We start from the raw sequence: 914077 nt of genomic DNA, 5'->3' as shown, positions 1-914077 counted from the left end.
TTCCGGCTGGCGGCGCGCCGACCAGTGCTCGAACGAGCCGAACCGCACGAAGCTGGGCGCCATGCGCGTCACCACGGCGGCGGTCTCGACGGTCTCGCGCATGACCGGGTCATCGGACACCACCAGGGCCAAGGAGCGCGTGGTGGGAATGCCCAGGCCATGCATGGCCTCGCTGGCCAGATACTCGCGCACCGACGAGCGCAATACCGCGCGCCCATCGCCCATGCGCGAATACGGCGTCATGCCCGCGCCCTTGAGCTGCAGCTCCCAGCCGCCAGCGGGGCCGCGCACCTCGCCCAGCAAGTGGGCGCGCCCATCGCCCAGCTGGCCCGCCCATACGCCGAACTGGTGGCCGCTGTAGACCGCCGCCAGCGTATCGCCGCCCGGCAGCGGGGCATGGCCGGAAAACACATCGAGGAACGCCTGGGTGGAAAACTCCGCCGGATCCAGCCCGATCAGGGCCGCCGCCTCGGCATTGGCGTGCAGCAGCCGCGGCGCGGCCGGCGGGCGCGGCTGCAGGCGCGTATAGAACTCGGCCGGCAACGCGGCGAAACTGTTGTCGGTAGGCAGATCCTGCAGGCGTAGCCATTTCATGCGCGCGACCTCCGGGCGGCCCGCTTGGCCGGCCTGACATACAGGATGGCGCACAGGAAAAAACCGCCGGACAACACGATTTCAACGCCGCCCAGGGCCGCCGACAGCGGCGCGGGATCCGACATGGCGCGCACCACGCCTTCCATCAGGTACAGCAGCACCAGCATCGCCGCCCACTGGAATGTATAGAGATTGCCGCGCAGCACGCCGCGCAGCGGAAACGCCAGCGGCAAGGCCTTCAGGAACAGCCACGACCCGCCCGGGCGGATCGGGGCCAGCACGGTTTCCCAGGCCACGCACAGCACGATCAGGGCCAGCAGACAGGCCGCCGCGCCACGGCGCAGCGTCGGGTTGAGTTCAGCATTCATGCTGCTATTATCGCCTGATGGAGCCTCACGCCGAATCCGCCGCCGCCGGACAGGCGGCCCCGCCCGAAAAACGGCGCGCCTCATGGTTCACGCGCATGGGCCGGGTCGTGCGCTTCGCGGGCCAGCGCGCCGACGAGCAGAAGCTGTTGCAGGTGGCCTCGAGCCTGACGTTCACCACCGTGCTGGCCATCGTGCCGATGCTGGCCGTCGTGCTGTCGCTGTTCACGGCGTTTCCCGTATTCCAGGAATTCCGGGTTGCGCTGGAAGACTTCCTGGCCAACAGCCTGATGCCTCCGTCGGTTTCCGACAACATCATGGACTACCTCAACCAGTTTGCCCGCCAGGCCACGCGCCTGACGGCCATCGGCGGCGCGTTCCTGATCGTCACCTCGCTCTTGTTGATCATGACCATCGACAAGACCTTCAACGACATCTGGCAGGTGACCCGCCAGCGCCCGCTGCCGCAGCGCGCCCTGGTCTACTGGGCCGTGATCACGCTGGGTCCGGTGGTCGCCGGCGCCAGCCTGTGGGCCACCTCGTTCGTGGCGCGCGAATCGCTGGGCCTGGTGCGCGATGTGCCCGAAGCGGTCAGCGTGGCGATCTCGTTCATCCCGCTGGTGCTGACCGGACTTGGCTTTGCCGCCCTGTTCGTGGTGGTCCCGAACCGCCGCGTGTACTGGAAGGACGCGCTGGTGGGCGGCTTCGGCACCGCCATCGTGCTCGAGCTGATGAAGGCCGGCTTCGCCTATTACCTGACGCGCTTTCCGGCCTACACGGTCATCTACGGCGCGTTCGCGACGCTGCCCATCTTCCTGCTGTGGATCTACCTGTCATGGCTGGCGGTGCTGTTCGGCGCAACGGTGGCCGCCAGCGCGCCGCTGATCCGGCTGGGCCGCTGGGAGATCAACCGGCACGCGGGCGCCCCCTTCATCGACGCGCTGGGCGTGCTGCGCGTCCTGCATGCGGCGCAGGGCAGCCGGCCGGCCGGACGCAGCGCCAACGCGCTGGCCAAGCGCCTGCGGCTGCACCACGACGAATTGAACGCCGTGCTCGAAGCGCTCGAGGACATGGAGCTGGTGGCGCGCACCGCCGAACAGCGCTGGGTCTTGACATGCGACCCGCGTACGACCACGCTGGAACCTGTATTCGACCGTTTCCTGCTCGATCGCGGCCAACCGCGGCTGCGCGACGAGCCCGAAATCGCGGCGGTTGCCGCCGGCGTATTGGGGCAAGGTCCGGACCCGACACTGGCAGATCTTGCCGGGGTGGCGCAAAATACGGATATCGGCCCCGCCGCGGCGGTTCTGCAGCTGGAGACGGGCAAAAAGTAGCAAAGTGGGCGCGCCCAGCGCCCCGGGAGGAACATCATGTTGAAAGTCAGCGAGATTCTGCGCGTCAAGGGTGACACGCTATACACCGCGTCGCCCGATACTCACGTGTCCATGGCGGTACAGACCATGAGCGAGCAGGATATCGGCTCGCTGGTCATCATGGAATCGGGAATGCTGGCCGGCATGCTGACCTTCCGCGAAATCATCCGCCATATCGACCAGCATGGCGGCAACGTGGGCGACACCACCATCCGCGCCATCATGGACGACGCGCCGGTCAGCGTGTCGCCCAACACGAGCGCCGACGAAGTCCAGCGTCTGATGCTGGAAAAGCACGCGCGCTATATCCCCGTGATGGACGGCCCCACCCTGTTGGGCGTGATCTCGTTCTACGACATGGCCCAGGCCATCGTGGCCGCCCAGCAATTCGAAAACAACATGCTGAAGGCCTACATCCGCGACTGGCCAATGGGAGTCGGCGCCGTCCAAGCCCTGATACGGCAGCGCTAGACCGCCGGCAGCGGATCGGCGCAAGCGTCGCGCTCGCGCGGCGCGCCCTGCAGGCTGCGCCATGCCTCGTACAACAGCGACGGGTCATTGGCCGCCAGCCGCACCGGGTCCGACAACAGGCGGCGCCAGCGCCGCGCCCCCGCCTGCCCGTTCACCAGGCCCAGCAAGGGCCGCGTCATCACGCGCAGCGGCACGCCGCGCGCAATCTGCGTCGCGGCGTATTGCATCATTGCATCGACCACCTGCGCGTCGCTGGGCAGCCGTATGGCCGGCCACCATTGCAAGGACACCTCGGACAGGACCCGCGGCGTATGCCAGGCCGCGCGACCGAGCATCACGCCGTCAAACTCGCCGGCCACCGCCCGCGCGGCCTGCGCATCGGCCAGCCCGCCATTGAGCACGATCACGCAATCGGGAAAATCGCGCTTGAGCTGGCGCGCCACGTCGTAGCGCAGCGGCGGAATCTCGCGGTTGTCCTTGGGGGACAGGCCCTTGAGCACCGCGTTGCGCGCGTGCACCACGAACACCCGGCAGCCGGTATCGTAGATCTGGCCCACGAAATCGCGCACGAAGCCATATGACTCGTCATAGTCCAGGCCCAGCCGGTGCTTGACCGTGACCGGGATATCGACGGCGTCCTGCATGGCTTTCATGCAATCGGCGACCAGCCCCGGCTCGGCCATCAGGCAGGCGCCGAAGGCGCCGCGCTGGACCCGTTCGGACGGACAGCCGCAGTTCAGATTGATTTCGTCGTAGCCCCACTGGCGGCCCAGCCGCGCGGCCTGCGCCAGCGCATCGGGCTCGCTGCCGCCCAGCTGCAGGGCCACCGGATGCTCGGCGGCATCGAAATCCAGGTGCCGCGCCACATCGCCATGCAACAGCGCTCCGGTCGTGATCATCTCGGTGTACAGACGCGCGCGCGGCGCCAGCAGCCGGTGGAAATAGCGGCAATGGCGGTCGGTCACGTCTATCATCGGGGCGACGCACAGTCGCCAGTCGGGAGAGCTCAAGAATCACTCGCAGGGCAAAAACATGCCGTATTTTACGGCCTGCGGGCCGGGCCGCCGGCCGCGGCCACGCGTCCGGTGGTCTACAATCCCCGCGCAGCGCAGCGATAAGCGTCCCTCCAACCCCTCACCCCGCAGATCAATGGCCGTTTTCACTTCCGTTTCCGACCAGGACGCCCGCACCCTGCTGGCCCGCTTCGACCTCGGAGACCTGGTTTCACTGCGCGGCATCACCGCCGGCATCGAAAACACCAACTTCTTCCTGAATACGACCCGCGGCGAGTACGTACTGACGCTGTTCGAGGTGCTGACGCAGGAACAGCTGCCGTTCTACATCGAACTGATGTACCACCTGGCCGCGCGCGGCATCCCCGTCCCCCAGCCGCAGACGCTGCGCGACGGCACGCGGCTGACCACCCTGCACGGCAAGCCCTGCGCCATCGTCACCCGCCTGCCGGGCGGCTACGAGCCCGCTCCGGGCCCGGACCACTGCCGCCTGGCGGGCGCCACGCTGGCGCGCGCCCACCTGGCCGGCCAGGACTTCCCGCTGCGCCAGCCCAACCTGCGCGGACTGCCCTGGTGGCAGGCCACGGCGCCCAAGGTGCTGCCGTTCCTCGAGCCCGGGCAGGCGCGCCTGCTCGAGGCCGAGCTGGCGGACCAGCAGGCCCATGCCGCCACCGCGCTGTGGCAATCGCTGCCATCCGGCCCGGCCCATTGCGATCTGTTCCGCGACAACGTGCTGTTTGCCGGCACCTTCGACGACCCGCTCATGGGCGGCTTCATCGATTTCTATTTCGCGGGCTGCGATACGTGGCTGTTCGACGTGGCGGTCAGCGTCAACGATTGGTGCATCGTGCGCGACACCGGCGAATTCGTGCCCGAACTGGTACACGGCTGGCTGCAGGCCTACGCCGAGGTCCGCCCGTTTACGGATGCGGAACGCCAGGCCTGGCCAGTCATGCTGCGCGCCGCCGCGCTGCGCTTCTGGCTGTCACGCCTGTACGATTTCTACCTGCCCCGTCCCGCCCAGACCCTCAAGCCGCACGATCCGCGGCACTTCGAAAGAGTGTTGCAAGCGCGCCACCGCCATCCGGCCCCCGACTTGCCCAAATCGGAGGCAGCCGCATAATGTTGGTTGAGTGTTCTGTCCCCGTCCATTCGTAGCGAAACCTATGCAAGCAGTATCTCTACCTGCGATTTCCGGCTGGCAATGGGTGCGTGACGGCCTGCGCCTGTTCATGAAACAACCGCTGGCCATGTTCACCTGGGCGATGGCGATCAGCCTGTTGCTGCTGTTCGCCACCTACACGCCACTGGTGGGCCCCCTGCTGTTCGTGGCGCTGATGCCCAGCATCACGCTGATGACCTTGTCGGCCTGCAAGCACGTCGAAGCCGGCCGCGTCATGCTGCCCTCGATGTGGTTGCAGCCGCTGAAAAAGCCCGGCGTATTCAAGAAGCTGTTCCTCATGGGCATGCTGTACGTCGGGCTATGCCTGGCCGCCGGCCTGCTGGCGTTCCTGCCGTTTTCCAGTTCGCTGGCCGAAGGCGTCCGCATGGCCTCGGCCAACAACCTCGCGCCCATCATGACGGCCATGCGTGCGCCGCTGCTGGTGTTCACCGCGCTTTACGTGATCATCGCCACCGTGTTCTGGCATGCTCCCGTGCTGGTGGGCTGGCACGGCCTGCGGCTGTTGCAGGCGCTGTTCTTCTCGGGTATTGCCTGCTGGCGCAACAAATGGCCGTTCCTGGTGTACGGCGTGGTCTGGATCCTGGTGTTCCTGTTCATCGACCTGTGCATCGGCCTGCTGATCGGCATGGGCGTGCCCGACACGCTGGCCGGCACCTTGCAGGTTCCCGTCACCATCATCGCGGGCGGCGTGCTGTATTGCAGCTTCTACCTTGCCTATACCTCCGTGTTCGGGGTCAATGACGCCCACGCGGGTCTCGACAACAGCGACAGCGCGCACGCATAGCGCGCCGCGCCAGGGCCTCAGCCCGCGCACCAGCCGCAACACGCGGCCGTCGCGGCCGACGAACGCCACGTCGATGGCATAGGCCATGCCCCAGGTATGGACAGCCCGGCATGGCGCCAGCAGCAGGCCGCTGCGCGGCCCCGGAGGGCGGCGCCGGCCCAGCAACCCGACCAGCCGTCCACGCCAGCCGCGTGCGCGCGCCAGCCGCAGGCGCAGGCGCATCACAGGCCACCCTGCAACAACGCGTACCCGATCGGGAATGCCAGCACGATGAACGTGCACGGGAAGATGCACGCGATCAACGGCAACAGCATCTTGACCGGCGCCTCCATGGCCAGGCGTTCGGCCCGCTGATGGCGTTCTGCGCGATAGCGCGTGGCCAGGCCGCGCAACATGGGCCCCAGGCTCATGCCCTGCGCGTCGGCATGCGCCAGCGCCCCTACCCAGGCCCGCACGGGCGGACTGTCGGCCCGCGCCGCCAGCGCCTGCATGGCCTGGCGGCGCGGCATGCCGGCACGCATATCGCACAGGGCCTGGACCAGCAGCTCGCGCAGCGGGCCCGGCGGCCCGTGACTGGCGGCCTGCTGCAAGGCGCCGTGCATGCCGAGGCCCGCTTCGGCGCACAAGGTCATGAGGTCGAGGATGAATGGCAGTTCGCGCGCGATACGCTGTCGCCGCCGCGCCGCGCAGCGGCGCAGCCACAGCGCCGGCCAGGCGCCTGCCGCGCAGGCGGCTGGGGCAAGCGGCAGCCATGCCTGCCAGCCATCGGCCAGGCTGGCGGCTGTCACGGCGACGACGCCCCCTAGCCAGGCCATCCACAGGCTCAAGGCCGCCACCTCGCACGGGCGCACCAGGCCATCGCAGCCCGCCCTGACGATGGCCCGCTCGATGACGGCGCGCATGCGCCATGACAGCAGACGGTCGCACCATGGCAGCAACGGCCCCAGCCAGGGCCTGCAGCAGCGCCAGACGCGCGGCAGGCGCCACGCCGGCGGGCCGGGGGCGGGCTCGGGCCCGCACGCCGCCGCCCAACCCGCGCCGCACCACCCGCGCAACAGGGCGAGGCACGCCCAGCCTGCCGCCACGCCCGCCACGCTCGCCGCCAACCACAGCCACATGCCCGGCTCCTCAAACGTCGATGGCGACGATGCGGCGGATCAGCCAGATGCCGGTCCCTTCCAGCACGACGATCAGGGCCAGCGCCGCCCACCCGTACAACGTATGCCACAGCGCCGCCATCGCCTCGGGCTGCAGGCGTCCGAGCACGCCCATCAGGACGGGCGGCAAGGCGCCGACGATCCAGGCCTGCATGCGTCCCTGGGCGCACAGGGCGCGCACGCGATCCTGCAACTGCAGCCGGGCCGATACCGTCTGGGCAATGCCTTCCAGGGTCTCGGCCAGATTGCCGCCGGTGTGGGCCGCCACGCGCAAGGCCGCCGCAACCAGCGCCATCGACTCGAACGAGGCGCGGCGCGCCAGGCGCGCGAGCGCCGCGTCGAACGACACGCCCATGCGCTGCTCGCGCAACAGCAGCCCGAACTCCTGGGCCAACGGCGCCTCGCCATGCTCCACCAGCTGGCGCAACGCCGCGGCAATGCCGGCGCCGGCGCGCAAGGCGCACGCCATGGCCACCAATGCCCCCGGCAGCTGCTGCTCGAGCTGGCGCAGGCGGCGTCGCCGCGCGGCGCCCAGCAGCAGGTGCGGCAAGCGCAGCAAGGCCACGGCGGCCACCGCCGCCAGCCAGGCGCTACCCGAAAATACCCAGGCCGCCGCCGCGCCCGCGGCCGCCATCGCCAGCGCCGCCGCCCACAACTGCGCCGGGTCGACGAACAGGAATACTTCGCTCAAGTGCGCCCCGGCCTGTTGCGTGTACACGGCGCGATAGCGCCTTGCCGCGGGTCCCGACCAGGCCAGTACCCGCCAGGCCAGCCATGCCGCCGCCGCCATCGCCATGCCCATGGCCAGCCAGATCATGGCGCCGGCTCCGGCTGCCCCGTGAACGGGCCGCGCGCCCATGCGCCATCCGCCAGGACGGGCGCATCGCCCGCGATGAAGCCGTGCCGCGCATCGTAGCGAAACAGCTCCTGGGTCTGGATGCGGCCGCTTTCCATGCCGGCGATCTCGACGATCGCCGTCACGATGCGCCGCCCGTCGGCCATGCGCGCCTGCTGCACGATGATGTCGATGCTGGCTGCAATATGCTCGCGCACCACCGGCAGCGGCAGATCCAGCCCGGCCATCAGCGTCATGGCCTCCAGCCGCGCCAGGGCATCACGCGGCGTATTGGCATGCAGCGTCGTCAACGAGCCCTCGTGGCCGGTGTTCATGGCCGTCAGCATGTCGAAGGCCTCTGCGCCGCGGCACTCGCCCACCACGATGCGATCAGGCCGCATGCGCAAGGCGTTGCGCACCAGGTCGCGGATGTCGACGCGGCCCCGGCCCTCCGCATTGGCGGGACGGGCCTCCAGCGCCACCAGATGCGCATGGTCCAGCCGCAGCTCGGCGGCGTCTTCGATCGTCACGATGCGTTCGCCTTCGGGGATTGCGTTGGACAGGATGTTCAGCAAGGTGGTCTTGCCCGAGCCCGTGCCACCCGAGACGAGCAGGTTCTTGCGTGCGTGCACGCATTGCAGGAGAAACCGCGCCATAGGCTCGCTGAGCGAACCGGCCGCCAGCAAGTCGGCCATGCCGGGGCGCTGCCGTGGAAACTTGCGTATGGTCAGGCTCACGCCGCGGATGGCAATGGGCGCGATCACCGCATTGACGCGCGACCCGTCCGGCAAGCGGGCATCGACCATGGGGCTGCTGTCGTCGATGCGACGTCCCAGCGGCGCCACGATGCGCTCCACCACCCAGCGCACGGCCTGCTCGCTGCTGAATGCGGCCGCGTGCCGCTGCAAGCGCCCGGCGCGCTCGACATAGATCTCGTCGTGGCGGTTGACCATGATCTCACTGATGCCGCCATCGGCCAGCAAGGGCTCCAACGGCCCCAGCCCGACGGCTTCGTCGAGCACCGCGCGGCAAAGCTGCGCGCGATCGATGCCCTCGGGCAGCTCCCCATCCTGGCCCACCAGCTCGACCAGACGCTGCTCGGCCTGTGCACGTAGCATGCGGTCGCTCATGGCCGACACGTCCCGGCGCCGCAGGTCGAGCGCCTCCAGCAGCGCGGCATGCAAGCGGCGCCGGTGCGGCAGCAGGACGAGCGATTGCTGCAGGGCGGCGTCGAGATCCTCGCCACGCGAGGCGCCGCCCGCGGGCAAGGCGGCAGGCGCCGGCGAGGGCGCGCTACCGGCGCAGCATGCGCTGACGCGGATCAGGCACGGGCCGATCACGATCTCGTCGTCGGGCAGCACCGGCGCATGGGTGGCCACGCGCAGGCCATTGACGCTGGTACCGCCAAGCGTGCCCAGATCCTCCAGCACGACGGCGCCGTCCAGGCACGACAGGCGCGCATGCACTCTGCCCACTCGCCAGTTGGCGATGCGTAACGCGCATTGCGCGCCGCGCCCGATGGTCACCGGCGCGGCCAGCCGCATGCGTCGGCGAGCGCCATCCTCGAAATGCAGCGCCAGTTCGAGAACGTTCATGGGGCGCCCTCCTGTGCGTCGGCCGAAGGCGGCTGGCGCCATTGCGAACCCGCACCCCCCGGACGGCTCCAGTCGGCGGACTGGTCGGCCGCCGCGCCCGTGCCCAGCCGCGGGGCTTCGGGAAATGCCTGATCCAGCTGCATCTGCCCCAGCAGCGCGCGGCGTTGCAAGAATGAATCCGAGGGAGAGACGATGGTGGGCGTCACGAAAATGGCCAGCTCGGTTTCGCGCAGGGCGGCACGGCGCGCGCCGAACAAGGCGCCGATCAAGGGCAGCTCGCTCAGCCACGGCAGGCCTTTTTCCTCGTGCGATCGTTCACGCGACAAGAAACCGCCCAACACCAGCGTCTGGCCGGAATGCACGTTGAACTCGGTTACCGCGCGGCGCTTGCGCAAGGCCGGCCCCGCGGCCAGCGCCAGCGTGGGATCGACCGAACTCGCCTCGACTTCGATGCGGGCGTGCACGGCGCCATCGGCATCGATACGCGGCGTTATCTGCAAGGACACGCCATACGGTTTGAACAGGGTCGTGCCGTTGCCTTCCTTATCGGTCGCCCGGTAGGGCAGCTCTCCGCCCGCCTGGAACGATGCGGTCGCGCCGCTGCGGGCCAGCAGTTGCGGCTGCGCCAGCAGTACGGCTTCGCCGCGCTGGGCCAGCGCCGACAACCGGGCCGACAGCAAGGCATTGACGCCCAGCAGCCCGCCTGCATGCCGCACTGCCGCAGCGCCCGCGAGCGGCCCGGGCGGCGGCGCCAGCGCGGCCGAACCGCCATTCCAGACCGCGCCGGCGTGCACGCCGCCGGCGGCCGGCTCGTCCCAGCGCAAACCCAGTTCACGCAGGCTCTGGCGCGGCAGCTCCACCACCTGTACATCCAGCAGCACCATGCGATCCCAGCCGACCCGGCCGGTGAAGTCCAGCACCTCCGGGTAGCGCTGCGCCAGGGCGGCGATACGCGCGTGGTCGTCCTCGGAAAGCTGGCTGCCTTCGATGACGATATGCGCGCCCACCGCGCTGCTGTGCGCACGCGGTATGCGCGCCAGCAAGGCAGCCACTTCCTCGCGCAGGCGGCGCCGGCCCGCCGGCAGCACCTCCACGGCATAGGCCTGGCGTGCGCCCCGCCCTGACCAGATATGCACCGACGAGGTACCGGGCTGGCGCGCGAACAGCGCCACCTCGGCGCCATCGACCACGGTGGCGCTGAGCACCTGGCCGTTGCCGACCGCCACGCGGGTGACGCCAGCCGCCGCAAGTACCTGCGTCTCGCCCACCTCCATGCGCAGCACGGCCGGCTGGGCTGGCGACGCAGCCCGCCCGCCTGGCGTCCAGAGCATGCTTCCCCCGGCCAGCAACACCGCCATCCATGGCAGCCAGCCTCGCGCGTGCAACGGTAGCCGGGACCTCATGCTCATGGCATGACCGCTTCGGTATCGCCGGGCAACGCCCCGGCTGGCGCATCGAGCCGATCGCCGTAGAGCACTGGCACTGCCGCCCGGGGCGCGGCGTCGCGCGGCATGCCCAGCAGGGCCGGCAGATCGCCTGCCTCGCGGGCCGACGGCGCTGCGAAAGCCCGGGCCGGTGCGCCGGCGCGCCGCAGCACCGCGGTAAGCGTGCCCTCTTGCCGCGCGGCGACCAGGCGCGCCACCTCCCGGGCCGACGCCCGCAGGGTGATGGTGGACGCCCCCCCTTGGGCATCGGCGGGATCCAGCGCCAACACTTTGCTGCCCGCAAGCAACGGCATGGTGAGTTGCCGCTGCCGATGCGTGAACGAGACATACAGGTCGACAAGGTCGCCGGGACGCGCCGCCGCCGACAGGCCCGGCAACTCCTGCAGCGGCAAGGTAATGGCCCCCTACCCGGCCTCGAGCTGTTCGGTAAGGGCGGGCGTCTGTTCCGGGTAGCTCAGCAAGGCTGCCTGCAAGGCCTCGCCCGCCTTCACAGGGGCGCGCAACACCGCGCCATCGAGCCGGGCCGCCTCGTCGGGCGGCAAGGCGCCAGCCGGCAGCCACGCCTGGGGCATGTCGCGGACCGCGACCAGTTCGTCGTGCAAAGGCGTGGTAGCCTCGAGATCGCGCGCAGCCACCAGGCTGGCAACCATGGGAACGCGCGCTTGCTGCTCGATGTCGTGGACACGCCGTTGTATGTGTTCGCGGGCCGCCCATGCCGCCAACGACCCGGCGACCAGCGCGAAGGCGTAACCGCCGAGCGCGCGCAAGCCTTGGCGCCATCGCGCCGCCCTCATGGCGCACCGCCGATATGCAGCAGCCGCATGCCGCATCCGTTGGCGTGCAATGCCGGCTGCAGCGACAGGCGCTCGCGCCCCTGCGGTCCGGCGCGCAGCCAGGTCTGCGGCGCGCCACAGCGGCATGCCGGGCCAGCCGCGCCCTGCAGGCGCCAACCGGACGCGCGCAAGCGCGCTTCGCGTCGCACGGCCCACCGGGCCGTCTCGGTCGGCCCGACGGCACGCCAATGCCAGACCTGCTGCGCCACCGAGACTGGCCCGTCACGGGTAGCAACATCCAGGCGCAGGCGCGCATGCGGCGGCAGCAGCACGTCGGCCAACGGCTGTCGGCTCGGCAGGCCGCGCGGCCAGCACAGCCGCGCCGCAACGCCCTCGACCCCGCCGGATTGCGGCGCCAGGCTGATCGTATGGGTGCAGTCGCCTGCCCCGCCCGCCAGCACCGCCAGACCCGGCAGCACGGTGAGATCGCGCAGCTCGGCGTGACGCGTCGCGAAATGCGCGAGCAAGGCGTCGATGCCCTGCGGGGCGTGAAATACGCGTACCTCGGCCGGCACGCCGAACACCTGGATCTGCCCCGCCAACGCGGCCGCAACCACGCCGGGCGGCAGGTGCAGCCAGGCCGAGGCCGAGGCCGAGGCCGACGCGGCCAGATGGGCGGGCGTCAAGGTTGCCTCCGCAACACGGCGCCATCGGCCGATGCCATATCGGCCCAGGTCCGCAGCCAGTCCTGCCCGGCGTCGCGCAGGCCCCAGGCAGCCTCGACCGGACGCACGCGCCGCCGCGTGGCGGCGACGGCAGGAGCCGCCGCTCGGTGCGCAAGCTGCCAGCCGGCGACCGACCGCGCCAGCCTGTCGTTGCCCGCCCTGGCGTCCGAGGCGTGCCCGGGGCCGATGGCAAGCACCGTGACGCCCCTCAGGGCGGCGGTAATCGCGCCTTCGCGCAGCAGTCCGCCCGGCATGGCCGCGGGCTCGGCGGCTTGCGCATGCAGCAGGCGCGTATCGACCTGCAGCCAGTCGCGCGCCAGCAAGGCAGGCATGCCATCGGCAGCCGTGCGCCCGGCAAGGCCGGCTTGCCGCGCCAAGGTAGCGGTGCGCGGGGCAGACGGCGCCGCCGCGGCCGCCATGAACGCCGCGACCCGGCTGTGCTGTCCCAAGCGCAGCGCCTGGTGGCGCAACGTACCCAACCATGCCACGGCAGCCCAGGCCAACAGCAACATGGCCAGCAACGGCAAGGCCTCGGCCAGGGCCTGGCCCCGTTGCCTGCGCGAGAAGGCCGCGCCCCTCATGGCCGGCTTTCCGGCCCGCGGACCGTACGCCGCGCCGCCATGGGCAAAGCGGCGTCGGCCGCCGCGCGGCGCGCCTGCCAATAAGGCAGGAACAACACATCGGGGCGGCCACGCGCCACGCTCGTGCCCGGCGGCAACGAGAAATGGCTTTGCCCGGCGGCCCGCGCCGACAGGACGATGCCCTCCTCGCGCCGCTGCGTACGTATTTCGAAGCCCACGGCCGCCTCGGACGAGGACGCCGGCTCATACACGGCGGGCAACCCGCGCCCGCCCGGCGACAGACGGCGGGACGCGGCATACGACAACGCCAATGGATTGTGCCGGCCGCCAAGCAGACTCCAGGACGTATGGCGATGCACCCAGCGCCAGAAGTCCTGTTGCGAGAAATCCTCGGGGGCACGCAGCACGTGCGGGCCGGCGCGCGTCGCGCCGGAGTCGGCCGCGAGGCCCCAGCCCATGGCGTACTCGCGAAAATAGCAGCCTATCCAGCGATTGGAGCGCACGGCATGGAACGACAGCGTATCGCTTGCGCCCCAGCGGCCATCGCGGTCCAGCCAGGTGACGCCGCGCCGGCGCAGTTCATGGCGGCGCGTGGGGCAGCGCGGCGAAACGATCCAGTTTCCCTCGCGGGTGAAGTCGCGCGGCTGCAGAAAATCGAAGTAACCCGCCGCGCGCTGCGCCCACCCTCGCAGCCCGCGTGCGCTCGTGCCTGGGACGCGCCGCAAGTAACCCGGCCAATCATCGCGCAACACTTCGAGGGTGAGGCCGTCATCGCCTTGCGGATAGTGCGCGCGCAGGACTGCACGCATGGTCGCGTCGCGCGTGGCGCGCGCATCGCGCGCGAGCGTATCGGCAGCCTGCTGCAGAACGCGGTGCGCAAGCTCATCGTGCGCGGCATAGGCTTGCATGAGATCGCCGGCAAGCGCATCGTGCGCCGCGCCGTAGCCGCGTGCCGCGCGAGGCCCGAACAACAGCCCGATCAGGGCGACCGGCGGATTCTGTGCAGTGCGCCGCGCGGCCTGGGTCTGCGCGAATCGTGCCCAGGCAGCCAGGGATGCCAGATGCGCCAGCGCGACCTGGTGGCCGACCTGGGCGCGATGTATGTAGGCCAGCAGGTTCAGCGCGCGCGCCTGGACCACGGCCCCGCTGTAGGCGGCGGCATCCGTCGCCCGCAGCAACTGCGCCCGTGCGCCGGCGCGCTGACCCAGCCCGTACAGGGCCAGCCACGCCATGCCGGCCAGCGCCATGAGCGCCAGGCCCAGCGCCAATGCCTGGCCCGCCTGGCGCGTGACGGCCGCACGAGTCGGCCTCATTTGGCGCCCTGGGCATTGCCGGTAAACGACTTGAGCGAACGCGCCCGCGTCTGCGAGGCTGCACGGCCCGCCGCCGACTGCGCGGCGCGCGCCTGCGCGCTGCCATCCTCGCCTGCCAGTTCGCGTGCCATGGCCGCGGTCTGGGACCGCACCACCTGCCCGAACAACTGATACACGGCAATCGCGGCGACCGCCACCAGGGCAACCACGATGATGTATTCGGTCATGCCCTGACCAAGTTGACGCTGCTTGACCGACATAGGCCCTCCTGCTGTTCGACGAGGCCTCAGTGTGGCCGTGGCGGGGTCTGCCTACAATTCGTACATGCCGAGCCGGATCAATGTGCCATCGGGACTTGACTCGACGCGCGCCGGCGCCGGCCGTCCGTGGACGCCGCGGAAAAGAATGCCCCCACGCTGCGCCCGCTGCGCGGGCTTGCTGCCCCCCAAGGGGGCCTTTTTGCCTTGGGACGGCTCGGCGGCAAAAAAACGCCCCCACGCTGCGCCCGCTGCGCGGGCTTGCTGCCCCCCAAGGGGGCCTTTTTGCCTTGGGACGGCCCGGCGGCAAAAAAACGCCCCCACGCTGCGCCCGCTGCGCGGGCTTGCTGCCCCCCAAGGGGGCCTTTTTGCCTTGGGACGGCCCGGCGGCAAAAAAAGGTTCATCGCGCATTGCCGGGGAAGGCGGCACGGATTTTGAGGAAGAAGTATTCCTGGTCGCGGTAGCCGTAAGCGCGCCGCTTGATGACCTTGATAGTGTTGTTGATGCCCTCGACAATGCTGGTGTTCAGGGGATGTCGGCATCTGGCCAGGATGCCGTGCAGATAGCCTTTCAAGCGCTGAGCGAAGGTGTTCAAGGCGGCTATTCCGCTTTGCTCGGCCTGCTCGTACCAGTGGTTCCAGGCTTGTCTTGCCCAGGCAGGTCTTTGGTAGAACCAGAGCCGTTTGAGTTCGTCACGCAGGACATAGACCGTCAGCAGCGGCTGGTTGGCTTGCAGCAATTCGTCGAGCCGGACGGCCTGCTGCCGATCCAGGTTGTCACGGTTGCGCAGCAGCAGCCAGCGACTCGATTTGATGATCCTGCGTGCGGGACGATCCTGGCGTAGTTGATTGGCCTGATCCACGCGCACCCGATCAATGACCTCTCGTCCATACTTGGCCACGACATGGAACAAGTCATAGACGATCTCCGCCTGTGGGCTGTGGGCCTGGATCTCCAACTCGTAGGCGGTGGTCATGTCGATGGCAACGGCCTTGATGCGTTGGGCGGCCCCAGGCGGCAATTGTTCGAAGAACGCCCGGGCCGTCTCGCGTGAGCGTCCTGGGCCAATCCACAGCACCTGCCTGCCGATCGGATCGACCACCACTGTCGCGTAGCGATGCCCTTTGTGCAGGGCAAACTCGTCCATCGCCAAATACTCGATCTTGGACCAATCCGGTTCGCGCACCGACGCACGCAGCCGAGCCTTGTCCAGCGTCTTGACGGTATGCCAACCCAGTTCGAAGAACCTCGCCACCGCCTGCACGTTGCTCGATTGCAGCAATTGGCTGCAGGCCTGCGCCAGCCGATCCGTCACCCGTTGATATCGCCCCAGCCAGGCAAGCCGCTCCAGGCGCGGGCCGCCGCATTGCTCACACCACAAGCGTCGGCGCGGCACGTGCAGAACGACCCGATACTCGAATAACGGCAGATCTCGCACCCGTCGAACCGTGGTCTCATGCACCTGGCGACACCGCGCGCCGCACTGCTCGCACAGCATCACCTTGGCCGTTGGCTTCAAATAGATCGACAGCGTGCGCCCTGGGTCTTCGGGCCATTCCACGCGTTCGACGCCATAGCCCTGCCAGCCTCCCAGCGACTCCAGCAACTTGCGATCCAGCATCTCCCTGCACTCCTGATGGCAAATACCTGCCGTCAAGAATACGAAAACTTGCCAAACCCCTCCACGCTATTGCGCGATGAACCCAAAAAAAACCCGGGCCAGCGGCCCGGGTCTGTAGCGTCGCCTGAACGCTCAGCGTTGCGCGGCGAGCGAGCGCGCCTGCGAAGCGGCATTGTTCAGCGCCGCGACCGGCGGGGTCTTGCCGTCGAAGGCCGCGGTCAGCTGGGTGTTGAGCACCGGTTCGATGCGCTCGTAGTTGGCGATGCGAAAGCCCCGGCTGGTGGCGGCCGGCGGGTTGCGCATGAGCTCGACCAGTTGCTGGGCGCCGGGCACCTTGTTGTAGAACGACACGTCCGAAGCGCGGAAGGCCGCCTCGGTCAGCGGCAGGTAGCCGGTGCGCTGGTGCCATTCGGCGGCGATCACGGGCTTGGAGAGCCAGGCCAGGAATTTGGCGGTGGCCTTTTCCTCGGCCTGCGGATGGCCTTCCATGGCCCACAGCGCCGAGCCGCTGACGAACGGCCGGCCGCCGGTCTTGGTGACCTGGTCGTAGTACGGCAGCGGCGCCACGCCGAACGACAGCGAACGGGTGTTGAGGAACTGGCCGAGCGCGCTCGAGCTGGTGGTAAGCACGGCGCACTCGCCCTTGGCGAACAGCTGGTCGCTCTTGTTGTCGTCCGAATACGCGGTCAACAGCAGCGAACGCTTCCAGCTCACCATCAGCGAGACGTGGCGCATGTACAGCGTGTCGAACTGCATGGACGGCGAGCCCTTCTTGGCGACGTCCAGGCCGTTGTTCAGGGTGGCGTACAACTGGTTGTTGACCGGCGCCAGGTTCTCCAGGTGCACCGTGACCTGGTCGCTGGTGGCATACGGGCAATCGATATTGGCCACGTCGCGCAGCTTGAGCAGCTCGGCTTGCAGATCGGCCCAGGTACGCGCCGGCTTGTTGGGGTCGAGGCCCGCCTTCTTGTAGTACGCGGTGTTGTAGAACATCACCGGCACTTCGGCCATCCACGGGAAGGCCAGCAGGCGGCCCTTGCCGTCGCGCGTGAAGCTGGTGGTGGACGGCAGGAACCAGTTCAGGTCCTTGACCGGGTACTTGGCCAGCAGTTGATGCAGCGGCAGGATGGACTTGTGCTCGGCGACCACTTCCGGCGAGTGGTTGTCCGCCAGTTGCACCAGGTTCGGCCCCTTCTTGGACTTGACGGCCGAAACGGCCTCCTTCTTCAGGTCGTCCTGGTTGCCGAAATCGCGCAGCTTGACGACGACGTCGCCCTGCTCCTTGTTGAATTGCTTGGCCAGTTTCTCGAATTCGGCCTTGTTGGGACCCGACAGCGTATGCCAGACCTGGATTTCGACCGAGTCGGCGGCCTGCGCCACGCCCATCGCGGCCATCGCCAAGCCCAGCACACAAGCGCGCCGGCTGGCGCGCATCGCGCGGGCAAAGCCCGTCATTTGCAGTTTCTTCATAGGTTCACAGACCAAGAAAGGGAAATTCCGGTTCCGGCCGCCGCCCGCTGAGCAGGTCGGCCAGGGCCCGGCCAGAGCCCACCCCCATCGTCCAGCCCAGCGTACCATGTCCGGTATTGAGGTACAGGTTGGATACGCTGGTGCGGCCGATCAGGGGCACGTTGGAGGGTGTGGACGGGCGCAGGCCCGACCAGTAGCTGACGCGCTCGAAATCGAGCGCATCGGGAAACAGTTCGCGCGCCAGGCGCGTCATGGCTTCGCAGCGGCCGGTATTCAAGCCGCGCGAATAACCCGACAGTTCGGCCGTGCCGGCCATGCGCAGGCGCTCGCCCAGGCGCGAGAACACCACCTTGTGGCTGCTGTCGGTCAGGCTGACCACCGGCGCCAGCGCGCCCGGGCGCACCGGGAAGGTCGCCGAATAGCCCTTGGCCGGATACACCATGCATGGCACGCCCAGCGGACGCACCAGTTGCGCGCTGAAGCTGCCCATGGCCACCACGAAGGCGTCGGCATCGAGCCGGCCGTAGCGGCCGTCGGGTTCGATCAGCTCCACGCCCTGCACGCGCCCGCCTTCGCCCAGCAGGCGCGTCACCCGGGTCGAGAAACGGAACTCGACGCCGGCGGCCTCGCAGCGCCGGGCCAGCGCGGCGGCAAACAGATGCACGTCGCCGCTTTCGTCCTCGGGCGTATAGTCGCCGCCGACGATGGTCTGGCGATGCGGGGCCAGGGCCGGCTCGATGGCCACCACCTCGTCGGCGTTGATCACCCGCCGCTCGACGCCGAAGTCGCGCATCAGGCCGGCGGCGCGCTGCGAGGTCTCGAACTCGCGCTGGTCGCGGTAGAAATTGAGAATGCCGCGCTCGAGATGGTCGTACTGGATGCCCAGCTCGGCCCGCATGCCCTGCAGCGTGGCGCGGCTGTATTCGGCCATGCGCACCATGGCGCGGATATTGGGCGCCAGCCGCGACGGCAGGCATTCGCGCAGGAAAGCCAGGCCCCATTGCCATTGGCGCCAATCGAGCTGCGGCCGGAACAGCAGCGGCGCGTCGTCCTGGAACATCCACTTCAGCAGCTTGAACGGCGCCTGCGGATTGGCCCAGGGCTCGGCGTACGACACGGATATCTGCGCGCCGTTGGCCAGGCTGGTTTCCTGCGCCGCGCCGGTGCATCGATCGACGACCACGACATCGTGGCCTGCCTGGCTCAGCCACCAGGCGCTCGAGACTCCTATGATGCCACTGCCCAATACCGCTACTTTCATTCCTGAATCGCTCCCTGGGTGCGGGTCGGATCGGCGGGCCCGACCTGCGCACCGCGGCCGCATGACCGGTCAATATGCTGGCCGGCAGTTTACTCCGGCGCGCCAGGCGCGCCTATGACATTAAAAAAAGGGCGGTATCCATTTGCACGCGCCGCGTGTGAGGATGCCGCCCCGGGTTCCCGCGCTGGCCCGCCCTCAGGGCGTGGCCTTGGCCAGATCGGCTTCCGAGGTGAAGGCGTCGGCATAGAACGCCTCGGCGGGCAGGCCGCACTGCGCGCTGAATTCGCGCCGCGCCGCGTCGACCATCAGCGGCGTGCCGCATGCATACACTTCGTAACCAGAGAGGTCGGACAGGTCCTGCATGACCGCTTCGTGCACGTAGCCGGTGCGGCCGCTCCAGCCGTCCTCGTCCAGCGCGTCGGACACCACCGGCACATAGCGAAAGCCCGGCAGGCTCCCGGCCCACGATTGCGCCAAGGCGTCGTGGTAGAGGTCGCGCGGGCGCCGTCCGCCCCAGTACAGCACGGCAGGCCGTTGGATCTGGTTGTGGATCATGTGCTCGACGATGGCCTTGACCGGCGCGAACCCGGTGCCGCTGGCCAGCAGCACGATGGGCTTGTCGCTGTCCTCGCGCAGGAAGAACGAGCCGAACGGCCCCTCCAGGCGCAGGATCTCGCGCTCTTTCATCTGGGTATCGCCCGCGCCGAATACGTGGTCGGTGAACAGCCCGCCCGGCATGTGGCGGATATGCAGTTCGAGCGGGCTGCCGGTATGCGGCGCGCCGGCCATCGAGTAGCTGCGGCGCTTGCCGTCCTTGAGAATGACTTCGATGTACTGGCCGGCGTAGTAGCGGAACTGCTCGGAAGCCGGCAATTGCAGCTTCAGCACCGCGACGTCGGGCGCGACGCGCTCTATCGTCTGCACCCGCGAAGGCAGCTTGCGGATCTGGATGTCGCTGGCCAGCCGCACTTCGGTGGACTCGACCACCAGGTCGCTTTGCGGCTTGGCCTGACAGAACAGCGTGTAGCCCTGCGCGAGGTCCTCGGGCGACAGGATCTGGGCCGGATAGGGCCCCGCATCCACCTCGCCGGCGACGACCTTGCCCTTGCAGGTCGAACACGCGCCGGTACGGCAGCTATAGGGCAGCACGATGCCGGCCGCCAGGGCCGCATCCAGGACCGTCTGGCCGGCCTCGGCCTGGAACTGGTGCTTGCTGGGTTCGATAGTAACCTGGAAACTCATAGCGATACGAATCGGAAGTGACCGCGGCGCCCTTGCCGGGCGCGCGCGCAACGGCCGTCAGGCCGGGAATTTACGGATTTCCTTGACGCGGTTGGCGTCGTCGACCAGCACGACCTGCGGCTTGTGCGTGGCCGACTGCTCTTCCGACATCGGCCCGTAGGTGCAGATGATCAGCAGGTCGCCGACCTGCGCGCGCCGCGCCGCGGCGCCGTTGAGCGAGATCGCGCCGCTGCCGCGGGCCGCCTTGATGATGTAGGTGTCGAAGCGTTCGCCGTTGGTGACGTTGTACAGCTCGATCCGTTCGAACTCGCGCATACCGGCGGCGTCCAGCAGGTCTTCGTCGATGCCGCACGATCCCTCGTAGTGCAGATCGGCCTCGGTGACCGTAACGCGGTGCAGCTTCGCCCGCAGCATGATGCGTTGCATAGCAAATTTCCTGGCGCGCGGGCCGGACCGCGCAAGCGTGCTCGAATACGCCCGGCATCCGGCTGTGCCCGCGCAAACCCACATTCTATATTTTTTGCCGCCGCCGACGCGCGCGCAGCGGCGCGCGGGGCTAGAAATTCAGTTCGATCTCGACCGCGTCGCCCACGCGCAAGGGCGCCGGGGCGGTACGGTCGACGATGGCGTTCTGGCCGAACACCACGCCGATCTCCAGCGAGCGGAAGGTCGTCAGCGTCAGGCCGGGCTCGTCGTATACCTCGGCGGTGACCTGGTCCACATTGGGCATCGGACAGCGCGTGCACGGCTTGACGAACGCCATGCGCACGCCGCCGGCCACGATGCAGGCGGTCTAGGTGTGATGTCTCAATAGGTTGTTCATCCAGGCCGGACCTGGGATGCTGTGGTTACCACGCCATCGCAACTCAGGGCAGGACACTGGATGAACAACCATAAGCATGCGCGATTGACCCGCCTAGGTCGAGCCCTTCTTGTTAACAGGGTGATGCAACAGAACTGGACGATGAGGCAGGCCAGCCAGGCGGCAGGGGTGAGCCTGCGCACCGGTTACAAGTGGCTTGCCCGCTTCCGAAGCGAAGGTCTGGACGGCCTGCTTGACCGCAGTTCTCGCCCGCACCGCAGCCCGAAGGCCTGTGCGCCCGAGCAGGTTGAGCACTTCGCCCAGCAGCGCCGCCAGCGTCTGCCGCTGTGGCGCATCGCGCGTGAAGCCGGCCGCAGCCTGGCCACCGTGGCGCGGTATATGGAACGCATCGGCCTGAGTCGACTCGCCTCGCTGGAGCCGCCGGCGCCGGTGCGCCGCTATGAACGCGCCAGCCCAGGCGAGCTGCTGCACATCGACACCAAGCGGCTGGGCCGCATCCGGGGCGTGGGCCATCGCATCACCGGCGATCGGGCCCAGAACCGCAACCGCGGCATTGGCTGGGACGCTGTGCACCTGGCCATCGATGACTTCTCGCGCGTGTCCTTTGCTCGCATCCTCGACGATGAGGGCGGCGATCAGTGCGCTGAGTTCCTGCACCAAGCCACCGCCTACTACGCCAGTCTGGGCGTGCGCATCGACCGCGTGATGACCGACAACGGCAGCGGCTACGTCTCCAGGACCTTTCGGGCGGTGTGCGTGGAGCTGGGAATCCGTCACATCCGCACCCGCCCCTACACCCCCAAGACCAACGGCAAGGCCGAGCGCCTCGTGCAGACCTGCTTACGGGAGTGGGCATACGCCAGGCCCTACACGAGCTCAGCCGAACGACAGGCTGCCTTGCAGCCCTTCATTGACCGCTACAACTGGTGTCGGCCACACTCCGCTCTCGGACATCAGCCACCCATCACGCGTATCCCAGATGTGAATAACCTATTGAGAATCGACAGCTAGGCCGGCCAGTCGCCCTCGACCACGATATTGGCGCGAAAGCGGTTCATCGGCACCGGCGCCTGGCCGCGCGCCGCCAGGCGTTCGTTCAACTCGTCCAGCGACGACTGGTTGGCCACCAGCAGCGGAAATCCGTCGGCAAAGCCGAAGAAATGGTCGCCCGCGAAATCCTCGGCCCACTCGGGGTGGCGCTCCAGCCAGGTATCGACCCATTCGGGATTGGCCGAGCGGTCCGCCCGCAGGTCGATCTTGAGCAGGCGGCACGGCAGCCCCAGGAAGCGGCTCAGCCACTCGGCGCTGCGCGGATGTTCGGCGCGGGCGATCACCGTATCGCGCCACACGCCCATGGGCTGGGTGCGCTCGGCCAGCTCCGAACCATCCGCCGGTATGCGCAAGTCTTCCATGCCCGGGGCGCGCAGCACCAGCATGCCGTCCTCGAGCGCGGTGCGGATGCGCGCCATCTGCGGATACTGGCGCTGGGTCATGAACTGGCCGGCGGCCGTCGTCACCATCCAGCGGCGATCGTGCGCCAGGCCGGCGCGATCGACGATCGATTCGGCCAGGTCGATGCCGGCGCAGGACTTGACGGGATAGATATGCAGACTGCGGATGCGGGTGGACATGGCGACGCGACCTGACAGGAGAAGGCGTCAAGAATAGCAGCTGACGCAGGCCGGCACGAAATGGCGCGCGCCTGCCCTACTCCTGCTGGTCCCCGCGGGCCCGCCGCACGGCCTGCAGCGCCTGCAGCAGCGACTGTTCGACGGCGTCCAGCGCGCCGGACGGCGGCGCGGCCACGGCCGGCGGCGCCACGGCGGCCGTCCCGCAGGTGAGCGCAGGCTGCACGCTTTCCCGCTCCTGCCCCACGTCCACGTCGAACACCAGGTTTTCGGGGCGATGCCAGGTGGTGAACCACTCCAGCGGATGGCCGTCCTGGTCCAGCCCCTGCCCTTCCAGCATCAGCAGCGGGCTGCCTGGCGCCACGTCCAGCGCCTGCGCCAGCGCCGCTTCGGCGGCCACGGCCCGGATGCGGTTGCGGCCGCGCCCCGGGCGCAGGCCGAAGCGCTGCGCCAGCACGCGGTGCAGCGAGGCGTCCTGCAGGTGGTCCGCCGCCAACCCGGCGATGGCCGCGCGCGGCAGCCAGGTGCGCACGTAGGCCAGCGGCTGGGCGTCGACGCTGCGCAAACGCTCCAGCAGCAGCGTCTCGGTCGTGCCGAAGAAGGCCGCCACCTCGGGCGGCGGCTCGGCGGGCCGGCAGGCCAGCACGCGCGTGCGCAGCGCCACGCCCAGGCCGGCGAACTGCTCGTACAGGCCGGCCGAGCGCTGCACCATGCGCCGGTGTTCGCGCGGCGGCGCCACCACCGGCGCGCGGCCCGGGTCGCGACGGATCAGCCCTTCGGCCACCAGGGCGCCCAGGGCCTGCCGCACCACGCTGCGCGCCACGCCGAAGCTGTAGCACAGCGCCGCTTCGCTGGGCAGCACGGTACCGGCGGTCAGCCGGTGATCGCGGATATGGTTGCGGATTGCGTCCGCCACCTGCGCATGCAGGGGCGTTGCGCCGGAACGGTCCAGCGCAAAGGGTTCAATGGCGGACAACGCCATGCGATCAGCCTCCAGTCGTGGAGCGCGCAGTTTCCCATACTTGATGCCAACCCGGCGCCAGCTGCGCCGCGCGCTCGGCGGCCAGCACCAGGCTGTCCTCGCGCGCGATGCCCTTGCCGGCGATGTCGAACGCGGTGCCGTGGTCGACCGACACGCGCACCACCGGCAGGCCTACCGTGATGTTGACGCCGTCGTCGCCATAGACCGACTTGAACGGCGCATGGCCCTGGTCGTGGTAGCAGGCGATGACGAATTTCCACTTGCCGCGCACGGCCTGCGGAAACAGCGCGTCGGCCGGAATCGGGCCGGCCGCCAGGATGCCCTCGGCATTGGCCTGCGCCACCGCCGGCGCCAGGATCTCGGCGTCCTCGGTGCCGAAGATGCCGTTCTCGCCGGCATGCGGGTTCAGGCCCGCGACCGCCACCGGATGGTCGGCGCGGCCCAGCGCGCGCGCGAACGAGCCGGCCAGGCGCAGCACCGCGCGCATGCGCTGCGGATTCACATCCTCGATGGCCTGGCGCAGCGACACATGGGTGGTGGCGTGGAAGATATACAGGTCGCCGGCCGACAGCACCAGCGAGAAGGTCTTGACGCCGAACTCGTGCGCCAGCAGTTCGGTATGGCCCGGCCATTTGTGGCCGGCCATGTGCATGGCGGCCTTGTTCAGCGGCGCGGTGACGATACCGTCGATCAAGCCGTCGCGCGCCAGCGCGCAGGCCGTGGTGACGTAGCGCACCGAGCCGTCGCCGGCCTCGGCGCTCAACTGGCCCGGCGGCACGTGCGCCAGCGACGGGCCGGCCTGGATCACTTCGATGCTGCCGGGCTGGTTGGTGGCCTCGGCCGGCGTCGCGATGACGCGTACCCGCGCCGGATCGCCCCCCACGGCCTGCACGGCCTGGGCCAGCACGGCGGCGTCGCCGACCACCAGCAGCCGGGCGCGCTGGCGCAGCTCGTCGTGGCCGAGCAGCATCTTGGCGGTGATTTCCGGGCCTATGCCCGCCACGTCGCCCAGCGTCACCGCCAGGGTGGGAATGCGGGAGGGGGTAGCGTCTTGCGTCATTTCGTGAATCTCCGTTCCCGGATCGCCTGCGCGGCCCGGATCAATACATCCTGCTCGCCAAAGCCGCCGGCCTTGGTCACGACCGGCAGCCCTGCCGCCTGGCCACCGGTCAGGGTGCCCAGCGGTACGCCGCCGGTGACTTCGTCGACCAGCGCAATACCGCTGGCCTGCAATGCCGCCAGCACGGCGCTGGCGCCGTCGCCGCCGGTGGCCACCACGCCGGCCGCGCCGTGCGCCAGCACCAGGCGCGCGGCCAGCTCGCCCAGCCTGCGCGCGACGCTGTCTGCGTCCAGCCCGGCCAGGCGCCCTTCGGGCGCCAGCAGCATCAGGGCGTCGACCGCCGGCATGCCGTGCTCGGCCGCCTCGACCTCGGCGGTCCAGGCCGCCCAGTTGCGGTCATCGGCCAGTTGCGCCAGCGTCGGCGCCCAGGTGCGCGCGCCGGCCTGCTGCAGCGCGGCGGCCTGCTGGCGCGCCGCGCTGTGCTGCGAAGTCACGACCACCAGCACCGGGCCGGCCGCCTGCCCGCCAGCCCATACCCGCGCCAGCGGCGCGGCCAGCCCGCCCGAGCCGATGGGCACGGCGCGCTGGCCCAGCACGCCGATGGCGCGCGCCAGCCGCTGCACATCGGCGTCGTCCAGGGCATCGACCACGACCACCGGAGCGGCGGCGGCGATGCGCCGCGCCAGTTCGGCCGGGGTTTCCCCCGCCTGCGCCGCCAGCTGGGCACAGCCCAAGAGGGTGGGAATGTGCGACTCGGTCACCGGCGTCACGGGGTCGGTGGCGGCCGAGGTCTCGGTGACCGGCCGATCGCCCACGTACAGCACGCCCTGGCGCACCGTGCGGCCGGTGACGGGAAACGCCGGGCAGACCACCGCGATGGCATCCTCGCCCCAGGCCAGCCGCGCGGCGTCGATCTCGGCCTTGAAGGCGCCGCGCAAGGTCGAATCGACCTTCTTATACAGGCGCTGCACGCCGGCGGCGCGCAGCCTCTCGACCTCGCCGCGCACCACGGCGGCGGCATCCGCCGCCGCCAAGGGGCGGCTGTGCGTCGTGACCGCCAGCACCTCGGCCGGGCGCACGGCCGGATCGGCCAGCGCCTGCTCGGCGCCGCCCACCGACAGCTGGGTCGCCCAGCCGGCCCGCACGAACTGCACCGCGGTGTCGCCCGACCCGGTCAGGTCGTCGGCCACGATGCCTATGTACGGCCCGCCCATTCAGAGGCTCACTTCGGCGGGCTGGCCGGTGCGCTCGTCCTGCGGCTCCTGCTCCACCGGCTTGAGTTCGCCGGCGCGCTTGAGGAAGTACGACGCCAGCACCGGCGCAAGAATGGAGCTGATCAGCACGCACGCGGCCACCTGGGCGGTCGCGGTCGCGACATAGGGCTGGAACGACGGATCGGCGGCGGCCACCACGGCCGGCGTGGCGATGGCGTTGCCGGCGGTGGTCCCGGCGGCAAAGCCCAGGCCGCTCTTGCCGCCGCGGCGCAGGATGTAGCGGTAGCCGAAGTACACCAGCGCGCCGGTGATCGGGCTGATCAGCAGGCCCAAGACCAGGCCGCTCATGCCGCCCGAGATCACCGCGCCCAGGTTGATGCCGGTGCCCAGCGCAAAGGCGAAGAACGGGATCACGATGTTGGGCACCGGCTTGAGCACGTTGCGCCATTCGATGTCCAGGTTGCCCACCACCACGCCCAGCAGGAACGGCACCAGCGCCGCCACCAGTGCGATGGTCGGGATATCCGCCAGGCCCGAGGCGCCCAGGAACAGCAGGCTGAAGAACGGGCCGTCGTTGACCGCGCTGGCGACGTAGGCGCCGCGATCGCGGCTGTCGCCGTATTGCCCGGTGTAGGCGAGCCACAGGCCGCCGTTGCTGTTGTCGAAGGCGGCCAGCATGGCCAGGATGGAAATGCCCAGCACGCCGTCCAGGCCGACGAAATGGCCCAGCAGGATGATCAGCGTGGCCGGCACCAGCGTCTTCATCAGCAGGATGGTGCCTGCCGTGGCCAGGATCGGACCGCCGGTGCGCATGTTGACCTGCGTGCCGGTGGCGAAGATCAGCAGCGCGATCAGCGGCAGCGCGCTGTTCTTGAACAGTGCGGTGGTAAAGCCGCCGATGGCCAGCGCGTCCGGCGCGAACGTACCCAGCAGCGATCCGAGGATCAGCGGCAGCAGCATGAGGCCGCCCGGCACTTTCATCATGGTTGTGTAGAACGGTACGCGGGAAACTTCGGTAGTCATGACAGGTTGTCTCCGTAGGATTTGCTTTGCTTATGCACCAGAGGGAACACAGCTGCTGGGAAAAGCGCCATTCTAATCCTATACGTACAACCTGTACGTACAAATCTGCAACACACTGATTTGTCACCGTTTTTTTTCTCGATCCCGGGCCACGGCGCGCACGGGCGCGGCCTGAGCGGGCCATAAAAAAACCCCGCGGGGGTTCGCGGGGCTCAAGCCAAACGCAGGCCGGCCCGAAGGCCGCGCCGCGCCTAGCGCTCGACCAGTTTCAGGCTATCGAGCGGACGCACCGCCTTGAACGCCTGACGGGTGGCAATGTGCTCGGGCCGCGGATTCAGCCCGTACTTGGGCGGGTTCAGCGTGTTCTCCATGCTGTTGTAGACCATGAACACGTTGGCGCGCGGCCACGGCGAGATGTTGCTGTTGGAGCCGTGCATGGTGTTGCAGTCGAAGAACACCACCGAGCCGGCCTTGCCGGTCATGGTGCTGATGCCGCCCTGCTCGGCCAGCAATTGCAGGCTGACCGGATCGGGCACGCCATACTCCTGCTTCTTGAGCGACTGCTTGTAATGGTCGCGCGGCGTCTCGCCCACGCACGAGATGAACTGGCGGTGCGAGCCCGGCACCAGCATCAGCGGGCCGTTGGCCTCGTTGTTGTCCGTCAGCAGCACCGAGCAACTGAGCGCGCGCATCGACGGCATGCCGTCCTCGACGTGCCAGGTTTCGAAATCGGAGTGCCAATAGAACTCCTTGCCCTTGAAGCCCGGCTTCATGTTGGCGCGCGACTGGTGGACATAGACCTCCGCCCCCAGGATCTGCCGTGCGGCATTGGCCAGGCGCGGATCGCGCACCAGGCGGCCCAGGATCGGACTGAGCACATGCACCATGAAGATAGAACGCACCGCGTTGCTGCCCGGTTCGGTAATCGCTTCTTCGCGGCGCACGATGGCGGGATCGCGCGTCATGCGCTCGACCTCGGCCAGCAATGCGGCAACCTCTTCATCGGAGAACAGGTTCTCCAGCAGCAGGAAGCCGTCGCGCTCGTAGGACTGGACCTGGTCGGCCGACAATGCGTCGGCAAACTTGCCCTCGCCATAGACCACGGGATCCTGGCGGGCAATGATGGCGGAGCTGCGATCCGTACGCGAGGCGTACGGATCCTGAGCAGGTGAAATCATAATGAGCCTCCTTGGTTCTCAGGCCGCTTCCTCGACCAGCGCATAAACGCCTTCGGCGTCATGCACTTCCTGGCCGGTCAGCGGCGGGTTGAACACGCAGATCACGCGCAGCGGCTGCTTGCCGCCGCACAGCCAGTGCTCGTCGTTCTCGTTCAGGGCATAGACCACGCCCGGACCCAATTCATACGTCTTGCCATCGGCGATCGTTTCGATCGAGCCGTCGCCCTCGATGCACCACACGGCTTCGAGGTGGTTCTTGTAATGGATATGGGTGCGGGTGCCCGGAAAAATGGTGGTTTCGTGGAACGAGAACCCCATGCCGTCCTTCTTCAGCAGCACGCGGCGGCTGACCCAGGTATCGGTGCGGACTTCGTCCTCGGTTCCCATCACATCTTTCACGTTGCGTACGATCATCGACGTTTTCCTCCAAATTTCAGTACCTGGGCGGCAGGCTGCTCTTCCGACAGCGCATCGGCAACGCTGGCCTCGATCAGGTCCAGGCCGCGCGTCAGCAGCTCGTCCTCGATGGTCAGCGCCGGCAGCAGCTTGAGCACTTCGTCCTGCGCGCCCGACGTTTCGATCACCACGCCGCGCTCGAAAGCCTTGCGGGCGATGCGATTGGCCAGTTCCGGCTCGGCGGTCGCCACCAGGCCCTGGATCAGGCCGCGGCCGCGCACGGCCAGGCCGGCGTTGGGATAGCTGTGGGCCAGGTTCTCCAGCCAGTCGCGCACCAGGCGCTCCTTGCGCTGCACCTCGTTGGAGAACGCATCGCTGGACCAGTAGGTCTCCAGCGCCTGCGTGGCGGTGACGAAGGCCAGGTTGTTGCCGCGGAACGTGCCGCTGTGGGCGCCCGGCTTCCAGACGTCCAGTTCGGGCTTCATCAGCACCAGCGACATGGGCAGTCCGAAACCGGACAGCGACTTCGACAGCGTGATGATGTCGGGCTGGATCCCGGCCGCCTCGAAACTGAAGAAGCTGCCGGTACGGCCGCAGCCGACCTGGATATCGTCGACGATCATCAGCATGTCGTGGCGACGGCACAGCTTCTGCAGGTCCTTCAGCCAGCGCAGCGTCGCGACGTTGACGCCGCCCTCGCCCTGCACGGTCTCGACGATCACCGCGGCCGGCTTGTCCAGCCCGCTGCTGGGATCGTCCAGCATGCGCTCGATGTAGGCGATGGTGTCGACGTCCGGGCCGAAGTAGCCGTCATACGGCATGAACGTGGTATTTCCCAGCGATACGCCCGCCGCGTCGCGGAACTTGGCATTGGCCGTCGCCGCCAGCGAGCCGCCGCTGACGCCGTGGAACCCGTGGGTGAACGAGATGATGTTCGAACGCCCCTTGACCTGCCGGGCCAGCTTCAGCGCCGCCTCGACCGCGTTGGTACCCGTCGGGCCGGTGAACTGCAGGGTGTACTGCCAGTTGCGCGGCTTGAGCAGCACGCGGTCCACCGTTTCGAGAAAGCGCTTCTTGGCGCTGGTGGCCATGTCCAGGCCGTGTACCACGCCGTCGGAGTGCAGATACTCCAGCAGGCGTTCCTTGAAGACCGGATTGTTATGGCCGTAGTTCAGCGTGCCGGCGCCGCTGAAGAAATCGATGTACTCGTTGCCTTCCTCATCGATCAGCAGCGAACCGCGTGCCTGGCTGAATATCACTGGAAAAGACCGAATGTAGCCCCGCACTTCCGACTCCATTCGGTCAAAGATTTTCAAGTCCATAAATCCTCCCTTCATATAAGTTGACAGACGGCCAGCGCCGGCCTGCTGCCGCTACGGCGGCCAGGCTTTACGCTGCGTCCCGGTTCCGATAGGCCGTACGGCCCGCCCTGCTAGTGCGGCGGATGCGTAAACGGACCTATCCTCAACAGCATCTCGTCGTCATGGTCTGCGCCGCCGAAAGCCTGCCGGTCGAAGAACGGCTGCTCGGAGACATGCGCGCCCCGCTCGCCGGCCAGGCCGGCGAAGGTACGGCGCGAAGCCTGATTGTCAGGCCCCACCGTGGTTTCAAGATGTCGAACATGCCTGCACTCCTGGCGTTCCAGGATGTGGCCAAGCATGGCGCGGCCCAACCGATGGCCGCGTGCGCGGGAATGCACCGCGACCTGCCAGACGAACAACACGTCGGGCCGGGTCGGGAGCAAATAAGCGGAAACGAACCCGTCGATACGTCCGCCCGGGCTTTCGGCGACCACGCAGGTATGGGCGTGGTGCTCGCACAGCAGCAGGTAGGCGTAGAGGGAATTGAGGTCCAGTGGCGGACACTCGGACACCAACTGGTGTATGGCCGCGCCGTCGTTGCGGCGGGGTGGGCGCAGGTGGTAGCGCAAGGCGCTGGCCGGCTGCGCGACGGAGATATCTGGCGAGGTATTCGATGTTTCGTCTTTTCTCATACTACCAGTCCCGATTCCGGGGGCGCGCCGCCAGTAGGCATTTCGAGTATGGGCGGCGATCCTTCGCCGGCCGCCTCGACGGCATGCCCCTCCTGTTCCATCAACGCCACGATGCGCTCCAGCGCCAGCGTGATCGTTGCCTGCTCCAGTTCGGGCAGGGCATTCAGGCCGTCGGCCAGATGCTTCTGCAACGGCGACGGCGCCTCGGCGGCCAGCGTGCGGCCGCCCTCGGTGGCTGTGACGAACACGATACGGCGGTCTTCCCGGCCGCGTTCGCGGCGGATCAGGCCCTTGTCTTCGAGACGATCCAGGATGCCGACCACCGTGCTCGGGCTGACGTGGATTTCGCGGCTGATGGCCGTGGCCGTCATGGGGCCGCCGGCGATCACGGCGCGCAGGCACATCAGCTGCGGAGCGGTGATGTGGCTGACGGCCGCCAATTGCCGGGAATGCAGCGCGATGGAACGCGTAATGCGGCGCAGCGCGCGCAGGATGCGTAGATCGTATTGCTGCGGCGTATCAGTCTGAGCGACGTTGTTCATAGCCAGGAAAAAGAGGTTCGGACAAAATTGATTTCTACTCAAATGATATGCCTGCAATTCATTCAAGTCAAACCAGAATTGCCGGCAAGATGTAATTCAATGCGAGCGTTTTTCCGGTAATTGCCGTCATGATCGCTTCGGCCGGCGAATCTTCCCAGGGGGCTTAGTGGATTACCCGTAGGCCGTATAAAACACATGTTTTTTATTTTTAGCGAGATATATCATGTGTTTTTTATCCTGTTTCGCGCCATGCCCCCCACCCCTGCCCCGTCCATGCTGGAAACCCTCCAGTCATTGCTCGACAACCTGCCCGCCGAACTGCAGCGCGCCGCTCGCTGGGTGGCCGCGCACCCGGCCGAAGTCGGCCTGTGGTCGATGCGCCGGCAGGCCCAGGCCGTGGGCGTGGCGCCAGCCACCATGCTGCGCCTGGCGCGGGCGGCAGGCTGCGGCAGCTACGAAGACTTCCGCGCACCCTTCCAGCAGGCGCTGACCGCCGCCGGCGGGTCGGGATGGCGCGACCGCGCCGCGGAACTGCAAGCGGCGCAGGACGCCGGCGCCGCGCCCGGCCATGACGTACTGACGGGATTGCAGGCCCAGGCCATCGGCTCGATCCGGGCGCTCAACCCGCCGGCCGCCTTCGATGCCGCGGCCAGGACCCTGCTGGCCGCCGGCCAGGTCGGCTTCCTGGGCACCCGCTCGGCGTTCGGCATCGCGCACCAGATGCGCTACGCCTACCAACTGGTACGCCGCAATGGCCTGCTGATCGACGGGCTGGGCGGCGCGCCGGCCGAACAGATCGACAACCTGCAGGCCGGCGACGCGCTGGTGGCGATTTCGCAGGCGCCCTACCCGGCAGCCACGGTGCACCTGGCGCGCCAGGCCAGCCAGCGCGGCGTGACCGTCGTGGCGCTCACCGACGACCCGCTCTCGCCCCTGGCGCTGGAGGCCGGCCATGTGCTGCTGTTCGCGCGGCCCGAACGCGAACGGGTCTATGCCGAGCCGGCCCAGCGCGGTCCGGGCTCGTTCTTTCACACCACCGCCGGACTGCTGGGCCTGGCCGAGCACCTGATCGCCCGCCTGGCCGCCTGCGGCGGCGAGACCGCCCTGGCGCGCCTGGCCGAAATCGAGGCGCGCCTGCAGGCCGAGCAGGTGTACTGGTCGCCGGCGCACGCGCGCCGCGACAAGGCGCGGCCTGGCCGCGGCATGCCGCGGGAAGCGGCATGACCGCCCTACTCCTCTTGCCTCTCCTACCAGGAATACCGGAATGAGCACTACCCACGTCCTTCATCGCTCCTTGCGCCATACTCCGCCGGTCGCCGTGCGCGGCGAAGGCGTCTGGCTGTACGACCAGGCCGGCCGCGCCTACCTCGACGGTTCGGGCGGCGCGGCCGTCTCGTGCCTGGGCCACAACCACCCCGACGTGCGGGCCGCCATGCACGCGCAGATCGATGCGCTGGCCTATGCGCACACGGGCTTTTTCTCCACCGAGATCGCCGAGCGCCTGGCCGACCGCCTGGTAGCCGACGCGCCGGCCGGCACCAGCCATGCCTATTTCGTCTCGGGCGGCTCCGAGGCAATCGAGGCGGCCCTGAAGATGGCGCGCCAGTACTTCGTGGAGATCGGGCAGCCGCAGCGCCGCCATCTGGTGGCGCGCCGCCAGAGCTACCACGGCAATACGCTGGGCGCCCTGGCGGTGGGCGGCAACGAATGGCGGCGCGCCCAGTTCGCGCCGCTGCTGATCGACGTGGCGCACGTTGCGCCGTGCTATGCCTACCGCGACCAGCGCGAGGACGAAAGCGCCGAGCAGTACGGCGAACGGCTGGCGCGCGAACTGGAGGACACTTTCCAGCGGCTGGGCCCGGACACCGTCATCGCCTTCGTGGCCGAGCCCGTGGTGGGCGCCACCGCCGGCGCGCTGACCGCCGTGCCCGGATACTTCCGCCGCATCCGCGAGATCTGCGACCGCTACGGCATCCTGATGATCGCCGACGAAGTGATGTGCGGCATGGGCCGCACGGGCACGCTGTACGCCGTCGAGCAAGAGGAGATCGTGCCCGACCTGATCACCATCGCCAAGGGCCTGGGCGGCGGCTACCAGCCGATCGGCGCCGTCATGGCGCAAGGCCGCATCGTCGACGCCATGAGCAAGGGCAGCGGCTTCTTCCAGCACGGCCATACCTACCTGGGCCACGCGACCGCCTGCGCGGCGTCGCTGGCGGTGCAGGAAGTGATCCGCCGCGACGGCCTGCTGGCGCGCGTGCGCCAGCAAGGCGACGGGCTGCGCCAGCGCCTGATGCAGGCGCTGGGCGCACATCCGCACGTGGGAGATATCCGCGGGCGCGGCCTGTTCCTGGGCGTGGAGCTGGTGCGCGACCGCGCCGCCAAGGCGACCTTCGATCCCGAACTGGCCCTGCACGCACGCATCAAGCGCGAGGCCATGGCGCGCGGCCTGATGGTCTATCCGATGGGCGGGACCATCGACGGCCGCCACGGCGACCATGTGCTCGTGGCGCCACCGTTCATCATCGCCGACGACGAACTGGACCAGCTCGTCGAGCGGCTGGCCGGCGCCATCGACGCGGCCATCGCGCAGACGCGCGCCTGAAGGCCACGCGCGGCGCGCAACTCAGTAGCGGCTGGCGTCACGGGCGCCAGCGCAGACCGCCGGCACAGACCGGCAACACCACGGGGAAAAACCCCAAAAGGAGTTTGTATGGGCAAGTCAGTCAAACACACCTTGGGCCACCGCAAAGCCTTCAGCCTGGCCGCCGCCTGCGCCGCCGTGGCGCTGGCGTGGGCCGCGCCCACGCCAGCGGCGGCCCAGCAGAAGTTCGTCAGCATCGGCACCGGCGGGGTGACCGGCGTGTACTACGCCGCCGGCGGCGCGATCTGCCGCCTGGTCAACAAGGACCGCGCCAGCCATGGCGTGCGCTGCTCGGTCGAATCGACCGGCGGCTCGGTGTTCAACGTCAACACCATCAAGGCCGGCGAACTGGACCTGGGCGTGGTGCAATCGGACGTCGGCTTCAATGCCTACAACGGCGAAGGCCAGTTCAAGCAAGGCGGCGCGTACAAGAAGCTGCGCTCGGTGTTCTCCATCCACCCCGAGCCCTTTACCGTGCTGGCCCGCAAGGAAGCCGGCATCAAGTCGTTCGAGGACTTCAAGGGCAAGCGCTTCAACGTCGGCAACCCGGGCTCGAGCACGCGCGCCTCGATGGAAGAGCTGCTGGCCAGCATGGGCTGGACGCTGAAGGACTTCTCGCTGGCCTCCGAACTGCGCCCCGACGAACACGGGCCGGCGCTGTGCGACGGCAAGATCGACGGTTTCTTCTACGGCGTGGGCCACCCCTCGGCCAACATCCAGGACCCCACCACGACCTGCGGCGCGCAACTCGTGTCGCTGACCGGCCCGGCGGTCGACAAGCTGGTCGACAAGTATCCGTATTACGCGCTCGCCACCATCCCCGGCGGCCTGTATCCCAATAATCCGCAAGACACCAAGACCTACGGCGTGACGGCCACCTTCGTCACCTCCGAGGATGTGCCCGAGCAGACGGTGTACCTGGTGGTCAAGGCCGTCTTCGACAACTTCGAGGACTTCAAGAAACTGCACCCGGCCTTCGCCAACCTGAAGGCCGCCGACATGGTCAAGAACGGCCTGTCCGCGCCGCTGCACCCGGGCGCCCAGAAGTACTTCAAGGAAAAGGGCCTGCTGTAGACGCAAGCCGCGGCGCGCGCCACCCTGCCGGGGCGCGCGCCTTCGCAACACCGCGCGGGCGGCCGCCAGGCCGCGCGCGCGTCATGACAAGCAGGGGAATCCACGCATGAAAAACGAGTCGTCCACCACGACCGCAGACCTCGAGCAATTGGTCGCCGAAGCCGACCGCGGCGGCCGCCATGCCGGCGGCGTGGCCGGCGCCACGCTGGCCGCCGGCGCCCTGGTCTGGTCGCTGTTCCAGCTCTGGTATGCCTCGCCGCTGCCTTTCTCGCTGCACTGGGGCATCTTCAACGATACCGAGGCGCGCGCGCTGCACCTGGGCACCGCCATGTTCCTGGGCTATCTCGCCTACCCCGCGACCAAGCGCTCGGCGCGCGACCGCATGCCCTGGTACGACTGGGTGCTGGCCCTGGCCGCCGGGTTCTGCGGCGCCTACCTGTACCTGTTCTACAACGAGCTGGCCACCCGGCCGGGCCAGCCCACCTCCATGGACGTGGCCACCGCCGTGGCCGGCCTGCTGTTGCTGCTGGAAGTCACCCGCCGCGCGCTGGGCCTGCCCATGACCGTGCTGGGCGCCGTGTTCGTCCTGTACGCCCTGGCCGGCCCGTGGCTGCCCGATGTGCTCGCGCACCGCGGCGCCTCCATCGAACGCCTGATGTCGCACATGTGGCTGACCACCGAAGGGGTTTACGGCGTGGCGCTCGGCGTGTCGGTGTCGTACATCTTCATCTTCGTGCTGCTGGGCTCGCTGCTGGACAAATGCGGCGCGGGCAACTACATGATGCAGGTTTCGTTCGCCTTGCTGGGCCACCTGCGCGGCGGCCCGGCCAAGGTCGCCGTGGTGTCCTCGGCGGTCAACGGCCTGGTATCGGCCTCGTCGGTCGCCAACGTGGTGACCGGCGGCATCTTCACCATCCCGCTGATGAAAAAGGCCGGCTACGGCGGCGTGCGCGCCGGCGCCATCGAAACGGCCTCGTCGGTCAACGGCCAGATCATGCCGCCGGTCATGGGCGCGGCCGCCTTCCTGATGATCGATTACGTGGGCATTCCCTACACCGACATCATTCGCCACGCGATCCTGCCGGCCTCGATCTCGTACATCGCGCTGTTCTACATCGTGCACCTGGAAGCGCTCAAACTGGGCATCGAGCCCATGATGGCCGCCGGCAAGCCGCGCACGCCGCTGCAGAAGCTGGCCGGCTGGGGCATGGGCATCAGCGGCACGCTGATCGCGATGGGCCTGGTCTACTGGATCGGCGTGGGCGTGCAGGCGGTGGCCGGCGCGGCCGCGATCTGGATCCTGCTGGCCATGCTGGTGGCGCTGAACATATGGCTGCTGCGCGTCGCCGCGCGCCACCCCGACCTGCCCACCGAGATCGACGTCAACCATCCGGTGCGCCCCGAGCCATGGCCGACGGTGCGCGCCGGCCTGCACTTTCTCATCCCCATCGGCATCCTGGTGTGGTGCCTGAGCGTCGAGGAGCTGTCGGCGGGCCTGTCGGCGTTCTGGGCGGCCGCGGCGATGCTGCTGCAAATGGTGACCCAGCGCCCCCTGACCGCCTGGTTCCGCGGCCAGGCGATCGCGCCCGCCGCCCTGCTGGGATGGCGGGACGCCATCGGCGGCCTGCAGGACGGCGCGCGCAACATGATAGGCATCGCCATTGCGTGCGGCACCGCCGGCCTGATCGTTGGCGCCATCACGCTGACCGGCCTGGGCCTGCGCATGACGGCCTTCGTCGAGCTGGTGTCGATGGGCAACGTGCTGCTGATGCTGATCTTCACGGCCATCGTCTGCCTGATCCTCGGCCTGGGCATGCCCACCACGGCGAACTACATCCTGATGGCCACCCTGATGGCGCCGGTGGTGGTCGAGCTGGGGGCGCAGAACGGGCTCATCATCCCGCTGATCGCCGTGCACATGTTCGTGTTCTATTACGGCATCATGGCCGACATCACGCCGCCGGTGGGCCTGGCCACCTTCGCCGCCGCGGCGATCTCGGGCGCAGACCCGATCAAGACGGGCGTCCAGGGCGTGACCTACGCGCTGCGCACGGCCGTGCTGCCGTTCATGTTCGTGTTCAACCCGCTGCTGCTGCTGATCGACGTCAACTCGTGGACCGAGCTGATACTGGTGGCGGGCAGCGCCACGCTGGCTTCGCTGACCTTCGCCGCGGCAACGCTGGGCTGGTTCCGCGTACGCTGCACGGTGCTGGAGATCGTCGTGCTGCTGGCTGTCACGTTCATGCTGTTCCGGCCCGACTGGCTGCTGGACCAGGTATCCGAGCGCTACCAGGCGCGGCCGGCCGCCGAGGTGGTGCAGACCGCCGCGGCGCTGCCCCACAACGGACGCCTGGTCGCCGTGCTGCGCGGCATCAACCTGGAAGGCGACGAGCTGACCAAGACCGTGGCGGTGGCGCTGCCGGCCCTGGACGAAGGCGAAACCCTGCAGGGCGAGGCCGCCGGCCGCAAGCGGCTGACCGACGCCGGCCTGACCATCGTCGCGCTGGGCGACCAGGTGCAGATCGGCGGCGTGCGCTTCGGCAGCACCGCGCGCCGCGCCGGCTGGGAACAGGGCTGGGACGTCCTCGAACTGCGCGTGCCCAATCCCGCGCGTCCGGCGGAATTCTGGGCCTATCTGCCCGGGCTCGTACTGCTGGCCCTGGTGTGGTTCGCCCAGGGGCGCCGCCAGCGCGCGGCGGCGCGCTAGCGGCGTGCGGCCGGCGGCGGCTCGATCCGCCATGCCGGCCAGCGCGCCAGCGTCAGCGCGCGCAGCAGCCACTCTACCGGCCCATACGCATGGCGGCGCAGCCACCATGCCGACCACGGCAGCTGCAGCGCGAACACCAGCACGGCCAGTCCCAGCACGGAAAGCGGCGCCAGGGTGCCGACCCAGCGCAACCCCCAGGCCGTGAACAGCACCGCACAGACCAGCGATTGCAGCAGATAATTGGTGAGCGCCATGCGCCCGGCCGGCGCCAGCCAGCGCGCCAGCCGCGCCCCCGCCGGGCGGCGCATCGCCAGCAACAGCGCGGCCGCGTACGAAGCGCTCAACAACGGCGCGGTCAGCATGCCCGCGCCCAGGCCGATGAGATCGATGCCCAGCGGCTGGCCGGGCAAGCCGCTCCAGGCATAGACGGCGGCGCCCGCCGCGCCCAGCGGCAAACCCACGGCCAGCACGGCGCGCAACAGGCGCGGATGCGCCAGCGGGTCGGCCAGCGCATGGCGCCGGCCCAGCGCCAGGCCGGCCAGGAACATCGCCAGCACGAACGGCCCCTGCACCAACAGCACCACCATCCAGACGCCATGGGTCAAATCATGGATGTGCCGCGCGATCGTGGTGCCTATGGTGCCGCGGTAGGCCTGCAGCGCCGCCAGCGCGTCCTCCTGCGTCAGCGCCAGCGTGGCGGGATCCTGCGGCGTCATGAGGCTGAGCACGCCCAGCGCCAGCCAGCCCAGCCCGGCGAGCAGCGCCAGCCAGCAGGCCCAGCGCAGCGCCCGTTCGGGCGCCGTGCGGCGCAAGGCCAGCAATAGCGCGCCCAGCACGGCGTACGTCAACAGGATGTCGCCGTGGTACAGCAGCACCGCATGCGCCAGCCCCAGGACCGCCAGACCGGCCAGCCGGCGCAGGAAGCGCGGCGCGAAGGCCGCGCCGGCCCGCTGCGCCGCGTCGATCTGCAAGGTGAAGCTGTAGCCGAACAGGAACGAAAACAGCAGGTAGAACTTGGATTCGAACAGCACGGCCACCAGCACGTTGACCCACTGGTCCAGCGGCCGCGAGAACGCCGGATCGGGCAGCCCGGTACCGTAGTAGACCGAGGCGAACACACCGATGTTGACGACCAGGATGCCGAACAGCGCGAAGCCGCGCAGCGCGTCCAGATGGGCCAGGCGCTGCGCGGCGGTGCCGTCGTTCACGCTCAGAACACCGGCGACAGCACCGGCTGCCTGGGACGCACGTCCAGTTGCCGGCCCTTGCGGGCGCGCTTGCCGACGTACGGCGCGAGCGCGGCGCCGGCCAGGATGTCCTCGGTCTGCTTGTTGCGGTAGATGCCGGCGGCGCGCAGGCCGGCCGCGCCGATCGGCACGGTCTGGTCCAGCTTGTCGGCGGTGTCCAGCCCCATCAGGATGGTGCCGCGCCCGCCGCCCGACAGGCTCTTGACCTCGTCCAGGCCGAACACCAGGAACTTGCCCTTGGCCGACAGCAGCGCCAGCTGGGTCGCCCCCTCGAACAGCGGAACCGGCCGCAACAGCTCATCGCCCTTCTCCAGGGTGATGAACTGCTTGCCAGCGCGCTGGCGGCTGCTCATGTCGCTGAGCCGGGCGGCAAAGCCGAAGCCGCGCCGCGTGGCCAGCAACCAGCGGCTGTCGGACGCCGCCGCGATGGTGTGCACGATGCGCGTGCCGGCCTCGAGATCGATCATGGTGGTGACCGGCTGGCCATCGCCACGCGCCGACGGCAGGCCGGATACGGCCACCGAATAGACGCGGCCGTTGTCGCCCACCGCGATCAGGGTATCGGTGGTGCGGCACTCGAAGGCGCCGTACAGGTCGTCGCCCTGCTTGAAGCTGAATTGCCCGGCATCATGGCCGTGGCCCTGGCGGGCGCGCAGCCAGCCTTTCTGCGACACGATCACCGTGACGGGCTCGTCGACCACCTTGGTCTCGAGCACCGCGCGCTCGGCGGTTTCGATCAGGGTGCGGCGGTCGTCGCCGTACTGCTTGGCGTCGCCCTCGATTTCCTTGATGAGCAGGCGCTTGAGCGAGCCCGGGTTGTCCAGCAGGTCCTGCAGGCGCAGCTGTTCTTCGCGCTTGCCGGCCAGTTCCTGTTCGATCTTGATGCCTTCCAGGCGCGCCAGCTGGCGCAGGCGCATTTCCAGGATGTCCTCGGCCTGGCGCTCGGTCAGCCCGAAACGCGCCATCAGCGCGGCGCGCGGCTCCTCGGCCTCGCGGATGGTCTGGATGACCTCGTCGACATTGAGGTAGACCACCATGCGCCCTTCCAGCACATGGATGCGGTCGAGCACCTTGTCCAGGCGATGGCGCGTGCGGCGCACCACCGTATCGGTGCGAAACGCCACCCACTCTTCCAGCACGTCGCGCAGGCTCTTCTGGCGCGGCCGGCCATCAGTGCCGATGCACACCACGTTGACCGGCACGTTGCTTTCCATGCTGGTCTGCGCCAGCAAGGTGTTGACGAATTCGTCGCGATCGACGCGCGAGGTCTTGGGCTCGAACACCAGCCGCACCGCCGCGTCCTTGCCGGACTCGTCGCGCACCGCGTCGAGCAGGCTGAGCATGACCGCCTTGGCCTGCTGCTGCTCGGCCGAAAGGCTCTTCTTGCCCGCGCGCACCTTCGGATTGGTGATTTCCTCGATCTCTTCCAGCACCTTCTGGCCCGAGGTGCCCGGCGGCAGCTCGGTCACCACCAGCTGCCACTGCCCGCGCGCCATTTCCTCGAACTGCCAGCGCGCGCGCGCCTTCAGCGAGCCGCGCCCGGTGGCGTAGATCTGCGCGATATCGGCCGCCGGGGTGATGATCTGGCCGCCCCCGGCGAAATCCGGGCCCGGCACCAGCGCCAGCAGCTCTTCCTGCGGCAGCTTGGGATTGCGGATCAGCGCCACGCAGGCCTGCGCCACCTCGCGCAGGTTGTGCGAGGGAATCTCGGTGGCCATGCCCACGGCGATGCCCGAGGCGCCGTTGAGCAGCATCACGGGCAGGCGCGCCGGCAGCATGGCCGGCTCCTGCTGGCTGCCGTCGTAGTTCGGCACGAAGTCGACCGTGCCCTCCTCCAGCTCGTCGAGCAGCAGCTTGGAGAACGGCGTCAGGCGCGCTTCGGTATAACGCATGGCCGCCGCGTTGTCGCCGTCGCGCGAGCCGAAGTTGCCATGGCCGTCGATCAGGGGATAGCGCAGCGAGAAGTCCTGCGCCATCCGGACCATGGCGTCATAGGCGGCCTGGTCGCCGTGCGGGTGGTACTTGCCCAGCACGTCGCCGACCACGCGCGCCGACTTCACCGGCTTGGCGCCTGCCGCCAGCCCCATGGCCTGCATCGCGTACAGGATGCGGCGCTGCACCGGTTTCTGGCCGTCGCCCACATCGGGCAGGGCGCGGCCGCGCACCACGGACACGGCGTAGTCCAGGTAGGCCTGCTCGGCATAGCGGCCCAGGGTGATGGCTTCGTGGGGATCGGTGGCGCCACCGTCGAACAGGCCCGGTTGATTGCTGTCGCTCATGATGTACTCGGATTTGACTATTGCTTGTCCGCCGCATCGGCCAGCGCCGCGCCGGGCACGTGCGCGCGCAGCTGCGCGCGCACCGCCTGCAGGACATCGGCGGACTGGCCGCGCTTGGGAATGATCACGCCTTGCAGCGGACTGATGAACAGATACAGATGGCTGGCGGTTTCCTCGACCTGGCCCACCGCCTCCCATGGCATGGTACCGCTGGCGCCGGCGGCGGCGTCATCGACGCCGCGCGGCCCGAAGTCCAGCGTGTGCCGGCCCAGGAAGGGATTGTCGGGCTGGCGGCCCAGCGCGCGGCGCACGTTGCCGCGCGCCAGCCGCGGCAGCGCGTACTCGTAGCCGACGGCCAGCAGCGCGAACACCGCCAGGCCGACGACCAGCGCCTGCGCGTACGCCGGCAGCGCCGCGCCCCAATCCAGCTGCCTGCCATCCCATACGCGCAGCAGGATCACCGCCAGCAGGCCCGCGGCCAGCAGGACGGCGAAACGCAGGTGCGACGCATGGCGGCGGCGGCGCAGCGCCGGACGCTGGTACGCATAGGCGGTGAATGCCGCATAGTCGTCGACCGTCAGGTCGACCACCATGCGCACCGGCACGCTGCTGTCGGGCGCCTGCGCCATCAGATATCCAGCTCCGCCAGGTTGCCCTTCTCCTCGATCCAGGCACGCCGCTGCGACGACTCGCCCTTGCCCATCAGCATGTCGAACATGCGGGTGGTGTCGCCGGGGGTCAGGTCGCCGTAGCCGACCGGCAGCAGCCGGCGGGTGTCCGGGTTCATGGTGGTCTCCCACAGCTGTTCGGGGTTCATTTCGCCCAGGCCCTTGAAGCGGCTCACGCTCCAGGCCGACTCGCGCACGCCTTCCTTGCGCAGCTTGTCCTGCGCGGCCTCCAGTTCGCCGGCGTCCAGGCAGTAGATCTTGCGCGCCGGCCGCTTGCCCTGCGCCGGCACGTCCACCCGGAACAGCGGCGGCCGGGCCACGAACACGTTGCCGGCCTCGATCAGCTTGGGGAAATGCCGGTAGAACAGCGTCAGCAGCAACACCTGGATGTGCGAGCCGTCCACGTCCGCGTCCGAGAGGATGCAGATGCGGCCGTAGCGCAGGCCCGACAGGTCGGGCTCATCGCCCGGGCCGTGCGGGTCCACCCCGATCGCCACCGAAATATCGTGGATCTCGTTGTTGGCGAACAGCCGGTCGCGGTCGACCTCCCAGGAATTGAGCACCTTGCCGCGCAGCGGCAGAATGGCCTGGAACTCCTTGTCGCGCCCCATCTTGGCCGAGCCGCCGGCCGAGTCGCCCTCGACCAGAAACACTTCGGTGCGGCTGGCGTCGCTGGACTCGCAATCGGTCAGCTTGCCGGGCAGCACGGCCACGCCCGAGCTCTTGCGCTTTTCGACCTTCTGCGCCGAACGCTGGCGCGCCTGCGCCTGGCGGATGGCCAATTCGGCCAGCTTCTTGCCATATTCGACATTGCTGTGCAGCCACAGGTCCAGGGCGCTCTTGGCGAAGCCGCCCACCAGGCGCACGGCGTCGCGGCTGTTCAGGCGCTCCTTGATCTGGCCCTGGAACTGCGGGTCCAGCACCTTGGCCGACAGCACGAAGCTGGCGCGCGCGAACACGTCCTCGGGCAGCAGCTTGACGCCCTTGGGCAGCAGGCTGTGCAGCTCGGCAAACCCCTTGACCGCGCCGAACAGGCCTTCGCGCAAACCCGATTCGTGGGTGCCGCCGGCCGGGGTCGGGATCAGGTTGACATACGACTCGCGCACCACGTTGCCGTCCTCGGCCCAGGCCACCACCCATTGGGCGCCCTCGCCTTCGGCGAAACTGTCGTGGTCGGCCCCGGCGTACTGCTGGCCCTCGAAGAACGGGATCATCAGCTCGGCGCCGGCCAGCGCCTCGGCCAGGTAGCCGCGCAGGCCCTCCTGGTACTGCCAGGTGCGCGTGTCGCCGGTTTTCTCGTTGACCAGCGACACCTTGACGCCCGGCAGCAGCACGGCCTTGCTGCGCAGCAGGTGGGTCAGCTCGGCCATCGGGATGGCCGGGCTGTCGAAATACTTGGCGTCGGGCCATACCCGCACGCGGGTGCCCGACTTCTTGCGCCCGCCCTCGGGGTACGGCGCCAGCGCTTCGATCACGTCGCCGCCGGCGAACACCAGCCGGTGCACCGCGCCGTCGCGCCACACCACCACCTCCAGGCGGGTGGCCAGCGCGTTGGTGACGGACACCCCCACGCCATGCAGGCCGCCGGAGAACGCATACGCGCCGCCGCCCTGCTTGTCGAATTTGCCGCCTGCGTGCAGGCGCGTGAAAACCAGCTCGACGACCGGCGCGTTCTCTTCCGGGTGCAGGCCGACCGGAATACCGCGTCCGTCGTCCTCGACCGAAATGCTGCCGTCGCCGTGCAGCGTGACTTGAATCTGCTTGCCGTAACCGGCCAGCGCTTCGTCGGCCGCGTTGTCGATGACCTCCTGCACGATGTGCAGGGGGTTCTCGGTGCGGGTATACATACCCGGGCGCTGGCGCACAGGCTCCAGCCCCTTCAGAACGCGGATCGACGCTTCGGTGTAACGTGGTGTGGCCAAGTTATCCCCAACATCTGTGGAAAAAAACCGACATTTTACGGACAAGTCCATATTCGGCGCGGCTCCAGGTGGGATGCGCACGCGCTGACCAGCCGCGAATTCGGTACGATGAACATTGTGACAGCCGCCGGACCCTTTTGTAGGCCCGGTGACGCCGCAACATCCTACACAAAACCGGCAAACCCTGTTGTTAATGACAGTGGTATGCTTTAATCCTTCCTACACGTCGAACAAGAACAGCGGCCGCATGCTCCATGCACGGGTCGCGCAGCGGAATCCGAGAATCACCATCATGAGCGAGCAAATCAAGAACGTCAGCGACGCCAGCTTCGAGGCAGATGTGCTGAAATCCGGCCAGCCGGTGCTGGTGGACTACTGGGCCGCCTGGTGTGGCCCCTGCAAGATGATCGCCCCCATCCTCGAAGAGGTGGCTGCCGAATACGCCGGCCGCCTGACCGTGGCCAAGCTGAACGTGGACGAAAACCAGGACACAGCGGCCAAGTACGGCGTGCGCGGCATTCCGACCCTGATGCTGTTCAAGGACGGCCAGGCCGCCGCCACCAAGGTCGGCGCCCTGTCCAAATCGCAACTGACCGCATTCCTGGACGGCGCGTTGTAAAATCCGGGAATGCGCCGCCAATCGGCCGCGCATTCCCCCCTGATTCCCGCGCGGGCCCGTCCGTGGCCCGCCGCCCGAACCCTTCTTCTTATCTCCCCCTACATTCACCGCGATGCACCTCAATGAACTGAAGGCGCTGCACGTGTCGCAGTTGCTGGAAATGGCCGCCGGCCTGGAAATCGAGAACGCCAACCGCCTGCGCAAGCAGGAGTTGATGTTCGCCATCATGAAGCGGCGCGCCAAGCAAGGCGAACAGATCTTCGGCGACGGCGTGCTGGAAGTCCTGCCCGACGGCTTCGGATTCCTGCGCTCGCCGGACACCTCGTACCTGGCCAGCACCGACGACATCTACATCTCGCCGTCGCAGATCCGCCGCTTCAACCTGCACACCGGCGACTCCATCGAGGGCGAAGTACGCACCCCGAAGGATGGCGAGCGCTATTTCGCGCTGGTCAAGGTGGACAAGGTCAACGGCTCGCCCCCTGAAGCGATCAAGCATCGCATCATGTTCGAGAACCTGACGCCGCTGCACCCCAACCAGGTGATGCGTCTGGAACGCGACATCAAGAGCGAGGAAAACCTCACCGGCCGCATCCTCGACATCTTCGCCCCCATCGGCAAGGGCCAGCGCGGCCTGATCGTGGCGCCGCCCAAGTCCGGCAAGACGGTGATGATGCAGCACGTGGCCCACGCCATCACCACCAATTATCCGGATGCGGTGCTCATCGTCCTGCTGGTCGACGAACGCCCCGAGGAAGTGACCGAAATGCAGCGCACCGTGCGCGGCGAAGTGGTGGCCTCGACCTTCGACGAACCGGCCACCCGCCACGTGCAGGTCGCCGAAATGGTCATCGAGAAGGCCAAGCGCCTGGTCGAGATGAAAAAGGACGTGGTCATCCTGCTGGACTCGATCACCCGCCTGGCCCGCGCCTACAACACCGTGGTGCCGGCCTCCGGCAAGGTGCTGACCGGCGGCGTGGACGCCAACGCCCTGCAGCGCCCCAAGCGCTTCTTCGGCGCGGCGCGCAACCTCGAGGAAGGCGGCTCGCTGACCATCCTGGGTACCGCCCTGATCGAAACGGGCAGCCGGATGGACGAAGTCATCTACGAAGAATTCAAGGGCACCGGCAACTCCGAAGTGCACCTGGAGCGCCGCCTGGCCGAAAAGCGCGTCTACCCGTCCATCAACCTGAACAAGTCGGGCACCCGCCGCGAAGAGCTGCTAATCAAGCCCGAACTGCTGCAGAAGGTGTGGGTGCTGCGCAAGTTCATCCACGACATGGACGAAATCCAGTCGATGGAATTCATCCTCGACAAGATGCGCGCCACCAAGACCAACGCCGAATTCTTCGACATGATGAAGAAATAAGCCTGGCTTGCGCCACGCCCGTCCCGACCCCCGGCCCGCGCCGGGGGTTTTGCTTTGCGGGCGCGCTTCAGTGTTCGGGCTGCGGCTCCTGCTGGCGCGTCGGCGCGCGCGACTCCACCGGCGTCACCTTGGGATCGTCCCAGGTGCCGGTGACCGCATACTCGGAAGACATGGCGCGCGCCAGCGGCTGCTTGAGCAGCCACTGCGTCACGAAAGCGCCCAGGCCGATCAGCGGATTGACCAGCGCGGCCGTCACCGCCGCCGCGCCGCTGGCGTCCAGGTTGGGCACCACCACCGCCCGCATGTCCCAGCGCTCGTCCACGATATTGGTGTTGCCGGCCAGGACGATCCCGGCCACGGGACCGCTCAGCTTGTAGCCCTCGGTCGTCAGCACGCCCTGGCTGAGCGACATGTCGCCGCGGATCGTGTCGAACGGAAACCCTTCGCGCAGCAACCCGCCCGGGTTGGCGTCCAGGCGCGCCAGCCGCTGCAGCGACTGCAGCGACAGCAATTCCAGCAGGCGCGCGGCGCGCGAATTCACATGCAGGAAACGGCCATTGTCCAGGCTGACGCGCGCCTTGCCTTCCAGCTCGGCCAGGTTGTGCGACCAGGGCAGATTGCGCCAGGTGACGGTGCCCTCCAGGCTGCCCTTGCCCCCGCCCACGGTCTGAGGCAGGCCGACCCGGTCCAGGAACTTGCCCAGGTCGCTGAACTCGGCATTGGCCTGCACGGTCAGGCCGCGCTGCGTGCCGTCCAGGCGCCAATTGCCCGTGGCGTCGAGCCGGGCGGCGTCGTTGGCGATCTGCAGCTTGTCCAGCCGCCACAGGCGGCCGCGCTCCATGTTGGTGCCGATCAGCTGCAGGCTGCCCAGCTGCTTGCCGTACAGGCTGAACTCCTCGGCCTGCAGATCGATGGCGGGAATATCCTCCAGATCGTTGCCAGCCGACAGCGCGTCCTCTTCCTGGCGCGTGTCCTCCTCGCCCGCCAGCGCCAGCCGCTTGAAACGGCCGGTCACGCGGCCGGCGATGGCGCCCGAGGCCTCCGTCCACTCCAGCGTGCCCAGTGCCTGGCGCGAGTCCACCGTCACGCGCCACTGCGAGGCGGTCGGCCGCTGGGCCGCCAGTTTCAGGTCATCGAGGGTATAGCCGGCCACGCGCAAGCGGTCGGCGGCCAGGTTGATCTGATCCGGCTGCGGCAGCAGCGGCACGCGCGACGGCTGCCGCCGGCCGCTGGAAGGCTCGTCGAAATCGGCCTTCATGGCGTCCCAGGCGTCGAGGTCCAGTTCGGGCAGGGTCGCGGCCACGGTCAGGCCGCGCTGCGGCAGGCTGGCGGCCCGGTTCACGCCCAGCGCGCCGCGCGCGAAATAGGCCCGCGAGGCATCGGCCGGATCGTACTCCAGCAGCACATTGATGTTCTCGGCCAGGCTGCCCGACAGCCAGCGCCGGCCGCGCGGCCCGCGGTCGTTGGCCGGCCCCCATTGCAGCTTGAACGGCATGGCGCCGCGCGCAGGCTTGCCCACCGGCGCCGGCATGTCGATCGCCAGGCCGTCCAGGTTCGATTCCATCGAGATATCGACCGCCCCGCCCTTCAGGTAGTTGAGCTGCCCGCGGTAGGCGCTCTGGCCCGACAGGCGCTTGAGCGCCGGCGCCTTGCTCACTTCGCCCAGGCCCGCCGCCGTCAGCGTGCCTTCGAAGCGCAGCGGAGCGCTGCTCTGCTCCAGCACGCCCCAGATACGCGCCGGCCCGCCCAGGAAGCGGGCATGGATTTCCTTGGCGCTCATGCCCAGTTCGGAGAACGCCAGCTCGCCGCGCAATTGCGTCAGCATAGGCATCTCGGGCATGAAGCGAAACGCGTTGCCGGCGAATACGATGCGCCCCTCGACCTTGGTGTCTTCGGCATTGAGCAGCGGCACATCCAGCGCCAGCGGCACCTCCCACTGGCCGGTGCCCTCGGCCTCGGCCAGCGCCCCGTCGAGCAGTTCGCCCAGCGGCGAATTGGCGGCCAGCGCCAGATACGCCGGCACCGCGCCGGAACTCTGGCCTTCCACGTGCAATTGCGCGTGGTCTTCCATGTCGGGAATCGCGGCTTTCACCGCCCCCAGGCTCACCACCTGGTCTGCGGCGGTGCGCACCAGGCCGCCGCCGGCGCTGTCCAGGCTCAGGCTCACCTTGTCCACGGCGAAGTTGCCCGACAATTGCTCCAGCCTGGGCCAGGCCTTGCGCTTGCCCTCGGCCGGCGCGTAATCGACCACGGCATCCTGGTACCGTCCCGCGATACGGAACTGCCCCTGCGCGCCCGGCTCCGAGAACGGAAAATCATCCAGGTCTCCCGCCAGGGTGATGGCGGCGTCATGAACCGTCCCTGCAGGCAGGCCCGTCGCCAGCCACAGGCGGGCATCCTCGTTCACCTCCAGGGGCAGGTAGCGGTGGATGGCCGGCATCGACGCGCGCGCCAGGCTGCCGCGCAGGTCCGCCGTGCCGGCCGCCGACTTGCCTTGCTGGCGCCAGGCGCCGTGCAGGGTCGCATCCAGGTCGGGATTGGCCAGCTGCAGGCGGCGCAGGTTCAGGGTCAGCGGCTGCCCCGCCGGCTCGGTCAGGGTGGCGTCGAGTTGCGCCCGGTCCAGCGCCAGCGGGTGTTCGAATATTTCGGGCAGGTTCAGCCACAGGCCATCCGCCTGCCCCGTGACCGACACGCCGGCGCCGTCGGCGCTGCGCGCCAGCGGCAGGTCCGAAAACTGCAGCAGGTCGCCCGGGGCGCCCTGCAGGCGCCACTGGGCGCTGTCCACGCTGACCGACGCACTCTGGCCGGCGCGCCAGTTCAGCCCGCGCAGCGCCGCATCCATCGTCAGGTCGGTGAACTTGCCGTGATCCAGTTGCAGCCAGGCGCGCGCCGCATAGCGGCCCTGGGCCGCCGGTATCGCGACCCAGGGCGCCCAGGCCGCCGGCTCGGCGTCCTGCACCTCGGCATACAGCTGGCCGCTCCAGCTGGCCGGATTGCTGCCGTCGCGCGCGAACAGGCTGCGGTTGAGCTCGCCGCGCAGCGATACCTTGGCCGCCAGCTGCGCGGGCGGACGCACGCGCAGGGAAAAACGATGCGACAACACCCCGTTGCGCATCAGCAGGTCCAGGCCATCGAGCCGCAGCTCGGGCGCCTGGCGCGCTTCGTCCTGCCAGCGCAGCGTCACGCCGTGCAGGGCCAGCTCGCGCTGGCGCGCCAGCCAGCGCAGCGCCGGCGATTCGGTGAACCCGTGATCGGACGGCGCAGCCAGGTCGATCGATTGCCCGGCGACCCACAGGCGATCGGCGGAATCGCGCCGCACCAGCAGATCGGCGCCGTCGATGCGCAGGCTCTGCAACGTGGGCGACAGCTTGAGCACGCTGCGCCAGCCCAGCACCGCCGCCACCGAGGGCAGGCTGAGCACCGGGTCGGCCTGGTGATCGTAGATGCGCACGCCGGACAGGTTCAGGCGCGGATTCAGGCCGCTCCAGTCGGCGCTCAGGCTGTCGATCGCCACCCGCGAACCCAACGCCTGGCTGGCGTACTGCTCGATCTGCGGCCGCCATTGATCGGCCCGGGGCAACACCCAGTAACGCAAACCCAGGAAAGCGACCGCCAGCACGCCATAAATGGCGAACACGCTCCAGAACAGCAAGCGAAGAATTTTCGTCGATACGGACACGGGCGGCGGGCAGGAAGAGGCGTCTTGCAGTATCGTCCCCTTATACATGAATCCCGCCTTTCCGTCTGCCTGAGTCCCGCCATGTCTTCCGCCCCTCCCTTCGCCGCCGCCCTGGCCTGGTCCGGCCACCTGCGCCGCCGTCTCGACGCCCATCCCGACCTGGCGGCCTGGCTGGCCAATGCCTGCGCCCACCCCGTCAGCGCCAACGTGCTGGCGGCCTGGCAGGCCGAACTGAGCGGCCCGGACGCGCCGGAAGTGCTGCCGGTCGAGCAATGCCGCGGCATGCTGCGCAAGCTGCGCGAGCGTGTCTTCCTGACCCTGATCGTGCGCGATCTGGGCGGGCAGGCAGACCTGGAGGAAGTGGTCGGGGCGATGACGGTGCTGGCCGACATCGCCGTGGGCACCGCCTACCGCAGCGTGGCCGCCGAACTTGCCGCCGTCCACGGCCTGCCGCGCGAACAGAGCACGGGCGATCCGCAGGAAATGCTGATCGTCGGCATGGGCAAGCTGGGCGGCCGCGAGCTGAACGTTTCCTCCGATATCGACCTGGTCATGCTGTACGGCGACGAAGGCGAGACCGACGGCCCGCGGCGCATCAGCAACCACGAGTTCTACGGCCGCCTGACCCGCCGCATGATGCCGGCGCTGTCGGAAGTCGATGCCGATGGCCAGGTCTTTCGCACCGACCTGCGGCTGCGCCCCGATGGCGACGCCGGACCGCTGGCCTGGAGCCTGGACGCGCTGGAGCACTATCTCATCGGCCAGGGGCGCGAGTGGGAGCGCTACGCCTGGCTCAAGGCCAGGCTGATGCCGGCGCAGGCGTTTGCCGACAGCAACCCGGACGCCCAGGCGCGCCAGCTCGAAAGCCTGCGCGTGCCGTTCGTCTACCGCAAGTATTTCGACTTCGACGCCCTGGCGGCGCTGCGCGCCCTGCGCGAGCGCATACGCCAGGACTGGCAGCGCCGCGCCCTGGCGCGCAACGGCGTGGACAGCGCCAACAACATCAAGCTGGGCGATGGCGGCATCCGCGAGATCGAGTTCATCGTGCAGTTGTCGCAGCTCATCCGCGGCGGCCGCATGCCGGCGCTGCAACGCCGCGGCCTGCTCGAAGCGCTGCACGCCGAGCGCGCCGCCGGGCTGGTGCCCGAGGGCGACGCGCAGAAGCTGGAAGCCGCCTATCGCTTCCTGCGCCGCACCGAGCATGCCCTGCAATACCGCGAGGACGAGCAGACCCATCTGCTGCCGGCAGACCCGGCCCAGCGCGCAGCGCTGGCGGCGGCCCTGGGCTACGAACCGGCCGCCTTCGAGCGCACGCTGGCCGAGCATCGCGCCTTCGTGTCGCAGACCTTCCGCAACGCCTTCCGCCTGGCAGGCATGGGCGAGGAGGACGACAGCCCCGCCCCCGCGCGCACGCACGCCAACGGACACGCCATGCGCCCGCATGCCGGCGCCCTGCACGATATCGAGGAGCGCCTGGCCGGACAGATCCAGCGCGACTTTCCCGAGCACGCCGAGGACCTGCTGCGCCGCACCGAGACGCTGCTGGGCAGCCATCGCGTACGCAGCCTGCCCGACAGCAGCCGGCACCGGCTCGAAGCGCTGCTGCCGGCGGCGCTGACGGCGGCGGCGCAGACCAGCGCGCCCATGGATGCCGCGCTGCGCCTGTTCGACCTCATCGAAACCATCGCGCAGCGCAGCGCCTACCTGGCGCTGCTGGCCGAGTACCCCGATACCCTGGCCCGCGTGGCGCGCATGGTGGCGGCCAGCCCCTGGGCGGCCCAGTACCTGACCCAGCACCCCCTGTTGCTGGACAGCCTGATCGATTGGCGCACGCTGTTCGAACCGCTGGACTTCGCCCAGGTCGCGCACCAGCTGGCCGCCGACCTCGACGCCTGCCGGCTGCCCGACGGCGAGCCCGACATCGAACGGCAGATGAATCTGATGCGCGACGTCCAGCGCCAGGCCAGCTTCCAGCTGCTGGCGCAGAACCTCGAAGGCGAATTGACGGTGGAGAAACTGGCCGACCAGCTCTCGGCGCTGGCCGACCTGCTGCTGGCCGAGACCATCCGCCGCGTCTGGCCGCTGGTCAACCGGCGGCCCGGCGCCGAGCCGCACCTGGCCGTCATCGCCTACGGCAAGCTGGGCGGCAAGGAGCTGGGCTACGCCTCCGACCTGGACCTGGTGTTCCTGTTCGACGACGACCGCGAGGACGCCGCCGAACTCTACGCCAAGCTGGGCCGGCGCATGACCTCGTGGCTATCGACCATGACGTCGTCGGGCCGCCTGTACGAAGTCGACCTGCGGCTGCGCCCCGACGGCGACGCCGGGCTGCTGGCCGTCTCGCTGGAGGCCTTCGAGCAATACCAGCGCTCGCACGCCTGGCCTTGGGAGCACCAGGCGCTCACGCGCGCGCGCTACGCCGCCGGCGACACCGAGGCCGGCGCGCGCTTCGAGCGCATCCGCGCCGACATCCTGGTCATGCCGCGCGACGTGCAGGCGCTGCGCGGCGAGGTGCTCGGCATGCGCGACAAGATCAGCGCCGGGCACCCTAACCGCTCCGAGCTGTTCGACGTCAAGCATGACCGCGGCGGCATGGTGGACGTGGAATTCGTCACCCAATACCTGGTGCTGTGCCATGCGGCCACGCATCGGGTGCTGGTCAACAACCTGGGCAATATCGCGCTGCTGCGCCTGGCCGGCGAAGCGGGCCTGATCCCGGCGCCGCTGGCGCTGGCCGCCGGCGACGCCTACCGCACGCTGCGGCGGGCGCAGCACCAGCTGCGCCTGAAGGGCGTCGACAAGGCGCGCGTGCCGCCCGGGCAACTGGCCGCCGAGCGCGCCACGGTGTGCGAATTGTGGCAAACCGTGCTGCAGGACGGCACGATCGCGCAAGCCGAAGTAAAATAACGGTTTTTCCCCGCTGCAAAGCCGCTTTTCACGCCATGTCCCAACTCGTGCGCCCCACACTCGAACTGCCCGCCGGCCGCCGCAAGGTGCTGCTGCACTCGTGCTGCGCGCCCTGTTCCGGCGAAGTCATGGAAGCCATGACGGCCTCCGGCATCGACTACGCGATCTACTTCTACAACCCGAATATCCATCCGGTCAAAGAGTACGAGATCCGCAAGAACGAGAACATCCGCTTCGCCGAAGAACACGGCATCGAATTCATCGACGCCGACTACGACATGGACAACTGGTTCGAGCGCGTCAAGGGCATGGAAAACGAGCCCGAGCGCGGCATCCGCTGTACCGCCTGCTTCGACATGCGCTTCGAGCGCACCGCCCTGTATGCGCACGAGCACGGCTTCGACACCATCACCAGCTCGCTGGGCATCTCGCGCTGGAAAGATATGAACCAGATCAACGGCTGCGGCGAACGCGCCGCCGCCCGCTACGACGACCTGGTGTACTGGACCTACAACTGGCGCAAGAGCGGCGGCTCGCAGCGCATGATCGAAATCAGCAAACGCGAGAACTTCTACCAGCAGGAATACTGCGGCTGCGTCTACTCGCTGCGCGACACCAACCGCCACCGCCGCGCCCAGGGCCGCGAACGCATCCACCTCGGCGTGAAGTTCTACGGAGTAGAGGAAAAACTCTAACCCCGGGTGCCTGTCCCCGTAGGGGACTGGCACCCGCAAACTCCAACTCCGGCGTGCCTGTCCCCCCACAGGGAAGGGTGCCTGTCCCCGCTGGGACAGGCACCTGCAGACCCCGCAGGGGAGAAAGGGGCGCCTGTCCCCGCCGGGACAGTCCCCTGCAGGCCCCGCAGGGGGCTGGCACACGATGCCGTCAGCACTCCACGATATTCACCGCCAACCCGCCGCGCGCGGTTTCCTTGTATTTGGTCTTCATGTCGGCGCCGGTTTCGCGCATGGTCTTGATGACGGAATCCAGCGAGACGTAGTGATGTCCGTCGCCGCGCAACGCCATGCGCGCCGCGTTGACGGCCTTGACCGAGGCCATGGCGTTGCGTTCGATGCACGGAATCTGCACCAGCCCGCCCACCGGGTCGCAGGTCAGGCCCAGGTTGTGCTCCATGCCGATCTCGGCGGCGTTCTCGACTTGTTCGACGCTGCCGCCCTGCACGGCGGCCAGCGCGCCGGCCGCCATCGAACAGGCCACGCCCACCTCGCCCTGGCAGCCCACCTCGGCGCCCGACAGCGAGGCGTTGTACTTGTACAGCAGGCCGATGGCCGCCGCCGTCAGCAGGAAATCGTGCACGCCCGCCCGGTTGGCGGCCGGGACAAAACGGTCGTAATAATGCAGCACCGCCGGAATGATGCCGGCCGCGCCATTGGTCGGCGCCGTCACCACCCTGCCGCCCGCGGCGTTTTCCTCGTTGACGGCCATGGCGTACAGGTTCACCCAGTCCATCACCGACAAGGGGTCGGACAGCGTGCGCTCGGCGCGCTGCGTCAGCGCGCGATACAGCTCCGGCGCGCGCCGGCGCACCTTGAGCGGGCCCGGCAGGTCGCCGTCGGCCTCCGGATGGCCGATGCCGCAGCCGCGGGCCACGCACTCCTGCATGACTTCCCAGATACGGTCCAGCCCCTGCTCGATCTCGGCGGCGCCGCGCCAGGTCAGCTCGTTGCGCATCATCAGGCCCGCCACCGAGTGGCCGCTGGCGCGGCACATGTCCAGCAGCTCGCGTCCGGTGCGAAACGGGTACGGCAGCTGGTCGTGCGCGCCGATGACCTGGGCATTGGCCGCGCCGGCCGTGACCACGAAACCGCCGCCCACCGACAGATAGCGCGATTCGCGCAACGGTTGGCCATCGGCGTCAAAAGCGTGAAACTTCATCCCGTTAGGATGTTCGGCCAACGCCTCGCGGCGATAGAACAACATATGCTCTTTTTCGACGAACGGCACGTCATGCCGACCCAGCAACGACACGCGCCGATTGGCGCGCACGGCCTGCAGCATGCCGGCGATGGCCGCGGGGTCGACCGTATCGGGCGCCTGGCCCATGAACCCCAGCAGCACGCCCTTGTCGGTGCCGTGCCCCTTGCCGGTCGCGCCCAGCGACCCATAGAGCTCGGCGCGCACGCTGGCCACGCGCGCCAGCAGGCCATCGCGCTCCAGCCCCTGCACGAACAGGAGCGCCGCCCGCATCGGGCCCACCGTATGCGAACTGGACGGCCCTATGCCTATCTTGAAAAGGTCGAAAACGGAAACTGCCACGCGCACACTCCGTATCTGGGTCCACCGCCCGCCATGGCGGTCGATAGCATCATACGCGCCGGCCCGGATTTCCGCTGCGAGGCGCGGCGTGCGATGATTACAGAATTATTTCATGTCATATATTGGCGCCGCGCCCTGCGCGCGGCGCCCCTGTCCCTGGGAGAGCCATGTCCGGACTGCTGCCGCTGCTCGATTTCGCGGGCTACGTAGCCCTGCTGCTGTGGGGCGTGCACATGGTGCAGACCGGCGTGCAGCGCGCCTTCGGCGCCGCGCTGAGCATCGCGCTGGGACGCGCGCTCGGGACGCGGTTGCGCGCCTTCGCCTCCGGCCTGGGCATTACCGCCGCGCTGCAAAGCAGCACCGCCACCGGGCTGATGATCACCGGCTTCGCCGCCGGCGGGGTGGTGGCGCTGGTGCCGGCGCTGGCCGCCATGCTGGGCGCCAACGTCGGCACCACCCTCATCGTGCAGCTGCTGTCGTTCGACCTGACCTCGCTGGCGCCCATCCTCATCCTGGCCGGCGTGTGGATGTTCCGCCGCGCCGCGCCCGGCCGCACCCGCGACCTGGGGCGGGTATTCATCGGCCTGGGGCTGCTGCTGTCGCTGCACCAGTTGGTACAGCTGTTCCAGCCCTTCGAGACCGCGCCCTTGCTGGGCGTCTTGCTCGACGCGCTGGCCAGCCAGCCGGTCGCCGCGGTGCTGCTGGCCGCGGCCCTGACCTGGGCCGCGCACTCCAGCGTGGCCGTCGTGGTGCTGGTCATGTCGCTGGCCAGCCACGGCATGGTCAATCCGGCGCTGGCCTTCGCGCTGGTGCTGGGCGCCAACCTGGGCACCGCCATCAATCCGATGATCGAAGGCGTTACCGGCGACGACCCGGCCGCTCGCCGCCTGCCGCTGGGCAACCTGCTCACGCGCGTGGCCGGCGTACTGGCCGGCATCATCCTGCTGCCCTGGCTGCAACCCTGGCTCAGCGGACTGGCCGGCGACCCCGCGCACGCGGTGGCCAACTTCCACACCTTGTTCAACGTCGTGATCGCGCTGGTTTTCCTGCCCATCCTCACGCCGTACGCCGCGCTGCTGACGCGCTGGCTGCCCAAGCGCGCCGATCCCAACGACCCGGCGCGGCCGCAATACCTGGACGAATGGGCCCATGACGTGCCGGCCGTCGCGCTGGGCAACGCCGCGCGCGAGGCATTGCGCATGGCCGACATGCTGCAGACCCTGCTGCTGTACGCCCGCGCCGGTTTCAAGCGCGACAACCGGCACCGCATGGTGCAGGCACGCCAGCTCGACAGCGCGCTGGACAAGCTGGAGACCGCCATCACCACCTACCTGGCCACGCTCGACCAGGAAAACATGACGCGCGAGGATCACCAGCGGCTCGACGCCATCCTGGCGTTCTGCAGCAACATCGGCCACGCCGGCGATATCGCCTACCACGGCCTGCTCAACCATATCGGCCGCCTGCGCAAGCAAGGCCTGCTGCTGTCAGCCGATCAGCGCGCCAGCCTGGACGCCACGCTGGGCGAGCTGATCGCCAACCAGCGCCAGGCCGCCGCGCTGTTCGTCACCGACGACCTGCGCCAGGCGCGCGCGCTGGCGGGCGAAAAGGCGCGTTTTCGCGCCCTCGAGGCGGAGGCCGCCGAAACGCAGCTGCAGCAGATCAAGTCCGGCAAGGTCGATGCCGCCGAAGTCGGCGCGCTCTACCTGGACATCCTGCGCGATCTCAAGGGCATCAACTCGCACGTGGTAGGCGCATCGGCGTATCCGCTGCTGGCGCGCCACGGCGAACTCCTGCCCAGCCGCCTGCGCGACGCGGGCAACTGAGGGCCTGCCCGAGCACGGGCAGGCCCCGGCCCGCTACAGGTACAGCGCGAACCAATCCAGCATGCGCCGCCAGCCGTCCTGCGCATCGGCGGCGCGGTAACTGGGGCGGTAATCGGCCAGGAAGGCATGCCCGGCCTGCGGATACACCACGATGCGCGATGCCTGGGCGGGCGCGCCGCCCTGCTGCAGGCGCGCTTCCATGGCCCGCACATCGTCCAGCGGAATGCTTTCGTCCTTGCCGCCATACAGCCCCAGCACCGGCGCATGCAGGCTCCCGGCCACGTCCAGCGGCACCTGCTTGATCAAGGGGCCATGGCCCGAGGACAGGCGGCCGTACCAGGCCACGCCCGCCTTCACGGCGGGATTGCGGGCCGCATACATCCAGGTGGTGCGCCCGCCCCAGCAAAAGCCCGTCACCCCCACCCGCGCGCCATCGCCGCCATGGGCGGCGGCCCAGGCCAGGCTGGCATCCAGGTCGGCATGGACCTGCTCGTCCGGCACCTTGCTCACCAGTTCGGCGACCAGCCCGGGAATGTTGTCGTAGCGCGAGGCGTCGCCCTGGCGCTGGTACAGGTTGACCGAGACCGCCAGATAGCCATCGTGCGCCAGGCGGCGGCAGACATCCTTGATGTGCTCGTGCAGGCCGAAGATCTCCTGCACCACCAGCACGATGGGCAATTGCTCGCGCCCGGCCGGCGCGGCGTAATAGGCGGCCACCGGACCGCCCGGCACCGCCAGTTCGAAATCGCCGTGCAACAGGCCCTGGGTGTCGGTATGGATCGTGGTGGGTGCGGTACTACCCGCTGCGGCGGCGAAACTCATGGCAACTCCTGGGCATGGAAAGGGAATGGCCGCCCTCCTGCCGCCGCGCCGCGGTCAATGCCGGTGGTCTGCCGCCTCGATGGCATGCTGCCCGTGCTCGTGGGCCGGGTCATGCTCATGATGCATGAACGAGGTGACGCCGTAGATGAGCAGCACGCCGGCGCCCACCAGCAACAACTGCGGCACCGCATCGGCCAGCGAAACGCGTTCGTGCATTTGCGGCATCAGGTCGGCAACCGAGATGTACAGGAAGCTGCTGGCGGCCACGACCAGGACATAGGGCACTGCCGCCTGCGCCTCCTGCAATACGAAGTATCCTACAACGCCGCCTGCCGCCGTGCACAGGCTGGTGAACAGGATCAGCGAAAATGCCCTGCCCCGCGCCAGGCCTGCGTTGAGCAGCACCACGAAATCGCCCAGCTTGTGCGGCACCTCGTGCACGATGATCGACGCCGCGGTCAGTACGCCCAGCATGGGGTCGGTGAGAAAGGCCGCCGCCACCAGCACGCCGTCGGCCAGGTTGTGCAGCGAACTGCCCACCAGGATGAGCACGCCGCCTCGGCCGGCCTCGTGCCGGTCGTGGCCCTTGTGATGGTGGTGCCCGTCGCCCTCGTGGTGGTGGCTGTGGCGCAGCAGCGCGATCTTCTCCAGCACGAAGAAGCCGATCAGGCCGGCCAGCATCAGCGCGAACAGGGCCCGCGCGTCGGCGTGCGCCGTTTCGAACGCCTCGGGCAGCAGGTGCAGCAGCGCCACCGACAACAGTACGCCCACCGACAGGCTGACCATGTGGTGCAGGTACTTCGCGAACACGCGATAGGCCAGCCAGCTGGCGATCGAGACGGCGATCAGGCCGCCGGCAATCGTGGCAAGCAGTATCCAGAGCAGCAGCATGGCGAGGGGCGATTCAGGCGGGAAAGCGCAACATTATATCGTTGCAAGCGCCAAATCAAAAATGGCTGTCAGACAGTATCCGGCCGGCGCGGACGCCGGCCGGGGCCGCATCAGTGCGCCTGTTCCCAGTTCGTGCCCATGCCCACCTCGGCCACCAGCGGCACGCGCAGCGTGGCCACGTCGCACATCAGCCGCGGCAGCGCTTCGGCGACCGCCGCCAGTTCCTCGTCGGGCACCTCCAGCACCAGTTCGTCGTGCACCTGCATGATCATGCGGGTGCGCAGGCGCTCGGCGTCCAGCCAGTCCTGCACCGCCACCATGGCCATCTTGATCAGGTCGGCGGCGGTACCCTGCATCGGTGCATTGATGGCGGCCCGCTCGGCGCCCTGGCGGCGCGGCCCGGAGGCGGCGCGGATGTCCGGCAGCTGCAGCCTGCGGCCGAATACCGTCTCGACGTAGCCCTGGTCGCGCGCCAGCCGGCGCGTGTCGTCCATGTAGCGCGCCACGCCGGGATAGCGGGTGAAATAGCGGTCGATGTAGGCCTGCGCGGCGTCGCGCGTAATGCCCAGGTTGGAAGCCAGCCCGAACACGCCCATGCCGTAGATCAGTCCGAAATTGATCGCCTTGGCGGCGCGGCGCTGCTCGGCGCCGACCTCGGCCAGCGGCACGCCGAACACCTCGGAGGCGGTCGCGCGGTGGATATCCTCGCCCGCCGCGAAGGCACGCTGCAGGTTGGCGTCATCCGAGACGTGCGCCATGATGCGCAGCTCGATCTGCGAGTAGTCGGCCGACAGCAGCTTGCCCTGCTCGGCGATGAAGGCCTCGCGCACGCGCCGGCCGGCCTCGGTGCGCACCGGGATGTTCTGCAGGTTGGGATCCGACGACGCCAGCCGGCCGGTGATCACCGCCGCCTGCGAATAGTGCGTATGAACGCGGCCGGTGGCCGGGTTGATCATGCGCGGCAGCTTGTCGGTATAGGTGGACTTCAGCTTGGACAGGCCCCGGTATTCCAGCAGCACCTGCGGCAGCGGATAGTCCTGCGCCAGCTTGGACAGCACTTCCTCGTCGGTCGAGGGGGCGCCGCCCGCGGTCTTGCGCACGACCGGCAGCCCCATGCGGCCGAACAGGATCTCGCCCAATTGCTTGGGAGAGTTCAGGTTGAACGGCTGGCCGGCCAGCTCGTAGGCGCGCTGCTCCAGCGCCAGCATTTCCTGGCCCAGCTTGTGGCTCTGGCGCCCCAGCTCCTGGGCATCGACCTTCACACCGTTGCGCTCGACCACGGTCAGCACGCGCGAGACCTGCAGCTCCAGCAGGTAGGTGCGCTCCAGCCCTTCGTCCTCGGCCACACGCGGGCGCAGCACCTCGTGCAACTGCAGGGTGAAATCGGAATCCTCGCAGGAATAATGCCCCGCCAGGGGGACCGCCACCTCGTCGAAACCGATCTGCTTAGCGCCCTTGCCGCACAGGTCTTCGTAGTTCACGCCGCTGCGCCCGAGAAACCGCTGGGCCAGGTCGTTCAGGCCCACGCCGCGATGCGACTCCAGCACATAGGCCTGCAGCATCGTGTCCTCGGCCACGCCCGCCAGGCTTACGCCTTCGTTGGCGAAGACATGGGTATCGTATTTGGCATGGTGCAGCAGCTTGGCGCGCCCGGCGTCCTCCAGCCAGCCGCGCAGGCGCGCGATGACCTCGTCCCTGGGCAATTGATCGCCCGCCTCGGGGCCACGATGCGCCACCGGGATGTAGCAGGCCACGCCCGGCTTGACCGCCATCGACAGGCCCACCAGCCGCGCCTGCATCTCATCGAGCGACGTGGTTTCCGTATCCAGCGCCACCAGCGGCGCGTCCTCCACCAGCGCCATCCAGGCATCGAAGGCGGCCCAGTCGGTGATGATGCGGTAGTCCAGCTCGGCCGGCGCGACGGCCTGCGGCACGGCGCGCGCGTCCCCCGTGGGCAGGCGCTCCTGGTCGCCCGTCAGTTCGCGCAGCCAGGTGCGAAAACCGTAGCGGTCGAACAGCGCGGTCAAGGTGGCCGCGTCGCGCTCGCGCCATGCCAGGTCTTCCCAGTCCGACACATGGCCGGTCAGGTCGCAGTCGCACTTGACCGTCAGCAGCGTGCGCGTGAGCGGAAAGTTCGGAATGGCTTCGCGCAGATTGTTGCCGGCCACGCCCTTGACGCTGTCGGCGGCGGCCACCAGCGCGTCGATGGAGCCATGTTCGGCCAGCCACTTGACGGCCGTCTTGGGTCCGACCTTGTTCACGCCGGGCACGTTGTCGACCGTGTCGCCGACCAGCATCAGGTAATCGACGATGCGCTCCGGCGGCACGCCGAACTTGCTGTTCACCCCGGCAACGTCGAGCACCTCGCCGCTCATGGTGTTGACCAGCGTGACGTGCGGGTCGACCAGTTGCGCCAGGTCCTTGTCGCCCGTGGAGACGATGGTGTCGATGCCTTGCGCGCTGGCCTGCCGCGCCAGCGTGCCGATGATGTCGTCCGCCTCCACCCCTTCGATGGCCAGCAACGGCCAGCCCAGGGCGCGTACGGCCTCGTGGATCGGCTCGATCTGCGCCGCCAGGTCTTCCGGCATGGGCGGGCGGTGCGACTTGTAGTCAGGGAACAAATCGTCCCGGAATGTTTTTCCGCGTGCATCGAAAACGCATACGGCATACTCTGCCTTATGATCCTGAACGAGCTTGCGCAACATATTGACCACGCCATAAAGCGCACCCGTGGGTTCGCCCTGCGCATTGCGCAGGTCGGGCATGGCGTGGAAAGCACGGTACAAGTAGCTCGAACCGTCTACCAGCAATAAGGTTTTTTTCATGGTTACAAAGGCAGAGCTTGAGACACCCGCCGGCAAACAAATTCCGGTGATTATGTCAGAGATAAAGACCGCGGCCGAGAAATTGGCCGACATCGGCCCCGCGGTCAGCATGTTCGGCAGCGCCCGCATCAGCCGCGAATCGCCCTATTATGAAACCTGTGCGGCGATCTCGGCAGCCCTGGCCGGCGCCGGTTTCGCGATCATCGCGGGGGGCGGCCCCGGCATCATGGAAGCGGCCAACAAGGGCGCCTTCGAGGCCGGCGGCACCAGCGTCGGCCTGAACATCAGCCTGCCCCACGAAGCGCACAACAACGAATACCAGACCATCAGCCTGTCGTTCGAGTACTTCTACTCCCGCAAGGCCACCTTCTTCATGCACAGCATGGCCTATGTCGCCATGCCCGGCGGGTTCGGCACCCTGGACGAGCTGTTCGAGGCGCTGACCCTGATCCAGACCGGCAAGGTCCCGCCCGCCCCCATCGTGCTGGTGGGCAGCGAATTCTGGCACGGCCTGGTCGACTGGCTGGGCGAGCAATTGCTGGCCAACGGCATGATCGCGGCCCACGACCTGAATCTCTTCATCATCGAGGACGACCCCGCCAAAGTCGTGCGCAAGGTGGTCGAATTCCACGACAAGCAAGGCAGGACGGACAGCCAGCACGCGCCTTCCCTCCCGGCATAACCAGGAATAACGCCTCGTTATTACCCAGAAAGAATAACCAGACGCAAAGGAAGCATCTACTTTGGCATAACACACGACGCGCGAGCGCCCACGGCGCCGGCCAGGCCCTAGACTGCCACGCAATTCGCAGTCCAGCGCTTCACTCGTTATGCCCCCATTTAAATTCACCGTACCCGCGCTGGCCGCGCTGCTGGCCGCGCTGCTGGCCGCCTGGCCGCTGGCGCACGCCGGCGCGGTGCACGACTACCCTTCCGCCGTCATCGAGGCCTACCACATCGGCCAGCTGCACACCGGCTCCACGCCCTTCGTGTGTGCGCGCTTCCATCCCGAAGGACAGGCCTCGCCGCAAGCGCTGCGCATTGCCTGCGCCGTGCAACGCTACGGCAAGGCGCGCCGCCACTTCGACGAACACGTCGCGCGCATCATCACCTGCCATGCGGCAAACAGGCCCACATCGCTGCGGGTCGAATCCGACGTTTGGACCGATCCGCAGATCTACCGCCTGTTCTCGCGCGCAGAAATCCTCTCCATTGCGCCTTGCGGCGTGGGAGGGCTGCTCCCATGAAGCGGATCTCCCCGCGTGCCGGCTGGCTGGCCGCGTCGCTGCTGTGCCTGCTGTTGCCGGGCGCGCGCGCCTGGGCCGCCTCCGAGCTGATCCTGGTGCGCGGCTATGGCAATTGCCCTTCCGGCTACGCCCCGCTGACGTACGACCAGGCGCATCGCCCCTCGTTGCGGGCGCGCATGCGCGAACTCTCGGGCAACGAGCCCTGGCCTATCCACGGCCTGGCCGACGGCCAATACCTGGGCGGCAAGTATGGCGGCGAGCTCAAGCGCGCCAGGCTCGCGGACATCCGCGGCCTGCGCGACCACTTCTGCCTCGCGTCGGGCTCGGACGGCGCGATCGGCCGGGGCGTTCACGCCTGGGGCCACGTACCCGGGTGGGGCGCCTGGCAGTGGCGCCGCACCCTTCCTCCCGCCACGGGCTTGGGCCACTACTCCAATGTGCGCGTGGCCCGGCTCGACGACCTGCCCTTCGGCGACCTGTGCGCGGTATTCACGCGTGACGGCAATCCCGTCGTGCAGGCCTGCATCAGCCCGCAGGCCGGCCGCTTGCACCGCGAATCCTACGCCACGCTGCGGCGCGCCCTGGAAACGCTGAGGCGGCAGGGCCTGCCGCTGCGCGTCTATGTCGACCACGACCGGCGCCCCGACTTTGCCGCCGTGCCGGACGTGCCGGCCTACTCGATCACCGGGCTGGCCACCTGCAATCGCGGCGGTTGCATGTAAAAAGGGTTGTGGCCGCCACGGCCACAACCCTTGCGCTGGCACCGCCGCCTGGAGGCGGCCGGCACGTGCGTTACGCGTTTTCGCGCGAAGCGCGGCGGCGCTCGTGCTCCTGCAGGTAGCGCTTGCGCAGGCGGATCGACTTGGGCGTGATCTCGACCAGTTCATCGTCGTCGATGAACTCGACCGCATACTCGAGCGACATCTGGATCGGCGGCACCAGGCGCACGGCCTCGTCGGTGCCCGACGCGCGAACGTTGGTCAGCTGCTTGCCCTTGATGGGGTTGACCACCAGGTCGTTGTCGCGGCTGTGGATGCCAATGATCATGCCTTCGTACAGCGGCTCGCCGGGGCTGACGAACATGCGGCCGCGATCCTGCAGCTTCCACAGGGCGTAGGCCACCGCGTCGCCGTTATCCTGGCTGATCAGCACGCCGTTGCGGCGCTCGCCGATCGAACCTTCGCGCAGCGGCGCGTACTCGTGGAAGATATGGCTCATCAGGCCGGTGCCGCGCGTCAGCGTCAGGAACTCGTTCTGAAAGCCGATCAAGCCGCGCGCCGGAATGATGTATTCCAGGCGGGTACGGCCACGGCCATCGGGCTGCATGTCCTGCAGGTCGCCCTTGCGGCGGCCCAGCTCTTCCATCACGCCGCCCTGGTGGGCGTCCTCGACATCGACCGTCAGCGCCTCGAACGGCTCGCATTTCACGCCGTCGATTTCCTTGAAGACCACGCGCGGGCGCGACACGGCCAGCTCGTAGCCCTCGCGACGCATGTTCTCCAGCAGGATGGTCAGGTGCAGTTCGCCACGGCCCGAGACCTCGAACACCGTATCGTCGCCGGTGTCGCGTACGCGCAGCGCCACGTTGGACTTCAGCTCGCGCTCCAGGCGGTCGCGGATCTGGCGGCTGGTCACGAACTTGCCTTCGCGGCCGGCCAGCGGCGAGGTGTTGACCATGAAGTTCATGGTCAACGTGGGTTCGTCGATGCGCAGTACCGGCAAGCCCTCGGGCGTGGACGGGTCGGTGATGGTCGAACCGATGTGCAGGTCTTCGATGCCGTTGACCAGCACGATGTCGCCGGCTTCGGCCTCGTCCACGACAACGCGCTCCAGGCCGCTGAATTTCATCACCTGGTTGATGCGGCCGCGCTGGACCTCGCCATCGGGCCCGAAGCGGAACGCGACATCCATGTTGCCGCGCATGCGGCCGCGGTTGATGCGGCCCACGCCGATCTTGCCGACGTAGCTGTTGTAGTCCAACGAGATGATCTGCATCTGCAGCGGCCCGTTGGCATCGTCATCGCGCTGCGGCACGTACTTCATGATGGCCTCGAACAGCGGCCGCATGTCGCCCGAACGCACGTCGTCGGTCAGTCCGGCGTAGCCCGACAGGCCCGAGGCGTACACCACCGGGAAGTCCAGCTGCTCTTCCGTGGCGCCCAGCTTGTCGAAAAGCTCGAAGGTGGCATTGATCACGAAATCCGGACGCGCGCCCGGACGGTCGATCTTGTTGACCACCACGATGGGCTTGAGGCCCAGGGCCAGCGCCTTGCGCGTGACGAAGATGGTCTGCGGCATGGGGCCTTCGACGGCATCGACCAGCAGCAGGACGCCATCGACCATCGACAGCACCCGCTCGACTTCGCCGCCGAAGTCGGCGTGTCCCGGGGTGTCGACGATGTTGATGTGCGTGCCTTCGTATTCGACGGCGCAGTTCTTGGCCAGAATGGTGATGCCGCGTTCTTTCTCGATGTCGTTCGAATCCATGACCCGTTCGGCCACCGATTGGTTCTCGCGGAAAGTGCCGGATTGGCGTAGCAATTGGTCGACCAGGGTCGTTTTGCCGTGGTCCACGTGGGCAATGATGGCGACGTTGCGCAGGGCGCGGGTCATAGCAGGTCCTTTAAGTTCAGGTGGCGGGCAGCAGGCCCGCCGGCAATTCATTCATGGCAAGCAAGGCCTGCTTGGCGTCGGGCATCGCCTGCAGGGCTTCCAGGGTTACGGCGCGGTCCAGCGAAAACGGCCCGACGTGCGTGCGCCGCAGCGCCGCCAGGTGGGCATGGCAGCCCAGCGCGCGGCCGATGTCCTGGGCCAGCGTGCGTATATAGGTGCCCTTGCTGCAGGCCACATCGATCTGCGCCTGCATCCCGGAGAACGACAGCAGCTCGATGTGGCGGATGGTCACCTGCCTGGGCGGACGGTCCAGCTCGATGCCCGCCCGGGCGTACTCGTAAAGCGGCTTGCCGTCGCGCTTGAGCGCCGAATACATGGGCGGGATCTGCTCGATCGTGCCCACGAAACGTGACAGCACATCGCGCAGCGCCGCCTCTTCGACACCGGCAAATCCGTCCGGGGCCCGGGCCACGATGTGGCCGGTCAGGTCGCCCGAGTCGGTCTCCTCGCCAAACTGCAGCATGGCCTGGTAGGTCTTGTCGGCCTCGAGCATGCGGCCCGAGATCTTGGTAGCCCGGCCCATGCAGCAAACCAGCAGGCCGGTGGCGAAAGGGTCCAGCGTTCCCGTATGACCGGCCTTGGCCGCGTCCACGGTGCGCTTGGCTCGCTGCAAGGCGTGGTTGCTGGACAAACCCACGGGTTTGTCCAGCAACAGCACACCGTCGAGCGCGAGCCCGCGTCGTTTAGCCATCGTCGAATCCGGAAAAAGGAGAAAAAGCAGCGACGACAGCCCGGTCAGGACTGGTCTTCGGGCTCGTCGGGAACACCCGAGTGCGGACCGGGCCGGTTGGCACGATCGATCAGCACCGACATCTCGATGCCGCGGGTGATTTGCAGATCATGCACGAACCGCAGGGTGGGAACAGTATGGATGTGCAGCAGCTTGTACAGCTGCGAATGCAGCCAGCCGGCCTTTTCGTTCAGCAAGGCGGCAGCGGTGTCGGGCTCGGCGCCCAACACCGTGAAATACACCTTGGCATGCGCGTAGTCGGCCGACAGCTCCACACCCGAAAGCGTGATCAGTCCGGCGCGGGTCATATCGATCTCGCGCTGAATGATCCCGGCCAGATCCTTCTGGATCTGGTCGGCCAGCCGCAGATTGCGGCCGGGGATGGATTTGGACTTGTGACGGCGCATGTAAAGATTGCTGTATCGCCTCGCACCTTACAGCGTGCGCGCGATCTCCTTGATTTCAAAGACTTCCAGCTGGTCGCCCAGCTGCAGGTCGTTGTTGCCGCGCAGGGTCAGGCCGCAATCGAAGCCGGATTTGACTTCCTTGACGTCGTCCTTGAAACGGCGCAGCGAATCGAGATGGCCCGTCCATTGAACCACGTTGTTGCGCAGCAGTCGAACCTGCGAATCGCGGCGCACCACGCCGTCGAGTACCATGCAGCCCGCCACCGTGCCGATACGGGAGATCGTGTAGACCTCGCGCACTTCGACCAGGCCGATGACCTCTTCGCGCTTCTCGGGAGCCAGCATCCCCGACATGGCGGCCTTCACTTCGTCGACCGCGTCGTAGATGATGTTGTAGTAGCGCAGGTCGATACCGTTGGTCTCGGCCAGCTTCTTGGCGCTTTGCTCGGCGCGCACGTTGAACCCGATCACCACCGCATTGGAGGCGATGGCCAGGTTGACGTCGCTTTCCGAGATGCCGCCCACGGCGGCATGCACCACCTGCACGCGCACTTCGTCGGTCGACAACTTGGTCAGCGAAGACACCAGCGCCTCCTGCGAACCCTGCACGTCGGTCTTGACGATCAGCGCCAGGGTCTGCGTGCCCTCGCCCAGGTTGTCGAACATGGACTCCAGCTTGGCGGCCTGCTGGCGCGCCAGCTTGACGTCGCGGAACTTGCCCTGGCGGAACAGCGCGATCTCGCGCGCCTTGCGCTCGTCGGACAGCACCATCAGTTCGTCGCCGGCGGCCGGCACTTCGGTCAGGCCCTGGATCTCGACCGGGATCGACGGACCGGCGGTCTGGATCTGCTTGCCGTTCTCGTCCAGCATGGCGCGCACGCGGCCGAAGCTGGCGCCGGCCAGCACGACATCGCCGCGCTTGAGCGTGCCGCTTTGCACCAGGATGGTGGCAACCGGGCCGCGACCCTTGTCCAGGCGCGCCTCGATGACCAGGCCCTTGGCCGGCACTTCGATCGGCGCCTTCAGTTCCAGGATCTCGGCCTGCAACAGCACGTTCTCGAGCAAATCGTCGATGCCCGCGCCCGTCTTGGCCGACACCGGCACGAACGGCACGTCGCCGCCGTATTCTTCCGGCACGACTTCCTCGGCCACCAGTTCCTGCTTGACGCGCTCGGGGTTGGCCTCGGGCTTGTCGATCTTGTTGACGGCCACCACCAGCGGCACGCCGCCGGCCTTGGCATGGTGAATGGCTTCGCGCGTCTGCGGCATCACGCCGTCATCGGCCGCCACCACCAGGATGACGATGTCGGTGGCCTTGGCGCCGCGCGCACGCATCGCCGTGAAGGCCTCGTGGCCCGGGGTGTCCAGGAAGGTCACCACGCCACGGCCTGTCTCGACGTGATACGCGCCGATGTGCTGGGTAATGCCCCCGGCTTCGCCCGAGGCGACCTTGGCGCGGCGGATGTAATCCAGCAGCGAGGTCTTGCCGTGGTCGACGTGGCCCATGACGGTCACGACCGGCGCGCGCGGCTCGGCTTCGGCCTCGGTGACCGCTGCGGTTTCGTCCAGGAAGGCCTCGGGATCGTCCAGCTTGGCGGCGATCGCCGTGTGGCCGAACTCCTGCACCACGATCATCGCGGTTTCCTGGTCCAGCACCTGGTTGATCGTGACCATCTGGCCCAGCTTCATCAATTGCTTGATGACCTCGGCCGCCTTCACCGACATCTTGTGGGCCAGGTCGGCCACGCTGATGGTTTCGGGAACGTGGATCTCGCGCGCGATGAATTCCTGCTGCACCTGCTCGTGACGACGGTCCTGGTGCTGGTTGCGGCTGTTGCGTCCGCCCCTGCCGCCCTTGCCGCCGGCGCGCCAGCCGTCACGCGTGGTGACCGCGGGCTTGTTGTCGGCCGGCTTCTTGCGGGCGCTGTCGTCGCTCCAGGTGGAGGACACCTCGGCGGTCTTGATGGTCTTCTTGGCACCCGGCGCGCCCGGCTTGGCGTCCTTCTTGGGCGCGGCCGTGGTGGCCGGCTTGCCGGCCGGCTTGTGCAGCGTGCCCGACAGGGCGCCTGCCTGCGGCTCGGGCTCGGGCGCGCGCAGCACCTTGCGCGGACGGCTGAGCATCTCGCGCAGCGCGGCGGCCTCGGCCTCGGCGGCGCGGCGCGCCTCTTCGCGGGCGCGGTCGGGCGCCGCCGGCGCGGCGGCGCGGCGGATCTCACCCGGCTTGGCCGTGGTCTTGGGCGCGGCGGCCGGTTCGGCCTTGGCGCTCTTGGGAGATTCAGCGGGTGCGGACGGCTGGGCGACCGGAGCCGGGGTTTGGGAGGTCAGTTCAGTTTGGGCGTGCACAACGGGTTCCGGCCGGGCCTGTTCAGCCTCGGTCTCGGTGACAGATACATTCTTTGCAGGTTCGACCGGCTCGGCGACTGCCTGGGCAGGAGCGGCTTCCGGTTGAGGCTCGGGTTGCGGCTCAGGCTCGGCCTGGGCAGCGGGAGTCGGCTCGGGCTGGGCTTCGGCCTGAGCGGGCTGTTCGGGTTGCGGTTCGGCCGCCGGCGCCGCGACGGGCTCGGCGGGCGCCTCGGCGACGGGCGGCTCGACCGGCTTGGCAGCCGTCTCGACCGCCGGCTCGGCGCGCACCGGTTCGGCCGGATCGCGCTTGACGAAAACGCGCTTCTTGCGCACCTCGACCTGGATCGTGCGCGAGCGGCCGGTGGCGTCGGCCTGCCGGATCTCGGAGGTCTGGCGACGCGTCAGGGTGATTTTCTTGCCCTCGGTCGCACCATGCGCGCGACGCAGCGATTCGAGCAACTTCGCCTTGTCGCTATCGGTGACGGCGTCGTCCACCGATTTGAGGTCAACACCGGCCGCACGCAACTGCTCGAGCAGCACGTTGGCAGGCATTTTCAGCTCGGTAGCGAACTGGGCGACAGTATTACTCGACATTAGGCTCTCTTCCCTATATGCAGCTAATTACAAACATGAACTCTCGGCATTACGCCGTACAACCGTGCGCCGTGTTTCATTCCTCGTCGAACCAGTGGGCGCGGGCACGCATGATCAGATCGCTGGCTTCCTCTTCCTGCAGGCCGGCAATCTCGGCCAGCTCGTCGGTCGACAGCTCGGCCAGATCGTCACGCGTATGCACCTGCCGTTCGGCCAGCTTGGCGGCCAGCTCCGGCGTGATGCCCTCGAGTTCGAGCAGGTCCTGGGCCGTTTCAAGGCGCTCTTCCTGGGCGATCGCCTCGGTCAGCAGCGCATTGCGGGCACGGGCACGCAGCTCATTGATGGTGTCCTCGTCGAATGCCTCGATCTCCAGCAGTTCCTGCATGGGCACGTAGGCAATCTCTTCGATACCGGTGAAACCTTCATCGATCAGGATGTCGGCCACCTCTTCGTCGACGTCCAGCTTGCTCATGAACGTCGCGCGCAACGCGGCACGCTCGGTTTCCTGGCGATTGAGGCTTTCCTCCGGCGTCATGATGTTGATCTGCCAGCCGGTCAGCTCGGACGCCAGGCGCACGTTCTGCCCCTTGGCGCCGATGGCCTTGGGCAGGTTTTCCTCGTCGACCACCACGTCCATCGCGTGCTTGTCTTCGTCCACCACGATGGACTCGACGTTGGCCGGCGCCAGCGCGCCGATCACGAATTGCGCCGGGTCTTCCGACCACAGCACGATATCGACCTGCTCGCCGCCCAGCTCGTTGCGCACGGCGGTCACGCGCGAACCGCGCATGCCCACGCAGGTGCCGATCGGGTCGATACGCTTGTCGTAGGCCACCACGGCGATCTTGGCGCGCACGCCCGGGTCGCGTGCCGTGGCCTTGATCTCCAGCAGACCCTGTTCGATCTCGGGCACTTCGTTTTCGAACAATTGGCGGATGAACTCGGGCGAGGTGCGCGACAGGATGAGCTGCTGTCCGCGCGCGGCGTGGTCGACCCGCAGCACGAAGGCGCGCACGCGGTCGCCGACCCGCAGGTTTTCCTTCGGGATCATCTCGGAGCGCGGCAGGCGCGCTTCGATCTTGCCGGTTTCGATGATCACGTCGCCCTTGTCCATCCGCTTGATGGACCCGGAAATAATCGTCTCGCCGCGGTCGAGGAAGTCGTTCAGGACCTGCTCGCGCTCGGCGTCGCGGATCTTCTGCAGGATCGCCTGCTTGGCGGCCTGCGCGCCGATACGGCCGAACTCGACCGGCTCGAGCGCTTCCTCGATGTACTCGCCCACTTCGATGTCGGGCGCCATTTCGCGCGCCTCGGACAGCAGCTCCTGCTTGTCGGGCTCTTGCAGGCCAGCCTCGTCGGGCACGACCAGCCACCGGCGAAAGCCTTCGTGGCCGCCGGTTTCACGATCGATGGAGACACGGATGTCCGCATCGTCCTTGAAGCGCTTTTTCATTGCCGAAGCCAGCGCGCTTTCGAGCGCCCCGAACACCACTTCGCGGGTGACGTTCTTTTCGCGCGCCAAAGCATCGACCAACAGAAGAATTTCGCGACTCATCGCTTTTTGCCCTTGAAATCCAGAACGGGATCCAGCTTTGCGCGCTCGATGTCATCGAGCGTGAAGCTCAGCACCTGGATATCGTTCTTCTTTGCCTCAAATTCGAGACCGAACACGGCCTTGCCCGCACCGGCGGTGTCATCCTGGCCGGACGCGCCATCCGCCTCGGGCGCGCGCAGCGTGCCGGAGAACACTTTGCGCCCGTCGAGCGCCTCTCGCAGCTTGATCTCGATACGTTCGCCCGCGAAACGGCGGAACTCCGCCTCGTTGCGCAACGGACGATCGACGCCCGGCGACCCGACTTCGAGGCGCTTGTAGTCGATGTTCTCGACTTCATACACGTGCGACAACTGGCGGGACACCTGCTCGCAATCTTCAATACGCACGCCATCGACCCGGTCGATGGTGACGCGCAACAGCCCCATGGCGGCACGTTCGACATCGACCAGTTCGATGTCCATGCCCGCCAGCGCTTCTTCGGTCAGTGCGAATAAATCAGCCATACACTCAAAAAAAAAATGGGCTGCACGCCCAGCCCACCGTATTGCCTGGCCCCCGGCCGGGCGCTGCTGACAGCGCCGCTTGCCGAACCCAAGCCCAAAATTGCGACCCAAAATATATTGCAAAAATCGGCCGCGCTTGCCCGCGGCCCGCTGGTGGCCGCGTGCTCATTCCAGGTTCCCCTGGCGCGCCGCCCACCCGGCTGGCCTGCCCTGCAAAAAGGCAAACCCGGCGCATTTGCGACTCACGCGCCAAATGGCGTCAATCACAGCAATCACGCGCCAAAGCGTGCACAACGTGCATTCAAAAGCCGCTGCGCGCAACGCCGTGCTGCACGCGCACTGCCCTGCAAATGCACTGCGCGCCATGAAAACCGTTGATTTTACCAGATAAACCGGAAATTTGCCTGATACGTCGGGAGCTTACGGATAAGCGGGACACATCCGATCTTCGTGGCGCCGCACATCAACGTCCGCGCCCGCCCCGCCCGCCCATGAACCCGAGACGGGACTCGTGGGCGCCGGCGCCCTTGGGCTGCCAGTCGTCGCCCCGGCCACCGCCACCACCGCCGGCACCACCGCCGCCGCGACGCGCGCGTTGCGGCTTGGGCGCGGCCGGACCGCGATTGCCCGTGGGCGAGGCCGGCTTGGCCACGCCGGCCGCCTTGCCGCCCGCGCTGGCTGCCTTGTTACCGCCGGCGCGGCCACCCGCGCCCTTGGCGCCAGGCGCCGCCGCGCGGCCGCCCGCCTTCTTGCCGCCACGCGCGCCCGCCGGCTTGGCAGCCGCCCCCTGGCCGCCCTGGCCGCCAGCCTGCGCGCCCGCCGCCTTGCGGCCCTGGCCGCGCTGCGGCTTGTCGCCGCCCGCCTTGCCCTTGGCAGGCTTGCCCTTGCCGCCCCGCCCAGCCGCGCTGTCGTTGCCCAGCGGGTGGCCGTTGGCATAACCGCCGGTGATCATCAAGCCCGTTCCGAACGGGTCGGACGGACACGCGGCCGCGCTGCCGGGACGGCCGCCCTGCAGCTTGCCGCGACGGCCGATACGGGCGCCGTTCATGCCATTGCGCTCCAGCGTGCCGAAGCCCGGCGGCAGCGCGCTGTCATGCGACTGAGGCTGGCGCGATTTGCGCCGCCCTTCGGACTCGTCCCCGTCGCGCAGCAGGCCCAGCTGAACCATCAGGGCCGTCACCAGCGAACCGTCGAGCTCTTCCCAGCGGCCGCGGCGCAGGTTGCGCGGCAACACGATATCGCCGAAACGCGTACGGATCAGGCGGCTGACGGTCACACCCACCGCCTCGAACATGCGGCGCACCTCGCGGTTGCGCCCCTCCTGCAAGGTGACGCGATACCAGCGATTGCTGCCGTCGCCCCCCAGGTATTCGAAAGAACCGAAAGCCGCCTTGCCGTCCTCCAGCTCGATACCCTCGGTGAGCGACTTGCGCTGCGCGTCGTCCATCTCGCCCAGGACGCGCACCGCGTATTCGCGCTCGGTACCGTAGCGCGGATGCATGATGCGGTTAGCCATGTCGCCGGAGGTCGTGAAGATCAACAGCCCCTCGGTATTGAGGTCCAGCCGCCCCACGGACAGCCACTTGCCGGTGCGCAGCTTGGGCAGCCTGGCGAACACGCTGGCGCGTCCGCCCGGGTCGTCATGGCTGACGATCTCGCCGGCCGGCTTGTGATAGAGGATGACGCGCGGCGGCTTCTTGGCGTTGGGACGCGCAATCGGCTTGCCGTTGACGCGCACCTGGTCGTTGGGAGCGACGCGCTGGCCGATGTGGGCCGGCTCGCCGTTGACCGACACTCGGCCGGCCACGATCAGCTCTTCCATTTCGCGGCGCGAACCGATTCCGGCATCGGCTAGCACCTTGTGCAGCTTGGGCATCACTGCCTCGCTGTTCAGGTACTTGCCCAGGCGCTGCTCGATGCGCGCCGCGTTGTCCAGGTAGGCCAGCGCCTGGTCGGCATCGCGCTCGCTGGCGCGGGCATCGCCCTCGGACTGGGCGGCGGGCTGGCTGCCCGCCTCGTCGGCGCCGGCTTCGCCGGCGGCGGCCGCGTCGCCGCGGCGGCGGCGAAACGGCGTGCGCAGCTTGCGGCCACGCGCCCGGGCTGCGCCCTCGCCGTCGCCGGCCTCGCCGGATGCGGCGGGCTCGCCAACGGGCGGCTGCGCCACCGGGGATTCATTGTCGGGAAAGGAATTGTCGTCTTGCATCGTTGTATTCGTTGTCACTGGGACAGCTCCGAATTTCAAACTTTGGGGAGCCGGCCGGATGCGGCAGGCTCGTCATCTTCAGGGTTGGACACCACGCCATCGGCCTCGTCGCGCCCCGGTGCCGGCGGCGTGACGGGCTCGGGCGCGGCGGGCACGATTTCGGGCTGCGGCTCGCCAGGACCGACCTCGGGCGCCGGCACGTGCGGCCGCGCCTCGGCGGGCTCGTCAGGTAGGGATATCTGGTCTGGCTGGAGCGGGGGGACCTCGACAGGTCCGTTCCCATCATCCGGCGCTGCACCGGCGGACTCGTGCGCCGGTTCGGCAACACCTGCCCCGGGCAGGCTGGCGGCCGCGGTTTCGGCCGGCTCGTTCGTATCATCGTCGGCGGACACGGGCAGGACCGGTTCCGGCGACACGGCGGATTCTACGCCATCCACGCCCGCCTGCGCCACCTCCGGCTGCGCATCGCCCAGCGAGGCAGCCACCTGGCCCGCCGCTTCGTCGCCGTCCGCCTCGTCCCGGGCCGCGCCGCCCTCGACCGCATCGACCGCCTCGACCAGCACCTCGGCGCCGCCCAGGTCCAGCCCTGCCAGCGCGGCGGCAGCCTGCGCCGACTCCAGCGGAGGCAGCTCATCCAGCGCGCGCAGGCCCAGGTCATCGAGGAACTGGCGGGTGGTGGCGAACAGCGCCGGCCGGCCGGGCGCATCGCGATGGCCGATGACCTCGATCCAGCCGCGGTCTTCCAGCACCTTGACGATCTGCGACGACACCGTCACGCCGCGGATATCCTCGATGTCGCCGCGCGTCACGGGCTGCCGCCAGGCAACGATGGCCAGCGTCTCGAGCACCGCGCGCGAATACTTGGGCGGCTTCTCGGGATTGAGCCGCTCGAGATAGCGCTGCATCTGCGGCCGGCTCTGGAAACGCCAGCCCGAAGCCAGCTGCACCAGCTCCAGACCGCGCTCGTTCCATTGCGCCTGCAGCGCTTCCAGCCAGGCGCGCAACGCGGTGTTGTCGATATCCTGGTCATCACCGAACAGCTTGCGCATTTCGGCGAACTGCATCGGCTGGGACGCGCACAGCAGCGCGGTTTCCAGCACGAGTATTGCCTCGCTATCGTTCATCGGCACTCACAAAAGAAGGGAGCAAACTTGCGCTAAATCGGGATTGAGATTAATATTCTTCTTCTCAGACGCGGGGTGGAGCAGTCTGGCAGCTCGTCGGGCTCATAACCCGAAGGTCGTAGGTTCAAACCTGCCCCCGCAACCAAATCGTTGATCAAGGCCTGGCACATCGTTGCCGGGCCTTTTTCATTGGCGCGGCGCTTGCTGCGGGCTGAAATGACGACAAGAGCGGCGACAACAGCTGCAACAACAGCGGCGGCGGCGGCGGCAGTGGCGACAACGATGCCGCGCGCGCCCCGGCGCTGGCCTGGCCACGGGCCGACGGGCGCGCGGCGAGCACGCACGGCCGCCCCGGCAACCTGGGCATGGGCCCTGGCATGAAAAAACGCATGACCGGAAATACGGATACTGGCGCTCACGAATATCTTGTTCAATCAAACTGGATCATGGCGGGACTACCGCATGCCGGCCCGCCAGCTATGCCGCGGCCCGGCATGCCGCAACATGGCGCGCCAGCCGCCGTGCCGACATGGCGGCGCGACACCGGCAAACCGCATCGCGGGCATGGCCCACAGACCGAGGCTTTCTTGACCGTAGCCGGCGGCCGCTGCAAGCGCCTGTATCCAGGCGCCAGGACAGGCGCGCCACGGCAATCGCAAACAATGAATCCGCCAGGGCGGGCCCGCCTGCGCGGCCCGTTCCGGACCAGGGCGCGGCCCCGACCGCACAACGACAACCGTGCCGGCTTGTGACCGGGCGCCCGCGCCGCAAGGGCCGGGTTACGCGCAATCGTTGATCGGGGATTCTTAGACGTATTGGAACGACATCGTGCCCGGCGGCATATCGCGCAATCAGCGCAGGCCTGCCCGGACAAACCGGTTTGGCGTCGCGCGCCAGGCCGGCTGTAATGTCTTGATTATACCCGTAACCGCCCTCCCGACAAAGCCCCGGCCGCGCCCGCGCCACACTCAGCGCCCCTCGAGCGCCGCGTCCCAGGGAGCGGGATTGAAGCGCTCGGCCAGGAAATCGAGCATGGTTCGCAGTATCAGCGGCATCTGCTTGCGCGACACGTAGACCCCATGTATTCCCAGCACCGGCGGCGCGCAATCAGGCAACAAGGGACGCAGGGTTCCTGCGGCGATCTGCCCGGCCGCCAGGTAGGTGGGCAGCATGACAATGCCCGCCCCGGCCAGCGCCGCCCGCATCAGCACGTCGGTTTCGTTGGCCGTGATATTGCCGCCGACCGGCACTTCGACGGGCTCTCCGGCGCGCTCGAAACGCCACAGGCTGCGGCCGAAATAAGAATGCGTCAGGCAATTGTGCAGCGAGAGATCCTCGGCCCTGGCCGGCGCGCCGTGCTGCTGCAGGTACTGCGGCGCGGCGCAGACGACCGACCGGCAGTCGGCCAGCCTGCGCCCGATCAGGTTGGGATCGAGGTCATTGGTGATCCGCACCGCCAGGTCGACGCGCTCCTCGACCAGGTTGACCGCGCGATCGACCAGCAACAGATCGATGCTGGCCGCCGGATGGCGGCGCACGAACTCCGCCACCGCTTCGGCCAGCTGCGCGCCGCCGAACGACATGGCGGCCGTGACGCGCAGCAGCCCGCGCGGCTCGGCGTCGGGCGCGGCCACAGCCTCGCGCATGTCGCCCACCATTTCCAGCATGCGGCGGCAGCGCGGCAGGGTCTCCGAGCCGGCCGGCGTCAGGCTCAGGCGGCGGGTGGTCCGATGCAGCAGCCGCACGCCCACCCAGGCCTCGAGCTCGGCCAGGTAGCGCGACACCATGGCGCGCGACATGCCCAGGTGCATCGCCGCCGCCGACAGGCTGCCGCGATCGGCAACTTCCACGAAGACCTGCATGGCTTTCAGACGATCCACGATTGTCTCGCTTTATGCATCAGACTGTTCTGTTTATACCGTATTTTGATGCGTTTCAAGCACTTAAAATTGGCCAGTCTCAATCATCCACGCCCGCACGCCCCATAAATGCCCCGTTGAGCCTTGCCGCCCAGGAACAGATCTTCCAGGCCGCCCGCACCTTCAATCGCTATACCGAACAATCGATCAGCGACGCGACCCTGCACGAGTTGTACGAGTTGATGAAATGGGGGCCGACCGCCATGAATTCGCAGCCCGGCCGGTTCATCTTCCTGCGCAGCGCCGCGGCCAGGCAGCGCCTGGCGCCCGCCCTGTCTCCCGGCAACCTGGAAAAGACACTGGCCGCGCCCGTGACCGTGATCGTCGCCCAGGACACCCAGTTCTATGAGCACCTGCCGACGCAGTTCAGCGCCTACGACGCCCGTCCGGTCTTCGAGAACAACGCCGACGCCGCGCGCGCGACCGCCATGCGCAACAGCTCCCTGCAAGGCGCCTACCTGATCGTGGCGGCCCGCATGCTGGGGCTGGACGCCGGCCCGATGAGCGGCTTCGACGCGGCCAAGGTGGACGCCGAATTCTTCCCGGACGGCCGCTGCAAGGCCAACTTCCTCGTCAACCTGGGCTACGGCGACCCGGCCGGCAACTACCCGCGCGGCCCCCGCCTGGCGTTCGACACCGCGGCGCAAATCCTCTGATCGCGCCCGGCCGTAGCGCCGCGGTCCCGCCCCCGATCAGGGGCCGTCGCCCTCACCCCTGCTGCAGCCGCCGGGCGACATCGGCCCGGACCGCGTCCCGGTCCAGGCCGCGCAGGATGAACACCAGGCGCGACTGGCGGTCGTCGCCCGGCCATTGCGGCAACGCCTCCAGCGGATACAGCTGCCGATGCACCCCGTGCACCGCACAGGGCAAGGCTTCGGCCTCGAAACATACCACCCCCTTGATGCGCAGGATGCCGCGGTCATAGGCCGCCTGGATCTCCGACATCCGGGCCAGGAACATGCCGCGCGTCAGCGGCACCGACAGGTTCAGGGAAAAATGCGCCACATTGGGGTGCGGGCCGCCCGGCGGCGCGGCAAAGGCGCCCAGCCAGCGCCCCAGGGGCGCCGCCTGCCGGCGCTCGCGCACCAGGAAGTCGCCGCGCAGCCGCTCATCCAGCGGCTCGCCGCGGCGCACCACGCACATGGGCACGCCCGGATTGGCGCGCGCCACATCGCGCATGGCGCTAGCCAGTTGCGCCTGGCCGGCCAGGTCCGCCTTGCTGAATACGACCAGGTCCGCCAGCGCGATCTGCTGGGCCGCCTCGGGCTGCACCATCAGCTGTTCGCGCACGTGCTGCGCATCGACCATGGCGATCGCGCCATGATACGCGTAGCGCTCGGCCAGGAACGGATCGTGGCGCAGCGAGAACATGACCGAGGCGGGCCCGGCCAGGCCGGTCGTCTCCAGCAGCACCCGCTTGAACGGCTTGATGCGGCGGCGCACCGCCAGCATGAACAGGTCGCGCAGCGTATCGACCAAGCCGCCGCTGGCGATGCAGCATATGCATCCGCCCTCCAGCAGCACGATACGGTCATCGACATTGCGTACCAGATGGTGGTCCACGCCTATGTCGCCGAACTCGTTGACGATGACCACCGCCTCGGCGTACTCGGGCTCCTGCACCAGGCGATTGAGCAGCATCGTCTTGCCGCTGCCCAGGAATCCGGTCAACACCGTCACGCCGATGCGGCTGTCTTGCTTGAACGCATCCATCGCTTTCCCATGCGCGGGCCCGCCCGCGCCATTGCCGCCCCGAAACGGCCGCGCCGCCCACGCCACGGGCAGCGGCCGCACACGGCGCAACACCTATTGATCATTCCGCGGGCCGCCCGCGGGCTTGCACATGCGCCTGCGGCGTTTGCACACCCGGGGACGTGCAGTAAGCTGAGGTTTTGCCCCCTTTGCACAGGGAGGTTCTTGTTATGGCCATGCATCACGCCCGCTCGGGCGAACTGATCGAATTGCGCCCGCTGGGCGAATCGCTGCGCGAGACCGTCTCGCAGGCACTGGTGCGCGCCGACCACCTGGAAGTGATGCGCCTGGTGCTGCCGCGCGATCAGCAACTGCCCAGCCACGCCATCGACGCCAGCGCGATCACCATCCAGTGCCTGGAAGGCGCCGTCATGCTGACCGCGCAGGACACGACGCAACGCATGCCCGCCGGCACGCTGGTCTACCTGGCGCCGGGCGTCGCGCACGCCGTAAAGGCCCTGGAAGACAGCACCCTGCTGGTCACGCTGATGCTCGCGCGCCCCTGATGACAACTGCCCCGCCCCGGCCACCCAGCCAAGCGCAATACAAAAAGCCGCTCACTTGCGTGAACGGCCCTTTTGTGTCGACGGTGTCGATATCGCCGACGATACGGCAAAAATTCTGTTGGCTCCCCGAGCTGGGCTCGAACCAGCGACCTGCGGATTAACAGTCCGTCGCTCTACCGACTGAGCTATCGGGGAACTGCCAAGAAACGAGATTATGACGGCTTTTTTTTAAGTGTGCAAGTTGCCTGCCCCGACGCGGGTTTGCACGTCCCCCATTTCTCATCGCGATTTTTTTCTGATATCATTTCGGTCTTTCCTGGATACGCCCACCCGCACGGGAGCGCGGCATCCGAGAAACAGGTTTTGGCCGGCATAGCTCAGTTGGTAGAGCAGCGCATTCGTAATGCGAAGGTCGGGGGTTCGACTCCTCTTGCCGGCACCAGAAAAAAAGGGCAGCCCATCCGGGCTGCCCTTTTTGCTTGGGCGCGCGACTACTCGGCGTCGGGCTGCACGGCAGGCGCTGCCTGCTGAAAGGCGGGCAATTCGGCGCATGCCGCTTCGATGCGGGCCAGCGTCGGCATGGCCGACAGATCGCAGCCGAAACGGCGCGCATTGGCCAATTGCGGCACCAGGCACAGATCGGCCAGGGTCGGCGCGTCGCCATGGCAGAAGCGCCCGGTCTGCGGCGCGCCGGCCAGCATGGCCTCGACCCCCGCGAGGCCCAGCTCCACCCAGTGCTTGTACCAGGCATTCTTGGCCTCTTCGCTGACCTTGAGCTCGTGCTTGAGATACTTCAGCACGCGCAGGTTGTTCAGCGGATGGATGTCGCAGGCGATGGTCTGCGCGATCGCGCGCACGCGGGCGCGCCCGAGCGCATCGGACGGCAGCAGCGGCGGCTGCGGATGGGTTTCCTCGAGATATTCGACAATGGCCAGCGACTGGGTCAGGACCGCGTCGCCGTCGACCAGCGCCGGCACCAGGGCATTCGGATTGAGCGCGCGGTACTGCGGCGCCAATTGCTGGCCGCCATCCTTGAGCAAGTGCACGGCGCGATAGTCGTACGGCAGGCCCTTCAGGTTGAGAGCGATGCGTACCCGATAGGCGGCCGAACTGCGGAAATAGCTGTACAACTCCATTTTGCCTCCAGCTGCGCGGGCTGCGCCGCGCGTCGTTGTCATTCGAGGGATTCGGTCTGGGCGATCTTGCGCGACAGCCCCTTGGGCAGGGGGAAAGCCACGCTCTCCTCCAGGCCGGGCATGGTGCGCACCGACACCGCGCCGAGCTCGCGTACGCGCTCGACCACCTGCTGCACCAGCACCTCGGGCGCCGACGCGCCGGCCGTGATGCCGATGCTGCGCCTGCCCTGCAGCCATGCCGGGTCGATGGCGTGCGCGCCGTCGATCAGGTAGGCCGCCACGCCCTTGCGCTCGGCCACTTCGCGCAGCCGGTTGGAATTGGAGCTGTTGGTGCTGCCCACGACCAGCACCAGGTCGCACTCCGGCGCCAGCAGCTTGACGGCGTCCTGGCGGTTCTGGGTGGCGTAGCAGATGTCGCTTTTCTTGGGCTCGACGATGCCCGGAAAGCGCGCCTTGAGCGCGCCCGCGACCGCCGCGGCGTCGTCCACCGACAGCGTGGTTTGCGTGACGTAGGCCAGGTTGCCCGGATCGCTGACCTGCAGCGCAGCGACATCCTCGACCGTTTCGACCAGGTACATGCCGCCCTGCGCCTGCCCGAGCGTGCCCTCCACCTCGGGATGGCCCTTGTGCCCGATCATGACGATCTCGCGCCCGGCCGCGCGCATGCGCGCCACTTCGATGTGCACCTTGGTCACCAGCGGGCAGGTCGCATCGAACACCCGCAGGCCGCGCGCCTCGGCTTCGCCGCGCACCGCCTGCGACACGCCGTGCGCCGAGAACACCACGATGGCGCCCGCGGGCGCCTGGTCCAGCTCGTCGATGAACACGGCGCCCTTGCCGCGCAAGTCCTCGACCACGTAGCGGTTGTGGACGATCTCGTGGCGCACGTAGATCGGCGCGCCATGCAGCTCGAGCGCGCGCTCGACGATGTCGATGGCGCGATCCACGCCGGCACAGAAGCCACGCGGCTGCGCCAGCAGGACCTCGGCATCGGCGGCGGTCACTTCAGCGGTCATCACAGCACTCCCAGGATGGCGACATCCACGCGCAAGGCGGTGCCGGCCAGCGGATGGTTGAAGTCGAACATCGCCCAATCGGCGTTGATTTCCTTCAGCACGCCCGAGTAGCGCCCGCCATTGGGCGCGGCGAACTCGACCAGGTCGCCGGGCTCGAAGGCGGCATCGGCGCCCGCATGCTCGGCCAGCATGGCGCGCGTCACTTTCTGGATCAGGTCCGGATTGCGCTCGCCATAGGCCTGAGCCGGCGACAGCGCCACGCTGAAGCGCTCGCCCTCCGCATGGTCGAGCAAGGCGGCTTCGAGGCCGGGGGCCCACTGGCCGCTGCCCATCTGCAGCGTCGCCGGGCGACCATCGAAGGTATCCGTGAACACCGAGCCCTCGGCAGGCCCCGAGGCCAGCACGATGCGGTAATGCAGGGTGAGGTAGGAGTCCGGACGGACCAAAACATTCACATTCTCAGAGGCGGCGCTCAAGGTCTGTCACCGTATGGCAATCCAATAAAGATTTGATTTTAGAGCTTATGCCATGAGTCTGCCCGAACCCCTGCTCCGCGCCGGCTGGCCGCGCGAACGCCTGCTGCGCCACGGCGCCGCGACGCTGAGCGATCCCGAGCTGCTGGCGCTGGCGCTGCGCACCGGCGTGGCGGGCTGCAACGCGGTCCAGCTGGGGCACGACCTGCTGCGCCGGTTCGGCGGCCTGCGCGGCCTGCTCGGCACCTCGCCGGCGGAGCTGCAGGTGGTGCCCGGCCTGGGAACCGCCAAGGCCTGCGTACTGGCCGCGGTGCTGGAACTGGCCCGCCGCACGCTCGAAGAAGACCTGGTGCGCCAGGACGCCCTGGCCAACCCCGACCTGGTGCGCCGCTATTGCCAGGCGGCCCTGGGCCACCGCAAGGTCGAGCACTGCATCGCCCTGTACCTGGACGCGCGGCTCAAGCTGATCATCTGCGCCGAAGTCGCCCGCGGCACCCTGACCCAGGCGCAGATCTACCCGCGCGAAATCGTCCGCGAGGCATTGCGCCACCACGCGGCCGCGCTGATCCTGGCCCACAACCATCCGGGCGGCACCGCCGCCGCCAGCGCCGCGGACATCGCCATGACGCGCCAGATCAGGCAGGCGCTGGCCCTGGTCGACGTGCGGCTGATCGACCACGTCATCGTCGCCGGCGCCGCCACGGTATCGATGGCCGCGCAAGGACACCTCTGACGGGACCCGACACCCCGGCATCGCCAAACTCCGGGCAGTTCGTTAGACTAGGAGTCAGTCATTTCAACCCTAAACCGTTTTTTCTCATGAAGCGCCTGTGGGACATTTCACCGCCGGTTTCTGCCGACTCGCCGGTTTTCCCGGGCGACACGCCATATCGCTAGCAATGGAAATGGTCGCTGACGCCGGATTGCCCGGTCAATGTCAGCGAGATCACCCTGTCGCCCCACATTGGCGCCCACGCCGACGCGCCGCTGCACTATGAGAATGGCGCGGCCGCCATAGGCGCCGTCGCGCTCGAACCCTTCCTGGGCCCCTGTCGCGTCATCCACGCCATCGGCTGCGGCCCGCTCATCCTGCCCGAGCACCTGGCGCATGCCCAGGCCGGCCTGCCGCCGCGGGTACTGGTGCGCACGGCGCGCCACGCGGCGCTGCAATGGTGGGTGGACGATTTCTCCGCCTATGCGCCCCAGACCATCGAATGGCTGGCCGGACGCGGCGTCACGCTGATCGGCATCGATACGCCCAGCATAGATCCCGCGTCCAGCAAGACCCTGGACAGCCATCACGCCATCCGGCGGCACGACATGCGCGTACTCGAGAACCTCCGCCTGGACGACGTGGACGAAGGCGATTACGAACTGATCGCGCTTCCGCTGGCGCTGGTCCAGGCCGACGCCAGTCCGGTGCGCGCCGTGTTGCGCGAACTGGCCTGACCCGCCATTCACGCAGCAGGACCCACCATGCAGCCCACCCCTACGCAACGCCCCGAAGCCATCGTGCACGACGAAAAAGCCCAGCTCGATTTCGCGCGCGACATGAGTTATGGCGACTACCTGCACCTGGACGAACTTCTGGGCGCCCAGCGCCCGCTCTCGCCCGAGCACAACGAAATGCTGTTCATCGTGCAGCACCAGACCAGCGAGCTGTGGATGAAGCTGATGCTGCACGAACTGCGCGCGGCCATCGCCGCGATCCAGCAGGACCGCCTGCAGCCGGCGTTCAAGATGCTGGCGCGTGTCAGCAAGATCCTGGAGCAACTGGTGTCGGCCTGGGATGTGCTGGCCACCATGACACCGCCCGAATACTCGGCCCTGCGCCCCTACCTCGCGCACTCCAGCGGCTTCCAGAGCTATCAGTACCGCCAGATCGAATACCTGCTGGGCAACAAGAACGCCGCGATGCTGCAGCCCCACGCCCACCGCGCCGACCTGCTGGCGCAGGTACGCGCCGCCTTCGAGGCGCCCTCGCTGTACGACGAGGCGCTGCGGTTCCTGGCCCGCAGCGGCCTGGCCGTGCCGGCCGGCGCGCTGCAGCGCGACTGGACCCAGCCCTACCGGGCCGACGACCAGGTCGAACAGGCCTGGCTGACCGTCTACCGGCAATCCGAGCGCTACTGGAACCAATACCAGCTGGGCGAAAAGCTGACCGACCTGGAAGACGCCTTTCGCCTGTGGCGTTTTCGCCACGTGACCACGGTGGAGCGCATCATCGGCTTCAAGCGCGGCACCGGCGGCACCTCCGGCGTCACCTACCTGCGCAAGATGCTGGAGGTGGTGCTGTTTCCGGAAATCTGGAAATTGAGGACGGATCTCTGACGCCACACGGGCCTTGTATCGGGGCCAGGTATGCGTGCTAGAATGCAGGGTTGTTTTTTGGATACGTTGCCAGACGGCGCATCCTGGTTGCCGCCACGCAAGACGCGTGGCCGTGCGCCGGGCGGCTTGCACGGCCTGGCTGGCGACCCGCTAACCTGGGAAATTATCATGAAAGAAGGCATTCACCCCGAATACCGCGAAGTGGTGTTCATGGACGTTCAGACGGGCAACAAGTTCATCACCCGCTCGACCATCCACACCCGCGAAACCGTCGAAATGGACGGCAAGACGTACCCGCTCTTCAAGTGCGACGTGACGTCCGAATCGCACCCGTTCTACACCGGCGCGCAGACGCGTATCGTCGAGACCGGCCGCGTGGAAAAATTCCGCGCCCGCTTCGCCCGCACCGCCGGGACGGTCAAGTCGGCGTCCTGATCGGCAAGCTCCTTCGGGAGGCGCACCAGAAAGCAGCCTGCGGGCTGCTTTTTTTTCCTCGCGGCATGCCGCGCCAACCCTCATCGGTTCCACGCTCGTCGGTTACATTACGTCCGTGTCTCCCATTTCGCGCTCTACTCCGGCCCGGCTGACGGTACAAGCTACCGCCAAGCTGCCCCGGCTCGTCCTGCTTGGCCTGTCGCTGATCTATATCGTGGCGGGCCTGTTCATGCGCGACCCGTGGAAGACCGACGACGTGGTCGGGCTGGCCACCATGATCACCGCGCTGCGCGAAGGCGGCATGACCTGGCTGCTGCCGCAGGTGGGGCACCTGGCGCACGCCGAGGAAGGCCCGATGATCACCTGGGTCGGCGGCGCCTCGATGTGGCTGTTCGGCCCATGGCTGGGCGATATCACGGCCGGCCGCCTGCCCAACCTGCTGTGGTTCGGCATCGCCACGGTCAGCGTCTGGTACGGCACCTATCTGCTGGGCCGGCGCGCCGAGGCCCAGCCGCTCAAACTGCCTTTCGGCGGCGAGCCGGCGGCGCGCGACTACGGCCGCATGCTGGCCGACGCGGCCCTGCTGCTGCTGCTGGCCACGGTGGGCATCCTGCAACGCCTGCACGAAACCTCGGTGGTGCCGGCCATCATGGCCTGGCAGGCGCTCGCGTTCTACGCCATGGCCCGCACGCTGGATCGCCCTTTCCTTGGCGCCACCACCCTGGGGGTGGCGGTGGCCGGCGCCTTCCTGACGCGCGGCTGGATCGGCGCCGCGCCGGTGATGGTGGCCGCGGTGCTGGCGTTCTACCCGCGCAGCCTGCTGTGGCAGCGGGTACGCTGGCTGCCCTGGGCGGCCTTGATCGCCGCCGCGCTGATGCTGGCCTGGTGGCTGCCCGCCACCCTGGCCGAGGGCAGCGACTACTGGATACGCAACTGGAAAACCTGGACCCTGGCCTCGTACGACTGGCCGGACCTGCGCATCACCGGCCGCACGCTGCGCGACCTGCCCTGGTACCTGTGGCCGACCTGGCCGCTGGCCCTGCTGGCGATCTGGCGCTGGCGCGCCTGGCTGTATGCGCCCCATATCTGGGTGCCGCTGGTGCTGGCCGCCACCGCGGCGCTGATGCTGCTGTTCCTGGACGGACCCAATGACGCCGAGTACGCCATGCTGGCGGTGCCTTGCGCCATCCTGGGCGCCTTCTCGCTGCCCACGCTGCGGCGCGGCGTAGTCAACACGCTGGACTGGTTCGCGGTGATGTGCTTTTCGCTTACCGCGGCCACCGCCTGGCTGGGCTGGGTGGCGCTGCATTTCGGCTGGCCGGCGCAGATTTCGCGCAATATCGCCCGCCAGACCACCGGCTACGAAGCCTCCATTTCCTGGCTGGCCAGCGCGCTGGCGCTGGTCATCTCGGCCGCCTGGGTCGTGCTGGTCGTCTGGCGCCTGCGCAGCCGTCCGCTGGCGCTGTGGCGCGGCACGGTGCTGTCGGCCGGCGGCCTGACCGCCACCTGGATCCTGCTGGTGCTGCTGTGGCAGCCCGCGGTGGACTATGCGCGCAGCTACCGCACCGTATCGGGCCAGCTGGCCGCAGCGCTGCAGGCCAACCTCCAGCCGGGCGAGTGCGTGCGCGGCCTGAGTCTGGGCAGCGGGCAGCGCGCCTCGTTCCTGGTGTTCGACAACATGTCGTTCACCTACGATTCCAAATGCACGCTGGTGCTGCAGCAGACTACCCACAGCAGCCTGCGCGACGGCACCGCCGCCTACAGCGACGGCGCCACCGAATTGTGGCGCGGCGGCCGCCGCGCCGACCGGCACGAAGTCTTCCGCCTGCTGCGCGTCACGCCCACCCGATGATCCCTGCCGCCGCCCCCTCGCCCGGGTTCGGCGCGACCATGCGCGACATCGCGCGCCAGGCATGGCCGGTGCTGATCAGCCAATGGGCCGGCATCTCCTTCGGCGTGCTCGACACCGCCATGACCGGCCACGCCAGCCCGCAGGACCTGGCAGCGATGTCGCTGTCGGTGTCGGTGTACATCACGGTTTTCGTCGGCCTGATGGGCGTGGTGCACGCCCTCATTCCCATCCTGGCGCAACACTTCGGCGCCGGCCAGCAGCGCGAAGTCGGCAGTACCTGGGGCCAGGGCGTATGGCTGGCGCTGGGCCTGTCGGTGGTGGGCGCGATCCTGATGCTGTTTCCCGACGCCTGGCTCTCGCTGTCCGGCGACGTGGACCCGGCCGTGCGCGACCGGGTGGCGGCCTACCTGCGCGCCCTCGTGCTGGCCTTGCCCGCCACGCTGGTGTTTCGCACCATCTACGCCCTGGGCACGGCGGTATCGCGTCCCAAGGTGGTGATGAGCATCAACCTGGCGGCGGTGTTCGTCAAGGCGTTCTGCAACTGGGTGCTGATCTACGGCAAATTCGGCCTGCCGGCGCTGGGCGCCGTGGGCGCCGGCCTAGCTGTCGATTCTCAATAGGTTATTCACATCTGGGATACGCGTGATGGGTGGCTGATGTCCGAGAGCGGAGTGTGGCCGACACCAGTTGTAGCGGTCAATGAAGGGCTGCAAGGCAGCCTGTCGTTCGGCTGAGCTCGTGTAGGGCCTGGCGTATGCCCACTCCCGTAAGCAGGTCTGCACGAGGCGCTCGGCCTTGCCGTTGGTCTTGGGGGTGTAGGGGCGGGTGCGGATGTGACGGATTCCCAGCTCCACGCACACCGCCCGAAAGGTCCTGGAGACGTAGCCGCTGCCGTTGTCGGTCATCACGCGGTCGATGCGCACGCCCAGACTGGCGTAGTAGGCGGTGGCTTGGCGCAGGAACTCAGCGCACTGATCGCCGCCCTCATCGTCGAGGATGCGAGCAAAGGACACGCGCGAGAAGTCATCGATGGCCAGGTGCACAGCGTCCCAGCCAATGCCGCGGTTGCGGTTCTGGGCCCGATCGCCGGTGATGCGATGGCCCACGCCCCGGATGCGGCCCAGCCGCTTGGTGTCGATGTGCAGCAGCTCGCCTGGGCTGGCGCGTTCATAGCGGCGCACCGGCGCCGGCGGCTCCAGCGAGGCGAGTCGACTCAGGCCGATGCGTTCCATATACCGCGCCACGGTGGCCAGGCTGCGGCCGGCTTCACGCGCGATGCGCCACAGCGGCAGACGCTGGCGGCGCTGCTGGGCGAAGTGCTCAACCTGCTCGGGCGCACAGGCCTTCGGGCTGCGGTGCGGGCGAGAACTGCGGTCAAGCAGGCCGTCCAGACCTTCGCTTCGGAAGCGGGCAAGCCACTTGTAACCGGTGCGCAGGCTCACCCCTGCCGCCTGGCTGGCCTGCCTCATCGTCCAGTTCTGTTGCATCACCCTGTTAACAAGAAGGGCTCGACCTAGGCGGGTCAATCGCGCATGCTTATGGTTGTTCATCCAGTGTCCTGCCCTGAGTTGCGATGGCGTGGTAACCACAGCATCCCAGGTCCGGCCTGGATGAACAACCTATTGAGACATCACACCTAGCCACCGCCATCTCGGGCTGGCTGAGCCTGGCTGCCGGCCTGTGGATCATCACGCACGACCGCTATTACCGCCGCTTCCGCCTGCGCGTGGGGCGGCCCGACTGGCGCGCGCTGAAAGAGCTGCTGCGCCTGGGCCTGCCGATGGGCGGCTCGTACCTGGTCGAGGTGTCGGCGTTCACGTTCATGGCCCTGCTGGTGGCGCGCGAAGGCACGTACGTGTCCGGCGGACATCAGATCATGTCCAATCTGGCCGCGCTGTGCTACATGATGCCGATGGCGCTGGGGGTGGCGACCGCCGCGTTGACCGCGCAAGCGATCGGCGCGGGCCGCCCCGACCGGGCGCACCGCACCGGCATGGCCGGCCTGGCGCTGGGCCTGCTGGGCGCGGCGCTTACCGCCGCGGTGCTGCTGGTCGGCCGCCCGCTCATCATCGCCGCCTATACCGACGATCTCGAAGTCGCCGCGGTGGCGGCGTCGCTGCTGGCCATCATCCCGCTGTTCCACTTGTGCGACTCGATGCAATGCATCAACTCGTACCTGCTGCGCGCCCACAAGGTCGCTGTCATGCCGCTGGTGCTGCAAACCGTGGCGCTGGGCAGCGTCGGCCTGCTGGGAGGATGGTGGCTGGGATTCGGCCCGGGACGCGGCGGCCTGGATCCGGTGCGCGCGGCGCTGATGCCGGGCTCGCCGGCTGGCGCCGGCACGATGTGGCTGATGGCGATGGCCGGACTGGGCTTGTCGGCCGTGCTGCTGCACTACTGGTACCGCCGGATCGCGCGGCTGGCGCTCGCCCGCGGCTGAATGCGGCGCCGGTGCGCGGCGCGGCGCCCCCGCGGCGCCCCGTGCCATGGACCGGCGTCCCTGAGAATTATTTGGTGGATGTACTGCCCGTCTTGGCGTGGTGGGCACCGTGATGCGCGCCGCTCTTGGCGTGTTTCTCGCCCTTGGCGTGCTTGCCGCCGGACGGCGCCTTGACGCTGCTCTTGGCGCCGGACTGGGTGTCGCCCTGCGCGGCATACGCCGATGGCGCGGCCGCCAGCCCGAGGCACAAGGCCGAGGTGGACAAGAAAGCGGCGATACGGGACTGAGTCGTCATGTTGTGTACTCCTATCTTGCGGGCGCGGGAGCCCGTCCATACAAGGCCCGGCAAAATGCCATGGGACCTGTAATTCGTTGGAGCAGGCGTCCAACGAAAGGTTCGGAGCACGGAAGAAATTTTTCCGTCGCTAACCGCTCGTCATGATCCCGCGCCGATCAGGCCTCGAAGATCAACAAGGCGACGGTCGCAAACAGCATGGCGGCAAAGCAGGCTCTCAGCTTGCGTTCAGGCAGCCGATAGGCCAGCCGTACCCCCACCGGCACGAACACCAGGCTGCCCGCCGCCAATGGCACGCCTATCCACCAATCGGCCTGGCCGGCCCAGGTGTAGGTGACGAGGGCGATCATCGAACCGGGAATGACCATCGTCAATGCCAGCGCCTGGGCCATCGTCTGCGGCAAGCGGAACACCGAGGTAATGATGGGCACGGCCAGCACCGCGCCGCCCACGCCGAAGAACCCGCCCAGCGTGCCGCACAGCACGCCCAGCACGCTGGCGCGCGGCGGGCTCAGGACAGGCGCGGGCCGCGCCGGCGCCGCCGGCGCGGCAGCGGCGCGCTTGCGCACGGTCTGGTAGACATAGAACAGCGCGATGAAGAACAGGAACACCGCGAAGCTCAGGCGCAGCGTGCGCGAGACGATGCCCAGCGCCAATTGCGCGCCGACCCACGTGAACACCACGGCGCCCGCCGCGCCGGCGCCCGCCACGCGCATATCGATGCGCGCATGCTGGTGGTACTTGCGCACCGCCATCATGATGGTCGGCAGCACCATGATGAGCGCCGTGCCCTGGGCCAGTTGCTGGGGCATGCCCAGCAGCAGCCCCAGCGCGGGAATGGCGATCAGCCCGCCGCCGATGCCCAGCGCGCCGCCCATGAAACCGATCAGCGCGCCACTGGCCAGGCAGGCCGCGATTACCAGCAGACTCAAGACAGGCTCCCCGAACGTGCCATCAACGCAATTTGTCCAGGGCGGCGTCCAGCCGATCCACGGCCCATATCTCCAGCCCTTCGATAGGCTGGCGCGGCGCATTGGCCTTGGGAATCAGCGCAACGCTGAACCCCAGCTTGGCCGCTTCGCGCAGGCGCTCCTGGCCGCGCGGCGCGGGCCGGATCTCGCCGGCCAGGCCGATCTCGCCGAACGCCACCAGGCCGGCGGGCAGCGGCTTGTCGCGCAGCGATGACATGATGGCCAGCAGTACCGGCAGGTCGGCCGCCGGCTCGGTGATGCGCACCCCGCCCACGGCATTGACGAACACGTCCTGGTCGTAGGTCGAGACGCCCGCATGGCGGTGCATGACGGCCAGCAGCATGGCCAGGCGGTTGCCCTCCAGCCCGACCGTCAGGCGCCGCGGATTGGGCGCATGCGAGGTATCGACGAGCGCCTGCACTTCCACCAGCAGCGGGCGCGTGCCCTCCTGGGTCGCCAGCACGCAGGAACCGGCCACCTGCTGCTGGTGCTGCGAGAGAAACAGCGCGGACGGATTGGCCACGCCGCGCAGGCCGCGGTCGGTCATGGCGAACACGCCCAGTTCGTTGACGGCGCCAAAGCGGTTCTTGAACGCGCGCACCAGGCGAAACGACGAATGCGTGTCGCCCTCGAAGTACAGCACCGTGTCGACGATGTGTTCGAGCACGCGCGGTCCGGCCAGCGCGCCGTCCTTGGTGACGTGGCCGATCATCACGATGGCGATGCCGGTCTGCTTGGCCAGGCGCGTCAGCTGCGCCGCGCATTCGCGCACCTGGGACACCGAGCCCGGCGCGGCGGTCAGCTCGCCGCTGTAGAGCGTCTGGATCGAATCGATCACCGCCACGGTCGGCTTCTGTTCCGACACGGCCGCCTGGATCGCCTCGAGCCGGATCTCGGCCAGCAAGTCGACATTGCCGGTCTGCAGGCCCAGCCGGCGCGCCCGCAGCGCGACCTGTTCGGCCGACTCTTCACCGGTGACGTACAACACCTTGGTCGTGGCCGACAGCGAGGCCAGCGCCTGCAGCAGCAGCGTGGACTTGCCGATGCCGGGGTCGCCGCCGATCAGCACCACCGCGCCGGCGACCAGCCCGCCGCCCAGCACGCGGTCGAACTCGTCCAGCCCGGTGGGCTGGCGCGGCGTCTCGCGCGCTTCGATTTCGGACAGGCTGCGCACCGGGCTGGCCGCCGCCAGGGGCGCGTAGCGATGCCCGCCGGCCGAGGACGCGGCGGACTCCACGGTTTCTTCCAGGGTATTCCAGGCCGAGCAGTGCGGGCACTTGCCCTGCCACTTGAGGCTGGTGCCGCCGCATTCGGCGCAGACATAGATGGTTCGGGATTTCGCCATGCCGGCAGTTTACCGGCAAGCGAGGCGCGATACGTTTGTTTGCAATTCTGTCCTCGCCCATCAACCCCTTCCGGCCCCCTCGTGCGTTTAACCAAGTACCGATCCACCACCACGAGACCCGACGCCATGACGCCGATCCTACGCCCCTCCCCCCTGCTGTACACGGTGCTCAGCCTGGCCATGCTGAGCGCCTGCAGCCCGACCGAACCGCCTTCGGCCGGCGTGGCCGGCCAGCCCGCCGCCGTACCGGGCCAGCCGGCGCCCCAGGCCGTGCCGGCGGCGCCGCGCGGCGAACCGGCCGGCGCGCCGCAGCGCGAACTGGCGGCGCAAACCTATATGCCCCCGGCGTCGCACGCGGCGGCCCGGGCGCATGCCGACCAGGCGCGCATGCGGATCATGCCGGCGCCCATGCCCGTCATCCAGGAAGATCGCGAAAACTATGCCGGCTACCAGGACAATCCTGTCCAGCTGGCACAGGAGCAGCCGGTCTCCACCTTCGGGCTGGACGTGGATACCGGCTCGTACAGCAATGTGCGCCGCCTGCTCAACGATGGCCGCCTGCCGCCGGCCGACGCCGTGCGCGCCGAAGCATTCATCAATTACTTCGACTACGGCTACCCGGCCCCCGCCACGCCGGCCGTCCCCTTTTCCCTCACGACCGAGATCGCGCCGGCGCCCTGGAATCCGCAGCGCCAGCTGCTGCTGGTCGGCATCCAGGGATACCGGGTGGCGCCGCAGGATATTCCCGCGGTCAACCTGGTGCTGCTGATCGACACCTCCGGCTCGATGGCCGACCGGGCCAAGCTGCCGCTGCTCAAATCGGCCCTGCGCCAGCTGGTGACGCAGATGCGCGCGCAGGACCGCGTCGCCATCGTCGCCTACGCCGGCAGCGCCGGCCTGGTGCTGCCCTCCACGCCCGGCGATCGCCATGCGCAGATCCTGGCGGCCATCGACGGCCTGCAGGCCAGCGGCTCGACCAATGGCGGCGCCGGCCTGGAGCTGGCCTACGCCGAGGCCGCCAAGGGCCTGGTCAAGGATGGCGTCAACCGCATCGTGCTGGCCAGCGACGGCGACTTCAACGTCGGCCGCACCGATCTTGCGCAGCTCAAGGACTATGTCGGCAGCCAGCGCAAGCGCGGCATCGCGCTGACCACCCTGGGGCTGGGCAGCGGCAACTACAACGATGCCATGGCCATGCAGCTGGCCAACGCCGGCGACGGCAGCTATCACTACATCGACAGCCTGCTGCAGGCGCGCAAGGTCTTTGCCAGCGAGCTGTCGGCGACCCTGCTGACCATCGCCAAGGACGTCAAGGTGCAGGTCGAATTCAACCCGGCGCGGGTGGCCGAGTACCGCCTGATCGGCTACGAGAAGCGCGCCCTGGCGCGGGAGGACTTCAACAATGACGCGGTCGACGCGGGCGAACTGGGCGCCGGCGCCAACGTAACGGCGCTGTACGAGATCACGCCGGCGGGCGCAGCGCAGCGCATCGATGCGCTGCGTTACGGACAGCCGGCCCGCGCCGCGGACAGCCCGCGCGACGAGCTGGCCTATGTGCGCATCCGCTACCAGTCGCCCGAAGGCGGCGCCAGCCGCCTGATCGAACAACCGGTGGCCGCCGACGCGGCGGCGCCGGCCGCCAGCGCGCGCCTGAATCGCGCGGCGGCCGCGGCGGCCTTCACGCAATGGCTGCGCGGCGGCAAATACCTGGACGGCTACGCGCCGCAGGCCATCGCGGCGCTGGCGCGGCAATCGCGCGGCGCCGACCCGCTGGGCCTGCAGGCCGAGTTCGCCAACCTGGTCGAGCTGGCCGCCAGCCTGGGCACGCCGGCGGCGCGCTGATTACGGTGACGGCCCTGGCAGTCGCGCCGGCCTCGGCGGCGTGCGCAATCGCCGCCGAGGCGATACACTGCGCCGCCATGGACACCGCGAGCGCCGCCGACGAAGCCTTGATGCTGGCCTACGGGGCCGAAGGCGACATGGACGCCTTCGACGCCCTGTACGCCCGCCACCGCGCCGGCCTGTATCGCTACATCCTGCGCAGTGCGCGCAACGCCGCCCAGGCCGACGACATCTTCCAGGAAACCTGGAGCCGCGTCATCGACGCCCGGGCCCGCTACCGCCCCCAGGCGCGCTTTACCACCTGGCTGCTGCAGATCGCGCACAATCTGCTGGTCGATGCCCATCGCCGCCAGCCCGCCCCGGTCGCCCCGGAACAGGCCGAGGCCGCGCTGGCCAGCGTGCCCGCCGCCGAACACGAGCAGCCCGAGGCGCGGCTATCCGAGTTCCAGCAGCGCCGCCGGCTGCAACTGGCCATCGAGCGCCTGCCGGATGAACAAAGACTGGCAATGCTGCTGCGACTGGAGCACGATCTGGATGTGGAAGAAATTGCGCAAGTCACCGGTGTCTCTCGCGAAACCGTCAAATCGCGCCTGCGCTACGCCACCCGGCGCATCCGCGAGGAGCTGAGCTCCGAGAGCGCCCCCAGGAGCCCCTAGGCCATGAACCCGCACCTGCCGCCCGACGACGACGATCGCGACCTGCGCGCGCTGTATCGCGAGCTGCCGCGCCACGAGCCCGACATCATGCTCGACGCCTCGATCCGCGAGCAGGCCCAGCGCGCCGCCGAAGCCGACCGGCGCGCCCGCCGGCCACGCGCGACCTGGCACCCGGCCTGGGCGGTGGCGGCCTGCGTGGTCGCGGTGAGCGCCCTGTTCGTGTTCACCGACCTGGAGCAGTACGCGCTGCAGCCCGCCGCCGAGGTCGAGCTGCAGGCCGAGCAGGAGGCCGCCCAGGCCACCCGCGACGCCATGCCCGAGCCGCCCGCCCCCGATCCCGCCCTGGCCGCGCCGCCGCCGCTGGGTGCGCCGGCGCCCGCGCCCGCCCTGCCACCTGCGCTGGCGCCCGAGGCGGCACGCGGGGCCGCGGCCGAATCATCGGCCCAGGACGCCGCGCCGGCACGGCGCGGCTATATGCCGCAGCGCGCCGCGCCCGCGGTGCGGGCCGAAAAACAGCAACAGGAAAATCTGGCGGCGTCAGCGCGCCAGCGTGACGATCCGGCCTATGCGCAACGCGTCGAGCGCATCCGCGCGCTGGTGCGCGAGGGCAAGCCGCAGGAGGCGGCCGCGCAGGTCCTGGCCTGGCGCCGTGCCGCCCCGGGACTGGCCCTGCCGCCCGATCTCGAGCAGCTGGCGCCAGCCGACGGCGGTACGCCCGGCCAATAGGGGGCGGAACCGGTCAGTGGCCGCCCAGGCTGCCGCCGCCGTCCACGCCCAGGACCTACCCGGTAATGAAGCCGGCGTCGTCCGACAACAAAAACGCCACCGCGGCGGCGACCTCGGCCGGCGTACCGAACCGCTTCATGGGAATCGAAGCCTGGGCGCGCTTTTCGGCGTCGCTGCCGGCCGGATGGCCGCGCCGGAACAGCTCGGTCTCGACCGGGCCGGGCGCCACCGCGTTGACGGTGACGCCATACTCGGCCAGTTCCAGCGCCCAGGTGCGGGTGCACCCGACCAGGGCGCTCTTGGCGGCCGAATAACTGGTGCGGTCGTAGGCTCCCAGGATGGCGCGGCTACAGATATTGACGATCCGTCCGCTACGCCGCACCTTCATCGATTCGACGAAGGTCTGGGTGACCTGCACCGCCACGCGCACGTTCAGGTCGAGCACGCTGTAGAGCGTGGCCAGGTCGATCTCGCCGAGCGCCTGCGGCGCCACGATGCCGACATTGTTGACCACCGCATCGACCGGGAATTTATCGCGGATCTCGCGCAGCACCTCTTCGGTGCGGCCGGCGTCGGCCAGGTCGCAGGCGTAGAGATAGCCAGGGAAGTCCACATCGGCGGTATTGCGCGCGATACCCACTACGTGGCAACCCAGATCGGTCAACCGCTGCGTCAGTGCCCAGCCGATGCCTTTGGTGGCACCTGTCACCAGCACGCATTTGTCCTTCATGGATTGAAACCTCGTCATGTTTGCCCCGCCAGCGCGACCGGCGGCCGCGCGACGACAGGGTATAGAGTAGACACCATCCGGCCGGCGGCGTCATGTAACTTGCGTAGCAATTCATGCCAGCAGGCCGGCCCGCCGGCGATCCGCACAATGCTCAGCCTTCGTGGCGCACGGGTACGCGCGGGGCCAGCGCGCACAGCAATTCGTAGCCGATGGTGCCAGCGGCCTCGGCCACTTCGTCGACCGACGGGCCGTCCTCGCCCCACAGCACCACGGGCGTGCCGATGCCGGCGGCCGGCACCGGATCCAGGTCGACCATGAGCATGTCCATCGACACGCGGCCGACCAGCCGCGTGCGCACGCCGCCCACGGTCAGGGGCGTACCGGTGCCGGCATGGCGCGGATAGCCGTCGGCATAGCCGCACGCCACCACGCCGATGCGCATCGGCCGGTCGGCGCGGAAAATGGCGCCATAACCCACCGCCGCGCCGGCCGGGATATCCTGGATGGCAATCAGCTCGGAGCGCAGCGTCATGGCCGGAATCAATCCGAACGCGCCGGCCTGCGCATCGGCGAACGGCGAGGCGCCGTACAGGCAGATGCCCGGCCGCACCCAGTGGGTCTGGCCGTCGTGGCCGACCGCCAGGTCGGCATAGCGCAGGGTGGCGGCCGAATTGCAGACGCTGGTCGCCCCGGCCAGGTGCGCGGTGGCGCCGTTGAAGACGTTCATCTGCTGGGTCACGCCCTGCGGCCCGTCGGCACAGGCGAAATGGGTCATCTTGCCGATGCCGCCCACCACGCCGTACTCATGCAGCTGCTGCGCGCGCGCGTAGGCGGACCCGTAGGCGTCCGGCGCGAAACCCAGCCGGTTCATGCCGCTGTTGAGCTTGACCATGATGTCGACGCGGCGCGACAGCCGCGCATGCGCCAGCATGTCGAACTGCTCGCGCGTATGCACGGTGGTGGCGAGATGATAGCGGTCGACGATTTCCAGGTCGGACGGCTGGAAGAAGCCTTCGAGCAGCAGGATGGGGCCGCCCCAGCCCGCTTCGCGGCAGCGCACGGCCTCCTGCAGGTCCAGCATGGCCAGGCCCTGGGCCGCCGAGAAACCGGCCACCGCCTGTTCGATGCCATGGCCGTAGGCATTGGCCTTGAGGACCGCCCAGATGGAGGGCGGCGTGCCGTCCGCCTTGGCCGCCACGTCATCGAGATGACGACGCACGGTGGCAAGGTTGTGCCGCAGCGCGGACTGGGAGATCGAAGCAAATATGGGACGCGGCATGATGAGATTTCCGAGGCACCCGGGCCTGTTGCCGCCAAGTCTAACTGATCCGCCCGCGGCGCCATACGCCGCCCTCCCCTAAAATGCCTCATTCCGGCGGCTGATGCCGCCCTGACCTCGCTATCCGTATGGCCATCGATCACTACGAGAATTTCCCCGTTGCTTCGCTGCTGCTGCCGCGGCGGTTGCGCGGCGCCGTGACCGATATCTATCGATTCGCCCGCGCCGCCGACGATATCGCCGATGAAGGCGCCGCCGAGGACGCCGAGCGCCTGCGCCAGCTGGCCGCCTTCCGCGCCGAGCTGCATCGCATCGGCGCCGAACCCGGCACGCTGGCCGTGCCGGCCAGCGCCGACCTGGCGCCCATCTTCACCCCGCTGGCGGCCACCATCGCGCGCCACCAGTTGCCCATCACGCCGTTCTTCGACCTGTTGTCGGCGTTCGAGCAGGACATCTCGGTCAAGCGCTACGAGTCCCATGACGATCTGCTGGACTACTGCCGGCGCTCGGCCAACCCGGTGGGCCGGCTGATGCTGCACCTGTACGGCGCCGTCGACGAAGCCAACCTGCGCGATGCCGATGCGATCTGCACCGGCCTGCAGTTGGTGAATTTCTGGCAGGACGTGCGCATCGACTGGCGCAAGCAGCGCGTCTACCTGCCCGAGGAGGACCTGCGCCGCCATGGTATCAGCCGCGACGACCTGGCAGCCTGCCGGCTGACCCCGCAATGGCGCGAGCTGATGGCCTTCGAAGTGCAGCGCACGCGCGCGCTGCTACACTCTGGCGCTGCGCTGCCGCGCCGCCTGCCGGGCAGGATCGGGTTGGAATTGCGCCTGGTCGTCCAGGGCGGCCTGCGCATCCTGCAACGCATCGAGGACGCCGGATACGACGTCTTCATGAATCGCCCCGAGTTGGGCGCCAAAGATTGGGCCGTCATGCTGTGGCGCGCCTTCACCTGATATGACCCCTGACGAATACTGCCAGGAAAAGGCCGCCAGAAGCGGCTCCAACTTCTATTACTCGTTCCTGTTCCTGCCGCCGGCGCGGCGGCGGGCCATTACTGCGCTGTACGCGTTCTGTCGCGAGGTCGACGACGTGGTCGACGAATGCAGCGACCCGTCCCTGGCGCGCGTCAAGCTGGCCTGGTGGCGCACGCAGGTCGACCAGATGGTCGATGGCAAGCCGGACCACCCCGTCACGCGCGCGCTGCAGCCGCACCTGGCCGATTGCAACATCACGCGCGAGCGTCTGCTGGCCGTCATCGACGGCATGGAGATGGACCTGGACCAGACCCGCTACCTGGACTGGCCCGGCCTGCGCAAGTACTGTTGGCACGTGGCCGGCGTGGTCGGCGAATTGTCGGCCGGCGTGTTCGGCTACCAGGATGCGCGCACGCTGGACTATGCCGGCAAGCTGGGACTGGCGTTCCAGCTCACCAACATCATCCGCGATGTCGGCGACGACGCGCGGCGCGGCCGCATCTACCTGCCGGTCAATGAACTGCAGCAATTCGAGGTCAAGGCCGCCGATATCCTCAACGGCGTCCATTCCGAACGCTTCAGCGCGCTGATGCGCTTTCAGGCCGAGCGCGCCCGCGGGCTGTACCGCGAGGCGATGCAGGCCCTGCCCGAGACGGACCGGCGCGCCCAGCGGCCCGGGCTGATGATGGCGGCCATCTACCATGCGCTGCTCGACGAAATCGAGCGCGACGACTGGCAGGTGCTGCACCAGCGCATTTCGCTGACGCCCGTGCGCAAGCTGTGGCTGGCCTGGAAGACCTGGGTAAGCGGCGGCGCCCCCCTGGTGCGCCGGCTGGCGCGATGAAGGTCGCCGTCATCGGAGCGGGCTGGGCCGGCCTGGCAGCCAGCGTGGCGCTGCGCGAGGCCGACGCCAAGGTCACGGTGTTCGAAGCCGGGCGCACGCCCGGCGGGCGCGCCCGCCGCGTGGTCCACCCGGAGTTCGGCGACGACCTGGACAACGGCCAGCACATCCTGCTGGGCGCCTATGGCGAAACCCTGGCGCTGATGCGCCGCCTGGGACGCAACCCGGATGCGCTGCTGATGCGCCGGCCGTTGCGGCTGGCCAGCCTGGACGGCGGCTTTCGCCTGTCGGCGCCGCCCCTGCCCGCCCCCCTGCACGCCGCCGCCGCGCTGCTGCTGGCGCGCGGCCTGCCCTGGCGCTCGCGCGTGGCTGCCGTGCGGCTCATGCACTACCTGCGCCAGATGCAGTGGCAGGCGCCGCGCGACTGGACCGTCACGCAGCTGCTGGACCATACCCGCCAGCCCGCCGGCATCCGCCAATCCGTCTGGGTGCCCCTGTGCCTGGCTGCCCTGAACACTCCCCCGGCGCAGGCCAGCGCCCTGCTGTACGCGCACATCCTGCGCGACAGCCTGACCGGCCACCGGCGCAACAGCGATCTGCTGCTGCCCTGCGCCGACCTGTCGGCGCTGTGGCCCGACGTGGCGGCCCTCCAGGCCACCATGCGCTACGGCAACACGGTGCGGCGTCTGACGCCGCAGGCCCATAGCGTCGAGGTCAACGGCGAACGGTTCGACGCGGCCGTACTGGCCGTATCGCCCCAGGTGGCGGCGCGCCTGCTTGAGAATGCGCTGGCCGAGCGAGGCTCCAGCGGGCTGCTGCGCGCCCTGCAGGCGTTCGATTACGAACCCATCGCCACGTTGAATTTGCGCCTGGCCGGCCCCTGGCCCCTGCCCGAGCCCATGATGATGCTGCGCGAGGAACCGGCGCGCGGCTTTCACGGCCAGTGGCTGTTCGACCGCTCGCGCCTGACCGGCCGTGGCGAGCGCGGCGAACTGGCGGTGGTGGTCAGCGCGGCGCGCGCCGTGGCGGCTGCCGACCGCGAACAGGCCATCGCCGCCCTGACGCGCCAGGTGGCCGAACAGGCCCGCCGCCACCCGGCGCGCCTGGCCCCGATGCCCGCCGTCGAGATAGCCGAACTGTTCGTGGAAAAGCGCGCCACCTTCGCCGCCGTGCCGGGCCTGGCGCGGCCGCTGAACAGCACCCCATGGCGCTCGCTGGCGCTGGCCGGCGACTGGACCGACACGGGCTACCCCGGCGTGCTCGAAGGCGCGGTGCGCAGCGGCCTGCAAGCCGCCCGCGTCGTGCTCGGCGGCGCGGCCACGCAGGACTGAAACCTGGCGCCCGGCGCCGGCCTCAGCGCAACAGCAGGCGCACGGTCGCCAGCCCGGTCATGGCCAGCGAACCGGCCAGGCTCGCGCCGGCGTAGGCCGCCGCGGTCGCGTAGACGCCGCGCTCCAGCATGTCGACGGTCTCGGCCGAGAAGGTCGAGAACGTGGTCAGCCCGCCCAGGAAGCCGGTTACCGCGGCCAGCCGTATCCAGGCGGGCCATTCCGGATGGCTGGCGATGAGCGCGACCATCACGCCGATAAGGTAGCCGCCGACCAGATTGGCCGTCAGCGTGCCCCACGGCCAGCCCGCGCCATTCAGGCGCAGGCCCGGCACCCAGCGCAGCCAGGCGCCCAGGGTCGCGCCCACCCCGATGGCGAGGAAATTGAGCGGAGCGAAAGTCAGCACGGCAACTCCTCAGGCCGGCGTCGCGGCGTGGTTCTTGAGCCGCAATGCCAGGGCCAGCAGCAGCACGCCGAACAGCACCGCGTACACGCCGATCACCCACACCAGCGCCAGCGCGCCGGCACCCGGCTGGAACAGCAGCAGCGCGCCGAATACGATGGACAGCGCGCCCGACAGGCCGTGCAGCCACTCGTTCTCGATATCCTTGCGAAAGCGGATCGCCGCGGCAATCTGGAACACCCCGCCGATCACGGCCCAGAACGCGATGATGTACAGCAGCACCAGCGCGGTCAGCCCGGGCCAGGCAAAGGTCGCGATGCCGGCCGCGATACCCGTCAGGCCCACCAGGATCAGCGGCCACAACGGCTTGTCCTGGTCGCGGATGCGCCAGCCCGCGATCAGCGCGAAGATCCCGTCGGCCAGCGCGAAAGCGCCCCATACCAGCACCAGCGCCGACAACGTGATGCCGGGCATCAGCACTGCCATCAGGCCGAACAGCACCGCCACCACGCCGCGCAACGCCACCCAGCCCCACTCGCGTCCTGCATGATTCAACACCGCATCCGTGACCATGACGTTCTCCTTTGAGTACCGAGACAAACCACCCAGGCGGGCCCTGGAAACATGTTAGACGCCCGCGCCGCCCCTGTCATGGGGCGCGGTTCAACGCTGTTCAACGCAGCAGCCGGCGCCGCATCAGCACCGCCACCAGCCAGATGCCCAGCGCCGCCGTCGCGGCCAGTTGCGCCACATCGGCCCACCAGGCGTGCGGCACCTGTCCCAGCGTGAGCGGCCGGATCAGATTGACCGCCGGAGCCACGGGCAGCCACTGCAGCGGGCCGGCCAGCGCGGCCGGCAGTTGCGAGGCGGGAAAGAACACCCCCGACAGGAACACCATGGGCGTGACGCCCAGCGTGAAGTAATACATGAAGAACTCGTAGCCGCGCGCCAGCGCGCTGACCACCAGCGCCATCGAGGCGAAAGCCAGCCCGGCCAGGGCCAGCACCGGCGGCACCCACAGCAGGGTCGGCGCGCGCGATGTCCAGCGCCACCACCACCAGCAGGATGGCAATCCCGCTCTTGAGCGCCTTGGCGGCCGCCCACAGGATTTCCGCCCAGACCACGTCGTCCAGGTCCAGCGGCGTGCTCAGCATGGCGTCCCAGGTGCGCTGCACGTGCAGGCGCGAGAAAGCGTTGTAGGTGGCCTCGAAGGTGGCGCCGTACAGCGCGCCCACGCACATCGAGCCGGCCGACAGGAAGGTCACGTAGGGCACGCCCTCGATGCCCGGCAGCAGCGCGCCCAGGCCGAACCCCAGCGCCAGCAGCGCGACGACGGGGTCGAGAACATCGCCCAGCACCGTGGTCAGGGCCGTCTTGCGCCACACCAGGAAATTGCGCCGCAGCACCGCCACGCAGCGGCGCGTCAGCGGCGGCCAGCCCCAGGCGCCCGCACTCATGCGTCCTCCCGCATGCCGCGTCCCGTCAGGCGCAGGAACAGGTCTTCGAGGTTGGCGGGCCGGTGCAGGTAGCGCAGGTCCGGCCAGCCCTGCAGCGCCTGCACGACGGGCGTGGCGTCGTCCGTATGGCAGAACGCCGTTTCGCCGCTCACCTCGACCCGCGCCGGCAAGGCCGCGCGGTGCGCATCCAGCCAGGCGTGCAGGTCATCGCCATAGACCTCGACCACCTGCGGCTCCAGGCAGCGCTCGATCAGGGCCCGGGGCGCGCCTTCGGTAATCAGCCGGCCGTGGTCGATCACGCCGAGCCGGTGGCACAGGCGTTCGGCCTCGTCCATGAAGTGCGTGGTCAGCAGGATGGTCTTGCCGCGCGCCAGCAGCGCCTTCAGGCGCTCCCAGATCAGGTGGCGCGCCTGCGGGTCCAGCCCGGTGGTCGGCTCGTCCATGATGATGAGGTCGGGATCGTTGATGAGCGCGCGCGCCAGCGTCAGGCGCCGCTTCATGCCGCCGGAGAGCTCGCCGATGCGCGCATCGGCCTTGGCCGCCAGCGCCGCGAAGGCCAGCAATTGCGGCAGCCTGGCCCGTACCTGCGCGTCGCTCAGGCCGAAGTAGCGGCCGAACACCAGCAGGTTCTCGGCCACGGTGAAATCGGGGTCCAGGTTGTCGATCTGCGGCACCACGCCCAGGCGCGCCCGCGCCTGCCTGGCCTGCGCCGGCACGGCGTGGCCCAGCACCTCGACGGCTCCGCCGTCAAACGGCGTCAGGCCCAGCAAGGCGCGCAAGGTCGTGGTCTTGCCGGCGCCGTTGGGGCCCAGCAGGCCGTAGCATTCGCCGCGCCGCAGCGCGAAGGACAGGCCGTCGACGATCACGCGCTCGCCGTAGCGCTTGGTCAGGCCGTGCACCTGCAAGACAGGCGCGCATGAGGCGGAAACCGGGTTGGAGGACATGGCGACGATTCTATATCCGCGTCGCGCCGCGCCCGTGTGACGCGCGCGAAACCGATTGAAATACGGCAAGCCAGGATGAAAACGAGGCTTTTATAAGATTCATTCTCATTAAGTGTTAGAATCCACGACCTTGACAAACGAAATCCCATGGACGGCAAAACCTCCTCCAAACGGCGCGCCTACTGGCTGAAGACGCTGCATCAATGGCACTGGATCAGTTCGGCGCTCTGCCTGCTGGGCATGCTGCTGTTTGCCGTGACCGGCCTGACGCTGAACAACGCCTCGCACATCGAGTCGCGCGCGCGCGTCGATACCCGCCATCTGGAATTGCCGGCGCCGCTGCGCGCCGAACTGGCCGCCGCCGCCCCCGCCAGGCCGGCCCTGCCGCCGGCGCTGCTCGAATGGCTGGACCGCGAGCTCGATGTCGATGCGCGCGGCGCCGCCGCCAAGCCCGAATGGTCGCCCGACGAACTGTACGTGTCGCTGCCGCGGCCGGGCGGCGACGCCTGGCTGTCGATCGACCTGCAAAGCGGCGAACTGGAATACGAGCGCACCGACCGCGGCTGGATCGCCTACCTGAACGACCTGCACAAAGGACGCCACACCGGCCTGGCCTGGAACTGGTTCCTGGACATCTTCGCAGTGGCCTGTCTGGTGTTTTCGCTCACCGGACTGGTGCTGCTGAAAATGCACGCCGGCAATCGCGCCGCCACCTGGCCCATGGTCGGGCTGGGCGTGGTCATCCCGGTCGTGCTGGCACTGCTATTCATTCATTGACCGTCTTACTGGATATCGGACTATGCGCAAACTGTTGTTGTCTGCCCTGCTGGCCGGCCTGGTGGCCCGCACCGCCTACGCGGCCGACCTGGGCCTGAGCGTCGAAATTCCCCGCCTGGACGTGGCCGAGTACCACCGCCCGTACGTGGCCATCTGGATCGAGCAGGCCGACCAGAGCGTGGCGGGCGACCTGGCAGTCTGGTACGACGTGGCCAAGAAGAACAACGAAGGCGCCGAATGGCTCAAGGACATGCGCCAATGGTGGCGCCGCAGCGGCCGCAACCAGCAGTTCCCGGTCGACGGCGTCAGCGGCGCCACGCGTCCGGCGGGCAAGCACGCCCTGTCGTTCGCCGGCACCGCCAAGCCGCTGGCCGATCTCAAGCCCGGCAAATACGCCGTGGTGGTCGAGGCCGCCCGCGAGGTCGGCGGCCGCGAACTGGTACGCGTGCCCTTTGACTGGCCGCCGCAACAGGCGCAGCAGCTCACCGCCCGCGGCGAGCACGAGCTGGGCGCCATCGCCGTCGACCTCAAGCCCTGACATCCCTTTCCCCCACTAGGAGCGCCCTCATGAAAGCCGTAGCCAAACTGGCCGCCGCCCTGACCCTGGCCCTGCCGCTCGCCGCGCAGGCGCACGACGTCTGGGTCCTGCCCTCTTCCACGGTGCTGTCCGGCGTGGATAGCTGGATCACCGTGGACGCCGCGGTCGGCAACGACAAGTTCTACTTCAACCACGCGCCGCTGCGCCTGGATGGCCTGGACATCATCGCCCCCGACGGCAGCGCCGCGCAGGCCGAGAACGTCAGCCGCGGCAAGATCCGCAGCACCTTCGACCTGCAGCTCAAGCAGAACGGCACGTATCGCGTGGCGGTGGTCAACGACGGCGTGTTCGCGCGCTGGAAGGAAGACGGCAAGCCCAAGCGCTACTTCGGCAAGCCCGAAGGCATGGCCGCGGCGGTACCCGCCAACGCGCAGGAACTGGAAGTCTCGCAGAGCCTGGGCCGCGTCGAAACCTTCGTGACCGCCGGCAAACCCGGCGCGATCAAGCCGGTCGGCAAGGGCCTGGAGCTGGTGGCGGTATCGCACCCGAACGATCTGTATTCCGACGAGCCGGCCACCTTCCAGATGCTGCTCGACGGCAAGCCCGCCGCCGGCCTGGAAATGGAAATCGTGCCCAACGGCAGCCGCTACCGCGACAAGATCGAGGAGATCGAGCTCAAGACCGACGCCGACGGCAAGTTCCAGGTCAAGTGGCCGCAGCCCGGCATGTACTGGGTGCACACCGAGGCCGAAGACGACAAGGTCAGCGTGCCCAAGGCCACCAAGCGCCGCATGTCGTACGCGCTGACCCTGGAAGTGCTGCGCCCCTGAGCGCATGAGCATGGCCCGTCCACCGTCCTACGCGCCGCCGCTGGCGGCGCGCATGCCCTCGGCCCCGCCGCGCCTGTCCGGCGAGCCGGTGGCGCTGGCCGGCGCCACCATGGGCACGACCTGGTCCGCACGCCTGGCCCTGCCGCCCGGCGTGACGCGCCAGCAGGCCCAGGCGGCCATCGCGGCGGCGCTGGACGAGGTCGTGGCCCAGATGAGCACCTGGGAGGCCGGCTCGGACATCTCGCGCTTCAATCGCGCCGCGACGGGCTGGCAGGCGCTGCCCGAAGCGCTGTTCCATGTGCTGTCGCACGCGCTGGACCTGGCCGACGCAAGCGGCGGCGCCTACGACCCGACCATCGGCGCGCTGGTCGACGCCTGGGGCTTTGGCGCCGGACCGCGCGTGCATGAGCCGCCGGCCGCCGCGGCGATCGCCGCGGCCCTGGCCGATTGCGGCCACGCACGGGTACGGCTGGACGCCCAGGCCCGGCGCGCCTGGCAACCCGGCGGCGTACGCCTGGACCTGTCATCCATCGCCAAGGGCTATGGCGTGGACCGCGCCGCGCTGGCCCTGCGCGCGCTGGGCGTGACTGCCTGCCTGGTGGAAGTGGGCGGCGAGCTGCGCGCCCATGGCGCGCGGCCCGATGGCCTGCCCTGGCGTGTCGCGGTCGAAGTGCCCGACGCCAGCGGCGCGCATGCGCTGGCGGTGCCGCTGCGCGACCAGTCGATCGCCACCTCGGGCGATTACCGCCGCTACATCGAACAGGCCGGCCGGCGCTACGCGCACACGCTGGACCCCCCGCACCGGCAAGCCGCTCGACAACGACCTGGCCTCGGTCACGGTGATCCATCCCGAATGCATGCTGGCCGATGGCCTGGCCACCGCACTGGGCGTACTGGGCGCGGCCGCCGGCGCCGACTACGCCGCGCGCCACGACCTGGCCGCCCTGTTCATCCTGCGCGGCGCGGCGGGCCACGAGGTACGCGCCACGCCGGCCTTCGCCGCGCTGATGGACCGCCCTTGATGCCGCTGCCGCCCCATCCGCGCCCGGTCGCCGCGGCCGGCCTCGTGCTCGCCTGGCTGTTGCTGTGCCTGTGGGCGTGGCGCCAGGCGCGCATGCGCGCCGCCAGCCAGGCTCGCGCGCTGCGCGCGCTCGAGGCCCGGCCCGGCCCGCAGACCGTCCTGGTGGCCTACGCCAGCCAGACCGGCTTCGCCGCCGAACTGGCCGAACATACCGCGGCGGCGCTGGCCAGCGGCGGCCTGCAAGCGCGCGTGGCCGAGCTCGGACAGATCGACGCCGCCACGCTCGGCCACTATGCGCGTGCGCTGTTCATCGTCAGCACCTACGGCGAAGGCGATCCGCCCGACGCGGCCGCCCCGTTCGCCGACACCGCCATGCAATCCGGCGCCGGGCTGGGCGCCTTGCGCTACGCCGTGCTCGCGCTGGGCGACAGCAGCTACGCGCACTTCTGCGGCTTCGGCCATCGCCTGGACGACTGGCTGCGCGCCAACGGCGCCGCGCCGCTGTTCGACCTGGTCGAAGTCGACGCCGGCGACGCGGCGGCGCTGCGCCACTGGCAGCGCCACCTGGGCGTGGTAACCGGCTGCACCGACCTGCCGGACTGGCAGGCCCCCGCCTACCAGTCCTGGCGGCTGGCGCGGCGCACCCTGCTCAACCCCGGCAGCCAGGGCGCGCCTTGCTACTTCATCGAACTGACGCCGCCGCACGGCACGGCGCCGCAATGGCAGGCCGGCGACATTGCCGAGATCGGCCCGCGCGATGCGCCCGACAGCCCGCTGCATGCCCATCGCGAATATTCGATTGCCTCGCTGCCGGCCGACGGCGCGGTGCACCTGCTGGTGCGCCAGATGCGCTCCGCCGACGGCGCGCTGGGCCTGGGCAGCGGCTGGCTGACGCACATCGCGCAAACCGGCCAGGCCATCGACCTGCGAGTGCGCGCCAATCGCAACTTCCATCCGCCGGCCGACGCCCGCCCGTTGATCCTGGTCGGCAACGGCACCGGGCTGGCCGGCCTGCGCGCCCTCCTCAAGGCGCGCCGCAGCGCCGGCCACGGGCGCAACTGGCTGGTGTTCGGCGAGCGCAGCGCCGCCCACGACTGGTTCTGCCGCGACGAGCTGGCGCAATGGCGCGGCGAAGGCTGGCTTGAATACGTGGACGCGGTGTTTTCGCGCGACGCGCCGCAGCGCCGCTACGTGCAGGACCTGCTGCGCGAACGCGCCGAACGCGTGCGCGACTGGATACGCGAGGGCGCCGCGGTATATGTGTGCGGCAGCCTGCACGGCATGGCCGAAGGCGTGCACCAGGCGCTGGCCGACATCCTGGGCCCGGCGCAGCTGCAGGCGCTGCAGCACGCCGGGCGCTATCGCCGCGACGTGTACTGAGCGCCGCGCGCGCCGTCACTGCAGCTTGATGTCGGCCTTCTCGATCACGGTCTTCCAGCGCGCCTGCTCGGCCTGAATCTGCGCGGCGAACTCGGCCGGCGTGTTGCCCAGCGGGAACGCACCGGTCTCCTCCATCTTCGCGGCCGTGGCCGGATCGCGCACGGCCTGGGCGAACGCCTGGGCCAGCTTGTCGCGCACCGCGTCCGGCAGGCCGGCCGGCGCGACCACGCCATACCAGGCCGTGACGTCGTAATCGCGGTAACCCTGTTCGGCGAAGGTGGGCACCTCGGGCAGGCGCGGATTGCGCGCCGCGCCGGTGATGGCCAGCGGACGCAGATGGCCGCTCTTGATGTACGGCAACGACGAGGGGAAGTTGTCGAAGATCACCGGCACCACGCCCGAGACGGCGTCGGTCAGGGCGGGCGCCGAGCCGCGGTAGGCAATGCTGGTCATCTTGCCGCCGATCAGCTGCAGGAACCAGATCATGCCCAGGTCGTTCACGCCCCCCGCGCCCGCGTTGGCGTAGCCGTCGCGGCCCGGATTGGCGCGCACGTGGGCCACGAACGCGCCCAGGTCGGCCGCCGGGTACGAAGGATTGACGCTCAGGATGTTGGGGCTGGTCACCAGGTTGCTGACCGGGGTGAAGTCCTTGACGGGATCGTAGGCCAGGTTGGGAAACAGGTGCGGCGCCGTGCCGTGCGTGCTGACCGTGGCCAGGCCCAGCGTATAGCCGTCGGGCTTGGCCCGCGCGGTGGCGGTGATGCCGATGGTGCCCGCCGCGCCGGTCCGGTTCTCGACCACGATCTGCTGACCGAGGATTTCACCTGCCTTGGCCGCGGCCACGCGGCCGACGATATCGGTCGGGCCGCCGGCCGGGAACGGCACGATCAGCGTGATCGGACGCTCGGGAAAATCGGCGTGCGCCGCGGGCAACGCGGCCATCAGGGCCAGAACGGCCAGGGTCTTGCGCATGGGATGTCTCCGTGTCAATATCGATGCGTAGGGGAAAAAACAGGCTCTCAGGCGCCGGCGCGCAGTACCTGGCCGGGGCGGCCATCGGCGGGCGGCTGCGGGAACACTTCGGCGCCATTGACCAGCACGCCGGCGATGCCGACCGACGCCAGCGTCGGCTCGTCCCAGGTGGCGCGGTCGGCCACCGTGTCGGGGTCGAACACCACCACGTCCGCCCAGGCGCCCGGCTGCAGCACGCCGCGCTCGGCAAACCCGAACACGCGCGCCGGCAGCGCGGTCATCCTGGCCACCGCCTGCTCCAGCGTCATCAACCGGGCTTCCCGCACATAGCGGCCCAGCACGCGGGTGAAGCTGCCCCACAGGCGCGGGTGCGGGCGCGCATCGTTGGGCAGGCCGTCCGAGCCCACCATGCAGCAGGGATGCTGGAAGATGCGCTTGACCTCGTCCTCGTCCATGGCGAAGTAGATCGCGCCCGCAGGCGCCAGGCGCCGCGCCGCGGTGGTCTTGTCGCAGCCCCAGCGCGCGGCGATATCGGCCAGGTACTCGCCGCTGCACTCCGGGTGCGGCGTGGACCAGGTGATGCGGATATCGTCGATGGTCTCGGCACGCTCGGGAATCAGGATGGTGGAGCTGCCCGGGTAGGGATAGATATCCAGCGCCACCTCCACGCCCTGCTCGCGCGCGCGGTCGATATTGGCCAGGGTGGCGCGGCTGCGCCCCCAGTTCTGCGGCATCATGCATTTGTGGTGGGACACCACCGTGGCGCAACCGGTGCCGCGCCCTATCGCCAGCACCTCCTCGACGGCCGCCTCCACGCCGTCGGCCTCGTTGCGGATGTGGCTGGTATGCAGGCGCCGGCGCTCGGCCGCCACCCGCGCCAGCCCTTCGAGCTCGGCCGCCTGCGCCACGGCCCCGGGCTGGTAGGCCAGCCCGGTGCTGAAACCCACCGCGCCGGCCTCGAGCGCCGCCTGCAGCATGTCCTGCATGGCCTGCTGCTCGGCCGCCGTGGGCGCGGCCTGCGGATCGCGCATCGCCGCCAGCCGCAGGTTGGCATACCCGACCAGCGCGGCCACGTTGATCATGGGCCGCTGCGCGTCGAGCGCGGCGAAATAGGCCGGCACATCGGCAAACAACGGCGTCTCGCCCAGCAGCGCCAGCGCCGCCGCGGTGTTGCCCGGCAGCGGCGCGGGCGCGGCGCTCACGCCGCAATTGCCCACCACGACCGTGGTGATGCCCTGGCTGGTCTTCCAGCGCAAGTCCGGCTTCTCGACGAACATCAGGTCGTCGTGGCCGTGCACATCGATGAAACCCGGCGCCACGATCTTGCCGCTGGCGTCCCAGGCGTGGCGCGCCGGATGCGCGCCCAGCTCGCCGATCGCCGCGATGCGTCCGTCGCGCACCCCCAGATCGGCGCGGCGGCGCGGCGCGCCCGTGCCGTCGATGATCCAGCCGCCGGTAATCTTGAAATCCAGCTTTTCCGCGTTCTGCATGTCTACCCCTTGCGGGCCTGTCTCAAACCTGGGAAGGGTCCAGTATCATCGCAAACATCGATCATGAAAAATTGTTTTACTTTATCCATCTATCGTAATTTGCAATGAATCGCCTGCCCAAGCACGTCACGCTCAAGCACCTGACCGCCTTCGTGGCCGTGGCCCAGGAAAGCAGTTTCACGCATGCGGCGCGCCGCCTGTTCCAGACGCAATCCTCGGTCACCACGCTGGTGCGGCAACTGGAGACCGCGCTGGGCACCCAGTTGTTCGCGCGCACCAGCCGCAAGGTCCTGCTGAGCGCGGCCGGCCAGGATTTCCTGCCGCGCGTGATGCGCCTGCTGGCCGATTTCGACGGCGTGATCGAGGATGTGGTGCGCTACGGCGCGCTGGAACGCGGCCGCGTGAGCGTGGCGGCCGCGCCATCGGCCATTACCCAGCTGATCGCGCCGGCGGCGGCCGACTTCGCGCGGCGCCACCCCGCCATCCGCCTGTACCTGCGCGACGACAACTCCGGACGCATCCAGCGGCAGGTGGCCGCGCAGGAGGTCGACTTCGGCCTGACCAGCCGCTGGGCCGACGCGCCGGGGCTGGCGTTCGACCCCTTGCTGGAAGACCGCTTCGGCGTGCTCTACCGGGCCGACGACACAAGCATCCAGCCGGGCCGCGACGGCCACGTGCGCTGGGAGCGCCTGAGCCATCGCAAACTGGTGGGGGTCGTGGACGAGACCGGCATCATGGCGCTGCTGCGCGCGCGCGCCGACCTGCCGATCGAAGCGGCGGCGCCGTTCTACGAAGCCTCCAGCACCACCTCGCAGGCGGCGCTGGTCAAGGCAGGCCTGGGCGTGGCCCTGCTGCCGGCGCTGGCGGCCGAACGGGTGCGCGAGCCGGGCCTGGCCTTCGCGCTGCTGGCGCGCCCCACCGTGATGCGCACGCTCTGCATCATCGGCCACCAGGAGCGGGCGCTCAGCCCGGCCGCCGCGGCGCTCATCGACACGCTACGCGCCTATGTGCGGCAGGCCACCCTGCCGGCGGGCTGCCGCCCCGCCGGCCGCAACAGCCGCGCCTGACCCGCCCTTATGCCTGCCGGCCGCGCAGGTACTGGTCCAGGGCCTGCAGGCCGGCGGCAAACACGCCCTCGCCCACCAGGCGAGCCACCTCGTCCCGGTTGGCGCCAGCCACCACGTCGAAATCGGCCCACCATTGCGCGAACGTGCCACCGCCCTCGGTAACCGGACACAGATCCACGCCGGCGACATAATCGCGCATGGGCAGGTCGGTTTCGATGATGGCGTAGCGCAGCGACCGCCCCGCATCGTCGAGCATCAGCAAACGCTCGCGCACGTAGCCCGATGGATTGAGCGACAGGAAGCGCACCGTGCCCGGCGCATCGTCGCGCCCGCCCTCCTCCAGGCGGCTGTCGGCCACGCCCGGATGCCACGCCGACAGGCCGTTGAAGTCGCGCAGATGCGGCCACACCCGCTCGATGGGCGCGGCGACGACACGGCTGACATATACCAGATGACTCATGGACAATCTCCCCGGCCGCAGCCGCCTGCTTGCACATCCCGGCGCGGGCCGGCGGCCCCGCCGGCCCTCAGAAACTCAGCTGCTTGAACGCGCGCGTGGTCGCCGTCAGCGCCTGTTCGGCAGGCAGGCGCTCCATGGAGCTCGCGCCGTAGAAACCGTGGCAATGCCTGCAGCGCTGCAGCACATGGGCGGCGTCCTGCGGCGTGGCGATCGGTCCGCCGTGGCACAGCACGATCACGTCGCCGCGCTCGGCCAGCGCCGCGACGGCGATCGCGTCGATGCGCGCCACGCAGTCATCCAGCGACAGCGCGGTCTCCGCGCCGATGTTGCCGCCCGTGGTCAGCCCCATGTGCGCCACCACGATGTCGGCGCCGGCCGCGGTCATCGCGCGCGCCTGGTCCGGATCGAAGACGTAGGGCGTGGTCAGCAGGCCCTTGGCGTGCGCCAGGCGGATCATCTCGACCTCCAGGCCATAGCCCATGCCGGTTTCTTCCAGATTGGCGCGGAACGTGCCGTCGATCAGGCCTACCGTGGGGAAATTCTGCACGCCGGAGAAACCGACCCGGGCGAGCTCGTCGAGAAAGGCGTCGAAATTGCAGAACGGATCGGTGCCATTGACCCCGGCCAGCACCGGCGTGTGCCGCACGACCGGCAACACCTCGCGCGCCATGTCCAGCACGATGTCATTGGCGTTGCCATAGGCCAGCAGCCCGGCCAGCGAGCCGCGTCCGGCCATGCGGTAGCGGCCCGAATTGTAGATGACGATCAGGTCGACGCCGCCAGCCTCTTCGCACTTGGCCGACAGGCCCGTGCCCGCGCCGCCGCCCACGATCGGCTGGCGCCGGCGCACCATGTCCTGGAACTTGTCGAGCAGGGCCGAGCGTTCAAAACGCGGCATGGCGATACCTCATTGGCTGATTTCGTGAAACTGCTCGACCGCGGCGCGGGCGAACAGCGGATCATTGATATGGCAAGGCACGCGCACCAGGCGGCGCCTGTCGGTCTGCCGCACATGGTCGTACAGCGCCTGGAACAGCGCCGCGTCGGCGGCCTCGTCGTAAAACGCCTGCCCCGGCGCGTCCAGCGCCGACACCCCGCCCTCCGGAATCAGGAAACGCACCTGGCCTTCGCAGCGGTTCAGCCGCTCGGCGATCCACGCGCCTTGCCGGGCGTTTTCCTGCGCCGTGGTGCGCATCAGCGTCACCTGCGGATTGTGCGGGTAGAGCAGGCGCTCGCGGCAGGCCGCCGGCACCGTGTCCAGCGCGCCGAAATTGACCATATCCAGCGCGCCGCACGATCCCACGTAAGGCACGCCGCTGCGCGCAATGGCGCCGAAGCGGTCGTCGGTGCAGGCCAGCACGCCGCCGAACAGAAAGTCGCAGACTTCGGTCGTGGTGAGATCCAGCACGCCGGCCAGCAGCCCGCTGTCGGCCAGCTTTTCCATCGATTGGCCGCCCGTGCCGGTAGCGTGGAACACCAGGCAATCGTAGCGGTCGTGCAGCGCCGCCGTCACATGCTGCACGCAGGGCGTGGTCACCCCGAACATGGTGATGCCCACGGCCGGCCGGCCATCGTCGGCGATCGGCTGGCGCGCCTGGCGGAATGCGCCGGCGATCGCTCCCGCGGCATTGGCCAGCACGCGCCGCGAAATGCGGTTCAGGCCCGCCACGTCGGTCACCGAATACATCATGGCGATGTCGGACGGCCCGACATAAGGCGCCACGTTGCCCGAGGCCATGGTCGAGACCATCAGCTTGGGCACGCCGACCGGCAATGCGCGCATCGCCGGCGTAACCAGCGCCGTACCGCCCGAGCCGCCGATGCCCAGCACCGCGCCGACATCGCGCTGGCCCGCCAGATAGCGTTCGAAAGCCAGCGCCATCGCGACGATGGCGCTGCCCCGCTCGCCCGTGAAAACGGCCTGCGCGCCCTGCGGGTAGCAGGCCGCCACCTCCTGGGCCGACACCATGGCCGGCGATCCCTGGCCGCTGGTCGCCACGTCGACCGTCACCACCATGACGCCGTCGCGGCGCAGCAGCTGCCGCAGATACTCCGCCTCCTCGCCCTTGGTGTCGTAGGTGGCGGCGAGGTAAATCCGCTGTTCGATCTCTTGCATGGCTCCTCCGCTGGGCGAGCTACACTGATGGATCCCGGTGTCTCCGGCAGACAGCACGCCAGGAAAAATGAGACGAAAGAATCATATTGAGACCAGTGTCTCACGTCAATCCGCTGGGGCGGCCGACACGGCCGCAACGCAGACGTTACCCGAATCAGCGCCGTTGATCGCGCCGGCCAGTCCACAGGCCGCGCTCAGCGGCGAACCGCCGCACGGTCCGCGGGCCCGCATGCGCAGGACCTTGCTCGATACCGCCCAGCGCTTGATGGCCCAGGGCATCACCCCCTCGGTGGCCGAACTGGCGGAAGCCGCGGCGGTCTCGCGCGCCACCGCCTACCGTTATTTTCCCAGCCAGAGCGCGCTGATTGCCGCGGTGGTGGACCAGAGCCTGGGCCCCATCCTGCAATGGCGGGCGCAATCGGACGATACGGCCGAACGCATCGACGAACTGCTGCGCTTTGCCTACCCGCACCTGCAACAGCATGAAGCCTCGCTGCGCGCGGCCATCATGGTGTCCTTGCAGCAGTACGCCGAAGCCAGCGCCGGACAGAACCCCGATACGCCGCGCCTGGTGCGCGGGCATCGCGTCGACACCCTCAAGCATGTCACGGCCCCGCTGGCCAGCCAGCTCGAGCCTGCCGCGCATCAGCGCGTCATGCGCGCCTTGTCCTTGCTGTATGGCACGGAAGTCTTCCTGATCCTCAAGGATATCTGGCACCTGGAGCTGGACGACATCGTGGACGTCGTGACATGGGCCGCACAGGCCATCGTCCGCCAGGCGCAGCAGGAAGCAGGCCTGACGCCGGACCCCGGCAAGCCGCGCGGCAAGCGCAAGCAAATGCCGTAGGCCTGTCCCTGCTGCGGCAAGGGTGCCGGCCCCGCCGGGACAGGCCCCCCCGCCATACGATGCGCTACCAGGCGTAGCGATAGCCGATGTGGAAGGTCCACGGCATGGTCTGGCGGCTGCCCTTGGCGTACTCGTACGAGCCGTACAGGCTGCCGTGCTTGCCCAGCTGCGAGGCCACCCCCACGGCCAGTTCGGCGCGCCCGCCATCGAGCCGCACCTTGTGCCGGATGTCGTTGGTGCGCACCGTGCCCTTGCCGTCGAACTCCTGCACCCAGCTCAGCTTCATGTAGGGCTGCACCACGCGGCCATCGCCCAGGTCGAACTGCCGCCCCACGTGCAGGCCCAGGCGGCCCAGCATGGAGTTCGTGCCGTCGTCCTTGATGCGCAGGCCGTTGCTGGCGGTGTAGTCGGCCCCTTGCGCACGGAAGGCGGCCACCTCCAGCTGCGGCTCCACGTACCAGGCGCCGGGCCACGTGAAGCGCTTGCCCAGTTCCAGCGACGCGCCCACGCCATTGCCGCGGTACTGGCCGCGCACGCGCCGGCCTTGCGTGTCGTGCACCTTGAACTCGTGCGAGAACCGACTCACCCGCACGATGCCGTCCAGATAGAAACCGCTGTTTCCGATATAGGTCGCGTAGGCGCCTACGTGCACGCTGTCGTCATCACCCGTGCCGCCGTGCCGGAACTTCAGACTGCCCTGGCTGTAGCCAGCCACCGCGCCCACATGCCAGCGGCCTTCGGCCGCCGCCAGCGCGGTATCGGCGCCCAGCTCGAAGCCGCCCACCGTCTGGCGAAATTCCCGCGCCACCCCGTTGTCCAGCTTCTGGCGCTGCGTGAAGGCCCGCCCCCACACCCCGCCCGCCGCGGGCGTCAGGCGCAGCTCGCCCATGCGCTTGCCCAGCGCGTTCATCTCGGCCTGCCACAAACCTTGCGCGGCGCTGGCCGTGCCCACCGCCGCGTTGGCCGTCGGCGTCAGCGTGCGCGTGCCCGGCAGGTACACCGCGTCGCCGGCCGGCCGCGCAGGTGGAACGGCCGGCGGTCGAGCTGCCGGCGGCTCGGCCGGCGGCGGCACGACAGGCGGCGCCTCAGGTTGCGCTTGCGGCGGCGCTTCGGGCGGGGCTGAAGGCGGGCCGGACTTGGCCGGAGGCGCCAGCCATTTATCGAGGTCTTTGCGATACTCCTGCGTCGCCTTGTCCGGATCCGGTTCGACGGGCGGCTTGGACCCGGGCGCCACCCATTTTTCGAGACCCGCACGGATTTCGTCCAGCGTCTTGCGAGGCTCGGGCGGATTGTTCTTTTGCGCCCCCGGAACCAGCCACTTGCCGAGGTCCTCGTTCGGCATTACCCCGATTTTTTCGGGCGCCTTGCCAGGCTCGGAGGGGCTGCGCTTTGCGGCATCCGGCGCCAGCCAACTGCCGAGGTCCTGCTGCAGGATCCCGCTGATCACGCGATCGCCGCCTGAAGCAGGCGGCGTGTGCGGCAAGGCATCGGGTGACGGCATGGCAGGCGCGCCGGGCGATGCGCCGCTCACGGGCGCCGCTGGCGAGCCGGAAGGGCTGCCGGGCCGGACCGGGGCAGGCCTGCTCGACGGCGCCAACCATTGGTCCAGGCCGCCGGCGCTCAGCGAGCCGAAGCCTGCCATGCCCGCGGCCGCTGCCTGCTTCCCCGGCGGCGAGACCTCGGGCGTCTTTCGGCTGGGCGGGGCCAACCATTGGCGCAGGTCGTCCAGGCCCGCGCCAGTGGCCCAGGCGGGCGCCGCGCATATCGCGCCCGAGCCCGCCAGCGCGGCGAGCCGCCAACGCCAGCAATGGCGCCAGGAAGCCGGAGCGCGATGCACGCGCCGGCCGACGCGCACGCGATGCGATTTTCGATGGATGAACATAGGCTAAGACTTGTCTTACGTACACCCACATGAATGAGCATGCCGTTTATCAAGAATGATCCGCACACTTGCGAAAATGGAAGCACTCGACTAAGCATTTCCATACACAAGCGCACAACCAAGTCTCCTATCGGCATTGCCCATCCGGCCATAGGCAAGTTGTTCGCGAATGGTGTCGCATCGGCCTTTCTTCGCACTGAAGCCACCACAAGGCCACCCTGAAATCGCGATGCGAGCGAACAGAAAAAACCCCTGGTCCATTGGATCCAGGGGTTGAGAGGCAGGGCGCCGCGCGTGGCGGCGCCTGTCGGCGGCGTTATTGCAAAGTGCGCGTGAAGACGAACTTGCCGTCCTGCCAGTCGACCGGCACCACATCGCGCGGTCCGAACACGCCTTCGAGAATCAGCTTGGCGACCGGGTTCTCGATCTGCTGCTGGACGGCCCGCTTGAGCGGCCGGGCGCCGAACACCGGGTCGAAGCCCGAGCGTGCGATTTCCGCCAGCGCCGCATCGGACACGTCCAGGCGCATCTCCTGCTTCTCGAGACGCTCGCCCAGCCGCTTGAGCTGGATCCGGGCGATGGACTCGATGTGCTGGGCTTCCAGGCCATGGAAGACCACGACTTCATCGATACGGTTCAGGAACTCGGGGCGGAACGTATGCTTGAGCTCGTCCCACACGACTTCCTTGATGACCTCGTACGGCTTGCCCGCCATGCTTTGTATGTGCTGCGACCCAAGGTTGGACGTCATGACGATGACCGTATTGCGGAAGTCCACCGTGCGCCCCTGGCCGTCGGTCAGGCGGCCGTCGTCGAGCACCTGCAGCAGCACGTTGAACACGTCGGGATGCGCCTTTTCGACCTCGTCGAGCAGGATCACGCTGTACGGCTTGCGGCGCACCGCCTCGGTCAGGTAGCCCCCTTCTTCGTAGCCCACGTATCCCGGCGGCGCGCCGATCAGGCGCGCCACGGAATGCTTCTCCATGAACTCGCTCATGTCGATGCGGATCATGTGCTCTTCGGAGTCGAACAGGAAATCCGCCAGGGCACGGGTCAGCTCCGTCTTGCCCACGCCGGTGGGCCCGAGGAACAGGAACGAACCATACGGACGCGACGGATCCGCCAGGCCCGCGCGCGAACGCCGGATGGCATCGGAAACCAGCCGCACGGCTTCGTCCTGGCCCACGACGCGCTTGTGCAGGAAATCTTCCATGCGCAGCAGCTTGTCGCGTTCGCCCTGCATCATCTTGGCCACCGGGATGCCGGTGGCGCGCGAGACGACCTCGGCGATTTCCTCGGCGCCCACCTGGGTGCGCAACAGGCGCGGCTTGCCGCTGTCGGATTCGCCGGCCTCGCGCTCGGCGCTGTCGGCGGCCTTCAGGCGCGCCTCGAGCTCGGGCAGCTTGCCGTATTGCAGCTCGGCCAGCTTGTCGAACTGGCCCTTGCGCTGCAGTTCGGCCATCTCGGCGCGCACGCGGTCGATCTCTTCCTTGATGGCCTGCGTGCCCTGCACGGCGGCCTTCTCGGCTTTCCAGATTTCCTCGTAGTCGTTGTATTCGCGCTGCAGCTTCTCCAGCTCTTCCTCGATCACGGCCAGGCGGCGCATGGAGGCGTCGTCGGTTTCCTTCTTGACGGCTTCGCGTTCGATCTTGAGCTGGATGATGCGCCGGTCCAGGCGGTCCATCACTTCGGGCTTGGAGTCGATTTCCATGCGGATGCGCGCGCCGGCCTCGTCGATCAGGTCGATTGCCTTGTCGGGCAGGAACCGGTCGGTAATGTAGCGGTGCGACAGCTCGGCCGCCGCCACGATGGCCGGATCGGTGATCTCGACGCCGTGGTGCAGCTCGTAGCGCTCCTGCAGCCCGCGCAGGATGGCGATGGTGGATTCCACGTCGGGCTCGCCGACCAGCACCTTCTGGAAGCGGCGCTCGAGCGCGGCATCCTTTTCGATGTACTTGCGGTATTCGTCCAGCGTGGTGGCGCCGATGCAATGCAGCTCGCCGCGCGCCAGCGCCGGCTTGAGCATGTTGCCGGCGTCCATGGCCCCTTCGGCCTTGCCCGCACCGACCATGGTGTGCAGTTCGTCGATGAAGACGATGTTCTGGCCGTCGTCCTGGGCCAGCTCCTTGAGCACGGCCTTCAGGCGTTCCTCGAACTCGCCACGGAACTTGGCGCCGGCAAGCAGCGCCGCCAGGTCCAGCGAGAGCACGCGCTTGCCGCGCAGCGTCTCGGGCACCTCGTCGTTGACGATGCGTTGCGCCAGCCCTTCGACGATGGCGGTCTTGCCGACGCCGGGTTCGCCGATCAGCACGGGGTTGTTCTTGGTGCGGCGCTGCAGGATCTGTATGGTGCGGCGGATTTCGTCGTCGCGGCCGATGACCGGATCCAGCTTGCCCTGGCGGGCGCGCTCGGTGAGGTCCAGCGTGTACTTGGACAGCGCCTCGCGGTTGGACTCGCCTTCCGCGCCCGAGACGTTCTCGCCGCCGCGCACGGCGTCGATGGCCGCTTCCAGGGCCTTCTTCTGCAGGCCCGCCTCGCGCAGGATGCGGCCGGCGTCGCCCTTGTCGTCGGCCAGCGCCAGCAGGAACAGCTCGCTGGCGATGTAGGTGTCGCCGCGCCGCGCGGCCTCCTTGTCGGTGCGCACGAGCACGCTTTGCAGCTCGCGCCCGACCTGGACGTTGTCCTCGCCCTGCACCTGCGGCAGGCCCTTCAGGGCGCTGTCGATGGCCGGCTGCACGCGGTTGACGGCGACGCCGGCGCGCGCCAGCAGGCTGGCCGCGCCGCTGTCGGGGTCGCCCAACAGGGCCGCCAGCACATGGACGGGCTCGATATAGGGATGATCGTTACGGGCGGCCAGGCTTTGCGCGTCCGCCAGGGCCTGCTGGAACTTGGTGGTAAGTTTGTCGAATCGCATAATGTACGGTTAGCAGATGAGAGAGCCCGACCGGGGTCGCGGTCAGCCCGATGATCTGAAAATGCGGGCAATGCAGGCCATTTCAAGACCTTGCGCCCGCTCCTGTTGCCGTTATGACGACTTGCTCGTTACAACACCTTGTCCCGCCAGCATATACGCATTCGTCCAAGCCGCGCCATGCGGCCGGGCGGGCCGGCCGCGGCGCGCCATGTTGTAACCACTCCGTCAAGCTGCCGCGCGCGGTCCGGTCTACAATGTAACGATTCCTAGCGTGCCGGGCGCTCGCGGCGCACCGGCTCTTACGCATTGCCAGAGGTATCACATGCAAAGACGGGTTCCCCTTTCACCAGATGCGGCACACTGTTCCAGCTGCATGCTGGGGCACGTCTGCGTCCCCGTGGGCATGCCTGCCAACGAAGTCGAGAAACTGGACGAACTCGTCAAGGAGCGCGTGCGCGTGGAGCGCGGCAAATCGCTCTACGAACTCGACGATCCCCTGGACGCCGTCTACGGCGTGCGTTTCGGCTCGCTCAAGACGCAGCTCGAGGATTCCAGCGGGCAGCTGCAGATCACCGGTTTTCATCTGCCCGGCGAAATCGTCGGCCTGGACGGCATGATCGAGAGCAAGCACGTCTCGAGCGCCGTCGCCCTTGAAGACTCCGAGGTCTGCGTCATACGCCTGCCGGAAATCGACCGCGTCTCGACCCAGCTGCCATCGCTGCAGCAGCAATTCCGCCGCCTGATGAGCCGCGAGATCACCCGCTCGCACCAGATGCTGGCGACGGTGGGCGCGATGCGCTCGGAACAGCGGCTGGCCGCCTTCCTGCTGAATCTGTCGCAGCGCTACGCGGCGCTCGGCTATTCCTCGACCGAATTCGTGCTGCGCATGAGCCGCGAGGAGATCGGCAACTACCTCGGCCTGACGCTGGAGACCGTAAGCCGATTATTCTCGCGCTTCGGCCGCGAGGGCTTGATCCGCATCAATCAACGCGAAGTCCGCCTGATCGACCTGCCCGGCCTGAAGCAGTTGATCGGCCAAGAAAGCTGTTGACCGGCACGCCGCGGGCGCCCATGGTATCCGGCCTTTTCCGCATAGGCGCGCTGCTGGCCGCCGGACTGCTGTGCGGGGGCGCATGGGCGCAGGACGCCGAGGCCGACCCCTACGGTGATCCCATCGTGGCGCCGCGCGCCGCGCCGCCGCAGTGGAAGCCGCTGAAGATCGGCCCGCCCGGACACCGCTATGCCTTCCCCCTCTACAGCAGCAAGAACCTGGAGCGCGACGACCTGCGCGGCATCCGGCGCCTGGTGATCGTCCTGCACGGGGTCAAGCGCAACGCGGCTTCCATCCACGGCACGGTGACGGCGCTGTTCGCCGCCAATCCCGAGCGCGCCGAAGACACCCTGGTCATCGCGCCCAAGTTCGCCAGCGCCATCGACGCGGGCTTTGCCGCCATGCCGGCCTGGCGCCGCGCCTCCTGGGAGGACGGCGAGCTCAGCATGCAGGCCAGGGGGCGTCCGGCGCCGGTCAGCTCGCTGCAGGTGCTCGACGACCTGTTGCGCGAGCTGAGCGATTCGTCCCGCCTGCCGGCCCTGCGCACCATCGTGCTGGCCGGCCATTCGGGCGGGGCCCAGCTGGTGCAGCGCTACGCGGTGCTCAACAGCCTGGACGAGACCCTGCGCCGCGAAGGCCTGACGCTGCAATACGTGGTCGCCAATCCGTCCTCGTACCTGTACCTGTCGCCCGAGCGCCCACGCGCCGACGGCAAGGGGCATGCCCCCTACGAGCGCGGCATCTGCCCCACCTACAACCAATACAAGTACGGACTGGATCACCTGCCCGCCTATGCGCGCGGCCTGGACCCGGCCAGCCTGCCGGCGCGCTATGCCCAGCGGCACGTCACCTATCTGCTGGGATCGGCCGACAACAACCCCGAGCATCAGCTGCTGGACAAGAGCTGCGGCGCCGAGGCGCAAGGCGCCACGCGGCTGGCGCGGGGGCTGGGGTATTGGCGCTACGAAGCCGGCGTGCTGGCGCCGCGCCTGCCCAGGTCGGTGGCGTGGCACCACGACGCCCAGGAAGTGGTGGATGCCGGCCATGACGCCGCGCAGATGTTCAGCTCCAGCTGCGGTGCGCGCGCGCTGCTGGGCGATCGCAGCGCGCCGCTGCCCGACGGCCCGGCCTGCCTGCCCGCCCGGCGCTGAAGCGCGGCCCCGGGGCGGCCCGGGCTGTCCGCCCCTTCAGGCCCGCCGGGCGCCTGTCAACAGCGTAGAGGGCGGCGGCTTGGGCGGCAAGGGCGTTGCCTGCGGCGCCTCGATGGCCACCGGCCCAAGCGCCTGCGCCACGCAAGGCAGGATCCAGCCCTGCGCCTTCTCGTCGGCGCTGACGCCCGGCCATTCGACCAGATAGGCGACTTCGCCCGCGACCAGGCGGCAAAGACAGGTGCGACAGGTTCCGTTGCGACAGGAACTGGGCAACCGGATGCCGGCGCGCGCGGCAGCCCGCAGCAAGGACTCGCCGGGACGCGCGTCGAACCGCCAGCCCTGCGGGCGGACCTCCACCTCGTGGCCCGCCGGATTCATGCGGGCTGCCAGTCCAGCGGCCAGTCGCCAGCCAGCACATTCTGCAGCCACAGCACGCAGGTCAGCGTCTTGGCATCGGTAACGCGCCCTTCGCGGCAGGCTTGCAGCAGCTCGGGCACGGTCGCGCTGTGCACATCGAGGAATTCGTCTTCGTCCAGCTGGCGCGTGCCGGCCCGCAGCTGGCGCGCGAAGAAAATGTGGATGATTTCGGTGGAGTACGCGATGGCCAGGTGCAGCGCGCCGGCGCTGGCCCACTGCCCGGCCGTATAGCCGGTTTCCTCGAGCAGTTCGCGCCTGGCGCAAGCCAGCGGGTCTTCGCCCGGATCCAGCTTGCCGGCCGGGAACTCGGTCATGACCTGGCCAATGGGGTAGCGGAACTGCCGCTCGAGCAGCACCCGTCCGTCATCGAGCAGCGGCACCACCACCACGGCGCCGGGATGCACGATGTATTCGCGCGTGGCGGTGCGGCCGCTGGGCAGGCGCACGGTGTCGCGGCGCGCCTTGAGGAACCCGCCATCGCACAGCGTTTCGCTGCTGACCAGGGTTTCGACGAGATGGGAGGAATCGGACGGATCGGCGCTCATGGCATTCGCGGGCATGCGGGCGGCCGACACGGCCGCGCGGAAAAGAGCCAGCTTACCATCGCCGGCGCGGCGCAGAAGGTCAGGCGCGCCCGCCGCGCAAGGGCTTGAGCAGGTCGCGCAGGCCGTTGTGATCCAGCTCGTGCATCAGCGCCAGCAGGCGGCCGATCTCGCCGGCCGGAAAACCGTTGCGCGCGAACCAGGCCAGGTAATGGCCCGGCAGGTCGGCCATCAGGCGGCCCTTGTACTTGCCGTAGGGCATTTCGCGCTCGACCAGCAGCGCCAGCAATTGTGGATTCATGGACGCCGCCTGATGTACCCGGTCTCAGCCCGCCTGGCGGCGCGCCTCCAGCTCTTTCAGGCATTGCGCCACGCCGGCGCGCATCTGCTCGTTGGACACGGCGGCGCGGTCCGAGACTTCGCGGCAACGCTGGTACTCGCGCACGCTCTCGGGGGTGTCGCGAATGGGAACGGCCGCGGCGCCCGGCGTCTCGGTGATGCGCAACGTCGAGGGCGGGGACTGGCTGCCATCCTTGGACGGCGCGCTGGGATACTGGTATTGCTGCTGCACGGCCTGCGCCTGGGCCGCCGAGGCGGCGGCGCACAAGGCCGCCAGCAGGCCGGCGGCAAGAATGCGGTGGGTGGTCTTCATGGTTACCTCGTGACGATACGGTGCGCCGGGCGGCCGATGGCGGCCGCCGGATGGCTGCGCCTATGGTAGCCCGGCGCGGCCGCGCCCGTGCGTGCCAATCGGCAACAAGGGCAACAAGAGCGCACGCCTGCCCGCCCCGGCGGATCAGCCGGTGAATCGGGCCAGGTGCGCCAGCTTGTCGGGGTTGCGCATGATGTAGACGCGGACGATGCGCCCGCCGCACACGCCCAGCGAAATCGTGCGCGGCAGCCCGTCGCGCTCGATGCCGTAGATGGCCGGCATGCCGTTGAGCTGCACGATGCGCACCGACGACAGGTCGCTCTGGCCCTTGCGCGCCAGGCCGGCGAAGGCGCGCACGATATTGGCGCGGCCCAGGATGGGGCGCATGAACGCCAGTTTCTTGCCGCCGCCGTCGCTGTGCAGCACCGCGTCATCGGCCAGCAATTGGCGCAGGACATCCACGTCGCCATGCTGCGCGGCGTCGATGAAGGCGCGCGCCAGCCGGATACCCTCGCTTTCTTCCACGGCAAAGCGCGGCCGCGACTCGCGCACGCGGTTGCGGGCGCGCGCGGCCAACTGGCGGCAGCCTGCCTCGGTGCGGCCCAGCGTGCCGGCGATCTCGGCGAACGGCACATCGAACACATCGTGCAGCAGGAAGGCGGCGCGCTCGGATGCGGACAGCCGTTCCAGCGCCAGCATCAGCGCCACCGACACGTCATGCGCGATCTCGCCCGGGGCCGCGCCGGCATAGGCCTGCGCGTCCGGCAGGGGCTCGGGCAGCCAGGGGCCGACATAGACCTGGCGGCGCACGCGCGCCGATTTGAGCACATCCAGGCACAGGCGGGTCGCGATGCGCGAGAGAAACGCGCGCGCATTGTCCAGCGTGGCCGGATCGATCTCGCGCCAGCGCAGCCAGGTTTCCTGCACGATGTCCTCGGCCTCGGACCAGGAGCCCAGCATCCGGTACGCCAGCCCGTACAGGTGGCGCCGGTGCGGCTCGAAATCGTCCGCGCCCGGCGTATCGATCGTAATGGCGGCGGTTTTACTCATTGACGGGATGCAGGCTGCGGAACCCCACTGCAATCCGGTTCCACGCGTTGATGGTATTGATGGCCATCGTCAGGTTAACCCGTTCCAGTTCGTCGAAGTGGGTCGCCAGCTCGGCATAGTCCGCGTCGGGCGCCCGGGTCTGCGCCAGCAGCGTGAGCGCTTCGGTCCAGGCCAGCGCGGCGCGCTCGCGCGCCGTATACAGCGGCGATTCGCGCCAGGCATTGAGCAATTGCAGGCGCAGCTCGCTCTCGCCCTGCCTGCGCGCCTCGGTATAGTGCAGGTTCAGGCAGAACGCGCAGCCATTGATCTGCGAGGCGCGCATCTTCACCAGTTCGAGCAGGCTGTGCTCCAGGCCGCAATCGTTGACGTACGACTGCAGGGCCATCAGCGCCTGCATGGTCCGAGGGGCGACGGTGTAGGGATTCATGCAGGGCTTCATGCGGTTTCTCCGAGGCGGCCCCCCACCATGGCGGACCATGCAGACAAGACGAGGCGGCCCCGGCCCGCGTGACAGGCGGCGCCATCAAAGATGAAACAAAAAATTTCAACCTGCCGCGTGGATGCCCGCTGATTGCGCCGGCGAGGCATGGGCAGTCAATATCCGGTTACCCTGCCAACCGCAACGCCAGCTATGGTTGGCGTTGATCAGCAAAAAGGAGCGCATCTTGAAAACCCTGCTACCCGTATTGGCGCTTGCCGCCCTGCTGTCGGCCTGCAACGCGAACGCTCCCTCGGATACGCCCGAGGGCGCGCCGCCGCCCGATACGCATACCTCGCGCAATTCGCTGGACTGGCAAGGCACGTACCAGGGCGTGCTGCCATGCGCCGACTGCCCCGGCATCCGCACGGTGCTGACCCTGCGCGCCGACAACACCTACCAGTTGCAGACCCAGTACCTGGAGCGCCAGCCCCGCCCGGACACGGTGCAAGGCAGATTCGGCTGGCTGACGGGCGACAACGCCATCGAGCTCGACAGCGCCGGCGATCACTACCGTTACCAGGTCGGCGAAAACCGGCTGACCATGATGTCGCAAGACGGCACCCTGCCCAGCGGCCCGTTGGCCGAGCACTACGTGCTCAAGCGCAGCCAGTGACGGCTGGTCAGGCGTCGCCGCCGCCGGCCGCCTCGGGATGGCGTGCGCGCCAGGCGCGCAGCGCTTCCTGGTAGCGCTCGCGCGCCTCGTCGTAGAGATCGTAGACGCACGGAATGCAGCCGCTCTGGCAGCAGTCGGAGGGCTCGGGCGGCTCGGGCGGCTGCGGCCTGGGGTCGCCGGCCACGGCCTGGTCGGGAAGTCTTTGCATAGTCCTAGGATACGCCATGCGCCGCGGCGCTATGCCTGCGCATCCAGGGCGGCCGCGCCGATCCAGTGGCCGCTGAGCAGCGGCCCGAGGCAACGGGCGGCGGCGACCCGCGCCGAATCGGGCCAGGCATCGACGCGCACCCGCAGTCCGGCGTACACGCCGTGCCCCTCGCCGGCCTCGATGCGCCCGCCCGCCTCCAGGCCTTCGCCCGAGCGGATCGCACCGTCGGCCACGATATCGTGGCCGGCAATCATGCCCCAGCCCGTTTCCACGTGGCCGCCGGCCAGGATGGAGCCGCCGGCCTGGATGCCGCTGACCACGTTGATATCGTATTCGGCCTGTACGTCCTGCCCCGCGCGGATGCCTTGCTCGCATTTCAGAATGCCGCCGCTGACCACCGCGTCGCCCGCCCGGATGGGCCCGACCACGCTCAGGTCGCCGCCGGTGCGGATGTCCCAGCCGGCGCGCAACTGTCCGCCCACCGTCAGGCGCTTGCCCACCTGGACGCCCCATGTGGTCTGGATATCGCCGCCGGCCTGGACGTCGCCGTCGCAGGCGATGCTGCCGCGCGCGTCGATGCCTTCGCCGGCCTGCACCAGCGTGCCGGCGCGAATGCCGGCGCCACAGACGATATTGCGTCCCGCGCGCAGCACCCCGTCGACGGTGATCCCGCGCCGTACCGTCACGGTGCCGGCGAACACCAGGGCCGGCGCGTCCAGCGTATCCAGGTTCAGCACCTGATCGGTGGGGCCGAACTGGTCGATCAGCCACATGGCGTCGTCGATGCGGCCGGCCTCCACCAGCGCGTCGAGCACGGACTGGTACTCGCCATGGCCGTTGTGGTCGCGCAGGAACCACCGGTATCCGGCCGTGCAGGGGTTCTTGGCTTTGACGAAATTCTTGGTAAGTTGCATAACGCTATCGGACAGGACGAGACATGGCGCGCCACGCAGGCTCGAGGCCGGTCCGGCCCGCGCATCCGCCAGGGGTGCGCGCGAGCGGGCCGGGCCGCCGCGTGGCGCAATGCGCCACCGCGGGCGGTGTGGCGGGGAAATGGCGTGCTTGTCTGCTCAGCCGGGTTTGGCGCGCGCATAAGCCGAACGCGCGGCCACCTCGTACGAGGCCAGCAGCATGGCCCGGCGTGCGAGATCGAGCGCGTCGATGGCGCCCAGGCCATGCGCCGCCCGCGGCGCGCAACGCTGCGCCCACCGGCGGGCGGTCCCGGCGGAAAGCGTGGTGCGGCTGGCAGGAGCTGTGGCGTTCATGACCGTCGATAGCAAGCGGCGCGCCTGCTCCAGCCCTTTCGGGAACAGTACGCGCCGACCAAAAGAAGACCGCCTCGACAAGCGGTCGCGCCCATACTACCAGCCCGGGCGGCGGCGTCAAGCCAGGCGGCGGGCCCGGCGCGGCGGCACGAATAAGGGTTTACCCTTACAATAACCATTCACGAATTAATTTCGTGCAGGGCGTGGAATTTATATCGTTTTGAGGAATGCACACCGACGTCTTGTAATGCAAGCCTGTTCCGTGACGTATCTAGTTCCATTCCCATGAGTTCTATCGGTTTCCGTATCCTTCCCCTGCCCGAGCCGCCCGCGGCCGATGAGGTGCTGGCTGGCTTCGCCCAGATCGGCACGGCCCAGATCAGCGATTGCATGGGCCGCCTGTACGGCGTGCAGGGCCTGCGCCCGCTGCATGCCGGCGCTGCCCGCATCGTCGGCCGCGCCATCACGGTCAAGACGCGCCCGGGCGACAACCTGATGATCCACAAGGCCATTTCGCTGGCCGGCCCGGGCGACGTGATCGTCGTCGATGGCGCCGGCGAGACGGCCAACGCCCTGGTCGGCGAACTGATGATGATGGACGCGCAGTCGCGCGGCGTGGCCGCCTTCGTCATCGACGGGGCGGTGCGCGACCTGGATGTGTTCCAGCAAGGCGCGTTCGGCTGCTTTGCGCGCGCCGTGTCGCACAAGGGGCCCTACAAGGACGGCCCCGGCGAGATCAACGTGCCGGTGAGCATCGGCGGCCAGGTCGTGGCCGCCGGCGACGTCATCGTGGGCGACGCCGACGGCGTGGTTGCCGTACCGCTGGCCCAGGCCGGGGCAGTCCTGGCGGCGGCCCGCAGGAAAGAGGATGCCGAACTGGCAGCCAAGGAGAAGCTGCGCGCCGGCACCTATGCCAAGCCCTGGGTGGACCGCATCATCGCCGAGAAGACCGGGGACGCGCAATGAGCATCGTCGCCGACAAGATCAAGCGCATCAAACTGTCGCCCAGCGTCGCCACGCGCGCCATCGTGGCCCAGCTGCGCGAGGAAGGCCGCCGCGTCATCGACCTGACGGTGGGCGAGCCGGATTTCTCGACCCCCGCGCATATCTGCGAGGCCGCCATCGCGGCCATGCAGCGCGGCGAAACCAAGTATCCGCCGGCCCAGGGGACGATGGCGCTGCGCAAGGCGGTACGCGCCCGGCTGCGGGAAGAAACCGGCGTCGACTACCCCGAAGGCCACATCATCGTTGGCACCGGCGCCAAGCAGGTGCTCTACAACGGCCTGGCGGCCACGCTGAACGAGGGCGACGAGGTCATCATTCCGGCCCCCTACTGGGTGTCGTACCCCGACATGGTGCTGGTCAACGGCGGCGTGCCCGTGGCGGTGACCGCGACGCCGGCCACCCAGTACAAGCTGACGCCGCAGGCGCTGGAGGCGGCCATCACGCCACGCACCAAGTGGCTGATGATGAACGCGCCCAGCAACCCCACCGGCGCCATCTACACCGCCGACGAATGGCGCGGCCTGGCCGAGGTGCTGCGCCGCCACCCGCACGTCTGGCTCATGACCGACGACATCTACGCACGGCTGAACTTCACCGCGACGCCGACGGTGCATCCGCTGCAGGTGGCGCCCGAACTGGCCGAGCGCACGCTGGTGGTCAACGGCGTGTCCAAGGCCTATGCGATGACGGGCTGGCGCATCGGTTATGGTGCGGGTCCGGAGGCCTTGATCAAGGCCATGGCCATCCTGCAATCGCAGAGCACTTCCGGCGCCTGCTCGATCAGCCAGGCGGCGGCGCGCGAGGCGTTGGCCGGCCCGCAGGATTGCGTGGCCGAATTCGCCCGCACCTTCAAGGCCCGGCGCGACGCCGCGGTGGCGGCCCTGCAGGGCGCGCCCGGCCTGTCCGTGGTGATGCCCGAGGGGGCCTTCTACGTGTTCCCGGACTGCGCCGGCGTGCTGGGCAAGACCACGCCCGACGGCCGCGTCCTGGAGACGGATACCGACTTCGTGCACTACCTGCTGCGCGAAGCCGGCGTGGCGGTGATCGACGGCACGCCGTATGGCGTGCCCGGCACCTTCCGGCTTTCTTTCGCAGCGGCGCTGGAGGATATCCAGCAAGGCTGCGCGGCCATCCGCGCGGCGTGCGAACGCCTGGCCTGAGCGCAACCCGATCGGCGGCGGGCTCGCGCCCGCCGCGGCTTTTTCGACAACCAACAAGGGGATCGATGATGAAACGCAATGTTCTTGCCGTGCTGACGATAAGCCTGCTCGGCCTGGCCGGCCCACGCCGACCAGCTCGACTATATCAAGGCGCGCGGCGAATTGCTGTGCGGCACGCTGGGCACCTCCCAGCCGTTCAGCTACCAGGACGCCGCCACCCGCACCGTGGTGGGCTACGACGTGGATATGTGCAAGCTGGTGGCCGACAAGCTGGGCGTGAAGGTCAACTACAAGCTGCTGTCGGTGGCCGCGCGCGTGCCCGAACTCAACGAAAGCCGCGTGGACATCCTGGCCGCCAACCTGGGCTACTCGCCCGAGCGGGCCGAGCAGATCGCCTTCAGCCACACCTATTACGTCAGCCCGCAGAAGCTGCTGGTGCGCAAGGACTCGAACCTGCAGACCATCGAGTCGGTCAACGGCCGCCGCGTGGCCGCCACCAAGGGTTCCAGCTCGGAGCGCGAGATCAAGCGCATCCTGGACAAGTCGCAGGTGCTCGGTTTCACCGACAGCTCGGCCTCATACCTGGCCCTGCAGCAGAAAAAGGTCGACGCGCAATTCGCCTCCGAACTGGTGCTGGTGCGCCTGATGCTGCAAAGCCCGCCCACCGCGCCCGTCTCGATCATCGACAAGGCGGTGTTCGACGAGCCGTGGGGCCTGGGCATGCGCAAGTCCGAAACCCGCTTCATCGCCAAGGTGAACGAGATCCTGGACCAGGCCGAAGCCTCCGGCGAGGCGCAGCGCCTGTTCGAGAAGTGGTTCGGCGCGCAGACCCCGTACAAGCTGCAGCGCTCGTTCAAGATCGGGCCCATCGCGGGATGACGCCCCGGCGCGCCGGCCTGCGCCCGGACCTTGGCGCGCCATCCTGCCGCGGCGTGCGCCCCCACCAAGGCGCCGCCGCGCAGTCGTTTCCGGAGTTCTACGCGTGTTTTTTCTAGACGCCCATTATCTATCCCAGCTCGCCGATGGCATGATGACCACGGTGCAGCTGTTCCTGGTGGCCTGGGTGCTGGCCTTCACACTGGCCGTGCTGCTGGTCGTGATACGCACCACCAACCTGGCGCCGTGCCGCTGGTTCGTGGACGCCTACGTCGAATACCACCGCAACGTGCCGCTGCTGGTGCAGGTGCTGTTCTGGTACTTCGGCATGCCCGAACTGCTGCCCGAAGGCGTGCGCGGCTGGCTCTACCAGCACAACGCGGAGCTCTCGCTGGCCGCCATCGCGCTGGGCCTGGGCTCTGCCGCCTACATCGCCGAGGACATACGCAGCGGCCTGCGCGCGATCCCCGGCACCCAGTTCGAGGCGGCCCGCGCGCTGGGCTCGTCGTACCTGCAATGCATGCGCCACGTCATCGTGCCGCAGGCGCTGCGCATTTCGATCCCGCCGCTGGTCGGCCGGGCCCTGCTGCTGTTCAAGAACACCAGCGTGGCCATGGCGATCGGCGTGGTCGAGCTGACCTACCAGGCGCGCGAGATCGAGAACGAGACCTACCGCACCTTCGCCACCTTCGGCGCCGCCACCCTCATGTACCTGCTCGGATCCTTCCTGCTGATGTTCATCGGCTCGCGCGTGTACGCCCGCTACAACATCGGAAGCGGAGGCCGCCGTGCTTGATATCCTGCATGACTACTGGCCCATGCTGCTGGTGGGCCAATATCCCAACGGCCCGCTGGGCGGCCTGGCGCTCACCCTGATACTGGCGCTGCTGGGCCTGCTGCTGTCCATGCCGCTGGCCCTGCTGATCGCCATCGCCCGGGTCAGCCCGTTTCGCGGCCTGCGGGTGGCCAGCCGCCTGCTGGTCAACACCGTGCGCGGCATGCCGCTGCTGATGCTGATCTTCTGGGCCTACTTCGCCGTGCCCAAGCTGACGGGCGGAAGCATCAGCGGCTTCTGGACCCTGGTCACCGCGCTGGTGATCTACGAAAGCGCCTATCTGTCCGAGGTCATCCGCTCCGGCATCGAGGCCATTCCCAAGGGGCAGATCGAAGCGTCGCGCTCGCTGGGCGTGGGCTACTGGACGACCATGCGCAAAGTGGTGCTGCCGCAGGCGCTGTTCAACGTGCTGCCCAGCATGACCAGCCAGTTCGTCTCCACCATCAAGGAGACCTCGCTGGGCTATGTGATCAGCGTCAATGAGCTGACCTTCGCGGCCAACCAGGTCAACAACCTGGTGCTGACCCAGCCGCTGCAGGTGTTCGGCATCCTGGCCATTATTTACTTCCTGGTGTGTTTCAGCCTGAGCCGCAGCGTGGCCTGGCTGGACAGCTGGGTACGCCGCAGCCGCAGCATGGCGTGACGGCGGGAGGAATCACAACATGATCAAGCTAGAAGGCGTCAACAAGTGGTACGGCGAGCACCATGTGCTCAAGGATGTGAGCCTGGAGGTCGGGCGCGGCGAAGTGCTGGTCGTGTGCGGCCCGTCGGGCTCGGGCAAGTCCACGCTCATCCGCACCATCAACCGGCTCGAGCCCATCGGCAAGGGCGTCATCCGCATCGACGGCCAGGACATCCATGCCAAGGGCGTGAACATCAATACGCTGCGCCGCGGCATCGGCTTCGTGTTCCAGCAGTTCAACCTGTTTCCGCACATGAGCGTGCTGGACAACGTGACGTACGCGCCGCTGCACATCCTGAAGACGCCGCGCCGCGAGGCAGAGGCGCTGGCGCACCAGCTGCTGGAGCGCGTGGGCATGGCGCACAAGGCGCAGGCCTACCCCGGCGCGCTGTCCGGCGGCCAGCAGCAGCGCGTGGCCATCGCCCGGGCGCTGGCGCTCAAGCCGCCCATCATGCTGTTCGACGAACCGACCAGCGCGCTGGACCCGGAGATGGTCGGCGAAGTGCTGCAGGTGATGAAATCGCTGGCGCGCGACGGCATGACCATGGTCTGCGTGACGCACGAAATGGGCTTCGCGCGCGAAGTCAGCGACCGGGTGATCTTCATGGACGCCGGCGAAATCCTCGAGATCGCCACGCCGCAGCGCTTTTTCAGCGCGCCCGAGCATCCGCGGGCGCAGCGCTTCCTGGCCGACATCATCGGGCACCACCCGGCCTGATGCGCAGCGACACCTTGCATGGCGCCGCGGCGCCATGAACCGGCGCATGGCGGCGGCGCCGCGGGGCGATGGTATGGTTGGGCTTTCCGATCGACAGCCCGCCTACTCTGCCATGTACACCCTGAAGCAACTCGAGGCGTTCTACTGGAGCGCCGTGCTGGGCAGCTTCAGTGCGTCCTCGCGCAAACTGCACACCACCCAGTCGGCCGTGGCCAAGCGGGTCGGAGAGCTGGAAGGGTTCGCGGGCACGCCGCTGTTCGAGCGGCGCGCCAAATCGCTGGTCCTGACACAGCCAGGCCGCAAGCTGTTCGAGGGCGCGCGCGAGATGCTCGAGCTCAACAGCCGCATGGTGCTGGACATGGCCGACCCGTCGCGCTTCGAAGGCAGCGTGCGCCTGGGCGTGACCGAGCTGGTGGCGCTCACTTCGCTGGCCGGGGTCATAGAACGGCTCAACCAGCGCTATCCGAAGATCCAGCTGGTACCCGAGATCGAGGCCGGCATCACGATGTACCAGCAGCTCGAGCGCGACGAACTGGACCTGGCCATCATGCCCGGCCCCTTCTGGAGCTACGAGTACGACTGCGTACAGCTCGGCTCGGTGACCAACGTCTGGATGGCCAGCCCTGCGCTGGCGCTCGATGCGGCGCGCGCACTGACGCCGCACGACCTGGCGCCCTTCCCCGTCATCAGCCAGCCGCAGAACTCGGCGCTGTCGCACCTGTACGATGCATGGTTCGCGCAGCAAGGCCTGTCGGTCAAGCGCGTGCTGACCTGCAACAGCCTGGCCATGATGGCGCAGCTGACCATGCTGGGGCTGGGCATCAGCCACCTGCCTTCGGCCTATTTCGACCCGCTGGTGGCGCGCGGCGCGCTGTGCCGGCTGCGCGTCCAGCCCGACCTGCCCACCATCCACTATTACGCCGTCTACAAGAAGAGCCTGATCAATCCGGTCGTCAGCACGGTCATCGACATCGCGCGCGAGACCTGCAACTTCGAGGTCGAGGGCGCGTTCCTGCCGCTGCCTCCCGGCGGCCTGCGGTCCGGTTGACGCCGCCGGCGTCCCTGTGTAGCGTATAGGGCTCCTGCGTCCCGCCACCTGGGTGCCTCCATGATCCGCTTCGGTCTGCCTTGCCCGCCCGCCGCCGCCTTTGCCGGCGGCCTGCCGCGCGCGCGCACGACCCTGGCGGGCCTGCAGGCCCCGCCGCCTGTCGTCTCACCGCCAGCCGGCCAGCTGTGCGGCGCCCCGCCGCCGCCCCGGCACGTCCGGGGCTGATCCGCAGCCCTCCCGGCCCCATACCGTCGCCGCTGCACCGCGGCCGCCTTGCGCGGCCATGGCGTGCGCGCCCGCGCGTGCGCCGGCGGCCCGTGCGTTATTCGACACAGGTGATTCGACATGCCATTCAATCAAACCGTCTGGGCCGCACGCGGCTCGACGGCGCTTTTCGTGCTGCTGTGGAGCAGCGGCGCGATCTTCGCCAAATGGGGGCTGGACTATGCCTCGCCCTTTGCCTTCCTGGTGCTGCGCTTCGCCCTGGCGCTGGCCGTCCTGACAGCCCTGGGCCTGCGCACGGGGCGCTGCCTGCCCGCGCCTGGCACGCGCCTGCGCACCGCCGCCACCGGCGCGCTGCTGCTGGGCGGCTATTCGATCTGCTATCTGCTGGCGCTGCAACACGGCGTGACGCCGGGCGTGCTGGCCACGGTGCTGGGCGTGCAGCCGCTGCTGACGCTGCTATGGCTGGAGCGCGACCTGCCGGCGCGCCGGCTGGCCGGGCTGACGCTGGCCCTGGCGGGCCTGGTGCTGGTGGTGTGGCGCAACATCGATGTGGCGCGCCTGGAGCACGCCGGCATGGCCTACGCCCTGGCCGCGCTGGCCTGCATGACGGCGGGCGCCCTGCTGCAGAAAGGGTCGCGCCAGGCGCCCGGCGCGGTCTTGCCGCTGCAGTACGCCACAAGCCTGGCGCTGTGCCTGGCGCTCGCGCCCGGACAGCCCTGGCAGGTGCAGTGGAGCCCCGGTTTCGTGGCGACCTGGCTGTGGCTCGCGCTGGTGATATCGGTCGCGGCCACGCTGCTGCTGTACCGCCTGATCCAGGGCGACAACCTGGTCAACGTGACCAGCCTGTTCTACCTGGTGCCCCCCGGCACGGCGCTGCTGGATTACCTGCTGCTGGGCAACCGGCCCGCGCCGGCCAGCCTGGCCGGCATGGCGGCCATCGTTGCCGGGCTGGGGCTGGTGTTCGGGCGCCGGCGCGCGCATTGAGCATGCCGGACAGGATGCCTTGGCAACGAGCCGGCGCGGCGCTATGGTATGCGGATAGCGCCGCGCTAGCCGCGGCAGGAGACGCGCCATGAAGCGCTTGCTCATACTCGCCATGCTGGCGATCGCCGCCCTGACCGGCGGCTGCGCCGGCGAACCCGGAGCCGGCCGCCCCGCCTCTTCCATGCCGGACGATACCGGCGCTGGTGGCGGAGGCGGTGACGGCGGCTACTAGCGCCGCTGGCTCATGCAGCCGTTGGCGGCCCCTTCAATTCGACGGTGTTGCCTTCGGGATCGCTCAGATACACCGACGGCCCTTCGCCGCCGGCGCCATAACGCATGCCTGTTTCGCCCACATCCACGCCATGCCCACGCAGATAGGCGACGATCGCGTCGGTATCGAACGGCTCGACCGCCAGGCAGAAATGATCGACGTTGCGGCCCTGCGCGCCCGGCCCCGCGCCGCCGGCGCGCCCCAGCTTGCCATCGAGCGCCACCAGGTCGATCAGGGCGCTGCCGGCGCGCAGCTGGGTCAGGCCCAGTTCGGCCTGCTCGCGCTCGCCGGTACAACCCAGTACGTCGACATAGAACGCGCGCATGCGCGCCACGTCGCGCACGCGCAGCACGATGTGGTCCAACCCCTTGATCCTGAACATAGCGCCTCCACAGGTCGACGGCGCGATGCGCGCCCGTTACGCCATGATAGGCAATCGGCGCGGCGCATGGAGCGCGCGGCAATCGCTATACTGGGTTCATATCAGGAACCCGGCAATCTTGAACCGCCGCACCGTCCCCCTGGCGGGCGCGGTATTTTCATCAAGGAGGTCCCCATGTTCCCTGAGTATCGCGACTTGATATCCCGACTCAAGAACGACGATCCGCATTTCTCCAGGTTGTACGACAAGCACAACAACCTCGACCAGCATATCCAGGATATCGAGGCCGTCCGCGCCACCGGCACATCGCTGGATATCGAGAAGCTGAAGAAGGAAAAGCTGCATCTCAAGGATCAGATCTACGCGATCCTGAAAAACGGCGCCTAGCGCCCAACCCCCCCGCCGCAAGTCCGGCGCGCCGCCCCGGCAGCGTGCGCGCACGGGCCCGCGCGCGCCGTGCGGCGGCCGCGATGCGCGGCCCGGGCTCAGGCGGCGGGCGGGCGGACCGCGGCCGCCGCGCCGCGGGCCGGATTGCCCCGGTACAGCCACGCGCTCAGCCCCACCGCCCCGGCCAGCAGCGCGCCGGCCAGGGCCACCACGCCGGCCCAGCCGCCATGCGACCAGCTGCCGCCGCCCACCGAACCCAGCACGCTGGCGCTCAAGTAATAGGCCAGCAGGTAGGGCGAGGCCGCCTGCGCCTTGTAGCCGCGCGCCATCTGCCCCACCCAGCCGCTGGCCACGGCATGGGCGGCAAAGAAGCCAAAGGTGAACACGACGATGCCGGCCACCAGCACCGAGAGCGCATCGGACAGCGTCAGCAGCAGTCCCGCCATCGCGATGCTGGTGGCCGTGCACAGCATGGCGCCCCGGCCATGCCGGTCGGCCAGCCTGCCGAACAGCGTCGAAGCCACGATGCCGACCAGATAGACCACGAAAATGGCGCCGATGAAAGTCTGGCTGAGCGAGAACGGCGGCAGCAGCAGGCGGTAGCCCACGTAGTTGTAGACCGTCACGAACGCGCCGGCCTGCAGGCCGGCCAGCGCGAACAGCGCCACCAGGCGGCCGTGGCACAGATGCGCGGCCAGGCCCGCCCGCGCGTCGCGCCAGCCATTGCCGCGGCGCGGCACGAAGCGGCGCGAGGCTGGCAACAGCCAGACGAACAGGACGGCCGCCAGCAGGCCCAGCGCGCCCAGCGCGCCCAGCGCGCCCAGCGCCGCGCGCCAGCCCAGGTAGTCCGACACGAAGCCGGTGATGACGCGCCCGGTCAGTCCGCCGAACGCGCTGCCGCTGATGTACAGCCCCATCACGAAACCCAGGGTGTCCGGCTCGACCTCTTCGGCCAGGTAGGCCATGGCCACCGCCGGCACCCCGCCCATGGCGGCGCCCTGCAGCGCGCGCAGCACCAGCAGCGTGTGCCAGTCGGGCGCGAAGGCCGCCACCGTGCCCAGCGTGGCGGCGGCGAACAGCGAGACCGCCATGACGGCCTTGCGCGGCAGCGCCTGCGCCCACAGCCCGACCAGGAAAATGGCCAGCGCCAGGAAGACCGTGGACAGCGACAGCGACAGGCTGCTCTGGACCGGCGAGACGGCAAACGCCTGGGAGAACAGCGGCATCAGCGGCTGCACGCAGTACAGCAGGGAGAAAGTGGCGAAACCGGCGGCGAACAGCGCCCATTGGGCGCGATGCAGCTCGGCCGTGCCGCGCCGCAGGTAAGGCTGCCCCGGATCCGCCCCGGCATGCGTGGTGGGCGGGGTAGCGGCGACGGCGGACGGGGGCGGCATGGGGTTCTCGACAAAACGGCAAGCGGAGCACATGCCCGCCTGGCCACAGTAGACTTCCGGCCGCCATTTGTCCAATATATGAAACCTGCACCAATGATATTTTAAAAAAATGGAACTGCGTCACCTGCGCTACTTCGTCGCCGTGGCCGAAGACCTGCATTTCACCCGTGCGGCCGCCCGGCTGGGCATCGGCCAGCCGCCGCTGAGCCTGCAGATCCAGCAGCTGGAAAGGGAGATCGGCACGCCGCTGCTGCTGCGGCAGCCGCGCGGCGTGGCCCTGACCGAGGCCGGCGCCCGGTTCCTGCAGGATGCGCGCGCGGTGCTCCACGCCGCCGAGCTGGCCGTCGAGACCGCGCGCCGGCTGGGCCACGGCGAACAGGGCGACATCGCGGTGGGCTTCACGGCCTCGGCGGTCTTTCACCCGTACCTGCCCAGCGCCATCCGCGCCTACCGCGACCGCTACCCCGGCGTACGCATTGCGTTGAGCGAAAGCAATGCGCGGGCGCTGCTGGCGGGCCTGCGCAGCGGCGAGGTGGACGTGGCGTTCGTGCGGCCTCCCTATGCCCTGGACGATGAGTTCGCCAGCGAACGGGTGCTGGACGAGCCGATGCTGGTGGCGCTGCCGCCGGACCACCCGCTGTGCCGCAAGCGCACCGTACCCGTTGCCGCGCTGGCCGAACAGGACTTCGTGCTGTACCCGCGCCCCATCGGCGCCGGCCTGTACGACGCCATCATGCAGGCATGCCAGCGCGCCGGATTCACGCCGCGCGTCATCCAGGAGGCCCCGCAGATGGCGTCGATCATCAGCCTGGTGGCCGCCGGCGTGGGGATTGCCGTGGTGCCCGCGGCCATGCGCCACATGGGCGCCGCGGGCATCGTCTACCGCCCTATCCGCGGCGACGCCCCGCGCGCGCTGCTGGACATGGCGTACCGGCGCCAGCCCCGCAGCGCAGCAGTGCGCCATGCGGTCGAACTGCTGCGCGGCCGCGCCCACCCCTAGACCTGGACCCGCCCACAAGCGCCCGCCCGCTGGTATATTGGCGCACCTCGACGCGCCCGGCGTCGGCAAGCACCCTTTCTCCCCGCGCTCGCGGCCATGCGCCGTACTCCTGGAGGCTCCTGATGCTAGTCGGCAATTACGATGCAACCCTGGTGTTGACTTCGCTGTTTGTTGCCATCCTGGCGTCGTACACCGCCCTGGGCATGGCCGGCCGGGTAGCGGCCAGCCGCGGCGTGGCCGCGCGGGTCTGGCTGGGCGGGGGCGCGTTCGCCATGGGCCTGGGGATCTGGTCCATGCACTTCATCGGCATGCTGGCGTTCAGCCTGCCCATCCCGCTGGGCTACGACGTCGCGCTGACCGTGGCGTCGATGGCGCTCGCGGTGGCCTGCTCGGCGTTCGCGCTGTGGGTGGTGACGCGCGCCACGCTGCCGTGGCGCCGCCTGGCCGGCGCCGCGGCGCTGATGGGCACGGGCATCGCGGCGATGCACTACACCGGCATGGCGGCCATGCGCATGCACCCCGCCATCGAGTACTCGCCGGCCCTGTTCATGCTGTCGGTGGCCGTGGCCATCGTGGCCTCGGGCGCGGCCCTGTGGATCACCCACGCGCTGCGCCACAACCGTCCCGGCGCGCCGGCCTATCGGATCTGCGCCGCCATCGTCATGGGCCTGGCCATCGTCGGCATGCACTACACCGGCATGGCCGCCGCCAATTTCCCGCAAGGCAGCGTCTGCATGGCCGCCAACAGCGGCATCTCGGCCGGCTGGCTGGCGGTCTCCACCGCCGCCGTCACGCTGGCCGTGCTGGCCGTGGCCCTGGTGGTGGCGGTGCTCGACACCCGGCTGGAGACGCGCACCTCGGCGCTGAATGCCTCGCTGGCGCAGGCCAATGAAGAACTGGTGCAGATGGCGCTGCACGACACCCTGACCAAGCTGCCCAACCGCGCCCTGCTCGACGAGCGCCTGAAGCAGGCCATCATCCGCGCCACCGCCGCCGGGCGCGGCTTCTCGCTGCTGTTCATCGACCTGGATGGCTTCAAGGCCATCAACGACGCCTACGGGCATGGCGCGGGCGACCTGCTGCTGGTCGAAATGGCGCAGCGCATCAAGCGCGCCATGCGGCCGCAGGACTGCGTGGCGCGGCTGGGCGGCGACGAGTTCGTGGTGCTGGCCGACCTGCCCGACCCGAACGACGCGGCCGGCCTGGCCGAACGCCTGATCGACACGCTGACCGTCCCGGCCGAGGTGCAGGGCCACGAGGTGTCGGTGGCCGCCAGCATCGGCATCGCCCTGTTCCCCGGCGACGGCGCCGACGCCAGCACGCTGCTGGCCCATGCCGACGCCGCCATGTACCACGCCAAGCGCCTGAGCCAGACGCATCGCGTCAGCTTCTTCGAGCCGTCGATGAACGAGGACGCGCTCGAACAGCTGCAGTTGCTGCAGGACCTGCGCCTGGCGCTGCCGCGCAATCAGCTGGAGCTGCATTACCAGCCCAAGTTCGTCGCCCCCGCCGGCCCGGTGGTCGGCGCCGAGGCGCTGCTGCGCTGGAACCACCCCACCCGCGGCGTCATCGGCCCGACCGTATTCATCCCCATCGCCGAGCGTACCGGCCTGATCTTCTCCATCGGCGCGTGGGTGCTGGACGAAGCATGCCGGCAGATGCGGCAATGGCGCGACATGGGCCATGCCGACTGGACCGTGGCGGTGAACCTGTCGTCGCTGCAGTTCTCGCAACCCGACCTGATCGACTCGATCCGCGCCACGCTGGCGCGCCACGACCTGCCCCCGCGCTGCCTGGCCATCGAAATCACCGAGTCGACCGCGATGCGCGACGCCGAGGCCAGCCTGACCGTGCTGCGCGAACTGGCCGAACTGGGCGTGTCGATCTCGATCGACGACTTCGGCACCGGCTATTCGAGCCTGCTGTACCTCAAGCGCCTGCCGGCCACCGAGCTGAAGATCGACCGCGGCTTCGTCAACCAGCTGGAGCACGACAACGAGGATGCTGCCATCGTGTCGGCCATCATCGCGCTGGGCCAGAAGCTGAACCTGAAAATCGTCGCCGAGGGCGTGGAAACCCTGGCGCAGCAGTCTTTCCTGACCGAAATGGGCTGCGATTCGCTGCAAGGGTTCCTGCTGGGCCGGCCGCTGCCGGCCGCCGAGTTCCTGGCCCACACGCTGCAGCCCCAGCTCGCCTAGCGGCGGGCCGACAGTAGAATAGCCTCGCGCGCCCGCTTGCCGTTGCCCGCTTTCCTGACGCTGCGCGCCGGAAGTCCGTCTTCAATCCGCGAGGCTCATGATGCAGACAGAATCCAATCCCCTGGCCGAACGCTTCATTGCGCGCAACCTGCTCGACCTGGCCATCCGCATTACCCTGATCGGCGGGCTGACCGTCTGGTGCTACCGGGTCGCCGAACCCTTCATCGGCATGCTGCTGTGGTCCATCATCCTGGCGGTCACCCTGGCGCCGCTGCACATGCGGCTGACCCGCTTGCTGGGCGCGCGCCCGCGGCTGGCCGCCGTCGTGCTGACGCTGGCCACCATGCTGGTGCTGCTGGTGCCCGGCGCCATGCTGACCGCGTCGCTGGGCGACTCGCTGGTGAACATCTTCCATCACTCCACCGGCCGGATCGTGCGCATCCCGGCGCCGCCGGACTTCGTGATCGAACTGCCGCTGATCGGTGTACGCCTGCACGAAATCTGGCTGCAGGCGATGACCAACCTGCAGGACGTGCTCAAGCCCTTGCAACCCCACCTGGCCACCGCCGGCCGCTGGCTGCTGGCGGGCATGGCCAGCGCCGGCCTGGGCATCGCCGTCTTCCTGGCCTCGATCGCCATCGCGGGCGTCATCCTGGTCTATGCCGACCCGGCCAAGCGCGCCGCGCACGCGATCGGCGTGCGCATCGCCGGGCCCGAACAGGGCGTCGCGCTGGCGCAGCTGACGGCCGCCACCATCCGGGCCGTGGCCCAGGGCGTGATCGGCGTGGCCCTGATCCAGGCCGTGCTGGCCGGCCTGGGTTTCCTGCTGGCCGGCGTGCCGGCCGCCGGGCTGTGGGCCATCGTGGCGCTGCTGATCTGCATCGTGCAGTTGCCCCTGTTCCTGCTGATGGTGCCCATGGTGGTGTACGTATTCCTGAACAACACCCCCACGGTCGCCGCCGTGTTCGCCGTATGGTGCCTGCTGGTGTCGCTGTGCGACAACGTGCTCAAGCCGCTGATGCTGGCGCGCGGGGTCGACATCCCCATCCCGGTCATCCTGATCGGGGCCCTGGGCGGCGTGCTGGCCGCCGGCATCGTCGGCCTGTTCCTGGGATCGGTGGGGTTCGGGCTGGGCTACGTCCTGTTCATGCAGTGGGTGCGCCAGCAGTCGCCGGCCGGCTGAGCCGGCGCGCGCCGTTCAGGTCTTGAGACGGTAGCCGGTGCGGAAGATCCAGCGCACGGTCAGCAGGCACACGAGCAGGAAGGCCAGCGTCATGCCCAGGCTCACGCCCAGGCTGACGTCAGCCGACCCATAGAACGCCCAGCGAAAGCCGCTGACCAGGTACACCACCGGGTTGAACAGCGTGACCGTCTGCCAGAACGGCGGCAGCATCTTGATCGAATAGAAGGTGCCGCCCAGGAAGGTCAGCGGCGTGATGATCATCAGCGGGATGATCTGCAGTTTCTCGAAGCCATCGGCCCAGATGCCGATGATGAAGCCGAACAGGCTGAAGGTCACCGCCGTCAGCACCAGGAAGGCCAGCATCCAGACCGGATGGTCGATATGGAACGGCACGAACAGGCGCGCCGTCGCCAGCATGATCAGCCCCAGCAGGATGGACTTGCTGGCCGCCGCGCCGACGTAGCCCAGCACGATCTCGACATACGAGATCGGCGCAGAATGGATCTCGTAGATCGTGCCAGAAAATCGCGGCATGTAGATGCCGAACGAGGCATTGGCGACGCTTTGGGTCAGCAGCGACAGCATGATCATGCCCGGCACGATGAACGCCCCGTAGCTCACGCCGTCGATTTCGACCATGTGCGAGCCGATGGCCGCGCCGAACACCACGAAGTACAGCGAGGTCGAGATGACCGGCGAGGCCACGCTCTGCATCAGCGTGCGCCAGGCGCGCGCCATTTCGAATTTGTAGATGGCCTTGATGGCATACCAGTTCATGTTTGCGCACTCACCAGGCTGACGAAGATATCCTCGAGGGAGCTCTCGGACGATTGCAGGTCGTGAAAGCCTATGCCGCGCGCGTCCAGCTCGCGCAGCAGCGCGGCGATCCCGCCGCTGACCTGGTTGTCGTAGGTATAGACCAGCTGCGTGCCCTCGGCGGCCAGTTCGAGCTGGGAGTCGCCGGCCAGCGCCGGCAGCGCGGCCAGCGGCGCATCCAGCATGATGACGAGCTGCTTCTTGCCCAGCTTGCTCATCAGCGCGTGCTTGTCCTCGACCAGGATGATCTCGCCCTTGCGGATGACGCCGATGCGATCGGCCATCTCCTGCGCTTCCTCGATGTAGTGCGTGGTCAGGATGATGGTGACGCCGTTTTCGCGCAGCCGCAGCACCATCTGCCACATGCCGTGGCGCAGTTCGACGTCCACGCCGGCGGTGGGCTCGTCCAGGAACAGGATGCGCGGCTCGTGCGACAGCGCCTTGGCGATCATGACGCGCCGCTTCATGCCGCCGGACAGCGCCATGATGCGGCTGTCCTTCTTGTCCCACAGCGAGAGGTCGCGCAGGATGCGTTCGATGAGCGCCGGGTCGGCCGGCTTGCCGAACAGGCCGCGGCTGAAGCTGACCGTGTTCCAGACCGTCTCGAACGCGTCGGTGGTGAGTTCCTGCGGCACCAGGCCGATGGCGTCGCGCGCGGCGCGGAACTCGCGCACGATATCGTGGCCGTCGGCCAGCACGCGCCCGCTGCCCGGATTGACGATGCCGCAGATGATGCTGATCAGCGTGGTCTTGCCGGCGCCGTTGGGGCCGAGCAGCGCGAATATTTCGCCGCGGTGGATATCCAGGTTGATGTTCTTCAGCGCGGGATGTCCTGACGCATAAGTCTTGGACAGGCCTTGCACGGAGATGACTGCTTGCACTGCGTCTCCCTGGAGGAAAAGTACGGGATGGCCGATTCTACCGGCTGGCCGCGCGCCACTGCACGCCAGCACCGACTACAGTTGTCGGCCCCGGCGGATTATGCGTCGCGCGCCGCGAATCCCGGATGGTAGGTGACGGTGCCGCGCGCGGGCGCGCCGAAGGTCAGCGCCAGGAAATGCGTCGGCGGCATGTCCGGCAGTACCAGCCCGGGTTCGGGCCGAAAGCCGAAACGTCCATAGTAAGCCGGCTCGCCCACCAGAACGCAACCGGCCGCGCCGCGCGCCTGCAGCCGCGCCAGCCCATGCTCGATCAGGGCGGTGCCGATGCCGCGGCCCTGGTGGGCCGGATCGACCGACACCGGCCCCAGGCCGAACCACGACGGACTGCCGTCGGAAATCTGCACCGGCGAGAACGCGGCATGGCCCACCACCCGGGCGTCGAGCTCGGCCACCAGCGACAGCGTCAGCGCGCCGGCGGCGCGCAGCGCCTGGACGATGTACGCCTCGGTCTGCTCGCTGTGCGGATGGCCGCGAAACGCCGCCTGCGTCACGTCGAAGATGGCGCGCTGGTCGGCGGGGGTTTCGGAACGGATCAGCATGGGGCCTCCCGCGGCGCCCGCCATGCGGGCGCCTATAGCAATCGGGGCAGCGACGAGGCCAGCATGGCCACGCCGGACAAGGTCAGCAGGCCCAGCACGATGCGGCGAAACGCCTGATCCGATATGCCCAGGTACAGGCGCGTGCCCAGCACGGTGGGAATCAGCATCGCCAGCGCCACCAGGCCGAACAGCGGCAGCATGTCGGCGGTGACGATGCCGGTGCCGACGTATGTCGCCATGGTAACCAAGAGCGTGCCCAGATTGAAGTTCTGGATGATGGAGCGCTGCTCGTCGCGCGCAAAGCCGCGCAATGTGCACCACAATGTGGGCAAGGTGCCGGTGAACCCGCCGATCCCGCCCATCACGCCGCCCAGCCCGCCCACGACGGCGTCGGCCAGCCGGCCGCCCGCCGTGATGCGGGGCAGGTACTTCACCGCCAGCATGAGCGGGCACCACAGCACCAGGAAGCCGCCCAGCAGCGCCTTGAACATATGGACGTCCAGCATGGGCAGGATGCGCACGCCGATCGGAATGCCCACCAGGCCGCCCAGCAGGAAAGGCAGCAGCCGCCGCCAGTCGAAGCCGCGCCGCACCGAGAAGGCGGCGATCAGTTGCCCGGTCAGCGATCCGAACACCACCAGGGCGGCCGCCAGGCGCGGATCGATGCTCCACGCCCAGACAGACATGGCGGTCAGCCCGTAGCCGAAACCCGACAGGCCCTGCACGAAGCCGGCCAGCACCGCGCCGGCCACTACCACGACATGCAATGCATCCACGATACGCCCGTCGCCCCCTGTTCAACGTGATGGCAGGCGGCGATCTTACCGGCTTGCGCGCGCCGTGTTTGCTGCGTCGCAGCAAACACGGCGCTTCAGAACGGCGCCTCGTCCTGGTCGCCGGGAGGCATCAGGTAGGCGGTAACGGTGCTGGAGAGCGCCGTCACCAGCCACAGCACGAAGAAGGACACGGTATAGAACCCGGTCCGGCTGGTCGGCACCTGGCCGAAGATGGCCACGTCCAGCGGGTCGATCAGCGCGAAGATCAGCGCGCTGCCCACGCCGGCGGCCAGGAAGGACGGCCAGAGTATCCACATCAGCGAACGCCAGCGCATGGTCGGCTCCGCTTCAGCGACGCGCGTCGGCGGCCGGCGCGGCGACGCGCTCGACCACCAGCCCGCGCTTGACCGCGCCCTCGGCGATGGGCTGGTCGCCGTAGCGCGTCATCGCCAGGTAGATGGTGATGACGCAGCCGATGATGGCGACCAGCGGCCCGGCCATCAGGATCCAGGGCCACGGTTCGCGATACCAGGGGCGGGCAGCGGGCGTATCGGTCATGAAAGCGTCTCCTTGCCGGGGCTCCGGCCTATTCGGGTAGGTAGAAACTTGCGGGTTCGCGCACTTCCAGCACACGCCCGGTGTCCTGCGAACGGGCCTGCACGACGATGGCATGGGCGCCGGGCGCGGTATCGCCGCGCGGCGCGCGCAGCACCACCGGCACCAGCTTGTTGGCGGCGGCCTCCACCTCCACCACGTCCGAGCCGTCGCGGGGCCGGCCAGCACGGCCAGGCCGTCGATGCCCTCGGCCGTCAGCTGCAGGCGCAGGGGCTGGTCGGACGTATTGATGATCTGCAGGCGGTATACGTTCTCGACCAATCCGCCGGCCACCTCGCGGCCCAGCGTGCCACGGTCGCGGATCACGTCCACGCGCAAGGGGTTGCGCATGCCCAGCGACACCACGAAGGCGATCGCCAGCGCCAGGATCAACCCGCCATAGATCAGCACGCGCGGGCGCAGCAGATGCGAGCGAGCGCGCCGGCCGTCCAGGCCCTCGTCCACGGCCCGCTCGGACGTATAGCGGATCAGGCCCGGCGCGTAGCGCATCTTGTCCATGACCTGGCCGCACACGTCGATACAGGCGCCGCAACCGATGCACATGTACTGCAGGCCGTCGCGGATGTCGATGCCGGTCGGACAGACCTGCACGCACAGGCTGCAATCGACGCAGTCGCCCAGGCCCGCCGCCTTGTGGTCGATCTTGCGCGAGCGGCCGCCGCGCGGCTCGCCGCGTCGCTTGTCGTAGGTCACCACGAACGTGTCGTGATCGACCATCACGCTCTGGAAGCGCGCGTACGGGCACATGTACTTGCAGACCGATTCGCGCATGAAGCCGGCGTTGCCCCAGGTGGCGAAACCGTAGAACAGCATCCAGAACCATTGCCAGGCGCCCAGTTGCAGCGCGAACAGCTGATGGCCCAGCTCGCGGATGGGCGCGAAGTAGCCGATGAACGTCGAGCCGGTCCACCATGCCACCGCCAGCCACAGTGCGTGCTTGGTGGCCTTGATGCGCAGCTTGCGCGCGCTCCACGGCGCTTCGTCCAGGCGGATGCGCGCAATGCGGTCGCCTTCGACGCGGCGCTCGATCCACATGAAGATTTCGGTATAGACCGTCTGCGGGCAGGCATAGCCGCAGAACAGCCGACCGGCGACGGCCGTGAACAGGAACAGCGCCAGCGCGCTGATCACCAGCAGCACGGCCAGGTACACCACGTCCTGCGGCCACAGCACCAGCCCGAACAGGTAGAACTTGCGCGCGCCCAGATCAAACAGCACGGCCTACCGGCCGTTCCACTGCAGCCACGGCAGGCCGTAGAAGATCAACTGGGTCAGGACCACGAACACGACGCGCCAGCGCGCGAATATGCCGCTGACCGAGCGCGGGTAGATCTTGCTGCGCACATCGGCGAGCGTCTGCTCCAGCGTTTCTCCGTCGGCGCGCCGCGGGCCGGGAGCGGGCCGCCAGGCCGGCGGCTGCGGATCGGACGGGCCGCCAGGCGCGGCCGGTGTCCCTTGGGTCATTGCGATACTCCGTACTGCAGTTGACGCAGACGCGCGTACGCGCCGCCGGCGCGGCCGCCGGCCGACGGCCAGCCGGCGCACCGGCGCGCGCTCATCGCGCCGCCTCGGCCGCCTTGGCCGGCGCCTGGTTCGACAGGCCCCACACCCAGGCCGACAGCAGTTTGATCTGCTCGGGCGTCAGCACTTCCTCGTGCGCCGGCATGCGGTTGTCGCGGCCGTCCAGGATGGTGCGCACGATGGACGCCTCGGAACTACCGTACAGCCACACATCGTCGGTCAGGTTGGGCGCGCCCAGCGCCTGGTTGCCCTTGGCGTCCACCCCGTGGCAGGCCACGCAGTAGTTGGCGAACTCGCGCTTGCCGCGAAACACCCGCACCGGATCGACCGCCAGGCCGGACAGCGAGCGCACGTAGTGGGCGATATCGCCAGCCATCCTGGGATCGATCACGCCTTTCCAGGGCGGCATCACCCCATGGCGCCCCTTGGCAATGGTTTCGGCGATGATCTCCGGCGTACCGCCGTACAGCCAGTCGCCGTCGGTCAGGTTGGGGAAGCTGGTGCTGCCCTTGGCGTCCGAACCGTGGCATTGCGCACAGGTGTTGAGAAACAGCCGCTGGCCGATCTCGCGCGCCGGCGCGTCGGCGACCAGCTGCTCCGGCGTCATGCCACCGAAGCGTTCGTACACCGGCTTGACGCGCTCGGCCAGCTCGGCCTGCTTCTGCTTGACCTCGCCGACCGAGGTGTAGCCCAGGGTGCCCTGGTACGAGCCCACGCCCGGAAACAGCACCAGGTAGCCCAGCGCGAACACGCAGGTCAGCAGGTACATCCAGGTCCACCAGCGCGGCACCGGATTGTTCAGCTCGGTCAGGTCACCGTCCCAGACGTGGCCGGTGTCCTCGACCACCCCGCCGGCCGGCCTGGTGCTCAGCCAGCGCCGCTGCGAATACAGCAGCCAGACGCACCAGACAATGCCGCCGATGGCAATGATGCCTATGAAATAGCTCCAGAAGCCGTTGACGAAATCGCTCATGGCTGCATTGCTCCATCCTGTTGTGCGTGCCCGTCCTCGTCGGGCAAGGCGAACGGCAGCAAGGCCGATTCGCGATTGGCGCTCTGGCGGTGGCTCGACCAGGCCCACCATACGATGCCAAGAAACGTTCCCATCGAAAGAACCGTTATCAGCGCGCTCAGATAACCCATCATGATCAGCCTCCCGCCGCGCGCTGCGGCTCGCTGGCGGCGCCGCGCCGCGCGCCCACGCCCAGCGCCTGCAGATAGGCCACCAGGGCGTCCTCTTCGGTCTTGCCGGCGATGGCCGCCGGCGCCGCCGCGATGGCCTCGTCGGTGTACGGCACGCCCAGCCTGCGCAGCGCCTGCATGCGCTGGGCCACGTTCTGGCCGGTCAGGTCGGCATGCTGCAGCCACGGATAGGCGGGCATGTTGGACTCGGGCACCACGGCGCGCGGATCGCGCAGGTGGATGCGGTGCCATTCGTCGGAATAGCGCTCGCCCACGCGCGCCAGGTCGGGTCCGGTGCGCTTGGATCCCCACAGGAAGGGATGGTCGAACACCGACTCCCCCGCCACCGAGTACGGGCCGTAGCGCTGCACCTCAGCCTGCAGGGTGCGCACCTGCTGGGAGTGGCAGCCCACGCAGCCTTCGCGGATGTACACGTCGCGCCCCATCAGTTGCAGCGGTTCGTAGGGCTCCACCCCGGGCATGGCCTGGGTGGTCGAGTGCTGGAAGAACAGCGGGATGATCTGCACCAGCCCGGCGACGGACACCACCAGGATGCTGGCGATGATCATCAGGCCGATGTTCTTCTCCAGCGTCTGGTGGGAGAAAAAGCCATGTTGTTTCTGTGCCACGAGATGCTCCTCAGACTGCCGGGACGGCCGCCGGCACGCCCGCGGGCGCCGTCGCGCGGTTATCGTTTTCCAGCGGAATCGCCGGGTTGACGGCGCGCGCGCCGCGCACGGTCATCCAGACGTTCCAGGCCATGACGAACACGCCGCCCAGGTACAGGATGCCGCCGGCCAGGCGAATCACGTAGTACGGCACGCGCGTCTTGAGTTCCTCGACGAAGCTGTAGACCAGCGTGCCGTCGGCGGCGGTGTCGCGCCACATCAGGCCTTGCTGCACGCCGGCGATCCACATGGCGGCGATGTACAGCACCACGCCGATGGTGGCGACCCAGAAATGCAGCTCCATGGCGCGCACGCTGTGCATCTGCTGGCGGCCGTACAGACGCGGGATCAGGTAGTACAGCGAACCGAAGGTGATCATCGCCACCCAGCCCAGCGCGCCGGAGTGCACGTGGCCGATGGTCCAGTCGGTGTAGTGCGACAGCGAGTTGACCGTGCGGATCGACATCATCGATCCCTCGAAGGTGGACATGCCGTAGAACGACAGCGCGGTCACCAGGAACTTCAGGATCGGATCGGTGCGCAGCTTGTGCCAGGCGCCCTGCAGCGTCATGATGCCGTTGATCATGCCGCCCCACGACGGCGCCAGCAGGATCAGCGAGAACGTCATGCCCAGCGACTGGGTCCAGTCGGGCAGCGAGGTATACAGCAGGTGGTGGGGGCCGGCCCACATGTAGGTGAACGCCAGCGCCCAGAAGTGCACGATGGACAGGCGGTACGAATAGATCGGACGGCCGGCCTGCTTGGGCACGAAGTAATACATCATGCCGAGGAAGCTGGTGGTCAGGAAGAAGCCCACGGCATTGTGGCCGTACCACCACTGCACCATGGCGTCCTGCACGCCGGCATAGGCGGAGTACGACTTCCACAGCGTCACCGGCATCTCGATGTTGTTGAAGATGTGCAGGATGGCGATGGTCAGGATGTACGAGCCGAAGAACCAGTTGGCCACGTAGATGTGCCTGGAGCGGCGCTTGACGATGGTGCCGAAGAACACCACCGCGTAGGCCACCCACACCAGCGTGATCAGGATGTCGATGGGCCACTCCAGCTCGGCGTATTCCTTGCTGCTGGTAAAGCCCATGGGCAGGGTGATGGCGGCCGCCACGATCACCGCCTGCCAGCCCCAGAACGTGAAGGCGGCCAGCTTGTCGCAGAACAGCCGCGCCTGACAGGTGCGCTGCACCACGTAATACGAGGTGGCGAACAGGGCGCTGCCGCCGAAGGCGAAGATCACTGCGTTGGTGTGCAGCGGCCGCAGGCGCCCGTAGCTCAGCCAGGCGGTGTCGAAATTCAGTTGCGGCCATATCAACTGGGCGGCAATCAATACGCCCACGGCCATGCCGACGATGCCCCACACCACAGTCATGATGGCGAATTGCCGCACGACCTTGTAGTTGAACGTCTCGGCCTTGCTTGCGATTGCGCTGCAATCGTTCATCAGCCATCCCCCAAAAGAAAAGACTGTGTTTCTCCAGGATGGATGATGCGGCCCCGTGCGCCGGGACGCCTTGATTTGCGTCAAGCGGCCTTCGTTCCGCCTGTTTCCGGGACCCGCGCGGCGCTCAGTTGTCGTTATCGCGCAATATCGCGGCGCCCTGGTCCTCGGTGTCGTCGTACTGGCCGCTGAACACGGCCCACCACAACGCCACGCCGATCGCCAGCACGAAAGCCAGCGACAGCGGCAACAGCAGATAGAGAATACTCATGGCGCGGGTTGCGCCACGGCGGCGGCGGGCGCGGCGTCCCATCGATGGCGCCGCAGGCGCCATGCATTGCCGACCACCGCCAGCGAAGACAGCAGCATGGTGATGGCCGCCAGCCAGGGCGCCACCCAGCCGGCCAGCGCCAGCGGGGTCATGAGCAGGTGCCAGGCCAGCGACCCGTACAGGTTCTGGCGCGCCACCCGCGCGGCCGCGGCCAGCAGGGCGTCGCCTTACGCCGCGGTGGCCTCGGGCCGCGCCAGCAGCGCCGAATGCGCGCACGCCATGGCCGAAGGCACGGCCATCGACATGGCGCACGGACAGCTCATGACCAGCAGCGCCACCATGACCGGCACCGCGTGCGCGGCGTCGATCTGCGTCCAGGCCGCCCCGGCGGCCAGCGCCAGCGCCACCTGGACGAACACGAAGCGCGTGGCCAGGCGGTCGGCCGCCGCGCCCAGTTCGCCGCCGGCCTGGTGCAGGCGCCGCACCAGCGGCGTGGCCAGCGCGGAAGCGCCGCAGGCCTGGCGGGCGCACAGCTCCAGGTAGCGCGCGGTCAGCAGGAAGGCCACGAACATGGTGACCGAATCGAAATACACCTCGCCACGGCCCGTCCAGGTGGCATGCACGCTGGGCACGAAGGCCGCCACGATGCCCAGCGCCACCGGCGCGTCCATGCCGGCGCGGCCGCGCCGCAGCCCGCTGGCGGCGCCGCGCCAGATCGGCCAGGCGCAATACAGCACCACCGGCACCGTCATCAGCAAGGCGGCCCAGTTCATCAGCACGATGGCCCAGTCCAGCGTGGCCAGCGCGTCGGCGGGGATGCCGTCGTTGCGCACATAGCCCGGCCAGGCGAACATCATGACCTGCATCATCGCCAGCCACGCCACGCCCAGGCGCACCAGCGCATGGCGGCGCGCCTGCCGGTCGGCGCCCGGCAGGTCCGCGGGCACGGCGAGAATAGAGGTTGGTCGCATGGGAGGGATGGTAGCCCGCCCTGCTCCTGCCCGCCCTTGATGCAGATCAAGCCGGCGCGCCTGGCTAGGGGCGGCGTTCGGCCACGACCTGCCGCACCGCCGCCAGCAGCGCCTGCAATTCGTCCTCGGCAATGGTGAAGGCCGGCGTCAGGTACACGATGTTGCCAAAAGGCCGCACCCACACCCCGGCGTCGACCAGGCGGCGCCTGAGGTCGTCGCGCGCGCCGATGCCGTCGAGTTCGATCACGCCGATGGCGCCCAGCACCCGCACATCGCGCACCCAGGGCAGGTCGCGGCAGGGCTCCAGCCCGGCGCGCAGCGCCTGCTCCAGCGCCGCCACCTGGCGCAGCCGCGGCTCGCGCTCGAACAGGTCGAGCGAGGCGTTGGCCGCCGCGCAGGCCAGCGCGCAGCCCATGAAGGTCGGGCCGTGCATCAGCGCATGGCCGGGGTCGTCGGACCAGAACCCCTCGAAGACGCGCGCGCTGGCCACCGTGGCCGCCAGCGGCAGCGTCCCGCCGGTCAGCGCCTTGGACAGGGTGATGATGTCGGGCCGCACCCCGGCCTGCTCGAAGGCGAACATCGTGCCCGTGCGTCCGAAGCCGGTGAAGATCTCGTCGAAAATCAACAGGATGCCGTATCGGTCGGCCAGTTCGCGCAACCGCGCGAGCACCTGCGGATCGTGCAGCAGCATGCCGCCGGCGCCCTGCACCAGGGGTTCGACCAGCATGCCGGCGATCCGCCCGGCATGGCGCTCCAGGTGCGCCTGCAGGGCCGCCAGCGCCGCCTCGTCGCGCGGCAGCGCCAGCACGTCGTGCTCGGGCAACAGGCCGCGGAACATGGCGTGCATCCCCTCGTCCGGGTCGCACACCGCCATGGTGCCGAAGGTATCGCCATGGTAGCCGCCGCGAAACGCCACGAAGCGCGTGCGGCCGCGCTCGCCCTGGTTGAGCCAGAACTGCACGGCCATTTTCATGGCCACCTCCACCGCCACCGAACCCGAATCGGTGTAGAAGACGCGTTCCAGCCCCGGTCCCAGCAGCGCGCTCAGGCGGCTGGCCAGGTTCAGCGCCGGCTCGTGCGCCAGGCCGCCGAACATCACATGCGGCATGCGGTCCAGCTGCTCGCGCACCGCCTGGGCGATATGAGGGTGGTTGTAGCCATGGCAGGCCGTCCACCACGAGGCCACGCCGTCGATCAGCGTGCGTCCGTCGGCCAGCTCCAGCAGGCTGCCGTGGCTGCGCACCACCGGCAGCGGCGGCGCGGCGGTCTTCATCTGCGCATAGGGCAGCCAGATATGGGGATAGCCCTGGGCCATCCAGGCAGGCGTGGTGTCAGACATGCTCGTTTCCGGAAACCGGGAGCGGCGCCGGCCGCTCCACTACAATGCTCGGCATTCTACGGCCAGGCGCGCCTGGCCCTGTCCGACAAGCCGGGTCGTGTCTATGTCCAAGCTGGATTCCCTGTTCACCGCCGCCCTGGAGCAGGCCGCGCAGCGCCAGGTGCGGCGCCGCCTGCGCCGCGCCACCGCCGCGCCGCCGGGCCGGCTGGCCCTCGATGGCCGCACCCTGGTCAACTTCTCCAGCAACGACTACCTGGGGCTGGCGCGCCACCCGCTGCTGGCCGAGCGCGCCAGCCTGTGGGCCACCCGGCACGGCGCCGGCGCGCAGGCCTCGCGGCTGGTATGCGGCAACCTGGACCTGCACGAACAGGTCGAAGCCAAGCTGGCGCGCCTGAAAGGCACCGAGGCCGCCTTGCTGCTGGCCAGCGGCTGGCAGGCCAACGCCGCGGTGCTGCCGGCCCTGTTCAAGGCCGCGGCCGCGCAGGGCGAGCCGCAGGTCTACACCGACCGGCTCAACCACGCCAGCCTGCACCATGGCTGCCAGGCCGCCGGCGTGCGCCAGATCCGCTTCCGCCATAACGACCTGGCGCACCTGGAACACCTGCTGGCCGAACGGGCCGGCGCCCCGGGCGCGCGCTTCATCGTGACCGAGAGCGTCTTCAGCATGGATGGCGACCGCGCCGACGTGCCGGCGCTGGCCGCGCTGGCGGCACGCCACCATACCTTCCTGTACCTGGACGAAGCGCACGCGACCGGCGTGCTGGGGCCGCGCGGCATGGGACTGGCGGGCCTGGCGCCTGGCGGCGTCGATCTGGCCATGGGCACCTTCAGCAAGGGCCTGGGCAGCTTCGGCGCCTACGTGGCCGGCTCGCGGGCGCTGTGCGACTACCTGGTCAATGCCTGCTCCGGCTTCATCTACACCACCGCGCTGCCGCCGGCCGTGCTGGGCGCCATCGACGCGGCGCTGGACCTGGTGCCCCGGCTGGACCAGGCGCGCGCCGCCCTGCTGGGCCACGGCGAACGCCTGCGCGCCAGCCTGGCCGCGCAGGGCATCGATTGCGGCGCATCCTCGACCCAGATCGTGCCGGCCATCGTCGGCGACGCCGGCCATGCGCTGGCCCTGGCCGCCGAGCTGGAGCGGCGCGGCCTGCTGGCGGTGGCGATCCGCCCGCCCACGGTGCCGGCCGGCACCAGCCGCTTGCGCATCGCCCTGAGCGCCGCGCACGGCGAGACCGAGCTGGACCAGTTGATCGAGGCCCTGGCCGCCGGCTGGCGCGCCGTGCGGCAGGCGGCATGAGCGCGCCCCGCCCGCTGCTGCGCTTCGAACATGGCTGGGCCCACGACGCCGGCGTCTGGGCGCCGTTGCGCGCCGCGCTGGCCGACTGGCCCCAGCAGGCCGCCGACGCCGGCTATTTCGGCCCTGCCGTCGAACCGCCCCCGGACGGCGCGCCCGTGGTGGCGATCGGCCATTCGCTCGGCTTTCTGAAAATCCTGCAGTCTCCTGCGCCGGGCTGCATCGCCTACATCGCCATCAACGGCTTCGCGCGCTTTGCCGGCGGCGCCGATTACCCGCCCGGGGTGGCGCCCCGGCTGCTCGAGCGCATGCTGGCGCGCCTGGAGCTCGACCCCGCCGCCGTGGTGGATGACTTCCGGCGCCGCGCCGGCAGCGCGCCGCACGCGGGCACGCCCCGGCCCGAACCCTTGCGGCACGACCTGCGCCGCCTGCGCGAGGCCGACGAGCGCCAGGCCCTGGCCGCCAGCCGGCTGCCGCTGCTGGCCCTGGCCGGCACCGCCGACCCCATCGTTGCGCCCGCCCTGACCCGGGCGCAGTTCGGCGCATGCGCCGGACTGCGCTGGCGCGACGGCGGCGGCCACCTGCTGCCCACCTCGGACCCCGACTGGTGCGCCGGCCGGATACGCGCCTTTCTCGCCGGCCTGCCCGCATGAGCACGCGTTCCACACCCACGATAGGCCAGCGCTTCGACCGCGCCGCGGCCCGCTACGAAACCCATGCCGAGGTACAGCGCCACGCCGCCGAGCAACTGGCCGAGCGTATCGCCGCCCTGCCCCTGCCCGCCGAACCCCGCATCCTGGAAATCGGCTGCGGCACCGGGCTGCTGACGCGCGCGCTGGCGCGCCGGCTGGGGCGTGCCGACTGGACCATCACCGATATCGCGCCGGCCATGCTGGCCGCGCAGCAGGCGGGGCCGCCGCCGGCCGGGCGGGTGCGCCACCAGCTGGTCGACGGCGAGCACCCCGCCGGCCTGCCCGGCGGCTACGACCTGATCTGCTCCAGCCTGGCCGTCCAATGGTTCGGCGACCTGGACGCGGGCCTGGCGCGGCTGGCCGGGCTGCTGGCGCCCGGCGGCCTGCTCGCCATCGCGACGCTGGCCGAACACACTTTCAGCGAATGGCGCGCCGCCCACCAGGCCCACGGCCTGCATGCGGCCACCCCCGCCTATCCGCCGGCCGAGCGCATCGGCCGCACCCTGGCCGGCCTGCGCGGCGGGATAACGCGGGAGGCTTACCGCCAGCGCCACCCCGATGCGCTGCACTTCGTGCGCAGCCTCAAGGCGATCGGCGCGAGCGCGCCGGCCGCCGGCCACGCGCCGCTGTCGCCCGCCGCCTTCCGGCGCGTGCTGGCCCAATTCGATCGACAAGGAAACCACGTGACCTACGACCTAGCCTACGGCCTGTGGCGCAAGCAGGCCCCGGGCGTGTTCGTCACCGGCACCGATACCGGCGTCGGCAAGACCCTGGTCTCGGCCATCCTCGCGCGCGCCTGGCGAGCCCACTACTGGAAGCCGCTGCAAACGGGCGTGGCCGAAGAACCTGGCGATACCGAAACCGTGGCCGCGCTGGCCGGGCTGGAGCCGGCCCGCCTGCACCCGCCGGCCCATGTCCTGCAGGCGCCGCTGTCGCCCTGGGCGGCCGCGCCGCTCGAGGGCGTCACGCTCGATGCGGCAGCCATCGCGCCGCCGCAGGTCGACGGCCCCTTGGTGGTCGAAGGCGCCGGCGGCCTGTACGTGCCCATCGACGAGCGCCACATGATGATCGACCTCATTGCCCGCCTGGGCATGCCCGTGGTGCTGGCCGCGCGCAGCGGGCTGGGCACCATCAACCACACCCTGCTCAGCCTGCATGCCCTGCGCGAGCGCAGGCTGCCCGTGCTGGGCGTGATCATGCTGGGCGAACCCTCCGCAGGCAACCGCCATGCCATCGAGCATTTCGGCGGCGTGCCGGTGCTGGCGCAGATCCCTCGCCTGGCGCGCGTCGACGCCGAGGCGGTCGAGGCCTGGGCGGCGCGCATCCCGCCGCTGGCCGACTGCCTGGCGCGCCGCTGGCCCGATACCCAGGAGACACCGGCATGCAGGCCCTGACCGGATTCACCTGGCTGCTGGCCCTGCAGGCGCTGGGCGAAGCCTGCTCGCGCCTGCTGCACTTTCCCATTCCCGGCCCGGTGACCGGCATGTTGCTGCTGCTGGTGGCGCTGCGCTGGCCGCTGGTGCGCGAGCCGGTGGCGCTGGCGGCGCAGTTCCTGCTGTCGCACCTGTCGCTGCTGTTCGTGCCGGTCGGCGTGGGCGTCATGACCCATATCGCGCTGCTCGCCGAGTACGGCCTGCGCATGGCGGCCGTGATCGCGCTGTCGACGCTGGCCGGCATGGCGGCCACATACTGGGCGCTGCGCGTGGGCAGGAGCGCAGCGCCGGAGACCGACGATGCCTGATTTCGTCAACCTCTGGATCTACCTCTCGTCCACCCCGCTGTTCGGCCTGACCGCCACCCTCACGGTCTATCTTTCGGCGCACGCGATGTACCTGCGCCTGGGCCAGGTGCCGCTGGCCAATCCGGTGCTATGGAGCATGGTGGTGCTGGCCGCCGGCCTGCTGGCCTTCGGCGTACCCTACCCCACCTATTTCGCCGGCGCCCAGTTCATCCACTTCCTGCTCGGCCCGGCGGTGGTGGCGCTGGCCTGGCCCTTGTGGATGCGGCGCGCCGAGCTGCGCCGCCGCTGGGCCCGGCTGCTGTGGGCCGCCCTGTTCGGCGGCGCGGTGGCCTGCGCCAGCGCGGTGCTGCTGGGCTGGGCCGTCGGCCTGCCGCGCGACATCATCCTGTCGCTGGCTCCCAAGTCGGTCACCGCGCCCGTGGCCATGGGCCTGTCCGAAACCCTGGGCGGCATCCCCGCGCTGTCGGCCGTGTTCGCCGCGCTGACCGGGCTGGTGGGCGCGCTGACCGGCAAATACCTGTTCGATCTTCTTGGCGCGGTGCGCGGCCGGCAGGATTGGGCCGACCGGGGGTTCGCGCTGGGCACGGTGTCGCACGGCATCGGCGCGGCGCGCGCCATCCAGGTCAACGCCGACGCCGGCGCCTACGCCGGCCTGGCGCTGGGGCTGCAAGTCATCCTGGCCTCGCTGCTGATCCCGGTCGCGTTCCGGCTGGCCGCCGGGCTGGGCGGCTCGTAGCGCCGCGCCCTCAATCGCCTGGCAGACGCCGCCGGCTCAGCCAGGCCAGCAGGAAGAACGCCCCGCCGCCCAGCAGGGTCAGGCCGGCCAGGTATACCGGCCGGGCCCGCGTGGCATGTTCCAGCCGCAGCCCGCTGGCGCCGGCTTCGATGGGCGCGACGATATAGGCGAACGCCAGCACGGCCGCGCCGATGAACAACAGGAAGAAAGCCGTCCAGCCCAGCCAGGGAATGCGCTGGCCGCGCGGGGCGATCTGCGTCTTGGCAGCGGCCTTGGCGGCGCGGGCGGCCGGCTTCGCCCCCTTGGGCGGCGCCGCCTTGCGGGGCGCCGGCTGCTCGGCCGCGGCGGCGCGCCGGGCGCGCAGCCAGCGCCAGAAAGCCGGGCCGCCGGCCAGCATGGCCGCCGCCGTGGTGGCGCCCATCAAGGCCGCGGCCGACACGTGGCTGTTGCCCGCCAGCCAATGGGGCGCGCCGCCCACCAGGGCCGTGGCGCCGATGGCGCCATACAGGACCTCGCCCACCGCATGGCAGCCCCACAGGGCCAGCGCCACGAGGATGAAGATCGCCACGCCGCTGGCCAGCGCCTGCGAACGCTCCAGCGCGAAAGCGCGCACGGCCCACCCTACCAGCCGGGTAGCCAGCAGCGTCGCCGCCGCCAGCAGCACCAGCGCCGCCAGCAGCATGCAGAAACCAAACCCGAAACGGGCCAGAACCAGGGCCATGAAGCACGCCATGCAGGAAAAGAGGCGTCAGACATTAGCATAAAGTGCGCACGGCCCGCCCCGGAGCCATCCGCGCGCCCGGTCCTGTCCCGATGCGCGCGGTGCTGTCCCCGCAGGGGGACTGGCACCCGCTGACGACACGCGCAGATTCCAGGCGCCTGTCCCGGCGGGGACAGATACCGTCTTGGCAGGCCAGCGGGACGGGGTGCCTGTCCCGGCGGGGACAGGCACCCCGTCGCTTTGCCCCCCGAGGGGGCTTTTTTGCCTTGGGGCGGCCCGGCGGCAAAAAAAGGGGGCGTCCGAGGACGCCCCAAATCCACCCTGCAACTACACTTGCTGGCGCCCGTCCCCATGCCGGGGACGGGCGCCGGAAAATCACGCCGCCTTGACGGCCTGCCCGCCGTGCTCGAACTGCGCTTCCTCGGTCGAGCCGGTCAGGGCCGTGGTCGAGGACTGGCCGCCTTCGATCGTCTGGGTCACGGCGTCGAAGTAGCCGGTGCCGACTTCGCGCTGGTGCTTGACCGCGGTAAAGCCCAGCTCGGCGGCGGCGAATTCCTTCTGCTGCAGCTCCACGAAAGCGCTCATCTGGCGGCGCGCGTAACCGTGAGCCAGTTCGAACATGCCGTAGTTCAGCGCGTGGAAACCGGCCAGCGTGATGAACTGGAACTTGTAGCCCATCGCACCGAGTTCGCGCTGGAACTTGGCGATCGTGCCGTCGTCCAGGTTCTTCTTCCAGTTGAACGAGGGCGAGCAGTTGTACGCCAGCAGCTTGCCCGGGAACTGGCGATGGACGGCCTCGGCGAACTTGCGCGCATACTCCAGGTTGGGCGTGGAGGTTTCGCACCAGATCAGGTCGGCATACGGCGCGTAGGCCAGGCCGCGCGAAATCGCCTGGTCCAGGCCGGCGCGGGTGCGGAAGAAGCCTTCCACCGTGCGCTCGCCGGTGATGAACGGGCGATCGTTCTCATCCACGTCGCTGGTCACCAGGTCGGCCGCGTCGGCGTCGGTGCGGGCCAGCAGGATGGTGGGCGTGCCCATCACGTCGGCGGCCAGGCGGGCCGAGACCAGCTTGGACACGGCCTCGCGGGTCGGCACCAGCACCTTGCCGCCCATGTGGCCGCACTTCTTCACCGAAGCCAGCTGGTCTTCGAAGTGCACGCCGGCCGCGCCCGCCTCGATCATGGCCTTCATCAGTTCGAAGGCGTTGAGCACGCCGCCGAAACCGGCCTCGGCATCGGCCACGATGGGCGCGTAGTAATCGATGTAGTCCTGGTCGCCCGGGTTCTTGCCTTCCATCCACTGGATCTGGTCGCAACGCGCCAGGGCGTTGTTGATCCGGCGCACCACCTGCGGCACCGAGTTGGCGGGGTACAGCGACTGGTCCGGGTACATCTCGCCGGCCAGGTTGGCGTCGCCGGCCACCTGCCAGCCGGACAGGTAGATGGCCTTCAGGCCGGCCTTGACCTGCTGCATGGCCTGGTTGCCGGTCAACGCGCCCAGCGAATTGACGAAGGGCTCGCTATGCAACGAATCCCACAAGCGGGTCGCGCCGCGGCGCGCCAGCGAATGCTCGACGGCCACCGAGCCGCGCAGGCGGATCACATCCTCGGCGCTGTAGGCGCGCTTGATGCCCTGCCAGCGGGTGTTCTCGGCCCAGTCTTTCTGCAAGTTGCGGATTTCGGTTTCGCGATTGCTCATGGTGTGCTCCTGCTCAGGTTTGGAAAGGCGTTGATCCGGCGGTTTTCAAAGCGCGAATCGTTGGAGAGAGTCTATGCCTTTGCTGCAGGGCAATGCGGGCTTATATCTTATATAAGACAAAAATTTTATATCTTGAAAATCAAGTGGTTATATTTTTAATTTCGGATTGCGAAACGCAATTGTTGCCTGTGAAATGCCATCGCATTGCCGCGCAACACGCACTTTCATATGACGGAGTCGGCTTTTCACATTGCAAAAAAAACGGGCCGTGGAAGCGCCTACAATGCGGGCATCATTGCTTACGCGGATCCGGTTTCCATGTCGCTGTCCAACGCCCCGCTGGGCCAACACGTCGCCTACCCCTCGCAGTACGACCCCGGCCTGCTGTTTCCCATCCCGCGCGCGACCAACCGCGCGAGCCTGCAGCTGGGCGCCACCCTGCCCTTTACCGGCGTCGACCTCTGGAATGCCTACGAGCTCTCGTGGCTGGACGCGCGGGGCAAGCCGCGCGTGGCCATGGCCACCTTCAGCTTTCCCGCCGACAGTCCCAACATCGTCGAATCCAAGTCGTTCAAGCTGTACCTGAATTCGTTCAACCAGACGCGGCTGCCGAATGCGCAGGCGCTGCGCGACCGCCTGGAACGCGACCTGGCCGCCGCCGCCGGCGCGCCCGTGGGGCTGAAGTTCATCAGCCCGCAGCGCTTTGGCGAATTGAACATGGCCGAACTGGACGGCATCTATATAGACAAGCTGGACATCGAGATCGACACCTACGAGCCGGCGCCGCAATTGCTGCAATGCGCGCCCGGCGACGAGGTGGAGGAAACGCTGGCCACGCGCCTGCTGAAGTCGAACTGCCCGGTCACCGGCCAGCCCGACTGGGCCAGCCTGCAGGTGCGCTACCGCGGCCGGCCGATCGACCGCGCGGCGCTGCTGAAGTATGTGGTGTCGTTTCGCCAACATGCGGAATTCCACGAGCATTGCGTGGAACGCATCTTCGGCGACATCATGCGCGCCTGCCAGCCGCGCCAGCTCACCGTCTACGCGCGCTACACGCGACGCGGCGGGCTGGACATCAATCCGTGGCGCAGCAACTTCGAAAGCGCGCCGCCGGCCGACGTCCGCACGGCGCGCCAGTAGCCGCGTTCAGGCGGTGCGGCGCGCCTGCATCGCGATCCATTGCGCCAGCAGGGCGGCGGCGGCGAACGCCACGCCGGCGCCGACCCACGGGCCATGCGCCATGCCGGCATCGAGCAGCAGGCCGAAACCCAGCGGCCCCAGGGCCGACCCGACGTCCATGCCGGAATACACCAGCCCGTACACCGAGCCGGTCGCGCCCTTGGGCGTGACCCGGCGGATCAACATGTCGCGCGACGGCGCCGCCACGCCCGAACAGAACCCGGCCAATCCGACCACCAGCGCCGCCCACCCGGCCGGCACCCAGCCCATGGCCAGCACGACCAGCGTCAGCCCCGCCATGATCAGCGCGGCGGTCACCGTCAGCTCGGTGCGGGGGTTGGCCGAAACCAGGAAGCCGCCGGCGGCCATGCCCAGCGCGGACGCCACCATATAGCCCGACAGCGCCGAGCTGGCCGCCACCTTGGACAGATCGTAGAGCTGGCCCAGCAGCGGGATGGTGTAGTTCTGCACCGACGACAGCGCGATCGAGGTGCAGGCGAAGAACAGGAAGGCGCCCCACAGCGCCGGCCGGGCCAGCAGGGCCGCCAGCGTCTGCCAGACGCTTTCCTGCGCGGCCGGCCGCGCGGCGCTCTTGCCGCCCGCCTCGGCCGGCGCGGCGCCGCCCAGCAGGTCGCGGCCGATCACCGTCATCAGCAGTACCACGGCCACCAGCGCGGCGGCCGAAAACGCCGCCACGCGCCAACTGGCCAGCAGCGTGATGGTGGTGATGAAAACCGGCGTCAAGGCCCAGCCCAGATTGCCGGTCAGGCCGTGCAGGCTGAACGCATGGCCCAGCCGCGGCGGGCTGACGCGATGGTTGATGATGGAATAGTCGGCCGGATGGAACACCGAATTGCCGATACCGCCGATGGCCGCCGCCAGCATCAGCATGGCATAGCCGCTGACCGCGCCGATCAGCACCGCCGACAGGACGAAGCAGGCCAGTCCGAACCACAGCACGGGCCGCGCGCCGATGCGGTCGACGACAAAGCCCGAGGATGCCTGCCCGAGGCCGGAGACCACGTAGAACACCGACACCAGCAGGCCCAGCCGGGCAAAATCCAGTCCGAACTCCGTGCCCAGCGACACATACAGCGAGGGCAGGACCAGCTGGAAGAAATGGGAAGACGAGTGCGCCACGCCTATCAGCAGGATGATTTGCCAATCGCGCCGGCGCAGGGCGGGGCTATCCAGTACAGCGGTTTCCGAATTCATAGCCATCACGGCCCCACGGCGGGGGCAGGAGCGAAGTGCGCCGATGGCGGCGGCGCTTCGCGGTCTCCAGAAAGCGGCGGCCGCGAACCAGCCCGCCACACCATGGACGAATGGCGCGCAGCGCGCTTCGCCTCTTGTATTGCCCGGGCCTGCGCCCGGCCGCGTACGCTCACTGCGACTTTTCGCGGATGGCGGGCCAGGCCCGCTGCAGGTAATACAGCATCGACCAGACGGTCAGCACCGCCGCCACCACGATCAGCACGTCGCCGATCAGGCGGCTGCTCAGGCCGAACAGCGGCTGGTCGTACAGCAGGCACGGTATCGCCACCATCTGCGCCGCCGTCTTGAACTTGCCCAGCCGGTGCACCGCCACGCTCGCGCTGGCGCCGATCTTGGCCATCCATTCGCGCAACGCCGAAATGGTGATTTCCCGGCCGATGATGATCAGCGAAATGAAGGCATCGACGCGGCTCAGGTCCAGCAGCACGATCAGCGCCGCGCAGACCATCAGCTTGTCGGCCACCGGGTCCAGGAACGCGCCGAAGGCCGAGGTCTGGTTCCAGCGCCGCGCCAGCCATCCGTCGAACCAGTCGGTCAAGGCCGCGATAATGAACGCCCAGGCCGCGAAGGTGTCGCGCATGGGCACGGACATCCAGCTCTCGGGCAGGTAGAACAGGCCGACCACCAGCGGAATCATGGCGATCCGCAGCCAGGTCAGGAAAATGGGTACGTTTATCGGCATAGTGACCGTATGCTACATCACCGGCGCGGCGGGCGGATGTCAGCCATGCAGCGCATCATAGATGCGCACGGCCAATTCCTGCGAAATACCCTCGACCGAAGCCAGGTCTTCGATGCTGGCCGAACTGACGCCCGACAGGCCGCCAAAGCGCGCCAGCAGCCGCTGGCGCCGGCGCGCCCCGATCCCTTCGATTTCTTCCAGGCGCGAGACATTGCGCGTCTTGGCGCGGCGCGCGCGCATGCCGGTGATGGCAAAGCGGTGCGCCTCGTCGCGCACCTGCGCAATCAGCATCAGGGCCGCCGATTCCTTGCCCAGCGCGACGGGCGGCCGCCCGTCGGCGAACACCAGGGTTTCCAGCCCCACCTTGCGGCCCTCCCCCTTGGCCACCCCCACCAGGGACTGGATGTCCAGCCCGAGTTCGACGAACACCTGGCGGGCCACCTCGACCTGGCCCTTGCCGCCGTCGATCAGTACCAGCCCCGGCATAGGCGCCTCGCCGTCGGCCACCTTGCCGAAGCGGCGCGTCAGCACCTGCCGCATCGCCGCATAATCGTCGCCCGGGGTAATGCCCACGATGTTGTAACGGCGATACAGCGACGGCTGCATGTCGTGATGCAGGAACACCACGCACGAGGCCTGCGTCGCTTCGCCGGCGGTGTGGCTGATATCGAAGCATTCGATGCGCAAGGCATCGAGCGACTCCTCGTCGGTATCGAGATCCAGCGCCTCGGCCAGCGCCAGGGTGCGCCCGGCGCGCGCGCCCGATTCGGTCAGTGCCCGCGCCAGCGCCATCTCGGCGTTTTTCTGCGCCTGCTCCAGCCATGAGCGGCGCACGCCCTGCGGACGGGTCAGCACCCGGGCCGCGCGGGTGCCGCCCTGCTCGGCCAGCAGGCCGACCAGGCCGCTGTCGGGCAGCGCATGCGAACATACCAGCACGGGCGGCATGGCGCCGTCGGCGTAATGCTGCGCCACGAAGGCCTCCAGCACCTGGGCCGGCTGCTCGCCCTCGGCATGCGTGGGAAAGAACGGCTTGTCGCCCAGGTGGCGCCCGCCGCGCACCATGGCCAGGTTGACACAGATCTTGCCGCCGGCCGACGCCACGGCGATCACATCGGTATCGTCGCCGCCGACGTTCTCCATGGTCTGCTGGTGCAGCACCTTGGACAGCGAGCCCATCTGGTCGCGCAGCACCGCCGCTTCCTCGAAGCGCAGCTCGGTCGAGGCCTGCAGCATGCGGGCTTCGATCTCGTCCATGACTTCGCGCGCCTCGCCGTTGAGAAAGCGCACGGCGCGCTGCACGTCGTGGGCGTAGTCCCCGGCCTCGATCACGCCCACACACGGCGCCGAACAGCGGCCGATCTGGTGCAGCAGACAGGGACGCGAGCGATTGGCGAAGACCGTGTCCTCGCAGGTGCGCAGGCGAAACACTTTCTGCAGGATCTGAATGGTCTCGCGCACGGCCCACGAATTGGGGTACGGGCCGAAGTACTGCCCCCGCTTGCTGGTGGCGCCGCGGTAATACGCGATGCGCGGCCACGCGTGGCCGGTGATCAGCAGATAGGGATACGACTTGTCGTCGCGGAACAGGATGTTGTAGCGCGGCCGCAGGCTCTTGATGAGGTTGTTCTCGAGCAGCAGCGCCTCGGCCTCCGAACGCGTGACGGTGACGTCCACGCTGGCCACCTTGGCCACCATCTGCGCAATGCGCGGGCTGGCCAGGTTCTTCTGGAAATACGACGATACGCGTTTCTTGAGATCGCGCGCCTTGCCGACATACATCACCTCCCCGGCGGCATCGAGATGCCGGTACACGCCGGGCAGGTGCGGCAGGTCAGCCAGAAACGATTTGAGATTGAAGTCGTCGGGCATGCTGATAGCGGCTGTCATTCTGCAAAGTGTCCCAGTCCGGCGCGGCGAACCGCGGCATCAGCCGGCGGATGCGCTCGACCGAGGCGGCCGGATGCTGGACCTGCAGGCGGTCCAGCAGCTCGTCGGCCAGGTCCGGGCGGTTGCATACCAGCACCATGTCGCAGCCGGCGCCCAGGGCCGCCTCGGCGCGGGCCAGGATGTCGCCCGCCACCGACGCGCCCTCCATGGTCAGATCGTCGGAGAACACCACGCCATCGTAGCCCAGCCGTTCGCGCAGGATCTCGCTGACCCAGCGGCGCGAAAAACCCGCGGGCTGGGCATCGACCTTCGGATAGATCACATGCGCCGGCATGACAGCCGGCATGACCAGGTCGCCCAGCCAGGCGTAAGGCGCCGCGTCATCCTTCAGGATGCGCGCGAGCGGCCGCGGATCGACCGGGATCTCGTGGTGCGAATCGGCGCCCACGAAACCATGGCCGGGGAAATGCTTGCCGCAGGCCGCCATGCCCGCCAGCGCCAGGCCCTGCGCCAGCGCGCGCGACAGCATGGTGACCACGCGCGCGTCATGGTGGAAGGCGCGATTGCCGATCACCTTGCTCACGCCGTAGTCGAGGTCCAATACCGGCGTGAAGCTGAGATCGACGCCGCAGGCGCGCAGCTCGGCGGCCAGCACGTAGCCGGCCTCGGTCGCCAGCCGCATCGCCGCCAGCGGATCGCGGTCCCACAGCTTGCCCAGCTCCTGCATGGGCGGCAACGCGGTAAAGCCGTCGTCGCGAAAGCGCTGCACGCGGCCGCCTTCGTGGTCCACCGCGATCAGCAGCGGCTCCTTGCGCGCCTTGTGGATGGCCCGCGTCAGCGCGCACAATTGCCGGCGATCGGTGAAATTGCGCGCGAACAGGATCACCCCGCCCACCAGGGGGTTGCGCAGGCGGCGCTTCTCGTCCTTGGTCAGCGTCGTGCCGGCCACATCCACCATGACGGGGCCGGGAGGCAGGACGGGCTTGGTTTTCTTCTTGCTGGACATGGGCTCTAGCCTCGGTTTGGATGGCGGCCGCGCCGGCCTCACGGCCGGCCGTCGGGCGCCGGTTTGCGTTCGACGATGACATAGGCCGCGGCCATATCGGACTCGTCGGTAATGGACACATGCGCCGCGCCGAAGCGCGCATCGAACCAATCGGCCAGCTCGGCGCCGATCACCAGCACCGGCCGCCCGCCCGGCGCATTCAGGGTCTGCACCCGTCGCCAGCTCATGGGCATGCGCATGCCCAGCCCGATGGCCTTGGAAAAGGCTTCCTTGGCGGCAAAGCGGGTGGCCAGGAAACGCACGCCGCGCGCCGGGTCGCGCCGGCGGCGCGCATGGAACTTGGCCAGCTCCTCCGGCCCCAGGATCTTCTGCGCGAAACGGTCGCCATGGCGCGCCAGCGCGCGCTCGATGCGTTCGATGCGCAACAGGTCCATGCCGATGCCGGCGATGCAGCCGGGCGACGCGGGCGGCGTCGCGCCGGCCGCGGAAACGGAGCTCATGTGGTTCGGATTCCTGCAGTGGAGCGCGCGGCGCGGCCGCGACGCGATATCGTGATGATAATACGCCGGGCGCCCCGCCCTGCTTCAGGCGTGGCCGCGCACGGCCGCCAGGCGCGCCTGCACCATCAGCGCCTTCATGTCGCGCACCGCCTTGTCCCAGCCGTCGAAGATGGACTGGGCCACGATGGCATGGCCGATGTTCAGTTCGGCGATGCCGTCGAGCGCCGCCACCGCCTGCACGTTGCCGTAGTGCAGCCCATGGCCGGCGTTGACCCGCAAGCCATGGCGCAGCCCCTCGGCCACGGCGGCGCGCACGCGCGCCAGCTCGGCCTGCACCGCGGCATCGTCGCGCGCCTCGGCGTAGGCGCCCGTGTGCAGCTCGATGACCGGCGCGCCGGCGCGCGCCGCCGCTTCGATCTGGCGCGCGTCCGGATCGATGAACAGCGACACCCGGATGCCGGCCTCGGCCAGCAATTGCACCGCGTCGGTGACGGCCGCCTGCGCGCCGGCCACATCCAGACCGCCTTCGGTCGTCAACTCGGTACGCTTTTCCGGCACCAGGCACACGTCGCTGGGCTTGACCGCGCAGGCGATCTCCAGCATCTCCGGCGTGACCGCGCACTCGAGGTTCATGCGGGTGCGCAGCAAGGGGCGGATGGCGTAGACATCGGCGTCCTGGATGTGGCGGCGGTCTTCGCGCAGATGCAGCGTGATCAGGTCGGCGCCGGCGTCCTCGGCGCGCAGCGCCGCCTGCACGGGGTCGGGATAAGCCGTATGGCGCTGCTGCCGCAGCGTGGCCACATGGTCGATGTTGACACCTAGTTCAATCATGGTTGCTTCGTGGTTGATTCCTGCCAGCCGCCGCCAAGCGCCTTGTAGAGTTCGACGCGGTTGATCAATGCCGCCAGCCCGGTCTGTACCAGCCCGAGCTGCGCGTTGAAGAAGTCGACCTGGGCCGTCTGCACCTGCAGATAGCTGTCGATGCCATTGTTGTAGCGCAGGTTGGACAGCTCCAGCGTGCGCCCGGCCGCCACCTGCAGCGCGCGCTGCGCGTCGAGCTGCGCGCTGTAGGTCGCCTCGCCGGCCAGCGCATCCGAGACTTCGCGAAACGCTTGCTGGATGCTCTGCTCGTACTGGGCCACCGCGATGTTGTCGCGCGCCTTGGCCAGGTTCAGGCCTTCGCGGATGCTGCCGCCGGCGAACAACGGCGTGGTGATCGACGGCGAGAAGCTCCAGTAGCCCTGCCCGCCCTTGAACAGATTGTCCAGCGACGGGCTGGCCACACCCAGCAGGCCGGTCAGCGAAATGGTCGGGAAGAACGCCGCGCGCGCCGCGCCGATGTTCGCATTGGCCGCCTTGAGCTGGTTCTCCGCCGCCAGGATGTCGGGCCGGCGCGTCAGCAGGTCGGACGGCAGCCCGGCCGGCACGCTGGCCAGCAACTGGTCGCGGCCGAATACGGCCGGCGCCGGCAGGTCCTCGGGCAGGCCCGGCAGCCCGACCAGCACCACCAGGGCATTGGCGGCCTGCGCGCGCGCCCGCGCCAGCGCCGCCAGGTCCGCGGAGGCGCTGTCGAGCAGCGACTTGGATTGGTTCAGGTCGAGTTCGGAAGCCACCCCGCCGTCAAAGCGCGTCTTGACCAGGTTGTACGACTCCTGGCGCGAGGCCAGCGTCTTCTGGGTCAACTCCAGCTGCACCTCGGCGGCGCGCAGGTTGAAGTACGACTGCGCCACCGCGCCGACCAGCGTGATGTGCACGCTGCGCTGCGCCTGCTCGGTCGACAGGTACTGCTGGTAGGCCGCCTCGGACAGATTGCGCAGGCGGCCAAACAGATCGATCTCGAACGTGGTCAGCCCCAGGCCCGCCTGGTACTGGCTGGAGATGGAGGTCGAATCCGGCCCGAGCGGACGCATGTCGGGCGGCAGATGCTGGCGCTGTCCCTGGATGCCCGCGCCGATGCTGGGCCATTGCGCGCCGCGCTGCACGCCGTACTGCGCGCGCGCCTCTTCGACGCGCTGCACCGCCACGCGCAGATCGCGGTTGTTGACCAGGGCCAGTTCGATCAGCTTCTGCAGGCGCGCGTCGCGGAAGAACTCGCGCCAGCCGATCTCGTCGGCCGGCGTGGCGCCCTGCGGCGCCACCGCCGCGGCCGGCTGCTCGCCCAGCGAGGTCGGGCTGGCGTAGGCGCCGTACTGCACCTTGGGCTGGTCCGGCCAGTTCGCCTGCACCGGAGCCTCCGGTCGCTTGTAGTCGGGCGCCAGCGAGCAGCCCGCGAGCGCGGCCGCCACCAGCACCGAGAGCGCACTGCGCTTGTACATCACGGCCATCATTCCTTGTTCTCCTGACCGCCGGTCTGCGGCGCCGGCGTCGCGGCGCCGTCCTGCGGCTGCTGTTGCTCGGCGGCGCGCTTGGCCGCCTGCTCTTCCTCGAAGGCGCGCAGTTCGGCGCCCAGCAGGCGCGGCCGGGTCTTGAACAGGCCCAGCACCACCACGAAGAAGGTCGGCACGAAAATCACCGCGAACGGGGTGGCCGCCAGCATCCCGCCCAGCACGCCGATACCGACGGCGCGCTGGCTGGCGGCGCCGGCGCCGGTGGCGATGGCCAGCGGCACCACGCCCAGGATGAACGCCAGCGACGTCATCAGGATGGGACGGAAACGCAGGCGCGCCGCCTCCACCGCCGACTCGTACAGGCCCTGCCCGCGCGCGTACTGGTCCTTGGCGAACTCCACGATCAGGATGGCGTTCTTGGCCGCCAGCCCGATCACCGTCACCATGCCCACCTGGAAGTACACGTCGTTGGACATGCCCAGCACCGTCACCAGCGCGACGGCGCCCAGCATGCCCAGCGGCACGACCAGCATCACCGACAGCGGGATGGCCCAGCTCTCACACAGGGCGGCCAGCACCAGGAACACGACCAGCAGCGCCAGCCCCATCAGGATGGGCGCCTGGTTGCCGGCCAGCCGCTCCTGGTAGGACAGGCCGTTCCATTCGTAGCCGAAGCCCTGCGGCAAGCGGGCCACCAGGTCCTGCATTTCCTGCATGGCTTCGCCGGTGGTGTAGCCCGCCGCCGCGTCGCCGCCGATACGCACCGACTCGTAGCTGTTGTAGCGCACCACCTGGACCGGCCCTTGCACCCACTTGGCCGACACGAAGGTCGACAGCGGCACCATGCCACCCTGGTTGTTGCGGGCGTTCAGCTTGAGCAGGTCTTCGACCTGCATGCGGTACTGCTGGTCGGCCTGCACCCAGATGTTCTGCATCCGGCCCATGTTGGGGAACTTGTTCAGGAAGGCCGAACCCACCGCGGTGGAGATCAGGGTGGCCGCCTCGTCGAAGTTGACCCCCAGCGCCGCCGCCTTGTCGCGGTCGATCGTCAGGCTCAGCTGCGAACCCGGTCCCAGGCCGGTGATGCGCACCTGCGACAGCACCGGGCTCTTGGCCGCCATGCCCATCAGCTCGGCGGTGGCCGCGCCCAGCGCCTCGGTGCCGGCGCCGCCGCGGTCCTGCAGGCGGAAGTCGAAGCCCGAAGCGTTGCCCAGCGACGAAATCGCCGGTGGCACCAGGGTGAACACCTGCGCGTCGTGAATGCCCATCAGCTGCTTGGAAAAAGCCGTGAAGGCAATCGCGCCGGCCGAGTCGGCGCGGCTCTTGCGCTCGGAGAAATCCTTGAGCGTGGTGAACGCGATGGCCGCGTTCAGGCCGTTGCCGTTGAAGCTGTAGCCCTGCACCGTGATGACGTTCTCCACCGCGGGGATGTTGCGGAAGTAATTCTCGACTTCCTCGACCACCTCGATGGTGCGGTTGGCGCTGGCGCCGGTGGGCAGTTCGATGTTGCTAACCACGTAGCCAACGACGACGGCAGGCGCATGTACAGCCAGCCCAGCAGCACCACCAGCAGCGCGAACGCCAGCATCATGCGCCCGCCCTTGTGCAGGATGCGCGAGACCCAGTTCTGGTAGTTGTGCGTGGTGGCGTCGAACTTGCGGTTGAACCAGCCGAAGAAGCCTTTCTTTTCCTGGTGATGGCCCTTGGGGATGGGCTTGAGGATCGTCGCGCACAGCGCCGGCGTGAAGCTGAGCACGAGGAATGCCGAGAAGAAGATCGACACCGCCATCGCGACCGAGAACTGGCGATAGATCACGCCGACCGAGCCGGTCATGAAGGCCAGCGGCAGGAACACCGTGACCAGCACCAGCGTGATGCCGACGATGGCGCCGCTGATCTGCGGCATGGCCTTCTTGGTGGCCTCCTTGGGCGACAGGCCCTCGCTGGCCATGATCCGCTCCACGTTCTCGACCACCACGATGGCGTCGTCGACCAGGATCCCGATGGCAAGCACCATGGCGAACATGGTCAGCACGTTGATCGAGAAGCCCAGCGCCAGCATCACCGCGAACGCGCCCAGCATGGCCACCGGCACCACCAGGGCCGGGATCAGGGTATAGCGCACGTTCTGCAGGAACAGGAACATCACCAGGAACACCAGCACCATGGCTTCGACCAGGGTGTGGATCACCTGCTCGATCGACACCTTCACGTAGGGCGCGGTGTCGTACGGGATGTCGTAGCGGATGTTGGACGGGAAGTACTGCGACAGCGAGGCCATCTGCTGGCGCACGCCCTCGGCGGTGGCCAGCGCGTTGGCGTCGGGCGAGAGCACGATGGCGAACGCCGCCGTGGGCTTGCCGTTCAGGCGCGCGCCGAACTGGTAGTTGTCCGCGCCCACCTCGATGCGGGCCACGTCGCGCAGCAACACCTTCGAGCCATCGGTGTTGGCGCGCAGCACGATCTGGCCGAAGCCCTCGATCGTGCTCAACTGGCCATTGACGATCACGGTGGCCGTGGCGCGCTGGCTGTCCGGATTGGGCGGCGCGCCGATGCTGCCGGCCGAAATCAGCACGTTCTGCTGGCTGATGGCCTGGTTGACCTCGGCCATGCTGAGGTTGAAGCCCACCAGCTTGTCCGGGTCGACCCAGATGCGCATGGCGCGCGGCGCGGCGAACAGCTGGAACTGGCCCACGCCGGGCACGCGCGACACCGGGTTCTTGACGTTGCGGGTGATGTAGTCGGCCAGCGCCGTCTGGTCGAGCGTGCCGTCGGTGGACGACAGCGTCACGATCATCAGGAAGCCGGCGCTGGTCTGCTCGTACTGCAGGCCCTGCTGCATCACCGCCACGGGCAACTGCGCCGTCACGTTGGACACGCGGTTCTGAACGTCCACCTGGGCCAGGTCGGGATCGGTGCCCGGAGCGAACGTCGCGGTGATCTGCGACTGGCCGTACGAGTCGCTGACCGATTCGTAGTACAGCAGGCCCTTGGCGCCGTTGAGCTGGTCCTCGATGATACTGGTGACCGACTCGGCCACTTCCTTGGCGGAAGCGCCCGGGTAGGTCGCGGTGATCGTGATGGCAGGCGGGGCCACGTCCGGATACTGCGACACGGGCATATTGGGAATGGCCAATATCCCTGTCAGCAGGATGAACAGTGCGACTACCCAGGCAAAAATCGGTCTATCAATAAAAAATTGCGGCATGTGGGCTGACTCTGAAAGCGATGCTCACGAAAAGGGAACGCGGCGCCGTCGGGCGCCGCGCGCCGCTTAGGACTGCTGGCCTGCGGCCGGCGCCTGCTTGGCGGGTTCCTGCTTGGCGGGCTGCTGGGCCGGCGCCTGCTGGCCAGGAGCGGGCTGCTGGCCGGCAGGCGCCGCGCCCCCCTTGTTCCAGGGCGAAGCCTGCACCAGCGCCCCCGGACGGATCTTCTGGAAGCCTTCGACCACCACCACGTCTCCCGCCGCCAGGCCGCTGTTGATGACCCACTGGTTGTGGATCACGCTGCCCGTGGTCACCGGCACCTGCTCGACCTTGTTGTCCTTGACCAGCATCAGGCTCTGCATGCCGTCGGCGGTGCGCTGCAGGGCCTGCTGCGGCACCAGCAGCGCCTTGTCGTCGACGCCCTGGTCCACCCGCACGCGCACGTACATGCCGGGCAGCAGGATGTTGTCGGGATTGGGCACCTCGGCCCGCAGGTTCACCTGCCCGGTGGTCGGATCCACCGTCACGCCGGTAAACAGCAGCTTGCCCGCTTCGGGGTAGATCGAGCCGTCTTCCAGCACCACCTGGACCTTGACCGCGTCCTTGCCCACCTGCTGCAGCTTGCCGGCGGCGAACGCGCGGCGCAGCGCCGCCAGGTCGGCGGTGGATTGCGTGAAGTCGACATAGATTGGGTCGAGCTGCTGCACCGTCGCCATCTGGGTGGCCGAGGTCGCCTCGACCAGCGCGCCCTCGGTCACCAGCGGCTTGCCGATGCGCCCCTTGATGGGCGAGGTCACGTCGGTATAGCCCAGGTTGATCTTGGCATTGGTCAGGTTGGCCTTGGCCGCCGCCACGCTGGCGTCGGCCTGCCGGTAGCGGGCCACGGCGTTGTCGTATTCCTGCTTGCTGACGGCATTGGCCTTGACCAGCGGCGCGTAGCGCTCGGCCAGCAGCTTGGCGCTGAACAGGTCGGCCTGCGCCTGCTTGAGCTGCGCGGCGGCCTGGTCGTAGGCGGCCTGGTAGGGCGCCGGGTCGATCTTGAACAGCAGCTGGTCGGCCTGGACGTCGCCGCCCTGCTCGAAGGCGATCTTCTGGACGATGCCGGTTACCCGCGCCCTGATCTGCGCATCGCGCACTGCATCCACGCGGCCGGGCAGCTCGGACACCACCGCGGCGCGCTGCGGCTGCACCGTGATCACGCTGACCTGAGGCATGCCAGGATTGAACTGGGGCTTTTCGCCGCATGCTGCCAACAACACTGAAAGCGTCGCAACAAGACCGAAAGCCGAGACACGCTGAGGCGAAAAACGCATGGATTCCTCACGGAGGTAAAAGCGCGCTGCTCCCAACCGCCATTGCGACGGCCGCACGCGAGCATGAGGCACGCAGAGAACGCATTAATGTAGCCGATTTTCGTTTAAAACGTCGGGGTTTCCCCCCTTTGGCCGATGGACATGCCGGCGTCAAAGGCGCATGGGGCGGTCGTTTGCGGACAGCGGCGGCATCTGCGCCGGGCCGATGTCCATGCACCCGCCTGGCGGGGCGGACACGACGCCGGACGGATTTCAACCTGCGGCGGCGCGGTGTCGCTGCGCAACCCGGCCAGGAACACATAGCCCATGCCGTGCACGGTGCGCAGCGGCAAGACCTCGCCGGTCTCGCCCACCTTGCGGCGCAGACGGCTGATGACCACGTTGATGGCGCCCGCGCCCAGCCCGGGCAGGCTGTGGACCAGCACCGCGCGGGTGAGCTCGCGCCGGGGATGCGCAAGCAGGCCCAGCATACAGATGCGTTCGGCGGCCGACAGATGCACGATGGCGCCGGCCGGCGTGACGAGCACCCAGGCCTGGTAACGCAGCTCCCAGGGCTGCGCCCCGGCGGACGGCTTGGCGGCGGGGAAGGAAGCGGAACGACGGCGGGACATCGGAGAGGGATGTGCGGAAGCGGCAGGCGCAAGAGGCTACGCCATCCCACCCGATTGCAATCGCCCCCGCCAAAAAAAGCGGACTCATCCTAGGTGCAAGGTTCAAGCGTCCGCGCGGTGGATGTCGTGCGTCACGAAACTCTCGTCGGGCGACGGCTTGTCCAGCACGCCGGGCTGCGCCAGCGTGCGTTCGATGTCGGCCAGGCCGAAGCGCCAGTGCTCCCGCATCGACTCGGTATTGAACTCGTAGTCCTTGGAATGGCGTTCGAACTGGTTGGCCTCGTAGATGAGGTTGACCACGTTGACCAGTGGCGTACACGCCTCGCGCCGGATCTGCGCCAGTTCGCGGCTGCTGCGCACCTGCGGCGGCAGGCGGTCGAGCACGCGCTGCAGGCTGCGGCGCAGCTTGAGCTGGCGGCGGAACGTATCGGTGACGATGCGCGTGCGGCTGGAGTACTGGATGTCCTTCTGGCGCTCCGCCACCTCTTCCAGGCTGGTGGGCAAGGGGCCGCGCGCCGGCCACAGGTCGACCTGGAAAGCCAGCGTGTCGCGCATCGGGTGGACCGCCAGCACCTTGGTCAGCGGGGTGTTGGACACCAGACCGCCGTCCCAGTAGAACTCGCCATCAATCTCGATGGCGGGAAAGCCCGGCGGCAGCGCGCCGGAAGCCATGACGTGCTCGGGCCTGATGACGGTCTCGCGGCTGTCGAAGTAGGCGAAATTGCCGGTGCGTACGTTGACCGCCCCCAGGCTGACCCGCACATCGCCGCGGTTGAGCAGGTCGAAATCGACATAGTCGCGCAGCGTCTGCAGCAGCGGCGTCGTGTCGTAGAAGCTGGTCGCGGCCGCCCCGCCCCCCTGCACCAGGTACGGCGGCGGAAAGCGCGGCTCGAAAAACCCCGGCTGGCCGCGCGTGAGCGCGTTGAAGGCAGCCAGCTGGCCGTTGCTCTGGTTGGAGCCGAAGCCGAACGGCGCGTTGGCGAACAGCGCCGCCCAGGCATCGCCCCAGGGCAGCCCGACGAATCCGGTGGGCCGGCAGATGGCTTCCCAGAAGCCGCGCAGGCGCCCGACCCGTTCGTCCACGGGGGCGCCGGCGATGATGGCCGCATTGATGCCGCCGATGGAAATGCCGGCCAGCCAGTTCGGCCGTATGCCCGCGGCATGCAGACCCTCGTAGACGCCGGCCTGGTACGCGCCCAGGGCGCCGCCGCCCTGCAGCACCAGCGCCACCGTCTCGTAGTCGGGCATGCCGGCGCCGCGGCGCGCCTTGCGCTTGCTCATCGGCGCCCCGCTACGGCTTGGGAGGCGTCTGCGGCTGGCCGTTGCCGGCGCGGAACGGATACTTGGAGAAGATCTGCGCCACGCCCTGCTCGACGCTGGCGGCGGATTGCGCCTTGTCGAGATCGTTGACCTCGCCCGTGGCCACGCCCTCCCAGACCAGTTGCCGGCGGCGCGCGTCGATCAGGTCGATGTTCAGCGTGCCTTCGGTGTACTGGTAGACGTCGTCGCCCCAGCCGTAGCCGGGCCAGCCGCCGTAGAAGCCGGCCCGGTAGCCGTAGTACGGGCCCATGGGCGGCGGCGCCGGCGTCACCTGGGTTTTTTCCTGCAGCTTGCCGTTGAAGTTGACCAGCAGGTCGGGCTTGCTCTCGTCATAGGTGTAGCCGCGCATCTCGAGCTGGCCGCGAGTGGCCTGCTTGAGGCGCTCGGTCAGCAGGCTGCTGTAGCCGGCCCGGTCGGTGCCCAGCGGCGACATGAACGCGAAAGTGCGGTACTGCGCGAAGTTGGCGCTGTGGTCATAATCGCTGCGTAGCGTGGGGCCCGACGCGCAGCCGGCCAGCAAGCCGGCGGCCACCGAGACGGTACGCAACTTGACGATCTGCATGTCTCACCTGTGTAGCGACGTGTGAGCGCCCATCATGCCGCGATCGGAGGCAACTTGCAATAAACTCTCATTTGCATCCGCCATCCGCCGGCCGCGCCGGCCAGACCGCCATGTCCGCACCTTCCCTGCAACTCGACGGCACGCTTTGGCTGCGCTCGGGCGACCAGCCCTGGGGCGGCCAGCATCGCATCGACCTGCTGGCCCAGATCGAGGCCACCGGCTCGATCAGCGCCGCCTCGCGCGCCGCCGGGATGAGCTACAAGGGCGCCTGGGACGCCATCGACGCCATGAACAACCTGGCCGGCGAACCCCTGGTGCTGCGCTCGGCCGGCGGGCGCGGCGGCGGCGGCGGCACGCGCCTGACCGACCGCGCCCGCCGCCTGATCGCCACGTTCCGGGCGCTGCAGGCCGAACACCAGCGTTTCGTCCAGCACCTGGCCGCCAGCGGGCTGGACGCCGCCGGCGACATCGACATCATGAGGCGATTCATGCTCAAGACCAGCGCCCGCAACCGCCTGCTGGGCACCGTGGAGGCGGTCCATGCCGGCGCCGTCAATGACGAAATCGTGTTGCGTATCGCCGGCGGCCAGCGCATCGCGGCCGTCATTACCCGCGCCAGCACCGAAGAACTGGGCCTGGCGCCCGGCACCCAGGCCATCGCCTTGATCAAGGCGCAGGCGGTGCTGCTGGGCCTGCCCGGCCCCGGCCTGCGCCTGTCCGCGCGCAACCAGCTGCCCGGCAAGGTGGCCGAGGTGCGGCCGGGCGCCGTCAACAGCGAGATCATCGTCGACCTCGACGGCGGCGGCACGCTGGCGGCCATCATCACCGAGGAAAGCGCGCGCGACCTGGCGCTGGCCGCCGGCACGCCGGTCTGCGCCCTGTTCGACGCCGCCAGCGTGATGCTGGGCGTGCTGGACTGACGCGCCCGGGGCAGCCCCGGCGGACTCAGCCCAGCAGCAGCGCGTCGTCGGACAGCTTCTCGCCGCGCACCCGCTCGAACATGGCCAGCAGGTCGGGCACGTCCATGCCCTTGCGCTCGTCGCCGGACACGTCCAGCACCACCTGGCCCTGGTGCAGCATGACGGTGCGCTCGCCCACGTCGAGCGCCTGGCGCATGCTGTGCGTGACCATCATGGTGGTGAGCTGGCTCTCGGCCACGATGCGGGCGGTCAGCTGCAGCACGAAATCGGCGGTGCGCGGGTCCAGCGCGGCCGTATGCTCGTCCAGCAGCAGGATGCGCGAAGGCTGCAGCGCGGCCATCAGCAGGCTGACCGCCTGGCGCTGCCCGCCCGACAGCAGGCCGATGCGGTCGGCCAGGCGGTTCTCCAGCCCCAGGCCCAGGGTCGCCAGCCGCTCGCGGAAACCCTCGCGCATCGACGCCTTGACGGCCCGGCTGAAGCCGCGCCTGGCGCCGCGCATCTGGGCCAGCGCCATGTTCTCTTCGATGGTCAGGTCTTCGCAGGTGCCCGCCATGGGGTCCTGGAAAACCCGCGCCACGCGTCCGGCGCGCTCCCAGACCGGCTGGCGGGTCACGTCGGCATCGTTGATCCGTATGGTGCCGGTGTCGACCGGCAGGTCGCCGGAGATGGCATTGAGAAACGTCGACTTGCCGGCCCCGTTGGAGCCGATGACGGTCACGAACTGGCCGTTCGGAATGTCCAGCGACAGCCCGCGCAGCGCGCGCGTCTCGATCGGCGTGCCGGCATTGAAGGTAATGTGCAGATCCTTGGCGCTCAGCATGTCAGGCCCCCTTCCTGCCGACCAGGCGGCGCTTGAGCATCGGGATCACCAGGGCGATCGTGACCAGCACGGCCGTCACCAGGTTCAGGTCCTGTGCCTTGAGTCCGATGAAATCGCTGTTCAGGGCCAGCGCGATGAAGAAGCGGTACACGATGGCGCCGAGGATGACCGCCAGGGTGGCCATCACCAGGCGGCGCGACGGCAGGATGCTCTCGCCCACGATGACCGCGGCCAGCCCGATGACGATGGTGCCGATGCCCATCGAGATGTCGGCGCCGCCCTGGGTCTGCGCGAACAGCGCGCCCGCCAGCGCCACCAGGGCGTTCGACAGCGCCATGCCCGCCAGAATCATGGCGCCGGTATTGACGCCCTGGGCGCGCGCCATGCGGCCGTTGGAGCCGGTCGAGCGCATGGCCAGGCCGGCCTGGGTGGCGAGAAACCAGTCCAGCGCCAGCTTGACGATGATGACCACCACCAGCAGGATCAGCGGCCGCGCCACGTAATCGCTCAGCCACTGCGGCTGCAGCAGGGTGAAGACGGTGGGTTCGGTGATCAGGGGCACGTTGGGCTTGCCCATGATGCGCAGGTTGACCGAGTACAGCGCGATCATCATCAGGATGCTGGCCAGCAGGTCCATGATGCGCAGCCGCACGTTGAGCCAGCCGGTGACCAGCCCGGCGGCGGCGCCGGCGAGGGTGGCGACGATGGTGGAGGTGAAGGGATCGTAGCCCGCGGCGATCAGGATCGCGGCCACCGCGCCGCCCAGCGGGAAGCTGCCGTCGACGGTGAGGTCGGGAAAGCGCAACAGGCGGAAGGAAATCAGCACCCCCAGCGCGACCAGGCTGAAGATCAGGCCGATTTCCAACGCCCCGAGCAAAGAGAACAATGACATGTAGGAGAACCTGGCCAGCCCTGTCTTGTGGATGAGGCCGGCGCTGCCTTGAATTGTGTTCGGTGGAAATGCCGGCCGGGCGCCGCACGGCGCCCGGCCGAATACGCGATTACTTGATGACTTGCGCCGCGGACTTGACCAGCGCGTCGGACAGCGTCACGCCCTGCTTGGCGGCTGCGCCCGGATTCACGTAGAGCTCCAGCTTGGAGCTGGTCTCGGAGGGCATGGCGCCGGGCTTTTCGCCCTTGAGGATGCGCACCACCATCTTGCCCGTCTGCACGCCCAGGTCGCGGTAGTTGATGCCCAGCGCGGCGATCGCGCCGCGCTTGACGCTGTCGGTGTCCGAAGCCACCAGCGGGATCTTGGCGTCGTTGCCCACCTTGACCAGCGATTCGTACGCCGATACGACGTTGTTGTCGGTGTTGGTATAGATGACGTCGACCTTGCCGATCAGGCTGCGCGCGGCCGAGGCCACGTCCACCGTGCGCGGCGCGGCCGCCTCGACCAGCGTCATGCCGGCCTTGGGCAGCAGGTCCTGCATCTGCTTGACGACCACGACCGAGTTGGCTTCGCCCGGGTTGTAGACCATGCCCACGCGCTTGGCATTGGGCACCACCTTCTTGATCAGCTCGATCTGCTTGTCCAGCGCCAACAGGTCGGACACGCCCGTGACGTTGGTGTTGGAGGCCTCCATCGAGGGCACCAGCTGCGCGGCCACCGGGTCGGTCACGGCCGAGTACACCACCGGCACGTCCTTGGTGGCCGCCACCACGGCCTGGGCCGACGGCGTGGCGATCGCCACGATCACGTCAGGCCGGTCGCCGACGAACTTGCGCGCAATCTGCGCAGCCGTGCCGGTGTTGCCCTGGGCGCTCTGGTATTGCCACTTCAGATTCTTGCCCGATTCGTAACCCGCCTGCTTCAGGGCGTCCTGTACGCCGTCGCGCACGGAATCGAGCGCGGGGTGTTCGACGATGGCCGTGATCGCCACCGATTTCTGCTGCACCATGACCGGTGCGGCGTGGATAGCCATCGCCATCGCCAGCGCGCCTACCGTCAGAAAATGTTTTTTTCCGATCAGCATGTTGTCTGCTCCTTAGACCCTCGGGTAGTTATCGTCCATGGCGCCCCCGCGGCCTCCCGCAGGTCGTGCGGCCATGAAACCGTGTAGTCTAACGTGAGCCGGCCGGCCCCAAGGCGCGGGATATCCCTAGAACGGCCGGCCGCGGGACGGCGCAACCCTTACTTCACGACGCCGCAGGCCATCCGGCCGCCCCCGCCGCCCAGCGCGGCCGGGTGATCGCTGTAATTGTCGCCGCCGACATGGATCATCAGGGCATGGCCGGCCAGGTCGGCCACCTTCAGGCGCGGGGCCAGCACCGGATAGGTCGCCTTGCCGTCGGCGGTCACGTACACGGCCGGCAGGTCGCCCTTGTGGCCGGTCTTGTCATAAGGCCCCTTGTGGGCCCCGGTGTTGTCCGGATCCCAGTGTCCGCCCGCCCCGCCGCCAACCATGTCCTTGCCGTCGACCTTGGTCATCGCGCAGGAGGGTTTGGCATGCAGGTGAAAGCCGTGCACGCCGGGCGCCAGGCCGTGCAGGTCGGGCGTGAACAGCACGCCATAGTCGGTTTGCTCGTACTTGATCTGGCCGATCTTCTGGTCGTCGCCCTTGGGACTCAGGAGGGACATTTCGACGGACTGGGCGGCGGCCACGCCGGACATGGCCGCCAAAGCCAAGGCTATCAGGGACTTCATCACACGCTCCTTGAAAAGGGCCCGCCGGGGCTCGCGCACGGGCAAGCCCGCGCCATGCGATCCCGCGGCCAAGCCGCCTGCGATACGGAACCAGCGATGAAAGAAGAGCCGCGCCGGCCGGCGCCGCCCCCCTTTCGTCCCTCACTGTACACCCGCTCAGTCCAGCGTGACGCCGGAATCCTTGACGACCTTGGCCCAGCGCGTCACTTCGCTGTCGACGAAAGCGCCGAACTGCGGGCCGGTCAGGTTGGGGATGGCCGAGCCGTTGCCCGCCCAGGTTTCCCTGATCTTGGGATCGTTCAGGGCCTTGGTCACGGCAGCGGTCATCTTGTCGACCGCCTCCTGCGGGGTGCCGGCCGGCGCCCACAGGGCGTACCAGGTCGATACCTCGTAGTTGGGCACGCCCGCCTGCGCGGCGGTGGGCACGTCGGGGAAGGATGGCGAGCGCTGCGATGCCGCCACCGCCAGCGGCTTGATGGTGCCGGCCCGGATATGCCCCGCCGACGACCCCAGCCCGTCGAAGGCCAGGTCGACCTGGCCGCCGATCAAGGCCGAGAGCATCGGCCCTGCGCCCTGGTACGGCACGTCGACCAGCTTGATGCCGGTCTGCATGGCGAACAGTTCGCCGGCCAGGTGGTGGGTGCTGCCCTTGCCGGCGGTGCCGAAGTTGATGTCGCCCGGCCGCTTGCGCGCGTATTCGATGAACTCCTGCAGCGACTTGACCGGCAGCTTGGCGGTGTTGATGACCACGACCTGGGGCGGCTGCGCCAGCAGGGCCACCGGCACGAAATCCTTCTGGATGTCGTAGCTCAGGTTCTTGTACAGCGATGGCGCCAGGGCATGGTGGGCGCCCCCCATGAAGAAGGTGTAGCCGTCGGGCTTGGCCTTGGACGCCACGGCGGCGCCCACGGTGCCGCCGGCGCCTCCCTTGTTGTCGATGACCACGCTCTGGCCCAGCTGCATGCCCAGTTGCTGGGCCAGCGGGCGCGCGAAGGTGTCGGTGCCGCCTCCGGCCGGAAACGGCACGATGATGGTGACGGGGCGCTCCGGCCAGGCGGCCTGAGCCGGCGCCGCGGCGCCCAGCGCCGTCGCGGCGATGAGCGCGGCGCCCAGGATGGGGTATTTCATGGTGTCTCCTCGTTGGTACAGCGTAGCGGGGCCTGCCGGCCCGGTCTGTTATGCGCCGTGCTCGCCACGCTGGCGGCCGGCTTGTATGTACATCTGACGCGTCCAAATCCTGCGGTTGTCTGTCTGGTGGTCTGCACTCCTCTGGTCTGCTGCATGGGGACGCGCGCCCTGGCGGCGCGCGCCGTCGATATCGCGTCAGGACGCGGCGTAGGTATCGCGCAGGACGTTCTTCTGCACCTTGCCCATGGTGTTGCGCGGCAACTGGTCCACGACGTGGATCCGCTTGGGCACCTTGAAATTGGCGATGCGCGACTTCAGGTCGGCCTGCATGGCGGCGACATCGATCGCCGCGCCGGCGCGCGGCACCACCACCGCCACCACGGCCTCGCCGAAATCGGGGTGCGGCACGCCGATGACGGCTGACTCCAGCACGCCCTGCATCTCGTCGATGACCGTCTCGATCTCCTTGGGGTAGACGTTGTAGCCGCCCGAGATGATCAGGTCCTTGCTGCGCCCGACGATCGACAGGTAATCGGCCGGCACCGCGCGCCCGCCCGACTCGCCGCCCCAGTGGCCCACGTCGCCGGTCTTGAACCAGCCATCGGCGGTGAACTCCTCGCGCGTCTTCTCGGGCATGCGCCAGTAGCCGGAGAAGACGTTCGGCCCGCGCACCTGCACGTTGCCGATCTCGCCGGCCGCCAGGGCCTGGCCCGCGTCGTCCACCACCCGCACCTGCACGCCCGGCAGCGCCTTGCCGACCGTGCCGCCCAGGCGTTCGCCGTCCGCGGGCCGGCAGGGATTGGAGGTCAGCATGACGGTTTCGCTCATGCCGTAGCGCTCCAGGATGGTCTGGCCGGTGCAGGCCTGGAAATCCGTGAACGTCTCGGTCAGCAGCGGCGCCGAGCCGGAAATGAACAGCCGCATGTTGGCGCAGGCCGCGCGGTCGAAGCGCGCGTCGGCCAGCAGCCGCACGTAATAGGTGGGCACGCCCATCATGACGGTGCTTTGCGGCAGGTAGCGCAGCGCCTGGTCCACGTCCAGCCTGGGCAGCCAGATCATGCGCGCGCCGGCCAGCAGCGCCCCGTGCGAAGCGACGAACAGGCCATGCACGTGGAAAATGGGCAGCATGTGCAACAGCACGTCGTCCTCGCGCCAGCCCCAGTATTGGTGCAGCACGCGGGCATTGGAGGCCAGGTTGCCGTGCGACAGCATGGCGCCCTTGCTGCGGCCGGTGGTGCCGGACGTGTACAGGATGGCGGCCAGGTCGTCGGCCTTGCGCGCCACCGTCCTGAAGCGCTGCGGCATCGCCGCGGCGGCCTGCAGCAGCGTGCCGGTGCGGTCTTCGTCCAGGGTGTAGACGTGCGCGCTGCCCGCCTTGGCGGCGGCGCGGCGCACCCAGCCGGCATTGGCGCTGGTGCACACGACCACGGCCGGCTCGGCGTTGCCCAGGAAGTATTCGATCTCGGCTTCGCGGTAGGCCGTGTTCAGCGGCAGGTAGACCAGCCCCGCGCGCAGCGTGGCCAGGTACAGCAGCAGCGCCTCGGGCGACTTCTCGACCTGCACCGCCACCCGCGCGCCGGCCGGCAGCTTCAGCGAGGCCAGCAGATTGGCCAGGCAAGCGCTGGCGCGGTCGATGTCGTTCCAGGTATAGCGCAGCGTCGGGGTCTCCAGCGCCACGCGGTCGCGATCGGCGGGGAAGCCCCCCTCCAGCACAGCATATAGGTTGGCGTTGCTCACCTTGTCTAGTCTCCGGTAAATGTGGGGGCCGTGCCGGCCAGGAAGGCGCGCACGCCCTCCCGGTGGTCGCGGCTTTCGGCATAGGAAAAGAAATCCAGGTATTCGTCTTCGCCCAGCGGCGCGCCGGCGCACAGGCGGCGCGCCTGGCGCTTGTTGATGCGCGCGGCCAGCGGGGCGCCGCCCAGGATGGCGGCCACGCTGCGCTGCACCGCCTGGTCCAGTTCGGCCACGGGCACCGTGCGCGTGACCAGCCCCAGACGCAGCGCTTCGGCGGCGTCGAAGACGCGCCCTTCGAGCAGGATGGCCAGCGTCGCCGCGCGGCCGACCAGGTCGAGCAGGCCGCGCATTTCGTCCGGCGCCATCGGAAAGCCCAGCTTGCCGATCGGCACGCCGAAGCGGGCCGACTCGGCGGCGATGCGCAGATCGCACTGCGCGGCGATCTCCAGGCCGCCGCCCACGCACACGCCCTCGATACGGGCCAGCACGGGATGCGGGCAGGCGGCCACCGCGGCCAGCGCCGGCGCCAGGATCTCGCGGTGATAGCGCTGCACCCCGGCCAGGTCGGCGCGTTCGGCCGGAAACTCGCGGATGTCGGCGCCGGCGGCGAAATGCCCTTCGGCGCCGGCGACGACCACGCAGCGCAGCGCAGCGTCCGCCCCGAGGGCCTCGAAGACCTCGCGCAGCTGCCGCCACATCGCGACCGTCATGGCATTCATGCGGCCCGGATGGCTCAGCGTGACATGGGCCACGCCGGCGTCGATGCGGCACAGGATCTGCCCGGGCTGGGAATTCGGCTTCATGGCGCGGCTCATCCCAGGCGCGCGATGCCGCGGCTGACTTGCGGCTTGCCTTCGTTCAGGCGGGCCAGGTTGCCATCCAGGTCGCCCAGCTCGTAGAGGTAGTTCACCATCATGCCGCAGGACTGCGCCAGGCCCTTGGCCGAGGTATCGGCAGCCCAGTTCAGGCGCTCGATGCGCGCGCCGTTGCCCAGGTGGAAACGGGCCACCGGGTCGAGCGGCTGGCCGGCCCGCATCGCCTGCAGGTAGCGCGCGGCCAGGCGCAGGCCGGCTCGCTGCACCACTTCCGACGGCTTGCCCGTGGCCGCGCGCGCCAGCCGCGCCACCCAGCGCGCGCCATCCGGAGCGCCGCTGCGCGTGCGCGCCTTGTCGCGCACCGCCTGCTCGACCTCCTGCGCGTCCAGCCGCGACAGCCAGTCGGCGAAGCCGGGAATGGGCGACAGCGTGGCGAAGAATTTCAGCTTGGGCAGCTCCTGCAGCAGGCGGTCGATCACGCGCTTGAGCAGGAAGTTGCCGAAGCTGATCCCGCGCAGGCCGGGCTGCGTATTCGAGATGGAATAGAAGATCGCCCAGCGCGCCTTGTCCAGGTCCTGCGGCGGCGCGCTGGTGTCGAGCAGCGCCTGGACGTTGTCGGCCATCTGGGCCGAAAACGCCACCTCCACGAAGATCAGCGGCACGTCCGGCATCTGCGGATGGAAATACGCGTAGCAGCGGCGGTCGCCCGCCACCCGATGGCGCAGATCGTCCCACGAGCGGATTTCGTGCACGGCCTCGTAGAGGATCAGCTTCTCGAGCAGCGAGGCGGGCGAGTCCCAGGTCAGCGGGCGCAGCTCCAGCAGGCCCACGTCGAACCAGGCCGACAGCAGCGCCTCCAGCTCCTTGTCCAGGGCCTGCAGTCCGGCGACCTGCTTGCGCCAGCGCAGCATGTCGGCGCGCAGCGCCACCAGGAAACGCAGTCCGTCGGGCAAGGCATTGAACCGTTTGAACAGGCGCGTGCCCTGCGCGCCGTCGCCCTGCATGCCGGCGCCGACCTGCGCCAGCCCGCCCAGCATGGCGCGGCGCCGCTTGCCGTCGGCCTGCTCATAGGCCAGGCGCCAGGCCTGCGCCAGTTTGTTGGCGCGCACATCGGTCAGGCGCGCCTCGAACAATTGCGCCAGGTCGGCCGGCGGCGGCAGCCTGTCTCGCTCGAACAGACGGCCCAGCCGGGCGATCAGGCCGGCGCTTTCGCCGGCGGCCGATGCGTCGACCGCCTCCGGTTCGGCGTCAGGCGTGCGTGCGACGCGTGCGGATGCCTGGGGATCGAGTGCGGACATGGTTGAGCTCCTGTACGGCTTGAACGGCGGGTGAATCGATGGCGGCGGCCCCGCCGGCCGGCTCCTGCCCGGCCAGCGCCTGCAGGGCGGCCAACTGGCACAGCAGGTGCTTGCAGGTCAGGGCCTCGGCGCCTTCCGGGTCGCGCGCCTTGAGCGCGGCGAAGATGGCCATGTGCTCGGCGCAGGATTCGCGGATGCGCCCCGGCAGCGCCAGGCTCTTGTGGCGAAACAGGCTGAGCACCTTGCGCAGGTTGTCGACCATGTCGGACAGCCAGCGGTTGTCGGCCAGGGTCTGCACCGCGACGTGGATGCGGTAGTTGGTCTCGTAATAGGCGTCGATGCGGCCGGCCTGCGCATGCGCCTGCAAGGCGCGGTGCAAGGGTTCGAGCGCGCGCAGGTCGTCATCGCCGGCGCGCTGCGCCGCCTCGAAGGCGCAGCGTCCCTCCAGCATGGCCATGAGCGGAAAGATCTGCTCCAGGTCGCGCACCGTCAGCTCGTTGACGAAACAGCCCCGGCCAGGCTCCAGGCGTACCAGGCCCTCGGTAGCCAGCACCTTGAGGGCCTCGCGCAGCGGCGTGCGGGAAATGCCCAGCTGCTCGGTCAGCCCCGCCTCGTCCACCCAGGCGCCGGCGCCCAGCGCATGGGTGCGGATCATGGTGCGCAAGCGATCCGCCACTTCCAGGTACAACGCCTGCCGGACGATGGGTGTAGTCATCGGTTGCCCCTAGGCCGTAATTCATAATTATGAATAAGGCGATGGTAGCCTGCTTTGCGGCGGCCGTTAAGGACCGCGCGCCTAGGGTATTCCCAGGGGAGGAAGCCGCCCGCTCAGAAGTGCAGCACGCCGTCGACCGCGTGGCGGGTCAATGCCCGCGCCCAGCGGCGCGCCGGCAACCCGTACTGCGCCTCGACGGTTTCGGCGCGCGCCAGCAGTTCGGCCGGGGTGATGGCCAGTGGCGGGCCGGAAAACGCCAGCACGATCTGGTTGCCCGCGTCGATCTCGGGCAGCAGCACCAGGCGGTCGTCGAAAGCCTTGCTCAGGTTGTCGATGTTGCGCCCGTAGCTCTCGTGGCGGCCGAACAGGTTGACCGACAGCACGCCCACCTCGCCCAGCACACGGCGGCAATCGCGGTAGAACTTGACCGAATCGCGCACCGGGCCGCGCGCCTGCGCGTCATAGAGATCGACCATGAGCACCGGGCAATCGCCGGCGCGCGCAGGGTCGGCCACCCGCGCCGGCATCGTCATGATGCACGTCCAGGCGCTGCGGCGTGGGCAGGCGGAAAAACATCTGGCAGACCGCGGTGACCTGAGGATTCCATTCGACCACCGTCACCGGGCTGCGCGTGTGCTTGAGGCAGAACCGCGCCAGCGACCCCGCGCCCAGGCCGAGCAGGCCGATGGATTGTTCGCGCGGCGGCTCGAGAAACAGCAGCCAGGCCATCATCTGGGCGGTGTACTCGAGCACCAGCCGGGCCGGGTCGCGGATCAGCATCGCGCCCTGCACCCACTCGGTGCCGAAATGCAGATAACGGATGCCGTCGGCTTCGGACAGCGAAGGTTGGTCGAGTTCTGAGGGGGTGTAGCAAATAGGCATCGCGGCATTGTAGCCACTGCGCCCCCCCTCGCCGCATGCCGAAGGTGGGCTCGCGGCGCCAGCGGCGCCACGAGCGCCGGGCCTCAGACGCGCTCGAAAATGGCGGCGATGCCCTGCCCGCCGCCGATGCACATCGTCACCAGCGCGTAGCGGCCGCCCACGCGCTGCAGCTCGTACAAGGCCTTGACCGTGATGATGGCCCCGGTCGCGCCGATGGGATGGCCCAGGCTGATGCCGCTGCCGTTCGGATTGACCTTGGCGGGATCCAGCTCCAGCTGGCGCGTCACCGCGCAGGCCTGCGCGGCGAACGCCTCGTTGGCCTCGATCACGTCGAGCTGGTCGACGGTCAGGCCGGCGCGCTTGAGCGCGGCCTGCGTGGCCGGCACCGGGCCGATACCCATGATCTCGGGGTCCACGCCGGCATGCGCATAGGCCACCAGGCGCGCCATCGGCGCGATGCCGCGCTGCGCCGCCGCGGCCGCGCTCATCAGCACCACCGCCCCCGCGCCGTCGTTCAGGCCCGACGCGTTGCCCGCCGTGACCGTGCCGTTTTCCTTCTGGAACACCGGCCGCAGGGCCGCCATGCCTTCGATGGTGATGTCGCGGCGCACGTGCTCATCGGTGTCGAACACAGTCTCGCCCTTGCGCGTCTTCAACGTCACCGGGACGATCTGGTCGCGAAAGCGGCCCGCGTCGATGGCGGCCGCGGCGCGGCGATGCGACTCGACCGCCAGCGCGTCCTGGTCGGCGCGGCTGATGGAATAGCGCGCCGCCACGTTCTCGGCCGTCACGCCCATGTGCATGCGGCCAAACGGATCGGACAGCGCGCCGGTCATCATGTCGACCATGGCGCTGTCGCCCATGCGCGCGCCCCAGCGCTGCGCCGGGGCGATATACGGCGCGCGGCTCATGCTTTCGGCGCCCGCGCCCACGGCGATCTCGGTATCGCCCAGCATGATGGTCTGGGCGGCCGACACGATCGCCTGCAGCCCCGACCCGCACAGGCGGTTGACGTTGAACGCCGGGGTTTCCTTGCCGATGCCGGCATTGATCGCGGCCACGCGGGACAGGTACATGTCGCGCGGCTCGGTGTTGATGACATGGCCGACGGCGACGTGGCCTACCTCGGGGCCGGCCACGCCGGCGCGCGCCAGCGCTTCCCGGATGACCGTGGCGCCCAGGTCGCAGGGCGCCACATCTTTCAGGCCGCCGCCGAAATCGCCAATGGCGGTACGGGCAGCGGCTACGACTACGACTTCGTTCATGATGTCAATTCCTCCTGTTTTCATGCGGTATGGCCATGCAATCGATCATACCGCCGCTCGCCGCGGCATGCCTCAGCGGCCCGCCGCCCGGGCGCTGATGCCATTGGCCACGCCCATGTTGGCCTTGGAAACGTCGTGGATCATCACGCGCACATCCGCGCCGTCGATGCCTATGCTGTCGCACACGGCGCGGTTCAGCGCTCCGATCAGCGCCTCTTTCTGCTCGTCGGTGCGGCCGGCGATCATGTCCACCGTCACCAGCGCCATTTGCCGGCCCAGCTCGCCCGCCACGATGACATGGGCGGCAGGGACTTCCTCCAGCACGACGCGCACGCTGGCCAGCGGCGCGCCGATACTGTCGACCACAGCCTGGCAGGCGGCCGCGAGCAGCGCCGACTTCTGCGCCGGCTGGTGGCCTTGCATGATCTGTACATTCAAGAGAGGCATGACAGGGTTCCGATAGCGATTGGGAAAACGGCCACCCACTGGTGACCGTCTTCCATCATATCGCCGTCGGGGCGTGCGGCGAAACCTGCGGGCGGCCGGCTCAGGCCGCGTCGCGCTCGTGCGCCTGCCCCGCGCCGTCCGAGGCCGCGTCCGCGGCATCGCCCTGCCCGTCGGCCGAGTCGGACTCGGCCAGCACCGGCGTGACCAGCTCGACCACCTTCTTGCGCGACAGCATGCCGATGAACTCGTCGCCCTCGCCCGTCACCGCCACCGGCTGGTCGCTGTGCACCAGCTGCGCCAGCACCTGGTCCAGGCCGGCGGTGGCCGGCACCGAGGCCAGGTCCTCGACGAAGCGCGACACATCGCGCGCGCCCTCGTCCACCGCCTGCTGCGCGGCGGCGGCCATCAGCACGCCCGCCAGGCGCTTGCCATCGAGCACCGGCGCGTACTCGTAGCTCAGCGCCTGCATGCGGTCCAGCGCATGCGCCGGCCGCGAGCGCATCGTCAAGGTCAGGCGCGGCGGGTTGACCGCGTGCGCCGCGTTGAGCACCTTGGTGCGGTTGACGTCCTGCAGGAACGACTGCACGTATTCGGTGGCGGGATTGAGCAGGATGTCTTCCGGCGTGCCTTCCTGCACCAGCTCGCCGTCCTTCAGGATCGCAATGCGGTTGCCCAGGCGCAGCGCCTCGTCCAGGTCGTGCGTGATGAACACGATGGTCTTGTTCAGCTTGGCCTGCAGCTGCAGCAGGTGGTCCTGCATCTCGCGGCGGATCAGCGGGTCCAGGGCCGAGAAGGCTTCGTCCATCAACAGGATCTCGGCGTCGGTGGCCAGCGCCCGCGCCAACCCCACGCGCTGCTGCATCCCGCCCGACAACTGGTGAGGATACTGGTTCTCGAAGCCGGACAGGCCTACCTGGTCGAGCCAATGGCGGGCCCGCTGCTCGCGCTCGGCGCGCGCCACGCCCTGCACCGCCAGCCCGTAGCCGGCGTTGTCCAGCACCGTGCGGTGGGGGAACAGGCCAAAGCGCTGGAAGACCATGCTCATCTTCTTCTGGCGAAACGTCTCCAGGTCGCGCTTGTTCAGGCTGACCACATCCACGCCATCGACCAGGATATGGCCGGCGCTGGGCTCGATCAGGCGGTTGAAGTGGCGGATGAGCGTCGACTTGCCCGACCCCGACAGCCCCATGATCACGTAGATGCTGCCTTTCTCGATGGACAGGCTGATGTCGCGCAGGCCCAGCGTGTGGCCGCTTTTGGCCAGCAGGTCTTCCTTGCTGATGCCGTCGCGGGCGGCCTGCAGCCACTTGCCGGGATGCGGGCCGAAGATCTTGTAGATATTCTTGACTTCGATTTTGCTCATCGCTGGCCTCCCGTGCGTACGCGTTGCCCGTACGATTGCGTGATGCGGTCGAACAGCACCGCCAGCACGACGATGCCCAGCCCGGCCAGCAGTCCGCGGCCGACCTCCAGGCGGTTGATGCCCAGCAGCACTTCATAGCCCAGGCCGCGCGCACCGATCATCGAAGCGATGACCACCATCGACAGCGCCATCATGGTGGTCTGGTTGATCCCGGCCATGATGTTGGGCAGGGCCAGCGGCAACTGCACGCCGAACAGCTGCTGGCGCGGATTGGCGCCGAAGGCGCGCGCCGCCTCCAGGACTTCGCGGTCGACCAGGCGGATACCCAGGTCGGTCAGGCGGATCAGCGGCGGCACGGCGTAGATCACGGTCGCGATGATGGCCGGGATCTTGCCCAGCCCGAACAGCATCACGACCGGGATCAGGTACACGAAGCTGGGCATGGTCTGCATCACGTCCAGCACCGGCAGCATGCCGGCGCGCAGCCAGTCCACCCGCGCCATCAGCACGCCCAGCGGGATGCCGATCACCACCGAAAGGCCGGCGGCCATGATCATGAGCGCCAGCGTCTGCATGCCGGCGTCCCACAGGCCCAGCACGCCGATGACGCACAGCAGCGCGCCCATGGCCAGGCTCAGGCCGATGCGGCGGCTGACCAGCCACGCGATGGCGATGGTGACCGCCACCACCGCCCACCACGACGACTGGCGCAGCACCTGCTCCAGCCAGACCAGCACGCTCAGGAAAGGTTGCGACATCGCTTCCAGCGTGTCGGCGTAGTTGGTAACGAGATGATCGACGAATCCGTCGATGGCCCCGCGCACTGCGCGCGCGGGAATGACTTCAGGGAACATCAGGCGACTCCATTCTGGCGTGTCGCGCGGCCCGGGAAAGGGCCGCTCCGGCGTACGGGGCCGGCGACACGGGATGCCCGGGGCCTATGGCCGCGCCGGGCGCGATCGGCGCCCCCGTCGGGCGCCATCGCGGGCCACGGCGGCGCAATGGCGCCATCGTGGCCCTGGACCGCTACAGGGCGGTCTGGACGCGCTCGGCCACGTCGGCCGGCACCCACTTCTTCCAGACGTCGGCCTGGTTCTTCAGGAACCACTGCGCCACGGCGCCGGACTCGTCGCCGGACTCTTCCATGTGGGCCAGGGTCTGGTCCATGACCGGCAGCGGCACCGCCACCTTGGACAGGAACTCGGTCAGCTTGGGCGCCTCTTCCGAGAACCGAGTATTCACAGCGGTGAACACCGGGTTCTCGGGATAGGCGCTAGGCTGCGGATCGCTGCATTTGGGCGCCGTCAGGCACTTGTGCTTTTCCGCATCGTACGGCGGCAGTTCCAGCTTGACCAGATCCATCGAGCCGACCAGCGGCGTGGGATACCAGTAGTAGAACACCACGTCCTGCTTGCGCTTGTAGGCGGACATCAGGGCCGCCTTCTGCGCCGCGCCGGTGCCGGGCGAATACAGCGTGTAGCTGTCATCCAGCTTGAGCGCATGGAACAGGTTGGTGCTGGTCACTTCGCAGCCCCAGCCCGCCGGACAACCATAGAAGCGCCCCTTGCCGGGCTCCTCGGGGTCCTTGAAACGGTCCTTGAACTTGGGCAGGTCGGCCGCCGACTTCAGCTCGGGCAGGCGCTCGGCGGTGTAGCGCGGAACGAACCAGGCTTCGCCGCCCATGTAGAGCTCGCCCACCCGCTTGACCTTGCCGGTCTTCTGGGCGCGGTCCCAAGGGTCGGCAACGCTGTTGAGCCAGATTTCGGTATTGATGTCGAGGTCGCCGCGCTCCAGGGCGGCCAGCGCCGGCAGGGTCTCGGTGGGCAAGACCTCGGTCTTGCAGCCATAGCCCTTTTCCATGATGAAGCGCTCGATGTCGACGAGGACGAGGTTGGATTCCCAATTCATGCCGCCGAAATTGACGGGCCGCGAGACTTCGCACTGGGGCTGGTCGGCTGCCTGGGCCGCACCGCTGAACGCGCAGAGTGCGGCCAGGGCGGCCAGGGCGGCCAGGGTCTTTACTGGGGTGAAACGCATTGGCTTTTGCCTCCATAGGTCAGGGACACGGGACCGGGCAGACGCCGGACCATGCCGTGGAGCTAAGGGGGTTGTGCGGAAGACGGGCAGAACCGCCAATACAAACCGACACTAGCAGCAGGAGGCCGCGCCGCGGGCTGGGGCCATCCTGTAAGACAGCGGCCTGGTCACCGGCGAAGTTGCCGGTACAAGGCTCGCAGAAAATTGAAAGAAACTAAACGAAGAAGGCCGCATCTTAGACGATTTTGAATCCTCGACCAACCCCAGGACCGAAGCAAACAGATACATTCACCCTGTTCGGGCGTCGGGGAAAGCCCCTAGGCGTGAGGCGCAAAACCAGTGTACGCGCCGTGTTGCGGCGCAGCACGGCGTCGAATTATTTAGTTTCAATTGGAGATGAAATGATTTGCGACGGCCGGCCCCGGCGCATGGCGCCGGGGCCGGCCGCATCCTAGCGGGCGTTGCCGGCGTAGATGTAATCGCGCCGCCACGGATAGGCCAGGTCCCGGGCCATGTCGAGCTCGTCGGTGCGGCCCGTGGCCGGGGTCGTGACCAGCACCTGGTGCAGGGAAATCCAGCCGTGCTCGAACCCCATCGCGCAGCCGGCCAGGTACAGCCGGTAGGCGCGCAGCGAACGCTCGCCCTGCTCTCCCTGCAGGATGCGCGCGGCCTCGGGCAGGCATGCTTCCAGCGCGTCGCTCCAGGCCCACAGCGTACGCGCGTAGTGCGGGCGCAGGTTCTCGTCGTCGACGGCTTCCAGGCCGCCCGCCGTCACCGCCTCCAGCACGCTGCTGATATGCGTGAGCTCGCCGCCCGGGAAGATGTACTTCTCGATGAATTCGCCCATGCCGTTGCCGAGCTCGGCGTTGTAGACGCCGCCCGCGGTAATGCCATGGTTCATGACCAGTCCGCCCGGCTTGACCAGCCGGCGCAGCTTGGCGAAATAGCCCGGCAGCTGGGCGCGCCCGACGTGCTCGAACATGCCCACCGAGGCGATCTTGTCGTACGGCGCGCCTTCGTCCAGCTTGCGGTAGTCGAGCAGCTCCATGCGCACCCGCCCCGACAGGCCTTTTTCCTCGATCAGGCGGTTGACATAGGCATGCTGGTTGCGCGATAGCGTGATGCCGGTGGCATCGACGTCGTAGTTCTCGGCCGCCCACAGCAGCAACCCGCCCCAGCCCGCGCCGACGTCCAGGAAACGCTCGCCCGGCTGCAGCCGCAGCTTGCGGCAGATATGGTCCAGCTTGGCTTCCTGGGCCTGCGCCAGCGTCATGTCGGGCGTGCGGTAATAGGCGCAGGAATAGACCCGGCGCGGATCCAGCCACAGGGCATAGAAATCGTCCGAGAGGTCGTAGTGGAACTCGATCTGGCGCGCATCGCGCTCGATCGAGTGGCGCCACACCGAGGTGACCTTGCGCACCAGCTCGGTCAGCCAGCCGCCGCGCGCCGCGTCGACCGGCGAACCGAGCAGCAGCGCCGCGGCGGCCGCCATCACATCACGCATGCTGCCCTGGATATCGATGCGGCCCTCGACGTAGTCCTGGCCCAGCACGCCGACGGCGCCCTCGGCCAGGTGGGCCAGCGCGGTCTTGTCCCGCGCCACGAAGCGCACGCGCGCCTCGGGACTGCCCAAGACCGTGCCATCGGGCAGGGTCAATTGCACCGGTACCGGCAATTCCTGGAGCTTGCGTTCCACCACAGACAGCAAAGGATTCACGACTTCCTCTCCCCTGAATATGAACGGACACGCAGACTTTATCGGAAAACAGTTGCAATTCAAACGCAAGCCTGGCCGTGATACAGTGGCCGGCTTGCCTCAGACCATGCAATAACGCTCGCACGGCCCTGTACGCCGTCGCCGCGCACCGCCCCTCCCATGCCCCGGCAAACCATTTCCCGCAGCATGCCGGGCTGGCTCATCCTCATGGGTGCGCTGACCGCCATCGGCCCCTTCTCCATCGACATGTACCTGCCGGCGTTTCCGTCGATCGCCGCCGGCCTGGGCGTCGAACGCGGCGAAGTCGAGCGGACCCTGGCGGCATACCTGATCGGCATGGCCGGGGCGCAGATCATCTATGGCCCGCTGGCCGACCGCTACGGCCGCAAGCTGCCCATGATGGGCGGGCTCATCCTGTACGTGCTGGCCTCGCTGGGCTGTGCGCTGGCCGGCGACATCCAGACCCTGACGGCGTGGCGGGTGGCCCAGACCCTGGGCGGCGCGGCCGGCGTCGTCATCCCGCGCGCGGTGATCCGCGACCACTACGAGACCCAGGAAGCCGCGCGCGCCATGTCGCTGCTGATGCTGATCATGGGCCTGGCGCCGATCCTGGCGCCGCTGGCCGGCGCGCAATTGCTCGCTTTCGTCGGCTGGCGCAGCCTTTTCTGGCTGATGGCCGCCGGCGGCCTGGCGCTGCTGCTGGCCGTGGCGCTGACGATGAAGGAGACGCTGGCTCCCGAGCGCGTGTTGCCGCTGCGGGCAGGCACCATCCTGAGCAATTACCGCGCGCTGCTGGCGCACCGCGGCTTCATGGGCCATAGCCTGGCGGGCGGCATGGGCCAGGCGGGCATGTTCGCTTACATCGTCGGCTCGCCGCGCATTTTCATCGAGCTGTACGGCATAGCGCCCCAGTATTACGGCCTGCTGTTCGGCGCCAACGCGGCCGCGCTGATCGTCGGCTCGCAGATCAGCGCCCGGCTGTTGCGCAAGTCCGCGCCGGCCACCCTGCAGCGGCGCGCCCAGGTCGCGCTGGCGGTGGCCAGCCTGAGCGCCCTGGCCCTGGCCCTGCTCGGGCTGATGAGCCTGCCGCTGCTGATGGCCTGCCTGATGGGCTATATGTTCAGCCAGGGCTTCGTCAACCCCAACTCGGCCGCCCTGGCGCTGGCGGAACAGGGCCGGCGCCTGGGCGCGGCATCGGCCCTGCTGGGTACGCTGCAGCTGTCCTGTGGCGCGCTGGCCGGGCTGATCATCAGCATCTGGCCGGCCGAAAGCGTGCTGCCGCTGGCCGCGGTGCTGGCCGGCTCGGCCTGCCTGTCGTGGCAGTTCGGCCGCATGGCGCGCAGACCTGCTTGATTTTCCTTGGGTTTTCGTAGTAGACTTGCCATCCTGACTTGAAGTTTCCCGTGCACGGTTACTATGCTTTGTGGCCGTGTGCATAATTTGCGTCTCGCAGTAAACACACGCGGGATAGGCAACGGGGTATAAGCACAGGTCCTGAGGTGGCTTACGGCTTGCCGCACGCGTTTCGGTGGTTCAACCCCGCGACGCGGCAGGCGCCGGATCGGCCATCTCGCGGACCCCATCCAGATACTGGGTGGCAAGGCCGGGGTCCTGCCCCGGGCGTCTAGTCGGCCACAGGCCACGGCGCAGCACCTTGCGGCAAATACCCGGTCACCGATTCCCGACGCGCCGCGGACTAGAACAACCCTGAGAGGTGCATCCATGGCACGCGTATGCCAAGTGACCGGTAAAGGCCCGATGGTGGGCAACAATGTTTCGCACGCGAACAACAAAACCAAGCGCCGCTTCCTGCCCAACCTGCAATCGCGCCGGTTCTGGGTCGAAAGCGAAAACCGCTGGGTGCGCCTGCGCGTGACGGCAAAAGCCATCCGCACGATCGACAAGAACGGCATCGACGCCGTCCTGGCCGACCTGCGTGCCCGCGGCGAAGCGGTCTGAGCAGGGCTACCGCCCCCAGTCCCCTAGACATTAGCCGCCAACACTACACCCCAGGAGCACGACATGGCCAAAGGTATCCGCGAAAAGATCAAGCTCGAGTCGACTGCCGGCACGGGCCACTTCTACACGACCACCAAGAACAAGCGCAACATGCCCGAAAAGATGCTGATCAAGAAATTTGATCCCGTCGCTCGCAAGCATGTCGACTACAAAGAGACCAAGCTGAAGTAATTCGGCTTGCGTTGGCATGGCGCGTGCGCGCGCCATGGTGAACGGCCCCGCCCTGGCGGGGCCGTTTTATTTGGCAAGGCCCGCCGTGGCAGGCCCCGGCCCGGCGGGCCGGCTCATTCGTCGCGCTCGGCGCCGGGCTGGTGCGCCGTGCCCGGCGGGCCGCACTCCGTAAAGATGCGCGCCGTACAGCCGCGGCAGATCTCCGGATCCAGCCGCTCGTAAATGGTATGTATGGCGGTCGCCTTGTCGGGGAAGATGTGGTCGGCGCCGAGGCGGTCGATGAAGCCCGAGCGGCGCCAGTCGCGCAGCACCTCGGGGCGCGGCCGGTGGAAATACAGATCGCCGCCGCCCGCCCGCCGCCTGCGCAATTCTTCCTCCCAGACCTGCGCGCCGGCATGGTCGATGAAGTTCATGCTCTTGCTCATCACCAGCAGGTGGCGCTGTCCGGCGCTCGCCCCGGCGCGCAGCGCCTGCAGGCGGTCGGTGACATGCGTGGCCGCGCCGAAATACACCGACCCCTCCATGCGCAACAGTTTCAGCTGGGGGCATTCCGGCAATTCGCCGGGCTGCCCTTCCAGCACCGCGAAATGGCGCTGCGGATCGGCGGCATCGAAGCCCATCGGGCGCATGGCGGGCCGCGCCGTGCGGTACAGGTAGGCAGTCAGCGACAGCAGCGTGCCCAGCAGGATGGCGATCTCCATGCGGATCGTCACGGTGGCCGCCAGCGTCGCCGCGGCGATCAGCGCCTCGCGCGGCGCGATGCGCACCAGCACGCGCCAGCGCGGCAGGTCCAGCAGCGACCAGGCCACCACGATCAGCAGGCCGGCGATGGCCGCGTGCGGAATCAGCGCCAGCACCGGGCTGCTGACCAGCACCAGCAAGACCAGCAGCAAGGCCGCGAACACCGCCGCCATCGGCGTGCGCGCGCCCGCCTCGTAGTTCGGCACCGAACGGTTCAGCGAACCACATGACAGGTACGACGAGAACAGTCCGCCCACGACATTGGACAAGCCCTGGCCGATGAACTCGCGGTTGGCGTCTATCAACTGGCCGGAGCGCATCGCGACCGCCTTGGCGATCGAGATGGATTGCGCCAGCGCGACGATGGTCAGCGGCACCGCCACGCCCACCAGATCAGGCAGCACGCTCCATTGCACGGCCGGCACATGAAACGGCGGCCACGGCTGCGCCAGGGCGCCAAGCACCGAAATCGGCTGGCCCGCCGCGGCGAACACGCCGGCGTTGAGCGCGGCCGCCAGCAGCGTGCCGGCCGCCAGGCCGGCCAGCATGTGCGGCTTGCGGCGATCCCAATGCCGCACCAGCAGCGTCACGATGATGGTCGTCAGCGCGACCGCGCTGGCGCCCCAGTGCGCCTCGCCCAGCCGGCTGCCCACTGCCGCCAGGACCGCGCCGGCGGAGTGCGCCTGCACGCCTTCCAGCCCGAGCGCATCCTTGAGCGCGTGCACGGCGATCAGCAGCGCCGCCCCGCTGGTGAAGCCGAACAGCGCCGAGGGTGAAATGAAATTGGCCAGCGAGCCCAGCCGCAGCAGCCCGACCGCCAGCTGCATCACCCCGACCAGGATGGTGACCGCCAGCGCCATCTGGATATAACCGGGGCTGCCCGGCAGCGCCAAGGGCGCCAGCACGGCGAACAGCGCCAGCGAGTTGGCGTTGGTCGGGCCGGACAGCACATGCCGGCTGGAGCCGAACAGCGCCGCGACGATACAGGGCACGATGGCCGAATAAAGCCCGTATTCGGGCGGCAGGCCGGCCAGCATGGCGAAGGCCACCCCTTGCGGCAAGCACCAGCAGCGCCCCCAGCAAACCGGCCTGCGCATCCGCGCGCAGCGTGCCGGGCGTGATGTCGTTGACCCAGCCGCCCAGGATTGCGGCCGCGCCGCCGCGTACTGTCTTCCCCATCTTGTTGACCTTGTATCCCGCGCCACGGCCGCTTGCGCCCGCTGTCGCGTCAAAAGGCGCTAGCGTAAACCCATGGCCGCGCACGCGCAACGCGCGGGCGACTCCTGTGTTTGCCACGGCGCTTTCCGATCCTGGCGCCAGAACATCCGGGATTGGGCGCGCCATCGCCACGCGCCCTGCCCGGCTGCCCGCGCGCATCGTCCACGAAGGGTTCGGAGGTGCGCGCGCGCATCGCCGCACACCCGCCGCGCGGCTAGGGAAAACCAGCGTCGGCACGCATTCGTTGCGCTGAAAACAACAACCTGTACCTCTGCGCGGCGCTGAACGCATGCAGCGGCGCGAGTTTCCGCTATCATCGGGCGCGAGGTGTTGTTCATCGAATATCCGGCGAACACGCTGCCTCCATATCCTCACTACTACGGATTTTGACCATGGCTACCAAAGCAAAAGCGCCTGCCAAGAAAGTCACGAAGACCGCCGCCAAGGCTCCTGCCAAGACTCCTGCCAAGACTCCTGCCAAGGCTCCCGCCAAGAAGGCTCCCGCCAAACCCGCCGTGAAGAAAACGGCCGCCGCAGTGCGCCCCATCAAGGAAGCGCTGAACAAGTCGCAACTGATCGCCTACCTGGTCGAGAACACCGGCGTGGAAGCCAAGTCGGTCAAGGCCGTGCTGGCTGGCCTGGAAAGCTCGGTGCTCGCCTCGGTCGACAAGAAGGGCGCTGGCGAATTCACCCTGCCCGGCCTGTTCAAGGTCGCCGTGCAGAAGGTTCCCGCCAAGGCCAAGCGCTTCGGCAAGGACCCGTTCACCGGCGAAGAGCGCTGGTTCCCGGCCAAGCCCGCCTCGGTGAAGGTCAAGGTTCGTCCCCTGAAGAAGCTGAAGGACGCCGCGCAATAAGCGCCTGACGTCTCAGGTCAAACCGCAGAGCCCGCCGCACCGGCGGGCTCTTCGTTTATGCAGTCGCGATTTGACCGGGCCGTATTTATCTTGATATAAAGATACTTTATATCGAGACAACAATGAAAGACCACGTCGACCTGGTGCTGTCCCAATGGGCGCACGAACGCCCCGACCTGGACGTCTCGTCCATGGCCGTGCTGGCGCGTATTTTCCGGTTCAATACCGCCGCACTGCGGCGCATCGAGCCGCTGTTTCGCGCCGCCGGCCTGCACCAGGGACAGTTCGACCTGCTGGCCACGCTGTATCGCGCAGGCGCCCCGCATGCGTTGTCGCCGCAGCAACTGACCGCTGCCCTGCTGCTTTCCTCCGGCGCCATGACGCACCGGCTCGATCAACTCGAACAGGGCGGCCTGATCGCGCGCAGCCCCAACCCGGACGACCGGCGCGGCGTCATCGTCTCGCTCACGCCCGCGGGCCTGCGCACCATCCGGCAGATCCTGGCCGACTACCTGGAGGCAATCGACGCCCTGTTGACGCCCCTGTCGGCCACCGAGCGCCGCCAGCTGGCGGGCCTGCTCAAGCGCCTGCTGGCCGAACACGACCGCACGACGCCGGGAGGCATCCCGCAATGAGCCCCGCGCGCGCGCCTGACCGCGCCCATCGTCCTGCTGATGTCCGTGGCCACCGGCCTGGCCGTGGCCAGCAACTATTACGCCCAGCCGCTGCTGCATACCATCGGCGCCGAATTCGCCCTCACCACCGCCACCGCCGGCGCCATCGTCACGGTGGCCCAGCTCAGCTATGCCGTGGGCCTGATCCTGCTGGTGCCGCTGGGCGACCTCTACGAGCGGCGCACCCTGATCGCGCTGATGACCGCCCTGTCGGCCGTGGGCCTGCTGCTGTCGGCCTTCTCGCCCGGCATCGGCTGGCTCATGCTGGGCACCGCCGTGACCGGCCTGCTGTCCGTCGTGGCGCAGGTCCTGGTGCCGTTTGCCGCCACCCTGGCCGAACCGCACGAACGCGGCAAAGTGGTCGGGGCGGTCATGAGCGGCCTGCTGCTGGGCATTCTGCTGGCGCGCACCATCGCCGGCGCGCTGGCCGATCTCGGCAGCTGGCGCACCGTCTACTGGGTGGCCGCCATCCTGATGCTGCTGATGTCGATGGCGCTGTGGCGCGTGCTGCCGCGCTCGGTCAACCCGACGAGGCTGAGCTATCCGCGCCTGCTGGCCTCGATCGTCCAGCTTTACGCGCAAGAGCCCTTGCTGCGCGCCCGCTCGGTGCTCGGCGCGCTGCTGTTCGCCGCGTTCAGCATGCTGTGGACTCCGCTGACCTTCCTGCTGTCCGGCCCGAACTACGGCTATTCCAATACCACCATCGGGCTGTTCGGTCTGGCCGGCGCCATCGGCGCCTATGGCGCCAACCGGTTCGGCCGCCTGAACGACCGTGGCCAGGGCAACCGCTCGACGCGCCAGGGCCTGCTGCTGCTGGCCTCGTGGCCGCTGCTGGCCTGGGGCGCCCACCACGTCGCGCCCCTGCTGGCCGGCGTACTGGCCCTGGACCTGGCGATCCAGGCGGTCCATGTCACCAACCAGAGCGCCATCTATCGCCTGCGGCCCGAGGCGCGCAGCCGCCTGACCGCCGGCTACATGACCTCGTATTTCCTGGGCGGCGCGGCGGGATCGCTGCTGTCGGCCTGGATCTACGCCCACGCCGGCTGGCTGGGCGTCACGGCGGCCGGCGCGCTGACCTCGCTGGCAGCCCTGCTGTACGGGTGCCTGGCGCGGTCGGCGCGCATCCCGGAAACCACGCCGGCCCCTGCGATCGCCTAGCACCTCCTATAATCGATGGTTTTGACCGCCCGCGCCCTGCCGGGCGCGGTCCGTTACCTATTTTTTCGCACGAGTCCATGCAGGAACGCTACCAACCCAACTCCGTCGAAGCAGCCGCCCAGCAAACCTGGCAGGCCCGCGATGCCTATCTGGTGCACGAGCACGCCAAGAACCCCGACGGGTCGGAAAAACCCAAGTTCTACGCCTGCTCCATGCTGCCCTACCCCAGCGGCAAGCTGCACATGGGACACGTGCGCAACTACACCATCAACGACATGATGGCGCGCCAGCTGCGCATGCGCGGCTACAACGTGCTGATGCCGATGGGCTGGGACGCCTTCGGCATGCCCGCCGAGAACGCCGCCATCAAGTCCAAGGTACCGCCGGCCAAGTGGACCTACGACAACATCGCCTACATGAAGAAGCAGATGAAGGCGATGGGCTTGGCCATCGACTGGTCGCGCGAAATGTGCGCCTGCGACCCGAAGTATTACAAGTGGAACCAGTGGCTGTTCCTGAAGATGCTGGAAAAAGGCATCGCCTACCGCAAGACCCAGGTCGTCAACTGGGATCCGGTCGACCAGACGGTGCTGGCCAACGAACAGGTCATCGACGGGCGCGGCTGGCGCTCGGGCGCCCCGGTCGAAAAGCGCGAGATCCCCGGCTACTACCTGCGCATCACCGATTACGCCGAAGAACTGCTGGACCAGGTGAGTACCAACCTGCCGGGCTGGCCCGAGCGCGTGCGCCTGATGCAGGAGAACTGGATCGGCAAGTCCGAGGGCCTGCGCTTCGCCTTCCCGCACCGCATCGCCGGCGCCGACGGCAAGCTGATCCAGGACGGCAAGCTGTATGTGTTCACCACCCGCGCCGACACCATCATGGGCGTGACGTTCTGCGCGGTGGCGCCCGAGCACCCGCTGGCCACCCATGCCGCGCAGTCCAATCCGGCGCTGGCCGCCTTCGTCGAGCAATGCAAGCTGGGCGGCACCACCGAGGCCGAGATGGCCACGCGCGAAAAGGAAGGCATGCCCACGGGCCTGACCGTCACCCACCCGCTGACCGGCGCGGAAATCGACGTCTGGGTCGGCAACTACGTGCTGATGACCTACGGCGACGGCGCCGTGATGGGCGTGCCGGCGCACGACGAGCGCGATTTCGCCTTCGCGCGCAAGTACGGCCTGCCGATCCGCCAGGTCGTCGCGCTGGAAGGCAAGACCTACTCCACCGACGCCTGGCAGGAATGGTACGGCGACAAGCAGGCCGGCCGCACCGTCAACTCCGGAAAATATGACGGCCTGGCCTACCAGGCCGCCGTGGACACCATCGCCGCCGACCTGGCGGCCCAGGGTCTGGGCGAGAAACAGACCACCTGGCGCCTGCGCGACTGGGGCATTTCGCGCCAGCGCTACTGGGGCACGCCCATCCCCATCATCCACTGCGCCGATTGCGGCCCGGTGCCCGTGCCCGAGCAGGACCTGCCCGTGGTGCTGCCCGACGACCTCATCCCGGACGGCTCGGGCAACCCGCTGGCCAAGAACGAAGCCTTCCTGTCGTGCTCGTGCCCGCGCTGCGGCAAGCCCGCGCGCCGCGAAACCGACACCATGGACACCTTCGTGGACTCGTCCTGGTACTTCATGCGCTACACGTCGCCGGACAACGACCAGGCCATGGTCGACGCCCGCAACGATTACTGGATGCCGATGGACCAGTACATCGGCGGCATCGAGCACGCGGTGCTGCACCTGCTGTACGCGCGCTTCTGGACCAAGGTCATGCGCGACCTGAGCCTGCTCAACTTCGACGAGCCCTTCACCAAGCTGCTGTGCCAGGGCATGGTGCTGAACCACATTTACTCGCGCAAGACGCCGCAGGGCGGCATCGAATACTTCTGGCCCGAGGAAGTCGACAACGTCTACGACGCCAAGGGCGCCATCGTCGGCGCCAAGCTCCAGCGCGACGGCTCCGAAGTGAATTACGGCGGCGTGGGCACGATGTCCAAGTCCAAGAACAACGGCGTCGACCCGCAGTCGCTGATCGACACCCTGGGCGCCGACACGGCGCGGCTGTTCGTCATGTTCGCCAGCCCGCCCGAGCAGACGCTCGAATGGTCCGACTCCGGGGTAGAGGGCGCCAACCGCTTCCTGCGCCGCCTGTGGGCGCTGGGCTACGCGCAGCGCGAGGCGGTCGGCCGCGGCCTGGCCACCGGCGCCGACTGGGCGCAGGCCCCGGCCCCCGTCAAGGAATTGCGCCGCGAGGTCTACGGGCTGCTCAAGCAGGCCGACTACGACTACCAGCGCATCCAGTACAACACGGTCGTGTCGGCCTGCATGAAAATGCTCAATGCCATCGACGACGCGCCCCTGCCCGAAGGCCCCGCCGCCGATGCCGCGCGCGCCGAGACCCTCGGCCTGCTGCTGCGCGTGCTGTACCCCGTGGTGCCGCACATCACCTGGCACCTGTGGCAGGATCTCGGCTACGCCGAGCACCTGGGCGACCTGCTGGACGCGCCCTGGCCGCACGTCGACGAGGCCGCCCTGGTGGCCGACGAGATCGAGCTGATGCTGCAGGTCAACGGCAAGCTGCGCGGCTCGATCCGGGTTGCCGCCAAGGCGCCCAAGGAAGACATCGAGCGCATCGCCGCCGCCCAGGAAGAAGTGGCGCGCTTTCTCGAAGGCCGTCCGCCCAAGCGCGTCATCGTCGTGCCGGGCAAGCTGGTCAACGTCGTAGGCTGACAGAGGTCCACAAGCATGAACTTCGCCGGGCACTTCCTGCATTTTCCCCGCCTGACCTGGCCGCGCGGCATCGCGCTGGCGATGCTCATGCTGCTGGCCGGCTGCGGCTTCACCATGCGCGGCGTCACGCCCCTGCCGTTCGATACGCTGTATGTCGGCATTCCCGACAACACGCGCTTCGGCGCGGACGTGCGGCGCGCGCTGCGCGCCGCCTCGCCGAATACCCGCCAGGTGCCGACCAGCAAGGACGCGCAGGCCATCCTGCAGCAGGTCAACACCGACCGTACGCTGCGCGAGGTTTCGCTCAATGCGCAGGGCCGGGTCGAGGAATACGAACTGGGCATCGACTACACGTTCCGCCTGATCGACGCCAAGGGCAATGCCCTGGTGCCCGACACCACGATGTCGATCTATCGCGAAATGCCGTATGACGACCAGGTCGTGCAGGCCAAGCAGGGCCAGATCGACGCGCTGTACCAGTCGATGGAAAAAGAGCTGGTCAACCGCCTGCTGCGTCGCCTGACGGCCCCCGACGTGCACGAAGCCGCCGCCAGGGCCGCGGCCGGCACGCTGGATCCCGACGCGCCGGTCTACGACCCCAACCAGGCCACGCCCGCCAGCCAGCCGTCGCCCTGGAACACCCCCAACGCCTACCCCGGCATGGACACGCCCTGACGATGGCCGCGCCCCTGGACAGCGACGCCCTGGCCAGCCACCTCGCACGCGCGGGGGGCCGGCTGGCGCCGCTGTACACGGTATCGGGCGACGAGCCGCTGCTGGTCACCGAGGCCGCCGACGCCATCCGCGCGGCGGCGCGCGCGGCCGGCTACACCGAGCGCACCTCCATGGTCATGGACGCGCGCAGCGACTGGAGCGCGGTGGCGGCCGCCACGCAAAGCGTCTCGCTGTTCGGCGACCGGCGCCTGCTGGAACTGAAAATCCCGACCGGCAAGCCCGGCAAGAGCGGCGGCGAGATGCTGGCCCGGCTGGCCGACCAGGCGCGCGACCAGGCCGACGCCGACACGCTCGTGGTCGTGGCCCTGCCCCGCCTGGACAAGGCCACGCGCGAAAGCAAATGGGCCCAGGCGCTGGCGCGCGGCGGCGTCATGGCCGACATCGCCAACGTCGAGCGCGGCCGCCTGCCGGCCTGGATCGGCATGCGCCTGGGGCGCCAGAACCAGCGCGCCGACACCGCCACGCTGCAATGGATGGCCGACAAGGTCGAGGGCAACCTGCTGGCGGCCCACCAGGAAATCCAGAAACTGGGGCTGCTTTACCCGGAAGGCCAGCTGGCCGCCGAGGACGTCGAACGCGCCGTGCTCAACGTGGCGCGCTACGACGTCTTCGGGCTGCGCGACGCCATGCTGGCCGGCGACACGGCGCGCACGGTGCGCATGCTCGACGGCCTGCGCGCCGAGGGCGAAGCCCTGCCGCTGGTGCTGTGGGCGGTCGGCGAGGAAATCCGCCTGCTGGCGCGCGTGGCGCAGGCGCGCCAGCAAGGCCAGGACGCCGGCGCACTGATGCGCCGTCTGCGCATTTTCGGCGCCCACGAACGGCTTGCGCTGCAAGCGCTGGGCCGGGTCGCGCCCGGCGCATGGCCGGCGGCCGTGCAGCACGCCCATGAAGTCGATCGCCTGATCAAGGGCCTGAGCGTACCGGGCCGGCTGGCCGATCCCTGGGAAGAAATGACCCGGCTCGCGCTGCGCGTGGCCGCGGCCGGCGCCCGACCGTGAAGGCGGCCTGGCCGCCACCTCCGTCCCGCCGACCGGCCCGCCCCGCGCATCGGTCGGGCTAAACTTCAGCCATGCATGCCGGCCAGCCGCCGGCCAGACATTACAAGACCAGAACGCAGCCATGTCCTCTATCGAAACCTATATGCAGTCCGTGGGCGAACAGACCCGCACCGCCTCGCGCGCCATGATGCGCGCCACCGGCGCCGCCAAGAACCAGGCCTTGCTGGCCATGGCCGAGGCCATCCTGGCCCAGCGCGCCGAACTGCAGGCCGCCAACGCCAAGGACGTGGCCGCCGCGCGCGCCAACGGACTCGAAGCCGCCCTGCTCGACCGCCTGACCCTCTCGGACCGCTCGATCGCGCTGATGGCCGAGGGCCTGCGCCAGATCGCCGCCCTGCCCGACCCGGTCGGCAGCATTACCGCCACCAGCGTGCGGCCCAACGGCATGCGCGTGGCGCAGATGCGCGTGCCCCTGGGCGTGATCGGCATCATCTACGAATCGCGCCCCAACGTCACCATCGACGCCGCCGCGCTGTGCCTCAAATCCGGCAATGCCACCATCCTGCGCGGCGGCAGCGAAGCGCTGCACTCCAACGTGGCGCTGGGGCGCATCGTGCAGGCGGGCCTGCAGGCCGCCGGCCTGCCCACGGCCGCCGTGCAAGTGATCGACACCACCGACCGCGCCGCCGTCGGCAAGCTGGTCACCATGACCGAACACGTCGATGTGATCGTGCCGCGCGGCGGCAAGGGCCTGATCAGCCGGCTGGCGCAGGAGGCGCGCGTGCCGCTGATCAAGCACCTGGACGGCAATTGCCACGTGTACGTGGACGCGGCCGCAGATCTCGCCAAGGCGCACGACATCGCCTTCAACGCCAAGACCTATCGCTACGGCGTGTGCGGCGCCATGGAAACCCTGCTGGTGCACGCCGACGTGGCGCAGCGCCTGCTGCCCGTGCTGGGCCAGGCGCTGCACGAGCACGGCGTCGAATTGCGCGGCTGCGCCCGCGCGCTCCAATGGCTGCCCGAGGGCAAGCCGGCCGACGACGCCGACTGGGCCACCGAGTACCTCGGCCCCATCCTGGCGGTGCGCGTGGTCGACACGATCGACGAAGCCATGGACCACATCGCGCGCTGGGGTTCCGGCCATACCGACGCCATCGTCACCGAAAACCTGTCGGCGGCGCAGCGCTTCCAGCGCGAAGTGGACTCCAGCTCGGTGTACGTCAACCTGCCCACCTGCTTTGCCGACGGCTTCGAATACGGCCTGGGCGCGGAAATCGGCATCTCGACCAACCGCCTGCATGCGCGCGGCCCGGTCGGCCTGGAAGGCCTGACCACCCTCAAGTGGGTGCTCAACGGCGAAGGCCAGGTGCGCGGATGATGCAGGCCGGCATGTATTCTCAAACCGTCACCTTCCTGTTCAGCCTGTTCGTCCTGTGCTTCATCACCTGCACGATCAGCGGCCTGGTGCTGTTCCTGTTCAAGGCGCGCCGCGCCAACGAGGAACTGCGCCACCCGCTGCTGCAGCATCGGCCGTTCAAGCAGTATCCGTTCGCGATCCAGGCTTCGATCATGCTGGACTACTTCCTGCGCCTGGCCTTTCCGCGCACCAAGTGGTGGCTGATCGGCCATGCCAACAAGCAGCTGGCGCATGTCGATCCGAAGCGTGTGCCGCTGGACGTCAAATGGCCCATCATCGGCTTCTGGGGCGCCTGCTGGCTCGGCCTGCTGGCCATGATCTCCCTGTGGGCCATGCTGCTGCTGGGCATGTAGGCCACGACGCCGGGCCGCGGCCTCAAGGCCCGGCCAGCGTCACCGGCGCGCCGCGCGCCTCGATATCGGCGCCCGCCGCCAGGCACAGGTCTTCCCGGAAACGCGCCGCCACCACCTGCACGCCCAGCGGCGCCGCGCCCACGCCCGGCATCGCCAGGGCCAGCCCCGGCAATCCCATGAACGGCAGGCCGACCTGGGTCAGCTGGGCGCGCCAGACGCGCCGGTATGCATCGGCGCCCTGCAAATCCAGGTCGTCGGCAAACGGCGGCTCGGCCGACACCGGCAGCAACAGCACGGGATAGTCTTCGAAGAACAGCTGCCAAAGGCGCGTCAGCGTCGCCCGACGCGTCAGGGTCGCCGTGTACCCGGGCAGATCGAGCGCCCGCGCCGCCTCCTGCTGGCCGCGCAGCGCCACCAGCGCGCCGGGGTCGCCCTCCTGCTGCGCGGCGCGCAGCAGCGCCTCGTAGCCGTCGGCCAGCCACATGCGGATCTGCAGATCGGCCGCCTCCTGCAGCGGCGGAATGGCGCAGGTCTCCTCGACCTGCCAGCCCGCGTCGCGCAGGCGCGCCGCCGCCTCGTAGAGCGCCGCGCACACCGCCGGCTGGGTCTCCAGCCCGTCCGGCGATACGCACAGCGCGGCCCGGCGCGGCGCCGGCGGCCCCTCCAGGGGTACCGGCATCCACCACGGGTCGCGCGCGTCCCTGGCCGCCATCGCGGCCAGCCCCAGGCGTAGATCGGCCACCGTGCGCGCCAGCGGCCCGGACACCGCGGTAATCTGCCCGCCCAGCGAGCGCTCCGGCAAAGCCGCGTTGTACGCCGCCACGCGCCCCAGCGAAGGCCGCAGCCCGTGGACCCCGCAGGCATAGGCGGGATAGCGGATCGAGCCGGCGATATCCGTACCGTGCGCCAACTGGCCTATGCCCGCGGCCACCGCGCTGGCCGCGCCGCCCGAAGAGCCGCCCGGCGTCAGGGCCGCATTGCGCGGATTGAGCGTGCGGCCATGCAGCAGATTGGACGTGAACCAGCGCAGCGAGAACGCTGGCGCATTGGTGCGCCCCAGGATGACCGCGCCGGCGCGCCGCAGGTTGTCCACCACCGGACTGTTGGCCTGGGCAATCACGTCTTTCTGCAACGCGACGCCGTTGCTGGTCGCAAAGCCCGCTTGGTCGATATTGATCTTGACCGTCACCGGCACTCCCGCCAGGGGTCCGGGATCATCGCCGCGCGCAAGCGCCGCATCGATCTCATCGGCTTGGGCCAGCACCTCGTCGGGACGCCAGTCCACCACGGCATTCAGGCGCGGATTGACCTCATCCAGCCGCCGCAAGGCCGCCTCGGCCGCGGCGCGCGCCGACACCTCGCGCGCGCGGATCGCCTGCGCCAAATCGCTTGCCGACATGCGCCAGAGCTGACTCACAGGGATTCCTCCTCGATGCGTGCATGACGCGCCCCGACCGCGGCGAGCGCTGCGGGCGCAGCGCTCCACCATAGCGCCGTCGTGCCGCCGCCGTCCAGCGCCCGCTTGCGCCGCGTCGCCGACGCGCCCAAGATAGGCGCGTGCGCCCGTGCGCGACGCACGCCTATGCCCGGAGCCCGACATGAACCCACCCGAACACGTCGTTTCCCCGCCCATTGCCCGCGTCGCCGTCGTCGGCGCCGGCACCATCGGCGCAAGCTGGGCCGCCCTGTTCGCCGCCCGCGGCCTTCGGGTCACCGTCACCGACCCCGCGCCCGGCGCGGCCGAATCGCTGCGCGGGCGCATCGCCGACATCTGGCCGGCCCTGGCCGCCGCCGGCGCCATCCAGGACGGCGCCGATCCCGGCGCCGTGCGGTTCGACGCCGATCTGCAGGAGGCCTTGCAGGACGCCGACTTCGTGCAAGAGAGTGCGCCGGAGCGCCCGGACTTCAAGGCCGACCTGTTCACCCGCATGGACGCCGCGCTGCCGCCGCACGCCATCATCGCCTCCAGCAGCTCCGGGCTGCCCATGAGCGCCCTGCAGGCCGGCTGCCGGCACCCCGAGCGCTGCGTCATCGGCCATCCCTTCAATCCGCCGCACCTGATCCCGCTGGTCGAAGTCGTCGCCGGCAGGCAGACCGCCCCGGCCGCGATCGAACGCGCCATGGCCTTCTACCGCAGCCTGGGCAAATACCCCATCCGCATCGACAAGGAAATCCCCGGACACGTCGCCAACCGCCTGCAGGCGGCCCTGTGGCGCGAAGCCATCCACCTCGTCGCCGAAGGCGTTGCCAGCGTCGCCGACATCGACGCCGCCGTCACCCAGGGCCCCGGCCTGCGCTGGGCCCTGTACGGCCCGCACATGACATTCCACCTGGGCGGCGGCGAAGGCGGGCTCGCCCACTTCCTCGACCACCTGCGAGGTCCCGTCCAGACCTGGTGGGACGACCTGGGCAAGCCGGAACTCACGCCCGCATTGCAGCGTAAACTGATCCAGGGCGTCGCCGCGGAAGCAGGCCAGCGCTCCATTGCCGAGCTGAGCGCCACGCGCGACGCACAACTGACAGCCATCCTGGCCATTCTTCGCCAACAAGGAAGCCCCCATCCATGAGCGACATCGCGCATCGCGAAACCCAGTCCCGCTTTGAAACCACCGTCGACGGCCAGCGCTGCGAGCTGGACTACGTCCTGCGCGACCACATCATGACCATCGTGCACACCGGCGTTCCCGCCCCGGTCGGCGGCCGCGGCATCGCCGCCGAGCTGACGCGCGCCGCCCTGGACACCGCCCGCCAACGCGGCTGGAAAGTCGTCCCGCAGTGCTCCTACGCGGCGGTCTACCTGAAACGCCACCCCGAATACCAGGACCTGCAGGCCTGACCGCGGCGGACCCGCATGCGCGTGGCCAGGCAGAAAAGCCCCGCCGGGCGCGCCTGCGCCACGCATCACGCCCCGAACCGCGCCCGGCGCCTGCCGCCTGCCACAATGACGCCGTGAAAAAGCCCCCTTCATCCCCGGCCGCTTGCCCCTGCGGCAAACCGCGCGCCTACCCCGACTGCTGCGGCCGCTGGCACGCCGGCGCCCTGTTCCTGCAAGCTCCCGATGCCGAATCGCTGATGCGCTCGCGCTACAGCGCCTTCGTGCTCGATCAGTTGGACTATCTACTGCAGACCTGGCATCCGGACACCCGCCCGTCCGAACTCGAACCCAACGCCGCCGACGTCAAATGGCTGGGCCTGCAAATCAAGGCCAGTCAGCAACAGGACGACACCCACGCCACCGTCGAATTCGTCGCCCGCCTGCGCCAGGCCGGCCGCGCCACGCGCCTGCATGAGCTGAGCCGCTTCGTCAAAGAAGAGCAACGCTGGTACTACGTGGACGGCGACATCCGCTGACGGCGCCATGGGCAAGCAGGTGCCCGTCCCCCTGCGGGGACAGGCACCCGGCGAGGTGCGGGCGCCTGGGCGTCCCCCCAAAAACAAAACCCCGCGAGCCATGAGGCTGCGGGGTTTTGAGCAATAAAAGCCTGACGATGACCTACTTTCACAGATGTACATCCACTATCATCGGCGCGAAGGCGTTTCACTGTCCTGTTCGGGATGGGAAGGAGTGGGACCACCTTGCTATGGTCGTCAGGCGTAACCGGCTAAGCGGTTGACGCATGGTCAACGGCTTGAATCTGGAAGAAGCACAGCGTGCGCCTGGCAGTCGGTTGGGACTGGCAGCGACGCGGGTTGCGTGTGTATGTTGTGTTGGTATGAACGGCGCTGGCGCTTACTGTCCAGCGGTAATAATTAAGACTTGAGAGTTATAGGATCAAGCCTCACGGGCAATTAGTATCGGTTAGCTTAACGCATTACTGCGCTTCCACACCCGACCTATCAACGTCCTGGTCTCGAACGACCCTTCAGGGGGATCTAGTCCCCGGGATACCTAATCTTCAGACGAGTTTCCCGCTTAGATGCCTTCAGCGGTTATCTCTTCCGTACTTAGCTACCCGGCAATGCCATTGGCATGACAACCGGTACACCAGAGGTACGTCCACTCCGGTCCTCTCGTACTAGGAGCAGGCTCCGTCAAGTATCCAACGCCCACGGCAGATAGGGACCAAACTGTCTCACGACGTTTTAAACCCAGCTCACGTACCTCTTTAAATGGCGAACAGCCATACCCTTGGGACCGGCTACAGCCCCAGGATGAGATGAGCCGACATCGAGGTGCCAAACACCGCCGTCGATATGAACTCTTGGGCGGTATCAGCCTGTTATCCCCAGAGTACCTTTTATCCGTTGAGCGATGGCCCTTCCATTCAGAACCACCGGATCACTATGTCCTGCTTTCGCACCTGTTCGACTTGTCAGTCTCACAGTCAAGCACGCTTATGCCATTGCACTATCAGCACGATTTCCGACCGTACCTAGCGTACCTTCGAACTCCTCCGTTACGCTTTGGGAGGAGACCGCCCCAGTCAAACTGCCTACCATGCACTGTCCCCGATCCGGATAACGGACCAAGGTTAGAACCGCAAACAAACCAGGGTGGTATTTCAAGGATGGCTCCCTCGAATCTGGCGACTCGAGTTCTGCGCCTCCCACCTATCCTACACAGGCCGGTTCACAGTCCAATGCAAAGCTACAGTAAAGGTTCATGGGGTCTTTCCGTCTAGCCGCGGGTAGATTGCATCATCACAAACACTTCAACTTCGCTGAGTCTCAGGAGGAGACAGTGTGGCCATCGTTACGCCATTCGTGCAGGTCGGAACTTACCCGACAAGGAATTTCGCTACCTTAGGACCGTTATAGTTACGGCCGCCGTTTACCGGGGCTTCGATCAAGAGCTTGCACCCCATCACTTAACCTTCCGGCACCGGGCAGGCGTCACACCCTATACGTCGACTTTCGTCTTTGCAGAGTGCTGTGTTTTTAATAAACAGTCGCAGCCACCGATTCTCTGCGACCCCTTCATGCTCAGCGCGCAGGCGCTTCACACTACCAGGGTATACCTTCTCCCGAAGTTACGGTATCAATTTGCCGAGTTCCTTCTCCTGAGTTCTCTCAAGCGCCTTGGAATATTCATCCCGTCCACCTGTGTCGGTTTGCGGTACGGTCTCGTACAGCTGAAGCTTAGAGGCTTTTCTTGGAACCACTTCCAATCACTTCGCGAGACTTGCTCGCTCGTGCCACACCCTTGATTCTCGCGCCCGGATTTGCCTAAGCGCCATCTTCAATGCAGCAACAGGGACGTCCAACACCCTGATGACCTTCCGCGATCCGTCCCCCCATCGCACTGTACGACGGTGCTGGAATATTAACCAGCTTCCCATCAGCTACGCATCTCTGCCTCGCCTTAGGGGCCGACTCACCCTGCGCCGATGAACGTTGCGCAGGAAACCTTGGACTTACGGCGAGGGGGCTTTTCACCCCCTTTATCGCTACTCATGTCAGCATTCGCACTTCTGATACCTCCAGCAGCCTTTACAAGCCACCTTCGCAGGCTTACAGAACGCTCTCCTACCGCGTGCACTAAAAGTGCACACCCGCAGCTTCGGTTTATCGCTTAGCCCCGTTACATCTTCCGCGCAGGACGACTCGATCAGTGAGCTATTACGCTTTCTTTAAAGGGTGGCTGCTTCTAAGCCAACCTCCTGACTGTCTATGCCTTCCCACTTCGTTTCCCACTTAGCGATAATTCGGGACCTTAGCTGGCGGTCTGGGTTGTTTCCCTCTTGAGTCCGGACGTTAGCACCCGGTGCTCTGTCTCCCAAGCTGTACTTGCAGGTATTCGGAGTTTGCCATGGTTTGGTAAGTCGCCATGACCCCCTAGCCATAACAGTGCTCTACCCCCTGCAGTAATACTTGAGGCACTACCTAAATAGTTTTCGGAGAGAACCAGCTATTTCCAGATTTGTTTAGCCTTTCACCCCTATCCACAGCTCATCCCCTAGTTTTTCAACACTAGTGGGTTCGGTCCTCCAGCACGTGTTACCGTGCCTTCAACCTGGCCATGGGTAGATCATCTGGTTTCGGGTCTACACCCAGCGACTGGACGCCCTATTCGGACTCGCTTTCGCTACGCCTTCCCTATTCGGTTAAGCTCGCCACTGAATGTAAGTCGCTGACCCATTATACAAAAGGTACGCCGTCACCCCATAAAGAGGCTCCGACTGTTTGTATGCATACGGTTTCAGGATCTATTTCACTCCCCTTCCGGGGTTCTTTTCGCCTTTCCCTCACGGTACTGGTTCACTATCGGTCGATCACGAGTATTTAGCCTTGGAGGATGGTCCCCCCATCTTCAGACAGGATTTCACGTGTCCCGCCCTACTTCTCTTACGCCTAGTTCCACACTCTGCATTTCGTCTACAGGGCTATCACCTGCTACGGCCGGACTTTCCATTCCGTTCGACTATGCAAAATGCTAAATCGTAAAGGCTCTTCCGATTTCGCTCGCCACTACTTTCGGAATCTCGGTTGATTTCTTTTCCTCGAGCTACTGAGATGTTTCAGTTCACCCGGTTCGCCTCCACTGGCCTATGTATTCAGCCAGGGATACCGCTTGCGCGGTGGGTTTCCCCATTCGGATATCTGCGGATCAATGCTTGTTTGCCAGCTCCCCGCAGCTTTTCGCAGGCTACTACGTCCTTCATCGCCTGTGATCGCCAAGGCATCCACCATATGCACTTAGTCGCTTGATCCTATAACACTAAAGTCTTATAGGTGCTGTTCATTCGCGCTTGTGCCGTTCATAAGTTCAAAGCACCTGACCAAACGCTTGCGCGCCCAGCCAGTTCTTGAGACTTGGAACAAAATCATGCAATCACAACCCGTATCCGTCTTCATCGACTCGCGTCGACTACTAAACGAACACTTTACGTTGTGCTTCTTCCAAATTGTTAAAGAACATATATAGCTGTCGGGCCAAAACCCAACGCTTAACACTGACTCGCAGCACTAAGCGTTGCTCTCTCGCCTTCCTGGTCTCGCCTGCCAACCCGCTCCCATCTTCAAGACGGGTTCTGGTGGAGGTGAACGGGATCGAACCGATGACATCCTGCTTGCAAAGCAGGCGCTCTCCCAGCTGAGCTACACCCCCATTTCCCTCTCAGGAAACCTTGGTGGGTCTGGTTGGATTCGAACCAACGACCCCCGCCTTATCAAGACGGTGCTCTAACCGACTGAGCTACAGACCCGCGAAACCTTTCTCTCTCGGATCAGCAGCCACCGATCCAGCAGCTATATAACAACAACCGATAAGCGTGGACACTTGACACGAGCACTCAAGCTCTTAAAGGAGGTGATCCAGCCGCACCTTCCGATACGGCTACCTTGTTACGACTTCACCCCAGTCATGAATCCTACCGTGGTAATCGCCCCCCTTGCGGTTAGGCTAACTACTTCTGGTAAAACCCACTCCCATGGTGTGACGGGCGGTGTGTACAAGACCCGGGAACGTATTCACCGCGACATGCTGATCCGCGATTACTAGCGATTCCGACTTCACGCAGTCGAGTTGCAGACTGCGATCCGGACTACGATCGGGTTTCTGGGATTGGCTCCCCCTCGCGGGTTGGCGACCCTCTGTCCCGACCATTGTATGACGTGTGAAGCCCTACCCATAAGGGCCATGAGGACTTGACGTCATCCCCACCTTCCTCCGGTTTGTCACCGGCAGTCTCATTAGAGTGCCCTTTCGTAGCAACTAATGACAAGGGTTGCGCTCGTTGCGGGACTTAACCCAACATCTCACGACACGAGCTGACGACAGCCATGCAGCACCTGTGTTCCGGTTCTCTTGCGAGCACTCCCAAATCTCTTCGGGATTCCAGACATGTCAAGGGTAGGTAAGGTTTTTCGCGTTGCATCGAATTAATCCACATCATCCACCGCTTGTGCGGGTCCCCGTCAATTCCTTTGAGTTTTAATCTTGCGACCGTACTCCCCAGGCGGTCAACTTCACGCGTTAGCTGCGCTACCAAGGCCCGAAGGCCCCAACAGCTAGTTGACATCGTTTAGGGCGTGGACTACCAGGGTATCTAATCCTGTTTGCTCCCCACGCTTTCGTGCATGAGCGTCAGTGTTATCCCAGGAGGCTGCCTTCGCCATCGGTGTTCCTCCGCATATCTACGCATTTCACTGCTACACGCGGAATTCCACCTCCCTCTGACACACTCTAGCCCGGTAGTTAAAAATGCAGTTCCAAGGTTAAGCCCTGGGATTTCACATCTTTCTTTCCGAACCGCCTGCGCACGCTTTACGCCCAGTAATTCCGATTAACGCTTGCACCCTACGTATTACCGCGGCTGCTGGCACGTAGTTAGCCGGTGCTTATTCTGCAGGTACCGTCAGTTGCACAGGATATTAGCCCGTGCCGTTTCTTTCCTGCCAAAAGTGCTTTACAACCCGAAGGCCTTCATCGCACACGCGGGATGGCTGGATCAGGGTTGCCCCCATTGTCCAAAATTCCCCACTGCTGCCTCCCGTAGGAGTCTGGGCCGTGTCTCAGTCCCAGTGTGGCTGGTCGTCCTCTCAAACCAGCTACGGATCGTCGCCTTGGTAGGCCGTTACCCCACCAACTAGCTAATCCGATATCGGCCGCTCCAATAGTGCGAGGCCCGAAGGTCCCCCGCTTTCCCCCGTAGGGCGTATGCGGTATTAGCCACGCTTTCGCGTAGTTATCCCCCGCTACTGGGCACGTTCCGATACATTACTCACCCGTTCGCCACTCGCCACCAGGCCGAAGCCCGTGCTGCCGTCCGACTTGCATGTGTAAAGCATCCCGCCAGCGTTCAATCTGAGCCAGGATCAAACTCTTCAGTTCAATCTCTGTGTGTGGACCCTGATCGAAACCAGGATCCGTATCGCTTGCTCAAAGGAAGTGAGGTTTAAAAAACCTTACTTCATTCAGTGAGCACTTGATAATGCTTTGCTTTCGATGACGACCGTAGCCGCCACCGTGCGCTCGCACCAAGTGCCCACACTTATCGGTTGTTAAATTGTTAAAGAGCGGCCCTGCCATCCGGCCTTCCGACCGGCGCTGCGTTTTCAGCAGCAGAGAGACGAGATTATGAAGAAGTTTTTTCAGCTTGTCAAGTCGGCCTCGCCTGCTCCGCACCTGACTCACCCCCTTCCTCAAGGCCTGCGCCTCTCACCTGGCACTTCTCGAAACCCCAGCACCCGCGCCGATCGGCATCAGGGTTAACCCTTGGATTTCGGCAACTGTCAAGCCCGAAACTATAACACGACTTTTGCAGAATTTGCAACCCGAAGGCAGCGATTCGTTAACCGTCGTGCAACAACACCTGCCAGAACCCCGGGAACCGCCACATCGGCATAATCCCGCTCGCCCTGCCCCGGTGCTGCCCGCGCCCCCTGCCCTGGCTTGCCGGCTCCCGCACCTGGGCGGAGAACCTGCAAACCGCATGATTCGCGGTTCCGGCTTCGCATCCGGGACAACCCGAACTGCGAAGGGGGCGAACTATAGCACAACTATAAACCCGCTGCTTGCGGAGTTCCTGTACCCTAGCCAATCCCTCGCATCCTTCTATCTATAAGCTGACCTGCCCACAATGACGGAAGACATCCTGATCAACGTTACCCCGTTTGAGACCCGCGTCGCCCTGGTGGAGCAAGGCGCCGTGCAGGAACTACATGTAGAGCGCAGCGTCCAGCGCGGCCACGTGGGCAATATCTATCTGGGCCGCGTCGTGCGCGTGCTGCCGGGCATGCAGAGCGCCTTCATCGATATCGGCCTGGAGCGCGCCGCCTTCATCCATATCGCCGACCTGCGGGAGAACCGCAGCGAACGCAGCCAGGGCCAGACGCCCACGCCGATCGAGAAGCTGCTGTTCGAGGGGCAGACCCTGATGGTGCAGGTCATCAAGGACCCGCTGGGCACCAAGGGCGCGCGGCTGTCCACGCAGATCAGCATCGCCGGACGCATGCTGGTGTACCTGCCGCACGATCCCCACATCGGCATTTCGCAAAAGATCGATTCCGAGTCCGAACGCACCCAGTTGCGCGAGCGCCTGCAGGCGCTGATGCCGCCGGAGGAGAAAGGCGGCTTCATCGTGCGCACGCAGGCCGAAGGAGCCACCGACGAGGAAATCGCCGCCGACCTCGAGTACCTGCGCAAGCTGTGGGCCAGCGTGCAAGCGGCCGCGCGCAGCCAGCCCGCCCCCACGGCCCTGCACCAGGACCTCACGCTCGGCCAGCGCGTATTGCGCGACATGGTCGGCCCGCATACCGGCACCATCCTGGTCGATTCGCGCAGCACCAGCAGCGCCCTGCAGGAATGGGCGCGGGTGTATACGCCTTCGGTGGCCGAGCGCATCCGCCACTACAGCGGCGAGCGCCCGCTGTTCGACACGGCCAACGTCGACGAGGAAATCGCACGCGCGCTGTCGCGCCGGGTCGACCTCAAGTCGGGTGGCTACCTGATCGTGGACCAGACCGAGGCATTGACCACGGTGGACGTCAATACCGGCGGCTTCGTGGGCGGGCGCAACTTCGACGACACCATCTTCAAGACCAACCTGGAAGCCGCGCAGGCGATCGCGCGCCAATTGCGCCTGCGCAACCTGGGCGGCATCGTGATCCTGGACTTCATCGACATGGAAGACCCGGACCACCGCGAAACCGTGCTGGCCGAACTGAAAAAGGCGCTCTCGCGCGACCGCACGCGCATGACGGTCAACGGCTTCACCCAGCTGGGACTGGTCGAGATGACGCGCAAGCGTACCCGCGACTCGCTCGCGCACCAGCTGTGCGAGCCGTGCCCGATGTGCCAATCGCGCGGCAATGTGCGCACCGCGCGCACCGTGTGCTACGAGATCCTGCGCGAGATCCTGCGCGAGGCGCGCCAGTTCAATCCGCGCGAGTTCCGCATCCTGGCAGCGCAGGGCGTGGTGGACCTGTTCCTGGAAGAGGAAAGCCAGCACCTGGCGATGCTGGGCGACTTCGTCGGCAAGCAGATCTCGCTGGAAGTCGAGAGCCAGTATTCGCAAGAGCAGTACGACATCATTCTGATCTAGCGCATCGGGCCCGGCATGCAGCGGCCGGGTTCTTCAATAGCGCCGCGGGTACGAACCCAGCACGCGCAGCTCGCCCTGCCGGGCCAGCAGGCCGGCCAGCGCGTCATCGCGGACGTGGCCGGCCACTTCGACCACATAGCGATGGGCATCGAGCGTCTTCCTGGCGGGGCGCTCGTAGATGGTCAGGATCGGCACCCCGGCCTGCGCGAAATCGGCCAGCAGCGGCGCCAGCCGGGCATCCGGGATGCAGGCCAGCAGCGAGGTCTTGTCCTTGCCGGTCGGCGCCGGCATGTCGCGGCCCAGCACCCACCAGCGCGTCACGTTGTGGGGCCCCTCTTCGATGCCATCGGCCAGCGAGACCAACTGATAGACGGATGCCCCGACCCTGGGGCCGAACGATGCCTTGTCCTGCGTGGCACTGGCGGCCACGGCCTGGGCCGCGGCCCCGCCGCTGGCGGCCGGCACGCGCCGGGCGCCGGGCATCTCGCGCTCCAGCCAGGGCCGGACCTCTTCGAAAGCGACGGGATGGGCATGCACTTCCTTGATGTCCTCGCGCCGCGTGCCGGGACGCGCCAGCAGGCTGTAGCCCAGCATCTTCGGGTACTCGGCCACCACGACCACGCGGGGCAGCGCCAGCACGTCTTCCATATAGGGCGTGAGCCCGACCACCGAGGTGGCGACCGGCACGCAGGCCCGCTCGACCTTGCCGTCCGCGTAGGCGGCGAACAAGGCTTCGCGCGACAACGGCACCAGGCCGTCGGCGCCGTACAGGTCCAGGCAGGCCTGGTGGGTCCACGACCCGGCCGGGCCGAGATAAGCGGTGCGGGCGGCCATGGCCGGGCTCTGCGTTGCGGTCAGAGCGGCCGGGCCGGCCACGGCGCGCGCAATGCCGATGGCATCGCTCCCCCTCGCGGCCCCTGCCGGACGGCGGCTCACGGCGCATCCACCAGCACGGCGCGGATGTCGCGGAAAATCGCCTGCCATTCGGACTCGTCCATCTCCATCAGGCCGAAAAAGCGCAGCAGGAAGGCGCCCTCCGTGGCCAGCACGGCCAGCCGCGCGCGCCGGCCCGCTTCGGTATCGACGTCCAGGCCGTCGAGCCGGCTGCGATACCAGGACCGGGTGCTGCCCAGCAATTCGGGCGCCTGGATCAGCGCGGCAAGCAGGCTGGCCGCCTTGGCATTGGATGTGGCGTCGGCGCGACGAGTGGCCTCGGCGTGGGCGCGCACCCGCCCGCGCGGCGAGGCATCCTCGCCGAGCACCGCCTGGAACAGTGTTTCGTAGGCCTTGTCCCAACGCTCGAACAGCGCCTCGATCATGGCGTCCTTGCTGCCGTAGCAGTACTGGATGCCGCCCTTGGTGACCCCCATTTCCCTGGCGACCGCGTCGATGGTCAGGCCCTTGGCGCCGTCGCGCACGACGATGGTTTCGGCCGCGTCGAGCACCTTGTCGCGGTCAATGCTGCGTTTTCGTCCCATGCGGGCCCCTTTTCAATACATACGTATGGATTTATATTATAGGCACGCCCGTTCCGGCGTGACTTTTTTCAAGGCATTCCATCATGCGGCCTCAAAACCGTTGGCTGGTGCTGGCCATCATCGCCAGCGCCCTCTTCCTGATCACGGTCGATACGACTGTACTGTATGCGGCATTGCCCCGCCTGACCCACGACCTGCATGCCTCGGCAGCGGAAAAGCTATGGATCATCAACGCCTATCCGCTGGTGGTCACCGGCCTGTTGCCGGCCATGGGCGCCCTGAGCGACCGCTGGGGGCCGCGCGCCACGTTCACCAGCGGGCTGGCGGCATTCGGCGCGGCCTCGTTGTGCGTGGCCTATGCGCCCTCGGCCACCCTGCTGATCGTCGCGCGCGGCCTGCTGGCGATCGGCGCGGCGCTGATGATGCCCGCCACCCTGGCGATCCTGCGCCATGTGTTCACGGACGCGCGCGAACGCGCCCTGGCCATCGGCGTATGGGCCGCCATCGCCTCCGGCGGGGCGGCCCTGGGGCCGGTGGTCGGCGGCGTGCTGCTGGAGTATTTCTGGTGGGGCTCGGTGTTCCTGATCAACGTCCCCGTGGTGCTGGCCCTGCTCTGGCCGACGTGGCGGCTGGTGCCGGCGGGGCGGCCGGCGGCCCATCGTCCCTGGGACCTGGGCGCGGCCGTGCTGATCATGACCGCGCTGCTGGGACTGGTGTTCGGGCTGAAGGAACTGGGCAAGCCGACACCGGACTATGGCGTGGCCATGCTTGCGGTAGCGGTGGGCGCCGTGGCGATGACGCTGTTCGCGCGCCGCCAGCGCGGCCAGGCCGAGCCGATGATCGACGTGGGGATGTTCCGCGACGCCGGATTCAGCCGCGGCGTCGCGGTCGCCCTGATCGCCATGCTGACGCTGGTGGGCGTGGAGCTGGTGCTCAGCCAGCGGCTGCAGCTGGTGCAGGGCATGACGCCGCTGCAGGCCGCGCTGCTGCTGTTGCCGGTGCCGCTGGCGGCGGCCGCGGCCGGACCGCTGGCCGGCCTGTGGCTGGGCCGCGCGGGCGAGCGCCGCGTCATGGGTACCGCGCTGGCCCTGGCCGGCCTCGGGGCGGCCGGCATGGTCGTCGGCACCGAGTGGCCGCTAGCCGGCCAGATGGCGGTGCTGGCCCTGCTGGGCGCCGGCCTGGGCGGCGCCATGACCGCCGCCTCGACCGCTGTCATGCTGCACGCGCCCGCCGACCGCGCCAGCATGGCCGCCTCGATCGAGGAAGTGGCATACGAACTGGGCAGCGTGCTGGGCGTGACGCTGTTTGGCAGCATCATGACCACGGTCTACACCCGCACGCTGGTATTGCCGGCCGATGCGCCGGCCGCCGCGCAGTTGCGCGACAGCCTGGACCAGGCGCTGGCCGCTGCCGAAACCATGGCGCCGCAATGGGCGCAACAGGTGTTGCCGATGGCCTACCAGGCGTTCGACCATGCGTACGCGGTCGTGGCAGCGACCGCCGCGGCGCTGCTGGCAGGAGCGGCGCTGCTGACGCAGGCCCGCCGGCGCGGGCCTCAGTCCTCGCGGAACTGCATGTTGTAGAGCGAGGCGTACAGGCCGTTGGCGGCCAACAGCTCGCTGTGCGGCCCGTGCTCGACGATCTTGCCGGCGTCCAGCACGATGATACGGTCGGCGTTCTGCACGGTGGACAGCCGGTGGGCGATGACCAGCGTGGTGCGCCCGCGCATCAGCCGCTCCAGCGATGCCTGCACCTGGCGCTCGGATTCGTTGTCCAGCGCCGAGGTCGCCTCGTCGAGGATCAGGACCGGCGCGTTCTTGATCAGGGCGCGGGCGATCGCCAGGCGCTGGCGCTGGCCGCCCGACAGGCGGGCGGCATTCTGGCCCACCGGCGTGTGGATGCCCAGCGGCAAGCCGTCGACGAACTCCAGCAGGTTGGCCGCGGCCAGCGCGTCGCGAACGCGCGCGTCGTCGACGGTGCCGCCGGCGCCATAACCCACGTTGGCGGCAATGGTGTCGTCGAACAGCACCACGTCCTGGCTGACCAGCGACAGATGCGAGCGCAGGCTGCGCAAGGTGAGATCCTGGATGGGCACATCGTCGAACAAGATGTCGCCGCCATCGGGCAGGACAAAGCGCGGCAGCATGTTGACCAGAGTGGTCTTGCCGCTGCCCGAGCGTCCGACCAGGGCCACGGTCTGGCCCGGCTCGACCAGGAACGACACGGCGCTGACGGTATCGCGATCGGCGTCCGGGAAGCGATGGCTGACCGCACGGAATTCGACCTTGCCGCGCACCGGTTCGGGCAAGGCGCGCGTGCCGGCGTCGGCCTCGGGCGTCTGGTCCACCAGGGTGAACACGCTTTCGGCGGCCACCAGCATTTTCTGCATTTTGCCGGCCAGGTTGGTCAGGCGCTTGATCGGATCGAAGATCTGCGCCAGCGCGGCCATGAACGAGGCGAAGCTGCCGACGGTGAGCGCGCCGCTGTTGGCCTGGCTGAGGGCCACGGCGATGACCGCGCCCACGGCGACCGAGATGCACACCTGCGTGAGCGGCGTGAGCGCCGCGTCGGCGGTGGCGCTGCGCATCGCGAAGCGGCGCAGGCGCGAGTTGACGAAGTCGAAACGGCGGCGCTCGGCGTCATAGCCGTCGAACAGCTTGATGACACGCTGCCCGTCGATGCCCTCGCTGACCACGCGGGTGAGCTCGGCGTTCATGTTGACGGTTTCGCGGTTGATGCGGCGCAGCCGGCGCGTGAAGGCGCGGGCGATGCCCACCGACACCGGCAGCATGACGAGGATGATCAGCGTCAGCGCCCACGACATGTACAGCAGCACGCCGATCAGGGCGATGACGACCAGGGTTTCGCGCACCAGCACCGTGATGACGTCGGTGGCGTAGCCGGTGACGTTGCCCGCGTCGATGGTGAAGCGGTTGAGCAGGCGGCCGGTGTCACCGCGCTTGAAGTCGGCATCGGGCAGGCCCAGCAGCCGCTCGAACATCTCGCCCCGGATGCCGCGCAGCACGTTGTTGGCCACCCAGGCCAGCAGGTAGTCGCTGAAGAAATTGCAGATTCCGCGCAGCAGGATCAGCCCCACCACCGCCAGCGGCAGGAACCAGACATAATGCGGCTTGGCGCCCGAGAAGCCATCGTCGAGCAGCGGCTTCATGATGACTGCCAGCGTGGGCTGGGTCGCGGCGGCGCCGGCCATCAGCAGGACGGCCAGCACCAGCCCCTTCCAGTAAGAGCCTACGCGGCTGTAGACCCGCTTCCAGAGTTCGGCCTTGACCGGCTGGGAGCCGGCGGGCGCATTGCGTGCGGCAGAATTCAAGGAAACACTCGCTTTAATACAATCGTGCCCGGGATTGTACCGTCGGCCACCCGCCGCCCGACAACCGTCCGGCCGACCCGGCCGCCACGCCAGCATGCCACGCACACTCCGATGACCACCATTTCGTGCATTTATGTCCGCCTGCCCAACTGGATCGGCGATGTTTGTATGAGCCTGCCCAGCCTGCGCACGCTGCAGGACAGCGGCGCGCCGCTGGTCGTCTGCGCGCGCCCCTGGGCGCGCGACCTGCTGGCCGGCGTGCCGAAGCAGGATTTCCTGCCCATGACCGGCAAGGTGCTGCGCGACCGGGCCACGGTGGCCGCGCACCGGCGCGCCCTGGGCGGCGGCGCCGCCACGCGCGGCCTGCTGCTGCCGGACTCGCTGTCGAGCGCCGCGGTGTTCCGGCTGGCCGGCATACCCTGCGCGGGCTACCGCGACGACGGCCGCAGTCCGCTGCTGCGCTGGCCGGTGGACAAGCCCGGCGCCAGCCTGCACGCGGTGCAGTCGTGGCACTACCTGACCCGCGCGGCCCTGCAGCGCTGGGGCCTGCCGGCCGGGCCCGTCGAGCCGGGCGCGCTGCTGGACCTGCCGCTGACGCAGGCGCATCGCGACGCGGCCGGGCAATTGCTGCAGGCGCAGCAGCTGGCCGGCCGGCCGTTCGTGCTGATCGCCCCCACCGCCACCGGCCTGCACAAGGGCAAGGTCAAGGTATGGCCGGGCTTCGACGCCTTGACCCGCGCCCTGCAGGAACGCGGCCAGACCGTGGTAATGTGCCCCCCACCGGCCGAAGTCGCCGAGGCCCGCCGCAACGCGCCCTCCGCCACGCTGCTGCCGCCGCTGGGGCTGGGCGCCTTCGCGGCCCTGGCGCAGCGCGCCGCCCTGGTTGTGTGCAATGATTCAGGCGTGTCCCATGTGGCGGCGGCGGTCGATGCCCGCCAGTTGACGCTGTTCGGCGTGACCCGCCCGGGGCGCACCGGCCCGTGGTCGCCCCGGGCGGTCTGCCTGGGCTCCGAAACACGCTGGCCAGGGCCAGAACAAGTAATGGAAAAATCGCTCGAACTACTGAGCGGCGCGTAAACCCAACCCGACATGGCCATATCGAGTTTCCTCACCAATCTGATCATTCCCCTGAATCTGTGCCTGACGCTGGTCGTCCTCGGCCTGGTGCTGGGCCTGTTCCGCCTGCGCAAGACGGGTGCGGCCCTGATCGCCGGCGGCCTGCTGTGGGCCTTGGCCTGGTCGCTGCCGGCCACCTCGCTGTGGCTGGGCGGGGCGCTGGAGTCGCGCTACCCGCACCTGCCTCCGGACCAGTCGCCCACCGCCGACGCCATCGTGGTGCTGGGCGGCAATACCGCCAATGGCCGCGCCAACTGGTTCCTGCCGTATGACAAGGAAACCGCGGTAGTGCGCGTGGACACCGCCACCGAACTGTTCCAGGCCGGCCGCGCGCCCAAGGTGGTGCTGTCGGGCGGCGCGCTCGAGGGCGACATCAGCGAAGCGCGCGGCATGGCCTACCGGATGCGCCAGCATGGCGTGCCGGAAAGCGCTCTGATCCTGGAGAACGCCAGCCGCACCACCTACGAGAACGCGGCGCTGACGGAAGACACGCTGCGCCAGCACGGCATCCAGAAGGTGTTGCTGGTGACCTCGGCGCTGCACATGCCGCGCGCCATGGCGGCGTTCTCCAAGCAGGGCGTGCAGGCCATCGCCGCCCCCGCGCCGCCGCAGATCGTAGCGCCGGCCGACGGCTCGCTGTCGCCCTGGCTGCCCGACCAGCGCAGCTTCGACGCCAGCCGCTCCATCATCAAGGAATACGCCGGCCTGTTCGTCTACTGGCTGCGCGGCTGGGTGTAACGGCATGTCCGCCACGCTATCGTGCCGGCCCGGCTGCGGCGCCTGCTGCATCGCGCCATCCATTTCGAGTCCCATCCCGGGGATGCCGCAGGGCAAGCCCGCCGGGTCCAGATGCGTGCAGCTCGACGACGACATGCGCTGCCGGATTTTCGGCCATCCCGACCGGCCCGACGTCTGCTCCTCGCTGCAACCGAGCACCGAACTGTGCGCCGACGACCGGGAGCAGGCCATGACCTGGCTGCTGAAACTGGAAGAACTTACCTTGCCGGCGCGCTGAGGGAGCGACACCTGTGGCAAGGGTGCCTGTGTCCCCGGACGGGAGCTGACATCCGCGGCGAGGTGTGCCTGTCCCCACTGGGACAGGCACACCGCAGTGTTGACGGGCGCCGATACCGCAGACGTCAGCCGACCGCGCGTTCGCGCAACAGGGTTTCGTACAAGGTCTCGTAGCGGGCGGCGACCGCCTCCCAGCTCTGCGCGCGCGCCAGCGCCAGGCCGGCGGCCGACAGCGCGGCGCGCAGGGGCGCGCCATCGCCGATCGCGGCCACCGCGCGCGCCACCTCGGCGCCGTCGCGCGGGTCGCGCAGGATCAGCGCATCACGGCCATCGGCCAGATACTGCGCGAAACCGCAATAATCGGCGCTGCTCACCACCACGGGCAAGCCATGCGACATGGCCTCCAGCGGCGCCATGCCGTAGCTGTCGTTGAGCGTCGGGTGCACGTAGATGTCGGCCGCCTCGTAGTAAGGCGCGACACCCGGCGTGGGGTCGACGAGGCGGACGCGGCCATCGGCCAGCCCGCTGTCGCCGACGCATTGGCGCGCCGGACCATCGGCGCCGACCACCAGCAGGCGGTAGCGGGCCGGCAAGTGCGCCAGCGCGGCCAGCAGCGCCGGCAGCCCCTTGCGCAGCGGGTTGCGCGCCACCAGCAGGCAGACCAGGTCGTCCTCGCCCCAGCCCAGCGCCACGCGCGTGGCGGCCCGGCGCGCCGGGTCTGACGGCGCGGGCAGCTGGACGCCAGGCGGGATCGTCTCCATGGGCAGGCCCACGCCGTAGGCGTCGCGCATCTGTTCGACGATGAGCTCGGACACCGTCACCACGCGCTTGCCCGGCCGTTGGGCCACGCGGGCCTTTTCCAGCGCGAGGTAGGTGGCCACCCGCGGACTGGTCCAGGCCGTCAGGCGCCGGCGCAAGCCCGGCCGGCACAGCCAGTTGTAGCGCACGGGCGTGACGTGCATGACCTGCACATCGCCCGCTCCCCCGTTCATGTGGGAATGGACGATGTCGAAGCCGGCGCGCGTCAGGCGCGCGGCGCGCCAAGCGAAATACAGCACCCGCAGCCAGCTGGGCAGGCGGCAGCTGACACGCACCGGCAGAAAGGGCAAGGCGAGGTCGCTGTCGTATTCGCGCGCCACCACCGTGACGTCGTGCCGCCGCGCCAGGATCCGCATCAATTCGACGCCATAGGCTTCGGCGCCGCCGAAGCGATTGCCGAACCGGTCGACCAGCAGCGCAATACGCAAACGCCGCTTATCCGCGGCGGCGCCTGTCTTCATAGCCGGTCAGGGTTTTTTGCAGAAAGCGCAGCAAGTGGGTCGAGCGCGAAACCGTGACGCGCGGCAGGCCGTAGGGATCGTCGGCGGCCGAGGCCAGCCCGCGCACGGTCAGGGTCGCGTTGTCGTAGCCGGCCTCGCGCGCCATGGCGCGATGCTCGTCCGTGTAGTCGCCATAGGGATAGCAGAAAGCCGTCACCGGCGCACCCAGCACCTGTTCGAGTTCGTCCTTGGACTGGCAGATCTGGCGCCGCGCTTCGTCGGCGGCCATGCGCGGCAGGTGCACGTGGTCCAGCGTGTGGGAACCGACCTCGTTGCCGGCCTGGTGCCACTCGCGCATTTCCTGTGCGTTCATGAGCGCCGAGAACGGGATGCCTTTTTCGAGATCCCACACGTTGCCGCCATCGAGCTGGTGGGCCACGAAATAGTTGGTGGCGGTAAAGCCCAGTTCGCCCAGCACGGGCATGGCGTTGCGATGCACGTTGCGGTAGCCGTCGTCGAACGTGATGCCGAATACCTTGCCGCTGCGCTCTCCGCGCACATAGGGCATCAGGTCGCGCATCGACAGGCCCCGATAGCCAAAGCGCCGCAGCCAGGTCATCTGGCGGCGGAAGCTGGCAGGATGGACCGTCAGTCCGCGATACGGCGTGCCGCGTGGCGCCGGCTCGCCGATCTGGTGGTACATGAGAATGGGGATAGGCATGATGCCGGATTATATGGGGATCGATGCCAGTGAGGCCGGCTCAAGATTCCCGCGATGCTGCCGTTAAGTCGATCAAAAATGACAGACGCGAGCGAGAGCGCCATAATATGTCAAATTAAATCAAATAACGTATAATTATAACAAAATAAGCACCTTGTAAAAAGACCGACGCCGCGACCGGCGCCGCCCCATGCAGAGACCAGCAGTCCCGGCGCGCCATCGGCGCGCGCATCGTTCGAGTCCCCGCCAGCCCGCCCCGCGCCGCGAACGCCTGCCCGATCGCTAGGGCGCCCGCCGCCGCCGTGCCGGACCGCGCGCCCCCCGCGCGCCGCGTCCATGCCCTCCTTCCTGCCTCCGTATTGCCATGACCCGCTTTCTGCAAGCCTGGGTGCCGCTTCTCGTTGCCGGCATCGCCCCGATCTGGATCCAAGCCCGCCTGCATGGCGACTCGTTCTCGCCGCGCGTCTATCTGCTGGGCGTCACCCTGATGCTGGCCTGCGCCCTGTTGTGGCGGCGCGCCTGGACGCGGCCGGCGGCCGTGCTGTTGTGCACGGGCCTGGCGGCGAACCTGGGGCTGGCGCAGTTCTGCTACCAAGCCTATGGCCAGCGCTTCAACTTCGGTTTTGCCTACAGCATCCTGACGACGAACTACGACGAGACCGTCCAGCTGCTCACCCAGCACTGGCGCTCGGCCGCGCTGACCCTGGCGGTGCTGGCGCTGCTGCTGTGGGTGGTGCGGCGTGCCGCGCACGAATTGCCCACGCGCTGGCTGGCCTTGGGCGCGGCCGCCACCGCGCTGGTCTTTTTCGGCTCGTGGCTGCGCTATGAGCTGGCGATGCGCGGCGCGGCGGACGAGTACTACCCGTCGATCGAACGCACGGTTTCGCGTTCGCCGATGTTCAACATGCGCTATTTCATCCAGGCCAGCTACGACCAGTCGCTGCTCGACACGGCGGGCAGGCACCGCGTCACCCACGCGCTGACCCGGCGCGACACCGGCATCGACACCTATGTCGTCGTGGTGGGCGAATCGGCGCGGCGCGCCAACTGGGGGCTGTACGGCTACGCGCGCGACACCACGCCGCGGGCGGAGGCCGAACGCGACCGCATGACGCTGTACACCCAGGCCGCCGCGCCCGCGCCGCTGACCATCATGGCGGTGCCGCTGACCCTGAGCGCGGCCACGGTGGACAGCTACGACCCGCGGCTATTCGGCGACAACGTGGTGGCGCTGGCCGGCGACGCAGGGTTCCGCACTTACTGGCTGAGCAACCAGGCCAGGCTGGGCCGCTACGACACGCCCGTCACGGCCATGGCCAACATGGCCCATTTCAAGACCTGGGCCGACGCGCCGTACGACGAGGCCCTGTTGCCGCTGCTGGACGCGGCGCTGGCCGAGCCGGGCAGGAAAGTGGTCTTCCTGCATATCAATGGCAATCACGACAACTACTGCACGCGCTACCCGGAAACGGCCACGGTGTACCAGGGCGGCGCGCCCTACGAGGACTGCTACGACAATTCGATCCGCTATGTGGACGCGCTGCTGGGCGCGGTAATGGACCGGCTGGGCGAGCGGCGCGCCTCCTTGCTGTTCTACCCCGACCACGGCCTGGAACGCCACGAGAGCGTGCTGGGCACGTTCTATCACGGCGGCGTGCGGCCCTCGCGCGAGGCATTCGATATTCCTATGTTCATCTGGAACAGTCCCGCCGCGCCGGCCCCGGCACGGCGCGAATACGACGCGCCCTATTCCACCGAGGACAACTATGGGCTGATCCTGGACTGGCTGGGCGTGGCGACCGGCGTGGACGATTGCAAGCACCGTCCCGCCGCCCCGGCTTGCGCGGGCCGGCCGGTACGGGTGATCGACGCCAAGCGCGACGTTTATGCATACGCCGACCTGGCGCCGCACCCGGACGGCCGCCGCCCGGCCACGCCCCCGCGGGTGGGACCGCGCGATCAGGCGCTCAACGTGCGCTGATAGACGGCCAGCGTGGCCTGCGCGAAATCGCGCAGGCCGAACTCGCGCTCGGCCGTGGCGCGCGCCTGGCAGCCCATCTCGGCCAGCCGCTCCGGCTGCTCCAGCATCTCGCGCAACACCGCCGCGATGGCCGGCACGTCGCGCACCGGCACGACCCAGCCATCCCGGCCCGCGGTAATGTTCTCGGGCAGCCCGCCGGCGTTGCTGGCCAGCACCGGCCTGCCCAGCGCCATCATTTCGCGGCAGGCGAACGACAGGGCCTCGCGGTACGACAGCACATAGCCCGCATCGCAGGCGCCCAGCGCCTCGCGCACGTCGTCGAGCAGCCCGGGAAACACCATCTGGTCCTGCATGCCGTGTTCGCGCACGCGATCCAGCTTGGCCTGGTTGGGCGGATCGCCCGCCACCAGGATGCGGACGCGCTCGCGTAGCGGCGCGGGCAGGCTGCCCGCGGCAGCCACCAGGTCGAGCCAGCCCTTGTCGTAATCGGTGCCCCCCGCGCTGCCCAGCAGCAGCCGGCCCCGCCAGTCCGGGCCGAAATAGCGCTCGCGCCATTGCGCGGCGGTCGCGGCGTCGGGCGGCGCGTAGTAATCGGTGTCGATGCCGTGGCGCACGGTGGTGATGGGATGGCGGCTGTACGGCGAATCGGCCAGCAGGCCGTGCACATAGGCGCTGACCGCGATGCTGTGATCGGTGGCCAGCGTGGCGCGCAGGCGATTGCCCAGGCTGCCCAACGGATGATCGTTGTGCTTGGTGAAGACGATGCGCGGACGGCGGCGCAGCCCCAGCGTGGCCAGCATGACCTGCTTGTGGTCGGCCGAGCCGTTGCAATGGATGATGTCGTAGCCGCCCTCGGCGATCAGCCGGCGCAGCGCCGCCCGGTCATGGAACCAGGACGACAGCCGCGTGGTGTACTGCATGTCCACCACCTCGACGCCGGGAATCTCTCGCGCATAGCGGTACAGCCGGCTGGTGCCGGGCACCGCCACGGTCAGGGCGTGCCCGGGCGCCAGCGCGCGCGCCAGGTTGATGACATAGGTGACATGGCCGCCGCCGTTGCGGCCATGGAAATTGGTGTACAGGATCTTCACTTGCGCGGCTCGGACAGGAACATCAGCTTGGCATAGCGGAAGAAGCTGCCGGCGGCGGCCGTCACGGCCAGGACCAGCCCGTGGCACCCATCCAGGAAGCCGCGGCGGATCAGGTAGATGCGCACGAAGGTCCAGAAGCCATGACCCAGCGCCGAGAACACCGTGGCGCGCTTGCCGCGCGCATGCATCATCGCGGCCGCATCCGAGGAATAGCGATTGACCTTGGCGATGAGGGCGTCGAAATTGTTGTACGGGTAGTGCAGGAAGTGCCCGCGCAGGCGCGCGGGCTGGCCCTGCGCCGGCACGACGCGCTCGTGCACGGCCGCATCGGTGAACCGCGCGCTGCCGCGCCGGAACAGGCGCAGCACGTAATCGGGCCACCAGCCGCTGTGACGGATGAAGCGGCCGCAGAAATCCGACAGCCGGGCGATTTCGTAGCAATCGGCCGTGGCGCCGGCCATGGCGGCCTGGATCTCGCTCGCCAGCTCGGGCGTGACGCGCTCGTCGGCATCGATGGACAGCACCCAGTCGCCCGTGGCCAGGTCCAGGGCACGGTTCTTCTGCGGTCCGAATCCCGGCCAGTCCGGCGTGACCTCGACGCGCGCGCCGAAATCGCGCGCCAGCTCGACGGTGTTGTCGGTGCTGCCCGAATCGACCACGATGAACTCGTCGGCGAAGGCCACCGACTCCAGGCATGCCAGGATGTTGGCCGCTTCGTTCTTGGTAATGATGATGACCGACAGCGTCATGCGCGCCTCCTCAGCTTTTTCTTCCAGGCCTTCCAGGCGTGATAGCGCGGGCCGATCCAAGGATGGCGCGCCAGCCAGATGCGGCGGTTGAGCCAGCCGCCGGCGCGGTTGCGCACCGCGAAGCGGTATATGTGTGCGGGATCGCCGCCCGGGACGTTCTGGCCCAGGGCGTCGGTGGTGTAGAGATGGCGAAAGCCGGCGTCGCGCGCCGCCTGTACATAGTCGGCGTCGAAATAGCCCTGGGGCCAGCACAGGTGGTCGCTGACCTCGCCCAGCCGGGCCTGCAGCGCCCGGCGCGAATCGGCCAGCTCCTGGGCGATATGGGCGCGCTTGGCGGCGACGTCGGGGCCGCACTGCTTGTCCCAGCGCGTATGGGTATGGGTGTGCGAATGCACCTCGAAGGTGCCCGCCGCCAGCATGGCCTGCACTTCGCTCCAGCGCAGCATGACCTCGTCGGCGCGTCCGGCGGCGATCAGGCGCTTGCTTTCGTCGTGGTCGGGCGCGGGCGGCAGCGGCCCGTCCTGCCCGGCGCAGGGCCGCGCCGGACCATCGCCCAGCAGGCCGGTGATCAGGAACAGCACGGCCTTCATGCCGTGGCGCTGCAGGATCGGGTGGGCATACACCCAGTTGTTCAGGTATCCGTCGTCGAAGGTGATCAGCACCGATTTCTCGGGCACCGGGGCGCCGTCCAGGTAGGCGGCGAACTCGGCCGTGCCCAGCGAGCGGTAGCCGGCCCGCGCCAGCGCGGCGATCTGCCGTTCGAACACCTCGGGCGTGGCGGCGATCATGCCGCCGGCCGGGGTGACGTGGTGGTACATCAGCACCGGGACATTGGGCGCGTTACGCATGGCCGCGCTCCGCCAGCCACTGCCGGTAGATGGCCTCGGTGCGCTCGGCCAGCCGTTCGGGCGCGAAGACCTTTTCGTCGCGCACCATGCGCCGGCCGGCCTCGCCCATGCGGCGCCGCAACGCGCGGTCGTCGATCAGGCGGCGCAGCGCGGCGCCCAGCGCCGCCGGGTCGTCCACCGGCACCAGGATGCCGGTCTCGCCATCGCGCATCATCTCGGACACGCCGCCCACGTCGGTGCCGACGACCGGCAGGCCACAGGCTTCGGCCTCGACATAGACGGTGCCCGAAGCCTCCTGGCGGGTGGCCAGGGCGAACAGGTCGAAACCGGCCAGCAGGTTGGGGACGTCGTTGCGCGTGCCCATCAGGTGGATGCGCGCCTGCAGGCCCAGTTCGGCCACGTAGGCCTGGGTCTGCTCGAACACCGGCGAGCCGCCGCCGACGAACACCAGGTGCAGGTTGGCACGCTCGGCCATCAGCGGCCGCATGGCGTCGATGAGTTCGCGGTGCCCCTTGGTGGCGCGCATCACCGCCACGCAGCCGACCACGATATCGTCGGCCGCCAGGCCCAGCTCGCCGCGCAGGGTCGAGTGTTCGATGGGAGGCGGCAGCACGATGGGCGAATACACCGTGGCGATATGGCCGGCGGGTACGCCGCGTTCGATGAGGTGCTGGCGCACGTGGTCGCTGACCGTGGTGACGCGGTGCGGCAGCCCGGTATAGGACCAGAGCGAGCCGACCTTGTTGGACAGGTGGCGGGTACGCACAATCAGCGGCGTGCCCGCCAGCCGGCCGGCGGCCGCGGCGATCACGGTATCGCGCCGGCTGTGCGTGTTCAGCACGTCGTAGCGGCCCTGGCGCAGCAGGCGGCGCAGGCTCAGCACGCCGCGCAGGTAATTGCGCGGCCCGTCCATTTCCAGCGTGTGCACGGTGAAGCCGGCCTCGGCCAGGCGGCGCGCCAGCTGGGCCTGCGGCTGGCAGATCGCCTCCATGTGATGGCCGCGCTCGCGCATGGCCGTCATTTCCTTGAAGATGCGCCCTTCCTGGCCGCCGAAACTGGTGGCGGCTTCGGAATGCACGATACGCAATGGCCGCATCAGTAGGTGACCTCGACGCCGTCGGGCTTGGCCCAGTCGTTCAGGTTCTCGAGCAGCGTGTCGGCCATGCGCACGCGCCAGTCTTCGCCCAGCCGCACCGTGCACAGGAAATTGTTCCTGCGGTAGACCACGTCGACCGGCACGCCGGGCACGCCGTTCTCGGGCTCGGCCCGGAACGGGTTGAGCAGCTGGCGCAGGCGCGCCGCGTCGGCCTGGCCGTTGAGCCGGATGCGCAGCGACTTGGCGCGCGCCTCGCGCGCCAGCTGCAGGTCGTACAGCTGCTCGGCCACGATGCGCATGCCGCCGGAGTACTCGTCGTTGCTGACCTTGCCCTGCACCACCAGCAACTGGTCTTCGCGCAGGCGGCCGCGGTGCTTCTCGTACAGCTCGTTGAACACCGAGATCTCGATCTGCGCCGTGCCGTCGTCGAGCACGGCGAACACCATCTTGCCGCGCCGCGTCATCATGGTGCGCACGCCGGCCAGCACCCCGCACATCCATTGCAGGTCGCGCTGCGGCTCCAGGCGCGCCAGCTGCATGGGCACGATGCGGCGCACCTCGTCGCGCCAGGCGTCGAACAGGTGGCCGCTGAAGTAATAGCCCAGCGCCGTCTTTTCCTCGGTCAGCGTGGTGTGCAGGTTCCAGGGCGCGACCTTGGTCAGCTCGCCGGCGACCACGTCGCCGCTGTCGTCGCCGAACAGCGACGACTGGTTGGCGCTGCGCGCGGCCTGCTCGGCCGCCTCCATCGCCGTACCGACCGAGGCCAGCATGGCGGCGCGGTTGGGTTCGATGGTATCGAACGCGCCGGCCTTGATCAGGGCCTCGATGGTGCGCCGGTTGACCGCGTGCTTGCTGACGCGGCGGCAGAAGTCGAACAGATTGGCGAACGGGCCGCCCTCCTGGCGCGCGCGCAGGATTTCCTCGACCGCGCCCTGCCCGGTGCCTTTGACCGCGCCCAGGCCGTAGCGCATGGTGCGCGGCGGTTTGCCCTGCTCGGTGTGCTTGTCCGCCACCGGTTCGAAGCGATAGCCCGAGGCGTTGACATCGGGCGGCAGCACCTCGACGCCGTTGTCCTGGGCGTCGCGCACGAAGATCTGCACCTTGTCGGTATCGTCCATGTCGGACGACAGCGTGGCGGCCAGGAACTCGGTGGGATGGTAGGCCTTCAGCCATGCGGTCTGGTAGGCGATCAGCGCATAGGCGGCCGAGTGCGACTTGTTGAAGCCGTAGCCCGCGAACTTCTCCATCAGGTCGAACAGCTTGACCGCCAGGTCGGGATCATGCCCCTTCTCGCGCGCGCCCTGCTCGAACAGTTCGCGGTGCTTGGCCATTTCCTCGGGCTTTTTCTTGCCCATGGCGCGCCGCAGCAGGTCGGCGCCGCCCAGCGAGTAGCCGCCGATGATCTGCGAGATCAGCATCACCTGTTCCTGGTAGACGATGACCCCGTACGTGCTGCGCAGGGTGCCTTCCAGGTCCGGGTGGAAATAATCGACCGCGGCGCGGCCGTGCTTGCGGTTGACGAAATCGTCCACCATGCCGGATTCGAGCGGCCCCGGCCGGTACAGGGCCAGCATGGCGATGATGTCTTCGAAAGTGCTGGGGCGCAGCTTCTTGAGCAGCTCTTTCATGCCGCGCGATTCAAGCTGGAACACCGCGGTCGTGTTGGCGTCGCACAGCACCTTGTACGCGGCCTGGTCGTCCAGCGACAGGGCCATGACGTCGAAGTCGCGCTTGTCGGCATTGAACTGGCGCACGAAGCGCACCGCCCAGTCCAGGATGGTCAGGTTGCGCAGGCCCAGGAAGTCGAACTTCACCAGGCCGGCCGCCTCGACGTCGTCCTTGTCGAACTGGGAGACCGCGCTGTTCTCCTGGCCGGGCTGGCAATACAGCGGGCAGAAATCGGTCAGCTTGCCCGGCGCGATGAGCACCCCGCCGGCGTGCATACCGATGCTGCGCGTCAGGCCTTCGAGCGGGCGCGCCAGGTCGACCAGGGCGCGCACTTCCTCTTCCTGCTCGTAGCGGTCCTTGAAGGCCGGCTCGTCCTTGAGCGTGCGCTCCAGCGTCCACGGGTCGGCCGGGTTGAACGGGATCAGCTTGGACAGGGCATCGCAGAACAGGTAGGGCATGTCCAGCACGCGGCCGGCGTCGCGCACCACCGCCTTGGCGCCCAGGGTGCCGAAGGTGGCGATCTGGCTGACCGCCTCGCGCCCGTACTTCATCTTGACGTAGTCGATGACCCGTTCGCGGTTGTCCTGGCAGAAGTCGATATCGAAGTCAGGCATCGACACCCGCTCCGGATTCAGGAAGCGCTCGAACAGCAAGTCGTAGCGGATCGGATCCAGGTCGGTAATGCCCAGCGCGTAGGCCACCAGCGAGCCGGCGCCCGAGCCCCGCCCCGGCCCGACCGGAACGCCGTTGTTCTTGCCCCAGTTGATGAAGTCCTGCACGATCAGGAAGTAGCCGGGAAAGCCCATCTGGATGATGGTCTTGCACTCCCAGCGCAGGCGTTCGTAGTACTGGTCGCGCTTGGCGTTGCGCTCGGCCTCGTCGGGGAACAGGAACTGCAGGCGCTTTTCCAGGCCTTCCTCGGACAGCTGGACCAGGTAGTCGTCCAGCGTCACGCCGTCCGGCGTGGGGAAGTTCGGCAGGCGCGGCTTGCCCAGCACCAGGGTCAGGTTGCAGCGCCGCGCGATCTCGACCGTATTGGCCAGCGCCGAGGGCACGTCGGCGAAGCGGCGCGCCATTTCCTCGGAACTGAGCAGATATTGGTCCTGCGTGTAGCGCCGCACCCGCCGCGGATTGGCGAGGATCTCGCCTTCGGCGATGCACACGCGCGCCTCGTGCGCCTGGAACTCGTCGCGGTCCAGGAACTGCACCGGATGGGTGGCCACCACCGGCAGCCCCGCCTCGGCGGCCAGCCGCATGGCGGCCTGGGTATAGGTTTCGTCGCCGTCGAAGCCGGCGCGCTGCAATTCGATGTAGTACGAACCCGGAAACAGCTGGCCCCACTGGCGCGCCAGCGACAGCGCCGTGACGGCATTGCCGGCTTCCAGCGCCTGGCCGACGTCGCCGCCGCGCGCGCCCGACAGCACGATCAGCCCTTCCTGGCCCTGCAGCCATTCGCGGCGCACCTCGGCGCGCCCCTTGTACTGATTCTCCAGGAACGAGCGCGTCAGCAGCTCGCACAGGTTGAGGTAGCCCTGGTGGTTGCGCACCAGCAGCAGGAGACGGAACGGCTTTTCGCGGTCATCGTCGTTGGTCAGCCAGACATCGCTGCCGGCCACCGGCTTGACCCCGGCGCCGCGCGCGCCCTTGTAGAACTTGATCAGGCCGAAGATGTTCGACAGGTCTGTCAGCGCCACGGCCGGCTGGCCCAGCTTGGCCACGCGCTTGATCAGATCGGAGATGCGCACGATGCCATCCGAGACGGAGAACTCGGAATGGACGCGCAAATGTACAAATGGGGGCGGGTTTGTTACGGCTTCGGACATGTCCGGAATTGTACCCAGTCGGGGCAGCCGCCGGCACGATTTCGCCCCCCTTCCGGGCCCGCTGGGCAGCCGCCTGTGGTAACAATACCTGATTACCGATTTATCCCACGGATGCCGCAACGGCGTCCTCTGCGCACCATGAAATGGCTGATCCCGGGCCTATGGCTGGCCTCTATCCTGTTTGCCCACTTCCGCGGCCGCGTGCGGCTGTCGCTGTCGCGCCAGATGCTGGACCACTCCGTGCTGCTGGCGCCGGTCAATGCCTTCATGGTGCTGACCTCGCGCGTGCCCACCACCCCGTACCTGACCACCAGCGAAATCCCCGAGCTGAAGGTGCTGGACGACAACTGGGAAACCATTCGCGATGAAGCCCTGAAAATGGCCGAGCTGCGCCGCATCAAGGCCGCCGAGCGCCATGACGACATCGGCTTCAACTCGTTCTTCAAATATGGCTGGAAACGCTTCTACCTGAAGTGGTACGACGCCCGCCACCCCTCCGCCGAGGAGCTCTGCCCCAAGACCGTGGCCATCCTCAAGAGCCTGCCCAAGGTCAAGGCGGCCATGTTCGCCGAGCTGCCGCCGGGCGGCAAGCTGAACCCGCACCGCGACCCTTTCTCGGGATCGCTGCGCTACCACCTGGGCCTGGCCACGCCCAACGACGACCGCTGCTACATCGCCGTCGACGGCGAAAGCTACAGCTGGCGCGATGGCGAAAGCGTGGTGTTCGACGAAACCTATGTGCACGAAGCGCACAACAAGAGCGAAGGCAACCGCATCATCCTGTTCTGCGACGTCGAGCGTCCGCTCAAATGGCGCTGGGCCGAGGCCTTCAACCGCTGGTTCGGCCGCGTGGTCATGTCGGCCGCCAGCTCGCCCAACGACGCCGGCGACCAGACCGGCGCCATCAACAAGCTGACCCACGCGCACTGGGTCATCGACCAGAAGCGCAAGCAGTTCAAGGCCTGGAACCGCACCGTCTACAAAGCCACCAAGTGGGGCCTGATCGCCCTGGTGGCCATCGGCTTCCTGGCACTCTAACCACCCGGGTGCCTGTCCCCGCAGGGGGACTGGCACCCGCTGACTTGGCGCCTGTCCCCGCAGCGGGACTGGCACCCGCAAACTCTCGGGATGCCTGTCCCCGCGGGGACAGGCACCCGTGGGACAGCCCCCCTACCGCCGCAACGACTCCCAGGCCTTCATCAGGCGCTTGACCGAGACCGGCATGGGGGTGCGCAATTCCTGGGCGAACAGGGCGACCCGCAGTTCTTCCAGCAGCCAGCGGAATTCGTCCAGGCGCGGATCGGGCGCGCCCTTGAGCGCGCTGCGCGCGCGCTGGTACTGGGTGAGGATGGGCGCCATCTCGCCCATCAGGCGGGCGTCGCGCGCCGGATCGGCGCGCAGCTTGTCGATGCGCGCCACCGCCGCCTTGAGATAGCGCGGATAGTGCGCCAGCTGCGCGTAAGGCGTGTCGCGCACGAACCATTTCGGCATCAGCACGCCCAGTTGCTGCTGCAGGTCGGCGTAGGCCGCCGCGTGCGGCCTGGCCTGCGGCAGCTTGCGCTGCAGGGCGCCGTATTCGGCCAGGATGGCGTGCGCCATGCGCGCCACCTCCTGCGCCAGCAAACCCAGCCTGCCCTTGCCCTCCTGGCGGCGCGCCTCGAACTGCTGCTCATTGACCGGCCAGGGCTCGGCCAGGCAGGCCTGCGCCAGCGCGCAATCGATGATCTGGTCGCGCAGCTCTTCCTGCGTGCCCAGGGCCATGTACAGCATGCTCATCTTCGTCAGGTCGGCCAGGTTCTTTTCCAGGAACTTGACCTGCTCGCGCAAGGCCAGCCGGAACAGCCGCAGCAGGCCGGCACGATGGTGGCGGCGCGCCTCGTCGGGATCGTCGAACACGTCGAGATCGCAATGCGCGCCCCGATCGACCAGCGCCGGGTAGCCGATGACGGACTGCCCGCCGCGCTTGATCTCCATGATCTCGGGCAAGGGGCCGAACGACCAGGACGTCAGGTTTTCGTGCGCCAGCGCTTGCGCCACGTCCGAATCGCGCGCCGCCAGTTGCTGGAAGGTCGCCTGGGCCTGCTTGCCCAATTCGGCCTTGAGCTGCGCCAGATTGCGCCCGGCGGCCAGCATCCGGCCATGCTCGTCGACCACCTTGAAGTTCATGAACAGGTGCGCCGGCAGCGTTTCCAGCTTGAAGTCGCCGGGCGCCGGGCGCACCTGTACCTGGTCCCACATGTCGGCGATCAGCGCATCGACCAGGCCCTGCTGGGGGTCGGCCTGGCGCTCGTACCAGCGTTCGTAGAAGCCCGCCGCGTAGTCGGGCAGCGGCACGCAATGGCGGCGCAGCTTCTGCGGCAGCGACTTGAGCAGCAGGTGGGCTTTTTCCTTGAGCATGCCCGGCACCAGCCATTCGCAGCGCTGCGCGTCGAGCTGGTTGAGCGCGAACAGGGGCACCGACAGCGTGACGCCGTCGCGCGGCGAGCCCGGCTCGAAGTGATAGTCCAGCGGCATCGCCACGCCCTGCCACTCGACTTTCTTGGGAAACACGTCGGTGGTCACGCCGGCCGCCTCGTGGCGCATCAGTTCGTCGCGCGTAAGCAGCAGGCGCGCGGCGGCGGCCTTGTCCAGCCCGTTTACCCACTTTTCCAGGCTGGCGGTCTGCGAAATGTCGGCCGGCAACTGGCGGTCGTAGAACGCGTAGATCAGCTCGTCGTCGACCAGGATGTCGGGCCGGCGCGTTTGGTGCTCCAGCTTCTCGATGCCGGCGATCAGCTTGCGGTTGTGCGCCACGAACGGCAGCCGGGTGTCGATCTCGCCGGGCACCAGGGCCTGGCGGATGAACAGTTCGCGGGCGTGCTGCGGGTTGATGCGGCCGTAGTGCACCCGCCGGCCGTTGTACACCAGCAGGCCATACAGGGTGGCGCGCTCGTTGGCGACCACCTGCCCGGCTTTTTTCTCCCAGCGCGGGTCGGACCAGTTGCGGCGCAGCAGGTGCGCGGCGGCGCGCTCCAGCCATACCGGCTCGATGCGCGCCACGCAGCGCGCGTAAAGGCGCGTGGTTTCCACCAGTTCGGCGGCGACGATCCAGCGCCCGGCCTTCTTGACCAGGCGCGAGCCGGGATGGATGTGGAAACGGATCTCGCGCGCGCCGTGGTACTGGCCGCCCTCTTCGCCCTTGAAACCGATATTGCCCAGCAAGCCCGACAGCAGCGCCATGTGCAGCTGCTCGTAGGTGGCCTCGCTCTGGTTCAGGCGCCAGCCCTGCTCGCCCACCAGCGCGGCCAACTGGGTATGCACGTCGTGCCATTCGCGCAGGCGCACCGGCGACAGGAAGTTCTGGCGCAGCAGCGCCACCAGCTTGCGCTGCGATGCCTTGTGCTGCACCTGCTCGCCATACCAGCGCCACAGCTTCAGGAACGACAGGAATTCGGACTTGTCGTCGGCGAACTTGGCGTGCGCGCTTTCGGCCGCCTCGCGCTCGGCCATCGGGCGGTCGCGCGGATCCTGCACCGACAATGCGGCGGCGATGATGAGCATCTCGGCCAGGCACTGCTGTTCGCGCGCGGCCAGGATCATGCGGCCGATGCGCGGGTCCACCGGCAGCTTGGCCAGCTCCTGGCCGGTGCGGGTCAGGCGAAACGCCGCGCCGCCACCGCCCGCCTCGGCGGCCTCGCCGTCGCCGGCCAGCTCGATGGCGCCCAGCTCCTGCAGCAGGTGGTAGCCATCGGCCACGGCGCGCCCCGGCGGCGCCTCGACGAACGGAAACTGCTCGATGTCGTCCAGCTTGAGCGACTTCATGCGCAGGATCACCGACGCCAGCGAGGAACGCAGCACCTCCGGGTCGGTGAACGGCGCGCGGGCGTTGAAATCGGTCTCGTCGTAGAGGCGGATGCACAGGCCCGGGCCGATCCGGCCGCAACGGCCGGCGCGCTGGTTGGCCGAGGCGCGGCTGACCGGCTCGATGCGCAACTGTTCGACCTTGTTGCGCCAGGAGTAGCGCTTGACGCGCGCCAGCCCGCTGTCGACCACGAAGCGGATGCCCGGCACGGTCAGCGAGGTTTCGGCCACGTTGGTGGCCAGCACCACCCGCCGCGCATTGCCGCTCGGGTGGAAGATCTGTTCCTGCTCGGCCTGCGACAGCCGCGCATACAGCGGCAGCACTTCGGTGCCGACCGGATGGCGTTTGCGCAGCGCCTCGGCCGACTCGCGGATTTCGCGCTCGCCCGGCAGGAACACCAGCACGTCGCCGGGACCGTGGCGCGCGCACTCGTCGACCGCGTCGACGATGGCGTCGATCAGGTCGCGCTCTTCGTCGCCGGCGCTGCGTTCACGCCCGCCCTTGGCGGGCGCGGCGGCCGCTTCGTCGGACATGGGCGGCTGCACCGGGCGGTAGCGCACTTCCACCGGATACAGGCGCCCCGACACCTCGATGACGGGCGCCGGACGCTCGGGGCCGGCGGCGAAATGCCGCGCGAAACGCTCGGCGTCGATAGTGGCCGAGGTGATGATGACTTTCAGGTCGGGCCGGCGCGGCAGCAGCTGCTTGAGGTAGCCGAGCAGGAAGTCGATGTTCAGGCTGCGCTCGTGCGCCTCGTCGATGATGATGGTGTCGTAGCGGCGCAGCAGCGGATCGCGCTGCGACTCGGCCAGCAGAATGCCGTCGGTCATCAGCTTGATCGAGGCGTTCGGGCCGGTGCGGTCGTTGAAGCGCACCTGGTACCCCACCACTTCGCCCATCGGCGTGCGCAGCTCTTCGGCGATGCGCTTGGCCACCGAGGTGGCCGCCAGGCGGCGGGGCTGGGTATGGCCGATCATCTTGCGCCGGCCGCGCCCCAGCTCCAGGCAGATCTTGGGCAGCTGGGTCGTCTTGCCCGACCCCGTCTCGCCGCTGACGATGACCACCTGGTGGGCGGCGATGGCACGCGCGATTTCCTGGCGCCGCGCGCTGACCGGCAGGTCTTCGGGATAGGAAATCGCGGGGATGGGCCGCTCGGGGCGCGGCTCGGAGCGCGCGGCGGCCGCGCGCTCGGGCGGACGGGAGGCTTCTGGCATTGACGAAATATCCGTTGAACCCGGCATTATAGGAGGCGCCGGCCAACCGGAAACCCGCGCGCGCCCTGCCGCCGGCGCGCGCCGGCCATATAATTTCCGCTGGCCGCATCAGCGCGGCTGACCGGCGGCCATGCAAGACCGCTGCCCGCACCAAGACCACAGGAGTATTCCGACCATCATGCCCGATCTGGAACCAGACACCGTCTCCGCGCTCGAAGCCCCCGAATTCGCCCCCGCGCAATTCGTCCGATGGTTCCGCGAAGTGGCGCCCTACGTGCATGCGTTCCGAGGCAAGACCTTCGTGGTGGCGTTCGGCGGCGAGCTGGTGCAGGCCGGCGCCCTCAATGTCCTGGTGCAGGACCTCTCCCTGCTGTCGGCCCTGGGCATCCACCTGGTGCTGGTGCACGGCTCGCGCCCGCAGGTCAATGAACAGCTGCGCCTGAAGGGCTACACCCAGCAGTTCGGCCGGGGCCTGGCGCCCACCGACCCGGCCGCGCTGGAATGCGCCAAGGAGGCGGCCGGCGAGATCCGCCTGGACATCGAGGCCGCCTTCAGCCAGGGCCTGCCCAACACGCCGATGTCGCATTCGCACATCCGCGTCCTGTCGGGCAACTTCGTCACCGCCCGGCCCACCGGCGTGGTGGACGGCATCGACTACAAGCACACCGGCCAGGTGCGCAAGATCGATGTCGACGCGCTCAAGTTCGCCATCGAGCAGGGCTCGGTGGTGCTGCTCTCGCCGCTGGGCTTCTCGCCCACCGGCGACGCCTTCAACCTGGCCATGGAAGACCTGGCCACCAGCGTGGCGGTGGCCCTGCGCGCCGAGAAACTGATCTTCCTGTCCGGCGAGCCCGGCGTGCTCGACGGCAACGGCGCCGTCGACACCGAGCTGGCGCGCGTGGATGCCGACGCCCTGCTGGCGCGCGGGGAACTGGACGAGGACACCACCTACTTCCTGCAGCATGCCTCGCTGGCCGTCAAGCGCGGCGTGGCGCGCGCCCACCTGGTGCCCTACGCGCTGGACGGCAGCGTGCTGCTGGAGATCTTCACCCACGACGGCGTGGGCACCATGGTGGTCGAGGACACGCTGGACGACCTGCGCGCAGCCACGCTCGACGACGTGGGCGCCATCCTCAGCCTGATCGAACCGCTGGAAACCGACGGCACCCTGGTGCCGCGCCCGCGCAGCGCCATCGAGCGCGACGTGGAACGCTTCACCGTGCTCGAGCACGATGGCGTGATCTACGGCTGTGCCGCGCTGTATCCGTTCCCCGAGGACCAGATGGCCGAGATGGCCTGCCTGATCGTGCACCCCGAATGGCAGGGCTCCGGCGAAGGCGAGATCCTGCTGCGCCACATGGAGTCGCGCGCCCGCGCCAGCGGCGCGCGCCGCCTGTTCGTGCTGACCACCCGCACTTCGCACTGGTTCATGAAACGCGGCTTCGTACGCGGCGGCGTCGCCGACCTGCCGCGCGACAAGCAGAACAATTACAACCGCTCGCGCAACAGCCTGGTTTTCATCAAGAAACTGTAACCAGCCGGCTTGCCGCCGCGCGCGGCGGCAAGCCGGCTAAAATGGCCTGTTCGCAACTTACCGGCAGCAAACCATGTCCCGTATCGTCAACTGTGTGAAACTCAAGCGCGAAGCCGAAGGGCTGGACTTCCCTCCGTACCCGGGCGAACTGGGCACCCGCATCTGGCAACAGATCTCCAAGGAGGCCTGGGAAGAGTGGAAGCAGATCCAGACGCGCCTGGTCAACGAGAACCGCCTCAACCTGGCCGACGCGCGCGCGCGCAAGTACCTGCAGCAGCAGATGGAACGTTTCCTGTTCGAGGACGGCACCGTCGAGGCGCAGGGCTATGTCCCGCCCTCGGCCTGAGCGCGTCGCGCGTTCGCCTCATCGCAACCGGCCGGCAGGCCGGTTTTTCATTGATGCCCGCCGCTACCGATCCTGACATCGCCGCCCTGGTCGCGCGCGCCGCCGCCGTGGCCCCCGAGCGCCGCAGCGGCACGCTGCGCGACCTCGACCACATCGTCATCCTGATGCAGGAGAACCGCGGCTTCGACCACTACTACGGCGCCCTGCCCGGCGCGCGCGGCCGGGCCGACCCGCACCGCGCGCCCACGCCCGACGGCGACGTGTTCGTCCAGGCGCACGCCGGCCAGCGCCTGGCGCCCTATCCGCTGGCGCCCGCGCTGCCGCCCGGCCAGCCGCTGGGCCACCTGACGCCGCACACCTGGGACGATGCCCAGCGCGCCTGGAACGACGGCCGCATGGACCAGTGGCTGGCGGCCAAGGGCCGGCTGGGAATGGGCTACTACCGCCCGGAGGAACTGCCGCTGCAGACCGCGCTGGCGCGCGCCTTCACGCTGTGCGAGGCCTACCACTGTTCGATGCACGCCGGCACCAACCCCAATCGCCTGTTTCTGTGGACCGGCACCAACGATCCGCACGGCCAGGCCGGCGGCCCGGCGCTGGTCAACACCCATGACCGGCCCGGACCGGCGCACGAAGGCTACGCGTGGACGACCTACCCCGAACGCCTGCAGGCCGCCGGCGTGGACTGGGCGATCTACCAGGACATGGCGGACAACTACCACGACAATCCGCTGGCCGGCTTTCGGCAGTACCGCGCCGAACTGGCCGGCGGCGCGGCCCGGGCGCCGCTGCGCGAGCGCGCCCTGAGCACCCGCACCCTGGCGGCGCTGGCCGAGGACGCGGCCAATGGCCGCCTGCCGCAGGTGGCGTGGATCATCGCGCCCGCCGCGGACTCCGAGCACCCGGAAGTGTCCAGCCCGGCGCAGGGCGCCGCCTTCAGCGCCCGCGTGCTCGACATCCTGACGCGCGACCCGGCGCTCTGGCGACGCTGCGCGCTGCTGCTCACCTACGACGAGAACGACTGCTTTTTCGACCACATGCCGCCGCCCGCGCCGCCCGGCGCGGCGGGCGGCGGCAGCACCGCGGACACCGCGGGCGAATACCACCAGGCGCGCGGCGGCCCTTCGGCCGGCACCCCCGACGACCCGCGCGCGCTGCATGGGCGCGCCTATGGCCTGGGGCCGCGCGTGCCCATGCTGGTGGTCTCGCCGTTCAGCCGCGGCGGCTGGCTCGATGCGCGCGTCTATGACCATACCTCGGTCATCCGCCTGCTGGAGTCGCGCTTTGGCGTGGCCGAGCCCAACATCAGCCCATGGCGGCGCGCCGTCTGCGGCGACCTGAGCCACGCCTTCGATTTCACCGGCGCGCAGGACCAGGCGGGCGCGCCAGGACCGCGCAGCCGGCCTTCGCCCTATGCGTGCCATGTCGAAGCCTGGGCGGCCGATGGCCGCCAGCGGGTGCGCATGGCCAACCCGGGCCACGCCACGCTGGTGCTGCACGTGTACGACTGCCTGCGGCTGGCGCAGGGTCCGCGCCGCTACACCATCGAACCGGGCCGGCAATGGGAAGACAGCTGGCCGGATGCCGGCGCAGACCTGGCCTGCGACCTGTGGATACTGGGGCCGGACGGATTCCATCGCCACATCCGCCGCCACGGGGCCGCCGCGCCGCTGGCGGCGGCCTGGCGCGACCAGCCGCCCGCCCTGTTGCTGGAAAACCGGGGTGCGCAAGCCCTGCAGGCGCGGATTGAATCGGCCTATGGCGAGGCGCCCGCGCTGCTGCGGCTGGCGCCGGGCGAGCAGGCCGCCTGGCCATATGAACCATCGGCCAGCCGCGGCTGGTACGACCTGACGGCGAGCGCCGCGGGGCAGTCGTTGCGGCTGGCCGGCCGCACGCGCGCCGCGGGGCCGGGCCGGCCCGACCCGCGCCTGGGTTGACGCGCCCTGCGGCTTACTGCGGGACTTCCGGGGTGGACGCCGGCGTTTCGGCGTTGCCGGCTTTCTCGGCCTTGTCGGCCTTCTCGATGGCTTCTTCGCCGCGCGCCAGGCGCTCGGTGTTCTTGACCCCGGTGTGGCGCACATCGGCGCCCTTGACCATGTAGATCACCCGCTCGGCCATGTTCTTGGCATGGTCGCCGATGCGCTCGAGCGCGCGGGCGATGAAGATCATGTCGATGGCGCGCGAAATGGTGCGCGGGTCTTCCATCATGTAGGTGATCAGGTTGCGCAGCGCCGCCTTCCATTCCTTGTCGACTTCCTTGTCGCTGCGCACGACCTGCGCGGCCAGGATCGGATCCAGGCGCGCGAAGGCGTCCAGCGCTTGGCGCAGCATATTGCCCACGTTCACGGCCATGTGGCGCAGTTCGATCAGGGGAATGTGACGCTGGTCGTTCTCGTACATGCGGCGCACGGCGGTGGCGATCTTCTCGGCCTCGTCGCCCGAGCGCTCCATGTCGGTCAGCATCTTGGAGACGGCCAGCAAGGTGCGCAGGTCGATTGCGGTGGGCTGGTGGCGCGCCAGGATCAGGCTGATGCGCTCGTCGATCTCGACTTCGTGCCGGTTGACCTCTTTCTCGCGCTCGCGCACCTTCTCGACCATGCTCATGTCGCCGGCCGGAATGGCTTCGACCGCTTCGTGGATCATGGCCTCGACGATTCCGCCCATCTGGAGGAACTGCGACCGCACGTGCTGCAGGTCTGCGTCGAATTGTTTGTTGGTGTGCTCCGTCATCCGGACTCCCTGCGTGGTTGGTCTCATCTGTAGTGCCCCTGAAAACGCGGTTGCGCAGAGGGCTGCCCGACCCGCAAGGTTATGACCCGACTATGACAGGATTATGAATCCCCCCCGGAAGACCGGCAAGCCGGCCCCGGGAAGGCGCGCCGGGTCAGCCGCGGCGCTCCAGGCGGCGGATGCCGTCCTGGGTGGCCAGCAGCGCCACATCGGCGCCGGCCAGGGCGAACAGGCCGCAGGTCACCACGCCCGGAATGTCGTTGATGGTCTTCTCCAGCCCCGGCGCGTCGGCGATCGACAGGCCGGCCACGTCCAGGATGATGTTGCCATTGTCGGTAACGAAGCCTTCGCGCAGCGCCGGCTGGCCGCCCAGCCGGCTCAAGCCGCGCGCCACGGCGTTGCGCGCCATGGGAATGACCTCCACCGGCAGCGGAAAGCGGCCCAGCCGCTCGACCAGCTTGGACTCGTCGGCGATGCAGATGTAGCGCCGGGCCACCGAGGCCACGATCTTCTCGCGCGTCAGCGCGCCGCCGCCGCCCTTGATCATGTGCAGGTTGGGATCGATCTCGTCGGCGCCGTCCACGTAGATCGGCATGCTCTGGACATCGTTGAGGTCCAGCACCGCCAGGCCGTGGCCGGCCAGCCGCGCCGCGCTGCGCTCGGAACTGGCCACCGTGCCGCGCAGCCTGCCCTTGAAGCGAGCCAGGCCATCGATGAACAGATCGGCGGTCGAGCCGGTGCCCACGCCGATGATCACGTCCGGCCCGGCTACCTGTTCGACCAATTCGAGGGCCGCGTCGGCGGCTTGTTGCTTGAGTTCTTGCTGAGTAAGCATGGCGATTGCGAGTATGAGCGCGGCAGGCGCGCGAAACCTTGAAGGCCGGAAATTTAGCAGATACCGGGCCAGGCGCGGGCCAGAATCGGGGCCGGATCGTCGATCGGCGCGGCCCCGACGATGCCCGCGGGCGCGTGCAGGCGCGTGGCGGCAAAGGCCGCGCCCACCGGGGCGGGCGCGTGGCGAATCAGCAAGGCAGCCTGCCAGAGCGTGGCCAGCCCGGCGGCCACGCGGCGCGCCAGGGCCTGCGGGACCGAGTCCGGCTGCGCCACCAGCGCCAGCCAGTCGTCCAGCGCCTGGTCGTACGCGGGCACCACGCCGCGCGCGCGGTCCAGCTCGTCGCGCAGGCCCGGCAGCGCCTCGGCCTCGCGCGCCAGGCCGCGCAGCACGTCCAGCGCCATGACATTGCCCGAGCCCTCCCAGATCGAATTGACCGGCGCCTCGCGGTACAGCCGCGCCAGCGGCGCTTCCTCGACGTAGCCGTTGCCGCCCAGCACTTCCATGCATTCGCCCAGCGCGGCGATGGCGCGCTTGCAGACCCATAGCTTGGCCGCCGGCGTACCCACGCGCACCAAGGCGCGCGCGACCGGGTCGGCACGCTCGTCCACGGCGCGCGCCAGCCGCAACGCCAGCACGGTCGCCGCCTCGCTCTCCAGCGCCAGGTCGGCCAGCAGCACCCGCATCAATGGCTGCGCCAGCAGGGCAGTCCCGAAAGCCTGGCGCTGCGCGGCGTGATGCAGGGCCTGCGCCACCGCCTGGCGCAACAGCGCCGCACTGCCCAGCACGCAATCCAGCCGCGTGGTCGCGGCCATCTCCAGCAATACCGCGGTCCCGCGCCCCGGCTCGCCCAGCATGGCGCCCCAGGCCTGCTCGAACTCCACTTCGGCGCTGGCGTTGCTGCGATTGCCCAGCTTGTCCTTCAGGCGGCGCAGGCGCACGGCATTGCGCGGCCCATCGGGCACCCAGCGCGGCACGAAGAAGCAACCCAGCCCTTCGTCGGTACGCGCCAGCACCAGGTGCGCATCGGCGTGCGGCACCGACAGGAACCATTTATGGCCGGTCAGCAGGTAGGCCTGGCCGCGCCCGGGCGCACCGACCGGCTCGGCGCGCGTGGCCACCGAGCGCAGGTCCGAACCGCCTTGCTTCTCGGTCAGGCCCATGCCGATCAGGGCGCCGCGCTTGCGGCCGATGGGCGCGTCGCTGGCGTCGAACTCGCGCGAATACAGGACGTCGAGCCAGTCGCGCCCGTAGTCGATGACGCCGGCCGGCTCGCGCGCCAGCAAGGGCACCGCGGCGTGGGTCATGGTGGTGGGACACAGGGTGCCGGCCTCCACCTGGCCTTGCATCAGGTAGGCGGCCGCGCGCGCCACGTGCGCGCCCGGCACGGGCTGCGCCCAGGCCCTGCTGTGCAGCCCGCGCGCCACGATGCCGGTCATCAGCGCGTTCCAGGCCGGATGAAAGGCGACCTTGTCCTGCCGGTGGCCGGTCGGGTCATAGGCCAGCAGGCGCGGCGAATTGCGATTGGCCTCGGCGGCGGCCTCCAGCGTCTGGGCCCGGCCCAGCCATGCGCCGTGCTCGCGCAACTCGGACTCGAAGGCCGCGGCGCCCTCGCGCCGCACGGCCTGCTGCAGCACCGGATCGGTCTCGTACAGCGAATAATCTTCCAGCGGTGCGACCTGGTTGGTCACCTGGTGCGTAAGGAACGGTTGCATGGCGCCTCCGGCCTTGGCGGCGAAAGAATTGGGCGGACCGCCCGCCCCGCCGGGGGCTCTCCGCCCCCGCGCCTGCTCCTCAGGATGGGGAGCCCTGGTCAGCCCCTAGTGTATCGGGTTCGTCGCCCAGCAGCCGGGCCGCCTCGGCCTCCGGCAGGGCCTCGACCGTCCTGAGGTTGCGCAGCATGGCGCGCGTGCGCACCTCGGTCTGGCCGATCCTGTTGCTGGCGGTGTCCAGGATTTTCTTGACCGTGGCCAGCGATTCGCCGAACTTGGCGAACTCGGTCTTGACCGCGCGCAGCACCTGCCACACCTCGAACGAGCGGCGCTCGATCGCCAGGGTGCGGAAACCCATCTGCAGGCTGTTGAGCAAGGCCGCCAGATTGGCGGGGCCGGCCACGTTCACGCGCAGGCCGTGCAGCTTGTCCAGCAATCCGGGCCGGCGCAGCACTTCCGCGTACAGGCCTTCGGTGGGCAGGAACATGATGGCGAAGTCGGTCGTGTGGGGCGGCGCCACGTACTTGGACGCGATGAGCCGCGCCTGCGTCTCCACGGCCTTGGCCAGCGCCGCGCCGGCGGCGCGGGCGGCCTCCTGCTCGGCCGCATCCTGGGCGTCCATCAGGCGCTCGTATTCTTCCTTGGGAAACTTGGCGTCGATGGGCAGCCACACCGGGCCGCCGCCCTCGTCCTTGCCCGGCAGGCGGATCGCGAACTCCACCACCGCATCGCTGCCGGGCACCGGCTTGACGTTGCGCGCGTATTGCTCGGGCGTCATGGCGTCTTCCATGAGCCGCGCCAGCTGCACCTCGCCCCAGGTGCCGCGCGATTTCACGTTGGTCAGCACCCGTTTCAGGTCGCCCACGCCGGCCGCCAGCGTCTGCATCTCGCCCAGGCCCTTGTGCACGGCCTCCAGGCGGTCCGACACCATCCGGAACGACTCGCCCAGGCGCTGCTCCAGCGTCGCGTGCAGCTTCTCGTCCACGGTACGGCGCATTTCCTCGAGCCGCGCGCCATTGTCCGCCTGCAAGGCCTGCAGGCGCTGGTCGACCACCTGGCGCACGTCCTGCATGCGGCGGTCATTCAGTTCGACCAAGCCCTGCAGGCGCTCGCCGAACTGGCTGGCGAAACGCGCCAGCGACTCGCCATGCTCGGCGCGGGCGGCGCGCGCGTCGCGCCCCAGCGTGGCGCGCAGCTCTTCCTGGCTTTGCGCCATCTCGGCGCGCAGCGCGCGCATCGACTCGGCCAGCTCGGCGCGCAACCCGCGCTGGCTCTCCGCCAGGTCGGCGCGCAGCCCCCGGTCCACGCGTTCCAGGCCATCGAGCAGCGCCTGCAGGCGCGCGTCGCCGCCCCGCCCGCGCAGCGCCAGCAGGCAGGCCAGCAGCGCGAACACCGCGGCCGCCACGGTTATCCAAGGCAGATAGGATTCCAAGCCAATCTCCACAAACCACGATTGTAGGAACAGGGGCCGGCTCACGCCAGGACACTGCTTAAGCAAGCCGGCGCAGGCTCACACCGGGCATACAAAAAAAGACTAACATTGCTCGCTGACTGTCATACCGATCCTTTTTTATCGTGCCCTGGCCCGACAACACCGCAGACCACAACACCCATCACGCGCCCTTGCCGGGCAGCGGCTACGCCGCCATGTTCGGCCCGCTGGACCTGAGCCAGGCGCGGCTGCTGGCCCAGGGCGGCGACCGGTACGTGTTCCAGCACCCGCACGAGCCCGCGCTGTTGGTCAAGGTCATGGACATGGAGGCGCGCGCCGTCTATCTGGAGGCGCGCCCGTTCAAGCGCTGGTACAAGCAATTCCAGCGGGAAAGCGCCTACCGCGTCTACCTGAACGAAATCACCGAATACGTCACCACCTCGACCAGCGCCTCGGGTGTCTGGCAGGTGCCGCTGGCGCGCATCGTGGGGCTGGCGCAGACCTCGCTGGGCCTGGGCCTGCTGGCCGAGAAAATCACCGACGCGGCCGGCAACATGGCGCCGACGGTCAGCGATCTGGTCAAGCGCGGCGAATTCGACACGGCGCTGGCCCAGCGCCTGGACCGGTTCTTCGAAGACCTGGCCGACGCCCACATCGTGATCCACGATATCTCGGCCAGCAATATCGCCTGTGGCCGCAATGCCGAAGGCCGCGAAGGCCTGTATCTGATCGACGGCTTCGGCGTGCTGCCGCTGATTCCCACCTATGCCTGGAGCCGGCGCCTGAACCGCAAGCGCATCATGCGCAAGTACGCGGAACTGCGCGCCCGCATGCCCGCCCCGGCGCCCTGAGCCGGCGCTACACGTACAGCGCGCCGTCGGGATCCACCCAATCGAAATCGCGCCCGGCCTGCTGGCCGCGACGCAAGGGATTGCGCGTGCAGAACGCCGCATAGGCCGGATCGACGTAGCGGTACGGCAGGTGCTCGTCGCGCCCGGCCGGGATGCCCAGCCGGGTGGTGCGGACCAGGCGGTCGAGCCGCACGCCCACGTCCTCGACGAAAAACCGCCGCGGGTCGAAGGCCTTGGCGTCCCATTGCGGCACTTTCAGCCCGAGCGCGCGGCACAGCAGGGTCTGGCCCGCGCACAGGCGCGCCGGCGGCCGGGGCTGGCCCTGCGCATCCGGGTTGAGCCGCTGCATGCAGGCCAGCGCGCGCGGCCCGGACACCTCGTCGACCCAGGGATGGCCCGATTTGATTAACACCGCATTACCGGGGCCGGCCGCGCTGAAATTGAGCGAATCGCCGCCGCGCGCGTAGTACATGTAGACCACGCCCCCGTCCATGAACAACGCGCGCCGCTTGTGGGTGTAGCCGAGCGAGGCGTGGCTGCCCTTCTCGGCCAGGTAATAGGCTTCCGTCTCGATGATGCGCGCCGACAGCCACAGGCCGTCCACGCGGTGGCGCACCACCTTGCCCAGCAGGTCGCGCGCGAGCTGCTGGGCGTCGCGGTTGAAGAAAGCGGCCGGCAGGGCCGGGCCCGGCTGCGGCCGGGCCGTGCGCGCAGGGGCCGGCATACGATCAGGCGAAGCGCTCGCCGTAGCGCTTTTCCGAGAAACCAACGGTCACCTCGCCGTCCGGCGTCACGGTAACGGGGCGGCGCACCAGCGCCGGGTACTCGGCGATCAGCGCGGTCCATTCGGCATCGCTGCGGGCCGCCTTGCGCTCGTCGGACAGCGCGCGCCAGGTCATGGACGTGCGGTTGACCAGCTTTTCCCAGCCGCCCACCTTGCCGGCCCATTGCTTGAGCGTGGCCGCCGGCACGGGATGGTCGCGATAATCGACAAAGTCATGCGCCACGCCGCGGGCCGCCAGCCAGTCGCGCGCCTTCACGCAGGTGCTGCACTTGTTCAGACCATACAGGGTGACTTGTTTCATCGGTTATCGGCCTCCTTGCGCCACTGCAACCGGTTGGCGATGATCACGCAGGTGCCGACCGCCAGGATGAACAGGGTGGCCAGCGCGTTGATCTCGGGCTTGAGCCCCAGGCGAACGCGCGAGAACACCTCCATCGGCAGGGTCGACGACCCCGGCCCCGACAGGAACGACGCGATCACCACATCGTCCAGCGAAAGCGTGAATGCCAGCAGCCAGGCCGACACCAGCGCCGGGGCGATCAGCGGCAGCGTGATCGCGAAAAATACCTTGATGGGCGTGGCGCCCAGATCGAGCGCGGCCTCTTCGAGCGAGCGGTCCATGTCGCGGATGCGCGACTGGACCACGACCGCCACGAACGCCATGCACAGCGTGACGTGGCCCACCCAGATGGTGAACACGCCGTTCTGCTCCGGCCAGCCCAGGTGGCCACGCATCTCGACGAACATCAGCAAGAGCGAGATGCCCAGCACGACCTCGGGAATGACCAGCGGCGCGCTGAGCATGCCCACGTACAGCGTGAAGCCGCGAAAGCGGCCCATGCGCCCCAGCACGTAGCCGGCCCAGGTGCCGATGATGGTGGCGGCGGTGGCCGTCAGGACGGCGATCTTGAACGACAGCCAGGCGGCGCGCAGCAAGGCGCTGTCCTCGAGCAGCAAGCCATACCAGCGCAGCGAGAATCCGGTCCAGGATGTCACCACCGGCGAATCGTTGAACGAGAAAACCATCAGGCTGATGATGGGCACGTACAGGAAGAAGTACCCGAGGCCCAGCACCAGCATCCGCAACGACTTGTTGGGCCCCTTCATCGGCGGCCTCCGCCGGCGAAATCCTGCTGCTTGATCTGGTTGTACTGGAACAGGGCCAGCGGCACCAGCAGCAACAGCACCATCACGCAGGTGACGGCCGAGGCCATCGGCCAATCGGTGTTGTTGAAGAACTCGTTCCACATGACACGCCCCATCATCAGGGTGTCGGCGCCGCCCAGCATTTCCGGGATGACGTACTCGCCCACCGACGGGATGAACACCAGCATGGCGCCGGCGATCACGCCCGGCCGCGACAATGGCACGGTGATGCGCCAGAACGCCTGCCACGGCCGCGCGCCCAGGTCGTAGGCGGCTTCGAGCAGGCGCAGGTCCATCTTCACCAGGTTGGCGTACAGCGGCAGGATGAAGAACGGCAGGTAGGCATAGACCAGGCCGATGTAGACGGCCAGGTCGGTACGGTATATTTCCAGCGGACTGGAAATCAGGCCCAGGCTCATCAGCAGCTTGTTCAGCAGGCCGTCGTTGCGCAGGATGCCCACCCACGCGTAGACGCGCAGCAGCAGCGAGGTCCAGAACGGCAGGATCACGGCCAGCAGCAGCAGATTGCGCAGCGCGGGCGCCGAACGCGCGATGTAGTAGGCGATCGGATAGCCGATGAGAATGCAGCACAGCGTGGTGATCGCCGCCATCTTGACCGAATTGAGGTAAGTGGCGACATACAGGCTGTCGGTGAACAGCAGGACATAGCCGCGCAGGTGCAGGCTGAGCTGCACGGCCTCGTCCTTGAACTCGGCCAGTGGCGTGTACGGCGGAATGCCGAACTGCAGCTCCGCGAAGCTGATCTTGAACACCAGCAGGAACGGCACCAGCAGGAACAGCACCAGCCAGGCGAACGGCGGCACGATGGCCACCGTGCGGCGCGATGGCCGCGGCAGGGCGAACCGCCTCATGACGAGAACACCGTCGCGCTATCGGCGTCCCAGCTGACGAAGACCTCCTCGTCGATGCCGGGCGCGTCCTGGCGCGCCAGTTGCAGGCTGGGGACGCTGGCCTCGACGATCTTGCCCGAGTCCAGGCGGATCTGGTAGAGGCCGTAGCTGCCCATCCAGGCCATGTGGGTGACCATGCCATGCGCCCAGTTGTGCTCGGCCTCGGGCTGCTCGCGCAGGACCACCAGCCGCTCGGGCCGGATCGATACGTGCACTTCCATGCCCAGCGGCTCGCTTACGCCGTGGCTGACGTACAGCGGCCGGGTCAGCTCGCCCGACTCGATGGCGACATGGTCGGGCTCGTCGACCACGATGGTGCCCGAGAACAGGTTGGTCGAGCCGATGAAGCCCGCCACGAAACGCGAATTCGGAAACTCGTAGACGTCCTGCGGGGTGCCGCACTGCACGATCTGGCCTTCGGTCATGACGGCCAGGCGGTGCGCCATGGTCATGGCCTCTTGCTGGTCGTGCGTCACCATGATGCAGGTCACGCCGACCTGCTGCAGGATCTTGACCAGCTCGATCTGCGTTTTCTGGCGGATCTGCTTGTCCAGCGCCGACATCGGCTCGTCGAGCAACAGCAGCTTGGGCCGCTTGACCAGGCTGCGCGCCAGCGCCACGCGCTGCTGCTGCCCGCCGGACAGCTGGTGCGGCTTGCGGCGCGCGTAGCCGGCCATCTGGACCAGGTCCAGCGCCTCGAACACGCGGTCATGGATCTCGGCGCGGTCCACCCCTTCCTGCTTCAGGCCGAAGGCCACGTTGGCCTCGACCGTCATGTGCGGAAACAGCGCGTACGACTGGAACATCATGTTCACCGGCCGGCGGTACGGCGGCACATTGGTGATGTCCTCGCCGTCGAGCAGGATCTGCCCCGAGGTGGCGTCCTCGAAGCCGGCCAGCATGCGCAGCAGCGTCGACTTGCCGCTGCCAGAGCTGCCCAGCAGCGCGAAGATCTCGTTGCGCCGTACGGACAGGTTGACCGACTGCACGGCCACCACGTCGCCGAAAATCTTGACGACGTCGGAGACCTTGACGAATTCGTCCGGATCGGCGGAATGCTGCGCCGAATAGCGGATGTCGCTCATGATGGCTCAGCGTCCGGACTTCAGTTCGGCCCACATGCGCGTCTGCAGGCGCTGCACGTTCAGCGGCTGGGCCTTGATCACGTACAGGGTCTTGGACACGTCGGCGGGCGGGTAGATCATCGGGTTGTCGGCCACGTCCTTGACCACGAACTCGCGCGCCGCCTTGTTGGCGTTGGGATAGAACATGGTGTTGGTGATGGCCGCGTGCACCTGCGGCGTCTCGATATAGTTGATGAAGGCGTGCGCCTCCTCGGGATGCGGGGCGTCCTTGGGAATGGCCATCACGTCGAACCAGGCGGGCGCGCCGCCCTTCGGGATGAAGTAATTGATCTCGTACGGCTTCCTGGCCTCCTGGGCCCGGCGGCGCGCGATCATCACGTCGCCCGAAAAGCCGTAGACCATGCACAGGTCGCCCACCGCCAGCTCGTCGATATAGCCCGACGAGCTGAACTGACGGATATAGGGCCGGATCTGCTTGAGCAGGGCCAGGGCTTCCTTGTAGTCGTCCGTGTTGGCGCTGTTGGGATCCTTGCCCAGGTATTTGAGCACCGCCGGGAACACCTGCGCGGCCTCGTCCAGCATGGAGATGCCGCACTCCTTCAGCTTGGCGGCGTTCTCGGGCTTGAACAGCATGTCCCAATTGGCCAGGTCCACGCCCTCGCCCATGATCTGCCTGACCTTGGTGACGTTGTAGCCCAGCCCGTTGGTGCCGTAGCCCCACGGGATCACGTACTGGTTGCCCGGGTCGATGGTGGCGACCAGCGCCATGACGTCGGGGTCGAGATTCTTCCAGTTGGGGATCTTGGACTTGTCCAGCTTCTGGTACAGCCCGCCCTCGATCTGGCGCGACGCATAGTGGGTCGAGGGCACGACCACGTCGTAGCCCGACTTGCCCGTCAGCAGTTTGGCCTGCAGGGTATCGTTGTTGTCATAGACGTCATAACGCACCTTGATGCCGGTTTCCTTCTCGAAACCGGGGATGGTGTCGGGCGCCGTATATTCGGCCCAGTTGTAGACGTTGACGACCTTGTCTTGCGCCGCTGCCGGCGACATCGCCGCCGCCAGCACTGCGCCGCCCAATACGCAGCGCAACCGTGCCGAGAATTTCATCGCGAACCCCCTGCCATGATGCGATTTTCGAGAATTGCCAAAAGGCGGAATCATAAAGCCTTTTAGGAGCGGGCTGGTCGCAAATCCAGCCCTGAACAAGCAGTTTTCGCCCGCGCGCTACGCCGGGCGGCTCATGCCCTTGCGGTCCCGCGCGCCCAGGCGGCCCGGTAGGCCGGCTCCAGCCTCTGCCAGAAGGCCTGCCCCCGCTCGCCGCCGACCTTGACGAGGGAACGGCGCAGGCGCGCCAGGTTGCCCTGGCGCCCCCGCTCGGACACGCCGCCGGCCGTGCCCCGGTCGAAATCGATCAGCCATGCCAGCCCGCCCGGGTCCAGCAGGATATTGAAGGCGTTCAGGTCGGCATGCCAGACGCCCGCCCGGTGCATGGCCGCGATGGCGCGCGCCACCGCCTCCCAGGCGGGCTCGTCGAGCAGGCTGGCCAGCGGCCGGGCCGCCGGGATGCGCTCGACCAGGATCGCCGCCCGGTACGTCAGGCCGTGGCGCCAGTAGCCGGCCGCCAGCGGCGCCGGCACGGCCAGGCCCTGCTCGCGCATGTGCGCCAGCAGGCGGTACTCGCGCAGGCCGCGGGTACGCGCCTCGCCTTGCCACACATAGGCATCGCGGCTGACGCGCGCCGCCAGGCCGCCGCGCCGGTAGCCGCGCAGCACACCCTGCCAGCCGGGCGTGGCGACGAACCACGCCGCCTGCCTGCCGCCCGCCGCCACCGGCTGCGCGGCTGCGCCATAGCTGGACGGATCGAACAGCGCCGGCCCGGGCGCCTCGATACGCGCCGCGTCGTACAGCATGGCGCCGGCCGGCGCCTCGCGCCAGGCCAGGCGTTCGGTGCGCGCCCGGGTATCAGCCGGCACGGTTGCGCATCCAGTCGGCCGTGCCGTAGAAGGCCTGCAGCAGGCGATCGACCAGGGCCGCGGGCAATTGCTGGTCCTGCATGGCGCGGCCCATGCACGCCACCCACTGGTCGCGCTCGATCTCCCCGATCGAGAACGGCAGGTGCCGCGCGCGCAGGCGCGGATGGCCGAAGCGCTCGATATAGTGGTCCGGACCGCCGAAGTAGCCGCACAGGAACCAGAACAGCTTGTCGCGCGCCTGCTCCAGGCTGGGGCCATGGGCATCGCGCAGCGCCTTGAAGTCGGACTCCATGTCCATCAGGTCGTAGAACCGGTCGACCAGCTCGCGCACGCCGGGCTCGCCGCCGAGCATGTCGAAAACGGTCTTGGAGGTGTCCAGCGGCTCGGAAATCGGCTGGACGCGGGTCGTCGTCATTACGCTTCTCGCAAAGTAACCAGCGGCGGCGTGCGCAGCACGCCCCGCAAAGCCAGGGCGCCGCCAGCCCACGCCCCCAGCATGCCGGCCAGTGCGCCGGCCAGCCAGGGCCACCACTGCAGGCTGATGGCGAAATCGAATACCTGGGTCGACAGCACCCAGGCCACGGCGGTGGCGCCGCCGGCGGCCAGCAGGCCCGCCAGGCCACCCACCGCCAGCAGTTCCAGGCGCTGCGCGCGGGCCAGTTGGCGGCGGGTCGCGCCCAGCGCGCGCAGCACCGCGGCCTCGCGCACGCGTTCGTCGCGGGTGGCCGTCAGCGCGGCCGCCAGCACCAGCACGCCGGCCGCCAGTGTAAACAAGAACAACAGCTGCACGGCCTTGACCACTTCGTCCAGCACGGTCTGCAATTGCCCGAGGATCGCCCCCACGTCGAACACGGTCAGGTTGGGAAAGGCCTGCACCAGGTCGCGCAGCACGGCGGCCTTGGCGGGCGGCAGGTGGAACGAGGTGATCCAGCTCTGCGGCGCGTCGGCCAGCGCCTGCGGCGAGAGGATGGCGAAGAAGTTCACGCGCATCGAATCCCAGTCGACCCGGCGGGTGCCGCTGACCACGACCTCGACCTGCTGTCCGGCGATGTCGAATCCCAGCTTGTCGCCCACCGCCAGCTTCAGCGAGCGGGCCAGCCCGGACTCCAGCGACACCTCGGCCGCGTCGGGGCGCAGCCAGCGCCCCTGCTCCACCCGGTTCGACTCGGGCAGCGTATCGCCATAGGACAGGTTGAATTCGCGATCCACCAGCCGCTTGGCGCGCGGCTCGTCGAAATCGTCCGGACCGACCGGCCGGCCGTTGACGCTGACCAGGCGGCCGCGCACCATCGGCCACAGATGGACCTGGCCCAGGCCGGCGTCGGCCAGCCGCTGCATGACGGCGTCGCGCTGGTCGGGTTGCACATTGATCAGGAAACGGTTGGGCGCGTCGGGAGGCAGCGTGCGCTGCCAGCCGGCGATCAGGTCGGTGCGCGTCATGGTCAGCAGCAACAGGGCCATCAGGCCGATTGCCAGCGCGCACACCTGCGTGATGGTGGCCGCCCGGCGCCGCACCACGCCGGCCAGCGCAAAGCGCAAGGCCGGCAGGCCGGCCGCGGCGCGGCGCAGCCGCGCCAGCGCCTGCACGGCCAGCCAGGCCACCAGCGCGAACACGGCGAAGGCTCCCAGGAAACCGCCGGCCACCACCGCGCCCAGGCGCGCGTCGCCGGCAAACCACCAGATGAGCAAACCCAGGCCGACGGCCCCCAAGGCATAGCCGCCCGCGCCACGCGCGCGCAGGCGATCGGCGTCGCGCCGCAGCACCCTGGCCGGCGGCACGTGGCGCAGCTGCGCCAGCGACGGCAGCGCGAAACCCAGCAGCATCAGCAGGCCGGTCAGCACGCCCTGGGCCGCCGGGATCGCCGACGGCGCCGGCAGGCTGGTGTCGATCAGCTGGCCCAGCGCCAGCACCAACCCCTGATGCACCGCATAGCCCAGCAAGCAGCCGACGGCCGAGGCCGCCAGCCCCACCAGCGCGAATTCCAGCACCAGCATGCGCGTCACCTGCGCCTGCACCGCGCCCAGGCAGCGCATGACGGCGATGCCGTCGCGATGCCGCTGCATGAAGCGGCCGGCCGCCAGCGCCACGGCCACCGCCGAAATCAGCACCGCCAGCAGCGCCACCAGCGCCAGGAAGCGCTGCGCCCGGTCCAGGGTGCGCCGCACCTCCGGCCGGCCCGACTCGAGCGTGGCCAGTTTCTGGCCACGCTGCAGATGCTGGCCCAGCCATTGCCCGTAGGCGGCCACGGCGTCGGGCTGCCCGGCCGCCAGCAGGGCATAGCCGATGCGGCTGCCCGGCGCCACCAGTCCGGTGGCGGGCAGGTCGGCGGTGCGCAGCATGACGCGCGACGCCACATTGACGAACTGCATGCCGCGATCGGGCTCGTAGGTGATGACGCGCTCGATGCGCAGCCGGGCATCGCCCAGGCCCAGCGTGTCGCCCACCTGCACGCCCAGCAGCGTCAGCAGCTGGGCGTCGACCCAGACGGCGCCCAGCGCCGGCACATCGCGGGTGGGCGCGTCCTGGGCAAAGGGCGCCTCGGCCACCCGCAGGCTGCCGCGCAGCGGATAGCCCGGCTCGACGGCCTTCAGGGAGGCCAGCTGGGCATTGCCGTTGGCGCTGGCCATGGACGGGAACTGCAAGGTACTGGAAACCGACAGCCCCGCCTGGCGCGCCCGCTGCGCGAACTCGGCCGGCACCGGCTCATCGGCCTCCAGCACCAGGTCGGCGCCCAGCATCTGGCCCGCATCGCGCTCCAGCGCCCGGCCGACCCGGTCGGCCAGGAAGCCCACGCTGGTGACGGCGGCCACCGCCACCACCAGCGCCAGCACCAGCAGGCGCAGCTCGCCGGCGCGCGCGTCGCGCATCATCATGCGCAAACCCAGGCGCAGGGTCGGCAACCAGCCCTGGCGGGCGGGGCTGCGGGCATCAGGGAAATCCATCATCGGGCAATCGTAACCAAGTAGGAGAGTTGTCAGGGAATCCCGCTATCATGCGCGAGGGGCAGTCCGGCGCGACTGTCAAGCAACAATATTAATTAACGAAACGGAGAAGACACTATGCGCAAGTCCTGGCTTGCGGCCGCGACGCTGGCCGCCTGCACCGTTGCCACCTCCCTGCCCGCCGCGGCCCAGACCACCCTGAAAATGGCCTATGCCCTGTCGACCTCGTCGCATTACGGCGCGGGGGCCGAGGCTTTCGCCAAATCCATCGAAGGCGCCTCGGGCGGCAAGTACAAGGTACAGCAATTCGCCAACAGCGCCCTGGGCGGCGAACGTGAGGTTATCGAGGGCCTGCAGATCGGCACCATAGACCTGGCCATCGTCTCGACCGGCGCCACGCTCAATTTCGTGCCCGAGACCGGCGTGTTCGACATCCCGTTCCTGCTGCGCGACCTGCCGCACGCCCGCGCGGTGCTCGACAGCAAGATAGGCCAGGATATGCTGGCGAAGTTCCCCGACCGGGGCATCATCGCCCTGGCCTGGGGCGAACAGGGCTTTCGCCACCTGACCAACAACGTGCGCCCGGTCAAGACGCCGGCCGACGCCAAGGGCCTGAAGATCCGCACCACCGAGAACCCCATCCACATCACGGCATTCCGCCAGATCGGGATCCTGCCCACGCCGATGGCCTGGCCCGAAGTCGCCACCGCCTTGCAGCAGGGTACCATCGACGGCCAGGAGAACCCGCTCTCGGTCATCACCTCGGCCAAGCTGTCGCAGCTGCAGAAGTACCTGTCGCTGACCGGCCATGTATATGGCCCGGCCCTGGTGCTGATGTCCGCCAACGTCTACAACGGCCTGTCGGACGCCGAAAAAGCCAGCTTCAAGGCGGCCGGCAAGGACTCGGCGCAGGCCATGCGCGCCTACGTCGACAACATCGAGCAGACCGGCGTGGAGCAATTGAAGAAGGAAGGCATGGAGGTCAGCGAGGTCGATCGCGCCGCGTTCGCCGCCGCGTTCGCCGCCGCGGTCGAGCCGGCCTACGCCGAGTACTACAAGAAGTTCGACAAACAGCTTATCCAGTCCATTCGCGACACCAAGTAAGCCTGTCCGCACCGCCCGGCCTCCCTCGGCCGGCGCGGCGCCCGGCGGCCCGCCCCGCGGCCGTCCTCCCACCCCGGAAACCATCATGCGACTGCTTTGCACCGCCGAGCGCGCGCTGTTCCGACTGGTTTCGGCAATTGCCCAGATCCTGCTGATTGCCGCCGCCTGCGCCGCGTTCTACCAAGTCATTGCCCGTTTCATCCTGCATTCCCCCGCGGACTGGAGCGAAGTCGCCACGCGCGCGCTGCTGATCTGGACCGTGCTGCTGGGCGTGGCGCTGGCTTTCCGGCACGGCGCCATGATCAGCGTGGAGCTGCTGCGCAACACCCTGCAAGGCGCCGCGCGCCGCCTGCTCGAGCACGCCATTGCCCTGACCTGCATCGCCTTCCTGGCGTTCATCGCCTGGATCGGCGGCCAGATGACCTGGCGCGTGCGCTTCCAGAACGTGCCCAGCCTGGACATTTCCATTTCGTGGATCTATCTGGCGATACCGGTCGGCGCCACGCTGGCGGTCATCGCCGTGCTGGCGCGCTGGCTGGCCGGCGAGCAGGACGACGTACCGGTGCGCAACGACGCGCAGGGCTGAGGCCCGTTCCCATCCCTTCGAGCAACCTGGGCTGTCCATCATGTCGCAGTTGATGATTCTCTCGATGTTGATTTTCTTCGGGCTGTCGGTGCCGGTCGCGGTGGCGATCGGCATCGCGGCCCTGACCGGCGTGTCGGTGGGCGGCCTGCCCTGGCTGGTGGTGGCGCAGCAGATCTACGCGGCCCTGGACAAATACCCGCTGGTGGCCATTCCCTTCTTCATCCTGGCCGGCAACCTGATGGAGGCCGGCGGGATCTCCGAGCGCATGGTCGAATTCGCCAAGAGCCTGGTGGGCGGCATACAGGGCGGCCTGGCGTGCACCTGCGTGCTGACCTGCATGATCTTCGCGGCGGTGGCCGGCTCCAGCGTGGCGACCACCTTCGCGGTGGGCGCGATCCTGATTCCGGCCATGGTCCGCCACGGCTACCCGGCGCCGTTCGCCGCGTCGCTGCAGGCCAGCGCGGCCGAGCTCGGCGTGATCATTCCGCCGTCCATTCCCATGATCCTGTTCGCCGTGTCCACCGACACCTCCACCGGCGAGCTGTTCATCGCAGGCGTCATGCCCGGCGTGCTGATCGGCCTGGCGCTGATGCTGTATGTATGGCTGTACGCGCGCCGCAATGGCCTGGGCAAGCAGGACGGCGCGGGCCGCCTGCCGGTGTGGCAGGCGTTCAAGCGGGCCTGGCTGGCCCTGCTGATGCCGGTCATCATCCTGGGCGGCATCTACGGCGGCGTGTTCACGCCCACCGAGGCGTCGGTGGTCGCGGTCATGTACGCGGTGCTGATAGGCTGGCTGGTCTACCGCCGCCTGTCGTTCGGCCTCATTTCGACCACCCTGCATCGCTCGGTGATCTCGACCGCGGTCATCATGTTCGTGATCGCCAACGCGGGCGTCTTCAGCTTCCTGCTCAACCGCGCCGGCATCCCGGACGCGCTGGGCGTATGGCTGAGCCAGCTGTTCGACAACCACTTCACCTTCCTGATGGGCGTGAACGCGGCGCTGTTCGTGATCGGCATGTTCATCGAGACCTCGGCCTCGGTGGTGGTGCTGGCGCCGCTGCTGCTGCCCGTGGCCATGAAGTTCGGCGTCGAGCCGGTCCACTTCGGCGTCATCATGGTGGTGAACCTGGCACTGGGCATGATCACTCCGCCCTTCGGCGTCAACCTGTTCGCCGCCTGCGCGGTCGCCAAGCTGCCGCTGGAGCGCCTGGTCCGGCCGCTGGTCCCGTTCGTCGGCGTGGTGGTCGCGTGCCTGCTGGTCATTACTTACTGGCCCGGCCTGTCGCTGGGCCTTCGCGACCTGGTCTATGGCCGCTAGTCCCATACGCCCCCCGCGCCTGCGCCTAGGAATAGGCGCAGGCCATCCTCATATAAATCCCACACGACCAACAGCCCGGACCTCAGTCAACTTTTAATATTCTTGTAATCGCATCCTTAGCGACATAGAGATTTATCACGTGAAGCAAGAATTTTCCTCCATCCAGTTCAAGGCGGCGCTTCTGGCCGCCGGCCTGGTCCTCCAGGTTCCCGCCCATGCCAACGATGGCACGATCGTCATCACCGGCGCCATCACCGATACCACCTGCATCATCGAGGACCCCTCAGACCCGAATCACACCAAGGTCGTACAGCTACCCAAAATCTCCAAGAGCGCATTGAAGGTCAAAGGCGACCAGGCCGGCCGCACGCCATTCACGATCAGCCTGAGAGACTGCCCGGCCGATCTCGGCAACGGCGTCAAGGTCTATTTCGAGCCCGGTCCCACCACCAACTACGCCACCGGCGATCTCAAGGCGTACAAGCTGGCCTACGCCACCAACCCCAAGGCCACCCCGCTCAACAGCATCGTTGCGGCAACTCCCGCCACCGGCGTGGAAATCCGGATCTCCAACCTAGACGACAGCAAAATCCCGATGGGCGTCGACGTCACCAACCAGCGCGCACAGGGGTTCAATCCCGTGGAACAAACCGGCGACACCAACAAACGCACCGTGACCATGCGCTACCTCGCCTCGTACGTAAAAGCGGATGGCGACATCCAGGCCAGCGCCATCACCACTTATGTGGGTTTTTCCGTGGTCTATCCTTAAGCAGGCCGCCCGAAAATGAGGTGGGTTCCTACACACCGATCAGCCCCCCCGACCACCTCTAATATTCTTGCTTCCTCCGTAATTCCGGCGCGCTTGCGCCAATACCAGCATGAAGCACTTTCGCCGCCACCGTGGGCTGGCGCTGGCCTGCCTGGCCAGCGCATTGGGCCTGCACACCGCCGTCCATGCCAACGACGGCACGATCGTGATCACCGGCAACATCGTCGACAACACCTGCGAGGTCGTGGATCCGCCGCAGCCCAATCACATCAAGGTGGTGCATCTGCCCAAGATCTCGACAAGCGCGCTCAAGAAGACCGGCGATACCGCCGGCGCGACGCCGTTTTCCATCAAGCTGCAGAACTGCCCCGAATCGCTGGGCAATGGCGTGAAGCTGTACTTCGAGCCCGGTCCGACCACCGACTACAGCACCAGGGACCTGACCGCCTACAAGCTGGCCTACACCGCCAACAGCAACATTGTTGCCGGCCAGGTCGCGGAAGGAGTGCAGATCCGTATCGCCAACCTGGATGGCACCCAGATTCCCATGGGCGAAAACGCCGCGGGCCAGAATGCGCGCGGCTTCGATCCGGTCGCGCAAACCGGGCAACAGGACAAGAAGGAAGTCACCTTGCGCTATCTGGCCGCCTATGTGAAGAAAGCCACAGGCACAATTTCTGCAAGCGCGATAACCACTTAGGTAGGCTTTTCGGTCATCTATCCTTAGATATGAGGCGCGGGGCTTGATAAGGATAAGTCCTATACAAAAGTAAGCCCCCCCCCGCACTTTCTAAAATGCTTGCACTTCGATTCATGTACGGCGCTTTGCGCCGCCTATTGGCCGTATGCAAGCAAAATCCTCCGTTCTTCGCGCCTCGGTCTGCGCTGGTGCCCTCGCCCTTGCCTTCGCGGCGCATGCCGACGATGGCACCATTGTCATTACCGGCACGATCACCGACCAGACCTGCACGATCGAGGACCCGAGCCCCGGTTACATCAAGGTCGTGCACCTGCCCACGATCTCCAAGAGCGCGCTGAAGAACGCCGGCGACGTGGCGGGGCGCACTCGCTTCGATATCAAGCTGAAGGACTGCCCGACCACCGTCAACACTCTCAAGCTGTACTTCGAGCCCGGCCCCACCACCGGATTACGGCACCAAGGATCTGAAAGCCTATAAGCAGGCTTGGTACGTCGACGCCGCAACGCTGCTCAAATCGCCGCCCAGTGGTGTGACCGAAGCCAAGGGGGTGCAGATCCGGCTGATGAACCTGAACGGCAAGCAGATTCCCATGGGCGAGACCGAGCCCAACCAGCATGCCGCGGCATTTTCCGGCACCATGCAAGCCGGCCAGGCGAAGAAATCGTTCACCTTGCAATACCTGGCCGGCTACGTGAAGAAGGCCAGTGGAGAGGTCGAGGCGACCATGCTGACCACCTACGTGGGCTTTTCGGTCGTCTACCCCTGAAACGGCAACGCCGGCCATGGCGGCCGGCGTTGCGCCCTGCGAACCCGCCGCGATCAGCGCGGCCGCTTGTCGATGACGCGCCGCGCCTTGCCCGTCAGGGTACGCTCGACGAAGCCCGTGTCGGCAACCTGCACGCGGGCGCTGACGCCGATGTATGACTTGACCGCATGCTGCAGCTGCTTGCCCAGGCCGGCGCGCTCGGCCTCGGTCAGGGTGGAGAATTCGGCGCGTACCTCGGTGAGGATTTCCAGCTCGTCCAGGTTGCCCGAGCGCGACAGCACCAACTGGTAGTGCGGCGCCAGCTGGGCGATCTTCAGCACCAGCTCCTCGACCTGGATCGGAAACAGGTTCACGCCCCGCACGATCAGCATATCGTCGCTGCGGCCGGTGATCTTGCCGATGCGGCGCATGCTGCGCGAGGTGGGCGGCAGCAGGCGCGTGAGGTCGCGCGTACGATAGCGGATGATGGGCATCGCTTCCTTGGTCAGCGATGTGAACACCAGCTCGCCCGGTTCGCCGTCGGCCACCGGCTCGCCGGTATCCGGATTGACGATCTCGGCATAGAAATGGTCTTCCCACACGACCGGGCCATCCTTGGTTTCGACGCATTCGCTGGCCACGCCCGGCCCCATCACTTCGGACAGGCCATAGATATCGACCGCGTCGATGCCGCCCTCGGCCTCGATGTCCGCCCGCATCTGCCCTGTCCAGGGCTCGGCGCCGAAAATGCCGATGCGCAGCGAGCTTTGGCGCGGGTCCATGCCCTGGCGGCGCTGTTCCTCCAGGATATTGCAGTAATAGGACGGCGTGACCATGATGATGTCGGGCCGGAAGTCGTTGATCAGCTGCACCTGCTTCTCGGTCTGCCCGCCCGACATGGGCACCACCGTGCAGCCCAGCCGCTCGGCGCCGTAATGCGCGCCCAGCCCGCCGGTGAACAGCCCGTAGCCGTAGGCCACGTGCACGATGTCGCCGGGCTTGCCGCCGGCCGCGCGGATCGAGCGCGCCACCAGGTTGGCCCAGTTGTCGAGATCGCGCGCGGTATAGCCCACCACGGTCGGCTTGCCGGTGGTACCGCTGGAGGCATGCACCCGCGACACGCGCTCGCGCGGGACGGCGAACATGCCGAAGGGATAGTTGTCGCGCAGGTCCTGTTTGGTGGTGAACGGAAACCTGGCGATGTCGGACAGCTGCTGCAAATCCTCGGGGTGCACGCCAGCCGCGTCGAATGCCTTCTTGTAATGGGGCACGTTCTGGTAGGCATGGCTGAGCGTCCACTTGAGCCGCTCCAGCTACAAGGCCGCGATCTCGTCGCGGCTGGCGTGCTCGATCGGATCCAACCCCGGCTTGCTCATGGTGGTGGACATGATGGTTTGTCTCCTGAAAATTCCAGTTGCCGGCGGCGCGTTGCCGGCCGCCCTTTTCTTGTCTTTGCGCCGCCTCAGTCCTGCGGCGGCTCGCCCACGACCTGGCCGCGGATCCGGTACGAGCGGCCACGGAATACCGCCACCGAGCGTCCCTGCTGGTTGGTGACGGTCACGTCGTAAATGCCGGTGCGGCCGGCCAGCGACCGCTCCTGCGCCACCGCCGTCAACACGTCGCCCTCCAGGCCCGGGGCCAGGTAATCGATGGTGCAGCCCGACGCCACGGTGCTGACGTTGCGCGAGTTGCACGAAAACGCGAACGCGCTGTCGGCCAGCGCGAAAATAAAGCCGCCGTGGCAGGTCTTGTGGCCGTTGAGCATGTCGGCGCGCACCGGCATGCTCAGCTTGGCGTAGCCCGGGGCGATTTCCACCACCGTCATGCCCAGGCCCTGCGACGCCGCGTCGCCGGCATACATCGTGGCGCCCACGGCGCGTGCCAGTTCGTGCGGATCGCTGGGCACGTCTACGGCAGGAACATGCGCGTTCATTATTTCCCCTTGAATTGCGGTTCGCGTTTATCGAGAAATGCCGCCACGCCCTCGGCGTAGTCGGCGCTGCGGCCCAGCTCGCGCATCATGTCCCGCTCCAGGTCGAGCTGGGTGGACAGATCGTTGCCCAGGCTGGCCTGCAGCGCGCGCTTGGTGAACGCCAGGCCCTTGGTGGGCGCCTGCGCGAAATGGGCGGCCAGTCCGTCGAGCGCGCTGTCGAACTCGTCATCGGCCACGCATTGCCAGATCAGGCCCCAATCCTGCGCCTGCCGGGCGCTCAGCTTGTTGCCCAGCAGGGCCAGGCCCGCGGCGCGGGCGCGGCCGACCAGGCGCGGCAGCGCGAAAGTCCCGCCGGTGTCGGGGATCAACCCCAGCCTGCAGAACGATTGGATGAAACTGGCGGACTCGCGGGCGATCACGATGTCGCCGGCGAGGGCCAGGTTGGCGCCCGCTCCGGCGGCCACGCCATTGACCCCCACCACCACGGGCAGGGGCAGCGCGGCCAGGCGGCGCACCAGCGGTCCGTAGAATTTCTCGACCGTCTCGCCCAGGTCGGGCGGCGCTCCGTCGGCCGTGGGGCGGCGTTCGCTCAGGTCCTGGCCGGCGCAAAAGCCGCGGCCGGCGCCGGTCAGCACCAGCACGCGGGCGCCCTCGCGCTCGATCCGGCCGAGCGCATCGGCCACCTCGCCGTGCATGCGGGCGGTGAAGCTGTTGAGCTTGTCCGGGCGGTTCAGCGTCAGGCGGGCCACGCCGCCGGCCAGCTCGAACAGGATGTCCTGGTAGGTCATGGCTGCCCCCTCAAACGTGGCGGCGGGTTTGCACGACGCGGAACCGGTTGGCGACGAACGCCGAATCGGACAGCGCGGCATTGGCGGCCGGGTTGGCGCCGGTGCCATGGAAATCGCTGAACGCAGCGGTCTGGTTCACGAACACGCCGCCGGTCAGGTTCAGCGACAGCGACACGCCGCTGTGCTCGGCCATGTCCTGCACCCGGGACGCGACCGCCTCGTCGGTGGTATAGGCCGACAGGCTGAGCGCGCCATGCTGACGCACGCTGGCGCCGGCCAGCTCGATGCTGTGGGCGGTGGAATCGGTGGCGACCACGAAGGCGATCGGCCCGAACCACTCCTGTCCGAGCGCGTCGTTGCCGGCGTCGGCGCGCAGCAGCAGCGGCGTATGCACGCGCGCCTGCTCGAATTGCGGGTGCGCCAGCGCCTTGCTGTCGGCCAGCACCGGCAGGCCCAGCTGGCGCGCCTTGCCGATGCGCGCCACCGTCGCGTCGTTCTGGACCGCGCCGGTCAATTCGACCGCCTTGGCCGGGTCGCCGGCCAGCTTGTCCAGGGCGGCTCCCAGCGCCGCGGCCACCTCGTCGAAGCCGACCCGGCCTTCGGCGGTCTGGATGCCGTCGCGCGGCACATAGATATTCTGCGGCGCCGTGCACATCTGGCCGGAATACAGCGCCAGCGAGAACGCCAGATTGCGCGCCACGCCCTTGAGGTCGTCGGTGGAATCGATGAGAACCTGGTTGACGCCGGCCTTCTCGGTATACACCAGGGCCTGGCGGGCGTTCTGCTCCAGCCAGTTGCCGTTGGCGCTGCTGCCGGTGAAGTCGACGATGCGCACCGCCGGATCCAGCGCCAGGCGCTGCGCGGTGTCGTCGCCGGCGGGATGCGCCGCCAGCAGCACCACGTCGGGGTCGAAGCCGGCCTCGCCCAGCACCTCGCGCGCCACCTGGACGGTGAGGGCCAGCGGCAGGATGGCGCCGGGATGCGGCTTGACGATGACCGTGTTGCCGGTGGCCAGGCTGGCGAACAGGCCCGGATAGCCGTTCCAGGTGGGGAAGGTCGAGCAGCCGATCACCAGCGCGATGCCGCGCGGCACCACGGTGAAGCGCTTTTCCATCTTGATGGGGTCGTGCTTGCCCTGCGGCTTTTCCCAGAGCGCCACCCCGGGGATGCGCGACATTTCCTGCCAGGCATAGGTCACGGCCTCGACGCCGCAGTCCTGCGCATGCGGGCCGCCGGCCTGGAAGGCCATCATGAAGGCCTGGCCGGTGGTGTGCTGCACGGCGTGGGCCATCTCGAAGCTGCGGCGGTTCAGGCGCTGGAGGATCTCCAGCGACACGCCCACCCAGGCGCGCGGCCCGGCCCGGCGCCATTGCTCCAGGGCCTTGGACGATGCCGCGACCAGCGCTTCGGGCGCGACCTGCGGATAGGTAATACCCAGTTCGAAGCCGAACGGCGAGACCTCGCCCCCCACGGCGCCCGAGGCTTGCGGCAGGTCCAGCGCGAACGGCTTGCCGCGCAGCGCCTCGAACGCGGCCTGGCCGTCCTGGGCGGCGGTTTCGCCGTAATTGCGCGGGCTGGGCGACTCGGGGAACGGGCTCCAATAGCCGCGCTGCGCGGCGGCTTCCAGCGCTTTCTGCAACATGGGCTGGTGGCGTTCAAAGAAATCTTGGGACACTGCGCTATCTCCGTGATGAATAGTTGTATTGCGTCGCTGGCCGGGACGGCTCAGGTTTCCTGGTCGAAGTCGATGACCAGCCGATCGCTGACCGGGTAGCTCTGGCAGCTGAGCACGAAACCGCGCGCCACTTCGTAATCTTCCAGGGCGAAGTTGGCGTCCATGTCGACTTCGCCTTCGACGACCTTGCAGCGGCAGGTGGAACACACCCCGCCCTTGCACGAATAAGGCAGCTCGACGCCTTGCGCCAGCGCCGAATCGAGCACGCTATCCTTGTTCTTGTCGATGAAAAACGTACGGCTGTGGCCGTCCTGCACAACCGTGACCTCGCACTGGCCCTTGCCGGGCGCGGCGGGCGCGTCGCGTCCGGTGCGCAGCGCCCGCGGCCCCTTGGGCGCGCCAAACAGCTCGAACTTGATATGCGACTTGGGCATGCCGCGCGCCTGCAGGTGCTCGACCACGCTCTCGATCATGGTTTGCGGACCGCACACAAAAGCGTAATCGATATCGCCGGGCCGCATCCAGGCGGTGAGCAGTTGATCGACTTTATCGCCGTCCAGGCGACCATTGAACAGCTCAATGTCCTGGCTTTCGCGGCTCATGATGTAGACCAGCGAGAAGCGCTCCATATAGAGGTTCTTGAGGTCTTCGATTTCCTCGCGAAACAGCACCGAGGACGAGGCGCGGTTGCCGAAGAACAGCGTGAAGCGGCTGCGCGGTTCGGCCGACAGGGCCGACTTCACCAGCGAGAACACCGGCGTGATGCCGCTGCCCACCGCGAACGCCACATAGTGGCGCGCGTTGTCCGGGTCGAAGTCGACGGTGAAGTTGCCCGCCGGCGGCATCACTTCCAGGCTCTGGCCGGGCTGCAGCTCGTGGTTGGCCCAGTTGGAGAACACCCCCTCGTCGACCTTCTTGATGGCCACGCGCAGCACGCCGTCGCCCGGCGCCGAACAGATGGAGTACGAGCGGCGCACCTCCTCGCCGTCCAGGCGGGTGCGCAGGGTCAGGTACTGGCCCGGCCGGAAGCGGAAGTCGCCGGCCAGCTCGGGCGGCAGGTCGAACGTGACCACCACGGCGTCGCGCGTGTTGCGCGCCACCGAAGCGACCTTCAGCATATGGAATGGATTGTGGCTCATGGCGCGGGCATTCAGTGGGGCTTGAAGTAATCGAACGGCTCGCGGCAGGCGACGCAACGGTACAGCGCCTTGCAGGAGGTCGATCCGAAATGGCTGATCAGCCGCGTATCGAGCGAACCGCAGTGCGGGCATTCGATGGCGGGCGCGGCGCGGCGCCGGCTGATGCCGGAAATATCGACGGCGCGCTCGACCGGCGCGGCGATGCCGTACTGCCTGAGCGCGGCGCGGCCGCGCGCGGTCATCCAGTCGGTGGTCCAGGCCGGCGCCAGGCGCGTCTCGACCCGCACGCTGGCCAGGCCGTGGCCGGCCAGCGTGGTCTCGATGTCGTGGGTGATTTCGCGCATGGCCGGACAGCCCGAGTACGTGGGCGTGATGGTGACCACGCAGGTATCGCCGTCCCAGCCGATGTCGCGCACCACGCCGAGATCCACCACCGACAGCACGGGGATCTCCGGGTCGGGCACGCTTTCCAGCCAGGCCAGCACCTGGCCGGCCGGCACCCTGGGCAAGGCGTTCACCACGAGGCTCCGGGATAGGCGCGCTGCAGGTGCTGCATCTCGGCCAGGATGTAGCCCAGGTGCTCGGTATGGCGCCCCTGCCGTCCTCCGCGATGGGCGGGATGGAAGGCCTCGTCCTCCTGCGGCATGGCCAGGGTGGCCTCGTCCAGCACTTCGCGCACCTGCGCCAGCCACTCGTCGCGCAGGCTGGACAGCTCGCAGGCGATGCCGCGCGCGGCAAGATCCTGGTCGATGGCATCGTCGACGAACATCTCGCCCACGTAGGGCCAGGCCGCGTCGATCGCCGCCTGCATCCGCGCGTGGCTGAGCGCCGTGCCATCGCCCAGCCGCACCACCAGGTCGGCGGAACGGCGCGCGTGGTAGGTGACCTCCTTCAACGCCTTGGCGGCAATCGCCGCCACGCGTTCGTCGGCCGACCTGGCCAGGCGGATCAGCAGGAAGTAGTGCCAGGTGTCGAACAGGAACTGGCGCGCCATGGTGTCGCCATAGTGGCCATTGGGCCGCTCGACCAGCAGCAGGTTGCGGAACTGCGGCGCATCGCGCAGGTACGCCAGCCGGTCCTCGTCGCGCCCGGCCCCCTCGACCTCGCCGGCCAGCGTCAGCCACATGCGGGCCTGGCCCAGCAGGTCGAGCGCGGTATTGGTCAGCGCCAGGTCCTCTTCCAGCACGGGCCCGTGGCCGCACCACTGGCCCAGGCGCTGCGACAGCACCAGGGTGGTGTCGCCCAGCCGCAGCAGGTACTCAAACAATGACTTGTCCATGTTCGCCGCCCCGCCCTACATGTGCTTGATTTCGTCGGGCATCGGGAAAAACGTCGGATGCCGGTAGACCTTGCTGTTGGCGGGTTCGAACAGCGGCTCCTTGTCGCCCGGGCTGCTGGCCACGATGTCGGACGCGCGCACGACCCAGATGCTCAGGCCCTCGTTGCGGCGCGTATAGACATCGCGCGCATGGTTGATGGCCATTTCGGCGTCGGGCGCGTGCAGGCTGCCCACATGCTTGTGGGCCAGGCCATGCTGGCTGCGGATGAATACTTCCCAGAGAGGCCAATCTTTGCTCATGATGCGTATCCCTGGCGCGCCGCCTGGGCGCGCCGAAACTGGAATGGAGAAACCGGCGGCGCCGTCAGGCCGCCTTGCGGCGCGCCTGCTTGTCGGCGTGGGCGGCCATTGCCTCGCGCACCCAGGCGCCATCCTCGTGCGCCTTGACGCGGGCGGCCAGGCGTTCGCGGTTGCACGGGCCATGGCCCTTGATCACCGCGTAGAACTCGTCCCAGTCGATCGCGCCGAAATCGTAATGGCCGCGCTCGGCGTTCCACTTCAGGTCGGGATCGGGCACCGTCAGCCCCAGGTACTCGGCCTGCGGCACGGTCTGGTCGACCATTTTCTGGCGCAATTCGTCGTTGGAGAACAGCTTGATCTTCCATTGCATCGACTGCGCGCTGTTGGGCGAGTCGGCGTCGGAGGGGCCGAACATCATCAGCGCCGGCCACCACCAGCGATTGAACGCCTCCTGGCACATGGCCTTCTGCTCGGGCGTGCCGTGCAGGCACATCTGGATCAGCAGATCGTAGCCCTGGCGCTGGTGGAACGACTCTTCCTTGCACACGCGCACCATGGCGCGCGCGTAGGGGCCGTACGAACATCGGCACAGCGGGATCTGGTTGATGATGGCCGAGCCATCGACCAGCCAGCCGATCATGCCGATATCGGCCCACGTCAGGGTGGGATAGTTGAAGATGCTGGAGTACTTGGCGCGGCCCGTGTGCAGATCGTCGATCAGGTCCTCGCGCGAAACGCCCAGCGTCTCGGCCGCGCTGTAGAGATACAGGCCGTGCCCGGCCTCGTCCTGCACCTTGGCCAGCAGGATCGCCTTGCGCTTGAGCGACGGCGCGCGGGTGATCCAGTTGCCCTCGGGCAGCATGCCGACGATCTCGGAATGGGCGTGCTGGGAAATCTGGCGCACCAAGGTCTTGCGATAGGCCTCGGGCATCCAGTCCTTGGGTTCGATGCGCACCCCGTCGTCGATACGGCGCGCCTGCTCGGGGCCTTCCAGCTGATCGACATGCTTGACCTTGCCGCCCCCGGTTTCGACCAATTGAGCGTACATATCTGTCTCCTGCGGCGGGGCTGCGCCAGGCGCTGGCGCGCCCGGACTTTCCGCCGTCTCATGCATGGGATTATTTAATACAAAAAATCCATTGTCAAACCTATTTCTGTATCACATTGGATTTATGTATCATGTCATGAATCCTCGTATCCGCCCGGCCTACGCCCGCACATGGCAAGCACTCCGTCACCGCTGGACCGCTTTCTCTCCCGTCTGCTGAAAAACGATCCGCCCCGCGCCAAATCGCTGTGCGTCAGCCTGCTGGGCGACGCGCTGGCGCCGCACGGCGGCGCCATCTGGCTGGGCGACCTGATCGAGCTGCTGGCCCCTATCGGCATCAACGAACGCCTGCTGCGCACCAGCGTGTTCAGGCTGGTCGCGCAGGGCTGGCTGCAATCCGAGCGCCATGGACGGCGCAGCCTGTATCTGTTGTCGGAACACGGCCTGCGCCACACCGCGCACGCCTCGCAGCGCATCTATGACGGGCCGGCGCGCGCCTGGAACGGCGAATGGACACTGGTGGCGCTGCCGCGCGCCGGCAACAATGGCCTGGCCGAGCGGGGCGAGCTGCGCCGCGAACTGCTCTGGGAAGGGTTCGGCATGGTGGCCCCGGGCCTGTTCGCCCACCCGCAGACCGAAGCGCGCGCCGCGCACGATATCCTCGAAAAGCTGGGTATCCCCGACAAGGCCCTGGTGCTGTCGGCGCGCGACCTGGCCGGCGCCGGCGGCCTGCCGATCGCCAGCCTGGCGGGACAATGCTGGAATCTCGATGAGGTGGCGGACCAATACCGCCTGTTCTCGCGCAATTTCGGCCCGGTGGAAAAACTGCTGGATCCGCCCCCCCCCCCCGCGCAGGCCTTCGCGGTGCGGGTGCTGTTGCTGCACAACTGGCGGCGCATCGTGCTGCACGATCCGCAGCTGCCCCCCCCCATGGAACCGGACGGCTGGCCCGGCAACGCGGCCCGCGCACTGTGCCGGCGCATCTACTGGCAAGTCTTCGACGCCTCGGAACGCCACCTGGATGCCGTGGCCGGCCGCGAGAACGCGCGCTATCGGCCGGCCCAGGCCGACATCATGGGCCGCTTCGGCGGGCGGCCGTAGCCGTCGCCTGCCCGCACGGGCCGACGGCCTCGGCCAGGAAAGCCGGCGTCAAACCAAGCAGGGACAGATACTGTTCGCCGCACCAGGCCGCGGCGCCCGGTGCGCGCAGGGCGGCCGGCACGCCGATGAACGACAGGGTCCAGGTGGCCCGCACCGGGCGGCCCGGCGGATCACCCAGCGGCTGGCCACTGGCCGCGCTCAGGCCGCTGGGCACATCCAGCGCCAGCACCGGCACGCGCCAGGCGTTGACCTGGTCGATCAGCCCCTGCCATGCCCCACCCAGCGGACGGGCCAGGCCGATGCCGAACAAACCGTCGATGACCAGCGCCGGCGCATGAGCCGGCAGATCGGCGCTGGCCTGGCCGCCGGCGGCGCACCAATCTTGCCAGGCCCGGCGCGCATCGTCAGGCAGGCGCGCCGGGCCGGCGGGCATGACGACCGCGACCCGATAGCCGCGCGCCTGCAGCAGCGTGGCCGCCACCAGCACGTCGCCGCCATTGTTGCCCGGTCCGGCCAGGGCCAGCACCTGCGCGCCGGCCGGCAGGCGGGCCGCGACGAAATCGGCGGCGGCCAAGCCTGCGCGCGGCATCAGCGCCAGCCCGCGACGATGCGCCAGCCGTTCGACGGCGCGGACCTGCTCGACGCGCTCGATGTCCATGGCGCCCTGCCGTTCGATGCCGCGCCGGCCTGCTCAGACCTTGAGCAGGTGCTCGCGGTAATACTTGAGTTCGTCGATGGATTCGTAGATGTCGGCCAGCGCCTCGTGGCGGCTTTTCTTGTCGAATCCCTTGTAGACCGCGGGCGCCCAGCGCCGCGCCAGCTCCTTCAGGGTGCTGACATCCAGGTTGCGGTAATGGAAGAAGCGCTCCAGGTTGGGCATGTAGGCGTACATGAAGCGCCGGTCCTGGCTGATGGTATTGCCACACAGCGGCGACTTGCCCGCGGGCACGTGCTCGGCCAGGAATTCGAGCAGGATCTGCTCGGCCTGGGCCTCGCCCAGCGTCGATGCCTTGACCTTCTCGATCAGGCCGCTCTTGCCATGGGTGGACTTGTTCCAGTTGTCCATGGCGTCGAGCAGGCTGTCGGGCTGGTGCACCACCAGCACCGGGCCTTCGGCCACCACGGTGAGATCGGCCTCGGTCACGACCACCGCCACCTCGATGATGCGCTCTTTCTCGGGATCGAGCCCGGTCATTTCCATATCGAGCCAGACCAGGCGGTTTTCGTTCGCAGCCATATAATTTGCCTTTAAAACGCACCATTTTCGCATACCCCTGCCCCGTGACCGCACCCGTGCCCCTTTTCACGCTTTTCTTCGTTGTCCTGCTGCTGGCCGATATCGGCGTGCGCCTGTGGCTGGCCACCCGCCAGATCCGCCACGTGGCGGCCAACCGCCAGTCCGTCCCGCCCGAGTTCGCCCCGCGCATCGGGCTGCACAGCCACCAGCGCGCGGCCGACTACACCGTCGCGCGCGTGCGCCTGGGCATGCTCGAACGCGTCTACGACGCGGCCATCCTGGTGGCGCTGACGCTGCTGGGCGGCCTGCAGTTCATCGACCTGTGGCTGGGGCAGCTGACCCAGCACGACTTCCTGCGCCAATTGCTGCTGCTGGCCTGCGTGCCGCTGTTGCTGGGCCTGCTCGGCCTGCCCTTCACCCTGTGGCGGCAATTCCGCCTGGAGGGGCGCTTCGGCTTCAACCGCATGACGCCCGCCCTGTTTTTCAGCGATGCCGTCAAGGGCGTGCTGGTGGCCCTGGTCCTGGGCCTGCCGCTGGCCGCCGCCGTGCTGTGGCTGATGGCCGGCGCCGGCGCCTACTGGTGGCTGTGGGCCTGGGGCCTGTGGCTGGGCTACAACCTGCTGCTGCTGCTCATCTATCCCACCTTCATCGCGCCGCTGTTCAACAAGTTCACCCCGCTCAACGACCCCGAACTGGCCGGCCGCATCCGCCAGTTGGCGCAGCGCTGCGGCTTTGCCCTGAACGGGCTGTTCGTGATGGACGGCTCGCGCCGCTCGACCCACGGCAACGCCTACTTCACCGGGTTCGGCAAATCGCGCCGCATCGTCTTCTTCGATACCCTGCTCGCGCGCCTGAACGGCGACGAGATCGAAGCGGTGCTGGCCCACGAGCTGGGCCACTTCGCGCGCCGCCACATCATCAAGCGGCTGGCGCTCAGCTTTGCCGGCGCGCTGGTCTTCTTCGCCGCGCTGGGCTGGCTGGCCCGCCAGCCCTGGTTCTACGAAGGACTGGGCGTCCTGCCCAACCTGGGCGGACGCAACGACGCCATGGCGCTGGTGCTGTTCTTCCTGGTCGTGCCGGTGTTCACCTTCATGCTGACCCCGCTGGCCAGCTGGTACTCGCGCCGCGACGAATTCGAGGCCGACCGCTACGCCGCGGCCCAGAGTTCGCCGGATCGGCTGGTATCGGCGCTGGTCAAACTGTACGATGACAACGCCGCCACCCTGACGCCCGATCCTGTGCACTCCGCCTTCTACGACAGCCATCCTCCAGCCGCGGTACGCATCCGCCACCTGATGGCGGGCGCATGAGCAGCAACCAGGCCGAAGGCCTGATCATCGCCGCCCACGGTCGCCACTACACCGTGGAGCTGGCCGACGGCTCGCTGCGGCAGTGCTTTCCGCGCGGCAAGAAGAACGGCCCGGCCGTCGGCGACCGCGTGCGCATCACCCCGCAAGGCCGCGACGAAGGCGCCATCGAAGCCGTGCTGCCGCGGCGCAACCTGCTGTTTCGCTCCGACGAAATGCGCGTCAAGCAATTCGCCGCCAACGTCGACCAATTGCTGATCGTCGTGGCGGTCGAACCCACCTTCGCGGACGACCTGACCGGCCGCTCCCTGGCCGGCGCCTGGAGCGCCGACATCGAGCCGGTGATCGTGCTCAACAAGATAGACCTGCCCAACGGACTGGACGCCGCGCGCGCGCGCCTGGAGCCGCTGCGCCGGCTGGGCGTACCCGTCATCGAATTGAGCGCGCAGGACCACGCCATGGTGCACGAGCGCCTGGCGCCACGGCTGGCCGGGCGCACCAGCCTGCTGCTGGGCCAGAGCGGCATGGGCAAGTCCACCCTGCTCAACACGCTGGTGCCGCACGCCCAGGCCGCCACGCGCGAATATTCGGCGGCGCTGGACATGGGCCGCCACACCACCACCAGCACGCGGCTCTACCACCTGCCCGAACCCGGCGGCGACCTGATCGACTCGCCGGGCTTCCAGGCGTTCGGCCTGCAGCACCTCAACGGCGAACAGATCCTGCGCGGCTTCCCGGAATTCGCCCCACATATCGAGCACTGCCGCTTCTACAACTGCACCCATCGCCACGAGCCCGGCTGCGGCGTCCTGGCAGCGCTGCAAGCCGGCCAGATCGACGCCGGCCGCTACGCGCTGTACCTGCGCATCCTGGACGAAAACGCGGCCGCGCGCCCCTACTGAAACCCTCAGGTGCCTGTCCCCACGAGGACAGGCACCTGCTGACTTCCGGGGTGCCTGTCCCCACGAGGACAGGCACCTGCCGACTTCCGGGGTGCCTGTCCCCACGCGGACAGGCACCTGCCGACTTCCGGGGTGCCTGTCCCTACGCGGACAGGCGCCTGCCGACTTCCGGGGTGCCTGTCCCTACGCGGACAGGCACCTGCCGACTCCCGGGGTGCCTGTCCCCACGCGGACAGGCACCTGCCGACTTCCGCCCCCTTACGGCGCCGGATTGGGCTGGCGCGCGTGGATGGCCTCGATGCCTTGCAGCACCTCGTCCGACAGGGTGACCTCGACGCTCTCGATGTTTTCCTTCAACTGCGCCAGCGTGGTCGCGCCCATCAGGTTGCTGCTTACGAACGGACGCTGGTTGACCCAGGCCAGCGCCATCTGCGCCGGCGCCAGGCCGTGGTCGCGCGCCAGCATCACGTAGTCGCGCGCCGCGGCTTCGGCCTGCGGGTTGCTGTAGCGGGTAAACCGCGTGAACAGCGCGAGCCGCGAGCCCTCCGGGCGCGCCCCGTCGAGGTACTTGCCCGACAGGATACCCATGGCCAGCGGCGAGTAGGCCAGCAGCCCGACGCCTTCGCGGTGGCTGAACTCGGCCAGGCCGATCTCGAAGATGCGGTTGAGCAGGTTGTACGGGTTCTGGATCGTGGCCACCTTGGGCAGCCCGTGCTTCTCGGCTGCCTGCAGGAAACGCGCCACGCCCCACGGGGTTTCGTTGGACAGGCCGACATGGCGCACCTTGCCCGCGCGCACGAAATCCTGCAGCACCTCAAGCGTCTCTTCGATCGGTACGGTGTGGGCGTCGTCCACCCACGGGTAGGCCAGCTTGCCGAAAGTATTGGTGGTGCGATCGGGCCAGTGCAGCTGGTAGAGGTCCAGGTAATCGGTCTGCAGGCGCTTGAGGCTGGCGTCCAGCGCCTGTGTCAGGTTCTTGCGGTCGAGAAAGGTCTTGCCGTCGCGGATATGGCTGGGGCGCTTGGCGTCGCGCACCGGACCAGCCGCCTTGCTGGCCAGGACCACCTCGTGACGCCGTCCGGTCCGGGCCAGCCAGCTGCCGATGCAGCTTTCGGTGCGTCCCTGGGTTTCCGGCTTGGGCGGCACGGGATACATCTCGGCGGCGTCGACCAGGTTGATGCCGTGCGCCAGCGCATAGTCCAACTGTTCGTGAGCCTGCGCCTCGGTGTTCTGCTCGCCCCAGGTCATGGTGCCCAGGCCGATGAGGCTGACGTCGAGATCGGTGTGTCCGAGTTTGCGGTATTTCACGGCTAGATCCTGTCCAGACTGCGAGGCGCCCTGCGCCGGGATGAAAAAAGGCGCGCCACGGCGCGCCGTACTGATCGGGAATATTACTCCCGCTGGCGGGGTCAACCCGGCAGCGCCTCGCGCACCGTCTGATACAGATTGCGCAGCATGCCCGCGGTGGCGCCCCAGATGAAATAGCGCTGCCATGGCATCGCATAGTATTGGCGCACATAGCCATCGGGCAGCGCGGCGCGGTACAGCCGATGATTGGCCGGGTCCATGAGAAACGACAGCGGCACCTCGAACACCTCGGCCACTTCGAACGCATCGGGCGCCAGCTCGAAATCGGGCTGCACCAGCGAGACCACCGGCGTGATGGCAAAGCCCGTGGCGGTGAAATACTGGGGCATGCTGCCCAGCACTTCCACTTGCTGCACCGGCAGGCCGGTTTCCTCCTGGGCCTCGCGCAACGCGGCGGCCACCGGCGTGGCATCGCTGACTTCGATACGCCCGCCCGGGAAGCTGACCTGGCCGGCGTGGTCGTGCAGGTGCGCGGCGCGCTGGGTCAGCATGACGCGCACGCCATCGGCCCGCATGACCAGGGGGATCAATACCGCCGCGGCCACCAGACTGCCTTCCCGGCCGGGCGCGCGCGGCTCCGCCGCGCACAAGGGATCGAGCCGCCAGTGATCGGCCGGGCGCAGGCTGGAGCGCAGCTCGGGCGGCGTCAGCAGGCGTTCGTCCACGCGGGCCAGCCCCTGATTGGCGGTTTCCCAAGGCTGCGCCATGGGATCGAAGAGCGGACGCACTGGCGTGCGGCGTGGACGAGAAGGAGCAGAGTCAGACATGCGGCAACGAAAAAGAAACAAGGCAGCTGCAAGAGTAACCCCGCCATGCAAAAAGGCACCCGCAAGGGTGCCCTTTCAGGCGAAAAAGACGCTTCTCCAGATATCTTTTCACGATAAAAGGGCACCCTTGCGGGTGCCCTTTCACTCTGAAAAGGCATTCTTTCAGATACTTTTTCACGATAAAAGGGCACCCTTGCGGGTGCCCTTTTATCGCGGAAAGCCGTGCCAGGCACAAACGCGTCGACGTTTGCATGCCGGACACGGCCCCGGTCTCGATCAAGCCGACTTGGCTTTCTTGAGAACCAGCTTTTCCTTGATGCGTGCGGACTTGCCCGAGCGGCTGCGCAGGTAGTACAGCTTGGCGCGGCGCACGTCGCCGCGGCGCTTGACTTCGATGCCGGCGATCTGCGGCGAGTACAGCTGGAACGTACGTTCCACGGCTTCGCCCGACGAGATCTTGCGCACGATGAACGACGAGTTCAGGCCGCGGTTGCGCTTGGCGATGACCACGCCTTCGAAAGCCTGAACGCGCTTGCGGGTGCCTTCGACAACGTTGACGCTGACCACGACGGTGTCGCCGGGAGCAAATTCGGTTACGGCATTGCCGCCGGTAAGGCGTGCAATTTCCTCCTGTTCCAGGATAGCGATGAGGTTCACGAGAACTCCTTGATCATCTTGCCTTGCGGACAGTATTTGCCAGGATTTCTTGTCCGTCGCCTGTCATGCGCCACAAGTGGCGCCTGCCGCTCCGTCGGTATGGCTACCGCCGGATGCCGCAGCCAGGCAACGGCTATTGGGTTTCCGCAAGCAGAGGATGAGGTTTGGCAAACCCAGCATTCTACATCAAAAGCATGGACAGGGCTGCGGGCTGCCACCCTCCGGCCCTATTTACGTTACTCTAGCGGCACGGCCAGCCTGTATACACCAGGACCCGGCCCCGCCTTCGCGGACACATCCCAACGCAATGTCGTACACGTCCCTTATTTTGGCGGTACTGGCTGCCATGGCCCATGCGGCCTGGAATCTGCTTGCCAAGCGCGCCGCGATGGTCGGCCCCATGTTCGTCTTTGCCTATGGCCTGGCGGCAACCATACTGTATGCCCCCTGGGTGATCTGGGTGCTGGCGCACGACGGAATGGTCTGGAGCTGGCCGGTGGTGCTGTGCATCCTGGCGTCCAGTATGTTGCATCTAGGCTACAGCCTGTGCCTGCAACGCGGCTACCAGGTCGCCGATCTGTCTGTCGTATACCCGATCGCGCGCGGTACGGGCCCGCTGCTCTCGACCATGGGCGCCTTCACGCTGCTGAGCGAGCCGGCCACCACCACCGGTATTGCCGGCATGCTGTGCGTGGTCGGCGGCGTACTGCTAATTGCCACGCAAGGCCGACTGGGCATGTTCCGGCAGGCGCAGGCCTGGATTGGCGTGCGCTGGGGGGTGGTCATCGGCCTGTTCATCGCCGCCTACACCGTGGTGGACGCCTATGGCGTCAAGATGCTGCTGATCATGCCGGTGCTGTTCGACTGGTTCACCTGTGCCACCCGCACCCTGATGATGACGCCTCACGTGCTGCGCCGGCGCGCCCAATATTGGCCGGCCATGGCACCTTGCCATTGCGGTGGGCGTCCTGTCGCCTCTGGGCTACATCCTGGTGCTGTACGCGCTGCGCAATGGCGCGCCGCTCAGCCTGGTTGCCCCGGCCCGCGAAATGTCGATGATGCTGGGCACACTGGCGGGAATGTTCCTGCTACGGGAAAAAGTAGGCATAGGCCGACTGGCTGGCTGCCTGGCCATCCTGGCCGGCGTGGTGCTGCTGGGGTCGAGCTGACCCCGGCTCAGAACCCGCCAGCCGCGCCCAGCCACATCAGCGCCGGAATCATGGCGCCCCAGACCGCCACCAGCAGCACGTCGATGATCTTGGCCTTGGTGCTCAATACTTGCGCGGCGGCTTGCGTGGCCGCGCCGCTGAGTTCGGCCTGTGCGTGAAGCGCCTGGGCCTGCGCAGGCTGGACGGCCTGGGCGGACCGGAGCTGGCTGTCTGCGCAGGGCGTGCAAGGCTGCGCCTGGCCCGGCGGCGTCGGCGGAAACGGCCATTTGCGCTGCGGTACCGCCGCGCCGGCCCATGCGCGCGCCAGGCGGCGCAGCGCGCCCAAAGTGCGGCCGGGCACGGCCGTCGGCAAGGATGTTGCAGCGTCAAGCGTCGTAGCGATAGTCATGTCGACTCTCCTGGTGTTGAAGCCGGCGGGCCCCGAGGCCCCGGCTCTTCGCGGACCACGCCGCGAATGCATGTCAAACCACTGCCGCGACGGGCGCGGCCCCCTACCACTGGCAACGTCGCGGCGGCGCCAGGCGCCTGCGGCGACGCGCCGCTAAAACAAGGCCAGCTGCCCCGGCTGGGCACGCGCCTCGCGCCGGCCGCGGGCCGGCGGCAAGCCGGACTCGAGCGGCGGGACGAAACGATGCGTGTCGAGTTCGGGACGGTGGCGGTTCAGGCCCAGCTTGCGCGTGGCCAACGCAAAACGCTGGCGCAGCAAATCGGCCCAGATGCCGGTACCGCGCATGCGCGAACCAAAGGCCGTATCGTTGCGCCGGCCGTTGCGCAGATCTTCGATACGGTGCAGCACACGCTGGGCGCGATCCGGAAAATGCGCCTGCAGCCAGGTTTCGAAAACCTCTTTCACTTCCCAGGGCAGGCGCAGCACGGTGTAGCTGGCGTAGCAGGCGCCAGCCGCGCTGGCCTCCTGCAGGACGTGCTCGAGGGATTCGTCGTTGATGAACGGGATGACAGGCGCCACCAGCACACCCACCGGCACGCCGGCCTGCGCCAGAGTGCGCACCGTTTGCAGCCGGCGGTACGGCGCCGAGGCGCGCGGTTCCAGCGTGCGGGCCATGGCGGCATCCAGCGTGGTGATGCTGACGAATACCGTGACCAGCTTCTGGCGCGCCAGGTCCTGCAGCAGGTCGAGATCGCACTCGACCAGGGCGTTCTTGGTAACGACGGTAAGCGGGTGGCGGGTTTGCAGCAGCAGTTCGAGCATGCCGCGCGTCAGGCGCCAGGTACGCTCGATGGGCTGGTAGGCGTCGGTGGCCGAACCGATGTTGATGGGCGATGCGCGGTAGCCCGGACGGGCCAGCTCGGCGCGCAGCGCGGCGACCGCGTTGGCCTTGGCCACCAGCCGGGTTTCGAAGTCAAGCCCCGGCGAATAGCCCAGGTAGGCATGCGTGGGCCGCGCGTAGCAGTACACGCAGCCGTGCTCGCAGCCCCGATAGGGGTTGGCCGCCACGTCGAACGGGATGTCGGGGGAGTCGTTGCGCGAGAGCATCTTGCGGGCTTCTTCGGCCTGCACGATGGTGCGCGGGGCCGGCGCCTGGGCGCAAGTATTCGGTGACGCATCCGCGCCCTCGACGGCGATGGGGATGGCCCGCCGCCCGCCCTGCCCGAGCGCGTCGGCGACAGGAGGAAGCGCGGCTGCGTCGGAACCTGCGGTGTAGTCGGGATTGGCCCAGCCGTCGTCGACGCGGACCCGGTCGGCTTGCTGGAAGCGATGCGAAACATTAGTAACCGCACCCCGACCGCGCAAGGCGGCGGGGGCGGCAGCCGGGGACCCAAAACCGGCGGAAAAAGAATGTTCGGTGCTTGCCATGAATCTACTGCACAAAAACACAGCACTTTTGACAAGCCCCGCAGCCCTTGCGAGCCATGCATCGAATTTACCCCAAGACGGCGACGCCGTCCGGGGAAATCATTTCATCCTTTGGAAATCGCCCGGAGAACCGCGCCCAGCAAGGGTTTGGATTAAAAACAACAGCCTGGCGGGGAGTCTGGCGGCCGCCTATTCGAGCATGCCCGCGGCAGCCGTCTGGTGCGTGGCCTCGTCGATCAGGATGAACGCGCCGGTGGCCGCGATCGCGGCGTACGGATCGGTCGCCAAGGCCTCGCGCGTCAGCAGCGACACGCGGCCGATGTCGTTCATGTGCAAGGCGCCATCGGCATTGGGCACCTCCTGCAGCTCATGGATGTCGCGCCGCGTGTGCACCGCGCTGATCTTCGCCGAAGTCAGCCGCGTGCCATGCTTGAGCAGATAGCGGCGCGCGGGATTGAGCGGCTGCGCATCCAGCCAGCACAGCTGCGCGTCGAACTCGCGGCCCACGCGCGCCGGCGCCTGCGCATGCACCAGCACATCGCCGCGCGAGACATCGACATCGCGATCCAGGATCAACGTGACCGAGTCGCCACTGACCGCCTCCTGCAGTTCGCCGTCGAAGGCCAGCACCCGCTGCACGCGCGCGCGCACCCCGGACGGCTGCACCACGACCTCGTCGCCCGGACGCAGCACGCCGCTGGCCACGCGGCCGGCGTAGCCGCGAAAATCGTCGGCCCGTTCGCCGCCGTGGCGCGCCACCCATTGCACCGGTACGCGCAATGGCAGATCGCGGCCGTCTCCCGCCAGGTCCAGCCCTTCGAGCAGCGTCAGCAAGGGCTGCCCTTCGTACCAGGGCGAGTGCGGCGACAGGTTGACGACATTGTCGCCGTGCAGCGCCGACAACGGCAGGATGTGAAACGCCGGCAGCGCCAGCCGGCGCGCCAGCTCGCCATAGGCTGCGCCGATGCGCTCGAACACGGCCCGGTCCCAATCGACCAGATCCATCTTGTTGACGGCGACCACGATGTGCTTGATGCCCAGCAGGCGCGCGATGGCGCTGTGGCGCTTGGTCTGGGCCAGCAGCCGCCCGTCGGCCGCCCGCGTCGCGTCGACCAGGATGATGGCGGCATCGGCGGTGGACGCCCCGGTCACCATGTTGCGCGTGTACTGCTCGTGGCCCGGCGCGTCGGCGATGATGAACTTGCGCAAGGGCGTCGAAAAATAGCGGTAGGCCACATCGATGGTGATGCCCTGCTCGCGCTCGGCCTCCAGGCCGTCGGTCAGCAACGAGAAGTCGATGCCGTCGCCGGCCACGCGCTTGTGCTTGGCGCGCGAGATGGCGTCGAGCTGGTCGGCGAAGACGCCCTTGCTGTCGTACAGCAGTCGGCCGATCAGCGTCGACTTGCCGTCGTCGACCGAACCGGCGGTGATCAGCCGCAGCACGCCGTTGTCGGCGCCGGCCAGGAAAGAATCGTTCAAAGCGTTCATGCATGTCCCCAGTGGGCGCGCCAGGCGCGCCGGTGTTCAGGTGCGGGCCGGCTCAGAAGTAGCCTTCGCGTTTGCGGCGTTCCATCGACGCCTCGGAGGTCTGGTCGTCCATCCGGGTGGCGCCGCGCTCGGTGATGTCGGTGACCGCGGTCTCGGCGATGATGGCAGCCGGATCGGCCGCATCGGAGGCCACCGGGCAGGTGCACGAGATATCGCCCACGGTGCGAAACCGCACGGCCAGCCGCTCGACGGTTTCGCCCTCCGCCGGCGGCGTCAGGCGCGTGACCGGCACCAGCAGCCCCTTGCGCCGCACCACCTCGCGGGCATGGCTGTAGTAGATCGACGGCAGCGCCAGGCGCTCGCGCTGGATGTACTGCCACACATCCAGTTCGGTCCAGTTGGAAATCGGGAACACCCGCATGTTCTCGCCCCGGTGCACGCGGGTGTTGAACAGGTTCCAGAGTTCCGGGCGCTGGGCCTTGGGGTCCCATTGGCCGAACTCGTCGCGGAAGGAAAAGATGCGTTCCTTGGCGCGCGCCTTTTCCTCGTCGCGCCGGGCTCCGCCGATGCAGGCATCCAGCCCCAGCTCCTCGATCGCCTCCAGCAGGGTCACGGCCTGGGCGGCGTTGCGCGAGTCGGTTTCGCGCCGCAACGCCACGCTGCCGCGGGCGATCGAATCCTCGACGCTGCGCACCAGCAGCGTCTCGCCCAGTTCTGCGGCGCGGGCGTCGCGGAAGGCGATCACCTCGTCGTAGTTGTGCCCGGTGTCGATGTGCAGCAAGGGGAACGGGAACCTGCCCGGACGAAAGGCCTTCTCGGCCAGCCGCAGCAGGACGACCGAGTCCTTGCCGCCGGAAAACAGCAGCGCGGGCCGGGCGCATTCGGCCGCGACCTCGCGCAGGATGAATATCGCTTCGGATTCGAGCCAGTCGAGATGGCTGCGGGTCATGACGGCGCTCATTGGCGTTTCCTTTCTGTCTGCGTTATCGATGTCTGTAGCGATCCGGGCCTCAGGCAGGCCGGGCCGCGATCTGGATGACCCGGTTGCCGGCGTGCAGGCCGCATTCCTTCGAGTCCGACGATTCCCACCACCAACGGCCGGCCCGCACGTCCTCGCCCGGGCGGACGGCGCGCGTACAGGGTTCGCAGCCGATGGACGGGTAGCCCTGGTCGTGCAGCGGGTTGTACGGGATGCCCAGCGCGCGAATGACGCTCCACACATCGGCCTCGTTCCACGCCGCCAGCGGGTTGAACTTGTAGAGGCCGAACACGGGGTCGCGCTCCTCGTCGGGCAGCTCGCCGCGAGTGGCCGATTGCGCGCGGCGCTGCCCGGTGATCCAGGCGCCGCGCCCGGCCAGCGCGCGGCGCAAGGGCTCGACCTTGCGGATTTCGCAGCAGGCCTTGCGCAACGCCACGCTTTCATAGAAGGCGTGCATGCCGTGCGCGTCCACATGCGCCTGCACCGCGGCGGCGTCGGGCCGGTAAACCGTGATGGCGCGCCCGTAGCGCGTGGCCACCGCGTCCAGCACGCCGAGGGTCTCGGTATGCAGCCGGCCCGTATCCAGGGTGAACACCTCCAGGTCCAGCCCGCCGGCATAGATGGCGTGGGTCAGCACCATGTCTTCGGCGGCCAGCGAGGAAGCCAGCGCCGCGTCGGGATACTGCCGCGCGATGATCGCCAGGCGCGACTGCAGGTCGTGCCAGCGAGCGGCGGCGGCGGCCGTCAGGCCGGCGATGGCGGCGAGGGGACGGGCCGCCATCATGGCTGCACCGCGAAAACGCGCGCGCGGCGCGGCTGGGCCAGCAGCGCCTCGCCCTCCTTGAGGCCCAGGCTGCGGAACAGGGGTTCAGGCACCTGCGCCTCGATGATGGCCTGGTCGTCCTGGCGCGCCAGTTCGAGGTAGGCGCTGGGTCCGGCCAGGTACACGTGGTTCAGGCGCACCGGGATGCCGGGAGCGGCCGTGCCCGCGCGGGCCAGGTCGATATCGTGCGGACGCACATAGGCGATGGCGCGCTGGTTGTCGGCCTCGGGCAGGTCCGGCGCCGGCAGCGCCACCTCGCCCAGGCGCCACACGCCGCGCGTGGCATGGCCATGCAGCTGGTTGACGTCGCCCAGGAAGCCGTACACGAATGGCGTGGCCGGCCGCTCCCAGACCTCGCGCGGCGAGCCCACTTGCTCGATGCGTCCGGCGTTCATCAGGACAACGCGGTCGGCCACTTCCAGGGCTTCCTCCTGGTCGTGGGTGACGAAGACGCTGGCCACGTGCAGCTCGTCGTGCAGCCGGCGCAGCCAGCGGCGCAGCTCCTTGCGCACCTTGGCGTCCAGCGCGCCGAACGGTTCGTCCAGCAGCAGCACGCGCGGCTCGACGGCCAGGGCGCGCGCCAGGGCAATCCGCTGGCGCTGTCCGCCGGAGAGCTGGGCCGGATAGCGGTCGGCCAGCCAGTCCAGCTGCACCAGCCCCAGCAGGTCGAGCACCTTGGCGCGGATCCGCGCCTCCGAGGGGCGCTGCGAACGGTGCCGCACGCGCAGGCCGAAGGCCACGTTCTCGAACACCGTCATGTGCTTGAACAACGCGTAATGCTGGAACACGAAGCCGACCTGGCGTTGCCGCACGTCCACTTCGGTGGCATCTTCACCGGCGAACAGCACGCTGCCGGCATCGGCCGACTCCAACCCGGCGATGATGCGCAGCAGGGTGGTCTTGCCGCAGCCCGACGGCCCGAGCAGGGCCACCAGTTCGCCCGTCTCGATATGCAGCGAGACCTCGTCGAGCGCCCGGAATGCGCCGAACCGCTTGGACAGACCGCGAACTTCAATACTCATGAATCGTCTCCTGGTAAACGGCGCTCAGGCTGCCGCCGGCCGCACCGCCAGCGCGCCCGCATGCACGGGCGCCTCGGCCTGCCGCGGCGACAACCGCTGGTTGCGCCATTCGACGACCTGCTTGGCCGCCAGCGTCACCAGCGCCAGCAGGGCCAGCAGCGACGCCACGGCGAAGGCCGCCGCGAACTGGTACTCGTTGTAGAGAATCTCGACGTGCAAGGTCATCGTGTTGGTCAGGCCGCGGACCTGCCCGGACACGAGCGAGACCGCGCCGAACTCGCCCATGGCGCGGGCATTGCACAGGATGGCGCCATACAGCAGGCCCCACTTGATATTGGGCAGCGTGACGCGCCAGAAGATCTGCCAGCCGCTGGCGCCCAGCGTCAGCGCGGCCTGCTCTTCCTCGCTGCCCTGCGCCTGCATCAGCGGGATCAGCTCGCGGGCGATGAACGGGAACGTGACGAACAGCGTCGCCAGGATCACGCCGGGCACCGCATACACGATCTTCCAGTCATGGTCCTGCAACCAGGAGCCGAACCAGCCTTGCGACCCGAACAGCAGCACGAACACCATGCCGGCCACCACCGGCGAAACCGAAAATGGCAGGTCGATCAGGGTGATCAGCAACTGCTTGCCGCGAAACTGGAACTTGGTGACCGCCCAGGCCGCCGCCACGCCGAACACCAGGTTCACCGGCAGCGCGATGGCGGCCACCAGCAGGGTCAGCCGGATGGCGGACCAGGCATCGGGCTCGACGATGGCGGCCAGGTACAGCTGCCACCCCTTGCGCAGGGCCTCGGTGAACACCGCGGCCAGCGGCACCAGCAGGAACAGCGTCAGGAACGCCAGCGCCGCGCCCAGCAGCAGCGCGCGCACCCAGCGCGGCTCGGTCAGGTGGGCGGGCCGGTGATCGGCCGGGCTCATGGCTGCCTCCCGCCACGGCGCGCCTGCCAGCCCTGCAACAGATTGATGACCAGCAGCAAGGCGAACGACAGCGCCAGCATGACGGTGGCGATGGCCGCGGCGCCGGCGTAGTCGTACTGCTCCAGCTTGGAAATGATCAGCAAGGGGGTGATCTCCGAAATCATGGGCATGTTGCCGGCGATGAACACCACCGAACCGTACTCGCCGATGGCGCGCGCAAAGGCCAGCGCGAAGCCGGTCAGCAAGGCCGGCAGCAGCGCGGGCAGCAGCACGCGGCGGATGGTCTGCCAGCGGCCCGCGCCCAGGCTGGCCGCGGCCTCCTCCAATTCGCGCTCGACATCTTCCAGCACCGGCTGCACCGTGCGCACCACGAATGGCACGCCGATGAAGATCAGCGCCATCACGATGCCCAGCGGGGTGAACGCCACCTTCAGGTCGAACCAGCGCTGCAGCGGCGCGCCCAGCCAGCCGTTGGCCGAATAGAGCGCGGTCAGCGCGATGCCGGCCACGGCGGTGGGCAGCGCGAACGGCAGGTCCACCAGGGCGTCGACGAGCTTCTTTCCAGGGAAGCGGTAGCGCACCAGCACCCAGGCAACGATGGTGCCGAACACCAGGTTGACCAGCGCCGCCAGCAGCGACGCCCCGAACGTCAGGCGATACGAGGCCACCACCCTGGGCGCGGTGACCGTATCCCAGAAGCCGGCCCACCCGAGCTCCAGGCTCTTGATCGGCAGGGCCGCCAGCGGCACCAGCACCAGCACCAGCAGGCTGAGGTACAGCACGGCATACCCCATCGAGATGCCGAAGCCCGGCAATACGCCGGGGCGCTGGCGCCGCGCCGCCGTCGGCGCGGATCCGGAAGGAATGGCCAGGGACATGGTGGCTGGATCCTGCTATTTCCGCTGCGGCTGATAGACTTGGTCGAAGGTGCCGCCGTCGCTGAAGTGATCCTTCTGCGCCTTGCGCCAGCCGCCGAAGATCGGGTCGTCGATGGTCACCAGCTTCAGCTTGGGAAACCGGCTGGCGTATCTGGCCGCCACGGTCTCGTCAGTGGGCCGGTAGAAATTGCGGGCGATGATTTCCTGGGCGGCCGGCGTATACAGGTACTCGAGATAGGCCTGCGCGGCGGCGCGGGTACCCTTGCGATCGACCACCTTGTCCACCACCGCAACAGGCGGTTCGGCCAGGATGGACAGCGACGGCACCACGATGTCGAATTTGTCCGGCCCCAGCTCCTCGCGCGCCAGGAAGGCCTCGTTTTCCCAGGCCAGCAGCACGTCGCCTACGCCGCGCTCGACGAACGTGGTGGTCGAGCCGCGCGCCCCCGTATCCAGCACCGGCACATGGCTGAGCAACTGGCCCACGAATTCGCGCGCCTTGGCTTCGCTGCCCTCGTTGCGCGCCAGCGCATAGGCCCAGGCCGCCAGGTAATTCCAGCGCGCGCCGCCCGAGGTCTTGGGATTGGGCGTGATCACCTGCACGCCGTCCTTGACCAGGTCGTCCCAATCGTGGATCTGCCTGGGATTGCCCTTGCGCACCAGGAACACGATGGTCGAGGTATAGGGCGAGCTGTTGCGCGGCAGGCGTTTCTGCCAGTCCTGCGGCAACAGGCCGCGGTCGGCGATGGCGTCGATATCGTAGGCCAGCGCCAGCGTCACCACGTCGGCATCCAGGCCATCGATCACCGAACGCGCCTGGCGGCCCGAACCGCCGTGCGACTGGCGCACCGTCAGGTCCACGCCGGCGCGGGCCTGGTATTCCTTGATGAAGGCCTCGTCCACCGCCCGGTACAGCTCGCGGGTGGGGTCGTAGGAGACATTGAGCAGCGTCTGCTTGTCCTACGCCTGCACGGCCCATGGCAGACCGAGCGAGAAAACCGTCGCCAGCGCCACGATGGCGCCACGGATACCTGCTGTGTTGCGTGGCATACCTGCTTCCTTCGAGAACATCGGAATGGATGCAAGTGTGCCGGCCGCTCCTACTGAACGGAACGACTCATTTTTTGGTTGCTCATCGCCTCAGGGCATAAAGCGCGGCGTGGGTGAGGCTGTTTGCGGCCGCGCCGTCCAAGGCAAAAAAAAAGGTTCATCGCGCAATAGCGTGGAGGGGTTTGGCAAGTTTTCGTATTCTTGACGGCAGGTATTTGCCATCAGGAGTGCAGGGAGATGCTGGATCGCAAGTTGCTGGAGTCGCTGGGAGGCTGGCAGGGCTATGGCGTCGAACGCGTGGAATGGCCCGAAGACCCAGGGCGCACGCTGTCGATCTATTTGAAGCCAACGGCCAAGGTGATGCTGTGCGAGCAGTGCGGCGCGCGGTGTCGCCAGGTGCATGAGACCACGGTTCGACGGGTGCGAGATCTGCCGTTATTCGAGTATCGGGTCGTTCTGCACGTGCCGCGCCGACGCTTGTGGTGTGAGCAATGCGGCGGCCCGCGCCTGGAGCGGCTTGCCTGGCTGGGGCGATATCAACGGGTGACGGATCGGCTGGCGCAGGCCTGCAGCCAATTGCTGCAATCGAGCAACGTGCAGGCGGTGGCGAGGTTCTTCGAGCTGGGTTGGCATACCGTCAAGACGCTGGACAAGGCTCGGCTGCGTGCGTCGGTGCGCGAACCGGATTGGTCCAAGATCGAGTATTTGGCGATGGACGAGTTTGCCCTGCACAAAGGGCATCGCTACGCGACAGTGGTGGTCGATCCGATCGGCAGGCAGGTGCTGTGGATTGGCCCAGGACGCTCACGCGAGACGGCCCGGGCGTTCTTCGAACAATTGCCGCCTGGGGCCGCCCAACGCATCAAGGCCGTTGCCATCGACATGACCACCGCCTACGAGTTGGAGATCCAGGCCCACAGCCCACAGGCGGAGATCGTCTATGACTTGTTCCATGTCGTGGCCAAGTATGGACGAGAGGTCATTGATCGGGTGCGCGTGGATCAGGCCAATCAACTACGCCAGGATCGTCCCGCACGCAGGATCATCAAATCGAGTCGCTGGCTGCTGCTGCGCAACCGTGACAACCTGGATCGGCAGCAGGCCGTCCGGCTCGACGAATTGCTGCAAGCCAACCAGCCGCTGCTGACGGTCTATGTCCTGCGTGACGAACTCAAACGGCTCTGGTTCTACCAAAGACCTGCCTGGGCAAGACAAGCCTGGAACCACTGGTACGAGCAGGCCGAGCAAAGCGGAATAGCCGCCTTGAACACCTTCGCTCAGCGCTTGAAAGGCTATCTGCACGGCATCCTGGCCAGATGCCGACATCCCCTGAACACCAGCATTGTCGAGGGCATCAACAACACTATCAAGGTCATCAAGCGGCGCGCTTACGGCTACCGCGACCAGGAATACTTCTTCCTCAAAATCCGTGCCGCCTTCCCCGGCAATGCGCGATGAACCTAAAATAGTGGGTCGATTCACCTCTCCTGGCCCTGGCAACGCCGGACCAGCATCATGGCTTACTCCGTCAAAGAACTCTTCAAGACCCTGCAAGGCGAAGGCGCGCAGGCCGGCCGCGCCGCGGTTTTCTGCCGCTTCGCGGGCTGCAATCTCTGGACCGGGCGCGAAAGCGACCGCGCCGGCGCCGCCTGTACCTTCTGCGATACCGATTTCGTCGGCACCGATGGCCAGGGCGGCGGCAAATTCGCCGACGCGGCCGGCCTGGCCGACGCCATCGCGGCATGCTGGGGCGAGCACCCCGCCGACCGCTACGTCGTCTTCACCGGCGGCGAGCCGCTGCTGCAGCTGGACGAAGCCCTGCTGCAGGCCGTGCACGCGCAGGGTTTCACGGTGGCCATCGAAACCAACGGCACCTTGCCGCCGCCGCCTGGCATCGACTGGATCTGCGTCAGCCCCAAGGGCCGGGCGCCGGTGGTCGTCGAGCGCGGCCACGAGCTCAAGCTGGTGTTTCCGCAGGCCGACGCGCGCCCCGAGGCGTTCGCCCACCTGGCGTTCGAGCACTTCTTCCTGCAGCCCATGGACGGCCCCGCGCGCGCGGCCCACACCGCCCAGGCCGTGCAGTACTGCCTCGACCACCCGCAATGGCGCCTGAGCCTGCAAACCCATAAATACATAGGTATTCCATGACTGTCCGTCCCATCGCGGGAGATGCGCGATGATTTCCGTCACCCGCCGACTCGAATTCGACGCAGGCCACCGCATCCCCGACCACAACAGCCAGTGCCGCAACCTGCACGGGCACCGGTACGTGCTGGAGGTCACGCTCAGCGGCGACGTCGTGCAGGCGCCCGGCGCCTCCGACAATGGCATGCTGATGGATTTTTCCGAGATCAAGCGCATCGCCAGGACGCATATCGTCGACGTCTGGGACCACGCCTTCCTGGTCTACGAGGGCGACCATGCCGTGCGCGGCTTTCTCGATACGCTGCCGGACCACAAGACGGTGGTGCTCGACCGCATTCCCACGGCCGAGAACCTGGCCAGCATCATTTTCGCGACGCTGGCGCCCCACTACCACGGGCACTATGGCGCGGACCTGCGCCTGACCCGGGTGCGCCTGTACGAAACGCCGAACTGCTGGGCCGACTGCGGCAGCTGACGGCCCCCGGCGCGCGGCCGCCTACAGGCCGTTCTCGCGCGTGGCCGGCAGGTAGCGCTCGGCGACGCCATCGTTGACGCTGGCCCACAGCAGCTGGTCGGCGCGGAAGGCGCGCCACGACTCCAGCACCTTGGCAAAGCGCGGATTCTTGCCGGCGTACTCTTCCAGCACCTCGCGCGTGGCCTTCTGCATGGCCGCCATGATCTCGGGCGACCACGATTGCAGCTTGGCGCCCTGCCCCACCAGGCGCTTGAGCGCCGGGATGTTGTAGGCGTCGTACTTGGCCAGCAGCTCTTCGCCGGCCATGGCGCAGGCCGCCCGCAGCGCCACCTGGTAGCGCGGGGGCAAGGACTGCCAGCTCTCGCGGTTGACGTTCAGGCACAGGTTGGCGCCCAGCTCCATGACGCCTGGGCCATAGTAGTACTGCGCCACCTTGGCGAAGCCCAGCTTCTCGTCGTCGTACGGACCGACGAATTCGACGGCGTCCAGCGAACCCTTCTCGAGCGCGGGATAAATGTCGCTGCCGGCGATCTGCTGCGGAATCGCGCCCAGCTTCTGGTACACCATGCTCAGCAGGCCGGGCGTACGGATGCGCAGGCCCTTGAAATCGTCCGGCGTGCGCATCTGCTTGCGGAACCAGCCGCCCATTTGCGCGCCCGTGTTGCCGCAGGGAATCGCGATGGCGTTGAAGCCCGCGTACAGCTCGTCGATCAGCGCCTGGCCGCCGCCTTGCAGCACCCATGCGCTGTGCTGGCGCGGCGTCAGGCCGAAAGGCACGCCGGTATCGAACACCAGCGCGGGCTCCTTGCCCATGTAGTAGAAACCGGCGGTATGGCCGCACTCGGTGGTGCCGTTCTGGACCGCGTCCAGCACCTGCAGGGGCGGCACGATTTCGCCGGCCGGAAAGGCCCGGATGGCGAACTTCCCGTCGGTCAGCTCGCTGACGCGGGCGGTAATGGCCTCGGCCGCGCCCCATACCGTGTCGAGCGAGCGCGGAAAGCTGCTGGGCATGCGCCAGCGTATGGTGGGCGCCTCTTGCGCCACCGCGGGCGCGGCCAGCACTGCGCTACCCGCGCCGGCGGCCGCGGCGGTCAGAAAACGACGTCGCTGCATGATGATGATCCCTCTTTCTTTGGTCTATGGCTGAAAAACTGGCGGCGGCGCGCGTCAATCCAGGCAGTCGGGCGCGGCCCGCAGCACGCGCCGCGCGAAATAGGCGAAGGTCAGCGACTGGATCTTGGGCTTGACCAGGAAGTCGTGCGATTCCTGCGCCAGTTCGCCCGGCACCGCCTTGACCGGCCCGATGGCGCGCGCGCGCAATTGCAGCATCGCCGCCTGCTCCATCCACAGCGCCATGACGGCGGATTCCTCGATCGAACTGCCGGCGGTCAACAGGCCATGGTTGGCCAGCAGGATGGCGCGCTTCTCGCCCAGCGCGGCCGAAATCACCTCGCCCTCGTTGTCGCCGATGGGCAGGCCCGGCCATTGCGGCAGATAGGCGCAATCGTTGTAGAACGGCGTGGCGTCCATATGCGCCACCACCAGCGGCTCGCCCACCATCGACAGCGCCGAGACGGCCGGCGGATGGGTATGGACGATGCACTGCACGTTGGGCCGGTGCCGGTAAATCCAGATGTGGAAGCGATTGGCGGGATTGGGCAGCGATTTGCCGTCCAGCGGATTGAGGTCCTCGTCGATCAGGATCAGTTCGCTGGCGCGCGCCTCGTCGGCGCCCACGCCGAACGGCAGCGTCCAGTACGTGCCCGGCTCGTCGCCGCGCGCCGTGATCTGGCCGGCCAGCCCGCCATGCCAGTGGCCCTGCTCGGCCAGCATGCGGCAGGCCAGCGCCATTTTCTGGGCGCGCGTCCATTGCGGCTCGCTCACGCGCGACTCGATTTCGCGGTCGACGCGCGCGCGCAATACATCCTTGTCCTGCACTGTGTAAGAAGACGACATCATGCTTTCCATTCGGTTCCGCCTCGCCAAGCGAGAGCAATTTATTGCCTTGTTATTGCCTTATAGGCAACTTGTTGCCCAACATACAAATAATTGCCCAAACACTCAACGAGGGAAAACCCGCAAGACGGCGGGCCGCGCCCAAAAATGGCATCATGCGTGCTGACGCATTCCCCGCCACCGCCCATGACCGCCAAATCGCCGCCCATTCCCGCGCCCAGCCCCGAACAGATCGGCCTGCGCATCCGGGCCTTGCGCAAGCGGCAGAAACGCACCCTGGCCTGGCTGTCGGCGCAGTGCGGGCTGGACAAGGGTTTTCTGTCGCGCCTGGAGCGCGGCGAGAAGTCAGCCTCGGTCGGCACCCTGCATACCGTGGCCGGCGCGCTGGGCAGCAGCCTGTCGGCCCTGCTGGGCGAAGCCGATCCGCAGACCGAGATCCAGATCGTGCGCGCCGCCGACCGGCACCGCATGACGACCGCCCCCGGGCCGGGCGAACACATCTATGAAGCCATCACCCTGGGCAGCTCGCACAGCGGCCTGTCGGTCATGGTGGTCGAGGTCGGCACGCACGGCGCGCACACCGAGGCCCACCACGGCGGCGACGAACTGATCTTCGTGCTCGACGGGCGCATCCGGGTGCATTTCGGCGGGCACACGGTGCTGCTCGAGCGCGACGACAGCGTGCGCTTTCCCGGCTACCTGCCGCACAGCCTGAGCGCCGAAGGCCGCAAGCTGGCGCGCGCCCTGGTCGTCATCGCCAGCGGCTGATCCCCCTGCCCGGCGTGCATCCGCATGCACGGGTGCCTGTCCCCGCAGCGGCAAGGGTGCCCGTCCCCGCCACGCCCCGGATTGTCCCGCCCGGCACAATGCCCGCCAATTATCCATACAAACTAATTAATAGGATACTATTAAATAGGATACAATCTAGATCATGAAAACCGCCACCGACAACCGCCTCATGGCCATGACCGCCAACCTGATGGTGCTTTCGCGCGCCTATCGCAGCGCAGCCGACAAGGCCCTGGCCGACTTCGGCCTGTCCCAGGCCACCGCCTGGCCGGTCATCCTGACCGGCCGGCTGGGCGATGGCGTGCGCCAGGGCGCGCTGGCCGAGGCGCTGGGCGTCGAAGGCCCGTCGCTGGTGCGCGTGCTGGATCAGCTGGTCGCCGCCGGCCTGATCGAGCGCCGCGAAGACCCGCAGGACCGCCGCGCCCGCACCCTGCATCTCACCCCCGCCGGGCAGTCCCTGCGCGAACAGGTCGAGAACGTGCTGGTGCAACTGCGCCGCCAGCTTTTCCAGGGCATCGCCGACGCCGACCTGGAGACCTGCCTGCGCGTGTTCGATTCGCTCAAGTCGGCGCTGGGACGGGAGTCGGCCGCCGCGCGGGAGGACTACCGCCCATGAAGCTGCCTACCGCCGATGAGGCGGTGTTCTCGATCAAGTGCTACCTGGGCGCCATGCTGGCGCTCTACCTGGCGTACTCCATCGGGCTGCCGCGTCCGTTCTGGGCCATGACCACGGCCTATGTCGTTGCGCAGCCGTAGTCCGGCGCCGTGCGCTCCAAGGCGGTGTACCGCCTGGGCAGCACTTTCTTCGGCTCGGCCATGACGATCTATACCGTGCCGCGCCTGGCCAACTACCCCGTGCTGATGACGCTGGCCATGGTGCTGTGGGTCGGCCTGTGCCTGTACATCGCCGTGCTCGACCGCACGCCGCGCTCGTATCTCTTCATGCTGGCCGGCTATACCGCCGCCATGATCGGCTTTCCCAGCGTGACCGACCCGGCGCTGGTGTTCGACACCGCGCTGGCGCGCGTCGAGGAAATCAGCCTGGGCATCATCTGCGCCACGCTGGTCCACAGCGTGGTGCTGCCGCGCGGCATCGGCCGCGCCATGATGGGCCGCCTGGACGCCACCGTGCGCGACGCGCGCAGCTGGATCCAGGATGTACTCAACCAGCGCGGCGCCGCGCAGCACGCCAGGGACCGCCGCGCGCTGGCCAACGACATCACCCAGCTGCGCCTGCTGTCGACCCACGTGCCGTTCGACACCGGCAACATCCGCTGGACCGCCAACGCCTTGCGCGCCATGCAGGAGCACATCACCGCGCTGACGCCGGCGGTCTCGGCCGTCGAAGACCGCCTGCAAGCCCTGCAGGCGCAGGGCCGCGCGCTGCCGCCGCCGGCGGCCAGGGTGCTGGCCGACATCTCGGCCTGGATGGACGACAGTGCCCACGCCACGCGCGAGCAAGCGGTGCAGCTGCGCGCCGCGCTGACGCGCCTGGCGCCCGCGATCGACCGGCAGTCCGGCTGGCACGACGCGCTGCTGGCCAGCCTGGTCGCGCGCTTGCGCGAACTGGTCGACAGCTACGACGCCTGCCTGGTGCTGCGCCAGGATATCCACGCCGGCCTGGGCGGCGCGCCGACCGGCCGCACCCGCCGCCTGACGCGCGGCGCGGCCCTGCATCGCGACCACGGCCTGGCCCTGCTGTCGGCGCTGGCCGCCGCGCTGGCCATCTCGGTGTGCTGTCTGTTCTGGATCGGCACCGCATGGACCAACGGCGCCACCGCCGCCATGATGGCCGCCATTTTCAGCTGCTTTTTCGCCGCGCAGGACAACCCCGTCCCCGGCATCATGCAGTTCCTGACCTACACGATTTACTCGATCCCCCTGTCGGCGCTGTATCTGCTGGGCATCATGCCGGCCCTGCATTCGTTCGAGATGCTCGCGCTGGCCATCTTCCCGGTGGCCTTCGTCACCGGCGTCTACATCGCGCGCCCCACCACCACCGGCAAGGCCATGGCCGTGTTCTTCGGCCTGTCGGGCACGCTGGCGCTGCAGGACACGCACGCGGCCGACCTGGTGTCGTTCGTCGATACGATCGTGGCGCAGATCATCGGCGTGGCCGTGGCGGCCATCATCGCGGCGGTGTTCCGCACCGTCAGCGCCGAATGGAGCGCGCGCCGCATCCAGGCCGCCAACTGGAAGGAGCTGGCCGCGCTGGCCGGCGCGGGCCGCGCGCCGGCCCGCCTCGATTTCACCGCCCGCATGCTCGACCGCATCGGCCTGCTGCAGCCGCGGCTGGCGCTGAGCAAGCGGCGCGACGACCAACTGGCCGACGACGCGCTGCAGGACCTGCGGGTCGGCAAGGACATCGCGGAACTGCAGCGCGCCCGCCGCCACCTGCCCATGGCCGATCCGGCCATCCAGCCGGTGCTGCGCACGCTGGCCGGCCTGTTCCGCAAGCGCCCGGGCCGCCTCGGCGGCGAGCGGCCGGCCGAACTGCTGCAAACCATAGACCGGGCCCTGTACAGCGTCAGCAACACGCCGGTCGCGCATGCGGCGCGCGAACGCGCCGTGGTGGCGCTGGTCGGGCTGCGCCGCGCGTTCTTTCCCGAGGCCGCCGCCTACCGTCCGGGCCGCGACGTGGAGTCCCCTGCATCATGATCGGCGAATTCAATCTGTACGGCGTCTATTTCCCCTGGCTGCTGGTGCTAGGCGTGCTGACGCTGGGCGTGGCCTGGATCGCGCGGCGCGCGCTGGCACGCATCGGCTTCTACCGGCTGGTGTGGCATCCGGCCTTGTTCGACCTGGCGCTGTTCATCGTGCTGCTGTATGGCGCCTCGCTGATTTCCCCGCATATTTTCCAGAGATAAGAAGATGAAATTCCCGCAATCGCTGCGTGCCGCCGCGCTCGGCAAATTCGCCGTCACCGCTGCCGTCGTGGCCGCTGCCGTGTATGCCGGCTGGCAGCTATGGGCGCATTACGAACTCGAACCCTGGACGCGCGACGGCCGGGTCAAGGCCTATGTGGTGCAGGTTGCCCCCGACGTCTCGGGGCTGGTGACCGCCGTACCGGTGCGCGACAACCAGGACGTGCAGGCCGGCGACGTCCTGTTCGAGATCGACCGGGCGCGCTTCCAGCTGGCCTGCGACCAGGCGCAGGCGGCGCTGCGCGCGCAGCAGGTGGCGCACGAGCAGGCGCTGCGCGACGTCAAGCGCAATCGCGCCCTGGGCCAGCTGGTGGCCGCCGAAGCGCTCGAACAGAGCCAGGCGCGCCTGCAGCAGATCGAGGCCGCGCGCGCGCAGGCCGAAGTGCAGCTGGACACCGCCCGGCTCAACCTGGCGCGCAGCCGCGTGGTAGCGGGCGTGGCCGGACGGATCACCAACCTGGACCTGCGCGCCGGCTCCTACGCCAGCGCCGGCAAGCCCGTGATGGCGCTGGTCGACGCCGGCTCGTTCTACGTCGAAGGCTATTTCGAGGAAACCAAGCTGGCGCGCATCCATGAAGGCGATGGCGTCACCGTCACGCTGATGGGCGATTCGCGCGCAATCCACGGCCATGTCGAGAGCATCGCGCTGGGCATCGCCGACCGCGACCGCAGCACCGGCGCCAATCTGCTGCCCAACGTCAATCCGACCTTCAACTGGGTGCGGCTGGCCCAGCGCATCCCGGTGCGCGTACGGATCGACCAGGTGCCCGCCGGCGTGCGGCTGGTGGCCGGCCAGACCGCCACCGTCGCCATCGACCAAGCCGGCCCCCGCCCATCCTGATTCCGCTTTTTTCGCATCGTTGCTGTCATGTCCATACGCTCTCTCCTGCCGCTGATCCCGGCCCTGGCGCTGGCCGGCTGCGCCGCCGTCGGTCCCGACTATCGCCTGCCCGAGCAGGCGGCGGCCAAGCGTCCGGCCGCCGCCGCGCCGTTCGTGCAGGCGCGCGAGCAGGCGGTCTACCGCCAGGACGAACTACCGCCGCACTGGTGGCGCCTGTACCAGGACAGACAGCTCGACAGCCTGGTCGAGCAGGCGCTGGCGGCCAACGCCGACCTGCGCGTCGCCGCCGCCAACCTGGAGCGCGCCCAGGCCGTCACGCGCCAGGCCCAGGCGCGCCAGCAGCCCACGGTGGATGTGAGCGCGGCGCCGGCCTTCGGCCATGCCTCGGGCGTGCAGGAGCTGCAACCCGGCCTGCGCCCGCAGGACAGCTGGTCGTACTCGGGCGGACTGGGCGTGTCGTACCAGCTGGACCTGTTCGGCCAGATCCGCCGGGCCATCGAGGCCGCGCAGGACGACGCCCAGGCCGCCCAGGCGGCCTATGACGCCGCGCGCGTGACGGTGGCCGCCGAAACCGCGCGCGCCTATGCCGACCTGTGCGCCGCCGGCATGCAACTGGACTCGGCGCGCCACTCGGTGCAGGTGCAGCAGCAATCGGTCGATGCCGTGCAGCGCCTGCTGGCCGCCGGCCGCGGCACCACGCTGGACGTCGCGCGCGCGCGCAGCCAGCTCGAACAACTGCAGGCCGAACTGCCGCCCTTCCAGGCAGGCCAGCGCACCGCGCTGTACCGCCTGGCGGCGCTGACCGGCCACGCCCCGGCCGAATTGCCGCAAAGCCTGCTGGCCTGTGTCCGCCCGCCGCGGCTGGCCCAGGCCATTCCGGTGGGCGACGGCGCGGCGCTGCTGCGCCGCCGGCCCGACATCCGCCAGGCCGAACGCAGCCTGGCCGCCGCCACCGCCCGCATCGGCGTGGCCACCGCCGATCTCTATCCGAAGATTTCGCTGGGTCTGTCCGGCGCCTCGGCCGGTCCCGCCGCGCTGTTCGGCGAGCCGGGCACCTTCAGCTGGAGCGTCGGCCCGCTGATCAGCTGGACCCTGCCCGACACCGGCGCCGCCCAGGCGCGCATCGCCCAGGCCGAGGCCTCGACCAAGGGCGCGCTGGCGCGTTTCGACGCCACCGTGCTCAATGCCTTGCGCGAAACGGAAAGCGCGCTGGTCACCTATGCGCGCCAGCTCGACCGCGACGCCGCGCTGCGCGCCGCGCGCGAACAAGGCGCGCAGGCCGCCGCGCAGGCCCGCCAGCTGTTCCGGCTGGGCAAGACCGATTACCTGACCGTGCTCGATGCCGAGCGCACGCTGGCCGGCAACGAAAGCGCGCTGGCGGCCTCGCAGGCGCAACTGGCCGGCGACCAGATCGCCGTGTTCCTGGCGCTGGGCGGCGGCTGGGAATGAACGCGTTCAGTGCAGCGTGGAGCCGTCGGGCGGAGCCTGCTTCAGGCCCAGCGCCTCTTCCCAGCTGCGCAGCGGCACGCAGGTCTGCAGGCGCACGATGGTGCGCTGGATCAGGGCAGGATGCAATTGATGGCCCACCTGCGTGGCCACGTCGATGGTCGAATCGCCATGCAGGGCGTCCAGGCGTTCCTGGGCGGCCTGCGCATGCGCCACGCTCATGACCGCGTCGGCCGCGCCGTGCAGGAGATGAATGGTGGTGTACTGCGGCGCGCTGCGCGGCAGTTGCGCGTAGCGGCCCGAGAACGCCAGCACCCGCCCGGCCAGCCCGTCGTGCGCGATCACGGCCTCCAGCGCCATGATCGCGCCCTGCGAGAAGCCGGCCAGCGCCGTATCGGACTGCAGCAGGCCCAGGCGCTGCTGCGCGGCCCGGACATAATCGAACAGCGCCGGCATGGCCCGCGCCACCCGTTCGGGACGGTTCTCGTCGGTGATCCCTTGCAGCGCGAACCACTGCCGTCCGCGCGGCCCGCCGTCGCAGGGCTCGAAGCCTTCGGGAATCATCACCGCCGAAGCGGGGAAGGCGGCGCGCAGCGCCCGGGCCAGCGCGGCCATGTCATCCGGCGCGCCGCCGGCGCCATGCAGCAGGATGAACAGCTGCCGAACGGGAATATCGGGATTGGGCAGAATTTCGATGGAAGCGCTTGACACCATACACGACTCCAGGCGGGCCGCAAGGCCCTGGAATTTTCCATTCTATAGCGCACCGGCTCCTGGCAATCAGGAAAATACTGTATATTTATGCAGTGAAATAGAGATTGACCATGCTGGCCCCCGAACGCATCCATCCCGCCCTCTGGCGCGCCACGCAACTGGCGCATGGCCCGACGCGCAAACTGCCCACCGGCTACGCCGACCTGTCGGCACAATTGCCCGGCGGCGGCTGGCCGCTGGGCGCCCTGGTCGAACTGCTGCTGCCCCAGCCGGGCAGCGGCGAGATCCGCCTGCTGCGCCCCGCCCTGGCCCAACTGGAGGCCCGCCGCGCCATCGCGCTGGTGCAGCCGCCGCATGCGCCGCATATCGCCAGCTGGGCAAGCTGGCGGCTGGATCCGCGCCAGCTGCTGTGGGTAGCGCCCGAACGGCCCGCCGACGCCTTGTGGGCGGCCGAGCAGATCCTCAAGGCCGGCAGTTGCGCCGCCCTGCTGTGCTGGCTGCCGCAGGTACGCCCCGAATCGCTGCGCCGCCTGCACCTGGCCGCCCAGGGCGGCGATGCGCTGTTCGTGGCCCTGCGCCCGGCCGCCGCCGAACGGCACGCTTCGCCGGCCGTGCTGCGCCTGGCGCTGGCGCCGGCGCCTGGCGGCCTGTCGATACGCATCGTCAAGCGCCGCGGCCCCGCCTGCGAGCACCCTGTCCATGTCGGCCTCGAAGCCGGAGCCGGCCTGTCCGTTTTTCCCGCTCCCCATGCGCCTCTGGATCGCCGTCTTCCTGCGCAGCCTGTCGCTGGACGCCGTACGCCCGCACTGGTCTCGTGACCAGGGCGCGTGCGCCGTGCTCGAGCGCGAATGCGTGGGCGCCTGCTCGCCCGCCGCGCGCCTGGCCGGCATCCGGCCCGGCATGCGGCGCGCCGGCGCGCTGGCCATTGCCCCGCAGGCCGTCCTGCTGGAACGCTCGCCGGCGGCCGAAGCGCAGGCCCGGCAGGATGCCGCGCTGGCGCTGCTGCAATACACCCCGCAGGTGGCCCTGGCCAAAGACGGCGTGCTGCTGGACGTCGGCGCCAGCCTGCAGGTCTTTGGCGGCCCGCGCGCCCTGCACCGGCGTATCGCCGCCACCTTGCGCACGCTCGGCCTGGATGCCAGCCTGGGCATGGCGCCGCATGCAGCCGGCGCCTGGCTGCTGGCGCGCGACCCCGCCCGCGGCGCGCCGCGCCGCGTCCTGCGCGACGCCACGCTGGCGCGCCGCCTCGACCGCCTGCCGCCCGCGCTGCTGCCACAGGCCCAGGCGCGGCTGGACTGGCTGCACGATATCGGCTGCCAGACGCTGGGCCAGTTGCGCGCCCTGCCGCGCGGCGGCCTACAGCGGCGCGGCGGCGTCGAACTGCTGCGCGCGCTGGACGCCGCCTATGGCCAGGCCGCCCAGGCCCATGCCTGGGTCCAGCCGCCCGCCAGCTTCACGCGCCGCATCGAACTGACGGACTATGTCGAACACGCGCCTGCCCTGCTGCATGTCGCGCAACGCCTGTGCGAACAGCTCGGCGGCTGGCTGGCGGCGCACCAGCGGGCGGTCGAGCGCATCGTGCTGCGCCTGGACCACGAGCGCGGCCGGCACGCCTGCGCGCCCACCGAACTGACGCTGGCACTGGCCCAGCCGGCCTGGCAGGCGCACCATCTGCTCGGCCTGCTGCGCGAGCGGCTGGGGCGCCTGGTCCTGCCCGCGCCGGCCATCGCCGTCGGCCTGCACGCGCCCGACACCGTGCCCCAACCGGCCGCCAGCACCTGCCTGTTTCCCGAGCCCGGCGGCACGCCGGCCGATCATGCCCGCCTGCTCGACCTGCTGGGCGCCCGCCTGGGCCGCGAACGGGTGCGGCGCGCCCGGCCGGCGGCCGATCACCGCCCCGAACAGGCCAATCGCTGGCAGGCCGCGCACGACCCGCCCCCGGCGGACCCCGCCGCGGACCAGCCCGAGCGGCTGGAGCGCCCCTTCTGGCTGCTGTCTCCCGCCCTGCCCCTGAGCATCCAGCAGCACCGCCCCACCTATAACGGCCAGGCGCTGCGCCTGGTGCGCGGCCCCGAACGCATCGAAAGCGGCTGGTGGGACGCCGCCCTGACCGTGCGCGACTACTTCGTGGCCGAGGACGCCGCCGGGGCGCGCTATTGGCTGTACCGGGAACGCGACGCCCGCCAGGCGCGCTGGTTCCTGCACGGCCTGTTTGCCTGAGAAGCGCCATGTCCGCCATCCTGCCCGGCTACGCCGAACTGCATTGCCAATCGAACTTCTCGTTCCTGCAGGGCGCCTCGCATCCCGAGGAACTGGTCACGCGGGCGGGCGAACTCGGCTACGCCGCGCTGGCCCTGACCGACGAATGTTCGCTGGCCGGCGTGGTGCGCGCCCACGTCGAGGCGCGCGAACAGAAACTGCCGCTCATCATCGGCAGCAGCTTCACCCTGCAGGCCGGTGCCGACGCGCCGCCGCTGGACCTGACCCTGCTGGCGCAGAACCGCGAAGGCTACGGCAACCTGGCCGAACTGATCACGCTGGGGCGCGGCCGCGCCGCCAAGGGCCAGTACCTGCTGACGCCGGCCGACATCGAAGCGCCCGCCGGCGACAACGCGCATCTGCGCGGCATGCCCGACTGCCTGGCCATCCTGGCGCCGCCGCCCGGCCTGGCCGCCGAACGCCTGGCCGAACAAGCGCGCTGGCTGGCCGCGCAATGCCCCGGCCGCGCCTGGATCGGCCTGACCCTGCTGCACCATTGCCGCGACGACCTGCACCGCGCCGCCGTCGAGCACGCCGCCCACGCCAGCGGCCTGCCCATCGTCGCACTGGGCCAGGCGCAGATGCACCGCCGTTCGCGCAAGCCCCTGCACGACACGCTGGCGGCCATCCGCACCGGGCGCAGCGTCGGCCAGTGCGGCTATGACCTGGCCGCCAACGCCGAACGCCACCTGCGCTCGCGCCTGCGCCTGGCCAGCCTCTATCCGGCCCAGGCCCTGGCCCAGACGCTGGCCATCGCACGGCGCTGCACCTTCTCGCTGGACGAATTGCAATACGAATACCCCGACGAAATCGTGCCCGCCGGCCATACGCCCGCCTCCTACCTGCGCCAGCAGACTTACCTGGGCGCCCGGCAACGCTTTCCCGAGGGCATGACGCCGGCGGTCGCCGCCCAGGTCGAAAAAGAGCTCGCCCTGATCAACGAACTGCGCTACGAGGCCTATTTCCTCACGGTCTACGACATCGTCGGCTACGCCCGCTCGCAAGGCATCCTGTGCCAGGGCCGCGGCTCGGCGGCCAACTCGGCGGTCTGTTATTGCCTGGGCATCACCGCGGTCGATCCCGCGCGCGGCAACACGCTGTTCGAGCGCTTCATCAGCAAGGAGCGCAACGAACCGCCCGATATCGACGTCGACTTCGAACACCAGCGGCGCGAGGAAGTCATCCAGTACATCTACGAGAAATACGGCCGCCAGCGCGCCGCCCTGACCGCCGTGGTCATCTCGTACCGGCCGCGCAGCGTGCTGCGCGATACCGGGCGCGCGCTCGGCGTGGACAACGGCATCATCGACGCCGTGGCGCGGGCGCACCAATGGTGGGACGGCAAGAAGGAAATGCTGCGCTCGCTCGCCGCCTGCGGCCTGGATCCGGCCTCGCGGGTGGCGCGCCAATGGGCCGAGCTGGCCGAAACGCTGATGGGTTTTCCGCGCCACCTGTCGCAGCATCCCGGCGGCTTCGTGATCTCGCGCGGCAAGCTGTCGCGCCTGGTGCCGATCGAAAACGCCGCCATGCCCGGGCGCAGCGTGGTGCAATGGGACAAGGACGATCTCGACGCGCTGCGGCTGCTGAAGGTGGACGTGCTGGCGCTGGGCATGCTGTCGGTGCTGCGCCGCGCGCTGGCGCTGGCCGGCCAGCGGCGTGGCCGGCCGCTGGCGCTGCACGAGATTCCGCCCGACGACGACGCCACCTACGACATGATCTGCGCGGCCGACACGATAGGCGTGTTCCAGATCGAGTCGCGCGCGCAGATGAGCATGCTGCCGCGCCTGCGGCCGCGCCAATACTACGACCTGGTGGTGCAGGTGGCCATCGTGCGGCCCGGCCCGATCCAGGGCGGCATGGTGCCCCCCTACCTGCGGCGACGCCAGGGGCGCGAAGACATCACCTACCCCGGGCCGGCGGTGCGCAAGGCGCTGGCGCGCACGCTCGGCGTGCCGATCTTCCAGGAGCAGGTCATGCAGATCGCGGTCGACGCCGCCGGTTTTACCCCCGGCGAGGCCGACGCGCTGCGCCGCTCGATGGCGGCCTGGCGGCGCAAGGGCGGCGTCGACAAGTTCCGCGCCCAGTTGGTGGGCGGCCTGCTGGCACGCAACTATACGGCAGACTTCGCGCAGGCCCTGTTTCGCCAGATCGAAGGCTTTGGCGAATACGGTTTTCCCGAAAGCCATGCCGCCAGCTTCGCGCTGCTGGCCTATGCCAGCTCCTGGCTCAAATGCCATGAACCGGAGGCCTTCCTCGCGGCCCTGCTGAATTCTCAGCCCATGGGGTTCTACGCGCCGGCCCAGCTGGTGCAGGACGCCCGCCGCCATGGCGTGCGGGTGCTGCCAGCCGATGTGCTGTACAGCGGCTGGGAGGCCAGCCTGCAGGACGCGCCCGGCGCGGCGCGGCCCGCCGTGCGCTTGGGCCTGAACCTGGTCAAGGGGCTGCGCGAGGACAGCGCGCGCGCCATCGAACAGGCGCGCGTGCGCCGGCCCTTCGCCGATACCGCCGACATGGCGCGCCGCGCCGGGCTGCCGCGCCAGGCGCTCGACGCACTGGCCGCCGCCGATGCCTTGCGCACCCTGGCCGGCCATCGCCGCCTGGCCAGCTGGCAAGCGGCCGCCAGCGCACAAAGCCGCGACCTGCTGCGCGAAGCCGTGATCGTCGAAACCGAAACGCCCGCGCTGCCGGCGCCGTCCGAAGGCCAGACCGTCGCCGCCGACTACCGCAGCGTCGGGCTGACCCTGGGCCGCCATCCGCTTGCGCTGCTGCGGCCGCAACTGGCCGCGCGCAATTTCCAGACCGCCGCGGTCCTCAATACCTACCCCAATCGCCGGCTGGCGCGCGCCTGCGGCATCGTCACGGTGCGCCAGCGGCCGCAGACCGCCAAGGGCACCATCTTTGTCACGCTCGAAGACGAAACCGGCCCCATCAATGCCGTGGTGCGTCCCGAGCTGATCGAACGGCAGCGCCGCGAACTGCTGGACGCCACGCTATTGGGCATCTACGGCACCTGGCAGAGCGTCGATGGCGTGCGCCACCTGGTGGCGCAGCGCCTGGTGGACCTGAGCAGCCTGCTGGGCCAGCTCAGCCAGGACGGCCTGGCCGCCGCCAGCCGCAACTTCCACTGAACGCGGAAAACGCAGCAGGTGCCGGTGGGGGTGCCTGTCCCCGTGCAATGCAGGCACGCCCAGATTCAGCGGGTGCCTGTCCCCGTGCGGGGACAGGCACGCCGAAGGTGGGGTTCGAACGGCGTGGCGTCGATGGGCAGTTCCAGGCCCGACATCTGCGCGGTCAGCAGCGCCGCGCTGCCGCAGGCCAGCGTGAAACCCAGCGCGCCCTGGCCGATATTCAGCCACAGGTTGTCGGCCGCGCGGCTGGCGCCGATCAGCGGCTTGCCGGTCGGCGTGGCCGGCCGCAGGCCCGCCCAGGCCACGGCCTGGCTCAGGTCCAGCTGCGGGAACGCCTCGGCCACCTGGCGCTTGAGCAGGTCGATGCGCGCGGGCTCGATGGCGGCGTCGGCGCCGCCGATATCCACCATGGCGGCGATGCGCAGCACGCGGCCGATGCGCGCGTAGACGATGCGCCGTTCGTAATCGGTCACGCTGATGGCGGGCGCCGTCGTATCGCCGACGGGCAGCGGCACGCTCAGGCTGTAGCCCTTGAGCGGATACAGCGGCACGTCCTGGCCCAGCGGCTTGAGCAAGGCGCGCGTGCCCACGCCGGTGGCCAGCACCACCGCGTCCACGCCGATATCGCCCTGCGCGGCCTGCACCGCCACGATGCGCCGCCCTTCGCGCCACAGTCCGCGCACCGGGTTGGACATCAGGCACTGCACGTTGTCCAGCTGCTGCAGGCGTGCGAACAGCGCCTCGGTGAACTGGCGGCAATCGCCGGCCTCTTCGCTCGGGGTGTAGACGGCGCCGGCCAGGCTGGCGCCCAGCCCGGCCAGGGCCGGCTCCAGCGCCAGCGTCTGCGCGGCATCGAGCACCTGCTGCTCGGCGCCCAGCGAAGCCTGGTAGGCCACCAGCCGACGGGCCTTCTCCAGCAAGGCATGGTCCCGATAGGCGATCAGCTTGCCGTTGCGCACATGGCCGAATTCGAGTTCCTCCTGCGCCAGCAGGCCGTCCATGACGTCGCGGCTGAGGTAGGACAGCGTCTGCAGCTGGGCGGTCGAACGCTCGGCCACCGAAGCGCGGCAGGCCAGCGCGAACTGCAGGCACCAGCGCCACTGATGCGGATCGAGCCTGGGCCGCAAGCGCAGCGGCGAATCCTGCGCAGCAGCCAGCCCGGCACGCTGGGCAGCACGCCGGGGCCGGCCAGCGGCGCCACATAGCTGTAGCTGAGCTGCCCGCCGTTGGCGTAGCTCGACGCCTCGGCCGGCTGCGCATGGCTGTCGACCAGCACCACCTCATGCCCCTGGCGCGCCAGGAAATAGGCCGACGTCACCCCCACCACACCGGCGCCAACGACGCAGACGCGCATGTCATATCCCGCAAGAAATCATCCAGGCGTCATTGTGGGATAGCGGCGCGCGCCGCGCCAAATAGCAATCCGGACAGCGGCCATAACCTAAGGTTGGCCGCCGCCGGCGCGGCCGGACCTACGCGGCCCGGTGCAGGCGCACGATGGCCAGGGCCGTGGGCGCGCGCACCAGGTCGTCCAGCGTATAGCCGTCCAGCGTGCGGTAGAACGCCTGCAGGCTCTCGGCCAGCGCACCGCTGAGGCGGCAGGCGCCATTGAGCACACAGGGAGGCTGGGCGCAATTGACCAGCGCCCCCTGGTCTTCGAGCACGCGCACCAGTTCGCCGATGCGGTACTCGACCGCGTCACGCGCCAGCCGCAGTCCGCCGCCCTTGCCCCGCGTCGCCACGATCCAGCCCTGCTGCGACAGGAAATGCACGACCTTGACCAGATGGTTGCGCGAAATCTCGAACCGCGCGGCGATTTCGGGAATCGTCACGGGTACGGTGCGGTCGCGGCATTGCGTCAGGTACATCATGACGCGCAGGCCAAAGTCAGTGAAACGGTTCAGTTGCATGGCTGGCGCGGGATGGGCGGCGGAACGCGGCAAGCATACACCGCTATGCCACGCCACCGGTGCCGAACACTTCGGCATGGATGCGGTGCTCGGCCACGCCCAGGTCGGCCAGGGCGCGCCGTTGCGCCTGCATGAAGGGCAACGGACCGCACAGGTAGTAGTCCGCGTCGGGCAGGATCACCTCGTCGCGGATCGCATGCAGATCGACCCGGCCTTCGTAGTCGTAGTCGACGCCGCGCCGGTCGTCCGCGCCCACGCGCTCGTAGAACACCGCCTTGCGCACATTCGGCCGCTTGGCGGCCAGCGCGTTGATATGTTCCTTCATCGCATGCACGCCGGCCTCGCGGCAGGCATGCACGAAGCGGATCTGCCGGCCGTCGTCGCGCGCCGTCAGGTGGTTGAGCATGGACACCATCGGCGTCAGCCCCACCCCGCCGCTGAGCAGCACCACCGGCCGGCCGTCCTCGGCGTCCAGCGTGAAATCGCCCTGCGGCGGCGACACGTCCAGCACATCGCCCTCGTTGATGCGATTGTGCAGCGTGCCCGACACCATGCCGGCGGGCGAGCCGGCCTCGCGCTTGACCGAAATGCGCAGTTGCCCCGGCATGCCCGGCGCCTCGGACAGGCTGTACTGGCGCGGCTGCATCAGGCCCAGCTCGGGCACGTAGACCCGCACCGATACGTATTGGCCCGGCAGGTAGTCGGGAGTGGCGCCGCCGTCGGCCGGCGCCAGGTAGAACGAGGTGATCTCGGCGCTTTCCGGCGTCTTGCGCACCACCTTGAAGGCGCGCCAGCCGGTCCAGCCGCCGTCGCGGGAGGCAGCGGCGGCGTACAGCGCGCGCTCGCGTCCGATCAGCAGATCGGCCAGCTGGCCATAGGCGGCCGCCCAGGCGTCGATCAGTTCGTCGGTGGCCGCTTCGCCCAGCACCTCGCGGATCGAGGCCAGCAAATGCTTGCCGACGATGGCGTAGTGTTCCGCGCGCACGCCCAGGCTGACGTGCTTGTGGGCGATGCGCTCGACCACCGGCAGCAGGACCGAGGGATCGTCGATATGCTCGGCATAGGCCGCCACCGCGGCGGCCAGCGCCTGCTGCTGCTGGCCGCTTTGCTGGTGGCCTTGGTTGAACAGCTGGCGCAACTCTGGGTTGCCGCCCAGCATGCGCGTATAGAAATGGCGCGTCAGCGCCTCGCCGTGTTCTTTCAGGACGGGCGCGGTGGCCTTGACCAGCGCGCGGACTTCGGGGCTCAACATACTGCGGTTCCTTCGATGTGGCTGCGAAAAATTAAAACACGCATTTATTCTACACCTTTTAAAAGGCCCGTATCGCGCGCCGTTTGCGGCCCCGCCCCCGGGCGGCGAAAATAGCGGTTTGCAGTCACCTATCCAAGGATTCCGTCATGAGCCACGATACGCTCAAAGCCCGCCTGTCCGACTCGGTCAAGGACGCCATGCGCGCCAAGGCCACCGATCGCCTGGCCACGCTGCGCTTTCTGCTGGCCGCCATCAAGCAGCGCGAAGTCGACGAGCGCCGCGAACTGAGCGACGCGGAAATCACCGCCGTCATCGAGAAGCAGGTCAAGCAGCGGCGCGAATCGATCGCCGCGTTCGAGCAGGCCGGACGCACCGAAACCGCCGAACACGAGAAAGCCGAGCTGGCCGTGCTGCAGGAATTCCTGCCCCAGGCGGCCGCGCCCGAGGAAGTGGCCGCCGCCGTCGATGCCGCGCTGGCCGAAGTCAGCACGCAAGGCGTCACGGGCGCGCCCGCCATGGGCAAGGTCATGGCCATCCTGAAGCAGAAGCTGGCCGGCCGCGCCGACATGGCCGCGCTGTCGCAGCAGGTCAAGGCGCGCCTGCTCCCCTAGGGAGCGCGTCCGGTCTTGGTCGACTAGAAGGCGTCGCCGAACAGCTCCGCCTGGCGCGGCGCCTCGGCCTGCGCGTCGGGGAAATTGCTCATCCCCACCCCGACCAGCCGGTAGCGCGTGTGCGCCGGCAGGTCCACGCGGGTACAAAGCTGGCGCGCGATCGCCGCCAGCTCCGCCGCCGAGCCCGGCGGCTGCATCAGCGTCAGGCTGCGCGTCAGGATGCGGAAACGGTCGGTCTTCAGCTTCAACACCGTGGTGCGCCCGATGCGCCCTTTCTTCGCGCCCTGCTCCCATACCTTGGCCGCCAGCCGCTCCAGCGCCTCGCCCAGCGCCTCCAGCGCCAGGTCGGTGTCGAACGTCGTCTCGGCCGAAACCTGCTGCGCCGGCTGGTCCGCCTGCACCGCGCGCTCGTCGATGCCGCGCGCCAGCTCGTACAGGCGCACGCCATAGCGCCCGAAACGCTGCTCCAGCTCGGCCACCGAATGGCGGCTCAGGTCGCCCACCGTCTGGATGCCCAGTTGCTCCAGGCGCGCCTGCATGACCTTGCCCACGCCCGGCACCTTGCGCACCGGCAAGGGTTGCAGGAAGTCCAGCACGCGCGAGGGCTTGATCACGAACAGGCCGTCGGGCTTGTTCCAGTCGGAGGCGATCTTGGCCAGGAATTTGTTGGGCGCCACGCCCGCCGAGGCGGTCAGGCCGGTCTCCTCGCGTATCTGGCGCCGGATGATCTGCGCCACCTCGGTGGCCGAGGCCAGGCCCAGCTTGTTGCACGTCACGTCCAGATAGGCCTCGTCCAGCGAGAGCGGCTCGATCAGGTCGGTGTGGCGCGCGAAAATGGCGCGCACCTGGCGCGACACCTCGCGGTAGCGATTGAAATCGGGGGGAACGTAGACCGCGTCCGGACAGAGCCGCTGAGCGCGCGCCGCCGCCATCGCCGAATGCACGCCATAGCGCCGCGCCTCGTACGAGGCCGCGCACACGACCGAGCGCGGCCCGGTCCAGGCCACCACGACCGGAAGGCCGCGCAATGCCGGATTGTCGCGCTGCTCGACCGACGCATAGAACGCATCCATGTCGATGTGCACGATTTTGCGCTGGAGCTGGGACATGACTGAAAAGCGTCGCCGCCTGCCGCGGCCGGAAAAAGCGATATTATGGCCCGCCTCTTACCTTCACCACAGATCTGTCACGCAACAGCTACCCATCATGTCAACACCACACACCGACTTTTTCGGCCTGACCATTCCCTTCATGCAGTTGCTCGGGGTGGTTCCCGAGCACTCGGGCAACGGCACCGCCCGCACCCGGCTGCCGGCGCGCGCCGACCTGGTCAACAGCCGCGGCGACATCCACGGCGGCACGCTGATGAGCGTGCTGGACTTCACCCTGGGCGCCGCCATCCGCGGCGACACCCCCGAAGTCGGCGTGGCCACCATCGACATGAACACCAGCTTCATGTCCCCGGGGCGCGGCGACCTGGTCATCGAAACGCGCTGCCTGCGCCGCGGCGCGTCGATCGCCTTCTGCGAAGGAGAGATCCGCGACAGCGCCGGTGAACTGGTGGCCAAGGCCACCGCCACGTTCAAGATCATCCAGCGCCGCCCCGGCGGCGACTGAGCCTAGCGGTTGGGCAGGCGCCAGACTTCCTCGGTCGGCGCCGGATCGCCCGGCATATAGGCCACGCAGGACGGCACTCCGTACACGACCGCTTCGCGCATGGCGCGCAGCGCGTCGGTATTCCAGATGCTCTTGCCCCACATGCCGATATAGACGTTGGAGCTGTGCGCATCGATGGCGCCGATCTCCACGCGCGCCATCTCGCCGTCGAAGAACGGCGCCACTACCCGCACCAGGCCGGTGCGCGCGTTGTCGTCGAGTTCGCCCACCACCCGGTAGCCGCCCTGGCCCACCAGGCAGCGCTCGGCCTGCACCGTCGCGTAGCGATAGGCGTCCTGATAGTTGGTCTGCAGCTTGTAGTTGCCCGACACGGCGCCGGCCCCTGGCGCGGTGCCCACCGAGCAGCCAGCCAGCCCCACCACCCCCGCAACCGCGGCAATCCGTGCAATGCGCATGATTTCTCCCGATGACATGGGCGCGATTATCCCGCATATCGGGGCCGTTCGACACTGCCGGCGCGCCTGTGGCATGATCGACACGGTCGCCGGCGCCGGCGGCACGCCCAACGCCGTATCGCGCGGCCGCGCCGCGCCCGCATTCTCCGGAGGTTCCCCTTGCTCACCCTCATCAAGCGCACCGTCCTGGCCGCCGGCCTGATCGGCACCACGCTGGGCGCGGCCGCCCAGCCCCCGCGCGCCTATCCGCTCAAGGACTTCTTCCGCAACCCCGAGCGCGGCTACTTCCGCCTGGCCGACGACGGCAAGACGCTGGGCTTCATGCAGCCGGTCAGCATCGACGGCCAGCCGCCGCGCATGAACATCTACGTGCAGGCGCTGGCCGACGGCGTGCCGGCCGGCGAGCCGCGCAAGCTGACCAGCGAAACCGCGCGCGATATCAGCAATTTCTTCTGGAAGGGCGACGACACCGTGCTCTACCAGAAAGACTTCGGCGGCGACGAGAATTTCCACGTCCTGGCCGTCAACGCGCGCACCGGCCAGGTCGCCGACCTCACCCCCTACGAGGGGGTGCGCGCCTCGATCGAGGACGACCTGCCCGACGACCCCGACCACGTGCTGATCAGCCACAACCGGCGCGACCCGCAGGTGTTCGACGTCTACCGCGTCAATGTGCGCACCGGGGCGGCCGAACTGGTCGCGCAGAACCCGGGCAACGTGGTGGGCTGGCAGACCGACCATGCCGGCAAGGTGCGCGCCGCCATCACCAGCGACGGCCTGAACACCACCCTGCTCTACCGCGACGACGAGGCCGCGCCGTTTCGCCCGCTCATCACCACCGACTACCGCGTGAGCGTCAGCCCGGCCTTCTTCACCTTCGACGACAGGAAGCTGTACGCCCTGAGCAACCGCGGCCGCGACAAGCTGGCCCTGGTGGTCATCGACCCGGCCACGCCCGACGTGGAGCAACCCGTATTCGAACCGGACGAGGTGGACCTCGACGCGGCCGGCTATTCGCGCAAGCGCAAGGTGCTGACCGTCGCCTCCTACCAGACCGACAAGCCGCGCCACCGGTTTTTCGACGCCGAGACCGAAGCCCTGTACGCCCGGCTGGCGCGCGCCCTGCCCGGCTACGACTTCGCGCTGCAGGGCTGGAACCGCGACGAGGACACCTTCATCGTGGCCGCCTACAACGACCGCACGCCGGGGTCGCGCTATCTGTACGACGCGCGGCGCGACAGCCTGCACAAGCTGGCCGACATCAATCCCGCCATTCCCGAGGCCGACATGGCGCCGGTGCGGCCCGTCAGCTACCAGAGCCGCGACGGCCTGACCATCCACGGCTATCTCACCCTGCCGGCCGGACGCGCGCCCAGGAACCTGGCCTGCATCGTCAACCCGCACGGCGGGCCCTGGGCGCGCGACGGCTGGGGCTACAACCCGGAAGTGCAGTTCCTGGCCAACCGCGGCTTCTGCGTACTGCAGATGAACTTCCGCGGCTCGACCGGCTACGGCCGCAAGTTCTGGGAAGCCGGCTTCGGCCAATGGGGCCTGAAGATGCAGGACGACATCACCGACGGGGTGCAATGGCTGATCGACCAGGGCATCGCCGACCCGCGGCGCATCGGCATCTACGGCGGCAGCTATGGCGGCTACGCCACGCTGGCCGGCGTCGCCTTCACGCCCGACCTGTACGCGGCGGCGGTCGACTACGTGGGGGTATCCAACCTGTTCACCTTCATGAACACCATACCGCCCTACTGGAAGCCGCTGCTGGCCAAAATGCAGGACATGGTGGGCGACCCGGTGCGCGACAAGGCGCGCCTGGAAGCCACCTCGCCCGCGCTGCACGTCGACCGCATCAAGACGCCGCTGTTCATCGCCCAGGGCGCCAAGGACCCGCGCGTCAACAAGGCCGAGAGCGACCAGGTCGTCCAGGCGCTGCGCCAGCGCGGCGTCGAGGTCGAGTACATGGTCAAGGACAACGAAGGCCATGGCTTCCACAACGACGAGAACAAGTTCGAGTTCTACGCCGCCATGGAAAAATTCTTCACCGAGCACCTCAAGCCCTGAGTCCGGCCCCCGCCCCGGCGGGGGATCGGTCCGATCCGTCCCGCATTACGCCGGCGCGGCGCCGTGCACGTTTGGTTACGGAAACCAATTCCCCCAGATGCCGGTCTATGGTGTTCTGCCCTAGAATCGGCACCGATGAATACGTCTTCGCAATCCACCAAGCCGCCCCCGCCCGGCGGGCCGCGGCTGTTTCGCAAATCCCTGTTGATCAAAGCGGGCGTGGCCGTGGCCGGCCTGGGCGCCGCGGGCGCGCTGGCGCTGGGGCTGGCCCTGGCGCTGGCCTGGCCCAGCCTGCCCGAGCTGCACGCCATGACCGACTACCGGCCGCGCGTGCCCTTGCGCGTCTATACCGCCGATGGCGTGCTGATCGGCGAGTTCGGCGAAGAACACCGCAACGTGTTGCGCGCCGACGAAATCCCGCAGGTCATGAAGCAGGCCGTGCTGGCCGCCGAGGATGACCGCTTCTACCAGCATGGCGGGGTGGACTGGATGGGCGTGGCACGCGCCGTGCTGACCAACATGGTCAAGCTGTCCAAGAGCCAGGGCGGCAGCACCATCACCATGCAGGTGGCGCGCAACTTCTACCTGTCCTCCGAAAAGACGTACTCGCGCAAGTTCTATGAACTGCTGCTCACCTACAAGATAGAAGCCGAGCTCACCAAGGACCAGATCCTCGAGCTCTACATGAACCAGACCTACCTGGGCCACCGCTCATACGGCTTTGCCGCCGCGTCGCGCACCTATTTCGGCAAGCCGCTGTCGGAGGTCACCCCGGCCGAGGCCGCCATGCTGGCCGGCATTCCCAAGGCGCCCTCGCGCGCCAACCCGCTGGCCAGCCTGCCGCGCGCCACCGCGCGCCAGCAATATGTGCTGGGCCGCATGCAGACGCTGGGCTACCTGACGCCCGAGCAGGTGCAAGAGGCGCGCGCGCAGACCATCGTCCTGCGCGGCAGCGAGGGCGGCCCGGCGCATGGCTTCGCCATCCACGGCGAGTATCCCGCCGAGCTGGTGCGCCAGCTGATGTACAGCATCTACCAGGACGGCGCCTATACGCACGGCATCGACGTCTACACCACCATCGATTCCAAGGCCCAGCAGGCCGCCTATCGCGCGGTGCGCGCGGGCGTGCTCGACTACACCCGGCGCGCGCCCTATCCCGGCCCGCAGGCGCAGATCGACCTGCCCGACGGCATCGAACAAGACGCCCAGGCCTTCGACGAAATCCTCGACAGCGTGCAGGACCAGGCGCCCGACAGCGACGACCTGCTGGCCGGCGTGGTGCTGTCGGCCAGCCCCACCTCGGTGACCGTGGCCCGCACCGCCACCGACATCGTCACCGTCGACGACAAGAAAGCGCTGGCCATCGTGGCCCGCGCGCTGGCCCCCAACGCCAAGGATGCGCTGCGCATCCGGCGCGGCTCGGTGGTGTACCTGCACAAGAACGGCGACACCTGGGAAATCATCAACATGCCCGCGCTGCAGGCGGCCCTGGTATCGATGTCGCCGGCCGACGGCGCGATCAGCGCCATGATAGGCGGCTTCGACTTCCACCGCGGCTCGTTCAACCGCGTCACCCAGGCGTGGCGCCAGCCCGGCTCCACCATCAAGCCGTTCGTCTATGCCGCCGCGCTCGAGCGCGGCATGACCCCGGCCACCCAGGTCAACGACCAGCCCTTCATGCTGACCGCCGAGCAGACCGGCTCGCGCGCCTGGCAGCCCAAGAACGACGGCAACCGCTACGAGCCCATGCTCACCTTGCGCGAAGGGCTGTACCGGTCCAAGAACATGGTGTCGATCCGCATCCTGCAGGCCATCGGCCCCGAGTACGCGCGCGACTACCTCACCCGCTTCGGCTTCGAGCAGGCGCGCTGGCCCGCCGTGCTGCCGCTGGCGCTGGGCGCCGGCGGCGCCACCCCGCTGCAGGTCGCCAACGCCTACAGCGTGTTCGCCAACGGCGGCTATCGCGTCACCCCCTACCTGATCGACCGCGTCACCGACCGTTCCGGCAAGGTCCTGATGCAGACCACGCCGGTCAAGGCCGGCGACGAAACCGCGCGCGCCATCGACCCGCGCACGGCCTGGGTGATCGACGACATCATGCACGACACCACCACCAAGGGCACGGCCGCGCGCGTCTACCGCACGCTCAAGCGCAACGACATCGCGGGCAAGACCGGCACCACCAACGACGCGGTCGATGTCTGGTTCTCCGGCTACACCGCGCAGCAGACCACCACGGTCTGGATGGGGTTCGACCAGCCCCGCTCGCTGGGCACCAACGAATTCGGCAGCGGGCTGGCGCTGTCCACCTGGCTCGACTACGAACAGCCCACGCTCAAGGGCACGCCCCAGGCGCCGCGCGCGCCGCGGCCCCAGGGCCTGATCGTCGACAACAGCGAGTACTACTTCAGCGAATTCCCGCCCGGGCAGGCCGTGGCCGCGCTGGATCTGTCCAGCGGCGACGAGCTGACCGACTTCCTGAACAACATGCGCCCCAGCGACGGCGCGCCCGCGCGCGTGCAGCAGCCCGGGCAGCCGCCCGCCGGCTCCTCGTCGGGCGGGCAACCTCCCATTCCACCGATTCCGGTGCCCCGCGCCGACCTGCCCGACGGGCAGGCCACGCCGGCCAGCCTGCCGCTGGGCGCGCCGCCCGCGGCCGCCTCCGCACCGCCTGCCGCGCCCGCGCACGGCGGCGCCTCGGCCCAGCCCGTCACCCTGCCGGGCAGGGTCGGCGCCACGCCGCTCTAGCTCAGCCGCGCGCGGCCGGCGCGCCGGCCTGCGCCGGGCGCGGCCAGGCGCTCAGCGTAGAGAGGTCGAGCAAGGTGAAATAGCCATGCGGACGCCAGCCCTGGGTGTCGATGTGATAGACATTGCCCAGCACCACGGGCTCGCTGACCGGCGTATGGCCCGCCACCACGGCGCGGATGCCGTCCACGCCGCGCGCGTCGCCGCTGGCCAGCCGCTCGCGCGACCACTGGCAGACCGAGCGCGCCCGCTTGGGCCGCGCCTGCAGGAAATACTCGAGCCGGCTCCAGTCCCGCACCGGGCAATCGGCGTGCAGCAAGCCCACCGGGCCGGCCTGCGTCGCCACCTCGATCACCACCGGCAAGGCCGCGAACGCGCCGGCCCAGGCGCGCTGGCGCTCGGGCGCGGCATCGAGAAACCAGCCGCCGCCATAGCTGCGCCAATTGTCCTGGTCGACCAGGCCGGTGCGCACATGGCGGATGGCATAGTCCTCGTGGTTGCCCTGCACGGCGTAGAACCACGGATGCGCCAGCCATTGCACCGCGGCCTCGCTGTCCGGCCCCCGGTCTATCAGGTCTCCCACCGAGAACAGGCGGTCGCGCCGCGGATCGAAGCCGCATTCGTCCAGCGCCTGCTCGAGGCGGGAGAAATGGCCATGGATATCGCCCACGGCGAAGTCGCGTCCGGCGGGGTTGCGCGGCAGGCGCAGGAAAGCGGGGTACTGCAGGTTCGGGGCCATCGCAAGCCAGGGCCGGATCCCTGGAAAAAAGTGGTACGGTCACTGTAACCCGGATGGCGGCGGGCCGGCCGGCGCGGGCGCGCATGCCCAGCTTACAAAAAACTGATGAGAATAAATATTATTCGTGATACTTTTCCGCTTTTAGACCTACTTCCACTATTCCATGAGTACAGCGTCGACCATCAAGACTTGGTACCTGGTCCATAAATGGACCAGCCTGGTCTGTACGCTTTTCCTGCTGATCATCTGCATCACCGGCCTGCCCCTGGTCTTCCACCACGAGATCGAGCACCTGCTCGACGAGGGCAAGCCCGTGGCGCAGGTGGCCGAGGGCACGCCCGAGGCCAGCCTCGACACCATCGTCGCCCGCGCCCATGCGCTCTACCCCGACGAATACATCGACTACGTTTTCCTGGATGACGAGGAACCCCAGGTCTATGTCGGCTTCACGCCCAAGCTGGGCCAGGCGGTCGAGGCCGGCCACGCGGTGCGCGTGGACGCCCGCACCGGCGACATCCTGCACGACGGCCCCAAGTATTCGGCCGACCGCTTCAGCTTCATGGGCATCATGCTGGCGCTGCACGTGGACCTCTACGCCGGGCTGGCCGGCGAGCTGTTTCTCGGCCTGATGGGCCTGCTGTTCGTCATCGCCATCGTCTCGGGCGTGGTGCTGTACGGTCCGTTCATGAAGAAGCTGGATTTCGGCACGGTGCGCGCCTCGCGCTCCAACCGCCTGAAGTGGCTAGACCTGCACAACCTGCTGGGCATCGTCACCCTGGTCTGGGCCTTCGTCGTCGGCCTGACCGGCGTCATCAACGAGTTGTCCACGCCGCTGTTCCGCCTCTGGCAGCAGACCGAACTGCAGGCCATGACGGCTCCTTACCAAGGCAAGCCCGTCCCGCGGCCGGCCGAGCTGTCGGCGCCGCAGCGCGCCGCCGACACGGCCTTGGCGGCCGTGCCCGACCGCGCCCTGACCGGCATCTCGTATCCCGGCAATGCCTTCGGCAGCCCGCAGCACTACATCGTCTGGCTCAAGGGCAATACGCCGCTGACCTCCAAGCTGAACACGCCGGTGCTGGTCGACGGCAAGACCGGCGAGCTGGCCGCCGTCGCCAGAATGCCGTGGTACCTCACCGTCCTGGAACTGTCGCGCCCGCTGCATTTCGGCGATTACGGCGGCATGCCGCTGAAAATCATCTGGGCCCTGCTCGACCTGATCACCATCGTGGTGCTGGGCAGCGGCCTCTACCTGTGGCTGGCGCGCCGCAAGGCCACCGACGCACGCGTGGCCGAGCTGGTGCGCCGCCACCAGCAGGCAGCCGAACCGCAAAGGACGCCCGCATGACGCCGCGCCAGCATTTCTATTTCGTCTGGGGCATGCCCATCGTGCTGGGCGCGCTCAGCGTGTTCGGGCTGCTCGCCGCCCTGCTGGGCACCGGCGTGTGGCACTGGGCCTCGTGGCTGGCGCTGGCCTGGCTGCTGGTGGTGATCGCGCGCTTCTGGATCGTCCCGCGCGAACGCCGTCCCGCGCCCGGCCCGCGCCGCGGCGGCTAGGCGAATCCGGCCACCGGATGCGGCGCATAGGCCGCTTCCAGGCGCGCGGCCTCCTCGTCGGTCAGGCGCAGGGCCAGCGCCGCCACCGCGTCCTCCAGGTGGCCCGGCTTGCTCGCCCCCACGATGGGCGCGGTCACCGCCGGCTGACGCAGCAGCCAGGCCATGGCCACCTGCGCGCGCGAGACGCCGCGCTGCGCCGCCACCTCGCCCACCGCGTCGATGACGCCGCGATCGGCCTGCTCGGTGGCGCTGTACAGCCGCTTGAGCACATCGTCGGTGTCGGCGCGCGCGCTGCCCTCGGCCCAGTCGCGCGTCAGGCGCCCGCGCGCCAGCGGACTCCACGGCAGCACGCCCACGCCCTCGGCGCGGCACAGCTTGAGCATCTCGCGCTCTTCCTCGCGGTACAGCAGGTTGTAGTGGTTCTGCATGGTGGAAAAACGCGTCCAGCCATGCCGGTCGGCCAGGTACAGCGCCTTGGCGAACTGCCAGGCATGCATCGAGGAAGCGCCGATGTAGCGCGCCTTGCCGGCCTTGACCACATCATGCAGCGCCTGCAGCGTCTCCTCGATGGGCGTGTCGTAGTCCCAGCGGTGAATCTGGTACAGGTCCACGTAGTCGGTACCGAGCCGCCGCAGGCTGGCGTCGATCTCGCGCATGATGGCCTTGCGCGACAACCCGCCGCTGTTGGGTTCCTTGCGCAAGGGGAAGAACACCTTGGTCGCCACCACCACCTCGTCGCGCGGCACGTACTCGCGCAAGGCGCGTCCCAGGAATTCCTCGCTGGTGCCGTCCGAGTAGCTGTTGGCGGTATCGAAGAAATTGATGCCGGCATCCAGCGCCTGCCGAAAGAACGGCCGGCTCTGCGTCTCGTCCAGCGTCCAGGCGTGGTTGCCGCGCGCCGGCTCGCCGTAGGTCATGCATCCCAGGCACAGGCGCGACACCTTCAGTCCGGTGCTGCCCAGTCGTACGTATTCCATGGTCTCCAAGCTCCTTGGCCGCCCCCTGGGGCGGCGCCGCGGGTATCAGCCGGTGAAGGTGGCGGGGTCGGGTCCGAGCCGCGGGCCTTCCGGCAAGGCGTCGATATCGGCCATCTCGTCGGCCGACAATTCGAAGTCGAATACGTCGATGTTGGCCTGGATGCGCGCCGGCGTCACCGACTTGGGAATCACGATCAGGCCATTCTGCAGATGCCAGCGCAGCGTCACCTGCGCCGCCGACTTGCCGTGGCGCGCGGCGATCCCAGCCAGCGTCGCGTCGTGCATGACGGCGCCCTGGCCCAGCGGGCTCCAGGATTCGGTGGCGATGCCCTGTTCGGCATGGAAGGCGCGCAGCTCGCGCTGGGCGAACCCCGGATGCAGTTCGACCTGGTTGACCGCCGGCACCACGCCGGTCTCGTCGACCAGGCGCCGCAGATTGGCGATCGTGAAATTGGACACGCCGATCGAGCGGGCGCGCCCGTCCTCTTTCATCGCCACCATGGCGCGCCAGGCATCGACGAACTTGTCGCTGCCGGCCACCGGCCAGTGGATCAGGAACAGGTCGACATAGGCCAGGCCCAGCTTGCGCAGGCTCTCGTCCATGGCGCGCTGCGCCTCGTCGTAGCCATGCCGGTCGTTCCACAGCTTGGTGGTGACGAACAAATCCTTGCGGGCTACCCCCGCAGCGCGCAGCCCCTCGCCCACGCCGGCCTCGTTGCCATAGATGGCAGCCGTGTCGATCGAGCGGTAGCCGGCCGCCAATGCGGCCTTGACGCTGGCGGCCGCCTGGTCGTTGGGAACCTGCCACACCCCCAGGCCCAGCTGGGGCATTGCATTACCGTCGTTCAGCTTCAGTACCGGTACTTGCGCCATAAAACCCTCCCTGGTGTTGACGAATCTGACGGGATGAAAAATCCGACACTCTTGCAGGACATTCTCGCGGATGATAACCCCGTGGCCCATAATGCCAATGTGAAAGCCTGTTTCCGGCCCGGTTTCCCAGACCGGCGCCCCTGCCCTTGATGCCCTCCCCCTCTCCGACGCCTGCCGGGCGTAACAGCCTGGACACCTTGCGCACGCTGGCGCCCTTTCTCTGGCCCGCCGACCGCCCCGGCCTGAAGGCCCGGGTCGTCATCGCCATTCTGTGCCTGTTGGCGGCCAAGGCGGCCGTCGTCTATGTACCTATTCTTTACAAGTCGGCGGTCGACCAGCTCGGCGGCGGCGCGCCCGGCGCCGTCACGGTGCCGCTGGGGCTGATCCTGGCCTACAGCGCCGCACGGGTGCTGTCGCTGCTGTTTTCCGAGCTGCGCGACGCCGTGTTCGCCCGCGTCGGCCAGCACGCCATCCGCGCGGTGGGCCTGCAGATCTTCCGGCACCTGCACGCGCTGGCGCTGCGCTTTCACCTGGCGCGCCAGACCGGCGGCCTGACGCGCGCCATCGAGCGCGGCACCAAGGGCATCCAGACCCTGCTGACCTTCCTGCTGTTCAACGTGCTGCCCACGCTGTTCGAAATCGGCCTGGTCTGTGCGGTGCTGTGGAAAATGTTCGACGGCTGGCTTGCCCTGGCCACCGGCGCGACGGTCACCCTGTACCTGGCCTACACGCTGGTGGTCACGGAATGGCGCACGCGCTTTCGCCGCCAGATGAACGAGACCGACTCCGAGGCCAATACCAAGGCGGTCGAAAGCCTGCTGAACTACGAGACCGTCAAGTATTTCGGCAACGAAGAGCACGAGGCGCAACGCTACGACGCCTCGCTGCGCCGCTACGAACGCGCCGCGGTACGCAGCCAGGTCAGCCTGTCCATTCTCAACATCGGCCAGGCCGTGATCATCTCGGCCGGCCTGACGCTGGTCATGTGGATGGCCGCCCGCGGCATCGCGCAGGGGCGCTACACCCTGGGCGATTTCGTGCTGGTCAATACCTATCTGCTGCAGCTGTACGATCCGCTCAGCTTCTTCGGCTTCATCTACCGCGAAATCAAGCAGGCCCTCATCGACATGGAGCGCATGTTCGAACTGCTCGGCGAAGGGCGCGAGATCGCCGACCCGCCCGGCGCGCTCGCCCTGCGGCTGGAAGGCGGCGCGGTGGAATTCCGCGACGTGTATTTCGGCTACGACCCGCGCCGCCCCATACTCAAGGGCGTCAGTTTCCGCATCCCGGCCGGCAAGACCGTGGCCGTGGTCGGCACCTCAGGGGCCGGCAAGTCGACGCTGGCGCGCCTGCTGTTTCGCTTCTACGATGCCGACCGTGGCGCCATCCTGGTCGACGGCCAGGACGTGCGCGGCGTGACCCAGGCCAGCCTGCGCGCGGCCATCGGCGTCGTGCCGGAGGACACCGTCCTGTTCAACGACACCATCCACTACAACATCGCCTATGGCCGGCCCGGCGCGAGCGACGGCGAAGTCCAGGCGGCGGCGCGGCTGGCCCACATCCATGACCTGATCATGGCCATGCCCGACGGCTACCGCACCATGGTGGGCGAACGCGGCCTGAAACTGTCGGGCGGCGAAAAGCAGCGCGTGGCCATCGCCCGCACGCTGCTCAAGAACCCATCCATCTTCCTGTTCGACGAAGCGACCAGCGCCCTGGACACGCATACCGAACGCGAAATCCAGGCCAACCTGCGCGAGGTCAGCCAGGGCCGCTCCACCCTGATCATCGCCCATCGCCTCTCCACCATTGCCGACGCCGATGAAATCATCGTGCTGGGCGATGGCCGCGTGGTCGAGCGCGGCCGCCACCAGGCACTGCTGGCCCAGGGCGGCATCTACGCCGGCATGTGGGCGCGCCAGCAGGAAGCCACCCGTCCGGCCGCCGTGGCCCTGGACGATTGACAAGCACCCCCGCGACGCCCAAGATGCGCGCTTTCGCCGCCCCTTGCCCCCGCCGTGACTGATTCCACGCCCGCCGTACGCGTCTGCGCCGCCGCCGACCTGGTCGACGGCGGCCTGGGCGTGAAAGTCCCGGTCACCGATGGCGCCGGCCAGGCCAGCGCGTTCTTCGTGCGCTACCGCGGCCAGGTCTACGGCTATCTGAACCGCTGCGCGCACGTCGGCGTCGAGCTGGACTGGGAGAACAGTTTTTTCACGCGCGCGGGCGATCTCATCATGTGCGCGCGCCATGGCGCCACCTACGAACCGGACACCGGCCTCTGTATCGGCGGCCCGTGCAGGAACGGCCGCCTGACGGCCTTGCAGGTCGACGAGCGGCCGGATGCCGGTGGCATGGCGGTGTACTGGCTGCCCAGCGGCAAGATCCAGCCGCGCGGCTAGCGCATTGCTTCAGTCCGGCAGCGGCGCCGGTACGCCGTCCTGGTCTACCGATACCACCCGATCCAGCGCGTTGCGCGCCGCCGACATGGCCTCCACCGCGCTGCGAAAGCGCCGCGCCAGGAAAATCTCGAACACCTGCGGCTCGGCCTGCCCGGCCCCGTCCATGGGCGCGGTCTGGATGAACGCGCGCGGCGGCATGCCGTGCTCGGGCTGGGTGGCGAACGCCACGACGGCGAAACCGTTGAGGACCTTCTGAACCATGGCGCCCTGGCCTGATTGGCGGCGCTCGCCGCGGTACCCCCATTACGGCAGGCTACGCCCGGAACTTAAGCCGGCGCGCCAGCAACCGCGCCTCGAACAGCGCCGTCGGCGATCCCGGTGCGCTGGCCGCACGGCACGCGGCGGCCGGGCGAAATACAAACGGGCAGCCTGCCGGCTGCCCGTCGCGCGCCCCTCAAGGCGCCAGTCTGAATCCGAGGTCCACGCCCCAGCGATCGGTCTCCCTCAACCACTTGGCGCCACACTCGATGCAACGGAAATGGTCTTCGCGGTTGGCCTCGCGCCCCTTCTGGCTGGGATTCGTGAAACCCTGGTGGCCCAACCGCGGATGCGGTTCGACGCCGGACGAGCCTGCATTGATGGCCTGGCATGCCGGGCACATGACGCTCATCGCCCACTCCTACACATTTGGTAGCCAAATTGTAAAGGATTTCGGCGAATCACGTTGCTGGCGTAACTTTATGCGACTGCTGCCGGAGCGGAAGATTCATCCCTGCCCGGCCAGCGCATCCTCCAGCGCGGCGTAACACGTGGCCAGGTGGTAAGGCGTGGTGGACGGCATGTCGGCGCGGCTCACATTGCCCTGGGCGTCCAGGCACTCGTGCCAGCCGTCCTGATGCAGGAAGCGCGCCTGGAACGCGCGTAGTTGCGTAGCCAGCTCGGGCCACTGCCCGCTCAGGGCCAGGTAGCGGGCGTACTCCGTCTGGGCCCAGATGCGCTGGGTGGCGTCGCGCACGGCGCCCGACTCGTCGAGCACCGCCGCCACGCCATGGCTGTGCGCGTCCACGCCATGTTGCCGCACCCAGGCGCAACCCCGCTGCAAGGCGCTGCCCAGTTCGAGGTCGCCGAACAGGTCCGGCGCGCCATGCAGCAGCGAGTACCACTCGAACTGGTGGCCGGGCTCGAACCGCGGCGGCTGGTCCAGCGGCTCTTCGGCGATGCACAGCCGTGGCGCGTACAGAAACGTCGACGCGACGTCCTGCGTCAGGCGTCCCAGCGTCTGCGCAAACCACGCCGGCTCGACCACGCCCGCGGCGGCCAGATAGGCTTCGGTCAGGTGCATGACCGGATTCTGCGCCGGGCCGCGCACGACCTGCGCCCAATCGGCCGACAGGGCCGCCACATAGAGACCCTGGCGGGTACGGAAACGCTGCTCGATGACGTCGACGGTGGCCAGCAGGGTCTTGCGCGCCCGCGCATCGCGCGTGCGGGAGAAATACGCCGCGCAGGCGAACACGACAAAGGCATGCGTGTAGAGGTCCTGCGTGTCGTCAAGCGGCTGCCCCTGCGCATCGACGCTATGGCGCCAGCCGCCGTGCGCGGCGTTCTGGAAATACCGCAACAGCGACGAGAACAGCCGCTCGGCATGCGCCGCGGCGGCCGCGCCGTCGGTACGGGAAAACACATACAGCTGGCGTGCGCACGCCATGGCGCGATAGCGCTGCGCGGGCAGCGGCGCGCCATGGGCGTCGAGCGCCTCGCAAGGCAGGCCCAGGCCGGCGTCGAAGCCGCGCTCGAGCCAGAGCGGCACGATGACGGTATTGAAATGCTGGCGCAACTGCGCCACGAGAGCAGGCAGATCAGTGTGGAAAGAGGCGGCTGACATGGGAGTACGACGCGCATGCAAAAGGCGCTCCAGGTGGCGCAACCGCGACGATAACCCAAATCGCCGCAGCCACCGCCCAAGCGCCTTTTGCCCTGCCATTGCCGGCGCTCCCGCGCCGGTCAGCGGTAGATGTTCTCGCGCAGCCAATCCTGCGCGAACGCCTCCGCCCGATCGCGCGCCTCATCCAGCGAGGCGCAGGTTCCAAGATAAGAAAACGCTGCATCGACTTCGGTGCCGCCTTCGGCAGTCACCGTCAACAGCACGCCGTACCCGCCAGTATCCATGGCGGCCGTCGAAACGTCGATCAGTACTTCCTGGTCACGATGCTGCATGGCGCCCTCCCAGTCCGTTACTTGCAAAACGCGTGCGGCTGCAACGCGCGACGTCGGCGGGTGGTGCTAATCCCGCTTCTGGTAATTGGACTATGCTGCCACGCACAAGTTCCATCTCACTCATGCGTGTCCTGCAACAATTCGCGGGAAAAGAAACTGTTATTGGCGATGCAGGGCCCCAGGCTCCTCCATATGCAAGGCCAGGCGCCCCTTTTCGGTTACAACCAGTTGGCCTTGTGCATTGCGTTCGATGCAGCGCAGCGTGGTCAATGCCGTCACGAACTGCTCCGGCACCGGTATCTGCGGCGCGCCCGGCTCGCCGTTCTCGGCCACGACGTTCAACCAATGTGCCAATTCGCCTCGCTGCATCACGTCACCCACTTGCGCCTACGTTACCTTGATGCGCGAACGATATCACGTGGGTAGCCGTTGGCTAGCTGTGATTTTCCCCTGGATGCCACGGAAACAATTTTGCGCTTGCGGCGCCTGCCCGCCGGCACTACATTGAACTTGCCAGGTCTTCTGACACCCATGCGTGCGAAGGCCGGCAAGAACGCCCCAGACTCATCCGCGAGCTGGGGCGTTCTTCCATTTGCGCGGTGCTTGCGCCGCCTGTCCCTGGTGCGGCAAGGGTGCCGGCCCCGCCGGGACAGGCACCCCCGCCATACGATGCGCTACCAGGCGTAGCGATAGCCGATGTGGAAGGTCCACGGCATGGTCTGGCGGCTGCCCTTGGCGTACTCGTACGAGCCGTACAGGCTGCCGTGCTTGCCCAGTTGCGCAGCCACGCCCAGGTCCAGCTCGGCGCGACCGCCGTCCAGACGGTTCTTGTGCCGCACGCCGTTGGTGCGCACCGTGCCCTTGCCGTCGAACTCCTGCACCCAGCTCAGCTTCATGTAGGGCTGCACCACGCGGCCATCGCCCAGGTCGAACTGCCGCCCCACGTGCAGGCCCAGGCGGCCCAGCATGGAGTTCGTGCCGTCGTCCTTGATGCGCAGGCCGTTGCTGGCGGTGTAGTCGGCCCCTTGCGCACGGAAGGCGGCCACCTCCAGCTGCGGCTCCACGTACCAGGCGCCGGGCCACGTGAAGCGCTTGCCCAGTTCCAGCGACGCGCCCACGCCATTGCCGCGGTACTGGCCGCGCACGCGCCGGCCCTTGGCGTCGTCCACCTTGAACGCGTGGCGAATGCGGCTGACCCGCACGATGCCATCCATGTAGAAACCGCCGTCCTCGATGTAGGTGGCGTAAGCGCCCACGTGCACGCTGTCGTCATCGCCCGTGCCGCCCCGGTCGAACTTGATGCGGCCGTTGGTGTAGCCAGCCACCGCGCCCACGTGCCAGCGCCCGTCGGCCACCGGCAAGGCGGTATCGGCGCCCAGTTCGAAACCGCTGATGGTCTGGCGGAACTCGCGCGCCACGCGGTTATCGACATCCTGGCGCCGGCCAAAAGCGCGGCCCCATACGCCGCCCGCAACCGGCGTCAGGCGCAACTCGCCCATGCGCTTGCTCAGCGCGTTCATCTCGGCCTGCCAGACGCCATGCGAACTGCTGGCCAGGCTCACCGCCGCAGAGGCCGGCGCGCTCAAGGTATGCGTACCCGGCTCATAGACGCCGTTGTCCGCTGGCGGCGCCGGCGCGACGGGAGGAACCTCCGGCGCGTCCTGCTCGCCGCCACCTTGCTCGCCACCGCCCTGCGGCCGTTGCGGACCTTCATCGCCGCCATCTCCCTCGGGAGGCTTCGGGCCCGCGTCGCCGCCCGCCGCTGCGGGTGGCTTGGGATCAGCCCCGCCGGGCGGCAGCCCATTGGCGCCGCCTGCGCCTGCCTGCGGTGGTTGGCCGCCGCCTGCCCCATTACCCTGGCCCTTCCCTTGATCCGCAACTGCCGGCGGTTTTTCACCCGGCGACGATGACGCGCCGCCGGGCACATCACTGCCACCAGGCGGTGAAGAGCCCGCCCCAGGCGAGGCGCCGGGAGCGGGACCCGGCACCGGGACTTTGGGAAGCGGCGGTGCTGGCGTCGCGACGGAACCGGGCGCGGCCTGTTCGAGACCGCGCTTGAAGTCATCCAGCGACATGCCGCCAGTCGGCAGAACCAGCCTGAGTTCCTCGTCCGTCAGCGGCGGCGGGAGCTCCAGCGCCCATGTCGAAGCAGGAGAAAGTGTCCACATACCCGCGCCCAGCAGGGCAAGCGCAAGGGCACGCACCGCACCGCGACACGGTGTTGCCCGATTCATATTTCCGTAAATGTGCATAGGTTTTGGTTTCAAGGAGAGTGGCGCTCCCGCTGACGGAAAACACGACGCATAAGAAGCGACCTGAATCAATATGGAGAACCGCCGTACGTCGCGGATGACGCATCCGTCCCCCCATTGCCCGTCAGCGTCTACACATCGCCCCCCCCAACAATCAGACAAATCCTTTTTGTCCTGTTGTATTTTCTTCATTACCAACCAAGCAGCTGACCAATCAATCGAAAATAAGCACTCTCCACGCACGGAGCACACGCACCTGCGCGGAGAGGATCAGTGAGCCTGCCCGCCTCGGGACAGATACCGTCTTGGCCGACTAGCGTTCATGGCGTAGAGCGGTGTGCCTGTCCCGGCGGGGACAGGCACACCCTGCCGCAGATGCCGGGGACAAGGCTCTCGGCGCAGGCGCCCGCTACCAGGTGTAGCGGTAGCCGATGTGGAAGGTCCACGGCATGGTCTGGCGGCTGCCCTTGGCGTACTCGTACGAGCCGTACAGGCTGCCGTGCTTGCCCAGTTGCGCAGCCACGCCCAGGTCCAGCTCGGCGCGACCGCCGTCCAGACGGTTCTTGTGCCGCACGCCGTTGGTGCGCACCGTGTTCTTGCCGTCGAACTCCTGCAGCCAGCTCAGCTTCATGTAGGGCTGCACCACGCGGCCATCGCCCAGGTCGAACTGCCGCCCCACGTGCAGGCCCAGGCGGCCCAGCATGGAGTTCGTGCCGTCGTCCTTGATGCGCAGGCCGTTGCTGGCGGTGTAGTCGGCCCCTTGCGCACGGAAGGCGGCCACCTCCAGCTGCGGCTCCACGTACCAGGCGCCGGGCCACGTGAAGCGCTTGCCCAGTTCCAGCGACGCGCCCACGCCATTGCCGCGGTACTGGCCGCGCACGCGCCGGCCTTGCGTGTCGTGCACCTTGAACTCGTGCGAGAACCGACTCACCCGCACGATGCCGTCCAGATAGAAACCGCTGTTTCCGATATAGGTCGCGTAGGCGCCTACGTGCACGCTGTCGTCATCACCCGTGCCGCCGTGCCGGAACTTCAGACTGCCCTGGCTGTAGCCAGCCACCGCGCCCACATGCCAGCGGCCTTCGGCCGCCGCCAGCGCGGTATCGGCGCCCAGCTCGAAGCCGCCCACCGTCTGGCGAAATTCCCGCGCCACCCCGTTGTCCAGCTTCTGGCGCTGCGTGAAGGCCCGCCCCCACACCCCGCCCGCCGCGGGCGTCAGGCGCAGCTCGCCCATGCGCTTGCCCAGCGCGTTCATCTCGGCCTGCCACAAACCTTGCGCGGCGCTGGCCGTGCCCACCGCCGCGTTGGCCGTCGGCGTCAGCGTGCGCGTGCCCGGCAGGTACACCGCGTCGCCGGCCGGCCGCGCAGGTGGAACGGCCGGCGGTCGAGCTGCCGGCGGCTCGGCCGGTGGCGGCACGACAGGCGGCGCCTCAGGTTGCGCTTGCGGCGGCGCTTCGGGCAAGGCTTCGGGTCGCGCCTCGGGCTGCTTGGGTCGCGCCTCGGGTGGCGCGGGCGGCGATGCAGGAGGCATGGCATCGCCGCCCGCGTGATCGGGCAGGTGCGGCGACGCGTCTTCAGGCACGTTCGGCGCCATGGGCCCGGGCGACGGCGGCGCTGGCGGCGGCTCGGGCGGCGTGTCGCCCGAACCGAACAAGTCCTCCAGGGCCTCCAGGTCTTCCTTCGGCAAGGGAGGCCGCGGCCGCGGGCCGGGTTCTTCGTCTTCGTCGAAAACGCCGTCGGTCCCCACATTGTGGGGCCCCGCCTGCGCGCCGGGTGACCAGTATTGAGCCTGGGCCGCAGGCAGCCACAGCAATGCGCTCATACTCAACAGCAATACGTGGATGTGCGCGGCGCGGCGGCGCGGCGCATGGTGAAACGGATTCATGAACGATCGACGCCTCAATGAACAAGGCGCTCCAGGCCCGCGCACTTGCGGGCCGACACGCCTACGGAAACATGCGCCATCCGTTGATGGCACAGCTTCCGGCGCGCGGCACGAAGCGGGAAGACAAGTCGAGCGATGCGGGGAGATTCATGCGGGATATCGAGGCTGCGTCATCATGCCGGCGCCCCGGCGGCGGCGCAGCACGAAGAAGATGTTGGATTGACGGGCCGCACCAGTCTCGCCTGGCTCGCGGCGACAGGCCAGCAGCTCTCGGCCTGACCGTACGTAGTCGCCTTCCGCGATCAACGCGTCGCGGCAGATATCCTGCAAATGAAAGAGAAATGCCACTCGATGATGTTCAAATTCATACAGGAAATTCACAAAAGGACTGATCACGACATCCCTGCCGAACGTCTACACTGCGCTAGTGCTCGTCTGGCTGACCTTGCCTCGCCCGTTTGCCAGGCTGGCACATTCCTACAGCGAAGTTGATATCCCGGCCGAGGGGCGCCGGGATTTTTTTTATGCCTGGCCGCAGGCGCGGCATGGACCATTCGGACGATAGGACCGATTTCGGCCATATGGTCGATAGTGCGTGGCGCAACCGCGGTGGGACACTGCCATGGCCTCTCGCCCACCTGGTGATCGCCATGCCTATCCTGCCACGCATCCTGTGCGCTCTCGCCGTGATGGCTTGCACAGCCTGTTCCTCCACCTCGGCCAGCCGCGCCGACGGCCACTACTCCAAGGAAGCGGCAGCGCGCGCGCTGCGAATACGAAGCCAACATCCGCATCGGCGACTTTCAGTCCACGCCCGCGCACGATGGCGATGCCGCCGCCCGCGACGCCACCCCCGCCGCCATCGCCCGAACCAAGCAGCGCATCATCGGCGAATGCCTGCAAAAGACGTTCCATACCAATCTATGAACCTGCTGTGCGCCATTCTTCCCGAAGGCAACACCAGCAACCGCGTCGGCCGGCGCCTGGCCGACCTGCTGGTGCAGGACGCCCAAGGCAGGCTGTATCGCGTCGAGCGCCATCGCATCGAAGGCGGCCATCCGGATCTGGTCTGCGGCATCGACTACATCTATTGCCGGCTGGCCGGCGGCGGCGTGGTGCGCTGTATCGACGAGCAGACCTACGAATTGCCGGACGGCACGGTCGCACACGTGGTGCCCGACAGCACGCTGCGGTCCTGATCCGCGCGCGCCTCAGCCCTCGCCGGCGCGGTCCTTGCCCGCCCGGCCAAGCACCCGGACATAGAGCAGCTCGGCGCACAGTTCGACCAGCGTCTGCGCCACGATCAGCGCGGGCAACAGCGGCACACCGCCGGGCACCGCCAGGGCCAGCGGCAGCACCACCAGCGAATTGCGCGTACCGGCGCTGAACGCGACCGCGCGCGCCTGTGGCGCCGCCAGACGGGCGCGGCGCGCGGCCAGCCAGCCCGCGGCCGGCGCAATGACGGCGAACAGCAGATACACCGGGACGACCCGCGATACGGCCTCGCCGGCCAGCGCCATGCGCGGTGCGACAGCGGCCACGATGGTCGCCAGCACCAGCGCGGTCGCTGGCACCGGCAACAGGCCGACCACGCTGGCCGCGCCGCGCCAGGCTGCCGACCGCGCGGCCGCCCACTGCACGCCCGTTGCAGCCGCCAATGGCAAGGCAATCAGCCAGACAAAGGCCTGCACGAACGGACCGGGACGAATCAGCGCGGCGGCATCGCTGCCCAGCATGACGTTCAAGTAGAGCGGCAGCAGCAGCATCTGCCCGCACAGCAGCACCGGAGTGGCCGCCAGCAGGGCCCGGGCGTCGGCACGGCCCAATTGCGCGAACGTCACGACATAATCGATGCAGGGCGCGAGCAGCACCAGCAGGACCGCCAGGCGGATCATGGGGTCGGCCGGCAACAGCGCGGCCAGGCCCCAGACCAGGGCCGGCACGAGCACGAAGTTCACGCTCAGCAGCACCCCCAGGAACCGCATGCCGGGCAGCGTGGCGCGCCAGCCGGCCAGCGGCACCTGCATGAAGGTCGCCAACAGCATGCCGGCCAGCATGAGATTGAGCGTGGCCTCGCCCACCTGCAGGCCGGGCCGGTGCCAGGCCAGCACGGCGCCCAGCGCCATCGCCGCGAAATAGATACCGACCTGCCGTCGTTCGAGCGACGCCTGCAAGCGCTGCATGATGCCTTCCACCGATATGTGCCGTCCTGCCTTATAGCAGACGGCGCCGGCGCACGCGGCGGGCCGGTCAGCCGAAGTAGACGACGGCGCGGTCGCGGCCGCGCCGCTTGGCCTCGTACAGCGCGGTGTCGGCGCGCCGCATGACGTCGGACACCGCGGTGTCTTCCGGCGTCGCGAACGCAATGCCCACGCTGACCGACAAGGGCGCGGCCTGGCCTTCGGTGGTGAACGGGTCGTTGCGCAGCGCCGCCCGCAGCCGGTCGGCCATGGCCAGCGCGGCGTCGCCGTCGCAGCCCGGCAACAGCGCCAGGAACTCTTCCCCGCCGATGCGGCCGACGAAATCCGTGCCGCGCAGGTTCGAGCGCAACTGGTCGCTGAAATAGCGCAACGCCGCGTCGCCGACCAGATGGCCGTGGAGATCGTTGAGCTGCTTGAAGTGATCCAGGTCGAGCATCACCACGGCCAGCGGCTGGTCGGGATGCTGGCGCAGCCGCGTGATTTCCTGGCGCAGGATCTTCAATATCTCGGCGCGGTTCCAGCAATCGGTGAGGCTGTCTATCGTGGCCAGCCGGGTCAGCGCCAGTTCGGCGCGCTTGCGTTCGGTAATGTCCAACCCGATGTTCACGATCGTGCCGGACTCCAGCACGATGTTGGACCACAGCGTGGACAGCACCTTGCCGGCGCGGGTGACCGGATGCCATTCCTCGAAGGCTCGGCCCGGCGCCTGGCTGACCGAGGCCACCACGCGCGCGCGCGTCTGCGGATCAGGGTAGAACAGCGCCAGCGGCTCGGGATGGTTGTTGACTTCCTCCATCGACCAGCCGAACTTGCGCTCGCACTCGAGGTTCCACAGGATGCACTTGCCGCGCGCGTCGAAGGCATTGATCAGCACCGGCGCCTTCTCGAACAAGGCCTGGTAGCGGCTGGCAAGCTGCAGCGCTTCCTGGCGCGCCTTGCGCTCGGCGTCCAGCGCGAGCACGGCCCGCTCGGTGAACGCCGCGCAGGCGCTCAGCGCGCTCACATAGATGGCCGGGTCGGCAAGCGGCTCGCTGAACACGAACGCGACATGCCCACGCTGCAATCCCGACTCGTCGCGCAAGGCATGCGCCACGCAGGCCTGCGCGCCCAGGCGCCGCAGCGCCAGGTCGCCCGGCACGTGCCGCTCCAGGTCCCGCGCGCACACATATTGCGTGGCGTGCGACAGCACGCCGGCCAGCGCGCTCTGGCCCGTGGCAAGGTAGCTCTCCGCCCCGTTCCAGCGCATGCGGCAGTTGGCGCTGAGCACGGTCCTGGCATGCTCGCCCTTGGCGCCATGCAACACCACCCACGCATAGTCCACGCCCAGGCGCTGGACGGCGCGGTTGACCAGCTCGTCCAGGAAGTCCCGCCCCGGAGAAATGGCCATCAATCCGGCGAGTTCATGCAGGATATGAGCCGGGTCGGGACCCGGCGCAGCGCCTGGCGCGCCGCCGCGATTCGCATCGGATATGGCCATATTGCAAGGTGCTCGGAAAGAAGGCCTGACGTTCCTGGTGACGCAATGTCCCCCGGTCATTGCCGCGGCTCCGGACGGCGGGGTTGATGGCCGACCCGAAGCTGCAGTAACTAAAGTATACGAGTATGAACAATTTGGTATTGTCAATTTTGGCAAAGCCATGCCAGAGAGCCCCGACCAGACGCCCTCGGAGGCGGAAATTGCCAGCAATTGCCGCGATATATTACGCAAATTGTTACATTCAGGGCGATTTATTCCCCGGCGGGCACGGCAAAACGCGGGCGGGCATGACTGCCCTGCCCGCGTGTGGAGGCAAGCGGAGATCCGGCGCGCGAGGCGCCGGCAGGCTCAGGGGTGCTCGGCCAGCAACAGGGTGCGCGCAGGCGCGCGCCGTGGCGCCTGCTCCGGCATGCCGATCGCGCGCGCGCCCGCGCCGGGGGTGCGGAATACGCCGATGGCCTCGACCAGCGACCCCGACTCCTGGCCCAGGTGCTCGGCGACGTGGGTCAGTTCGCCCACCATGGAGACGTTCTGCTGCACCACCTCCTCCATGCGGTGCACGGCGGAACTGATCTGCGCCACGCCGGTCGATTGCTCGCCCGAGGCGGTGGAAATCTCGGCCATCAAGGCGGTCACGCGCTCGACCGACTGCACCAGCTCGCGCATCGTCTCGCCCGCCCGGCCCGCCTGGGCCGAGCCGGTGGACATGCGCCCCACCGAATCGTCGATCAGCACTTTGACTTCCTTGGCGGCCTGAGCGGTGCGCTGCGCCAGGCTGCGGACCTCGGCCGCGACGACCGCGAAGCCCTTGCCCTGCTCGCCGGCCCGCGCCGCCTCGACGGCGGCGTTCAGCGCCAGGATATTGGTCTGGAAGGCAATCCCTTCGATCACGGATACGATCTCGGCCATCTTGCGCGAACTCGCGTCCAGCCCCTGCATGGTCGCCACCAGTTCGCCGACCACGGCGCCGCCTTGCGCGGCCACCTCGCTGCTTTCCTGGGTCAGCCGGGCCGCCACCCCGGCGCTTTCGGCGTTGCGGGTGACTGTCTCGGCCAGTTGCTCCACGCTGCTGGCGGTGTCCTGCAGCGCCGCCGACTGCGCCTCGGTGCGCGCGGCCAGGCCCTGGCTGTCCTCGCGCAGGCGCGAGATGGTATGCACATGCTCGGACGTCTTGCCGATGACCTCGGTGGAGATGCCGATCAGGCTCTTGCGCATGATGTCCAGGTAGAAATAGAGATTGCGCATCTCGCCGCCGACGCCCGAGTCCACCTCGTTGACCAGGTTGCCGGCCGCGATCTGGCGCGCCACCTCCTCGGCATTGCGCAGTTGCCTGCCGAACCGGCCGCCCAGCGCCATCGCGGCCAGCACCGCGCCCAGCGCACCCAGCGCATAGGCGCCCCAGCCATACGGCGCGGCCTCCGGCGGCATGGCGCCGATGGCGAAGTAGGTGGGAATGGCCGCCAGGCCGCACATGGCGGCCGCCAGCCGCAGCAAGGCAGGCCGCACGCCCTTGCGCAACGGAAACGCCAGCGCGCGGGCGGCGCGCCGCCAGCCGCGCGGCACGCGTTGACCGTGGCGCAATCCATGGCCGCCCATCCGGCCGCTTTCCACCTGGGCATAGAAGTGCTCGGCGGCCTCGATCTGCGCCTGCGTGGCCTTGACCCGCACCGAGGCATAGCCCGTCACGTTGCCCGCCTCGATCACGGGCATCGCGTTGGCGAGCACCCAGTAGAAGCCGCCGGACTTGTGCCGGTTCTTCACCACCGCCAGCCAGGGCTTGCGCGCCTGCAGCGTGGCCCACATGTCCGCGAACACGTCTTCGGGCATGTCCGGGTGGCGAACGATGTTATGCGGCTGGCCCAGCAGCTCTTCGCGCGAGAATCCGCTGATGGCGATAAAGGCCGGGTTGCAGTAGGTGATGCGCCCCTTCAAGTCCGTCTTGGAAATGAGATACTGGTCATCCTGCAATACGAACTCGTGCCCGGTGACGGGCAAATTCCTGCGCATGGCATCCCCCTCGTGGCGGGTGGTCCGGCACCCGGCTGCTCTTTGTCTGGGCCCAGTGTATCGGCGCCGCCTGGGGCCAATTCGAGGATCAGATGCCACGCATGGCCACTTATCCCGCTATCTGCCGCCCGCGCGCGGGAGGATGATGCTTCGTTTTGCCTAGCCGGGCGGCGGCCGGCGCGCCATCGCCAGCAGCTCGTTGAGCGGCATGGGACGCCCGAACAGCCAGCCCTGCGCATAGTCGACCCCATGCTCGCTCAGGAAGCGCTGCTGCCCGGCGGTCTCGACGCCCTCGGCGACCACGCGCAGGCCCAGCGACTTCGCCATTTCGATGATGTGCACCGACACGCTGCTGCTGGGCGCATCGCGCCCGATGGCGTCGACGAAGCGCTTGTCTATCTTCAGGCCATCGACCTCGAACGAGGTGAGATACGCCAGGCTGGAATAGCCGGTGCCGAAGTCGTCGATGGCGACCCGTCCCCCCATCTTGCGTATGATCTTGATCGCCGCCACCGCCTCGTCGGAGTGCAGCAGCGCCCGTTCGGTCAGCTCGACCACCACCTGCGACGGCGTCAGCCCCGTGCGCGCGAACATTTCGCTCAGCAGGCGCTCGGCCGCGCCCGAGGCCATGTCGGCCGCCGATACATTGATGCTGATGTAGAGATCGCCCAGGCGGCCGCGCCAGCGCTGCACATCGCTCGACACCAATTCGAATACTCGCTCGGTGATCTTGCCGATCAGCCCCACGCGCTCGGCCTCGTCGATGAACACGTCGGGCGCGATCAGGTCGCCGTTGCGGCGCCTCCAGCGGATCAAGGCTTCCGCCCCCACGCAGCGGCCGGTGCCCACTTCGACCATGGGCTGGTAGACCATGTAGAACTCGTTGCGCCGCAGCCCGGAGCGGATCAGCTGAGGCAGGCTGAACTGCCTGCGCGCCAGGATCACGGCCCCGACCAGCAGGCCCAGCCCGGCCGCCGCGCTCAGCGGCACCAGCAGGATGGCCAGCCGCTGCAAGGCCTCTGCGCCCTGCGAGGAGGCCACCGCGCCCAGCGCCACCAGCCCTTGGGCGGTGGAACGCTGCACCGCAACAACGTATTTGTCGTCGACGAACGCGTTGCTCTCGCGCGCCCGCTTGAACCATGCGCGCGGCAGTTCGCCCCATACGATGGCATCGTCGGGCGTCCCCGAGAACGAGACCGCGGCCATCGCTTGCGGCACCGCGCCACCGAGCTGGTTGGTGCTTTCGCGCTCCATGATGATGGCGTAGCCTTCCTTGGCGAACACCCTGAACGGCGTCTCGGGCGCGGCCGGCAACACGGCCGAGTTCCACACCGAGATACGGTTGCCGGTGGTGAAATCGCTCGGCCCCAGATCGACGCCGGTCACCGTGTCGCCCAGCGAGGAACAGAGCACGCGGCCCTCTTCCACGTAGGCGACGGCGCGCACATCCGGAAAACGCAGCACCTGCTGCTGCATCAGGTAGGTGGAGTAAGGCGCGCAAGGGCTGGAGCCACCGGTGTGCACCAGCTCGCGATGGATGCGCAGCAGGCGGTCGGCGGTCAGGCCGATGCGGCCCAGCAACCGTTGCGCCAGGACCTGGGCCTGCTCGCGCTGTTGCCGCAGCCCGTACTCGCGCACCATGTCCACGGCGAGCAGACTTGGTCCGATCACCGCGCCCAACGCGGCAGCAGTCCATAACCCGGTTAACAAGGCCTTGCGCAAGGGAAAGTACATCGTTTGTCCCAAAGCTGAGTCGCACTGCTGCGCCTGGCATCGCTGACGGCGCCGGTTCGTATTATGCTGATCTTCCCGCCCGCGAACGCGACTGCGCACCGAGGGTATCGCCGTTCCTCGCACGCGTTGCGGCACTGGTGAAGATGCGCTTCGTTTCAAGCGCCCATAACCGTCGTTGATTTGCCAAGAATAGTCAAGATCGATCGGATATCCGGCCTGCCGCCGCGGCGGCGGCCGTGGCCCGGCCATCGGTGCGCGCGATCCCGTGGCTACGGGGCCTCGCGTCCTGCCCGGGCCATGTCAAGGATGGTGAAGCAATATAGCGCGCGCCGGCGCGGCAGCGCGCGTTAAGATCAGCGCCCGCCTACTAGCAACGGATCGAACCAACAATGCAACTCATAGACTGGACGGATTTCGCCAAGGTCGAACTGCGGGTCGGCCGCATCGTGCAGGCCTTGCCGTTTCCCGAGGCCCGCAAGCCGGCCTATATCCTGCACGTGGACTTCGGCGCCGAGATCGGCGTGAAGAAGTCCAGCGCGCAGGTCACGCACCTCTATCAGCCCGAGACGCTGCTGGGCAGACTGGTGGTCGCCGTGGTCAATTTTCCGAAGAAGCAGATCGGCCCGCTGCAGTCGGAATGCCTGGTCACCGGCTTCCATAACGCGCAGGGCGAAGTCGCGCTGTGCGTGCCCGACCGCGACGTCCCGCTGGGCACCAAGCTGCTCTAGGTGTGATGTCTCAATAGGTTGTTCATCCAGGCCGGACCTGGGATGCTGTGGTTACCACGCCATCGCAACTCAGGGCAGGACACTGGATGAACAACCATAAGCATGCGCGATTGACCCGCCTAGGTCGAGCCCTTCTTGTTAACAGGGTGATGCAACAGAACTGGACGATGAGGCAGGCCAGCCAGGCGGCAGGGGTGAGCCTGCGCACCGGTTACAAGTGGCTTGCCCGCTTCCGAAGCGAAGGTCTGGACGGCCTGCTTGACCGCAGTTCTCGCCCGCACCGCAGCCCGAAGGCCTGTGCGCCCGAGCAGGTTGAGCACTTCGCCCAGCAGCGCCGCCAGCGTCTGCCGCTGTGGCGCATCGCGCGTGAAGCCGGCCGCAGCCTGGCCACCGTGGCGCGGTATATGGAACGCATCGGCCTGAGTCGACTCGCCTCGCTGGAGCCGCCGGCGCCGGTGCGCCGCTATGAACGCGCCAGCCCAGGCGAGCTGCTGCACATCGACACCAAGCGGCTGGGCCGCATCCGGGGCGTGGGCCATCGCATCACCGGCGATCGGGCCCAGAACCGCAACCGCGGCATTGGCTGGGACGCTGTGCACCTGGCCATCGATGACTTCTCGCGCGTGTCCTTTGCTCGCATCCTCGACGATGAGGGCGGCGATCAGTGCGCTGAGTTCCTGCGCCAAGCCACCGCCTACTACGCCAGTCTGGGCGTGCGCATCGACCGCGTGATGACCGACAACGGCAGCGGCTACGTCTCCAGGACCTTTCGGGCGGTGTGCGTGGAGCTGGGAATCCGTCACATCCGCACCCGCCCCTACACCCCCAAGACCAACGGCAAGGCCGAGCGCCTCGTGCAGACCTGCTTACGGGAGTGGGCATACGCCAGGCCCTACACGAGCTCAGCCGAACGACAGGCTGCCTTGCAGCCCTTCATTGACCGCTACAACTGGTGTCGGCCACACTCCGCTCTCGGACATCAGCCACCCATCACGCGTATCCCAGATGTGAATAACCTATTGAGAATCGACACCTAGCCCGCGGCGGCCGGGCCGCTGCGATGCACGACGTGCAGCTTGTTGCCGTCGGGATCGCGCAGATAGGCGCCGTAGTAGCCCGGCCCATAGCGCGCCCGCGGTCCCGGCGCGCCTTCGTCGCTGCCGCCGGCGGCCAGGCCGGCCGCGTGGGCCCGGTCGACCTGCTCCGGCGTCTGCGCCAGGAAAGCCACCATGGCGCCGTTGCCCGGGCTGGGCGGCCGGCCGTTGAACGGCATATAGGCGAAAAAGCGCGGCAGGCTCGTGCCGGCCCGCACCCAGCACAACGAAGGCGGCCCGCCATCGGGCTGCGTCTGCCGCTGGCGCAGCCCCAGCGGCTGCAGCAGCGCATCGTAGAAACGTCCGGCGCGCGCCAGATCGCTGACGCCCACGGTCACATGACTGAACATGGCACTCGCTCCATCGAAGTCCGCGTCCGCGGCGCAGGGCCGCGGCCGGGCGGGTGTATGTGCCGCTCCAGTGTAAACAACCCGCCTGCCGCGCCGCGCTGGCGCTCAGCGCCCGGCGGCGCGCGTCCCGCCGTACAGGCGCAGCGGATTCAGTTCCATGACCTGGCGGCGCAGTTGCGCGTCCGGCAGCCATTGCGCGATCGTCGCGCCGATCGCCGCCTGGTCCGGCGCCGGGAACGGATGCCGGTGATCGGGCGGGTGCGGCCAGTCGCTGCCCCACACGAGCTGGCGCGGATTGGCCTGTACAAGCTGGTCCACCAGCGCCTGCGCGCCCGGCCAGGCCGGGCCTTGCGCGCCCACCCGGTACGGCGCCGACAGCTTGACCCAGGCCGCCCCCTCCCGCACCAAGGCAAGCAGGTCCTGCCAGCCCGCGCTGCGCAGCAGCTGCGCATGCGGGTGGTGCCCGAAATGGTCGACCACCACGGGCACATCGCGTGCGGCGATGCGCCTGACCAGGCCGATGTCCTCGACGATGTCGGTCAGCACCTGGACATGCCAGCCGAAGGGCTTGACGCGCTCGACGATGCGTTCGGGATGTTGCGGCGCGCCGGGAAACAGGCGGTTGATCCGCGTGCCGGCGGTGCCCAGCAGATCCCAGTGCTCGATCCGGGCGTCGGGCGTGGTCGCCTCGTCGGGATAGACCACCGCCACGCCGCGCAGCCAGTCGCCGTTGGCTGCCAGCGCGTCTTCATAACTGCTGTGGTCGGCGCCGTACACACTCGGATGGACCAGCACCGCCCGGCCGATCCCGCGGGCGCGGCACACGCCGCGAAAGGCGGCCAGGCTGGCGTCCTCGGGCTGGTACGCGCTGCCGGCCGCCAGCGTGTAGCGGCTGGCGTCGAATACATGGAAATGGCAGTCCCAACCGCCGCCCTCGGCCAGGCGCGCGCGCTCAACCATCGATCAGCCTGCCCTGCTGGATCATCGCCTTGGCCAGGTCCTCGTCGGCCTGCAGGATCCGGGCGAAATCGGCCGGATCGGCGTAGAACGCCCCGCTGCCGATTTCCCGCAGCTTGCTGTCGAAGGCCGGGTCGTCGGCCACCTGCCGGATGACCGACGTCAGCTTTGCCACGGTCTCGGCCGGCACGCCCTTGGGGGCCAGCACGCCGATATAGGTGCTGGCGTCGAACTCGGGCAGCCCCGCTTCCTTGAGCGTGCGCACCTGCCCGATGCTCGGGTCGCGCGTCGGGCCCAGTATCAGCAGGGCCGACAGCTTGCCTGCCTTCAGATGCGGCAGGGAGCTGCTCACCTGGTCGAATATGACGTCGATCTGGCCCGACAACAGGTCGATCAATGCCGGTCCGGAACCCTTGTACGCGATGGGCGTGAAGCGCGTGCCCGTCGCGTTCTCGAACTGGAGCATGGCCAGGTGATTGGGCGAGCCTGGTCCGGCATGGCCCACGTTGAGCCTGCCCGGGTTGCGCCTGGCGTACGCGATGAACTCCTCCGTGGTCTTGAAGCGCGCGTCGTCGTGCTTGACGACCAGGGCGATCGAGGTCTTGCTCACCACGCCCACCGGCACGAAGTCCGCCGACTTGTAGCCGGTCTTGAACATGTGCGGCAAGGTCCCCAATTGGCCCGGCGTCGCCGAAAGCAGCGTGCTGCCATCCGCGGGCGCCTTGGCCACGATGGCCGTGCCGATCGCGCCGCCCCCCCCCCCGCCGCGGTTGTCGACCACGACGGTCGCGCCGATCAGCCGGGCCATGGGAACGGCGTATGAGCGCGCCACGATATCGGCGTTGCCGCCCGGGGCGAACGGCACCACCAGGGTCAGGGGCTTGCCGCCCAGGTCCTGGGCCAGGACCGCGCCGCAGGCCAGGGCGGCGGCCAGCGCGCAGGCCGCGCGAAGTTTCATCATTTTCTTGTCTCCGATGAGGGTTGGGTACAGGGTGCGGCGGCCGGTTCAGGACTCCGTCGTCCAGCGCCCGTACCTGGCGACCGCATTCTCGTCGAATCCGAAGCCCAGGCCGGGGGTTTGATGCAGGATGACGCGTCCGTCCTTGTGCTCGAGCTGGCGGTCCACCAGCCGGCGGAAGTTCAGCACCTGGTCGTCCCAGAAGAACTCCACGTACCGCGCGTTGGGCGTGGCCGCGGCCAGCGGCGCATGCACATCGTGGAACCAGTGCGGGCACATCTGGATGCCGTAGCCGGCCGCCATCGCCGCGATGCGCTTCCACTCGGTGATGCCCCCGCAGACCGCCGCGTCCGTCTGCAGGATGGCGGCCGCGCCCATGTCCAGCAGCTGCTTGTGGTACCAGCGGCCGTAGCCGATCTCGGCGGTGGCCACGGGAATGCGGGTCAGCCGGGCCAGGCGCGCGTGGCTTTCCACGTCATCGGGGCTGAACGGCTCCTCGATGAAGTACGGGTTGTACGGCTCCATGCGCCGCAGGTATTCCATCGCCTGCACGGTATCCACCCAGCCGTTGTTGCAGTCCAGCATCAGCTCGACGTCCTCGCCGATGGCCTCGCGCGCGGCCCGCACGCGCGACTGCTCGCCCTGCGGCGACCAGCGGCCGGTCTTCATCTTGACCGCCTTGAACCCCAGCTCGACGTAGCTGGCCATCTCTTCGCCCAGCTGCCCGGCGGTCTTGCCCTCCACGTAATAGCCGCCGCTGGCGTAGGCCGCCACGCTGTCGAGCTCGACGGCGCCCAGGTACTTGTGCAGGGGCAGGTTCGCGGCGCGCGCGTTCAGGTCCCACAGGGCGATATCCAGCGCGCTGAGCGCGCGCATGACCGTGCCCATGCGGCCCTGCAGCAGCGCTTCCTGGTACATCTCGCGCCACAGCCCTTCCACGGCCAGCGAATCGCGCCCGATCAGCACCGGCCCGAGCAATTGCTCGACGGCGACCCGGAAGATCTCCCCGGCCTGGTTGCCGACGTAGCAGAAACCGATGCCTTCGACGCCGTCGGCGCTGCGCACTTTCACCAGCCCGTAGTGGCGGTCCACGACGGTGCGGTTGGACAGATAGGTGACCTTGTCCATCGGGACGCGCGCCACGCAGACTTCGATGGACTTGATGATGGCCATGATCGTCTCCTGATGCCTGTTGAATGGGAAAACGCGATGTCGCGCGTCTTCAATAAATAAAAAAAGGCGCACTCCCAAGTTTCATAAAACGTAAAATACGTGTTTATGGACATGCGATTCCTCCACAGCTTCGTCACGGTGGCCGAGTCCGGCTCGATCGCCGACGCCGCGCGCCGGCTCGGCCTGGCGCCCACGACGCTCGCGCAGCAGATACGCGCCCTCGAGGCCGACCTGGGCTCGCGGCTGCTCACGCGCGCGGGACGGACGGTCCGGCCGACCGTGGCCGGCGCGCGCATCGTGGACCGCGCCCGCGAATTGCTGCGCGGCGAGCGCGACCTGCGCTCGGCCGCCTCGGACACCGGCCTGCCGGCCGGCCCCATGCGGCTGGGCGCAACGCCCACGGCGCTGATGGGGCTGGTTCCGCCCCTGCTGCGCCGCTGGATGCGGGCGCATCCGGACATCCAGATCTACATCGAGCCCGGCACCTCGTCCGTCCTGCTGGAGCGCGTCATGGCGGGCCAGCTCGACGCCGCGATCCTGGTGCACCCGAATTTCGAGCTGCACAAGACCTGCGCCTGGAGCCTCATCCGGGAAGAACGCCTGGTCCTCCTGGCTCCCAGCGCCCTGCGCGTCGGGAACGCCCTGCGCGTCGCGGCGCGCGAACCTTTCATCCAGTACGACCGCAAGGTGGTCGCCGGCAAGATGGCCGACGAATACCTGCGCGCCCATGGGGTGCGCCCGAAGGTGCAATTCGAGCTGGACGGCATCGAACACATTTCGGCGCTGGTCGCCGAAGGCTTCGGCGTCTCCGTGCTGCCCGACTGGCCAACCCTGGGCCCCGCGGATGCGCGGGTCAGGCGCTGGCCGCTGCCCGATCCCTGCCCATCGCGGCAGGTCGGCATGGTCTGGCTGCGCTCGTCCGTGCGCTCCCCGCTCGCTCAGGCCTTCCACGCCTACCTCGGCGCCGCGGCCGGCGCGCCTTGACGGGCGCTGCCCCGACGATTTTGCCTGCTGTTCCTGCCCGCGGCGATGACAGGCCCGCGCTGGCGGGCGAGAATGTCCCCCGCATCGAACCGACACCCGCCAACCTCGCAACCGGAGCTCGCAGCATGAATCAAGTCGCCACTCAATCGTCCCTGGCCGGCAGGACCGCCCTGGTCACCGGCGCCAGCCGCGGCATCGGCCGCGCGATCGCCCTGGCGCTGGGCCGGTGCGGCGCGACGGTCGCGGTGCATTACAACGCGGCGCGGGAACAGGCCGACGAGGTCGTCCAGGCCATCGGCGCGGCCGGCGGCAGGGCCTGGGCGCTGCGCGCCGACCTGGCGCACCCCGACGGCGCCGGCGCGCTGGCCCGCGACCTGCGCGCCAGCCTGCGCGAACAGACCGGCGACGAAGGCCTCGACATCCTGGTCAACAACGCCGGCGTAAGCCTGCGCGCGCGCCTGCCCGAGGTCTCCCCGCAGGACTTCGACCGGATCATCCAGGTCAACCTGAAAACGCCGTTCTTCCTGATCCAGCACCTGCTGCCGCTGCTGCGCGACGGCGGGCGCATCGTCAACGTCTCGTCGATGGGCACGCGCGCCGCCTACCCCGAAATGAGCGTCTACGCGCCGGCCAAGGCCGGCCTGGAGGCGCTGACCCTGTTGCTGGCCAGCGACCTGGGCGCGCGCGGCATCACCGTCAATGCCGTGCTGCCCGGCGCCACCGCCACCGACATGAACACGCGCGCCCGCGATCCCGCCATGGCCGACGCGCTGGCGCGCGACATCGCGCTCGGCCGCGTGGGCCAGCCCGAGGACATCGCCGACATCGTGGCCTTCCTGGCCTCGGACCAGGCGCGCTGGATCACCGGGCAGCGCATCGACGCCACGGGCGGCCAGCGCCTGTAGCCGCCGTCGATCCCCGTAGGCATTGCCATACGCACTGGGCACGAGTGGGATTTTTAATTTCACGCGGGCAGCGGCGGCCGCTACCATGTGCCATCCCCCGGCCTTGCCGCTGCCCGCGCAGCCTCGCCAGCCCCGCGGCGGCGCCGCGGCCCGATGCCGCCGTCCCGCCACCTCCCTCCGATAACCGCTTTGCTCAGTTTCAGACTCAACCAGCTTGCGCAGGCCGGTGCCGGCCTGCCGCACCCGACCCGCGCCATCGCCGTCGCGGCCATCCTGATCAACGTCTTCATGGCGACGCTCGAATCGGCCATCGCCAACACGGCGCTGCCGGCCATCGCCGCCGACCTGGGCGTAAGCGAAGCCAGTTCGATCTGGGTCATCAGCGCCTACCACCTGGCCATGGTGGCGGCGCTGCTGCCCATCGCGTCGCTGGGCGAGATCATCGGCCATCGCCGCATTTCCATGGCCGGCCTGGTGCTGTTCACCCTGGCCTCCCTGGCGTGCGGCCTGGCGCCTTCGCTGCCGTGGCTGATCGCCGGACGGCTGGCGCAGGGCGTGGGCGCGGCCGGCATCCTGGGCGTGGCGCTGGCCATGACGCGCTTTGTCTATCCGCGCGAACAGCTCGGGTGCGGCCTGGGCCTGAACGCGCTGGTCGTCAGCCTGTCGCTGGCGGCCGGCCCCACTGCGGCCTCGCTGATCCTCAGCCTGGGCAGCTGGCACTGGCTGTTCCTGATCAACGTGCCGCTGGGCCTGGCGCTGGGCGTATGCGCGCTGCCGCCCACCCCGCGCAGCGCACGCCGCTACGATGCCGTCGCGGGCCTGCTGTGCGCGCTGTTCCTGGCCTTGCTGGTCTATACGCTCAATGCCTACGCGCACGATGTCGGCGCCGGCGGCAACACCGCCTACGCGCTTGCCACGCTGGCAATGCTGGCGCTGCTGCTCAGGCGCCAATCGGGCCGCGGCGCGCCCATGCTGGCCACCGACCTGCTGCGCCGCCCCATCTTCGCGCTGTCGGCCGCCGCCACGCTGGGCGCTTTCGCGGCCCAGACGCTGGCCTTCGTCGCCCTGCCCTTCATGCTGCAAAGCCTGCTGGGCTACACCCAGGTGCAGACCGGCTTCCTGATCACGCCCTGGCCTGCGCTGGCCGCGCTGAGCGCGGCCAGCGCAGGCGCGCTGTCGGACCGCCATCCGCCCGGCCTGCTCGGCGGCATCGGCATGGCCGTGCTGGCCGCGGGCCTGCTGTCGCTGGTGGCGTTGCCGGCCGCGCCGGACGCCTTCGACCTGGGCTGGCGCATGGCGCTGTGCGGGGCCGGCTTCGGCTTCTTCCAGGCGCCCAACATGCGCGCCATGCTGGCCGATGCGCCGCCCGAACGCAGCGGCGGCGCCAGCGGCATGACCAGCTCCAGCATCATGCTGGGCCAGTCGCTGGGCGCGGCGCTGGTGGCCGGCCTGTTCACCCTGCGCGGCGCGGCCGCAGCGCCCGCCGCGCTATGGCTGGGCGTGGCCTTCGCCGTCATCGCGGGCATCGCCAGCCTGCTGCGTTTGCGCCATGCCGCAGCCGCCGGCGCCGGCGCGCGGCTGGACCTGACGCGCGTTTGACCCTATACTTGCGGTCTATTCTTACTGTCACCAGGCATCAAGACGTTCACCGGCCTTGATGTCCAGCACCAGGCTGCGCACAGCGGCCCGGCATTCGTGCCGAAACACCCCTCCCGGCCCCACGGCCGCGGAACCAACATGCCGGCCCACAAAGCCGGTTCATTGCTACACCGTATCGGGCAGCGCCAGACGCCCACAAATCCAACCCGATCCGGTAGCAAGACACCATTGCGGTGTGTCTTGATGCTTGCCTGACGCCGGACCTCGCCGATCGCGACCCTGTCGGGCGTGCATGCGATCGCGCGTACGTCATCGATCGTCCGGTGTTTCGGTCTGCCATGGGTAATTGCCGCCCATCGCACTTCCGCGGAAACGGCACTCATGCGGCCATGAACGGTGAATCATGCGCCCAGCGGGGGAAAAGGACCCATAAGATGCAAGAGTCTGAATTTTTCCAACTCTCAGGGACCACAGCCGTCCTGCTCCTGGTGGCCTTCTACGGCGCCACTTTCCTGATGTCGTTGATGATCGGGCAGAAGAAGGAGAACGTCGATGGCTACATGGTCTCCAACAGCTCGGTCGGTTTCGGGCTGTCGGCGGCCAGCATGATCGCCACCTGGATCTGGGCCGCGTCGTTCTACGCCAGCGCCACCTCCGGCTTCAAGTACGGCCTGTCCGGCCCCATCCACTACGGTTTCTGGGGCGCGCTGATGATTCTGTTCATCTACCCGTTCGGCAAGCGCTTCCGCCAGCTGGCGCCCAAGGCCCACACCCTGGCCGAGGTCATCCACGCCCGCCACGGCGCGTCCAGCCAGATGATCATGGCCGTCTCCAACATCGTCGGCAGCTGCATCAGCCTGATGGTCAACTTCACCGCCGCCGGCGCGCTGGTCTCGGTGCTGAGCCCGCTGTCGTTCATCCAGGGCGTGCTGATCGCCGGCCTGGGCGTGCTGTCGTATACGCTGTGGTCGGGGTTCCGCGCCTCGGTGATGACCGACTTCGCGCAACTGGTGGCCATGATCCTGGCCGCGGTCATCATCATCCCGCTCATTTTCTTCAACGCCGGCGGCCCCGACATGCTGCAGGCCAACATGTGGCGGCTGAGCAGCGAGCAGGCCGACTTCTTCTCGACCACGGCCATCCTGGAACAGGGCGCGCCCTACTTCGTGGCGGTACTGGCCTATGCCATCGGCAACCAGACCATCGCCCAGCGCCTGTTCGCGGTGCGCGAGGACCTGATCAAGCCGACCTTCCTGACCGCCACCATCGGCTACGGCGCGGTGGTGATCGGACTGGGCATGCTGGGCCTGCTGGCCTTGTTCGTCGGCCTGGAGCCGGTCAACGGCAACATGAACAACATCATCCCGCAGATGGCCTCGACCTACCTGCCGCCCGTCGGGATCGCGCTGTTCTTCATCCTGGTGGTGGGCTCGCTGTCCTCCACCGCCGACTCCGACCTGGCCGCGCTGTCGGCCATCGTGATGACGGACATCTACGCCAAGAACCTGGCCGGCGGCCGCCCCGATCCGCGCCGCATGCTGTGGTGGGGCCGCGCGACCATGATCGTGGCCACCATGGTCGGCGTGATCTTCGCCAGCCTGCGGCTGGACATCCTGGTCATGCTGGTGTTCGTCGGCGCGCTGTGGGGAGCCATCGTGTTTCCCGTCATCGCCAGCTTCTACTGGGACCGCGTCAGCAACAGCGCCTTCTTCTGGTCGGTGATCTCGGCGGTGGTGCTGTTTACCATCGTGCGCTTCGAACTGGTGCCGATCGAAGGCGCCGTGGCGGTGTTCTATGAAATCTGCGCGGCCATCGGCGGCGGCGTGGTGATCGGCCTGATGAGCTTCGCCTTCTTCGGCCGTGTCACCGCCCTGACGCTGGGCACGCTGGCGACCCTCTTCCTGCTGCCCTGCTTCGTCGGCACGCTGCGCGAATACATCGTGCTGCTGGGTTCGCTGACGGCCTACGGCGTCAGCACCGTGGTCTGCGTGGCCCTGAGCCTGCGCAACCAGGAGCGCTTCGATTTCAGCCTGCTGGCCGAGCGCGTCACCTCGTTCCACTACGAGAAGGCGCGCATGATGGGCGCCAAGCCTGCGGCCCCCGCCGCCCAACCCCAGCCTGCCCGCGGCTGAGCCGCCGTTCCAATCAGGAGATTCCATCATGCTATTGACGCTTTACTTCCTGGCCTGGCCCGTCGTTTCGGCTGCCGTCCTGCTGGTGCTGATCGTCACCCTGTGGCGTGACATCCGCGACGCGCGCGCCACCGGCAAGTCCATGATCTAGGACCGCGATCACGGCTCATGCCCGTACTGCGAACGCCGCGCCCGCCGCGGCGTTCGCGCGTTCGGGCCGCGCGGCTCAGACGGCGACTGGCTGCTCCAGCCGCAGCGCGCCGCGCCCGGCATCGAGCGTGACGCGCGCGCCCAGGGGCAAGGTGAGATTGGGGTCGCCGTGGCCGCTGGGCCAGCCGGCCAGCACCGGAATGCCGCGCGCCTGGAAATGCTCGCGCACCAGCGGGTACAGCGCCGCCTGCGCCGCTTCGCCGTCGCCCGGCACGCCCAGCAGCCGGGTGAAGCTGCCCACCAGCACGCCGCGCACCCCGTCGAACGCGCCGGCCCGCCGCAGTTGCGCCAGCATGCGGTCCACGCGCGGCAAGGCTTCGTTGACGTCCTCGAAGAACAGGATGCCGTCGCGCGCATCGATGGCGTAGCGCGTGCCGGTCAAGGCGGCCAGCAAGGCCAGGTTGCCGCCGATCAGGCGTCCCGTGGCCACGCCGCTGGCCAGGGTGGCCAGCCGCGCCTGCGGCGGCGCCGCGATCCATGAGCCGGCGCCCAGCCGGCCGCTCACCATGTCCAGCAAGGCCTGCTCGGTGGGCGCCTGGCGCCCGGCCAGCAGGTCCTGCGCCAGCATGGGCCCGTGGAAGGTCACGAAGCCGGCGTAGCGCTGGATCGCCAGGTGCAGCGCGGTGACGTCGCTGTAGCCGATGAAAGGCTTGGCGTGCCGGCGCAGCAGGCCGTAGTCGATCTGGTCGAGCACCCGCCACGAACCGAAGCCGCCTTGCAGGCACCATACCGCGCCCACCGCCGGATCGGCGAAGGCCGCATGCAGGTCGGCCAGGCGCGCCGCGTCGTCGCCGGCCAGGTAGTCGAACGGCGGCGCCAGCCGCGCCCGCGCCGCCGGCATGACCTGCGGCTCGTAGCCGCGCTCCAGCAGCCATTCGGCCGCCTCGTCGGCCGCCCCGGCGATGGCCGAGGCCGGCGCCACGATGGCGATGCGCGCCGGCCCGCAGCGCCGGCACCGGCTGGCCAGCCGGCGGCGCGGCCGGCGCCGCAGGCGTGCCGCCGGCCGCAGGCGCGGCCGGGCCCGGCGCCGCGGGCCGGCGCGCGGCGCAACCGCCCAGCAGCGTGCCCGACAGCAGCAAGGCGCCGGCGCGCTGCAAAAAATCCCTGCGACGATGTATGGGTTCCATGGCGCCTCATCCGATGCGCGGGCCGGCGACGTGCCGGACGCGGTGGCGTGGCTGCATGGTAGCCAGCGCTTTCCCTTGACGCAACGCGCACCGCCCCACGCAACTGCTAGACTCTGCGCAATCCCTCGTCCCCACCCGCTTTCGCCGAGACCGCCATGCCCCCCTCCGCCCCGACCGATTCCGCCCGATCGCTGTACCAGGACACAGCCGTGGCCGCGCTGCGCGACGACCTGGCCCTGGCGCTGCGCGCGGCGGCGCACCATGGCCTGGGCGAAGGCGTATGCAATCACTTCAGCGTCGCGCTGCCGGGCCAGGCGGGCGCCTTCCTGCTCAACCCGCGCGGGCTGATGTGGTCGGAGGTGCGCGCCGAGGACATCGTGCTGGTCGACGCCGCCGGCAACAAGCTGGCCGGCCGCCATGAAGTCGAACCCACGGCCATGTTCATCCATGCCGCCATCCACCAGGTCGCCGGCAAGGCCTGCGTGCTGCATACCCACATGCCTTATGCCACCGCGCTGACCCTGACCGAGGCGCGCATGCTCGACACCACGCTGTCGCAGAACGCCATGCGCTTCCATGGCCGCGTGGCCGCCGACCGCCGCTACAACGGCCTGGCCCTCGACGCGGCCGAAGGCGAACGCATCGCGCGCGCCATGGACGGCGCGGATATCGCCTTCCTGGGCAACCACGGCGTGGTGGTGTGCGGCGAACGCATCGACTACGCGTTCGATGACCTCTACTACCTCGAGCGCGCCTGTTGCGCGCAGGTGCTGGCCGAATCGACCGGCCGGCCGCTCGTGCCGGTGGACGCCGCGCTGGCCGCCAGCGTGGCCGGCCAGGCCCGGTCCGAACGCCTGCAATCGACGCTGTTCTTCGAGGCGCTGCGCCGCGCCCTGGGCTGAAGCCGCCTCACTGCACGGCGGCGGCGCGCCGCTGGGCGTGCTCCTTCAGCAGCTTGACGAAGCGCTGCGCCTGGCGGCCGGGCCGCTCGAAGCGCGAGCGCACCAGGCTCAGGGCCAGCGGAATGGGTTCGCGCAGCGGCCGCACCTCGATGCCCGGCCAGCCGCCGCCGGCCACCGAGAACTCGTCGACGATGGCCACTCCCACGCCGCTGCGCACCAGCGCGCAGGCCAGTTCCGCGCGCGCACGATATCGACCGTGGCGCGCCATGGCACATTGGCGCGCTGGAACGCCGCCGCCACCAGCTGGCCGAACGGAATATTGCGGCTGTACAGCACCAGCCGGTTGCGGGCCAGCTCGGCCAGCCCCACGCTGTCCTGGCGCGCCAGCGCATGGCCTTGCGGCAGGATGCAGACCATATGGCCGGTGGCGAACGGCTCGACCACCAGATTGGGGTTGTCGATGGGCAGCACCGAGACGGCCAGCTCGACCTTGCGCCCCAGCAACTCGTGCGCCATGTCCGAAAGCAGCGTGGTGTGGTATTTCAGGCGCACCCGGGGGTGCTCGTTCACATAGCGGGCGTTCACCGGCGGCAGGAAATTCAGCGCCAGGCTGGGACTGGAACACAGCTTCAGTTCGCCCTCGGGACGTTCGGCCAGGTCGCGCGCCAGTTCGTCGATGCGCAATGCCTCGTCGAACAGCTGGCCCACTTCCTCGAACAGCCGCTGCGCCTCCGCGGTGGGCGTCAGCTTGCCCTTGTCGCGCTCGAACAGGCGCAGCCCCAGGCTTTGCTCGGCATGCGCGATCAGGCGGCTGACCGCCGGCTGCGAGACGAACAGCAGGCGGGCCGCGCCGTTCATCGAGCCGGTCAGCATCACCGCCCGGAACGCCTCCATCTGCCTGAGCTTGAAACGCACCCTTGCCCTCCGAATTTCCATTGAATCGATAATGGAATGTTATACCCCAGGGCCAACTAAGCATAAGTGCAAAAACCCCGTCATCGGTAGCATTGCCGGGTTGTGCCGGCGATCGATACGGCGCATTCGATAAGGAATATGCATGATGCAGACACTGGGGTTCGTCGGCTTGGGCATGATGGGCTTGCCGATGCTCGAAAACCTGGCCGGCGACGAGCGCTGGCAGATCCTGGCCTACGACCGCTCGCCCGCCCCGTTCGAGCGGCTGGCCGGCCACCCGGCCTGGGGCAAACGCCTGCGCGCGGCCGCCGGCCTGCAGGAACTGGCCGCCTGCGACGCGGTGATCACCATGTTGCCCAACAGCGCCATCACCAACGCGGTGGTGCTGGGCGGCGACGGCCAGCCCGGGCTGATCGACCTGCTCGAGTCCGGCGCCGCCATCGTCGACATGGGCTCGTCCAACCCGGCCGATACGCGGCTCCTGTCCGAACAGCTGGCCGCGCGCGGCCTGACGCTGATCGACGCGCCCGTCTCCGGAGCCGTGGCCAAGGCCTCCACCGGCACGCTGGCCATCATGGCCGGCGCCGCCGAGGCCGACCTGCGGCGGGTGCGCCCCATCCTGGAACGCATGGGCGCGGCCATCATCCACACCGGCGCGGTCGGCTCGGCGCACGCCATGAAGGCCCTGAACAACTATGTCTACGCGGCCGGCCTGCTGGCCGTCTCCGAAGCCATGGTGATCGCGCGCCGCATGGAGCTGGACCTGGAGGTCTTCACCGACGTGCTCAACGCCTCCAGCGGCCGCAACGTCGCCAGCGAAACCAAGCTCAGGCAGTTCATCATCCCCGGCACCTACAACGGCGGCTTCGCGCTGGCGCTGATGGCCAAGGACCTCGGCACGGCGCAAAGCCTGCAGGCGCTGACCGGCGTGCAGGCGGACCAGCTGGCGCTGTGCGCCGAGCTGTGGCGGCAGGCGCTGGCGCAACTGCCCGGCGGCGCGGACAACACCGAGATCCACCGCTTCCTGGCGCAGCGCACGCCAGCCACCGAGCCCGCCTGAAGGCGCGGCCGTCCAACGAATCCAAGGAGACAACCCGACATGTTCAAGCCCCTGTTCGCCACGGCGGCGCTGGCGCTGGCCATCGGCCAGGCCACGGCCGCCTATCCCGAACGCCCGATCCGCATGGTGGTGCCGTTTCCCCCCGGCAGCATTACCGACGTCGTGGCGCGCAGCCTCGGCCAGGGCATGGCCGCCGAACTCGGCCAGCCCGTCGTGGTCGAGAACAAGCCCGGCGCCAACGGCATCATCGGCACCCAGGACGTGGTCAAGGCGCAACCCGACGGCTACACGCTGGTGGTGGTCGGCGTATCGACCGCGGCCAGCGGCGTCAGCCTGTTCAAGAACCTGCCCTACGACCCGGCGCGCGACCTCACGCCCATCGGCGCGGTGGCCGAAACGCCGTACCTGCTGGTGGGCGGGCAGGATGTCGCGGGCAAGACGGTGGCCGACCTGTATGACTACGGCCGCCAGCACCCGGACAAGCTGACCTACGCCTACGGCTCGGGCAGCGCCCAGGTGTTCGGCGCCAAGCTGGCCGCCATGGGCGACATCACTGTCACGCCCGTGCCCTATCGCGGCGGCCCGCAGGCGCTCACCGATGTGATCGGCGGCACGGTGGACCTGACCTTCACCGACCTGGCCAACGGCCTGCAGCAGGCGCGCGCCGGCAAGGTCAAGGTGTACGGCGTCAGCACGCCCGGGCGCTTCGCGCTGACGCCCGACATTCCCACGCTCAACGAAAGCGGCGCGCCAGGCTTCGACCTGACCGTCTGGTTCGGCCTGATGGGACCCGCCGGCCTGCCGCCCGCGGTCACCGAGCGCCTGGCCGGCGCGCTGGACAAGGCGCTGGCCGCGCCCGAGTTGACGCAGACCTACGCGCGCCAGGGCCTGAGCGTGAAAACGCAAGGCCCCGCCGCCTTCGGCGCCTTCGTGCGCAGCGAAATCGAAAAATGGGCCGGCATCGTCAAGGAAACCGGCATTGCGCCCCAGTAACCCCTCCGCTCACAGGATCACACCATGTCTTTGATCGAAATCCGCAAGCGCACGCTCATCGTCGAAACCACCTATCACGAGAACGGCCCGGCGCCGGCGCAGCCGCTCAAGCTGGCGGCCTCCTGCGCCGTGATCCGCAATCCCTACGCGGGCCGCTACGAGCCCGACCTGATGCCGTTCATGGCCGAGCTGCGCTCACTGGGCACCCTGCTCGCCACCGAGCTGGTCGACACGCTGGGCAAGGACAACATCGAGGTCTACAGCAAAGCCGCCATCGTGGGCGTGGACGGCGAAATGGAGCACGGCGCGGTCTGGCACGAAGCCGGCGGCTGGGCGATGCGCAGCGTGCTGGGCGAACCCAAGGCCATGGTCCCGGCGGTCAAGGCCGTGGCCACGGCCGGCTATCGCATGATGGTGCCGGTGCACTACATCCATGCCTCGTACGTGCGCAGCCATTTCAACAGCATCGAGATCGGCATCCAGGACGCCCCGCGTCCGCGCGAAATCCTGTTCGCGCTGGTCATGGGCACCGGGGCACGCGTGCACGCGCGCCTGGGCGGCCTGACCAAGGAAGCCGTCTCGGTGCACGACGGCCAGCGCTGAGCCGGCCGGCGCGCCTACGCCGGGCCGGCCAGTTCGTCGGCCAGCGCTTCGACGCGGCGCGTGGCGCGCACCCGCTCGATGCGCGGCCCGACGCGGCGCTCGACCTCGAAGCGCCACTGCCGCCAATCCATGCCCTGGCCTTCCTCGGGGATGGCGCCGCTGGCGCGCAGCAGGCACCCGGCCAGCGTCGCGTCCGGATAGTCGCGCCGCAGGTCCGGCGCCTGCAGCAGGCGCGCCACTTCCTCGACCGCCAGCCGCCCATCCAGCGACCAGCCGCCGTCGGGCAAGCGGCTGGCGCTCGGCGGGTCGGCGTCGCCGGCATCGGGCAGTTCGCCGGCCACCGCCGTCAGGACGTCCAGCGGCGTGGCCAGGCCCACGCACACCCCGTGCTCATCGACCACCAGCAGCAGATGCTGGCGCAGGTCGCGCATCTGCTGCAGCAATTGCGGGATCGGCGTGGTCTCGCTCACGTAGGCGGCCGGACGCGCCGCGTCGACCAGGTCGACCGGCCCCGGCGCGGACAGCCGCGGCAGCAGGTCGCGCAGATGCACCACGCCCAGCACATTGCCCGGGTCGCCGGCGCACAAGGGCAGGCGCGCATGGCCCAGGGCGAATTTCTCCAGCACCACGTGGCGCGGATCGCGCACGTCCAGCCACACCATGTCGGCGCGCGGCACCATGATCGAGCGCACATCGCGCTCGCCCATCGCCAGCACCCGCTCGATCATGGTGCTTTCCTCCGGCGCGAACAGCGGCCCCTCGCCCGTATCGGCCACCAGCGCGGCGACTTCCTCGGGATGGGCCCGTCCCTCGCGGCCGGCCTGCAGCAGGCGCAGCACCGCGTGCGCGGCGCGCTGGCGCCGGCCCAGCGCATGGGCGCCGCGCGCCAGGTTGCGCCGCGCCAGCTGATTGCAGGCCTCGACCAGGATGGAAAAGCCGATCGCCGCGTACAGATAGCCCTTGGGCACGTCGAAACCCAGGCCTTCTGCGACCAGGCTGAACCCGATCATCAGCAGCAGGCCCAGGCACAGGATCACCACGGTCGGATGGCGAGCCACGAAGGCCATCAGCGGCCGGCTGGCCACCATCATCACGATCATCGCCACCACCACGGCGGTCATCATGATGCTCAGGTCCTGCACCATGCCCACGGCGGTAATCACCGAATCGAGCGAGAACACTGCGTCCAGCGCCACGATCTGCACGATCACCTGCCAGAACGCGGCGTACTGCGTACGCCCGCCGCCGCCCGCGTGCGCGTTGCCCTCGACGCGTTCGTGCAGCTCCATGGTGCCCTTGAACAGCAGGAACAGCCCGCCCAGGATGAGGATCAGGTCGCGGCCGGATATCTGCGCGCCCCACACCGTGAACAGCGGCGCGGTCAGCGTCACCACCCAGGCGATGCTGGCCAGCAGGCCCAGCCGCATCAGCAAGGCCAGCGTCAGGCCTATCATGCGCGCGCGGTTGCGCTGGTGCGCGGGCAGCTTGTCGGCCAGGATGGCGATGAACACCAGGTTGTCGATGCCCAGCACGATCTCCAGCACGATCAGGGTCGCCAGCCCCAGCCAGGCAGTGGGGTCGGTCATCCATTCGAACGGCATCGGCATTCCTTGCGGGCAAACGGCGCGCGCCGCGGCATGCCGCGGCGCGTCATCGAAAACGGAGAGACAAGCGGATGGGCCGGCGCGCGCGCCGGCCCGGGTCTGGACGGAGGTTCTTCGGTCATGGGGGATATGACCCCCGGCATGGCGATTTAATCCGCCTGCCTCTGCACTTTTACAAATTTCCCGCCGCGGAACTTCCGGGCGCCCGGCCCGGACCAACCCTGTACCGCCTGGCCTCGGAGCACGCCATGGAAATCGCCGCCCTCACCTGGTCTACGCCCCTGGCGCGCCTCGCGCCGGTGCCGCCGCGCACCTCGGCCGCGCCGCCGTCGCACGACTGGCCCCACGCGGCGCCGTCCGTCCGGCCGCACGGCGCCGCCGGCCCCGCGGCGGCGCCGGCGGACCTGCTGCGCGACCTGCACGCCCAGGCGCGCATGGCGCGCGCCGTGGCCGCTTACCAGGCGGAACAGGCCGCCAGGCAGACGGCGGCGCGCTCGCCGTGCGCCGCCCAGGGCCTCGGCGACATCGATTGCCTGATGGTGCTGCAGGCCTACCGGGTGGCCATGCCCATGCGCCGGTGCAGGACCTGCAGGGAATGCCGCCCGCGGCGCAACGCGGCAGCCCGGCCGTGGGCCCGATCGCGCGGACCGGCCCTGCCGATCAGCAAATACGTAGATAAATCAGGCAGCTACAGGCAAAAATTAAGGAATAATCTTAAGAAGCGAGACGCTGCCTGTAAGCAGCCGACCGTTGCGGCTATTTGGCCGCGCCGAGGATGCGCAGCGCCTTGACCTCGACCTCGGAAGTGCCGATGACTTCCTTGTCGAACTCGCCCGACACCTCCACCAGCGTATTGGCGTCGACCGGCTGGTTGGGCGGGAACAGGTGCCGGTCGATCTCGACCTGAACGCGCCCCGTACCGTCATCCAGCAGATAGGTGTCGTCGCTGAGCTGCTTGACCAGCTTGCCGCGCAGGGTCACCACCGCGTCGTCGCGCGCCGTGTCCAGCAATTCCTTCACGCTCATCTGCTGGTTGCTGGACGGGCCGACATACTGGGCCTGCGCCAACCCGGCCTGCGTGGCCAGGGCCACGGCGGCCAGGGTCAGGACTATGGACTTGGACATGAACACCTCCTAGGAAAACCGGCGGCGGATCGCCGCCCACGGAAAAGTCTAGCAACGCATGCCAAGGCGTTCGCCGCGCCGTTTCAATTTCCTGCATCCTCGCCCAGGCGGTCGCTGGCCACGGCGAAATAGAACCACTCGTTGCCCGCCAGCGCGCGCGGGTTGGGGAACACCACATAGCCGTCGCGCGGCGCCAGCACCTGCCGGCCATCGGCGCGCGTGCCCACCAGCTCGCCCTGCCGCACCGGGTCGAAACTGGCCCAGGGCCGCGCGAAGGCGTCGCCGTCGGCCTCGCGGTCCACCACGTCGACCAGGCACAAGGTCTCGAAGTCGCGCCGCGGCGGCTCCAGCGCGATATCGGCCAGGCCCAGCAGCGCCAGCGTCTGGCGGATGGCGCGGTAGGCCACCTCGGGCGCGGCCGGGTCGTCGTGCTGGCCGCATTCCAGCGTCACGCCATAGCCGCCATGCGCGCGGAAATACTCCGTGGAGCCCACGCCATAGGCCGCGTCCAGCAAGGCCGCGGGCGCGCCGGGGTTCTGCTCGCGCCGGCGCCGCACGCCGCGCTCGTAGGCCTGCATCCAGCCCTCGACCACGCGGCGCGGCCCCAGGTGCGCCACCAGCCGCGCCTCCTCCCGGGCATGCGCGAAAGGCTCGAGCGCCTCCTGGTTGTCGCGCGGGCCCAGCATCGCGAAGGGCTGGCCGCCGGTGTGGAAGGAATGCAGGTCCAGCAGCACGTCGTGCGCCTGCAGCAGCGGGCACAGGGCATTGCCGATACGGTCCTCGTAATCGGTCGGCGTCGCGCATACGCGCAGGTTGCGATTGAGATTGCGGTCGCCCTGGCGCTCGCCTTTGCGGTAGGCCAGGGGATTGGTCACCGGCAGCAGCGTCAGCTGGCCGCGCGTGATCGCCAGCGCGCCGCTTTCGAGCTCGGCCAGGATGCGTTCGATGGCGCGCGTGCCACAGACTTCATTGCCGTGCACCGCGCCCAGCACCAGCAACCTGGGCCCCGGCTGCAAACCCAGGAACTGGTGCGCGCGCAGGTAATCGGTGGAAACGGGCGTGGGGGTATTCAAGATGCGGCCTCTGGAAACGACGAATGGGCGGCCCGTCCCGCCGGACGCGGGCCAAGCCGGCCATCATAGCAATGTCGCGGTCCGCCTGGCCGGCGCCGCGCTAGCGGTACACCAGCACCGGCACCTGCGAATGCGCCAGCACCTTCTGCGTCTGGCTGCCCAGCAGCACCGCGGCCACGCCGCCGCGCCCGTGCGAGGCCATGGCGATCAGGTCACAGCCCCGTTCGGCCGCCGTCTCCACGATGGCGCGAAACGCCATGTCGGCGTCGCGCTTGAGCAGCTCGCACGGCACTCCCGCGGCCGCGGCCTTGGCCCCCGCGGGCTCCAGCCATTCGCTGGCGCGCGCATGGACCTGCTTTTCGTATTCCTTGCGCAGGCCGCCCAGCTGCACGGCCTCGGCGGCCATGTGCGGATAGGGCTCGACCACCGTCAGCACCGTGACGCGGGCGCCCAGCGCTTTCGCGAGCGCCAGGCCCTTGTCGATCGCCGTATTGGCCAGGTCAGAGCCATCGATGGGAATGAGGATGTGTTGATACATGGCGAGCTCCAAAGTATGGCCGGGCATGTCGCGGCACGGCGCCGCCAGGCCCGGATGCACAACCATAACGCCCTGCCGGATCCACCGGCTTGACCCGCGTCAAGCCGGACGGCCGGCATGGGGCTGCGTGTCCGGCCCGCCGCCTGCACGCCGGCCGGACCATCCCATTGTGCGCCGAATCGCGCTTGCTCGCCTACTCGTGCACCAGAGGGGCGTCGGCCAGCCGCTGCGCCAGCGGCCGCAGCGCCGCCTCCGGCAACGCGCCGATCACCGCATAGACCCAAGCGCCGCGCCGCCACCAGAACAAGGCCTCGGCGCCCGCGCCGCGCGCCATCCGCGGCGCGCTGTCGGGGCCTGCCCCGCCTGGCGCGCCATACAGCGAGATCGGGCCCGCGCGCCCGGCCAGCAGCGCCACCTCCACGGCTGGCCCGCCGCGCGACGGAAAGACCTGCACATCGCGCGGCAGCCAATCCCACGGCCAGGCCGGCAGCGGCACGCCGGCCTGGCGCGCCAGTTCGGCGCGGTCCAGGCGCGGCGCGGCGGGCTGCGAGCGCATGCCGGCGCGCAACTGCGCCGTACGATGCGCGCGCATCGCCTCGTCCAGGAACACCTGCACGCCGGCGTCGCCGGCCGGCTCGGCCGGCGTCCAGGCCGTCAGGGCCGCATGTCCCGCCCAACCCGCGGCCACCAGGATCGCCACCGCCAGCAGGCGCCGGGCGCGGCGCGCGACCCGCCGCCGGGCGTGGGCCGCCTGCAGGCGGTCGGCCAGGGCCCGCGTATGCGCGTCGCGCGCGCCGGCGCCATGGCGCGTGGCGCCTTGCCGCAGGGCATCGCGCAGGCGCAGGTCGGCGCTTACGCGCGCCGCCGCGCGCGCGTCGCGCGCCAGGAAGGCCTCGACGTCGGCGCGCCGCGCGCTATCGAGCTGGCCGTCGATGTAGGCGTCCAGCTCGACATCCGCGATGGGGTCCGCGGGTCCGCCCTTCACGATCGGAGCCCGGCCGCCTGGCGGCACGGACTGGGCAAGATGTACGAATGCATACCGCAATAGACGCGCCAGCGGCGCGCTTAATCCCTGCGGCCGGCCGGGAAGGCAAGACTACCGGCGCCGCGCTCAGTCCTGCGGCGCGTCGGCGGGCCTGCGCACCCGCACGATGTTCAGGGCGGCCGGCTGCTCGACCAGCACGCATTGCTTGCCCGTGCGCTTGCAGTGGTCCTGCACGCGCCAGTACGCGCCGTGGCTGACGCAGCCGGTCTGGCAGATGACCAGGTCGGCCGATACCAGGCTGGCTTCCAGCCCGGCGGCATCGCCGACTTCGCCGTCGTGATGCAGAAAGCGGCCGCCGGCGCGCTCGATGGCTGCGCGCGCGGCCCGCGCGGCGGCCCCGCCCGCGCCGACGCACAGCACCGACTTCGCGCTGGCATCGACCATCAGCGCGGGCCCGGGCGTGCCACCGGAACGCGCGCGCAGCAGGCTTTGCACCCGTTCCATCAGGAAGTCGAGGCGGCGCGCCAGAACGCGGCGACGCGGCAGGCCCGGCAGGGACGCCTCCAGGGCAGCGCGGTCCTCGCGGGCCCAGGCCAGGGCGCTGGTCTGCGCCACCAGCGCGCCGCGCAGCACCATGACCTCCTGGCGCAATTGCGCGATCTGCTCGGCGTGCCGCGACAGCAGGCGGCTGCAGCGCGTCTGCGCGCGTCCGTACTGCGACAGCAAGGCGGCGTATTCCTGTTGCAGCAAGTCGTACTGGAGCGGGATGTGGGGCATGGCGCGAAATGGCTCAGGCGTAGCGAGGCGGCAAGGCCACGATGCATCGATTATAGATAATATCGATTCTCATTTGCAATGAAGGACTGAGCCGCCCAGGCTTGGAAAAACGCAGGCAAAGCGATATAAGCATCAGGGTTGCTCACGCCGATCCGGCGGCCCAGGGATACGCATGAATCTGCCCGACATTCTCGTCGTCGAAGACCATCCCGCCCACCGCCTGGTCGTGGTCCATGCGCTGCGCGCGCTCGGCTACACCCGCATCCTCGAGGCGGCCGACGGCAACGAAGCCTTGCGCCGCCTGAACGAGCACGGCCAGGTCGGCATCGCCATCTGCGACATCAAGATGTCCGGCATGGATGGCGCGCAGTTCCTGCGCGTGGCCGCCCGACGGCAGTTGCTCGGCGCGGTCATCATCAGCAGCGATGTCAGCAGCGACCTGATCGCGGCGGTGCTGGACATGGCGGCGCTGATCGGGCTGCGGGTGCTGGGCGACCTGGCCAAGCCGCTGGACGCCCAACGCCTGAAGGCCCTGCTGGACCGCCACGAGGCCGAGCGCCAGCGCGCCCGGGCCAACGCCGCCCCCACGGCCAGCCGCCAGCCGCCGGCGCCGCCCGCGCGCGAGGTCGCCCGCGCGCTGGCCGCCGGCCAGATCGTGCCCTACTTCCAGCCCAAGGTCGACCTGCTGACCCTGCGCCCCTGCGGCGCCGAAGTCCTGGCGCGCTGGCGCCATCCCGACCTCGGCGTGCTCGGTCCCGCCTCGTTCCTGGAGGCGCTCAAGGAGCAGGACCTGCTCGACCGCCTGATCTGGCACCTGACCGACGCCGCGCTGGGACAGGCCCGCCTGCTAGCCACGGCCGGCGCCACGCAGGACCTGGCGCTCAACTTCGAAACCTCGCAGCTCGGTTCGGCCGAGCTGTTGCCGACCCTGGCGCAGGCGCTGCGCAAGCACGCCCTGCCCGCCTCGATCGTGACCATCGAAGTCACCGAAAACGGGCTACTCGACGCGCCCGCGGCCACGCTCGAAAACCTGGTGCGCCTGCGGCTGATGGGCTGCACGGTGTCGATCGACGATTTCGGCACCGGCTTTTCGTCGATGCAGCGGCTGTGCCACCTGCCCTTCAACCAACTCAAGATCGACGCCTCGTTCGTGCGCCGCCTGCCCGGCGACGCACGCAGCGAAAGCGTGGTCGCCGCCACCCTGGCCATGGCCGAGCGCCTGGGCATCACGGTGGTGGCCGAGGATATCGAGAACCCGCCGCAGCACCAGGCGCTGCTGCAGCTGCACTGCCGCCAGGGACAAGGCTACCTGTTCGCCCGCCCCATGAGCGGACCGGACTACGCGCGCTGGCTGGACGGCGCGGCATCCGCCGCGGCCGGGTGACACGCGGCGGCGCATTCATCCACAAGCGCGGTGGAAAAGCTGTGGATAACCCACCCCGCCGCCGCGCCACGCCTGCCCGCGCATCGGCATGGGCATTTCTTGCGCAATAAAGAAACCGGCGCCACCAGGGCGCCGGTTCGTTCGCCGGGCGGGCGCGCGCCCGCCCGCTGCCATGCCGTCAGGCGCTTTCGCGCGCGGTCTGCGGCGCGGCCGCGGCCTTGCGACGGGCGAACCAGCGGCCCAGGCCCACGATCAGCAGCGCGCCCGCCACCTCGGCGGCGATCTTCGCGACGCCCGAGACTTCGCCGAAGCGCTCGACCACCACCACGTCGGTGACCAGCATGCCGCCGGCGATCCAGCCCAGCAGCGCCGCGCCGAAGGTGACGACCATCGGGAAGCGGTCGATCAGCTTGAGCACCAGCGTGCTGCCCCAGATGATGATGGGCACGCTGACCACCAGGCCGAAGATCACCAGGCCCAGCTGATGCTCCTGCGCCGCGCCCTGCGCCGCGCCGGCGATCGCAATGACGTTGTCCAGGCTCATCACGAAGTCGGCGATGATGATGGTCTTGACCGCGGCGGCGATGGACGTGCCGCCCTTGATGTTGCCATGCGCGTCATCCTCGGGGATCAGCAGCTTCACGCCCACCCACAGCAGCAGCGCGCCCACGATCTTCAGGTAAGGCACCGTCAGCAGCGTCAGCGCGAAGGCGATCAGCACGACCCGCAAGCCGATGGCGCCGGCCGTGCCCCACAGAATGCCCTGCATGCGCTGCTTGGGCTCCAGGTTGCGGCACGCCAGCGCGATCACGACCGCGTTGTCGCCGCCCAGCAGGATGTCGATCAGGATGATCTGGAATACGGCGGCCCAGCTCAGGGTCTGGAAAAACTCAAGCACGGGCGCCTCCTTCGGCGCCGCGCGCCATAACATGTTGTGTCATGCGGGGATACTCCTCGGTGGTGAAAACAGAAACACTGGGCGCCCGTCAGGGCGTGGCCAGCATCGCGACGGTCATCTGGCCCGCGGCGCGGCCCAGTTCGGCATCGGGCAAGTCGCCGGTGATCGCGTAAGCCCACTGCCCCTGCTGCCAATAGGCGATCGGGGCGTCCTGGAAGCGCGAGACGACCGGCGCGGCCTCGGCGGCATGGGCGGGCTCGCGCGCGGCGAACACCCACAGCCGGCCCAGGCCGGCGGCCTCGACTTCCATCTCCACGCTGGGCCCGGTGCGGCCGGGGAAGACCTGCACGTCGCGCACGGCCCAGGAAGCCGGCAGGGCCGGCACGCGCACGCCGGTGGCGCGCAGCAATTCGTCGGCATCCAGATGCGGCACGCGCGGCTGCGATGCCATGGCCGCGCGCACCTTGGCGGTGCGGTGCGCCTGCACGGCGTCCTCGACGAAGGACGGCGCGGTCGCGGCCACCACGTGCCGCATGTCCGGGTAGCGCGCCGCGTACCCGACATGCCCGGCCCAGCCGACGGCCACCAGCAGCACCGCCGCGGCGGCCTGGCGCAACCGGTCGTCCAGCCCGCGGCGGACCAGCCCGCGTTCGAGCCGGCGCGCCAGGCGCCGGGTGTGCACGGCCGTGGGGGTGTCCGCGCCGTCGGCCGGCGCCTGCTGCGACGCGCCCAGGGCCCACCGCAGCGCGTCGCGCTGGCGCAGGTCCGCCATGACCCGCATGGCCTCCTCGGGGTGGCGCGACAGGAAGTCCTCTACCTCGATGCGGCGGGCCGGGTCGAGCTGCCCGTCCACATAGGCGTTGAGATCGATCTCGGTCACAGGTTCATGCGGCATCCCGGCCTCCCACGATCCTGAAGCGGGCGCGCCGGTCAGCCGCCGCCTCGCCCATGCCGTCCTCGAAGCGGCGCAGCGCCGCGCGGGCGCGGCCCAGCCGCGACATCAGCGTGCCGATCGGGATCTGCAGCGCGTCGGCGGCTTCCTGGTAGGCCATGCCTTCTATCGTCACCAGGTGCAGCGCGGCGCGCTGGTCGTCGGGCAGCTGCATGAAGGCGCGCTCGATCTGCGCCAGCCGCACGCTGTGCTCCTGGGGCGGCGCCACCGCGGCGGCGTCCTCCATGTCGTGCAGCGGCGCGGCCTGCGCCGGCGCGGCCTGGCGGCGGCGCCATTCGCTGGCGAACACGTTGTGCACGATCGCCATCAGCCACGCCCGCAGGTTGCCGTCGGCGCGCAGGGTATGGCGGCGCTCGTAGGCGCGCGTGAGCGCCTCCTGGAGCAGGTCCTCGGCGTCGTGCGGGTTGCGCGTCAGGGTGCGCGCGTAGGCGCGCAGGGCGGGCAACTGGGCGGCGACGGGAAAGGTTGGCGAATCGGAGGTCATGGAGGGCTAGACGCGCCAGCGGCGCGCATAATCCCCAACCTTACCATTTCTTACATATTCCTGAACATCCGGTCGGCCCCGGCCTGCCCGCGGCTCGCGCCGCGCTAGGAGCCGCCCGGCTCCTGCGCCATTTCGCGCTCCGCCCCCTGCCCCGCGGTGCTCGGGTCGCCGATGCGCTCGACCCGGTTGCGGCCGCGCGACTTGGCCAGGTACAGCGCCGCATCGGCGCGTTCGACCAGCACCGCGGCCTCGCTGCCGGCCAGCGGCGTCATGGCCGTGCAGCCGATGCTGACCGAGACCACGCCGCCCCGGTTGCCGCGGTGCGGCACGGCCAGCCCCAGCACGCGGGCGCGCACCCGCTCGGCCAGCCACGCGGCGCTGCGCAACCCCATGCCGGGCAGCAGCACCACGAATTCGTCGGCGCCGTGGCGCGCCACCACATTGGCGGCATAGGGCACGCAATCGCGCACCGCATCGGCGACGCGCCGCAACAGCACATCGCTGGCCGAACGGCCATAACAGTCGTAGTAGGCCTTGAAGTGGTCCACATCGACCAGCAGCAGCGCCAGCGGCGTGCGGCCGCGCAGCGCGGCCTCCCACTCCAGCGCCAGCACCTGCGCGAAGGCGCGCCGGTTGAGCAGTCCGCTGAGGGTGTCGATGCGCGCCAGTTGCGCCAGCTCGGCCTCGGCGTTGCGGCGCCTGCGCAACTCGCGCTCGAGCGCCGCCAGCAGCGCCACCAGCAACGCGCACAGCAGCAGCACGGCGCCGGCCAGCACCCAGGCGTGGCGGCGCCATGGCGTCATCATGTCGTCGGTGGACAGCGCCACCACCATGATCAGCGGCAGCTTGCCCACCCGCTCGAACTGGTAGAGCCGTTCCACCCCGTCCAGGATGGCGGTGCCGACGAAGGCGCCCCTGCCCTCGCGCGGGAACCGGCTCACGTTGGCGGACTCGCTCAGGTCCACGCCGATCTGCGCCTCCACGTACGGCTTGCGGCTGATGACGATGCCGTCGTCGCGGAACAGGGTCATCGAGCCGCGCGGTCCCACGTTCAGCTGGACCACGCGGTCGCGGAAATACGACAGGCTGACCGCGGCCACCACCACGCCGGCGAAGCTGCCGTCCGGATGCGCGAGGCGGCGGCTCAGCGCGATGCTCAGCTCGCCGTTGCGGTTGCGGCTGCGATAGGGCTTGCTGATGAACAGGCCGGCCTGCGGGTTGTCGACATGCGCCTGGAAGTAATCGCGCCTGGAGCGGTTGCGGGGTGCAACGACGGCCGTGCGCGAATCCAGGATCACCTCGCCGCGCTCGTCGAGCACCAGCAGGACCGCCAGGTTGTCGGGCCGCGCGCCCTGCTGGAACAGCAGGCGATGCAGCGCCTCGGGCCCCATCGCCGCCACCGCCGGCTGGGCCAGGTCGCCGATGACGCCGCGGATGACCAGGTCGTAGGCCGTCACCGTGCGCTCGAATTCGCCGGCCAGCGCCTGCAGCACATTGCGGGCCGAACGGGCTTCGCGCTCCCAGACCTGTTGCCGGTCCTGGGCCAGGATGGATGCCACTGCGATCACGATGCCGAGCGCCGCCACGATGCCCAGTGCGGTCACCATGCCGATACGGCTCAGTAAGCGTGCAGGCCGGGAAAGCGCCAAGATAGTCAGCTCCAGACAGAGGCGTCATACGCCGCCGGCCATTTCCTTGCCGCGTGGGGCGGGCATACGGATGCTACACCAGGAGGAACGCCGCCGCATCCGTTTCTACCCGCGCGCGCTTGACAGGGTCGGCGCGGCGCGAGAAGGTACCAGGCACCCGACGGCGTCGCGCCGCGCCTTCCTTGCTCCCATGCTGCAAGCCCCCGCCTCCGCCCCCGAAGACCTGCCGCGCGCCAGCGCCGAAGCCGCCCCGCCGCCGTCCCGCCCCGGGGTGCTGGCGCCGTTCGGCTATCCGGCGTTCCGCATGATCTGGATCGCCAACCTGTTCGCCAATCTGGGGATCTGGGCCCAGTCGGTCGCCGCGGCCTGGATCGTGACCGAAGCCCAGAGCGGCCCGCTCATCGTCGCCATGATCCAGGTGGCCGCCGCCCTGCCCTTGGTGGCCCTGTCCATCGTGACCGGCGTGGTCGCCGACAACCACGACCGGCGCAAGGTGATGCTGGTGGGCATGGGCCTGGAGCTGGTCGTCGGCACCCTCATCACGGCGCTGGCCTTCCTCGGGCTGCTGCACCCGGTCACCCTGATCGTGGCGGTGTTCGTGGTCTCCATCGGCAGCGCCATCGTCACCCCGGCCTGGCAGGCCGCCGTCAGCGAGCAGGTGCCGCGCCAGTACGTAGGCAACGCCGTCCTGCTCAACAGCGTGAACTACAACGTCGCGCGCGCCATCGGGCCGGCCATCGGCGGCGTGCTGCTGGGCGCCCTGGGCGCCCCCTGGGTCTTCCTGCTGAACTGCTTCTGCTATGGCGCGCTGATCTGGGCGATCTGGCGCTGGCGCCGCGAAACGCCGCCGCGCACCCTGCCGCCCGAGCGCATCTACGAAGGCGTGGTGGCGGCGCTGCGCTTTACCGAGTACTCGAACGTGACCCGCCTGGTCATGATGCGCGCCTTCTCGTTCGGCCTGTCGGCCAGCGCCCTGTGGGCGCTGCTGCCGGTGCTGGCGCACGAACACGACAACGGCAGCGCCTCGCTGTACGGCTACATGCTGGGCGCCCTCGGCCTGGGCGCCATCGCCGGCAGCCTCGGCATCCGCACGGTGCAGCGGCGGCTCGGCGTCAGCCGCCTGATCAGCGTGGCCGCCGCCTTGCTGGCGCTGGGCCTGATCGCCCTGGGCGTGACCGAAAACCTGTGGGTGGTGTTCCCGGCGCTGCTGCTGTCCGGCTCGTGCTGGATCGCCGTGCTGGCCACCTACAACGCCACCGTGCAGCTGCTGGTGCCGGACTGGGTCAAGGCGCGCGCGCTGACGCTCTACCAGACCGCCATTTTCGGCGGGCTGGCGCTGGGCTCGTTCATCTGGGGCCACTTCGCCGGCAGCATGGGCACCCGCGGGGCGATGGCGGCGGCCGGCGTGGCGCTGCTGTTCACCGTGGCGCTGCTGTACCGCTCGCGGCTGCCCGACCACGTCGACGACAAGTGCCTCTCGGTGCTGCCGCGGGCGGCCCTGCCCGCCGGACAGTCGGACTTCGACGCGCGCCATGGCGTGGTGCTGGTCTCGATCGAGTACCGCATCGCCGCCGAACGCGCGCGCGCCTTCATCGACGCGGCCGGCCCGCTGCGGCTGATGCGCATGCGCAACGGCGCCGACCAATGGCAATTGTTCCGCGACCTCGAGGACGCCGAACGCTGGTCGGAGATGTTCGTGGTCGACTCCTGGCTGCAGTACCTGCGCATGAACGACCGCATGACGCTGGCCGACAAGATGGCCATCGACGCGGCCCAGGCCTTTCACAGCGGGCCCAACCCGCCGCAGGTCACGCACGCCGTCAGCTACATCTCCGTCAGCGCCGCGGGCGGGCGCGGCCATGCCGCGCCACCGGCTCCGGCCGGCCCCGCGCAGGCCGCCATGGGGCCCGTAACCGCGGATTAGGAAAGCCCCCGGATCGCCGAACATTTGTTACGTTACGTTGCAAATTTCATTGTGCTCCGTATCGACATCAGGCATCATCCTACGCAGGCGGCCCAGGGGCATTCTCCATACTGAGTCACCGCCGCGTCGAAAGTCGGCCCGCTGCCGCAAGTAGGCAACGGTTTGCATAAATCATCATTTATGTGAGCTCGTCCATGTCCTGCAACACCTTCCGCCCCCCTGCCGCCGCCGCCGCCGCCGCCACCGCCCCGCCGGCGCGTCCCGCGCCCCGCTCCCGCTCCCGCTTCCTGCCCGTCCCGCCGCGCCGTCCGCGCTAGCGCGACGCGCAACGCCGCGCCCCAGCCATTCCAGTCTTAGCGTACGCCGGCCGCGTTCCCGCCGGCTCTGTCCTTGTTCCCCGCCAGTTCACTTCGGAGATCCAGCATGAGCAAATCGCCAGAACAGATGACGCCTTACGACCAGTTCAACATCGAAGTCCCGGAAGACCACTTCCCGGTCGAGGGCATGTCGGCGCGCGCCACCCAGGCGCTGGTGCTCAGCGACGAATGGACCGATACCAACCCGATGCCGAACATGTCGTCGTTCGTGACGACGTTCGCCGAGCCGGAAGCCGTCCGGATCGCCGAAAAGAACATGTACAAGAACTACATCGACCATGACATCTACCCGCAGCTGTTCGCCATGGAACAGCGCATGGTCAGGTGGCTGCACCAGCTGTGGAACGGCCCCAAGGACGCCGAACCCTACGGCACGGCCACCGTCGGCTCGTCCGAGGCGTGCATGCTGGCCGGCCTGGCGCACAAATGGAACTGGCGCCAGCGCCGCGAACGCGAAGGCAAGGACGCCACCCGGCCCAACATGGTCACCGGCGGCAACGTGCAGATCGTGTGGAAGAAATTCCTGCGCTATTTCGACGTCGAGCCGCGCATCGTGCCGCTCAAGCCCGGCCAGTACTGCCTGACCGCCGAAGACCTGGACAAGTACGTCGACGAGAACACCATCGCGGTGGTCGCCATCGCCGGCCAGACCTTCACCGGCGAGGACGACGACATCCAGGGCATCCACGACTGGCTCGACGCCTACGAGAAGAAGACCGGCGTTTCGGTGCCCATGCACATCGACGGGGCCTCCGGCGGCTTCGTCAATCCGTTCCTGTACCCCGACTACAAATGGGACTTCCGCCTGCCGCGCGTGCAGTCGATCAACGCCTCCGGCCACAAGTACGGCCTGACGCCGCCCGGCCTGGGCTGGGTGATCTTCCGCGAACGCAAGGTGTTCAACGAAGACCTGGTCTTCTACGTCAACTATCTGGGCGGCGAGATGCCCACGGCCACGCTCAATTTCAGCCGCAACTCGTTCCAGGTGGCGGTGCAGTACTACCAGTTCCTGCGCCTGGGCTTCGACGGCTTCAAGCGCGTCATGCACGCACGCTGGACAACGCCATCGCGCTGCGCCAGCACCTGGTCGACAGCGGCTACTTCACCATCATGAACGATACGCAGCGCATTCCCGTGGTGGCCGTCACGCTGGACCCCAAGGTCAAGAAGTTCAACGAGTTCGACGTGTCCAACAAGGTGCGCGAACGCGGCTGGGTGATTTCCGCCTATACCATGCCGCCCGACGCGGAGTCGGTGCGCAGCCTGCGCGTGGTGGTGCGCCCGCACATCAACCGCAACGTCGCGCTGTTGCTGGCCGAAGACATCGTCAAGGCGTGCAAGTACCTGGAGCAGCACGGCGGGACGGCCACGCCGCCGGCGCTGCACGACACGCACAAGTCCTCGCCGGCCAAGTGCTAGGGCCGCGCGGCGGGCCCGGCCGGGTCCGCCGCCATGCGCGCAAGGCGTGCGATGCGCCGGCCGGGCATCGCACGGTTGACTGGACGAATCGCGGAGCATAGACCATGCAGGCTTTCGTGCAATTCCTGGGCAGCAACCCCTACATACTGCTGTTTCTCACCATCGGCCTGGCGGTCTGGGTCGGCAAGTTTTCCATCAAGGGCTACGGGCTGGGCGCGGTCGCCGCCGCCATCGTGGTCGGCTGCCTGGTCGCCACCGTGGGCGCGGCCTACGGCGTCAAGTTCCACCTGGACGAGTTCGCCAAGTCGCTGCTCTATTACCTGTTCATGTACGGCGTGGGGCTGCGCGTGGGTCCGTCCTTCGTCAACGCGCTGAACAAGGAGTCCATCAACTACGCCATCCTGGCCATCATCGCGCCGATCCTGGGCCTGGCCATCGTGGTGCTGGGCACGCAGTTCTTCGGCCTGCCGCTGGGCGCGGCCGGCGGCATGCTGGCCGGCTCGCAGACCATGTCGGCGGCCATCGGCTCGGCCGAACAGGCGGTCAGCGCCGGCGTGCTGTCGCTGGGTTCGGAGAGTCCCGAGCAGATCAGCGCCATGATCGCGCTGTCCTACGGCATCACCTACATCTGGGGCACGGTCGGCATCATCCTGCTGTGCAAGTACCTGCCGCGCATCTGGGGCGTGGACGCCAAGGCCGCCGCGCTCGAGTTCGAGAAGGCGCATGGCGTGCCCAACGTGGACGACGCCGGGCTGACGGCCTTTCATCCGTTCGACCTGCGCGCCTACCGGGTCGAGAACCCGGAATCGATCGGCAAGACGGTCCAGCAGTTCCGCACGCGCTTTCCCCAGTACCAGGTGGTCAATGTCGAGCGCGGCGACCAGCTGCTCGGCCCCTCGGCCGAGACCGTGCTGCAGCAGGGCGACGTGGTGGCGCTGGGCGGCCGCCTGGAGGAAATGACCGCCAACATGGGGATGCTCGGCCCCGAGGTGCCCGACGCCCGCGCGCTGAACATACCGCTGGACCAGGCCGAGATCCTGGTGACCAACAAGGAGGTGACCGGCCGGCCGCTGAAGACCTTCCGCGGTTCGGAGCTGGCCGGGCAGATCCAGCTGCAGCGCGTCGAGCGCAGCGGCGTGCCGCTGCCCATCGGCCTGGAAACCACGCTGCAAAAGCGCGACGTACTGTTCGTGACCGGCCTGCAGCCGGCCGTCAGCAAGGCCGGCGAGATCTTCGGCGTGATTGCGCGCCATAGCTCGGCCACCGACCTGCTGACCCTGTCGTTCGGCATGATCCTGGGCTTTCTGATCGGGCTGATCGAAGTGCCGGCGTTCGGCGCCAAGGTGGGGCTGGGCAACGCGGGCGGCCTGCTGCTGTCGGGCATCATCGTGTCGTCGATTTCCTCGCGGCTGCGCTTTTTCGGCAACACCCCCAACGCCGCGCGCAACATCCTCGAGGACCTGGGCCTGATCGGCTTCGTGGCCATCGTCGGCATCAACGCCGGCGCCGACCTGCTCACCCAGCTAACCGGCGCGATCGCGCTGAAGATCTTCATCGTGGGCTTTCTCGCCTCGACCATCCCGCCCATCATCGTGTGGGCCATCGGCTTTCACATCATGAAGATCAACCCCGCGCTGCTGATGGGCGCCACCGCCGGCGCGCGCAGCCACTCGGGGCCGGCGCGCGAAGCCGCCAAGGAAGTCGGCTCCAGCGTGCCCTGGCTGGGATTCCCGGTCGGCTACGCCGTCTCCGGCGTGCTGCTGACCGTGTTCGGCTACTTCGCCATGGTCCTGGCGCACTGAGGCGCCGCCACGCTAGCGCGGCGTCATCTGCTGCGTGGCGGCCCGCTGGTCCTGCTGCACCTGGCTCGGCCAGGTGCTTTTTATATAGGCGAGCACCAGTGCGATCTCCGCGTCCGACAGCACGCCCGCGTAGGCCGGCATGTCGCTCTGGTAGCCGTCCGGCGCGTGGCGGCCCGGCACCATGCCGTGGCGGATGATGTCCAGCAGCACCGCGTCGGGGTGGTGCCAGGTGTGGCCGCTGGCATCGTGCGGCGGCGCCGGCAGCCGCCCGCTGGCCAGCCGCTGGCGCCAGTCGGGCTGGCCCTCGAGCCGCGCGCCATGGCAGGCGGCGCAGTTCGCCTGGTAGATGGCCTGGCCGCGCAGGCGGTCCTGCCCGGCCGCAGGCGCGATATAGTCGGAAGACGGCGCCAGCCGCCAGGCGAGCAGCCCGGCCGCCGTCGCCAGGCCGCAGGCCAGGACCAGCCACTTCAGCATCCGCCCAGGAAACCGCCTCATGAAAACTCGCTTTCGATCAGGCCGCCCAGTGTATGCGCAAACGCGCCCGCGCCCATGAAGCCCGCCATCCATCTCAAGCGCGCCTATGAGGCCGCCGCGCCCGCCGACGGGCGCCGGGTGCTGATCGACGGGCTGTGGCCGCGCGGCCTGCGCAAGGACGCCCTGCCGCTGGACGACTGGATCAAGGACCTGGCGCCCAGCGCGGCGCTGCGCCAGTGGTTCGGCCACCAGACGCCCCGCTGGCCGGCGTTTCGCGAACGCTATCTGGCCGAGCTGCGCGGCCCGTCGCATCAGGCGCAGCTGCGCGCCCTGCTGGCGCAGGCCGGGGCCGGCCCGCTTACGCTGGTCTACGGCGCGCGCGACACCGAGCACAACAACGCGGTGGTGTTGCGCGAGGCGCTGCTGGCGCTGGCGGCGGGCGGACGCGGCGCGGCCTAGTGGTTTTCCCTAGAAAGCCCGGATTCGCCATCGCCCGCTATTTTTATTCGCCGGGCGCTTCGGTATATTAGTGGCCTGACCACTGGGCCACCAGATAACCGGACACGCCACCAACCATGGGATCCTTCCAAGCCGTCGCCCCCACGCGCCTGTACCGCATGATTGCCGACCAGATCGCCGGCCGCATCCGCGCCGGCGATTTTCCCGCCGGCGGCCGCCTGCCCGCCGAGCGCGAACTGGCCGAGCAACTGCAGGTCAGCCGCGCCTCGGTGCGCGAGGCCCTGATCGCCCTCGAAATCGAAGGCTATGTCGAAGTCCGCGTGGGCACGGGCGTGTTCGTGGCGGCGCCGCGCGCCGATGGCGACTATGGCGTCGCGCCGGCGCCCCAGCCCGGCCACACCGACATCGGTCCGTTCGACCTGCTCGACACGCGCCTGCTGCTGGAGCCCGAGTGCGCGTCGCTGGCGGCCCAGAAAGCCTCGCCCGCGCAGATCGCCGCGATCTCGTCGGCGCACGCGGCGATGTCGCTGAGCGACTCGCCCGGCGCCCACGACCAGGCCTTCCACGGCGCCATCGCGGCAGCCTGCGGCAACGCCGCGCTGGCCGCCGCCATCTCGCATATCTGGCACCTCAGCGCCACCAGCCCGGTGTTCAGCCGGCTCGAACAGCATTTCGTCACGACCAAGGTCTGGGAAGCCGCCGAGCGCGAACACGAACGCATCCTCGCGGCCATCGTCGACCGCGATCCTATCCGGGCCCGCCATGCCATGCACGACCATCTGGTCGGCATCCTGGCGCGCCTGCGCGAAGACTTTGGCAGCGGAGCCATCCGATGAATTGATTCCGGCGGCCCGTCCGCCTCCCGCGCCCGACGCTGGCGCCCTGCTTGCCGATTTCCCGCCTTGCCGCCGACACGCTCGCGCGTCGGCCTGGGCCCCCGCTTGCGCCGGCGGTTTCCGGCTTCGTTCCTCCCGACGTTTCACAAGCCAGAACATTTCAAGGTGAAAACCATGCAGCTGACCCGTACCCTGACCTCCCTGTTCGCCGCCGCCGGCCTGGCGCTGGCAGTCGCCCCGGCCGCCCACGCCCTGGACATCAAGCTGGGCCACGTGCTGGCCCCCAGCCACAGCTGGAACAAGGCCGCCGAAGGTTTCGCCGCCGAAGTCAAGGAAAAGACCGCCGGCCGCGTCAACTTCATCCTGTTCCCCAGCGGCCAGCTGGGCAATGAGAAGACCATGCTCGAGGGCCTGCAGATCGGCAGCCAGGGCGCGGCCATCATCGGCTCGGGCTCGCTGCAGCCGATCGAACCGAAGTTCGGCATCGTCGAGCTGCCCTACACCTGGACCACCTCGCAGCAGGCCTACAAGGCCTACGACGGCGAACTGGGCGCGGCGCTGGCCAAGCTGGCCGAGAAGAAGAACCTGGTGATCGTGTCGTGGTGGGAAAACGGCTTTCGCCACCTGACCAACAATCGCGGCCCGGTCAACACGCCGGCCGACCTGAACGGCCTGAAGACGCGCGTCACGCCCGACAAGATGCGCCTGGACACCTCGCCCTGGGCGCCAACCCCGCGCCGCTGGCCTTCGGCGAGCTCTACTCGGCCCTGCAGCAGAAGGTGTTCGACGCGCAGGAAAACCCGCTGTCGATCATCTACACCTCGTCGTTCTTCGAGGTCCAGAAGTATCTGTCGCTGACCGGTCACGTGTGGGGTCCGGCAAGCCTGATCGTCTCCAAGCCGATCTGGAACCGCATCTCTGCCGACGACCGCAAGATCGTCCAGGCCGCCGCCGACAAGTGGCGCGACGCGCAACGCCAGATGATCACCGAAGGCGACCTGCAGTTCGTCGCGCAGCTCAAGGAAAAGGGCATGCAGGTCAACGAAGTCGACAAGGCCCCCTTCGCCGCGGCCGTCGCGCCGATCTGGAAGACCTACGAAACCGCCTATGGCCCCGAGCTGATGGGCCTGTTGCAGAAGTACCGCGAGGCCAAGTAAATGCTGGGCCGGATCTCGCACGCGCTGTCCGGCCTGAGCAAGGCCATCGCCGCCCTGGCGGTGGCCTTGCTGGCCGCACTGATCACCTACGTTGTGTTCGAACGCTTCGTGATGCACACCACGCCGCACTGGGCCGAGGAATTGCCGCGCCTGGTGCTGGTGTGGGCGGCCTTCATCGGCGGCGTCACCTGCAGCCATGAACGCACCCACCTGATGGCCGGGCTGCTGCCCTTCGTCGTGCGCAACCCGCGCGCGCTGGCCATCTGCGACCGCGTCAACCAGGCATTGATCATCGTCGGCCTGGCCGCGCTGGGTTATGCCGGCTGGCAGCTGGCCGAACTGACCATGGACCAGACCCTGCCCGCGCTCGACGTATCGGCCGGCACGGTCTACCTCGCCCTGCCGGTGGCGTGCGCCATCACCATCGTGGTGCACCTGGCGCAATTGTTCCAACCGGCCGACCCCGTCGCGGCAAAGGATTAAAAGATGTCTACCGGTGCCCTTTTCCTGATGGGCGTATTCACGGTCACGGTGCTGATCGACATGCCGATCGCCTTCGGGCTGGTGCTGGCGTGCCTGGCGTACCTGGCCGTCTACGACGCCGCCCCGATGATGGTGGCGGCCCAGCAATACGTGGTCGGCCTGGACAGCTTCACGCTGCTGGCCATTCCCCTGTTCATCCTGGCCGCCCAGCTGATGAACGGCGCGGGCCTGACGCAGCGCATCGTGCGGCTGTGCGCGGCCATCGTCGGCGATATCAAGGGCGGCCTGGCCGTGGTGGCCGTGCTGGCCTGCCTGATGTTCGGCGGCTGTCGGGTTCGGGCGTGGCCGACGTGATCGCCATCGGCAGCCTGCTGCTGCCCGCCATGGCACGCAGCGGCTACGACAAGGGGTTCAGCTGCGCGCTGATCGGCAGCGCCGGCGCCACCTCGACCATCATCCCGCCCAGCATCGTGCTGATTGTCTACGGCACTATCACCGACACTTCGGTGGGCAAGCTGTTCCTGGCCGGCATCATCCCCGGCATCCTGCTGGGCGCTTCGCTGATCGTCGTGGCGATCTGGCAGGCCCGCAAGCACAACTGGGCCGGCGGCCAGCCGTTCTCGTGGGGCGAGCTGCGCGCCGCCGCCATCGACGCCCTGCCCGCGCTGATGGTGCCCGTGCTGATCATCGGCGGCATCCGCTTCGGCATCTTCACCGCCACGGAGGCCGCCTCCAGCGCCATCGTCTATGCGCTGCTGGTGGGCTTTTTCTGGTACCGCACGCTCAGCCTGAAGTCCCTGTGGGAGAGCCTGAAGTCGACCGGCGAAGGCAGCGCGTCCATCCTGCTGCTGATCGGCGCCTCGGGCCTGTTCGCCTGGGTGCTGGTGGCCGAGCAGGTGCCGCAGGCCCTGTCCGGCCTGCTGGTGGACTGGACCGACAGCAAGATCGCCGTACTGCTGGTGCTGACGGTGGTGCTGCTGCTGGGCACCTTCATGGAAGCCATCCCGGTCATCATCATCGTGGCGCCGGTGGTCATGCCGGTGCTGGCCCACTACAACATCGACCCGGTGCATTTCGGCATCCTGCTGTCGATCAACATGGCGATCGGCGCGAACACCCCGCCGGTGGGCGTGGACCTGATGGCCGCCTGCAAGATCGGCGGCATCAACATGATGCAGACCCTGCGCCCGCTGAGCTGGATGATGCTGGCCATGACCGCCGTCATGCTGCTGCTGACCTTCGTCCCCGAACTGGTGCTGTTCCTGCCGAGGCACGTGCAATGACCCCCATCTCCAACCCGGGCGGCCAACGCCGCCCCGCCAGCCTGCGCCGCAGCTGGATGTTCGTTCCCGGGCTGCTGGAGCAGGCCCAGGCGGCCGGCCTGGCCAGCGGCGCCGACGCGCTGGTGGCCGACCTGGAAGAGTTCACCGCGCCGGCCGACCGTCCGGCCGCGCGCCGCCGCATCGTCGCGCTGCTGGCGCAATGCCGCGCCGCCGGCGTGATCGGCGCGGTGCGCATCAACAAGCTGGAAGAAGACGGCCTGGACGACCTGCGCGGCATCATGGCCGGCGCGCCGGACGCGATTTTCCTGCCGCATGCCGAAAGCGCGGCGCAGATCGCCGCGCTCGACCGCGCCATCTCGGCCTGCGAGGCCGAGGCCGGCCTGGCGCCGGGCAGCACCGAGATCGTGCCCACGCTGGAGTCGGCGCTGGGCGTGACGCGCGCCTGCGAAATCCTGACGGCCAGCCCGCGCGTATCGGCCTGCCTGCTGGCCGCCGAGGACCTGACAGCCAGCCTGGGCGGCGCCGAGCGCGGCCCCGACGGCATCGAACTGCACGCCCTGCGCGCGCGCTTCCTGGTCGATTGCGTCGCGGCCGGCTGCCTGCCGATCGACTGCCCGTTCAACTACCGCGACCCCGCCGCCCAGCAGGCCGACCTGCTGTGGGCGCGCCGCATCGGCCTGAAATCCAAGTGCGCCGTGTTCGCCGAACAGGTGCCCGCCATTCACGCCGCCTTCACGCCGGACGCGGACCGCGTGGCGGCCGCGCGCGACCTGGCGGCCCGCTTCGAGGCGCAACGCGACGGCCGCGACGCCGGCGGCGCGCGCGTCGACCCGCCCGACTACAACACCGCGCGCCGCCTGCTGGCGCGCCACGCCGAATTCGAACAATGGGCCGCCCGCGCGGCGCGCCCCCGCGAGTCCCAAGGAGAGCAGTCATGACCACGCCAGCCCTGCCCGAGCGCAACGGCGGCCAGATCCTGATGCAGCAGCTGCGCGTGCACGGCGCGCGGCGCGTGTTCATGATTCCCGGCGAGAGCTACCTGCCCTGCATCGACGCCCTGAACGAGCATCGCGGCGCCATCGACGCCATTGTCTGCCGCCAGGAAAGCGGCGCGGCCTACATGGCCGAGGCCTATGGCAAGCTGACCGGCGAGCCGGGGATCTGCTTCGTCACCCGCGGCCCCGGCGCCACCAACGCCAGCATCGGCGTGCATACGGCCTACCAGGACTCGACCCCGATGATTCTGTTCATCGGCCAGGTCGGCAACGACTTCATGGAGCGCGAGGCGTTCCAGGAAATCGACTACCGCCGCATGTTCGGCCAGATGGCCAAGTGGGTCGCGCAGATCGACCGCACCGAGCGGATTCCCGAATTCATCGCGCGCGCCTTCGCGGTGGCCACCAGCGGCCGGCCCGGGCCGGTGGTGCTGGCGCTGCCCGAGGACACGCTGTGGGGCCGCGCCCGCGTGGCCGACATGCCGCGCTACCGGCGCGCGCGCTGCCTGCCCGGCGCGGCCGACCTGGCGCGCATGGTCGAATTGCTGGACCAGGCCGAGCGGCCCTTCATGCTGCTGGGCGGCACAGGCTGGAGCGCCGAGGCCATCGGACAGGCCGCCGCGTTCGCCGAACGCTTCGAGCTGCCGGTAGGCACGGCCTGGCGCCGCCTGGAATGCTTCGACCAGCGCCATCCCAATGCCGCCGGCCACGTCGGCTGGGCCATGGCGCCGGAACTGCGCCAGCGCATCGCCGGCGCGGACCTGGTCCTGGCGGTGGGCACGCGCATGGGCGAGGCCACCACCGAAGGCTACACCGTGATCGAGAGCCCGCTGCCGCGCCAGCGGCTGGTGCACGCCTACCCCGACCCCAACGAACTGGGCCGGGTGTTCGCGCCGACCCTGGGCATCGTGGCCGACCCGGCCGGGTTCGCGGCCGCGCTCGACGCGCTGCGGCCGGGACACCGCGCCAGCCGCGCGCAGGCCGTGCGCGCCGCGCACGACGAATACCTGGCCACGCTGGCCCCGCTGCCCTCGCCCGGCCCGCTCAACCTCGACAGCGCCGCCGCCTACGTCAACCAGCACATCCCGGCCGACGCCTGCATCACGGTGGGCGCGGGCAATTACGCCCTGTACCCGCACCGCTACCGCCAGTTCAGCGGCCCGGGCACCAGCCTGGCGCCCACGGTCGGCTCGATGGGCTACGGCCTGCCGGCGGCCATTTCGGCCAAGCTGGAAAACCCCGCCCGCACCGTGGTCTGCTACGCCGGCGACGGCTGCTTCCAGATGAACATGCAGGAACTCGGCGTGGCGCTGCTGCAGGAACTCGGCGTGGCGCTGCAATACCGCGTCGGCGTGGTCGTGCTGGTGTTCAACAATGGCATCTGGGGTACCATCCGCGCCCACCAGGAACGCGAATTCCCGGGCCGCGCCATTGCCCTGGACTTCCAGAATCCCGATTTCACCCAATTCGTGCGCGCCTACGGCGGCTACGGCGAAGCGGTCGAGCGCACCGAGGACTTCGGCCCGGCCTTCGAGCGCGCGCGCGCCTTCGCCGAACGCGAGCAATTGCCGGCGCTATTGGAAATCCGCTACGAAGCCGACGGCATCGCGCCGGGCCAGACCCTGACGGAAATCCACCAGGCGGCCCAGGCCCAGGCCGCCGGCGTGCAATGAGGTAAAGACATGAGCAACAACTCCCCGATCTCCATCGACGGACAGCGGCTGTGGCAGTCGCTGATGGACCTGGCGCGCATCGGCGCCACGCCCAAGGGCGGCAATTGCCGCCTGGCGCTGACCGCGCTCGACGGCCAGGGCCGCGACCTGGTCACCGGCTGGATGCGCGACGCGGGCCTGACCGTGCGCGTGGACCAGGTCGGCAATATCTTCGCGCGCCGCGCCGGACGCGATCCGTCGCGCGCGCCGGTCATGACCGGCAGCCACATCGACACCCAGCCCACCGGCGGCAAGTTCGACGGCTGCTACGGCGTGCTGGCCGGACTGGAAGTCATGCGCACCCTCGATGACCACGGCGTGCAGACCGACGCGCCGCTGGAAGTGGCAATCTGGACAAACGAGGAAGGCTCGCGCTTTCTGCCCGTGATGATGGGCTCGGGCGTGTTCGCCGGGAAATTCCCGCTCGAGACCGCGCTGACCGCGCGCGACGCCGAGGGCAAGTCGGTGGCCGACGAGCTGCGCGCCATCGGCTATGCCGGCGCCGACCCGGTGGGCGGACGCGCGGTCGACGCCTACTTCGAGGCGCACATCGAGCAAGGCCCCATCCTGGAACACGAAGACAGGATCGTCGGCGTGGTGACCGGCTCGCTGGGCGTGCGCTGGTACGACGTGGTGGTGCAAGGCATGGAGATGCATGCCGGCCCCACCCCGATGCCGATCCGCAAGGACGCGCTGTACGCGGCCAGCCATCTGCTGCAGGCGGTGGTCGAGATCGCCAACGCGCACCAGCCGCACGGCCGCGGCACGGTGGGCGAGATCCACGCCTACCCCGGTTCGCGCAACGTGATCCCCGGCCAGGTGCGCTTCACGGTGGACCTGCGCCACGAGGACGAAGCCACGCTCGCCACGATGGACGCGCTGTGGCGCCAGGCGTGCGCCGACACCGCCGCGCGGCATGCCGTATCGGTGCAGTGCGAGCAGGTGCAGTACTTCGCGCCGACGCCCTTCCATCCCGACCTGGTCGGCAAGGTGCGCGACGGCGCGCAGCGCCGCGGCCTGCCGGCCATGGACATCGTGACCGGCGCCGGCCACGACGCGGTGTACATGGCCGCGGTCGCGCCCACGGCGATGATCTTCGTGCCCTGCAAGGACGGCATCAGCCACAACGAGATCGAGGACGCCCAGCCCGCCCACCTGGAGGCCGGCTGCAACGTGCTGCTCGACGCCATGGTGGCGCGCGCCAACGCGCCGCGCTGATTCACCCCGCCCGGCGGCGCGCCGCCGGGCCTGCCCGCATCCGACTCCCATGACCCTGCACGATTCCGCCTACTGGCGCGCGCAAGCCGCCGCCCTCGCCCCCGAAGGCCGCGCCTATATCGACGGCGCCTATTGCGACGCCGCCGATGGCGCCACCTTCGCCGCGCACAGCCCGATCGACGGCCGCAAGCTGGCCGATATCGCCGCCTGCGGCGCGGCCGACGTGGACCGCGCGGTGGCCGCCGCGCGCCGCGCCTTCGAGGCCGGCGTCTGGAGCGGCCTGGCCCCGCGCGAGCGCAAGCACCGCCTGCTGCGCCTGGCCGCGCTGATCACCGAACACCAGGAAGAGCTGGCGCTGCTCGAAACGCTGGACATGGGCAAGCCGATCCGCGACGCCCTGGCCTTCGACCTGCCCGAGACCGCCCGCTGCTATGCGTGGTACGGCGAAGCCATCGACAAGCGCTACGACGAGATCGCGCCTACCGGCGCCGACGCGCTGGCCACCATCACGCGCGAGCCGCTGGGCGTGGTGGCCGCCGTGGTGCCGTGGAATTACCCCTTGATGATGGCGGCCTGGAAAGTGGCCCCGGCGCTGGCCGTGGGCAACAGCGTCATCCTCAAGCCTGCCGAGCAGGCCTCGCTGTCGGCGCTGCGGCTGGCGGCCCTGGCCGAACAGGCCGGCATCCCGCCCGGCGTGTTCAGCGTGGTGCCCGGCCTGGGCGCGCAGGCCGGCCAGGCGCTCGGCCTGCACCCGGACGTCGACTGCATCGCCTTCACCGGCTCGACGGCGACCGGCAAGCGCTTCATGACCTACTCGGGCCAATCCAATCTCAAGCGCGTCTGGCTGGAGTGCGGCGGCAAGTCGCCCCATATCGTGTTCGCCGACTGCCCCGACCTGGACCGCGCGGCCCAGGTCGCCGCGCTGGCGATCTTCTCCAACCAGGGCGAGGTCTGCATCGCCGGTTCGCGCCTGTACGTGCAGCACGGCATCTACGACGCCTTCATGGAAAAAGTGGCCGCCTTCGCCGCCACCCTGCGCCCCGGCAATCCGCTGGACCCGGACAGCGCGCTGGGCGCCATGGTCGACGAACGGCAGACGCAGGCGGTCATGGCCCGCATCGCCGCCGGCGCCCAGGAAGGCGCGCGGCTGCGCCTGGGCGGCCGGCAAGTGCTGACCGACAGCGGCGGCTACTACATCGAACCGACCATCTTCGATTGTCCCGGCCAGGACAACTCGCTGGTGCGCGAGGAAATCTTCGGGCCGGTGCTGGCCGCGCAAGGCTTCGCCGACGAGGACGAGGCCGTCGCGCTGGCCAATGATTCCATCTATGGGCTGGGGGCCGGGCTGTGGACCGCCGACCTCGGCCGCGCGCACCGCCTGTCGCGCCGCCTGCGCGCCGGGCTGGTATGGGTCAACTGCTATGCCGACGGCGACATCACGGTGCCCTTCGGCGGCGTCAAGCAATCCGGCTTCGGGCGCGACAAGTCGCTGCACGCGATGGACAAGTACAGCGACCTCAAGACCACCTGGATCAGCCTGCGCTGAAAACGGCGCCGGCCCCTTGCGAGGCCGGCTGCCTGGTACGCCGATGCGGGCCCTGCGGGGCCCGCCGCGCAGCGGTCAGGGATACAGGCCGCGCACCTGGCGCGCCTGCAGGATGCGGGTGCACGCCACGATGAAGGCCGCGGTACGCAGGGTGACCTTGTGCTCCTTGGCCACTTGCGACACGGCGCTGTAGGCCTCGCGCATCAGGCGCTCGAGCCGCTGGTTGATCTCCTCCTCGCTCCAGAAGAAGCTGGAGAAGTCCTGCACCCACTCGAAGTAGCTGACCGTCACGCCGCCGGCGTTGGCCAGCACGTCGGGCACCACGTAGACGCCGTTCTCGCGCAGGATATCGTCGGCTTCCGGGGTGGTCGGGCCGTTGGCGCCCTCGACCACGACCTTGGCGCGCACCCTGGCGGCGTTGTTTTCGTTGATCTGTCCCTCAAGAGCGGCGGGGATCAGGAAATCGGTCTCCAATCCCCAGAAATCGTCGTCGGCCAGTTGCTGCGCGCCGGTGAAGCCGGCCACGCCGCCCTGGTTGCCGACGTGCGCCAGCAGCTTGTGCACGTCCAGCCCGCCGTCGTTGTGGATGGTGCCGGTGTGGTCCTGCACCGCGATCACCTTGGCGCCGGCCTCATGGAACAGGCGCGCCGCGGTGCCGCCGACGTTGCCGAAACCCTGCACCACGATGCGGGCCTTGGATACGTCGAGGTTCAGGTCGCGCGCCGCCTCGCAGCCGACCACGAAGACGCCGCGGCCGGTGGCCTCGACCCGGCCCAGGCTGCCGCCCAGCGCGATCGGCTTGCCGGTCACCACGCCGGTGGCGGTGGCGCCTTCGTTCATGGAGTACGTGTCCATCATCCAGGCCATGGTCTGGGCGTTGGTGTTCACGTCCGGGGCCGGGATGTCCTTGGACGGCCCGATGATGACGCCGATCTCCGAGGTGTAGCGGCGCGTCATGCGCTCGAGCTCGGAGTGCGACAGCGTGCGCGGGTCGACCCGCACGCCGCCCTTGGCGCCGCCGTACGGCAGGTTGACGGCGGCATTCTTGATCGACATCCAGGCCGCCAGCGCCATCACTTCCGACAAGGTCACGTCCTGGTGGAAACGCACGCCGCCCTTGCCCGGGCCGCGCGACGTATTGTGCTGGACGCGGTAGCCCTCGAAGTGGGCGATGCTGCCGTTGTCCATCTCGATCGGCACGTCCACGATCAGCGCGCGCTTGGGACGCTTGAGCGTCTCGACCCAGCGGGCCAGCGGACCCAGGTACGGCGTGACGCGGTCGACTTGCTGCAGGTAGATCCCCCAGGGGCCCAGATGCTCGGCATCCAGGTATGAGGGCAAGGAATGGGCGGGAGCTTGAGACATAGGGAGGATCTCCGGGCTGAGGTTGCGCTTATTTTTCCACGAAACCAGCTGCGGCCCCAATAAAAAGAGATAAATATTTATTAGGGCCGCATCAAAAAAGCGCGCCTTGCAACAACCTTCGGGCAGGCCGCCCGGATCGGGCCGATCCGGGCGGCCAACGCCTACATCCTAAGCCCGTGGCGGGCCCGCCGTCTACCGCGCCGCGCCGCCCAGCAAGCGCCACGCCAGGCGCGCCGCCACGCGCGCGGTGCGGTGGTCGATGTCGTAGGCCGGGTTGCACTCGGCCAGGTCGGCCAGGCGCAGCTTGCCGCTGGCGCGCACATGCATCGCCACCTCCTCGACCACCGCCAGCGGCACGCCATAGGGCGCGGGGGCCGAGACCCCCGGCGCGGTCGCCGCCGGCAGCACGTCCAGGTCGATCGTGAGATAGACGTGGCCGGCCGCCGCCAGCAAGGCATCGAGCTGGGCCAGGCGCTCGCCCAGATGGGCCTCCTGCATGTGGCGGTCTTCCACCCAGACGGCGCCGACCTCGGCCGCCCGCGCGTAGAGCGCGGGCGTGTTGCCCAGCGGCGAGACGCCCAGGCAGGCGTACTGCAGCGCGTGGCCGCGCGCCGCGCAATACTCGGCGATCTGGTCGAACGGCGTGCCCGAACTGCCCGGCCGGCCGGTGCGCAGGTCGAAATGCGCGTCGAGGTTGAGCACCAGCACCGGTTCGCGGTCGCCGCGCGCGTCCAGCCAGCGCCGCAAGCCCTGGAAACTGCCCCAGGCGATCTCGTGCCCGCCGCCCAGCACCACCGGATGCGCGTCGGCCTGCAGCAGCGCGGCCACGCGGCCGGCCAGCGCATCCTGCGCCGCCTCGAGCTGGTCGTCCTCGCACACCACGTCGCCGGCGTCGACCAGGCGACGCAGATTGTGCGCCGGCAGGCCGGCCATCATGCGCCGGATGGCGCGCCGCGCCGCCCCTGGTTGCGCGCCACGCCGGCATCGCAGGCAAAGCCCAGCACCGCGGCGTCGCCGGCGCCGGCGTCCTGCCCCAGCGCGACGATGTGGGCCAGGCGGGGCGCGTATCGCCGCGCTCGCCGCTGTCGTCGCGCGCGGTCCAGATGGACGCGGAATCGTTGGCCACGCTCATGCCGCCCCCTGCGATGCGCTGAGGACGGCCTGCAGGAAGGCGCGGGTACGCGCCTCGCGCGGCTGGCTGAAAATCAGCTCGGGCGGACCGGACTCGACAATGCTGCCGCCGTCCATCACCGCCACCACATCGGCCACTTCGCGCGCGAAACCCATTTCGTGCGTGACCACCATCATGGTCATGCCTTCGCGGGCCAGCAGCTTCATGACCTGCAGCACCTCGCCCACCAGTTCCGGGTCGAGCGCCGACGTGGGCTCGTCGAACAGCATCACGCGCGGCTGCATCGCCAGCGCGCGGGCGATCGCCACGCGCTGCTTCTGGCCGCCCGACAGCGAGCCGGGCATGGCCGCCATCTTTTCGCGCAGCCCCACCTTGGCCAGCAGGTCGCCGCCCAGCTCCTCGGCCTGCGCCCGGCTCATGCCGCGCAGCGTGCGCGGCCCGACGGTCACGTTGTCCAGCACCGAAAGGTGCGGGAACAGGTTGAAACCCTGGAACACCATGCCGACCTGCATGCGCAGGCGATTGAGCTCCGCCTCGGGCAGCAGCCGGCCATCCTTGAGCAGGTTGTGGCCGCAGATATCGATGGTGCCGCCCTGCGCCACCTCCAGGCCGTTGCAGCAGCGCAAAAGCGTGCTCTTGCCCGAGCCGCTGGGCCCGATCACCACCACCACCTGCGAGGCCTCGACATTGAAATCGATGCCGCGCAGCACTTCGTGCTCGCCATAGGCCTTGCGCAGTCCGCGGATGCGGATCATCTCTTGCGTACTCATTGCACCATCCCTCCCGCGCGCAGGCGATGCTCGATCCGGCGCAGGATCGTCGTCGTCGCGGTCGTCAACACCAGGTAAATCAGGGCCACCACCAGATAGGTCTCCAGCGAGCGATACGACACGCTGATGATCTTCTGGCCTTCGTGCATCAGATCGTGGATCGTCAGCAGCGAAACCAGCGCGGAATTCTTGATCAGGGCGATGAACTCGTTGCCCAGCGGCGGAATCATGCGCACCACGGCCTGCGGCAGGATGATGATGCGCATCGCCTGCGCCGAGGACATGCCCAGCGAGCGGGCCGCTTCCATCTGGCCGCGGTCGACCGACTGGATGGCGCCGCGCACGATCTCCGAGACGTAGGCGCCGGAATAGATGCCCAGGCCGAGCACGCCGCAGGCGAACGCCGGTAGCGTGATGCCGAACTGCGGCAGCCCGAAGAACCAGATGAACAGCTGCACCAGCAGCGGCGTGCCGCGAAAGAACAGCAGGTATACGCTGCACAGGTTGTAGATGAAGCGGCGTTGCGGGTGTTGAGGCGGCCGACCCCGACCAGCAGGTCGATGACGCAGCCCAGCAGCAGCGCGCAGGCCGTCACCTCCACGGTGACGACCGCGCCGCGCAGCAATGCGTCGAAGTCGGCAAAGACAGGCGCGAAATCCAGCATCATTTGGCCTGCGCCTCGAACCACTTGTTGACGATGCGCTCGTAGGTACCGTCAGCCTTCAGCTTCTTGAGCGCCTCGTTGAGCTCGCGGGTCAGTCCGGACTTGGACTTCGGCACGGCGATGCCGTATTCCTCGGTGGTGATCTGCTCGCTCAGCACGGCCAGGTCCTGCGTGCTTTGCGCGAACAGCTTGGCCGCCGGCTTGCCGGTCACCGCCGCGTCGGCGCGGCCGATCTGCACCAGGTTGAACATCTCCTGGTTCTTCTCCACCTCGACGCGCTGCACCTTGGGGAAGTGCTCCTTCAGATAGTTGACCGACTTGGTGCCCACCTGCACCGACACCTTGCGGCCCTCCAGGTCCTTGAGCGACTTCACCGGACCATCCTTCTTGGTCAGCACCACCAGGCCGCCCGCATAGTACGGGTCGGTGAAATCCACCACTTTCTGGCGCTCGGCGGTGATGTAGATGGCCGACACGGCGATGTCGGCGCGGGGCCGGCCTGCAGCGCCGGGATCAGGCCCTTGAAGTCGATGTCGATCCATTCGATTTTCTTGCCCATGGCCTGGGCCAGCGCCTCGACCAGTTCGATATCGAAACCGGTGCGCTTGCCGTCCTTGACGAATTCCATGGGCGGGAACGTCGCGTCGGTCACGGCGCGAATGGTCTCCTGGGCATGCGCGGCGCCGGCGCCCCAGGCCAGGTTCAGGGTCAGGGCGGCGGTCAGCAGTTGGCGGCGAGTCGTCATGATGCTTCCTTTGGTGATGGGTGCGGCATTGGAGTGAAGAAAACCGTATGGATGGATACGGCCACAGGGATACATCAGGAATGCTGCAGGCGGCTGGAAATGCGTTTGGCGGCCGCCAGCGTCAGGTTGATCAGGTTCGCGGTGCGTTCGGCCACGCGCGTGGAAGGCGCCATCAGGGTGACCGAGCCGGCGGCCTGGTGCGGCCGCTCGAACACCGGCGCGCTGCAGCCCCACACGCCGGCGTCGACCTCGCTGTCGCTGACCGCGTAGCCGGCGGCGCGGATCGCCTCCAGGTCGCGCGCCAGCGCGGCGGCGTCGACGCCCTGCCCGGCCAGCTCGTGCAGCCGGCCCTGCAGGCGCGCCGGCGCCATGAACGCCATCAGCGACTTGGCCGAGGCCCCGCGCGCCAACGGCAGGCCGCGGCCCTTGACGAACGAACAGCGCAGCGGATGCCGGCTTTCGACCATCTCCAGGCAGACCGCCTGGTCGGACATGGCCACCAGCAAGCCCACCGTCTCGCCCGAATCGGCGGCCAGGCGGGTCATATCGGGCAAGGCTTCCTGGATCAGATAGGACGATTGGTCGAAGCCGCGCGCCAGCTGCACGCACAGCGGGCCCGGCGTATAGGCGCCAGCCTGCTCCAGCACGAACCCCCAGCGCTTGAGCAGGGCCACCTGCCGGTACAGCGTGCTCTGGGCCAGGCCGGTGCGCTCGGCCAGCGCCGCCACGGTCAGCGGGGCTTCCTCGCGCGCCAGGGTGGCCAGCACATACAGCACGCGCTCGGCGCCACCCGCGATGGCTTGTTCTTGCATGTCGATCGTTCCTTGATATTGCGTGCGCAGATTATTCAGTTTTTCCCATTTTTTCAGAATTCATTCTCAATTTATGAGAATTTCAGGGAAAACCCCGAGCAAAAAAATGCCGCCCCGGTGGGCGGCACGTGATCAGGTGGAGGAGCAGGAACAGGGAGGCCAGGGTGCCTGTCCCCGCGGGGACAGGCACCCGGGTTAATCGTAGGAATTCAGCCGCACGCCCGAGACGCCGGACAGGGAGCGGCCTTCGCCGGGTTGCGACGCCGCGGCAGGGGCTGCCGCGGGCTGTGCCGTGGGCGGCGTTTCGGCGGCCGGCGCCAGCTTGGGCGTGGCCACTGCGCCATGGCGGGCCTGCCGTTCGGCCTCGGCGCGGGCGATCATGGGCTTGAGCTCGCGCGCCAGCGCCTCGGACTTGCCGAAGGCGGCCCAGTCGGCCGCGCTCATGCCCTTGAGGTTGCGCGTGGTGATATCGGCGCCGGCATCCAGCAACAACTGCACCATGCGGCGATCGCCCGAATACGCGGCCATCATCAGCGGCGTGGTGCCGTCGGGTGACGGCGCATTGACCAGCGCCTGCTTGCCCAGCAGCATGCGCGCGGTCTCCAGCCGGCCCTTCGAGGCCGCATAGTGCAGCGGCGTCCAGCCCAGCCGGTTGACCTGCGCGCCGCGCGCGATCAGCGCCTGCGCGCGTTCGGTCTGCCCCGCCACCGCCAGGTACATCAAGGGCGTCTCGCCCGCGGGATTCTCGGCGTTGAGATCGGTGCGGCGGTTGGCGGCCAGCACATCGAACACCTCCCAGGCGTTGTCGACCACCGCCCGCATGATGGCCGGCTGGCCATTGTCGTAGCGCACATTGGGATCGGCGCCCGCCGCCAGCAAGGCGCCGATGTCGCGGGCCTTGTCGTTATGGACATACACCCACCAGTCGGCCTGCTTGGCCGCCCAGGCGGGGCTGGCCAGCAAGGCGCCGGCGAGCAGGCCGCCGGCCGCGGCGCCGCGCCAGCGCAGAAAACGGGTACGCAAGGGTTTCATGGTGGAATACCGCCAAAATCTAGAATTCACTTTAAATAATTCAAATTAGATTATCGTTTTATCTTATTGAAAAGTTTGAAGAAATTCTCGGTAGAGGCATGCGCCACCTCGGCCACCGGAATACCCTTGAGCTCGGCGATCTTCTCGGCCACGTGGATCACCTTGGACGGATCGTTCAGCTTGCCGCGATATGGCACCGGCGCCAGGTAGGGCGAGTCGGTCTCGATCAGCAGCCGGTCCAGCGGCATATTGGCGGCCACCTCGTGCACGAGCTGCGCGTTCTTGAACGTCACGATGCCCGAAAGCGAGATATGGAAATTCAGCGCCATGGCCTGCTGGGCGATCTCCCAGGACTCGGTAAAACAGTGCATCACGCCGCCGACCTCGTCGGCGCCCTCTTCGCGCAGCAGGCGCACCGTGTCCTGCGCCGAGGCGCGCGTATGCACGATCAGCGGCAGGCCGGTCGAGCGCGCCGCGCGGATATGGCGGCGAAAGCGCTCGCGCTGCCAGTCCAGCGGCTCGCTCAGGCGGTAGTAGTCCAGCCCGGTCTCGCCGATGGCCACCACCTTGGGGTGCGCGGCCAGGCGCTCGAGCTCGGCGGGCTCGGGATCGGGCGTGTCTTCATAGTCGGGGTGCACCCCCACCGACGCCCAGAGATTGCCGTGCGGCTCGACCAATTGCATCAGGCCCGGCCAGTCGGGCATGTTGACGCTGACGACCAGCGCATGGGTGACCTGGTTGGCGGCCATGCGATCCAGCACGGCCGGCAGGTCTTGCGCCAATTCGGGAAAATTCAGATGACAATGGGAGTCTACGTACATACGGACCACAGAATACGGATCACAGGAGAAACGGGCCGTGGCCCGATCGTCACTGGCAGGATAGCACCACGCGCTGCAGGGCCGCGTGCACGAACAGCTTGGCGTTGAGCGGATGCGTGGCCAGCCCGCGCTGGCGGCTCAGCCAGCGCGCGGTCTCGGCCAGTTGCGCGGGCTGCGCGCGCGCGGCGGCTTGCCGCACCGGCTCGGCCAGCGAGGGATAGTAGCGGCTGGCCGCGCCATGGGCGGCCAGCGTCAGGTCGGTGAACAGGCGCTGCAGGGCGTCGATCCACTCGGCCGCCGCCACCTTTTCCAGGTTTTCGGTCAGCGTGCCCACATCGGGCGCCTTGCCCGCGGCCAAGGGCTGCACCAGTTGCGCCAGCCAGGCCGGGCACGGCGCATCGCCCCGGGCCGCCAGGCGCTGCGCCGCCAGCGGCGCGCCGCCGGCGGCAGCCAGCCAGTCGGCCGCCGGCTCCACGCCCTGCTCGCCCAGCCATTGCAGCGCCTGCCCGGCCGACGGCGTGGGCAGCGGCAGGCGCCGGCAGCGCGACACCAGCGTGGGCAGCAGGCGGTCGGGCGCATCGGCCACCAGCAGGAACACCGTATGCGCGGGCGGCTCCTCCAGCACCTTCAGCAAGGCGTTGGCCGATATCACGTTCAGCGCATGCGCCGGATACAGCAGCGCCACGCGCCAGCCGCCCCGGTGCGTGGCGGTGTTGAACCACGGTTCGAGCGCGCGGATCTGGTCGATGCGGATGTCCTTGGACGGCGCGCGCTTGGCCGCCGCGCCGCCGGAACCGGCCTCGGCCTCCTCGGCGCCTTCGGCCTGGTCGGCGCCCTCTTCCAGCGCGACCGCCTCCGGACGGATGCGCCGCAGATCCGGATGGTTGCCGCTGGCCACCCAGGCGCAGGCCGCGCACTCGCCGCACGCCAGGCCCTGGCGCGGCGACTCGCACAGCAGGCTGGCCGCCGCGGCCGCCGCAAAGTCCAGCTTGCCGATGCCGCCATTGCCATGGATCAGCCAGGCATGCGCGAAGCGGTCGCGCCCGCTCAGCCAGGAGCGGGCGATCTCCGTCTGCCAGGGCAGGAAGCGACCGAGGCTCATGCCGCTTGCGCCACCAGCTCGCGCACCTCGCTGTCGAGCTGCGCGCGCACGACCTCGAGCGGCCGGCTCGAATCGATGATGCGGATACGTCCATCCGAGCTGCGCGCCCGCTCGTGGTAGGCGGCGCGGGTGCGTTCGAAGAAGGCATCCTCCTCGCGCTCGAAGCGGTCGAGCTGGCGCGAGCGCGCCAGCCGGGCGCGCGCCACGTCCAGCGGCACGTCGAACAGCCAGGTGCGGTCGGGCTGCAGATCGGGATGCACCCACTGCTCCAGCGCCGCCACGCGCGCCGCGCCCAATTGGCGTCCGCCGCCCTGATAGGCATAGGACGCATCGGTGAAGCGGTCGCACACCACCCACTCGCCGCGCGCCAGCGCCGGCGCGATCACTTCGCGCACGTGCTCGCAGCGCGCCGCGAACATGAGCAAGGTCTCGGTTTCCAGGGCCATGGGTTCGGACAGCAGCAGCTCGCGCAGCTTCTCGCCCACCGGCGTCCCGCCGGGCTCCCGGGTGGCCAGCACCGTCAGGCCCAGGTCGCGCAGCGCCTGCACCATCCATGCGGTATGGGTGCTCTTGCCGGCGCCATCGACGCCCTCCAGCGTAATGAAACGTCCACGCGGGGTCATTGCTGCGATCCTTGTTGCGGTTGCCCTTGTCCCAATATGTAGCGCGACACATTGCGGTTGTGGTCGTTCAGGTTGACCGAGAACTCGCTGGTGCCGTTGCCGCGCGACACGAAGAACAGGTATTTGTGGCGTTCGGGCTGCACCGCCGCCAGCAGCGCGGCGCGCCCGGGCGCGGCGATGGGCGTGGGCGGCAGGCCCGGACGGGTGTAGGTGTTCCATGGCGTGTCGGTCTGCAGGTCGCGCTTGCGGATACGGCCCTGGTAGGCCTCGCCCATGCCGTAGATCACGGTCGGATCGGTCTGCAGCAGCATGCCGATGCGCAGCCGGTTGGCGAACACCCCGGCCACGCGCGCGCGCTCCGGCCCGTGGCCGGTCTCCTTCTCGACGATGGAGGCCAGGATCAGCGCTTCGTAGGGCGTGCCCACCGGCAGCCCATCCTGGCGCTTGGCCCAGGTCGACTCCAGGATACGCTGCCCTTCCTGGTAGGCGCGCCGCAGGATGTCGAAATCCGTGCTGCCCGGAGTGAACACATAGGTGTCGGGAAAGAACATGCCCTCGGGATGGGTCACCGTCGAGCCCAGCCTTTCCATCAGGGCCTCGTCGCTGGTCTCGCCCAGGGTCTGCTTGACGTCGGGATGTTCGCGCAGCGCCTGGCGCATCTGCCGGAACATCCAGCCCTCCAGGAAAGTGATCTGGCGCTGGCTCATGTCGCCGCGCGCCAGCCGTTGCAGCAACTGCCAGGGCGAGTCGCCGTCGATGGCCTGGTAGCCGCCGGCCTTGATCTGCTTGTCCAGCTCGGACAGGCGCGCCATCCAGACGAAGCCCGGCTCCCAGACCGCCACGCCGGCCTGGTTGAGGGTGCGCGCGATGGCGCGCGGCGTGCTGCCCGGATCCACCACGAAATCGATGCGGTCGGACTTGAGCGCCACCGGCCTGTGCATCCAGGTCCAGGCGCCGCCGGCCGCCAGCGCGGCGCCGAGCAGCGCCACCAGCACGAGCAGCAGAAAATAGAAACGAATGCGTTTTCTCATAAGTGTGCGCAAGTTTAATGGATCGCGGGCGCGGCGGCTGGCCCGCCCACGCCCCCGCGGTCAGCCGGGTCATAGGGGCCGGCGCGGGCCGCCCCGGGTATCATCGGGGTTTGTTCGACGCCGCGCGGCCCACGCCGGTTCGCGCGTGCGCGTCATCCGCCCCTTTTAGAATTCCGCCATGCACGCTTTCTACGATTCGATTCCCGCGCGCGCCGATGGTTCGGCGCAATGCGCGCCGCTGGCCAGCCTGCGCGTCATCGGCGCGGCCGGCGCCGACGCGCTGGCTTTCCTGCATGGGCAACTGACCCAGGACGTCACCGGCCAGCCCGCCGACCACGCCCGCCTGGCCGGCTACTGCACCGCCAAGGGCCGCCTGCTGGCCACGCTGGTCATGTGGCGGGCCGCCGCGGCCGACGAAAGCGCCCCGGTATGGCAGGCGCTGGTGCGCGCCGACGTCGCCGAGGCGGTGCTCAAGCGCCTGTCCATGTTCGTATTGCGCGCCAAGGCGCGGCTGGCTCCGGTGCCGGCGTGGGCGGCGGGCGTGCAATGCGCCCCCGCCGCGCTGGCCGCGCTGCAGGACGCCGCCGGCGGCGCCCTGCCCGCCGCGCCCTGGCAGCGCGCCGAATTGCCCACCGGCACCTGGATCGGCGCGCCCTCGGCCGATGCGCAGCCGCGCTGGTGGTGGATCGCCACCGAAGCGCAGCTGGAGCGGGCCGGCGCGCTGGCCGCGCACCTGGGCCGCGCGTCCGAGTCCGCCTGGCAGGCCGCCGACCTGGCCGCCGGCCTGCCCTGGATCGGCGCGGCCACGCAGGACGTCTTCATTCCGCAGACCGTCAATCTCGACCTCATCGGCGGCGTCAGCTTCACCAAGGGCTGCTATCCGGGCCAGGAGGTGGTGGCGCGCAGCCATTACCGCGGCACGGTCAAGCGCCGCATGGCCCATGGCGTGATCGCCGAGGCCCCGGCCGACCTGCCCGACCCCTTGGCCGGCCAGGACATCTACGACAGCGCGCGGCCGGACGAACCCTGCGGACGCGTGGTCGACGCCGCGCGCAGCGACGGGCAGCTCGCGCTGCTGTTCGAAACCACCCTGGCCAGCCTGCCCGACGGCGACCTGCGGCTGCTCAGCGCGCAGGGCCCGCGCATCGCCCTGGCGCCCCTGCCCTACGAACTGGCCGGCAACGCCGCCGGCTAGGCTGTCCGGCTATACCGCCACGCCGAACAAGGCCCCCACGCCCGCGGTCAGGGCCATGGCGGCCGCCCCCAGCAACACCACCCGCACGGCGGCCGGCCCCACCGGCGCGCCGCCGGCGCGCGCGGCCACCGCGCCCAGTATGCCCAGCCCGGCCACCGACCCGGCGATCACCACCGGCATCAGTTGCGCCAGCGGCGCCGCCATGGCGATGGCCAGCGGCAGCGCCGCCCCGACGGCGAACGACGCGGCCGAGGCCAGCGCCGCCTGCACCGGCTGGGCGCGGTTGTGCACCGAGATGCCCAGCTCGTCGCGCGCATGCGCGTCCAGGGCGTTGTGGCGCGTCAGCTGCCGGGCCACCTGCCCCGCCAGGTCGGGCGACAGGCCGCGCTCGACATAGATGCCGGTCAGTTCTTCCAGCTCTTCGCGCGAATTGCGCTTGAGCGAACTCTGTTCCAGCCGCAGATCGGCCGCCTCGATATCGGCCTGGGACTTCACCGATACGTACTCGCCGGCGGCCATGGACAGCGCTCCGGCCACCAGGCCGGCCAGGCCCGAAGTCAGGATGGCGGCATGGCTGGCTTGCGCGGCCGCCACCCCGGCGATCAGGCTGGCGGTGGAGACGATGCCGTCATTGGCGCCCAGCACCGCGGCGCGCAGCCAGCCGGAACGGAAGATGCGATGGTGGGATCGGGCGGGCATGGGCAGGCGTCACTCGTGGCGGCCGGGATTGGCGCGCCAAGTATAGGCCGCCGCGCCGTTCAACGCGGCGTCACCCGCACCGCGGTCATCAGCCCCACCAGGCACAGCGTGCTGCGCTCGCCGCGGCAGGCGCGCAGCTCCACCTGGCAGATGCTCAGCCGCCTGCCGGGCTTTAGCACCTTGCCGCTGGCGACAAAGTGCTCGCCATCGGCCGGCGCCAGGAAGTTCATCTTGAACTCCGATGTCAGCACGTCTTCGCCGGGTCCGAACAGCGTATAGGCGGCATAGCCCCCCGCGCTGTCGGCAATGGTGGTGGAAATGCCGGCATGCAGGAAACCGTTCTGCTGGCACAGGTCGGCGCGATACGGCAACGCGATCTCGACCTCGCCAGGTTCGACGGCGCCCAGGCGCGCGCCGATCAGCGCCATGACGCTCTGGCGGGCAAAGTTGTCGTGCACGCGCTGGCGCGCGGCCTCGAAAGCCTCGGTATCAGGCATGCAAGCCTCTCGCGGAATGGCCCTGGCCGCCCGGCCAGGGCGGGATCAGTTGCGCTCGCCCGGCGAATACAGATTGACGATGCTGGAGAAGTCCAGCCCGCCGCTGCCGCCCTGGCTGTGCAGCGAATACAGGTTGCGCGCCAGCTCTCCCAGCAGGATGGACGAGCGCGTGCCCAGCGCCGCCTCGGCCGCCAGCCCCAGGTCCTTGAGCATCAGGTCCACGCCGAAGCCCCCGGCATAGCCCTTGGACGCCGGCGCATGCTCCATGACGCCCGGCCAGGGGTTGTAGAGCTCGGTGGCCCAGTTGCGGCCCGAGCTCTTGCTGATGATGTCCGACAGCACCTTGGGGTCCAGGCCGTTGGCCACGCCCAGCGCCAGCGCCTCGGACGTACCGGCCATGAGGATGCCCAGCAGCATGTTGTTGCAGATCTTGGCCACCTGCCCGGCGCCGGCGCCGCCGGCATGGAAGATGTTCTTGCCCATGCTGGCCAGTACCGGCCGCGCGCGCTCCAGCGCCGGCGCCTCGCCCCCGACGATGAACGTCAGCGTGCCGGCCGCGGCGCCGCCCGTGCCGCCGGATACCGGCGCATCGATCATGGCGATGCCGCGCGCCTGCGCGGCGGCGGCCACCTTGCGCGCCGAATCGGGCGCGATGGTGCTGCACTCGATGACCAGCGCGCTGGCGCCGATGCTGGCCAGCAGGTCCTGGCCCAGGTACAGGCCTTCGACATGCTTGCTGGCCGGCAGCATGGAAATGACGAGTTCGGCGCCCTGCACCGCCTCGGCGGCCGAACCGGCCGCGCGCGCGCCGGCGTCGGTCAGCGTCTTGACCGCCGCCGGCACCAGGTCGAATACCGTCAGGTCGTGGCCCGCCTTGACCAGGTTCAGCGCCATGGGCGCGCCCATGTTGCCCAGACCGATGAATGCAATGCTGCTCATGATGGTTGTCTCCTGTGCGTCATAGGGGAACGAGCGAACCGGCGCGCCTAGGCGCCGTGGCCCAGGTCCGCCAGCGGGTGGGGCTGGCCGGCCGGCCAGGGCTCGTCAAAGAACTTGCGCACCCAGTCGTCGCTGGCCTCGGACAGGGTGGCGGGATTCCAGCGCGGCTGCCTGTCCTTGTCGACCAGCAGCGCACGGATGCCTTCGGCGAAATCGCCGTGCGCCGCGCAGGCCAGCGCGGCCACGTACTCGATGCGGAACACATCGGCCAGCGAACGCAGCCGCGTATGCTGCTGCAGGGCATACGCCAGCCGCGCCGAACCGGGCGAACCGGCCAGCATGGTGGCCGCGGCCCTGGCCAGCCAGGGATCGGCGTGATCCTTGAGCTCGGCGATCTCGGCGTAGATGTCGTCCAGCCGCTTGCCGCTGCACAGGCTGTTCACCAGGAACGAATGCTGGCGCAGGGGGCCGGGCTCCAGCTGCGTGGCCGGTTCGTGCGCCAGCAGCGCCTGGCGCAGCAGGCCGTCGTTGATCGAGCGCGGCGCCGCGTTGCCGGTGCCGGGCCCGCCCGGCTGGCCGGCCCACGGCAGGCTCAGCAGGGAGGCGCAGAAATCCGGCCACTGCGCCGAATCGAGCCGGAAATCGGCCAGCCCGGCGAAGAAGGCGTCGGAGGCGTTCACGTGCGCGCCGGTCAGCGCCAGGAACAGCCCGGTGCGCCCCGGCATGCGGTTGAGCAGCCAGCTGCCGCCCACGTCGGGAAACAGCCCGATGGTGATCTCGGGCATGGCCATGCGCGTGGTCTCGCTGACCACGCGGTGGCTGGCGCCCATCATCAGGCCCACGCCGCCGCCCATGACGATGCCATGGCCCCAGCACAGCACCGGCTTGGGGTAGGTGTGGATCAGGTAGTCCAGCCGGTACTCGTGCTCGAAGAAGCGGCGCGCATGGGTATTGGCCCAGGGATCGCCGCCGGTGTTCTCGCGCATGCTGCGGTACAGCCCGTGCAGGTCGCCGCCGGCGCAGAACGCCTTCTCGCCCGCCCCCTGCAGGATGACCATCGCCACGGCCGCGTCGGCGGCCCAGGCGAGCAGGCGCGCGTCGAGCAGCTCGACCATCTCGAGCGACAGGCCATTGAGGGTCTGCGGCGCATTGAGCGTGGCCACGCCCAGGCGCACGCCATTGTCGGCAATTCGTTCTTCAAACAGCACGGGCGCATTCATCGGATATCGGCTCCTTTTTCAAGCAATTGTCGGGCGACGATGACCCGCATGATCTCGTTCGTGCCCTCCAGGATCTGGTGCACGCGAGTATCGCGCACCAGGCGCTCGAGCGGATAGTCGCGCAAATACCCATATCCGCCATGGATCTGCTGCGCGTCCAGGCAGATCTGGAAACCCATGTCGGTGGCGAAGCGCTTGGCCATGGCGCAATAGGTGCTGGCGTCGGCCGAGCCGGCGTCCAGCTTGCAGGCGGCCAGCCGCACCATCTGGCGCGCCGCCACCAGGTGCGTGGCCATGTCGGCCAGCTTGAACTGCAGCGCCTGGAACTGCGCCAGCTTGCGGTTGAACTGGCGCCGCTCGTCCATGTAGCGGCGCGCCGCGTCCATGGCGCCCTGGGCCGCGCCGACCGAGCAGGTGCCGATGTTGATGCGCCCGCCGTCCAGGCCCTTCATGGCGATCTTGAAGCCCTCGCCGGGCTCGCCCAGCATGTGCGAGGCGGGCACGCGCACCTGCTCGAACGTGATGGGCCGCGTGGACTGGCTGTTCCAGCCCATCTTCTCTTCCTTGCGGCCATAGGCGATGCCCGCGGCGTCGGCGGGCACGGCAAAGGCGCTGACCCCGCCGGGCCCGTCGCCGCCGGTGCGCGCCATCACCACCAGCAGGTCGGTATCGCCGCCGCCCGAAATGAAGGCCTTGGCGCCGTTGAGCACGTAATCATCGCCCTGGCGCTCGGCCCGCGTGGCCAGCGAGCCGGCATCCGAGCCCGCATTAGGTTCGGTCAGGCAGTACGACGCCAGCTTCTCGCCGCTGGCCAGCAGCGGCCCCCACTGCTCGCGCACCGCCGGCCGGGCCCATTGCCCCACCATCCAGGTGGCCATGTTGTGGATCGTCAGGAACGCCGTGGTCGAGGGGTCCACGGCCGCCATCTCCTCGAAGACCAGCGTGGCGTCGAGCCGGGGCAGCCCCAGTCCGCCGATCTCCTCGCTGGCATAGATGGCGCAAAAGCCCAGTTCGCCGGCGCGGGCGAAGGCCTCGCGCGGGAAAATGCCCTCGGCGTCCCAGCGCGCCGCGTGCGGGGCCAGTTCGCCCTGTGCATAGTCGCGCGCGGCCTGCGCGAACGCGCGCTGCTCGTCGGTGAGTTCGAAATCCACGGCCAGTCTCCAGATGTTCTCGGTATGGTCATGCGGCTGCGTGGCGATCTTGTGAATCGCCGGCGGCCGCTCGACATGACGTTAACGTAAACGTAAGTCGTTGGCGAGTATGTTACGCCCGAAACGGCCGCGCACTGTCTTGCCGGCGACAATGTGGGCGCCTGGACGCCGCAATCGCCCCGGGAAGCCCGCGGCCTTACAGCAGGCCGGCCGGACGCGCCTTGCCGCCGCGCGCGGCCAGCGCACGCCGGTGCTCGGCCCGCCGCCGGCGCGACTCCTTGGGATCGAAGCTGAGGCCCCGGTAGATTTCCACCCGGTCGCCATCGGCCAGCGGCGCGTCAGCCGCCTGCGCCTTGCCGAACACCCCCACGCCATGCGCCCAGGGATCCTGGCCGCGGTGCGCCGCGGCAAAGCCGCTGGCGGCCACCGCGTCGGCCACCGTGGCGCCGGCCGGCAGCGTGACGGCGCGCTGCCATGCCCCGTCCGGGCATGCATGGCAGACCGTCACGCGCAGCGAACCGGCGGGCGCCGGCGTGTCATTCGCCATACTTGGCCTGCGCGCGCTTGGTGAACGAATCGATGAAGCTGGCCGCGATACGGTTGAACACCGGGCCCACCACCATTTCGAGGGCGCGGTTGGAGAACGCGTACTCCAGCGTGAACAGCACCTTGCAGGCATCCTCGGCCAGCGGCTGGAATACCCAATGGCCCACCAGCATCGAGAAAGGCCCGTCGACCAGCTCGAGATCGATGCGCTGCGGATAATCGTGCGTGTTGCGCGTGCTGAAGCGCTGTTTCAGGCCCGCGAAGCTGATCAGGATCGAGGCCTGCATGCCGTGCTCGGAGCGCGAGTGCACCTCGGCGCCGCCGCACCACGGCATGAATTCGGGGTATTTCTCGACATCGGCCACCAGGTCGAACATCTGGGCGGCCGAATACGGAACCAGGACGGATCGTTGGACTTTGTGCATCAGCTATCGCAAATGGCTAGAATGCTAGGATTTTACCGGCACCGCGCGCCCTTACCATTGCCTCCATGAGTATTATCGATAACCGCAAGGCCACGCACGACTATTTCATCGAGGACCGCTACGAAGCTGGCATGGTCCTGGAAGGATGGGAAGTGAAGGCTATCCGCGACGGCCGCGTGCACTTGAAGGAAAGCTACGTCATCGTGCGCGATGGCGAAATCTACCTGCTGGGCATGCACGTCAGCCCGCTGCCTACCGCGTCCACCCACATCCGCCCCGACGCCACGCGCACCCGCAAGCTGCTGCTCAAGGCCGAGGAAATCCGCAAGCTGATCGGCAAGGTCGAACAGCGCGGCTACACGCTGGTTCCGCTCAACCTGCACTACAAGAACGGCCGCATCAAGCTGGACTTCGCGCTGGGCCGGGGCAAGAAGCTGTACGACAAGCGCGACACCGCCCGCGAAAAGGACTGGCAGCGCGAAAAGGAACGTGTCCTGAAGCACGACACGCGCGTCAACCAACGCGATTCCTGATGCGGTCGCGGCCGGCCCGCTTGGCCGCGTACAACGCCGCGTCCGCCCGCTCCACCAGCACCGGCAGCGTATCGCCCGCGCGGTATTGCGCCACCCCGCCGCTGAACGTGTAGGTCAGCGCCTTGCCGCCGTGCGAGCACGGCGTGGCGCGCACACTGGCCAGCAAGCGCTCGGCCACGCTCACGCCCGTGTCGCCGTCGGTATCGGGCAACAAGGCCACGAATTCCTCGCCGCCCAGCCGGCCGATGACATCGCCGCTGCGCAGCAGCGCGGTGGCCAGCGAACCGAAATGCCGCAGCACCACATCGCCGGCGGCGTGGCCGTGCTGGTCATTGACCTGCTTGAAGCGGTCGATGTCCAGCGCCAGCAGGGTCAGCGGCCGGCCCGTGCGCAACGCGCGCGCACAGGCGCTCGCCCTCGCGCCACCATGCCTTGCGCGACAGCAGGCCGGTCAGGAAGTCCTGGTTGGCCTCGCGCTCGCGCTCGGCCAGCATGCGGTCGTGGATCATCATGATCATGCCCAGCATCATGCTGGGCATGACCAGCACGCCGATCGCCAGAAAGGCCACGTTTCATACCGATGACTGCAACAGCCCCTGGGTCTGCTCGATCTGCAGGCCGTAGACGGCCGTGCGCAAGGCATGGCCCAGGGCGGCCACGGTGGCGGTCACCCCGGCGAACCAGTAGCTGTAGCGCGACCGCCGCAGCGGCATGTTGCGATAGATGGTCCATGCGCTGCCGCCCCACAGCAGCGCATGCAGGCCCGAGGCCGCGACCACCCGGGCGTTGACCGAGGGGTCGACATAGTGGAACCAGATGTTGGCGCCGATCGACAGCGCCAGTCCCAGCAGCAGGCGCCACGGCGGGCGCTGTTGCATGAAGCGGAAGACGCCGGCGCAAAACAGCACGACGCCGGACGAGATCAGCACGTTGGGCGCCTGGATCGCCAGCCACGGCGGCATGGCGGGGTTGGCCTGCAGCGTGAACAGCAGCAGCGAGCACAGCACCAGCACGTTGGCCCACATCAGCTCGCGGATGCCCGCGATGGCGCTGCGCAGCAGCGAACCCAGGACTCCCAGCGTCACCAGGCTCGACAGGGTGGAAATCACCAGCAGGGTGACCGGAGCCAGCATGAGGGCGGAACGCTATGGCGCGGACGCGAAAGGACGCGCCGCGGCCGGCGCGCCCGGGTCGAACCTCACGCGCTCTTGGTCGACTTGACGATCGTCATGGCCGAGGCGATGAGCCCGCCCACATCGGACAGGTTGGACGGCAGGATGAGCGTATTGCCCTCCTTGGCCACATTGCTGAAGGCATCCACGTAGCGTTCGGCGACCTTGAGGTTGACGGCTTCCATGCCGCCGGGCTGGCGCACGGCCTCGCCCACCTGCTCGATCGCCTTGGCGGTCGCCTCGGCGATGGCCAGCACGGCCGCGGCCTCGCCCTGGGCCTGGTTGATCTGCGCCTGCTTCTCGCCTTCGGAGCGCGCGATGGCGGCCTCGCGCTCGCCGGTGGCGATGTTGATCTGCTCCTGGCGGCGCCCCTCGGAAGCCGCGATCAGGGCGCGCTTCTCGCGCTCGGCGGTAATCTGCGCCTGCATCGCGCGCAGGATCTCGTTGGGCGGCGTCAAATCCTTGATCTCGTAGCGCAGCACCTTCACGCCCCAGTTCAGCGCGGCCTCGTCCAGCGACGCGACGATGGTGCTGTTGATGAACTCGCGCTCCTCGAACGTGCGGTCCAGCTCCAGCTTGCCGATCACCGAGCGCAGCGTCGTCTGCGCCAGCTGGGTGATGGCGGAAATGTAGTTCGACGAGCCGTACGAAGCGCGCATCGGATCGGTGACCTGGAAGTACAGCACGCCGTCGACCTGCAACTGCGTGTTGTCGCGCGTGATGCAGACCTGGCTCGGCACGTCGAGCGGGATTTCCTTGAGCGAATGCTTGTACGACACCCGTTCGATGAAGGGAATCACGAAGCCGGCGCCCGGCGACAGCACGCGGTCGAACTTGCCCAGCCGCTCCACCACCCAGGCATGCTGCTGCGGCACGATGGCGATGGCCTTGACCACGATCATCAGCGCCAGGATGACGATGACAATCAGGACCACAGTGGAAACGTCGATCATGATAAATACCCTCTGCTAGTGAAGCCTGCCGTCGCCGGCGGGCAAGGTCATGGTTACGCGGCCGGCGCGGGCGCCAGCACCAGGCGCGTGCCGCGTATTTCGGCGATGATGTGGCGGCCGGCCTGGCGCGGCTGGCCGTGGGCGAGCTCGGCCTGCCATTGCGCGCCCCGGTAATACACCTGGGTCGTGCCCGCGTCGGACCACGCATCCACCATGACGGACTGGCCGATATCCAGGTTGACGTCGGCGTTGCGCGCGGCGTTGACCTCGCGCTTTTTCAGCACGCCGGTGCGGCGCAGCGCCAGCAGCCCCAGCAGCGCCACCAGGCCGCACGCCACCAGTTGCCATGCCAGGTGTCCGCCCCCAGCCAGGCCGCGATACCGCCGGCGGCCAGGCCCAGCGCCACCAGCAGCAGGTAAAACGTACCGGAGCCCACCTCGCCGATCAGGGCAACGGCGGCCAAACCGAACCAAATCCACATAGCGTTCCGTCCCGAGTTTCAATATATGGCAACGATTGTACGTATTTCCCGCCACTCGCGCCTGTCACGCCGTGCCTTTATCATGGCGTTCCCCCTCTCCCGCCACCGGCCCGATCCCCCGCCATGACCGCCGCCCTGCCCGTTCTGATCCTGCATACCGGCAATCCCGCCACCGCCCTGCGCGCCGCGCACGGCAGCTACGCCGAGATGCTGCGCCAGGCCGCCGGGCTGGATGCCGCCGGCACGCACGTGGTGGCCTCCTACAAGGACGAGGCGCCGCGCGCGCCCGGCGCGTACCGGGCCGCGCTGATCACCGGCTCGCCGGCCATGGTGACCGACCGCGCGCCCTGGAGCGAGGCGGCCGCCGACTGGCTGCGCCAGGCCGCCGGCGCCGGCCTGCCCATGTTCGGCATCTGCTACGGGCACCAGTTGCTGGCCCACGCGCTGGGCGGCGTGGTGGGCGACAACCCGGCCGGCCGCGAACTGGGCACCCTGCCGGTCGAATTGCTGCCCGCGGCCGCCACGGACCCCTTGCTGGCCGGCCTGCCGGCCGCCTTCGACGCCCAGATGATGCACGAGCAGGCCGTGCTCGCCGCGCCGCCGTGCTGGCGCGCTCGGCCCAGGACGCGCACCAGATGCTGCGCCTGGCCCCGCGCATCTATACAGCCCAGTTCCACCCCGAGTTCACGCCCGGGTTCGTCGCCGCCCATCTGCGCCACCACGCGGCGCTCTACGCCGCCCACGGGCTGGACGTCGAAGGCCTGGCGCGCGCGGCCGGCCCCACGCCGCTTGCCGCCTCGCTGGTGCGCCGCTTCCTGGCCTGCTGCGCCTAGCCGCCCGCGCCGCCCGGCGAAAAAAAGCCTCGCCGCAAGGGCGAGGCTTTTTCCTGCTGCCGGGCGCTTACTTGGCCAGTTGCTGCCAGGTCTCCACCACCGTATCCGGGTTCAGGGACATGGACAGGATGCCCTCGTCCTTGAGCCACTGCGCGAAATCGGGGTGGTCGCTGGGCCCCTGTCCGCAGATGCCGACGTACTTGTTGGCCGCCAGGCACGCCTTGATCGCGCGGCGCAGCATGAACTTCACCGCATCGTCGCGTTCGTCGAAGTCGGCCGCCAGCAGCTCCATGCCGGAGTCGCGGTCCAGTCCCAGCGTCAGCTGGGTCATGTCGTTCGAACCGATGGAGAAGCCGTCGAAGTACTCGAGGAACTGTTCGGCCAGGATGGCGTTGGACGGCACCTCGCACATCATGATCAGCTTCAGGCCGTTCTCGCCGCGCGCCAGGCCGTGGGCGGCCAGCAGCTCGACGACCTTCCTGGCCTGGCCCAGGGTGCGCACGAACGGCACCATGATCTCGACGTTGGTCAGGCCCATTTCGTCGCGCACTTTCTTGAGCGCCTCGCATTCCATGCGGAAGCACTCCTCGAAATCGGCGGCGATATAGCGCGACGCCCCGCGAAAGCCCAGCATGGGGTTCTCTTCCTCGGGCTCGTAGCGCGAACCGCCCACCAGCTTGCGGTACTCGTTGGACTTGAAGTCCGACATGCGCACGATCACCGGCTTGGGCCAGAACGCCGCGCCGATGGTCGCCACGCCTTCGGCCAGCTTCTCGACGAAGAAGGCGCGCGGGCTGGCGTGGCCGCGGGCGGCCGACTCGACCGCCTTCTTCAGCTCGCCGTCGACGTTCGGATAATCCAGCACCGCCTTGGGGTGGATGCCGATGTTGTTGTTGATGATGAATTCCAGGCGGGCCAGGCCCACGCCGGCGTTGGGGATCTGCGCGAAGTCGAACGCCAGCTGCGGATTGCCCACGTTCATCATGATCTTGACGTCGATCGGAGGCATCTCGCCGCGGCGCACTTCCTCGACCTCGGTCTCGATCAGGCCGTCGTAGATACGGCCTTCGTCGCCCTCGGCGCACGAGGCCGTCACGGCCTGGCCGTCCTTGAGCAGGTCGGTCGCGTCGCCGCAGCCGACCACGGCCGGAATGCCCAGTTCGCGCGCGATGATGGCCGCGTGGCAGGTGCGTCCGCCGCGGTTGGTGATGATCGCCGAGGCACGCTTCATGACCGGCTCCCAGTTGGGATCGGTCATGTCGGTGACCAGCACGTCGCCGGCCTGGACCTTGTCCATTTCGGAGATATCGGCCACCACGCGCACCTTGCCTGCGCCGATCTTCTGGCCGATGGCGCGGCCGGTCACCAGCACCTGGCCGGTGGCCTTGAGGCGGTAGCGCTGCTGCACGTCATTGACGCCCTGCTGCGATTTCACCGTTTCCGGACGCGCCTGCAGGATGTAGATCTTGCCATCCACGCCATCGCGGCCCCACTCGATGTCCATCGGACGCTGGTAGTGCTTCTCGATGATGACCGCGTAGCGCGCCAGCTCGATGACTTCGTCGTCGGTCAGCGAATAGCGGTTGCGTTCGGACACCGGCACATCGACGGTGCGCACGGCGCGGCCTTCGGGACGCTCGGGGTCGAATTCCATCTTGATCAGCTTGGAGCCGATGCGGCGGCTGACGATGGGATAGTTGCCGCGTTCGAGCGACGGCTTGAAGACGTAGAACTCGTCCGGGTTGACGGCGCCCTGCACCACCGTCTCGCCCAGGCCGTACGACGAGGTGATGAACACCACGTCCTGGAAGCCCGACTCGGTGTCGATGGTGAACATCACGCCGGCGCTGCCCTTGTCGGAACGGACCATGCGCTGGATGCCGGCCGACAGCGCGACCTCGGCGTGGGCGTAGCCCTTGTGCACGCGATACGAAATGGCGCGGTCGTTGTACAGCGAGGCGAAAACGTGGCGGATCTTGTCGAGCACGTCGTCGACGCCCACCACGTTGAGGAAGGTCTCCTGCTGGCCGGCGAACGAAGCGTCGGGCAGGTCTTCGGCGGTCGCCGAGGAGCGCACCGCGAACGAGCCCTTGCCGTCGGCGTCGAGCTCGGCGAATGCGGTGCGGATCGCCTGTTCGAATTCAGGCGAGAAAGGCGCATCGATCACCCATTGACGGATCTGCGCGCCGGCGCTGGCCAGCTCGCGTACGTCTTCGGGGTTGAGGGTGGCGAGACGGTCAGCGATGCGCTTGTCCAGACCGGAAGCCTGCAGGAAGTCCCGGAAGGCCTGGGCGGTCGTGGCAAAGCCGCCGGGCACGCGTACCCCCGCGCCGGCCAGCTGACTGATCATTTCACCTAATGATGCGTTCTTGCCTCCTACCGAGTCCACGTCCGTCATGCGGAGCTGCTCGAACGAAACCACATACGACATTGAAGTCACCTTTTACAATGGAATGAAAGCGAGTTTGGTCAATGCAGCTCAACTGCGCTGACCAAACTGGCCTTGGACCGCCCCTTGGGGTGACTTATTAGGGGGCGATTGTACTCGCTTGGGCACAAGCCTCCCGGTACCTGGTTGGAATTTTTTTACATATGACTTCTACCCCTATTGAACGTGCGGTCTACATCGTTTCGGACAGCACCGGCATCACCGCCGAGACCTTCAGCCACTCCGTGCTATCGCAGTTCGACGAGGTCAATTTCAAGCCCGTGCGCCTGCCCTTCATCGATACGCTGGACAAGGCGCGCGAGGTGGTGGCGCGCATCAACCGCAACGCGCTCGAGGCCGGCGTGCCGCCGATTGTCTTCAGCACCCTGGTCAACCCCGAGATCCTGGCGCTGGTTCGCCAGTCGAACGGCGTTTTCCTCGATCTTTTTGGAACATTCGTCAGCCACATCGAGCAGGCCCTGGGCTTGAAGTCCAGCCACTCCATCGGACGCTCGCACATGGCGGCCAACTCCGAGAAATACCGCAACCGGATCGACGCCATCAACTTCAGCCTGGCGCACGACGACGGCCAGTTCGTCAACCAGCTGGACCAGGCCGACGTGATCCTGGTGGGCGTGTCGCGCTGCGGCAAGACCCCGACCAGCCTCTATCTGGCCATGCAGTACGCCGTCAAGGCCGCCAATTTCCCGCTCACCCCGGACGATTTCGAGCGCGGCGCGCTGCCCAAGACCATCGCGCCGTACCGCGGCAAGCTGTTCGGCCTGTCGATCCAGCCCGAGCGGCTGGCCGAGGTGCGCAACGAGCGCCGCCCCAACAGCCATTACGCGCGCCTGGAGCAATGCCGCTACGAAGTGGCCGAGGCCGAGCGCATGATGCGCCGCGAGGGCATTTCGTGGCTGTCGACGACCACCAAGTCGATCGAGGAAATCGCCACCACGGTGCTGCAGGAGGTCGGACTGGAGCGCGTCTAGGCGCGGGCGGGTCAGCGGCGCTGGCGGCGCTGCTCGAACAGGCAGATGGCGGCGGCGGCGCCCACATTGAGCGACTCGACCGCCGCCGACTCGTGCGGAATGTGCACGCGCAGCGCGGCCGCCCGCAGCAGCGCCTCGGCCACGCCCTGCCCTTCGTGGCCGAACACCCAGGCGCAGCGCGCCGGCAGGTCCGTGTCGTAGAGCGAGCCGGACCGCGCCAGGGTCGTGGCCACCAGCGGCACGTCCAGCCGCGGCAGCACCGCCTCCAGGTCCAGGTGTTCGTGGATATGCAGCGCGAAATGCGCGCCCTGGCCGCTGCGCAACACCTTGGGCGACCATGCCGCGGCCGTGCCGGCCGCCAGCAGCACCCGGCGCACGCCGGCCGCCGCGCAGGTCCGCAGCAAGGTGCCGACATTGCCCGGGTCCTGGATCCGGTCGAACAGCACGCAGTTCTCGTCGATGCGTTCAGGCAGCGCGGGTTCGGGCGCGCGCGCCACGAACACCACGCCCTGGCCGCTCTCGACGCTGGCCAGCCCCTGCAGCAGGCGCGAATCCAGCGCCAGGCAATGCTGCGGCGGCACCTGGCCGGCCAGGGCGCGGATCTCGGGATGGTCCAGCCGCGCGACATCGAACAGCGCCTGCAGCGGCGTGCCTTGGTGCGCCAGCCAGGCCTGGCACAGATGCACGCCGTCGAGCAGGATCCGTCCGTCGCGGCGGCCGCCGCCGGCGGCCAGCTTGTGCAACGCCTTGACCGCCGGGTTGTCGCGCGAACTCAGGTGCTTCATGGCGCGCCGTACGCCTTGATCGGCGCGAAGCTGCGCCGGTGTTCGGGGCACGGGCCGTGCTCGCGCAGCAAGGACAGGTGCTGCGGCGTGCCGTAGCCCTTGTGCTGGTCGAAGCCGTATTGGGGATACAAGGCATGCAGGCGCAGCAGGTCGGCGTCGCGCGCCGTCTTGGCCAGGATGGACGCGGCGGAGATCGCCGGCACCAGCGCATCGCCCTTGATCACGGTCTGCACGGCGCAGCGCAGCTTGGGCGCCTGGTTGCCGTCGACCATGGCCAGTTCCGGCGCCATGGCCAGGCCGGCCACGGCGCGCTGCATCGCCAGCATGGTGGCGCGCAGGATGTTCAGGCTGTCGATTTCCTGCACGCTGGCGCTGGCCACGAACCAGGCCAGCGCCTGGGCGCGGATCTGCACCGCCAGCGCTTCGCGCTGCTCGGCCTTGAGCACCTTGGAGTCGGCCAGGCCGTCGACCGGCCGGTCCGGGTCCAGGATGACGGCGGCCGCATAGACCGCGCCGGCCAGCGGTCCGCGACCGGCTTCGTCGACGCCGGCAATGATGGCGGGCAGCGGCGCCAGCGTGCCGAACAGGTCAGGCTGCTCCATCGGCCACCTCCAGAATCGCCTGGGCGGCCAGCGCCGGCGTATCGCGCAGCAAGTCCTGGTGCAAGGCGGTAAAGCGCGCCTCGATGCGCGCCGCGCCGGCCTCGTCGGTCAGCGCCTGCCAGGTCGCCTCGGCCAGCGCGGCCGGCGTGGCCTCGTCCTGCAGCAGCTCCGGCACGGCGAAATCGCGCAGCAGCACATTGGGCAGCCCCACCCACGGCAGGTAGGGACGTTGCTGCCCGGATTTCCAGGCCATGATGCGCCGCATCCACGGCGACAGCACGTACGAAATGACCATGGGCCGCTTGTACAGCGCCGTTTCCAGCGTGGCCGTGCCGCTGGCCACCAGGACGGCGTTGCTCGCCTCCATGACGGACCAGGCCACCGGCGTCTCGCCCTGCCCCTCGGCGGCGGTCACGCAACGCAGGCCCGGCACCGGATGCTGGGCCGCGATAGCCTCGAACTCGGCGCGCCGCTGCGGGTTGACCATGGGCACCACGCACTGCAGGCGTGGATCGCGCCGGACCAGCTCGGCCGCGGCCTGCAGGAAACGCGGCGCAAGCAGGCGGATCTCGGACGAGCGGCTGCCCGGCAGGATGGCCAGCACCCGCGCGTCGGCGTCGATGCCCAGCCGCGCGCGGGCCGCGGCGCGATCGGGCTGCATGGGAATCACCCCGGCCAGCGGATGGCCGACATAGGTGACCGGGATTCCTTCCTTGCGATAGAGCGCTTCCTCGAACGGAAACAGCACCAGCATGTGGGAGACGGCCGCGCGGATCTTGTTGATGCGTTCGTAGCGCCAGGCCCAGATCGAGGGACCGACGAAATGCACGGTGGGGGTACCGGCCTGGCGCAACTGGTGCTCCAGGCGCAGGTTGAAATCCGGCGCGTCGATGCCCACGAACACCGACGGCGGCTCGGCCAGCAGGCGCCGCTTGACGTCGCCGTAGGTCGACAGCAGGCTGGGAATCCGCTTGAACGCATCGATGTAGCCGAACACCGTGAGCGCATGCATGGGGTGCCAGGCCTCGAAGCCGCGCGCCGCCATCTGGGGCCCGCCTATGCCGGCGCAGTGCACGCCGGGTGCCCGGGCCTGCAGGCCGGCGATGATGCGCCCGGCCAGCAGGTCGCCCGAAGGCTCGCCGGCGACCATGCCTATGCGCAGGCTCATGGCCGGATGATGCCGCGCGTCGAAGCGTCCAGGAAGTCCAGCATGGTCTGCAGATGCTCGGCGACATCCGGCTCGGCCTGCTGGCGCGCGCGCAGCTCGGCGCGCGCCTCGTCCAGCGACAGTCCGCGCCGGTAGATCGACTTGTACGCATCGCGCAGCGCCGAGATGGCCGCCGCCGAGAAACCGCGCCGCTTCAAGCCTTCGACATTGACGCCCACGGGCCGGCACGGATTGCCCGCCGCCAGCACGAACGGGGGCGCATCCTGCATCAGCGAGCTGTTGCTGCCGGTCATGCTGTGCGCGCCGATCTTGGCGAACTGGTGCACGCCGGTCAGGCCGCCCACGATGGCCCAGTCGCCCACCTGCACGTGGCCGCCCAGCTGCACCGAGTTGGCCAGGATGGTGTTGTTGCCGATATGGCAGTCGTGCGCGATGTGCACGTAGGCCATGATCCAGTTGTCGTCGCCGATGCTGGTCACGCCGCCGTCCTGCACCGTGCCGGTGTTGAACGTGGTGAACTCGCGCACCGTGTTGCGGTCGCCGATGACCAGTCGCGTCGGTTCGCCGCTGTACTTCTTGTCCTGCGGCATGCCGCCGATGGAGCAAAAGCGGTAGAAGCGGTTGTCGCGCCCGATGCTGGTCACGCCGTCGAGCACGCAGTGCGCGCCGACCTCGGTGCCCGCGGCAATGCTGACTCCCGGCCCCACCACGCTGTATGGGCCGATCACGACCGAACTGTCGATCTGTGCCGCCGGATCGACCACGGCGGTGGGATGGATGTTTCCTGACATTTACTCTTCCAGGCTACGGATCGCGCACATCAGCTTGGCTTCGGCGACCAGTTGGCCGTCGACCAGGGCCCGGCCCTGGTACTTGCAGATGGTACACGACAGGCGCTCGGCCTCGACTTCCAGCCGCAACTGGTCGCCCGGCACCACGGGTTTACGGAACCGCGCGCCGTCGATGCCCACCAGGTAGTAGGCGGTCTTGGCGCCGTCGCACTTCAGCCCGCCGTTCTCGTCGGTGAACGAGAACAGGGCCGAAGCCTGCGCCATGGCCTCGACGATCAGCACGCCCGGCATGACCGGATGATGCGGAAAATGGCCCGTGAAAAACGGCTCGTTGATCGAGACGTTCTTGATGGCAACGATGGATTTGCCGGGCACCATCTCCAGCACACGGTCGATCAGCAGCATCGGGTAGCGATGCGGCAGCCGGTCCATGATCCCCTTGATGTCGAGTTCCATTTGTTTTCCTGCAAAGCAAAAATAGATTATGTTGCAATGCGCCGCCAACCGGGCACACGGGCCGTGCGGGATTATTCCCGCTCGAGGGCCCGCAAGCGCCGGCGCAGCAGCGCCAATTGCTGAATGACCGCGGCATTGCGCTGCCATTCGCTGTGTTCGGCGTAAGGATACACGCCGGTGTAGCGGCCGGCCTTCGCAATGTTCGATGTCACCGCGGTGCCGCCCGAGATATTGACGTCGTCGGCGATGGCCAGGTGCCCGGACAGCATCGATGCGCCGCCGATGGTGCATCGCTCGCCGATGGTGGTCGAGCCGGCGATGCCGACACAGGCGGCAATGGCGGTATGCGCGCCGATCCGCACGTTGTGCGCCACCATGATCTGGTTGTCCAGCTTCACGCCGTCGCCCACGATCGTGTCGTCCAGCGCGCCGCGGTCGATGGTGGTGTTGGCGCCGATTTCGACATCGTTGCCCACCCTCACCCCGCCCAACTGCGGGATCTTGCCCCAGGCGCCGCGGCCCAGCGTGGGATCGGGCGCGAAACCGAAACCGTCGGCGCCCAGCACGGCGCCGCTGTGGATGATGGCCCGCTCGCCCACGTGCACGCCCGCGTACAGGGTGACGCGCGGATGCAGCAGGCTGTCGGCCCCTACCGTGGAGCCGGCGCCGATCACACAGCCCGGCCCCAGCCTGGCGCCGCGCCCGATGCGGGCGCCCGCCTCGATGACGCACTGCGCGCCGACCCGCGCATCGGCGTCGATCTCGGCGCTGGGGTCGACCACCGCGGACGGATGCACGCCGGCGGGCCCGGCCGGCCGGCTGGCGCGCTCGAACCACTGCGCCAGGCGCGCATACAGCAGATAGGGATGCTTGCACACCACCAGCACGTGGCCCGACGCGCCCTGCTCCTGCCGGGCCTGCGCGACGTCGGGCGTCACGATGACCGCGGCGGCGCGCGTGGTGGCCAGCTGATTCTGGTAGCGGGGATTGGACAGGAAGCTGATTTCCTCGTTTCCCGCCGAAGACAGCGTGCCGATGCCGCGGATCCTGGGCAGATCGGCGGCATCGGGGGCGCTCAGGTGCCAGTCCAGCCCCTGGGCATCGGTGCCGGCCAGCAGGACATCGAGAGCGAGCGCGTTTTCAGGGTCCAGCAGAACCGGCATGGGCGTGCTTATCGGCCCAGGCTCTGGATCACCTTGTCGGTGATATCGATACGGGGGTTGACCGTAACGGCGTCCTGGATGATGAGGTCGTAGTTCTCTTGCTCGGCAATGCGCTTGATGGCGTCATTGGCCTTGGTGACGATGCTCGAGAACTCTTCGTTGCGGCGGCGGTTGAAATCCTCCTGGAACTCGCGGCGCTTGCGCTGCAGGTCCATGTCGAGGTTGCTCAGCTCGCGCTGGCGCTTGACACGGTCCGATTCGGACAGCACCGGGGCATCCTTGTCGAACTTCTCGGCCTGCGAGCGCAGGCTGCTGCTCAGGCGCTGCAGTTCGTCGTCGCGGCGCTTGAATTCGGATTCGATCTTGCTTTGCGCCGCCTTGGCCGGACCCGATTCGCGCAGGATCCGCTCCGTGTTCACGAAGCCGATCTTGGTGCCTTGCGCCTGCGCGGTGACCGCCGCGGACGACCCGAACAGCAAAGCACCCGCCAGCGCCAGCGATACGCCCAGCTTGCCGGCCCCTCGTTTGGCGCGCTTGGAACCCGAGGTATTAAGTGCGAAATCAGACATCATGAAAATCTCACCTTCCAATGAGGTAAAGCAAAGACGATATTGTGCCACTAAACTGCGGGACGGCCGGGCAACCGGCCATTTCCCATGTTTTCATGCGTAACGGCTCGCAGGCTTCCCCGCAGCGATCAGAAACCCGTGCCGATCTGGAACTGGAACGCCTGCGTGTCGTCGCCGGACTTCGAATTCAGCGGGCGAGCGTACGACAACTGCAGCGGACCCAGCGGCGACTGCCACGACAGGCCGATACCGGCCGAGAAGCGCCAGCCGCACGGATCCTCCACTTCGCTGCCCGGCTTGCCGGCCGTGCACGACATGCCGCTGCCGGCCGCGACCTGGCCCGCATCGGTGAACACGAACCAGCGCAGCGTGCGGTCCTTCGAGGCGCCCGGGAACGGCAGGTACAGCTGGGCGTTGGCCACCATGCGGCGCGAACCGCCGATGTAGTCGCCCGTGAGGCGGTCGCGCGGGCCCAGCGAGGCGCCCTCGTAGCCGCGCACCGTGCCGATGCCGCCGGCGTACACGTTCTTGATCACCGGGTAGTCCAGGCCGCCGTAGCTGCGGCCGTAGTCGATCATGCCGTTCAGGGCCAGCGTGTAGCTGCGGCCCAGCGGCAGGTAGTACTGCTGCTGCGCCGTCAGCAGGTAGTACTTCAGATCCATCGTGGAGAAGTCGCCCTTCAGGCGCGTGTACGCGCCCTTGGTCGGCGCCAGCGCGCTGTCGCGCGTGTCCTTGGACCAGCCGGTGTTGAAGATCAGCGCGTTGGTCGAATCGCCGTACTGGTCGACGAAGTCGCGATAGGCCTGCGGCGAGTTGTTGTACAGATCGATCTGGTTGCGCTCGAACGTGCCGCCCAGGAAGATCCGGTCGTACTCGGAGATGGGCACGCCGAAGTTCATGCCCAGGCCCATGGCCTTCACGCGGTAGTCGCCGTCGTTGTTGTCCCACGGCTCGGTGACGCGGTAGTACGCCGAGGTGGTGCGGCTGATGCCGTCCTTGGTGAAATACGGATCGGTGTGCGAAAGCACCACGGCGCGGTTGGTCTTGCTGGTATTCAACTGCAGCGTCAGGTTGGTGCCGCTGCCGAAGACGTTGTCTTCGCTGATACCGGCCGACAGAATCGCCTTTTCGGACGAACCGTAGCCCACGCCCAGGTTGATGATGCCGGTGGGCTTTTCCTTGACGTCCACGTTGACGTCGACCTGGTCGGGCGAGCCCGGCACCGGATCGGTCTTGACGTTGACCTCGTTGAAATAGCCCAGGCGGTCGACGCGGTCGCGCGACACCTTGATGTCGCCCGCGTCGTACCAGGCGGCTTCCTGCTGGCGCATTTCGCGCCGCACCACTTCGTCGCGGGTGCGCGTGTTGCCGCCGATCTGGATGCGGCGCACGTAGACGCGGCGGCTCGGGTCGACGTAGAACGTGACGTCGGCCTCGTGCTTGGCGCGGTCGAGCTGCGGGTTGGGGTTGACGTTGGCGAATGCGTAGCCCAGGTCGCCCAGGTAGTCGGTAATGGCCTTGGCCGAGTTGTTGGCCTTGGCGGCGGAGAATACCTCGCCCGACTTGATCTCGACCAGGTTGTTGATTTCGCTGTCCAGCCCCATCAGGTTGCCGGCCAGCTTCACTTCGCGCACCTTGTAGGGCTCGCCCTCGTGCACGGTGATGGTGATGTAGATGTCCTTGCGGTCGGGCGAGATGGTGACCTGGGGCGGCTCGACCGTGAACTCCAGGTAGCCCTGGTCCAGGTAGAACGAGCGCAGCCGCTCGATGTCGCCTTCCAGCTTCTCGCGCGAGTACTTGTCGGTGTTGGTGTACCAGGTCAGCCAGCCCGGCGTGGTCAGGTCGAACTGGTCGAGCAGCTCGCCTTCCGAGAAAGCCTTGCTGCCGACCACGCGGATTTCGCGGATCTTGGCCACTTCGCCTTCGAACACGTCGAAACTGACGCCCACCCGGTTGCGCGGCAGCGGCGTGACCGTCGCGGTGACTTCGACGCCGTACTTGCCCTTGGCCAGGTACTGTTCTTTCAGCTCGTACTCGGCGCGTTCGAGCATGGACTGGTCGAAGATGCGCCCTTCGCCGAAACCCACCTGAGCCAGCGACTTGGTGATGGCCTTGGAGTCGAACTCGCGCATGCCATTGAAACTGATCGAGGCGATCGTGGGGCGCTCCTGCACCACGACCACGACGACGTTGTTGTCGGTCTGGATCTGCACGTCGCTGAAAAAGCCCGTGCCGTACAGGCGGCGCACCGCCTCGGTGGCCTCCTCGTCGGTGAACTTCTCGCCGACCTTGACCGGCAGGTAGCCGAACACCGTGCCGGCGTCGGTACGCTGAATGCCCTCCACGCGGATATCCCGCACGACAAAGGGCTCGAAGGCATGGGCCAGCGCGGGCGCAAGAAGCGCGGCGGCTAACAAACCCGGTATAACGCCCTTTTTGTGATGAAACATCCGGCGTAGAGACATCCTTGGGTATCCTTGGTCGTGCAAATGGCGGGGGATTTTATTCTATTCGTGCCTAAGTGAACAGGCGCGCAAAATCATTGAACAGTGCCAAGCCCATCAATCCTGCGAGCAGGCCGATGCCGGCTCGCTGGCCGATGTCTATCCAGCGATCGGAAACGGGACTGCCTTTTACAATTTCGACGAGATAGTACAGCAGATGCCCTCCGTCCAACATGGGTATCGGCAGCAGGTTCAATACGCCCAGGCTGATACTGATCAGCGCCAGGTAGGCAATATAGGCTTCCAGGCCGATCCGGGCGGTCTGGCCGGCATAATCGGCGATCGTGACCGGGCCGCTGATATTGCGCCAGGAGACCTCCCCCAGCACCATGCGGCCCATCATGCGCAACGACAGCCAGGCCGTGTCCCAGGTGCGCTGGGCGCCGCGCCAGACGCTGTCGATCACCCCGTAGCGCACCGTGACCATGGGGATATCCCCGCCCAGCTGCACGCCGATGCGGCCCACCTCCTGGCCCTGCACGGATTCGGCCCGCGGCACCACCGTCAGGGTCAGGCGGTCGGCGCCGCGCTGCACCGTCAGGGCCAGGGGCTGGCCGGCATGGCGCTGGATCAGGGCCACCAGCGCGCCCGCGTCCAGGTCGGCGGCCTGGCCGGCCGCCACGATCAGGTCGCCGCCACGCAGGCCGGCCTGCTCGCCGGCGCCGCCGGCGATGACCTCGCGCACCACCGGCTTGGGCTGGGCCAGGCGCAGGCCGGTCTCGGCCAGCGGGTCGCCGTCGGCCGGATCCAGGCGGTTGCCGCCCGGCACCTGCAGCACGAGACCGCGCGCCGCGCCGCCGGGGCCGCGCACTTCCAGCTGCGCCTCGCCCTGGCTGGAAAGCACGTCCAGCAGGCGCCAGCGCGCGTCATTCCAGGAATCGACCGCGCGCCCCTGCACCGCCTCGATGCGGTCGCCGGCCATCAGGCCGGCCTGCGCGGCCGGCGTGCCGGCCGCCGGCTGGCCCACCACCGGCGCGGGCACTTCGGTGCCGGCCAGGTTCAGGCCGGCATACAGGACCACGGCGAGAAAAAGATTGAACAGCGGCCCAGCGGCCACGATGGCGATGCGGCGCCCGACCGGCTGGGCATTGAAGGAGCGCGCCGCCTCGGCCGCGCTGGCGCCTGCCGGCGGATCGTCCTGCATCTTGACGTAGCCGCCCAGGGGGATCGCGGAAATGGCCCACTCGGTGCCGTGGCGGTCGGTGCGGCGCGCCAGCACCCGGCCGAACCCGACGGAAAAACGCAGCACGCGCACGCCGCACAGCCGGGCGATCCAGTAGTGGCCCAGTTCATGGAACGTAATTAGGGTGCCCAGGGCGACGACAAAGGCCAGCAGCGTGAAAAGCATGGATCAGACTCGGGTGGACGCGAAAGGCGGCCCGGCGCGTCACGCCAGGCCGAGATTGCCGGCGAATGAGCGCGCGCGCGCATCCAGGTCGAGCACGTCATCCAGGCTGGTCAGGGTAACAGATGCCTGCTTGGCCTGCCACTCGAGCACCGCCTCGATGACCCGGGCGACCCAGGTATAGCGCAGGCGCCCTTCCAGGAACGCGGCCACCGCGACTTCGTTGGCCGCGTTCAGGGCCACGCAGGCCGGCTGGCCGGCGCGCAGCGCGGCGAACGACAGCGCCAGGCACGGGAAGCGCTGCAGGTCGGGCTGCTCGAAATCCAGCCGCCCCCAGCGCGTCAGGTCCAGCAGCCCCACCCCGCTGGCCAGGCGCTCCGGAAAGCCCAGCCCGTAGGCGATGGGCGTGCGCATGTCGGGCTGTCCCAGTTGCGCCAGCACCGAGCCGTCGTCGTACTCGACCATGGAATGGACGACGCTTTGCGGATGGATCAGCACGTCGATGCGTTCGGACGGCATGGCGAACAGCCAATGGGCCTCGATGACCTCCAGTCCCTTGTTCAGCATGGTGGCCGAATCGACCGAAATCTTGCGCCCCATGCTCCAGTTGGGATGTGCGCAGGCCTGGGCCGGCGTCACTTCGTGCAGGTCGGCCGGGTCCTGGCGCCGGAACGGGCCGCCGGAGGCGGTCAGCAGCAGGCGCCGCACGCCGGGCGCGGGCGCGGTGGGCGCGGCCGCCCGGGCGCCCTGCGGCATGCACTGGAAGATGGCGTTGTGTTCGCTGTCGATGGGCAGCAATTCGGCGCCGTTCTCGCGCACGGCCGCCATGAACAGCGATCCGGCCGCCACCAGCGCTTCCTTGTTGGCCAGCAGCACCCGCTTGCCGGCCTGCGCCGCGGCCAGGGCCGCCGGCAGGCCGGCGGCGCCGACGATGGCGGCCATGACCGTGGTGCACTCGGGCGCGGCGGCCGTCTCGGCCAGCGTGCGCGGCCCGACCCGCACCTCGGGCATGGCGGCCTTGCCGCGCCAGGCGGCGCGAAAGCGCGCAGCCGCCGCATCGTCGGGCACGACCACCACGGCGGCGCCGCAGGCGGCCGCCTGGGCGGCCAGCTTGTCCATGCGGCTATAGGCCGACAGGGCATACACGCCCAGCCGATCCGGGTGGCGCGCGATAACGTCGAGCGTACTGTCGCCGATCGATCCGGTCGATCCCAGGACGGCGACGCGTTGAAAACGGGTCAAAACAACACTCCAGACATGAGCAACGCCAGCGGCGCCACCGGCAGGATGGCGTCGATGCGGTCATAGACGCCTCCGTGGCCGGGCAGCAGCGCGCTGGAATCCTTGCGGCCGGCGCGGCGCTTGAGCAAGGACTCGAACAGGTCGCCGACGATGGAGACGACGCCCAGCAAGGCGGCCGCCGGCAACGCCAGCCACCAGGACCAGCGTTCGACCAGCGCCTGGCCATAAGTTCCATCCCATTGGCTGCTCAGGGCGATCCACGCGACCGCGCCCAGCACGCCGGCCACCGCGCCGGCCACCGTCTTGCCCGGGCTGACCCGCGGCGCCAGCTTGCGCTTGCCGAAGGCGCGGCCGGCGAAATAGGCGGCGATATCGGCCACCCACACCAGCGCCAGCAGCGACACCACATAGGCGCCGCCGCGCGACAGATACATCAGCGCCAACACCGACCAGGCGGCCAGCACGGCGGGAATGGCGAACAGCGTCCAGCCCAGGCTGGCCGCCGGCGCGTCGGCGCGGCCGCGCGCGACCGCCGTGCCCGCGCCCAGCAGCCAGACGGCCACGATCGCCGGGGTGAGCCAGTAGCCGACCCAGACCTCGAGCCGCAGGCCGGACACGCCTCCCTGGATCCAGGCCTGCGCCATGGCCAGCATCGCCGCCAGCAGCGCCGCCGCCAGGCCGACGCACAGCGCACCCGAGGGGGGCTGGCGCACCGTCAGGCGCAGCCACTCCCAGGCGGCGCAGGCCGCGCCCAGCGCCAGCAAGGCGACGAACCACCACGGGTTGGCCAGCGCCAGCGTCAGGGCCAGGACGGCAAGCAATACGGCGGCGGTGATGATGCGCTGGCCCAGCATGAATACGTCTCCTTGGGGGTCAGCGCTTGGCGCCGCCGCGCAATTGCGCGCTGGTGCGGCCGAAGCGCCGCTCGCGCGTGCGATACCACTCGAAGGCGGCATCGAGCTCGTCGGCGCCGAAATCGGGCCAGAATTGTTCTGTGAAATAGAATTCGGCGTAGGCCAGTTGCCAGACCAGGAAGTTCGAAATGCGCTGTTCGCCGCCGGTGCGGATGAACAGGTCCGGTTCCGGCGCCCAGGCCATCGAAAGATGTTCGGCCAGCCGCGCCTCGTCGATGCGGTCGGGATCCTGGGCCAGGCCCGGATCGGCGCGCAGCATGGCGCGCGTGGCCTGCAGGATGTCCCAGCGGCCGCCGTAATTGGCCGCCACCGTCAGGTGCAGCCGGTCGTTGTGCTCGGTGCGTTCCTGCGCCTGGGCGATCAGTTCCTGCAGCTTGGGCTCGAACGCGCTCAGGTCTCCCACCACGTGCAGGCGCACGCCCTGGTCCTGCAATTTGTCGACTTCGCGCTCGAGCGCCTGCACGAACAGCCGCATCAACAGCGACACCTCGTCGGCCGGACGGCGCCAGTTCTCGGAACTGAATGCGAACAGAGTCAGGTAGCGCACGCCGCGCCGGCCGCAGGCCTCGACCACGCGGCGCACCGCGTGCACGCCCTTGGCGTGCCCTGCCGTGCGCGGCAGGTGGCGGCGCGTCGCCCAGCGGCCGTTGCCATCCATGATGATGGCTACGTGCCTGGGGATGTCCCCCGTTTCCGGAATCGCCTGAGTCGAACTGAGTGCCATGGCTGGAGCTTGGCGCAAGGCGGCAAGCAAAAAGGTATTGCAAAAGCCTGCGCCGTCGCGCCTGCGCCAAATCCGACAGGACCAGCGCGGCCGGGACGGCGCGTACGGAACAGATTCCGATATCGACACCGGAGCCGTCGATACGGCCCCGATACCTCAACCGGAATTATACGGTCATGATTTCCGCTTCTTTCTGGACGATCATCTTGTCGATGTCGCCGACGGCACGGTCAGTCAGTTTCTGGACATCATCCTGGGCGCGACGCTCGTCATCCTCGGAGATTTCCTTGTCCTTGACCAGCTTCTTGAGCGCCTCGTTGGCTTCGCGGCGCAGGTTGCGCACCGCCACCTTGGCGTCCTCGCCTTCGCTCTTGACCACTTTGGTCAGGTCGCGGCGGCGCTCCTCGGTCAGGGCCGGCATCGGCACGCGGATGGTTTCGCCCATCGAGACCGGATTCAGTCCCAGGTCCGACTCGCGAATCGCCTTTTCGATCGGGCCCGCCATGCTCTTCTCGTACGGCTGCACGCTGATGGTGCGGGCATCGACGAGATTCACGTTGGCGACCTGGCTGATCGGCACCGGCGAGCCGTAGTACTCGACCTGCACGTGATCCAGGATGCCGGTATGGGCGCGGCCCGTGCGGATCTTGGCCAGGCTCGCCTTGAGCGTTTCAAGCGATTTGGCCATCCTGGTTTCAGCGGACTTACGAATATCTGCGACGCTCATGGAATTTCCTTTTCTTAAACGTGTACCAGCGTGCCTTCGTCTTCGCCGCTGACGGCCCGCTTGAGGGCGCCGAACTTGTTGATCGAAAACACTTTGATGGGCAGCTTTTGGTCACGGCACAACGCGAACGCCGTGGCGTCCATGACCTCGAGCCGGCGCACGATGGCTTCGTCGAAGCTGATGCGCGCGTAGCGGGTCGCGGTCGGATCCTTGTTGGGATCGGCGCTGTAGATGCCGTCGACCTTGGTTGCCTTGAGCACGATTTCGGCGCCGATCTCCGCACCGCGCAGCGCGGCCGCGGTATCGGTGGTGAAGAACGGGTTGCCGGTGCCGGCCGCGAAGATCACGACCTTGCCCTCTTCGAGGTAGCGCAGGGCCTTGGGCCGGATGTAGGGCTCGACCACCTGGTCGATGTTCAGCGCCGACTGCACCCGCGTGTCGACGCCCTTGTGCTTGAGCGCGTCCTGCAGCGCCAGCGCGTTCATGATGGTTGCCATCATGCCCATGTAGTCGGCGGTCGCGCGGTCCATGCCCTGCGCGCCCGGGGCGACGCCACGGAAAATATTGCCTCCGCCGATGACGATGGCCAGTTCGACGCCCAGTGCGGCGACTTCGGCGATCTCATCGGTCATGCGGACGATGGTGGAGCGATTGATGCCAAAGGCATCTTCGCCCATCAGCGCCTCGCCGGAAAGTTTGAGAAGAACCCGTTTATATGATCTGCTGCTCATAGGTGATATCCCGAGAAACGATCCGACGAAAGTGTAAGACAAGAAATAGGCCGGCAGTTCGGGAAGCCCCGCCCTGGCCGGCCCCTACGATGACGCGTCAGGCGCGGCCAGCGGCGGCGGCGGCGACCTCGGAAGCGAAATCGGCGGTCTTCTTCTCGATCCCTTCACCAACGACGAACAGAACGAACTTGGTGATCGAAGCGCCCTTTTCCTTGAGCATCTGTTCGATCGTTTGCTTGTCGTTCTTGACGAAGGGTTGCGACAGCAGAGTAACTTCCTTCAGGAATTTCTGCACGGAACCTTCGACCATCTTGGCGACGATTTCGGCGGGCTTGCCCGATTCGGCGGCCTTCTGTTCGGCTACCGAGCGCTCGGCGGCGATGTCTTCGGCGTTGACGCCGTCGGCATTGAGGGCCTTGGGCTTGGTCGCGGCGATGTGCATGGCCAGGTCCTTGCCCACTTCCTCGGCGCCCGAGAACTCGACCAGTACGCCGATCTTGCCGCCGTGCACGTAGCTGGCCAGCGAGTTCGGGGTCTGGATGCGCTCGAAGCGGCGTACCGAGATGTTTTCGCCGATCTTGCCCACCAGCGCGGTGCGGGTGGTCTCGACCGTGCCTTCGCCGAACGGCAGCGCCGACAGCGCGGCCACGTCGCCCGGATTCTGCGTGGCGACCAGCTCGGCCAGCTTGTTGATGAAATCGATGAAATCGGTGTTCTTGGCGACGAAGTCGGTCTCGCAGTTGACTTCGATGACGGCGCCCTGCTTACCGTCGGCGGCGATGTACAGGCCGATCAGGCCTTCGGCGGTCACGCGGGCGGCGGCCTTGCTGGCCTTGTTGCCCAGCTTGACGCGCAGGATTTCCTCGGCGCGGGCCAGATCACCTTCGGCTTCGGTCAGAGCCTTCTTGCACTCCATCATGGGCGCATCGGTCTTTTCGCGCAGTTCCTTGACCAGGGCGGCGGTAATTTCAGCCATGTTTGCTCCAAATTCGCTAAGACATGGCCCGGCAAGCATGAACCGGGACATATGGTTGATTCGATATGGCACCCGCCTGGGCGGGTCGTGAGGCGGGAGCCCACCTCGGCGCCGGCATCCGGGCGGCAGCCCGGGCGCCCAGCGCCCGAGGCTTGCCGGCCCGGCCGGCGCGGCAACCGGCTATCAGGCCTGGTTGTCCTGCACTTCGACGAACTCTTCCTGGCCTTCGCCGATTTCCTCGACCAGGCCATTGATGTTCTGCTCGCGGCCTTCCAGCACGGCGTCGGCCATGCCCTTGGCGTACAGCGCGATGGCGCGGGCCGAGTCGTCGTTGCCGGGAATGACATGGTCGATGCCGTCGGGCGAGTGGTTGGTATCAACCACGGCCACGACCGGGATGCCCAGCACCTTGGCTTCGGCGACCGCGATCTTGTGGTAGCCGACGTCGATGACGAACAGCGCGTCGGGCAGGCCGTTCATGTCCTTGATGCCGCCGATCGACTTGTTCAGCTTGTCCAGTTCGCGCTGGAACAGCAGGCCTTCCTTCTTGGTCATGCGCTCGAAGCCGCCGTCGGCGACCATGGCTTCCATGTCCTTCAGGCGCTTGATCGAGCTCTTGACCGTCTTGAAGTTGGTCAGCATGCCGCCGAGCCAGCGGGCGTCGACGTAGGGCATGCCGCAGCGGGCGGCTTCGGTTGCCACCAGTTCGCGCGCGGCGCGCTTGGTGCCGACGAACAGGATGTTGCCGCCACGGGCGACCAGTTGCTTGACGAACTTCGAGGCTTCCTGGTACTTGGCGACCGTCTGCTCGAGGTTGATGATGTGAATCTTGTTACGGTGACCGAAGATGTACGGGGCCATCTTGGGGTTCCAGTAACGGGTCTGGTGGCCGAAGTGGACGCCAGCTTCCAGCATTTCACGCATGAGGGACATAACTATCTCCGAGGGTTAAGTCTTGCGCTACACCTGCATCGGATAAAACCGACACCCTGGGTGGCATAACGCGCGATTTCCTGACAAACAGGATGAAATAAAAAAAACAAACCGAGCCGACCGATCGCCGCGCCCCAAACCAGGGACGCAGCAATGAACCCAGACGGTCGCGGGCGCACGCGGCCGGCGCCACCTGTCTCGATCCGCGCTGGCGGCCGACATTGTCGCCCCCAGCTGGCTGCCTTGTTGGCAGCGGAATCGGGCCGCTGGAATCAGGATCCCGGGGCAGTTCTTCAGGCAGCCCGCCAGCGCGAGCCGCCAAGAACTTAAGCCGGGCGCCCACACCGCGCCTGCACCGCTGCTCTAAAGCGTCGATCGAGAAAATGGTGCCACATCAACCCGCGATACCGCGCAACGCGCCAACCGCAGGCCAAAGCCAGTCTACCCTTTCCCAGCCATCCGGCCCATCCGGCCCGCCTCGCCCCGCACAATTCGCCCAAAACACCGGGCAAGACTCCGTGCGAACGCAAGACAAACCGTATAGCCTTACACTTACTGCTTTGCTACTTGCCTGCCTGCCCTTTCAACCGGCCTGTCCTCGCGCCTATCGTCGCGCAAGACAAATCACGTTCGACATCACATTCCGGGCCAAGACAGGGCGTGCTTTTCCAGGCAAGCCTACAATTCTACTATTTTTCGACCGCGCCACTCAAGCTGATACATGGGCATCGTTACCGATCCGGCCGATCTGGCCAAAATGCGCGCCGCCTGCCAAGACGCCGCCAAAATCCTCGACTTCATTACGCCGTACGTCAAACCAGGCGTCACGACGGGCGAGCTGGACAAGCTGTGCCTGGCCTACCTGACCGACGAACTGAAGGTCAAGTCGGCCACCATAGGCTACGCCCCACCCGGCTACCCGCCCTTCACCGGCGCCATCTGCACCTCGGTCAACCACCAGGTCTGTCATGGCATACCGGGCGACAAGGTGCTCAAGAACGGCGATTCGCTCAACATCGACGTCACCATCATCAAGGATGGCTGGTTCGGCGATACCAGCCGCATGTATCACGTGGGCGAGCCCTCGATCCTGTCGCGCCGCCTGACCGACATCACCTACGACTGCATGTGGAAAGGCATCGAACAGGTGCGCAATGGCGCCACGCTGGGCGATATCGGCCATGCCATCCAGAAGTACGCCGAGGCGCAGGGTTTCTCGGTGGTGCGCGAATTCTGCGGCCACGGCATCGGCCAGCGCTTCCATGAAGACCCGCAGGTGCTGCACTACGGCAAGCCCGGCACCGGCGTCAAGCTGGTGACCGGCATGCTGTTCACGGTCGAGCCCATGATCAACGCCGGCCGGCGCGAAATCCGCCAGCTGGCCGACGGCTGGACGGTGGTGACGCGCGACCACAGCCTGTCGGCCCAGTGGGAGCACACGGTGCTGGTCACCGATACCGGCTACGAAGTGCTGACGGTCTCGCCCGGCATGCCCGCCCCGCCGGCCTTCGTGACACGGCCGGTCGAAATCCCGGCTCTCTGACCCCCGCCGCCGCGCGGCAAGGCTGCCCCATGCCCCACGTCGATCTGAATCCGCTGAAGCAGCGCATGCAGGCCGCCCGGGCGGCAGCCGTCGCGCAGTTTCGCCAGCATCCCCGGCCGGACATGCTGCTGACCGAATTGCGGCGCATCGTCGACCAGGCGCTGCGCGAGCTGGTCAAGCTGTGTCCGCTGCCGGCCGGCGCCACCCTGGCGGCGGTCGGCGGCTATGGCCGCGGCGAACTGTATCCGCATTCCGACGTCGACCTGCTGATCCTGCTGCCGCAGCCCCCGTCGGCGGCCGATGCGCGCGCGGTCGAGGCATTGGTGGCCGCCCTGTGGGACCTGGGCCTGGAACCCGGCCATAGCGTGCGCACGCTGGAAGACTGCGAGCGCGAGGCGCGCGGCGACATCACCGTCGAGACGGCGCTGCTGGAATCGCGCTGGCTGGCCGGCAGCCGCACGCTCATGAAGCGCCTGGACAGCGCCATGCAGGCACGGCTGGACGCGGCGGTGTTCTTCCAGGCCAAGCGGGTGGAGATGCAGCAGCGCCACGCCCGCTACCAGGACACGCCCTACGCGCTGGAACCCAATTGCAAGGAGTCGCCTGGCGGCCTGCGCGACCTGCAGGTCATCCTGTGGATGGCCCGCGCCGCCGGCTTCGGCCACAGCTGGCGCGAGGTGGCCCAGGCCGGCTTGCTCACCTCGTCCGAAGCGCGCGATCTGCGGCGCGCCGAACAGGCCTTCAAGCGCCTGCGCATCGAGCTGCACCTGCTGACGGGCCGGCGCGAAGACCGCGTCCTGTTCGACCTGCAACCGGGCCTGGCCGCGGTCTATGGCATTGCGTCGACGGCGACGCGGCGCGCCAGCGAACTGCTGATGCAGCGTTATTACTGGGCCGCGCGCCTGGTGACCCAGCTCAATGTCATCCTGGTACAGAACATCGAGGAACGGCTGTTCCCGCGCCCGGACAGCGACGCGCGCCTGATCGACGACGATTTCCGCAACCTGCGCGAGCGGCTGGACATCGTGCGCGAGGATGGCTTCGAGCGCAATCCGACGCTGCTGCTGCGCGCCTTCCTGGTGATGCAGCAGCATCCGGAACTGATCGGCATGTCGGCCCGCACGCTGCGCGCCATCTGGCATTCGCGCCACCGCATCGACGCGCAGTTCCGCCGCAATCCGGTCAACCGCAAGCTGTTCCTGCAGATCCTGCAGCAGCCGCGCGGCATCGTCCACGAGTTGCGCCGCATGACCATGCTCAACATCCTGCCGCGCTACCTGCCGGTGTTCCGGCGCATCGTCGGCCAGATGCAGCACGACCTGTTCCATGTCTATACGGTCGACCAGCACACCCTGGCGGTCGTGCGCAACCTGCGCCGCTTCACCATGCCCGAGCACGCCCAGGAATACCCGCTGGCCAGCCAGCTGATCGCCGGCCTGGACCGCCACTGGCTGCTGTATGTCGCGGCGCTGTTCCACGATATCGCCAAGGGCCGCGGCGGCGATCATTCCGAACTGGGCGCGCGCGAGGTGCGCCGCTTCGCGCAGGACCACGGCCTGGATCCGGCCGATGCCGAGCTGGTCGAGTTCCTGGTGCGCCATCACCTGCTGATGTCGGCGGTCGCCCAGAAGCGCGACCTGTCCGACCCGCAGGTGGTGCGCGACTTCGCCGCCCAGGTGGGCGACGAACGCCGCCTGGCCGCCCTCTACCTGCTGACCGTGGCCGACATCCGCGGCACCAGCCCGCGCGTCTGGAACGCCTGGAAGGGCAAACTGCTGGAAGACCTTTTCCGCCTGGCCCTGGCGGCGCTGGGCGGCGCGCACGCCGACGCGCACACCGTGCTGACCGAGCGCAAGGACGAGGCGGCCCGCCTGACCCGCCTGGCGGGCCTGCGCGACGACGCCCGCGAAGCCTTCTGGAACCAGCTGGACATCGCCTACTTCCTGCGCCACGACGCCTCCGAGATCGCCTGGCACACGCGCCACCTGTATTACCAGGTGGCGCCCGACGAGCCGGTGGTGCGGGTCCGCCCCACCGAGCACGGCGAGGGGCTGCAGGTCATGGTCTACACGCGCGACGCGCCGGATCTGTTCGTGACGACCTGCGGCTACTTCGACGCCAAGTCGCTCAGCGTGCAGGATGCGCGCGTGCACACCACCCGCCACGGCTGGGCGCTGGACAGCTTCATCGTGCTGGCGCCCGAGGGCTTCGCCGACCTGCGCGCCCAGGCCACCCTGGTGGAGCACGAGCTGGCCGAACGCCTGCGCGATCCGCACGCCGCCCGGCACGCACATGCGCCACGGCGCCTGCCGCACAGCCACGCCCGGCGCTCGCGGGTGTTTCCGGTCATGCCGCAGGCCGAGCTCTCGCCCGACGAACGCAGCCAGTCCTGGCGCCTGTCGGTCACCGCGACCGACCGGCCCGGCCTGCTGTACGCGCTGGCGCGCGTATTCGCCGAACACGGCGTGGACCTGATCATGGCCAAGATCATGACGCTGGGCGAACGCGTCGAGGACGTGTTCATCGTGTCGGGCTCGGCGCTGGAGCGCCCGCGCAGCCAGATGCAGTTCGAACGCGCCATCCTGGACGCGCTGGCCGGCGACGAGCCGCGCCAGCAGGCCGCCTGAACGGCCGCGGCCTTCACCCCGCCACCGCCCCCGCCGCCATGCCATACAACGAGTACCTGCTGGTTTTCGGACGCAGCTTCTTCTTTGCCCTGGCCACGCTGCTGCCGTTTCTCAACCCGCCGGCCATCACGCCGATCTTCTGGACGCTGACCGAGGGCGCGTCCAAGCAGACCCTCGCCCAGCTGTCCAAGCGCGTGGCCATCAACGTGGCGTTGATGATGATCGGCGCCATGATCGCCGGCAACGTGGTGCTCAGTTTCTTCGGGATTTCGCTGGCCATCGTACGCGTGGGCGGCGGCATGCTGGTCATCTACAGCGCCTGGCGGCTGGTCAACTCGCCCGATGCCGATACGTCGCGGCACGCCCAGATGGCCGAATCGTTCACGCCCGAGATGGCGCAGGCGCGCGCCTTCTACCCGCTCACCTTTCCGATCAGCTGCGGCCCCGGCACCATCGCCGCCTGCATCACGGTAGGCGCGTCGCTGCGCGACGAAAACCACATGCTCAGCCTGGCGCGCCTGGCCGGCTCGCTGCCCGGCGTGGCGCTGGTGGCCTTCACCCTGTTCATCTGCCTGCGCTTTGCCGCGCAGATGCTGCACCGGCTGGGCGACAACGGCACCGCCGTGTTCATGCGGCTGTCGGCGTTCATCATGCTGTGCCTGGGCGTGCAGATCTTCTGGAGCGACGCGAGCGAACTGCTGCTGGACGTCATGCGGCAGATCATGCAACCTATTGCGGCGCCGCCGGCCTAACCCTGGCGCGGCCATCCGCCCGCCCCTTTCCGTTTCCCGTCCCTGCCCCCATGACCCGATACCGCGAACGCCTGCTTTTCCTGATCGCCATCCTGTGCTTTGGCGCCGTGGGCCTGGCCCTGCTGTCGCAGCATGTCTTCGATATGCCGCCGTGCGCCTGGTGCGTGCTGCAGCGGCTGATCTACCTGTGCATCGGCGTGGTGGCCCTGGCCGGCGCGCTGGCCGGCGCCATCGCGGCGCGCCTGGCCGCCATGCTGGCGGCGCTGCTGGCCATCTGCGGCATCGTCGCCGCCTGGTACCAGTACAGCGTGGCGGCCAAGATGCTGTCGTGCGACCAGACCTTCGCCGATCGTTTCATGAGCGCCACGGGACTGGACGGCGCCCTGCCCTGGCTGTTCGGCATCTATGCCACCTGCATGGACGCCACGGTGGCGGTGCTGGGCATCGAGTATGCGATATGGAGCCTGGCGCTGTTCGTAATCGTGCTGGCGCTGGCCCTGCCGGCGGCGTTGCGGCGCAACGCCTGACGGCCGCGCGGCCGGCTTGCGCAAGCCGGCCGCGCCGCGCCGGTCAGGCGTCGTTGGCCGCGTAGCCCATGTTGAACTGCAGGCCGCCGGCCTCTTCGTCGCCGGCGCTGCTGTCGCGCGACTGGCCCAGGCGGGCCAGGTATTCGGCGGTGATGTCGCCGGTCACGTACTCGCCGTCGAAACACGATGCCTCGAAGCGGCTCAGGCGCGGATTGATGTCACGCACCGCCTGCTGCATGTCCTGCAGGTCCTGGTAGATCAGCGCGTCGGCGCCGATGGTGCGGGCGATTTCGTCATCGGTGCGGCCGGTGGCGATCAGTTCCTTCTGGGTCGGCATGTCGATGCCGTACACGTTGGGGAATCGCACCGGAGGCGCCGCGGAGGCGAAATACACCTTGTTGGCGCCGGCCGCGCGCGCCATGTCGACGATCTCGCGGCTGGTGGTGCCGCGCACGATGGAATCGTCGACCAGCAGCACGTTCTTGCCCTTGAATTCCATGCCGATGGCGTTCAGTTTCTGGCGCACCGATTTGCGGCGCACCGCCTGGCCCGGCATGATGAACGTACGGCCCACGTAGCGGTTCTTGATCAGGCCTTCGCGATAGTCCAGCCCCAGCCGGTGCGCCAGCTGCATGGCGGCCGGACGCGACGAGTCGGGAATCGGCATCACCACGTCGATATCGCCCAGGCGCATGCTGCGCGCGACCTTGTCGGCCAGGTATTCGCCCATGCGCAGGCGCGCGTCGTACACCGAGACGCCGTCGATCAGCGAATCGGGGCGGGCAAAGTACACGTACTCGAAGATACACGGCACCAGTTGCGCATTGTCGGCGCACTGGCGGCTGGTCATGCGGCCGTCGAGGTCGACGAATATCGCCTCGCCGGGCTCGACGTCGCGCACGAAGGCAAAACCGCTGCCTTCTAGCGCCACGGATTCCGAGGCGGCCATCCATTCCACGCCTTCCTCGGTCTCCTGGCGGCCGATGCACAGCGGCCGGATGCCGTGGGGATCGCGAAACGCCAGCATGCCGTAGCCCGAGATCTGCGCCACCACGGCGTAGGCGCCCTTGACGCGCTGGTGCACCGCGGAGACAGCGCGAAAGATCGTGTCATCGTCGAGCGACACGCCGCTGGCGGCCGATTGCAGCTCGTGCGCCAGCACATTGAGCAGCACTTCGGAATCGGAATTGGTATTGATGTGGCGGCGGTCGGCGCGGTAGAGCGACTCGCGCAGCTCGCGCCAGTTGGTCAGGTTGCCGTTGTGGGCGAACATGATGCCGAACGGCGCATTGACGTAGAACGGCTGCGCCTCTTCCTCGCTGGCGCTGGAGCCGGCGGTGGGATAGCGCACCTGGCCCACGCCGCTGGTGCCCGGCAGCGCGCGCATGTTGCGGGTACGGAACACATCGCGCACCAGGCCGTGCGCCTTGTACATGTTGAAGTGGTTGCCCTGCAGCGTGGCGATGCCCGCCGCGTCCTGCCCCCGGTGTTGCAGCAGCAGCAAGCTGTCATAGAGCAGCTGGTTGACCGGCCCGCGCCCAATGACACCGACGATTCCACACATGGTGAGTTCCTAGTAGATAAAGCGTAAAGCGAAAAGCGAATTCAGTAAGGCAGCCACGTCGCCAGCGAGGGCGGCAGCCAGGACTTGACCTGCCGGACGGCCTCGGTGGCCGAGTGCGAGAACATGGCGTCGCGCCACCAGTCTTCCTGCGGCAAGGGCGTGAAACCCGCCAGCGCCACCAGTACCAGCACCAGCACCAGGCCGCGCGCCAGGCCGAACATCGCGCCCAGGCCATGGTCGGCCGGCGTCAGGCCGGTGGTGCGGATCAGGGCGGCGAGCGTCATGTTGACCAGGCCGACGGCCAGCAGCACGATGATGAACACCACGGCATAGGCGATGCCCATGCGCAGCAGCGCGGTTTCGATATACGGTTCAAGCCAGACATAGACCGTGGGCCCCCACCAGATCGCCGCGACGAACGCCAGCAGATAGGCAAGCAGCGACAGAATTTCCTTGAGCAGTCCACGCACCAGCCCCAGCACGGCCGACACGGCCAGGATCGTCAGGACGACGAAATCGAAGCCGGTCACTGTGCGGCGATGAAACCGTTGTCATAGCCCAGCGTGCGCAGGCGCGCCTGCGCCGCCTGGGCCGCCTCGCGCGAGGGGAACGGCCCCACGCGCAGTCGATACTGTTGCTTGCCGTTGATCGAGGCCTGCTCGACGAATGCATTGGTGACGCCGGCCTGGTGCAGCTTGCCGCGGCGCGCCTGCGCATCGGCCTGCGTGGTATAGGAAGCCACCTGCAGCACGAAATTGCCGTTGGCGGCCGGCTTGGGCTGCGCCGGCGGCGGCGAACGCCCCTCCAGCAGCGCTATCGCGCGCGCGCCGTCGTCCGAGCGCGCCGGCGCCGCCGGCTTGGCGGGCTTGGGTTCCGGCTTGGCCTCGGGCTTGGGCGCGGCCGGCGGCGTGGCGGCCTGCTGCGGCGGCGTGGCCGGCGGCTGGGCCGCGGGCGGCGTCTGGGGCTGGGCCGGCGTCTGGCCCGGAGGCGGCGTCTGCGGCGGCGCGGACGCCAGCGCGGGCGGCTGCGGCGCGCCCGCCTCGGGCGTGCCGGCCGGCGCCTGCGGCGCGGGCTGTTCCGGCTGCGGCGCGGCGGCCTGCGGATCGTTGACCGTGGGCTGGAAGGCCGAATTGCGGTCCGGGACGCGGATGGGGATGTCGCTGTCGACCGGCACGGGCTCGGAGTCGAGGATCATGGGCAGGACGATGACCGCGGCGAGCACCAATGCGACGGCGCCTGCCAGGCGGCGCCTGGCCCGGGCCCGCAGCTCGGCGGCCTGCGCCTCGCTGGATACGGATGGACGCGGTCGCGAGGACTGCGTCTCGGAGGCCGAATCTTTGCTAGTGAACAATCCCATGGAGCAGAATTCCTTGCGGGCGGGGCCGGTGCGCGCCGCCCTTGCGCTGGCGCGATCCGCTTAGATTTTGCGGCCCAGCGCCTGCAGGACGGAGGCCACCGTGAGAAATGACCCGAACACGATGATTCTATCACCCTCGCCCGCCTTTTCCCGCGCCGCCGCATAGGCCGCGGCGGGGTCGGCGCAGGCCTGCACGGTAGGCGTTTCGGCGGCGCCTTCCGCCTCGGGCAGCACCTGGCGCACATGATCGGCCAGGGCCTGCCCATCCAGCCCGCGCGGGCCCGGCAGGCCGGCGCAGTACCAGTGGTCGACCCGGCTGCCCAGCCTGGCGATGACGCCATCGACGTTCTTGTCGGCCAGCATGCCGAATACGGCGTGCGTATAGGGATGGAACCCCATGTTGTCGAGGTTCTGGGCCAGGACCGCGGCGGCATGGGGATTGTGCGCCACGTCCAGGATGACGGTCGGCTGCCCGGGCAGGATCTGGAAGCGGCCCGGCAGCGACGCCTGCAGCAGCCCCACCCGCACCGCCTGCTGCGGCACCGGCAGGCGGTCGCGCACGGCTTCGAGCGCGGCCAGCGCGGCGGCCGCGTTGAGCAGCTGGTTGGCGCCGCGCAATGCGGGATAGGCGAGCGCGTTGCGCCGCTGCGCCCGCCCGCCGTAGGCCCATTGCTGGCGGTCCCCGGAATAGTTGTAGTCGCGGCCGAGCAGCCACAGGTCGGCGCCGATCGCCTGCACGTGGTCCAGCAGCGATTGCGGCGGCACCGGATCGGCGCATATGGCGGGACGCCCCGCGCGGTAGATGTGCGCCTTCTCGAAGCCGATCTTCTCGCGGGTATCGCCCAGCCAGTCGGTATGGTCCAGGTCGATGCTGGTGATGATGGAACAGTCGGCGTCGACGATATTGACGGCGTCCAGCCGGCCGCCCAGGCCGACTTCCAGCACCACGGCGTCCAGGCGCGATTGCGCGAACAGGCGCAGGATGGCCAGCGTGGTGAACTCGAAATAGGTCAGCGAGATATCGCCGCGCGCGGCCTCGACCGCCTCGAACTGCTGCACCAGCGCCGCGTCGCTGGCGATTTCGCCGTTGATGCGGGCGCGTTCGTTGAAATCGATGAGATGGGGCGAGGTGTACAGGCCCACCCGGTAGCCCGCGGCCAGCAGGATGGATTCGAGCATGGCGCAGGTGGACCCCTTGCCGTTGGTGCCGCCCACCATGAACTTGACCCCGTCCAGGCTCAGGTCGAGCCGGCCGGCCACCTGCCGCACCCGGTCCAGCCCCAGGTCTATGGCCTTGGCGTGGATGGATTCCAGGTACTGCAGCCAGGCAGGCAGGTCTGCGCTGGCGTCGGGGCGGGAGGTGGACATGGCGATGAAGGCAAATCGAAACAGGGCGCAGTTTAGCAGCGTGGCCTTGGTGTTTTCCCCAAGCGCCCTCGGCGCGCGGGGTCTTTCGGACGGAAACGCGGAGCCGGACTCGAAATCCCGACGCGCCCGGCGCCGCGGCGGCCCGGCAGGGACCGATACCTTCTTGGCCCTCAAGCGTCGATGGCGTGCGGCAGGATGTGCCCGTCCCCGCCGGGACAGGCACACTGGTCTACGCCATGAGCGCTTGACCACCAAGACGGTACCTGTCTGCGCCGGGACAGGCGCACCGCACGGGCAGGCACCTGGGAAGCCAGCGGGTGCCGGTCCCCGTGCGGGGACACCCGCGCAGCGGGATGGAAAAGGATCCGGCCCCAAAAAAAGCGCCCCGGGTCTAAAGTTCGGCGCAAGCGTGTCGTTATGGTAGCTGAAGGTTCCCTCGAAAACCCATCGCGTCCCTTTCGACGCCCGTTATCGCTTGTTGGAGTGATCATGGCCGTAAGCCCTATCAACGCCGCGGCGCCCGCGCTGGTTTCCGCCGCGCCCGCCCCTGTCCCCGCACAGCCGGCGGCCGCCGCGGCCGCCAACGGCGGCGGCGCCCAATCCGCCACGCAGGACCAGTACGGCGCGCCCAAGCTGCCGATGGACCGGGCGCTGGAGGAAATCAATGCGCAGTTGAAGGCCTGGTCCACGCAGCTGCAGTTCGAGATCGACCCGGACGTGCACCAGGTGGTGGTCTCGATCGTGGACGCCGAAACGGGGGATGTGCTGCGCACCATTCCGTCCGAGGCGGTGATACGCATCGCCAAGATGATCGTCAAGATGCAGGGCAATGCCGTCGAGACCACGGCCTGAGGCAGCATATCGCGCTGCGCGCGTGCACCAGAATGGGGCAAAAGCGGCGTAAGCAAGGAAATAGCCCGACCTTATGCCTTTACCCGGCCAATAGGCGGCGCCAATTTTTGACAGAATCGCATAGCTAGAAGGAGCACCACATGGCCACCATTTCCTCTCTCGGGTCCTCCGGCCTGGAGCTTGAGGGCATCCTGGAAAAGCTGCAGGCAGCCGAAGAGAAGAAACTGACGCTGATCACCGCGCGCCAGGCGAGCTACGAGACGCGCATTTCGGCCTACAGCAAGATCCAGGCCGCGGTCGAGGCCGTCCAGAAGGCCGCCGCCACGCTCGGCAGCATCGACACGCTCAGCGCCGTGAAGGCCGTGGTCTCCGGCGACGGGCTGTCGGTGAAGACCGCGGCCGGCGCCGTGCCGGGTCAATACACCGTCAACATCGACAAGCTGGCCACCGCGCAGAACCTGCAGTCGGGCGAGCTGGACAGCCGCACGGACAAGCACGGCACGGGCGGCTCGATCGAGATCGTCCAGAAGGACGGCACGACCACGACCGTCACGCTGGGCGAGGACACGTCGCTGAACGGCATCGTCAAGGCCATCAACGGCACCGACGGCCTGGACGTGCGCGCCACCGTCATCAGCGACGGCAATGGCAAGCACTACCTGATGCTGAACAACAAGACCGAAGGCACCGAAGCCGCGGTCACCCGGATCACGGTGAGCGGCAACCAGGAAGTCGCGGACATTCTCGACTTCGACGCGGCCAACGCCGGCGCCTCCAATCTGACGGTGCAGCTGGCCGCCCAGAAGGCCGAGCTGACCATCAACGGCATCCCCGTGGTCAGCGACACCAATACGGTCGAGACCGCCATCGACGGGCTGACGCTGACCCTGACCAAGCAGACCGCGGCGCCGCTGACCGTGACCGTCTCCAGCGACCCGAGCGTGGCCGCCACGGCCGTCAACGATTTCGTCAAGGCCTACAACGGCCTGCAGACCACCATCGCGGACCTGACGGCATTCGACGTCAAGGCGGAGAAACAGAGCGCCCTGACCGGCGACGGCACCACCCGCAACATCCAGTCGGCCATCGCCGCGGCGCTGCGCGTGGCCACCGGCGAGGGCACCCTGCGCACGCTGAGCCAGCTTGGCATCACCACCGATCCCAAGACCGGCTCGCTCAAGACCGATACCGAAAAGCTGGAAGCCGCCCTGCGCGACAACCCGGCCGACGTGGCGCGCATTTTCTCGGGTCCGTTCGGCCTGGGCGAAAAGGTGAAGCTGGCGACCGAGCAGATCCTCGGCGACGAGGGCTCGATCAAGATCCGCCAGGAAGGCCTGGAGGAAACGCTCGAGTCGCTGCAGAACCAGTACGACCGCCAGAAACTGAGCATCGCCGCGACCATCGAGGCCTACCGCAAGCAGTTCGTGCAGCTCGATGTCTTCGTCACGCAGATGAACAACACCAGCAACTACCTGTCCCAACAGTTCGCCGCCCTGTCCGGCACCAAGAAGTAAGCCAGCCATGACGTACGCCGCGCGCCGCCCCACCGGCTCCTACTCTGTCAAGTCATACAGCTATATCGGCCTGGAAACCCAGGTCATGAGCGCCACCCCCGAGCGCCTGATCACCTTGCTGTATGCCGGGGCGCGCGCCGCCATCGCCCAGGCCCGCCTGCATCTCGAGGCCGGCCGCATCGTCGAGCGCGGACAGGCCATCGGCAAGGCCATCCGCATCGTCGACGAGGGATTGAAGCTGGGGCTGAACCAGGATGCCGGCGGCGAGGTGGCGGCCAACCTGGCGCGCCTGTATGACTACATTACCCGTACGCTGCTGACCGCCAACCTGAAGGCCGACAAGGAACAGCTCGACATCGCGGACCGCTTGCTGGCGGATCTGTCCGAAGCATGGCAGGCCTCGGTCGACCACCCTGCGCCTGCCGTTCCGGCCTGAAACCAGGAAGGCACTTTTTGTCCAGCCGCCCCCAGCGCGAGAAATCTATGACGGCGTTAACGCAGCATGCCCCGGTCCTGGAGATTTACCAGGACATTGCCAACCTGACCAGCAGGATGCTGGCGGCGGCCAATGCCAGCAATTGGGACCTGGTCCTGAACCACGGCCAGGAGTATGTCTGCCTGGTGGAGCGGCTGCGCGAGCTGGAACCGGGCGAGCCGCTGGACGAAGCCGCCCGCGGCATGAAGTTCGACCTGCTGGTGCGCATCCTCGAAAACGACGCGGCGGTGCGCGACCTCGCCCTGCCGCAGCTGGCCCGCCTGAGCGACCTGCTGGGACGCATGAAACGCCAGCAGTCGCTGCTGGCCACCTATAGCGGCAAGGCCAACGGCACATGAGTGTCGGCCCGCCCGCCCTGGGCAGCATTCTGGTGCAGCGGCTCGACGCCGTACTGGGCACCACGATGTCGGCGCAATCCAACCTGGTATCCGGCGCACGCCCCGACGCGGTCGCCCAACCCGGCGAGGCCGCCCGCCCCGGCGCATCCCAGACAGCCACGCGCGATCCGCGCCAGGCGGTACAGACCGGCGGCGAGCGCGGCGCGCGCCAGGGCGCCGCGGGGGTGGACGCCAAGACCGCGGCCGCGCTGGCGCTGGCCGCCCGCGGCCTGCAGACCAGCACCGGCACGACGGCCTCCGCACCGACCACGCTGGGCCAGACCGCGCGCACCATTCTCGCCCTGCTGGCGCAGTATCCCGGCCAGGCGCCGGCGGTAAGCGCCCGCGCGCCGCTGTGGACGCCGCCGGCCCAGGATGGCGCCAGCCCGCCCGCCGGCGGCCAGCCTGCCGCGGCCGCCCCCAACGCGCCTGCCCAGGCCAGCGCCGCGGCCGGCGGCGCCGCGAGTACGCCCTCCCGCCCGGAAGCGGCGCAGGCCGGCGCGGCGAGCGCCAGGACGCCCGCGCAGACGCCGCCCGCCACGCTCGCCGCCCTGGCGGGCCGGGCCGTGCTGCCGGCCGCGCCGGCACTGGCCCAGGCATTGCGCCAGACGCTGCAGGCCAGCGGCCTGTTCTATGAATCCCACCTGAGCGACCTGGCCTTCGGCAAGCGCAGCGTGCAGCAGTTGCAGGCCGAACCGCAGGCGCGGCTGCCCGCCGCCGGCGCCGAGCCGGCCGCCACGCCACGCGCGCCCGAAAACGCGACGCCGGCGCGCGCCCTGCCCGCGGCCGAAGCCGCGCCGCCAGGCCAGCCCGCCACGCATACGCCCGGCGCGCCGGTGCCCGGCATTCACCAGGACGCCACGCTGCTGGTGCGCCAACAGCTGGATGTGCTGGCCAATCAGATGCTCGCATGGCAGGGGCAGGCCTGGCCCGGCACACCCATGGAATGGGAGGTCGCGCGCGAGCATGGCGATGACGCGGCCGGCCAGCCCGGCACCCACTGGGCCACCCGCCTGAAACTCAACCTGCCGCGCCTGGGCACGGTCGAGGCGCGCCTGAACCTGGCGGCCAACCAGCTGGTGCTGCACGTCGTGGCCCCGGACAGCGCCGCCGAGATCGGCGCCGCCGCCGACGCGCTGCGCCAGCAACTGTCGGCCGCCGGCCTGACGCTTACCAATCTGTCGGTCGACGCGATTGGCGCGCCCGGCTTTGATCTGCCCGAAGCATGAATACGCCCGCCCCGCCCGCCGCCGACGACGCCAGCCGCCCGGTCGCCGTGGCGCTGTCCTATGACGGCGGCGAAGCGGCCCCGCGTGTGGTCGCCAAGGGCTACGGCCAGCTGGCCGACACCATCGTGCGCACCGCCCGCGAACACGGCCTGCATGTACATGAATCGCGCGAACTGGTCGGCCTGCTGATGCAGGTGGACCTGGACGCCCATATACCGCCGCAACTCTACACGGCGGTGGCCGAGCTGCTGGCCTGGCTATATCGGCTCGAAGCGCGCGAGCTGCCCGAAGTGCTGGCGCCGCAGGCCTGAGGACGGCGCATGACGGCCCAGGACCAGATCGTCGTTCTGACCCAGTCCGATCAGATACGCAGCACGCTGCAGGAACTGCGCCACCCCGATTGCCAGATCGTGATTTCCGGCATCGACCAGCGCCCCTGGCCGGTGCGCATCCTGGGGCCGGATGCCAAGGACGGGTATTTTTTCTGGCGCCCGCTCGACCTGGCCTGCCCCGACTCCGTCATGCTGGCGCGCATGGCCGACGAGGACGAACCGCCGCTGGCCTTTCACGCCCAGACGGCCGACGGGGCGCGCATCCATTTCTGCGTGGACAGTCCGGTCACGCTGCGCTTTGGCGACGGCAGCATCGCCGTGCTTTCGCTGTTTCCCAGCGCGGTGCGCCACACCTGCGCCCGCCCGCCCCAGGCGCCGGCCTGAGGCGGCGCCGGCGTCACACCGCCATCGAGGAGATTTCCTTGTAGGCGGCGACCAGGCGGTTGCGCACCTGCACCGAAGTCTGGAAGCCCAGGCTGGCCTTTTGCAGGTCGATCATCACGTCATTGAGCGAAATGCCGGGCGCGCCCAGCTCGAACGCCTTGGCCTGGTCGCTGGCGGCATTCTGCGCCTGCGACACGCGCCGGATGGAGCGTTGCAGCTCGGCGGCGAAGCCGGACGGCCCAGGCGCCAGTTCGGCCTCGGTGGCGCCGCCGCTTTGCGCGGCGCGCACCACGGCGCGCATTTGCGACAGCATGCTCTCGATGCCGGACAGTCCTGATACAGCCATTGCGATACCTCTGCGGAATAAGCGGATCCTGGGTTGCAAGACTATCGCGCGCAGGGCTTGCGCATAGGGCGCAAAAGGCGCCAAAAAAGCCGCCACTTCCCGGCTTGGATGGCGCCCGGCGGCCGCGTGCCGCGCACGCAGGAACGATACGGATCAAATAGCGCCGAAAAGACGGTTGTTTTCGGGCATTGGGATTGCGCGCGGCCCATCCATAATCCACGCTCCCACACCCAAAGCACGTTGCATGCGTAACCTGCCCCGAGCATCCATGTCGTACGTTTATCCCCACCGCGAAGCCAGCGGGAGCCGCCGATGAACCAGCAGGCAACCCTGAGCGCGTCGCTGCTGGCGAGGTTTCCCGTGCTGGAGAAACTGCGCGCCCTGCCCAAACCTGTCCTGCTTGGGGCGGCGGCGGCGCTGATCGCCGTGGTGGCGGCGGTGGCGATGTGGAGCCGCGAGCCCGATTACAAGGTGCTGTTCTCCAATCTGGACGACCGCGATGGCGGCGCCATCGTCTCGGCGCTGGGCCAGATGAACGTGCCCTATCGCTTCAGCGACAACGGCAGCGCGCTGCTGGTGCCCGCCGAGCGGGTCTACGACACGCGCATGCAGCTGGCCAGCCAGGGCCTGCCGCGCGGCGGTTCGGTGGGTTTCGAACTGCTGGACAACACCCGCTTCGGCGCCAGCCAGTTCGCCGAGCAGATCAACTACCAGCGCGGCCTGGAAGGCGAGCTGGCGCGCTCGATCGAGGCCATGCATACCGTGCAGCACGCCCGCGTGCACCTGGCCATGCCGCGCCAGTCGCTGTTCGTGCGCGACCGCCAGGCCCCGACCACCTCGGTGCTGCTCAACCTGTATCCGGGCCGCAGCCTGAGCGACGCCCAGGTGTCGGCGGTGGCCTGGCTGGTGGCCTCCAGCGTGCCCGAGCTGACCGCCGAGAATGTCTCCATCGTCGACCAGAACGGCCGGCTCCTGTCGGCGCCGCTGGGCGAAGGCCGCGGCATGGACGCCGACCAGTTGCGCTTCGTGCGTGAAATGGAGCAGCGCACGGTCGAGCGCATCCTGACCATCCTCAACCCGCTGGTCGGCCCCGGCAACGTGCATGCCCAGGCCAGCGCCGAGATCGACTTCGCCCGCCGCGAAGAGACTTCCGAGGTCTATCGGCCCAACTAGGAACCCGGCCAGGCCGCCGTGCGCAGCCAGCAGACCAGCGATTCGCGCCAGACCGGGCCGAACGCCGCGCAGGGCGTGCCCGGCGCGCTGAGCAACCAGCCGCCGGCCAACGCGCAGGCGCCCATCGTCAATCCGCCCGCCGTCGCCGGCACCCCGCAGCAGCAACAGCAGCAGCGCGCCCAGCAACAGGCCGCCGGCGCCACCACCACCCAGACGCAGCCAGGCGCCGCGGCGCCGAGCAACGACCGCCACGACGCCACCATCAATTACGAAGTCGACCGCACCATCAGCCACGTCAAGCAGCCGGTGAGCATGCTCAAGCGGCTGTCGGTGGCGGTGGTGGTGAACTACCTGCCCAACAAGGAAGGCGAATCCGAGGCGCTGCCGCCCGAGGAGCTGAACAAGCTGACCAACCTGGTGCGCGAGGCCATGGGCTATTCGGAAGCGCGCGGCGACTCGCTGAACCTGGTCAACAGCCAGTTCAACGATACGCCTGTCGCCGTGCCGCTGTGGCGCGACCCGGAACTGATCGCCATGATCAAGACGGCGCTGGGCTGGATGTTCGGCCTGATCCTGGCCTTCTGGCTGTACCGCAAGATCCGCCCGGTGGTCACCGACTACTTCTACCCGCAGGTCGATCCCGAAGTGGCCGCCGCGCAGCGCCAGGAAGCCGAGCGCGAAGCGCAGGCCGCCGCGCGCACCCGCGAAGTCAACCGCTACAAAGACAACCTGCAGCTCGCCCGCGACATGGCGGGCAAGGATCCGCGCGCTGTCGCCATGGTCCTGCGTTCGTGGATGAGCAAAGATGAAAAATGACGGAAAGCCGCTGGACGGCATGACACGCAGCGCGGTCCTGATGATGTCGCTGGGCGAGGACGCCGCCGCCGAGGTCTTCAAGTACCTGAGCGCGCGCGAAGTCCAGCAGGTGGGCGCGGCGATGGCCAGCCTCAAGCAGGTCACGCGCGGCGACGTGGCGGTGGTGCTGGAGGAATTCCGCCAGGAGGCCGACCAGTTCATGGCCGTGACGCTGGGCTCGGACGACTACATCCGCACGGTGCTGACCAAGGCGCTGGGCAGCGACCGGGCCGCCGGCCTGATCGAGGACATCCTGGAGGCCGGCGAAGGCGGCAGCGGCATCGACGCGCTGAACTGGCTGGACCCGCATACGGTGGCCGAGCTGATCGGCGACGAGCATCCGCAGATCATCGCCACCATCCTGGTGCACCTGGAGCGCGACCGCGCCGCCAGCGTGCTGGCCATGCTCAGCGAGCGCATGCGCAACGACGTGATGCTGCGCATCGCCACCTTCGGCGGCGTGCAGCCGGCCGCCCTCTCGGAGCTGACCGACGTGCTGAACTCGGTGCTGGCCGGCCAGGGCGCCAAGCGCAGCAAGATGGGCGGCGTGCGCACCGCCGCCGAGATCCTGAACATGATGAACTCGTCGCAGGAAGAGGCCGTGGTCGAAAGCCTGCGCGAGCGCGACTCCGACCTGGCCCAGAAGATCATCGACGAGATGTTCGTCTTCGACAACCTACTCGACGTCGAGGACCGCGCCGTCCAGCTCATCCTCAAGGAAATCGACAACGATACCCTCATGGTCGCCCTCAAGGGCGCCGGCGACGAACTGCGCAACAAGTTCCTGCGCAACATGTCCAGCCGCGCGGCCGAGATGCTGCGCGAAGACCTGGAGGCGCAAGGGCCGATCCGCATGTCCAAGGTGGAAGGCGAGCAGAAGAAGATCCTGCAGATTGCCCGCCGCCTGGCCGAAAGCGGCCAGATCGTGCTGGGCACGCAAGGGGACGACGCCTATGTCTGAGGCCCTCGCGCGCGAGCCGGCCGCCCTGCCCCGCAGCGCCGCCTGGCGCCGCTGGCAGATGCTGTCGTTCGACGAGCCGGCCGAGGCCGAGACGCCCGAACCCGCGGCGCTCGAACCCGAGCCCGAGCCCGCGCCGGACCCCGAGGAGCTGCTGCGCGAATGGCGCGCCACCGCCGAGCGGGCCGGCCATGCCGCCGGCCACCAGGCCGGCCAGGAGCAAGGCCAGCGCGAGGGTTACGCGGCCGGCCATGCGCAAGGACTGGCGGCAGGCCGCGCCGAAGGCCATGCCGAGGGGCTGGCGCAGGGCCGCGAAGAGGCCCGCCAGCAGGCCGAACGCCTGCACGCGCTGGCGCAGGCCTGCGCCGCCTCGGTCGCGCGCCTGGAAGACAACATGGGCCAGAGCCTGCTGACGCTGGCCCTGGATATCGCCGGGCAGGTGCTGCGCACCGCCCTGGCGGAGCACCCCGAGACGATGGTGGCGGCGGTGCGCGAAGTCCTGCACATCAATCCGGCCACCGGCGCGGCCATGCGCCTGTGGGTCCATCCCGACGACCTGGAACTGGTGCGCACGCATCTGGCCGACGAACTGAACGAAGCCAACTGGCGGCTGCAGGCCGACGAATCGATCACGCGCGGCGGTTGCCGCACCGAGACCGCCTACGGCGATGTGGACGCCACCCTGCAGGCGCGCTGGCGCCGCGTGGCGGCCTCGCTGGGCCGCAGCGCCGCCTGGGAGGAAACCGCGTGAACCCGCCCGCCCTGCCGCTGCCGGCCGATACGGCCGCCGTGCCGGTGGCCGACCGCTGGCAGACACAACTGCAGATCGGTTCGATCCGCGCCGCCTCGACCGAGCCCTGGCTGGTCAGCGGCCGCATCACGCGCGCTGCCGGACTGGTGCTGCACGCCACCGGCCTGCGCCTGCCGGTGGGCGCCGCCTGCCGCATCGAGCTGGCGCGCGGCCATGACCACTGGGCCGACGCCGAGGTGGTGGGGTTCGACGGCCACACGCTTTACCTGATGCCGCAAAGCGACATCTCGGGCCTGCCGCCCGGCGCCCGCGTGGTGCCGGCCGAGCCCGCCGTGCAGCGGCCCGTGCCGCTGCCGCGCAAGGCCGAACTCAACGGCAACGCCAAGCCGCAGGTGGGCCGCCACCTGCCGGTGGGCAACGCCATGCTGGGCCGCGTCGTCGACGGCGCGGGCCGGCCGCTCGACGGCCTGGGCCCGCTGGCCGGCGCCGAACAGGCGCCCCTGACCGCCCTGCCCATCAACCCCTTGTCGCGCGCGCCCATCGACAGCGTGCTCGACGTGGGCGTGCGCGCCATCAACGGCCTGCTGACCGTCGGCCGGGGCCAGCGCATGGGCCTGTTCGCCGGGTCGGGGGTGGGCAAGAGCGTGCTGCTGGGCATGATGGCGCGCTACACCCGCGCCGACATCATCGTGGTGGGCCTGATCGGCGAACGGGGCCGCGAAGTCAAGGAATTCATCGAGCACAACCTCGGCCCCGAAGGCCTGGCCCGCTCGGTGGTGGTCGCCGCGCCGGCCGACGTCTCGCCACTGCTGCGCCTGCAAGGCGCGTCCTATGCCACGCGCCTGGCCGAACATTTCCGCGACCAGGGCCTGGACGTGCTGCTCATCATGGACTCGCTCACGCGCTTTGCCATGGCGCAACGCGAAATCGCCCTGGCGATTGGCGAACCGCCGGCCACCAAGGGCTACCCGCCCTCGGTGTTCGCCAAGCTGCCGGCGCTGGTCGAACGCACCGGCATGGGCGCGCCGAGCCCCAACGGCAAGGCCGGGTCGATCACCGCCTTCTATACGGTGCTGGCCGAAGGCGACGACCAGCAGGATCCGATCGCCGATTCGGCGCGCGCCATCCTGGACGGACACGTTGTGCTGTCGCGCCACCTGGCCGAGGCCGGCCACTACCCGGCCATCGATATCGAAGCCTCGATCTCGCGCGCCATGACCTCGCTGATCACGACCGAGCAATTCCAGCAGGTGCGCCGCTTCAAGCAGATCCTGTCGCGCTACCAGCGCAACCGCGACCTGATCTCGGTCGGCGCATACGTGGCCGGCGCCGATCCGCAGCTCGACGACGCGATTGCGCGCTATCCGCGCCTGGAAGCGTACCTGCAGCAGAACATCGGCGACAGCGTGGACTATGGCACGGCCATCGATCAACTGCAGCGCAGCCTGGAAACGAGGGAGGCCTATGCCTAGCCAATTGCCACTGGACATGCTGATCGGCCTGGCCAAGGACAGCACCGACGAGGCCGCCCGCGAACTGGGCCGCCTGAGCGCCGAGCGCAACAACGCCGAGCAGCAGTTCAACATGCTGCAGGACTATCGCCAGGACTACCTGCAACGCATGCAGTCGGGCATGTCGGCCGCCGACTGCCATAACTACCAGCGCTTCATCGCCACGCTGGACGATGCCATCGGCCAGCAACGCCATGTCCTGCACCGGGCCGAGGCGCACCTGAACGACGGGCGCCTCAACTGGCAGCAGCAAAAGCGCAAGCTGAATTCGTTCGACACCCTGGCGCAGCGCGAATCGCGCACCCAGGCTCTGCTCGAGGCGCGGCGCGAGCAACGCGTCAACGATGAATACTCCGCCCGACTGGTACGCCGCCAGGCGGGTTTCTGATATCCATGAGCCGTAACAGGACAGCCGCTATGACGACCGCTACCCTGCCCATTCCCGCCCTGACGCCTGCGCCGGGTCCGGCCGCGCAAGGCGGCCCGGCCGCCGCCGGCAAGGGTCCCAGCTTCTCGCAAGTGCTGGCCCGCCAGCAAGGCGGCAAACCCGGCGAAGCCGGCACGCCTGCCGCGCCCGGCGCCCAGGCCGGCGCGCCGGCCCAAGGCCCCGCGACCCAGAACCCGGCCGGCGCCGGCAAACCCGGCAAGCCCGGCGACACCGCGGCCTTGCCGGTGGACGGCCAGCAGGAGCCCGCTGCCGAGACGGCCGCCGACGCCGCCACGCTGGCCGCGCTGGCGGCGCAAACCGCGCCGGCTCCCGCGCTGCCGCTGCAGGCCCTGGAGATCGCCGCCGAAGCCGCCGCCGTCAACGCCCAGGTTGCGGCCGCCACCCAGGCGGCAGGCGCCGCCGCCCGGCAACCCGCCCACGCGGCGCTGCTGGCCGGCCAGCCGGCCGCGCCGGCCGCCGCCGGCGCCCCGCCCGCCGATACCGCGCCGGCCATGCCGCCAGCCCTGCCGCAAGCCGCGCAACCGGCCGTTGCGGCCCAGGCCGCCGTGGCCGCCAGCGCGCCCAACGCGCCGGCCGCCGAAACCGCCGCAACGCCGCCCGCCGCGCCCAGCCTGCCGCACCCGCTGCCGTCGACCGGCGGCACGCCGCAAGACGGCGGCGAGGCGGCCGAGCCCCCTGCCACCGCGCCGGCCCAGCCGCAACCGCTGGCCGCGGCCGAACACGGCGCGGCCCTGCACGCGGCGGCCCAGGCGCACATTGCGGCGCGCCAGGCTGTCGGCAACCCGGCCCCCGCAAGCCTGCCCGCCGCCGCGCAGCCGCTGGGGCTGGAGGTCGCCGCGCCGGTGGGATCCAGCCAATGGGGCCAGGACCTGGGCCGCCAGCTCGTCACCATCAGCCACGATGCTCGCCAGGGCCACCATACGGCCGAACTGCGCCTGGATCCGCCCGACCTGGGCCCCTTGCGGGTCAGCATCAACCTGCACGAAGGCGTGGCCAGCGCCGCGTTCGTCTCCGTCCACGCGGCGGTGCGCCAGGCGGTCGAGGCCGCCTTGCCGCAACTGCAGCAGGCGCTGGCCCAGGCCGGCATCTCGCTGGGCCAGACCAGTGTCGGCGACCAGTCCGCGCAGCAGGGCTTTGCCGAGCAGCAAGGCCGCGGCGCCGGCGCGTCGGGCGGCAGCGCAGCGGGCGCCGACAGCGAGACGGTCGTCGTGGCCGCCACGCCGGCGCGCAACGCCGATGCCTTGGTCGACACCTTCGCATGAGGGCCGCGCGCAGTGCAGCAATAGCTTGAGATACCCGGCTTTCGCCCTGTTTTTCGCCTGCCAGCGCGGGCGTGAATTGCGGCAGAATGCCTTAATTCCATCAAAGTCCGTTTCATAGCGGCACTACGCATCGACATCGAGATGGCAACGACCAAAACTTCCACCATGCCGCCGCGCACGACCCTTCCCCTGCGCCCGGGCGGCGCCGGCCGGCTGCTTCGCCCGCTGCTCATGCTGCTGGTCCTGGCCCTGGTGGTCGCCGCCAGCGTGGCCGGCACGTGGTACTTCATGAAGCGCATGCAGCCGCCGGTGGCCGTACCCGTGCAACTGGGCGTGGGCCAGCCGCAGGCAACGCCCATGCAGTTCGTCGCGCCGCCGGCGACGCCGCCGGTGGTGCCGGCGCCGATCTTCATCCCGCTGGAAGCGTTCACCGTCACGCTGCAGAACGCCGACAGCGAGCGCATCCTGCACGTCGGGATCACGCTGCGCGTCAGCGACGAGCAGACGCGCCAGCGCATCGAGAAGTACATGCCCGAGGTGCGCAGCCGCATCCTGATGGTGCTGTCCTCGCAATCGCCGCAGGCGGTCCAGACGCTGCAGGGCAAGACCGAGATGGCGCACGCCATCACCGAGGCGGTGAAACGCCCGTTCTCGCCGCTGCCTGACGGCCAGTACGTGACCGACGCGCTGTTCACGGCATTCGTGGTGCAATAAGCATGGCCTACGAGGCTTTTCTTTCGCAGGACGAAGTCGACGCGCTGCTGGCCGGAGTCACCGGCGAAAGCGACGAGAAGCAGCCGGCCGGCGACGAGGCCGGCGCCCCGCGCGCCTACGACCTCAGCTCGCCCGAACGCGTGGTGCGCCGGCGCATGCAGACGCTGGAGCTCATCAACGAGCGTTTCGCGCGCCACATGCGCAACGTGCTGCTGAACTTCATGCGCCGCAACGCCGACATCACCGTCGGCGCCATCAAGATCCTGAAGTACGCCGATTTCGAGCGCAACCTGCCGGTGCCCAGCAATCTGAACATGATTCAGATGAAGCCGCTGCGCGGCACCGCCCTGTTCACCTACGACCCGAACCTGGTGTTCCTGGTGATCGACAGCCTGTTCGGCGGCGACGGCCGCTATCACACCCGCGTGGAAGGCCGCGACTTCACCACGACCGAGCAGCGCATCATCCGCCGCCTGCTCAACCTGACGCTGGAGAGCTACGGCAAATCCTGGGACCCGGTCTACCCGATCGAGTTCGAGTACGTGCGCTCGGAAATGCACACCAAGTTCGCCAGCATCACCGGCAATAATGAAGTGGTGGTGGTGTCGCCCTTTCACATCGAATTCGGCGCGACCGGCGGCGACCTGAATATCTGCCTGCCCTACTCGATGATCGAACCGGTGCGCGACCTGCTGACGCGCCCGCTGCAGGACACCGCGCTCGAGGAAGTCGACCAGCGCTGGGCGCAGCAGCTACAGAGCCAGGTGCGCAGCGCCGACATCGACCTGGTGGCGGAATTCGGCCACATCCCTTCGAGCATCGGCGAGCTGATGCGCATGAAGACCGGCGACGTGCTGCCGATCGCCGTGCCCGAGACCGTTACCGCCCACGTCGACGGCGTACCGCTCATGGAGTACGGCTATGGCGTTTTCAACGGCCGATACGCGCTGCGCGTGCAAAACCTGATCAATTACGACGATACCGATTCCAACGAGGCCCCCGACCATGACTGATACGAACGAGCGGCCCGACCAGACCGGCGCCGGCGCGCCCGCCCCGGCGGCGGACGACTGGGCCGATGCGCTCGCCGAACAGAATCGCGCCGCCGCGCCCACCCAGGCCGACGGCCTCAAGCCGCAGGACGACTGGGCCGACGCCCTGGCCGAGCAGAACGCCGCGCCGGCCGTCTAGCCGGCCGTCCAGCCGGCCGCGCAGTCCGTCTTCAAGCCGCTGGCCACCAAGGAGACCGGCCAGGGCACCGACATCGACCTGATCATGGACGTGCCGGTGCAGATGACGGTGGAGCTGGGCCGCACGCGCCTGACCATCAAGAACCTGCTGCAACTGGGCCAGGGCTCGGTCGTGGAACTGGACGGCCTGGCCGGCGAACCGATGGACATCTTCGTCAACGGCTACCTGATCGCCCAGGGCGAAGTGGTCGTGGTGGACGACAAGTACGGAATCCGCCTGACGGACATCATCACGCCGTCCGAGCGCATCAACCGCTTGAACAGCCGCCGCTGAAAGCCGCCTTATGACCGAATCCGCCGTCCTGCGCGTTGTCATCGGCCTGGCGCTGGTGATCGCGGCCATCCTGGTTTCGGCCTGGCTGGCGCGGCGCTCGGGCCTGATCCAGCGCCACGGCGGCGCCTTGCTGCGCCAGGTCGGCGGCATGAGCCTGGGCCCGCGCCAACGCGTGGTGGTGCTCGAAATCGAAGGAACCTGGCTGGTGCTGGGTGTCACGCCCAACCAGTTGACCACCCTGCACACCCTGCCGGCCGGCCAGCTGCCCGATCCTTCGCCGGCCGCGGCCGGCACCTTTGCCGCCAAACTGGGCCAGGCGCTGCAGCGCGGCCATCGAGTAGACAGGCCCTAGGCTTGCCCGTCATGAGCATCAGCTTCCGTTTTTCCGATACGCGCCCGCGCGCGCCCTGGTGGCCCGCCATGGCCGCCGTCGCCGTGGCCGCCGCCGCGCTGTGGCCCAGCGGCGCGCTGGCGCAGGCCACCCTGCCGGCCCTGACCGCCACGCCCGGGCCCAATGGCTCGGAGACCTACTCGCTCAGCATGCAGACCCTGCTGCTGATGACCTCGCTGTCGTTCCTGCCCGCGGCGCTGCTGATGATGACCGGCTTCACGCGCATCATCATCGTGCTGGGGCTGCTGCGCAGCGCCATGGGCACCGCGATGTCGCCGCCCAACCACGTGCTGATCGGGCTGGCGCTGTTCCTGACTTTCTACACCATGTCGCCGGTGTTCGACAAAATCTACACCGACGCCTACCAGCCGCTGGCCGCGGGCAGCATTCCGTTCGAAACCGCGGTCGAGCGCGCCGGCTCGCCCCTGCACAACTTCATGCTGCACCAGACCCGCGAGAACGACCTCACCCTGTTCGCCAACCTGGCCAACCTGCCGGCCATGGAAGATCCGTCCCAGGTGCCGATGCGCATCCTGATCCCGGCTTTCATCACCAGCGAACTGAAGACGGCGTTCCAGATCGGCTTTACCATCTTCATTCCCTTTCTCATCATCGACCTGGTGGTCGCCAGCGTCCTGATGGCGCTGGGCATGATGATGGTGCCGCCGGTCACCGTGGCGCTGCCGTTCAAGCTGATGCTGTTCGTGCTGGCCGACGGCTGGCACCTGCTGCTCGGCTCGCTGGCCCAGAGCTTCTACCAATAGCGCGAGGGAGGCCGCCATGACCGCCGAAACCGTGATGTCGATGACCTACCAGGCGCTCAAGGTCGCCCTGGCGCTGGCCGGACCGCTGCTGCTGGTCACGCTCATCGTCGGCCTGGTCATCAGCATCTTCCAGGCCGCCACGCAGATCAACGAGATGACGCTGTCGTTCATCCCCAAGCTGCTGGCCATGTGCGGCACCCTGGTGCTGCTGGGCCCTTGGCTGCTGGGCCTGCTGACCGACTACATCCGCCAGCTGATCGGCCAGATTCCGATGCTGGTGTCCTGAACGCGCCTGGCCGCGCCGCGCCATGATTGCGTTCACCATGGAACAGCTCAACGGCTGGCTGGCCCAGTTCCTGTGGCCGTTCGTGCGCATCCTGGCCCTGGTCGGCGCCGCGCCGCTGTTTTCCGAGTCCACCATTCCCACGCGCGTGAAGATCGGCCTGGCCTTCATGCTCACGATCGCCGTGGCGCCGGCGATCGGCCCCATGCCTGCCGTCCCGCCCAGTTCCTACGCCGGGCTGTTCCTGCTGGGCCAGCAGGTACTCATCGGCATCGCGCTGGGACTGTCCATGCGGGTGGTGTTCGCCGCGGTGCAGACCGCGGGCGAATTCGTCGGCCTGCAGATGGGCCTGTCGTTCGCGTCGTTCTTCGACCCCGCCACCGGCGCCAACACCGCGGTGCTCTCGCGGCTGTTCAATATCGTCGCGATGCTGGTCTTCCTGGCGCTGGACGGCCACCTGCTGGTGCTCGGCGCGCTGGTGCGCAGCTTCGACACGCTGCCGGTCGCGGTCGGCGTGCTGGACCGCAACGGCTGGGGGATCCTGGCCGAATGGGGCACGACCATCTTCGTCTCCGGCCTGCTGCTGGCGCTGCCGCTGATCTGCGCCCTGCTGACCATCAACCTGGCCATGGGCATCCTCAACCGCGCCGCGCCGCGCCGCAGCTGTCGGTGTTCGCCATCGGCTTTCCCGTCAGCCTCATCGTCGGCCTGGTGCTGCTGGCCATCGTGCTGCCGCATTCCGGCCCCTTTCTCGAGCGCCTGTTCGAACAGGGCCTGAACACCATGAACAACGTCGCCAACGGCCTGGCGGGCAAGTAACCCCCTCGGGTGCCTGTCCCCGCAGGGGGACTGGCACCCGCCAACTCCTTGCGGTGCCTGTCCCCGCAGGGACTGGCACCCGCCGACCCCCTGCGGTGCCTGTCCCCGCAGGGGGACTGGCACCCAGCGGCGTCCGGCGGCACCGCCCTCACCCCTGTTCGCGCGCCATCCGGAACACGCGTATCGTTTCGCGCAGCGCGGCCGACTGCTGGCCGAGTTGCGCCACGGTGTTGCCCAGTTGCTGCACCAGGCCGGAGTTCTGCACGGTCATGCCATCCATCTGCGAGACGGCCTCGTCGACCTGTTCGATGCCGCTGGCCTGCTGCTGCTAGGCCACCGAGATTTCGCCGATGATGTCGGTGACGCCGCGCACCGCGTCGACGATCTCCTGCATGGTGGCGCCGGCCTGCTCGGCCTGCAGGGAACCTTCGGTGACGCGGCTGACCGAGTCCTCGATCAGGTCCTTGATCTCGCGCGCGGCCTGGGCGCTCTTCTGGGCCAGGCTGCGCACTTCGCCGGCGACCACGGCGAAGCCCTTGCCGGACTCGCCGGCGCGCGCCGCTTCCACCGCCGCGTTCAGCGCCAGGATGTTGGTCTGGAAGGCGATGCCCTCGATGATATTGACGATGCCGGCGATCTTGCGCGAGCTGTCCGAGATGCCGTGCATGGTATCGACCACCCGCCCGACGGCGTCGCCGCCGCGGCGCGCCACGTCCATGCTGCGCGCGGCCAGGTCATTGGCCTGGCGGGCGTTGTCGGCGTTCTGGCGCACGGTGGAGGTCAGCTCTTCCATGCTGGCCGCCGTGTTCTGCAGCGAGGCGCTCTGGTCGTCGGTGCGGGCCGACAGCTCCTGGTTGCCGCGCGCGATGCCCAGGGCAGCCTGGGTGGTGCCCTCGATGCCGCCGTACACGTCGCGCGCGATGCCGACCAGGCTCTTGCGCATCACGTCCAGCGAGAACGCCAGCTTGCCGACCTCGTCGTTGGCGTCGCTGCCGATCTGCGTCGTGAGGTTGCCGGCGGCCACCTGGCGCGCCATGTCCGCCGCGCCTTCCATGGTGCGCAGCACCGCGCCGCGCAGCCGCCACTGCATCGCGAGCACGCCCAGCGCCGCCAGCGCCACGGCCGCGCTCGCGGCGCCGGCCTGCGCGCCGCTCCATTGCGGCCACCAGGGCGCCAGCGCGGCGGCGCCCGCGCCGGCCACGGCCAGCGCCGCCAGCAGCGACTGGCGCAGCATGCGCGCGCTCAGACCGCCGCGCAACGGAAACGCGGCGGCGGCCAGCACCCGCCGCCAGCCGGTGGGCACCACCTGGCCGCGCCACAGGCGCCGGCCACGCAGCGTGCCGGCGCGCAACTGCGCATAGGCGGCTTCGGCGGCCTCGATCTGCTCGTCGCTGGCCTTGACGCGCACCGACAAATAGGCGACCACCTCGCCATCCTCATAGATAGGCGTGGCATTGGCCAGCACCCAATAGAAACCGCCGTCCTTGCGGCGGTTCTTCACCACTCCCAGCCAGGACTGCCCAGCCTGCAGGGTGCGCCACAGGTCCTCGTACGCCTGGGGCGGCATGTCGGGATGCCGTACCAGGTTGTGCGCCTTGCCGATCAATTCGTCGCGCTCGAAGCCGCTGACCTCGACGAAGGCGGGGTTCGCATAGACGATCCGCCCCTTGGTGTCGGTGCGCGAGATCAGGTATTGGTCCTCGTGCAGCTTGGTCTCTACGTCATATATCGGGAGGTTAACGCGCACTGCCAGTCTCCTGTGGAACTGCTGAACTACACATCTCGGACATGCGGGCCGCCCGCGCGGCCGCTGCCTGTAAAAAGACGATCCGGCGCGGCGCTGGCCGCGGCGGATCGCCGCTTTCCCGCCCTGGCGGACGGATGGCCCGGACCGCGGCCAGCCGGCCGCGGCGTCGGGGTGCCGGTCAGGACTGCGCGACCAGGGGCGCCGCGTAGCCGGACAATTGGTGCGCCGGCACTTCGATCACTTCGCCGGTATTGATCTTGAACACCGCTACCGCCTCGGCCAGGCGCTGCGCCTGCTCCTGCAGCGAGCCGGCCGCCGCGGCCGCCTCTTCCACCAGCGCCGCGTTCTGCTGCGTTACCTCGTCCATCTGCGACACCGCGCGGTTGACCTGCTCGATCCCGCTGGACTGCTCTTCCGAGGCCGCCGAAATCTCGCCCATGATGTCCGTCACCCGCTTGACCGAGGCCACGATCTCCTGCATCGTCGCACCGGCGCGCTCGACCTGCTGCGAACCCGTGCCCACCTTGTCGACCGAGTCCTCGATCAGCACCTTGATCTCCTTGGCCGCCTGGGCGCTGCGCTGCGCCAGCGAGCGCACTTCGCCCGCCACCACCGCGAAACCCTTGCCCTGCTCGCCCGCGCGCGCCGCTTCCACCGCCGCGTTCAGCGCCAGGATGTTGGTCTGGAACGCGATCCCGTCGATCACCGACACAATCTCGGAAATCTTGCGCGAGCTGGCCGAGATGTCCTGCATCGTCGTCACCACCTCGGACACCGCCGAACCGCCGCGCTCGGCCACGTCCGAGGCGCTGGCCGCCAGCTGATTGGCCTGGCGCGCGTTGTCGGCATTCTGCTTGACCGTCGAGGCCAGCTGCTCCATCGAGGCCGCGGTCTCCTCCAGCGAGGCCGCCTGCTCCTCGGTGCGGCTGGACAGGTCCGTGTTGCCGGCCGAGATCTCGCGCGAACCCACGTTGATCTCGTCCACCCCGCGGCGCACCGCCGCGACGGTACGCGTCAGGCTCTCCTGCATGCGCTTCAGCGCGGCGAACAGCTGGCCGATCTCATTGGTGCTGCGCACATCCACCCGCGCGGTCAGGTCGCCCGCGGCGATCCTGTCGAAGTGCTGGCCGGCTTCCTTGAGCGGGCGCAGCACGGCGCGGCCGATGAACACCCCGCAGCCGGCGCACAGCGCCAGCGCCAGGACAATCAACACCAGGGTTACCGTATTGGCGCGCAGGTGTTCGGCGCGCGCATCGTCCACCAGCGCGTCGGTGTCCGTGTCGATCCGGTCCAGGTACGCCGACGCCGCCGTATCGAAAGCAGTGTTCAGGCGCTGCGCGGACGGGTTGAGCTGCACGAACTCGCCCAGCTTCTGGTTCTGCATGGCCTCCATCTGGCGCGCCGCCACCTCCAGGTAGGCATGGAACGCCGTCTCCACCGCGCCGACCCGGTCGGCGCCCGACGAAGCCTTGGCCACCGCCAGGAAGGCCTCGAAGCGCTCGCGCGCTTCGCCGGCCTGGCGCTGCGCGTGCGCCAGCGTATCGGCCGACTCCTTCAACCGCCCTTCCTGCAGGTCCATCATCGACGAGACCATGTTCAGCCGCGCCCGCAGCAGCATGACGTAGGCCTCGTAGGCCGGCACGGCCTGGTTCGAATACGCGTTATTGACGCGCTCCAGCTTGTCGTTGCTCGAGCTCATGCCCAGCCAGGCCATTGCGTTGGACACCAGCATTGCCACCAGAAACAGGCCCAGCACCAGGGTGATGCAGGTGCGTACCTTCAAATTCGACCACATGTTTATCCGCTTTCCATCGAACACGCGCTCCTCGAGGGGAGCGCGCGCCATTTCCCGACTACGAGACCTGCCGTGGATCTATCGACCCATCGAGAACAGGCTGTTTCCCTGTATGCGCTGCAGGGCCAGCGAGGCCGCCTGCAATGCAACCTGCCGCAACAGCAAGTCGCTGGTCGCCTGGTAGATGTTCACGTCCTCCAGGTCCGACAGCTGCTTGACGTACGACAAGCCCTTCTGCGCGCCGGTATTGCCCAGCGCTTCCAGTTCATTGAGGCGCGCGCCCACCGAAGCCTGCACCGTCAGCACGTTGTCCAGCGACAGGTTCAGCTTCTTGTTGGCCGTGGCCAGCGTGTTGGCCAGCGCCGCGGCGGCCTGCGGATCGCCGCTGATGGGCGTATCGAGCGCGCCGATCAGGTCGTTGAGCGTGTCGAACACGTCCACGTTGGCCGACTTCGGCGTGGTCACGGCGTATGTGTCGCCGGCGGCCGGCTGGCCGTCCACCTTGACCTTCAGGCCGCCGATGTCGATGACATCGCCCGGCTTGACCGGCACGTTGGCAGGCAGGCTGGGGTCCGGCGGCGTGCTGGTCACGCTGTAGAGCAGGCCGCCGGCGCCGTCGTCCAGGAACGCCACGCTCAGGTTCTTGCCGGTCAGCCCGTCCGGCAGGGACACCGGCGTCAGCGTGGCCGATCCGGTGTTGGCCGCGTCGCCCTGCACGCCCATCTTCCAGGACTTGGGCGTCTCCACGGTGAACACGTCGCCCGCCTCGGGCTGGCCGCTCAACTTGATCGACACGCCGTTCATGTCGATCACGGAGCCCTCCGAGTAAGGCATATTGGCCGGCAGCGGCTGTTCGGGCGGCACCACCGGCGGGTCGCTGAGCACCGAGTACTGCAGCTCGTCGGTCACCGCATCGCGCGTGAACTCGATACGGAAATCGCGGCCCACGTAGTTGCCGGCGCGCGGACCGTCGAACGACACCGCGCTGTATTGTCCGGTGCCGGCATTGCCCGCGCCGGCATCGGCGATATAGGCCAGCGTGCCGCTGGTGACGCTGTTGAAAATGTCGCTGCCGACGTCGCCGCCGCTCATCAGGCGGCTCTGGTCGACCTGGATGCCGCGCTGGCCCAGGTCGCCGTTATAGGTCACCTTGCCGGTCGCGGCGTCGAAGCTGTAGGGCTGGGTAAAGCCCTTGTAGCCGGAGAACAGGTACTGTCCGTTGCCATCCGTGGCGTTGGCCAGCCCCACCAGTTCCTCGCGCGCGCCCTTGAGCGCGATGACCAGCGCCTGGCGGTCGGCATCGCTCATGGTGCCGTTGCCGGCCTCGACCACCCGCTTGAGCATTTCCTGCATGTTCTTGACGACCGACTGCAGCGTATTGGTCTGGGCGCCCAGCGCCTGCTCGGCCTGCTTGCGGTTGGCGTCGTAGTTGCTGTTCATGCTGGACGTCTGCGAGACGTTGACCGCCAGCGCGGCGGCCAGCGGATCGTCGGCCGGCGTCAACACCCGGCGGCCGCTGGAGAGCTGCTCCTGCAGGCGCGCCATGGCGGCTTCCTGGTTCAGCACGCCGTTCAGGCCATTCTGGTAAATCAGTGCGGTGCTCAAACGCATCGTCGAACTCCAATCTCTTGTTTAGCGTCGCGCTCAGCGCAGGCCCAGCAAGGTGTCGAACACCGTGCTGGCCACATCCAGGATCTTGGCGCTGGCCTGGTACTGCTCCTGGAAGATCGTCAGGTTGACGTACTCTTCGTTCAGGTTCACGCCCGACACCGACAGGTGGGCGGTGGCCTGCTGCTTGACCAGGTTGGCCTGCGCCGTGTTGGCCGTGCTGACCTGCTGCGTCTGCACGCCCACGTTATTGACGAGCTGCGAGAACATCTCGTTCAGGCTCATGCTGCCGTTGCCCAGCACCTTGGCGGTCTGCAGCTCGGCCAGCTTCAGGCCGTTGTTGCCGTTGGTCGTGCCGAGCGCCGAATCGGCCAGCGCCAGCTTGCTGGGATCGCTGATCAATTGCTTGAGGTCGCGCGCCGCGTCGCGGGCCGGCTGCAGCGTCCAGGCGTCGCCGGCGGCCGGCGTGCCGCTGCCGGTCAGGGTCAGGCCGTCGAACGACAGTGTGGGCGGCGTGCCGCTGGGCGTCACGTCGAAGCTGCTGCCATCGGACAGGCGCGTCACCGTGTAGTTGGCGCCGTCGTACTGGATGCGATAGGCGCTGGCGCGGATGGCGTCGGCGTCGGTATAGGCCGACTGCCACTCGCCCGTGCTGGTATTGCCGGAATTGCGGATCGCCGCCGGCGCCTGCAGGCCGAACATGTCGCCGCCCGGCTGGCCGTCCAGGTCATAGCCCTCGCGGTGTTGCGCGTTGAACGCCATAGCCAGCCCGATGGCCAGCTGGCCCAGCTGGTCCTGCACCGCGTCCAGCGACTGGCTGCGGAAACTCAGCAGGCCGCCCAGCTGGCCGCCGGTAACCTCGCTGTCGTTCATTTCCACCTGGATGGTGGTGCCCGGCCCGGACGGCAGCGTATAGGCCACCGCCAGGCGCTTGGGATCGCTGGCCGAGGGCACCGCCTGCAGCGGATAGACGGTCGTGCCCGACAACAGGGTCTGGCCGCTTTGCAGCGTGATGTTGAACGTATCGCCCTGCTCGTAGAAGCGGATGCCGGTCAGCTGGTTCAGTTCCGAGACGGCCTGGTCGCGCTGGTCCAGCAGGTCGTTGGGCGCGTGCCCGTCCTTGCCGCGCGCGATCACGATCTGCTTGTTCAGGTCGTTGATGCGCTCCAGGTAGCTGTTGACCTGCTCGACCGTGGTCGAGATCTGCGTATTGAGGCCGTTGCGCTGGTTTTCCAGCTCCTGGTAGGCGGTATTGATCTGGGTGACCAGGCTGTTGGCCTTGCCGATCATGTCGGCGCGCACGGCCGGATCGGCCGGCTTGGTGGCCGCCGCGTTGGTGCTGGTGAACAGGCCCGCGAGCGCCGGCGTGATGCCGACGGTGCGATCACCGAACAGATTGTTCACCTGCGACACTTGCGCGAGGTGGGTGCTCAGCTGGGCGCTGCTGCCTTGCGCGCCGACCAGCTGGCGGTACAGGAAGCTATCGTACTGGCGCGTCACGGTATCCACCTGCACACCGCGGCCGAAAAAGCCCTGCCCGGTCTCGCCGGCGCCGGCGGTCGAGGTGATGACACGCTGGCGGCTGTAGCCGACCGTCGTGGCATTGTTGATGTTGTGGCTGGTCGTCTCCAGGCCGGCTTGCGAAGCGTTCAGGCCGGTCAGCGCCAAGTTGTACAGATTCATGCTAGCAATGCCCCGTAATTCACCGCACGCGGTTCAGATGCCTGGTTAACGGCAGCCCGCCGCCAATATTTAGAGGCCGCCGGAAAAATCGGCGCGCGCCACGCTGGTGCGCAGCTGGCCCATGATGCTGATCAGCTTTTCGGCATAGCGCGGATCGGTGGCGTAGCCGGCCTCCTGGATGCGCCGCGCCGCCTCGATCTCGTTGCCGGCCTGGGTAACCGCCTCGTAGCGCGGGCTGTTGCCGATCAGGCGGGCGTAGTCGCTGAACGACTCTTCGTAGGACGAATAGGCCCTGAACGGCTGCACCAACTTCTGCGCGACGCCGTCGACGTACTCGGTCGTCATCACATTGACGACCTTGCCCTTCCAGCTGGCGCCCGCCTTGATGCCGAACAGGTTGTAACTGGTGCTGCCGTCCTCGTGGCGCAGCTCGCGCCGGCCCCAGCCCGATTCCAGCGCCGCCTGGCCCAGGATCAGGCGCGCCGGCACGCCGCTTTGCTGCGCCGCGACATTGGCCGCGCGCGACATGCGCGACACGAAGTCGACCACGTGCGAGGGCGCGCCCTCGGCCGCCGCCATGGCGCGGTCGCGCGCCCGGTTGCTGCGCAACACATCCAGCAGCGCGTTGACCTCGCGCCTGGGCGCAGGGTCCGGTTGTACATAGTTGCCGCGAAGGTCGCGCACCAGCGGCGCGGGCGCGGCGGTGCCGGCCAGCGCGCGGGCCGCCGCGGCGTCGCCGCCGGCTGCCGCGGCGGCCGGGACCGGCGGCTGGCCCTGCTGCATCTGCCCCAGCAGCGCCTGCGCCAGGCCGATGCCCGGCGAGGCCAGCTGCAGGGCCAGCTGCTCGTCGGCCATGCCCTGCAGCATCTCGGTCTGCTGCGAATCGAACAGGCCCTCCTTGGGCGTCGCCTCGCGCATGCGCTTGAGCATCATCTGCAGGAACAGCGCCTCGAACTGCCGGGCCACTTCCGTTTGCTGGCGCTGGCCGTCCGGCGCCTTGACCGCGTCGCGCTTGAGGTCGGCCAGGCGGCCCAGGTCGAAGACCGATTCCTGGACGCCCGGGCGGGGGGTATAGCTGACGAATGACATGGCTGGGTCGACGGGCCTTAGATGATTTCCAGGTCGGCGCGCAGGGCGCCGGCGGTTTTCATGGCCTGCAGGATGGCCAGCAGATCCTGCGGCGTGGCGCCCAGCGCGTTGAGCGCCTTGACCACGTCGGCCAGGTTGGCGCTGGTGGTCACGCGCTGCAGCGCGCCGCCGTCCTGGCGCACCTCGATCTGCGTGTTGGGCACGACCACGGTCTGGCCCTCGGTAAACGGCGTGTCGGGCTGGAACACCTGGTTCTGGCGATTGATGATCACCGACAGGTTGCCGTGCGCCACCGCGGCCTCCTCGATCATGACCGTGCGGTTCATCACCACCGAGCCGGTACGCGCGTTGATGATGACCTTGGCCGTGGCCGGCGCGCGCGCGACCTGCAGGTTCTCCACCTGCGACATGAACGCCGGCATCATGGACGGGTCCAGCGGGCCGCGCACCTGGATCACGCGGCCGTCCAGCGCCATGGCGGTGCCGGCGCCGAACTGGCGGTTGATGGCCGCGGCGGCGTTCTGGGTGGTGCCGAAATCGGTGTTGTTCATCTCCAGGTACACCGTGCCGTCCTGCGCGTACATGGTGGGCACGGCGCGCTCGACGATGGCGCCATTGCTGATGCGCCCGCCGTTGAGCTGGTTGATCTGCACGCTGGAGCCGCCGGCCGAGGCCCCGGCCCCGCCCACCAGGAGGTTGCCCTGGGCGATGGCATAGACCTGGTTGTCGGCGCCCTTGAGCGGCGTCATCAGCAGCGTGCCGCCGCGCAGGCTCTTGGCGTTGCCCATCGACGAAACCACCACGTCCACGGTCTGGCCGGGCCGCGCGAACGACGGCAGGGTCGCGGTCACCATGACGGCGGCCACGTTCTTCAACTGCATGTTGCTGCCCTGCGGCACCGTGATGCCCAGCTGCGACAGCATGTTGGTCAGGCTTTGCTGCGTGAACGGCGTCTGCCGCACCTGGTCGCCGCTGCCGTCCAGCCCCACGACCAGGCCGTACCCGATCAGCTGGTTGCCGCGCACGCCCTGGATCGAGGCCAGGTCCTTGAGGCGCTCGGCATGCGCGGCGCCCGCGCCCAGCAGCGCCAGGGCCAGGACGGCGCGCGCCAGCGGAATCAGCAAAACGGATAGCGAGGTCGGAAATGTCATGATCAGAACGGCGAAGCGATCAGGAAAAAGCGTTGCAGCCAGCCCATGGTCTGGACTTCGTCCATGACGCCCTTGCTGCGGTATTCGATGCGCGCGTCGGCCACCCGGGTCGACGACACCGTATTGCTGCCGGTGATCGATCGCGGGTCGACCACGCCCGAGAAGCGCACGTACTCGCTGCCGCGGTTGATGGCGATCTGCTTCTCGCCGGCGATCTGCAGATTGCCGTTGGGCAGCACCCCGATCACGGTGGTCGTGATGGTGCCGGTGAAGGTGTTGTTGGCGCTGCTCTTGCCGGTGCCGTTGGCGGTATTGCCGCCCGAGATATCGGTATCCAGCTTGTCGTTGATGACGCCGTCCATGAAGCGCGGCGCGGCCGCCACGCCCAGCGTGGCCGAGCCGTCGCGGCTGGTGTTGGTGGCCACGCCCTTGGCGGCGTTGGTCTTTTCCTCCAGCACGATGGTGACGATGTCGCCCACGTTGCGCGGCCGGCGGTCCTCGAACAGCGGATAGTTGCCGTAGGCCGAGGGCTGGTAGATCGAGCCGTTGGGCCGCGCCGAGGGTTGCGGCGGCGGCGGAGGCGGCGCGGTCAGCGGACCGGTCACCACCGGTTCGGGCGGAATCATCGCGCAGCCCGCGGCCAGCGCCAGCAGCGCGGCGCAGACCGGCAGGCGCAATACGGTCTTCAGCATCACAGTTGGGTCAGGCGAGCCAGCATTTCGTCGGAGGTCTTGACCGCCTTGCTGTTCATTTCGTAGGCGCGCTGGGTGGTGATCATGTTGACCAGCTCTTCGGCCACGTTGACGTTGGAGGTTTCCACGTACTGCTGCAGGATCTGGCCTGCGCCATCGATGCCCGGCTGCAGCAGGTTGGCCGGTCCCGACGAGTCGGTTTCCAGGTACAGGTTCTCGCCCACGCTCTGCAGGCCGGTGGGGTTGATGAAGGTGGCGACCTGCAGCTGGCCGATCTGCACGTTGGTGCCGGCCGCGCCGGGCTAGGTGACCGACACCGTGCCGTCCTTGCCGATGGTCAGCGACAGCGCGTTGTCGGGCACGTTGATGGGCGGCTGGATCACATAGCCGCCGGCAGTGGTCAGCTGGCCGTTCTGATCGACCTGCAGCGAGCCGTCGCGGGTGTAGGCCTGCGTGCCGTCGGGCAGCTTTACCTGCAGGAAGCCGCGCCCCTGGATCGCGATGTCCATTTCGCCGCCGGTGTTGTTCATGTTGCCCTGCGAGAACACCCGCTGGGTGGCGGCGACCTGCACGCCCGTGCCCAGCTGCAGCCCGGAGGGCAGCTGGTTGGCGTCGCCGACCTGCGCGCCGGGCTGGCGCAGCGTCTGGTACATCAGGTCCTGGAACACCGCGCGGCCCCGCTTGAAGCCATTGGTCTGGACGTTGGCCAGGTTGTTGGAAATGACGTCCATCGACGTCTGCTGGCCTTCCAGGCCCGTCTTGGCAACCCACAACGAACGCATCATGATGAAAACTCCTGGCGCGGCGCTTCGGCGCGCGCGTTGATAATCAGCTGGCCGCGGCCAGAATCCCGTTGGCGCGCTCGGCGTTCTTGTCCGCCTCGCGTATCACCTGCATCTGCATCTCGAACCGCCGCGCGTTCTGGATCATGCCCACCATGGCGCCCATGGGGCTGGCGTTGCTGCCCTCCAGCACGCCGCTCAACAGGCGCTGCGACGGATCGGCCGGCAGCGGCGCGGCGGGCTGGCCGCCGGGCTGCTGCGGCATGCGGAACACCCCGTCGTCGCCATGCACCAGCTGCTGCGGTGGCGGGTTGACCATCTTCAGCCGGCCCAGGTTGAGAATGTTGTTGGGCGGATCGCCCGCGCCGATGGCGGTGACCGTGCCGTCCGACGCGATCGTCAGGCTAGCCTGGTCCGGCACCTCGATGACCGCGTTCTGGTCCGACAGCACAGGCTGCCCGGTGGCGGTCTGCAGCAGGCCGTTGACGCCCACCTGCAACGCGCCGGCGCGGGTATAGGCCTCGCCCTGCGGCGTCTGCAGCGCGAACCAGCCCGGCCCGGCCAGCGCCACGTCCAGCTCGCGCCCCGTGGTCATCATGTTGCCCATCTCGAAGTTGTTGCCGGGCGTGGACGCCACGGTCGAGACCCGCGTGGGCAGCGAGGTGCCGTCGGCCATGGGCACCGAGCGGTACAGCGCGATCTGCTCGCGGAACCCCGGCGTGTTGACGTTGGCCATGTTGTTGCCCAGCACCGTCTGGTGCTCGGCAATGCGGGCCGCGCCGTTCATGGCGGTGTAGATGATCCGGTCCATCCTGGCCTTCTATTCTCGATTCTGGTGGGTGCCGGCGCTTAGCGCATGTTCATCAAGACCTGCATGACTTCGTCCTGCGTCTTGATGGTCTGCGCGTTGGCCTGATAGGTGCGCTGGGCCACGATCATGTTGACCAGCTCGCGGCTCATGTCCACGTTGGAGGCCTCCAGCGCCTGCCCGGCGATGGTCGCCAGGCCGTTGGTGCCCGGCTGGCCCAGCGTGGCCTGGCCCGATTCGGACGTCTCCACCCAGGCGTTGTTGCCCACCGGCTGCAGGCCCTGCACGTTGTTGAAGTTGGCCAGCACCAGGGTGCCGATGGTCTGCGTCTCGCCGTTGGTGTACTTGGCCACCAGGCTGCCGTCCTTGCCCACCGACAGGCCCATGAATTCGCCGCTGGAGTAACCGTTCTGCACCACCTTGGGCGCGAAATCGCTGCCGTACTGGGTGACGCCGTTGTAGCTGACGGTGATCGCCAGCGGGTCGGCCGGCGCGGCGTTGCCGCCCGGGTTGGCGAACGTCACCTGGGCGGTGGGCGGCTGGTTGAGCAGATTGCCGGCGGTGTCGAAGTTCAGCGTCTGCGAGGCGCCGCCGTTGACCTGCATGGGCTGGCCGTCCAGCACGTAATAGACCTCGTACACGCTCTCGGTGCCCACCGCGGGGCGCTTGGCGAAGTACTGGATCATCTGGTGCGAGTTGCCCAGCGAGTCGTAGACCGTGGTCGGCACCTGGTCGGTGTACGACAGCGGATTGGTCGGGTCGAACGGGATGCCGGCCACCAGCGGCTTGTAGGGCTGGTAGCCCGGCTGGCTGGCAAGGTCGCCGGTCACCGCGCCGCCGGCGATCACGATGTCGCCGCCGTTGTAGGTGCCGTCGAGCGGCGCGGGCGCGACCCAGGCGAAGGTGCCGCTCGCGTTGGTGAAACGGTAGGTCGTGCCGTCCAGCTCCACCGCGCCATCGTCAGCCGGCGTGTCGTTGGGGTCGATGACCTTGGCGTTGGCGTTCAGGTTGGTCTGCAGGCCCGCGGTGCTGGTCGCTTGCGGCGCGATGTTGCCTTGAGGCAGTTGCAGGTCCACCGGCTGGGCGCCCACGCCGCCGGCCGGATAGCCGGTCAGGCGAAAGCCCTGGGCGTTGACGATGTAGAAGTTCTTGTCGACCATGAACTCGCCGTTGCGCGAGTAGAACACCCCGCCGCTCTGGTCGGTCAGGCGGAAAAAGCCCTTGCCGCCGTCGATCGCCATGTCGTATTCGCCGCCGGTGGTCGAAATATTGCCCACCGTGAAGCGCTGGTTGATGGCGCTGACTTTCACGCCCAGGCCGACGCGCGAGCTGGCGTACACGTCGGCGAACGAGGCCGCGCCCGACTTGAAGCCGACCGTGCCCGAGTTGGCGATGTTATTGCCGATTACATCCAGGTTCTGCGAGGCGGCGTTCAGGCCGCTCAATCCTTGTCCGAATCCCATGTCTTTGTCCCGTAGCTCTCAGAAGTTGAGGTGAGTCGCCAGCGCGCGGCCGGCCCGGTTTGGGGTCATGCCGACCCGGAAGCCCCGATGACCTTGCGCACATCCAGCATGCTGATCTGGCCGGCCAGGCCCAGGTCCAGGCGCAGGCCGTTGGTGGAATACGCCACGCTCTTGACCTGTCCGTAGGTCAGCGCCTCGGTCTTGACCGGATTCGCGTCGGCGTCGCTGGCGCTCACCGTGATCGAATACTTGCCGTCGGCCAGCGGCTGGCCGCCGTCGTTGTTGCCGTCCCATTGCAGCGTGTGCACACCGGTCTTGAGGTCGCCCAGCTCCATGGTGCGCACCACGGCGCCCGAGGGATCCAGCACCTTGACCGTCACCTTGGTCGCGTCGCCCTGCAGATCGATGCCGAACGGCGTGGCGCCGCGCTGGGCGGGGTCGTTGGGGTCGGTGCCCAGCGACACCTTGTCGCCCGGCATCAGCACGCCCTTGCCTATCATCGACACCGCGTCCATCGACTGCGACACGTCGATCTGCCCGCTGATGGCGAGCATGGTGTTCTTGAGGTTGTTGATGCCTTCCACCGTGGAGATCTGCGCCAGCTGAGAAGTCAGCTCGGCGTTCTCCATCGGGTTGAGCGGGTCCTGGTTGCGCAGCTGCGTCACCAGCAGCGTCAGGAATTGATCCTGGATGCCCTGGGCGGCGCTGTTGGAGCCGGCCTGCGCCAGGGCCAGGCCGGCCTGGGAAGTGGTTTCGTTGACGGTGGTCATGGATGAATGCTCCGGTATGCGTGCCGCAGGCGATGTCCGCGCGCCGATCAGGACTGGCCGATGGTCAGCGTCTTGAGCATCAGCTGCTTGGCGGTGTTGAGCACTTCGACGTTGGCCTGGTACGAGCGCGAGGCGGCGATCATGTTGACCGTCTCGGCCACCGGATCGACGTTGGGCATGTTCACGTAGCCCTGTGCGTCGGCCATCGGATGCTTGGGGTCGTAGATTTTCTTGAAGGGCGACTGGTCCTCGACCACGCCGGCCACGCGCACGCCGCCGATCTCCTGGCCGAAGGCCTGGCCGGGCGGCGGATTGACCTGGAACACCACCTGGCGCGCCCGGTACGGCTGGCCGTCGGGGCCGGCCACGCTGTCGGCGTTGGCCATGTTGCTGGCCGACACGTTCATGCGCTGGGACTGCGCGCTCAGCGCCGAACCGGCGATCTCGAAAATGCTCAACAGGGACATGGCTGGACTCCGTTATTCCTGGATCGCCGACATCAGCGAACGGATGCGGCCCGACAACACCTGCAGGCTGCTCTGGTAATGCAGCGTGTTGTCGGCGAAGCGCACGCGCTCGCTGTCCATGTCGACGGTATTGCCGTCCAGGCTGGGCTGGTAAGGCAGGCGGTACATCAGTTCGGCCGGCGACGGCGTGGTCGCCTGGCCGGGAATGTGGCGCGCCGAGGTCAGCGCGAGATTCGTGTCGGGCAGGCGCATGCGCTGCTCCAGCGCGCCCTGCATGGCGGCCTTGAAATCGAAGTCGCGCGCCTTGTAGTTGGGCGTGTCGGCGTTGGCGATATTGGAGGACAGCACTTCCTGCCGTTGCGCGCGCAGCGCGATCGATTGCTGGAAAAAGCGGAAATCCTCGTTTAGCCGGTCTAGCATCTGGCGCGTCCCGATAGTGTGCGAACTGATTGGCCCAAGAAAACCGGCCGCACGGCCTGGCTCGCTTTTTGGCATGACGGCATCTTAGGTTGCGGGCGGCCGCCACAAAAAGCCAAACAACCCGCCATTTCCGAGCCAATTCGGCTATTGCGCGGCACGGCGCCCTTCTACAATTTGCCTATCATGAAATCGCCCCGTTCCCGTTCCATTGCGCGCCTGGCGGCGCTGGCCATCCTGGCGGGCGCCATGCCGCGCGCCGCGGCCGAGCCCCCCGCCCAGGATCCCGCCGAGCTGGCCGCGGCGGCCGAAAGCTATCTGCGCCAGCAATTGGCCGCCCTGCCCGGCGAGCCATCCATCACGCTGGACCCTCTACGCACCGACCGGCTGGACGCCTGCGAGGCCCTGACGCCCTTCATGCCCTCGGGGATGCGGGTACGCGCCCGCATGACGGTCGGCCTGCGCTGCGTCGCGCCGCGCACCTGGACGGTCTACGCCCAGGCCACCGTCAGCGTGCCGGGCCAGTACTACGTGGCGGCGCGCCAGATCGCGCCGGGCAAGACCATCGAGGCGGCCGACCTGACCACCCGCGACGGCGACCTGGTGGCCCTGCCCCCGGGCGTCATCACCGACGCGGCCGCCATCCTCGGCATGCGCCCCGCTCACCGCATCGCCGCGGGCCAGCCCATCAAGGGCGCCGGGCTGCGCAGCGCCGAATCGGTATCGCGCGGCCAGAGCGTGCGCATCACCGCGCGCGGCAACGGCTTCGTGGTCAGCAGCGAAGGCCAGGCGCTGGACAACGCCCCGCCCAGCGCGACGGTCCAGGTACGCACCGCCTCCGGCCAGGTGGTCAGCGGCATCGTGCAGGCGGCCGGACTGGTCGAAATCCAGCTGTAAAATCTGTTACACATGACCGGCCCCCTACCATCCCCGTGCCCTAAAGTTTGCGCCCATGGTGTCGTTACACAGGCATAACCAGGCGGATCGCCCCCATCGGGCCGGTCCCGCGCAGCGGAGAATATTTTGAAGATCCAATCCTCGACCAGCCATCCGGTGGGCCCCAACGCGGTCGGCGCACGCGCCGAGCACGCCGTGGCCCAAGCCTATGGCGGCGGCGCCCAGGCCGGTTCGGGCAGCGCGCAAGTGGCGCTCAGCCCGGCCTCGCGCCAATTGCTGGCTCAGGAAGGCGGCAGCGACATCGACGTCGAGCGTGTGGCGGCCATCCGGGCGGCCATCGCGTCCGGCCAGTTGCGGATCGACCCCACCCGCATCGCCGACAGCCTGATCGCCAGCGCCCGCGATTTGCTCAAGTAAACCGCTGCTGCCCGCCATGAATTCTGCCGCCCTGAAGTCCTGCCTCGAACGCGAAAACGCCCTGGTGGTGGAGTTCCTCCACGCCCTGGAAGCGGAAACCGAGGCCCTGATGGACCGCCGCGCGCACGAGTCGCTGCAGGCCGCGGTGCAGCGCAAGGAAACCCTGGCCGACGACCTGGCGCAGCTGGGCGCCGAGCGCGACGCCCTGCTGAGCGACGCCGGCCTGGCCAGCGGTCCGGCCGGCACCGACGCGGCTGCCGCCGCCCACCCTGAACTGGGCCCGCTGTGGCAGGCCCTGCAGGCCAACGCCGCCCAGGCGCGCGAGCACAACCAGCGCAACGGCACCCTGATCGCGGTGAACCTGCGCCATACGCAAGAGTCGCTCGACGCCCTGCGCCAGGCCGCCGGCACCGGCGCGGCCGCCACCTATGACGCCCAGGGCCGCGGCAAGCGCGGCTACTCCAGCGCGGCATCGGGCCGCGCCATCGTCGCCACCTGATCCGGCCCGGCCGGCCTTCAGCCGGCCATCTCCAGCAAGGCAAACAACTTCATCAAGGCCGCGGGCGCCAGCCGCGCGGGCGTCTTGCGCGCGCCCGGCCCCAGCAGGCCGGGCAAGGCCTGGCGCATCGCGGCGGCCTGCGCCTGGTGTTCCAGCTGCCAGCACGCCGCGCCCAGCTGTCCCGCCGCCAGCGCGCGCGCGGCCAGCGCCGCGGCATCGCCCGCATCCGGCGGCAGCGCCGCCCAGGCATGCGCCATGTAGCGGAAAGCGCCGCGCGCCTGTTCGTACTGCACCAGCCAGCGCGCCAGCGTGGCCGCATCGGCCTGCGTGGCGGCCAGGTTGGTCAGGCCGAACCACTGCGCCACCTGGCGCCCGCTGGACGGATCGAGCAGGCGCGCGCTGACCATGCGCACCGCAAGCGGCGCCTGGCCACGCGCCGCCAGCGAGACGTCCGCGCTGCCGGCCCACAGCGCCAGGGGCGCGCTGCCCTTGCCCGGGACCGCCACATTACCCACCGGCAGGTATCCCAGCCCGCGGGCCACGGCCCTGAGCAAAGTGGGACACAGGTCCTGCTGCACCCGCGTGGCGCCGGCGCAGCGCGCCAGCCACCCGGCGTCCTGCCCGGCCAGCGCCTGCCATGGCGGGGCCGAGCCGGCGTCGAACACATGCACGTGCGGCAATTGAGCCAGCGCGCCCGACAGGTAGTCGGTGCGCGCCAGCAGGGCCTGAATCGGATTGGCGCCGGCCGGTTCGCCCGGCGCGTACGCCGCCAGCAGGCCATGCTGCAGCATCAATTGCTGGGCGGGCGCGGCCAGCGCCGCGCCGCGGTCGCTCATCAGCAAAGCCGACAGCAAGGTGGCCTGCGGCAGGCCGGCGGCGCGCAGCGCCGCCTTGCCGTGCATGGCCAGCAGATAACGGCTGCTGGCGGCGGGATAGGCCTGGCGCGCCAGGGCCAGCCCCGCGTCGCCCAGCGCCCGGGCCGTGGCCGGGCCGGCCATGGCCGCGCGCCTGCGCGCAGGCCGGATCGTCGCGCAGCCAGTCCAGCGCGCCGTCGAGGTCGCGCGCGGCGGCGCCGCCCTGGCCCAGCAGCGTGGCGGCCAGCATCTGGCGGCGCTGCGCCGGCTCGTCGCGCGCCTGCTCGCGAGAGGCGCTGCACAAGGCGGCCAGGTCGGCCTCGCTGGGCGCATACAGCGGCTTGACCCGCTGCAGCGTGGCCAGGGTGCGGTCGATCAGTTCGTCGGCGCGCGCCAGGGCCATGTGCTCGGGCACTTTCTGCCCGTAGGAGACATAGTGGATGGGCAGCCGGTGGCGGATCGCCGTATCCAGCGCCGGCGCCAGCCGCGAGGCCTCGTCCAGCTTGGTGATGATGCAGCCGACCACGTCCTCGCCCACGCCGTTGCGATAGGCGTGCGCCACTTCGTCCAGCGTGTCGCCCTGGCTGGCCGCGTTGAGCACCAGCAGGCGGCGCACCGGCTTGCCGGCGTTGCACAGCATGGCCGCCTGCCCCGCCACCTGGCGGTCGCGCTGGCTGATGCCCGTGGTGTCGATCAGGATGATCCTGCGGTTGCCCAGGCTGCCCAGCGCGTCGCGCAACTCATCGGCGTCGCGCACCGAATGGGCCGGAATGCCCATCAGGCGTCCATAGATCTGCAATTGTTCCAGCGCGCCGATCCGGAAATTGTCGGTGGTCAGCATGGCCACCTGCTCGCGCCCTTCGCGCGCCACGCAGCGCGCCGCCAGCTTGGCCAGCGTGGTGGTCTTGCCCACCCCGGTGGGGCCGACCAGCGCGAACACGCCGCCGCCGGCCAGCAGGTCGTCCTCGCGGCGCAGCACCGGCAGGTGCGTCACCAGTTCGTTGCGCGCCCAGGCCAGCGCCTGCGTGGCGTCGAGCGCCTGCGGCAGGCGCTCGAGCAGGATGCGCGCCAGCGGCATGCTGAAACCCGCTTCGAGCAAGGCGCGGAACAGCCCGGCGCCCACCGGCTCGCGGCCCGGCCCCTCGCGCGTGCTCCACAGCAGCCCGTCCATGCGGCTTTCCAGCGAACCGCGCAGCGCGTCGATGGCGGCCTGCACGCCCGCCTCCAGCCCCGGCGAGACGCGGCCGGCCGGCATGGCCGCGGGCATCGGCGCATCGGGCAGGCGCGCCATGGACAGCGGCGCGGGCGCGTCCGCAGCGGGCATGTCGGCGGGCGGCGCGGCCGGCGCATCGGGCAACGGCGTCGCCGACGCCGCGGCGGGCGTCTCGTCCAGCGTGGCCACCACTTCGATGCCCTCGGCCACGCTGCGGTTGGACACGATCAGCGCGTCCGGGCCCAGCGCCTCGCGCACCAGGCGCATGACTTCGCGGCTGCTGGCCGCGACGAAACGACTCAGCTTCATTCGCCATTGCCTCCAATGAGCACCGTCACGCGTACCACGCGCTCATCGGGGATCTCGGCATTGGAAAGCACGCCCAGCTGCGGCAGATGGTGCCTGAGAAAGCGCGACAGCGGCGCGCGCAACGGCGGCGAGGTCAGCAGCACCGGAGCGTTGCCCTGCGCCTCCTGGCGCGCCAGCGCCGCTTCGGTCTCGCGCAGCAGCGTCTCGGCCAGCCCGGGCTCGAGGCCGCCGCTGGTGGCCATGGCCTGCGTCAGCACGCGCTCCAGGCGCACGTCCAGCCCGATCACGCGCAGCTCGCCTTCGCCCGGGAACCATTGCTGGGTGATGGCGCGTCCCAGCGAACGGCGCGTCAGCGCGACCAGTTCGTGCACATCGGGCTGCCCGCCCGCGTTGGCGGCCAGGGCCGCCAGGCGCGGCGCGTGCTCGGACAGGGTATCGACGATGGTGCGCATGTCGCGGATCGGCACCTCCTCGGCCAGCAGGCCCTGCAGCACTTTCTACAAGGTGGTGAGCGACAGCGTCTTGGGCACGAGGTCCTCGACCAGCTTGGGCGATTCGCGTCCGATGCGTTCGATCAGCGCCTGCACTTCCTGGCGGCCCAGCAGGTTGTCGCCGTGGCGGTGCATCAGGTGGTTCAGGTGGGTAGCCACCACGGTGCTTGCGTCGACCACCGTGTAGCCGGCCACCTGGGCTTGGTCGCGCTGGCCGCTGTCGATCCACAGCGCCGGCAGGCCGAAGGCCGGGTCGGTGGTGGGCGTGCCCTTGACCTGCATGGCCACGCCGCCCGGGTCGATGGCCAGCCATTGGCCAGGCATGGCCACGCCGCGACCGATTTCCACGCCGGAAAGCAGGATGCGGTAGTCGTTCGGCTTGAGTTCCAGGTTGTCGCGGATGTACACCACCGGCGGCAGGAACCCCACGTCCTGGGCGAATTTCTTGCGCAGGCTGCGGATGCGGTGCAGCAGCTCGCCGTTCTGGGCATGGTCGACCAGCGGGATCAGGCGGTAGCCCACTTCCAGCCCGAGCTGGTCCACCATCGAAACGTCTTCCCAGGTCGCCTCGGAGGCCGCCGCCTGCGCCTGGGCGGCGGCGGTCTCGGCGGGTTGCTGCGCCTGGCTGGCGGCGGCCAGGTTGCGCTTGTAGACCATCCAGCCGCAACCGGCCAGCAGCGCGGCCAGCGTCAGGAACGCCAGGTGCGGCATATTGGGGATCAGGCCCATGATGCCGACGATGGCGGCCGTCAGGAACATCACGTTGGGATTGGAGAACAGCTGCGAGAGGATCTGCTGGCCCACGTCCTGGTCGGTCGCCACGCGCGAGACCACCACGCCGGCGGCGGTGGAGATCACCAGCGCCGGGATCTGCGCCACCAGGCCGTCGCCGATCGTCAGCAGCGTGTACACGCGGGCCGATTCGCCTACCGACAGGTCGTGCTGGGCCACGCCCACGATCAGGCCGCCGATCACGTTGATGACCATGATCAGCAGGCCGGCGATGGCGTCGCCGCGCACGAACTTGCTGGCGCCGTCCATCGAACCGAAGAAATCCGACTCCTGCGCCACCTCGGCGCGGCGCTTGCGCGCCTCGTCCTCGCCGATCAGCCCGGCGTTCAGGTCGGCGTCGATGGCCATCTGCTTGCCCGGCATGGCATCCAGGGTGAAGCGCGCGCCGACTTCGGCGATCCGCCCGGCGCCCTTGGTGATGACGATGAAGTTGATGATGGTCAGGATCACGAACAGGATGATCCCGACCGCGAAATTGCCGCCCACCAGGAAGTGGCCGAACGCCTCGATCACCTTGCCGGCCGCGTCCGGGCCCTGGTGGCCGTTGAGCAGCACCACCCGCGTGGACGCCACGTTCAGGGACAGGCGCAGCAGCGTGGCAAACAGCAGCACCGAGGGGAATGCGGCGAAATCCAGCGGCTTGCGCGTGAACATCGCCACCAGCAGGATCATCACCGACAGGGCGATGTTGAAGGTGAACAGCAGGTCCAGCAGGAAGGTGGGCAGCGGCAGCACCATCATGCCCAGCACGAGCACGATGAGGATGGGGCCGGCCAGCAGCTTGGCGTTGGCGGCCCCGTTGGTTTTCAGCATGGAGAGCAGCGCGCTCATTCGTCAGGCTCCTTGGGTGGCGGGCGGGCTGTGCGGGTCCAGTTCGGCCGGTACGGCCAGCGCCGTCGGCGCCTGCGGCTCGCGTCCCAGTCCGGGACGCCAGCTGCGCAGCTGGAACACCCACGCCAGCACCTCGGCCACCGCGGTATAAAGCGCCGTCGGGATTTCCTGTCCCAGTTCGACGTGTTGATGCAGGGCGCGCGCCAGCGGCGGCGCCTCGAGCGTCGGGATGCGATGCTCGGCGGCGAGTTCGCGGATGCGGGCGGCGATCAGCCCGGTGCCCTTGGCGACCACGCGCGGCGCGCCGGCCGCGCCGTCCGCATATTTCAGCGCCACCGCGTAATGGGTCGGGTTGGTCACCACCACGTCGGCGCCGGGCACCTCCGACATCATGCGCCGGCGCGCCATGGCGCGCTGCTGCTGGCGGATGCGGCCCTTCACATGGGGGTCGCCCTCGCTTTCCTTGTGTTCCTGCCGCACATCTTCCTTGGTCATGCGCAGCTTCTTCAGATGGTTCCAGATCTGCCAGGGCACATCCAGCAGCACCACGAACAGCAGCGAGCCCACGATCAGGGCGCTGCACAGCGCCACCAGCGACATGGCGCTGGTCAGCGCGGCGCTGGGCGCCACGTGCATCAGGCCCAGCATGTCGTCGTGGTAGTGCCAGATCACCCAGACCGCCACCCCGCCCACCAGCGCGGCCTTGGCCAGTGCCTTGACCAGTTCGACCACGGTCTGGGCCGAAAACATGCGCTTGATGCCCGACCAAAGGCTCAATTTCGAGAAATTCGGCTCCAGCGGCTTGGTCGAGAAGACAAAGCCGCCCAGCAGCACCGCCGACAGCACCGCCACCACGGCCAGCATGCCGAACATGGGCAGCACCGTCAGCAGCGCCCGCCCGGCGCCATGCACCGCCTGCTCGACCATCACGCCCGGGTCCTGCGCCACCCGCGGCTCGAACCCCAGGCCGCGCCGCAGCACGCCGGTCAGGCCCTGGTACAGCATCGAACCGCTCAGCCATACGCCCACCACGCCGGCGGCCAGCATCATGAACGTGCCCAGCTCGCGCGAACGCGCAATCTGCCCCTCCTCGCGCGCCTTTTCCAGGCGCCTGGGAGAGGCGGCTTCGGACTTTTCAAGATCGCTTTCTTCGGCCATGCTCGACGCTTCGTTTGCAGCCCGGATGCGGGTTGTGGACTGCCCGCCGAGATTCTAGGCGGACGGCCCGCGCGGCGATAAGCCAAGAAGCGGGGGAAAGCGGCGTTATTCCGGGATGGCGGCGGCCGGCGCGTGGGGATGCCTGTCCCCGCGGGGACAGGCGCCCCGCACCCTGCGCCACGCCCATTCGGTGCCTGTCCCTGCGGGGACAGGCACCCTGCCCTGGTCAGAAGCCCAGGCTGGCCAGCAGGTCGTCGACCTGGTCCTGACTGGTGACGACGTCGGCCTTGCCGCCGGGGTTGACCTGCGGGCCGTTGAGCAGCGAATTGGCTTCGTCGCGGCGCTCCTGCGGCACGTTGTCCAGCAGCACCTGCAGCAGTTCACGCTCGATCGCGCCCACCACGTCCATCATGCGCATGATGACCTGGCCGGTCAGGTCCTGGAAATCCTGCGCCATCACGATTTCCATCAGCTTCGCCTGGGTCTGCTGCGTGTGCTGCGGCACCGCGGCCAGGAAGGCGCGCGTGTCCTGCACCAGGGCGCGCGCCTGCGGCAGCTCGAGCGGCTGGTCGTACCATTGCTGCCAGCGCTCGTCCAGCGCCTGGGCGCCGCGCGCCATGCCGTCCTGGATGGGGCCGGCGGCCTCGATGGCGTTCAGCACCCGGTTGGCGGCCTGCTCGGTCATCTGCGCCAGGTAGCGCAGGCGGTCGCGCGCATCGGGAATCGCCTCGGCGGCATCCTTGATGGCCTGGTCCAGCCCGAGCTCGCGCATGCTGTCGCGCAGCATGCGCGTCAACGAGGCGATCCGCTGGATCAGGTCGGTCGGGTCTGCCTGCATGCCAGTGTCCGTCGCATTCATTCGGTACCTCAGCCGGCGAGTTTCTCGAAGATCTTGTTCAGCTTCTCTTCCAGCGTCGCGGCCGTGAACGCCTTGACCACGTAGCCGTTGGCGCCGGCCTGGGCCGCCGCCACGATGTTCTCCTTCTTGGCCTCGGCCGTCACCATCAGCACCGGCAACGACTTCAGCGCCGCGTCGGCGCGGATCTGCTTGAGCATCTCCAGGCCGTCGAGGTTCGGCATGTTCCAGTCCGACACCACGAACTGGAAGGCGCCGTTGCGCAGTTTCTCCAGCCCGATGGCGCCGTCCTCGGCCTCGTCGACGTTCTCGAAACCCAGCTCCTTGAGCAGGTTGCGTATGATGCGCCGCATGGTGGGGAAATCATCCACCACCAGTATCTTCATTCCCTTATCTACCATCTCAACTCCAAGAAAATAATGTCCGGACGCCCGCTCCGTTGGGACCGGGGCGTCAAACGCGATGCCCGCGGTCGCCCAGACGCGTCAGAATCCGCTCACTGATGTCGGCCAGCGGCATGACCTCGTCGGCCGCGCCCAGCGCGATGGCCTCGCGCGGCATGCCGAAGACCACGCAACTGGCCTCGTCCTGCGCCATGGTCCGCGCGCCGGCGCGTTTCATGGCCAGCAAGCCGGCCGCGCCATCCTTGCCCATGCCGGTCAGTATCACCCCGATCGCATTGCCGCCGGCCGCCTCGGCGGCCGAATGGAACAGCACGTCCACCGAGGGGCGGTGCCGGTTGACCGGCTCGCTGGCCTGCAGCCCGATCACGTAGTTGGCGCCGCTGCGGCCCAGGCGCATATGCGTCTCGCCGCCCGGCGCCAGGTACACGTGGCCAGGCAGCACCCGCTCGCCGTCGCTGGCTTCGCGCACGGTCACCGCGCACAGCGCGTCCAGGCGCTGCGCGAACGAGCGCGTGAAGCCGGCCGGCATGTGCTGGGTGATGAGGATCGCCGGGCTGTCGGCCGGCAGGGGCTGCAGCACCTCGCGGATCGCTTCGGTGCCGCCGGTCGATGCGCCCACGATCACCAGCTTCTCGGAGCTGGCGAACGGGCTGCGCAGGCGCAGCGGCGCCGCGTGGCCGGCCGGCGCCGGCGCGCGCAGGCGCGCGCGCGAGGCGGCGCGGATCTTGTCCGCGATCACCTCGGAATACTCGATCAGTCCGTCGCGGATCCCCAGCTTGGGCTTGGTCACGAAATCGATCGCGCCCAGTTCCAGCGCCCGCAGCGTGATCTCGCCGCCGCGCTCGGTCAGCGACGACACCATCACCACCGGCATGGGCCGCAGCCGCATCAGCTTCTCGAGGAAATCCAGGCCGTCCATGCGCGGCATTTCCACATCCAGCGTCAGCACGTCCGGGTTGTGCTTCTTGATCAGTTCGCGCGCCACCAGCGGATCGGGCGCGGTCGCGACCACCTCCATGTCCGGATGGCTGTTGATGATCTCGGTCATCAGGCCGCGCACCAGCGCGGAATCGTCCACGCACAAGACCTTGATCTTCTTCATACTGGCAACTCGCCGCTGGCCTGCTCATAGACAGTCTGTCCGCGCAGGCGGAAGTCGCGGCTGATATAGGTGAAATTCTCGGAATGCCCGGCAAACAGCAGCCCGCCCGGCTTGAGCAAGGGGACGAACCGCCGCAGGATCCTGGCCTGGGTCGGCTTGTCGAAGTAAATCATGACATTGCGGCAGAAGATCGCGTCGAACTTCTCGTTGATCGGCCAGTGCGGCGCCAGCAGGTTCAAGGTCTCGAAGCGCACCATGTCGGCCAGCTCCGCGCGCACCTTGACCTGCCCCTCATTGGCGCCGCGTCCGCGCATGAAGAAGCGCTTCAGGCGCGCCGGGTCCAGCTTGGCCACCCGCTCGTACGGATAGACGCCCGCGCGCGCGCGCTGCAGGCAGTTGGTGTCGATATCGGTGGCCAGCAGCTGGCTGGCCTGGGCGCGCGCGCCCAGGCTCTCGACCAGCGTCATGGCGATCGAGTACGGCTCCTCGCCGGTCGAGGCGGCGCAGCACCACACCGATACCGGCCCGCCGCGCTGGCGCGCGAAATCGGCCAGAATGGGAAAGTGATGCGACTCGCGAAAGAAGGCGGTCAGGTTGGTCGTCAGGGCGTTGACGAAGTCTTCCCACTCGGGCGCGGCCGGCTCGTTCTCCAGCCCGTCCAGGTAGACGCGGAACTCCTGCTGCCCCAGCGCGCGCAGGCGCCGCGCCAGGCGGCTGTACACCATCTCGCGCTTGTGCGCGCCCAGCGAAATGCCGGCGCGCGCGTAGATCATCTGCCGTACCCGGGCGAAGTCCGCGTCGCGGAACTCGAACTGGCGCTCGGCGCTGAAAGCCGGCGTCGTCATTGCTGTCGCCACGCCTGACCTCAGTGCCCCAGCGCCAGCGCGTCATCGTGCGCCAGCGCCGTCTCGCGCGCACCCGGCGCCTGCCTCGATCCCAGTTGGTGCGCCGGCACTTCGATCACCTCGCCGGCATTGATCCTGAACACCGCGACCGCCTCGGCCAGGCGCTGCGCCTGCTCCTGCAGCGAACCGGCCGCCGCGGCCGCCTCTTCCACCAGCGCCGCGTTCTGCTGCGTTACCTCGTCCATCTGCGACACCGCGCGGTTGACCTGCTCGATCCCGCTGGACTGCTCTTCCGAGGCCGCCGAAATCTCGCCCATGATGTCCGTCACCCGCTTGACCGAGGCCACGATCTCCTGCATCGTCGCACCGGCGCGCTCGACCTGCTGCGAGCCCGTGCCCACCTTGCCGACCGAGTCCTCGATCAGCACCTTGATCTCCTTGGCCGCCTGGGCGCTGCGCTGCGCCAGCGAGCGCACTTCGCCCGCCACCACCGCGAAACCCTTGCCCTGCTCGCCCGCGCGCGCCGCTTCCACCGCCGCGTTCAGCGCCAGGATGTTGGTCTGGAACGCGATCCCGTCGATCACCGACACAATCTCGGAAATCTTGCGCGAGCTGGCCGAGATGTCCTGCATCGTCGCCACCACCTCCGACACCGCCGAACCGCCACGCTCGGCCACGTCCGAGGCGACTCCCGCCAGCTGGTTGGCCTGGCGCGCGTTGTCGGCATTCTGCTTGACCGTCGAGGCCAGCTGCTCCATCGAGGCCGCGGTCTCCTCCAGCGAGGCCGCCTGCTCCTCGGTGCGGCTGGACAGGTCCGTGTTGCCGGCCGAGATCTCGCGCGAACCCACGTTGATCTCGTCTACCCCGCGGCGCACCGCCGCGACGGTACGCGTCAGGCTTTCCTCCATGCGCTTGAGGCCGGCGAACAGCTGGCCGATCTCGTTGCTGTTGCGCACATCCACCCGCGCGGTCAGGTCGCCCGCGGCGATCTTGTCGAAATGCTGGCCTACTTCGCGCAAAGGCTGCAGCACGCGGCGGCGCAGGAACAGATAGGTCGAAAACACCAGCAGCGCGGCCAGCACCCCGCCCGCGGCCACGGCCGCCAGCACGAAGCGATAGCGCGTCTCAGCCACTTCGTGGGCGTCGAGCAGCTCGCTGGCGCGCCAGAAGTCGAACGCGGCGATGGCGCCCGAGAAACGTCCTTCCAGCGCGTCAAGGACGTTCTGCGCATGCGACTGATAGCCGGCCATGTCGCCCTTCTCCAAGGCGGCGGCCAGCGGATGGAGCCCCTGGCCGACCAGCGCCTCGAAGGCGTTCTCGACTTCTTTCAGGCTGTCGGCGGCGCTGGCCGGCCGAGCCAGGCCCTTGTAGTACTCGTATTCGGTCTCGGCGCGGTTGAGCGAAGCCTTGGCGCGCTGCAGCAAGCCCGCCGCCTCGCTGCCCAGGCCCTGTTCGACCTGCACCGGCTGGCCGATCGCGCTCACGATCGCGCCATAGTGCGACGCCGCGGCGCGGCCCAGGCCGTTGAACGCGTCCTTGTAGCTGTTGACGACGCGATCCATCGCGTCGGCGACATCCTGGGTCTGCTTGACTCCCTGCAACGTGTCGTTGCTGACCCGCAGCGACAGCACGCCCAGGGCGGCGCCGACGACCAGCATGAAAGAGAAGAACGCCAGCACGCCCAACAGGCTGCCGCGTATCGACAGGTTCGCGAGGAACTTGCGCATGACAGGAACCACTCCTTGACTGCAAGCGTTGAACGAAACGACGGGCGGCGCGCCGCCCGCGGACTGACCGCCGTCAGGACGCCACTTTCTCCACCAGCGCCATCTCGTCGCTGGTCATCAGCTTCTCGATGTCGACCAGGATGAGCATGCGTTCGTCCACCGTGCCCAGGCCGGTCAGGTACTCGGTGGACAGGGTGGCGCCGAACTCGGGCGCCGGACGCACCTGGGCCGCGTTGAGCATCAGCACGTCCGACACCCCGTCGACCACGATGCCGACCACGCGGCGGTCCAGGTTGAGGATGATGACGACGGTCTGCTCGTTGTATTCGACGCTGCCCAGGTTGAACTTGATGCGCAGGTCCACGATGGGCACGATGATGCCGCGCAGGTTGGTCACGCCCTTGATGAAGGACGGCACGTTCGCGATGCGCGTGACCGTGGCCGCGTCGTAGCCGCGGATTTCCTGCACTTTCAGGATGTCGATGCCGTATTCTTCCTCGCCCAGCGTGAAGACCAGGAACTCGTTGCCCACGTCTTCCGCGCGCGTGGCCTGGGTGTGCGGTTTGGCTGCCATGATATGTCTCTCCGTCAATTCAGAATGGCTTCGGGCTGGGACCACTTTTCCCGGTTGGCGCGCGCCAGCGCGAATACGTCCACGATCAGCGCCACGCTGCCGTCGCCCAGGATGGTGGCGGCCGAAATGCCAGGCACCTTGCGATAATTCGATTCGAGATTCTTCACCACCACCTGGTGCTGGCCGACGAGGTGATCGACCAGCAGCGCGAAGCGGCGCTCCTCGGCCTGCATGATGACGGCGATCGCCTGGGTGGGATCGGCCTGCGCCTGGCCCACCGAAAACACCCGGTGCATTTCCACCAGCGGCAGGTATTCGCCGCGCACCTGCATCACGCGCTCGTTGCCGGCCACCGAATAGATCTGGTCGGCCTGCGGCTGCAGCGATTCCGTCACATGGTTCAGCGGCAGGATGAAGGTTTCCTCGCCCACCCGCACCGACATGCCGTCCAGGATGGCCAGCGTCAGCGGCAGCACGATGCGCGTGGTCGTTCCCTGCCCCGGCACGCTGGAGAGCTGCACGTGGCCGCCCATGTCCTGGATGTTGCGGCGCACGACGTCCATGCCGACGCCGCGCCCGGAGATGTCCGTGACCTGGTCGCCGGTGGAGAAACCGGGCGCGAAGATCAGTTGCCAGATCTCGTCGTCGGGCGAGTTCTCGTTGACCGTCAGCCCCTGGGCCACGGCCTTCCTGAGGATGCGCTCGCGGCTCAGGCCGCCGCCATCGTCGCTGACCTCGATGACGATGTTGCCGCCATTGTGCTGCGCCGAGAGCACCAGTTGGCCCACCGGCTCCTTGCCGGCCGCCACGCGCTTGTCCGGCGTTTCGATGCCGTGGTCCAGGCTGTTGCGCACCAGGTGCGTCAAGGGGTCGATGATGCGCTCGATCAGGCTCTTGTCCAGCTCGGTGGCCCGCCCATAGGTCTGCAGTTCGATCTGCTTGCCCATCTTGCCGGCGATATCGCGCACCAGGCGCGGAAAGCGGCTGAACACGTAGTCCATCGGCATCATGCGGATGGACATGACCGCTTCCTGCAGGTCGCGCGCATTGCGCTCGAGCTGCTCCATGCCATTGAGCAGGCGATCGTGCAGCACCGGATCGAGCGTCGAGGCGGTCTGCGCCAGCATCGCCTGCGTGATCACCAGCTCGCCGACCAGGTTGATCACCTGGTCGACCTTCTCGACGCCGACGCGGATCGAGGTCGATTCCTTGTCGGCGTGCGCGGGCGCGATGCTCGGGCGCGCGGCGCGCGCCGGCTCGGCGGCCTGGGCCGCGGCGGGAGCGGCAACCGGCGCCGGCGTGGCGGCGGCATCCGGCGCGGCCGCTACGGCCGCCTGCGCCGACGCGTGGGCCGGCTCGGCCTCGCGGGCGATTTCCAGTTGGTCCGCGTCGATGATGAAGCAGCACACCGCTTCGATATCGTCCGGCGAGCAGGTCGTGTCGACCCACACCGTCAGCGTCTGGCCGGCGCGCTCGCTGGCGCGCACGTCGCCCAGGTTGCCCATTTCCTCCAGCAGCGACTGGGCATCCTTGTCCGAGACCTTGCTGAAACGCACCCGCAACGGCAGGCCCGCCGCCGTCGATGCCGCGGCGGGCTGGGGCGCGGGTTCGGGTTCCGGGCCGGGTTCGGAAGCCGCTACCGGCGCCGGCGCCGCGGCCGCCGGCGCCTGTCCGCCTTCCAGCGCCAGCTGGCGCAACACGGCGCAAATGCGCTCGAACACGGCATCTTCGGGCTCTTCGGAGGCCCGGTAGGCGTCCAGTTGGCTTTTGAGCACGTCTTTCGTTTCCAGGAAAATGTCCACCATGTCGGCGCGCAGTCCCATCTCGCCGCGCCGGATCGCGTCCAGCAGGTTCTCAAGCAAATGCGTGGTTCCGGCCAGCTTCTGGAAGCAGCCGAAAGTGGCCGCGCCGCCCTTGATGGAATGCGCGGCGCGGAAGATCGCGTTGAGCTGCTCGATGTCGGGCGCGCCCACATCCAGCTCGAGCAGCAACTGCTCCATCTGCGCGAGCAGCTCGTCGGCTTCGTCGAAGAATGTTTCGTAGAACTGACTGAGGTCCAGACCTGAACTCATGACCCGTATGCTTCCTATAGAAACCGCTACGCGCCTGGCGCCACGCCAAGCAGCTCCGCCGCCAGATCGACCAGCACATCCGGATCGAGCGGCTTGTTGAGCCAGCCGCATACGCCCAGATCGCGCGCGGCGGCCTTGCTATCGCCATCGTCCTCGGTGGTCAGCACCAGCACGGGCAGATCCTGGTAGCGGGCCTGCCCACGCAGGCCCCGGATCAGGTCCAGCCCGCCCATGACGGGCATGTTCCAGTCACTGACGACCAGGTCGACAGCCTGCGCCTGGGCCAGTTCGAGCGCCTGTTTGCCATCGCTGGCGGTCACGACCTGCCAACCCGCCCCCGTCAACGCGGCCTGCACGATCATGCGCATCGTCGCCGAATCGTCCGCCACCAGAATTCTTGCCGTCATGCCTCTCCCTATCGCTACCTGGCGCCCCCGTCCGAGCCGCTGGCCGCCAACTGGCCGGCCAGCGCCGCGCCGACGCCCTGCGCGTCGCGCGCGTTGACATCGGCCGCCGCGGCGTTCTCGTTCTCGATGCGCCGCTGGGTCGATGCATTGAGCACCACCAGACTGATACGTCTGTTAACGGCAGCAAACGGGTCATCTTTAACCAGGCTCATGCTCGAGGCCAGGCCCTGGATGCGCAACACCTTGCCCTCGTGCATGCCGCCGGCCACCAGCTCCTGGCGCGACGCGTTGGCGCGGTCGGCCGACAGCTCCCAATTGCTGTAGGCGCGCTCGCCGCGCGCGTACTGCGACGCGTCGGTATGGCCGGCGATGCTGATCTTGTTGGGCAGGTCGTTGAGCACCGGCCCCAGCTCGCGCAGGATGTCGCGCATGTACGGCTGCACGTCGGCGCTGCCGGTGGCGAACATGGGGCGGTTCTGGTTGTCGACGATCTGGATGCGCAAGCCCTCGGTCGTCATGTCGATCAGCAGCTGCGGCCGGAAATTCTTCAGGACCGGGCTTTCCTCGATCAGGTTCTCCAGGCGGACCTTCAGGCGTTCCAGGCGATGGCGGTCGCGCCGCTCGGCGTCGCCCATGGGCTGGGCCTCGACCCGGTTGCCCTCGGCGCGCCGCACGTCGCCCTGGCTGCGCAGCGGGTCCTGCCCGCCGCCGGGGATCGCGCTGGTCTCGGCCGAGCTGCTGGGGCCGCCGGTCAGGGCCACCCGCAGGGGCATGCGGAAATACTCGGCGATGCCCTTGAGTTCTTCGCGCGGCACGATGCTGATCAGCCACATGACGAGGAAGAACGCCATCATGGCCGTGATGAAGTCGGCGTAGGCGATCTTCCAGCTGCCGCCGTGGTGTCCGCCGCGGCGCACCTTGCGGCGCCGGATCACCACACGGTGATTGTTGACCGTGCTCATGCGGCGGCTCCGTCAGGCGCGGCCGGTGGCCGCGCTCTTGGCCTGGCGCACATGCTCTTCCAGCTCGCCGAACGAGGGGCGCACCGCCGAGAACAGCACCTTGCGGCCGAACTCCACCGCCAGTTGGGGCGGATAGCCGTTCATGCTGGCCAGCAACGTCACCTTGATGCATTCGAGCACCTTGACCGATTCAGAGGTGCGCCGTTCGATGCGGGCGGCCATCGGCGCCACGAAACCGTAGGCCAGCAGCACGCCCAGGAAGGTGCCGACCATGGCCTTGGAGATCAGGTCGCCCAGGATCGCCGGCGGCTGGTCCACCGCCGCCAGCGCCTTGATCACGCCCAGCACGGCGGCCACGATGCCGAAGGCCGGCAAGGCGTCGGCCACCTGCTGCAGCGCATGGGTGGGCACTTCGCGCTCGTGCCGGTAGGTCTCGATCTCCTCGTCCATCAGCGTTTCGATCTCGAACGAGCTCATGTTGCCGCTGATCATGATGCGCAGGTAGTCCGTGATGAACTCCATCAGCTTGGCATCCTTCATGATGCGCGGATACTCATTGAAGATCGGGCTGGACAGCGGATCCTCGATGTGCGATTCGATGGCCATCAGCCCTTCGCGGCGCGCCTTGTTCAGCAGCACGTACAGAAGCGCCATCAGCTCCATGTACACGTCCTTGCTGTAGGGCGAGCTGCGAAACGCCTCCGGGATCGCCTTGGCGACCAGGCCGAGCGACTTGCGGCTGTTGCCCGCCATGAAGGCGCCCACGGCCGCGCCGGCGATCAGCGTCAGCTCGAAAGGCTGGTAGAGCGCGCCCAGATGGCCGCCCAGGCCGATGAAACTGCCGACCACCGCCAGGATGACCACTGCATAACCGATAACAATCAACACATCAGGCCTCTGCCAACGAAGTCTAGAACCGACGCCAATGATCCCCCCTGACCCGTCGGGCAAAAACGCGGGTTATGGGGGGTTTTCTGGTGCTTTTGGCCTATTTGGAAGCTGGCGCGCTCACGGCCGCGCCGGCGCGGCGAGCTGCCCGGCGCGCGCGCGGGCCGCCGCGCGCGTCTTGCCGGCCCGGGGCGGCGGGCGGCAAATGGCGCAGACGAAATCGGTCTGCGGATCGTGCGCGTGGGCGATGAAATGCCCGCCGCACTGGCGGCAGCCCGACAGCTGCAGCATGCCGCCGTCGAAGAACCGCACCAGCATCCAGGCCCGCGTGAAGCTGAGCACCGGCTCGGCGGCATCGGCCGGCGCGTGCTCCAGGTACAGGCGGTATGCGTCGATCACTGCCCGGATGCCCTGGCTCGAGGTGCGCTGGTTCAGGAACGTATACACGTTGTAGAACAGCGACGAATGGATGTTCGGCAGCCAGGTCATGAACCAGTCCACCGAGAACGGCAGCATGCCCTTGGGCGGCGAACAGCCGCGAATCTCGCGGTACAGCCGCGCCAGCCGGTCGTGGCTGAGGCCGGTCTCGGCCTGCAGCACCTGCAGACGCGCGCCCAGCGTGATCATCGAACTGGCAAGCAGGATCTCGTCGGCTTCCTGCGAAACACTCTTGGTGGCCATTGCGCCCTCTTGTTCCTATCTATCCAGCCGGCGCTCAGGCCAGCTCTTCGACAGGCTGGCGCGCCAGCAGGATGGTGGCGTGCGCCTGTTGCAGGGCGCCGCCCAGCACGTCCTGGGTCAGGGCCGACAGGAGGCTGTAATCGTCGAAGCGAAATCGGCACAGCAGCGAGCTGGAGCTGGCCAGCTTCACCAGCTGGGCCGGCGATAGCCGCATCAGGATATCGGCCACTTCATTGCTGAAACCCAGGCGGAACATCGACGCGGCATAGTCGTCGCGCAGCATGCGCTGGGCCAGCAACAGATACGAAAGATTGACTTCCCGAATATCCGCGAGCAAGGAACTATCGGCTGTTTTCACACATGACTCCTGAGACTTAGGCAAGCCGGGGGGCTGAACTCCAGGCGGCGCGCCCCGAGAACCCCGCGCCAGCCTGCTTTCGTCTTAATGCGAAATATATCATTTCATCGCAATTTGAATGCAATTTACCATGGATAGTGTCATTTTCTATGACTTTTATGACAAAACATTGATATTTTGCAGATTATCTCCAGTAAAGTTACCGCCGAGTTACATAATTTGCATTTCGATGTCGGCAATTTCGTAAATAAACGTGCAAAAAGTTGCGTTCTTCTCCGAATGAAAAGCGGCTATTTGCCGACAATCTCCCCTTGAAACGACAGGGTCGAACCGGTCCGCGCCCAGCGGCCTGACCGCCAGGCCACTGTCGCCGCCCAGCAACACCCCACCTGTTCGCAGCTTTGTTCGCGCGAGACATCCGCAGACAGAACCTGAATGCCCAACCCCGAAGACAGCCTGGTCCAATATGCCCCGCTGGTGCGCAAACTGGCGCTACAGCTCCTGGCGCGCCTGCCCTCCAGCGTGCAGCTGGACGACCTGGTGCAGGCCGGCATGATCGGCCTGCTCGACGCCGTGCGGCGCTACCAGGAAAGCCCTGACGCGCAGTTCGAGACCTATGCCACCGCGCGCATCCGCGGCGCCATGCTCGACGAGCTGCGCAGCCAGGACTGGCTGCCGCGCAGCGTGCGCAGCAAGAGCCGCCGCATCGAAACCGCCATCCAGCGCAAGGAACAGGAATTGATGCGCGCCCCCAGCGAAGGCGAGATCGCCGAGGAGCTGGGCGTGCCGCTGGCCGAGTACCAGGGCATGCTGGCCGATGCGCAAGGCGTGCAGATCCTGCACTACGAAGACTTCAATACCGACGGCGACAGCGACAGCCCGTGGGCTGAAAGCAGCGCCGAACATGCCGATCCGCTCGACGCCCTGCTCGCCGGCGACCTGCGCCGCGCCCTCATCGACGCCATCGACGGCCTGCCCGAACGCGAGAAGCTGCTGCTGTCGCTGTGCTACGAACAAGGCCTGAACCTCAAGGAAATCGGCGCCGTGCTCAACGTCACCGAGGCGCGCGTGTGCCAACTGCGCGCCCAGGCCCCACCGCCCGCATCCGCGCCCGCCTCAAGGAGCAAGCCTGGGCCCGCCTGCCCACCGCCCATCACCTGGCGCAGGTGGTATAGGCGCATGCCATGGCCGCGCGGCGCCTGCCTGCCCGGTGCCCGCCCCTGCTTTCCGAGCGCTGCGCCAACGGTGCCAGTCCCCCTGCGGGGACAGGCACCTGCCCCATCTCCCCCGCCGCACGGGCGCCTGTCCCCGCAGGGGGACTGGCGCCTGCCGCATCCCGTCCGCGCCGCACGGGTGTCTGTCCCCGCAGGAACATGCCCTTTGCCGCCAGATTCCCCCGCACATTTCCGAACTTCACTTTTTTTGCTTAAGTCCGTCGCAAACCTGCCGTAATCCAGGCAACAAAGGAAATCGCGGCGCTGTGCAAGCGAGAGTCCGATGTTACAGATGGGCGGCCTAGCTGCCCGGTTTGAAGAAGCCTTTCTCTCTTGGGAGCCTCAACATGGCTGCAGTCATCAATACCAACTACTTGTCGCTGGTTGCCCAGAACAACCTGAACAAGTCCCAATCGGCCCTGGGTAGCGCCATCGAGCGCCTGTCGTCGGGTCTGCGCATCAACAGCGCCAAGGACGACGCGGCCGGCCAGGCCATCGCCAACCGCTTCACCGCCAACGTCAAGGGCCTGACCCAGGCTGCCCGCAACGCCAACGACGGCATCTCGATCGCCCAGACGACCGAAGGCGCGCTGAACGAAATCAACAACAACCTGCAGCGCATCCGCGAACTGACGGTTCAGGCCTCCAACGGCACGAACTCGGCTTCGGACATCGACTCGATCCAGCAGGAAGTCAACCAGCGCCTGGAAGAAATCAACCGCATCGCCGAGCAGACCGACTTCAACGGCATCAAGGTCCTGAAGTCCAACGCCACCGACATGACCCTGTCGATCCAGGTCGGCGCCAAGGACAACGAAACGATCGATATCAAGATCGATCGCAACTCGAACTGGAACCTGTATGACGCCGTGGGCACCGTCCCGGGCGGCACGGTCAACGGCGAGGCTCGCACCGTCAACGCGCTGGGCTTTGACGTGCTGTCGGCCGTCACGACCACCATCGCTTCTTCCGACACCGTGACCTTCGACGCCGCCGTGGCGGCCGCTGAACAGGCCGCTGGCGCCGCCGTAGGCGACGGCAGCGTCGTCTCGTACGGCGATACCGCCAACCCGCAATACGCGGTCGTGGTCGACAATGCCGGCACGATGACCTCGTACGCCCTGACCTTCGACAAGGACGGCAAGGCCGCCCTGGGCGACCAGCTGGGTGCCGTCGCCTCGCAGGCTGCGGAAGCCGCCGTCGGTACCAACGACGTCGCTGCCGGCGCCAACGTCACCGTGTCCGGCGGCGCCGCCGACGCGCTGTCCAAGCTGGACGACGCCATGAAGGCCGTGGACGAACAGCGCAGCTCGCTGGGCGCGATCCAGAACCGTTTCGAATCGACCGTTGCCAACCTGAACAACACGATCACGAACCTGTCGGCCGCCCGTTCGCGCATCGAAGATTCGGACTACGCGACCGAAGTGTCGAACATGACCAAGAACCAGATCCTGCAACAGGCTGGCACCTCGGTCCTGGCCCAGGCCAACCAAGTCCCGCAAAACGTCCTGTCGCTGCTGCGCTAAGCATCGGCACACCCCGGGCGGGCACAACCCGCCCGGGGCCATGGCAGTACGTACGCCCGGCCGCCTCACCGCGCCGGGCGTTTTTGCGTCCGGCGCGCGCAAGAGCGCCTGTCCCCGCGGGGACAGGCGCCTGCCCACGCCCCGCCCTCTTCCGTTGGCCAATGCGCCGCGCCAACGCACAAGGGCCCCGCGAGGGGCCCTTGTGCTGCCATGCCGCGCGCCTTACTTCTTGCGCATCGGCGGCAGGTCGGTGCATACGCCTTCGGCGACTTCGGCGGCCATGCCGACCGATTCGCCCAGGGTCGGGTGTGGGTGGATGGTCTTGCCGATGTCGACCATGTCCGCGCCCATTTCGATGGCCAGGGCGATTTCGCTGATGAGATCGCCCGCGTGCGTGCCGACGATGCCGCCGCCGACGATGCGGTGGGTCTCGGCGTCGAACAGCAGCTTGGTGAAGCCCTCGTCGCGGCCGTTGGCGATGGCGCGGCCGGAGGCCGCCCACGGGAACAGGCCCTTCTCGACCTTGACGCCCTGCTTCTTCGCCTCGTCCTCGGTCAGGCCCACCCAGGCCACTTCCGGATCGGTGTAGGCCACCGACGGGATGACGCGCGCGTCGAAGAACGACTTCTCGCCATGGGCCGCCTCGGCCGCCACGTGGCCTTCGTGCACGGCCTTGTGCGCCAGCATGGGCTGGCCGACCACGTCGCCGATGGCGTAGATGTGCGGCACGTTGGTGCGCATCTGGCGGTCCACCTCGATGAAGCCGCGCTCGGTGACGGCCACGCCGGCGCGCTCGGCGCCGATCTTCTTGCCGTTGGGGCTGCGGCCCACGGCCTGCAGCACCAGGTCGTAGCGCTGCGGCTCCTTGGGCGCGCCCTCGCCCTCGAAGCTGACGTAGATGCCGTCCTTGCGGGCCTCGGCGCCTACCGTCTTGGTCTTGAGCATGATGTTGTCGAAGCGCGGCGCGTTCATCTTCTGCCACACCTTGACCAGGTCGCGGTCGGCGCCCTGCATCAGGCCGTCGAGCATTTCCACCACGTCCAGGCGCGCGCCCAGGGTGGAGTACACCGTGCCCATTTCCAGGCCGATGATGCCGCCGCCGATGATCAGCATCTTCTTGGGGATGGCGCGCAGCTGCAGCGCGCCGGTGGAGTCCACGATGCGTTCGTCGTCGGGCAGGAACGGCAGTTTCACCGACTGGCTGCCGGCGGCGATGATGGCCTGCTTGAAGCGGATGGTCTGCTTCTTGCCTTCGCCGTCGGTCACCGTGAGGTGGTGCGGGTCGGCGAACTCGCCCGTGCCGGTGGCCACGCGCACCTTGCACGCGCGGGCCATGCCGGCCAGGCCGCCGGTCAGCTTGGCGACCACGCCGTCCTTGTAGCCGCGCAGCTTGTCCAGGTCGACCTTGGGCTCGCCGAAGCTGATGCCATGGGCGGCCAGCGCGCGCGCTTCGTCGATCACCGCGGCGTTGTGCAGCAGCGCCTTGGAGGGAATGCAGCCCACGTTCAGGCACACGCCGCCCAGGGTGGCGTAGCGCTCGACCATCACGGTGTCCATGCCCAGGTCGGCGGCGCGGAAGGCGGCCGAATAGCCGCCGGGGCCCGCGCCCAGCACCAGCATGTCGCATTCGAGGTCGGCCGAGCCGCTGTAGGCGGCCGCGGCCGGCGCGCTCGCCTTGGCGGCCGGCGCCTTCGGTGCATCCGCCTTCGGCGCCTCGGCCTTGGGGGCCTCGGCCTTGGGCGCGGCGGCGGCCTCGCCGGCCGCCTCCACGTCCAGGATGACCGTGCCCTCGGCGACCTTGTCGCCCACCTTGACCTTGACCGATTTCACCACGCCCGCCGACGAGGCCGGGATTTCCATCGACGCCTTGTCCGACTCGACCGTGATCAGGCTTTGCTCGGCCTTGATGGTGTCGCCGGCGGCGACCAGCACCTCGATGACTTCGACTTCCTTGAAGTCACCGATGTCGGGCACCTTGATTTCCACGATATTGCTCATCGATTGCCCCCGTTACAGCGCGATGCGGCGGAAGTCGGCCAGCAGCTGGCCGAGATAGGCGTTGAAGCGCGCCGCCGAGGCGCCGTCGATGACACGGTGGTCATAGGACAGCGACAGCGGCAGGGTCAGGCGCGGCACGAACTGCTTGCCGTCCCATACCGGCTTGTGGGCCGAGCGCGACACGCCCAGGATGGCCACTTCGGGCGCGTTGATGATGGGCGTGAAATGCGTGCCGCCGATGCCGCCCAGCGACGAGATCGAGAAGCAGCCTCCCTGCATCTCGGCGGGCGAGACCTTGCCTTCGCGGGCCTTCCTGGCCAGCTCGGAGGTTTCGCGGGCCAGCTCCAGGATGCCCTTCTTGTCGGCGTCGCGCACCACCGGCACCACCAGCCCGTTGGGCGTGTCGGCGGCGAAGCCGATGTGGTAGTACTGCTTGAGCACCAGGTTGTCGCCATCCAGCGAGGCGTTGAACTCGGGGAACTTCTTCAGCGCCGCGACCACCGCCTTGATCAGGAAGGCCAGCATGGTGACCTTGACGCCCGATTTTTCGTTTTCCTTGTTCAGCGCCACGCGCAGCGCCTCCAGGTCGGTGATGTCCGCTTCGTCGTTGTTGGTGACGTGCGGGATCATGACCCAGTTGCGGTGCAGGTTGGCGCCCGAGATCTTCTTGATGCGCGACAGCGGCTTGGCTTCGATGGGGCCGAACTTGGTGAAATCGATCTTGGGCCACGGCAGCAGCCCCAGCGCGGCGCCATCGCCGCCGCCCGAGGCGCCAGCCGGCGCGCCGGCCGACAGCGCCTGCTTCACGTAGGCGCGCACGTCATCGGCCGTGATGCGGCCCTTCGCGGCCGAGCCGGTGACGCGGCTCAGGTTCACGCCCAGCTCGCGCGCGAACTTGCGCACCGACGGCGAGGCATGCGGCAATTGGCCGGGCTTGAGGTCTTCGTCCTGCAGCGCGGCGGCCGGGGCGGGCCGCTGCGCCGGGGCCGGAGCCGAAGCCGAAGCCGACGCGGCAGGCTCGGCTGCCGCCGGCGCCTCGGCCTTGGCGGCCGGGGCGGCTGCGCCCTGGCCCTGCACCACGGCGATGACCGTGCCCATCGCGACCTTGTCGCCTACCTTGACCTTGAGCGACTGCACCACGCCGCCCGCCGAGGCCGGGATTTCCATCGAGGCCTTGTCGGACTCCACCGTGATCAGGCTTTGCTCGGCCTTGATGGTGTCGCCCTCGGCGACCAGCACCTCGATGACCTCGACTTCCTTGAAGTCGCCGATATCGGGCACCTTGACTTCGATCGGGCCGGCGGCGGCCGGCGCCTCGGCCTTCGCGGCGTCGGCCTTGGGCGCCTCGGCGGCCTCGGGGGCCTGCTCGGCCTTGGGCGCGGCGGCGGCCTCGCCGGCCGCCTCCACTTCCAGGATGACCGTGCCCTCGGCGATCTTGTCGCCCACCTTGACCTTGACCGACTTCACCACGCCCGCGGCCGAGGCCGGAATCTCCATCGATGCCTTGTCGGACTCCACCGTGATCAGGCTTTGCTCGGCCTTGATCGTGTCGCCCGCCGATACCAGCACCTCGATGACTTCCACCTCCTTGAAGTCACCGATGTCCGGTACCTTGATTTCCACGATATTGCTCATGTCTGTTTACCCTCAGGCGTGATGCGGGTTGGCTTTGTTCGGGTTGATGCCGTACTTCTTGATGGCTTCGGCGACCTTGGCGGCCGGAATCTTGCCCTCGTCGGCCAGCGCGCGCAGCGAGGCCAGCACCACGAAGTGGCGGTCGACCTCGAAATGCTCGCGCAGCTTGTAACGGAAGTCCGAGCGGCCAAAACCGTCGGTTCCCAGCACCTTGTAGGTACGGTCCTTGGGCACGAACGGGCGGATCTGGTCGGCGAACAACTTCATGTAGTCCGTCGAGGCGATGATCGGGCCTTCGCTCTTGGCCAGCTGCGTGGTCACGTACGGCACCTGCTGCTTGCCTTCCGGATGCAGCAGGTTGTGGCGCTCGGCGTCCAGGCCGTCGCGGCGCAGCTCGGTGAGGCTGGTCACGCTCCAGATATCGGACGCCACGCCCCAGTCGGCTTCCAGCAGTTCCTGGGCCGCCATCACTTCGCGCAGGATGGTGCCCGAACCCATCAGCTGCACGCGCTGCTTGCCCTTGCCGTGCGACTTCAGCTTGTACATGCCGCGGATGATGCCTTCCTCGTCGCCGGCGGTCAGGCCCGGCTGCGGGTAGTTCTCGTTCATCACGGTCAGGTAGTAGTAGACGTTCTCCTGGTCCTCCACCATGCGCTTGAGGCCATGCTGGATGATGACGGCCAGCTCATGGGCGAACGTCGGGTCGTACGAGACGCAGTTCGGGATGGTCGAGGCCAGCAGGTGGCTGTGGCCGTCCTCGTGCTGCAGGCCCTCGCCGTTGAGCGTGGTGCGCCCGGCGGTGCCGCCCAGCAGGAAGCCGCGCGCCTGCATGTCGCCGGCCGCCCAGGCCAGGTCGCCCACGCGCTGGAACCCGAACATCGAGTAATAGATGTAGAACGGCACCATGATGCGGTTGTTGGTGGAGTACGACGTGGCCGCCGCCATCCACGAGCTCATCGCGCCCGCTTCGTTGATGCCCTCCTGCAGCAGCTGGCCGTCGGCCGACTCCTTGTAGTACATGACCTGGTCCTTGTCGACCGGGGTGTACTTCTGGCCTTCGGGCGCATAGATGCCGATCTGGCGGAACAGCCCTTCCATGCCGAAGGTGCGCGACTCGTCGGCCAGGATGGGCACCACGCGCGGACCGAGGTCCTTGTCGCGCAGGATCTGGTTGAGCACCCGCACGAAAGCCTGGGTGGTGGAGATCTCGCGCCCTTCCGCGGTGGGCTCGAGCACGGCCTTGAAGGCGTCCAGGGCCGGCGCCTTCAGTTGCTCGTCGGCCTTGGCGCGGCGCTTGGGCAGGTAGCCGCCCAGCGCCTTGCGGCGCTCGTGCAGGTACTGCATTTCGGGCGAATCTTCGGCCGGCTTGTAGTACGGCAGCTCTTCCAGCTTGTCGTCGGGAATCGGGATGCCGAAGCGGTCGCGGAACTCGCGGATCGAGTCGAGCTCCAGCTTCTTCTGCTGGTGGGTGGGGTTCTTGGCCTGGCCGACGTGGCCCATGCCGTAGCCCTTGATGGTCTTGGCCAGGATCACGGTGGGCTGGCCGGCGTGCTTGCTGGCCGCGTCGAACGCCGCATAGACCTTGTGGGGGTCATGGCCGCCGCGGTTCAGGCGCCAGATGTCCTCGTCGCTCATGCGCGCGACCATCTCCAGCAGCTTGGGATGCTTGCCGAAGAAGTGCTCGCGCACGTACTTGCCGTCGTTGGCCTTGTACGCCTGGTATTCGCCGTCGACGGCCTCTTCCATGATGCGGCGCAGGATGCCTTCCTTGTCGTGCGCCAGCAGCGGATCCCAGTAGCCGCCCCAGATCAGCTTGATGACGTTCCAGCCCGAGCCGCGGAAGTCGCCTTCCAGCTCCTGGATGATCTTGCCGTTGCCGCGCACCGGGCCGTCCAGGCGCTGCAGGTTGCAGTTGATGACGAAAATCAGGTTGTCCAGCTTCTCGCGCGCGGCCAGGGCGATGGCGCCCAGCGATTCGGGCTCGTCCATCTCGCCGTCGCCGCAGAACACCCACACCTTGCGGTTGCTGGTGTCGGCGATGCCGCGGGCATGCAGGTACTTCAGGAAACGGGCCTGGTAGATGGCCATCAGCGGGCCCAGGCCCATCGACACCGTGGGGAACTGCCAGAAATCCGGCATCAGCTTGGGGTGCGGATAGGAAGACAGGCCCTTGCCGTCGACTTCCCGGCGGAAATGGTTGAGCTGGTCCTCGGTCAGGCGGCCTTCCAGGTACGCGCGGCCGTACATGCCCGGCGAGGTATGGCCCTGGAAGTACACCAGGTCGCCGCCGTGCTCTTCGGTCTCGCCATGCCAGAAATGGTTCTGGCCGCAGCCGATCATGGTGGCCAGCGAGGCGAACGAGGCGATATGGCCGCCCAGGTCGCCGCCGTCGGGCGGGTTGTGCTTGTTGGCGCGCACCACCATCGCCATGGCGTTCCAGCGCACGTACGAGCGGATGCGGGCTTCCAGCTCCAGGTTGCCGGGATGGGCAGGCTCCAGCCCCGGCGGAATCGTGTTCACGTAGGCGGTGTTCGGCGAGAACGGGATATGGGCGCCGGAACGGCGCGCCTCGTCGATCAGACGCTCCAGCAGGTAGTGCGCGCGCTGCGGTCCTTCACGGTCGAGGACGGCGGCCAATGCTTCCAGCCATTCCTGTGTCTCGAGGGTGTCTTCGTCATTGGCGGCCGCTAGGGCGCCAGCCTGGGCGAAAGAGGACATCGTGTGTCTCCTGTTGGGGTTTCTGGCCGCTTCCCGGCTTATCAGTGTGCGGGGCGCAAGGGTTGCCGGATGCCGGATACCATGTTACGCGTGGGTTGCGGACGGCTGCATTGTGCCGAAGCCGGCATTCTAAGTAGCAAGATTAACCCGTCGCAAGGAAATTTTCATGTTGCGGTACGGAATTTCATAATACAAAATCCGCTGTAGCGACAGTTATTGCGGAAATCCCCTTCCCCGGCAAGCAACAAGCCGCAACAGGCTCTAAAATGCCGGCTCCAACGGCAAGAAGTCCATGTCCAGCCCGCCCAAGTCCAATATTCCGATGTCGTTCCGTGACCACGCCCGCGCGCGCAGGCGTGGCGTGTACTGGCTGACGCCGGCGCTCGTGCTCGTCCTCTATATATGTGTGATGGGCGTGTTCTTCTGGCTGCAGCGCATCCACGACGATAGCGTCATGTTCGTCACCATCGACCAGGAGCTGCGCCAGCAGCGGCTGATCTGGGTGGTGCTGGCGCTGTCCTGCGTCATCGTGATCAGCCTGCTGATGCTGTGGCGCTATACGCGCTTTCGCTCCGAGGCCGAGGCCGCCCTGATCGCCGAGACGGGCTTTCGCCGCGCGATGGAGAACTCCATGTCCACCGGCATGCGGGTGCTGGATATGGAGGGACGCATCGCCTACGTCAATCCGGCGTTCTGCCGCATGATAGGCTGGAACGAAGCCGACCTGATCGGCCGCAGCCCGCCCTTTCCGTACTGGGTGCCCGGCCGCCACGAGCAGCACCAGCACACGCTGGAGGTGCTGACCTCGGGCAAGACGCCCAGCAGCGGGCTGGAGGTCGAGGCGCAGCGCCGCGACGGCTCGCGCTTCACGGCGCGCATGTACGTCTCGCCCCTGCTCGACCCCAACGGCGACCAGATCGGCTGGATGACCTCCATGACCGACATCACCGAACCCAAGCGCATCCGCGAGGCCCTGACCGCCGCGCACGAACGCTTCATGACCGTGCTCGAAGGCCTGGACGACGCCATCTCGGTCACCGCCGACACCCACGACGGACTGGAACTGCTGTTCGCCAACCGCACCTACCGGCGCGTGTTCGGCGCCCAGACCGGCGGCCACAACGAGCTGCTGGCCGGTCGGCGCGGCCGCTTCACCGACGAGTCGGTGGAGGTGCTCGCCCCCTCGGTGCAGCGCTGGTTCGAGGTGCACCACCGCATGCTGGCCTGGACCGACGGCCGCCGCGTGCGCATGCAGGTGGCGCGCGACATCACCGAGCGCCGCGTCCACGAGGAAGCCTCGCGCGTGCAGCAGGAGAAGATCCAGCTCACCAGCCGCCTGACCACCATGGGCGAGATGGCCTCGTCGCTGGCGCACGAGCTGAACCAGCCGCTGACCGCCATCGCCAACTACAGCATGGGCGCGGTGGCGCTGGTCAAGGCCGGCCACACCAGCCCCAACATGCTGCTGCCGGCGCTGGAGAAGGCCGCCTCGCAGGCCGAGCGAGCCGGCAAGATCATCAGCCGCATCCGCGAGTTCGTCAAACGCAGCGAACCGCGCCGCCAGCGGGTGGCGATCAGCCGCATCGTCGACAACGCCATCGGGTTCGCCGAGATCGACGCGCGCAAGCGCCGCATCCGCATCGAGCGCTTCGTGCCCTCGAACGCGCCCGACGTGCTGGCCGACCCCATCCTGATCGAACAGGTGCTGCTGAACCTGCTCAAGAATGGCCTGGAGGCCATGGAAAAGAGCGAGTCCGACGAGCTGAAAGTGGCCGTCATCCCGCACGAGCAGCACATCGAGGTGGCGGTGGTCGATCGCGGCCACGGGCTGCCCGAGCCGGAGCGCCTGTTCGAACCGTTCTTCAGCACCAAGTCGCAAGGACTGGGCATGGGGCTGAACATTTGCCGTACCATTATCGAGTCGCACCACGGCCGTCTGTGGGCGGATCCCAATCCTGCCGGCGGCACCATTTTCCGCTTTACACTGCCCTGCGCCACGCCCCAGTCGCAGGCACAGAACGACCAGTCCGAGGAGTTGCACGCATGAACACGCCCCACCTGTCGAGCACCGTATTCATAGTTGACGACGACGAAGCCGTGCGCGATTCCCTGCGCTGGCTGCTGGAAGCCAACGGCTACCGCGTACGCGCCTACGCCAGCGGCGAGAATTTCCTGGACGAGTACGACGCCAGCCAGATCGGCGTGCTGATCGCCGACGTGCGCATGCCGGGCATGAGCGGCCTGGAACTGCAGGAGCAGCTGATCGCCCGCAACGCCCCGCTGCCCATCGTGTTCATCACCGGCCACGGCGACGTGCCGATGGCGGTGTCGACCATGAAAAAGGGCGCCGTGGACTTCCTGGAAAAGCCGTTCAACGAATCCGACCTGCGCGAGATCGTGGCCCGCATGCTGGAGCAGGCGGTGCAGCGGATCAGCAAGTTCCAGGCGCAGAAAGACCACGAAGCCATGCTTGCCCGCCTGACGGCGCGCGAGCAACAGGTGCTGGAGCGCATCGTCGCCGGCCGCTTGAACAAGCAGATCGCCGACGACCTGGGCATCAGCATCAAGACCGTCGAGGCGCACCGCGCCAACATCATGGAAAAACTTGAAGTGACCACCGTAGCAGACCTGATGAAAGTGGCCCTGGCCAAACCCGAGGCCCACGCATGACCGCACGCATCATCGACGGCGCCGCCCTGTCGCAGCGCATTCGCGAAGAAGTCGCCCAGCGCGTGCAGGCGCTGACGGCCAAGGGCGTGCGCCCCGGCCTGGCGGTCGTGCTGGTGGGCGACGACCCCGCCTCGCAAGTCTATGTGCGCAACAAGGTCGCCGCCTGCGAGAAGGCCGGCCTGCATTCGGTCAAGGAGCAATACCCGGCCGACCTCACCGAGGCCCAGTTGCTCGAACGCATCGACGCGCTCAACCGCGACCCGTCCATCCACGGCATCCTGGTGCAGCTGCCGCTGCCCAGGCACATGGACGCGCACAAGGTGATCGAGGCCATTGCCGCCGAGAAGGACGTCGACGGTTTCCACATCAGCAATGCCGGCCTGCTCATGACCGGCCAGCCGCTGTTTCGCCCCTGCACGCCCTACGGCGTGATGAAGATGCTCGAATCCGAAGGCGTGGCCCTGCGCGGCGCCGAGGCGGTCATCGTGGGCGCCAGCAATATCGTCGGCAAGCCGATGGCGATGCTGCTGCTGCAGGCGGGCGCGACCATCACCATCTGCAACTCCAAGACCCGCGACCTGGGCGCCCAGACGCGCCGCGCCGACGTGCTGGTGGTGGCCACCGGCAAGCCCGGCATGATCGACGGCTCGATGATCAAGCCCGGCGCCGTGGTCATCGACGTCGGCATCAACCGCGGCGCCGACGGCAAGTTGTGCGGCGACGTCGACATGGCCTCGGCCCGCGAAGTGGCCGGCGCCATCTCGCCGGTGCCCGGCGGCGTCGGCCCCATGACCATCGCCATGCTGCTGGTCAATACGGTTGAAGCGGCCGAACGCGCTGCCGCGTAAGGCCCTGCCCCACGCAGCCAGGCGCGCCGCGCCTGGCATGCCCGCCTTGCAATCCGCCCGTCCGTCCCCACTCTCATGGCATGCGCGCCCTTCGGGCCGCGCCCGCTCGTCCACGGAATTCCCAAGCCCATGACCCAGAATCCCCTGCTTGCGCCGGTCGCCGACCTGGTCGACTACGCCGCCGTCAAACCCGAACACATCGTGCCGGCCGTCCAGGCCCTGCTGGATATCGCCCGCGCGGCGGTCGAACACGCGGCCGACCCGGCCCTGCCCGCCACCTGGGACGCCGTGGTGGCGCCCCTGGACAGCGCATCCGAGCGCCTGTGGCGCGCCTGGTCGGTGGCCGGCCACCTGAACGCGGTGGTCAACACGCCCGTGCTGCGCGAGGCCTACAACGCCGCGCTGCCGCTGGTCACCGAGTTCTCCACCTGGGTCGGCCTGCACGAAGGCCTGTATCGCCAGTACCAGCGCCTGCAGGCCGCCGAGGATTTCGCGGCCTGGCCGCCGGTGCGCCGCCGCGTGGTCGAGCTGGCGCTGCGCGACTTCCGCCTCAGCGGCGTCGAGCTGCAAGGGGCCGCGCGCGAACGCTACGCCGAGATCTCCGACCGCGAGGCCCAGGCATCGCAGAAGTTCTCCGAGAACGTGCTCGACGCCATCGACGCGTGGTCGCTGCTGGTCGACGACCAGGCGCGCCTGGACGGCATCCCGGCCGACGTGCTGGCCGCGGCGCGCAAGGCGGCCGAGGACGATGGCGCCACCGGCTGGAAGCTGACGCTGAAAATGCCCTGCTACCTGCCCGTCATGCAGTACGCGCGCGACCGCGCCCTGCGCGAAACCCTGTACCGCGCGTACGGCACCGTCGCGTCCGAACATGGCGACGCCGCCTACGACAACTCGCCGCTGATCGAAGAACTGCTGCAGCTGCGCGCCGACGAAGCCGGGCTGCTGCAGTACCCCACCTTCGCCGCCCTGCGCCTGCAGACCCGCATGGCGCGCGACGCCACCGAAGTCGTGGACTTCCTGCGCGACCTGGCGCGCCGCGCCAAGCCGTACGCCGAACGCGACCTGGCCGAATTGCAGGCCTTCGCCGCCGGCGAGCTGGGCCTGGCCGAGCTGCAGCCCTGGGATGTGCCCTTCGCCGCCGAGCGGCTGCGCGAGTCGCGCTATGCCTATTCGGAAGACGAGATCAAGCAGTACTTCACCGAGCCGCGCGTGCTGGCGGGCCTGTTCGAGGTCATCGAGACGCTGTTCGACGTGCGCCTGCGCGAAGTGCCGGTGTCGTCCTGGCATGCCGACGTGCGCGGCGTGCGGGTCGAAAGCCCGGCCGGCGCGACGCTGGGTCATCTTTACCTCGACCTGTACGCGCGCGCCGGCAAGCAAAGCGGCGCCTGGGTCGACAGCGAGCGCAGCCGACGCAGCGTGCAAGGCGATCTGCAGACGCCGGTCGCCTACCTGACCTGCAACTTCTCGCGCCCCAATGGCGACAAGGCCGCGCTGCTCACGCACGATGACGTCATCACGCTGTTCCACGAAACCGGCCACGCGCTGCACGCCCTGCTGTCCGAAGTGGACGAGCCCGGCGCGGCGGCGTTCGCCAGCGTCGAATGGGACGCCATCGAACTGCCGTCGCAGTTCATGGAGAACTTCTGCTGGGAATGGAGCGTGGTGCAGAAGCTGTCGGCCCATGTCGAAACCGGCCAGCCGCTGCCGCGCGATCTCTACGACCGCCTGGTGGCGGCGCGCAACTTCCAGAGCGGCATGCAGACCGTGCGCCAGATCGAGTTCGCGCTGTTCGACATGATGCTGCACGACCGCCCGCAAGGCGCGCCCATCGCCGACGTGCTGGCGCTGCTGCAGCAGGTGCGCCAGGAAGTCGCAGTGCTGTTCCCGCCCGCGTGGCATCGCCTGCCCCACAGCTTCTCGCACCTGTTTGCCGGCGGTTATGGCGCCGGGTACTACAGCTACAAGTGGGCCGAGGTGCTGTCGGCCGACGCGTACGAAGCCTTCGAGGAAGCCGCCCGCCAGGGCGAGCCGGCCGCCACCACGCTGGACGGCGCCACCGGCGCGCGCTTTCGCAAGGAAATCCTCGCCGTCGGCGGCGCCCGCCCCGCCGCCGACTCCTTCCGCGCCTTCCGCGGCCGCGAACCCCGCATCGACGCCCTGCTGCGGCACAGCGGCATGCAAGCCTGACCTCTCAGGTGCCTGTCCCCGCGGGGACAGGCACCTCTGCCAACGCTCCTCCCCACGCGGACTGGCACCTCTGCCCCCCTCCCCCCGCGCCCCTCCCGCCCCGACGCGGTAGAATCCCCAGGTCCTTCCCACTCATGCGCGCGCCGCATCGGCGCCTGGCTGTATCTACCATGTACTCACCTCTTTCCGGCCGCGCGTGGCGCGGCCTGCTCCTGGCGATGTTGATGCTGCTGGCGGCGTGCAGCGAACGTTCGGCGGATTGGTCGCTGTACAACGTCAAGGGCCATCTGCCCGACCTGAAGTTCAGCCTGCCGGGCGCGCACGGCAAGACCGTCAGCAGCGACGACCTCAAGGGCAAGACGGTATTGCTGTTCTTCGGCTACGCCAGCTGTCCCGACGTCTGCCCCACCACCATGGCGCAACTGACGGCGGTGCTGCAGCAACTGGGCGAGCAGGCCAGGGACGTGCGCATCCTGTTCGTCAGCGTCGACCCGCATCGCGATACCCCGGACATCCTGCAGGCCTATGTCAATGCGTTCAACAACAACGCGATCGGCGTGACCGGCAACGAAAAGCAGATCGCCGACCTGGCGCGGCGCTATCGGTTGGCCTACCAGATCGAGAAGCCCAAGCCGGGCGACGACGCCGATATCTACGACGTCACCCACAGCCGCGGCGTCTATATCTTCGACAACCAGGGCAAGGCGCGCCTGCTGGCCTCCGACACGGACACCATCGACACCATGGTCAAGGACCTGCGCCAGCTCATCGCGCAGACCCAATGATCCGGACCGCGCCCCAGGGCGCGGTTGTTGCTTTTGCGCCCCACCGCGCGGCAATCCCCTGCGGTCGTACGTGTTGTTACAGCGTCGGGCGCACGGCCATGGGTATCATGGCCGCACCATTTCGCCACCACGAAGGAGCGCGCGTATGAGCATCATCATCATGATCATCGTCGGGTTTGTCGTCGGACTGATCGCCCGGGCCATCATGCCGGGAGACCAGAACATGGGCTACATCATGACGACGATCCTGGGCATCATCGGATCGGTGGTCGCCGGTTTCCTGGGCCAGCAACTGGGCTGGTACGCACCGGGCGAACCCGCGGGCTGGATCGGTTCGGTCGTCGGCGCGATCATCGTGTTGTTCGTCGTGGGCCTGGTCGCCAAGAAGCGCGCCTGACCCCCGCCACTGCGCAAACAGACAGGCCGGCATCTTGCCGGCCTGTCTGTTTTGGACGGCCGCGCGCGATCAGCCGGCCTGCGCCGCAGCCACCGTGCGCTCGGACCAGCCGCCGCCCAGCGCCTTGTAGAGCTGGATCAGGTTGGACAGGCGCGCCAGCCGCGTCTCGACCAGCGTCTGCTGCGCCGTATACAGCGAACGCTGCGAATCCAGCACGCTGAGATAGTTGTCGATGCCCTGCTGGTAACGCTGCTGCGACAGGTCGTAGGCGCGCTGGTTGGCCTGCACCAGCAGTTCCTGCGACCGGATCTGCTCCTGCAATGTGCCGCGGCCGGCCAGCGCGTCGGAGACCTCGCGGAACCCGCTCTGGATGGCCTGCTCGTAGCGCGCGATGCCGATATCCTTCTGGATCTTGGCCAGGTCCAGGCTGGCGCGCAGCGCCCCGCCCGCGAAGATCGGCACGCTGATCTGCGGCGCGAAACTCCAGGCGCCCGACCCGGCATCGAACAGGCCGCCCAGGCTGGCGCTGGCCGTGCCGGCCGAGCCGGTCAGGCTGATGCGCGGGAAGAACGCCACGCGCGCCGCGCCGATGCTGGCGTTGGCGGCTTGCAGCTGGTGCTCCGCCGCGCGGATATCCGGCCGGCGCGCGAGCAGATCCGACGGCAGGCCCGCCGGCAGGTCGGCCAGGACCACGCCATCGGGCAGCGCCACGGCCTGGTCCAGCTGCGCGCCGATCCCGGCCGGCAGCGGCTGGCCCACCAGCAGCACCAGCGCGTTGCGGTCCTGCGCCGCCATGCGCGTGTACTGCGACAGATTGCGCTCGGCGGTGCGCAGCGAAATCTCGGCCTGGCTCAGGTCCAGTTCGGTCGCCACGCCCAGGTCGTAGCTCTGGCGGGTCAGCTTGTACGACTCCTGCTGGGCCACCAGCGTCTGGCGCGTCAGCGCCAGCAGTTCCTGGTCGGCGCGCAGGGTCAGGTAGGCGTTGGCGGTCTCGGCCACCAGCGTCAGCTGGGTGGCCAGGCGCGTTTCGTCCTGGGCCAGATAGAGCTGCAGCGCCTGCTCGCTGAGGCTGCGGATGCGCCCGAACAGGTCCAGCTCCCAGGTCGACAGGCTGGCGCCGACCTGATAGCTGCGGCTGATGCCGGCCTGTCCGCTCGGGTTGAGGTCGGCCGGGGTGCGCTGCACCGAGCCGGTGCCGCCCACGCCCACGCTGGGCGCGAGATCGGCGCGCTGGATGCGGTACTGCGCGCGCGCCGCCTCCACGTTGAGCGCGGCGACCCGCAGGTCGCGGTTGTTGGCCAGCGACAGCGCCAGCAGTTCCTGCAGCAGCGGGTCGCCGAAGAAGTCGCGCCAGCCCACGTCGGCGGCGGCCGGCGCGCCCGCGGCGGCCTGGCCCGGCGCGCCGTAGGCCGGGCCGGACGGATAGGCCGCGTCGACCGGCGCCTGCGGGCGCTCGTAGGTGGGCGCCAGCGAGCAGCCGGCCAGGGCCGTGGCCACGGCAAGGGACAACAAGGTTCTCATGACGGCAGGTTTCATTGCGGCTGTCCTCCGTGCGTGGCCGGCTGGGCGCCGCCATGCGGGTCGTCGTCCTCGCGGTTCTCCGAGGCGCGCTTGACCTTGAACAGGCGCAGGGTAAGGACAAAGAACAGGGGCACGAAGAAGATCGCCAGGAAGGTGCCGGTGAGCATGCCGCCGATCACGCCCGTGCCGATGGCGTTCTGGCTGCCCGAGCCGGCGCCCGTGGAGATGGCCAGCGGCACCACGCCCAGGATGAACGCCAGCGACGTCATCAGGATGGGGCGCAGACGCTGGCGCGCGGCGTGCACCGCCGCCTCGGTCAGGCTGGCGCCCTCCTCGTAGTGCTCCTTGGCGAACTCCACGATCAGGATGGCGTTCTTGGCGGCCAGCCCGATGGTGGTCAGCAGCCCCACCTGGAAGTACACGTCGTTGGACAGGCCCCGCGTCAGGGTGGCCAGCAAGGCCCCCACCACGCCCAGCGGCACCACCAGCATCACCGCGGTGGGAATGCTCCAGCTTTCATAGAGCGCGGCCAGGCACAGGAACACCACGATCAGCGAGATCGCGTACAGCGCCGGCGCCTGCGCGCCCGACAGGCGCTCCTCGAACGACAGGCCGGTCCAGTCGTAGCCGATGCCCAGCGGCAGCTTGTCGGCCAGCCGCTCCATCTCGGCCATGGCGTCGCCCGAGCTGTAGCCCGGCGCGGCCTGGCCCTGGATGTTGTACGACGGCACGCCGTTGTAGCGGTTCAGCTTCTGCGGCCCGAAGGTCCATTGCGCCGACGAGAAGGCCGAGAACGGCACCATGTCGCCCGCGTTGTTGCGCACGTACCATTTGTCCAGGTCCTGCGGCAGCATGCGCGACGATGCCTCGCCCTGCACGAACACCTTCTTGACCCGGCCGCGGTCGATGAAATCATTGACGTAGGACGAGCCCCAGGCGGTGGCCAGCGTGTTGTTGATCTCGGTGATCGACACGCCGAGCGCGCGCGCCTTCTCGCGGTCGATGTCCAGCTGGTACTGCGGCGCGTCCTCGATGCCGTTGGGGCGCACGGCCACCAGCATGGGACTTGCGCCGGCCTCTTGCAGCAGCTGGTTGCGCGCCGCCAGCAGCTTCTCGTGGCCGACGCCGGCGCGGTCCTGCAGCTGGAAGTCGAAGCCGGTGGCGTTGCCCAGCTCCATCACCGCGGGCGGCACGAACACGGCCGCCTGCGCGTCGCGCAACTCGGCGCGGAACTTGGCATTGGCGCGCGCGGCCACCGCGGCGGCGCGGTGCTCGGCGCCCTTGCGTTCGTTCCAGTCGCGCAGCTTGATGAACAGGATGGCGGCGTTCTGCCCGCGGCCGCCGAAGCTAAAGCCGTTGACCGCGAACACCGAGGCCACCGACTCCTTCTCGTCTTCCAGCAGGTACTTGACCGCCGCGTCGATGGTGGCCTGGGTGCGCTCGCTGGTGGCGCCGGCCGGCGCCTGCACCTGGGCGAACAGGATGCCCTGGTCTTCGTCCGGCAGGAACGCGGTGGGAATGCGCATGAACATCCAAGCCATGCCCAGCAGGATCACCACGTAGATCAGCAACAGGCGCTTGGTGCGCCCCATGCTGCGGGCCACGTTGTTGGCATAGGCCTGGCTGGAACGCTCGAAGGTGCGGTTGAACCTGCCGAAAAAGCCCTTCTTGGAGCCATGGTGGCCCTTCGGGATGGGTTTGAGCATGGTGGCGCACAGCGCCGGCGTGAAGACAATGGCCACCACCACCGACAGCACCATGGACGAAACAATGGTGATGGAGAACTGGCGATAGATCACCCCGGTGGAACCGCCGAAGAACGCCATGGGCACGAACACCACCGCCAGCACCATGGCGATACCGATCAGCGCGCCGGTGATCTGGCTCATCGACTTGCGGGTGGCCTGCCTGGGCGACAGCCCCTCCTCGGCCATCACGCGCTCGACGTTCTCGACCACCACGATGGCGTCGTCGACCAGCAGGCCGATGGCCAGCACCATGCCGAACATGGTCAGCGTGTTGATCGAATAGCCGAACGCCGCCAGCACCCCGAACGTGCCCAGCAGCACCACCGGCACGGCCAGCGTGGGGATGAGCGTGGCGCGCACGTTCTGCAGGAACAGGTACATCACCAGGAAGACCAGCAGCACCGCTTCGAACAGCGTCTTGACCACGCCCTCGATCGACAGGCTGACGAACGGCGTGGTGTCGTACGGATACACCACGTCCATGCCCGGCGGGAAGTACGGCTTGAGGCCGTTGATGGTCTCGCGCACCGCCTGGGCGGTATCGAGCGCGTTGGCGCCGCTGGCCAGCTTGATGGCCAGGCCCGAGGCGGGCTTGCCGTTGTAATAGCTGTCGATGGCGTACGTCTGCGCGCCCAGCTCGATGCTGGCCACGTCCTTCAGGCGCACCTGCGAGCCGTCGCTATTGACCTTGAGCAGGATGCGGCCGAAGGCTTCCGGGGTCTGCAGCCGCGACGGTCCGATCACCGTGGCGTTGAGCTGCTGGCCGCGCACCGCCGGCTGGCCGCCCAGCTGCCCGGACGAGACCTGCACGTTCTGCTCGCGGATCGCGGTGGTGACGTCGGAGGCGGTCAGGCCGAAATTGACCAGTTTCTCGGGGCTGATCCATATGCGCATGGCGTATGGCGCGCCGAACAGCTGGAAGTCGCCCACGCCGGGCGTGCGGCTGATCGGGTCCTGGATGTACGAGGCCACGTAGTCGGCCAGGTCGGACTTGTCCATGGTGCCGTCGGTGGACACGAAGCCGGCGACGATCAGGAAGTTCTTGGTGGCCTTGGTGACGCGGATGCCCTGCTGCTGCACTTCCAGCGGCAGCAGCGGCTGGGCCACCGCCAGCTTGTTCTGCACCTGCACCTGCGCCGTATCCGGGTTGGTGCCCTGCGAGAACGTGAGCGTGATCGACATGCTGCCGTCGGAATTGCTTTCCGACGAGATATACTGCAGGTTGTCGATGCCGTTCATCTGCTGCTCGATGACCTGCACCACCGTGTCCTGCACGGTCTGGGCCGAGGCGCCAGGATAGGTCACGTTGATGCTGATGGCGGGCGGCGCGATGTTCGGATATTGCGCGACCGGCAGGCTCAGGATGGAGAGCGCGCCGGCCATCATCAGCACAATCGCGATCACCCAGGCGAACACCGGCCTGTCGATGAAAAACTTTGTCATGCGGGAACTCCCTTACTTCGCGGCGGCCGGTTGCGCGGCGGCCTTGGATGCGGGCGGACTCCATTCGGCCGCCTTGACCTCGGCGCCTGGACGCACGGATTGCAGGCCTTCGACGATCACGCGGTCGCCGGCGGCCAGGCCGCTGCTCACCAGCCATTGGTCGCCGATGGCGCGGTCGGTCTTGAGCGTGCGCAGTTCGACCTTGTTCTCGACGTTGACCACCAGCGCGGTGGGCAGGCCGCGCTGGTTGCGCGTGACGCCGCGCTGCGGCACCAGCAGGCCCTCGGACGCTACGCCCTCGGCCAGCCGGGCGCGCACGAACATCCCCGGCAGCAGCTTGCGCTGCGGATTGGGGAACACGGCGCGCAGCAGCACCGAGCCGGTGCCCGGGTCGACGGTGACCTCCGAGAATTGCAGCTTGCCGTCCTGGTCGTACTGCGTGCCGTCTTCCAGCGTCAGCGTCACGCGCGCCGACTGCTCGCCAGCCTCGCGCTGCAGCAAACCGCTGTCCAGGGCGCTTTTCAGGCGCAGCAGCTGCACGCTGGACTGCGTCACGTCGACGTAGATGGGGTCGATCTGCTGGACCGCCGCGACCGCCGCGCTCTGGTTTGCCGTCACCAGCGCGCCTTCGGTGACGTTGGAGCGGCCGATGATGCCGCCGATCGGCGCCAGCACCTTGGTATAGACCAGGTTGATGCGCGCGGTGTCCAGCGCAGCCTTGGCCGCCAGGACGTCGGCCGAGGCCTGGTCGCGCGCGGCGACCGCGTCATCGTAGGCCTGCCGGCTGACCGCCCGCGTATCGACCAGCGGCTTGTAGCGCTGCACCAGCAAGGTGGCGGTCTTCAGCTGCGCCTGGACGCGCGCCAGCGCGGCCCGCCGGCTGTCGACCTCGGCCTGGTACAGCGCCGGATCGATCTGGTAGAGCTGCTGGCCGGCGGCGACTTCGCCGCCTTCAGTGAACAGGCGCTTCTGGACGATGCCGCTGACCTGCGGACACACTTCGGCGATGCGGTAGGCGGCGGTGCGGCCAGGCAATTCGCTGAACAGCGCCACCGACTGGGTTTTCAGGGTGACCACCCCGACCTGCGGTTGCCCGCCTTGCTGCGCCGCCTGCTGTTCCTTGCCGCATGCGGCCAGCGTCAGGGTCAATGCCGCCAAGGAAAGCGCGGCGATGCCGCGCCCGACCAGATAGTTATTCTTCATAGCTTGCCTTTCCATTCAAACCAAGCGCCGGGATGCCTGTGCGCACCCGTTGCGCGCCACAACGCATAAAAGGAAACACACCGCCTCCGCCATGCGGGTTTGCCGGCCGGCTTGGTGCTGCGCTGCAAAACGAGCATTTTGCGTTATCCCGCGGTGGAAACAAACAACTTGTTTTCGAAAACATCATTCCAAATATGGGACAATTTCATATTCCGCCCTCTCACCATCCGCCATGAACCGTTTGCAAGGCATGGAGCTCTTCGTCGAAGTGGCCAGGACGCTCAGCTTCAGCCGCGCCGCCGAGAACCTGGCCATTCCCAAATCCACCCTGTCGCGCCAGGTGGCCGAACTGGAGCGTTCGGTCGGCCTGAGGCTGCTCAGCCGCACCACGCGCCGGGTCGAGCTGACCGAAGCCGGGCAGCTTTACTTCGAGCGCTGCCAGCGCATCGTGGCCGAAGCCCGCATCGCCCATGAAGAGCTGCAGAACCTGGTCGAGACGCCGTCCGGTCCGCTGCGCGTGAACATGCCGGCCGACTTCGGCACCGACTTCCTGTCCGAGGCGTTCACGGAGTTCTCGCGCCGCTACCCCGAGGTCACCTTCTACCTGGACCTGGCCAGCCCCGAGCACGCCGAGCGGGTTTTCCAGACCTGCGATGTGTCGATCGAAATCGGCGATCTGCCCGACTCCACCCACATCGCCCGCCTGCTGGGCGTGCTGCCGGCCCACCTGTATGCGTCGCCCGATTACCTGGCGCGCCACGGCGAACCGCAACACCCCGATGACCTGCCCCGCCACGAATGCATTCAGTTCCGCGCCGGCACGGGCCGCGTCACGCGCTGGCCCCTGAACAGCGGCGAGCGCCACGTCGAGATCACCCCGGGCAACCGCTTTTCGGTCAACAGCGTGTCGATGGTGCGCAACCTGGCCACGCTGGGCGCCGGCATCGCGATCCTGGCGCCCATGGGCAATGTGCGCGAGGACATCGAATCGGGCCGTCTCAAGCGCATCCTGCCCGATTGGCTGGCCGGGCCGTTCCCGGTCTACGCGGTCACGGACACCCGCATGCTGCCGGCCAAGACCCGCATCTTCGTGGAATTCCTGATGGAGCGTCTGAGCAACAAGACACTGGCAGGCCAGAATAACCCGGCGTTTTTAAATTTGCGTTAATCGCCGGGCCGGCGGCGGCCGCTTGGAAATCGACTGAAACGGTTACGTCGCTCAGAAGCGTTCGTCGGCGCGCAGATAGCGCCATTGGCCCACCGGCAGGTCGCCCAGCGACACCCGGCCGATGCGCACCCGTTTCAAGCCCACCACCCGCAGCCCCACCAGCTCGCACATGCGGCGAATCTGGCGTTTCTTGCCCTCGCGCAGCACGAACCGCAGCTGGTCGGCGTTCTGCCAGCGCACCTGGGCGGGGCGCAATGGCTTGCCGTCCAGCGACAGGCCGTGGTTGAGCAGCGCCAGCCCCGCCTCGGACAGGCGGCCCTGCACCCGTACCAGGTATTCCTTGTCGACCTCGGAGTCTTCGCCGATCAGCTTCTTGGCGATACGGCCATCCTGCGTGAGGACCAGCAAGCCCTGCGAGTCGATGTCGAGCCGCCCGGCCACGGCCAGGCCCTGCAGCTGGCCACGCTCGAAGCGCAGGGGCGCGCGGTCGCCCGCATGGCGCGAGCGCGCGTCGATCAGCGCCACCGCCGGGGTGTAGCCTTTCTCGGCCTGTCCCGATACATAGCCCACGGGCTTGTGCAGCAAGATGGTGACACGCGCGGTCTGGCGCGCGGCCGCGGCGCGCTCCAGCGTGATGGCCTGATCGGGAAAGGCGCGCGCGCCCAGCTCGGACACCACCACGCCGTCGACGCGCACCCAGCCCCGTTCGATATAGCTGTCGGCCTCGCGGCGCGAACAGAGCCCGCGCTCGGACATCAGCTTGGAGATGCGTACTTTTTCCATGGCGCGTATTGTAGAGCCTGCCTCACGGGCGCCGCGCCGGCTTGGCATAATACACAGCCATGACCACCCCCATTCCCCTTGCGCGCGGCTGGCTGCCCGCCGCGCCCTCGACGCTGGATCCCTTGCGCAAGTATTGGCTGTTCCGTCCCGGCGCGCTCACCGCCGGCCTGCGCCAGCTGGGCCACGTACGCCTGCGCGTGCTGGCAGAGTACCCGACCGGCGCGCCCCGCGACGAGGCCGACGGCATGCGCATCGCCGCGCAAAGCCCGGTCTGGGTGCGCGAAGTGCTGATGTCGATCGACGGCGTGGACAGCGTCGTGGCGCGCAGCCTCACGCCGCTGCGCGCCTCGCATGGCGTCTGGCAGGGCATGCGGCGCCTGCTGACGCGCCCGCTGGCCGACATGCTGTACCACGATCCCGGCATCCATCGTTCGGTCTTCGTATGCCGCCGGCTGGCCGCCGGCGTGCCCTTCCATGCCACCGCCATCGCGCGCGCGCCGGCCGGCGGCCCCGAGCCGGCGCTGTGGGCGCGCCGCTCCGCCTTCTGGCGCGCCGGCCAGCCGCTGCTGGTGGCCGAGTGCTTCCTGCCCGCCTTCTGGTCGCTGGCGCGCGCGCCTGTCGCGCCGCGCTGACGCCGCGGGCGGTTTTGACGCAGAATCAGGGTTGCGCGGCGGCCTGCCGCGCCCTGTTCGCGCCAGGTGCCCATGACCACGACCGCCGAATCGCCGAATATCCGCCGCAACACGCGCCTGCTCAGCTGTGCGCAGGCGCTGGGCGGAGCCAGCCCGGCCATCGTCATCTCGATGGGCGGGCTGGTGGGCCAGATGCTGGCCGGCGACCCGGGGCTGGCGACGCTGCCGGTCAGCCTGTACAACCTCGGCCTGGCCGCCGGCATCCTGCCCGCGGCCGCCATGATGCGCCGCCGCGGCCGGCGCGGCGGCTACCAGTTGGGCGCCCTGCTGGGCCTGCTGGGCGGCCTGCTGGCCGCCTGGGGCATCTGGAGCGGCCGGTTCGCGCTGTTCTGTACCGGCACGGCGCTGGCCGGCCTGTACGGCGCCTACGTGCAGAGCTACCGCCACGCCGTCACCGACGGGGTCCGCCCCGAGCACCGGCCGCGCGCCATTTCGGCCATCATGAGCGCCGGCCTGGTGGCGGCGGTGCTGGGCACCAATGCCGCCATCTGGACCCGCAACCTGTGGCCCGCCGCGCCCTTTGCCGGCAGCTTCGTCTCGCAGGCCGCGCTGGCGCTGCTGGCACTGGGCGTCGTCAGCCGGCTGCGCGCGGTGCCGGTGGGCCTGGCCGCGGCGCAGGCCGGCCGGCCCCTGGCGCGCATCGCGCGCACGCCGCGCTTCATCATCGCGGCCGCGGCCGGCGTGGTGTCGTTCGGCTTGATGAGCCTGGTCATGACCGCCGCCCCGCTGGCCATGGTCGGCTGCGGCCACAGCGTCGCCGCCGCCGCCCTGGGCATCCAATGGCATGTGCTGGCCATGTATGCCCCCAGCTTCGTCACCGGCCGGCTGATCGAGCGTTTCGGCAAGCTGCCGGTCACCGCGCTGGGCCTGGCGCTGATGCTGGCCGCGGCCGGCGTCTCGCTGACCGGCCTGAGCGTGCCGCATTTCTGGGCCGTGCTGGTCCTGCTGGGCGTGGGCTGGAACCTCGGCTTCATCGGCGCCACCAGCCATGCTGGCCGACTGTTGCGAGCCGCACGAACGCCTGCGCGTCCAGGCGCTCAACGACCTGCTGGTATTCGGCTGCGTGGCCGCCGCTTCGTTCTCGTCCGGCCAGCTGCTGGCCCATGGCGGCTGGTCCATCGTCAATCTGACGGTCTTTCCCGCCGCCGCCGCCGTCCTGCTGCTGCTGGCCTGGCAAGAACGCAAGGCGCGCGGCTGATCCGGCGCGCCGTGGCTGCCCCGGGCGCCTGTCACCGCTGCGGCAGGGGTGCCTGTCCCCGCTGCGGCAAGGGTGCCTGTCCCCGCTGCGGCAGAGGTGCCTGTCCCCGCGGGGACAGGCACCCTTTACCCCCTCAGCGCCAGGATTGCGGCTCGACCTGGACCTGGCCCTCATCGGTGCTGACGAAGGCCGCGCCGTCGGAGATATTGACATGCACCTGCATGGTGCGGCGCGCCAGCTGCGCCAGCGCCTCGGTCTGCGCCGCGGGCAGGCAGACCACGCGCAGGTTGCGCGCGCGCTCCAGCTTGCCGCGCACGCCGTCCCACCAGACCTGCGAGGCATGGCCGCCGTAGCAATACACCACGACCTCGGCGGCGCGCCCGCAGGCCTTGAGGATGCGCCGCTCGTCGGGCTGGCCGACCTCGACCCACAGTTCGATATCGCCGGTCAGGTCCTTGCGCCAGAGGTCCGGCTCGTCGGTATCGCTCAACCCCTTGGTGAAGGCGAGCTGTTCGTCGGCGTGCAGCGCATAGGCCAGCACCCGCACCATCATGCGCTCGTCCGTCTCGGACGGATGACGCGCGATGGTCAGGCCATGGCTAGCATAATAGTGGCGGTCGGTATCGGCGACATGCAGGTCCGCCTTGTAAATGGTTGCGCGCAGGGCCATGAAGAGTGCCTGATCCAGTTGCTGGGTTGCCAAAGACCGGCAATGATAACTGCCCGCGCGATTGCGCGCCGCACCTGCTCCGTCCCTCGCCATGACGCCTCTTGCCGCCCTGCTGGCCTTCACCGTGGCCGCCACCCTGCTCACCATCACCCCCGGCCTGGACACCGCCCTGGTGCTGCGCACCGCGGCGATCGACGGGCCGCGCCGCGCGCTGCTGGCCGGCCTGGGCGTATGCGCCGGCTGCCTGGCCTGGGGCGTGGCCGCCGCGCTCGGCCTGGGCGCGCTGCTGGCGGCGTCCTCGCTGGCCTACGACGCGCTGCGCATCGCCGGGGCGATCTACCTGTGCTGGCTGGGCGCGCGCCTGCTGGCCCGCAGCCTGCGCCGGCGCGCCGGCGACGCGGCCCCCGGCATGCTGCCGGCCGCGCCGGCCGGCGGCGGCGCCTTGCAATGGTTCTGGCGCGGCTGCCTGACCAACATGCTCAACCCCAAGGTCGGCGTCTTCTACGTCACGTTCCTGCCGCAATTCATCCCGGCCGGGGTGGACGTGCTGGCATTCAGCCTGCTGCTGGCCGCGCTGCACGCCGCGCTGGGCCTGCTGTGGTTCGCCGCCCTGGTGGCGGCCACCCGGCCGTTGTCGCGCTGGCTGGCGCGCCCCTCGGTGGCGCGCGGGCTCGACCGCCTGAGCGCTGGCGTCTTCATCGCCTTCGGCCTGAAGCTGGCGCTGGAGCGGCGCTGAGCTCAGGCGTACACGCCCACGGGATGGCGCGCCACGTAGTGGCCTTCGCCCACCCGCACCAGCGGCGCGACCACCGGCTCGTCGCCCACCTTGCGCACCGGGCTGGGAATCTCGTCGACCAATAGCGAACGCTCGCGGTGGCGCCGGCGCGGATCGGCGATCGGCACCGCCGCCATCAGCTTGCGGGTATAGGGATGCTGCGGGTTTTCGAAGATGGCGCGGCGCGGGCCGATCTCCACGATCTGGCCCAGGTACATGACGGCCACGCGGTGGCTGACGCGCTCGACCACCGCCATGTCGTGCGAGATGAACAGGTACGACACCCCCAGCTCGCGCTGCAGGTCCAGCAGCAGGTTGACGATCTGCGCCTGGATCGAGACATCCAGCGCCGAGACCGATTCGTCGGCGATCACCACCTTGGGGTTGAGCGCCAGCGCGCGCGATGCAGATGCGCTGGCGCTGCCCGCCCGAGAACTCGTGCGGGTAGCGGTCGGTCATTTCGGGCAGCAGCCCGCACTTGTCCATCAGCCAGCGCACCCGCTCGCGCGCGGCGCGCCCGCTGGCCGTCCTGTGGACCAGCAAGGGCTCCATGATGGAGTCGCCCACCGTCATGCGCGGGTTGAGCGAGGCGAACGGATCCTGGAAGATGAACTGGATATGGCGCCGCAGCGACTGCATGGCCGCGCCGCGCAGCACCCCGATGTCGCGGCCGTCGAACTCGATGCTGCCGCCCTGGCTCTTGACCAGCTGCAGCAGCGAGCGGCCCGTGGTGGTCTTGCCGCAACCGGACTCGCCCACCAGCGCCAGCGTCTCGCCGGGGAACAGCTCGAAGCTGACCTGCTCGACCGCGTGCACGCGCTTGTCGATCCGCCCGAAAATGCCGCCGGCGATGTCGAACCGCGTCACCAGCCCGCGCACTTTCAGCACCGGACCGCCGTCGCGGCGCACGGTGTCCACCTCGGCCGCGCCGGCCTGCGGAGCCGGCGCCAGGGCCTGCTGGTCGACCTGCAACAGCGGAAACGGCGCCGGCTGGTCGGTGCCCTGCATGGCGCCCAGCCGCGGCACCGCCGACAGCAGCGCGCGCGTATAGGCATGGCGCGGCGCGGCGAACACGCCGTCGCACCCGCCCTCCTCGACCTTGTCGCCGCGGTACATCACCAGCACGCGGTCGGCCACCTCCGCCACCACGCCCATATCGTGGGTGATGAAGATGATGCCCATGTCCATTTCCTCCTGGAGCTGGCGTATCAGCTGCAGGATCTGCGCCTGGATGGTGACATCCAGCGCGGTGGTGGGTTCGTCGGCGATCAGCAGCTGCGGCTTGCACGACAGCGCCATGGCGATCATCACGCGCTGGCGCATGCCGCCCGAGAGCTGGTGCGGATAGCGGTCCAGGATGGCGCGGGCTTCCGGAATGCGCACCCGCTCCAGCATGCGCAGCGCCTCGGCGCGCGCGCCGGCCGCGTCCAGCCCCTGGTGCAGTTGCAGCGCCTCGGCGATCTGGTTGCCGGCGGTGAAACTGGGGTTGAGCGAAGTCATCGGCTCCTGAAAAATCATCGCCACATCGGCGCCGCGCACCCGTTGCAGGGTGCGCTCGTCGGCGCGCGCCAGGTCCAGCACGTCGCCGCCGCGCCGGCGCAAGCGCATGTCGGTCGCGCTGAGCCGCCCCCCGCCGTACTCGACCAGCCGCATCAGCGCCAGCGAGGTCACCGACTTGCCCGAACCCGATTCGCCGACGATGGCCAGCGTCTCGCCGCGGTCGACGTGGAAGGACACATCGTTGACGGCCTGGACCACCCGCCCCGGGGTGTTGAAGCGCACGCTCAGGCCGTCGACCTGCACCACACGATTGGCGTCCATGCCTACTTCTCCTGGCGCGGATCCAGCGCGTCGCGCAGGCCGTCGCCCAACAGGTTGAAGCCCAGCACCACCAGGAAGATCGCCGAGCCGGGGAAGATGGACATCCAGGGCGCCTGGGTCATGAAGTTCTTGGCCGTGTTGAGCATCGACCCCCAGGATGGATTGGGCGGCTGCAGGCCCAGCCCCAGGAACGACAGGCTGGCCTCGGCGATGATGGCGGTGGCGATGGTGATGGTGGCCTGCACGATCAGCGGCGGCATGACATTGGGAAAGACGTGGCGGCCGATGATGCGCAGGTCCGAGGCGCCCAGGGCGCGCGCGCTCTGCACGTAGTCCTCGTTCTTGACGGCCAGCACCTGGCCGCGCGTGAGCCGGATGAACTTGGGCGCGGCCGACACGCCGATGGCGATCATGGCGTTGGTCAGGCTGGGCCCCAGGAAGGCGGCCAGCGCGATCGCCAGGATCAGGAACGGAATGGCCAGCAGCGCCTCGGTGGCGCGCGAGATGACGCTGTCGGTCCAGCCGCCGAAATAGCCGGCGGCCAGTCCGAACGGCACCCCCACCGCCAGGGCGATCAGCACCGACACCATGCCCGCCATCAGCGAGGCGCGCGCGCCGTACACCATGCGGCTGAAAATGTCCCGGCCCAGTTCATCGGTGCCCATCCAGAACGCCGCCGAGGGCGCCTTGCGGATGGTCATGAAGCTGGTCTGGAACGGGTCGTGGCTGGCCACCCAGGGCGCCAGCAGCGCCAGCACGACGAACGCCAGCACGATGAGCGCGCCCAGCATCGCAATCCGGTTGCGGCGGAACTTGCCCCAGGAGCGGTTGGCGCGGCGCGGCGCGGCCATGCCCGCGCTTGCGATGGGTGCGCTCATGCGTGCCTCAGGCGGGGGTTGACGAGGATGTACAGGATGTCGGCCAGCAGGTTCATGACGATGAAGCCGACCGCCACGCACAGCACCACGCCCTGGACCACGGCGTAGTCGCGGTTGAAGACCGCGTCGACGATCAGCTTGCCGAAACCCGGAATGGTGAACACCTGCTCGGTCAGCACCGCCCCGGCCAGCAGTTCGCCGAACAGCAGCGTCACCAGCGTCACGATGGGCATCAGCGCGTTGCGCAGCGCGTGGCGCAGCACCACCTTGCGCGGCGCAACGCCCTTGGCGCGCGCGGTGCGCACGTAATCGGCCGACAGCGCCTCCAGCATGGCCGAACGCGTGTGCCGCATCAGGTAGGCGGCGATCGCCGTGGACAGCGCCAGGGCCGGCATCAGCATGGTCTTGATGGAAAGCCAGAAGTCCTCGGCCGGCGAGACATAGCCGGAGGCCGGCAGCAGCTTCCACTGCACCGAGACCACCATGATGAGGATGATGCCCAGCCAGAAATTGGGAATGGACATGCCCGAGAGCGCGGCCATGTTGGCGCCCATCTCGACCGCCGTGCCCTTGCGCACGGCGGCGACGATGCCCAGGGGAATGCCCACCAGCAGCGCGAACGCCATCGCCATCACGGCCAGCTGCAGGGTCACCGGCAGCTTTTGCGCGATCAGGGTCAGCACCGGCACGTCGGTGCGCATGGACTTGCCCAGGTCGCCCTGCAGCACCTGGGCCACCCAGGCGCCGTACTGCACCGGCAGCGGGTCGTTGAGGCGGTATTTCTCGCGCAGGTAGTCCAGCACCGCGGGATCGCGCTCCTCGCCGGCCAGCGTGAGCACCGGATCGCCGGGCAGGATTTTCTGCAGCATGAAGACGATCATCGACACCAGGATCAGCGTCGGGATCGCCACGACGACGCGTCGCAGGATCAGTTTGAACATGGTCGCCACCGAAAAACGGGCGCGGCGGCGCCCGCGCGCCGCGCCGATCGCGGCAGCCGGCCGCCCCCACCGTCGCTACTTGGCCAGCGTCACGCCCTTCAGGCGCACCATGCCGTCCGGGTACGGCTTGAAGCCGCGTACGTTCTTGCCCAGCACGAACGGCCACGGCTGGTAGTACAGGTAAATATCGTGCGTGTCGGCCTGCAGCAGCGCCTGGGCCTGGTCGTAGATCGCCTTGCGCTTGGCCTGGTCGGGCACGGTGCGCGCCTCGGCCAGCAGCTTGTCGACCTCGGCATTGCAATAGCGGCCGTCGTTCAGCGCGCCCTTGCAGGTCACGAACTGGTAGATGTTGCCGTCCGGATCGACCCGGCCCGACCAGCCGCGCATGATCATCTCGAAGTTGCCGGCCTGCGCCTCGTTGAGCATGGCGGCGTATTCGGTGGGCCGCAGGCTCAGCTCGAAGCCGGCCTCGGCCGCCATGGCCTGGATCATTTCGGCGATGGCCGACGTCGTGGTGTTGTTGCCGAAGGCGAACTCGGCCTTGACCTTCTGCAGGCCGGCTTGCTTGAGCAGCGCGCGGGCGCGCTCGACATCGCGCTTGGGCACCGGGAACTTGTCGCTGTGATAGGGGCTGGCCGGCGGGAACGGCTGGCTGGCCGGGTCGAAGATGCCGCCGCCGACCACTTCGTTGATGATGGCGCGGTCGATCGACAAGGCCAGCGCCTGGCGCACCCGCTTGTCCTTGAACGGATTGGTCTCGGCGCGCTTGCCGTTGCCCGTATTGAAGAAGACCTCCTGGTAACCCAGCCCCGACACCGGCATGAACTGCACGCTGGCGTCGTTCTTGACCTGCGGCGCGTCCGAGGGGTTCATGCGCTCCAGGATGTCCAGCCCGCCGGCGCGCAGATTGGACAGGCGCACCGTGGTGTCCGGAATGGGCAGGAATACCAGCTTGTCGAAGTGGTAATCCTTGGCGCCGTAGTACTGGTCGAACTTCTGCAGCACGATGCGGTCGTTCTGCACCCGTTCGACGAACTTGTAGGGGCCCGAGCAGACCGGCTTGCGGCCCACCGCGGCCGCGTCGCCCTCGAAGGCCTTGGGCGAGAGCATCATGCCGGCACGGTCGGACAACTGCGCCAGCAAGGTGGCGTCGGGGCGCTTGAGCGTCAGCACCAGGGTGGCGGGATCGGGCGCCTCGATTTTCTCGACCGAGGCCAGTTCGCCCTTGCGCATGCTGTCCTGCAGCGTCATGGCGCGCTCCAGATTGGCGCGCGCCGCCGCGGCGTCGAACTTGCTGCCATCGTGGAACTGGACATCGGTGCGCATCGTCTTCACCTCGTTGTGCGACAAGCTGGTCGACATCGACGAGAAGCTGCAGTTCGTGCCGCAGCTGGCGCAGTCGTGGAGTTTCAGCGAGGACAACAAGACGCTGACATTCAAGCTGCGGCCCACATAGGTGCGGGCGCGGTGCGGATCGAGCACGTCCGGGTCTTCCTGCAGGCCGATGCGCAGGTCCTGCGCCAGGGCGGCGCCGCCCGCGCCGGCCAGCACGGCCGCGCCCATCATCATGCTCAGGCTCTTGGTCTTGGTCATGTTGTGGATTTCCCCTTGGTGGTCGTGCGCCCGCAGGCGCGTCAGAAGCCTACGGCCTGCCCGTCGCGCCGGCTGTCGCTGGCCGCCACGTAGCCGAGATCGTTGTCGCTTTCCGCCATGCGCCAGATGAACTGGCCGGCGCCGAAGTCCATGTACGGGTCGTCCACCGCCTTGAGGCGGTGGCCCAGGTTCCTCAGCCCCTCGACCGTCGCGCGGTTCATGGTGGACTCGATATCCAGCGTGAAATCGCGGTTGACCTTCCAGCGCGGCGCGCAGCAGGCGGCCTGCGGCTGCTGGTGGTAGTCCAGCATGCGGATGACGGTCTGCAGATGGCCCTGCGGCTGCATGTCGCCGCCCATCACGCCAAAGCTCATGACCGGCTTGCCGCCGCGCGTCAGGAAGCCCGGGATGATGGTGTGGAACGGCCGCTTGCCGCCTTCCACCACGTTGGCCGAGGCCGGGTTCATCGAGAAGCCCACGCCGCGGTTCTGCAGGCTGATGCCGGTGCCCGGCACGACCACGCCCGAACCGAAGCCCATGTAGTTGGACTGGATGAACGAAATCATCATGCCGTTCTCGTCGGCGGCCGTCAGGTAGATGGTGCCGCCGGCATGCGGGCGCCCCGCCTCGAAATGCGTGGCGCGGTCCGGGTCGATCAGCCTGGCCCGGCTGTCCAGGTACGCGTCGTCGAGCATCTGCTGCGGCGTGACTTCCATGCTGCGCGGATCGGCGACATAGCGGTACAGGTCGGAGAACGCCAGCTTCATGGCCTCGATCTGCAGATGCTGCGACTGCACCGAATCGACCGGCATGTCGGCCAGGTCGAAGCGCTCGCAGATGCCCAGCGCGATCAGCGCGGCGATGCCCTGCCCGTTGGGCGGGATCTCGTGCAACTCGTAGCCGCGGTAGGAGCGGGAAATCGGTTTGACCCACTCGGGGCGGTAATTGCGCAGATCGTCCAGCGTCATGGCGCCGCCGCACTCCTTGCTGAACGCGGCGATGCGCTCGGCCAGCTCGCCCTCGTAGAAGTCGCGTCCGCCCGAGGCGGCGATGCGGCGCAGCGCGTACGCGGCGTCGGGGAAGCGGAAATGCTCGCCCACCCGCGGCGCGCGCCCCTCGGGCATGAACGCCTGGGCGTAGCCGGGCTGCTCGCTCAGCTCGGCGGCCGCGGCGGCCCATTTGTGCGCCACCACCGGCGGCACCGTATAGCCGCGCTCGGCGATCTCGATGGCGGGTTCGAACAGCTGCTCGAACGGCAGCTTGCCCAGCTTCTCGTGCAGCGCGGCCCAGCCCGCCACCACGCCGGGCACGGTCACGGCGTCCCAGCCGCGCTTGGGCTGCACGGCCAGCCCGTCCGGGCCGGTGCCGTACTTGCGCTTGAAATACTCCACATTCCACGCCGCCGGCGCCACGCCCGACGAGTTCAGGCCGTGCAATTGCCGGCCATCCCAGACGATGGCGAAGCAGTCGCCGCCCAATCCACAGGACACCGGCTCGACCAGCACGATGGTCGCCGCCGCCGCGATGGCCGCATCGACCGCGTTGCCGCCCTTGAGCAGCATGCGCAGGCCGGCCTGCGCCGCCAGCGGGTGCGAGGTGGACACGACATTGCGGGCGAAGACGGGAATGCGGGTGGACGGGTACGGATTGACCCAATTGAAGGCTTTCATCTGATGATCTCTATCGATAGCGCGGGCACAAGTTGAACCCGATGACGTTACTCTCGTGATCTAATTAAATCAATTTGATTTTTTGTTCCGTCATTCAAAATATTTTTATGAGTAGCATACGGTTCCTGCGTACCTTCCTGGCGGTGGCGCAGCACGGCACGTTCTCGGAAGCGGCCGAGCAGGTGGCGCTGACGCAGGCCGCGGTCAGCTTCCAGATGCGCGCGCTGGAAGCCGAACTGGGCCGCGAGCTGTTCGACCGCGGCGGGCGCCTCGCCATCCTGAATGCGGCGGGGCGCGAACTGGTGCCGGAGATCAAGCGGCTGCTTGATTTATACGACCACCTGAAGGCGCCACGCAACGTGCCGGGCGAGCTGGCCGGCTCGGTCTCGGTGGGCGCCATCGTGTCGTGCATGGGCACCCTGTCCAAGGTGGTTTCGCAGTTGAAGCGCGATCATCCGGCGCTGGACGTGCGCGTGTTCTCCGGCAAGGCCAGCGAACTGGCCGGCAAGGTCGAGGCCGGCGAGCTGGACGCGGCCCTGGTGGTCGAGGCCGGCCGCAAGATGGCCAGCACGCGCTGGACGCCCCTGTACGAAGAGCCGCTGGTCGTGCTGGCGCACCCCCACGCGCCCGGCGCCGACGCGCGCGAAGTGCTGGCCGCCAATCCGTTCCTGCGCTTTGACCGCACCCAGCGCACCGGGCGCCAGATCGACCGCATCGTGCGCCGGCTGGGCGGCGGCCTGAACGAGTTCCTCGAACTCAACGCCATCGAAACCCTGGTGGAACTGGTGCGCCAGGAGGTGGGCGTGACCCTGCTGCCGCTGCTCAACGGCGCCAACTGGCAAGCCAGCCCGCAGTTGCGCGTGCTGCCCCTGCCCGCCGAACTGGGCCCGGCGGTGCGCGCCATCGGCATGATCGAGCGGCGCGACCACGCGCGGCTGGCCGTCACCGCCGAGATCTGCGCCCAGTGCGGCGCGCTGTTCGGCCGCTGACGGCCGCGGCCAGGCCGGGCCCGTCCCCATCTGCGCGTACTATCACCGTGCACACCGTCTCCAGGAATCCATCCATGCTTCCCATCGTCATCGTCTCGGGGCCGCCCGGTTCGGGCAAGACCACCGCGTGCGGCCTGCTGGCGCAGGCCGACCCGCAGGGCCTGCACCTGCCGTCCGACCTGTTCTATGGCTTTCCGGCCCACCCTATCCCGCCCTACCGCCCCCAGGCCGATGCTCAGAACGCCGCGGTCATCCGCGCGGTATGCCGCAGCGCGGCGTCGTTCGCCGCCGACGGCTATCGCGTCTACCTGGACGGCATCTTCGGACCGTGGTTCCTGCCCCTCATCGCCGCGCAATTGCAGGCGGCGCGCTGCCCGGCCGCCTACGCCTTGCTGGATATCGGCCTGGACGAGGCCCTGGCGCGGGTCGAGCAGCGCAGCGGGCCCGGGCAGGCGTCGATGGTGCGGACCATGCACGATGCGTTCCGCGCGGCCGGCAGCCTGGCCGGCCACCGCGTCGTCACGGCAGGCCGGCCGGCCGCCGAGATCGCGGACGAGATCGCCGGGCGATTGCAGGCCGGCGCGCTGGCGTTGGACCTGGCCCGCTGGGCGCCAGGCTGACCGCGGCAGGTGCGCGGGGGGCGAGGTGCCTATCCCCGACAGGGAGCCTGTCCCCGCCGGGACAGGCACCCCGGCGGAGACAGGCACCGGGAGTTACGGCGTTATCGTGATGTACCCCACCGAGGCGCCGAAGCCGTCGCGGTAGTTGGCCTTGACCAGCGGGTCCAGCGTGGCGCGCACGACGGCGTGGACGCCGCCCCAGTCGGCGGCGTGCTGGAAGTTGCTGGTGATGTAGGTCCAGCCGTTGATCTCGTCGACCGCCTGCAGGCCGGTGGACTCGCCGCCGGCCGGGCACGACAGGATGCGCGAGAGCGCCCCGCTGTCGACGTTGTAGGCCCACAGGAAGTTGTTGACGTGGCCGTTGCTGTCCTCGCCGATGAACAGCGTGCGCAGCTTCTCCGAAAACTTGATGTTGTCGGGATTGGAGATGCGGTCGGCGTGGTGGCGGTTGCCCAGGGCGTCGGGCGCGGCCAGTTTCTCGCCGACCAGGGCCGGCACCGCCGCCATGTCCACCGGCACCCACTCGCTGTCGATCGCCGTGCCGGCGCTATCGCGCTGGCCGCCGCGCAGGTTCAGCGCGTACACCGCGCCCGGCTCGGGGCCCTGCACGCGCAGGTCGGGCGAGGTGCCGTCCACCATCGAGGTCTCGATGCGCGACATGGCGCTGTAGGCGATGCGGTCGCGCGCATTGACGGTGGTGCCTTCCATCTTGGAAAACGCCATCGTGCCGCCCGCCAGGGCCGCGTAGCAGTGCGTTTCCAGGAAGGCCGCGGCCTGCTCGCGGCCCGGCGCCAGCCTGACCCAGTTGGCCTTGCCGTTGACGCGTATCGCCTTGAAGGCCGGGTCGCCCGGATCCGCGGTGCGCACGTCCATGATGTCGGCCGCCGTCAGGGTATCGGCCAGCGCCTCGATGTCGGCGCTGCGGGCATGGCCCAGGTTGATCCAGCCCAGCGTGCCGGCCCCCGGGCCCTCGCCCGAGGTCTGGCGCCACTTGGCGACGTAAAGCGTGCCGGCCGACAGATCGGCCTTGCGGTCGGCCACGAACATGAACAGCCCGCCGTTGGTGGCGTCGTCGCCCATCAGACAGGTGCGCTGGTCGGGCATGACCTGGATCAGCTCGTGCGAGATGCGGCCCAGGCAATAGTGCTTCCTGATGGTGCCGGTGCCGTCCGGGTGGACCACCACTTCGGGCAGGTGCCCATAGTGATACGGATTGGCCTTGGCCGCATCGCCGTACAGGTTGCGGCTGAAGCCCTGGAACTGCGCCGAGGCGCGCGCGGTGGTCGCGTCCGGCTCGTATTCCTCGCTGGCCAGATGGGTGTTCCACGGCGACAGGCTCGCGCCGCAGGTGATCCACAGGCCGTGGGCCGGGGCGGTATCGACCGGGCTGTACTTGACCAGCGCCAGCCTGCCGGTGGCCGGATCCTGCGCCAGGGTCAGCACCGCGATGGGCGACGGCAGCAGGCCGTACATGGACTCGCCCTTCTGGTTGTGCGAGGCGTACTCGAACTGCACCACGGCGAACACCGTATTGCCCTTGACGCCCGGCACCCGGGCCGACGGCAGGGCCAGCAGGGACATGCCGTCGGGGCAGTCGGAGAAGAACTGGCGCGCCTTGCCCGGCACCGAGCTGTCCATGATGGGTCGGCCATGGATATCGAGATAGCCGCCCGCGACCCGGGTCGCGCCCTGGCCATCGGGCACGCTGTCGCCGGTCATGAAGAACGGTTCGTACCCCAGCTGGAACGTCTGCCTGCCGCCGTCGCTGAAGCTGACCTCCAGGGTCGACTCCACGGTGGTGATGGCCATTTTTTCCGGCGCGTCCAGCGACGGCGCGGCCATGGACGTGAACGCGGCCGTCACGAAATCGCCGCGCGGCCCGGCGCCGCGCGCGGCGGCCTGTGCGCCGTCGGCGCCGGCCCTGCAGCCGGCCAGCAGCGTGGCCGCGCCCACGGCGCCCAGCGGCAGCATGGGCGCGCCGCCCAGCATCTTCAGCACCAGGCGGCGCTTGCTCATCGTCGGTTCGTGCATGCCAGTATTCCCTCCGGATCGCGTGGTGGCGTGGGTATGACCCCCCCGCATCCTAGCGATCCGCGATGACAATTCCGCTGCACTGCGCGAGGCGCCCGGCCCCGCCCTGCCGATGTCCTAAGCGTCGCGCCACTTGTCGATCAGGCGGCGGTCGCGCTTGGTCGGACGGCCGGCGACGATATCCATGGCGGGCTCGGGCGCCAGCCGCCGCATCTCGGCGGCCCGCTCGCGCGCCGCCGCGCTTTCCGGCGTTTCCTCGTACAGCTGCCGCGCCACCGGCGCCGGACCGCGCACGCCGCTGACCGCGCAGACCCGCACATGGATGGGCGGATCTTCCTTGCGGATGCACACCACGTCGCCCGGCGCCACCTCGCGCGCCGGCTTGGCCGGCTGGCCGTTGACCTGCACCCTGCCCTTGCCGATTTCCTGCACCGCCAGGCTGCGCGTCTTGTAGAAGCGCGCCGCCCATAGCCATTTGTCCAGCCGTATCTTGTCCATCTGCCGTCGCTCCGCTGCCTTTCTGATCTAATGCGTGGCCGGATGGCCGTCATGGCCGCCGCCGCGCCCCCACAGGAGCCCCGCCTTGACCCGCATCAATTGTGTCCCCGTCGAAGAACTGAGCGGCCCGCACCTGGTCGCCGAATACCGCGAACTGCCGCGGGTTTTCGCGCTGGCGCACAAGGCCGCCGCGCGCGGCGCGCTGGTGCAGCCGGCCGCCTACACGCTGGGCAAGGGCCATCTGCTGTTCTTCTACACCCGCCTGGGCTATCTGGCCAGGCGGCACCGCGCGCTGGTCGAGGAAATGCGGCGCCGCGGCTATCGGCCGGCATTCGCCGGCGTCACGCGCGAGGACTTTGCGGATATTCCCGCGCCGTTCTGGAACGACTGGACCCCGACCGAGGAGGCCCTGGCGCTCAACCGCGCGCGCATTGCCGCGCGCGGCGGCGGCAAGGCCTAGCGGCCCGGCGCCTGGCGCGGACGCCTACAGCGCCTCTTCGTCGCTCTCGCCGGTGCGGATGCGGATGGCCTGTTCGACCGGGGTCACGAAGATCTTGCCGTCGCCGATCTTGCCGGTGCGCGCGGCCTTGACGATGGCCTCGATGGCCGGATCGACCATGTCGTCGGCCAGCACGACCTCGACGCGGATCTTGGGCAGGAAATCCACCACATACTCGGCGCCGCGATACAGCTCGGTATGGCCCTTCTGGCGGCCGAACCCCTTGACCTCGGTGACGGTCAGGCCGCTGACGCCGACCTCGGCCAGCGCTTCGCGGACTTCGTCCAGCTTGAAGGGTTTGATGATGGCGGTTACTTGTTTCACGTTGTGCTGTCCTGGCTTTTTCTGAATGGGATGCCCGCCGGCCTCAAACCGTCTCGCGGAATCCGTTGGTCACAGGATACCGCCAATCACGGCCGAACGCGCGCGGCGTGATGCGGGGCCCGGGCGGGGCCTGGCGCCGCTTGTATTCGTTGATGCGGATCAGCCGCACGACCTGCCCGACCGCCTCGCGCGGAAAGCCGGCGGCCACGATATCGGCCGCCGAGGCGTTGTGTTCCATGTAGCGCTCGATGATGCCGTCGAGAATGTCGTAGGGCGGCAGGCTGTCCTGGTCGGTCTGGTCGGGCCGCAGCTCGGCCGACGGCGGGCGGGTGATGATGCGCTCGGGAATGATGGGCTGGCGCTGGTTGCGCCAGTTCGCCAGGCGGTAGACCAGGGTCTTGGGCACGTCCTTGATGACGGCGAAGCCCCCCGCCATGTCGCCATACAGCGTGCAATAGCCGGTGGTCATTTCGGATTTGTTGCCGGTGGTCAGCACCAGCCGGCCGGTCTTGTTGGACAGCGCCATCAGCAAGGTGCCGCGCGCGCGCGCCTGGATGTTCTCCTCGGTGGCGTCGACCGGCAGGCCGGCGAACTGCGGCGCCAGCGCCGCCTCGAAGCGGTCGACCACCTCGCCGATGGCGATCACGTCGTATTGCACGCCCAGGCGCCGGGCCATGTCGGCGGCGTCGGTCAGGGAGATGTCGGCGGTATAGCGCGAGGGCATCATGACCGCGCGCACGTTGTCCGCGCCCACGGCGTCGACCGCCACCGCCAGCACCACGGCCGAATCGATGCCGCCCGACAGGCCGATGATGGCGCCGGGAAAGCCGTTCTTGCCCAGGTAGTCGCGCACGCCCAGCACCAGCGCGTTCCAGACCTGCTCTTCGAGGCCGTAGGGCTGCACGGCGGCCTGTTCGGTCACCGGGCGCACCGTGCCGCGCGCATCGACCTCGAGCACATTCACGCCTTCGGTGAAATCCGGCAGGCGGGCGCTCATGCGGCCTTGCGCGTCCAGCGCGAACGACGCGCCGTCGAACACCAGTTCGTCCTGGCCGCCGACCAGGTTGGCGTAGATCAGGGCGCAACCGGTGTCCTGCACGCTGCGCCGCGCCACCGACAGGCGCTCTTCCTGCTTGCCGGTGTTGTAGGGCGACGCGTTGGACACCAGCAGCACCTGCGCCCCGTCGGCCGCCGCCGCGCGCGGCGCGCGCTCCAACCAGATGTCCTCGCAGATGTTCAGGCCGAAGCGCACGCCCTTGACGGTAAAGCCGAAGGCTTCGCCATGGGCGGAGAAATAGCGCTGCTCGTCGAAGACCGAATAATTGGGCAGTTCGCGCTTGCAGTAGCTGCCCAGCACCCGCCCTTCGCACACCACCGTGGCGGCGTTGTACAGGCGGTCCTGGCGCGCCAGCACATGGCCGATCACCACATGCAGGCCGGCCAGGCCGGCCAGGTCCTGGCAAAGCCGCTCGAACACGGCCTGCTGCTCCTGGATGAACCGGGGACGCAGCAGCAGGTCTTCCGGCGGATAGCCGGTCAGGACCAGCTCGGGGGTGACCAGCACGTCGGCGCCCTGCCCGGCCGCCTGCCGCGCCGCTTGCAGCACCCGGGCCGCGTTGCCGGCGAGATCGCCGACGCAGGCGTTGATTTGCGCGATTCCAACCCGGGCAAGGCTCATGAACGACGGTTCCAGAATGGGAAAAAGGGAAAGAAAAATTATCGCACGGGCGCGGCGCCGTCGCCGCGCAGCGCCAGCGGCGCCTCGCCCGCGGCCACCTGCTCGCGCCGGAACTCGTGCAGGGCCGCCTCGCGCATGCCGCCGGCCAGGTTGCCCAGGTCCGAGCCGGAGGGCTCCTGGAACAGCCGCAGCCCCAGCTCGGGCAGGATGGCCAGCAGATGGTCGAAGATGTCGCCCTGGATGCGCTCGTACTCGACCCAGGCGGTGATGGCCGTGAAGCAATAGATCTCGATCGGGATGCCGTTGGGCTGCGGCTCCATCATGCGCACCATCATGGCCATGTCCTGGCGCACCTCGGGGTGCTGGCGCAGGTAGGCCAGCGCATAGCCGCGGAAGGTGCCGATGTTGGTCAGGCGGCGGCGGTTGGCCGGCACCTCGGCCAGTTCGCCCAGCTGGCGGTTGGCCTCCAGCAGCGCGTCCTCCTTGGCCTGCAGGTAGTCGCGCAGCAGCACGAAGCGCTTGAGCCGTCCGCCCTCTTCCTCGTTCATGAAGCGCACGCTGGCCGCGTCCAGCCGCAGGGTGCGCTTGATGCGCCGCCCGCCCGACTCGAACATGTGGCGGTAGTTGCGGTAGCTTTCGGAAAACAGCTTGTAGGTGGGCACGGTGGTCACCGTGTTGTCCCAGTTCTGCACCTTGACGGTATGCAGCGCGATGTCCTTGACGAAGCCGTCGGCGTTGGCCTGCGGCATCTCGATCCAGTCGCCGATGCGCAGCATGTCGTTGGACGTGAGCTGGGTGCTGGCCACCAGCGACAGCAGCGTGTCCTTGAACACCAGCAGCAGCACCGCCGACAGCGCGCCCAGGCCGGAGATCATCCACAGCGGCGAGCGGTCCAGCAGGATGGAGAGCACCAGCACCGCCCCCACCGCGCACAGGATCAGCTTACCGATCTGGATATAGCCCTTGATCGAGCGCGTCTGCGCCCGCGTGGTGGCCGAATAGGTATCCTGCCAGGCGCTGAGCACGCCGCTGAAGGCCACGAACACGCAGATCCAGGCCCCGGCGTGCGACAGCCGGCCCACGACGGTGACCGCGCGCTCGGCATGCGGCACCAGTTCTATGCCCATGGAGACCACCGCGAACGGCACCGCGTACCAGAAGTTCTGGTAGGCGCGGCGGCGGCTCAGGGCGCGGTCCCAGTCCTCGCGGCCGCTCAGCACCAGCAGCCGGTGGGCGAAATACAGCACGACGCGCGCCACCACCCATTGGACGAACAGCGCCGTCAGCACCAGCACGCCGATGCCGACCAGCGTCTGGCCCCATGCCGTGTCCGGCACATAGTTGTCCAGCGTGGCGACCACGTTCTCCAATTCCTTCGGCAGCACTGCATCCTCCTGAAAGCGCCATGGTGCAGATTATCCGACAAGTCGGCCGGCGCGCCGTTCCGTGGCGCCGCCGCGGCGCGCGCCGGCCCTATATAATTGCCCGCATCATGGCAAATACTTCCCACTCCAGCCAGGACCAGTTCGCCAACAAGGCGCAGGCGTGGTCCGCCCGTTTCTCGGAACCCGTTTCCGACCTCGTCAAACGCTACACGGCCTCGGTCGATTTCGACAAGCGCATGGCGCGCCACGACATCCGCGGCTCGCTGGCGCACGCCGACATGCTGGCCGCGCAAGGCATCATCTCGGCCCAGGACCTGGCCGACATCCAGCGCGGCATGCAGCAGATCCTCTCGGAGATCGACGCCGGCTCGTTCCAGTGGCTGCTGGACCTGGAAGACGTGCACCTGAACATCGAGAAGCGCCTGGTGGAGCTCGTGGGCGACGCCGGCAAGCGCCTGCACACCGGCCGCTCGCGCAACGACCAGGTCGCCACCGACATCCGCCTGTGGCTGCGCGACGAAATCGACACCCTGGTCGACCTGCTGCGCCAGCTGCGCCACGCGCTGGCCACGGTCGCGCTGGAGAACGCCGCCACCATCATGCCGGGCTTCACCCACCTGCAGGTGGCCCAGCCCGTCACGTTCGGCCACCACCTGCTGGCCTATGCCGAGATGTTCGGCCGCGACGCCGAGCGCCTGGCCGACTGCCGCCGCCGCGTCAACCGCCTGCCGCTGGGCGCGGCCGCGCTGGCCGGCACCAGCTATCCCATCGACCGCGAGCGCGTGGCCCGCACGCTGGGCTTCGACGGCGTCTGCCGCAACTCGCTCGACGCCGTCTCCGACCGCGACTTCGGCATCGAATTCTGCGCCGCCGGCGCCCTGATCATGACGCACATCTCGCGTCTTTCCGAGGAACTGGTGCTGTGGATGAGCCCGCGCGTGGGCTTCATCGACCTGGCCGACCGCTTCTGCACCGGCAGCTCGATCATGCCGCAGAAGAAAAACCCCGACGTCCCCGAACTGGCGCGCGGCAAGACCGGCCGCGTCAACGGCCACCTGGTGGCGCTGCTGACCCTGATGAAGGGCCAGCCGCTGGCCTACAACAAGGACAACCAGGAAGACAAGGAAGGCCTGTTCGACACGGCCGACACGCTGCGCGACACCCTGACCATCTTCGCCGACATGGCCGGCGGCATCAAGGTCAAGGCCGACAACATGCGCGCCGCCGCCCTGCAGGGCTTTGCCACCGCCACCGACCTGGCCGACTACCTGGTCAAGCGCGGCCTGCCGTTTCGCGACGCGCACGAAATCGTCGCCCACGCGGTGCGCGACTGCGAGCAGCGCGGCTGCGACCTGGCCGACCTGTCGCTGGCCGACCTGCAGGCCTACCATCCCAGCATCGGCGAGGACATCCACCAGGTGCTGACGCTGGAAGGCTCGGTGGCCGCCCGCAAGCACATCGGCGGCACCGCCCCCGAGCGCGTGCGCGAGGAAGCCCAGCGCGTGCTGGCCGAGACCGCCGGCGCCTGACACGGCCCCGCTCCATGTAAAAACCCGGCCTGCGCGCCGGGTTTTTACATGCCGCGCGCGCAGACGCGCTCAGACGGTGACGCCCTGCCATTCGGACACGAACTCGCGGAAATCCGGGCGCTGCGCCGGCGGCACCGCGCAGCCCGGCGTGCCCAGGGCCACGAAGCCCAGGAAGCGGTAGTCCATCGCGTCCAGGCCCAGCGCGTCCTGCACGTCCTCGACGTAAGTGCCCAGGCCCGTGCTCCAGAACGCGCCGTACCCCAGCATGTGCGCGGCGTTGAGGATGTTCATGACCGCCGCGCCGGTGGCCAGCAGCTGTTCCTGCTCGGGAATGCGGGTGTTGTCATGCGAAATCTTCTGCGCCACGGCGATGAACAGCGGCACGCCGGCGGCCCATTCGCGCACCGACTTCTCTTTCTCGGGCGTCATGCGCTTGTCGCCGCTGCGCTTGACCGCCTCGATCGCCAGGTCGGCCAGCCGGCCGATGGCCTCGCCCCGGATCAGCACGAACCGCCACGGGCGCAGCGCGCCATGGTCGGGCGCGCTCATGGCGGCCTGCAGGATTTGCTCCAGTTCGTCCTGCTTGGGCGCGGGCGCGCGCAGGAACTTCATCGAACGGCGCGACGTCAGCGCGTGCAAGGGAGATACGGTCATAGGCGCGGAAAATCTCGACGAGAAGAAAACATATTCTCATCATAGCCCAGCGCAGGGGGCCGGCCGGCCTATTCCCGGCCGCGCGCCAAGGGCATCGCCGCGCTAGCCGAGGTGGGTGTGGCGCTCGGGACGCTCTTCGACCTGCATCTCGCTCAGGCCGTGCAGGATGCCGCAGTCCTCGGCGTCCGGACGGGCCGAGGCGCAGCGCTGGCGCAGCTCGCCCAGCTGGGCTTTCAGCTGGGTCAGCTCGGCGATGCGGGCGTCCACGTGGGCGATGTGCTCGTCGAACACCTGGTTGATCGGAGCGCAGCCGGCCTCGTGGTTGTCCGCCAGGGCCAGGACGGTGCGGATCTCGTCCTGCGTCATGTCCAGCGCGCGGCAATTGCGGATCAGGCGCAGCCGCTCGACATGGGCCTCGCCGTAGCTGCGGTAGTTGTTCAGGCCGCGCTCGGGCGCGGGCAACAGCCCTTCCTTCTCGTAATAGCGCACGGTTTCCACCGTGGTGCCCGCCGTGCGGGCCAGTTCGCCGATTTTCATGGGGGCTCCTTGATCCGGGTGCTTGACCCTATAGTAACTCCAGGGTGTGAAATGCGTCCAACATCCAGAAAGGACGTACCAGATGCCCTCCACGACCCGCGACCTTGCCCTCGATACGCCATCTGGCCAACGCACGGACGCCCACGGCCACGACCACGCAGGCCATGACCATGCCGGGCACGACCATGCCCACGACCATGGCATCCCGGCCTGCTGCGGCCATGGGCACGGCCAGCCGGCCGCGCCCGCGGCCGCCCCGGCCTGGCAGCCCGGTCCCGGCCAGCAGGTCACGCGGGTGCGCATCGGGCAGATGGACTGCCCCACCGAGGAAACGCTGATCCGCAAGAAGCTGGCCAGCCTGCCCGAGGTGCACGAGCTCGACTTCAACCTGATGCAGCGCGTACTGACCGTGCTGCATGCCGACGGCGCGCTCGATCGTATCGACGCGGCGATCCGCTCGCTGGGCATGACGCCCGAGCCCCTGGCCGGCGACGCCCCGGCGACCCCGGCCGGCGCGGCCGCGCCTTCGCGCGGCTGGCGCCTGCTGGCCGCCGGCGGGGTGCTGGCGGCGCTGTCCGAGCTCGCCCACTTCACCGGCCAGCCGGTCTATGTCGCCGCCGCCCTGGCGCTGGCGGCCATCCTGGCCTGCGGGCTGTCGACCTACCGCAAGGGCTGGATCGCGGTGCGCAACGGCAACCTCAACATCAATGCCCTGATGAGCATCGCCGTGACCGGCGCGATGCTCATCGGCCAATGGCCGGAAGCGGCCATGGTGATGTTCCTGTTCAACGTGGCCGAGCTGATCGAGGCCCGCGCCCTGGACCGCGCCCGCCATGCGGTGCGCGGCCTGCTGGACCTGGCGCCGCAGACCGCCACCGCGCGCCAGCCGGACGGCTCGTGGGCCGAGGTGCCGGCGGCGCGACTGCGCCCGGGCGACCTGGTGCGGGTGCGCCCGGGCGAGCGCATCGCCGCCGACGGCACCATCAGCGAAGGCCATTCCGCGATCGACCAGTCGCCCATCACCGGCGAAAGCCTGCCGGTGGAAAAAGGCCCGGACGACGACGTCTACGCCGGCACCGTCAATGCCTCCGGGTCGTTCGACTACCGCGTCACGGCGGCGGCCGGCAATACCACGCTGGACCGCATCATCCACGCGGTCGAACAGGCCCAGGGCGCGCGCGCCCCGACCCAGCGCTTCATCGACCGCTTCTCGCGCATCTACACGCCGGCCGTGGTCGGGCTGGCGGTGCTGGTCGCGCTGGCGCCGCCGCCGCTGCTGCTGGGCCACGCCTGGCTCGACTCCGTGTACCGCGCGCTGGCGCTGCTGATCATCGCCTGCCCCTGCGCGCTGGTGATTTCCACCCCGGTCAGCGTGGTCAGCGGCCTGACCGCCGCCGCGCGGCGCGGCATCCTGATCAAGGGCGGCGTCTACCTGGAGGAAGGACGCAAGCTGCGCTGGCTGGCGCTGGACAAGACCGGCACGCTGACCCAGGGCAAGCCGGTGCAGACCGACCTGGAACTGCTGCACGACGCCAGCGCGGGCGGGCGCCCGGCGCTGCGCGCCGCGGTCAGCCTGGCGGCGCGCTCGGACCACCCCGTGTCGCGCGCGCTGGCCCAGGCCGACCACGCCCTGGACGCGCCGCTGGACGAGGTGAACGGTTTCGCCGCCCTGCCCGGCCGCGGCGTGCAGGGCGAGATCGGCGGCGAGCGCTTCCAGCTGGGCAACCGCCGCCTGATGCGCGAGCTGGGCGTCAGCACGCCCGATATCGAGGCCCGCATCGACGCCTATGAAGCGGCCGGCAAGACCGCCATCGCCCTGGCCGACGGGCAGCGCGTCCTGCTGCTGGCCGCGGTGGCCGACACGCTCAAGGCCAGCAGCGCCGCCGCCGTGGCCGACCTGCACCGGCTGGGCGTGCGCACCCTCATGCTGACCGGCGACAACACCCGCGCCGCCCAGGCGGTGGCCGCCCAGGCCGGCATCGACGAGGCGCGCGGCGACCTGCTGCCGCAGGACAAGCTGGACGCCGTCGAGGCCAAGCTGGATCCGGCCCTGCGCGTGGGCATGGTGGGCGACGGCATCAACGACGCGCCGGCGCTGGCGCGCGCCGACATCGGCTTCGCCATGGGCGCGGCCGGCACCGGCACCGCCATCGAAACCGCCGACGTGGCGCTGATGGACGACGACCTGCGCAAGATCGGCACGTTCGTGCGCCTGTCGCGCGCCACCCACCGCATCCTGACCCAGAACATCGTCCTGGCGCTGGGCATCAAGGCGGTGTTCCTGGTGCTGGCGATGGCCGGCCAGGCCACGCTGTGGATGGCGGTGTTCGCCGACGTCGGCGCCAGCCTGCTGGTGGTCGCCAACGGCTTGCGGCTGCTGCGCGCGGGCAGGCACCAGGCGTCCTGATGACGGGGTGCCTGTCCCCGCGGGGGGACGGGCGCCTGTCCCAGCGGGGACGGGCACCTAGGGCGCCGGCAAGTAGAAGTCAGCGGGAGCCAGTCCCCGTTCGGGGACAGGCTCCCGGGTATATTGCTTTTTCTTATGTTTTCACGATTTCTTATTCTTTGTGGAAAAATAGGCGCGTTGCTAGAGTGCTCAGTTCCGCGGGGCGCTGCGCCCCGTCCACCTCTTCCTGTGGAGCACGCGCCATGAACTTCTCCTTGCGCAAACTGCTGCTTGCCGGCCTGGTGCCGCTGGCCATGGTCGGCACGGCCGCCCAGGCCGACGACCTGGCCGCCATCAAGGCGGCCGGCGTCATCAAGATCGGCACCGAGGGGACCTACGCCCCGTTCAGCTATCACGACGCCAGCAACAAGCTGACCGGCTTCGACGTGGAGATCGGCCGCGCCATCGCCCAGAAGCTGGGCGTGAAAGCCGAGTTCGTCGAAGGCAAGTGGGACGGGCTGATCGCCGGCCTGGACGTCAAGCGCTACGACGCCGTCATCAACCAGGTCGGCATCACCGATGCGCGCAAGGCCAAGTACGATTTCTCGGACCCCTACATCTCGTCGCAGGCCGCGCTGATCGTGCGCGAGGACAACCAGGCCATCAAGTCGTTCGCCGACCTGAAGGGCCGCAAGTCGGCCAATACCCTGACCAGCAACTTCGGCAAGCTGGCGCAGAGCTATGGCGCCGAAGTGGTGCCGGTGCAGGGGTTCAACGAAGCCATCGACCTGCTCATGTCGGGCCGCGTCGAGGCCACGGTCAACGACAACCTGTCGTTTCTCGACTTCAAGAAGCAAAAGCCCAACGCCAAGGTCAAGGTGGCAGCCTACGACAAGAGCAAGGAGTTCAGCGAATCGGGCGTGCTGATCCGCAAGAACAACCCCGAGCTGCAGGCCGCCATCAACAAGGCGCTGGCCGAGCTGAAGGCCGACGGCACCTACCGGAAGATCTCCGAGCAGTACTTCGGCGCCGACCTGTCGGCCGCCCAGTAAAGCCCGCCGCCGGCCCCGCCCGGCGGCGCCGCCCCTCCCCGCCCGCAACGCACAGGAGCCCCCATCGTGCCGGCCTGGCTACAGCTCATGCTCGATTCGTTCTGGCCCCTGCTGCACGCGGGGTTGATGTTCACCGTGCCGCTGACGCTGCTGTCGTTCGCCGCGGGCCTGGCGCTGGCCTTCGTGGTGGCGCTGCTGCGGCTGTTCGGCCCCTGGCCCATCGTGGCGCTGATGCGCTTCTACGTCTGGCTGATCCGCGGCACGCCGCTGCTGGTGCAGTTGTTCGTGATCTTCTATGGCCTGCCCAGCGTCGGCATCGTGCTCGACCCGCTGCCGGCCGCCCTGATCGGCTTCACGCTGAACGTCGGCGCCTACAACTCGGAAGTGATTCGCGGCGCCATCGAATCCATCCCCAGGGGCCAATGGGAAGCGGCCTATTCGCTGAGCATGACGCGCGGCCAGGCCATGCGCCGCACCGTGCTGCCGCAGGCCGCGCGGGTGGCGGTGCCGCCGCTGGCCAATTCGTTCATCGCGCTGGTCAAGGACACCTCGCTGGCGGCGGTGCTGACCGTGCCCGAAATCTTCCAGGCCGCCCAGCGCATCGCGGCGGTGACCTACGAGCCGCTCATTCTCTATACCGAGGCGGCGCTGATCTACCTGGTGTTCAGTTCGGCCCTGTCCTCGCTGCAGGTGCACCTGGAAAAACGCTTCGGCCAGCACGCCGTCTTCGCGGAGCAACATCGATGATAGGGCTGCAAGGCATAGACAAGAGCTTCGGCGGCAACCGGGTATTGCACGGCGTGGACGTCGTCATTCCCGAGGGCAGCGTCACGGCCCTGATCGGCCCTTCGGGCAGCGGCAAGAGCACGCTGCTGCGCTGCGTGAACCTGCTGGAGATTCCCGAGGCCGGCGTGCTGCGGCTGGGGCCGGAAACACTGGCGTTCGACGGTCGGCGCCCGGCGCGCGACGCCGTGCAGCGCATCCGCCGCCAGACCGGGATGGTGTTCCAGAACTTCCAGCTGTTTCCCCACCAGAGCGTGATCGACAACGTCATGGAAGGCCTGGTCACGGTGCAGCGCTGGGACAAGCCGCGCGCCCGTGCGCGCGCCATGGAGCTGCTGGAGAAAGTCGGCATGACCGCCAAGGCCGACGCCTGGCCGGTCACGCTGTCGGGCGGCCAGCAGCAGCGCGTGGCCATCGCCCGCGCGCTGGCGTCGTCGCCGCGCGTCTTGCTGTGCGACGAGCCGACCTCGGCGCTGGACCCGTCGCTGGCCATCGAAGTGGTGGACGTGCTGCGCCGGCTGGCCGGCGAAGGCATGACCATGCTGATGGCCACCCACGACCTGCGGCTGGCCGCCAGCATCGCCCAGCAGGTGGTGTTCCTGGAGGGCGGCGCGGTGGTCGAGGCGGGTACGCCGCGCGAAGTCTTCGCGCAGTCGCGCGATGCGCGCACCGCCGCGTTCGTCTCGACCCTGACCCAGGGCCTGCCCGAGGAATGGAGCGCGCCCGCCTAGGGCTTGGGACGGCCGTCGATATGGCCGAGCGGACGGCCCGGATCGAGATGGTCGCGCACCCGCTGCTTGAGCACCTTGGCCTCGGGAAAGCCGCCGTCGACCTCGCGGTCCCACAGCGGCGCGCCGTTGTAGTGGATGCGGAACACCCCGCCGGTGCCGGGCACCAGGGCCACCTCGCCCAGGTCGGCGCCGAAGGTCGAAAGCAGCTCCTGCGCCATCCAGGCCGCGCGCAGCAGCCACTGGCACTGCGTGCAATACTGGATGGCGATGCGGGGGGGATGGTCTGGCGGCGTGATCATGGCGGCTGGGCTGCGGAATACGCGGGCGCATGCCCGTCGGCCCAGTGTAAAAGAGAAAGCGCCGCGCTTGCGCTGCGTCAAGGCCCGAGCCCTTCCTTCCCCATGCCTAAGCCATAAGATGTATTATAGATACATCTTATAAACCGCAGGAGAGGCCTCGTGGGCGCGCCCGATCTCTGTACCGAAGAAGACATCACGCAACTGGTGCACCAGTTCTACGCCGAAGTGCGGCGCGACGCCGAGTTGGGGCCGATCTTCAACACCCATGTCGACGACTGGGACGTCCACCTCGCCAAGCTGGTCGACTTCTGGTCGTCGATACTGCGCGGCACCGGACGCTTTCGCGGCACGCCCATGCCCAGGCACGTGGCCCTGCCCGGCCTGCACGCGGGCCTGTTCGAGCGCTGGCTGCGGCTGTTTCGCGCCACCGCCGCGGCGCAGCCCAACCAGGCCATGGCCGAACAGGCCTGCCTGATGGCCGGCCGCATCGCGCAAAGCCTGTGGTACGGCTATCAGCTGCACCGCAGCCCCGACCAGGCCCCCACGGACCTCGCCCATGGCTGAACTGCTGCAAATCGACGAGCCCGCCGCCGGACGCGCCGCGCCGCAATGGCGCGCCTTCCTGGAACTGGGCTTTCGTCCGCTCTACCTGGTGGGCGCGGCCTGGGGCGCGCTGTCGGTGGCGCTGTGGATCGGCGCGCCGCAGTGGCTGGGCGGCGCCATGGCGGGCGTCATCTGGCATGCGCATGAAATGCTGTGGGGCTTCATCGGCGCCATCGCGGTGGGCTTCCTGCTGACCGCCGCGGCCACCTGGACCGGCGTCAACCCGCTGCGCGGCGCGCCGCTGGCCGCGCTGGCCGCGCTGTGGCTGGCGGCCCGCGCCGCCTTCCTGCTGCCGGGCATGGCCGCCTTCTGGACCGGCGTGGCCTGCGAGCTGCTGTTCTTCGCCTGGGCCGCGGCCGCGCTGGGCCGGGCCATCTACCGGCGCGGCGCCAGCCGGCGCAACGACGGCGTGCCCTTGCTGGTGCTGGGGCTGGGCGCGGCCGACGCCCTGTATCTGCTGGCCGCCCGCGCCGGCGACTACCCCTTGCTGCTGCAGCGCTTCAACGCGGGCCTGCTGTGCATGGCCGTGATCGCCCTGCTGATCGCGCGCCGCATCATTCCCTTTTTCGCCATGCGCGCCATCGCCGGCCTGCAGATCCCCATGCATACGCGCAGCGGCCAATGGCAACTGGCCGCCGGCCTGGTCGCCGTGGCGGCGACGCTGGCGCAGGCCGGCGCGCTGACCGCCGTGGCGCTGGCCGCGGCCGGCCTGATCGCGCTGGCGCAATGGCTGTCCTGGCGCCCCTGGGCCACGCGCGGCGTGCCCCTGCTGTGGATCCTGTACACCGGCTACCTGGGCCTGGCCGCCGGCCTGCTGGTGGCGGCGGCAAGCGCGGCGGGCGGCATCGCGCGCGCCGCGTGGCCTGCGCACGTCATCGGCATGGCCGGCTTCGGCCTGCTCATCATCGGCATGATCACCCGCACCGCCCTGGGCCACCTGGGCCGGCCGCTGCGCACCGACCGCCTCATGCTCGCCTGCTACCTCCTGGTCATCGGCGCGGCCGCGCTGCGCCTGGCCGCCCTCTGGCCCGGCCCGCACACCCTGGCCGCGCTGCACGGCGCCACCGCCGCCTGGGTGCTGGCGTTCGTCCTGTACCTGTGGCGTTTCGCGCCCCTGCTGGTGCGCCCGCGCCTGCGCGCACCAACCGCCGCCGCCATGCCCGTGCGGTCCCGCCCATGACCTACCCCATCCTGCTGGCCCTGCACCTGCTGGCCGCCTTCGTCTTCATCGGCACCGTCTTCTTCGAAGTCCTGATCCTCGAAAGCGTGCGGCGGCAAGTGCCGCGCGAAGCCATGAACGCGGTCGAGCGCGGCATCGGCAACCGCGCCCGCGCCATCATGCCGTGGGTGCTGCTGGCGCTGTTCGGCGCCGGCATCGGCATGGCCTGGCAGCACCGCGGCGCGCTCGAGCAGCCGCTGGCCAGCAGCTTCGGCCTGCTGCTCAGCCTGAAGATCGTGCTGGCGCTCAGCGTCCTGGGCCATTTCGCCGCCGCCATGCGCTGGCGCCGGCGCGGCCAATTGCGCGGCCGGCGTTCGCGGCGGCTGCACCTGAGCGTGTTCTGCCACCTCGTGGCGATCGTGTTGCTGGCCAAGGGGATGTACTACATCGACGCGTTGCGCTGAGCGTTTCCTGCCCGCCTGGCCCAAATCTGCGAAAATCCGCCGTTGGCCGAACTTTTGCAGTGAGAACCCGTGAAACTCGCGACTTGGAACGTCAACTCCCTGAATGTGCGCCTGCCGCAGGTGCTGGACTGGCTGGCCGCCAATCCGGTCGATGCGCTGTGCATCCAGGAACTCAAGCTGACCGACGACAAATTCCCGCTCGACGCCTTTACCGAGGCCGGCTACCACGCCGCCTGGGCCGGCCAGAAGACCTATAACGGCGTGGCCATCATCTCGCGCGAGCCCGGCTTCGCGCTGGTGCGCAACAACCCGCGCTACGAAGACCCGCAGCAGCGCATCCTGGCCGTGACCCTGCCCAGCCCGGCCGGCGACGTGCGCGTGATCTGCGCCTATTGCCCCAACGGCCAGTCGGTCGACAGCGACAAGTACGTCTACAAGCTGGCCTGGTTCGACGGCCTGCGCGACTGGCTCGAGGAAGAAATGCGCACCTATCCGCGCCTGGCCATCCTGGGCGACTACAACGTCGCGCCGGCCGACGCCGACGTGCACAACCCCGAGAAATGGGAAGGCCAGGTGCTGGTCTCCGAGCCCGAACGCGCGGCCTTCCGCGCGCTGCTGGACCTGGGCCTGACCGACTCCTTCCGCCTGTTCGAGCAGCCCGAGAAATCCTTCAGCTGGTGGGACTACCGCCAGTTCGCGTTCCGCCGCAACGCCGGCCTGCGCATCGACCACGTGCTGCTGTCCGACGCGCTCAAGCCGCACTGCGTGGCCTGCGTCATCGACAAGGCGCCGCGCGCCAACGAACAGCCGTCCGACCACGCGCCGGTCATCGCCACCCTGGCGTTCGGCTGACGCCCGGCGCCGCGGCGGCGCCCCACGCCCGGGAGGCAAGCATGCATATCCTGGTTGCCGGTTTCCAACACGAAACCAACACCTTCGCGCCTTCCAAGGCCGGCTATGACAACTTCCTGCGCGGCGAAGGCTTTCCCGCCCTGGTGCGCGGCGACGACCTGCTGGCGCTGCGCGCCGTCAACATCCCCGCCGGCGGCTTCCTGAACGCGGCCCTGGCGGACGGCCACAGCGTGCACCCCGTCCTCTGGGCCGGCGCCAGCCCCTCGGCGCACGTCACGCGCGACGCCTTCGAGCGTATCGCCGGCGAGATCGAGGCGGCCGCCCGCGCCGGCCGCTACGACGCCGTCTACCTGGACCTGCACGGCGCCATGGTCACCGAACACCACGACGACGGCGAAGGCGAACTCCTGCGCCGCCTGCGCGACGCCGTCGGCCCCGCCACGCCCATCGTCGCCAGCCTGGACCTGCACGCCAACGTGACTCGCGCCATGCTGGCGCATGCCAGCGCGCTGGTGGCCTATCACACCTATCCGCACGTCGACATGGCCGACACCGGCGCGCGCGCCGCCGCCCTGCTGCAAGCGCGCGCGCAGGCCGGCAAGCACTGGCATGGCGCCGCGCGGCGCCTGCCGTTCCTCATTCCCATCAACGGCATGTGCACCCAGCTCGAACCCGCCCGGGGCGTGTATGCCCTGCTGGCCGAGCTCGAGCGCAGCGAACCGGGCATCGCCAGCCTGTCCTGCGCCCTGGGCTTTCCGGCCGCCGATTTCCCCGAGTGCGGCCCAGTCGTCTGGGCCCACGGCCCCGACCGCGACGCCGTCGAGCGCGCCGTGCAGACCCTGGCCGACCGCATCGCCGGGCTCGAAGCCCAGTGGGCGCCCGACTTCCTCGCCCCGGACGAAGCCATCCGCCAGGCCCGGCAGCTGGCGCAAGGCGCCCGCCGCCCCGTGGTCATCGCCGACACGCAGGACAACCCCGGCGCCGGCGGCGACGCCAACACCACCGGCATGCTGCGCGCCCTCATCGACGCGGACGCCGACAACGCCGCCATCGGCCTCATGTGCGACCCCCAGGCCGTCGCCCAGGCCCTGGCCGCCGGCGTGGGCAAGTGCGTACGGCTGCGCCTGGGCGGCCAGTCCGGCGTCGCCGGCGACGCCCCCTGCGAAGCCGAATTCATCGTCGAACACCAGTCCGACGGCAAGACCCGCTACGACGGCCCCATGATGCACGGCATGGCGGCCGACCTCGGCCCCACCGTCTGCCTGCGCCACCGCGGCGTGCGCGTCATCGTCAGCAGCAACAAATCCCAGACCCTGGACCGCAACCTCATCCGCCTGGGCGGCATCGACCCCGAAGACCTCGCCATCCTGGTCGTCAAGAGCTCGGTGCACTTTCGCGCCGACTTCGAACCCATCGCCCACGCCGTGCTGATCGCCAAGGCGCCCGGCCCCATGCAGGCCGACCCCGCCGACCTGCCCTGGACGCGCCTGGCGCCCGGCATGCGCACCCGCCCGCGCGGCCGGCCCTTCGTCCCTGCCCGGCCCTGAAAGCCTGGCGGCCCGTCAAGCCGGCGAAAATTTTCCGCCGGCCGCTACCAAAACGGCCGGAATCCGTGTATAGTTGCGGACTTCATTGGGGCGGTAGCTCAGCTGGGAGAGCGTCGCGTTCGCAATGCGAAGGTCGGGAGTTCGATCCTCCTCCGCTCCACCAAACACCAGACGGAAAAGCCTTGGACACGCCACGTGGTCCAGGGCTTTTTTGTTTCCGGCGTGCCTGTCCCAGCGGGGACAGGCGCGCCCTCCCCGCGCCGCAACAAGCGCCTTGGGTCTGCCTCAGAACGCCGAGTACCCGCCATTGGCGGCGATGGCCTCGCCGGTGATCATGCGCGACTCGTGGCTGGCCAGGAACAGCGCGATGTGGGCAATGTCGATCGGGTCGCCCTCGCGGCACGGATAGCGTTGCGCCGCGCCGGCTTGCGCCGGTGCGCCGGCGTCCAGGTTGCGCAGTATGCGTTCGGTGCGGATGCGGCCCGCGCAGATGGCGTTGACCCGCACTCCATGCGGCGCGTATTCGGCGGCCAGCGCGCGGGTCAGGGCAATCACCGCGCCCTTGGCGGCCGTGTAGGCATGCCCGCCGAAGCTGCCGCGCAGGCCGGCCCCGGACGACATGTTGACGACCGCGCCGCCGCCGGCGCGCACAATCGCCGGCACGGCGTGGCGGCAGCACAGCATGGTGCTGTCCAGGTCCAGGCGCAGGGTGCGGTTCCACAGCGCCAGGTCCACCTTGTCCACCGCCGTATCGCCCGCCACCGATCCGCCGGCGCAGTTGAACAGCGTATCGATCCTGCCGAAATGCTCGACTGCCCGCCGTACGGCCTGGCGCACGCTGTCGTCGTCGGTCACGTCGGCGGCCACGCCGATCGCCTGCCCGCCCTGGCCGCAGATCCGGCCGGCCAGTTGCTCGATGGCGTCGGGGCGCCGATCCAGCAGCGCCAGCGCGGCGCCTTCGGCCGCGAAGCGCAGCGCGGCGGCGCTGCCTATGCCGCCGGCCGCGCCGGTGATCAGGGCGACCCGCCCCGCCAGCCTGCCAGCCGCCGGCGCGCAATCGGTGCGGCCTGCCATGTTCAGGCCCCTGCGCCTGCCGCAGGCGGGAACCGTCCCGCCCACGGCGCGGCGCGCTCGAGCTGCGCGGCCAGGCGCAGCACCAGGTCGTCGCGGCCCAGGGCGCCGATCAGCTGCACGCCGATGGGCAGCCCCTGCCCGTCGATATGCAGGGGCACGCTGGCCGCCGGCTGCCCCGAGGCGTTGATGACAGCCAGGAAGGTCGTGTAGCGGGCCGCCTTCTGGCGAAACGATACGAAGTCGTCCGCCATGCTGATTTCGCCCAGCGGCACCGGCGGGCGCGTCAGGGTGGGCGACAGCAGCAGGTCGTAGCCCTGCATGCAGGCCGCCATGGCGCGGCCCACCGCGTGCAGCGCCTGGATCATGCCGGCGTAGTCGGTGGCGGAAATGCCGCGCGCGCGCCGATAGCCGTCCAGGATGGCCGGCTCCAGGTCGTCGTCGCGCAGGCCGCGCCGCAGGACGGCCAGGCGGGCGTCGACGGCCAGCGCGATATGCGTGCACAGAATGCCGATATGCGCCCGCACGAAGGCCTGGTAGTCGATGGGCGGCGCGGCGATGGCTTCGGTGGCGTGGCCCAGTTGCCGGCACAGGGCCTCGGCCTGCGCCAGCGTCGCCGAGCACGCCGGATCGACCTCGATGCCGTCCCAGGCATGCTGCCACACGCCGATGCGCAATGGCCGCTCGAAAGGCCGGGCCAGAGCGGCCAGGTAGCCGCCTGCCGGCGGCGCCGGCGCCGCATAGGGAGCGCCGCGCTCCATGCCGGCGATCGCATCGAGCGCGGCGGCGGTGTCGCGCACGCTGCGGCTCAGCACGCCATCGCCCGCCATGCCGCCCCATGCCTCGCCGCGCGCCGGCCCCAGGGGCACCAGGCCGCGGCTGGGCTTCAGGCCGAAGACGCCGCAGCAAGACGCCGGAATGCGGATCGACCCGCCGCCGTCGCTGCCGTGGGCCAGGGGCACCACGCCGGTGGCGACCGCGATGGCGGCGCCGCCGCTGGAGCCGCCGGCCGAACGCTGCGGCGCCCAGGGGTTGCGGGCGGGCCCGCCGTTGACGAGCGCCTCGGTGGTGGGCACCATGCACAGCGCCGGCACGGTGGTGCGGGCAAAGGGCAACAGGCCGGCGGCGTCGAAGCGTTCCACCAGCGTGGCGTTGGCGGCAAAACGCATGTCCTTGCACAGCGCCAGCCCGATGCTCGAGGGCAGGCGGTCGCAGGCCAGGCCGGAGTCCTTCAACAGGAACGGCAGGCCGCCGAACACGCCCGTCGGCCGCCAGGCCGCCGCGCGCGCCAGCGCCGCGTCGTAGTCGGGATAGCACAGGGCGTTCAGGGGTTCGGCGCGCTGCCGGGCCAGCGTGATCGCGCATTGCATCAGGGCCTGCGGGTCGGTGGCGCCGGCCCGCAATTGCGCGGACAGCGCCAGGCCGTCCTGCTGCACGTATTGTTCGATGTTCATGACAGACGCCAAGGTCGACGAGCGCGATGGGTCAAGGCCAGGCCGGTCCGCCGTGGCGGGCCAGGAAGCTGCGCAGGTCCGCTACGCAGCGTTGCGGCAGGTACTCGCAGATGCTGTGCCGCTCGCCTTCGTAGACCAGGATCTCGGCCCGCTTGAGGTGGTCGCGCATGGGCTGGTAGGCGTCCATGGCGCCGATGCGGCCGGCCCCCGGAATCACCACCAGCGTCGGGCAGGTGATGCGGTGCAATTGATCGCCCCACTCCTGTTGCGCCATGTAGCCGACGAACCTGCCGATATAGGCCATGTCGTGATCGGACAGCGCATCGAGGAACTGCTCGCAGCGCGGCGTGCCGACCAGCTCCGGAGGGAAGCGATCGTCGATGGTGTCGGCCAGGAATTGCCGCAAGCCCTTTTCGGCCACTCGTTCGAGCCAGGTCGAAGCCTGGCTGTTGCGCAGGCCTGGCGCCGAGCCGAACAGCGCCAGGGTCTCGATGCGTTGCAGGTGCTGCATGGCCAGATGCTGGCCCACGTAGCCGCCGGCCGAATTGCCGGCCAGGTGCACGCGCTCGCAGCCCAGGTGATCGAGCAAGGCCAGGATGTCCTCGGTCAGCACCTGCAGGTCCAAGGGCTTGTCCGCCGGCGGCACGTCGGACAGCCCATGCCCGCGCAGGTCGGCGCGCACCACGCGGTAATCGCGGCTCAGGCCGGGCACCCAGGAGTAGAAGCGCTGGGCATTGGCCATGGCGCCGTGCAGCAGCAGCAAGGTGGGTGCCTGCGTCCAGGGGTCGGTATAGTCGTCCAGGTAATAGCTCAAGCGCACGCCGTCGCGCTCATAGTAGTGCTGCATCATCGTCCTTTCCCTCGTTGGTCATGCGGCGCCGGCGGCCAGCGCCTGCCGTTGCCGGTACGCGTCCACCGCTTCCTCCATGCGCACGAACGTCGCGCCCTCGTCGATCAGGCGCCGCAGCAGGCGCTCGAGCATGCGCATGCGGTGGCCGCGGCCGATCACGAAAGGATGGAAGGTGTAGGTGATGACGCCCCAGTCGAAGTTCTCCTTCAGGTACAGGAAGTCCTCGATCCAGTTGTCCATCACGCTGTTGGCATTCATCAGGCCGGGGATGACGCTCTGCCCGGCGCGCACGAACTCGAAGTGCGGATAGTCGTCCAGCGACCAGCTGACAGGCACCTCGATGAGGCGGGTGGGCGCGCCGAACACCGCGGGTTCGTCCAGGGGAAAACTGTCTCCCTGGCGCACCGGATACGGCAGATAGTCGTGCCCCATCATGCTGCTGTCGTAGTCGAAGCCGTGCTCGAGCAGCAGCGCCAGGGTGTGCGGACTGAGGTCCCACGATGGCGAGCGGTAGCCGCGCGCGGCCCGCCCCGTCAGCGCGCGGATCGCCTCGTTCGCGCGCACCAGGCCGTCGAGCTCTTCCTCGCGCGTCATCAGGTTGGGCGCGACGTGCGTCCAGCCGTGGTGGCCGATTTCATGGCCGGCCTCGTGCACGCGCCGGCAATGCTCCGGATAGCTGGCCAAGGTATGGCCGGGGATGAACCAGGTCGACGGCAGGCCCAGCCGTTCGAGCAAGTCCAGCACGCGGTCGGCCGCCACGGCGCAGAACTCGCCGCGCGACACCGGCGTCGGACTGTCCATGCCGCGCGCCAGCCACACCGAGATCGCGTCGAAATCGAAGGTCAGGCAAACCAGGGATTGTTTGGCGGCCATGGCTTACTCCAGTCGGATGTCCGCTTCCTTGACGAAGGCGCCCCAATCGCCAATCATCGTCTTCATCTGGGCCGTATGCTCGGCGGCGCTGTTGCCGATCAGGGTCAGGCCCAGGTCGCGGGTGCGCTGTTGCACGGCGGGGTCGCGCAAGGCGCCGGTGTAATAGGCATTCAGCTTCTCGATGACCGCGTCGGGCGTCCTGGCCGGGGCGTAGACGCCCCAGTACGTATCGGCGTTCACGCCCTGGATGCCGCGCGACACGAAGGTCGGCACCTCGGGCAGCAGCGGACTGGGCGCCTCGCCCGTCACCGCCAGCGCGCGCAGCTTGCCCGACTGGATATGCGGCAGGCCCGTCGTGGTGCCGCCGAAATACATCTGCACCTGCCCGCCCAGCAGCGCCGACATGGCCGGCGCCACGCCCTGGTACGGCACATGCACGACATCGATGCCCGCGGCGCGGCGGAACATCTCGCCCGCCATGTGGGTCGAGGTGCCGTAGCCGCCCGAGGCGAAGTTCAGCGTACCCGGCCTGGCCTTGGCCAGCGCGATCAGCTCGTCGAGGGTGTTGGCCGGCACCGACGGATGCACCAGCAGCACCAGCGGCGCGCGCGCCAGCATCGTGACGCCGCGGAAATCCCGCAAGGTGTCATACGGCAGGTCTTTCATCAGCGAAGGGTTGACCAGCATCGACAGGTCGCCGCCCAGCACGGTGTAGCCATCCGGGGCCGCTTGCGCCACGTGCGAGGTGCCGATGACCGACGCGCCGCCCGGCCGGTTGTCGACCACCACCGATTGCCCCGCGGCGTCGGCCACCGGCTTTTGCAGCAGGCGCACCAGCACATCGGTGGTGCCGCCCGGCGGATAGGGCACCACGACGCGCAGCGCCCGTTCGGGAAAGCCCTGGGACAGCGCGGCGGCCGATACCCCGGCCATCGATACCGCCAGCACGGCAAGCAGCATGCTCTTGATCTTCATGTATATCCTCGCGACTAGGGTCTGATGTCTGATGCGCCATGATTCTAGGAGGCGCCCCGGGCCACGAATATGATCTACATTACATTCCCGCGCCCCTGCGGCGGCGCCATCACAGTCAAGCAATGAGCCAGGCAGCCAATCCGACCGCCCTCCCCGCCTGGGACCCGCCGGCGATCCTGGCGCAACTGCGCGCCAATACCTGCTTCGGGCACATGGCCGAACCGACGCTGGCCGCGTTCGCCGCCATCGCCCAATGGCGCCGGCTGGACCATGGCGAACTGCTGGCCGGACGCGGCACGCCCGCCCCCGGCGTGGTGATCATCCTCAAGGGCGCCATCCACACCAGCTCGTTTTCCGACGACGGCCACGAGTTCGCGCTGTCGATGCTGGAATTCGACGGCCTGTGGGGCGTCGCGGCGGTACTGGACGGCGGCGGGATGCTGCGCGACAGCCGGGCCTACCAGCAGACCGACATCCTGCTGCTGCCGCGCGCGGCCTTCCTGGACATACTGGACGGCGACCCCGGACTGTATCGCTACTTCGTCAAGCTGCTGTGCAGCCGCATACGCACCGCCCATGCCATCATCGACGAACTGGCGCTGCGCAGCCTGCCGCAACGGCTGCCGCGCCTGCTGGGCGCCCTGACGGCCGGGCGGCCCGGCGACGACGAACGCGGCATCGCCGTGGCGCAGACCCAGGACGCCCTGGCCACCCTGCTGGGCGTGTCGCGCCATGCGGTCAACCGCGAACTCAGGCAATTGGCGAACCAGGGCCTGGTCGGACTGGGTTACGGGGAAATCTGGGTGCGGGACCTGGAACGGCTCAAACAGCTCTGGCACGAACGCGGCGCCCAACCCTGAACCAGGCCGCCGCCGCGCGGCCGTCGATGACGCATGCACACAAGTGCATACGTGTACATTTTCAAGGCTGTTTTCCACTAAAGCAAATCCGACATGGCACAGGCGGCCAAGCCGGACAACGGCACGCCGGCAAACCAGCATCGCGCTCAATATCCCTATAAGCAAATACTATTGATGCAATCTTGCTAAGGAAAACCCCAATTCCCCGCCCGTTCATCCCGGCCTAGACTTCCGCAAAACATTAATGCACACGTGTGCCTTGCAAGCTGCCATGCAGTCAGCTTGCATGAACATGACCAGAACGCGGGGGATGCAATGGGATATCGGTCACCAGCCGTGGCGGCCATGCCGCCAGCCATGCTGTCCAGACGCCTCCCGGCCAGGCGCGCGCACGCCTGCGCGCGCCCGCTTCCTGCCCTCTCCAACGCGCGCGCCTCGCGCCTGACGCCCTTCCCGAGCAAGGCCTGGCCGGTCCAGGCCCACGGCTAGGCGTTTTCCGCCATCCCTTTCTGTCCGCGCGGCGGGTCCGGTCCCGCGGCGCGGCACGCCCACATACTTTCCATCAGGAGCGTTCATGCTAGACCTCGACAATGCCCGAGGCGGTTTCATCGGTTCACACCCGTTCGGGCGACGCCCGGCCCTGGTGGTGATCGATTTCCAGCGGGCTTTCACCGACCCGGACGTCAGTCCGCTGGCCAGCGATTGCGCGCCCGCCATCGCGCAGGCCAATCGCCTGATCCAGGCGATGCGCGGACGCGGTCCGGTGGTGTTCACGGTGGTGGGCTACGACGGCAACCATGGCGACGGCGGCTGTTTTCATCGCAAGTGCCCGCCGCTGAAGGACCTGGTACGCGGCTCGGCGGGCTGCGCACTCGACGAGCGACTGGATTACGACGCGGCGACCGACGTGCTGCTGCACAAGACGCAGGCCTCGGCGTTTTTCGGTACGCCGCTGGCCGCCATGCTCGCGCACGCGGGCTGCGACGCCGTGCTGATCGCCGGCTGCACCACCAGCGGCTGCGTGCGCGCCAGCGCGGTCGACGCCATGCAGCACGGCTTTCCGCCTTTCGTGGCGCAGGACGCCGTCACGGACCGTTCCGCGGCCCAGCACCTCAGCAACCTGATCGACCTCAAGAGCAAGTACGCGGAAGTCCTGCCGACCGACGCGCTCCTGCCCCTGCTTCTCAACCCGACGGCCTGAGCGCCACTGCGGAGTACATCAATCATGAACAAGACCTGGATCGCCAAATTGCTGCCGGCCGTGCTGCTGGCGCTGTCGGCCAACGCCGGCGCGGCGGACAAGCCGATCGAACTGACGCTGTCGACCTATGCCCCGCCTTCCTATGAGTACATGTGGAAGCCGCTGGAGACCTTCATCGCGTATGTGGAGAAGGAAAGCCAGGGCCGCGTGAAGATCAAGGCCTTCCACTCCGCCCAGCTGTTCGACGGCTACGAGGAATTGCCGGCGCTGTCGCGCGGTGACATCGATATCACCACCGTGGTCTCGACCTACGCCAGCGGCGCCATGCCGGTGCTGAATCTGTTCACCATGCCGTTCGTGTTCCAGGATACGGCGCACCTGGAGCGCGCCGCCAAGGCCGGCCTGCTCGATGTGAGCATACGCGGCGAAATGCGCGACAAGTATGGCATCGAAGTGCTCGGCCTGGCGCCTATCGATCCCTACCAGATCTATTCGCGCCGCGCGCCGGTCCGCACGGCCGCCGATTTCAAGGGCAAGGTGTGGGCCACGACCGGCGCCGCCGACGCGCGCGCGATCCAGCTGCTGGGCGGCTCGCCCACCAGCATGCCGTCGTCCGAGCTGTACCTGGCGTTGGACCGCGGGGTGGTGGACGGCACGCCGCGCCCGCTGATCACCGGGCTGGGACGCAGCCTGCACGAGGTGGTCAAGCACCTGTCGCTGGCGACGCTGGCCATCGACACCTCGCTGCTGTCGATGAACAAGGCGAAGTTCGATTCGCTGCCGCCGGATATCCAGGACATCATCCGCCGCGGCGCGCAGGTGCGTGACGAGGAGCAATTCCGCCAGGTGTATGCCTACATCGAACAGGGCGTGGCGAAGTTCGAGAAGAATGGCGTATCTGTGTACACGATCGAACCCGCCGCCTTGCAGGATATGCGCGCCGCGACCCAGCCCGCGGTCCAGGAGTGGGTCGCGCAGGAGCCCGCGGCCAGCCGCCACCTGGAGCTGCTGGAAAAGACCCGGGCGAACTGAGGCCCTTTCGACATGACCGCCTATCGATCTGGATCCCCCCCATGAAATCGCTTCTTGATCGGCTGACACGGATCGGCCACGGAACCAACCGGGCCGCCGTTTTCATCGCGCAGGCAGCCTTGCTGCTGATGATGCTGCTGACCGTTTACTCGGTCATCGCGCGGTACGTGCTCCAGCAGCCCAGCGTCCACGCCGTGGAGATCAGCATTTACCTGTTGCTGCTGGTGACCTGGCTTTCGGTGGGCTGGACCCATCTGCTCGAGCGCCACGTCAGCATGGAAATGCTCAGCATCCGCGTGCGCGGACGCGGCAAGCGGCTGCTGAACGTGTTTCGCGAGCTGGTGGTGCTGGTGTTCTGCGGCTTCCTGCTGCATGCCGGCGTCCAGATCGCCGCCACGGCACTGGCGCGCAATTACCGCTCGACGTCCCTGCTGGCCTTTCCCATGTGGATCGCCTACGGACTGATCGCGGTCGGCGCGCTGCTCTTGGCGATCGCCGCCGCGTGCAAGCTGAACCATCCCGACGGCAACGCCGCCATTGCGCCACCCAGCCCGGAGGCATGACCCGTGGACGCCGTACTCATTCTGACCGTGATACTCGGGCTGTTCGGCCTGCTGCTGGTATTGGGCATCCCGATTTTCGCCGCGCTGGGCGTGCCCAGCATTCTCGGCATCTATCTGGTGGGCGGCGCCTCGGCGCTGAACGTCGTGCCGTCGGTGCTGCATCGCGGCATCGCCAGCTACTCGCTGATCTGCATTCCGCTGTTCATCCTGATGGGCGAGACGCTGGCCCGCACCAGCATCGGCGCGCGCCTCTATACCTTGTTCTACACCTGGCTGAGCCGCGTGCGTTGCAGCCTGGCGATTGCCAGCGTGGGGGCCTCGGCCATCTTCGGCGCCATGAGCGGCGTCAGCGTGGCCGGCGCGGCCACCATAGGCCGCGTCGCCATTCCGGAGATGCTCAAGCGCCGCTATGACCCTGGCCTGGCCGGCGGATCGGTAGCCGCGGCGGGTTCGCTGGCCTTGCTGATTCCGCCCAGCGTGGGCTTCGTGCTGTATGGCGAGATCGCCAGCCAGTCGATCGGCAAGCTGTTCAGCGCCGCCATCGTGCCCGGCCTGCTGCTCAGCGTCCTGATGATGCTTTATCTGTACGGATTGAGCCGCATCAAGCCCTCGGTGGCGCCGGACGAAGCGCAGAAGGTCTCGTGGCGGGAGCGCTGGCAGGCGCTGCGCGATGTATGGGCCGCCATTGTGCTGATCGTCGCCGTGCTGGGCACGATCTATCTGGGCATCGCCACGCCGACCGAGGCTTCGGGCCTGGGCGCGGCCGGCGCGCTGCTGGTGGCGCTCGGCTACCGCGAACTGGACCGCGCGAAGCTGCGCGAGATCGTCCGCTCCACCATCGTCACCAGCAGCATGATCCTGCTGATCGTGGCGGCCGCGCTGTTGTTCGGCCATGTCCTGATGCGCCTGCAGGCGCCGCAGATGCTGATCGCCTGGGTCGCTGCGCTGGCCCAGCCGGATTGGGTGATCCTGCTGCTGATCCTGGTCTTCCTGCTGATCGTCGGGATGTTCCTGGACATCGTCTCGATCATCCTGATCACGACCCCGATCGTGCTTCCGGTGATCACGTCGCTGGGCCTGGATCCGATCTGGTTCGGCGTGGTCATGATCATCATGTGCGAGATGGCGGTGATCACGCCGCCCATCGGCCTGAACCTGTATGTCATCAAGGGGGTGGCGCCGGAGATCTCGCTGCGCGACATCACCATGGGCGCCCTGCCGTTCGTGCTGGTGGAAGCGCTGGCCGTGCTGATCCTGGTGCTGTTTCCGCAACTGGCCTTGTGGCTGCCCAGCCACATGTAGGCCGGGGGGAAAGCGCGGCGGGCCTGGCCATCGGCCGGACCCGCCGCGTCCGCCCTATCCCTTGGGCGCCACCGGGACCGACGCCTCGCTCGTGAGCATGAGGAAGGTCAGGGTTTCGCGCAGGTACAGGCGCACGACCTTGTCGGTGTGGCTCTGGTAGCCGATCGACAGGTCCTGTCCGAGGTGCAGTTCGAAGTCGCCGCCGCGCGTGGAGAGCACGCAGCCGCCGTTCAGGGCCGGCGCCCAGATGATGTCGCCGCTGACGATGCGCTTGATGTGGTCGATGGTGGGGTAGCCGTCGTCGCTGCCCTCGCTCAGGGCGGTGTAGGCGTCGGCGCCCAGCAATACCGAGTACGGCCCGTCCACGCCGGCCAGGCGCAGCTGCTCGAGGGCGCGGCCGACGGCCGCCGGGTAGTCGGCGGCGTCCGTGGGCAGTTCGAGCCGGCTGTTGGACGAACCCTCGCGGATGCCGACGATGCCGGCGGCCTTGTAGCCGTCGAAAATGGCGCGGTCCTCGGCATACGCCAGTTCGGTGGCGGCGTCCTTGGCGGGCTGCCAGTCGGCATCGTTGGCGCCGCGCTCGACGGCGTCGATTTCGTCGCGCTGCAGCTCGAAGGGCACGGTCAGCTCGACCAGGGCCTTGACTTCGCGCAGCTTGGCGTCGACGCCCTTCTGCGGCGCGGCGATGCCGCGCAGGTGGCCGGTGCCCACGGCCGCCAGGCCGAAGCCGCCAGGATCCTTGACATCGACCACGCGCCGGCCGGCGACCGAACGCTTGAAGGTGCGCGCCACCTCTTCTTCGATTTGCGCCCAGGCGGCGGCGGAAATGGGAGCCAGGTCGCGATACAGGTTGTTCATTGCTGGGGGTTTCCTTTCAGGGAGCCAATGTTCAGCGAGCCGTCATGCGGCGCGCGCGCGGCCGGCGCGGGGTCAAGCCGGCTGCCGTCGGTGTCTTGCGGGTCGCGTTCGGCCAGCGCTTCGAGCAGGTCGGCCGAAGGCGCGAAGAACAGGCCGCCGGTCACCGCGCGGCTGAAGTCGAGCAGGCGGTCATAGTTGCCCGGCGGGCGTCCCACGACCATGTTCTCGAGCATTTGCTCGATGGGCGCGGGCGAGCGGGCATAGCCGATGAAATAGGTGCCGAACTCGCCGGAGCCGGGCCGGCCAAACGGCATGTTGTCGCGCAGGATCTTGATTTCCTGGCCGTTTTCTTCGAGCGTGGTCAGGGCGCTGTGCGAGTTGCTGGGCTTGACGGCCTCGTCCAGTTCGATGTCCGACAGCTTGGTGCGCCCGATGATGCGCTCCTGGGTCTCGACGGACAGCGCGTTCCAGCCATCCATGTCGTGCAGATATTTCTGCACCAGGACGTAGCTGCCGCCGGCGAAATCCGGATCGGCGTCGTCCACCAGGGTGAAATCCAGCGCTTCGCGCCCGGTGGGGTTTTCGGTGCCGTCGACGAAGCCGACCATGCTGCGCAGGTCGAAATAGCGAAAGCCGTGCACTTCGTCGACCACGGTGACGGCGTCGCCCAGCTGCGCCATCACATGGGTGGCCAGCTCGAAACAGAGGTCCATCTGCTCGGCGCGGATGTGCAGCAGCAGGTCGCCCGGGGTGGCCGGAGCGCGGCGCTCGCCGGCGCTGAATTCGCGAAAGGGGTGCAGCTCGGCCGGCCGCGGCTGGCCGAACAGGCGGTCCCAGCCCGCGGCGCTGAAACCGCATACACAGGAAAGATTGCCGGCCGGCACCCGCTTGCCGACGGCGCGCGCCAGGTCGGCCAGCTTGCCGCACAGGGCGCGGACCTTGTCGGCGGCTTCGTTGTCGGCGCCGACAGTGGCGACGAGGAAAATGGCGCTGCGTGTGATCGGACTGACGACGGCCTGTGGTTCCGGATTGTTCTGAGGCATGGGTCTCTATAGGCGGTTGGCAAGGTCTGCGGTCGGGCTGGCACTCATTCTAGTCGGCGCCGCGCCTTGTAGCCACATCACGGCATGGGCGGGCGCACAGCGGCGTCCGCGCCAGGATAGACCACCATGCCGTCCGGGCGCACGAGCGCGCCCGGCGTCAGGCTGGCCGGATCGATGCGGCCCGCTTCCATGATATGGAACACGGTCTCCCCCCGGGCCAGCAAATGGTCGGCCACGATGCGGCGGTGGCAACGCCACCACACGGCCTCCGAACACATGACGGCGCTGCGCTGTGCGCGCCCGCGCGCAACGAGATGCTCCAGGCCCGCATAGAAGGCCTGCGAAAGCGCGTAGTCCGCGTAGTTGTGGAAGCTGTCGTTGTCCCAGTAGCCGTTGACCTCGCGCGGCACCGTGCGCGATCTGGGCCGCAGCCCGCCCAGCGCGGCCAGGTGTTCATAGGCGATGCCGCGCCCGTCCAGCGAACCGGGCAGCGCGTCCTGGTTGAACTGCGGGTTGGCGCGCGAGCGCGGTACGGTCCGGATATCGACCACGAGCTCGATGCCGGCCGCCTCCAGCAAGGCGACGAAGGCCTCGAGACTGCGGTTGGAATGGCCTATAGTATGAAACGGCGGCCTCATGCCCCGCCCTTTGCGCGCACGCGCCGCAGCACCTCGCCGCGGTGCGCGGCGATGTGATCGGTCTTGTCGCTCTTGATTTCGTACTGCGGATGGTCGGGCGAGGCGCGATGCGTGTGCCCCTTGTAATCGAAGTCCCGCGTGTGGATGGCGATGATGGTGCCCGACACCTGGCCGGCCTCGGAGTTCCAGGCCACGTGGTCGCCGATCCTGAATGCCGTCTTGCCGGTCATGCCATCGCCTCCTGTCGCGAACGCCCGGCCGGCGCGCGGCCGGGCCTCCCGCATAGGCTACCGCATGGCGCGCCCGGACGTCACGCCGGCGGCGCGCCCGCGGGCTCGGCGTCCTCGGCCAGCAGCCGGCCGATCGCCGCGCCCAGGGCCAGGTCGTCGAGCCGGCCCAGGTGGTGCAGGCGGATCCGCCCGCGGCGGTCCAGCAGCACCAGGCTGGGCGTACCGCCCAGGCTGTAGGCGCGCATGGTCATCGGCATGTCGCCCTCGGGATCGGGGCGGTCGATCCCGATCGGAAAGCTCCAGCGGTACTCGTGATTGAAAACCCGCAGCGCCTCGGGCCCCATGACCGCATGATGCTCGAAGACCGTATGCAGGCCGATCACCACCACGCCGTCGTCGCGAAACAGGCGGTGCAGGCGCTCGGCCTGCGGCAGGCCATGCGCAAGACAGCCCGGGCACAGCATCTGGAAGGCGTGCAGCACCACCACCTGCCCGCGCAGCCGGGCCAGCTCCAGCGGGTGCGGGGTATTGAGCCATGCGTCCACCTGCAAGGGCGGCGCGGTAACGGTGGCGAGGGCTTCGTGGCGGGACATGGCGGCTCCTGGGGAATGGACGCGGCCCGCGGCGCGGCGCCGCGGGCCGGCGCGACGCTCAGGCTGCCTGGCGCAGCGCGACCTTGGGAAAGTCTACCGGGACGGCAAACGCGACGTTGACATAGTTGGTGAACAGGTTGAGCGCCACGTGGGCAAGGATCTCGACGATTTCCTCGTCGCTGAAACCGGCGGCCCGCACGGCCTGCACCTCGGCCTCGCCGACCTGCCCGCGCGCCTCGACCAGCTGCAGCGCGAAGCGCAGCGCCGCCGCCGTGCGGGGATCGGCCGAACGGCCGTCCTGCGCGGCCGCCATGTCCCCGGCGCTGGCGCCGGCCTTGCGGCCCAGCGCGGTGTGCGCGGCCAGGCAGTATTCGCAGCGGTTGCGGTTGGCCACCGCCACGGCGATCTGCTCGCCGAGCCGCGCGGCAATGACGCCGCCGCCCAGCGCGCCAAAGGCCTCCCACATGCTCTTGAGCGCCGCGGCGGAGTTGGCCACGGCCTTGAACATATTCGGCGTGGCGCCGAACGCGCCTTGGATCTGCGCCAGGATCGCCTGGCGCTCGGCGCCGGCCTGGGAGGGATCGATCAGGAGAACACGTGACATGGCTTGCTCCTGGAAACGGTAGGGATAAGGTCCGCCGTGACGGACCAGCCCATCGTACGTAGAATATCTGGACAAAAAATCGAGTTTCGTCCATGAAAGTTTCCAAATCGTCTAAAACCTCGGCCGCGCCGGCGCCCGTGGACAGGCTGTCGGCCCTGCTGGAACGCTTCCGCGTTCGCACCGCCCTGCTCCACGCCGGCACGCTGTGCGGCCACCACCGCTTCGAGGCGCAGCCCGGGCGCGCCTTCCTGCACGTATTGCGCCGCGGCGATATGGAAGTGCGCCACCGCCCGGGCGAAACCGCGCTGCCGCGCCTGCGGCTGGCCGAGCCCACTCTGCTGTTCTACCCGCGTCCCTTGCATCACGAGTTCATCAACCCGCCCGCCGAGGGGCCCGACTTGACCTGCGCCACGCTGGATTTCGAAGGCGGCGACCGTCATCCGCTGGTGCGCTCGCTGCCGCCGGTCGTCTGCGTGCCGCTGGACGCGGTGGCCGGCCTGCGGCCCGCGCTGGACCTGCTGTTCGCCGAGGCCGATCAGGTGCGTTGCGGTTCGCGCGTCCTGGCCGACCGCCTGTTCGAGGTCGTGCTGATCCAGCTGCTGCGCTGGATGCTCGACCACCCGGCCCAGGTCGGCGTGAGCAACGGACTGATCATGGGCCTGTCGGACCCGCGCCTGGCCAAGGCCCTGGCGGCGTTGCACGGCGCTCCAGGCCAGGCCTGGCCGTTGACGCGGATGGCGGATATCGCGGGCATGTCGCGCAGCGCCTTTGCCGCGGCGTTCAAGACGGCGACGGGGGTCACGCCCGCGGCCTACCTGGCCGATTGGCGGCTGAGCCTGGCGGCGTCCATGCTGCGCGCCGGCCACCCCATGAAGCGCATCGCGCCCGAGCTGGGCTTTGCCGGCGTGCCGGCGCTGTCCAAGGCCTTCCGGCAGCGGATGGGCGCTTCGGCGCGCCAGTGGCTGGACGCCCAGCGCTGAAGCCGCGCCATTGCCAAAATGATTGCATTTTGCTAAAATGAAATCATTGCATGCAAAAAATGGAGGTGCTGTCGTGTCTTCGATTACGGTAAGAAATGTTCCCGAGGAAGTGCATCGCGCCTTGCGCGTACGCGCGGCCACGCATGGGCGCAGCACCGAGGCCGAGATCCGCGCCATCCTGGAAAACGCCGTGCTGCCCGATGGCCGCGTCAAGCTGGGCACCCTGCTCAGCCACATCGGCCGCGGCGCGCGCGGCATGGACCTGACCATCGAGCGCAATCCGGCGCCCGCTCGCCCGGCCAGCTTCGAATGATCCTGCTCGACACCGACGTGCTGCTCGAGCCGCTGCGGCCGGCCCCCGACCCGGCCGTCGCGGCATGGCTGGATGCCCAGCACGTCGAAACCCTGTACCTGGCCGCGCCCGGCGCGGCCGAAATCCAGCTCGGGCTGGCCCGCCTGCCGCGCGGCAAGCGGGCCGAGGCCTTGCGCCACGAATTCGAGCGGCGCGTCCTGCCGCTGTTCATGGGCCATGTCCTGCCCTTCGACACGGCCGCGGCCGATGCCTACGCCGCCGTCATGATGCGGGCCGCGGCGGCGGGCCATGCGCTGTGCGCAATCGATGGTTGCATCGCCGCCATCGCCACCGCGCACGGCCTGGCCATCGCCACGCGCCATCCGGCCAGGTTCGAGGCGGCCGGGCTCGCCGCCGTCGATCCCTGGCACGCCGCCGCTTGACGGCAGGCTGACAACGCCCCTGCCCCATTTCTTCTAGAATGATTCTTGCGTACGCGCCCGCCCGGTTGGCGCGCGGTCGAAAATGTACAGATCATAGGCCGGCCTTGCCATGTCAGACGTCCAGACCTCTTCCCCCAGCCCCGCGCCGCCACGCGGCCGCAAGCTGGATAAAGCCGATTTTGCCGCCCTGGCGGACCTGCGCTACGCGCTGCGCCGCTTCATGGCCTTCAGCGAAGCCGCGGCCACCGAAAGCGGCCTGACCGCGCAGCAACACCAGGCCCTGCTGGCCATCAAGGCATCGGACGACACGCTGAGCGTAGGCGAACTGGCCGACCGGCTGCTGATCCGCCATCACAGCGCCGGCGAACTGGTCGACCGGCTCGCGCGCATGGATATGGTGCGGCGCATTCCCAGCAACGCCGACCGCCGCCGCGTGCTGGTGGCCCTGACCCCGCTGGCCGAGCACACGCTGGATACGCTGTCGGCCGCGCACGTCGAGGAACTGCGCTCGGTCGGACCGCTGCTGCGTACGCTGCTGAGCTATTTCGATTCGCCGGCGTATCGGCGCAAGTAAGCCGTCGCGGGGCGCCAGGCCCCATGCGAAACATGGCCACCCCAAAAAAAACGGGTGCCGTCGCCAACACCCGCAATCACTCAACTTCACGCTGCGATCATTCTTCTTCGACGAAGGTCTCGTCGCGCTTCTTGCGGATCGACGGCAGCGCCACGATGATCACCAGCAGGGCCGCCGCACCCAGCAGCGAGGCCGACAGCGGCCGCTCGACGAAGGTCAGGAAGTCGCCGCGCGACAGCAGCAGCGCGCGCCGGAAGTTCTCTTCCATCATGGGGCCGAGCACCAGGCCCAGCAGCAGCGGCGCGCCCTCGCATTTCAGCTTGGACCATACATAGCCCACCACGCCGAAGATGGCGGTGACGAACACGTCGAAGACGTTGTAGTTCAGCGAGTACACGCCGATGGTGCAGAACACCAGGATGGCCGGGTACAGGATGCGGTACGGGACCTTGAGCAGCTTGACCCACAGGCCGACCAGCGGCAGGTTCAGCACCACCAGCATCAGGTTGCCGATCCACATCGAGGCGATCAGGCCCCAGAACAGCTCGGGGTGGCTGGTCATGACCTGCGGACCCGGCTGGATGTTGTGGATGGTCATCGCGCCGACCATCAGCGCCATCACGGCGTTGCCCGGGATGCCCAGGGTCAGCAGCGGGATGAACGAGGTCTGCGCGCCGGCGTTGTTGGCCGATTCGGGGCCGGCCAGGCCGGCCGGATGGCCCTTGCCGAAGCGCTCGGGATTGCGCGACAGCTTCTTTTCCAGCGAGTACGAGGCGAAGGCCGACAGCACCGAGCCGCCGCCCGGCAGGATGCCCAGGCACGACCCCAGCGCGGTGCCGCGCACGATGGCCGGCGCGGCTTCGCGCATTTCCTGCTTGTTCGGATACAGCGAACCGACCTTGTCGGTGATGTCGACGCGGTTTTCCTTCTGTTCCAGGTTGGTGAGGATTTCGGCGAAGCCGAACACGCCCATGGCGACGATGGCGAAGTCGATGCCGTCCTGCAGCTCGGGGATGCCGAAGTCGTAGCGGGCCACGCCGGAGTTCACGTCGGTGCCGACCATGCCCAGCAGCAGGCCGAGGATGATCATGGCCACCGCCTTGAGGATGGAGCCCGACGCCAGCACCACGGCGCCGATCAGGCCCAGCACCATGAGCGAGAAATATTCGGCCGGGCCGAACTTGAAGGCGACTTCGGCCAGCGGCGGCGCGAAGGCGGCGATCAGCATGGTGGCGACAGTGCCGGCGAAGAACGAACCGATGGCCGCCAGCGCCAGCGCCGCGCCGGCGCGGCCGTTGCGCGCCATCTGGTGGCCATCGAGCACGGTCACCACCGCCGATGTCTCGCCGGGCAGGTTGACCAGGATGGCCGTGGTCGCCCCCCCGTACTGCGTGCCGTAGTAGATGCCGGCCAGCATGATCAGGCCGGCCACCGGCGGCAGCACATAGGTGATGGGCAGCAGCATGGCGATGGTGGGCACCGGCCCCAGGCCGGGCAGCACGCCGACCAGGGTGCCCAGCACGCAGCCCAGCAGCGCGTACAACAGGTTTTCCGGCGTGAACGCTACCGAAAAGCCAAGCGCCAGATTTTGCAGCAGTTCCATTTCGCCCCTTTCCTTTCTTTTGCTGCTGCCCCCGTCGCGGCACATGGTCACGATACCGGCCGAACGGGGCACAGAGTGGTGTAACGGATTGCGACCGGAACGCCGCCATCAGGAAAACGGAATAGATCGTAGCACGATGCTTTTGCTTGAAAACCCCGGGTTTACGATTAGCTTACGGTCTGCTTTCAAACTGAAAGCATCGCTGCAACGCGCTGATATTACGATGAAATAATTGGTCCGCAGCACGATTTTGCGGCCCTTCCGCGCGTGATTCTCGTGCCGGCCTAATCCAAAAGAATTAATTCATATCGCTCTACGATATAGTTTTTCTCATCCAGACGGCGGATGGAATGAGGCCGGACTCAGCCCCCCGGTTGATTTCCGCCGTTCGCGCCGATACGGTTGCGCAACGCCGACCCCGCCGCCCATGCCGCCCATGCCGCTCTTGAACCCGCCTGCCCCCCGCCATTCGTACCGCCTGCCCGCGAGAAACCGCCGATGATGCGCCATGAACGCCTGCGCTTCTGGCTGGCCGGCCTGGCGGCGGCGGCCACCGGCTGGCTGTGCTACGCCGGCCTGGCGCGGCTGGCGGGCGCGCTGGGCGTGGCGACCTGGATTCCCTATCCGGCGCTGCGCCGCCAGTGGCTGCTGATCGGCGAGAGCTGGCAATCGGCCGAATTCAGCGGCGCCATCGCCGACGCGTCGGTTTTCCTGACGGCGCTGGCGGCCGTGGCCGCGTATTACTGCGCGCGCATCGTGTACCACCTCAGTTTCGCGCCGGTCCGCCAGCGCCGGGCGCGCTGGCTGATTGCCGGCTGGATCGTCGGCACGGTCGCCATGGTCGCGCTGTCGCAAAGCCTGGGCTGGCTGTACGGCGCGTTTCCCGGTTTCGCGCGCATCGGCTGGCTGTCGGCCGCGCTGGGCTTTGCCGTGCTGGCCGGCGCGGCCAGCGGCTTTGCGCGCGCATGGGGCCGGCTGATGCGCGCCCGCAAGGTGCCTGCCACGGAGTGAAGCCCCGGGCAGGCGGGGCGTTACGGCTTGATGCCCGCCGCCGCCACCACCTTTTCCCAGCGCGCCGCGCGCGTGCGCATCCACTGCGCCGCCTGCTGCGCGTCGCCGAAGGTCGGCGCGATATCCAGGGCCGCGAGCCGCTCGAGGAATTCCGGGCTGGCGTAGATCCTGGCCAGTACCCGTTGCCAGGCCTGGACCGCCTCGTCCGGCACGCCCGCGGGCGCCATCAGCAGATAGCCGAAGCTGGTGTCGAAGTCGCGCACCTGCGCCAGGCCGGACTCGGCGATCGTCGGCACGTCGGGCAGCGCGGCGTCGCGCTGCGCGCCCGAGACGGCCAGCGGCACCAGCTTGCCCGCCTGGATATGCTGCAGCACGCCCGGCACCACCAGAAAGCCCGCCTCGACCTGGCCGCCGAGCAGATCGTTGACCGCCGGCGCGGTGCCGCGGTAAGGCACGTGCGTGACGTCGAGGTCGAGCGCCTGGCGCAGGCTTTCGAAGGTCAGGTGGCCGGGCGTGGCGTTGCCGGCCGAGGCGTAGGTGCCGCCGTGCTGCCTGAGATAGGCCATGTAGTCGGCCAGGTTGCGCACGCCCAGGCTGGGCTGGACCACCAGCACCTGGTTGAACGTGCCGGTCAGCGCCACCGGCTGCAGGTCCTTGAACGGATCGGCCGGCATGCTTGCATAGACGAACGGATTGACGGTGGCCAGCGTATCGGTGGTGATCAGCAGCGTATAGCCGTCGGGCGCGGACTTGGCCACCACGTCGGCGCCGATATTGCCGCCGGCGCCGGCGCGATTCTCGACGATGACGGTCTGTCCCAGCTCGCGGCTGGCGCGCTCGGCCACCAGGCGGGCCAGCAGGTCCAGCGGACCGGCCGGCGTGAAGTTGACGACCAGCCGCACCGGCTTGTCGGGATAGGCGGCGGTGGCGGCCGCCGCCGCGCCCAGGCTCAGGGCGGCGGCCAGGGCCGCGTGGCGCAGGGCTTGGAAAATACGCATGTCTTGTCTCCTCGAATTCTGTTGGCGCGCTTGCCTGGCGGTCAGGCCAGCGCGGTCGGATGGGGGCTGGTCTCGCCATGCCCGATCAGGTTCTGCGCGAGCTGGAACAGCAGGTCCTGCCGTAGCGCGGCGCTGCCCGGCTCGTCCCACAGGTTGCGCAATTCCAGCGGATCCTCGCGCAGGTCGTACAGCTCGCCCCAGGACACGCCGTGATAGACGCTCATGCGGTAACGGCCGGTCTGCAGGGTGCGCATGCGCACCCGCTTGTCGAAACCGAACATGACGCGCTGGCCTTCTTCCTCGATCAGCACGGCCTCGCGCGGCGCGGCCTGCTCGCCGCGCATCAGCGCGCCGAGATCGGCGCCCTGGATGCCGTTGTAGGGCAGCAGGCCGGCGCGCGCCAGGATGGTGGGCGCGATGTCGGTGGTCGAGCACAGCGCGTCGCTGCGCGCGCCTTGCGCGCCGGCCGGATCGGCCCAGATGAACGGGGTGCGGATGACGCTCTGGTAGTGGACCGGCCCTTTCCACAGCAGCTGGTGGTCGCCCAGGTAGTCGCCGTGGTCGCTGGTGAAGATCACCACGGTGTTGTCCGCCAGGCCCAGCCGCTGCAGATGCGCCAGCACTTCGCCCACCGTGTGGTCGATGTGCGAGATCGAGCCGTAGTTCAGCGCGATCGCCTCGCGCGCCTCGCGCTCGGTGCAGGCGAACATCGCCGGCGTGTGCTTGACGGCGCGGCCGCTGTCGCGCTGCGCGTACATCCACTGCACGTGCGGCGGGGGCTGCCTGCCGGCGGCCGCGCTGGCATGGAAGGACGCGGGCAGTTCGACGTCCTCGGGCCGGTACATGTCCCAGTACTTGCCCGGCGGCGTGAACGGATGGTGCGGATCGGGAAACGAGCACTGGATGAAGAACGGCTGTCCGCGCTGCGCGTAGCCGTCCAGGGCCTGCATGGTGCGGCGGCCCAGGTAGGCCGTGGTCGAACAGGATTCGGGCACGCGCGTGCGCCAGGCCTGCCCTGCCCGCACCAGTTCGAAGCCGGGCGCGGGCAGCGCATGGTCGGGCCCGGCCTGCGCCGCGACCTCCGGATGCTCGCGCTGCAGCCAGCGCCAGTAATGCCCCCAGACCCGGTCGCCATGGTCGACCGCCAGGTCCACCTGCGAAAAACCATAGAACGGCGTGGCCAGGTCATGGGCCGGATCCTCGCGCCACAAGGGCCCCCACTCCTGGTCGTAGTCGCCCGGCTCGGGCGCCCAGGCCTCACCCTCGGCGGGCGGATCCTGCGGGCGCGGCCAGACCGGACCGTTGCCCGTCATGTTCTGCAGGTGCGACTTGCCCACCAGCGCCGTGCCATAGCCGGCCTGGCGCAGGCGCTCGACGAAGGTGGTGGCGCGCTGCGACAGCGGAATCCCATTGTGGCGCGCCCCGTGCGCCGAAGGCATCCGGCCGGTCATCAGGGTGGCGCGGTTGGGCATGCAGATGGGCGAGGCGACGTAGAAGCGCTCGGCCAGCCAGCCGCGCCGCGCCAGGGCGTCGAGCGCCGGCGTGCGGATCTGCGAATTGCCGTAGGCACCAAGGTGATCGGCGCGGTGCTGGTCGGTAATGAACAGCAGGAAATTGGGCTGGGACATGGCAGGTGCGGCGCAAGCCGGACATAAGTACACGACGAGGCCCGATTGTGCGTGCCCTAAACATAAATGAAAAATGAAAAGATATTAGAATTCCATAACCCATTAGTTATGTCATATCCGACGCCCATGCTCACGAACTGGATCGACCGGCTGCGGCCCCGCCACCTGCGCCTGCTGATACGCCTGTGCGAAACCGGCAACCTGACCGAAGTGGCCATCGAATACGGCATCAGCCAGCCCGCGCTGTCGAAATGGCTCAAGGACCTCGAGGCCGACATCGGCCAGCGCCTGTTCGTGCGCGAGCCGCGCGGCGTGACGCCGACGGCCTGCGCGCGCGAACTGCAGGCGCACGCGCGCGCCATCATCGGCCGGCTCGAACGCGCCCGTACCGCGGTAGACCACATCGCAAGCGGTTTCGCGGGCCATCTGTCGGTGGGTTTCTCGCCGGTGGTGGGGCCGGTCGTGCTGCCCGAAAGCATCCGGCGCTTTCGCGCCGCCTATCCGGACGTGCTGGTCAGCGTGATCGAAGCCTCGATCGATCTGCTGCTGCCGGGCCTGCGCAACGGGGATTTCGATATCGTCGTCGGGCGCCTGGAAGAGGTTGCCATGCCCGAGGATGTCCGCTGCGAGACGCTGTACGACGAACCGGTCTGCCTGGTGGCGGGCCGCGCGCATCCGCTGGCCGGCCGCCGGCGCATCAGCTGGGAGGACGCGCAGGCCTATCCGTGGATCTCGCCGCAACAGGGCACGCCGCTGCGCATGCGGCTGGAAATGGAACTCGCCGTGGCCGGCCAGCCCCTGCCGCGCCATGCGGTGGAGTCGACCTCGGTGCAGACCAACGTCGCCCTGCTCGACCGCTCGGACATGATCGCGCCCATGTCGCGCCGGCTGGCCGAGCACTTCCAGCGCCAGGGCGTGCTGCGCATCCTGCCGCTGACGCTGGGCAGCGGCGGCCCCATCGGCATGCTGTGGCGGGCCGACGGCGTGCATGGCACCCATACGGCCCATTTCATCGCCTGCCTGCGCCAGGCGGTGTGATCCCTGCTAGGCTCTGCCCGCGGCGCCGGCCGGCAGCGGCTTGAACCAGCGCAGCGCGAACGCGGCCACGGCCAGCGGCGGCAGCGCCAGCCAGCACACGACTTCCCAGCCGTAGCGCATCAGCAGATCGCCCGAGACGAACGAGCCCACCACCATGGTGCCGAAGATGATGAAATCGTTGGCGGCCTGCACCCGCGTGCGCTCTTGCGGCAGATGGCATTCCAGCACCATGGCCGACGCGCCGGCGAAGCCGAAATTCCAGCCCACGCCCAGCAGCGTCAGCGACACCCAGAAATGCCATGCGTCCATGCCCGCCAGGCCGACCACGGCCGCGGCCGCGGTCAGCAGCAGGCCGGCCGCGACCACCGGCACCGCGCCGTGGCGGGTGATCAGCCCGCCGGCCACGAAGCTGGGCGCGTACATCGCGATGACGTGCCATTGCACGCCCAGGTTGGAGGCGTGCTGCGACAGGCCATGCATGCGCATCGCCAGGGGCGCCGACGTCATGAGGAAATTCATCAGCATGTAGGTCACCACGCCGCACACCACCGCCGCGATGAAGCGCGGCTGGCGCGCGATGACCCGCAGGGGCCGTCCGCCCGCGGCGGCGGCGCGCGCCGGCCGCGGCAGGTCGACGCCGCCCAGCACCACGGCGGCCAGCACCGCCACCGCCGAAGCCGCCAGGTACGTGCCGGCGAAAACATGGCCGCTCCAGGCGTCCATGGTGTAGGACACCAGTTGCGGGCCGAGCACGCCGGCCAGCACGCCGCCGGCCAGCACGGTCGACAGGGCCCGGGCCTTGCGGTGCGGTTCGACGCACTCGGCGGCGGCAAAGCGGAACGTCAGCACCACGGCGGCATAGGCGCCGCCGAAGGCCATGGCGGCGCAGAACAGCGCGAACGATTCCAGGTAGATGCCCAGCGCGGCCAGCAGGCCGAGCAGCACGCCGCACAGCGTGCCCAGCATGAACGCCGCGCGCCGGCCGTGGCGTTGCGCCACGGCGCCGGCCGGCAGCGTGCTGGCGGCCATGCCCACCACGAATACCGAAATCGGCAGCGTCGCCAGCGATTTGGACGGCGCGAGCGCCTCGCCGATGATGGCGGCGGTGGCGTACACCACGGTCGTGTTGGCGCCGGCCAGCGCCTGTGCCGCGGCAAGCCGCAGAACGTTGGAGGAGGACTGCGCGGAACGGGACGGCATGGCGGCTTCGATGGAATGGGACGGGGCCCGCGCCTGGCGCGCGGGCCCCTTATAACCGCTGGAAATATGCGGCCGGTCGCATTATGCCCGATTCGCCGCGCCGCCCCGGGACGGCCTCCGCTCAGCCCGCCGGCGCAAGCTGCGGGTTATGGACCACTTCCCAGAGGTGCCCGTCCGGGTCCTGGAAGTAGCCGGCGTAGCCGCCCCAGAAGGTGTCGCCGGCCGGCTTGACGATGGCGGCGCCGGCCTGGGCGGCCTGCGCCATCACCGCGTCGACCTCGGCGCGGCTGGTCACGTTGTGGCCCAGGCTCAGTTCCGTGGCGCTGGGCGGCGCCAGCGGCAGGCCGGTATCGTGCGCCAGGCTGCGGCGCGGCCACAGCGCCAGCTTCAGGCCGGCCTGCAGGTCGATGAACACGACCGCGCCGTGCTCGAACTCCCGGCCCACGATGCCGGCGGTCGGCAGCCCCAGTCCGTCGCGGTAGAAGCGCAGGGCGCGCTCCAGGTCGTCCACGCCCAGGGTGATGACAGTCAGGTTGGCTTGCATGGTGTGCTCCGCAAGGCGCCGGCCGCGGCGCGGCGCAAGCGTCGATTATGCGGCCAGGCGGCGCCCGCGCCGACATTACCGCGTCATTGCACTGGCATTCTGTTGCAGTTTGAAAATCAATAACACCCGTCCATCCGTCACTGGTAATTACAGTCTAGCCCGCGAACTTTCGATCCGGCCTGGGCCGCGAGCCAGGAAGCGCGCCGCCTCGGGACGGCGCGCGCACCTGCCGGACGAACGCGCTCCCGCCCAAACTCGGCTTCGAAGAAAGAGGAATGCATGATGAAGAGCAAGACGAAACTGCTCGGCGGCGCCCTGGCCGCCAGCCTGCTGCTGGCCGGCTGCGCCAGCATGAAGAGCATGGACACCAACAGCCTGCTTTCGGCGGGCTCCGACATGGCCAAGGCGGCCAATCTTTCCGACGCCGACATCATCCAGCTGTCGGACGCCGCCTGCAAGCAAAGCGACCAGGAATCGAAGATCGCCCCGGCCGGCAACAAGTACAGCGTGCGCCTGACCAAGCTGATGCGCGGCTTCGGCAACATGACGCTCAACGGACAGAAGGTCAACTACAAGGTCTACATGACCGAGGACGTCAACGCCTGGGCCATGGGCAACGGTTGCGTGCGCGTCTACACCGGCCTGATGGACCTGATGAACGACGACGAGCTGCGCGGCGTGATCGGCCATGAAATGGGCCACGTCGCGCTGGGCCACACCAAGAAGGCCATGCAGACCGCCTACGCGGTCAGCGCCGCGCGCCAGGCCGCCGGCGCCGCCGGCAACAGCGTGGTGGCTTCGCTGAGCGCTTCGCAACTGGGCGAGATGACCGAGAAATTCATCAACGCGCAGTTCTCGCAGTCGCAGGAAACCGCCGCAGACGACTTCTCGTTCGACCTGCTCACCGAGAAGAAGATGAACCGCAAGGGCCTGGTGACGGCCTTCCAGAAGCTGGCCGAGCTCGACGGCGGCGAGAGCAGCATGTTCAGCTCGCACCCGTCCTCGCCGGACCGCGCGGCGCGCATGGAAAAGCGCCTGCAAGCCGGCAAGTAAGCAGGCCAGCGCCCAGCGCCCCCGCACACCCGCCCCTCGGGGCGGGTTTTGCATGGGCGGGCGCGGGACAGGCCAACGCCTTGGGTCCCGCGCCCTCGCCGCATGCGGCGCCCCCTTTCGATCCGCCTGGATCAGGCGAAGCCGCCATTGACGCGCAGCACCTGCGCGTTGACCCAACGGCCGTCCGGGCCGGCCAGGAAGGAAACGGCGGCGGCGATTTCGTCCGGCATGCCGATGCGCTCCATCGGCGCCTGCCTGGCGATGCTGGCGACGGCTTCCTCGCTCTTGCCGTTGAAGAACAGGTCGGTGCCGACCGGGCCGGGCGCGATCGCGTTGACCGTGATGTTGCGGCCGCGCAATTCGTTGGCGAGCACATGCACCAGGCCCTCGACGCCGGCCTTGCTGGCGATGTAGGGCCCATAGCCGGGCAACGACTTGGCGATCACGCTGGTCGACAGCGCGATGATGCGCCCATCGTCGCCGAGGTTGGCCGCCGCCTGGGCCAGCACCAGGAAAGCGCCGCGCAGGTTCGTGGCGATGACCTGGTCGAAGGCGTCGAGATTGGCGGCATCGATGCTGGCCATCGGCATCACGCCGGCGCTGTTGACGACCACGTCGATGCGGCCGAAGGCTGCCCTGGCCTGGGCGAACAGGTTCGCCACGTCTTGCGGCTTGCCGACATCGCCCTGGATGGCGATGGCCTTGCCGCCGGCCGATTCGATGGCGGCCACGGTTGCGTGGGCCTTGGCGCCATTGCCGGCGTAGTTGACGACGACCGCAAAGCCATCGGCGGCCAGCCGCGCGGCAATGGCCCTGCCTATGCCGCGCGAGCCGCCCGTGACGATGGCGGCCTTGGATATATCCATGTTCATTGAGGTGCTCCAGGTCGAAAGGCAGGACATGGCGCCCATTGTCCACGTTTAAAATTGATGAATAAATGCATGCGGATTGGAATCTAAATTCAAGCATGGACAACAATCAGGCCTATGGATCGCTTCGACTCCCTGCAACTGTTCACCCGCATCGTCGAGCTGGGCAGCTTCAGCCGCGCCGCGGCCGCGCTGGACATTCCCCGCGCCACCGCCACGCATGCGATCAAGCAACTGGAGGCCCGCCTGGGCGCGCGGCTGCTGGACCGCACCACGCGCCACGTGCGCGCGACGCCCGACGGGCAGGCGTTCTACGAGCGGTGCGTCCATGTGCTCAGCGAACTGGACGATGCGCAGTCTTCGCTGCAGCGCGTCGCTTCCAATCCGCGCGGCCTGCTGCGCGTGGACATGCACAGCACGCACGCCACCAAAATCGTCCTGCCTCGAATCGATGATTTCCGGGCGCGCTATCCCGGCATCGACCTCGCGGTCAGCGGCGGCGACAGGCTGGTCGATCTGGTCAGGGAAGGCATCGATTGCGTGATCCGCGCGGGCAATCCGCGCGACTCGTCCCTGGTGGCAAGGCGGCTGGCCGTCATGCCGCAAGTCATTTGCGCCAGCCCCGAATATCTCGCCGCCTTCGGCGCGCCGCGCCACCCGGACGAACTTGCGGCGCATCGGGTCGTGAAATTCTTCGCCGCCAGCGCGGCCGTGGACTATCCGCTGGAACTGCGCATCGGCGGCGAGATCCGGGCGTTCGCGCTCAATGGCTGGATATCGGTCAGCGACGCGGAGAACTATGTCGTCTGTGCGCTGCGCGGCTGTGGCTTGATTCAGTTGCCGCGCTTTCACGTCGAGGACGATCTGCGCGCGGGACGGCTGGTCGAAGTGCTGAGCGATTGGCCGAGCCCGGACTTGCCGGTGTCCGCGCTGTATCCCTCGCACCGCCACCTGTCCCCCCGCGTGCGGGTATTCGTGGACTGGCTCGGCAAGCTGTATGAGGAGGCGTTCCCCGCTGCAGCGCCGGCGCGACGCTAGCGAGGCCGGGCGCCTTCAGCGAGCGGCGCAGGCGGCGCGCAGGGCCGCCAGGTCGGGCGTAACGCCCAGCCCGGGCGCGCCGCCCAGCGTGATGCGGCCTTCGTGCAGGGTCGCCAGCGCCGGACTAAGCAGGCTGCGCAAGGGGTTGTCGTTGGCGTCGACTTCGAGCAGGCCGGGACTGGCCAGGCCCGGCACGGCCGCCAGCAGATGCGCCGACGCCTGCAGGCCGATGCCGGCGCCCAGGTAATGCGGACAATAGCGCAGGCCGGCGGCGACCACGGCGCGCGCCACCGGCAGGCAGCCGCTGAAACCGCCCCACTTGGCCAGGTCGGGCTGCATCACGCGCAGGCTGCGCGCGGCCAGCGCCGTCTCGAACGCCGCCACGCCGGCGATGTTCTCGCCGCCGGCCAGCGGCATGGGCGCGGCCTGGGCCAGCTCGGCCCACTCGGCGGCCGGACGGTCGGCGCGCAGCGGCTCTTCCAGCCAGTCCAGCTGCGCCGGCCCCAGGCGCTGCGCCATCTGGCGCGCGCGCGGCAGGTCCCAGCCCTGGTTGGCGTCGGCCATCAGCGGCGTGGCCGCGCCCAGCAGTTCGCGCACATGCAGGGCATTGCGGACGTCGCGCGCATCGTCGAAGCCCACCTTCAGCTTGAAGGCGCGGTAGCCTTCGGCCGCCTTGCGCGCCACGACGTCCTCGGGATTTTCGGGGTTGATGCCGCTGGCGTACACGCCGATGCGATCGCCGCTGCCGCCCAGCCAGGCCCACAGCGGCTCGCCGGCGCGCCGCGCGGCCAGGTCGCACAGCGCGATGTCCAGGCCCGCGATGGCCTGGGCCAGCGGGCCGGGCTCGCCGGTCTGGATGGCCAGCACCGCGGTGCGCGCCTCGAGATGGGCGAAGGCCTGCGCCGGATCGGCGAACGCGCGCGCGGTCAGCAGCGGCGCCAGCACGGTCTCGACCAGGCGGGCGCGGTGTTCGGCGCCGCAGGCCGGGAAGTTGCACCAGACCTCGCCCCAGCCCACCGCGCCATCGCTGTCCTCGACCTCGACCAATACCGCCGGCCGGTCGTGCATGGTGCCGAACGAGGTCTTGACCGGCGTGCTGACCGGATAGCGGAACACATGCGCGCGCACCCGCGCGGGCGTGATCGGAGCGGCATCGCGTGTCATGGCGTCCTCAGGGGATCAGGTTCATTTCCAGGTGGATGAAATCGCCGCGATACGAGACTTCGCTCAGGTACACCACCTTGCCGGCCTCGTCGAGGAACAGCCGCCGCACTTCGGCAATCGGCGTATTGACCGGCACCTGCAGATGGCCGGCGACTTCCATGTCGGCGGTGCCGATGGTCAGCACCTGGTGCGCGCGGGCGATGCGCAGGGCCGGGTCGGACACCAGCAGCGGGATGACGGTTTCGTTGCGGTAGCGCACCGGATCGCGGCGGAAGATCTGTTCGTCCAGGTAGATATTGATGACGCAATACGGCCGCCCTTCGCGCTCGTGCACGCGGCGCATGTAGACATAGCGCTCGGCCGCCACGCCATCCTGCGCGGTCAGCGGCGGATTGGTGATGGTTTCGTCGATGTTGACGATCTTGGGCTTGGTGTCGCGGTAGACCTTGGCCAGCTCGGCCAGCGTGGTCTGCACCTGCAGCCAGCGGTCGTTGGGCGGCAGGCCGGTGACGAAGGTGCCGCGCCCCTGCTGCGGCGACACCAGCCCCTCGCGCGTGAGCACGTCGATGGCCTGGCGCACCGTCACGCGCGCCACGCCGAACTCCGCCACCAGTTCCTCCAGCGACGGCAGGCGGTGCCCCTGGCCCCACTGGCCCCGGGCAATGCGCTGGCGCATCAGGTCAGCCAATTGCAGGTAGCGCGGGATGGGACTGTCGTGGAAATTGATGGCCATAAGCTCAGCGGAATTCTTTATTTGCTTAACGTATGGTCTATGGTACGATCTGATCATAATAAGAGCAAGCCGCTGCCTGCCAATCCCCAAGGAGGAAACGTGAAGCGTCGATCCGCGCTCATGCGTGCGCTGCTGGTCCTGGCCCCGTGGTTGTTGATCGTGCTGCTCTGGTACGGCATACGCGCCAGCGGGCTGGTCAGCCCGGCCCTGGTGCCCAGCCCCGGCGAAGTCTGGACGCGGTTCGTGGCCCTGATGCAGGCGCGCCTGCCGCACGACATCCTCATGTCCACCCAGCGCGTGTTCGTGGGCGTCTGCCTGGGCACCCTGCTGGCGGTGCCGGTGGGCTTCGTGCTGGGCTGGTACCGCGGCGTGCGCAGCTTCATCGATCCGGTCATCAACTTCTTCCGCGCCCTGCCCCCCATCGCGCTGATCCCGCTGGTCATCGTGTATTTCGGCATCGGCGAGACGGCCAAGATCGCCATCCTGTTCTACGCCTCGTTCTTCGCCGGCGTCATCGTCATGTACGAGGGCATCTCGCAGATCAACCCGATCTTCGTGCGCGTGGCCAAGACGCTGGGCGCGACCGACGGCGAGATCTTCCGCAAGGTCATCGTGCCGCTGACCATCCCGCACATGCTGACCGCGCTGCGCGTGGCGCTGGGCGTGGCCTGGGCCACGCTGGTGGCCTCGGAACTGATCGCGGCGCAACAGGGGCTGGGCGCGCTGATCCAGGACGCCTCCTCGTTCTTCCAGCTCGACATCATCTATGTCGGCATCATCTGCATCGGCTTCATCGCCCTGGCCATGGACCTCGCCCTGCGCGCGGCCGCGCGCCGGCTGGTGGCCTGGCAGGACCGCATCGCCTGACCGACCACGGAGACCCTGCATGAGCGCGACTCCCGCCTCCGACGTGCGCATCCGCTTCGAGGATGTCTGCGTGGACTACCCGACCGCCGACGGTCCGATGCGCGTGCTCGACGGCATCAATTACGAAATCCGCCAGGGCGAGTTCGTCTCGGTGATCGGCCCCTCGGGCTGCGGCAAGACCACCATGATGGGACTGGTGGGCGGCTTCGTGCAGCCCACCGCCGGCCGCGTGCTGCTCGACGGCCAGCCGGTCGGCGGGCCCGGGCCCGACCGTGGCGTGATCTTCCAGGAATACGGCGTGTTCCCGTGGCTGACGGTGCGCGAGAACATCGCCTTCGGCCTGAACCTGCGCAGCAACCGCGTGGCGGCCGGCGAACGGGCGCAGATCTGCCAGCGCTACATGACCCTGATGGGCCTGAGCGACTTCGCCCACCACTATCCCAAGCACCTGTCCGGCGGCATGCGCCAGCGCCTGGCGCTGGCGCGCGCCTATGCGGTCAAGCCGCAGTTCCTGCTGATGGACGAGCCGTTCGGCGCGCTCGACGCGCAAACCCGCTCGGCCATGCAGGACCTGCTGCTGCAGGTGCAGATGACCGAGGGCAAGACCGTCATGCTGATCACGCATTCGGTCGAGGAAGCCATCTACCTGTCGTCGCGCATCGTGGTGGTCACCGCGCGGCCGGCGCGCATCCGCACCATCATCGACGTGCCGTTCGGCTACCCCCGGGCCGAGAACCTGCACGAGGACCCGCGCTTTGGCGAGCTGCGCTCGCACATCCGCGCGCTGGTCATGGAAGAGTATGCCAAGCAGGCGCGCCAGACCGTGCGCCTGTCCGATTGAAGCCCACTCGAGGAGCCACACCATGATGAACCCGCAGCGCAGAACCTTGCTCAAGACCGGCGCCCTGGCGGCCGCCATGGCCGGCATCGGCATCCCCTCCCTGGCGCGCGCCCGCGACAAGGTGCGCGTCGGCTATCTGCATACGCCGGCCGTCGACGGCCAGATCTGGACCGGGCAGCAGACCGGCGCGTTCGCCAAGCACGGGCTGGACCTGGAACTGATCCAGTTCACCACCGGCCTGGAACTGTTCCAGGCCATGATAGGCGGCAGCCTGGACATGCTCTCGACCGGCGCGGTGGTGTCGAACTTCCCGGCGCGCGGACAAGGCAAGGTATTCCTGGTCAACAATATCGAATACGCCACCGCCCAGCTGTGGGTGCGCGACGACGCGGGCATCAAGACCCTGGCCGACCTCAAGGGCAAGAAGATCTCGACCACCACCGGCACCACCGCGCACGTGTTCCTGGACCGCGCCCTGCGCAGCGTCGGCCTGCAGGCCGGCAAGGACGTGCAGATCGTCAACCAGCGCATGGCCGAGGCCGTCACCTCGTTCATTTCGGGCGCGGTGCCGGCGGTGGCGCTGTGGGTGCCGTTCGACGTGACCATCCGCCAGAAGCTGCCCGGCGCGCGCAAGCTGCTCGACGCCTCGACCTTCTACCCCGAGGCGGCCATCGTGGGCGGCTGGGCGGCGCGCAACGACTACTACGACAAGAACCCCAAGATCATCAATGCCCTGATCCAGGCCTGGGCCGAGACCAACGACTACCTGCTGTCGCATACCGACGAGGCTCTGGTGGCCTTGCAGAAGAACCACTACCAGCAAGTCCCGCTGCCGGACCTGAAAGAGCAGTTCAAGGCGTCGAAGTATTTCACCGCGGCCGAATGGCGCCAGCGCTATGCCGACGGCACGGTGACCAGGTGGCTGCAGCAGGTCACCGACTTCTTCGTGCAAAGCGCCAACATCGCCCAGCCGGTGCCGGCCGAGCGCTATTTCGATCCCAAACCCTACCTGGAGGCCGTGCGCGCCTGAGCGCGCCCAGGATCCGATGCCGCCCGCCCTCTGCGCTTCGTATGACTACATCATCGTCGGCGCCGGCTCGGCCGGCTGCGTGCTGGCCAACCGCCTCACCGCCGACCCGGCCTGCCGCGTACTGCTGCTGGAGGCCGGCGGCGAGGGCCGCAACTTCTGGCTGCGCCTACCGGTGGGGTACTTCCGCTCGATCTACGATCCGCGCTTCTCGTGGCAGTTTCCGGTCGAGCCCCAGGCCGAGACGGGCGAGCGCCCCATCGTCTGGCCGCGCGGCCGCGTACTGGGCGGCTCCAGTTCGATCAACGGGCTGATCTACATCCGCGGCCAGCACGCGGATTACGACGACTGGGCGCGCGCCGGCGCGCAGGGCTGGGGCTATCGCGACGTGCTGCCCTACTTCCGCAAGTCCGAGCGCTACAGCGGCGGCGCGAGCGAATACCACGGCGGCGCCGGCGAGCTGTGCGTCTCGGACCTGCGCAACGACCACCCGCTGTGCCGCGACTGGGTCGAGGCCGGACTGCAGGCCGGCTTCGACCCCAATCCCGATTTCAACGGCGCGCGCGACAGCGGCCTGGGCAATTACCAGCTCACCCTCAAGGGACGCTGGCGCTGCAGCGCTGCCACCGCGTTCCTGCATCCGGTGCGCGGCCGGCCCAACCTGACCGTGCTGACCGGCGTGCGCGTCACGCGCCTGCTGATCGACGGCGGCGTCTGCCGCGGCGTGGAATGGGTGGACGAACGCCGGCGCGGCCAGCCGGTGCGGACGCAGGCCGACGCCGAGGTGCTGCTGGCCGCCGGCGCGCTGCAATCGCCGCAGCTGCTGCAGCTGTCGGGCGTGGGCCCGGCCGAACTGCTGCGCCGCCACGGCGTCGCCTTGCAGGTGGATGCGCCGGAAGTCGGCCGCAATCTGCAGGACCACTACCAGGCGCGCGTCATCGTCAAACTGAAGCATCCGCTCTCGCTCAACGACGACGTGCGCAAGCCCCTGAAGATGCTGGGCATGGGCGCGCTGGCTGCTGCGCCAGGATGGTCCGCTGACCGTGGGCGCCGGCCAGGTGGGCGGCATGGTGTGCAGCGAGCACGCGCGCGACGGGCGCGCCGACGTGCTGTTCAATGTGATGCCGTTGTCGGTGGACAAGCCCGGCGACGCGCTGCATGGCTTCTCGGGCTTTTCGGCGTCGGCCACGCAGTGCCGGCCGCTGTCGCGCGGCACGGTGGCGCTGCGCAGCGCCGACCCGTTCGAGGCGCCGCGCATCGTCGCCAACTACCTGACCGACCCGCACGATATCAAGGTGCTGGTGGCGGGGTTGAAACTGCTGCGCGAGATCTACCACCAGCCGGCGTTTCGCCAGCACCTGAGCGGCGAGGAATACATGCCGGGCGCAGCCATCCGCGGCGATGCCGACCTGGAACAGTTCGCGCGCACGCGCGGCGGCACGGTCTTCCACGCCAGCGGTTCGTGCCGCATGGGCGGCGACCCGGCCTCGGTGGTGGACCCCGCCCGAGCTGCGGGTGCGCGGGGTGGACCGGCTGCGGCTGATCGATGCGTCGGTGATGCCGGCGATGGTATCGGCCAACACCAATGCCGCGGCCATCCTGATCGGCGAGAAAGGCGCCGACCTGGTGCGGGGCAGGCAGCGGCTGGACGCCGCCTGACCCGCTGCCGGGCTTACTCGGCCTTCACGCCGGCTTCGGCGATCACGGTGGCCCACTGCTGGCGCTCGGCGCTGATGCGCGCGGCGGCGTCGGCAGGCGTGGTCCAGGTCGAGATGGCGCCCTGGTTCAGCAAGGCGGTCTGCACCTCGGGCTTGGCCAGCGCTTCCTTGAGCACGGCGTTCAGGCGCTCGACCACCGGGACCGGCGTGCCGGCCGGCGCGGCGATGCCGAACATCGAACTGACCTGGAAATTGGGCAGGCCGGCCTCGGCCGTGGTCGGCACGTCGGGCAGCGATTCGACGCGCTGCGCCGAGGCCACCGCCAGCGCGCGCAGCTTGCCGCCCTTGACGTTGCCCTGCGCCGCCGGCACGGTCTCGATCATGCTGAGCACCTGGCCGCCCATCAGGTCGGTCATGGCCGGGCCGCTGCCCTTGTACGGCACGTGCAGCAGGTCCACGCCCGCCACGCGCTTGAACATTTCGCCGGCCAGGTGCTGCGGCGAACCGTTGCCGGCCGACGCCATGGTCAGGTAGCCGGGCTTGGACTTGGCCAGCGCGATCAGGCTTTGCAGCGAATCGGCCGGCACGGCGGGATTGACCACGAACACCAGCGGCACCGTGCCCACGATGGCCACGGGCGCGAAACTCTTCTCGATGTCGTACGACACGCGGCCCTGGTAGAGCACGGCGTTGATGGCGTGGCTGGTCATGGCGCCCATCAGGATGGTGTAGCCATCCGGCGTGGCCTTGGCCACCACGTCGGCGCCGATGTTGCCGGCCGCGCCGGCGCGGTTCTCGACCACCACCGACTGGCCCAGCGCACCGCTCATTTCCTTGGCCAGCACGCGGCCGATCACGTCCGTGGCGCCGCCCGGGGGGTACGGCACGATCATGCGGATCGGACGGTCGGGGTAGGCGCTCTGCGCGGCGACGGGCTGCAGCGCGAAACCGGCGCACAGCGCCAGCATGGAACAGAGGGCGGCGCGGCGCGGCAGGCGCGCGGATTGACGGTCGGACATGGATGTTCTCCTCCTGTGTGCCGGGTGGTGGATCTGGACGGAGCGGGTGCAGGCGCCCCGCTCGCTTTGGCCGCAGTGTAGGCGCCATTTCTTGATTGATGAATACGTATTTTTCTATTGAATGATCTATATAACAGATCAATAAAGAAAATCCTGGAATTCGCTTGCGGCCTGGATTGCGCGCTGGCTATGATAGCCGCCACGATTATCAATAATATTATCGAGGTGTTCCATGACCCAGCGCGACCAAGGCGGCAAGCCGCCCGGCGGCCTGTCCAAGGGCCTGACCAACTACGGCGACACCGGCTTTTCGCTGTTCCTGCGCAAGGCCTTCATCAAGGGCGCGGGCTATACCGACGACGCGCTGGCGCGCCCGGTCATCGGCATCGTCAACACCGGCAGCAGCTACAACCCCTGCCACGGCAACGCCCCGCAGCTGGTCGAGGCGGTCAAGCGCGGCGTGATGCTGGCCGGCGGGCTGCCGGTGGACTTTCCCACCATCTCGGTGCACGAGAGCTTCTCGCAGCCCACCAGCATGTACCTGCGCAACCTGATGTCGATGGACACCGAAGAGATGATCCGCGCCCAGCCCATGGACGCGGTGGTGCTGATCGGCGGCTGCGACAAGACGGTGCCCGCGCAGCTGATGGGCGCGGCCTCGGCCGGCGTGCCGGCCATCCAGCTGGTGACCGGCTCGATGCTGACCGGCTCGCACCGCGGCGAACGGGTCGGCGCCTGTACCGATTGCCGCCGCTACTGGGGCCGCTACCGCGCCGACGAAATCGACACCGCCGAGATCACCGACGTCAACAACCAGCTGGTGGCCAGCGTGGGCACCTGCTCGGTGATGGGCACCGCCAGCACCATGGCGTGCCTGACCGAGGCGCTGGGCATGATGATCAGCGGCGGCGCCTCGGCGCCCGCGGTCACGGCCGACCGCATCCGCGTGGCCGAACGCACCGGCGCCACCGCCGTGGCCATGGCCGCGGCGCGCCTGACGCCCGAGCGCATCCTGACCGGCAAGGCCATCGAGAACGCGTTGCGCGTGCTGCTGGCCATCGGCGGCTCGACCAACGGCATCGTGCACCTGACGGCCATCGCCGGCCGCCTGGGCATCGACATCGACCTGACCGGCCTGGACCGCATGAGCCGCGAGACACCGGTACTGGTGGATCTCAAGCCCTCGGGCCAGCACTACATGGAAGACTTCCACAAGGCCGGCGGCATGCCGGCGCTGCTGCGCGAACTGCGCCCGCTGCTGCACCTGGACGCCCTCACCGTCTCGGGCCGCACGCTGGGCGAAGAGCTCGACGCCGCGCCCGCGCCGTTCGCGCAGGAGGTGATCCGCGCCTTCGACGCCCCGATCTACCCGGTGGGCGGGCTGGCGGTGCTACGCGGCAACCTGGCGCCGGGCGGCGCCATCATCAAGCAGTCGGCCGCCGACGCCCGGCTGATGGAGCACGAAGGCCGCGCCGTGGTGTTCGAGGACGCCGAAGACATGGCGCGCCGCATCGACGACGACGCGCTCGATGTCACGGCCGACGACATCCTGGTGCTCAAGCGCATCGGCCCCACCGGCGCGCCCGGCATGCCCGAGGCGGGCTACATGCCCATTCCGCGCAAGCTGGCGCGCGCCGGCGTCAAGGACATGGTGCGCGTATCCGACGGCCGCATGAGCGGCACCGCCGCCGGCACCATCGTGCTGCACGTCACGCCCGAGGCCGCCATCGGCGGACCGCTGGCCCACGTGCGCAATGGCGACCGCATCCGCCTGTCGGTGCGCCAGCGCGAGATCAGCCTGCTGGTCAGCGAGGCCGAGCTGGCGCAGCGCGCGGCCGCCCAGCCGATCGAACGGCCGCAGGCCGAGCGGGGCTACCGCAAGCTGTTCCTCGACACGGTCACGCAGGCCGACCAGGGGGTAGACTTCGACTTCCTGCGCGCACCCGCCAGCAAGCAAACCGTGCCGCCTCGCTGAGCCGCCATGACCCTGACCGCCCTGCCCGCCGACCCGCCGCCCGCCGACGCCCTGGACCTGGACCTGGCGGTGGAACAGCTGGAAGAAGACATCGTCTTCGGCCGGCTGTTTCCGCGCCAGCGCCTGACCGAGGACGAACTGATGGCGCGCTTCGGGCTGAAGCGGCACGCGGTGCGCCAGGTGCTGGCGCAGCTGGAACAGCGCGGCGCGGTCGAGCGCAAGCGCAACGTGGGCGCCGAAGTGCGCGCCTTCACGGCGCGCGAAGTCATGGACCTGTACGACCTGCGCGAACTGCTGGAGACGCGCGCGGCCGAGCGCATCGCCCTGCCCGTGGACGAGGCGCGCCTGGCCGCGCTGGTGGCCGTGCAGCGCGAGCACGACGCCGCGGTGGCCGCAGGCAACGCGCGGCGCGTGTTCCGCAGCAACCAGCGGTTTCACCGCGAATTGTTCGGCCTGCTCGACAACCCGGTGCTGCAACAGGCCATCGAGGAATACGCGCGCCGCACCCACCCGATCCGCTTCGGCAGCCTGGCCGCGGCCGGCTACCGCGAGCGCGCACGCCAGGAACACTGGGCCATGATCCAGGCGCTGCGCCAGGGCGACCGCGCCGCCCTGGTGGCCCTGTGCCGCAACCATCTGCTGCCTTCGCGCGACGCCTATCTGGCCGCCGCCGGACTGCGCGCCAGCGCCTGAACGCCTCGTCCTGACACGCAACGGCCGGGCAAACCCCTATGGCGGCCTTGCCTCCCGGCCCGGTAGCGTAGCGAAAAATCTTTGATTAAAGATCAAATGCCTGCGCTCACCCACCCCGATCCGCTCGTCCATACCTCCGTCAACGAAGCCATCTACCGCCGCCTGCGCGACCACCTGATGCGCGGCGACTACGCCGCCGGCGCGGTGCTCGGCATCCAGGAACTGGCCGATGCGTTCGGCACCAGCGCCATGCCGGTGCGCGAGGCGCTGCGCCGGCTGGTCACGCAGCGCGCGCTCGAACCGATGAAGAGCCGCTCGGTGCGCGTGCCGGTGATCTCGCGCGCCAGCCTGGAGGACATCCGCCGCGCCCGCGTGCTGATCGAGGGCCATGTCACCGCCTGGGCGGTCGAGCACATCACCGCGCCGGAACTGGCCGAGCTGCGCGCGCTGGCCGACCAGATCGGCAGGTCGCTCAGCGATACGGCGTCGGTCCAGGCCGGGCTGGAGAACAACCAGCGCTTTCACTTCACCATTTACCGCGCCGCGCGCTCGGACTCGATGCTGGCCACCATCGAAAGCCTGTGGCTGCAGTCCGGGCCCTACCTGCGCGCCACGCGCGAGCTGATGCATTCCGACGAGCGCCCCTCGGCCGAACTGCACGCCGCCATCGTCGACGCCATCGCGCGGCGCGACGCCGAAAGCGCGCGCGCGGTCATGGCGCAGGACATCAGCTGGGCCTTCGACAGGCTGCAGGCGCTGCAGCCCGCCATGCCCTAGCCGGCGCCGCCCTTCTTCGCCTTTTCCATGGAACCGATTCATGTCCCTGCATAAGCACCGTTCCCGCATGGTTACCCAAGGCCTGACGCGCACCCCGCATCGCGCCTTCCTGCGCGCCACCGGCTTCGACGACGCCGCCCTGGAGAAATCCATGGTCGGCATCGTGAGCACGCAAGGCGAGAACACGCCCTGCTCCATGGCGCTGGGGCCGCAGGCCGACCGCGCCCGCCTGGGCGTGGCCGCCGGCGGCGGCGTGCCGGTCAGCTTCTCGACCATCTCGATCTCCGACGGCACCTCGATGAACCATGCGGGCATGCGCATGAGCCTGCTGTCGCGCGAGACCATCGCCGACAGCGTCGAGCTGGTGGTGCGCGGCCACGCCTATGACGCACTGGTGGCGTTCGCCGGCTGCGACAAGACGCTGCCGGCCATGATGATGGCCATCGTGCGGCTGAACGTGCCGGCGGTGTTCCTGTACAGCGGCGCCACCCTGCCCGGCCATGCGGCCAGCGGCCAGGTCACCATCCTCGACACCATCGAAGCCGTCGGCCGGGTACAGCACGGCACCATGCCGGCGGCCGAGCTCAAGGCGATGGAGCGCACCTGTACGCCCTCGGCGGGCTCGTGCCCGGGCCAGTTCACCGCCAACACCATGGCCATGGTGGGCGAGGCGCTGGGCCTGTCGCCGCTGGGTTCGGCGATGATGCCCGCGGTCTACAGCGAACGGCTGGCCATCGCGCAGCGCGCCGGCGAGCACGTGATGCGCGCCCTGGCCGCGGGCGGCCCGCTGCCGCGCCAGCTGGTGACGCGCGCCAGCCTGGAGAACGCCTGCGCCGCGGTGGCGGCCACCGGCGGCTCGACCAACGCGGCCCTGCACATTCCCGCCATCGCGCACGAGGCCGGCATCGCCTTCACGCTGGACGACGTGGCCCGGGTGTTCAAGCGCACGCCGCTGATCGCCGACCTGCAACCCGGCGGCCGCTATCTGGCGCGCGACCTGCACGAGGCCGGCGGCGTGCCGGTGGTGCTCAAGGCGCTGCTGGACGGCGGCCATATCGACGGCAGCGTGCTGACGCTCGACGGCCGCACCCTGGCCGAGGCCCTGGCCGACACGCCCGCGCCCGACGGCAAGGTGGTGCGCGCCTGCGGCCAGGCCCTGCACCCCACCGGCGGCGTCGCCGTGCTCAAGGGCAATCTCAGCCCCGATGGCGCGCTGCTGAAGATCGCCGGCCTGAAGTCGCTGAAATTCTCCGGGCCGGCGCGCGTGTTCGAGAACGAGGAAGCCTGCATGCGCGCGGTGTCCACGCACGCCTACCAGCCGGGCGAAGTCCTGGTCATCCGCAACGAAGGCCCCCGGGGCGGGCCGGGCATGCGCGAGATGCTCAGCGTCACGGCCGCCCTGTATGGACAGGGCATGGGCGAGAAAGTGGCGCTGCTGACCGACGGCCGCTTCTCGGGCGCCACGCGCGGCCTGTGCATCGGCTACGCCGGGCCGGAAGCGGCCGCCGGCGGCCCCATCGCGCTGCTGCGCGATGGCGACATGATCCACATCGACGCCGAGGCCGATACGCTGGACGTGGCGCTGTCCGACGAAGAGCTGGCGCGGCGCCGCGCCGCCTACCAGGCGCCGCCGCAGGCGCGCCTGGCCGGCGCGCTGGAGAAATACGCCGCGCTGGTGCGCCCGGCCTGCCTGGGCGCGGTCACCCACTCCGGCCAGGTCGATTGGCCTTACGAAACGCCGGAGGCCGAATGAGCGCCACCCTGGCTTTCTGCGGCGCCGGCCTGATGGGCGCGCCGATGATACGGCGGCTGCTGGCGGCCGGCCATCGGGTGCGCGTATGGAACCGCAGCGCGGCCAAGGCACAGGCGCTGGCGGCCGACGGCGCGGTGGTCTGCGCCACGCCGGCCGAAGCGGCGGCGGGCGCGCAGGCGGTGTTGCTGTGCCTGACCGACCTGGCCGCGGTGCAGGCCACGGTGTTCGGGCCGCACGGCGTGGCCGACGTGGCCGGCGGCCTGCTGGTGGACCACTCCAGCATCGAGCCGGACGCCACCCGCGCGCTGGCCGCGCGCCTGCTGGCCGCCAGCGGCCGCGTATGGATCGACGCGCCGGTCTCGGGCGGCGTGGCCGGCGCGCAGGCCGGCACGCTGTCCATCCTGGCGGGCGGGCCGGCCGCGGCGATCGAGGCCGCGCAACCCTGGCTGCGCGCCTACGCCGGCCGCGTGACGCGGCTGGGCGATACGGGCGCCGGCCAGATCGGCAAGCTGTGCAACCAGACCATCGTGGCCACCACGGTCAACGCCATCGCCGAGGCCGTGGCCCTGGCCCGCCGCAACGGCATCGACGTCGCCGCCCTCGATACCGCCCTGGCCGGCGGCTGGGCCGATTCGGTCTTGCTGCGCATCTTCGTGCCGCGCATGACCGCGCCCGTCGACCAGCCGCTGGGCGCCCTGCAGACCATGCTGAAAAACCTGGAGAACGTGGCCGCCCTGGCCGCCGCCAGCGGCACGCAACTGCGCGGGCTGCAAGGCGTGCTCGACAGCTACCGCACCGCCGCCGCGCGCGGCCTGGGCCCCGGCGACCTGTCCGACATCGTGCGCGTGGCGTGGCCCGAACGGCCCGCCGCGCCCACCAGGGAGCCCGCATGAAACTGGCCGCCAACCTGACACTGCTGTACCCCGGCCTGCCGCTGGCCGCGCGCATGGCCGCCGCGCGCGAAGACGGCTTCGCGGGAGTGGAGATCCTGTTTCCGTACGACCAGCCGCCCGCGCAATTGGCGGCGCAGCTGCGCGAGCACGGCCTGGCCCTGGCGCTGGTCAACACGCCGCTGGGCGCGGCCGGCGAAAAAGGCCTGGCCTGCGTGCCCGGGCGCGAAGCCGATTTCGGGGCCGCGCTGGACCAGGCGCTGGCGCTGTGCCGCGCCACCGGCTGCCGCATCGTGCACGCCATGGCGGGCATGCCGCCGGCGCCCGCCGGCATGGACGAATGCCGCGCCACGCTGATCGGCAACCTGCAGCGAGCCGCGCCGCGCGCCGCCCAGGCCGGCGTCACGCTGACCCTGGAGCCGCTCAACCGCGCCGACATGCCGGGCTATTTCTATTACCTGCCCGAGCAGGCCGCCGACATCATCCGCGCGGTCGACCATCCGAACGTCGGCCTGCAGTTCGACATCTATCACAACCTGCGCGAAGGGCTGGACCCGCACGCCGAGCTGCGCCGCGTGCTGCCGCTGGTGCGCCACGTGCAGTTCGCCGGCCCCGACGGGCGCCACGAACCCGATCCGGCCAGCCCGCCGGTGGCCGCCACCCTGCGCCTGCTGGCGCAAAGCGGCTATGGCGGCTGGATGGGCTGCGAGTACACGCCGCGCGGCCTGGCCAGCGCCGGCCTGAAGGCCTGGCGCGGCGCCTACGACGCCGCCTGCGGCAGCGGAGGTGCGGCATGCGCGTCCTGATCACCGGCGCCAACGGCTATATCGGCCGCGCCCTGGCCGAGCGCCTGTGCGCCCTGCCCGGCGTGCCCGGCTATGGCGCGCTCGAACAGCTGACGCTGTGCGACCTGGCCTTCGACGCCGCGCCGGCCGACCCGCGCGTGCGCCAGGTGGCCGGCGACTTCGCCGACCCCGCCACGCTGGCGGCCATCACCGATCCGCCGCCGGACCTGGTGTTCCATCTGGCCTGCGTCGCCAGCGGACGCGCCGAGCTGGAGTTCGAGCTGGGCCTGCGCGTCAACCTGGAAGGATCGCTGCGATTGCTGGAGCAGCTGCGCCGCCAGGGCCGCTCGCCCGGACTGGTGTTCACCAGCAGCATCGCCGTCTACGGCGCGCCGCTGCCCGCGCTCGTCACGGACGACACGCCGCTGGCGCCGGCGCTGAGCTATGGCGCGCAGAAGCAGGCAGTCGAAATCCTGTTGGCCGACTACACCCGGCGCGGCTTCGTGCGCGGGCGCGCCGTGCGCCTGCCCGGCGTGGCGCCCCGCCCGCCGGCGCCCAACGGCGCCTGGTCGGCCTTCTCCAGCACGCTGCTGCGCGCGCTGGCGGCGGGCCAGCCTTGCGAAATGCCGGTCGGCCCGCAGGCCACGCTGTGGCTGATGTCGCTGCCGTGCTGCGTGGACAACCTGCTGCGCGCCGCCGAGCTGACCGCCCAGGCGCCGCCGCCCGGCGGGCGCACCGGCTGGACGCTGCCGGCGCTACGCGTGTCGGTGCGCGACATCGTGCAGGCCTTCGATGCGCGCAGCCAGGGCGCGGCCACGCCGTTGGTAAGTTACACGCCGCGCCCGGATATCGAGGCGCAGTTCGGCAACCAGCCGCCCCTGCAATGCGATGCCGCGCAGGCGGCGGGCTTTCGCCACGACAGCAGCCTGCCGGCGCTGCTGGAGCGGGCCGTCGGCCCGCCGCCTTGATCCTGTCGCACCAACGGCCCGCCGCCGAGCGGGCCATCCCATAAAACAAGGAGACATGATGCACAAGACCCTCGCCGCCGCCCTGTTCGCCCTTGGCCTTGCGGGCACGGCCCCCGCCATCGCGCAAAAGCCGGTCGAGCTCACCCTGTCGAGCTGGCTGCCGCCCACCCATGCGGTCGTGGCGGACTTCCTCATGCCCTGGGGCGAGGAAATCCGCAAGGCCACCGATGGCCGCGTGACGCTGCGCCTGCTGCCCAAGGCGGTCACCAACCCGGCCGGCCACTTCGACGCCGTGCGCGATGGCCTGGTCGACGTGACCTTCGTCTCGCACGCCTATTACCCCGGGCGCTTCCAGCTGACCAAGTTCGCCGTGCTGCCGTTCTCCGGCGACACCGCGACCTCGCGCTCCATCGCGGCCTGGGACACCTACGAGAAATACCTGCTCAAGGCCGACGAGCACAAGGGCGTGCGCCTGCTGGGCATCTACGCGCACGGCCCGGGCATCGCCTTCACCACCAGCAAGCCGGTCAAGCAGATCGGCGACTTCCAGGGCCTGAAGATCCGCGTCGGCGGCGGCATGGCGGCCGACGTGGCCAAGGCGGTGGGCGCCAGTCCCATCGCCAAGCCGGCGCCCGAGTCGTACGAACTGCTCAGCACCGGCGTGGCCGACGGCGTGTTCTTCCCGGCCGAATCGCTGGTGTCGTTCAAGCTGGACAGCATCATCAGGCACGCCACCGAATTCCCCGGCGGCCTGTATTCGGACACGCACGCAGTCATCATCAACCGCGACGCCTTCGCGCGCCTGTCCAAGCAGGACCAGGACACGCTGGTGCGCCTGTCGGGCCGCCACCTGGCCGAGCTGGCCGGACGCGCCTGGGACACGCACGACGCGGCCGCGCGCAAGGTGCTCGAAGGCGGCGAGATCGAACTGGTCAAGGCCGACGACGCGCTGATCGAGGCCGTGCGCGAACGCACCAAGGGGTTCGAGCAGGCATGGCTGGACGCGGCCAAGGCCAAGGGCATCGACGGGCCCGCCGCGCTGGCGTCGTTCCGCGCCGAGATCAAGCAGCTGGACCAGCAACGCTGAGCGCGCGCCATGCGGATCCTGGACCGGGCCGTCACGGCCCTGCTGCGCGCCATCGTGGTCATCAGCCTGTGCGGCATGAGCCTGCTGACGGTGGCCGACGCCACCGGACGCTACCTGCTCAACCGTCCCATCATGGGCACCGTCGAGATGGTCGAGCTGCTGATGGTGGCGGTGATCTTCGCCAGCATCCCGCTGGTGACCCGCGCGCGCGGCCACATCACGGTCGACAGCTTCAGCCACCTGTTCTCGCCCGCGACCCTGCGCGCGCAGGACTGCGTGGCCGGCCTGCTGGCGCTGACGGTCAGCGCCTGCCTGGCCTGGGTGGCGCTGCGCAAGGCGCAGAGCACCGCCGACTACGGCGACATGACGCCCATGCTCAACATTCCCCTGGCACCCTTCGTATACGCCATGGCGGTACTGCTGGCCCTGGACGCCGCCTACCGGCTGGCGGCCCTGGTCGGGCCTGCCGCTACGCAGCCGGAACCGACCCAAGATGATTGAATCCCTATCCGCCCTGGGCGCCATGCTGGCGCTGGTTTTCATGCGCGTGCCCGTGGCCTTCGCCATGGCGCTGGTCGGCTTCGTCGGCCTGGGCCTGCTGCGCGGCTGGCCGCCCGCCTACGCCATGGCCGGCTCGGTGATCTACGAAAGCGGCTTCCAGTACCTGCTGTCGGTGCTGCCGCTGTTCATCCTGATGGGCAACTTCGTCACCGAATCGCGCATGTCGCGCGAACTGTACGCCGCCGCCCACGCGCTGCTGGGCCACCGGCGCGGCGGCCTGGCGATGTCCACCATCGCCGCCTGCGGCGGTTTCGGCGCCATCTGCGGCTCCAGCCTGGCGACGGCCGCGACGATGGCCAAGGTCGCCTATCCGGAAATGCGCCGCATGGGCTACAGCGAGAAGCTGGCGGCCGGTTCGATCGCCGCCGGCGGCACGCTGGGCGTGCTGATTCCCCCCTCCATCATCATGGTGGTGTATTGCCTGCTGACCGAACAGAGCATCGGCAAGATGTTCGCCGCCGGCGTGCTGCCCGGCGTGCTGGCGATCCTGTGCTACATGGCGGCGGTGGCCTGGGTGGTGCGCCGCGATCCGGCCGCGGGGCCGCGCGGCCCGCGCAGCACCTGGCCGCATACCCTGCACGCGCTGCGGCAGGTCTGGATGGTGCTGGCGCTGATCGGCATGCTGCTGGGCGGCATCTACGGCGGCCTGTTCACGCCGGCCGAGGCCGCCGGCGTCGGCGCCTTCCTCAGCTTCCTGTTCGCCTGCAGCCGGCGCGCCATGACGTGGCGCCGCTTCCTGGACGTGGTGGTCGAATCGGCCAAGACCACCGGCATGATCTTCGTGGTGATGATAGGCGCGCTGATGCTGGCCAATTTCATCAACTTCACCTCGCTGCCGCAGGACTTGCTGGACGTGGTCGCCCGCCACCAGCTCAGCCCGCTGACGGTGATCCTGGCCATCTGCGTCATCTACATCGTGCTGGGCTGCGTGCTGGAGAGCATGTCCATGATCCTGCTGACGGTGCCGGTGTTCTACCCGCTGGTGCAGAGCCTGGGCTTCGACCTGATCTGGTTCGGCGTCATCGTGGTGGTGGTCACCGAGATCAGCTTCATCACGCCGCCCTTCGGCATGAATGTGTTCGTGCTGCGCGGACTGCTGCCCGGCGTGTCCACGCCCACGATCTTCCGCGGCGTCATGCCGTTCGTGGTCAGCGACGTGGTGCGCCTGGCGATCCTGGTGCTGTTTCCCTCGATCTCGCTCTTGCTGCCGTCGTACGTGCGCTAGGGGCCGCCGGCGCGGGCTTGTACGCCGAGGCGGCCAGGTGCTCGCGCAGCTGCGCCACCAGCGCGGCCGCCGCCGGCGACAAGGTACGGTTGCGCGAGGTCACCAGGCCGATGGAGCGCTCGGCCACCGGCCCGGTCAGCGGGTGCTCGACGATGCCGCTGTGCGCCACCGCGGCGGCGGCGATCTCCGGCAGGGCCGCCACGCCGAAGCCGCACTCCACCATGGCGACGATGGTGGCCAGGTGCTCGGCCTCGAAGGCGGGCTGGAAACGGATGCGGTTCTGCAGGAAGGCCCACTCCGCGTACTGGCGCACGCTGCTCGGATGCACCATCGACACGTGCGGCGCGGCCAGCGTATCGGCCCAGCGCAGCGGCCCCTTGCCGCGCGCCAGCGCGTGGTCCTGCGGGATCAGCAGGATGAAGCTGTCGGACATCATGGGCACATAGTGCAGGTCCGCCTGCTGCGGATCGGCCGCGGTCAGCGCGAAGTCGACCTCGCCGGCGCGCACCAGGTCGAACGCCGGGCCCGACAGCGTGTCGTGCACTTTCAGCGCCACCCCGGGATGGGCCTGCCGGTACGCCATCAACACGCGCGGCAGCAGGCGCGCGGCCAGCGACGGCAGCGCCGCCACCGCCACCTGGCCGTGCTCGGCGCTGGCGATGCCGCTGACCGCGTCGATGGCCTCGCGAAACGCCACCTGCAGCGAGGCGGCCTGCTGCATGAACACCTCGCCGGCGGCCGTCAGCCGCACGGTGCGCGTGGTGCGGTCGAACAGGCGCACGCCCAGCGCCTCCTCGATGCGCAGCACCTGGGTCGACAGTGCCGATTGCGACAGGTGCAGCTGCGCCGCCGCCTGCCGGAAATTGAGCGTGCGGCCCAATACCAGGACGGTCTCGATATCGCGCATGGACAGATTGATCTTCACGGCGCCTCACTGATCTAATTTATCGATCATTCTATCCAAAAAATCTGATTCATCAATCAAAGCCGTTTCCCTACACTGGCTGGCATTGCGAACACTCCTGCGAGAAGGAACAACATGAGCTCTCCCGATTCCGCGCTGGGCCGTCCCGGCGCCAGCCATGCGGTCGTCATCGGCGGCGGCACCATGGGCGCCGACGTGGCGGTGGTGCTGGCGCGCGCGCTGTGCCGCACCACGGTGGTGGAACCCGACGCCGCGCGCGCCGCCGCGCTGCCGCGCCGCGCCGCCGACAACCTGGCGCAGGCCGGCCGCGCCGAGGGCGCCGCGCACATCGCGGTCGTGCCCGGCCTGGACGCGGTCGAATGGGACTCGGTCGGCCTGGTGATCGAATGCGTTCCCGAGCGCCTGGACATCAAGCAGGCGCTGTTCGCCGAGCTGGCGCGCCGCGCGCCGGCCCACGCCATCCTGGCCAGCAACAGCTCCAGCTTCCCGATCAGCGCCATCGGCGCCGGCCTGCCCACGCGCGAGCGCATGCTGGGCCTGCACTTCTTCATGCCGGCGCACCTGGTGCCGCTGGTCGAGGTGGTGCTGTGCGAGGCCAGCGACCCGGCCTGCGCCGACGTCCTGATCGCCTTCATGCGCCGCTGCGGCATGGTGCCGGTCAGGGTCGCGCAGGACCTGCCGGGCTTTCTGGCCAACCGCCTGCAGCACGCCCTGTCGCGCGAAGCCTTCGATCTCATCGACCGCGGCATCGCCTCGCCCGAGGACGTGGACGCGGCGGTGCGTTTCGGTTTCGGCTTCCGCTTCCTGGCCGCCGGCCCGGTCATGCAGCGCGACCATGCCGGCATCGACGTGCACGCGGCCGCCGGCGCGACCATGTACCCAACGTTCTGCAACGCCGATACGCCGGCGCGCTGCCTGACCGAGCGCGCCGCCGACGGCCGCCACGGCATGAAGGCCGGCACGGGCTTCTATGCATGGACGCCCGAGACCATCGCCGCCGAGCGCGCCCGCTACGACCGCCTGCTGCGCGCCGGGCTGGACCTGCTCGGCGCCGAGCTGCCGGAGATCCAGCCATGAGCCCGTCGCTGTTCGCCGCGGGCGCGCAGGCCGCGCTGGCCGACTCGCCCCTGATCGTCACGGTGGCGCCCAATGGCGCCTACAAGACCGCCGCCGACCACCCCGCCGTGCCGCTGACGGCGGCGGCGCTGGCGGCCGAGGCGCGCGCCTGCCTGGACGCCGGCGCGGCCATGATGCACATGCATGTGCGCACGCCCGAAGGCCGCCATTCGCTGGACGTGGCGGCCTACCGCGAGGCGCTGGCGGCGGTGCGCCAGGCCGTGGGCGAAGAACTGCTGGTGCAGGTCACCAGCGAAGCGGCTGGCGTCTACCGCGCCGCCGAGCAGATGGCCATGGTGCGCGAACTGCGCCCCGAAGCCGTTTCGATGGGCCTGCGCGAGATCGCCGTGCCCGAGATGCCAGAACGCGAGCTGGCCGACTTCCTGGCCTGGGTCGCAGCCGAACGCATCATGGCGCAGATCATCCTGTACGACGCCGCCGACGTGGCCAGGTGGCAGGCGCTGCGCGCGCGCGGCCTGGCGCCTGAAGGAGCCTGGTCGGTGCTGTTCGTGCTGGGCCGCTACTCGGCCGGCCAGGTGTCCTCGCCGCGCGACCTGCTGCCCTTTCTCGAGGTCTACGACGGATCGCTGCCCTGGGCCGTGTGCGCCTTCGGCCGCGAAGAGAACGCCTGCGTGGCCACCGCGGCCGCGTTCGGCGGCCATATGCGGGTGGGCTTCGAGAACAACCTCAAGCTGAGCGACGGCGCGACCGCGCCGGGCAACGCCGCCCTGGTGGCCCAGGCCGCGCAGGCTGGCCGCGTGCTGGGCCGGCCCATCGCCACCGCCGCGCAGGCGCGCGAGATCTACGGACGCCTGGCATAGCCAGCGGTGCCTGCCCCAGCGGGGACAGGCACACGCACGGGCAGACGCCGTGAAATCTTGCAGGTGCCTGTCTCCGCAGGGTGCCTGTCTCCGCAGGGTGCCTGTCCCCGCAGGGGGACAGGCACCCTGGCCGCAGGCGTCGTTCCCCCCTACGGGGACAGACACGCCGAAGGGTCGGATGACGCCGGCGCGATCGCGCGCCAGGCCCGCAGCTTGGCGGCGAAATCCATCGCTGCATGGGCCGGGCTGGTCGACGGCAGCGCCACGTAGCGCAGATGCGCCAGGCCGTGCAGGCGCGGCAGCACGTGGCGGCGATACAGCGTCGCGGCGGCCGCGCCGTTCAAGCCCACGCAGGCGATGCCCGGATGCGAGGCGAAGAAGGCCTGGAAATCGTTCGGGCGCACGCTATCGGCGACGATGGCGGCGTCCAGGCTGCCCGGGCGCTCGCAGGCCTGCAGCACGTCCCACAGGGCCACGCCGGCCCGCTGCAGGGCCTGCACGCGGTGGGCATAGGGCTGCGCGGCGTCCAGGCCGAACAGCTCGGCGGCGATCGGCCAGAATGCATTGCGCGGATGCCCGTAGTACTGCTGCGCCCGCAGCGAAGCCACGCCCGGCATGCTGCCCAGCACCAGCACGCGCGCGTCGGCGCGCGCCAGGGCCGCGAACCCCGCTACCTGCGCCATACGCTGGCCAGCCATTGCTGCTGCTCGCGCGGCAGCCCGGCGGGCCGGTAATAGTGCTCCAGGGCCTGGAAGCCCGCCGCTTCCAGCAGCGCGCGCCACGACTCCCAGTCATGCCACACCCCATAGCGGCCGCGCGACCAGCCCTCTTCGTTGCCGCCGCGCGGGTTGGAGCAGAACAGCACGCCGCCCGGCTTGAGCGTGTCGCGCAGCTCGCCCAGCACGCGCGGCAATTCCTGCGTCGGCACGTGAAACAGCGACGCGTTGGCGAAGATGCCGTCGAAACGCCCGGCCGGCAGCGCCAGCCGCAGGAAATCCTGCTGCCACACTTCGCAGCCGGTGGCCTGATGCGCCATGGCCACGAAGTGCGCCGCGCCGTCCAGGCCGACGGCCGCGTGCCCCAGCGCCGCGAACGTCTTGAGGTCGCGGCCCGGGCCGCAGCCGAAGTCCAGGATGGCATACGGCGGATCGCCCTGTATATGGCGCAGCAGGGCCGCGATGTTCTGGCTTACGTCGTGGTCGCGCGTGCCGACCTCGAACGAGACAGCGTTGTCGTCGTAATGGGCCAGCGTCAGCGCCGCGATCTGGCGCAGGTCGTCGGAAGTCAAGGTCATGGCGCGATTGTGCCGCAAAGCGGCGCCGGCGCGGCGGCGAAACGCCGCGCCGCTCCGGCCTCAGGCCGCCATGCGCCGCTCGATGGCGGTACGCGTCAACGGCAGATCCTCGGGCAGGCGCGCGGCCAGCTGGGTGAACAGCTCGTCGTGCAGCGCCAGCTCGGCGCGCCATGCCGGCAGGTCCACCGAGATGACCTGCTCGAACTTGTCGGGGCTGAATTCCAGCCCGGTCCAGTCGATATCGCCGTAGGCCGGCGAGATGCCGAACACCTGGTCGACCCCGCCGGCCTGCCCATCCAGGCGGCCCAGCATCCAGCGCAGCACGCGCATGTTCTCGCCGAATCCCGGCCACACGAACTTGCCGTCCGGTCCCTTGCGGAACCAGTTGACGCAGTAGATGCGCGGCAGCGTGGCGCCGGTCTCTTCGAGACGGCGGCCCAGCTTGAGCCAGTGGTCGAAGTAGTCGCTCATGTTGTAGCCGCAGAACGGCAGCATGGCGAAGGGGTCGCGCCGCACCACGCCTTGCTGGCCAGCCGCGGCGGCGGTGGTTTCCGAGCCCATGGTGGCGGCCATGTAGACGCCCTCGACCCAGTTGCGCGCCTCGGTGACCAGCGGCACGGTGGTCGAGCGGCGCCCGCCGAAGATGAAGGCGTCGATCGCCACGCCCTTGGGGTTTTCCCATTCGGGGTCGATGGACGGGCACTGCGCGGCCGGCGCCGTGAAGCGGGCGTTCGGGTGCGCGGCCTTGCGGCCGGTCTCGGCGGCGATGGCCGGCGTCCAGTCCTGGCCCTGCCAGTCGATCAGGTGCGCCGGCGGCGTGTCGGTCATGCCTTCCCACCACACGTCGCCGTCGTCGGTCAGCGCCACGTTGGTGAAGATCACGTTGGCCTTGAGCATGGCCATGGCATTGAAATTGGTCTTCTCGCTGGTGCCCGGCGCCACGCCGAAGTAACCCGCCTCGGGATTGATGGCATGCAGCCGGCCGTCCGGGCCGGGCTTGATCCAGGCGATATCGTCGCCGATGGTGGTGACCTTCCAGCCGTCCATGCCGTGCGGCGGGATCAGCATCGCGAAATTGGTCTTGCCGCAGGCCGACGGGAACGCCGCGGCCACGTGGTATTTGCGGCCCTTGGGCGAGGTCACGCCCAGGATCAGCATGTGCTCGGCCAGCCAGCCCTCGTCGCGGCCCATGGTCGAGGCGATGCGCAGCGCGAAGCACTTCTTGCCCAGCAGCGCGTTGCCGCCGTAGCCCGAACCGAAGCTCCAGATCTCGCGCGTCTCGGGGTAGTGCACGATGTACTTGGTGGGGTTGCACGGCCACGCCACGTCCTGCTGCCCTTCGGCCAGCGGCATGCCCACGCTGTGCACGCACGGCACGAAGGCGCCGTCGCTGCCCAGCACGTCAAAGACCTTGCGGCCCATGCGCGTCATGATGCGCATGTTCACCACCACATAGGGGCTGTCGCTCAGCTCCACGCCGATGTGGGCGATGGGCGAGCCCAGCGGCCCCATCGAGAACGGCACCACATACATGGTGCGGCCGCGCATGGCGCCGTCGAACAGGCCGCCGAGCGTCTCGCGCATGGCCTGCGGGGCGGCCCAGTTGTTGGTGGGACCGGCGTCTTCCTCGCGCTCGGAACAGATGAAGGTGCGGTCTTCCACACGCGCCACGTCCGAGGGATCGGAACACGCCAGGTACGAGTTGGCGCGCTTGGCCGGATTGAGACGGCGCATCGTGCCGCCCTGGACCATCTGTTCGCACAGGCGGTCGTACTCCTCCTGCGAGCCGTCGCACCACACCACGCGGTCCGGCTTGGTCAGGGCAGCGATCCGTTCCACCCACGCGATCAACCCGCTGTGCTTGACATAGTCGGGCACGTTGAGCGCGACGGGTTTGACTTCGGATGGCTTGTTCATCGGTAGGGTCTCCTGCGGTGTAACAACGCTGGCCGGGGCATGGCCGGGCCAGCAGCATTGGAATGGGCCTCATCATACTTGCGACCTCCGGCCCCACCAACTCGGCCAGTTGCATGAGCCGGGGACAAACCCGGGTTTACCCTAGGAAAAAAGGTAATATCCCGATTCAAAATCAATGGGAGGGCGCATGCCCCGATCGACAGCCCGCGCCGCCTGGAAGCGCGAGCTCGCCGCCACGCTGGCGCTCGGCCTGCCGCTGGTGCTGACCAATCTGGCACAAATGGCCATGACTGTTACCGATGTGATCTTCATCGGACGGCTCGGATCACAGGCGCTGGCTGCCAGCGCCCTGGGCGCCAACCTGTTCACCGCCATCGAATTCTTCGGCCTGGGCCTGGTCGCGGCCACCGCGCCGATGGTCGCGCATGCGCTGGGCCGGCGCGGCAACACCGTGCGCGACGTGCGCCGCACGGTGCGCCAGGGCCTGTGGACCGCGGTGATCTATTCGGTGCCGGGCTGCCTGCTGCTGTGGCACGGCGAAGCCATCCTGCTGGCCATCGACCAGCCCCCCGAGCTGGCCGCGCAGGCCGGCGCCTACCTGCGCGCGCTGATGTGGGCCATGCCGCCCTTCCTGGGATTCCTGGTGCTGCGCTCGTTCGTGACGGCGCTGCAGCGCCCGCGCTCGGCCTTCCTGATCGCGCTGGCCGCGATCGTGCTGAACGTCTTCGGCAACTGGGTGCTGGTGTTCGGCAACCTGGGCGCGCCGGCGCTGGGCCTGGTGGGCGCCGGCCTGGCCAGCGCGCTGGCCACGCTGGGCCTGTTCCTGGGCATGGTCGGCGTGGTCTGCCTGGACCGCCGCTTCCGCCGCTACCATCTGTTCGGCGACGTCTGGCAACCGGACTGGCAGCGCCTGGCCGAGTTCTGGAAACTCGGCCTGCCGATCGGCGCGGCCACCGCGTTCGAAGTCACCATCTTCAACGCCGCGGCCTTCCTGATGGGCTGGCTGGGCGAACCGGAGCTGGCCGCCCACGCGATCGCCATCCAAATCGCCAGCGTCACGTTCATGATTCCCTACGGCATTGCCCAGGCGGCCACGGTGCGCGTGGGACACGCGTACGGCGCGCGCCAGCCCGACCAGGTCGCGCGCGCCGGCTGGTGCGCCTTCTCGCTGGGCATCGGCAGCATGGCGATCGCCGCGGCGCTGATGCTGCTGGCGCCCGGCCTGCTGGTGTCGGCCTTCCTGGACATCGGCGACCCCGCCAATGCCCAGGTCCTGCGGCTGGCCACCGCCTACCTGGCGGTCGCCGCCCTCTTCCAGATCGTCGACGGCGCGCAGGTGCTGGGCGCCGGCATGCTGCGCGGCCTGCACGACACCCGCGTGCCCATGCTGTACGCGGCGCTCGGCTATTGGGGCGTGGGCCTGCCCAGCGGCGCGGCGCTGGCGTTCTGGGCCGGCTGGCGCGGCGTGGGCGTCTGGAGCGGGCTGGCCATCGGCCTGGCGCTGGTGGCCGTGCTCATGATGCAGCGCTGGCTGCGCCGCGACCGCGTGGGGCTGCTGCGGCGCGCCTAGCCGCCCTTCTCTCTTTTCAGGACATTCCCATGACCACGACATTTCCTCCCCTGAACGCCGAGCGCCTCTGGTCGCGCGTCGAAACCCTGTCGCGCATGACCTTGCCGGACGTGCCCTGGACGCGACGCGCCTTCTCGCCGCTGTTCGAGCAATCGCGCCAATGGCTGCGCGCCGAATTCGAGGCGGCCGGCCTGGCGGTGCGCCTGGATGCCGGCGGCAACCTGGCGGGCACGCGCCCCGGCCGCGACGCCGCCCGCCGCCCCATCGCCACCGGCTCGCATTGCGACACCGTGATGGCCGGCGGCCGCTTCGACGGCATCATCGGCGTGCTGGCCGGCATCGAAGTGGCGCACACCCTGCACGAGCAGGGCGTGACGCTGGAGCACCCGTTCGAAGTCATCGACTTCCTGTCCGAAGAGCCGAGCGACTACGGCATCTCCTGCGTGGGCAGCCGCGCGCTGAGCGGCCAGTTGACGCCCGACATGCTGGCCGCGCGCAACGCCGATGGCGAGACGCTGGCCGAGGGGCTGCGCCGCATCGGCGGCGACCCGGACGCGCTGGGCGCCCCGCTGCGCGGCCCCGGCCAGACCGCCGCCTTCGTCGAGCTGCACATCGAACAGGGGCCCGTGCTCGAAAGCCGCGGCCTGCCGATCGGCGTGGTCACCAACATCGTCGGTATCCGGCGCGTGCTCATCACCGTGCACGGCCAGCCCGACCACGCCGGCACCACGCCCATGGATATCCGCCGCGACGCGCTGGTGGGCGCGGCGCGCGTCATCGACGCGGCGCACCGCCGCGCCAGCACGCAGAGCGGCAAGCCGCACTACGTGGTGGCCACCATCGGCCGCATCGCCATGACGCCCAACGCGCCCAACGCCGTGCCCGGCATGGTCGAACTGATGCTGGAAGTGCGCAGCGACAGCGACGCCGTGCTGGACGCGTTTCCCGAGGCCATCATGGCGGAAGTGGCGGACGCGCTGGCCGCGCTGCGCCTGTCGGCCGCAATGGCGCCGGTCAGCCGCGCCCACCCCACCGATTGCGCGCCGCTGGTGATGGATGCCGTCGAAGACGCCGCCACCCGCCTGGGCTATGCCTCGATGCGCCTGCCCAGCGGCGCCGGCCACGACGCCGTCTACATGGCGCCCACCGGCCCGATCGGCATGATCTTCGTGCCCTGCCTGAACGGCCGCAGCCACTGTCCCGAGGAGTGGCTGGAGCCGTCGCAGCTGCTCGACGGCACGCGCGTGCTGTACGAAACCGTGCTGGAACTCGATCGCCGCCTGTCGCGCTAGCTGCGGCCGGCGGGCCGGCGATGCGGTAGCATAGCCGGCCCGCCCCCGAGTTTCCCCATGGACCAGATCGAACTGACCGACGGCACCGCCGACCGTTACCTGCTGGATGCGCCGGGCCTGTCGCTGCTTGTCTTCCACAGCCGCACCTGCGCCACCTGCGGCGTGGCGCGCCAGCGCCTGCCCGAGTTCGACCTGCCGGTCGACCGCCTGTGCTGGATCGACGCCGGCGAGAACGGCGGGCTGGTGCAGCGCTATGAAGTCTTCCACCTGCCGGCGCTGTTCGTCACGCGCGACGGCGCCTACTACGGGCCGGTCAGCGCGCAACTGGCCGACTGGGACCTGCGCCAGCAGATCAGCCTGGCGCTGGACAGCTACCCGGCCGAACTGCCATGACCATGGCCGCCGCCGCGCCGCTGCGCCGTCCGCTGGACGGTTTCGCCACTTACGTCATGCTGGCGCTGTGCATCTGCTGGGGCTTCCAGCAGATCGCCATCAAGCTGGTGGCCGCCGATGTCTCCCCCACCCTGCAGATCGGCCTGCGCTCGGCCTTCGCCGCGGTGGTGCTGATCTGGGTGGTGCTGCGCCACGAAGGCCTGGGCGCGTTGCGCGACGGCACGCTGGGGCCCGGCCTGGCGGTGGGCGCGCTGTTCGCGCTGGAATTCCTGCTGGTCGGCGTGGGCCTGGAGTACACCACCGCCTCGCACATGGCGGTATTCCTCTACACCGCGCCCATCTTCACGGCGCTCGGGCTGCATCTGCTGCTGCCCGACGAACGCCTCAAGCCGCTGCAGTGGCTGGGCGTGGCGGTGGCCTTCGGCGGCATCGCCACCGCCTTCCTGGGCAAGGGCCACGCGGCCGTGCCCGGCATGCTGCTGGGCGACCTGCTCGGCGTGCTGGCCGGCGCGGCCTGGGGCGCCACCACGGTGGCGATCCGCAAATCCTCGCTGTCCGAGGCGGCGCCGGCCAAGACTCTGTTCTACCAGATGCTGATGGCCGGACTGGCCCTGCCCGCCTTTCATTTCGCCAGCGGCGGCGCCGCGCCCGTCTGGTCCGGCGCGGCCCTGGCCAGCCTGGGCTTCCAGTCGGTGGTCGTGGCGCTGTCGAGCTACCTGGCCTGGTTCTGGCTGCTACGCCGCTATCTCGCCACCCGCCTGGCGGTGCTGTCGTTCATGACGCCGCTGTTCGGCGTCACCTTCGGCGTGCTGATCCTCGACGAGCCGCTGGACTCGGGCTTCGTCATCGGCGCGGTGCTGGTGCTGGCCGGCATCACGCTGGTCAGCGGCGCCGAGCTGCTGCGCGAGAAGCTGCGGCGCCGGACATAAGGCTGCCCCCGCAGGAATGCCGGTGCCTGTCCCGGCATGGGGACTGGCGCCTGATTTCATGGCGTATGACGGGGTGCCTGTCCCGGCGGGGACAGGCACCGATTACGGCTGGCGGCAGGCATCCAGCCGCTTGCGCTGGCGGCCCGCCGCATCGAAGTTCTCCGGCGCCAGCCACCGCTCGAACGCCGCCCGCAGCGCCGGCCATTCGCTGTCTATGATGGAGAACCACGCGGTGTCGCGCGTACGCCCCTTGTAGACCAGCGCCTGGCGGAAAATGCCCTCGAACAGGAAACCCAGGCGCAGCGCGGCCGCGCGCGAGGGCGCGTTCAGGCTGTCGCACTTCCATTCGTAGCGGCGGTAGCCCAGTTCGTCGAAGGCGCGCCGCATCAGCAGGTACTGCGCCTCGGTCGAAGCCGGCGAGCGCCGCAGCGCCGGCGCGAAGTTCACATGCCCCACTTCGATCACGCCGTTGGCCGGATCGATGCGCATCAGCGACAGCGTGCCGATCGCGCGCCCGCTGGCCAGGTCGATCACCGCGTGGTGCAGGGGATCGGCGCTGTCGGCCGCCTTGCGCAGGTATTCGTCGTAGCCGGCGCGGTCGGCGAACGGGCCGGCCGACAGATAGGTCCAGCCGCTGGCCGCGTCGGGCACCGCAAAGGCCGCGTACAGATCATCGCCGTGGCGCGCGGCGTCGAGCGGTTCGAGCCGGCAATAGCGGCCCTCGGCGGGATCGCGCGGGGGACGCGGCCGCGCCTGCCATTGCGGCATGGCCTGGCCGATGGGTTGACCGAATTCGTTGACGCGGGCTGACATGGACGGCTTCCTTTGCGGGTGGGCGGCGCGCCACCACGGCGCGCCCGCCATGGCATCAAGATAGGCGATTCGTGGCATGATAAAAAGTGCCACGAACCGCCTTTTTGATAGAGCCATGGATTTTGCCGCGATCCTCCAGCAAGCGCCGCCGGCCGGCGCGCGCCTGCCCCTGCAGCGCTAGTTGCTGCAACGCTTCAAGAACGCCATCCTGGATGGCCGCCTGGCGCCGGGCAGCCGCCTGCCCGCTTCCCGCGCGCTGGCGCAGCAGCTGGGCATTTCGCGCAACACCGTGCTGCTGGCCTACGAACACCTGGCCGCCGAAGACTATGTGCGGGCCGACCGCCAGGGCACGCGGGTAGCGGGGCTGGCCCGCGCGGGCATGCCGGCGCGCGCGTCCGCGGCGTCCAGCGCCGGCCCGACCGCGCGGCGCCTGGCCGCGCTGAAGGCCAGCGCGCCGCGCACCGACACCTACCTGCCGCTGCGGCCCGGCACGCCGGCCCTCAACCATTTTCCCGCCAGCGCCTGGCGCAACGCGCTGGAACGCGCCCTGCGCGAGGCGCCCGCGGCCTTGCTGGGCTACGGCGAACCCGCCGGCGAACCGCGCCTGCGCCAGGCCATCGCCGCCTACCTGGCGGCCGCGCGCGGCGTGCGCTGCGAGGCGCGCCAGATCGTCATCACCGAAGGCGCCCAGGAAGGGCTGGCGCTGTGCGTGCGGCTGCTGGGCAACGCCGGCGACACCGCATGGGTCGAAGACCCCGGCTACCGCGGCGCCAAGACGGCGCTGCGCTGCGGCGACATGCGGGTGGTGCCGGTGCGGGTGGACGCCGCTGGCCTGCTGGCGCCGCCGCAGGCCTGGCGCGACGCGCCGCCGCGCCTGATCTATGTCACGCCGTCGCACCAGTACCCGACCGGCGCCGTGCTGCCCGTCACGCGCCGGCTGGCGCTGATCGAGCAGGCGCGCCGCGCCGGCGCCTGGATCATCGAAGACGACTACGACAGCGAATTCCGCCACCAGGGCGAGCCCATCGCGGCCATGCAGGGCCTGGTGCCCGATGCGCCCGTGCTGTACGTGGGCACCTACAGCAAGACCATGTTCCCGTCCTTGCGGCTGGGCTTCGTGGTGCTGCCCACGGGCCTGGCCGACGAGGCCGCCGAGGCGCTGGCCGAGATGCTGCGCGGCGGCCATCGCCACGAACAATGGGCCCTGGCCTCCTTCATCGAAAGCGGCCAGTTCACCCGCCACCTCAACCGCATGCGGCGGCTCTACCGCGAGCGCCAGCAGGCCCTGCGCGCCGCCCTGGCGCGCCACCTGCGCGTGCCGCACGAAGTGCTGGGCGGCCACTGCGGCCTGCACCTGACGCTGCGGCTGCCCGCGGCGCTGGACGACCGCGCCATCGCCGCCCAGGCGCTGCGCCTGGGCATGGCGCCGCAGGCGCTGTCCGGCTTCGCCATCGCGCCGCGGCCGGAGGACACCGGACTGGTGCTGGGCTACGGCAACACCTCGGCCGAGCTGTTCGAACCGCTGATCGAGCGGCTGGCCCGGCCGATCCAGGCCTAGCCCGCGCCGCCTAGCGCGGCGCGCCCGGCTGGCCGAACAGTACGGCCCGTTCCTCGTCCGACATGGGCGCCTTGGGCCGGTAGCTGTCGCCGGCCTCCTTATAGGCGCGCGCCGTGGCGGGCCGCGCGGCGATCGCCTCGAACCAGCGGCTCAGGTGCGGGAAATGGGCCATCTTCTGGCCGTGCGCCTCGTGCGGCACGACCCAGGGATAGCAGGCGATATCGGCGATCGAGTACTCGCCCGCCAGGAACTCGCGCTCGGCCAGGCGCCGGTCCATCACGTCGTACAGGCGCGCGGTTTCGGCCGTGTAGCGTTCGATGGCGTACGGCACCTTCTCGGGGGCATAGACGTTGAAATGCCCATTCTGGCCGGCCATGGGCCCCAGCCCGCCCATCTGCCAGAACAGCCACTGCAGGACTTCGGCGCGGCCGCGCACGTCGGCGGGGATGAAGCGGCCGATCTTCTCGGCCAGGTACAGCAGGATGGCGCCGGACTCGAACAACGAGATCGGCGCGCCGCCGCCAGCCGGCGCCTGGTCGACGATGGCGGGAATGCGGTTGTTGGGCGCGATCGCGAGGAATTCGCGCTGGAACTGCTCGCCCTTGCCGATGTTGATCGGGTGCTCGGTATAGGGCAGGCCGGCCTCTTCCAGGAAGAGTTTTATTTTCAAACCATTGGGCGTGGCCCAGAAATACAGATCAATCATGAATGGGACTCGCCTGAGTTGCAAAACAGTCCAGCATAACTCATCGGCCGATTCCGCCGCGCCGCCGCCGGCGCCACAGCGCCGCATAGACGAGCGCATTGCCGGCCAGCGCCAGCGCGCCCAGCACGGTCTGCGCCGTCCGGCTCAGCCCCTCTGGATAGATCGCCGCCAACAGATAATGGGCGATGAAACCGTCCTCGTAGCCCTGCTGGCCGGCCTGCGCGCGCCAATGGTTTTCCAGCGGGGTCAACGGGCAGACGGCGCCGGCCAGCATGATGCCCGCCCCCCACAGGGCCGCCGGCACATGCAGCCAGGCCAGCCGCGGCCAGCGCAGCGCCAGCAGCCCGCCCAGCACGGCGAAGGCCACGAACAGCGCATGCAGCGCCAGCACCAGATCGGCCAGGAAGCGGTAAAGCATGGCGCCGTCCCTGCCCTGGCCGCGCTAGCCGATCAGGCCGCCCAGCAGCAGCATCGCCAGCACCAGCCAGAAGATCCCGGCCACGATGGCGCGCCCCATGAAGGCGCGCACCGCGGTCCACAGCAGGAGCAGGCCCAGCACCAGCAAGGCAAAATTGAACACCGACGGGCTCATGCCCAGCGCCGAGGCCAGGCCACCGAAGAAATCGCCCAGCGCCCGCCCCAGCCCGCCGAACACATAGCGCAGGCCATCGACGATGGCGCGTATCACCGCGCCCAGCATGGCGCCCAGCGAGCCGAAAAAACTGTCTTCGTTCTGCATCTCGTTCCGTGACGCGTGCGTCGTGCATGGCGGCCGGCCATCCAGCCGCGCTGACTGCTGTTATATCCGATTCGGCGCGCCCGCCAAGCAGAGCGGCCCGGTTGGTTGTTTAATACGGCTTCCAGATGTTTACACGCGCGGCCGCCTCGGACGGCCGCGGAAGGACCGACAGACATGGCATTTGATTTCGATTTGTACGTCATCGGCGCCGGCTCCGGCGGCGTGCGCGCGGCGCGCTTCGCGGCCGGCTACGGGGCCCGCGTGGCGGTGGCGGAAAGCCGCTACCTGGGCGGCACCTGCGTCAACGTGGGCTGCGTGCCCAAGAAGCTGCTGGTCTACGGCGCGCATTTCCACGAAGACTTCGAGCAGGCGGCCGGCTTCGGCTGGAACCCGGGCCGCCCGGAGTTCGACTGGCCCACGCTGATCGCCAACAAGAACCGCGAAATCGAACGCCTGAACGGCATCTACCGCAACCTGCTGGTCAACAGCGGCGTCGCGCTGCACGAAGGCCACGCCCGCATCGTCGACCCGCACACCGTCGAAATCAACGGGCAGCGCCACAGCGCGCAACACATCCTGGTGGCCACCGGCGGCTGGCCGTTCGTGCCCGACATCCCGGGCAAGGAACACGCCATCACGTCCAACGACGCCTTCTTCCTGCCCGAGCTGCCGCGCCGGGTGCTGGTGGTGGGCGGCGGCTACATCGCGGTGGAATTCGCCTCCATTTTCAATGGCCTGGGCGCGCAGACCGTGCAGGTCTACCGGCGCGAACTGTTCCTGCGCGGCTTCGACGGCAGCGTGCGCGAGCACCTGCGCGACGAACTGGTCAAGAAAGGCCTGGACCTGCGCTTCAATACCGACGTCGAACGCATCGACAAGCGCGCCGATGGCGTGCTGGCGGTCACGCTGTCCGACGGCTCGGTGCTCGAAACCGATTGCGTCTTCTACGCCACCGGCCGGCGCGCCATGCTCGACGACCTGGGCCTGGAGAACACCGGCGTGCGGCTGGCCGAGTCCGGCTACATCGAGGTGGACGACGAATACCGCACCAGCGAGCCGTCCATCCTCGCCATCGGCGACGTGATCGGCCGCGTGCCGCTCACCCCCGTGGCGCTGGCCGAAGGCATGGCCGTGGCGCGCCGCCTGTTCCGCCCGCAGGAGTACCGCAAGGTCGACTACGACCTCATCCCCACCGCCGTCTTCAGCCTGCCCAACATCGGCACGGTCGGCCTGACCACCGAGCAGGCCCTCGAACACGGATTTCGGGTCACCCGCTACGAAAGCCGCTTCCGGCCCATGAAACTGACCCTGACCCAGAGCCAGAAAAAGACCCTGATGAAGCTGGTGGTCGACGCCGACAGCCAGAAAGTGCTGGGCTGCCACATGGTAGGCCCGGACGCCGGCGAAATCGTCCAGGGGCTGGCCGTGGCTCTCAAGGCCGGCGCCACCAAGCAGGTCTTCGACGACACCATCGGCATCCACCCCACCGCCGCCGAGGAATTCGTCACGATGAGAACGGCAACCTAACCCCCGGGTGCCTGTCCCCACTGGGGGACTGGCACCCGCCAATTGCTTGCCAGTCCCCACTGCGGGGACAGGCACCTGCAAGATTTCATGGCGTCTGCCCGTGCGTGTGCCTGTCCCCGCCGGGACAGGCACCAAAAATTCCCCCTGTTACGCAACAGTTCTGCGCTAGAGTGATAACCGCGCGCCATCCGCGCGTCCACCTTGCGTGCCGCCATGCCCGAACCGACCCAACTGCTTGCCTTCGCCCTGATCTGCCTGGGCATGACGCTCACGCCCGGCCCCAACATGATGTACCTGGTGTCGCGCTCGCTGTCGCAGGGCTACCGCGCCGGGCTGGTTTCGCTGGCCGGCGTGGCGCTCGGGCTGGTGTTCTACGTGCTGTGCGCCGTGCTGGGCATCACGGCGCTGCTGATGGCGGTGCCGCTGGCCTACGAAGCGCTGTGCGTGGCCGGCGCCATCTACCTGATGTACATGGCCTGGCAGGCGCTGCGCCCGGGCGGGCAGTCGCCATTCCAGGTGCGCGCCCTGGCGCCCAGCCCGCCGCGCCGCCTGTTCGCCATGGGGCTGTTCACCGCCCTGCTCAATCCCAAGATCGCCGTGCTGTACCTGTCGCTGCTGCCGCAGTTCATCGACCCGCAGCAAGGCAGCGTCCTGACCCAGTCGCTGGCCCTGGGCTTCACCCAGGTCGGCATCAGCATCTGCGTCAACGCGCTGTTCACCGTCATGGCTGGCGCCATCGCGGTATTCCTGGCGCGCCGGCCCATGTGGATGGTGGCGCAGCGCTGGCTGATGGGTTCGGTGCTGGCCGGCCTGGCGGTGCGCATGGCCCTGGACGCCCGCCGCTGAGCCCCCCAACCGTGGCGCCGCGGCGCCGCCCGGCTGTCGCTGCCGGCCCGGCCCCCTGGCGCCGCGCGGCAAAGTGCGATAATTGCCTGTTGCGCCGCCGGGGCGCACCGGAGAAATTGCCTTGACCCGTATCGATGACCCGCTGCACGATCGCGAGGCCGGCCAGGCCGACGCGACGCAAGACACCACCCGCATCGACGACGTGCGCATCGGCGCCGTGCGTCCCCTGATTTCGCCCGCCCTGCTGCAGGACGAACTGCCGGTATCGGCGCCGCTACAGGCGCTGGTCGAGGACAGCCGCGCGCGCATCGCCGACGTGCTGCACGGCCGCGACGACCGGCTGGTGGTGGTGGTCGGCCCCTGCTCCATCCACGACCACGAACAGGCCATGGAGTACGCGCGCCAGCTCAAGGAGGCGACCGACACGCTGGCCGACGACCTGCTCATCGTCATGCGCGTGTACTTCGAGAAGCCGCGCACCACCGTGGGCTGGAAGGGCTACATCAACGATCCGCGCCTGGACGGCAGTTTCCGCATCAACGAAGGCCTGCGCCGCGCGCGCCACCTGCTGCTGGAAATCGGCGCCCTGGGACTGCCCATCGCCACCGAATTCCTGGACCTGCTCAGCCCGCAATACATCGCCGACCTGATCGCCTGGGGCGCGATCGGCGCGCGCACCACCGAAAGCCCCAGCCACCGGCAACTGGCCTCGGGCCTGAGCTGCCCGCTGGGTTTCAAGAACGGCACCGACGGCGGCATCCAGGTGGCGGCCGACGCCATCGTGGCCGCCAGCGCCCCGCATGCCTTCATGGGCATGACCAAGATGGGCACCGCCGCCATCTTCGAGACGCGCGGCAACGACGACACCCACGTCATCCTGCGCGGCGGCAAGCAAGGCCCCAACTACGACGCGGCCGCCATCGACGCCTGCTGTGCGGCGCTGGCCAAGGCCGGCCTGCGCGAGCAGGTCATGGTCGACTGCTCGCACGCCAATTCGAACAAGTCGCACGCGCGCCAGGTCGACGTGGCGCGCGACCTGGCCCGGCAGCTGGCCGGCGGCGACCGCCGCATCATCGGCATCATGATCGAAAGCAACCTCGAGGAAGGCCGCCAGGATCTCAAGCCCGGCGTGCCGCTCAAGCGCGGCGTGTCCATCACCGACGCCTGCCTGAGCTGGGCCCAGACCGAGCCGGTGCTGGCCGAGCTGGCCCAGGCCGTGCGCCAGCGCCGCGAAGGCTGAGCCTGCCTCAGGCCGGCGGCTCGCCGGCCCATTGCCCCACGGCCGCCAGCTGCGCGGCATACTCGCCGAACCCGGCCCGCAGCCCCAGCGCCGCGGGCCGGCGCACCGCCCGCTCCACGTGGACGCGCCACAGGCGCTGGGCGCCCGGATACGCCGCGGGCGCCCCGGCCTCGGCCAGCACTTCGGCGCGCCCGCACAGCTGCAGCAAGTCGCCGCGCGCGAAATCCACGAACACCAGGCCGGCGCGCGGATTGGCCAGCAGATTGCCCAGGGTATTGAAGAAGCGATTGCCGGAGAAATCCGGCATCGTCAGCGTATCGCCGCGCAGGTGCACGAAGCCGGGCGGCCCGCCCCGATGCGACACGTCCACCGCGTGCGGGCCGGCCTGGCGCGCGTAGCTGGCCACGAACAGCGTATCAGCCTGCCCGACCAGCGTGCGCGCGGCCGCGTCCAGGCCCGCCAGCCAGCGCGCCGGCTGCGGCGCGGGCGCGGCCTGACGCGCATGGCGGGTCTGTATGTATTGCGGGCAGTTGCCGAACGACTGCGTCACCACCACGCAGAACCCCTGTCCGTCCAGCGCGGCGACATGGCCGTTGACGCGATTGCGCCGCCGCGTGGACAGCTCGATGCCCAACATGCCCACGCCGGCGCCATGCGCCAGGCCGGCGCGCGCGGGGTCGTCGCCGGCGGGCCAGGCATCCAGGCGCAAGGTGCGCTCGTCGGGGCTGTGCGCGAAACCCGGCGGCCCCTCCAGCACGCTGGCCCAGGGGTCGCCTTGCGCATCGACCGTGGCCAGCAGCATGAACGGCAGCTGGGCAAAGAAATCGCGATGCTGCTGCGGCATGTAGTCGCGGATGACGCGCGGCCCCAATTGCGCCATGCGTTCGCGCGCGCCGGCGCGCTCCTGCATGGCCAGCTCGCCGCCATGCCAGGGGCCGTCGGCCAGGCCAGGGAGATCGGTATGGAAAACCAGCGAATCGCTCATCAAGGCACCGGGAATGTCGTATCGAACAACCGCCATGATGCCCGCCGCGCGGCCCGCGCGGCGCCGGCGCAAAACAGTGTTGCAGCCGCCGCAATGCCGTGCCCGCTGGTACGGCAGCGCCGTCAGGCCGGCAGCTCGGCCAGTTCGGCGCGCAGGCGCTCCACGCAGAATTCCACGAAGCTGCGCACCTTGGCGGCGCCCTTGCGCCCTTCCGGATACACCACATGCACCGGCAGGGGCGGCGGCTCGAATTCGCGCAGAACCACCTGCAGCGCGCCCTCGCGCAGCGCACCGGCGGCCTGGTAGGACACCACCTGCGCCAGGCCCCAGCCCTGCACAGCGGCGCGCACCGCGGCCTGCGACGACGTCACGGTAAGTTGCGCCTGCACGTCCAGGTCGCGGGCATGGCCGTCGCAGACAAAGCGCCAGCGGTCCATTTGCCCTTCCATCACCACGCTGACCGTGCAATAGCGCGGCAGCATGCCCGGATGCGACGGCACGCCGGCGCGCGCCAGGAAATCCGGCGCCGCGCACACGATGCGGCGCACGTCGCCCACATGGATGGCGGTCAGGCTGGAGTCGGGCAGGCGGCCGATGCGCACCGCCACATCCACGCCTTCGTCGAGCAACCGCACCACGCGATCGACCAGCAAGGCGCGCAGCCGCACCCGCCGGTGCTGGCGCAGGTAATCGACGATGGCCGGCATCACGTGCAGTTCGCCGAACAGCGCCGGCGCCGTCACCGACAGTTCGCCGCGCGGCTGGACCCGCCCGCCGGCGGCCGCCTCCTCGGCCTGCGCCAGGCTGTCCAGCACCGCGCGGCAATCGTGCGCGAACTGTTCGCCGGCGTCGGTCAGGCGTACGTGGCGCGTGGTGCGCACCAGCAGCAGGATGCCCAGGCGCGCCTCCAGCGCCGCCACCGCGCGCGTCACGGTCGAGGCCGACAGGCCCAGCCGCCGGCCCGCGGCGGCGAAGCTGCGCGCCTCGGCCACGGCCAGGAACAGGCTTACCTCCTGGAATTTGTCCACTGCGCCTTCTCCGGCTGCGCCCCAAAGCGCGCATCATCCCGCGTCGGCGCCGCGCCGTCCAGCCGGCCCGGCGCCCGCGCGCGGCGCGCGCCCCAACCGTGCCCGGCCTCAACTATCATGGACATTCCGTCTGTTCCCAGTTTTAAGGAGTTGCCCATGATCTGGAAGTTGATCCCCATTGCACTGCTGGCCGACCTGACCGCCTGCGCCTCCGGCACCCGGACGGACTCGAGCCCGCCGGCCTCCAGCCAGACTTCCTCCAGCGCCGCGCCCGGGTCGGCAACGACGCCCAGCGGCCCGGACTGCGACGCCCAGCCGGTGCAGAACCTGGTGGGGCAGAAATATTCGGACTCGGTCGGCAACGACGCGCTGCGGCGCTCGAACTCGGGGTCGATGCGCCTGCTCAAGCCCGGCCAGGTCATGACCATGGAATACAACGCGCACCGCCTGAACATCATCCTGGAGGGCAACGGCAGCATCAGCGCCCTGCGCTGCGGCTGATGCCCGCTGGCCCCGGCGCCGCCGGGGCCGCACTCTCGCAGGATCAAGCAAGAATCCTGCAGCAATCGGCATTGCCGCCACGGGCCTCGGTTTCCTATTCTTTGCGGGTCGTGCGCGCCGCCAGGGCGCGCCCCCGCTCATCGGAAGGAAACCCCCAATGCCGACGCTCAATATCAATGGCAAGGACACCGTACTGGACGCCCCCGGCGAAATGCCGCTGCTGTGGGCCCTGCGCGATGTGGCCGACCTGACCGGCACCAAGTACGGTTGCGGCATGGCGCTATGCGGCGCCTGCACCGTGCACGCCGACGGCCAGCCCATCCGCGCCTGTATCACGCCCGTGTAGGCGGTCGCCGGCCGCCGCATCGTCACCATCGAAGGCGTGGCCGCCGACCGCGCCGGCCAGGCCGTGCAGCAGGCCTGGCGCGAACTGGATGTGGCCCAGTGCGGCTACTGCCAGTCGGGCCAGATCATGTCCGCCGCCGCCCTGCTGCGCGCCAATCCCGCCCCCACCGACCGCGACATCGACGACGCCATGAACGGCAATATCTGCCGTTGCGCCACGTACGTGCGCATCCGCGCCGCCATCCACGCCGCCGCCGCGGCCCTGGCCTGAGGGAGCAAGCATCATGCGCATCGCCATCCAGAACCTGAGCCGGCGCCGTTTCGTGCAAGGCGCCGGCGGCCTGCTGCTGGGCCTGTCGCTGCCGCCGCTGGCCCGCCGCGCCATGGCCGCCGGCCCGCAGGCGGGCGACGGTTTCGCCGCCAACGCCTTCGTGCGCATCGGCGCCGACGGCCGGATCACCGTCCTGGCCAAGCACCTGGAGAAGGGCCAGGGGGCCTATACCGGCCTGGCCACGCTGCTGGCCGAGGAGCTCGACGCCGATTGGCGCCAGGTGCGCGTCGAGGGCGCCCCGGCCGACAGCGCGCGCTACGGCAACCAGGCGCTGGGCGGCCTGCAGGGCACCGGCGGCAGCACCGCCATGTTCGACTCGTGGGAACCCATGCGGCGCGCCGGCGCCACCGCGCGCGCCATGCTGGTGCAAGCCGCCGCGCAGCGCTGGCAAGTGCCGGCCGACACGATCGAGGTGGCCGAGGGCGTGCTCAGCCACCCGGCCTCGGGACGCCGCGCCGGCTTCGGCGAGCTGGCCGAGGCCGCCGCGCGCTCGCCCGTGCCCGAGGACGTGCCGCTCAAGGACCCGGCCCGCTTCCGGCTGATCGGCAAACATCGCCTGCCGCGCGTCGACAGCGCCGCCAAGAGCGACGGCAGCGCCCTCTACACGCAGGACATGAAGCTGCCCGGCATGCTGGTGGCGGTGGTGGCGCATGCGCCGCGCCTGGGCGCGGCGGTGGCGCGCGTCGATGACGCCGCCGCCCGGGCGGTGCCCGGCGTGCGCGCCGTGGTCCGCTTCGGCGGCGCTGCGCTGCGCCACGCCGGCGTGGCCGTGCTGGCCACCAATACCTGGGCCGCGCGGGCCGGGCGCGATGCGCTGCGGATCGAGTGGGACGAGGGCCTGGCCTACCGCCAGGGCAGCGCCGACATCCTGGCCCGGTACCGCGAGGCCGTCGGCCGGCCCGGCAGCATGGCGGCGCGCAAGGGCGACATCGACGCCGCCTTCGCGGGCGCGGCCAAGGTCATCGAGGCCGAATACACGTATCCGTATCTTGCGCATGCGGCCATGGAGCCGCTGAACTGCCTGGTGCGGCTGGACGACGAACGCTGCGAGATCTGGAACGGCGAGCAGTTCCAGACGGCCGACCAGCGCGCCATCGCGCAGTATCTCGGCATGCCGGCCGAGCGCATCACCTTGACCCAGCTGTACGCCGGCGGCAGCTTCGGCCGCCGCGCCAGCTCGCATGCCGACTACCTGCTGGAGGCGGTCGCCATCGCGCGCACCGCGCGCGCCCAGGGCCTGAACGCGCCGGTCAAGCTGGTGTGGATGCGCGAGGACGACATGCGCGCCGGCTACTACCGGCCGCTCAACCTGCACCGCGCGCGGCTGGCGCTCGGCGCCGACGGCGCGCTGCAGGCGGTGCACGTGCGCATGGCCGGCCAATCGATCCTGCTGGGCACGCCGCTGGCGGACTGGGTGCGCGACGGCGTCGACCCGGTCTCGGTCGAGGGCCTGTCCGACCTCGCCTACGCGGTGCCCAACCTGCAGGTGGAGCTGCATACGCCCACCGATGTGCCCGTGCCGGTCCTGTGGTACCGCTCGGTGGGGCACACGCATACGGCGTTCTCCGCCGAAACCCTGATCGACGAGGCCGCCGTGGCGGCCGGCCAGGACCCGGTGGCCTATCGCCTGGCCCTGCTGGCCGCGCACCCGCGCCACCGCGAAGTGCTGCAACTGGCGGCCGCCCGCGCCGGCTGGCGCGAACCGCTGGCGGCCGGCGCGCCAGGCACGCGCCGCGGCCGCGGCGTGGCGGTGCATGAATCGTTCCGCTCGGTGGTGGCGCAGGTGGTCGAAGTGACCATTGCCGCCGACGGCGCGCTCAAGGTGGACCGGGTCGTATGCGCCGTGCATTGCGGCCTGGCCGTCAATCCGGACGTGGTGCGCGCGCAGATGGAAGGCGGCATCGGCTTTGCCCTGTCCACCGCCCTGCACGGCGCCATCACGCTGAAGGACGGCGCGGTCGAGCAGAGCAACTTCCACGACTACCCGGTGCTGCGCCTGGCCGAAATGCCGGCCGTCGAAGTGCATATCGCGCCGTCCACGCAGCCGCCCACCGGCGTGGGCGAGCCGGGCGTGCCGCCGCTGGCGCCGGCCCTGGCCAACGCCATCGCCCAGGCCACCGGCCAGCGCCTGCGCACGCTGCCGCTGGGCACCACCGTCAAGGCATGAGGAGCATCGCCATGCAAGCCGCCGACCTGTACGTGCTGCAGACTGCCCAGTCCTGGCTGGACGCCGGCCAGGCCGCCGTGCTGCTGACCGTGGCGCGCACCTGGGGCTCATCGCCGCGCCCGCCCGGTGCCATGATGGCCATCCGCGCCGATGGCGCGGTGGCCGGCTCGGTGTCGGGCGGCTGCATCGAGGACGACCTGATCGACCAGATCCGCCAGCGCGGCATCGCCGCGCTGTGCCCCGGCGCCCGCCCGGCGCTGGCCACCTACGGCGTGGACGGCGAGCAGGCGCGCCGCTTCGGGCTGCCCTGCGGGGGCACGCTGCAGCTGGTGCTCGAGCCGCTGGGCGCGCACAGCCGGCTCGCGGACCTGCTGGCCCGACTGCGCGCGCACCAGACCGTGCGGCGCAGCGTGCGCCTGGCCGACGGCGCGGTCACGCTGGAGCCTGCCGCCGCCGACGCCGAGCCGCGCCTGGACGGCGCGGGCTTTGCCAGCGTGCTCGGGCCGCGCCACCGGCTGCTGGTCGTCGGCGCCGGCCAGCTGTCGCGCTACCTGTGCGAAATGGCGATCGCGCTGGACTTCGACGTCACGGTCAGCGATCCGCGCCAGGAGTACCGCGCCGGATGGCAGGTCGAGGGCGTGGCGCTGACCACGGCGATGCCCGACGACATGGTGATCGCCGCGCGGCCCGACGCGCGCACCGCCGTCATCGCGCTGACCCATGACCCCAAGCTGGACGACCTGGCGCTGATCGACGCCCTGCAGACGCCGGCCTTCTACGTCGGCGCGCTGGGCTCGCGCGCCAACCATGCGCGGCGCGTGGCGCGCCTGCGCGAACATTTCGGGCTGACGCCGGCGCAACTGGCGCGCCTGCGCGGCCCGGCCGGCATCTACATCGGCAGCCGCACGCCGCCGGAGATCGCCCTGTCCATCATGGCCGAGATCGTCGCCGGCAAGAACGGCGCGCCGCTGCCGCCCGCCGCCAGCGTGGCCGCCGGCAAGGCCCGCCAGCCCGGCGGCGCCGGCGTGATCCAGGCGGGCCTGTGCGCTACGCTATAGGCATGCCAGTCCAGCCCGCCCCCCACCGATGAGCGCCCTGCCCGACTCCCCATCCGCCAGCCCGCCGCCGCGCCACGACGAACTGGCCAGCCTGATCGAACGGCATACGCCGGCCGACGGCAGCACCGCGACCGCCCTGCCGGGCCTGAACTTCTACCGTTCGTCCAGCCCGACCGAACTGAACGTCAGCTTCTACCGGCCGTCGCTGGCGCTGCTGGCGCAGGGCGCCAAGCGCGTGCAGCTGGGCGACGACGTCTACGAATACGACACCTCGCACTACCTGCTGACCTCGTTCGACCTGCCGGTGGCCTCGCGCGTCACGCTGGCCACCCCGGGCACGCCCTACCTGTGCTTTGCGCTCGACCTGGATCCGCACCGCATCGCCGGCCTGATCAGCGAGCTGGGCGCCCCGCCGGCCGGCCAGCCGCTGCGCCGCGGCCTGACGCTCGCGCGCCTGACCGAGCCCTTGCTCGGCGCCGTGCTGCGCCTGGCGCGCCTGCTCGACACGCCGGCCGACATCCCGGTGCTGGCCCCGTTGATCGAGCGCGAAATCCACTACCGCCTGCTGTCCGGTCCGATGGGCGGGCGGCTGCGCCACATCGCGCGCGCCGAGGGCACGGCGCTGCAGATCGCGCGCGCCATCGACTGGCTGCGCCGGCACTACGCGCAGCCGCTGCGCGTGGAACACCTGGCCACGACCGTCAACATGAGCGTGTCGTCGCTGCATCACCATTTCAAGGCCGTCACCGCGCTCAGCCCGCTGCAATACCAGAAGCAGCTGCGCCTGCACGAGGCGCGCCGGCTGATGGTGGCCGAAACCCTGGACGCCGGCGCGGCCGCCCACCGGGTCGGCTACGAAAGCGCGTCGCAATTCAGCCGCGAATACAGCCGCCTGTACGGCGCGCCGCCGCTGCGCGACGCGGCGCGCTTGCGCGGCACGGCCCCGGCCGACGCTCAGTCGCCCGGCTTGGCGCGCGCCTCGGCCAGCGCCACGGTCAGCTGAACCACTTTCTTCTTCAGGGCGTCGCGCTCTTCGGCCAGTTGCGCCACCAGGCGGTCCAGCCGCGCCACCTCGGCGGGATAGTCGTCCACCACGCGCGGCTCGGCCGCGGGCGCCGGTTCGGCTTCGGACGCCCGGCGTACCGGCAGGCGCGCCTCGCGCACCTGGCGCGCGGCGGCGCGCAGCTCGCCGCGCCCGCCCGCGGCCGCGGCCGCCTGCTGCGGCGCCGGCAAGGTCGCCACCGCCGCGGCGGCATTGATGGAAATCTCACCGCTTTGCACCGCGCGCACCAGTTCGGGCGCGGCCTGCTGGCGGATTTTCTCGATCTGGCCCAGGGTCGTGCTGCTCAGGCGCGCCTGGCGCGCCAGCGTCTGGCGCGTCAGCGGCGCAGGCCCGTCGCCGCCGGCCAGCGCGGCGTCCCCTGCGCCGGCCTGGCGCCGGCTTTCCAGGATCTCCTTCTTGCGCAGGGCCAGCACCCCGCGCTGGAAGTCCGACACACTGCGCCGCCCCAGGTGGTTGTCTATCATCCATAGCCGTACATCGTCCATGGACTGCAGGCGCGTGTTCTGCACCGTATTGAAAGCGATACCGTGCTTGCTGCAAATGGCGTGGCGGTTGTGGCCGTCGACCAGCAGGTCGCCCCACAGCACCAGCGCGTCGCGGCAGCCCTCGGCCAGCAGGCTTTGCTCCAGCGCCGCGTATTCGTCAGGCGTCAGCGGGTCGATGTAGGCCCGCAGTTCTTCGTCGATCCGGATGGTCATGGTTCCCGTCATGTTGGGCCTGGCTCAGGCGTGCCCGTCGGCGGCCAGCACCGCGTCGATCTCGCGCAGCCTGTCCAGCGGCGGCAACAATAGCAGACGCGCCTTGTCGGCCGGCGGCAGCGACAGCATCTCGGCCCAGCGGTCGGCCACCCAGCCGCAGTCGTCGAGCCGGAACGGCGCGGCCATGGGCATGATGTGAGGCGGCACGCCCTCGCGCTGCAGGCGGGCGATCAGGCGCCCCAGCGCCGAGGCGCTGCGCGCCAGTTCCGGCGGCACTTCCAGCGGCGCATCGTCGGGCACCGGCTCGGCCTGGCCGGTCCACAGGCCGTACTTGCCCTGGGTACAAGCGTGCAGCCGGAATCGCCCGGTACCGGTGCAGGCCAGTTCCAGCAGCGCCGGCATGGGCGCTTCCCAATGGTCGATGCGCGCCATGGTGCCGGCGCGCGCCAGCACCTCGCGGCCATCGGGGCGGCGCACTTCGGTGCCCTGCTCCAGCACCACGACGCCGAACTCGGAGCCGTCGGCGATGCAGCGCCTGACCATGTCGAGATAACGGATCTCGAACACCCGCAGGCGCAGCACGCCCGCAGGAAACAAGGCGTTGCTCAATGGAAATAATGGAATCTCGGCCATGGGCCTATGATGACACGATCGCCCCGCCACGTGCGCCGCGGCGCCGCGTTCCGTCCTGAAATTACTAGCAATTTAGGACTAACCTGTATTAAATTAGCACTTCAAAAGGCCCACCCCACGAGGCGTGGCCACCTTCCGGAGGATGACACCATGCCGCAAATTTCCGCGTATCTCATGTTCGACGGCGATTGCGCCGAGGCCATGCGCCTGTACGAGCGCATCCTGGGCGGCAAGCTGGACGCCTTGATCACCTACGGCGAAAGCCCGCCCGAGATGCCCTGCGAGCCGCAGGACCGCGATCTGATCATGCACGCGCGCCTGCGCCTCGATGACCAGCTGCTGATGGCCTCCGACAGCAACAGCCAATGCCCGTACGAAGGCAAGAAAGGCTTTTCGCTGTCGCTCGTCTACCCGACCGTCTCCGACGCGCAGCGCATCTTCAACGCGCTGGCCGAGGGCGGCCAGGTCACCATGCCGCTGCAGAAAACCTTCTGGGCCGAAATCTTCGGCGTGCTGGTCGACCGCCACGGCACGGCGTGGATGATCAGCGGCGGCCAGATGAACAGCTGACCTCCAGGAATCGCATCCATGCCCCACACTCTCGACGAACGCAAGCGCTGGCTGGCCCTCATGGTGCTGTGCCTGGGCGTGCTGATGATCGTGCTGGACACGACCATCGTCAACGTCGCCCTGCCGTCCATCAAGGCCGACCTGGGCTTTACCGAAGCGTCGCTGGTGTGGGTGGTCAACGCCTATATGCTGACCTTCGGCGGCTTCCTGCTGCTGGGCGGACGGCTGGGCGACCTGCTGGGCCAGCGCCGCATGTTCCTCGCCGGCCTGACGCTGTTCACGTTGGCCTCGCTGGCCTGCGGGATGGCCCAGGGGCAGGCCATGCTGGTGGCCGCGCGCGCGGTGCAGGGCCTGGGCGGCGCGGTCGTCTCGGCCGTGGCCTTGTCGCTGATCATGACGCTGTTCACCGAGCCGGCCGAGCGCGCCCGCGCCATGGGCGTCTACGGTTTCGTCTGCGCCGGCGGCGGCAGCATCGGCGTGTTGCTGGGCGGCCTGCTGACCAGCTCGCTGAGCTGGCACTGGATCTTCCTGGTCAACCTGCCCATCGGGGCGCTGGTCTACGCGCTGTGCCTGCCGCTGCTGCCGGCCAGCCAGGGCCCGACGGGCCATCCACGGCTGGACCTGGCCGGCGCGGCAGCCATCACCGCCTCGCTGATGCTGGCCGTCTACGCGGTGGTCAATGGCAACGAGGCCGGCTGGACCTCGCCCCAATCGCTCGGGCTGCTGGCGCTGGCGGTCGCGCTGCTGGCGCTGTTCCTGCGCATCGAGGCGCGCGTGCCGGCGCCGTTGATGCCGCTGTCGCTGTTCGCGCTGCGCAACGTCGCCACCGCCAACATCGTCGGCGTGCTGTGGGCCGCGGCCATGTTCGCCTGGTTCTTCATCTCGGCGCTCTACATGCAGCTGGTGCTGGGCTACACGGCCATGCAGGTGGGGCTGGGCTTCCTGCCGGCCAATATCATCATGGCGGCGTTCTCGCTGGGGCTGTCGGCCAGGCTGGTGATGCGCTTCGGCATCCGCGCGCCGCTGGTGTGCGGCCTGCTGGTGGCGGCGCTGGGGCTGGCGCTGTTCGCGCGCGCGCCGGTCGCAGGCTCGTTCGCCGTCGACGTGCTGCCGGGCATGCTGCTGCTGGGCCTGGGCGCGGGCATCGCGTTCAACCCCGTGCTGCTGGCCGCCATGAGCGATGTGGACCCCAGCGAAGCGGGCCTGGCATCCGGCGTGGTCAACACTTCGTTCATGATGGGCGGCGCCCTGGGCCTGGCGGTGCTGGCCAGCCTGGCGGCGGGCCGCAGCGCCAGCCTGCGCGCCGGCGGCGCCGACGTGCTGACGGCGCTCAACGGCGGCTATCACGCTGCCTTCGCGGTGGGCGCCGTGTTCGCCGCCCTGGCCGCGCTGCTGGCCGGCGTGCTGCTGCGCCGCCCGCAGCCCGGCGCGAGCGCCCCGGCCGCCGACGCGCATTGATCCCTTACCCGCACAGGAGCCCCGCACCATGCACTATCACGGCAGTTGCCATTGCGGCACCATCCGATTCGACGTGGAAGGCGAACTGACAGGCGCCATGTCCTGCAATTGCTCGATATGCCGGCGCAAGGGCGCGCTGCTGTGGTTCGTGCCGCGCGACCACCTGCGGCTGGCCACGCCCGACGAACAGATCGCCACCTATACCTTCAACCGCCACCTGATCAAGCACCGCTTCTGTCCCACGTGCGGCATCCACACCCATGGCGAAGGCGTCGACCAGCAAGGCCGGGCGATGGCGGCGATCAATATCCGCTGCCTGGACGACGTGGACCTGGACGCGGTCGCCGTGCATCAGTACGACGGCCGCGCGGCATAGCGCCGGCGCCTGGCGGCGCTAGCCGCGGCCGCCCACGGCGTCGCGGATCTTGCGGTCGGTATGGAACTGGCTCAATGCGTAGACCGCCCACAGCGCGGCCGGAATCCAGCCGATCAGGGTGATTTGCAGCAGCAGGCAGATGATGCCGGCGATGGGGCGGCCGATGGTGAAGAACACCGTGAACGGCAGGAAGATGGCAAGCAACAGGCGCATGGCGCAATCCGGATCTGGAAAACCGCCATGATAGCCGGGTTTACACTGCGCCCCATGCCATCCGCCCCCGCCACGCCCTCCGTCGCCGTGCGCCGCGCCCAGGCGCCCGACGCCGCCCTGCTGCCGGCCATCGAACGCAGCGCCGGGCAGCGCTTCCTGGACGCCCCGGGGCTGGCCTGGATCGCCGCCGACGAAGTCATGAGCGAGCAGGACCACCGGGCCTGGATCGCGGCCGGCACCAGCTGGGTGGCCGAATGCCCCGGCGCCGGATTGGCGGGCTTCCTGGTCGCGGAGCGCACCGCCGATGCGCTGCATGTCTGGGAGTTGGCGGTGCGGCGCGAAATGCAGGGCCGCGGCATCGGCGGGCGGCTGGTGCGGGCCGCCATCGACGCCGCGTCGGCGGCCGGCCTGCCCGCCATCACGCTGACCACCTTCCGCGACCTGCCCTGGAACCAGCCCTTCTACGCGCGCCTGGGTTTCGCCACGCTGCAAGCGGACGGCCTCAACGTGCGCCTGCAGGCCATCCTGGCGCGCGAGGCCAGCCTGGGCCTGCCGGCGGCGCGCCGCTGCGCCATGCGGCGCGAGATCGCGGCGGCGCGCCGCTAGCCGCACCGCCGCGCGCCCGCCGTTGCGCCGCGCCCCGCTTGCCGGGATACTGGGGGCCCGCTTTCGCCCGCGAGACCCCGACAATGCGCATGCTCTGGACCTACCTGCGGCCCCATGGCGGCCTGGCGCTGCTGGCCTTGCTGCTGGCCGCCGCCAGCCAGGTGCTGGCGCTGATCGACCCCATCATCTTCGGCCGCATCATCGACGAATACGCCATCGGCCGCGCCGGCAAGACCGGCGACCAGTTGCTCGCCGGCGTGCTGGGCCTGCTGGCGCTGGCCGTGGCGATACTGTCGCGGCTGGCCAAGGCATTGCAGGAATACGTCACGCGCCTGGTGGTGCAGAAACTGGGCACGCAGATCTTCAATGATGGCCTGCGCCAGGTCATGCGGCTGCGCTTCCAGGAATTCGAGGAGCTGCGCAGCGGCGAAACGCTGTCGCTGCTGCAGAAAGTGCGCAGCGACAGCGAACGCTTCATCAATGCCTTCATCAACACGGCGTTCGCCGCCGGCGTCGGCGTGGCCTTCCTGTGCTGGTACTCGGTCACGCGCCACTGGCTGCTGGTACCGGTGTTCTTCGTCGGCGTGCTGCTGCTGGGCGGGCTGACCGGGCTGCTCAGCCGCCAGATCCGCAGCCAGCAACGCTCCATCATGCGCGAAACCAACCGCAACTCGGGCTTCATCACCGAGTCGCTGCGCAACATCGAACTGATCAAGAGCCTGGGCCTGACCTACCCCGAGATCCGCCGCCTGCAGGCGCAGACCCAGCAGATCTTCGCGCTCGAAATGCAGAAGGTCAAACGCATCCGCCTGCTGTCGTTCCTGCAGGGCATGATACTCAGCGTGCTCAAGCTGTCGGTGCTGTTCGCCCTCCTGTGGCTGATCTTGCGCGACGTACTGAGCACCGGGGAACTGATCGCCATGCAGTTCATCTCGGTCGCGATCTTCGCGCCCTTGCAGGAACTGGGCAACCTCATCCTCGCGTACCGCGAGGCCGACGCCTCGCTGAACCACTACGCCGCCCTGATGGCCCGGCCGGTCGAACGCAATCCCGAATCGGCGCAGGACAGCGGACCGATCCAGCGCGTGCGCTTCGGCGAGGTGCGGTTCCGCCACCAGGGCGCCACCGAGAACGCGCTGGACGGCGTGTCGTTCGAGGCGCGCCTGGGCGACACCGTGGCCTTCGTGGGGCCGTCGGGCTCGGGCAAATCCACCCTGGTCAAGCTGCTGGTGGGCCTGTATGCGCCCGACCACGGCGAGGTCTATTACAACGACGTCTCGACGCGCGACCTGCGCTTCAATCCGACCCGGCGCCAGATCGGCTTCGTCACGCAGGAAACCCATCTTTTCTCCGGCACGCTGCGCGAGAACATGCAGCTGGTCAAGCCCGATGTCACCGACGAGGAAATCGTCGCCGCCATGCGCCAGGCGTCCTGCGCCAACGTGCAGGCGCGCTCGCCCGCCGGACTGGACACGACCATCGGCGAAGGCGGCGTCAAACTGTCGGGCGGGGAACGGCAGCGCCTGTCCATCGCCCGCGCGCTGGTGCGCCAGCCCCGGCTGCTGATCTTCGACGAAGCCACCTCGGCGCTGGACTCGCTGACCGAAGAGCAGATCACCCAGACGATACGCGACGTGTCCCGGCGCGCCGGCCAGATCACCATCCTGATCGCCCACCGGCTGTCCACCATCATGCACGCCGACACCATCTTCGTGCTGGAGAAAGGCCGCGTGGTGGAGCAAGGCAGCCACGCCGAACTGCTGGCCGGCAAGGGCCTGTATTACGCCATGTGGCGCCAGCAGATCGGCGAACGGCCGGCCGTGCGCGCCCCCGAACCGCAGTCCGAGCCCGATACCGCCGGCGGCGGCCCCGAAGCCGGCGTATCGCTGCTGTGACCGGCTGAAACCGGCCTAACGTCTGGACACCACTTTCGTGCGCACCGCCCGCGCGCCAGCCGTTACAGTATCAATGCCGTTCCTGCGCGCGCCGTTGCGCGCCCACCGGGCGGTTCGGGAGCAAGACATGAAGTCCAGACGTTTACAGTTGGCCGGCGTCGCGCTGATGATGGCGGCGGCCTGCGGCCAGGCGGTGGCCGGCGGCGGCCACCACGGCCACCATGGGTACTACGGCGGCTACGGCCACTCGCACGGCAGTTCATCCGATGGCTGGTGGATCGCCGGCGCGCTGGCGCTGGTGGCGGCCGGCACCTACCTGGCCGTCAGTTCGCAGCCCAGCTACGCGCCAGCCGCGCAGTACAGCGCCGGCGGCATCACCTACACCACCCCTGGCGGTTACGCGGCCAGCCCCTACGACAGCACGGTGTACGACCCGCCCAGCTACGACCCGCCCACGGCCTACGAAGACGCCGGTTACGCGCCGGCCGGCCATGGCCAGCCCGCCTTCGATGATGGCACGGTGGCCGGCTACCCGGTGGCCCCGCAAGGCGCCGGCATCGCACGCACCGCCACCCGCCAGCCGGCCGGCGAGGCGGCCTGCCGGCGCGAAGCCATGAATCAGAGCGGCTACGATCCGGCCACGCCCTCGGCCTGGACCACCGGCGTCTCGGTCGATTCGTACCAGCGCGCCCTGTCGGCCTGCCTGGCCGGGCGCGGCTGACGCCCCGCGGCTTCAGCCCAGCGCGGTATCCAGGAACATCATCAGCGCGAAACCGGCCATCAGGCCCACCGTGGCGGTGGTCTCATGCCCGTTGCGATGCGTCTCGGGAATCACTTCGTGCGAGACCACGAAGATCATCGCCCCGGCGGCCAGGCCCATGCTGATCGGATACGCCAGCGCAAAGCCGCTGGAAATGCCCACGCCCACCAGCGCGCCCAGCGGCTCCATCAGCCCCGACGCCACCGCCACCAGCACGGCGCGCCCGATGGGCAGGCCGACCGCGCGCAGCGCCAGCGCGACCGCCAGCCCTTCGGGGACGTCCTGGATGGCAATGGCGGAGGTCAGCGGCAGGCCGATGCGCAGATCGCCGGTGGCGAAGCTGACGCCGATGGCCATGCCCTCGGGCAGGTTGTGCAGGATGATGGTCAGCACGAACAGCCAGACGCGATTGACGCGCGCCGCCTCGGGCCCCTGGTGGCCGGTGCGTTCGTGCTCGTGCGGCGTGAAGTAGTCCAGGCCCAGCATCAGCAGCACGCCCAGCCCCAGGCCCAGCGCCACTACCGCCGCGGCGGCCGGCCCCGGGCCCACGATGGTCCCGGCCGCGTCCAGGCCGGGCAGGATCAGCGAGAACGCGCTGGCCGCCAGCATCATGCCGGCGGCAAAACCCAGCATCGCGTCCTGCGTGCGGGCCGAGATCGCGCGCAGCCCCAGGGCCATCAGCGCGCCCAGCGCCGTGGCGGCGAAGCCCGCCGTGCCGCCCAGCACCGCGTAGCCCACGTGGACGCGGTTCTCGCCGGTCAGCGCGTTGACGATGCCCGCCACCAGCAGCAAGACCACGCCGGCGGCCGAGGCGGCCAATCCGAGGGTGATCAGGGGATGCGACTGCGCCTGCGCGTGCCAGGCGCCGCGCAGGTCGGCGGCAAGCGACGAGGGTTGATTCATGGCGATGGCCCGTGACGAAGGTATGGGTATATTGCCAGACCCCCGCGGCCGGTCCCAAGGCATGCTTTTCAATCGCGCCGATTGAGCCGCGGTATCGGCGCGCCGCGCAGGCAGGGATATTTCCACCGACAACCATTGAGAATGGCCGCTGGATGGCGGTGCGGGCCTGTTGCACACTCGTGCCCGTCACGCCACTTCCCCGCTGCCTGCCATGCCGACCTCGCTGCCTGCCCGGGCGTACGCCCTGCCCCTGATCCTGCCCCTGCTGCTTGCCGCCTGCTCCGATGCCGTGCAAACGCAATACCGCGACCTCGACGAGGCGCGCGCGGCCGGCGCGATACAGCGCGGCTGGCTGCCGGCATGGCTGCCCGCGCGCACCGGCGCCATCGCCGAGGCGCACGACCTCGACACCAACCGCCGCGCGGCCCGCTTCGTGCTGCCCGACGGCGCCCGCATCGAGCCGCCCGGCTGCGCGCCGGCCAGCGGCCGGCTGCCGCCGCCGGCCCTGGCCTTGCCGGGCTGGCCGGCTTCCTTGCACCAGGACGGTGCGGCCGGCCGCTACCGGCTGTACCGCTGCGCCGACGGCTACGCCGCTTTCGATGCCAGCCACGGCTACCTGTGGAATTAGCGGGCGCGCCACACTCCGGGCCGGCGCACGATCAAATTTGTACACAAATTTTGGGCTATCACGTTTAATAGCAACATCCTTCGTCCTTCGGCCCCCCGCCCGGCCCATGCCGGGCGGGGGGCCGGGCGATGGCGGCTTTCCTGGCGGCGCGGGCCGCTCGCCGAGCGCGAGCCCCCGGGCCCCGGGTGTCCAGGCCCATTCCTGATGCGCAAACGCCTCGCGCGCCGCGCATGTGAGGAGCAACGACGATGCGCAGCTCCACCGACCTCAGCGCCGAGGGCATCTCCCAGGCGATCGCCACGGCCATCGTGTCGCACCGCCTGCCGCCGGGCACGCGCCTGCGCGAGGAAGCGCTGGCCAGCGTGTACAAGGTCAGCCGCACCAAGATCCGGGCGGCCTTGCTGATGCTGTCCAAGGACAAGCTGATCCAGATCGTGCCCGACAAGGGCGCCTTCGTCAGCAAGCCGGACGCCCACGAAGCGCGCGAGGTCTATGCCGTGCGGCGCATCCTGGAGGCCGCGCTGGCGCGCGAGTTCGTCGCCTGCGCCGCACCGCAGGACTACGAACGGCTCGAACAACATCTGCACCAGGAACGCGAAGCCATCCACGAGGGCGACGTGCAGCGGCGCAATCAGCTGCTGGCCGGCTTTCACCTGCAGCTGGCCGAGATCGTCGGCAACTCGGTGCTCACCGCCATGCTGCACGAACTGCTGGCGCGCACCGCCGTCATCACGGTGATGTACCAGAGCGCCCACGACGCCAGTTGCTCGTCGCAGGAACACTACGCCTTCCTGGCGGCCGCGCGCGACGGCGACGCCGAGCGCGCCTGCGCCCTGATGGACGAACACCTGCTGCATCTGCAGACCGCGCTGGACTTCGACGGCGCGCCCGCGCCCAACCGCGATCTGGTGGCCGCCCTGCTCAGTTGAGCGGCCATTTGCGCCGGATCATGGCCCAAGCGCGCGCGAAAGGCTACTATGCCGCATTCTGTTGCCTGCCTGGACCTTCGTGTGATCGCCCTGCTCGAAGCCAAGCGCGCCGGCCTGCTGCGACGCGCCCATTGGCTGCCCAATATTGTCTCCGGCCTGATCGTGGGGGTCGTGGCGCTGCCGCTGGCCATGGCCTTTGCCATCGCCAGCGGCGCCAAGCCCGAACAAGGCCTGTATACCGCCATCGTGGCGGGCCTGCTGGTCTCGCTGTGCGGCGGCAGCCGCGTACAGATTGCCGGCCCCACCGGCGCCTTCATCGTCATCCTGGCCGGCATCACCGCCCAGCATGGCGTGGCGGGCCTGCAGCTGGCCACCCTGATGGCCGGCTGCATCCTGCTGGCGCTGGGCGCGGCCCGGCTGGGGGCCATCATCAAGTACATCCCCGCGCCGGTCATCGTGGGCTTCACCGCCGGGATCGGCGTCATCATCTGGGTAGGCCAGTGGAAGGACTTCTTCGGCCTGCCCTCCCCGGCCGGCACGCACTTCCATGAAAAACTGTGGCAGCTCGTGCACAGCCTGCCGCAGCTGCACCTGGCCACCACCGCGCTGGCCGCGCTGTCGCTGGCGCTGCTGCTGCTGAACAATCGCTTGCCCTACCTGCGCCGCGTGCCCGGTCCGCTGGTGGCGCTCGTGGTGGCCACCACGCTGCAGGCCGTACTGGGCCTGGACGGCGTGGCCACCATAGGCAGCGCTTTCGGCGGCATTCCGCAGGGCCTGCCCAGCTGGCAGTGGCCCGAGATCACCGTGTCGCGCGTCATCGAATTGATCGGCCCGGCTTTCGCCATTGCCATGCTGGGCGCCATCGAATCCCTGCTGTCGGCCGTGGTGGCCGACGGCATGGCCGGCACCCGCCACGATTCCAACCAGGAACTGGTCGGCCAGGGCCTGGCCAATATCGTCGCGCCGCTGTTCGGCGGTTTTGCCGCCACCGGCGCCATCGCGCGCACGGCCACCAGCATCCGCAACGGCGGCACCAGCCCGCTGGCCGGGGTCGTGCATTGCATCACCCTGCTGCTGATGGTGCTGCTGCTGGCGCCGCTGGCCGAAAACGTGCCGCTGGCCGCGCTGGCCGCCATCCTGTTCGTGGTGGCCTGGAACATGAGCGACGCGCCTCACTTCGTCAGGATGATCAAGCGCGCGCCGCGCGCCGACGTCGCCATCCTGCTGGTCACCTTCGTGCTGACCGTGTTCGCCGACCTGGTGGTGGCGGTCAACATCGGCGTGGTGATCGCCATCCTGCACTTCCTGCGGCGCATGGCGTCCAGCGTGCAAGTGCAGGCGCAGAGCCCGGCCGAGCTGGGCGACGAGCTGGGCCACCGCGGCTACGGGCCGCTGCCGGACGACGTGCTGGTCTACGCGGTCGAAGGGCCGCTGTTCTTCGGCGCCGCCGAGAACTTCGAGCGCGCCCTGGCGGCCACGCACACCGATCCGCGCACGCTCATCATCCGCCTGCGCTGGGTGCCGTTCATCGACATCACCGGCCTGCAGGCGCTCGAAGAGGTGATCACCGACCTGCAGCGCCGCGGCGTGCGGGTCATCCTCAGCGGCGCCAACCCGCGGGTCAAGGCCAAGCTGCATCGGGCCGGCCTGGTGGGCCTGGCCGGCGCCGACAATGTATTCGACCGCTTCGAGGACGCGGTGCTGTCCTGCCGCGCGCCAGCCGCCCCGGCCACGGCCTGAACGGCGCGCCGGCCGCTACAGGCGCTGCTCGTAGTCCTGCTCGGCCTGCGCCAGCGTGGTCCAGAACGGCGGCGGCGCCTGTCCGGCCAGCTTGCCGGCCAGCACCGCCAGGTGCGCATGCCAGCCGCCCGCCACATCCAGCATCGCGGCGCGGTCGGCCAGCCGGGTGTGGGTCAGCACCAGGCGCACCTGCTCGCCGGCCTCGCTCAGCTCGAACAACACCTCGGACGGCGCCTCGCCGGCGCCGCCGCCCCACGTCAGCGCCAGCACGCGCGGCGGCTCGCAACGCAGCAGCGTGTGGCGCGCGACGATGGGCCGGTCGTATTGCGCGTAGCGCGCCGGCGCGGTCTCGGCCGTCAGCGCGGCGTGATTGAAATGCAGCTCGAAGGTCTGCCCGGGCTGCCGCGGCAATTCGCCGCCGGCCAGCCAGCGCGCGCGCTTGTCGGCGTCGGCCAGCCAGGCCCAGACGCGTTCGATGGGCCCGGGCAGCAGCCGCTCGAAGCGGATGCTTTGCGCGTCCAGGCGCGCGCCGTGGCCATCGGGGAAAGCAGAAGATGGGGAGGTCATGGAGTCGGGTCCTGGTCGGGGTGGGAGGGAACGGACGATGCCGCGTCGGCGCGCAGCAAGGTCTCCAGCATGTCCAGCCTGGTATGCCAGAAGCGCTCGTAGAACTTCAGCCACTCGTCGATGGCGGCCAGCGGCGCGGCATCGATGCGGCACAGGTGCGAGCGCCCCTGCACGCGGCGGCTGACCAGCCCGGCGCTTTCCAGCACCTTCAGGTGCTTGGAGGCAGCCGTGAACGACATGGCGAACGGCGCGGCCAGCGCGCGGATATTGTGTTCCCCGTCGGCCAGGCGGCGCAGCATCGCGCGGCGCGTGGGGTCGGACAGGGCGTGAAAGACGCGGTCCAGGGCGGGAGCTTGATATTCAACCATTTGGTTACATTAGAGAAGACCGCCGTCTTATTCAACCAAATGGTTATGTTTTTTGTAACCGCGGCGGCACTGGCACAATGGAGCGCAAGCCTCAGCACCGGAAAACCCTGCCATGACGCCGCCCGCCCGCTCTTCCGCCGCCGTGCCCGCGCAATACGCCGACGTGCATTACGCCGACCGTCCCATGCGCATCGAGTATGCGCTGCTCGCGCCTGAGCGGCGCGATGCGCCCCTGCTGGTATTCCTGCACGAAGGGCTGGGGTCGCTGGCCATGTGGCGCGACTGGCCGCGGCGCGTCTGCGATGCGGCCGGATGCCGCGGGCTGGTCTATTCGCGCTACGGCTACGGCCGCTCGACCGTCCGTCCGCTGGATGAGAGCCGGCCCATCGACTACCTGCACCAGCAGGCCGCGCAAGCCCTGCCCGCGCTGTTCGCGGCGCTGGGCATCGATGCGCGGCGCGACAAGCCGGTCCTGTTCGGCCACAGCGACGGCGCCAGCATCGCGCTGCTCTATGCCGCCTTGTGCCCGGACGCCGTGGCCGGAATCGCGGTAGCCGCGCCGCATATCTACGTCGAGGACATTACCGTCGCCAACATCGCGGTGGCGCTGCGCGCCTACCGCGAAACCACGCTGCGCGACCGCCTGGCCCGCTACCACGACGATGTCGATTCGACCTTCGCATCGTGGACCGACACCTGGCTGGACCCGGCCTTCCGGCAATGGAACATCGAGGCCTACCTGCCGGCCATCACCTGCCCGATGCTGGCCATGCAGGGCGTGGACGACGAATACGGCACGCTGGAGCAGATCCGCGGCATCCGCCGCCTGGCGCCGCAGACCCGCCTGCTGGAAATCCAGGACTGCGGCCACTCGCCGCACAAGGACCAGCCCGAGCTGGTGACGCGCGCGCTGGCCGGATTCGTGGGCGCGCTGCCGCGCCCGGCGTAACGCGCCCGGCTCAGTCGGCCGGCGCGCGCCGCACCGCGGCGTCGACGATGCGCTCGGCGCCGGCCAGTTGCTGCGCCATCCCGGCGGGCAGGCCCAGCATGCCCTCGCGCGTGCCGGCCGGATGGTAGACCACCAGCACCTCGCCCGACGCGGTCTCGCGCACCAGCACTTTCAAGGGCAGCTCCAGCGCGAAATCGGGCGCGGCCAGCATGAGCGGCGTGCCGGCCTTGGGATTGCCGTACACCACCACCTGGGTCGGCGGCATGTCCAGCCCCGCCTGCTTCGCGGCGGCCTGGTGGTCGATGACCGCGAAGATCGTCATTCCCTTGGCGCGCAAGGCATCCTGCAGGCGCGCCACGGTGGCGGCAAAGGGATAGTCGCTCTTGCGTTGCACGGCGGCCTCCTGGGCATGGACCTGGGCGGCGCCGGCCAGGCATAGCGCCAGAGCGGCGCGGCGGGCCAGGCGCGGAAAATGGCGGGAAATCTGCATGCGGGAACTCCTGAGGAAACGACCCGGAAACGCGGGACATTGCATCTTGCACGCTGCTACCCCTCGTAGCAGCTCCCCTTGCTCGGAGTTGCTACGCTGAAATCACCGTTCCCGTATCGACATTTCTGGAAGGAGGTACATCATGCCAGCCAAATCCAAAGCCCAGCAAATGGCCGCCGGCGCGGCGCTCGCGGCCAAGCGCGGCGAATCCAGGGTGAGCGACCTCAAGGGCGCCTCGCGCGACATGTACGACTCGATGAGCGAGCGCGAGCTCGAACACATGGCCGGCACCGCCCGCAAGGGCAAGCCGTACCATAAGTGACCCTCCGGGAGGCCGTCCCCGCATGGGCAGCGAAACCTGCGGCAAGGGTGCCTGTCCCGACGGGGACAGGCACCCCGGCATAGGATTCAGCAGGAGCCTGTCCCCGCCGGGACAGCCACCCCGGCATAGGATTCAGCAGGAGCCTGTCCCCGCCGGGACAGGCTCCTGTGTCATAGGTATCTTTCCTTGTACATCAGCGGCGACATGCCGCAGTACTTGTTGAAGATGTCGCGAAAGGCCTTGGTGTCGTTGTAGCCAACCTCGTACATCACTTCGGCGACCGATTTGCGCGAGCTTTCGAGCTGCTTCTTGGCCGCCTCGATGCGGATGCGCTGCATGTACTCGACGATGCTGTTGCCGGTGGCATGGCGAAAGCGCCGCTCCAGCGTGCGCCGCCCCAGCGCCACGCGCTGCGCCAGCTGCTCGACGGTCAGGCGCTCGGTGTAGTTGGCCTCGATGTGCTCCTGCACTTGCCGCACCACCCCATCGCCATGCGTTTTCTGCCCCACGAACACCACGAACGGCAATTGGCTCTGGCGGCTCCAGTCCAGCTGGAACAGCTTGGCGCACCAGATCGCCGTCTCGCGATCGGTGTACTTGTCGACCAGGTGCAGCACCAGGTGCGCGGCCGAGAACGCGCCGCCGCTGGTGTAGATGCCGTTGGCCTCCAGCACGACCCGGTCGCTGACCCAGCGCACCGCCGGAAACAGGCGGCCGAAGTCGCTCTGCGCCGCCCAGTGCACCACCGCGCGCTGTCCGTCGAGCACGCCGCCGGCGGCCAGCAGCGCGGCGCCCACGCACAGGCTGGCGACCTCGCCGCCGTTCTTGTAGTAGCCGGCCAGCCAGTCGATCAATGCGCCGTTTTCCTGCAGCGCCGGCTGCGGATCGCCCTGGATGGGCGGCACGACGCACAGGTCGACCTCGCCCACCGCCTCCAGCACGGTGTCGGCCTGCACGGTGATGCGGCCGTGATCCAGCCGCACCTACGGCGTGGCCGCCACCAGGCGCACGTCGAAGCGCGGCGCGCAGCCGCGCTCGCGCAAGAAGCCGTTGGCCGCCAGGAAGCCCTGGCGGGCGTTCTCGAGCGATGCGATGTTGGCCCGTTCGGGCACCAGCAGGGCGAGACGTTTCATAGCGCCCAGCATACTGCGGCCAGCCTGTCGCGATCCACCCGCAACAATGTCGCAATCCCCCGTCGGCAACCCCCTGCTTTCCCGCTACAGTGCCAATTCCAACCAGGGGGCCGCGGGGCCCCTGCCACCCAGGAGCAATGCCATGGATCAGTACGTAGACGGTTTCCTGCTGTCGGTGCCCAACGACAAGCTGGACACCTACCGGCAGATGGCCACCAAGGCCGGCGCGATCTGGAAAGAGCATGGCGCGCTGGCCTATTGCGAATGCACGGGCGACGACCTGGACATCGAAGGCATGGTGTCGTTCAAGACCTCGGCCGCGGCGCGCGAGGGCGAAACCGTGGTGTTCGCCTGGATCGTCTACCCGAACCGGGCCGAGCGCGACCGCATCAATGCGGCGGTCATGGCCGACCCGCGCCTGAAGGAACAGTGCGTCGAGGGCGTGTTCGATTTCAAGCGCATGGCCTACGGCGGGTTCAAGACGCTGGTCAATCTATGAGGGCGGGCTGGCGCGCCAGCGCACGCGCCGTGCCGGCCACCCGCACCGAACTGCCCGGCTCGGGGCCGTACTCGGCCCTTAGCCGCGCCGGCACGCCCATGTCGAAGCCCTGCAGGATCTCGATGGCCCCGGCGCGCAGCCAGCCGCTGTCGCGCAGATGTCCGGCCAGCGCGGCGGCGGCCGCCCCGGTTGCCGGATCCTCGTACACGCCGCCGGCCGCAAACGCATTGCGCGCGTGCAGCAGCGTGGCCGACTCGGCGTGGACCCAGGCGATCGTCACCACGCCCGTGCGCTTCATGAAAGCGCGGCCGGCGGCCAGGTCGTAGCGCATCGCCGCCAGGCGCTCGCGGCTGTTCAGCGGCAGGATCAGGTGGGCGGCGCCGGCCTCGGCGTAGGCTGGCGGCAGCCGGCTGTCGAGGTCGGCGGGCGTGTAGCCGAACAGGGCCAGCGCCTCGTCGCGCACGGCCGCCTCCAAGGGTGCGCTGCGCGTGCGCGGTGATTGCAGCGCGGCGCTGTAGAGGCCGCCCTGGCGGCGCCCTTCGACCGTTATGTTGGCATGGTTGGTCGTCAGGGCGAACACGCCGTCGCCCTCCTGCTCGGCCAGCACGGCGCCCAGCGCGATCGTGGCGTGGCCGCAGAATGGCACTTCCGCTTCCGGCGCGAAATAGCGTACCCGCCAGCCGCCATAGGCCGGCGCGGCGAACACGGTTTCGGAATAGCCGATCTCGGCGGCCATCTGCTGCATGGTCATGGCGTCGGGCAGCACCTCGGCCACATGGACGCCGGCCGGGTTGCCGCCGCGCGCGCCGTCGGAAAAGGCGGCGATGCGCCGCACCGAGGCAATCAGGGATGTCGTGGTTTGCATGGCTATCTCCACAAAGCGATGAGAGGTACGATAGCCACACGCATCAATTTAGGATATCGAATTCTTATAATCCCCAGTATTACGAATCCTAATAAATCATGAGCCGCAATATCGACACCGCGCTGCTGCGCGCCTTCCTGGCCGTCCACGATACCGGCAGCCTGACCGCCGCCGCCGCCCTGCTGCACCTGACCCAGGGCGCGGTCAGCCAGCAATTGCAGCGGCTGGAGGCCCTGTTCGGCCGCACCTTGCTGGAACGGCGCCGCAGCGGCGCGGCGCTGACCGGCGACGGCGCGCGCCTGCTGGGCCGCGCGCGCGAGATGGTGCGCATCAACGACGAACTGATGCAGCACATGACCGGCGCCGACTGCGTCGGCGCGGTGCGGCTGGGGGTGCCGCACGACCTGATCGGCACGCACTTGCCGGGCCTGCTGCGCGCCTATTCGCTGCGCTATCCCGATGTGGACATTTCACTGATCTCGGCGACCTCGCCCGAACTGCTGGAGCAGGTGCGGCGCCGCAAGCTGGACTTGACGCTGGCCGAGGAGCCCATCGGCGCGGCGGCGGGCGGCGAGCGCCTGGCCGTCGACCGCGTGGTGTGGCTGGCCGCCCCGGGCGGCCAGGCGTGGCGCAAGAACCCGTTGCCGGTGTCACTGGTCAGCGATGCCTGCGCCTTCCGGCCGGTGCTGGCCGACGCGCTGGACGGCGGACGCATTCCCTGGCGCAGCGTATTCGAGAACGGCAATGCCGACGCCACGTTGACCACCGTGCGCCTGGACCTGGCGGTCACGGCCAGCCTGTTGTCGGTGGCCCCCGCCGACCTGCAAGTGCTCGACGCGGCCAGCGGCCTGCCGGCCCTGCCCGACTACGCCATCAATCTGTACATCGCGCCCGGCGAGCGCTCGCAGGCCGTCGAGGAAATGGCGCACCATATCCGCCAGGCCTACCAGGAGCGCCGGCCGGCTTACGCGGCCGCCGCCTGAGCGCGCCCGCGTCGCGCCGGCTCAGCCGCCGGCCCGCTGCACCAGCAGCACGCCGGCATGCAGGGCCAGGCCGATCAACCCGCCCACCAGCGTCCCGTTGAAGCGGATGTACTGCAGGTCACGGCCCACGCTCAGTTCGAGTTCGCGCACCAGGTGGCGCTCGTCCCAGTTCTTGACGGTACGCGAGATATGCTCGGTCACGCCGCTGCGCAGGCTGTCGGTCAGCTTGCGCGCGCTGTCCAGCACATGCTCGTTGACCGCCCGGCGCAGCTCGGGGTCGCGCGACAGCCGTTGGCCCAGCGCCTGCAGGGCATCCTCCAGGTGACGCGCCAGCGCCGAATCCTCGGCCTGCAGGTCGCGCCGCAATACCGCATGGATGTCGCGCCATAGCCCCAGCGCGTACTCCTGTACGCGCGGGTCGTCGATCAGGCGCTGCTTCAGGGCCTCGACCTGGCCGGCCAGCTCGGGGTCGTCGCGCAGCCGCGCAATATAGTCGGCCACCCACGCCTCGTAGTTGCGCCGCACGGGATGATCCGGGCGAGACAGCACATCGCGCAGTTCGTCGACCAGGGCGCGCGCCATGCGATCGGCCAGGTTGTCGGCAATGCCCTCCACCGAGCCGATGACATCCACCGCGGCGATGATGCGCGGCCATTCCTTGCGGGCGAACTTCACCAGCAGCGCGCAGGCGCGCTGGCGGATATCCTCTTCGCCGAGGTAGTCGCCCAGCCGGCGCAGCGCGGCGTCCAGCAATTCCTGGTGGCGGCCGTCGCGGGTCAGGAGCGCCAGCACTTCGCCGGCCGTGCGCGCCGCGTCCCAGCGGCGCAACTGCGCCACGGCGAAGCCCTGGATGGCGCGGCTGACAGCCTGCTCATCGAGCAGGTCCAGCGCCTGCAGCGCCACCTGGCGCGCGCCCTGGCCCAGGCTGCGGGTCTGGCGCGGGTCGGCCAGCCAATGGCCCAGGCGCGCGGCCGGATCGAACACGCGCAGCTTTTCCAGCAGCGTCGCGGGATCGAGGAAATGATCGCGCACGAACACCGCAAGGTTGTCGCCGATACGCGCCTTGTTGGCCGGGATGATGGCGGTATGGGGAATCGGCAGCCCCAGCGGGCGGCGAAACAGCGCCACCACGGCAAACCAGTCGGCCAGCGCGCCGACCGTGGCGGCCTCGCAGAACGCCCGTACCCAGGCCCAGGCGCCCTGTCCGCCCATCAGGTGGCTGGCGACGAAGCCGGCGATCATGGCCGCCAGCAGCGCCAGCGCCCAACGCTGCATGCGGCGCAATTGCGCCAGGCGCGGATCGGCCGGCGCGCTCATGGGGCCAGCCCCGGGCGCCCGCGCACCGCCGCGGTCTCGAACTCGCCGGCCAGCCAGTCCAGGAAGGCGCGCACCGGCGGGTGCCGCTGGCGGCCCGGCGCCGACAGCGCGGTATAGCGCAGCCCGGGCACGCTGATGTCGGGACGAAAGCACGCCAGCAGGCCGCGCGCCTCGCTGTCGGACACCATGGCCGAGCTGGCCAGCACCAGCCCCTGGCCGGCGATGGCGGCCTGCAGGGCGTAGTTTTCCTCTTCATAGCTGCGCGGCGCGGCGCGCGCCAGCCAGCTCACGCCGGCCGCCTCGCACCATTGCCGCCAGCCGGTCTCGTACACGGTGGAATCGCGCCATTGCACCGAGATCAGCGCGGGCCGCCGCGGCGGGCGCGCCGTAGACGGCGAAGCGCTCGGGCAGCACGGCCGCGGCCTGCAGGCCGCGGTGGCGGCCCGAGCGGTCGCCGCCGCCATAGCGGATCGCCACGTCCACGCTGGCGTCCTGCAGCAGATCCACCAGGCGGCTGGTCGCGTCCAGCCGCACCTCGTAGCCGGGATGCGCCTGGTAGAAGCGCCCCAGCCGCGGCACCAGCCACAGCGCGGCAAACGAATGCGTGGTCGACACCGTCAGGCCGCCCGTGCTCGGCCGCGGACGCAGCGCGTCCAGCGTCTGCGCCAGATCCAGCAGCATGCCATGCACCCGCTGGAACAGGCGCCCGCCCTTGGGCGTGAGCAGCACCCCGCGCGGCAGGCGCTCGAACAGCGCAAAGCCCAGCCGCTGCTCGAGCGCGCGGATCTGGTGCGACACGGCGGTGGGCGTGACATGCAGCTCGGCGGCGGCGCCCTTGAAGCTGAGCAGGCGCGCCGCGGCCTCGAAGGCGCGCAGCGCGCCCAGCGGTAGATCATGAAACATGCGGGGTCACGACAGAGATGAATTCAATTCATCTTAATGCAGGCATCGTCACTCGCCAAGCCAGGCAATCAAGCCGTAAATTTTCCATGCGCCAACGCTCACCCCACCCAAACGCTTAGCGAGGAATGAAAATGGATTCATCTCAAGTCCCCAACCCCGTGCTGGTGCTGGTCGGCAGTCCGCGCCGCGACGGCAACAGCGCCCTGCTCGCCCAGGCCGTGGCCGAGGGCGCGCGCCAGTCCGGCGCCGTCGCCACGCTGCTGTTTCTCGACGACTACATCGCGGGCTTCCTGACCGACGAGAAAGAGGCCGATGCGCGGCGCCCCGACGACCGCTACGGCGAACTCTTCTTCGACCACTTCCTGCCCGCGCGCGCCGTGGTGCTCTGCACGCCGGTGTACTGGTACGGCATGTCGGCCCAGGCCAAGGCCTTCTTCGACCGCTCTTTCACCTATTACTCAGCCAGCCATCCCCGCCACGCCGAGGTACTGCGGCGCATGACGGGCAAGCGGCTGGCGCTGGCCGTGTCCTCCGAGGAAACCTACCCTGGCGCGGCCCTGGGCATCGTGCATCAGTTGCAGGAGTTCACGCGTTACACCCACTCGCAGTTCGTCGGCATGGTGCACGGGGCGGGCAACCGCAGAGGCGAAGTGGCGCACGATCCGCGCCGTCCGCTGCAAGCCGCGCACCGGCTGGGCCACGGCCTGTTGTCGCTGCCCTACTCCGACTATCGCATCGACAGCCCGCGCGACCACCAGGTCTGGCCCGGCGCGCCGGCGTGAGCGCGGCGCCTGGGGCGCCAGTCCCTGCGGGAATTCTGGTGCCTGTCCCCGTGGGGATCCTGGTGCCTGTCCCCGTCGGGATCCTGGTGCCTGTCCCAGCGGGGACAGGCACCCCGGGAGTCGGCGGGTGCCAGTCCCCATGCAGAGACAGGCACCCCAGGAGTCGGCGGGTGCCAGTCCCCTGGCGGGGACAGGCACCCGGGTTAGAAGAAGCCCAGGGCCTTGGCGCTGTAGCTCACCAGCAGGCACTTGGTCTGCTGGTAATTCGACAGCGCCGCCTTGTGCGTCTCGCGCCCGATGCCGGACTGCTTGTAGCCGCCGAAGGCGGCATGCGCCGGATACAGGTGATAGCAATTGGTCCACACCCGGCCGGCCTCGATGCCGCGGCCCACGCGGTAGGCCCGCGCGCCGTCGCGGCTCCAGACGCCCGCGCCCAGGCCGTAGAACGTGTCGTTGGCCATGGCGATGGCCTCCTCCTCGTCCTTGAAGGTGGCCACCGCCGCGACCGGCCCGAAGATTTCCTCCTGGAAGATGCGCATGCTGTTCTTGCCCAGCAGCATGGTCGGCTGGACATAGAAACCCTGGTCCAGCCCGCCCGGCAGCATGTCGTTGCGCGCGCCGCCGGTCAGGCATTGCGCGCCCTCCTGGCGGCCGATATCGATATAGGACAGGATCTTGTCCATCTGCACCTGCGAGACCTGCGCGCCCACCATGGTGCCGGCATCGAGCGGATGGCCGGTCTTGATGGACTGCACCCGCGCGATGGCCTTCTCGATGAAGCGCTCGTAGATCGACTCCTGGATCAGGATGCGCGACGGGCAGGTGCAGACCTCGCCCTGGTTGAGCGCGAACATGGCCAGCCCCTCGAGCGCCTTGTCCAGGAACTCGTCGTCGTGGTCCATCACGTCGTCGAAGAAGATGTTGGGGTTCTTGCCGCCCAGCTCCACCGTGGCGGGGATCAGGTTGTCGGCCGCCGCGTGCAGGATGTGCTTGCCCACCGGCGTCGACCCGGTGAAGGCGATCTTGGCGATGCGCTTGCTGGTGGCCAGCGCCTGGCCGGCCTCCTTGCCATAGCCGTTGACCACGTTGAGCACGCCCGGCGGCAGCAGGTCGCCGATCAGTTCGGCCAGCACCAGGATCGAGGCCGGCGTCTGTTCGGCCGGCTTGAGCACCACCACGCAGCCCGCCGCCAGCGCCGGCGCCAGCTTCCAGGCCGCCATCAGCAGCGGGAAGTTCCAGGGAATGATCTGCCCCACCACGCCGATGGGTTCGTGGAAGTGGTAGGCCACGGTGTTGGCGTCGATCTCCGAGATGGCGCCCTCCTGCGCCCGGATGCAGCCCGCGAAATAGCGGAAATGGTCGATCGCCAGCGGCAGGTCGGCCGCGGTGGTCTCGCGCAGCGGCTTGCCGTTGTCGATCGACTCGGCCACCGCCAGCATCGGCAACTGTCCCTCGATGCGGTCGGCGATACGCAGCAGGATGTTGGCCCGCTCGGCGGGCGAGGTGCGCGCCCACGCGGCGCGCGCGCGATGCGCCGCGTCCAGCGCCAGTTCGATGTCGGCCGCGCCCGAGCGCGGCACGCGGCAAAACGGCTGGCCGGTAATGGGCGACAGATTGTCGAAGTACTCCGCGCCTACCGGAGGCACCCATTGGCCGCCGATGTAGTTCTCGTACTGTTCCTTGAACGGGTAGGCCACATCCAGGCCCAATTTTTTCAGGTCGGATAGATCCATGGTTTGTCTCCTGATGTCGTTGTGGCGCCGTGACGATTGCTTGCCGTCGCGCGGCGGGCGCATGGGGCGCCGTTCAGGCTCATGCAAACGCCGTGCCAGCCCGCGGCGACGAGCTGTTACCTCTGGACGGCCAGCGCGCACGCGCTTTTCATGCATAATTTCCCTATAAAAAACAGCGGCCTGTCGCATCTTGCGACAGGCCGGCATTGCCGGCGGCGACATCGCGTCGCGGCGCGCGACACGCAAGGAGACACCGCATGCCCGGCTACCAGCTTTCCGCATCCGGCCAGCACCTGCCGTCCACGCAGGCCGCCGCTCCCATCGTGCGCTCCTGGGAGCGCTGCGCCAGCGCCACCGCCGACCTGCACGACGACCCCGTCGCCCTGCGTCACGGCGACCTGCAGGAACGCCTCGAGCAGCACGCCTGCGTGCTGCGCGCCGCCCAGCCCGAAATCGAAACCCTGGCCGGCATGGTGGCCAGCGCCTCCAGCCTGGTGCTGCTGGCCGACGCCAGCGGCGTGATCCTGCAGGCAAGCGGCAATACCGGTTTCCTGCAGCGCGCCGACCACATGGCGCTGCGGCCCGGGGTCAGCTGGGCCGAAAACCATCGCGGCACCAACGCCATCGGCACGGCGCTGATCGAAGCCGCCGCGCTGCGCGTGCACGGCGCCGAACACTTCCTGCGGCGCAACCAGATCCTCAGTTGCCACGCGGCGCCGATCCGTTCGCCGCGCGGCGACATCCTCGGCGTGCTGGATATCTCGGGCGACGCCGGGCGCATGCACGCCTATGCGCTGAGCCTGGCCAGCATGTGCGCGCGCCAGGTTGCCAACCGCGTCATCGAGCAGGCCGGCGAGCGCTGCCTGTACCTGGTCTTCCACAAGCAGGCCTCGCTGCTCGATTCGGTCGAACGCGGGCTGCTGCTGATCGAGGACGAACGCATCGTCGGCGCCAACGATGCCGCCGTCGCGCTGCTGGGCGCCACCTGGCCCGCGCTGCTGGACCAGCCGCTGGACGGCTGGCTGGTCGATTGGCGCGCCGTCGCGCGCACGCCCGGCCGCGTCCATACGCCGCAAGGCGCTCCCTTCCATGCCGTGCTGCGCCAGGGCGGGCATGCGCGCTCGCTGCCCGCGCCCCCACGCCCGCCGCGCGCCGTGCCGGCGCAGGCGCCCGAGGAAACGCTGCCGGCGCTGGCGCCGGCGCTGCAGGCCGGCTTCGAACGCGCCCGGCGCGCGCTCGACGGCGGCCTGTCGGTGCTGCTGCAAGGCGAAACCGGCGCCGGCAAGGAAGTCTACGCACAGCACCTGTACCGCCGCAGCATCTGGCGCGACGGTCCGTTCGTCGCGGTCAATTGCGGCGCCCTGCCCGAAAGCCTGATCGAGGCCGAACTGTTCGGCTACGAGCCGGGCGCCTATACCGGCGCGCGGCGGCTGGGCGCGCGCGGCCGGCTGCGCGAAGCCGACGGCGGCGTGCTGTTCCTGGACGAAATCGGCGACATGCCGCTGGCCCTGCAGACCCGCCTGCTGCGCGCCCTGCAGGAGCGCATGGTGCAGCCGCTGGGCGCCGACAAGGCGGTGCCGGTCAACTTCGGCCTGGTCAGCGCCACCCACCGCGACCTGGACGCCATGATCGCCGCCGGCGAGTTCCGCGCCGACCTCTATTACCGCCTGCACGACTATGCGGTCCCCTTGCCGCGGCTGCGCGAGCGCGACGACCTGCGCCCCTTTATCTGCGCCGCCTTGCGCGCGCTGGACGACACGCCCGCCGGCCTGACGCTGGCCGACGACGCCCTCGACGCGCTGGCCGCCTATGCGTGGCCGGGCAACTACCGGCAGCTGCGCTCGGTGCTGCGCACGCTGGCGCTGTTCCATCCGCCCGGCAGCCTGATCCATCGCCACCACCTGCCCGCCGCCATCGCCGCGCCCGCCGTCCACGCGGCCGACGGCGCCGCGCCGCGCCCGGGCGTGGCGGCCCCGCCCGCGGCGCCCGCCTCGCTGCGCGACGCCAGCCTGCACCGGATCGACCAGGCCCTGGCCCGCCACGGCGGCAATATCGCCGGGGCCGCGCACGAACTCGGCATCCATCGCAGCACGCTGTACCGGCACCTGGCGCGCCAGCGCGGCTAGCGCCGGCCTGCTACGCTTGGGGCTTGCCCGCGGGGAGTCACCATGAAACAGCATCGCTTCGGCGCCACCGACCGCATAGTCGCGGCCATCGGCCAGGGCACCTGGAACCTCGACAACAGCGCGCGCGCCAGCGCGGTCGATGCCCTGCGCAACGGGCTGGACCTAGGCATGGCCCACATCGATACCGCCGAGATGTATGGCGCGGGCGCGGCCGAACGCCTGGTGGGCGAGGCCATCGCGGGCCGCCGCGACCAGGTTTTCCTGGTGTCCAAGGTGCTACCGGAAAACGCCTCGCGCGCCGGCACGCGCGCGGCCTGCGAACGCTCGCTGCGCCGCCTGGGCACCGACCATCTCGATTGCTACCTGCTGCACTGGCGCGGCGCCCATCCGCTGGAAGAAACCTTCGCGGCATTCGACGCGCTGCAGCGCGAAGGCAAGATCCGCAGCTACGGGGTCAGCAATTTCGACGTCGACGACCTGCAGGAAGCCCAGGACATCGTCGGCCCCGGCAAGCTGGCCTGCAACCAGGTGCTCTACCACCTGCGCGAGCGCGCCATCGAGCATGCGGTCATGCCTTGGTGCGCGGCGCATGGCGTGGCCGTGGTGGCCTACAGCCCGTTCGGCCACGACGACTTCCCGGCGCCAGCCAGCGCCGGCGGGCGCGTGCTGGCGCGCATCGCGCAGGCCCACGGCGCGACGCCGCGCCAGATCGCGCTGGCCTTTCTCACCCGCCAGCCCGGCGTGTTCGCGATTCCCAAGGCGGCCGACCCGGCCCACGTGGCGGCCAACGCCGCCGCCGGCCGCCTGGCGCTGAGCGAACAGGACTGCGCCGACCTGGACGCCGCGTTCGAGCGCGGCCCCCGCCCGGCCAGCCTGCCGATGATCTGATCAGCCCTGCGCGGGCTGCACCGCCTGCAGATGGTTGGAGAAGCCCGTCTCGGTCTCGCAGCGCCAGCTCGCCCACAGCTTGCCGGCCTTGCCGGCGTCGAGCTCGAAGGCCAGCCAGTTGCGCGCCGGCATCACATAGCGATTGTGGCCAGGAAACAGCATCATCTCCACGCTCAGGTTCACGTCGATGGGCTGCGCCTGGGCCGCCGTGCCGTTGAGCATGAACAGGAACAGGCGCTCGGCCACGCCGAGCAGCGACGGGTGCACCACCGCCGACGAGGTGAACTGCTGGATCTGCGCCCAGTTCGACGTGGGCGGGATGTCGCGCCGGTAGGCATTGCCCCACGCCGCCACGTGCACGTCGCCCGAGGCGATCGACACGCGCAGCAGCTTCTCGTTGGCGACCTGCATCAGCGTCTCCAGCAGGCGCTTGCGTTCGCCCTCGTGGTCGTCGTGCGACCAATGATCTTTCAGGTCGTCGGCATTGCTGTCGAGCACATGGTCCTGGCCAAAGGTGTCGAGCAGGCCTTCGGCCAGCGACAGCTTGAGATGCGCCACCGGCACCGAGGACATGAAGATCAGATGCCGGCAGCCGCCCGTGGCCGAAGCCGGCCGGTTGCCCTTGAGCCCATGCAGCCAGCCCTGCAGCGCGGTCCACGCCTGCGTGCCCAGGATCTGCGTGCGCGATCGCTCGGTGCGCAGGTCGGCGGCCACCAGCGCCAGCGGCCCCAGCCGATAGGCCGAGGTGAAGCCGGGCTGGCCGTCGAGCAGCGGCAGCGCCAGCCGGTCGCGCTTGAGCTGCCGGCTCCAGGCGATGCCCTCGTACTGCGGATCCTGCGGCAGCACATTGGCGCGCGCGATCGCCTGCAGGGGCGGCAGGTCGGCCAGCGCGTGCTGCATCTGGAAGACCCAGAAGGCGCGCCGCGCATGCCTGAACAGGGTCTGGAACAGTTCGCAGCGCTGCATGGCCGGGCTGTACGAACCCCAGCCGTCGAAGATGTCGTGGTCGTCCCACATCATGATGGTGGGCACGCGGGCCATGGCGTCGGCGGCGTCCAGGCTGGGCTGCGCGCCCGCCCATGGCGCGCGCGACGGCGGCAGCCAGCGGCGGCTGTACAGGCCGAAGTAGTACGCCTCGATCTCGTCTTCCAGCGCCTGGCTGACCTTGAATTCCAGCTGCTGCGCGCGCGCCAGGCCCACCCACTGCTTGAGCGCCGCGATGTACTCCCAGATCGAATCGAAATAGATCTGGTCGCCGCCCATCAGCAGCAGGTGGAAGCGCTGCAGGCCTTCGTCATGGGTACGCGTTTCGTGCCACAACTGTTCCTTGTCCAGCAGATAGTCCGCCGGCCGCAAGTCGCGATCGTGGTTGCACAGCAGGTCCGCCCATACGGCGTTTTCCGGGCGCACCAGCTTGCGCATGCCGCTGGGGTCGGAAAAGCCGTTGCACGACACATAGGCCAGGCGCGGCGCGGCGCCCTTCGCGGGCACGGTGAAATGCCAGGCCGGTCCGCCCCTGGGGCCGAACTCGACCTTGCGCTCGCGCGCCTGCATGTCGCAGCTGAGGTCGTAGCGCAGGAAGGTTTCGCGCGCGGTCTGGTGCAGCACCACGGGCGCGGCACAGGCCCGCCCTTCCACGCGCAGCGCGGGCGCCTTCGCGGTGCGCGGGACGCCGATCAGCGCGCTCACGCGCCACTGGCGCGCGCCTCCCACGCCGCGAAACGACAAGACGGGCCCGACGGTGTACGCCTCTTTTGCCATAGTCCCCTCCAGGCGGCCGCCCGGAGCGGGGCCGCGGTGGCGTCAATGTAGCAGAGGCGTCAGCGGCGCGGCGCGGCGGCGCTGACCGCGTCCAGGCCGGCCAGCGCGAAGCGCTTGAGATGCTCGGCCAGGTCGGCCGCCGGCTGCGCCAGCACCTGCTGCGGCGGGCTGGGCGCATTGCGGTCGACCACCATCAGCATCATGCATGGCGCCACGATGCTCACGGCGCAACGCGCCAGCGCCGGATCGCCCGGCGCAAAGCCCGTGATGTCGCCCAGGATGCCCGCCACCAGCCGGAACTTGGGCAGCACCTCTTCGTCGATCAGCGCGGCGAAATGCGCCGACGGCGCCAGCACCTCGCGCGCGCAGACCCGCGTGTGCCAGTCCTGCTCCCACAACCCCGCCACCATGCCGTCGATGAAGGCGCACAGTTTCTCGCGCGGCGACAGATCGCTTTGCGTCAGCGCCGTCAAGGTATCGAGATTGATGAAATGCTTGTGCCCCTCGACCAGCACCGCGCGGTACAGGCCGTCGCGGCTGCCGAAGTGGTAGTTGATCGCCGCCAGGTCGGCGCCGGCGGCCGCGCAAATGGCCTTGCTGGCCACGCCCGCATAGCCGTACTGGCCGAACAGCTGGCCGGCTGCCTCGAGGATCCTGGCGCGGGTGCTGGCCCCGTCGGCCCGCAGCGAACGGCGCGGTCTGGTCATGGTGATCGGTGTGGCGGTGCATTGAAAGAACGGTCTAGTGTCACCCGAAATTACTTCAAATTCAATTTGAATTTAATGTATAGTCGGCCCATCGACCCCTCCGGTGCGAGCGCCGACCATGAAGAAACCCCTGATTGCAGCGGCGGCGGCCATCGCGCTGGCGATAGCCGGCGCGGCATGGTGGCTGACCCGCGCGCAACCCCCGGACGACATCCTCACCCTGTATGGCAATGTCGATATCCGCCAGGTGGCGCTGGCCTTCGACAACAGCGAACGCATCGCCGACATGCAGGTCGAGGAAGGCGACCGCGTGCGCGCCGGCCAGGTCCTGGCGCGCCAGGAAACCCGCACCCTGCAACTCGAGGCCGAACGGGCCCAGGCGCGCGCCAGCGCGCAGGAACAAGCCCTGCTGCGCCTGCGCAACGGCTCGCGCCCCCAGGAGATCGCCCAGGCGCGGGCGCGCGCCGACGCGGCGACGGCCGACGCCGCGCTCGCGCAGCAGGACCTGCAGCGCCTGCAGGGCACCGCCCGCGCCACCGATGGGCGCGCCGTCAGCCGGCAGGACATCGACCGCGCAGCGGCGCGCCTGCGGGTAGCGCGCGCCCAGGCCGAAACCCAGGCCAAGGCGCTGCAGCTGGCCCTGCTGGGGCCGCGCGACGAAGACATCGCCGAAGCGGCGGCGCAGTGGCAGGCCAGCCTGGCCGAACTGGCCCTGCTGCGGCACCGGCTGGCCCAGGCCGAACTGAAAGCGCCCACCGACGCCGTCGTGCGCGCGCGCCTGCTCGAGCCCGGCGACATGGCCTCGCCGCAGCGCCCCGTCTATACGCTGGCGCTGACCGAGCCCAAGTGGGTGCGCGCCTACCTGTCCGAACCCGACCTGGGGCGCGTGCGGCCGGGCATGCGGGCCCGGGTCTACACCGACAGCCAGCCCGACCGCGCCATCGACGGCCAGGTGGGCTATATCTCGTCGGTGGCCGAGTTCACGCCCAAGACCGTGCAGACCGAAACCCTGCGCACCAGCCTGGTGTATGAAATCCGCATCCGCGTCGACGACCCGCAGGACCGGCTGCGTCTGGGCATGCCGGCCACCGTGCGGCTGGACCTGGCCGATGCGGCGGAGCCCGGCGCATGAACGAGGCGCCCGTCATCGAGGCGCGGGACCTGTCCAAACGCTTTGGCCAGACGCTCGCGCTCGATGCGCTGACGCTGTCGGTCGCGCGCGGCCGGCTGACCGCGCTGGTCGGGCCCGACGGAGCCGGCAAGACCACCTTGCTGCGGCTGATCGCGGGCCTGATGCGGCCCGACGCCGGCACGCTGCGCGTGCTGGGCATCGATGCCGTCCAATCGCCCCAGGCGGTGCAGGACCGCATCAGCTACATGCCGCAACGCTTCGGCCTGTACGAAGACCTCAGCGTGCAGGAAAACCTCGACCTGTACGCCGACCTGCACGGCGTGCCCGCGCGCGAGCGCCGCGAACGCTACGCGCGCCTGCTGGCCATGACCGACCTGGCGCGCTTTACCGAGCGGCCGGCCGGCAAACTGTCGGGCGGCATGAAGCAGAAGCTGGGGCTGGCCTGCACCCTGGTGCGCTCGCCCGACCTGCTGCTGCTGGACGAACCGACCGTGGGCGTGGATCCGCTGTCGCGCCGCGAGCTGTGGCAGATCGTCCAGCAACTGGTCGAGCAAACGCGGCTCAGCGTGCTGGTCAGCACCGCCTACCTCGACGAAGCGCAGCATTGCGCGCAAGTCCACGTGCTGTACCGCGGCACGCTGCTCGCGCAGGGCGCGCCGCAGGCCTTGCGCGAGCCGGCCCAGGGCCTGTGCTTTCTCGCCGCGCCGCCGGCAGGCGTGCCGGCGCGCACCTTGCAGGCGCGCCTGCTCGACGACAGCGCGCAGATCATCGACGCCGTGCCCGAGGGCGGCGCGGTGCGCTACATCCAGCGCCCCGACGCCGACCCGGCACGCCTGCGCGCCCTGCTCGGCGGCGCGCAGGCCCACGCCACGCCGGCGCGCCTGGAAGACGGCGTGCAGATGCTGCTGCGCGCGCGCCTGGCGGCCGACGCGCCCGCGGCCACGGCCGCGCCGCGCCCGGTCCCGCCGGCGCCGCGCGCCAGCGACGCCCCGGACGCGGCCCAGCCCGCCATCGAAGTCCATGACCTGGTGCGCAAGTTCGGCGCGTCCACCGCCGTGGCCAGCACCTCGTTCAGCGTGCGCCGCGGCGAGATCTTCGGCCTGCTCGGCCCCAACGGCGCCGGCAAGACCACCACGTTCCGCATGCTGTGCGGCCAGCAGCGGCCAGCTGCGGGTGGCCGGCGTGAACCTGCGCAACGCGCCGGCGCGGGCGCGGCGCCACATCGGCTATGTATCGCAGAAGTTCGCCCTGTACGGCAACCTGACGGTGGCCGAGAACCTCGCCTTCTTCGGCGGCGTCTACGGGCTGGGCGGCGCGGCGCTGCGCCGGCGCATCGACGCCGTGCTGGACGAGTTCGGCCTGCGCGGCCATGCCCAGGCGCGCAGCGGCGAGCTGCCCGGCGGCTACCAGCAACGCCTGGCCATGGCCACCGGCCTGCTGCACGAACCCGAGATCCTGTTCCTGGACGAACCCACCAGCGGCATCGACCCGCTGGCGCGGCGCGCGTTCTGGCGCCGCATCACCGCGCTGGCCCTGGACGGCACCACCATCATCGTCACCACGCACTTCATGGAGGAGGCCGAATACTGCGACCGCATCGCCATCCAGGACGCCGGCCGGCTGCTGGCGCTGGGCACGCCCGACGCGGTGCGCCGCCAGGCGGGCAATGCCGGCGACATGAACACGGCCTTCATCGGCATCGTCGAACAGGCGCGCGCCCGCCAGGGCCGGGAGACGCGGCCATGAGCCCGCGCGCAGGCGCCGGCGGTTTCTGGCCCCGGCTGGCCAGCCTCGTGCGCAAGGAGTTCCGCCAGTTGCTGCGCGACCGCAGCAACCTGGCCATTGGCCTGGTCCTGCCCATCCTGCTGATCCTGATTTTCGGCTACGGGCTGTCGCTGGACCTGCGCAACGCGCCGATCGCGGTCGTGCTGGAAGACCGCTCGCCCCAGGCGCGCGACGCGCTGGCCGGCCTGGCCGGCTCGGACTACCTGGCGCCGGTCTGGCTGGCCGATATGCATAGCGCCGAAACGCTGATGCGCCGGCACGAGGTCGAGGGCATCGTGCGCGTGCCCGCCGACTTCGCGCGCCGGCTGGCTGCCGGCGACGCGCAGGTGCAGTTGCTGCTGCATGGCGCCGACGCCAACAGCGCCGCCGCCCTGGCGCGCTACGTCGACGGCGCGCTCGGGCACGCAGCGCGCCTGCGCGCCGACCGCGCCGGCCACGCCGCGCCGCCGCCCGGCGTGACCATGGTCGAGCGGCTGTGGTTCAACGCCGCCAACACCAGCACCTGGTACCTGGTGCCCGGCCTGATCGCGCTCATCATGACCCTGGTCGGCGCCTTCCTGACGGCGCTGGTGGTGGCGCGCGAATGGGAGCGCGGCACCCTGGAGGCGCTGTTCGTCACGCCCGTGCGCCCCACCGAAATCCTGCTGGCCAAGATGATCCCCTACTTCGTCGTCGGCATGCTGGAACTGGGGCTGTGCCTGGCCGCGGCGCGCCTGCTGTTCCACGTGCCGCTGCAGGGTTCGCTGGCGGTGCTGCTGCTCAGCGCCATGCTCTACCTGGTCGTGGCGCTGGGCATCGGCCTGCTGATCTCGGCCACCACGCGCAACCAGTTCCTGGCCAGCCAGGTCGCCGTGCTCAGCAGCTTCCTGCCGGCGCTGATGCTGTCGGGCTTTCTGTTCGACCTGCGCAACGTGCCGGCGGCAATCCGCTTCGTGGGCTCGCTGCTGCCCGCCACCTACTTCATGGAGCTGGTGAAGACCGCGTTCCTGGCCGGCGACAACTGGCCCCTGATCGCCCGCAACTGCGCCATCCTGGCCGTCTACGCCGTGGCGCTGCTGGCCCTGGCGCGCCGCCTGACGCGCAAATCCCTGGACTGACACGCTATGCTCGCCCGCCTGTCCGCCATGCTGCGCCGCATCGCCTTCCTGTGCCGCAAGGAGACGCTGGCCATCGTCAAGGATCCGGCCAACCGCGTCATCCTGATCGCCCCCGTGCTGCTGCAAAGCCTGCTGTTCGGCTATGGCGCCACCTACGACCTCAACCGTGTGCCCTACGCGCTGCTCGACCAGAGCCGCGGCGCCGGCGCGGTCGAGCTGGCCGCGCGCATCGACGGCTCCGGCGTATTCCAGCGCGTGGCGACCCTGCGCGCGCCGGCCGACATCGCCCGCGTCATCGACGGCGGCCAGGCGCTGCTGGTGATCCACCTGGCCGCCGACTTCGACCGGCGCCTGGCGGCCGGCCAGGACGCGCCCATGCAGGTCGTGCTCGATGGCCGCAACTCCACCACCGCCGGCATGGCCGCCGGCCATCTCGCAACGCTGGTGGCCGGCTACAACGCCGCCCTGCCGGGCGTGGGCGCGCCGCCGGTGCGCATGAGCACGCGCGCCTGGTTCAACCCCAACCTGGAAACCCGCTGGAACATCATGCCCGGGCTGATCGCCACGCTCAGCATGATCCAGACTCTCATGCTGGCCGCGCTTTCGGTGGCGCGCGAGCGTGAGCAAGGCACCTTCGACCAGTTGCTGGTCACCCCGCTCAACCCGCTGGAGATCCTGGTCGGCAAGGCCGTGCCCGCCATCCTGATCGGCCTGGCGCAATCGACCCTGATCCTGCTGGTGACGCGCTATTGGTTCGCCATTCCCCTGGCCGGCTCGCCCGCCACGCTTTACCTGGGGCTGCTGCTGTTCACCACCGCCAGCGTGGGCATCGGCCTGTCGATCTCGGCGCTGTCGGCCAATATGCAGCAGGCCATGGTCTATACCTTCGTCCTGATGATGCCGCTGATCCTGCTGTCCGGCCTGATCACGCCGGTAGGCAACATATGCCCGAGGCGCTGCAGGCCGCGACCTGGGCCAACCCGCTGCGCTTCGCCGTCGACCTGGTGCGCCGCGTCTACCTGGAAGGCGCCGGCGTACGCGATGTGGCCATCGACTTCCTGCCCATGCTGGCCGTCGCCGCCGTCACGCTGCCGCTGGCCGCGTGGCTGTTTCGCAACCGTCTCGTCTGAACCCGCCCCACGCCATGCACGCCCGCCTGCCCCTGTCCGCACTCTGCATCGCGCTGGCCTGCGCGCTGGCGGCCTGCGCCGTCGGCCCCGACTACCAGGCGCCCACCCCCGCCGCCCCGGCCGACTGGACGTCGTGGCACGGCGGCCCGCCCGAACTGGCGGGCCACGCCGGCGCGGCCGGCGCGCCGGCCGCGCAATGGTGGCGCAGCTTCGGCGATCCGGCGCTGGACCGCCTGCAGGCGCGCGCGCTGGCCGCCAGCCCCGACCTGCAAAGCGCAGCCTTGCGCTACGCCCAGGCGCGCACGCAACGCCGGACAGTGGCCGCGCAGCGCGGCCCGCAGGTCGACGCGGCGGCGGCCGTCACGCGCCAGCGCCAGAGCGAAGACGCCGCCGCCAACCGCATTCTCGACACCATCGCGCCGGCCAATCGCCAGGCCGTCACCGAACTGCTCAGCGACCCCTACACCCTGTACCAGGCCGGCTTCGACGCCTCCTGGGAACTGGATCTGTGGGGCCGCGTGCGGCGCGCCGTCGAGGCCGCCGACGCCGACGTGGCGGCCTCGGCCGCGCTGTACGACGCGGCGCGGCTCAGCCTGGTCAGCGAGGTGGCGCGCAACTACTTCGAATTGCGCACCGCGCAGCATCAGGCGCGGCTGCTGCGCCAGGACATCGCGGCGCTGCAAGAACAACTGTCGCTCATCCAGGCGCGAGCGCGCGGCGGGCTGGCCGCCGATCTCGACGTGGCGCGCCAGCGCACGCAACTGGCCGGCCTGCAGGCCCAGTTGCCGCGCTGGCTGGAGCAGCAGGCCCAGGCCGGCAACCGCCTGGGCCTGCTGCTCGGCGCGCGGCCCGGCGAACTGGGCGACGAGCTGGCCGCGCCCGAAGGCGACGGCCCGGCGCGGCCGCTGCCCGACTACGCGCTGGGGCTGCCGTCCGAACTGGCGCGCCGCCGAAGCGCGCCTGCACCAGGCCACCGCCCGCATCGGCCTGGCCCAGGCCGACCTCTACCCCAGCATCCGCCTGGGCGCGCGGTTCGGCTACGAATCGTACGAGAGCGGCAAGTTCGGCGACTGGGGCAGCCGCACCTGGTCCATCGGGCCGTCGCTGGACCTGCCCATCTTCGACAGCGGCCGCCGCCGCAGCGTGGTCACGCTGCGCGAACTGCAGCAGCAGGAGGCCGCCGTCGCCTACCAGCAGACCGTGCTGCGGGCCTGGCATGAAGTCGACGACGCACTCAGCGGCTATCGCGCCGAACAGCTGCAATATGCGCGCCTGCGGGAAAAGGCCGAAAGCGCCGCGCAGGCCCGCGCATGGGCGCAGGCGCGCTATCTCGGCGGCCTGACCGACTACCTGGCCGTCCTGGACGCGCAACGCGAAGACCTGCAGGCGCGCCGCGACCTCACGGCCAGCGACGGGCGCCTGCGCACCCGCCTGGTCGTGCTCTACAAGGCCCTGGCCGGCGGCGCCGAGACGCAGCCCTAGCCGCCGCGGCTACGGCCGCGCGCGCGCCAGAATTTCCCGGCGCAGCGTTTCGAGAATGCGGCAGAACACCGTGGCGGGCAGCGAGGTATGCGGGGCCTCCGGCTTGCCGGTATCGTGCACCAGGGTCATGCCCTCGGTCGCCCGCAAGGTGCGACGCAAGCCCTCGCATTGCTTGATGCGGGCGCGGATGGCCCGCTCGATCAACTGGTGGTGTTCGGCCGAGCCGTACCGAATGCGCGCGCCGCCCCAATAGGCCCCGCTGCGGTCCACCGTGTCGCCCAGGTGCTTGGCATCCCAGCCGCTGGACAGGAACGCAGTGGCGCGGCGCGGATCGTCCTCGCGGAACTTGATCCCCTGGATGAACCCTTCCACCGAGGCGAACAGCTCGCCATCGAGCACGAACGGCGACAGGGGGAAATTCGACAGCGCCAGGCCGCGCCAATCGTCGGACGTACTGGAGATGTTCAGGCGAGATGCGGAGTTCATGGCACGCTTCCTTCTAGTGTCGCTGACGGCGGCCCCGATGATACCCCGTACCCTGCGCGGCGGGTCACGCAGCGCCGACGCGGGTGGTATGATGGATCCAAAATAATATCCACGCCGTTTCACCCCCCCGCAGCCGCCCGCCGGGCCGCGCGCGGTGTGTATGATCGGCCCCCATCCTCGACGGCCATCCGGCCGCGCGGCTCTTCCAGGTTGACCAGGCATGACCAACGCTAATGCAGGACCCTTGACGCTGACCGCCGATGGCGTGACCGACGAGTTGCGCGCCCTGATCCTCGACGGCTCGCTGGGCATCGGCGTGCAGCTCAAGCAGGAGGTGCTGGCCAAGCGCTTCGGCGTCAGCCGCATACCGGTGCGCGAGGCGCTCAAGCGGCTGGAAGCCGAGGGACTGGTCACGCACGCGCCGCACCAGGGCTCGGTGGTCGCGTCGCGCTCGGTCCAGGAACTGCTGGAAACGCTCGACATCCGGGTGGGGCTGGAATCGCGCGCGCTGGTGCTGGCCATTCCGCACATGACGCCCGCGGTCTTCAAGGAAGCCGAGACCATCATCGCGCGCTACGACGCCAGCGAATTCCCGCGCGAATGGAGCGAGCTGAACCTCGAATTCCATATGTGCCTGTACCGCCCCAGCGGCCGCCCGCGCCTGCTCAAGACCATCGAGAACCTGGTGCGCGGCATCGATATCCATCTGCGTGCGCACCAGTCCTATGCCGTGGGCCGCAAGTCGCCCCAGAACGAGCACCGCGCCATCCTGGACGCATGCATCGCCGGCAAGGCCAAGCGCGCGCGCGACCTGCTCGAAGCGCACATCGAGCACACGCAGGACGTGCTGCGCAAGGAACATGGCCTGATCTGAGGCAGCGCCGCCCGCCTAGGGCCGCGCCAGCTCGCGCGAGCGCGCCTGCGCCTGCCGCACCGCATCGCGCACCAGCGTGCGCAGCGCCCCCGCCTGCTCGAACACTTCGATCGCCGCATGGGTGGTGCCGTGGGGCGAGGTCACCTCGCGGCGCAGCGCGGCGAAATCGGCGCCTTCCTCGCACTGCAGGCTGGCCGCGCCCAGCGCCGTGCGGGCCGCCAGGCTGCGCGCCAGCGCGGCCGGCAGGCCCAGCTGCTCGCCCGCCTGCGCCAGCGCCTCGCTGAACAGATGGTAGTAGGCCGGACCGCTGCCGCTCAACGCCGTCACGGCGTGCAGCTGATCTTCCGTATCGACCCAGAACGCCGCGCCCACGGCCTCGAACAGGCGGCCGATCGCGGCGCGCTGCGCGGGCGCGACATCGTCGCCGCCGTACAGCCCGGTGCAGCCTTGCCCCGCCATGACCGGCGTATTGGGCATGGCCCGCGCCACCGGCCGCGGCGGCTGCAGCGCCTGCCGCAATGCGCCGGCCGGCACGCCGGCCATGATGGACACCAGGCAGGCGCGCGCCAGCCGCGCCGGCGGCACGGGGCGCAAGGCCTGCTGCGCCATGGCCGGCTTCACCGCCAGCACCACCAGGTCGTAGGCCTGCTCCGGCAATTCGTCCGCCCCGCGCACCAGGCGCGCCCGCAGGCCGGCGCCATCGCGCCCCGGATCGACCGCGTCTATCCCTGCCAGCAAACCGGCGCGCAGCCAGGCTTCGCCCAGCGCCGCGCCCATCCGGCCGTAACCCAGAAACAATGCCTGCCTCATCCTCGCGCTCCCTGTCCGGCCGCATCAGGGTTTCCCGCAACACCGCGGCCCCGCCAGCCATGATTTAATTGGATCCAATAAAGGATACATTCTCGCCAACATTGGAATCGGGTGCAAGCCATGAATCAGCCGCAGGTCCAGCAGTACGACATCGTCATCATCGGCGGGGGCATCATCGGCTCCAGCGTGGCCTACCACGTGCTGGCGCGCGACCCGGCCGCGCGGGTCTGCGTCGTGGAGCCGGATCCGAGCTACGAGTTCGCCTCGGCGCTGCGTTCATCGGGCGGCTGCCGGGTGCAGTTCACCTGCCCCGAGAACATCGCCATGTCGCTCTACAGCCTGGACGTCATCAAGAACTTCGAGAACACCATGGCCGCCAATGGCCGGCCCGCGCCGGTCGACTGGGTGCAAGGCGGCTACCTGTTCCTCGTGCCGCCCGAGCGCGTCGCCATGCTCGAGCGCAACGTGGCGCGGCAGCAGGCCATGGGCTGCCAGGTCGACCTGCTTACCCCCGCCGAACTGAAGGCGCGCTTTCCCTCCATCCATGTCGACGACCTGGGCGCCGGCGCGCATACGCCGCAAGACGGCTGGTGCGATCCCAACGGCCTGCTGTGGGGCTTTCGGCGCAAGGCCGTCGAACTGGGCGCGGTGTATCTCAAGGACCGTGTCGTGGCCGCCGACGTCACGCCCGCCCGCGCGCGCCGCGTCACGCTGGAAAGCGGCGCGCAGCTGGACGCCGAAGCCTTCGTCAACGCCGCCGGCGCCTGGTCGGGCCAGGTCGCCGAGCTGTTCGGCATGCACCTGCCGGTCGTGCCGATGCGCCGCTTCGAACACTACTTCACGTGCGGCAACCCGATCGAACCCCTGCCCTACGTGAAGGATCTCAGCCGCCTGGCGTTCCGCTCCGAAGGCCGGGGCTTTTCCGGCGGCCTGGTCAACGGCGACGAAAACCGGGGCTTCAACTTCGATGTCGATCACGACTATTTCGAGAACGTCGTCTGGCCGGCCGTGGCGCATCACTTCCCGCCGCTCGAAGCGGCCAAGTGCCACCGCACCTGGTCCGGCCTGTACGAACAGAACGAGCTCGACGGCAACCCGGTGATCGGTGCCTGGAACGTGCGCCTGAAGAATCTGTACACGGTGGCGGGTTTCTCCGGGCACGGCATGATGCACGCGCCCGCCGCCGGCCGCGGCATCGCCGAACTGCTGGTGCACGGCGCGTTCCAGAGCCTCGACCTGTCGAAGCTGGGCTACGAACGCGTGCAGGCCAGCCAGCCCTACCGCGAAGAAGGCATTCTCTGAGGGCTGCGACCATGACGATCTCCCCCGCCGCATCGCACGACGAACTGGCCGGCCACCTGGCGCGCTGCGCCGACACGGGCGCGCCCTGCCGGCTGAGCGCCGACCAGCTGGCCGCGCTGCTGGCGCGGCTGTTCGAGCGCGCCGGCGCCAGCGCCGCGACCGCCGCCGTACTGGCGCAAACCTGCGCCCTGGCCGAACAGGACGAGGCCCGAAGCCACGGCCTGCATCGCGTGGCCGGCTATGTGGCCACCCTGGGCACCGACTGGGTCGACGGGCACGCCGAGCCGGCAGTCATCGACGCCAGCGGCGCGACCATCATCGTCGACGCGCGCAACGGCTTCGCCCAATGCGCCCTGCGGGCGGCGCGCCCGCTCATCGAGGAGCGCGTGCGCCAGCACGGCCTGGCCGTGCTGCTGACGCGCAACTCGCACCACTTCGGCGCGCTGTGGCTGGACGTCGAGCCCTACGCGCGCCAGCAGTGGATCGCGCTGACCGCCGTCAACAGCATCAGCCACATGGCGCCGCATGGCGGCACCACCCCGCTGTACGGCACCAATCCCATGGCCTTCGCCTGCCCGCGCGCCGGCGCGGACCCGCTGGTATTCGACCAGGCCTCCAGCGTCATGGCCAAGGGCGATGTGCAACTGGCGGCCCAGCATGGCCACACGCTGCCGCCCGACGCGGGCGTGGACAGGCACGGACAACCCACGCGCGACCCGGCGGCCGTGCTCGACGGCGGCGCCCTGCTGCCGTTCGGCGGCCACAAGGGCTCGGCCATCGCCATGATGGTCGAGGTACTGGCTGCCGCGCTGACCGGCGGCAGCTTTTCCTGGGAAGTCGATCGCAGCGCCCACCCCACCGCCCAGACCTCGCGCACCGGCCAGTTCTTCCTGTGCATCGACCCGGCGCGCTCGGCCGGCCACGGCTTCGCGGCGCGCATCGACCAGCTGGCGCAGGCGTTGTTGCGCAGCGGCCAGCAACGCTTGCCCGGCGAGCGGCGCTACGCGGCGCGCAGGCTGGCCGCGCAACACGGCATCGCCATCGACCCGGCCGCACTGCTCGCGCTGCTGCGGCTGGCCTAGACACCCGTTCGACCCACTCTCTCCAAGGAGACGCCATGCAACCCCGACTCACCGCGCTGCACAGCGCCCTGGCGGCGCTGGCGCTATGCTTGCCGGCCGGCCAGGCGCACGCGCAAGCCGACGCCGCGTATCCGGCGCGCCCCATCACCCTCATCGTGCCGTTCTCGGCCGGCGGCGGCAGCGACGTCGTCGCGCGCATCCTCGCCACCGGCCTGGGCAGCCAGCTCAAGCAGACCGTCATCGTCGAGAACCGCACCGGCGCCGCCGGCAATATCGGCGCCGAGGCCGTGGCCCGCGCCAGGCCGGACGGCTACACCCTGCTGTTCGGCAGTATGGGCGTGATGAGCGTCAACAGCCACCTGTACCGCAACATGCCGTTGCAGCCCGAACGCGATCTCGCGCCGGTGGGACGCATCTACGACACGCCGCATGTCATCGTGGTGGGCCAGCAGTCCACGCTCAAGAGCCTGCCGCAACTGATAGAACAGGCCAAGGCCCGGCCCGACGCGCTGACGTACGCGTCGGCGGGCAACGGCACCTCCACGCACCTGGTCGGCGCCCTGTTCATGCACGAGACCGGCACCCGGCTGATGCACGTCCCGTACAAGGGCAATGCGCCGGCCCTCAACGACACCATGGCCGGCCACGTGGACATGATGTTCGACCAGGCCACCAACTCCACCGGCCAGATCCAGGCCGCGCGCCTGCGCGCGCTGGCGGCCACCTCCCATGCGCGGATTCCGGACCTGCCCGATGTGCCCACGGTGGCCGAACTGGGCTATCCCGAGCTGGAGGTCACTTCGTGGACGGTGCTCGCCGCGCCCAAGGCCACCCCGGCCGCCGCCATGGCCACCTTGAGCACAGCGCTGAAGAAAACCCTGGCCGACCCCGCCATCAAGGAAAAAATCCGCCAGACCGGCGGGGTGATCAATTACCAGGACCTTCCGTCCACCACCGAATTCGTCAACCGCGAGACCGCGCGCTGGGGCGCCCTGATCCAGTCGGCCGGCATCACGGCCAACTGACCGCCAGGGCCCACCGGCCACCCAGGCAGGCGCGCAAGGCGCCCGCATAGCGGGCGATCTTGGCCGCCGCAAGACCCGGCATCCGGACCGGCGGACGCGACAGACCTGCGCCCTTGCCTGCCAAGTCATTCTAATATTAGAATTACGGAATGATATGGAAAACACCGGGCGAAATCTGAACATGGCCACCGTGAAAGACGACTTGCTGGCAAGCGGTTCGAACAAACGCTATGTCAATCTGGCGCACCTGCTGCGCATGCGTATCCGCGCCGGCGACTATCGCCCGGGCGACCGGCTGCCCGCCATCGATCAATTGGCCCGGCAGTTCAACACCGCCGTCGTCACCGCGCGCCAGGCCCTGGCCTTGCTCGAGCGCAACGGCCTGGTCCAGCGCCGCCAGGGCGTCGGCACCTTCGTCCTGGACGACGCCGTGGCGCCGGTAGGCCTGGAGCTTCCGCTGGACCAGGACTGGAGCGGTATTCGGGCCCTGTGGGGCGCCAGCCAGGTGCGCATCCTGGCCGAACGCGACCGGGTCGAGTGCCCCGCCGACTATGCCCAGCACGGACAGCCCGCGGACGCCTATTTCTACATGCGCCGCGTGCACGAGGCCCAGGGCATTCCCTATACCGTGGCCGACATCTACATCGACCGCGAGGTGTACCGCAAGGCGCCCAAGCGCTTTCGCCATGAGATTGCGCTGCACGTCCTGCCGCAGCTCCTGCCGCAGCGCAAGCTGGAGGCCTTCGAAATGATCCAGGTCGATGCCGCCGACGTGGAGCTGGCCAAGTGGCTGGATATCGCCGTGGGCGCGCCCGTCGTCATCATGAAGCGCGTCGTGCGCGATGAGTCGGGCCGCATCATCTACGCAGGAACGCCCGTCTATCGGGGCGACATCGTCCGGCTGGACCGGACCTTCAAACTATAAGTGCAATCAGCTAAGGAGAAGCATCATGTTTTGCCGCAAACTGGCCCTGGCTTTGGGCATGGCCGTCTCGGCCCTGTCGGCTGGCGCCGCCGCCGCCCCCTATCCCGCCGAACCGGTCCGGCTCGTCGTGCCCTACGCTCCGGGCGGCACGACGGACCTGCTGGCGCGTCTCATCGCCAGCAAGCTGTCGGCCAAGTACGAGCGCCAGGTCGTCGTCGAGAACAAGACCGGCGCGGGCGGCAACATCGCAGCCGGTTTCCTGGCGCGCAGCCGGCCCGACGGCTACACGCTGATGATGGCCTCGATCGGGCAGTTCGCCATCAACCCGCTGATCTTCTCCGCGCCAGGCTATGACGCGGCCAAGGACTTCCAGCCGGTCATCCAGGTCACCCGGGTGCCCAACGTGCTGGTGGTCAACGCCGCCAGCAAGCTGGACTCGCTGCAGGACCTCATCAAGCTGGCGCAGGCGCAGCCCAGCGTGACCTATGCGTCGTCGGGCAACGGCTCGTCCAATCACCTGGCCGGCGCGCTGCTGGCGCACATGGCGAACATCGACATGCTGCACATCCCCTACAAGGGTTCCGCGCCCGGGCTGCAGGCGCTCTACGGCGGCGATGTGCAAGTCATGTTCGACAACCTCTCGTCGGCGCTGCCGCATGTCCAGGGCGGCAAACTGCGCGCACTGGGCGTGAGCTCCGAAACCCGCTTCTCGAAACTGCCCGACGTGCCGACCATCGCCGAGTCCGGCTTGCCCGGCTACGAGGCCTCGGCCTGGTTCGGCCTGGTCGCCCCGGCCGGCACGCCGGCGGCCATCGTCGAACAGCTGAACCGCGACGTCGCGGCCGTGCTGGCCGACAACGACGTACGGTCCAAGCTGCTGGAGATGGGCATGACGCCGCAGGGCGGCAGCGTGGCGCAGTTCCAGGCCGTCATCGATGCGGACATCCAGAAGTGGAAGCCCATCGTCCAGAGCCTCAATCTGGCCGTCAACTGAGGAGCAGCCGGTCGTGAATGTGCAAGCATTGTTAGCGCACGAGTTTCCCGTCGAGACGCAGTCGTACGGCGCGCGGGACTGCAGCCTGTATGCCCTGAGCGCAGGCTATGGCCAGGACCCGATGGACGAGCGCCAGTTGCAGTACGTCTATGGCGACGCGCCCAAGACCGCCGGCGGCATGGCCCTGGTGCTGGCCAACCCCGGCTTCTGGCAACGCCAGCCCTGGACGGGGATAGACTGGGCCCGGTGCGTGCTGGGCGAGCAGCGTATCGCGACGCACCGGCCGCTGCCCGCCGCCGGCCGCATCGCCAGCCAGCTGCGCGTCACGCGCATCACCGACAAGGGCCGGCAGTTCGGCGCGATGCTGCACGCCGAGCGCACGCTGCACGACGCCGACAATGGCACGCACTACGCCACGCTTTCCATGGTGACGATATGCCGCGGCGATGGCGGCTTCGGCGGACCGCCCGACGACTCGACGCGCCTGCCGGCCGTCCCGGCGCGCGCGCCCGACATCCAGACCGAACAGCCGACCTTGCCGCAGCAGGCGTTGCTGTTCGACCTGCACGGCATCGTCAACCCTGTGCACTCCTGGCCCGCCGCCGCGCGCCAGGCCGGCTACCCGCGTCCTTTCCTGCACGGCGTATGCCTGATGGGCCTGGTGCAGCACGCCATCGCGCGCGAGCTGGCGGCGTATGACACCGATGGCATCGCCACGCTGTCCGCGCGCTTTCGCGGCGTGTTCTATCCGGGCGAGACCCTGCTGCTCTCCCTCTGGCGCGATGGCGACCAGGTCCGCTACGAGGCGCACGCCAAGGAGCGCTCGACCCTGGCGGTCGAGGGCAGCGCCCGATTGCAGCCGGCGGGAGCAGTGCAATGACGGGAGCACTGCAAGGCTTGCGCGTCCTGGACATGGGCCAATGGATCGCGGCGCCCTATTGCACCGCGATGCTGGCGGACTTCGGCGCCGAAGTCATCAAGATCGAAAAGCCCGGCGGCGGCGACGACCAGCGGCACTCTTCCCCTTTCGTCGATGGACAGAGCGCTTTCTTCAACCTTTTCAATCGCAACAAGCACAGCGTCACGATCGACCTCTCCACGCCGGCCGGCCGCGCGCAATGCCGCGACCTCATCGGCAGCGCCGATGTGCTGGTCGAAAACTACCGGCCAGGCGTCATGGCGCGCCTGGGCCTGGACTACGCGACCCTGCATGCGGAGTTCCCGCGCCTGGTCTATTGCTCGATCTCGGGCTTCGGCCAATCCGGCCCCATGCGAGGCGAAGGCGGCTTCGACCTGGTCATCCAGGCCATGTCCGGCCTGGCCGCGCAGTGCGGCCCGACCGACGGCCCCGCGCACCGGCTGCCGATTCCCATCGTCGACGTTTCCACGGCCCTGTTCGCCACCATCGGCGTGCTTACCGCGCTTGCCGCGCGCCAGCAAACCGGCACGGGGCAATTGGTCGACGTCGCCTTGCTGGACTCGGCGCTGGCCATGGCGCCGCTGGAGGTCGCCGATTACCTGGCCACGGGCCACAATCCCGAACGCATGGGACAGGCCTCGCGCAACGCCGCGCCCTACCAGATATTCCGGACCCAGGACGGCGCCATTGCGCTGGGCGCGGCCTCGCAGGGCCTTTGGGAGAAAACCTGCGACCTGCTCGACCGTCCCGCGCTGAAGAACGATCCACGCTTCGCCGACAACACGGCCCGGCTGGCCCATCGCGCGGTCCTGGCCGAACTGGTCGAACAGGCCCTGGCCACGCAGCCGTCCGAACACTGGCTGGCGCGCCTGCGCGAGGCGGGCATCCCCGCCGGCCCCGTGCTGAGCTACGCCGACATTCTCCGCCATCCGCAGGTGGCGGCGCGCGAAATGGTGCGCCGGCCCGAAACCGCCGGCGCCGCCACGGCCGCGACGCTGGCCAGTCCGATACGCCTGTCCGATACCCCGGCCCGCTTCGTCAGCGGCGCGCCCGCCCTGGGCGCGCACAACGGGCTGCTGGCGAGCGGAACCCGGACCGGCCCGCCGGCATGATCCGCGCGCCCGCGCGGACATGCGCCGCGCGGGCGCCGGTTCAGCGCCCTATCCAGGCCAGCGCCAGGCCGGCCAGATAAAGCCCCAGGCCAAAGACCGCGTGCACAAGCACGCTGCGCAGGCAATTCCTGAGCGGCGTGGGCGTGCGCGACGAAGCGAGTCCCGCTCCCAGCGCGGGCTGCATCACGAACCACGGCAACAGCACGGTCGCCACGCCCACCGCCAAGGCCGGCCCCGGCGACGGCGCCCGCAGCCATGCCTGGCCCGCGACGCCGACCAGCAGGCCGGCGAACAGCACGCCGGTCGCATAGTGCAGCCCCCAACCCAACGCCGCTTCGCCGCGCACCGCCGGCGCCTGCCGGATATCGGCGTGCGCAAACCGGCCATGGCGCCAGTGGCCCGCCCAGCGGCCCGCCAGGGCATAGTCCAGCACGGGCACGCCCAGGCGCCTGAGTGCCATCGTCCACACGTCCATCACGGCCGTGGCGCCCATGCCGACCAGCACGACGCGCGCCAGCATCTCCTGCGGTGCCATATCCCCTCCTGTGCGTTGACCCTCTTCATCGAGAAGGCCTATGATAGAAGTTGAAGTCAACTTTAAGTCAATGGAGGTCTTGCATGGATATTGCCGAAGTCGCCAGGCGCACCGGCGTTCCGGCCTCGACATTGCGGTACTACGACAAGGTGGGATTGATCGCGCCGGTCAGCCCGCCCGGCGCGCGCCGCCGCTATGCGCCAGCGGTGCTCGAGCAACTGGCTCTTGTCGCGCTGGGCCAGGCCGGCGGCCTGTCGCTGGACGACATACGCGCGATGCTGTCGCCGCAAGGCGCGCCGCGGGTGGACCGGCAGGTATTGCTGGCCAAGGCCGAAGAAATCGACGCCACCGTCAAGCAGTTGCAGGCCATGAGCCGCGGGCTGCGGCATGCCGCCGCCTGTCCCGCCCCCAGCCATGCGCAATGCCCGACCTTCAGGCGGCTGCTCAAGGCGGCGGCGGCCGGCGCGTTGAGCCGCCGGCGGCCGGCGTCAACGGGCGTGGCGCCGCGCTCGCCCCGCAAGCGCGCACCCGCCAGGCCATAGGCGGCAAGTCATCCCACCAGGGCGTCGAGGCCGGCGCCGGCCGAGCGCGGCAGGCGCCGCGCCTCCTTGGCCACATTGACCTTCAGCGCCATGCGCGCCACATCCAGCGTGGCCTGCGCCAGCGGATAGCCGCCGCGGGCCTGCAGCCAGCCCAGCACGTCGGCCAGGTGCCACAGCGAGGCGCTGCCCTCGTGGATGGGCGCCGGAAAGGTGGCGGGGTGCGCCAGCATCAGCTTGCGCATGTTCTGCCGCGACACGCCGACGATCTGCGCCACGTCGGTCAGGCCGACCAGGTCGGGCGCGGCCTCGATCAGCGCCGCCGTGGGCATGGCGCGGCGCACGTCGGCCAGCGCGCTGCGCACGGCCGCCTCGGCGCTGTCGGCCTCGCGGGTGAATTCGAGCGCCAGGCGGCCGGGCAGGCCCATGCCCACCAGGGCGTCGTCGCAACCGGCCTGGCCCAGACGCTCGACCAAGGGGTCCAGGTCGCTGTCGGCGTCGGCCAGCTGGTATTTGAGGGTGAAGAGGTATTCCATGGGTTACTCCTTGCTGCGGCACGCATGCGCCCGGCGATGCCTGGCGCAGTCATCCACCACGCGCCGCAGGGCGCGCGCGTGGTGGCCCGGGTTCCTGGGGGTGCTCCAGATGCTGGTGATGCAGAACTCGCCGCAACGGCATTCGCTGTCGTTGCATGGGCAGTACATGCGCCCCCAGGCATGGCCGCCCCGTCGCCGGATGTACCAGCCGTGCGCCTCGGCATGCTTGAGCGCGGCGTCGACGTCTTTGTCTGGATGCGGGCAACGTGTCATGCGGTGTTTTTCAGTTTGAGGCAATCCGTTCAGGATGCCAACTGACAACCCTTCGATTACGACGATTCCGACCCCTGGCTGCGCCATGCGTGCCATTCGAGCCGTGTCCGTCCAGGCATGCAAATGCCAGGAATCGGGCCGGCTGCCCAGGGCAAGGGTGACGGTTTCGGCACGCTGTCCGGGCCTGCGGCCCGGCGCCTAGCGAGTGGCGGCGCGCGCCTTGCGGCCGGGCGGCCGGGCGGTCGAGTCGCGCACGACCACGCTCTCGTGCGGCAGGCACAGGCCCGCCTGGGGCGCGCCCCGCCCCTCGACGATATCGACCAGCATGGCGGTGGCCAGGTAGCCCATGCGCTCCAGCGGAAAGCGCACGGCGGTCAGCGCGGGGCTCAGCAGTTCGGCCACGATGCCGTCGGAGAAGCTGGCGATGGAGAGGTCGCGCGGAATGCGCACGCCCTGCCGGTGCGCGGCCGCCATCGCGCCGGCGGCCACGATCTCGTTGGTGGCCACCACCGCGGTGGGCGGCTCGTCCAGCGCCAGCAATTGGCGCAGTCCGTCCTCGCCGCCGGGCTTGTAGTAGCCGGCGTCGACCACCAGCTGCGGCACCCAGGGCAGGCCCGCCTCGGCCAGCGCGTCGGCGTAGCCCGCCACGCGGCGTTCGCCCACCCGCCGCTGCAGACCGCCCAGGAAGGCGATGCGGCGATGCCCAAGTTCGATGAAATGGCGGGTGATGGCCGCCGCCGCGCCGCGCTCGTCGAGTTCGACGTAGGGATGCTGATCGTCGAGGTAGCGGTTGACCAGCACGAACGGCGCGTTCAGCGTAGCCAGCTCCTGCAGCATCTGCGCTTCGTGCCGGCCGGTGGTCACCAGCAGGCCGTCGATACGGTTGCTGCGCAACAGCCGCCCGGCCACCTTGGGGTCCTCCTCCTCGCCGCCCATGCCGCCCACCAGCAGCGAATAGCCGCGCTCCCAGGCGGCGCGCTGGGCGCCCTGGATGATTACGGGAAAGACCGGGCTGTTGAGCTCGGGCACGATCATGGCCAGCGTATTGGAGCGCGACAAGCGCAGGCCGCGCGCCTGCAGGTTGGGCGTGTAGCCCAGCGCCTCGATGGCCTGCTGCACGCGGGCGCGGGTTTCCTCGCGCACCACCAGCTTGCTGTCATTGCTGAGAATGCGCGAGACGACCGCGGGCGAGACGTTGGCCGCTTTGGCGACGTCCACGATCTTGACTACCTTGCGGTTGCCCGTAGCCTTGGTCGTCATGGCGTCATGCGCCCGGGTGCTCAGTCATGCGTCGGATTATAGGGGCAAGGCCCGCCCGTCGCCGCCCCCCGCAAAGGCCGCTGTCAGGCCACGGCCGCCTCCCGCGCGCGGCGCGCCACGAAAGCCGGCACGCTGTCGAGCAGCAGCCGCGTGTACTCGTGGGCCGGGGCGCTGAGCACCTGATCGGTGCGCCCCTGCTCGACGATGGCGCCATGGCGCATCACCACCACCCGATCGGATATCTGCGACACCACCGCCAGATCATGCGAGATGAACAGCATCGCCACGCCCAGCCGGTCGCGCAAGTCCTTGAGCAGCTCCAGGATCGACGCCTGCACCGACACGTCCAGCGCCGAAGTGGCTTCGTCGCACACCAGCACCGAAGGCTCCAGCGCCAGCGTGCGGGCAATGCCCACGCGCTGCTTTTCCCCGCCGCTGAGCTGGTGCGGATAGCGCTCGGCGTAGGCCGCCGGCAGGCGCACCAGATCCAGCAGCTCGTCCATGCGGCGATCCTGCTGGCGGCGATCCAGCCCCATCAATTGCAGCAGGCGGCGCAACACCTCGCCCACGCGCTGGCGCGGGTTGAGCGAGGAGTCGGGATTCTGGAACACCATCTGCGACTGGCGCCGCAGCCGGCGCGCCACCTCCGGGCTGGCGCGGTACACATCGTGGTCGGACAGCTCGACCGTGCCCGCATCCGGCGCTTGCAGGCCGACCAGGCAGCGGCCCAGGGTCGACTTGCCCGACCCGCTCTCGCCCACCAGGCCCACCACTTCGCGCGGCCGCAGTTCCAGCGACACGCCGGCCAGGGCCGCCACGCCTTCGGCGCGCGGCAGGCGCAGCAGCCTGGCCCAGCCGCCCAGCGGATGGGCGGGCCGGAATGTCAGGCGCACGTCGCGCACGCGCGCGATCGGCGCGCCGACGGCCGGCACGGCCGGCGCGCGCTTTTCCAGCAGCGGCAAGGCAGCCAGCAGCTTGCGGGTGTAGGCATGGGCGGGATGCCACAGCACCTGCTGCGCGGCGCCGGCTTCCTGCACGCGCCCGCCGTGCATGACCGTCACGCGCGAGCACATGCGCTCGACCAAACCGATGTTGTGGCTGATGAAGACCATGCTCAGGCCGCGCTGCACCCGCAACTCGTCCAGCAGATCCAGGATGCGGGCTTCCACCGTGACGTCGAGCGCGGTGGTCGGCTCGTCGAGCAGCAGCAAGTCGGGCGAGCAGGCCAGCGCCGTGGCGATCACGATGCGCTGCTTCATGCCGCCGGACAACTGGTGCGGATAGGCGTCCAGCAACGTACTGGCGCGCGGCAGGCGCACCTCGTCCATCAGCCGCAGGGCTTCGGCGCGCGCGCTGCGGGCATCGGCGCGCCCGCGTTCGACCAGCGCCTCGGTGATCTGGCGGCCGACGGGCAGGCTGGGATTGAGCGCGGTAAATGGGTCCTGGAACACCATGGCAATGCGGTCGCCGCGCAGCCCGGCGGCGCGTTCTCCCGTGATGTCCTCGCCGTCGAAGGCCACGCTGCCGGCGGTGACCGCCGCGCCGGGCGGCAACAGGCCCAGCACCGTCCAGGCAATCGTGCTCTTGCCCGAGCCGCTCTCGCCCACGATGCCCAGCGACGCGCCGCGCGGCAATTCGAGATCCACGCCATGCAGCACCTGGTTGCGGCCGTAGCGCACCTCCAGGCCCTTGATATTCAGGATAGTGTCTTGGTGCATCTCAGTTCCTTTGCTCGCCGCGCGCATCCAGGCGCTTGCGCAGGCCTTCGCCCATCAGGTTGACGGCGATGACGGTCAGGCAGATCGCCAGCCCGGGCGACAGGGCCACCCAGGGCGCGCGCTCCAGGTAGGGACGCGCCTCGGCCACCATCAGGCCCCAGTCCGAGGACGGCGGCTGCGTGCCCAGCCCCAGGAAGCTGAACACCGCGCCCAGCAGGATGGCGAAGCTGACGCGCAGCGACGCCTCCACCACCAGGGGCGGCAAGGCATTGGGCAGGATCTCGCGCAGCAGGATCCAGGCCAGCCCCTCGCCGCGCGCGGGCTGCGGTGATGAACTCCTCGTTGGCCAGCGACAGCGTCATGCCGCGCGCCAGCCGGATCATGATGGGCGTGTAGATGATCCCCACGGCCAGCGCCGCCTTCCACAGGCTGGGCTCGGTGGACGCCAGGATGAGCAGGCCCAGCATGACCGGCGGCACCGAAATGACGATGTCCACCGTGCGCATCACCGCGTCGTCGATCCAGCCGCGCAGGTAGCCCGCCAGCAGGCCCAGCGGCACGCCCACGACGAAGCTGAGGGCGGTGGCCGACACGCCCAGCAGGATTGACGTGGTGCCGCCATACAGCACGCGGCTGAACACATCGCGGCCGAATTCGTCGGTGCCCAGCCAGTGCTGCGGCGACGGCGGCAGCATGCGCGCGGCGGCGTCCATGGCGTCGAAATCGTATTGGGCCAGCCAGGGCGCGCCCAGCGAAACCAGCACGATGGCTGCCAGCATCAGGGTACCCACGACCAGGGCCATGGGCAGCGGCGCGCGGGCGCGGCCGGCTTCAATGGGTGTCGAGATTTCCATAGCGGATCCGGGGGTCGAGAATGGCATAGGCGATATCCGCCGCCAGGTTGGCCAGGGCATAGATGACGGTGACCGCGAGCACGCCGGCCTGCAGCACGGGCAGGTCCTTCTGCTCCACGGCGAAGATGAGCAGGCGGCCCAGGCCGGGATACGAGAACACCGTCTCCACCACCACGATGCCGCCCATCAGGATGCCGAAGTCCAGCGCCAGCACCGTCACGGTGGGAATCAGCGCGTTGCGCAGGGCATGGCGGTACAGCACCGTGCGTTCGCGCAGGCCCTTGGCGCGGGCCGCGCGCACATAGGGCGCGCTCAGGGTCTCCAGCATGCTGGAGCGCTGCAGGCTGGTGACGTGGGCCACCAGGCCCAGCACCAGCGTGCATACCGGCATCACCAGGTGCGACAGCCAGGCACCGAAGCCGGCGGACAGCTCCACATACCCGGTGGCGGGCAGCCACCCCAGCGTGCCGGCCACCAGCAGCACCAGCACGATGGCGATCAGGAACTGCGGCAGCGAAATCGACAGCCACGAGAACGCCAGGATCAGCCGGTCCTGCCAGCGGCCATGGCGCACCGCCGCCACCACGCCCAGGAAAATGCCCAGCGCCGCCGTCAGCACCAGGGCCGCCACCGCCAGCAGCGCGGAGCGGCCCAGCGCCGCGGAGATCAGCGGGCCGACGGGCCGGCCCATCACCAGCGACTGCCCCATGTCGCCGTGCAGCGCGGCGCCGGCCCAGCGCCAGAACTGCGTCCACAGCGGATCGTTCAGGCCCAGGCGGGCCTCGATGGCGGCGACCTGTTCGGGCGAGGCGAAGTGCCCCGCGATGGTGTAGGCCACGTTGCCGGGCATGGCCTGCGTGATCAGGAAGATCAGCACCGCCATGGCCGCGACCACGAACACCACGTGCCCCAGTCGCCTGACGAGATAGGCCCACATGGCTCAGCGCGCCCCGCCGGTTTTCTCGACGTCGTACAGGTCGAGCCAGAGGAAGGGATTGGTGTGGTAGTTCTTGATGTCGGCGCGGTAGGCCGTGGCGACATTGGTCACGTAGCCGATCACGCCCGGCACCTCCTCGGTGAGCGCGCGCTGGAAATCCTGGTAGTGGCGGATCTGCTCGGCGCGGTCGGTGCTGGCGCGCGCCGCGTCCAGCGCCTGGTCCACGCGCTTGCTCGAGAAATGCCACATGCGCGCGTTCCACGAACCCGTGCTGTAGAACCAGGGCGACGTCGCCGCGTCGATCACCGGGCTGGCGAAAAAGCCATCCACATACATGGGCGCGATTCCCGCCACGCCAGCCGAATAGCGGTTGTAAGGCACCCGCTGCACGTTCAGCTTGATCCCCAGCGGCCGCAGCAGCTGCTGCGCGGCCACGCCCAGCCGTTCGCGCGAAGGCCGGCCCGCCGGCACGAAGATGTCCACCGCGAAACCCTTGGCATAGCCGGCCTCGGCCAGCAACTGCTTGGCCTGCGCCAGGTCGGGGGCAAAGCCGATATCCTTGTTGAACGCGGGATCGGTCGGCGCGATCGGGCTGTGGGTGGGCGAGCCCTCGCCGAACAGCGCGAAGTTCACCAGCTCCTTCTTGTCCAGCGCCAGGAACACCGCGCGGCGCACCCGCACATCATTGAACGGCGGCTTGGAGTTGTTCAGCACGATGCCATCCCAGCTGGCGCTGGGCACCGAGTCCACCACTACCGCGGCGTCCTTCTTCAGGTCCGGAATGGTCTCCAGCGGCAGGTTCCAGATCATGTCGATGCTGCCCGAGCGCAAGGCCGCCACGCGCGCGGCCGCCTCGGGCATGACGCGCATCACCACCCGGTCGATCTTGATGCGGTCCTTGTCGTAGTAATCGGGATTGCGCTCCAGCTCGAGCTGGTCGCCCGGCGTATAGCGCACGAAGCGGAACGGGCCCGTCCCGCTGGGCTGGGTCTTGATGGTGTCGATGCGATCCTGCGCCACCACGCGCAACTGGCGGCCGGTCAGCAAGCCGGGAAAATCGGCATACGGCTGCGTCAGGGTGAAATGCACCGTGGCGTCATCGGGCGCGTCCACCGACTTCATCACCTCCAGCTGCGTGCGGCCGGGCGAGCCGGTCGCCGGGTCGACGATGCGCTGGAACGAAAACACCACATCGCTGGCCGTCAGCGGCTTGCCATGGTGGAACTTCACCCCGGGCCGCAGCTTGAACGTCCATTCGCGCAGATCGGCCGACGGCGTCCAGCTTACCGCCAGGTCGGGCACCACCTTGGAGTTGGCGTCGATGCGGGTCAGCCCGCCGAACACCAGCCCGTTGAACACATACTCCTCGCCCAGCGTCGTGACGTTGGGGTCCAGGCTGTTCAGGCTGGTGAACAGGGCCACCTGCAGCGTCGACTCCGCCCGCGCGGCGCCGGCCAGGCCCACGCTCAAGCACAGCGCGGCCAGCGCGGCCGCCATCTTTCCCGTCTTGCTCATCATGCATTCCCCTTGTGTTGTGTGCGGCCGTGGCCGCTCTCAGGCAGCGCCGTTCAGGTAATCCCACCCGGCCGCCGCATGGACCTTGGCGACCGCGATGAACTCATCCAGGTCGACCGACTCGTTGCTCATCGCCATGCGGCCCGGCGCCGGGCCGTAGACGTACGCCGGCACGCCGCTGCGGCGCCAGTAGCGGCAATCGGTGGACCCGATCGATGGCACGGCCACCGGCCGGCGCCCCACGATCGCCTGCGCATTGTCGGCGATGAAGTCCACCATGGGATGATCGTGCGCGCAGACGTTGGGCGGCGTGCTGTGCCATTGCTGCACTTCCATCGAGGCCTGCGGAAACTCCGCCAGGATGCCCTCCAGCCGGGCCAGCACCACGTCGGGCTCGGTGCCCACGGGCAGGCGGATATCGACCTCGAACACGCAGCGATCCGGGATCATGTTGATCTTCAGCCCGCCGTTGAGCACGCCCACGTTCAAGGTGGTGCGCGTGACCACGTCGGCCGCGCCCTCGCCCATCGCCACGTCGAGCGCGCGGCGCACGTCCTCGCGCTGCAGGTGCGCCTTCAGCGCCGCCGGCAGGGACGGCTCGATCGCCTCCACTTCGGCCAGGCGGCCGATCAGCGCGGCCGCGATGCGGGTGGGGCTTTCGCTGCGATGCACGTAGGCGCCGTGCGCGCCGGCGGCCAGCACCTCGAACTTCAACCGCAAGGTGCCCTTCTCGGAAAAGCGGATCGTGTCCAGGCTGCTCGGCTCGCCGTTGAGCACGCAGTCGCCGCGCCAGCGCGTGTCGTTTTCCAGCAGCCAGCGCGTACCCCAGCGCCCGCCCGTCTCCTCGTCGGACACCGCGGTCAGCGCCACGCTGCCCGCCAGCTGCGCACGCCGCGCATACAGGTAGGCATAGGCGATCACCGAGGCGGCGGTTCCCGTCTTCATGTCGCAGGTGCCCCGGCCGTGCAGGCGGCCTTCCTCGATATCGCCCGACCACGGGTCGCGCGTCCAGCCATGGCCATCGCCCACCGGGAACACATCCATGTGGCCGTTATAGACCAGCCGCGGACCGGCGCGCCCACCCTCGCATTCGCTGACCACATTGGGCATGCTCTCCTGGGGGCCAAGCAGCTCGTTCGGCACGCCGCGCGCGCTCAGGAACCCCTGGATCACCGCCGCGGCGGCCCGCGTGTCGCCAGGCGGATTGGGCGACGCCGCCCGCACGAACTCCTGCAGGAACCCGATCAACACTTCGCGCTCGGCCTCAATGGCATCGAGCATGGCTTGCTTGGACATGGCCTCTCTCACGACGTTAGTAAATCGATTTAACGAATCGTACGAGCGTGGCCGCGGGACGGTCCATCATGCTTTTCCCGATGCGGGTTTGCTTGGAATGTCCACACGCCAGGTGCCTGTCCCCGCGGGGACAGGCACCCCGCCATGCGCCATGAACTTGACGCCAGGACGGTCGGAGACAGGCACCTGCCGATCGCTACGCGGCGTCCGGGCCGCGGGCCTTCACATCCGCTCGCCCGGCAACCGGCTTGCCTGCGCCACCCAGTCGGCGAACCGGGCCTCGTCGAATGGCGCATCTTCGTAGATATCCAGGTAGCGCACATCCTTCTGCTTGGACGCGCCCGGCGGCAGGGGTTGCAGCGAAGCGCCGCGAAAGAACGCGACCTTTATGTACTTCGTCATGCAATGGAAGCTGAGAAACCAGCCCTCGCCCTCGAAGCCGTAGAAGGGCGAGTTCCATTTGACGGCCTTGTAGACGCCGGGCACCGTGCGCTCGACTATCGCGTCCAGGCGTTCGCCGACCGCGCGCTTCCAGCCCGGCATGGCCGCGATGTACGCCTGCACGGGCGCATCGCCGTAGCCCTTGGCGATCTGCGGATTGCCGCCAGACAGCAGCACGACCTCGCCCAGCCCGCCCTTGCCGGCAGCCTTCGCGCCGCCCTTTCCTGATCCTTCGGTACGCTTGTCAGCCATCGCATCTCCTTGTCGCGCGCCAGCGGCGCCGGCCGCTAGTCTCGCCGCGCCAGCGCCAGAAAGACGCCCAGGCCCACCATCGTGGTTCCCGACACGCGCGTCAGCACGCGAGCGCGCGCAACGCGAGCCGCCTCGGATCGCAGCAGTCGATGGGCAGCGACCACCGCCATCACATCGACCAAGGTATTGAGCGTAACGCAGATGCCCCCCAGCAGCGCCAGTTGCGGCGCCAGCGGCGCGCCGGGATCGACGAACTGCGGCAGGAACGCCAGGAAGAACAACGCCGTCTTGACGTTCAGCGCCTCGACCAACACGCCCTCGGCCAGCGCGCGCCGCGCGCCCTGCGGCGCCACGACGCGCACCGCCGCCGGGCGCGGGCTCAGCCACATGCGCAGGCCCAGGTACACCAGGTAGGCGGCCCCCGCATACTTGAGCAAGCTGAAGGCCAGCGCCGACTCGGCGATCAGCACCGACAGGCCGAGCGCCGCCGCCAGCACGTGCACCAGGCCGCCCAGCGCCGTGCCCAGGCACGAGGCCAGTCCTTCGGCGCGGCCGCCGGCCACCGTGCGGGCGACCACATAGGCGATGCCGGGCCCGGGCGTGATGGCCAGCAGCGCGGCGGCAAGCAGAAAGGCCAGCAGGGACATGGCAGTGCCGGGCTCAGCGATGGGCCCGCTTCATTCGGCCCGCGCCATGCTCTGCGCCAGCGCGTCCTGGCCACGCGCCTGCAGCGCCTGGACCGCGCCCAGGCGATCGCGCTCGTCCTTGTTCTGGCTCAGCTTGCGCTTGCCGACCAACGACGTGATGGCGACTTCGATGCCCACGATATTGCGCAGCATGCTATCGATGTACTCCGGCGTGGAGTCCGTCATCTTCCAGGGCCGCGACTCGCCCGCCTCGTGCCGGCGCGTCAGCCGTGCGACCACGCCGCGCACGAAGCGCTCGTCGTCGCGCACCGCCAGCGTACCGTGCGCATGCACCACCTCGTAGTTCCAGGTGGGCACCTGCCGATGCGCCTCGTGCTTGCTGGGATACCAGTTGGGCGAGATATAGCCCTCGGCCCCGCGGAACACGACCATCACCGCCGCCCCGTCGGGACAGCGCTGCCATAGCGTATTGGCGCGCGCCACGTGGGCGATCAGCGTGCCATGCGGCCCGGCGTCGGGATCGAACTCGAACGGCAGGTGGTCGGCGTCCAGCCCCTGGGCGTCCTGGGTGACCAGCATGCCAAGCGGATGCGCGCGGATGATGCGGGCAAGTTCCTCGGGCCGGGTTTCGGCGAAATGGGCGGGCAGATACATGGCGGGCAGCCGAAAAAATGGATAGCGTCACTGTGGCGCCAAACCGGCATAATGAAAAGATCCAGTTCAAAGGTATTTAAATGGGCCAGTCAGGCAAGCCCGCCAGCCGCCCCAGCGGTCCCAACGGGGCGGGCCGACGCATCTACGACTTGCTGCGCGGCCAGATCGCCGACGGCACGCTGGCCGCCCGCGCGCCGCTGCCATCGACCCGCGCCCTGGCCGCCGAGCTCGGCGTCTCGCGCACCACGGTCACCGCCGTCTACGAACAGCTCGCGGCCGAAGGATTCCTGGATACCGCCCCTGGCCGCGCCGCCCGCCTCGCCAGCCCCCTGGCCGCGCCCGACCCCGACGCGACGCCCGCCAGCCCGCCGGCCGGCCGCCCGCTCACCCTGTCCGCCTGGGGCCGGCGCGTGGCAAATATCGGCACGCCGGCGCCGCTGTCGCATCCGCCGGTGCGTTACGACTTCCTCTACGGCGCGCTGGCCTCGCGCGACTTTCCCAGCCTGGCCTGGAAGCGCGCCTATCAGCAGGCCCTGCAGCGCCCGCCGCACAGCCTGAGCTACGCCCCGCCCGAGGGCGAGCCGGCGCTGCGCCGCGCGCTGCAGGGCTACCTGCGGCGCGCGCGCGGGATAGCCTGTGAACCCGGACAGATCCTCATCGTGCAGGGTTCGCAACAGGCCATCGACCTGTGCGCACGGCTGCTGCTGGATGCCGGCGACGACTTCGTCTTCGAGAACCCCGGTTACCTGATGGCGCGACACTGCTTCGCGGCCACCGGCGCGCGCCTGCTGCCGGTCGACGTGGACGAGCACGGCCTCGACACCGAACAGCTGCCCGACACCGCGCGCGTGCGGCTGGCCTACGTCACGCCATCGCACCAGTTCCCGCTCGGCGGCGTACTGCCCATCGGCCGCCGCCGGCAACTGCTGCAATGGGTCCGGCGCCACGATGCCTGGATCGTCGAGGACGACTACGACGGCGAATTCCGCTACGGACAACGTCCCATCGACGCCTTGCAATCCATCGACACCGATGGCCGGGTGATCTATGTCGGCACCGTCTCCAAGGCCCTGTCGCCACGTCTGCGGCTGGACTACATGGTGCTGCCGCGCCACCTCGTCGAGGTGTTCCGGCAAGCCAAGCGGCTGGCCGACCGGCACGCGCCGGCGCTGGACCAACAAGTCCTGGCATCGCTGATCGATAGCAGCGTCTACGAGCGCCATGTGCGCCGCATGCGCCGCGACAACGAACGCCGCCGCACGGCGCTGCTCGAGGCCATCGCGCGGGAATTGCCGCAAGGCGCCCGGGTCGACGGCACGGCGGCCGGCCTGCACGTGGTGCTGTGGCTGCCCGGGCTGGACGCGCGCGACGAGCCGGCGCTGGTGGCGACGGCGCGCGAGATGGGCGTGGGCGTGTATCCGCTGGCGCCGCTGCATGCCCCGGCCGGCGTCGGCCAGGCCCACCGCCCCGCCGGCCTCATCCTGGGCTACGCCAGCCTGGACGTCGAACAGATCCGGCAAGGCATCGCCATCCTGGCCGCGGCCATCGGGCGCACGAAGGACTGATGGCAAGCTCGCGCGACCCGGCCGGACGAGGCGCAGCAGCCTTGCCCTAGCGCCAGATCCGCAGCTTGCGGTAGCGGCGCGCCAGGTGGACGCGGTCGTCGACGGTGGAAAAGATCACGGCGAAGACGATGCCGATCGCCGCGCCCACGATGGTGTCGACCACCCGCTCCACCGGCATGTTGCTGGCCGGCGCGGGCGAGGCCATATAGGTCATCAGCAGCGCCATCGGCGTCACCGTGACCTGGCCCAGCGCATAGTTGAAGCCGATGGTCACTTCCGTGATGACCTGGCATAGCACCACCGCCGCCACCAGCGTCCAGAACGACGGGTCCTGCGCCAGGACGGCCCACACGATGCAGGCGCCGACGATGGTGCCGGCCATGCGCTGCAGGGAGCGGTTCATCGTCAGGTGCAGGTGCGTGCCCTGCATCACCGCCGCGGCGCCGATCGCCGCCCACGCGGGGTACTGCCAGCCGGCCCAGAAAATGATCAGGGCCGCGGCGCCCGCCCCCACCGCGATGCGTCCGGCGACCATCAGCTGCAACGATAGCAGCGGCAAGGGCGCGGCCGCCATCGCCACGGCGCCGTGCGGCCGCAAGCGGTCGGTCAAGGCGCAGGCCAGCCAGGCCACCAGCGCGCCCCAGGCGGTGGCCAGGGTCCGTTCCATGACCGCCGCCGCCGAATCCACGGGCGCCAGGGCCGCGCCCACCGCGAACACGAAAATGACCGCGCCCGGCCCGCCGGTCAGCCCCCAGCGCCACACGGCCAGCGTATACAGTCCGGCGGACAGCGCCAGCAGCAGCACCATGGACAACGCGCCCGCCCCCGCATAAGTGGCCAGCGACGGCACCAGCACGCCCGCCACCAGCAGCAGGCCGCAGACCATCACGATACGCTGGCGGCCCTGCGCCGATGCGAAGCGCCCGAACAGCGCCGCCAGCCCGCCAAGGGCGGAAAACCCGACCAGATGCGGCCAGGGCGACAAATGCGCGCTGACCAGCGCCACGAAAATTGCCAGCCCCGCCTGCAGGCCCGCGACCAGCGCCACCCGGACCGAGGCCGGCTGGGCAATCAGCAGGCTCTGCCGGAGCTGGTTGCCGGCAAGCAGGTGGCGCACGGACTGGCCGCGCGAGGCCTTGCGCCCGCCTTGCGGCGGCCTGGGCGCGGTTTTTCTTGCGGCGGAGAGTTTCCTGGAAGCCATGGGATCGATGCGGAGCTGGCGACCAGCCATGATACTGCGCGGCCCCCTGCCCGCGCGGCCGTCCTATTGCGTTTCGATGTCGGCCTCTTTGATGACCTTGGCCCATTTGGCGATGTCGTGCCGCATCAGCGCCTGCACGTCCGCGGCCGTGCCCTTGCGTATCGCAATGCCCTGCTGGACGAATGATGCGCGCAGCTCGGGATCGTCCAGGATGCGGTCCAGGCCGTCGGACAGCGCACGCACGACGGTCTCGGGCGTGCCAGGCGGCGCCATGATGACGTTCCAGTCCAGCGCCTCGTAGCCGGGAACCGGGCCGCTTTCCGCGACGGTAGGCACCTCGGGATGCTCGGCGCTGCGCTCGCGGCTGCCCACGCCCAGGGCGCGCAGCTTGCCGGCCTGCACCATGGGCCAGGCCGCCGTCTGTCCGGTAAAGGTGAACGAGGTTTCGCCCGCCACCGCCGCCACGGTGGCCGGACCCGAGCCCCGGTAGGGAACGTGCGTGGCCTTGATGCCGGCCATGGAAGCGAACAGTTCGGCGGCAATGTGGCTGGCGCCGCCCACCCCGGCGGTCGAGAAGGTCAGCGAGCCGGGGTTCGCCTTGGCCTGGCGTATCAAGTCCGCGGTCGACGCGATGCCCGACGCCGAGGAGGTCACCAGCACCAGCGCCGAGGTGCAGATCATGCCGACCGGCGTGAAGTCGCGCGTGGGATCGTAGGGCAGATTGGGATACAGCGTCGGGTTCACCGATAGCGGGCCCGCCGATCCCAGCAGCAGCGTATAGCCATCGGGCCGCGCCTTGGCGACGAAGTCCGTGCCGATGCTGCCGCCGGCGCCTGCCCGGTTCTCCACCACGATGGACTGGTTCAGCGTCTGTCCCAGCTTGGTGGCGACGGCGCGCGCTACCGCATCGGTGGTGCCGCCGGGCGCGAACGGCACGATCAGCCGGATGGGCCGGGAGGGGTAGGTCGGCTCGGCGGCCGCCGGCTGCAGGGCCAGCAGCACGCCGCAGGCCAGGCTGCCCAGCAGACCGCGCAGCTGTTGTTTGAATGCCATGGTAGGACCTCTTTTCGTTATGGACCGATGCGGCAGCGCGCGGCGCGCTTTGCCGGTAACCGCGATTCTGGCCAACCCTGCGTTGCCCACCTTGTACGTTCTTGCTCACTTTGCGGCGTAATGCGGGTCAACGATTGCATCTGCGCCATGCGCCGCGAATAATGGCCCGACCGTCCGCCATCCCCAAGCCTGCATGGACATCGCCGACCCCGACGCCCCGCCTCGCTACGCGCCGCCTGAAATCCCCATCCGCCCCGGCTGGCTGGCAATGCGCCGCGAACCCGTGCTGGAACCCGGCTTGCCCATCGTCGACGCCCACCATCATCTGTGGGACCGCCCGGGCCAGCGCTATCTGTTCGACGAATTGCGCGCCGACCTGCAGACCGGGCACAACGTGCTCGCCACCGTATACGTGCAATGCCGTTCGATGTACCGCTGCGACGGCCCGGCGGCGATGCGGCCCGTGGGCGAGACCGAGTTCGCCAATGGCGTCGGCGCGCAAAGCGCCAGCGGGCTGTACGGCCGCCTGCGCGCCTGTGCCGGCATCGTCGCCTATGCCGACCTGTCGCTGGGCGCGGCGGTCCGGCCGGTGCTGCAGGCACACCTGAACGCGGCGCCGCAACGCCTGCGCGGCATACGCTGCATGACGGCCGCCCACGCCAGCCCGCACATCCAGCCCAATTCCGGCAAGGTGCCCGAGCACCTGCTGATGGCGCCGCGCTTTCGCGAGGGTTTTGCCGAACTGGCGCCGCTGGGCCTGTCGTACGACGCCTGGGCCTTTCACACCCAGTTGCACGAAGTGCTGGACCTGGCGCGTGCCTTCCCGCAGACCGTCATCGTGGTCGACCACGCCGGGGGGCCGCTGGGCATCGGCCCCTACGCCGGCCGCCGCGACGCGGTCTACGCCCATTGGCACGCGGCGATGCGCGCGCTGGCCGCCTGCCCCAATGTCAACGTCAAGCTGGGCGGGCTGGCCATGCACTTCAGCGGACTGGACTTCCACCTGCTTGCCGAGCCGCCGGACTCCCGGCAGCTGGCCCATGCCTGGCGTCCGTATATCGAGGCGTGCATCGAACTTTTCGGCGCCGGCCGCTGCATGTTCGAGAGCAATTTCAGCGTCGACAAGGGCATGCTGTCCTATGCCGTGCTGTGGAACGCGTTCAAGCGGCTGGCGGCGCAGTGCTCGGCGCAGGAAAAGGCGCAGCTGTTCGCCGGCACGGCCCGCCGCGTCTACCGGCTGCCGCCCCAGCCCTGAGCATCCGCCATGCGCCAGACGCCCCGCAAAGGATTGCCGCGACCAGTCCCGGCCGCGCCTACAATCCCCGCCATGGACAATATCGACATCAAGCTGCTGCGGACCCTGCTGGTGCTGATGAGCGAGCGCAGCGTATCGCGTACCGCCGACCGCCTGGACGTCAGCCAGCCTGCGGTCAGCCGCGCGCTGGCGCGCCTGCGCATATTGTTCGATGACCCGCTGCTGCTGCGTTCGCGCGCCGGCATGGTCCCCACGGACCGCGCCAGCGAGATCGAGGCCCGCGTGCGCCGCCTGCTGGCCTAGTACGATGCCCTCGCCCACCGCCCGCAGCCCTTCGATCCGTCCGTTTCGGAGCGCCACTTCGTGCTGTCGGCGCCCGAGTATGCGGAGCATCTGCTGATGCCCCCGATCTTCCGTCACTTGCGCGCGCATGCGCCGAACATCCGCGTCGAGGTGCGCGCGCCGGATCCCGAGCGGGCCTACGAATTGCTGGAAAGCGGTGAGGTGGACCTGCGCATCGCCTGGCTGCGCAAGCCGGCGCAATCGCTGCGTTCGATGCAGCTGTTCCAGGACCGCATCGTCTGCATCGCGGATCGCGGCCATCCGGCGCTCGACGGCACGCTCAGCCTGGCCGACTTCCTGCGCTATCCGCACGCGCGGCCCTGGGGCATGGGACGCAACATGTCGGGGCGGGTCATCGACGAAGCGGTGGAGCTATTGGGCAAAAAGCTGGCGCCCCCCTTCCTGGTGCAGAACTTCCTGACCATCCCCTATACCATCACCGGCAGCGACCTGCTCGCCGTGCTGCCCCTGGTGCTGGCGCGCGCCTTCGCCGCGCAACAGCCCATCCAGATACTGGAAGTGCCGCTGCGGCTGCCGCGCATGCGCTATGGCGCCTACTGGCACGAACGCAGCCACAAGGACGTCGGCCACAAATGGCTGCGCTCGGTGGTGCTGCAGGCCGCGCAAGGCCTGCAGGCGCCGCCCGCGGCTATTTGAGAATGTCGCCCACGCACATGTATTTGATCTCGACGTAATCGTCGATGCCGTGCCGGCCGCCTTCGCGCCCCAGGCCGGATTGCTTGACGCCCCCGAACGGCACGTGCTCGGTCGCCAATATGCCGACATTGACGCCCACCATGCCCGACTCCAGGGCTTCGGCGGCCCGGAATATCCGGCCCACGTCGCGGCTGTACAGATAGCTGGCCAGACCGAACTCCGTGGCGTTGGCAGCAGCGATGGCATCCTCGTCGGCGTGGAAGCGAAATACCGGCGCGAGCGGGCCGAAGGTTTCCTCGCGCGCGCACAGCATCTGCGAGGTGGCGTCGACCAGCACCGTCGGCTCGAAGAACAGCCCGCCCAGCCGCCGGCCTCCCGCCACCACCCTGCCGCCCTTGGACACGGCGTCCTCGATGTGCCGTTCGATCTTGTCGACGGCCTCCGGTTCGATCAAGGGCCCCTGCGTGACGCCCTCGTCGAAGCCCGGCCCGACCTTCAAGGCCCGGACCGCGTCCGCCAGCTTCTCGACGAAGGCGTCGTAGACGCCATCCTGCACATAGATGCGGTTGGCGCACACGCACGTCTGTCCCGCATTGCGGTACTTGCTTTGCATCGCGCCCTCGACGGCGCTGTCGAGATCGGCATCGTCGAACACGATAAAGGGCGCGTTGCCTCCCAGCTCCAGCGACAGCTTCTTCACCGTGGCGGCGCTTTGCGCCATCAGGATGCGCCCCACCTCGGTGGACCCGGTGAAGCTGAGGTGGCGGACCGCATCGTTGGCGCACAATTCCTTGCCGATGGCGATGCTGTTGGCGCCGTCGGCGGGCAGCACGCCCAGCACGCCGGCCGGCACGCCGGCGCGCACGGCGAGCTGGGCGGCGGCCAGCGCGGTGAGCGGCGTGTGTTCGGCGGGCTTGACGATGACCGGGCAGCCGGCGGCCAGCGCTGGCGCGACCTTGCGCGTAATCATTGCCAGCGGGAAATTCCACGGCGTGATCGCCGCGCACACGCCGATGGGTTCGCGCAGCACCAGCAGGCGGCGATTGTTGTCGAAGGCCGGCAAGGTCTCGCCGTTGATGCGCTTGGCCTCTTCGGCGAACCATTCGACGAAGCTGGCCGCATAGGCGATCTCGCCGCGGGCCTCGCCAAACGGCTTGCCTTGCTCGGCCGTCAGCAACCGAGCCAGGTCGTCCTGGTTCGCCAGCAGCAGGTCGAACCATTTGCGCAGGATGGCGCTGCGCTCCTTGACCGTGCGCGCGCGCCAGGCCGGCCATGCCGCCTGCGCGGCGGCGATGGCCTCGCGCGCGTGGGCGGCGTCGAGGTTGGCTACGTCGGCAAGTTTGCGGCCCGTGGCCGGGTCGTGCACGGCGAAGCGCTGGCTCGCGGCTATCCAGCGGCCGTCCACCAGGGCGTCGGTACGCAACAAGGACGGGTCGTTCAACAACTGCAGGGGCGAAATGGTCATATCGATCGAATCAGAAGAAAAAAACCGTGGGACGCACCCACGGCCGGGCATGGCGTAACCCGCTAGGCGGATCGCAGGACCTCCAGCAAGGCCTGCAGCGGCGCTGCGTCCAGCTCGAAGCAGGCGCGCGCCAGGCGCTCGGCGGACAACGCAACCTTGCCGTGTGCCAGACAGGCCGCGCCCTTTTCCACCAGCTCTGCGTCGCTGAGCGGAAATTGCGCGCTGCCGCGCAGGCCTTCCACGCGTATGCGATGGCTGACCCCGTCGCGCAAATGCACCACAACTTCCGCCCAGCGCGGGAACATGGGCGGTTCGCCCTGGCTCAGCTCCACTTTCTCGAAGAAGGCCTGGATAGCGGGACGCCGCACGGCTGCATCCTCGAAGCTGGCAAGGTTGACCGCGCCGTCATGCAAGGCGGCGGCCACGGCGTAGTGCATGCTGAACTTGGCCTCCAGTCCGGTTTGCGGCCGGTCGTAGATCAGCGGCACGGTCGCGCGGTAGTTGGTCTTCACCTCGACCCGTTCCACCTCGGCGAATGCCAGCGACTGCTGCTTGCGCAGGTCGAGAATCCCCTGGATGGCCCGGTGGGTGGCATAGCAGAGGGGATACTTCTTTACCTCGATGCCGGCCGCGTCGATTTCCAGGGGCAATTGACCCAGGGTGTCGAACTGCGCATGGATGTCCTGCCCGTCGGCATACAGCACCGTATAGCCATGGGGGCCGTCCATAGCGGACATCGACGCATCGAAACCCAGCTCGGCCAGCAACGCCGCGCGCAGCGCCATCACGTTGGCCTGCCCTGCCTGGAACGGCTTGGACATGGTGCCGAAGTTCTGCCGCGTGCCGGCCACCTGCGAGACCAGGATGCCCATGGCATGCGCGATGCGCGCAGCGTCCAGCCCCAACAGCCGGCCGCACGCGTCGGTGGCGCCGAACGCCGCGATCGACGGCGTCGAATGCCACCCCTTGGCATATTGGTCGTCCACGATGGCGCGCGCCAGCTTGATGGTGACCTCGAAGCCCGCCAGATAGGCGTCGAGCAGCGCCTTGCCGCTCACGCCCCGGCTCTCGCCCAGCGCCATCAACGCCGGAAAGATCGCAACGCTGGGATGCCCGCGCAAGGGCGAACTCACATCGTCGAAATCCAGCGCATGCCCCATGATGCCGTTCACCAGGGCCGCCAGCTCCACCGGCAGGCGATCGCCGGTGGCCCAGACAGTGGCCATGCCCGGCGCGCTCTGGCCGCGGGCGTAATCCATCATCAACCGCGACGCCGGTTCGTCGGCGCCGGCGATCGCCACCGCGATCGTGTCGTACAGGGCGCGCGCGGCGACATGGCGGGCGGAGAGCGTGGCGCCGGCCGGGTCGAAACCGGCGACGAAAACGGCGATCTTCTCGATTGCGGTGGGTGTCATGGCTGGGGCTCCTTGCCGCCCGGCGCAAAGCCGTACAGGCGGGCGGGGTTGTCGCTGAGGATGGCGTTGCGCAGGCGCCGGTCGGGCACCCACAGCTGCAGCAGGTTGAGCAGGCCGCCGTCGTCGGGGATGGCGCCCGGCTCGCGGACGTGGGGCCAGTCGGTGCCCCAGACCAGGTGATCCGCGCCGGCATCGACCAGCGCATGGGCGAACGGCACCACGCTGGCATAGGGCGGCGTGGGGTCGCCCATGCGGTTGGCGCCGGAAAGATTTACCCAGCAACGTCGCTCGCGCAGCAGGCCCAGCAGGGCCTGGAAGCCGGGGTCGCCGATACCGGCGGAAGTCGGCATGCGGCCGATGTGGTCGATCACGACCATCACCGGCAGACGTCGGATCAACGGAAGCAAGTCCGGCAAGGTGCGCGCATCGACCAGCAGCTGGATATGCCACCCGAATTCCGCGATACGCCGCGCGATCTCCAGGACATCGTCTTCCTCGTTCCTGTGCCCGAAGATGAAATTGAAGCGCACGCCGCGAAAGCCCGCAGCATGCATATCGGCCAACGCGTCGCGCGTGACGTCGCGATCGACCAGCGCGATGCCGCGCCACTTTCCTTCGGAGGCCAGCAAGGCATCGCGCGTCACCGAGATATCGGTTCCGTAAGCGCCGGAGTGCACGATCACCGCGCGCTCCAGCCCCAGCGTGGACAGCAGGCGCCGATAATCGTCGATGCCGGCGCGCGGCGGGTTGAAGGTGCGCTTGGGATCGAGCGGATAACGGGAAACGGGCCCGAAGATATGGGCATGGGTATCGCAGGCGCCCGGGGGCACCTCGAACGCCGGCGGCGTATAGGCAGACAGCGGCTCCTGCGATTCGAGCAGGGGTTCGGCACTCGCATTCATACGGTAAACCTCATCTCAGTAAGCATGGCGCAGCCGGAACACCGGCAGGTTGATATCGGCCGATACCGGGCGGAACACCACTTCCACCGGCGCGTCGGCCCGCAAGGCGGCGCAATCCGCCACATCCACCAGGTTGCTGATCAGCAGCGGGCCTTCGTTCAGCTTGATCACGGCGACGCGGTATGGCAGCAGACTGGCCACCGAGTCCCAATAGCCCTTGTGGAACTCGCACCACGAAAACAGGGTTCCGCGGCCGCTGGCGGGCACCCATTCCTGCTGTTCGGAAAGACAGGCCGGGCATACGGGGGCAGCGGGAAAATGCACGTCGCCGCAATGCCGACAGCGTTGCAGCGACAGCACGCCGCGCTGCGCAAAATCCCAGAACGGCCGGCTCAGCACGTCGGGCTTGGGTAGGGGAAAACCAGGCGTCATAGGTGTATCCTCGTGGCGGCGCGTCAGTCGGCCGTGTAGATGATGGAACGGGTGCACGGCGTCGCCGCCACGTACTGCACGACGCGGCAACCGGGCACCTGGCGTTCGCCGCCGTCGCCGCGCGCCTGGCGCACGGCCTCCGCATTCAGGCCCCATCCCTGCATGTACGAATTGGAAAGATGGCCGCCGTCCGTGTTGGTGGGCAGGCCGCCACCCAGTTTCAAGCGGCCGTCGCGCACGAAGGCGCCACCCTCGCCGCGGCCGCAGAAACCCATGCCCTCCAGGCTGAACAGCACCGTGGGGCTGAAGTTGTCGTAGCACATCAGGGCATCCACATCCTGGGGCCCTATTCCCGCCATCCCGTAGACCTCGGCCGCGGTGTCCTGCAAGGCGTCGTACCAGAAGTCGCTGGAAAAATTCGGCAGCGAAGACTCGACGTAGGTCTCGCGCGCGCCGATGCCGGAAATCCTGACCGGCGGACGCTTCAGGTCGCGCGCGCTCGGTGGAGGTCAGGATCAGGCAGACCGCGCCGTCGTTGATCAGGCAGTAATCCAACAGGCGCAGCGGCGCGGCGATGTGCCGCGAATTTTCGTGGTCGTCGACCGTGATGGGGGTCTTCATCACGGCGTCGGGGTTCAGGCAGGCGTGGTGGCGAAAGGCCATCGCCACTTCCGCCAGGTCGCGCCCCGTGGTGCCATACTGTTGCGCATGGCGTTGGAACATCAGCGCATGGCCGGCGCCCGGCGAGGTGAAGCCCCACGGATTCCAGATGTTGGGGCTTTCGTCGCCACCGTAGTTGACACGCCTGGAGCGTCCGATATTGGTATAGATCAGCGCGACGTAATCGGTCAGCCCCGCATTGAGCGCTGCCACCGCCTCGACGATGGAAATGCCGGACATGCGGCCATGCGCGGGCAGGGTCAGGGTCCAGCGCGGATTCAGCCCCAGCACCTCGCCCATGCGGGTGTACGACGGTACGCGGCAGACGCCCAGGCCGTCGACCAGATTCTTGTCCAGGCCGCAATCATCGATGGCGTTCTTGAACGCCCATGCGCCCAGGCCGTATTCGTCCAGCTCGGGAAAACTGCCATACGGCGTGGTGCCCACGCCGACCACCGCATAGCGGTCCTTCAAGGCGTACAACGGATTGGTTTTGCGGTTGCTCGTGTCACGCTCCGGCGGACTCGGGTTCGCGGCGCGAAACGATCGCGTCCCGCTCCAGGGCCGCCACCTCCGCGGCGCTCAGGCCGAACATGCGCGTCAGGACGTCGTGGGTGTGCTCGCCCACCAGCGGCGCACGCCGCTGCGGCTGGGTTTCGGTCTTGGTGAACTTCAAGGGCGTGCCGGCCACCTGCACCTTGCGCGGGGCATGCGGGTAGGGGTCGATGTCGACCAGCATGCGGCGCTTGCGCACCTCCGGGTCGGCGAAGATATCGGCCGCGTTGTTCACGGGCGCCGCCAGTACGTCGTGGCCCAGCAAGGCGGCCATGACGTCGTCGCGCTTGCGCACGCTGGACCATGCCCGCATGATGTCGTCGATTTCGCCGCGGTGTTCGCGGCGCGCGGCGCGCGTGGCGAAACGCGGGTCGGCGCCCAGTTCGGGCTGGCCGATCGCGGTGGCGATACGCCGCCAGAATTTGTCGTTGGGTGCCGCCACCACGAAGTTGCCGTCGGCGGCCGGGTACATGGTGTACGGCGCCGAGAACGGATGCGCGTTGCCCATGGGCCCGGGAATTTCGCCGGTATAGGAATGCTGATACAGCATGCGCTCGCACAGCGAAAGCATGCAGTCGTACATCGACGTATCGACGTACTGGCCTTCCCCTGAACGCTCGCGCCATTGCAGGGCGGCCAGGATTCCTACCAGGCACATCGTGCCGGGGAAGATGTCGCCCACGCCCGGGCCGATCTTGTAGACCTGGCCATCGGCCGAACCGGTGATGCCCATGATGCCCGAGACGGCCTGCACCAACAGGTCCACGGTCGGCCGCTCCGGATAGTGCTTGCCCAGGGTGCGCCGGTCGCCGAAGCCGCGCACCGATGCATAGACCAGGCGCGGATTGATCCTCGACAGCGTTTCATAATCCAGCCCGTATTTCTCCATGACGCCGCCGCGGAAGTTCTCCACCACCACGTCGACGTCCTTGACCATGCGCAGCACCAGGTCGCGGCCGCCCGGCGACTTCAGGTCGATGCAGATACCGTGCTTGCTGCGGTTCAGGCTGTTGAAAAAGCCGCCGATATCCTGGTCCTTGGTCGCTGCGTCCAGATACGGCCCGCTGGTGCGGGTATGGTCGCCGCCGGGCTCCTCGATCTTGACTACGTCGGCGCCCAGGTCCGCCATCAGCATGGTGGCGTAAGGTCCCGCCAGGAACCGGGTGAAATCCAGGACGCGTATTCCTTGCAGAGGTCCCTTGCTCATGATCTTCCTTTGATTGATGCGTTGTTGCGAAAAAAAGGCTGCACTGTCCCGGCCCGCGCGGCGCAAGGCGCCAGCGGGCTGAAAACCGGTTGGGGGAGAAAAGGCGGCCGGGCGGGAACCGCCTGGCATTACTCGGGAGCGATGCCCGCCGTCTTGATGACCTTGCCGTACTTGGCCAGTTCGGCATCGACGAACTGCTGGAATTGCGCCGGCGGACCGGGCTGGGCCGGCTCGGCGCCCAGCTCGCGGATGCGGGTCTGCACATCCGGCTGCTGGAGCACCGCGTTCAACTCGGTGTTCAGACGTGCCAGCACCGGGGATGGCAGGCCGGCGGGCGCCATCAGGCCATACCAGGCGCTGATTTCCACCCCGGGCAGGCCGGCCTCGGCCATGGTCGGGATCTCCGGCGCGGCGGACGTACGGGCCGCCCCGGTCATCGCCAGCGCCTTCAGCTTGCCGGCGCGCACCATCGGCAGCGCCGACGGGATGTTGGCGAACATCATCGTCACCTGGCCGCCCAGCACGTCGGTCAGCGCGGGCGAATCGCCCTTGTACGGAACGTGGATGATGTCCAGGCCCGAGATGCTCTTGAAGAGCTCGCCCGCCAGTTGCGGCGAAGACCCCACGCCCGAGGAGGCGAAGCTGATCTGGCCCGGCCTGGATTTGCTCAGCGCGATCAGATCCTGCAGGGAGTCGGCCTCGACCTTGGGGCCCACCACCAGCAGCAGCGGAACCGAGGCGATCAGGCCGATGAGCGTGAAATCCTTGTCCGCGTCATAGGACAGCTTGGCGTACAGATTAGGATTGATTCCATGCGTGGCGGAATTTCCCATCAGCATGGTGTAGCCGTCGCCCGGCATCTTGGCCACGTACTCGGCGCCGATGATGCCGTTGGCGCCGGCGCGGTTTTCCACCACGATGCTCTTGCCCAGCCGCTCGCCCAGCTTCTGCGCCATCAGGCGCGCCAGCAGGTCGTTGGTGCCGGCCGCCGCATACGGCGAAACGATGCGCAGCGGGCGATCGGGCGTCCAGTCCGTGGCGGCGGCGGGAGCGGCCGCCGCGTGAACTCGCTGCCCGACGTTCCCACCGTGGCCGAAACCCTGCCCGGCTTCGACGTCACGTCCTTCTTCGCCTTGTATGCGCCCACCGGCACGCCGCCGGCCGCCATCGCGGCCATCAACGCAGCCACCAATCGCGCGCTGGCCGACCCCGACCTGCAGCGCCGCTTCGCCGAACAGGGCGCGGACCCCGGCCCCGGCACGCCGCGGCAATTGGCGGCGCTGGTGCGCGACGAGGTCGTCAAGTGGCGCGAGGTGATCGTGGCCGGAGATATCCGGCTGGAATGAGCCTGTGCCCCGGGGCTCTGCGCTTCGCCGCGCGAGGCCCCGGCGGCCCGCCTTGTGCCAGGGCTCAGGCCAGTACCGAGGCCGGCAGGCGGTAGAGGCGCGCGGCGGTACCCGCGAACAGGGCTTGCCGCTCCCGCGGCGTCGCGCCCCGCGCCAGGCGCTTGAAGGCGTTCCAGACGGCGGCATAGGCCGCCATGCCCTTGTCCACCGGGAAATTGCTTTCGAACATGCAGCGCTGGGCGCCGAACCGCTCTATCGCGGTGTGGATCCATGGCCGCCAGGCCTCGGCCAGCGCCTCGGACGACGGCGGCATGTCCTGCTCGTGAAAACGCAGGCCGCTGATGTGCATGCCCAGCCCGCCCAGTTTCAGCGCCACGTTGGGGCAATCGGCCAGCGCGCGCAGGTGATGGTCCCAATCGCGCATGACCTCGTCGCGCTGCCCGGCATACGGGCCTATCCCCAGCGGGCCGCCGGCATGATTGACGATCAAGGCCGTGTCCGGATACGCACGCGCCAGGTCCAGCACTTCGGCCAACTGGCTGTGGAAAGCCCATACGTCGTACGACAGCCCCAGCGGCGCGAGCCGCGCATAGCCGGCGCGAAACCGTGCATCCGACAACAAGCCTTCCGGCACCCGGCCGAAGCCTGGCGCCACCGCCGGCGAGGCATGCGCCGCGGTCATGTTTCGTACGCCCCGCAGGCGATCGGGCGCGGCCCGCACCAGCGCATGCAGCACCTCCTCGACCGCGGCGCCCAGCGTCAGGTCCGCGTAGCCCACGATCGCGGCGCAGGCGCGCATGGGGCCATACATGCCGCTGGCGCTGCGGGCCGCCACGCCGTTGACGAACTCGGCCTCGCCCACCGGCCGCAGGTCGGCGGGCCCGTCCAGGCGGTACATCGAGCGGCATTGCACGTACACGGTCGCGCGTATGTTGTGGCCGCTGCCCGTGTCGCGCAGAAAATCCTCGAACATATAGCGTTGCCCGGGCCGGTCCCACAAATGGTGGTGGGCGTCGACAATGGGCAGGCCGGGGTCGAGAATCTCCTCGCGCTGCCGGTCCAGCCAGTCCTCGCGGATGGGGATATGGGGCGGTCCGAAGCGCGGCAATTCCGCGGACGGCGCCGTCAAGGGCAAGGTACTCAAGGCATTCTCCATGTTCGCAATACGGGCCTGATGCCCTTCAACCGTTCTTTATGCCAAGGCTGCGGATCGCCTCGACCTCTTCCCTGAACAGCGCCTTGGCCGCTTGCTCGTAATCCTCGCTGTTGAGGTAGGCCAGCGGCATGTCCAGGCGTTCGATCGCGGCCTGATGCTGCGGCGAATACAGCGCCTTCCTGAAGCCGTCATGCAGCACGCGCTTGACGTCGGGATCCAGGCCACGCGGCGCGACCAGGCCGTAGGGCGCGATCTGAGCGATATCCACGCCCAGCTCGCGCAGCGTCGGCACGTCCGGGAACCGCTTGACGCGCTCCACGCCGAACGTGGCCAGCAGGCGCAGCTTGCCGGCGTTGACCAGCTCGGCCCAGTACGTCGACGACGCCACCGCGTCGATCTGCCCGCCCAGCAGCGCCTGCGCTTCGTCGCCGCCGCCGCGAAACGGTACGTGCAGCCACTCGACGCCCAGCTTCTTGGCCACCTGCATCATGGTGATGTGCTGCGTCGTGCCCACGCCGGCCGTGCCCAGGGTCACCTTGCCTGGATTGGCCTTCGAATACGCGACGAATCCGTCCCAGTCCTTCCAGCGCGAATCGGCCCGCACGACGGTGCCATAGGAATAGCCTACCAGCTGGATGATCCAGCTGTAGTCGTCCATCACGTCATACGGCGGCTTGTCCATCAGCGCCGTCATGCGAAACGCCGTGGTGTGCATTTGCGTCAGCAGATAGCCGTCGGCGCGTTTTTCGGCCGCAATCATCTGCGCGCCCAGGATCCCGCTTGCGCCCGCCTTGTTCTCGATGACGACCGACTGGCCGAAATCGCGGCCGGCCACATGGGCCAGCGCACGCAACTCGTTATCGGCCGCCGACCCGGGCAACCATGGCACCACCAACCGGATGGATCGATCCGGAAAACGCGACCGGGCAATGGCCGGCCTTGCGATCATGGCGGCGCCTGCCAGCGCCAGCAGCGCGCGCCGCCGGGGTCGGTGCGCCGAAGGATTTCCAGACATGCCTGCTCCCTGTCGTTCTGCGGGAACGCCTCGTGCGTTCCGGGCAGCCAGTGTAGGAAGCGACGGCAGCCGGCCTCTTGTACATTCTTGCGAAAATCCTCCGCGCGCCAGGCATGCTGCGCGCCCCATGAAAACCCGCATTGGCGCGGAGAATCGACCGCCGTCCCGGCATAACATAAGCAATGCGGCATATTACTTATTCACCTTGCTTTATGGAGTGTCGGCGCCGGTTTGCCTAGACTGCCCTCATAACGAATTCCAACGACGGAGGCAGGCAGCGGCCATGGACAAGACGGCAAACCCGATTCCTCCTGGCGTTTCCCAGGAGCCTGGCGTCCTGTGCGACGGGCAAAGCGCCATACACGCCTGGCGCTGCGGCGGCGTGGTGCTGGAGGCGCATACGGGCATGCCCACCGCCTTGCCCAGGCACGCGCACGACACCTACCAGATCGGCATCACCACGCGCGACCCCGGCGAATACCTGTGCGAGGGCAGAACCTGGAACGCGCCGCCGGGCAGCGTCATCCTGTTCCATCCGGGCGACGTCCACAGCGTCGTCACGGTGGGCGTGCGCAATCGCCGCGACACCTCGCTGCTGATGTTCGTCGATCCGCGCCAGATGCAGGACATCGCCACGAGCCTGCGCGGCGTAGACTGCGGCCTGCCCGTATTCGACGACCTGGTGATACGCGACGCGGCCTTCATCCGGCGCTTCGCCGATACCCATGCGCGCACCCGCGCCCACGCCAATCCGCTGGAACAGGAGTCGCGCCTGCTGGCCTTGCTGCAATGCCTGGTCGGCGGCTTCAGCGCCGGGCCCATCGCGCCCCGGCCGGTGGCTCGCAACCGCCGCAAGGCCCTGCTGGTGCGCGACTACATCGATGCCCATTACCGCGACACCCTCAGCATGGCGCAGCTGGCCGACGTGGCCCATACCAGCCCATACCACCTGAACCGCCTGTTCGCGCGCGAGATCGGCATTCCGCCGCACGCCTACCAGACGCAGCTGCGCGTCGAGCGCGCCAAGCGCCTGCTGCTGCGCGGCACGTCGATCACCGACGCCGCCCTGTCCACCGGCTTCTTCGACCAGAGCCATTTCACGCGCTATTTCAAGCGCATCGTCGGCGTGCCGCCGCGCCGCTACACCTCGCCCGCCGCCTGGCATCCGCCGCGCGGCCAGGCTGGCTAGCCTCGGTCCGCCGCGCCGCTCACAGCGTGTAGCGCCGATCCTGCACAGGTACGATGGCCTGCCAGTTCAATTCGCGCTGGATGCGCTCGCGCAGGGCTTGCGAGGCCTGCGGCTCGCCATGGACGATGAAGACCCGTCGCGGCGCCTCCTGAAAGCCCGCCAGCCAGCGCATGAGTTCATCGCTGTCGGCATGCGCCGACAGCATCGGCAGCTCGGCGACTTCGGCCCTGACCGGCATCCACTGCCCGTAGATCCTGGTTTCGGTGGCGCCATCGAGCAGCTTGCGGCCGCGCGTGCCGGCCGCCTGGAAACCGGCGAACAGCAAGGTATTACGATGGTCGGCGCCGAAGGCGGCCATGTGGTGCAGGACCCGGCCGCCGGTTGCCATGCCGCTGGCCGAGATGATGACCTTGGGATAGCGGTTGGCCGACAACGCCTTGGAACCCTCGACGTCGCGCACATAGGTCACGGCCGCGCAGGCGGCCTCGCAGTCCTGCGCGCTCAGCTTGTGTTCGCTGGCGTGGCGCGCCAGCAGTTCGGTGGCGCTGGTCGCCATGGGGCTGTCCAGGTAGACCGGGACATTGTGCAGCCGGCCCGCCTGGCGCAGCTTCCACAGCGCATGGATCAGGGTCTGCGCCCGGCCCACGGCGAAGGCGGGAATGACGACGGTGCCGCCGCGCAGCACGGTACGCTCGATGACCGCGCCCAGCGCCTCGACGGGATCGGCGGCGTCATGGCGCCGGTTGCCGTAGGTGGATTCGATGACGAGGTAGTCGGCGTTGCGCACATCTTCGGGATCGTGCATCACCGGGTCGTTGTAGCGGCCCAGATCGCCGGAGAAAACCACGCGCATGCCGCCGATGTCGATCTGCGCCGTGGCCGCGCCCAGGATATGCCCGGCGCGGCGCAATGTCAGCGTCGCGCCGCCCGGCAAGGCGGTCTCCCGGTGCAGCGCCACGTCGGAGAAGCGCGCCAAGGCGCGTTCGGCGTCGACCACGCGATAAAGCGGCAGCGCCGGCGCGTGGCGGGAATACCCCTTGCGGTTGGCGAACTCCGCGTCCTTCTCCTGCAGGTTGGCGCTGTCGAGCAGGATCAGCTCGGACACATCGCGGGTCGCCGGCGTGGCGTGGATCCTGCCCCGGAAGCCTTCGGCCACCAGCCGCGGCAGGTAGCCGCAGTGATCGAGATGGGCGTGGGTCAGCACCACCGCGTCGACATCGGCCGGCGCGACCGGCAAGGGCTGCCAGTTGAGTTCGCGCAGGTTCTTCAGCCCCTGGAACAGGCCGCAGTCGACCAGCAGGCGGGTGTCGCCGTGGCGCAGCAGGTGCTTGGATCCGGTGACGGTGCCAGCGCCGCCCAGGCAGGTCAGTGTAAGCATGGTTGCTTCCTCCGAATGGCCGCGCCGCCAGGCGGGTCATCCTGATTATGGATCAGACGGGCCGGGTCGGTAGAATCGGCCCCACCGTACCACTCTCCGCAAAGACGCTGCATGGCTTCCTCCCCTGCCGATACGCCCCACCGAAACTGGCTGCGCTGGCTGCCCGGACTGGCCGTATTGAAGACCTACCAGGCCGCCTGGCTGCCGCGCGACCTGGCCGCCGGCCTGGTGCTCACGGCCATGCTGGTGCCGGTGGGCATCGCCTATGCCGAAGCGTCGGGCGTGCCGGGCGTCTATGGCCTGTACGCCACCATCGTCCCGCTGCTCGCCTACGCGCTGTTCGGCCCCAGCCGCATCCTCGTCCTGGGTCCGGATTCGGCGCTGGCCGCGCCCATCCTCGCGGTCGTGCTCAGCGTCTCGGAGGGCGACCCCATGCGCGCGGTGGCCACGGCCAGCCTCATGGCCATCGTCTCCGGGCTGTTCTGCATCATCCTGGGCCTGCTGCGGCTGGGCTTCATCACCGAGCTGCTGTCCAAGCCCATCCGCTACGGCTACATGAACGGCATCGCGCTGGTCGTGCTGGCGAGCCAGCTGCCCAAGCTGTTCGCCATCCCCACCGACGACGGCGGCCCGCTGCGCGAACTCTGGCAGCTCGCGCAGGCCGTGCTCGACGGCAGGACCAACGGATACAGCCTTGCGGTGGGAAGCGCGGCCCTGGGCCTCATCCTGCTGCTCAAGCGCTTCAAGCGCCTGCCCGGCATCCTGATCGCCGTCGTCCTAGCCACGCTGGCCGTCAGCCTGTTCGGCCTGGACGGCCGCGGCGTCCAAGTATTGGGCGAGATCCCGCAGGGGCTGCCCGGTTTCACCATACCGTGGCTCAGCAACGCCGACCTGGCCAGGATCGTGCTGGGCGGCTGCGCCATCGCCCTGATCTCGTTTGCCGACACCAGCGTGCTTTCGCGCACCTACGCCGCGCGCACGCATACGCGCGTCGACCCGAACCAGGAAATGGTCGGCCTGGGCGTGGCCAACCTCGCGACCGGCTTCTTCCAGGGCTTTCCGGTCAGCAGCAGCGCCTCGCGCACGCCCGTGGCCGAAGCCGCGGGCTCGCGCACCCAGCTGGCCGGCGTGGTCGGCGCGCTGGCCGTGGCCGCCCTGCTGCTGGCCGCGCCCAACCTGCTGCGCCACCTGCCCAGCAGCGCCATGGCCGCCGTCGTGATCGCCGCGGCCATCGGCCTGTTCGAATTCAAGGACCTGCGGCGCATCTTCCGCATCCAGCAATGGGAATTCTGGCTGTCCATGCTGTGCTTTGCCGCCGTGGTCGCATTCGGCGCCATCCCCGGCATCTGCCTGGCCGTCGTGGTCGCCGTCCTCGAATTCCTCTGGGACGGCTGGCGGCCGCACTTCGCCGTGCTCGGCCGCGTGCCCGACCTGCGCGGCTACCACGACCTCAAGCGCTACCCGCATGCGGCGCTGATCGACGGCCTGGTGCTGTTCCGCTGGGACGCGCCGCTGTTCTTCGCCAACGCCGAACTGTTCCAGCAGCGGCTGCTGGAAGCCGTGCAAGCCTCGCCCACCCCGGTGCAGCGCGTCGTGGTCACGGCCGAGCCCGTCACCAGCGTCGACGTCACCTCGGCCGACATGCTGCGCGAGCTGAGCCATCACCTGGCCGAGTCCGGCATCGCCCTGCACTTCGCCGAAATGAAGGACCCCGTGCGCGACAAACTCAAGCGCTTCGAACTGTCCGAGGTATTCGGCGCCGACCGCTTCCATCCCACGGTGGAGAGCGCCGTGGACGACTATCTGAAGCGGCCCCCGCAAGGGACCATCGACCCGTAGCCCAGGTAGTGGTAGCGTTGAACCTGACGGCTGACGCCTCCCCCGCGGAGAACCCCGATCATGTTCAAGCGCCGCCTCCTCCGGGCCGCACTGCCCCTCCTGCTGCTCTCGCTGGGAGGCTTCGGCGCCTGGCTGATCAGCCTGCCGTCCGCTCCCGCCGGCCTGGCCAGCCCGCCCATCGCGGCCAGCGAAACAACCGCCCTGCTGGCCTCGCTGGCGCCCACCCGGCGGCAACGGCCGCTCATCGCCGTCGTCGGCATCAACGACGCCACCGAAACCACCGACTACCTGGTGCCCACCGGCATCCTGCAGCGCGCCGACGTGGCCGACGTCGTCACGCTGGCGACCGGCCCCGGCCCGGTCAGACTGTTTCCGGCGCTCACCGTCGAAGCCGACGCGACCCTCGACGCCTTCGACGCGCGCAACCCCGCCGGCGCCGACTACGTCATCGTCCCCGCCATGACCCGCGACGACGACCCCGCCGTGCTCGCCTGGCTGCGCGGGCAGGCGCGCAAGGGCGCAACCATCATCGGCGTGTGCGCCGGCGCCAAGGTCGTCGCCGCCGCGAGCCTGCTCGACGGCAAGCGCGCCACCACCCACTGGTACTACCTGAAGGAACTGCTAGGCCGGCACCCGTCGATCCGCTACGTCGCGGACCGGCGCGTGGTGGCCGACCGCGGCGTCGTCACCACCACCGGCGTCACCGCGTCCATGCCCATGACGCTGCTGCTGATCGAAGCCATCGCCGGGCGCCACAAGGCCCGCGCCGTCGCCCAGGACCTGGCCATCCCCGCCTGGGATATCCGCCACGCCAGCGGCGCCTTCGCCCTGACACGCCCGTTCGCGACCACCGTGCTCGGCAACGTGCTCGCGTTCTGGAACCGCGAGCAAATCGGCATCGAACTGCGACCCGGCATGGACGAAGTCTCGCTGGCCCTGGCCGCCGACGCCTGGTCGCGCACCTACCGCTCCCAAGCCGTCTCCTACGCCCAGGCATCCGGCGCCATCGCAACCCGCAACAGGATCCGCGTCATCCCCGACGCGGCGGCCGCCGACTGGCCGGCCACGCGGCGCATCGACACCTACACCGACCAGGCGCCGGCGCAAACCCTGGACCGGACCCTACGCGCCATCGCCGGCCGCTATGGCGCGCCCACCGCCAGCGTCGTCGCCATGCAACTCGAATACCCGTGGCGCGGCGCGTCCGCGGCAACGACCGCCCTGGCCGCGCACGCCAATGGAGGCCTCCCATGATCCCCACCATTACCGCTTTTGAACGCTCGCCCGACGGCGGCAACGGCCTGGCGCGCGACATGCGGGTACGCTGGGCCCTCGAAGAAGTCGGCCAGCCCTACCGCGCGCGGCTGCTGTCATTCGAAGCCATGAAGCAGCCCGCCCACCTGGCATTACACCCCTTCGGACAGATTCCAACCTACGAAGCAGACGGGCTCGCCCTGTTCGAATCGGGCGCCATCGTCCTGCACATCGCCGAGCGCCATGGCGGCCTGCTGCCGGACGACGCGCACGCCCGGGCGCGCGCCATCGCCTGGATGTTCGCCGCGCTCGACACCGTGGAGCCGCCCATCTTCGAACGCGCGATCGCGACCGTCCTCGAACGGGACGCGCCCTGGTACGCGCAACGCCTGCAGGTACTCGAAGACCGCATCCGGCAGCGCCTAGCCAGCCTCTCGCGTCGCCTGGGCCAGGCCGACTGGCTCGACGGCCCGTTCAGCGCCGGCGACCTGCTGATGGTGACGGTACTGCGCAGGCTGAACGGCTCGGACATGCTGGACGCATACCCCAACCTCGCCGCCTACGTCGCGCGCGGCCAGGCGCGGCCGGCCTGCCAGCGCGCGTTCGACGCGCAGCGGGCCGCGTTCAATGCCGCGCCGGGAAGTTGAGCTGCCGGCGCAACATCTGGCCCAGCGCGCCGACCAGCCCCAGCGCCGCGAGCGTCCAGGCGCCCAGCGCCACCCACATGAAAGCCCGCGCCAGCGGCTCCAGCCAGGCCTGCTCCAGCGCCAACGCCAGATGGTGCGTCGCCATCGCGTACATGCCCAGCGGAAACACCATTGCCCAGTACAGGCCCTCATAGCGCAAGGGATGGCGCTGCAGGCCATGGCGCCACACGCCCAGCACCAGCAGCAGCGGAATCCACCAGCTGCCGCCGGCCCAGAACAGCAGGGTCACACCCTGCACGAACGGCTGCACTGTCTGCAGCAAAGGCCAGGCATGCGACTGCTGCAACAGCAGCGTGCCGGCCAGCGTCGAAATCGCCATCGCGCCCATATTGATCCAGTACGGCGGCGACAGATCGGTCGGCGACAGCGGCAGGAACAGGATGCGGTAGAAAATCAGCGACATCAGCAAGGCATACAGCACGCCGCCCCACAGCCACAGACCCAGCAGCGCCAGCGCCAAGCGCCCCTGCCACGCCTCGTCCAGGCCCGGCGCGAGCAACGTCCCCAGCCCCACCAGCGCCTGCGTCGCCACCACCGCCAGCAGCCAGCCGCCGCTCATGCCCTGCTCCAGGCGCGGCTTGTCGCGCTTGACCATCACCGCCGCGAAAATGCCGTAGCTCAACACCACCCACAGCACCACCGCCACCGCTTCCAGCCACATCGCCGCCCCTCGCGCATCGGCCAGCAACAGGCACTGCCCGCCCAGCACGCCGCTGGCCGCCACCGCCGTGAAGAAACCCGGCGCGCGCCCGTGATCGCAGGCATCGTTGCGCATGCGCCGCGGATGGCGCAGCAGCCGCGCCAGGTTCAGCCCCCACACCACCGCATACAGCAGCACGCTCAGCGCGAACAGCCAGCGCCCCACCGACGGCAAGCCCAGCGAAGCACAGGCCAGCGACACTATGCCGGTAGCCATGACGATGCCGAAACTGGCCGGCGACAGCCCGGCCAGCAGGCCCGGATTTGCAGGGGCCGAGGAAGGAGCGAGCTCAGGACCGCGCGGGGACATGTTTTGACGGAGAATGGGGTTCAGGGATCAAGCTATCGGGCAAAATACCATATAACCCCGACTGGCCAGGCCCGCGCCGCGAGCCTCACTTTACCTTGCGCACCTAGGCCGCGGCCGGCGCCAGCACCGTGCCGTCCTGCGCGACAGGCGCCATGAAGGCAACCGGCTTGCCCGTGCGCCTGTCGAGCAGCACCGAATGGCGTTCGCCACGCTCGAACAGGTGCCGTTCGCCCCATTGCCGCAACGCCACCAGGACCGGAAACAGGCTTTCCCCCCTGGCCGTGAGCACATACTCCTGATACGCCGAGCCATCCGAGGCGTCCTGCATTTCGAGAACGCCCGCCTCCACCAGCTTGCGCAGCCGGTCGGAAAGGATATTGCGCGCCACGCCCAGGCCGCGCTGGAAATCCCCGAAGCGGCGCGCGCCATCGAAGGCATCGCGCACGATGAGCAGCGACCAGCGATCGCCGATCAGGTCGACACAGCGCGCAACGGGACAAGGTTCGTCGTTCATAGGCTTGCGGGGCGGCATGGATGCTCCTTGCCAGGCGGTCCTGGCGATCTCCGGTTTTATTTTAAAACTACATGGCCTAGCATTCAACTGGTTTTAATTTGAAACCACAATGCGCGAACCCGCAACCATGAAAACCTCTCTCGCATCTGCGTTACCGCCCTGTTCAGGCAGCGCGCCAGCCTGGTCCGCGGGCATGCCCCGCGGCCTGGTATGGCTGTTCGCCATCGCCAGTGGCCTGAGCGTGGCCAATGTCTATTACGCCCAGCCCTTGCTCGACGCCCTGGCGCGCGACTTTCGCATTAGCCATGCGGCGATCGGCGGCGTGGTCACGGCCACCCAGATCGGGTGCGCGCTGGCCCTGCTGCTGGTGCCGCTGGGCGACCGGATGAACCGCCGCCGCCTCATGGCCATGCAACTGCTGGCGCTGGTGGGCGCGCTGGCAGCGGTGGGCGCGGCGCGCTCCGCGCCCGCCCTGCTGGCGGGCATGCTGGCCGTGGGCTTGCTGGGCACGGCAATGACGCAGGGCTTGATCGCCTACGCGGCCAGCGCCGCCGCGCCCCATGAGCAAGGGCGCGTGGTCGGCGCGGCGCAAAGCGGCGTCTTCATCGGTCTGCTGCTGGCCCGGGTATTTGCCGGCGGCGTCAGCGACCTGGCCGGCTGGCGCGGCGTGTACCTCTGCGCCGCCGCACTGATGCTGGCGCTTGCGCTGCCGCTCTGGCGCTGGCTCCCCACCCTGGCCGCCGCGCCCGGCGCGATGCGCTACCCGCGGCTGATCGCCTCCCTGCTGACCTTGCTGCGCGAAGAAAAAGCCCTGCAAGTGCGCGGCATGCTGGCCTTGCTCATGTTTGCCGCGTTCAACATCTTCTGGAGCGCGCTGGTGCTGCCCTTGAGCGCCCCGCCCTACGGCTTCTCGCACACCGCCATCGGCGCCTTTGGCCTGGTCGGCGTGGTCGGCGCGCTTGCCGCCGCGCGGGCCGGGCAATGGGCCGACCAGGGCCATGCCCAACGCACCAGCGCCGCGGCGCTGGCCGCCCTGCTGCTGGCCTGGTGGCCGCTGTCGCTGATGGAGGAATCGCTCGGCGCGCTGGTCATCGGCATCCTGCTGCTCGATCTGGGCGGACAGGCGCTGCACGTCACCAACCAGAGCCTGATCCTGCGCACCCGGCCCCAGGCCCATGGCCGTCTGGTTGGCCTCTACATGCTGTTCTACGCAATCGGCAGCGGACTGGGCGCGATCGGCACGACGGCCGCCTATGCCCATGCCGGCTGGCGCGGCGTATGCCTGCTGGGCGCGGCGGTCAGCCTGCTGGCGCTGCTGTTCTGGTGGGCGACGCGGCGCACAGGACATCCCGCAGCGCCATACCGCGCCAGCCGCCCGTAGGCCTCCCCGCCGCACCGGCGTATGGCCCGGGGCTACCTGCGCATCGCCAACCTGAACAACACCCAGCTGGCCAAGGCCGCGGCAACGTTATAGACCATCGCGACGGCCAGCGCCCGCCCATAGACCATGGCGCCATCGGCAGCCGGCCAGCGCCCCGCCGCCTCCAGCGCCGCGAACACCACCGCGCCCACCACCGCCACGCCAACCGAAGTACCCACGACCTGCAAGGTGCTCAGCATCCCCGACGCCATGCCGGCCTGCTCCTCTCGCACCGCGCCCAGAATCGCATTGAACGCTAGCGGGATCGCCAGCCCCTGGCCCGCCCCGTTGAGCACCAGCGACGCCACCAGGAGCGGCAGATGGTGCGGCTGCGTCGCGGCGGTGACAGCCGAGAGCGCCACGCCCGCGGCAAACACCAGCACCCCGAACAGCAGCGCGCCACGGCCATAGCGCGCCGCCAGCCGCGGCCCGACCAGCGACGCGCCGAAAAACGCCAACGCCGACGGCGTGAACACCGCGCCCGCCGCCAGCGGCGCCATGCCAAGCCCGAACTGCAGCAACAACGTCAGCGCAAAGAAAAACGAACTGATCGCCGAGAAAAAGAAAAACACGGCGCCGATCCCCGCCACGAACGGCCGGTTGGCAAACAGCCCCATATCCAGCATGGGCACGCCGCCGCGGCGCACCAGCCCTTGCTCATAGTGAACGAAATACCCCAGCACCAACAACGCCAGCACCGGCCCGGCCAGCGACCACCACGGCCAGCCGTGCTCGCGCCCCTCCATCACCGGCACCAGGATCAAGGCCAGCCCGACGGCGCCGAGCAGCGCGCCCCACATATCCACCTTCGTCGCAACCGGCGCGCGCCACTCGGGCAAGGCTCGCCGCCCCGCCAGCAACGCCGCGATACCCACAGGCACATTGATCAGGAACACCAGCCGCCACCCCAGGCCGAACGCATTCATCGTGATCAGCACGCCGCCCAGCAATTGCGACACCGTCGCCGCCACCCCCTGGACCGCGCCCATCACCCCGAACGCGCGCCTGCGCGCTTCGCCCTCGAACAGCACCCTGATCGACTCCAGCACCTGCGGCATCAACACCCCCGCGCCCACGCCTTGCAACGCGCGCGCGGCTATAAGCTGCCAGGGCGTCACCGCCACCCCGCACAACGCCGACGCCAGCGTGAACAGCCCCATCCCGGCCATAAACAGCCGCCGCCGGCCGAACAGATCTCCCAGGCGCGCGCCGTTGATCAGGCACAGACCATAAGCCAACGCATAGGCCACCACCACCAGCTGCAAATCCGTATCCGTCGCCGACAGACCTTGCTGGATACTGGGCAACGCCACATTGACGATGAACAGATCCAGAATCGTCACGAAATTGCCCGTCAACAGCACGACCAGCGCGCGCCAAGGGTGGCGCCTTTCAACATTGGGGGGAGGCATCGCGTCCGTCATCCTTATAAATATATGTACGATCGTATTTATAGTATGATGAAAAACCCCGTCCGCGCAAATACGCCGAACCCTGCCATGACTCAACCTGCCCCCGCCCCCACCGTCGACGGCCGCCGGCTGCGCGGCGAACGCGCGCGCGCACGCGTCCTGGACGAAGCCGTCAAACTCCTCTCCGTCGAGGGACTGGACGGCATCACCTTCGGCCAGGTCGCCGAGCGGGCCGAAGTAGGGAAAAGCAATCTGCAAGTACTGTTCGGCGACAAGGAACGCCTGCAACTGGCGGCGCTCGACCACGCCATCGCCCTGTACCAGGCCCAGGTCATCGAACCGGCCATGCGCAAGCGCACGCCGCTGGCGCGGCTGCGCGCGCTGATGAACGGCTGGTTCGACTTCGTGGAGACGCGTCAGCTGCCGGGCGGCTGCGTCATTACCGCCGCCAGCAGCGAATACCGCGCCCGCCCCGGACCGCTACGGGACGCGATCCAGCAGTACCGCGATGCCGCCCGCGCGCGCCTGCGCGAACTGATTCACCAAGCCAAGGCCCAGGGCCAGCTCGCCGCCGACACCAACGAAGCCAGACTGGCCATGGACCTGCTCGCCTACCAGGCGTACGCCAACGTCGCCGCGTCGATGGACGACGCCGCGGAGTTCAAGCGCGCGAAAGCCGCCGTGGTGGAAATGCTGGAGGGTAGCGCGGGTTGAGGGATGGCGGGACGGCATCGGCCCAGGCTCGGCAGAAGCTGCTTGCGCCATCCGTCAGAGCTGCCTGCCGTCGCGGCCAGGGAGATCCTGAAGAGCGAAACGTCAATCGGCGCCGCCCTGCAGCATCAACAACCTGGAAGAAATCGCCTTCTTATTGATTGTCTTCTGGCGATTTTCCAAGGTGTCAATTCATGTGGAGGCGCCCCTCACTCCCACTCGATTGTCATCAAGAGAAAATATCTTTTTACATCAACATGTTACTTATACCAACGCGCCTGATGCCATGAGAAATACCATGTGACGCCAAGGGAGGTTGAGTTAGCCGCCATCGGATGCGGTTCAGACTCCAGCCTTGCGCCGCTTCTCCCGCTCGGCGTCGGCCAAGTCGCCGGGCCACCCCGCCAACTCTTCATTGGCGAGGCTCGCCAGGATTTGCGGCAGGTTCATGGTCCGGTGTGGAGGGGGCGGCAGGTCATTGGACGGCGGGCCGTCGGTTATGAAACATGGCTGGGGTTGGTCGTCCTGGTGCAGCTTCGTCATTCTCTTTCCTCTTGGCGTTCATTTTGCCCTGCGGCCAGGGCAAATCAAGCGTGCGACGGCCTTGCCGAAAACGAACATTGCGCAACAAGGCTATCTACCGCGACCCCGCGGGCGTGCCTGCCATGCTTCCTCGACCAATTCCGGGGTGATAGCTTGCCGAAGCGCGCGCAGCGCATTGTCGGAATACCTCGGGTGTTTTGAGACCCGAACTCAAACACCATGACGTTGGATTGATCTTCGTCTATACGCAGGAAGTCGCGGACAGCCTTGGCCTTATTGATTGTCAACCCCAGCTTTTCCGCCAACGCACTCGGACTCCAGTGGTATTTTTTCTGGAGATCTACGTCACGGATAGCCGCCGCACCCTCTGGGTCATCACCCGACACGAAGCGAACCGCTGGAGCGTCTGCGGCTCGGGTGATTCGGACTCGAATCGTCGGACCGTCCCCTTCAATGTTCGTTGCTAGGGTCATCAACCGTGGGAATACCTGCTCTACGGGAGTGTCGTCTTTGATCGCCTCTTCAATTCGATCCAGATCTCGTTTGGAAACAGCAACCTCTTCACTGACATGGGCTTCCATCGCCAGGAGTGCCGTGATTCGGCCTCTAGCCTCGTCTCTCGCCCTTCGGCCCGGAGCAAGCAGTTCTCTAATCTGTGCGTATTCCCGATTCACCAGCATTAAGAAATCAGGCAGCGGTTGGGTAGACAGAGGCAGAACCCGTACCGGAAGGTTGTCTGCGATCGTGTCCTGGAAGTGCACTGTCAAGATTTCATCCAACACAGTTATCAACGCCCTCGCGTTGATGTAGAGAGCGTCTTCGGGAACCACGATCATCCAGTGCTGGGCTTGGTCACGCAGAGCGTCGATGACTCGGATAGCTCCAGCTTGTGATGCGCTCATCCACCCTTTTGACTGAGCAATGTTCAACGCCTTCTCGATACCAATCGAGGTTCCCTTTTCTTTGTCAAAGACGTCCTGCCCCTTCTGAACCAACAACGCTTTAGCCAACATTTCGCTCGCGTGCTGAAGCATAAGAAGGACTGTTTCTGGCCTCCCATCGTCGTCGTGGTTATTGAATATCTCCAACCCACGCTTTAACGAAGCTATAGCCTTGGCCTTCAGCGTCTTGGCTTCCCTCTTCAGCTTCACAATTGCTCCAATCTTTGGCTAATTTCAGACGAACGGGGCGGCAGAGCTGAGTTCGATCTAGGCCACTTTCACCAGCTTCGCAGCCTTGGGGTCGTAGACGTAGCCGGTGATGCTGCCATCCTTGATGCGTGCAACGGCCTCGTCGATCACGAACAGCGGAACGAGAAACCATTCCTCAGGCTGCACGGGGTGACCGAAGCGGTCATTGATGGTGATGTTCAACCGCGCGGGCGCGAACAGCCTGTGGAACAGGTTCTCCATCCGGGTGCGGTTGATGCCCGCGAGCTTGTAGGTCGCTACCACTTCGACCTTCGCCAGCAGATAGGTAGAGTCGTGTTCGGCGTTGGCGATGCGCGTTTCAACCCGGCCGCCGGTTACGCCCATCTTGTGGATGATGTCGCGGTGCTGCGCGACGTAAGGATGATCGGACAGGGAGCGCAAGACGTAAATCGTGCCGCTTTCGGCATCATCGGCCTCAAGCTCGCCGCCAAAAGAGAGTTGTCCGCTCTCGGGCAAGGCCAGTCTCCTCGCGGCGGGGTCGTTGTAGAACGCGCGCTGTAGCGAGCGCAGCAGCAGATTGCTTTCGGTGCCGTTGGAGAAGATGAGGCGCAGGCGGCGGTCCACCTCCCCGGCGGTCGTTTTCAACGGCTCGCCGACCTCTGCGACGTAGAGCGTGATGCCATCGAGAACGAAAAAGTCCCCGGCCTCAATTGCGCGGCGGCCCGCCTCTATAGGCTGGGACTGGCGCAAGCCGGTCTTGACTTCCGTCGCTACGCGCTCGAACAGTGGCTTGAACGCCTCGAAGTCTTCGCAAGGCTTGCGGTCCGCAACCTCCTCGGCCGCGCGCTTGTCGGCGCTGTTGCGGACATGGCGCAGGACGGTGATGTCGTCCGCGTCGCCAGCGTTGGCCAGGCCCGCCAGCTCGGCAGCCAGGTCGTCAATGTCGATGGCTTCATCTGTCGAAGCGGCAACGGTAGGTGCCTCGGCAAGCAAGCCCTGATGGTCCAGCGGCTCTAGCAGGGCGCGGCAGTCCGGGAGCGCGCGCAAACGGTCCAGACGCACGGCGTAAAGGCGTTCGAATATGTCGCGGTCTTCACCGTGCAGCGGCGCACGGCCGTGCTTTTCGGTGAAGCGTTGGATTTCCTCGAAGCCCGCGATGACGCGCTCCTCGCTAGCCGGGCGTCCGCCCTTCTTCTCAGGCGGTGCGAACTCGGCCAGCTCTGCCGCCAGGTCGTCAAGATCGGCGTCACGCATAGCGTCCCTCCGCTTTGAAGCGCATGAAGGCGGCCGCGCCTTCGGCCATGCGTCGCTCCCAGGCATCCTGAGAATCGAGCGCCGGAATGCGGCCGCGCTCTTTCTTGAACTGGACAGCACGAACGGCCATCTCCTTCGCCTCGTCCGGCGTCAGGCTCGTACGCTTGGCTGAGATCGCCGCCGCAACCTGCTTCAAGCTGTCCTCGCTCATGGTCTTAGCGAGGATGGCGTAGGCTTCGCCGAAGGGGTTGATGCGGTCGATCAGGTCGATGTCCAACTCGCGCACGTCCATCGCAAAGCGGCGCACACCGTCGATAAGGGCGGTATTGGGCGACCCGTCGCCCTCGCCTTCGGTGACAAGCCGCTTGGCCTGCTGCGTGAGGTTGAGGGCGGCGATGGCGTGCTGGCGCACAGCCTCCTGATCTTCGGCGTCAAGCTCGGGATACTTGTCCTTGATGATCTTGCCCATGCGAACCTGCGTCAGCTCCTCGGGCACCAGCTCCTCATCAAACAGGCCGCGCTCAATGGTGGGCTTGTCCTGCACGAAGGCCGCGATGACTTCGTTCAAGTCTTCCTGGCAGATTCGCGCCGCCTCCTTGCTCTTGGGCTCGGCGAGGCCCTTGATCTCGATCTGGTAAGCCCCTGTCTGCTCATTGACACCGACATTGCAACGGTCCGCGTCGTAGCCATCCTCGCCGTAGTTAAATCCCGGCGTCGGGCCGCTGTCGGGGTTCTTGGGCTTGAACTCGAAGCGCGGAGCAAGAACCTGCTCCATCAGCAGGCTGGCTGCGATGGCCTTCAACGTATCGTTGACGACCTCGGTGACAGCTTCCTCGGCTGCATCCGGCTCAGCGATCAGGTTGGTGAACCTCGCGCGGGTCTTACCAGGCGCGTCGCGGGTTGCACGGCCGATGATCTGAACGATCTCGGTCAGGCTGGCTCGGTAGCCCACAGTCAGGGCGTGTTCGCACCAAATCCAGTCGAAGCCCTCCTTCGCCATGCCCAGCGCGATGATGATGTCCACATAGTCCCGGTTGTTCTTCTGCGCCGGGTCTTTGAGCGCGGCGGACACGCGGTCGCGCTTGGCGGCATCATCATCGACAAGATCAGCGATGCGTAGCACGCGGCCATCGGGGCGCTTGACGAGCTGGAAGCCGGTGGCGGCGTCGATGCCCTGCCACTCCCCCAGCGCCTCGATGATGTGTTCTACCTCGCGCATCTTGTCCTTCGTGCTCTCGCGCGAATTGACATTCGGGATGTGAATGATGGTCTTCTCGGCGGGATCGAGGACATTGAGGATGTCATCAACGTAAGGCCCGCTGTAGAAGAAGTAGCCGATGTCGAGTTGCTTGAGGTACTCGTAGCCATTGAGTTGCTCGTAGTAGGTGTAGGTGACGGTATCGAACTTCGACTCATCCTGCGGCGCGAGCACGGCCTCGGCGTCGCCACGGAAGTAGGAGCCGGTCATGGCGACGATGTGCGTCTTGCCCCGAGCGAAGAACTGCCCGAGGTGCAAGCCGAGCTTGTTGTCCGGGTTGGCCGAAACGTGGTGGAACTCATCGACCGCGATCAGTCGGTCGTCGAACGCCTCCACGCCGTAGGCATCGACCGCAAAGCGGAAGGTCGCATGGGTGCAGACCAGCACCTTGTCGTCGCCTTCGAGGAATGCGCCCAGCGACTTAACCTTGCCGCCGTTATCGTTGCCTGGCGCGTTGCACAGGTTCCACTTGGGTTCGACCTGCCAGTCAGCCCAGAAGCCGTACTTCGACAGTGGCTCGTCGTTGAAGCTGGCACCGATGGACTTCTCCGGCACGACGATGATGGCCTGCTTCAAGCCTTGGTTCTTGAGCTTGTCGAGTGCCACGAACATCAGCGCACGACTCTTGCCCGATGCGGGCGGCGACTTGATGAGCAGGTATTGCTCGCCCCGCTTCTCGTAGGCCCGCTCCTGCATGGGCCGCATCCCAAGCGCATTGGCCTTGGTCGATGCGCCATTACGGGCGTAGGTAACGGAAACGGAAGGGACGGATTGATCGATTCTGTTGCTCATTTTTTGCTCGTCTGTTGCGAGTTGCCTTGATCTTTTTTCATGGCGTTCTCAAACCATTGAGGAACGTCAGTCACCTGGGTGGAAAAAACATTCTCCGGAACGTCACGCCAGAAATTCATAATGGCTATTGAGAATTCCTGAATTTGATCATCGCTCACCTTGAGATTCGTGTGGTCTCGGAATTGGAGGCTGGAAAGATCTTCCCTCAAACCTGCAAGAGGGTCTTCAAGGTATTCTGGGTACGCTTTCTTCAGGTCATCCAAGGATTTCCCGTCGCCATGCTTATAGACGTTGACCACCAAACGACATGCATCAAGTGCAGGAAAATAATTTTTGCTGCGCAGATCCCAGCCAAATCTTTCCAGTAAATCAACCATTTGCACGAAATTGACTGACCAGACTTGCATGTTCACGTTATCGCCATGGTGCCAATGCTGAATTTCTCGCACCAGCCAATCGCGCAGTTGCTTGTCCCATTCGTGAAACATCCCGGCAACAACGCTCAATCGCGTTTGGTCGCGCATGTCACTCAAGAGTCCGTAGAACTCAATCCCTGCATCATTAGCAGCTTCGTAGAAATCACCGGGATCGTGTCTATCTGGATCAAAACGCGGACCACTTTTCTCCAGCCATTCCTCAGCGGCACGGTCAGCCTCAGCTTCCATATCCTCGAACTGCGAAAGCAAACGCTTTTGTGCCTGTTCGGTATAGAACAAATGCCCTTTGATGAGCGACTCTCGAAACGGCCCCCACATCTGGAGCAGCACATGATCCCTCATTCCTTTGCCCCCGCTTTTCGCTTCTTGGCAGGTGCAGCCGAAGCGGTCATCTTGGTGTAAAGGTCGAACAGTTTTTCCAGCCGCTCGGTATCGTTCTTGAAGCGACGTCCGATGTAGATCCGCTCCAGCACTTCGTCGTTACGGTCATGCGCCGCCCGCAGGTCAGCGGGCATGTTCTCAGGGTCGTACAGGTCCGCGATGGTCGCGGGGAAGTGATGCTCCCGCGCCAGCAGGATGTCCTCCGCGCAGCGCGTGAGGTCGGCCTTGTTCTTCTCTGTTAGCGTTGGTACGGGGAACGTGTTCCAGCCCATTAGGTTTGAATAGCGAAAATCCGACTTCATTTTCCCGCAGACCGTCGCGATCCACACAATATGCAGTTTCGACATAAGAATTGATGCGTTCCACAATTCCGCATCAAAAAGACCGAAATTCAGATCGGTTATTATGTCTCCAGCAGGTATCAACCCCACGGAGAGATAGTCGCGATTTTCTGAAGAAATGCGAGGAATTGCGATGATCCGTTCGGTACCAAATTGGCGAATCTCGTCAAACCGATGCGGGGAGCTTGCTGCCTTCCTTGTGGCAATCTTGGGGCTAGCCAAACGCATTGCTTTCACAGCGTCAAGGCGTTGCGCTATTAACGGCAATGTCCTGCTCTTTTCTGCATCTCCATCCTTTATCCAGATGCAATATCGTTGTAAACCACGGATTAGCTCGGCTGACCCATAGATACGCCGGATGAATCCTCCCGCTTCGGAGCAGCAGCTTAAAATTCTTCTGGCTTCCTCACCTGACAGAAGCAAATTTCCGCCATCAACAGGGCTATTACCTCGATCCATGACTGCAACTTCAGAAAGTGGCGATGAACGCTTGACGATTTCAATATCGTCAGCGGCAACGAGGTAGCCATTGATGTTGGGTACGTTCGCCAATGTTGCGTCTGAAGTCCCCGAACTAGTGTAGAGGCGGCGATTGCTCGCGGCCTCCCTTGTGATACCGACAATAACTACAATCACGCCCGCATTGTGGCTCGCTAGATTGGCCCACTTGAACGGAGGTATATGCAAAATTTATCCGGTGGCCCAAACTTTGAATTAGCGGCCACAAAACAGGTACTTGCTGGCCTTGGCAAATGGAGTTGGTGGAGACGAAAGCGGCGGTGGATTGCGTGTGTGTTCCGTATTCGGCGGCTTTCATGAACCAGCCGGCCACGTAATCAAGCGATTTCCACGTTTTACAACGGTGGTCGAAGACGGCCCTGAGATCGGACTTCTGTTCGTCGGATTGCCAGGCGGAACCGAGATACGGAGGATTCCCGCAGACATACGTCTCGCCGCCTTCGTTCTGGAAGTCAATCTCGCCTTGATCGAGCGGCGTTTCAAAGAGGTCGTCCGCCTGCAACTTCACGCCCGTACCCGTCAGCGGGCAAACGCTCAACCAGTCCAGCCGCAGCGCGTTGCCACAGGTGATCCAGTTTTCATTGCGCAGGGGCAGAAACTCGGCCAGGGCCAGCTTCTGCCCCCGGTACAGCACGTCACACTGGTACTCGGCGATGACCAACGCAAGGCGGGCGATCTCCGCCGGGAAGTCGCGCAGCTCGATCCCGCGAAAATTGGTGACCGGGATTTCTGATGCTCGATCCGGCTCGCCACGCCGCTGGTTGATCTCGGCCTCGATGGCGCGCATTTCCTTGTAGGCGATCACCAGGAAGTTGCCCGAACCGCAGGCCGGGTCGAAGACCCTGATCCTGGCGATGCGCTTGCGCAGGTTGAGCAACATGCGGGCGTTATCACCCGCTTCCTCCAGCTTCCCCCACAGGTCGTCAAGAAACAGCGGATTCAGCACCTTCAGGATGTTGGGGACACTGGTGTAGTGCATCCCCAGCTCGCCGCGCTCCTCGTCCTCGGCAACGGCCTGGATCATCGAGCCGAAGATGTCAGGGTTGATCTTGGTCCAGTCCAGCCCGCCGACGTGCAACAGGTAGGACCGGGCGATCTTGCTGAATCGCGGCACCTCGTCACCGCCGGAGAACAACTGCCCGTTGACGTAAGGGAAGTCTTCGGCCCAACGGGGAATCTTGGCGACAGCCCGGTCCTCGCGCTTGGTATTCATGGCGCGGAACAACGTGGCGAGAACCTCGTGCGTGTTCGACGAGTCCCTGGCACTCATTTGCGCGACGGTTTCGGTGAAGCGGCCCTTGCCGACGAAGATGTCGGTGTCCTCGGCGAAGAAACAGAAGATCAGCCGCGCCATGAGCTTGTTCATGTCATGGCGACGCTCCGCTGTGCCCCAGGTAGGGTTGTCTTTCAACAATTCAACGTACAGCCGGTTCAGGCGACTGGTAGCCCGGATGTCGAAAGCGTTTTCACTGATCTGGCGGACGGTGCTGATGCCCGCCAGCGGCAGGAAGAAGCCGAAGTGGTCGGGAAAGTCCTTGAAGGCACAGGCGACGGTCTCGCCGCTGGTCAGGTCTTCGGCCTCGAAGTCCGCGCCGTCCGTGGCGAGGATGAACTTCGCCTTGGCCTTGCCCGTCGCCGGGCTGGCCTTGAGAGCGGCCAGCGTCTGCGTCACCCGCCCAGCGTCGCACGTCAGAATGTGGATGTTACTGGTCTGGAGAACGCCGCCGAGGTCGGACTTGTTCGACGCCCCGGCGCGCAGGCGCTTGATGGTCGTCGTCTTGTTGCCAAAGGCTTCCAGGAAGGCGTAGGCGAACTCGGCGGGGTCAAAGGGCTGCTCCGCGAGGTCGGTGATGGCTTGTTCGATTTCTACGGCATTCATGGGCGCGCAGCCCTCTCTCTGAACGATTCCGCCTGGCTGCTGCTGTTCTGCGGGGTGCTCATGTCTTGTCCTGCGTTTTTTCGGCTATCTGCGCGGCAATCCAGCGATCCAATTCGCTGCGACGAAACCGCCAGGTGCCGCCCAGCTTGAATTCCGGTATCTCCCCCCGCTGGGCCAGCCGGTACACAGTCTTCTTCCCTGCCTTGAGGTAGACCGCCACTTCATCCAGCGTAAGAATTTCGTCTTCGGCTTAGAGGTGTTCTAATGCTATTTGGTGCCGGTCTATGCCATACGCAGCCTCACTCCCACTCAATCGTCGCAGGCGGCTTGCTCGATACGTCGTACACCACCCGGTTGATGCCGCGCACTTCGTTGATGATGCGCGAGGAGACGCGCGCCAGCAGCGGGTGCGGCAGAGGCGCCCAGTCGGCGGTCATGAAGTCGAAGGTCTGTACGGCGCGCAGGGCGACGACGTACTCGTAGGTGCGGCCGTCACCCATGACGCCGACCGATTTGACCGGCAGGAACACGGCGAAGGCTTGCGAGGTGAGTTCGTACCAGGTCAGGCCGCTGGCCGGGTCCTTGGCGTTGCGCAGTTCCTCGATGAAGATGGCGTCGGCGCGGCGCAGCAGTTCGGCGTACTCGTGCTTGACTTCGCCCAGGATGCGCACGCCCAGGCCGGGGCCGGGGAACGGGTGGCGGTAGACCATCTGCGGCGGCAGGCCCAGGGCCACGCCCAGTTCGCGCACTTCGTCCTTGAACAGTTCGCGCAGCGGCTCGAGCAGTTGCAGGTTGAGCGTATCGGGCAGGCCGCCGACGTTGTGGTGCGATTTGATCGAGGTGGCCTTGCCGGTCTTGGCGCCGGCCGATTCGATGACGTCGGGGTAGATGGTGCCTTGCGCCAGCCATTTGGCGCCCTGCAGTTTGCCGGCTTCGTCCTGGAAGACTTCGACGAATTCGCGGCCGATGATCTTGCGCTTGGCTTCGGGGTCGGCGACGCCGGTCAGCTTGCCCATGAACTGGCTGGTGGCGTCGACATGGACGATCTTGACGCCCATGTTCTCGGCGAAGGTCTGCATGACCTGTTTGCCTTCGTCCAGGCGCAGCAGGCCGTGGTCGACGAAGACGCAGGTGAGCTGGTCGCCGATGGCGCGGTGAATGAGCGCGGCGGCCACCAAGGAGTCCACGCCGCCGGACAGGCCGAGGATGACTTCGTCGCTGCCGACCTGTTCGCGGATGCGGGCGACCGCTTCCGAGATGTAGTCGGGCATGTTCCAGTCGCCCTCGCAGCCGCAGATGTCCTTGACGAAGCGCGCCAGCATGGCCTTGCCCTGGACGGTGTGGGTGACTTCGGGGTGGAACTGCACGGCGTAGAAGCCACGGTCCTCGTCGGCCATGCCGGCGATGGGGCAGGAGGCGGTGGAGGCCATCAGCTTGAAGCCGGGCGGCAGTTCGGTGACTTTGTCGCCATGGCTCATCCACACCTTGAGCATGCCGTGGCCTTCGTCGGTGGTGAAGTCGGCCAGGCCGTCGAGCAGTTTGGTGTGGCCATGGGCGCGCACTTCGGCGTAGCCGAATTCGCGGTGGTCGCTGAAGCTGACGGTGCCGCCCAGTTGCTGGGCCATGGATTGCATGCCGTAGCAGATGCCCAGCACGGGCACGCCGACTTCGAACACGGCCGCCGGCACGCGCATCGAGCCCTCTTCGTAGGCCGATGCGTGGCTGCCCGAGAGGATGATGCCTTTGAGGCCCTGCGCGACCTGGTCGCGCACGAAGGCGTCGTCGACGTCGCCGGCGTGGATTTCGGAGTAGACGCCGGCTTCGCGGACGCGGCGGGCGATCAGCTGGGTGACTTGCGAACCGTAGTCAAGAATGAGGATGCGCTGGTGCATGGAGATTCTGCCGGTTGGAAATAAAAGCGCACCGGCCAGAACCTGGCGGGCTCTGCCGGTGCGCGATGCATTGCGTGATGATGACTGGCCCCGGGGTCAGTCGGCGCGGTAGTTCGGCGCCTCCTTGGTGATCTGCACGTCGTGGACATGCGATTCGCGTACGCCGGCGGAGGTGATTTCGACGAACTGCGTCTTGGTGCGCATGTCGTCGATGCTGGCGCAGCCGCAGTAGCCCATCGAGGCGCGGATGCCGCCCACCAGCTGGTAGATGATGGCCAGCACGCTGCCCTTGTAGGGCACGCGGCCTTCGATGCCTTCGGGCACCAGCTTGTCGGCGTTGTTGGCGGGATCCTGGAAGTAGCGGTCGGCCGAGCCGTCGGCCATCGCGCCCAGGCTGCCCATGCCGCGGTACGACTTGTACGAGCGGCCCTGGAACAGCACGACTTCGCCGGGGGCTTCCTCGGTGCCGGCGAACATGCCGCCCATCATGCAGGCGAACGCGCCGGCGGCCAGCGCCTTGGCGACGTCGCCCGAGTAGCGGATGCCGCCGTCGGCGATGAGGGGCACGCCGGTGCCTTCGAGGGCCTTGGCCACGTCGGAGATGGCGCTGATCTGGGGCACGCCCACACCGGCCACGATGCGCGTGGTGCAGATGGAGCCCGGGCCGATGCCGACCTTGACGCCGTCGGCGCCGGCTTCGACCAGCGCGCGCGCGGCGGCGGCGGTGGCGATGTTGCCGCCGATGACTTCGACCTTGGGGTAGTTCTGCTTGACCCAGCGCACGCGCTCGAGCACGCCGGCCGAGTGGCCGTGCGCGGTGTCGACGATGATGACGTCGACGCCGGCGGCCACGAGTTTCTCGACCCGCTCTTCGGTGCCGGCGCCCACGCCCACGGCCGCGCCCACGCGCAGCTGGCCCTGGCTGTCCTTGCAGGCGTAGGGGTGTTCGGTGTTCTTGACGATGTCCTTGACGGTGGCCAGGCCGCGCAGCTCGAAGGCGTCGTTGACGATGAGCACGCGCTCGAGGCGGTGCTTGTGCATCAGCGCCTGGGCTTCGTCGAGGGTGGCGCCTTCCTTCATGGTGACCAGACGGTCCTGCGGCGTCATGATGTTGCGCAGGGGCTGGTCGAGGCGGTCTTCGAAACGCAGGTCGCGGTTGGTGACGATGCCGACCAGCTTGCGCCCCTCGACCACCGGCAGGCCCGAGATGCCATGCTGGCGCTGCAGCGCGATGGCGTCGCGCACCTTCATGTCGGGGGTGACGGTAACCGGGTCGATGACGATGCCGAATTCGTGGCGCTTGACGCGCGCGACTTCCTTGGCCTGGTCATCGGCCGACAGATTCTTGTGGATGATCCCTATCCCGCCTTCCTGCGCCATGGCGATGGCCAGGCGCGCTTCGGTCACGGTGTCCATGGCGGCGGACACGAGCGGAATGTTCAGGGTGATGTTGCGGGTAAGGCGGGTGGTCAGCGAGGTGTCGCGCGGCAACACTTCGGAGTAAGCAGGCACCAGCAACACGTCGTCGAAGGTGAGTGCTTTTTGAACGAGACGCATGGGAGACTCCGGGCGCAAAGCAAGATTATACGCCGGCTGTAAGAAGTTACTAGTAGGAACCCTAGGTTCCGGGGGGAATTTTGCCGGGTGTACGCCCGCGGCAACAGTGCCCGCCCTCTGCGCTGGTGTCGCGGCCTATTTTTACCCGGATCATATTGACATTCTATATTTACCCGGGCAATATTTGCATCATTACATTTTTACCCGGATCAAATATCCATCATGACGACTCCCATGCCTGTCTATGCCGCCTTCGCCGGCCATGCCCTGCTGGCGGCCGGCCCGCTGGCCGAGGTGGCGCTGGCGGCGCGGCGCGCCGCCGATGGCGATGCCGGCGCCGCAGTGTTCATTTACGAGGATGCCACCGGACGCGCCATCGATGTGGACACCCGGGGCACCGACGCGGAAATCGTCGCGCGCCTGCCGCTGCCGACGCCCGTCGAGCCCGAGGCCGAGGCCGAGCCGGAGGGTAGCCCTGCCCGGCCGCGCGGCCGGGGCCGGCCCAGGCTGGGCGTGGTGGCGCGCGAAGTGACGCTGCTGCCGCGTCACTGGGATTGGCTGGCCGGACAGCCCGGCGGCGCCTCGGTGGCGTTGCGCAAGCTGGTCGAGCAGGCGCGCCGCGAGCATGCCGGCGCCGACGCGCTGCGCCGCGGACGCGATGCCGCCTATACCTTCATGAGCGCGGCGGCGGGCAACCTGCCCGGCTTCGAGGAAGCCGTCCGCGCACTGTATGCCGGCGACGCCGAGCGGCTGGCTGCGCACATGGCCGGCTGGCCGGCCGATGTGCGCGCCTACGCCCTGCGCCTGGCCGGCGCGGCGGACCTGCCGGCCTAGAACGCCAGGCGGTAGGTGGCGGCCAGCCAGTACGACGGCATGCTGCTGTGCGTGGTCGTGTTGAGCATCAGCGAGGCCGTGCCCAGGCCCACCGGCGCCTGCACGCCCGCGCCGAAGCGCAGCCAGTTGCGCTGGGTGGAGGCGCCGTCCAGCTCGAACGGCATCAGGCCGATCACCTGGCCGCTGGCGCCGGAGTTATGGCTTTCGAAGCGATGGGAGGCTTCCACCGTGCCCAGCAGCTGCACGTTGCCGCCCACCTGCACGGTCGCGTCCACGCCCAGCCGCGCCACGTTGGCGTGGTCGGTGCGCGCATCCCAGCGCGCCGGGAAGCCGCCGCCATGCTCGGTATAGCTGCCCACGCGGGTACGGATGTAGCTGTAGTCCAGGTACGGGGTCAACGCGGCGCGCTCCCAGGCCAGCGCGTCGCGCCAGTCCAGCCGCAGGCGCGCGGCCGTGGTGCGCAGCGAGGCCTTGCCGCTGCTGCGGTCGTCCACGCCGGCGTTCAGGTAGCCGCGCCGCACGTTGAGGTCGCCATCGGCATACAGCGCGCTGGCGGTCAGCCACAGCGGCGTGCTGGGCAGGTTCCACAGCAGTTCGGGCATGACGTAGGTCTGCCTGGCCGTGCTCTTGCCGTCGTACTCCAGATACTGGCGCATGTTGCCGCCGCCCACGGCCAGGTTCAGCTGCACCTGTTCGTTGAAGCGATACGACAGGCCCGCCTCGCCCACCGCGGCGATGCCGTCCTGGCCGCCGTGCTCGGTACGGCCCCAATCGCCGGTGGTCCACATGCCGACCTTGCCGGCGGGCACCAGGCTGCGCAAGGGCGAGCCGTGCGCGCCGTGCAGCAGCATGTCGGTGGAGCTGGTCAGGCTGGCCGGCAGCGCGGCGGTCCCGCCCAGGCTGGAAGCGAACTCGCGCAGCGTGATCAGGCCGCCTCCGCCGGGCTGGCTGCCCGGTTGGCCGCCAGGCTGGGGAGCGGGCTCGCCGCCGCCGGGCGAAACGGGATCGGGCACCTTGTCGGCGGGTGTGCGTGCCACGAAGGTGTCACCGTTTTGCATCATGCCCATGACGATGGTGCCGTCGGCGTTGACGGCGAGCGCACGCCAGGTCTGGCCATCGGCAATCGTATAGCCGTGGCCGCGCAGCCATTGCTCGACGGTGAGCATGCCGCCTGCCTGGGTCCAGCGGAATGCGCTCTGCTCGGTGAGCAAGCCGATGCCGGTGCGATCGACGTAGCCCACCACGACGCTGCCGTCCGCGTTGACGGCGCTGGCGAACGACTGCCCTGCCTCGCCGCCGGCGATGGTGCCCAGGTTGGCCGAGCCGCCCGCCTGCGTCCAGCGGAAGGCGCGCGCCCCGCCAAAGCTGCTGCCGTACGCGGTTCCCACCACCACCGAGCCATCGCTATTGGTGGCCGCTGCGCGCGACGACGTACCGCCGGCGACATGCGGCAGCAAGTCAATGCCGTCGGTGGCGGTCCAGCGGTAGGCGTTCGGGGTGATCAGCGCGCCATCAGTGTATACATCGCCCACCACGACCTTGCCGTCGGCGCTTATGCCGCTGGCCAGCGCAAACGAATAGGACTCGAATCCGCTCAACGTCTGGACGCCTGTCGCCTGCGTCCAACGGAACGGACGGCGCTCTCCCGCACCATCCCATGTCAGCCACCCGACCACCACGCTGCCGTCGGCGCTCACGCCCGAGGCGTACGATTGCGTGGCGCCGTCCGTGCCTACGCCCAGGGGCTGGAACCAACTGCCATTGTCCCACCGCACGGCCTGCGACAGCCCCCCGCTGACCACCACCCCCACCCCGACGCTGCCATCCTGGCTGAGCGCGTGAAAGCTGCTCCTGTCGCCCGCGATGACGTAATACGGAAAGGGATTGGACAGCGGCCACATCGCCGCGTGCGGACCGAGTCCGGGCACGGACCCGGTGCCGGCCAGGACTGTCGCGTCGCTGCTCATGGCCATGGGAATGAAAGTCGTGCCCATGGGTACCGCCAGTTGGTGCATCCCCATGCCGACGGTGGCCGGCGGCAAGGCCGGCGCGGCGCTTGCCAGTCCGTGGCATGCGGCCAGCGCCAGGCTGGCCATGACGGGCCGCAGACGCGGCACGCCGCACCGCACGTATTCAACTACCTGCTTCTTCATGAAACCCCTCTGTCCGGCTCCCTGGCCGGAACTGTTGTCTGCCGGCCCTCAGGCCTGGAACGCTGTGTGGAAAAGGCCGCCGACCGGAATGGCCGGCGCACCGCAAGACCCGGCGCGGCCGTGCGCGGATTTCGCATGGCACAGCGCGCCGTACGGTGCCGCGTTGCTGCGGCATCGGAAATGGAAAACAGGATGGATGTCGCCGGCGCGGCGCGCCCCCGGCAATGGGGCGCCTGACGCCGGCATGCGCTACTCCGGTGGGGCCTGCACCGACTGCGCCAGCGTGACCAGCTCTACCTGGCGGTGGCAATCGGTCTTGCGCAGCAGGTTCTTGAGATGGCCGCGCACGGTCTGCTCGCTCAGGTCGGCGCGCAGCGCGTAGCCCTTGACGGTCAGGCCCTGGGCCAGCGCATGCGCCAGGCGCGCCTCGGCAAGCGTGACGCCCAGCGCCTGCCGCAGCAGGTCGGGCGGCGCCACGTCGGTTTGCGCGCCGGCGCCGATCGACAGCATGGCCAGCGGCACGCCGCGCCAGGCCAGCAAGGGATGGCCGGCCTTCAACGGCAGCACCGAAACCGCCACCGGACCTTGAGGGGTGTGCACCATGAAGGCCCCGGCGCACGACGGCTCGCCGCGCGCGCAGGCGCCGGCCAGCGCCTGCTGGAAACGCGCCTGCACCGGCGCGTCGGCAAAGCGCCAGGTATCGTGGCGCACGCGGCACAGCGCGCCGGCCGCGGCCAGCGCGCGCGCAGCCGGATTGGCGTACTGCACGGCTGCCTGCGCATCGAGCACCACGATGCCCTGGCGCAACGCATCCAGCGCGGCCAGTCCGAACCCGGCCCGGTCCTGCAGGCCGGCCACGCGTGCGCGCAGCGCGCTGGCGCGCGCCAGGTGCGGCAGCGCGCGCTGGCACAGGGCGATCTCGGAGGCGCGGAACATGCCGTCTTCGCGGGCGCGCATGATGCCGATCACTTCCTTGCGCGAGCCGTCCTCGCGCAGCGTCAGGCCCACGGTGTGGCGCAGCCCCACCGACGGCAGCCAGTCGCTGTAGATGGCGCTGGAAGACATGGCCGAAGTATCGAAGCGCTCGTGGTCGATCACCATGCTGCCGGCCGGCATGGCCAGCACCGCGTGCATGCGCTCGTCGGTGCGGGCATAGTGCTGCTCGTACTCGCGCGCCTTGTCCTGCGGGGCCTCGAACGTGGCCAATCCGTCGGAGACCGCGCCGTTGGCGCAGTCGACGGTCATCTGGTGGAAAAAGGCCGCGCCCATGCGCGCGCGCAGCAACTCTACGCCCGCGTACCAATCCCCGCTATCGACGATACCGTCGTACAGGAGCTGGGTAATGGCATCCGCGTCGGCATGCAGCGTGGCGTCCATGGGGCGATCCGGGAGGGGCGATAGAAATACGGCGCGATATGCCGTAAAGATACACCATTGTTGCAACGAAAGTAACGCATAGTTGCATTGATGTAACACCAAAAATATCATTCACTATTGCCCGCGCTTGGGACGCACAGCAACACATTACCGCTATATCAGCCGCTTGGAAGGTTGGCTCGGCGATAAAGTAAATATATGTTACTTTGATGATGTTACACCCTCTGGCGGCCTAGGTCGCTGTGTACAGCCGGACCGCGGGCCCTGTCACTTATACCGCCCTCGGCCGGCCAAGCATCCATGGAGGCTGCAATGGGTTGGTTGACCGACAATTTTGGCGCACCAGCAACGGCGACAAGCGAAGTGGAGGCGGCACCCGCCTATCACATCTATCGTGCACATGCAGTTCAGGCCCGTCAGGTAGACGAACTCATCGGCCTGGTAAAAGGCGTGCTGGCCGATGGCGCAATATGCCAGGAAGAAGTTGCCTTTCTGCTGCGATGGATGCAGACCAATCAGGATGCATCGAACAAGTGGCCCGCAAAGGCCCTTTATCCACGCATTGCTGCGGCGCTGGCCGACGGGCATATGGATGCGATGGAAGAAGCCGAGATCATGGCGCTACTGCTGGCAACCGTGGGGAGCGAAGACGCTGCGGGGCAGCCCGCCATCAACAAGAGCACAGCTCTGCCGTTGTGCAGTCCCGTACCGGATATTCATTTCGACGCACATACTTTCTGCTTCACTGGAAAATTTACGAGCGGCACGCGGGACTGGTGCTCGCAACAAGTAGTGGAGCGCGGCGGCTCCAGCTTGAGCAATGTCACCAAGAAGCTGGACTATCTAGTCATTGGCGAACTGGGCAATCCCGACTGGCTCCACTCAACTTTCGGGTTGAAAATCAAGAAGGCAGTGGATTACCGGAGTTCAGGCGTCGCGCTGCGCATCATCAGCGAACAGGCTTGGTACGAGCATCTGCTGTCATGAAGCCCACGGACGCGCTGCACATACCGGCCACAGAGCCACGTCGCGAAGGATTGACAACCGCCCAACGCTGGCACGGGCCCGACTCAGGATTGATCGCCTGTTGGGAGCGCGGACGAGACAAGGCCCTGGAAGATCCCAGTCTGGCACAACGTGCGCGAAGCGGCGAACTACCTGTCCTTCCCTGGCGTGGTGGCGGCGACAAAGCATTGAAAACCGCTGCGCGCTACGGCACCTATCAATACTTGGCAATGTGGCTAGGACTGCGGGGGGAGGATTTACACATCGATCCGACGCACGAGACCACCCGTACGTGCACACGCCACGGCACGACTGTCACGTTCACCTCGGATATCAACAAATTCTGTCCAGTCAGTGCCGACAAGGACGAAATGCCAATATCGGTCGCCGAGACTCGCAGCAGTTGATCATTACAAGTAGCGTCGGAGCGTGGTACGACCTCCTATGCCCGGATATACCTCCAGCCCTCTTCCTGCAGCAGCGCGAGCGCCAGCACCGCCGCCTGGGGCAGCGCGCGCAGGGGCGCGCGCGCCGGCCGCTCCAGGCGGGCCAGCGTATTGGGGCACAGCCAGGTATGCGCATCGGCCGGATGAGGCGGCGCATCCAGCGCGGCCGCGACCGCCGCGGCGTTGGCGACGATGCGCACTTGCGCGCCGGGCGCCTCCTTGAGCAGGTTGGCGGCATTGTTGCGGGCGCGTTCGAGCGCGCCCGCGGTGGGGGCATGCAGCAGCACGCGCACGCACGGGGCGGCCGTCATCACAAGGCCCCGAAAAGCTGCGGCAACAGCGCCGGCGGCGCGCCGGTGCGCTTGCGCACGCGGCCGCCCTGCTCGCGCCAGACGATGGCCGGCGTGGCGCGCAGGCCCCATTGCGCCATCAGCGTTTCGTTGGCGTTGAGCCGTGCCGCAATCTCGGCCGGGATGTCGGCCAGCGGCTGGATGCCGCGTTCGTCCAGGGGTTTGCGTTCGCCCGCGGCCAGGGCGCGCGTGTTGCTGGCGACGTGGCCGGCCTCGTGGTCGTGCAGGGCCTTGGCCGGATCGGGCGCGGCCAGGATGGCGGCCGCCTTGCCTTCGCTGCTGGCGGTCAGGATGCCGACCGGGATATGCCGCAGCTGCACCTTGCCGGCCTCGACCCAGGGCCGCGCATCGGCCCACAGCTTGTTGCAGTACGGGCAGTTGGGGTCGGTGAATACGTACACGATACGCGCCGCGCCGGCCTTGCCATCGGCCACCCAGGCGCTTTGCTCCAGCGCGCTCCACAGCTTGTCCGACAGCGCGGGCTCGATGGCCTGCTCGAGCGCGGCCTGGGTCACGTCGCGACCTTCGGCGTCGAACATGGTGCCGACGATGACATGCTTGCCATCGGGCGTGGCGTACAGCGCGACCGGACGGTCGCCGGCGTGCGCGGCCCAGGCGGTCAGCCCGCCGGGCGCGGGAAAGGTGCCGAGGATTTCAATGCCGTGCTGGGCCAGCGCCGCGACGGGCGCCGGCGGCTGCTGGGCCTGCGCGGCGCCGGCGGCCAGCACGGCGCCGGCGAGCACGGCGCAGGCGCACCGCAAACCGGCGGCCGCGCGCGGCAGGATGGGATCGGACATGACGGACGGACTCCTTGAAACGGGAAAGATCAGGGTGCGGGGCGCAACGCGCCCAGGCGCTGGACCAGGCTGGCCTGCGACAGTTCGCCCAGCCGCGTGTCGACCAGGCGCCCTTGCGCATCGAAGAACAGGGTGGCGGGCAAGGCGCGGTGGCCGAAATACGCGCCGGCCTGCGCGCCGGGGTCGAGCAGTACGTTGCGCAGCGGCATGCCGAGTTCCCGCAGGTAGGCGTTGACCTGTTGCGCGCTCTCGCCCTGGTTGACGAAAACGAAGTGCACGTCGGGCCGGGCCGCCTGCATGCGTTGCAGCATGGGCATCTCGCGCCGGCACGGCGGACACCAGCTGGCCCAGAGGTTCAGCACCACGGGCTGGCCGGCGAAGGCGGCCAGGCTGCGCGGCGCGCCGTCGGGCGTCGCCAGCTGCAGCGGCGGCATGGCCTTGATGGCCGCGGGTGCGCCGATGCCCAGCACGGCCGCCCCGACTGTCCATGCCAAGGTGGCGGCCGCCAGGCCGGCCAGCAGCGGCCGGCGCCGTGGCCCGCGGCGCCGGGCGAACCACAGGCCGCAGGCCCAGGCGCCGGCGAAACCGGCCCAGGCCAGCCAGCCACCGTCGCGGATGTCCAGCACGTCCCATGGCGATTGCAGATAGGCCTCGCGGTGGCGCCAGACGAACGCCAGCCGCGCCGCCAGCAGCCCGGCCAGCAGCACCCGCATCAGCGGCATCTCGCCCGCGCCGGCACTGCCGGCCTGCCAGCGCGCCGCCAGGCTGCCTGCCGCCACGCAGGCCAGCATCAGCAGCAAGGCGGTCGGCAGCATCAGGGGGCCGAGCTGCACCATCGCGCTCATGCCTGCCACCCCGTGCGCCACAGCAGCACCCCGGCCACGACCACGCACACCAGCGCAAACAGCTGCTGCAGGCGCGCGGTGGGCAGGCGCGGCGCGAGCGCGCGGCCCAGCACCATGCCCAGCACCGCGGCGGCGACGAAGGTCCAGGCGGCCGCGCCGAGCGTCAGGCCGTCGGCCACGGCATGGCCGACGGTGACCGCCGAAATAAGCGCGATGACCATCAGCGAGGTGGAAACGATGGCGTGCATCGGGGCGTCGCTGAACTGGCGCAGCGCCGGCACGATGATGAAGCCCCCGCCCACGCCCAGCAGGCCGGTGAACAGCCCCGAAATCGCCCCGATGCCGCCCAGCGTGGCGGCGGCGCGGGGCGTCCAGGCGAATTTGCCGGTTTGCGGCGAGATGTGGCAGGGCCGCTCGGCCTGCGCCTGGGCGCCGGCCGGCGCAGCCAGCGACTGGCGCAGCATGCGGCCGGCAACCAGCAGCATGACCATGGCGAACAGGCCGCTCAGCCAGGGGCCGGGCGCCAGCCGGGCCAACTGGGCGCCCCAGGGCGCCGCCAGGCCGCCGACGACGGACATCAGTGCGGCGGCCTTGTAGCGCACCGTGCCGCGGCGCAGGCCTTCGGCGCTGCCGACCGCGGCGGCCAGCCCGACCGCCATCAGGGCGACCGGCGCGGCCTGGGGCATGTCCATGCCCAGGCCCAGCACCAGCGCCGGCACCGCCAGGATGCCGCCGCCCGCCCCTGTCAGCCCCAGGGTCAGGCCTATCAATATGCCCAGGAATCCGCCTGCCATGCCGCCCGCCCTGCATTATCACAAAAAGATATAAGCAAATTATTATAAGTAATTTAGATGCACGCGACAACATGCAGGGCCTCTGTGGATGGGGCCCTGGGCGCTTTGTCTGGCCGGAATCGTCGCGGCTAGGTGTCTCCGCCCTGGCGTTGCCTGGCGTATTGCTTTTGCCACCAGCACAAGCGCGCATGGCGGCGCGCCCTCGCGCCGGGCGGTCGGCGCGCCAGGCGGGTCCTGGCCGCGCCGACTTCCGGCTCGGCGCCCCGGTCGCGCCGCTGGCGTTGCGTGCTGTGTTCGACCAGCCGGCGCGCGCGCGCCGCATAGGCGTCGGCCAGCTCCAGCAAGCGGTCGTCGTCGAGGTTCTCCGCCTCGGCAAGCGCCACATCGGCGCCCTTCACCGCCACCAGCAACTCGTCCAGCTTGACGTGCAGGGCCCGGCTGTCCTTGTTCTGCGCCTGCTGGATCAGGAACACCATCAGGAAGGTCACAATGGTCGTACCGGTATTGACGACCAGTTGCCAGACCTCCGAATAGCCGAACAGCGGCCCGGTCGACGCCCACGCCAGTATCGCCGCGCACGCGCCCGAAAAGGCGATGGGTGATCCGGTCCAGCGGGTTACCGCCGTGGCGAAGTGGTCGAACAGCCGGGACAGGGACCGGAGGCGGCCGGCCTCGCCATTGCCCGCCCGGCGGCTGATCCGGCGACCGCTTTCGTCGCCGGCGGTTTTCTCGCACATGCCACGTCTCCTTCGATGCGACGGCCGCAGGCCGCGCATTTTTCGTGCCCGCCGCCCCGCGGACGCGCGGCCCGATTGGTTAAACTGCCGTCTTTGCCCGCGCCGCCAGGCGCGGGCCGGTTTACCGATTACGGCAATGTCCAACACGCACGAAGTCCGCCCCGGCCAGTCGATCGAACTGCTCAAGGCCCTGCACATCCTGACCCGCGACGGCAAGATGAACCAGGACAGCCGGCGCAAGCTCAAGCAGGTCTACCACCTCTACCAGTTCATCGAACCGCTGCTGCAAAACGCCAGGAACGCGCGCGGCGCCGTCACCCTGGTGGACCATGGCGCGGGCAAGTCGTACCTGGGCTTCATCCTGTACGACCTGTTCTTCAAGGACCGGCGCGACGCCTCGCACATCTACGGCATCGAGACCCGCGCCGAACTGGTCCAAAGCGCGACCGAACTGGCCGCGCGCCTGGGCTTTGGCGGCATGTCGTTTCTCAACCTCTCGGTGGCCGATTCCATCGCGTCGGAACAGCTGCCGCCGCGGGTCGACATCGTGACCGCCCTGCACGCCTGCAACACCGCCACCGACGACGCCATCCGCTTCGCCCTGGCCAAGCAGGCGCAAAGCATCGTGCTGGTGCCCTGCTGCCAGGCGGAAGTGGCGGCCGTGCTGCGCAAGAACAAGGCGCGCGCCCTGGCCGACCCCATGGCCGAACTGTGGCGCCATCCGCTGCATACGCGCGAATTCGGCAGCCAGCTCACCAATGTGCTGCGCTGCCTGCAGCTCGAGGCCCATGGCTACCAGCTCAGCGTGACCGAGCTGGTGGGCTGGGAACACTCGATGAAGAACGAACTGATCATCGCCCGCCATCAACCCGGCAGGCCGCGCCGCGAGCCCGCGCGCCGCCTGCGCGAAATGCTGGAACGCATCGGCCTGCAGGAGCTGAGCGAGCGCTTCCAGGTCCCCGCGCAACCCTGATCCGGCGGCCGCGCCGCCGCGCAAGCCCGCGCGCCTGGGAATAACCCTAGCTGGACGCCCGGGCAAACTGCATACAATATTCTGTTTGCCTAGCCAATAGCCGGCCAGCGCACCGCGTATCCCGATCCACCGGGGCGCCGCGCGGCCCGCGCCGGCCGCGCCGCCAACCCGTTTCCTTGTTCCAGGGAGGCCGTTGTATGCGCTTGACCCGACGCCATGTCCTGCAGGCCCTCGCGGCCCTGCCCTTCGCCGTACGCCCGTCCTGGGCCCAGGACGCCTACCCATCCCGCCCGATCCGCCTGCTGGTGGGCTTTGCCCCTGGCGGCCTGACCGACATCGCCGCGCGCGCCCTGGCCGAACGCATGTCCAAGGCCATGAACGCCAGCGTCGTGGTGGAAAACCGCCCCGGCGGCCAGGCCATCATCGCCACCGTGGCGGTGGCCCGCGCCGAGCCCGATGGCTATACGCTGGGCTTTGCCGGCACCAACGGCATGATCCTCAACCCGCTGCTCTACAACAACCTGCCCTACAAGCAGGCCGACTTCAAGCAACTGGGCTCGATGGGCAAGTCGCCCATGCTGCTGATCGTGCACCCGGACCTGGGCGTGCGGAACGTGCAGGAATTCATTGCCCTGGCCAGGCAGAAGCCGGGCGAGATCACCTGCGCCCATGCGGGCCGCGGCATCATCAACCACCTGGCGCTGCTGCACTTCCAGTCCAAGACAGGCACGCAGTTCCAGGACGTGCCATACAAGGGCAGCGGCCCGGCGCTGCTGGACCTGATGGCCGGCACGGTCAAGAGCACGTTCGACTTCCCCACCTCGTCGATCGCCAATCTGCGCGCCGGCAAATACAAGGCGCGGGCCGTCACGGCGGACCAGCGGCTGAGCAACCTGCCCGATGTCCCCACCATGAAGGAGGCCGGCTTGGACGGCTTCGAGCTCTACACGCGCATGATGATCTCCGGGCCGGCGGCCATGCCGGCGCAGGTGGTCGGAAAGCTGGAGAAAGCGGTGCGCGCCGGCACGGCGGATCCCGGCCTGATCCAGCAGTTCGCCGACCAGGGCGTGACCATCGAGTTCACCTCGGCCGCCGACATGGACCGTGTCATCGCCGAAGAGTCGGCCATGTGGGAACAGGTGATCAAGGCCAACAACGTGCCGCGCACCGACCTGAAAAGCTGAGGAGCCCCGAGATGCCGCCACGCATGAGCGTCGCCCCCGAACGCGCCCTGATCGATGTGGATCGCGAGATCCGCATCGACGGCTTCGGCCCTTACGCCTGCATCGACGTCACGGCCGAGATGCGCATGTGCGGGGTGCCGTGGCGCTCGCGCGCCACCTTCCTGGCCGGCGCCGACGGCAGCCTGGACCTGGGCCGCGACAGTCCGGTCAGCGGCGACTATGCCGAGCCCGACGCCATGGGCCTGGTCTGGTCGATGCAGTGCCAGGACCCGCCCCGGGCCGTGTTTCCGCCCGATCGCACCGACGCGCTGACCGTGCACATCACGGCCAGCGACGGCCGGCACGAAGCCCACGCGACGCTGGTGCAGGAGTTCCTCGCCGAAGGCGTACGCCACCAGGCGGTGCGCGCGCGGGCCGGCGGCATGAGCCTGTCGGGCGAGCTGTACACGCCGCCCGGCCCGGGCCCGCATCCGGCGATCATCTACATGAACGGTTCATCGGGCGGCGTCAACGCGCCGCGCGCCACGCTGTTCGCCGCGCGCGGCTACCAGTGCCTGGCGCTGGGCGTCTTCAACTATGAAGACCGCCCGAAGTACCTCAACGACATGCCGTTGGAGTACCTCGAACAGGCGCTGCGCTGGGTGCGCGACACCCTGAACCCGCGCGACGGCTTCGTGGCCATCTCCGGCATCAGCCGGGGCGGGGAGATGTCGTTGCTGGCGGCCAGCCACTTTCCCGAACTGGTCAGCGCCGTGGTGGCCTACGTGCCGTCGCCGGTCATGCATGGCGTGGTCAGCGCCGGCGCGCCCGGCACGGGCCGCGACGCGCAGGTCTGGACGCTGGGCGGCAAGCCGCTGCCGCATCTGTGGCAGGACAACGCGACGGCCGATTGGGAGGCCGCCTATGCCAGCGACCCGCCCTACCGCCAGACCCACGCCTTCATGAGCGCCTCGCGCGATGCGCGCGCCTTCGAGCGCGCCCGCATTCCCATCGAACGCTACCCGGGGCCGCTCATGCTGATCAGCGCCTCGGACGATGGCTTCTGGCCCAGCACCGCCTATTCGGAAATCGTGGCGCGGCAACGCCAGGCCGCATGGCCCGCGCGGCCCGCCGAGCACTACGTGTGCCGTGGCGCCGGGCATCACGTGCACTACCCCAACCTGCCCTCCACGTTGATCAGCAAGCCACATGCCATGTCGGGCCTGCTGCTCGACGCCGGCGGCACGCCCCCGGCCAACGCCCATGGCAACGCCGGCTCGTACCGGGCCATGCTGGACTTCCTGGAACGCGCGCGGGCGTCTTGACGGCGGCGCGCCCGTCCCCGCATCGGCCAGGGCGCCTGTCCCGGCGGGGACAGGCGCCCCGCGAACACTTGACTGCCAGGACGGCGCCGGTCCCCGCGTGGGGACCGGCACCGCTTACTCCATCAGCTTGCGCCAGCCTTCCTCGCCCAGCTCGCGCATGGTCTCGATGTTCTTCTCGTAGATCTCGGCGGCATCGGGGAAGGCTTCGACCGCCTTGTCGATGCTGGCTTCGCGCAGCAGATGCAGGATGGGATAAGGCGAGCGGTTGGTGTAGTTCTCGATATCGTCCGGCCCGGTCTCGGCGAACTGGAAGCGCGGGTGGAAGGTGGCGACCTGCAGCTCGCCCACCAGCCGCATGCGCTTGAGCAGGCGGTCCGAGAGATCCTCGAAATCGTTGAAATCGTAGAAGTCGTCCAGCGCGTCGGGCAGGATCAACAACGTCGTGTCGATCTCCTGCGGGTCGGCCTGGCTCAGGCGCATCAGCTCGTCTTCCAGGTCGCTCAGCGCCCCTTCGGCATCGGTGGCGTCGCTGACGGCATAGCGCACCTGGCCCTTGGCCTGCACTGCCTTGGCGAAAGGACAGAGGTTCAGGCCGATCACGGCCTTGTCCACCCATAGCCTGACTTCGGCCGCCACGGCCGCGCCGGTCTGTACATCGACAATCACGCGTTCATCCTTGATAACTTGCGGGCACGAGCCCTATTCGGTGGGCAGCGCCGCCATGGTCTGCGCCACGGCCGCGGTGAGTTTCTTGCCGTACGGCACGTGCAGGAATTCGTTGGGACCGTGCGCGTTGGACTTGGGGCCCAGCACGCCACACACCATGAACTGCGCCTTGGGAAACCCCTTTTGCAGCATGCTCATCAGCGGGATCGTCCCGCCCTGGCCGATATAGCCGCACGGCGCGCCATAGTACTGCTGCGAAGCGGCGTCGAGCGCCTGGCTCAGCCACGACGCCGACGCCGGCGCGTTCCACCCCGTGGCCGCGCCTTCGTTGGCGTGAAAAATGACCTTGGCGTTGTACGGCGCGTCGTTCTCCAGCAGCCCCTTGATCTCCTGCGCCGCGGCCACCGCGTCCACCAGCGGCGGCAGGCGCAGCGACAGCTTGAACGCCGTGCGCGGGCGCAGCACGTTGCCGGCGCTGGTCAGCGGCGGCAGGCCTTCGGCGCCGGTCACCGACAGCGTGGGCCGCCAGGTGCGGTTGAGCAGCGCCTCTTCGGGCTCGGTGGTCATGGGCAGCACGAAGCCGCCCTCGGCGCCGCAGCTCCAGGGGAAGCGGCGCCACACTTCGTCGCCCAGGATGCGCGCGGTGGCATGCACCTGCTCGATGCGCTCGGCGGGAATCTCGCAATGCAGGCTTTGCGGCAGCAGGCGGCCGCTGGCGCTGTCTTCCAGGCGGTCCAGCAGATGGCGCAGGATGCGGAAGCTGGACGGCACCACGCCGCTCGAATCGCCCGAATGCACGCCTTCGTCCAGCACCTGGACCTCCAGCGTGCCGGCCACCATGCCGCGCAGCGACGTGGTCATCCACAATTGGTCGTAGTTGCCCGCGCCCGAGTCCAGACAGACCACCAGGGCCACGTTGCCCAGGCGCTCGCGCAGGACATCGACATAGGGCAGCAGGTCGTAGCTGCCGGACTCCTCGCAGGTCTCGACGATGCCCACGCAGCGCGGCCGGGGAATCCCCTGCTTGTCCAGCGCCATGATGGCGGTCAGCGATGCGTAGATGGCGTAGCCGTCGTCGGCGCCGCCGCGTCCATACAGCTTGCCGTTCTCGTACTTCGGCGTCCACGGGCCCAGGTCGGCGCGCCAGCCCGAGAATTCGGGCTGCTTGTCCAGGTGGCCGTACAGCAGCACGGTATCGCCGTTGTCGGCGCGCGTGGCCGGCGCGTCGAAGAAGATCACCGGCGTGCGGCCAGGCAGGCGCACCACCTCCAGCGTCAGGCCGGACACCCTCTGGCTCTCGACCCATTGCGCCGCATCGCGCACCACCCGCTCGATGAAGGCGTTCTTTTCCCAGTCCGCATCGAACGCCGGGCTCTTGGCCGGTATCGCGATGTAGTCGGTGAGCGCCGGGATGATCTCGTTGTCCCATTTGTCGTCCACGAAGGCTTGCAGCGCATCGGGGTCGAGAGCGGGCGGCAGGGCGTCGTCGGGTATGCGGGCGTTCATGGCGGAACCATCCAGTACGGGAACGAAGCCGCCATTTTATGCCTGCCGGCGCCTTGCCGCACGGCCACGCGTCCCCGATTACCGCCCTCGCGCTAGCGATGCAGCGAAAAGGGCGACCCTCCCGGCGCCGAGGTATCGGGCCGCGGCGGCGCGTACCTGCCGCGGTCGAACTTGGGCACCGAGCCCAGCGTGAACGCCATATCGCCGCCGGCCCAATGCTCATCGCGCAAGACCTCCCGCCCCGCCGCCGGATCGCGCTGCAAATGGCCCGACACCCCACCGGCCGCCGTGAATCCGTCCGGCGCCACCGCGATGACGGAGCGCTGCGTCGCAGCATAATGGTCGCGCGCCAGCCGTCCGCCGCTGACCACCAGCGTGGGCCGGGTGCTGGTCGAAAGAATGGCCGGCGCCGACACACCCGCCGACCCGCCGTCGCGGTCGCGCCAGTCGGCCAGCTGGCCGGCGCGCACCCGGCCGCCCACCTGCACACTGCCCTGCCGATCGGCCGACGCCAGGTCGGCGCCGGTCAGGTGCGCATCGCCCGCCACCCGCACCGACAAGGGGCCGCCCGCGGCAATACCCGTACGCTGCGCCACCACGGCGCCACGGTCGTGACCATGGCTGAATGACGCCGCGACCTGCACGACCGGCTGCGGCTTGAATCCGTTGCCGGTCGACGCATGCGCACCCGCCGCCAGCATCCAGCTTGCCGATGTGCGGCTTTCGTCATGCACGTCCTGCACGCTGGCCATGGACAGCGCGCCGCCGACCTCCACCTGCGCGCTTTGCGCGGCGTCCACGCGCGCGCCCTGCATGACCAGGTCGCGCGCCGCGTGCAGACGCACATTGGCGGCCCGGATGCCCGTCTGGTCATGCGTGCGCCGTTCGGAAGCCTCGTGCTCATGGCGTCCGCTCAGCCCCGCCGTCCCGCGGACATAGGCGTCGGCCTTGACGAGATTGGCGCCCATGGTCATGCGAGCGTCGAGCGACAGGCTGTGCGCGTCGCGCGTGCGCTGCTCGCGCGATTCGGCCGACCGCATGCGCAACGCGCCGGCCGACCGCAAGTCGACCTCGCGACCGCCGTCAAAGCGTACGCCGGCCAGGGTCATGTCGCCCGCGCCGCTTTCGATGCGAACGTTGCCGCCCACGTGCGTCACGTTCTCCGAAGTGGCGCTGCGACGCTCGTTCCACCAATCCCCCTGCAGGCTCATGCTCAACGTGCTGTTGGCGGTATCCGCCATGACGCTCTGGAACACCGTGCTCAGCGCCTGGCCGAACATCAGGCCGCCATCGATTCCCCGGCCGTCCCCGGTCTGCGCCAGGCTCTGGCCCAGGCGGCTGGCGGTCACCTGCGGATTGACGCTGGCGTCGACGCCCAGCTCCAGCCCGACGCGCCCGCCGCTGCGCACGGTGCTCTCGGTATCCACGTACTTCGTGGTGCGCACCTCGCCGCCGCGTAGCCGCAAGCCGGACCCGCCTTCGGCGCCGCCGCCGTAGCGGTCGCGATTGACGTCGGCGCCGCCGAAATCCAGCACGCCGCCGGCGACGACCGAGCCATCGCCCAGGCGCAGGTCGGCGTTGCGGTATTTCTTGCGCGACGAGGTGCTCTGCTCCCACGTGCTTTCCCAGCCGATCCGGCCGCTCGCGCTGGCCGCCGCGCCGCGGCCGGCGTAGCTGCTGGCGCCGGTTTCGCTGCCCAGCGTGCCTGTCGCCTGGTAGCCGCCGGCCCCCACCGTGCCGCTGACAAACAGTTGGCGCACGTCCTTCTCGTGCTCGGCGTGTTCGAAATCCGCGGCGGCCTTGAACCTCGCGTCGCGCGCCACGGACAGGTCCGTATGCGCGGCCTCGACCGAACCGCCCTCGATCTCCAGGTTCTGCATCTTTCCTTCCAGCGTGCCGGCTTCGATGCGCGTACCGTAATGGTTCGCGCGCGCCGACTGGTTGGTTTGCGTCGTCGACGACAGGATGGCGAACAGGCTGCCCAGCGGCGTCGAGCGCTTGTTCTCGTAGCTGGACGCCGCCTCGTACACGCCGCCCAGCTTGACGTCATCGACATCCAGCTTCACCTTGCCGCCCTTGAGCGTCGCGCCGGCCGTCTCCAGGCGCTTGGCCTCGATATGCAGCTGGCCGCCTTGGGCATCCAGGGCGCCGTCGCCGCGCGCCGCCAGCCTGCCCTTGCCGTCGTAACGCATCGAGGTCGCGACCTTGACCGTGTCGGCCTTGAGCCTGACATCCTTGCCGCGCAGCTTGCCGCCCTCGATGTCGATATCCCGGCCTGAGACGTCGACTTCTTCGTCGGCCTCGATGCCGCTGCCCATCCCCTTGCTGTCGGCCACCAGGACACGGCCCTTGCCGGCATCCACCTTGACGCGCTTGCCCTGGATCAGCCCGTTGAGCGAACTGACGTCATGGCCGTTCGTGTCGACGTTCACGTCGCCACCGGAGGCAATCAGCGCCCCGCCGCCGGCGTACTGATCCGTGATGCCCTGGCGCGTCGCCTCGGTCAGGTACAGCCGGGGAGCGAGGACCTTCTGGCCGTCGATCACGGTATCCACGTACCAGACGAAATCGCGGTCCGCCTGCTTGAGCTGCTGCGCGGTCGGCGCGACACCCACCTTCAGGCCCAGCGCCTTGCCGACCGTCCCGGCCGACGCCATCAGCCTGGCCACCAACGCGTCACCGCGCACGGGCAGGCGGCTTTCGTAGCCGCCCAGGGCGCGCCGCACCTGCTCGCGCACCAGCGTGGTATCGAAATAGTTGTCGCCCGCCACGCGCGTGGCGCGATCGGGCTGGTAGCCGATCTGCTCGAAGAAGTAACCCGAACCGTAGAATCCGCCTTGGTCGATATACTTGATGCGGGTTTCGATCAGTGGCTGCGGCAAGGCCACGGCGGGCGCCACCGGCTTGCGGGGTACGTCCCGCAGGGCCGCCGGATCCGCGTCGCCGCGCGGCGCCGGCATGGCCGCGGGCACGGCAACGCTCGACGCGGCAGGCTGATCCCCGACGCGCGCGAACAGATGCCGATTGGCCAGCACCGCCTCCAGCGCGCCATCGATATCCAGGCGCCTTTCCAACCCCAGGCCGCGCAGCGCATCGAACGAGCCGCTGGAGGTCTCCACCTTGTGCTCGCCGATGCGCAGCGTGTCGGGCCGTCCCCGGTTGCGCGCGGCATTCTCGCCATTGCGCAGGTACCCGTCGGACAGCGTCACCCCCTTGCCCGCGGCCAGCACCGTCTGCGCCTGGGGATGGAACGTCAGCAGCGCGCCGCGCCGGCCGGCCTTGAAATCGTTCCAGCGCTGCACCAGTACGGGGTGGGGCTGCGCGCGCCAATCCGCCCCCAACGCCGCCGACAGCGCGCGCGCCAGCAACGCGCGCCCGGGCGTGGCCGGCGCCAGCTGGATGCGGTCCACGGCCTGCTCATACTGCTTGCGCAAGGCCTGCGCCCTGGCCGGTTCGTCATCGCCCAGGCGCGCCAGCGCCGCGGCGTAATCGCCGATGACACGATCGAGCGCAGCGGTTTCCGTATCCAGGCCGGCCAGCCTGTCCGCGCCGTAGCGCGCCGCCAGGATCTCGCGCACCTGACGTTGCGCCTCGCCATATGCCTCGGCGGCGCGCGCCTGGGCCCGCGCCGTCTCGTATTCACGCAGCGCCTGCCGGTAGTCGGCCAACGCCTGGCGTGCGGCGGGCGAGTCCGCGCTCCCATCCGGCAGCGCCAACTCGGGCTTGGCGGGCACGGGCGGCGCCTGCGGCGGCGGCGGGCTCACGTAGCCCAGGTCGAGATTCTTCAGCGTATTGGTGGCCCAATCCGTATACGTATCGTAAAAGCCCCAGATAGTCTCCCAGCGGTTTTCGCCCACCAGATAGTCGACCAGCTCGTACAACGTGCGGAATGACCAGTAGGCCGGCGTCAACGCCGCGCGGCTATCGGTCACCTTCAGTTCGATCGCGGCCGCCAGCGGTGTGCGCAGGTAATCCGCCACGGACATTTCCCGCAACAGGGAACGGTTCTCCACATCGCCATTGACGTAGGCATGCCCGACAGCCTGGATCACGCCTTCGTTGCGCAGGTATCCCCTGCGCCCCGCTCCCAGCCCCCGGTTCACGTACAGGTCGCCGCCGCTTTCGATACGCGATTGCTCGGCCTGCAGCGCCGTCTCGTAGAACGGCGCCGCCACGGCTGCCCCGTTGCCGTAGCGCAAGCGATAGTCCAGATACGCGGCGCTGCGCCAGAAACCATAGCCACCGCCGCCCACCGGGTTCTCGCCGGCGCGCCGCACCTGTCCGGCCAGCGTCGCCCGGTTCTCGATACGCGCGGCATCCAGGTGCAGATCGCCGCCCGCCCGCACGCTGCCCAGATCGTTGATCAGCGTGTCCTGCGCCGCCAGCCGCATGCCGCCCCCCGACTCGATCAACGCCGCCTTGCCGTTGGTGATTCGGCGCGCCCGCAGTGCCATATCCGCCCCCGCCCACAACAAGGCGCCGGCTGCGTTGTTCAGCGCCCCGGACGCCGAGGCCAGCGTGAGGTTCCCGCCGGCGACGATGGCATGCCTGTTGTCGATATTCCCCTGCGTTTGCACGACCAGGCTGCCCGGGACGCCGATTTCGGTGTTGACGCGCAACGACCTGGCCTTGACGCGCAAAGCGCCTAGCGCGACGGGCAGGATATCGGGGGTGTCGATCACGAGGTCGCGGTCCGTGCCCCGCGCCAGCGCAAGCGTGGCATTGCCATCGGCATGGATCGAGCCCGCATTGGCGTAGTCGTCCACCGCCAGATCGATATCGTTGCGCGCATCGAGCCTGCCCGGATTGCGCAGCTCGCGGCCTTCGACAATGCGGATGTCGTGGCCGGCGGCGACCTGGCCCGAGTTGCGCAGTTGCGGCGATCGCAATCCGACGTCGTGGCCGGCGGCCGCCACGCCATGGTTGTCGATCCGTGCCGCCCGCAGCGTGAGGTCGCCGCCGAACTTCAGGCTGCCGCGGTTTTCCAGCGCCGCGCCGACCGTCGCGGCGAAGTTTCCGCGCGCATCCGCCTGCGCGGCGTTGTAGAACGACGCGGCGCCAAGCACGATGTCCTGGTTGGACAGCAAGCGGCCGGCGTTGCGCGCCGTCCCGCGCACAGTGATGCCGACACTGCCGGCGGACAGCTGGGCGCCTGCTGCATTGTCGAGCGACGCGGCCGTGACGGCGAGATGGCCGCGCGCGCTCGACGTCCCCGTGTTCGACAGCGCCCCGCCCGCATCGAGGCGGACCGGGCCGGCCAGGCCCAGCCTGCCGGCCAGCGTCATGTCCTGCCGCGCGATGAGCGTCGTCGCCCCCTCGCTCTGACTCAGCGCCCCGGCGATCTCGATGGCTTGCGCCGACACGGCGTACTCGCCGCCCAGCGAGACCGTGCCGCGTTCGGCGTACCGGCCGGCGATCTCGGCTCGCATGCCACCCGCCCCCAGCGCCAGGTTGCCCCGGTTGTCCCAGCCGGCGGCCCGGACGAGGAGGCGTTCGCCGACGATGGACGAACGCGCGCTCGCGGCCACCACCGGCCGCTGTTCCGTCCGTCCGGAAATTTCCACGCCCCGCGCGGCGGCCACGACGCCCGCCTGCGAAATCGACGCCGCCGCCTTGATCGTCAGCCCCGGCGCGCCAGCCTCGCCGCCCAGGCTTTGGATGGTGCCGAGGTTCTCGATCCGGTGGGCCTCGATACGCTGCGTGCCGGCCGAATCGATCAGGAACTCGTTCTTCAGGGCTGCGCCGACCTGGAGTTCGCCGCGCCGGCCGGCCGAGATGTACCCTTTGTTCCTCGCGTCGCCGCGCACCCTGAGCGTCAGGTCGCTGCCTGCTCCCCGCTTGCCGCCATTGCCCAGGCCGCCGCCGAAATTGACGAACTTGCCGGCTTCGACCAGTACCGCGCCGCTCCTGGCCGCGATGACCGCATCGGAAACTACCGACTCTTCGTCGTGCACGGTTTCGGCGATTTCGTCGGCGATCCGCACCCGTCCGTCGACGACTTCGATATGCCGCCCAGGTACCACCGCGCCCGCCTCGTCCAGCGCGCGCAGCGTGCCATTGAGAAACAGCACGTCCTGGACCCGCAGCGCGACGGATGGCCGGCCCCCGTTCGGCCGGGCTTGCCGCGCCTGCGGCGCGATCCCGCTGCGCAGGCCCGCGTGTTCGAGCACGGCGGCACGCGCGCTTGCCGCGACCATGCCCTGGTCCGCCGTGACGTCATTGCGCAACAACAGCACGCCATTGGCCGCGTCGATGGTGACGTCGCCCCGCGCGGCCACGCCCTGGCCCGGGCGGCCCTCGCCCACGCGCACGTCGCCGCGCGCGTGGATCTCGACGGCGGCCAGCGCGCCGACATGCGCGAACGCGCTGCTGTCGATGCGCGCCTGGCCCGCGCTGCCCGTGCCCAGCGTCACGCCCGCGCCATCCACGCGCAGCGCGCCGTCCGTCTTGGCGGCTTGCAGCGCCACGGCGCCGCCTGCCTGCACCGAGAGCGCGCCGCGGCTTTGCAAGGTGCCCAGTTCAGCCCGGCCCGCCGTCTCGATCGCGATGCCGGCAAGGCTCTCCGCCGCGCCTACCTTGACGGCATCGCGCCCCGTCACGGCTATCCGGCCCCGCGACGCGAGCGACTCGACCACGATGGCCTTGCGCCCATCGACGCGGACGTCGGCGCGGCCTGCCAGCGTACCCGACTCGAGCGGGCCGCCTGCGCCGACATGCAGGCCGGCGCCGCTGTGCGCCGCCCCCACGCGCAAGGCGCCTTGCGCCCGCGCATCGAGCGGCCCGCTTGCCTGCAGGCGCTGCGCCTGCAAGGCGCCGCCGGCATGCAGCGACAAGGCGTCGCCACTGGTGGCCGTGCCCACCTGCACGGCGCCTTCCCCCGCAATACGCATGGCGCCGCCCGAAGCCAGCGCGGTCGCCGCCACCGCGCCCCTTGCATCGACGGCCAGCGGTCCTTCGCCCGCCGTTGCCTCGTTCAGGCGTATCTCGCCGCGCGAGGAGACCGTGATCGCCCCGGGCGAGGACACCGCGCCGCGCTGGCGCACACCCACGCCCGAATCGCTCGACACCAGCGTGACGTGCGCGCCGTACATCGCCCCCGCCGCCGTGCCGTCGATGGCATGGCCGGAACCGCCCCTGCCGGCCGAACCGGCCAGCGGCGTCACGCTGCCGCTGGCCGGTTCGAACCGGTTGCGGCCGGCCACCACGGCAAGCGCCGCGGCCCGCGAGCCGACGCCCGCGGCGACCGGGCCATCCACGCTGACGGTGCGCGCCACCAGGTCGAAGTAATCCAGCCCGCTGGTGTTCACGCCCGCGCCCGCGACCGCGATATGGCCCGCATCCACGTCCAGCCTGAGCCGGCCTCCTTCCGTCACGGGCCGGCCCGTGCTGAGCGTGAGCCGGCCGGCGTTGAGCGTGACCAGTCCGTCGACGCTGAGGCCGTTCGGATTGGCGACGATCAGGTCCGCGCGCCGGCCGAACACCTCCAGCGCGCCGTGCAGACGGCTGGGACGCGTTCCCGTGATCTCGGTCAGGATGGCCGTCGCTGCCTGGCGCAGGCCAGGGTTGCGATTGAGGTGGCCGGCCAGTTGCGACCGGCCCTCGCTCAGACTGTTGTTGAACACCAGGCCCGGCGGCTCGACATCGAGCTCGCGCAGGCGGTTGTGTGACAGGCCATGGGCGTTCGGGGCGGCGATATCGATGACCGGCACGCCGGATGGCGAGCGTTGCGGCGCCGCCATCGCGCCGCACGCCAGGGCGACTCCCGCCGCGGCCAGCGCGCACCGCAGTCGCGGGCCCGCCCCGCCACGTCCACGCCGCGCCGCGCGGCGCCGCGGCGCCACCGGCACATACATGGCGCGACATTGGCTATAAACCAATCGAAAGCAAAACGCGTTCATGTTGTCTCCTGTCCTGATGTCGTTATGTAGGTCTGATCGGCGTCGCTGCTCAATCAGCATAAATACGCCATCCCCGATTCAACACACCCAAAGAAAACTCACGCACACAAAACAGCAAATACCCCACCCGTCTACAACCCAATCACCCCAATCAATACTTCCAAAATGCATTCAAACCCGACAGCACCGGACAATAAAAAACGGCCTTTCTCGCGAAAGGCCGTTCGAATGGAGCGAAGCGCAGGGTTTATTTCAGCCAGGCGCGCGCGTTGCGGAAGATACGCATCCAGGGGCTGAACGCGCCGCCGGCATCGCGCTCGCCCCACTGCGCCGGCGCCCACGACATCATGACGTTGCGGGTCACGCGTTCGGGGTGCGGCATCATGACCGTGAAGCGGCCGTCGGCCGTCGTCACCGCGGTCAGGCCGCCGGGGCTGCCATTGGGGTTGAACGGATAGGTTTCGGTGGCCGCGCCGTGGTTGTCGATATAGCGGGCCGCCATCAACGCGCGCCCCGCGTCGCCCTGCTGGGTGAAGTCGGCGTAGCCCTCGCCGTGCGCCACGGCCACCGGGATACGCGCGCCCTCCATGCCTGCGAAGAAGATCGACGGCGAAGCCGTGACTTCCACCAGCGACAGACGCGCCTCGTACTTCTCGGACTGATTGCGGGTAAAGCGCGGCCAGTGCTCGGCGCCGGGGATCATGGGCGCCAGCGCCGCCATCATCTGGCAGCCGTTGCACACGCCCAGCGCAAAGGTATCGGGGCGGGCGAAGTAGGCCGCGAACTGATCCGACAGCTTGTCGTTGTAGCGGATGGTGCGGGCCCAGCCTTCGCCGGCGCCCAGCACGTCGCCGTAGCTGAAGCCGCCCACGGCCACCAGCCCCTGCATGCCGGCCAGGTCGATGCGGTCCGACAGGAGGTCGGTCATGTGCACGTCGATGGCCTCGAAGCCGGCGGTGTCGAAGGCCCAGCCCATCTCGACCTGGCTGTTGCACCCCTGCTCGCGCAGAATCGCCACGCGCGGCCGCTTGCCGGTGGCGATGAACGGAGCCGCCACGTCTTCCTGCGGATCGAACGCCACGCGCGGCGCCAGGCCCGGGTCCTTGGCGTCGTTCCAGATGTCCAGCTCGGCCTGCGCGCAGGCTGGGTTGTCGCGCCGCGCCATGATGCGGTAGCTGACCTCGCTCCAGGCGCGGCCCAGGTCGGCGCGCGGCTGGCTCCAGACCTTGCAGCCATCGCGGTAGAACTCGACCTCGTCGGCCCCGTTCAGGCCGCCGATGACATGCGAATGCGCGGACAGGCCGGCGCCGCGCAGCACTTGCATCACCGCGTCGCGCTGCGAGGCCGGCACCTGGATGACCGCGCCCGCCTCTTCCGAGAACAACGCCTTGAGGGTGAGCTCTTCGCGCTGCACCGCCACCTGTTCGGGACGGATCTTGTAATCGCCCCAGTCGGCCGACTGCGGATCGAAGGTGAGCATGTCCAGGTTGACCGACACGCCGGTGCGCCCGGCGAACGCCATTTCGGCCAGCGTGGCGAACAGGCCGCCGTCCGAACGGTCGTGGTAGGCCAGGATGGTGCCGGCCTCGGCCAGCGTGCGGATCGTCACGAAGAAGGCGCGCAGGTCCTGCGGCGCGTCGATATCGGGCACCGTCTCGCCGACCTGGTTGTAGGCCTGCGCCAGGATGGAGCCGGCCATGCGGTGCCGGCCTCGACCCAGGTCGATCAGGATCAGCACCGTATCGCCGGCATCGGTGCGCAGCTGCGGGGTCAGGCTGGCGCGCACGTCGCCCACCGGCGCGAACGCCGTCACGATGAGCGAGACCGGCGCCACCACCTGGCGCTGCTCGCCCGCCTCGTCCCAGGACGTCTTCATCGACAGCGAATCCTTGCCCACCGGAATCGACAGTCCCACCGACTGGCACAGTTCGCTGACCGCCGACACGGTGTCGTACAGCGCGGCATCCTGGCCGGGCACGCCGCAGGCGGCCATCCAGTTGGCCGACAGCTTGATGTCTTCGAGGCGCGCCACGTCGGCGGCCGCCAGGTTGGTCAGCGCCTCGGCCACCGCCATGCGGCCGGAAGCGGGCGCGTCCAGCATCGCCAGCGGCGTGCGCTCGCCCATGGACATGGCTTCGCCGCGCGTGCCTTCGAAATCGGCCAGCGTCACGGCGCAATCGGCCACCGGCACCTGCCACGGGCCGACCATCTGGTCGCGGCTGGACAGCCCGCCCACGGTGCGGTCGCCAATGGTGATCAGGAACGACTTGTTCGCCACCGTCGGGTGGCGCAGCACGCGATAGGCCGCCTCGGTGAGATCCAGGCCGGCCAGGTCGAGCGGCTCGCTCACGCCGGGCAGGCGCTGCACGTCGCGCGTCATGCGCGGCGGCTTGCCCAGGATCACGTCGATGGGCACGTCCACCGGACGCACTTCGTTCTCGCCCTGCGCGCGGATCGTGTCCAGCCCGGGCAGGCCCTCGCCGTCGACCACGCGCAGCTGGCGCTCTTCGGTCGCCACGCCGACCACCGCGTACGGGCAGCGCTCGCGCCGCGCGATGGCGTCGAAGCGCTCCAGGTCCTGCGGCAGGATCGACAACACGTAGCGCTCTTGCGACTCGTTACTCCAGATCTCGGCCGGCGACATGCCCGACTCTTCCAGCGGCACGCGCCTGAGGTCGAAGATCGCGCCGCGGCCGGCGTCATTGACCAGTTCGGGAAACGCGTTGGACAGGCCGCCCGCGCCCACGTCGTGGATCGCGACGATGGGGTTGTGCTCGCCCTGCTGCCAGCAGCGGTCGATGACCTCCTGCGCGCGGCGCTCCAGCTCGGGGTTGCCGCGCTGCACCGAATCGAAGTCCAGTTCGGCCGAATTGCTGCCCATGCTGATGCTGGAGGCGGCGCCGCCGCCCATGCCGATGCGCAGCCCCGGGCCGCCCAGCTGGATCAGCAGCGCGCCCGGCGGAATCACTTCCTTGTGCGTGAGGCCGGCGTCGATGCTGCCCAGGCCGCCGGCGATCATGATGGGCTTGTGGTAACCCCAGCGCGTGCCGCCCGCGGTCTGTTCGAAGGCGCGGAAATAGCCCAGCAGGTTGGGCCGGCCGAACTCGTTGTTGAAGGCGGCACCGCCGATGGGGCCGTCGATCATGATGGACAGCGGCGAGGCGATGCGCTCGGGCAGGCCGTGGTGGTCGTCCTCCCACGGTTGCAGCGCATCGTCGAAGCGCAGGTGCGAAACGGTGAAGCCGGTCAGGCCGGCCTTGGGCTTGGAGCCGCGGCCCGTGGCGCCCTCGTCGCGGATCTCGCCGCCGGCGCCGGTGGCCGCGCCCGGAAACGGCGCGATCGCGGTCGGGTGGTTGTGCGTCTCGACCTTCATCAGGGTGTGCACGGTGGTGTCGCGGCGCACGTAGCGCGCGGCCTGCGCGCCCTCGCCCGCGACGCCCGGCACGCCGGCCTGGAAACGCTGCGCCGGGCCGCCTTCCATGATGGCGGCGTTGTCCGAGTAGGCCACCACGGTGCCGGCCGGCTGGGCCTTGTGGGTGGCGCGGATCATGCCGAACAGGGTGTTGGACTGCGCCTGCCCGTCGATGACCCACTGCGCGTTGAAGATCTTGTGGCGGCAGTGCTCGCTGTTGGCCTGCGCGAACATCATCAGCTCGACGTCGGTCGGATCGCGCCCCAGGTCGCCGAACGACTGCGCCAGGTAATCGATTTCGTCTTCGGACAGCGCCAGCCCCAGCGCCACGTTGGCCTGCTCCAGCGCGGCGCGGCCCTCGGCCTGCACCGCCACGCTGCGCATCGGCTTGCCGGCCAGCGTCTCGAACAGCGCCTGGCCGTCGAAGGTGCCGTCGACCACGGTCTCGGTCATGCGGTCGTGCAGGCAGGCCGCCGCGCGGGCCAGCATGCCGGCGTCGAACGACTTGGCGCCCAGCAGGCCGCGCTCGGGCGTCAGCGCGTAGCGCACGCCGCGCTCGATGCGGCGCACGGCGTCCAGGCCGCAGTTGTGCGCGATATCGGTCGCCTTGCTGGCCCACGGCGACATCGTCCCCAGGCGCGGAATGACCAGCAGCTCCAGGCTCTTGGCCGGCGCCTCGGCGGCCGGCGTGCCGTAGTCCAGCAGTTGCGCCAGACGCGCCTGCTGCTCGGCCGGCAAGGCGCTGTCGGTATGGATGAAATGCTCGTAGCGCGCGGAGATATCGGCAACCGGCAGGCCGGCCTTCTTCAGTTGCGCCAGCAGGCGCTCGCGACGGAAAGCGGAAAGGACGGAGGAACCGGGCAGATGCTGGACAAGGGACACGATGCGGGCGCCGTTAGGAAAAAGGAGGAATCAAAACATGATTTTACCTTTTTGCCGGGGTTTACCCGTGGTAACCCCATAACCCGCCGCAAAACCGCGCCGTGCCGTCCTGTCGCGCCGGAGTTACAAAATAATTCCATCCATGGCCGCCCGATTTTGTGCATTGCAATATAGACAGCTCTCCGAGGTTGAAACCCGGATGAAAGTCTTCGAAAACAGGCTGACCCGGTTTGCATGCTGCTATGCAGCATGTTGCAAACGCCCCGCACCGCGGGAAAACACGAACTAACGCCATGGCGAGCCGACGGTAGGATGCAGCCTCTCATATTGCCTGCGCTTTGCTCCACGCTGTTGCCAATGCACCGCCCCGACGCATCTGACGAGCCCGTCGAACCCATCATCCCCCCGGAAGCCGATCCCGCCGTCAAGGTCCCGCTGGCGCTGGAAGACTGGCTCGCCGTCATCCTGCTGGCCGCGCTGGCCATCATCACCTTCCTGAACGTGCTGGTGCGCTACCTGACCGACCAGTCCTTCGCCTGGACCGAGGAGATCTCCGTCTTCCTGCTGATCGTGCTGACCATGGTCGGCGCGTCCATGGCGTTCGTGCGCAACCACCATATCCGCATCGAGATCCTGGCCAACAACGGCTCGCCGCGGCGCCAGTACCTGATGGCGCTGACCGCCCACAGCCTGGTCGTGTTCTTCTTCGCGCTGCTCACCGTGCTGTCGGCCCGGCTGGTGTACGACGAGTTCCGCTACGAGGAAACCTCGCCCGCCATCGGCGTGCCGACCTGGTGGTACTCGGTGTGGATGCCGCTGCTGGCGGCGGTCATCACGCTGCGCGTGGCCGGCGCCGCGCGCCGGCTGATCGCCCGGCACAAGGCCGAGACATGATCGCGGCGCTGCTGTTCGCCGTATTCATTACCCTGATGCTGATCGGCGTGCCGGTCGGCGTGGCGCTGGGCCTGGGCGGCACGGTCGCCATCGTGCTGTCCAACCTCGATGTGTCCTGGTTCGGCCTGCTGGCCGTGCCGCAGAATTTCTACGCCGGCCTGGCCAAGTACCCGCTGCTGGCGATTCCCATGTTCGTGCTGGTGGGCTCGATCTTCGACCGCTCGGGCGTGGCCAGGCGGCTGGTCGACTTCGCCGTGGCGCTTGTGGGCCGCGGCCCGGGCATGCTGCCGCTGGTATCGATCGCCGTGGCGATGTTCCTGAGCGGGATTTCCGGCTCGGGTCCGGCATGCGCGGCGGCCGTGGGCGCGGTGATGATCGCCGCCATGTCGCGCGCCGGCTATCCGGCGCCCTACTCGGCCGCCGTGGTCGCCGCCGGCGCCGCCACCGATATCCTGATCCCGCCTTCGGTGGCCTTCATCATCTATTCGGTGCTGGTGCCGGGCGCCTCGGTGCCGGCGCTGTTCGCCGCGGGCATGGTACCGGGCATCCTGGCCGGCGTCGCGCTCATCATTCCTGCGGTCTGGCTGGCGCGCCGCCATGGCATGGGCGCACGCGAAGCGCACCTGCCGCGCCCGCCGCTGTGGGCCAGCCTGCGCGAGGCGTCCTGGGGCCTGGCCGCGCCGGTGCTGATCCTGGGCGGCATGCGGATGGGCTGGTTCACCCCCACCGAAGCCGCGGTCGTGGCCGTGTTCTACGGGCTGTTCGTGGGCATGTGCATCCATCGCACCATCAAGGTACGCGACCTGTTCGTGATCCTGCGCGAGGCCGCCGAACTGTCGGCCGTCATCATGCTGGTGGTGACGCTGGCCGGCATCTTCGCCTGGGCCCTGTCCACGCTCAGCGTGATCGACCCCATCACGCACGCCATCGTCAATTCCGGGCTGGGCGAATGGGGCGTGCTGGCGCTGCTCATCGTGCTGCTGATGACCGTGGGCATGTTCCTCGACGGCATCTCCATCTTCCTGATTTTCGTCCCGCTGCTCATGCCGATCGCCAATGCCTATGGCTGGGATCCGGTCTGGTTCGGCGTCATCCTGACGCTGAAGGTGGCGCTGGGCCAGTTCACGCCGCCCCTGGCGGTCAACCTGATGGTTTCCTGCCGCATCGCGCGCGTGCCGATGGAGTCCACCGTGGGCTGGGTGGTCTGGCTGCTGGGCGGCATGTTCCTGGTGCTGGTGGCCGTGCTGATTTTTCCGCAACTGGCGCTGTGGCTGCCGCACCGGCTGGGATATTGATGAATACGGGGGAAAGGGCAGAAGCCGAAGGCTCGCCCGCCATTTTCGAGCAACCGAGCACGACACGAGGAGACAACCGATGAAATTCCGCAACATCGTGGGCGCCGCCCTTTGCGCCGCTTTCGCGCTGGGCGTGGCGCCGGCCCAGGCCCAGAACTACAAGTCCGAATACAAGCTGTCCATCGTGGTGGGCACCACCTTCCCGTGGGGCCAGGGCGCCGTGATCTGGTCCGACCTGGTGCGCGAACGCACCGAGGGCCGCATCAACATCAAGGTCTATCCGGGCACCTCGCTGGTGCAGGGCGACCAGACCCGTGAATTCACCGCCATCCGCCAGGGCGTGATCGACATGGCCGTGGGTTCGACCATCAACTGATCGCCGCAGGTCAAGCAGCTCAACCTGTTCTCGCTGCCCTTCCTGATGCCCGACTATGCCGCCATCGACGCGCTGGTGCAGGGCGAGGTCGGCAAGGAAGTCTTCAAGCTGATCGACAAGGCCGGCGTGGTGCCGCTGGCCTGGGGCGAGAACGGCTATCGCCAGCTCAGCAACTCCAAGCATGAGATCAAGACGCCGGCCGACATGAAGGGCCTGAAGCTGCGCGTCGTGGGCTCGCCGCTGTACATCGACACCTTCACGGCGCTGGGCGCCAACCCCACGCAGATGAGCTGGGCCGACGCCCAGCCGGCGCTGGCCAGCGGCGCGGTGGACGGCCAGGAGAACCCGCTGTCTATCTACACCGGCTCCAAGCTGTACACGGTGGGCCAGAAGTACCTCACCCTGTGGAACTACGTCGCCGACCCGCTGATCTTCGTGGTCAACCGCGAGGTATGGAACTCCTGGTCCGAGAAGGACCGCGACATCGTCCGCCAGGCCGCGCTGGACGCCGGCAAGCAGCAGATCGTCATCGCCCGCAAGGGGGTCACGCCCGAAGACCCGTCGCTGCTGAAGGAAATCGCCGGCCACGGCGTCACCGTCAGCAGCCTAGACGCCGGCCAGCACGCCGAATTCGTGGCGGCCACCAAGCCGGTCTATGAAAAATGGAAGAAGCAGATCGGCGCGGAGCTGGTCGACCTGGCCGAGAAATCGATCGCGGCCCGCAAGAAATAAGCAGCAGCCCAAGGGGAACGGCGGCGCAAGCCGCCACGCAAGGCAGGGGCGCACAACCCTCCAACCCAACGGACGCCGGCCAAAAGCTGGCGTCCGTTTCTTTTCCTCCCGGTGCCTGTCCCGGCGGGGACAGGCACCGGCAAACTGGAAGCCTGTCCCCGCCGGGACAGGCACCCCGCCATACGCCACGAACGCTAGCCTGCCAAGACGGCATCCGTCTCCATGGGAACTCACCCTCCGCCCGCTACGCGTCCGGGTAGCGCACCTCCAGGATCTCCAGTTCTTCGACACCGCCCGGCGTGCGCAGGGTCACGGTATCGCCTTCGTGCGCCTTGGTCAGCGCGCGCGCCACGGGCGAGATCCAGCTGATCTTGCCGGCCAGCGGCTCGGCCTCGTCCACGCCCACGATGGTCACGGTGCGCTCTTCCCCGGCGCGGTCCATGTAGAGCACGGTGGCGCCGAAGAAGACCTGGTCGCGGTTGGGCTGCGCGGCGGGATCCACCACTTCGGCGATATCCAGGCGCTTGGTCAGGAAGCGCATGCGCCGGTCGATTTCGCGCAGGCGCTTCTTGCCGTACAGGTAATCGCCATTCTCGGAGCGGTCGCCGTTGGACGCCGCCCACGACACCACCTGCACGACGGAAGGACGCTCGACGTTCATCAGGTGCGACAGCTCATCGCGCAAGCGCGCGTAGCCTTGCGGCGTCATGTAGTTGCGCGTGCCGGCCGGCAGCGCCTGCGCCTCGGGCAGGTCGTCCTCGTCGTCGCGGTCGGATTCTTTGACAAATGCTTTGTTCATGCCTTGCCTGCTGCATAGGGATTCAAGGGCAGCCGGGGCGCCAACGGCCCGGCGCGAAAGGCGCGGTTCAGAACCAGTCGTGCCAGACCGGCTTGAGATCGGGCGGCAGCGGCGGCAAGCGCCCCAGGTCCACCCTGCTTTCGGTGGGACTGTGGAAGTCCGAGCCGCGCGAGGCCAGGAAACCGTGGCGGCGCGCCACCTCGGCATACCGGCGCGCCTCTTCGGAAGTATGGCTGCCGGTCACGACCTCGATACCCGTGCCGCCCAGTTGCAGGAACTCGTCGTACAACGCGTCGAACTGCATGGGGCTGTACTTGTAGCGTCCCGGATGCGCGATGACGGCGCAACCGCCCGCGCCGCGGATCCAGCCCACGGCCTCGGCCAGGCTGGCCCATTGCATCGGCACATGGCCCGGGCAATCGTCGCCCAGGTATTTGTTGAACACCGTCTGCACATCGGGGCAATAGCCGGCCTCGACCAGGAAGCGCGCGAAGTGCGTGCGGCTGATCAGTTCGGGGTTGCCCGCGAACGGCAGCGCGCCCTCGTAGGCGCCCGGCATGCCCAGCCCCGCCAGCCGCTCGCCGATCTGCACCGCGCGCGCGGCGCGACCGGCGCGCGTATCGCGCAAGCCTTGCACCAGCGCCTCGTTGGCCGGATCCACCCGCAAGCCCACAATGTGCACCGTCAGGCCCGCCCAGGTCACCGAAATCTCGACGCCGGCGACGAAACGCATGCCCAATCCGGCGGCGGCCTGCGCGGCCTCGGCCACGCCGCCGATCTCGTCGTGATCGGTCAGCGCCCAGACGTCCACGCCATTGGCGTGCGCGCGCCGCGCCACCGCGGCCGGCGGCATGCTGCCGTCGGACACGGTGGAGTGGCAATGCAGATCGACGTTGGGCGCGGCAATGTTCATACGACCTATTGTAGAGGTCCTGCAAGGCCTCGGGTAGCGCGGCTTCGCCGCGCTCCGTCCCCCGCCAGGCTATTCCTGCAGGAACCGGGCAATCGGTTCGATCTGCTCGGGCGTCATGAGCGTGGGCGCATGCCCCACGCCGGGCACCTCGTGCAGGCGCGCGCGCGGATTGCGCCCCAGCATTTCGGCCGCCGTCGCCGCCGACAGCAGGTCCGAGTCCTGGCCGCGTACGATCAGCACCGGGCAATCCAGGCTGTCGTACGCTTGCCAGAGAATGCGCTCGCCCGCCTCGAAGGCCTGCGCCACTTGCGCGCCCAGCGGCACGGCCAGCGCGGGGTCGAAGTGCCTGACCCAGCCGCCGCCCTGCCGCACATAGATATGGCGCGCCAGCTCGTCCCATTGCGCATCGGTATGCGGCCCGAACGTGGTGCTGATCTGCCGCATGGCCGCCACGGCCGCTTCGAAGGTCGGATAGCTGTCCTGCGCCGCCACATTGCCGGCAATGCGCTGCAAGGCCTCGACGTTCAGGCGCGGCCCCACGTCGTTGAGCACCAGCCTGTGCAGGCGCAGGTCGTCGGCCTGCGCCGGCAGGCCGTCCGGGCGCGGGCGCATGGCGCGCGCCAGGCGCATCATGGTGGCCGCGCCGGCCAGGCCCAGGCCGATCAGGCCGCCCATCGAGGTGCCCACCCAGGCCAGCGTCGCGGGCCGCACGCGCGCGATCAGCGTCGCCATGTCGGATACATACTGCGGCACCGCGTACAGCGCGGGGTTGGACAGCCAGTCGGACTTGCCGCGTCCGGCCACGTCCGGGCACACCACCCGCCACTGGCCGGCCAGCCGCCGCGCCAGATGGTCGAAGTCGCGGCCGGTGCGGGTCAGTCCATGCACGCAGACCAGCACGCGATCATTGAGCGGGTCGCCCCATTCCCAATAGGCCATGCGATGAAAGCCAGTGGGGCTGGCGCACGTAACGAAATCCAGACGAGGTTCCTGCATGATGTCTCCGCGCCGCGGCCCGGACGGCCGGCGATGCCCCATTATCGCAGCGGCGCATCGGGACCGGCGCGGCTGTCGCGCCAATAGCGCCGCGCGACCTGGCGCTGCCCGCTGGCGAACAATCCGCGCGGCGTCGAATCGGCCCGCACCGCGCCGTCCAGGTCGGTCCGCCACACGGCGGCGCCGGCCCGCCGCCAGCGATTGATCGCGGACGCGGCCGGATGCCCGAAGCGGTTCAGGTAGCCGGCCTGCGCGATGGCGTGCGCGGGCCGCGTGGCGGCGGTCAGCAAGGACCCCGACGACATGGCCGAACCGTGATGCGGCGCCATCACCAGGTCCACCGGCGGCAACGCCGCCGCGAACGCGGCCTCCTGGACCAGCCCCACGTCGCCGGTCAACAGCGCGCGGTGGCCGACGCCTTCGACCAGCAGCACGCAACTGCGCGCATTGCTGCTGCGCCAGGGCAAGGGCGCGGCAAGCGACGGCGGATACACGAAGCGCAAGCGGACGCCGTCGACGCGCCATTGCACGCCCGCCTCGCACCCGCGCGTCGCCGGCGGCATGCGCGGCGCGGCGCGCCAGCCGTCCGGCCGCACCCGTGCCTGGCGCGCCAGCCACGCCGCCAGATCGAAGGACGCGTAGGCCTGCCCCACCGGCAAGGCCGCCAGCACGCTGCGCAACCCGCCGGTATGGTCCAGGTCGGCATGCGACACCACCAGGGTATCGATATGGCGGTAGCCGCGCGCCCGCAGGAACGGGGCAATCACGCGCTCGCCGGCGTCCGAGGCGTCGCCGTGCCGCGGCCCGGTGTCGAACAGCAGCACATGGCGCGCGGTTTCCAGCACCACGGCGCCGCCCTGGCCCACGTCCAGCGCGGTCAGGGTCCAGTAGCCGGGCGGCGGCCGCTCGGGGCGCCACGCCAGCAGCGGCAGCATGCACAGCCAGCCGCAATGGCGCGCCGGCCAGCCCGGTGCCTGCAGGGCCCATGCCGCCCCGGCCAGCGCCAAGGCCAGCCAGGGCCAGGGCGCCGCCGCCACGTCCAGGCCGGACCACTCGGCACGCCCTATCCAGCCCACCGGCGCCATCAGCAGCGCGAACAACCCGTGGCCCGCGGCGCCGGCCAGCCAGGCCGGCCCCTGCCCGCCCGGCAGCGCCGACAGCGCCCCGCACAGCAAGGCCAGCGGCGTGACCGCCAGGCTCACCACCGGAATCGCCAGAGCATTGGCCAGCGGCGACCCCAGCGACACCTGGCGCACCAGGAAGGCCAGCAAAGGCGTCAAGGCCAGCGTCACCGCCATCTGCGTGCGCCCGAAGCCCAGCAGCGCTGCGCGCAGGCGGGCCCGCATGCCGCGCGGCCGCGCGCCCGCCCCGGTTCCGACCAGCACCGCCACGGCGCCGAACGACAGCCAGAAGCCCGGCGCCAGCGGCGCCCATGGATCGAGCACGGCCACCGCGACGGCAGCCAGCGTCAGCAGGCGCGAGGGCGTTGCCGGCCAGCGCAGCGCGACCGCCGCCGCCACCGCGGCCAGCATGAAAAAAGCGCGCCGCGTCGGCACGCTCCAACCTGCGCCTCGGTATCGGCGGCATGCGGATTCTGGCTGGCGTGCGGGCGACGCACGCGCAGCGCCATGCGCCAGCGCTGTCCGGGCACGACCTCGGGCAACGCCTGGCCCGGCAGGGCCCGCCACGTGACCAGCAGGCGCGCGGGCAGCCCTGCCGGCCGATCGTCCGGCAGCCGCGCCACGAAGCGCCGCGACCCGGCATCGCCCTGCGCCAGCTGCGCCACCCGCGCATCCACCCGCGCCGCACGATTGTGGCGTGCCGGGTCGACGGCATCGGCCAGCCGCCACTGCGCCTGTCCGGCGGCCGACGCCACGCCCAGGCTGGCGGCCAGCGCGGGCAAGACCAGCTTGCGGCAGACCCGCCATGACCGGCCTGACCGCCGCGCGGCCCGCCATGCCGCCAGCGCGCCCAGCGCCGCCAGGCAGGCGAACCCCACGACGCCGTCCAGCGTCGCCAGCCCCTGCACCATGGCCGTGCCGGCCACGAAGGCCCACCCCATCGCCCGCCCCATCGCCGCATCCATCGCCGTCAAAGCGACACGATAGGCGCGCGCCGGGCCGCCGCGGATGCGCTGTGAACGCGGCGATCCATCGGTAATCGCCACAGGACCCTGGACCGGCCAGGCGGATATGACGCCGTCGTGCTACCCGCCTGCTCGCCAGACAGTGGGAGGCGCCCCATCGGCGCCCCCCGTCTTACGGCGCTTAGTAAGGAAAATTGACCGGCGCCAGGAGCAGCATGTATTTGCCGGTGCCTTTGTCGAAGACCTTCACCGCGAGGTCGGCCCGCTGCCCCACATCCGCCGGGGTGAAGGTTCCCGCGGGCCAGCTCACCCTGACGTCGTACTCAGACGAATCACGGCCCGGCGTCACCTGGGCACGCATGGCCGCGGCCGCCCGCTTGGCAAATTCACTCCCGTCCGCTTCCGGCGGCATGACCTTGGCCACGGGCGCGCCACCCGAGTAAAAGTACCGAGGAATGGAGAGGAGAACCGCCGAGGTGTCCGAAGTCGAGACGCCGTTGAACTTCGGCGTGTACGGCAGGAACGCGGTGAAATCCAGCCCTCCCTTCGTGAACTTATCCTCATAGGTGCGCGTCGCGACGACGGTCTGGACACCATTGACTTCCGTGCTCAGCGACACGACACCCCGCGGGATGTCCATGGGCGAGGAAACACTGAAAGTGCCATCCCCCTTCGCCCGCGTCCGCGCCTCGTCGCCGCCCGGGAAACTCACCACAACGGTCGCATCGGGCGAGGTCTTGCCCGAGACGGTAACGATACCGTTCCTCGAGTTGGTCTCGATGTTCGTGATCGCATTGGCCGGCACGAATTCGTCACGGTAGTCTTGCCGCACCTCCGGGCTGGCATTTCCGGCGGGGTTCCTGGCAGACACCTGAATGATGCCCGAGAAAATGTCGTTGTCGGACGTCACCGAATAGCTGCCGTCCTTGCCCGCCTTGACGGTCTTGCGCCCGCCATCCGGGAACTGGACCGTCACATCGTTGTCCGGATCCGCCGTGCCCGCCACCGTCACCACGCCCGAGGAGCGGTCGGTCGTCACGCGTACGATCGTCGGCGCGGCCGACGGGGTCTTGTCCACGGTGTCCACATAGGCGCGGGTGCCCTCGGGGCTCCGGTTGCCCGCCTTGTCGGTGGCCTGCACATGGATGTCGCCCGCCACCATGTCGCCATCCGAAGTCGCCGCATAGGCGCCGTCGGCACCGGCATCGACGGTCTTGGCGGTGCCGTCCGGAAAGTGGACGTCCACCTGCGCACCCGGCTCCGCCTGGCCCGTCACGGTCACGCGGCCGGTATCGGCTTGCGCCGTCACGGCATCGATCGTCGGCGCGAGCGTCGCGGGCGGCAGATAATCCGCGACGGCACGCGCTTCCTTGCGCGTCTGCGGATGAGTCGCCTGAACCAGCACTTTCCCCTGCGTCACTTTGCGCGTCGAACGCACCGTGAACAGGCCCTTCGCATCCGCCTTGGCGAGCACCGATTCGCCATTGGGAAACGACACCTTGACGTCGACCTTCGGTTCGGTCTTGCCCCGTACCTCCAGCGCGCGATCCGCCGGCAGCGGCACCAGCGCCATCACCGCGACCTGCAGATCGCCCAGCACCACCTCGTCGACGTACCGATAAGTCACTTCGCGGCTGCTGTCGCCCTCGGCGTTACGGGCGCGCAGCGCCAGGACGCCGGACGGCTGATCGCCGGCGGAGGTATAGGCAAAACGACCGCTGGCATCCGCCGTGGCGGTGCCCGTCATGCCGTCGGGCATGCGCACCGTCACCGTCGCGAACGGCTGGGTCACGCCGATCACCGTCACCCGGCCATCGGCCTGCAGGGTCGAGACCTTGCTCACGACCAGCGGCAGAATGATCTCCTTGCGCCGCGTGTTCAGGACGATGCGGTTCTCGCGCTCGACCAGGGCGTGCCGCCGGGCGTCGGGCGAGAAGGCCGGCGTGCCCGAAGCGTCGCGCCGCAATTGCTTGGACAGCGGTTCCGAGAGATTGATGTTCAGGCCCAGCTGCATGCGGGTTTCGCGTCCGCCGCCGATCACCTTGGTCTGCTCCAGTCCCACGCTGACCAGCGACACGGGGCGATACTCCACGCCGACCTTGAAGCCCTTGGCGCCGGCCTGGGTGCGGCCGTTGTCGAAGTAGTCCACTTCGTCGCCATTCCAGCGGAAATGCGTCGCGCTCAGACTCAGCCCGGGCGCGAACGCCGGACGGTAGCCGACCCCCACATCCATGCCCGAGGCGGGCTTTTCCTCGCGACGATTATTGCGCTTGGCGCCCTTCCAGTCGGACAGCGGCGCATACACATTGCCGTACAGGCTGAACTCCGGCGCGATCACCTCCAGCCCCACGGAGCCGCGCAGATGCTGCTTGCCAAACTCGTAATCCAGGAAGCCGTTGGCGCCGACCATCAGCGCATCGTTGACCTCGCGCCGATACACCGCGCCCGCATTGGCCGTGGGACGATCGTTCTGGTTGTGCGCCCCCAGCTGCAGCAGGCCCGTGTTGCGTCCGGCGCGGTAGACCTCATCTATCGTGTTCAGTTGCAGCGACGTGCGGCCCGACTCGAAATCGTGGCTCAACCCGCCTTGCAGATTGCGCAGAAAGGGCAGACCCGATTTCCGAGCCAGGTTCACGCCATCGCGCAAGACATCATTGACCTGGGCCTGCGCTTCACGCTTGAGATAGTCGCCGTCGACCCGGGCGCCGGGTTGGCGCTCGGCCTGGCGCCGGGCCAGCGACTCGGCCTGGGCGGCCAGCTTGCGGGTCCATGCCGCATCCTGCCCCGCCTCCTCCTGCGCCACACGGGCCGGGCGCAGCGTCGGCGCTCCCAGCCCAGCAGCTGGTCCAGGCTGTGGCCGGTCAGGCGTTGCCACCAGGCATCGTAGGGCACCAGCGAATAGGTGTAGTGCGCGCCCACGGCGTGCAGGCACAGGTACAGGAAGATCAAGGTGTAGGACACGCGCGAGAACACGAACCAGCGCCGCGTCGCATACAGCGCGACGCCGAACCCCAGCACCAGGGCGTTCTCGAGCAGCCAGTCGGAGCGGTCATGGGGCTCGATGGCCAGCGCCAGCTACAGCGCCGCGTACAGCACGGCCAGCGCCGGCAGATAGCGCCGGCGGGCAAACAGCCCGGCGCGCGCTTCAGTCATCGCGCACCCTGCCGCGCAGGCGCTTGGTTTCGCCGTGCTGGACCTTGCGCTGCACGCGCCGGCGCTGCGAGCCCAGGGTCGGCCGGGTGGCGCGGCGCGGCCGCACCGGCCGCAGGGCCTCGCGCAGCAGCGCCAGCAGGCGCTCGACGGCATCGGCGCGATTCTTCTCCTGGCTGCGATGCGTCTGCGCCTTGATGACGATGACGCCATCGCTGGAAATGCGCCGGTCCGCCAATGCCAGCACCGTTTCCTTGACGCTGTCGGGCAGCGACGAAGCACGCACATCGAAGCGCAGATGAATGGCGCTGGACACCTTGTTGACGTTCTGTCCGCCCGCGCCCTGCGCCCGGATCATGTCGAAATCCAGCTCGCGTTCGTCCAGATAGAGGGAACCCAATACATGCAGCATAGGGCGCCAGTCTACGCCTGTTGCCGAAGGCGGCAAACGCCCGGGCCGCCGCCCGGTAAAATAGGGTTCATCGCGCAATAGCGTGGAGGGGTTTGGCAAGTTTTCGTATTCTTGACGGCAGGTATTTGCCATCAGGAGTGCAGGGAGATGCTGGATCGCAAGTTGCTGGAGTCGCTGGGAGGCTGGCAGGGCTATGGCGTCGAACGCGTGGAATGGCCCGAAGACCCAGGGCGCACGCTGTCGATCTATTTGAAGCCAACGGCCAAGGTGATGCTGTGCGAGCAGTGCGGCGCGCGGTGTCGCCAGGTGCATGAGACCACGGTTCGACGGGTGCGAGATCTGCCGTTATTCGAGTATCGGGTCGTTCTGCACGTGCCGCGCCGACGCTTGTGGTGTGAGCAATGCGGCGGCCCGCGCCTGGAGCGGCTTGCCTGGCTGGGGCGATATCAACGGGTGACGGATCGGCTGGCGCAGGCCTGCAGCCAATTGCTGCAATCGAGCAACGTGCAGGCGGTGGCGAGGTTCTTCGAGCTGGGTTGGCATACCGTCAAGACGCTGGACAAGGCTCGGCTGCGTGCGTCGGTGCGCGAACCGGATTGGTCCAAGATCGAGTATTTGGCGATGGACGAGTTTGCCCTGCACAAAGGGCATCGCTACGCGACAGTGGTGGTCGATCCGATCGGCAGGCAGGTGCTGTGGATTGGCCCAGGACGCTCACGCGAGACGGCCCGGGCGTTCTTCGAACAATTGCCGCCTGGGGCCGCCCAACGCATCAAGGCCGTTGCCATCGACATGACCACCGCCTACGAGTTGGAGATCCAGGCCCACAGCCCACAGGCGGAGATCGTCTATGACTTGTTCCATGTCGTGGCCAAGTATGGACGAGAGGTCATTGATCGGGTGCGCGTGGATCAGGCCAATCAACTACGCCAGGATCGTCCCGCACGCAGGATCATCAAATCGAGTCGCTGGCTGCTGCTGCGCAACCGTGACAACCTGGATCGGCAGCAGGCCGTCCGGCTCGACGAATTGCTGCAAGCCAACCAGCCGCTGCTGACGGTCTATGTCCTGCGTGACGAACTCAAACGGCTCTGGTTCTACCAAAGACCTGCCTGGGCAAGACAAGCCTGGAACCACTGGTACGAGCAGGCCGAGCAAAGCGGAATAGCCGCCTTGAACACCTTCGCTCAGCGCTTGAAAGGCTATCTGCACGGCATCCTGGCCAGATGCCGACATCCCCTGAACACCAGCATTGTCGAGGGCATCAACAACACTATCAAGGTCATCAAGCGGCGCGCTTACGGCTACCGCGACCAGGAATACTTCTTCCTCAAAATCCGTGCCGCCTTCCCCGGCAATGCGCGATGAACCAAAAAAAACCCCATCCCGGCATGGCGCCGTGGATGGGGCGGACGTTCGAGGCGCCGCCTTACTGCGCGGTCAGCCCGGCGTGCAGCTCCTGCAAGGGGTAGACCTGCAGGCCCAGCCCCTGGCGCATGAATTGCATGCCTTCCACCGCGGCGCGCACGCCGGCGATGGTGGTGAAGAACGTGATGCGGTTGGCCAGCGCCTGGGTGCGGATGGTGCGCGAGTCGGCGATGGCGTTGCGGCGCTCTTCGACGGTGTTGATCACCAGCGAGACTTCGCCGTTCTTGACCATGTCGACGATGTGCGGACGGCCCTCGGTGACCTTGTTGACCACCTGCACCGGAATGCCGGCGGCCTCGATCTCGGCTGCGGTGCCGCGCGTGGCCACCAGCTTGAAGCCCAGGTTGTGCAGGCCGCGGGCGACCTCGACGGCGCGCGGCTTGTCCTGGTTCCGCACGCTGATGAAGACCGTTCCCGAGTCGGGCAGGCGCACGCCGGCGGCCAGCTGCGACTTGACGAAGGCCTCGCCGAAGCTGTTGCCCACGCCCATGACTTCGCCGGTCGACTTCATTTCCGGGCCGAGGATGGTGTCCACGCCCGGGAACTTGACGAACGGGAAGACGGCTTCCTTGACGCTGAAGTACGGCGGCACGACTTCGCGCGTGATGCCCTGGTCGGCCAGCGTACGGCCGGCCATGGCGCGCGCGGCGATCTTGGCCAGCTGCAGGCCGGTGGCCTTGGACACGTACGGCACGGTGCGCGAGGCGCGCGGATTCACTTCCAGCACGTAGACGTCGCCGCCCTGGATGGCGAATTGCACGTTCATCAGACCCGAGACGTTGAGCGCCTTGGCCATCATGGTGGTCTGGCGCTTGATCTCGGCGATCACCTCGGCCGACAGCGAGTACGGCGGCAGACTGCACGCCGAGTCGCCCGAGTGCACGCCGGCCTGCTCGATGTGCTCCATGACGCCGCCGATGAACACGGTCTGCCCGTCGGCCAGGCAGTCCACGTCGACTTCGGTGGCGTCGTTCAGGAAGCGGTCCAGCAGCACCGGCGAGTCATTGCTGACCTTGACGGCCTCGCGCATGTAGCGCTCGAGGTCCTGCTGCTCGTGCACGATTTCCATCGCGCGCCCGCCCAGCACGTAGCTGGGGCGCACCACCAGCGGGTAGCCGATCTCGCTGGCGTGCGCCAGGGCCTCGGCCTCGGTGCGCGCGGTGCGGTTGGGCGGCTGGCGCAGGCCCAGCTTGTTCAGCAGCTTCTGGAAGCGCTCGCGATCCTCGGCCACGTCGATCGACTCGGGGCTGGTGCCGATGATGGGCACGCCGTTGGCCTCGAGCGCGCGCGCCAGTTTCAGCGGGGTCTGGCCGCCGTACTGGACGATCATGCCGACCGGATTTTCCTTGTGGACGATTTCCAGCACGTCTTCCAGCGTCAGCGGCTCGAAGTACAGGCGATCGGAGGTGTCGTAGTCGGTCGAGACGGTTTCCGGGTTGCAGTTGACCATGATGGTCTCGTAGCCGTCTTCGCGCAGCGCCAGCGCGGCGTGCACGCAGCAATAGTCGAACTCGATGCCCTGGCCGATGCGGTTCGGACCGCCGCCGAGCACGATGATCTTCTTGCGGTCGGTCGGCTGGGACTCGCACTCTTCCTCGTACGTGGAATACATGTACGCGGTGTTGGTGGCGAATTCGGCGGCGCAGGTGTCCACGCGCTTGTAGACCGGACGCACGTTGAGCTGGTGGCGCAGCTTGCGCACTTCGGATTCGGACGAATCCAGCAGGAACGCCAGGCGGCGGTCGGAAAAACCGCACCGCTTCAGCTCCCACAGGATGGCGTAGTCGAGATCGGCCAGCGTCTTCTGCTCGAGCGCGAGCTCGATGTCGACGATTTCCTTGATCTGCGCCAGGAACCACGGATCGATGCGCGTCAGGCCGTGCACCTCGTCCAGCGTGAAGCCCTGGGCGAAGGCATCGCCCACGTACCAGATGCGCTCGGGGCCGGGCTCGCCCAGCTCGATCTGCAGCTTCTCGCGGTCGGTGGTCTTCTGGTTCAGGCCGTCCACGCCGACTTCCAGGCCGCGCAGGGCTTTCTGGAACGACTCCTGGAAAGTACGGCCCATGGCCATGACTTCGCCCACCGACTTCATCTGGGTGGTCAGGCGCGCATCGGCCTGCGGGAATTTCTCGAACGCGAAGCGCGGCACCTTGGTGACCACGTAGTCGATGGTCGGCTCGAACGAGGCCGGGGTGGCGCCGCCGGTGATCTCGTTGCGCAGCTCGTCCAGCGTGTAGCCCACGGCCAGGCGCGCGGCGACCTTGGCGATGGGAAAGCCGGTGGCCTTGGAGGCCAGCGCCGACGAACGCGACACGCGCGGGTTCATCTCGATGACGATCATGCGGCCGTTCTGCGGATTGACCGCGAACTGCACGTTCGAACCGCCGGTGTCCACGCCGATCTCGCGCAATACCGCGATCGACGCGTTGCGCATAATCTGGTATTCCTTGTCGGTCAGCGTCTGGGCCGGCGCCACGGTGATCGAATCGCCGGTGTGCACGCCCATCGGGTCCAGGTTCTCGATCGAGCAGACGATGATGCAGTTGTCCGCCTTGTCGCGCACCACTTCCATCTCGAACTCTTTCCAGCCGAGCAGCGACTCCTCGATCAGCAGCTCCTTGGTCGGCGAGGCTTCCAGGCCGCGGCGGCAGATGACCTCGAATTCCTCGGCGTTATAGGCGATGCCGCCGCCCGAGCCGCCCAGCGTGAAGCTGGGGCGGATGACGACGGGAAAGCCCGCCGTGCCGATGTCGGCCGCGATGCGGCGCTGCACTTCCCAGGCCTCGTCCATCGAGTGGGCCACGCCCGACTTGGCCGATTCCAGGCCGATGTCGGTCATGGCCTGCTTGAACTTCTGGCGGTCTTCGGCCTTCTCGATGGCGTGCTCGTTGGCGCCGATCAGCTCGACGTTGTGCTTTTTCAGCACGCCGTGGTGGGCCAGGTCGAGCGCGCAGTTCAGCGCGGTCTGGCCACCCATGGTGGGCAGCAGCGCATCGGGCTTCTCGCGCTCGATGATCTTCTCGACCGCTTGCCACGTGATGGGCTCGATATAGGTGACGTCCGCCGTTTCGGGGTCGGTCATGATGGTGGCGGGGTTGCTGTTGACCAGGATGGTCCGGTAACCCTCGGCCTTGAGCGCCTTGCACGCCTGGGCGCCCGAATAGTCGAACTCGCAGGCCTGGCCGATGATGATCGGGCCGGCGCCGATGATGAGGATGCTTTTTAGATCTGTACGCTTGGGCATGGTGGAATCTTTATTTCTGGCCGGCCATCAGGCTGATGAACTTGTCGAACAGCACGATGATGTCGTGCGGCCCGGGGCTGGCTTCGGGGTGGCCCTGGAAGCAGAACGCCGGCCGGTCGGTCAGTTCGAAACCCTGCAGCGTGCCGTCGAACAGCGAAATGTGCGTGACGCGCGTATTGGCCGGCAGGGTCGCGGCGTCGACCGCGAAACCGTGGTTCTGGCTGGTGATGAAGACGCGCCCGGATTGCACGTCCTGCACCGGGTGGTTGGCCCCGTGGTGGCCGGTCTTCATCTTGACGGTCTTGCCGCCCAGCGCCAGGCCCATCAGCTGGTGGCCCAGGCAGATGCCGAACACCGGCAGCTTGCGCTCCAGGAAGGCGCGCGTGGCGTCCACCGCGTAGTCGCACGGCTCGGGATCGCCCGGGCCGTTGGACAGGAACACGCCGTCGGGTTGCAGCTTGAACGCTTCCTCGGCGGTAGTCTGCGCCGGCACCAGCGTGACACGGCAGCCGCGATCGGCCAGCAGGCGCAGGATGTTGCTCTTGACGCCATAGTCATAGGCCACGACGTGGAAGCGGTCCTGGGCCGGCTGCGTGTAGCCCGAGCCCAGTTCCCAGGTGCCCTGGGTCCAGTCGGCGCGCTCCTTGATGGAGACGACCTTGGCCAGGTCCTGGCCGCTCATGCCCGGAAAGCCGCGGGCCAGCTCGACCGCGCGCTCGGCGTCCTCGCCGACCAGGATGCACGAGCCCTGGGCGCCGGACTCGCGCAGGATGCGGGTCAGCTTGCGCGTGTCGATGCCCGCAATGGCGACGATGCCTTGCGCGTTCAGGTACTCGGGCAGCGATTGCGTGGCGCGGAAATTGGACACGCGCGCCGGGCAGTCGCGCACCACCAGACCGGCGGCGTACACACGATTGGCCTCGACGTCTTCAGGATTGACGCCGGTATTGCCAATGTGGGGATAGGTCAGCATGACGGTCTGCCCGGCGTAGCTCGGGTCTGTCAGGATTTCCTGGTATCCGGTCATCGAAGTGTTGAACACCACTTCGGCCACGGTATGCCCAGGCGCGCCTATCGATACGCCCCGAAAAATGGTACCGTCCGCCAAAGCCAGAATTGCAGGAGGGAAGCGGTTGATCCCCTCGGGAAAAAGTTGCGGCAGCACAGTAAACCCCGGTTTCAGAATCGATAATCAAACTTTCGGATTATACCCTGGACGGCCAATTTTCCCCGCATGGCGCGCCGGACAAGGCTGCGCGGGCAGATCATCCGGGCCGACGGCCATGCCGGCATCGCTACGTCCCCAAAATTTTCCAGCCGTTGCCCGGCCCATGCGCGACGGGGTGCTACCCTAGGGGTTCCGCCACTCATTGTCCGCTCAGATTCGCCTTATGCCCAGCCAACTCGAAGCGTTGCGCCGCCATACCGTTGTCGTTGCCGATACCGGCGATTTCGAAGCGATGCGTGCGCTGCGCCCCACCGACGCCACCACCAACCCCTCGCTGATCCTCAAGGCCGTGCAGCAGGAGGCGTACCGGCCGCTGCTGGTCCAGACGGCGCGCGCGCACCAGGGCGCCTCGCCGGCCGAGATCACCGACCGCCTGCTGGTCGCGTTCGGCCGCCAGATCCTCGATATCGTGCCGGGCCGGGTCTCCACCGAGGTGGATGCGCGCCTGTCCTTCGACACGCGCGCCACGGTCGAGCGCGCCCGCGGCCTGATCGCCCTGTACCAGGCGGCCGGCGTGCCGCGCGAGCGGGTGCTGATCAAGATCGCCTCCACCTGGGAGGGCATCCAGGCCGCGCGCGTGCTGCAGGCCGAGGGCATCCGCTGCAACCTGACGCTGCTGTTCTGCCTGCCGCAGGCGGCGGCCTGCGCCGACGCCGGCGTGCAGCTGATCTCGCCGTTCGTCGGCCGCATCTACGACTGGCACAAGAAGAACGCCGGCGCCGAGTGGGTCGAGGATGCGCGCCGCGGCGCCAACGATCCGGGCGTGCAATCGGTCAGCCGCATCTATCGCTATTACAAGCGCTTCGGCATCGAGACCGAGATCATGGGCGCCAGCTTCCGCAACGTGGACCAGATCCTGGCGCTGGCCGGCTGCGACCTGCTGACGATCAGCCCGGAACTGCTGACCCGGCTGTCGCAGACCGAGGGCGAGGTGCCCGCCGCGCTGTCGCCGCAGGCCGGCCATGACGACGCCGACGCGGTCCGCCTGGATGGCGGCGAGGTGGCGTTCCGTACGCAGCTCAACGAAGACGCGATGGCCAGCGAGAAACTGTCCGAGGGCATCCGCCTGTTCGTGGCCGATGCGCGCAAGCTGGACGCGCTGATCGAATCGCACGGCGCGGCCTAGCCCGATGCGGCGCGCGGGCATGGGCATGCCCGCGCCGCCGGCTAGAGTTTTTCGGTTTCGCCCGACTTGGGCTGCCACTTCATGAGGCGTTTCTCGCCCATCCCCACCACGTAGTCGAGCAGCAGCGCGAAGGCGGTCAGCACCACGATGCCGGCGAAAACCGTGTTCACATCGAAAGTGCCCTCTGCCTGCAGGATCAGGTAGCCCACCCCGCTGGCCGAGCCCAGGTATTCGCCCACCACGGCGCCCACGAAGGCCAGGCCCACCGAGGTGTGCAGGCTGGAAAACACCCAGCTGGTGGCCGACGGCAGGTAGACGTGGCGCAGCAGCTGGCGCCGGCGCGCGCCCAGCATGCGGGCGTTGTCCAGCAGCGTCGGGCTGACTTCGCGCACGCCCTGGTAGACGTTGAAGAAGACGATGAAGAACACCAGCGTCACCGCCAGCGCCACCTTGGACCAGATGCCCAGCCCGAACCACATGCCGAAGATGGGCGCGAGGATGACGCGCGGCATCGAGTTGGCCGCCTTGATGTAGGGATCGAGAATGGCGCTGGTGCCGGGCGACAGGCCCAGCCACAGGCCGAAGCCCAGTCCGCTCACGGTGCCGATGAAAAACGCCAGCACGGTCTCGGACAGCGTCACCCACAGATGGCCATAGATATCGCCGTTGGAGACGAACCAGGCCCATATGCGCCCCCATACCTTCAGCGGCTCGCCGAAGAAGAACGCCACCTTGGGATCGCGCGAGGCCGCGTGCCAGACCAGCAGGATGACGACGAACAGCAGCAGTTGCCAGAAACGTAGGCTCAGCGAGCCCGGCTTGATCAGCTTGGACATGGTTCAGGCTCGCTTCTGCTGGGCATAACCCTTGAGCACTTCCTCGCGCAGCACGCCCCAGATGGCGGCATGCAGTTCGACGAAGCGCGGATGGGTGCGGACCTCGGCCACGTCGCGCGGCCGCGGCAGGTCGATGGCGAACTCGCCGATGGGATGCGTGCCCGGGCCGGCCGACAGCACGATCACCCGGTCGCTCATGGCGATGGCCTCGTCCAGGTCGTGCGTGATGAACAGCACGGCCTTGCGCTTGGCCATCCAGAGGTCCAGCACTTCGTTCTCCATCAGCTGGCGGGTCTGGATGTCCAGGGCCGAGAACGGCTCGTCCATGAGAATGATGTCGGGATCGCGGATCAGCGTCTGGGCCAGCATGACGCGCTTGCGCATCCCGCCCGACATCTGGTGCGGGTAGCGCGTCTCGAAGCCGCCCAGCCCTACCCTGCGCATCCACTCGCGGCCGCGCTCGTCGGCCTCGGCGCGCGGCACGCCGGCGAAATCCAGGCCGGCCACCACGTTCTCCAGCGCGCTGCGCCACGGCAGCAGCGCCTCGCCCTGGAACATGTAGCCGGCCCGCTCGTTGATGCCGGCCAGCGCCTGGCCGAACACGCGCACCGTGCCCGAGGACGGCGCTAGCAGGCCGGCGCCCACGTTGAGCAGCGTGGACTTGCCGCAGCCGGTGGGCCCCACCACGGACACGAATTCGCCCGGCGCGACCGCCAGGCTGGTGTCCTGCACCGCGGTGTAGCGCCGGCTGCGGTCCTCGCGCGCGATGAACGTGCAGGTAATGCCTTCCAGCGACAGCGCGGCTTCAGCCATTGGGGTACTTCTCGTTGGCGCGGCGGGTGTACTCGTTGGTCCAGGCCTTGGCGGGATCGACCTTGGCGGCATCGAAATCGGGCACGAAGGCGGCCAGCGCCTTGAGCGCGGTGGCCGCGCCGTCCTCGGGAATCACGCCGTCGGGCGACAGGCCTTCCATGCTCTTGCCGATGGCGGCCTTGTAGACGGCCGGGTCGCCCAGCAGATAGCCTTCGGGCACGGCCTTGGCGATCTCGTCGGCGCCGGCCTTCTGGATCCACTTGTCGGCGCGCACGATGGCGTTGGTCAGCGCCTGGGCGGTGTTCGGGTTGGCGTCGACGAAGGCCTGCGGCGCGTACAGGCAGGCCGGCATGTTGCCGCCGAAAATCTCCTTGGTGTCCTTGAGCGTGCGGGTGTCGACGATGATCTGGATGTCGCCGCTGGTCTCCAGCATGGACACCACCGGGTCGGTGTTGGAGATCGCGTCGATCTGGCCGCTGCGCAGCGCGGTGACCGCGCCGGCGCCGGCGCCCACGCCGATGAACGAGACGTCCGAAGCCTTCAGGCCATGCTTGGCCAGGAAGAAGTTGACCACCATGTTGGTCGAGGATCCGGGCGCGGTCACGCCGATCTTCCTGCCCTTGAGGTCGGCCGGGCCCTTGTAGCCGGGCAGGTGCTTCTTGGACACGCCCACGCCTATCATGGGCGCGCGGCCCTGCAGCGCGAAAGCGCGGTAGAACTGGCCCTTGGCCTGCAGGCTCAGCGTATGCTCGAAGGCGCCCGAAACCACGTCGGCGCTGCCGCCGACCACGGCCTGCAAGGCCTTGGAGCCGCCGGCGAAGTCGGCGATGCTGACGTCCAGGCCCTCGTCCTTGAAGAAGCCCTTGACCTCGGCGATGGTAAGCGGCAGGTAGTAGATCAGCGGCTTGCCGCCCACGGCGATCTGGACCTTGGCCTTTTCCAGCTTCTGGGCGCGCACGATCGCGGGCGCCAGGCTCATCGCGCCGGCGGCGCCGGCCAGCTTGAGCAGTTCACGACGGGTGACTGACATGCTTTCGTCTCCTATGGGGCCGCCCGCGGGCGGTGTGCCCCAGGCGCGGCCGATCTCCTGGTTGCTGCGGTTTCGGGCAGCCGCCCGCGCGGCCGCGACGGGCGCTCAGCGCCCGATTGCCCCGGTCTGCGCCAGCTCGGCAATCGCCGCTGCATCATACCCCAGCGACCTCAGGACTTCCTCGGTATGTTCCCCTAAGCGCGGCCCCAGCCAGCGCGTGCCGCCGGGGGTTTCCGACAGCTTGGGCACCACCGCCGGCAGCTTGACCGGCGAGCCATCGGGGAAGTGATGCTGCTCGATCATGCCGCGTGCGAGGAACTGCGGATCGGTGAACATATCGGCCACGCTGTAGATCTTGCCCACCGGCACATCGGCGGCGCGCAGCGTGGCCAGCGCCTGCTCGATGGTGTGGGTGTCGCACCAGCGCTGGATGGCGCTGTCGATCTCGGTGGCGCGCCGCGCCCGCCCGTCGTTGCGCTCGAGCTGCGGGTCGTGCGCCAGGTCGCTGCGTCCGATCGCCAGCATGAGGCGATGGAAGATGGCGTCGCCATTGCCGGCGATGACGATGTTCTGCCCATCGCGCGTGGTGTAGGTGTTCGACGGCACGATGCCCGGCAGCGCGCCGCCGGTGCGCTCGCGCACCACGCCGGCCACGTCGTATTCGGGCACCAGGCTTTCCATCATGTTGAAGACCGACTCGTACAGCGCCACGTCGACCATCTGGCCCTGGCCGGCCTGGCATTGCTCGCCGGTGGCGCCGTTCCAGCGCCCGCCGGTAGCGTCGCGATGGCGCAGCGCCATCAGCGCGCCGATCACGCCGTGCAGCGCGGCCAGCGAATCGGCGATCGAGATGCCCACCCGCACCGGCGGACGGTCGGGATGGCCCGAGACATAGCGCAGCCCGCCCATGGACTCGCCGATCGCGCCGAAGCCCGGCAGGTCGCGCAGCGGCCCGGTCTGGCCATAGCCCGACAGGCGCACCATGATGGTGGCCGGGTTGATGGCGCGCAGCTGCTCGTAGCCCAACCCCCATTTCTCCAGCACGCCGGGCCGGTAGTTCTCGACCACGACGTCGGCCTCCAGGGCCAGCCTGCGCGCGATCTCCTGCGCGCGCGGGTCCTTCAGGTTGAGGGCGATGGACTGCTTGTTGCGCGCCTGCACGGTCCACCACAGCGAATCGCCCCGGTGCAGGTGGCGCCAGCTGCGGATCGGATCGCCGCCGCCCGTGCCATCGGGGCCGTGCGGGGTTTCCACCTTGATGACCTCGGCGCCGAACTCGCCGAACATGCGGGCCGCGAACGGCCCGGCGATCAGCGTGCCCAGCTCCAGCACCTTGAGTCCTTTCAGCGCGGACATGAGACTGTCTTCCTCGTAGGGGGCGGTCTTGCGCCGCCTCGGTTGCGCGCCCGGCGGCGCGGGTCAGGCGGCGGCTAGGTCGAACGGCGCTCCATCAAGGCCCAGGCAATGGTGCCGGCATCGACATACTCGAGCTCGCTGCCGGCCGGCACGCCGCGCGCCAGCCGGGTGACTTTCAGGCCGCGCTCGCTCAGGGCATCGCCCAGGAAGTGGGCCGTCGTCTCGCCCTCGGCGGTGAAATTGGTGGCCAGGATGACTTCCTGGACCACGCCGTCGCAGGCGCGCTCGATGACGCGCTGGAAGTCGAGCTCGCGCGGTCCCACCCCTTCCAGCGGCGCGATGCGTCCCATCAGCACGTAGTACAGCCCGCGGTAGCCGTGGCTGGACTCGATCATGTTCTGGTCCGCCGGCGTCTCGACGATGCACAGCAGGCCGGGATCGCGCTTGGGATTGGCACAGGTCGCGCAGACCTCGTCTTCGGTAAAGCTGTTGCAGCGCGCGCAATGGCGCAGGTGCTGCACGGCGCCGGAAAGCGCGCGGCCCAGCATGTCGGCCCCCTGCAGGTCGTGCTGCAGCAGGTGATAGGCCATGCGGCGGGCCGAGCGCACGCCCACGCCAGGCAGGCGGCGCAACGCCTCGATCAGGGCGATCAGCGGTTCGGGTTCGGGGAGTTGGGGATCCATCGCGCAGACAGCAGCGCGCCCGGCGGCCCGGCGGGCCGCCAAGGCGCTATCAGAACGGCAGCTTCATGCCCGGGGGCAGCGGCATGCCGGCGGTCACCGACGCCATTTTTTCCTGCGAAGTGGCCTCGGCCTTGCGCAGCGCGTCGTTGAACGCCGCGGCCACCAGGTCTTCGAGCATGTCCTTGTCCTCGCCCAGCAGGCTGGGGTCGATGGCCACCCGCTTGACGTCATGGCGGCAGGTCATGGTGACCTTGACCAGGCCGCCGCCCGCGGCGCCCTCGACCTGGATCTCGGCCAGCGCGTCCTGCGCCTTCTTCATGTTTTCCTGCATTTGCTGCGCCTGGCGCATCAGGCCGGCGAGTTGTCCTTTCATCATGATCGATGCTTCCTCGGATTAGGGGATTGAGTCTGGCCGGCGCCGCTCAGGCGGCCGGCGGATTGTCTACATGGCGGATCGAGCCGGGCACGACGCGGCCGCCGAAATCGGCGACCAGCGCCTGCACGAAGGGATCGACCGCCACCGCGTCTTCGGCGGCCTGCTGGCGCGCCGCGCGTTCGATCTGGGCCACCGCATGCGCGGTGCCGTCTCCGGTGACGCCAACTTCGATCTCCAGCCGCAGGCCCTGGCCGAAATGTTCGCACAGCACAGTCTGCAGGCGCACGCGGCTTTCGCTTTCGGCCAGCGTGCGCACGGCCACGCGCAACAACACCGCGTCGCCCTGCACGCCGGCCCACTCGCTCTGGCGCGCCAGTTCGGCGGCAAGGCCGGTGACCGGCAAGCGCGCAACCAGCTCGGGCCAGCCGGCCGGCGACATGTCCGCAAGGCGCGACCGCGCCGCGCGGCCACGGCCGCCGGATTCGCGGCGTGGCGTCGGCGCCCGTGGCGCCGGCATGGCCGCGGGCGCGGGCGCCAGCGTTTCGAATTCGTCGTCCGGATCGGCGGTGAAGCTGTGCTCGGGCGCGAAGCCGCCGCCAGCCTCGTCGGGAATGGCCTCGTCGACCCAGGCCGGCGGACCGTCGTCGTCCGCCACGACCGGCGCCGGCGCGGCCGCGGGCTGGGCCGGCGCGGGGGCGGCCACGGCCTCGGGCAGGTCCTCCCAGGGCGGCACTGGCGCGGGCTCGGCGGCGCGGGCCTGGACCGTCGGCGCCGCCACGGGTTCGGGTTCGGCGACAGCCGGCGGCGTCGCCGCAACCGGCGTGGCCGCGGGCCGGGACGCTGGCTCAGGCTCGGGTTCAGGCTCGGGTTCAGGCTCGGGTTCAGGCTCGGGTTCAGGCTCGGGTTCAGGCTCGGGCGCGGGCTGCGGCTTTGATTCGGATCGGGCTACGGCGCGCGGGGCCGCGGCGGCCTGCGGCGCAAGCGCAGGCGTTGGTTCGGGCCGGGTTTCGGCCGGCGCCGCCGCGGCGGGCGCCGCGGCCCGCGGCGTCGTGTCGGCGCGCGGCGCCTGCACGGCCGTTGCCGGGCCGGCCTCGCCATTGAGCGCCAGCATGCGCAGGCAGGCCATCACGAAACCGGCGTACTCGTCGGGCGACAGCGTCAGCTCGCCACGGCTGTGCACGGCCACCGAATAGAACAGCTGCACCGCATCGGGATGCAGGGCGGCGGCCAGGCGCGTAATGTCCTCGGTCAGCGGATCGTCCTGCGGCAAGGCGCCGCGCACGCGCTGCTCGATGGCCACCCGCGACAACAGCACCGCCAGGTCGGCCAGCGCGCCGGCATACGACAGGCCGCGCACCGCCAGCTCATCGGCCACCGCCAGCACCCCGGCGGCGTCGCCCGAGGCCAGCGCATCCAGCAGGCGTACCAGATGGCGCTGGTCGATCGTGCCCAGCATGCCGCGCACCGCTTCTTCGCTGAGGTTGCCGGCGCTATAGGCAATGGCCTGGTCGGTCAGCGACAGCGCGTCGCGCATGGAACCGCCGGCCGCCTGGCCGATCAGGCGCAGCGCCGGCACTTCGAAGCCGATCTGCTCTTCGCCCAGCACCGCCTGCAGATGCCCCACGATCGCATCGGGCGGCATCTGCTTGAGATTGAACTGCAGGCAGCGCGACAACACCGTGACCGGGATTTTCTGCGGGTCGGTGGTCGCCAGGATGAACTTGACGTGCGGCGGCGGCTCTTCCAGCGTCTTGAGCATGGCGTTGAAGGCATGCCCGGTCAGCATGTGCACTTCGTCGATCATGTAGACCTTGAAGCGGCCAGCCCCCGGCGCGTAGACCGCCTGCTCGAGCAGCTGGGTCATTTCCTCGACGCCGCGGTTGGAGGCGGCATCGAGCTCGAGGTAGTCGACGAAGCGGCCCGCATCGATTTCGGTGCAGGCGCGGCATTGGCCGCAAGGCTTGGACGTGATGCCGTTCTCGCAATTGAGCGACTTGGCCAGGATGCGCGACAGGGTGGTCTTGCCGACCCCGCGCGTACCGGTGAACAGCCAGGCATGATGCAGGCGCTGCGTGTCCAGCGCGTGCGTGAGGGCGCGCACCACGTGATCCTGCCCGATCAGGGTATCGAAGGATCGCGGGCGCCACTTGCGGGCCAGTACCAGATAAGTCATGGGCGGATTGTAGAGCCAGTTGCGCGCGCCCGGCACGGCGCGCTGGTTCACTGACCGGCGCGCGAACGCGCCCGCCGGAATGCAAAAGGGGCGCCGCAACCAGGAATGATGCGATCCGCCTGGATCGCGATACATTCCGGTCACGGCGCCCCTTTCAGGGATACCGGTAGGCGAGCCTTACTCCGGCACTGGTTCTGAACGACTATGGCTGCTTCGTTCCCGACCTGACCAGATTCACCGCCGAACCATGCGAAGGGGCCCGCCAGCTACGCATTCTAACAGAATGCGTAGCTGGCGGGCCCCGGCCCGACCGGACCCATCAGGGTCCGGTCGGGCCGTCGGGGCAAGGGGGTGGGCCCCCTCCCCAGCCCTCCCCCCGAGGGGGAGGGGGTGGTGGGAGGGTAGTGTGGAGCGACGGTTTGTGCGTCTGGCTACGGTGGGGTGCTGCTTGGGGCGGCCTGCGCCTATCCCCTGGCGGGGATGGCGCGGCCTTGCGCCGTGATCCACTCCGGCGCCTGTCACCGTGCGGGAAGCGACAACTCCGGCAAAGGGCGCCTGTCCCGCATGAGGACTGGCGCCCGCCCGTGCGGGTGCCGCCTGCCCGTGCGCGTACCTGTCCCCACGGGGACAGGCACACCGCCATACGCCACGAACGCTAGCCTGCCAGGACGGTATCTGCCCCCGCAAGGACTGGCTCCCGACTCTACAGGTCGATCCAGGCGCGTGCGCGGGGGAAGTAGAGGGCGGCGCGGGCGGGGCGGCCGTCCAGGGCGGTGACCTGGGCGCAGTAGCGCATCAGTTGCTCGCCATGGCGCTGGCGCATGCGGATCGCGAATTGTTCGGGCGTCTCGTGCTCGTGCGGACGGCCGGTTTTGTAGTCGACGATGAGCCAGCCATCTTCGGTGCTCAGCGCCAGGTCGATGACCGATACGCGGCCGGCGGCGTCGATGAGGGGCCATTCGCGGCGCGCGCGGGCCTGGCCGAGCAGCCAGCGGCCGCGCTCGTCGTCCAGCGTGGACTGCAGCGTATCCAGCACGGCCTGCGCGGCGGCGTCGGCCTGGCCGGCCGGGATGCCGGCGCGGGTCAGCTGGCGCCGCATGGCCGGCAGGCGTACGGCCAGCGCATCGGCCGACCAGTGCTGCGGGCCGTCGCCGCCGATGCGCGCCAGCCAGGCATGCGCCAGCGTGCCGACCGCCGCGTCATAGCCCGCTTCCAGTTGCCAGGACGGATGCTCGGCGCCTTGCCCGCCGCCGTACGCGCCCGCCGCGGCCTCGCGCGGCAAGGTCCGGGCCGCCAGGCTCGCCAGCCCGGCGCCGGCCAGGCGGCGCAGCGGCTCGCCCACGAGCGCCGGCTGCTCGCCCGTGGCCGCCGCCTGGTCTTGCGCCACGTCGGGCGGCTGCGGCACCGGCAGGTGCAGCCACAGCCGGCCCAGCAGGCTGGCCGACGCGGGCGTGCGGGCCTGGCCGCTGGCCGCGTCGACCGCCACGTGCGCCACCAGATGCAGGCGCTGGCGCGCGCGCGTGGCCGCCACGTAAAGCAGGCGGTCGGTTTCGTAGGCGGCGCGGCGCGCCTCGCGCGCGCCCAGGTAGCGCGACACCGGGTCGGCCTCGGTTTCGGCGCGCGGCTTGATCGGACCGAGCAGCACTCTGCCCCCGCTTTGCTCGAAACGCACCAGCGGCGCCTGGTCGCCGCGCGGCGCCCGATGCAGGCCGTACAGGATGACGGTATCGAACTGCAGCCCCTTGGATTTGTGCATGGTCATGATCTCGACCGTGCCCTGCTCGCCGGTGGCCTGCGGCGCGGCGAACAGGCGCGCCACCGCGGTGTCCAGCAAGCCGGCGTCCAGTCCGCCGTGCGGCGCCAGCCGCTCGATCAGCTGGAACAGGCTTTCGGCATCGCTGGCCGCGCTGGATCCCGGATACAGGCCAGGCCCGCCCAGGCGCCGCCACAATTGCTCCAGCCAGGCGGCCAGCGGCAGCAGGCCGGCGTCATTGGCGCGATCCAGCAGGATCGCCGCCACGGCGCGCAGGCGCCGGTACTCGTCGGGCGCCAGCGCCTGCTCGGCCAGGCAGCCCGGCGCCGGCGCATCGAACAGGCTGCCCTGCCCGCCCTCGGAGCGCGCCGCGCCGCGCAGCGCGCGTTCGAGCAGCGTGGGCACCGGCGTCTGTTGATCGGCGCCGAACAGGCGTTGCAGTGAAGTCAGGGTCAGGCCGCACCATGGCGCGCGCAGCACCGACAGCCAGGCCAGCCGGTCGGCCGGATGCGCCAGCGCGCGCGCCAGCTGCACCAGGTCGGCCACCACGGGCCGCAGCCCCAGCGGCACCAGCTCGACGGCGCGGCAGGGAATTCCTTCCTGCGCCAGGCGGCGCGTCAGGCTGCCCAGGTGGCTGCGGGCGCGCACCAGGATCGCGACGGGATGGCGGCTGCCTTCGTGCTCGGCCAACGCCGCGCGCACCAGGCCGACCACGATGTCCTCGGCCTGCCTCTCGGCGCTGGCGGCGTCGCCGCATTCCCAGGCGGGGTGGAACCGCACCGCCTCGCCCGGCGCCGTCTCGTGGAACGCGGTCGAGGGGCTGTAGGCAATGGCGCCGGAATCCGCGTCATTGGCGCGCGGCAGCAATTGCGCGAACACGCGGTTGACCCAATCCACCACGCCGCCCTGCGAACGGAAGTTGTCGGTCAGCTGCAGAAAGCCCGGCCGGATCTGGCCCACGCCCTGCTCGGCCACCTGCAGGAACAGGCCGACCTCGGCCTTGCGGAAACGGTAGATGGACTGCATCGGGTCGCCCACCAGGAACAGCGTGCGGCCATCGCCGTCCTGCCAGCCGGCGGTCAGCGTGGCCAACAGGTCGATCTGGCCCTGGCTGGTGTCCTGGAATTCGTCGATCAGCAGATGGCGGATCGACGCGTCCAGCTTGAGCAGCAATTCGCCGGGATCGTCGCCGCTGCCCAGCGCGTAGGCCGCGCGCTGGGCGATCTCGATGAAGTCGACTTCGCCGGCCCGCGCGAACTGCACGCGCAGCTGCGCCACCGACAGCGCCAGCGTGGTCAGCTGCGCGCTCAGCACATCCCATTGCGCGTCCGAGAAATACGCATCGGGCATGTCGCGCACCGCCGCCAGCGCGCGCACCCAGGGCGCGCCGCCATCGCAGGCGGCCAGCCAGGCAGTGAACGGCTCCTTGTGGTCGCAACCGGCCGGAAACCCCAGGTTCTTGTTCACGCCCTTGGGGCTGCGCAAGGCGCCCGTGCCGGTCAGCAGCAGATGCGCCAGCGCGCGCCATTGGTCCAGCGCCTCGGCCATGGGCGGCAAGGGAGCGTCCCAATCCTGCAAGGCCGCCAGCCGCGCATCGCCGCTGCCCGCCAGCGCCGCCGCGGCCAGGCGCGCCGGCCCGCACAAGGCCTGGCTCCAGCCGCGCGGCAATTGCCCGCACAGGCTGTCCAGCTCGTGTTCGAGCGCCTCGGCCAGCGACGCTTCCAGGCCATCGCGGTCCAGCCCGAACTGCAGCAACGGCATCCATTGGTCGCGCTGGCCCAGCATCGCGGCGATGGCTTCCTTGGCGGCCTGCACGTCGACGTCCAGGTGCGCCAGCAAGGCGCGCACCGCGTCGTGCTCGTCAGCCAGTTCCAGCGTGGCGCGCGCCGCCGCCTCGTAGTGCGCGCGCGCATCGTCGGCGATATCGGGCATGCCGCCCAGTTCCGACAGCCAGGGCATGCCGCGCACCAGGCCGGCGCAGAACGAGTCGATGGTGCGGATGGCCAGCCGCGCCGGGTGATCGAGCAGGTGCCAGCCCTGCTCCTGGTCGCGCGCCAGGGCGGCGCGCGCCAGTTCCCAGCTGCGCCGCTCGTGCGCCGAGCGCGGCGGCTCGCCGGCGCCCAGGCTCAACTTGTGCAGCACGCGCGCGTGCATCTCGGAGGCAGCCTTGCGCGTGAAAGTGATGGCGACGATTTCCTCGGGCCGCGTCACGGTGGCCAGCAAGGCGAGAATGCGGTCGGTCAGCAGTTCGGTCTTGCCCGAACCCGCCGGCGCCTGCACCAGGAACGAGCGCGACGGGTCCAGCGCCTGGCGGCGCGCGGCGTGGTCATGCGGCAAGCGTTCGGGTTCGGTCATGGCTGGCGGCCCTCAGGCATCCTCGTCGTCCAGGTGCAGGCGCAGGAACGGCATCGCGTCGCAGAACTTCAGGTCGTCCTGGCGCAGCGCCACGTTGGCCGCGTATCCATTGGCGTATTCGTCGGCCAGCATCTCGACCGCCGCGCGCCAGCGCTGCAGGATGCGCGGCCATGGCTGCCCCTCGAACGCCTTGCTCTGCTCGACCGGCGTGACGCCTTCGATGCCCAGGTCGTCGGCCGCCAGGCCTTGCGCGCTGACCTGGCGCGCATGGATCTGCGCCAGCATCAGTCCGGCCACCTCGGTGTCCGCGCCATCGGCCAGTACCGAGGCGTAGAACGGCAATTGCAGGTTGACCGGGCGCGCCCGCGCCCAATCGGATTCGGGCCGGCCCGGCGCCGCGCCGGTCTTGTAGTCGACGATGAGCGCGCGGCCGTCGGCCAGGCGATCCATGCGGTCCAGCCGCACCTTGAGCGCCAGCGCGCCGCGCTGCCAGCTGTGCTCCTGTTCGATCTGCGCCACCTCGAACGGCTGGCGCTGCGCCTCGCTGTCGAACCAGTTGGCCAGCACCGCGGTCGCGCGCGCGCACTCGAGTTCGCGCAGCGCCGCCGGATAGCCGGCCAGTTCGGTACGCGCCGCCTCGCCGATGGCCTGCTCGACCAGCGCCGCCAGACGGCCTTCGGCCATCGCGGCGTGCAAGGCCTCCTGGTCGGGCAGCATGCGCCACACCAGTTCGAGCGCGCGGTGCAGGAACTGGCCGCGCACGCTGACCGTGGCCGCGTCGGCATAGGGCGCCATGGCGCGTCCGCCCAGGCGATGGCGCACGAAGGCCCACAAGGGATTGCGCGCCTGGGTATCCAGCACGTCCAGGCCGCCGCGGCTTTGCCGCTCGGCCTCCAGCGGCGGCCCCTGGCTGTCGTCCAGGATCTCCTGCTCCAGCGCGGCGGCTTGCGCGTCGGCGCCGGGCTGCCAATCGGCCGGCGCCGCGCGCGCGATCAGCGGCGAGGGCCGCAGCTCGCGCTCGCCGTCCATGGCGGCGTGGCTGGCGATCATCTCCGGCGCGCAGCGGCGCAAGGCCATGAACATGCCTTCGGCCCACTCGCGCTCGCGCTCGGGCGTGGCGCGCGGCGCGCCGACCTGGCGCAGCACGGCCAGCGGCAGCAGGGGATTGGGCTTGGGCGAGGCCGGCAGGACGTCGCCGGTCAGGCCCAGCACCCAGATGCCATCCCAGGCGCCGCCCTCGGCCTCGAGCAGGCCCAGCACGTCCAGCCGCGCCGACGGATCGCGCTGCGGCTGGAACGAGCCGGCGCGCGCCGCGCTGGCCAGCAGGCGCACCGCGGCGCGCCCATCCAGGCGGCCGGCGGCCGGCGCCAGCGCCGTGAATTCGGCCAGCAGGTCGCCCAGCGCCCCCATGACCTGATAGGCCACGCTGTCGAGCGCGCGTTCGCCCGGAAAGCCCAGCGCGGTCAGGGCGGCCTTCAAGCGCGGCGCCCAGGCGTCGCAGGTATCGCTGCGCTGGCCGGCTTGCCAGATTGCCATGGCCTGCGACCACCCCTCGGCCAGGCGCGGGCACTCCTCCAGGCCGCGCTGCCAGTCGGCTGGCCCCACATGGGCCAGCGCCTGGCGGCGCCAGCGCGCATCGAGCGCCGCATGGCGCGGCCCTTCCTGCAGGTCGCCGGCGCAATGGCCGGCCAGCAGGGCCGCGCCGAACAGCGCGGGCTCAGCCGCGCCGCGCGCGGCCACCTCGGCCAGCAGCGCCAGCCAGGCCAGGGCCGCGCGCACCGCCGGCCACTCGTCCAGCGCCCGGCCCACCGCCACGTTGAAGGGCAAGGGCGCGTCCTGGCCGGCCAGCGCCTGGCCCAGCACGCGGCGCGCGAACGGCGCCTCGGCCTCCAGCTGCGGCGACACGATGGCGTAGCGGCCGCGCGGATCGGCGCGCAGGCGGTCGGCCGCCCAGCGCGCCGCCGCGCGCCATTCGGCGCCGCGATCGGCGGCCTCGAAGCGTTGCGGCCAAGCCGGCTCGCGCACGGCGTCGCGCCACGCCACCACGTCGGCGCCGCCATCGGCCAGCGCGCGCAGCAGGCGCGCGAAGCGCGGCGAGATATCGACGAAGCCCGCCAGCGCCACATGGCGCGGCGCGCGCAAGGCGCCCTGCCGCAGCGCCTCGAGCACGCGCTCGTAGCCCTGGTTGGCATCCTCGGCGTCCAGCTCGCCGAGCATGGCGCGATAGCGCGCGCGCCAGCGCGAGAACCCGCGGTACTCGTCGGTCTCGGCGCCGGCCGGCACATGCGCCTGCCACTCGTCGACCAGCAGGTCCGCGTCCAGCGCCAGCCGCGCGGCCTGGTCGGCGTCCAGCAGCGCGCGATCGGCCTCTTCCAGGCGGATCGCTTCGCGCCACACCAATTGGGTCGCGAAGCTGGACAGACGGTAGGCCGGCACTTCGTAGCGCTCGTCGAACGCGAGCTCGGCGGCGCAATCGGCCAGCCAGGCCGACAGCGGCATGATGCGCGGCAGCTCGCTGACCTGGCGTTCGCTGCGCAGCTGCGCGGCCAGGTCCAGCGTGAGCCGGCGCGAGAGCCTGTTGTTGACGGTCAGCACCAGCGTGTCGATCGCGGGCAGTTCGCCGAGATCGCGCAACGTGCAGGATGGAAAATCAGTGCGGAAGTCGTCCGACATGGGCCCAGGGCGGCGCGCGGCCTAGAAGCCGCACAGCGCGGCGATGTTTTCCCAGTTGATGGCCATGTCGGGGCTCAGGTAGCTCCAGAATCCCAGGGCCAGCACGGCCGACAGGACCAGCCAGCCGGCAATGCGCCAGCGGCGCGAAACGGAAACGGACGTAGGCATGGCGGCAAGCAGTACGGTTGCGGAAACTCCGTGGCTCAGGCGCGCGCCGCGGCGGGCTGCGCCAGCGGCTGCTCGCGCACCGGCAGGCACAGCAGCGCCGCGACGACCGCCAGGGCCACGCCCGTCCACCATACCAGATCGTAGTTGCCCGTGCGCGCATACACGGCCCCGCCCATCCACACGCCGATGAAGCTGCCGACCTGATGACCCAGGAAGGCGATGCCCGACAGCGTCGCCGCATAGCGCAGCCCGTAGATCTGCCCGATCAGGCCTTGCGTGAGCGGCACCGTGCCCAGCCAGAACAGGCCCATCCAGCCGGCGAACACATACAGCACCAGCGGCGTCAGCGACACGGCCAGCAGCAACAGCATGCCGAAGGCGCGCAAACCGTAGATCGCGGCCAGCAGCAGACGCTTGCTGTAGACCCCGCCCAGCTTGCCGGCATAGAACGAGCCGATCACGTTGCACAGGCCGATCAGCGCGATGGCGGTGGCGCCATGGCTGGCCTTCATGCCGGCGTCGACCACGTAGGCCGGCAGGTGCAGCGTGATGAACGCGGTGTGAAAGCCGCAGACGAAATAGCTCCACGACAGGAAGTGGAACGACGGATGCGCCATCGCCTGGCGCACCGCCGCGCCCAGCGATTGCTGCACGCCGCCGTGCACGCCGGGCTTGCCGCGCAGGAAATACGCCAGGGGCGCACCCACGGCCACCAGCAGCGACAGCACCCACAACGCGCCGGGCCAGTCCAGCCCGGTAATCAGCTGCTGCCCAGCCGGCACCACCAGGAACTGGCCCAGCGAACCGCCTGCGCTGGCGATGCCCATGGCCGTGCTGCGATAGGCCGCCGGCACCGAGCGCGCCACCACCGGCAGGATCACGGGGAACGTGGTCCCCGCCTGGCCCAGCCCCACCAGCACCCCGGCCGTCAGGTACAGGGTGGCCTCGTCGGTGGCGAAACGCGTGCCTATCATGCCCAGCGCATACAGCACGGCGCCCAGCACGATGGTGCGGCCCGATCCGTAGCGGTCGGCCAGGATGCCCATGCCGATACAGGCGGCGCCCCAGACCAGGTTCTGCAAGGCGAACGCCATCGAGAACACTTCGCGCCCCCAGCCGTGCGCCAGGCCCATGGGCTGCATGAACAACCCGAACGTGGCGCGCACCCCCATGGCCAGCAGCACCACGCCGGTGCCGATGAACAGGATGCGCAGGGAGGGTTTCTCGGATGTCGACATGGAACGTCGTCTGCCTTCGGAGGTAGTAATCGGTCGCCCCGCGGCGGGGGCGGATCCGCGATCATATACAAATCCTCGCGATGCCATCGAGGAATACCCCGATACCGTCCGCCATCCGCACTGCCCGCCAGCCGTTTCGCCAGGCGCCGTGCAAGCGCCGGCCACGTCCGCCAAGGTGCTAGAATCCTGCTCGGCCGGCGCACCGATGCGCGCACGCGCATCCGCGGCCTCGCGCTGCCCGCCTGTCTCGCCGTAGTTAAATGGATATAACCGGCCCCTCCTAAGGGTCAATTGGTGGTTCGATTCCACCCGGCGAGGCCAGCCCCTTTTCCCGGCGTGCCTGTCCCGCATGAGGACTGGCGCCTGCCCGTGCGTGTGCCTGTTTCCGCGGGGACAGGCACACTGCCGCACGCCGTACTCCTGGTGCCTGTCCCCGCGGGGACAGGCATCCCGTCGTATCCATCCCCGCCGCGACCGGCACCTCCCGCGCCGCGCCGTTCAGCCAATTGCAGGGAAAACCGGTATACGCTGCGACGTCGGCGCGCGGCGATACTCCGCGGCCAGGATGGCCGACAATACGTCCCTAAATTTAATTCACGCAAACTCTTGCGCACCAGTTCAAATTGCTGTTTAAATTTGGCGCGTAACTCCCTAATTCGCCTGGATTTTTTCCGTCCCGACTAAATCCGGCGATTGCAACAATCCCATACAGCCAGACAAGGTTTGCTTACATCATGGCATTTCATTGGACGCGCGCGGTAGCGAGAGCATTGGCGCCCCTGGCGCTGGCGATAGGCGCGCTGCTTCCCTACGCCGCGCACGCCGCCAAAGCCGACCCGTGCAGGACCAACGCCAAGTCGGCCGCCTGCAAGTCCCAGCAGGCCAAGAAGGCCTCGGCCAAGAAAGCCCCCGCCAAGACCGCCTCCAGCAAGAAATCCGCCAGCACCGCCAAGAAGAAATCCGCCAGCAGCAAGAAAACCGCCAGCGCCAAGAAGGGCAGCACGCGCAAATCGACCATCCGCGCCCGCACGCGCACCGCGCGCGCCAGCGCCGCGGCCACGGCCGCCATGCCGCCGGCGGCGGCCTCCCCGGCCGCCGAAGCGGCCGCGCTGCGTTCCAGCACCGCCTACGTACAGGACCTGGAAACCTCCACGGTGCTGTTCGCCAAGAACGAAAACGTGGTGCGCCCGATCGCCTCGATCTCCAAGCTGATGACAGCCCTGGTGGTGGTGGACGCCAACCTGCCGATGGACGAGATGATCGAGATCACCGACGATGATGTCGATACGCTCAAGCACACCACTTCGCGCCTGCGCGTGGGCACGGTGCTCAGCCGCGGCGACATGCTGCACCTGGCGCTGATGTCCTCGGAAAACCGCGCCGCCCACGCGCTGGGCCGCAACTATCCGGGCGGCATGCCGGCCTTCGTCGCCGCCATGAACGCCAAGGCGCGTTCGCTGGGCATGCTGAACACGCACTTCGTCGAGCCCACCGGCCTGTCCAGCGAGAACGTGTCCTCGCCGCGCGACCTGGCCCGCATGCTGCGCGCCGCCTCGCAGCGCCCGCTGATCCACCGCTATTCGACCGACACCGAGTACGAGGTCGAGATCAACAACCGCACCCAGACGTTCCGCAACACCAACCTGCTGGTGCGCAAGCCCGACTGGGACATCAAGGTCTCGAAGACCGGCTTCATCAACGAGGCCGGCGAATGCCTGGTCATGCTGGCGCGCATCAATGGCCGCGACATGGCCATCGTGCTGCTGGATTCGCAAGGCAAGCTGTCGCGCATCGGCGATGCCGTGCGCATACGCCGCATCGTGCAAAACGATGTGGCGATGCTCTGAATACCGCTAGCCCAGCGGCCGGCTGTCGTAGAGGTTGGCGGGCAGGCCGCGCAATACGGCCTGCGCATCCAGCGACCGGATCGGCACCGTGGCATCGGCCGGAATGCGGCCCTCGGCCTGCAGCACCTGGTAGCGCAGGCAGCACACGCGCAGGAACGACGTGAAGTTGGCGGCCTCGCCGCGATACTGCACCAGTTCGTCGTACAGCCGCTCGATCAGCTGCGTGACGCGCATGCCGTCGCGCGCGGCGATTTCCTCCAGCACGTCCCAGAACAATTGCTCCAGCCGCACGCTGGTGGCCACCCCGTGCAGGCGCAGCGAACGGGCCTGCACGGAATACGAGCGCTGGTTGGCGCGGATGAAGATTTCGCACATGAGGATCCCCGGCACGCGGTTGGTGCATGACACCCCCCACTGTACGGCCAGCGGCCGGCAGGCGACAAGCGCGCGCCGGCCGCCCGTATTGGGGTCAGTGCGAAATGCGGGTGCCCAGCACCGCCAGGAACTGCGCCAGCCATGCCGGATGCGCGGGCCATGCCGGGGCGGTGACCAGGTTGCCGTCGGTATGGGCCTGGTCGATGCCGATCTCGGCGTAGGTCCCGCCGGCCAGCCGCACCTCGGGCGCGCAGGCCGGATAGGCCGAGCAGGTGCGCCCCTTCAGGATGCCCGCGGCGGCCAGCAATTGCGCGCCATGGCAGACGGCGGCGATGGGCTTGCCGGCCTGGTCGAAGTGGCGCACGATGTCCAGCACCCGCTCGTCCAGGCGCAGGTACTCGGGCGCCCTGCCCCCGGGAATCACCAACCCGTCGTAGTGCTGCGGCTCGACCTTGGCGAAGTCATGGTTGAGGGTGAAATTGTGGCCGCGCTTTTCGCTGTAGGTCTGCGCGCCCTCGAAGTCGTGGATGGCCGTGGCGACCGTGTCGCCCGCCTTCTTGTCGGGGCAGACGGCATGCACCGTGTGCCCGACCGCCAGCAGCGTCTGGAACGGCACCATGGTTTCATAGTCCTCGGCGTAATCGCCCACCAGCATCAGCAGCTTCTTGCTCATCGTCGTCTCCATGGAAAGGAGCCGGCCGCCGTAACGCGCCGGCCTGGTCATGCGACGATTGTGGACGCGCGCGCGCCGGCGCGGGTGGTAAGGGGATACCGCGCCCGGATGCGGCGCCGTTACGGCAAGGCCACCTGCACGGCGCGCGCGCCCAGCAGGTCGACCAGCGCCTGCGGCGCGATGCCGACCAGGTAGCCGCGGCGCCCGCCATTGACGTAGATCTGCGGAAAATCCAGCACGCTGGCCTCGACCCACACCGGCATGCGCTTGCGCGTGCCGAAGGGCGAGGTGCCGCCGACCTGGTAGCCGGAGTGGCGCTGCGCCACCTCGGGCTGGCATGGCGCGACCTTTTTCAGGCCGGCCTGGCGCGCCAGGTTCTTGGTGGACACCTCGCGATCGCCGTGCATCAGCACCACCAGCGGATGGCCGCCCTCGTCTTCCATGATGAGCGTCTTGACCACGGCGTGCGGATCCAGGCCCAGCTGGCGCGCCGCCTCGCCGGCGCCGCCATGGTCGACGTAATCGTAGGTATGTTCGGTGAACGCCACCTTGCGCTGGCGCAGCAGCTGGGTGGCGGGCGTTTCGGAAACGTGGCGGTTCTTGCTCATGGCGGATGGACGCTCAGGCGCGCGGATGATGGGCGGCATGCAGCGCCTTCAGGCGTTCGCACGCCACATGCGTGTAGATCTGGGTGGTGGAAATGTCGGCATGGCCCAGCAGCATCTGCACCACGCGCAGGTCGGCGCCGTGATTGAGCAGATGCGTGGCGAACGCATGGCGCAGCACGTGCGGCGACAGCGGCGCGCGGATATCGGCCGCCAGCGCGTATTTCTTGACGAGCTGCCAGAAGGCCTGGCGCGACATCGGCTCGGCGCGCGCCGTCACGAACAGCGCATCGGCCACGCGCGCGCCCAGCAGCTCCGGGCGGGCGCTGCCGGCATAGCGCTCGATCCAGTGCGCGGCTTCGGCGCCCAGCGGCACCAGGCGGTCCTTGCCCCCCTTGCCCATGACGACCCGCACCACGCCTTCGTTGAGGCTGACGTCCAGCGCCTTGACCGAGACCAGCTCGGACACCCGCAATCCGGTGGCGTACAGGGTTTCGAGCATGGCGCGATCGCGCAGGCCGCGCGCGGTGTCCAGGTCCGGCGCCTGCAGCAGCGCGTCGACCTGCGCCTCGGACAGGGTCTTGGGCAGGCGCGGCGGCTGCTTGGCGGTGACCAGCGTCAGGCAGGGATCGCTCGGGGTCAGGCGCTCGCGCAATGCCCAGGCGTAGAAGCGCCGCAGCGCCGCCAGCCGCCGGTTGGCCGTGGTGGCGCGGCTTTCCGCGTGGCGCGCGGCGAACCAGGCCTCGATGTCGCCCTTGCCCGCCTCGCGCAGGCTGTGGCCGGTGGCCAGGCCCGGATGGCAGGCGGGGTTCTCCAGCCATTGCGCGAACGCGCTCAGGTCGCGCCGGTAGGCCGCCAGCGTGTTGGCGGCCAGGCCGTCCTCCAGCCAGACGGCATCGATGAAAGCGTCGAGGTCAGCCTGCGAGGCCAGCGGGGCGGAGGAACTCATGGCGGCATTGTACGCAGGGGCATCCTGGCCGGCGGCGTCATACCGCGCTCTTGAGCCACACCTCGAAGGCCTTGAGCGCGCCGGAGCGCTCGCTGCGCTGCGGATAGCCGAAGTAGTAGCCCTGGCTGACCGACAGCGCCTGCGGCACGGGCATCACCAGCGTGCCGGCGTCCAGCGCGTCCTGCACCAGGAAGCGCGGCATCAGCCCCACGCCCAGTCCGGCCTGCACCGCGGCCAGCATCATGGTGAACAAGTCGTAGCGCGGGCCGCCGGCGGCCTGCGGCCCGTAGGCGTACTGGTTGGCGGCGTACCACTGGCGCCAGGCGTCCGGACGCGAATACAGGTGCAGGTGCATCATGCCGCCCAGCGCGCCGTCGAAGGGCTGGTCCTTGAACTGGAACGGCAGCGTGCGCACCGACAGGCTGACGGTGATGTCGGGCTGGACGCGCTGGAAATCGGCCAGGCGTGGGATCAGCCAGGTGGTGGCCAGCGTGGGCACCACCGCGATGTGGATGCTGCGGCCCATGCCGGTGCGACTGACCAGCCCGAACGTGTCCTTCTCGATCTGGTCCAGGTGGTGGCGGATGCGGCCGGCATACTCGGCGCCGTGGTCGGTCAGCACGATGCGGCGGCGCACGCGCGTGAACAGCTGCACGCCCAGGCGGCCCTCCAGGCTGGCCACCTGGCGATAGACCGCGCTGTGCGTCAGCGACAGCTCTTCGGCGGCGCGCGAGAAGCTGCCCAGCCGCGCCGTGGCCTCGAAGGCCTGCAAGGCGCTCAAATTAGGGATACCGTTACGCATTGGGCTCTGTCCTGGAAGCCGGTCGCCGAAAAAGGCCGGCGCTTGGTGCAATGCAACACGCAACAACTTTCCGGCACGTCAATAGATTGTGCAATTTTATCAATTGCTTTGTGCAAGTGAGGAACATTATGCTCAGCGATCACACCCCCGGCGAATCATGACTACTGCTAATCACTCCACCCCCGCATCCCGCCTCGGCGGCCATATCCTGGTCGACCAGCTGGCCGCCCATGGCGTCAAGCATGTGTTCTGCGTGCCGGGCGAAAGCTACCTGGCCGTGCTCGACGGCCTGCACGACGCCAGCATCGACGTCACCGTGTGCCGCCAGGAAGGCGGCGCGGCCATGATGGCCGACGCCCACGGCAAGCTGACCGGCGAGCCGGGCATCTGTATGGTCACGCGCGGCCCCGGCGCCTCCAACGCGCTGGCCGGCGTGCACATCGCCAAGCAGGACTCCACGCCCATGATCCTGTTCGTGGGCCAGATCGAGCGCGGCATGCGCGAGCGCGAAGCCTTCCAGGAGATGGACTATCGCGCCGTGTTCGGCACCCAGGCCAAGTGGGTGACCGAAATCGACCAGGTCGAGCGCATTCCCGAACTGATTTCGCGCGCCTTCCACGTGGCGACCTCCGGACGTCCGGGGCCGGTGGTCATCGCGCTGCCCGAGGACGTCCTGGTCGAAACCGCCAGCGTGCCCGATGCGCCGCGCTATGAGGTGATCGACGCCGCGCCGGCCGCCGGCCAGATGGACCAGCTGGCGCAAATGCTGGCGCAGGCCAAGGCGCCGGTGGCGATCCTGGGCGGCTCGCGCTGGAATGCCCAGGCGGTGCAGCAATTCGCCGATTTCGCGCAGCGCCACGCCTTGCCGACCGCGGTGTCGTTCCGCCGCCAGATGCTGTTCCCGGCCGACCACCCCTGCTTCATCGGCGACGTCGGGCTGGGCATCAACCCGGCGCTGCTCAAGCGCATCGGGGAGGCCGACCTGGTGCTGATGGTGGGCGGCCGCATGTCGGAAAACCCCAGCCAGGCCTACACCCTGCTGGATATCCCGGTGCCGCGCCAGAAGCTGGTGCACGTGCATCCGGACAGCGCCGAGCTGGGCCGCGTCTACCGCGCCAACCTGGCGATCAACACCTCGCCGGCGGCGTTCTGCGCCGCGCTGGCGCAAGCGAACGGACCGTCCCAGCCGGCCTGGGCCGACGATACGCAGGCCATGCGCGCGAGCTATCTGCAATGGAGCGACCCCGCCGCCATCCGCACGCCCGGCGCGCTGCAACTGGGCGAAGTGATGGCGTTCCTGGAAAAGACCTTGCCGGCCGACGCCATCATGGCCAACGGCGCGGGCAACTACGCCACCTGGCTGCACCGTTTCCACCGTTACACGCGCTACGGCACGCAATTGGCCCCGACCTCCGGCTCGATGGGCTATGGCCTGCCCGCCGCGGTGGGCGCCAAGCGCATCTGGCCGCAGAAGACTGTGGTCTGCTTCGCCGGCGACGGCTGCTTCCTGATGCATGGCCAGGAATTCGCCACGGCGGTGCAGTACGACCTGCCCATCGTGGTCGTGCTGATCGACAACGGTATGTACGGCACGATCCGCATGCACCAGGAGAAGCACTACCCCGGCCGCATTTCGGCCACGAGCCTGAAGAACCCCGACTTCGCCGAGTACGCGCGCGCCTTCGGCGGCCACGGCGAACGCGTCGAGACCACCGAGCAGTTCGCGCCGGCCTTCGAGCGCGCGCTGGCCAGCGGCAAGCCCGCCATCCTGCACTGCCTGATCGACCCGGAAACCATCACGCCGTCGACCACGCTGGAGAAAATCCGCGCCGCGGCCCTCAAGGCACAGTAAGCGTGCGGACGCGGCGATGCCGCGCCCGCATATCCACGATCCGGATTTGAGTTTTTCGTATCTACACTGGAGTACCCGCATGTCCTCGACGCCCTCGTTCCACTGGCAAGATCCCCTGTTGCTCGACCAGCAACTGACCGAAGAAGAGCGCATGGTGCGCGACGCCGCCGTGGCCTACTCGCAAGACAAGCTGGCGCCGCGCGTGCTGGAAGCCTTCCGCCACGAAAAGACCGACCCCGCCATCTTCGCCGAAATGGGCGAACTGGGCCTGCTGGGCGCCACCATCCCCACCGAATACGGCGGCGCCGGCCTGAACTACGTCTGCTACGGCCTGATCGCGCGCGAAGTCGAACGCGTCGATTCCGGCTACCGTTCGATGATGAGCGTGCAGTCGTCGCTGGTGATGGTGCCCATCAATGAATTCGGCAGCGAAGCGCAGAAGCGCAAGTACCTGCCCAAGCTGGCCGCCGGCGAGTGGATCGGCTGCTTCGGCCTGACCGAGCCCAACCATGGCTCGGACCCCGGCGGCATGGAAACCCGCGCCACCAAGACCCCCGACGGCTACAAGCTGACCGGCAACAAGATGTGGATCACCAACTCGCCCATCGCCGACGTGTTCGTGGTGTGGGCCAAGTGCGTGGGCGGCGACTTCGACGGCAAGATCCGCGGCTTCATCCTGGAAAAGGGCATGAAGGGCCTGTCGGCGCCGGCCATCCATGGCAAGGTCGGCCTGCGCGCCTCCATCACCGGCGAAATCGTGATGGACGAAGTGGAAGTGTCCGAAGAGCAGATGATGCCCGGCGTGTCCGGCCTGAAAGGCCCGTTCACCTGCCTGAATTCGGCGCGCTACGGCATTGCCTGGGGCGCGCTGGGCGCGGCCGAGGCCTGCTGGCACACCGCCCGCCAGTACACCATGGACCGCAAGCAGTTCGGCCGCCCGCTGGCCGCCAACCAGCTGATCCAGAAGAAGCTGGCCGACATGCAGACCGAGATCACGCTGGGCCTGCAAGGCTGCCTGCGCCTGGGCCGCATGAAGGACGAAAGCACCGCCGCGGTCGAGATCACCTCGATCATGAAGCGCAACTCGTGCGGCAAGGCGCTGGACATCGCCCGCCTGGCGCGCGACATGCTCGGCGGCAACGGCATCTCCGACGAATTCGGCGTCGCCCGCCACCTGGTCAACCTCGAAGTCGTCAACACCTACGAAGGCACGCACGACGTGCACGCCCTCATCCTCGGTCGCGCCCAGACCGGACTGCAAGCCTTCTACTAAACCCCGCGTGCCTGTCCCCGCAGGGGGACTGGCACCGGCAAACTTCCACCCCGCGTGCCTGTCCCCACACGTGGACTGGCACCGGCAAACTTCCCCGCGTGCCTGTCCCCACACGGGGACAAGCACCGGCAAACTTCCACCCCGCGTGCCTGTCCCAATCCGCGAAGTGCCTGTCCCCACACGGGGACTGGCACCGGCCGAGCCGCGGCCCTTGCGCGAAGGCCGCCCCCCTACGAATCCCCGCTCAGGTCGAACAGGCTGGTAGCGTCGAGTTCGAGCACGGTTTCGCCGTGCTGGTTGTCCACCACCCAGACCCAGTTGACAATGCCCAGGTCGTTGCGCGAAGCGGAAACGCGCGCGCCCTGCACGCGCGCGTGCAGGGTCAGGGTGTCGCCGGGGCGCACCGGCACGCGCCAGCTGACCTCGCCCAGGCCGGGCGAGCCGAACGATTCGGAGTCGTGCAGGATGGCGTCGACCGCCATGCGCATGGCCAGCGCGCAGGTGTGCCAGCCGCTGGCGATCAGGCCGCCCCAACGGCCTTCGGCGGCGCGCTGGACGTCGGTGTGGAACCATTGGGGATCGAACTTGCGCGCGAACTCCAGGATCTCTGCCTCGGTCACCTGGAGCGGGCCGCCGGTGATCACCATACCGGCACGCAGATCCGCGAATTTCATGGAACGTCCTTGCTGAAAGGCAGCGGGCAGCCCGTGGCTGCCGAGCCGCGCCAATGCAGCAGGATAGACCAAACGCGCCGCCCGCGTGTTGCGCGGCGGCATCGCGCCCGGCGTGCCGGGCGCGATGCGTGGATCAGATCACGGCTTCGATCAGGAAGGGCCCCTTGCGGGCCAGCGCCGCGCGCATGGCCTGGGTGAAGCCTTCGACCGTATCGACCCGCACGGCTTCCACGCCCAGGCCCTGCGAGACCTGCACCCAGTCGATATGGGGATCGACCAGGTCCAGCATGCGCTTGGCGTTCTCGCCCGGCTGGATCACGCCGACGTTCTTCATTTCGCCATGCAGCGTGGCGTAGGTGCGGTTGGCGTAGATGATGGTCAGGCAGTCCAGCCGTTCGCGCGCCTGCGTCCACAGCGCCTGCACCGTGTACATGCCGCTGCCGTCGGCCTGCAGCAGCACGACCTTGCGGTCCGGGCAGGCCACGGCCGCGCCGGTGGCCAGCGGCAGGCCGATGCCGATGGCGCCGCCGGTCAGCTGCAGCCAGTCGTGCGGCGCGGAATGCACGCTGTAGATGCCGAACTCGCGCCCCTGGGTGATCGATTCGTCGCAGACAATGGCGTTGTCCGGCAGCAGCGCGGCCGCCACGCGGTTGACGGCGGCGCTGGTCAGGCGGCCCTCGGCGGGCACGGCCTCGGTCAGCGCGGCCGGCCGGGTCTGCGGCGCATCGGCGGGAATGCCCAGCTCGTCGGCCAGCCATTCCAGCGCGTGGTGCAGGTCCTGCTCCGGTTCGGCCAGCACGATCTGGTCGCACTCCTGCGGCGCCAGCAGGCTGGGCTTGCCCGGGTAGGCGAAAAAGGCCACCGGCGAGCGCGAGCCGACCAGGACCAGGTGGCGCACGTCCTTGAGAAAGGCCATGGCCAGGTCGACCGGGTACGGCAGGCGAACCACGGGCGGACGATTGGCGCCGCGCTCGGTGCGGCGGCTGGAGGTTTCGGCGGCCAGCCGCACGCCGGTGGCGTGCGCGATGCGGCCGGCTGCGGCCAGCGCGCGGCCGCGCAGCGCGGCCCCGCCCAGCAGCAAGGTGGTGACCTGGCCGCTGCGGATGGCCTGGGCGGCGGCGCGGATGGCCTGGGCGTCGGCCTGCGCCTGCGGCGCCTGGCGCACCGGCTGCGGCGCGGGCGTATCGTCGGGCAGGTCGGTCCAGGCGGCGTCGGCCGGCAGGATCAGGGTCGACACATTGCCCGGCTCCTGGCGCGCCACCTGAATGGCCTCGCTGGTCTGCGCGGCCACCGAGGCGGCATCGCGGATGCGTCCCACCCAGTGCGACATGGGCTGCGCCACGGCTTCGACGTCGCTGGTCAGCGGCGCGTCGTACTGCACGTGGTAGGTGGCATGGTCGCCGACCACGTTGACCATGGGCGTACGGGCGCGCTTGGCGTTGTGCAGGTTGGCCAGCCCGTGCCCAGGTCCGGCCCCAGGTGCAGCAGCGTCGCCGCCGGCTTGTCGGCCATGCGCGCGTAGCCGTCGGCGGCGCCGGTCACGACCCCTTCGAACAGCCCGAGCACGCAGCGCATGCGCGGCTTGCGGTCCAGCGCGGCCACGAAGTGCATTTCGGACGTGCCGGGATTGGCAAAACAGACATCGATGTCATTGGCAAGCAGTGTGTCGCAAAGGCTGTCGGCGCCGTTCATAGTCTACGCAGAGGAAAAGGGTCAATGGGAAGAGGGACATCATAGGCATAGAGCGCGCCAGGGGCTAGAACCATTTGCCGCCCCAGCCATGGAACCACTGCCGCGCGGGCGCGCGCGGCAGGCCGGGCTCAACCCAGGATCTGTCCCAGGAATGCCTGCGCCCGGCCGCTGCGCGGCGCGCTGAAGAAACGCTCGGGCGTATCGGACTCGACGATGCTGCCGCCATCCATGAACACGACCCGGTCGCCGACTTCGCGGGCGAAACCCATTTCATGCGTGACGCAGATCATGGTCATGCCGTCGCGCGCCAGCTCGACCATGGTGTCGAGCACTTCCTTGACCATCTCGGGATCCAGCGCCGACGTGGGCTCGTCGAACAGCATGATGCGCGGCTGCATGCACAGCGCGCGCGCGATGGCCACGCGCTGCTTCTGCCCGCCCGACAGCTGCCCCGGATACTTGTCGGCCAACTGCGCGATGCGCACCCGTTCGAGAAACTGCATGGCGCGCCGCGCCGCTTCGCCTTCGTCCAGCCCCTTGACGCGCATCGGCGCCAGGGTGCAGTTCTCCAGCACGGTCAGGTGCGGGAACAGGTTGAAGTGCTGGAACACCATGCCGACGTCGGCGCGGATGCGCTCGATATTGCGCAGTTCGCCGTCGAGCGTGATGCCGTTGACGACGATTTCGCCCTTCTCGTGCTCTTCCAGGCGGTTGAGCAGCCGGATGGTGGTGGACTTGCCCGATCCCGACGGGCCGCACAGGATGACCCGTTCGCCCTGGTAGACATCGAGATCCAGGTCCCGCAGCACCTGGAAGTCGCCATACCACTTCGAAACGCCGCGCAGCGTGATGACCGGCGCCGGCTGGTTGCATGCATCCATCGTTCTGATCCTGTTAATGCGCTATGCCTTGGAGATGTCGTGGTTCTCGCCCGCCCCGCTCCAGTAGCCCGGCACCGTCAGGCGCTTCTCCGAGCGGCGGAACAGGTGCGCCAGCACGCTGCACATGGCGAAGTAGATGGCGCCGACCATCGTGTAGACCGTCAGGGCCTGGAAGGTGGCGCCCGCCAGCATTTCGCCGGCGCGCATCAGCTCGTACACGCTGATCACGGCCACCAGCGAGGTTTCCTTGATCAGCACCAGCGCGTAGTTGCCCAGCGCCGGAAACACCGTGCGCACGGCCTGCGGCAGCACCACGCGGCGCAGGCGGTCGACCTTGTTCAGGCCCAGCGCGCGCGCCGCCTCGTACTGGCCGGAATCGACCGACTGGATGCCGCTGCGAAACAGCTCGGCCAGGTAGGCGCCGAAGTTCAGCGTCAGGCCCAGCACGCCGGCCACGAACGCATTGATCACCACCCCCAGCTCCGGCATGCCGTAGTAGATGTAGAACAGCTGCAGCAGCAGCGGGGTGCCCCGGATGATGTCGATGTACAGGCGCGCGCCGCGGCTGAGCACGCGCGACTTGGACAGGCGACATAGGCAGACCAGCAGGCCCAGGGCGACGGCCAGCACCGCCGAACAGAAGAACAGCGCCAGCGTCCACATCGTGCCTTCGGCCAGCGGCGTCAGGTACATGCGCAAGGTTTCGAGATTCATCGTCGCCTCCTGCCGCGCGCGCTTATTTGCTGATGAGGTCGGCCACACCCCACTTGCGCCCGATCTCGGCCAGTTCGCCATTGCGCTTCATCTCGGCCAGCGCGGCATTGACCGCGTCCAGCAGCGCCTTGTTGTCCTTCTGCACCGCCAGGCCCACGTGCCACTTTTTCTGCGGCTGGTACTGCGTGGCCAGCTTCACGCCGGGAATCTTCTTGGTGCGGATCTGGTAGATGATGCTGGGCGGGTCGATGATGCCCAGCTCGATGCGGCCGGCGCGCACATCGGCCAGCAGGGTCGAGTAGTCCTGGTAGGTGGAAACCTTGGTGTCCGGCATGTCCTTGATCATGTTGAACTGCACCGAATCCACCAGCACGCCGATGCGCCGGCCCTGCAGGTCCTCGAAGCGCTTGATGTCGTCGGGGTTCTGCTCGCGCAGCACCAGGCCCTCGCCCCATTCGTACACGGGCGCCGAGAAGTCGATCACCTTGGCGCGCTCGGGCGTGACGAACAACGGCGCCGACATCACGTCCGCGCGGCCGGACGTCAGCGTGGGGATCAGGCCCGAGAACGGCACGTCCTTCAGGTTCATGGCCACGCCCAGGTGCTTGGCGACGGCGGCGCCCACGTCGACCATGATGCCTTCGAGCTGGTTGCTGGCCGGGTTCTTGAAGCCGTGCGGCGGCGCCGACGCGGTGGTCACGACATTGGCGGACTTGGCGGCGCGCACTTCGTCCAGCGTGCGGGCCGCGGCGCTGCCCGCGTGCGCCAGCATGCCCACGGTCGCCAGGATGCCCAGAGCGGCTTTGATCTTCATGTGTATTCCCCTTGTAGCGTGGCGGCTCAGTCCGGCCGCCCTTGCGGATAGGCCTGTACCGCCGCGGCGGCCAGGGCGCAGAATTCTTGCATCACGGAGGCCGCCAGGAACGCCGTCGCGCCGCCCACGTCCTGCGGCGGCGATACGGTATTGACGTCGAAGGCGACGAAGTTCAGGCCGCTCAGGGCCCGCAGCAGGTTCAGACCCTCCTTGGGCGAGAGGCCGCCCCACTCCGGCGTGCACACGCCCGGCGCGCAGGAGGGATCGAAGATATCCATGTCGAAGCACAGGTAGACCGGCCGGTCGCCCAATTGGCCGCGCAGGCGCGCCAGCGTGCCAGCCTGGTCGCGGTCGAAGTCGTCGTACGGGATCACCGTGTAGCCGACTTCGCGGCCGTACTCGATGACGCCGCCCATGAACGAATTGCCGCGCGTGCCTACGTGGAAACTGTGCGAGAGATCGATCAGCCCTTCCTCGGCGGCGCGCGTGAAGGTGGTGGCGGTGTTGTAGCCGGCGATGGGATAGGTGTCGGTGTGCGAATCGAAATGCAGCACGGCCACGCCCGGCCAGCGGCGCGCCACCGCGCGCAGCTGCGGCAGCGTGACCGCGCCGTCGCCGCCCATGGTGATGGGAATGGCGCCGGCTTGCAGCACCTGCGCGACGGCCTGCTCGATGGCCGGATAGGAAGCCTGCGGATCGCCCGGCACGCAGGCCACGTTGCCCAGGTCCAGCAGGCGCAGGAACTCCACCGGGTTGTCCACCCCGGCGCGGCGCGCCAGGTCGTACGGACGCAGCAGGCGCGATTGCTCGCGTATCGCGTCCGGCCCCTGCCGCGCGCCCACCCGGAACGGATGCGTGCCGCAGTCGAACGGAATGCCCAGCACACAGGCCAACGCGGCCTCTCCGGCGGGGCGCCGCGCCGGCACACCCATGAATCCCCCACCTGCCTGGACCACTGCTTCTGTACCCTGCTGCACGACGAGCTCCCGGCTTGCGCCATCAGATAATTTCACACCAGTCGTATCGACTGTCGATACGATCATGTCGTAAATAGATTATCAATGCGCGAAAGATCCGGAAAGCTAGGGTATTCCCCTTGCTCCCCCGTCAAATACCCGAGTGATTTAGTCTGAATTCAGCGCGGATGGCGGGGCCATCCGATAGAACGGCGGCATCACGCCCAGCGTGCGCGAGGCGCTGATCGCATGCGCGGTCTCCAGCACTTGCGGACCGAAAACCGCCTGCGCTTCCTCGAAGCTCCAGCGGCTCGACGGCACCGAGATATTGACCGAGCCGGCCGGGGTGCCGGCGTTGTCCAGGACGGCGGCGCTGATGGTGATGTCGCCGGGATAGTACTCGCCGTTGGAGCGGGCATAGCCATGTTCGCGCGTGAACGCCAGCTCGGCCATCAGGGCGTCCAGGTCGGTCAGCGTCGTGGCGGTGCGCGCCGCGCGCGGGCTTTGCTGCAGCAGGCGGCGCGCGCGGTCGGGCTCGAGTCGGGCCAGCACGGCGCGGCCGGCGGCGGCGCAATACATCGGGATGCGCATGCCCACCGGCATGTGCACGAACATCTGCTTGTGGGTGGCGAAACGCGCCACGTACACCATGTCCAGGCCGTCCGGCTCGGCCAGGCTGCAGGTTTCCTGGCTGGTGCGGTTCAGCGAGTGCAGGAACGGGTTGCCGCCCAGCACCAGCGGGCTGGTCTGGGCATATTGCATGCCCAGTTGCAGCGACTGCGGCGACAGCGAGAATTTCTTGCTGTCCGGATTCTTGCGCAGGTAGCCCAACGTCCACAACGTGTGCGCAAAGCGCTGCGCCGCGCTCTTGGTCAGGCCCGTCGCCTCGGCCAGCTCGGGCAGCGTCATGGCCGGCCGGCCTTCGCTGAACGCCGCGAGCAGCGTCAGGCCGCGCGCCAGCGCGGCCACGAACAGGGGCGAGTCTTCGGGTGCAACGGTGGTCATGGCGGCGGGCAGGAGGCGGAAAGCGCATAGCGTACCGCAATACGGGACGGGCGTATCGCTTGGCGATCTTTCCCGCCCCGCCGCCCTCGCCCTAGCGTATCGGCCAGGGATACATGGCGCCGCCCTGGCTCCAGAGCGCGTTGACGCCACGCTGCAGGCCCAGCCGGCTGTCCTTGCCGACGTTGCGCTCGAAGATCTGGCTGTAGTTGCCCACCGCCTTGATGGCGTTATAGGCCCACTTCTCGTCCAGCCCCATGTTCTTGCCGGCGCCGGGCGTCACGCCCAGGATGCGCAGCACGTTGGGGTTCTTGCTCTTGAGCATCTCGTCGACGTTCTGCTGGGTGATGCCGTATTCCTCGGCCTCCATCAGCGCGAACAGGGTCCAGCGCACGATGCCCAGCCAGTTCTCGTCGCCCTGGCGCACCATGGGGCCGAGCGGCTCTTTCGAGAAGCGCTCGGGCAGGATCTCGAAATCGTCGGGCTTGGCCACTTGCGTGGCGCGCACGGCCGCCAGCTGGGAAGCGTCGTCGGTGAACGCGTCGCAGCGGCCCGACTCGAACGCCCGCACCACCTCCGTGACCTTGTCGATCACGACCGGCGTGAACTTGATGCCATTGGCGCGGAACCAATCGGCCAGGTTGAGCTCGGTAGTGGTGCCCGGCTGCACGCAAATGGTGGCCTCATCGAGCTCCTTGGCGGATTTCACGCCCAGCGCCTTGCGCACCAGCACGCCCTGGCCATCGTAGAAACTGGCCGCCACAGCCGCCAGGCCAAGCGAGGTGTCGCGCGTCTGCGTCAGCGTCACGGTGCGCAGCAGCACGTCGACCTCGCCCGATTGCAGCGCGGTGAAGCGTTGCTGGGTGGACAGCGCCGTGCCCTTGAATTTGCCGGCGTCGCCGAACACCGCGGCGGCGACGGCGCGGCAGATGTCGACATCCATGCCTTCCCATTCGCCCTTGCTGTTGGTGGCGCTGAATCCGGCCACGCCATCGGTCAGCCCGCATTGGACGAACCCTTTCTTCTTGACCGCGTCCAGCGTGGGGCCGGCGTGCGCCGCCTGCGCGCCCAGGGCCAGGGCCAACGCCCCCGCCGCCATTGCAATATGCCGCTTCATAGCCGCTTCTCCTGGTGAGTGCCGTGGCCGACCTCGTGCGTGGCCATCCGGCGACGGGTGCCCGCGTGTGGCAGGTCCGCGTGAGATTACGCCCGGCCGGAAGGCGCGGCAATCAGGAGTTACGCCCCTGGCCCGCTCAGGTGCCGGGCAGGTCGGTGGTATCGAGAGAGAAGGCGGCCGCGGCGCGGCCGATGCGGTCGTTGACCGCGTCCCAGTCGCCGGATCGCGGCGGCTGCTCGACCAGGATGCGCGCATAGGCTTGCCGGTCGAGTTCGCGCAGCAGCGCGTACAGCGCCTGCGCGTAGCGCGCCGGGTCGGCCGGGGCCATGCGCCAGTGCACCTCGGCGGGCAATCCGGCTGGCGCCGGCGCCAGGGCCACGACCGCCTGGCGTACGCCGGCGGGCGCGGCCGCCAGCGCGCGCGGCAACTGCGCGGCGTCGAGCAGCTCCAGCGGCGTGCGCGGCGCGTAATGCGCCTTGAGCGTGCCCGAGGCGCGCGGCGCCGCGGCGTCCGGGCGCGCGACCGGCATGCCCAGCACGGCGGCCACCTGCGCCGCGCTGATATGGCCAGGCCGCAACAGCACCGGGCCCACGCCCTGGTCCAGGCGCGACAGGTCGATGATGGTGGATTCGATGCCGACCTCGGCATCGCCGCCATCGAGCACCGGCATGCCGGCGGCGACTTCGCGCGGGAATTCGGCGCGCACGTGCTCGGCCCGGGTGGGCGACACGTGGCCGAACGTATTGGCCGACGGCGCCGCCACCCCGCCCTGCCCGTTGGGCTTGCCGGCCGCGAAGGCGCGCAGCAGCGCCTGCGCCACCGGGTGCGAAGGGCAACGGATGCCGATGCTGTCCTGGCCGCCGCTGACCGCCGCCCCGATGTGGGGCGCGCGCTTGAGGATGAGCGTCAGCGGCCCGGGCCAGAACGCCTGGATCAACTGGCGCGCCGCCGCGGGCACGTCGCTGGCCCAGTAATCGACATCGCCTTCGGGAGCGATGTGGACGATGACCGGATGATTCGACGGCCGGCCCTTGGCGGCGTAGATGCGCGCCACCGCCTGCGGATTCTCGGCGTCGGCGCCCAGGCCATACACGGTTTCGGTGGGAAAGGCCGCCAGTTCGCCGGCCAGCAGGCAGGCGGCGGCGTGGGCGACGGCGGGATCGGCGGCGTTCATGGGGGCGGGAATCAATGCGTCAGAACGGCGCGGCCATGCCCAGCGCGCGCGCCACGCGCGCCGCGTCGTCGCGCGCCTGCTCGGGCGTGGCGGCCACGATGGTCACGTGCCCCATCTTGCGGCCGCGGCGCGCCTCGCGCTTGCCGTACAGGTGCAGCTTGGCGCTGGGCACCGCCAGCGCGGCGGACCAGTCGGGTTCGCGCGGCGCATGCGCGCCCGGCTCGAACCACGCGTCGCCCAGGATATTGAGCATCACGGCCGGCGCCAGCAGATCGGCGCTGCCCAACGGCAGCCCGGCCATGACGCGGGCCTGCTGCTCGAACTGGCTGGTGACGCAGGCGTCGATGGTGTAGTGGCCGCTGTTGTGCGGCCGCGGCGCGATTTCGTTGACCACCAGCCGGCCGTCGCCCAGCACGAAGAACTCCACGCACAGCACGCCGTGGTAGCCCAGGCCCTGCGCGATGGCCTGCGCCGCCTGCGTGGCCTGGACCTGGCGCGCCGCGTGGCTGGCGTCGGCCGAGCCCGGCGTCACGGACGACACCGCCAGGATGCCGTCGCGATGCACGTTGCGGGCGATCGGGAAGACCATGCTGGCGCCGTCGAAGCCGCGCGCGATCACCACCGATATTTCGTACTCCAGCGGCAGCAGCGCTTCCAGCACACAGGGGACGCCGCCGAACTCGTCGAACGCGGCCAGCGCCTCTTCGCGGCTGGCGATGCGCGCCTGGCCCTTGCCGTCGTAGCCCAGACGCGCCACCTTGAGGATGCCCGGAAACAGCGCCTGGGGCGCGGCCAGCAGATCGTCGCGGGCGCGGATCGCTGCGTGCGGGGCGACCTCGATGCCCTGGCCGGCGATGAAGGTTTTCTCGGCGATGCGGTCCTGCACCACGGCCACCGCGTCGGCCGCAGGGCTGACACGGCAGCGCGCCGCCAGCGCGCGCAGGCTGTCGGCCGGCACGTTCTCGAATTCGGTGGTCACCGCGCGGCAGCGGCCGGCCAGGCGCGCCAGGCCGTCGGCGTCGTCGTAGGCGGCCTGGATATGCAGATCGGCCACCATGCCGGCCGGGCACTCGTCGGCCGGGTCGAGCACGGCGACCTTGTAGCCCAGGCTCTGGGCGGCATGACAGAACATGCGGCCCAGCTGGCCGCCGCCCAACAGGCCCAGCCAGTCGCCGGGAGCAATGGGATCGAACGTGGAGGATTGCGTCATGGTCAGGCTTCGGGAGGCACTTTCATGGCGCGCGCCGCATCGGTCTGCCGCGCGCGGAACGCGACCAGCCGGGCGTGCAGGGCGTCGTCGGTGGTGGCCAGCGTGGCGATGGCATGCAGCGCCGCGTTGGCCGCGCCGGACTCGCCGATGGCAAAGGTGGCCACCGGCACGCCCTTGGGCATCTGCACGATGGAAAGCAGCGAGTCCTCGCCGCGCAGATACCTGGACGGAACCGGCACGCCGAATACCGGCACCTCGGTCAGCGCGGCCATCATGCCAGGCAGGTGGGCCGCGCCGCCGGCGCCGGCAATGATGGCGCGCAAGCCGCGCGCGCGCGCCGCCGCGCCATACTCGGCCATGTCCTGCGGCATGCGGTGCGCCGAAATCACGCGCGCCTCGTGCGCCACGCCGAAGTCCTGCAGCATGGCCACGGCGTGTTTCATGACCTCCCAGTCGCTGGAAGATCCCATGATCACGCCCACCAGGGGCGCGCCCGATGCGCTAGAGTTGCTCGTCATAACCGGTATGTAGATAGGGATGGAAAGACGGCCCGCCAGGCGGCCGCGAATCGGCTATTTTACCGTGCCGCGGCAGGCGCCTGCCGGCATGGCCATCCCCGCGCCCACGGGCGGCCGCACGCAGCCGCGCGGGACCGTGATCGCGCGCTACAGGACGGTGCCGGCGGCGTTGGCCAGCACCGCCACCAGGAACAGGCCCATCACCAGCGCGCCGGGCAGCGCCACCGGCTTTTTCAGGGCGTTGTCGCCCCACTTGCGGTCGGCCGCCAGCATCAGGGTGCAGTACACCAGCATGGCGCCGAACAGCAGGAAGGCCCAGCCCTGCCAGGGCGGCGCCGCCGCGCCGGCCTCCGGCGACAGCAATTGCCAGCCCGCCGCCGCCAGCCCGCCCAGCGCGGGCGCCAGCACCATGGCGTAATGCAGCGGCGACGGCCCCATGCGCACGTTCAGCAGCAGGCCGACGCCGATCAGCACCAGCGCCGCGCGCTGCAGCAGGCACAGCGGACAAGGCGCCTGCCCGTCGAGCCACTGCCAGGCCAGCGCCGACAGCAGCAGCAGGCTGACCGCCAGCAGGACCAGGGTATTGACGATGCGGGAGCCGCGGCCGGGATTGCGCAGGAAGATCATGGCGGACTCAGAGCGCCAGCGGCAAGGGCACGGGGCCGGTCATGTAGCGATGCGCGCCCACGGCGAACACCGCCAGCGTCACCAGCCAAAGTGCGAAACAGGGCCGCCGCTTGCCCAGGATGCCGAACCAGACGGCCAGTGCTCCGCTCAGAAATGGCAACATCATGAGCATTTCATCGCTCCCCTCGCGTTTGCCTTTATGGGATGAAGGGCGAGTATAACGTAACAATACGAAATAATTCATGATAAATCCGTAGCAAGGCTCAATCCGCACGGACTTCCTCCAGCAGCTCCGGATGGCGATCCAGCAGCCTGAGCAGCTTCACCAGCGCCAGCGGCGGGCGTTGGCCAGGCGGTCGAAAGCCAGCATGGCCTCGCCCTTGTAGCTGTAAGGCACGTCGCGGGTATCGCGCGCCAGCGCGGCCGCCCCGCATCCGGGACGCTTCATGGTCGCAACGACTTGAACGACACGACCAGCACGCCGCCGGAGACCGTCCGCTTCAGGTAGACGGCGCCCATCACTGCCATTGGGCAATAGACGTCCTGCCAAATGCGATGGTCGGCATGGGTAGTCATGCTTTTGTGGAACCCCCGCGGTGTCGGCGCCGGCACGATGTCGATCACACGCCTCCAATGAAAAAAGCCCGCGCGCCCCGAAGGGCGGCGGGCCTGGACGGCGCCGGCAGGGCTCAGGCGAGCAGGCGGTCGAGCGCTTCGCGGTACTTGGCGGCGGTCTTTTCCAGCACGTCGCGCGGCAGGCGCGGCGCGGGCGGGGTCTTGTCCCAGGGCTGGGTTTCCAGCCAGTCGCGCACGAACTGCTTGTCGAACGAAGGCGGGCTGATGCCCACCCGGTAGCCGTCGGCCGGCCAGAAGCGCGACGAGTCGGGCGTGAGCACTTCGTCCATCAGGTGCAGCGTACCGTTGTCGTCCAGCCCGAATTCGAACTTGGTGTCGGCAATGATGATGCCCTTGGTGGCGGCAAAGCGCGCCGCCTCGCCGTACAGGCGCAGCGTCACGTCGCGGATGCGCTCGGCCATTTCCTGGCCGACTTCCTTGACCACATGGGCGAAGTCGACGTTCTCGTCGTGCATCCCGAACTCGGCCTTGGCCGCCGGCGTGAAAATCGGCTCGGGCAATTGGCTGGCCTGCTGCAGGCCGGCGGGCAGCGCGATGCCGCACACCGAGCCGCTGGCCTGGTAGTCCTTCCAGCCCGAGCCGATCAGGTAGCCGCGCGCCACCGCCTCGACCAGGATGGGCTTGAGGCGCTTGACCACCACGGCGCGGCCGCGCACCTGGTCGACCTCGTCGGGCGCCACCACGTCCTCGGGCTGGATGCCGGTGGAGTGGTTGGGCAGGATATGGGCCAGCTTGCGCAGCCAGAAGTCGGTCAGCTCGGTGAGCACCTGGCCCTTGCCGGGGATGGGATCATCGAGGATGACGTCGAACGCCGAAATGCGGTCGGACGCCACGATCAGCAGCTTGTCGTCGCCCACGGCGTACATATCGCGCACCTTGCCGCGCCCCAGGAGCGGCAGGGACTTGATGCTGGATTCATGCAAAGCGGAAGTCACGGGATGGCCTATGGCAAAAATAAAACTTCCCGCCCGCGCGAGGCTGGGCAGGAAGCGTCGATGACGGGCGTGCCGCGGCGGCTCGCGAGGCAGCCAGGGCCGCGGGCGCGGCACGCGCAGGCGTTAGGTTACTGCAAATGGCCCCGCCCTGTCCGGCCGCCCTCGACGCAAACGGCCGGGACAGGTAGCCTCGGGGCATCCCTGCCAAACGGAGAGTCCGATCCCATGAGCCCTGCCCCCGCCGCCGGCACGCCGGCCGACATCCATACCTATACCGGCGGCTGCCTGTGCCAGGCAGTGCGTTTCCGCGCCACCGGCCCGCTGCTGGCCGCCGCCACCTGTCATTGCCGCGAATGCCAGTACCTGAGCGGCGGCGCGCTGCGCCTCGAACGGGGCGCCCCGCGCGAGTACCATTACCGCAGCGCGGCGGGACGCCGGGTCATGCGCAGCTTCTGCGCCGACTGCGGCACGCCGCTGTTCGGCCATACCGAAGACGCCGGCTACACCGTGGTGCGGGCCGGCGCGCTGGACGAACCGGCGCGCTTTGCCAACCAGCTCACGGTCTGGACCGCCTCGGCGCCGCCCTGGCACGCCATCGACACCGCCCACCCGCACTTCGCGGGCAATGCGCCGTCATAGCGCGAGGCCATGAAAAAACCGGACGCGCGAGCGTCCGGTTTTTTCATGCGGGCGGGCGGCGCCGGGCGCCGCGCCGGTCGCCGCCTTACTGCACAACCTGGGCCAGCTTGCCGGCGGCGTATTGCTGCGCCATGTCGGCCAGCGGCAGCGGCTTGATCTTGCTGGCGTTGCCGGCGGTGCCGAACTGCGTGTAGCGCTGCACGCAGATCGCCTTGGCAGCGGCACGGGCCGGCTTGAGGTATTCGCGCGGATCGAACTTGCTCGGGTTCTCGGCGAAGAAGCAGCGGATCGCGCCGGTCATGGCCAGGCGGATGTCGGTATCGATGTTGATCTTGCGCACGCCGAACTTGATAGCTTCCTGGATTTCCTCGACCGGCACGCCGTAGGTTTCCTTCATGTCGCCGCCGAATTCGCGGATCTCGGCCAGCAGGTCCTGCGGCACGCTGGAGCTGCCGTGCATCACCAGGTGGGTGTTGGGCAGGCGGGCGTGGATTTCCTTGATGCGCGCGATCGACAGGATGTCGCCGGTGGGCTTGCGGGTGAACTTGTAGGCGCCGTGGCTGGTGCCGATGGCGATGGCCAGCGCGTCGAGCTGGGTGCGGCGCACGAAATCGGCGGCCTGCTCGGGGTCGGTCAGCAGCTGTTCCATGGTCAGCTTGCCGTCGGCGCCGTGGCCGTCTTCCTTGTCGCCCTGCATGGTTTCCAGCGAGCCCAGGCAGCCCAGTTCGCCTTCGACCGTCACGCCCAGCTTGTGGGCCATGTCCACCACTTTCTTGGTGACGTCGACGTTGTAGTCGTAGTCGGCAATGGTCTTGCCGTCTTCTTTCAGCGAGCCGTCCATCATCACGCTGGAAAAGCCCAGGTCGATGGCGCCCTGGCACACCGCGGGCGACTGGCCGTGGTCCTGGTGCATGACGACCGGAATGTGGGGGTACGACTCGACGGCGGCCTGGATGAGGTATTTCAGGAAGCCTTCGCCGGCGTATTTGCGGGCGCCGGCCGAGGCCTGCATGATCACCGGGCTGTCGGTCTCGGCGGCGGCTTCCATGATGGCCTGGACCTGCTCCAGGTTGTTGACGTTGAAAGCGGGAATGCCGTAGCCGTGCTCGGCGGCGTGGTCGAGCAATTGGCGCATGGAAACTAGGGCCATGGGGAGACCTCCTGAGGTACTTTATTGATGGATTGGTTAAAGCCTGCTGAACCACATGATTTTACGGGGGATTGAAAGAAAGGTCTTGCAACGCCTGCGCCGGCTTCCCCCGGAAGACCGTTACATCCCTTCGCAATCAGCGCGCAACGCGGCGCCGGTCCCGTTCCCGCGGGCCCTAGACGCAGCCGAGCCGATAATGCGGTGGCGGCGGCAGGACGATTTCGATCGGGTCGCCGGCGCGTACGTCGCCGCCGGCCTCCACCACCGCCATGATGCCGGCCTTGCGCACCAGCCCGCCGGCGGCGTCGCGCTCCAGCACGGCGGCCATCAGGCCGCGCTGGTAGCGGTCCAATTGTGCGCACGGATTGCGCAGGCCGGTGATGCGCACGATGGCCTGGCCGCCCAGGTACAACAGGCTGTCGCGCGGCAGGTCCAGCAGGTCGATGCCGCGCGTGGTGATGTTCTCGCCCAGGGTGCCCTCGGCGACGTTGAAACCGGCCTGCTGCAGCGCGTCGTGCAGCTCGCCATGGATCAGGTGCACCTGCCGCAGATTGGGCTGGCCGGGATCGGCGCGCACGCGGGAACGGTGCCGCACCATCACGCCCTGGTGCGCGTCGCCCGCCACGCCCAGGCCGGCCACCAGGGTGATGGCCTCGCGCACGGGCTTGCTGAACGTATGGCCGGGGCTGCTGCACACGGCGGTCACGATGGCTGTCATGGGGCCCCCTCGTACGGATGAACGCAACGGCCGGTGCGCCGCCCCCACATGGTAGCCGCTTGCGCGGCCGACCGGGCCGGATACCATCCCCCCGCTGTGCGGCGCCGCATAGAGAAAATGAATGGGACAGCGGAATCGCCCACGCTCACAATATTGCGACTATTTCGCGTCGCGCCCGCCGCCCGGCGAGGCGCCCAGGCAACCATGCCCCCGACCTTGCCGCCGAGGACAGCGATGGACGCCAAACCAGCCGCCGCGGCCGCCGCGCAAACCGAAGACCGGCTGCTGCACGTGCTCTACGGCACCTTGAACGATGACACGCAATGGCAGCAAGTGCTGGCGGCGCTATGCCGCCGCTTCGCCACGCGCGCCGCCGCCCTGGCCCACTACGATTTCGATGCCGGCGCCGGCCGCATTCTCTACCAGGCGCCGGCCGATGGCCCGCTGCAGGCCATCTACGACCAGGGCCGCCCGATCAACCCCTGGTTCCTGTCCAAGGCGCCCTACCTGCCCGGGCGCATCCTGGACAGCCCGGAACTGATCGCGCCCGAGGACTTCCTGCAGACGGATTTCTACCGCGAGATCCTGCGGCCGCACGGCCTGTTCCATCGCCTGTGCGGGGTGCTGGCGCGCCAGCGCAACCATGTCTGGTATCTGGTCCTGCATCGCCGCAAGGAGCAGATGCCGTTCGACAGCGCCGACCGCGCGCGCCTGCGCACGCTGATGCCGCACCTGATGACGGTATTCGAGGTGCGCACGCGCTGCGCCGCGCAGGTCCGGCTGGCCGGCCTGCTCGCGCGCATCGTCCAGGCCTACCTGCCGCCGGTGCTGGTGCTGGATCGCGATGGCGCCGTGCTGCACGGCGAAATCGCGGCGGACGCCCTGCCGGCGCAACTGCGGCTGGTCGATGGCCGGCTGGCCACCCGCGATGCCGCGCTGCAAAAGGCGCTACGCGACCGCATCCGCCGTATGGCCGAGGCCGCGCAGGCCGGCAAGCCTGGCCGCGCCAGCCTGGCGCTGGACGAGGCCGATGGCGCCGCCCCCATCCAGCTGACCTTGTGCGCGCTCGGCCCGGACACCAATGCCCAGGGCGGCCAGGCCGGCGCCCTGGTCGGCCTGCTGATCAGCGATCCAGGCCAGGACGCCCGCCAGGCCATGCGCCGGTTCGCCGATCATTTCGCGCTCAGTCCGGCCGAGGAAAAGGTCAGCGCCCTGATCCTGCAAGGCATGACCCCGGCGCGGGTGGCGCGCTCGCTGCACATCTCCGAACACACCGTGCGCAGCCATCTCAAGCAGATCTTCCGCAAGACCAACACCCACCGCCAGGCCGAGCTGATGAGCCTGCGCGAGCGCGCCGACTACTGAAACCGGGTACACGCGCCTCACCCAGGCAGGGGAGCGCCGCTGCCTCGCTCAGGCGATCTGTAATTCCCTCGCGCAAAGGCTGTGCCCTGCCCGGCGTGTCCCTAACATGGCAGGAAACCGGCCACGATGCACGCGCCGGCCGCGCCCGTCCGCGGGCGACCACCAGGAGACAAGGCCATGGCACAAACCGCATTTCATGTCGAATTCAACAAGGCGCCGGAAGACCAGGCGACCAAGACCCACAACCGCTGGCACCCGGATATTCCCATGGTCGAATGGTTCAATCCGGGCGACGAGTTCCGCGTCGAATGCTACGACTGGACCGGCGGGCAGATCAGCAACGACGACAGCGCCAACGACGTACGCGACGTCGACCTCACGCGCGTGCACTACCTGAGCGGGCCGTTCGGGGTCAAGGGCGCCGAGCCGGGCGACCTGCTGGTGGTCGACCTGCTGGTGGTCGACCTGCTGGACGTCGGCGCGCTGCCGGAGTCGGCCTGGGGCTTTACCGGCATTTTCGCGCGCGAGAACGGCGGCGGCTTCCTGTGCGAGCACTTCCCCGACGCGCGCAAGGCGTGCTGGGACTTCCATGGCATCTACACCACCTCGCGCCACGTGCCCAACGTGCGCTGGCCGGGCATCATCCATCCGGGGCTGATCGGCTGCCTGCCCGACCGGGCGTTGCTGGAGCGCGCCAACAAGCGCGAAGCGGCGCTGCTGGCGACCGACCCGAACCGCGTGCCGCCGCTGCTGGCGCCGCCCTATGCCGACACCGCGCTGATGGGCCAGATGAACGGCGAGGCCGCCCGCAAGGCCGGCGCCGAGGCGTGGCGCACGGTGCCGCCGCGCGAACACGGCGGCAACTGCGACATCAAGAACCTGTCGCGCGGATCGCGCGTGTACTTCCCGGTGTACGTCAAGGGCGGCGGCCTGTCGATGGGCGACATCCACTGGTCGCAAGGCGACGGCGAGATCACGTTCTGCGGCGCCATCGAAATGGCGGGCTTTCTCGATATACGGGTCGACCTGATCAAGGACGGCATCAACAAGTACGGCATCGTCAACCCGATATTCAAGCCCAGCCCGATCGAGCCGCACTTCACCGAATACCTCGTGTTCGAGGGCATCTCGGTCGACGAGCATACCGGCGAGCAGTACTACCTGGACGCCCACGTGGCGTACCGGCGCGCCTGCCTGAACGCCATCGAATACCTGAAGAAGTTCGGCTACACCGGCGAGCAGGCCTACATCATCCTGGGCACGGCCCCGGTCGAAGGCCGCATCAGCGGCATCGTCGACATCCCCAACGCATGCTGCACGCTGGCCATTCCGACCGAGATCTTCGATTTCGACATCCGGCCCAACGCGGCAGGCCCGTCGGCCAAGGTGGGCAAGGCCAAGGTCGCCGTCACCAGCTGAGGCGCATGACGCACGGCGCGCGCGCGGCCCTGCCGCGGCGCGCGCGAAGGAGCCCTTCATGTTGCTCGGATTGACACTACTGTATGTCGGCGCGGTGCTGTTCCTCAACGGCCTGTGGCTGCTCGAGAAGATCGGCGACAAGGAGATCTGGATCATCAACATTTTCTCGGGCGCCCTGACCTTGCTGGTGTCGCTGCGCCTGGCCTTCGGCGAGGACGCCACGCCGCTGTCGGTACGCGCCGCCGCGCTGACGCTGCTGTTCACCTTCACGTATATCTGGGTGGCGCTGAACCGCTACAACGGCGCGGACGGCCGCGGACTGGGCTGGTACAGCCTGTTCGTGGCGCTCACCGCCGTACCGGTGGCGCTGCAGACGCTGGCCGGCGCCACCACGCTGCGGGGATACTGGCTGGGCCTGAACTGGGTGGCCTGGGCGGTGCTGTGGTTCATGTTCTTCCTGCTGCTGGTCAAGAAGCGGCCCATTGCCCGCGCCACCGGCATCCTGACCGTGCTCGAGGGCATCGTGACCGGATGGATTCCCGGCTTCCTGCTGCTCAACGGCATGCTGGCCTGACACCCTATCGAGGAGATCCGCCATGCCCCTGTACGACTACGCATGCCCGCAATGCGGCCCGTTTCGCGCCTGGCGCGCCCTGCGCGAGGCCGGCGGGCCGCTGGCCTGCCCGCAATGCGGCGAGCACGCACCCAAGGCGGTCACCGCGCCGTTCCTGGCCGACATGAATCCGGCCGTGCGCCAGGCGCATGCGCGCAACGAGAAAAGCGCGCACGAGCCGACGGTGGCCAGCCGCCCGGCGCCAGGGCACGACCACGGACACGGGCATGGCCACGCGCCGGTGCCGGCCGGGCTGGGCCCGGGTCCGTGGGTGGTCTCGCCGCACCGGTCCATGGTCGGCCATCACTGAACGCCGCCCGCGCCGCGGCCTGGAGCAGCAAACATGGCCAAGATACTTTGCGTCCTGTACGACGACCCGGTCGGCGGCATGCCGGCCACCTATGCGCGCGACAGCCTGCCGGCAATCGCGCGCTACCCCGGCGGCGCCACGCTGCCCACGCCGTTGGCGCTCGACTTCACGCCGGGCCATCTACTGGGCTGCGTGTCGGGCGAACTGGGCCTGCGCCCTTTCCTGCAGGCGCGCGGCCACACCCTGGTGGTGACTGCGGACAAGGACGGCCCGGGCAGCGTGTTCGAGCGCGAACTGCCCGACGCCGACGTGGTGATCTCGCAGCCGTTCTGGCCAGCCTACCTGACCGCGGCGCGCATCGCCAAGGCCCCGCGCCTGAAGCTGGCCATCACGGCCGGCATAGGCTCGGACCACGTCGACCTGCAGGCCGCCGCGCAACATGGCCTGACCGTCGCCGAGGTGACCTACAGCAACAGCATCAGCGTCTCCGAGCATGTGGTGATGATGGTCCTGGCGCTGGTGCGCAATTACCTGCCCTCGTACCAATGCGTGCTCGACGGCGGCTGGAACATCGCCGATTGCGTGGCGCGCTCGTATGACCTGGAAGGCATGCAGGTGGGCGTGGTGGGCGCGGGCCGCATCGGCAGCGCGGTGCTGCGGCGGCTCAAGCCATTCGACGTGGGGCTGCACTACACCGACCAGCACCGGTTGCCGGCCGCCACCGAACAGGAACTGGGCGCCCGGTACCATCCCGACGCGGCCGCGCTGGCCGGCGCGTGCGACGTGATCTCCCTGCATTGCCCGCTGCACCCGGGCACCGAGCACCTGTTCGACGCCGCCATGCTGGCGCGCATGAAGCGCGGCGCCTATCTCATCAACACCGCGCGCGGCAAGATCTGCGATCGCGACGCGGTGGTCCAGGCCCTGGCCAGCGGCCAGTTGGCCGGCTACGCGGGCGACGTGTGGTTCCCGCAACCGGCCCCTCGTGACCATCCCTGGCGCAGCATGCCGCACCATGGCATGACCCCGCATATCTCGGGCAGCTCGCTGCCGGCGCAGGCCCGCTACGCCGCCGGCACCCGCGAAATTCTCGAATGCTGGCTGGACGGCCGGGCGATCCGCACCGAATACCTGATCGTCGACCAGGGCCGGCTGGCCGGCGCGGGCGCGCATGCCTACACGCCGGGCGACACCACCGCCGGCTCCGAGGACGCCGCCCGGTTCCATCCATAACCCCATCGGACGCCGCGCCGGACCGCCGGGCAACGGGTATATTGGGAATATCCGTCTTTCCGAGACTGCGATCATGCTCAACGGTTCCTGCCTGTGCGGCCGGGTGGCCTACACCGTCGACGGCCCGCTGGCCGATGTGGTCAATTGCCATTGCGCCATGTGCCGCAAGGCCCATGGCGCCGCGTTCCGCACGCGTGCCACGGTGCGGGCCGAGCATTTCGCCTTTGTCCGTGGCGAAGGCGACATCACCTGGTACAGTTCCTCGCCGGGCAGCTACCGCGGTTTCTGCAGCGCCTGCGGCACCCCGCTGCTCAGCCGCTTCGACCAGACGCCCGATGTCTACGCGCTGCCCCTGGGCGCGCTGGACGACGACCCCGGCGTCAAGGCGGCCTGCCACGTCTACGTCGCCCACAAGGCGCCGTGGCACGACATCACCGATGACCTCCCGCGGCATCCCGAGGGCCGCCCCGGGCACTGAATAACGCTGCGCGGGGGCTGGTCATTATTTGACAACCGCGCTACAATAAGTGATTGATTTTTCCGCAAAAGCCGTCGGATTTGCCTTGGCGCAGATCGTTTTCGCCGGCTTTCCTGGGTGCCCAGCCTGTCCTCCCGACAGGGGCGTCGCCCGTCCGCTTCTTCCGGCGACACCCGTATCGCTGCGACCAAGCCGCGCCCCCGAGCGCACACAGCCCTAGCGGCGTGAATACCTGCCTATCGTGCCCCTGCCGGGGCTTCTCGTGGCCCGTACCCGTGCCAGTCGGACCGGCCTGCGCCGCCCGCGCGGGGGCCTTACGCATATGGCGCCCCCCGGCGCCCGCCTTTGACGAGGAGTACCTGATGGCGAAAGAAGAACTGATCGAACTGAATGGCATCGTGGACGAAGTGCTGCCCGACAGCCGCTATCGCGTCAAGCTGGACAACGGCATCGAAGTCGGCGCCTACGCGTCGGGCCGCATGCGCAAGCACCGCATCCGCATCCTGGCCGGCGACCGCGTGACGCTGGAAATGTCCCCCTACGACCTGACCAAGGGCCGTATCAACTTCCGCCACAAGGACGAGCGCTCGGGCCCGCCCAGCCGTCCGCCGCAGCACCGCCGCTGATTTCCCTCGGGCCGTTGCATACCGGCCCGCCTGCCGTCGTGCAGCGAAGCGCCAGACATGAAAAAATGGCGCCATGACGGACAAGCATGAAACCCTGCGAGAAGCCGCCGACCGGCTGAACAGCGCCCGGCGCGCGTTCGGCCTCGGCGAGGACGGCCTGCGCCTGCTGCGCCGCTCGCGCGAGGCGTTCATCAACAGCCTGCGCAACACCGGCCTCACCTACGCCCAGGCCCAGGTCAAGTACGACAACTGCCTGGACGAGCAGCAGCAATTGCACCAGCAGGCCATCCACGAACTGCAATACGCCGAACGCCTGCACCGCCAGTTGCTGGCCGAGCTGGAGCAGACCGCCTGAGCGGCCCTGCCCGCGCCTAGGGCTTGAACGCCCCGATGAAGATGGCCGGATCGACGCGCGCGTCGTTCAGGCTGATGTTCCAGTGCAGATGCGGCCCCGTGGCGCGCCCGGTGGCGCCCACCTTGCCCACCACCCCGCCGCGCGGCACCTCGTCGCCCACCTTCACGTCGATCTCCGACATGTGGCAGAACATGCTGATGAAGCCCTGCCCGTGGTCGACGAACACCGTCTTGCCGTTGAAGAAGTAATCGCCCACCAGCACGACGCGCCCGGCCGCCGGCGCCTTGATCGGCGTGCCCGCGGCGGCGGCGAAATCCAGCCCAGAATGCGGGTTGCGCTCCTGGCCGTTGAAAAAGCGCCGCAGGCCGAACGGGCTGGACAGCCGGCCCGGCACCGGCCGGTCCAGCAGCACGTTGCTGGGCGTGACGCCGGCCCGGAAGATGCGATAGGCCTGCGTCTGCTCGGCCAGCTCGCGCTCGATGCGCTTGAGGTCGTCCGGATTGGGCGTGACCTGGCGCTGGTTCTTCAGCTTGATGTGCTGGGCCGTGTACGTCTTGGCGCCGATGTCGAACGCGATGCTGCGGGCCGCGCCGCCGGGGCTGCGCACCGAGATCGCCTCGCTGCCGGGCCTGGCCGCCAGCGGAATGCCGACCACGGCGATCCACGGGCCGTCGGCTTCGCGCAGCACCATGACGGGACGGCCGCGGTACGTGACCTCCGGCGCCTGGGCGGCCTGCCCCAGGTCCACCACGGCCACCCCGCCGGGCACCGGCGCGCTCAGCTTGCGGCTGATGTAGCCCTGTGCCTGCGCGCCCTGGGCGGCCAGCAGGGCCAGCGCCAGCCAGGCGCCGCGCCACAGGCGGGCGGCCGCGCTCACAGGCACAGGTTGGCGGCGTCGACCAGCTGCTGGCCGCTTTGCGGCAGGCGGGTCGACAGGCTTGCGTCGGTCTTGCCCTGCCAGGTGGTGGTGGTCAGCACCGCATCCACGCCCAGGCTGCCGCGCGACACCAGCTCATAGCCGTTGCGGATCTCGCGCTGCTCGACCGGCACGCCCAGCCCCTTCCAGGCCGCGCTGACGCAGGCCGCGTACTCCTGGGCGGAACGCTGGGGCGAGCCGTAGAAGGCCGGCTCGCGGTCACGGATATCCTTCACATTGGCGCAACCGGCCAGCGCCAGGCCCAGGGCCAGCAGTGCAAAACGGGCTTTCATCGAGGCTTCTTCCTGAAAATCTGAAAAACGGCGCGCCCACTATAGCGCACGCCTCATTGCCGGGCGGCGGGCTGGCGCAGCGCCGACTTGGGCCGGAACGCCTTGATCACGGCCGGATCGGTTTCGGCGTACGGCCCGCCGATCAGGTCGATGCAATAGGGCACGGCGGCGAACACGCCCGCCGCCAGCACGGCGCCGTCGGCGTCCTTCAAGCCTTCCAGCGTTTCGCGGATCGCCTTGGGCTGGCCGGGCAGATTGATGATCAGCGCGGCATGACCGGCCGTCTCGCGGATCACCGCCACCTGGCGCGACAGGATGGCGGTGGGCACGAAGCGCAGGCTGATCTGGCGCATCTGCTCGCCGAACCCGGGCATCTCCTTGGTGGCCACGGCCAGGGTCGCTTCCGGCGTGCAGTCGCGCCGCGCCGGGCCGGTGCCGCCGGTGGTCAGCACCAGGTCGCAGCCGCAGCCGTCCACCAGGTCGACCAGCGCGGCCGAAATGGCGGCGGGTTCGTCGGGGATCAGGCGCTCGACGGCCTGCCAGGGCGAAGTCAGGGCCGTGCCCAGCCAGTCGCGCAGCGACGGCAGGCCCTGGTCCTGGTAGACACCGGTGGAAGCGCGATCGGAAATCGACACCAGGCCGATGAGCAGTTCGTCGGGATGGCGGCGGACAAGCGGGGCCGAAGGGGAGGTAGGCGTGGACATGGCGGGCATCGCGGGCGGCGGCGGGGGAACGGAACGGGCCGCGCGGGCCGGGCCGCCGCAGGCCGGCCCCGGGACGGCCGCGCCGGAGGATCTCTCGCGGCATTCTAACGCGCCGCGCGGCGCGCCCGGGGCGGGTCACAAATCTGCAATAATTCCGCCACACGACACCCCTCTCCTGGCTCCCATGCTCCACCTTTTCTCCGGCCTAGACCTCTGGGTAGGTCTCAGCCTCGTCCTGGCGTTGACATTCGTTCTCGCCTTCGAATTCATCAATGGCTTTCACGACACCGCCAACGCGGTGGCCACGGTCATCTACACCAAGGCCATGCCGCCGCACCTGGCCGTCATTCTCTCCGGCATCTTCAACTTCCTCGGCGTGCTGCTGGGCGGGGTGGGCGTGGCCTACGCCATCGTGCACCTGCTGCCGGTCGAACTGCTGATCAACGTCGATACCGGGCGCGGCCTGGCCATGGTCTTCGCCATGCTGTCGGCGGCCATCGCCTGGAACCTGGGCACCTGGTATTTCGGCATCCCGGCCTCCAGCTCGCACACCCTGATCGGCTCCATCCTGGGCGTGGGCATGGCCAATGCCCTGCTGACCGACATCTCGCTGGCCGAAGGCGTGAACTGGGGCAAGGCGATCGATATCGGCCTGTCGCTGGTGGTCTCGCCGGTGGCCGGCTTCATGGTGGCCGGCGGCATCCTGCTGCTGCTCAAGCGCTGGCTGCCGCTGTCGAAAATGCACAAGACGCCCGAGCAGCGCCGCGCCATCGACGCCAAGAAGCACCCGCCCTTCTGGAACCGCCTGGTGCTGGTCCTGTCGGCCATGGGCGTCAGCTTCGTGCACGGCTCCAACGACGGCCAGAAAGGCATCGGGCTGATCATGCTGGTGTTGATCGGCATCGTGCCCGCCAAGTTCGTGCTCGACGTCAACAGCACCACCTACCAGATCGACCGCACCCGCGATGCCGCCAGCCACCTGAGCGCGTTCTACCACCGCAACGAAGCCACGCTGGGCGAGTTCCTGGCCCTGTCGCGCGGCGGCAACGGCGCCGACCTGCCCAAGACGTTCCGCTGCGATCCCAAGCTGACCATGCCCACCATCGCCGCCCTGCAGGACGACCTGCGCGGCGTGACCAACTACGCCGACCTCTCGGCCGACAAGCGCATCGATGTGCGGCGCTACCTGCTGTGCCTGGACGACACGGCCAAGAAGGTCGCGCGGCTGGAAGGCCTGCCGGCGCGCGAGCGCGCCGACCTGCAGCGATTGCGCGGCGATCTCACCGCCACCACCGAATACGCGCCGCTGTGGGTCATCGTGGCGGTGGCGCTGGCGCTGGGCATCGGCACCATGGTGGGCTGGCGCCGCGTGGTGCTGACCGTGGGCGAGAAAATCGGCAAGCAGGGCATGACCTACGCCCAGGGCATGGCGGCCCAGGTCACCGCGGTCGGCGCCATCGGCCTGGCCAATGTGTTCAGCCTGCCGGTCTCGACCACCCACGTGCTGTCGTCCGGCGTGGCCGGCACCATGGTCGCCAACAACAGCGGCCTGCAGGGCGGCACCGTGCGCACCATCCTGATGGCCTGGGTGCTGACGCTGCCGGCCTCGATGCTGCTGTCGGCCGGCCTGTTCTGGGTGGGCACGCTGCTCGCCGCGTAGGCGGCGCGCGCCCGGGCCGCCTACAGGCCCAGCGCCAGCAGCAGGCCGTAACCGGCCAGTCCCAGGATCACCGCCGCGCCGCTGTTGCCCACCAGCCGGGCGGCCACGGCGGTGACCACCAGGCCGCCTATGTAGGCGCCGCGCCCGTCCACGGCCTGCGCGCCGACCAGGTCGGGCACGATCACCGCCGCGGCGATGCCGGCCAGCAGCGACGGCCCCAGCGCCGCGAGCGCCGAACCCTCTTCCGACAGGCGCCGCAACAGGCGGCTGCGCGTCGACAGCATGAACGGCAGCGCGCGCGTGAGATAAGTGATCACCGCCATGGCGGCCACCGCCGCCCAGAAACCGATGCTCTCGCCCGTCATGCGCGCCGCTCCGGACGATGGCACAGGCAGCCCGCGGCGGCCCCGGCCAGGATGGCCAGCGTGGTCTGGCCGACCGCCGCCAGCGCGCCGCCCACCGCCAGCGCGGCCAGCACCGGCCGCCGCATGCCGGGCTGCATGCTCTGGCACACCAGCGCCAGGAATAGCGCCGGCAGCGCAAAACGCATGACCTGCGACAGCACCGGGTAATGGCGCTCCAGCCCTTCGCCCGCATAGACGCCGACCGCGGTGCCGGCGATCCAGGTCGCCCAGGCGCCCAGGCCCAGCGCTGTGATCCAGCGCCCGCGGCTGGCCGGTTCGACCGCGCCGATGCGGTTGAAGGCCGTGGCGAACACCTCGTCGGTCAGCAGGAAGGCGATCCTCAGCCGCTCGCGCAGGGACTCGGGCAGGAAACGCGCCAGCAAGGGGCCGTACAGCAGGTGGCGCGCATTGAGCAGCGAGCACAGCGCCACGACCCACAGCCAGGGCGTGCCGGCCTTGATCGAGGCCAGCAGCAGGAACTGGCTGGCGCCCGCGTAGACGAACACCGAAATCAGGATGACCTGCAAGGGCTGCAGGCCGGCGGCCAGCCCCGCGATGCCGAAGGCCACGGCCACCGGGAAGTAGCCGATCATGACGGGGACGCAGGCCTTCAGGCCGGCGGAAACGGGCGCGCCCGGCGGGCCGGGCGCGTCAATGGGCTTGCTGCGCATGGCATGGGTAGCAAGAGAGTGACGGATTGACGATTGTACGCAGGCCTATGCCGGCGGCTCGCCCAGCGCGCGCAGCCGCGCCTTCAACTGGCGCACTTCCTGGCACAGGTCGAGGATCAGCGCGGCGGCATCCAGCCCGGCACCCATGTCGCGCTCCAGGCGGCGCGCCTCGCGGGCGCGCCGCAGGTCCAGGCTGTAGAAGCGCCATTCGGCAGGCTGGCGGCCACGCGCCGGCACGATGCCCACCTCGACCAGGCGCGCCACCCACTCGACTTCCGCGTCGCAGGCATGGGCCAGTTCCTCGGCGCTCAATGCGCGCGTCTTGCCGATCACGGTCGCCTGGGTCACCACGATTTTGCTCATGTTCAGACTCCCAAATTGCGGCGCGGATCGAACGCCAGGTCTTGCGCCATCTTGCGGTACGCCTCGCGCGCGGCCTCGGAATCGGCCGGCGGCAGCACCAGGTCCAGCACCAGGTACAGATCGCCGGGCGGGTCGCCCGGAATGCCGCGGCCGCGCAGCCGCAGCTTGCGGCCATTGCGCGAGCCGGGCGGCACCGCGACCTCGACCGCGCCGCCCGGCGTGGGGGCCTCGACCTGCGCGCCCAGCGCCGCCTCCCAGGGCGCCACCGGCAGGTTCATGTAGAGATCGCGGCCCTCGGCGCGGTAGCGCGGATGCGGCTTGAAGCGCACCTCCAGGTACAGGTCGCCGTTCTCGGCGCCGCCGTAGCCGGGCATGCCCTGCCCGGCCAGGCGGATGTACTGGCCCTCGCGCACGCCGGCCGGGATGCGCACGCTCAGCGTGCGCGTGCGCACCTGCGGCTGGCCGTGCTCGTCGGGCTGCATGGAACGCAGGCTGATGTCGCGCGTGGCGCCGCGCAGCGCGTCTTCGAGATCGACCTCGATGGCGGCGTGGTGGTCTTCGCCGCGCGCGCGGAAATCCTGCTGCGCGGCGCGGCGGCGCGCCTGGCCGCCGAACAGCGACGAGAAGAAATCGCTGAACTGCTGGTCGCCCTCGCCATCGCGCGCGTAGTGGAACTCGAAGCCCTGGTCCCAGCCTGGCGGCGGCTGGAATCCGCCGTCGAGCGCCACGCCGGCGGCCAGGTTGTCGTAGGCCTGCCGCTTTTCCTGGTTGCCCAGCACGTCGTAGGCTTCGTTGACGTCGCGCATGCGCGTTTCCGCGTCGCTTTCCTTGCTGACGTCAGGATGGTATTTGCGCGCCAGCTTGCGATAGGCGCGCCGGATCTCGTCTTCGGGGGCGTCGCTCTGTACGCCGAGAATCTTGTAGTAGTCCTTGAACTCCATATTCCGGCCTCGTAGGGGATGGGGCGGCCGGGTACGCGTCGCGGCCGGTCGAATAGGTTAAAGATAGGCGCTGGCACCCGTTTTTTCAATGCGCCGGCGCAAAGGCCCCGGATGGGCGCGGCATAATGATCGTTTGCGCGCTGCGCGCCGCGTTCACGCATCCCTACAGGACACACCTTGCTGGAAATCATCGAAGCCGATTTCAACGACGCCGCCCATGCCCGGGCCATCATCACCCTGCTCGACGAGTACGCCCGCGGCCCCATGGGCGGCGGCGAACCGCTGTCGGCCCATGCGCGCGCCAACCTGGTGGCCGAGCTGGCGCGCCGGCCCCATGCCCGCGCGCTGCTGGCCTGGCAGGACGGCGAGCCGGCCGGGCTGGCCATCTGCATCGAAGGCTTTTCCACCTTTGCCTGCCGCCCCCTGCTCAACCTGCACGACCTGGCGGTGGCCGAACGCTTCCGCGGCCAGGGTGTGGGCACGCGCCTGCTGGAGGCGCTCGAAGCCCTGGCGGCGCGGCTGGGCTGCTGCAAGGTGACACTGGAGGTACTGGAAGGCAACACGCGCGCCCAGGCGCTGTACCGCCGCCTCGGCTACGCCGGCTACGAACTGGCGGCCGACACCGGCCGCGCCATGTTCTGGCAGAAGAAGCTGAGCGCCTGAACACCCTCCGGAGCCCGCATGCCCACCCCCGCCGACCTGCAGTTGCTCGCCGACTACAACCAGTGGATGAACCAGCGCCTGTATGCCTGTGCCGCGCAATTGCCGCCGGACGAGCTGGCCCGCGAGCGCGGCGCCTACTTCGGCTCGCTGCTGGGCACGCTCAACCACGTGGCGGTGGGCGACCGCGTCTGGCTGCAACGCTTCGCCGCGCACCCCGCGCGCCCGGCCGCCCTGCAGCCCGTGCTGGCGCTGCCCACCCCGGCGCGGCTGGACGAGGTCCTCTACCCGGCGCTGGGGCCGCTGGCCGCGCACCGCGCCTGGCTGGACCGGTGCATCGTCGACTGGGCCGCGCAATTGCGCCCGGACGACCTGGCCTGCGAACTGGCGTACACCAGCCTGGCCGGCGAAGCCGCGCGGCGCCCGTTCGGCGGCCTGGTCCTGCATTTCTTCAACCACCAGACCCACCACCGCGGCCAGGCCACCACCCTGCTGTCGCAAGCCGGCATCGACATGGGCGCCACCGACCTCGTGTTGCGCGTGCCCGCGTCCGGCGATGCCCCGGCCTGAATCCCCTCTCATCGCAAAGGACTTACCGCCCATGAAAATGCACGACATCCCCTTCGGCACCACCGACTGGTCGACCGTGCCCGAGACCGAACATCCGGGCGAATCCGGCAAGGCGCTGTGGCGCACCCGCCAGTTCGGCGATATCCGGGTGCGCGTGGTCGAATACACGCCCGGCTACCTGGCCGACCACTGGTGCAGCAAGGGCCATATCCTGTTCTGCCTGGAAGGCGAATTGCACACCGAACTGGAAGACGGCCGCACCTTCGTGCTGACCCCGGGCATGAGCTACCAGGTCGCCGACCAGGCCGAGGCGCACCGCTCCTCGACCCGCGGCGGCGCGCGGCTGTTCATCGTCGACTGACTCCCGCGCGCCACGCCGGCGGGCAGGACGGCCCGGTTTGCGCTACGCTGTACCGATCGGCCGCCGCGGCACGCGCGGGGCCTGCCGTCCCAGGAGCCCGCCGTTGCCCGCCCCCCTGACCCTGTACGTCGACGCCCGTTTTCGCAGCCCCTACGCCATGTCGGCCCATGTCGCCCTGGCCGAAAAACAGCTGGAGTTCGAAGTCCGCCTGGTGGACCTGGCTGCCGGCGAGCAGCGCATGCAGCCCTACCAGAGCCGCGCCCTGACCGCCCGGGTGCCGGCCCTGGCGCATGCCGGCTTCCATCTCACCGAGTCCAGCGCCATCCAGGAATACCTGGAAGACGCCTTCGCGCCGCCGGCGCATCCCGCGCTGTATCCGGCCGGCGCCCAGGCGCGCGCCCGCGCCCGCCAGGTGCAGGCCTGGCTGCGCACCGACCTGGCGGCGCTGCGGCGGGCGCGCCCGATCGACTCCGTCTTCGATGCCCCGGCCACCACGCCGCTGGACGACGCCGCGCACTGCGACGCCGCCAAGCTGATCCGCGTGGCCGAAGCGCTGCTGCCGCCCGGCCAGGCGCACCTGTTCGGGGCCTGGAGCATCGTCGACACCGAACTGGCGCTGGCGCTCAACCGCCTGGCCCATAGCGGCGACGACCTGCCCGCGCCGCTGCGCGACTACGCGGCGGCCCAATGGCAGCGCGCCTCGGTGCAGGCATGGCTGCGCCATTACGAAGCGGCGCGCGGCTGAAGGGGGCGGCGCGCCGGCCACACGAATGTTGCGCCGCAACATTGTTTGCGGTGTAATAGGGTAAACCCACAAGGGTCCCCGAATCCGCTCCCCACACGGGAGCCGGCCGCCACGGCCCGACCAGGCCGGCCGCCGCATCGCAATGGAGATCGCCATGGCCGCACCCGCCGCCGATCGCACCGCCCCCGACCGCTCCCCCGCCCCGGCCGCGCATCCCGCCGCCAATCTCTGGACCAGCGCGTACCAATACACGCTCGACGCCTGGCAGCGCGGCATCCTGTACACCGACGTGATGCGCCAGCGCGGCAACCAGTACCTGACGCACATGGCCAAGCGCGCCCCCAATGTGCTGAGCATGAAGTCCGAGCTGGTGCTCGACGGGCGCAAGTTCGAACGCCCCGTCAACTACGCGCTGCTGCGCATCGTCCCGCCCGCGGACGCGCCGGTCGACCCGCAGAAGCGCCCCTTCCTGGTGGTCGACCCGCGCGCCGGGCACGGCCCCGGCATCGGCGGCTTCAAGCCCGAAAGCGAAATCGGCGTGGCGGTGCGCGCCGGCCATCCCTGCTACTTCGCCACCTTCCTGCCGCACCCGACCGACACCCAGACGGTCGAGGACGTGATGCGCGCCGAGGCGCGCTTCCTGGAGGAAATCATCGCCCTGCATCCGCAGGCCGAAGGCCGCCCGGTGGTGGTCGGCAACTGCCAGGCCGGCTGGCAGATCATGATGACGGCCGCGATGCGGCCCGAGCTGTTCGGCCCCATCATCGTGGCCGGCGCGCCGCTGTCGTACTGGGCCGGCTGGCGCGACATGAACCCCATGCGCTACTCGGGCGGGCTGCTGGGCGGCAGCTGGCTGACCCAGATGACCAGCGACCTGGGCAACGGCAAGTTCGACGGCGCCTGGCTGGTGCAGAATTTCGAGAACCTCAACCCCGCCAACACGCTGTGGAGCAAGCAGTACAACCTCTACGCCAAGGTCGATACCGAAGCGCCGCGCTACCTGGAGTTCGAGAAATGGTGGGGCGGGCACGTGTTCTTCAACGGCCCCGAGATCCAGTACATCGTCGACAACCTGTTCGTCGGCAACCGCCTGGCCACCGCCGGGCTGGTCACCTCCGACGGCATCCGCATCGACCTGCGCAACATCCGCTCGCCCATCATCGTGTTCTGCTCCAAGGGCGACAACATCACGCCGCCGCCGCAGGCGCTGGGCTGGATCACCGACCTGTACCAGGACGACCGCGAAGTGGTGGCGCACAACCAGACCATCGTCTACGCGGTGCATGAGAGCATCGGCCACCTGGGCATCTTCGTCTCCGGCGCGGTGGCGCGCAAGGAGCACCAGGAGTTCACCGCCAACATCGACGTCATCGACGTGCTGCCGCCCGGCATTTACCAGGCCGAGATCGCCGACAAGACGCCCGACACGCCCAATGCCGACCTGGCCTACGGCGACTACGTGCTGTCGTTCGAGCGCCGCCGCCTGGACGACGTGCGCGCGATCGTCGAGCGCAACGAGGAGGACGACCAGCGCTTCGCGGCGGTGGCCCGCATTTCCGACATCAATCTCGGCCTGTACCGCAGCTTCGTGCAACCGTGGGTGCGGGCCGCCGTCACGCCGCAATCGGCCGAGTGGATGCAGCGCATGCACCCGCTGCGCCTGCCCTACGAGCTGATTTCCGACCGCAACCCCTGGGTGGCGCCCGTCGCGCAACTGGCCGAGCAGGTCCGCGAACAGCGCCAGCCGGCCGCGCCGGACAACCCGTTCTGGGCGTTGCAGAAGATGGCGTCCGACGCCATCGTGGCGGGCCTGGACATCTGGCGCGACCTGCGCGACTCGGCCTGCGAGCGGATCTTCATGGCCACCTATGGTTCGCCGCTGGTGCAGGACTGGGCCGGCCTGGGCGCCAAGGACGGGCCGCCGCGCAGGCATCCGGGCGTTTCGCCCGAGCACCGCGACTTCATGGCCGCGCGCGCGGCCGAGCTGCGCGCGCAGATCGACCAGGGCGGACTGCGCGAAGCCGGCCTGCGCATGCTGCTGTATGTCAGCGGCGCCGAGGGCGGCGTCGACGAGCGCAGCTTCGCCATGATCCGCAAGATGCGCGCCGACACCGACGCCAAGCTGTCGCTGCAGGCCTTCAAGGACGCCACGCGCGACCAGGCGCTGATGATGCAGCTGGACGGGCCGGCGGCCATCCGCGCCATCCCCAAGCTGCTGGAGAACGCCAGCGCCGCCGACATCCGCGCCACCCTGCACGGGATCACCCACGTGCTGGAGGCCGCCGGCCCGCTGAGCGACCGGGCGCGCGCGAGCCTGGACGAAATGAAGCGCCTGTTCCAGGGCGCCGAGCGGCGCGCCGTCAAGCGCGCCGACGCGCCCGCGCCCGCGCGCAAGGCCGCCGCCCCGCGCAAGAGGCGCACGGCATGAGCGCGACGCGCCACAACCACTACGAGCGCCTGATCGCGCACGCGCGCACCCTGCCCGCGCTGCCTTGCGCGGTGGCCCATCCCTGCGACGAAACCTCGCTGGGCGCCGCGCTGCAGGCCATGCAACTGGGCCTGCTCACGCCCATCCTGGTGGGGCCGCAGCAGAAGATCCGCGACGTGGCCGAGCGCTGCGGCCTGGACCTGGGCGGGGCCGCCATCGTCGATGCGCCGCACAGCCACGCCGCGGCCGCCGCCGCGGTCCAGCTGGTGCGCGGCGGGCAGGCCAGCCTGCTGATGAAGGGCAGCCTGCATACCGACGAGCTGATGCACGAGGTCGTGGCGCGCGACACCGGGCTGCGCACCGAGCGCCGCATCAGCCATGTGTTCATCATGGACGTGCCCACCTATCCCGAGCCGCTGTTCATCACCGATGCGGCCATCAACATCTTCCCCGACCTGGAAACCAAGGCCGACATCGTGCGCAACGCGATCGCGCTGCATCTCGGCCTGGGGCTGGGCGAGCCGCGCGTGGCCATCCTGTCGGCGGTCGAACAGGTCATGCCCAGCATTCCCAGCACGCTGGAGGCGGCCGCGCTGTGCAAGATGGCCGACCGCGGCCAGATCCAGGGCGGCATACTGGACGGCCCGCTGGCGCTGGACAACGCCATCAGCCCCGAGGCCGCGCAGGTCAAGGGCATCGTCTCGCCGGTGGCCGGCCGCGCGCAGGTCCTGGTGGTGCCCGACCTGGAAGCCGGCAACATGCTGGCCAAGAACCTCAGCTTCCTGGCCAACGCCCAGGCCGCCGGCATCGTGCTCGGCGCGCGCGTGCCCATCGTCCTGACCAGCCGCGCCGACAGCGCCCAGACCCGCCTGGCCTCGTGCGCGGTGGCCACCCTCTACGCCCACCACCTGGCGCGCGCCACCCCCTTGGCCTGACGCGACGCCGACGGAGTACGCGACCATGAGCGACAACCTTCTCGTCATCAACGCCGGCAGCTCCAGCCTCAAGTTCTACCTGTACGAGATCGCCGAGGGCGACGAGCTGCGGCCCACCCTGGGCGGCCAGCTCGACGGCATCGGCGGGTCGCGCCCGCACCTGCGCATCCGCGCCCAGGACGGCCACACCCTGCTCGAGCGCGACGTGGCGCCCACGCACGCGGCCGACGTGCCGGGCGCCCAGGAAGTGCTGGGCACCTGGCTCAGCGGCCACCTGGGCGGCGCGCCCTGCGCCATCGGCCACCGCGTGGTGCATGGCGGCACCCAGTACGATGCGCCGGTGCTGGTCGACGACGACGTGCTGGCGCAGCTGGACGATCTCACCCCGCTGGCGCCGCTGCACCAGCCCAACAACCTTGCGCCCATCCGCGTGATCCGCGAGCGCCGGCCGAACATCCCGCAAGTGGCCTGCTTCGACACGGCCTTCCACCGCACCCACTCGCCGCTGGCCGACCGCTACGCGCTGCCCGAGCACCTGTACCAGGAAGGCGTGCGGCGCTACGGTTTCCACGGCCTGTCGTACGAGTACATCGCGCAGCGCCTGCGGCGCGCGCTGCCCGAGATCGCCGGCGGCAAGATCGTGGCCGCCCACCTGGGCAACGGCGTTTCGGCCTGCGCCATGGTCGATGGCCGCAGCGTCGACAGCACCATGGGCTTTACCGCGCTCGAGGGCCTGCCGATGGGCACCCGGCCCGGCCGCCTCGACCCGGGCGTGGTGCTGTGGATGATGGAGCGCGGCATGAGCCACGACGACATCGAGCATCTGCTCTATCACGACTGCGGGCTGAAGGGGCTGTCGGGCATCGGCAACGACGTGCGCGAGCTGCTGGCCAGCGACGCGCCGGCGGCCCGGCTGGCGCTGGACTACTTCGCCTGGCGCGTGGCCGAGGGCATCGCCGGCCTGGGCTGCGCCATGAACGGCATCGACGCCATCGTGTTCACCGCCGGCATCGGCGAAAACGCCGCGCCGGTGCGCGCGGCGATCGCCCGCCACTGGGAATGGCTGGGCGTGCGGCTGGACCAGGCGCGCAATGCCCGCCACGGCCCGCGCATTTCCAGCGACGACAGCGCCATCGGCGTCTACGTGGTGCGCACCAACGAAGAACTGATCATCGCCCAGCACACGCTGGCGCTGGTGCGGCAGGGGCAGGCATGAACGCCGCCGCCCCCCTGCAGGGCCGGCGCGGGCTAGTCACCGGCATCGCCAACCAGGACTCGATAGCCTGGGGTTGCGCGCGCGCCTTCCGCGCGCTGGGCGCCGAACTGGCCGTGACCTACCTGAACGACAAGGCGCGCGTCCACGTCGAGCCGCTTGCGCGCAGCATCGACGCCGCCCTGCTGCTGCCGCTGGACCTGCGCGTCGACGGCCAGCTTGAATCCGTGTTCGAGCAAATCGGCACGCGCTGGGGCAGCCTGGATTTCGTCATGCATTCGATCGCCTACGCGCCGCGCGACGACCTGCAGGGACGCGTGGTCGACTGCTCGCGCGCAGGCTTCCTGCAGGCCATGGACATCTCGTGCTGGTCGTTCATCCGCATGGCGCACCTGGCCGAGCCCCTGATGCCCAAGGGCGGCACCCTGTTCTGCATGACCTACTACGGCTCGCAGATGGTGGTGGAGCACTACAACATGATGGGGCCGGTGAAGGCGGCGCTGGAATCGGCCACCCGCTACCTGGCGGCCGAACTGGGTCCGCAGGGCATACGCGTGCACGCCATCTCGCCCGGGCCGCTCAAGACCCGCGCCGCCTCGGGCATCACCGGCTTCGACGCCTTGCTGGACCGCGCCCAGGCCAAGGCGCCGGCGCGCAGCCTGGTCGGCATCGACGACGTGGGCGAGGCCACCGCCTGGCTGGCCACCGACGCGGCGCGCCGCATCACCGGCCAGACCCTCTACATCGACGGCGGCTACCACATCATCGATTGAGGCCCGGCCGTGGCCGGGCCCGGCGCGCCTTACGCGGCGCGCGCCTGCAGCACGGCCACGGCCGGCAGCGCCTTGCCTTCCAGGAACTCCAGGAAAGCGCCGCCGCCGGTCGAGATATAGCCGGTCTGGTCGGCGATGCCGTACTTGGCGATGGCAGCCAGCGTATCGCCGCCGCCGGCAATCGAAAAGCCCGCCGAGTCGGCGATGGCGCGCGCCACCACCTCGGTGCCGTGGGCGAACTGGTCGAACTCGAACACGCCGACCGGACCGTTCCAGACGATGGTGCCGGCCGCCTTGAGGATGTCGGCCAGGCGCTGCGCGGTCTGCGGTCCGATGTCGAGGATCATGTCGTCCTCGGCCACGTCGGCGGCCGCCTTGACGGTGGCCGCGGCGTCCGCGCCGAACGACTTGGCGCAAACCACGTCGGTGGGAATCGGCACCTCGGCGCCGCGGCGCTTCATGATTTCGATCACGGCGCGCGCCTGCTCGACCTGCTCGGGCTCGGCCAGCGACTTGCCGATGGGCAGGCCGGCGGCCAGCATGAAGGTGTTGGCGATGCCGCCGCCGACCACCAGCTGGTCGACCTTGTCGGCCAGCGATTGCAGGATGGACAGCTTGGTCGACACCTTGGAGCCGCCCACGATCGCCACCAGCGGCCGTTTGGGATCATGCAGCGCGCGCCCCAGCGCCTCGAGCTCGGCCTCCAGCAGCGGGCCGGCGCAGGCCACCGGCGCGAAGCGCGCGATGCCGTGCGTGGTGGCCTCGGCGCGGTGCGCGGTGCCGAAGGCGTCGTTGACGTACACATCGCACAGCGCCGCCATCTTGCGCGACAAGCCTTCGTCGTCCTTTTTCTCGCCCACGTTGCCGCGGCAGTTCTCCAGCAGCACGACTTCGCCCGGCTCGACGGAAACGCCGTCGACCCAGTCGGGCACCAGGCGCACCTGCATGCCCAGCAGTTCGGACAGGCGCTGCGCGACCGGGGCCAGCGAGTCCGCCTCGGTCAGCGCGCCCTCCTTGGGGCGGCCCAGGTGCGAGGTGACCATGACCGCCTCGCCGGCGTCCAGCGCCAGGCGGATGCCGGGCACCGAGGCGCGGATGCGGGTGTCTTCGCTGATGCGGCCGGCGTCGTCGAACGGCACGTTGAGGTCGGCGCGGATGAAAACGCGCTTGCCGGACAGAGCGCCGCTCTTGGCCAGCGCGGAAAGCGTATTGACGTTGGACATACTGTATTCGGTTCCTGTGTGGATGGCGTCCGGGGCCTGCCTGCGAAAAGGGCCAGATCCGTTTCCCCGTGACGGGAAAACCAACCTGGCCCTTGCGCCCTGTTCAGGCCGTGCGGCTTACTTGGCCGACATCAGCGCGACGGTGGTGTCGAGCATGCGGTTCGAGAAGCCCCACTCGTTGTCGTACCACGACGAGACCTTGACCAGCTTGCCGGACACCTTGGTCAGGGTCGCGTCGAAGTTGCTGGAGGCCGGGTTGTGGTTGAAGTCGACCGACACCAGCGGCTCGGTGTTGTAGGTCAGGATGTCCTTGAGCTCGCCTTCGGCGGCGGCCTGCAGGATGCTGTTGACTTCCTCGACGGTGGTGTCGCGCTTGGCCACGAAGGACAGGTCGACCAGCGAGACGTTGATGGTCGGCACGCGGATCGCGAAACCGTCCAGCTTGCCGTTGAGCTCGGGCAGCACCAGGCCGACCGCGGCGGCCGCGCCGGTCTTGGTCGGGATCATGCTCATGGTGGCCGAGCGGGCGCGGCGCAGGTCTTCGTGGTAGACGTCGGTCAGCACCTGGTCGTTGGTGTAGGCGTGCACGGTCGTCATCAGGCCGGTTTCCACGCCCAGCTTGTCGTGCAGCGGCTTGACCAGCGGGGCCAGGCAGTTGGTGGTGCACGAGGCGTTGGAAATCACGGTGTGCTCGGCCTTGAGCACGTTCTGGTTCACGCCGAACACGATGGTGGCGTCGACGTCCTTGCCGCCGGGCGCCGAGATGATGACCTTCTTGGCGCCGCCCTTCAGGTGCGCGCCGGCCTTTTCCTTGGAGGTGAAAAAGCCCGTGCACTCCAGCACCACGTCCACGCCCAGCTCGCCCCACGGCAGTTCGGCCGGGTTGCGGTTGGCCAGCACGCGGATCTTGTCGCCGTTGACGACCATGTAGTCGCCGTCGACCGTCACGGTGCCGGGGAACTTGCCGTGCGCCGTGTCGAAACGCGTCAGGTGCGCGTTGGTCTTGGGATCGCCCAGGTCGTTGATGGCGACGATCTCGATATCGTGCTTCTTGCCGTTTTCGTAGTGGGCGCGCAGGATGTTGCGGCCGATGCGGCCGTAGCCGTTGATGGCGACGCGAATGGTCATGACTTGATCTCCCTTTTTTACAAAACCTGCTTGACGGCCTCGGCCACCTTTTCAGCGGTCAGTCCGAAGAATTTGAACAAAGCCCCGTCGGGCGCCGACTCGCCATAGCGGTCGATACCCACCACGGCGCCTTCCAGGCCCACGTATTTGTGCCAGAACGCGGTCACGCCCGCCTCGACGGCCACGCGCGGCATGCCGGCCGGCAGCACTTCGCGCTTCCATTCGGCGTCCTGGCGGTCGAACACGTCGGTGCTGGGCATGGAAACCACCCGCACGGCGATGCCGTCGGCGGCCAGCAATTCCTGCGCGGCCAGCGCGATGGCGACTTCCGAGCCCGTGGCGATGATAGCCGCACGCGCGTCGTGTGCGTCGCGCAAGACGTAACCACCGCGAACAATCGCTTTCTGCGTGGCCTCGTCGCGCGCCACGAACGGCAGGTTCTGGCGCGACAGCAGCAGCGCGGTCGGGCCGCCGTCGTGCACGTCCATGCCGATGCTGGCCGGCCGCGTCACGGCAGCGCCCCAGGCGGCGGCCGTCTCGACGGTGTCGCAGGGCCGCCACACCGACAGGTTGGGAATCAGGCGCAGGCTGGCGGCGTGTTCGATCGACTGGTGGGTCGGACCGTCCTCGCCCAGGCCGATGGAATCGTGCGTGAACACGTGCACCACGCGCTGCTTCATCAGCGCCGCCATGCGGATGGCGTTGCGCGAGTAGTCCGAGAACGTCAGGAAGGTGCCGCCGAACGGCAGGTAGCCGCCATGCAGCGCGATGCCGTTCATGATGGCGGCCATGCCGAACTCGCGCACGCCGTAGTTGATATGGCGGCCGAAATGCACGCCGTGATGGCCGGCGCGCAGCGGCGCCACGCCCTTCCAGTCGGTGAAGTTCGAGCCGGTCAGGTCGGCCGAGCCGCCCAGCATCTCCGGCAGCAGGCCGGCCAGCTCGGCGATGGCGAACTGCGACGCCTTGCGGGTGGCGACCGTCTCGCCCTTGGCCACGGTGGCCTGCAGGAAGGCCTCGAACCGGGCGGCGAAGCCTTCGGGCAGCTCGCCCTTCATGCGGCGCGTGAATTCGGCGGCCTCGGCCGGATACTGGGCCGCATAGGCCTGGAACTTGTCTTCCCAGGCGGCCTGCGCCAGCGCGCCGGCGGGACGGCTGTCCCACGCGGCGTAGATATCCTGCGGCACCTCGAAGGGGCCGGCCGACCAGCCCAGCGCCGCGCGGGTGGCGGCGATCTCGTCGTTGCCCAGCGGCGCGCCGTGCACATTGTGCGTGCCGGCCATGTTGGGCGAACCCTTGCCGATCACGGTGCGGCAGACGATCAGGGTGGGTTTCTCGGATTGCGCGCGCGCCTGCTTGATGGCCGCGTCCACCGCCGCCACGTCGTGGCCGTCCACGCCGCGGATCACATTCCAGCCGTAGCCCTCGAAGCGGGTCGCCGTGTCGTCGGCGAACCAGTGCTCGACATGGCCGTCGATGGAAATGCCGTTGTCGTCGTACAGCGCCACCAGCTTGGACAGCTTGAGCGTGCCGGCCAGCGAGCAGGCCTCGTGCGAGATGCCTTCCATCAGGCAGCCGTCGCCCAGAAAGACATAGGTGTGGTGGTCCACCACCGTGTGGCCGGCGCGGTTGAATTCGGCCGCCAGCAGGGCCTCGGCCAGCGCCATGCCGACCGCGTTGGCCAGGCCCTGGCCCAGCGGGCCGGTGGTGGTTTCCACGCCCGGGGTGATGCCCACTTCGGGGTGCCCCGGCGTGCGCGAATGCAGCTGGCGGAAGTTCTTCAGCTCTTCCAGGGGCAGATCGTAGCCCGTCAGGTGCAGCAGGGCGTATATCAGCATCGAGCCGTGGCCATTGGACAGCACGAAGCGGTCGCGGTTGGCCCAGGCCGGATCGGCCGGGTTGTGGCGCAGGTTGCCCAGCCACAGCGCTTGCGCGATTTCGGCCATTCCCATGGGCGCGCCGGGGTGTCCGGAATTCGCTTTCTGCACGGCGTCCATCGCAAGTACGCGGATGGCATCCGCCAAGGCAAGTTTAGGGGCGGTCGGGTTGCTCATTCGGGAGGCTCTGTGACCCTGGCGGCCGGTCAATCCGACGTCAGGTGTAAGGATTGAAAAGCTCCAGATTTTAGCACCGGGAGAATATCCGTCCCCGATAGTGCGCGCCGCGGCGGCCGGCCCGCCCGGATCGCGGCGCCCAAGCGCCGAAATGATAGGCTTACGGCCTTGTCCCAGCCGTACGCGAACCTGCCATGTCCCTGCCCCGTTTCTACTGCGACGCCCGCCTGGCGCCCGGCGAGCGCGTGGCGCTGCCCGAAGCGCTCGCCCACCACGCGGTGCGCGTGCTGCGGCTGCGCGCCGGCGCGGCGCTGGTGCTGTTCGACGGCGCCGGCGGCGAATATCCCGCCACGCTGGAAATCGAAGGCAAGGCGGCCTGGGCGCAACTGGGCGCGCATGTGCCGCGCGAAGCCGAATTGCCGGGCCGCATCACGCTGGTCCAGGGCCTGCCGGCCGGCGACAAGATGGATTGGGTGGTCGAGAAGGCGGTCGAACTGGGTGCCTGGCGGGTCAGCCCCATCGCGGCGCAGCGCAGCGTGCTCCAGTTGAATGGGGCGCGCGCCGAAAAGCGCCTGGCGCACTGGCAGCGGATCGCCCAGGCGGCCGCCGAACAATGCGGCCGCAACCGCCTGATGGCCGTGGACGCGCCGCAAGCCCTGGCGGCCTGGCTGGCACAGGCGCCCGGCGCGGCGCTGCGCCTGCTGTGCCACCCGCAGGCCGAGCTCGACCTGGCCGGCGCGCTGGCGCGGCACGCCGCGCACGACGACATCTGCCTGCTGGTGGGACCGGAAGGCGGCTGGTCGGATGAGGAGCTGGAGCAGGCGCGCGCGGCCGGCGTGCAGGCGGTGCGCTTCGGCCCCCGGGTGCTGCGCACCGAAACCGCGGGCATCGCCCTGATCGCCGCGGTCAGCGCCATCAGGGGCTGGAACGGCTAGCCGGGGAGCCCTGGCGCCCGCCGGCCTCAGGCCTCGCCGTAGGGGGCCGCGGCCACGCCCGGTTCGGGGTCGGGGTGCCGCCCGGCGTGCTCGATGACATAGGCGAACACCCGGCCGTTCTCGCGTGCGAACTCGGCCGTATCGGCGCATACGCCATCGATGAGATTGCTGTCTTCGTGCAATGCCGGATCGCCCGAATGCAGGCGGTACAGCCACAGGACGATGCCGGTCTTGTGGTCCAGCACGGTGTCGCACAAACAGTCGTACAGGGCGTCGAGATTGCCGCCGAAATACTCGGGGAAATCCACCGCCTTGGCGATCGCGCGCAATACCGCCGAACGGCTGCGCGCGCGGTCGCAATCGGCAACCAGCAACGACATGCCCAGTTCGCGCGTGGCGTCGACCACGGCCTGCTTGTCCAGCCCGTCGTGATCCAAAGCGCCGCCGCGGCGCAGTTGGCGCTGCAAAGTCGTCTGACCGTTACGCGTCATGCCCCGGCCTCCCCGAAAAACTTCACCACGTCGTCAATACGCCGCATCGTATCGGCATAACCCAGTTCGATCAATCGTTGCGTGTACGTATGCTCGAACAGGAGATATGACATCAGCGCGCCACCGTTTGACCGGCTCGGGTCGGACGATACACCGAGAACGCGGAAAAGGGTACGGGCTTCCGACGGCATGTCGTCCAGGTGCTCCAGCGCCAGCTGGTCGAGCGACTGGCTGGGCGTCAGGGCCAGCACGTCCACCCGCCGCAGGGCGAACTCCGGCTCGGCCTCCTGGCCGCCGCGGCTGAGCAGGAAATTGGTGCGCTCCAGGCGCTCGACGTCCATCGACAGGCCGTCGAGGAAGATGCTCGACAGCGCGTGGCCGCCGACCTGGGCCAGCGACGGGTACGGCGGGTCCTCCTCGCGCTTTTCCGGGTGGGTGTCGTCATGGAAGCCCGTGCCGATCACCAGCACCCGGGTGGCCCCCAGGTGGATGGCCGGGCTGATGGGCGCCAGCTGCCGCATCGACCCGTCGCCGCACCATTCGACCTGCCCGTGCACGCGCACCGGCCGCGCCGGAAACACGAACGGGATGGCCGACGAGGCCATGATGTGATCGATCCCGATGGCCGACGGCACGGCGCGGCGCAGGAACCGGTGCCAGGGGTCGATCGGCCGGTCCGACTGGTAGAAGGTCAGGTGCTCGCCGCTGGTATACCCGGAGGCGGTGATGGCCAGCGCCGACAGCTTCCCGCGCGCCAGGTTGTGCCGCATGCGGTCGAAATCCATCACGCGGCCCAGCAGGTCGGCCAGCGGGCTGCTGTCGAGCAGCGACTGGGGCCGCTTGCGCGTCAGGCCGGCATACATCCATCCCAGCGACAGCAGGCCCAGCCAGCGCACGCCGGTGCGGATCAGCCCGGGCGCGTCGGCCCGGTACACCATGCCGGTCTCCAGCGAGGCCCACAGCCGCCGCATGCGGCGCACCGCCAGGTGGGGCCGGTCGGCGCGGCAGGCCAGCGCCGCCGCATTGACCGCCCCGGCCGAGGTGCCGCAAATGATGGGGAACGGGTTGGGATAGCCCGGCCGCGCCTTCGGGTCGAGGATCGCCATGATGGCGCTGAGCGCGCCCACCTGGTAGGCGGCGCGCGCGCCGCCGCCCGTCATGACCAGGCCGGTCAGCGGGCGGGCGCCCCCCGCCCTGCCCGCGCCGCGCTCAGCGGACCGCGTCGGCATTGACCACGGCCATGGCGGCCATGTTGACGATGCGGCGCACGGTGGCGCTGGAGGTGACGATGTGCACCGGCGCGTTGGCGCCCAGCAGGATGGGACCGACCGCCACGTTCTTGCCGGCCACCGTCTTGAGCAGGTTGTAGGCGATGTTGCCGGAGTCCACGTTGGGGCACACCAGCAGGTTGGCCGAACCCTTCAGGGGAGAGTCGGGCAGCAGGCGCAGGCGCAGCGATTCGTCCAGGGCGCAGTCGCCGTGCATCTCGCCGTCGATCTCCAGGCCGGGGGCCTGGCGGTTGACCAGCTCCAGCGCGTGGCGCATTTTGGCGCCCGAGGCCGAGCTGCCCGAGCCGAAGTTCGAGCGCGACAGCAGCGCCACCTTGGGCGCCAGGCCCAGGCGCTGCATTTCCTCGGCGGCCGCCACGGTGTACTCGGCGATCTGCTCGGCGCTGGGGTCTTCATTGACGTGCGTGTCCACCAGGGCCACGGTGCGCTCGTCCAGCAGCAGGATGTTCATCGCCGCGTAGGTGGTGGCGCCGGGCTTTCTGCCGATGACCTGGTCGATGAAGCGCAGGTGGTCGTGGAAGCCGCTGACCGCGCCGCAGATCATGCCGTCGGCGTCGCCCAGGTGCACCATCATGGCGCCGATCAGGGTCAGGCGGCGGCGCATTTCCACGCGCGCCATCTCCTTGGTGATGCCGTTGCGGCACATCAGCTCCCAATACGTCGTCCAGTACTGGTGGAAGCGCTCGTCGTATTCCGGGTTGCAGACCTCGACGTCCTGGCCCAGGCGCAGGCGCAGGCCGAATTTCTCGATGCGCGACAGCAGCACCTGGGGGCGGCCCACCAGGATGGGCTTGGCGACTTTCTCGTCGACGATGACCTGCACGGCGCGCAGCACGCGCTCGTCCTCGCCCTCGGTGAACACGATGCGGGCCCGTCCGCCGTCGCGCACGATCTGCTTGGCCTGCGAGAACAGCGGCTTCATGAAGGCGCCGGAGTGGTAGACGAACTGCTGCAGCTGCTCGGCGTAGGCGTCCAGGTCGGCGATGGGACGCGTGGCCACGCCGCCCTCCATGGCCGCCTTGGCCACCGCCGGCGCGATGCGCACGATCAGGCGCGGATCGAACGGCTTGGGAATCAGGTAGTCGCGGCCAAACGAAATGTCATAGGTGCCGTAGGCCGCGGCCACGACCTCGTTCTGTTCTTCGCGCGCCAGGCTGGCGATGGCCAGGACCGCCGCCTTTTCCATCTCGCGCGTGATCGTGGTCGCGCCCACGTCCAGCGCGCCGCGGAAGATGTACGGAAAGCACAGCACGTTGTTGACCTGGTTCGGGTAGTCCGAACGGCCGGTGGCCATGATGATGTCGTCGCGCACTGCGTGCGCGGCCTCGGGCAGGATCTCGGGGTTGGGGTTGGCCAGCGCCAGAATCAGCGGGTTGGCCGCCATGGTGGCCACCATCTCGGGCTTGAGCACGTTGCCGGCCGACAGGCCCAGGAACACGTCCGCGCCCTCGATCACCTCGGCCAGGGTGCGGGCCTCGGTCGGCTGCGCATAGCGCGCCTTGTCCGGGTCCATCAGGGCGGTGCGGCCCTGGTAGACGGCGCCTTCGATGTCGGTGACCCAGATATGCTCCAGCGGCAGTCCCAGGTCCACCAGCAAGTCCAGGCAGGCCAGGGCGGCGGCGCCGGCGCCCGAGGTCACCAGCTTGACGTCCTCGATGCGCTTGCCGGCCACGGCCAGGCCGTTGACCACGGCCGCGCATACGGTGATGGCGGTGCCGTGCTGGTCGTCGTGGAACACCGGGATCTTCATGCGCTCGCGCAGCTTGCGCTCGACCGTGAAGCACTCCGGCGCCTTGATGTCTTCCAGGTTGATGCCGCCGAAGGTGGCTTCCAGTCCGGCGATGATCTCCACCAGCTTGTCCGGGTCGGTCTCGTTGATCTCGATGTCGAACACGTCCAGCCCGGCGAACTTCTTGAACAGCACCGCCTTGCCTTCCATCACCGGCTTGGAGGCCAGCGCGCCGATGTTGCCCAGCCCCAGCACCGCCGTGCCGTTGGTGATCACGCCCACCAGCTTGCCCCGCCCGGTGTAGCGGAACACATTGGCCGGGTCCTCGACGATCTCCTCGCAGGCGGCGGCCACGCCCGGCGAGTAGGCCAGGCTGAGGTCGCGCTGCGTGACCAGCGGCTTGGTGGCCGTGACCGAAATCTTGCCGGGGCGGCCATGCTCGTGATATTCCAGCGCGGCCTTGCGAAAGTTGGCGTCCATGATGGCGATGACGTAGGTTGGAGCTGCGAAAGTGAACGATGCGGCAGCGCACGCCGGAAAGATGCTGCCCGCGCCTGCACGGGCTGGCCGGCTGCGCAAGGCGCAGTGGCGCTATCTTACTCCCGCCCCTTTGCGCCGACCGCGCCGGACCCGGCGCGCGCCGCCAGCACGCCATCCGGATCGAACAGCGCGCGCACGCGCGCATCCAGGCGCGCGGCCTCGGCCGGCGCGCTGCCGGACGCGGCCGGCGGCGGCGCCGCCGCCGGCGCCAGCAGCACGCTTTCCACCCAGGCCAGCGCGCCGTCATGCCCAAGCAACAGATGCGCCAGATTGACGCCTGCGCGGTTCGCGCGGCTGCAGCGCGTCGAGGCGATAGCGCGCCGGCCAGGCAGGCTGGGCCAGGCAGGCCGCGGCATCCTGCCCGCCGGCCAGCTGGAACAGGGCCGGCACCAGGCGCTGCACCGTGGCCGAGCGCAGCGGCCGCACATCGGCCGCGCCAAAGGGGCCCAGCGCTTCGGCGGTGCCGTCGGCCAGCAGCACGCTGGCCTCCAGCACGCCGCTGGCGCCGGTCTCGCCGGTGGGCCAGCCGCGCGAATCGGCCAGCCAGTCGGCCAGCGTGCACGTCGGCGCGACCTCGGCGAACTGGTCCAGGCCGGCGGCGGCCAGCTCTCCCGCCAGGCAGCCGGGGCCGGCACGCCAGGCCCCGCCTTCGGGGGCCAGCGCGCGCAGGCCGCGCGGATCGATCTGCAACACCGGCCGTCCGGCTGGCCGGGCGCCGGGCAGGCCGAGGCTCACCCCATACTCCTGGCACAGCGCGCGCGGCGCACCTCGGCATCCGAGCGCGCCCGCAACAATGCCGCGCCCCCGGCCGGGTCCAGGTCGCGCAGCGGCGCCGCTACCGCCAGTGAGAGCCGCTCGCAGAACGCCGCCCAGGACGACTGCCGCGGGCGGCGTCCGAGCAGGAAAGCGCGTCGCGATGGCTGCATGACTACAATCCCCCTTTCGCTACATAACCCATTCGATTCACCATGCCGCGCTTAGCCACTCGTACCAACGATTTTCTGACATTCCAGGTTGTGGAGCTTTTCAAGGAAGCGCAGGCCCTGCAAGCGGCCGGGCGCGACATCATCAGCCTGGGAATCGGAGAACCGGACTTTACCGCGCCGCCCCAGGTGGTGGAAGCGCTGGAGCGCGCCGCGCGCGCCGGCCTGAGCGGCTACAGCGCGCCAGCCGGCCTGTCCGCGCTGCGCGAAGCCATTGCCGCATTCTACGAAAGCGAGTTCGGCGCGCGCGTGGACCCGGCCCGCATCATCGTCACCGCCGGCGCCTCGGGCGCGCTGGCGCTGGCCTGCGCCGCGCTGGTCAATCCGGGCGCGCAGGTCCTGATGCCCGACCCCTCGTACCCGGCCAACAGCAATTTCGTGCTGGCCGCCGGCGGGCAGCCGCGCCTGATTCCCAGCACCGCCGCCAAGCGCTTCCAGCTCTCGGCGCAGGACGTGCGCGACCACTGGAACGACGCCACCCAGGGCGTGCTGATCGCCTCGCCCAGCAATCCCACCGGCACCTCGATCGCCCACGACGAACTGGCCGAGCTGCTGGCCGCCGTGCGCGAACGCCAGGGCTTCAGCATCGTGGACGAAATCTACCTGGGGCTGTCGTACGAATCGCAACCGCGTTCGGCGCTGCTGCTGGACGACGACATCATCGTCATCAACAGCTTCTCGAAGTACTTCCACATGACCGGCTGGCGCCTGGGCTGGATGATCGTGCCCGAAAGCATGGTGGCCAAGGTCGAGAAAATGGCCGCCAGCCTGGCGATCTGCGCGCCCACGCTGGCCCAGCATGCCGCGCTGGCCTGCTTCACGCCCGACGCGCTGAAGATATTCGAGCACCGCCGCGAGGCCTTCAAGCAGCGGCGCGACTACCTGCTGCCGGAGTTCGAGCGCCTGGGCATCCCGGTGCCGGTGCGCCCGGACGGCGCGTTCTACATCTATGCGGACATCGCGGCGCTGGGCACGACCAGCATGGCGTTCTCGCATCGCCTGCTGCACGAGGGCGGCGTGGCCGCGGTGCCGGGGCTGGATTTCGGCCCCGCCCACGGCGAACGCACCATGCGCTTCTCGTACGCCACCGGGCTGGACCGCCTGCAGGAAGCCGTGGCCCGCATCGAGAAGCTGCTGTAGGCGGCGGCGCGGGCCGGCTGGCGCCGGCCCGGCGTCAATCGCGCGCCAGCGCGATGCCCGAAGCCAGCGCCAGGCGGCGCCGCTCCGCCAGCACCTTGGCGCCATAGCCGCCATCGTCGGGGCCGGTGGCCCCCACATAGCAGGCCAGGCCGCCATTGAGCGACCCGCGGCGGTTGATGCAATCCTTCAGGATCGTGGAGCCGACATGGATGTTGGCCACCGGATCGAGCGGGTTGCCCTTGCCCACGTGGGCAATGGCGTCGAACTTGTCCTGGTGCACCCGGGTCATCACCTGCATCAGCCCCTGCGCGCCCACCGGGCTTTCGGCAAACGGGTTGTAGCGCGACTCGATGGCGATCACGGCCAGCAACAGCAGCGGATCGAGCTGTTTCTCGCGGCCGACCTTGTAGACGGTATTGACCAGCACCGCGGTCGCGTCATAGGCCACCTTGTACTTGCGCGAGATATAGTTGCGCAATGCCTCCACCTGCGCGCTCGAGGCGGCGGACGGACGGTTCGGCGGCGCCGGCGGCGTATCGCTGCGCAGCGGGCCGAGGAATCCGGTCGCATTGCTGGCGGGCGCGCTCGGTATCGCCATGACCACGGCCGAGGACGCATCGGCGCCGGCTTCGGCTCCGGGTTCCAGTTCGGCGGATGGCATGGACGTAGGTGCCAGGGCGGTCAACAAGGCTTTGTGCACCTGCAGCGCCTGGTCGCGCAGACCGGGCAAGGCAAACCCCATGCTCACTGTCACGATGACCGCAATGCCCAGATAGACGGAGCTGATGCGCAGCCATTCGGCGAGATGGTGGTGCACTCCTTGGGCCAGCTGTCGGAACAGGCCGGCCACTGACGCATCGGGCATGGGACCTCCTGCGTGGAATGAGAGGAGGCAGATGTTAACCTCTGTTTTGCCTCAAGAATGTAACTATTTTGCCGGGATCTGCCTTGAAGTATCGCGACCTCCGAGATTTTCTTGCCCAGCTTGAACGCCAGGGCGAACTCAAACGCATCACCGCGCCGGTCTCGACGCGGCTGGAAATGACCGAGATTGCCGACCGGGTGCTGCGCGCCGGCGGCCCGGCCCTGCTGTTCGAGAACGCCCGCCACAACGACGCGCCGGCCGACATGCCGGTGCTGGCCAACCTGTTCGGCACGCCGCGGCGGGTCGCCTGGGGCATGGGGGCCGACGACGTCGGCGCCCTGCGCGAAACCGGCGAACTGCTGGCCTCCCTGCGCGAGCCCGAAGCGCCCAAGGGCCTGCGCGACGCGCTGGCCAAGGTGTCCATGCTGAAAGCCGCCCTGTGGGACATGAGCCCCAAGACCGTGCGCAGCGCCGCCTGCCAGGAAATCGTCTGGGAAGGCGCCGACGTCGACCTGGGCCGCCTGCCCATCCAGACCTGCTGGCCGGGCGATGTGGCGCCCCTGCTCGCCTGGGGCCTGGTGATCACGCGCGGGCCGAACGCCCGGCGGCAGAACCTGGGTATCTACCGCCAGCAGCCGCTGGGGCCGAACAAGCTGATCATGCGCTGGCTGTCGCACCGCGGCGGCGCGCTGGACTTCCGCGACCACGCCCAGGCCCACCCGGGCAAGTCGTTTCCCATCGCCGTGGCGCTGGGTGCCGACCCGGCCACCATCCTGGACGCGGTCACGCCGGTGCCGGACACGCTGTCCGAATACCAGTTCGCCGGGCTGCTGCGCGGCTCGCGCACCGAGGTCGTCAAGGCGCTGGGCAGCGACCTGTCGGTGCCGGCCTCGGCCGAGATCGTGCTCGAGGGCCACCTGCTGCCGGCCGACGATCCGCGCGCCGTCGCTGCCGCGGTGCCCGAGGGCGCCAACCCGCCCCCGGCCACCGGCTACGAAATGGCCCTCGAAGGCCCCTATGGCGACCATACCGGCTACTACAACGAGCAGGACTGGTTCCCGGTGTTCACGGTGGACCGCATCACCATGCGGCGCAACCCCATCTACCACTCCACCTATACCGGCAAGCCGCCCGACGAGCCGGCCGTGCTGGGCGTGGCGCTGAACGAGGTATTCGTGCCGCTGCTGCGCCGCCAGCTGCCCGAAATCGTCGATTTCTACCTGCCCCCGGAAGGCTGCAGCTACCGCCTGGCGGTGGTGTCGATCCGCAAGCAGTACGCCGGCCACGCCAAGCGCGTGATGTTCGGCCTGTGGAGCGTGCTGCGGCAGTTCATGTACACCAAGTTCATCGTGGTGGTCGACGAAGACATCGACCCGCGCGACTGGACCGAAGTGGTCTGGGCCATGACCACGCGCATGGACCCCGTGCGCGACACGGTGCTGGTCGAGAACACGCCGATCGATTACCTCGATTTCGCCTCGCCGGTGTCCGGCCTGGGCGGCAAGATGGGGCTGGACGCCACCAACAAGTGGCCGGGCGAAACCAGCCGCGAATGGGGCACGCCCATACACATGGACGAGGCGGTCAAGCGCCGGGTGGATGCCATGTGGGACACGCTGGGACTGTAGCAATGCCGCGGGCGGCGCCGGCCGCCCGCCTGCCGGCCTGGCTCAATCGGCCTGGCGCTCCTCGCGCGCGGACTGCCAGATCCGGTATGCCTGCCAGCCCACCAGCGCCACGCCGGCCAGCTTGAGCAGGCCCGAGCGCCGGGCGCCGCGCCCCATCACCATGGCCGACAGCGTCGAGCTGACGAAGGGATAGCGCCGTACCAGCGCGAACGCCTGCCAGAACAGCCGCGAGGTATTGGCCTTGCCCAGGCTGGGCCAGATGGACTTGACCATGTTGCCTGGCGTCAGCGTGCGCCCCGCCTCGACGATGCCCTGCGCCAGCGCCTCGCGCTCGAGCGCGGCGCGCGCGCGCAGCAATTCAAGCCGCACCATGCGGTCTACCGAAGCCGAGTGGCGGGCCATGTCAGTCGTCCTCCGCGTTGCGCTGCCCGTCGCTGGCGCGTTGCGCATCGCGCACCCGTTCCAGCATGTCCGTATCGCGGCCGAGCTCCTCGAGCGTGGCGGCGAACGGCACGGGACCGTCGACCAGGTCGCGCCGGACCAGGAAGAACAGCACCAGCCCGATCACGCCATAGCCGCCCGCCAGCCAGCCCAGCGCGGCGTAGCGCGACTCGGTAGGCCAGAAGGCCACCGCGATCGTGATGGTGAATACCAGGACCGCCAGCGTCAGGAACAGCAGCGCGCCGAAGGCCATGCCCAGCAGTTTGATCAGGCGGATCTTTTCGCCGGCGGCTTCCAGCGCCAGTAGTTCGAGGCGTGTACGCGTCAGTCCGACCAGACTGGCGGCCACGCCGAATACCGATCTACGCAAACCCATTGTGCATGCCGGGGCGGACGCGCGGCCCGCCCCGCCGTGATCAGCGGCGGCTGATCAGCAGGCCGAGCAGCAGGCCGGTCACGCCTGCGATGCTGATGGCCTGCCAGGGATTGTCGTGCACGTAATCGTCGGTGGCGCGGGCCGCGCGGCGGCCGCGTTCGAGCACCGCGTCCTGCGCGTCGTACAGCGCCTCGCGGGTGCGGCGCACCGATGCCAGCGCGCGCTCGCGCAATTCGGTCGCCTTGTCGCCCGTGGTGCTGGCGGCTTCGCGCAGCAAGGTCTCGGCATCATTGAGGCTGGTCTTGACGCTGTCGATGAGTTTCTCTTTCGTTGCTTCGTCGGATCTTCTCGCGGCCATTATCAGCTCCTTGTCGATGTGTCGATGACGCGTTCATCATACCAGCCGCGCACCGCGCCACGTACCCCCGCGTGCTACGGGGTGCTACTTCAATTGCGTAATCTCAACGGATGACTTGATTCCGGCCTGGTCGATGTCCTGGCGCATTACCAGGTTGACGCTGGGGCAGTACCAATCGGTCACCGTGGTGTCCATGCCGGGAATCGGCAAGGTCAGGCCCTTGAAGGTGGCCATGGTGGGCTCGCTGCTGCGCGGATAGGTGATCGGCCAGCAGGCATGGCGGCCCAGCGCCGTGCTCAGGTCCTGGCGGGCGCCGACCGTCTTTTCGCCGATGCGCACCACGGTGGTCGGCTGGCCGCCCACCGGCGCCTCCTTGCCGATCCTGAGCCGGTAGCTGGCCCCGGGCAGGCGCTGCCCTTCGCCGCTGATCTTGTCGTAGGCGAACAGGCCCAGCATGCGCAGGTCGAACTGCCCCTCGGAGCGGGGCTGCTCGCCCGCCTCGGCGTACTTCACGAACGTGGCCTGGCCGTTCTTGACGGTCATCAGGTAATCCAGCCGCGACTTGCCCGGCGGCAGGCCGGCATAGCTGAAGGTGGCCATGCCCTGCACGCGCGCGCGGCAGTTGTCGCCGTTGGTCTTGGAAACCTCGGTGAAGCCCAGGTCGGCGCCCAGGCCGATGTTGCCGCTGCCGGTCAACTGCACCTGGCCGCCGTCATGCATGAACTTGGCGTCGCACACGCCCGCCTGCGCCGCGCCGGCCCACGCCAGCACACCAATTGAAACAAAAAATCGCACCATCATGGGCCGCTCCTGAAACGCTCGGTTCGGCGGCCCGGGACGCGGGCCGCGCTGGCTGATACTACACTGGTTGCGCCGGCCGGCGCCGCCCGGCAGACAGTTCTGACCCGCCCGTCCGCCCAGGGTTCCGGGCCGGCCGCGCCAGGGGCGGCCGGCGTCCAAATGATTAATGGCTATATGGATTCAAGAAATCGAAAGTTGTAGGGATGAACCCCGGTCCCTATGATCGGCTGACATTCTGCGGGCCTTCCCGCGTGGCTGATTTCCATGACGCTGTTCCCGATTTTCGCCGACCTGACGGGGCGGCGCGTACTGGTGGTAGGCGGCGGCGCCGTCGCCGTCCGCAAGACACAGGCCCTGCTGCAGGCCGGCGCCGAGGTCGTCGTGGGCGCGCCGCGCCTGGATCCGGCGCTCGCCGCCCTGGCCGAGCAGGGCGGCATCGCCCGCCTGGACGGCGGCTTCGAACCCGCCTGGCTGGCCGGCGCCTGGCTGGTGGTGGCCGCCACCGACGACCGCGCCGTCAACGCGGCGGTCAGCGAGGCCGCGCGGGCGCGCCGGGTATTCTGCAACGTGGTCGACGATGCCGAACTGTCGTCCTTCCAGGTGCCGTCCGTCGTCGACCGGTCGCCGCTGATCGTGGCCATCTCCTCCTCGGGCGTGGCGCCGGTGCTGGCGCGGCGCCTGCGCGAGCGCATCGAGTCGCTGTTCGACCATTCGCTCGGCCAGCTGGCGGCCCTGGCGGCGCGCTATCGGCCGCGCATCCGCGCCGCCCGCCCCGACCTCGGCCAGCGACGGCGTTTCTACGACTGGCTGCTCGACGGCCCGGTCGCGGCGCGCCTGCGCCAGCAACAGCCCGGGCTGGCCGAGCAGGAACTGGAACAGGCGCTGCGCGCGCCGCAGGCCGCCCCCCGGGGCAGCGTCGTGCTGGTGGGCGCGGGCCCGGGCGACCCCGGCCTGCTGACGCTCAAGGCGCTGCGCGCGCTCAATGAAGCCGACATCATCCTGTACGACCGCCTGGTCAGCGAGGGCGTGCTGGCGCTGGCGCGCCGCGACGCTGAACGCGTGCCCGTGGGCAAGCTGCCCGGCGAAGACCACGACGCCACCCAGGCGCGCATCCACGCCCTCATGCTGGCCCAGGCGCGCGCCGGCCGGCGCGTGGTGCGCCTGAAAGGCGGCGACGCCTTCATCTTCGGACGCGGCGGCGAAGAGCTGGAATACCTGCGCGCGCACGACGTGCCGTACGAGGTCGTGCCCGGCATCACCGCGGCGCTGGCCTGCGCCGCCTATGCCGGCATCCCCCTGACGCATCGCGACCATGCGCAGTCGGTGCGCATGGTCACCGCCCACTGCCGCGCCGACCAGGACACCCTGGACTGGGCCGGCCTGGCCCGCGACCAGCAGACCCTGGCGTTCTACATGGGCGTGGGCCAGCTCGATTACGTCACCGCGCGCCTGCTCGAACACGGCCGCGCGCCGGCCACCCCGTTCGCCCTGATCGAAAACGGCAGCCGGCCCGAACAGCGCGTCGTCACCGGAACGCTGGCCGAGCTGCCCGAGATCGCGCGCCGGCGCAGCGTGCGCCCCCCGGCGTTGCTGGTCATCGGCGAAGTCGCCGCCCTGGCCGACACCCTGCAATGGTTCGGCCAGCACCAGCACGGCCTGCCCGGCCCGCAGGCCCTGGCCGCCTGAGCCTGGAGACTGGCACCGGCCAACCTCCAGGAAAATCTCCCCCGCGGGGGGATGGACCCTTCTCGCTTTACCAGCTGTACCGGTAGCCCGCGTGGAAGGTCCACGGCATGGCCAGCTTCGGGCCCTTGGAGTACTCGTACGAGGCATACAGGCTGTGGCCGCGGCCCAGCGCGGCGGCCATGCCCAGGCCCAGTTCGGCGCGCGTGCCGCGCAGTTCGGTGCGATGCGCGATGCCGTTGGTGCGTACCGTACCCGCGCCGTCGAACTCCTGCAACACGCTGGCCTTGATGTATGGCTGCACCTGCCTGCCGCCTGCCAGTTCGATGCGCTTGCCGACCTCCAGGCCCAGGCGACCCAGCACCGAGCTGCCGCCTTCGTCGCGCACCCGCAGGCCATTGGCCGCGCGGTACGCACCGCCGCCGACCCGGAACACCGCCAGCTCGGCCTGCGGCTCGAGGAACCAGCCGTCGGCATGGGCGAAGCGCCGGCCCGCCTCGAGCGAGACGCCTACCCCATGGGTGCGGTACTTGCCCTTGACCGCGTACCCATCGCTGCCCGCCACCTTGAAGTCATTTTCGAGGCGGCTGGCGCGCAGCGTCGCGTCCAGGTAGAAACCGCTGTTGGCGATATAGGTGGCATAGCCCCCGACATGCACGCTGTCGGTGTGGCCGCCGCCGTCGCCGGTAAAGCCGCGGTCGCCGCGCGTATAGCCGGCCAGCCCGCCCAGGTGCCAGCGCCCGCCGGCCACCGCCACCGCGTGGTCGGCGCCCAGCTCGAAGCCGGCCACCTTCTGGTCGAAGCGCCGCCCGGCGCGGTTGTCCAGTTGCTGGCGTTGCGCGAAGCCGCGGCCCCAAGCGCCGCCGGCGTCCGGATTCAGGCGCAACTCGCCCAGGCGCTTGGACAACGCATTGCTTTCGGCGTACCAGAGCGTGCTGGCCAGGCCCACCCCACCCGTGTTGACCGCCGCGTTGGCGGCGGCGGACAACTCCCTGCCCGCCGGCGGTTGCGGCGCCGGCGCTTCCGGCTGCCTCTGTGGCGGCTGCGGCGGCTGCGGCGGCTGCGGCGGCTGCGGCGGCTGCGGCGGCTGGGGACCGGGCTGGGGACCGGGCTGCGGCGCGGGCTTGGGCGCCGGCGGCGCCTTCGCGCCCACCAGGCTCCACTGCCCATTGCCGTTGGCGGCCAATCGATAGCGGTAGGTACCGATATCGACCTTGCCGTCCTTGTTGGCAAGGGTAAAGGTCGCCGCGCTGCCTCGTGGCGTCTGCACCAGCAGCATGGTGTTGCCGCTGGCCGGCTCGCTGCCGCTGTTGCGGACCCACAGCCTGTGCTGGCCGCTGGCGTCCCGCATGACGACCAGCTTGTCGCTCAGCCCCAGGTCCGCGAAGACATTCATGCGGAACAGCCCCGAACCCGCCAGCGTATCGACCATCAGGACCTTGAACCGCCCAGCTTCGGCCGGCTGCTGGAAATCGACGCTGCCGTCGCTGGCCAGCCGCAGCGCGCCGACGTTCGAGTTGTCCGTCATGACCCAGGTGGCGTTGTCGATGGACAGCGAGTCGACCGCGCGGGTAGCGCCCGTCCATCGGGCCTGGCTGGCCAGCGCCACGTCGAGCGGCCCGCTCGACGCGCCTGGAATGGGAGGCAGCTCCGTCGCGACGATGTCGCCCTGCCCCTGGGCGCCGCCCGCCAGCGTCAGCTTCACGGGCTCCGGCAGGACCCGGTACAGCAGCGCCCTCCCCTGCGCCCGTGCGCCCGCCTGCAAGGTGATCGACAGGGGCGAGGCCGGAGGCGGGAAGCGACGCGCACCGCCGCCGGTCTCGATGACATTGCCGTGCGGTGCGGACAAGCTGCCGCCCGACACCGTCACCCTGGCGCCGCGGCCCGCCCGGATCGCGGCGCCCAGCTGCGGCGCCTCGACGATCGACTGAGCGAGGTCCACGGTGGAGTCCGATACATCCACGCCATACCAGCCGTCAAGGAGGGGGCCGAAGCCGCCGGGAACGGCACCGCCGGGAACCGCACCGCCTGGAACCGCACCGCCGGCAGGCGCGTCCCCCCGCCGTATCGTCGCGCGCTGCAGATGCACGATCGCCCCGTCCATGGCCGCCACCCCCGCTGCCCGCCCCCCGGTGATGTGCCCGCCATCAACCGTAAGCTCATTGGCCCCGAATACAAACACCGCCGCGGGCGCGCCGCTGGCGGGCACGGCGGTCACGCTGGTGTCGCCCAGCACCACCCGGCTGGGCGGAAGGTCTTCCGGCTGCAGCGGCTGCAGGGTGCCGATATGCAAGCCCCCGTCAACGATGGTGCTGCGTTGGACCGTGACATTGGCGCCGCGCTCGACCCGCACGCCGCCCGCGCCCTGCAGGGTGCTGTCGGCGATGCTGGCCTGGGCCTGCTCGCCGGCCACATAGAGCGCGATGCCGTCGTCGTCCCGGGTGTCGCTGACGTTGGCCAGCGTGGCGTGATCGGCGACCAGCTTGCCGGCCTTGACGGTGACGGTGCCCAGAAAGCGCCGGACGCCTTCGTCGAACAGCTGTCCCGAAGACGTGACGCTGCCGTTCTGGAACCGCAGCTCGGCCGCGGGATTTTCCAGCAGGACGCCCTGGGCCTGACGACCGCTTACCTTGATGGTCGTTCCGGTGGCGGTCCGTACGCCGGCGCCATCGCTTTGCTTGATGTGGATGCCGTGCTGGCGCTCGCCGGCCTTGATGATGGACTGGTTGTTCCAGTCGGCGTACGCGGCGGGCGCGGCGCCCAGCGCGCCCAGCGCCATGGCCAGTGTGGTGCGGCGCAGGGGCGCCGCCTTGACAATGCGTGACAGAGACATGTTCATTGGATGCCGGGTGAAGAGCAGACGCCCGCCATGCCCGCACCGCGATGGAACAGGGAAGAATGGGCGCAGCAAACGTACGAAGAACGCCATCCAGAACCGCTGCAATGCACGGTATTTGCCGTGTTACAGCGACGCATCATCGATGGCAGGAGGAAAATTCTGCCGTCCGAGATACGTGCCGTAAGCAATCAAACGCGTACAAAATAAAGTAAGAATTCCGATATAAATATAGGTTTTTAGAGTCGCACACGGAACACGCAACGGCCCTGTGCCCGGTCCCGCCCCGCCCCGCCGGCCAGGGTGCCTGTCCCCGCGGGGACAGGCACCCGCTTGGAGCGGCCCGGCGGCAAAGGTCGCGCCCCCACGCTGCGCCCGCTGTGCGGGCTTGCTGCCCCCCGAGGGGGCTTTTTTGCCTTGGAGCGGCCCGGCGGCAAAAAAAAACCGCCTGCAAGGCGGTTTTCCTGTGGGCGGGCGGATCCGCGCGGCGCGCTACTCGGCGTGCTTTTGCGTGGTGCCGAAGATGCGGTCGCCGGCATCGCCCAGGCCGGGCATGATGTAGCCGTTTTCGTTCAGGCCCTGGTCGATCGAGGCCGTGTAGATCTGCACGTCCGGATGCGCCGTGAGCACGGCGTCGATGCCTTCGGGCGCCGAGACCAGGGTCAGCGCCCGGATTTCGCGACAGCCGGCCCGCTTGAGCATGTCGATAGCGGCGACCATGGAACCGCCGGTGGCCAGCATCGGGTCGACGATCAGGGCCAGGCGCTGGTCCAGCTCGCCCACCAGGCGTTCCAGGTAGGTATGCGCCTGCAGGGTTTCTTCGTTGCGGGCCACGCCGACCACGCTGACCTTGGCGCCCGGGATCAGGCTCAGCACGCCGTCGAGCATGCCGATGCCCGCGCGCAGGATGGGCACCACGGTCACTTTCTTGCCGGCGATCTTGTCGACCTCGACGGTGCCGCACCAGCCTTCGACGCTGGCGGGCGCCAGCGGCATGTCCTTGGTCGCCTCGTAGGTCAGCAGGGCCGCGACTTCCTGCGACAGCTCGCGAAAGCTCTTGGTGCTGAGGTCGGCGCGGCGCATGATGCCCAGCTTGTGGCGAATCAGCGGATGGCGGATTTCATGCACAGGCATGTGCGGAATCTCCAGTAAATGGCTCTCGAATGGCCGGCGGCACGGGCCGCCGGCGGGAACAGAAGGATTTTAAGCCGGTTGGCGGGCAATCACTGTTCGGCCAGCCAGGCGACCAGCGCGTCGTCGAACGACCGCACGGCGGCCGCGTTCTCGTGGTTGACCATGCTGACCACCACGTAACGCTTGCCGCTGGCCCCCAGCACATAGCCGGCCACCGCCCGCACATCGCGCAGCGAGCCGGTCTTCAGGTGGGCCATGCCCTGCGCGCCGTTGCCCTTGAGGCGCCGCCGCACCGTCCCGTCCACGCCGGCGATGGCCAGCGACGAGATGAATTCCGGCATCAGGGGCGAATTCCAGGCCACCGTGAGCATGGACGCCAGGCTGTCGGCCGACACCCTGCCCTCGCGCGACAGCCCGGAGCCGTTGTCGATCACCAGTTCGGGCATTTCCAGCCCCTGCGCGCCCAGCACGGTGCGGGCGACCACGCCGCTGCTCTCGACGGTGGCGGGCCGGCGGCCGCGCTCGGCGCCCAGGGTCAGCAGCAGGGTGCGCGCCATCACATTGTTGCTGCGCTTGTTGATGGTGCGGATCGCCTCGCCCAGGGTGGGCGAGTCGTGGCTGGCCAGCACCACGGCGTCCGGCGGCACGACGCCGCTGCGGATCTGGCCCTTGAGGGTGCCGCCCAGTTCGCGCCAGAGCAGGCGGAACACCGCGCTGGCGTACTCGGGCTGCGACAGCGCCAGCCGGTACAGGCTGAACTCGCCGCACGAGCCGGCCACCTTGCCGCTCAGGCGGATGGACACGCCCTGCTGGGTCACCACCGGCTCGGTGCCGACCACCGGCGGCCCCGGACAACGCACGTCGCTCCACTCGACCGCGCCTTCCAGGCGCAGGCCCGGCAGCGGCGGATCGATCATCGGCACCCATTTGCGCGCCGCGGCGTCGGGCGTGAACAGCAGGCGTTGCGCGCCGAAGCCCACCATCAGAGCGTCCGGGCTGGCGTTGTAGGCCCGGTCGGAGGCGCCGTCGAAGGCGCCGGGATCGATGGCCACCTGCCCGAAAATGCTGCGGTCCACCACCAGGTCGCCGATCTGCTTGACGCCGCGCAGCCGCAGCTCGCGCAACAGGGCCCACAGATCCTGCAGCAGCAGTTGCGGGTCGCCGCCGGCGCGCAGGTACAGCGGCCCGCGCAGCACGCCGTGGGCATCGGGCCGGTCGCCGGGCTCGGTCAGGAATTCGGTGCGCCACGCGTAGCTGGGCCCCAGCTCGGACAGCGCGGCCCAGGTCGTCACCAGCTTCATGACGGAAGCCGGATTGCGCGGCTCCTTGGCGTTGAGCGTCGCCAGCCGCGGGCCGTTGATCTCCTGCACCACCAGCGAAAGGGACTGGTCGGGCAGCTTGGTCGCCTTCCAGGCCGCCACCATACTGGACGGCAGGCCCTGCGCCGCCGCGCCGGCGGCGCCCAGCGCCAGCATGACGCCGGCCAGCCATTGTTGCCACTTGCCTTGTTTGCCTGCCCGCCGCATCGCTCCCTGCCTGTTACATGTTCTTTCGCTCAAGAATGCAAGCATACCTAAGCTGGCGCGCCGCGGCGCACGCGGACACATTTTCGGCGCCGCTGCCTGGCCGGCGGGCCGCGCGGGCCCCTCGCATACAATAGCGGGCTGTCCAACGCGGCCGCCATTGGCCGCGGCTTTCCATAGAACGTATCGCGTGCCCACCCCTCTTACGCTTGCCGATTTCGACTATCACCTGCCGCCCGAGCTGATCGCCCAGAGCCCGGCCGCCGAGCGCGGCGGCAGCCGCCTGCTGCACCTGGACGCGGCCAGCCGGCTGCATGATCGCCGCTTTCCCGACCTGGCCGGGCTGCTGCGCCCGCACGACCTTCTGGTGTTCAACGACACGCGCGTGATCAAGGCGCGCCTGACGGGCCAGAAGGCCACCGGCGGCAAGGTCGAGGTGCTGGTCGAACGCATCACGGCGCCGGACCGCGCGCTGGCGCACGTGCGCGCCAGCAAGTCGCCGGGGCCGGGCATGCGCCTGCGCCTGGCCGAGGCCTTCGAGGCCGAAGTGCTGGGCCGCGAGGGGGAGCTGTTCGACCTGCGCTTTCCCGCGCCGGTGCTGGACCTGCTCGACGCCCACGGCGCCACGCCGCTGCCCCCCTACATCACGCATGCGGCCGACGCGACCGACGAACGGCGCTACCAGACGGTCTATGCGCGCGAGCCGGGCGCGGTCGCCGCGCCCACCGCGGGCCTGCACTTCGACCAGCCCATGCTGGAACAATTGGCCGCCCAGGGCGTGCAACGGGCCTTCGTGACGCTGCACGTGGGCGCCGGCACCTTCCAGCCGGTGCGGGTGCAGAACCTCGCCGAGCACATCATGCACGCCGAGTGGTACACGGTGCCCGAAGCCACGGTGGCCGCCATCGCCCGGGCGCGGGCGCACGGCGGGCGCATCGTGGCGGTGGGCACCACCAGCGTGCGCGCGCTGGAATCGGCCGCCGCCCAGGCGCAGGACGGGCCGCTGGCCGCCGCGCAGGGCGATACGCGGCTGTTCATCACGCCCGGCTACCGCTACCGGATCGTCGACGCCCTGCTCACCAATTTCCACCTGCCGCAATCCACGCTGCTGATGCTGGTGTCGGCGCTGGCCGGCGTGGCGCCGATCCGCCGCGCCTACGCCCACGCGGTCGCCGAACGCTACCGCTTCTTCAGCTACGGCGACGCCATGTTCATCGAGACCCCCGCCCCATGACCGGACTGCAATTCGAACTGCTGGCCACCGACGGCGGCGCCCGCCGCGGCCGCCTGACGCTCAACCACGGCGTGGTCGAGACCCCCATCTTCATGCCGGTCGGCACCTACGGCAGCGTCAAGGCCATGCTGCCGCACGAGCTCAAGGAGATCGGCGCGCAGATCGTGCTGGGCAACACCTTCCACCTGTGGCTGCGTCCCGGCACCGCCATCATGGAAAAGCACGGCGGCCTGCACGGCTTCATGCAATGGGACAAGCCCATCCTGACCGACTCCGGCGGCTTCCAGATGTTCAGCCTGCAGGGCATGCGCAAGATCACCGAGGAAGGCGTGAAATTCGCCTCGCCCATCGACGGCGCGCGCCTGTTCCTGACGCCCGAGGAGTCGATGCGCATCCAGCGCTCGCTGAATTCCGATATTGTCATGGTTTTCGACGAGTGCACGCCGTACGAAATCGATGGCCGGCCCGCCAGCGTCGACGAAGCGGCCCGCTCGATGCGCATGTCGCTGCGCTGGGCGCGCCGCTCGCGCGACGAATTCGACCGGCTGGGCAACCCCAACGCGCTGTTCGGCATCGTGCAGGGCGGCATGTACGAGGCGCTGCGCGACGAGTCGCTGGCCGGGCTGGCCGAAATCGGCTTTCACGGCTACGCCATCGGCGGGCTGTCGGTGGGCGAGCCCAAGGAAGACATGATGCGCATCCTGGCGCATGTCACGCCGCGCCTGCCGGCGCAGGCGCCGCGCTACCTGATGGGCGTGGGCACCCCCGAGGACCTGGTCGAGGGGGTGGCGCGCGGCGTGGACATGTTCGACTGCGTCATGCCGACCCGCAACGCGCGCAACGGCTGGCTGTTCACCCGCTACGGCGACGTCAAGATCCGCAACGCCAGGTACCGCGACGACACGCGCCCGCTCGACCCCAGCTGCGCCTGCCACACCTGCGGCCACTTCTCGCGCGCCTACCTGCACCACCTGCAGCGCGCCAACGAAATCACCGGCGCGCGCCTGAACACCTTGCACAACCTGCACTTCTACCTGGCCATCATGGAAGAAATGCGCGAGGCGATCGCCGCCGGCCGCTTCGAGGCCTGGCGCGCCCAGTTCGCCGCCGATCGCGCGCGCGGGGTCGACTAGGGCCGGCCGCCCCCCCCCCCCGGCGGCGCGGCCCTCGTTGCGCTGCGCCAACATCGCTACAATAGTCGGCTTGCCCTGTCCAAGGCTCGCGCGGGGGACAGGCATACAGACAACCTATATAGACTCGAACAACCAACCAGGAGTACACACCAATGTCTGCTATCGATACCGCTGGCCTCGTGCTGGCCCAGGCCGCGCCGGCCGAAGGCAACGCGCTGATGGGCATGCTGCCCATCGTTCTGATGTTCGTGATCCTCTATTTCCTGATGATCCGCCCGCAGATGAAGCGCCAGAAAGAACATCGCAACATGGTCGCCGCCCTGTCCAAGGGCGACGAGGTCGTCACCTCGGGCGGCATGCTGGGCAGGGTTTCCAAGGTTACCGACAGCTATATCACCGTGGAAGTCTCCGAACTGGCCGACAAGCCGGTCGAAGTGGTGATGCAGAAGACCGCCGTGTCCGCGGTCCTGCCCAAGGGAACCATCAAGGCCCTGTAAGGTCACACAAGGCCCCGCGTGGCGGGGCCTTGTTCCGCTCACCCCCACCGCACGAAGTAGCCGGCAATGAACCGCTATCCCCTCTGGAAATACATCACGGTCCTGGTTGCGGTCGTCATCGGCCTGCTCTATACCCTGCCCAACTTCTACGGCGAGTCCCCCGCCGTCCAGGTCTCGTCCGCCAAGGCGACGATCAAGGTCGACCAGGCCACGCTGGAACAGGTCCAGCAGATCATCGAAAACGCCCAGTTGCCGGCCGACAGCGTCTACTACGAGCAGAACGGCACGCTGGGCGCGGTGCGCGCGCGCTTTCCGTCCACCGACGTGCAGCTGCAGGCGCGCGACCTGATCGACCGCACGCTCAACACCGTGGCCGGCGACCCCCACTACACCGTGGCGCTGAACCTGCTGCCCGCCTCGCCGCCCTGGATGCGGTCGCTGGGCTGGTTCGAGCCCAAGCCCATGTACCTGGGCCTGGACCTGCGCGGCGGCGTGCACTTCCTGCTGCAGGTCGACATGCAGGGCGCCCTGACGGCGCGCTATGACTCGCTGGTGGCCGACGTGCGCAGCGCGCTGCGCGACCAGAAGGCCGAAGTCGGCGCCATCGAGCGCTCGGGCCAGTCGGTCGTGGCCACTTTCGCCACCGCCGAACAACGCGACCGCGCCCGCGACGTGCTGCGCTCGCGCCTGCCCGACCTGCAGTTCACCGAAACCAGCGACGGCGGCAAGCTGCAACTGACGGGCATGCTCAACCCGGCCGCGGTCACCCGCGTGCAGGACACCGCCCTCAAGCAGAACATCAACACCCTGCACAACCGCATCAACGAGCTGGGCGTGGCCGAGCCGGTCATCCAGCAGCAAGGCGCCGACCGCATCATCGTGCAGCTGCCCGGCGTGCAGGACGTGGCCAAGGCCAAGGAGCTGCTGGGCCGCACCGCCACGCTCGAGATCCGCATGGTCGACGACAGCCCGGCGGCGCAATCGGCCCTGGCCGCCGGCAGCGTGCCGTTCGGCCTGGAGCGCTACACCGACCGCGACGGCCGCCCCCTGCTGGTGCGCCGCCAGGTGGTGCTGACCGGCGAAAACCTGCAGGACGCCCAGCCCGGCCGCGATGGCCAGACCCAGCAGCCGGCCGTGCACCTGACGCTGGACTCCAAGGGCGCGCGCATCTTCCGCGACGTCACGCGCGACAACATCGGCAAGCGCATGGCCATCCTGCTGTTCGAGAACGGCAAGGGCGAAGTCGTCACCGCGCCGGTCATCCGCAGCGAAATCGGCGGCGGCCAGGTGCAGATCTCGGGCAGCATGACCGCCGAGGAAGCTGCCGACACCGCGCTGCTGCTGCGCGCCGGCGCGCTGGCCGCGCCCATGTCCATCATCGAGGAGCGCACCATCGGCCCCAGCCTGGGCGCGGACAACATCGCCAAGGGTTTCTACTCGACGCTGTATGGCTTCATCGCGATCGCCATCTTCATCATCGTGTACTACCACCTGTTCGGCATCTTCTCGACCATCGGCCTGACGGTCAACGTGCTGCTGCTGCTGGCGCTGCTGTCGATGCTGCAGGCAACCCTGACCCTGCCCGGCATCGCGGCCATCGCCCTGACCCTGGGCATGGCCATCGACGCCAACGTGCTCATCAACGAGCGCATCCGCGAAGAGCTGCGCAACGGCGCCACGCCGCAACAGGCCATCCACCATGGCTTCGAGCGCGCGTGGGGCACCATCCTGGACTCCAACCTCACCACGCTGATCGTCGGCCTGGCGCTGCTGGCGTTCGGCTCCGGCCCGATCCGCGGCTTTGCCGTGGTGCACTGCCTGGGCATCGTCACCTCGATGTTCTCGTCGGTGGTGGGCGTGCGCGCGCTGGCCAACCTCTGGTACGGCCGCAAGAAGAAGCTGTCGAGCATTTCCATCGGCACCGTCTGGAAACCCAAGGCAAACTGATCGATGCGGGCGGCCCGGCCGCCCGCCATCCTGATACGCAAGGCGAAACATGGAATTTTTCCGGATTCATCGCACCATCCCGTTCATGCGCCATGCCCTGGTGCTGAACATCATCAGCCTGGTCACGTTCCTGGCGGCCGTGTTCTTCATCATCACGCGCGGCTTTCACCTGTCGATCGAGTTCACCGGCGGCACGGTCATGGAGGTCAGCTATGCCCAGACCGCCCAGCTCGACCAGGTGCGCACGGCCATCGGCACGCTGGGCTACACCGACTTCCAGGTGCAGAACTTCGGCACCTCGCGCGATGTCATGATCCGCCTGCCGATCGCCGAAGGCCAGACCTCGGCCACCCAGAGCGAAACCGTGATGGGCGCGCTGAAGGCGGCCGATCCGGCGGTGGAGCTGCGCCGGGTCGAGTTCGTCGGCCCGCAGATCGGCCAGGAGCTGCTGCACAACGGCCTGATGGCGCTGCTGGTCGTGGTGATCGGCATCATGGTCTACCTGGGCCTGCGCTTCGAATGGAAGTTCGCCGTGGCGGGCGTGATCGCCAACCTGCACGACGTGGTCATCATCCTGGGCTTTTTCGCGTTCTTCCAGTGGGAGTTCTCGCTGGCGGTGCTGGCCGGGGTACTGGCGGTGCTGGGCTACTCGGTCAACGAATCGGTCGTCATCATGGACCGGATCCGCGAGAACTTCCGCAAGTACCGCAAGGCCTCGGTACAGGAAGTCATCAACAGCGCGATCACCCAGACGATCTCGCGCACCATCATCACCCACGGCTCGACGCAGATGATGGTGCTGGCCATGCTGTTCTTCGGCGGCCCCACCCTGCACTACTTCTCGCTGGCGCTGACCATCGGCATCTGGTTCGGCATCTACTCGTCGGTGTTCGTCGCCGCCGCGCTGGCCATGTGGATGGGCGTCAAGCGCGAGGACCTGGTCAAGCCGGTCAAGAAGGACGGCGACGAAGTCGAAATCGCCTGAGACCGTTCCCGGTCGTAAAAAAACCCTGCCCGGCCAAATACGGCCGGGCAGGGTTTTTTACATGCAGCCCGATACGCGAGGCGCCTGTCCCCGCATGGGCAGCGACACCTGCGGCCAGGGTGCCTGTCCCCACGGGGACAGGCACCCGAAAGGCGCTTCCCTTCAGCCGCGCTTGCGCCAGCGCCAGGGCGCGCGCAGCGGCCAGGTGCAGCTTGGCGACAGCACGTACGGCTTGATGGCGTAGGCCGCCACCACGGCGATCAGGGCCGCGGCGCAGACGTCCGACAGGTAGTGGTCGCGGTTGATGACCCGGCTGATCGCCACCAGCGCGGCCAGCGCCAGCGCCGGCCAGCGCCAGCGCGGCGCCAGGATGCCCAGCACGGCCGCGACGGCGAACGCCGTCTGGGTATGGCTGGACGGAAACGAATTGAAGGGGTTGCCGGCAAACATGCGGCCCATGCCGTAGATGCCGTCGTCAAGCAGCACTTCGGGGCGCGCGCGCGCCACGACGTTCTTGAGCACCCAGGTCACCAGCCCGCCGGCGGTAAGCGTGGCCAGCAGCAGCATGCCGGCGCGCGCGATTTTCTCGCAGGTCCAGCCCCACGGCACGGCCCAGCCGCGCAGCATGCCTTGCAGGCCGAGGATATAGGCGGCCAGCCCCAGCGCCACGTAAGTGCCGCTGTCGCCCAGGTTGCCGATGTAGTCGAATACCGTATTGACCTGCGGCGACACGCTGCGGTTGATCCATAGCGTCAGCGGCCGGTCGAGCCAGGCGGCGCACCCCAGCAGCAGCAGCACGGGAACCAGGCAACGGCGCAACAGGCCGGCCAGCCCCTGGCCGGGCAGCCCGGACTTGGGCGGGGGGAAAGCGGCGATCGGTTCTGCGGTCATGGGGGAATGGGATGAGGGCCGGATAGCCGCAACCCGGCGGCCAGCAATAGTACTTGCCAAATACGACACCGCCAAGACCGTCCGCGGGCGACAGGCTAAAATGGGCGGTTTCGTCCACTTACGCCCCCGGGATCTACACCCGTCACGGCGACCGCCATGCAAGAAACCACTGTCAAACGCGACGGCGCCAGCCCGTCCGATGCCGGCACGCCGGCCACCACCGCCCAGGGCCTGGGCAAATTGTATATCCGCACCTTCGGCTGCCAGATGAACGAGTACGACTCGGACAAGATGGCCGACGTGCTGCGCGCCGACCAGGGCCTGGAGCTGACCGACAACCCCGAGGATGCCGATGTCATCCTGTTCAACACCTGTTCCGTGCGCGAGAAGGCGCAGGAGAAGGTGTTCTCCGACCTGGGCCGGGTACAGCACCTCAAGAAGCAGAACCCCAACCTGGTGATCGGCGTGGGCGGCTGCGTGGCCAGCCAGGAGGGCGAGGCCATCGTCAAGCGCGCGCCCTATGTCGACGTGGTGTTCGGCCCGCAGACCCTGCACCGGCTGCCCGACCTGATCAAGCGCCGCCGCGCCCAGGGCGTGTCCCAGGTCGACATCAGCTTTCCCGAGATCGAGAAGTTCGACGCCCTGCCCCCGCCGCGCGTCGACGGCGCCACCGCGTTCGTGTCCATCATGGAAGGCTGCAGCAAGTATTGCAGCTTCTGCGTGGTGCCCTACACGCGCGGCGAAGAAGTGTCGCGGCCCTTCGACGACGTCCTGCTCGAGATCGCCGACCTGGCCGACCAGGGCGTCAAGGAAGTCACGCTGCTGGGCCAGAACGTCAACGCCTACCGCGGCGCCATGGGCGACAGCGGCGAAATCGCCGATTTCGCCATGCTGCTGGAATACGTGCACGAGATTCCCGGTATCGAACGGATCCGCTACACGACCTCGCATCCGAAGGAAATGACCCAGCGCATGGTCGACGCCTACGCACGGCTGCCCAAGCTGGTGTCGTTCCTGCACCTGCCGGTGCAGGCCGGCAGCGACCGGGTGCTGGCGGCCATGAAGCGCGGCTACACCGCGCTGGAGTTCAAGTCCGTGGTGCGCCGCCTGCGCGCTGCGCGCCCCAGCCTGACGCTGTCCTCGGACTTCATCGTCGGTTTCCCGGGCGAGACCGAGGAGGACTTCCAGAAGACCATGAAGCTGATCGAGGACGTCGGCTTCGACACCTCGTTCTCGTTCGTGTATTCGCGCCGGCCCGGCACGCCGGCCGCCGACCTGCACGATGACACGCCGCAGGACGTCAAGCTGCGCCGCCTGCAGCAGTTGCAGGCGCTCATCAACCAGCAGGCCGCGGCCATCGCCCAGGGCATGATCGGCACCCGCCAGCGCGTGCTGGTCGAAGGCCCTTCGCGGCGCGACCCCAACGAGCTGATGGGCCGTACCGAGAACAACCGTATCGTCAACTTTCCCGGCGTGCCGCGCCTGATCGGCCACATGGTCGACGTCGTCGTCACCCACGCCCACACCAACTCGCTGCGCGGCCGTGTCGCCGGCATCGAACGCGACACATCCGGAGCCGAATGAGCACTTCCCGCAGCCGCGCCCGCCGCACCATGCCCGCCATCGTCAATCTCGATGGCGACAACATCCACCTCGCCAACCTGTGCGGCCCGCTGGACGAGAACCTGCGCCAGCTCGCCGACGGCATGGGCGTGAAACTGGCGCGCCGCGGCAGCCGGGTCACGATAGAGGGCGAACAGGCCGAACTGGCCGGACGGGCCCTGCGGCGCTTTCACGAGCAGGCCACCCACCGCGCGCTGTCGGTCGACGACATCCAGCTCGGCCTGGTCGAGATCGGCGTGGGCCGCCCGGTGGAGGTCCAGGCGGACCCGCGCGAACTGGACCAGACGCTGCCGCCGGTCGACGACGAGAGCGGCGGCGTGGTGCTGCGCACGCGCCGCACCGACCTGCGCCCGCGCACGCCGCGCCAGCGCGACTACATGAACAACATCCTCAAGCACGACATCACGTTCGGCGTGGGGCCGGCCGGCACCGGCAAGACCTGGCTGGCGGTGGCCTGCGCCATCGACGCCATGGAACGCGACACGGTGCAGCGCCTGGTGCTGACCCGGCCGGCCGTCGAGGCCGGCGAGCGGCTGGGGTTCCTGCCGGGCGACCTGGCGCAGAAGGTCGACCCCTATCTGCGGCCGCTGTACGACGCGCTGTACGACCTGATGGGCTTCGAGCGCGTGCAGCGCCTGTTCGAGAAGCAGACCATCGAGATTGCCCCGCTGGCCTACATGCGCGGGCGCACCCTCAACCACGCCTTCGTGATCCTGGACGAGGCCCAGAACACCACGCCGGAGCAGATGAAGATGTTCCTGACCCGGATCGGTTTCGGCAGCAAGGCCGTCATTACCGGCGACCCCTCGCAGGTCGACCTGCCGCGCGGCCAGCAAAGCGGGCTGGCGCATGCCGTGCAGGTGCTCGAGGAAGTCCAGGGCATCGCCACGACCCGCTTCACCAGCCGCGACGTGGTGCGCCATCCGCTGGTGGCGCGCATTGTCGACGCCTACGACCAGGCGGCCGCCAATGGCGACTGAGCTGTCGCTGTCGGTGCAGTACGGCGTGGCCGACGCGCGGCTGCCGCGTTGGCGGCTGCGCCGCTGGGTCCAGTATGCGCTGGCCGGCGCCGCCGGCGACGGGCATGCCGGGCTGGCCGGCGCCGAACTCGGCCTGCGCCTGGTGGGACTGGCCGAGGGCCGGCGCCTGAACCGCGAGTTCCGTGGCCGCGACTACGCCACCAACGTGCTCACATTCGAATACGGCACCGGCCCCGACGGGGTGGCGCGCGGCGACATCGTCGTGTGCGTGCCGGTGCTGGCGCGCGAGGCGCGCGAACAGCGCAAGACGCTGCTCGACCATGCCGCCCACCTGACGGTGCACGGCACCCTGCATGCGCTGGGCTACGACCACATCAAGGCCGGCGAAGCGCGGCGCATGGAGGCCCTGGAGACCGTCGTGCTGGCGCGCATGGGAATCGCCGACCCCTATCTGGCCGCCTGACGGCGCCGCGCAGATTGGCGCCAATGCGCCCCAAATCGGGGAACAATGGCCGCTGTTGTATGCAAAATCGGAGCGCAGCGTAACAACTTGCGCCAAATATTCGGTTATGCTGAATCTTTACCAACTTGTCCGCCTGGACGATGTCCGACCCTTACCCTGCTACCGAGGCGCACGCTCAGCGCGCCGCCAAATCCTCTCCCAAATCCCTGCTGGACCGTCTGCTTTCCCTGGTGCGGCGCGAGCCTGAAGACCGCGAAGGCATCAAGGCCATCCTCGAAGCCGCGCACGAGCGCGAGCTGCTCGACGCAGAGTCCTACGCCATGATCAAGGGCGCGCTGGCCGTGTCCGAGCGCACCGTCGCCGACATCATGGTGCCGCGCTCGCGCATGGATCTGCTCGATATCTCCCAGCCGCTGCCGCAGTTGCTCGCCACCATCATCGAGACCGCGCACTCGCGCTTTCCGGTCTACGAAGACGACCGCGACAACATCATCGGCATCCTGCTCGCCAAGGACCTGCTGCGCTACATGCTCGAGCCGGCGCTGGATATCCGCTCGCTGGTCCGGCCGGCCGTGTTCATCCCCGAGGTCAAGCGCCTGAACGTGCTGCTGCGCGAGTTCCGCGCCAGCCGCAACCACCTGGCGATCGTCATCGACGAGCATGGCGGCATTTCCGGCCTGGTCACCATGGAAGACGTGCTGGAACAGATCGTCGGCGACATCGAGGACGAATTCGACGAGGACGAGGAAGAATCGATCTTCCCCGAAGGCGAGAACCAATGGCGCCTGACTGCCTCGACGGATATCAGCCATTTCAACGCCACCTTTGCCACCGACCTGCCCGACGACGAGTACGACAGCGTGGGCGGCTGGCTGGGCGGCCAGCTGGGGCGCATTCCGCGCCGCGGCGACAGCGCCGACCACGACGGCCTGCATATCGAAGTGGTGCGCGCCGACGCGCGGCGCGCCCTGTGGCTGCGCGTGCGCCGCAACGCGGGCGCACAGCCTCCGGCGAGCGCCGCTGAATGAGCCCGGCCGGCAAGGGGCCAGCCTGGCGCCAACCCGCCATCCTGGCCGCCGCGGGCGCCGCGCACGCACTGAGCTTCGCCCCCGATCCCCTGCCCGCCTGGTCGCTGGCGCCGGTGCAGGTCATCGCGCTGGCGGTGGCCGCGCATGCCAGCTTGCAGGCGCCTTCGGCGCGGCGGGCGCTGGCGCGCGGCTGGCTGTTCGCCATGTTCAGCTTCAGCCTGGGCCTGTACTGGCTGTACGTCAGCATGCACGACTACGGCGGACTGGCCGCGCCGCTAGCGGCCGCGGGCGTGCTGGCGCTGTCGGCGTTCCTGGCGCTGTTTCCGGGCCTGGCCTGCGCCGCCGCGCGCTGGCTGTGCCCGCCCCATTGGGACGCCAGCCCGCCGGCGCGCGCGCGCCGCACGCTCTACACGGCCGCCACCTGGGCCGCCTGCTGGGCCGCGCTCGAATGGCTGCGCGCCGTGGTGCTGACCGGCTTCCCGTGGCTGAACATCGGCTACGCGCACGTCGACAGCCCGCTGGCCGGCTGGGCGCCGCTGCTGGGCGTGCACGGCATGGCGCTGCTGGCCGCCTTCGCGGCCGCCGCGCTGGCCGGCCTGTGGCAATCGGCCTCGGGACGCATCGACAGCCGCCAGGCGCTGGCCGCCGGGGTGGCGCTGCTGCTGGCGGGCGCCGGCTGGCTGCTCGGCCAGTTCAGCTGGTCGCGGCCCGAAGGCAAGCCGCTGCACCTGCGCCTGGTGCAGGGCAACGTCGAGCAGTCGCAGAAATTCGATCCGGCGCTGCTGGAAACCGGGCTGCGGCGGCACCTCGAACTGGCCTCGCTGCCGCCTCGCCCCGGCGAACCCAAGCCCGATCTCATCATCCTGCCCGAAACCGTCCTGCCCGTTTTCCAGGACCAGTTGCCCGCCAGCGTCTGGGACGCCTGGATCGAGGTGGCGCGGCGCGCCGACACCCGCATCGCCATGGGCGTGCCGCTGCACACGCAGCCCGACGGCGCCACGGGGCACCGCTACACCAACAGCGTGATCGGTTTCGACGCCAGCACGCCCGTCGAACAATTGCGCACCGGCACCACCGCCATGCGCTACGACAAGCAGCACCTGGTGCCCTGGGGCGAATACGTACCGCCGGGATTCCGCTGGTTCGTCGACATGCTGGACATCCCGCTGGGCGACTTCGACCGCGGCGCCGCGCGCCAGCCCAGTTTCGACATCGCGGGCCAGCGCATCGCCTTCAACATCTGCTACGAAGACCTGTTCGGCCCCGGGCTGCTGCCGGCGCTGCAGGATGGCCCCGACGGCCGCCCTGGCGCCACCATCATGGCCAATGTCAGCAACCTCGGCTGGTTCGGCAACACCTGGGCGCTGCGCCAGCACCTGCAGATCGGCCGGCTGCGCACCATGGAAACGGCGCGCCCCATGGTGGCCGCCACCAACACCGGCATCACCGCCGCCATCGATGCGCGCGGACGCGTTGCCGCCGCCTTGCCGGCCGGCCGCGCCGGCGTGCTGCCGGTCGCCGTACAGGGCATGACCGGCCTGACGCCGTACGCCCGCTTCGGCGACAAGCCCGCGCTGGCGCTGATCGGCCTGCTGCTGATTGCCGCGCCAGCCCTAGGGCCGGGCCGTCAGCGCAAGCGCCGCCTCGTCGGGCGGCGGCAGCAAGGGCCCGCCGCCCACGCCGGTGCGCGCCAGCGCATCGGCAATCTGGCGCATGTCATCGGAATCCAGCTCCAGCGTCGCCGCGCCCAGCCAGCCATCGACCTGCTCGGCGCTGCGCGCGCCCGCAATGGCGCCGGTGACGCCGGGCCAGGCCAGCGCCCAGGCGACGGCAATCGCCCCCACGCTGGCGCCGTGGCGCTGCGCGATCGGCTTGAGCGCATCGGCAAACTCGAGGTTGGCCGCCAGCCGCGGCGCCATGAACTCGGCGTTGCGGGCGCGCCAGTCGCCTTCTGGCAAAGCCGCGGCGCGCTCGGCGCTGAAGGCGCCCGACAGCAGGCCCGACTGCATGGGGCTGTAGACGATGACGCCGGTGTCGTGGCTTGCGCACCAGGGCAGCAGGTCCGCGGCGCTTTCGCGGCGAATGGCCGAGAACGGCGGTTGCAGCGTTTCGACGTGGCCCAGCTGCTCGGCCGCCTGCACCTGCGCCAGATTGTGGTTGGACAAGCCGACGTGGCGCACCTTGCCGGCCTGGCGCAGGTCGAGCAGCGCTTGCCAATACACCTCGAGGGGCGTGCCGTCGCCGGCCGGCCAGTGCATCTGGTACAGATCGATGGCTTCGACGCCGAGCCTGCGCAACGATGCCTCGACCTCGCGCCGCAGGCTGTCCGGGGCGCCGATGCGGCGCGGCTTGGCCATGGGGTCGGCGGGCGAGCCCACCAGGCCGCCCTTGGTGAAGACATAGGGCCGCTCCGAAGGCGGCATGCCGGCCAGCGCACGGCCCACCAGGCTTTCGGAATGGCCCAGGCCGTAGACGGCCGCGGTGTCGATCCAGTTGATGCCGCGGTTCACCGCGTGGCGGATGGCGCGGATGGACTCGCCGTCGTCCTGCGCTCCCCAGCCCACGGACCAGCCCGGCCCGCCTATCGCCCAGGCGCCGAAACCCACGCGCGTGATCCGCATATCGGTGGCGCCCAGCCTCTGGGTGGGAAACGAAGTGCTCATGATGGCGTGCTCCTGCGTGATAGGCATGCGCCCGCGGCCGGGCTGCGCAAAGATTAGGACAGGTCGGCGCCGTACTCAAACCGACGGGCCAGGCGCAAGGCTGGTCCACATCGATTTATTTCCCCCTGACTTGCACGTCACAAAAAACTCGTGCATAATCTCGTTTCTTCGCCAACGGCACTAAACAAACCGGCAACGAAAACCGAAATTTCAGCAGAAATGCGGTTGAGTTACCAGCTTGATTAGGATGTTTTACACCGGGGGTATAGCTCAGCTGGGAGAGCGCTTGCATGGCATGCAAGAGGTCAGCGGTTCGATCCCGCTTACCTCCACCAGTCCAAGGCGAAGTAAAGTAGTACCAGTCCTGTCCCCTTCGTCTAGAGGCCTAGGACATCACCCTTTCACGGTGAGTACAGGGGTTCGAATCCCCTAGGGGACGCCAGTTCGTCTGGCATGGTGTAGAAGTTACGCCGCTGCGGAGCGGTAGTTCAGTTGGTTAGAATACCGGCCTGTCACGCCGGGGGTCGCGGGTTCGAGCCCCGTCCGCTCCGCCAAAAGATTCCGAAAAGCCAGTTGCTCACGCAACTGGCTTTTTTCTTTCCGGGTGCCTGTCCCCGCAGGGGGACTGGCACCCGCAAACTCTCGGGGTGCCTGTCCCCGCAGGGACAGGCACCGATCCGCCTCCACGCCTGCCACTTCCCGCAGGGACAGGCGCGAACCGCCCCCCCCCTGCTGTCGCCCCCGCTTTCCGCAAAAGAGTTGACACTTTTACCGGCTCCTTCTACCTTTACGCCATGAAGGAAAAGCCTATTACCGCCATCGACAAGAATGGCATCGACGCACCGCTGACCGACGTGGTGTACCAACGCATGCTCGACGGCATCTATGCCGGCGGACTGCCCCCCGGCGGCGTGATCAACGAGGTGGAACTGGCGCGCGAATTCGGCGTGAGCCGCGGCCCGGTACGCGAGGCGGTACGCCGCCTGCAAGGCATCCAGATCGTCACCCGCGAACCCTACATGAAGGCGCGCGTGGTCGCGATGTCGGCCGAATCGGCGCTCGAGCTGTTCCAGATGCGCATGGGCCTGGAAGGCGTGGCCTGCTTCCTGGCCACGCAACGCATGAGCGACGCCGATATCGCGCAATTGCAGCGCGACATGGACGCGCACTACCAGAGCTGGGCGGCGCGGCGCGAAGGCGCCCCGAACGGCGAGGAACGCCATTTCGACCTGCACGAGCGCATCGTCCGGGCCAGCGGCAACAAGCGCATCATCGCCGCCCTGTGCGAAGACCTCTATCACCTGCTGCGCATCTATCGCCGGCACTCGGGCTCGGCGCTCGAGCGCAAGGACGACGCCTACGACGAGCATTGGCAGATCGTGCGCGCCATCGCCAGCCGCGATGCGCGCCTGGCCGAATCGCTCATGCGCTCGCACATCGAGCGCGCCGCCAACCACGTCGCCAGCCAATTGCGCGAACCCGCCATCCAATGAACCCTGCCCTGCCTGCCACGCCCTCGGACCGTTTCGCCGCCGGGCTGGCCGAAGTCTGCCAGTTCGTCTCCACGCTGAGCTGGGACGCCATTCCCGACGCCGTGCGCCAGCGCGCGGTGGACGTGCTGTGCGACGATCTGGCGGCCATGGCCGCCGCCGCCCCGGAACCCGAATTGCGCCGCTACGCCGCATTGCTGACGGCGCGCGCCGGCACGGCCGAGTCGCCCCTGCTCAGCCCGGCGCTGCCGCGCGTGGGCCGCATGGAAGCCGCCTCCTGGAATGCCCTGGCCGGCAATTGGTGCGAACTGGACGAAGGATTCCGGCTGGCCATCTGCCATGCCGGCATCTATACCCTGCCCGCGCTGCTGGCCGAGGCCACGGCCACGCGCGCGCGCCTGCGCGACGTGCTCACGGCCCTGACCGGCGCCTACGAGCTGGTCACGCGCTGCGCCATGAGTTTCCATGTCATGCCGCCGCCCGTGCATGGCCACGCGCTGTGGAGCGCGGTCGGCGCAGCGGCCGCGGTATCGCTGCTGCGCGGCCATGACGCGCAGACCTTGCTGCGCGCCGTCTCCGGCGCCATCACCACCGCCAGCATGGGACCGCGTTCGCACCTGATGGCCGGCGTCCTGATCCGCAACGGCTGGGCCGCCGCCGGCGCGCTCAACGGCATGCAGTGCGCCGACTGGGCCGAATGCGGCTTCGGCGGCGCCCCCGCCAGCATGGAGGAAGTCTGCGCGGGCATCGTCAAGGCGAGCCTGCGCGAAGGCGAAATCACGCGCGAGCTGGGCACCCGCTGGTCGCTCTCGCACGGCTACCAGAAACTGTATTCGTGCTGCCAGCACGGGCACTCCGCCGTGCAGGCCTGCCTGGCGCTGCGCGCCGACCCCGGATTCGAGCCGCAGCGCATCCGCGCCATCCGCCTGGACACCCACGCGCTGGCGCTGACCCTGGACACGGTCCACCCCACGACCACCCTGGGCACGCGCTTTTCCATGCCGCACATGGTGGCGGCCGCGTTGGCGCTGGGCACCGGCAGCGCCGCGGCCTTCAGCCAGTCCACGCTGTCCGACCCGGCCGTGGCCGCGCTGCGCGAGAAAGTGCGCATGCGCCTGGCCGACGCGCCCATGCCGGCGCCGCACGACCGGCCGGCCTGGCTCGAGGTGGAACTGGACGATGGCCAAGTGCTGCGCGCCAGTTGCCTGAGCGCGACCGGCAGCCCCGACAACCCGGTCACGCCGGCGCAGTTCGAGGACAAGCTGGCCCGGCTCGGCGCCGACGTGCTGCCGCGCCTGCCGCAGGCCATCGCGCCCGCGGCCTGGCAGGCGGCGCTCGACGAGGAAACCGGCGCCTGGCTCGCCGCGTTGGCGCGCCAGGCCTGAGAAGGGCGCGCCGCGCGGCGCGCCCTGCCCTTAGTTCAGCTTGATTCCCGCCGCCTTGATGACGCGGGCCCACTTGGCCGTGTCGTCGTGGATGAGCGTCTGGAATTGCGCCCGGGTGGTGGGCTGGAAATAGGCCGCCATGGACTGCAGCTTCTGCTCGACCGGCGCGCTTTGCATCACCTGGTTGACGGCGCCGTTGAGCCGTTCGAGCACGGCCTGCGGCGTGCCCGCGGGCGCGAACACGCCGAACCAGGTCGTCGCCTCGAAGCCGGCCAGTCCGGTTTCGGCGATGGTGGGCACGTCGGGCAATTGCGGACTGCGCATGGCGCCGGTCACGCCCAGCGCCTTGAGGTCGCCGCGCTGGATATGCGGCATGGCCGACGGCAGGTTGTCGAACATCAATTGCACCCGCCCGGCCAGCAGGTCGATCATGGCCGGGCCGCTGCCCTGGTAGGGCACGTGCGTGATGCGCGTGCCCGCCATCGCGTTGAACAGTTCGCCGGCCAGGTGCGTCGTGCCGCCGTTGCCCGATGAACCGTAGTTGAGTTTGTCCGGATGCTTGCGGGCGTAGTCGATGAGCTCGGCGACCGAATCGACCGGCAGCGCGGCCGGCACCACCAGCACGTTCATCGATTGGCCGGCCAGCGCGGCGGGCGCCAGGTCCTTCTCGACGTCGTACGGCATATTGTCGAACAGCGACGGATTGATGGTGATGTTGCCGGCCGCGCCGAACAGCAGCGTATAGCCGTCCGGGGCGGCCTTGGCCACGATGTTCGAGCCGATGTTGCCGCCCGCGCCCGGCTTGTTCTCGACCACGACGGTCTGCCCCAGGACATCGGTGAGCTGTTTGGCCACCAGCCGGCCCAGCGTATCGACCGCGCCGCCGGGCGCGAACGGCACGACCATGCGGATCGGCTGGCCGGGCCAGGCGTCGGCCGCCGCCGCGGGCGCGGCCGACAGGCCGCCCAGCATCATGGCACCGCACATGCCCGCGTTGCGCAGGGCGCTCAGGAATTTTCTGCTCATGGGACTTCCGACAGTTGCGTTGAGAAACCGGTACACGCCGCCCGCGTGAGGCCACGCGGGCGGCGTGCTCAATTCAGCTCGGCCAGCGGCCAGGGCTCCAGGCGGCGCAGCTGGCCGATCAGGGCTCGCACCCTCGCGGCCGGGAACGCCAGGCCGAACGCCTCTGCGGCCTTGCGGTCCAGCGCCTCGTCGGCCAGCGGCCGGTCGGCCGAACCCAGCGGGTCGGCCACCCACTCCGACAGGCGCTCGCCCGAGCGCAGGCGCAGCGTGACCCGCGCCGGGCCGCTGGCCGGGTACAGGCTGTCGCATTCCTGCGTCTGCGCCACGCTGACGCACGCCGCCAGCGCATTGATGTCGGGCCGCGTCCGCGCCGCTTCCGAGAAGCCGGCCAGGGTCACCTCGCCGTCCACGCAGGCCAGCGCCATGACCCAGGGAAACGACAGCTGGGCGACTTCGAGGGTGTCCCACGGCAGGCGGGCGTGCGGCATGGCCGCGCCATAGGTTTCGACCTCGATGGCGGCCACGTCCGCCGCCTGCCAGGCGGCGCGCGCCTTCAGCGCCATGACGGCGTCGATGGCCGGATGGATGTGGCGGCAGCAGGGATAGGGCTTCAGGTACGAGCGCGCGATGGCCGGCGCGGCGCGTTCGCGCGCGCGGCTGCCATCCCACTGCGTGATGCCGCCGAACGCCTGCAGCAGGCCCGCACGGCCCTCGATGACGCCGCGCGGCCCCTGTGCCACGCCCTGCCGAGCCATGAGCGCGGCGCGCAGCCCTTCGCGCGCGGCATGGCCCGGGTGGAATTTCTTGACGTTGCTGCCGCCGGCCAGATAGGCGAACAGACCGCCGGAGGCGCTGGCGGCCAGGCCCATGGCGCTTTCGATGCCCGCGCCGTCCAGGCCCAGCAGGGTCGCGCACGCGGCCGCCGCGCCCACCACCCCGGCGACCGGCGTGGTCTGGAAGCCGCGCTGGCTGGCATGCGGATGCAGGGTTTCGGCGATGCTGACCGCCACTTCGAAGCCCGCCACGACCGCGCACAGGAACGCGAGATAGTCGGCCTCCTGCTGCCAGCCCAGCGCCAGCACGGCGGGCACGACGGTGGTGGCCGGATGGATGGAGCCCTCGCGGTTGCCATCGTCCATTTCCAGGGCATGGCAGGCCGCCGCCATCAGGCCGGCGGACTCCAGCACGGTCCAGCGCTCGGGGCCGCCGAACAGGGCCACCGGTCCGGGCTGCGCATTGATGCCGCGTTCGAGCTCGATGGCGGCGCGCACCAGGGGCTGGCGCATGCCCGCCGCGCATGCGGCCAGGGTATCGAGCGCATGCCGGGCGCTTTCGCGCAGGACCGCCTCGGACGGGCGGCTGTCGCGCAGCGCGGCGCACCAGTCGGCCAGGGCCCGGGTGGGCGTGGCGCCGGCCATCAGGGAACCTTTGAAATCGTGTGTCATGCCTGCTCCTCGCCCAGCCGGGACGCGATCGCCTGGCCGATGCGCAATCCCAATCCCAGCGCGGACAACAGGCCGTTGCCCGACATGTAGCCCAGGCTGCCCCGGTTGCCGCTGATGCCGCACGCCGCGCCGCCGCCGGCCCACAGGCCGTCGATGACGCCAGCCTGGTCCGTCAGCACGCGGCCGTCGATATCGACCCGCAGGCCGCCCTGGGTATGGAAGATCGCCGGGCCGATGCGCGTGGCGGTCAGCCGCTCGCCCAGCGGGCCCAGGCCCCATTGCGCGCGCCCGTGGGCATCGGCGCCGCCGTCCGCGGCGCACTGGCGCGCCGCCTGCAGCGTGGCCGCCAGCCCGGCGGCATCGATGCCCGTGCGGGCGCACAGTTCCTCCAGGCAGCCCTCGAGCACGCCGCCGTGCGCGACGAGTTCGGCATATTCTTCCTGCCCGGCCGCCGTGACGTCGCGCACCTGGGTATCGGCGATCACCCAGAACGGCCCCGTGCGCGCCAGCTCCAGCGCGGCAAAGGCCGAGTAGCCGATGCTCTCGTCGCCGAAGCGCCGGCCCGAGCGGTCGACGATGATGCCGCCCTTCTCGATCACGGTCCAGGTGACCAGCGAGCCGTGCGGATCGGCCAGGCTGGCATGGCCCTGGTAGGCCTTCATGTTGGCCAGCCCCGCGCCCAGCGATTCGCCCCACAGGATGGCCTCGCCTTCGCTGCCGGTGCCGCCGCCGTACGGCGCGGCGGCCACTTCGGGCACGAAGCGCGCCAGCAGGCTTTTGTTGGCGGCATAGCCATTGCTGGCCAACACCACATGGCGCGCGCCCACGCGCGTGACCGCCCCGTCCGGGGTGGCGCACTCGACGCCGCGCGGCCGCCCCTCGCTGGCGATCAGGCCGGTCACGGCGTTGCTCCATGCCACCGGAATGTCGCGGCGCTCGCACTCGCGCAACAGGTCGTCCACCAGGTCGGCGCCACGGCGCGACGGCGGCGAATGCAGGCGGTGCACGCGGTGGCCGATGTGCTTGTAGGTCTCGACCAGGGTCAGCCGCACATGGGCGCTGTCGACCAGCCACTCGACCAGCCGGGCCGAGGTCTCGGTCAGGGCCCGCGTCAGGTCCATGGCCTCATGCTCGCCGGCGATCGTCAGCAGGTCCTCCTGGAACATGCGCGGCGTATCGTGCACGCCGGCCGCCTCCTGGAACCGGGTGCCGGCCGCCGGAATCGAGCCGCTGGACAGCACCGTGTTGCCGCAGGCCCGCTCGGCCTTGTCCAGCACCGCGATGCTGGCCTGCGGATACGCATCGTGGATGGCGACCGCGGCCGTCAGGCCGCAACCGCCCGCCCCCACGATGACGACATCGAACTCCATATCGAATTCCATCGCCGTCGCGTCCCGCGCTTACTGTACTTTCGCGCCGGAGATCTTGACGGCCGTGGCCCACGAAGCGCGCTCGCGATCGAGCTCGGCCTCGAAATCGGCAAGCGTCACCGCGCTGGGCGTCAGGCCCAGCTTCTGCATTTTCTCGACCACGGCGGGCGACGCCATGACGGTCTTGATGTCGGCGGCGATCTTCTGCACGACCGGCGCCGGCGTGCCCTTGGGCGCGAAGATGCCCGACCACGGCGCGGCCGCGAAGCCCGGGAAGCCCTGGCCGGCGATGGTGGGATAGCCGTTGCCGCTGTAGTCCTTGTCGGTGGTCAGCGCGATCAGTTTGAGCTTGCCGGCCTTGACTTGCGGCTCGGCCGAAGGAAAGCCGGTAATGCCGACCGGCACGAAGCCGGCGACGATATCGTTGATCAGCGGGCTGGCGCCCTTGTATTGCACGGCCTGCATCGGGAACCCGCCGCGCTCGCGCAGCAGCTCCATGGTCAGGTGCGAGGCGGTGCCGTTGCCGTCGGTGCCGTACACCTGGTATTTGGGGTCCTTCTTGGCCAGGGCGATCAGCTCCTGCAGGTTGTTGGCCGGCACATCGGGGTTGGCGATGATGGCGTTCGGATAGAACACCACCTTGGAGATGGCCTCGAAATCGCCCTTGGGATCATAGGTCAGGCTCGGATAGAGCGACCCGGCGATGCCATGCGAGCCGGTGACGCCCAGCAGCAGCGTGTAGCCATCGGGCGCGGCCTTGGCCGCGAAACCTGCCCCCACGGTGCCGCCCGCGCCGGCGCGGTTCTCGATCACCACGGTCTGCTTCCACTCCTTGCCCAGCGCCTCGCCCAGCACGCGCGCCGTGATGTCGGTGGGGCCGCCAGGCGCGAACGGCACGATCAACGTCACGGGACGCTGCGACCACTGCGGCTGCGCCGCGGCCTGCTGCGCGGGCAGCGCCGCCCAGGCGGCCAGCGCCAGGACCGTCGCCGTGACCCGGCGGCGCGTGTGCGCGGCGCCCGGCTGGAATCCAAAGTTGAAGAAGTTCATGGCTGGTCCTTTAATGTTGACAGATTAAGCAAATAGTTACTTGAATGACACTGAAATCGCAGAAAATCCAGCGCTCAAGGCAGAAATCTACCCTAAAACCATAAAAGTGTTAACAGATTGTGGGCTGGTGTTAACACCTACGCAGCATCGGCGGGCGGCGCGCCGCTCAGGTGCCGCACGGCGTGCAGGACCTCCTCGCGTTCCATGTCGCGCACGATGAAAACCAGTTTTCCGACCAGGGCGGGCGGTACGGCCCCGGCCGGCTCGGGCGCGGAAAACACGTGATGCACCGCGTGCACCGCCATCCGCCCCTGGCCCTCGAAGGCCAGCACGCCCTTGAGCCGCAGCAGGCGGTCGGCGAATGTGCGCTGCACCTCGTGCACGAAAGCGGCCCAGGCCGGCCAGCCGATGGCATCGAGGACATCGACCGTCACGCTGTGGATGCCGTAGGCCAGCAAGTGGCGCAGCGCGCTGGCCTGCGGCGCGCCGGCCGAGGGATGGCCCTGCGCCGCCGGCGCCGGCCGGTCCGCCGCCGGGTCCAGCAGCAGGCGCGCCAGCGTGTCGTCGGGCAGGCTGTTTTCGTAGACCCGGGCAGTCGGGTTCAGCTCGCCCAGCCATGCGGCCAGGTGCCGCGCCTCGGGATGCAGGTCCAGCTTGGTCAGCACCACGGTGTCGGCCATCAGCAGTTGCGTCTTCGCTTCGGCATACGCCTGGACATCGACCTGGCCGAAGCCGGCGTCGAAGGTGGTGACGATGCCGGCGAAGCGGAACTGGCGCGCCAGCGCCCCGTCGCCATAGACGGCGTTGATGATGGGGCCGGGCTCGGCCAGCCCCGAGGTCTCGATCAGCACGCGATCGAACCAGGGAATTTCCCCGCGCAGGCGCCGGTAGTACAGCGAGGCCAGCGTATCCTGGATCGCGCTGCTGGCCAGGCAGCACAGGCAGCCGGAATCGAGCAGCTGGATATCGCGGTCGTCGGACTGGTCGGCCACCAGGGCCTGGTCCAGCCCGACCTCGCCGAACTCATTGATGATCACCGCGCAGCGCGCGAATCCCGGCTGGTGGATCAAGCGCCGCAACAGGCTGGTCTTGCCACTGCCCAGGAAACCCGTCAGCAGGGTGATGGGGATGGTGCTCATTGCCCCGCGCTCAACCCGCTTCGCGCGCCGGCAGCGCCTTCAGGTAGTCGGCGACCTCGGCGGTCGGGATGACGTCGGCGTACTTGCAGTTCAGGTCGAACAGGCTCATGGCGTGGCTGGACTGGAAGCGGTCGAACGAGGCCTCCTCGGGAATGATGACCTTGAAGTTGTACGAATAGGCGTCGACGGTGGTCGCGCGCAGGCAGCCGGACGTGGTGCAGCCGACCAGGATCAGCGTATCGACGTCGAAGAAATTGAGGTGGCTCATGAAGATCGTGCCGAAGAAGCACGACGGCTTCTGCTTGACGATGCGGATGTCCTGCGGCAGCGGCGCCAGCTCCTCGACGGTGCGGGTGGCGTGAGTGTTGGCGAGCACGGTCTTCTCGCCGCCGCGATGGTTCTTGCCCACCTGCACGCCGCTGTCGAGCAGGTCGTTGCGGCGGCCGCTTTCGGTGTAGAACACCGGCAGGTTCTTCTCGCGCGCCAGCTCCAGCAGCGGCACGATGTGCTTGACCGCGTCCCATGCCTCGGCGCCGCAGTGCGTGCGGTACTGCTTCAGGCCTTCGAGGATGTCCTCGGGCTTGTCGCCGCAGAAGTTGTATTGCACGTCGATGATGAACAGCGCCGGCCGCTTGCCGAAGCCGCCCCGCTTGCCGTAGCCGGCCGCCTTGTATACCTCTTTGTCCCGCTCGGTGAGGAAAGCGTCCCAGATGCGCTTGGTTTCCGACATATTGATGCTCCAGTGAATAGGTATGGGTATCGATCAAAGGCGGCGCAGATAGCGCCCGCCCGGCGTCTGGCGGGCCTCGTCGGCGATGCGGCCATCGCGCGCCACAGTGCGGCCGCGCACCAGCGTGCGCACCGGCCAGCCTTTCAGGCGCATGCCTTCGTACGGCGAGTAATCGGCGTGCGATTCGAGCTCGCCCGGGTCGACGGTCTTCTCCAGGTCGGGATCGACGATGACCAGGTCGGCGTCGTTGCCGACCGCGATGCGGCCCTTGGCCGGCATGCCGTAGATGCGCGCCGAGGCGCCGCTGGCCACCCGCATCAGCGTCTCGAGCGGCACCTGGCGCCGGTGGTAGCCCTCGTGCAGCAGGATGGGCAGGATCATGCCGGTGCCGGGAAAGCCGTTGCTGGCGGCCCAGATATCCTTGTCCTTGGTGGCGCGCTTGCGCGGCACGTGGTCCGAGCCGATGGTGGTGATCGCGCCGTCGCACACGCCTTCCCACATCGCGTCGATGTCGGCGGCCGAGCGCACCGGCGGATTCACCTTGGCATAGGTGCCGGCCGGACTGCGGTCGTCCAGAAACAGGTAGTGCGGGCAGGTTTCCACGTAGATGGGCGCTGCGCGCCCTTCGTGGCGATGGCGGCGCACTTCGCGCAGCGCCTCGCGGCTGCTCAGGTGCACGATATTGACCGGCGTGCCGGTCTTGCCCGCGAAGTAGCAGACGCGATGCACGTTCTCGGCCTCGAGAAAATCCGGGCTCTGCTCGTTCCAGGCGGCCAGGTCGTCGCGGCCGGCGGCGCGCAGCGGGTCGCGCAGCCACGGGATCACCTCGACGTTTTCGCAATGCACGCCCAGCACCGCGCCCGGGATGGCGCGCGTGGCGTTCAGCGCGCCCCACAGCAGGCCGTCGTCGATATCGGTAAAGCCCTTGGACAGCCCCGCCGCTCCCTTGTACATCATGTACAGCTTGTACGAGCTGACGCCGAAGCGGCGCGAGATCTCGTCGAGCGTGTCCACATGCAGGCGGCTGGTGATGCCGAAGTGAAAGCCGAAATCGATGCAGCTCTGGCTTTCGGCGCGCGCGCGCACCGCGTCGAAACTCTCGCGGATATCGGCCGAGCGATGGAACGAAATGACGCTGGTCGTGCCGCCCAGGGCCGCGTTGCGCGACTCGGTTTCGAAATCGGTTTCGGGCGAGCCGAAGCCGAAGTGCACGTGCGGGTCGATGACGCCCGGCAAGGTCCACAGGCCCTGGCAATCGATGGTCTCGCGCGCGGCGGGCATGTCCTGCCCGTGGCTGCCGATCACCGCGATCCGGCCGTCGGCGATGCCGATGCTCCCCGGCACCAGGCCCTGCCCTTCCAGGAACACGAGGGTGTTGGCCAGTAGCGTATCCAGAGGTCGTGCCATGTCGGTTTTCCTTGATTCGTGGGATTACTGCAGATAATCGGCCAGCACGCTGGCCGGGATGCCGCCCTGGAGCAACAGTTCGCGCTCGGACTCGGTCAGCGCCTGCGGCATGACGCTGAATTCGACCCGCATGCCGTCGTCGCGGCTGGCGGCCACCCGCACCGGCCGGCCCTGGCGTATGCCATCGAGCACATCGAAGAACTCGAACGTCTCGCTGCCGTCCAGGCCCAGCTCGCGCCAGCCCTGGCCGCGCTCGAACTGGAACGGGATCACCCCCATGCCCACCAGGTTGGCCCGATGGATGCGTTCGTATGATTTGGCCAGCACCGCGCGCACGCCCAGCAGCGCCGTGCCCTTGGCGGCCCAGTCGCGGCTGCTGCCGGTGCCGTACTCCTCGCCGGCCAGCACGATGGTGGGCGTGCCGGCGGCCATGTAGCGGCGGCTGGCGTCGTAGATGCTCAACTGCTCGCCGGACGGGAAATGGCGCGTATAGCCGCCTTCGGTGCCCGGCACCAGCAGGTTGCGGATCCGGATGTTGCCGAAGGTCGCGCGCGTCATGACCTCGAAGTTGGAACGGCGCGCCACATAGGTGTTGAAATCCCGCTGCGCCACGCCCAGGCCCAGCAGGTACCGGCCCGCGGGCGCCTCGGCGGGAATCTCGCCGCTGGGCGAGATGTGGTCGGTGGTCAGCGAATCGCCATACAGGCCGAGCACGCGCGCCCCGGCCAGGCGCTGGCCGAACTGCTGGGCCGGCGCCTTGAAGAACGGCGGCTCGACCAGGTAGTTGGAATCGTCCCATTGCCAATGCTGCCCGGACACCTCGGCCAGCGCGCGCCATTGCGACGCGCCTTCGGGCTCCAGGCCCCAGACCCTGCGAAAGCCTTGCGGCGACAAGGCGCGCGCCATGATCTCGTCCAGCTGCGCCTCGCCGGGCCACAGCTCGTGCAGCCACACGGGCTGGCCGTCGGCATCGGTGGCGATCGGCTCGCGCGAGAAATCGATGTCGATGCGCCCGGCCAGGGCATAGGCCACCACCAGCGGCGGCGAGCCGATGTAGTTGGCGCGCGCCAGCTTGTGGATGCGCCCTTCGAAATTGCGGTTGTCCGACAACACGGTGCACACCACCCACTGGTTGTCGGCGATGTCCTGCGCGACCTCGGGCGCCAGCGGGCCGGATTTGCCGCCGCAGGTGGTACAGCCGTAGCCGATGACGCCGAAGCCCAGCGCCTCGAGGTCCTGCAGCAGGCCGGTGGCGGCCAGGTAGTCGGTGACCGTGCGCGAGCCCGGCGCGAGCGAACGCTTGACCCAGGCGGGCGGGGCGATGCCGCGCTGGCGCGCGGCGCGCGCCACCAGCGCGGCGGTCAGCATGACCGACGGATTGGAGGTATTGGTGCACGAGGTCAGGGCCGCCACCACGATGCTGCCGTGGCGCAACCCGGCGCTGCCGGGCGCGCGGGCCAGCGCGGCGGCATCCGGGCCGAAACCGCCCTCGGCCGCCGGGCGCGGCAGGCGCTGCCGGAAGTCTTCGGCCAGCTGGCCGATCGGCAGGCGGTCCTGCGGGCGGCGCGGGCCGCTCATGCAGGGTTCGGCCTGCGCCAGGTCGATGCGCACGACTCGCGCGTAGCGCACCGCGGACGCGGCCGGGTCGGCGCGCCACAGGCCGTTGGCCTGGCAATAGGCCCGCACCAGTTCGATGTGCTCGGCGGTCCGTCCGGTCAGGCGCAGGTAATCCAGCGTCTGCGCATCGACCGGGAAGAAGCCGCAGGTGGCGCCGTACTCGGGCGCCATGTTGGCGATGGTGGCGCGATCGGCCACCGACAGGCCCGGCAAGGCCTCGCCGAAGAATTCCACCATGCAGCCGGTCACGCCCTCGGCGCGCAGGCGCTGCGTCACCAGCAGCGCGGCGTCGGTGGTGGTGACCGGGCTGCGGAACGCGCCCTTGAGCTCGACGCCGACCACCTCGGGAATCGGAAACGTATAGGCCCGGCCCAGCAGGGCCGACTCGGCGTCGATGCCGCCCACGCCCCAGCCCAGCACGCCCAGCCCGTTGACCATGGGGGTATGCGAGTCGCCCCCGATCACGAAATCCGGACAGGCCCACTGCTGCCCGCCGTGTTCGCTGGTGCTGACCACCGTTGCCAGCTTCTCGAGATTGACCTGGTGGATGATGCCGGTGCCCGGCGCGAACACGCGCAACCCGTCGAAGGCCTGCTGCGCCCACTTGAGGAAACGGTAGCGCTGCTCGTTGCGCGCGAATTCGGCGTCCAGGTTGCGGCGCACGGCGTCTGCCGTGCTCCAGGCATCGACCTGCAGCGAATGATCGACGATCAGGTCGACCGGCACGCGGGTATCGACCCGCGCCGGATCGCCGCCGCCGGCCTGCACCGCGTCGCGCAGCGCGGCCAGGTCCTGCAGCACCGGCAATCCGCTCGAGTCGGGCAGGATCACGCGCTCGACGTGCAGCGAGATCTGCTCGGAGATATGGGCCTGCCAATGGGCGACAGCCTCGATCTCGGCTTCCTGCACCGGACGGCCGCGCCCGCGATGGCGCAGCAGGTTCTCCAGCAGGATGCGGATCACGTACGGCAGCGAGGCCAGCTCGACCCCGCTGCGGGCGGCCGCGGCCGCCACATCGGCGTAATGGATCGGCGTGCCCAGATGGAGAAACGACGCGTTCATGTAACCCCTGTTTGTCATCCCCGAAAGCATAGGCGCGGAGCCCTTAAACTGTCAACAGTAAATTCCGCAATCACCAAAACCAGCCCGTATCGATATCAATCAACCCGGATTTTCGCCGCTAAATACCAAGTTTGGACAAAAGAGTTGACACTTTATCGGGCCGAACCGGATAATGCAGCAACTCTGCGCCCGTGCGCCGCCATTCGCCGTTCAAAGGAACCAGTCACTCATGTCCTCCGCCGCCAAGAAATTTCGGGATCTGCTCAATTCGGCCGAATTCATCGTCTCGCCGGGCGTCTACGACGGCTACAGCCTGCGCCTGGTACAGGCCGCCGGCTTCAAGACCGCCTGCACCAGCGGCGCGGCGCTGTCCAACGCCCTGCTCGGCATTGCCGACATCGGGGTGGTGGGGTTGATGGAAAACGTCAACCACTGTCGCATGCTTGCGCGCTCGGTCGACATCCCGCTGACGGCCGATGCCGATACCGGCTATGGCAACCCCGTGAACGTTTTCCACACGGTGCAGATGTTCGAGGAAGCCGGCGTGGCCGGCGTCAACCTGGAAGGCCAGGTCAGCCCCAAGCGCTGCGGGCACATGCCCGGCAAGGACGTGATCCCGCTCGAGGAAATGGTGAAGAAGATCGAGGCGGCCTGCCTGGCGCGGCGCGACGACAACTTCGTCATCATCGCCCGCACCGACGCGCTGGCCGTCGAAGGCATCGAGGGCGCCGCGCGCCGCGCCCAGGCCTATGCCGCCGCGGGCGCCGACGTCATCTTTCCCGACGCGGTGCGCACCGCCGAGGACATCGGCCGCATCGTCGAGGCGGCAGGCGTGCCGGTCAGCGTGAACATGGGCTTCGGCGTGCGCCAGCGCCCCACCACGCCGCTCATTCCCCTGCCCGAGCTCAAGCGGCTCGGCGTCAAGCGCATCAGCCTGCCGCGCATGCTGCCGGCCGCCGCCATCCACGGCATGCGCAGCGCGCTGGAAGAAATGAAGCAGGTCATCGCCACCGGCACGCCGGCCCACCGCCCCGACCTGCTGGTCGGCATCGAGGACATCATGGAACTGATGGGCTACGAAGCGATGCGGGCGCTGGAAAAGAAGCTGACCACGCTCGATTGACGCCCCCGGCCAGGCGTGCGCGCGGCGCGCGAAACCGCGCGATCGCAGCGCCGTGCAGGCCTGCCAAAAATAGTGCATAATTGCGGCCCTGTCGCTTACGACACTATGTTTGACACATAGGGGGTATAGCTCAGCTGGGAGAGCGCTTGCATGGCATGCAAGAGGTCAGCGGTTCGATCCCGCTTACCTCCACCAGTCCAAGGCGAAGTAAAGTAGTACCAGTCCTGTCCCCTTCGTCTAGAGGCCTAGGACATCACCCTTTCACGGTGAGTACAGGGGTTCGAATCCCCTAGGGGACGCCAGTTCGTCTGGCATGGTGTAGAAGTTACGCCGCTGCGGAGCGGTAGTTCAGTTGGTTAGAATACCGGCCTGTCACGCCGGGGGTCGCGGGTTCGAGCCCCGTCCGCTCCGCCAAAAGATTCCGAAAAGCCAGTTGCTCACGCAACTGGCTTTTTTCCTTCCCGGGTGCCTGTCCCCGCAGGGGAACTGGCACCCGCAAACTCTCGGGGTGCCTGTCCCCGCAGGGACAGGCACCGATTCGCCTCCACGCCAGCCACTTCCCCGGCGTGCCTGTCCCCGCAGGGACAGGCACCGATCCGCCTCCACGCCAGCCACTTCCCCGGCGTGCCTGTCCCCGCAGGGACAGGCACCGATCCGCCTCCACGCCAGCCACTTCCCCGGCGTGCCTGTCCCCGCAGGGACAGGCACCGATCCACCTCCACGCCAGCCACTTCCCCGGCGTGCCTGTCCCCGCAGGGACAGGCACCGATCCACCTCCACGCCTGCCACTTCCCCGGCGTGCCTGTCCCCGCAGGGACAGGCGCCGATCCGCCGCCAGACAAGCAAACGGCCGCTCGCGGCGGCCGTTCGTCATGGGCACACGCCGGCGCTCAGTGCGCCGGGCTTGCGCCGCACTGGACGTACAGCGCGCCCAGGGCTTCGCGCAGATCGGGCGGGCGCTGGAACAGGCGCGCGCCCAGCAGACAGCCCTGCACCGTGGCGAACAGCGCGCGCGCGGCCTTCTCCGGCGTGCTGGCGTAGCGCAGCGTGCCTTCGCGCGCACCGTCGGCCAGCACCTTGGCCAGCCAGTTTTCCTCGACCGTGAAAAAAGCCTGCAGCGCGGCGCGCACGCGTTCCGGCAAGGTGTTGAGTTCGGCAGCCAGCATCCCGCCCAGGCAAAGCTGGTCGGCCTGGCAACTGTGCGACTCGACCATGGCGATATAGGCGTCCAGCCGCTCCTTGGCGGGCAGCGTGGGCGAAATGCCGCGCAGGGTTTCCAGCGCGGAGCCGGTGTAGTTCTCGACGGCTTCGTACAGCAGGTCGTCCTTGCACGGGAAGTAGTAATGCACGCTGGACGTCTTGACGCCCACGTGATCGGCCAGGTCGCGATAGCTGAAGCCATTGCAGCCGCGCGTGCGGATCAACTTCTGCGCGTAGTCGAGCAACTGGTCGCGGGTGGTGTTTGTGCTTGGCGTGTCCATGATCGAATTTTACCTATACGTAGGTTGGGGCGATAGCGGGTTAACCCAGAACGGATTCACGCGGCAAGCGGCGCAGCGAACCCGCCGCCCAGGGGGGCGCGGGCTCCCGCGGGCCGGCACGGCTCAACCCGCGACGGGCGGATAGGCCAGTTCGCCGGACTCGGTCAGGCCCTGGGCGCGCGCGGCGGCCAATTCGTCGCGCACCTGCTCGCGCGACACCGTGCTGGCGGCGGCGTAGGCGGTGATCGGATAGTCCTGCTCGCCGGCGGCCATCAGCCCCTGGGTGCGGGCGGCCTGCAACTCGGCCTGCACTTGGGCGTGGCTGAGGGTATTGGCGCTTTCGATGGCGGGCGGGTAATCCAGCTCGCCGGCCTGGGCGACGCCGAACACGGAAGCGAACAGGATCAGGGCGGTAGCGAAGCGGTTCATGGTGAGACTCCTGGATGTGTGATGGAAAATGATCTATGCGTAGATAGGTGTCAGGCTGAAATATCAGCCGGCGACGGGCGGGTAGTCGAGCTCGCCGGAGGCGTCCAGGCCCCGGGCCTTCGCGGCGCTCAGTTCCTGGCGGATCTGGCTGCGCGACACTTGGGTGGCGGCCTGCTCGACGACGGGCGGATAAGCCAGTTCGGCGCTGCTCATCTGGCCAGCGGCGCGGGCGGCCAGCAATTCGTCCTGCACTTGGGCGTGGCTGAGGGCGCTGGCGCTTTCGATGGCGGGCGGATAGTCCAGCTCGCCGGCCTGGGCGACGCCGAATACGGAAGCGGAAAGAATCAGGGCGGTAGCGATGCGGTTCATGGTCAATCTCCGATAGAGGATGCTGCGTTGAGCTATCTATGTGTAGATAGATAAGCCGATAAATAAAAAAGGCCGGTAAGCCTTGCTGCATCGATGCCGCATGAAACGGGATTGCTGCGTCGATGGATGAATATTACCTACTAGTAGATAGATGGCGCAAGCCTTGTTTCGGGGTTTTTTTGTAACTTGATAAGACACCACTTGGCGGCAACACCGCCCGCATCGGCCTCAGGCCGGTAATTATTTACACATGGAAACAATAATTCGGCGCCTCCGCCTGCGGGAAGATCGCATCGCGTTAACGTCGCTCGCGCCGCAAAATCTCCTTATTCCAGTCAATTTCAATCAATACGCTTTCATTTTCGTTTAAATACGGGATATTGCCCAAATCGCCGATTCATTCCTACGATCGGCCGCATTGCCCTGGCGTCCAGCCGCCCGTCCACCGCCCCTATGGAGCCCCGCCCCATGCATACGGCCTACATTCCCGTCCCCACTCCCGTCCGTCCGCCCAGCGCCGAGCGCTGGCCCCTGGCGGCGGTCGCCGAATTGTTCGAGCTGCCGTTCCTGGACCTGCTGCATCGTGCCCAGCAGGTGCACCGCCAGCACTTCGACGCCAACACGGTGCAGTTGTCCAGCCTGCTGTCGATCAAGACCGGCGGCTGCCCGGAGGATTGCGCGTACTGTCCGCAATCGGCCCACTACGATACCGGCGTGGACGCCGACAAGCTGATGCCGCTGGACGAGGTGGTGCGCGCGGCGCGCGCAGCGCAGGCCAACGGCGCGCAACGCTTCTGCATGGGCGCGGCCTGGCGCAGCCCCAAACCGCATCACCTGGAAGCGGTGGCCGAAATGATCGGCGCGGTCAAGGCGCTGGGCATGGAAACCTGCGTCACGCTGGGCATGCTGCGCGACGGCCAGGCCGAACAGTTGAAGGCCGCCGGGCTGGATTACTACAACCACAACCTGGATACCGCGCCCGAGTTCTACGGCAAGATCATTTCGACGCGCACCTACCAGGACCGCCTGGATACGCTGCAACAGGTGCGCGAGGCCGGCATCAACGTGTGCTGCGGCGGCATCGTCGGCATGGGCGAATCGCGCCGCGACCGCGCCGGCCTGGTCGCCCAGCTGGCGAACATGGAGCCCTATCCGGAGTCGGTGCCCATCAACAACCTGGTGCAAGTCGAAGGCACGCCGCTGGCGGGCGCCGAGACGCTGGATCCGTTCGAGTTCATCCGCACCATCGCCGTGGCGCGCATCACCATGCCGCTGGCCAAGGTGCGCCTGTCGGCGGGCCGCGAGACCATGAGCGACAGCGAGCAGGCGCTGTGCTTCATGGCCGGCGCCAACTCGATCTTCTATGGCGATGTGCTGCTGACCACCGGCAACCCGCAGGTCGAGGCCGACCGGCGGCTGCTGCAACGCCTGGGCATGCGCGCCGAGGGCCTGCCCTGCGCGGCGGGCCAGGCGTGAACCAGGGTCTGCTGTACCTGGCGGCCAGCGTCGCCTGCAGCGTCACCGTAGCGGTGCTCCTGAAACTGGCGCGCCGCCACGCCATCGACGTGCGCCAGGCCATCGCGGTGAACTACGCCGTGGCGGCGGCCCTGTGCTGGCTGCTGCTGCGTCCCGATGCGCAGGCGCTGCGCCAGGCCATGCAGGGCGCGCCGGTGCTGGCGGCGCTGGCCGTGCTGCTGCCCACGGTGTTCGTCGCCATGGCGCGCTCGGTGCACCACGCGGGCATCGTCAAGAGCGACGCGGCGCAGCGCCTGTCGCTGTTCATCCCGCTACTGGCCGCCTTCGCGCTGTTCGGCGAAAGCCTGACGGCGCGCAAGCTGGCCGCGATCGCGCTGGCGTTCGCGGCGCTGGCCTGCCTGCTGCGCCGCCGCGCGCCCGCCGGCGCGGCGGCGGACGACGCGCCGGACGATCGCCGCGCGGCATGGATGTGGCCGCTGGCGGTATGGGCCGGCTACGGCGTGATCGATATCCTGTTCAAGCAGCTGGCGCGCAGCGGCACGGCGTTTTCGGCCGGCCTGCTGGCGACGTTCGTGGCCGCGGGCCTGCTGACGCTGGCCTACCTGTGCATCCGGCGCACCCGCTGGCAAGCCCGCCACGCGCTGGCCGGCGTGGCGCTGGGCCTGGCCAACTTCGGCAATATCCTCACCTACGTGCGCGCCCATCAGAGCCTGCCGGACCACCCTGCCCTGGTGTTCGGCGCGATGAACATGGGGGTCATCACGGCGGGCACCCTGGTGGGCGCGCTGGCGTTTCGCGAACGCCTGAGCGCGCTCAACCTGGCCGGCCTGGCATTGGCGCTGGCGGCCATCGCCGCCATGCTGCCGTGGTAACTCCAATACTCGGGAGCCTGTCCCAACGGGGACAGGCTCCCGCTATCTTTTGTGCCTGTCCCAACGGGGACGGGCTCCCTTTGCCGCGGCTGTCGCTCCCCAGGCCGCGCGCCTCAGGTTCCGGTGCGCCGGGCTGCCGCGTCGTCTGGCGCGGCCTGCTCGCCGGCCTGCGGCGCGCTCGTGCTTTCGCTGTCGGCGCCTGGCGCGGGCGGACCGGCCGGCGCCGGCGGCTCGACCACGTCGGGGCCGGGGTCGGCCATTTCCATCGTGATGTCCACGTCGGGGTCGACGCGCGGATCGAGCGCGACGGCCGCCGGCGAGCTTTGCAGGGTGTCGGGCATGGGCACGAAGTGCACCGGCGCCTCGTCCACCTGGTGGGCGCCGGTAACGCGTGCCGGCCGCACCTGCCAGACCAGGATCACGGCGCAGGCGGAAATGAACACGTAGTACATGCCGGGACCTCCCAGCGACATCATGACGCCGGCGATCAGCGGCCCCAGGCAGGCGCCCACACCGTAGGTCATGAGCAGGATGGCGCTCAGGCCGACACGGCGTTCGGGTTCGACGTGGTCGTTGGCGAAGGCGGCGCCCAGCGGGTAGAGGGTGAACTGCAGCACGCCGAACACGCACGACAGCGCCACCATCGCCCAGTACGGCAGCACGATCCAGCCCCACATCAGCACCGGCAGCAGCACCAGCACCGCCGCGTTGAAGCGGATCAGGCCGGCACGGTTGATGCGGTCGGACAGCCAGCCCATCGGCCACTGCGACAGCAGCCCGGCCGTTACCGCGGCGGCCACGAAAATGGCCGACTGCGACGTGGACAGGCCGTGCTTGGCGGCGTAGACGGCCGCCAGCCCGTAGAACGCGCCGGACAGGTTGCCCGCCACGAACAGCACGGTCAGGGACAGCGGCACACGGCTGGCGAAAAAGCGCAGGTCCAGCGGCGCGGGCAGCGGCGTGGGCGGGTGCGAGCGCGCGGTCACGGCGATCGGCACCAGGCACAGCACCAGGCACATGGCCACCAGGGTAAGCGGGCCGTCGTCGAGCGTGGCGTAGGCCGTCAGGGCCAGTTGTCCCAGGACCGTGCCCAGGCCGGACACCACCATGTACACCGAGAAGACACGGCCGCGCTGGTGGTTTTCGGTCTGTTCGTTGAGCCAGCTTTCGATCACCATGAACTCGGTGACCATCACGATGCCCGATATCAGGCGCAGCAGCAGCCACAGCGGCAGGTGGTCGACCAGCGCCTGCGCCAGGATCATGCTGGTGGCCACGGCGGCGCAGGCCACGAAGGCCCGGATATGGCCGACCCGGATGATCAGCCTGTGCCCCAGCCGCGCGCCGCACACCAGCCCCAGGTAGTAGCCTGCGATCAGCGCGCCGATCCAGATCTCGTTGACGGACTGCGCGGTCAGCCGCAGCCCCATGTAGGTATTGAACAGGCCCGTGCCGATCAGCATCAGCAGGGTCGCGAAATAAAGCGACGAGAATGAGGAAATCGTGGTTAGCATGGGAACACGGATGTCCGCTTGCGGCAAAACGGGCCGCGGGCCTCGATGGCCCGCGGCATACAGCAACTACGTAAGGCTCAGGCCTGGGCCAGCATGGTGGCGGCGTCGCTGACTTCGAACTTGCCAGGCGCCTCGATGTTGAGCTGCTTGACCACGCCGTCGTCGATCAGCGCCGAATAGCGCTGCGAACGCACGCCCATGCCACGCTGCACCAGGTCCAGCTCCAGGCCCAGCGCGGTGGTCCACAGGGCCGAGCCGTCGGCCAGCATGCGCACCTTGCCGCCGGCCTGCTGCTCGCGGCCCCACGCGCCCATCACGAACGCGTCGTTGACCGCCACGCACCAGATTTCGTCGATCCCCTTGGCGCGCAGCGCCGCGGCCTGCTCGACATAGCCGGGCAGGTGCTTGGCCGAGCAGGTCGGCGTGAACGCGCCCGGCACGGCGAACAGGGCGATCTTCTTGCCCTTGACGAGATCGGCAACCTGGAAGGCATTGGGCCCCAGCGTGCAGCCGGCGGTTTCGGTTTCGATGAATTCGGTCAACGTGCCGTCGGGCACGCGATCGCCGACTTTGATGGTCATGAGGCTCTCCGGTTTCTCGGGTGAGGTGCGCCCGAACGGGCGCGGCAAGGCTCAATCATAGTTCCTGCGCGGTTTTCGCGCCGCGCGCCGTGGCGCGGAAAAAACCCCGCACAGTCTGAAACGACTCAAAACCGCCAGCGGCCCGGCCACGGCGCGGCTTTGGCCATAATGCAGGATTGCGCGGCACACGCGTGCCACGCCCACGCCGCCCGGCGCGGCGCCATGTGGAGGCCTCTTCATGACCAGACATTTCCTGGCCGCCCTGCTGCTGGCGGCCGCAAGCGGCGCGGCCTGCGCCCAGGCCGGCGCCGACCCGGCCGGCCAGGCCATCTTCGACCAGATCGTGCTCACCTCGGGCGCGGCCAACGGCGCGGCGCGGACCTGCGGCGCCTCGGCCCCGGACCTGGCCCAGCATGCCGAAACCTGGCGGCTGAACCTGCGGCGCTACGCCGATGAGTACCACTACGCCTTCGACAGTTTCGACGAGCGCTATGCGCGCGGCCAGCAGGAAGGCACCGAAATGATGGCGGACATGCGCGCCTCGGGGGTGGACGGCTGCACGGGCGCGCTGGCCAGTTTCCAGCGCGAGCGCACCATGACCTACGACGAAATGAAACAGGCGATCGCCGAGGCGACCGACGGGCTGCCCGAAGACCAGCCCGCCGACTGAACGCCGGCGCTACGCCGCCAGGCCGTGCTGGCCGAACCAGTCCAGCATGCGCTGCCAGGCCTGTTCAGCCTCGGCCTTGCGGTAGCTGGGCCGGTAGTCGGCGTGAAACGCGTGCGGCGCCTCCGGATAGACGTCGATGCGCGAGTCGCGCGCGGCCCGCGGCCCCTTGGCCAGCGCCAATCGCATCCGGTCCACGTCCGACAGCGGGATGCCGGCGTCCTTGCCGCCGTAGGCGCCCAGCACGGGCGCCTTGAGATCGCCGATCGACTCCAGCACCGAGCGCGGCTTGAGCTCGCTGGCCTGCCCGCCCAGCTGACCGTACCAGGCGGCGCCGGCCTTCAGTCCGGGATTGTGCGCCGCGTACAGCCACACGATGCGGCCGCCCCAGCAAAAACCCAGTATGCCCAGGCGGGACGAATTGCCGCCATTGGCGGCCGCCCAGGCCGCCGCCGCGTCCAGGTCGGCCAGCACCTGGCGATCGCCGGCCTTGTCCACCACCTCGGCGCGCAGGCGACCGATGTCGGTATAGCCGGTCGGGTCGCCGTAGCGGGCGAACAGCTCGGGCGCGACCGCCTGGTAGCCCAGCCGGGCCAGGCGGCGGCATACGTCCTGGATGTACTCGTGCACCCCGAATATCTCGGACACCACCAGCAGGGTCGGCAGGTCCTTCTTGCCGGCCGGCGCGGCGCGATAGGCCGGCATCTTGCCGTCGGGGGTGGGAATGTCGACCTTGCCGGCGGTCAGCCCGGCCGCGTCGGTATGGATGGCGCTCTGCGCGGCGGCCGCGCCGGCCGCCAGCGAAAAGCCGGCCGCCAGGCTGGTGACGACGAAGCCGCGCCGCGTCAGCGTCAAGGGCGGCAACAGGCTGTCGAAATGCGGATCTGCATCGGTCATGGGGAACCTCCGGTGCGTCACTTCAGGGAAAAGTCCACGCGCGTCGGCTTGCCGTCATCCTTGATGCCGTCGGCGTCGAGCTGGGGCGCTACGACGAAAATACGGTCGGCCGGCCCTTCGGCCTGCAGCTTTTCATAGACGGCCTGCGCGCGCGCGTCGGCCAGCTTGCGCAGGTCGTCGGCGCCCAGGGGCGCGGCGCCGCGCAGCAGCGCCTCCATCTGCTCGGCCGGGATCGACTTGGCCATGCCGATGAAATTGCGCGGCTTGCCTTCGATCTTAGTATCGTCGTAGACCTCTTCCAAGTATTTGGCCCGTTCGGCCGGCGCGACCTCGACGCCGTCGGGCGCCGGCTTCTTGCCGCGGCCGGCGGTATCGCGGGCCTTGGCCAGGCGGATCTGGCGCTCGACCCAGGCCTGGCGCAGGCCTTCCTCGTCGCTGGCGGGATCGGCGCGGCCAGCCACGTCCAGCTTCAGCCCCGGGCGGTCGTTCAGCGCCTTGGCCAGCGTCTCGATGCGGCTTTCGGCCTCGGGCGTGAGCGCCGCGCTGCCCGGATCGAACTCGATGTACGAGAGCTCCTCGCCGCCGCCGAAGGCCGAGGCAAGCAGCGTGAAGGGCGAGGTCACGGCCTTGACCACCAGATTGACCAGCACGCGCACGATGATGCCGCCCACCGAGAACTGCGGATCGTCCAGCGAGCCGGAGATCGGCAGGTTGATGTCGATGTTGCCGCGGCTGTCCTTGAGCAGCGCCACCGCCAGCAGCACCGGCAGCTTGACCGCGTCCGGGCTGTCGGTCTTGTCGCCGAAGGTCAGCTGGTTGAGCACGACGCGGTTGCTCGCCTGCAGCGCGCGGTCCTTGATCTGGTACTGCACGTCCAGCGACAGCTTGCCGCGCTTGATCGGATAGCCCACGTACTTGGCCGAATACGTGGTGAAGCGCGGCAGGTCCACCCCCTTGGCCGAGGCCTTGAGGTCCAGCGACAGGAACTGCGCGAAGGGCTGCACCGTACCGCTGATGGAGAACGGCGCGGAGGTATAGACGCGGCCCGCCACGTTGACCTTGGCCGGCTTGGGCTGGCGCGAGGACACCGCCGAGACCGAGCCCTCGATGCGCGACAGCTCGGCCGTGTAGTTGGGCTTGACGAAGCGGTCGGTGAACGTCATCTTGCCGCCCTTGAGCGTCACGCTGCCGATCGCGATGTCGGGCATCGGGCCCGGCTTGGCGGGCGCCGCGGCGCGGGCGCGGGTCTGGGTGTCCTGGGTGATGGAGCCGCCGGCCTGGCCGGGCTCGGCCACCAGGTCCATGACGTTGAGCCGGCCCTCGGCGTTGAGCAGCACGCGCCCGTAGAAATCGTCCAGCGTGATGTCGCCCAGGTTGGCGGCAAAGGCGTCGCCATTGACCGACACCTGCATGCCGGCCAGGCCCAGCCGCTTCCATTGCATGAAGTCGTCGCGATTGACGCGGTCGGCGAGGTCCAGGTCGTTGACGTCGAGCGCGCCGCGCCAGGCCGCCTTCATGGGCGTGGCGCCGGCGGCCGCGGCGAATTCGGCGTCGCCGCGCGCGCTGAGGTTGATGGCCCGCACCGTGGCGTTCAGGCTGGAGGCGATATACGGCGCGAACGGCGCCAGATCCAGGCGCGCGAGGTCCACGCTGGACTTGAGCGCCAGCGGCTGCGCGGTCAGGCTGCCCTGCATGGCAAGCGCGCCCTCGCCCTGCACGCCGTCGGCCTTCAGGGTGAAGGGCGGCGGCTGGGCGTCGGGCGCCAGCCGGTCGAAACGGGCCTCGAACTGTTTCACGCTGACCGGCACCGCGGGCTTGACCGACTCGTCGCGCAGGCTCAGGTCCGACAGCCGCAGCGCCGCGCCTTCGGCGACGACCTGCGTGGCGCCGTCGCGCTGCGCCACCCGCACGCGCGCCTGCGCCCCCAGGCGGCCGTCCTCGACCAGGATGGGCGCGCTGGCCCGCACCGCCGGCGCCAGGCGCGCCAGGGCCAGCCTGTCGAGCTCCACCTTGACGTCGAGGTTCAGCGGCTCCAGCGTCAAGGGCCCCTTGGCGCGCAGCCAGCTGCCGTCGATGGTGCTGTCCATGGTCAGCCACAGGCCGATCGGCCGGTCCGGCGGCTGCGGCAGCTCCAGCCCCTCGACCGTGGCGCCCACGCCGTTCATCACGTAGTCCAGCTTGGTGACCGCATCGCGCAAGTGCAGCTCGGCATCCCTGACATTGATCGCATCCACGACCACGTGCCACGCGTCGGGCGCAGCCGCCGCGGCGCTGGCTTGCGGCGCGGCGGCCGCCTGGGCGGCGGCCGGCGTTGCCGACGCGGACGCCTGCGCGGGTGCGGGTGCGGGCGTCGGTGCGGGAGCAGCCGCCGGCTTGGCCGACGCATCGCCGGCGCCCAGTTTCTGCAGCTTCTGCGCGATGTCCAGCCAGTTCAGGCGCTGGTCGGCGTAGCGCCGCGTCTGGATCTGGGGCGACCACAGTTCGACCTCGCCGACGTACAGGCTGCGCTGCATGGGCTCGAAGGCGATACGGCGCACGGCCAGCGCGCTCCATTGCGCCAGCACATCGCCGGACGACTCGCGCACATCCAGCTGGCGCAGGCCCAGTTCGCCCACCACCTTGATGCGCGGCGCCGCGTCCTTGGGCTGCTCGAACAGGACCTGCAGGTCGGAGTCCAGCAGCGCGCGCTCCAGCTTGACCGGCAACGGCAGGGGCCAGGCGTCGGCCCATTTCTCGAGCTCCAGCCCGGCGAACGACACGTCCAGCGTCGAGCTGGGCACTGTATCGAACGACCGCGCCACGCCGGTCAGGTCGAACGGACTGCCATTGATGCGCATGTGCACGCGCGGCTGCACGTCGATGTCGGTGGCATAGCCGAAGGTCGAGATGAACGGCACGCCCAGGGCGATCTCGTCGATGCGCTGCTGGCGCCCGGACACTTTGTCGTCCAGCGTGATCTCGCCGCCTTCGAGCACCATGTTGTTCAGCGAGAAGCGCGGCGGGCCCGCTTCGGGCTCGGGCTCGGGCGGCGACTGCGCCGCCATGTCGGCGACTTTTTGCTGGATGTCGGAGAAATTGAAGCGGGTGACGTCTTCGCGCACCAGCGCGATCCTGGGCTGGCGCACCACCAGCGAGTCGACCACCGGCGCGAACCAGAACAGCGACATCCAGGACGCGCTGACGTCCAGTTCGGCCACCTGCAGCAGCGGCGCGGCGCCCTCGGGCTGCGCCAGCGCCAGGTCGTGGGCGCGCAGGGTGAGCGTGAATGGATTGAAGCGGATCTTGCCCACGCTGACGTCGCGGCCCAGCATGGCGGAGACGTCCTGCGTCAGCGCGCCGCGCACGATGCGCGGCACCTGCCACGCCGCCAGGCCGGCCAGCAGCAGCACGACCAGCACGGTCGCCAGGAGGACTTTCACGGTACGGCGGGTGAGTCTCACTCCGGGCATTCGCACAGGCATTGGGCAACTCCCGACACGGATTGGGGGGATTATCGCGCCGCTATCGCGGCTCGTCTATGATAGGCATGCTTGGCCCCGAGGCATACCCCAAGGGCCGGGTACTTTCAATATTTGACGATCCACAGCGGCCGCGCCATGTCTACTACCCCCACCCTGAGCCACCTGGACGAATCGGGCCAGATCCGTATGGTCGATGTCGGCCACAAGACCGACACCGACCGGGTCGCCATCGCGCGCGGCAGCGTGCGCATGAACGCGACCGCCTACGGGCTGCTGACCCAGCCCGGCCAGGGCAAGGGCGAGGTGCTCAACACCGCGCGCGTGGCGGCCGTGCTGGCGGCCAAGCGCTGCGCCGAACTGATCCCGCTGTGCCACAGCCTGCCGCTGGCCTTCGTGGGCATCGACTTCGAGCTCGACGAAGCCGCGTACAGCGTGCATATCCGCGCCACCTGCCGCACCCAGTACAAGACCGGCGTGGAAATGGAGGCCATGACGGCCTGCAGCGTCGCGGCGCTGACCATCTACGACATGTGCAAGGCCGCCGACAAGGGCATCGTCATCGAACAGATACGCCTGCAATACAAGGCTGGAGGAAAAAGCGGTGAGTGGCGCAACGATTAAGGTTCTGTATTTCGCGCGCGTGGCCGAACTCGTCGGCAAGCGCACCGAAGACTGGCCGCTGGCCGAAACCGTGACCGGCGCGCAGCTGCTGGCCGCGCTAGCGGCACGCTATCCGCAGCTGGAGCCGGCCGAGCGCCTGAAGCTGGCCGTCAACCAGACGCATGTCAAGGTGGGCGCGGCGGTGCGCCCGGGCGACGAGGTCGCGATCTTCGAACCGGTGACCGGGGGTTGAACATCATGGTTATCGTCCAGGAAGCCGATTTCGACGGCGCCGCCCTGCTGGCGGCGCTGCGCGAACGCGTCGGCGGACAGGCCGGCGCAATCGTCACGTTCGTGGGCTACGTGCGCGACTTCGCGCCCGAGCAGGCCACCGAGACGCTGTATCTCGACCACTATCCCGGCATGTGCGAACGCGAGCTGGAAACCATCGCGGCCACCGCGCGCGAGCGCTGGGATCTGGCCGGCACGGTCATCGCCCACCGGGTGGGCGCCCTGCCGCGCGGCGCGCAGATCGTGTTCGTGGCGGCCGCCAGCGCGCATCGCGGCGACGCCTTTCGCGGCTGCGAGTACATCATCGACGCCTTGAAGACGCGGGCGCCCTTCTGGAAACGCGAAACCCTGGCTGCCGGCGACAGCTTCTGGGTGGAGCAGCGCCAATCCGACGCCGACCGCACCCAGTCCTGGGAAGACCCGGACACGCCCACCAAGGAGCATCCATGAACGACGCCAAGCAGGTTTCGCTGGCCTGCGCCATCCTCACCGTCAGCGACTCGCGCAGCGCCGGCGACGACACCTCGGGCAACATGCTGGCCGAGAGCCTGGCGCACGCCGGGCACATGTGCGTGCGGCGCGACCTGGTCAAGAAGGATCTCTACCAGATCCGCCGCGTCATCAGCGAATGGATCGCCGACCCCGCGGTCCAGGTCATCCTGGTATCCGGCGGCACCGGCTTCACGCCGCGCGACTGCACCGCCCAGGCCATCGAACCCTTGTTCGACAAGACCATCGAGGGTTTCGGCGAGCTGTTCCGCCAGCTCTCGTACGAGGAGATCGGCAGTTCGGCCGTGCAGTCCAGCGCGCTGGCCGGCACCGCCAACGATACCGTCATCTTCTGCATGCCGGGCTCCAACCACGCCTGCAAGCTGGGCTGGAACCGCATCATCCGCGAACAGCTCGACGACGCCCACAAACCCTGCAATTTCGCCATGCACTACCGCGCCAAGCCGGACGCGGACTGACCCATCATGCTTGAATTCGACCAAGCCCAGCAATTGCTGGCGCAGGCCGGCGCACCCGTGGCCGGCACCGAACACGTGGCGCTCGAACAGGCCGACGGCCGCGTGCTGGCGACCGACCTGGCCGCCACCGTGGACCTGCCCCCGGCCGACAACAGCGCCATGGACGGCTACGCCATACGCCTGGCCGATTACCAGGCCGGCGCGCGCATGCCGGTCCAGCAGCGCGCCTACGCGGGCGACATGCCGCAAGCGCTGATCCCCGGCCAGGCCACGCGCCTGTTCACCGGCAGCCTCATCCCCGCCGGCGCGGACACCGTCGTCATGCAGGAAGACGCGCGCGAAGCCGACGGCCAGGTGGAAATCACCCAGGCGCCCACGCTCGGCCAATGGATACGCAAGCGCGGCGACGGCACCACCGCCGGCCGGCCGCTGCTGGACGCCGGCACCCTGCTGCATGCTGGCCACGTCGGCCTGCTGGGAACCCAGGGCCTGGCCAGCGTACCGGTGCGCGCCAGGCTGCGCATCGGCGTGCTGACCACGGGCGACGAACTGGTCGCGCCCGGACAGCCGCGCGCCGCGCAGCAGATCTACAACTCCAACGGCCCGATGCTGGCGGCGCTGGTGCGCGGCATGGGCGCGCAGGTCTCGCACGTGCTGCATGCGCGCGACGACGAAGACGCGCTGCGCGCGGCGCTGCGCACGCTGCTGGCCGACAGCGACCTGGTGCTCAGTTCGGGCGGAGTCTCGGTCGGCGAGCGCGACCTGGTCAAGCCGGTGCTGGAAGCGCTGGGCGGCGAACTGGGGCTGTGGAAAGTGCGCATGAAACCGGGCAAGCCGGTCGCGCTGGCGCACATCGACGGCAAGCCGGTCGTGTGCCTGCCGGGCAACCCGGTCTCCAGCTATGCGGTGTTCGCGCTACTGGTATCGCCGCTGGTGCGGCGCATGCAAGGCCGCGCCGAACTCTATCCGGCCGTCAGCCGCCTGCCGCTGCGCACCGAACGGCCGCGCCAGGACAGCCGCGAGGAATTCCTGCGCGTGCAATGGCGCGCCACCGAAGACGGCGCCGGCGAACTGCAGCCCTTCGGCAACCAGGACTCGGCCATCATCACCTCCGTGCCCTGGTCCACCGGCCTGGCCCGCCTGCCCGCCGGCGTCCCCGTCAACGACGGCGAACGCGTCGGATACTACGACCTGAGACACTGGCTAACCTGACCCCCGGGTGCCTGTCCCCGCATGGGGACTGGCACCTGCAAACCTGATGCCTGTCCCGCAAGCCCTTCGGAGCCAGTCCCCGCAGGGACAGGCTCCGAGGCACGCCGCAGGTGCCTGTCCCCACGGGGACAGGCACCGCGCTCACCCCCCGATGTAGCTCATCTCGATGCGGTCGGCCGCGCCGCCGCCCTGGCCGCGCCGTTCGGAGTAGTTGTCGTCGCGCTGGCCCCAGATGCCGGTCAGGATGCGCGCCAGGCTGTCGTCGTCGGCGCCTTCGCGCAGCGGCGCGCGCAGGTCGTGGCCATGCGAGGCGAACAGGCACAGGAACAGCCTGCCCTCGGGCGACAGGCGCGCCCGCGTACAGCCCGAACAGAAGGCGTGCGTGACGCTGGAGATGACGCCGATTTCGCCGCCGCCATCGTCGTAGCGCCAGCGTTCGGCCACCCGGCCCATGACCGGCGTGTCCAGCGGCACCAGCGGATGGTGCTCGGCGATGCGCGCCAGGACCTCGTCGCTGGGCACCACTTCGGACAGGTTCCACCCGTTGGTGCTGCCCACGTCCATGTACTCGATGAAGCGCAGGATATGCCCGCTGCCGCGAAAGCGCCGCGCCATGGACAGGATCTCGCCGTCGTTCAGGCCACGCCGCACCACCATGTTGACCTTGACCGGCGCCAGCCCCGCCTCGGCGGCGGCGTCGATGCCGCGCAGCACGTCGTCGGGGCTGAAATTGCTGTCGCTCATGCGTGCGAACAGCGCCGCATCCAGCGCGTCCAGGCTGACGGTGACGCGCGACAGGCCGGCCTGCTTCAGCGCCGCCGCCTTGCGCGCCAGCAGGCTGCCGTTGGTGGTCAGCGTGAGGTCCAGCGGGCGGCCAGCGGGCGTGCGCAGTTCGGCGAGCATGCCGACCAGGGTTTCGATGTTCTTGCGCAGCAGCGGCTCGCCGCCGGTCAGGCGGATCTTCTCGACGCCCAGGCGGGCGAACTGCGCGGCCAGCCGGGCGATTTCCTCGAACGACAGCAGCGCCGAGTGCGGCATGAACGCATAGCTGCTGTCGAACACTTCGCGCGGCATGCAGTACGTGCAGCGGAAGTTGCAGCGGTCGGTGACGGAAATGCGCAGGTCGCGCAGCGGCCGGGCGCGCACGTCCCGCGCGGGCTCGCCGGCCGGCGGCAGATCCGCGCTCGGCGCCGCCAGGTCGGCCTGGCGGCGATCGGTCAGAAAAATGACTTTGCTCATAGATAGTCGATCATAGCGCGGCGCGCGGCCGGAAATCGCGGGCGAATGCCTGCTCCAGGGTCTGGATGGCGCCGGTATCGCTGGCATCGTAGCCGGGCAGCTGGCCGACGAACCCGCGGTATTCGGGGCTGCGCATGCCTTCGAGCAGCGCGCGCATGGCCGCGCTCTCCAGCGCCGTCTTGCGGATGGCGAAGAAATAGCGTTCGCGCACCAGCGGGATGAAGTCCAGTCCGAAGCGCCGCGCCGCGGTTTCGACCCCGATGCCGGTGTCGGCCATGCCGCTGGCGATATGGGCGGCGACCGCCATGTGCGTGAATTCATTGTTCTGGTAACCCTGCACCGCCGCCGGCGCGACCCCGGCGCGCTGCAGCATGAGGTTGACCAGGTAGTACGTGCTGGAGCCGGCCTGGCGGTTGACGAAGCGCACGTCCGCGCGCGCCAGGTCCGCCACCCCGCCTATGCCCTTGGGATTGCCCGCCACCACGAACAGCCCGGTATTGCGCATGGCCAGGTGGATCAGCAGGTGTTCGTTGGGGTCCAGCCACTGGGCATACAGGCGCAGGATGGGCGCCTCGAATTCGCCCTGGGGCACCTGGAAGCCGGCCAGGTCGCAATCGTTGCCGCGCAGCGAGGCCAGCGCCTCGGCGGCCGTGCGGTAGTGCAACTCCACGCCAGGCAGGCGCGTGTCCAGGTGCTGCATCAGCGCCTCGACCGCGAAGCCGTGGCTGGCGTGCAGGCGCAGGTGCGGCCCGCTTTCGGGCAGCAGGCGCTCCAGTTCTTCCTGCAGCTCGGAGGCCAGGCTCTCCAGCGTGGGCATCAGCCGCGCATCGATGCGCCGGTTGGCCCACAGCAGGCGCTGGGCGAACGGCGACAGCGCCGTGCCCAGGCGCCGGCGCGTGACCAGCAGCGGCGTGCCGAACAGCGCCTCGAAACGGCGCAGCACGCCCCAGGCGTGGCGGTATGACAACCCGCAGGTCTTGCAGGCGCCGGCGATGTTGCCGCTGTCGTCGATGGCGGCCAGCAGCGCCAGCATGTCCTGCAGGGGCTGGCCGGCGGCGCCCTCGCCCCCCTCCAGCACCCATTGCGGCCGCAGGCCGATGCGGAACTTATATGTCATTTATTTCTTATTGAACCCAACAAGATAGGCGACTAGAGTAGCGGAAAAGGCCTTTGTGCGCGAATTTAATATGTACTGAATAACATATATTCGCCCAGTGAACGACCCGGGCGCGCGCCTGCCGCCGCCCCGCATCCGGAGACAATGCCATGCCTGCCCATCCGGCGAAGACCGACCTCGCCTCCAGCGCCGGCGCCCGCGGCGGCGCCCTGGCGATGGAGAACGCCGAACATTCGGCCAGCCCCGCCATCGCCACGACCGCGCGCCTGCTGGCCGCCATGAAGGACCAGCCCGGCGCCTTGCTGCCCGTGCTGCACGCGGTGCAGGACGAGCTGGGTTTCATTCCGCCCGAAGCGGTCCAGACCATCGCCGAGACGCTCAGCCTGTCGCGCGCCGAAGTACACGGTGTCATCACCTTCTATCCGCATTTCCGCAGCGAGCCGGCGGGCCGCCATGTGCTGGAAATCTGCCGGGCCGAGTCCTGTCAGGCCATGGGCGGCGACGCGCTGGCCGCGCATGCGCGCCAGCGGCTGGGCTGCGAGTTCCACGCCACCGCCGCCGACGGCAGCTGTACGCTGGAGCCGGTGTACTGCCTGGGCCTGTGCGCCCAGTCGCCGGCCGTGATGATCGACGGCCAGCCGCACGCCCGCGTCACCCCCGCCAAGCTGGACCGCCTGCTGGCCCGCGCCATCGAGGCCACGCCATGAACGCGCCGCTGACCACCCCCATCACCGTCTACGTGCCGCGCGATGCCGCGGCGCTGGCCATGGACGCCGACGCCGTGGCGCAGGCCATCGCGCAACAGGCCGCGGCCCTGGACCTGCCGGTGCGCATCGTGCGCAACGGCTCGCGCGGCATGCTGTGGCTGGAGCCGCTGGTCGAAGTGGCCACGCCGGCCGGCCGCGTCGCCTACGGCCCGGTGCAGCCCGAAGACGTGGCCGCGCTGTTCGAGGCCGGCTGGCTGGACGGCGGCGCGCATCCGCTGCGGCTGGGCCTGACCGACGAGATCCCGTACCTCAAGCACCAGGAACGCCTGACGTTCGCCCGCGTCGGCGTGATCGACCCGCTGTCGCTGCAGGACTATGCCGCGCACGGCGGACTGGCCGGGCTGAACCGGGCGCTGGCCATGAGCGCCGAGCAGATCGTCGACGAAGTCAGCGCCTCGGGCCTGCGCGGGCGCGGCGGCGCGGCGTTTCCGACCGGCATCAAGTGGAAGACCGTGCTGACCACGCCGGCGCCGCGCAAGTACATCGTCTGCAACGCCGACGAGGGCGACTCGGGCACCTTCGCCGACCGCCTGCTGATGGAAGGCGATCCCTACTCGCTGATCGAAGGCATGACCATCGCCGGCCTGGCGGTGGGCGCCACGTACGGCTATATCTACGTACGCTCGGAGTATCCGCACGCCATCGCCACGCTGCGGCAGGCCATCGCGCGCGCCCGCGAGGTCGGCTGGCTGGGCGACGATATCCACGGCAACGGGCAGCGCTTCGACCTGGAAGTCCGCGAGGGCGCCGGCGCCTATATCTGCGGCGAGGAGACCTCGCTGCTGGAAAGCCTGGAAGGCAAGCGCGGCGTGGTGCGCGCCAAGCCGCCGCTGCCGGCCATCGCCGGCCTGTTCGGCCTGCCCACGGTCATCAACAACGTGATTTCGCTGGCCACGGTGCCCACCATCATGGCGCGCGGCGCGGCCCATTACCGCGACTTCGGCGTGGGCCGCTCGCACGGCACGCTGCCGTTCCAGCTGGCCGGCAATCTCAAGCACGGCGGCCTGGTCGAGAAGGCCTTCGGCCTGACGCTGCGCGACCTGCTCTATGGCTTCGGCGGCGGCAGCGCCAGCGGCCGGCCGCTGCGCGCGGTGCAGGTGGGCGGCCCGCTGGGCGCCTACCTGCCCGAATCGCAATGGGATGTGCCGCTGGACTACGAGGCCTATGTGCAGATCTCGGCCATGGCGGCCTGGTGGCCTTCGACGACACGGTCGACATGGCGCGCATGGCCCGCTACGCGATGGAGTTCTGCGCCATCGGATCGTGCGGCAAATGCACGCCCTGCCGCATCGGCTCGACCCGCGGCGTGGAAACCATCGACAAGATCGTCGCCGGCGGGCCGCAACGCGAACAGCGCGTGCATCTGCTGCGCGACCTGTGCGACACCATGCTGGCCGGCTCGCTGTGCGCGCTGGGCGGCATGGCCCCCTATCCGGTGCTGTCGGCCCTGAACCACTTCCCCGAAGACTTCGGGCTCGCCCCGCAACCCGCCGCGCAGCCGGCCTGAACGCCTACGAGACCGCCATGCTCGAAACCGTCATCAAGCGCGACCGCGACCTGGGCACGCCCGCGCGCGAATCCGCCCAACTCGTCACCCTGACCATCGATGGCCAGCCGGTCAGCGTGCCGGCCGGCACCTCGGTGATGCGCGCGGCCGCCGAGGCCGGCATCAACATTCCGAAGCTGTGCGCCACCGACAGCCTGGAGCCGTTCGGCTCGTGCCGCCTGTGCCTGGTGCAGATCGAAGGCCGGCGCGGCTATCCCGCGTCGTGCACCACGCCGGTCGAGGCCGGCATGGTGGTGCAGACCGAGAACGCCAGGCTGCGCGACCTGCGCCGCGGCGTCATGGAGCTGTACATCTCCGACCACCCGCTCGACTGCCTGACCTGCCCGGCCAATGGCGATTGCGAGCTGCAGGACATGGCCGGCGTGGTGGGCCTGCGCGAAGTGCGCTACGGCTACGACGGCGAGAACCACCTGGCCGAGGCCAAGGACGAATCCAACCCGTACTTCACGTACGACCCGTCCAAGTGCATCGTCTGCAACCGCTGCGTGCGCGCCTGCGAGGAAACCCAGGGCACGTTCGCGCTGACCATCTCCGGCAAGGGCTTCGCCTCGCGCGTGTCGCCCGGCCAGGACCAGCCGTTCATGGACAGCGAATGCGTGTCGTGCGGCGCCTGCGTACAGGCCTGTCCGACCTCGACGCTGCAGGAGAAGTCCATCATCATGCTCGGCCAGGCCGAGCACTCGGTCATCACCACCTGCGCCTACTGCGGCGTGGGTTGCGGCTTCAAGGCCGAGATGAAAGGCGAGGAAGTGGTCCGCATGGTGCCGTGGAAGGACGGCCAGGCCAACCGCGGACACTCGTGCGTCAAGGGCCGCTTCGCGTGGGGCTACACCACCCACAAGGAGCGCGTGCTCAAGCCCATGATCCGCCAGCGCATCACCGACCCGTGGCGCGAAGTCTCCTGGGAGGAGGCGATCGGCCACGCCGCTTCCGAGTTCCGCCGCATCCAGGCCGCCCACGGCCGCGACGCCATCGGCGGCATTACCTCGTCGCGCTGCACCAACGAGGAGACCTGGCTGGTGCAGAAGCTGGTGCGCGCCGCGTTCGGCACCAACAACGTCGACACCTGCGCGCGCGTGTGCCATTCGCCCACCGGCTACGGGCTGAAGCAGACGCTGGGCGAATCCGCCGGCACGCAGACCTTCGATTCGGTCATGCATACCGACGTGGTCATCGTGATGGGCGCCAACCCCAGCAGCGCCCACCCGGTGTTCGCCTCGCGGCTCAAGCGCCGCCTGCGCGAAGGCGCCCTCCTGATCGTGATCGACCCGCGCCGCATCGAGCTGGTCAGCGCGCCGCACGTGAAGGCCGACTTCCACCTGCAGGTGCGCCCCGGCACCAACGTGGCGCTGCTGACCGCGATGGCGCACGTCATCGTGACCGAGGGCCTGGTCGCCGAATCCTTCGTGGCCGAACGGTGCGAGGCGCCCTCGTTCGACATGTGGCGCGAATTCGTGGCGCGCGCCGAGAACTCGCCCGAGGCCATGCAGGAAGTCACCGGCGTGCCCGCCCAGCTGGTGCGCGGCGCCGCGCGCCTGTATGCCACCGGCGGCAACGGCTCGATCTACTACGGCCTGGGCGTGACCGAACACAGCCAGGGCTCGACCACCGTGATGGCGATCGCCAACCTGGCCATGGCCACCGGCAACATCGGCCGCGAAGGCGTGGGGGTCAACCCGCTGCGCGGCCAGAACAACGTGCAGGGATCGTGCGACATGGGCTCGTTCCCGCACGAGCTGCCCGGCTATCGCCACATCTCCGACGACGCCGTGCGCGGCGAGTTCGAACGCGACTGGGGCGTGACGCTGCAGCCCGAACCGGGCCTGCGCATCCCCAACATGTTCGAGGCGGCGCTGGGCGGCAGCTTCCTGGGCCTGTACTGCCAGGGCGAGGACATCGTGCAGTCCGACCCCAACACGCAGCACGTGGCGGCGGCGCTGTCGGCGATGGAATGCATCGTGGTGCAGGACCTGTTCCTGAACGAAACCGCTAAGTACGCGCACGTCTTCCTGCCGGGCTCGTCGTTCCTGGAGAAGGACGGCACGTTCACCAACGCCGAACGGCGCATCTCGCGCGTGCGCAAGGTCATGCGGCCGCGCAACGGCATGGCCGACTGGGAAATCACCATGGCGCTGTCCAACGCCCTGGACTACCCCATGCACTACGCGCATCCGAGCGAGATCATGGACGAGATCGCGCGCCTGACGCCCACCTTCGCCGGCGTGACCTACGAGAAACTGGACCGCCTGGGCAGCATCCAGTGGCCCTGCAACGAGGACGCGCCCGAGGGCACGCCCACCATGCACATCGACGAATTCGTGCGCGGCCGCGGGCGCTTCATGCTGACCAAGTACGTCGCCACCGACGAACGCAGCACGCGCCGCTATCCGCTGCTGCTGACCACCGGGCGCATCCTGTCGCAGTACAACGTGGGCGCCCAGACCCGCCGCACGCCCAACGTCATGTGGCACGGCGAGGACGTGCTGGAGATCCATCCGCACGACGCCCAGGAGCGCGGCGTAGCCGACGGCGACTGGGTCGGCATCCAGAGCCGCGCCGGCGAAACCGTGCTGCGGGCCACCCTGACCGACCGGGTACAGCCGGGCGTGGTATATACGACGTTCCACTTCCCCGAATCGGGCGCCAACGTCGTCACCACCGACAACTCCGACTGGGCCACCAACTGCCCCGAATACAAGGTCACCGCCGTGCAGGTGACCCGCGTGTCGCAACCGTCGGAATGGCAACGGCAATGGTCGCGCTTTGCGGACGTCCAGCAGAAACTGCTGCACGAACGCGCCCGCGAGACCGAACCGGCGCTCGCCAACAAGTAGCCCCGGAGCACCGCCATGGACCGTCTGCACACTTCTTCGGCCGATTGGCCCGACCACCTCGCCACGCAGGTGGTGCGGGTGCGCGGCGGCGTGCTGCAGGCGGCCGGGCAAAGCGACCACGTGGCCGAGGAAACGCCGGTGGCGCTGGAATTCAACGGCATCAGCCACGCCACCATGCTGGTGACGCCGACCCACCTGGACGATTTCGCCCTGGGGTTCGCCTTGACCGAGGGCATCGTCGGCGGCATGGCCGATGTGCGCGGGGTCGAGCTGGAAACCCGCTGCGACGGCATCGTGGTGCAGGTGGAAATCGCCACCTCGTGCGAGGTGCGGCTGAAGGAGCGCCGCCGCGCCATGGCCGGCCGCACCGGCTGCGGCCTGTGCGGCGTGGAAACCCTGCCCGAAGTCGTGCGCGACGTGGCGCCGGCCGCCGACAGCGACGCCCTGCCTGTGCACAACGTGCTGCGGGCCATGCAGTCGCTGCGCTCGCGCCAGACGCTGCACGACGCCACCGGCGCCACCCATGCCGCCGGCTGGGCCGACGCCAGCGGCGAAGTCGTGCTGGCGCGCGAGGACGTGGGCCGCCACAACGCGCTGGACAAGCTGATCGGCGCGCTGGCGCGCCAGGGCATCGCCCCCCTGCCCGGCATGGCGGTCGTCTCCAGCCGGGCCAGCTTCGAAATGGTGCAGAAGACCGCCTCGGCCGGCATTCCCATCCTGGCGGCCGTCTCGGCGCCCACCGCGCTGGCCATCCGGCTGGCCCGCCAGACCAACGTCACCCTGCTGGGCTTCGTGCGCAACACGGACGCCACCATCTATTCCCATCCGCAGCGCATCGCTGCCTGAACGCATACGCTATGGAAATCGGCAACCTGATCCGCATGGCCAATCGCATTGGCGATTTCTTCGACGCCTACCCCGACCGCGCCGAAGCGCAGGCCAATATCGCGACCCACATCCAGAAATTCTGGGAACCGCGCATGCGCACCCAGCTGCTGGCCTTCGTGGCCCAGCACCCCGACGGCGACGACGGCCAGGCGCGCCTGAACGGCATCGTGCTGCACGCCGTGCGCGACGCCCGGGCCCGGCTGACGCCCAAGGCGTAAGATCCCGCGGCGCCTGTCCCCATGGGGACAGGCGCCTGCCACATCCCGCGGTGCCTGTCCCCACGGGGACAGGCACCGCCTTGAAGCTGCTACAGTGCCGGTTTCCGCCACTGGCCGCCTGCCGCCGTTTCACCCATGAATGACCTCCCCACCGTGCAATGGGCCGAGAACGGCGCTACCCGTCACGCCCTGTGGCGCTCGGAAAGCGGCGCGCCGGCGCCGCGCCGCATCGTGGCGGCCGACGACACGCTGAAGGCCGACGCCGCCTGGCGCCTGGCCTGCGAAGGAACGGCCATCCTGTGGCGCGGCGACTTCCACAATGCGCGCCAGCTGCTGCAGGCCATGGGCCGGCGCTTCGACAAGCGGCCCGCCAAGCCCGCCGCCAGCGCCCTGGAGGCGTTCAACCAGCATCGCATGCGGCAGGGCCAGCGCGCCCGCACGCTGGGGATGCTGCTGCTGCCGGTCGAGCCCGGCCACCACGTGGCCCTGCGGCGCGCGCCCGACGTCGGGCAGGCCTGCCTGAAGGCCTACGGCCCGGCCGCCGAACCCTATCTGGTGTCGCTGCGCGAGCTGCTGGGCCTGATCGGCGCGGCGCAATGGCAGCAGAAAGGCGTGCCCATCGCGGCGCTGGGTGCGCGCACCCACCCCCGCTACGGCGTGTTTTCCCCCGTGCGCGGCGAATATGTCGACCTGGTGGCGAACACGCCGCTGCCCGGCGGCGCCACGGCGTTCGATATCGGCACCGGCACGGGCGTGCTGGCCGCCGTGCTGGCGCGGCGCGGCCTGGACGTGACGGCCACCGACCTGGATCCGCGCGCCCTGGCCTGCGCCGCCGACAACCTGCAGCGGCTGGGCCTGGGCGGACGTGTGCGGCTGCTCCAGGCGGATCTGTTTCCGCCCGGACGCGCCGACCTGGTGGTGTGCAATCCGCCCTGGCTGCCCGCGCGGCCGTCGGCGCCGGTGGAATATGCCATCTACGACCCGGACAGCCGCATGCTGACGGGCTTTCTGGCCGGGCTGGCGGCCCATCTGAACCCGGGCGGCGAGGGCTGGCTGATCCTGTCCGACCTGGCCGAGCACCTGGGCCTGCGCAGCCGGGACTGGTTGCTGGCGCAGGTCGAACAGGCGGGATTGCGGGTCGCGGGACGCGTCGATACCCGTCCGGTCCATCCGCGCGCCAGCGACCCCGCCGACCCGCTGCACGCGGCGCGCGCGGCCGAAGTCACCTCGCTGTGGCGCCTGGCGGCCCGTTAGGCCGCCTGCCCGGCGCCGCTCAGAGCGCCACGAACCCGACCAGCGCCCCCGCGGCCAGCAGCCACAGCGGATGCACGCGCGTCAGCGTGGCCACGGCCGCCACCCCGGCCACGATGGCGGCAGTCAGCCAGCCATGCACCGAGGCGTGCGAAATGAGCGCGGCGCTGGCGGCCATCAGGCCCACGGTCATGGGAAAAATGCCGGCCTGGACCACGGCGCGCCAGGGCTGGTCCTTGAAGCGCTCCCAAAGCCCCAGCGCCACCACGGTGACCACCGACGACGGGCCGAACTTGGCCAGCGTGGTCACCAGCACTCCTTGCCAGCCCGCCACGTGCCAGCCCACCAGCGTCACCACCATCAGGTTGGGGCCGGGCGCGGCCTGGCCCAGGGCGAACAGCGCGCTGAAGTCGGCCGCCGTCATCCAGTGATGCACGTCGCCCACCTGGCGCTGCATTTCCGGCAGGATGGTATTGCCGCCGCCGAACGCCAGCAGCGACAGCTGCGCGAAGATCCCCGCCAGGGAAAGCAGGATGTCGGTCATCGACGCAGCCTCCAGGTCAGCGCGATGCTCAGCGGCGTAAGCACCAGCATGGTGGGCAACAGCGGCAGGCGCAACAGGGCGATCGCCACGAAACAGGCCGCGGCGACGGCGATGCCGGCCCACTTGCCGCGCAGCGGCCGGGCGATCTTGAGCGCCATCGACACCAGCAGGCCGGCGGCGGCCGCCGCCAGGCCCGTGAACAGGTGCTCGACGCGCGGGTCCTGCTCGTAGCGCTGGTACACCATGCCCAGCAGTATCACGATGATGGACGGCGCCAGGATCAGGCCCAGCAGGGCGGCGATGGCGCCGCGCGGGCCGCGGAATTTCATGCCCACCGCCACCGACATATTGATGATGTTGCCGCCCGGCAGGAACTGGCACAGGCCCAGCAGATCGGTGAACTCGTCGGGCGAGAGCCAGCGGCGGCGCTCGACCATCATGCTGCGCGCCAGCGGCAGCGCGCCGCCGAAGGCGGTCACCCCGAGCCAGAAGAAGCCGTTGAACAAGGCGCCGCACGAAGGCGGCGTAGCGAGGAAGGATGCGTCGGAGTCGGTCGGCACGGCAGTCATGGATGAAGCGTCCGGCGCCGCGGCGCCGGACCGGGAGCGAAGATGGCCAGCGGCCCGAAAGCCTACTCCCGGCCGACGCGATACGCAAATCGTTTGATCCCGCGCAGACGCCTGCCGCGCCGGGTGGGCTACAGTATCCATGGCAGTACCGGACAACCCGCACATTCAGGAGGCACGCATGAAGCAAGTCCTGGTTCCCGTCGATGGCTCGGAACACGCCCTGGCGGCGGTACGCGCCGTGTTGAACGCACAGCTGTATCCGTCGCTTGAGCGCGTGCACCTGGCCACGGCGCAGGTGCCGCTGTATCCGCAAGGCGTGCACATGGGTCTGTCGCAGACCGAGATCGACGCCTATTACCGCGAGGAAAGCGAGTTCGCCCTGGCCGGCGCGCAGAAGCTGCTGGAGGCGGCCGGCGTTCCCTACGAAACGCACAGCGAACTGGGGCAGGTGGCCGAAACCCTGGTCGACCTGGCCAAGCGCCTGGATGTGGACGAAATCGTCATGGGCTCGCGCGGGCTGGGCTCGATCTCGTCGGTCATGCTGGGGTCGGTCGCGACCAAGGTGCTGCACCTGGCCGAGACGCCGGTCACGCTGGTCAAGTAGCCGCCGCGCTTGCCGTAGAATGGCGCGGCCTTTTTCACCGCCGCAGCCATGAATCGCCCCACCCCGCGCGCCGGGTCCGCCCTGCTTCCCATTGTTCTGCTCCTGGTCGCCATGGCGTCGCTGCAAAGCGGCGCCTCGCTGGCCAAGACGCTGTTTCCGGCGGTGGGGGCCCAGGGCACGGCCGCCCTGCGCCTGGGTTTTTCCGCGCTGATCCTGCTGCCGCTGCTGCGGCCCTGGCGGCTGCGCCTGGACGCGGCCGGCTGGCGCGTGGTGGTCCTGTACGGCCTGGCGCTGGGCGGCATGAACCTGCTGTTCTACCTGTCGCTGCGCACCATTCCGCTGGGCATCGCCGTGGCGCTGGAGTTCACCGGACCGCTGGCGGTGGCCGTGCTGGCCTCGCGGCGCTGGCACGACTTTGCCTGGATCGGCCTGGCCGCCGGCGGCCTGTTGCTGCTGATCCCCCATGGCGCGGCCGCCGGGCCGCTGGACCCGACCGGCGTGGCCTGCGCGCTGGCGGCCGGCGCCTGCTGGGCGCTGTACATCGTGTTCGGCCAGCGCGCCGGCCTGCGCCACGGCACCCGCACGGTGGCGCTGGCGGCCACCGTCGCCGCGGCCGCGGTGCTGCCTTTCGGACTGGCGCACGCCGGCGCGGCGCTGTTCTCGCCGGCCATCATTCCGCTGGGCCTGGCCGTGGCCATTCTTTCCAGCGCACTGCCCTATGCGCTGGAAATGCAGGTGCTCACGCGCCTGCCGGCGCGCACGTTCGGCACCCTGCTCAGCCTGGAGCCGGTATTCGGCGCCCTGTCCGGCCTGCTCTTCCTCGGCGAGACGCTCAACGCCACCCAATGGCTGGCGGTGGCCGCCATCGTCGCGGCCTCGGCCGGCATCACCGTCACCGGCCGGCGGCGCGGCTGAGGCGGCGCGGGTTCCGCTCCCCGCCCCTGCGTGGCCGGCATGCCGCCGGCGCGCATCGCGGTTACCATGTTCGGTGGCGCCACACCATTGCCCCTCGCCTGGCTGCCCCGCGCCAGCGGCGGCCGCAAGGATGCTCGACGTGACCTCCGACACCTCCGCCGTACCCGACAGTTCCGCCATCGCCTACCTGCACGCCCAGCTGCAGCGCTGGGTGCGCGCCACGCCGATCCTGGAGAAAACCGATTTCGAGCCGGTGGCCGGCATCGCGGTGTGCTTCAAGTTCGAACTGCTGCAGGCCAGCGGCACCTTCAAGGCGCGCGGCGCCTTCTCCCACCTGCTGGCGCTGGACGACGCGCAACGCCAGGCCGGCGCGACCTGCGTCTCGGCCGGCAACCATGCCGTGGCCGTCGCCTACGCGGCCATGCGGCTGGGCCTGTCGGCCAAGGTAGTCATGATCAAGACCGCCAGCCCGGCGCGCGTGGCGCTGTGCCGCCAGTACGGCGCCGAGGTCGTCCTGGCCGACGACGGCCCGCAGGCCTTCGAGACGGTGCGCCGCATCGAGAACGAGGAAGGCCGCTACTTCGTGCATCCGTTCAATGGCTACCGCACGGTGCTGGGCACCGCCACGCTGGGCCACGAATGGCTGCAGCAGGCCGGCGAGCTCGATGCGGTCATCGTGCCCGTCGGCGGCGGCGGGCTGATCTCGGGCGTGGCCACCGCGATCAAGCTGGCCGCACCGCAATGCCAGGTCATCGGCGTCGAACCCGAAGGCGCCGACGCCATGCACCGCAGCTTCGCGGCCGGCGGCCCGATCAGGATGGGCCCGATGCACAGCATCGCCGACAGCCTGATGGCGCCGCACACCGAGCAGTACACCTACGACCTGTGCCGGCGCCACGTCGACCGGCTGGTCAAGGTGGACGACCACGCGCTGCGCGCCGCCATGCGGCTGCTGTTCGACCAGCTCAAGCTGGCCACCGAGCCGGCCTGCGCGGCCGCCACCGCCGCGCTGGCCGGGCCCTTGCGCAACGACCTGGCCGGCCGGCGCGTGGGCGTGCTGCTGTGCGGCACCAACACCGATCCGGCCACCTTCGCGCGCCACCTGGGCGCGGACTGAGCCGGCAAGGCCTCAGGCGCCCGAGAGCAGGTCGCGCTCGTTGAGCAGGGCGTAGACGATTTCGGGATTGCGCTCGAAGCCGCGCCGGATGGCCGCCGGAATGGCCGCGCGGGTCTTGCGGCACAGGCCCGGCTGGGCGTCCAGCTCGATGGCGATGCCGCGCACGGTGCGCACGCCACGCGCGCTGGGCACGATGCGCACCACCAGCCCCAGCAGGGCATACATGCGCCCTTGCATGGCGCGCAGATCGTCCAGGCTGGCGAGGTTCTCGAGCCGGGACGTCAGCCGCTTTTCCTCCTCGCGGGTCAGCTTGAGGATGCGCAGGTCGCCCTGCGGATCGGCCTGCAGGCGTTCGCGTTCACACACGCAGGCGCCTGGCGGACAGGGTTGGCGGAGGATGGGCGGGGCATTCATAGGAGCGCGTCGGAACCGGGGCGCAAACCGCCCCATGCGCAGGATTCTACCGGCGATCGCGCCGGCGGCCCCGGCGTGCTGGTTTACCCTGAGGCCCGGGCCCGCCGCTAGTCGCGCGTTTCCAGCAGGCGGTTGACGCGCAGCGCCAGCAGCGTGCAGGCCACGCCCGACAGCAGGTAGACGCTGACGGCCACCAGGCCGAAGCGCGCCGACAGCCCCAGCGCCACCAGCGGCGCGAACGCCGCGCCCAGCAGCCAGGCCATGTCGGCCGTGAACGCGGCGCCGGTATAGCGGAAACGGCGGATGAAGTTGGCCGTCACCGTGCCCGAGGCCTGCCCGTACGACAACCCGAGCAGCGCGAAGCCGATCAGGATGAAGGCATCCTGCGCCAGCGGCCCGCCGCCCAGCAGCCAGGGCGTGAACAGCGCGAACACGCCGATCAGCAGCGCCATCAGGCCCAGCGTGGTGCGCCGGCCGATGCGGTCGGCCAGCCAGCCCGAGGCCAGGGTGCACACGATGGCCAGCGCCGCGCCGGCGATCTGCACCACCAGCACGTCGCCGCTCATCTGGCTGGCGCCGGCCGCGATCCACGACAGCGGGAACACCGTCACCAGGTGGAACAGCGCATAGCTGGCCAGCGCCGCGAACGCGCCGATCAGCATGTTGTAGCCTTGCTCGCGCAACATCTCCGTGGTGCGGATCGGCTCGAGTTCGCCCTCTTCCATCAACTGGGTGTATTCCTCGGTCACGACCAGCCGCAGGCGCGCGAACAGCGCGACCACGTTGATGGCGAAGGCGACGAAGAAGGGATAGCGCCATCCCCAGTCGAGGAAGTCGTCGCGGGCCAGCGTCGAGATGAGGAACAGGAACAGGAACAGGGCGCTGGCGATCATGAAGCCGATGGGCGCGCCCAGCTGGCCCAGCATGGCGTACCAGCCGCGCCGCCCCGCCGGCGCGTTCAACGCCAGCAGCGAAGGCAGGCCATCCCACGAACCGCCCAGCGCCAGGCCCTGCAGGCAGCGGAACAGGCTGAGCAGCAGGATCGCGTACATGCCGATGGCGTCGTAGCCGGGCAGGAACGCCATGCCGCAGGTCGCCGTGCCCAGCAGGAACAGGGCCGCGGTCAGCTTGGCGCCGCGCCCCCAGCGCCGCTGCACCGCCATCGACAGCGCGGTGCCGAACGGGCGCGCGATGAAGGCGAACGAGAAAATCACGAACGCCCACAGCATGCCGTCGAGTTCGCTCTCGAACGGAAAGAACACGCTGGGAAACACCAGCACGCAGGCGATGCCGAAGACGAAGAAATCGAAGTATTCGGAGGCCCTGCCGATGACGACGCCGACCGCGATCTCGCCAGGCGCCACGTGCGAGTGGCTGGCGCCGCCCGAGGAGCCCGGATGGGGCGTTGCAGGGGCATAGCCGGGATGCTGCGTGGTGGTCGACATGTGATTGCTCGCTGGTCCGGAGGTTGAATTCGAAGGTCTGAATTCGCCTTTCTGCGTTCGTGCAATTCACTGCATGCGAAGCCGGGCAACGCCGCGTCGGGCCGCGCCATGGATCGCGCCGCCTGGGCGAAAAAACACCGCCACCGCACACTTTTACTCTTTTTACCCTAGATTTTTCGCGTCTTCCAGCGTAGCGTTCAGATTCATTTCCCACGGTTACGTTTCGGGGTAGGGCTATGCCGTTATTCCAAAGACTCCGCGGATTGACCATGCTGGGCGTGCTGCCCCTGCTTGCAGGGTGCAATGCGGTGCTGCTTTCGCCGTCGGGCGACATAGCGCTGCAACAACGCAATCTCATCATCATCTCGACCGGCCTGATGCTGCTGATCATCGTGCCGGTGATCGCCCTGACCCTGCTGTTCGCCTGGCGCTACCGGGCCGGCAACACCGAGGCGCGCTACGAGCCGGACTGGAACCACTCGACCGTGCTGGAGCTGCTGATCTGGTCGGCGCCGCTGCTGATCATCATCGCCCTGGGCGCGCTGACCTGGGTCAGCACCCACCAGCTCGACCCGTACCGCCCGCTGGCACGCATCGCCGACGGCCGCGACGTGCCGCCGGGCACCAAGCCGCTGGTGGTGCAGGTGGCGGCGCTGGACTGGAAATGGCTGTTCGTCTATCCCGAGCAGGGCATCGCCACCGTCAATGAAATGGCGGCCCCGGTGGACCGCCCCATCCAGTTCCAGATCACCTCCTCGTCGGTGATGAACTCGTTCTTCGTGCCGGCGCTGGCCGGCCAGATCTACGCCATGCCGGGCATGCAGACCACGCTGCACGCGGTCATCAACCACCCCGGCGAATACGAGGGCCTGTCCGCCAACTACAGCGGCGGCGGCTTCTCCGGCATGCGCTTTCGTTTCCATGGCCTGGACCAGGCCGGCTTCGACCAGTGGATCGCGCGGGTCAGGCAGGCCGGCGGCGCGCTCGATGCCAGCGCCTACCAGGCGCTGGCGCAGCCCAGCGAGCGCGAGCCGGTGCGCCATTACGCCAGCGTGGCGCCCGACCTGTTCCAGCGCATCGTCGGGCGCTGCGTCGAGCCGGGCCGCGCCTGCATGGACCACGGCAAGCCGTCTCCCGCCAAGGCGCTGGCGACGCAACTGGCCGGGCAGATCTGCCGCGGCGAGCAGGACCTGGTGCTGTAGCGCGCACGCCGCCGGCGTGCGCGCGGGCTTTCATTCATGGCTCACGCGGAAATCGACATGACTGATCAACCGGACCAAACGCTGCTCCTCGGCCGCCTGAGCTGGGAAGCCATTCCGTATCACGAGCCCATCCTGCTGGTGACGTTCATCGTCGTGGCCCTCGGCGGCATCGCGCTGCTGGGCGCCATCACCTACATGCGCGCCTGGGGCTACCTGTGGCGCGAATGGTTCACCAGCATCGACCACAAGAAGATCGGCATCATGTACGTGGTGCTGGGCATCGTGATGCTGCTGCGCGGCTTCGCCGACGCCATCATGATGCGGCTGCAGCAGGCCATCGCCTTCGGCGACAACCTGGGCTACCCGCCGCCGCACCACTACGACCAGATCTTCACCGCGCACGGCGTGATCATGATCTTCTTCGTCGCCATGCCGCTGGTGACCGGCCTGATGAACTACATCGTGCCGCTGCAGATCGGCGCGCGCGACGTGGCCTTTCCGTTTCTCAACAATTTCAGTTTCTGGATGACCGCCACCGGCGCGGTGCTGGTGATGATGTCGCTGTTCGTGGGCGAATTCGCCCGCACCGGCTGGCTGGCCTATCCCCCGCTATCGGGCATCCTGCACAGTCCGGACGTGGGGGTCGACTACTACATCTGGGCCTTGCAGATCGCCGGGGTGGGCACCTTGCTTTCAGGCGTCAACCTGCTGGTGACCATCGTCAAGATGCGCGCGCCGGGCATGACGCTGATGCGCATGCCGGTGTTCACCTGGACGGCGCTGTGCACCAACATCCTGATCGTGGCGGCGTTCCCGGTGCTGACGGCGGTGCTGGCGCTGTTGTCGATGGACCGCTACGTCGGCACCAACTTCTTCACCGCGGACGGCGGCGGCAACGCCATGATGTACGTGAACCTGGTGTGGATCTGGGGCCACCCCGAGGTGTACATCCTGATCCTGCCGGCATTCGGCATCTTCTCCGAGGTGGTGGCCACGTACTGCCGCAAGCGCCTGTTCGGCTACGCCTCGATGGTGTACGCCACGGTGGTCATCACCGTGCTGTCCTACCTGGTCTGGCTGCACCATTTCTTCACCATGGGCTCGGGCGCGAGCGTCAACTCGTTCTTCGGGATCACCACGATGATCATTTCGATCCCGACCGGCGCCAAGATCTTCAACTGGCTGTTCACCATGTACCGCGGCCGCATCCACTTCGAAGTGCCCATGCTGTGGACCCTGGGCTTCATGGTGACCTTCGTCATCGGCGGCATGACCGGCGTGCTGCTGGCGGTGCCGCCGGCCGACTTCGCGCTGCACAACAGCCTGTTCCTGATCGCGCACTTTCACAACGTCATCATCGGCGGCGTGCTATTCGGCCTGATGGCCGGCATCACCTACTGGTTTCCCAAGGCGTTCGGCTACCGGCTCGACCCGTTCTGGGGCAAGTGCTCGTTCTGGTTCTGGCTGGTGGGCTTCTACCTGGCCTTCATGCCGCTGTACGTGCTGGGGCTGATGGGCGTGACGCGCCGGGTCAACCATTTCGAGGACGCCTCGCTGCAGATCTGGTTCCAGGCCGCGGCGCTGGGCGCGCTGCTGATCGCCCTGGGCATCGCCAACTTCCTGATCCAGCTGGTGGTCAGCTATCGCCGCCGCGAGGCGCTGCGCGACGACACCGGCGACCCATGGGACGGCCGCACGCTGGAGTGGTCCACCTCGTCGCCGCCGCCGGCCTACAACTTCGCGTTCACGCCGCGCGTGCACGACCTGGACGCCTGGTGGCAGATGAAGCAATGCGGCTACGCCCGCCCGCAGCAGGGCTTCGTGCCCATCCACATGCCCAGCAACACCTGGGCCGGCATCGTGCTGGCCGGGCTCAGCGGCGTGCTGGGCTTCGCCCTGATCTGGCACATGTGGCCGCTGGTCGTGCTGGCGTTCGCCGCGCTGATCGGCGTGACCATCGCCCATACCTTCAACTACCAGCGGGACCACTACGTACCGGCCGAGGAAGTCGTCCGCTGCGAAGCCGCCCGCACCGCGCTCCTGTCCCGACATGTCTGAGCCCACCGCCACCACCCTGCCCCCGTCCGCCCCGGATCCGGAACGCCTGTTCTACGTCCCCGGCGAGCATCACCCGAAGAACGGCACCCTGCTGGGCTTCTGGGTCTACCTGATGAGCGACTGCCTGGTGTTCGCGTGCCTGTTCGCCACCTATGGCGTGGTGGGCCGCAACTACGACGGCGGACCCACCGGCGCGGAACTGTTCGACCTGCCGCTGGTGGCGGTCAATACCTCGCTGCTGCTGCTGCTGTCGTCCATCACCTACGGCTTCGCCATGCTGGAAATGCGCCGCCAGCGCATCGGCGCCACGCAGGCCTGGCTGGCGGTCACCGGGCTGCTGGGCGCCGGCTTCCTGGGCCTGGAGCTGTACGAGTTCGCCCACCTGATCCACCAGGGCGCCGGCCCGCAGCGCAGCGCCTTCCTGTCGGCCTTCTTCACCCTGGTCGGCACGCACGGCCTGCACGTCACCTTCGGCATCGTCTGGCTGGTGACGCTGATGGTGCAGGTCTCCCGCCACGGCCTGATCCCCGAGAACCGGCGCTGCCTGATGTGCCTGTCGATGTTCTGGCACTTCCTGGACCTCATCTGGGTCGGCGTGTTCACCTTCGTCTACCTGATGGGAGTCCTGCCATGAGCGAGCGCACCGAGCACGCGGCCGATCTGCCGCCCCCGCATGGCGCCGGCCATCACCACGAGGACGACGACGGCCCGCACGGCACGCTGGCGAGCTACCTGACCGGTTTCGTGCTGGCCGCGATCCTCACGGCGATCCCGTTCTGGCTGGTCATGGACGGCGTATTCGCCAGCTCGCGCACCACCGCGCTGGTTATACTGGCGTTCGCAGTGGTGCAGATCGTCGTGCACCTGGTTTATTTCTTGCACATGGACGCCAAGTCGGAAAGCGGCTGGAACATGCTGGCGCTGATCTTCACGCTGGTGCTGGTCGTGATTACGCTCAGTGGCTCGATCTGGATCATGTATCACCTCAATAGCAACATGATGCCCATGTCCGTGCATGACGTACGGAACATGCCTTGACACATCCCGCGCAGCAAAACGCGGCCGGCGGCCGCGAACCCGCCCCGACGCGCCGACCGCGCAGCGCAGCGACCCTGATCATCCTGGCCGCGCTGGCGGCCGCGCTGTTCGCCGGCGCCTGCGCGCTGGGCGTCTGGCAAATACACCGCCTGGCCTGGAAGCGCAACCTCATCGCGCAGGTCGAGACGCGCGCGCACGCGCCGGCCACGCCCGCCCCGGCGCCGGCCGACTGGCCCGGCCTGAGCAACGCCAATGCCGAATACCGGCGCGTCGCCGCCAGCGGCACCTGGCATTACGCCGGCCAGACCCTGGTGCAGGCGGCCACCGAACTGGGCAGCGGCTATTGGGTCATGACGCCGCTGCGCCTGGACGGCGGCGGCACGGTGCTGGTCAACCGCGGCTTCGTGCTGCCCGAATGGCGCCGCCAGCAGTCGGCCGGCGACGCCGCGCGGCCGGACGCGCCGGCGCGGGTCGAAGGCTTGCTGCGCATGGGCGAGCCGGCCGGCGGATTCCTGCGCGAGAACAAGCCCGCCGCGGAGCTCTGGTACTCGCGCGACCTGCCCGCCATCGCCGCGCGGCGCGGCCTGGGCGAAGTGGCGCCCTACTTCATCGACGCCGATGCCGCCGCCGGCGCGCCGCGCAACCCCGCGCAGGCGCCGGTGGGAGGGCTGACGGTGCTCAGCTTCCCCAACAACCACCTGGGCTATGCCATCACCTGGTTCGGCCTGGCCGCCATGGTGCTCGCGGGCGCGGCCATCGTCGCGCGCCACGAGCTGCGCGCGCGCCGGCGCGGCTGAACGCGCCGCCCGCGTTTGCGCCCGGGCGCCGCGCCTGCTCAAATAGCCTGCTCGGACACCTCCAGGAGACGCCCATGAGTACGGAAAAAACAGCCATCGTCACGGCCGGCGGCAGCGGCATGGGCGCCGCGGCCGCGCGCCGGCTTGCCGCCGACGGCTTTCGTGTCGCCATTCTTTCAGCGTCGGGCAAGGGCGAGGCGCTGGCCGCCGAGCTGGGCGGACTGGGCATGACCGGCTCCAACCTCGAGCCGGCCGACCTGCAGGCGCTGGTAGACGCCACCCTGCAGCGCTGGGGCCGCATCGACGCGGTCGTCAACAGCGCCGGGCACGGGCCCAAGGGCGCGCTGCTGGAGATCGACGACGCCGGCTGGCACGCGGGCATGGACTACTACCTGCTGAACGTGGTGCGCATCGCCCGGCTGGTCACGCCCGTCATGCGCGAGCAGGGCGGCGGCAGCATCGTCAATATTTCCACCTACGCCACCTTCGAACCCGAAGCGGCGTTCCCGACCTCGGGCGTGCTGCGCGCCGGACTGGCCGCCTTCACCAAGCTGTACGCCGACCAGTACGCCGCCGACAACGTGCGCATGAACAACGTGCTGCCCGGCTTCATCGACAGCCTGCCCGAGAAGGAAGACCGCCGCGCGCGCATTCCCATGGGCCGCTACGGCCGCGCCGAAGAGGTGGCCGACCTGATCGCCTTCCTGGCCTCGTCGCAATCCAGCTACATCACCGGCCAGAACATCCGCATCGACGGCGGCATCACGCGCTCGGTCTGAGCGCAGCCGCCCTTTTCAATCCGATCCGGCCATGAGCACGCTCTACACCCTGACCCGCGGCGACGCGCCGCTGGTCGTCAACATCCCCCACGTCGGCACCTGGGTGCCGGCCGAACTGCGCCCGCTGATGCAGGCCGAGGCGCTGGGCGTGCCCGACACCGACTGGCACGTCGACCGCCTGTACGATTTCGTGCGCGCACGCGGCGTCACGCTGATGGCGGCCACCCACTCGCGCTACGTCATCGACCTGAACCGCGACCCCGACGGCGGCGTGCTGTATCCGGGCGCCTCCAACACCGAGCTGTGTCCCACCACGCGCTTTGACGGCGGCCCGGTCTGGCGGGACGAGGCCGCCGGCCATCCGCTGCTCGACGTGGCGGCGCGCCGTCGCCAGTACTTCGACCCCTACCACGCCCAGCTGGCCGCCGAACTGGCGCGCGTGCAGGCGCGCCATGGCTATGCCGTGCTGCTGGACGGACACTCCATCATTTCGCACTGCGCGCGTTTTTTCGACGGCAAGCTGCCCGACCTCAACCTGGGCACCGCCGACGGCGCCAGCTGCCCGCCCGGCCTGCAGCAGGCGGCCGCCCAGGCCTTGCAGGCGGACGGCTTCACCACGGCGGTCAACGGACGCTTCAAGGGCGGCTGGATCACCCGCCACTACGGGCGGCCGGCCGAGGGCTATCACGCCCTGCAGCTGGAAATGTCCCTGTCGGCCTACATGACCGAGCAAGCGCCCTTCCATTGGCAACCGGAACGCGCTGAGCCGCTGCGCCAGGTGCTGGAAACGCTGGTCGCGGCGCTGCTGGCCTGGCGCGCCTGAGGGCGGCGGCGCGCGCCGCCTCTAGCCCAGCTCGCGATAGACCTCCTGCGCCACCTTCAGCAGCGCGTCGCGCTCCAGCTCGCCCGACAGGGCATAGCCGAACTTGCCCTCGACCCAGTAGAACACCCTCACCGGGCCGTCCTGCGTAAAGCGGAAAGCGGTCTGGTCGCCCTGCGCTTCGCGGGTCACGTACAGGGTCAGGCGCTGGCCGCCGGGCCCGCCGTACATGAATTGCGCCACCGGCCCCTGCCCGCCCGGCAGCAGGCGCCCGCCCATCAGGTGGTAGCCGGCCGCCGCCAGGTTGGGCGCGTGCACAGCCGCGCCCAGGCGGCGCGTCAGCCAGGTGACCAGGGCCTGCTCCTGCTCGGCGCCCATCTCGACCGGCCGGCGCACGTCGGCGGCATAGACCGCGTGCGCGACCGCGGCGCGGCGCGCGAACACCATGCCTTCGGCCGCCGCCTGGCGTTGCGCCACGGCCTGGCGCGCATCGAGTTCGCCGCGCACCAGCCAGGCGGCGCTGGCGCTGGTCACGGCGATCGCCAGCCCGGCCGCCAGCATCCCCCAGCGATAGCGCGCCGGCGGCAGGCGCAAGGGCAAGGGCTCTTCCAGCACCGGGTCCAGCAAGGCGCGCAGGCCGGCATTCTGGCGCCGCCAGCCCTCGACCCGCGCATGCGCCTCGGGGTGGGCCGCCAGGAAAGCCGCGACCTCCGCCCGGCGCGCATCGCCCAGCTGGCCATCCGCATACGCATGCAGGTCGGCCTCGCCGATCGGCGCGCCGGGAACATCGAGAACGTGGAACGGGTGCTCGCTCATGTGGCTCTGATCCGCTGGACGGTGCTGGCGGCCGGCGCCTCGGCCTGGACCTGCAGCAGCGCGGCCAGGCGCTCGCGCGCGCGCGACAGGCGGGACATGACGGTGCCTATCGGCACCTCCAGCACCTGCGCGGCTTCGCGGTAGGTGAACTCCTCGACGGCGACCAGCAGCAGCACCGCGCGCAGGTCCGCCGGCAGCCGTTGCAGGTGCCGGTCCAGGTCGCGCACTTCGAGCCGGTCGGCCTGGGTCGCGCGCACGGGCAGCTCCGGGATCTCGGTCTCGGCCCCGTAATCGGCCTGGCGCTTTTGCGCCCGCAAGCCGTCGATGAATTGATTGTGCATGATGCCGAACATCCAGGCGCGCAACTCCCCGCGCCGCTGCCAGCGCGAAAACCGGCTCCAGGCACGCTCCAGCGTGTCCTGGACCAGGTCATCGGCCCGGTCGCGCTCGCCCGTCAGCCCGCGCGCGTAGCGGCGCAGGCTGGGGATGCAGGCCACGATCAGGGCCTCGTCTTCGGGGCGCATGCGCCGTCAGCCGCGCCGCGGCCCGGCTGCCGCGCCCGGTGCGCGCAGTCTCACGGCTTGATCACGTGCCAGACGTTGTTCTTGTTGTCGCCCGTCTTGTCGCCCGGCTTGGCGTCGGCGGCGAACAGATACACCGGCTTGCCCTTGTGCGCCCACTGGCTGGACCCATCGTCGCGCTTGACGATGCTCCAGTCGCCCTGGGCCTTGGCATCGCCGGCGGCCATCAGGGGCGGCCAGTTCTTGGCGCATTGGTCATTGCAGACGCTCTTGCCGCCGGCGTCCTTGTCGAACGTATACAGCGTCATGCCCTTGGCGTCGACCAACATCCCGCCCTTTTCCATGGCGGGCGCCTGGGCCAGGGCGGCTCCGGCGTAGAGGGAGGAAACCAGCAACAGTGCGGCGGTATGGCGGATGCTCATGGCGAATCTCCTGGTGAGGTGGGTACATCACCACTACAGACGATAACGCATGGCTGATTATTCCCGCCGGCCGGCGGGTGCTTGTCACTGCGGGGGGAGCGAGGGTGCCTGTCCCCGCCGGGACAGGCACCCCGGGGGCTCAGTCGCGGAAATTCTCGAATTGCAGCGGCAGGTCGACATCGGTCTTGCGCAGCAGCGCGATGACAGCCTGCAGGTCGTCGCGCTTCTTGCCGGTGATGCGCAGCTTCTCGCCGTTGATCTGGCTCTCGACCTTGACCTTGCTGGCCTTGATGGCCGCGATCAGCTTCTTGGCGATGGCCTGCTCGATGCCCTGCTTGATGGTGACCTTCTGCCGGGCGCCGCCCAGGTTCTCGAGCGGATCGGCCACGTCCATGCAACGCACGTCTATACTGCGTGCAGACAAACGGCCGCGCAGGATATCCAGCATCTGCTTGAGCTGGAACGCACTGGGCGCGACCTGGGTAACCACGTAGCCCTCCAGTTCGAAGCTGGCATTGGTGCCCTTGAAATCGAAACGGGTGGACAGTTCGCGGTTGGCCTGGTCGACGGCGTTGGTCAATTCGTGTTTGTCGACCTCGGAAACAACATCGAAGCTGGGCATGGCGCGGGTCCTGTAAAAAAGACGGATACATGATCGGCGGCACGGCCACGGGCGGCCGGCGCCAATGCCCGGCATTGTGGCATGAAACCCTCGCAGCCCGCTTCCCCCGCCTCACGACAAGGAACCCGTAATGCTCTATGCCAGCCTGAAATTCCTGCACCTGCTGTCCATCATCCTCTGGGTGGGCGGCATGGCGTTCGCGCACTGTTTTCTGCGGCCCGCCGTGGCGGCGCTGGAGCCGCCGGCGCGCCTGCGGCTGATGCACGACGTGCTGGGCCGGTTCCTGCGCGCCACCCAGTATGCGGTGCTGATCGTCCTGGCCACCGGCGCCTACATGATGGCCCAGGCGATGGGCGCCGGCCTGGCGCGTCCGCCCGTCGGCTGGCACGTCATGGCCGGCCTGGGCCTGCTCATGGCGCTGGTCTTCGTCCACGTGCGCTACGTGCTGTTTCGCCGGCTGGCCCGCGCCGTGGCGGCGCAGGACTGGCCGGCCGGCGGCGCCGCCATGGCGCCGATACGGGGCTGGGTGGCCGTCAACCTGGCGCTGGCCGTGGTGATCCTGGCCGCGCTGATGCTGGCCTGAGGCCGCCTCAATCGCCCGGCGGCGGCGCGGCGGTCGGGTCCATGTAGACCAGTTCCCAGATATGGCCGTCGAGGTCCTGAAAACCGTGCTGGTACATGAACCCGTGGTCCTTGGCCTCGTTGTAGGTCTTGCCGCCGGCCGCCACGGCGCGCCGCACCATGCGGTCGACCTCGGCCCGGCTGTCCATCGACAGGCACAGCAGCACTTCCGTCTGCGTGTGCGCGTCGCACACGGCCTTGGGCGTGAAGGTCTGGAAAAACGACTCGACCAGCAACATCACGTAGATGTTGTCGTCCACGATCATGCAGGTGGCGTTCTCGTCGGTGAACTGCGGATTGAACGCATAGCCCAGTTGCTTGAAGAACGCGACCGAGCGCGGCAGATCCGCGACCGGCAGATTGACATAGATTTCGGTCGCCATGGTTTTCCTTGGTCGGACATGAAGGCATGCGCCGCGCGGGCTGCATGGCGGCACCCGGTACAGCTTACGACGACAAGGCGCGCCCGGCACCCCCGGGATTGCACCCAGATGACGGTTTATGTCAGCGGCGGGGCAAGGCGCCGGCGGGGTTGACGGCCTTGCCGTCGCGGCGCAATTCGAAATACAGGTTGACCTGGCTGCTGTCGGTGTCGCCCATCTCGGCGATCCGCTGGCCTTGCGACACGCGCTGGCCCTGCTTGACCAGCAGTTTGCGGTTGTGCGCGTAGATGGTCAGGAAGCTGCCGTCGTGGCGCACGATGACCAGGTTGCCGTAGCCGCGCAAGCCATTGCTGGCGTAGGCGACCGTGCCGCCCGCGGCCGCCACCACCGACGTGCCGGCGCTGTTGGCGATGGTGATGCCCAGGACGCTGGAGCCGTTGAATTGGCGCGTGACCTTGCCGTCGGCCGGCCATATCAGCGTAATGCCGCGTATCGGCGCGGCCGGCTTGGCGGGCGCCTGGCCGTCGCTCTTGCCGCTGGCCGCGCGCGGCGGCGGGCTGGCGCTGCCGCCCGTGCCCGGCGGCTTGACGCGCAGCAACTGCCCCTTCTCGATGCGGTTGGCGTTGGCCAGCTTGTTCCAGCGCACCAGGTCGCCGACGCTCTGGCCATGCTTGCGCGCGATGCTGTGCAGCGTGTCGCCGCTTTGCACGCGGTAGAAGGCGCCGCCGCTGCCGCCCCCAGGCCGCTGAGGGCTCGGATGGCTGGCGGGAACACGCGATTCGGGGCACTGAAAATGGCAGCAAAACAGGGTCGGCGATGGGCGGCGCGCAGGACGCGATGCCCAAGGGTACCAAGAAATTGCCCGATGCTGCGCTGCGCAAGCCGCGCGGCTTGCGTATCCTACCGGTTTCACGCCGCCCGACAACTGCGCCCATGCCCGCCTCCCCACCTCCGCCCGCCCCTGGCACGCCGCCCTCGCAAGCCGAGGCCGGCGGCGTGGGCGAGGTCTTCGGCGCCTTCCTGCGCCTGGGCCTGACCTCGTTCGGCGGCCCGGTCGCCCATCTGGGCTACTTCCGCCACGAGTTCGTGCAGCGACGCCGCTGGCTCGACGACGCCGCCTACGCCGAGCTGGTGGCGCTGTGCCAGTTCCTGCCCGGTCCGGCCAGCAGCCAGACCGGCATGGCGCTGGGGCTGGCGCGCGCCGGCTGGGCCGGCATGGCGGCCGCCTGGATCGCCTTCACCCTGCCGTCGGCGCTGTTCATGCTGGCGTTCGTGCTGGGCCTGGGGCAGCTCGACGGCCTGGCCGCCTCGGGCGCGCTGCATGGGCTGAAACTGGCCGCCGTCGCCGTGGTGGCGCAGGCTGTCTGGAGCATGGGACGCAGCCTGTGCCCCGACCGCGCGCGCCAGGCGCTGGCCCTGGGCGCGGCGATCGCGGCGCTGCTGCTGCCCGCGGCCTGGATGCAGGTCGGCATCATGCTGGCCTGCGGGCTGGCCGGCTGGCGCCTGCTGCCCGCCCTGGCCGCGCCGGCCGGGACGGCGCTGGCCGTCGGCGTGGGCCGGCGCACCGGCCTGTGCGCCCTGCTGCTGTTTGCCGTACTGCTGGCGGGCCTGCCCTTGTGGGCCGCGGCCAGCGGCTCGCCCGCCTGGCAGCTGGCCGATGGCTTCTACCGCGCCGGCGCGCTGGTGTTCGGCGGCGGACACGTCGTGCTGCCCCTGCTGCAGGCCGCCGTGGTGCCCGGCGGCGAGGTGTCGCAGGCCGCCTTCCTGGCCGGCTATGGCGCCGCCCAGGCCGTGCCCGGTCCGCTGTTCAGCTTTGCCGCCTTCCTGGGCGCGCTGCTGCCCGCTCCGCTGGGCGGCTGGCCTGGCGCACTGGCCTGCACGGCACTGATCTTCCTGCCCGGCGCGCTCTTGCTCGTAGGCGCGCTGCCGTTCTGGAACGTCCTGCGCGGCCGGCCGGCGGTGCGCGCCGCGCTGGCCGGCGTCAACGCCGGCGTGGTCGGCATCCTGCTGGCGGCCCTCTACGATCCGGTCTGGACCGGCGCGGTGGCCAGCCGGCCCGATTTCGCCATCGCCGCCGGCGCCTTCGGCCTGCTGGCCTGGGGCCGGCTACCGCCGCTGGCCATCGTCGCGCTGTGCGCCGCCGCCGGCGCGCTGGCCGGCTGAAGTCAGCGCAGCTTGCGGCCCACGCGCCGCCAGCCGATCACCACGCCCGCGCCGCTCAGCAACAGCCCGCCCAGGCTCAGGACGATCAGCACCGCGTCCCAGGCGGGGCGGCGCTGCAGCAGCGGCGGCCAATCCCAGCTGTGCAGGAAGGCGAACAGCCAGCGGCTGACGCGGCGCGGCCGGTCCAGGCTGCCCAGGATCTCGCCGTTGCGCGGATCGACGTGCAGCCAGGTGCCGCGCGGATCGTCGTAGACGACGCGCCATACCGGCAGCGGCTTTTCCACGTGGCCCAGCATCGTGTGCGGCGCGCGCGCGTAGTAGTAACTGTCGTAGCCGTCGAGCACCTCGATGCGCGGCGGCGCGGCGCCCGGCAGCAGCCGCCCGAGCGCCGCGCCCAGGGTGGCCGGCGCCAGCGTGCGCGGCGCCGCGCCGTCGGCCGTGCGCAGCGCCGCCGCGCCCGCCGCGCCATATACCTGCAGCAGCGTCTGGCCGGCCACGCGGGTCCACACCAGTTCGCGCGCCGGCATGGCCACGGCTGGCCCCGCCGGCAGGTTGCCGGCCTGCAGCGGTCCGCCGCGATACGCCGCGCGGTCCAGCTGCGTGGCGCGCGTGCCGAAGACCTGCCACGGATTCATCGACATCAGGCCGCTGAATATCCAGGTCAGCGTGGTCGCGGCGAACAGCAGCCCGGCGATGTGATGCCAGCGCATGAAGCGCTCGCGGTACGGCGAACGGCTGCCGCTGGCATAGGGCCGCGCGAAACGCCAGCGCCACAGGCCCACCACCGTGCCGCTGACGGTCAGCGCCACGCCCAGCACTGACAGCCAGACCACGATGTCGTGCCAATACGCGCCGCGCAGCGGATACAGCCAGTGCAGCCAGGCGCCCACGTAGTTCCAGCCGCGCTCCAGGCGCGGCGCATCGCGCACCACCTCGCCGGTCGACGAGGACACGTACAGGCGGGTACGGGCGGGATCGTCCATCTCGAATACATAGAGCGGGCGATGCGCGTCCAGCGTGCGCGTGTGGGTGTGGGCGTCCTCGTCCACCAGGCCGTCCTCGCGGGCCGCATGGCGAGCGCCGAAGTAGGCCAGCGCGCTGGCGCGCGCCTGCGCCGGCGTGGCGCGTCCCGCCAGTTGCCCGCTGGCCGCGTCCACCCGCAGCGTCCGGCCGCCCGCCAGCGGCACGACCGCGTAGAACGGCTGTCCGGCCCGGCTGGCGGCCAGGCGGATCTCGGCGGCCTGCTCCAGGCCCGCGGCGCGCAAGGCCTGCGCCGGGCCCAGCCGCACCTGCGCGGCATCGAGCCAGGGCAGGTGCGCCAGGCGCTCGGCCGGCGTCAGCTTGGGATAGCCGACATACATCATCACCACGCCGGAGGCGAACCAGAGCACGAACAGCAGGCACAGGCCCACGCCCATCCAGCGATGCAGCAAATACAGCCAGCGCTTGGCGCGCAAGACCAGGGTCGTCATCGCCTGCTCCCTCAGAAGCGCGCCTGCAGCGCGAGTTCGACGCTGCGCGGCGCGCCCAGGTAATACATGGGCGCGCCGGTCACGCTGGCGGCATAGACCTTGTCGGTCAGGTTGCGCACCCGCGCCATCACGCTGAAATGGCGGTCGATGCGATGCGACAGCGCCGCGTCGAACACGGTATAGGCCGGCGCCCACACCGTATTGGCCGCGTCGGCATAGGTCTTGCCCACGTGGCGCGCCGCCAGGCTGGCGCGCCAGTCGGGCGCGAAGGCGTAGTCCAGCCACACATTGGCCAGCCGGCGCGGCGTGTTGACCGGCACCTTGCCGTTGCGCGAGACCGCCACCCCGCCGACGTTCTGCGAGAAATCGTCATAGCGGGGGTCGACCAGCGCCAGATTGGCCTGCAGCGACAAGGCGCGCGTCAGCTGCAATCCGCCGGCCAGCTCCAGCCCGCGGGCAGACTGGCTGCCCACCGGCAGGCTGCTGCCGGGGTTGAGGGGATCGGGCGTGGCGAGGTTCTTGCGCTTGATCTCGTAGACCGCCACGGTCGCCGTGCCGCGGCCGTCCCAGAACGCGAACTTGCCGCCGGCCTCGACCTGGATGCCGGTGGTCAGCTTGTCGTTGTTCAGCACATCGGCGAAGGTCGCGGTCGACAGCACGCCGGACGGCGGATCGGCGGCGGTAGCGTATTGCGCGTACAAGGTCGCGCCGGGACTGACCTCCCAGTTGACGGCGACGCGCCCCGTGGTCGGGTTGTAGCGGCGCGAGGCATGCCCGGGCGAAGCCGCGCTGGCCGCGCGCCGGTTGGTCAGGTCCAGGTCGATGATGTCGTGCCGCAGGGCCGTCACCAGCGCGACCCCGCCGCCCACTTCGGTGCGGTTTTCCAGCATGAAGGCCAGCGTGCGCACCTTGTTGTCGCGGTCCGGCACGTGGCCGCGCCGCATGCCCGGAATGTCGTAGAACTCGCCCGGGTCGAACTCGTACGGGTCCACACTGTCGACTTGCCCGGCCACGCTGGTGGGGTAGCGCGTCTGGCGGTTGACGCTGTAGTCGGCGCCGAACGACCAGTCGCTGCGCAGGCCGCCCAGGCTGCCGTGGTACAGGGCTTCGATGCGGTTGCCCAGCAGGCGCTGCTCGTGGCGCTGCAGCAGCGCGCCGGAGCGCAGCACCTGGCTGTTGCCCAGGTTGTAGCGATAGGTCTCGAGGTTCTGGAAATCGCGGTCGGCGCGGTAGTAGTACAGCGTATTGCGGAAACTCAGGCGGTCGCTGGCCTGCCACTCGGTCAGCGAACGCAGCCACCACACCGATTGCTCGTACTGGCCATCGTCGACGTTGTAGTTCTTGAAGCGCGTCCCGCCACGGATGTGCCCTTCGCCACGCACCACGCCATCGCCGTCGGTGGTCAGCGGCGTGCCCCAATACGGCCGGTGCACCGTCTCATGCTGGTACTCCAGCGCCAGCGTATGGGTCACGCGTTCGCCCAGGTCCGACAGCAGCGAGGCCGCCACCTGCTCGGCGTGCGAGCGGTTGCCGTCGACCCAGCCGTCGCTCGCGTTGGCGTTGGCGTCGATGCGCAGGTACTGGCCGCGCCCGCCCGGCTCGCCGGCCAATTGCCGGTTCAGGCCCACCGATGCCTGGCGCGCGCCGTACGAACCCAGGCGCAGCTGGCCATCGTAGAACGTGTCGCGCTGCGCCACCTTGGTCACGTAGTTGATGGCGCCGCCCACCGCGCCCGCGCCGAACAGGAAGCTGGACGGCCCGCCGATGGCTTCGACGCGGTCGTAGATCCAGCTGTCGATCGGACGCGCGGCGATCACGTCGTACTGCACCGAAATGCCGTTGAACAACTGGCTGACCTGCGAGCCCGAGAAACCGCGGTAGCTCACCGAGCCGGCCGAGCCGGGCGGCGAGGCATTGTCCACGCCGACGATGCCGCGGGCGATTTCCTGCGTGTCGAGCGCGCCGCGCGCCTCGATCTGCTCGCGGTTGATGACGGTCACCGAGGCGGGCGTCTCGCGCAGGGTCAGGCCCAGGCGGCTGCCGGTGCTGTCGACCGCGTCGAGATCCAGCGGACCGTTGGCCTCGGGCGCGCCATGCACGACCACCGTCTCGAGTTGGGCGGGAACCTGTTGTTCCTGCGCGCACGCGGGCGCGGCAAGCGCCAGCCCGGCCAGGCCCAGGGCGGCGTAGTAAAGGGAAGTCTGTTTCATGATCACACGTTGTGGCGCCGCGCCGGCAGCCGGCGGGCATGTCGATGACGGGCAGCGCGCGGCGCGCCGCCGGCCCGGCCGCAAGGCGACGGGCACGGCTGGCCGTGGGCGCTGGTCTCGGAGCGTGTGAGCGCGGCGCAAGCCGCGAAAAGGCTGCCGCGCTCAGGCGGCGGCGGGCGGGGCGCGCGGCTGCGCGCCGGTCCAGGCGTGCTGCGACGCCCGGGCAACGTAATAGAGAGGAGGATAGGAAATCGCGCGCGCCGGCAAGGGCTGCACGCGCGGCATCACCGGCAGCAGGGCCAGGTCGCCCTGCGCATGGCGGCAGAACGGGCAATGTTCCAGGTGGCCCAGGCCATCGTGATGCGCGCCATGGCCATCGTGCTCATCGGCCTGGCCCGCGTCGGCCAGCAGCAGCGGCAGCTGCACGGTCGCCGTCCCCTGCTCGGTGCAATAGTCGACCGACAGCGCCAGCGGCGCATGCCGTTGCGGCGCCATCTGCATCAGCAGCGGCGCGCAGGCGGCCCACAGGATCGCCAGCAAGGCGATCCATGCGAGCGGCCTGGCGAGCAGGCGACGAGAGCGCGAGCCGGTCTGAATCATGGTCCGAGATTATAAACAGCGGTTTCCCACGCTCGCGCACAATCTTCTGACAATCTCGTCATGTTGCCCGCCGCGCCTTCCGCCGCCAGTTGGCGGCATTGCGCGGCATTGCGCCGCATGGCGCAGCGATACCCCGGGGACGACGAGGCCGGCGATCCGCCGGCTTGCCCGTGACTGACGCGCCCGGCAGCAGGCTGTAAGAAAAACACCGGCTCGCGCGACGAGCCGATGCGCTCCGCGCACACTGCGCGTGCGCGCCGTCCCGGCGCGCCACCATGCTTGCTGTGTTCTTCACTTTACGGAGCTCATTCATGAAGACATCCACCACCGCCATGCTCACGCTGGCCCTGAGCAGCGCCGCCGTCCTGGCGGCCGCCCCGGCCGCCCACGCCACCGACATGGAGAAATGCTACGGCGTGGCGCTCAAGGGCAAGAACGATTGCAAGGCCGGCGCCGGCACCACTTGCGCGGGCACCTCGAAGGTCGACTACCAAGGCAATGCCTGGAAGCAGGTTCCGAAAGGCACGTGCGAACAAACCAAGTCACCCACCTCCCCCACCGGCTTCGGCCAGCTGGAGGCGTTCAAGGAAGTCAAGACCGGGTCTTGAACATCCCGGCCATGCCCGCGCGCGCGTCCCGTCCGGCGCCAGGCCTGCCCGCCCGGGCAGGCCTGGGCTTCAAGCCCGAGCACTATGCCACGCTGGTCGAACAGCCGCCCGACCTCGGGTTCTTCGAGATCCACGCCGAAAACTACATGGTGCCCGGCGGGCCCGCGCACGCGCAGCTGGCGTGGCTGCGCGAGCGCTACGCCATCTCGGTGCACGGGGTCGGGCTGTCGCTGGGCGGCCACGATCCGCTCGATGCGCGCCTGCTGGCGGGACACCGCCAGCTGCAGCGCCGCTATGCGCCCGACAGCATCTCCGAACACCTGGCCTGGTCGCGCCACGATGGCCGCTATTTCAACGACCTGCTGCCCATCGTGTACGACGATGCGGCGTTGCGGCGCGTCTGCGCCCACATCGACCAATTCCAGCAATGCCTGGGCCAGCCCATCCTGCTCGAGAACCCCGCCACCTACGTGCGCTTCGAGGCCTCGCACATCGACGAGGCGCAGTTCCTGTGCGAACTGGTCGCGCGCACCGGCTGCGGACTGCTGCTGGACGTCAACAACGTGTACGTCAGCGCGGTCAACCACGGCTTCGACGCGCGCGCCTACCTGGCGCGCCTGCCGCTGGCGGCGGTGGGCGAGATCCATCTCGCCGGCCACGCCCGGCAGCGCGACGCCCATGGCCGCGCCGTGCTGATAGACAGCCATGACGCCCCCGTGGACGAAGCGGTCTGGGATCTGTACGAATACACCCTGGCCCTGACCGGACCGGTGGCCACGCTGCTCGAGCGCGACGGCAACATTCCGCCGCTGGCCGCACTGCTGGCCGAAACCGGCCGCGTCGCCGCCTGCCTGGCGCGCGGCCTGGCCCTGGCGGCCTGATCCCGGCGGCGCGCATGCATCCCCAGGCCGCCTTCGCCCGTGCCCTGCTGGACCCGCTGGCGCCCTGCCCGCCCGGGCTGCGCCGCGCCGGCGACGCCGACCCGGCGCAACGCTACGCCATCTACCGCAACAATGTCGTGGCCTCGCTGATCCAGGCGCTGGCCGACACCTTCCCGGTTTGCCGGGAACTGGTCGGACCGGACTTCTTCCACGCCATGGCGCACGCCTATGTGGCGCGGCGGCTGCCGCGCAGCCCCGTGCTGGCCCGCTACGGCGGCGCGTTCGCCGCCTTCGTGGCCGCCCATGCGCCGGCCGCCGGCGTGCCCTACCTGGCCGACATGGCGCGGCTGGAATACCTGCGGGTGCGGGCCTATTGCGCCGCGGACGCCGTCGCGCTGGACGCGGCGGCGGCCGGCGCGCGCATCGCCGCCCTGAGCAAGCCCGCCAGCGCGCGGCTGCGGCTGCATCCGGCGGCGCGCGCGCTGGTCTCGCCCTACGCCATCCATGCGCTATGGGCGGCCCACCAGGGCGCGCTCGACATCGCCGAGGTCGACCCGTATGCCGCGCAGGGCGCGCTGGTGCTGCGCGACCCCGCCGAAGCGGTGCTCGCGATCCCGCTGGCGGCCAGCGCCGCCGCCTTCGTGCGCGCCCTGCGCGCCGGCCTGCCGCTGAGCGCCGCGCACAGCCAGGCCGCCGATCCCGGCCTGGCGCTGGACCATCTCCTGGCGCTGCTGATCCGTCACGGCGCCGTCATCTCCATCGAGGAATAAGCCATGTCCCGTTTCGCCTGCCGCCTGCACGCCCATGCCATCCGCTGCTTCGAGCGGATCCCGCACTGCCTGATCGCCCTGCTGGGACGCTGCTCGATCGCCGCCACCTTCTGGCTGTCGGGCCAGACCAAGGTCGAAGGATTCGCCGTCAACGCACTGGCCGGCGAATTCGACCTGGGCTGGCCCATGCTGAGCGAATCGGCCATCAGCCTGTTTCGCGACGAATACCAGGTGCCGCTGCTGCCTCCCGAACTGGCCGCGTTGCTGGCGGCCAGCGTCGAGCACATCCTGCCCGTCCTGCTGATCCTGGGGCTGGCCACGCGCTGGTCGGCGCTTGGGCTGTTGCTGATGACCCTGGTCATCCAGGTATTCGTGTATCCGGACGCCTACGCCACGCATGGCGTATGGGCCACGGTGCTGTTGTACCTGGTCGCGCGCGGCCCCGGCTGCGTCTCGCTGGACGCCTGGCTGGCGCGCCGGCGCGCGCGGCGCCAAGGCTGAGGCCGTCGGGGCCCGCGGCGGCCGGACCTGCTCAGGCCGCGCCGACCCGCGCGCCGGCGCCTGCCCTGGGCGAGAACGCCAGCGACACCAGCAGGCCCAGCACCAGCCCGGCCGCCGCCAGGTAGAAGGCATGCTGCGCGCCCGCGGCCAGGCCTGCGCGCAGCGCATCGCCGTGCAGCCCGCCGATGCCGCGGTTGGCGTAGGCCACCAGCACGGCAATACCGATGGCGTTGCCGACGTTCAGCGTCGTCGACGCCATGCCCGAGGCTATGCCTTGCTCGTGGTGCGCCACGCCGGAGGCCGCGACGATCCACATCGCGGTCCAGACAATGCCCTGCCCGATGCCAGAGACGACCAGGCCGGGCAGGATGAGCGCATAGGGTGCGCCGACGAAAGCGGCGCTCGCCAGCGCCAGCGTGCCGGCGATGCCGGTCACGAAGCCCGCGACCAGCGTACTGCGCGCGGACAGCCGGTTGGCCAGACGCGCCCCGAGCTGCGTGCCGAAGAAGATCGCCAGCGACGGCACGATGAAGGCCAGCCCGGTCTGCAAGGCGCTGTAGCCCTGCACGTTCTGGAACAGCAGCGTCAGGAAGTACGGCAACGCGCCAAAGGTGCCCATGAATATGAACGTGAGGATCATGCCCACCACCAGGCTGCCGTTGCCGAACAGCCGCATCGGCATCAAGGGGTCGCGGCTGCGCGACTCGATCACCGCGAAGGCCAGCAGGAACACGGCGGCCAGCGCGGGCGACGCGAAGATGGGAGTGGCCAGCCAGCCGTCCTCCGGCCCCTGCACCAGGGCATAGACCAGCAGCGTGGCCCCCGCCGTCGCCGTCAGCGCGCCCGGCATGTCGAAGCTGCGGCGCGCGGGGCGTCCTTGGGAATCACCAGGAACGCCGCCACGATGGCGATGCCGGCCAGCAGGACGTTGACGAAGAACACCGACGGCCAGCCATAGGCGCTGGTCAGCACGCCGCCGGCCAGCGAACCCAGCGTCAGGCCGCTGGCGCCGGCGCCGCCCCAGATCGCCAGCGCGCGGTTGCGCGGCGGGCCTTCCTCGAACAGGCGGTTGATCAACGACAGCGTGGACGGAAACAGCAGCGCGGCGCCGATGCCTTGCACCGCGCGCGCGATCACGATGACCGCCGGGTTCCAGGCCAGCCCGCCGACCAGCGACGACAACGCGTACAGCCACAGCGCGCCGATGAACATGCGCCGCTGGCCCAGCAGGTCGACGGCGCGCCCGCCCAGCAGCAGAAAGCCGCCGCAGAACACCGTATAGGCGCTGACCACCCATTGCAGGGTCTGTTTGGAAAAGCCCAGGCCCGCGCCGATCTCCGGCAGGGCCACGAACACGATGTTGATATCCAGGGAGTAGATGAGCTGCGCGAAGGCGAGCAGCGCCAGGCTCCAGCCCAGCGAACGGTGGGCGCGCGCGGCGGAAAGGGAAGGCATGCGATTCTCCAGGTAGAGTTCGATAGTACGAAAACATACGTACTATAATAGTACGAGGACAATCGAACAATTAAAATCTGCGCAACCCCCTGGACCGTGTTGGTTTGTAGATACGCGTACTATGGAATAGACTGCCAGGATGCTTCCCAACCACCCTGAACGCGGGCAAATCCGCCTGGAAAACGTGCTGAACGCGCTCGGCAACCCGCTGCGCCTGACCGTGGTGCGCGCGCTGGCGGCCGGCGGGGAATGCTCATGCAGCGCCGTGCTGCAAGGCATCCCCAAATCGACGCTGACCCATCACTGGCGCGTGCTGCGCGATAGCGGAGTCATCTGGCAGCGGCCCAATGGACGGGAGAACCTGTTGTCGCTGCGCCGCGACGATCTGGACGCGCGCTTTCCCGGGCTGCTCGACACGCTGCTGGGCGCCGTGCACCACGATGCGCTGACCGAGGAAACCACGGCCAGGAACCTGGCGCCACGCTGAGCCGGCAACCCGGCCGCCCGGGCCACCCCACAAACGACAACCCCCCGGGCAAGCCCGGGGGGTTGTCGGCGAACCAAGGCCGGCGCCATGGCGCCGGCCTGCGCATCGATGCCCGGATCAGCCCGGCATGGGATGCATCATGTTGGCGTTCATGTTGTGCAGCACCCACACCGACCCGCCGACGATGATGGCGATGATCAGGATGGTGAACACGAAGGTGGTCACGTTGTCGCGCTGCTTCTTCGAGCCGCCCATGTGCAGGAAGAACACCAGCTGCACCAGCAGCTGGGCCACGCACAGGACGACCACGCCGGCCAGCGCGATGCTGCGCGGCACGGTGCCGGCCATCACGAGGCCGAACGAACCGAAGGTCAGGACCAGCGAGATCGCGAAGCCGATCAGGTAGGACTTCAGGCTGCCGTGATTGGCGTGGCCGTGGTCCTCGGAGGTAACCGCGTGCGACATCAGAGGGCTCCCAGCAGGTAAACAAAGGTGAAAACGCAGATCCAGACGATGTCCAGGAAGTGCCAGAACAGGCTCAGGCAGGACAGGCGACGCGTGGTGATCGGGTCGATGCCATAGCGGCTGAGCATGTGGATCATCACCAGGATCCAGATCAGGCCGAACGTGACGTGCAGGCCGTGCGTGCCGATCAGCGTGAAGAACGCCGACAGGTAGGCGCTGGTCTGCGGACCGGCGCCGATGCTCAGCAGGTGATGGAACTCGTACACCTCCATGACGATGAACCCCGCCCCGAACAGGAACGTGACCCACAGCCAGGCGATGACCTTGCCCTTGCTGCCTGCGTGCAGGTTGAGCATGGCCATGCCGAAGGTGAAGCTGCTGACCAGCAGCAGCATGGTCTCGCCCAGCACGAACGAGAGATCGAACAGGTCCTTGCCGGTGGGCCCGCCAGCGGTGGCGCTGGAGAGCACGGCGAACGTCGCGAACAGTACCGAAAAGATCAGCAAGTCGCTCATCAGGTAGATCCAGAAACCGAGGACGGTCTTGGATCCATCGTCGTGGTGACCGTGATGGTCACCGACGTGAGGATGGGTAGCTACGGCGTTGGTCATGGTTCAGGCAGCCTTCTGCTGCAACTTTCCGAAGTAAGCGTTTTCGATCTCTTCAACTTCCTTGGCGGGCACGTAGTAATCGACGTCGCGATCATACGAACGCACCACGAAGGACACGATCATGCCCAGGAAGCCGACGATGGCCAGCCACCACATGTGCCAGATCAGGCCGAAGGACATCGCCAGGCCGAAGGCGCCGATGTAGATGCCCGCGGCGGTGTTGCGCGGCATGTGCACGTCTTCGTACTTGGCCGGGCGCTGGTAGGCGCGGCCGTTTTCCTTGTCTTCCCAGAACTGGTCGAGCGAGTCGATGTGCGGCACGTGGGCGAAGTTGTAGAACGGCGGCGGCGAGGAAGTGGACCACTCCAGCGTGCGGCCACCCCACGGGTCGCCCGTGACGTCCATGTTTTCCTTGCGGTCGCGGATGCTGACGAACACCTGCTGCAGCAGGAAGAAGATGCCCAGCATGATCAGGGTCGCGCCCACCAGCGCCACCAGCAGGTAGGGCTGCCACTCGGGGTTGTCGTAGGTGTTCAGGCGACGGGTCATGCCCTTGAAGCCCAGCAGGTACATCGGCGTGAAGGTCAGGAAGAAGCCGACGAACCAGCACCAGAACGAGTACTTGCCCAGGCGTTCGTTCAGCTTGAAGCCGAAGGCCTTGGGGAACCAGTACACCATGCCGGCGATGCACCCGAACACCACGCCACCGATGATGGTGTTGTGGAAGTGCGCAACCAGGAACAGGCTGTTGTGCAGCACGAACGACACGGCGGGGATGGCCATCAGCACGCCGGTCATGCCGCCGATGACGAAGATGATCATGAAACCGATGGTCCACAGCATGGGCAGCGAGAACTCCACCCGGCCGCGGTACATGGTGAACAGCCAGTTGAACACCTTCGCACCCGTCGGGATGGAGATGATCATGGTCATGATGCCGAAGAACGCGTTGACGTTGGCGCCCGCGCCCATGGTGAAGAAGTGGTGCAGCCAGACCAGGAACGAGAGCACGCCGATCGAGGCGGTCGCGTAGACCATGGACTTGTAGCCGAACAGGGTCTTCTTCGAATAGGTAGCGACGATTTCCGAGAACACGCCGAAACACGGCAGGACCAGGATGTACACCTCGGGGTGGCCCCAGATCCAGATCAGGTTGACATACATCATCACGTTGCCGCCGAGGTCATTCGTGAAGAAGTGCATGTCCAGGTAACGGTCCAGCGTCAGCAGGGCCAGCGTGGCGGCCAGCACCGGGAAGGCGGCCACGATCAGGATGTTGGTGACCAGCGCCGTCCAGGTGAACACCGGCATCTTCATCAGCGCCATGCCGGGCGCGCGCATCTTCATGATGGTGACGATGAAGTTGATGCCGCTCAGCGTGGTGCCCAGCCCTGATAGCTGCAAGGCCCAGAGATAGTAGTCGACCCCTACCCCCGGACTGTAGTCCAGCCCCGAAAGCGGCGGATACGCCAGCCAGCCGGTCGCGGCGAATTCGCCCACGAACAGCGACAGCATCAGCAGCACCACGCCGACCATGAACAGCCAGAAGCTGAGCGAGTTCAGGAACGGGTACGCCACGTCGCGCGCGCCGATCTGCAGCGGCACGACGATGTTCATCAGGCCCGTGATGAAAGGCATCGCCATGAAGAAGATCATGATGACGCCGTGGGCGGTGAAGATCTGGTCGTAGTGATGCGGCGGCAGGAAGCCGGCCGAGTCGGCCGAGGCGACGGCCTGCTGCGTGCGCATCATGATGGCGTCGGCGAAGCCGCGCAGCAGCATCACCAGGGCCACGATGATGTACATGATGCCGATCTTCTTGTGATCGACCGAGGTAAACCATTCGGTCCACAGGTATTTCCACTTACCGAAGTAAGTGACCGCCCCCAGCAGGGTGGCGCCCCCCAGGATGACGACGACCATCGTGCCCATGATGATGGGATCATGGAACGGAATGGCCTCTAGTGAGAGTTTCCCGAACATCAATTACTCCGCGGTAGCGATCAGATTCTTGGTCGCGGGCGTGCAGTTGAACGGGTCAACGCCGGCCAGCTTACTCATCTGGTTATGCATAATGAAATCGAACATGCCCGTGGGCGCGGTCGAGTACAGGGTCACCGGCGTGCGCTCGCTCGGCCTGGCCAGATCGGCGTAGGCCTGGGGCGTCAGCGGGTTGTTGGTGGCGCGGATCCTGGCGATCCAGTCCTCGAAGCCCTGGTCCGTCGTGGCGATGGCCTTGAAGCGCATGCCCGAGAAGCCGGCGCCGCTGTAGTTGGCCGACAGGCCGTCGTAGCTGCCGGCTTCGCGCGCGATCAGGTGCAGCTTGGTCTCCATGCCGGCCATCGAGTAGATCTGGCTGCCCAGCTGGGGGATGAAGAACGAGTTCATCACCGAGGCGGAGGTGATGCGGAACTGCACCGGCGCGTCGACCGGGAAGACGATCTCGTTGACCGTGGCGATGTCGTAGTCGGGGTAGATGAACAGCCACTTCCAGTCCAGCGACACCACGTCGATGTTGACCGGCTTGACGTCCGACTCGATCGGGCGGTAGGGGTCGAGCGCGTGTGAGGACTTCCAGGTCAGCACGGCCAGGATGGCCACGATGATGCAGGGCACCGTCCAGACCACCGCCTCGATGGCGTTCGAGTGCGACCACTTGGGCGCGTATTCCCGCTGCGCGGGCACGCTGCCCTCGCGATATTTCCAGACGAAGTACAGCGTCATCAGGATGACCGGCACCACGACGATCAGCATCAGCCCGAGGGCGGTGAGAATGAGCGTCTTTTCCTGGGCGCCGATGTCTCCCTTGGGAGACAGGACTTCCAGGGTGCAGCCGCCAAGCAGGAGGACCGCGCCGACGCCGAGCGTGCGCGCGATGGTCGCAAGGTGGGGGTGTTTCACGTACAGCCTTCTACGATGTGGGAAAGAGGTGCTGCGCAGCAGCAAACCTTCTTATGTTAGGCAGTACGTGGAGCGATGGGATGCGACAGAAAGTCGCACAGCCGGAGGCTGGATGCACCATTGCAGTGCACAAACAATACAGCTGGCCCTGCCGGGACGGGGAGCAGTCGGCCCCGCCAAGTGCGACAAAATGTCGCACCACTTGATTTCAATCAAGCTGCGCTTCGCGCTCCGGGCCGGGCTTCTTGGCCAGCTTGCGTTGCAGCGAGCGGCGATGCATGCCCAGCAGGCGCGCGGCGGCCGATACATTGCCGCCGGTTTCGGACAGCGCCTGCTGGATGTGTTCCCATTCTAGGCGGTGCAACGGCGTCATGGTGGACTCAATCGTAACGCTTTCTGCCTTCAGCAGGCCCAGCGTGCGCAGGATCATGGGCGCGGTGGCGGGCTTGGGCAGGTAATCGTCGGCGCCGCGCTTGATGGCCTCGACCGCCGTGGCCACGCTGGCGTAGCCGGTGACCAGCAGGATCCGCATGTCGGCCCGCAGCGCGCGCAGCGGGCGGATCAGCGTCAGGCCGGAGTCTTCCTCGCCCAGCCGCAGGTCCACCAGCGCGAAGGAAGGCCGGATGTCCTCGGCCACGCGCAGCGCCTCGGCGATGCTGGCCGCGGTGCGGGTTTCGAGGCCCTGGCGCGCCAGGCTGCGCTGCAAGGTACGCAGGTACAGCTCGTCGTCGTCGATCAGCAGTCCCGGTTCGGATAGATTCATGGCTTCGCGGATGCCCGGCCCAGGCCGAGCGGTAAAGTAAAACGGATGCGCGCCCCGCCGCCTTCGGCTGCGGTCATGGTCATGGCGCCGCCCAGCTGCTCGACGGTGGCGTGCGACAGCGCCAGCCCCACGCCCAGCCCGCCGGGCTTGCCGCTGTTGAACAGGCTGGTGGCCGGCAGCAGCGTATGGCTGGGGTCGAAACCCGCGCCGTGGTCGCTGACCTCGCCGGTCAGCACGCCGTCGCGGTAGTCCAGCCGCAGGTCCACGCGCGGCTCGCCGGCCGCCTCGCCCGCATCGGCGGCGTTGTTCAACAGCGCCTGCAGCAGATGCGCGATGGCGGGATCGACCCGCAGGCTGGCGGGCAGCGAACCGGTGCGATGCAGGTCCACCGTGGGCCGCACCAGCCGCCACTGTCCCACCACGCGCACCAGATCGACCTCGGTTGGGACCGCCAGATTGCGGATACGTTCCCGGCACAGGGTCAATAATTGCTGCAGCGTGTCGACATCGTTGCGCAGGTCCACCGTGCTGGCCTGGGCGGCGATCTCGTCGGCCAGCAGCGTCATGGTCGCCAGCGGCGTGTTCAGTTCGTGCGCCATGGCCGCGGCGTGGGTGGCCAGCGCCACGATCCCTTCGTTGCGGGTGAAGCGTTCGCGCAGCGCGGCCAGTTCGCGCTCGCGCGCGCGCATGTCGGCGGCCAGGCGGGTCGAGAAATACAGCACCACGCCTATCGAGATCACGAAGTTGAACGCCAGCCCGCCCAGCAGCAGCGTGTAGGTATCCTCGTGGCGCAGCGGCTGGCCGAAAATCGCCGCCAGCGTGTAGCCCGCCAGGCTGGCCAGGCCGGTGGCCAGGGCCCAGTTGCTGGGCAGGGCCAGCGCCGCCAGCGCGGTCAGGATCAGGAACATCAGGCCGAACGGGTTGGTGATCCCGCCGCTCCAGCCCACCATCCAGGCCAGCACGCCGATGTCCACCAGCAGATGCGCAAAGGCCGTGACATAGGACACGTCCGAGAGGCGCCGCAGCCGCCAGCTGGCATAGAGGTTGAACACCACCAGGACCAGCACGCCCAGCCACAGCGGCCGCAGCGGCAGGTCCAGCTCGAGCACGCTGCTGACCGCCACGATGGTGACCGCCTGGCCAGCAATGGCCAGCCAGCGCAGACTGCACAGCGTGCGCAGGAAGGAAAGGGCGGAACTACCGGACATATCAAGACAACGGAGGGAGCGCGGATCGCAGCGATCCGCGGCAGCGGTTTCCCGGGCGGCGGCAGCCGTGGCCCGGGATGGGCGCGCAGGCCTGCAAGGCGGCGCGTCGAGGGCGTCCCGGCGAGGACGGCGCCTATTGTAGTGTGATCCGCGCGCCCTCGCCGGCGGCCATGCGTCCCTGTTACCGGCGAGCGTCAGGCCGGCTTGCGGGCGATCACGGTGGGAAACAGCCGCGCCCGGTCGTCCTCGAAGCGCAGGTCGGTAAAGCCCGCCTCCTCGAGCTGGGCGCGCGTCTGGGCGTGGGTGCGCAGGGCGTTCCAGCGCGGCTGGATCAGGCGCGTGAACACCAGCTGCTGCAGTTGCAGATCGTGCGGGTCGATGGCTTGCATGTCCCACGGAGAGTCGGGCGACAGCGCCGGCGGCGGGGTCAGGAAGCTGGTGACCAGCGCCCCGCCCGGCTTGAGGGCCTGCCAGAAACGGCGGTAGAGCTCGGTGACGCGCGCGTCGTCGGGCTCGTAGATGTTCAGGCCGTTGCTGGTCAGCAGGTCGTAGCCCTCGCGCGTATCCAGCTTCCAGGCATCCTGGCGATGCAGGGTGATCTGCCCGGCCAGCGCATGCCCGGCCGCCAGGCGCGTTGCGCCGTCCAGGGCCTCGGGATCGTAGTCGATGCCGACCAGTTGCACGCCGGGGCAGGCGCTGTAGTCCAGCGCCAGCAATTCGCTCATCCAGCCGCACGGCACCGACGCCACCACGCAACCCGGGCGGAGATGGCGCTGCAGCGCCCGCCGGAAATGGCCATGGCGCTCGCGCGTGGCCAGCACCGCCGGCAGGCGCTCGTAGAACACGCGCTCGAGCGGGGCGAGCGCGCCGCTGCCGGGCTGGTGGGTGACCAGGCGATGGGTCCATTCGGCGTTCAGGCCGCGGTACAGCAA

The 914077-nt window shown here is 68.9% G+C and carries 808 protein-coding genes, 13 tRNA genes, 3 rRNA genes, 1 other RNA gene and 59 pseudogenes (2 of these 884 running past the window's edge); 374 read left to right on the top strand and 510 right to left on the bottom strand.

Going from position 1 to position 914077, the window contains the following annotated elements; translation table 11 throughout:
• Positions 1-594, bottom strand: partial view of a protein adenylyltransferase SelO gene (locus tag LK409_RS07595; protein ID WP_003812698.1) — the beginning only. It extends 894 nt beyond the left edge of the window; 594 of the gene's 1488 nt are visible here — the first part of the coding sequence; its start codon is at positions 592-594; its stop codon lies off the left edge, out of view.
• Positions 591-962: a DUF2069 domain-containing protein gene (locus tag LK409_RS07590; RefSeq protein WP_003812700.1), complete on the bottom strand. Its 372-nt coding sequence runs from the start codon at positions 960-962 to the stop codon at positions 591-593. The genes LK409_RS07595 and LK409_RS07590 overlap by 4 nt, the downstream gene beginning before the upstream one ends.
• A 17-nt stretch (positions 963-979) precedes the next feature.
• On the opposite strand from LK409_RS07590, the gene LK409_RS07585 reads away from it, so the two are divergent.
• Both LK409_RS07585 and LK409_RS07580 read left to right on the top strand, forming a co-directional pair.
• Positions 980-2293 (top strand): YihY family inner membrane protein, encoded by a 1314-nt coding sequence (locus tag LK409_RS07585; protein WP_010928276.1) that lies wholly within the window; start codon positions 980-982, stop codon positions 2291-2293.
• 36 nt (positions 2294-2329) lie between these two features.
• Positions 2330-2803, top strand: a complete 474-nt coding sequence (locus tag LK409_RS07580; RefSeq protein WP_010928275.1) for a CBS domain-containing protein — start codon at positions 2330-2332, stop codon at positions 2801-2803.
• Here the strand turns inward: LK409_RS07580 and dusA are convergent.
• A complete protein-coding gene (dusA, locus tag LK409_RS07575) occupies positions 2800-3813 on the bottom strand; it encodes a tRNA dihydrouridine(20/20a) synthase DusA (RefSeq protein ID WP_003812705.1) in 1014 nt (337 codons plus the stop codon). The genes LK409_RS07580 and dusA overlap by 4 nt on opposite strands.
• A 139-nt stretch (positions 3814-3952) precedes the next feature.
• On the opposite strand from dusA, the gene LK409_RS07570 reads away from it, so the two are divergent.
• Positions 3953-4939: a homoserine kinase gene (locus tag LK409_RS07570; RefSeq protein ID WP_003812707.1), complete on the top strand. Its 987-nt coding sequence runs from the start codon at positions 3953-3955 to the stop codon at positions 4937-4939.
• Positions 4940-4982: 43 nt separating this feature from the next.
• Positions 4983-5783 carry a BPSS1780 family membrane protein gene (locus tag LK409_RS07565; RefSeq protein ID WP_010928274.1) on the top strand — a complete coding sequence of 267 codons (801 nt, stop codon included), beginning with the start codon at positions 4983-4985 and terminating at the stop codon, positions 5781-5783.
• 221 nt (positions 5784-6004) lie between these two features.
• Here the strand turns inward: LK409_RS07565 and LK409_RS07555 are convergent, their stop codons facing one another.
• From LK409_RS07555 to LK409_RS07480, 15 genes and pseudogenes are all read right to left on the bottom strand, one after another.
• Positions 6005-6901 (bottom strand): type II secretion system F family protein, encoded by an 897-nt coding sequence (locus tag LK409_RS07555; protein WP_010928273.1) that lies wholly within the window; start codon positions 6899-6901, stop codon positions 6005-6007.
• Between the two features lie 10 nt (positions 6902-6911).
• Positions 6912-7757 carry a type II secretion system F family protein gene (locus tag LK409_RS07550; protein ID WP_010928272.1) on the bottom strand — a complete coding sequence of 282 codons (846 nt, stop codon included), beginning with the start codon at positions 7755-7757 and terminating at the stop codon, positions 6912-6914.
• A complete protein-coding gene (locus tag LK409_RS07545) occupies positions 7754-9370 on the bottom strand; it encodes an ATPase, T2SS/T4P/T4SS family (RefSeq protein WP_010928271.1) in 1617 nt (538 codons plus the stop codon). Before LK409_RS07545 ends, LK409_RS07550 begins: the two co-directional genes overlap by 4 nt.
• On the bottom strand, positions 9367-10779 hold the full coding sequence (locus LK409_RS07540) for a type II and III secretion system protein family protein (RefSeq protein ID WP_010928270.1): 1413 nt from the start codon (positions 10777-10779) through the stop codon (positions 9367-9369). Before LK409_RS07540 ends, LK409_RS07545 begins: the two co-directional genes overlap by 4 nt.
• A pseudogene (cpaB, locus tag LK409_RS22855) lies at positions 10776-11609 on the bottom strand (Flp pilus assembly protein CpaB). The gene LK409_RS07540 and the pseudogene cpaB overlap by 4 nt, the downstream one beginning before the upstream one ends.
• Positions 11606-12274, bottom strand: coding sequence for a hypothetical protein (locus tag LK409_RS07525; protein ID WP_010928269.1), 669 nt, complete (start codon positions 12272-12274; stop codon positions 11606-11608). The pseudogene cpaB and the gene LK409_RS07525 overlap by 4 nt, the downstream one beginning before the upstream one ends.
• Positions 12271-12894, bottom strand: coding sequence for a hypothetical protein (locus LK409_RS07520; RefSeq protein WP_003812722.1), 624 nt, complete (start codon positions 12892-12894; stop codon positions 12271-12273). Before LK409_RS07520 ends, LK409_RS07525 begins: the two co-directional genes overlap by 4 nt.
• Positions 12891-14207, bottom strand: a complete 1317-nt coding sequence (locus LK409_RS07515; RefSeq protein WP_010928268.1) for a hypothetical protein — start codon at positions 14205-14207, stop codon at positions 12891-12893. Before LK409_RS07515 ends, LK409_RS07520 begins: the two co-directional genes overlap by 4 nt.
• Positions 14204-14467, bottom strand: a complete 264-nt coding sequence (locus tag LK409_RS07510) for a membrane protein (protein ID WP_003812728.1) — start codon at positions 14465-14467, stop codon at positions 14204-14206. The genes LK409_RS07515 and LK409_RS07510 overlap by 4 nt, the downstream gene beginning before the upstream one ends.
• 398 nt (positions 14468-14865) lie before the next feature.
• Positions 14866-16086: an ISL3-like element IS1001 family transposase gene (locus LK409_RS07505; protein WP_010927279.1), complete on the bottom strand. Its 1221-nt coding sequence runs from the start codon at positions 16084-16086 to the stop codon at positions 14866-14868.
• A gap of 132 nt (positions 16087-16218) precedes the next feature.
• Positions 16219-17556 carry an extracellular solute-binding protein gene (locus LK409_RS07500; RefSeq protein WP_003810623.1) on the bottom strand — a complete coding sequence of 446 codons (1338 nt, stop codon included), beginning with the start codon at positions 17554-17556 and terminating at the stop codon, positions 16219-16221.
• Between the two features lie 4 nt (positions 17557-17560).
• Positions 17561-18817 carry a D-amino acid dehydrogenase gene (locus tag LK409_RS07495; RefSeq protein WP_003810621.1) on the bottom strand — a complete coding sequence of 419 codons (1257 nt, stop codon included), beginning with the start codon at positions 18815-18817 and terminating at the stop codon, positions 17561-17563.
• Positions 18818-19012: 195 nt separating this feature from the next.
• Positions 19013-20059 (bottom strand): CDP-6-deoxy-delta-3,4-glucoseen reductase, encoded by a 1047-nt coding sequence (locus LK409_RS07490; RefSeq protein ID WP_003810619.1) that lies wholly within the window; start codon positions 20057-20059, stop codon positions 19013-19015.
• A 57-nt stretch (positions 20060-20116) separates the two neighbouring features.
• Positions 20117-20485 carry an aspartate 1-decarboxylase gene (gene panD, locus LK409_RS07485; protein ID WP_003810617.1) on the bottom strand — a complete coding sequence of 123 codons (369 nt, stop codon included), beginning with the start codon at positions 20483-20485 and terminating at the stop codon, positions 20117-20119.
• A gap of 130 nt (positions 20486-20615) precedes the next feature.
• A pseudogene (locus LK409_RS07480) lies at positions 20616-20852 on the bottom strand (MOSC domain-containing protein); the annotation flags it as partial.
• A 90-nt stretch (positions 20853-20942) separates the two neighbouring features.
• On the opposite strand from LK409_RS07480, the gene LK409_RS07475 reads away from it, so the two are divergent.
• The gene (locus LK409_RS07475) at positions 20943-21893 is read left to right on the top strand and encodes an IS481 family transposase (RefSeq protein ID WP_010927371.1); all 951 of its coding nucleotides are present in this window, start codon (positions 20943-20945) and stop codon (positions 21891-21893) included.
• Here the strand turns inward: LK409_RS07475 and LK409_RS07470 are convergent.
• The 10 genes and pseudogenes from LK409_RS07470 to LK409_RS07425 all read right to left on the bottom strand — a co-directional run.
• Positions 21893-22513 (bottom strand): annotated as a pseudogene (locus LK409_RS07470) (MOSC domain-containing protein); the annotation flags it as partial. The gene LK409_RS07475 and the pseudogene LK409_RS07470 overlap by 1 nt on opposite strands.
• Before the next feature lie 76 nt (positions 22514-22589).
• Positions 22590-23492 carry a GntR family transcriptional regulator gene (locus LK409_RS07465; protein ID WP_010928266.1) on the bottom strand — a complete coding sequence of 301 codons (903 nt, stop codon included), beginning with the start codon at positions 23490-23492 and terminating at the stop codon, positions 22590-22592.
• Between the two features lie 4 nt (positions 23493-23496).
• Positions 23497-24552 carry a 4-hydroxythreonine-4-phosphate dehydrogenase PdxA gene (pdxA, locus tag LK409_RS07460; protein WP_003810611.1) on the bottom strand — a complete coding sequence of 352 codons (1056 nt, stop codon included), beginning with the start codon at positions 24550-24552 and terminating at the stop codon, positions 23497-23499.
• Entirely contained in the window at positions 24549-25766 is a 1218-nt protein-coding gene (gene dtnK / locus LK409_RS07455) for a D-threonate kinase (protein WP_010928265.1), read from the bottom strand. The genes pdxA and dtnK overlap by 4 nt, the downstream gene beginning before the upstream one ends.
• Positions 25767-26789, bottom strand: coding sequence for a 2-keto-3-deoxygluconate permease (locus LK409_RS07450; RefSeq protein ID WP_003818668.1), 1023 nt, complete (start codon positions 26787-26789; stop codon positions 25767-25769).
• A gap of 251 nt (positions 26790-27040) precedes the next feature.
• Positions 27041-27967 carry an ectoine hydroxylase gene (gene thpD, locus LK409_RS07445; RefSeq protein ID WP_010928264.1) on the bottom strand — a complete coding sequence of 309 codons (927 nt, stop codon included), beginning with the start codon at positions 27965-27967 and terminating at the stop codon, positions 27041-27043.
• Between the two features lie 18 nt (positions 27968-27985).
• On the bottom strand, positions 27986-28381 hold the full coding sequence (locus tag LK409_RS07440) for an ectoine synthase (protein ID WP_003810601.1): 396 nt from the start codon (positions 28379-28381) through the stop codon (positions 27986-27988).
• Complete coding sequence (gene ectB / locus LK409_RS07435; protein WP_003810599.1) at positions 28378-29685, bottom strand: diaminobutyrate--2-oxoglutarate transaminase; 1308 nt, start codon at positions 29683-29685, stop codon at positions 28378-28380. Before ectB ends, LK409_RS07440 begins: the two co-directional genes overlap by 4 nt.
• 110 nt (positions 29686-29795) lie before the next feature.
• The gene (gene ectA, locus LK409_RS07430) at positions 29796-30356 is read right to left on the bottom strand and encodes a diaminobutyrate acetyltransferase (RefSeq protein WP_010928263.1); all 561 of its coding nucleotides are present in this window, start codon (positions 30354-30356) and stop codon (positions 29796-29798) included.
• Positions 30353-30898: a MarR family winged helix-turn-helix transcriptional regulator gene (locus LK409_RS07425; protein ID WP_033447334.1), complete on the bottom strand. Its 546-nt coding sequence runs from the start codon at positions 30896-30898 to the stop codon at positions 30353-30355. Before LK409_RS07425 ends, ectA begins: the two co-directional genes overlap by 4 nt.
• Positions 30899-31093: 195 nt before the next feature.
• Between LK409_RS07425 and LK409_RS07420 the strand changes: the two genes are divergently transcribed.
• The 4 genes from LK409_RS07420 to LK409_RS07405 all read left to right on the top strand — a co-directional run bounded on the left by LK409_RS07420 (position 31094) and on the right by LK409_RS07405 (position 37323).
• On the top strand, positions 31094-32122 hold the full coding sequence (locus LK409_RS07420) for a MurR/RpiR family transcriptional regulator (protein WP_010928261.1): 1029 nt from the start codon (positions 31094-31096) through the stop codon (positions 32120-32122).
• Between the two features lie 40 nt (positions 32123-32162).
• Positions 32163-33503, top strand: a complete 1341-nt coding sequence (locus tag LK409_RS07415) for an aspartate aminotransferase family protein (protein WP_010928260.1) — start codon at positions 32163-32165, stop codon at positions 33501-33503.
• A gap of 108 nt (positions 33504-33611) precedes the next feature.
• Positions 33612-34616, top strand: a complete 1005-nt coding sequence (locus LK409_RS07410) for a TAXI family TRAP transporter solute-binding subunit (protein ID WP_010928259.1) — start codon at positions 33612-33614, stop codon at positions 34614-34616.
• A 106-nt stretch (positions 34617-34722) separates the two neighbouring features.
• Positions 34723-37323, top strand: a complete 2601-nt coding sequence (locus tag LK409_RS07405) for a TRAP transporter fused permease subunit (RefSeq protein ID WP_010928258.1) — start codon at positions 34723-34725, stop codon at positions 37321-37323.
• Here LK409_RS07405 and LK409_RS07400 read toward each other — a convergent pair.
• Genes LK409_RS07400 through LK409_RS07385 form a run of 4 tightly spaced genes read right to left on the bottom strand, consistent with a single transcriptional unit; the run spans position 37320 to position 43490 of the window.
• Complete coding sequence (locus LK409_RS07400; RefSeq protein WP_003818656.1) at positions 37320-38531, bottom strand: DUF418 domain-containing protein; 1212 nt, start codon at positions 38529-38531, stop codon at positions 37320-37322. The two genes, LK409_RS07405 and LK409_RS07400, sit on opposite strands and share 4 nt — an antisense overlap.
• A gap of 2 nt (positions 38532-38533) precedes the next feature.
• Positions 38534-40849: a DNA topoisomerase IV subunit A gene (gene parC, locus LK409_RS07395; protein WP_010928257.1), complete on the bottom strand. Its 2316-nt coding sequence runs from the start codon at positions 40847-40849 to the stop codon at positions 38534-38536.
• Positions 40850-40866: 17 nt separating this feature from the next.
• Positions 40867-41478: a YcxB family protein gene (locus LK409_RS07390; RefSeq protein ID WP_010928256.1), complete on the bottom strand. Its 612-nt coding sequence runs from the start codon at positions 41476-41478 to the stop codon at positions 40867-40869.
• Positions 41478-43490 (bottom strand): DNA topoisomerase IV subunit B, encoded by a 2013-nt coding sequence (locus LK409_RS07385; protein ID WP_004568562.1) that lies wholly within the window; start codon positions 43488-43490, stop codon positions 41478-41480. The genes LK409_RS07390 and LK409_RS07385 overlap by 1 nt, the downstream gene beginning before the upstream one ends.
• Positions 43491-43731: 241 nt before the next feature.
• Between LK409_RS07385 and trxA the strand changes: the two genes are divergently transcribed.
• Together trxA and rho are read left to right on the top strand one after the other, a co-directional pair.
• Positions 43732-44058, top strand: a complete 327-nt coding sequence (gene trxA / locus LK409_RS07380; RefSeq protein ID WP_023852918.1) for a thioredoxin TrxA — start codon at positions 43732-43734, stop codon at positions 44056-44058.
• Positions 44059-44170: 112 nt separating this feature from the next.
• Complete coding sequence (gene rho, locus LK409_RS07375; protein WP_003810577.1) at positions 44171-45427, top strand: transcription termination factor Rho; 1257 nt, start codon at positions 44171-44173, stop codon at positions 45425-45427.
• Between the two features lie 67 nt (positions 45428-45494).
• Here rho and LK409_RS07370 read toward each other — a convergent pair whose 3' ends face one another.
• Positions 45495-49154: a YhdP family protein gene (locus tag LK409_RS07370; protein ID WP_010928255.1), complete on the bottom strand. Its 3660-nt coding sequence runs from the start codon at positions 49152-49154 to the stop codon at positions 45495-45497.
• A gap of 33 nt (positions 49155-49187) precedes the next feature.
• On the opposite strand from LK409_RS07370, the gene glnE reads away from it, so the two are divergent.
• A complete protein-coding gene (gene glnE / locus LK409_RS07365) occupies positions 49188-52013 on the top strand; it encodes a bifunctional [glutamate--ammonia ligase]-adenylyl-L-tyrosine phosphorylase/[glutamate--ammonia-ligase] adenylyltransferase (protein WP_010928254.1) in 2826 nt (941 codons plus the stop codon).
• Between the two features lie 35 nt (positions 52014-52048).
• A complete protein-coding gene (locus LK409_RS07360) occupies positions 52049-52708 on the top strand; it encodes an epoxyqueuosine reductase QueH (protein ID WP_010928253.1) in 660 nt (219 codons plus the stop codon).
• Between the two features lie 190 nt (positions 52709-52898).
• Here LK409_RS07360 and LK409_RS07355 read toward each other — a convergent pair whose 3' ends face one another.
• The gene (locus LK409_RS07355) at positions 52899-54290 is read right to left on the bottom strand and encodes an L-serine ammonia-lyase (protein ID WP_033450060.1); all 1392 of its coding nucleotides are present in this window, start codon (positions 54288-54290) and stop codon (positions 52899-52901) included.
• A gap of 167 nt (positions 54291-54457) precedes the next feature.
• Here LK409_RS07355 and LK409_RS07350 point away from each other — a divergent pair, with 167 nt between their 5' ends.
• On the top strand, positions 54458-56116 hold the full coding sequence (locus LK409_RS07350; RefSeq protein ID WP_010928252.1) for a Na/Pi cotransporter family protein: 1659 nt from the start codon (positions 54458-54460) through the stop codon (positions 56114-56116).
• A gap of 33 nt (positions 56117-56149) precedes the next feature.
• Here the strand turns inward: LK409_RS07350 and LK409_RS07345 are convergent, their stop codons facing one another.
• The 3 genes from LK409_RS07345 to polA form a co-directional block, all read right to left on the bottom strand.
• Positions 56150-56938: a dienelactone hydrolase family protein gene (locus LK409_RS07345; RefSeq protein ID WP_010928251.1), complete on the bottom strand. Its 789-nt coding sequence runs from the start codon at positions 56936-56938 to the stop codon at positions 56150-56152.
• Between the two features lie 54 nt (positions 56939-56992).
• Positions 56993-57829, bottom strand: a complete 837-nt coding sequence (locus LK409_RS07340; RefSeq protein ID WP_003810564.1) for a ZIP family metal transporter — start codon at positions 57827-57829, stop codon at positions 56993-56995.
• 110 nt (positions 57830-57939) lie between these two features.
• The gene (gene polA / locus LK409_RS07335) at positions 57940-60654 is read right to left on the bottom strand and encodes a DNA polymerase I (protein ID WP_004568564.1); all 2715 of its coding nucleotides are present in this window, start codon (positions 60652-60654) and stop codon (positions 57940-57942) included.
• Between polA and LK409_RS07330 the strand changes: the two genes are divergently transcribed.
• The 3 genes from LK409_RS07330 (at position 60653) to LK409_RS07320 (ending at position 62623) form a co-directional block, all read left to right on the top strand.
• A complete protein-coding gene (locus tag LK409_RS07330; protein ID WP_445209840.1) occupies positions 60653-61336 on the top strand; it encodes an LOG family protein in 684 nt (227 codons plus the stop codon). The genes polA and LK409_RS07330 overlap by 2 nt on opposite strands.
• A gap of 148 nt (positions 61337-61484) precedes the next feature.
• Positions 61485-61901, top strand: coding sequence for a hypothetical protein (locus LK409_RS07325; RefSeq protein ID WP_010928249.1), 417 nt, complete (start codon positions 61485-61487; stop codon positions 61899-61901).
• Positions 61898-62623, top strand: a complete 726-nt coding sequence (locus tag LK409_RS07320; RefSeq protein WP_010928248.1) for a toxin — start codon at positions 61898-61900, stop codon at positions 62621-62623. The genes LK409_RS07325 and LK409_RS07320 overlap by 4 nt, the downstream gene beginning before the upstream one ends.
• Positions 62624-62693: 70 nt before the next feature.
• On the opposite strand, the gene typA is transcribed toward LK409_RS07320, so the two are convergent.
• The 8 genes from typA to scpB all read right to left on the bottom strand — a co-directional run bounded on the left by typA (position 62694) and on the right by scpB (position 74033).
• Positions 62694-64514: a translational GTPase TypA gene (gene typA / locus LK409_RS07315; RefSeq protein ID WP_003818637.1), complete on the bottom strand. Its 1821-nt coding sequence runs from the start codon at positions 64512-64514 to the stop codon at positions 62694-62696.
• 16 nt (positions 64515-64530) lie between these two features.
• Positions 64531-65265: a tRNA pseudouridine(55) synthase TruB gene (truB, locus tag LK409_RS07310; protein ID WP_010928247.1), complete on the bottom strand. Its 735-nt coding sequence runs from the start codon at positions 65263-65265 to the stop codon at positions 64531-64533.
• 44 nt (positions 65266-65309) lie between these two features.
• Positions 65310-65711, bottom strand: a complete 402-nt coding sequence (gene rbfA / locus LK409_RS07305; RefSeq protein WP_010928246.1) for a 30S ribosome-binding factor RbfA — start codon at positions 65709-65711, stop codon at positions 65310-65312.
• A 27-nt stretch (positions 65712-65738) separates the two neighbouring features.
• On the bottom strand, positions 65739-68648 hold the full coding sequence (infB, locus tag LK409_RS07300; RefSeq protein ID WP_010928245.1) for a translation initiation factor IF-2: 2910 nt from the start codon (positions 68646-68648) through the stop codon (positions 65739-65741).
• Between the two features lie 76 nt (positions 68649-68724).
• Positions 68725-70203: a transcription termination factor NusA gene (nusA, locus tag LK409_RS07295; RefSeq protein WP_010928244.1), complete on the bottom strand. Its 1479-nt coding sequence runs from the start codon at positions 70201-70203 to the stop codon at positions 68725-68727.
• On the bottom strand, positions 70200-70706 hold the full coding sequence (gene rimP / locus LK409_RS07290) for a ribosome maturation factor RimP (RefSeq protein ID WP_010928243.1): 507 nt from the start codon (positions 70704-70706) through the stop codon (positions 70200-70202). The genes nusA and rimP overlap by 4 nt, the downstream gene beginning before the upstream one ends.
• A gap of 463 nt (positions 70707-71169) precedes the next feature.
• Entirely contained in the window at positions 71170-72909 is a 1740-nt protein-coding gene (gene rluB / locus LK409_RS07285; protein ID WP_041937173.1) for a 23S rRNA pseudouridine(2605) synthase RluB, read from the bottom strand.
• A gap of 35 nt (positions 72910-72944) precedes the next feature.
• Complete coding sequence (scpB, locus tag LK409_RS07280) at positions 72945-74033, bottom strand: SMC-Scp complex subunit ScpB (protein ID WP_033446426.1); 1089 nt, start codon at positions 74031-74033, stop codon at positions 72945-72947.
• A gap of 69 nt (positions 74034-74102) precedes the next feature.
• Between scpB and LK409_RS07275 the strand changes: the two genes are divergently transcribed.
• A tRNA-Met gene (locus LK409_RS07275) sits at positions 74103-74178 on the top strand.
• 823 nt (positions 74179-75001) lie between these two features.
• Here LK409_RS07275 and LK409_RS07270 read toward each other — a convergent pair.
• Positions 75002-75913 (bottom strand): LysR family transcriptional regulator, encoded by a 912-nt coding sequence (locus LK409_RS07270; RefSeq protein ID WP_003810537.1) that lies wholly within the window; start codon positions 75911-75913, stop codon positions 75002-75004.
• 104 nt (positions 75914-76017) lie between these two features.
• On the opposite strand from LK409_RS07270, the gene LK409_RS07265 reads away from it, so the two are divergent.
• The gene (locus LK409_RS07265; RefSeq protein ID WP_010926772.1) at positions 76018-76608 is read left to right on the top strand and encodes a malonic semialdehyde reductase; all 591 of its coding nucleotides are present in this window, start codon (positions 76018-76020) and stop codon (positions 76606-76608) included.
• Positions 76609-76660: 52 nt separating this feature from the next.
• Here the strand turns inward: LK409_RS07265 and LK409_RS07260 are convergent, their stop codons facing one another.
• The gene (locus tag LK409_RS07260; RefSeq protein WP_059565437.1) at positions 76661-77665 is read right to left on the bottom strand and encodes a CobW family GTP-binding protein; all 1005 of its coding nucleotides are present in this window, start codon (positions 77663-77665) and stop codon (positions 76661-76663) included.
• A 209-nt stretch (positions 77666-77874) separates the two neighbouring features.
• Here LK409_RS07260 and LK409_RS07255 point away from each other — a divergent pair, with 209 nt between their 5' ends.
• Positions 77875-78210 carry a cupin domain-containing protein gene (locus LK409_RS07255; RefSeq protein ID WP_010928240.1) on the top strand — a complete coding sequence of 112 codons (336 nt, stop codon included), beginning with the start codon at positions 77875-77877 and terminating at the stop codon, positions 78208-78210.
• Between the two features lie 119 nt (positions 78211-78329).
• Here the strand turns inward: LK409_RS07255 and LK409_RS07250 are convergent.
• Positions 78330-78405: transfer RNA gene (locus LK409_RS07250), tRNA-Asn, on the bottom strand.
• 171 nt (positions 78406-78576) lie between these two features.
• Here LK409_RS07250 and LK409_RS07245 point away from each other — a divergent pair.
• A tRNA-Thr gene (locus LK409_RS07245) sits at positions 78577-78652 on the top strand.
• A gap of 49 nt (positions 78653-78701) precedes the next feature.
• Here the strand turns inward: LK409_RS07245 and maiA are convergent.
• Genes maiA through LK409_RS07230 form a run of 3 tightly spaced genes read right to left on the bottom strand, consistent with a single transcriptional unit; the run spans position 78702 to position 80838 of the window.
• Complete coding sequence (gene maiA, locus LK409_RS07240) at positions 78702-79346, bottom strand: maleylacetoacetate isomerase (RefSeq protein ID WP_033471726.1); 645 nt, start codon at positions 79344-79346, stop codon at positions 78702-78704.
• Between the two features lie 38 nt (positions 79347-79384).
• Positions 79385-80362, bottom strand: a complete 978-nt coding sequence (gene ispH, locus LK409_RS07235) for a 4-hydroxy-3-methylbut-2-enyl diphosphate reductase (RefSeq protein WP_010930264.1) — start codon at positions 80360-80362, stop codon at positions 79385-79387.
• Positions 80362-80838, bottom strand: coding sequence for an FKBP-type peptidyl-prolyl cis-trans isomerase (locus tag LK409_RS07230; RefSeq protein ID WP_010928238.1), 477 nt, complete (start codon positions 80836-80838; stop codon positions 80362-80364). Before LK409_RS07230 ends, ispH begins: the two co-directional genes overlap by 1 nt.
• A 52-nt stretch (positions 80839-80890) precedes the next feature.
• Between LK409_RS07230 and radC the strand changes: the two genes are divergently transcribed.
• From radC to LK409_RS07200, 6 genes and pseudogenes are all read left to right on the top strand, one after another.
• Entirely contained in the window at positions 80891-81568 is a 678-nt protein-coding gene (gene radC / locus LK409_RS07225; protein ID WP_010928237.1) for a RadC family protein, read from the top strand.
• An 86-nt stretch (positions 81569-81654) separates the two neighbouring features.
• Positions 81655-82284: pseudogene (gene kynB / locus LK409_RS07220) on the top strand (arylformamidase).
• A 27-nt stretch (positions 82285-82311) separates the two neighbouring features.
• Entirely contained in the window at positions 82312-83166 is an 855-nt protein-coding gene (gene kynA, locus LK409_RS07215) for a tryptophan 2,3-dioxygenase (protein WP_010928236.1), read from the top strand.
• Between the two features lie 168 nt (positions 83167-83334).
• The gene (locus LK409_RS07210; protein ID WP_003810513.1) at positions 83335-83601 is read left to right on the top strand and encodes a type B 50S ribosomal protein L31; all 267 of its coding nucleotides are present in this window, start codon (positions 83335-83337) and stop codon (positions 83599-83601) included.
• A 115-nt stretch (positions 83602-83716) separates the two neighbouring features.
• On the top strand, positions 83717-85453 hold the full coding sequence (locus LK409_RS07205; protein WP_010928235.1) for an ArnT family glycosyltransferase: 1737 nt from the start codon (positions 83717-83719) through the stop codon (positions 85451-85453).
• A pseudogene (locus LK409_RS07200) lies at positions 85450-86058 on the top strand (MATE family efflux transporter); the annotation flags it as partial. The gene LK409_RS07205 and the pseudogene LK409_RS07200, both read left to right, overlap by 4 nt.
• Here LK409_RS07200 and LK409_RS07195 read toward each other — a convergent pair.
• On the bottom strand, positions 86053-87003 hold the full coding sequence (locus LK409_RS07195; RefSeq protein ID WP_010927663.1) for an IS481 family transposase: 951 nt from the start codon (positions 87001-87003) through the stop codon (positions 86053-86055). The pseudogene LK409_RS07200 and the gene LK409_RS07195 sit on opposite strands and share 6 nt — an antisense overlap.
• Positions 87004-87089: 86 nt before the next feature.
• Here LK409_RS07195 and LK409_RS07190 point away from each other — a divergent pair.
• Positions 87090-87893: pseudogene (locus LK409_RS07190) on the top strand (MATE family efflux transporter); the annotation flags it as partial.
• Positions 87894-87960: 67 nt separating this feature from the next.
• On the opposite strand, the gene LK409_RS07185 reads toward LK409_RS07190, so the two are convergent.
• The 3 genes from LK409_RS07185 to radA all read right to left on the bottom strand — a co-directional run bounded on the left by LK409_RS07185 (position 87961) and on the right by radA (position 90504).
• Positions 87961-88188: a hypothetical protein gene (locus tag LK409_RS07185; protein WP_010926775.1), complete on the bottom strand. Its 228-nt coding sequence runs from the start codon at positions 88186-88188 to the stop codon at positions 87961-87963.
• A 158-nt stretch (positions 88189-88346) separates the two neighbouring features.
• Positions 88347-89120, bottom strand: coding sequence for a sulfite exporter TauE/SafE family protein (locus LK409_RS07180; protein WP_010928234.1), 774 nt, complete (start codon positions 89118-89120; stop codon positions 88347-88349).
• 22 nt (positions 89121-89142) lie between these two features.
• Positions 89143-90504 (bottom strand): DNA repair protein RadA, encoded by a 1362-nt coding sequence (radA, locus tag LK409_RS07175; protein WP_010928233.1) that lies wholly within the window; start codon positions 90502-90504, stop codon positions 89143-89145.
• 126 nt (positions 90505-90630) lie between these two features.
• Between radA and LK409_RS07170 the strand changes: the two genes are divergently transcribed.
• The 3 genes from LK409_RS07170 to LK409_RS07160 all read left to right on the top strand — a co-directional run bounded on the left by LK409_RS07170 (position 90631) and on the right by LK409_RS07160 (position 93728).
• On the top strand, positions 90631-92346 hold the full coding sequence (locus LK409_RS07170) for a vWA domain-containing protein (protein ID WP_010928232.1): 1716 nt from the start codon (positions 90631-90633) through the stop codon (positions 92344-92346).
• Between the two features lie 77 nt (positions 92347-92423).
• On the top strand, positions 92424-93002 hold the full coding sequence (locus LK409_RS07165) for an RNA polymerase sigma factor (protein ID WP_010926777.1): 579 nt from the start codon (positions 92424-92426) through the stop codon (positions 93000-93002).
• A gap of 3 nt (positions 93003-93005) precedes the next feature.
• On the top strand, positions 93006-93728 hold the full coding sequence (locus LK409_RS07160) for a hypothetical protein (protein ID WP_003810496.1): 723 nt from the start codon (positions 93006-93008) through the stop codon (positions 93726-93728).
• Positions 93729-93783: 55 nt separating this feature from the next.
• Here the strand turns inward: LK409_RS07160 and LK409_RS07155 are convergent, their stop codons facing one another.
• Both LK409_RS07155 and alr read right to left on the bottom strand, forming a co-directional pair.
• Positions 93784-94458: an SDR family oxidoreductase gene (locus tag LK409_RS07155; protein ID WP_049788706.1), complete on the bottom strand. Its 675-nt coding sequence runs from the start codon at positions 94456-94458 to the stop codon at positions 93784-93786.
• 151 nt (positions 94459-94609) lie between these two features.
• Positions 94610-95737, bottom strand: coding sequence for an alanine racemase (alr, locus tag LK409_RS07150; RefSeq protein WP_010928230.1), 1128 nt, complete (start codon positions 95735-95737; stop codon positions 94610-94612).
• 128 nt (positions 95738-95865) lie between these two features.
• On the opposite strand from alr, the gene hpnC reads away from it, so the two are divergent.
• The 3 genes from hpnC to hpnE are packed head-to-tail and all read left to right on the top strand — an operon-like array spanning position 95866 to position 98889.
• Positions 95866-96696: a squalene synthase HpnC gene (gene hpnC, locus LK409_RS07145; RefSeq protein WP_010928229.1), complete on the top strand. Its 831-nt coding sequence runs from the start codon at positions 95866-95868 to the stop codon at positions 96694-96696.
• Position 96697: 1 nt separating this feature from the next.
• Positions 96698-97561, top strand: coding sequence for a presqualene diphosphate synthase HpnD (gene hpnD / locus LK409_RS07140; RefSeq protein WP_010928228.1), 864 nt, complete (start codon positions 96698-96700; stop codon positions 97559-97561).
• A complete protein-coding gene (gene hpnE, locus LK409_RS07135; protein ID WP_010928227.1) occupies positions 97558-98889 on the top strand; it encodes a hydroxysqualene dehydroxylase HpnE in 1332 nt (443 codons plus the stop codon). Before hpnD ends, hpnE begins: the two co-directional genes overlap by 4 nt.
• Before the next feature lie 22 nt (positions 98890-98911).
• Here the strand turns inward: hpnE and crcB are convergent, their stop codons facing one another.
• From crcB to LK409_RS07115, 4 genes and pseudogenes are all read right to left on the bottom strand, one after another.
• Positions 98912-99292, bottom strand: a complete 381-nt coding sequence (gene crcB / locus LK409_RS07130) for a fluoride efflux transporter CrcB (protein WP_010928226.1) — start codon at positions 99290-99292, stop codon at positions 98912-98914.
• Positions 99293-99301: 9 nt separating this feature from the next.
• On the bottom strand, positions 99302-99862 hold the full coding sequence (locus LK409_RS07125; RefSeq protein WP_003810481.1) for an HdeD family acid-resistance protein: 561 nt from the start codon (positions 99860-99862) through the stop codon (positions 99302-99304).
• A gap of 100 nt (positions 99863-99962) precedes the next feature.
• A pseudogene (locus LK409_RS22775) lies at positions 99963-100746 on the bottom strand (ABC transporter permease).
• Positions 100743-101690 (bottom strand): ATP-binding cassette domain-containing protein, encoded by a 948-nt coding sequence (locus LK409_RS07115; protein ID WP_003810478.1) that lies wholly within the window; start codon positions 101688-101690, stop codon positions 100743-100745. The pseudogene LK409_RS22775 and the gene LK409_RS07115 overlap by 4 nt, the downstream one beginning before the upstream one ends.
• 147 nt (positions 101691-101837) lie before the next feature.
• Here LK409_RS07115 and LK409_RS07110 point away from each other — a divergent pair, with 147 nt between their 5' ends.
• The 5 genes and pseudogenes from LK409_RS07110 (at position 101838) to LK409_RS07090 (ending at position 106236) form a co-directional block, all read left to right on the top strand.
• Entirely contained in the window at positions 101838-102467 is a 630-nt protein-coding gene (locus LK409_RS07110; RefSeq protein ID WP_010928224.1) for a PepSY-associated TM helix domain-containing protein, read from the top strand.
• Positions 102468-102489: 22 nt separating this feature from the next.
• Complete coding sequence (locus tag LK409_RS07105) at positions 102490-103005, top strand: DUF2271 domain-containing protein (RefSeq protein ID WP_003810474.1); 516 nt, start codon at positions 102490-102492, stop codon at positions 103003-103005.
• A 29-nt stretch (positions 103006-103034) separates the two neighbouring features.
• A complete protein-coding gene (locus tag LK409_RS07100) occupies positions 103035-103835 on the top strand; it encodes a DUF4198 domain-containing protein (protein WP_003810472.1) in 801 nt (266 codons plus the stop codon).
• Positions 103836-103839: 4 nt separating this feature from the next.
• A pseudogene (locus LK409_RS07095) lies at positions 103840-104857 on the top strand (FAD:protein FMN transferase).
• The gene (locus LK409_RS07090; RefSeq protein WP_010928223.1) at positions 104857-106236 is read left to right on the top strand and encodes a sulfite reductase subunit alpha; all 1380 of its coding nucleotides are present in this window, start codon (positions 104857-104859) and stop codon (positions 106234-106236) included. The pseudogene LK409_RS07095 and the gene LK409_RS07090 overlap by 1 nt, the downstream one beginning before the upstream one ends.
• Positions 106237-106251: 15 nt before the next feature.
• On the opposite strand, the gene LK409_RS07085 is transcribed toward LK409_RS07090, so the two are convergent.
• On the bottom strand, positions 106252-107208 hold the full coding sequence (locus LK409_RS07085) for a tripartite tricarboxylate transporter substrate binding protein BugE (RefSeq protein WP_004568582.1): 957 nt from the start codon (positions 107206-107208) through the stop codon (positions 106252-106254).
• 47 nt (positions 107209-107255) lie between these two features.
• Complete coding sequence (locus tag LK409_RS07080; protein WP_010928221.1) at positions 107256-108698, bottom strand: N-acyl-D-glutamate deacylase; 1443 nt, start codon at positions 108696-108698, stop codon at positions 107256-107258.
• Between the two features lie 104 nt (positions 108699-108802).
• Here LK409_RS07080 and LK409_RS07075 point away from each other — a divergent pair, with 104 nt between their 5' ends.
• On the top strand, positions 108803-109765 hold the full coding sequence (locus LK409_RS07075; RefSeq protein ID WP_003810463.1) for a LysR family transcriptional regulator: 963 nt from the start codon (positions 108803-108805) through the stop codon (positions 109763-109765).
• A gap of 7 nt (positions 109766-109772) precedes the next feature.
• Here LK409_RS07075 and LK409_RS07070 read toward each other — a convergent pair whose 3' ends face one another.
• The 3 genes from LK409_RS07070 to LK409_RS07060 form a co-directional block, all read right to left on the bottom strand.
• Positions 109773-110225 carry an SRPBCC family protein gene (locus tag LK409_RS07070; protein ID WP_003810461.1) on the bottom strand — a complete coding sequence of 151 codons (453 nt, stop codon included), beginning with the start codon at positions 110223-110225 and terminating at the stop codon, positions 109773-109775.
• Positions 110226-110292: 67 nt separating this feature from the next.
• Positions 110293-111123, bottom strand: coding sequence for a phosphoenolpyruvate hydrolase family protein (locus LK409_RS07065; protein ID WP_010928220.1), 831 nt, complete (start codon positions 111121-111123; stop codon positions 110293-110295).
• 9 nt (positions 111124-111132) lie between these two features.
• On the bottom strand, positions 111133-112341 hold the full coding sequence (locus tag LK409_RS07060) for a Tm-1-like ATP-binding domain-containing protein (RefSeq protein WP_010928219.1): 1209 nt from the start codon (positions 112339-112341) through the stop codon (positions 111133-111135).
• Between the two features lie 163 nt (positions 112342-112504).
• On the opposite strand from LK409_RS07060, the gene LK409_RS07055 reads away from it, so the two are divergent.
• Positions 112505-113188: a TetR family transcriptional regulator gene (locus tag LK409_RS07055; protein WP_010928218.1), complete on the top strand. Its 684-nt coding sequence runs from the start codon at positions 112505-112507 to the stop codon at positions 113186-113188.
• Between the two features lie 64 nt (positions 113189-113252).
• Here the strand turns inward: LK409_RS07055 and bapB are convergent, their stop codons facing one another.
• Positions 113253-115070 (bottom strand): autotransporter BapB, encoded by a 1818-nt coding sequence (gene bapB / locus LK409_RS07050; protein ID WP_010928217.1) that lies wholly within the window; start codon positions 115068-115070, stop codon positions 113253-113255.
• 316 nt (positions 115071-115386) lie between these two features.
• Positions 115387-117984 (bottom strand): ATP-dependent chaperone ClpB, encoded by a 2598-nt coding sequence (gene clpB, locus LK409_RS07045; RefSeq protein WP_010928216.1) that lies wholly within the window; start codon positions 117982-117984, stop codon positions 115387-115389.
• A 322-nt stretch (positions 117985-118306) separates the two neighbouring features.
• Here clpB and btr point away from each other — a divergent pair, with 322 nt between their 5' ends.
• Together btr and LK409_RS07035 are read left to right on the top strand one after the other, a co-directional pair.
• Positions 118307-119035, top strand: a complete 729-nt coding sequence (gene btr, locus LK409_RS07040) for an oxygen-responsive transcriptional regulator Btr (protein ID WP_003810448.1) — start codon at positions 118307-118309, stop codon at positions 119033-119035.
• Positions 119032-120186: a hypothetical protein gene (locus LK409_RS07035; protein WP_003818585.1), complete on the top strand. Its 1155-nt coding sequence runs from the start codon at positions 119032-119034 to the stop codon at positions 120184-120186. Before btr ends, LK409_RS07035 begins: the two co-directional genes overlap by 4 nt.
• A 36-nt stretch (positions 120187-120222) precedes the next feature.
• Here the strand turns inward: LK409_RS07035 and LK409_RS07030 are convergent, their stop codons facing one another.
• From LK409_RS07030 to LK409_RS07005, 6 genes are all read right to left on the bottom strand, one after another.
• A complete protein-coding gene (locus LK409_RS07030; RefSeq protein ID WP_003810446.1) occupies positions 120223-120564 on the bottom strand; it encodes a 2Fe-2S iron-sulfur cluster-binding protein in 342 nt (113 codons plus the stop codon).
• Positions 120561-121178, bottom strand: a complete 618-nt coding sequence (locus tag LK409_RS07025; RefSeq protein WP_003818582.1) for an NUDIX domain-containing protein — start codon at positions 121176-121178, stop codon at positions 120561-120563. Before LK409_RS07025 ends, LK409_RS07030 begins: the two co-directional genes overlap by 4 nt.
• A gap of 49 nt (positions 121179-121227) precedes the next feature.
• Positions 121228-121446 carry a DUF3820 family protein gene (locus LK409_RS07020; RefSeq protein ID WP_003810443.1) on the bottom strand — a complete coding sequence of 73 codons (219 nt, stop codon included), beginning with the start codon at positions 121444-121446 and terminating at the stop codon, positions 121228-121230.
• 24 nt (positions 121447-121470) lie between these two features.
• Positions 121471-121797 carry a hypothetical protein gene (locus LK409_RS07015; protein WP_003810441.1) on the bottom strand — a complete coding sequence of 109 codons (327 nt, stop codon included), beginning with the start codon at positions 121795-121797 and terminating at the stop codon, positions 121471-121473.
• Between the two features lie 144 nt (positions 121798-121941).
• Positions 121942-122847: a sigma-70 family RNA polymerase sigma factor gene (locus tag LK409_RS07010; RefSeq protein WP_003810439.1), complete on the bottom strand. Its 906-nt coding sequence runs from the start codon at positions 122845-122847 to the stop codon at positions 121942-121944.
• Complete coding sequence (locus LK409_RS07005; RefSeq protein WP_041937171.1) at positions 122840-123286, bottom strand: carboxymuconolactone decarboxylase family protein; 447 nt, start codon at positions 123284-123286, stop codon at positions 122840-122842. Before LK409_RS07005 ends, LK409_RS07010 begins: the two co-directional genes overlap by 8 nt.
• A 226-nt stretch (positions 123287-123512) precedes the next feature.
• Between LK409_RS07005 and LK409_RS07000 the strand changes: the two genes are divergently transcribed.
• Positions 123513-123941, top strand: coding sequence for a copper resistance protein NlpE (locus LK409_RS07000; protein WP_003818579.1), 429 nt, complete (start codon positions 123513-123515; stop codon positions 123939-123941).
• Between the two features lie 7 nt (positions 123942-123948).
• Here LK409_RS07000 and LK409_RS06995 read toward each other — a convergent pair whose 3' ends face one another.
• From LK409_RS06995 to LK409_RS06985, 3 genes are all read right to left on the bottom strand, one after another.
• Positions 123949-124167, bottom strand: a complete 219-nt coding sequence (locus LK409_RS06995) for an oxidoreductase-like domain-containing protein (RefSeq protein WP_003810433.1) — start codon at positions 124165-124167, stop codon at positions 123949-123951.
• Between the two features lie 11 nt (positions 124168-124178).
• Entirely contained in the window at positions 124179-125063 is an 885-nt protein-coding gene (locus tag LK409_RS06990) for a hypothetical protein (protein WP_010928214.1), read from the bottom strand.
• Positions 125064-125219: 156 nt separating this feature from the next.
• Positions 125220-125414 carry a hypothetical protein gene (locus LK409_RS06985; protein ID WP_033447023.1) on the bottom strand — a complete coding sequence of 65 codons (195 nt, stop codon included), beginning with the start codon at positions 125412-125414 and terminating at the stop codon, positions 125220-125222.
• Positions 125415-125699: 285 nt separating this feature from the next.
• On the opposite strand from LK409_RS06985, the gene LK409_RS06980 reads away from it, so the two are divergent.
• The 9 genes from LK409_RS06980 (at position 125700) to LK409_RS06940 (ending at position 133179) form a co-directional block, all read left to right on the top strand.
• Entirely contained in the window at positions 125700-126380 is a 681-nt protein-coding gene (locus LK409_RS06980) for an RraA family protein (RefSeq protein ID WP_010928213.1), read from the top strand.
• Positions 126377-127579, top strand: coding sequence for an aminotransferase class I/II-fold pyridoxal phosphate-dependent enzyme (locus LK409_RS06975; protein WP_003810425.1), 1203 nt, complete (start codon positions 126377-126379; stop codon positions 127577-127579). The genes LK409_RS06980 and LK409_RS06975 overlap by 4 nt, the downstream gene beginning before the upstream one ends.
• Positions 127580-127741: 162 nt before the next feature.
• Positions 127742-128458: an ABC transporter substrate-binding protein gene (locus LK409_RS06970; protein ID WP_010928212.1), complete on the top strand. Its 717-nt coding sequence runs from the start codon at positions 127742-127744 to the stop codon at positions 128456-128458.
• Between the two features lie 103 nt (positions 128459-128561).
• Positions 128562-129251: an amino acid ABC transporter permease gene (locus LK409_RS06965; RefSeq protein WP_003810422.1), complete on the top strand. Its 690-nt coding sequence runs from the start codon at positions 128562-128564 to the stop codon at positions 129249-129251.
• Positions 129244-129933: an amino acid ABC transporter permease gene (locus LK409_RS06960; RefSeq protein WP_003810420.1), complete on the top strand. Its 690-nt coding sequence runs from the start codon at positions 129244-129246 to the stop codon at positions 129931-129933. Before LK409_RS06965 ends, LK409_RS06960 begins: the two co-directional genes overlap by 8 nt.
• 19 nt (positions 129934-129952) lie before the next feature.
• Positions 129953-130690 (top strand): amino acid ABC transporter ATP-binding protein, encoded by a 738-nt coding sequence (locus LK409_RS06955; protein WP_003818574.1) that lies wholly within the window; start codon positions 129953-129955, stop codon positions 130688-130690.
• A 112-nt stretch (positions 130691-130802) separates the two neighbouring features.
• Positions 130803-131738: a LysR family transcriptional regulator gene (locus LK409_RS06950; RefSeq protein WP_010930233.1), complete on the top strand. Its 936-nt coding sequence runs from the start codon at positions 130803-130805 to the stop codon at positions 131736-131738.
• A 345-nt stretch (positions 131739-132083) separates the two neighbouring features.
• Positions 132084-132947, top strand: a complete 864-nt coding sequence (locus tag LK409_RS06945) for a DMT family transporter (protein WP_010928210.1) — start codon at positions 132084-132086, stop codon at positions 132945-132947.
• A gap of 88 nt (positions 132948-133035) precedes the next feature.
• The gene (locus tag LK409_RS06940) at positions 133036-133179 is read left to right on the top strand and encodes a hypothetical protein (protein ID WP_153566172.1); all 144 of its coding nucleotides are present in this window, start codon (positions 133036-133038) and stop codon (positions 133177-133179) included.
• Positions 133180-133189: 10 nt separating this feature from the next.
• Here the strand turns inward: LK409_RS06940 and LK409_RS06935 are convergent, their stop codons facing one another.
• Positions 133190-133600 carry a VOC family protein gene (locus LK409_RS06935; RefSeq protein ID WP_003810412.1) on the bottom strand — a complete coding sequence of 137 codons (411 nt, stop codon included), beginning with the start codon at positions 133598-133600 and terminating at the stop codon, positions 133190-133192.
• 174 nt (positions 133601-133774) lie between these two features.
• On the opposite strand from LK409_RS06935, the gene LK409_RS06930 reads away from it, so the two are divergent.
• Positions 133775-133987, top strand: a complete 213-nt coding sequence (locus tag LK409_RS06930; protein WP_010928209.1) for a YdcH family protein — start codon at positions 133775-133777, stop codon at positions 133985-133987.
• A 98-nt stretch (positions 133988-134085) separates the two neighbouring features.
• On the opposite strand, the gene LK409_RS06925 is transcribed toward LK409_RS06930, so the two are convergent.
• Positions 134086-135381 carry an MFS transporter gene (locus LK409_RS06925; protein ID WP_010928208.1) on the bottom strand — a complete coding sequence of 432 codons (1296 nt, stop codon included), beginning with the start codon at positions 135379-135381 and terminating at the stop codon, positions 134086-134088.
• Between the two features lie 109 nt (positions 135382-135490).
• Between LK409_RS06925 and LK409_RS06920 the strand changes: the two genes are divergently transcribed.
• The 3 genes from LK409_RS06920 to LK409_RS06910 all read left to right on the top strand — a co-directional run bounded on the left by LK409_RS06920 (position 135491) and on the right by LK409_RS06910 (position 139762).
• Positions 135491-136381 (top strand): LysR family transcriptional regulator, encoded by an 891-nt coding sequence (locus LK409_RS06920; RefSeq protein ID WP_010928207.1) that lies wholly within the window; start codon positions 135491-135493, stop codon positions 136379-136381.
• Positions 136382-136503: 122 nt separating this feature from the next.
• A complete protein-coding gene (locus LK409_RS06915) occupies positions 136504-138579 on the top strand; it encodes a putative bifunctional diguanylate cyclase/phosphodiesterase (protein WP_010928206.1) in 2076 nt (691 codons plus the stop codon).
• 97 nt (positions 138580-138676) lie between these two features.
• The gene (locus tag LK409_RS06910) at positions 138677-139762 is read left to right on the top strand and encodes an AI-2E family transporter (RefSeq protein WP_010928205.1); all 1086 of its coding nucleotides are present in this window, start codon (positions 138677-138679) and stop codon (positions 139760-139762) included.
• Positions 139763-139777: 15 nt separating this feature from the next.
• Here the strand turns inward: LK409_RS06910 and LK409_RS06905 are convergent, their stop codons facing one another.
• The 14 genes and pseudogenes from LK409_RS06905 to LK409_RS06840 all read right to left on the bottom strand — a co-directional run bounded on the left by LK409_RS06905 (position 139778) and on the right by LK409_RS06840 (position 150857).
• A complete protein-coding gene (locus LK409_RS06905; protein WP_003810400.1) occupies positions 139778-140539 on the bottom strand; it encodes an ABC transporter permease in 762 nt (253 codons plus the stop codon).
• A complete protein-coding gene (locus LK409_RS06900; RefSeq protein WP_041937170.1) occupies positions 140536-141459 on the bottom strand; it encodes an ABC transporter ATP-binding protein in 924 nt (307 codons plus the stop codon). The genes LK409_RS06905 and LK409_RS06900 overlap by 4 nt, the downstream gene beginning before the upstream one ends.
• A 98-nt stretch (positions 141460-141557) precedes the next feature.
• On the bottom strand, positions 141558-142058 hold the full coding sequence (locus LK409_RS06895; protein WP_010930780.1) for a GNAT family N-acetyltransferase: 501 nt from the start codon (positions 142056-142058) through the stop codon (positions 141558-141560).
• A gap of 32 nt (positions 142059-142090) precedes the next feature.
• Entirely contained in the window at positions 142091-142834 is a 744-nt protein-coding gene (locus tag LK409_RS06890) for a sulfite exporter TauE/SafE family protein (RefSeq protein WP_003810394.1), read from the bottom strand.
• A 95-nt stretch (positions 142835-142929) separates the two neighbouring features.
• Complete coding sequence (locus LK409_RS06885) at positions 142930-143169, bottom strand: membrane protein (RefSeq protein ID WP_003810392.1); 240 nt, start codon at positions 143167-143169, stop codon at positions 142930-142932.
• A gap of 13 nt (positions 143170-143182) precedes the next feature.
• Positions 143183-143392 carry a FixH family protein gene (locus LK409_RS06880; RefSeq protein ID WP_003810390.1) on the bottom strand — a complete coding sequence of 70 codons (210 nt, stop codon included), beginning with the start codon at positions 143390-143392 and terminating at the stop codon, positions 143183-143185.
• A gap of 28 nt (positions 143393-143420) precedes the next feature.
• Positions 143421-144913: pseudogene (gene ccoG / locus LK409_RS06875) on the bottom strand (cytochrome c oxidase accessory protein CcoG).
• A gap of 91 nt (positions 144914-145004) precedes the next feature.
• A complete protein-coding gene (ccoP, locus tag LK409_RS06870) occupies positions 145005-145943 on the bottom strand; it encodes a cytochrome-c oxidase, cbb3-type subunit III (protein WP_003810386.1) in 939 nt (312 codons plus the stop codon).
• A complete protein-coding gene (locus LK409_RS06865; RefSeq protein WP_003810384.1) occupies positions 145940-146116 on the bottom strand; it encodes a cbb3-type cytochrome oxidase subunit 3 in 177 nt (58 codons plus the stop codon). The genes ccoP and LK409_RS06865 overlap by 4 nt, the downstream gene beginning before the upstream one ends.
• 2 nt (positions 146117-146118) lie before the next feature.
• The gene (gene ccoO / locus LK409_RS06860; protein ID WP_003810383.1) at positions 146119-146781 is read right to left on the bottom strand and encodes a cytochrome-c oxidase, cbb3-type subunit II; all 663 of its coding nucleotides are present in this window, start codon (positions 146779-146781) and stop codon (positions 146119-146121) included.
• Positions 146782-146791: 10 nt separating this feature from the next.
• A complete protein-coding gene (gene ccoN, locus LK409_RS06855) occupies positions 146792-148279 on the bottom strand; it encodes a cytochrome-c oxidase, cbb3-type subunit I (protein ID WP_041937169.1) in 1488 nt (495 codons plus the stop codon).
• A gap of 124 nt (positions 148280-148403) precedes the next feature.
• A complete protein-coding gene (gene ccoS, locus LK409_RS06850; RefSeq protein ID WP_003810379.1) occupies positions 148404-148547 on the bottom strand; it encodes a cbb3-type cytochrome oxidase assembly protein CcoS in 144 nt (47 codons plus the stop codon).
• Positions 148544-149518 (bottom strand): annotated as a pseudogene (locus tag LK409_RS06845) (P-type ATPase). The gene ccoS and the pseudogene LK409_RS06845 overlap by 4 nt, the downstream one beginning before the upstream one ends.
• A 64-nt stretch (positions 149519-149582) precedes the next feature.
• On the bottom strand, positions 149583-150857 hold the full coding sequence (locus tag LK409_RS06840) for an adenosylmethionine--8-amino-7-oxononanoate transaminase (RefSeq protein ID WP_010928202.1): 1275 nt from the start codon (positions 150855-150857) through the stop codon (positions 149583-149585).
• Between the two features lie 103 nt (positions 150858-150960).
• Between LK409_RS06840 and bioF the strand changes: the two genes are divergently transcribed.
• The 5 genes from bioF to LK409_RS06815 are packed head-to-tail and all read left to right on the top strand — an operon-like array spanning position 150961 to position 155320.
• Positions 150961-152154, top strand: a complete 1194-nt coding sequence (bioF, locus tag LK409_RS06835; RefSeq protein ID WP_010928201.1) for an 8-amino-7-oxononanoate synthase — start codon at positions 150961-150963, stop codon at positions 152152-152154.
• The gene (locus LK409_RS06830; RefSeq protein WP_010928200.1) at positions 152151-152804 is read left to right on the top strand and encodes an alpha/beta fold hydrolase; all 654 of its coding nucleotides are present in this window, start codon (positions 152151-152153) and stop codon (positions 152802-152804) included. The genes bioF and LK409_RS06830 overlap by 4 nt, the downstream gene beginning before the upstream one ends.
• The gene (bioD, locus tag LK409_RS06825; protein ID WP_010928199.1) at positions 152801-154237 is read left to right on the top strand and encodes a dethiobiotin synthase; all 1437 of its coding nucleotides are present in this window, start codon (positions 152801-152803) and stop codon (positions 154235-154237) included. Before LK409_RS06830 ends, bioD begins: the two co-directional genes overlap by 4 nt.
• Entirely contained in the window at positions 154225-154584 is a 360-nt protein-coding gene (locus tag LK409_RS06820; RefSeq protein WP_003810367.1) for a CidA/LrgA family protein, read from the top strand. The genes bioD and LK409_RS06820 overlap by 13 nt, the downstream gene beginning before the upstream one ends.
• A complete protein-coding gene (locus LK409_RS06815; RefSeq protein WP_010926792.1) occupies positions 154577-155320 on the top strand; it encodes an LrgB family protein in 744 nt (247 codons plus the stop codon). The genes LK409_RS06820 and LK409_RS06815 overlap by 8 nt, the downstream gene beginning before the upstream one ends.
• 10 nt (positions 155321-155330) lie before the next feature.
• Here LK409_RS06815 and LK409_RS06810 read toward each other — a convergent pair whose 3' ends face one another.
• Positions 155331-156041: a hypothetical protein gene (locus LK409_RS06810; RefSeq protein ID WP_041937168.1), complete on the bottom strand. Its 711-nt coding sequence runs from the start codon at positions 156039-156041 to the stop codon at positions 155331-155333.
• Between the two features lie 375 nt (positions 156042-156416).
• Entirely contained in the window at positions 156417-157739 is a 1323-nt protein-coding gene (gene aceA / locus LK409_RS06805; RefSeq protein WP_003810362.1) for an isocitrate lyase, read from the bottom strand.
• 318 nt (positions 157740-158057) lie between these two features.
• Between aceA and queF the strand changes: the two genes are divergently transcribed.
• Complete coding sequence (gene queF / locus LK409_RS06800; RefSeq protein ID WP_010928197.1) at positions 158058-158879, top strand: NADPH-dependent 7-cyano-7-deazaguanine reductase QueF; 822 nt, start codon at positions 158058-158060, stop codon at positions 158877-158879.
• A 6-nt stretch (positions 158880-158885) separates the two neighbouring features.
• Here queF and LK409_RS06795 read toward each other — a convergent pair whose 3' ends face one another.
• The 12 genes and pseudogenes from LK409_RS06795 to LK409_RS06740 form a co-directional block, all read right to left on the bottom strand.
• Positions 158886-160139, bottom strand: a complete 1254-nt coding sequence (locus LK409_RS06795; protein ID WP_076879807.1) for an MFS transporter — start codon at positions 160137-160139, stop codon at positions 158886-158888.
• 163 nt (positions 160140-160302) lie between these two features.
• Positions 160303-160875, bottom strand: a complete 573-nt coding sequence (pgsA, locus tag LK409_RS06790; protein WP_003810356.1) for a CDP-diacylglycerol--glycerol-3-phosphate 3-phosphatidyltransferase — start codon at positions 160873-160875, stop codon at positions 160303-160305.
• Between the two features lie 39 nt (positions 160876-160914).
• A complete protein-coding gene (gene uvrC / locus LK409_RS06785) occupies positions 160915-162744 on the bottom strand; it encodes an excinuclease ABC subunit UvrC (protein ID WP_033449735.1) in 1830 nt (609 codons plus the stop codon).
• Complete coding sequence (gene nagZ, locus LK409_RS06780; protein ID WP_003810348.1) at positions 162707-163768, bottom strand: beta-N-acetylhexosaminidase; 1062 nt, start codon at positions 163766-163768, stop codon at positions 162707-162709. Before nagZ ends, uvrC begins: the two co-directional genes overlap by 38 nt.
• 38 nt (positions 163769-163806) lie before the next feature.
• A complete protein-coding gene (gene acpS / locus LK409_RS06775) occupies positions 163807-164268 on the bottom strand; it encodes a holo-ACP synthase (RefSeq protein ID WP_003810346.1) in 462 nt (153 codons plus the stop codon).
• A gap of 84 nt (positions 164269-164352) precedes the next feature.
• Complete coding sequence (gene pdxJ, locus LK409_RS06770) at positions 164353-165099, bottom strand: pyridoxine 5'-phosphate synthase (RefSeq protein WP_003810344.1); 747 nt, start codon at positions 165097-165099, stop codon at positions 164353-164355.
• Complete coding sequence (locus LK409_RS06765) at positions 165096-166595, bottom strand: efflux transporter outer membrane subunit (RefSeq protein ID WP_003810342.1); 1500 nt, start codon at positions 166593-166595, stop codon at positions 165096-165098. Before LK409_RS06765 ends, pdxJ begins: the two co-directional genes overlap by 4 nt.
• Positions 166592-169803 (bottom strand): annotated as a pseudogene (locus LK409_RS06760) (multidrug efflux RND transporter permease subunit). Before LK409_RS06760 ends, LK409_RS06765 begins: the two are co-directional and overlap by 4 nt.
• Before the next feature lie 66 nt (positions 169804-169869).
• Positions 169870-171114 carry an efflux RND transporter periplasmic adaptor subunit gene (locus LK409_RS06755; protein ID WP_041937166.1) on the bottom strand — a complete coding sequence of 415 codons (1245 nt, stop codon included), beginning with the start codon at positions 171112-171114 and terminating at the stop codon, positions 169870-169872.
• 257 nt (positions 171115-171371) lie between these two features.
• A pseudogene (locus tag LK409_RS06750) lies at positions 171372-171725 on the bottom strand (helix-turn-helix domain-containing protein); the annotation flags it as partial.
• Between the two features lie 102 nt (positions 171726-171827).
• Complete coding sequence (locus LK409_RS06745) at positions 171828-173006, bottom strand: DUF3734 domain-containing protein (RefSeq protein WP_010928191.1); 1179 nt, start codon at positions 173004-173006, stop codon at positions 171828-171830.
• A 10-nt stretch (positions 173007-173016) separates the two neighbouring features.
• The gene (locus LK409_RS06740; RefSeq protein WP_010928190.1) at positions 173017-173607 is read right to left on the bottom strand and encodes a DUF4136 domain-containing protein; all 591 of its coding nucleotides are present in this window, start codon (positions 173605-173607) and stop codon (positions 173017-173019) included.
• Positions 173608-173717: 110 nt separating this feature from the next.
• On the opposite strand from LK409_RS06740, the gene LK409_RS06735 reads away from it, so the two are divergent.
• On the top strand, positions 173718-174527 hold the full coding sequence (locus LK409_RS06735; RefSeq protein WP_010928189.1) for a TOBE domain-containing protein: 810 nt from the start codon (positions 173718-173720) through the stop codon (positions 174525-174527).
• Positions 174528-174552: 25 nt separating this feature from the next.
• Here the strand turns inward: LK409_RS06735 and LK409_RS06730 are convergent, their stop codons facing one another.
• From LK409_RS06730 to LK409_RS06655, 16 genes and pseudogenes are all read right to left on the bottom strand, one after another.
• The gene (locus LK409_RS06730; RefSeq protein ID WP_003810326.1) at positions 174553-175347 is read right to left on the bottom strand and encodes an ABC transporter ATP-binding protein; all 795 of its coding nucleotides are present in this window, start codon (positions 175345-175347) and stop codon (positions 174553-174555) included.
• Position 175348: 1 nt separating this feature from the next.
• Positions 175349-176239 (bottom strand): ABC transporter permease, encoded by an 891-nt coding sequence (locus LK409_RS06725; protein ID WP_010928188.1) that lies wholly within the window; start codon positions 176237-176239, stop codon positions 175349-175351.
• Positions 176240-176348: 109 nt separating this feature from the next.
• On the bottom strand, positions 176349-177323 hold the full coding sequence (locus LK409_RS06720) for an ABC transporter substrate-binding protein (RefSeq protein ID WP_010928187.1): 975 nt from the start codon (positions 177321-177323) through the stop codon (positions 176349-176351).
• A 158-nt stretch (positions 177324-177481) separates the two neighbouring features.
• Positions 177482-177994, bottom strand: coding sequence for a superoxide dismutase family protein (sodC, locus tag LK409_RS06715; protein WP_003810321.1), 513 nt, complete (start codon positions 177992-177994; stop codon positions 177482-177484).
• Between the two features lie 156 nt (positions 177995-178150).
• Positions 178151-179122: a Bug family tripartite tricarboxylate transporter substrate binding protein gene (locus tag LK409_RS06710; RefSeq protein ID WP_003810320.1), complete on the bottom strand. Its 972-nt coding sequence runs from the start codon at positions 179120-179122 to the stop codon at positions 178151-178153.
• Positions 179123-179317: 195 nt separating this feature from the next.
• Positions 179318-180859, bottom strand: a complete 1542-nt coding sequence (locus tag LK409_RS06705; RefSeq protein WP_010928185.1) for a malonate--CoA ligase — start codon at positions 180857-180859, stop codon at positions 179318-179320.
• A 5-nt stretch (positions 180860-180864) separates the two neighbouring features.
• Positions 180865-181671 carry an enoyl-CoA hydratase/isomerase family protein gene (locus LK409_RS06700; RefSeq protein WP_010928184.1) on the bottom strand — a complete coding sequence of 269 codons (807 nt, stop codon included), beginning with the start codon at positions 181669-181671 and terminating at the stop codon, positions 180865-180867.
• Entirely contained in the window at positions 181668-182969 is a 1302-nt protein-coding gene (locus LK409_RS06695; RefSeq protein WP_010928183.1) for a malonyl-CoA decarboxylase domain-containing protein, read from the bottom strand. Before LK409_RS06695 ends, LK409_RS06700 begins: the two co-directional genes overlap by 4 nt.
• Positions 182920-183684 (bottom strand): GntR family transcriptional regulator, encoded by a 765-nt coding sequence (locus tag LK409_RS06690; RefSeq protein ID WP_010928182.1) that lies wholly within the window; start codon positions 183682-183684, stop codon positions 182920-182922. The genes LK409_RS06695 and LK409_RS06690 overlap by 50 nt, the downstream gene beginning before the upstream one ends.
• Positions 183685-183797: 113 nt before the next feature.
• Positions 183798-184566, bottom strand: a pseudogene (locus LK409_RS06685) (spermidine synthase).
• 83 nt (positions 184567-184649) lie between these two features.
• Entirely contained in the window at positions 184650-185831 is a 1182-nt protein-coding gene (gene bktB, locus LK409_RS06680; RefSeq protein ID WP_014905810.1) for a beta-ketothiolase BktB, read from the bottom strand.
• Positions 185832-185903: 72 nt separating this feature from the next.
• Positions 185904-186278: a tautomerase family protein gene (locus LK409_RS06675; RefSeq protein ID WP_010926797.1), complete on the bottom strand. Its 375-nt coding sequence runs from the start codon at positions 186276-186278 to the stop codon at positions 185904-185906.
• A gap of 100 nt (positions 186279-186378) precedes the next feature.
• Complete coding sequence (locus LK409_RS06670; protein ID WP_010928181.1) at positions 186379-187641, bottom strand: quaternary amine ABC transporter ATP-binding protein; 1263 nt, start codon at positions 187639-187641, stop codon at positions 186379-186381.
• On the bottom strand, positions 187638-188495 hold the full coding sequence (locus tag LK409_RS06665) for an ABC transporter permease (RefSeq protein WP_010928180.1): 858 nt from the start codon (positions 188493-188495) through the stop codon (positions 187638-187640). The genes LK409_RS06670 and LK409_RS06665 overlap by 4 nt, the downstream gene beginning before the upstream one ends.
• 172 nt (positions 188496-188667) lie before the next feature.
• Complete coding sequence (locus LK409_RS06660; protein ID WP_010928179.1) at positions 188668-189678, bottom strand: ABC transporter substrate-binding protein; 1011 nt, start codon at positions 189676-189678, stop codon at positions 188668-188670.
• Positions 189679-190129: 451 nt separating this feature from the next.
• The gene (locus tag LK409_RS06655; protein WP_010928178.1) at positions 190130-191395 is read right to left on the bottom strand and encodes a class I SAM-dependent methyltransferase; all 1266 of its coding nucleotides are present in this window, start codon (positions 191393-191395) and stop codon (positions 190130-190132) included.
• Between the two features lie 159 nt (positions 191396-191554).
• Between LK409_RS06655 and LK409_RS06650 the strand changes: the two genes are divergently transcribed.
• The 3 genes from LK409_RS06650 (at position 191555) to rpmG (ending at position 193585) form a co-directional block, all read left to right on the top strand.
• Complete coding sequence (locus tag LK409_RS06650; RefSeq protein WP_010928177.1) at positions 191555-192748, top strand: multidrug effflux MFS transporter; 1194 nt, start codon at positions 191555-191557, stop codon at positions 192746-192748.
• Between the two features lie 369 nt (positions 192749-193117).
• Positions 193118-193354 (top strand): 50S ribosomal protein L28, encoded by a 237-nt coding sequence (rpmB, locus tag LK409_RS06645; RefSeq protein WP_003810297.1) that lies wholly within the window; start codon positions 193118-193120, stop codon positions 193352-193354.
• A 63-nt stretch (positions 193355-193417) separates the two neighbouring features.
• Positions 193418-193585: a 50S ribosomal protein L33 gene (gene rpmG / locus LK409_RS06640; RefSeq protein ID WP_003810296.1), complete on the top strand. Its 168-nt coding sequence runs from the start codon at positions 193418-193420 to the stop codon at positions 193583-193585.
• A 113-nt stretch (positions 193586-193698) separates the two neighbouring features.
• Here rpmG and LK409_RS06635 read toward each other — a convergent pair.
• A pseudogene (locus tag LK409_RS06635) lies at positions 193699-195505 on the bottom strand (SulP family inorganic anion transporter).
• A 431-nt stretch (positions 195506-195936) separates the two neighbouring features.
• Between LK409_RS06635 and LK409_RS06630 the strand changes: the two are divergent.
• The 8 genes from LK409_RS06630 to LK409_RS06595 all read left to right on the top strand — a co-directional run bounded on the left by LK409_RS06630 (position 195937) and on the right by LK409_RS06595 (position 204471).
• Entirely contained in the window at positions 195937-196398 is a 462-nt protein-coding gene (locus LK409_RS06630) for an HU family DNA-binding protein (RefSeq protein WP_033840666.1), read from the top strand.
• 122 nt (positions 196399-196520) lie between these two features.
• On the top strand, positions 196521-197033 hold the full coding sequence (locus LK409_RS06625; protein WP_003810260.1) for a MarR family winged helix-turn-helix transcriptional regulator: 513 nt from the start codon (positions 196521-196523) through the stop codon (positions 197031-197033).
• A 39-nt stretch (positions 197034-197072) separates the two neighbouring features.
• Entirely contained in the window at positions 197073-198230 is a 1158-nt protein-coding gene (locus LK409_RS06620) for an MFS transporter (RefSeq protein ID WP_010928175.1), read from the top strand.
• A gap of 77 nt (positions 198231-198307) precedes the next feature.
• On the top strand, positions 198308-200965 hold the full coding sequence (leuS, locus tag LK409_RS06615; protein ID WP_010928174.1) for a leucine--tRNA ligase: 2658 nt from the start codon (positions 198308-198310) through the stop codon (positions 200963-200965).
• Positions 200966-200980: 15 nt separating this feature from the next.
• Complete coding sequence (locus tag LK409_RS06610; protein WP_003810254.1) at positions 200981-201640, top strand: LPS-assembly lipoprotein LptE; 660 nt, start codon at positions 200981-200983, stop codon at positions 201638-201640.
• A 2-nt stretch (positions 201641-201642) separates the two neighbouring features.
• Positions 201643-202698 carry a DNA polymerase III subunit delta gene (gene holA, locus LK409_RS06605; RefSeq protein ID WP_003810253.1) on the top strand — a complete coding sequence of 352 codons (1056 nt, stop codon included), beginning with the start codon at positions 201643-201645 and terminating at the stop codon, positions 202696-202698.
• A gap of 121 nt (positions 202699-202819) precedes the next feature.
• Positions 202820-204079 carry a glutamate-5-semialdehyde dehydrogenase gene (locus LK409_RS06600; protein ID WP_010928173.1) on the top strand — a complete coding sequence of 420 codons (1260 nt, stop codon included), beginning with the start codon at positions 202820-202822 and terminating at the stop codon, positions 204077-204079.
• A complete protein-coding gene (locus tag LK409_RS06595) occupies positions 204076-204471 on the top strand; it encodes a hypothetical protein (RefSeq protein ID WP_003810249.1) in 396 nt (131 codons plus the stop codon). The genes LK409_RS06600 and LK409_RS06595 overlap by 4 nt, the downstream gene beginning before the upstream one ends.
• A gap of 22 nt (positions 204472-204493) precedes the next feature.
• Here LK409_RS06595 and LK409_RS06590 read toward each other — a convergent pair whose 3' ends face one another.
• Complete coding sequence (locus LK409_RS06590; protein ID WP_003810245.1) at positions 204494-205888, bottom strand: amidase family protein; 1395 nt, start codon at positions 205886-205888, stop codon at positions 204494-204496.
• 181 nt (positions 205889-206069) lie between these two features.
• Between LK409_RS06590 and LK409_RS06585 the strand changes: the two genes are divergently transcribed.
• From LK409_RS06585 to LK409_RS06575, 3 genes are all read left to right on the top strand, one after another.
• Entirely contained in the window at positions 206070-207038 is a 969-nt protein-coding gene (locus tag LK409_RS06585) for a 3-hydroxyacyl-CoA dehydrogenase NAD-binding domain-containing protein (protein WP_033449750.1), read from the top strand.
• Positions 207035-207307 (top strand): GNAT family N-acetyltransferase, encoded by a 273-nt coding sequence (locus LK409_RS06580; RefSeq protein WP_003810239.1) that lies wholly within the window; start codon positions 207035-207037, stop codon positions 207305-207307. Before LK409_RS06585 ends, LK409_RS06580 begins: the two co-directional genes overlap by 4 nt.
• A gap of 113 nt (positions 207308-207420) precedes the next feature.
• Entirely contained in the window at positions 207421-207822 is a 402-nt protein-coding gene (locus LK409_RS06575; protein ID WP_010928171.1) for a YchJ family protein, read from the top strand.
• 129 nt (positions 207823-207951) lie between these two features.
• On the opposite strand, the gene rrf is transcribed toward LK409_RS06575, so the two are convergent.
• The 5 genes from rrf to LK409_RS06550 all read right to left on the bottom strand — a co-directional run bounded on the left by rrf (position 207952) and on the right by LK409_RS06550 (position 213244).
• A 5S ribosomal RNA gene (gene rrf, locus LK409_RS06570) occupies positions 207952-208064 on the bottom strand.
• Between the two features lie 175 nt (positions 208065-208239).
• Positions 208240-211121 (bottom strand): 23S ribosomal RNA (locus LK409_RS06565).
• Between the two features lie 322 nt (positions 211122-211443).
• Positions 211444-211519: transfer RNA gene (locus LK409_RS06560), tRNA-Ala, on the bottom strand.
• Positions 211520-211539: 20 nt separating this feature from the next.
• Positions 211540-211616 (bottom strand) — tRNA-Ile (locus LK409_RS06555).
• Between the two features lie 97 nt (positions 211617-211713).
• Positions 211714-213244 (bottom strand): 16S ribosomal RNA (locus LK409_RS06550).
• Together the 16S, 23S and 5S rRNA genes with 2 tRNA genes alongside form the textbook arrangement of a ribosomal RNA operon.
• Before the next feature lie 748 nt (positions 213245-213992).
• Here LK409_RS06550 and rng point away from each other — a divergent pair.
• Positions 213993-215456, top strand: a complete 1464-nt coding sequence (rng, locus tag LK409_RS06545; RefSeq protein WP_003813204.1) for a ribonuclease G — start codon at positions 213993-213995, stop codon at positions 215454-215456.
• 33 nt (positions 215457-215489) lie between these two features.
• Here the strand turns inward: rng and LK409_RS06540 are convergent, their stop codons facing one another.
• Positions 215490-216392, bottom strand: a complete 903-nt coding sequence (locus LK409_RS06540; RefSeq protein ID WP_010928170.1) for a prephenate dehydratase — start codon at positions 216390-216392, stop codon at positions 215490-215492.
• The gene (locus LK409_RS06535) at positions 216389-216934 is read right to left on the bottom strand and encodes a TetR/AcrR family transcriptional regulator (RefSeq protein ID WP_003813206.1); all 546 of its coding nucleotides are present in this window, start codon (positions 216932-216934) and stop codon (positions 216389-216391) included. Before LK409_RS06535 ends, LK409_RS06540 begins: the two co-directional genes overlap by 4 nt.
• An 83-nt stretch (positions 216935-217017) precedes the next feature.
• Here LK409_RS06535 and LK409_RS06530 point away from each other — a divergent pair, with 83 nt between their 5' ends.
• A complete protein-coding gene (locus LK409_RS06530; protein WP_010928168.1) occupies positions 217018-218517 on the top strand; it encodes an MFS transporter in 1500 nt (499 codons plus the stop codon).
• Here the strand turns inward: LK409_RS06530 and msbA are convergent.
• Positions 218490-220361, bottom strand: coding sequence for a lipid A export permease/ATP-binding protein MsbA (gene msbA, locus LK409_RS06525; protein ID WP_010928167.1), 1872 nt, complete (start codon positions 220359-220361; stop codon positions 218490-218492). The two genes, LK409_RS06530 and msbA, sit on opposite strands and share 28 nt — an antisense overlap.
• A gap of 15 nt (positions 220362-220376) precedes the next feature.
• Here msbA and LK409_RS06520 point away from each other — a divergent pair, with 15 nt between their 5' ends.
• Genes LK409_RS06520 through LK409_RS06510 form a run of 3 tightly spaced genes read left to right on the top strand, consistent with a single transcriptional unit; the run spans position 220377 to position 222396 of the window.
• Complete coding sequence (locus tag LK409_RS06520) at positions 220377-221342, top strand: glycosyltransferase family 9 protein (protein ID WP_010926806.1); 966 nt, start codon at positions 220377-220379, stop codon at positions 221340-221342.
• 12 nt (positions 221343-221354) lie between these two features.
• Positions 221355-222119, top strand: a complete 765-nt coding sequence (locus LK409_RS06515) for a YdcF family protein (protein WP_003813215.1) — start codon at positions 221355-221357, stop codon at positions 222117-222119.
• A 4-nt stretch (positions 222120-222123) separates the two neighbouring features.
• A complete protein-coding gene (locus LK409_RS06510) occupies positions 222124-222396 on the top strand; it encodes a YkgJ family cysteine cluster protein (protein WP_003813217.1) in 273 nt (90 codons plus the stop codon).
• Positions 222397-222520: 124 nt separating this feature from the next.
• Here LK409_RS06510 and LK409_RS06505 read toward each other — a convergent pair whose 3' ends face one another.
• Both LK409_RS06505 and LK409_RS06500 read right to left on the bottom strand, forming a co-directional pair.
• Positions 222521-223642 carry a glycosyltransferase family 4 protein gene (locus tag LK409_RS06505; protein WP_076879806.1) on the bottom strand — a complete coding sequence of 374 codons (1122 nt, stop codon included), beginning with the start codon at positions 223640-223642 and terminating at the stop codon, positions 222521-222523.
• Positions 223643-223649: 7 nt separating this feature from the next.
• Positions 223650-224375 carry a polysaccharide deacetylase family protein gene (locus LK409_RS06500; RefSeq protein ID WP_010928165.1) on the bottom strand — a complete coding sequence of 242 codons (726 nt, stop codon included), beginning with the start codon at positions 224373-224375 and terminating at the stop codon, positions 223650-223652.
• A gap of 364 nt (positions 224376-224739) precedes the next feature.
• On the opposite strand from LK409_RS06500, the gene LK409_RS06495 reads away from it, so the two are divergent.
• Entirely contained in the window at positions 224740-226356 is a 1617-nt protein-coding gene (locus LK409_RS06495) for a phosphoethanolamine transferase (RefSeq protein WP_010928164.1), read from the top strand.
• Here the strand turns inward: LK409_RS06495 and LK409_RS06490 are convergent.
• From LK409_RS06490 to dnaE, 5 genes are read right to left on the bottom strand one after another with little or no spacing between them, the layout of a single operon-like run.
• The gene (locus LK409_RS06490) at positions 226335-227447 is read right to left on the bottom strand and encodes a glycosyltransferase family 4 protein (RefSeq protein WP_010928163.1); all 1113 of its coding nucleotides are present in this window, start codon (positions 227445-227447) and stop codon (positions 226335-226337) included. The genes LK409_RS06495 and LK409_RS06490 overlap by 22 nt on opposite strands.
• Positions 227444-228196, bottom strand: a complete 753-nt coding sequence (locus LK409_RS06485; protein WP_010928162.1) for a glycosyltransferase family 2 protein — start codon at positions 228194-228196, stop codon at positions 227444-227446. The genes LK409_RS06490 and LK409_RS06485 overlap by 4 nt, the downstream gene beginning before the upstream one ends.
• The gene (locus LK409_RS06480) at positions 228193-229044 is read right to left on the bottom strand and encodes a polysaccharide deacetylase family protein (RefSeq protein ID WP_010926808.1); all 852 of its coding nucleotides are present in this window, start codon (positions 229042-229044) and stop codon (positions 228193-228195) included. The genes LK409_RS06485 and LK409_RS06480 overlap by 4 nt, the downstream gene beginning before the upstream one ends.
• The gene (locus tag LK409_RS06475; protein ID WP_003816230.1) at positions 229037-230140 is read right to left on the bottom strand and encodes a glycosyltransferase family 4 protein; all 1104 of its coding nucleotides are present in this window, start codon (positions 230138-230140) and stop codon (positions 229037-229039) included. Before LK409_RS06475 ends, LK409_RS06480 begins: the two co-directional genes overlap by 8 nt.
• On the bottom strand, positions 230140-233631 hold the full coding sequence (gene dnaE, locus LK409_RS06470; RefSeq protein WP_003813231.1) for a DNA polymerase III subunit alpha: 3492 nt from the start codon (positions 233629-233631) through the stop codon (positions 230140-230142). The genes LK409_RS06475 and dnaE overlap by 1 nt, the downstream gene beginning before the upstream one ends.
• Before the next feature lie 138 nt (positions 233632-233769).
• On the opposite strand from dnaE, the gene lpxO reads away from it, so the two are divergent.
• Positions 233770-234669 carry a lipid A hydroxylase LpxO gene (gene lpxO, locus LK409_RS06465; RefSeq protein WP_023995005.1) on the top strand — a complete coding sequence of 300 codons (900 nt, stop codon included), beginning with the start codon at positions 233770-233772 and terminating at the stop codon, positions 234667-234669.
• Between the two features lie 132 nt (positions 234670-234801).
• Here the strand turns inward: lpxO and hrpA are convergent, their stop codons facing one another.
• A complete protein-coding gene (gene hrpA / locus LK409_RS06460; RefSeq protein WP_041937163.1) occupies positions 234802-238686 on the bottom strand; it encodes an ATP-dependent RNA helicase HrpA in 3885 nt (1294 codons plus the stop codon).
• A 130-nt stretch (positions 238687-238816) separates the two neighbouring features.
• On the opposite strand from hrpA, the gene argA reads away from it, so the two are divergent.
• From argA to LK409_RS06445, 3 genes are all read left to right on the top strand, one after another.
• Positions 238817-240220 (top strand): amino-acid N-acetyltransferase, encoded by a 1404-nt coding sequence (gene argA, locus LK409_RS06455; protein ID WP_010928160.1) that lies wholly within the window; start codon positions 238817-238819, stop codon positions 240218-240220.
• A 73-nt stretch (positions 240221-240293) separates the two neighbouring features.
• Complete coding sequence (locus LK409_RS06450) at positions 240294-240566, top strand: oxidative damage protection protein (RefSeq protein WP_003813239.1); 273 nt, start codon at positions 240294-240296, stop codon at positions 240564-240566.
• Positions 240567-240619: 53 nt separating this feature from the next.
• The gene (locus tag LK409_RS06445) at positions 240620-242503 is read left to right on the top strand and encodes an alkaline phosphatase family protein (protein ID WP_010928159.1); all 1884 of its coding nucleotides are present in this window, start codon (positions 240620-240622) and stop codon (positions 242501-242503) included.
• Positions 242504-242516: 13 nt separating this feature from the next.
• On the opposite strand, the gene phoU is transcribed toward LK409_RS06445, so the two are convergent.
• From phoU to rmuC, 4 genes are all read right to left on the bottom strand, one after another.
• Entirely contained in the window at positions 242517-243296 is a 780-nt protein-coding gene (phoU, locus tag LK409_RS06440) for a phosphate signaling complex protein PhoU (RefSeq protein ID WP_003813242.1), read from the bottom strand.
• 154 nt (positions 243297-243450) lie between these two features.
• A complete protein-coding gene (gene rpiA / locus LK409_RS06435; protein ID WP_003813244.1) occupies positions 243451-244131 on the bottom strand; it encodes a ribose-5-phosphate isomerase RpiA in 681 nt (226 codons plus the stop codon).
• A gap of 53 nt (positions 244132-244184) precedes the next feature.
• Entirely contained in the window at positions 244185-245843 is a 1659-nt protein-coding gene (locus LK409_RS06430; protein WP_003813245.1) for an isovaleryl-CoA dehydrogenase, read from the bottom strand.
• A gap of 79 nt (positions 245844-245922) precedes the next feature.
• Positions 245923-247338 carry a DNA recombination protein RmuC gene (rmuC, locus tag LK409_RS06425; protein ID WP_010928157.1) on the bottom strand — a complete coding sequence of 472 codons (1416 nt, stop codon included), beginning with the start codon at positions 247336-247338 and terminating at the stop codon, positions 245923-245925.
• Positions 247339-247415: 77 nt separating this feature from the next.
• Here rmuC and LK409_RS06420 point away from each other — a divergent pair, with 77 nt between their 5' ends.
• On the top strand, positions 247416-248123 hold the full coding sequence (locus LK409_RS06420) for a PhoP regulatory network YrbL family protein (protein ID WP_003813249.1): 708 nt from the start codon (positions 247416-247418) through the stop codon (positions 248121-248123).
• Between the two features lie 7 nt (positions 248124-248130).
• Here LK409_RS06420 and LK409_RS06415 read toward each other — a convergent pair whose 3' ends face one another.
• From LK409_RS06415 to LK409_RS06375, 9 genes are all read right to left on the bottom strand, one after another.
• Positions 248131-248847, bottom strand: a complete 717-nt coding sequence (locus LK409_RS06415) for a DNA-3-methyladenine glycosylase (protein WP_003813251.1) — start codon at positions 248845-248847, stop codon at positions 248131-248133.
• A 4-nt stretch (positions 248848-248851) separates the two neighbouring features.
• Positions 248852-249208 (bottom strand): arsenate reductase, encoded by a 357-nt coding sequence (locus tag LK409_RS06410; protein ID WP_003813253.1) that lies wholly within the window; start codon positions 249206-249208, stop codon positions 248852-248854.
• Positions 249205-250014: an ABC transporter permease subunit gene (locus LK409_RS06405; protein ID WP_010928156.1), complete on the bottom strand. Its 810-nt coding sequence runs from the start codon at positions 250012-250014 to the stop codon at positions 249205-249207. Before LK409_RS06405 ends, LK409_RS06410 begins: the two co-directional genes overlap by 4 nt.
• Complete coding sequence (locus LK409_RS06400; RefSeq protein WP_003813258.1) at positions 250011-250925, bottom strand: ABC transporter permease subunit; 915 nt, start codon at positions 250923-250925, stop codon at positions 250011-250013. Before LK409_RS06400 ends, LK409_RS06405 begins: the two co-directional genes overlap by 4 nt.
• Positions 250922-252049: an ABC transporter ATP-binding protein gene (locus LK409_RS06395; RefSeq protein ID WP_010928155.1), complete on the bottom strand. Its 1128-nt coding sequence runs from the start codon at positions 252047-252049 to the stop codon at positions 250922-250924. The genes LK409_RS06400 and LK409_RS06395 overlap by 4 nt, the downstream gene beginning before the upstream one ends.
• Positions 252050-252055: 6 nt before the next feature.
• Positions 252056-253159 (bottom strand): polyamine ABC transporter substrate-binding protein, encoded by a 1104-nt coding sequence (locus tag LK409_RS06390; RefSeq protein WP_003813262.1) that lies wholly within the window; start codon positions 253157-253159, stop codon positions 252056-252058.
• A gap of 131 nt (positions 253160-253290) precedes the next feature.
• Positions 253291-254025 (bottom strand): 3-deoxy-D-manno-octulosonic acid kinase, encoded by a 735-nt coding sequence (locus LK409_RS06385; protein ID WP_010928153.1) that lies wholly within the window; start codon positions 254023-254025, stop codon positions 253291-253293.
• Positions 254015-254440: a group II truncated hemoglobin gene (locus LK409_RS06380; RefSeq protein ID WP_003813267.1), complete on the bottom strand. Its 426-nt coding sequence runs from the start codon at positions 254438-254440 to the stop codon at positions 254015-254017. Before LK409_RS06380 ends, LK409_RS06385 begins: the two co-directional genes overlap by 11 nt.
• Positions 254440-256971 carry an ABC transporter permease gene (locus LK409_RS06375; RefSeq protein ID WP_010928152.1) on the bottom strand — a complete coding sequence of 844 codons (2532 nt, stop codon included), beginning with the start codon at positions 256969-256971 and terminating at the stop codon, positions 254440-254442. The genes LK409_RS06380 and LK409_RS06375 overlap by 1 nt, the downstream gene beginning before the upstream one ends.
• A gap of 114 nt (positions 256972-257085) precedes the next feature.
• Between LK409_RS06375 and LK409_RS06370 the strand changes: the two genes are divergently transcribed.
• The 6 genes and pseudogenes from LK409_RS06370 (at position 257086) to LK409_RS06345 (ending at position 262215) form a co-directional block, all read left to right on the top strand.
• Positions 257086-258072: a TRAP transporter substrate-binding protein gene (locus LK409_RS06370; RefSeq protein WP_010928151.1), complete on the top strand. Its 987-nt coding sequence runs from the start codon at positions 257086-257088 to the stop codon at positions 258070-258072.
• An 85-nt stretch (positions 258073-258157) separates the two neighbouring features.
• The gene (locus LK409_RS06365) at positions 258158-258658 is read left to right on the top strand and encodes a TRAP transporter small permease (RefSeq protein WP_003813272.1); all 501 of its coding nucleotides are present in this window, start codon (positions 258158-258160) and stop codon (positions 258656-258658) included.
• A 40-nt stretch (positions 258659-258698) separates the two neighbouring features.
• Positions 258699-259976: a TRAP transporter large permease gene (locus tag LK409_RS06360; protein ID WP_010926811.1), complete on the top strand. Its 1278-nt coding sequence runs from the start codon at positions 258699-258701 to the stop codon at positions 259974-259976.
• A gap of 139 nt (positions 259977-260115) precedes the next feature.
• Positions 260116-260748, top strand: a complete 633-nt coding sequence (locus LK409_RS06355) for a fimbrial protein (protein ID WP_010928150.1) — start codon at positions 260116-260118, stop codon at positions 260746-260748.
• Between the two features lie 109 nt (positions 260749-260857).
• Positions 260858-261448: a fimbrial protein gene (locus tag LK409_RS06350; protein ID WP_010928149.1), complete on the top strand. Its 591-nt coding sequence runs from the start codon at positions 260858-260860 to the stop codon at positions 261446-261448.
• 145 nt (positions 261449-261593) lie between these two features.
• Positions 261594-262215 (top strand): annotated as a pseudogene (locus LK409_RS06345) (fimbrial protein).
• 53 nt (positions 262216-262268) lie between these two features.
• On the opposite strand, the pseudogene paaK reads toward LK409_RS06345, so the two are convergent.
• From paaK to paaA, 9 genes and pseudogenes are all read right to left on the bottom strand, one after another.
• Positions 262269-263582, bottom strand: a pseudogene (paaK, locus tag LK409_RS06340) (phenylacetate--CoA ligase PaaK).
• A gap of 74 nt (positions 263583-263656) precedes the next feature.
• Positions 263657-264127 carry a hydroxyphenylacetyl-CoA thioesterase PaaI gene (gene paaI, locus LK409_RS06335; protein WP_003813284.1) on the bottom strand — a complete coding sequence of 157 codons (471 nt, stop codon included), beginning with the start codon at positions 264125-264127 and terminating at the stop codon, positions 263657-263659.
• Entirely contained in the window at positions 264127-264915 is a 789-nt protein-coding gene (gene paaG / locus LK409_RS06330) for a 2-(1,2-epoxy-1,2-dihydrophenyl)acetyl-CoA isomerase PaaG (protein ID WP_010928147.1), read from the bottom strand. The genes paaI and paaG overlap by 1 nt, the downstream gene beginning before the upstream one ends.
• Before the next feature lie 10 nt (positions 264916-264925).
• Positions 264926-266590, bottom strand: coding sequence for a phenylacetic acid degradation protein PaaN (paaN, locus tag LK409_RS06325; RefSeq protein WP_010928146.1), 1665 nt, complete (start codon positions 266588-266590; stop codon positions 264926-264928).
• Between the two features lie 50 nt (positions 266591-266640).
• The gene (paaE, locus tag LK409_RS06320) at positions 266641-267729 is read right to left on the bottom strand and encodes a 1,2-phenylacetyl-CoA epoxidase subunit PaaE (protein WP_003813290.1); all 1089 of its coding nucleotides are present in this window, start codon (positions 267727-267729) and stop codon (positions 266641-266643) included.
• 11 nt (positions 267730-267740) lie between these two features.
• Positions 267741-268247 carry a 1,2-phenylacetyl-CoA epoxidase subunit PaaD gene (gene paaD, locus LK409_RS06315; RefSeq protein WP_003813291.1) on the bottom strand — a complete coding sequence of 169 codons (507 nt, stop codon included), beginning with the start codon at positions 268245-268247 and terminating at the stop codon, positions 267741-267743.
• On the bottom strand, positions 268244-269008 hold the full coding sequence (paaC, locus tag LK409_RS06310) for a 1,2-phenylacetyl-CoA epoxidase subunit PaaC (protein WP_003813293.1): 765 nt from the start codon (positions 269006-269008) through the stop codon (positions 268244-268246). Before paaC ends, paaD begins: the two co-directional genes overlap by 4 nt.
• 15 nt (positions 269009-269023) lie before the next feature.
• Positions 269024-269308 (bottom strand): 1,2-phenylacetyl-CoA epoxidase subunit PaaB, encoded by a 285-nt coding sequence (paaB, locus tag LK409_RS06305; protein WP_010928145.1) that lies wholly within the window; start codon positions 269306-269308, stop codon positions 269024-269026.
• A 64-nt stretch (positions 269309-269372) separates the two neighbouring features.
• Positions 269373-270356: a 1,2-phenylacetyl-CoA epoxidase subunit PaaA gene (paaA, locus tag LK409_RS06300; protein ID WP_010928144.1), complete on the bottom strand. Its 984-nt coding sequence runs from the start codon at positions 270354-270356 to the stop codon at positions 269373-269375.
• A gap of 171 nt (positions 270357-270527) precedes the next feature.
• On the opposite strand from paaA, the gene paaX reads away from it, so the two are divergent.
• The gene (gene paaX, locus LK409_RS06295) at positions 270528-271457 is read left to right on the top strand and encodes a phenylacetic acid degradation operon negative regulatory protein PaaX (protein WP_010928143.1); all 930 of its coding nucleotides are present in this window, start codon (positions 270528-270530) and stop codon (positions 271455-271457) included.
• Here paaX and LK409_RS06290 read toward each other — a convergent pair.
• Together LK409_RS06290 and orn are read right to left on the bottom strand one after the other, a co-directional pair.
• Complete coding sequence (locus LK409_RS06290; RefSeq protein ID WP_010928142.1) at positions 271429-272115, bottom strand: NAD(P)H-hydrate epimerase; 687 nt, start codon at positions 272113-272115, stop codon at positions 271429-271431. The genes paaX and LK409_RS06290 overlap by 29 nt on opposite strands.
• Positions 272116-272148: 33 nt before the next feature.
• Positions 272149-272694, bottom strand: coding sequence for an oligoribonuclease (gene orn / locus LK409_RS06285; protein ID WP_003813303.1), 546 nt, complete (start codon positions 272692-272694; stop codon positions 272149-272151).
• A gap of 44 nt (positions 272695-272738) precedes the next feature.
• On the opposite strand from orn, the gene LK409_RS06280 reads away from it, so the two are divergent.
• Both LK409_RS06280 and rsgA read left to right on the top strand, forming a co-directional pair.
• Positions 272739-274004 (top strand): M48 family metallopeptidase, encoded by a 1266-nt coding sequence (locus LK409_RS06280; protein ID WP_015039491.1) that lies wholly within the window; start codon positions 272739-272741, stop codon positions 274002-274004.
• Complete coding sequence (gene rsgA / locus LK409_RS06275; protein WP_003813309.1) at positions 274001-274903, top strand: ribosome small subunit-dependent GTPase A; 903 nt, start codon at positions 274001-274003, stop codon at positions 274901-274903. The genes LK409_RS06280 and rsgA overlap by 4 nt, the downstream gene beginning before the upstream one ends.
• 258 nt (positions 274904-275161) lie before the next feature.
• Here rsgA and LK409_RS06270 read toward each other — a convergent pair whose 3' ends face one another.
• The 3 genes from LK409_RS06270 to rplS all read right to left on the bottom strand — a co-directional run bounded on the left by LK409_RS06270 (position 275162) and on the right by rplS (position 277695).
• The gene (locus LK409_RS06270; protein WP_010930118.1) at positions 275162-276211 is read right to left on the bottom strand and encodes an NADP(H)-dependent aldo-keto reductase; all 1050 of its coding nucleotides are present in this window, start codon (positions 276209-276211) and stop codon (positions 275162-275164) included.
• Between the two features lie 101 nt (positions 276212-276312).
• On the bottom strand, positions 276313-277038 hold the full coding sequence (locus tag LK409_RS06265) for a CoA pyrophosphatase (RefSeq protein WP_003813314.1): 726 nt from the start codon (positions 277036-277038) through the stop codon (positions 276313-276315).
• 276 nt (positions 277039-277314) lie between these two features.
• Positions 277315-277695, bottom strand: a complete 381-nt coding sequence (gene rplS, locus LK409_RS06260) for a 50S ribosomal protein L19 (protein WP_003813315.1) — start codon at positions 277693-277695, stop codon at positions 277315-277317.
• 307 nt (positions 277696-278002) lie between these two features.
• On the opposite strand from rplS, the pseudogene LK409_RS06255 reads away from it, so the two are divergent.
• Positions 278003-278864 (top strand): annotated as a pseudogene (locus tag LK409_RS06255) (EamA family transporter).
• A gap of 7 nt (positions 278865-278871) precedes the next feature.
• Here LK409_RS06255 and LK409_RS06250 read toward each other — a convergent pair.
• The 9 genes and pseudogenes from LK409_RS06250 to LK409_RS06210 all read right to left on the bottom strand — a co-directional run bounded on the left by LK409_RS06250 (position 278872) and on the right by LK409_RS06210 (position 287844).
• Positions 278872-279252 carry a hypothetical protein gene (locus tag LK409_RS06250; RefSeq protein ID WP_010928139.1) on the bottom strand — a complete coding sequence of 127 codons (381 nt, stop codon included), beginning with the start codon at positions 279250-279252 and terminating at the stop codon, positions 278872-278874.
• Between the two features lie 153 nt (positions 279253-279405).
• A complete protein-coding gene (locus LK409_RS06245) occupies positions 279406-280680 on the bottom strand; it encodes a PA0069 family radical SAM protein (RefSeq protein ID WP_041937161.1) in 1275 nt (424 codons plus the stop codon).
• A 189-nt stretch (positions 280681-280869) separates the two neighbouring features.
• Positions 280870-282168, bottom strand: a complete 1299-nt coding sequence (locus LK409_RS06240; RefSeq protein ID WP_010928137.1) for a sulfate adenylyltransferase subunit 1 — start codon at positions 282166-282168, stop codon at positions 280870-280872.
• A gap of 52 nt (positions 282169-282220) precedes the next feature.
• Positions 282221-283129, bottom strand: a complete 909-nt coding sequence (gene cysD, locus LK409_RS06235; RefSeq protein ID WP_003813323.1) for a sulfate adenylyltransferase subunit CysD — start codon at positions 283127-283129, stop codon at positions 282221-282223.
• Between the two features lie 49 nt (positions 283130-283178).
• The gene (locus tag LK409_RS06230; RefSeq protein WP_004565842.1) at positions 283179-283931 is read right to left on the bottom strand and encodes a phosphoadenylyl-sulfate reductase; all 753 of its coding nucleotides are present in this window, start codon (positions 283929-283931) and stop codon (positions 283179-283181) included.
• Positions 283928-284992 (bottom strand): sulfate/molybdate ABC transporter ATP-binding protein, encoded by a 1065-nt coding sequence (locus LK409_RS06225; RefSeq protein WP_003821532.1) that lies wholly within the window; start codon positions 284990-284992, stop codon positions 283928-283930. Before LK409_RS06225 ends, LK409_RS06230 begins: the two co-directional genes overlap by 4 nt.
• A 24-nt stretch (positions 284993-285016) precedes the next feature.
• A complete protein-coding gene (gene cysW / locus LK409_RS06220) occupies positions 285017-285916 on the bottom strand; it encodes a sulfate ABC transporter permease subunit CysW (protein ID WP_010928136.1) in 900 nt (299 codons plus the stop codon).
• A complete protein-coding gene (gene cysT, locus LK409_RS06215; RefSeq protein WP_010928135.1) occupies positions 285913-286794 on the bottom strand; it encodes a sulfate ABC transporter permease subunit CysT in 882 nt (293 codons plus the stop codon). Before cysT ends, cysW begins: the two co-directional genes overlap by 4 nt.
• 15 nt (positions 286795-286809) lie before the next feature.
• Positions 286810-287844: pseudogene (locus tag LK409_RS06210) on the bottom strand (sulfate ABC transporter substrate-binding protein).
• Positions 287845-288081: 237 nt separating this feature from the next.
• Between LK409_RS06210 and LK409_RS06205 the strand changes: the two are divergent.
• Genes LK409_RS06205 through queD form a run of 3 tightly spaced genes read left to right on the top strand, consistent with a single transcriptional unit; the run spans position 288082 to position 290464 of the window.
• Positions 288082-289302 carry an ISL3-like element IS1001 family transposase gene (locus tag LK409_RS06205; RefSeq protein ID WP_010927279.1) on the top strand — a complete coding sequence of 407 codons (1221 nt, stop codon included), beginning with the start codon at positions 288082-288084 and terminating at the stop codon, positions 289300-289302.
• Between the two features lie 57 nt (positions 289303-289359).
• Complete coding sequence (queE, locus tag LK409_RS06200) at positions 289360-289992, top strand: 7-carboxy-7-deazaguanine synthase (protein WP_003810901.1); 633 nt, start codon at positions 289360-289362, stop codon at positions 289990-289992.
• A 28-nt stretch (positions 289993-290020) separates the two neighbouring features.
• Entirely contained in the window at positions 290021-290464 is a 444-nt protein-coding gene (queD, locus tag LK409_RS06195) for a 6-carboxytetrahydropterin synthase QueD (RefSeq protein ID WP_003810899.1), read from the top strand.
• A gap of 21 nt (positions 290465-290485) precedes the next feature.
• Here queD and LK409_RS06190 read toward each other — a convergent pair whose 3' ends face one another.
• Positions 290486-291577, bottom strand: a complete 1092-nt coding sequence (locus tag LK409_RS06190) for a TRAP transporter substrate-binding protein (protein WP_010928133.1) — start codon at positions 291575-291577, stop codon at positions 290486-290488.
• 54 nt (positions 291578-291631) lie between these two features.
• Complete coding sequence (locus tag LK409_RS06185; RefSeq protein WP_076879805.1) at positions 291632-292432, bottom strand: aldolase; 801 nt, start codon at positions 292430-292432, stop codon at positions 291632-291634.
• 135 nt (positions 292433-292567) lie between these two features.
• Here LK409_RS06185 and LK409_RS06180 point away from each other — a divergent pair, with 135 nt between their 5' ends.
• The 6 genes and pseudogenes from LK409_RS06180 to LK409_RS06155 all read left to right on the top strand — a co-directional run bounded on the left by LK409_RS06180 (position 292568) and on the right by LK409_RS06155 (position 298423).
• Positions 292568-293188, top strand: a complete 621-nt coding sequence (locus tag LK409_RS06180) for a helix-turn-helix domain-containing protein (protein ID WP_003816586.1) — start codon at positions 292568-292570, stop codon at positions 293186-293188.
• Between the two features lie 163 nt (positions 293189-293351).
• Entirely contained in the window at positions 293352-293825 is a 474-nt protein-coding gene (locus LK409_RS06175; RefSeq protein ID WP_003810890.1) for a MarR family winged helix-turn-helix transcriptional regulator, read from the top strand.
• Positions 293822-295867, top strand: a pseudogene (locus tag LK409_RS06170) (FUSC family protein). Before LK409_RS06175 ends, LK409_RS06170 begins: the two are co-directional and overlap by 4 nt.
• Positions 295864-296076, top strand: coding sequence for a DUF1656 domain-containing protein (locus LK409_RS06165; RefSeq protein WP_003810887.1), 213 nt, complete (start codon positions 295864-295866; stop codon positions 296074-296076). Before LK409_RS06170 ends, LK409_RS06165 begins: the two are co-directional and overlap by 4 nt.
• A gap of 4 nt (positions 296077-296080) precedes the next feature.
• Positions 296081-296974 carry an efflux RND transporter periplasmic adaptor subunit gene (locus LK409_RS06160; protein WP_003816590.1) on the top strand — a complete coding sequence of 298 codons (894 nt, stop codon included), beginning with the start codon at positions 296081-296083 and terminating at the stop codon, positions 296972-296974.
• A gap of 27 nt (positions 296975-297001) precedes the next feature.
• Positions 297002-298423: an efflux transporter outer membrane subunit gene (locus tag LK409_RS06155; protein WP_003810882.1), complete on the top strand. Its 1422-nt coding sequence runs from the start codon at positions 297002-297004 to the stop codon at positions 298421-298423.
• A 6-nt stretch (positions 298424-298429) separates the two neighbouring features.
• On the opposite strand, the gene ypfH is transcribed toward LK409_RS06155, so the two are convergent.
• Positions 298430-299134, bottom strand: coding sequence for an esterase (gene ypfH / locus LK409_RS06150; protein ID WP_010928132.1), 705 nt, complete (start codon positions 299132-299134; stop codon positions 298430-298432).
• Positions 299135-299244: 110 nt separating this feature from the next.
• On the opposite strand from ypfH, the gene imuA reads away from it, so the two are divergent.
• Genes imuA through LK409_RS06135 form a run of 3 tightly spaced genes read left to right on the top strand, consistent with a single transcriptional unit; the run spans position 299245 to position 304521 of the window.
• Positions 299245-299952: a translesion DNA synthesis-associated protein ImuA gene (imuA, locus tag LK409_RS06145; protein ID WP_010928131.1), complete on the top strand. Its 708-nt coding sequence runs from the start codon at positions 299245-299247 to the stop codon at positions 299950-299952.
• Positions 299953-299968: 16 nt separating this feature from the next.
• A complete protein-coding gene (locus tag LK409_RS06140) occupies positions 299969-301354 on the top strand; it encodes a Y-family DNA polymerase (protein ID WP_010928130.1) in 1386 nt (461 codons plus the stop codon).
• An 8-nt stretch (positions 301355-301362) separates the two neighbouring features.
• A complete protein-coding gene (locus LK409_RS06135) occupies positions 301363-304521 on the top strand; it encodes an error-prone DNA polymerase (RefSeq protein ID WP_010928129.1) in 3159 nt (1052 codons plus the stop codon).
• A gap of 65 nt (positions 304522-304586) precedes the next feature.
• On the opposite strand, the pseudogene LK409_RS06130 reads toward LK409_RS06135, so the two are convergent.
• The 3 genes and pseudogenes from LK409_RS06130 to hmpA form a co-directional block, all read right to left on the bottom strand.
• Positions 304587-305875: pseudogene (locus LK409_RS06130) on the bottom strand (D-amino acid dehydrogenase).
• Between the two features lie 118 nt (positions 305876-305993).
• Entirely contained in the window at positions 305994-306431 is a 438-nt protein-coding gene (locus LK409_RS06125; protein ID WP_010930798.1) for an Rrf2 family transcriptional regulator, read from the bottom strand.
• 43 nt (positions 306432-306474) lie between these two features.
• Entirely contained in the window at positions 306475-307683 is a 1209-nt protein-coding gene (gene hmpA, locus LK409_RS06120; RefSeq protein WP_003810868.1) for an NO-inducible flavohemoprotein, read from the bottom strand.
• Between the two features lie 146 nt (positions 307684-307829).
• Here hmpA and LK409_RS06115 point away from each other — a divergent pair, with 146 nt between their 5' ends.
• Entirely contained in the window at positions 307830-308294 is a 465-nt protein-coding gene (locus tag LK409_RS06115) for a GatB/YqeY domain-containing protein (protein ID WP_010928128.1), read from the top strand.
• 23 nt (positions 308295-308317) lie between these two features.
• Here LK409_RS06115 and dinB read toward each other — a convergent pair whose 3' ends face one another.
• Positions 308318-309403, bottom strand: coding sequence for a DNA polymerase IV (dinB, locus tag LK409_RS06110; RefSeq protein ID WP_003810865.1), 1086 nt, complete (start codon positions 309401-309403; stop codon positions 308318-308320).
• A gap of 97 nt (positions 309404-309500) precedes the next feature.
• Between dinB and LK409_RS06105 the strand changes: the two genes are divergently transcribed.
• On the top strand, positions 309501-309911 hold the full coding sequence (locus LK409_RS06105) for a PaaI family thioesterase (RefSeq protein ID WP_003810864.1): 411 nt from the start codon (positions 309501-309503) through the stop codon (positions 309909-309911).
• Positions 309912-309913: 2 nt separating this feature from the next.
• Here the strand turns inward: LK409_RS06105 and LK409_RS06100 are convergent, their stop codons facing one another.
• The gene (locus LK409_RS06100; protein WP_003810861.1) at positions 309914-310366 is read right to left on the bottom strand and encodes a BPTD_2524 family lipoprotein; all 453 of its coding nucleotides are present in this window, start codon (positions 310364-310366) and stop codon (positions 309914-309916) included.
• 159 nt (positions 310367-310525) lie between these two features.
• On the opposite strand from LK409_RS06100, the gene LK409_RS06095 reads away from it, so the two are divergent.
• Both LK409_RS06095 and LK409_RS06090 read left to right on the top strand, forming a co-directional pair.
• Positions 310526-312439, top strand: coding sequence for a S9 family peptidase (locus LK409_RS06095; protein WP_003810859.1), 1914 nt, complete (start codon positions 310526-310528; stop codon positions 312437-312439).
• Between the two features lie 135 nt (positions 312440-312574).
• Complete coding sequence (locus LK409_RS06090) at positions 312575-315187, top strand: penicillin-binding protein 1A (protein ID WP_041937159.1); 2613 nt, start codon at positions 312575-312577, stop codon at positions 315185-315187.
• Between the two features lies 1 nt (position 315188).
• On the opposite strand, the gene LK409_RS06085 is transcribed toward LK409_RS06090, so the two are convergent.
• Positions 315189-315923: a metallophosphoesterase gene (locus LK409_RS06085; RefSeq protein WP_003810854.1), complete on the bottom strand. Its 735-nt coding sequence runs from the start codon at positions 315921-315923 to the stop codon at positions 315189-315191.
• Positions 315924-316086: 163 nt separating this feature from the next.
• Between LK409_RS06085 and LK409_RS06080 the strand changes: the two genes are divergently transcribed.
• Together LK409_RS06080 and LK409_RS06075 are read left to right on the top strand one after the other, a co-directional pair.
• Positions 316087-317268 (top strand): PepSY-associated TM helix domain-containing protein, encoded by a 1182-nt coding sequence (locus tag LK409_RS06080; protein ID WP_010928125.1) that lies wholly within the window; start codon positions 316087-316089, stop codon positions 317266-317268.
• Positions 317265-317477 carry a hypothetical protein gene (locus tag LK409_RS06075; protein WP_003810850.1) on the top strand — a complete coding sequence of 71 codons (213 nt, stop codon included), beginning with the start codon at positions 317265-317267 and terminating at the stop codon, positions 317475-317477. The genes LK409_RS06080 and LK409_RS06075 overlap by 4 nt, the downstream gene beginning before the upstream one ends.
• Here the strand turns inward: LK409_RS06075 and LK409_RS06070 are convergent.
• Positions 317474-318454, bottom strand: coding sequence for an aldo/keto reductase (locus LK409_RS06070; protein WP_010928124.1), 981 nt, complete (start codon positions 318452-318454; stop codon positions 317474-317476). The two genes, LK409_RS06075 and LK409_RS06070, sit on opposite strands and share 4 nt — an antisense overlap.
• A 45-nt stretch (positions 318455-318499) precedes the next feature.
• Positions 318500-319327, bottom strand: a complete 828-nt coding sequence (locus LK409_RS06065) for an aldo/keto reductase (RefSeq protein WP_010930068.1) — start codon at positions 319325-319327, stop codon at positions 318500-318502.
• A 146-nt stretch (positions 319328-319473) separates the two neighbouring features.
• Here LK409_RS06065 and LK409_RS06060 point away from each other — a divergent pair, with 146 nt between their 5' ends.
• Together LK409_RS06060 and LK409_RS06055 are read left to right on the top strand one after the other, a co-directional pair.
• A complete protein-coding gene (locus tag LK409_RS06060; RefSeq protein WP_010928123.1) occupies positions 319474-321291 on the top strand; it encodes an ABCB family ABC transporter ATP-binding protein/permease in 1818 nt (605 codons plus the stop codon).
• A gap of 54 nt (positions 321292-321345) precedes the next feature.
• Positions 321346-321729: a Rieske (2Fe-2S) protein gene (locus tag LK409_RS06055; RefSeq protein ID WP_003810840.1), complete on the top strand. Its 384-nt coding sequence runs from the start codon at positions 321346-321348 to the stop codon at positions 321727-321729.
• 9 nt (positions 321730-321738) lie between these two features.
• Here the strand turns inward: LK409_RS06055 and LK409_RS06050 are convergent, their stop codons facing one another.
• The 8 genes from LK409_RS06050 to LK409_RS06015 all read right to left on the bottom strand — a co-directional run bounded on the left by LK409_RS06050 (position 321739) and on the right by LK409_RS06015 (position 328479).
• Positions 321739-321990: a hypothetical protein gene (locus LK409_RS06050; protein WP_003810839.1), complete on the bottom strand. Its 252-nt coding sequence runs from the start codon at positions 321988-321990 to the stop codon at positions 321739-321741.
• 193 nt (positions 321991-322183) lie between these two features.
• Positions 322184-322399 (bottom strand): hypothetical protein, encoded by a 216-nt coding sequence (locus LK409_RS06045; RefSeq protein ID WP_003810837.1) that lies wholly within the window; start codon positions 322397-322399, stop codon positions 322184-322186.
• A 96-nt stretch (positions 322400-322495) separates the two neighbouring features.
• A complete protein-coding gene (locus LK409_RS06040; RefSeq protein ID WP_010928122.1) occupies positions 322496-323614 on the bottom strand; it encodes an AGE family epimerase/isomerase in 1119 nt (372 codons plus the stop codon).
• 119 nt (positions 323615-323733) lie between these two features.
• A complete protein-coding gene (locus LK409_RS06035; RefSeq protein WP_003810832.1) occupies positions 323734-323946 on the bottom strand; it encodes a hypothetical protein in 213 nt (70 codons plus the stop codon).
• A 159-nt stretch (positions 323947-324105) separates the two neighbouring features.
• A complete protein-coding gene (locus tag LK409_RS06030; protein WP_010928120.1) occupies positions 324106-324327 on the bottom strand; it encodes a hypothetical protein in 222 nt (73 codons plus the stop codon).
• A gap of 293 nt (positions 324328-324620) precedes the next feature.
• Complete coding sequence (gene tcfA, locus LK409_RS06025) at positions 324621-326198, bottom strand: autotransporter TcfA (protein ID WP_041937157.1); 1578 nt, start codon at positions 326196-326198, stop codon at positions 324621-324623.
• Positions 326199-326607: 409 nt separating this feature from the next.
• Positions 326608-328176 (bottom strand): autotransporter outer membrane beta-barrel domain-containing protein, encoded by a 1569-nt coding sequence (locus LK409_RS06020; protein WP_041937156.1) that lies wholly within the window; start codon positions 328174-328176, stop codon positions 326608-326610.
• 54 nt (positions 328177-328230) lie between these two features.
• On the bottom strand, positions 328231-328479 hold the full coding sequence (locus LK409_RS06015) for a hypothetical protein (protein WP_127806951.1): 249 nt from the start codon (positions 328477-328479) through the stop codon (positions 328231-328233).
• Positions 328480-329006: 527 nt separating this feature from the next.
• On the opposite strand from LK409_RS06015, the gene LK409_RS06010 reads away from it, so the two are divergent.
• Complete coding sequence (locus LK409_RS06010) at positions 329007-329282, top strand: hypothetical protein (RefSeq protein ID WP_226376522.1); 276 nt, start codon at positions 329007-329009, stop codon at positions 329280-329282.
• A 12-nt stretch (positions 329283-329294) separates the two neighbouring features.
• On the opposite strand, the gene LK409_RS06005 is transcribed toward LK409_RS06010, so the two are convergent.
• The 4 genes from LK409_RS06005 to LK409_RS05990 form a co-directional block, all read right to left on the bottom strand.
• On the bottom strand, positions 329295-330266 hold the full coding sequence (locus LK409_RS06005; protein WP_003810823.1) for an arsenic resistance protein: 972 nt from the start codon (positions 330264-330266) through the stop codon (positions 329295-329297).
• 67 nt (positions 330267-330333) lie between these two features.
• Positions 330334-331671 (bottom strand): GGDEF domain-containing protein, encoded by a 1338-nt coding sequence (locus LK409_RS06000; protein ID WP_226376567.1) that lies wholly within the window; start codon positions 331669-331671, stop codon positions 330334-330336.
• Positions 331672-332109: 438 nt separating this feature from the next.
• Positions 332110-333768, bottom strand: a complete 1659-nt coding sequence (locus LK409_RS05995) for a methyl-accepting chemotaxis protein (protein WP_003810818.1) — start codon at positions 333766-333768, stop codon at positions 332110-332112.
• A 159-nt stretch (positions 333769-333927) separates the two neighbouring features.
• Positions 333928-335439: an EAL domain-containing protein gene (locus tag LK409_RS05990; protein WP_226376521.1), complete on the bottom strand. Its 1512-nt coding sequence runs from the start codon at positions 335437-335439 to the stop codon at positions 333928-333930.
• A 452-nt stretch (positions 335440-335891) separates the two neighbouring features.
• Between LK409_RS05990 and LK409_RS05985 the strand changes: the two genes are divergently transcribed.
• Together LK409_RS05985 and LK409_RS05980 are read left to right on the top strand one after the other, a co-directional pair.
• Positions 335892-336230 carry a tRNA-binding protein gene (locus LK409_RS05985; protein WP_003810814.1) on the top strand — a complete coding sequence of 113 codons (339 nt, stop codon included), beginning with the start codon at positions 335892-335894 and terminating at the stop codon, positions 336228-336230.
• An 86-nt stretch (positions 336231-336316) separates the two neighbouring features.
• Positions 336317-337267 (top strand): IS481 family transposase, encoded by a 951-nt coding sequence (locus LK409_RS05980; RefSeq protein ID WP_010927744.1) that lies wholly within the window; start codon positions 336317-336319, stop codon positions 337265-337267.
• Here LK409_RS05980 and LK409_RS05975 read toward each other — a convergent pair.
• The 4 genes from LK409_RS05975 to LK409_RS05960 all read right to left on the bottom strand — a co-directional run bounded on the left by LK409_RS05975 (position 337264) and on the right by LK409_RS05960 (position 340762).
• A complete protein-coding gene (locus LK409_RS05975) occupies positions 337264-337674 on the bottom strand; it encodes a VOC family protein (protein WP_010928113.1) in 411 nt (136 codons plus the stop codon). The genes LK409_RS05980 and LK409_RS05975 overlap by 4 nt on opposite strands.
• Before the next feature lie 105 nt (positions 337675-337779).
• The gene (locus LK409_RS05970; protein WP_003811634.1) at positions 337780-338634 is read right to left on the bottom strand and encodes an amidohydrolase family protein; all 855 of its coding nucleotides are present in this window, start codon (positions 338632-338634) and stop codon (positions 337780-337782) included.
• Entirely contained in the window at positions 338627-339592 is a 966-nt protein-coding gene (locus tag LK409_RS05965; RefSeq protein ID WP_010928112.1) for a tripartite tricarboxylate transporter substrate binding protein, read from the bottom strand. The genes LK409_RS05970 and LK409_RS05965 overlap by 8 nt, the downstream gene beginning before the upstream one ends.
• A gap of 45 nt (positions 339593-339637) precedes the next feature.
• Complete coding sequence (locus LK409_RS05960; protein WP_010928111.1) at positions 339638-340762, bottom strand: mandelate racemase/muconate lactonizing enzyme family protein; 1125 nt, start codon at positions 340760-340762, stop codon at positions 339638-339640.
• Between the two features lie 105 nt (positions 340763-340867).
• On the opposite strand from LK409_RS05960, the gene LK409_RS05955 reads away from it, so the two are divergent.
• From LK409_RS05955 to LK409_RS05935, 5 genes are all read left to right on the top strand, one after another.
• Complete coding sequence (locus tag LK409_RS05955; protein ID WP_033446846.1) at positions 340868-341746, top strand: LysR family transcriptional regulator; 879 nt, start codon at positions 340868-340870, stop codon at positions 341744-341746.
• A 125-nt stretch (positions 341747-341871) separates the two neighbouring features.
• Positions 341872-342651: an SDR family oxidoreductase gene (locus LK409_RS05950; protein ID WP_041937155.1), complete on the top strand. Its 780-nt coding sequence runs from the start codon at positions 341872-341874 to the stop codon at positions 342649-342651.
• 153 nt (positions 342652-342804) lie between these two features.
• Complete coding sequence (locus tag LK409_RS05945) at positions 342805-344250, top strand: MFS transporter (RefSeq protein WP_010928109.1); 1446 nt, start codon at positions 342805-342807, stop codon at positions 344248-344250.
• Between the two features lie 434 nt (positions 344251-344684).
• Entirely contained in the window at positions 344685-346382 is a 1698-nt protein-coding gene (locus tag LK409_RS05940) for a sodium:solute symporter family protein (protein WP_041937154.1), read from the top strand.
• Between the two features lie 28 nt (positions 346383-346410).
• Positions 346411-346533, top strand: a complete 123-nt coding sequence (locus LK409_RS05935; RefSeq protein ID WP_003811651.1) for a putative transporter small subunit — start codon at positions 346411-346413, stop codon at positions 346531-346533.
• A gap of 75 nt (positions 346534-346608) precedes the next feature.
• Here LK409_RS05935 and LK409_RS05930 read toward each other — a convergent pair.
• Positions 346609-347548, bottom strand: a pseudogene (locus LK409_RS05930) (S66 peptidase family protein).
• A gap of 326 nt (positions 347549-347874) precedes the next feature.
• On the opposite strand from LK409_RS05930, the gene LK409_RS05925 reads away from it, so the two are divergent.
• The gene (locus LK409_RS05925) at positions 347875-348621 is read left to right on the top strand and encodes an aldolase (protein ID WP_003811654.1); all 747 of its coding nucleotides are present in this window, start codon (positions 347875-347877) and stop codon (positions 348619-348621) included.
• Positions 348622-348628: 7 nt separating this feature from the next.
• On the opposite strand, the pseudogene LK409_RS05920 reads toward LK409_RS05925, so the two are convergent.
• Positions 348629-349557, bottom strand: a pseudogene (locus LK409_RS05920) (LysR family transcriptional regulator).
• Between the two features lie 121 nt (positions 349558-349678).
• Here LK409_RS05920 and LK409_RS05915 point away from each other — a divergent pair.
• The 3 genes from LK409_RS05915 to LK409_RS05905 are packed head-to-tail and all read left to right on the top strand — an operon-like array spanning position 349679 to position 352192.
• Positions 349679-350596, top strand: coding sequence for an NAD(P)-dependent oxidoreductase (locus LK409_RS05915; protein WP_010928106.1), 918 nt, complete (start codon positions 349679-349681; stop codon positions 350594-350596).
• Between the two features lie 39 nt (positions 350597-350635).
• Positions 350636-351589 carry a Bug family tripartite tricarboxylate transporter substrate binding protein gene (locus tag LK409_RS05910; protein ID WP_010928105.1) on the top strand — a complete coding sequence of 318 codons (954 nt, stop codon included), beginning with the start codon at positions 350636-350638 and terminating at the stop codon, positions 351587-351589.
• 24 nt (positions 351590-351613) lie between these two features.
• Positions 351614-352192 (top strand): amino acid synthesis family protein, encoded by a 579-nt coding sequence (locus tag LK409_RS05905; protein WP_003811662.1) that lies wholly within the window; start codon positions 351614-351616, stop codon positions 352190-352192.
• 14 nt (positions 352193-352206) lie between these two features.
• On the opposite strand, the gene LK409_RS05900 is transcribed toward LK409_RS05905, so the two are convergent.
• Positions 352207-353799, bottom strand: a complete 1593-nt coding sequence (locus LK409_RS05900; RefSeq protein WP_003811663.1) for a TerC family protein — start codon at positions 353797-353799, stop codon at positions 352207-352209.
• 245 nt (positions 353800-354044) lie between these two features.
• On the opposite strand from LK409_RS05900, the gene LK409_RS05895 reads away from it, so the two are divergent.
• Positions 354045-354587, top strand: a complete 543-nt coding sequence (locus LK409_RS05895; RefSeq protein ID WP_226376520.1) for a hypothetical protein — start codon at positions 354045-354047, stop codon at positions 354585-354587.
• On the opposite strand, the gene LK409_RS05890 is transcribed toward LK409_RS05895, so the two are convergent.
• From LK409_RS05890 to LK409_RS05870, 5 genes are all read right to left on the bottom strand, one after another.
• A complete protein-coding gene (locus tag LK409_RS05890; RefSeq protein WP_010926587.1) occupies positions 354553-354921 on the bottom strand; it encodes a YgiW/YdeI family stress tolerance OB fold protein in 369 nt (122 codons plus the stop codon). The genes LK409_RS05895 and LK409_RS05890 overlap by 35 nt on opposite strands.
• 83 nt (positions 354922-355004) lie before the next feature.
• The gene (locus LK409_RS05885; protein WP_003811668.1) at positions 355005-355994 is read right to left on the bottom strand and encodes a M14 family metallopeptidase; all 990 of its coding nucleotides are present in this window, start codon (positions 355992-355994) and stop codon (positions 355005-355007) included.
• Positions 355995-356094: 100 nt separating this feature from the next.
• Positions 356095-356532 (bottom strand): universal stress protein, encoded by a 438-nt coding sequence (locus tag LK409_RS05880; RefSeq protein ID WP_003811678.1) that lies wholly within the window; start codon positions 356530-356532, stop codon positions 356095-356097.
• Between the two features lie 193 nt (positions 356533-356725).
• Positions 356726-357517, bottom strand: a complete 792-nt coding sequence (locus tag LK409_RS05875) for a transmembrane regulator (RefSeq protein WP_010928103.1) — start codon at positions 357515-357517, stop codon at positions 356726-356728.
• Positions 357518-357643: 126 nt separating this feature from the next.
• On the bottom strand, positions 357644-358294 hold the full coding sequence (locus LK409_RS05870; RefSeq protein ID WP_033448014.1) for a DUF2325 domain-containing protein: 651 nt from the start codon (positions 358292-358294) through the stop codon (positions 357644-357646).
• A 172-nt stretch (positions 358295-358466) separates the two neighbouring features.
• On the opposite strand from LK409_RS05870, the gene LK409_RS05865 reads away from it, so the two are divergent.
• Positions 358467-359678 carry an EAL domain-containing response regulator gene (locus tag LK409_RS05865; RefSeq protein ID WP_010928102.1) on the top strand — a complete coding sequence of 404 codons (1212 nt, stop codon included), beginning with the start codon at positions 358467-358469 and terminating at the stop codon, positions 359676-359678.
• Positions 359679-359856: 178 nt separating this feature from the next.
• On the opposite strand, the gene LK409_RS05860 is transcribed toward LK409_RS05865, so the two are convergent.
• From LK409_RS05860 to LK409_RS05845, 4 genes are all read right to left on the bottom strand, one after another.
• Positions 359857-360576: a TerC family protein gene (locus LK409_RS05860; protein ID WP_010928101.1), complete on the bottom strand. Its 720-nt coding sequence runs from the start codon at positions 360574-360576 to the stop codon at positions 359857-359859.
• An 88-nt stretch (positions 360577-360664) separates the two neighbouring features.
• On the bottom strand, positions 360665-361471 hold the full coding sequence (locus LK409_RS05855; RefSeq protein ID WP_226376519.1) for an anti-sigma factor family protein: 807 nt from the start codon (positions 361469-361471) through the stop codon (positions 360665-360667).
• The gene (locus LK409_RS05850; RefSeq protein ID WP_003811690.1) at positions 361461-362012 is read right to left on the bottom strand and encodes a sigma-70 family RNA polymerase sigma factor; all 552 of its coding nucleotides are present in this window, start codon (positions 362010-362012) and stop codon (positions 361461-361463) included. The genes LK409_RS05855 and LK409_RS05850 overlap by 11 nt, the downstream gene beginning before the upstream one ends.
• Before the next feature lie 104 nt (positions 362013-362116).
• Positions 362117-363619 (bottom strand): GGDEF domain-containing protein, encoded by a 1503-nt coding sequence (locus LK409_RS05845; protein WP_041937153.1) that lies wholly within the window; start codon positions 363617-363619, stop codon positions 362117-362119.
• Between the two features lie 112 nt (positions 363620-363731).
• Between LK409_RS05845 and LK409_RS05840 the strand changes: the two genes are divergently transcribed.
• From LK409_RS05840 to LK409_RS05825, 3 genes and pseudogenes are all read left to right on the top strand, one after another.
• Positions 363732-365585 (top strand): MFS transporter, encoded by a 1854-nt coding sequence (locus LK409_RS05840; RefSeq protein ID WP_065956689.1) that lies wholly within the window; start codon positions 363732-363734, stop codon positions 365583-365585.
• 423 nt (positions 365586-366008) lie between these two features.
• Positions 366009-367381: pseudogene (locus LK409_RS05835) on the top strand (glutamate decarboxylase).
• Between the two features lie 104 nt (positions 367382-367485).
• Entirely contained in the window at positions 367486-369183 is a 1698-nt protein-coding gene (locus LK409_RS05825; RefSeq protein WP_010928097.1) for an aspartate:alanine exchanger family transporter, read from the top strand.
• Positions 369184-369195: 12 nt separating this feature from the next.
• Here LK409_RS05825 and LK409_RS05820 read toward each other — a convergent pair whose 3' ends face one another.
• Positions 369196-369678: a c-type cytochrome gene (locus LK409_RS05820; protein ID WP_003811698.1), complete on the bottom strand. Its 483-nt coding sequence runs from the start codon at positions 369676-369678 to the stop codon at positions 369196-369198.
• Between the two features lie 54 nt (positions 369679-369732).
• On the opposite strand from LK409_RS05820, the gene LK409_RS05815 reads away from it, so the two are divergent.
• The 9 genes and pseudogenes from LK409_RS05815 to LK409_RS05775 all read left to right on the top strand — a co-directional run bounded on the left by LK409_RS05815 (position 369733) and on the right by LK409_RS05775 (position 379346).
• Entirely contained in the window at positions 369733-370116 is a 384-nt protein-coding gene (locus LK409_RS05815) for a DUF488 domain-containing protein (protein ID WP_003811700.1), read from the top strand.
• Between the two features lie 116 nt (positions 370117-370232).
• Positions 370233-370952, top strand: a complete 720-nt coding sequence (locus tag LK409_RS05810) for a FadR/GntR family transcriptional regulator (RefSeq protein WP_003811701.1) — start codon at positions 370233-370235, stop codon at positions 370950-370952.
• A 174-nt stretch (positions 370953-371126) separates the two neighbouring features.
• Positions 371127-372109: pseudogene (locus tag LK409_RS05805) on the top strand (TRAP transporter substrate-binding protein).
• Entirely contained in the window at positions 372110-372592 is a 483-nt protein-coding gene (locus tag LK409_RS05800; RefSeq protein WP_003811705.1) for a TRAP transporter small permease, read from the top strand.
• Between the two features lie 3 nt (positions 372593-372595).
• Positions 372596-373875, top strand: a pseudogene (locus LK409_RS05795) (TRAP transporter large permease).
• Complete coding sequence (locus tag LK409_RS05790; protein WP_010928096.1) at positions 373872-374813, top strand: HpcH/HpaI aldolase/citrate lyase family protein; 942 nt, start codon at positions 373872-373874, stop codon at positions 374811-374813. Before LK409_RS05795 ends, LK409_RS05790 begins: the two are co-directional and overlap by 4 nt.
• Complete coding sequence (locus tag LK409_RS05785) at positions 374810-376543, top strand: thiamine pyrophosphate-binding protein (RefSeq protein WP_010928095.1); 1734 nt, start codon at positions 374810-374812, stop codon at positions 376541-376543. The genes LK409_RS05790 and LK409_RS05785 overlap by 4 nt, the downstream gene beginning before the upstream one ends.
• 9 nt (positions 376544-376552) lie before the next feature.
• A complete protein-coding gene (locus LK409_RS05780) occupies positions 376553-377800 on the top strand; it encodes a Zn-dependent hydrolase (protein ID WP_003811711.1) in 1248 nt (415 codons plus the stop codon).
• A gap of 49 nt (positions 377801-377849) precedes the next feature.
• Positions 377850-379346, top strand: a complete 1497-nt coding sequence (locus LK409_RS05775) for an aldehyde dehydrogenase (protein ID WP_010928094.1) — start codon at positions 377850-377852, stop codon at positions 379344-379346.
• Positions 379347-379421: 75 nt separating this feature from the next.
• Here the strand turns inward: LK409_RS05775 and LK409_RS05770 are convergent, their stop codons facing one another.
• The 11 genes and pseudogenes from LK409_RS05770 to mltG all read right to left on the bottom strand — a co-directional run bounded on the left by LK409_RS05770 (position 379422) and on the right by mltG (position 389443).
• Positions 379422-380711, bottom strand: coding sequence for a Glu/Leu/Phe/Val family dehydrogenase (locus tag LK409_RS05770; protein ID WP_003811716.1), 1290 nt, complete (start codon positions 380709-380711; stop codon positions 379422-379424).
• Positions 380712-380903: 192 nt separating this feature from the next.
• Positions 380904-381843: pseudogene (gene hutG / locus LK409_RS05765) on the bottom strand (formimidoylglutamase).
• Positions 381840-382613, bottom strand: coding sequence for an amino acid ABC transporter ATP-binding protein (locus tag LK409_RS05760; protein WP_003811719.1), 774 nt, complete (start codon positions 382611-382613; stop codon positions 381840-381842). Before LK409_RS05760 ends, hutG (LK409_RS05765) begins: the two are co-directional and overlap by 4 nt.
• A pseudogene (locus tag LK409_RS05755) lies at positions 382610-383280 on the bottom strand (amino acid ABC transporter permease). The gene LK409_RS05760 and the pseudogene LK409_RS05755 overlap by 4 nt, the downstream one beginning before the upstream one ends.
• Positions 383277-384022: pseudogene (locus LK409_RS05750) on the bottom strand (glutamine ABC transporter substrate-binding protein). The pseudogenes LK409_RS05755 and LK409_RS05750 overlap by 4 nt, the downstream one beginning before the upstream one ends.
• A 74-nt stretch (positions 384023-384096) precedes the next feature.
• On the bottom strand, positions 384097-384834 hold the full coding sequence (locus LK409_RS05745; RefSeq protein ID WP_010926578.1) for an IclR family transcriptional regulator: 738 nt from the start codon (positions 384832-384834) through the stop codon (positions 384097-384099).
• A 195-nt stretch (positions 384835-385029) separates the two neighbouring features.
• Complete coding sequence (locus tag LK409_RS05740; protein ID WP_010926577.1) at positions 385030-385866, bottom strand: ankyrin repeat domain-containing protein; 837 nt, start codon at positions 385864-385866, stop codon at positions 385030-385032.
• Positions 385867-385916: 50 nt separating this feature from the next.
• Positions 385917-386687, bottom strand: coding sequence for a TatD family hydrolase (locus LK409_RS05735; protein WP_033448020.1), 771 nt, complete (start codon positions 386685-386687; stop codon positions 385917-385919).
• Positions 386688-386736: 49 nt separating this feature from the next.
• Positions 386737-387789, bottom strand: coding sequence for a DNA polymerase III subunit delta' (gene holB / locus LK409_RS05730; RefSeq protein WP_010928092.1), 1053 nt, complete (start codon positions 387787-387789; stop codon positions 386737-386739).
• Entirely contained in the window at positions 387786-388412 is a 627-nt protein-coding gene (gene tmk / locus LK409_RS05725; RefSeq protein ID WP_003811733.1) for a dTMP kinase, read from the bottom strand. Before tmk ends, holB begins: the two co-directional genes overlap by 4 nt.
• Positions 388409-389443: an endolytic transglycosylase MltG gene (gene mltG / locus LK409_RS05720; protein ID WP_041937150.1), complete on the bottom strand. Its 1035-nt coding sequence runs from the start codon at positions 389441-389443 to the stop codon at positions 388409-388411. Before mltG ends, tmk begins: the two co-directional genes overlap by 4 nt.
• Before the next feature lie 178 nt (positions 389444-389621).
• On the opposite strand from mltG, the gene ygfZ reads away from it, so the two are divergent.
• Positions 389622-390638, top strand: a complete 1017-nt coding sequence (ygfZ, locus tag LK409_RS05715) for a CAF17-like 4Fe-4S cluster assembly/insertion protein YgfZ (RefSeq protein ID WP_010926575.1) — start codon at positions 389622-389624, stop codon at positions 390636-390638.
• Between the two features lie 9 nt (positions 390639-390647).
• On the opposite strand, the gene LK409_RS05710 is transcribed toward ygfZ, so the two are convergent.
• The 7 genes from LK409_RS05710 to LK409_RS05680 all read right to left on the bottom strand — a co-directional run bounded on the left by LK409_RS05710 (position 390648) and on the right by LK409_RS05680 (position 396115).
• Entirely contained in the window at positions 390648-391337 is a 690-nt protein-coding gene (locus tag LK409_RS05710; RefSeq protein WP_003811740.1) for a VIT1/CCC1 transporter family protein, read from the bottom strand.
• 59 nt (positions 391338-391396) lie between these two features.
• On the bottom strand, positions 391397-391834 hold the full coding sequence (locus LK409_RS05705) for a PaaI family thioesterase (RefSeq protein WP_003811741.1): 438 nt from the start codon (positions 391832-391834) through the stop codon (positions 391397-391399).
• Positions 391835-391879: 45 nt separating this feature from the next.
• On the bottom strand, positions 391880-392773 hold the full coding sequence (gene mmsB, locus LK409_RS05700) for a 3-hydroxyisobutyrate dehydrogenase (RefSeq protein WP_010928090.1): 894 nt from the start codon (positions 392771-392773) through the stop codon (positions 391880-391882).
• Positions 392774-392820: 47 nt separating this feature from the next.
• The gene (locus tag LK409_RS05695) at positions 392821-393993 is read right to left on the bottom strand and encodes an enoyl-CoA hydratase/isomerase family protein (RefSeq protein WP_010928089.1); all 1173 of its coding nucleotides are present in this window, start codon (positions 393991-393993) and stop codon (positions 392821-392823) included.
• Complete coding sequence (locus tag LK409_RS05690) at positions 393990-395144, bottom strand: acyl-CoA dehydrogenase family protein (protein WP_003811748.1); 1155 nt, start codon at positions 395142-395144, stop codon at positions 393990-393992. The genes LK409_RS05695 and LK409_RS05690 overlap by 4 nt, the downstream gene beginning before the upstream one ends.
• A gap of 196 nt (positions 395145-395340) precedes the next feature.
• Positions 395341-395691, bottom strand: coding sequence for an RnfH family protein (locus tag LK409_RS05685; RefSeq protein WP_003811750.1), 351 nt, complete (start codon positions 395689-395691; stop codon positions 395341-395343).
• Complete coding sequence (locus LK409_RS05680; protein WP_003811752.1) at positions 395681-396115, bottom strand: type II toxin-antitoxin system RatA family toxin; 435 nt, start codon at positions 396113-396115, stop codon at positions 395681-395683. The genes LK409_RS05685 and LK409_RS05680 overlap by 11 nt, the downstream gene beginning before the upstream one ends.
• A 65-nt stretch (positions 396116-396180) precedes the next feature.
• On the opposite strand from LK409_RS05680, the gene smpB reads away from it, so the two are divergent.
• Positions 396181-396648, top strand: a complete 468-nt coding sequence (gene smpB / locus LK409_RS05675; protein WP_010928088.1) for an SsrA-binding protein SmpB — start codon at positions 396181-396183, stop codon at positions 396646-396648.
• Here the strand turns inward: smpB and LK409_RS05670 are convergent.
• The 3 genes and pseudogenes from LK409_RS05670 to LK409_RS05660 all read right to left on the bottom strand — a co-directional run bounded on the left by LK409_RS05670 (position 396629) and on the right by LK409_RS05660 (position 399254).
• A pseudogene (locus LK409_RS05670) lies at positions 396629-397781 on the bottom strand (GGDEF domain-containing protein). The gene smpB and the pseudogene LK409_RS05670 sit on opposite strands and share 20 nt — an antisense overlap.
• A 65-nt stretch (positions 397782-397846) precedes the next feature.
• Entirely contained in the window at positions 397847-398773 is a 927-nt protein-coding gene (locus tag LK409_RS05665; RefSeq protein WP_003811759.1) for an SPFH domain-containing protein, read from the bottom strand.
• 53 nt (positions 398774-398826) lie between these two features.
• A pseudogene (locus tag LK409_RS05660) lies at positions 398827-399254 on the bottom strand (NfeD family protein).
• 123 nt (positions 399255-399377) lie between these two features.
• Here LK409_RS05660 and LK409_RS05655 point away from each other — a divergent pair.
• Positions 399378-400087, top strand: a pseudogene (locus LK409_RS05655) (glutamine amidotransferase).
• A 67-nt stretch (positions 400088-400154) separates the two neighbouring features.
• Here LK409_RS05655 and ppsA read toward each other — a convergent pair.
• A complete protein-coding gene (gene ppsA / locus LK409_RS05650) occupies positions 400155-402518 on the bottom strand; it encodes a phosphoenolpyruvate synthase (RefSeq protein ID WP_010928087.1) in 2364 nt (787 codons plus the stop codon).
• A 161-nt stretch (positions 402519-402679) separates the two neighbouring features.
• Here ppsA and ppsR point away from each other — a divergent pair, with 161 nt between their 5' ends.
• Positions 402680-403507, top strand: a complete 828-nt coding sequence (gene ppsR / locus LK409_RS05645) for a posphoenolpyruvate synthetase regulatory kinase/phosphorylase PpsR (protein ID WP_003811765.1) — start codon at positions 402680-402682, stop codon at positions 403505-403507.
• 11 nt (positions 403508-403518) lie between these two features.
• Here ppsR and LK409_RS05640 read toward each other — a convergent pair whose 3' ends face one another.
• The 16 genes from LK409_RS05640 to rpsB all read right to left on the bottom strand — a co-directional run bounded on the left by LK409_RS05640 (position 403519) and on the right by rpsB (position 419137).
• Positions 403519-404292 (bottom strand): TrmH family RNA methyltransferase, encoded by a 774-nt coding sequence (locus LK409_RS05640; protein ID WP_003811768.1) that lies wholly within the window; start codon positions 404290-404292, stop codon positions 403519-403521.
• The gene (rnhB, locus tag LK409_RS05635; RefSeq protein ID WP_003811770.1) at positions 404289-404894 is read right to left on the bottom strand and encodes a ribonuclease HII; all 606 of its coding nucleotides are present in this window, start codon (positions 404892-404894) and stop codon (positions 404289-404291) included. Before rnhB ends, LK409_RS05640 begins: the two co-directional genes overlap by 4 nt.
• The gene (gene lpxB / locus LK409_RS05630) at positions 404881-406062 is read right to left on the bottom strand and encodes a lipid-A-disaccharide synthase (protein ID WP_003811772.1); all 1182 of its coding nucleotides are present in this window, start codon (positions 406060-406062) and stop codon (positions 404881-404883) included. Before lpxB ends, rnhB begins: the two co-directional genes overlap by 14 nt.
• The gene (lpxA, locus tag LK409_RS05625) at positions 406059-406853 is read right to left on the bottom strand and encodes an acyl-ACP--UDP-N-acetylglucosamine O-acyltransferase (RefSeq protein WP_010928085.1); all 795 of its coding nucleotides are present in this window, start codon (positions 406851-406853) and stop codon (positions 406059-406061) included. Before lpxA ends, lpxB begins: the two co-directional genes overlap by 4 nt.
• The gene (gene fabZ, locus LK409_RS05620; RefSeq protein ID WP_041937149.1) at positions 406854-407309 is read right to left on the bottom strand and encodes a 3-hydroxyacyl-ACP dehydratase FabZ; all 456 of its coding nucleotides are present in this window, start codon (positions 407307-407309) and stop codon (positions 406854-406856) included.
• Positions 407310-407380: 71 nt separating this feature from the next.
• Positions 407381-408472 carry a UDP-3-O-(3-hydroxymyristoyl)glucosamine N-acyltransferase gene (gene lpxD / locus LK409_RS05615; protein ID WP_003811779.1) on the bottom strand — a complete coding sequence of 364 codons (1092 nt, stop codon included), beginning with the start codon at positions 408470-408472 and terminating at the stop codon, positions 407381-407383.
• An 8-nt stretch (positions 408473-408480) separates the two neighbouring features.
• The gene (locus LK409_RS05610; RefSeq protein ID WP_003811782.1) at positions 408481-409044 is read right to left on the bottom strand and encodes an OmpH family outer membrane protein; all 564 of its coding nucleotides are present in this window, start codon (positions 409042-409044) and stop codon (positions 408481-408483) included.
• A 125-nt stretch (positions 409045-409169) separates the two neighbouring features.
• Positions 409170-411506 (bottom strand): outer membrane protein assembly factor BamA, encoded by a 2337-nt coding sequence (bamA, locus tag LK409_RS05605; protein WP_010928082.1) that lies wholly within the window; start codon positions 411504-411506, stop codon positions 409170-409172.
• 52 nt (positions 411507-411558) lie between these two features.
• A complete protein-coding gene (gene rseP / locus LK409_RS05600; protein ID WP_003811786.1) occupies positions 411559-412893 on the bottom strand; it encodes an RIP metalloprotease RseP in 1335 nt (444 codons plus the stop codon).
• Positions 412894-412932: 39 nt separating this feature from the next.
• A complete protein-coding gene (locus tag LK409_RS05595; protein WP_010928081.1) occupies positions 412933-414132 on the bottom strand; it encodes a 1-deoxy-D-xylulose-5-phosphate reductoisomerase in 1200 nt (399 codons plus the stop codon).
• On the bottom strand, positions 414129-414986 hold the full coding sequence (locus LK409_RS05590; protein WP_010928080.1) for a phosphatidate cytidylyltransferase: 858 nt from the start codon (positions 414984-414986) through the stop codon (positions 414129-414131). The genes LK409_RS05595 and LK409_RS05590 overlap by 4 nt, the downstream gene beginning before the upstream one ends.
• Before the next feature lie 19 nt (positions 414987-415005).
• Complete coding sequence (gene uppS, locus LK409_RS05585) at positions 415006-415770, bottom strand: polyprenyl diphosphate synthase (RefSeq protein ID WP_010930350.1); 765 nt, start codon at positions 415768-415770, stop codon at positions 415006-415008.
• A gap of 166 nt (positions 415771-415936) precedes the next feature.
• Positions 415937-416497, bottom strand: a complete 561-nt coding sequence (gene frr / locus LK409_RS05580) for a ribosome recycling factor (RefSeq protein ID WP_003811796.1) — start codon at positions 416495-416497, stop codon at positions 415937-415939.
• A gap of 14 nt (positions 416498-416511) precedes the next feature.
• Entirely contained in the window at positions 416512-417228 is a 717-nt protein-coding gene (gene pyrH, locus LK409_RS05575) for a UMP kinase (RefSeq protein WP_010928079.1), read from the bottom strand.
• 97 nt (positions 417229-417325) lie between these two features.
• Positions 417326-418204, bottom strand: coding sequence for a translation elongation factor Ts (gene tsf, locus LK409_RS05570; protein ID WP_010928078.1), 879 nt, complete (start codon positions 418202-418204; stop codon positions 417326-417328).
• 183 nt (positions 418205-418387) lie between these two features.
• Positions 418388-419137, bottom strand: a complete 750-nt coding sequence (gene rpsB / locus LK409_RS05565; protein ID WP_003811803.1) for a 30S ribosomal protein S2 — start codon at positions 419135-419137, stop codon at positions 418388-418390.
• Positions 419138-419858: 721 nt separating this feature from the next.
• Here rpsB and map point away from each other — a divergent pair.
• The 4 genes from map to LK409_RS05545 are packed head-to-tail and all read left to right on the top strand — an operon-like array spanning position 419859 to position 424586.
• Positions 419859-420680, top strand: coding sequence for a type I methionyl aminopeptidase (gene map, locus LK409_RS05560; protein WP_003811806.1), 822 nt, complete (start codon positions 419859-419861; stop codon positions 420678-420680).
• A 29-nt stretch (positions 420681-420709) separates the two neighbouring features.
• Positions 420710-423307, top strand: coding sequence for a [protein-PII] uridylyltransferase (locus LK409_RS05555; protein ID WP_010928077.1), 2598 nt, complete (start codon positions 420710-420712; stop codon positions 423305-423307).
• A gap of 38 nt (positions 423308-423345) precedes the next feature.
• Positions 423346-424059: a MarC family protein gene (locus tag LK409_RS05550; RefSeq protein ID WP_010928076.1), complete on the top strand. Its 714-nt coding sequence runs from the start codon at positions 423346-423348 to the stop codon at positions 424057-424059.
• A 50-nt stretch (positions 424060-424109) separates the two neighbouring features.
• On the top strand, positions 424110-424586 hold the full coding sequence (locus tag LK409_RS05545; protein ID WP_003811812.1) for a disulfide bond formation protein B: 477 nt from the start codon (positions 424110-424112) through the stop codon (positions 424584-424586).
• A 43-nt stretch (positions 424587-424629) separates the two neighbouring features.
• Here LK409_RS05545 and purF read toward each other — a convergent pair whose 3' ends face one another.
• From purF to folC, 4 genes are read right to left on the bottom strand one after another with little or no spacing between them, the layout of a single operon-like run.
• Positions 424630-426150 (bottom strand): amidophosphoribosyltransferase, encoded by a 1521-nt coding sequence (gene purF, locus LK409_RS05540; protein ID WP_010928075.1) that lies wholly within the window; start codon positions 426148-426150, stop codon positions 424630-424632.
• A gap of 41 nt (positions 426151-426191) precedes the next feature.
• Entirely contained in the window at positions 426192-426680 is a 489-nt protein-coding gene (locus tag LK409_RS05535) for a CvpA family protein (protein ID WP_003811815.1), read from the bottom strand.
• Positions 426677-427507, bottom strand: a complete 831-nt coding sequence (locus LK409_RS05530) for an SPOR domain-containing protein (protein ID WP_003811818.1) — start codon at positions 427505-427507, stop codon at positions 426677-426679. Before LK409_RS05530 ends, LK409_RS05535 begins: the two co-directional genes overlap by 4 nt.
• 60 nt (positions 427508-427567) lie before the next feature.
• Complete coding sequence (gene folC / locus LK409_RS05525; protein ID WP_003811819.1) at positions 427568-428875, bottom strand: bifunctional tetrahydrofolate synthase/dihydrofolate synthase; 1308 nt, start codon at positions 428873-428875, stop codon at positions 427568-427570.
• 489 nt (positions 428876-429364) lie between these two features.
• Here folC and LK409_RS05520 point away from each other — a divergent pair, with 489 nt between their 5' ends.
• From LK409_RS05520 to LK409_RS05490, 7 genes are all read left to right on the top strand, one after another.
• Positions 429365-429727 carry a flagellar protein FlaG gene (locus LK409_RS05520; protein ID WP_010928074.1) on the top strand — a complete coding sequence of 121 codons (363 nt, stop codon included), beginning with the start codon at positions 429365-429367 and terminating at the stop codon, positions 429725-429727.
• 140 nt (positions 429728-429867) lie between these two features.
• On the top strand, positions 429868-431241 hold the full coding sequence (gene fliD, locus LK409_RS05515; protein ID WP_003811822.1) for a flagellar filament capping protein FliD: 1374 nt from the start codon (positions 429868-429870) through the stop codon (positions 431239-431241).
• Positions 431242-431248: 7 nt separating this feature from the next.
• The gene (gene fliS, locus LK409_RS05510) at positions 431249-431677 is read left to right on the top strand and encodes a flagellar export chaperone FliS (RefSeq protein ID WP_010928073.1); all 429 of its coding nucleotides are present in this window, start codon (positions 431249-431251) and stop codon (positions 431675-431677) included.
• Positions 431678-431724: 47 nt separating this feature from the next.
• The gene (locus tag LK409_RS05505; protein WP_010930343.1) at positions 431725-432075 is read left to right on the top strand and encodes a flagellar protein FliT; all 351 of its coding nucleotides are present in this window, start codon (positions 431725-431727) and stop codon (positions 432073-432075) included.
• Positions 432072-433343 (top strand): flagellar hook-length control protein FliK, encoded by a 1272-nt coding sequence (gene fliK / locus LK409_RS05500; RefSeq protein ID WP_010928072.1) that lies wholly within the window; start codon positions 432072-432074, stop codon positions 433341-433343. Before LK409_RS05505 ends, fliK begins: the two co-directional genes overlap by 4 nt.
• Positions 433340-433654 (top strand): EscU/YscU/HrcU family type III secretion system export apparatus switch protein, encoded by a 315-nt coding sequence (locus tag LK409_RS05495; RefSeq protein ID WP_003811829.1) that lies wholly within the window; start codon positions 433340-433342, stop codon positions 433652-433654. Before fliK ends, LK409_RS05495 begins: the two co-directional genes overlap by 4 nt.
• Positions 433655-433663: 9 nt before the next feature.
• Positions 433664-434059, top strand: a complete 396-nt coding sequence (locus tag LK409_RS05490) for a hypothetical protein (protein WP_010928071.1) — start codon at positions 433664-433666, stop codon at positions 434057-434059.
• A gap of 13 nt (positions 434060-434072) precedes the next feature.
• On the opposite strand, the gene fliE is transcribed toward LK409_RS05490, so the two are convergent.
• Positions 434073-434405: a flagellar hook-basal body complex protein FliE gene (fliE, locus tag LK409_RS05485; RefSeq protein WP_003811835.1), complete on the bottom strand. Its 333-nt coding sequence runs from the start codon at positions 434403-434405 to the stop codon at positions 434073-434075.
• Positions 434406-434717: 312 nt separating this feature from the next.
• Here fliE and fliF point away from each other — a divergent pair.
• The 13 genes and pseudogenes from fliF (at position 434718) to fliR (ending at position 445858) form a co-directional block, all read left to right on the top strand.
• Positions 434718-436394 (top strand): annotated as a pseudogene (fliF, locus tag LK409_RS05480) (flagellar basal-body MS-ring/collar protein FliF).
• A complete protein-coding gene (gene fliG, locus LK409_RS05475; protein WP_003811838.1) occupies positions 436384-437394 on the top strand; it encodes a flagellar motor switch protein FliG in 1011 nt (336 codons plus the stop codon). Before fliF ends, fliG begins: the two are co-directional and overlap by 11 nt.
• Complete coding sequence (fliH, locus tag LK409_RS05470; protein WP_010928070.1) at positions 437387-438142, top strand: flagellar assembly protein FliH; 756 nt, start codon at positions 437387-437389, stop codon at positions 438140-438142. The genes fliG and fliH overlap by 8 nt, the downstream gene beginning before the upstream one ends.
• Positions 438139-439614 (top strand): flagellar protein export ATPase FliI, encoded by a 1476-nt coding sequence (fliI, locus tag LK409_RS05465; RefSeq protein WP_010928069.1) that lies wholly within the window; start codon positions 438139-438141, stop codon positions 439612-439614. The genes fliH and fliI overlap by 4 nt, the downstream gene beginning before the upstream one ends.
• Complete coding sequence (gene fliJ / locus LK409_RS05460) at positions 439607-440041, top strand: flagellar export protein FliJ (protein WP_010928068.1); 435 nt, start codon at positions 439607-439609, stop codon at positions 440039-440041. The genes fliI and fliJ overlap by 8 nt, the downstream gene beginning before the upstream one ends.
• Before the next feature lie 5 nt (positions 440042-440046).
• Positions 440047-441363, top strand: a complete 1317-nt coding sequence (locus tag LK409_RS05455; RefSeq protein WP_010928067.1) for a flagellar hook-length control protein FliK — start codon at positions 440047-440049, stop codon at positions 441361-441363.
• Positions 441364-441504: 141 nt separating this feature from the next.
• Positions 441505-442077 (top strand): flagellar basal body-associated protein FliL, encoded by a 573-nt coding sequence (gene fliL / locus LK409_RS05450; RefSeq protein ID WP_003811850.1) that lies wholly within the window; start codon positions 441505-441507, stop codon positions 442075-442077.
• A gap of 2 nt (positions 442078-442079) precedes the next feature.
• Positions 442080-443090: a flagellar motor switch protein FliM gene (gene fliM / locus LK409_RS05445; protein WP_010928066.1), complete on the top strand. Its 1011-nt coding sequence runs from the start codon at positions 442080-442082 to the stop codon at positions 443088-443090.
• Positions 443083-443601, top strand: a pseudogene (fliN, locus tag LK409_RS05440) (flagellar motor switch protein FliN). Before fliM ends, fliN begins: the two are co-directional and overlap by 8 nt.
• Before the next feature lie 10 nt (positions 443602-443611).
• Entirely contained in the window at positions 443612-443953 is a 342-nt protein-coding gene (fliO, locus tag LK409_RS05435; protein ID WP_003811855.1) for a flagellar biosynthetic protein FliO, read from the top strand.
• 11 nt (positions 443954-443964) lie between these two features.
• Positions 443965-444756, top strand: a complete 792-nt coding sequence (gene fliP / locus LK409_RS05430; protein ID WP_003811856.1) for a flagellar type III secretion system pore protein FliP — start codon at positions 443965-443967, stop codon at positions 444754-444756.
• Between the two features lie 16 nt (positions 444757-444772).
• Positions 444773-445042 carry a flagellar biosynthesis protein FliQ gene (gene fliQ / locus LK409_RS05425; protein ID WP_003811859.1) on the top strand — a complete coding sequence of 90 codons (270 nt, stop codon included), beginning with the start codon at positions 444773-444775 and terminating at the stop codon, positions 445040-445042.
• Positions 445043-445064: 22 nt separating this feature from the next.
• Positions 445065-445858 (top strand): annotated as a pseudogene (gene fliR, locus LK409_RS05420) (flagellar biosynthetic protein FliR).
• A gap of 148 nt (positions 445859-446006) precedes the next feature.
• Here fliR and LK409_RS05415 read toward each other — a convergent pair.
• The 13 genes and pseudogenes from LK409_RS05415 to flgB form a co-directional block, all read right to left on the bottom strand.
• A pseudogene (locus LK409_RS05415) lies at positions 446007-447605 on the bottom strand (methyl-accepting chemotaxis protein).
• 178 nt (positions 447606-447783) lie between these two features.
• Entirely contained in the window at positions 447784-449400 is a 1617-nt protein-coding gene (locus LK409_RS05410; protein ID WP_041937378.1) for a methyl-accepting chemotaxis protein, read from the bottom strand.
• Positions 449401-449478: 78 nt separating this feature from the next.
• Entirely contained in the window at positions 449479-451011 is a 1533-nt protein-coding gene (gene flgL / locus LK409_RS05405) for a flagellar hook-associated protein FlgL (RefSeq protein WP_010926562.1), read from the bottom strand.
• A 33-nt stretch (positions 451012-451044) separates the two neighbouring features.
• Positions 451045-452691 (bottom strand): flagellar hook-associated protein FlgK, encoded by a 1647-nt coding sequence (flgK, locus tag LK409_RS05400; RefSeq protein WP_003811875.1) that lies wholly within the window; start codon positions 452689-452691, stop codon positions 451045-451047.
• Positions 452692-452760: 69 nt separating this feature from the next.
• Positions 452761-453780 (bottom strand): flagellar assembly peptidoglycan hydrolase FlgJ, encoded by a 1020-nt coding sequence (flgJ, locus tag LK409_RS05395; protein ID WP_003811877.1) that lies wholly within the window; start codon positions 453778-453780, stop codon positions 452761-452763.
• A gap of 17 nt (positions 453781-453797) precedes the next feature.
• Positions 453798-454931: a flagellar basal body P-ring protein FlgI gene (locus LK409_RS05390; RefSeq protein WP_010926561.1), complete on the bottom strand. Its 1134-nt coding sequence runs from the start codon at positions 454929-454931 to the stop codon at positions 453798-453800.
• Between the two features lie 2 nt (positions 454932-454933).
• Positions 454934-455623 carry a flagellar basal body L-ring protein FlgH gene (locus LK409_RS05385; RefSeq protein WP_033460279.1) on the bottom strand — a complete coding sequence of 230 codons (690 nt, stop codon included), beginning with the start codon at positions 455621-455623 and terminating at the stop codon, positions 454934-454936.
• Positions 455623-456408 (bottom strand): annotated as a pseudogene (gene flgG / locus LK409_RS05380) (flagellar basal-body rod protein FlgG). Before flgG ends, LK409_RS05385 begins: the two are co-directional and overlap by 1 nt.
• A 43-nt stretch (positions 456409-456451) precedes the next feature.
• Entirely contained in the window at positions 456452-457216 is a 765-nt protein-coding gene (locus tag LK409_RS05375; protein ID WP_003811885.1) for a flagellar basal body rod protein FlgF, read from the bottom strand.
• 38 nt (positions 457217-457254) lie between these two features.
• Positions 457255-458676 carry a flagellar hook-basal body complex protein gene (locus LK409_RS05370; RefSeq protein WP_010928062.1) on the bottom strand — a complete coding sequence of 474 codons (1422 nt, stop codon included), beginning with the start codon at positions 458674-458676 and terminating at the stop codon, positions 457255-457257.
• Positions 458677-458741: 65 nt separating this feature from the next.
• Entirely contained in the window at positions 458742-459446 is a 705-nt protein-coding gene (locus LK409_RS05365) for a flagellar hook assembly protein FlgD (RefSeq protein ID WP_004567196.1), read from the bottom strand.
• A gap of 47 nt (positions 459447-459493) precedes the next feature.
• Complete coding sequence (flgC, locus tag LK409_RS05360; protein ID WP_003811891.1) at positions 459494-459913, bottom strand: flagellar basal body rod protein FlgC; 420 nt, start codon at positions 459911-459913, stop codon at positions 459494-459496.
• A 12-nt stretch (positions 459914-459925) separates the two neighbouring features.
• A complete protein-coding gene (flgB, locus tag LK409_RS05355) occupies positions 459926-460333 on the bottom strand; it encodes a flagellar basal body rod protein FlgB (protein ID WP_003811894.1) in 408 nt (135 codons plus the stop codon).
• A gap of 183 nt (positions 460334-460516) precedes the next feature.
• On the opposite strand from flgB, the gene flgA reads away from it, so the two are divergent.
• The 3 genes from flgA to LK409_RS05340 all read left to right on the top strand — a co-directional run bounded on the left by flgA (position 460517) and on the right by LK409_RS05340 (position 462143).
• A complete protein-coding gene (flgA, locus tag LK409_RS05350) occupies positions 460517-461227 on the top strand; it encodes a flagellar basal body P-ring formation chaperone FlgA (RefSeq protein WP_010928061.1) in 711 nt (236 codons plus the stop codon).
• 126 nt (positions 461228-461353) lie between these two features.
• Positions 461354-461644 (top strand): flagellar biosynthesis anti-sigma factor FlgM, encoded by a 291-nt coding sequence (gene flgM / locus LK409_RS05345; RefSeq protein WP_003811898.1) that lies wholly within the window; start codon positions 461354-461356, stop codon positions 461642-461644.
• A 16-nt stretch (positions 461645-461660) separates the two neighbouring features.
• Complete coding sequence (locus LK409_RS05340; protein ID WP_010928060.1) at positions 461661-462143, top strand: flagella synthesis protein FlgN; 483 nt, start codon at positions 461661-461663, stop codon at positions 462141-462143.
• Positions 462144-462160: 17 nt separating this feature from the next.
• Here the strand turns inward: LK409_RS05340 and LK409_RS22770 are convergent, their stop codons facing one another.
• The 16 genes and pseudogenes from LK409_RS22770 to flhD all read right to left on the bottom strand — a co-directional run bounded on the left by LK409_RS22770 (position 462161) and on the right by flhD (position 478667).
• Positions 462161-462658 carry a flagellar biosynthesis protein FlhF gene (locus LK409_RS22770; protein WP_309544989.1) on the bottom strand — a complete coding sequence of 166 codons (498 nt, stop codon included), beginning with the start codon at positions 462656-462658 and terminating at the stop codon, positions 462161-462163.
• Complete coding sequence (flhF, locus tag LK409_RS05335; RefSeq protein WP_309544990.1) at positions 462651-464519, bottom strand: flagellar biosynthesis protein FlhF; 1869 nt, start codon at positions 464517-464519, stop codon at positions 462651-462653. The genes LK409_RS22770 and flhF overlap by 8 nt, the downstream gene beginning before the upstream one ends.
• A pseudogene (gene flhA / locus LK409_RS05330) lies at positions 464516-466633 on the bottom strand (flagellar biosynthesis protein FlhA). Before flhA ends, flhF begins: the two are co-directional and overlap by 4 nt.
• A 3-nt stretch (positions 466634-466636) precedes the next feature.
• Positions 466637-467791, bottom strand: a complete 1155-nt coding sequence (flhB, locus tag LK409_RS05325; RefSeq protein ID WP_010928059.1) for a flagellar biosynthesis protein FlhB — start codon at positions 467789-467791, stop codon at positions 466637-466639.
• A 226-nt stretch (positions 467792-468017) separates the two neighbouring features.
• A complete protein-coding gene (cheZ, locus tag LK409_RS05320; protein WP_010928058.1) occupies positions 468018-468650 on the bottom strand; it encodes a protein phosphatase CheZ in 633 nt (210 codons plus the stop codon).
• Positions 468651-468658: 8 nt separating this feature from the next.
• Complete coding sequence (cheY, locus tag LK409_RS05315; RefSeq protein ID WP_010928057.1) at positions 468659-469048, bottom strand: chemotaxis response regulator CheY; 390 nt, start codon at positions 469046-469048, stop codon at positions 468659-468661.
• A 52-nt stretch (positions 469049-469100) separates the two neighbouring features.
• Positions 469101-470153 (bottom strand): protein-glutamate methylesterase/protein-glutamine glutaminase, encoded by a 1053-nt coding sequence (locus tag LK409_RS05310; protein ID WP_010928056.1) that lies wholly within the window; start codon positions 470151-470153, stop codon positions 469101-469103.
• The gene (locus tag LK409_RS05305) at positions 470150-471010 is read right to left on the bottom strand and encodes a CheR family methyltransferase (protein ID WP_003811915.1); all 861 of its coding nucleotides are present in this window, start codon (positions 471008-471010) and stop codon (positions 470150-470152) included. Before LK409_RS05305 ends, LK409_RS05310 begins: the two co-directional genes overlap by 4 nt.
• 8 nt (positions 471011-471018) lie before the next feature.
• Positions 471019-472725 carry a methyl-accepting chemotaxis protein gene (locus LK409_RS05300; RefSeq protein ID WP_010928055.1) on the bottom strand — a complete coding sequence of 569 codons (1707 nt, stop codon included), beginning with the start codon at positions 472723-472725 and terminating at the stop codon, positions 471019-471021.
• Between the two features lie 73 nt (positions 472726-472798).
• Positions 472799-473299 (bottom strand): chemotaxis protein CheW, encoded by a 501-nt coding sequence (gene cheW, locus LK409_RS05295; RefSeq protein ID WP_003811919.1) that lies wholly within the window; start codon positions 473297-473299, stop codon positions 472799-472801.
• Between the two features lie 14 nt (positions 473300-473313).
• Complete coding sequence (gene cheA, locus LK409_RS05290; protein WP_010928053.1) at positions 473314-475371, bottom strand: chemotaxis protein CheA; 2058 nt, start codon at positions 475369-475371, stop codon at positions 473314-473316.
• 26 nt (positions 475372-475397) lie between these two features.
• Positions 475398-475778 carry a response regulator gene (locus LK409_RS05285; RefSeq protein WP_003811922.1) on the bottom strand — a complete coding sequence of 127 codons (381 nt, stop codon included), beginning with the start codon at positions 475776-475778 and terminating at the stop codon, positions 475398-475400.
• A gap of 14 nt (positions 475779-475792) precedes the next feature.
• Positions 475793-476740, bottom strand: coding sequence for a flagellar motor protein MotB (motB, locus tag LK409_RS05280; RefSeq protein ID WP_003817154.1), 948 nt, complete (start codon positions 476738-476740; stop codon positions 475793-475795).
• A 12-nt stretch (positions 476741-476752) separates the two neighbouring features.
• Positions 476753-477628, bottom strand: coding sequence for a flagellar motor stator protein MotA (gene motA, locus LK409_RS05275; RefSeq protein WP_003811927.1), 876 nt, complete (start codon positions 477626-477628; stop codon positions 476753-476755).
• Positions 477629-477748: 120 nt separating this feature from the next.
• Complete coding sequence (gene flhC / locus LK409_RS05270) at positions 477749-478309, bottom strand: flagellar transcriptional regulator FlhC (RefSeq protein WP_003811929.1); 561 nt, start codon at positions 478307-478309, stop codon at positions 477749-477751.
• A gap of 34 nt (positions 478310-478343) precedes the next feature.
• Positions 478344-478667 carry a flagellar transcriptional regulator FlhD gene (gene flhD / locus LK409_RS05265; RefSeq protein WP_003811931.1) on the bottom strand — a complete coding sequence of 108 codons (324 nt, stop codon included), beginning with the start codon at positions 478665-478667 and terminating at the stop codon, positions 478344-478346.
• 435 nt (positions 478668-479102) lie between these two features.
• Here flhD and LK409_RS05260 point away from each other — a divergent pair.
• Positions 479103-479842: pseudogene (locus tag LK409_RS05260) on the top strand (RNA polymerase sigma factor FliA).
• A gap of 386 nt (positions 479843-480228) precedes the next feature.
• Complete coding sequence (locus LK409_RS05255; protein ID WP_010928052.1) at positions 480229-481407, top strand: flagellin FliC; 1179 nt, start codon at positions 480229-480231, stop codon at positions 481405-481407.
• Between the two features lie 222 nt (positions 481408-481629).
• Here the strand turns inward: LK409_RS05255 and lpdA are convergent, their stop codons facing one another.
• From lpdA to aceE, 3 genes are read right to left on the bottom strand one after another with little or no spacing between them, the layout of a single operon-like run.
• On the bottom strand, positions 481630-483405 hold the full coding sequence (lpdA, locus tag LK409_RS05250) for a dihydrolipoyl dehydrogenase (protein ID WP_010928051.1): 1776 nt from the start codon (positions 483403-483405) through the stop codon (positions 481630-481632).
• A 12-nt stretch (positions 483406-483417) separates the two neighbouring features.
• The gene (gene aceF / locus LK409_RS05245) at positions 483418-485040 is read right to left on the bottom strand and encodes a dihydrolipoyllysine-residue acetyltransferase (RefSeq protein ID WP_010928050.1); all 1623 of its coding nucleotides are present in this window, start codon (positions 485038-485040) and stop codon (positions 483418-483420) included.
• A 12-nt stretch (positions 485041-485052) separates the two neighbouring features.
• Positions 485053-487758 (bottom strand): pyruvate dehydrogenase (acetyl-transferring), homodimeric type, encoded by a 2706-nt coding sequence (gene aceE, locus LK409_RS05240; protein ID WP_010928049.1) that lies wholly within the window; start codon positions 487756-487758, stop codon positions 485053-485055.
• Between the two features lie 292 nt (positions 487759-488050).
• Here aceE and LK409_RS05235 point away from each other — a divergent pair, with 292 nt between their 5' ends.
• The 6 genes from LK409_RS05235 to LK409_RS05210 all read left to right on the top strand — a co-directional run bounded on the left by LK409_RS05235 (position 488051) and on the right by LK409_RS05210 (position 494648).
• Positions 488051-489805, top strand: coding sequence for a PAS domain-containing sensor histidine kinase (locus tag LK409_RS05235; RefSeq protein ID WP_010928048.1), 1755 nt, complete (start codon positions 488051-488053; stop codon positions 489803-489805).
• Positions 489802-490428, top strand: coding sequence for a response regulator transcription factor (locus LK409_RS05230; RefSeq protein ID WP_003811946.1), 627 nt, complete (start codon positions 489802-489804; stop codon positions 490426-490428). The genes LK409_RS05235 and LK409_RS05230 overlap by 4 nt, the downstream gene beginning before the upstream one ends.
• Complete coding sequence (gene folD / locus LK409_RS05225) at positions 490425-491276, top strand: bifunctional methylenetetrahydrofolate dehydrogenase/methenyltetrahydrofolate cyclohydrolase FolD (protein WP_003811948.1); 852 nt, start codon at positions 490425-490427, stop codon at positions 491274-491276. The genes LK409_RS05230 and folD overlap by 4 nt, the downstream gene beginning before the upstream one ends.
• Positions 491277-491351: 75 nt before the next feature.
• Positions 491352-493466: a M3 family metallopeptidase gene (locus LK409_RS05220; protein WP_010928047.1), complete on the top strand. Its 2115-nt coding sequence runs from the start codon at positions 491352-491354 to the stop codon at positions 493464-493466.
• 170 nt (positions 493467-493636) lie between these two features.
• On the top strand, positions 493637-494251 hold the full coding sequence (locus LK409_RS05215; protein ID WP_041937147.1) for an SCO family protein: 615 nt from the start codon (positions 493637-493639) through the stop codon (positions 494249-494251).
• 145 nt (positions 494252-494396) lie between these two features.
• Positions 494397-494648 (top strand): GlsB/YeaQ/YmgE family stress response membrane protein, encoded by a 252-nt coding sequence (locus tag LK409_RS05210; protein WP_003811953.1) that lies wholly within the window; start codon positions 494397-494399, stop codon positions 494646-494648.
• A 69-nt stretch (positions 494649-494717) separates the two neighbouring features.
• On the opposite strand, the gene LK409_RS05205 is transcribed toward LK409_RS05210, so the two are convergent.
• From LK409_RS05205 to LK409_RS05195, 3 genes are read right to left on the bottom strand one after another with little or no spacing between them, the layout of a single operon-like run.
• Positions 494718-496184 carry an efflux transporter outer membrane subunit gene (locus LK409_RS05205; protein WP_010928045.1) on the bottom strand — a complete coding sequence of 489 codons (1467 nt, stop codon included), beginning with the start codon at positions 496182-496184 and terminating at the stop codon, positions 494718-494720.
• Complete coding sequence (locus LK409_RS05200; protein ID WP_010928044.1) at positions 496181-499360, bottom strand: efflux RND transporter permease subunit; 3180 nt, start codon at positions 499358-499360, stop codon at positions 496181-496183. The genes LK409_RS05205 and LK409_RS05200 overlap by 4 nt, the downstream gene beginning before the upstream one ends.
• 12 nt (positions 499361-499372) lie before the next feature.
• On the bottom strand, positions 499373-500563 hold the full coding sequence (locus tag LK409_RS05195) for an efflux RND transporter periplasmic adaptor subunit (RefSeq protein ID WP_010928043.1): 1191 nt from the start codon (positions 500561-500563) through the stop codon (positions 499373-499375).
• 232 nt (positions 500564-500795) lie between these two features.
• Here LK409_RS05195 and LK409_RS05190 point away from each other — a divergent pair, with 232 nt between their 5' ends.
• On the top strand, positions 500796-501731 hold the full coding sequence (locus LK409_RS05190; protein WP_225665747.1) for a LysR family transcriptional regulator: 936 nt from the start codon (positions 500796-500798) through the stop codon (positions 501729-501731).
• Positions 501732-501782: 51 nt separating this feature from the next.
• Here LK409_RS05190 and LK409_RS05185 read toward each other — a convergent pair whose 3' ends face one another.
• Complete coding sequence (locus LK409_RS05185; RefSeq protein ID WP_010928042.1) at positions 501783-502514, bottom strand: pseudouridine synthase; 732 nt, start codon at positions 502512-502514, stop codon at positions 501783-501785.
• 59 nt (positions 502515-502573) lie between these two features.
• Between LK409_RS05185 and LK409_RS05180 the strand changes: the two genes are divergently transcribed.
• Together LK409_RS05180 and LK409_RS05175 are read left to right on the top strand one after the other, a co-directional pair.
• Entirely contained in the window at positions 502574-503146 is a 573-nt protein-coding gene (locus tag LK409_RS05180; RefSeq protein WP_010926548.1) for a chorismate--pyruvate lyase family protein, read from the top strand.
• Between the two features lie 72 nt (positions 503147-503218).
• Positions 503219-504404, top strand: a pseudogene (locus tag LK409_RS05175) (MFS transporter).
• Between the two features lie 133 nt (positions 504405-504537).
• Here the strand turns inward: LK409_RS05175 and LK409_RS05170 are convergent.
• Positions 504538-505074 (bottom strand): YaeQ family protein, encoded by a 537-nt coding sequence (locus tag LK409_RS05170; RefSeq protein WP_003811971.1) that lies wholly within the window; start codon positions 505072-505074, stop codon positions 504538-504540.
• A gap of 91 nt (positions 505075-505165) precedes the next feature.
• On the opposite strand from LK409_RS05170, the gene LK409_RS05165 reads away from it, so the two are divergent.
• Entirely contained in the window at positions 505166-505810 is a 645-nt protein-coding gene (locus LK409_RS05165; RefSeq protein ID WP_003811973.1) for a LysE family translocator, read from the top strand.
• Between the two features lie 2 nt (positions 505811-505812).
• On the opposite strand, the pseudogene LK409_RS05160 reads toward LK409_RS05165, so the two are convergent.
• From LK409_RS05160 to ggt, 5 genes and pseudogenes are all read right to left on the bottom strand, one after another.
• Positions 505813-507670, bottom strand: a pseudogene (locus tag LK409_RS05160) (dipeptide ABC transporter ATP-binding protein).
• A gap of 2 nt (positions 507671-507672) precedes the next feature.
• Positions 507673-508548, bottom strand: coding sequence for an ABC transporter permease (locus tag LK409_RS05155; protein WP_003811978.1), 876 nt, complete (start codon positions 508546-508548; stop codon positions 507673-507675).
• Positions 508545-509489: an ABC transporter permease gene (locus tag LK409_RS05150; protein WP_010928041.1), complete on the bottom strand. Its 945-nt coding sequence runs from the start codon at positions 509487-509489 to the stop codon at positions 508545-508547. Before LK409_RS05150 ends, LK409_RS05155 begins: the two co-directional genes overlap by 4 nt.
• A 75-nt stretch (positions 509490-509564) precedes the next feature.
• Positions 509565-511082, bottom strand: a complete 1518-nt coding sequence (locus tag LK409_RS05145; RefSeq protein WP_010928040.1) for an ABC transporter substrate-binding protein — start codon at positions 511080-511082, stop codon at positions 509565-509567.
• A gap of 41 nt (positions 511083-511123) precedes the next feature.
• On the bottom strand, positions 511124-512752 hold the full coding sequence (ggt, locus tag LK409_RS05140) for a gamma-glutamyltransferase (protein WP_010928039.1): 1629 nt from the start codon (positions 512750-512752) through the stop codon (positions 511124-511126).
• Positions 512753-512859: 107 nt separating this feature from the next.
• Between ggt and LK409_RS05135 the strand changes: the two genes are divergently transcribed.
• Both LK409_RS05135 and LK409_RS05130 read left to right on the top strand, forming a co-directional pair.
• A complete protein-coding gene (locus LK409_RS05135) occupies positions 512860-513741 on the top strand; it encodes a LysR family transcriptional regulator (RefSeq protein WP_003811986.1) in 882 nt (293 codons plus the stop codon).
• Positions 513742-513815: 74 nt separating this feature from the next.
• The gene (locus LK409_RS05130) at positions 513816-514361 is read left to right on the top strand and encodes an ATP-binding protein (protein WP_003811996.1); all 546 of its coding nucleotides are present in this window, start codon (positions 513816-513818) and stop codon (positions 514359-514361) included.
• Between the two features lie 93 nt (positions 514362-514454).
• Here the strand turns inward: LK409_RS05130 and LK409_RS05125 are convergent, their stop codons facing one another.
• Together LK409_RS05125 and LK409_RS05120 are read right to left on the bottom strand one after the other, a co-directional pair.
• Entirely contained in the window at positions 514455-516392 is a 1938-nt protein-coding gene (locus LK409_RS05125; RefSeq protein ID WP_010928038.1) for a PhoX family protein, read from the bottom strand.
• Positions 516393-516509: 117 nt separating this feature from the next.
• Complete coding sequence (locus LK409_RS05120) at positions 516510-516890, bottom strand: RNA-binding S4 domain-containing protein (protein ID WP_003811999.1); 381 nt, start codon at positions 516888-516890, stop codon at positions 516510-516512.
• Positions 516891-516975: 85 nt separating this feature from the next.
• On the opposite strand from LK409_RS05120, the gene LK409_RS05115 reads away from it, so the two are divergent.
• Complete coding sequence (locus LK409_RS05115) at positions 516976-517350, top strand: pyrimidine dimer DNA glycosylase/endonuclease V (RefSeq protein WP_003812001.1); 375 nt, start codon at positions 516976-516978, stop codon at positions 517348-517350.
• Between the two features lie 24 nt (positions 517351-517374).
• On the opposite strand, the gene LK409_RS05110 is transcribed toward LK409_RS05115, so the two are convergent.
• From LK409_RS05110 to LK409_RS05100, 3 genes are read right to left on the bottom strand one after another with little or no spacing between them, the layout of a single operon-like run.
• Entirely contained in the window at positions 517375-517713 is a 339-nt protein-coding gene (locus LK409_RS05110; RefSeq protein WP_003812004.1) for a P-II family nitrogen regulator, read from the bottom strand.
• A gap of 43 nt (positions 517714-517756) precedes the next feature.
• A complete protein-coding gene (locus LK409_RS05105; RefSeq protein ID WP_010928037.1) occupies positions 517757-519391 on the bottom strand; it encodes an NAD+ synthase in 1635 nt (544 codons plus the stop codon).
• Between the two features lie 38 nt (positions 519392-519429).
• A complete protein-coding gene (locus tag LK409_RS05100; RefSeq protein WP_003812007.1) occupies positions 519430-520776 on the bottom strand; it encodes a mechanosensitive ion channel family protein in 1347 nt (448 codons plus the stop codon).
• Between the two features lie 107 nt (positions 520777-520883).
• On the opposite strand from LK409_RS05100, the gene argH reads away from it, so the two are divergent.
• Entirely contained in the window at positions 520884-522305 is a 1422-nt protein-coding gene (gene argH, locus LK409_RS05095; protein ID WP_003812010.1) for an argininosuccinate lyase, read from the top strand.
• A 69-nt stretch (positions 522306-522374) separates the two neighbouring features.
• On the opposite strand, the gene LK409_RS05090 is transcribed toward argH, so the two are convergent.
• A complete protein-coding gene (locus LK409_RS05090) occupies positions 522375-522959 on the bottom strand; it encodes a nitroreductase family protein (RefSeq protein WP_010928035.1) in 585 nt (194 codons plus the stop codon).
• Between the two features lie 102 nt (positions 522960-523061).
• Positions 523062-523496, bottom strand: coding sequence for a Cd(II)/Pb(II)-responsive transcriptional regulator (cadR, locus tag LK409_RS05085; protein ID WP_003812014.1), 435 nt, complete (start codon positions 523494-523496; stop codon positions 523062-523064).
• 82 nt (positions 523497-523578) lie between these two features.
• Here cadR and LK409_RS05080 point away from each other — a divergent pair, with 82 nt between their 5' ends.
• The 4 genes from LK409_RS05080 to LK409_RS05065 all read left to right on the top strand — a co-directional run bounded on the left by LK409_RS05080 (position 523579) and on the right by LK409_RS05065 (position 528448).
• Positions 523579-525903 (top strand): heavy metal translocating P-type ATPase, encoded by a 2325-nt coding sequence (locus LK409_RS05080; RefSeq protein ID WP_010928034.1) that lies wholly within the window; start codon positions 523579-523581, stop codon positions 525901-525903.
• A gap of 242 nt (positions 525904-526145) precedes the next feature.
• Positions 526146-526934 carry an amino acid ABC transporter substrate-binding protein gene (locus LK409_RS05075; protein ID WP_010926540.1) on the top strand — a complete coding sequence of 263 codons (789 nt, stop codon included), beginning with the start codon at positions 526146-526148 and terminating at the stop codon, positions 526932-526934.
• Between the two features lie 66 nt (positions 526935-527000).
• Positions 527001-527681 carry an amino acid ABC transporter permease gene (locus LK409_RS05070; RefSeq protein WP_010928033.1) on the top strand — a complete coding sequence of 227 codons (681 nt, stop codon included), beginning with the start codon at positions 527001-527003 and terminating at the stop codon, positions 527679-527681.
• A complete protein-coding gene (locus LK409_RS05065) occupies positions 527678-528448 on the top strand; it encodes an amino acid ABC transporter ATP-binding protein (RefSeq protein WP_010928032.1) in 771 nt (256 codons plus the stop codon). The genes LK409_RS05070 and LK409_RS05065 overlap by 4 nt, the downstream gene beginning before the upstream one ends.
• Here LK409_RS05065 and LK409_RS05060 read toward each other — a convergent pair.
• Positions 528445-528747: a SelT/SelW/SelH family protein gene (locus LK409_RS05060; RefSeq protein ID WP_003812024.1), complete on the bottom strand. Its 303-nt coding sequence runs from the start codon at positions 528745-528747 to the stop codon at positions 528445-528447. The genes LK409_RS05065 and LK409_RS05060 overlap by 4 nt on opposite strands.
• A 159-nt stretch (positions 528748-528906) precedes the next feature.
• Between LK409_RS05060 and LK409_RS05055 the strand changes: the two genes are divergently transcribed.
• The 6 genes from LK409_RS05055 (at position 528907) to LK409_RS05030 (ending at position 533535) form a co-directional block, all read left to right on the top strand.
• Complete coding sequence (locus LK409_RS05055; protein WP_003812026.1) at positions 528907-529311, top strand: group III truncated hemoglobin; 405 nt, start codon at positions 528907-528909, stop codon at positions 529309-529311.
• The gene (locus tag LK409_RS05050) at positions 529304-530530 is read left to right on the top strand and encodes an NnrS family protein (protein ID WP_010928031.1); all 1227 of its coding nucleotides are present in this window, start codon (positions 529304-529306) and stop codon (positions 530528-530530) included. Before LK409_RS05055 ends, LK409_RS05050 begins: the two co-directional genes overlap by 8 nt.
• A complete protein-coding gene (locus tag LK409_RS05045) occupies positions 530527-530973 on the top strand; it encodes a CopD family copper resistance protein (protein WP_010928030.1) in 447 nt (148 codons plus the stop codon). Before LK409_RS05050 ends, LK409_RS05045 begins: the two co-directional genes overlap by 4 nt.
• 69 nt (positions 530974-531042) lie before the next feature.
• The gene (gene xth / locus LK409_RS05040) at positions 531043-531825 is read left to right on the top strand and encodes an exodeoxyribonuclease III (RefSeq protein WP_010926539.1); all 783 of its coding nucleotides are present in this window, start codon (positions 531043-531045) and stop codon (positions 531823-531825) included.
• A gap of 41 nt (positions 531826-531866) precedes the next feature.
• The gene (locus tag LK409_RS05035) at positions 531867-533372 is read left to right on the top strand and encodes a M81 family metallopeptidase (protein WP_010928029.1); all 1506 of its coding nucleotides are present in this window, start codon (positions 531867-531869) and stop codon (positions 533370-533372) included.
• A gap of 87 nt (positions 533373-533459) precedes the next feature.
• Positions 533460-533535, top strand: a tRNA-Ala gene (locus LK409_RS05030).
• 122 nt (positions 533536-533657) lie between these two features.
• On the opposite strand, the gene LK409_RS05025 is transcribed toward LK409_RS05030, so the two are convergent.
• The 5 genes from LK409_RS05025 to LK409_RS05005 are packed head-to-tail and all read right to left on the bottom strand — an operon-like array spanning position 533658 to position 538595.
• Positions 533658-534446 (bottom strand): SDR family NAD(P)-dependent oxidoreductase, encoded by a 789-nt coding sequence (locus LK409_RS05025; protein WP_010928028.1) that lies wholly within the window; start codon positions 534444-534446, stop codon positions 533658-533660.
• A gap of 2 nt (positions 534447-534448) precedes the next feature.
• Positions 534449-535897 (bottom strand): amidase, encoded by a 1449-nt coding sequence (locus tag LK409_RS05020; protein WP_041937144.1) that lies wholly within the window; start codon positions 535895-535897, stop codon positions 534449-534451.
• A gap of 31 nt (positions 535898-535928) precedes the next feature.
• The gene (locus LK409_RS05015; RefSeq protein WP_010928026.1) at positions 535929-536747 is read right to left on the bottom strand and encodes an alpha/beta fold hydrolase; all 819 of its coding nucleotides are present in this window, start codon (positions 536745-536747) and stop codon (positions 535929-535931) included.
• An 18-nt stretch (positions 536748-536765) separates the two neighbouring features.
• Positions 536766-537620 carry a polysaccharide deacetylase family protein gene (locus tag LK409_RS05010; RefSeq protein WP_010926531.1) on the bottom strand — a complete coding sequence of 285 codons (855 nt, stop codon included), beginning with the start codon at positions 537618-537620 and terminating at the stop codon, positions 536766-536768.
• 3 nt (positions 537621-537623) lie between these two features.
• Entirely contained in the window at positions 537624-538595 is a 972-nt protein-coding gene (locus LK409_RS05005; protein ID WP_010928025.1) for a tripartite tricarboxylate transporter substrate binding protein, read from the bottom strand.
• Between the two features lie 122 nt (positions 538596-538717).
• On the opposite strand from LK409_RS05005, the gene LK409_RS05000 reads away from it, so the two are divergent.
• From LK409_RS05000 to LK409_RS04980, 5 genes are all read left to right on the top strand, one after another.
• Positions 538718-539455, top strand: coding sequence for a Crp/Fnr family transcriptional regulator (locus LK409_RS05000; RefSeq protein WP_033459340.1), 738 nt, complete (start codon positions 538718-538720; stop codon positions 539453-539455).
• 574 nt (positions 539456-540029) lie between these two features.
• Positions 540030-540656, top strand: coding sequence for an isochorismatase family protein (locus LK409_RS04995; RefSeq protein ID WP_003812047.1), 627 nt, complete (start codon positions 540030-540032; stop codon positions 540654-540656).
• Between the two features lie 24 nt (positions 540657-540680).
• Positions 540681-541688: a TRAP transporter substrate-binding protein DctP gene (dctP, locus tag LK409_RS04990; protein ID WP_010928023.1), complete on the top strand. Its 1008-nt coding sequence runs from the start codon at positions 540681-540683 to the stop codon at positions 541686-541688.
• 41 nt (positions 541689-541729) lie between these two features.
• The gene (locus tag LK409_RS04985; RefSeq protein ID WP_003817089.1) at positions 541730-542251 is read left to right on the top strand and encodes a TRAP transporter small permease; all 522 of its coding nucleotides are present in this window, start codon (positions 541730-541732) and stop codon (positions 542249-542251) included.
• Between the two features lie 3 nt (positions 542252-542254).
• Positions 542255-543553, top strand: a complete 1299-nt coding sequence (locus tag LK409_RS04980) for a TRAP transporter large permease (protein WP_010926530.1) — start codon at positions 542255-542257, stop codon at positions 543551-543553.
• Between the two features lie 54 nt (positions 543554-543607).
• Here LK409_RS04980 and LK409_RS04975 read toward each other — a convergent pair whose 3' ends face one another.
• The 6 genes from LK409_RS04975 to LK409_RS04950 all read right to left on the bottom strand — a co-directional run bounded on the left by LK409_RS04975 (position 543608) and on the right by LK409_RS04950 (position 547519).
• Entirely contained in the window at positions 543608-544411 is an 804-nt protein-coding gene (locus tag LK409_RS04975; RefSeq protein WP_003812055.1) for a family 1 encapsulin nanocompartment shell protein, read from the bottom strand.
• Positions 544408-545454, bottom strand: coding sequence for a Dyp-type peroxidase (locus tag LK409_RS04970; protein ID WP_010928022.1), 1047 nt, complete (start codon positions 545452-545454; stop codon positions 544408-544410). The genes LK409_RS04975 and LK409_RS04970 overlap by 4 nt, the downstream gene beginning before the upstream one ends.
• Before the next feature lie 77 nt (positions 545455-545531).
• Entirely contained in the window at positions 545532-546092 is a 561-nt protein-coding gene (locus LK409_RS04965) for a DUF488 domain-containing protein (protein WP_010928021.1), read from the bottom strand.
• Entirely contained in the window at positions 546089-546322 is a 234-nt protein-coding gene (locus LK409_RS04960) for a hypervirulence associated TUDOR domain-containing protein (protein ID WP_033447224.1), read from the bottom strand. Before LK409_RS04960 ends, LK409_RS04965 begins: the two co-directional genes overlap by 4 nt.
• 80 nt (positions 546323-546402) lie before the next feature.
• Positions 546403-546915, bottom strand: a complete 513-nt coding sequence (locus LK409_RS04955) for a redoxin domain-containing protein (RefSeq protein ID WP_003812062.1) — start codon at positions 546913-546915, stop codon at positions 546403-546405.
• A 58-nt stretch (positions 546916-546973) separates the two neighbouring features.
• Entirely contained in the window at positions 546974-547519 is a 546-nt protein-coding gene (locus tag LK409_RS04950) for a carboxymuconolactone decarboxylase family protein (RefSeq protein ID WP_010928020.1), read from the bottom strand.
• Positions 547520-547656: 137 nt separating this feature from the next.
• Between LK409_RS04950 and LK409_RS04945 the strand changes: the two genes are divergently transcribed.
• The 4 genes from LK409_RS04945 to LK409_RS04930 all read left to right on the top strand — a co-directional run bounded on the left by LK409_RS04945 (position 547657) and on the right by LK409_RS04930 (position 549808).
• Entirely contained in the window at positions 547657-548499 is an 843-nt protein-coding gene (locus LK409_RS04945; RefSeq protein ID WP_010928019.1) for an AraC family transcriptional regulator, read from the top strand.
• Between the two features lie 73 nt (positions 548500-548572).
• Positions 548573-548812: a FitA-like ribbon-helix-helix domain-containing protein gene (locus LK409_RS04940; RefSeq protein ID WP_003812071.1), complete on the top strand. Its 240-nt coding sequence runs from the start codon at positions 548573-548575 to the stop codon at positions 548810-548812.
• Positions 548809-549234: a PIN domain-containing protein gene (locus tag LK409_RS04935; protein ID WP_003812073.1), complete on the top strand. Its 426-nt coding sequence runs from the start codon at positions 548809-548811 to the stop codon at positions 549232-549234. Before LK409_RS04940 ends, LK409_RS04935 begins: the two co-directional genes overlap by 4 nt.
• A gap of 109 nt (positions 549235-549343) precedes the next feature.
• Positions 549344-549808 carry a MarR family winged helix-turn-helix transcriptional regulator gene (locus tag LK409_RS04930; protein WP_003812075.1) on the top strand — a complete coding sequence of 155 codons (465 nt, stop codon included), beginning with the start codon at positions 549344-549346 and terminating at the stop codon, positions 549806-549808.
• A 97-nt stretch (positions 549809-549905) separates the two neighbouring features.
• On the opposite strand, the gene LK409_RS04925 is transcribed toward LK409_RS04930, so the two are convergent.
• Positions 549906-551411, bottom strand: coding sequence for a tripartite tricarboxylate transporter permease (locus LK409_RS04925; RefSeq protein ID WP_010928018.1), 1506 nt, complete (start codon positions 551409-551411; stop codon positions 549906-549908).
• Between the two features lie 498 nt (positions 551412-551909).
• Between LK409_RS04925 and LK409_RS04920 the strand changes: the two genes are divergently transcribed.
• A complete protein-coding gene (locus tag LK409_RS04920) occupies positions 551910-552422 on the top strand; it encodes a hypothetical protein (RefSeq protein WP_010928017.1) in 513 nt (170 codons plus the stop codon).
• Positions 552423-552442: 20 nt separating this feature from the next.
• Here LK409_RS04920 and LK409_RS04915 read toward each other — a convergent pair whose 3' ends face one another.
• Positions 552443-553420: a Bug family tripartite tricarboxylate transporter substrate binding protein gene (locus LK409_RS04915; protein ID WP_003812083.1), complete on the bottom strand. Its 978-nt coding sequence runs from the start codon at positions 553418-553420 to the stop codon at positions 552443-552445.
• 41 nt (positions 553421-553461) lie between these two features.
• Positions 553462-555048, bottom strand: coding sequence for a sulfatase-like hydrolase/transferase (locus tag LK409_RS04910; RefSeq protein WP_003812086.1), 1587 nt, complete (start codon positions 555046-555048; stop codon positions 553462-553464).
• A gap of 126 nt (positions 555049-555174) precedes the next feature.
• On the opposite strand from LK409_RS04910, the gene LK409_RS04905 reads away from it, so the two are divergent.
• Complete coding sequence (locus LK409_RS04905) at positions 555175-556086, top strand: LysR family transcriptional regulator (protein ID WP_010928016.1); 912 nt, start codon at positions 555175-555177, stop codon at positions 556084-556086.
• A 6-nt stretch (positions 556087-556092) separates the two neighbouring features.
• On the opposite strand, the gene LK409_RS04900 is transcribed toward LK409_RS04905, so the two are convergent.
• Together LK409_RS04900 and LK409_RS04895 are read right to left on the bottom strand one after the other, a co-directional pair.
• Positions 556093-557286: an MFS transporter gene (locus LK409_RS04900; protein WP_010928015.1), complete on the bottom strand. Its 1194-nt coding sequence runs from the start codon at positions 557284-557286 to the stop codon at positions 556093-556095.
• A gap of 121 nt (positions 557287-557407) precedes the next feature.
• Positions 557408-557830 (bottom strand): VOC family protein, encoded by a 423-nt coding sequence (locus LK409_RS04895; RefSeq protein WP_010926524.1) that lies wholly within the window; start codon positions 557828-557830, stop codon positions 557408-557410.
• A gap of 279 nt (positions 557831-558109) precedes the next feature.
• Between LK409_RS04895 and loiP the strand changes: the two genes are divergently transcribed.
• Entirely contained in the window at positions 558110-558883 is a 774-nt protein-coding gene (gene loiP / locus LK409_RS04890; protein WP_010928014.1) for a metalloprotease LoiP, read from the top strand.
• A gap of 131 nt (positions 558884-559014) precedes the next feature.
• Here the strand turns inward: loiP and LK409_RS04885 are convergent, their stop codons facing one another.
• Positions 559015-559755, bottom strand: a complete 741-nt coding sequence (locus LK409_RS04885) for an SDR family oxidoreductase (protein WP_010928013.1) — start codon at positions 559753-559755, stop codon at positions 559015-559017.
• Positions 559756-559869: 114 nt separating this feature from the next.
• Between LK409_RS04885 and LK409_RS04880 the strand changes: the two genes are divergently transcribed.
• Positions 559870-560790 (top strand): LysR family transcriptional regulator, encoded by a 921-nt coding sequence (locus LK409_RS04880; protein WP_003812099.1) that lies wholly within the window; start codon positions 559870-559872, stop codon positions 560788-560790.
• Between the two features lie 15 nt (positions 560791-560805).
• Here LK409_RS04880 and LK409_RS04875 read toward each other — a convergent pair whose 3' ends face one another.
• Entirely contained in the window at positions 560806-561954 is a 1149-nt protein-coding gene (locus tag LK409_RS04875) for a mandelate racemase/muconate lactonizing enzyme family protein (protein ID WP_010928012.1), read from the bottom strand.
• Positions 561955-561961: 7 nt separating this feature from the next.
• Positions 561962-562687: a GntR family transcriptional regulator gene (locus LK409_RS04870; RefSeq protein WP_003812103.1), complete on the bottom strand. Its 726-nt coding sequence runs from the start codon at positions 562685-562687 to the stop codon at positions 561962-561964.
• A 99-nt stretch (positions 562688-562786) separates the two neighbouring features.
• Here LK409_RS04870 and LK409_RS04865 point away from each other — a divergent pair, with 99 nt between their 5' ends.
• The 4 genes and pseudogenes from LK409_RS04865 (at position 562787) to LK409_RS04850 (ending at position 567081) form a co-directional block, all read left to right on the top strand.
• Positions 562787-563554 (top strand): ABC transporter permease, encoded by a 768-nt coding sequence (locus LK409_RS04865; RefSeq protein WP_003812106.1) that lies wholly within the window; start codon positions 562787-562789, stop codon positions 563552-563554.
• 19 nt (positions 563555-563573) lie between these two features.
• Complete coding sequence (locus LK409_RS04860) at positions 563574-564395, top strand: ABC transporter ATP-binding protein (RefSeq protein ID WP_010928011.1); 822 nt, start codon at positions 563574-563576, stop codon at positions 564393-564395.
• A gap of 22 nt (positions 564396-564417) precedes the next feature.
• Complete coding sequence (locus LK409_RS04855; protein ID WP_003812109.1) at positions 564418-565425, top strand: ABC transporter substrate-binding protein; 1008 nt, start codon at positions 564418-564420, stop codon at positions 565423-565425.
• Positions 565426-565441: 16 nt separating this feature from the next.
• Positions 565442-567081 (top strand): annotated as a pseudogene (locus tag LK409_RS04850) (GMC family oxidoreductase).
• Positions 567082-567094: 13 nt separating this feature from the next.
• Here LK409_RS04850 and LK409_RS04845 read toward each other — a convergent pair.
• Positions 567095-568099: a Bug family tripartite tricarboxylate transporter substrate binding protein gene (locus tag LK409_RS04845; RefSeq protein ID WP_010928010.1), complete on the bottom strand. Its 1005-nt coding sequence runs from the start codon at positions 568097-568099 to the stop codon at positions 567095-567097.
• A 232-nt stretch (positions 568100-568331) separates the two neighbouring features.
• On the opposite strand from LK409_RS04845, the gene LK409_RS04840 reads away from it, so the two are divergent.
• The 10 genes from LK409_RS04840 to LK409_RS04795 all read left to right on the top strand — a co-directional run bounded on the left by LK409_RS04840 (position 568332) and on the right by LK409_RS04795 (position 578813).
• Complete coding sequence (locus tag LK409_RS04840) at positions 568332-570074, top strand: IlvD/Edd family dehydratase (RefSeq protein WP_010928009.1); 1743 nt, start codon at positions 568332-568334, stop codon at positions 570072-570074.
• Between the two features lie 6 nt (positions 570075-570080).
• Entirely contained in the window at positions 570081-570767 is a 687-nt protein-coding gene (locus tag LK409_RS04835) for a GntR family transcriptional regulator (RefSeq protein WP_010928008.1), read from the top strand.
• A 96-nt stretch (positions 570768-570863) separates the two neighbouring features.
• Positions 570864-571544, top strand: coding sequence for a GntR family transcriptional regulator (locus LK409_RS04830; protein WP_003817039.1), 681 nt, complete (start codon positions 570864-570866; stop codon positions 571542-571544).
• Positions 571545-571584: 40 nt separating this feature from the next.
• Entirely contained in the window at positions 571585-573297 is a 1713-nt protein-coding gene (ilvD, locus tag LK409_RS04825) for a dihydroxy-acid dehydratase (protein WP_010928007.1), read from the top strand.
• Positions 573294-574190: an NAD(P)-dependent oxidoreductase gene (locus LK409_RS04820; RefSeq protein WP_010928006.1), complete on the top strand. Its 897-nt coding sequence runs from the start codon at positions 573294-573296 to the stop codon at positions 574188-574190. The genes ilvD and LK409_RS04820 overlap by 4 nt, the downstream gene beginning before the upstream one ends.
• On the top strand, positions 574187-574993 hold the full coding sequence (locus LK409_RS04815) for a hydroxypyruvate isomerase family protein (protein ID WP_010928005.1): 807 nt from the start codon (positions 574187-574189) through the stop codon (positions 574991-574993). The genes LK409_RS04820 and LK409_RS04815 overlap by 4 nt, the downstream gene beginning before the upstream one ends.
• Positions 574981-575940 (top strand): SDR family oxidoreductase, encoded by a 960-nt coding sequence (locus tag LK409_RS04810; RefSeq protein WP_010928004.1) that lies wholly within the window; start codon positions 574981-574983, stop codon positions 575938-575940. Before LK409_RS04815 ends, LK409_RS04810 begins: the two co-directional genes overlap by 13 nt.
• Before the next feature lie 55 nt (positions 575941-575995).
• A complete protein-coding gene (locus LK409_RS04805; protein ID WP_003812137.1) occupies positions 575996-577027 on the top strand; it encodes a TRAP transporter substrate-binding protein in 1032 nt (343 codons plus the stop codon).
• A gap of 9 nt (positions 577028-577036) precedes the next feature.
• A complete protein-coding gene (locus LK409_RS04800) occupies positions 577037-577528 on the top strand; it encodes a TRAP transporter small permease (RefSeq protein WP_003812139.1) in 492 nt (163 codons plus the stop codon).
• Positions 577521-578813 (top strand): TRAP transporter large permease, encoded by a 1293-nt coding sequence (locus LK409_RS04795; protein WP_003812141.1) that lies wholly within the window; start codon positions 577521-577523, stop codon positions 578811-578813. Before LK409_RS04800 ends, LK409_RS04795 begins: the two co-directional genes overlap by 8 nt.
• Here LK409_RS04795 and LK409_RS04790 read toward each other — a convergent pair.
• Positions 578737-579738 carry a LysR family transcriptional regulator gene (locus tag LK409_RS04790; RefSeq protein ID WP_010928003.1) on the bottom strand — a complete coding sequence of 334 codons (1002 nt, stop codon included), beginning with the start codon at positions 579736-579738 and terminating at the stop codon, positions 578737-578739. The genes LK409_RS04795 and LK409_RS04790 overlap by 77 nt on opposite strands.
• Before the next feature lie 114 nt (positions 579739-579852).
• Between LK409_RS04790 and LK409_RS04785 the strand changes: the two genes are divergently transcribed.
• Positions 579853-580815 carry a 3-hydroxyacyl-CoA dehydrogenase family protein gene (locus LK409_RS04785; RefSeq protein ID WP_003812148.1) on the top strand — a complete coding sequence of 321 codons (963 nt, stop codon included), beginning with the start codon at positions 579853-579855 and terminating at the stop codon, positions 580813-580815.
• Complete coding sequence (locus LK409_RS04780; protein WP_003812150.1) at positions 580812-581675, top strand: BKACE family enzyme; 864 nt, start codon at positions 580812-580814, stop codon at positions 581673-581675. Before LK409_RS04785 ends, LK409_RS04780 begins: the two co-directional genes overlap by 4 nt.
• A 149-nt stretch (positions 581676-581824) precedes the next feature.
• Here the strand turns inward: LK409_RS04780 and LK409_RS04775 are convergent, their stop codons facing one another.
• From LK409_RS04775 to LK409_RS04765, 3 genes are read right to left on the bottom strand one after another with little or no spacing between them, the layout of a single operon-like run.
• Positions 581825-582373, bottom strand: coding sequence for a DNA-deoxyinosine glycosylase (locus LK409_RS04775; protein WP_165326859.1), 549 nt, complete (start codon positions 582371-582373; stop codon positions 581825-581827).
• A complete protein-coding gene (locus tag LK409_RS04770) occupies positions 582346-582969 on the bottom strand; it encodes a class I SAM-dependent DNA methyltransferase (RefSeq protein WP_003812158.1) in 624 nt (207 codons plus the stop codon). The genes LK409_RS04775 and LK409_RS04770 overlap by 28 nt, the downstream gene beginning before the upstream one ends.
• Positions 582970-583029: 60 nt before the next feature.
• A complete protein-coding gene (locus tag LK409_RS04765) occupies positions 583030-584886 on the bottom strand; it encodes a phosphoenolpyruvate carboxykinase (GTP) (RefSeq protein WP_010928001.1) in 1857 nt (618 codons plus the stop codon).
• Between the two features lie 187 nt (positions 584887-585073).
• Here LK409_RS04765 and LK409_RS04760 point away from each other — a divergent pair, with 187 nt between their 5' ends.
• Genes LK409_RS04760 through LK409_RS04745 form a run of 4 tightly spaced genes read left to right on the top strand, consistent with a single transcriptional unit; the run spans position 585074 to position 589070 of the window.
• Positions 585074-586456, top strand: coding sequence for an MATE family efflux transporter (locus tag LK409_RS04760; protein ID WP_010928000.1), 1383 nt, complete (start codon positions 585074-585076; stop codon positions 586454-586456).
• 29 nt (positions 586457-586485) lie between these two features.
• The gene (locus LK409_RS04755) at positions 586486-587748 is read left to right on the top strand and encodes a Zn-dependent hydrolase (RefSeq protein WP_003812164.1); all 1263 of its coding nucleotides are present in this window, start codon (positions 586486-586488) and stop codon (positions 587746-587748) included.
• A 57-nt stretch (positions 587749-587805) separates the two neighbouring features.
• Positions 587806-588141, top strand: a complete 336-nt coding sequence (locus LK409_RS04750) for a YbbN family protein (RefSeq protein WP_003812166.1) — start codon at positions 587806-587808, stop codon at positions 588139-588141.
• Positions 588142-588143: 2 nt separating this feature from the next.
• Entirely contained in the window at positions 588144-589070 is a 927-nt protein-coding gene (locus tag LK409_RS04745; protein WP_003812167.1) for a DMT family transporter, read from the top strand.
• A gap of 102 nt (positions 589071-589172) precedes the next feature.
• Here LK409_RS04745 and LK409_RS04740 read toward each other — a convergent pair whose 3' ends face one another.
• Positions 589173-589883, bottom strand: a complete 711-nt coding sequence (locus LK409_RS04740) for a GNAT family N-acetyltransferase (RefSeq protein ID WP_003812168.1) — start codon at positions 589881-589883, stop codon at positions 589173-589175.
• Between the two features lie 181 nt (positions 589884-590064).
• Here LK409_RS04740 and pdxR (LK409_RS04735) point away from each other — a divergent pair, with 181 nt between their 5' ends.
• The gene (pdxR, locus tag LK409_RS04735) at positions 590065-591441 is read left to right on the top strand and encodes a MocR-like pyridoxine biosynthesis transcription factor PdxR (RefSeq protein WP_370448373.1); all 1377 of its coding nucleotides are present in this window, start codon (positions 590065-590067) and stop codon (positions 591439-591441) included.
• A gap of 10 nt (positions 591442-591451) precedes the next feature.
• Here the strand turns inward: pdxR (LK409_RS04735) and LK409_RS04730 are convergent, their stop codons facing one another.
• From LK409_RS04730 to LK409_RS04720, 3 genes are read right to left on the bottom strand one after another with little or no spacing between them, the layout of a single operon-like run.
• Positions 591452-592147 carry a glutathione S-transferase N-terminal domain-containing protein gene (locus tag LK409_RS04730; protein ID WP_003812170.1) on the bottom strand — a complete coding sequence of 232 codons (696 nt, stop codon included), beginning with the start codon at positions 592145-592147 and terminating at the stop codon, positions 591452-591454.
• A gap of 40 nt (positions 592148-592187) precedes the next feature.
• Complete coding sequence (locus LK409_RS04725) at positions 592188-592565, bottom strand: DUF2784 domain-containing protein (RefSeq protein ID WP_003812171.1); 378 nt, start codon at positions 592563-592565, stop codon at positions 592188-592190.
• 24 nt (positions 592566-592589) lie between these two features.
• Positions 592590-592886 carry a hypothetical protein gene (locus tag LK409_RS04720; protein ID WP_003812172.1) on the bottom strand — a complete coding sequence of 99 codons (297 nt, stop codon included), beginning with the start codon at positions 592884-592886 and terminating at the stop codon, positions 592590-592592.
• 174 nt (positions 592887-593060) lie between these two features.
• Here LK409_RS04720 and gorA point away from each other — a divergent pair, with 174 nt between their 5' ends.
• The 3 genes from gorA to LK409_RS04705 all read left to right on the top strand — a co-directional run bounded on the left by gorA (position 593061) and on the right by LK409_RS04705 (position 596499).
• The gene (gene gorA / locus LK409_RS04715) at positions 593061-594413 is read left to right on the top strand and encodes a glutathione-disulfide reductase (protein WP_010927999.1); all 1353 of its coding nucleotides are present in this window, start codon (positions 593061-593063) and stop codon (positions 594411-594413) included.
• Between the two features lie 213 nt (positions 594414-594626).
• The gene (locus LK409_RS04710) at positions 594627-595259 is read left to right on the top strand and encodes a LysE family translocator (RefSeq protein ID WP_033448454.1); all 633 of its coding nucleotides are present in this window, start codon (positions 594627-594629) and stop codon (positions 595257-595259) included.
• 121 nt (positions 595260-595380) lie between these two features.
• Complete coding sequence (locus LK409_RS04705) at positions 595381-596499, top strand: 3-deoxy-7-phosphoheptulonate synthase (RefSeq protein ID WP_010927998.1); 1119 nt, start codon at positions 595381-595383, stop codon at positions 596497-596499.
• 7 nt (positions 596500-596506) lie between these two features.
• On the opposite strand, the gene LK409_RS04700 is transcribed toward LK409_RS04705, so the two are convergent.
• Together LK409_RS04700 and LK409_RS04695 are read right to left on the bottom strand one after the other, a co-directional pair.
• Positions 596507-597520 carry a pyridoxamine 5'-phosphate oxidase family protein gene (locus LK409_RS04700; RefSeq protein ID WP_033459677.1) on the bottom strand — a complete coding sequence of 338 codons (1014 nt, stop codon included), beginning with the start codon at positions 597518-597520 and terminating at the stop codon, positions 596507-596509.
• An 86-nt stretch (positions 597521-597606) separates the two neighbouring features.
• Positions 597607-598512: a LysR family transcriptional regulator gene (locus LK409_RS04695; protein ID WP_010927996.1), complete on the bottom strand. Its 906-nt coding sequence runs from the start codon at positions 598510-598512 to the stop codon at positions 597607-597609.
• Between the two features lie 156 nt (positions 598513-598668).
• Between LK409_RS04695 and LK409_RS04690 the strand changes: the two genes are divergently transcribed.
• The 5 genes and pseudogenes from LK409_RS04690 to LK409_RS04670 all read left to right on the top strand — a co-directional run bounded on the left by LK409_RS04690 (position 598669) and on the right by LK409_RS04670 (position 603917).
• The gene (locus LK409_RS04690; RefSeq protein WP_010927995.1) at positions 598669-599013 is read left to right on the top strand and encodes an I78 family peptidase inhibitor; all 345 of its coding nucleotides are present in this window, start codon (positions 598669-598671) and stop codon (positions 599011-599013) included.
• A 157-nt stretch (positions 599014-599170) separates the two neighbouring features.
• Positions 599171-599629: pseudogene (locus LK409_RS04685) on the top strand ((2Fe-2S)-binding protein).
• Between the two features lie 13 nt (positions 599630-599642).
• Positions 599643-601856, top strand: a complete 2214-nt coding sequence (locus LK409_RS04680) for a xanthine dehydrogenase family protein molybdopterin-binding subunit (protein ID WP_010927994.1) — start codon at positions 599643-599645, stop codon at positions 601854-601856.
• Positions 601853-602914 carry an XdhC family protein gene (locus LK409_RS04675; RefSeq protein ID WP_003812183.1) on the top strand — a complete coding sequence of 354 codons (1062 nt, stop codon included), beginning with the start codon at positions 601853-601855 and terminating at the stop codon, positions 602912-602914. The genes LK409_RS04680 and LK409_RS04675 overlap by 4 nt, the downstream gene beginning before the upstream one ends.
• A 28-nt stretch (positions 602915-602942) precedes the next feature.
• Positions 602943-603917, top strand: a complete 975-nt coding sequence (locus LK409_RS04670; protein WP_010927993.1) for an AraC family transcriptional regulator — start codon at positions 602943-602945, stop codon at positions 603915-603917.
• Here LK409_RS04670 and LK409_RS04665 read toward each other — a convergent pair.
• Together LK409_RS04665 and LK409_RS04660 are read right to left on the bottom strand one after the other, a co-directional pair.
• The gene (locus LK409_RS04665) at positions 603869-604687 is read right to left on the bottom strand and encodes a ParB N-terminal domain-containing protein (RefSeq protein ID WP_010927992.1); all 819 of its coding nucleotides are present in this window, start codon (positions 604685-604687) and stop codon (positions 603869-603871) included. The two genes, LK409_RS04670 and LK409_RS04665, sit on opposite strands and share 49 nt — an antisense overlap.
• Positions 604688-604699: 12 nt before the next feature.
• Positions 604700-605308, bottom strand: coding sequence for an LON peptidase substrate-binding domain-containing protein (locus LK409_RS04660; RefSeq protein WP_003812191.1), 609 nt, complete (start codon positions 605306-605308; stop codon positions 604700-604702).
• 150 nt (positions 605309-605458) lie between these two features.
• On the opposite strand from LK409_RS04660, the gene LK409_RS04655 reads away from it, so the two are divergent.
• The 3 genes from LK409_RS04655 to LK409_RS04645 are packed head-to-tail and all read left to right on the top strand — an operon-like array spanning position 605459 to position 607712.
• Entirely contained in the window at positions 605459-605878 is a 420-nt protein-coding gene (locus LK409_RS04655) for a VOC family protein (RefSeq protein WP_010926507.1), read from the top strand.
• An 18-nt stretch (positions 605879-605896) separates the two neighbouring features.
• Positions 605897-607336 (top strand): DHA2 family efflux MFS transporter permease subunit, encoded by a 1440-nt coding sequence (locus tag LK409_RS04650; protein WP_010926506.1) that lies wholly within the window; start codon positions 605897-605899, stop codon positions 607334-607336.
• Positions 607337-607364: 28 nt separating this feature from the next.
• The gene (locus LK409_RS04645; RefSeq protein WP_010926505.1) at positions 607365-607712 is read left to right on the top strand and encodes a GFA family protein; all 348 of its coding nucleotides are present in this window, start codon (positions 607365-607367) and stop codon (positions 607710-607712) included.
• An 18-nt stretch (positions 607713-607730) separates the two neighbouring features.
• Here LK409_RS04645 and LK409_RS04640 read toward each other — a convergent pair whose 3' ends face one another.
• Entirely contained in the window at positions 607731-607925 is a 195-nt protein-coding gene (locus LK409_RS04640) for a YqaE/Pmp3 family membrane protein (RefSeq protein ID WP_003812201.1), read from the bottom strand.
• A gap of 54 nt (positions 607926-607979) precedes the next feature.
• Here LK409_RS04640 and LK409_RS04635 point away from each other — a divergent pair, with 54 nt between their 5' ends.
• The 3 genes from LK409_RS04635 to LK409_RS04625 all read left to right on the top strand — a co-directional run bounded on the left by LK409_RS04635 (position 607980) and on the right by LK409_RS04625 (position 611147).
• Positions 607980-608531, top strand: a complete 552-nt coding sequence (locus LK409_RS04635) for a GNAT family N-acetyltransferase (protein ID WP_010927991.1) — start codon at positions 607980-607982, stop codon at positions 608529-608531.
• 83 nt (positions 608532-608614) lie between these two features.
• Positions 608615-610426: an ABC transporter ATP-binding protein gene (locus LK409_RS04630; protein WP_010927990.1), complete on the top strand. Its 1812-nt coding sequence runs from the start codon at positions 608615-608617 to the stop codon at positions 610424-610426.
• A 73-nt stretch (positions 610427-610499) separates the two neighbouring features.
• Positions 610500-611147 (top strand): hypothetical protein, encoded by a 648-nt coding sequence (locus tag LK409_RS04625; RefSeq protein ID WP_010927989.1) that lies wholly within the window; start codon positions 610500-610502, stop codon positions 611145-611147.
• 12 nt (positions 611148-611159) lie between these two features.
• Here the strand turns inward: LK409_RS04625 and LK409_RS04620 are convergent, their stop codons facing one another.
• Positions 611160-612089, bottom strand: coding sequence for a ZIP family metal transporter (locus tag LK409_RS04620; protein ID WP_010927988.1), 930 nt, complete (start codon positions 612087-612089; stop codon positions 611160-611162).
• 169 nt (positions 612090-612258) lie between these two features.
• Here LK409_RS04620 and LK409_RS04615 point away from each other — a divergent pair, with 169 nt between their 5' ends.
• The 3 genes from LK409_RS04615 (at position 612259) to LK409_RS04605 (ending at position 615386) form a co-directional block, all read left to right on the top strand.
• Positions 612259-612717 (top strand): hypothetical protein, encoded by a 459-nt coding sequence (locus LK409_RS04615; protein ID WP_003812211.1) that lies wholly within the window; start codon positions 612259-612261, stop codon positions 612715-612717.
• A 248-nt stretch (positions 612718-612965) separates the two neighbouring features.
• Positions 612966-613646 (top strand): GntR family transcriptional regulator, encoded by a 681-nt coding sequence (locus tag LK409_RS04610; RefSeq protein WP_010927987.1) that lies wholly within the window; start codon positions 612966-612968, stop codon positions 613644-613646.
• Between the two features lie 48 nt (positions 613647-613694).
• Positions 613695-615386: a SulP family inorganic anion transporter gene (locus LK409_RS04605; protein WP_010927986.1), complete on the top strand. Its 1692-nt coding sequence runs from the start codon at positions 613695-613697 to the stop codon at positions 615384-615386.
• 15 nt (positions 615387-615401) lie between these two features.
• Here LK409_RS04605 and LK409_RS04600 read toward each other — a convergent pair whose 3' ends face one another.
• Both LK409_RS04600 and LK409_RS04595 read right to left on the bottom strand, forming a co-directional pair.
• Entirely contained in the window at positions 615402-615953 is a 552-nt protein-coding gene (locus LK409_RS04600; protein WP_010927985.1) for an SRPBCC family protein, read from the bottom strand.
• Positions 615950-616321, bottom strand: a complete 372-nt coding sequence (locus LK409_RS04595; RefSeq protein ID WP_003812220.1) for an ArsR/SmtB family transcription factor — start codon at positions 616319-616321, stop codon at positions 615950-615952. The genes LK409_RS04600 and LK409_RS04595 overlap by 4 nt, the downstream gene beginning before the upstream one ends.
• Positions 616322-616433: 112 nt before the next feature.
• Here LK409_RS04595 and LK409_RS04590 point away from each other — a divergent pair, with 112 nt between their 5' ends.
• Entirely contained in the window at positions 616434-617270 is an 837-nt protein-coding gene (locus LK409_RS04590) for an alpha/beta fold hydrolase (protein WP_010927984.1), read from the top strand.
• Between the two features lie 10 nt (positions 617271-617280).
• On the opposite strand, the gene LK409_RS04585 is transcribed toward LK409_RS04590, so the two are convergent.
• The gene (locus tag LK409_RS04585) at positions 617281-617805 is read right to left on the bottom strand and encodes a DUF302 domain-containing protein (protein ID WP_003812224.1); all 525 of its coding nucleotides are present in this window, start codon (positions 617803-617805) and stop codon (positions 617281-617283) included.
• 97 nt (positions 617806-617902) lie between these two features.
• Here LK409_RS04585 and LK409_RS04580 point away from each other — a divergent pair, with 97 nt between their 5' ends.
• Positions 617903-618082 carry a DUF3008 family protein gene (locus tag LK409_RS04580; protein WP_003812228.1) on the top strand — a complete coding sequence of 60 codons (180 nt, stop codon included), beginning with the start codon at positions 617903-617905 and terminating at the stop codon, positions 618080-618082.
• 170 nt (positions 618083-618252) lie between these two features.
• Here the strand turns inward: LK409_RS04580 and LK409_RS04575 are convergent.
• Positions 618253-619227 (bottom strand): annotated as a pseudogene (locus tag LK409_RS04575) (GlxA family transcriptional regulator).
• A 130-nt stretch (positions 619228-619357) separates the two neighbouring features.
• Between LK409_RS04575 and LK409_RS04570 the strand changes: the two are divergent.
• Positions 619358-619714: a DUF1428 domain-containing protein gene (locus LK409_RS04570; RefSeq protein ID WP_003812232.1), complete on the top strand. Its 357-nt coding sequence runs from the start codon at positions 619358-619360 to the stop codon at positions 619712-619714.
• Here LK409_RS04570 and LK409_RS04565 read toward each other — a convergent pair.
• Positions 619704-620579, bottom strand: a complete 876-nt coding sequence (locus tag LK409_RS04565) for a PhzF family phenazine biosynthesis protein (protein WP_003812234.1) — start codon at positions 620577-620579, stop codon at positions 619704-619706. The two genes, LK409_RS04570 and LK409_RS04565, sit on opposite strands and share 11 nt — an antisense overlap.
• 98 nt (positions 620580-620677) lie before the next feature.
• Between LK409_RS04565 and LK409_RS04560 the strand changes: the two genes are divergently transcribed.
• The gene (locus tag LK409_RS04560) at positions 620678-621562 is read left to right on the top strand and encodes a LysR substrate-binding domain-containing protein (RefSeq protein ID WP_010927983.1); all 885 of its coding nucleotides are present in this window, start codon (positions 620678-620680) and stop codon (positions 621560-621562) included.
• 21 nt (positions 621563-621583) lie between these two features.
• Here LK409_RS04560 and LK409_RS04555 read toward each other — a convergent pair whose 3' ends face one another.
• Both LK409_RS04555 and LK409_RS04550 read right to left on the bottom strand, forming a co-directional pair.
• The gene (locus LK409_RS04555) at positions 621584-622879 is read right to left on the bottom strand and encodes a DUF445 domain-containing protein (RefSeq protein WP_003812238.1); all 1296 of its coding nucleotides are present in this window, start codon (positions 622877-622879) and stop codon (positions 621584-621586) included.
• Positions 622876-623782 (bottom strand): annotated as a pseudogene (locus LK409_RS04550) (LysR substrate-binding domain-containing protein). Before LK409_RS04550 ends, LK409_RS04555 begins: the two are co-directional and overlap by 4 nt.
• Before the next feature lie 131 nt (positions 623783-623913).
• Here LK409_RS04550 and LK409_RS04545 point away from each other — a divergent pair.
• Positions 623914-624564: a flavodoxin family protein gene (locus LK409_RS04545; RefSeq protein WP_010927982.1), complete on the top strand. Its 651-nt coding sequence runs from the start codon at positions 623914-623916 to the stop codon at positions 624562-624564.
• A gap of 203 nt (positions 624565-624767) precedes the next feature.
• Here the strand turns inward: LK409_RS04545 and LK409_RS04540 are convergent, their stop codons facing one another.
• Complete coding sequence (locus LK409_RS04540; RefSeq protein WP_041937141.1) at positions 624768-626297, bottom strand: aldehyde dehydrogenase family protein; 1530 nt, start codon at positions 626295-626297, stop codon at positions 624768-624770.
• A gap of 257 nt (positions 626298-626554) precedes the next feature.
• Between LK409_RS04540 and LK409_RS04535 the strand changes: the two genes are divergently transcribed.
• Both LK409_RS04535 and LK409_RS04530 read left to right on the top strand, forming a co-directional pair.
• A complete protein-coding gene (locus tag LK409_RS04535; protein ID WP_010927980.1) occupies positions 626555-628423 on the top strand; it encodes a sigma-54-dependent Fis family transcriptional regulator in 1869 nt (622 codons plus the stop codon).
• Positions 628424-628465: 42 nt separating this feature from the next.
• Positions 628466-629311: an aldo/keto reductase gene (locus tag LK409_RS04530; protein ID WP_010927979.1), complete on the top strand. Its 846-nt coding sequence runs from the start codon at positions 628466-628468 to the stop codon at positions 629309-629311.
• Here LK409_RS04530 and LK409_RS04525 read toward each other — a convergent pair whose 3' ends face one another.
• Positions 629312-631072, bottom strand: coding sequence for an alkaline phosphatase D family protein (locus LK409_RS04525; protein ID WP_010927978.1), 1761 nt, complete (start codon positions 631070-631072; stop codon positions 629312-629314).
• Between the two features lie 59 nt (positions 631073-631131).
• Positions 631132-631779, bottom strand: coding sequence for a CerR family C-terminal domain-containing protein (locus LK409_RS04520; protein ID WP_003812253.1), 648 nt, complete (start codon positions 631777-631779; stop codon positions 631132-631134).
• Between the two features lie 118 nt (positions 631780-631897).
• Here LK409_RS04520 and LK409_RS04515 point away from each other — a divergent pair, with 118 nt between their 5' ends.
• The 7 genes and pseudogenes from LK409_RS04515 (at position 631898) to LK409_RS22765 (ending at position 638405) form a co-directional block, all read left to right on the top strand.
• The gene (locus LK409_RS04515; RefSeq protein WP_003812256.1) at positions 631898-632911 is read left to right on the top strand and encodes an HlyD family efflux transporter periplasmic adaptor subunit; all 1014 of its coding nucleotides are present in this window, start codon (positions 631898-631900) and stop codon (positions 632909-632911) included.
• A gap of 89 nt (positions 632912-633000) precedes the next feature.
• Positions 633001-633342 (top strand): annotated as a pseudogene (locus LK409_RS22850) (ATP-binding cassette domain-containing protein); the annotation flags it as partial.
• Positions 633331-634035, top strand: a pseudogene (locus LK409_RS22845) (ATP-binding cassette domain-containing protein); the annotation flags it as partial. The pseudogenes LK409_RS22850 and LK409_RS22845, both read left to right, overlap by 12 nt.
• Positions 634036-634093: 58 nt before the next feature.
• Entirely contained in the window at positions 634094-634657 is a 564-nt protein-coding gene (locus LK409_RS22840) for an ABC transporter ATP-binding protein (RefSeq protein ID WP_407652264.1), read from the top strand.
• Complete coding sequence (locus tag LK409_RS04505; RefSeq protein ID WP_010927977.1) at positions 634654-635793, top strand: ABC transporter permease; 1140 nt, start codon at positions 634654-634656, stop codon at positions 635791-635793. Before LK409_RS22840 ends, LK409_RS04505 begins: the two co-directional genes overlap by 4 nt.
• 6 nt (positions 635794-635799) lie before the next feature.
• Positions 635800-636923: pseudogene (locus tag LK409_RS04500) on the top strand (ABC transporter permease).
• 14 nt (positions 636924-636937) lie between these two features.
• Positions 636938-638405, top strand: a pseudogene (locus LK409_RS22765) (efflux transporter outer membrane subunit).
• Positions 638406-638414: 9 nt separating this feature from the next.
• Here LK409_RS22765 and LK409_RS04485 read toward each other — a convergent pair.
• Complete coding sequence (locus tag LK409_RS04485; RefSeq protein ID WP_010927976.1) at positions 638415-638891, bottom strand: NADAR family protein; 477 nt, start codon at positions 638889-638891, stop codon at positions 638415-638417.
• Between the two features lie 220 nt (positions 638892-639111).
• Between LK409_RS04485 and LK409_RS04480 the strand changes: the two genes are divergently transcribed.
• A complete protein-coding gene (locus LK409_RS04480) occupies positions 639112-639765 on the top strand; it encodes a GntR family transcriptional regulator (RefSeq protein WP_010927975.1) in 654 nt (217 codons plus the stop codon).
• A gap of 15 nt (positions 639766-639780) precedes the next feature.
• Here LK409_RS04480 and proC read toward each other — a convergent pair whose 3' ends face one another.
• Positions 639781-640575, bottom strand: a complete 795-nt coding sequence (gene proC / locus LK409_RS04475; protein WP_010927974.1) for a pyrroline-5-carboxylate reductase — start codon at positions 640573-640575, stop codon at positions 639781-639783.
• A 111-nt stretch (positions 640576-640686) separates the two neighbouring features.
• Between proC and LK409_RS04470 the strand changes: the two genes are divergently transcribed.
• The 7 genes from LK409_RS04470 to LK409_RS04440 all read left to right on the top strand — a co-directional run bounded on the left by LK409_RS04470 (position 640687) and on the right by LK409_RS04440 (position 647934).
• Positions 640687-641877 carry an NAD(P)/FAD-dependent oxidoreductase gene (locus LK409_RS04470; RefSeq protein WP_010927973.1) on the top strand — a complete coding sequence of 397 codons (1191 nt, stop codon included), beginning with the start codon at positions 640687-640689 and terminating at the stop codon, positions 641875-641877.
• Positions 641878-641888: 11 nt separating this feature from the next.
• Complete coding sequence (locus LK409_RS04465; RefSeq protein ID WP_010927972.1) at positions 641889-642959, top strand: Ldh family oxidoreductase; 1071 nt, start codon at positions 641889-641891, stop codon at positions 642957-642959.
• A 35-nt stretch (positions 642960-642994) separates the two neighbouring features.
• Positions 642995-643984 (top strand): Bug family tripartite tricarboxylate transporter substrate binding protein, encoded by a 990-nt coding sequence (locus LK409_RS04460; protein ID WP_010927971.1) that lies wholly within the window; start codon positions 642995-642997, stop codon positions 643982-643984.
• Positions 643985-644165: 181 nt separating this feature from the next.
• Positions 644166-644909 carry a GntR family transcriptional regulator gene (locus LK409_RS04455; protein WP_010927970.1) on the top strand — a complete coding sequence of 248 codons (744 nt, stop codon included), beginning with the start codon at positions 644166-644168 and terminating at the stop codon, positions 644907-644909.
• A gap of 25 nt (positions 644910-644934) precedes the next feature.
• Entirely contained in the window at positions 644935-645903 is a 969-nt protein-coding gene (locus LK409_RS04450; protein ID WP_010927969.1) for a tripartite tricarboxylate transporter substrate binding protein, read from the top strand.
• Positions 645904-645922: 19 nt separating this feature from the next.
• On the top strand, positions 645923-646783 hold the full coding sequence (locus tag LK409_RS04445) for a MaoC family dehydratase (RefSeq protein ID WP_225665758.1): 861 nt from the start codon (positions 645923-645925) through the stop codon (positions 646781-646783).
• On the top strand, positions 646780-647934 hold the full coding sequence (locus LK409_RS04440) for a CaiB/BaiF CoA transferase family protein (RefSeq protein ID WP_003812288.1): 1155 nt from the start codon (positions 646780-646782) through the stop codon (positions 647932-647934). The genes LK409_RS04445 and LK409_RS04440 overlap by 4 nt, the downstream gene beginning before the upstream one ends.
• A gap of 40 nt (positions 647935-647974) precedes the next feature.
• On the opposite strand, the gene LK409_RS04435 is transcribed toward LK409_RS04440, so the two are convergent.
• Positions 647975-648469, bottom strand: coding sequence for a DUF2938 domain-containing protein (locus LK409_RS04435; RefSeq protein WP_010927968.1), 495 nt, complete (start codon positions 648467-648469; stop codon positions 647975-647977).
• Between the two features lie 83 nt (positions 648470-648552).
• On the opposite strand from LK409_RS04435, the gene LK409_RS04430 reads away from it, so the two are divergent.
• A complete protein-coding gene (locus tag LK409_RS04430; RefSeq protein ID WP_010927967.1) occupies positions 648553-649011 on the top strand; it encodes a helix-turn-helix domain-containing protein in 459 nt (152 codons plus the stop codon).
• Between the two features lie 8 nt (positions 649012-649019).
• Here LK409_RS04430 and LK409_RS04425 read toward each other — a convergent pair whose 3' ends face one another.
• The 11 genes and pseudogenes from LK409_RS04425 to LK409_RS04375 form a co-directional block, all read right to left on the bottom strand.
• Positions 649020-649544 carry a helix-turn-helix transcriptional regulator gene (locus LK409_RS04425; RefSeq protein WP_010927966.1) on the bottom strand — a complete coding sequence of 175 codons (525 nt, stop codon included), beginning with the start codon at positions 649542-649544 and terminating at the stop codon, positions 649020-649022.
• Positions 649545-649547: 3 nt separating this feature from the next.
• Entirely contained in the window at positions 649548-649817 is a 270-nt protein-coding gene (locus LK409_RS04420; RefSeq protein ID WP_033446780.1) for a hypothetical protein, read from the bottom strand.
• A gap of 198 nt (positions 649818-650015) precedes the next feature.
• A complete protein-coding gene (locus LK409_RS04415; RefSeq protein ID WP_003812296.1) occupies positions 650016-651077 on the bottom strand; it encodes a LacI family DNA-binding transcriptional regulator in 1062 nt (353 codons plus the stop codon).
• Positions 651078-651160: 83 nt separating this feature from the next.
• The gene (locus tag LK409_RS04410; RefSeq protein WP_010927965.1) at positions 651161-652795 is read right to left on the bottom strand and encodes a dipeptide ABC transporter ATP-binding protein; all 1635 of its coding nucleotides are present in this window, start codon (positions 652793-652795) and stop codon (positions 651161-651163) included.
• A 1-nt stretch (position 652796) separates the two neighbouring features.
• Positions 652797-653598 (bottom strand): annotated as a pseudogene (locus LK409_RS22760) (ABC transporter permease).
• 28 nt (positions 653599-653626) lie between these two features.
• On the bottom strand, positions 653627-654586 hold the full coding sequence (locus tag LK409_RS04400) for an ABC transporter permease (protein ID WP_010927964.1): 960 nt from the start codon (positions 654584-654586) through the stop codon (positions 653627-653629).
• Between the two features lie 3 nt (positions 654587-654589).
• Entirely contained in the window at positions 654590-656104 is a 1515-nt protein-coding gene (locus tag LK409_RS04395; RefSeq protein ID WP_010927963.1) for an ABC transporter substrate-binding protein, read from the bottom strand.
• A 36-nt stretch (positions 656105-656140) separates the two neighbouring features.
• Entirely contained in the window at positions 656141-657397 is a 1257-nt protein-coding gene (locus LK409_RS04390) for a M20 family metallopeptidase (RefSeq protein ID WP_003812305.1), read from the bottom strand.
• A gap of 222 nt (positions 657398-657619) precedes the next feature.
• On the bottom strand, positions 657620-658090 hold the full coding sequence (locus LK409_RS04385) for a DUF1801 domain-containing protein (RefSeq protein ID WP_003812307.1): 471 nt from the start codon (positions 658088-658090) through the stop codon (positions 657620-657622).
• Between the two features lie 35 nt (positions 658091-658125).
• On the bottom strand, positions 658126-658737 hold the full coding sequence (locus LK409_RS04380; RefSeq protein WP_003812309.1) for a LysE family translocator: 612 nt from the start codon (positions 658735-658737) through the stop codon (positions 658126-658128).
• A gap of 30 nt (positions 658738-658767) precedes the next feature.
• On the bottom strand, positions 658768-659391 hold the full coding sequence (locus LK409_RS04375; RefSeq protein ID WP_010927961.1) for an FMN-binding negative transcriptional regulator: 624 nt from the start codon (positions 659389-659391) through the stop codon (positions 658768-658770).
• 80 nt (positions 659392-659471) lie between these two features.
• Here LK409_RS04375 and pdxR (LK409_RS04370) point away from each other — a divergent pair, with 80 nt between their 5' ends.
• Entirely contained in the window at positions 659472-660956 is a 1485-nt protein-coding gene (pdxR, locus tag LK409_RS04370) for a MocR-like pyridoxine biosynthesis transcription factor PdxR (protein WP_010927960.1), read from the top strand.
• A gap of 46 nt (positions 660957-661002) precedes the next feature.
• On the opposite strand, the gene LK409_RS04365 is transcribed toward pdxR (LK409_RS04370), so the two are convergent.
• On the bottom strand, positions 661003-662073 hold the full coding sequence (locus LK409_RS04365; protein ID WP_010927959.1) for an FUSC family protein: 1071 nt from the start codon (positions 662071-662073) through the stop codon (positions 661003-661005).
• A 147-nt stretch (positions 662074-662220) separates the two neighbouring features.
• Positions 662221-663210 (bottom strand): Bug family tripartite tricarboxylate transporter substrate binding protein, encoded by a 990-nt coding sequence (locus LK409_RS04360; protein WP_010927958.1) that lies wholly within the window; start codon positions 663208-663210, stop codon positions 662221-662223.
• A gap of 193 nt (positions 663211-663403) precedes the next feature.
• Between LK409_RS04360 and LK409_RS04355 the strand changes: the two genes are divergently transcribed.
• From LK409_RS04355 to LK409_RS04345, 3 genes are all read left to right on the top strand, one after another.
• Positions 663404-664465 carry an amidohydrolase family protein gene (locus LK409_RS04355; protein WP_010927957.1) on the top strand — a complete coding sequence of 354 codons (1062 nt, stop codon included), beginning with the start codon at positions 663404-663406 and terminating at the stop codon, positions 664463-664465.
• 72 nt (positions 664466-664537) lie between these two features.
• The gene (locus tag LK409_RS04350; RefSeq protein ID WP_226376514.1) at positions 664538-664768 is read left to right on the top strand and encodes a LysR family transcriptional regulator; all 231 of its coding nucleotides are present in this window, start codon (positions 664538-664540) and stop codon (positions 664766-664768) included.
• Positions 664769-664828: 60 nt separating this feature from the next.
• Entirely contained in the window at positions 664829-665464 is a 636-nt protein-coding gene (locus LK409_RS04345; protein ID WP_226376513.1) for a LysR substrate-binding domain-containing protein, read from the top strand.
• Here the strand turns inward: LK409_RS04345 and LK409_RS04340 are convergent.
• The 7 genes from LK409_RS04340 to LK409_RS04310 form a co-directional block, all read right to left on the bottom strand.
• On the bottom strand, positions 665457-666980 hold the full coding sequence (locus LK409_RS04340) for an NAD-dependent succinate-semialdehyde dehydrogenase (RefSeq protein ID WP_076879802.1): 1524 nt from the start codon (positions 666978-666980) through the stop codon (positions 665457-665459). The two genes, LK409_RS04345 and LK409_RS04340, sit on opposite strands and share 8 nt — an antisense overlap.
• Positions 666981-666991: 11 nt before the next feature.
• Positions 666992-668344 carry an MmgE/PrpD family protein gene (locus LK409_RS04335; protein WP_010927955.1) on the bottom strand — a complete coding sequence of 451 codons (1353 nt, stop codon included), beginning with the start codon at positions 668342-668344 and terminating at the stop codon, positions 666992-666994.
• The gene (locus LK409_RS04330) at positions 668341-669246 is read right to left on the bottom strand and encodes an amidohydrolase family protein (protein WP_010927954.1); all 906 of its coding nucleotides are present in this window, start codon (positions 669244-669246) and stop codon (positions 668341-668343) included. Before LK409_RS04330 ends, LK409_RS04335 begins: the two co-directional genes overlap by 4 nt.
• A gap of 15 nt (positions 669247-669261) precedes the next feature.
• Positions 669262-669678: a Zn-ribbon domain-containing OB-fold protein gene (locus LK409_RS04325; protein ID WP_010927953.1), complete on the bottom strand. Its 417-nt coding sequence runs from the start codon at positions 669676-669678 to the stop codon at positions 669262-669264.
• Positions 669679-669701: 23 nt separating this feature from the next.
• Positions 669702-670067: a thiolase C-terminal domain-containing protein gene (locus LK409_RS04320; RefSeq protein WP_226376512.1), complete on the bottom strand. Its 366-nt coding sequence runs from the start codon at positions 670065-670067 to the stop codon at positions 669702-669704.
• A 779-nt stretch (positions 670068-670846) separates the two neighbouring features.
• Positions 670847-672100: a CaiB/BaiF CoA transferase family protein gene (locus LK409_RS04315; RefSeq protein WP_010927952.1), complete on the bottom strand. Its 1254-nt coding sequence runs from the start codon at positions 672098-672100 to the stop codon at positions 670847-670849.
• Between the two features lie 128 nt (positions 672101-672228).
• Positions 672229-673056 (bottom strand): tripartite tricarboxylate transporter substrate binding protein, encoded by an 828-nt coding sequence (locus LK409_RS04310; RefSeq protein ID WP_226376511.1) that lies wholly within the window; start codon positions 673054-673056, stop codon positions 672229-672231.
• 105 nt (positions 673057-673161) lie between these two features.
• Between LK409_RS04310 and LK409_RS04305 the strand changes: the two genes are divergently transcribed.
• Positions 673162-673446 carry a tripartite tricarboxylate transporter substrate-binding protein gene (locus LK409_RS04305; RefSeq protein WP_226376510.1) on the top strand — a complete coding sequence of 95 codons (285 nt, stop codon included), beginning with the start codon at positions 673162-673164 and terminating at the stop codon, positions 673444-673446.
• Positions 673447-673510: 64 nt separating this feature from the next.
• Here the strand turns inward: LK409_RS04305 and LK409_RS04300 are convergent, their stop codons facing one another.
• Positions 673511-674602, bottom strand: a complete 1092-nt coding sequence (locus LK409_RS04300) for an amidohydrolase family protein (RefSeq protein WP_010927949.1) — start codon at positions 674600-674602, stop codon at positions 673511-673513.
• A gap of 25 nt (positions 674603-674627) precedes the next feature.
• The gene (locus tag LK409_RS04295; protein WP_010926480.1) at positions 674628-675617 is read right to left on the bottom strand and encodes a tripartite tricarboxylate transporter substrate binding protein; all 990 of its coding nucleotides are present in this window, start codon (positions 675615-675617) and stop codon (positions 674628-674630) included.
• 283 nt (positions 675618-675900) lie between these two features.
• Here LK409_RS04295 and LK409_RS04290 point away from each other — a divergent pair, with 283 nt between their 5' ends.
• Positions 675901-676806 (top strand): AraC family transcriptional regulator, encoded by a 906-nt coding sequence (locus tag LK409_RS04290; RefSeq protein WP_010927948.1) that lies wholly within the window; start codon positions 675901-675903, stop codon positions 676804-676806.
• Positions 676807-676825: 19 nt separating this feature from the next.
• Here the strand turns inward: LK409_RS04290 and LK409_RS04285 are convergent, their stop codons facing one another.
• Entirely contained in the window at positions 676826-678184 is a 1359-nt protein-coding gene (locus LK409_RS04285) for an MBL fold metallo-hydrolase RNA specificity domain-containing protein (RefSeq protein ID WP_010927947.1), read from the bottom strand.
• A gap of 111 nt (positions 678185-678295) precedes the next feature.
• On the opposite strand from LK409_RS04285, the gene LK409_RS04280 reads away from it, so the two are divergent.
• Genes LK409_RS04280 through LK409_RS04270 form a run of 3 tightly spaced genes read left to right on the top strand, consistent with a single transcriptional unit; the run spans position 678296 to position 681924 of the window.
• Complete coding sequence (locus LK409_RS04280) at positions 678296-680023, top strand: SulP family inorganic anion transporter (protein ID WP_010927946.1); 1728 nt, start codon at positions 678296-678298, stop codon at positions 680021-680023.
• 60 nt (positions 680024-680083) lie between these two features.
• Positions 680084-681277: a DJ-1/PfpI family protein gene (locus tag LK409_RS04275; protein ID WP_010927945.1), complete on the top strand. Its 1194-nt coding sequence runs from the start codon at positions 680084-680086 to the stop codon at positions 681275-681277.
• A complete protein-coding gene (locus LK409_RS04270) occupies positions 681274-681924 on the top strand; it encodes a glutathione S-transferase family protein (protein WP_010927944.1) in 651 nt (216 codons plus the stop codon). Before LK409_RS04275 ends, LK409_RS04270 begins: the two co-directional genes overlap by 4 nt.
• Here LK409_RS04270 and LK409_RS04265 read toward each other — a convergent pair.
• Both LK409_RS04265 and LK409_RS04260 read right to left on the bottom strand, forming a co-directional pair.
• A complete protein-coding gene (locus LK409_RS04265; RefSeq protein ID WP_010927943.1) occupies positions 681902-682993 on the bottom strand; it encodes a tellurite resistance/C4-dicarboxylate transporter family protein in 1092 nt (363 codons plus the stop codon). The genes LK409_RS04270 and LK409_RS04265 overlap by 23 nt on opposite strands.
• A gap of 103 nt (positions 682994-683096) precedes the next feature.
• A complete protein-coding gene (locus tag LK409_RS04260) occupies positions 683097-683525 on the bottom strand; it encodes a winged helix-turn-helix transcriptional regulator (RefSeq protein ID WP_010927942.1) in 429 nt (142 codons plus the stop codon).
• Between the two features lie 109 nt (positions 683526-683634).
• Between LK409_RS04260 and LK409_RS04255 the strand changes: the two genes are divergently transcribed.
• A complete protein-coding gene (locus tag LK409_RS04255) occupies positions 683635-684888 on the top strand; it encodes an MFS transporter (protein ID WP_033840863.1) in 1254 nt (417 codons plus the stop codon).
• A 32-nt stretch (positions 684889-684920) separates the two neighbouring features.
• Here the strand turns inward: LK409_RS04255 and LK409_RS04250 are convergent, their stop codons facing one another.
• The gene (locus LK409_RS04250; RefSeq protein ID WP_010927940.1) at positions 684921-686351 is read right to left on the bottom strand and encodes an MFS transporter; all 1431 of its coding nucleotides are present in this window, start codon (positions 686349-686351) and stop codon (positions 684921-684923) included.
• Between the two features lie 12 nt (positions 686352-686363).
• Here LK409_RS04250 and LK409_RS04245 point away from each other — a divergent pair, with 12 nt between their 5' ends.
• Positions 686364-687053, top strand: coding sequence for a TetR/AcrR family transcriptional regulator (locus tag LK409_RS04245; protein WP_010927939.1), 690 nt, complete (start codon positions 686364-686366; stop codon positions 687051-687053).
• A gap of 339 nt (positions 687054-687392) precedes the next feature.
• On the opposite strand, the gene LK409_RS04240 is transcribed toward LK409_RS04245, so the two are convergent.
• The 9 genes and pseudogenes from LK409_RS04240 to guaB form a co-directional block, all read right to left on the bottom strand.
• A complete protein-coding gene (locus LK409_RS04240) occupies positions 687393-687593 on the bottom strand; it encodes a hypothetical protein (protein ID WP_010927938.1) in 201 nt (66 codons plus the stop codon).
• Positions 687594-687637: 44 nt separating this feature from the next.
• Positions 687638-688744 (bottom strand): hypothetical protein, encoded by a 1107-nt coding sequence (locus LK409_RS04235; protein ID WP_010927937.1) that lies wholly within the window; start codon positions 688742-688744, stop codon positions 687638-687640.
• A 57-nt stretch (positions 688745-688801) separates the two neighbouring features.
• Positions 688802-689998, bottom strand: coding sequence for a GIY-YIG nuclease family protein (locus tag LK409_RS04230; RefSeq protein ID WP_010927936.1), 1197 nt, complete (start codon positions 689996-689998; stop codon positions 688802-688804).
• Positions 689991-692048 carry a DEAD/DEAH box helicase gene (locus LK409_RS04225; RefSeq protein WP_010927935.1) on the bottom strand — a complete coding sequence of 686 codons (2058 nt, stop codon included), beginning with the start codon at positions 692046-692048 and terminating at the stop codon, positions 689991-689993. Before LK409_RS04225 ends, LK409_RS04230 begins: the two co-directional genes overlap by 8 nt.
• Positions 692045-692815 carry a hypothetical protein gene (locus LK409_RS04220; protein WP_197535302.1) on the bottom strand — a complete coding sequence of 257 codons (771 nt, stop codon included), beginning with the start codon at positions 692813-692815 and terminating at the stop codon, positions 692045-692047. The genes LK409_RS04225 and LK409_RS04220 overlap by 4 nt, the downstream gene beginning before the upstream one ends.
• A gap of 8 nt (positions 692816-692823) precedes the next feature.
• A pseudogene (locus LK409_RS04215) lies at positions 692824-695605 on the bottom strand (class I SAM-dependent DNA methyltransferase).
• Between the two features lie 58 nt (positions 695606-695663).
• Positions 695664-695843: a helix-turn-helix domain-containing protein gene (locus LK409_RS04210; RefSeq protein ID WP_041937137.1), complete on the bottom strand. Its 180-nt coding sequence runs from the start codon at positions 695841-695843 to the stop codon at positions 695664-695666.
• Positions 695844-695904: 61 nt separating this feature from the next.
• A complete protein-coding gene (guaA, locus tag LK409_RS04205) occupies positions 695905-697497 on the bottom strand; it encodes a glutamine-hydrolyzing GMP synthase (RefSeq protein WP_010927932.1) in 1593 nt (530 codons plus the stop codon).
• Positions 697498-697593: 96 nt separating this feature from the next.
• Positions 697594-699054, bottom strand: coding sequence for an IMP dehydrogenase (gene guaB, locus LK409_RS04200; protein ID WP_003812368.1), 1461 nt, complete (start codon positions 699052-699054; stop codon positions 697594-697596).
• A gap of 222 nt (positions 699055-699276) precedes the next feature.
• On the opposite strand from guaB, the gene LK409_RS04195 reads away from it, so the two are divergent.
• Entirely contained in the window at positions 699277-699888 is a 612-nt protein-coding gene (locus tag LK409_RS04195) for a DUF2239 family protein (protein WP_010927931.1), read from the top strand.
• Here LK409_RS04195 and LK409_RS04190 read toward each other — a convergent pair.
• Positions 699885-702041 carry a BB2324 family autotransporter gene (locus tag LK409_RS04190; RefSeq protein WP_010927930.1) on the bottom strand — a complete coding sequence of 719 codons (2157 nt, stop codon included), beginning with the start codon at positions 702039-702041 and terminating at the stop codon, positions 699885-699887. The two genes, LK409_RS04195 and LK409_RS04190, sit on opposite strands and share 4 nt — an antisense overlap.
• A 249-nt stretch (positions 702042-702290) precedes the next feature.
• Positions 702291-703418 (bottom strand): helix-turn-helix transcriptional regulator, encoded by a 1128-nt coding sequence (locus LK409_RS04185; protein ID WP_003812374.1) that lies wholly within the window; start codon positions 703416-703418, stop codon positions 702291-702293.
• Positions 703419-703730: 312 nt separating this feature from the next.
• Here LK409_RS04185 and LK409_RS04180 point away from each other — a divergent pair, with 312 nt between their 5' ends.
• Positions 703731-704405, top strand: a complete 675-nt coding sequence (locus LK409_RS04180; RefSeq protein WP_003812376.1) for a BRCT domain-containing protein — start codon at positions 703731-703733, stop codon at positions 704403-704405.
• Complete coding sequence (locus LK409_RS04175) at positions 704402-704830, top strand: hypothetical protein (protein WP_076879801.1); 429 nt, start codon at positions 704402-704404, stop codon at positions 704828-704830. The genes LK409_RS04180 and LK409_RS04175 overlap by 4 nt, the downstream gene beginning before the upstream one ends.
• 35 nt (positions 704831-704865) lie before the next feature.
• Here LK409_RS04175 and LK409_RS04170 read toward each other — a convergent pair whose 3' ends face one another.
• From LK409_RS04170 to LK409_RS04150, 5 genes are all read right to left on the bottom strand, one after another.
• Positions 704866-705183: a hypothetical protein gene (locus LK409_RS04170; protein WP_003812378.1), complete on the bottom strand. Its 318-nt coding sequence runs from the start codon at positions 705181-705183 to the stop codon at positions 704866-704868.
• Positions 705180-706016: a thiol:disulfide interchange protein DsbG gene (dsbG, locus tag LK409_RS04165; protein WP_010927929.1), complete on the bottom strand. Its 837-nt coding sequence runs from the start codon at positions 706014-706016 to the stop codon at positions 705180-705182. Before dsbG ends, LK409_RS04170 begins: the two co-directional genes overlap by 4 nt.
• 29 nt (positions 706017-706045) lie before the next feature.
• Positions 706046-706861 (bottom strand): TlpA family protein disulfide reductase, encoded by an 816-nt coding sequence (locus LK409_RS04160; protein ID WP_010927928.1) that lies wholly within the window; start codon positions 706859-706861, stop codon positions 706046-706048.
• Complete coding sequence (locus tag LK409_RS04155) at positions 706858-707655, bottom strand: sulfite exporter TauE/SafE family protein (protein WP_010927927.1); 798 nt, start codon at positions 707653-707655, stop codon at positions 706858-706860. The genes LK409_RS04160 and LK409_RS04155 overlap by 4 nt, the downstream gene beginning before the upstream one ends.
• Before the next feature lie 128 nt (positions 707656-707783).
• Positions 707784-708392, bottom strand: a complete 609-nt coding sequence (locus tag LK409_RS04150; RefSeq protein ID WP_015039719.1) for a low affinity iron permease family protein — start codon at positions 708390-708392, stop codon at positions 707784-707786.
• A gap of 136 nt (positions 708393-708528) precedes the next feature.
• On the opposite strand from LK409_RS04150, the gene LK409_RS04145 reads away from it, so the two are divergent.
• The 3 genes from LK409_RS04145 (at position 708529) to LK409_RS04135 (ending at position 711853) form a co-directional block, all read left to right on the top strand.
• The gene (locus tag LK409_RS04145) at positions 708529-709365 is read left to right on the top strand and encodes a class I SAM-dependent methyltransferase (RefSeq protein ID WP_010927925.1); all 837 of its coding nucleotides are present in this window, start codon (positions 708529-708531) and stop codon (positions 709363-709365) included.
• A gap of 197 nt (positions 709366-709562) precedes the next feature.
• Positions 709563-710549: a Bug family tripartite tricarboxylate transporter substrate binding protein gene (locus LK409_RS04140; protein WP_010927924.1), complete on the top strand. Its 987-nt coding sequence runs from the start codon at positions 709563-709565 to the stop codon at positions 710547-710549.
• An 11-nt stretch (positions 710550-710560) separates the two neighbouring features.
• Positions 710561-711853 carry an alpha/beta fold hydrolase gene (locus LK409_RS04135; RefSeq protein ID WP_010927923.1) on the top strand — a complete coding sequence of 431 codons (1293 nt, stop codon included), beginning with the start codon at positions 710561-710563 and terminating at the stop codon, positions 711851-711853.
• 114 nt (positions 711854-711967) lie between these two features.
• On the opposite strand, the gene LK409_RS04130 is transcribed toward LK409_RS04135, so the two are convergent.
• The 4 genes from LK409_RS04130 to purL form a co-directional block, all read right to left on the bottom strand.
• Positions 711968-712519 carry a DUF1415 domain-containing protein gene (locus LK409_RS04130; protein ID WP_003812392.1) on the bottom strand — a complete coding sequence of 184 codons (552 nt, stop codon included), beginning with the start codon at positions 712517-712519 and terminating at the stop codon, positions 711968-711970.
• A gap of 33 nt (positions 712520-712552) precedes the next feature.
• Entirely contained in the window at positions 712553-714025 is a 1473-nt protein-coding gene (locus tag LK409_RS04125; RefSeq protein ID WP_003812393.1) for a M20 family metallopeptidase, read from the bottom strand.
• A 92-nt stretch (positions 714026-714117) separates the two neighbouring features.
• Entirely contained in the window at positions 714118-721923 is a 7806-nt protein-coding gene (locus LK409_RS04120) for a two-partner secretion domain-containing protein (protein WP_010927922.1), read from the bottom strand.
• Between the two features lie 247 nt (positions 721924-722170).
• Positions 722171-726217 carry a phosphoribosylformylglycinamidine synthase gene (purL, locus tag LK409_RS04115; protein ID WP_010927921.1) on the bottom strand — a complete coding sequence of 1349 codons (4047 nt, stop codon included), beginning with the start codon at positions 726215-726217 and terminating at the stop codon, positions 722171-722173.
• 312 nt (positions 726218-726529) lie between these two features.
• Between purL and LK409_RS04110 the strand changes: the two genes are divergently transcribed.
• The 3 genes and pseudogenes from LK409_RS04110 (at position 726530) to LK409_RS04100 (ending at position 729514) form a co-directional block, all read left to right on the top strand.
• The gene (locus tag LK409_RS04110; protein ID WP_010927920.1) at positions 726530-727111 is read left to right on the top strand and encodes a TRAP transporter small permease; all 582 of its coding nucleotides are present in this window, start codon (positions 726530-726532) and stop codon (positions 727109-727111) included.
• A complete protein-coding gene (locus LK409_RS04105; protein WP_010927919.1) occupies positions 727108-728406 on the top strand; it encodes a TRAP transporter large permease in 1299 nt (432 codons plus the stop codon). Before LK409_RS04110 ends, LK409_RS04105 begins: the two co-directional genes overlap by 4 nt.
• 79 nt (positions 728407-728485) lie before the next feature.
• Positions 728486-729514: pseudogene (locus tag LK409_RS04100) on the top strand (DctP family TRAP transporter solute-binding subunit).
• Between the two features lie 244 nt (positions 729515-729758).
• Here LK409_RS04100 and greB read toward each other — a convergent pair.
• From greB to arfB, 7 genes and pseudogenes are all read right to left on the bottom strand, one after another.
• Positions 729759-730313: a transcription elongation factor GreB gene (gene greB / locus LK409_RS04095; protein ID WP_003812405.1), complete on the bottom strand. Its 555-nt coding sequence runs from the start codon at positions 730311-730313 to the stop codon at positions 729759-729761.
• A gap of 67 nt (positions 730314-730380) precedes the next feature.
• Entirely contained in the window at positions 730381-731226 is an 846-nt protein-coding gene (locus LK409_RS04090; protein ID WP_003812407.1) for a 3',5'-nucleoside bisphosphate phosphatase, read from the bottom strand.
• Positions 731227-731295: 69 nt separating this feature from the next.
• The gene (locus LK409_RS04085; protein WP_003812410.1) at positions 731296-732264 is read right to left on the bottom strand and encodes an alpha/beta fold hydrolase; all 969 of its coding nucleotides are present in this window, start codon (positions 732262-732264) and stop codon (positions 731296-731298) included.
• Positions 732264-734317, bottom strand: a pseudogene (locus tag LK409_RS04080) (DNA internalization-related competence protein ComEC/Rec2). Before LK409_RS04080 ends, LK409_RS04085 begins: the two are co-directional and overlap by 1 nt.
• Positions 734318-734489: 172 nt before the next feature.
• The gene (locus tag LK409_RS04075) at positions 734490-737183 is read right to left on the bottom strand and encodes an inverse autotransporter beta domain-containing protein (RefSeq protein ID WP_311136340.1); all 2694 of its coding nucleotides are present in this window, start codon (positions 737181-737183) and stop codon (positions 734490-734492) included.
• Positions 737111-737383: pseudogene (locus tag LK409_RS04070) on the bottom strand (DUF2238 domain-containing protein); the annotation flags it as partial. The pseudogene LK409_RS04070 and the gene LK409_RS04075, both read right to left, overlap by 73 nt.
• 70 nt (positions 737384-737453) lie before the next feature.
• Complete coding sequence (arfB, locus tag LK409_RS04065) at positions 737454-737870, bottom strand: alternative ribosome rescue aminoacyl-tRNA hydrolase ArfB (RefSeq protein WP_003810909.1); 417 nt, start codon at positions 737868-737870, stop codon at positions 737454-737456.
• A 147-nt stretch (positions 737871-738017) separates the two neighbouring features.
• Between arfB and LK409_RS04060 the strand changes: the two genes are divergently transcribed.
• Positions 738018-739238 carry an ISL3-like element IS1001 family transposase gene (locus tag LK409_RS04060; protein ID WP_010927279.1) on the top strand — a complete coding sequence of 407 codons (1221 nt, stop codon included), beginning with the start codon at positions 738018-738020 and terminating at the stop codon, positions 739236-739238.
• Between the two features lie 61 nt (positions 739239-739299).
• Here LK409_RS04060 and carB read toward each other — a convergent pair whose 3' ends face one another.
• Together carB and carA are read right to left on the bottom strand one after the other, a co-directional pair.
• Positions 739300-742542 carry a carbamoyl-phosphate synthase large subunit gene (gene carB / locus LK409_RS04055; RefSeq protein ID WP_010927917.1) on the bottom strand — a complete coding sequence of 1081 codons (3243 nt, stop codon included), beginning with the start codon at positions 742540-742542 and terminating at the stop codon, positions 739300-739302.
• A 10-nt stretch (positions 742543-742552) separates the two neighbouring features.
• Positions 742553-743707, bottom strand: a complete 1155-nt coding sequence (gene carA / locus LK409_RS04050) for a glutamine-hydrolyzing carbamoyl-phosphate synthase small subunit (protein WP_033448474.1) — start codon at positions 743705-743707, stop codon at positions 742553-742555.
• A gap of 226 nt (positions 743708-743933) precedes the next feature.
• On the opposite strand from carA, the gene tal reads away from it, so the two are divergent.
• On the top strand, positions 743934-744896 hold the full coding sequence (tal, locus tag LK409_RS04045; RefSeq protein ID WP_010926156.1) for a transaldolase: 963 nt from the start codon (positions 743934-743936) through the stop codon (positions 744894-744896).
• Positions 744897-744937: 41 nt separating this feature from the next.
• On the opposite strand, the gene LK409_RS04040 is transcribed toward tal, so the two are convergent.
• The 12 genes from LK409_RS04040 to LK409_RS03985 all read right to left on the bottom strand — a co-directional run bounded on the left by LK409_RS04040 (position 744938) and on the right by LK409_RS03985 (position 760350).
• Positions 744938-745732, bottom strand: a complete 795-nt coding sequence (locus LK409_RS04040) for an ABC transporter permease (RefSeq protein ID WP_010927916.1) — start codon at positions 745730-745732, stop codon at positions 744938-744940.
• Positions 745733-745735: 3 nt separating this feature from the next.
• Complete coding sequence (locus LK409_RS04035; protein ID WP_004568207.1) at positions 745736-746545, bottom strand: ABC transporter ATP-binding protein; 810 nt, start codon at positions 746543-746545, stop codon at positions 745736-745738.
• A complete protein-coding gene (locus LK409_RS04030; RefSeq protein WP_010927915.1) occupies positions 746538-747575 on the bottom strand; it encodes an ABC transporter substrate-binding protein in 1038 nt (345 codons plus the stop codon). Before LK409_RS04030 ends, LK409_RS04035 begins: the two co-directional genes overlap by 8 nt.
• 105 nt (positions 747576-747680) lie before the next feature.
• The gene (locus LK409_RS04025; RefSeq protein ID WP_010927914.1) at positions 747681-748931 is read right to left on the bottom strand and encodes a CaiB/BaiF CoA transferase family protein; all 1251 of its coding nucleotides are present in this window, start codon (positions 748929-748931) and stop codon (positions 747681-747683) included.
• A gap of 74 nt (positions 748932-749005) precedes the next feature.
• A complete protein-coding gene (recR, locus tag LK409_RS04020) occupies positions 749006-749614 on the bottom strand; it encodes a recombination mediator RecR (protein ID WP_003809574.1) in 609 nt (202 codons plus the stop codon).
• A 49-nt stretch (positions 749615-749663) separates the two neighbouring features.
• Positions 749664-749990, bottom strand: coding sequence for a YbaB/EbfC family nucleoid-associated protein (locus LK409_RS04015; RefSeq protein WP_003809572.1), 327 nt, complete (start codon positions 749988-749990; stop codon positions 749664-749666).
• Between the two features lie 46 nt (positions 749991-750036).
• Positions 750037-752163 carry a DNA polymerase III subunit gamma/tau gene (locus LK409_RS04010; RefSeq protein WP_010927912.1) on the bottom strand — a complete coding sequence of 709 codons (2127 nt, stop codon included), beginning with the start codon at positions 752161-752163 and terminating at the stop codon, positions 750037-750039.
• Positions 752164-752329: 166 nt separating this feature from the next.
• Positions 752330-752427: signal recognition particle sRNA small type (ffs, locus tag LK409_RS04005), an RNA gene on the bottom strand.
• A gap of 439 nt (positions 752428-752866) precedes the next feature.
• The gene (locus LK409_RS04000) at positions 752867-756271 is read right to left on the bottom strand and encodes a UvrD-helicase domain-containing protein (protein WP_010927911.1); all 3405 of its coding nucleotides are present in this window, start codon (positions 756269-756271) and stop codon (positions 752867-752869) included.
• A 12-nt stretch (positions 756272-756283) separates the two neighbouring features.
• Positions 756284-758944, bottom strand: a complete 2661-nt coding sequence (locus LK409_RS03995; protein WP_010927910.1) for a PD-(D/E)XK nuclease family protein — start codon at positions 758942-758944, stop codon at positions 756284-756286.
• A 21-nt stretch (positions 758945-758965) separates the two neighbouring features.
• On the bottom strand, positions 758966-759112 hold the full coding sequence (locus LK409_RS03990; RefSeq protein ID WP_004568212.1) for a hypothetical protein: 147 nt from the start codon (positions 759110-759112) through the stop codon (positions 758966-758968).
• A gap of 35 nt (positions 759113-759147) precedes the next feature.
• Positions 759148-760350: an MFS transporter gene (locus LK409_RS03985; protein WP_010927909.1), complete on the bottom strand. Its 1203-nt coding sequence runs from the start codon at positions 760348-760350 to the stop codon at positions 759148-759150.
• Between the two features lie 246 nt (positions 760351-760596).
• Here LK409_RS03985 and LK409_RS03980 point away from each other — a divergent pair.
• Both LK409_RS03980 and pbpG read left to right on the top strand, forming a co-directional pair.
• Positions 760597-760671: transfer RNA gene (locus LK409_RS03980), tRNA-Arg, on the top strand.
• A 413-nt stretch (positions 760672-761084) separates the two neighbouring features.
• Positions 761085-762197: a D-alanyl-D-alanine endopeptidase gene (pbpG, locus tag LK409_RS03975; RefSeq protein WP_041937135.1), complete on the top strand. Its 1113-nt coding sequence runs from the start codon at positions 761085-761087 to the stop codon at positions 762195-762197.
• A gap of 6 nt (positions 762198-762203) precedes the next feature.
• Here the strand turns inward: pbpG and LK409_RS03970 are convergent, their stop codons facing one another.
• The 5 genes from LK409_RS03970 to LK409_RS03950 all read right to left on the bottom strand — a co-directional run bounded on the left by LK409_RS03970 (position 762204) and on the right by LK409_RS03950 (position 765601).
• Complete coding sequence (locus LK409_RS03970; protein WP_010930418.1) at positions 762204-762572, bottom strand: ribbon-helix-helix domain-containing protein; 369 nt, start codon at positions 762570-762572, stop codon at positions 762204-762206.
• 94 nt (positions 762573-762666) lie between these two features.
• On the bottom strand, positions 762667-763245 hold the full coding sequence (locus LK409_RS03965; protein WP_033451572.1) for a DJ-1/PfpI family protein: 579 nt from the start codon (positions 763243-763245) through the stop codon (positions 762667-762669).
• Between the two features lie 119 nt (positions 763246-763364).
• Positions 763365-763853 carry a Cys-tRNA(Pro) deacylase gene (gene ybaK / locus LK409_RS03960; protein WP_003809557.1) on the bottom strand — a complete coding sequence of 163 codons (489 nt, stop codon included), beginning with the start codon at positions 763851-763853 and terminating at the stop codon, positions 763365-763367.
• 13 nt (positions 763854-763866) lie between these two features.
• Positions 763867-764799, bottom strand: a complete 933-nt coding sequence (gene xerD / locus LK409_RS03955) for a site-specific tyrosine recombinase XerD (RefSeq protein ID WP_010927907.1) — start codon at positions 764797-764799, stop codon at positions 763867-763869.
• 37 nt (positions 764800-764836) lie between these two features.
• Positions 764837-765601, bottom strand: a complete 765-nt coding sequence (locus tag LK409_RS03950) for a LysR substrate-binding domain-containing protein (protein WP_041937134.1) — start codon at positions 765599-765601, stop codon at positions 764837-764839.
• Positions 765602-765758: 157 nt separating this feature from the next.
• On the opposite strand from LK409_RS03950, the gene LK409_RS03945 reads away from it, so the two are divergent.
• Both LK409_RS03945 and LK409_RS03940 read left to right on the top strand, forming a co-directional pair.
• Entirely contained in the window at positions 765759-767453 is a 1695-nt protein-coding gene (locus LK409_RS03945) for a thiamine pyrophosphate-binding protein (protein WP_033451321.1), read from the top strand.
• 79 nt (positions 767454-767532) lie between these two features.
• On the top strand, positions 767533-768726 hold the full coding sequence (locus tag LK409_RS03940) for an acyl-CoA dehydrogenase (protein WP_041937133.1): 1194 nt from the start codon (positions 767533-767535) through the stop codon (positions 768724-768726).
• A gap of 230 nt (positions 768727-768956) precedes the next feature.
• Here LK409_RS03940 and LK409_RS03935 read toward each other — a convergent pair whose 3' ends face one another.
• From LK409_RS03935 to LK409_RS03860, 16 genes and pseudogenes are all read right to left on the bottom strand, one after another.
• A complete protein-coding gene (locus LK409_RS03935) occupies positions 768957-769400 on the bottom strand; it encodes a MaoC family dehydratase (RefSeq protein WP_041937132.1) in 444 nt (147 codons plus the stop codon).
• Between the two features lie 133 nt (positions 769401-769533).
• Positions 769534-771092 (bottom strand): annotated as a pseudogene (locus tag LK409_RS03930) (acetolactate synthase large subunit).
• Between the two features lie 128 nt (positions 771093-771220).
• On the bottom strand, positions 771221-771973 hold the full coding sequence (locus LK409_RS03925; RefSeq protein WP_003809542.1) for an amino acid ABC transporter ATP-binding protein: 753 nt from the start codon (positions 771971-771973) through the stop codon (positions 771221-771223).
• A gap of 21 nt (positions 771974-771994) precedes the next feature.
• Entirely contained in the window at positions 771995-772687 is a 693-nt protein-coding gene (locus LK409_RS03920; RefSeq protein WP_003809541.1) for an amino acid ABC transporter permease, read from the bottom strand.
• Between the two features lie 22 nt (positions 772688-772709).
• Positions 772710-773501: an ABC transporter substrate-binding protein gene (locus LK409_RS03915; protein ID WP_003809539.1), complete on the bottom strand. Its 792-nt coding sequence runs from the start codon at positions 773499-773501 to the stop codon at positions 772710-772712.
• A gap of 26 nt (positions 773502-773527) precedes the next feature.
• On the bottom strand, positions 773528-774433 hold the full coding sequence (locus tag LK409_RS03910) for an arginase family protein (protein ID WP_003809536.1): 906 nt from the start codon (positions 774431-774433) through the stop codon (positions 773528-773530).
• Positions 774434-774625: 192 nt separating this feature from the next.
• The gene (locus LK409_RS03905; RefSeq protein WP_003809535.1) at positions 774626-775462 is read right to left on the bottom strand and encodes an IclR family transcriptional regulator; all 837 of its coding nucleotides are present in this window, start codon (positions 775460-775462) and stop codon (positions 774626-774628) included.
• A gap of 91 nt (positions 775463-775553) precedes the next feature.
• Positions 775554-776576 (bottom strand): amino acid ABC transporter substrate-binding protein, encoded by a 1023-nt coding sequence (locus tag LK409_RS03900; RefSeq protein WP_003809532.1) that lies wholly within the window; start codon positions 776574-776576, stop codon positions 775554-775556.
• Between the two features lie 136 nt (positions 776577-776712).
• Positions 776713-777750, bottom strand: a complete 1038-nt coding sequence (locus tag LK409_RS03895) for an L-threonylcarbamoyladenylate synthase (protein ID WP_003809529.1) — start codon at positions 777748-777750, stop codon at positions 776713-776715.
• 19 nt (positions 777751-777769) lie between these two features.
• Entirely contained in the window at positions 777770-778960 is a 1191-nt protein-coding gene (locus tag LK409_RS03890; protein WP_003809527.1) for a 5-(carboxyamino)imidazole ribonucleotide synthase, read from the bottom strand.
• Positions 778961-778962: 2 nt separating this feature from the next.
• A complete protein-coding gene (gene purE / locus LK409_RS03885; RefSeq protein WP_033454360.1) occupies positions 778963-779478 on the bottom strand; it encodes a 5-(carboxyamino)imidazole ribonucleotide mutase in 516 nt (171 codons plus the stop codon).
• Between the two features lie 147 nt (positions 779479-779625).
• Complete coding sequence (locus LK409_RS03880) at positions 779626-780105, bottom strand: disulfide bond formation protein B (protein WP_003809523.1); 480 nt, start codon at positions 780103-780105, stop codon at positions 779626-779628.
• Between the two features lie 7 nt (positions 780106-780112).
• Positions 780113-780349, bottom strand: a complete 237-nt coding sequence (locus LK409_RS03875) for a DUF5993 family protein (RefSeq protein WP_003809519.1) — start codon at positions 780347-780349, stop codon at positions 780113-780115.
• 19 nt (positions 780350-780368) lie between these two features.
• A pseudogene (locus tag LK409_RS03870) lies at positions 780369-780553 on the bottom strand (type II toxin-antitoxin system MqsA family antitoxin).
• Positions 780550-780798, bottom strand: coding sequence for a type II toxin-antitoxin system MqsR family toxin (locus LK409_RS22655; protein ID WP_033451334.1), 249 nt, complete (start codon positions 780796-780798; stop codon positions 780550-780552). Before LK409_RS22655 ends, LK409_RS03870 begins: the two are co-directional and overlap by 4 nt.
• Positions 780795-781676: a phosphoribosylaminoimidazolesuccinocarboxamide synthase gene (locus LK409_RS03860; protein WP_003809513.1), complete on the bottom strand. Its 882-nt coding sequence runs from the start codon at positions 781674-781676 to the stop codon at positions 780795-780797. Before LK409_RS03860 ends, LK409_RS22655 begins: the two co-directional genes overlap by 4 nt.
• 225 nt (positions 781677-781901) lie before the next feature.
• Between LK409_RS03860 and LK409_RS03855 the strand changes: the two genes are divergently transcribed.
• A complete protein-coding gene (locus tag LK409_RS03855; RefSeq protein ID WP_010927899.1) occupies positions 781902-782315 on the top strand; it encodes a GFA family protein in 414 nt (137 codons plus the stop codon).
• Positions 782316-782400: 85 nt separating this feature from the next.
• Here LK409_RS03855 and fba read toward each other — a convergent pair whose 3' ends face one another.
• Positions 782401-783465, bottom strand: a complete 1065-nt coding sequence (fba, locus tag LK409_RS03850; RefSeq protein WP_010927898.1) for a class II fructose-bisphosphate aldolase — start codon at positions 783463-783465, stop codon at positions 782401-782403.
• 175 nt (positions 783466-783640) lie between these two features.
• Positions 783641-784183 (bottom strand): MOSC domain-containing protein, encoded by a 543-nt coding sequence (locus LK409_RS03845; protein ID WP_010926149.1) that lies wholly within the window; start codon positions 784181-784183, stop codon positions 783641-783643.
• Positions 784184-784417: 234 nt separating this feature from the next.
• Here LK409_RS03845 and LK409_RS03840 point away from each other — a divergent pair, with 234 nt between their 5' ends.
• The 8 genes from LK409_RS03840 to LK409_RS03805 all read left to right on the top strand — a co-directional run bounded on the left by LK409_RS03840 (position 784418) and on the right by LK409_RS03805 (position 790582).
• Complete coding sequence (locus tag LK409_RS03840; protein WP_010927897.1) at positions 784418-785548, top strand: helix-turn-helix transcriptional regulator; 1131 nt, start codon at positions 784418-784420, stop codon at positions 785546-785548.
• A gap of 177 nt (positions 785549-785725) precedes the next feature.
• Positions 785726-786967, top strand: a complete 1242-nt coding sequence (gene fmdA / locus LK409_RS03835) for a formamidase (RefSeq protein WP_010927896.1) — start codon at positions 785726-785728, stop codon at positions 786965-786967.
• 58 nt (positions 786968-787025) lie between these two features.
• The gene (locus LK409_RS03830) at positions 787026-787541 is read left to right on the top strand and encodes an AmiS/UreI family transporter (protein ID WP_010927895.1); all 516 of its coding nucleotides are present in this window, start codon (positions 787026-787028) and stop codon (positions 787539-787541) included.
• A gap of 22 nt (positions 787542-787563) precedes the next feature.
• Positions 787564-787890, top strand: a complete 327-nt coding sequence (locus tag LK409_RS03825) for an FmdB family zinc ribbon protein (RefSeq protein WP_003809492.1) — start codon at positions 787564-787566, stop codon at positions 787888-787890.
• A gap of 33 nt (positions 787891-787923) precedes the next feature.
• Complete coding sequence (locus tag LK409_RS03820) at positions 787924-789123, top strand: NAD-dependent formate dehydrogenase (RefSeq protein WP_003809490.1); 1200 nt, start codon at positions 787924-787926, stop codon at positions 789121-789123.
• A 73-nt stretch (positions 789124-789196) separates the two neighbouring features.
• Complete coding sequence (locus tag LK409_RS03815; RefSeq protein WP_003809487.1) at positions 789197-789601, top strand: GFA family protein; 405 nt, start codon at positions 789197-789199, stop codon at positions 789599-789601.
• 362 nt (positions 789602-789963) lie between these two features.
• Positions 789964-790227: a translation initiation factor IF-1 gene (gene infA, locus LK409_RS03810; protein WP_003809486.1), complete on the top strand. Its 264-nt coding sequence runs from the start codon at positions 789964-789966 to the stop codon at positions 790225-790227.
• 73 nt (positions 790228-790300) lie between these two features.
• Positions 790301-790582 carry a hypothetical protein gene (locus LK409_RS03805; RefSeq protein ID WP_003809483.1) on the top strand — a complete coding sequence of 94 codons (282 nt, stop codon included), beginning with the start codon at positions 790301-790303 and terminating at the stop codon, positions 790580-790582.
• 16 nt (positions 790583-790598) lie between these two features.
• Here LK409_RS03805 and LK409_RS03800 read toward each other — a convergent pair whose 3' ends face one another.
• Genes LK409_RS03800 through mog form a run of 3 tightly spaced genes read right to left on the bottom strand, consistent with a single transcriptional unit; the run spans position 790599 to position 792495 of the window.
• A complete protein-coding gene (locus LK409_RS03800; protein WP_003809481.1) occupies positions 790599-791459 on the bottom strand; it encodes a M23 family metallopeptidase in 861 nt (286 codons plus the stop codon).
• A complete protein-coding gene (locus LK409_RS03795; protein WP_003809479.1) occupies positions 791456-791791 on the bottom strand; it encodes a hypothetical protein in 336 nt (111 codons plus the stop codon). Before LK409_RS03795 ends, LK409_RS03800 begins: the two co-directional genes overlap by 4 nt.
• 53 nt (positions 791792-791844) lie before the next feature.
• Positions 791845-792495 carry a molybdopterin adenylyltransferase gene (mog, locus tag LK409_RS03790; RefSeq protein ID WP_010926148.1) on the bottom strand — a complete coding sequence of 217 codons (651 nt, stop codon included), beginning with the start codon at positions 792493-792495 and terminating at the stop codon, positions 791845-791847.
• Between the two features lie 184 nt (positions 792496-792679).
• On the opposite strand from mog, the gene LK409_RS03785 reads away from it, so the two are divergent.
• On the top strand, positions 792680-794155 hold the full coding sequence (locus tag LK409_RS03785) for an inorganic phosphate transporter (protein ID WP_003809474.1): 1476 nt from the start codon (positions 792680-792682) through the stop codon (positions 794153-794155).
• Between the two features lie 20 nt (positions 794156-794175).
• Here LK409_RS03785 and LK409_RS03780 read toward each other — a convergent pair whose 3' ends face one another.
• From LK409_RS03780 to LK409_RS03765, 4 genes are read right to left on the bottom strand one after another with little or no spacing between them, the layout of a single operon-like run.
• On the bottom strand, positions 794176-794520 hold the full coding sequence (locus LK409_RS03780; protein ID WP_003809472.1) for an AzlD domain-containing protein: 345 nt from the start codon (positions 794518-794520) through the stop codon (positions 794176-794178).
• A complete protein-coding gene (locus LK409_RS03775) occupies positions 794517-795230 on the bottom strand; it encodes an AzlC family ABC transporter permease (RefSeq protein ID WP_010926147.1) in 714 nt (237 codons plus the stop codon). The genes LK409_RS03780 and LK409_RS03775 overlap by 4 nt, the downstream gene beginning before the upstream one ends.
• 45 nt (positions 795231-795275) lie before the next feature.
• Positions 795276-795593: a chaperone modulator CbpM gene (locus LK409_RS03770; RefSeq protein WP_003809467.1), complete on the bottom strand. Its 318-nt coding sequence runs from the start codon at positions 795591-795593 to the stop codon at positions 795276-795278.
• A gap of 2 nt (positions 795594-795595) precedes the next feature.
• Positions 795596-796534 (bottom strand): DnaJ C-terminal domain-containing protein, encoded by a 939-nt coding sequence (locus LK409_RS03765; protein WP_010927891.1) that lies wholly within the window; start codon positions 796532-796534, stop codon positions 795596-795598.
• A gap of 177 nt (positions 796535-796711) precedes the next feature.
• On the opposite strand from LK409_RS03765, the gene LK409_RS03760 reads away from it, so the two are divergent.
• The 8 genes from LK409_RS03760 (at position 796712) to fabI (ending at position 804219) form a co-directional block, all read left to right on the top strand.
• Positions 796712-797197 (top strand): GNAT family N-acetyltransferase, encoded by a 486-nt coding sequence (locus LK409_RS03760; protein ID WP_010927890.1) that lies wholly within the window; start codon positions 796712-796714, stop codon positions 797195-797197.
• Positions 797198-797215: 18 nt separating this feature from the next.
• Entirely contained in the window at positions 797216-797764 is a 549-nt protein-coding gene (locus tag LK409_RS03755) for a DinB family protein (RefSeq protein WP_003809462.1), read from the top strand.
• A 31-nt stretch (positions 797765-797795) separates the two neighbouring features.
• Positions 797796-798125, top strand: coding sequence for a DHCW motif cupin fold protein (locus LK409_RS03750; protein ID WP_003809460.1), 330 nt, complete (start codon positions 797796-797798; stop codon positions 798123-798125).
• Between the two features lie 103 nt (positions 798126-798228).
• Positions 798229-798870, top strand: a complete 642-nt coding sequence (gene yfcF / locus LK409_RS03745) for a glutathione transferase (protein ID WP_033447917.1) — start codon at positions 798229-798231, stop codon at positions 798868-798870.
• 154 nt (positions 798871-799024) lie between these two features.
• Complete coding sequence (locus tag LK409_RS03740; protein WP_010927889.1) at positions 799025-801298, top strand: DUF3141 domain-containing protein; 2274 nt, start codon at positions 799025-799027, stop codon at positions 801296-801298.
• Complete coding sequence (locus tag LK409_RS03735; RefSeq protein WP_003809454.1) at positions 801295-802233, top strand: phosphate acetyltransferase; 939 nt, start codon at positions 801295-801297, stop codon at positions 802231-802233. Before LK409_RS03740 ends, LK409_RS03735 begins: the two co-directional genes overlap by 4 nt.
• A gap of 25 nt (positions 802234-802258) precedes the next feature.
• Positions 802259-803449 (top strand): acetate/propionate family kinase, encoded by a 1191-nt coding sequence (locus LK409_RS03730; RefSeq protein ID WP_003809449.1) that lies wholly within the window; start codon positions 802259-802261, stop codon positions 803447-803449.
• Positions 803446-804219 (top strand): enoyl-ACP reductase FabI, encoded by a 774-nt coding sequence (gene fabI / locus LK409_RS03725; RefSeq protein ID WP_010927888.1) that lies wholly within the window; start codon positions 803446-803448, stop codon positions 804217-804219. Before LK409_RS03730 ends, fabI begins: the two co-directional genes overlap by 4 nt.
• A 29-nt stretch (positions 804220-804248) precedes the next feature.
• Here the strand turns inward: fabI and LK409_RS03720 are convergent, their stop codons facing one another.
• The 3 genes from LK409_RS03720 to tkt form a co-directional block, all read right to left on the bottom strand.
• Positions 804249-805442 (bottom strand): phosphoglycerate kinase, encoded by a 1194-nt coding sequence (locus LK409_RS03720; RefSeq protein ID WP_049788695.1) that lies wholly within the window; start codon positions 805440-805442, stop codon positions 804249-804251.
• A 117-nt stretch (positions 805443-805559) separates the two neighbouring features.
• Positions 805560-806570, bottom strand: a complete 1011-nt coding sequence (gene gap / locus LK409_RS03715; RefSeq protein WP_003809444.1) for a type I glyceraldehyde-3-phosphate dehydrogenase — start codon at positions 806568-806570, stop codon at positions 805560-805562.
• Positions 806571-806587: 17 nt separating this feature from the next.
• Positions 806588-808624, bottom strand: coding sequence for a transketolase (tkt, locus tag LK409_RS03710; RefSeq protein WP_010927886.1), 2037 nt, complete (start codon positions 808622-808624; stop codon positions 806588-806590).
• 194 nt (positions 808625-808818) lie between these two features.
• Between tkt and LK409_RS03705 the strand changes: the two genes are divergently transcribed.
• Entirely contained in the window at positions 808819-809559 is a 741-nt protein-coding gene (locus tag LK409_RS03705) for a 16S rRNA (uracil(1498)-N(3))-methyltransferase (RefSeq protein ID WP_003809442.1), read from the top strand.
• Between the two features lie 26 nt (positions 809560-809585).
• Here LK409_RS03705 and LK409_RS03700 read toward each other — a convergent pair whose 3' ends face one another.
• From LK409_RS03700 to LK409_RS03685, 4 genes and pseudogenes are all read right to left on the bottom strand, one after another.
• Entirely contained in the window at positions 809586-810050 is a 465-nt protein-coding gene (locus tag LK409_RS03700) for a barstar family protein (RefSeq protein WP_003809441.1), read from the bottom strand.
• A complete protein-coding gene (locus tag LK409_RS03695) occupies positions 810047-811210 on the bottom strand; it encodes a patatin-like phospholipase family protein (RefSeq protein WP_003809440.1) in 1164 nt (387 codons plus the stop codon). Before LK409_RS03695 ends, LK409_RS03700 begins: the two co-directional genes overlap by 4 nt.
• Positions 811211-811259: 49 nt before the next feature.
• On the bottom strand, positions 811260-813548 hold the full coding sequence (locus LK409_RS03690; protein ID WP_041937131.1) for an NADP-dependent malic enzyme: 2289 nt from the start codon (positions 813546-813548) through the stop codon (positions 811260-811262).
• A gap of 116 nt (positions 813549-813664) precedes the next feature.
• Positions 813665-814534 (bottom strand): annotated as a pseudogene (locus LK409_RS03685) (hypothetical protein).
• Between the two features lie 42 nt (positions 814535-814576).
• Here LK409_RS03685 and LK409_RS03680 point away from each other — a divergent pair.
• Complete coding sequence (locus LK409_RS03680; protein ID WP_003809437.1) at positions 814577-815731, top strand: pyridoxal phosphate-dependent aminotransferase; 1155 nt, start codon at positions 814577-814579, stop codon at positions 815729-815731.
• Between the two features lie 34 nt (positions 815732-815765).
• Here LK409_RS03680 and LK409_RS03675 read toward each other — a convergent pair whose 3' ends face one another.
• Positions 815766-816596 (bottom strand): lytic transglycosylase domain-containing protein, encoded by an 831-nt coding sequence (locus tag LK409_RS03675; protein WP_003809436.1) that lies wholly within the window; start codon positions 816594-816596, stop codon positions 815766-815768.
• An 83-nt stretch (positions 816597-816679) separates the two neighbouring features.
• Between LK409_RS03675 and LK409_RS03670 the strand changes: the two genes are divergently transcribed.
• Positions 816680-818224: a UbiD family decarboxylase gene (locus LK409_RS03670; protein ID WP_010927883.1), complete on the top strand. Its 1545-nt coding sequence runs from the start codon at positions 816680-816682 to the stop codon at positions 818222-818224.
• Positions 818225-818266: 42 nt separating this feature from the next.
• Here LK409_RS03670 and LK409_RS03665 read toward each other — a convergent pair whose 3' ends face one another.
• The 4 genes from LK409_RS03665 to LK409_RS03650 all read right to left on the bottom strand — a co-directional run bounded on the left by LK409_RS03665 (position 818267) and on the right by LK409_RS03650 (position 820200).
• Positions 818267-818626: a hypothetical protein gene (locus LK409_RS03665; protein ID WP_003809434.1), complete on the bottom strand. Its 360-nt coding sequence runs from the start codon at positions 818624-818626 to the stop codon at positions 818267-818269.
• Position 818627: 1 nt separating this feature from the next.
• A complete protein-coding gene (locus LK409_RS03660; protein WP_003819794.1) occupies positions 818628-819041 on the bottom strand; it encodes a phage holin family protein in 414 nt (137 codons plus the stop codon).
• A gap of 40 nt (positions 819042-819081) precedes the next feature.
• The gene (locus tag LK409_RS03655; protein ID WP_003809432.1) at positions 819082-819399 is read right to left on the bottom strand and encodes a DUF883 family protein; all 318 of its coding nucleotides are present in this window, start codon (positions 819397-819399) and stop codon (positions 819082-819084) included.
• 84 nt (positions 819400-819483) lie between these two features.
• The gene (locus tag LK409_RS03650; RefSeq protein WP_003809431.1) at positions 819484-820200 is read right to left on the bottom strand and encodes a hypothetical protein; all 717 of its coding nucleotides are present in this window, start codon (positions 820198-820200) and stop codon (positions 819484-819486) included.
• A gap of 264 nt (positions 820201-820464) precedes the next feature.
• On the opposite strand from LK409_RS03650, the gene cysG reads away from it, so the two are divergent.
• Positions 820465-821886, top strand: a complete 1422-nt coding sequence (cysG, locus tag LK409_RS03645) for a siroheme synthase CysG (protein WP_003809429.1) — start codon at positions 820465-820467, stop codon at positions 821884-821886.
• Positions 821887-821953: 67 nt separating this feature from the next.
• Here cysG and prn read toward each other — a convergent pair whose 3' ends face one another.
• From prn to dacB, 3 genes are all read right to left on the bottom strand, one after another.
• Positions 821954-824722 carry a pertactin autotransporter gene (prn, locus tag LK409_RS03640; RefSeq protein ID WP_010927881.1) on the bottom strand — a complete coding sequence of 923 codons (2769 nt, stop codon included), beginning with the start codon at positions 824720-824722 and terminating at the stop codon, positions 821954-821956.
• A 489-nt stretch (positions 824723-825211) separates the two neighbouring features.
• On the bottom strand, positions 825212-825853 hold the full coding sequence (gene upp / locus LK409_RS03635; protein WP_003809425.1) for a uracil phosphoribosyltransferase: 642 nt from the start codon (positions 825851-825853) through the stop codon (positions 825212-825214).
• An 89-nt stretch (positions 825854-825942) separates the two neighbouring features.
• Positions 825943-827379 (bottom strand): D-alanyl-D-alanine carboxypeptidase/D-alanyl-D-alanine endopeptidase, encoded by a 1437-nt coding sequence (gene dacB / locus LK409_RS03630; protein ID WP_010927880.1) that lies wholly within the window; start codon positions 827377-827379, stop codon positions 825943-825945.
• A 157-nt stretch (positions 827380-827536) separates the two neighbouring features.
• On the opposite strand from dacB, the gene queA reads away from it, so the two are divergent.
• The 5 genes from queA to secF all read left to right on the top strand — a co-directional run bounded on the left by queA (position 827537) and on the right by secF (position 833172).
• Positions 827537-828610 carry a tRNA preQ1(34) S-adenosylmethionine ribosyltransferase-isomerase QueA gene (gene queA / locus LK409_RS03625; protein ID WP_003809421.1) on the top strand — a complete coding sequence of 358 codons (1074 nt, stop codon included), beginning with the start codon at positions 827537-827539 and terminating at the stop codon, positions 828608-828610.
• A complete protein-coding gene (gene tgt, locus LK409_RS03620; protein WP_010927879.1) occupies positions 828607-829743 on the top strand; it encodes a tRNA guanosine(34) transglycosylase Tgt in 1137 nt (378 codons plus the stop codon). The genes queA and tgt overlap by 4 nt, the downstream gene beginning before the upstream one ends.
• Positions 829744-829895: 152 nt before the next feature.
• Positions 829896-830240 carry a preprotein translocase subunit YajC gene (gene yajC / locus LK409_RS03615; RefSeq protein ID WP_003809416.1) on the top strand — a complete coding sequence of 115 codons (345 nt, stop codon included), beginning with the start codon at positions 829896-829898 and terminating at the stop codon, positions 830238-830240.
• A gap of 66 nt (positions 830241-830306) precedes the next feature.
• Positions 830307-832187, top strand: coding sequence for a protein translocase subunit SecD (gene secD / locus LK409_RS03610; protein ID WP_010927878.1), 1881 nt, complete (start codon positions 830307-830309; stop codon positions 832185-832187).
• Positions 832188-832236: 49 nt separating this feature from the next.
• A complete protein-coding gene (secF, locus tag LK409_RS03605; protein WP_003809411.1) occupies positions 832237-833172 on the top strand; it encodes a protein translocase subunit SecF in 936 nt (311 codons plus the stop codon).
• A 162-nt stretch (positions 833173-833334) separates the two neighbouring features.
• Here secF and LK409_RS03600 read toward each other — a convergent pair whose 3' ends face one another.
• Positions 833335-834063, bottom strand: a complete 729-nt coding sequence (locus LK409_RS03600) for a phosphatase PAP2 family protein (protein ID WP_010927877.1) — start codon at positions 834061-834063, stop codon at positions 833335-833337.
• A 156-nt stretch (positions 834064-834219) separates the two neighbouring features.
• Between LK409_RS03600 and miaB the strand changes: the two genes are divergently transcribed.
• From miaB to lnt, 5 genes and pseudogenes are all read left to right on the top strand, one after another.
• Positions 834220-835647, top strand: coding sequence for a tRNA (N6-isopentenyl adenosine(37)-C2)-methylthiotransferase MiaB (miaB, locus tag LK409_RS03595; RefSeq protein WP_010927876.1), 1428 nt, complete (start codon positions 834220-834222; stop codon positions 835645-835647).
• A complete protein-coding gene (locus tag LK409_RS03590; RefSeq protein ID WP_003809398.1) occupies positions 835644-836666 on the top strand; it encodes a PhoH family protein in 1023 nt (340 codons plus the stop codon). Before miaB ends, LK409_RS03590 begins: the two co-directional genes overlap by 4 nt.
• A complete protein-coding gene (gene ybeY / locus LK409_RS03585; protein WP_010927875.1) occupies positions 836656-837129 on the top strand; it encodes an rRNA maturation RNase YbeY in 474 nt (157 codons plus the stop codon). The genes LK409_RS03590 and ybeY overlap by 11 nt, the downstream gene beginning before the upstream one ends.
• Before the next feature lie 140 nt (positions 837130-837269).
• Positions 837270-838157, top strand: a complete 888-nt coding sequence (locus tag LK409_RS03580) for an HlyC/CorC family transporter (RefSeq protein WP_033446766.1) — start codon at positions 837270-837272, stop codon at positions 838155-838157.
• A pseudogene (lnt, locus tag LK409_RS03575) lies at positions 838154-839770 on the top strand (apolipoprotein N-acyltransferase); the annotation flags it as partial. The gene LK409_RS03580 and the pseudogene lnt, both read left to right, overlap by 4 nt.
• Here the strand turns inward: lnt and LK409_RS03570 are convergent.
• Positions 839771-840778 carry an aldo/keto reductase gene (locus LK409_RS03570; RefSeq protein WP_003809389.1) on the bottom strand — a complete coding sequence of 336 codons (1008 nt, stop codon included), beginning with the start codon at positions 840776-840778 and terminating at the stop codon, positions 839771-839773.
• Positions 840779-841079: 301 nt separating this feature from the next.
• On the opposite strand from LK409_RS03570, the gene LK409_RS03565 reads away from it, so the two are divergent.
• From LK409_RS03565 to LK409_RS03545, 5 genes are all read left to right on the top strand, one after another.
• Positions 841080-841155 (top strand) — tRNA-Ala (locus LK409_RS03565).
• Positions 841156-841186: 31 nt separating this feature from the next.
• Positions 841187-841262, top strand: a tRNA-Glu gene (locus LK409_RS03560).
• A 35-nt stretch (positions 841263-841297) separates the two neighbouring features.
• Positions 841298-841374: transfer RNA gene (locus tag LK409_RS03555), tRNA-Asp, on the top strand.
• 240 nt (positions 841375-841614) lie between these two features.
• Positions 841615-842313 (top strand): GntR family transcriptional regulator, encoded by a 699-nt coding sequence (locus tag LK409_RS03550; RefSeq protein ID WP_003809388.1) that lies wholly within the window; start codon positions 841615-841617, stop codon positions 842311-842313.
• A complete protein-coding gene (locus LK409_RS03545) occupies positions 842310-843695 on the top strand; it encodes an MmgE/PrpD family protein (protein WP_010927874.1) in 1386 nt (461 codons plus the stop codon). Before LK409_RS03550 ends, LK409_RS03545 begins: the two co-directional genes overlap by 4 nt.
• A 30-nt stretch (positions 843696-843725) precedes the next feature.
• Here the strand turns inward: LK409_RS03545 and LK409_RS03540 are convergent, their stop codons facing one another.
• The 8 genes from LK409_RS03540 to acnA all read right to left on the bottom strand — a co-directional run bounded on the left by LK409_RS03540 (position 843726) and on the right by acnA (position 854571).
• A complete protein-coding gene (locus LK409_RS03540) occupies positions 843726-844721 on the bottom strand; it encodes a tripartite tricarboxylate transporter substrate binding protein (protein ID WP_003809384.1) in 996 nt (331 codons plus the stop codon).
• Positions 844722-844789: 68 nt separating this feature from the next.
• Positions 844790-846166, bottom strand: coding sequence for an MmgE/PrpD family protein (locus tag LK409_RS03535; RefSeq protein ID WP_010927873.1), 1377 nt, complete (start codon positions 846164-846166; stop codon positions 844790-844792).
• On the bottom strand, positions 846163-847548 hold the full coding sequence (locus LK409_RS03530) for an FAD-dependent oxidoreductase (RefSeq protein WP_010927872.1): 1386 nt from the start codon (positions 847546-847548) through the stop codon (positions 846163-846165). The genes LK409_RS03535 and LK409_RS03530 overlap by 4 nt, the downstream gene beginning before the upstream one ends.
• A gap of 18 nt (positions 847549-847566) precedes the next feature.
• Complete coding sequence (locus LK409_RS03525) at positions 847567-848586, bottom strand: Bug family tripartite tricarboxylate transporter substrate binding protein (RefSeq protein WP_010927871.1); 1020 nt, start codon at positions 848584-848586, stop codon at positions 847567-847569.
• Between the two features lie 137 nt (positions 848587-848723).
• Positions 848724-849725: a CobW family GTP-binding protein gene (locus LK409_RS03520; RefSeq protein ID WP_010927870.1), complete on the bottom strand. Its 1002-nt coding sequence runs from the start codon at positions 849723-849725 to the stop codon at positions 848724-848726.
• Positions 849726-849735: 10 nt separating this feature from the next.
• The gene (locus tag LK409_RS03515) at positions 849736-850455 is read right to left on the bottom strand and encodes an isochorismatase family protein (protein ID WP_003809371.1); all 720 of its coding nucleotides are present in this window, start codon (positions 850453-850455) and stop codon (positions 849736-849738) included.
• Positions 850456-850488: 33 nt separating this feature from the next.
• On the bottom strand, positions 850489-851862 hold the full coding sequence (locus LK409_RS03510) for a dihydroorotase (protein ID WP_003809367.1): 1374 nt from the start codon (positions 851860-851862) through the stop codon (positions 850489-850491).
• Positions 851863-851886: 24 nt separating this feature from the next.
• Positions 851887-854571 carry an aconitate hydratase AcnA gene (gene acnA / locus LK409_RS03505; protein WP_010927869.1) on the bottom strand — a complete coding sequence of 895 codons (2685 nt, stop codon included), beginning with the start codon at positions 854569-854571 and terminating at the stop codon, positions 851887-851889.
• Between the two features lie 199 nt (positions 854572-854770).
• Between acnA and LK409_RS03500 the strand changes: the two genes are divergently transcribed.
• From LK409_RS03500 to LK409_RS03485, 4 genes are all read left to right on the top strand, one after another.
• Positions 854771-855664, top strand: a complete 894-nt coding sequence (locus LK409_RS03500) for an isocitrate lyase/PEP mutase family protein (RefSeq protein WP_010927868.1) — start codon at positions 854771-854773, stop codon at positions 855662-855664.
• A 119-nt stretch (positions 855665-855783) separates the two neighbouring features.
• A tRNA-Ala gene (locus LK409_RS03495) sits at positions 855784-855859 on the top strand.
• 31 nt (positions 855860-855890) lie between these two features.
• A tRNA-Glu gene (locus tag LK409_RS03490) sits at positions 855891-855966 on the top strand.
• Between the two features lie 35 nt (positions 855967-856001).
• Positions 856002-856078, top strand: a tRNA-Asp gene (locus tag LK409_RS03485).
• Positions 856079-856554: 476 nt separating this feature from the next.
• Here LK409_RS03485 and LK409_RS03480 read toward each other — a convergent pair.
• From LK409_RS03480 to LK409_RS03470, 3 genes are all read right to left on the bottom strand, one after another.
• On the bottom strand, positions 856555-857145 hold the full coding sequence (locus tag LK409_RS03480; protein ID WP_003809361.1) for a TetR/AcrR family transcriptional regulator: 591 nt from the start codon (positions 857143-857145) through the stop codon (positions 856555-856557).
• Between the two features lie 123 nt (positions 857146-857268).
• Positions 857269-857574: a DUF4148 domain-containing protein gene (locus LK409_RS03475; protein ID WP_010927867.1), complete on the bottom strand. Its 306-nt coding sequence runs from the start codon at positions 857572-857574 to the stop codon at positions 857269-857271.
• A gap of 63 nt (positions 857575-857637) precedes the next feature.
• Positions 857638-857943, bottom strand: coding sequence for a DUF4148 domain-containing protein (locus LK409_RS03470; protein ID WP_010927866.1), 306 nt, complete (start codon positions 857941-857943; stop codon positions 857638-857640).
• Positions 857944-858411: 468 nt separating this feature from the next.
• Here LK409_RS03470 and bioB point away from each other — a divergent pair, with 468 nt between their 5' ends.
• Both bioB and LK409_RS03460 read left to right on the top strand, forming a co-directional pair.
• Positions 858412-859419: a biotin synthase BioB gene (bioB, locus tag LK409_RS03465; RefSeq protein WP_010926132.1), complete on the top strand. Its 1008-nt coding sequence runs from the start codon at positions 858412-858414 to the stop codon at positions 859417-859419.
• The gene (locus LK409_RS03460) at positions 859416-860291 is read left to right on the top strand and encodes a hypothetical protein (protein WP_010927865.1); all 876 of its coding nucleotides are present in this window, start codon (positions 859416-859418) and stop codon (positions 860289-860291) included. The genes bioB and LK409_RS03460 overlap by 4 nt, the downstream gene beginning before the upstream one ends.
• Before the next feature lie 113 nt (positions 860292-860404).
• Here LK409_RS03460 and LK409_RS03455 read toward each other — a convergent pair whose 3' ends face one another.
• Both LK409_RS03455 and LK409_RS03450 read right to left on the bottom strand, forming a co-directional pair.
• Positions 860405-861805 carry an MFS transporter gene (locus tag LK409_RS03455; protein WP_033450308.1) on the bottom strand — a complete coding sequence of 467 codons (1401 nt, stop codon included), beginning with the start codon at positions 861803-861805 and terminating at the stop codon, positions 860405-860407.
• Positions 861806-861882: 77 nt separating this feature from the next.
• Positions 861883-862386 carry a peroxiredoxin gene (locus tag LK409_RS03450; RefSeq protein WP_003809348.1) on the bottom strand — a complete coding sequence of 168 codons (504 nt, stop codon included), beginning with the start codon at positions 862384-862386 and terminating at the stop codon, positions 861883-861885.
• A gap of 238 nt (positions 862387-862624) precedes the next feature.
• Here LK409_RS03450 and LK409_RS03445 point away from each other — a divergent pair, with 238 nt between their 5' ends.
• The gene (locus LK409_RS03445; protein WP_010927863.1) at positions 862625-863056 is read left to right on the top strand and encodes a hypothetical protein; all 432 of its coding nucleotides are present in this window, start codon (positions 862625-862627) and stop codon (positions 863054-863056) included.
• A 9-nt stretch (positions 863057-863065) separates the two neighbouring features.
• On the opposite strand, the gene LK409_RS03440 is transcribed toward LK409_RS03445, so the two are convergent.
• Positions 863066-863950, bottom strand: coding sequence for a dienelactone hydrolase family protein (locus LK409_RS03440; protein WP_033446869.1), 885 nt, complete (start codon positions 863948-863950; stop codon positions 863066-863068).
• Positions 863951-863967: 17 nt separating this feature from the next.
• Positions 863968-867411 carry a DUF748 domain-containing protein gene (locus LK409_RS03435; RefSeq protein WP_010927862.1) on the bottom strand — a complete coding sequence of 1148 codons (3444 nt, stop codon included), beginning with the start codon at positions 867409-867411 and terminating at the stop codon, positions 863968-863970.
• 135 nt (positions 867412-867546) lie between these two features.
• Here LK409_RS03435 and moaC point away from each other — a divergent pair, with 135 nt between their 5' ends.
• Genes moaC through LK409_RS03410 form a run of 5 tightly spaced genes read left to right on the top strand, consistent with a single transcriptional unit; the run spans position 867547 to position 870482 of the window.
• Positions 867547-868032 carry a cyclic pyranopterin monophosphate synthase MoaC gene (moaC, locus tag LK409_RS03430; protein ID WP_003809338.1) on the top strand — a complete coding sequence of 162 codons (486 nt, stop codon included), beginning with the start codon at positions 867547-867549 and terminating at the stop codon, positions 868030-868032.
• On the top strand, positions 868013-868264 hold the full coding sequence (locus LK409_RS03425) for a MoaD/ThiS family protein (protein WP_010927861.1): 252 nt from the start codon (positions 868013-868015) through the stop codon (positions 868262-868264). Before moaC ends, LK409_RS03425 begins: the two co-directional genes overlap by 20 nt.
• Positions 868261-868752: a molybdenum cofactor biosynthesis protein MoaE gene (locus LK409_RS03420; RefSeq protein ID WP_010927860.1), complete on the top strand. Its 492-nt coding sequence runs from the start codon at positions 868261-868263 to the stop codon at positions 868750-868752. Before LK409_RS03425 ends, LK409_RS03420 begins: the two co-directional genes overlap by 4 nt.
• Positions 868749-869270, top strand: coding sequence for a molybdenum cofactor biosynthesis protein B (moaB, locus tag LK409_RS03415; protein ID WP_003809327.1), 522 nt, complete (start codon positions 868749-868751; stop codon positions 869268-869270). Before LK409_RS03420 ends, moaB begins: the two co-directional genes overlap by 4 nt.
• Positions 869271-869276: 6 nt before the next feature.
• Positions 869277-870482, top strand: coding sequence for a molybdopterin molybdotransferase MoeA (locus tag LK409_RS03410; RefSeq protein ID WP_003819734.1), 1206 nt, complete (start codon positions 869277-869279; stop codon positions 870480-870482).
• Positions 870483-870623: 141 nt separating this feature from the next.
• On the opposite strand, the gene moaA is transcribed toward LK409_RS03410, so the two are convergent.
• Positions 870624-871721: a GTP 3',8-cyclase MoaA gene (moaA, locus tag LK409_RS03405; protein ID WP_010927859.1), complete on the bottom strand. Its 1098-nt coding sequence runs from the start codon at positions 871719-871721 to the stop codon at positions 870624-870626.
• 10 nt (positions 871722-871731) lie between these two features.
• Positions 871732-872838: a substrate-binding domain-containing protein gene (locus tag LK409_RS03400; RefSeq protein ID WP_041937128.1), complete on the bottom strand. Its 1107-nt coding sequence runs from the start codon at positions 872836-872838 to the stop codon at positions 871732-871734.
• Positions 872839-872987: 149 nt separating this feature from the next.
• Here LK409_RS03400 and LK409_RS03395 point away from each other — a divergent pair, with 149 nt between their 5' ends.
• From LK409_RS03395 to LK409_RS03370, 6 genes and pseudogenes are all read left to right on the top strand, one after another.
• The gene (locus LK409_RS03395; protein WP_041937127.1) at positions 872988-873545 is read left to right on the top strand and encodes a formate dehydrogenase subunit gamma; all 558 of its coding nucleotides are present in this window, start codon (positions 872988-872990) and stop codon (positions 873543-873545) included.
• Positions 873542-875112 (top strand): annotated as a pseudogene (locus LK409_RS03390) (formate dehydrogenase beta subunit). Before LK409_RS03395 ends, LK409_RS03390 begins: the two are co-directional and overlap by 4 nt.
• Before the next feature lie 17 nt (positions 875113-875129).
• Positions 875130-878006 (top strand): formate dehydrogenase subunit alpha, encoded by a 2877-nt coding sequence (gene fdhF, locus LK409_RS03385; RefSeq protein ID WP_010927856.1) that lies wholly within the window; start codon positions 875130-875132, stop codon positions 878004-878006.
• A gap of 15 nt (positions 878007-878021) precedes the next feature.
• Positions 878022-878852 (top strand): formate dehydrogenase accessory sulfurtransferase FdhD, encoded by an 831-nt coding sequence (gene fdhD / locus LK409_RS03380; RefSeq protein WP_010927855.1) that lies wholly within the window; start codon positions 878022-878024, stop codon positions 878850-878852.
• An 11-nt stretch (positions 878853-878863) separates the two neighbouring features.
• Entirely contained in the window at positions 878864-879112 is a 249-nt protein-coding gene (locus LK409_RS03375) for a formate dehydrogenase subunit delta (protein ID WP_003809306.1), read from the top strand.
• Positions 879113-879247: 135 nt separating this feature from the next.
• Entirely contained in the window at positions 879248-880366 is a 1119-nt protein-coding gene (locus tag LK409_RS03370; protein ID WP_010927854.1) for a methyltransferase, read from the top strand.
• 19 nt (positions 880367-880385) lie between these two features.
• Here LK409_RS03370 and LK409_RS03365 read toward each other — a convergent pair whose 3' ends face one another.
• Together LK409_RS03365 and LK409_RS03360 are read right to left on the bottom strand one after the other, a co-directional pair.
• The gene (locus LK409_RS03365; protein ID WP_010927853.1) at positions 880386-880907 is read right to left on the bottom strand and encodes a chromate transporter; all 522 of its coding nucleotides are present in this window, start codon (positions 880905-880907) and stop codon (positions 880386-880388) included.
• Positions 880904-881476, bottom strand: a complete 573-nt coding sequence (locus tag LK409_RS03360) for a chromate transporter (protein WP_003809301.1) — start codon at positions 881474-881476, stop codon at positions 880904-880906. Before LK409_RS03360 ends, LK409_RS03365 begins: the two co-directional genes overlap by 4 nt.
• Positions 881477-881654: 178 nt before the next feature.
• On the opposite strand from LK409_RS03360, the gene LK409_RS03355 reads away from it, so the two are divergent.
• The 3 genes from LK409_RS03355 to LK409_RS03345 all read left to right on the top strand — a co-directional run bounded on the left by LK409_RS03355 (position 881655) and on the right by LK409_RS03345 (position 884112).
• Complete coding sequence (locus LK409_RS03355) at positions 881655-882080, top strand: universal stress protein (protein ID WP_003809299.1); 426 nt, start codon at positions 881655-881657, stop codon at positions 882078-882080.
• 48 nt (positions 882081-882128) lie between these two features.
• Positions 882129-882995 carry a threonine/homoserine exporter RhtA gene (gene rhtA / locus LK409_RS03350; RefSeq protein ID WP_010927852.1) on the top strand — a complete coding sequence of 289 codons (867 nt, stop codon included), beginning with the start codon at positions 882129-882131 and terminating at the stop codon, positions 882993-882995.
• A gap of 130 nt (positions 882996-883125) precedes the next feature.
• Positions 883126-884112 (top strand): threonine/serine dehydratase, encoded by a 987-nt coding sequence (locus LK409_RS03345; protein WP_003809293.1) that lies wholly within the window; start codon positions 883126-883128, stop codon positions 884110-884112.
• Positions 884113-884124: 12 nt separating this feature from the next.
• Here LK409_RS03345 and LK409_RS03340 read toward each other — a convergent pair whose 3' ends face one another.
• Both LK409_RS03340 and LK409_RS03335 read right to left on the bottom strand, forming a co-directional pair.
• On the bottom strand, positions 884125-884526 hold the full coding sequence (locus tag LK409_RS03340) for a hypothetical protein (protein WP_003809291.1): 402 nt from the start codon (positions 884524-884526) through the stop codon (positions 884125-884127).
• Between the two features lie 107 nt (positions 884527-884633).
• Positions 884634-885971, bottom strand: a complete 1338-nt coding sequence (locus LK409_RS03335) for an MFS transporter (RefSeq protein ID WP_010927851.1) — start codon at positions 885969-885971, stop codon at positions 884634-884636.
• Between the two features lie 236 nt (positions 885972-886207).
• On the opposite strand from LK409_RS03335, the gene cyoA (LK409_RS03330) reads away from it, so the two are divergent.
• The 7 genes from cyoA (LK409_RS03330) to hutG (LK409_RS03300) all read left to right on the top strand — a co-directional run bounded on the left by cyoA (LK409_RS03330) (position 886208) and on the right by hutG (LK409_RS03300) (position 892668).
• Positions 886208-887173 (top strand): ubiquinol oxidase subunit II, encoded by a 966-nt coding sequence (gene cyoA, locus LK409_RS03330; protein WP_003809287.1) that lies wholly within the window; start codon positions 886208-886210, stop codon positions 887171-887173.
• Between the two features lie 57 nt (positions 887174-887230).
• On the top strand, positions 887231-889231 hold the full coding sequence (cyoB, locus tag LK409_RS03325) for a cytochrome o ubiquinol oxidase subunit I (protein ID WP_041937364.1): 2001 nt from the start codon (positions 887231-887233) through the stop codon (positions 889229-889231).
• Entirely contained in the window at positions 889224-889865 is a 642-nt protein-coding gene (gene cyoC, locus LK409_RS03320; RefSeq protein ID WP_041937126.1) for a cytochrome o ubiquinol oxidase subunit III, read from the top strand. The genes cyoB (LK409_RS03325) and cyoC (LK409_RS03320) overlap by 8 nt, the downstream gene beginning before the upstream one ends.
• Positions 889862-890269, top strand: coding sequence for a cytochrome o ubiquinol oxidase subunit IV (gene cyoD / locus LK409_RS03315; RefSeq protein WP_003809276.1), 408 nt, complete (start codon positions 889862-889864; stop codon positions 890267-890269). Before cyoC (LK409_RS03320) ends, cyoD (LK409_RS03315) begins: the two co-directional genes overlap by 4 nt.
• Positions 890266-891066: an SURF1 family protein gene (locus LK409_RS03310; protein ID WP_010927848.1), complete on the top strand. Its 801-nt coding sequence runs from the start codon at positions 890266-890268 to the stop codon at positions 891064-891066. Before cyoD (LK409_RS03315) ends, LK409_RS03310 begins: the two co-directional genes overlap by 4 nt.
• Positions 891067-891140: 74 nt before the next feature.
• Complete coding sequence (locus LK409_RS03305) at positions 891141-891845, top strand: SDR family oxidoreductase (RefSeq protein ID WP_003809261.1); 705 nt, start codon at positions 891141-891143, stop codon at positions 891843-891845.
• Positions 891846-891876: 31 nt separating this feature from the next.
• Positions 891877-892668: an N-formylglutamate deformylase gene (hutG, locus tag LK409_RS03300; protein WP_003809259.1), complete on the top strand. Its 792-nt coding sequence runs from the start codon at positions 891877-891879 to the stop codon at positions 892666-892668.
• 21 nt (positions 892669-892689) lie between these two features.
• Here the strand turns inward: hutG (LK409_RS03300) and LK409_RS03295 are convergent, their stop codons facing one another.
• The 4 genes from LK409_RS03295 to LK409_RS03280 form a co-directional block, all read right to left on the bottom strand.
• A complete protein-coding gene (locus LK409_RS03295; RefSeq protein WP_010927847.1) occupies positions 892690-893481 on the bottom strand; it encodes an anti-sigma factor family protein in 792 nt (263 codons plus the stop codon).
• Positions 893478-894005, bottom strand: a complete 528-nt coding sequence (locus LK409_RS03290; RefSeq protein ID WP_010927846.1) for an RNA polymerase sigma factor — start codon at positions 894003-894005, stop codon at positions 893478-893480. Before LK409_RS03290 ends, LK409_RS03295 begins: the two co-directional genes overlap by 4 nt.
• A 50-nt stretch (positions 894006-894055) precedes the next feature.
• A complete protein-coding gene (locus LK409_RS03285; protein ID WP_003809253.1) occupies positions 894056-894424 on the bottom strand; it encodes a COG4315 family predicted lipoprotein in 369 nt (122 codons plus the stop codon).
• Between the two features lie 139 nt (positions 894425-894563).
• Positions 894564-895046 (bottom strand): YajQ family cyclic di-GMP-binding protein, encoded by a 483-nt coding sequence (locus tag LK409_RS03280; protein ID WP_003809252.1) that lies wholly within the window; start codon positions 895044-895046, stop codon positions 894564-894566.
• Between the two features lie 130 nt (positions 895047-895176).
• On the opposite strand from LK409_RS03280, the gene LK409_RS03275 reads away from it, so the two are divergent.
• Positions 895177-895629 (top strand): CopD family protein, encoded by a 453-nt coding sequence (locus LK409_RS03275; RefSeq protein WP_003809250.1) that lies wholly within the window; start codon positions 895177-895179, stop codon positions 895627-895629.
• Positions 895630-895636: 7 nt separating this feature from the next.
• Here the strand turns inward: LK409_RS03275 and LK409_RS03270 are convergent, their stop codons facing one another.
• Entirely contained in the window at positions 895637-896050 is a 414-nt protein-coding gene (locus LK409_RS03270) for a VOC family protein (RefSeq protein ID WP_003809248.1), read from the bottom strand.
• Positions 896051-896171: 121 nt separating this feature from the next.
• Positions 896172-896838, bottom strand: a pseudogene (locus tag LK409_RS03265) (peptidoglycan DD-metalloendopeptidase family protein).
• A 145-nt stretch (positions 896839-896983) separates the two neighbouring features.
• Here LK409_RS03265 and chrA point away from each other — a divergent pair.
• Positions 896984-898213, top strand: coding sequence for a chromate efflux transporter (gene chrA, locus LK409_RS03260; protein WP_010927844.1), 1230 nt, complete (start codon positions 896984-896986; stop codon positions 898211-898213).
• 2 nt (positions 898214-898215) lie between these two features.
• On the opposite strand, the gene LK409_RS03255 is transcribed toward chrA, so the two are convergent.
• From LK409_RS03255 to LK409_RS03245, 3 genes are all read right to left on the bottom strand, one after another.
• Positions 898216-899685 (bottom strand): PepSY domain-containing protein, encoded by a 1470-nt coding sequence (locus LK409_RS03255; protein ID WP_010927843.1) that lies wholly within the window; start codon positions 899683-899685, stop codon positions 898216-898218.
• 11 nt (positions 899686-899696) lie between these two features.
• A complete protein-coding gene (locus tag LK409_RS03250; RefSeq protein ID WP_010927842.1) occupies positions 899697-901895 on the bottom strand; it encodes a TonB-dependent receptor in 2199 nt (732 codons plus the stop codon).
• A 162-nt stretch (positions 901896-902057) separates the two neighbouring features.
• Complete coding sequence (locus LK409_RS03245) at positions 902058-902495, bottom strand: DUF2946 domain-containing protein (RefSeq protein ID WP_010926122.1); 438 nt, start codon at positions 902493-902495, stop codon at positions 902058-902060.
• A gap of 311 nt (positions 902496-902806) precedes the next feature.
• On the opposite strand from LK409_RS03245, the gene LK409_RS03240 reads away from it, so the two are divergent.
• From LK409_RS03240 to LK409_RS03225, 4 genes are read left to right on the top strand one after another with little or no spacing between them, the layout of a single operon-like run.
• The gene (locus LK409_RS03240; RefSeq protein ID WP_033446557.1) at positions 902807-903103 is read left to right on the top strand and encodes a BufA1 family periplasmic bufferin-type metallophore; all 297 of its coding nucleotides are present in this window, start codon (positions 902807-902809) and stop codon (positions 903101-903103) included.
• Between the two features lie 11 nt (positions 903104-903114).
• Positions 903115-903984, top strand: a complete 870-nt coding sequence (gene bufB / locus LK409_RS03235) for an MNIO family bufferin maturase (protein WP_003809237.1) — start codon at positions 903115-903117, stop codon at positions 903982-903984.
• A gap of 14 nt (positions 903985-903998) precedes the next feature.
• Complete coding sequence (locus tag LK409_RS03230) at positions 903999-904754, top strand: HvfC/BufC N-terminal domain-containing protein (protein ID WP_010926120.1); 756 nt, start codon at positions 903999-904001, stop codon at positions 904752-904754.
• Between the two features lie 3 nt (positions 904755-904757).
• Positions 904758-905255, top strand: a complete 498-nt coding sequence (locus LK409_RS03225; RefSeq protein ID WP_010926119.1) for a DoxX family protein — start codon at positions 904758-904760, stop codon at positions 905253-905255.
• A 31-nt stretch (positions 905256-905286) separates the two neighbouring features.
• Here the strand turns inward: LK409_RS03225 and LK409_RS22650 are convergent, their stop codons facing one another.
• On the bottom strand, positions 905287-906105 hold the full coding sequence (locus tag LK409_RS22650; protein WP_229131153.1) for an MFS transporter: 819 nt from the start codon (positions 906103-906105) through the stop codon (positions 905287-905289).
• The gene (locus tag LK409_RS22645; protein ID WP_232049106.1) at positions 906090-906710 is read right to left on the bottom strand and encodes an MFS transporter; all 621 of its coding nucleotides are present in this window, start codon (positions 906708-906710) and stop codon (positions 906090-906092) included. Before LK409_RS22645 ends, LK409_RS22650 begins: the two co-directional genes overlap by 16 nt.
• 139 nt (positions 906711-906849) lie before the next feature.
• On the opposite strand from LK409_RS22645, the gene LK409_RS03215 reads away from it, so the two are divergent.
• Positions 906850-907197 carry an ArsR/SmtB family transcription factor gene (locus LK409_RS03215; RefSeq protein ID WP_003809223.1) on the top strand — a complete coding sequence of 116 codons (348 nt, stop codon included), beginning with the start codon at positions 906850-906852 and terminating at the stop codon, positions 907195-907197.
• 117 nt (positions 907198-907314) lie between these two features.
• Here LK409_RS03215 and cyoD (LK409_RS03210) read toward each other — a convergent pair whose 3' ends face one another.
• From cyoD (LK409_RS03210) to LK409_RS03180, 7 genes are all read right to left on the bottom strand, one after another.
• On the bottom strand, positions 907315-907662 hold the full coding sequence (gene cyoD, locus LK409_RS03210) for a cytochrome o ubiquinol oxidase subunit IV (protein ID WP_010927840.1): 348 nt from the start codon (positions 907660-907662) through the stop codon (positions 907315-907317).
• On the bottom strand, positions 907662-908273 hold the full coding sequence (cyoC, locus tag LK409_RS03205) for a cytochrome o ubiquinol oxidase subunit III (protein WP_010927839.1): 612 nt from the start codon (positions 908271-908273) through the stop codon (positions 907662-907664). The genes cyoD (LK409_RS03210) and cyoC (LK409_RS03205) overlap by 1 nt, the downstream gene beginning before the upstream one ends.
• A 3-nt stretch (positions 908274-908276) precedes the next feature.
• Positions 908277-910256, bottom strand: coding sequence for a cytochrome o ubiquinol oxidase subunit I (gene cyoB, locus LK409_RS03200; RefSeq protein ID WP_033449110.1), 1980 nt, complete (start codon positions 910254-910256; stop codon positions 908277-908279).
• Positions 910257-910259: 3 nt separating this feature from the next.
• Positions 910260-911174, bottom strand: coding sequence for a ubiquinol oxidase subunit II (cyoA, locus tag LK409_RS03195; RefSeq protein WP_010927838.1), 915 nt, complete (start codon positions 911172-911174; stop codon positions 910260-910262).
• 208 nt (positions 911175-911382) lie between these two features.
• Positions 911383-911937 (bottom strand): response regulator transcription factor, encoded by a 555-nt coding sequence (locus tag LK409_RS03190; RefSeq protein WP_003809217.1) that lies wholly within the window; start codon positions 911935-911937, stop codon positions 911383-911385.
• Positions 911934-913145 carry an ATP-binding protein gene (locus tag LK409_RS03185; protein WP_003809216.1) on the bottom strand — a complete coding sequence of 404 codons (1212 nt, stop codon included), beginning with the start codon at positions 913143-913145 and terminating at the stop codon, positions 911934-911936. Before LK409_RS03185 ends, LK409_RS03190 begins: the two co-directional genes overlap by 4 nt.
• Positions 913146-913339: 194 nt before the next feature.
• Positions 913340-914077: the 3' portion of an SAM-dependent methyltransferase gene (locus tag LK409_RS03180; protein WP_003809215.1), read on the bottom strand. Its footprint extends 171 nt past the window's final position; 738 of the gene's 909 nt are visible here — the last part of the coding sequence; its start codon lies off the right edge, out of view; the stop codon is at positions 913340-913342.

The organism is Bordetella parapertussis, assembly GCF_020735925.1.
Lineage (GTDB): Bacteria > Pseudomonadota > Gammaproteobacteria > Burkholderiales > Burkholderiaceae_B > Bordetella > Bordetella pertussis.
The sequence above is the reverse complement of the archived record's forward strand: the minus strand, read 5'-3'. Positions and strand labels throughout refer to the sequence as shown.

Coding starts and splice junctions, on each gene's coding strand:
- LK409_RS07590 (WP_003812700.1), bottom strand. CDS start 962: ATGAATGCTGAACTCAACCCGACGCTGCGCCGTGGCGCGGCGGCCTGT.
- LK409_RS07585 (WP_010928276.1), top strand. CDS start 980: ATGGAGCCTCACGCCGAATCCGCCGCCGCCGGACAGGCGGCCCCGCCC.
- LK409_RS07580 (WP_010928275.1), top strand. CDS start 2,330: ATGTTGAAAGTCAGCGAGATTCTGCGCGTCAAGGGTGACACGCTATAC.
- LK409_RS07570 (WP_003812707.1), top strand. CDS start 3,953: ATGGCCGTTTTCACTTCCGTTTCCGACCAGGACGCCCGCACCCTGCTG.
- LK409_RS07565 (WP_010928274.1), top strand. CDS start 4,983: ATGCAAGCAGTATCTCTACCTGCGATTTCCGGCTGGCAATGGGTGCGT.
- LK409_RS07555 (WP_010928273.1), bottom strand. CDS start 6,901: ATGTGGCTGTGGTTGGCGGCGAGCGTGGCGGGCGTGGCGGCAGGCTGG.
- LK409_RS07550 (WP_010928272.1), bottom strand. CDS start 7,757: ATGATCTGGCTGGCCATGGGCATGGCGATGGCGGCGGCGGCATGGCTG.
- LK409_RS07545 (WP_010928271.1), bottom strand. CDS start 9,370: ATGAACGTTCTCGAACTGGCGCTGCATTTCGAGGATGGCGCTCGCCGA.
- LK409_RS07540 (WP_010928270.1), bottom strand. CDS start 10,779: ATGAGCATGAGGTCCCGGCTACCGTTGCACGCGCGAGGCTGGCTGCCA.
- LK409_RS07520 (WP_003812722.1), bottom strand. CDS start 12,894: ATGAGGGGCGCGGCCTTCTCGCGCAGGCAACGGGGCCAGGCCCTGGCC.
- LK409_RS07515 (WP_010928268.1), bottom strand. CDS start 14,207: ATGAGGCCGACTCGTGCGGCCGTCACGCGCCAGGCGGGCCAGGCATTG.
- LK409_RS07510 (WP_003812728.1), bottom strand. CDS start 14,467: ATGTCGGTCAAGCAGCGTCAACTTGGTCAGGGCATGACCGAATACATC.
- LK409_RS07505 (WP_010927279.1), bottom strand. CDS start 16,086: ATGCTGGATCGCAAGTTGCTGGAGTCGCTGGGAGGCTGGCAGGGCTAT.
- LK409_RS07500 (WP_003810623.1), bottom strand. CDS start 17,556: ATGAAGAAACTGCAAATGACGGGCTTTGCCCGCGCGATGCGCGCCAGC.
- LK409_RS07495 (WP_003810621.1), bottom strand. CDS start 18,817: ATGAAAGTAGCGGTATTGGGCAGTGGCATCATAGGAGTCTCGAGCGCC.
- LK409_RS07490 (WP_003810619.1), bottom strand. CDS start 20,059: ATGAGTTTCCAGGTTACTATCGAACCCAGCAAGCACCAGTTCCAGGCC.
- panD (WP_003810617.1), bottom strand. CDS start 20,485: ATGCAACGCATCATGCTGCGGGCGAAGCTGCACCGCGTTACGGTCACC.
- LK409_RS07475 (WP_010927371.1), top strand. CDS start 20,943: ATGAACAACCATAAGCATGCGCGATTGACCCGCCTAGGTCGAGCCCTT.
- LK409_RS07465 (WP_010928266.1), bottom strand. CDS start 23,492: ATGGCGTTGTCCGCCATTGAACCCTTTGCGCTGGACCGTTCCGGCGCA.
- pdxA (WP_003810611.1), bottom strand. CDS start 24,552: ATGACGCAAGACGCTACCCCCTCCCGCATTCCCACCCTGGCGGTGACG.
- dtnK (WP_010928265.1), bottom strand. CDS start 25,766: ATGGGCGGGCCGTACATAGGCATCGTGGCCGACGACCTGACCGGGTCG.
- LK409_RS07450 (WP_003818668.1), bottom strand. CDS start 26,789: ATGACTACCGAAGTTTCCCGCGTACCGTTCTACACAACCATGATGAAA.
- thpD (WP_010928264.1), bottom strand. CDS start 27,967: ATGATTTCACCTGCTCAGGATCCGTACGCCTCGCGTACGGATCGCAGC.
- LK409_RS07440 (WP_003810601.1), bottom strand. CDS start 28,381: ATGATCGTACGCAACGTGAAAGATGTGATGGGAACCGAGGACGAAGTC.
- ectB (WP_003810599.1), bottom strand. CDS start 29,685: ATGGACTTGAAAATCTTTGACCGAATGGAGTCGGAAGTGCGGGGCTAC.
- ectA (WP_010928263.1), bottom strand. CDS start 30,356: ATGAGAAAAGACGAAACATCGAATACCTCGCCAGATATCTCCGTCGCG.
- LK409_RS07425 (WP_033447334.1), bottom strand. CDS start 30,898: ATGAACAACGTCGCTCAGACTGATACGCCGCAGCAATACGATCTACGC.
- LK409_RS07420 (WP_010928261.1), top strand. CDS start 31,094: ATGTTTTTTATTTTTAGCGAGATATATCATGTGTTTTTTATCCTGTTT.
- LK409_RS07415 (WP_010928260.1), top strand. CDS start 32,163: ATGAGCACTACCCACGTCCTTCATCGCTCCTTGCGCCATACTCCGCCG.
- LK409_RS07410 (WP_010928259.1), top strand. CDS start 33,612: ATGGGCAAGTCAGTCAAACACACCTTGGGCCACCGCAAAGCCTTCAGC.
- LK409_RS07405 (WP_010928258.1), top strand. CDS start 34,723: ATGAAAAACGAGTCGTCCACCACGACCGCAGACCTCGAGCAATTGGTC.
- parC (WP_010928257.1), bottom strand. CDS start 40,849: ATGAGCGACAGCAATCAACCGGGCCTGTTCGACGGTGGCGCCACCGAT.
- LK409_RS07390 (WP_010928256.1), bottom strand. CDS start 41,478: ATGGCGCAGGCGCCCGACAGCAGCGTGCCGGTGCGCATGGTGGTCGAC.
- LK409_RS07385 (WP_004568562.1), bottom strand. CDS start 43,490: ATGGACTTGTCCGTAAAATGTCGGTTTTTTTCCACAGATGTTGGGGAT.
- trxA (WP_023852918.1), top strand. CDS start 43,732: ATGAGCGAGCAAATCAAGAACGTCAGCGACGCCAGCTTCGAGGCAGAT.
- rho (WP_003810577.1), top strand. CDS start 44,171: ATGCACCTCAATGAACTGAAGGCGCTGCACGTGTCGCAGTTGCTGGAA.
- LK409_RS07370 (WP_010928255.1), bottom strand. CDS start 49,154: ATGTATAAGGGGACGATACTGCAAGACGCCTCTTCCTGCCCGCCGCCC.
- glnE (WP_010928254.1), top strand. CDS start 49,188: ATGTCTTCCGCCCCTCCCTTCGCCGCCGCCCTGGCCTGGTCCGGCCAC.
- LK409_RS07360 (WP_010928253.1), top strand. CDS start 52,049: ATGTCCCAACTCGTGCGCCCCACACTCGAACTGCCCGCCGGCCGCCGC.
- LK409_RS07350 (WP_010928252.1), top strand. CDS start 54,458: ATGTCCGGACTGCTGCCGCTGCTCGATTTCGCGGGCTACGTAGCCCTG.
- LK409_RS07345 (WP_010928251.1), bottom strand. CDS start 56,938: ATGAGTTTCGCCGCCGCAGCGGGTAGTACCGCACCCACCACGATCCAT.
- LK409_RS07340 (WP_003810564.1), bottom strand. CDS start 57,829: ATGCTGCTGCTCTGGATACTGCTTGCCACGATTGCCGGCGGCCTGATC.
- LK409_RS07330 (WP_445209840.1), top strand. CDS start 60,653: ATGGTTACAAAGGCAGAGCTTGAGACACCCGCCGGCAAACAAATTCCG.
- polA (WP_004568564.1), bottom strand. CDS start 60,654: ATGAAAAAAACCTTATTGCTGGTAGACGGTTCGAGCTACTTGTACCGT.
- LK409_RS07325 (WP_010928249.1), top strand. CDS start 61,485: ATGCCCCCATTTAAATTCACCGTACCCGCGCTGGCCGCGCTGCTGGCC.
- LK409_RS07320 (WP_010928248.1), top strand. CDS start 61,898: ATGAAGCGGATCTCCCCGCGTGCCGGCTGGCTGGCCGCGTCGCTGCTG.
- typA (WP_003818637.1), bottom strand. CDS start 64,514: ATGACCCGCGCCCTGCGCAACGTCGCCATCATTGCCCACGTGGACCAC.
- truB (WP_010928247.1), bottom strand. CDS start 65,265: ATGGCTAAACGACGCGGGCTCGCGCTCGACGGTGTGCTGTTGCTGGAC.
- rbfA (WP_010928246.1), bottom strand. CDS start 65,711: ATGCGCCGTCACAAGTCCAAATCCATCCCCGGCCGCAATCTGCGGCTG.
- infB (WP_010928245.1), bottom strand. CDS start 68,648: ATGTCGAGTAATACTGTCGCCCAGTTCGCTACCGAGCTGAAAATGCCT.
- nusA (WP_010928244.1), bottom strand. CDS start 70,203: ATGAGTCGCGAAATTCTTCTGTTGGTCGATGCTTTGGCGCGCGAAAAG.
- rimP (WP_010928243.1), bottom strand. CDS start 70,706: ATGGCTGATTTATTCGCACTGACCGAAGAAGCGCTGGCGGGCATGGAC.
- rluB (WP_041937173.1), bottom strand. CDS start 72,909: ATGCAAGACGACAATTCCTTTCCCGACAATGAATCCCCGGTGGCGCAG.
- scpB (WP_033446426.1), bottom strand. CDS start 74,033: ATGAACGATAGCGAGGCAATACTCGTGCTGGAAACCGCGCTGCTGTGC.
- LK409_RS07260 (WP_059565437.1), bottom strand. CDS start 77,665: ATGGATGCGTTCAAGCAAGACAGCCGCATCGGCGTGACGGTGTTGACC.
- LK409_RS07255 (WP_010928240.1), top strand. CDS start 77,875: ATGGCCATGCATCACGCCCGCTCGGGCGAACTGATCGAATTGCGCCCG.
- maiA (WP_033471726.1), bottom strand. CDS start 79,346: ATGGAGTTGTACAGCTATTTCCGCAGTTCGGCCGCCTATCGGGTACGC.
- ispH (WP_010930264.1), bottom strand. CDS start 80,362: ATGACCGCTGAAGTGACCGCCGCCGATGCCGAGGTCCTGCTGGCGCAG.
- radC (WP_010928237.1), top strand. CDS start 80,891: ATGAGTCTGCCCGAACCCCTGCTCCGCGCCGGCTGGCCGCGCGAACGC.
- kynA (WP_010928236.1), top strand. CDS start 82,312: ATGCAGCCCACCCCTACGCAACGCCCCGAAGCCATCGTGCACGACGAA.
- LK409_RS07210 (WP_003810513.1), top strand. CDS start 83,335: ATGAAAGAAGGCATTCACCCCGAATACCGCGAAGTGGTGTTCATGGAC.
- LK409_RS07195 (WP_010927663.1), bottom strand. CDS start 87,003: ATGAACAACCATAAGCATGCGCGATTGACCCGCCTAGGTCGAGCCCTT.
- LK409_RS07185 (WP_010926775.1), bottom strand. CDS start 88,188: ATGACGACTCAGTCCCGTATCGCCGCTTTCTTGTCCACCTCGGCCTTG.
- radA (WP_010928233.1), bottom strand. CDS start 90,504: ATGGCGAAATCCCGAACCATCTATGTCTGCGCCGAATGCGGCGGCACC.
- LK409_RS07170 (WP_010928232.1), top strand. CDS start 90,631: ATGACGCCGATCCTACGCCCCTCCCCCCTGCTGTACACGGTGCTCAGC.
- LK409_RS07165 (WP_010926777.1), top strand. CDS start 92,424: ATGGACACCGCGAGCGCCGCCGACGAAGCCTTGATGCTGGCCTACGGG.
- LK409_RS07160 (WP_003810496.1), top strand. CDS start 93,006: ATGAACCCGCACCTGCCGCCCGACGACGACGATCGCGACCTGCGCGCG.
- LK409_RS07155 (WP_049788706.1), bottom strand. CDS start 94,458: ATGAAGGACAAATGCGTGCTGGTGACAGGTGCCACCAAAGGCATCGGC.
- alr (WP_010928230.1), bottom strand. CDS start 95,737: ATGCCGCGTCCCATATTTGCTTCGATCTCCCAGTCCGCGCTGCGGCAC.
- hpnC (WP_010928229.1), top strand. CDS start 95,866: ATGGCCATCGATCACTACGAGAATTTCCCCGTTGCTTCGCTGCTGCTG.
- hpnD (WP_010928228.1), top strand. CDS start 96,698: ATGACCCCTGACGAATACTGCCAGGAAAAGGCCGCCAGAAGCGGCTCC.
- hpnE (WP_010928227.1), top strand. CDS start 97,558: ATGAAGGTCGCCGTCATCGGAGCGGGCTGGGCCGGCCTGGCAGCCAGC.
- LK409_RS07125 (WP_003810481.1), bottom strand. CDS start 99,862: ATGGTCACGGATGCGGTGTTGAATCATGCAGGACGCGAGTGGGGCTGG.
- LK409_RS07115 (WP_003810478.1), bottom strand. CDS start 101,690: ATGTCCTCCAACCCGGTTTCCGCCTCATGCGCGCCTGTCTTGCAGGTG.
- LK409_RS07110 (WP_010928224.1), top strand. CDS start 101,838: ATGGACGGCAAAACCTCCTCCAAACGGCGCGCCTACTGGCTGAAGACG.
- LK409_RS07105 (WP_003810474.1), top strand. CDS start 102,490: ATGCGCAAACTGTTGTTGTCTGCCCTGCTGGCCGGCCTGGTGGCCCGC.
- LK409_RS07100 (WP_003810472.1), top strand. CDS start 103,035: ATGAAAGCCGTAGCCAAACTGGCCGCCGCCCTGACCCTGGCCCTGCCG.
- LK409_RS07090 (WP_010928223.1), top strand. CDS start 104,857: ATGCCGCTGCCGCCCCATCCGCGCCCGGTCGCCGCGGCCGGCCTCGTG.
- LK409_RS07085 (WP_004568582.1), bottom strand. CDS start 107,208: ATGCGCAAGACCCTGGCCGTTCTGGCCCTGATGGCCGCGTTGCCCGCG.
- LK409_RS07080 (WP_010928221.1), bottom strand. CDS start 108,698: ATGCAGAACGCGGAAAAGCTGGATTTCAAGATTACCGGCGGCTGGATC.
- LK409_RS07075 (WP_003810463.1), top strand. CDS start 108,803: ATGAATCGCCTGCCCAAGCACGTCACGCTCAAGCACCTGACCGCCTTC.
- LK409_RS07070 (WP_003810461.1), bottom strand. CDS start 110,225: ATGAGTCATCTGGTATATGTCAGCCGTGTCGTCGCCGCGCCCATCGAG.
- LK409_RS07065 (WP_010928220.1), bottom strand. CDS start 111,123: ATGCCGCGTTTTGAACGCTCGGCCCTGCTCGACAAGTTCCAGGACATG.
- LK409_RS07060 (WP_010928219.1), bottom strand. CDS start 112,341: ATGCAAGAGATCGAACAGCGGATTTACCTCGCCGCCACCTACGACACC.
- bapB (WP_010928217.1), bottom strand. CDS start 115,070: ATGTTCATCCATCGAAAATCGCATCGCGTGCGCGTCGGCCGGCGCGTG.
- clpB (WP_010928216.1), bottom strand. CDS start 117,984: ATGCGATTCGACAAACTTACCACCAAGTTCCAGCAGGCCCTGGCGGAC.
- btr (WP_003810448.1), top strand. CDS start 118,307: ATGCAAAGACGGGTTCCCCTTTCACCAGATGCGGCACACTGTTCCAGC.
- LK409_RS07030 (WP_003810446.1), bottom strand. CDS start 120,564: ATGAATCCGGCGGGCCACGAGGTGGAGGTCCGCCCGCAGGGCTGGCGG.
- LK409_RS07020 (WP_003810443.1), bottom strand. CDS start 121,446: ATGAATCCACAATTGCTGGCGCTGCTGGTCGAGCGCGAAATGCCCTAC.
- LK409_RS07015 (WP_003810441.1), bottom strand. CDS start 121,797: ATGAAGACCACCCACCGCATTCTTGCCGCCGGCCTGCTGGCGGCCTTG.
- LK409_RS07010 (WP_003810439.1), bottom strand. CDS start 122,847: ATGAGTAAAACCGCCGCCATTACGATCGATACGCCGGGCGCGGACGAT.
- LK409_RS07005 (WP_041937171.1), bottom strand. CDS start 123,286: ATGAAGCCCTGCATGAATCCCTACACCGTCGCCCCTCGGACCATGCAG.
- LK409_RS06995 (WP_003810433.1), bottom strand. CDS start 124,167: ATGGCGTATCCTAGGACTATGCAAAGACTTCCCGACCAGGCCGTGGCC.
- LK409_RS06990 (WP_010928214.1), bottom strand. CDS start 125,063: ATGCAACTTACCAAGAATTTCGTCAAAGCCAAGAACCCCTGCACGGCC.
- LK409_RS06985 (WP_033447023.1), bottom strand. CDS start 125,414: ATGAACGCCACAGCTCCTGCCAGCCGCACCACGCTTTCCGCCGGGACC.
- LK409_RS06980 (WP_010928213.1), top strand. CDS start 125,700: ATGAGTTCTATCGGTTTCCGTATCCTTCCCCTGCCCGAGCCGCCCGCG.
- LK409_RS06975 (WP_003810425.1), top strand. CDS start 126,377: ATGAGCATCGTCGCCGACAAGATCAAGCGCATCAAACTGTCGCCCAGC.
- LK409_RS06955 (WP_003818574.1), top strand. CDS start 129,953: ATGATCAAGCTAGAAGGCGTCAACAAGTGGTACGGCGAGCACCATGTG.
- LK409_RS06950 (WP_010930233.1), top strand. CDS start 130,803: ATGTACACCCTGAAGCAACTCGAGGCGTTCTACTGGAGCGCCGTGCTG.
- LK409_RS06945 (WP_010928210.1), top strand. CDS start 132,084: ATGCCATTCAATCAAACCGTCTGGGCCGCACGCGGCTCGACGGCGCTT.
- LK409_RS06940 (WP_153566172.1), top strand. CDS start 133,036: ATGAAGCGCTTGCTCATACTCGCCATGCTGGCGATCGCCGCCCTGACC.
- LK409_RS06935 (WP_003810412.1), bottom strand. CDS start 133,600: ATGTTCAGGATCAAGGGGTTGGACCACATCGTGCTGCGCGTGCGCGAC.
- LK409_RS06930 (WP_010928209.1), top strand. CDS start 133,775: ATGTTCCCTGAGTATCGCGACTTGATATCCCGACTCAAGAACGACGAT.
- LK409_RS06925 (WP_010928208.1), bottom strand. CDS start 135,381: ATGCCGCCCCCGTCCGCCGTCGCCGCTACCCCGCCCACCACGCATGCC.
- LK409_RS06920 (WP_010928207.1), top strand. CDS start 135,491: ATGGAACTGCGTCACCTGCGCTACTTCGTCGCCGTGGCCGAAGACCTG.
- LK409_RS06915 (WP_010928206.1), top strand. CDS start 136,504: ATGCTAGTCGGCAATTACGATGCAACCCTGGTGTTGACTTCGCTGTTT.
- LK409_RS06910 (WP_010928205.1), top strand. CDS start 138,677: ATGATGCAGACAGAATCCAATCCCCTGGCCGAACGCTTCATTGCGCGC.
- LK409_RS06905 (WP_003810400.1), bottom strand. CDS start 140,539: ATGAACTGGTATGCCATCAAGGCCATCTACAAATTCGAAATGGCGCGC.
- LK409_RS06895 (WP_010930780.1), bottom strand. CDS start 142,058: ATGCTGATCCGTTCCGAAACCCCCGCCGACCAGCGCGCCATCTTCGAC.
- LK409_RS06885 (WP_003810392.1), bottom strand. CDS start 143,169: ATGCGCTGGCGTTCGCTGATGTGGATACTCTGGCCGTCCTTCCTGGCC.
- LK409_RS06880 (WP_003810390.1), bottom strand. CDS start 143,392: ATGACCGATACGCCCGCTGCCCGCCCCTGGTATCGCGAACCGTGGCCC.
- ccoP (WP_003810386.1), bottom strand. CDS start 145,943: ATGAGCGATTTCGTCAACGGCTTCTGGAGCTATTTCATAGGCATCATT.
- LK409_RS06865 (WP_003810384.1), bottom strand. CDS start 146,116: ATGATGGGTTATCTGAGCGCGCTGATAACGGTTCTTTCGATGGGAACG.
- ccoN (WP_041937169.1), bottom strand. CDS start 148,279: ATGAACGATTGCAGCGCAATCGCAAGCAAGGCCGAGACGTTCAACTAC.
- ccoS (WP_003810379.1), bottom strand. CDS start 148,547: ATGAGTATTCTCTATCTGCTGTTGCCGCTGTCGCTGGCTTTCGTGCTG.
- LK409_RS06840 (WP_010928202.1), bottom strand. CDS start 150,857: ATGTCTGACACCACGCCTGCCTGGATGGCCCAGGGCTATCCCCATATC.
- bioF (WP_010928201.1), top strand. CDS start 150,961: ATGTCCAAGCTGGATTCCCTGTTCACCGCCGCCCTGGAGCAGGCCGCG.
- LK409_RS06830 (WP_010928200.1), top strand. CDS start 152,151: ATGAGCGCGCCCCGCCCGCTGCTGCGCTTCGAACATGGCTGGGCCCAC.
- bioD (WP_010928199.1), top strand. CDS start 152,801: ATGAGCACGCGTTCCACACCCACGATAGGCCAGCGCTTCGACCGCGCC.
- LK409_RS06820 (WP_003810367.1), top strand. CDS start 154,225: ATGCAGGCCCTGACCGGATTCACCTGGCTGCTGGCCCTGCAGGCGCTG.
- LK409_RS06815 (WP_010926792.1), top strand. CDS start 154,577: ATGCCTGATTTCGTCAACCTCTGGATCTACCTCTCGTCCACCCCGCTG.
- LK409_RS06810 (WP_041937168.1), bottom strand. CDS start 156,041: ATGGCCCTGGTTCTGGCCCGTTTCGGGTTTGGTTTCTGCATGCTGCTG.
- aceA (WP_003810362.1), bottom strand. CDS start 157,739: ATGAGCAATCGCGAAACCGAAATCCGCAACTTGCAGAAAGACTGGGCC.
- queF (WP_010928197.1), top strand. CDS start 158,058: ATGTCGCTGTCCAACGCCCCGCTGGGCCAACACGTCGCCTACCCCTCG.
- LK409_RS06795 (WP_076879807.1), bottom strand. CDS start 160,139: ATGGCTATGAATTCGGAAACCGCTGTACTGGATAGCCCCGCCCTGCGC.
- pgsA (WP_003810356.1), bottom strand. CDS start 160,875: ATGCCGATAAACGTACCCATTTTCCTGACCTGGCTGCGGATCGCCATG.
- uvrC (WP_033449735.1), bottom strand. CDS start 162,744: ATGCCCGACGACTTCAATCTCAAATCGTTTCTGGCTGACCTGCCGCAC.
- nagZ (WP_003810348.1), bottom strand. CDS start 163,768: ATGTCCAGCAAGAAGAAAACCAAGCCCGTCCTGCCTCCCGGCCCCGTC.
- acpS (WP_003810346.1), bottom strand. CDS start 164,268: ATGAGCTCCGTTTCCGCGGCCGGCGCGACGCCGCCCGCGTCGCCCGGC.
- pdxJ (WP_003810344.1), bottom strand. CDS start 165,099: ATGATTGAACTAGGTGTCAACATCGACCATGTGGCCACGCTGCGGCAG.
- LK409_RS06765 (WP_003810342.1), bottom strand. CDS start 166,595: ATGATGGCCGTGATGTACAAGCGCAGTGCGCTCTCGGTGCTGGTGGCG.
- LK409_RS06755 (WP_041937166.1), bottom strand. CDS start 171,114: ATGCGTTTTTCGCCTCAGCGTGTCTCGGCTTTCGGTCTTGTTGCGACG.
- LK409_RS06745 (WP_010928191.1), bottom strand. CDS start 173,006: ATGAGCAAGCGCAAGGCGCGCCGCGGCGCCGGCATGCCCGACTACGAG.
- LK409_RS06740 (WP_010928190.1), bottom strand. CDS start 173,607: ATGCAGATCGTCAAGTTGCGTACCGTCTCGGTGGCCGCCGGCTTGCTG.
- LK409_RS06735 (WP_010928189.1), top strand. CDS start 173,718: ATGTCCGCACCTTCCCTGCAACTCGACGGCACGCTTTGGCTGCGCTCG.
- LK409_RS06730 (WP_003810326.1), bottom strand. CDS start 175,347: ATGCTGAGCGCCAAGGATCTGCACATTACCTTCAATGCCGGCACGCCG.
- LK409_RS06725 (WP_010928188.1), bottom strand. CDS start 176,239: ATGTCATTGTTCTCTTTGCTCGGGGCGTTGGAAATCGGCCTGATCTTC.
- LK409_RS06720 (WP_010928187.1), bottom strand. CDS start 177,323: ATGCTGATCGGAAAAAAACATTTTCTGACGGTAGGCGCGCTGGCGATG.
- sodC (WP_003810321.1), bottom strand. CDS start 177,994: ATGAAGTCCCTGATAGCCTTGGCTTTGGCGGCCATGTCCGGCGTGGCC.
- LK409_RS06710 (WP_003810320.1), bottom strand. CDS start 179,122: ATGAAATACCCCATCCTGGGCGCCGCGCTCATCGCCGCGACGGCGCTG.
- LK409_RS06700 (WP_010928184.1), bottom strand. CDS start 181,671: ATGAGCCGCGCCATGAAGCCGAATTCCCAGCCCGGGCAGATCCTGTGC.
- LK409_RS06695 (WP_010928183.1), bottom strand. CDS start 182,969: ATGTCCGCACTCGATCCCCAGGCATCCGCACGCGTCGCACGCACGCCT.
- LK409_RS06690 (WP_010928182.1), bottom strand. CDS start 183,684: ATGACTACACCCATCGTCCGGCAGGCGTTGTACCTGGAAGTGGCGGAT.
- bktB (WP_014905810.1), bottom strand. CDS start 185,831: ATGAACGAAGTCGTAGTCGTAGCCGCTGCCCGTACCGCCATTGGCGAT.
- LK409_RS06675 (WP_010926797.1), bottom strand. CDS start 186,278: ATGCCTCTCTTGAATGTACAGATCATGCAAGGCCACCAGCCGGCGCAG.
- LK409_RS06670 (WP_010928181.1), bottom strand. CDS start 187,641: ATGAGCAAAATCGAAGTCAAGAATATCTACAAGATCTTCGGCCCGCAT.
- LK409_RS06665 (WP_010928180.1), bottom strand. CDS start 188,495: ATGTTCCCTGAAGTCATTCCCGCGCGCGCAGTGCGCGGGGCCATCGAC.
- LK409_RS06660 (WP_010928179.1), bottom strand. CDS start 189,678: ATGCGTTTCACCCCAGTAAAGACCCTGGCCGCCCTGGCCGCCCTGGCC.
- LK409_RS06650 (WP_010928177.1), top strand. CDS start 191,555: ATGCCCCGGCAAACCATTTCCCGCAGCATGCCGGGCTGGCTCATCCTC.
- rpmB (WP_003810297.1), top strand. CDS start 193,118: ATGGCACGCGTATGCCAAGTGACCGGTAAAGGCCCGATGGTGGGCAAC.
- rpmG (WP_003810296.1), top strand. CDS start 193,418: ATGGCCAAAGGTATCCGCGAAAAGATCAAGCTCGAGTCGACTGCCGGC.
- LK409_RS06630 (WP_033840666.1), top strand. CDS start 195,937: ATGGCTACCAAAGCAAAAGCGCCTGCCAAGAAAGTCACGAAGACCGCC.
- LK409_RS06625 (WP_003810260.1), top strand. CDS start 196,521: ATGAAAGACCACGTCGACCTGGTGCTGTCCCAATGGGCGCACGAACGC.
- LK409_RS06620 (WP_010928175.1), top strand. CDS start 197,073: ATGTCCGTGGCCACCGGCCTGGCCGTGGCCAGCAACTATTACGCCCAG.
- leuS (WP_010928174.1), top strand. CDS start 198,308: ATGCAGGAACGCTACCAACCCAACTCCGTCGAAGCAGCCGCCCAGCAA.
- LK409_RS06610 (WP_003810254.1), top strand. CDS start 200,981: ATGAACTTCGCCGGGCACTTCCTGCATTTTCCCCGCCTGACCTGGCCG.
- holA (WP_003810253.1), top strand. CDS start 201,643: ATGGCCGCGCCCCTGGACAGCGACGCCCTGGCCAGCCACCTCGCACGC.
- LK409_RS06600 (WP_010928173.1), top strand. CDS start 202,820: ATGTCCTCTATCGAAACCTATATGCAGTCCGTGGGCGAACAGACCCGC.
- LK409_RS06595 (WP_003810249.1), top strand. CDS start 204,076: ATGATGCAGGCCGGCATGTATTCTCAAACCGTCACCTTCCTGTTCAGC.
- LK409_RS06585 (WP_033449750.1), top strand. CDS start 206,070: ATGAACCCACCCGAACACGTCGTTTCCCCGCCCATTGCCCGCGTCGCC.
- LK409_RS06580 (WP_003810239.1), top strand. CDS start 207,035: ATGAGCGACATCGCGCATCGCGAAACCCAGTCCCGCTTTGAAACCACC.
- rng (WP_003813204.1), top strand. CDS start 213,993: ATGACGGAAGACATCCTGATCAACGTTACCCCGTTTGAGACCCGCGTC.
- LK409_RS06535 (WP_003813206.1), bottom strand. CDS start 216,934: ATGGGACGAAAACGCAGCATTGACCGCGACAAGGTGCTCGACGCGGCC.
- LK409_RS06530 (WP_010928168.1), top strand. CDS start 217,018: ATGCGGCCTCAAAACCGTTGGCTGGTGCTGGCCATCATCGCCAGCGCC.
- msbA (WP_010928167.1), bottom strand. CDS start 220,361: ATGCTGGCGTGGCGGCCGGGTCGGCCGGACGGTTGTCGGGCGGCGGGT.
- LK409_RS06520 (WP_010926806.1), top strand. CDS start 220,377: ATGACCACCATTTCGTGCATTTATGTCCGCCTGCCCAACTGGATCGGC.
- LK409_RS06515 (WP_003813215.1), top strand. CDS start 221,355: ATGGCCATATCGAGTTTCCTCACCAATCTGATCATTCCCCTGAATCTG.
- LK409_RS06510 (WP_003813217.1), top strand. CDS start 222,124: ATGTCCGCCACGCTATCGTGCCGGCCCGGCTGCGGCGCCTGCTGCATC.
- LK409_RS06500 (WP_010928165.1), bottom strand. CDS start 224,375: ATGCCTATCCCCATTCTCATGTACCACCAGATCGGCGAGCCGGCGCCA.
- LK409_RS06495 (WP_010928164.1), top strand. CDS start 224,740: ATGACCCGCTTTCTGCAAGCCTGGGTGCCGCTTCTCGTTGCCGGCATC.
- LK409_RS06485 (WP_010928162.1), bottom strand. CDS start 228,196: ATGACGCTGTCGGTCATCATCATTACCAAGAACGAAGCGGCCAACATC.
- LK409_RS06480 (WP_010926808.1), bottom strand. CDS start 229,044: ATGCGTAACGCGCCCAATGTCCCGGTGCTGATGTACCACCACGTCACC.
- LK409_RS06475 (WP_003816230.1), bottom strand. CDS start 230,140: ATGCGGCCATTGCGTATCGTGCATTCCGAAGCCGCCACCAGTTTCGGC.
- dnaE (WP_003813231.1), bottom strand. CDS start 233,631: ATGTCCGAAGCCGTAACAAACCCGCCCCCATTTGTACATTTGCGCGTC.
- lpxO (WP_023995005.1), top strand. CDS start 233,770: ATGAAATGGCTGATCCCGGGCCTATGGCTGGCCTCTATCCTGTTTGCC.
- hrpA (WP_041937163.1), bottom strand. CDS start 238,686: ATGCCAGAAGCCTCCCGTCCGCCCGAGCGCGCGGCCGCCGCGCGCTCC.
- argA (WP_010928160.1), top strand. CDS start 238,817: ATGCAAGACCGCTGCCCGCACCAAGACCACAGGAGTATTCCGACCATC.
- LK409_RS06450 (WP_003813239.1), top strand. CDS start 240,294: ATGTCCCGTATCGTCAACTGTGTGAAACTCAAGCGCGAAGCCGAAGGG.
- LK409_RS06445 (WP_010928159.1), top strand. CDS start 240,620: ATGCCCGCCGCTACCGATCCTGACATCGCCGCCCTGGTCGCGCGCGCC.
- phoU (WP_003813242.1), bottom strand. CDS start 243,296: ATGACGGAGCACACCAACAAACAATTCGACGCAGACCTGCAGCACGTG.
- rpiA (WP_003813244.1), bottom strand. CDS start 244,131: ATGCTTACTCAGCAAGAACTCAAGCAACAAGCCGCCGACGCGGCCCTC.
- LK409_RS06430 (WP_003813245.1), bottom strand. CDS start 245,843: ATGCAACCGTTCCTTACGCACCAGGTGACCAACCAGGTCGCACCGCTG.
- LK409_RS06415 (WP_003813251.1), bottom strand. CDS start 248,847: ATGCCGGCCCCTGCGCGCACGGCCCGGCCGCAGCCGGGCCCGGCCCTG.
- LK409_RS06410 (WP_003813253.1), bottom strand. CDS start 249,208: ATGAAACAAGTCACCCTGTATGGTCTGAACAAGTGCAGCACCTGCGTG.
- LK409_RS06405 (WP_010928156.1), bottom strand. CDS start 250,014: ATGAAGGGGCCCAACAAGTCGTTGCGGATGCTGGTGCTGGGCCTCGGG.
- LK409_RS06400 (WP_003813258.1), bottom strand. CDS start 250,925: ATGAGGCGGTTCGCCCTGCCGCGGCCATCGCGCCGCACGGTGGCCATC.
- LK409_RS06395 (WP_010928155.1), bottom strand. CDS start 252,049: ATGAGCGACATCCGCTATTCGGCGCAGCATTCCGCCGATCCGGACGAA.
- LK409_RS06390 (WP_003813262.1), bottom strand. CDS start 253,159: ATGAAATTCTCGGCACGGTTGCGCTGCGTATTGGGCGGCGCAGTGCTG.
- LK409_RS06380 (WP_003813267.1), bottom strand. CDS start 254,440: ATGACGACGACCCGCGTCCAGCCGATTTCCGAGCCGCTGGACACCTCC.
- LK409_RS06375 (WP_010928152.1), bottom strand. CDS start 256,971: ATGATGGATTTCCCTGATGCCCGCAGCCCCGCCCGCCAGGGCTGGTTG.
- LK409_RS06370 (WP_010928151.1), top strand. CDS start 257,086: ATGCGCAAGTCCTGGCTTGCGGCCGCGACGCTGGCCGCCTGCACCGTT.
- LK409_RS06365 (WP_003813272.1), top strand. CDS start 258,158: ATGCGACTGCTTTGCACCGCCGAGCGCGCGCTGTTCCGACTGGTTTCG.
- LK409_RS06360 (WP_010926811.1), top strand. CDS start 258,699: ATGTCGCAGTTGATGATTCTCTCGATGTTGATTTTCTTCGGGCTGTCG.
- LK409_RS06350 (WP_010928149.1), top strand. CDS start 260,858: ATGAAGCACTTTCGCCGCCACCGTGGGCTGGCGCTGGCCTGCCTGGCC.
- paaI (WP_003813284.1), bottom strand. CDS start 264,127: ATGAACGCGCATGTTCCTGCCGTAGACGTGCCCAGCGATCCGCACGAA.
- paaG (WP_010928147.1), bottom strand. CDS start 264,915: ATGACCTACCAGGACATCCTGTTCGAGCTGGCCGGCGGCGTGGCCCGC.
- paaE (WP_003813290.1), bottom strand. CDS start 267,729: ATGAGCCACAATCCATTCCATATGCTGAAGGTCGCTTCGGTGGCGCGC.
- paaC (WP_003813293.1), bottom strand. CDS start 269,008: ATGGACAAGTCATTGTTTGAGTACCTGCTGCGGCTGGGCGACACCACC.
- paaB (WP_010928145.1), bottom strand. CDS start 269,308: ATGAGCAAAGATTGGCCTCTCTGGGAAGTATTCATCCGCAGCCAGCAT.
- paaA (WP_010928144.1), bottom strand. CDS start 270,356: ATGTACGCTCAATTGGTCGAAACCGGGGGCGGCAAGGTCAAGCATGTC.
- paaX (WP_010928143.1), top strand. CDS start 270,528: ATGGCAAGCACTCCGTCACCGCTGGACCGCTTTCTCTCCCGTCTGCTG.
- LK409_RS06290 (WP_010928142.1), bottom strand. CDS start 272,115: ATGGACATCGAGCGCGTCGAGCAGGTCCGCGCCGTCGAACGGCTGGCG.
- orn (WP_003813303.1), bottom strand. CDS start 272,694: ATGGCTGCGAACGAAAACCGCCTGGTCTGGCTCGATATGGAAATGACC.
- rsgA (WP_003813309.1), top strand. CDS start 274,001: ATGAGCAGCAACCAGGCCGAAGGCCTGATCATCGCCGCCCACGGTCGC.
- LK409_RS06265 (WP_003813314.1), bottom strand. CDS start 277,038: ATGTCTGACTCTGCTCCTTCTCGTCCACGCCGCACGCCAGTGCGTCCG.
- LK409_RS06250 (WP_010928139.1), bottom strand. CDS start 279,252: ATGACTATCGCTACGACGCTTGACGCTGCAACATCCTTGCCGACGGCC.
- LK409_RS06245 (WP_041937161.1), bottom strand. CDS start 280,680: ATGGCAAGCACCGAACATTCTTTTTCCGCCGGTTTTGGGTCCCCGGCT.
- LK409_RS06240 (WP_010928137.1), bottom strand. CDS start 282,168: ATGAACGCTTTGAACGATTCTTTCCTGGCCGGCGCCGACAACGGCGTG.
- cysD (WP_003813323.1), bottom strand. CDS start 283,129: ATGAGCGCCGTCATGACCCGCAGCCATCTCGACTGGCTCGAATCCGAA.
- LK409_RS06230 (WP_004565842.1), bottom strand. CDS start 283,931: ATGATGGCGGCCCGTCCCCTCGCCGCCATCGCCGGCCTGACGGCCGCC.
- LK409_RS06225 (WP_003821532.1), bottom strand. CDS start 284,992: ATGAGTATTGAAGTTCGCGGTCTGTCCAAGCGGTTCGGCGCATTCCGG.
- cysW (WP_010928136.1), bottom strand. CDS start 285,916: ATGAGCCCGGCCGATCACCGGCCCGCCCACCTGACCGAGCCGCGCTGG.
- cysT (WP_010928135.1), bottom strand. CDS start 286,794: ATGTCCCTGGCCATTCCTTCCGGATCCGCGCCGACGGCGGCGCGGCGC.
- LK409_RS06205 (WP_010927279.1), top strand. CDS start 288,082: ATGCTGGATCGCAAGTTGCTGGAGTCGCTGGGAGGCTGGCAGGGCTAT.
- queE (WP_003810901.1), top strand. CDS start 289,360: ATGGCTTACTCCGTCAAAGAACTCTTCAAGACCCTGCAAGGCGAAGGC.
- queD (WP_003810899.1), top strand. CDS start 290,021: ATGATTTCCGTCACCCGCCGACTCGAATTCGACGCAGGCCACCGCATC.
- LK409_RS06190 (WP_010928133.1), bottom strand. CDS start 291,577: ATGCAGCGACGTCGTTTTCTGACCGCCGCGGCCGCCGGCGCGGGTAGC.
- LK409_RS06185 (WP_076879805.1), bottom strand. CDS start 292,432: ATGGAAAGCATGATGTCGTCTTCTTACACAGTGCAGGACAAGGATGTA.
- LK409_RS06180 (WP_003816586.1), top strand. CDS start 292,568: ATGGCATCATGCGTGCTGACGCATTCCCCGCCACCGCCCATGACCGCC.
- LK409_RS06175 (WP_003810890.1), top strand. CDS start 293,352: ATGAAAACCGCCACCGACAACCGCCTCATGGCCATGACCGCCAACCTG.
- LK409_RS06165 (WP_003810887.1), top strand. CDS start 295,864: ATGATCGGCGAATTCAATCTGTACGGCGTCTATTTCCCCTGGCTGCTG.
- LK409_RS06160 (WP_003816590.1), top strand. CDS start 296,081: ATGAAATTCCCGCAATCGCTGCGTGCCGCCGCGCTCGGCAAATTCGCC.
- LK409_RS06155 (WP_003810882.1), top strand. CDS start 297,002: ATGTCCATACGCTCTCTCCTGCCGCTGATCCCGGCCCTGGCGCTGGCC.
- ypfH (WP_010928132.1), bottom strand. CDS start 299,134: ATGGTGTCAAGCGCTTCCATCGAAATTCTGCCCAATCCCGATATTCCC.
- imuA (WP_010928131.1), top strand. CDS start 299,245: ATGCTGGCCCCCGAACGCATCCATCCCGCCCTCTGGCGCGCCACGCAA.
- LK409_RS06135 (WP_010928129.1), top strand. CDS start 301,363: ATGTCCGCCATCCTGCCCGGCTACGCCGAACTGCATTGCCAATCGAAC.
- LK409_RS06125 (WP_010930798.1), bottom strand. CDS start 306,431: ATGCAACTGAACCGTTTCACTGACTTTGGCCTGCGCGTCATGATGTAC.
- hmpA (WP_003810868.1), bottom strand. CDS start 307,683: ATGTTGAGCCCCGAAGTCCGCGCGCTGGTCAAGGCCACCGCGCCCGTC.
- LK409_RS06115 (WP_010928128.1), top strand. CDS start 307,830: ATGAGCCACGATACGCTCAAAGCCCGCCTGTCCGACTCGGTCAAGGAC.
- dinB (WP_003810865.1), bottom strand. CDS start 309,403: ATGTCCCAGCTCCAGCGCAAAATCGTGCACATCGACATGGATGCGTTC.
- LK409_RS06105 (WP_003810864.1), top strand. CDS start 309,501: ATGTCAACACCACACACCGACTTTTTCGGCCTGACCATTCCCTTCATG.
- LK409_RS06100 (WP_003810861.1), bottom strand. CDS start 310,366: ATGCGCATTGCACGGATTGCCGCGGTTGCGGGGGTGGTGGGGCTGGCT.
- LK409_RS06090 (WP_041937159.1), top strand. CDS start 312,575: ATGAATACGTCTTCGCAATCCACCAAGCCGCCCCCGCCCGGCGGGCCG.
- LK409_RS06085 (WP_003810854.1), bottom strand. CDS start 315,923: ATGGCCCCGAACCTGCAGTACCCCGCTTTCCTGCGCCTGCCGCGCAAC.
- LK409_RS06080 (WP_010928125.1), top strand. CDS start 316,087: ATGAGTACAGCGTCGACCATCAAGACTTGGTACCTGGTCCATAAATGG.
- LK409_RS06075 (WP_003810850.1), top strand. CDS start 317,265: ATGACGCCGCGCCAGCATTTCTATTTCGTCTGGGGCATGCCCATCGTG.
- LK409_RS06070 (WP_010928124.1), bottom strand. CDS start 318,454: ATGGAATACGTACGACTGGGCAGCACCGGACTGAAGGTGTCGCGCCTG.
- LK409_RS06065 (WP_010930068.1), bottom strand. CDS start 319,327: ATGGCGCAAGTACCGGTACTGAAGCTGAACGACGGTAATGCAATGCCC.
- LK409_RS06050 (WP_003810839.1), bottom strand. CDS start 321,990: ATGGTTCAGAAGGTCCTCAACGGTTTCGCCGTCGTGGCGTTCGCCACC.
- LK409_RS06045 (WP_003810837.1), bottom strand. CDS start 322,399: ATGAGCGTCATGTGCCCGGCATGCCAGGCCATCAATGCAGGCTCGTCC.
- LK409_RS06040 (WP_010928122.1), bottom strand. CDS start 323,614: ATGTCAGCCGCCTCTTTCCACACTGATCTGCCTGCTCTCGTGGCGCAG.
- LK409_RS06035 (WP_003810832.1), bottom strand. CDS start 323,946: ATGCAGCATCGTGACCAGGAAGTACTGATCGACGTTTCGACGGCCGCC.
- tcfA (WP_041937157.1), bottom strand. CDS start 326,198: ATGCACATTTACGGAAATATGAATCGGGCAACACCGTGTCGCGGTGCG.
- LK409_RS06010 (WP_226376522.1), top strand. CDS start 329,007: ATGAACCTGCTGTGCGCCATTCTTCCCGAAGGCAACACCAGCAACCGC.
- LK409_RS06005 (WP_003810823.1), bottom strand. CDS start 330,266: ATGCAGCGCTTGCAGGCGTCGCTCGAACGACGGCAGGTCGGTATCTAT.
- LK409_RS06000 (WP_226376567.1), bottom strand. CDS start 331,671: ATGGCCATTTCTCCGGGGCGGGACTTCCTGGACGAGCTGGTCAACCGC.
- LK409_RS05995 (WP_003810818.1), bottom strand. CDS start 333,768: ATGCGCAGGAATTTGCCCGTCACCGGGCACGAGTTCGTATTGCAGGAT.
- LK409_RS05985 (WP_003810814.1), top strand. CDS start 335,892: ATGCAACTCATAGACTGGACGGATTTCGCCAAGGTCGAACTGCGGGTC.
- LK409_RS05980 (WP_010927744.1), top strand. CDS start 336,317: ATGAACAACCATAAGCATGCGCGATTGACCCGCCTAGGTCGAGCCCTT.
- LK409_RS05975 (WP_010928113.1), bottom strand. CDS start 337,674: ATGTTCAGTCATGTGACCGTGGGCGTCAGCGATCTGGCGCGCGCCGGA.
- LK409_RS05970 (WP_003811634.1), bottom strand. CDS start 338,634: ATGGTTGAGCGCGCGCGCCTGGCCGAGGGCGGCGGTTGGGACTGCCAT.
- LK409_RS05965 (WP_010928112.1), bottom strand. CDS start 339,592: ATGATGAAACTTCGCGCGGCCTGCGCGCTGGCCGCCGCCCTGGCCTGC.
- LK409_RS05960 (WP_010928111.1), bottom strand. CDS start 340,762: ATGGCCATCATCAAGTCCATCGAAGTCTGCGTGGCGCGCGTCCCGATG.
- LK409_RS05955 (WP_033446846.1), top strand. CDS start 340,868: ATGGACATGCGATTCCTCCACAGCTTCGTCACGGTGGCCGAGTCCGGC.
- LK409_RS05950 (WP_041937155.1), top strand. CDS start 341,872: ATGAATCAAGTCGCCACTCAATCGTCCCTGGCCGGCAGGACCGCCCTG.
- LK409_RS05945 (WP_010928109.1), top strand. CDS start 342,805: ATGCCGCCGTCCCGCCACCTCCCTCCGATAACCGCTTTGCTCAGTTTC.
- LK409_RS05940 (WP_041937154.1), top strand. CDS start 344,685: ATGCAAGAGTCTGAATTTTTCCAACTCTCAGGGACCACAGCCGTCCTG.
- LK409_RS05935 (WP_003811651.1), top strand. CDS start 346,411: ATGCTATTGACGCTTTACTTCCTGGCCTGGCCCGTCGTTTCGGCTGCC.
- LK409_RS05925 (WP_003811654.1), top strand. CDS start 347,875: ATGCCCCCCTCCGCCCCGACCGATTCCGCCCGATCGCTGTACCAGGAC.
- LK409_RS05915 (WP_010928106.1), top strand. CDS start 349,679: ATGATGCAGACACTGGGGTTCGTCGGCTTGGGCATGATGGGCTTGCCG.
- LK409_RS05910 (WP_010928105.1), top strand. CDS start 350,636: ATGTTCAAGCCCCTGTTCGCCACGGCGGCGCTGGCGCTGGCCATCGGC.
- LK409_RS05905 (WP_003811662.1), top strand. CDS start 351,614: ATGTCTTTGATCGAAATCCGCAAGCGCACGCTCATCGTCGAAACCACC.
- LK409_RS05900 (WP_003811663.1), bottom strand. CDS start 353,799: ATGCCGATGCCGTTCGAATGGATGACCGACCCCACTGCCTGGCTGGGG.
- LK409_RS05895 (WP_226376520.1), top strand. CDS start 354,045: ATGGAAATCGCCGCCCTCACCTGGTCTACGCCCCTGGCGCGCCTCGCG.
- LK409_RS05890 (WP_010926587.1), bottom strand. CDS start 354,921: ATGTCCAAGTCCATAGTCCTGACCCTGGCCGCCGTGGCCCTGGCCACG.
- LK409_RS05880 (WP_003811678.1), bottom strand. CDS start 356,532: ATGTATCAACACATCCTCATTCCCATCGATGGCTCTGACCTGGCCAAT.
- LK409_RS05870 (WP_033448014.1), bottom strand. CDS start 358,294: ATGCCCCACATCCCGCTCCAGTACGACTTGCTGCAACAGGAATACGCC.
- LK409_RS05865 (WP_010928102.1), top strand. CDS start 358,467: ATGAATCTGCCCGACATTCTCGTCGTCGAAGACCATCCCGCCCACCGC.
- LK409_RS05855 (WP_226376519.1), bottom strand. CDS start 361,471: ATGCCGCATGAACCTGTGACCGAGATCGATCTCAACGCCTATGTGGAC.
- LK409_RS05850 (WP_003811690.1), bottom strand. CDS start 362,012: ATGACCTCCGATTCGCCAACCTTTCCCGTCGCCGCCCAGTTGCCCGCC.
- LK409_RS05845 (WP_041937153.1), bottom strand. CDS start 363,619: ATGGTGACCGCACTGGGCATCGTGGCGGCGCTCGGCATCGTGATCGCA.
- LK409_RS05840 (WP_065956689.1), top strand. CDS start 363,732: ATGCTACACCAGGAGGAACGCCGCCGCATCCGTTTCTACCCGCGCGCG.
- LK409_RS05825 (WP_010928097.1), top strand. CDS start 367,486: ATGCAGGCTTTCGTGCAATTCCTGGGCAGCAACCCCTACATACTGCTG.
- LK409_RS05820 (WP_003811698.1), bottom strand. CDS start 369,678: ATGAGGCGGTTTCCTGGGCGGATGCTGAAGTGGCTGGTCCTGGCCTGC.
- LK409_RS05815 (WP_003811700.1), top strand. CDS start 369,733: ATGAAGCCCGCCATCCATCTCAAGCGCGCCTATGAGGCCGCCGCGCCC.
- LK409_RS05810 (WP_003811701.1), top strand. CDS start 370,233: ATGGGATCCTTCCAAGCCGTCGCCCCCACGCGCCTGTACCGCATGATT.
- LK409_RS05800 (WP_003811705.1), top strand. CDS start 372,110: ATGCTGGGCCGGATCTCGCACGCGCTGTCCGGCCTGAGCAAGGCCATC.
- LK409_RS05790 (WP_010928096.1), top strand. CDS start 373,872: ATGACCCCCATCTCCAACCCGGGCGGCCAACGCCGCCCCGCCAGCCTG.
- LK409_RS05785 (WP_010928095.1), top strand. CDS start 374,810: ATGACCACGCCAGCCCTGCCCGAGCGCAACGGCGGCCAGATCCTGATG.
- LK409_RS05780 (WP_003811711.1), top strand. CDS start 376,553: ATGAGCAACAACTCCCCGATCTCCATCGACGGACAGCGGCTGTGGCAG.
- LK409_RS05775 (WP_010928094.1), top strand. CDS start 377,850: ATGACCCTGCACGATTCCGCCTACTGGCGCGCGCAAGCCGCCGCCCTC.
- LK409_RS05770 (WP_003811716.1), bottom strand. CDS start 380,711: ATGTCTCAAGCTCCCGCCCATTCCTTGCCCTCATACCTGGATGCCGAG.
- LK409_RS05760 (WP_003811719.1), bottom strand. CDS start 382,613: ATGAGTACGCAAGAGATGATCCGCATCCGCGGACTGCGCAAGGCCTAT.
- LK409_RS05745 (WP_010926578.1), bottom strand. CDS start 384,834: ATGCAAGAACAAGCCATCGCGGGTGGCGCCGAGCGCGTGCTGTATGTG.
- LK409_RS05740 (WP_010926577.1), bottom strand. CDS start 385,866: ATGAAACCCTTGCGTACCCGTTTTCTGCGCTGGCGCGGCGCCGCGGCC.
- LK409_RS05735 (WP_033448020.1), bottom strand. CDS start 386,687: ATGTACGTAGACTCCCATTGTCATCTGAATTTTCCCGAATTGGCGCAA.
- holB (WP_010928092.1), bottom strand. CDS start 387,789: ATGAGCCTCGGTCGCTTCCTGCCCTGGCAGACGGAGATCGCCCGCTCC.
- tmk (WP_003811733.1), bottom strand. CDS start 388,412: ATGACCCCGCGTGGACGTTTCATTACGCTGGAGGGCGTCGATGGCGCC.
- mltG (WP_041937150.1), bottom strand. CDS start 389,443: ATGAGAAAACGCATTCGTTTCTATTTTCTGCTGCTCGTGCTGGTGGCG.
- ygfZ (WP_010926575.1), top strand. CDS start 389,622: ATGCACGCTTTCTACGATTCGATTCCCGCGCGCGCCGATGGTTCGGCG.
- LK409_RS05710 (WP_003811740.1), bottom strand. CDS start 391,337: ATGCCCGCCCGATCCCACCATCGCATCTTCCGTTCCGGCTGGCTGCGC.
- LK409_RS05705 (WP_003811741.1), bottom strand. CDS start 391,834: ATGCCTGATACCGAGGCTTTCGAGGCCGCGCGCCAGCGCGTGCACGAC.
- mmsB (WP_010928090.1), bottom strand. CDS start 392,773: ATGAGCAGCATTGCATTCATCGGTCTGGGCAACATGGGCGCGCCCATG.
- LK409_RS05695 (WP_010928089.1), bottom strand. CDS start 393,993: ATGAATGCGCCCGTGCTGTTTGAAGAACGAATTGCCGACAATGGCGTG.
- LK409_RS05685 (WP_003811750.1), bottom strand. CDS start 395,691: ATGGCGAATGACACGCCGGCGCCCGCCGGTTCGCTGCGCGTGACGGTC.
- LK409_RS05680 (WP_003811752.1), bottom strand. CDS start 396,115: ATGCACAAAGTCCAACGATCCGTCCTGGTTCCGTATTCGGCCGCCCAG.
- smpB (WP_010928088.1), top strand. CDS start 396,181: ATGAGTATTATCGATAACCGCAAGGCCACGCACGACTATTTCATCGAG.
- LK409_RS05665 (WP_003811759.1), bottom strand. CDS start 398,773: ATGATCGACGTTTCCACTGTGGTCCTGATTGTCATCGTCATCCTGGCG.
- ppsA (WP_010928087.1), bottom strand. CDS start 402,518: ATGTCGTATGTGGTTTCGTTCGAGCAGCTCCGCATGACGGACGTGGAC.
- ppsR (WP_003811765.1), top strand. CDS start 402,680: ATGACTTCTACCCCTATTGAACGTGCGGTCTACATCGTTTCGGACAGC.
- LK409_RS05640 (WP_003811768.1), bottom strand. CDS start 404,292: ATGAAGCACCTGAGTTCGCGCGACAACCCGGCGGTCAAGGCGTTGCAC.
- rnhB (WP_003811770.1), bottom strand. CDS start 404,894: ATGGAGCAGCCTGACCTGTTCGGCACGCTGGCGCCGCTGCCCGCCATC.
- lpxB (WP_003811772.1), bottom strand. CDS start 406,062: ATGAGCCTGCGCATAGGCATGGTCGCCGGCGAGCCTTCGGGCGACCTG.
- lpxA (WP_010928085.1), bottom strand. CDS start 406,853: ATGTCAGGAAACATCCATCCCACCGCCGTGGTCGATCCGGCGGCACAG.
- fabZ (WP_041937149.1), bottom strand. CDS start 407,309: ATGGAACTCGACATCAAGGGGATCATGGACCGGCTGCCGCATCGCTAC.
- lpxD (WP_003811779.1), bottom strand. CDS start 408,472: ATGCCGGTTCTGCTGGACCCTGAAAACGCGCTCGCTCTCGATGTCCTG.
- LK409_RS05610 (WP_003811782.1), bottom strand. CDS start 409,044: ATGATGTCTGATTTCGCACTTAATACCTCGGGTTCCAAGCGCGCCAAA.
- bamA (WP_010928082.1), bottom strand. CDS start 411,506: ATGTCTCTACGCCGGATGTTTCATCACAAAAAGGGCGTTATACCGGGT.
- rseP (WP_003811786.1), bottom strand. CDS start 412,893: ATGCTTTTCACGCTGCTGGCCTTTGTCGTCGCCCTGGGCACCCTAATT.
- LK409_RS05590 (WP_010928080.1), bottom strand. CDS start 414,986: ATGCTGGGCCAGCGCATCATCACCGCCGCCGTATTGCTTGCCGTCCTG.
- uppS (WP_010930350.1), bottom strand. CDS start 415,770: ATGGCACTCAGTTCGACTCAGGCGATTCCGGAAACGGGGGACATCCCC.
- frr (WP_003811796.1), bottom strand. CDS start 416,497: ATGAGCGTCGCAGATATTCGTAAGTCCGCTGAAACCAGGATGGCCAAA.
- pyrH (WP_010928079.1), bottom strand. CDS start 417,228: ATGAGCAGCAGATCATATAAACGGGTTCTTCTCAAACTTTCCGGCGAG.
- tsf (WP_010928078.1), bottom strand. CDS start 418,204: ATGGCTGAAATTACCGCCGCCCTGGTCAAGGAACTGCGCGAAAAGACC.
- rpsB (WP_003811803.1), bottom strand. CDS start 419,137: ATGTCCCTCATGCGTGAAATGCTGGAAGCTGGCGTCCACTTCGGCCAC.
- map (WP_003811806.1), top strand. CDS start 419,859: ATGGGCATCGTTACCGATCCGGCCGATCTGGCCAAAATGCGCGCCGCC.
- LK409_RS05555 (WP_010928077.1), top strand. CDS start 420,710: ATGCCCCACGTCGATCTGAATCCGCTGAAGCAGCGCATGCAGGCCGCC.
- LK409_RS05550 (WP_010928076.1), top strand. CDS start 423,346: ATGCCATACAACGAGTACCTGCTGGTTTTCGGACGCAGCTTCTTCTTT.
- LK409_RS05545 (WP_003811812.1), top strand. CDS start 424,110: ATGACCCGATACCGCGAACGCCTGCTTTTCCTGATCGCCATCCTGTGC.
- purF (WP_010928075.1), bottom strand. CDS start 426,150: ATGTGTGGAATCGTCGGTGTCATTGGGCGCGGGCCGGTCAACCAGCTG.
- LK409_RS05530 (WP_003811818.1), bottom strand. CDS start 427,507: ATGGGATTGTTCACTAGCAAAGATTCGGCCTCCGAGACGCAGTCCTCG.
- folC (WP_003811819.1), bottom strand. CDS start 428,875: ATGTCCACCTCCCGCCCCGACGCCAGCGCAGACCTGCCTGCCTGGCTG.
- LK409_RS05520 (WP_010928074.1), top strand. CDS start 429,365: ATGGCCGTAAGCCCTATCAACGCCGCGGCGCCCGCGCTGGTTTCCGCC.
- fliD (WP_003811822.1), top strand. CDS start 429,868: ATGGCCACCATTTCCTCTCTCGGGTCCTCCGGCCTGGAGCTTGAGGGC.
- fliS (WP_010928073.1), top strand. CDS start 431,249: ATGACGTACGCCGCGCGCCGCCCCACCGGCTCCTACTCTGTCAAGTCA.
- LK409_RS05505 (WP_010930343.1), top strand. CDS start 431,725: ATGACGGCGTTAACGCAGCATGCCCCGGTCCTGGAGATTTACCAGGAC.
- fliK (WP_010928072.1), top strand. CDS start 432,072: ATGAGTGTCGGCCCGCCCGCCCTGGGCAGCATTCTGGTGCAGCGGCTC.
- LK409_RS05495 (WP_003811829.1), top strand. CDS start 433,340: ATGAATACGCCCGCCCCGCCCGCCGCCGACGACGCCAGCCGCCCGGTC.
- LK409_RS05490 (WP_010928071.1), top strand. CDS start 433,664: ATGACGGCCCAGGACCAGATCGTCGTTCTGACCCAGTCCGATCAGATA.
- fliE (WP_003811835.1), bottom strand. CDS start 434,405: ATGGCTGTATCAGGACTGTCCGGCATCGAGAGCATGCTGTCGCAAATG.
- fliG (WP_003811838.1), top strand. CDS start 436,384: ATGAAAAATGACGGAAAGCCGCTGGACGGCATGACACGCAGCGCGGTC.
- fliH (WP_010928070.1), top strand. CDS start 437,387: ATGTCTGAGGCCCTCGCGCGCGAGCCGGCCGCCCTGCCCCGCAGCGCC.
- fliJ (WP_010928068.1), top strand. CDS start 439,607: ATGCCTAGCCAATTGCCACTGGACATGCTGATCGGCCTGGCCAAGGAC.
- LK409_RS05455 (WP_010928067.1), top strand. CDS start 440,047: ATGAGCCGTAACAGGACAGCCGCTATGACGACCGCTACCCTGCCCATT.
- fliL (WP_003811850.1), top strand. CDS start 441,505: ATGGCAACGACCAAAACTTCCACCATGCCGCCGCGCACGACCCTTCCC.
- fliM (WP_010928066.1), top strand. CDS start 442,080: ATGGCCTACGAGGCTTTTCTTTCGCAGGACGAAGTCGACGCGCTGCTG.
- fliO (WP_003811855.1), top strand. CDS start 443,612: ATGACCGAATCCGCCGTCCTGCGCGTTGTCATCGGCCTGGCGCTGGTG.
- fliP (WP_003811856.1), top strand. CDS start 443,965: ATGAGCATCAGCTTCCGTTTTTCCGATACGCGCCCGCGCGCGCCCTGG.
- fliQ (WP_003811859.1), top strand. CDS start 444,773: ATGACCGCCGAAACCGTGATGTCGATGACCTACCAGGCGCTCAAGGTC.
- LK409_RS05410 (WP_041937378.1), bottom strand. CDS start 449,400: ATGTGGTCGAATTTGAAGGTACGCACCTGCATCACCCTGGTGCTGGGC.
- flgL (WP_010926562.1), bottom strand. CDS start 451,011: ATGCGTTTGAGCACCGCACTGATTTACCAGAATGGCCTGAACGGCGTG.
- flgK (WP_003811875.1), bottom strand. CDS start 452,691: ATGAATCTGTACAACTTGGCGCTGACCGGCCTGAACGCTTCGCAAGCC.
- flgJ (WP_003811877.1), bottom strand. CDS start 453,780: ATGTCATTCGTCAGCTATACCCCCCGCCCGGGCGTCCAGGAATCGGTC.
- LK409_RS05390 (WP_010926561.1), bottom strand. CDS start 454,931: ATGACATTTCCGACCTCGCTATCCGTTTTGCTGATTCCGCTGGCGCGC.
- LK409_RS05385 (WP_033460279.1), bottom strand. CDS start 455,623: ATGCTGAAGACCGTATTGCGCCTGCCGGTCTGCGCCGCGCTGCTGGCG.
- LK409_RS05375 (WP_003811885.1), bottom strand. CDS start 457,216: ATGGACCGGATCATCTACACCGCCATGAACGGCGCGGCCCGCATTGCC.
- LK409_RS05370 (WP_010928062.1), bottom strand. CDS start 458,676: ATGGGATTCGGACAAGGATTGAGCGGCCTGAACGCCGCCTCGCAGAAC.
- LK409_RS05365 (WP_004567196.1), bottom strand. CDS start 459,446: ATGACCACCGTCAACGAAACCACTTCCCAGGCCGGCCTGGCCCTGGCG.
- flgC (WP_003811891.1), bottom strand. CDS start 459,913: ATGTCCCTGTTGAGCATTTTCGAGATCGCCGGTTCGGCGCTGAGCGCG.
- flgB (WP_003811894.1), bottom strand. CDS start 460,333: ATGCTAGACCGGCTAAACGAGGATTTCCGCTTTTTCCAGCAATCGATC.
- flgA (WP_010928061.1), top strand. CDS start 460,517: ATGAAATCGCCCCGTTCCCGTTCCATTGCGCGCCTGGCGGCGCTGGCC.
- LK409_RS05340 (WP_010928060.1), top strand. CDS start 461,661: ATGAATTCTGCCGCCCTGAAGTCCTGCCTCGAACGCGAAAACGCCCTG.
- flhF (WP_309544990.1), bottom strand. CDS start 464,519: ATGAAGCTGAGTCGTTTCGTCGCGGCCAGCAGCCGCGAAGTCATGCGC.
- flhB (WP_010928059.1), bottom strand. CDS start 467,791: ATGGCCGAAGAAAGCGATCTTGAAAAGTCCGAAGCCGCCTCTCCCAGG.
- cheZ (WP_010928058.1), bottom strand. CDS start 468,650: ATGAATGCGACGGACACTGGCATGCAGGCAGACCCGACCGACCTGATC.
- cheY (WP_010928057.1), bottom strand. CDS start 469,048: ATGGTAGATAAGGGAATGAAGATACTGGTGGTGGATGATTTCCCCACC.
- LK409_RS05310 (WP_010928056.1), bottom strand. CDS start 470,153: ATGAAGAAGATCAAGGTCTTGTGCGTGGACGATTCCGCGCTGGTGCGC.
- LK409_RS05300 (WP_010928055.1), bottom strand. CDS start 472,725: ATGCGCAAGTTCCTCGCGAACCTGTCGATACGCGGCAGCCTGTTGGGC.
- cheW (WP_003811919.1), bottom strand. CDS start 473,299: ATGGCAGCCAAACCGCACACCCAGGCCACGCGCGCGGAAGACGTGGGC.
- cheA (WP_010928053.1), bottom strand. CDS start 475,371: ATGAGTTCAGGTCTGGACCTCAGTCAGTTCTACGAAACATTCTTCGAC.
- LK409_RS05285 (WP_003811922.1), bottom strand. CDS start 475,778: ATGACGGCAAGAATTCTGGTGGCGGACGATTCGGCGACGATGCGCATG.
- motB (WP_003817154.1), bottom strand. CDS start 476,740: ATGAGCACGGTCAACAATCACCGTGTGGTGATCCGGCGCCGCAAGGTG.
- flhC (WP_003811929.1), bottom strand. CDS start 478,309: ATGGCCACCAAGAGTGTTTCGCAGGAAGCCGACGAGATCCTGCTTGCC.
- LK409_RS05255 (WP_010928052.1), top strand. CDS start 480,229: ATGGCTGCAGTCATCAATACCAACTACTTGTCGCTGGTTGCCCAGAAC.
- lpdA (WP_010928051.1), bottom strand. CDS start 483,405: ATGAGCAATATCGTGGAAATCAAGGTGCCCGACATCGGTGACTTCAAG.
- aceF (WP_010928050.1), bottom strand. CDS start 485,040: ATGAGCAATATCGTGGAAATCAAGGTACCGGACATCGGTGACTTCAAG.
- aceE (WP_010928049.1), bottom strand. CDS start 487,758: ATGTCCTCTTTCGCCCAGGCTGGCGCCCTAGCGGCCGCCAATGACGAA.
- LK409_RS05235 (WP_010928048.1), top strand. CDS start 488,051: ATGTCCAGCCCGCCCAAGTCCAATATTCCGATGTCGTTCCGTGACCAC.
- LK409_RS05230 (WP_003811946.1), top strand. CDS start 489,802: ATGAACACGCCCCACCTGTCGAGCACCGTATTCATAGTTGACGACGAC.
- folD (WP_003811948.1), top strand. CDS start 490,425: ATGACCGCACGCATCATCGACGGCGCCGCCCTGTCGCAGCGCATTCGC.
- LK409_RS05220 (WP_010928047.1), top strand. CDS start 491,352: ATGGCATGCGCGCCCTTCGGGCCGCGCCCGCTCGTCCACGGAATTCCC.
- LK409_RS05215 (WP_041937147.1), top strand. CDS start 493,637: ATGTACTCACCTCTTTCCGGCCGCGCGTGGCGCGGCCTGCTCCTGGCG.
- LK409_RS05210 (WP_003811953.1), top strand. CDS start 494,397: ATGAGCATCATCATCATGATCATCGTCGGGTTTGTCGTCGGACTGATC.
- LK409_RS05205 (WP_010928045.1), bottom strand. CDS start 496,184: ATGAAACCTGCCGTCATGAGAACCTTGTTGTCCCTTGCCGTGGCCACG.
- LK409_RS05200 (WP_010928044.1), bottom strand. CDS start 499,360: ATGACAAAGTTTTTCATCGACAGGCCGGTGTTCGCCTGGGTGATCGCG.
- LK409_RS05195 (WP_010928043.1), bottom strand. CDS start 500,563: ATGAAGAATAACTATCTGGTCGGGCGCGGCATCGCCGCGCTTTCCTTG.
- LK409_RS05190 (WP_225665747.1), top strand. CDS start 500,796: ATGAACCGTTTGCAAGGCATGGAGCTCTTCGTCGAAGTGGCCAGGACG.
- LK409_RS05185 (WP_010928042.1), bottom strand. CDS start 502,514: ATGGAAAAAGTACGCATCTCCAAGCTGATGTCCGAGCGCGGGCTCTGT.
- LK409_RS05180 (WP_010926548.1), top strand. CDS start 502,574: ATGACCACCCCCATTCCCCTTGCGCGCGGCTGGCTGCCCGCCGCGCCC.
- LK409_RS05170 (WP_003811971.1), bottom strand. CDS start 505,074: ATGGCCCTGCGCGCAACCATTTACAAGGCGGACCTGCATGTCGCCGAT.
- LK409_RS05165 (WP_003811973.1), top strand. CDS start 505,166: ATGACGCCTCTTGCCGCCCTGCTGGCCTTCACCGTGGCCGCCACCCTG.
- LK409_RS05155 (WP_003811978.1), bottom strand. CDS start 508,548: ATGAGCGCACCCATCGCAAGCGCGGGCATGGCCGCGCCGCGCCGCGCC.
- LK409_RS05150 (WP_010928041.1), bottom strand. CDS start 509,489: ATGTTCAAACTGATCCTGCGACGCGTCGTCGTGGCGATCCCGACGCTG.
- LK409_RS05145 (WP_010928040.1), bottom strand. CDS start 511,082: ATGACCAAGACCAAGAGCCTGAGCATGATGATGGGCGCGGCCGTGCTG.
- ggt (WP_010928039.1), bottom strand. CDS start 512,752: ATGAAAGCCTTCAATTGGGTCAATCCGTACCCGTCCACCCGCATTCCC.
- LK409_RS05135 (WP_003811986.1), top strand. CDS start 512,860: ATGAGTAGCATACGGTTCCTGCGTACCTTCCTGGCGGTGGCGCAGCAC.
- LK409_RS05130 (WP_003811996.1), top strand. CDS start 513,816: ATGCTTCCCATCGTCATCGTCTCGGGGCCGCCCGGTTCGGGCAAGACC.
- LK409_RS05125 (WP_010928038.1), bottom strand. CDS start 516,392: ATGCACGAACCGACGATGAGCAAGCGCCGCCTGGTGCTGAAGATGCTG.
- LK409_RS05120 (WP_003811999.1), bottom strand. CDS start 516,890: ATGGACAAGATACGGCTGGACAAATGGCTATGGGCGGCGCGCTTCTAC.
- LK409_RS05105 (WP_010928037.1), bottom strand. CDS start 519,391: ATGAGCCTTGCCCGGGTTGGAATCGCGCAAATCAACGCCTGCGTCGGC.
- argH (WP_003812010.1), top strand. CDS start 520,884: ATGGCAAATACTTCCCACTCCAGCCAGGACCAGTTCGCCAACAAGGCG.
- LK409_RS05090 (WP_010928035.1), bottom strand. CDS start 522,959: ATGACCGTATCTCCCTTGCACGCGCTGACGTCGCGCCGTTCGATGAAG.
- cadR (WP_003812014.1), bottom strand. CDS start 523,496: ATGAAAATCGGCGAACTGGCCCGCACGGCGGGCACCACGGTGGAAACC.
- LK409_RS05080 (WP_010928034.1), top strand. CDS start 523,579: ATGCCCTCCACGACCCGCGACCTTGCCCTCGATACGCCATCTGGCCAA.
- LK409_RS05075 (WP_010926540.1), top strand. CDS start 526,146: ATGAACTTCTCCTTGCGCAAACTGCTGCTTGCCGGCCTGGTGCCGCTG.
- LK409_RS05065 (WP_010928032.1), top strand. CDS start 527,678: ATGATAGGGCTGCAAGGCATAGACAAGAGCTTCGGCGGCAACCGGGTA.
- LK409_RS05060 (WP_003812024.1), bottom strand. CDS start 528,747: ATGATCACGCCGCCAGACCATCCCCCCCGCATCGCCATCCAGTATTGC.
- LK409_RS05050 (WP_010928031.1), top strand. CDS start 529,304: ATGGCTGAACTGCTGCAAATCGACGAGCCCGCCGCCGGACGCGCCGCG.
- LK409_RS05045 (WP_010928030.1), top strand. CDS start 530,527: ATGACCTACCCCATCCTGCTGGCCCTGCACCTGCTGGCCGCCTTCGTC.
- LK409_RS05035 (WP_010928029.1), top strand. CDS start 531,867: ATGCATATCCTGGTTGCCGGTTTCCAACACGAAACCAACACCTTCGCG.
- LK409_RS05025 (WP_010928028.1), bottom strand. CDS start 534,446: ATGGCAGGCCGCACCGATTGCGCGCCGGCGGCTGGCAGGCTGGCGGGG.
- LK409_RS05020 (WP_041937144.1), bottom strand. CDS start 535,897: ATGAACATCGAACAATACGTGCAGCAGGACGGCCTGGCGCTGTCCGCG.
- LK409_RS05015 (WP_010928026.1), bottom strand. CDS start 536,747: ATGATGCAGCACTACTATGAGCGCGACGGCGTGCGCTTGAGCTATTAC.
- LK409_RS05010 (WP_010926531.1), bottom strand. CDS start 537,620: ATGGCCGCCAAACAATCCCTGGTTTGCCTGACCTTCGATTTCGACGCG.
- LK409_RS05005 (WP_010928025.1), bottom strand. CDS start 538,595: ATGAAGATCAAGAGCATGCTGCTTGCCGTGCTGGCGGTATCGATGGCC.
- LK409_RS05000 (WP_033459340.1), top strand. CDS start 538,718: ATGAGCCAGGCAGCCAATCCGACCGCCCTCCCCGCCTGGGACCCGCCG.
- LK409_RS04995 (WP_003812047.1), top strand. CDS start 540,030: ATGCTAGACCTCGACAATGCCCGAGGCGGTTTCATCGGTTCACACCCG.
- dctP (WP_010928023.1), top strand. CDS start 540,681: ATGAACAAGACCTGGATCGCCAAATTGCTGCCGGCCGTGCTGCTGGCG.
- LK409_RS04985 (WP_003817089.1), top strand. CDS start 541,730: ATGAAATCGCTTCTTGATCGGCTGACACGGATCGGCCACGGAACCAAC.
- LK409_RS04975 (WP_003812055.1), bottom strand. CDS start 544,411: ATGAACAACCTGTATCGCGACCTGGCTCCCATTTCCGCCGCCGCCTGG.
- LK409_RS04970 (WP_010928022.1), bottom strand. CDS start 545,454: ATGCCTCAGAACAATCCGGAACCACAGGCCGTCGTCAGTCCGATCACA.
- LK409_RS04965 (WP_010928021.1), bottom strand. CDS start 546,092: ATGAGGCCGCCGTTTCATACTATAGGCCATTCCAACCGCAGTCTCGAG.
- LK409_RS04960 (WP_033447224.1), bottom strand. CDS start 546,322: ATGACCGGCAAGACGGCATTCAGGATCGGCGACCACGTGGCCTGGAAC.
- LK409_RS04955 (WP_003812062.1), bottom strand. CDS start 546,915: ATGTCCCGCCACGAAGCCCTCGCCACCGTTACCGCGCCGCCCTTGCAG.
- LK409_RS04950 (WP_010928020.1), bottom strand. CDS start 547,519: ATGTCACGTGTTCTCCTGATCGATCCCTCCCAGGCCGGCGCCGAGCGC.
- LK409_RS04935 (WP_003812073.1), top strand. CDS start 548,809: ATGATCCTGCTCGACACCGACGTGCTGCTCGAGCCGCTGCGGCCGGCC.
- LK409_RS04930 (WP_003812075.1), top strand. CDS start 549,344: ATGTCAGACGTCCAGACCTCTTCCCCCAGCCCCGCGCCGCCACGCGGC.
- LK409_RS04925 (WP_010928018.1), bottom strand. CDS start 551,411: ATGGAACTGCTGCAAAATCTGGCGCTTGGCTTTTCGGTAGCGTTCACG.
- LK409_RS04920 (WP_010928017.1), top strand. CDS start 551,910: ATGATGCGCCATGAACGCCTGCGCTTCTGGCTGGCCGGCCTGGCGGCG.
- LK409_RS04915 (WP_003812083.1), bottom strand. CDS start 553,420: ATGCGTATTTTCCAAGCCCTGCGCCACGCGGCCCTGGCCGCCGCCCTG.
- LK409_RS04910 (WP_003812086.1), bottom strand. CDS start 555,048: ATGTCCCAGCCCAATTTCCTGCTGTTCATTACCGACCAGCACCGCGCC.
- LK409_RS04905 (WP_010928016.1), top strand. CDS start 555,175: ATGCTCACGAACTGGATCGACCGGCTGCGGCCCCGCCACCTGCGCCTG.
- LK409_RS04900 (WP_010928015.1), bottom strand. CDS start 557,286: ATGCCGTCCCGTTCCGCGCAGTCCTCCTCCAACGTTCTGCGGCTTGCC.
- LK409_RS04895 (WP_010926524.1), bottom strand. CDS start 557,830: ATGCAAGCCAACCTGACTGTCATCACCCTGGGCGTGGACGACCTGGAG.
- loiP (WP_010928014.1), top strand. CDS start 558,110: ATGATGAAGAGCAAGACGAAACTGCTCGGCGGCGCCCTGGCCGCCAGC.
- LK409_RS04885 (WP_010928013.1), bottom strand. CDS start 559,755: ATGAACATGGATATATCCAAGGCCGCCATCGTCACGGGCGGCTCGCGC.
- LK409_RS04880 (WP_003812099.1), top strand. CDS start 559,870: ATGGATCGCTTCGACTCCCTGCAACTGTTCACCCGCATCGTCGAGCTG.
- LK409_RS04875 (WP_010928012.1), bottom strand. CDS start 561,954: ATGACACGCGATGCCGCTCCGATCACGCCCGCGCGGGTGCGCGCGCAT.
- LK409_RS04870 (WP_003812103.1), bottom strand. CDS start 562,687: ATGGCCATCAATTTCCACGACAGTCCCATCCCGCGCTACCTGCAATTG.
- LK409_RS04860 (WP_010928011.1), top strand. CDS start 563,574: ATGAGCGCGACTCCCGCCTCCGACGTGCGCATCCGCTTCGAGGATGTC.
- LK409_RS04855 (WP_003812109.1), top strand. CDS start 564,418: ATGATGAACCCGCAGCGCAGAACCTTGCTCAAGACCGGCGCCCTGGCG.
- LK409_RS04845 (WP_010928010.1), bottom strand. CDS start 568,099: ATGTCCGACCGTCAATCCGCGCGCCTGCCGCGCCGCGCCGCCCTCTGT.
- LK409_RS04840 (WP_010928009.1), top strand. CDS start 568,332: ATGACCCAGCGCGACCAAGGCGGCAAGCCGCCCGGCGGCCTGTCCAAG.
- LK409_RS04835 (WP_010928008.1), top strand. CDS start 570,081: ATGACCCTGACCGCCCTGCCCGCCGACCCGCCGCCCGCCGACGCCCTG.
- LK409_RS04830 (WP_003817039.1), top strand. CDS start 570,864: ATGCCTGCGCTCACCCACCCCGATCCGCTCGTCCATACCTCCGTCAAC.
- ilvD (WP_010928007.1), top strand. CDS start 571,585: ATGTCCCTGCATAAGCACCGTTCCCGCATGGTTACCCAAGGCCTGACG.
- LK409_RS04820 (WP_010928006.1), top strand. CDS start 573,294: ATGAGCGCCACCCTGGCTTTCTGCGGCGCCGGCCTGATGGGCGCGCCG.
- LK409_RS04815 (WP_010928005.1), top strand. CDS start 574,187: ATGAAACTGGCCGCCAACCTGACACTGCTGTACCCCGGCCTGCCGCTG.
- LK409_RS04810 (WP_010928004.1), top strand. CDS start 574,981: ATGCGCGTCCTGATCACCGGCGCCAACGGCTATATCGGCCGCGCCCTG.
- LK409_RS04805 (WP_003812137.1), top strand. CDS start 575,996: ATGATGCACAAGACCCTCGCCGCCGCCCTGTTCGCCCTTGGCCTTGCG.
- LK409_RS04800 (WP_003812139.1), top strand. CDS start 577,037: ATGCGGATCCTGGACCGGGCCGTCACGGCCCTGCTGCGCGCCATCGTG.
- LK409_RS04795 (WP_003812141.1), top strand. CDS start 577,521: ATGATTGAATCCCTATCCGCCCTGGGCGCCATGCTGGCGCTGGTTTTC.
- LK409_RS04785 (WP_003812148.1), top strand. CDS start 579,853: ATGAGCTCTCCCGATTCCGCGCTGGGCCGTCCCGGCGCCAGCCATGCG.
- LK409_RS04780 (WP_003812150.1), top strand. CDS start 580,812: ATGAGCCCGTCGCTGTTCGCCGCGGGCGCGCAGGCCGCGCTGGCCGAC.
- LK409_RS04775 (WP_165326859.1), bottom strand. CDS start 582,373: ATGGCTGGCCAGCGTATGGCGCAGGTAGCGGGGTTCGCGGCCCTGGCG.
- LK409_RS04770 (WP_003812158.1), bottom strand. CDS start 582,969: ATGACCTTGACTTCCGACGACCTGCGCCAGATCGCGGCGCTGACGCTG.
- LK409_RS04765 (WP_010928001.1), bottom strand. CDS start 584,886: ATGAACAAGCCATCCGAAGTCAAACCCGTCGCGCTCAACGTGCCCGAC.
- LK409_RS04760 (WP_010928000.1), top strand. CDS start 585,074: ATGCCCCGATCGACAGCCCGCGCCGCCTGGAAGCGCGAGCTCGCCGCC.
- LK409_RS04755 (WP_003812164.1), top strand. CDS start 586,486: ATGACCACGACATTTCCTCCCCTGAACGCCGAGCGCCTCTGGTCGCGC.
- LK409_RS04750 (WP_003812166.1), top strand. CDS start 587,806: ATGGACCAGATCGAACTGACCGACGGCACCGCCGACCGTTACCTGCTG.
- LK409_RS04745 (WP_003812167.1), top strand. CDS start 588,144: ATGGCCGCCGCCGCGCCGCTGCGCCGTCCGCTGGACGGTTTCGCCACT.
- LK409_RS04740 (WP_003812168.1), bottom strand. CDS start 589,883: ATGTCAGCCCGCGTCAACGAATTCGGTCAACCCATCGGCCAGGCCATG.
- LK409_RS04730 (WP_003812170.1), bottom strand. CDS start 592,147: ATGATTGATCTGTATTTCTGGGCCACGCCCAATGGTTTGAAAATAAAA.
- LK409_RS04725 (WP_003812171.1), bottom strand. CDS start 592,565: ATGCTTTACCGCTTCCTGGCCGATCTGGTGCTGGCGCTGCATGCGCTG.
- LK409_RS04720 (WP_003812172.1), bottom strand. CDS start 592,886: ATGCAGAACGAAGACAGTTTTTTCGGCTCGCTGGGCGCCATGCTGGGC.
- gorA (WP_010927999.1), top strand. CDS start 593,061: ATGGCATTTGATTTCGATTTGTACGTCATCGGCGCCGGCTCCGGCGGC.
- LK409_RS04710 (WP_033448454.1), top strand. CDS start 594,627: ATGCCCGAACCGACCCAACTGCTTGCCTTCGCCCTGATCTGCCTGGGC.
- LK409_RS04700 (WP_033459677.1), bottom strand. CDS start 597,520: ATGGCGGTTGTTCGATACGACATTCCCGGTGCCTTGATGAGCGATTCG.
- LK409_RS04690 (WP_010927995.1), top strand. CDS start 598,669: ATGATCTGGAAGTTGATCCCCATTGCACTGCTGGCCGACCTGACCGCC.
- LK409_RS04680 (WP_010927994.1), top strand. CDS start 599,643: ATGCGCATCGCCATCCAGAACCTGAGCCGGCGCCGTTTCGTGCAAGGC.
- LK409_RS04675 (WP_003812183.1), top strand. CDS start 601,853: ATGAGGAGCATCGCCATGCAAGCCGCCGACCTGTACGTGCTGCAGACT.
- LK409_RS04670 (WP_010927993.1), top strand. CDS start 602,943: ATGAGCGCCCTGCCCGACTCCCCATCCGCCAGCCCGCCGCCGCGCCAC.
- LK409_RS04665 (WP_010927992.1), bottom strand. CDS start 604,687: ATGACGGGAACCATGACCATCCGGATCGACGAAGAACTGCGGGCCTAC.
- LK409_RS04660 (WP_003812191.1), bottom strand. CDS start 605,308: ATGGCCGAGATTCCATTATTTCCATTGAGCAACGCCTTGTTTCCTGCG.
- LK409_RS04655 (WP_010926507.1), top strand. CDS start 605,459: ATGCCGCAAATTTCCGCGTATCTCATGTTCGACGGCGATTGCGCCGAG.
- LK409_RS04650 (WP_010926506.1), top strand. CDS start 605,897: ATGCCCCACACTCTCGACGAACGCAAGCGCTGGCTGGCCCTCATGGTG.
- LK409_RS04645 (WP_010926505.1), top strand. CDS start 607,365: ATGCACTATCACGGCAGTTGCCATTGCGGCACCATCCGATTCGACGTG.
- LK409_RS04640 (WP_003812201.1), bottom strand. CDS start 607,925: ATGCGCCTGTTGCTTGCCATCTTCCTGCCGTTCACGGTGTTCTTCACC.
- LK409_RS04635 (WP_010927991.1), top strand. CDS start 607,980: ATGCCATCCGCCCCCGCCACGCCCTCCGTCGCCGTGCGCCGCGCCCAG.
- LK409_RS04630 (WP_010927990.1), top strand. CDS start 608,615: ATGCGCATGCTCTGGACCTACCTGCGGCCCCATGGCGGCCTGGCGCTG.
- LK409_RS04625 (WP_010927989.1), top strand. CDS start 610,500: ATGCCGTTCCTGCGCGCGCCGTTGCGCGCCCACCGGGCGGTTCGGGAG.
- LK409_RS04620 (WP_010927988.1), bottom strand. CDS start 612,089: ATGAATCAACCCTCGTCGCTTGCCGCCGACCTGCGCGGCGCCTGGCAC.
- LK409_RS04610 (WP_010927987.1), top strand. CDS start 612,966: ATGCGCAGCTCCACCGACCTCAGCGCCGAGGGCATCTCCCAGGCGATC.
- LK409_RS04605 (WP_010927986.1), top strand. CDS start 613,695: ATGCCGCATTCTGTTGCCTGCCTGGACCTTCGTGTGATCGCCCTGCTC.
- LK409_RS04600 (WP_010927985.1), bottom strand. CDS start 615,953: ATGACCTCCCCATCTTCTGCTTTCCCCGATGGCCACGGCGCGCGCCTG.
- LK409_RS04595 (WP_003812220.1), bottom strand. CDS start 616,321: ATGGTTGAATATCAAGCTCCCGCCCTGGACCGCGTCTTTCACGCCCTG.
- LK409_RS04590 (WP_010927984.1), top strand. CDS start 616,434: ATGACGCCGCCCGCCCGCTCTTCCGCCGCCGTGCCCGCGCAATACGCC.
- LK409_RS04585 (WP_003812224.1), bottom strand. CDS start 617,805: ATGCAATGTCCCGCGTTTCCGGGTCGTTTCCTCAGGAGTTCCCGCATG.
- LK409_RS04580 (WP_003812228.1), top strand. CDS start 617,903: ATGCCAGCCAAATCCAAAGCCCAGCAAATGGCCGCCGGCGCGGCGCTC.
- LK409_RS04570 (WP_003812232.1), top strand. CDS start 619,358: ATGGATCAGTACGTAGACGGTTTCCTGCTGTCGGTGCCCAACGACAAG.
- LK409_RS04565 (WP_003812234.1), bottom strand. CDS start 620,579: ATGCAAACCACGACATCCCTGATTGCCTCGGTGCGGCGCATCGCCGCC.
- LK409_RS04560 (WP_010927983.1), top strand. CDS start 620,678: ATGAGCCGCAATATCGACACCGCGCTGCTGCGCGCCTTCCTGGCCGTC.
- LK409_RS04555 (WP_003812238.1), bottom strand. CDS start 622,879: ATGAGCGCGCCGGCCGATCCGCGCCTGGCGCAATTGCGCCGCATGCAG.
- LK409_RS04545 (WP_010927982.1), top strand. CDS start 623,914: ATGGATTCATCTCAAGTCCCCAACCCCGTGCTGGTGCTGGTCGGCAGT.
- LK409_RS04540 (WP_041937141.1), bottom strand. CDS start 626,297: ATGGATCTATCCGACCTGAAAAAATTGGGCCTGGATGTGGCCTACCCG.
- LK409_RS04535 (WP_010927980.1), top strand. CDS start 626,555: ATGCCCGGCTACCAGCTTTCCGCATCCGGCCAGCACCTGCCGTCCACG.
- LK409_RS04530 (WP_010927979.1), top strand. CDS start 628,466: ATGAAACAGCATCGCTTCGGCGCCACCGACCGCATAGTCGCGGCCATC.
- LK409_RS04525 (WP_010927978.1), bottom strand. CDS start 631,072: ATGGCAAAAGAGGCGTACACCGTCGGGCCCGTCTTGTCGTTTCGCGGC.
- LK409_RS04520 (WP_003812253.1), bottom strand. CDS start 631,779: ATGACCAGACCGCGCCGTTCGCTGCGGGCCGACGGGGCCAGCACCCGC.
- LK409_RS04515 (WP_003812256.1), top strand. CDS start 631,898: ATGAAGAAACCCCTGATTGCAGCGGCGGCGGCCATCGCGCTGGCGATA.
- LK409_RS04505 (WP_010927977.1), top strand. CDS start 634,654: ATGAGCCCGCGCGCAGGCGCCGGCGGTTTCTGGCCCCGGCTGGCCAGC.
- LK409_RS04485 (WP_010927976.1), bottom strand. CDS start 638,891: ATGAACTCCGCATCTCGCCTGAACATCTCCAGTACGTCCGACGATTGG.
- LK409_RS04480 (WP_010927975.1), top strand. CDS start 639,112: ATGACCAACGCTAATGCAGGACCCTTGACGCTGACCGCCGATGGCGTG.
- proC (WP_010927974.1), bottom strand. CDS start 640,575: ATGAGGCAGGCATTGTTTCTGGGTTACGGCCGGATGGGCGCGGCGCTG.
- LK409_RS04465 (WP_010927972.1), top strand. CDS start 641,889: ATGACGATCTCCCCCGCCGCATCGCACGACGAACTGGCCGGCCACCTG.
- LK409_RS04460 (WP_010927971.1), top strand. CDS start 642,995: ATGCAACCCCGACTCACCGCGCTGCACAGCGCCCTGGCGGCGCTGGCG.
- LK409_RS04455 (WP_010927970.1), top strand. CDS start 644,166: ATGGCCACCGTGAAAGACGACTTGCTGGCAAGCGGTTCGAACAAACGC.
- LK409_RS04450 (WP_010927969.1), top strand. CDS start 644,935: ATGTTTTGCCGCAAACTGGCCCTGGCTTTGGGCATGGCCGTCTCGGCC.
- LK409_RS04440 (WP_003812288.1), top strand. CDS start 646,780: ATGACGGGAGCACTGCAAGGCTTGCGCGTCCTGGACATGGGCCAATGG.
- LK409_RS04435 (WP_010927968.1), bottom strand. CDS start 648,469: ATGGCACCGCAGGAGATGCTGGCGCGCGTCGTGCTGGTCGGCATGGGC.
- LK409_RS04430 (WP_010927967.1), top strand. CDS start 648,553: ATGGATATTGCCGAAGTCGCCAGGCGCACCGGCGTTCCGGCCTCGACA.
- LK409_RS04425 (WP_010927966.1), bottom strand. CDS start 649,544: ATGGAATACCTCTTCACCCTCAAATACCAGCTGGCCGACGCCGACAGC.
- LK409_RS04420 (WP_033446780.1), bottom strand. CDS start 649,817: ATGACACGTTGCCCGCATCCAGACAAAGACGTCGACGCCGCGCTCAAG.
- LK409_RS04415 (WP_003812296.1), bottom strand. CDS start 651,077: ATGACGACCAAGGCTACGGGCAACCGCAAGGTAGTCAAGATCGTGGAC.
- LK409_RS04410 (WP_010927965.1), bottom strand. CDS start 652,795: ATGCACCAAGACACTATCCTGAATATCAAGGGCCTGGAGGTGCGCTAC.
- LK409_RS04400 (WP_010927964.1), bottom strand. CDS start 654,586: ATGTGGGCCTATCTCGTCAGGCGACTGGGGCACGTGGTGTTCGTGGTC.
- LK409_RS04395 (WP_010927963.1), bottom strand. CDS start 656,104: ATGATGAGCAAGACGGGAAAGATGGCGGCCGCGCTGGCCGCGCTGTGC.
- LK409_RS04390 (WP_003812305.1), bottom strand. CDS start 657,397: ATGTCCAAGCAAGCCATGCTCGATGCCATTGAGGCCGAGCGCGAAGTG.
- LK409_RS04385 (WP_003812307.1), bottom strand. CDS start 658,090: ATGGCTGACAAGCGTACCGAAGGATCAGGAAAGGGCGGCGCGAAGGCT.
- LK409_RS04380 (WP_003812309.1), bottom strand. CDS start 658,737: ATGTCCCTGCTGGCCTTTCTGCTTGCCGCCGCGCTGCTGGCCATCACG.
- LK409_RS04375 (WP_010927961.1), bottom strand. CDS start 659,391: ATGTATCTGCCCGCCCATTTCGCCGAAACCCGGCCCGAGGAACTTGCC.
- pdxR (WP_010927960.1), top strand. CDS start 659,472: ATGGGCCAGTCAGGCAAGCCCGCCAGCCGCCCCAGCGGTCCCAACGGG.
- LK409_RS04360 (WP_010927958.1), bottom strand. CDS start 663,210: ATGGCATTCAAACAACAGCTGCGCGGTCTGCTGGGCAGCCTGGCCTGC.
- LK409_RS04355 (WP_010927957.1), top strand. CDS start 663,404: ATGGACATCGCCGACCCCGACGCCCCGCCTCGCTACGCGCCGCCTGAA.
- LK409_RS04350 (WP_226376514.1), top strand. CDS start 664,538: ATGGACAATATCGACATCAAGCTGCTGCGGACCCTGCTGGTGCTGATG.
- LK409_RS04340 (WP_076879802.1), bottom strand. CDS start 666,980: ATGCCCGGCCGTGGGTGCGTCCCACGGTTTTTTTCTTCTGATTCGATC.
- LK409_RS04335 (WP_010927955.1), bottom strand. CDS start 668,344: ATGACACCCACCGCAATCGAGAAGATCGCCGTTTTCGTCGCCGGTTTC.
- LK409_RS04330 (WP_010927954.1), bottom strand. CDS start 669,246: ATGAATGCGAGTGCCGAACCCCTGCTCGAATCGCAGGAGCCGCTGTCT.
- LK409_RS04325 (WP_010927953.1), bottom strand. CDS start 669,678: ATGACGCCTGGTTTTCCCCTACCCAAGCCCGACGTGCTGAGCCGGCCG.
- LK409_RS04315 (WP_010927952.1), bottom strand. CDS start 672,100: ATGAGCAAGGGACCTCTGCAAGGAATACGCGTCCTGGATTTCACCCGG.
- LK409_RS04310 (WP_226376511.1), bottom strand. CDS start 673,056: ATGGCGCAGAAGCTGGGCGAGCGGCTGGGCAAGAGCATCGTGGTGGAA.
- LK409_RS04300 (WP_010927949.1), bottom strand. CDS start 674,602: ATGGAGAATGCCTTGAGTACCTTGCCCTTGACGGCGCCGTCCGCGGAA.
- LK409_RS04295 (WP_010926480.1), bottom strand. CDS start 675,617: ATGTCTGGAAATCCTTCGGCGCACCGACCCCGGCGGCGCGCGCTGCTG.
- LK409_RS04290 (WP_010927948.1), top strand. CDS start 675,901: ATGGACAAGACGGCAAACCCGATTCCTCCTGGCGTTTCCCAGGAGCCT.
- LK409_RS04285 (WP_010927947.1), bottom strand. CDS start 678,184: ATGCTTACACTGACCTGCCTGGGCGGCGCTGGCACCGTCACCGGATCC.
- LK409_RS04280 (WP_010927946.1), top strand. CDS start 678,296: ATGGCTTCCTCCCCTGCCGATACGCCCCACCGAAACTGGCTGCGCTGG.
- LK409_RS04275 (WP_010927945.1), top strand. CDS start 680,084: ATGTTCAAGCGCCGCCTCCTCCGGGCCGCACTGCCCCTCCTGCTGCTC.
- LK409_RS04270 (WP_010927944.1), top strand. CDS start 681,274: ATGATCCCCACCATTACCGCTTTTGAACGCTCGCCCGACGGCGGCAAC.
- LK409_RS04265 (WP_010927943.1), bottom strand. CDS start 682,993: ATGTCCCCGCGCGGTCCTGAGCTCGCTCCTTCCTCGGCCCCTGCAAAT.
- LK409_RS04260 (WP_010927942.1), bottom strand. CDS start 683,525: ATGCCGCCCCGCAAGCCTATGAACGACGAACCTTGTCCCGTTGCGCGC.
- LK409_RS04255 (WP_033840863.1), top strand. CDS start 683,635: ATGAAAACCTCTCTCGCATCTGCGTTACCGCCCTGTTCAGGCAGCGCG.
- LK409_RS04250 (WP_010927940.1), bottom strand. CDS start 686,351: ATGACGGACGCGATGCCTCCCCCCAATGTTGAAAGGCGCCACCCTTGG.
- LK409_RS04245 (WP_010927939.1), top strand. CDS start 686,364: ATGTACGATCGTATTTATAGTATGATGAAAAACCCCGTCCGCGCAAAT.
- LK409_RS04240 (WP_010927938.1), bottom strand. CDS start 687,593: ATGACGAAGCTGCACCAGGACGACCAACCCCAGCCATGTTTCATAACC.
- LK409_RS04230 (WP_010927936.1), bottom strand. CDS start 689,998: ATGCGTGACGCCGATCTTGACGACCTGGCGGCAGAGCTGGCCGAGTTC.
- LK409_RS04225 (WP_010927935.1), bottom strand. CDS start 692,048: ATGAGCAACAGAATCGATCAATCCGTCCCTTCCGTTTCCGTTACCTAC.
- guaA (WP_010927932.1), bottom strand. CDS start 697,497: ATGCACCAGCGCATCCTCATTCTTGACTACGGTTCGCAAGTCACCCAG.
- guaB (WP_003812368.1), bottom strand. CDS start 699,054: ATGCGTCTCGTTCAAAAAGCACTCACCTTCGACGACGTGTTGCTGGTG.
- LK409_RS04195 (WP_010927931.1), top strand. CDS start 699,277: ATGACGACTCCCATGCCTGTCTATGCCGCCTTCGCCGGCCATGCCCTG.
- LK409_RS04190 (WP_010927930.1), bottom strand. CDS start 702,041: ATGAAGAAGCAGGTAGTTGAATACGTGCGGTGCGGCGTGCCGCGTCTG.
- LK409_RS04185 (WP_003812374.1), bottom strand. CDS start 703,418: ATGGACGCCACGCTGCATGCCGACGCGGATGCCATTACCCAGCTCCTG.
- LK409_RS04180 (WP_003812376.1), top strand. CDS start 703,731: ATGGGTTGGTTGACCGACAATTTTGGCGCACCAGCAACGGCGACAAGC.
- LK409_RS04175 (WP_076879801.1), top strand. CDS start 704,402: ATGAAGCCCACGGACGCGCTGCACATACCGGCCACAGAGCCACGTCGC.
- dsbG (WP_010927929.1), bottom strand. CDS start 706,016: ATGTCCGATCCCATCCTGCCGCGCGCGGCCGCCGGTTTGCGGTGCGCC.
- LK409_RS04160 (WP_010927928.1), bottom strand. CDS start 706,861: ATGAGCGCGATGGTGCAGCTCGGCCCCCTGATGCTGCCGACCGCCTTG.
- LK409_RS04155 (WP_010927927.1), bottom strand. CDS start 707,655: ATGGCAGGCGGATTCCTGGGCATATTGATAGGCCTGACCCTGGGGCTG.
- LK409_RS04150 (WP_015039719.1), bottom strand. CDS start 708,392: ATGTGCGAGAAAACCGCCGGCGACGAAAGCGGTCGCCGGATCAGCCGC.
- LK409_RS04145 (WP_010927925.1), top strand. CDS start 708,529: ATGTCCAACACGCACGAAGTCCGCCCCGGCCAGTCGATCGAACTGCTC.
- LK409_RS04140 (WP_010927924.1), top strand. CDS start 709,563: ATGCGCTTGACCCGACGCCATGTCCTGCAGGCCCTCGCGGCCCTGCCC.
- LK409_RS04135 (WP_010927923.1), top strand. CDS start 710,561: ATGCCGCCACGCATGAGCGTCGCCCCCGAACGCGCCCTGATCGATGTG.
- LK409_RS04125 (WP_003812393.1), bottom strand. CDS start 714,025: ATGAACGCCCGCATACCCGACGACGCCCTGCCGCCCGCTCTCGACCCC.
- LK409_RS04120 (WP_010927922.1), bottom strand. CDS start 721,923: ATGAACGCGTTTTGCTTTCGATTGGTTTATAGCCAATGTCGCGCCATG.
- LK409_RS04110 (WP_010927920.1), top strand. CDS start 726,530: ATGCAGCCTCTCATATTGCCTGCGCTTTGCTCCACGCTGTTGCCAATG.
- LK409_RS04105 (WP_010927919.1), top strand. CDS start 727,108: ATGATCGCGGCGCTGCTGTTCGCCGTATTCATTACCCTGATGCTGATC.
- greB (WP_003812405.1), bottom strand. CDS start 730,313: ATGAACAAAGCATTTGTCAAAGAATCCGACCGCGACGACGAGGACGAC.
- LK409_RS04090 (WP_003812407.1), bottom strand. CDS start 731,226: ATGAACATTGCCGCGCCCAACGTCGATCTGCATTGCCACTCCACCGTG.
- LK409_RS04085 (WP_003812410.1), bottom strand. CDS start 732,264: ATGGGGCATCGCCGGCCGTCCGGGCCGCGGCGCGGAGACATCATGCAG.
- arfB (WP_003810909.1), bottom strand. CDS start 737,870: ATGCTGCATGTATTGGGTTCCCTCTATCTGGACGAACGCGAGCTGGAT.
- LK409_RS04060 (WP_010927279.1), top strand. CDS start 738,018: ATGCTGGATCGCAAGTTGCTGGAGTCGCTGGGAGGCTGGCAGGGCTAT.
- carB (WP_010927917.1), bottom strand. CDS start 742,542: ATGCCCAAGCGTACAGATCTAAAAAGCATCCTCATCATCGGCGCCGGC.
- tal (WP_010926156.1), top strand. CDS start 743,934: ATGCCCAGCCAACTCGAAGCGTTGCGCCGCCATACCGTTGTCGTTGCC.
- LK409_RS04040 (WP_010927916.1), bottom strand. CDS start 745,732: ATGTCCAAGCTGATCAAGCCGGGCTCGCTGAGCCTACGTTTCTGGCAA.
- LK409_RS04035 (WP_004568207.1), bottom strand. CDS start 746,545: ATGGCTGAAGCCGCGCTGTCGCTGGAAGGCATTACCTGCACGTTCATC.
- LK409_RS04030 (WP_010927915.1), bottom strand. CDS start 747,575: ATGTCAGTCACCCGTCGTGAACTGCTCAAGCTGGCCGGCGCCGCCGGC.
- LK409_RS04025 (WP_010927914.1), bottom strand. CDS start 748,931: ATGTCCGCGCTGAAAGGACTCAAGGTGCTGGAGCTGGGCACGCTGATC.
- recR (WP_003809574.1), bottom strand. CDS start 749,614: ATGGATCCCCAACTCCCCGAACCCGAACCGCTGATCGCCCTGATCGAG.
- LK409_RS04015 (WP_003809572.1), bottom strand. CDS start 749,990: ATGATGAAAGGACAACTCGCCGGCCTGATGCGCCAGGCGCAGCAAATG.
- LK409_RS04010 (WP_010927912.1), bottom strand. CDS start 752,163: ATGACTTATCTGGTACTGGCCCGCAAGTGGCGCCCGCGATCCTTCGAT.
- LK409_RS04000 (WP_010927911.1), bottom strand. CDS start 756,271: ATGACCGAACCCGAACGCTTGCCGCATGACCACGCCGCGCGCCGCCAG.
- LK409_RS03995 (WP_010927910.1), bottom strand. CDS start 758,944: ATGTCGGACGACTTCCGCACTGATTTTCCATCCTGCACGTTGCGCGAT.
- LK409_RS03990 (WP_004568212.1), bottom strand. CDS start 759,112: ATGCCTACGTCCGTTTCCGTTTCGCGCCGCTGGCGCATTGCCGGCTGG.
- LK409_RS03985 (WP_010927909.1), bottom strand. CDS start 760,350: ATGTCGACATCCGAGAAACCCTCCCTGCGCATCCTGTTCATCGGCACC.
- pbpG (WP_041937135.1), top strand. CDS start 761,085: ATGGCATTTCATTGGACGCGCGCGGTAGCGAGAGCATTGGCGCCCCTG.
- LK409_RS03970 (WP_010930418.1), bottom strand. CDS start 762,572: ATGTGCGAAATCTTCATCCGCGCCAACCAGCGCTCGTATTCCGTGCAG.
- LK409_RS03965 (WP_033451572.1), bottom strand. CDS start 763,245: ATGAGCAAGAAGCTGCTGATGCTGGTGGGCGATTACGCCGAGGACTAT.
- ybaK (WP_003809557.1), bottom strand. CDS start 763,853: ATGAGCAAGAACCGCCACGTTTCCGAAACGCCCGCCACCCAGCTGCTG.
- xerD (WP_010927907.1), bottom strand. CDS start 764,799: ATGAGTTCCTCCGCCCCGCTGGCCTCGCAGGCTGACCTCGACGCTTTC.
- LK409_RS03950 (WP_041937134.1), bottom strand. CDS start 765,601: ATGCGTAACGGTATCCCTAATTTGAGCGCCTTGCAGGCCTTCGAGGCC.
- LK409_RS03945 (WP_033451321.1), top strand. CDS start 765,759: ATGACTACTGCTAATCACTCCACCCCCGCATCCCGCCTCGGCGGCCAT.
- LK409_RS03940 (WP_041937133.1), top strand. CDS start 767,533: ATGTCCTCGACGCCCTCGTTCCACTGGCAAGATCCCCTGTTGCTCGAC.
- LK409_RS03935 (WP_041937132.1), bottom strand. CDS start 769,400: ATGAAATTCGCGGATCTGCGTGCCGGTATGGTGATCACCGGCGGCCCG.
- LK409_RS03925 (WP_003809542.1), bottom strand. CDS start 771,973: ATGGATGCATGCAACCAGCCGGCGCCGGTCATCACGCTGCGCGGCGTT.
- LK409_RS03920 (WP_003809541.1), bottom strand. CDS start 772,687: ATGAATCTCGAAACCTTGCGCATGTACCTGACGCCGCTGGCCGAAGGC.
- LK409_RS03915 (WP_003809539.1), bottom strand. CDS start 773,501: ATGAAGATCAAAGCCGCTCTGGGCATCCTGGCGACCGTGGGCATGCTG.
- LK409_RS03910 (WP_003809536.1), bottom strand. CDS start 774,433: ATGGGTGTGCCGGCGCGGCGCCCCGCCGGAGAGGCCGCGTTGGCCTGT.
- LK409_RS03905 (WP_003809535.1), bottom strand. CDS start 775,462: ATGACCACCGTTGCACCCGAAGACTCGCCCCTGTTCGTGGCCGCGCTG.
- LK409_RS03900 (WP_003809532.1), bottom strand. CDS start 776,576: ATGAAGCGGCATATTGCAATGGCGGCGGGGGCGTTGGCCCTGGCCCTG.
- LK409_RS03895 (WP_003809529.1), bottom strand. CDS start 777,750: ATGAACGCCGCCGATCCCGCCGTCGCCCACGCCGCCGCCTGCCTGCTG.
- LK409_RS03890 (WP_003809527.1), bottom strand. CDS start 778,960: ATGACGCAATCCTCCACGTTCGATCCCATTGCTCCCGGCGACTGGCTG.
- purE (WP_033454360.1), bottom strand. CDS start 779,478: ATGACGAGCAACTCTAGCGCATCGGGCGCGCCCCTGGTGGGCGTGATC.
- LK409_RS03880 (WP_003809523.1), bottom strand. CDS start 780,105: ATGATCTTCCTGCGCAATCCCGGCCGCGGCTCCCGCATCGTCAATACC.
- LK409_RS03875 (WP_003809519.1), bottom strand. CDS start 780,349: ATGAATTATTTCGTATTGTTACGTTATACTCGCCCTTCATCCCATAAA.
- LK409_RS03855 (WP_010927899.1), top strand. CDS start 781,902: ATGAGCCCTGCCCCCGCCGCCGGCACGCCGGCCGACATCCATACCTAT.
- fba (WP_010927898.1), bottom strand. CDS start 783,465: ATGGCCCTAGTTTCCATGCGCCAATTGCTCGACCACGCCGCCGAGCAC.
- LK409_RS03845 (WP_010926149.1), bottom strand. CDS start 784,183: ATGACAGCCATCGTGACCGCCGTGTGCAGCAGCCCCGGCCATACGTTC.
- LK409_RS03840 (WP_010927897.1), top strand. CDS start 784,418: ATGGACGCCAAACCAGCCGCCGCGGCCGCCGCGCAAACCGAAGACCGG.
- fmdA (WP_010927896.1), top strand. CDS start 785,726: ATGGCACAAACCGCATTTCATGTCGAATTCAACAAGGCGCCGGAAGAC.
- LK409_RS03830 (WP_010927895.1), top strand. CDS start 787,026: ATGTTGCTCGGATTGACACTACTGTATGTCGGCGCGGTGCTGTTCCTC.
- LK409_RS03825 (WP_003809492.1), top strand. CDS start 787,564: ATGCCCCTGTACGACTACGCATGCCCGCAATGCGGCCCGTTTCGCGCC.
- LK409_RS03820 (WP_003809490.1), top strand. CDS start 787,924: ATGGCCAAGATACTTTGCGTCCTGTACGACGACCCGGTCGGCGGCATG.
- LK409_RS03815 (WP_003809487.1), top strand. CDS start 789,197: ATGCTCAACGGTTCCTGCCTGTGCGGCCGGGTGGCCTACACCGTCGAC.
- infA (WP_003809486.1), top strand. CDS start 789,964: ATGGCGAAAGAAGAACTGATCGAACTGAATGGCATCGTGGACGAAGTG.
- LK409_RS03805 (WP_003809483.1), top strand. CDS start 790,301: ATGACGGACAAGCATGAAACCCTGCGAGAAGCCGCCGACCGGCTGAAC.
- LK409_RS03795 (WP_003809479.1), bottom strand. CDS start 791,791: ATGAAAGCCCGTTTTGCACTGCTGGCCCTGGGCCTGGCGCTGGCCGGT.
- mog (WP_010926148.1), bottom strand. CDS start 792,495: ATGTCCACGCCTACCTCCCCTTCGGCCCCGCTTGTCCGCCGCCATCCC.
- LK409_RS03785 (WP_003809474.1), top strand. CDS start 792,680: ATGCTCCACCTTTTCTCCGGCCTAGACCTCTGGGTAGGTCTCAGCCTC.
- LK409_RS03780 (WP_003809472.1), bottom strand. CDS start 794,520: ATGACGGGCGAGAGCATCGGTTTCTGGGCGGCGGTGGCCGCCATGGCG.
- LK409_RS03775 (WP_010926147.1), bottom strand. CDS start 795,230: ATGCGCAGCAAGCCCATTGACGCGCCCGGCCCGCCGGGCGCGCCCGTT.
- LK409_RS03770 (WP_003809467.1), bottom strand. CDS start 795,593: ATGAGCAAAATCGTGGTGACCCAGGCGACCGTGATCGGCAAGACGCGC.
- LK409_RS03765 (WP_010927891.1), bottom strand. CDS start 796,534: ATGGAGTTCAAGGACTACTACAAGATTCTCGGCGTACAGAGCGACGCC.
- LK409_RS03755 (WP_003809462.1), top strand. CDS start 797,216: ATGCCCACCCCCGCCGACCTGCAGTTGCTCGCCGACTACAACCAGTGG.
- LK409_RS03750 (WP_003809460.1), top strand. CDS start 797,796: ATGAAAATGCACGACATCCCCTTCGGCACCACCGACTGGTCGACCGTG.
- LK409_RS03740 (WP_010927889.1), top strand. CDS start 799,025: ATGGCCGCACCCGCCGCCGATCGCACCGCCCCCGACCGCTCCCCCGCC.
- LK409_RS03735 (WP_003809454.1), top strand. CDS start 801,295: ATGAGCGCGACGCGCCACAACCACTACGAGCGCCTGATCGCGCACGCG.
- LK409_RS03730 (WP_003809449.1), top strand. CDS start 802,259: ATGAGCGACAACCTTCTCGTCATCAACGCCGGCAGCTCCAGCCTCAAG.
- fabI (WP_010927888.1), top strand. CDS start 803,446: ATGAACGCCGCCGCCCCCCTGCAGGGCCGGCGCGGGCTAGTCACCGGC.
- LK409_RS03720 (WP_049788695.1), bottom strand. CDS start 805,442: ATGTCCAACGTCAATACGCTTTCCGCGCTGGCCAAGAGCGGCGCTCTG.
- gap (WP_003809444.1), bottom strand. CDS start 806,570: ATGACCATTCGCGTCGCCATCAACGGCTACGGCCGCATCGGCCGCAAC.
- tkt (WP_010927886.1), bottom strand. CDS start 808,624: ATGAGCAACCCGACCGCCCCTAAACTTGCCTTGGCGGATGCCATCCGC.
- LK409_RS03705 (WP_003809442.1), top strand. CDS start 808,819: ATGTCCCTGCCCCGTTTCTACTGCGACGCCCGCCTGGCGCCCGGCGAG.
- LK409_RS03700 (WP_003809441.1), bottom strand. CDS start 810,050: ATGACGCGTAACGGTCAGACGACTTTGCAGCGCCAACTGCGCCGCGGC.
- LK409_RS03695 (WP_003809440.1), bottom strand. CDS start 811,210: ATGACGGGCGGCGGCGCGCGCGCCGCCTACCAGGTGGGCGCGCTCAGC.
- LK409_RS03690 (WP_041937131.1), bottom strand. CDS start 813,548: ATGGACGCCAACTTTCGCAAGGCCGCGCTGGAATATCACGAGCATGGC.
- LK409_RS03680 (WP_003809437.1), top strand. CDS start 814,577: ATGCCGCGCTTAGCCACTCGTACCAACGATTTTCTGACATTCCAGGTT.
- LK409_RS03675 (WP_003809436.1), bottom strand. CDS start 816,596: ATGCCCGATGCGTCAGTGGCCGGCCTGTTCCGACAGCTGGCCCAAGGA.
- LK409_RS03665 (WP_003809434.1), bottom strand. CDS start 818,626: ATGGCCCGCCACTCGGCTTCGGTAGACCGCATGGTGCGGCTTGAATTG.
- LK409_RS03660 (WP_003819794.1), bottom strand. CDS start 819,041: ATGGGTTTGCGTAGATCGGTATTCGGCGTGGCCGCCAGTCTGGTCGGA.
- LK409_RS03655 (WP_003809432.1), bottom strand. CDS start 819,399: ATGGCCGCGAGAAGATCCGACGAAGCAACGAAAGAGAAACTCATCGAC.
- LK409_RS03650 (WP_003809431.1), bottom strand. CDS start 820,200: ATGATGGTGCGATTTTTTGTTTCAATTGGTGTGCTGGCGTGGGCCGGC.
- cysG (WP_003809429.1), top strand. CDS start 820,465: ATGACGCTGTTCCCGATTTTCGCCGACCTGACGGGGCGGCGCGTACTG.
- prn (WP_010927881.1), bottom strand. CDS start 824,722: ATGAACATGTCTCTGTCACGCATTGTCAAGGCGGCGCCCCTGCGCCGC.
- upp (WP_003809425.1), bottom strand. CDS start 825,853: ATGCCTGTGCATGAAATCCGCCATCCGCTGATTCGCCACAAGCTGGGC.
- dacB (WP_010927880.1), bottom strand. CDS start 827,379: ATGCGGCGGGCAGGCAAACAAGGCAAGTGGCAACAATGGCTGGCCGGC.
- tgt (WP_010927879.1), top strand. CDS start 828,607: ATGACCGGACTGCAATTCGAACTGCTGGCCACCGACGGCGGCGCCCGC.
- yajC (WP_003809416.1), top strand. CDS start 829,896: ATGTCTGCTATCGATACCGCTGGCCTCGTGCTGGCCCAGGCCGCGCCG.
- secD (WP_010927878.1), top strand. CDS start 830,307: ATGAACCGCTATCCCCTCTGGAAATACATCACGGTCCTGGTTGCGGTC.
- secF (WP_003809411.1), top strand. CDS start 832,237: ATGGAATTTTTCCGGATTCATCGCACCATCCCGTTCATGCGCCATGCC.
- LK409_RS03600 (WP_010927877.1), bottom strand. CDS start 834,063: ATGACCGCAGAACCGATCGCCGCTTTCCCCCCGCCCAAGTCCGGGCTG.
- miaB (WP_010927876.1), top strand. CDS start 834,220: ATGCAAGAAACCACTGTCAAACGCGACGGCGCCAGCCCGTCCGATGCC.
- LK409_RS03590 (WP_003809398.1), top strand. CDS start 835,644: ATGAGCACTTCCCGCAGCCGCGCCCGCCGCACCATGCCCGCCATCGTC.
- ybeY (WP_010927875.1), top strand. CDS start 836,656: ATGGCGACTGAGCTGTCGCTGTCGGTGCAGTACGGCGTGGCCGACGCG.
- LK409_RS03580 (WP_033446766.1), top strand. CDS start 837,270: ATGTCCGACCCTTACCCTGCTACCGAGGCGCACGCTCAGCGCGCCGCC.
- LK409_RS03570 (WP_003809389.1), bottom strand. CDS start 840,778: ATGCGGATCACGCGCGTGGGTTTCGGCGCCTGGGCGATAGGCGGGCCG.
- LK409_RS03550 (WP_003809388.1), top strand. CDS start 841,615: ATGAAGGAAAAGCCTATTACCGCCATCGACAAGAATGGCATCGACGCA.
- LK409_RS03545 (WP_010927874.1), top strand. CDS start 842,310: ATGAACCCTGCCCTGCCTGCCACGCCCTCGGACCGTTTCGCCGCCGGG.
- LK409_RS03540 (WP_003809384.1), bottom strand. CDS start 844,721: ATGAGCAGAAAATTCCTGAGCGCCCTGCGCAACGCGGGCATGTGCGGT.
- LK409_RS03535 (WP_010927873.1), bottom strand. CDS start 846,166: ATGACACACGATTTCAAAGGTTCCCTGATGGCCGGCGCCACGCCCACC.
- LK409_RS03530 (WP_010927872.1), bottom strand. CDS start 847,548: ATGGAATTCGATATGGAGTTCGATGTCGTCATCGTGGGGGCGGGCGGT.
- LK409_RS03525 (WP_010927871.1), bottom strand. CDS start 848,586: ATGAACTTCTTCAACTTTGGATTCCAGCCGGGCGCCGCGCACACGCGC.
- LK409_RS03520 (WP_010927870.1), bottom strand. CDS start 849,725: ATGAGCACCATCCCCATCACCCTGCTGACGGGTTTCCTGGGCAGTGGC.
- LK409_RS03515 (WP_003809371.1), bottom strand. CDS start 850,455: ATGTCGGAAACCAAGCGCATCTGGGACGCTTTCCTCACCGAGCGGGAC.
- LK409_RS03510 (WP_003809367.1), bottom strand. CDS start 851,862: ATGGCACGACCTCTGGATACGCTACTGGCCAACACCCTCGTGTTCCTG.
- acnA (WP_010927869.1), bottom strand. CDS start 854,571: ATGCTTTCGGGGATGACAAACAGGGGTTACATGAACGCGTCGTTTCTC.
- LK409_RS03500 (WP_010927868.1), top strand. CDS start 854,771: ATGTCCTCCGCCGCCAAGAAATTTCGGGATCTGCTCAATTCGGCCGAA.
- LK409_RS03480 (WP_003809361.1), bottom strand. CDS start 857,145: ATGGACACGCCAAGCACAAACACCACCCGCGACCAGTTGCTCGACTAC.
- LK409_RS03475 (WP_010927867.1), bottom strand. CDS start 857,574: ATGAACCGCTTCGCTACCGCCCTGATCCTGTTCGCTTCCGTGTTCGGC.
- LK409_RS03470 (WP_010927866.1), bottom strand. CDS start 857,943: ATGAACCGCATCGCTACCGCCCTGATTCTTTCCGCTTCCGTATTCGGC.
- bioB (WP_010926132.1), top strand. CDS start 858,412: ATGCATACGGCCTACATTCCCGTCCCCACTCCCGTCCGTCCGCCCAGC.
- LK409_RS03455 (WP_033450308.1), bottom strand. CDS start 861,805: ATGCTAACCACGATTTCCTCATTCTCGTCGCTTTATTTCGCGACCCTG.
- LK409_RS03450 (WP_003809348.1), bottom strand. CDS start 862,386: ATGACCATCAAAGTCGGCGATCGCGTGCCCGACGGCACGTTGACCGAA.
- LK409_RS03445 (WP_010927863.1), top strand. CDS start 862,625: ATGACCAGACATTTCCTGGCCGCCCTGCTGCTGGCGGCCGCAAGCGGC.
- LK409_RS03440 (WP_033446869.1), bottom strand. CDS start 863,950: ATGACCGATGCAGATCCGCATTTCGACAGCCTGTTGCCGCCCTTGACG.
- LK409_RS03435 (WP_010927862.1), bottom strand. CDS start 867,411: ATGCCTGTGCGAATGCCCGGAGTGAGACTCACCCGCCGTACCGTGAAA.
- moaC (WP_003809338.1), top strand. CDS start 867,547: ATGTCTACTACCCCCACCCTGAGCCACCTGGACGAATCGGGCCAGATC.
- moaB (WP_003809327.1), top strand. CDS start 868,749: ATGAACGACGCCAAGCAGGTTTCGCTGGCCTGCGCCATCCTCACCGTC.
- LK409_RS03410 (WP_003819734.1), top strand. CDS start 869,277: ATGCTTGAATTCGACCAAGCCCAGCAATTGCTGGCGCAGGCCGGCGCA.
- moaA (WP_010927859.1), bottom strand. CDS start 871,721: ATGAGCAAAGTCATTTTTCTGACCGATCGCCGCCAGGCCGACCTGGCG.
- LK409_RS03400 (WP_041937128.1), bottom strand. CDS start 872,838: ATGACATATAAGTTCCGCATCGGCCTGCGGCCGCAATGGGTGCTGGAG.
- LK409_RS03395 (WP_041937127.1), top strand. CDS start 872,988: ATGCCTGCCCATCCGGCGAAGACCGACCTCGCCTCCAGCGCCGGCGCC.
- fdhF (WP_010927856.1), top strand. CDS start 875,130: ATGCTCGAAACCGTCATCAAGCGCGACCGCGACCTGGGCACGCCCGCG.
- fdhD (WP_010927855.1), top strand. CDS start 878,022: ATGGACCGTCTGCACACTTCTTCGGCCGATTGGCCCGACCACCTCGCC.
- LK409_RS03375 (WP_003809306.1), top strand. CDS start 878,864: ATGGAAATCGGCAACCTGATCCGCATGGCCAATCGCATTGGCGATTTC.
- LK409_RS03370 (WP_010927854.1), top strand. CDS start 879,248: ATGAATGACCTCCCCACCGTGCAATGGGCCGAGAACGGCGCTACCCGT.
- LK409_RS03365 (WP_010927853.1), bottom strand. CDS start 880,907: ATGACCGACATCCTGCTTTCCCTGGCGGGGATCTTCGCGCAGCTGTCG.
- LK409_RS03360 (WP_003809301.1), bottom strand. CDS start 881,476: ATGACTGCCGTGCCGACCGACTCCGACGCATCCTTCCTCGCTACGCCG.
- LK409_RS03355 (WP_003809299.1), top strand. CDS start 881,655: ATGAAGCAAGTCCTGGTTCCCGTCGATGGCTCGGAACACGCCCTGGCG.
- rhtA (WP_010927852.1), top strand. CDS start 882,129: ATGAATCGCCCCACCCCGCGCGCCGGGTCCGCCCTGCTTCCCATTGTT.
- LK409_RS03345 (WP_003809293.1), top strand. CDS start 883,126: ATGCTCGACGTGACCTCCGACACCTCCGCCGTACCCGACAGTTCCGCC.
- LK409_RS03340 (WP_003809291.1), bottom strand. CDS start 884,526: ATGAATGCCCCGCCCATCCTCCGCCAACCCTGTCCGCCAGGCGCCTGC.
- LK409_RS03335 (WP_010927851.1), bottom strand. CDS start 885,971: ATGTCGACCACCACGCAGCATCCCGGCTATGCCCCTGCAACGCCCCAT.
- cyoA (WP_003809287.1), top strand. CDS start 886,208: ATGCCGTTATTCCAAAGACTCCGCGGATTGACCATGCTGGGCGTGCTG.
- cyoB (WP_041937364.1), top strand. CDS start 887,231: ATGACTGATCAACCGGACCAAACGCTGCTCCTCGGCCGCCTGAGCTGG.
- cyoC (WP_041937126.1), top strand. CDS start 889,224: ATGTCTGAGCCCACCGCCACCACCCTGCCCCCGTCCGCCCCGGATCCG.
- cyoD (WP_003809276.1), top strand. CDS start 889,862: ATGAGCGAGCGCACCGAGCACGCGGCCGATCTGCCGCCCCCGCATGGC.
- LK409_RS03305 (WP_003809261.1), top strand. CDS start 891,141: ATGAGTACGGAAAAAACAGCCATCGTCACGGCCGGCGGCAGCGGCATG.
- hutG (WP_003809259.1), top strand. CDS start 891,877: ATGAGCACGCTCTACACCCTGACCCGCGGCGACGCGCCGCTGGTCGTC.
- LK409_RS03295 (WP_010927847.1), bottom strand. CDS start 893,481: ATGAGCGAGCACCCGTTCCACGTTCTCGATGTTCCCGGCGCGCCGATC.
- LK409_RS03290 (WP_010927846.1), bottom strand. CDS start 894,005: ATGCGCCCCGAAGACGAGGCCCTGATCGTGGCCTGCATCCCCAGCCTG.
- LK409_RS03285 (WP_003809253.1), bottom strand. CDS start 894,424: ATGAGCATCCGCCATACCGCCGCACTGTTGCTGGTTTCCTCCCTCTAC.
- LK409_RS03280 (WP_003809252.1), bottom strand. CDS start 895,046: ATGCCCAGCTTCGATGTTGTTTCCGAGGTCGACAAACACGAATTGACC.
- LK409_RS03275 (WP_003809250.1), top strand. CDS start 895,177: ATGCTCTATGCCAGCCTGAAATTCCTGCACCTGCTGTCCATCATCCTC.
- LK409_RS03270 (WP_003809248.1), bottom strand. CDS start 896,050: ATGGCGACCGAAATCTATGTCAATCTGCCGGTCGCGGATCTGCCGCGC.
- chrA (WP_010927844.1), top strand. CDS start 896,984: ATGCCCGCCTCCCCACCTCCGCCCGCCCCTGGCACGCCGCCCTCGCAA.
- LK409_RS03255 (WP_010927843.1), bottom strand. CDS start 899,685: ATGACGACCCTGGTCTTGCGCGCCAAGCGCTGGCTGTATTTGCTGCAT.
- LK409_RS03250 (WP_010927842.1), bottom strand. CDS start 901,895: ATGAAACAGACTTCCCTTTACTACGCCGCCCTGGGCCTGGCCGGGCTG.
- LK409_RS03245 (WP_010926122.1), bottom strand. CDS start 902,495: ATGATTCAGACCGGCTCGCGCTCTCGTCGCCTGCTCGCCAGGCCGCTC.
- LK409_RS03240 (WP_033446557.1), top strand. CDS start 902,807: ATGAAGACATCCACCACCGCCATGCTCACGCTGGCCCTGAGCAGCGCC.
- bufB (WP_003809237.1), top strand. CDS start 903,115: ATGCCCGCGCGCGCGTCCCGTCCGGCGCCAGGCCTGCCCGCCCGGGCA.
- LK409_RS03230 (WP_010926120.1), top strand. CDS start 903,999: ATGCATCCCCAGGCCGCCTTCGCCCGTGCCCTGCTGGACCCGCTGGCG.
- LK409_RS03225 (WP_010926119.1), top strand. CDS start 904,758: ATGTCCCGTTTCGCCTGCCGCCTGCACGCCCATGCCATCCGCTGCTTC.
- LK409_RS22650 (WP_229131153.1), bottom strand. CDS start 906,105: ATGCCGGGCGCGCTGACGGCGACGGCGGGGGCCACGCTGCTGGTCTAT.
- LK409_RS22645 (WP_232049106.1), bottom strand. CDS start 906,710: ATGCCTTCCCTTTCCGCCGCGCGCGCCCACCGTTCGCTGGGCTGGAGC.
- LK409_RS03215 (WP_003809223.1), top strand. CDS start 906,850: ATGCTTCCCAACCACCCTGAACGCGGGCAAATCCGCCTGGAAAACGTG.
- cyoD (WP_010927840.1), bottom strand. CDS start 907,662: ATGTCGCACGCGGTTACCTCCGAGGACCACGGCCACGCCAATCACGGC.
- cyoC (WP_010927839.1), bottom strand. CDS start 908,273: ATGACCAACGCCGTAGCTACCCATCCTCACGTCGGTGACCATCACGGT.
- cyoB (WP_033449110.1), bottom strand. CDS start 910,256: ATGTTCGGGAAACTCTCACTAGAGGCCATTCCGTTCCATGATCCCATC.
- LK409_RS03190 (WP_003809217.1), bottom strand. CDS start 911,937: ATGAATCTATCCGAACCGGGACTGCTGATCGACGACGACGAGCTGTAC.
- LK409_RS03185 (WP_003809216.1), bottom strand. CDS start 913,145: ATGTCCGGTAGTTCCGCCCTTTCCTTCCTGCGCACGCTGTGCAGTCTG.